At 61.7% G+C, this 922,746-nt stretch carries 765 protein-coding genes, 4 tRNA genes, 3 rRNA genes, 18 pseudogenes and 1 riboswitch (2 of these 791 cut by a window edge); of the genes and pseudogenes, 448 read left to right on the top strand and 342 right to left on the bottom strand.

Annotated elements, in window-relative coordinates; genetic code table 11:
- Nucleotides 1-563: the 3' portion of a LysR family transcriptional regulator gene (locus DSC91_RS13175; protein WP_115778814.1), read on the top strand. It extends 322 nt beyond the left edge of the window; 563 of the gene's 885 nt are visible here — the last part of the coding sequence; its start codon lies beyond the left edge, outside the window; its stop codon occupies nucleotides 561-563.
- Nucleotides 564-723: 160 nt separating this feature from the next.
- On the opposite strand, the gene DSC91_RS13170 is transcribed toward DSC91_RS13175, so the two are convergent.
- Complete coding sequence (locus tag DSC91_RS13170; protein WP_115778812.1) at nucleotides 724-4,008, bottom strand: adenylate/guanylate cyclase domain-containing protein; 3,285 nt, start codon at nucleotides 4,006-4,008, stop codon at nucleotides 724-726.
- 371 nt (nucleotides 4,009-4,379) lie between these two features.
- On the opposite strand from DSC91_RS13170, the gene DSC91_RS13165 reads away from it, so the two are divergent.
- A complete protein-coding gene (locus DSC91_RS13165; protein WP_268238845.1) occupies nucleotides 4,380-6,611 on the top strand; it encodes a SulP family inorganic anion transporter in 2,232 nt (743 codons plus the stop codon).
- A gap of 75 nt (nucleotides 6,612-6,686) precedes the next feature.
- On the top strand, nucleotides 6,687-7,232 hold the full coding sequence (locus tag DSC91_RS13160; protein ID WP_115778808.1) for an SRPBCC family protein: 546 nt from the start codon (nucleotides 6,687-6,689) through the stop codon (nucleotides 7,230-7,232).
- Nucleotides 7,233-7,271: 39 nt separating this feature from the next.
- Here the strand turns inward: DSC91_RS13160 and DSC91_RS13155 are convergent, their stop codons facing one another.
- Nucleotides 7,272-8,288 carry a LacI family DNA-binding transcriptional regulator gene (locus tag DSC91_RS13155; protein ID WP_115779828.1) on the bottom strand — a complete coding sequence of 339 codons (1,017 nt, stop codon included), beginning with the start codon at nucleotides 8,286-8,288 and terminating at the stop codon, nucleotides 7,272-7,274.
- A 262-nt stretch (nucleotides 8,289-8,550) separates the two neighbouring features.
- Here DSC91_RS13155 and DSC91_RS13150 point away from each other — a divergent pair, with 262 nt between their 5' ends.
- The 5 genes from DSC91_RS13150 to DSC91_RS13130 all read left to right on the top strand — a co-directional run bounded on the left by DSC91_RS13150 (nucleotide 8,551) and on the right by DSC91_RS13130 (nucleotide 14,830).
- Entirely contained in the window at nucleotides 8,551-9,693 is a 1,143-nt protein-coding gene (locus DSC91_RS13150) for an ABC transporter ATP-binding protein (RefSeq protein WP_115778806.1), read from the top strand.
- 20 nt (nucleotides 9,694-9,713) lie between these two features.
- Entirely contained in the window at nucleotides 9,714-10,943 is a 1,230-nt protein-coding gene (locus DSC91_RS13145) for an ABC transporter substrate-binding protein (RefSeq protein ID WP_115778803.1), read from the top strand.
- A 92-nt stretch (nucleotides 10,944-11,035) separates the two neighbouring features.
- Nucleotides 11,036-11,911: a carbohydrate ABC transporter permease gene (locus DSC91_RS13140; RefSeq protein WP_115778801.1), complete on the top strand. Its 876-nt coding sequence runs from the start codon at nucleotides 11,036-11,038 to the stop codon at nucleotides 11,909-11,911.
- A 14-nt stretch (nucleotides 11,912-11,925) separates the two neighbouring features.
- A complete protein-coding gene (locus tag DSC91_RS13135) occupies nucleotides 11,926-12,777 on the top strand; it encodes a carbohydrate ABC transporter permease (protein ID WP_115778799.1) in 852 nt (283 codons plus the stop codon).
- A 10-nt stretch (nucleotides 12,778-12,787) separates the two neighbouring features.
- Entirely contained in the window at nucleotides 12,788-14,830 is a 2,043-nt protein-coding gene (locus tag DSC91_RS13130; RefSeq protein ID WP_244218014.1) for a beta-galactosidase, read from the top strand.
- Between the two features lie 86 nt (nucleotides 14,831-14,916).
- Here the strand turns inward: DSC91_RS13130 and mug are convergent, their stop codons facing one another.
- Nucleotides 14,917-15,435, bottom strand: a complete 519-nt coding sequence (mug, locus tag DSC91_RS13125) for a G/U mismatch-specific DNA glycosylase (protein WP_229758207.1) — start codon at nucleotides 15,433-15,435, stop codon at nucleotides 14,917-14,919.
- A 180-nt stretch (nucleotides 15,436-15,615) separates the two neighbouring features.
- Here mug and DSC91_RS13120 point away from each other — a divergent pair, with 180 nt between their 5' ends.
- A complete protein-coding gene (locus DSC91_RS13120) occupies nucleotides 15,616-16,431 on the top strand; it encodes a helix-turn-helix transcriptional regulator (RefSeq protein ID WP_115778793.1) in 816 nt (271 codons plus the stop codon).
- A 153-nt stretch (nucleotides 16,432-16,584) separates the two neighbouring features.
- Complete coding sequence (locus DSC91_RS13115) at nucleotides 16,585-17,685, top strand: threonine aldolase family protein (RefSeq protein WP_115778791.1); 1,101 nt, start codon at nucleotides 16,585-16,587, stop codon at nucleotides 17,683-17,685.
- 148 nt (nucleotides 17,686-17,833) lie between these two features.
- Here DSC91_RS13115 and DSC91_RS13110 read toward each other — a convergent pair whose 3' ends face one another.
- The 4 genes from DSC91_RS13110 to DSC91_RS13095 all read right to left on the bottom strand — a co-directional run bounded on the left by DSC91_RS13110 (nucleotide 17,834) and on the right by DSC91_RS13095 (nucleotide 22,112).
- Nucleotides 17,834-18,097 (bottom strand): hypothetical protein, encoded by a 264-nt coding sequence (locus DSC91_RS13110; RefSeq protein ID WP_115778789.1) that lies wholly within the window; start codon nucleotides 18,095-18,097, stop codon nucleotides 17,834-17,836.
- A gap of 162 nt (nucleotides 18,098-18,259) precedes the next feature.
- Nucleotides 18,260-20,212 carry a sensor histidine kinase gene (locus tag DSC91_RS13105; protein ID WP_115778787.1) on the bottom strand — a complete coding sequence of 651 codons (1,953 nt, stop codon included), beginning with the start codon at nucleotides 20,210-20,212 and terminating at the stop codon, nucleotides 18,260-18,262.
- A 63-nt stretch (nucleotides 20,213-20,275) separates the two neighbouring features.
- The gene (locus DSC91_RS13100; RefSeq protein WP_115778785.1) at nucleotides 20,276-21,022 is read right to left on the bottom strand and encodes a response regulator transcription factor; all 747 of its coding nucleotides are present in this window, start codon (nucleotides 21,020-21,022) and stop codon (nucleotides 20,276-20,278) included.
- A gap of 451 nt (nucleotides 21,023-21,473) precedes the next feature.
- Nucleotides 21,474-22,112, bottom strand: coding sequence for a response regulator transcription factor (locus tag DSC91_RS13095; RefSeq protein WP_115778783.1), 639 nt, complete (start codon nucleotides 22,110-22,112; stop codon nucleotides 21,474-21,476).
- 135 nt (nucleotides 22,113-22,247) lie between these two features.
- Here DSC91_RS13095 and DSC91_RS13090 point away from each other — a divergent pair, with 135 nt between their 5' ends.
- The 7 genes from DSC91_RS13090 (at nucleotide 22,248) to DSC91_RS13060 (ending at nucleotide 38,368) form a co-directional block, all read left to right on the top strand.
- Nucleotides 22,248-26,468, top strand: coding sequence for an autotransporter domain-containing protein (locus DSC91_RS13090; protein WP_229758206.1), 4,221 nt, complete (start codon nucleotides 22,248-22,250; stop codon nucleotides 26,466-26,468).
- A 109-nt stretch (nucleotides 26,469-26,577) separates the two neighbouring features.
- A complete protein-coding gene (locus DSC91_RS13085) occupies nucleotides 26,578-30,732 on the top strand; it encodes a beta strand repeat-containing protein (protein WP_162831386.1) in 4,155 nt (1,384 codons plus the stop codon).
- Nucleotides 30,702-32,468 carry a ShlB/FhaC/HecB family hemolysin secretion/activation protein gene (locus DSC91_RS13080; RefSeq protein WP_115778779.1) on the top strand — a complete coding sequence of 589 codons (1,767 nt, stop codon included), beginning with the start codon at nucleotides 30,702-30,704 and terminating at the stop codon, nucleotides 32,466-32,468. The genes DSC91_RS13085 and DSC91_RS13080 overlap by 31 nt, the downstream gene beginning before the upstream one ends.
- A 14-nt stretch (nucleotides 32,469-32,482) precedes the next feature.
- The gene (locus tag DSC91_RS13075) at nucleotides 32,483-33,136 is read left to right on the top strand and encodes a FecR family protein (protein ID WP_115778777.1); all 654 of its coding nucleotides are present in this window, start codon (nucleotides 32,483-32,485) and stop codon (nucleotides 33,134-33,136) included.
- Between the two features lie 8 nt (nucleotides 33,137-33,144).
- Entirely contained in the window at nucleotides 33,145-35,361 is a 2,217-nt protein-coding gene (locus tag DSC91_RS13070; RefSeq protein WP_115778775.1) for a SulP family inorganic anion transporter, read from the top strand.
- 8 nt (nucleotides 35,362-35,369) lie between these two features.
- A complete protein-coding gene (locus DSC91_RS13065) occupies nucleotides 35,370-37,583 on the top strand; it encodes a CHASE2 domain-containing protein (protein ID WP_115778773.1) in 2,214 nt (737 codons plus the stop codon).
- A 17-nt stretch (nucleotides 37,584-37,600) separates the two neighbouring features.
- Complete coding sequence (locus tag DSC91_RS13060; protein WP_115778771.1) at nucleotides 37,601-38,368, top strand: 3',5'-cyclic-nucleotide phosphodiesterase; 768 nt, start codon at nucleotides 37,601-37,603, stop codon at nucleotides 38,366-38,368.
- Here DSC91_RS13060 and DSC91_RS13055 read toward each other — a convergent pair.
- The gene (locus DSC91_RS13055) at nucleotides 38,339-40,306 is read right to left on the bottom strand and encodes a sensor histidine kinase (RefSeq protein WP_115778769.1); all 1,968 of its coding nucleotides are present in this window, start codon (nucleotides 40,304-40,306) and stop codon (nucleotides 38,339-38,341) included. The two genes, DSC91_RS13060 and DSC91_RS13055, sit on opposite strands and share 30 nt — an antisense overlap.
- 319 nt (nucleotides 40,307-40,625) lie before the next feature.
- Here DSC91_RS13055 and DSC91_RS38220 point away from each other — a divergent pair, with 319 nt between their 5' ends.
- The 4 genes from DSC91_RS38220 to DSC91_RS13030 all read left to right on the top strand — a co-directional run bounded on the left by DSC91_RS38220 (nucleotide 40,626) and on the right by DSC91_RS13030 (nucleotide 50,167).
- A complete protein-coding gene (locus DSC91_RS38220; RefSeq protein WP_162831385.1) occupies nucleotides 40,626-45,875 on the top strand; it encodes a beta strand repeat-containing protein in 5,250 nt (1,749 codons plus the stop codon).
- A 142-nt stretch (nucleotides 45,876-46,017) separates the two neighbouring features.
- Nucleotides 46,018-48,102 carry a tetratricopeptide repeat-containing sulfotransferase family protein gene (locus DSC91_RS13040; protein ID WP_115778763.1) on the top strand — a complete coding sequence of 695 codons (2,085 nt, stop codon included), beginning with the start codon at nucleotides 46,018-46,020 and terminating at the stop codon, nucleotides 48,100-48,102.
- Nucleotides 48,099-49,259, top strand: a complete 1,161-nt coding sequence (locus DSC91_RS13035; protein WP_115778761.1) for a glycosyl transferase family 8 — start codon at nucleotides 48,099-48,101, stop codon at nucleotides 49,257-49,259. The genes DSC91_RS13040 and DSC91_RS13035 overlap by 4 nt, the downstream gene beginning before the upstream one ends.
- A gap of 2 nt (nucleotides 49,260-49,261) precedes the next feature.
- Entirely contained in the window at nucleotides 49,262-50,167 is a 906-nt protein-coding gene (locus tag DSC91_RS13030; RefSeq protein ID WP_115779826.1) for a dienelactone hydrolase family protein, read from the top strand.
- A 93-nt stretch (nucleotides 50,168-50,260) separates the two neighbouring features.
- Here the strand turns inward: DSC91_RS13030 and DSC91_RS13025 are convergent.
- Nucleotides 50,261-50,752: pseudogene (locus tag DSC91_RS13025) on the bottom strand (Lrp/AsnC family transcriptional regulator).
- A gap of 157 nt (nucleotides 50,753-50,909) precedes the next feature.
- Between DSC91_RS13025 and glmS the strand changes: the two are divergent.
- From glmS to pncA, 4 genes are all read left to right on the top strand, one after another.
- Nucleotides 50,910-52,739: a glutamine--fructose-6-phosphate transaminase (isomerizing) gene (gene glmS, locus DSC91_RS13015; protein ID WP_115778759.1), complete on the top strand. Its 1,830-nt coding sequence runs from the start codon at nucleotides 50,910-50,912 to the stop codon at nucleotides 52,737-52,739.
- A 42-nt stretch (nucleotides 52,740-52,781) separates the two neighbouring features.
- Nucleotides 52,782-53,504 carry a helix-turn-helix transcriptional regulator gene (locus DSC91_RS13010; protein WP_115778757.1) on the top strand — a complete coding sequence of 241 codons (723 nt, stop codon included), beginning with the start codon at nucleotides 52,782-52,784 and terminating at the stop codon, nucleotides 53,502-53,504.
- A gap of 32 nt (nucleotides 53,505-53,536) precedes the next feature.
- Nucleotides 53,537-53,911 carry a VOC family protein gene (locus DSC91_RS13005; RefSeq protein WP_115778755.1) on the top strand — a complete coding sequence of 125 codons (375 nt, stop codon included), beginning with the start codon at nucleotides 53,537-53,539 and terminating at the stop codon, nucleotides 53,909-53,911.
- Nucleotides 53,912-54,143: 232 nt separating this feature from the next.
- Entirely contained in the window at nucleotides 54,144-54,893 is a 750-nt protein-coding gene (gene pncA / locus DSC91_RS13000) for a bifunctional nicotinamidase/pyrazinamidase (protein ID WP_115778753.1), read from the top strand.
- A 102-nt stretch (nucleotides 54,894-54,995) separates the two neighbouring features.
- On the opposite strand, the gene DSC91_RS12995 is transcribed toward pncA, so the two are convergent.
- On the bottom strand, nucleotides 54,996-55,910 hold the full coding sequence (locus DSC91_RS12995) for a LysR family transcriptional regulator (RefSeq protein WP_115778752.1): 915 nt from the start codon (nucleotides 55,908-55,910) through the stop codon (nucleotides 54,996-54,998).
- 204 nt (nucleotides 55,911-56,114) lie between these two features.
- On the opposite strand from DSC91_RS12995, the gene DSC91_RS12990 reads away from it, so the two are divergent.
- Entirely contained in the window at nucleotides 56,115-56,744 is a 630-nt protein-coding gene (locus DSC91_RS12990) for a glutathione S-transferase family protein (RefSeq protein WP_115778742.1), read from the top strand.
- Nucleotides 56,745-56,809: 65 nt separating this feature from the next.
- On the top strand, nucleotides 56,810-57,172 hold the full coding sequence (locus DSC91_RS12985; RefSeq protein WP_115778740.1) for a nuclear transport factor 2 family protein: 363 nt from the start codon (nucleotides 56,810-56,812) through the stop codon (nucleotides 57,170-57,172).
- 80 nt (nucleotides 57,173-57,252) lie between these two features.
- On the opposite strand, the gene DSC91_RS12980 is transcribed toward DSC91_RS12985, so the two are convergent.
- Together DSC91_RS12980 and DSC91_RS12975 are read right to left on the bottom strand one after the other, a co-directional pair.
- Nucleotides 57,253-59,001: a thiamine pyrophosphate-binding protein gene (locus DSC91_RS12980; protein ID WP_115778738.1), complete on the bottom strand. Its 1,749-nt coding sequence runs from the start codon at nucleotides 58,999-59,001 to the stop codon at nucleotides 57,253-57,255.
- Nucleotides 59,002-59,373: 372 nt separating this feature from the next.
- Nucleotides 59,374-61,119 carry a methyl-accepting chemotaxis protein gene (locus tag DSC91_RS12975; protein WP_115778736.1) on the bottom strand — a complete coding sequence of 582 codons (1,746 nt, stop codon included), beginning with the start codon at nucleotides 61,117-61,119 and terminating at the stop codon, nucleotides 59,374-59,376.
- 598 nt (nucleotides 61,120-61,717) lie between these two features.
- Here DSC91_RS12975 and DSC91_RS12970 point away from each other — a divergent pair.
- Together DSC91_RS12970 and DSC91_RS12965 are read left to right on the top strand one after the other, a co-directional pair.
- Nucleotides 61,718-62,248: a GNAT family N-acetyltransferase gene (locus DSC91_RS12970; RefSeq protein WP_115778734.1), complete on the top strand. Its 531-nt coding sequence runs from the start codon at nucleotides 61,718-61,720 to the stop codon at nucleotides 62,246-62,248.
- 62 nt (nucleotides 62,249-62,310) lie between these two features.
- On the top strand, nucleotides 62,311-63,246 hold the full coding sequence (locus tag DSC91_RS12965) for an alginate lyase family protein (protein WP_229758203.1): 936 nt from the start codon (nucleotides 62,311-62,313) through the stop codon (nucleotides 63,244-63,246).
- A 116-nt stretch (nucleotides 63,247-63,362) separates the two neighbouring features.
- On the opposite strand, the gene DSC91_RS12960 is transcribed toward DSC91_RS12965, so the two are convergent.
- The 4 genes from DSC91_RS12960 to DSC91_RS12945 form a co-directional block, all read right to left on the bottom strand.
- Entirely contained in the window at nucleotides 63,363-64,217 is an 855-nt protein-coding gene (locus tag DSC91_RS12960) for an urea carboxylase-associated family protein (RefSeq protein WP_115778731.1), read from the bottom strand.
- Nucleotides 64,218-64,328: 111 nt separating this feature from the next.
- The gene (locus DSC91_RS12955) at nucleotides 64,329-65,003 is read right to left on the bottom strand and encodes a GntR family transcriptional regulator (protein ID WP_115778720.1); all 675 of its coding nucleotides are present in this window, start codon (nucleotides 65,001-65,003) and stop codon (nucleotides 64,329-64,331) included.
- 8 nt (nucleotides 65,004-65,011) lie between these two features.
- Nucleotides 65,012-66,538 carry an amino acid ABC transporter permease/ATP-binding protein gene (locus tag DSC91_RS12950; RefSeq protein ID WP_115778719.1) on the bottom strand — a complete coding sequence of 509 codons (1,527 nt, stop codon included), beginning with the start codon at nucleotides 66,536-66,538 and terminating at the stop codon, nucleotides 65,012-65,014.
- A gap of 75 nt (nucleotides 66,539-66,613) precedes the next feature.
- Nucleotides 66,614-67,483, bottom strand: a complete 870-nt coding sequence (locus DSC91_RS12945) for an ABC transporter substrate-binding protein (RefSeq protein WP_115778717.1) — start codon at nucleotides 67,481-67,483, stop codon at nucleotides 66,614-66,616.
- A gap of 646 nt (nucleotides 67,484-68,129) precedes the next feature.
- Between DSC91_RS12945 and DSC91_RS12940 the strand changes: the two genes are divergently transcribed.
- Both DSC91_RS12940 and DSC91_RS12935 read left to right on the top strand, forming a co-directional pair.
- Nucleotides 68,130-69,302, top strand: a complete 1,173-nt coding sequence (locus tag DSC91_RS12940) for a hypothetical protein (protein ID WP_244218013.1) — start codon at nucleotides 68,130-68,132, stop codon at nucleotides 69,300-69,302.
- Nucleotides 69,303-69,444: 142 nt separating this feature from the next.
- Entirely contained in the window at nucleotides 69,445-70,275 is an 831-nt protein-coding gene (locus tag DSC91_RS12935) for a class I SAM-dependent methyltransferase (protein WP_115778715.1), read from the top strand.
- Nucleotides 70,276-70,372: 97 nt separating this feature from the next.
- On the opposite strand, the gene DSC91_RS12930 is transcribed toward DSC91_RS12935, so the two are convergent.
- Genes DSC91_RS12930 through DSC91_RS12920 form a run of 3 tightly spaced genes read right to left on the bottom strand, consistent with a single transcriptional unit; the run spans nucleotide 70,373 to nucleotide 76,341 of the window.
- Nucleotides 70,373-71,137, bottom strand: coding sequence for a FecR family protein (locus DSC91_RS12930; protein ID WP_115778713.1), 765 nt, complete (start codon nucleotides 71,135-71,137; stop codon nucleotides 70,373-70,375).
- 10 nt (nucleotides 71,138-71,147) lie between these two features.
- Nucleotides 71,148-74,708 (bottom strand): beta strand repeat-containing protein, encoded by a 3,561-nt coding sequence (locus DSC91_RS12925; protein ID WP_162831384.1) that lies wholly within the window; start codon nucleotides 74,706-74,708, stop codon nucleotides 71,148-71,150.
- 1 nt (nucleotide 74,709) lies between these two features.
- Nucleotides 74,710-76,341 (bottom strand): ShlB/FhaC/HecB family hemolysin secretion/activation protein, encoded by a 1,632-nt coding sequence (locus DSC91_RS12920; RefSeq protein WP_115778709.1) that lies wholly within the window; start codon nucleotides 76,339-76,341, stop codon nucleotides 74,710-74,712.
- Between the two features lie 689 nt (nucleotides 76,342-77,030).
- On the opposite strand from DSC91_RS12920, the gene DSC91_RS12910 reads away from it, so the two are divergent.
- The 5 genes from DSC91_RS12910 (at nucleotide 77,031) to DSC91_RS12895 (ending at nucleotide 81,104) form a co-directional block, all read left to right on the top strand.
- A complete protein-coding gene (locus DSC91_RS12910; RefSeq protein WP_115778705.1) occupies nucleotides 77,031-77,825 on the top strand; it encodes a TIGR04255 family protein in 795 nt (264 codons plus the stop codon).
- On the top strand, nucleotides 77,822-78,409 hold the full coding sequence (locus DSC91_RS12905; protein WP_115778703.1) for a hypothetical protein: 588 nt from the start codon (nucleotides 77,822-77,824) through the stop codon (nucleotides 78,407-78,409). The genes DSC91_RS12910 and DSC91_RS12905 overlap by 4 nt, the downstream gene beginning before the upstream one ends.
- 11 nt (nucleotides 78,410-78,420) lie before the next feature.
- Nucleotides 78,421-79,080, top strand: coding sequence for a hypothetical protein (locus tag DSC91_RS37450; protein ID WP_162831383.1), 660 nt, complete (start codon nucleotides 78,421-78,423; stop codon nucleotides 79,078-79,080).
- Nucleotides 79,081-79,813: 733 nt separating this feature from the next.
- Nucleotides 79,814-80,176: a hypothetical protein gene (locus DSC91_RS12900; RefSeq protein WP_115778701.1), complete on the top strand. Its 363-nt coding sequence runs from the start codon at nucleotides 79,814-79,816 to the stop codon at nucleotides 80,174-80,176.
- 346 nt (nucleotides 80,177-80,522) lie between these two features.
- Nucleotides 80,523-81,104 (top strand): hypothetical protein, encoded by a 582-nt coding sequence (locus DSC91_RS12895; protein WP_115778699.1) that lies wholly within the window; start codon nucleotides 80,523-80,525, stop codon nucleotides 81,102-81,104.
- 122 nt (nucleotides 81,105-81,226) lie between these two features.
- On the opposite strand, the gene DSC91_RS37445 is transcribed toward DSC91_RS12895, so the two are convergent.
- From DSC91_RS37445 to DSC91_RS12870, 5 genes are all read right to left on the bottom strand, one after another.
- Nucleotides 81,227-81,679: a hypothetical protein gene (locus DSC91_RS37445; protein WP_162831382.1), complete on the bottom strand. Its 453-nt coding sequence runs from the start codon at nucleotides 81,677-81,679 to the stop codon at nucleotides 81,227-81,229.
- A 375-nt stretch (nucleotides 81,680-82,054) separates the two neighbouring features.
- A complete protein-coding gene (locus DSC91_RS12885) occupies nucleotides 82,055-82,471 on the bottom strand; it encodes a cupredoxin domain-containing protein (protein WP_115778697.1) in 417 nt (138 codons plus the stop codon).
- A 276-nt stretch (nucleotides 82,472-82,747) separates the two neighbouring features.
- Nucleotides 82,748-83,920: a chromate transporter gene (locus tag DSC91_RS12880; RefSeq protein ID WP_115778695.1), complete on the bottom strand. Its 1,173-nt coding sequence runs from the start codon at nucleotides 83,918-83,920 to the stop codon at nucleotides 82,748-82,750.
- Nucleotides 83,917-84,897 carry a chromate resistance protein ChrB domain-containing protein gene (locus DSC91_RS12875; RefSeq protein ID WP_115778693.1) on the bottom strand — a complete coding sequence of 327 codons (981 nt, stop codon included), beginning with the start codon at nucleotides 84,895-84,897 and terminating at the stop codon, nucleotides 83,917-83,919. The genes DSC91_RS12880 and DSC91_RS12875 overlap by 4 nt, the downstream gene beginning before the upstream one ends.
- A gap of 99 nt (nucleotides 84,898-84,996) precedes the next feature.
- Complete coding sequence (locus tag DSC91_RS12870) at nucleotides 84,997-87,501, bottom strand: autotransporter outer membrane beta-barrel domain-containing protein (RefSeq protein ID WP_115778691.1); 2,505 nt, start codon at nucleotides 87,499-87,501, stop codon at nucleotides 84,997-84,999.
- Between the two features lie 318 nt (nucleotides 87,502-87,819).
- On the opposite strand from DSC91_RS12870, the gene DSC91_RS12865 reads away from it, so the two are divergent.
- Nucleotides 87,820-88,473, top strand: coding sequence for a GntR family transcriptional regulator (locus DSC91_RS12865; protein WP_229758201.1), 654 nt, complete (start codon nucleotides 87,820-87,822; stop codon nucleotides 88,471-88,473).
- Nucleotides 88,474-88,565: 92 nt separating this feature from the next.
- Here the strand turns inward: DSC91_RS12865 and DSC91_RS12860 are convergent, their stop codons facing one another.
- The 4 genes from DSC91_RS12860 to DSC91_RS12845 all read right to left on the bottom strand — a co-directional run bounded on the left by DSC91_RS12860 (nucleotide 88,566) and on the right by DSC91_RS12845 (nucleotide 91,538).
- Complete coding sequence (locus tag DSC91_RS12860; protein WP_115778679.1) at nucleotides 88,566-89,303, bottom strand: amino acid ABC transporter ATP-binding protein; 738 nt, start codon at nucleotides 89,301-89,303, stop codon at nucleotides 88,566-88,568.
- Entirely contained in the window at nucleotides 89,281-89,970 is a 690-nt protein-coding gene (locus tag DSC91_RS12855; RefSeq protein WP_115778677.1) for an amino acid ABC transporter permease, read from the bottom strand. The genes DSC91_RS12860 and DSC91_RS12855 overlap by 23 nt, the downstream gene beginning before the upstream one ends.
- Entirely contained in the window at nucleotides 89,970-90,638 is a 669-nt protein-coding gene (locus DSC91_RS12850; RefSeq protein ID WP_115778675.1) for an amino acid ABC transporter permease, read from the bottom strand. The genes DSC91_RS12855 and DSC91_RS12850 overlap by 1 nt, the downstream gene beginning before the upstream one ends.
- Before the next feature lie 69 nt (nucleotides 90,639-90,707).
- Nucleotides 90,708-91,538 (bottom strand): transporter substrate-binding domain-containing protein, encoded by an 831-nt coding sequence (locus tag DSC91_RS12845; protein ID WP_115778673.1) that lies wholly within the window; start codon nucleotides 91,536-91,538, stop codon nucleotides 90,708-90,710.
- A gap of 160 nt (nucleotides 91,539-91,698) precedes the next feature.
- Here DSC91_RS12845 and DSC91_RS12840 point away from each other — a divergent pair, with 160 nt between their 5' ends.
- From DSC91_RS12840 to DSC91_RS12815, 6 genes are read left to right on the top strand one after another with little or no spacing between them, the layout of a single operon-like run.
- Nucleotides 91,699-92,004 carry a (2Fe-2S)-binding protein gene (locus tag DSC91_RS12840; RefSeq protein ID WP_229758200.1) on the top strand — a complete coding sequence of 102 codons (306 nt, stop codon included), beginning with the start codon at nucleotides 91,699-91,701 and terminating at the stop codon, nucleotides 92,002-92,004.
- Nucleotides 91,994-93,418 carry an NAD(P)/FAD-dependent oxidoreductase gene (locus DSC91_RS12835; protein ID WP_229758199.1) on the top strand — a complete coding sequence of 475 codons (1,425 nt, stop codon included), beginning with the start codon at nucleotides 91,994-91,996 and terminating at the stop codon, nucleotides 93,416-93,418. The genes DSC91_RS12840 and DSC91_RS12835 overlap by 11 nt, the downstream gene beginning before the upstream one ends.
- On the top strand, nucleotides 93,415-94,575 hold the full coding sequence (locus DSC91_RS12830) for an NAD(P)/FAD-dependent oxidoreductase (protein WP_115778670.1): 1,161 nt from the start codon (nucleotides 93,415-93,417) through the stop codon (nucleotides 94,573-94,575). The genes DSC91_RS12835 and DSC91_RS12830 overlap by 4 nt, the downstream gene beginning before the upstream one ends.
- Nucleotides 94,572-95,522 carry a dihydrodipicolinate synthase family protein gene (locus DSC91_RS12825; RefSeq protein ID WP_115778668.1) on the top strand — a complete coding sequence of 317 codons (951 nt, stop codon included), beginning with the start codon at nucleotides 94,572-94,574 and terminating at the stop codon, nucleotides 95,520-95,522. Before DSC91_RS12830 ends, DSC91_RS12825 begins: the two co-directional genes overlap by 4 nt.
- Nucleotides 95,519-96,940, top strand: a complete 1,422-nt coding sequence (gene hydA / locus DSC91_RS12820) for a dihydropyrimidinase (protein WP_115778666.1) — start codon at nucleotides 95,519-95,521, stop codon at nucleotides 96,938-96,940. Before DSC91_RS12825 ends, hydA (DSC91_RS12820) begins: the two co-directional genes overlap by 4 nt.
- A 6-nt stretch (nucleotides 96,941-96,946) precedes the next feature.
- Nucleotides 96,947-97,168, top strand: coding sequence for a zinc ribbon domain-containing protein (locus DSC91_RS12815; protein ID WP_115778664.1), 222 nt, complete (start codon nucleotides 96,947-96,949; stop codon nucleotides 97,166-97,168).
- Nucleotides 97,169-97,374: 206 nt separating this feature from the next.
- On the opposite strand, the gene DSC91_RS12810 is transcribed toward DSC91_RS12815, so the two are convergent.
- The 6 genes from DSC91_RS12810 to DSC91_RS12785 form a co-directional block, all read right to left on the bottom strand.
- A complete protein-coding gene (locus tag DSC91_RS12810; RefSeq protein ID WP_115778662.1) occupies nucleotides 97,375-98,202 on the bottom strand; it encodes an ABC transporter permease in 828 nt (275 codons plus the stop codon).
- 60 nt (nucleotides 98,203-98,262) lie between these two features.
- On the bottom strand, nucleotides 98,263-99,516 hold the full coding sequence (locus DSC91_RS12805; protein WP_115778659.1) for an ABC transporter permease: 1,254 nt from the start codon (nucleotides 99,514-99,516) through the stop codon (nucleotides 98,263-98,265).
- A 37-nt stretch (nucleotides 99,517-99,553) separates the two neighbouring features.
- Nucleotides 99,554-100,600: an ABC transporter substrate-binding protein gene (locus tag DSC91_RS12800; protein ID WP_115778657.1), complete on the bottom strand. Its 1,047-nt coding sequence runs from the start codon at nucleotides 100,598-100,600 to the stop codon at nucleotides 99,554-99,556.
- Nucleotide 100,601: 1 nt separating this feature from the next.
- Nucleotides 100,602-101,783, bottom strand: a complete 1,182-nt coding sequence (locus tag DSC91_RS12795) for an ABC transporter ATP-binding protein (protein ID WP_115779822.1) — start codon at nucleotides 101,781-101,783, stop codon at nucleotides 100,602-100,604.
- 32 nt (nucleotides 101,784-101,815) lie between these two features.
- Complete coding sequence (locus DSC91_RS12790) at nucleotides 101,816-102,982, bottom strand: SRPBCC family protein (RefSeq protein WP_115778655.1); 1,167 nt, start codon at nucleotides 102,980-102,982, stop codon at nucleotides 101,816-101,818.
- Between the two features lie 182 nt (nucleotides 102,983-103,164).
- Complete coding sequence (locus DSC91_RS12785) at nucleotides 103,165-104,091, bottom strand: LysR family transcriptional regulator (RefSeq protein WP_115778653.1); 927 nt, start codon at nucleotides 104,089-104,091, stop codon at nucleotides 103,165-103,167.
- Nucleotides 104,092-104,355: 264 nt separating this feature from the next.
- Between DSC91_RS12785 and DSC91_RS12780 the strand changes: the two genes are divergently transcribed.
- From DSC91_RS12780 to argE, 4 genes are read left to right on the top strand one after another with little or no spacing between them, the layout of a single operon-like run.
- Nucleotides 104,356-105,714: a flavin-containing monooxygenase gene (locus tag DSC91_RS12780; RefSeq protein ID WP_115778651.1), complete on the top strand. Its 1,359-nt coding sequence runs from the start codon at nucleotides 104,356-104,358 to the stop codon at nucleotides 105,712-105,714.
- Nucleotides 105,715-105,767: 53 nt separating this feature from the next.
- Entirely contained in the window at nucleotides 105,768-106,205 is a 438-nt protein-coding gene (locus DSC91_RS12775; RefSeq protein WP_115778650.1) for a RidA family protein, read from the top strand.
- Between the two features lie 10 nt (nucleotides 106,206-106,215).
- Complete coding sequence (locus DSC91_RS12770; RefSeq protein WP_115778648.1) at nucleotides 106,216-106,893, top strand: DUF1028 domain-containing protein; 678 nt, start codon at nucleotides 106,216-106,218, stop codon at nucleotides 106,891-106,893.
- Nucleotides 106,886-108,049, top strand: coding sequence for an acetylornithine deacetylase (gene argE / locus DSC91_RS12765; protein ID WP_115778646.1), 1,164 nt, complete (start codon nucleotides 106,886-106,888; stop codon nucleotides 108,047-108,049). Before DSC91_RS12770 ends, argE begins: the two co-directional genes overlap by 8 nt.
- Before the next feature lie 7 nt (nucleotides 108,050-108,056).
- Here argE and DSC91_RS12760 read toward each other — a convergent pair whose 3' ends face one another.
- Nucleotides 108,057-108,752, bottom strand: a complete 696-nt coding sequence (locus tag DSC91_RS12760) for a nucleotide-binding protein (RefSeq protein ID WP_115778644.1) — start codon at nucleotides 108,750-108,752, stop codon at nucleotides 108,057-108,059.
- Nucleotides 108,753-109,352: 600 nt separating this feature from the next.
- On the opposite strand from DSC91_RS12760, the gene DSC91_RS12750 reads away from it, so the two are divergent.
- The 5 genes from DSC91_RS12750 to DSC91_RS12730 all read left to right on the top strand — a co-directional run bounded on the left by DSC91_RS12750 (nucleotide 109,353) and on the right by DSC91_RS12730 (nucleotide 113,387).
- Complete coding sequence (locus tag DSC91_RS12750) at nucleotides 109,353-110,048, top strand: HAD family hydrolase (RefSeq protein ID WP_115778642.1); 696 nt, start codon at nucleotides 109,353-109,355, stop codon at nucleotides 110,046-110,048.
- A 126-nt stretch (nucleotides 110,049-110,174) separates the two neighbouring features.
- On the top strand, nucleotides 110,175-110,663 hold the full coding sequence (locus DSC91_RS12745) for an NUDIX domain-containing protein (RefSeq protein WP_115778640.1): 489 nt from the start codon (nucleotides 110,175-110,177) through the stop codon (nucleotides 110,661-110,663).
- A 66-nt stretch (nucleotides 110,664-110,729) separates the two neighbouring features.
- A complete protein-coding gene (locus DSC91_RS12740) occupies nucleotides 110,730-111,395 on the top strand; it encodes a dihydrofolate reductase family protein (protein WP_115778638.1) in 666 nt (221 codons plus the stop codon).
- 228 nt (nucleotides 111,396-111,623) lie between these two features.
- On the top strand, nucleotides 111,624-112,778 hold the full coding sequence (locus tag DSC91_RS12735) for a glycosyltransferase family 87 protein (RefSeq protein ID WP_115778636.1): 1,155 nt from the start codon (nucleotides 111,624-111,626) through the stop codon (nucleotides 112,776-112,778).
- A 102-nt stretch (nucleotides 112,779-112,880) separates the two neighbouring features.
- On the top strand, nucleotides 112,881-113,387 hold the full coding sequence (locus DSC91_RS12730; protein ID WP_115778634.1) for a GNAT family N-acetyltransferase: 507 nt from the start codon (nucleotides 112,881-112,883) through the stop codon (nucleotides 113,385-113,387).
- A gap of 348 nt (nucleotides 113,388-113,735) precedes the next feature.
- On the opposite strand, the gene DSC91_RS12725 is transcribed toward DSC91_RS12730, so the two are convergent.
- Nucleotides 113,736-114,029, bottom strand: a complete 294-nt coding sequence (locus DSC91_RS12725; protein WP_115778632.1) for a hypothetical protein — start codon at nucleotides 114,027-114,029, stop codon at nucleotides 113,736-113,738.
- A gap of 189 nt (nucleotides 114,030-114,218) precedes the next feature.
- Between DSC91_RS12725 and DSC91_RS12720 the strand changes: the two genes are divergently transcribed.
- From DSC91_RS12720 to DSC91_RS12710, 3 genes are all read left to right on the top strand, one after another.
- On the top strand, nucleotides 114,219-115,184 hold the full coding sequence (locus DSC91_RS12720) for a GlxA family transcriptional regulator (RefSeq protein ID WP_115778630.1): 966 nt from the start codon (nucleotides 114,219-114,221) through the stop codon (nucleotides 115,182-115,184).
- 292 nt (nucleotides 115,185-115,476) lie between these two features.
- Nucleotides 115,477-115,908, top strand: a complete 432-nt coding sequence (locus DSC91_RS12715; RefSeq protein WP_115778628.1) for a hypothetical protein — start codon at nucleotides 115,477-115,479, stop codon at nucleotides 115,906-115,908.
- Between the two features lie 174 nt (nucleotides 115,909-116,082).
- On the top strand, nucleotides 116,083-116,826 hold the full coding sequence (locus tag DSC91_RS12710) for a YoaK family protein (RefSeq protein WP_115778626.1): 744 nt from the start codon (nucleotides 116,083-116,085) through the stop codon (nucleotides 116,824-116,826).
- Between the two features lie 230 nt (nucleotides 116,827-117,056).
- On the opposite strand, the gene DSC91_RS12705 is transcribed toward DSC91_RS12710, so the two are convergent.
- The 5 genes from DSC91_RS12705 to DSC91_RS12680 all read right to left on the bottom strand — a co-directional run bounded on the left by DSC91_RS12705 (nucleotide 117,057) and on the right by DSC91_RS12680 (nucleotide 122,255).
- Entirely contained in the window at nucleotides 117,057-117,422 is a 366-nt protein-coding gene (locus DSC91_RS12705; protein WP_115778624.1) for a cupin domain-containing protein, read from the bottom strand.
- A 122-nt stretch (nucleotides 117,423-117,544) separates the two neighbouring features.
- Entirely contained in the window at nucleotides 117,545-118,621 is a 1,077-nt protein-coding gene (locus DSC91_RS12700; RefSeq protein ID WP_229758218.1) for a polyamine ABC transporter substrate-binding protein, read from the bottom strand.
- Nucleotides 118,622-119,433: 812 nt separating this feature from the next.
- Complete coding sequence (locus DSC91_RS12690) at nucleotides 119,434-119,745, bottom strand: DUF4148 domain-containing protein (protein ID WP_115778620.1); 312 nt, start codon at nucleotides 119,743-119,745, stop codon at nucleotides 119,434-119,436.
- A gap of 173 nt (nucleotides 119,746-119,918) precedes the next feature.
- Nucleotides 119,919-121,004: an aldose epimerase family protein gene (locus DSC91_RS12685; RefSeq protein ID WP_115778618.1), complete on the bottom strand. Its 1,086-nt coding sequence runs from the start codon at nucleotides 121,002-121,004 to the stop codon at nucleotides 119,919-119,921.
- 33 nt (nucleotides 121,005-121,037) lie between these two features.
- Nucleotides 121,038-122,255, bottom strand: coding sequence for a XylR family transcriptional regulator (locus tag DSC91_RS12680; RefSeq protein ID WP_115778616.1), 1,218 nt, complete (start codon nucleotides 122,253-122,255; stop codon nucleotides 121,038-121,040).
- Between the two features lie 274 nt (nucleotides 122,256-122,529).
- Here DSC91_RS12680 and xylA point away from each other — a divergent pair, with 274 nt between their 5' ends.
- From xylA to DSC91_RS12660, 4 genes are all read left to right on the top strand, one after another.
- Nucleotides 122,530-123,852, top strand: coding sequence for a xylose isomerase (xylA, locus tag DSC91_RS12675; protein WP_115778614.1), 1,323 nt, complete (start codon nucleotides 122,530-122,532; stop codon nucleotides 123,850-123,852).
- 172 nt (nucleotides 123,853-124,024) lie between these two features.
- Nucleotides 124,025-125,053 (top strand): D-xylose ABC transporter substrate-binding protein, encoded by a 1,029-nt coding sequence (xylF, locus tag DSC91_RS12670; protein WP_115778612.1) that lies wholly within the window; start codon nucleotides 124,025-124,027, stop codon nucleotides 125,051-125,053.
- Between the two features lie 88 nt (nucleotides 125,054-125,141).
- Complete coding sequence (xylG, locus tag DSC91_RS12665) at nucleotides 125,142-126,710, top strand: D-xylose ABC transporter ATP-binding protein (protein WP_115778610.1); 1,569 nt, start codon at nucleotides 125,142-125,144, stop codon at nucleotides 126,708-126,710.
- Nucleotides 126,707-127,906: a sugar ABC transporter permease gene (locus DSC91_RS12660; protein WP_115778609.1), complete on the top strand. Its 1,200-nt coding sequence runs from the start codon at nucleotides 126,707-126,709 to the stop codon at nucleotides 127,904-127,906. The genes xylG and DSC91_RS12660 overlap by 4 nt, the downstream gene beginning before the upstream one ends.
- 203 nt (nucleotides 127,907-128,109) lie before the next feature.
- Here DSC91_RS12660 and yfiB read toward each other — a convergent pair whose 3' ends face one another.
- The 5 genes from yfiB to DSC91_RS12635 form a co-directional block, all read right to left on the bottom strand.
- Complete coding sequence (gene yfiB, locus DSC91_RS12655) at nucleotides 128,110-128,619, bottom strand: outer membrane lipoprotein YfiB (protein ID WP_115779820.1); 510 nt, start codon at nucleotides 128,617-128,619, stop codon at nucleotides 128,110-128,112.
- A gap of 84 nt (nucleotides 128,620-128,703) precedes the next feature.
- Complete coding sequence (gene dgcN / locus DSC91_RS12650; RefSeq protein WP_115778607.1) at nucleotides 128,704-129,972, bottom strand: diguanylate cyclase DgcN/YfiN; 1,269 nt, start codon at nucleotides 129,970-129,972, stop codon at nucleotides 128,704-128,706.
- Nucleotides 129,969-130,664: a regulatory sequestration protein YfiR gene (gene yfiR, locus DSC91_RS12645; protein ID WP_115778605.1), complete on the bottom strand. Its 696-nt coding sequence runs from the start codon at nucleotides 130,662-130,664 to the stop codon at nucleotides 129,969-129,971. The genes dgcN and yfiR overlap by 4 nt, the downstream gene beginning before the upstream one ends.
- Nucleotides 130,665-131,069: 405 nt before the next feature.
- A complete protein-coding gene (locus DSC91_RS12640) occupies nucleotides 131,070-132,881 on the bottom strand; it encodes a sensor histidine kinase (protein ID WP_308422815.1) in 1,812 nt (603 codons plus the stop codon).
- Nucleotides 132,882-132,886: 5 nt separating this feature from the next.
- On the bottom strand, nucleotides 132,887-133,996 hold the full coding sequence (locus DSC91_RS12635; protein WP_115778603.1) for an ABC transporter substrate-binding protein: 1,110 nt from the start codon (nucleotides 133,994-133,996) through the stop codon (nucleotides 132,887-132,889).
- 617 nt (nucleotides 133,997-134,613) lie between these two features.
- Here DSC91_RS12635 and DSC91_RS12630 point away from each other — a divergent pair.
- From DSC91_RS12630 to DSC91_RS12610, 5 genes and pseudogenes are all read left to right on the top strand, one after another.
- Nucleotides 134,614-136,563 carry a putative bifunctional diguanylate cyclase/phosphodiesterase gene (locus tag DSC91_RS12630; RefSeq protein ID WP_115778601.1) on the top strand — a complete coding sequence of 650 codons (1,950 nt, stop codon included), beginning with the start codon at nucleotides 134,614-134,616 and terminating at the stop codon, nucleotides 136,561-136,563.
- Between the two features lie 55 nt (nucleotides 136,564-136,618).
- A complete protein-coding gene (locus DSC91_RS12625; RefSeq protein WP_115778599.1) occupies nucleotides 136,619-138,832 on the top strand; it encodes a sensor domain-containing protein in 2,214 nt (737 codons plus the stop codon).
- 247 nt (nucleotides 138,833-139,079) lie between these two features.
- Nucleotides 139,080-140,657: pseudogene (locus DSC91_RS12620) on the top strand (methyl-accepting chemotaxis protein); the annotation flags it as partial.
- A gap of 378 nt (nucleotides 140,658-141,035) precedes the next feature.
- Entirely contained in the window at nucleotides 141,036-143,306 is a 2,271-nt protein-coding gene (locus DSC91_RS12615) for a xanthine dehydrogenase family protein molybdopterin-binding subunit (RefSeq protein WP_115778597.1), read from the top strand.
- A gap of 24 nt (nucleotides 143,307-143,330) precedes the next feature.
- Nucleotides 143,331-143,792, top strand: a complete 462-nt coding sequence (locus tag DSC91_RS12610; protein ID WP_115778595.1) for a (2Fe-2S)-binding protein — start codon at nucleotides 143,331-143,333, stop codon at nucleotides 143,790-143,792.
- 282 nt (nucleotides 143,793-144,074) lie between these two features.
- Here DSC91_RS12610 and DSC91_RS12605 read toward each other — a convergent pair whose 3' ends face one another.
- From DSC91_RS12605 to DSC91_RS12585, 5 genes and pseudogenes are all read right to left on the bottom strand, one after another.
- Nucleotides 144,075-145,601: an efflux transporter outer membrane subunit gene (locus DSC91_RS12605; protein ID WP_115778593.1), complete on the bottom strand. Its 1,527-nt coding sequence runs from the start codon at nucleotides 145,599-145,601 to the stop codon at nucleotides 144,075-144,077.
- Entirely contained in the window at nucleotides 145,598-146,611 is a 1,014-nt protein-coding gene (locus DSC91_RS12600; RefSeq protein ID WP_115778591.1) for an efflux RND transporter periplasmic adaptor subunit, read from the bottom strand. Before DSC91_RS12600 ends, DSC91_RS12605 begins: the two co-directional genes overlap by 4 nt.
- Entirely contained in the window at nucleotides 146,608-146,817 is a 210-nt protein-coding gene (locus DSC91_RS12595; protein WP_115778589.1) for a DUF1656 domain-containing protein, read from the bottom strand. The genes DSC91_RS12600 and DSC91_RS12595 overlap by 4 nt, the downstream gene beginning before the upstream one ends.
- Before the next feature lie 45 nt (nucleotides 146,818-146,862).
- The gene (locus tag DSC91_RS12590) at nucleotides 146,863-148,965 is read right to left on the bottom strand and encodes an FUSC family protein (RefSeq protein ID WP_115778587.1); all 2,103 of its coding nucleotides are present in this window, start codon (nucleotides 148,963-148,965) and stop codon (nucleotides 146,863-146,865) included.
- Nucleotides 148,966-148,980: 15 nt separating this feature from the next.
- Nucleotides 148,981-149,136: pseudogene (locus tag DSC91_RS12585) on the bottom strand (MarR family winged helix-turn-helix transcriptional regulator); the annotation flags it as partial.
- Between the two features lie 121 nt (nucleotides 149,137-149,257).
- Between DSC91_RS12585 and DSC91_RS12580 the strand changes: the two are divergent.
- A complete protein-coding gene (locus DSC91_RS12580; protein ID WP_115778585.1) occupies nucleotides 149,258-150,334 on the top strand; it encodes an alpha/beta hydrolase in 1,077 nt (358 codons plus the stop codon).
- Nucleotides 150,335-150,393: 59 nt separating this feature from the next.
- Nucleotides 150,394-150,585, top strand: a pseudogene (locus DSC91_RS38215) (hypothetical protein); the annotation flags it as partial.
- On the opposite strand, the gene DSC91_RS12570 reads toward DSC91_RS38215, so the two are convergent.
- Nucleotides 150,576-151,268, bottom strand: a complete 693-nt coding sequence (locus DSC91_RS12570; protein ID WP_115778583.1) for a histidine phosphatase family protein — start codon at nucleotides 151,266-151,268, stop codon at nucleotides 150,576-150,578. The pseudogene DSC91_RS38215 and the gene DSC91_RS12570 sit on opposite strands and share 10 nt — an antisense overlap.
- 97 nt (nucleotides 151,269-151,365) lie before the next feature.
- Nucleotides 151,366-151,453: riboswitch (adenosylcobalamin (AdoCbl) riboswitch) on the top strand.
- A 54-nt stretch (nucleotides 151,454-151,507) separates the two neighbouring features.
- Between DSC91_RS12570 and DSC91_RS12565 the strand changes: the two genes are divergently transcribed.
- The 10 genes from DSC91_RS12565 (at nucleotide 151,508) to DSC91_RS12520 (ending at nucleotide 163,500) form a co-directional block, all read left to right on the top strand.
- Nucleotides 151,508-151,741 (top strand): CbtB domain-containing protein, encoded by a 234-nt coding sequence (locus tag DSC91_RS12565; protein ID WP_115778581.1) that lies wholly within the window; start codon nucleotides 151,508-151,510, stop codon nucleotides 151,739-151,741.
- A gap of 11 nt (nucleotides 151,742-151,752) precedes the next feature.
- Nucleotides 151,753-152,499 (top strand): CbtA family protein, encoded by a 747-nt coding sequence (locus DSC91_RS12560; RefSeq protein ID WP_115778579.1) that lies wholly within the window; start codon nucleotides 151,753-151,755, stop codon nucleotides 152,497-152,499.
- A gap of 722 nt (nucleotides 152,500-153,221) precedes the next feature.
- Entirely contained in the window at nucleotides 153,222-153,428 is a 207-nt protein-coding gene (locus DSC91_RS12555; RefSeq protein ID WP_162831381.1) for a hypothetical protein, read from the top strand.
- 54 nt (nucleotides 153,429-153,482) lie between these two features.
- A complete protein-coding gene (locus tag DSC91_RS12550; protein ID WP_115778575.1) occupies nucleotides 153,483-153,764 on the top strand; it encodes a hypothetical protein in 282 nt (93 codons plus the stop codon).
- 367 nt (nucleotides 153,765-154,131) lie between these two features.
- The gene (locus DSC91_RS12545; protein ID WP_162831380.1) at nucleotides 154,132-157,827 is read left to right on the top strand and encodes a type VI secretion system Vgr family protein; all 3,696 of its coding nucleotides are present in this window, start codon (nucleotides 154,132-154,134) and stop codon (nucleotides 157,825-157,827) included.
- Nucleotides 157,814-159,295 (top strand): hypothetical protein, encoded by a 1,482-nt coding sequence (locus tag DSC91_RS12540; protein WP_115778571.1) that lies wholly within the window; start codon nucleotides 157,814-157,816, stop codon nucleotides 159,293-159,295. The genes DSC91_RS12545 and DSC91_RS12540 overlap by 14 nt, the downstream gene beginning before the upstream one ends.
- Before the next feature lie 46 nt (nucleotides 159,296-159,341).
- Nucleotides 159,342-159,578, top strand: a complete 237-nt coding sequence (locus DSC91_RS12535; RefSeq protein WP_244218012.1) for a PAAR domain-containing protein — start codon at nucleotides 159,342-159,344, stop codon at nucleotides 159,576-159,578.
- A 16-nt stretch (nucleotides 159,579-159,594) separates the two neighbouring features.
- Nucleotides 159,595-161,037 (top strand): hypothetical protein, encoded by a 1,443-nt coding sequence (locus tag DSC91_RS12530; protein ID WP_115778567.1) that lies wholly within the window; start codon nucleotides 159,595-159,597, stop codon nucleotides 161,035-161,037.
- A 399-nt stretch (nucleotides 161,038-161,436) separates the two neighbouring features.
- A complete protein-coding gene (locus DSC91_RS12525; RefSeq protein ID WP_115778565.1) occupies nucleotides 161,437-162,624 on the top strand; it encodes an ABC transporter substrate-binding protein in 1,188 nt (395 codons plus the stop codon).
- A gap of 60 nt (nucleotides 162,625-162,684) precedes the next feature.
- The gene (locus DSC91_RS12520; RefSeq protein WP_115778563.1) at nucleotides 162,685-163,500 is read left to right on the top strand and encodes a VOC family protein; all 816 of its coding nucleotides are present in this window, start codon (nucleotides 162,685-162,687) and stop codon (nucleotides 163,498-163,500) included.
- Nucleotides 163,501-163,584: 84 nt separating this feature from the next.
- Here DSC91_RS12520 and DSC91_RS12515 read toward each other — a convergent pair whose 3' ends face one another.
- Nucleotides 163,585-164,409: a 2OG-Fe(II) oxygenase gene (locus tag DSC91_RS12515; RefSeq protein WP_115778561.1), complete on the bottom strand. Its 825-nt coding sequence runs from the start codon at nucleotides 164,407-164,409 to the stop codon at nucleotides 163,585-163,587.
- A 273-nt stretch (nucleotides 164,410-164,682) separates the two neighbouring features.
- On the opposite strand from DSC91_RS12515, the gene DSC91_RS12510 reads away from it, so the two are divergent.
- Nucleotides 164,683-165,525 carry an HTD2 family dehydratase gene (locus DSC91_RS12510; protein WP_115778559.1) on the top strand — a complete coding sequence of 281 codons (843 nt, stop codon included), beginning with the start codon at nucleotides 164,683-164,685 and terminating at the stop codon, nucleotides 165,523-165,525.
- A gap of 79 nt (nucleotides 165,526-165,604) precedes the next feature.
- Here DSC91_RS12510 and tssJ read toward each other — a convergent pair whose 3' ends face one another.
- From tssJ to tssF, 3 genes and pseudogenes are all read right to left on the bottom strand, one after another.
- Nucleotides 165,605-166,207, bottom strand: a complete 603-nt coding sequence (gene tssJ / locus DSC91_RS12505; RefSeq protein ID WP_229758197.1) for a type VI secretion system lipoprotein TssJ — start codon at nucleotides 166,205-166,207, stop codon at nucleotides 165,605-165,607.
- The gene (gene tssG / locus DSC91_RS12500; RefSeq protein ID WP_115779816.1) at nucleotides 166,179-167,183 is read right to left on the bottom strand and encodes a type VI secretion system baseplate subunit TssG; all 1,005 of its coding nucleotides are present in this window, start codon (nucleotides 167,181-167,183) and stop codon (nucleotides 166,179-166,181) included. Before tssG ends, tssJ begins: the two co-directional genes overlap by 29 nt.
- Before the next feature lie 101 nt (nucleotides 167,184-167,284).
- Nucleotides 167,285-168,334: pseudogene (gene tssF / locus DSC91_RS12495) on the bottom strand (type VI secretion system baseplate subunit TssF); the annotation flags it as partial.
- Between tssF and tssD the strand changes: the two are divergent.
- The 15 genes and pseudogenes from tssD to DSC91_RS12420 all read left to right on the top strand — a co-directional run.
- Nucleotides 168,321-168,608, top strand: a pseudogene (gene tssD / locus DSC91_RS12490) (type VI secretion system tube protein TssD); the annotation flags it as partial. The pseudogenes tssF and tssD sit on opposite strands and share 14 nt — an antisense overlap.
- 115 nt (nucleotides 168,609-168,723) lie before the next feature.
- Nucleotides 168,724-171,495, top strand: coding sequence for a type VI secretion system ATPase TssH (gene tssH / locus DSC91_RS12485; RefSeq protein WP_115778557.1), 2,772 nt, complete (start codon nucleotides 168,724-168,726; stop codon nucleotides 171,493-171,495).
- Nucleotides 171,492-171,926, top strand: coding sequence for a type VI secretion system baseplate subunit TssE (gene tssE / locus DSC91_RS12480; protein WP_115778555.1), 435 nt, complete (start codon nucleotides 171,492-171,494; stop codon nucleotides 171,924-171,926). Before tssH ends, tssE begins: the two co-directional genes overlap by 4 nt.
- 333 nt (nucleotides 171,927-172,259) lie before the next feature.
- Nucleotides 172,260-173,759 (top strand): L-piperidine-6-carboxylate dehydrogenase, encoded by a 1,500-nt coding sequence (gene amaB, locus DSC91_RS12475; RefSeq protein ID WP_115778553.1) that lies wholly within the window; start codon nucleotides 172,260-172,262, stop codon nucleotides 173,757-173,759.
- Between the two features lie 156 nt (nucleotides 173,760-173,915).
- On the top strand, nucleotides 173,916-175,088 hold the full coding sequence (locus DSC91_RS12470; protein WP_115778551.1) for an NAD(P)/FAD-dependent oxidoreductase: 1,173 nt from the start codon (nucleotides 173,916-173,918) through the stop codon (nucleotides 175,086-175,088).
- A gap of 123 nt (nucleotides 175,089-175,211) precedes the next feature.
- Nucleotides 175,212-176,420, top strand: coding sequence for an aminotransferase-like domain-containing protein (locus DSC91_RS12465; RefSeq protein WP_115778549.1), 1,209 nt, complete (start codon nucleotides 175,212-175,214; stop codon nucleotides 176,418-176,420).
- 488 nt (nucleotides 176,421-176,908) lie between these two features.
- Complete coding sequence (locus DSC91_RS12460; protein WP_115778547.1) at nucleotides 176,909-178,699, top strand: DUF2138 domain-containing protein; 1,791 nt, start codon at nucleotides 176,909-176,911, stop codon at nucleotides 178,697-178,699.
- Entirely contained in the window at nucleotides 178,700-179,431 is a 732-nt protein-coding gene (locus DSC91_RS12455; protein WP_115778545.1) for a DUF1175 domain-containing protein, read from the top strand.
- Nucleotides 179,428-184,227, top strand: a complete 4,800-nt coding sequence (locus DSC91_RS12450; RefSeq protein WP_115778543.1) for an alpha-2-macroglobulin family protein — start codon at nucleotides 179,428-179,430, stop codon at nucleotides 184,225-184,227. Before DSC91_RS12455 ends, DSC91_RS12450 begins: the two co-directional genes overlap by 4 nt.
- Nucleotides 184,228-184,238: 11 nt before the next feature.
- Nucleotides 184,239-186,059: a DUF2300 domain-containing protein gene (locus tag DSC91_RS12445; RefSeq protein WP_115778541.1), complete on the top strand. Its 1,821-nt coding sequence runs from the start codon at nucleotides 184,239-184,241 to the stop codon at nucleotides 186,057-186,059.
- A 95-nt stretch (nucleotides 186,060-186,154) separates the two neighbouring features.
- Nucleotides 186,155-186,934 carry a YfaP family protein gene (locus tag DSC91_RS12440; protein WP_229758216.1) on the top strand — a complete coding sequence of 260 codons (780 nt, stop codon included), beginning with the start codon at nucleotides 186,155-186,157 and terminating at the stop codon, nucleotides 186,932-186,934.
- Nucleotides 186,935-186,956: 22 nt separating this feature from the next.
- Nucleotides 186,957-187,754, top strand: coding sequence for a YfaP family protein (locus tag DSC91_RS12435; protein WP_115778540.1), 798 nt, complete (start codon nucleotides 186,957-186,959; stop codon nucleotides 187,752-187,754).
- A 20-nt stretch (nucleotides 187,755-187,774) separates the two neighbouring features.
- Complete coding sequence (locus DSC91_RS12430) at nucleotides 187,775-188,881, top strand: YjgN family protein (RefSeq protein WP_115778538.1); 1,107 nt, start codon at nucleotides 187,775-187,777, stop codon at nucleotides 188,879-188,881.
- Entirely contained in the window at nucleotides 188,865-189,923 is a 1,059-nt protein-coding gene (locus DSC91_RS12425; protein WP_115778522.1) for a M48 family metallopeptidase, read from the top strand. The genes DSC91_RS12430 and DSC91_RS12425 overlap by 17 nt, the downstream gene beginning before the upstream one ends.
- Before the next feature lie 384 nt (nucleotides 189,924-190,307).
- A complete protein-coding gene (locus DSC91_RS12420) occupies nucleotides 190,308-190,688 on the top strand; it encodes a hypothetical protein (RefSeq protein ID WP_115778520.1) in 381 nt (126 codons plus the stop codon).
- Between the two features lie 63 nt (nucleotides 190,689-190,751).
- On the opposite strand, the gene rpoD is transcribed toward DSC91_RS12420, so the two are convergent.
- Complete coding sequence (gene rpoD, locus DSC91_RS12415; protein WP_115778518.1) at nucleotides 190,752-192,755, bottom strand: RNA polymerase sigma factor RpoD; 2,004 nt, start codon at nucleotides 192,753-192,755, stop codon at nucleotides 190,752-190,754.
- A 785-nt stretch (nucleotides 192,756-193,540) separates the two neighbouring features.
- On the opposite strand from rpoD, the gene DSC91_RS12410 reads away from it, so the two are divergent.
- The 5 genes from DSC91_RS12410 to rrf all read left to right on the top strand — a co-directional run bounded on the left by DSC91_RS12410 (nucleotide 193,541) and on the right by rrf (nucleotide 198,892).
- A 16S ribosomal RNA gene (locus DSC91_RS12410) occupies nucleotides 193,541-195,071 on the top strand.
- A 77-nt stretch (nucleotides 195,072-195,148) separates the two neighbouring features.
- Nucleotides 195,149-195,225, top strand: a tRNA-Ile gene (locus tag DSC91_RS12405).
- Nucleotides 195,226-195,292: 67 nt separating this feature from the next.
- A tRNA-Ala gene (locus DSC91_RS12400) sits at nucleotides 195,293-195,368 on the top strand.
- A gap of 325 nt (nucleotides 195,369-195,693) precedes the next feature.
- A 23S ribosomal RNA gene (locus tag DSC91_RS12395) occupies nucleotides 195,694-198,572 on the top strand.
- A gap of 207 nt (nucleotides 198,573-198,779) precedes the next feature.
- Nucleotides 198,780-198,892: ribosomal RNA gene (gene rrf, locus DSC91_RS12390) — 5S ribosomal RNA — on the top strand.
- The 16S, 23S and 5S rRNA genes sit together here with 2 tRNA genes alongside, the layout of an rRNA operon.
- Before the next feature lie 269 nt (nucleotides 198,893-199,161).
- On the opposite strand, the gene DSC91_RS12385 is transcribed toward rrf, so the two are convergent.
- Nucleotides 199,162-199,626: a hypothetical protein gene (locus tag DSC91_RS12385; protein ID WP_115778516.1), complete on the bottom strand. Its 465-nt coding sequence runs from the start codon at nucleotides 199,624-199,626 to the stop codon at nucleotides 199,162-199,164.
- 613 nt (nucleotides 199,627-200,239) lie between these two features.
- Here DSC91_RS12385 and DSC91_RS12375 point away from each other — a divergent pair.
- A tRNA-Val gene (locus DSC91_RS12375) sits at nucleotides 200,240-200,316 on the top strand.
- A gap of 359 nt (nucleotides 200,317-200,675) precedes the next feature.
- Complete coding sequence (gene dhaK, locus DSC91_RS12370) at nucleotides 200,676-202,388, top strand: dihydroxyacetone kinase subunit DhaK (protein ID WP_115778512.1); 1,713 nt, start codon at nucleotides 200,676-200,678, stop codon at nucleotides 202,386-202,388.
- A 106-nt stretch (nucleotides 202,389-202,494) separates the two neighbouring features.
- Here the strand turns inward: dhaK and DSC91_RS12365 are convergent, their stop codons facing one another.
- Together DSC91_RS12365 and DSC91_RS12360 are read right to left on the bottom strand one after the other, a co-directional pair.
- A complete protein-coding gene (locus tag DSC91_RS12365) occupies nucleotides 202,495-203,370 on the bottom strand; it encodes an amidohydrolase family protein (protein WP_115778510.1) in 876 nt (291 codons plus the stop codon).
- A 2-nt stretch (nucleotides 203,371-203,372) separates the two neighbouring features.
- Nucleotides 203,373-204,671 (bottom strand): MFS transporter, encoded by a 1,299-nt coding sequence (locus tag DSC91_RS12360; RefSeq protein ID WP_229758360.1) that lies wholly within the window; start codon nucleotides 204,669-204,671, stop codon nucleotides 203,373-203,375.
- Between the two features lie 155 nt (nucleotides 204,672-204,826).
- Between DSC91_RS12360 and DSC91_RS12355 the strand changes: the two genes are divergently transcribed.
- Nucleotides 204,827-205,570, top strand: a complete 744-nt coding sequence (locus DSC91_RS12355) for a GntR family transcriptional regulator (protein WP_115778506.1) — start codon at nucleotides 204,827-204,829, stop codon at nucleotides 205,568-205,570.
- 327 nt (nucleotides 205,571-205,897) lie between these two features.
- Nucleotides 205,898-207,208, top strand: coding sequence for an MFS transporter (locus tag DSC91_RS12350; RefSeq protein WP_115779813.1), 1,311 nt, complete (start codon nucleotides 205,898-205,900; stop codon nucleotides 207,206-207,208).
- A 6-nt stretch (nucleotides 207,209-207,214) separates the two neighbouring features.
- Here the strand turns inward: DSC91_RS12350 and DSC91_RS38505 are convergent, their stop codons facing one another.
- The 4 genes from DSC91_RS38505 to selD are packed head-to-tail and all read right to left on the bottom strand — an operon-like array spanning nucleotide 207,215 to nucleotide 210,601.
- The gene (locus tag DSC91_RS38505; RefSeq protein ID WP_268238888.1) at nucleotides 207,215-207,349 is read right to left on the bottom strand and encodes a hypothetical protein; all 135 of its coding nucleotides are present in this window, start codon (nucleotides 207,347-207,349) and stop codon (nucleotides 207,215-207,217) included.
- A gap of 3 nt (nucleotides 207,350-207,352) precedes the next feature.
- Nucleotides 207,353-208,408 (bottom strand): permease, encoded by a 1,056-nt coding sequence (locus tag DSC91_RS12345; RefSeq protein ID WP_115778503.1) that lies wholly within the window; start codon nucleotides 208,406-208,408, stop codon nucleotides 207,353-207,355.
- 29 nt (nucleotides 208,409-208,437) lie between these two features.
- The gene (mnmH, locus tag DSC91_RS12340) at nucleotides 208,438-209,505 is read right to left on the bottom strand and encodes a tRNA 2-selenouridine(34) synthase MnmH (RefSeq protein ID WP_115779812.1); all 1,068 of its coding nucleotides are present in this window, start codon (nucleotides 209,503-209,505) and stop codon (nucleotides 208,438-208,440) included.
- A 31-nt stretch (nucleotides 209,506-209,536) separates the two neighbouring features.
- Nucleotides 209,537-210,601: a selenide, water dikinase SelD gene (gene selD / locus DSC91_RS12335; protein ID WP_115778502.1), complete on the bottom strand. Its 1,065-nt coding sequence runs from the start codon at nucleotides 210,599-210,601 to the stop codon at nucleotides 209,537-209,539.
- A gap of 254 nt (nucleotides 210,602-210,855) precedes the next feature.
- Between selD and fdnG the strand changes: the two genes are divergently transcribed.
- From fdnG to DSC91_RS37440, 7 genes are all read left to right on the top strand, one after another.
- Nucleotides 210,856-213,924 carry a formate dehydrogenase-N subunit alpha gene (gene fdnG, locus DSC91_RS12330; RefSeq protein ID WP_115779811.1) on the top strand — a complete coding sequence of 1,023 codons (3,069 nt, stop codon included), beginning with the start codon at nucleotides 210,856-210,858 and terminating at the stop codon, nucleotides 213,922-213,924.
- 9 nt (nucleotides 213,925-213,933) lie between these two features.
- Nucleotides 213,934-214,866 carry a formate dehydrogenase subunit beta gene (fdxH, locus tag DSC91_RS12325; RefSeq protein WP_115778501.1) on the top strand — a complete coding sequence of 311 codons (933 nt, stop codon included), beginning with the start codon at nucleotides 213,934-213,936 and terminating at the stop codon, nucleotides 214,864-214,866.
- Complete coding sequence (locus tag DSC91_RS12320; protein WP_115778499.1) at nucleotides 214,853-215,518, top strand: formate dehydrogenase subunit gamma; 666 nt, start codon at nucleotides 214,853-214,855, stop codon at nucleotides 215,516-215,518. The genes fdxH and DSC91_RS12320 overlap by 14 nt, the downstream gene beginning before the upstream one ends.
- Before the next feature lie 130 nt (nucleotides 215,519-215,648).
- The gene (fdhE, locus tag DSC91_RS12315) at nucleotides 215,649-216,647 is read left to right on the top strand and encodes a formate dehydrogenase accessory protein FdhE (protein WP_115779810.1); all 999 of its coding nucleotides are present in this window, start codon (nucleotides 215,649-215,651) and stop codon (nucleotides 216,645-216,647) included.
- Between the two features lie 16 nt (nucleotides 216,648-216,663).
- Nucleotides 216,664-218,094 (top strand): L-seryl-tRNA(Sec) selenium transferase, encoded by a 1,431-nt coding sequence (gene selA, locus DSC91_RS12310; RefSeq protein WP_175172091.1) that lies wholly within the window; start codon nucleotides 216,664-216,666, stop codon nucleotides 218,092-218,094.
- Nucleotides 218,091-220,007, top strand: a complete 1,917-nt coding sequence (gene selB / locus DSC91_RS12305) for a selenocysteine-specific translation elongation factor (protein ID WP_115778495.1) — start codon at nucleotides 218,091-218,093, stop codon at nucleotides 220,005-220,007. The genes selA and selB overlap by 4 nt, the downstream gene beginning before the upstream one ends.
- Before the next feature lie 65 nt (nucleotides 220,008-220,072).
- Nucleotides 220,073-220,165 (top strand) — tRNA-Sec (locus DSC91_RS37440).
- Between the two features lie 174 nt (nucleotides 220,166-220,339).
- Here the strand turns inward: DSC91_RS37440 and DSC91_RS12295 are convergent.
- The 9 genes and pseudogenes from DSC91_RS12295 to DSC91_RS12255 form a co-directional block, all read right to left on the bottom strand.
- Nucleotides 220,340-221,218, bottom strand: coding sequence for a LysR family transcriptional regulator (locus DSC91_RS12295; protein WP_115778491.1), 879 nt, complete (start codon nucleotides 221,216-221,218; stop codon nucleotides 220,340-220,342).
- A 131-nt stretch (nucleotides 221,219-221,349) separates the two neighbouring features.
- Nucleotides 221,350-222,174 carry a putative hydro-lyase gene (locus DSC91_RS12290; RefSeq protein ID WP_115778489.1) on the bottom strand — a complete coding sequence of 275 codons (825 nt, stop codon included), beginning with the start codon at nucleotides 222,172-222,174 and terminating at the stop codon, nucleotides 221,350-221,352.
- A 48-nt stretch (nucleotides 222,175-222,222) separates the two neighbouring features.
- Complete coding sequence (locus DSC91_RS12285; RefSeq protein ID WP_115778487.1) at nucleotides 222,223-223,545, bottom strand: MFS transporter; 1,323 nt, start codon at nucleotides 223,543-223,545, stop codon at nucleotides 222,223-222,225.
- A gap of 221 nt (nucleotides 223,546-223,766) precedes the next feature.
- Entirely contained in the window at nucleotides 223,767-223,997 is a 231-nt protein-coding gene (locus tag DSC91_RS12280) for an acyl-CoA carboxylase biotin carboxyl carrier protein subunit (protein WP_115778485.1), read from the bottom strand.
- Nucleotides 223,998-224,006: 9 nt separating this feature from the next.
- Nucleotides 224,007-224,786 (bottom strand): annotated as a pseudogene (locus DSC91_RS12275) (LamB/YcsF family protein).
- Entirely contained in the window at nucleotides 224,779-225,726 is a 948-nt protein-coding gene (locus tag DSC91_RS12270; RefSeq protein WP_115778483.1) for a 5-oxoprolinase subunit C family protein, read from the bottom strand. The pseudogene DSC91_RS12275 and the gene DSC91_RS12270 overlap by 8 nt, the downstream one beginning before the upstream one ends.
- Nucleotides 225,723-226,493, bottom strand: coding sequence for a 5-oxoprolinase subunit PxpB (gene pxpB / locus DSC91_RS12265; protein ID WP_115778481.1), 771 nt, complete (start codon nucleotides 226,491-226,493; stop codon nucleotides 225,723-225,725). Before pxpB ends, DSC91_RS12270 begins: the two co-directional genes overlap by 4 nt.
- Entirely contained in the window at nucleotides 226,490-227,884 is a 1,395-nt protein-coding gene (locus DSC91_RS12260; RefSeq protein WP_115778479.1) for an acetyl-CoA carboxylase biotin carboxylase subunit, read from the bottom strand. Before DSC91_RS12260 ends, pxpB begins: the two co-directional genes overlap by 4 nt.
- Before the next feature lie 62 nt (nucleotides 227,885-227,946).
- Nucleotides 227,947-228,378: a VOC family protein gene (locus DSC91_RS12255; RefSeq protein ID WP_115778477.1), complete on the bottom strand. Its 432-nt coding sequence runs from the start codon at nucleotides 228,376-228,378 to the stop codon at nucleotides 227,947-227,949.
- Nucleotides 228,379-228,750: 372 nt separating this feature from the next.
- Between DSC91_RS12255 and DSC91_RS12250 the strand changes: the two are divergent.
- A pseudogene (locus DSC91_RS12250) lies at nucleotides 228,751-228,942 on the top strand (DDE-type integrase/transposase/recombinase); the annotation flags it as partial.
- 915 nt (nucleotides 228,943-229,857) lie between these two features.
- On the opposite strand, the gene DSC91_RS12240 reads toward DSC91_RS12250, so the two are convergent.
- Complete coding sequence (locus DSC91_RS12240) at nucleotides 229,858-230,124, bottom strand: hypothetical protein (protein ID WP_162831378.1); 267 nt, start codon at nucleotides 230,122-230,124, stop codon at nucleotides 229,858-229,860.
- Between the two features lie 306 nt (nucleotides 230,125-230,430).
- On the opposite strand from DSC91_RS12240, the pseudogene DSC91_RS38210 reads away from it, so the two are divergent.
- Nucleotides 230,431-230,578: pseudogene (locus DSC91_RS38210) on the top strand (GPW/gp25 family protein); the annotation flags it as partial.
- Between the two features lie 139 nt (nucleotides 230,579-230,717).
- Here DSC91_RS38210 and DSC91_RS12235 read toward each other — a convergent pair.
- Entirely contained in the window at nucleotides 230,718-230,957 is a 240-nt protein-coding gene (locus tag DSC91_RS12235) for a hypothetical protein (protein ID WP_115778473.1), read from the bottom strand.
- 364 nt (nucleotides 230,958-231,321) lie between these two features.
- Here DSC91_RS12235 and DSC91_RS12230 point away from each other — a divergent pair, with 364 nt between their 5' ends.
- Complete coding sequence (locus tag DSC91_RS12230) at nucleotides 231,322-231,873, top strand: TetR/AcrR family transcriptional regulator (protein WP_115778471.1); 552 nt, start codon at nucleotides 231,322-231,324, stop codon at nucleotides 231,871-231,873.
- On the opposite strand, the pseudogene DSC91_RS12225 reads toward DSC91_RS12230, so the two are convergent.
- From DSC91_RS12225 to DSC91_RS12210, 4 genes and pseudogenes are all read right to left on the bottom strand, one after another.
- Nucleotides 231,850-232,047, bottom strand: a pseudogene (locus DSC91_RS12225) (paraquat-inducible protein A); the annotation flags it as partial. The gene DSC91_RS12230 and the pseudogene DSC91_RS12225 overlap by 24 nt on opposite strands.
- Nucleotides 232,048-232,057: 10 nt before the next feature.
- Nucleotides 232,058-232,474, bottom strand: coding sequence for a hypothetical protein (locus DSC91_RS12220; protein WP_115778467.1), 417 nt, complete (start codon nucleotides 232,472-232,474; stop codon nucleotides 232,058-232,060).
- A 333-nt stretch (nucleotides 232,475-232,807) separates the two neighbouring features.
- Nucleotides 232,808-233,389 (bottom strand): TetR/AcrR family transcriptional regulator, encoded by a 582-nt coding sequence (locus DSC91_RS12215; RefSeq protein WP_115778465.1) that lies wholly within the window; start codon nucleotides 233,387-233,389, stop codon nucleotides 232,808-232,810.
- Nucleotides 233,390-234,029: 640 nt separating this feature from the next.
- Nucleotides 234,030-234,587 (bottom strand): hypothetical protein, encoded by a 558-nt coding sequence (locus DSC91_RS12210; protein ID WP_115778463.1) that lies wholly within the window; start codon nucleotides 234,585-234,587, stop codon nucleotides 234,030-234,032.
- Between the two features lie 752 nt (nucleotides 234,588-235,339).
- On the opposite strand from DSC91_RS12210, the gene DSC91_RS12205 reads away from it, so the two are divergent.
- The 11 genes from DSC91_RS12205 (at nucleotide 235,340) to DSC91_RS12160 (ending at nucleotide 246,812) form a co-directional block, all read left to right on the top strand.
- On the top strand, nucleotides 235,340-236,959 hold the full coding sequence (locus tag DSC91_RS12205; RefSeq protein WP_162831377.1) for a carbohydrate porin: 1,620 nt from the start codon (nucleotides 235,340-235,342) through the stop codon (nucleotides 236,957-236,959).
- 33 nt (nucleotides 236,960-236,992) lie between these two features.
- Entirely contained in the window at nucleotides 236,993-237,769 is a 777-nt protein-coding gene (locus DSC91_RS12200; protein WP_115778459.1) for an SDR family NAD(P)-dependent oxidoreductase, read from the top strand.
- 74 nt (nucleotides 237,770-237,843) lie between these two features.
- On the top strand, nucleotides 237,844-238,914 hold the full coding sequence (locus DSC91_RS12195) for an alpha/beta hydrolase (protein WP_115778457.1): 1,071 nt from the start codon (nucleotides 237,844-237,846) through the stop codon (nucleotides 238,912-238,914).
- Between the two features lie 20 nt (nucleotides 238,915-238,934).
- Nucleotides 238,935-240,617 (top strand): flavin-containing monooxygenase, encoded by a 1,683-nt coding sequence (locus DSC91_RS12190; protein WP_115778455.1) that lies wholly within the window; start codon nucleotides 238,935-238,937, stop codon nucleotides 240,615-240,617.
- On the top strand, nucleotides 240,614-242,788 hold the full coding sequence (locus DSC91_RS38015; protein ID WP_208645721.1) for an FAD-dependent oxidoreductase: 2,175 nt from the start codon (nucleotides 240,614-240,616) through the stop codon (nucleotides 242,786-242,788). Before DSC91_RS12190 ends, DSC91_RS38015 begins: the two co-directional genes overlap by 4 nt.
- 124 nt (nucleotides 242,789-242,912) lie before the next feature.
- Nucleotides 242,913-243,107, top strand: coding sequence for a ferredoxin (locus DSC91_RS12180; protein WP_115778453.1), 195 nt, complete (start codon nucleotides 242,913-242,915; stop codon nucleotides 243,105-243,107).
- Nucleotides 243,108-243,151: 44 nt separating this feature from the next.
- Nucleotides 243,152-244,384: a cytochrome P450 gene (locus tag DSC91_RS12175; RefSeq protein ID WP_115778451.1), complete on the top strand. Its 1,233-nt coding sequence runs from the start codon at nucleotides 243,152-243,154 to the stop codon at nucleotides 244,382-244,384.
- A 22-nt stretch (nucleotides 244,385-244,406) separates the two neighbouring features.
- On the top strand, nucleotides 244,407-244,814 hold the full coding sequence (locus DSC91_RS38010; RefSeq protein ID WP_175172093.1) for a carboxymuconolactone decarboxylase family protein: 408 nt from the start codon (nucleotides 244,407-244,409) through the stop codon (nucleotides 244,812-244,814).
- Between the two features lie 48 nt (nucleotides 244,815-244,862).
- Nucleotides 244,863-245,603, top strand: a complete 741-nt coding sequence (locus DSC91_RS12170) for an SDR family oxidoreductase (RefSeq protein WP_175172095.1) — start codon at nucleotides 244,863-244,865, stop codon at nucleotides 245,601-245,603.
- Between the two features lie 107 nt (nucleotides 245,604-245,710).
- Nucleotides 245,711-246,013, top strand: a complete 303-nt coding sequence (locus DSC91_RS12165; protein ID WP_115779808.1) for an ArsR/SmtB family transcription factor — start codon at nucleotides 245,711-245,713, stop codon at nucleotides 246,011-246,013.
- Nucleotides 246,014-246,107: 94 nt separating this feature from the next.
- On the top strand, nucleotides 246,108-246,812 hold the full coding sequence (locus DSC91_RS12160; protein WP_208645720.1) for a TetR/AcrR family transcriptional regulator: 705 nt from the start codon (nucleotides 246,108-246,110) through the stop codon (nucleotides 246,810-246,812).
- A 98-nt stretch (nucleotides 246,813-246,910) separates the two neighbouring features.
- Here DSC91_RS12160 and DSC91_RS12155 read toward each other — a convergent pair whose 3' ends face one another.
- Genes DSC91_RS12155 through DSC91_RS12125 form a run of 7 tightly spaced genes read right to left on the bottom strand, consistent with a single transcriptional unit; the run spans nucleotide 246,911 to nucleotide 255,119 of the window.
- Nucleotides 246,911-248,428, bottom strand: a complete 1,518-nt coding sequence (locus tag DSC91_RS12155; RefSeq protein WP_115778449.1) for an AMP-binding protein — start codon at nucleotides 248,426-248,428, stop codon at nucleotides 246,911-246,913.
- Between the two features lie 54 nt (nucleotides 248,429-248,482).
- Entirely contained in the window at nucleotides 248,483-249,655 is a 1,173-nt protein-coding gene (locus tag DSC91_RS12150) for an acyl-CoA dehydrogenase family protein (protein WP_115778447.1), read from the bottom strand.
- Nucleotides 249,656-249,710: 55 nt separating this feature from the next.
- Complete coding sequence (gene lpdA / locus DSC91_RS12145) at nucleotides 249,711-251,120, bottom strand: dihydrolipoyl dehydrogenase (RefSeq protein WP_115778445.1); 1,410 nt, start codon at nucleotides 251,118-251,120, stop codon at nucleotides 249,711-249,713.
- A 15-nt stretch (nucleotides 251,121-251,135) separates the two neighbouring features.
- Nucleotides 251,136-252,347 carry a dihydrolipoamide acetyltransferase family protein gene (locus DSC91_RS12140; protein WP_229758361.1) on the bottom strand — a complete coding sequence of 404 codons (1,212 nt, stop codon included), beginning with the start codon at nucleotides 252,345-252,347 and terminating at the stop codon, nucleotides 251,136-251,138.
- Nucleotides 252,348-252,367: 20 nt separating this feature from the next.
- The gene (locus tag DSC91_RS12135) at nucleotides 252,368-253,156 is read right to left on the bottom strand and encodes an enoyl-CoA hydratase/isomerase family protein (protein WP_115778441.1); all 789 of its coding nucleotides are present in this window, start codon (nucleotides 253,154-253,156) and stop codon (nucleotides 252,368-252,370) included.
- A 12-nt stretch (nucleotides 253,157-253,168) separates the two neighbouring features.
- Nucleotides 253,169-254,140 carry an alpha-ketoacid dehydrogenase subunit beta gene (locus DSC91_RS12130; protein ID WP_115778439.1) on the bottom strand — a complete coding sequence of 324 codons (972 nt, stop codon included), beginning with the start codon at nucleotides 254,138-254,140 and terminating at the stop codon, nucleotides 253,169-253,171.
- Between the two features lie 10 nt (nucleotides 254,141-254,150).
- Nucleotides 254,151-255,119 carry a thiamine pyrophosphate-dependent dehydrogenase E1 component subunit alpha gene (locus DSC91_RS12125; protein ID WP_229758362.1) on the bottom strand — a complete coding sequence of 323 codons (969 nt, stop codon included), beginning with the start codon at nucleotides 255,117-255,119 and terminating at the stop codon, nucleotides 254,151-254,153.
- 291 nt (nucleotides 255,120-255,410) lie between these two features.
- On the opposite strand from DSC91_RS12125, the gene DSC91_RS12120 reads away from it, so the two are divergent.
- The 6 genes and pseudogenes from DSC91_RS12120 (at nucleotide 255,411) to DSC91_RS12090 (ending at nucleotide 260,618) form a co-directional block, all read left to right on the top strand.
- A complete protein-coding gene (locus DSC91_RS12120) occupies nucleotides 255,411-256,223 on the top strand; it encodes an SDR family NAD(P)-dependent oxidoreductase (protein WP_115778435.1) in 813 nt (270 codons plus the stop codon).
- 27 nt (nucleotides 256,224-256,250) lie between these two features.
- On the top strand, nucleotides 256,251-257,000 hold the full coding sequence (locus tag DSC91_RS12115) for an electron transfer flavoprotein subunit beta/FixA family protein (RefSeq protein ID WP_115778433.1): 750 nt from the start codon (nucleotides 256,251-256,253) through the stop codon (nucleotides 256,998-257,000).
- A gap of 25 nt (nucleotides 257,001-257,025) precedes the next feature.
- The gene (locus DSC91_RS12110) at nucleotides 257,026-257,994 is read left to right on the top strand and encodes an electron transfer flavoprotein subunit alpha/FixB family protein (protein WP_115778431.1); all 969 of its coding nucleotides are present in this window, start codon (nucleotides 257,026-257,028) and stop codon (nucleotides 257,992-257,994) included.
- Between the two features lie 327 nt (nucleotides 257,995-258,321).
- Nucleotides 258,322-258,888 (top strand): isochorismatase family protein, encoded by a 567-nt coding sequence (locus tag DSC91_RS12100; protein WP_115778427.1) that lies wholly within the window; start codon nucleotides 258,322-258,324, stop codon nucleotides 258,886-258,888.
- 40 nt (nucleotides 258,889-258,928) lie between these two features.
- A pseudogene (locus DSC91_RS37845) lies at nucleotides 258,929-259,267 on the top strand (hypothetical protein); the annotation flags it as partial.
- Between the two features lie 964 nt (nucleotides 259,268-260,231).
- Complete coding sequence (locus tag DSC91_RS12090) at nucleotides 260,232-260,618, top strand: hypothetical protein (RefSeq protein WP_115778426.1); 387 nt, start codon at nucleotides 260,232-260,234, stop codon at nucleotides 260,616-260,618.
- Nucleotides 260,619-260,714: 96 nt separating this feature from the next.
- On the opposite strand, the gene mreB is transcribed toward DSC91_RS12090, so the two are convergent.
- Entirely contained in the window at nucleotides 260,715-261,752 is a 1,038-nt protein-coding gene (mreB, locus tag DSC91_RS12085; protein WP_162831376.1) for a rod shape-determining protein, read from the bottom strand.
- A gap of 432 nt (nucleotides 261,753-262,184) precedes the next feature.
- Nucleotides 262,185-265,112: an FAD-dependent oxidoreductase gene (locus tag DSC91_RS12080; protein WP_115778424.1), complete on the bottom strand. Its 2,928-nt coding sequence runs from the start codon at nucleotides 265,110-265,112 to the stop codon at nucleotides 262,185-262,187.
- Nucleotides 265,113-265,256: 144 nt separating this feature from the next.
- Between DSC91_RS12080 and DSC91_RS12075 the strand changes: the two genes are divergently transcribed.
- The 5 genes from DSC91_RS12075 to DSC91_RS12055 are packed head-to-tail and all read left to right on the top strand — an operon-like array spanning nucleotide 265,257 to nucleotide 270,064.
- Entirely contained in the window at nucleotides 265,257-266,150 is an 894-nt protein-coding gene (locus tag DSC91_RS12075; RefSeq protein WP_115778422.1) for a dihydrodipicolinate synthase family protein, read from the top strand.
- Between the two features lie 25 nt (nucleotides 266,151-266,175).
- A complete protein-coding gene (locus tag DSC91_RS12070; RefSeq protein ID WP_115778420.1) occupies nucleotides 266,176-267,018 on the top strand; it encodes an ABC transporter substrate-binding protein in 843 nt (280 codons plus the stop codon).
- Nucleotides 267,019-267,060: 42 nt separating this feature from the next.
- Nucleotides 267,061-267,810 carry an amino acid ABC transporter permease gene (locus tag DSC91_RS12065; protein WP_115778418.1) on the top strand — a complete coding sequence of 250 codons (750 nt, stop codon included), beginning with the start codon at nucleotides 267,061-267,063 and terminating at the stop codon, nucleotides 267,808-267,810.
- Nucleotides 267,811-267,835: 25 nt separating this feature from the next.
- Nucleotides 267,836-269,278: a dihydropyrimidinase gene (hydA, locus tag DSC91_RS12060; RefSeq protein WP_115778416.1), complete on the top strand. Its 1,443-nt coding sequence runs from the start codon at nucleotides 267,836-267,838 to the stop codon at nucleotides 269,276-269,278.
- 36 nt (nucleotides 269,279-269,314) lie between these two features.
- A complete protein-coding gene (locus tag DSC91_RS12055; RefSeq protein ID WP_115778414.1) occupies nucleotides 269,315-270,064 on the top strand; it encodes a GntR family transcriptional regulator in 750 nt (249 codons plus the stop codon).
- Nucleotides 270,065-270,214: 150 nt separating this feature from the next.
- On the opposite strand, the gene DSC91_RS12050 is transcribed toward DSC91_RS12055, so the two are convergent.
- Nucleotides 270,215-271,345: a porin gene (locus tag DSC91_RS12050; RefSeq protein ID WP_115778412.1), complete on the bottom strand. Its 1,131-nt coding sequence runs from the start codon at nucleotides 271,343-271,345 to the stop codon at nucleotides 270,215-270,217.
- A 750-nt stretch (nucleotides 271,346-272,095) separates the two neighbouring features.
- Here DSC91_RS12050 and DSC91_RS12045 point away from each other — a divergent pair.
- On the top strand, nucleotides 272,096-273,088 hold the full coding sequence (locus DSC91_RS12045) for a LysR family transcriptional regulator (protein WP_115778410.1): 993 nt from the start codon (nucleotides 272,096-272,098) through the stop codon (nucleotides 273,086-273,088).
- 68 nt (nucleotides 273,089-273,156) lie between these two features.
- On the opposite strand, the gene DSC91_RS12040 is transcribed toward DSC91_RS12045, so the two are convergent.
- Nucleotides 273,157-278,598: an AAA family ATPase gene (locus DSC91_RS12040; RefSeq protein ID WP_115778408.1), complete on the bottom strand. Its 5,442-nt coding sequence runs from the start codon at nucleotides 278,596-278,598 to the stop codon at nucleotides 273,157-273,159.
- A 452-nt stretch (nucleotides 278,599-279,050) separates the two neighbouring features.
- Between DSC91_RS12040 and DSC91_RS12035 the strand changes: the two genes are divergently transcribed.
- The 4 genes from DSC91_RS12035 to pruA all read left to right on the top strand — a co-directional run bounded on the left by DSC91_RS12035 (nucleotide 279,051) and on the right by pruA (nucleotide 284,516).
- Nucleotides 279,051-280,451 (top strand): sensor domain-containing diguanylate cyclase, encoded by a 1,401-nt coding sequence (locus tag DSC91_RS12035; RefSeq protein WP_229758363.1) that lies wholly within the window; start codon nucleotides 279,051-279,053, stop codon nucleotides 280,449-280,451.
- A 339-nt stretch (nucleotides 280,452-280,790) separates the two neighbouring features.
- Nucleotides 280,791-281,591: an N-formylglutamate amidohydrolase gene (locus tag DSC91_RS12030; protein WP_229758364.1), complete on the top strand. Its 801-nt coding sequence runs from the start codon at nucleotides 280,791-280,793 to the stop codon at nucleotides 281,589-281,591.
- A gap of 71 nt (nucleotides 281,592-281,662) precedes the next feature.
- Nucleotides 281,663-282,664 (top strand): LysR family transcriptional regulator, encoded by a 1,002-nt coding sequence (locus DSC91_RS12025; protein ID WP_115778402.1) that lies wholly within the window; start codon nucleotides 281,663-281,665, stop codon nucleotides 282,662-282,664.
- Between the two features lie 241 nt (nucleotides 282,665-282,905).
- A complete protein-coding gene (gene pruA, locus DSC91_RS12020; protein ID WP_115778400.1) occupies nucleotides 282,906-284,516 on the top strand; it encodes an L-glutamate gamma-semialdehyde dehydrogenase in 1,611 nt (536 codons plus the stop codon).
- Nucleotides 284,517-284,706: 190 nt separating this feature from the next.
- Here the strand turns inward: pruA and DSC91_RS37435 are convergent, their stop codons facing one another.
- Nucleotides 284,707-284,856: a hypothetical protein gene (locus DSC91_RS37435; protein WP_162831375.1), complete on the bottom strand. Its 150-nt coding sequence runs from the start codon at nucleotides 284,854-284,856 to the stop codon at nucleotides 284,707-284,709.
- Nucleotides 284,857-285,087: 231 nt separating this feature from the next.
- On the opposite strand from DSC91_RS37435, the gene dapA (DSC91_RS12015) reads away from it, so the two are divergent.
- From dapA (DSC91_RS12015) to DSC91_RS11985, 7 genes are all read left to right on the top strand, one after another.
- On the top strand, nucleotides 285,088-285,987 hold the full coding sequence (dapA, locus tag DSC91_RS12015; RefSeq protein ID WP_115778398.1) for a 4-hydroxy-tetrahydrodipicolinate synthase: 900 nt from the start codon (nucleotides 285,088-285,090) through the stop codon (nucleotides 285,985-285,987).
- 28 nt (nucleotides 285,988-286,015) lie between these two features.
- Nucleotides 286,016-287,086, top strand: a complete 1,071-nt coding sequence (locus DSC91_RS12010) for an ABC transporter substrate-binding protein (protein WP_115778396.1) — start codon at nucleotides 286,016-286,018, stop codon at nucleotides 287,084-287,086.
- A 56-nt stretch (nucleotides 287,087-287,142) separates the two neighbouring features.
- Complete coding sequence (locus DSC91_RS12005; protein ID WP_115778394.1) at nucleotides 287,143-287,979, top strand: ABC transporter permease; 837 nt, start codon at nucleotides 287,143-287,145, stop codon at nucleotides 287,977-287,979.
- Nucleotides 287,976-288,830, top strand: coding sequence for an ABC transporter permease (locus DSC91_RS12000; protein ID WP_115778392.1), 855 nt, complete (start codon nucleotides 287,976-287,978; stop codon nucleotides 288,828-288,830). Before DSC91_RS12005 ends, DSC91_RS12000 begins: the two co-directional genes overlap by 4 nt.
- Nucleotides 288,831-288,922: 92 nt before the next feature.
- Nucleotides 288,923-290,026, top strand: coding sequence for an ABC transporter ATP-binding protein (locus tag DSC91_RS11995; protein WP_229758365.1), 1,104 nt, complete (start codon nucleotides 288,923-288,925; stop codon nucleotides 290,024-290,026).
- Nucleotides 290,027-290,033: 7 nt separating this feature from the next.
- Nucleotides 290,034-291,476 carry an FAD-binding oxidoreductase gene (locus tag DSC91_RS11990; protein WP_115778388.1) on the top strand — a complete coding sequence of 481 codons (1,443 nt, stop codon included), beginning with the start codon at nucleotides 290,034-290,036 and terminating at the stop codon, nucleotides 291,474-291,476.
- Nucleotides 291,477-291,485: 9 nt separating this feature from the next.
- Nucleotides 291,486-292,682 (top strand): alpha-hydroxy acid oxidase, encoded by a 1,197-nt coding sequence (locus DSC91_RS11985; protein WP_115778386.1) that lies wholly within the window; start codon nucleotides 291,486-291,488, stop codon nucleotides 292,680-292,682.
- 118 nt (nucleotides 292,683-292,800) lie between these two features.
- Here DSC91_RS11985 and DSC91_RS11980 read toward each other — a convergent pair whose 3' ends face one another.
- The 4 genes from DSC91_RS11980 to DSC91_RS11965 form a co-directional block, all read right to left on the bottom strand.
- Nucleotides 292,801-293,730: an electron transfer flavoprotein subunit alpha/FixB family protein gene (locus DSC91_RS11980; RefSeq protein WP_115778384.1), complete on the bottom strand. Its 930-nt coding sequence runs from the start codon at nucleotides 293,728-293,730 to the stop codon at nucleotides 292,801-292,803.
- A complete protein-coding gene (locus tag DSC91_RS11975; RefSeq protein ID WP_115778382.1) occupies nucleotides 293,731-294,480 on the bottom strand; it encodes an electron transfer flavoprotein subunit beta/FixA family protein in 750 nt (249 codons plus the stop codon).
- Nucleotides 294,481-294,563: 83 nt separating this feature from the next.
- The gene (locus DSC91_RS11970) at nucleotides 294,564-295,751 is read right to left on the bottom strand and encodes an NAD(P)/FAD-dependent oxidoreductase (RefSeq protein ID WP_115778380.1); all 1,188 of its coding nucleotides are present in this window, start codon (nucleotides 295,749-295,751) and stop codon (nucleotides 294,564-294,566) included.
- A 174-nt stretch (nucleotides 295,752-295,925) separates the two neighbouring features.
- Nucleotides 295,926-296,423, bottom strand: a complete 498-nt coding sequence (locus DSC91_RS11965; RefSeq protein WP_115778378.1) for an NYN domain-containing protein — start codon at nucleotides 296,421-296,423, stop codon at nucleotides 295,926-295,928.
- A 99-nt stretch (nucleotides 296,424-296,522) separates the two neighbouring features.
- Between DSC91_RS11965 and DSC91_RS11960 the strand changes: the two genes are divergently transcribed.
- The 12 genes from DSC91_RS11960 (at nucleotide 296,523) to DSC91_RS11905 (ending at nucleotide 310,425) form a co-directional block, all read left to right on the top strand.
- Nucleotides 296,523-297,536, top strand: coding sequence for an Ldh family oxidoreductase (locus DSC91_RS11960; RefSeq protein WP_115779805.1), 1,014 nt, complete (start codon nucleotides 296,523-296,525; stop codon nucleotides 297,534-297,536).
- 259 nt (nucleotides 297,537-297,795) lie between these two features.
- Nucleotides 297,796-299,205, top strand: a complete 1,410-nt coding sequence (locus DSC91_RS11955; RefSeq protein ID WP_115778376.1) for an MFS transporter — start codon at nucleotides 297,796-297,798, stop codon at nucleotides 299,203-299,205.
- A 9-nt stretch (nucleotides 299,206-299,214) separates the two neighbouring features.
- On the top strand, nucleotides 299,215-299,760 hold the full coding sequence (locus DSC91_RS11950; protein ID WP_229758366.1) for a GAF domain-containing protein: 546 nt from the start codon (nucleotides 299,215-299,217) through the stop codon (nucleotides 299,758-299,760).
- Between the two features lie 162 nt (nucleotides 299,761-299,922).
- The gene (locus DSC91_RS11945; protein ID WP_115778374.1) at nucleotides 299,923-301,080 is read left to right on the top strand and encodes a branched-chain amino acid ABC transporter substrate-binding protein; all 1,158 of its coding nucleotides are present in this window, start codon (nucleotides 299,923-299,925) and stop codon (nucleotides 301,078-301,080) included.
- A 60-nt stretch (nucleotides 301,081-301,140) separates the two neighbouring features.
- Entirely contained in the window at nucleotides 301,141-302,415 is a 1,275-nt protein-coding gene (locus DSC91_RS11940) for an NAD(P)/FAD-dependent oxidoreductase (RefSeq protein WP_115778372.1), read from the top strand.
- A 72-nt stretch (nucleotides 302,416-302,487) separates the two neighbouring features.
- Nucleotides 302,488-303,390: a dihydrodipicolinate synthase family protein gene (locus DSC91_RS11935; RefSeq protein WP_115778370.1), complete on the top strand. Its 903-nt coding sequence runs from the start codon at nucleotides 302,488-302,490 to the stop codon at nucleotides 303,388-303,390.
- A 125-nt stretch (nucleotides 303,391-303,515) separates the two neighbouring features.
- Nucleotides 303,516-304,514 carry a 4-hydroxyproline epimerase gene (locus tag DSC91_RS11930; protein WP_115778368.1) on the top strand — a complete coding sequence of 333 codons (999 nt, stop codon included), beginning with the start codon at nucleotides 303,516-303,518 and terminating at the stop codon, nucleotides 304,512-304,514.
- A gap of 46 nt (nucleotides 304,515-304,560) precedes the next feature.
- Nucleotides 304,561-305,796, top strand: a complete 1,236-nt coding sequence (locus DSC91_RS11925) for a metal-dependent hydrolase family protein (protein WP_115778366.1) — start codon at nucleotides 304,561-304,563, stop codon at nucleotides 305,794-305,796.
- A 133-nt stretch (nucleotides 305,797-305,929) separates the two neighbouring features.
- Entirely contained in the window at nucleotides 305,930-306,607 is a 678-nt protein-coding gene (locus DSC91_RS11920) for a GntR family transcriptional regulator (protein WP_229758367.1), read from the top strand.
- 371 nt (nucleotides 306,608-306,978) lie between these two features.
- Nucleotides 306,979-307,881, top strand: coding sequence for a dihydrodipicolinate synthase family protein (locus DSC91_RS11915; RefSeq protein ID WP_115778363.1), 903 nt, complete (start codon nucleotides 306,979-306,981; stop codon nucleotides 307,879-307,881).
- Nucleotides 307,882-308,083: 202 nt separating this feature from the next.
- Nucleotides 308,084-309,667, top strand: a complete 1,584-nt coding sequence (locus DSC91_RS11910; RefSeq protein ID WP_115778361.1) for an aldehyde dehydrogenase (NADP(+)) — start codon at nucleotides 308,084-308,086, stop codon at nucleotides 309,665-309,667.
- A gap of 239 nt (nucleotides 309,668-309,906) precedes the next feature.
- A complete protein-coding gene (locus DSC91_RS11905) occupies nucleotides 309,907-310,425 on the top strand; it encodes a cupin domain-containing protein (RefSeq protein ID WP_229758368.1) in 519 nt (172 codons plus the stop codon).
- A 277-nt stretch (nucleotides 310,426-310,702) separates the two neighbouring features.
- On the opposite strand, the gene DSC91_RS11895 is transcribed toward DSC91_RS11905, so the two are convergent.
- Together DSC91_RS11895 and DSC91_RS11890 are read right to left on the bottom strand one after the other, a co-directional pair.
- Complete coding sequence (locus DSC91_RS11895; RefSeq protein ID WP_115778355.1) at nucleotides 310,703-311,173, bottom strand: aconitase X swivel domain-containing protein; 471 nt, start codon at nucleotides 311,171-311,173, stop codon at nucleotides 310,703-310,705.
- 10 nt (nucleotides 311,174-311,183) lie between these two features.
- The gene (locus DSC91_RS11890; protein ID WP_115779804.1) at nucleotides 311,184-312,440 is read right to left on the bottom strand and encodes an aconitase X; all 1,257 of its coding nucleotides are present in this window, start codon (nucleotides 312,438-312,440) and stop codon (nucleotides 311,184-311,186) included.
- 608 nt (nucleotides 312,441-313,048) lie between these two features.
- Here DSC91_RS11890 and DSC91_RS11885 point away from each other — a divergent pair.
- The 3 genes from DSC91_RS11885 to DSC91_RS11875 all read left to right on the top strand — a co-directional run bounded on the left by DSC91_RS11885 (nucleotide 313,049) and on the right by DSC91_RS11875 (nucleotide 318,124).
- Complete coding sequence (locus DSC91_RS11885; protein ID WP_229758369.1) at nucleotides 313,049-313,432, top strand: dihydroneopterin aldolase; 384 nt, start codon at nucleotides 313,049-313,051, stop codon at nucleotides 313,430-313,432.
- Between the two features lie 414 nt (nucleotides 313,433-313,846).
- A complete protein-coding gene (locus tag DSC91_RS11880; protein WP_229758370.1) occupies nucleotides 313,847-315,391 on the top strand; it encodes a methyl-accepting chemotaxis protein in 1,545 nt (514 codons plus the stop codon).
- Between the two features lie 168 nt (nucleotides 315,392-315,559).
- Nucleotides 315,560-318,124: a sensor domain-containing protein gene (locus DSC91_RS11875; protein WP_115778349.1), complete on the top strand. Its 2,565-nt coding sequence runs from the start codon at nucleotides 315,560-315,562 to the stop codon at nucleotides 318,122-318,124.
- 128 nt (nucleotides 318,125-318,252) lie between these two features.
- Here the strand turns inward: DSC91_RS11875 and DSC91_RS11870 are convergent, their stop codons facing one another.
- Nucleotides 318,253-319,401, bottom strand: a complete 1,149-nt coding sequence (locus DSC91_RS11870) for a branched-chain amino acid ABC transporter substrate-binding protein (protein WP_115778347.1) — start codon at nucleotides 319,399-319,401, stop codon at nucleotides 318,253-318,255.
- Nucleotides 319,402-320,305: 904 nt separating this feature from the next.
- Between DSC91_RS11870 and DSC91_RS11865 the strand changes: the two genes are divergently transcribed.
- The 14 genes from DSC91_RS11865 (at nucleotide 320,306) to DSC91_RS11800 (ending at nucleotide 337,773) form a co-directional block, all read left to right on the top strand.
- The gene (locus DSC91_RS11865; RefSeq protein WP_229758371.1) at nucleotides 320,306-320,629 is read left to right on the top strand and encodes a hypothetical protein; all 324 of its coding nucleotides are present in this window, start codon (nucleotides 320,306-320,308) and stop codon (nucleotides 320,627-320,629) included.
- Nucleotides 320,630-321,542: 913 nt separating this feature from the next.
- Entirely contained in the window at nucleotides 321,543-323,069 is a 1,527-nt protein-coding gene (locus tag DSC91_RS11860) for a mannose-1-phosphate guanylyltransferase/mannose-6-phosphate isomerase (RefSeq protein ID WP_115778346.1), read from the top strand.
- 47 nt (nucleotides 323,070-323,116) lie between these two features.
- A complete protein-coding gene (locus tag DSC91_RS11855; protein WP_115778344.1) occupies nucleotides 323,117-324,496 on the top strand; it encodes an undecaprenyl-phosphate glucose phosphotransferase in 1,380 nt (459 codons plus the stop codon).
- Nucleotides 324,497-324,620: 124 nt separating this feature from the next.
- Nucleotides 324,621-325,799 carry a polysaccharide biosynthesis/export family protein gene (locus tag DSC91_RS11850; RefSeq protein ID WP_229758372.1) on the top strand — a complete coding sequence of 393 codons (1,179 nt, stop codon included), beginning with the start codon at nucleotides 324,621-324,623 and terminating at the stop codon, nucleotides 325,797-325,799.
- Nucleotides 325,800-325,935: 136 nt separating this feature from the next.
- Entirely contained in the window at nucleotides 325,936-326,373 is a 438-nt protein-coding gene (locus DSC91_RS11845) for a low molecular weight protein-tyrosine-phosphatase (RefSeq protein ID WP_115778340.1), read from the top strand.
- A gap of 68 nt (nucleotides 326,374-326,441) precedes the next feature.
- Nucleotides 326,442-328,667, top strand: a complete 2,226-nt coding sequence (locus tag DSC91_RS11840; protein ID WP_115778338.1) for a polysaccharide biosynthesis tyrosine autokinase — start codon at nucleotides 326,442-326,444, stop codon at nucleotides 328,665-328,667.
- A 20-nt stretch (nucleotides 328,668-328,687) separates the two neighbouring features.
- Complete coding sequence (locus tag DSC91_RS11835) at nucleotides 328,688-330,202, top strand: flippase (RefSeq protein WP_115778336.1); 1,515 nt, start codon at nucleotides 328,688-328,690, stop codon at nucleotides 330,200-330,202.
- Between the two features lie 94 nt (nucleotides 330,203-330,296).
- Entirely contained in the window at nucleotides 330,297-331,379 is a 1,083-nt protein-coding gene (locus tag DSC91_RS11830) for a glycosyltransferase (protein ID WP_115778334.1), read from the top strand.
- A gap of 51 nt (nucleotides 331,380-331,430) precedes the next feature.
- Nucleotides 331,431-332,084, top strand: a complete 654-nt coding sequence (locus DSC91_RS11825) for an acyltransferase (protein ID WP_115778332.1) — start codon at nucleotides 331,431-331,433, stop codon at nucleotides 332,082-332,084.
- Between the two features lie 84 nt (nucleotides 332,085-332,168).
- On the top strand, nucleotides 332,169-333,530 hold the full coding sequence (locus DSC91_RS11820; RefSeq protein ID WP_115778329.1) for a hypothetical protein: 1,362 nt from the start codon (nucleotides 332,169-332,171) through the stop codon (nucleotides 333,528-333,530).
- 16 nt (nucleotides 333,531-333,546) lie between these two features.
- Nucleotides 333,547-334,485, top strand: a complete 939-nt coding sequence (locus tag DSC91_RS11815) for a glycosyltransferase family 2 protein (protein WP_115778327.1) — start codon at nucleotides 333,547-333,549, stop codon at nucleotides 334,483-334,485.
- Nucleotides 334,486-334,494: 9 nt separating this feature from the next.
- The gene (locus DSC91_RS11810; RefSeq protein WP_115778325.1) at nucleotides 334,495-335,601 is read left to right on the top strand and encodes a glycosyltransferase family 4 protein; all 1,107 of its coding nucleotides are present in this window, start codon (nucleotides 334,495-334,497) and stop codon (nucleotides 335,599-335,601) included.
- Nucleotides 335,525-336,664, top strand: coding sequence for a glycoside hydrolase family 99-like domain-containing protein (locus DSC91_RS38205; RefSeq protein ID WP_341869797.1), 1,140 nt, complete (start codon nucleotides 335,525-335,527; stop codon nucleotides 336,662-336,664). Before DSC91_RS11810 ends, DSC91_RS38205 begins: the two co-directional genes overlap by 77 nt.
- A gap of 2 nt (nucleotides 336,665-336,666) precedes the next feature.
- The gene (locus tag DSC91_RS11800; protein ID WP_115778321.1) at nucleotides 336,667-337,773 is read left to right on the top strand and encodes a DUF1972 domain-containing protein; all 1,107 of its coding nucleotides are present in this window, start codon (nucleotides 336,667-336,669) and stop codon (nucleotides 337,771-337,773) included.
- Between the two features lie 1,229 nt (nucleotides 337,774-339,002).
- Here the strand turns inward: DSC91_RS11800 and DSC91_RS11795 are convergent.
- From DSC91_RS11795 to DSC91_RS11775, 5 genes are all read right to left on the bottom strand, one after another.
- Nucleotides 339,003-339,770 carry a hypothetical protein gene (locus DSC91_RS11795; protein ID WP_115778319.1) on the bottom strand — a complete coding sequence of 256 codons (768 nt, stop codon included), beginning with the start codon at nucleotides 339,768-339,770 and terminating at the stop codon, nucleotides 339,003-339,005.
- 119 nt (nucleotides 339,771-339,889) lie between these two features.
- The gene (gene rfbC / locus DSC91_RS11790) at nucleotides 339,890-340,441 is read right to left on the bottom strand and encodes a dTDP-4-dehydrorhamnose 3,5-epimerase (protein WP_115778317.1); all 552 of its coding nucleotides are present in this window, start codon (nucleotides 340,439-340,441) and stop codon (nucleotides 339,890-339,892) included.
- Nucleotides 340,426-341,319, bottom strand: a complete 894-nt coding sequence (gene rfbA, locus DSC91_RS11785) for a glucose-1-phosphate thymidylyltransferase RfbA (protein ID WP_115778315.1) — start codon at nucleotides 341,317-341,319, stop codon at nucleotides 340,426-340,428. Before rfbA ends, rfbC begins: the two co-directional genes overlap by 16 nt.
- Nucleotides 341,320-341,329: 10 nt before the next feature.
- On the bottom strand, nucleotides 341,330-342,391 hold the full coding sequence (rfbB, locus tag DSC91_RS11780) for a dTDP-glucose 4,6-dehydratase (protein WP_115778313.1): 1,062 nt from the start codon (nucleotides 342,389-342,391) through the stop codon (nucleotides 341,330-341,332).
- A gap of 469 nt (nucleotides 342,392-342,860) precedes the next feature.
- Entirely contained in the window at nucleotides 342,861-344,228 is a 1,368-nt protein-coding gene (locus DSC91_RS11775) for a UDP-glucose dehydrogenase family protein (RefSeq protein WP_115778311.1), read from the bottom strand.
- 202 nt (nucleotides 344,229-344,430) lie between these two features.
- Here DSC91_RS11775 and DSC91_RS11770 point away from each other — a divergent pair.
- Nucleotides 344,431-345,075, top strand: a pseudogene (locus DSC91_RS11770) (PDDEXK nuclease domain-containing protein); the annotation flags it as partial.
- 323 nt (nucleotides 345,076-345,398) lie between these two features.
- Here the strand turns inward: DSC91_RS11770 and DSC91_RS11765 are convergent.
- The 5 genes and pseudogenes from DSC91_RS11765 to DSC91_RS11740 all read right to left on the bottom strand — a co-directional run.
- Nucleotides 345,399-345,921 (bottom strand): annotated as a pseudogene (locus DSC91_RS11765) (DDE-type integrase/transposase/recombinase); the annotation flags it as partial.
- 603 nt (nucleotides 345,922-346,524) lie between these two features.
- Nucleotides 346,525-347,256 (bottom strand): carboxypeptidase regulatory-like domain-containing protein, encoded by a 732-nt coding sequence (locus DSC91_RS11755; protein ID WP_115778305.1) that lies wholly within the window; start codon nucleotides 347,254-347,256, stop codon nucleotides 346,525-346,527.
- A 135-nt stretch (nucleotides 347,257-347,391) separates the two neighbouring features.
- Nucleotides 347,392-349,659 carry a YjbH domain-containing protein gene (locus DSC91_RS11750; protein WP_115778303.1) on the bottom strand — a complete coding sequence of 756 codons (2,268 nt, stop codon included), beginning with the start codon at nucleotides 349,657-349,659 and terminating at the stop codon, nucleotides 347,392-347,394.
- A 599-nt stretch (nucleotides 349,660-350,258) separates the two neighbouring features.
- Nucleotides 350,259-351,524: a DUF3443 domain-containing protein gene (locus tag DSC91_RS11745; protein WP_115778301.1), complete on the bottom strand. Its 1,266-nt coding sequence runs from the start codon at nucleotides 351,522-351,524 to the stop codon at nucleotides 350,259-350,261.
- Between the two features lie 10 nt (nucleotides 351,525-351,534).
- Nucleotides 351,535-351,957 carry a DUF2844 domain-containing protein gene (locus DSC91_RS11740; RefSeq protein ID WP_115778299.1) on the bottom strand — a complete coding sequence of 141 codons (423 nt, stop codon included), beginning with the start codon at nucleotides 351,955-351,957 and terminating at the stop codon, nucleotides 351,535-351,537.
- A 681-nt stretch (nucleotides 351,958-352,638) separates the two neighbouring features.
- Between DSC91_RS11740 and DSC91_RS11735 the strand changes: the two genes are divergently transcribed.
- Nucleotides 352,639-353,895 carry an MFS transporter gene (locus tag DSC91_RS11735; RefSeq protein ID WP_115778297.1) on the top strand — a complete coding sequence of 419 codons (1,257 nt, stop codon included), beginning with the start codon at nucleotides 352,639-352,641 and terminating at the stop codon, nucleotides 353,893-353,895.
- Nucleotides 353,896-354,111: 216 nt separating this feature from the next.
- A complete protein-coding gene (locus DSC91_RS11730) occupies nucleotides 354,112-355,182 on the top strand; it encodes a porin (protein WP_115779802.1) in 1,071 nt (356 codons plus the stop codon).
- A gap of 77 nt (nucleotides 355,183-355,259) precedes the next feature.
- Here the strand turns inward: DSC91_RS11730 and DSC91_RS11725 are convergent, their stop codons facing one another.
- Nucleotides 355,260-355,724, bottom strand: a complete 465-nt coding sequence (locus DSC91_RS11725; RefSeq protein ID WP_115778295.1) for a MarR family winged helix-turn-helix transcriptional regulator — start codon at nucleotides 355,722-355,724, stop codon at nucleotides 355,260-355,262.
- A 164-nt stretch (nucleotides 355,725-355,888) separates the two neighbouring features.
- Between DSC91_RS11725 and DSC91_RS11720 the strand changes: the two genes are divergently transcribed.
- The 5 genes from DSC91_RS11720 to DSC91_RS11700 all read left to right on the top strand — a co-directional run bounded on the left by DSC91_RS11720 (nucleotide 355,889) and on the right by DSC91_RS11700 (nucleotide 361,395).
- Nucleotides 355,889-356,671, top strand: coding sequence for a crotonase/enoyl-CoA hydratase family protein (locus DSC91_RS11720; protein WP_115778293.1), 783 nt, complete (start codon nucleotides 355,889-355,891; stop codon nucleotides 356,669-356,671).
- Nucleotides 356,672-356,762: 91 nt separating this feature from the next.
- Nucleotides 356,763-358,646: a feruloyl-CoA synthase gene (locus DSC91_RS11715; RefSeq protein WP_115778291.1), complete on the top strand. Its 1,884-nt coding sequence runs from the start codon at nucleotides 356,763-356,765 to the stop codon at nucleotides 358,644-358,646.
- A 14-nt stretch (nucleotides 358,647-358,660) separates the two neighbouring features.
- Nucleotides 358,661-359,563: an amidohydrolase family protein gene (locus tag DSC91_RS11710; protein WP_115778289.1), complete on the top strand. Its 903-nt coding sequence runs from the start codon at nucleotides 358,661-358,663 to the stop codon at nucleotides 359,561-359,563.
- A 21-nt stretch (nucleotides 359,564-359,584) separates the two neighbouring features.
- On the top strand, nucleotides 359,585-360,358 hold the full coding sequence (locus DSC91_RS11705; RefSeq protein WP_115778287.1) for an SDR family NAD(P)-dependent oxidoreductase: 774 nt from the start codon (nucleotides 359,585-359,587) through the stop codon (nucleotides 360,356-360,358).
- Nucleotides 360,359-360,462: 104 nt separating this feature from the next.
- Nucleotides 360,463-361,395 (top strand): alpha/beta hydrolase, encoded by a 933-nt coding sequence (locus tag DSC91_RS11700; RefSeq protein ID WP_115778285.1) that lies wholly within the window; start codon nucleotides 360,463-360,465, stop codon nucleotides 361,393-361,395.
- A gap of 162 nt (nucleotides 361,396-361,557) precedes the next feature.
- Here the strand turns inward: DSC91_RS11700 and DSC91_RS11695 are convergent, their stop codons facing one another.
- A complete protein-coding gene (locus DSC91_RS11695) occupies nucleotides 361,558-362,655 on the bottom strand; it encodes an NAD(P)-dependent alcohol dehydrogenase (protein ID WP_115778283.1) in 1,098 nt (365 codons plus the stop codon).
- 27 nt (nucleotides 362,656-362,682) lie between these two features.
- Nucleotides 362,683-364,164, bottom strand: coding sequence for a benzaldehyde dehydrogenase (locus tag DSC91_RS11690; RefSeq protein WP_115778281.1), 1,482 nt, complete (start codon nucleotides 364,162-364,164; stop codon nucleotides 362,683-362,685).
- Nucleotides 364,165-364,481: 317 nt separating this feature from the next.
- Between DSC91_RS11690 and DSC91_RS11685 the strand changes: the two genes are divergently transcribed.
- The 4 genes from DSC91_RS11685 (at nucleotide 364,482) to DSC91_RS11670 (ending at nucleotide 369,479) form a co-directional block, all read left to right on the top strand.
- The gene (locus DSC91_RS11685; protein WP_115778279.1) at nucleotides 364,482-366,350 is read left to right on the top strand and encodes a sigma-54-dependent Fis family transcriptional regulator; all 1,869 of its coding nucleotides are present in this window, start codon (nucleotides 364,482-364,484) and stop codon (nucleotides 366,348-366,350) included.
- Nucleotides 366,351-366,583: 233 nt separating this feature from the next.
- The gene (locus DSC91_RS11680) at nucleotides 366,584-367,630 is read left to right on the top strand and encodes an aromatic ring-hydroxylating oxygenase subunit alpha (protein ID WP_115778277.1); all 1,047 of its coding nucleotides are present in this window, start codon (nucleotides 366,584-366,586) and stop codon (nucleotides 367,628-367,630) included.
- 8 nt (nucleotides 367,631-367,638) lie between these two features.
- Nucleotides 367,639-368,586, top strand: coding sequence for a PDR/VanB family oxidoreductase (locus DSC91_RS11675; protein ID WP_175172012.1), 948 nt, complete (start codon nucleotides 367,639-367,641; stop codon nucleotides 368,584-368,586).
- A gap of 119 nt (nucleotides 368,587-368,705) precedes the next feature.
- Nucleotides 368,706-369,479, top strand: coding sequence for a GntR family transcriptional regulator (locus tag DSC91_RS11670; protein WP_115778273.1), 774 nt, complete (start codon nucleotides 368,706-368,708; stop codon nucleotides 369,477-369,479).
- A gap of 78 nt (nucleotides 369,480-369,557) precedes the next feature.
- Here the strand turns inward: DSC91_RS11670 and DSC91_RS11665 are convergent, their stop codons facing one another.
- From DSC91_RS11665 to DSC91_RS11605, 13 genes are all read right to left on the bottom strand, one after another.
- Complete coding sequence (locus tag DSC91_RS11665) at nucleotides 369,558-370,310, bottom strand: SDR family NAD(P)-dependent oxidoreductase (RefSeq protein ID WP_115778272.1); 753 nt, start codon at nucleotides 370,308-370,310, stop codon at nucleotides 369,558-369,560.
- Between the two features lie 54 nt (nucleotides 370,311-370,364).
- Nucleotides 370,365-371,498 carry an FAD-dependent oxidoreductase gene (locus DSC91_RS11660; RefSeq protein WP_115778271.1) on the bottom strand — a complete coding sequence of 378 codons (1,134 nt, stop codon included), beginning with the start codon at nucleotides 371,496-371,498 and terminating at the stop codon, nucleotides 370,365-370,367.
- 34 nt (nucleotides 371,499-371,532) lie between these two features.
- Nucleotides 371,533-372,696, bottom strand: a complete 1,164-nt coding sequence (locus DSC91_RS11655) for an alpha/beta hydrolase family protein (RefSeq protein WP_115778270.1) — start codon at nucleotides 372,694-372,696, stop codon at nucleotides 371,533-371,535.
- Between the two features lie 19 nt (nucleotides 372,697-372,715).
- Nucleotides 372,716-373,075 carry a Rieske (2Fe-2S) protein gene (locus DSC91_RS11650; protein WP_115778269.1) on the bottom strand — a complete coding sequence of 120 codons (360 nt, stop codon included), beginning with the start codon at nucleotides 373,073-373,075 and terminating at the stop codon, nucleotides 372,716-372,718.
- 6 nt (nucleotides 373,076-373,081) lie between these two features.
- Nucleotides 373,082-374,014 carry a VOC family protein gene (locus tag DSC91_RS11645; protein WP_115778268.1) on the bottom strand — a complete coding sequence of 311 codons (933 nt, stop codon included), beginning with the start codon at nucleotides 374,012-374,014 and terminating at the stop codon, nucleotides 373,082-373,084.
- Between the two features lie 207 nt (nucleotides 374,015-374,221).
- Nucleotides 374,222-375,166, bottom strand: coding sequence for an NAD-dependent epimerase/dehydratase family protein (locus DSC91_RS11640; RefSeq protein ID WP_115778267.1), 945 nt, complete (start codon nucleotides 375,164-375,166; stop codon nucleotides 374,222-374,224).
- Entirely contained in the window at nucleotides 375,163-377,022 is a 1,860-nt protein-coding gene (locus DSC91_RS11635) for a phytoene desaturase family protein (protein WP_115778266.1), read from the bottom strand. The genes DSC91_RS11640 and DSC91_RS11635 overlap by 4 nt, the downstream gene beginning before the upstream one ends.
- Entirely contained in the window at nucleotides 377,019-378,029 is a 1,011-nt protein-coding gene (locus tag DSC91_RS11630; protein WP_115778265.1) for a fumarylacetoacetate hydrolase family protein, read from the bottom strand. The genes DSC91_RS11635 and DSC91_RS11630 overlap by 4 nt, the downstream gene beginning before the upstream one ends.
- 87 nt (nucleotides 378,030-378,116) lie before the next feature.
- On the bottom strand, nucleotides 378,117-378,878 hold the full coding sequence (locus tag DSC91_RS11625; RefSeq protein WP_115778264.1) for an SDR family NAD(P)-dependent oxidoreductase: 762 nt from the start codon (nucleotides 378,876-378,878) through the stop codon (nucleotides 378,117-378,119).
- 2 nt (nucleotides 378,879-378,880) lie between these two features.
- Nucleotides 378,881-380,164: a histidinol dehydrogenase gene (hisD, locus tag DSC91_RS11620; protein WP_115778263.1), complete on the bottom strand. Its 1,284-nt coding sequence runs from the start codon at nucleotides 380,162-380,164 to the stop codon at nucleotides 378,881-378,883.
- A gap of 53 nt (nucleotides 380,165-380,217) precedes the next feature.
- The gene (locus tag DSC91_RS11615) at nucleotides 380,218-380,526 is read right to left on the bottom strand and encodes an antibiotic biosynthesis monooxygenase family protein (RefSeq protein WP_115778262.1); all 309 of its coding nucleotides are present in this window, start codon (nucleotides 380,524-380,526) and stop codon (nucleotides 380,218-380,220) included.
- A complete protein-coding gene (locus DSC91_RS11610; RefSeq protein WP_115778261.1) occupies nucleotides 380,523-381,551 on the bottom strand; it encodes an SMP-30/gluconolactonase/LRE family protein in 1,029 nt (342 codons plus the stop codon). The genes DSC91_RS11615 and DSC91_RS11610 overlap by 4 nt, the downstream gene beginning before the upstream one ends.
- 73 nt (nucleotides 381,552-381,624) lie before the next feature.
- The gene (locus DSC91_RS11605; protein ID WP_175172010.1) at nucleotides 381,625-382,143 is read right to left on the bottom strand and encodes a VOC family protein; all 519 of its coding nucleotides are present in this window, start codon (nucleotides 382,141-382,143) and stop codon (nucleotides 381,625-381,627) included.
- A gap of 172 nt (nucleotides 382,144-382,315) precedes the next feature.
- Between DSC91_RS11605 and DSC91_RS11600 the strand changes: the two genes are divergently transcribed.
- From DSC91_RS11600 to DSC91_RS11540, 13 genes are all read left to right on the top strand, one after another.
- Entirely contained in the window at nucleotides 382,316-383,248 is a 933-nt protein-coding gene (locus tag DSC91_RS11600; RefSeq protein WP_115778260.1) for a LysR family transcriptional regulator, read from the top strand.
- Between the two features lie 182 nt (nucleotides 383,249-383,430).
- Nucleotides 383,431-384,660 carry an MFS transporter gene (locus DSC91_RS11595; protein WP_162831374.1) on the top strand — a complete coding sequence of 410 codons (1,230 nt, stop codon included), beginning with the start codon at nucleotides 383,431-383,433 and terminating at the stop codon, nucleotides 384,658-384,660.
- Nucleotides 384,661-384,678: 18 nt separating this feature from the next.
- Nucleotides 384,679-385,485, top strand: a complete 807-nt coding sequence (locus DSC91_RS11590) for an SDR family NAD(P)-dependent oxidoreductase (RefSeq protein ID WP_115778258.1) — start codon at nucleotides 384,679-384,681, stop codon at nucleotides 385,483-385,485.
- Nucleotides 385,486-385,589: 104 nt separating this feature from the next.
- A complete protein-coding gene (locus tag DSC91_RS11585) occupies nucleotides 385,590-387,242 on the top strand; it encodes a carbohydrate porin (RefSeq protein ID WP_115778257.1) in 1,653 nt (550 codons plus the stop codon).
- Between the two features lie 364 nt (nucleotides 387,243-387,606).
- Nucleotides 387,607-389,028: an aspartate ammonia-lyase gene (aspA, locus tag DSC91_RS11580; protein WP_115778256.1), complete on the top strand. Its 1,422-nt coding sequence runs from the start codon at nucleotides 387,607-387,609 to the stop codon at nucleotides 389,026-389,028.
- Between the two features lie 137 nt (nucleotides 389,029-389,165).
- A complete protein-coding gene (locus tag DSC91_RS11575) occupies nucleotides 389,166-390,776 on the top strand; it encodes an ATP-dependent acyl-CoA ligase (protein WP_115779800.1) in 1,611 nt (536 codons plus the stop codon).
- Nucleotides 390,777-390,921: 145 nt separating this feature from the next.
- Nucleotides 390,922-392,247, top strand: a complete 1,326-nt coding sequence (locus DSC91_RS11570) for an MFS transporter (RefSeq protein WP_115778255.1) — start codon at nucleotides 390,922-390,924, stop codon at nucleotides 392,245-392,247.
- A 14-nt stretch (nucleotides 392,248-392,261) separates the two neighbouring features.
- Nucleotides 392,262-393,428: a thiolase family protein gene (locus tag DSC91_RS11565; RefSeq protein WP_115778254.1), complete on the top strand. Its 1,167-nt coding sequence runs from the start codon at nucleotides 392,262-392,264 to the stop codon at nucleotides 393,426-393,428.
- Nucleotides 393,425-393,727, top strand: a complete 303-nt coding sequence (locus tag DSC91_RS11560; RefSeq protein WP_115778253.1) for a Zn-ribbon domain-containing OB-fold protein — start codon at nucleotides 393,425-393,427, stop codon at nucleotides 393,725-393,727. Before DSC91_RS11565 ends, DSC91_RS11560 begins: the two co-directional genes overlap by 4 nt.
- 237 nt (nucleotides 393,728-393,964) lie before the next feature.
- A complete protein-coding gene (locus DSC91_RS11555) occupies nucleotides 393,965-394,873 on the top strand; it encodes a LysR family transcriptional regulator (protein WP_115778252.1) in 909 nt (302 codons plus the stop codon).
- A gap of 209 nt (nucleotides 394,874-395,082) precedes the next feature.
- Nucleotides 395,083-397,293, top strand: coding sequence for a thiamine pyrophosphate-dependent enzyme (locus tag DSC91_RS11550; RefSeq protein WP_115778251.1), 2,211 nt, complete (start codon nucleotides 395,083-395,085; stop codon nucleotides 397,291-397,293).
- Between the two features lie 16 nt (nucleotides 397,294-397,309).
- Nucleotides 397,310-398,809: an indolepyruvate oxidoreductase subunit beta family protein gene (locus DSC91_RS11545; protein WP_115778250.1), complete on the top strand. Its 1,500-nt coding sequence runs from the start codon at nucleotides 397,310-397,312 to the stop codon at nucleotides 398,807-398,809.
- Between the two features lie 70 nt (nucleotides 398,810-398,879).
- Complete coding sequence (locus DSC91_RS11540) at nucleotides 398,880-399,659, top strand: cyclase family protein (protein ID WP_115778249.1); 780 nt, start codon at nucleotides 398,880-398,882, stop codon at nucleotides 399,657-399,659.
- A gap of 59 nt (nucleotides 399,660-399,718) precedes the next feature.
- Here the strand turns inward: DSC91_RS11540 and DSC91_RS11535 are convergent, their stop codons facing one another.
- Nucleotides 399,719-401,167 (bottom strand): methyl-accepting chemotaxis protein, encoded by a 1,449-nt coding sequence (locus DSC91_RS11535; RefSeq protein WP_162831373.1) that lies wholly within the window; start codon nucleotides 401,165-401,167, stop codon nucleotides 399,719-399,721.
- 501 nt (nucleotides 401,168-401,668) lie between these two features.
- Nucleotides 401,669-402,601: a hypothetical protein gene (locus tag DSC91_RS11530; RefSeq protein WP_162831372.1), complete on the bottom strand. Its 933-nt coding sequence runs from the start codon at nucleotides 402,599-402,601 to the stop codon at nucleotides 401,669-401,671.
- A 320-nt stretch (nucleotides 402,602-402,921) separates the two neighbouring features.
- Between DSC91_RS11530 and DSC91_RS11525 the strand changes: the two genes are divergently transcribed.
- The gene (locus DSC91_RS11525; RefSeq protein WP_229758189.1) at nucleotides 402,922-403,143 is read left to right on the top strand and encodes a hypothetical protein; all 222 of its coding nucleotides are present in this window, start codon (nucleotides 402,922-402,924) and stop codon (nucleotides 403,141-403,143) included.
- A gap of 62 nt (nucleotides 403,144-403,205) precedes the next feature.
- Here DSC91_RS11525 and DSC91_RS11520 read toward each other — a convergent pair whose 3' ends face one another.
- Nucleotides 403,206-403,934, bottom strand: a complete 729-nt coding sequence (locus tag DSC91_RS11520) for an OmpW/AlkL family protein (RefSeq protein WP_115778246.1) — start codon at nucleotides 403,932-403,934, stop codon at nucleotides 403,206-403,208.
- Between the two features lie 141 nt (nucleotides 403,935-404,075).
- Between DSC91_RS11520 and DSC91_RS37430 the strand changes: the two genes are divergently transcribed.
- Nucleotides 404,076-404,330 (top strand): hypothetical protein, encoded by a 255-nt coding sequence (locus DSC91_RS37430; protein ID WP_162831371.1) that lies wholly within the window; start codon nucleotides 404,076-404,078, stop codon nucleotides 404,328-404,330.
- On the opposite strand, the gene DSC91_RS11515 is transcribed toward DSC91_RS37430, so the two are convergent.
- The gene (locus DSC91_RS11515) at nucleotides 404,327-404,482 is read right to left on the bottom strand and encodes a hypothetical protein (RefSeq protein ID WP_208645719.1); all 156 of its coding nucleotides are present in this window, start codon (nucleotides 404,480-404,482) and stop codon (nucleotides 404,327-404,329) included. The two genes, DSC91_RS37430 and DSC91_RS11515, sit on opposite strands and share 4 nt — an antisense overlap.
- A gap of 379 nt (nucleotides 404,483-404,861) precedes the next feature.
- Between DSC91_RS11515 and DSC91_RS11510 the strand changes: the two genes are divergently transcribed.
- Nucleotides 404,862-406,061, top strand: coding sequence for a porin (locus tag DSC91_RS11510; protein ID WP_115778245.1), 1,200 nt, complete (start codon nucleotides 404,862-404,864; stop codon nucleotides 406,059-406,061).
- Between the two features lie 363 nt (nucleotides 406,062-406,424).
- Nucleotides 406,425-407,966 (top strand): methyl-accepting chemotaxis protein, encoded by a 1,542-nt coding sequence (locus DSC91_RS11505; RefSeq protein WP_115778244.1) that lies wholly within the window; start codon nucleotides 406,425-406,427, stop codon nucleotides 407,964-407,966.
- 82 nt (nucleotides 407,967-408,048) lie between these two features.
- Here DSC91_RS11505 and DSC91_RS11500 read toward each other — a convergent pair whose 3' ends face one another.
- On the bottom strand, nucleotides 408,049-408,972 hold the full coding sequence (locus tag DSC91_RS11500; RefSeq protein WP_115778243.1) for a LysR family transcriptional regulator: 924 nt from the start codon (nucleotides 408,970-408,972) through the stop codon (nucleotides 408,049-408,051).
- 176 nt (nucleotides 408,973-409,148) lie between these two features.
- Between DSC91_RS11500 and catA the strand changes: the two genes are divergently transcribed.
- The 5 genes from catA to benD all read left to right on the top strand — a co-directional run bounded on the left by catA (nucleotide 409,149) and on the right by benD (nucleotide 413,874).
- On the top strand, nucleotides 409,149-410,084 hold the full coding sequence (gene catA, locus DSC91_RS11495) for a catechol 1,2-dioxygenase (RefSeq protein WP_115778242.1): 936 nt from the start codon (nucleotides 409,149-409,151) through the stop codon (nucleotides 410,082-410,084).
- Between the two features lie 112 nt (nucleotides 410,085-410,196).
- Entirely contained in the window at nucleotides 410,197-411,555 is a 1,359-nt protein-coding gene (locus DSC91_RS11490) for a Rieske 2Fe-2S domain-containing protein (protein WP_115778241.1), read from the top strand.
- The gene (gene benB, locus DSC91_RS11485) at nucleotides 411,552-412,040 is read left to right on the top strand and encodes a benzoate 1,2-dioxygenase small subunit (protein WP_115778240.1); all 489 of its coding nucleotides are present in this window, start codon (nucleotides 411,552-411,554) and stop codon (nucleotides 412,038-412,040) included. Before DSC91_RS11490 ends, benB begins: the two co-directional genes overlap by 4 nt.
- 38 nt (nucleotides 412,041-412,078) lie before the next feature.
- On the top strand, nucleotides 412,079-413,101 hold the full coding sequence (gene benC / locus DSC91_RS11480; RefSeq protein WP_115778239.1) for a benzoate 1,2-dioxygenase electron transfer component BenC: 1,023 nt from the start codon (nucleotides 412,079-412,081) through the stop codon (nucleotides 413,099-413,101).
- The gene (gene benD / locus DSC91_RS11475) at nucleotides 413,098-413,874 is read left to right on the top strand and encodes a benzoate diol dehydrogenase BenD (protein ID WP_115778238.1); all 777 of its coding nucleotides are present in this window, start codon (nucleotides 413,098-413,100) and stop codon (nucleotides 413,872-413,874) included. Before benC ends, benD begins: the two co-directional genes overlap by 4 nt.
- A 112-nt stretch (nucleotides 413,875-413,986) precedes the next feature.
- Here the strand turns inward: benD and DSC91_RS11470 are convergent, their stop codons facing one another.
- Complete coding sequence (locus DSC91_RS11470) at nucleotides 413,987-414,895, bottom strand: LysR family transcriptional regulator (RefSeq protein WP_115778237.1); 909 nt, start codon at nucleotides 414,893-414,895, stop codon at nucleotides 413,987-413,989.
- Between the two features lie 99 nt (nucleotides 414,896-414,994).
- Between DSC91_RS11470 and DSC91_RS11465 the strand changes: the two genes are divergently transcribed.
- Nucleotides 414,995-416,233, top strand: coding sequence for a dienelactone hydrolase family protein (locus DSC91_RS11465; RefSeq protein ID WP_115778236.1), 1,239 nt, complete (start codon nucleotides 414,995-414,997; stop codon nucleotides 416,231-416,233).
- Nucleotides 416,234-416,303: 70 nt separating this feature from the next.
- On the opposite strand, the gene DSC91_RS11460 is transcribed toward DSC91_RS11465, so the two are convergent.
- The 3 genes from DSC91_RS11460 to DSC91_RS11450 form a co-directional block, all read right to left on the bottom strand.
- A complete protein-coding gene (locus tag DSC91_RS11460) occupies nucleotides 416,304-417,098 on the bottom strand; it encodes a maleate cis-trans isomerase family protein (RefSeq protein WP_115778235.1) in 795 nt (264 codons plus the stop codon).
- An 87-nt stretch (nucleotides 417,099-417,185) separates the two neighbouring features.
- Nucleotides 417,186-418,535 carry an MFS transporter gene (locus DSC91_RS11455; RefSeq protein ID WP_115778234.1) on the bottom strand — a complete coding sequence of 450 codons (1,350 nt, stop codon included), beginning with the start codon at nucleotides 418,533-418,535 and terminating at the stop codon, nucleotides 417,186-417,188.
- A 235-nt stretch (nucleotides 418,536-418,770) separates the two neighbouring features.
- Nucleotides 418,771-419,403, bottom strand: coding sequence for a TetR/AcrR family transcriptional regulator (locus tag DSC91_RS11450; RefSeq protein ID WP_268238838.1), 633 nt, complete (start codon nucleotides 419,401-419,403; stop codon nucleotides 418,771-418,773).
- Between the two features lie 146 nt (nucleotides 419,404-419,549).
- Here DSC91_RS11450 and DSC91_RS11445 point away from each other — a divergent pair, with 146 nt between their 5' ends.
- From DSC91_RS11445 to DSC91_RS11370, 16 genes are all read left to right on the top strand, one after another.
- The gene (locus DSC91_RS11445) at nucleotides 419,550-420,851 is read left to right on the top strand and encodes an aromatic ring-hydroxylating oxygenase subunit alpha (protein WP_115778232.1); all 1,302 of its coding nucleotides are present in this window, start codon (nucleotides 419,550-419,552) and stop codon (nucleotides 420,849-420,851) included.
- Between the two features lie 5 nt (nucleotides 420,852-420,856).
- Entirely contained in the window at nucleotides 420,857-421,261 is a 405-nt protein-coding gene (locus tag DSC91_RS11440) for a hypothetical protein (RefSeq protein WP_115778231.1), read from the top strand.
- Nucleotides 421,262-421,294: 33 nt separating this feature from the next.
- Nucleotides 421,295-421,711, top strand: coding sequence for a cupin domain-containing protein (locus DSC91_RS11435; RefSeq protein WP_115778230.1), 417 nt, complete (start codon nucleotides 421,295-421,297; stop codon nucleotides 421,709-421,711).
- The gene (locus DSC91_RS11430; RefSeq protein ID WP_115778229.1) at nucleotides 421,708-422,076 is read left to right on the top strand and encodes a cupin domain-containing protein; all 369 of its coding nucleotides are present in this window, start codon (nucleotides 421,708-421,710) and stop codon (nucleotides 422,074-422,076) included. The genes DSC91_RS11435 and DSC91_RS11430 overlap by 4 nt, the downstream gene beginning before the upstream one ends.
- Nucleotides 422,073-423,332, top strand: a complete 1,260-nt coding sequence (locus DSC91_RS11425; RefSeq protein WP_115778228.1) for an NAD(P)/FAD-dependent oxidoreductase — start codon at nucleotides 422,073-422,075, stop codon at nucleotides 423,330-423,332. Before DSC91_RS11430 ends, DSC91_RS11425 begins: the two co-directional genes overlap by 4 nt.
- Complete coding sequence (locus tag DSC91_RS11420; RefSeq protein WP_115778227.1) at nucleotides 423,332-423,916, top strand: nuclear transport factor 2 family protein; 585 nt, start codon at nucleotides 423,332-423,334, stop codon at nucleotides 423,914-423,916. The genes DSC91_RS11425 and DSC91_RS11420 overlap by 1 nt, the downstream gene beginning before the upstream one ends.
- 14 nt (nucleotides 423,917-423,930) lie before the next feature.
- Nucleotides 423,931-424,872, top strand: a complete 942-nt coding sequence (locus DSC91_RS11415; RefSeq protein WP_229758187.1) for a dihydroorotate dehydrogenase electron transfer subunit — start codon at nucleotides 423,931-423,933, stop codon at nucleotides 424,870-424,872.
- Nucleotides 424,866-425,804, top strand: coding sequence for a dihydroorotate dehydrogenase (locus tag DSC91_RS11410; RefSeq protein ID WP_115778225.1), 939 nt, complete (start codon nucleotides 424,866-424,868; stop codon nucleotides 425,802-425,804). The genes DSC91_RS11415 and DSC91_RS11410 overlap by 7 nt, the downstream gene beginning before the upstream one ends.
- Nucleotides 425,801-426,172, top strand: a complete 372-nt coding sequence (locus DSC91_RS11405) for a non-heme iron oxygenase ferredoxin subunit (RefSeq protein ID WP_115778224.1) — start codon at nucleotides 425,801-425,803, stop codon at nucleotides 426,170-426,172. The genes DSC91_RS11410 and DSC91_RS11405 overlap by 4 nt, the downstream gene beginning before the upstream one ends.
- 107 nt (nucleotides 426,173-426,279) lie before the next feature.
- On the top strand, nucleotides 426,280-427,356 hold the full coding sequence (locus DSC91_RS11400) for an asparaginase (protein WP_229758186.1): 1,077 nt from the start codon (nucleotides 426,280-426,282) through the stop codon (nucleotides 427,354-427,356).
- A gap of 55 nt (nucleotides 427,357-427,411) precedes the next feature.
- Entirely contained in the window at nucleotides 427,412-428,119 is a 708-nt protein-coding gene (locus DSC91_RS11395; protein WP_115778222.1) for a hypothetical protein, read from the top strand.
- Nucleotides 428,120-428,619: 500 nt separating this feature from the next.
- Entirely contained in the window at nucleotides 428,620-429,579 is a 960-nt protein-coding gene (locus DSC91_RS11390; protein ID WP_115778221.1) for a LysR family transcriptional regulator, read from the top strand.
- Between the two features lie 289 nt (nucleotides 429,580-429,868).
- Nucleotides 429,869-431,371: an amidohydrolase gene (locus DSC91_RS11385; protein ID WP_115778220.1), complete on the top strand. Its 1,503-nt coding sequence runs from the start codon at nucleotides 429,869-429,871 to the stop codon at nucleotides 431,369-431,371.
- The gene (locus DSC91_RS11380; protein WP_115778219.1) at nucleotides 431,368-432,828 is read left to right on the top strand and encodes a M20 family metallopeptidase; all 1,461 of its coding nucleotides are present in this window, start codon (nucleotides 431,368-431,370) and stop codon (nucleotides 432,826-432,828) included. The genes DSC91_RS11385 and DSC91_RS11380 overlap by 4 nt, the downstream gene beginning before the upstream one ends.
- Nucleotides 432,829-432,835: 7 nt before the next feature.
- A complete protein-coding gene (locus DSC91_RS11375; RefSeq protein ID WP_115778218.1) occupies nucleotides 432,836-433,528 on the top strand; it encodes an ethyl tert-butyl ether degradation protein EthD in 693 nt (230 codons plus the stop codon).
- A 62-nt stretch (nucleotides 433,529-433,590) separates the two neighbouring features.
- The gene (locus tag DSC91_RS11370) at nucleotides 433,591-434,706 is read left to right on the top strand and encodes a porin (protein ID WP_115778217.1); all 1,116 of its coding nucleotides are present in this window, start codon (nucleotides 433,591-433,593) and stop codon (nucleotides 434,704-434,706) included.
- Nucleotides 434,707-434,794: 88 nt separating this feature from the next.
- Here DSC91_RS11370 and DSC91_RS11365 read toward each other — a convergent pair whose 3' ends face one another.
- Nucleotides 434,795-436,258: an amidohydrolase gene (locus tag DSC91_RS11365; RefSeq protein ID WP_115778216.1), complete on the bottom strand. Its 1,464-nt coding sequence runs from the start codon at nucleotides 436,256-436,258 to the stop codon at nucleotides 434,795-434,797.
- A 472-nt stretch (nucleotides 436,259-436,730) separates the two neighbouring features.
- Between DSC91_RS11365 and DSC91_RS11360 the strand changes: the two genes are divergently transcribed.
- The gene (locus tag DSC91_RS11360; RefSeq protein WP_229758185.1) at nucleotides 436,731-437,978 is read left to right on the top strand and encodes an MFS transporter; all 1,248 of its coding nucleotides are present in this window, start codon (nucleotides 436,731-436,733) and stop codon (nucleotides 437,976-437,978) included.
- Between the two features lie 173 nt (nucleotides 437,979-438,151).
- On the opposite strand, the gene DSC91_RS11355 is transcribed toward DSC91_RS11360, so the two are convergent.
- From DSC91_RS11355 to DSC91_RS11340, 4 genes are all read right to left on the bottom strand, one after another.
- Nucleotides 438,152-438,739 (bottom strand): PqiC family protein, encoded by a 588-nt coding sequence (locus DSC91_RS11355; protein WP_115778214.1) that lies wholly within the window; start codon nucleotides 438,737-438,739, stop codon nucleotides 438,152-438,154.
- Entirely contained in the window at nucleotides 438,736-440,280 is a 1,545-nt protein-coding gene (locus DSC91_RS11350; protein WP_115778213.1) for a PqiB family protein, read from the bottom strand. Before DSC91_RS11350 ends, DSC91_RS11355 begins: the two co-directional genes overlap by 4 nt.
- A gap of 76 nt (nucleotides 440,281-440,356) precedes the next feature.
- Nucleotides 440,357-441,637 carry a paraquat-inducible protein A gene (locus DSC91_RS11345; RefSeq protein WP_115778212.1) on the bottom strand — a complete coding sequence of 427 codons (1,281 nt, stop codon included), beginning with the start codon at nucleotides 441,635-441,637 and terminating at the stop codon, nucleotides 440,357-440,359.
- A gap of 474 nt (nucleotides 441,638-442,111) precedes the next feature.
- Nucleotides 442,112-442,708 (bottom strand): TetR/AcrR family transcriptional regulator, encoded by a 597-nt coding sequence (locus DSC91_RS11340; protein ID WP_115778211.1) that lies wholly within the window; start codon nucleotides 442,706-442,708, stop codon nucleotides 442,112-442,114.
- 213 nt (nucleotides 442,709-442,921) lie between these two features.
- Between DSC91_RS11340 and DSC91_RS11335 the strand changes: the two genes are divergently transcribed.
- Nucleotides 442,922-443,584, top strand: a complete 663-nt coding sequence (locus tag DSC91_RS11335) for a DUF3313 domain-containing protein (protein ID WP_115778210.1) — start codon at nucleotides 442,922-442,924, stop codon at nucleotides 443,582-443,584.
- Nucleotides 443,585-443,719: 135 nt separating this feature from the next.
- The gene (locus tag DSC91_RS11330) at nucleotides 443,720-443,941 is read left to right on the top strand and encodes a hypothetical protein (RefSeq protein WP_115778209.1); all 222 of its coding nucleotides are present in this window, start codon (nucleotides 443,720-443,722) and stop codon (nucleotides 443,939-443,941) included.
- Between the two features lie 34 nt (nucleotides 443,942-443,975).
- On the opposite strand, the gene DSC91_RS11325 is transcribed toward DSC91_RS11330, so the two are convergent.
- The 3 genes from DSC91_RS11325 to DSC91_RS37425 all read right to left on the bottom strand — a co-directional run bounded on the left by DSC91_RS11325 (nucleotide 443,976) and on the right by DSC91_RS37425 (nucleotide 446,456).
- A complete protein-coding gene (locus DSC91_RS11325; RefSeq protein WP_115778208.1) occupies nucleotides 443,976-444,473 on the bottom strand; it encodes a hypothetical protein in 498 nt (165 codons plus the stop codon).
- Between the two features lie 61 nt (nucleotides 444,474-444,534).
- On the bottom strand, nucleotides 444,535-446,163 hold the full coding sequence (locus DSC91_RS11320; protein WP_115778207.1) for a methyl-accepting chemotaxis protein: 1,629 nt from the start codon (nucleotides 446,161-446,163) through the stop codon (nucleotides 444,535-444,537).
- Entirely contained in the window at nucleotides 446,160-446,456 is a 297-nt protein-coding gene (locus DSC91_RS37425; protein ID WP_162831370.1) for a hypothetical protein, read from the bottom strand. The genes DSC91_RS11320 and DSC91_RS37425 overlap by 4 nt, the downstream gene beginning before the upstream one ends.
- Here DSC91_RS37425 and DSC91_RS11315 point away from each other — a divergent pair.
- Nucleotides 446,455-446,862 (top strand): DUF302 domain-containing protein, encoded by a 408-nt coding sequence (locus tag DSC91_RS11315; protein ID WP_115778206.1) that lies wholly within the window; start codon nucleotides 446,455-446,457, stop codon nucleotides 446,860-446,862. The genes DSC91_RS37425 and DSC91_RS11315 overlap by 2 nt on opposite strands.
- Before the next feature lie 173 nt (nucleotides 446,863-447,035).
- Here DSC91_RS11315 and DSC91_RS11310 read toward each other — a convergent pair whose 3' ends face one another.
- The gene (locus DSC91_RS11310) at nucleotides 447,036-447,329 is read right to left on the bottom strand and encodes a DUF1330 domain-containing protein (RefSeq protein WP_115778205.1); all 294 of its coding nucleotides are present in this window, start codon (nucleotides 447,327-447,329) and stop codon (nucleotides 447,036-447,038) included.
- A 348-nt stretch (nucleotides 447,330-447,677) separates the two neighbouring features.
- On the opposite strand from DSC91_RS11310, the gene DSC91_RS11305 reads away from it, so the two are divergent.
- From DSC91_RS11305 to DSC91_RS11270, 8 genes are all read left to right on the top strand, one after another.
- Complete coding sequence (locus DSC91_RS11305; protein ID WP_115778204.1) at nucleotides 447,678-448,841, top strand: porin; 1,164 nt, start codon at nucleotides 447,678-447,680, stop codon at nucleotides 448,839-448,841.
- A gap of 89 nt (nucleotides 448,842-448,930) precedes the next feature.
- The gene (gene dapA / locus DSC91_RS11300) at nucleotides 448,931-449,821 is read left to right on the top strand and encodes a 4-hydroxy-tetrahydrodipicolinate synthase (RefSeq protein WP_115778203.1); all 891 of its coding nucleotides are present in this window, start codon (nucleotides 448,931-448,933) and stop codon (nucleotides 449,819-449,821) included.
- 62 nt (nucleotides 449,822-449,883) lie between these two features.
- Nucleotides 449,884-451,053 (top strand): iron-containing alcohol dehydrogenase, encoded by a 1,170-nt coding sequence (locus DSC91_RS11295; RefSeq protein WP_115778202.1) that lies wholly within the window; start codon nucleotides 449,884-449,886, stop codon nucleotides 451,051-451,053.
- On the top strand, nucleotides 451,050-453,431 hold the full coding sequence (gene pdxA, locus DSC91_RS11290; RefSeq protein ID WP_115778201.1) for a 4-hydroxythreonine-4-phosphate dehydrogenase PdxA: 2,382 nt from the start codon (nucleotides 451,050-451,052) through the stop codon (nucleotides 453,429-453,431). The genes DSC91_RS11295 and pdxA overlap by 4 nt, the downstream gene beginning before the upstream one ends.
- Nucleotides 453,432-453,561: 130 nt before the next feature.
- The gene (locus DSC91_RS11285; protein WP_115778200.1) at nucleotides 453,562-454,986 is read left to right on the top strand and encodes a sodium:solute symporter family protein; all 1,425 of its coding nucleotides are present in this window, start codon (nucleotides 453,562-453,564) and stop codon (nucleotides 454,984-454,986) included.
- 25 nt (nucleotides 454,987-455,011) lie between these two features.
- Complete coding sequence (locus DSC91_RS11280; RefSeq protein ID WP_115778199.1) at nucleotides 455,012-456,199, top strand: sialidase family protein; 1,188 nt, start codon at nucleotides 455,012-455,014, stop codon at nucleotides 456,197-456,199.
- Between the two features lie 160 nt (nucleotides 456,200-456,359).
- The gene (locus tag DSC91_RS11275) at nucleotides 456,360-457,127 is read left to right on the top strand and encodes a DeoR/GlpR family DNA-binding transcription regulator (RefSeq protein ID WP_115779798.1); all 768 of its coding nucleotides are present in this window, start codon (nucleotides 456,360-456,362) and stop codon (nucleotides 457,125-457,127) included.
- Nucleotides 457,128-457,172: 45 nt separating this feature from the next.
- On the top strand, nucleotides 457,173-457,868 hold the full coding sequence (locus tag DSC91_RS11270) for an SDR family NAD(P)-dependent oxidoreductase (protein WP_115778198.1): 696 nt from the start codon (nucleotides 457,173-457,175) through the stop codon (nucleotides 457,866-457,868).
- A 193-nt stretch (nucleotides 457,869-458,061) separates the two neighbouring features.
- Here the strand turns inward: DSC91_RS11270 and DSC91_RS11265 are convergent, their stop codons facing one another.
- A complete protein-coding gene (locus DSC91_RS11265) occupies nucleotides 458,062-458,838 on the bottom strand; it encodes a class II aldolase/adducin family protein (protein ID WP_115778197.1) in 777 nt (258 codons plus the stop codon).
- A gap of 429 nt (nucleotides 458,839-459,267) precedes the next feature.
- Here DSC91_RS11265 and DSC91_RS11260 point away from each other — a divergent pair, with 429 nt between their 5' ends.
- The 10 genes from DSC91_RS11260 to DSC91_RS11210 all read left to right on the top strand — a co-directional run bounded on the left by DSC91_RS11260 (nucleotide 459,268) and on the right by DSC91_RS11210 (nucleotide 469,857).
- The gene (locus DSC91_RS11260; protein ID WP_115778196.1) at nucleotides 459,268-459,609 is read left to right on the top strand and encodes a PadR family transcriptional regulator; all 342 of its coding nucleotides are present in this window, start codon (nucleotides 459,268-459,270) and stop codon (nucleotides 459,607-459,609) included.
- Nucleotides 459,606-460,802 (top strand): DUF1700 domain-containing protein, encoded by a 1,197-nt coding sequence (locus DSC91_RS11255; RefSeq protein WP_115778195.1) that lies wholly within the window; start codon nucleotides 459,606-459,608, stop codon nucleotides 460,800-460,802. The genes DSC91_RS11260 and DSC91_RS11255 overlap by 4 nt, the downstream gene beginning before the upstream one ends.
- A 56-nt stretch (nucleotides 460,803-460,858) precedes the next feature.
- On the top strand, nucleotides 460,859-461,656 hold the full coding sequence (locus DSC91_RS11250) for a BPSS1780 family membrane protein (protein WP_162831369.1): 798 nt from the start codon (nucleotides 460,859-460,861) through the stop codon (nucleotides 461,654-461,656).
- A 123-nt stretch (nucleotides 461,657-461,779) separates the two neighbouring features.
- The gene (locus tag DSC91_RS11245) at nucleotides 461,780-462,769 is read left to right on the top strand and encodes an ABC transporter substrate-binding protein (RefSeq protein WP_115778193.1); all 990 of its coding nucleotides are present in this window, start codon (nucleotides 461,780-461,782) and stop codon (nucleotides 462,767-462,769) included.
- Between the two features lie 314 nt (nucleotides 462,770-463,083).
- Entirely contained in the window at nucleotides 463,084-463,803 is a 720-nt protein-coding gene (locus DSC91_RS11235) for a FadR/GntR family transcriptional regulator (protein WP_115778191.1), read from the top strand.
- Nucleotides 463,804-463,893: 90 nt separating this feature from the next.
- Nucleotides 463,894-464,661 carry an SDR family oxidoreductase gene (locus tag DSC91_RS11230; protein WP_115778190.1) on the top strand — a complete coding sequence of 256 codons (768 nt, stop codon included), beginning with the start codon at nucleotides 463,894-463,896 and terminating at the stop codon, nucleotides 464,659-464,661.
- Between the two features lie 80 nt (nucleotides 464,662-464,741).
- Complete coding sequence (locus tag DSC91_RS11225; RefSeq protein ID WP_115778189.1) at nucleotides 464,742-466,034, top strand: MFS transporter; 1,293 nt, start codon at nucleotides 464,742-464,744, stop codon at nucleotides 466,032-466,034.
- Nucleotides 466,035-466,144: 110 nt separating this feature from the next.
- Nucleotides 466,145-467,473, top strand: coding sequence for an MFS transporter (locus tag DSC91_RS11220; RefSeq protein WP_115778188.1), 1,329 nt, complete (start codon nucleotides 466,145-466,147; stop codon nucleotides 467,471-467,473).
- Nucleotides 467,474-467,507: 34 nt separating this feature from the next.
- Entirely contained in the window at nucleotides 467,508-468,554 is a 1,047-nt protein-coding gene (locus tag DSC91_RS11215; RefSeq protein WP_373291837.1) for an L-idonate 5-dehydrogenase, read from the top strand.
- Between the two features lie 55 nt (nucleotides 468,555-468,609).
- Nucleotides 468,610-469,857 carry an enolase C-terminal domain-like protein gene (locus tag DSC91_RS11210; protein WP_115778187.1) on the top strand — a complete coding sequence of 416 codons (1,248 nt, stop codon included), beginning with the start codon at nucleotides 468,610-468,612 and terminating at the stop codon, nucleotides 469,855-469,857.
- Between the two features lie 9 nt (nucleotides 469,858-469,866).
- Here DSC91_RS11210 and DSC91_RS11205 read toward each other — a convergent pair whose 3' ends face one another.
- Together DSC91_RS11205 and DSC91_RS11200 are read right to left on the bottom strand one after the other, a co-directional pair.
- Nucleotides 469,867-470,439 carry a chromate transporter gene (locus DSC91_RS11205; protein WP_115778186.1) on the bottom strand — a complete coding sequence of 191 codons (573 nt, stop codon included), beginning with the start codon at nucleotides 470,437-470,439 and terminating at the stop codon, nucleotides 469,867-469,869.
- Nucleotides 470,440-470,441: 2 nt separating this feature from the next.
- The gene (locus DSC91_RS11200; protein ID WP_115778185.1) at nucleotides 470,442-471,008 is read right to left on the bottom strand and encodes a chromate transporter; all 567 of its coding nucleotides are present in this window, start codon (nucleotides 471,006-471,008) and stop codon (nucleotides 470,442-470,444) included.
- Nucleotides 471,009-471,489: 481 nt separating this feature from the next.
- On the opposite strand from DSC91_RS11200, the gene DSC91_RS11195 reads away from it, so the two are divergent.
- The 7 genes from DSC91_RS11195 (at nucleotide 471,490) to DSC91_RS11165 (ending at nucleotide 480,868) form a co-directional block, all read left to right on the top strand.
- Nucleotides 471,490-472,179, top strand: a complete 690-nt coding sequence (locus tag DSC91_RS11195) for a hydrolase (protein WP_115778184.1) — start codon at nucleotides 471,490-471,492, stop codon at nucleotides 472,177-472,179.
- A gap of 76 nt (nucleotides 472,180-472,255) precedes the next feature.
- Nucleotides 472,256-474,124 carry an amidohydrolase gene (locus tag DSC91_RS11190; RefSeq protein ID WP_115778183.1) on the top strand — a complete coding sequence of 623 codons (1,869 nt, stop codon included), beginning with the start codon at nucleotides 472,256-472,258 and terminating at the stop codon, nucleotides 474,122-474,124.
- 83 nt (nucleotides 474,125-474,207) lie between these two features.
- Complete coding sequence (locus DSC91_RS11185) at nucleotides 474,208-474,849, top strand: HD domain-containing protein (protein WP_115778182.1); 642 nt, start codon at nucleotides 474,208-474,210, stop codon at nucleotides 474,847-474,849.
- 103 nt (nucleotides 474,850-474,952) lie between these two features.
- Complete coding sequence (locus DSC91_RS11180; protein ID WP_115778181.1) at nucleotides 474,953-475,192, top strand: DUF1427 family protein; 240 nt, start codon at nucleotides 474,953-474,955, stop codon at nucleotides 475,190-475,192.
- Between the two features lie 4 nt (nucleotides 475,193-475,196).
- On the top strand, nucleotides 475,197-476,150 hold the full coding sequence (locus DSC91_RS11175) for a VOC family protein (protein ID WP_115779796.1): 954 nt from the start codon (nucleotides 475,197-475,199) through the stop codon (nucleotides 476,148-476,150).
- Complete coding sequence (locus DSC91_RS11170) at nucleotides 476,137-477,669, top strand: alginate export family protein (protein WP_115778180.1); 1,533 nt, start codon at nucleotides 476,137-476,139, stop codon at nucleotides 477,667-477,669. Before DSC91_RS11175 ends, DSC91_RS11170 begins: the two co-directional genes overlap by 14 nt.
- A 259-nt stretch (nucleotides 477,670-477,928) precedes the next feature.
- Nucleotides 477,929-480,868 carry an ATP-binding protein gene (locus tag DSC91_RS11165; RefSeq protein ID WP_115778179.1) on the top strand — a complete coding sequence of 980 codons (2,940 nt, stop codon included), beginning with the start codon at nucleotides 477,929-477,931 and terminating at the stop codon, nucleotides 480,866-480,868.
- A gap of 7 nt (nucleotides 480,869-480,875) precedes the next feature.
- Here the strand turns inward: DSC91_RS11165 and DSC91_RS11160 are convergent, their stop codons facing one another.
- From DSC91_RS11160 to DSC91_RS11145, 4 genes are all read right to left on the bottom strand, one after another.
- Entirely contained in the window at nucleotides 480,876-481,796 is a 921-nt protein-coding gene (locus DSC91_RS11160) for a LysR family transcriptional regulator (RefSeq protein ID WP_115779795.1), read from the bottom strand.
- 197 nt (nucleotides 481,797-481,993) lie between these two features.
- Nucleotides 481,994-485,311, bottom strand: a complete 3,318-nt coding sequence (locus tag DSC91_RS11155; RefSeq protein WP_115778178.1) for an autotransporter — start codon at nucleotides 485,309-485,311, stop codon at nucleotides 481,994-481,996.
- A gap of 81 nt (nucleotides 485,312-485,392) precedes the next feature.
- Nucleotides 485,393-488,548 carry an ATP-binding protein gene (locus DSC91_RS11150; protein ID WP_115778177.1) on the bottom strand — a complete coding sequence of 1,052 codons (3,156 nt, stop codon included), beginning with the start codon at nucleotides 488,546-488,548 and terminating at the stop codon, nucleotides 485,393-485,395.
- A gap of 209 nt (nucleotides 488,549-488,757) precedes the next feature.
- The gene (locus tag DSC91_RS11145; RefSeq protein ID WP_115778176.1) at nucleotides 488,758-489,381 is read right to left on the bottom strand and encodes a GNAT family N-acetyltransferase; all 624 of its coding nucleotides are present in this window, start codon (nucleotides 489,379-489,381) and stop codon (nucleotides 488,758-488,760) included.
- A 405-nt stretch (nucleotides 489,382-489,786) separates the two neighbouring features.
- Between DSC91_RS11145 and DSC91_RS11140 the strand changes: the two genes are divergently transcribed.
- On the top strand, nucleotides 489,787-490,245 hold the full coding sequence (locus DSC91_RS11140) for a hypothetical protein (protein WP_115778175.1): 459 nt from the start codon (nucleotides 489,787-489,789) through the stop codon (nucleotides 490,243-490,245).
- 8 nt (nucleotides 490,246-490,253) lie between these two features.
- Here the strand turns inward: DSC91_RS11140 and DSC91_RS11135 are convergent, their stop codons facing one another.
- From DSC91_RS11135 to sctU, 11 genes are all read right to left on the bottom strand, one after another.
- Nucleotides 490,254-490,709: a CesT family type III secretion system chaperone gene (locus DSC91_RS11135; protein WP_115778174.1), complete on the bottom strand. Its 456-nt coding sequence runs from the start codon at nucleotides 490,707-490,709 to the stop codon at nucleotides 490,254-490,256.
- A gap of 183 nt (nucleotides 490,710-490,892) precedes the next feature.
- Nucleotides 490,893-491,060, bottom strand: a complete 168-nt coding sequence (locus DSC91_RS37420; protein ID WP_162831287.1) for a hypothetical protein — start codon at nucleotides 491,058-491,060, stop codon at nucleotides 490,893-490,895.
- A gap of 164 nt (nucleotides 491,061-491,224) precedes the next feature.
- Nucleotides 491,225-491,473, bottom strand: coding sequence for a type III secretion protein (locus DSC91_RS11130; RefSeq protein WP_115778173.1), 249 nt, complete (start codon nucleotides 491,471-491,473; stop codon nucleotides 491,225-491,227).
- 41 nt (nucleotides 491,474-491,514) lie between these two features.
- A complete protein-coding gene (locus DSC91_RS11125) occupies nucleotides 491,515-492,885 on the bottom strand; it encodes a type III secretion protein (RefSeq protein WP_115778172.1) in 1,371 nt (456 codons plus the stop codon).
- A gap of 152 nt (nucleotides 492,886-493,037) precedes the next feature.
- A complete protein-coding gene (locus DSC91_RS11120; RefSeq protein ID WP_115778171.1) occupies nucleotides 493,038-494,123 on the bottom strand; it encodes a hypothetical protein in 1,086 nt (361 codons plus the stop codon).
- 38 nt (nucleotides 494,124-494,161) lie between these two features.
- The gene (gene sctS, locus DSC91_RS11115) at nucleotides 494,162-494,425 is read right to left on the bottom strand and encodes a type III secretion system export apparatus subunit SctS (protein ID WP_035546645.1); all 264 of its coding nucleotides are present in this window, start codon (nucleotides 494,423-494,425) and stop codon (nucleotides 494,162-494,164) included.
- A 100-nt stretch (nucleotides 494,426-494,525) separates the two neighbouring features.
- A complete protein-coding gene (gene sctR / locus DSC91_RS11110) occupies nucleotides 494,526-495,176 on the bottom strand; it encodes a type III secretion system export apparatus subunit SctR (RefSeq protein WP_115778170.1) in 651 nt (216 codons plus the stop codon).
- Nucleotides 495,160-496,770 carry a type III secretion system cytoplasmic ring protein SctQ gene (gene sctQ, locus DSC91_RS11105; RefSeq protein WP_229758183.1) on the bottom strand — a complete coding sequence of 537 codons (1,611 nt, stop codon included), beginning with the start codon at nucleotides 496,768-496,770 and terminating at the stop codon, nucleotides 495,160-495,162. Before sctQ ends, sctR begins: the two co-directional genes overlap by 17 nt.
- Entirely contained in the window at nucleotides 496,767-497,501 is a 735-nt protein-coding gene (gene sctP / locus DSC91_RS11100) for a type III secretion system protein SctP (RefSeq protein ID WP_115778169.1), read from the bottom strand. Before sctP ends, sctQ begins: the two co-directional genes overlap by 4 nt.
- Nucleotides 497,502-497,512: 11 nt before the next feature.
- On the bottom strand, nucleotides 497,513-499,618 hold the full coding sequence (gene sctV, locus DSC91_RS11095; RefSeq protein ID WP_115778168.1) for a type III secretion system export apparatus subunit SctV: 2,106 nt from the start codon (nucleotides 499,616-499,618) through the stop codon (nucleotides 497,513-497,515).
- A gap of 11 nt (nucleotides 499,619-499,629) precedes the next feature.
- Nucleotides 499,630-500,760: a type III secretion system export apparatus subunit SctU gene (gene sctU / locus DSC91_RS11090; protein WP_115778167.1), complete on the bottom strand. Its 1,131-nt coding sequence runs from the start codon at nucleotides 500,758-500,760 to the stop codon at nucleotides 499,630-499,632.
- A gap of 358 nt (nucleotides 500,761-501,118) precedes the next feature.
- Between sctU and DSC91_RS11085 the strand changes: the two genes are divergently transcribed.
- From DSC91_RS11085 to sctC, 10 genes are all read left to right on the top strand, one after another.
- Nucleotides 501,119-501,733 (top strand): HrpB1 family type III secretion system apparatus protein, encoded by a 615-nt coding sequence (locus tag DSC91_RS11085; RefSeq protein ID WP_115778166.1) that lies wholly within the window; start codon nucleotides 501,119-501,121, stop codon nucleotides 501,731-501,733.
- Between the two features lie 14 nt (nucleotides 501,734-501,747).
- Entirely contained in the window at nucleotides 501,748-502,146 is a 399-nt protein-coding gene (locus DSC91_RS11080; RefSeq protein ID WP_115778165.1) for a type III secretion protein HrpB2, read from the top strand.
- Between the two features lie 77 nt (nucleotides 502,147-502,223).
- Complete coding sequence (gene sctJ / locus DSC91_RS11075) at nucleotides 502,224-503,048, top strand: type III secretion system inner membrane ring lipoprotein SctJ (RefSeq protein WP_115778164.1); 825 nt, start codon at nucleotides 502,224-502,226, stop codon at nucleotides 503,046-503,048.
- A gap of 18 nt (nucleotides 503,049-503,066) precedes the next feature.
- Complete coding sequence (locus DSC91_RS11070; RefSeq protein WP_115778163.1) at nucleotides 503,067-503,861, top strand: type III secretion protein HrpB4; 795 nt, start codon at nucleotides 503,067-503,069, stop codon at nucleotides 503,859-503,861.
- On the top strand, nucleotides 503,846-504,703 hold the full coding sequence (gene sctL / locus DSC91_RS11065; protein WP_115778162.1) for a type III secretion system stator protein SctL: 858 nt from the start codon (nucleotides 503,846-503,848) through the stop codon (nucleotides 504,701-504,703). Before DSC91_RS11070 ends, sctL begins: the two co-directional genes overlap by 16 nt.
- Nucleotides 504,700-506,049 carry a type III secretion system ATPase SctN gene (gene sctN, locus DSC91_RS11060; protein WP_115778161.1) on the top strand — a complete coding sequence of 450 codons (1,350 nt, stop codon included), beginning with the start codon at nucleotides 504,700-504,702 and terminating at the stop codon, nucleotides 506,047-506,049. Before sctL ends, sctN begins: the two co-directional genes overlap by 4 nt.
- 20 nt (nucleotides 506,050-506,069) lie before the next feature.
- Nucleotides 506,070-506,576 (top strand): type III secretion protein, encoded by a 507-nt coding sequence (locus DSC91_RS11055; RefSeq protein ID WP_162831368.1) that lies wholly within the window; start codon nucleotides 506,070-506,072, stop codon nucleotides 506,574-506,576.
- Nucleotides 506,573-507,490 carry a type III secretion system export apparatus subunit SctT gene (gene sctT / locus DSC91_RS11050; protein ID WP_115778159.1) on the top strand — a complete coding sequence of 306 codons (918 nt, stop codon included), beginning with the start codon at nucleotides 506,573-506,575 and terminating at the stop codon, nucleotides 507,488-507,490. The genes DSC91_RS11055 and sctT overlap by 4 nt, the downstream gene beginning before the upstream one ends.
- 188 nt (nucleotides 507,491-507,678) lie before the next feature.
- A complete protein-coding gene (locus DSC91_RS11045; protein ID WP_115778158.1) occupies nucleotides 507,679-509,154 on the top strand; it encodes a helix-turn-helix transcriptional regulator in 1,476 nt (491 codons plus the stop codon).
- A 124-nt stretch (nucleotides 509,155-509,278) separates the two neighbouring features.
- Entirely contained in the window at nucleotides 509,279-511,063 is a 1,785-nt protein-coding gene (sctC, locus tag DSC91_RS11040; RefSeq protein WP_115778157.1) for a type III secretion system outer membrane ring subunit SctC, read from the top strand.
- A gap of 128 nt (nucleotides 511,064-511,191) precedes the next feature.
- Here the strand turns inward: sctC and DSC91_RS11035 are convergent, their stop codons facing one another.
- Entirely contained in the window at nucleotides 511,192-512,250 is a 1,059-nt protein-coding gene (locus DSC91_RS11035; RefSeq protein WP_229758182.1) for a response regulator transcription factor, read from the bottom strand.
- Nucleotides 512,251-512,745: 495 nt separating this feature from the next.
- Here DSC91_RS11035 and DSC91_RS11030 point away from each other — a divergent pair, with 495 nt between their 5' ends.
- The 3 genes from DSC91_RS11030 to DSC91_RS11020 are packed head-to-tail and all read left to right on the top strand — an operon-like array spanning nucleotide 512,746 to nucleotide 517,486.
- Entirely contained in the window at nucleotides 512,746-513,852 is a 1,107-nt protein-coding gene (locus DSC91_RS11030) for an aromatic ring-hydroxylating dioxygenase subunit alpha (RefSeq protein WP_115779792.1), read from the top strand.
- Nucleotides 513,852-516,005: a thiamine pyrophosphate-binding protein gene (locus tag DSC91_RS11025; protein WP_115778156.1), complete on the top strand. Its 2,154-nt coding sequence runs from the start codon at nucleotides 513,852-513,854 to the stop codon at nucleotides 516,003-516,005. Before DSC91_RS11030 ends, DSC91_RS11025 begins: the two co-directional genes overlap by 1 nt.
- Nucleotides 516,002-517,486 (top strand): polysaccharide pyruvyl transferase family protein, encoded by a 1,485-nt coding sequence (locus DSC91_RS11020; protein ID WP_115778155.1) that lies wholly within the window; start codon nucleotides 516,002-516,004, stop codon nucleotides 517,484-517,486. Before DSC91_RS11025 ends, DSC91_RS11020 begins: the two co-directional genes overlap by 4 nt.
- An 11-nt stretch (nucleotides 517,487-517,497) precedes the next feature.
- Here DSC91_RS11020 and DSC91_RS11015 read toward each other — a convergent pair whose 3' ends face one another.
- The 3 genes from DSC91_RS11015 to DSC91_RS11005 all read right to left on the bottom strand — a co-directional run bounded on the left by DSC91_RS11015 (nucleotide 517,498) and on the right by DSC91_RS11005 (nucleotide 522,741).
- Nucleotides 517,498-520,713, bottom strand: coding sequence for a hypothetical protein (locus DSC91_RS11015; protein WP_162831367.1), 3,216 nt, complete (start codon nucleotides 520,711-520,713; stop codon nucleotides 517,498-517,500).
- 169 nt (nucleotides 520,714-520,882) lie between these two features.
- The gene (locus DSC91_RS11010) at nucleotides 520,883-521,971 is read right to left on the bottom strand and encodes an LLM class flavin-dependent oxidoreductase (protein ID WP_115778153.1); all 1,089 of its coding nucleotides are present in this window, start codon (nucleotides 521,969-521,971) and stop codon (nucleotides 520,883-520,885) included.
- Nucleotides 521,972-522,057: 86 nt separating this feature from the next.
- The gene (locus DSC91_RS11005) at nucleotides 522,058-522,741 is read right to left on the bottom strand and encodes a DUF3455 domain-containing protein (RefSeq protein WP_115778152.1); all 684 of its coding nucleotides are present in this window, start codon (nucleotides 522,739-522,741) and stop codon (nucleotides 522,058-522,060) included.
- Between the two features lie 524 nt (nucleotides 522,742-523,265).
- On the opposite strand from DSC91_RS11005, the gene DSC91_RS10995 reads away from it, so the two are divergent.
- The 6 genes and pseudogenes from DSC91_RS10995 to DSC91_RS10965 all read left to right on the top strand — a co-directional run bounded on the left by DSC91_RS10995 (nucleotide 523,266) and on the right by DSC91_RS10965 (nucleotide 528,666).
- On the top strand, nucleotides 523,266-524,216 hold the full coding sequence (locus DSC91_RS10995; protein ID WP_208645717.1) for a TylF/MycF/NovP-related O-methyltransferase: 951 nt from the start codon (nucleotides 523,266-523,268) through the stop codon (nucleotides 524,214-524,216).
- Nucleotides 524,210-525,403: a cupin-like domain-containing protein gene (locus DSC91_RS10990; RefSeq protein WP_115778151.1), complete on the top strand. Its 1,194-nt coding sequence runs from the start codon at nucleotides 524,210-524,212 to the stop codon at nucleotides 525,401-525,403. Before DSC91_RS10995 ends, DSC91_RS10990 begins: the two co-directional genes overlap by 7 nt.
- On the top strand, nucleotides 525,400-525,810 hold the full coding sequence (locus DSC91_RS10985) for a hypothetical protein (RefSeq protein ID WP_162831366.1): 411 nt from the start codon (nucleotides 525,400-525,402) through the stop codon (nucleotides 525,808-525,810). Before DSC91_RS10990 ends, DSC91_RS10985 begins: the two co-directional genes overlap by 4 nt.
- Before the next feature lie 469 nt (nucleotides 525,811-526,279).
- Nucleotides 526,280-526,807, top strand: a pseudogene (locus DSC91_RS10980) (hypothetical protein); the annotation flags it as partial.
- A 260-nt stretch (nucleotides 526,808-527,067) separates the two neighbouring features.
- The gene (locus tag DSC91_RS10970) at nucleotides 527,068-527,781 is read left to right on the top strand and encodes an alanyl-tRNA editing protein (protein ID WP_115778148.1); all 714 of its coding nucleotides are present in this window, start codon (nucleotides 527,068-527,070) and stop codon (nucleotides 527,779-527,781) included.
- A 30-nt stretch (nucleotides 527,782-527,811) separates the two neighbouring features.
- Nucleotides 527,812-528,666 (top strand): AraC family transcriptional regulator, encoded by an 855-nt coding sequence (locus DSC91_RS10965; RefSeq protein ID WP_115778147.1) that lies wholly within the window; start codon nucleotides 527,812-527,814, stop codon nucleotides 528,664-528,666.
- 110 nt (nucleotides 528,667-528,776) lie between these two features.
- Here the strand turns inward: DSC91_RS10965 and DSC91_RS10960 are convergent, their stop codons facing one another.
- Both DSC91_RS10960 and DSC91_RS10955 read right to left on the bottom strand, forming a co-directional pair.
- On the bottom strand, nucleotides 528,777-530,249 hold the full coding sequence (locus tag DSC91_RS10960) for an NAD-dependent succinate-semialdehyde dehydrogenase (RefSeq protein ID WP_115778146.1): 1,473 nt from the start codon (nucleotides 530,247-530,249) through the stop codon (nucleotides 528,777-528,779).
- Nucleotides 530,250-530,534: 285 nt separating this feature from the next.
- Nucleotides 530,535-531,551, bottom strand: coding sequence for a LacI family DNA-binding transcriptional regulator (locus DSC91_RS10955; protein WP_115778145.1), 1,017 nt, complete (start codon nucleotides 531,549-531,551; stop codon nucleotides 530,535-530,537).
- Nucleotides 531,552-531,758: 207 nt separating this feature from the next.
- Here DSC91_RS10955 and DSC91_RS10950 point away from each other — a divergent pair, with 207 nt between their 5' ends.
- The 6 genes from DSC91_RS10950 to DSC91_RS10925 all read left to right on the top strand — a co-directional run bounded on the left by DSC91_RS10950 (nucleotide 531,759) and on the right by DSC91_RS10925 (nucleotide 539,422).
- Nucleotides 531,759-532,898, top strand: a complete 1,140-nt coding sequence (locus tag DSC91_RS10950) for an ABC transporter ATP-binding protein (protein ID WP_115778144.1) — start codon at nucleotides 531,759-531,761, stop codon at nucleotides 532,896-532,898.
- Between the two features lie 125 nt (nucleotides 532,899-533,023).
- The gene (locus tag DSC91_RS10945) at nucleotides 533,024-534,277 is read left to right on the top strand and encodes an ABC transporter substrate-binding protein (RefSeq protein ID WP_115778143.1); all 1,254 of its coding nucleotides are present in this window, start codon (nucleotides 533,024-533,026) and stop codon (nucleotides 534,275-534,277) included.
- A gap of 75 nt (nucleotides 534,278-534,352) precedes the next feature.
- Nucleotides 534,353-535,258, top strand: a complete 906-nt coding sequence (locus tag DSC91_RS10940) for a carbohydrate ABC transporter permease (protein WP_115778142.1) — start codon at nucleotides 534,353-534,355, stop codon at nucleotides 535,256-535,258.
- 19 nt (nucleotides 535,259-535,277) lie between these two features.
- On the top strand, nucleotides 535,278-536,129 hold the full coding sequence (locus DSC91_RS10935) for a carbohydrate ABC transporter permease (RefSeq protein ID WP_115778141.1): 852 nt from the start codon (nucleotides 535,278-535,280) through the stop codon (nucleotides 536,127-536,129).
- 38 nt (nucleotides 536,130-536,167) lie between these two features.
- Complete coding sequence (locus tag DSC91_RS10930; protein ID WP_115778140.1) at nucleotides 536,168-538,132, top strand: beta-galactosidase; 1,965 nt, start codon at nucleotides 536,168-536,170, stop codon at nucleotides 538,130-538,132.
- A gap of 129 nt (nucleotides 538,133-538,261) precedes the next feature.
- Nucleotides 538,262-539,422, top strand: a complete 1,161-nt coding sequence (locus DSC91_RS10925) for a glycoside hydrolase family 53 protein (protein WP_115778139.1) — start codon at nucleotides 538,262-538,264, stop codon at nucleotides 539,420-539,422.
- A gap of 50 nt (nucleotides 539,423-539,472) precedes the next feature.
- On the opposite strand, the gene DSC91_RS10920 is transcribed toward DSC91_RS10925, so the two are convergent.
- Complete coding sequence (locus DSC91_RS10920; RefSeq protein ID WP_115778138.1) at nucleotides 539,473-539,802, bottom strand: hypothetical protein; 330 nt, start codon at nucleotides 539,800-539,802, stop codon at nucleotides 539,473-539,475.
- A gap of 500 nt (nucleotides 539,803-540,302) precedes the next feature.
- Here DSC91_RS10920 and DSC91_RS10915 point away from each other — a divergent pair, with 500 nt between their 5' ends.
- The 5 genes from DSC91_RS10915 to DSC91_RS10895 all read left to right on the top strand — a co-directional run bounded on the left by DSC91_RS10915 (nucleotide 540,303) and on the right by DSC91_RS10895 (nucleotide 544,208).
- Nucleotides 540,303-541,136 carry an ABC transporter substrate-binding protein gene (locus tag DSC91_RS10915; RefSeq protein ID WP_115778137.1) on the top strand — a complete coding sequence of 278 codons (834 nt, stop codon included), beginning with the start codon at nucleotides 540,303-540,305 and terminating at the stop codon, nucleotides 541,134-541,136.
- Nucleotides 541,137-541,176: 40 nt separating this feature from the next.
- Entirely contained in the window at nucleotides 541,177-541,893 is a 717-nt protein-coding gene (locus DSC91_RS10910) for an amino acid ABC transporter permease (RefSeq protein ID WP_115778136.1), read from the top strand.
- A gap of 22 nt (nucleotides 541,894-541,915) precedes the next feature.
- On the top strand, nucleotides 541,916-542,566 hold the full coding sequence (locus DSC91_RS10905) for an amino acid ABC transporter permease (RefSeq protein WP_115778135.1): 651 nt from the start codon (nucleotides 541,916-541,918) through the stop codon (nucleotides 542,564-542,566).
- A complete protein-coding gene (locus DSC91_RS10900; RefSeq protein ID WP_115778134.1) occupies nucleotides 542,563-543,321 on the top strand; it encodes an amino acid ABC transporter ATP-binding protein in 759 nt (252 codons plus the stop codon). The genes DSC91_RS10905 and DSC91_RS10900 overlap by 4 nt, the downstream gene beginning before the upstream one ends.
- A gap of 125 nt (nucleotides 543,322-543,446) precedes the next feature.
- Nucleotides 543,447-544,208: an IclR family transcriptional regulator gene (locus DSC91_RS10895; RefSeq protein ID WP_115778133.1), complete on the top strand. Its 762-nt coding sequence runs from the start codon at nucleotides 543,447-543,449 to the stop codon at nucleotides 544,206-544,208.
- Between the two features lie 79 nt (nucleotides 544,209-544,287).
- Here DSC91_RS10895 and DSC91_RS10890 read toward each other — a convergent pair whose 3' ends face one another.
- From DSC91_RS10890 to DSC91_RS10875, 4 genes are all read right to left on the bottom strand, one after another.
- Nucleotides 544,288-545,646 (bottom strand): MFS transporter, encoded by a 1,359-nt coding sequence (locus DSC91_RS10890; protein ID WP_115778132.1) that lies wholly within the window; start codon nucleotides 545,644-545,646, stop codon nucleotides 544,288-544,290.
- Nucleotides 545,647-546,112: 466 nt separating this feature from the next.
- Nucleotides 546,113-546,457, bottom strand: coding sequence for a cupin domain-containing protein (locus DSC91_RS10885; RefSeq protein ID WP_115778131.1), 345 nt, complete (start codon nucleotides 546,455-546,457; stop codon nucleotides 546,113-546,115).
- 34 nt (nucleotides 546,458-546,491) lie between these two features.
- Nucleotides 546,492-547,487, bottom strand: a complete 996-nt coding sequence (locus DSC91_RS10880; RefSeq protein ID WP_115778130.1) for a M14 family metallopeptidase — start codon at nucleotides 547,485-547,487, stop codon at nucleotides 546,492-546,494.
- 45 nt (nucleotides 547,488-547,532) lie between these two features.
- On the bottom strand, nucleotides 547,533-548,615 hold the full coding sequence (locus DSC91_RS10875) for a tartrate dehydrogenase (protein WP_115778129.1): 1,083 nt from the start codon (nucleotides 548,613-548,615) through the stop codon (nucleotides 547,533-547,535).
- A gap of 135 nt (nucleotides 548,616-548,750) precedes the next feature.
- On the opposite strand from DSC91_RS10875, the gene DSC91_RS10870 reads away from it, so the two are divergent.
- Nucleotides 548,751-549,692: a LysR substrate-binding domain-containing protein gene (locus tag DSC91_RS10870; protein WP_115778128.1), complete on the top strand. Its 942-nt coding sequence runs from the start codon at nucleotides 548,751-548,753 to the stop codon at nucleotides 549,690-549,692.
- Nucleotides 549,693-549,748: 56 nt separating this feature from the next.
- Here the strand turns inward: DSC91_RS10870 and DSC91_RS10865 are convergent, their stop codons facing one another.
- Both DSC91_RS10865 and DSC91_RS10860 read right to left on the bottom strand, forming a co-directional pair.
- Nucleotides 549,749-550,462, bottom strand: coding sequence for a response regulator (locus DSC91_RS10865; RefSeq protein WP_115778127.1), 714 nt, complete (start codon nucleotides 550,460-550,462; stop codon nucleotides 549,749-549,751).
- A complete protein-coding gene (locus tag DSC91_RS10860; RefSeq protein ID WP_115778126.1) occupies nucleotides 550,459-552,129 on the bottom strand; it encodes an ATP-binding protein in 1,671 nt (556 codons plus the stop codon). The genes DSC91_RS10865 and DSC91_RS10860 overlap by 4 nt, the downstream gene beginning before the upstream one ends.
- 256 nt (nucleotides 552,130-552,385) lie before the next feature.
- Between DSC91_RS10860 and DSC91_RS10855 the strand changes: the two genes are divergently transcribed.
- Entirely contained in the window at nucleotides 552,386-552,748 is a 363-nt protein-coding gene (locus tag DSC91_RS10855; protein ID WP_115778125.1) for a DUF2866 domain-containing protein, read from the top strand.
- Between the two features lie 123 nt (nucleotides 552,749-552,871).
- Nucleotides 552,872-553,210, top strand: a complete 339-nt coding sequence (locus tag DSC91_RS10850; protein ID WP_115778124.1) for a hypothetical protein — start codon at nucleotides 552,872-552,874, stop codon at nucleotides 553,208-553,210.
- Between the two features lie 132 nt (nucleotides 553,211-553,342).
- On the opposite strand, the gene DSC91_RS10845 is transcribed toward DSC91_RS10850, so the two are convergent.
- Both DSC91_RS10845 and bamA read right to left on the bottom strand, forming a co-directional pair.
- Nucleotides 553,343-554,041 (bottom strand): winged helix-turn-helix domain-containing protein, encoded by a 699-nt coding sequence (locus tag DSC91_RS10845; protein WP_115778123.1) that lies wholly within the window; start codon nucleotides 554,039-554,041, stop codon nucleotides 553,343-553,345.
- 406 nt (nucleotides 554,042-554,447) lie between these two features.
- On the bottom strand, nucleotides 554,448-556,757 hold the full coding sequence (gene bamA, locus DSC91_RS10840) for an outer membrane protein assembly factor BamA (RefSeq protein WP_175172007.1): 2,310 nt from the start codon (nucleotides 556,755-556,757) through the stop codon (nucleotides 554,448-554,450).
- A 335-nt stretch (nucleotides 556,758-557,092) separates the two neighbouring features.
- Between bamA and DSC91_RS10835 the strand changes: the two genes are divergently transcribed.
- The 3 genes from DSC91_RS10835 to DSC91_RS10825 all read left to right on the top strand — a co-directional run bounded on the left by DSC91_RS10835 (nucleotide 557,093) and on the right by DSC91_RS10825 (nucleotide 560,095).
- On the top strand, nucleotides 557,093-557,272 hold the full coding sequence (locus DSC91_RS10835; RefSeq protein WP_115778122.1) for a hypothetical protein: 180 nt from the start codon (nucleotides 557,093-557,095) through the stop codon (nucleotides 557,270-557,272).
- A complete protein-coding gene (locus DSC91_RS10830; protein ID WP_115778121.1) occupies nucleotides 557,265-557,663 on the top strand; it encodes a hypothetical protein in 399 nt (132 codons plus the stop codon). The genes DSC91_RS10835 and DSC91_RS10830 overlap by 8 nt, the downstream gene beginning before the upstream one ends.
- A gap of 146 nt (nucleotides 557,664-557,809) precedes the next feature.
- A complete protein-coding gene (locus DSC91_RS10825; RefSeq protein WP_115778120.1) occupies nucleotides 557,810-560,095 on the top strand; it encodes an LPS-assembly protein LptD in 2,286 nt (761 codons plus the stop codon).
- Between the two features lie 12 nt (nucleotides 560,096-560,107).
- Here DSC91_RS10825 and DSC91_RS10820 read toward each other — a convergent pair whose 3' ends face one another.
- The 4 genes from DSC91_RS10820 to DSC91_RS10805 all read right to left on the bottom strand — a co-directional run bounded on the left by DSC91_RS10820 (nucleotide 560,108) and on the right by DSC91_RS10805 (nucleotide 564,072).
- Nucleotides 560,108-560,605 carry an Lrp/AsnC family transcriptional regulator gene (locus DSC91_RS10820; RefSeq protein WP_115778119.1) on the bottom strand — a complete coding sequence of 166 codons (498 nt, stop codon included), beginning with the start codon at nucleotides 560,603-560,605 and terminating at the stop codon, nucleotides 560,108-560,110.
- Nucleotides 560,606-560,658: 53 nt separating this feature from the next.
- Nucleotides 560,659-562,056 (bottom strand): aspartate aminotransferase family protein, encoded by a 1,398-nt coding sequence (locus tag DSC91_RS10815; protein WP_115778118.1) that lies wholly within the window; start codon nucleotides 562,054-562,056, stop codon nucleotides 560,659-560,661.
- Nucleotides 562,057-562,239: 183 nt separating this feature from the next.
- Nucleotides 562,240-563,166 (bottom strand): 2-hydroxyacid dehydrogenase, encoded by a 927-nt coding sequence (locus tag DSC91_RS10810; RefSeq protein WP_115778117.1) that lies wholly within the window; start codon nucleotides 563,164-563,166, stop codon nucleotides 562,240-562,242.
- A 6-nt stretch (nucleotides 563,167-563,172) separates the two neighbouring features.
- A complete protein-coding gene (locus DSC91_RS10805) occupies nucleotides 563,173-564,072 on the bottom strand; it encodes a GNAT family N-acetyltransferase (protein ID WP_115778116.1) in 900 nt (299 codons plus the stop codon).
- A gap of 279 nt (nucleotides 564,073-564,351) precedes the next feature.
- On the opposite strand from DSC91_RS10805, the gene DSC91_RS10800 reads away from it, so the two are divergent.
- From DSC91_RS10800 to DSC91_RS10750, 11 genes are all read left to right on the top strand, one after another.
- Complete coding sequence (locus DSC91_RS10800; protein ID WP_115778115.1) at nucleotides 564,352-565,878, top strand: aldehyde dehydrogenase family protein; 1,527 nt, start codon at nucleotides 564,352-564,354, stop codon at nucleotides 565,876-565,878.
- A gap of 345 nt (nucleotides 565,879-566,223) precedes the next feature.
- The gene (locus DSC91_RS10795; RefSeq protein ID WP_115778114.1) at nucleotides 566,224-566,892 is read left to right on the top strand and encodes a haloacid dehalogenase type II; all 669 of its coding nucleotides are present in this window, start codon (nucleotides 566,224-566,226) and stop codon (nucleotides 566,890-566,892) included.
- A gap of 54 nt (nucleotides 566,893-566,946) precedes the next feature.
- A complete protein-coding gene (locus tag DSC91_RS10790) occupies nucleotides 566,947-568,221 on the top strand; it encodes an NAD(P)/FAD-dependent oxidoreductase (protein WP_115778113.1) in 1,275 nt (424 codons plus the stop codon).
- Between the two features lie 66 nt (nucleotides 568,222-568,287).
- Nucleotides 568,288-569,904, top strand: coding sequence for an ABC transporter substrate-binding protein (locus DSC91_RS10785; RefSeq protein WP_115778112.1), 1,617 nt, complete (start codon nucleotides 568,288-568,290; stop codon nucleotides 569,902-569,904).
- A gap of 126 nt (nucleotides 569,905-570,030) precedes the next feature.
- A complete protein-coding gene (locus tag DSC91_RS10780) occupies nucleotides 570,031-570,984 on the top strand; it encodes an ABC transporter permease (protein WP_115778111.1) in 954 nt (317 codons plus the stop codon).
- Complete coding sequence (locus DSC91_RS10775; RefSeq protein WP_115778110.1) at nucleotides 570,981-571,937, top strand: ABC transporter permease; 957 nt, start codon at nucleotides 570,981-570,983, stop codon at nucleotides 571,935-571,937. The genes DSC91_RS10780 and DSC91_RS10775 overlap by 4 nt, the downstream gene beginning before the upstream one ends.
- A complete protein-coding gene (locus tag DSC91_RS10770; RefSeq protein WP_115778109.1) occupies nucleotides 571,937-573,778 on the top strand; it encodes an ABC transporter ATP-binding protein in 1,842 nt (613 codons plus the stop codon). Before DSC91_RS10775 ends, DSC91_RS10770 begins: the two co-directional genes overlap by 1 nt.
- Nucleotides 573,775-574,089 (top strand): (2Fe-2S)-binding protein, encoded by a 315-nt coding sequence (locus tag DSC91_RS10765; protein ID WP_115778108.1) that lies wholly within the window; start codon nucleotides 573,775-573,777, stop codon nucleotides 574,087-574,089. The genes DSC91_RS10770 and DSC91_RS10765 overlap by 4 nt, the downstream gene beginning before the upstream one ends.
- Nucleotides 574,074-575,444 (top strand): FAD/NAD(P)-dependent oxidoreductase, encoded by a 1,371-nt coding sequence (locus DSC91_RS10760; protein ID WP_115778107.1) that lies wholly within the window; start codon nucleotides 574,074-574,076, stop codon nucleotides 575,442-575,444. The genes DSC91_RS10765 and DSC91_RS10760 overlap by 16 nt, the downstream gene beginning before the upstream one ends.
- Nucleotides 575,441-576,610: an NAD(P)/FAD-dependent oxidoreductase gene (locus DSC91_RS10755; RefSeq protein WP_115778106.1), complete on the top strand. Its 1,170-nt coding sequence runs from the start codon at nucleotides 575,441-575,443 to the stop codon at nucleotides 576,608-576,610. The genes DSC91_RS10760 and DSC91_RS10755 overlap by 4 nt, the downstream gene beginning before the upstream one ends.
- Nucleotides 576,607-577,017, top strand: coding sequence for a helix-turn-helix domain-containing protein (locus DSC91_RS10750; RefSeq protein WP_115778105.1), 411 nt, complete (start codon nucleotides 576,607-576,609; stop codon nucleotides 577,015-577,017). Before DSC91_RS10755 ends, DSC91_RS10750 begins: the two co-directional genes overlap by 4 nt.
- On the opposite strand, the gene prpR is transcribed toward DSC91_RS10750, so the two are convergent.
- A complete protein-coding gene (gene prpR / locus DSC91_RS10745; RefSeq protein WP_115778104.1) occupies nucleotides 576,974-578,950 on the bottom strand; it encodes a propionate catabolism operon regulatory protein PrpR in 1,977 nt (658 codons plus the stop codon). The two genes, DSC91_RS10750 and prpR, sit on opposite strands and share 44 nt — an antisense overlap.
- 280 nt (nucleotides 578,951-579,230) lie before the next feature.
- On the opposite strand from prpR, the gene prpC reads away from it, so the two are divergent.
- From prpC to prpF, 3 genes are all read left to right on the top strand, one after another.
- On the top strand, nucleotides 579,231-580,400 hold the full coding sequence (prpC, locus tag DSC91_RS10740; protein WP_115779789.1) for a bifunctional 2-methylcitrate synthase/citrate synthase: 1,170 nt from the start codon (nucleotides 579,231-579,233) through the stop codon (nucleotides 580,398-580,400).
- A gap of 164 nt (nucleotides 580,401-580,564) precedes the next feature.
- A complete protein-coding gene (gene acnD / locus DSC91_RS10735; RefSeq protein ID WP_115778103.1) occupies nucleotides 580,565-583,162 on the top strand; it encodes a Fe/S-dependent 2-methylisocitrate dehydratase AcnD in 2,598 nt (865 codons plus the stop codon).
- A gap of 35 nt (nucleotides 583,163-583,197) precedes the next feature.
- Nucleotides 583,198-584,382: a 2-methylaconitate cis-trans isomerase PrpF gene (prpF, locus tag DSC91_RS10730; RefSeq protein WP_115778102.1), complete on the top strand. Its 1,185-nt coding sequence runs from the start codon at nucleotides 583,198-583,200 to the stop codon at nucleotides 584,380-584,382.
- 127 nt (nucleotides 584,383-584,509) lie between these two features.
- On the opposite strand, the gene DSC91_RS38005 is transcribed toward prpF, so the two are convergent.
- The 4 genes from DSC91_RS38005 to DSC91_RS10710 form a co-directional block, all read right to left on the bottom strand.
- The gene (locus DSC91_RS38005; RefSeq protein WP_175171902.1) at nucleotides 584,510-584,746 is read right to left on the bottom strand and encodes a hypothetical protein; all 237 of its coding nucleotides are present in this window, start codon (nucleotides 584,744-584,746) and stop codon (nucleotides 584,510-584,512) included.
- Between the two features lie 145 nt (nucleotides 584,747-584,891).
- Nucleotides 584,892-585,359, bottom strand: a complete 468-nt coding sequence (locus tag DSC91_RS10720; protein WP_115778101.1) for a hypothetical protein — start codon at nucleotides 585,357-585,359, stop codon at nucleotides 584,892-584,894.
- A gap of 550 nt (nucleotides 585,360-585,909) precedes the next feature.
- The gene (locus DSC91_RS10715; protein WP_115778100.1) at nucleotides 585,910-586,365 is read right to left on the bottom strand and encodes a hypothetical protein; all 456 of its coding nucleotides are present in this window, start codon (nucleotides 586,363-586,365) and stop codon (nucleotides 585,910-585,912) included.
- 152 nt (nucleotides 586,366-586,517) lie between these two features.
- The gene (locus DSC91_RS10710) at nucleotides 586,518-586,874 is read right to left on the bottom strand and encodes a hypothetical protein (protein ID WP_115778099.1); all 357 of its coding nucleotides are present in this window, start codon (nucleotides 586,872-586,874) and stop codon (nucleotides 586,518-586,520) included.
- A gap of 934 nt (nucleotides 586,875-587,808) precedes the next feature.
- On the opposite strand from DSC91_RS10710, the gene DSC91_RS10705 reads away from it, so the two are divergent.
- Nucleotides 587,809-588,372, top strand: a complete 564-nt coding sequence (locus DSC91_RS10705) for an inclusion body family protein (protein ID WP_115778098.1) — start codon at nucleotides 587,809-587,811, stop codon at nucleotides 588,370-588,372.
- A gap of 199 nt (nucleotides 588,373-588,571) precedes the next feature.
- Here the strand turns inward: DSC91_RS10705 and DSC91_RS10700 are convergent, their stop codons facing one another.
- The 4 genes and pseudogenes from DSC91_RS10700 to DSC91_RS10685 all read right to left on the bottom strand — a co-directional run bounded on the left by DSC91_RS10700 (nucleotide 588,572) and on the right by DSC91_RS10685 (nucleotide 590,372).
- Nucleotides 588,572-588,802, bottom strand: a complete 231-nt coding sequence (locus DSC91_RS10700) for a hypothetical protein (protein ID WP_162831365.1) — start codon at nucleotides 588,800-588,802, stop codon at nucleotides 588,572-588,574.
- Between the two features lie 66 nt (nucleotides 588,803-588,868).
- The gene (locus DSC91_RS10695; RefSeq protein WP_115778096.1) at nucleotides 588,869-589,195 is read right to left on the bottom strand and encodes an EthD family reductase; all 327 of its coding nucleotides are present in this window, start codon (nucleotides 589,193-589,195) and stop codon (nucleotides 588,869-588,871) included.
- A gap of 106 nt (nucleotides 589,196-589,301) precedes the next feature.
- A pseudogene (locus DSC91_RS10690) lies at nucleotides 589,302-589,436 on the bottom strand (transposase domain-containing protein); the annotation flags it as partial.
- Nucleotides 589,437-589,481: 45 nt separating this feature from the next.
- Nucleotides 589,482-590,372, bottom strand: coding sequence for a LysR family transcriptional regulator (locus tag DSC91_RS10685; protein WP_115778095.1), 891 nt, complete (start codon nucleotides 590,370-590,372; stop codon nucleotides 589,482-589,484).
- Between the two features lie 104 nt (nucleotides 590,373-590,476).
- Here DSC91_RS10685 and DSC91_RS10680 point away from each other — a divergent pair, with 104 nt between their 5' ends.
- On the top strand, nucleotides 590,477-591,271 hold the full coding sequence (locus tag DSC91_RS10680) for an SDR family NAD(P)-dependent oxidoreductase (protein WP_115778094.1): 795 nt from the start codon (nucleotides 590,477-590,479) through the stop codon (nucleotides 591,269-591,271).
- Between the two features lie 275 nt (nucleotides 591,272-591,546).
- Nucleotides 591,547-593,517: a lytic transglycosylase domain-containing protein gene (locus DSC91_RS10675; RefSeq protein ID WP_115778093.1), complete on the top strand. Its 1,971-nt coding sequence runs from the start codon at nucleotides 591,547-591,549 to the stop codon at nucleotides 593,515-593,517.
- Nucleotides 593,518-593,820: 303 nt separating this feature from the next.
- On the opposite strand, the gene DSC91_RS10670 is transcribed toward DSC91_RS10675, so the two are convergent.
- Entirely contained in the window at nucleotides 593,821-594,237 is a 417-nt protein-coding gene (locus DSC91_RS10670) for a MoaF-related domain-containing protein (RefSeq protein WP_208645716.1), read from the bottom strand.
- Between the two features lie 148 nt (nucleotides 594,238-594,385).
- Complete coding sequence (locus tag DSC91_RS10665; RefSeq protein WP_115778092.1) at nucleotides 594,386-594,940, bottom strand: flavodoxin family protein; 555 nt, start codon at nucleotides 594,938-594,940, stop codon at nucleotides 594,386-594,388.
- 115 nt (nucleotides 594,941-595,055) lie between these two features.
- On the opposite strand from DSC91_RS10665, the gene DSC91_RS10660 reads away from it, so the two are divergent.
- Nucleotides 595,056-595,460: a winged helix-turn-helix transcriptional regulator gene (locus DSC91_RS10660; protein ID WP_115778091.1), complete on the top strand. Its 405-nt coding sequence runs from the start codon at nucleotides 595,056-595,058 to the stop codon at nucleotides 595,458-595,460.
- A gap of 360 nt (nucleotides 595,461-595,820) precedes the next feature.
- Here DSC91_RS10660 and DSC91_RS10655 read toward each other — a convergent pair whose 3' ends face one another.
- The 3 genes from DSC91_RS10655 to DSC91_RS10645 are packed head-to-tail and all read right to left on the bottom strand — an operon-like array spanning nucleotide 595,821 to nucleotide 599,531.
- A complete protein-coding gene (locus DSC91_RS10655) occupies nucleotides 595,821-596,891 on the bottom strand; it encodes a hypothetical protein (protein ID WP_229758180.1) in 1,071 nt (356 codons plus the stop codon).
- Nucleotides 596,888-599,152: an FAD-binding protein gene (locus tag DSC91_RS10650; protein ID WP_115778090.1), complete on the bottom strand. Its 2,265-nt coding sequence runs from the start codon at nucleotides 599,150-599,152 to the stop codon at nucleotides 596,888-596,890. Before DSC91_RS10650 ends, DSC91_RS10655 begins: the two co-directional genes overlap by 4 nt.
- A 7-nt stretch (nucleotides 599,153-599,159) precedes the next feature.
- Nucleotides 599,160-599,531: a DUF805 domain-containing protein gene (locus DSC91_RS10645; protein ID WP_115778089.1), complete on the bottom strand. Its 372-nt coding sequence runs from the start codon at nucleotides 599,529-599,531 to the stop codon at nucleotides 599,160-599,162.
- 246 nt (nucleotides 599,532-599,777) lie between these two features.
- Between DSC91_RS10645 and DSC91_RS10640 the strand changes: the two genes are divergently transcribed.
- From DSC91_RS10640 to DSC91_RS10625, 4 genes are all read left to right on the top strand, one after another.
- Nucleotides 599,778-600,737, top strand: a complete 960-nt coding sequence (locus tag DSC91_RS10640) for an alpha/beta fold hydrolase (RefSeq protein ID WP_162831364.1) — start codon at nucleotides 599,778-599,780, stop codon at nucleotides 600,735-600,737.
- Between the two features lie 115 nt (nucleotides 600,738-600,852).
- Nucleotides 600,853-601,401: a hypothetical protein gene (locus DSC91_RS10635; RefSeq protein ID WP_162831363.1), complete on the top strand. Its 549-nt coding sequence runs from the start codon at nucleotides 600,853-600,855 to the stop codon at nucleotides 601,399-601,401.
- A 509-nt stretch (nucleotides 601,402-601,910) separates the two neighbouring features.
- The gene (locus DSC91_RS10630; protein ID WP_115778086.1) at nucleotides 601,911-602,783 is read left to right on the top strand and encodes a GNAT family N-acetyltransferase; all 873 of its coding nucleotides are present in this window, start codon (nucleotides 601,911-601,913) and stop codon (nucleotides 602,781-602,783) included.
- An 80-nt stretch (nucleotides 602,784-602,863) separates the two neighbouring features.
- Nucleotides 602,864-603,385 (top strand): Lrp/AsnC family transcriptional regulator, encoded by a 522-nt coding sequence (locus DSC91_RS10625; RefSeq protein WP_115778085.1) that lies wholly within the window; start codon nucleotides 602,864-602,866, stop codon nucleotides 603,383-603,385.
- Between the two features lie 108 nt (nucleotides 603,386-603,493).
- On the opposite strand, the gene DSC91_RS10620 is transcribed toward DSC91_RS10625, so the two are convergent.
- From DSC91_RS10620 to DSC91_RS10595, 6 genes are all read right to left on the bottom strand, one after another.
- Nucleotides 603,494-604,645, bottom strand: coding sequence for a porin (locus DSC91_RS10620; RefSeq protein ID WP_115778084.1), 1,152 nt, complete (start codon nucleotides 604,643-604,645; stop codon nucleotides 603,494-603,496).
- A gap of 188 nt (nucleotides 604,646-604,833) precedes the next feature.
- The gene (locus tag DSC91_RS10615) at nucleotides 604,834-606,039 is read right to left on the bottom strand and encodes an acetyltransferase domain-containing protein (protein ID WP_115778083.1); all 1,206 of its coding nucleotides are present in this window, start codon (nucleotides 606,037-606,039) and stop codon (nucleotides 604,834-604,836) included.
- Nucleotides 606,040-606,109: 70 nt separating this feature from the next.
- Nucleotides 606,110-606,697 carry a hypothetical protein gene (locus DSC91_RS10610; protein ID WP_115778082.1) on the bottom strand — a complete coding sequence of 196 codons (588 nt, stop codon included), beginning with the start codon at nucleotides 606,695-606,697 and terminating at the stop codon, nucleotides 606,110-606,112.
- Nucleotide 606,698: 1 nt separating this feature from the next.
- Nucleotides 606,699-607,430, bottom strand: a complete 732-nt coding sequence (locus DSC91_RS10605) for a HupE/UreJ family protein (RefSeq protein WP_115778081.1) — start codon at nucleotides 607,428-607,430, stop codon at nucleotides 606,699-606,701.
- Nucleotides 607,431-607,513: 83 nt separating this feature from the next.
- On the bottom strand, nucleotides 607,514-607,894 hold the full coding sequence (locus DSC91_RS10600) for a hypothetical protein (protein WP_115778080.1): 381 nt from the start codon (nucleotides 607,892-607,894) through the stop codon (nucleotides 607,514-607,516).
- 101 nt (nucleotides 607,895-607,995) lie between these two features.
- Nucleotides 607,996-608,772 carry a DUF4198 domain-containing protein gene (locus DSC91_RS10595; RefSeq protein WP_115778079.1) on the bottom strand — a complete coding sequence of 259 codons (777 nt, stop codon included), beginning with the start codon at nucleotides 608,770-608,772 and terminating at the stop codon, nucleotides 607,996-607,998.
- A gap of 2,079 nt (nucleotides 608,773-610,851) precedes the next feature.
- Here DSC91_RS10595 and DSC91_RS10580 point away from each other — a divergent pair.
- Both DSC91_RS10580 and DSC91_RS10575 read left to right on the top strand, forming a co-directional pair.
- Nucleotides 610,852-611,229 carry a hypothetical protein gene (locus DSC91_RS10580; RefSeq protein ID WP_115778077.1) on the top strand — a complete coding sequence of 126 codons (378 nt, stop codon included), beginning with the start codon at nucleotides 610,852-610,854 and terminating at the stop codon, nucleotides 611,227-611,229.
- Between the two features lie 272 nt (nucleotides 611,230-611,501).
- Complete coding sequence (locus DSC91_RS10575; RefSeq protein ID WP_115779786.1) at nucleotides 611,502-612,362, top strand: DMT family transporter; 861 nt, start codon at nucleotides 611,502-611,504, stop codon at nucleotides 612,360-612,362.
- A gap of 157 nt (nucleotides 612,363-612,519) precedes the next feature.
- On the opposite strand, the pseudogene DSC91_RS38200 reads toward DSC91_RS10575, so the two are convergent.
- The 4 genes and pseudogenes from DSC91_RS38200 to DSC91_RS10555 form a co-directional block, all read right to left on the bottom strand.
- Nucleotides 612,520-612,682, bottom strand: a pseudogene (locus DSC91_RS38200) (NUDIX hydrolase); the annotation flags it as partial.
- Between the two features lie 157 nt (nucleotides 612,683-612,839).
- Nucleotides 612,840-613,349 carry a hypothetical protein gene (locus DSC91_RS10565; protein ID WP_115778076.1) on the bottom strand — a complete coding sequence of 170 codons (510 nt, stop codon included), beginning with the start codon at nucleotides 613,347-613,349 and terminating at the stop codon, nucleotides 612,840-612,842.
- A gap of 305 nt (nucleotides 613,350-613,654) precedes the next feature.
- Complete coding sequence (locus tag DSC91_RS10560; protein ID WP_115778075.1) at nucleotides 613,655-614,608, bottom strand: PDR/VanB family oxidoreductase; 954 nt, start codon at nucleotides 614,606-614,608, stop codon at nucleotides 613,655-613,657.
- A 1-nt stretch (nucleotide 614,609) separates the two neighbouring features.
- Nucleotides 614,610-615,659, bottom strand: coding sequence for an aromatic ring-hydroxylating dioxygenase subunit alpha (locus DSC91_RS10555; RefSeq protein WP_115778074.1), 1,050 nt, complete (start codon nucleotides 615,657-615,659; stop codon nucleotides 614,610-614,612).
- A gap of 100 nt (nucleotides 615,660-615,759) precedes the next feature.
- Here DSC91_RS10555 and DSC91_RS10550 point away from each other — a divergent pair, with 100 nt between their 5' ends.
- Together DSC91_RS10550 and DSC91_RS10545 are read left to right on the top strand one after the other, a co-directional pair.
- Nucleotides 615,760-616,689: a LysR family transcriptional regulator gene (locus DSC91_RS10550; protein ID WP_115778073.1), complete on the top strand. Its 930-nt coding sequence runs from the start codon at nucleotides 615,760-615,762 to the stop codon at nucleotides 616,687-616,689.
- A 188-nt stretch (nucleotides 616,690-616,877) separates the two neighbouring features.
- Entirely contained in the window at nucleotides 616,878-617,588 is a 711-nt protein-coding gene (locus DSC91_RS10545; RefSeq protein WP_115778072.1) for a hypothetical protein, read from the top strand.
- A 140-nt stretch (nucleotides 617,589-617,728) separates the two neighbouring features.
- Here the strand turns inward: DSC91_RS10545 and DSC91_RS10540 are convergent, their stop codons facing one another.
- The 6 genes from DSC91_RS10540 to DSC91_RS10515 form a co-directional block, all read right to left on the bottom strand.
- On the bottom strand, nucleotides 617,729-618,130 hold the full coding sequence (locus DSC91_RS10540) for a CopD family protein (RefSeq protein WP_115779785.1): 402 nt from the start codon (nucleotides 618,128-618,130) through the stop codon (nucleotides 617,729-617,731).
- A 204-nt stretch (nucleotides 618,131-618,334) separates the two neighbouring features.
- On the bottom strand, nucleotides 618,335-618,793 hold the full coding sequence (locus tag DSC91_RS10535) for a MarR family winged helix-turn-helix transcriptional regulator (RefSeq protein ID WP_115778071.1): 459 nt from the start codon (nucleotides 618,791-618,793) through the stop codon (nucleotides 618,335-618,337).
- A 51-nt stretch (nucleotides 618,794-618,844) separates the two neighbouring features.
- On the bottom strand, nucleotides 618,845-619,726 hold the full coding sequence (locus DSC91_RS10530; RefSeq protein ID WP_115778070.1) for an NmrA family NAD(P)-binding protein: 882 nt from the start codon (nucleotides 619,724-619,726) through the stop codon (nucleotides 618,845-618,847).
- Nucleotides 619,727-619,875: 149 nt separating this feature from the next.
- Nucleotides 619,876-620,199: a glutathione S-transferase family protein gene (locus DSC91_RS38655; protein ID WP_162831362.1), complete on the bottom strand. Its 324-nt coding sequence runs from the start codon at nucleotides 620,197-620,199 to the stop codon at nucleotides 619,876-619,878.
- Nucleotides 620,200-620,302: 103 nt separating this feature from the next.
- Nucleotides 620,303-621,085 carry an alpha/beta fold hydrolase gene (locus DSC91_RS10520; RefSeq protein ID WP_115778069.1) on the bottom strand — a complete coding sequence of 261 codons (783 nt, stop codon included), beginning with the start codon at nucleotides 621,083-621,085 and terminating at the stop codon, nucleotides 620,303-620,305.
- A 158-nt stretch (nucleotides 621,086-621,243) separates the two neighbouring features.
- Nucleotides 621,244-621,885, bottom strand: a complete 642-nt coding sequence (locus tag DSC91_RS10515; protein ID WP_115778068.1) for an HD domain-containing protein — start codon at nucleotides 621,883-621,885, stop codon at nucleotides 621,244-621,246.
- Between the two features lie 134 nt (nucleotides 621,886-622,019).
- On the opposite strand from DSC91_RS10515, the gene DSC91_RS10510 reads away from it, so the two are divergent.
- Entirely contained in the window at nucleotides 622,020-623,057 is a 1,038-nt protein-coding gene (locus DSC91_RS10510) for a GlxA family transcriptional regulator (RefSeq protein WP_115778067.1), read from the top strand.
- A gap of 74 nt (nucleotides 623,058-623,131) precedes the next feature.
- On the opposite strand, the gene DSC91_RS10505 is transcribed toward DSC91_RS10510, so the two are convergent.
- Nucleotides 623,132-624,010: a PhzF family phenazine biosynthesis protein gene (locus DSC91_RS10505; RefSeq protein ID WP_115778066.1), complete on the bottom strand. Its 879-nt coding sequence runs from the start codon at nucleotides 624,008-624,010 to the stop codon at nucleotides 623,132-623,134.
- Nucleotides 624,011-624,080: 70 nt separating this feature from the next.
- Nucleotides 624,081-624,941 carry a PhzF family phenazine biosynthesis protein gene (locus DSC91_RS10500; RefSeq protein WP_115778065.1) on the bottom strand — a complete coding sequence of 287 codons (861 nt, stop codon included), beginning with the start codon at nucleotides 624,939-624,941 and terminating at the stop codon, nucleotides 624,081-624,083.
- Between the two features lie 163 nt (nucleotides 624,942-625,104).
- Here DSC91_RS10500 and DSC91_RS10495 point away from each other — a divergent pair, with 163 nt between their 5' ends.
- Entirely contained in the window at nucleotides 625,105-626,013 is a 909-nt protein-coding gene (locus tag DSC91_RS10495) for a GNAT family N-acetyltransferase (RefSeq protein ID WP_162831361.1), read from the top strand.
- Nucleotides 626,014-626,040: 27 nt separating this feature from the next.
- On the opposite strand, the gene DSC91_RS10490 is transcribed toward DSC91_RS10495, so the two are convergent.
- The 3 genes from DSC91_RS10490 to DSC91_RS10480 all read right to left on the bottom strand — a co-directional run bounded on the left by DSC91_RS10490 (nucleotide 626,041) and on the right by DSC91_RS10480 (nucleotide 629,249).
- Entirely contained in the window at nucleotides 626,041-626,730 is a 690-nt protein-coding gene (locus DSC91_RS10490; protein ID WP_115778063.1) for an alpha/beta fold hydrolase, read from the bottom strand.
- Nucleotides 626,731-626,892: 162 nt separating this feature from the next.
- A complete protein-coding gene (locus DSC91_RS10485; protein ID WP_115778062.1) occupies nucleotides 626,893-628,413 on the bottom strand; it encodes a sensor domain-containing diguanylate cyclase in 1,521 nt (506 codons plus the stop codon).
- Between the two features lie 524 nt (nucleotides 628,414-628,937).
- On the bottom strand, nucleotides 628,938-629,249 hold the full coding sequence (locus DSC91_RS10480) for a hypothetical protein (protein WP_115778061.1): 312 nt from the start codon (nucleotides 629,247-629,249) through the stop codon (nucleotides 628,938-628,940).
- A 798-nt stretch (nucleotides 629,250-630,047) separates the two neighbouring features.
- Here DSC91_RS10480 and DSC91_RS10475 point away from each other — a divergent pair.
- Nucleotides 630,048-632,126 (top strand): secretin N-terminal domain-containing protein, encoded by a 2,079-nt coding sequence (locus DSC91_RS10475; RefSeq protein ID WP_162831360.1) that lies wholly within the window; start codon nucleotides 630,048-630,050, stop codon nucleotides 632,124-632,126.
- 145 nt (nucleotides 632,127-632,271) lie between these two features.
- Here DSC91_RS10475 and DSC91_RS10465 read toward each other — a convergent pair whose 3' ends face one another.
- Together DSC91_RS10465 and DSC91_RS10460 are read right to left on the bottom strand one after the other, a co-directional pair.
- Complete coding sequence (locus tag DSC91_RS10465) at nucleotides 632,272-633,267, bottom strand: DnaJ C-terminal domain-containing protein (protein WP_115778059.1); 996 nt, start codon at nucleotides 633,265-633,267, stop codon at nucleotides 632,272-632,274.
- Nucleotides 633,268-633,394: 127 nt separating this feature from the next.
- Nucleotides 633,395-634,159 (bottom strand): ParA family protein, encoded by a 765-nt coding sequence (locus DSC91_RS10460; RefSeq protein ID WP_115778058.1) that lies wholly within the window; start codon nucleotides 634,157-634,159, stop codon nucleotides 633,395-633,397.
- A 421-nt stretch (nucleotides 634,160-634,580) separates the two neighbouring features.
- Between DSC91_RS10460 and DSC91_RS10455 the strand changes: the two genes are divergently transcribed.
- Nucleotides 634,581-635,363 carry an alpha/beta hydrolase gene (locus DSC91_RS10455; protein ID WP_115778057.1) on the top strand — a complete coding sequence of 261 codons (783 nt, stop codon included), beginning with the start codon at nucleotides 634,581-634,583 and terminating at the stop codon, nucleotides 635,361-635,363.
- A gap of 68 nt (nucleotides 635,364-635,431) precedes the next feature.
- Here the strand turns inward: DSC91_RS10455 and DSC91_RS10450 are convergent, their stop codons facing one another.
- Together DSC91_RS10450 and DSC91_RS10445 are read right to left on the bottom strand one after the other, a co-directional pair.
- On the bottom strand, nucleotides 635,432-636,148 hold the full coding sequence (locus DSC91_RS10450) for a CTP synthase C-terminal region-related (seleno)protein (RefSeq protein ID WP_115778056.1): 717 nt from the start codon (nucleotides 636,146-636,148) through the stop codon (nucleotides 635,432-635,434).
- A 148-nt stretch (nucleotides 636,149-636,296) separates the two neighbouring features.
- A complete protein-coding gene (locus DSC91_RS10445) occupies nucleotides 636,297-637,109 on the bottom strand; it encodes a DinB family protein (RefSeq protein WP_115778055.1) in 813 nt (270 codons plus the stop codon).
- Between the two features lie 217 nt (nucleotides 637,110-637,326).
- On the opposite strand from DSC91_RS10445, the pseudogene DSC91_RS38195 reads away from it, so the two are divergent.
- Together DSC91_RS38195 and DSC91_RS10435 are read left to right on the top strand one after the other, a co-directional pair.
- Nucleotides 637,327-637,509: pseudogene (locus DSC91_RS38195) on the top strand (short-chain dehydrogenase/reductase); the annotation flags it as partial.
- Nucleotides 637,510-637,906: 397 nt separating this feature from the next.
- Nucleotides 637,907-638,626, top strand: a complete 720-nt coding sequence (locus DSC91_RS10435; RefSeq protein WP_115778054.1) for a phosphatase PAP2 family protein — start codon at nucleotides 637,907-637,909, stop codon at nucleotides 638,624-638,626.
- Between the two features lie 159 nt (nucleotides 638,627-638,785).
- Here the strand turns inward: DSC91_RS10435 and DSC91_RS10430 are convergent, their stop codons facing one another.
- Complete coding sequence (locus DSC91_RS10430) at nucleotides 638,786-640,438, bottom strand: FAD-dependent oxidoreductase (RefSeq protein WP_115778053.1); 1,653 nt, start codon at nucleotides 640,436-640,438, stop codon at nucleotides 638,786-638,788.
- 363 nt (nucleotides 640,439-640,801) lie between these two features.
- Between DSC91_RS10430 and DSC91_RS10425 the strand changes: the two genes are divergently transcribed.
- Together DSC91_RS10425 and DSC91_RS10420 are read left to right on the top strand one after the other, a co-directional pair.
- Nucleotides 640,802-641,470, top strand: a complete 669-nt coding sequence (locus DSC91_RS10425; protein WP_115779784.1) for an O-methyltransferase — start codon at nucleotides 640,802-640,804, stop codon at nucleotides 641,468-641,470.
- A 335-nt stretch (nucleotides 641,471-641,805) separates the two neighbouring features.
- The gene (locus tag DSC91_RS10420; protein WP_115778052.1) at nucleotides 641,806-642,054 is read left to right on the top strand and encodes a hypothetical protein; all 249 of its coding nucleotides are present in this window, start codon (nucleotides 641,806-641,808) and stop codon (nucleotides 642,052-642,054) included.
- Between the two features lie 18 nt (nucleotides 642,055-642,072).
- On the opposite strand, the gene DSC91_RS10415 is transcribed toward DSC91_RS10420, so the two are convergent.
- On the bottom strand, nucleotides 642,073-642,978 hold the full coding sequence (locus tag DSC91_RS10415) for an NmrA/HSCARG family protein (protein ID WP_115778051.1): 906 nt from the start codon (nucleotides 642,976-642,978) through the stop codon (nucleotides 642,073-642,075).
- Nucleotides 642,979-643,003: 25 nt separating this feature from the next.
- Nucleotides 643,004-643,111: pseudogene (locus DSC91_RS10410) on the bottom strand (YceI family protein); the annotation flags it as partial.
- 144 nt (nucleotides 643,112-643,255) lie between these two features.
- On the opposite strand from DSC91_RS10410, the gene DSC91_RS10405 reads away from it, so the two are divergent.
- Nucleotides 643,256-644,179 (top strand): LysR family transcriptional regulator, encoded by a 924-nt coding sequence (locus DSC91_RS10405; protein WP_115778050.1) that lies wholly within the window; start codon nucleotides 643,256-643,258, stop codon nucleotides 644,177-644,179.
- A 208-nt stretch (nucleotides 644,180-644,387) separates the two neighbouring features.
- Here the strand turns inward: DSC91_RS10405 and DSC91_RS10400 are convergent, their stop codons facing one another.
- The 6 genes from DSC91_RS10400 to DSC91_RS10370 all read right to left on the bottom strand — a co-directional run bounded on the left by DSC91_RS10400 (nucleotide 644,388) and on the right by DSC91_RS10370 (nucleotide 651,444).
- Complete coding sequence (locus DSC91_RS10400) at nucleotides 644,388-644,885, bottom strand: hypothetical protein (RefSeq protein ID WP_115778049.1); 498 nt, start codon at nucleotides 644,883-644,885, stop codon at nucleotides 644,388-644,390.
- 53 nt (nucleotides 644,886-644,938) lie between these two features.
- Nucleotides 644,939-646,993 (bottom strand): alkyl/aryl-sulfatase, encoded by a 2,055-nt coding sequence (locus DSC91_RS10395; RefSeq protein WP_115778048.1) that lies wholly within the window; start codon nucleotides 646,991-646,993, stop codon nucleotides 644,939-644,941.
- A gap of 560 nt (nucleotides 646,994-647,553) precedes the next feature.
- Nucleotides 647,554-647,874 (bottom strand): pyrimidine/purine nucleoside phosphorylase, encoded by a 321-nt coding sequence (gene ppnP, locus DSC91_RS10390; RefSeq protein ID WP_115778047.1) that lies wholly within the window; start codon nucleotides 647,872-647,874, stop codon nucleotides 647,554-647,556.
- Nucleotides 647,875-648,066: 192 nt separating this feature from the next.
- Nucleotides 648,067-648,780, bottom strand: a complete 714-nt coding sequence (locus DSC91_RS10385; RefSeq protein ID WP_115778046.1) for a hypothetical protein — start codon at nucleotides 648,778-648,780, stop codon at nucleotides 648,067-648,069.
- A gap of 175 nt (nucleotides 648,781-648,955) precedes the next feature.
- A complete protein-coding gene (locus DSC91_RS10380) occupies nucleotides 648,956-649,441 on the bottom strand; it encodes a hypothetical protein (RefSeq protein WP_115778045.1) in 486 nt (161 codons plus the stop codon).
- 1,148 nt (nucleotides 649,442-650,589) lie between these two features.
- Nucleotides 650,590-651,444, bottom strand: a complete 855-nt coding sequence (locus DSC91_RS10370; protein ID WP_115778043.1) for a helix-turn-helix transcriptional regulator — start codon at nucleotides 651,442-651,444, stop codon at nucleotides 650,590-650,592.
- 455 nt (nucleotides 651,445-651,899) lie between these two features.
- On the opposite strand from DSC91_RS10370, the gene DSC91_RS10365 reads away from it, so the two are divergent.
- A complete protein-coding gene (locus DSC91_RS10365; protein ID WP_115778042.1) occupies nucleotides 651,900-652,334 on the top strand; it encodes a universal stress protein in 435 nt (144 codons plus the stop codon).
- A gap of 72 nt (nucleotides 652,335-652,406) precedes the next feature.
- Nucleotides 652,407-652,568, top strand: coding sequence for a hypothetical protein (locus DSC91_RS37410; protein WP_162831359.1), 162 nt, complete (start codon nucleotides 652,407-652,409; stop codon nucleotides 652,566-652,568).
- 93 nt (nucleotides 652,569-652,661) lie between these two features.
- Here the strand turns inward: DSC91_RS37410 and DSC91_RS10360 are convergent, their stop codons facing one another.
- Nucleotides 652,662-652,979: a DUF1840 domain-containing protein gene (locus DSC91_RS10360; protein WP_115778041.1), complete on the bottom strand. Its 318-nt coding sequence runs from the start codon at nucleotides 652,977-652,979 to the stop codon at nucleotides 652,662-652,664.
- A gap of 530 nt (nucleotides 652,980-653,509) precedes the next feature.
- On the opposite strand from DSC91_RS10360, the gene DSC91_RS10355 reads away from it, so the two are divergent.
- The 12 genes from DSC91_RS10355 to DSC91_RS10300 all read left to right on the top strand — a co-directional run bounded on the left by DSC91_RS10355 (nucleotide 653,510) and on the right by DSC91_RS10300 (nucleotide 664,753).
- Nucleotides 653,510-654,670 (top strand): HPP family protein, encoded by a 1,161-nt coding sequence (locus tag DSC91_RS10355; RefSeq protein ID WP_115778040.1) that lies wholly within the window; start codon nucleotides 653,510-653,512, stop codon nucleotides 654,668-654,670.
- 89 nt (nucleotides 654,671-654,759) lie between these two features.
- Nucleotides 654,760-655,173: a MarR family winged helix-turn-helix transcriptional regulator gene (locus DSC91_RS10350; protein ID WP_097393114.1), complete on the top strand. Its 414-nt coding sequence runs from the start codon at nucleotides 654,760-654,762 to the stop codon at nucleotides 655,171-655,173.
- Nucleotides 655,174-655,179: 6 nt separating this feature from the next.
- Nucleotides 655,180-656,970 carry a chloride channel protein gene (locus tag DSC91_RS10345; protein ID WP_115778039.1) on the top strand — a complete coding sequence of 597 codons (1,791 nt, stop codon included), beginning with the start codon at nucleotides 655,180-655,182 and terminating at the stop codon, nucleotides 656,968-656,970.
- A gap of 374 nt (nucleotides 656,971-657,344) precedes the next feature.
- Entirely contained in the window at nucleotides 657,345-657,890 is a 546-nt protein-coding gene (locus tag DSC91_RS10340) for a DUF4142 domain-containing protein (protein ID WP_115778038.1), read from the top strand.
- 82 nt (nucleotides 657,891-657,972) lie between these two features.
- Nucleotides 657,973-658,260, top strand: a complete 288-nt coding sequence (locus DSC91_RS10335) for a cupredoxin domain-containing protein (protein WP_115778037.1) — start codon at nucleotides 657,973-657,975, stop codon at nucleotides 658,258-658,260.
- A 38-nt stretch (nucleotides 658,261-658,298) separates the two neighbouring features.
- The gene (locus DSC91_RS10330) at nucleotides 658,299-659,015 is read left to right on the top strand and encodes an RNA polymerase sigma factor (RefSeq protein WP_115778036.1); all 717 of its coding nucleotides are present in this window, start codon (nucleotides 658,299-658,301) and stop codon (nucleotides 659,013-659,015) included.
- 58 nt (nucleotides 659,016-659,073) lie between these two features.
- A complete protein-coding gene (locus DSC91_RS10325) occupies nucleotides 659,074-659,424 on the top strand; it encodes a hypothetical protein (RefSeq protein WP_115778035.1) in 351 nt (116 codons plus the stop codon).
- Between the two features lie 178 nt (nucleotides 659,425-659,602).
- Nucleotides 659,603-660,475: a M24 family metallopeptidase gene (locus DSC91_RS10320; protein WP_115778034.1), complete on the top strand. Its 873-nt coding sequence runs from the start codon at nucleotides 659,603-659,605 to the stop codon at nucleotides 660,473-660,475.
- A gap of 11 nt (nucleotides 660,476-660,486) precedes the next feature.
- Nucleotides 660,487-662,286 carry an SDR family oxidoreductase gene (locus DSC91_RS10315; protein ID WP_115778033.1) on the top strand — a complete coding sequence of 600 codons (1,800 nt, stop codon included), beginning with the start codon at nucleotides 660,487-660,489 and terminating at the stop codon, nucleotides 662,284-662,286.
- Between the two features lie 28 nt (nucleotides 662,287-662,314).
- A complete protein-coding gene (locus tag DSC91_RS10310; RefSeq protein WP_115778032.1) occupies nucleotides 662,315-663,217 on the top strand; it encodes a metal-dependent hydrolase in 903 nt (300 codons plus the stop codon).
- 182 nt (nucleotides 663,218-663,399) lie between these two features.
- Nucleotides 663,400-663,840 (top strand): GNAT family N-acetyltransferase, encoded by a 441-nt coding sequence (locus DSC91_RS10305; protein ID WP_115778031.1) that lies wholly within the window; start codon nucleotides 663,400-663,402, stop codon nucleotides 663,838-663,840.
- 52 nt (nucleotides 663,841-663,892) lie between these two features.
- Nucleotides 663,893-664,753, top strand: a complete 861-nt coding sequence (locus DSC91_RS10300; protein ID WP_115778030.1) for a class I SAM-dependent methyltransferase — start codon at nucleotides 663,893-663,895, stop codon at nucleotides 664,751-664,753.
- Between the two features lie 164 nt (nucleotides 664,754-664,917).
- On the opposite strand, the gene DSC91_RS10295 is transcribed toward DSC91_RS10300, so the two are convergent.
- From DSC91_RS10295 to DSC91_RS10280, 4 genes are all read right to left on the bottom strand, one after another.
- Nucleotides 664,918-666,264 carry a glutamine synthetase family protein gene (locus DSC91_RS10295; protein ID WP_115778029.1) on the bottom strand — a complete coding sequence of 449 codons (1,347 nt, stop codon included), beginning with the start codon at nucleotides 666,262-666,264 and terminating at the stop codon, nucleotides 664,918-664,920.
- 177 nt (nucleotides 666,265-666,441) lie between these two features.
- Nucleotides 666,442-666,999: a helix-turn-helix domain-containing protein gene (locus DSC91_RS10290; protein ID WP_115778028.1), complete on the bottom strand. Its 558-nt coding sequence runs from the start codon at nucleotides 666,997-666,999 to the stop codon at nucleotides 666,442-666,444.
- A 15-nt stretch (nucleotides 667,000-667,014) separates the two neighbouring features.
- The gene (locus DSC91_RS10285) at nucleotides 667,015-668,304 is read right to left on the bottom strand and encodes an NAD(P)/FAD-dependent oxidoreductase (protein WP_115778027.1); all 1,290 of its coding nucleotides are present in this window, start codon (nucleotides 668,302-668,304) and stop codon (nucleotides 667,015-667,017) included.
- A gap of 162 nt (nucleotides 668,305-668,466) precedes the next feature.
- The gene (locus DSC91_RS10280) at nucleotides 668,467-669,378 is read right to left on the bottom strand and encodes a sterol desaturase family protein (RefSeq protein ID WP_115778026.1); all 912 of its coding nucleotides are present in this window, start codon (nucleotides 669,376-669,378) and stop codon (nucleotides 668,467-668,469) included.
- A gap of 272 nt (nucleotides 669,379-669,650) precedes the next feature.
- Between DSC91_RS10280 and DSC91_RS10275 the strand changes: the two genes are divergently transcribed.
- The 8 genes from DSC91_RS10275 to DSC91_RS10240 all read left to right on the top strand — a co-directional run bounded on the left by DSC91_RS10275 (nucleotide 669,651) and on the right by DSC91_RS10240 (nucleotide 677,377).
- Nucleotides 669,651-670,160, top strand: coding sequence for a DUF1993 domain-containing protein (locus tag DSC91_RS10275; protein ID WP_115778025.1), 510 nt, complete (start codon nucleotides 669,651-669,653; stop codon nucleotides 670,158-670,160).
- Between the two features lie 67 nt (nucleotides 670,161-670,227).
- Nucleotides 670,228-670,710: a cupin domain-containing protein gene (locus DSC91_RS10270; protein ID WP_115778024.1), complete on the top strand. Its 483-nt coding sequence runs from the start codon at nucleotides 670,228-670,230 to the stop codon at nucleotides 670,708-670,710.
- Between the two features lie 142 nt (nucleotides 670,711-670,852).
- Nucleotides 670,853-671,494 (top strand): DsbA family oxidoreductase, encoded by a 642-nt coding sequence (locus DSC91_RS10265; protein WP_115778023.1) that lies wholly within the window; start codon nucleotides 670,853-670,855, stop codon nucleotides 671,492-671,494.
- A gap of 306 nt (nucleotides 671,495-671,800) precedes the next feature.
- Nucleotides 671,801-673,312 carry a sugar ABC transporter ATP-binding protein gene (locus tag DSC91_RS10260; RefSeq protein WP_115778022.1) on the top strand — a complete coding sequence of 504 codons (1,512 nt, stop codon included), beginning with the start codon at nucleotides 671,801-671,803 and terminating at the stop codon, nucleotides 673,310-673,312.
- Nucleotides 673,313-673,336: 24 nt separating this feature from the next.
- Complete coding sequence (locus DSC91_RS10255; protein ID WP_115778021.1) at nucleotides 673,337-674,362, top strand: ABC transporter permease; 1,026 nt, start codon at nucleotides 673,337-673,339, stop codon at nucleotides 674,360-674,362.
- Nucleotides 674,363-674,472: 110 nt separating this feature from the next.
- The gene (locus DSC91_RS10250) at nucleotides 674,473-675,414 is read left to right on the top strand and encodes an ABC transporter substrate-binding protein (protein ID WP_115778020.1); all 942 of its coding nucleotides are present in this window, start codon (nucleotides 674,473-674,475) and stop codon (nucleotides 675,412-675,414) included.
- Nucleotides 675,415-675,600: 186 nt separating this feature from the next.
- The gene (locus DSC91_RS10245; RefSeq protein ID WP_115778019.1) at nucleotides 675,601-676,899 is read left to right on the top strand and encodes an L-fuconate dehydratase; all 1,299 of its coding nucleotides are present in this window, start codon (nucleotides 675,601-675,603) and stop codon (nucleotides 676,897-676,899) included.
- Nucleotides 676,900-676,996: 97 nt separating this feature from the next.
- Nucleotides 676,997-677,377, top strand: a complete 381-nt coding sequence (locus DSC91_RS10240; protein ID WP_115778018.1) for a nuclear transport factor 2 family protein — start codon at nucleotides 676,997-676,999, stop codon at nucleotides 677,375-677,377.
- A gap of 10 nt (nucleotides 677,378-677,387) precedes the next feature.
- Here DSC91_RS10240 and DSC91_RS10235 read toward each other — a convergent pair whose 3' ends face one another.
- The 4 genes from DSC91_RS10235 to DSC91_RS10220 form a co-directional block, all read right to left on the bottom strand.
- Nucleotides 677,388-677,834 carry an SRPBCC family protein gene (locus DSC91_RS10235; protein ID WP_115778017.1) on the bottom strand — a complete coding sequence of 149 codons (447 nt, stop codon included), beginning with the start codon at nucleotides 677,832-677,834 and terminating at the stop codon, nucleotides 677,388-677,390.
- Nucleotides 677,835-677,959: 125 nt separating this feature from the next.
- Complete coding sequence (locus DSC91_RS10230; protein ID WP_115778016.1) at nucleotides 677,960-679,363, bottom strand: GGDEF domain-containing protein; 1,404 nt, start codon at nucleotides 679,361-679,363, stop codon at nucleotides 677,960-677,962.
- Between the two features lie 284 nt (nucleotides 679,364-679,647).
- Nucleotides 679,648-680,292 (bottom strand): helix-turn-helix transcriptional regulator, encoded by a 645-nt coding sequence (locus DSC91_RS10225; RefSeq protein ID WP_115778015.1) that lies wholly within the window; start codon nucleotides 680,290-680,292, stop codon nucleotides 679,648-679,650.
- A gap of 144 nt (nucleotides 680,293-680,436) precedes the next feature.
- Nucleotides 680,437-681,408, bottom strand: a complete 972-nt coding sequence (locus DSC91_RS10220) for an ornithine cyclodeaminase family protein (RefSeq protein ID WP_115778014.1) — start codon at nucleotides 681,406-681,408, stop codon at nucleotides 680,437-680,439.
- Between the two features lie 241 nt (nucleotides 681,409-681,649).
- Between DSC91_RS10220 and DSC91_RS10215 the strand changes: the two genes are divergently transcribed.
- The 3 genes from DSC91_RS10215 (at nucleotide 681,650) to DSC91_RS10205 (ending at nucleotide 684,940) form a co-directional block, all read left to right on the top strand.
- Nucleotides 681,650-682,438 (top strand): ABC transporter substrate-binding protein, encoded by a 789-nt coding sequence (locus DSC91_RS10215; RefSeq protein ID WP_115778013.1) that lies wholly within the window; start codon nucleotides 681,650-681,652, stop codon nucleotides 682,436-682,438.
- Nucleotides 682,439-682,502: 64 nt separating this feature from the next.
- Nucleotides 682,503-683,744: an NAD(P)/FAD-dependent oxidoreductase gene (locus DSC91_RS10210; RefSeq protein ID WP_115778012.1), complete on the top strand. Its 1,242-nt coding sequence runs from the start codon at nucleotides 682,503-682,505 to the stop codon at nucleotides 683,742-683,744.
- 77 nt (nucleotides 683,745-683,821) lie between these two features.
- On the top strand, nucleotides 683,822-684,940 hold the full coding sequence (locus DSC91_RS10205; protein WP_115778011.1) for an aminotransferase: 1,119 nt from the start codon (nucleotides 683,822-683,824) through the stop codon (nucleotides 684,938-684,940).
- Nucleotides 684,941-684,986: 46 nt separating this feature from the next.
- Here the strand turns inward: DSC91_RS10205 and DSC91_RS10200 are convergent, their stop codons facing one another.
- The 5 genes from DSC91_RS10200 to DSC91_RS10180 form a co-directional block, all read right to left on the bottom strand.
- On the bottom strand, nucleotides 684,987-685,946 hold the full coding sequence (locus tag DSC91_RS10200) for an alpha/beta fold hydrolase (protein ID WP_229758179.1): 960 nt from the start codon (nucleotides 685,944-685,946) through the stop codon (nucleotides 684,987-684,989).
- Between the two features lie 64 nt (nucleotides 685,947-686,010).
- Nucleotides 686,011-687,312 (bottom strand): UDP-N-acetylglucosamine 1-carboxyvinyltransferase, encoded by a 1,302-nt coding sequence (locus DSC91_RS10195; protein ID WP_115778010.1) that lies wholly within the window; start codon nucleotides 687,310-687,312, stop codon nucleotides 686,011-686,013.
- A gap of 161 nt (nucleotides 687,313-687,473) precedes the next feature.
- On the bottom strand, nucleotides 687,474-688,475 hold the full coding sequence (locus DSC91_RS10190) for an NADP-dependent oxidoreductase (protein ID WP_115778009.1): 1,002 nt from the start codon (nucleotides 688,473-688,475) through the stop codon (nucleotides 687,474-687,476).
- A 68-nt stretch (nucleotides 688,476-688,543) separates the two neighbouring features.
- Nucleotides 688,544-689,353, bottom strand: a complete 810-nt coding sequence (locus tag DSC91_RS10185) for an oxidoreductase (protein WP_115778008.1) — start codon at nucleotides 689,351-689,353, stop codon at nucleotides 688,544-688,546.
- Between the two features lie 117 nt (nucleotides 689,354-689,470).
- Nucleotides 689,471-690,079, bottom strand: coding sequence for a TetR/AcrR family transcriptional regulator (locus tag DSC91_RS10180; protein WP_115778007.1), 609 nt, complete (start codon nucleotides 690,077-690,079; stop codon nucleotides 689,471-689,473).
- Nucleotides 690,080-690,496: 417 nt separating this feature from the next.
- Here DSC91_RS10180 and DSC91_RS10175 point away from each other — a divergent pair, with 417 nt between their 5' ends.
- Together DSC91_RS10175 and DSC91_RS10170 are read left to right on the top strand one after the other, a co-directional pair.
- Nucleotides 690,497-692,053, top strand: coding sequence for a methyl-accepting chemotaxis protein (locus tag DSC91_RS10175; RefSeq protein WP_115778006.1), 1,557 nt, complete (start codon nucleotides 690,497-690,499; stop codon nucleotides 692,051-692,053).
- Between the two features lie 156 nt (nucleotides 692,054-692,209).
- On the top strand, nucleotides 692,210-693,307 hold the full coding sequence (locus tag DSC91_RS10170) for a lactonase family protein (protein ID WP_115778005.1): 1,098 nt from the start codon (nucleotides 692,210-692,212) through the stop codon (nucleotides 693,305-693,307).
- Between the two features lie 148 nt (nucleotides 693,308-693,455).
- On the opposite strand, the gene DSC91_RS10165 is transcribed toward DSC91_RS10170, so the two are convergent.
- On the bottom strand, nucleotides 693,456-694,757 hold the full coding sequence (locus DSC91_RS10165) for an aspartate aminotransferase family protein (protein WP_115778004.1): 1,302 nt from the start codon (nucleotides 694,755-694,757) through the stop codon (nucleotides 693,456-693,458).
- 105 nt (nucleotides 694,758-694,862) lie between these two features.
- Between DSC91_RS10165 and DSC91_RS10160 the strand changes: the two genes are divergently transcribed.
- Together DSC91_RS10160 and DSC91_RS10155 are read left to right on the top strand one after the other, a co-directional pair.
- Nucleotides 694,863-695,720 (top strand): LysR family transcriptional regulator, encoded by an 858-nt coding sequence (locus DSC91_RS10160; protein ID WP_115778003.1) that lies wholly within the window; start codon nucleotides 694,863-694,865, stop codon nucleotides 695,718-695,720.
- Nucleotides 695,721-695,878: 158 nt separating this feature from the next.
- A complete protein-coding gene (locus DSC91_RS10155) occupies nucleotides 695,879-696,352 on the top strand; it encodes a VOC family protein (RefSeq protein ID WP_115778002.1) in 474 nt (157 codons plus the stop codon).
- 84 nt (nucleotides 696,353-696,436) lie between these two features.
- Here the strand turns inward: DSC91_RS10155 and DSC91_RS10150 are convergent, their stop codons facing one another.
- Nucleotides 696,437-697,141 carry a GntR family transcriptional regulator gene (locus DSC91_RS10150; protein WP_115778001.1) on the bottom strand — a complete coding sequence of 235 codons (705 nt, stop codon included), beginning with the start codon at nucleotides 697,139-697,141 and terminating at the stop codon, nucleotides 696,437-696,439.
- Nucleotides 697,142-697,351: 210 nt separating this feature from the next.
- Between DSC91_RS10150 and DSC91_RS10145 the strand changes: the two genes are divergently transcribed.
- Nucleotides 697,352-698,626: a glucarate dehydratase family protein gene (locus DSC91_RS10145; protein WP_115778000.1), complete on the top strand. Its 1,275-nt coding sequence runs from the start codon at nucleotides 697,352-697,354 to the stop codon at nucleotides 698,624-698,626.
- 53 nt (nucleotides 698,627-698,679) lie between these two features.
- Complete coding sequence (locus DSC91_RS10140) at nucleotides 698,680-700,014, top strand: MFS transporter (protein ID WP_115777999.1); 1,335 nt, start codon at nucleotides 698,680-698,682, stop codon at nucleotides 700,012-700,014.
- Nucleotides 700,015-700,136: 122 nt separating this feature from the next.
- Here the strand turns inward: DSC91_RS10140 and DSC91_RS10135 are convergent, their stop codons facing one another.
- On the bottom strand, nucleotides 700,137-701,354 hold the full coding sequence (locus tag DSC91_RS10135) for an FAD-dependent monooxygenase (RefSeq protein WP_115777998.1): 1,218 nt from the start codon (nucleotides 701,352-701,354) through the stop codon (nucleotides 700,137-700,139).
- A 173-nt stretch (nucleotides 701,355-701,527) separates the two neighbouring features.
- Between DSC91_RS10135 and DSC91_RS10130 the strand changes: the two genes are divergently transcribed.
- Nucleotides 701,528-702,472: a LysR family transcriptional regulator gene (locus DSC91_RS10130; RefSeq protein WP_115777997.1), complete on the top strand. Its 945-nt coding sequence runs from the start codon at nucleotides 701,528-701,530 to the stop codon at nucleotides 702,470-702,472.
- Nucleotides 702,473-702,576: 104 nt separating this feature from the next.
- Here the strand turns inward: DSC91_RS10130 and DSC91_RS10125 are convergent, their stop codons facing one another.
- The 4 genes from DSC91_RS10125 to DSC91_RS10110 all read right to left on the bottom strand — a co-directional run bounded on the left by DSC91_RS10125 (nucleotide 702,577) and on the right by DSC91_RS10110 (nucleotide 707,179).
- Complete coding sequence (locus DSC91_RS10125; RefSeq protein WP_115777996.1) at nucleotides 702,577-704,262, bottom strand: phospholipase C; 1,686 nt, start codon at nucleotides 704,260-704,262, stop codon at nucleotides 702,577-702,579.
- A 285-nt stretch (nucleotides 704,263-704,547) separates the two neighbouring features.
- Nucleotides 704,548-705,339 (bottom strand): DUF2182 domain-containing protein, encoded by a 792-nt coding sequence (locus tag DSC91_RS10120; protein ID WP_115777995.1) that lies wholly within the window; start codon nucleotides 705,337-705,339, stop codon nucleotides 704,548-704,550.
- Nucleotides 705,336-705,980, bottom strand: a complete 645-nt coding sequence (locus DSC91_RS10115) for a DUF1326 domain-containing protein (RefSeq protein WP_115777994.1) — start codon at nucleotides 705,978-705,980, stop codon at nucleotides 705,336-705,338. Before DSC91_RS10115 ends, DSC91_RS10120 begins: the two co-directional genes overlap by 4 nt.
- Nucleotides 705,981-706,261: 281 nt before the next feature.
- On the bottom strand, nucleotides 706,262-707,179 hold the full coding sequence (locus DSC91_RS10110) for a LysR family transcriptional regulator (RefSeq protein ID WP_115777993.1): 918 nt from the start codon (nucleotides 707,177-707,179) through the stop codon (nucleotides 706,262-706,264).
- 173 nt (nucleotides 707,180-707,352) lie between these two features.
- On the opposite strand from DSC91_RS10110, the gene DSC91_RS10105 reads away from it, so the two are divergent.
- A complete protein-coding gene (locus tag DSC91_RS10105; RefSeq protein ID WP_115777992.1) occupies nucleotides 707,353-708,057 on the top strand; it encodes an SDR family NAD(P)-dependent oxidoreductase in 705 nt (234 codons plus the stop codon).
- Between the two features lie 177 nt (nucleotides 708,058-708,234).
- On the opposite strand, the gene DSC91_RS37405 is transcribed toward DSC91_RS10105, so the two are convergent.
- Nucleotides 708,235-709,014 carry a hypothetical protein gene (locus tag DSC91_RS37405; protein WP_162831358.1) on the bottom strand — a complete coding sequence of 260 codons (780 nt, stop codon included), beginning with the start codon at nucleotides 709,012-709,014 and terminating at the stop codon, nucleotides 708,235-708,237.
- A 318-nt stretch (nucleotides 709,015-709,332) separates the two neighbouring features.
- On the opposite strand from DSC91_RS37405, the gene DSC91_RS10095 reads away from it, so the two are divergent.
- A complete protein-coding gene (locus DSC91_RS10095; RefSeq protein WP_115777990.1) occupies nucleotides 709,333-709,761 on the top strand; it encodes a YciI family protein in 429 nt (142 codons plus the stop codon).
- Between the two features lie 65 nt (nucleotides 709,762-709,826).
- On the opposite strand, the gene DSC91_RS10090 is transcribed toward DSC91_RS10095, so the two are convergent.
- A complete protein-coding gene (locus tag DSC91_RS10090; protein ID WP_115777989.1) occupies nucleotides 709,827-711,761 on the bottom strand; it encodes an SMP-30/gluconolactonase/LRE family protein in 1,935 nt (644 codons plus the stop codon).
- 463 nt (nucleotides 711,762-712,224) lie between these two features.
- Between DSC91_RS10090 and cqsA the strand changes: the two genes are divergently transcribed.
- The gene (gene cqsA / locus DSC91_RS10085; RefSeq protein ID WP_115777988.1) at nucleotides 712,225-713,514 is read left to right on the top strand and encodes an alpha-hydroxyketone-type quorum-sensing autoinducer synthase; all 1,290 of its coding nucleotides are present in this window, start codon (nucleotides 712,225-712,227) and stop codon (nucleotides 713,512-713,514) included.
- Nucleotides 713,515-713,533: 19 nt separating this feature from the next.
- On the opposite strand, the gene DSC91_RS10080 is transcribed toward cqsA, so the two are convergent.
- Nucleotides 713,534-714,559, bottom strand: coding sequence for a response regulator (locus tag DSC91_RS10080; protein WP_115777987.1), 1,026 nt, complete (start codon nucleotides 714,557-714,559; stop codon nucleotides 713,534-713,536).
- Nucleotides 714,560-714,561: 2 nt separating this feature from the next.
- A complete protein-coding gene (locus DSC91_RS10075; RefSeq protein ID WP_229758178.1) occupies nucleotides 714,562-716,007 on the bottom strand; it encodes a sensor histidine kinase in 1,446 nt (481 codons plus the stop codon).
- Between the two features lie 329 nt (nucleotides 716,008-716,336).
- Here DSC91_RS10075 and DSC91_RS10070 point away from each other — a divergent pair, with 329 nt between their 5' ends.
- Nucleotides 716,337-717,011, top strand: coding sequence for a hypothetical protein (locus DSC91_RS10070; RefSeq protein WP_115777986.1), 675 nt, complete (start codon nucleotides 716,337-716,339; stop codon nucleotides 717,009-717,011).
- 21 nt (nucleotides 717,012-717,032) lie between these two features.
- Here the strand turns inward: DSC91_RS10070 and DSC91_RS10065 are convergent, their stop codons facing one another.
- Complete coding sequence (locus DSC91_RS10065; protein WP_115777985.1) at nucleotides 717,033-717,446, bottom strand: sugar ABC transporter ATPase; 414 nt, start codon at nucleotides 717,444-717,446, stop codon at nucleotides 717,033-717,035.
- Between the two features lie 435 nt (nucleotides 717,447-717,881).
- Between DSC91_RS10065 and DSC91_RS10060 the strand changes: the two genes are divergently transcribed.
- Both DSC91_RS10060 and DSC91_RS10055 read left to right on the top strand, forming a co-directional pair.
- Nucleotides 717,882-718,793 (top strand): substrate-binding domain-containing protein, encoded by a 912-nt coding sequence (locus DSC91_RS10060; RefSeq protein WP_229758177.1) that lies wholly within the window; start codon nucleotides 717,882-717,884, stop codon nucleotides 718,791-718,793.
- A gap of 305 nt (nucleotides 718,794-719,098) precedes the next feature.
- Nucleotides 719,099-720,682 carry an EAL domain-containing protein gene (locus tag DSC91_RS10055; RefSeq protein ID WP_115777983.1) on the top strand — a complete coding sequence of 528 codons (1,584 nt, stop codon included), beginning with the start codon at nucleotides 719,099-719,101 and terminating at the stop codon, nucleotides 720,680-720,682.
- A 156-nt stretch (nucleotides 720,683-720,838) separates the two neighbouring features.
- On the opposite strand, the gene DSC91_RS10050 is transcribed toward DSC91_RS10055, so the two are convergent.
- From DSC91_RS10050 to DSC91_RS10020, 7 genes are all read right to left on the bottom strand, one after another.
- Complete coding sequence (locus tag DSC91_RS10050; protein WP_115777982.1) at nucleotides 720,839-721,225, bottom strand: MAPEG family protein; 387 nt, start codon at nucleotides 721,223-721,225, stop codon at nucleotides 720,839-720,841.
- 386 nt (nucleotides 721,226-721,611) lie between these two features.
- Nucleotides 721,612-722,973, bottom strand: coding sequence for an MFS transporter (locus DSC91_RS10045; protein WP_115777981.1), 1,362 nt, complete (start codon nucleotides 722,971-722,973; stop codon nucleotides 721,612-721,614).
- A gap of 139 nt (nucleotides 722,974-723,112) precedes the next feature.
- Nucleotides 723,113-723,976, bottom strand: coding sequence for a VOC family protein (locus DSC91_RS10040; RefSeq protein ID WP_115779781.1), 864 nt, complete (start codon nucleotides 723,974-723,976; stop codon nucleotides 723,113-723,115).
- A 157-nt stretch (nucleotides 723,977-724,133) separates the two neighbouring features.
- On the bottom strand, nucleotides 724,134-724,454 hold the full coding sequence (locus DSC91_RS38650) for a hypothetical protein (RefSeq protein ID WP_115777980.1): 321 nt from the start codon (nucleotides 724,452-724,454) through the stop codon (nucleotides 724,134-724,136).
- Between the two features lie 217 nt (nucleotides 724,455-724,671).
- Nucleotides 724,672-725,946 (bottom strand): MFS transporter, encoded by a 1,275-nt coding sequence (locus DSC91_RS10030; RefSeq protein ID WP_115777979.1) that lies wholly within the window; start codon nucleotides 725,944-725,946, stop codon nucleotides 724,672-724,674.
- 196 nt (nucleotides 725,947-726,142) lie between these two features.
- Nucleotides 726,143-727,069, bottom strand: coding sequence for a LysR family transcriptional regulator (locus DSC91_RS10025; protein WP_115777978.1), 927 nt, complete (start codon nucleotides 727,067-727,069; stop codon nucleotides 726,143-726,145).
- A gap of 6 nt (nucleotides 727,070-727,075) precedes the next feature.
- Nucleotides 727,076-728,056 carry a LysR family transcriptional regulator gene (locus DSC91_RS10020; RefSeq protein WP_115777977.1) on the bottom strand — a complete coding sequence of 327 codons (981 nt, stop codon included), beginning with the start codon at nucleotides 728,054-728,056 and terminating at the stop codon, nucleotides 727,076-727,078.
- 170 nt (nucleotides 728,057-728,226) lie between these two features.
- Between DSC91_RS10020 and DSC91_RS10015 the strand changes: the two genes are divergently transcribed.
- Genes DSC91_RS10015 through DSC91_RS10005 form a run of 3 tightly spaced genes read left to right on the top strand, consistent with a single transcriptional unit; the run spans nucleotide 728,227 to nucleotide 730,320 of the window.
- On the top strand, nucleotides 728,227-728,964 hold the full coding sequence (locus DSC91_RS10015; protein WP_115777976.1) for an SDR family NAD(P)-dependent oxidoreductase: 738 nt from the start codon (nucleotides 728,227-728,229) through the stop codon (nucleotides 728,962-728,964).
- A gap of 39 nt (nucleotides 728,965-729,003) precedes the next feature.
- Nucleotides 729,004-729,207, top strand: coding sequence for a tautomerase family protein (locus tag DSC91_RS10010; RefSeq protein WP_115777975.1), 204 nt, complete (start codon nucleotides 729,004-729,006; stop codon nucleotides 729,205-729,207).
- Between the two features lie 30 nt (nucleotides 729,208-729,237).
- Complete coding sequence (locus DSC91_RS10005; RefSeq protein WP_115777974.1) at nucleotides 729,238-730,320, top strand: NAD(P)H-dependent flavin oxidoreductase; 1,083 nt, start codon at nucleotides 729,238-729,240, stop codon at nucleotides 730,318-730,320.
- A gap of 41 nt (nucleotides 730,321-730,361) precedes the next feature.
- Here DSC91_RS10005 and DSC91_RS10000 read toward each other — a convergent pair whose 3' ends face one another.
- Nucleotides 730,362-730,553, bottom strand: coding sequence for a hypothetical protein (locus DSC91_RS10000; protein ID WP_115777973.1), 192 nt, complete (start codon nucleotides 730,551-730,553; stop codon nucleotides 730,362-730,364).
- Between the two features lie 224 nt (nucleotides 730,554-730,777).
- Between DSC91_RS10000 and DSC91_RS09995 the strand changes: the two genes are divergently transcribed.
- A complete protein-coding gene (locus tag DSC91_RS09995) occupies nucleotides 730,778-732,580 on the top strand; it encodes an ABC transporter transmembrane domain-containing protein (protein WP_115777972.1) in 1,803 nt (600 codons plus the stop codon).
- 79 nt (nucleotides 732,581-732,659) lie between these two features.
- Here the strand turns inward: DSC91_RS09995 and DSC91_RS09990 are convergent, their stop codons facing one another.
- From DSC91_RS09990 to DSC91_RS37400, 6 genes are all read right to left on the bottom strand, one after another.
- A complete protein-coding gene (locus DSC91_RS09990; RefSeq protein WP_175171898.1) occupies nucleotides 732,660-733,736 on the bottom strand; it encodes a LacI family DNA-binding transcriptional regulator in 1,077 nt (358 codons plus the stop codon).
- A 137-nt stretch (nucleotides 733,737-733,873) separates the two neighbouring features.
- On the bottom strand, nucleotides 733,874-734,833 hold the full coding sequence (locus DSC91_RS09985; RefSeq protein ID WP_115777970.1) for a dihydrodipicolinate synthase family protein: 960 nt from the start codon (nucleotides 734,831-734,833) through the stop codon (nucleotides 733,874-733,876).
- A gap of 50 nt (nucleotides 734,834-734,883) precedes the next feature.
- On the bottom strand, nucleotides 734,884-736,203 hold the full coding sequence (locus tag DSC91_RS09980) for an MFS transporter (protein WP_115777969.1): 1,320 nt from the start codon (nucleotides 736,201-736,203) through the stop codon (nucleotides 734,884-734,886).
- 439 nt (nucleotides 736,204-736,642) lie between these two features.
- Nucleotides 736,643-737,041: a CopM family metallochaperone gene (gene copM / locus DSC91_RS09975; RefSeq protein ID WP_115777968.1), complete on the bottom strand. Its 399-nt coding sequence runs from the start codon at nucleotides 737,039-737,041 to the stop codon at nucleotides 736,643-736,645.
- A gap of 97 nt (nucleotides 737,042-737,138) precedes the next feature.
- On the bottom strand, nucleotides 737,139-737,336 hold the full coding sequence (locus DSC91_RS09970) for a heavy-metal-associated domain-containing protein (RefSeq protein WP_115777967.1): 198 nt from the start codon (nucleotides 737,334-737,336) through the stop codon (nucleotides 737,139-737,141).
- Between the two features lie 289 nt (nucleotides 737,337-737,625).
- Entirely contained in the window at nucleotides 737,626-737,769 is a 144-nt protein-coding gene (locus DSC91_RS37400) for a hypothetical protein (protein ID WP_162831357.1), read from the bottom strand.
- A gap of 267 nt (nucleotides 737,770-738,036) precedes the next feature.
- On the opposite strand from DSC91_RS37400, the gene DSC91_RS09960 reads away from it, so the two are divergent.
- The 4 genes from DSC91_RS09960 (at nucleotide 738,037) to DSC91_RS09945 (ending at nucleotide 742,287) form a co-directional block, all read left to right on the top strand.
- Nucleotides 738,037-738,393, top strand: coding sequence for a hypothetical protein (locus DSC91_RS09960; protein WP_115777966.1), 357 nt, complete (start codon nucleotides 738,037-738,039; stop codon nucleotides 738,391-738,393).
- Nucleotides 738,390-739,823 carry a TolC family protein gene (locus tag DSC91_RS09955; RefSeq protein ID WP_115777965.1) on the top strand — a complete coding sequence of 478 codons (1,434 nt, stop codon included), beginning with the start codon at nucleotides 738,390-738,392 and terminating at the stop codon, nucleotides 739,821-739,823. The genes DSC91_RS09960 and DSC91_RS09955 overlap by 4 nt, the downstream gene beginning before the upstream one ends.
- A gap of 1 nt (nucleotide 739,824) precedes the next feature.
- On the top strand, nucleotides 739,825-741,120 hold the full coding sequence (locus DSC91_RS09950) for a copper oxidase (protein WP_115777964.1): 1,296 nt from the start codon (nucleotides 739,825-739,827) through the stop codon (nucleotides 741,118-741,120).
- A 180-nt stretch (nucleotides 741,121-741,300) separates the two neighbouring features.
- Nucleotides 741,301-742,287, top strand: coding sequence for an O-fucosyltransferase family protein (locus DSC91_RS09945; protein WP_115777963.1), 987 nt, complete (start codon nucleotides 741,301-741,303; stop codon nucleotides 742,285-742,287).
- A gap of 155 nt (nucleotides 742,288-742,442) precedes the next feature.
- Here DSC91_RS09945 and DSC91_RS09940 read toward each other — a convergent pair whose 3' ends face one another.
- Nucleotides 742,443-742,916: a hypothetical protein gene (locus DSC91_RS09940; protein ID WP_175171896.1), complete on the bottom strand. Its 474-nt coding sequence runs from the start codon at nucleotides 742,914-742,916 to the stop codon at nucleotides 742,443-742,445.
- Between the two features lie 417 nt (nucleotides 742,917-743,333).
- Here DSC91_RS09940 and DSC91_RS09935 point away from each other — a divergent pair, with 417 nt between their 5' ends.
- From DSC91_RS09935 to DSC91_RS09920, 4 genes are all read left to right on the top strand, one after another.
- Complete coding sequence (locus DSC91_RS09935) at nucleotides 743,334-743,879, top strand: fimbrial protein (protein WP_115777962.1); 546 nt, start codon at nucleotides 743,334-743,336, stop codon at nucleotides 743,877-743,879.
- Between the two features lie 108 nt (nucleotides 743,880-743,987).
- Nucleotides 743,988-744,746, top strand: coding sequence for a fimbrial biogenesis chaperone (locus tag DSC91_RS09930; RefSeq protein ID WP_229758176.1), 759 nt, complete (start codon nucleotides 743,988-743,990; stop codon nucleotides 744,744-744,746).
- A 2-nt stretch (nucleotides 744,747-744,748) separates the two neighbouring features.
- Nucleotides 744,749-747,373 (top strand): fimbria/pilus outer membrane usher protein, encoded by a 2,625-nt coding sequence (locus tag DSC91_RS09925; protein ID WP_115777960.1) that lies wholly within the window; start codon nucleotides 744,749-744,751, stop codon nucleotides 747,371-747,373.
- A gap of 77 nt (nucleotides 747,374-747,450) precedes the next feature.
- Nucleotides 747,451-748,410 (top strand): fimbrial protein, encoded by a 960-nt coding sequence (locus DSC91_RS09920; RefSeq protein ID WP_162831356.1) that lies wholly within the window; start codon nucleotides 747,451-747,453, stop codon nucleotides 748,408-748,410.
- A gap of 125 nt (nucleotides 748,411-748,535) precedes the next feature.
- Here the strand turns inward: DSC91_RS09920 and DSC91_RS09915 are convergent, their stop codons facing one another.
- Nucleotides 748,536-749,159, bottom strand: coding sequence for an ABC transporter ATP-binding protein (locus DSC91_RS09915; RefSeq protein ID WP_115777958.1), 624 nt, complete (start codon nucleotides 749,157-749,159; stop codon nucleotides 748,536-748,538).
- Between the two features lie 290 nt (nucleotides 749,160-749,449).
- Here DSC91_RS09915 and DSC91_RS09910 point away from each other — a divergent pair, with 290 nt between their 5' ends.
- A complete protein-coding gene (locus tag DSC91_RS09910) occupies nucleotides 749,450-750,760 on the top strand; it encodes an MFS transporter (RefSeq protein ID WP_115777957.1) in 1,311 nt (436 codons plus the stop codon).
- On the opposite strand, the gene DSC91_RS09905 is transcribed toward DSC91_RS09910, so the two are convergent.
- On the bottom strand, nucleotides 750,757-751,812 hold the full coding sequence (locus DSC91_RS09905) for an AraC family transcriptional regulator (RefSeq protein WP_115777956.1): 1,056 nt from the start codon (nucleotides 751,810-751,812) through the stop codon (nucleotides 750,757-750,759). The genes DSC91_RS09910 and DSC91_RS09905 overlap by 4 nt on opposite strands.
- A gap of 292 nt (nucleotides 751,813-752,104) precedes the next feature.
- Between DSC91_RS09905 and DSC91_RS09900 the strand changes: the two genes are divergently transcribed.
- On the top strand, nucleotides 752,105-752,389 hold the full coding sequence (locus DSC91_RS09900) for a hypothetical protein (protein ID WP_115777955.1): 285 nt from the start codon (nucleotides 752,105-752,107) through the stop codon (nucleotides 752,387-752,389).
- 392 nt (nucleotides 752,390-752,781) lie between these two features.
- Here DSC91_RS09900 and DSC91_RS09895 read toward each other — a convergent pair whose 3' ends face one another.
- Nucleotides 752,782-753,966, bottom strand: coding sequence for an acyltransferase family protein (locus DSC91_RS09895; protein WP_115779779.1), 1,185 nt, complete (start codon nucleotides 753,964-753,966; stop codon nucleotides 752,782-752,784).
- Nucleotides 753,967-754,198: 232 nt separating this feature from the next.
- On the opposite strand from DSC91_RS09895, the gene DSC91_RS37395 reads away from it, so the two are divergent.
- The 5 genes from DSC91_RS37395 to DSC91_RS09875 all read left to right on the top strand — a co-directional run bounded on the left by DSC91_RS37395 (nucleotide 754,199) and on the right by DSC91_RS09875 (nucleotide 759,219).
- A complete protein-coding gene (locus tag DSC91_RS37395; protein WP_162831355.1) occupies nucleotides 754,199-754,486 on the top strand; it encodes a hypothetical protein in 288 nt (95 codons plus the stop codon).
- A 65-nt stretch (nucleotides 754,487-754,551) separates the two neighbouring features.
- Nucleotides 754,552-755,658: an OpgC domain-containing protein gene (locus tag DSC91_RS09890; RefSeq protein ID WP_115777954.1), complete on the top strand. Its 1,107-nt coding sequence runs from the start codon at nucleotides 754,552-754,554 to the stop codon at nucleotides 755,656-755,658.
- 53 nt (nucleotides 755,659-755,711) lie between these two features.
- Nucleotides 755,712-757,328 carry a tannase/feruloyl esterase family alpha/beta hydrolase gene (locus DSC91_RS09885; RefSeq protein ID WP_229758192.1) on the top strand — a complete coding sequence of 539 codons (1,617 nt, stop codon included), beginning with the start codon at nucleotides 755,712-755,714 and terminating at the stop codon, nucleotides 757,326-757,328.
- Nucleotides 757,329-757,534: 206 nt separating this feature from the next.
- Complete coding sequence (locus DSC91_RS09880; RefSeq protein ID WP_115777952.1) at nucleotides 757,535-758,461, top strand: ABC transporter ATP-binding protein; 927 nt, start codon at nucleotides 757,535-757,537, stop codon at nucleotides 758,459-758,461.
- Complete coding sequence (locus DSC91_RS09875; RefSeq protein WP_115777951.1) at nucleotides 758,458-759,219, top strand: ABC transporter permease; 762 nt, start codon at nucleotides 758,458-758,460, stop codon at nucleotides 759,217-759,219. Before DSC91_RS09880 ends, DSC91_RS09875 begins: the two co-directional genes overlap by 4 nt.
- A gap of 211 nt (nucleotides 759,220-759,430) precedes the next feature.
- On the opposite strand, the gene DSC91_RS09870 is transcribed toward DSC91_RS09875, so the two are convergent.
- The gene (locus tag DSC91_RS09870; protein ID WP_115779778.1) at nucleotides 759,431-760,432 is read right to left on the bottom strand and encodes a helix-turn-helix transcriptional regulator; all 1,002 of its coding nucleotides are present in this window, start codon (nucleotides 760,430-760,432) and stop codon (nucleotides 759,431-759,433) included.
- A 184-nt stretch (nucleotides 760,433-760,616) separates the two neighbouring features.
- Here DSC91_RS09870 and DSC91_RS09865 point away from each other — a divergent pair, with 184 nt between their 5' ends.
- The 3 genes from DSC91_RS09865 to DSC91_RS09855 all read left to right on the top strand — a co-directional run bounded on the left by DSC91_RS09865 (nucleotide 760,617) and on the right by DSC91_RS09855 (nucleotide 766,055).
- Nucleotides 760,617-761,528: an AraC family transcriptional regulator gene (locus DSC91_RS09865; RefSeq protein WP_115777950.1), complete on the top strand. Its 912-nt coding sequence runs from the start codon at nucleotides 760,617-760,619 to the stop codon at nucleotides 761,526-761,528.
- 620 nt (nucleotides 761,529-762,148) lie between these two features.
- Nucleotides 762,149-762,574, top strand: a complete 426-nt coding sequence (locus tag DSC91_RS09860) for a DUF3830 family protein (protein WP_074288243.1) — start codon at nucleotides 762,149-762,151, stop codon at nucleotides 762,572-762,574.
- A 598-nt stretch (nucleotides 762,575-763,172) separates the two neighbouring features.
- Complete coding sequence (locus tag DSC91_RS09855; RefSeq protein ID WP_115777949.1) at nucleotides 763,173-766,055, top strand: YadA-like family protein; 2,883 nt, start codon at nucleotides 763,173-763,175, stop codon at nucleotides 766,053-766,055.
- 95 nt (nucleotides 766,056-766,150) lie between these two features.
- Here the strand turns inward: DSC91_RS09855 and DSC91_RS09850 are convergent, their stop codons facing one another.
- The 3 genes from DSC91_RS09850 to shiA form a co-directional block, all read right to left on the bottom strand.
- The gene (locus DSC91_RS09850) at nucleotides 766,151-766,279 is read right to left on the bottom strand and encodes an MFS transporter small subunit (protein WP_115777948.1); all 129 of its coding nucleotides are present in this window, start codon (nucleotides 766,277-766,279) and stop codon (nucleotides 766,151-766,153) included.
- 10 nt (nucleotides 766,280-766,289) lie between these two features.
- The gene (locus tag DSC91_RS09845; protein ID WP_115777947.1) at nucleotides 766,290-767,693 is read right to left on the bottom strand and encodes an L-lactate MFS transporter; all 1,404 of its coding nucleotides are present in this window, start codon (nucleotides 767,691-767,693) and stop codon (nucleotides 766,290-766,292) included.
- Between the two features lie 460 nt (nucleotides 767,694-768,153).
- On the bottom strand, nucleotides 768,154-769,482 hold the full coding sequence (shiA, locus tag DSC91_RS09840; protein WP_115777946.1) for a shikimate transporter: 1,329 nt from the start codon (nucleotides 769,480-769,482) through the stop codon (nucleotides 768,154-768,156).
- 366 nt (nucleotides 769,483-769,848) lie between these two features.
- Here shiA and DSC91_RS09835 point away from each other — a divergent pair, with 366 nt between their 5' ends.
- From DSC91_RS09835 to DSC91_RS09815, 5 genes are all read left to right on the top strand, one after another.
- Nucleotides 769,849-770,073, top strand: coding sequence for a hypothetical protein (locus tag DSC91_RS09835; RefSeq protein ID WP_115777945.1), 225 nt, complete (start codon nucleotides 769,849-769,851; stop codon nucleotides 770,071-770,073).
- Nucleotides 770,051-770,770, top strand: a complete 720-nt coding sequence (locus tag DSC91_RS09830; RefSeq protein ID WP_115777944.1) for a GntR family transcriptional regulator — start codon at nucleotides 770,051-770,053, stop codon at nucleotides 770,768-770,770. The genes DSC91_RS09835 and DSC91_RS09830 overlap by 23 nt, the downstream gene beginning before the upstream one ends.
- Before the next feature lie 541 nt (nucleotides 770,771-771,311).
- Nucleotides 771,312-772,559, top strand: coding sequence for a formyl-CoA transferase (frc, locus tag DSC91_RS09825; protein ID WP_115777943.1), 1,248 nt, complete (start codon nucleotides 771,312-771,314; stop codon nucleotides 772,557-772,559).
- A gap of 18 nt (nucleotides 772,560-772,577) precedes the next feature.
- Nucleotides 772,578-773,363: a fumarylacetoacetate hydrolase family protein gene (locus tag DSC91_RS09820; protein WP_115777942.1), complete on the top strand. Its 786-nt coding sequence runs from the start codon at nucleotides 772,578-772,580 to the stop codon at nucleotides 773,361-773,363.
- Entirely contained in the window at nucleotides 773,360-774,004 is a 645-nt protein-coding gene (locus DSC91_RS09815; RefSeq protein ID WP_115777941.1) for an NAD(P)(+) transhydrogenase (Re/Si-specific) subunit beta, read from the top strand. Before DSC91_RS09820 ends, DSC91_RS09815 begins: the two co-directional genes overlap by 4 nt.
- Nucleotides 774,005-774,072: 68 nt before the next feature.
- Here DSC91_RS09815 and DSC91_RS09810 read toward each other — a convergent pair whose 3' ends face one another.
- Both DSC91_RS09810 and DSC91_RS09805 read right to left on the bottom strand, forming a co-directional pair.
- Nucleotides 774,073-774,378 (bottom strand): HAD family hydrolase, encoded by a 306-nt coding sequence (locus tag DSC91_RS09810; protein WP_115777940.1) that lies wholly within the window; start codon nucleotides 774,376-774,378, stop codon nucleotides 774,073-774,075.
- 96 nt (nucleotides 774,379-774,474) lie between these two features.
- Entirely contained in the window at nucleotides 774,475-775,422 is a 948-nt protein-coding gene (locus DSC91_RS09805; RefSeq protein WP_115777939.1) for a LysR family transcriptional regulator, read from the bottom strand.
- A 383-nt stretch (nucleotides 775,423-775,805) separates the two neighbouring features.
- Between DSC91_RS09805 and oxlT the strand changes: the two genes are divergently transcribed.
- Genes oxlT through DSC91_RS09790 form a run of 3 tightly spaced genes read left to right on the top strand, consistent with a single transcriptional unit; the run spans nucleotide 775,806 to nucleotide 779,598 of the window.
- Complete coding sequence (gene oxlT, locus DSC91_RS09800; RefSeq protein WP_115777938.1) at nucleotides 775,806-777,146, top strand: oxalate/formate MFS antiporter; 1,341 nt, start codon at nucleotides 775,806-775,808, stop codon at nucleotides 777,144-777,146.
- Between the two features lie 30 nt (nucleotides 777,147-777,176).
- Nucleotides 777,177-778,157, top strand: a complete 981-nt coding sequence (locus DSC91_RS09795; protein ID WP_115777937.1) for a LysR family transcriptional regulator — start codon at nucleotides 777,177-777,179, stop codon at nucleotides 778,155-778,157.
- Entirely contained in the window at nucleotides 778,147-779,598 is a 1,452-nt protein-coding gene (locus DSC91_RS09790; protein WP_115777936.1) for an aldehyde dehydrogenase family protein, read from the top strand. Before DSC91_RS09795 ends, DSC91_RS09790 begins: the two co-directional genes overlap by 11 nt.
- Nucleotides 779,599-779,685: 87 nt before the next feature.
- Here the strand turns inward: DSC91_RS09790 and DSC91_RS09785 are convergent, their stop codons facing one another.
- Complete coding sequence (locus tag DSC91_RS09785; RefSeq protein ID WP_115777935.1) at nucleotides 779,686-780,663, bottom strand: 2-dehydropantoate 2-reductase; 978 nt, start codon at nucleotides 780,661-780,663, stop codon at nucleotides 779,686-779,688.
- A 337-nt stretch (nucleotides 780,664-781,000) separates the two neighbouring features.
- Here DSC91_RS09785 and DSC91_RS09780 point away from each other — a divergent pair, with 337 nt between their 5' ends.
- The 9 genes from DSC91_RS09780 (at nucleotide 781,001) to DSC91_RS09740 (ending at nucleotide 792,387) form a co-directional block, all read left to right on the top strand.
- Nucleotides 781,001-782,410: an undecaprenyl-phosphate glucose phosphotransferase gene (locus tag DSC91_RS09780; protein ID WP_115777934.1), complete on the top strand. Its 1,410-nt coding sequence runs from the start codon at nucleotides 781,001-781,003 to the stop codon at nucleotides 782,408-782,410.
- A gap of 259 nt (nucleotides 782,411-782,669) precedes the next feature.
- Nucleotides 782,670-783,770 carry a polysaccharide biosynthesis/export family protein gene (locus DSC91_RS09775; protein WP_482811982.1) on the top strand — a complete coding sequence of 367 codons (1,101 nt, stop codon included), beginning with the start codon at nucleotides 782,670-782,672 and terminating at the stop codon, nucleotides 783,768-783,770.
- Nucleotides 783,767-784,273 (top strand): low molecular weight protein-tyrosine-phosphatase, encoded by a 507-nt coding sequence (locus DSC91_RS09770; protein WP_115777933.1) that lies wholly within the window; start codon nucleotides 783,767-783,769, stop codon nucleotides 784,271-784,273. The genes DSC91_RS09775 and DSC91_RS09770 overlap by 4 nt, the downstream gene beginning before the upstream one ends.
- Before the next feature lie 31 nt (nucleotides 784,274-784,304).
- On the top strand, nucleotides 784,305-786,593 hold the full coding sequence (locus DSC91_RS09765; RefSeq protein WP_115777932.1) for a polysaccharide biosynthesis tyrosine autokinase: 2,289 nt from the start codon (nucleotides 784,305-784,307) through the stop codon (nucleotides 786,591-786,593).
- Nucleotides 786,593-787,828, top strand: a complete 1,236-nt coding sequence (locus DSC91_RS09760; RefSeq protein WP_115777931.1) for a glycosyltransferase — start codon at nucleotides 786,593-786,595, stop codon at nucleotides 787,826-787,828. Before DSC91_RS09765 ends, DSC91_RS09760 begins: the two co-directional genes overlap by 1 nt.
- On the top strand, nucleotides 787,828-788,982 hold the full coding sequence (locus tag DSC91_RS09755; RefSeq protein WP_115777930.1) for a polysaccharide pyruvyl transferase family protein: 1,155 nt from the start codon (nucleotides 787,828-787,830) through the stop codon (nucleotides 788,980-788,982). The genes DSC91_RS09760 and DSC91_RS09755 overlap by 1 nt, the downstream gene beginning before the upstream one ends.
- Before the next feature lie 12 nt (nucleotides 788,983-788,994).
- Nucleotides 788,995-790,278, top strand: coding sequence for a lipopolysaccharide biosynthesis protein (locus DSC91_RS09750; protein ID WP_162831354.1), 1,284 nt, complete (start codon nucleotides 788,995-788,997; stop codon nucleotides 790,276-790,278).
- Nucleotides 790,268-791,395 carry a hypothetical protein gene (locus DSC91_RS09745; protein WP_175171894.1) on the top strand — a complete coding sequence of 376 codons (1,128 nt, stop codon included), beginning with the start codon at nucleotides 790,268-790,270 and terminating at the stop codon, nucleotides 791,393-791,395. The genes DSC91_RS09750 and DSC91_RS09745 overlap by 11 nt, the downstream gene beginning before the upstream one ends.
- A 50-nt stretch (nucleotides 791,396-791,445) precedes the next feature.
- Complete coding sequence (locus DSC91_RS09740) at nucleotides 791,446-792,387, top strand: cellulase family glycosylhydrolase (protein WP_162831353.1); 942 nt, start codon at nucleotides 791,446-791,448, stop codon at nucleotides 792,385-792,387.
- 8 nt (nucleotides 792,388-792,395) lie between these two features.
- Here the strand turns inward: DSC91_RS09740 and DSC91_RS38500 are convergent, their stop codons facing one another.
- The 4 genes from DSC91_RS38500 to DSC91_RS09725 form a co-directional block, all read right to left on the bottom strand.
- Entirely contained in the window at nucleotides 792,396-792,530 is a 135-nt protein-coding gene (locus DSC91_RS38500; protein WP_268238834.1) for a hypothetical protein, read from the bottom strand.
- Nucleotides 792,531-792,563: 33 nt separating this feature from the next.
- Complete coding sequence (locus DSC91_RS09735; RefSeq protein WP_115777927.1) at nucleotides 792,564-793,187, bottom strand: LysE family translocator; 624 nt, start codon at nucleotides 793,185-793,187, stop codon at nucleotides 792,564-792,566.
- 151 nt (nucleotides 793,188-793,338) lie between these two features.
- A complete protein-coding gene (locus DSC91_RS09730) occupies nucleotides 793,339-793,878 on the bottom strand; it encodes a hypothetical protein (protein ID WP_115777926.1) in 540 nt (179 codons plus the stop codon).
- Nucleotides 793,879-794,133: 255 nt separating this feature from the next.
- Nucleotides 794,134-794,718 carry an IMPACT family protein gene (locus DSC91_RS09725; protein WP_115777925.1) on the bottom strand — a complete coding sequence of 195 codons (585 nt, stop codon included), beginning with the start codon at nucleotides 794,716-794,718 and terminating at the stop codon, nucleotides 794,134-794,136.
- Between the two features lie 165 nt (nucleotides 794,719-794,883).
- Between DSC91_RS09725 and DSC91_RS09720 the strand changes: the two genes are divergently transcribed.
- The gene (locus tag DSC91_RS09720; protein ID WP_115777924.1) at nucleotides 794,884-795,510 is read left to right on the top strand and encodes a LysE family translocator; all 627 of its coding nucleotides are present in this window, start codon (nucleotides 794,884-794,886) and stop codon (nucleotides 795,508-795,510) included.
- A 71-nt stretch (nucleotides 795,511-795,581) separates the two neighbouring features.
- Here DSC91_RS09720 and DSC91_RS09715 read toward each other — a convergent pair whose 3' ends face one another.
- Entirely contained in the window at nucleotides 795,582-795,950 is a 369-nt protein-coding gene (locus DSC91_RS09715; protein WP_115777923.1) for a hypothetical protein, read from the bottom strand.
- Between the two features lie 114 nt (nucleotides 795,951-796,064).
- A complete protein-coding gene (locus DSC91_RS09710; protein ID WP_115777922.1) occupies nucleotides 796,065-796,745 on the bottom strand; it encodes a TetR/AcrR family transcriptional regulator in 681 nt (226 codons plus the stop codon).
- 66 nt (nucleotides 796,746-796,811) lie between these two features.
- On the opposite strand from DSC91_RS09710, the gene DSC91_RS09705 reads away from it, so the two are divergent.
- A complete protein-coding gene (locus tag DSC91_RS09705; RefSeq protein ID WP_115777921.1) occupies nucleotides 796,812-797,450 on the top strand; it encodes a glutathione binding-like protein in 639 nt (212 codons plus the stop codon).
- Nucleotides 797,451-797,472: 22 nt separating this feature from the next.
- On the opposite strand, the gene DSC91_RS09700 is transcribed toward DSC91_RS09705, so the two are convergent.
- Nucleotides 797,473-797,730, bottom strand: coding sequence for a DUF2866 domain-containing protein (locus DSC91_RS09700; protein ID WP_093632986.1), 258 nt, complete (start codon nucleotides 797,728-797,730; stop codon nucleotides 797,473-797,475).
- Nucleotides 797,731-798,090: 360 nt separating this feature from the next.
- On the opposite strand from DSC91_RS09700, the gene DSC91_RS09695 reads away from it, so the two are divergent.
- Nucleotides 798,091-799,206, top strand: a complete 1,116-nt coding sequence (locus DSC91_RS09695; protein WP_115777920.1) for a GGDEF domain-containing protein — start codon at nucleotides 798,091-798,093, stop codon at nucleotides 799,204-799,206.
- Between the two features lie 47 nt (nucleotides 799,207-799,253).
- Here DSC91_RS09695 and DSC91_RS09690 read toward each other — a convergent pair whose 3' ends face one another.
- Together DSC91_RS09690 and DSC91_RS09685 are read right to left on the bottom strand one after the other, a co-directional pair.
- On the bottom strand, nucleotides 799,254-801,044 hold the full coding sequence (locus tag DSC91_RS09690) for a peptidoglycan D,D-transpeptidase FtsI family protein (RefSeq protein ID WP_115777919.1): 1,791 nt from the start codon (nucleotides 801,042-801,044) through the stop codon (nucleotides 799,254-799,256).
- Nucleotides 801,045-801,663: 619 nt separating this feature from the next.
- Complete coding sequence (locus DSC91_RS09685; RefSeq protein WP_115777918.1) at nucleotides 801,664-803,208, bottom strand: methyl-accepting chemotaxis protein; 1,545 nt, start codon at nucleotides 803,206-803,208, stop codon at nucleotides 801,664-801,666.
- Between the two features lie 835 nt (nucleotides 803,209-804,043).
- On the opposite strand from DSC91_RS09685, the gene DSC91_RS09680 reads away from it, so the two are divergent.
- The 4 genes from DSC91_RS09680 to DSC91_RS09665 all read left to right on the top strand — a co-directional run bounded on the left by DSC91_RS09680 (nucleotide 804,044) and on the right by DSC91_RS09665 (nucleotide 808,483).
- A complete protein-coding gene (locus tag DSC91_RS09680) occupies nucleotides 804,044-804,376 on the top strand; it encodes a hypothetical protein (RefSeq protein ID WP_162831286.1) in 333 nt (110 codons plus the stop codon).
- Between the two features lie 131 nt (nucleotides 804,377-804,507).
- Nucleotides 804,508-806,241 carry a phosphoenolpyruvate mutase gene (gene aepX, locus DSC91_RS09675; protein ID WP_115777916.1) on the top strand — a complete coding sequence of 578 codons (1,734 nt, stop codon included), beginning with the start codon at nucleotides 804,508-804,510 and terminating at the stop codon, nucleotides 806,239-806,241.
- The gene (gene aepY / locus DSC91_RS09670) at nucleotides 806,238-807,404 is read left to right on the top strand and encodes a phosphonopyruvate decarboxylase (RefSeq protein WP_115777915.1); all 1,167 of its coding nucleotides are present in this window, start codon (nucleotides 806,238-806,240) and stop codon (nucleotides 807,402-807,404) included. The genes aepX and aepY overlap by 4 nt, the downstream gene beginning before the upstream one ends.
- 11 nt (nucleotides 807,405-807,415) lie before the next feature.
- Entirely contained in the window at nucleotides 807,416-808,483 is a 1,068-nt protein-coding gene (locus tag DSC91_RS09665) for a 2-aminoethylphosphonate aminotransferase (RefSeq protein WP_115777914.1), read from the top strand.
- Nucleotides 808,484-808,547: 64 nt separating this feature from the next.
- Here the strand turns inward: DSC91_RS09665 and DSC91_RS37825 are convergent, their stop codons facing one another.
- From DSC91_RS37825 to DSC91_RS09650, 3 genes are all read right to left on the bottom strand, one after another.
- Nucleotides 808,548-808,700 carry a hypothetical protein gene (locus DSC91_RS37825; protein ID WP_167470497.1) on the bottom strand — a complete coding sequence of 51 codons (153 nt, stop codon included), beginning with the start codon at nucleotides 808,698-808,700 and terminating at the stop codon, nucleotides 808,548-808,550.
- Nucleotides 808,701-808,820: 120 nt separating this feature from the next.
- The gene (locus tag DSC91_RS09655) at nucleotides 808,821-809,525 is read right to left on the bottom strand and encodes a PIG-L family deacetylase (RefSeq protein WP_115777912.1); all 705 of its coding nucleotides are present in this window, start codon (nucleotides 809,523-809,525) and stop codon (nucleotides 808,821-808,823) included.
- 321 nt (nucleotides 809,526-809,846) lie between these two features.
- On the bottom strand, nucleotides 809,847-811,169 hold the full coding sequence (locus DSC91_RS09650; protein WP_308422808.1) for a UdgX family uracil-DNA binding protein: 1,323 nt from the start codon (nucleotides 811,167-811,169) through the stop codon (nucleotides 809,847-809,849).
- A 913-nt stretch (nucleotides 811,170-812,082) separates the two neighbouring features.
- On the opposite strand from DSC91_RS09650, the gene DSC91_RS09645 reads away from it, so the two are divergent.
- Complete coding sequence (locus DSC91_RS09645; protein ID WP_229758174.1) at nucleotides 812,083-813,198, top strand: HAF repeat-containing protein; 1,116 nt, start codon at nucleotides 812,083-812,085, stop codon at nucleotides 813,196-813,198.
- Nucleotides 813,199-813,291: 93 nt separating this feature from the next.
- On the opposite strand, the gene DSC91_RS09640 is transcribed toward DSC91_RS09645, so the two are convergent.
- Nucleotides 813,292-813,879 carry a nucleotidyltransferase family protein gene (locus tag DSC91_RS09640; RefSeq protein ID WP_115777910.1) on the bottom strand — a complete coding sequence of 196 codons (588 nt, stop codon included), beginning with the start codon at nucleotides 813,877-813,879 and terminating at the stop codon, nucleotides 813,292-813,294.
- A gap of 150 nt (nucleotides 813,880-814,029) precedes the next feature.
- Here DSC91_RS09640 and DSC91_RS09635 point away from each other — a divergent pair, with 150 nt between their 5' ends.
- Entirely contained in the window at nucleotides 814,030-814,599 is a 570-nt protein-coding gene (locus tag DSC91_RS09635) for a cysteine hydrolase family protein (RefSeq protein ID WP_115777909.1), read from the top strand.
- A 99-nt stretch (nucleotides 814,600-814,698) separates the two neighbouring features.
- Here the strand turns inward: DSC91_RS09635 and DSC91_RS09630 are convergent, their stop codons facing one another.
- The 4 genes from DSC91_RS09630 to DSC91_RS09615 form a co-directional block, all read right to left on the bottom strand.
- A complete protein-coding gene (locus DSC91_RS09630) occupies nucleotides 814,699-816,921 on the bottom strand; it encodes a xanthine dehydrogenase family protein molybdopterin-binding subunit (RefSeq protein ID WP_115777908.1) in 2,223 nt (740 codons plus the stop codon).
- Entirely contained in the window at nucleotides 816,918-817,919 is a 1,002-nt protein-coding gene (locus DSC91_RS09625) for an FAD binding domain-containing protein (protein ID WP_115777907.1), read from the bottom strand. Before DSC91_RS09625 ends, DSC91_RS09630 begins: the two co-directional genes overlap by 4 nt.
- Nucleotides 817,920-817,932: 13 nt before the next feature.
- Nucleotides 817,933-818,766, bottom strand: coding sequence for a 2Fe-2S iron-sulfur cluster-binding protein (locus DSC91_RS09620; RefSeq protein WP_115777906.1), 834 nt, complete (start codon nucleotides 818,764-818,766; stop codon nucleotides 817,933-817,935).
- A gap of 461 nt (nucleotides 818,767-819,227) precedes the next feature.
- Nucleotides 819,228-820,139 (bottom strand): LysR family transcriptional regulator, encoded by a 912-nt coding sequence (locus DSC91_RS09615; RefSeq protein WP_115777905.1) that lies wholly within the window; start codon nucleotides 820,137-820,139, stop codon nucleotides 819,228-819,230.
- Nucleotides 820,140-820,228: 89 nt separating this feature from the next.
- On the opposite strand from DSC91_RS09615, the gene DSC91_RS09610 reads away from it, so the two are divergent.
- Complete coding sequence (locus tag DSC91_RS09610; RefSeq protein ID WP_115777904.1) at nucleotides 820,229-821,317, top strand: zinc-binding dehydrogenase; 1,089 nt, start codon at nucleotides 820,229-820,231, stop codon at nucleotides 821,315-821,317.
- A gap of 133 nt (nucleotides 821,318-821,450) precedes the next feature.
- On the opposite strand, the gene DSC91_RS09605 is transcribed toward DSC91_RS09610, so the two are convergent.
- From DSC91_RS09605 to DSC91_RS09560, 10 genes are all read right to left on the bottom strand, one after another.
- Nucleotides 821,451-821,744 (bottom strand): hypothetical protein, encoded by a 294-nt coding sequence (locus DSC91_RS09605; RefSeq protein ID WP_115777903.1) that lies wholly within the window; start codon nucleotides 821,742-821,744, stop codon nucleotides 821,451-821,453.
- A gap of 59 nt (nucleotides 821,745-821,803) precedes the next feature.
- Nucleotides 821,804-822,421 carry a hypothetical protein gene (locus tag DSC91_RS09600; protein WP_115777902.1) on the bottom strand — a complete coding sequence of 206 codons (618 nt, stop codon included), beginning with the start codon at nucleotides 822,419-822,421 and terminating at the stop codon, nucleotides 821,804-821,806.
- An 81-nt stretch (nucleotides 822,422-822,502) separates the two neighbouring features.
- The gene (locus DSC91_RS09595; RefSeq protein WP_115777901.1) at nucleotides 822,503-823,120 is read right to left on the bottom strand and encodes a hypothetical protein; all 618 of its coding nucleotides are present in this window, start codon (nucleotides 823,118-823,120) and stop codon (nucleotides 822,503-822,505) included.
- A gap of 133 nt (nucleotides 823,121-823,253) precedes the next feature.
- Entirely contained in the window at nucleotides 823,254-823,886 is a 633-nt protein-coding gene (locus DSC91_RS09590; protein WP_115777900.1) for a hypothetical protein, read from the bottom strand.
- Nucleotides 823,883-824,425 carry a hypothetical protein gene (locus tag DSC91_RS09585; RefSeq protein ID WP_115777899.1) on the bottom strand — a complete coding sequence of 181 codons (543 nt, stop codon included), beginning with the start codon at nucleotides 824,423-824,425 and terminating at the stop codon, nucleotides 823,883-823,885. The genes DSC91_RS09590 and DSC91_RS09585 overlap by 4 nt, the downstream gene beginning before the upstream one ends.
- A gap of 63 nt (nucleotides 824,426-824,488) precedes the next feature.
- Nucleotides 824,489-825,607 (bottom strand): extracellular catalytic domain type 2 short-chain-length polyhydroxyalkanoate depolymerase, encoded by a 1,119-nt coding sequence (locus tag DSC91_RS09580; RefSeq protein ID WP_115777898.1) that lies wholly within the window; start codon nucleotides 825,605-825,607, stop codon nucleotides 824,489-824,491.
- Between the two features lie 187 nt (nucleotides 825,608-825,794).
- Entirely contained in the window at nucleotides 825,795-826,301 is a 507-nt protein-coding gene (locus tag DSC91_RS09575) for a hypothetical protein (RefSeq protein WP_115777897.1), read from the bottom strand.
- 22 nt (nucleotides 826,302-826,323) lie between these two features.
- Nucleotides 826,324-826,770, bottom strand: a complete 447-nt coding sequence (locus DSC91_RS09570) for a lysozyme (RefSeq protein WP_115777896.1) — start codon at nucleotides 826,768-826,770, stop codon at nucleotides 826,324-826,326.
- Nucleotides 826,763-827,575, bottom strand: coding sequence for a DUF2589 domain-containing protein (locus tag DSC91_RS09565; RefSeq protein WP_229758173.1), 813 nt, complete (start codon nucleotides 827,573-827,575; stop codon nucleotides 826,763-826,765). Before DSC91_RS09565 ends, DSC91_RS09570 begins: the two co-directional genes overlap by 8 nt.
- 31 nt (nucleotides 827,576-827,606) lie before the next feature.
- Nucleotides 827,607-828,275, bottom strand: coding sequence for a DUF2589 domain-containing protein (locus tag DSC91_RS09560; RefSeq protein ID WP_115777895.1), 669 nt, complete (start codon nucleotides 828,273-828,275; stop codon nucleotides 827,607-827,609).
- A 274-nt stretch (nucleotides 828,276-828,549) separates the two neighbouring features.
- Between DSC91_RS09560 and DSC91_RS09555 the strand changes: the two genes are divergently transcribed.
- Entirely contained in the window at nucleotides 828,550-829,227 is a 678-nt protein-coding gene (locus DSC91_RS09555) for a response regulator transcription factor (protein WP_115777894.1), read from the top strand.
- A 50-nt stretch (nucleotides 829,228-829,277) separates the two neighbouring features.
- Here the strand turns inward: DSC91_RS09555 and DSC91_RS09550 are convergent, their stop codons facing one another.
- From DSC91_RS09550 to DSC91_RS09535, 4 genes are all read right to left on the bottom strand, one after another.
- Complete coding sequence (locus DSC91_RS09550) at nucleotides 829,278-830,081, bottom strand: bestrophin-like domain (RefSeq protein ID WP_115777893.1); 804 nt, start codon at nucleotides 830,079-830,081, stop codon at nucleotides 829,278-829,280.
- A gap of 4 nt (nucleotides 830,082-830,085) precedes the next feature.
- Nucleotides 830,086-831,204: a hypothetical protein gene (locus tag DSC91_RS09545; protein ID WP_115777892.1), complete on the bottom strand. Its 1,119-nt coding sequence runs from the start codon at nucleotides 831,202-831,204 to the stop codon at nucleotides 830,086-830,088.
- A 397-nt stretch (nucleotides 831,205-831,601) separates the two neighbouring features.
- Nucleotides 831,602-833,065 (bottom strand): amino acid permease, encoded by a 1,464-nt coding sequence (locus DSC91_RS09540; protein WP_115777891.1) that lies wholly within the window; start codon nucleotides 833,063-833,065, stop codon nucleotides 831,602-831,604.
- Between the two features lie 235 nt (nucleotides 833,066-833,300).
- Nucleotides 833,301-834,593: an aspartate carbamoyltransferase gene (locus tag DSC91_RS09535; protein WP_115777890.1), complete on the bottom strand. Its 1,293-nt coding sequence runs from the start codon at nucleotides 834,591-834,593 to the stop codon at nucleotides 833,301-833,303.
- A gap of 408 nt (nucleotides 834,594-835,001) precedes the next feature.
- Here DSC91_RS09535 and dapA (DSC91_RS09530) point away from each other — a divergent pair, with 408 nt between their 5' ends.
- Nucleotides 835,002-835,928, top strand: coding sequence for a 4-hydroxy-tetrahydrodipicolinate synthase (dapA, locus tag DSC91_RS09530; RefSeq protein ID WP_115777889.1), 927 nt, complete (start codon nucleotides 835,002-835,004; stop codon nucleotides 835,926-835,928).
- A 272-nt stretch (nucleotides 835,929-836,200) separates the two neighbouring features.
- Here dapA (DSC91_RS09530) and DSC91_RS09515 read toward each other — a convergent pair whose 3' ends face one another.
- The 17 genes from DSC91_RS09515 to DSC91_RS09435 all read right to left on the bottom strand — a co-directional run bounded on the left by DSC91_RS09515 (nucleotide 836,201) and on the right by DSC91_RS09435 (nucleotide 856,648).
- Entirely contained in the window at nucleotides 836,201-837,007 is an 807-nt protein-coding gene (locus DSC91_RS09515; protein WP_115777887.1) for a hypothetical protein, read from the bottom strand.
- A gap of 122 nt (nucleotides 837,008-837,129) precedes the next feature.
- Complete coding sequence (locus DSC91_RS09510) at nucleotides 837,130-839,199, bottom strand: putative bifunctional diguanylate cyclase/phosphodiesterase (protein ID WP_115777886.1); 2,070 nt, start codon at nucleotides 839,197-839,199, stop codon at nucleotides 837,130-837,132.
- A gap of 152 nt (nucleotides 839,200-839,351) precedes the next feature.
- Nucleotides 839,352-840,581 carry a M24 family metallopeptidase gene (locus tag DSC91_RS09505; protein ID WP_115777885.1) on the bottom strand — a complete coding sequence of 410 codons (1,230 nt, stop codon included), beginning with the start codon at nucleotides 840,579-840,581 and terminating at the stop codon, nucleotides 839,352-839,354.
- Nucleotides 840,582-840,736: 155 nt separating this feature from the next.
- On the bottom strand, nucleotides 840,737-841,903 hold the full coding sequence (locus tag DSC91_RS09500) for an FAD-binding oxidoreductase (RefSeq protein WP_115779774.1): 1,167 nt from the start codon (nucleotides 841,901-841,903) through the stop codon (nucleotides 840,737-840,739).
- A gap of 5 nt (nucleotides 841,904-841,908) precedes the next feature.
- On the bottom strand, nucleotides 841,909-843,174 hold the full coding sequence (locus DSC91_RS09495; RefSeq protein WP_115777884.1) for an aromatic ring-hydroxylating oxygenase subunit alpha: 1,266 nt from the start codon (nucleotides 843,172-843,174) through the stop codon (nucleotides 841,909-841,911).
- A gap of 172 nt (nucleotides 843,175-843,346) precedes the next feature.
- Entirely contained in the window at nucleotides 843,347-844,276 is a 930-nt protein-coding gene (locus DSC91_RS09490) for a LysR substrate-binding domain-containing protein (protein WP_115777883.1), read from the bottom strand.
- 113 nt (nucleotides 844,277-844,389) lie between these two features.
- Nucleotides 844,390-844,809, bottom strand: coding sequence for a cupin domain-containing protein (locus tag DSC91_RS09485; RefSeq protein ID WP_115779773.1), 420 nt, complete (start codon nucleotides 844,807-844,809; stop codon nucleotides 844,390-844,392).
- Between the two features lie 115 nt (nucleotides 844,810-844,924).
- Complete coding sequence (locus DSC91_RS09480; RefSeq protein WP_115777882.1) at nucleotides 844,925-845,953, bottom strand: GlxA family transcriptional regulator; 1,029 nt, start codon at nucleotides 845,951-845,953, stop codon at nucleotides 844,925-844,927.
- Nucleotides 845,954-846,070: 117 nt separating this feature from the next.
- Nucleotides 846,071-847,075, bottom strand: coding sequence for a LysR substrate-binding domain-containing protein (locus tag DSC91_RS09475; protein ID WP_115777881.1), 1,005 nt, complete (start codon nucleotides 847,073-847,075; stop codon nucleotides 846,071-846,073).
- A gap of 241 nt (nucleotides 847,076-847,316) precedes the next feature.
- Nucleotides 847,317-848,087 (bottom strand): pyrroline-5-carboxylate reductase, encoded by a 771-nt coding sequence (locus DSC91_RS09470; protein WP_115777880.1) that lies wholly within the window; start codon nucleotides 848,085-848,087, stop codon nucleotides 847,317-847,319.
- A 115-nt stretch (nucleotides 848,088-848,202) separates the two neighbouring features.
- Nucleotides 848,203-849,696: an aldehyde dehydrogenase gene (locus DSC91_RS09465; protein WP_115777879.1), complete on the bottom strand. Its 1,494-nt coding sequence runs from the start codon at nucleotides 849,694-849,696 to the stop codon at nucleotides 848,203-848,205.
- A gap of 17 nt (nucleotides 849,697-849,713) precedes the next feature.
- Nucleotides 849,714-851,045, bottom strand: a complete 1,332-nt coding sequence (locus DSC91_RS09460; protein ID WP_115777878.1) for an NAD(P)/FAD-dependent oxidoreductase — start codon at nucleotides 851,043-851,045, stop codon at nucleotides 849,714-849,716.
- A 4-nt stretch (nucleotides 851,046-851,049) separates the two neighbouring features.
- On the bottom strand, nucleotides 851,050-851,937 hold the full coding sequence (locus DSC91_RS09455) for a dihydrodipicolinate synthase family protein (RefSeq protein WP_115777877.1): 888 nt from the start codon (nucleotides 851,935-851,937) through the stop codon (nucleotides 851,050-851,052).
- A 110-nt stretch (nucleotides 851,938-852,047) separates the two neighbouring features.
- Nucleotides 852,048-853,343, bottom strand: coding sequence for a serine hydroxymethyltransferase (gene glyA / locus DSC91_RS09450; protein WP_115777876.1), 1,296 nt, complete (start codon nucleotides 853,341-853,343; stop codon nucleotides 852,048-852,050).
- Nucleotides 853,344-853,433: 90 nt separating this feature from the next.
- A complete protein-coding gene (locus DSC91_RS09445) occupies nucleotides 853,434-854,315 on the bottom strand; it encodes a glycine betaine ABC transporter substrate-binding protein (protein ID WP_115777875.1) in 882 nt (293 codons plus the stop codon).
- Nucleotides 854,316-854,450: 135 nt separating this feature from the next.
- A complete protein-coding gene (locus DSC91_RS09440) occupies nucleotides 854,451-855,362 on the bottom strand; it encodes an ABC transporter permease (protein ID WP_229758171.1) in 912 nt (303 codons plus the stop codon).
- The gene (locus DSC91_RS09435) at nucleotides 855,359-856,648 is read right to left on the bottom strand and encodes a quaternary amine ABC transporter ATP-binding protein (protein ID WP_115777874.1); all 1,290 of its coding nucleotides are present in this window, start codon (nucleotides 856,646-856,648) and stop codon (nucleotides 855,359-855,361) included. Before DSC91_RS09435 ends, DSC91_RS09440 begins: the two co-directional genes overlap by 4 nt.
- A 736-nt stretch (nucleotides 856,649-857,384) precedes the next feature.
- Between DSC91_RS09435 and DSC91_RS09430 the strand changes: the two genes are divergently transcribed.
- Together DSC91_RS09430 and DSC91_RS09425 are read left to right on the top strand one after the other, a co-directional pair.
- Entirely contained in the window at nucleotides 857,385-858,536 is a 1,152-nt protein-coding gene (locus DSC91_RS09430) for a porin (RefSeq protein ID WP_115777873.1), read from the top strand.
- 487 nt (nucleotides 858,537-859,023) lie between these two features.
- Nucleotides 859,024-861,240 (top strand): LamG-like jellyroll fold domain-containing protein, encoded by a 2,217-nt coding sequence (locus DSC91_RS09425; protein ID WP_115777872.1) that lies wholly within the window; start codon nucleotides 859,024-859,026, stop codon nucleotides 861,238-861,240.
- Nucleotides 861,241-861,435: 195 nt separating this feature from the next.
- Here the strand turns inward: DSC91_RS09425 and DSC91_RS09420 are convergent, their stop codons facing one another.
- Nucleotides 861,436-862,869: a sensor histidine kinase gene (locus tag DSC91_RS09420; protein ID WP_115777871.1), complete on the bottom strand. Its 1,434-nt coding sequence runs from the start codon at nucleotides 862,867-862,869 to the stop codon at nucleotides 861,436-861,438.
- Complete coding sequence (locus DSC91_RS09415) at nucleotides 862,856-863,521, bottom strand: response regulator transcription factor (protein WP_115777870.1); 666 nt, start codon at nucleotides 863,519-863,521, stop codon at nucleotides 862,856-862,858. The genes DSC91_RS09420 and DSC91_RS09415 overlap by 14 nt, the downstream gene beginning before the upstream one ends.
- A gap of 237 nt (nucleotides 863,522-863,758) precedes the next feature.
- Between DSC91_RS09415 and DSC91_RS09410 the strand changes: the two genes are divergently transcribed.
- From DSC91_RS09410 to DSC91_RS09390, 5 genes are all read left to right on the top strand, one after another.
- Nucleotides 863,759-864,808 (top strand): ABC transporter substrate-binding protein, encoded by a 1,050-nt coding sequence (locus DSC91_RS09410; protein WP_373291830.1) that lies wholly within the window; start codon nucleotides 863,759-863,761, stop codon nucleotides 864,806-864,808.
- 167 nt (nucleotides 864,809-864,975) lie between these two features.
- Nucleotides 864,976-866,235 (top strand): MFS transporter, encoded by a 1,260-nt coding sequence (locus tag DSC91_RS09405; RefSeq protein ID WP_115777869.1) that lies wholly within the window; start codon nucleotides 864,976-864,978, stop codon nucleotides 866,233-866,235.
- A gap of 152 nt (nucleotides 866,236-866,387) precedes the next feature.
- On the top strand, nucleotides 866,388-867,938 hold the full coding sequence (locus tag DSC91_RS09400) for a methyl-accepting chemotaxis protein (RefSeq protein ID WP_115777868.1): 1,551 nt from the start codon (nucleotides 866,388-866,390) through the stop codon (nucleotides 867,936-867,938).
- Between the two features lie 174 nt (nucleotides 867,939-868,112).
- Nucleotides 868,113-869,060 (top strand): MoaF C-terminal domain-containing protein, encoded by a 948-nt coding sequence (locus tag DSC91_RS09395; RefSeq protein WP_115777867.1) that lies wholly within the window; start codon nucleotides 868,113-868,115, stop codon nucleotides 869,058-869,060.
- A gap of 20 nt (nucleotides 869,061-869,080) precedes the next feature.
- Nucleotides 869,081-869,896, top strand: coding sequence for an SDR family oxidoreductase (locus tag DSC91_RS09390; protein WP_115777866.1), 816 nt, complete (start codon nucleotides 869,081-869,083; stop codon nucleotides 869,894-869,896).
- Between the two features lie 4 nt (nucleotides 869,897-869,900).
- On the opposite strand, the gene DSC91_RS09385 is transcribed toward DSC91_RS09390, so the two are convergent.
- On the bottom strand, nucleotides 869,901-870,686 hold the full coding sequence (locus tag DSC91_RS09385; protein ID WP_115779771.1) for an SDR family NAD(P)-dependent oxidoreductase: 786 nt from the start codon (nucleotides 870,684-870,686) through the stop codon (nucleotides 869,901-869,903).
- A gap of 228 nt (nucleotides 870,687-870,914) precedes the next feature.
- On the opposite strand from DSC91_RS09385, the gene DSC91_RS09380 reads away from it, so the two are divergent.
- The 4 genes from DSC91_RS09380 to DSC91_RS09365 all read left to right on the top strand — a co-directional run bounded on the left by DSC91_RS09380 (nucleotide 870,915) and on the right by DSC91_RS09365 (nucleotide 875,063).
- Nucleotides 870,915-871,622, top strand: coding sequence for a helix-turn-helix transcriptional regulator (locus DSC91_RS09380; protein ID WP_115777865.1), 708 nt, complete (start codon nucleotides 870,915-870,917; stop codon nucleotides 871,620-871,622).
- 16 nt (nucleotides 871,623-871,638) lie between these two features.
- On the top strand, nucleotides 871,639-872,091 hold the full coding sequence (locus DSC91_RS09375) for a hypothetical protein (RefSeq protein ID WP_115777864.1): 453 nt from the start codon (nucleotides 871,639-871,641) through the stop codon (nucleotides 872,089-872,091).
- A gap of 169 nt (nucleotides 872,092-872,260) precedes the next feature.
- Nucleotides 872,261-873,760 carry an aldehyde dehydrogenase family protein gene (locus DSC91_RS09370; protein WP_115777863.1) on the top strand — a complete coding sequence of 500 codons (1,500 nt, stop codon included), beginning with the start codon at nucleotides 872,261-872,263 and terminating at the stop codon, nucleotides 873,758-873,760.
- Nucleotides 873,761-874,121: 361 nt separating this feature from the next.
- On the top strand, nucleotides 874,122-875,063 hold the full coding sequence (locus tag DSC91_RS09365; protein ID WP_115777862.1) for a helix-turn-helix domain-containing protein: 942 nt from the start codon (nucleotides 874,122-874,124) through the stop codon (nucleotides 875,061-875,063).
- Between the two features lie 157 nt (nucleotides 875,064-875,220).
- Here DSC91_RS09365 and DSC91_RS09360 read toward each other — a convergent pair whose 3' ends face one another.
- The 8 genes from DSC91_RS09360 to DSC91_RS09325 all read right to left on the bottom strand — a co-directional run bounded on the left by DSC91_RS09360 (nucleotide 875,221) and on the right by DSC91_RS09325 (nucleotide 886,291).
- Nucleotides 875,221-875,580 (bottom strand): cupin domain-containing protein, encoded by a 360-nt coding sequence (locus tag DSC91_RS09360; protein ID WP_115779770.1) that lies wholly within the window; start codon nucleotides 875,578-875,580, stop codon nucleotides 875,221-875,223.
- A gap of 32 nt (nucleotides 875,581-875,612) precedes the next feature.
- Nucleotides 875,613-876,911 (bottom strand): NAD(P)/FAD-dependent oxidoreductase, encoded by a 1,299-nt coding sequence (locus DSC91_RS09355; RefSeq protein ID WP_115777861.1) that lies wholly within the window; start codon nucleotides 876,909-876,911, stop codon nucleotides 875,613-875,615.
- A gap of 88 nt (nucleotides 876,912-876,999) precedes the next feature.
- Nucleotides 877,000-878,448, bottom strand: a complete 1,449-nt coding sequence (locus DSC91_RS09350; protein ID WP_115777860.1) for an APC family permease — start codon at nucleotides 878,446-878,448, stop codon at nucleotides 877,000-877,002.
- A gap of 260 nt (nucleotides 878,449-878,708) precedes the next feature.
- Nucleotides 878,709-879,689: a WD40/YVTN/BNR-like repeat-containing protein gene (locus tag DSC91_RS09345; RefSeq protein WP_115777859.1), complete on the bottom strand. Its 981-nt coding sequence runs from the start codon at nucleotides 879,687-879,689 to the stop codon at nucleotides 878,709-878,711.
- 29 nt (nucleotides 879,690-879,718) lie between these two features.
- Nucleotides 879,719-882,076: an efflux RND transporter permease subunit gene (locus DSC91_RS09340; RefSeq protein WP_175171892.1), complete on the bottom strand. Its 2,358-nt coding sequence runs from the start codon at nucleotides 882,074-882,076 to the stop codon at nucleotides 879,719-879,721.
- 81 nt (nucleotides 882,077-882,157) lie between these two features.
- The gene (locus DSC91_RS09335; protein ID WP_229758170.1) at nucleotides 882,158-883,960 is read right to left on the bottom strand and encodes a DUF1302 domain-containing protein; all 1,803 of its coding nucleotides are present in this window, start codon (nucleotides 883,958-883,960) and stop codon (nucleotides 882,158-882,160) included.
- A 179-nt stretch (nucleotides 883,961-884,139) separates the two neighbouring features.
- Nucleotides 884,140-885,501, bottom strand: coding sequence for a DUF1329 domain-containing protein (locus DSC91_RS09330; protein WP_115777857.1), 1,362 nt, complete (start codon nucleotides 885,499-885,501; stop codon nucleotides 884,140-884,142).
- 382 nt (nucleotides 885,502-885,883) lie between these two features.
- Nucleotides 885,884-886,291: a DoxX family protein gene (locus tag DSC91_RS09325; RefSeq protein ID WP_115777856.1), complete on the bottom strand. Its 408-nt coding sequence runs from the start codon at nucleotides 886,289-886,291 to the stop codon at nucleotides 885,884-885,886.
- 670 nt (nucleotides 886,292-886,961) lie between these two features.
- On the opposite strand from DSC91_RS09325, the gene DSC91_RS09320 reads away from it, so the two are divergent.
- The 4 genes from DSC91_RS09320 (at nucleotide 886,962) to DSC91_RS09305 (ending at nucleotide 894,360) form a co-directional block, all read left to right on the top strand.
- Nucleotides 886,962-887,987, top strand: coding sequence for a helix-turn-helix transcriptional regulator (locus tag DSC91_RS09320; RefSeq protein ID WP_115777855.1), 1,026 nt, complete (start codon nucleotides 886,962-886,964; stop codon nucleotides 887,985-887,987).
- A gap of 258 nt (nucleotides 887,988-888,245) precedes the next feature.
- Nucleotides 888,246-889,961, top strand: coding sequence for a methyl-accepting chemotaxis protein (locus DSC91_RS09315; protein ID WP_115777854.1), 1,716 nt, complete (start codon nucleotides 888,246-888,248; stop codon nucleotides 889,959-889,961).
- A 15-nt stretch (nucleotides 889,962-889,976) separates the two neighbouring features.
- Nucleotides 889,977-890,354 carry a hypothetical protein gene (locus tag DSC91_RS09310; protein ID WP_115777853.1) on the top strand — a complete coding sequence of 126 codons (378 nt, stop codon included), beginning with the start codon at nucleotides 889,977-889,979 and terminating at the stop codon, nucleotides 890,352-890,354.
- 586 nt (nucleotides 890,355-890,940) lie between these two features.
- A complete protein-coding gene (locus DSC91_RS09305) occupies nucleotides 890,941-894,360 on the top strand; it encodes a sensor domain-containing protein (protein ID WP_115777852.1) in 3,420 nt (1,139 codons plus the stop codon).
- Between the two features lie 850 nt (nucleotides 894,361-895,210).
- On the opposite strand, the gene DSC91_RS09295 is transcribed toward DSC91_RS09305, so the two are convergent.
- Nucleotides 895,211-896,971, bottom strand: coding sequence for a GGDEF domain-containing protein (locus DSC91_RS09295; RefSeq protein WP_229758169.1), 1,761 nt, complete (start codon nucleotides 896,969-896,971; stop codon nucleotides 895,211-895,213).
- A 408-nt stretch (nucleotides 896,972-897,379) separates the two neighbouring features.
- Between DSC91_RS09295 and DSC91_RS09290 the strand changes: the two genes are divergently transcribed.
- From DSC91_RS09290 to DSC91_RS09240, 11 genes are all read left to right on the top strand, one after another.
- A complete protein-coding gene (locus DSC91_RS09290; RefSeq protein WP_115777850.1) occupies nucleotides 897,380-897,820 on the top strand; it encodes a rhodanese-like domain-containing protein in 441 nt (146 codons plus the stop codon).
- Nucleotides 897,821-898,036: 216 nt separating this feature from the next.
- Nucleotides 898,037-899,002: a transcriptional regulator FtrA gene (ftrA, locus tag DSC91_RS09285; protein WP_115777849.1), complete on the top strand. Its 966-nt coding sequence runs from the start codon at nucleotides 898,037-898,039 to the stop codon at nucleotides 899,000-899,002.
- Nucleotides 899,003-899,441: 439 nt separating this feature from the next.
- Nucleotides 899,442-900,371 carry a hypothetical protein gene (locus DSC91_RS09280; RefSeq protein ID WP_162831352.1) on the top strand — a complete coding sequence of 310 codons (930 nt, stop codon included), beginning with the start codon at nucleotides 899,442-899,444 and terminating at the stop codon, nucleotides 900,369-900,371.
- Between the two features lie 152 nt (nucleotides 900,372-900,523).
- A complete protein-coding gene (locus DSC91_RS09275; RefSeq protein WP_115777847.1) occupies nucleotides 900,524-901,291 on the top strand; it encodes a bestrophin-like domain in 768 nt (255 codons plus the stop codon).
- Nucleotides 901,292-901,333: 42 nt separating this feature from the next.
- Nucleotides 901,334-902,548 (top strand): DUF2252 domain-containing protein, encoded by a 1,215-nt coding sequence (locus DSC91_RS09270; RefSeq protein WP_115779767.1) that lies wholly within the window; start codon nucleotides 901,334-901,336, stop codon nucleotides 902,546-902,548.
- 302 nt (nucleotides 902,549-902,850) lie between these two features.
- A complete protein-coding gene (locus tag DSC91_RS09265) occupies nucleotides 902,851-904,266 on the top strand; it encodes a GH1 family beta-glucosidase (protein ID WP_115777846.1) in 1,416 nt (471 codons plus the stop codon).
- A gap of 41 nt (nucleotides 904,267-904,307) precedes the next feature.
- On the top strand, nucleotides 904,308-905,549 hold the full coding sequence (locus DSC91_RS09260; RefSeq protein ID WP_115777845.1) for an ABC transporter substrate-binding protein: 1,242 nt from the start codon (nucleotides 904,308-904,310) through the stop codon (nucleotides 905,547-905,549).
- Between the two features lie 9 nt (nucleotides 905,550-905,558).
- On the top strand, nucleotides 905,559-906,500 hold the full coding sequence (locus tag DSC91_RS09255) for a carbohydrate ABC transporter permease (RefSeq protein WP_115777844.1): 942 nt from the start codon (nucleotides 905,559-905,561) through the stop codon (nucleotides 906,498-906,500).
- On the top strand, nucleotides 906,500-907,411 hold the full coding sequence (locus tag DSC91_RS09250; protein ID WP_115777843.1) for a carbohydrate ABC transporter permease: 912 nt from the start codon (nucleotides 906,500-906,502) through the stop codon (nucleotides 907,409-907,411). The genes DSC91_RS09255 and DSC91_RS09250 overlap by 1 nt, the downstream gene beginning before the upstream one ends.
- A gap of 36 nt (nucleotides 907,412-907,447) precedes the next feature.
- Nucleotides 907,448-908,638, top strand: a complete 1,191-nt coding sequence (locus DSC91_RS09245) for an ABC transporter ATP-binding protein (protein ID WP_373291836.1) — start codon at nucleotides 907,448-907,450, stop codon at nucleotides 908,636-908,638.
- Between the two features lie 59 nt (nucleotides 908,639-908,697).
- Complete coding sequence (locus DSC91_RS09240) at nucleotides 908,698-909,756, top strand: LacI family DNA-binding transcriptional regulator (RefSeq protein ID WP_175171890.1); 1,059 nt, start codon at nucleotides 908,698-908,700, stop codon at nucleotides 909,754-909,756.
- A 100-nt stretch (nucleotides 909,757-909,856) separates the two neighbouring features.
- Here the strand turns inward: DSC91_RS09240 and DSC91_RS09235 are convergent, their stop codons facing one another.
- A complete protein-coding gene (locus DSC91_RS09235; protein WP_115777840.1) occupies nucleotides 909,857-910,714 on the bottom strand; it encodes a PA4780 family RIO1-like protein kinase in 858 nt (285 codons plus the stop codon).
- Between the two features lie 325 nt (nucleotides 910,715-911,039).
- The gene (locus tag DSC91_RS09230; RefSeq protein ID WP_115777839.1) at nucleotides 911,040-911,405 is read right to left on the bottom strand and encodes an antibiotic biosynthesis monooxygenase family protein; all 366 of its coding nucleotides are present in this window, start codon (nucleotides 911,403-911,405) and stop codon (nucleotides 911,040-911,042) included.
- Nucleotides 911,406-911,880: 475 nt separating this feature from the next.
- Between DSC91_RS09230 and DSC91_RS09225 the strand changes: the two genes are divergently transcribed.
- Nucleotides 911,881-913,593 (top strand): SulP family inorganic anion transporter, encoded by a 1,713-nt coding sequence (locus DSC91_RS09225; RefSeq protein WP_115777838.1) that lies wholly within the window; start codon nucleotides 911,881-911,883, stop codon nucleotides 913,591-913,593.
- Nucleotides 913,594-913,625: 32 nt separating this feature from the next.
- Here DSC91_RS09225 and DSC91_RS09220 read toward each other — a convergent pair whose 3' ends face one another.
- Nucleotides 913,626-913,985 carry a hypothetical protein gene (locus DSC91_RS09220; RefSeq protein ID WP_115777837.1) on the bottom strand — a complete coding sequence of 120 codons (360 nt, stop codon included), beginning with the start codon at nucleotides 913,983-913,985 and terminating at the stop codon, nucleotides 913,626-913,628.
- A gap of 69 nt (nucleotides 913,986-914,054) precedes the next feature.
- Entirely contained in the window at nucleotides 914,055-914,693 is a 639-nt protein-coding gene (locus DSC91_RS09215) for a LysE family translocator (protein WP_115777836.1), read from the bottom strand.
- Between DSC91_RS09215 and DSC91_RS09210 the strand changes: the two genes are divergently transcribed.
- The 6 genes from DSC91_RS09210 to DSC91_RS09185 all read left to right on the top strand — a co-directional run.
- Nucleotides 914,692-914,883 (top strand): hypothetical protein, encoded by a 192-nt coding sequence (locus DSC91_RS09210; RefSeq protein WP_115777835.1) that lies wholly within the window; start codon nucleotides 914,692-914,694, stop codon nucleotides 914,881-914,883. The two genes, DSC91_RS09215 and DSC91_RS09210, sit on opposite strands and share 2 nt — an antisense overlap.
- A 299-nt stretch (nucleotides 914,884-915,182) precedes the next feature.
- Nucleotides 915,183-915,617: a VOC family protein gene (locus tag DSC91_RS09205; RefSeq protein ID WP_115777834.1), complete on the top strand. Its 435-nt coding sequence runs from the start codon at nucleotides 915,183-915,185 to the stop codon at nucleotides 915,615-915,617.
- Between the two features lie 345 nt (nucleotides 915,618-915,962).
- Nucleotides 915,963-919,187: an efflux RND transporter permease subunit gene (locus tag DSC91_RS09200; RefSeq protein WP_115777833.1), complete on the top strand. Its 3,225-nt coding sequence runs from the start codon at nucleotides 915,963-915,965 to the stop codon at nucleotides 919,185-919,187.
- A gap of 41 nt (nucleotides 919,188-919,228) precedes the next feature.
- Entirely contained in the window at nucleotides 919,229-920,452 is a 1,224-nt protein-coding gene (locus DSC91_RS09195) for an efflux RND transporter periplasmic adaptor subunit (RefSeq protein ID WP_115777832.1), read from the top strand.
- 86 nt (nucleotides 920,453-920,538) lie between these two features.
- Nucleotides 920,539-922,095: an efflux transporter outer membrane subunit gene (locus tag DSC91_RS09190; RefSeq protein WP_115779766.1), complete on the top strand. Its 1,557-nt coding sequence runs from the start codon at nucleotides 920,539-920,541 to the stop codon at nucleotides 922,093-922,095.
- Between the two features lie 78 nt (nucleotides 922,096-922,173).
- On the top strand, nucleotides 922,174-922,746 hold the 5' portion of the coding sequence (locus DSC91_RS09185; RefSeq protein WP_007176723.1) for a heavy metal response regulator transcription factor. The gene runs 114 nt beyond the window's last position; 573 of the gene's 687 nt are visible here — the first part of the coding sequence; the start codon lies at nucleotides 922,174-922,176; its stop codon lies beyond the right edge, outside the window.

Here is a 922,746-nt window from a genome sequence, read left to right as displayed (position 1 = left end):
CGCTCGACGGCTTCATGACGCAGTACCCGGACATCGAACTCGATGTCGATCTCTCCGACCGCATGGTGGATGTCATCGAAGAAGGCTTCGATGCGGTCATCCGCACCGGCGAGCAGCACGATTCGAGGCTGGTATCGCGGCGCCTCGGTTCCTGCGGCCAGGTGCTGGTCGCTTCGCCCGGTTATCTCAAACGGCACGGCGTACCCAGGCATCCGTCGGAACTCGTTAAGCATGCCTGCCTACTGCATAAATTTCCCGCCAGCGGCAAGCTGGAGCGCTGGCCGTTTCAGCTCGCTGCGTCGGAGGCGGAACCGGAGTTGCCGCAGACCTTTGTCAGCAACACGATTGAAGTGTTGGGCTTTCTGGCGCTTCAGGACAAGGGTCTTGCTTTTCTGCCGACCTTCCTCGTGCGGGATGCATTGGCGAGCGGTGCGTTGCAGATCGTGCTCGGCGATTTCATCGACCAGACCGTCACCTTCTGGGTCTTGTGGCCGTCAAGCCGTTACGCGTCGCCGAAGCTGCGTGTCTTCATCGACTACGTCAGCCGGAATCTGCAAATCTAGACCGGCTCGGGCGTGTTGGCCTTGCTCCGTCAGGCGCATCCGGCATTGGAGATGCTGTGAGTTCTTGACCTGCCTTTAGGCGTCAGGCTGTTGCCGATCTATGGGAAGGGGGCTTCACGCGGCGACGAAAAGGCGGCCGGTGCATACGGTCCCCAGGTTGCTACGCGGCCAGCGCGGTCTCCACCGCGGGCAGGTAGACGTTGAAGCCCGCCTCCACGAGCGCTGCGCGCACACGCTCGAGTTCGTGCTGCGTTTCGTCTTGTGAGGGGTCTTGCTGCGCGCGAGCGAGTGCGCGTCCGCGTGTCACAAACAGCTCGGCCCAAGGCAGCGGTTCCACGCGCGTATAGTTTTCGAGGGCGGTGGCATAGCGCAAGGCGCTTGCGGCGTCGCCGGCGGACAACATCGCTTCAATGGCGTCGCGGTAGAACCACAAATGATTGTGGCCGACCGCGCCGCAATGCAGCATGTCGACGCCTTCGGCGAGTAGACGCGCGCGTTCGCCGTCGTCCTCGACGGCGCGGCTTAACACGCCGATGGCCTTCGGTGCGCTGAACTGCGTGCCCACTTCGCGGCAAATCGCTAGCGCTTCGCGCAGCAAGTCGGCGGCTTCTCGCCGCTGTCCGCCGACGAGCAGCACTCGCGCGCGCATTTCCAGATTCTGTGCCTCGAAGCGGCGTGCGCCCAGTTGACGGATGATCAGCATCTCGCGCTCGAGATGGGTGAGAGCAGCCTGCATGTCGCCCAATTCGTAGCAGACAAACACGCCCAACGTTTCGCACAGCATCTGCGCACGCGGTTGGCCGACCAGCGCGGCGGCGTGCGCGGCGGCGCTCAGGTCTTCGCGCGCGGCGCGTGCATCGTTGAGGTAGATTCTGCTGAAGCCGACCATCGAACGATTGGCGACCTCGATGCGGCCGAAACCGTGTTCGCGACTCAACGTCACGCATCGGCTGAAGTGCTCGAAAGCGGTGCGCATTCGCCCTTGCGCATAGGCAGCATCCGCGAGGCCGCCGAGCGCGCGAGCCTCCGCTTCGGGCAATTCGAGGCGCCGCGCGTGGACGAGTCCACGCTCATGCTCGGTACGGCAATCGTCAATCCTGCCAAGCGGAAAGAGAATGTTGCCGCGCAGGTGATGCAGGCGCGCGAGTTCGGGCACCTTGTCCAGACGTTGCGCCACTTGCTGTGCCGCGTCGAGCAGCGACAGGGCTTCCACGAGACCTTCGTTGACTCGCAGACCTTCGGCGAGTCCAAGCTGGGACTGACAGAGACTCGCTTCGTCAGGTGCGGCGGCCAGGGCCGCGCGGTATGTCGCAATCGACGCAGCGATGTCGCCGAGATCTCGTTGGAGCTCGCCCTTGAGACAGATGAGCGCGTGGCGTTCCGTGTCGCTTTGCACGATCTGCAGACCTCGGTCGACCAGTCTGAACGCGGCCTCGGTGAAGTAGGCCGCGCGTTGCGCGATCGCGGCGTCGAGGTAGGCCTGCGGCGCCCGCTCGTCCTCGGCGCGATCGAGATGCTGGGCGCGCAGTACAGGGTCGGTTGCTGCAAACCAGTCGGCCGCCAGGCGGTGCAACTCGCGCCGGCGTGCTCGCAGCAGCGTCGAGTAGGCGCTCTCCTGAATGAGTGCGTGGGCAAACAGGAAGTCTTCGCCCTCGGGCACGACAAGCGCGTTGGCGACAAGCCCGTGACAGACGTAATCCGGTGCATCGATCAGCCGCCGCAGCAAGGCGAGGCCAAAGCGCTGTCCGATTACCGCGGCAGCCTGGAACGCCTCGCGGTCTCGCGCCGACAGTCTGTCCATGCGAGCCAGCACGAGGCTCTGGATTGTCGCGGGGACCGCCTCGTCGCTACCTTCCTCGGCGTTGTGCAGGAGTTGCTCGAGGAACAGCGGGTTGCCGCCGGCTCGTTCGATACAGGCGAGCGCGACGCGCTGGGTCGCATCGATAAAACTGCCGGCAAGCTTCAATGCTTCGTCGCTGCGCAGCGGGCCAAGATCGATCGTGGCGAAGGACGTGCCGTGGCAACTTGCCCGCCATCCCGCGTCGAGCGGATCGCCGTCCACCCGCGACGTCATCACAAGCAGGCCGGGACCGTTCGCGATAGCCGCAGCGAAGGCGGCCAGGTATCCGAGCACCTGCGGGTCGGCCCAATGAAGGTCCTCCACGATAATCATGGTTGGCGTGTGGCGGCAGACATCCTCCGCGATTGCTGCCGCAACCGCGCGCTTGCCGCGCGTGCGCGCGGTATTGTCCATTGCGTCGTAAAGCGTGCGCCACTCGCCGGTTTGCGTGAGGTCGAGGATGTCGTGAAGAAACATGAGCTGCTCGCGGCTGACGGCTCCGGATGCGACCACTCGTCCGGCGGCGGCGCGCCGCTCATCCGGGCCGGCCGTAGACGACAGGCCCAGCAGGCTGCCGACAATGGTGCGGATTGGGGCCTGGCCTTTGCCCACGCCGAAATCCAGCACGAGGCCGCGGTGGCTGGAAAAGCCCAGCATTTCGACGAACCGGCGCATCTCGTCGACAAGCCGTGTCTTGCCGATGCCTGCCTCACCGCGGACGTAGACGACGTGACCGGCCCGCTGCTCGAGGCACGCGCGGGCAAGGCCCTTGAACTGCTCGAACTCCGCTTTGCGACCGACAAAAACACCGCGGCTGACGGTGGCGGGTTCAAGGGCGAGACCGTGTAGACGCCACACGCGTACCGGCGAGTCGATGCCCTTGAAGCGCATCTCGCCGACGGCTTCGCTCATCACGCTGTCACCGAGCGCGCGATGGACTTTCTCCGAGAGCAGCGTCTCACCTGGGCCGGCCGCGGCAACCAGGCGGGCGGCGAGGTTCACGGAGTCGCCAAGCACCGTGTAGTCCTGAACGTCCGCGCGTTCGAGCGGCCCCGCGACCACCTCGCCGCTGGCAATGCCCACATGCGCCCTCAACGGAGGTGACGCGGGTTCGCCCAGTCCGGTAAGTGCCTCATGAATCTCCAATGCCGCCCGCGCCGCGCGCAGCGGATCAGTGTCGTGCGCACGCGGCGCTCCGAAGATGGCCATCACCGCATCGCCGATGTGTTTGTCGATCGTGCCGCCGTAACCGAGGACGATCCGATCGACGAGCGCTGTGTAGCGGCCGGTGAGCTCGCGTAACTCTTCCGGATCGAGCGTCTGCGATAGCGCGGTAAAACCACATAGATCGGCAAACAGAATGGTGACTTGCCGGCGCTCGCTGGCGGGGGCATTCACGGCAGGGGAGGCTGTACGCGATGCGGCGCCCCGTTGATCGGCAATGGATGCCAGCAGGCGCTTGCGGTGGCCGAGCGAGAGGATGCCGAGTTCTTTCAGGTCCGCGTCGTCGAGCTGTGCCAGCATCGTGAAATCGATGTCGTTCCGGGCGAATGCGGGCGCGTATTGCTCAAGCCCCAATGCATGCAGCCACTGATCGATATCCATCGCCGCCGCCTGATCCGAAGTGTTCAAATGCGCGTACGGGCGTCGCAGCGGGTTGCCGCGCCGGCTATCGAACCGTATGCGTGAACCGGGCCGCGTTGCACCAACAAGTCATACAAATCGACTCATAACCTGTTGTCCGGCAGTGACTGCGCAACGACCCCGGCGTTCTGGGCTTCCTGACGAACATACAGTGTACGTCCAGCTCGAAGGAATCGGATACCGGGCATGCGCGACGAGGTGAATGCGGCTTCACCCAGTGGCATGTCGGCATGCCGCAGCGCGTTTGACACGGGTCGCGACGGCGACGGATACTGCTTAGCGAATCGGGCTCGGCCCAAGCAAGATTCCATCCGCTCTCACGGGGGAGCACTGTGAAGCCAGCTACGACAGGTTCTTCGCCCGACGCCCGCCCCGGGCCGCGCATCACGGGCCTGTTCGGAGACCTGACGGCCGGCATGGTGTCGACCCTGGTCATGCTCTGCTACGCCATCAGCCTGGGCACCATGATCTTCAGCGCGGACCTTGCCCGTTATGCCGGGCTTGGCATGGCCACGGCCTTCATTAGTTGCGTCGTGACAGCGCTGGTGATTGCCCTGACGAGCTCCATGCGCATGAATATCGCCGGACCCGACGGCAACGCGACAGCGTTTCTTGCCGGTGTGGCGGCCGGGGTCGCGAGCAGCGTGCGGGCTGACGGCGGAACTGCGCAAACCGTCTTGTTTACCGTGCTGATCGCCATCGCGCTGTGTTCGGTGGTGACAGGCGTCATTCTGTATGCGGTCGGTTCTTCGAAACGCAGCCGCTCCCTGCAATTCCTTCCTTATCCGGTGGTGGGCGGCTTCCTTGCCGGTACGGGCTATCTCCTGCTGGCCGGCGCGTTCCGGGTCGTGACCGGCGAGCCTTTGAGCTGGCACACATTGGCCCTCGTGCTTCACGTGAACTGGCTCATGTGGATACCCGCCGCGCTGGTGTGCGCGTCAGCCACACTCCTGTCGCGCACCTGGAACCACGTTGCCGCGCTGCCGATCATCCTGGGACTCGGCGTCGCGCTGTTCTATGTGCTGCTGCCTGCCGCAGGCGTGTCGATCGACGACGCCCGTCATACCGGCCTCATGCTTCCGCGCGTGGCGCTGCACCCCTTGCGGATTCCCGAGCTGCATCTGCCGGCATTGCCGGCGCGCGGGAGCGTCGACTGGTCGGCAATCGTTGCGCACTTGCCGGAGACGCTCGTCGTCACCTCGATTTCGGCGATCACGATTCTGATGAATTCGACAGCGATTGGCGCGGCCACGGGCGAAGACATCGATCTGAACCGTGAGATGCGGGCGGCCGGCATCGCCAACATCGCGAGCGGGATGCTAGGCGGGATGGTCGGTTACCAATCGTTCAACCGGTCGATGCTCAACGCGCGCGCCGGCGCGACAAGCCGTATGGCGGGGGTGTTCGCCTCGCTCGCGTGCCTGTTCGTGCTGGCCGTTTCGCCGGACGTGGCTGCGCTGTTCCCGGTGCCGGTGCTGGTCGGGTTGCAGCTCTTCATGGGACTTCGGCTGTTGATCCAGTGGCTGGTCGGCGCGTATAGCAAGCTCAACTGGCATGAGTATCTCCTCGTGCCGCTGATCCTCGGCGCCATTGCCTTTTACGGCGTGGTTGCGGGTGTGGTGGCCGGGGTCATCGCCGCATGTGTGATGTTCGCGCTGCTGTACGGCCGGGTCAGTTGCGTTCGCATGGAGTTCGACGGCAGCACGCGCACGTCGAACGTGGAGCGCAGCATTGAGGCTACCGAACGGCTTCATGCACTCGGTGCGCAGGTGTGCGGAACGTGCTTGCAGGGTTTCCTCTTTTTCGGCACGGCCAATTCGATCTTGCAGCGTGTGCGCGAACGGCTGGCGAGGCGTGGACCGATATCCGTCCGCTTCGTCGTGCTCGACTTCGCTGCGACCAATGGCATGGACGCGTCGGTATCGGTCAGCTTCGTCAAGCTCAGGCAACTATGCGCGACGATCGATGCGGAGCTGGTGTTGACGGGGCTGCCAACACGCTCGCGTGAACTGCTTGTGAAGACCGGCGTGCTGAATCTTCGGATTCGCGAGTTCCCCACGCTGGATGCCGGTCTGGAGTGGATTGAAAACGCGCTTCTCGAGTCGGACGCACGCATCCTGCCTGGCGCCCAGGAGGACTTTCGTGCAATGCTCGCGCCGCATTTCACGCCCGACGGGCTCGAAAGGCTATTGACTCTGCTCGACGTGTGCGAGCTTGGCGCGGGGCAGGCGGTGTTCCGTCACGGCGACCTGGCGGACGCCATGTACTTTGTCGAGAGCGGACGTGTCGCCGTTATGCTGCCGCTTGCGAATGGGCGAACCCTCAGGCTCCGCTCGTTCGGGCCTGGTACGATCGTCGGCGAAATGGCGCTCTACACACGGCAGCCGCGTAGCGCGGATGTACTCGCAGAAGGTCCCGTGCGGATCCGGCGTTTGACGCTCGAGTCGTTGCATGCACTCGAGGACGATGATCCCGTGACGGCGCAGCAGGTTCATCGTTTTGTCGTCAAGGTCATGGCGTCTCGGCTGGCCATCGCGGACGAGGCCTTGCGCGCGGCTCATTGATTGGCATGCCTTGTCATTGGGGTTGACCGTCGAAAGGGAATCTTCAGGTGTTCCGAGTGTATAGAGGCAATCGCTATGAAGAAACGTACTCGGTATCTGACGGCGATATTGGCCGTGCTCGTGACCATCGCGTTGCTCTTTGTGCCATTGCCTCAGCGGGTTCTGATCGACACGCGCGTCTCTACGGTTGCGTTGATTCAACGCCCTCCGGAAATCGTGTTCGACTATGTCACGACACCGGCTCACTGGCCCGTCTGGCATCCATCGTCGCTCGCGGTCAATGGCGCCGTCGACCACCCGCTTGATCTGGGCGAACAGGTCACCGAGCAATTTCGGGTGGCGGGCCGACGAGGCAGCGTAGTGTGGACAGTCACTGCGCGGGAGCCTCCACGCAAATGGACGATCGAGGGAAAAATTGCTGGCAACCCGGCTGGCGCCGTCACCTATTCACTGACATCGACCGCGAGCGGCACACATTTCGAGCGTGTGTTTACGTATCGCGCGCCGTCGTTGTGGTTTGCGATACTCAATTGGCTTGTTTTGCGCGCGCGAATTCAGGACGAGTCCGACCAGGCCGTGTTGCGGCTGAAGAACGTTCTGGAGACTGTGACGCAAAATTAGCGGAAGCAAGGGGCGTGGCTGTATGGCCACGCTTGTGATTCACTTCTTCACGGGTGCCGTCGAGGCGCGCCTGACCAGTACCGGGTCCGCAGTGCGAATCATTGCCGGAACATCCATCTCGCCGGCACCGAGCTTAATGAGTAGGTCGATACTCTGCTCCGCCATCTCGGCAGTAGGAATGGCAACCGTAGTCAAAGCAGGCCGCGACTGACTGGCCAATTCGATGTTGGTGATGCTGACGATCGAAATATCCTCAGGAACACGCAGGCCGAGCGTGGCCGCGGCGTTGAGCGCGCCGAGCGCCGGCAGATCATTGGATACGAACAGCGCTGTCAGGTCTGGGCGCGCCTTAAGCAGGTCTACGGCAGCGTCGAAACCGCCTTGATATGAGTCGGTCACAAACCGCGCGTCAGCCTGAATATGTTTGACCTTCCTCGATCGAAGCGCGTCGTGGAACCCCCGATATCGCCCGCCATGAATGCCATTTTTTGCACTCCCGATCAGAGCGCCGATACGGTGGTGTCCCAGGTCAAGCAAATGCTCCGTCGCAATGAAGCCGGCCTTATGGGAATCGAACGCCACACAAGGGATACCCGGAGAGATATCGGGAGATTCCCAGATGGAAATGACGACGGGTGTGCCCGCGGCCTGAATTGCAGTTAGCTCGTCGATGTGAAGATCGCCGTTATTCGCCACGAGGATCCCATCCGACAGCGACCCAGCGACGTCCGCCAGAAATCCTGTTCCGCCATCGGGCTCATAATCAGTATTGCAAACCAAAAGAAAGCGCCCATGACGACGTGCGGCGTTGTTAGCCTGCAAGGTGAATTCCGGATAAAACGGATTGGTGATGCAGCCCAGCATCAAAGCCAGCGTTGGTGCCCGACGCTCCACAAGCGCGCGAGCGTTCAGATTCGGGCGATAACCTTTCGCGGCGACCGCTTCGAGCACGCGTTCCCGTGTTTCCGTTCCAACGCGCCCACGGCCCCGGAGTACGTTCGATACGGTGGTTGGCGTGACGCCTGCCAGCGCAGCCACCTCCTTGATCGTTGCCATCAGCCCTTCTCGCTTGGACATTCTTTCTCCAGCCTCTTCCTATGTTGTCGCTTACATGCGCGTCCATATCGTCACAGCCCCCGATGTTACCAACGTACGCGGGAAACCGTTGAGCTATCCGGCACCGAAAAAAGTACTTGCCAAGCGAACCGGCCGCTGCTAACTTTCCGTCACATATAGACGTTGACTGACCTCCCGAACGGCCGCTGGCCGTATTTTTCGGCAAGCTTGGTTTAACGTTAAACCAAAATCTGGAGACGTGATGGCTGCCATATCCTTGCGAGGCATCTCGAAGGAGTTCGACGGAAACCCGCCGGTGCTTCGCGATGTCAATCTCGACATTGCCGAAGACGAGTTTTGCGTGTTCCTGGGGCCGTCCGGCTGCGGAAAATCGACTCTTCTGCGCATCATCGCCGGTCTCGAAGACCCGAGTGCCGGTGAAATTTCGATCGGCAGCCGGGTGGTCAACACGGTGCCGCCCGCCAGGCGGGGCGTCGCGATGGTGTTTCAGAGCTACGCGCTGTTTCCGCACATGACGGTCGCGGAGAACATGAGTTTTGGTCTGAAACTCGCGAAATTGCCGGCATCCGAGGTGGATCGCAAAGTCAGAGAGGCGGCAAGGATTCTCCAGCTCGAGCCGCTGCTCGATCGCAAGCCGGCAGCCTTGTCGGGTGGGCAACGCCAGCGCGTGGCGATTGGACGCGCGATTGTCCGCGAGCCGGGCGTGTTTCTGTTCGATGAACCTCTCTCGAACCTGGACGCGACCTTGCGCGGCCAGACGCGCGTGGAAATCGCGCGGATTCATCGCCGCTTCAGCACGGCAAGCATGGTGTACGTGACGCACGACCAGGTCGAAGCGATGACGCTCGCCGACAAGATCGTACTGCTCAACGTCAGCCGCGACGCAGCCGGGTCGGGCAGCATCGCGCAGATCGGCACGCCGATGGATTTGTATTTGCGGCCGAACAGCCGCTTCGTGGCCGGGTTCATTGGTTCGCCGCAGATGAATTTCCTGCCTGCCAGTGTGAGCCACGTCGATGGCTCGAGTGTCACCGTCATCCTCAACAGTTCTCAGGAACCCGTCCGTGTCGGTAGCGTCGCGAGGCGGCTGGAGCCAGGCCAGCCCGTGACGCTGGGCGTGCGTCCCGAACACGTGTCCGTGACCCACACAGAACCGGCAAGTCCGGAGAAGACGAGTGCCGCGCACCTGACGCGCCCGGTCTCGCTGATCGAGCGGCTTGGCGAGCAAAGCTATCTGCATTGCAACGACCCGGACGGCGCGACGCTGCTCGTCAAGGTCCAGGGCAATACGCCGGTCCGCGTCGGCGAAACGGTCCGCCTCGCCATCGACCCCGCGTCATGCCACCTCTTCAACCAGGATGGCCTCGCTGTTTGTGCTGCATAACAAGATTCAAGGAGACGAAAATGAAACAGGGTTTCCGCCTGTCGCTACTCGGCGCGGCGCTGGTCTTTGCCGCGCAGGTTCACGCCGGCACGCTGACGGTCAACATTGCGTTCAAGGGCGCGAATCAGCGTGCCTTCTGGGACACGGCGATTGCCGAATTCGAGAAGGCAAATCCCGATGTCAATGTGAAGGCGGCGTTTATCGAGGAGGAGGCATACAAGGTTCAGCTTCCCGGCTGGCTGATTTCGGAGGCACCCGATATCGTCAAGTGGCACGAGGGCGAACGGATGCGCTATTACGTCGAACGCGGTCTGCTGGAAGACCTGTCCGGCGACTGGCAGAAGAACGGCTGGAACGCCAGCCTTGCTTCCCTGAAAGAGCCCTCGTCATATGGAAGCAAGCAGTACGCGTTGCCGACCGACTACTTTTCGTGGGGGATGTTCTACCGCAAGGATCTATTCGACAAGGTCGGCATCAAAGGCGAACCCAGGACGTGGGACGAATTCCTCGACGCCTGCAAGAAGCTCAAAGCCGCAGGGATTGCGCCCATCGCAGTGGGCGGCCGCGACTCGTGGACGCTCGCCGCCTGGTTCGACTATATCGATCTGCGCCTGAACGGCTACGCGTTCCACATGCAATTGATGAACGGCAAGGTGCCCTATACCGATGCGCGTGTCAAGAAAGTGTATGAAGCCTGGAAAGTCCTGATCGACAACAAGTACTTTGTCGACAACCCGCTCGCGTACACGCTCGATTCGTCTCAGCCTCTGCTGATACAGGGCCAGGCCGCCATGATGCTGATGGGTAGCTTCATCGCCGGCGCATTGCCCGACACCGTCAAGCCGAAGGTCGGTTATTTTCAGTTTCCGCTCATGGACCCCAAGATTCAGGTGGCGGAGGACGGCTCGGCGGACTGCCTGAACATTCCCGTCAAGGCGAAGAACAAGGTCGATGCGCGCCGCTTTCTGGCCTTCATGTCCAAGCCGGAAATGGACGGGCGATGGGCCAAAGCGTTCGGGTCGTTGCCGGCGAACAACCAGGCGACCGTGTCCGACGATCCGTTCACGAAGACGGGATTCAACATTCTGTCCAACACGAAAGGCGGCATTGCGCAGTTCTACGATCGGGACATGACCAAGGAAATGGCCGACGAGGGTATGAAGGGCATGCAGCGCTTCATCAGCGATCCGTCGACGCTCGATCAGGTACTCGCGCATCTCGAAGAGACGCGTACGCGCATCTACAAGTAATGAGCCTGCGCAGCGGATGCGGTCTGCGCCTCCGCTGCGGCGATACGCTTTCACCGAGTGCGCGCTCGACGCGCGCTTTATCGAGTCGAATCATGTCTGCATCCAACGTTGCGTCTCCGCTCGCGCGGCGCCGCCGCCGCGCCGCGCTGCTGTTTCTGGCGCCCGCATGCCTGATGTTCACGGCGTACGTCATCTATCCGATCGTGCGCAGCGTGCTGCTTAGCTTTTATAACTGGGACGGTGTGGGACCGAGCAGCTTTGTGGGGCTCGCCAATTATCGCGAGCTATTTCACTCGGATACCTTCTACACCGCACTCGGGAACAATCTGCTGTGGCTCGCGTTGACCTTGCTCGCGCCGCCGGCCGGGCTCGCCTTTGCGCTCTACCTGAATCAGGCGATGCGCGGCATTCGTCTTGCAAAATCGCTGTTTTTTGCGCCTTTTGTGATTCCAGGCGTCGTGGTGGGGCTGGTGTTCAGCTGGTTCTACGATCCCGCCTTCGGTCTGCTGAAGGTGCTCGTGGGGCACGGCATTCCCGTACTCGGCAACGAGCACATGGCCACCTTCGGCATCATCGCTGCCGCGCTCTGGGTGCAGATTCCGTTCTGCATGATTCTCTTTCTCACCGGCCTGACGGGCATCAATCCCGAGGTGATCGAAGCAGGGCGCCTGGAGGGCGCGCGCGGCTGGAGCCTGCTGTGGCACGTGGTGCTGCCGCAACTGCGGCCGGCCACGTTCATGGCGGTCACGCTGACCATTATCGGTGCGCTGCGCAGCTTCGATCTGATCTCCGTGATGACCGGCGGTGGACCGTTCGACAGCTCAACCGTGCTCGCGTACTTCATGTACGACCAGGCGATCAAGTATTTCCGTTACGGCTATTCAGCGGCGATCGCGGTCGTGCTGTTCCTGATCATGCTGGTTTTCATCGCTTACCAATTGCGCCGCCTGTTGCGTACCGACCACTGATTCACGGAGCGTCCATGTATCCGTTACCGATCGCCCATTGGAAACCAGCCAATCGCACGTTTTACAAGGTTTCTCTGCCCATTGCCCTGGCTGTGTGGCTGTTGCCCCTGCTTGCCGTGCTGGTCACGTCCATTCGCTCATCGGATGAATTATTGCAGGGCAACTATTGGGGCTGGCCGCATCAATTTGCAGCACTGACAAACTATCGAACCGTTCTGGTCGACTCGCCGATGCTGCACTATGCGTGGAACAGCTGTCTCATCACGTTCCCTTCGGTCATCGGAGCAATCGTGCTGTCCGCCATGGCGGGCTTCGCACTCGCCACGTATCCGTTCAAGGGCAATGCAGCGGTGCTCGCGACCTTTGTGGCCGGCAACTTCGTACCGATCCAGGTGCTGATGATTCCGGTTCGCGACCTGACTTTGAAGCTCGGTCTATTCAACTCGGTAGGCGGACTGATCCTGTTTCACCTGTCGTTTCAGACCGGCTTCTGCACGCTTTTCCTGCGCAATTTCATCAAGGAGTTGCCCTACGAACTCGTCGAAGCGGCGCGCGTGGAAGGCGCGAGCGAATGGCAGCTCTTTTACAGAATCGTGTTGCCGCTGATACGTCCCGCACTCGCAGCCCTCGCCGTCCTCGTCTTCACATTCGTGTGGAACGACTACTTCTGGGCACTCTGTCTCACGCAAGGCGATCACGCGGCGCCGCTGACCGTCGGCGTCGCCGCGTTGCAGGGGCAGTGGACGACTGCGTGGAACCTCGTCTCCGCCGGCTCGCTGCTCGCGGCATTGCCGTCGGTACTGATTTTCTTTGCCATGCAAAGGCACTTCGTGGCCGGTCTGACGTTCGGGGCCACCAAGGGCTGAAGACCGGTTTATGCCGTTTCGGTCTGACGCATTGCGCCAGACACCCATTCTCACCACTGAGGAAACCCTTATGAAGGTCGGCGTCGACTATTACCCCGAGCATTGGGACTCGACTATCTGGGAAGAAGATGCGCAGCGCATGCAGGGCGGGGGCATCACGCTGGTTCGCCTTGCGGAATTCGCCTGGTCCCGTCTCGAACCCAAGGAAGGAGAGTTCGACTTCGCATGGCTCGATGCGGCGATCGACACCCTGGGACGATATGGCATTCAGGTGGTGATCGGCACGCCGACGGCAACGCCGCCGAACTGGCTCGTCGCCAAGTGTCCCGACATCCTGCCGTTGGACAGCAAGCGGCAGCCGATGTACCCCGGTGTGCGCCTGCATCGTTGCTATAACAGTCCATCGTTGCGGCGCTACACGCAAATCATCGTGGAAAAGCTGACCCGGCACTATGGCAGGAACCCTCACGTGATTGGCTGGCAGACCGACAACGAGATGATCGGCAATGACAGTCACAGCGACGCGGCCAATAGCGATTTCCGGCTTTGGGTGCAGCGCAAATACGGCGATCTCGACACGCTCAATCGCGAATGGGGCACGGTGGTGTGGAGCGGCGAATATAGCGACTGGTCCCAGATTACGACGCCGCTTGGCGGATCGCCTTATCTGAACCCGTCCTATCTGCTCGACTATCACCGCTTCTGTTCGGATTCCGTCGCCGATTTCAATCGCTTTCAGGCCCGGCTCATTCGGGAAAACTGCAGCGGACAGTTCATTACGCACAATCTGTGGGGCTATCCGGTCGTCAACGACTACTACGATCTGTTCGACAGCATGGACTTCGCCTCGGTGGACTACTACCCGAGCACCGACCTCGCGAATGACAGCAAGGCGCGGGTCTATCATGGCGCGCTGACGCTCGACCTCACGCGCGGCATCAAGCAGAAGAACTTCTGGGTCATGGAGCAACTGAGCGGCACGCCCGGCTGCTGGCATCCGATGTCGCGCATGCCGTATCCCGGCATGATTCGCGCCCACGCGTGGCAGAGCGTGGCGCGTGGTGCGGACACCATCGTGCAGTTTCGCTGGCGCACCGCACGCATCGGCGCGGAACAGTTCTGGCACGGACTGCACGACCACCATGGCAAGCCGGGACGCCGCTTCGAGGAGTTTGTCCGCTTCAGTGAAGAAGTACGGCGGCTATCTCCGTTGCTGGATGGCACAAGCGTGATCAATGACGTCGCCATGCTGTTTTCGCACGAACAATTGAACGCACTGAAGATTCAGCCGCAAGCGGACGGATTCGATTACCTGGCTAACTTCAAGCAACTCCACCGGGCCTTTCTCCGGCTGGGCATCGGTACTGACGTGATCAACTGGACCTCCGATATTGACCGCTATCGTCTGGTCGTCGCGCCGTTCCTGTTCCTCGAAAATGAGGCGGTGGTGGAGAAGCTGCGCAATTACGTCGCCCAGGGCGGGACCGTGATTTTCACTACGCGTAGCGGCGTGAAGAACATGAACAATGTCTGCCTGCCTACGTCGTTGCCCGGTGCTCTGACCGATGTAGTGGGGGCGGTTGTCGACGAGTATGACCCGGTGGGGAACGATCGACAGGGTCTGATATTGCATGGGAAGTTAGACACGACCTGTTCGCAATGGTGTGACATTCTGTCCCCCACGACGGCCGAAACGATCGCGGTCTACTCAACGGATTTCTTCGCTCAGCGCGCCGCCATCACACGGAACGCGTATGGACGAGGCACGGCCTACTACATCGGCAGCGTATTGGATGATCACGGTTATCGGACGTTGATTGGGGACATCGCAGCGGACCTTGATCTTGCCGTCTTCAACAATCTGCCGGCAGGCGTGGAACTGTCGGTTCGATCCGGCAATGGGAAACGTCTGTTGTTCGTGCTTAACCTCACGAACAACGCGAACGAGGTCCAACTTCCGGTGGCGGATGCCCGTAGCGCACTTACTGGTCATTCAATTGCGCAACCGTTCGTCCTGGAGCCAATGGGTGTTGAGGTGTTGCTGCTTGAGTGAGAGGCCATTCGCCGATACAGCCGGGACAAAACATGACGAAGCTATTTACCTTCGCCGTGTCGATATTGTTGCTGGTTGGCGGGTTGCTATTCTGCGAGACGTAGTTCCCGGTAGGCAGTCACTAGTGCGTCGAGGCTGAATGTCCGGTTGAGGCCGCTGGGGTTGGGCAACACCCATGCGCGGGCGCCGCCGAACGTCGCCGGTTGCAGGCCCCAGTGGATCTCGCGCGTGCCCGACATCGCGGAGAGCGCCGTCTTCCCGAGGAAGGCAACGCATTGCGGCGCATATCGTTCAATCTTCTGCTCGAATTCCGCCGCAGCCGCCTTGAACTCCCATTGCGATAGTTCATCCGCTCGTGCGGTAGGACGCGAGACCACGGTTGTCAGGCCACAACCGTACTGCAGGAGCGTGCGATCGTCCTCGGGAGAAATCTGCTCAGGCGTAAAACCCGCCAGATGAAGGGTCCGCCAGAACCGATTGCCCCGGCCGGCAAAGTGGTGTCCGGTGGATGCTGCAAGGGCGCCCGGATTTATTCCGCAAAACACCACCGATAAACCCGGTTCAAGAAGGTCAGGAAGGCATTGGAGTGGATCGGAGTGCGTCACGGATGGTGTAAGCCTTGATCGGGAGGGCTCTCCCACAAGCGCCGTAGTTTGAGCCACGCCGCCACGGCGGACAAGTCCCAGGCGCGTCGATTTCGGGTCAAACGTGCCCCGATTCAAGCCGGAATGGGCAGCGTTATACTTTGCCGACATCCGCCAACACGTGCCATCGCTCCCTGTTCAATGACTGAGAATGTCCAATTCCGGCAAGTGTCCGAGATACCCGGCCTGGTGCTGAGTACCGCACGCTTTGCGGATTTCAGTTTCGACCGCCATTTCCACCTCGATTTACACGTTGGGCTGGTCACGGACGGGGTTCAGCGTCAGCGGGTCAACGGAAAGACGGTTCTGCATGGACCCGGGTCCATCGTTCTGATGCCGCCTGGCGAGATTCACGATGGAATTACGGTGGACGGCAGCCAATCCACGCTCAAGACATTCCGTCTTTCGCAGGAACTCATGGCAAGCGTGGCGGAGGAGATCGGCGGCCTTCATCGGGAGCCGGAATTCGCCGGGGCCTTGCTTGAGGACCCGTTGCTCGCGGGCCATCTTCTTCGTCTGCACGATGCGATGCGGCGATGCGACACCCCAAGCAGTGTTGAGATGCAGACGGAATGGCTCACGTTGCTCGAACGCCTGTTGAGCCAATCGCGGGCGATCGTGCCTGAAACGGTACAAGGCTCGCTTTCGCGCATTCAATGGCAACGCGTCAAAGACTACTGCTTCAGTCATCTCAGCGACAAGATCACGCTCGACGAACTGGCCGCCTTGTGCTCACTCGGCAGGTTCCAGTTCCTCAAGCAATTCAAGCAGACCATCGGGATGACGCCCCACGCGTGGTTGCTCCGTCTTCGTCTCGAGCGGGCTTGTGCGCTTTTGTCGCGAAGCTCGCAGGCGATCGCGACAGTCGCGCAGGAAGTGGGTTTCTACGATCAAAGCCACTTCAATCGCGCTTTCCGGCAGGCATACGGCGTCGCGCCGTCGTGCTACAGGGCGTGAGCCGCGCAATCGCCGGCAAAGCACGAGGTTCGGCGCCACCTCGCGCCGCAGCTTGACGATCGATCAATTTTTTACAAGTCCGCCGCCCTCACTCGACATACGATGCGCCAATCAGGGGGGAAGTTCTCCACCCGTCGAGTTGAGGATACGAGAATGGACAGTAGTGATCGGCCACAGGGTGCGAGGGCGCCGGCTCTGGGTTTTACGAGCGATAACATCGCGGGCGCGTCGCCAGAGGTCGTTGAAGCCATTGCGGCGAGCAGCGCCGGGCAAGCGAGCCCGTACGGAGCGGACGACCTTACTGCTCGCGTCGAACGCAAACTGAGCGAAATCTTCGAGCGCGAGGTCGACGTGTTTCTCGTGCCGACCGGCACCGCCGCCAACGCGCTATGCCTGAGCGCGATGACGCCGCCTTGGGGCAACATCTATTGCCATCCGGCGAGCCATATCAACAACGACGAATGTGGTGCCCCCGCGTCCTTCACGAATGGCGCGAAGCTGGTCGCCGTGGATGGGCAATTTGCCAGGATGAGCCCCGCAAGTCTTCGGAGCGCGGCTCGCGTGAAGGTGGGCGACGTACATTCCACGCAGCCGTCGTGCGCGAGCATCACTCAGGCGACGGAAGAGGGCGGCGTGTACACACTGGACGAGATCGGAGCGCTGGCGGAGGTCTGCAAGGCGTCCTCCATCAAGCTTCATATGGACGGTTCGCGATTCGCCAATGCGCTCGTATCCCTCGGTTGTTCTCCTGCGGAGATGACATGGAAGGCCGGGGTCGATGCCTTGTCGTTCGGCGCGACCAAGAACGGTGTGTTCGCAGCGGAAGCGATCGTGCTGTTCGATGCATCGCTTGCACCCGAAATGGGCTACCGCCGCAAGCGTGCGGGCCATCTGTTCTCGAAGATGCGCTTTCTTTCGGCACAGATCGACGCGTACTTGAGCGACGATCTCTGGTTGCGCAACGCACGCCAGGCCAACGACGCCGCGCAGCGCCTAAGCCGGGGACTCGCGGGATTGGGGGGATTGGGCGGCGTCGAGGTGCTCGGCGCGACCGAGGCCAACATCGTCTTTTGTCGATTGCCCGCCACGGCGATCCAGGCGCTGCTTCAGGCGGGATTCGGGTTCTATCACGATCGTTGGGAACAAAACGTTGTGCGGTTCGTGACGTCCTTCTCTACCACGATTGAGGATGTCGACAACCTGCTGGCGCACGTGACGCGCGCCGTCGTTGCTCATCAATCCGGCAATCGATAGCAGGAGACTTCGGCGTGCAACATCCGGATTGCGCGCCGAAATCGACCGCTCGCGTTTCACTGATAGCGGCCCGTTGCTGCCTTTTGCTCATACAAAAGAAAACGGGCCGTGAGGCCCGTATCAGCATGTTGGCTGCGATGCGACGTTGTCAGCATTCGCCCTTTTTGGCGTGTCCCGGAGGGCAGTGGTCATGGTCGCCGTGGTGATGGTGATGTTCCTCCCATTCCTCGCGTTCCCAATAGCGGTGACCATCCCAATACCGGTCGCCGTGCCAGCCTTGTTGAATAACGACGGGGGCCACGACTACAGGGGCAGGCGTGCCGATATTGATGTCCACGTTGACGGCGTTGGCTGCGCCCGATAGGCCAATTCCGAGGCTCGCGACCAACGCTGCCAAGAGGGGATATTTCATACCGTACTCCGAAATAGAACTCGATCAATGCACCTGGCCTGTCGCCGCAGTGACTACGCACGGCGAGTGATTCGCCGATTCTCCTTAAACGGGCAATACGGCGATGCCGTTGACGGATTTTCCTCGGACGGCATGTTATTTGATAAAAGTTAACAGTACAAGTTACGCGCTTGTCTGTGCCGCTTGCGCGTTGCGTTCCAACGGAAGCCAAAGCGTGAAGCGGGTGCCCCGCGCGCCCGAGTGCCAGGAAACGGTTCCGTCGAGAGCCCGGGCACGGCGCATCTGATTGTGCAGACCGCGTCCTTTGGTTGCGCCCGAAACGGTTTCGACATCGAAGCCCTGTCCGTTGTCTTCCACGATGACTTGTACGCCCGCCGTGTCCACTGCGGTGCTGACCCGGATCTCGCTCGCATGGGTGTGGTGCAGGACGTTGGCAATGCTCTCCTGCACGATGCGCAGGATATGCAGCGCGCTGCTGGGATCGAGCCACGCCAGCGTGGGCAGCTCCCGTACCTCCCACAGCAGGGTGATGCCCGTGCCCTCCAGCCGCGGTTCCAGCCGGAATCGCAGGGTGGCGAGCAACAGCAGCAGGTCGGCTTCGACGGGCTCCATTGAATCGATTGTCAGCTTGAGGTCGTCGAGACAACTCTTGAGGATGTGCGACACGTCGATATCGCTTGCGCCTCCCCGATCGACGGAGCGGATCGCACTGATCAGCGACGACCCGAGCCCATCATGCATATCCTGCATCAGGCGGCGGCGTTCGTCGCTGATTGTTTGCAGCAACTCCGCCTCGCGTATCCGCTGGTGACTGAGTTCGAGTTCGGCTTCGCGCTCTTTCAGGCGCTGCGCAAGGTTCGCATTGCTCTGCTCGACTTCGCTGATGGCGTTGACATAGCGCCGGACCATGAGCAGCCCGCAGACGCCGAACGTGACGGCATTCATGTAGGCCCCGAGAAACCACCCTTCCGGACTGAGGACGTTGTTGTGCATCATCCAGTCGGTTATGCCCAGCAGCGTGCAGACGCCGACGCCTGCCGCCAACAGCCGCGCTTCGCGCGACCGGCGCCACGCACTGAGCACGCCGACAAAGCCGACTATCGTCGCCATCAGGACGGCAACGGCGTAAATCAGCGGCACGACGATGGGCGTGCTGGGGAGCACCGGCAATACGGCAACCACGGGCAGCGTCAGTACGGTAATCAGGACGGTGACGCTCGCGATGGTCCAGGTCAGTATCCTGAGCGGCCGTCCATGCATCGTGCACAGGAAGAAATGCACGACCAGCGTCAGCCAGAACAGGGCGTTGATCGTGAGCCACGCAAACCAGTCGCTGGTGATCGGCAGGCTGGCGTAGTAGTGCAGGTGGCCGACAAAAGAGGTGGCTGAGAGGTTGAAAAAGATCAGATAGCCGGTTTCCTGACGGCGGTTGAACCAGACAAACAGCGCGAAGATGCCGACGCAGAGGAACGACGCGCTGAGCATTGCCGGAAGTTCGCGCTGCAACCATTGGCGCATGTAGTAGCGGCCTCGCAGTGCGTCGGTGGGCCCTGCCCACAGCGTGGCGACGGCCACCCGGTTTTCGGGCGTGTGCTCGATACGGATCAGGATCTCGCGCAACGGCGCGTCGCCGGCGTCGCGATCCAGCGTGATCCACAGCGGCGTGAACAGGCTGTTCCACAGTGGACCTTGCTGTTGCGCGCGATGCACCAGGCGGCCGTCCGCATACACCGCGATCGTGCCGTCTGTCTTGATGCGGCTGATGTACAGCGCCAACGGACCTGCGGCGGCGTGCAATCCCGATACGGGTAGCCTGACCCATGTCGTACGGATATCGGGCGTTGCATGGGCAGTACCCGGTGAGTTCGACGGCAAAGCGGTGGGCAGCGTTGCGTGTTGCCACGAACCCGGCAGCGTGCGGCTGTCGAACGACGTCGGCGGCGCGGCAAAATCCGGCGCATCGGTGCTCTGCCATTCGGCCTGCGTGAGATGGACGACGTCGCCGGTTGTGTGCGTGCCGTCCGTTCCGATGTACCAGACAGCCGCGGCGATCAGTAGCGCCACGGAAAAAACCAATACCGTATTGGCCAGAAATTGCGCAGGACGACGGATCACGCGGTCACCTTCCCGACGGGCTTCCGTTTGCTGCAAGTGGTGCGGCACATATCCCGAGGCTCCCTAGTCGCTCAACAGTCCGAGCGTTCTGGCTTCATAGATCGCCTCTGCCTTGGACGTGACCTTGAGCTTGCCGTAGATGCGCCGCACGAATGTCCGCACCGTGAAGTGGGACAGTTGCATCAGCTTCGCGATTTCCTGTGCCGTGAAGCCTTTGGTGATGAGAACCAGCACCTCTGTCTCGCGGGCCGACAGCAGCGGCGAAGCGGCTGCGGGCGGTTCGCTCTCCACGCCGGCATGGGCCGCGGTGTCTGCACGGGGACTGGCGGTGTCGCCTTGCCGGAAGCGCGCGAGAATCTGCCGGGCGATGATCGGGCTGATCGGGCTGCCGCCGCCCGCGACGCTGCGGATTTCGTCGACGATTCGCGCGGGCGGACTGTCCTTGAGCAGATAGCCGGCCGCCCCGGCCTCGATCGAGCGCACCACGTGCGCCTCATCGGTGAAACTGGTGCTGACCATGATGTTGCAGGCCGTCCATTGCCGGGCGGTGGCCTGGATGACGTCGATACCCGAGCCGTCAGGCAGTCCCAGGTCGACGAGCAGCACGTCCGCCGGCGGCCCTTCGAGCAGCGCCAGCCCTTCGGCACGGCTGCCGGCGATACCGGTCAGACACATGTCAGGCGCGGCGCTGACGGCCTGGCTCAACGTGCCGAGAAAGCCAGGATCGTCCTCGACGATGGCGACGCGGATGGAAAGCGCACCCTGTTCATGAGGCACGGACTGGTTGGCGGCGGCATGCGGCGAGGGCATGGTCAGGCTCTCTGAGGCAATTAGAGTGGACGCGATAACGTGTCGTCATCCCGATCGATGAGGGATGTCGGTACTTCCATTACGGTCCCGTGCCGCCGCACAGTGGCAAGCGCATTGGTCTGATGCGACGATCCTCTGCGAGCGGCGAGAAAGCGCGCATGGCGCTCAGACGCCGCGGGCCGAGCGCTTGCATCGCCCGCCGCCGGCGTCAATCCTCGTTGTCGATACCGGGTGAATCTCGACGCTATCCCCCGACGCGCCGATGGGGGCGAGTATAGAGCGAATCATTGCCGGAGAATTAATGGAGCGTCTCAAGTGTTGGAAAATTTCTTTAGAAACCGCTTAACTGCTACGCCCAAAGCGAAGACGCCATGGCGATGAAGCGCCCGCGTTCGATCGTTCTTCGGTCTTTCAGCCGCTGCGGCGTGCTGGCCTCGTCCATGCCTTGCGCCTAGGACGCCACCCTCAACTTGCCATAGATGCGTCGCACGACAGTCTTCACGGTGAATGGCGATAGCCGCATCCTCTCGGCGATTTCCTGTGTCTGAAAGCCTTTGGTAATCTGGTCCAGCACTTCCACCTCAGAAGCCGACAGCAGGGGCACAAAACCCGCGTTCCGCCCGCCGCTTTCGGCGCCGCCTTGCCGGACCCGCGCAAGTATCTGCCGCGCGACGATTGGGCTGATCGGACTGCCGCCGCTTGCGAGGCTGCAGATTTCCTCGACCATTTTCGTGGGCGAACTGTCCTTCAGCAAATAACCGGTTGCGCCGGCTTCGATCGAGCGCATCACATGTGCTTCGTCGCCGAAATTGGTGCTGACCATGATGTTGCACAGGGCCCACTGCCGGGCCGCTGTGTGGATCACGTCGATGCCTGGGCCGTCAGGTAAGCGCAGATCGACGAGCAGCACGTCCGCCGGGGGATCTTCCAGCAGCGCAAGCCCTTCCGCGCGAGTGCCCGCGACGCCTGTCAGCCGCATGCCCGGCGCGCCATTCACGGCCTGGGTCAATGCATCGACGAAGCCAGCATCGTGCTCGACGATGGCGACGTGGATGAAAAACGGTTGCTGGCCGGTGCGGGTGGATTGCATATGGCAGCCATCGTAAGCGCAGAACGCGGCCGGCCGATGTAGCACATTTGGGCGACAGAAGCGCGTGGTCCCCGTCCCTATAATCGAGCCAAATTTGAAAAACCAGAATTTAAAGACCAGAAATACGGGGAAAAAATGGACCGCGCACGTTGCAGGGGTGGGAAAGGGTCGTCGTTCGATCTGAAACGGAAGACAATCAGCCTGGCCGTGGCGGCGGCGCTGACGGCGATGACGTCTGTGGCAACGGATGCGCAGACTGTCTCCGGTGCGCAGACCACCCAGGAAGTCTGGAGCAGTGGCGATTTGACGGTCCAGAGCGGAGCGTCGATTGTCGTATCGAATTCCGCCGCGGTGCTAACGGCGGCCAACACGGTGCTCGGCACCTTGAGCAACAGCGGCACCATCAGCGGTGGTTTCGCGCTTTTCAATTCCGGGACTGTCGCTGCACTGACGAACGACGGCGTCATGAGCGGTAGTAATTTCGGCATCTTCAACAGCGGCACGATCGGTACGCTGACCAACAGCGGCACTGTTTCCGGCAACGACGCCATTGTCAACAACCAGGGCAGCAACCTGCTCCTGCTGACCAACGACAACGGCGGCGTGATCGACGGCTCTCTGTGGGCCGTGGCCAATATGAGCACGATCGGCACGCTGGACAACCTCGGCACGATCAGTGCCGGTGGTTCGGCGCTTTACAATTCCGGCACGATCGGTACGCTCAGCAATAGCGGCAGTATGAGCGGCACTTATTACGGCATTTGGAACACCGGTTCGATTAGTGCGCTGACCAGCGGCGGCACCATCAGCGGTACTCTTCGCGACGGCATCCACAACGGCGGCACGATCGACACGCTGAGCAATGGCGGCCTTGTCAGCGGTGCCAGCAATGGCATTTCCAATCTTGGCGCCATCGGCGTGCTGACCAACAGCGGCACCATCGACGTCACGTCCACTACCACGGGTAATGGCGTCAGCAACAGCGGCACGATCGGTATGCTGACCAACAGCGGCACCATCACCGGCGGCTATTCCGGCATCAACAACATGGGCTCGATCGGTACGCTGAGCAACAGCGGCACGATCACCGGTACGTCGGGCGGCGGTGTCTACGTCGGCGGCGCGATGAGTCTGTTGAGCAACAGCGGCGCGATCAGTGGCGGCATCGCCGGTGTCTACAACACCGGCACGATGGAAACGCTGACCAACACCGGCAGTGGCACCATCGAGGACATTGTGCCGTTCAGCAGCAGCACGGGCGTCTATGGCGGCGGCCTCTGGAATGGCGGCACGATCGGCACGCTGAGCAACAGCGGTGCCATCATCGGGAATCTGCACGGCGTCAATAACTCCGGCTCCATCGGCACGCTGTCCAACAGCGGTCAGATTTCGGGCGGTCTCGAAGGCATCTATAACGCCGGCACGATCGACACCCTGATCAACGAGAGCGGCGGCTCGATCATCGCCATGGCCGGCAATTCCGCCATTCACAACAGCGGTGGCTCAATCGGCTCGCTTTTGAATAGCGGGACGATCAGCGCCGTCGGCTACTACGGCATATTGAACGACGGCACGATCGGCACGCTAAATAATAGCGGCGCGATCACCAGCAGCAACGACGGCATCCATAACAATTCCGGCTTCACGATCGACACGCTGATCAACAGCGGCACGATTAGGAGCAGCGGCTACTATGGCATCGTCAACGAGAGTGGCGGCGCGATCGGTACGTTGACGAACACCGGTTCGATCGGTGGTGGTCTCATCAGCATCAACAACCTTGGCTCGACCGGCACGCTAAGCAATAGCGGCACGATAGCAAGCGGCAATGTCGGCATCTGGAACGATGGCACCATCGGTACGCTGAGCAATGGCGGCGCGATAAAGGGCGGCAATTTCGGCATATTTAACGACTATGGTGACACGATCGAAACGCTGATCAACAGCGGCACGATTAACGGCATCCTGACCGAGTATGGCAGCTCGATCGGCACGTTGACGAACAGCGGTTCGATCATAGGGCGTAACAGCGGCATCTACAACTCCGGCACAATCGGCACGCTCACGAACAGCGGCGCAATCGGGAGCAGCGGCGACGGCTTCTTCAACGGCGGCTCGATCAGCACGCTGACGAACAGCGGCACGATCAGCGGTAGTTACAGCGGCCTGACCAACTCCGGCACAATCGGCACGCTCACGAATAGCGGCGTGATCAGCGGTGGCTCCACCGGCATCTACAACAACGGCACAATTGGCACGCTCGCGAACAGCGGCGCGATCAGCGCCAAGGGCGGTTTTTCCGGCATCTACAATGCCGGCGGCACGATCGGCACGCTCGTGAACAGCGGCACGATCAGCGCGGGTCACAACGGCATCTACAACTACGGCACAATCGGCGCGCTGACAAACAGCGGGACAATCACGGGCAGCATCAACGCGATCGACAACGACTCGACCGGCGTGCTCGGCACGATCACCAACTCGGGCGTGATCGCGGGCAATATCCTGAACGCCTCGAGCACCGCGCTGACGATCAGCGGCGGCACGGGTACGGTGTTCGGAACACTGACGGGCTACAGCGGCGCGGTGGGCACGATCACCAGCACTTCGGCGGATCTCAACTTTGCCTCGGGCAACCTGCTGCTGAACGACGCCATCAATGTCGGCTCCAACACCGTCTTCAACAGCGGCGCGACGCTGAGAGTCGACGCGCTCACGACGATCACCGGCAACTACTCGCAGGGCCAGGCGGCCACGCTGCTGATCGGCGTCGCCAATGGCGCGACGTCGACCGGCAGCACGACGGACACGGGCTACGGGCGCCTCGTGGTGTCGGGCAGCGCGACGATCGCATCGGGTTCGTCGGTCACGCTGCAGAAGACGGCCAGCTATGCATTCGTCGCGGGACAGCGCTATGTCGTCGTCGACGCGTCGAGCAGCGGCACGAACTACAACGAAGGAAGCCTGAAGTATTCGATCAACGGCTACACGAGTGTGCTGAGCGGCGCGGCCGTCACGGGCAGCGGTCGCAGCGATCTGGTGGTGACCGTGGTGAGCGCGACGGATAACTCGACGTCGGGCACGACCACTAGCGGCGCGACCACCAGTGGCACGGACACTAGCGGCACGACTACCAGCGGCACGGACACGGGTACGACAACGACGGGCACGACCACCACAACCACAAGCACCACCCCACGCGCGCCGGATCTGGCGACGCGAACCAACGCCGTATCGTCGCTCGGTGGCCTGCTGGGCTACACGGGGATCAGCACGGACCTGCTGAACCTGTACAACGCGGCCACGGCGCTGAGCGTGGGGACGTCGGCCGAAGCGACACGCGCGGGCGTGCAGCTCGGACCGGCATCGCAAGGCTCGGCGAGCAGCGCGGCCACGACCCCCACTTTCGATGTGCTGACCGTCATCGCGAACCGCGCGGACAGTCTGCGTCTCGGCCAGGCCTACGGCGAGAGCGGCGGGCAGAGCGGCGTCTCGACGGGCGAAAGCGCGCCGGACAATGCGGTCTGGGGCCAGGTGCTGGGCGGCCATGCGTCACAGGGCAACGCCGCCGAGGCGGACGGCTTCAGCGCGAACTACGGCGGCCTGCTGTTCGGCGCGGACCGGGCGATCAACGACCGCTGGCGCGCGGGCGGCGCGTTCAGCTACACGACGAGCGCGGTCAACAACACCGGCGACAGCGCGGGCGACACGACGCGGGTGAACGCCTACGGGCTGATCGGCTATGCGAGCTATACGGCGCCGACGTGGTACGCGAACCTGTCGGCGGGCGCCGTGCTGCAGCATTACGACACGACGCGCGAGGTGAGCTTCACGGGCTTCTCGGGCACCGCGCAGGGGCGCTTCGACGGGCAGCAGTACGTGGCGCGGGCCGAGGCGGGTTATCCGCTGGTGCTGGGCGCGTACACGCTCACGCCGCTGTCGAGCCTGACGTACAGCTACCTGCGGCAGAACGGGTACACGGAATCGGGCGGCAGCGGTGCGGCGCTGTCGGTGCAGGCCTCGCACGCGACGTCGGTGAAGAGCGATCTGGGCGCGAAGCTCGAGCGCGGCTTCGCGACCCCGTATGGCGTGCTGGTGCCGGATGTGGGGGCGGCGTGGCGTCACGAGTACGTGCACGGCCGGCAGCTGACGACGTCGAGCTTCGCGGCGGATGCCAGCGGCGAAACGACGTTCACGACGACGGGAGCGAGCCCGGTTTCGGACATGGCGGTGGTCTCGGCGGGCGTGACGCTGCTGCGCGCGAGCAACCTGACGCTGACGCTGCGCTACGAGCTGCAGGCCGCGCCGCGCTATGTGTCGCAGACGGGCAGCGTGCGGCTGCGCCAATTGTTCTAAAGCACTTCGGGGATGCGGCTGCGCTTCTGATGCGGGCCGATCCGCTGATCCCGGTCGGCCCGCAACAATAAGACAGATCAAGAGAACGAGCGACGGGGTTCTTCACCAGATGGTTCAAGCTATTCGTTATCCCAGGCGGAAGACGATCGCGCTGGCGCTCGCAGCAGCGGGGTTGTCCGCGATCTGTCCGCCAACCCGGTGCGCCCCTGCCGGCGGGCAGATCACGGCCGGCACGGGGACCATCAATGCCACGGCGAATTCCACCGGCGGCACGAACACGGTGGTCCAGCAAAACGGCAACCGGCTCGCGATCAACTGGACGAGCTTCGACATCGGCGCGAAGGACACCGTCACGTTCGCCCAGCCGAGCAGCAGCGCCATTGCATTGAATCGCGTGACAAGCCAGAGCGCCACACAGATCCTCGGCACGCTGAGCGCGAACGGACAGGTGTTCATCCTGAATCCGAATGGCGTGTTGTTTGGCAAAACGGCCCAGGTCAACGTCGGCGGTTTGCTCGCGACGACCTTGAGCCTGTCCGACAGCGATTTCCTTGCGGGTAACTATCGCTTCACGGACAGCGGCGGCACCGGCAGCATCGTCAACGAAGGGCAGATTACGGCGAACGGCGGTTATATCGCGTTTATCGCGCCGCACGTGTCGAACCAGGGCGCGCTCATCGCCGACCAGGGGACCGTCGAGCTGGCGGCCGGCGCGGCCGCCACGGTGACGCTTGCCGGCAATCAGCTCGTTTCGCTGACGGTCGATCAGGGCACGCTCGACGCGCTCGCCGAAAACGGCGACCTGATCCGCGCCGACGGCGGCGTCGTGATCCTGACGAGCAAGGGCAGGGACGCCGTGCTGTCGGGCGTCGTCAACAACACGGGGGAGATCCGCGCACGCACGGCCGTCAATGTGGGCGGCACAATCAAGCTGCTGGCGGATGGCGGCACGGTGCTCGTCGGCGGCACGCTCGATGCCTCCGCGCCCAACGGCGGCGATGGCGGTTCGATCGAAACGTCGGGCCAGGCGTTCAAGCTGATGTCAGACGCGTCGATCACGACGCGCGCAGCGTCCGGCAAGACGGGCACCTGGCTCATCGATCCGTCCGATATCACCGTGGCTGCATCGGGCGGCGACATGACGGGTGCCGAGCTGTCCGCGCAACTGGCGAACACCAGCCTCGCGTTGACGACGAGCGGTGGCACGGGCGGCAACGGCGACATCACGATCAGCGACAACGTTGCATGGAGTTCGGGTAACACGCTCACGCTGACGGCCGACCGCAACATCAACATCACCGGCACGCTGAATGCCGGCACGACCGGCTCGCTCGTAGCCAATGCGACGAACAACATCGTGCTGGCAGGGGCGTTTACCGGGCTCGCGCTCAGTGCGGCGAGCGCGAGCGGCAACATCACGCTTTCCGCGCCCATCACGCTCGATACGACGAGCGGCGTGCTGACGTTGTCGGCGGCAGGCACGATCACGCCCGATCAGAACGCCGCGATTACCACGGGCACGTTCGATCTCACGGGAGGCCAGTGGCTCCAGGTCGGGAGCGGTTCCGTCGCGAGTTTCAGCGCACAGAATTTCGTGCTGACAAGCGGCTCGTTCCTGCGTGCATTGAGCGGTAGTGGAACAACCACCGATCCGTATCTGATCGGCGACGTCTATGGTCTGCAGGGCATCGGCTCGTCCGTGTCGCTGCTCGCCGATGCATACAAGCTCGCCAATTCGATCGATGCGAGCGGCACCGCGAACTGGAACAGCGGCGCCGGTTTCGCCCCGATCGGCAGCAGCACCGACATGCCCTTCACGGGCACGTTCGACGGCAACGGCAAGACCATCACCGGCCTGTCGATCAGTCTGCCGAATACCCAGGACGTGGGCCTCTTCGGCATCGTTCAGGATGGCTCGATATCGAATCTTTCGCTGACCAACTTTACTGTCGAGGGTTCGCGCTTCGTCGGCGCGCTGACCGGCATCAACCAGGGCGGGACGATCTCGGGCGTCTCCGTCGACAACGGAACGGTGACGGCCACCTCCAACACGCTGGCCGACATGGTCGGCACGACCAACGTCGGCGGGCTCGTCGGAGAAAACGTCAACGACACGGGTTCGACCGCGACGATCAGCAATTCGAGCGCCGGCTTGGGCGTGACGGTGACGGCGTCTGCCGGCGCCAGCGGCTCGATCACGCTCGGCCAGGTCGGCGGTCTGGTCGGATTGAACGCCGGCGGGACGATCGTGAGTTCGACCTCGGCCGCGTTCGTGACGGGTGACCGGTTTGTCGGCGGACTCGTCGGCCGGAACGACGGCACGATCTCGCAGTCGTTCTCGATCTCGCAGGTGACCTCGGTCTGGGGCTACGACGGCGGCCTGGTCGGCTTGAACACGGGCACGATCGCCGACAGCTACGCGCTCGGCGCGGTGACGGGCACCTTTGCATCGGCTGGGCTCGTCGGCCAGAACATGGGCACGATCGCGCGCAGCTATGCAGCGGGCCTGGTGCAGGACAGCAGCGGTGTGACGGGCGGTCTCGTCGCGGTCGGCACGGGCACGGTCAGCGACAGCTACTGGAACACCGACACGACCGGGCAGACCACGAGTCTAGGCGGCACGGGCCTCACGAACGCGCAGATGCTGACGGGCACGGCGTCGAACTTTGCCGGTTTCGATTTCAGCAGCGTCTGGAAATTCATCGACGGCACGTCGTATCCGTATCTCGCGTCGATCTTCACGAGCACGCCGACGGTATTTTCCGGCACCTACACAAGCGCGTCAGGAACCGCGAAAGCCGGCTCGACCGTCGACCTCGCCGCGAACGACCAGTTGATCGGCAGCGTATTGACGGGCGCAAACGGCTTCTACTATCTGATGTTCTCCTCGACCACCTTCAGCGGCACAACGGCCGTGGTCGTCTTCACGCCGAGCGGCAGCGGCACCGCACTCGCTGCCGCCGAGACCTCGGGCGCAAGCGTGGCGATGGACCTCACGGACAACGTCGTCAAACTGGGCGGCACGAACGTGAGCCTCGGCGACATTGCGGCTGCGCTCGGCAATCCGTTTTCGGGCGGGACGGTTTCGTCGGTGGCGTCGCTGCTGCCGTCCGTCCTGACCGATCTGCGGGCGACCGCGCTGACGACAGCAAGCGGCGTCTCGCTGGTGTTCGATTCGGGCACGACGCTCAGCCTGAGCGGCGACACGACGCTCTCGGCGGCCCAGATGACGCTGGGCTCCGTGAGCGGCAGCGGCTCGACGCTCACGTTGCAGACTTCGGGCGGCGACATCACGCAGAGCGGCGCGTTCACGCTGGGCGCGCTCGGCGTGGCCGGCGCGGGCAATGTGACGCTCGATGGCGCGAACCAGATCGGCACCGTGGCCGCCAATGTCAGCGGCACGTTCAGTCTGAACAACGCCGCCGATCTGACGGTCGGCCAGGTCGGCGCGACGGCGGGGATCACGGCGGGTGGCGCCGTCGCGTTGACGAATACCGGCTACGCGACGACGCTCGCGCAGGCGATCACGTCGTCGGCGAGCGGCGATGCCGTCGTGCTGGCGAGCGCGGACTTCACGAATGCCTTTGGATCGAATGCCGTTGTCGCGAGCAACGGCCGGTGGCTCATCTATTCGGCGAGCCCCGATGCCGACACATTCGGCGGCTTGCAAAGCGGCAACGATGCGCTCTGGGGACAAAGCTACAGCGCCGGTTCGACGGTTTCGGCAAGCGGCAATCGCTACGTCTTCTCGACCGACCAGACGATTCTCGTGAACGCGATCGCGAATCAGAAGAAGGCAGGCCAGACTGCGCAGGAAAGTGCGACGTACTCGTTGAAATACGCCGGCGCGAGCTACGGCTACGCCTTCACCGATGCGGCCGTGCCGGCGGGCATGTCGATCAGCGTATACAGCAACGGCGATGCGGCAAGTGCGACCCGCGCGAACGGGGACGACGGCATAGGACGCTATCGCATCCGCTTCACGGCGTCAGGCGTGCCTGCCGGTTACGTGGTGGCCGATGGCCAGTTGGCGGACCTGACCATCACGAGCGCGACCTCCTCACCCTCGCCCGTCGTCGATCAGGTCCATGCGATCGCGAGCACCGACGCCGACACGGGTGCCCTCGACGTCGACACACTGCGCAGAAAGGAAGTCAGCACCATCATTGCGACGTTCGACGCGGCCCGCACGACGCTCGTCGCCAATGACAACCGGTCTTCGTCGGTTGCGGCATGGCCCGTGTCCGCGGCGTGCGCACCGTGAGCGCGCCGATGGCCGTCCGTTTCATGAAGCCGCGTCGCTCCGTTCTGCTGCACGTAGTCGCCGGGCTCGGCACGGTGCTCGGCTGCGCGATACCCGAAGCCTCGGCGCAACTGGCGACACCGGTGCCGAATCTGCCAAATGTGCCCAATGCGGGCAGCACGTTGCGCGACCAGTTGCAAAGTCTGCCGCCACCGGCACTGCCCGCATCGAATGCCGAGATCCATATCGAGTCTCCCGCCGGAGCCGGGCCGTCGGCATCGACGCTGCGCTTCGCCGTCAAGGGCTTTCAGATGGACGGCAACACGAAGTTCAGCACGGCAGCCTTGATGCCGCTGCTCGCACCGGCGCTCGGCGACGCGCGCACGCTGGGCGATCTCGACGAGGCAGCGGCGCGAATCACCGATTTCTATCGTGCGCATGGCTATCTCGTCGCGCGCGCTTACGTCCCCGCACAGGACATTCGCGACGGCATGGTCGGCATTGCGATCGTCGAAGGGCGCTATGGCAAGGTCGAGTTGCATAACGGCTCACCCGTGCGGGACGCCGTGCTGCAACGTTATGCGAGCTCCGCGCATCTGGGGGAGGTGGTCGACGAGCGGCGCCTCGATCGTGTGGCGTTGCTGATGCAGGACGCAACGGGCGCGAGCGCCGTCACGGGCAATCTGCAGGCAGGCGACACGCCGGGCACGTCGGACCTGGCGCTCGACGTGCCGCCAACGCGCGCGCTCGCATTCAGTGTGCAGGGCGACAACTACGGCATCCGCCCGACAGGGCGCGACCGCATCGGCGGCTCGCTGCAATGGCTGAGTCCCCTCGGCTTCGGCGACCGGCTCGATGCGCGCGCATTGACGTCGGTGACGGGGCAGACGTTCGGCCAGCTCGGCTACAGCGCGCCCATCGGCAGCGACGGGCTGCGCACCGGCATTTCGCTCGTGGAATCGACGTACCGGCTCGGCGCCGATTTTGCGTCGCTCGATGCCTACGGTCACGCGACGGTGCTGTCCTGGACGACGAGCTATCCGCTGATCCGCTCGCGCACCGTCAACCTCAACGCGGAAGGCGGATTCGACCGCAAGAGTCTGACCGATCACGCGAGCGGCACGGTCGATAACAAGTTCGACAACGTCTATGTTGCCGGCGTCAACGGCAATGTGCTGCTCGGCAAGACGTTCGCCAGCTACGCACTGCGTATGGAGGCGGGTGACGTGCATTTCGAGTCGGCCGATGCGCTCGCTACGGACCAGTCGTCGGCCCAATCGGCAGGGCATTACCGGAAGGCCACGTATTCGTTTGCGCTCTACGAGGCTTTCACGTCGAAGCTTCAGCTCTACCTCGCGTTGAGCGGACAGCAGGCCTCGAAAAATCTCATCTCATCGGAGAAGTTTTCGCTGGGCGGCCCGTATGGCGTGCGTGCGTATCCGACCGGCGAGGCGCCCGGCGACGAAGGCTATCTCGCGACGGCGGAACTGCGCTATGCGCTCGCGCAGTCGGTCGTGCCCGGTCAGCTGGGTGTGTATGGATTCGTCGACACGGGGTTCGTGCGCGACAACGTCTATCCGTTCACGACCGATCCCAACCATCGTCGGCTGTCCGGGGTGGGCGTCGGCATCACGTTGTCGGGCGCGCCGAGCTACGAGGTGCGTCTTGTCTACGCGCACAAGCTCGGCAACGCGGCGGCGGTGGCCGATACCGACCACGCGGGCCGCGTGTGGCTTCAGTTGACCAAGGCCTTTTGAGGGAGAGACAGCCTGTGCGTTCATTCTTCCGCCTCTGCGCATGCCTCGGCGCGCTCGTCGCCATGAGCGCCGCGAGCGTCGCCCGCGCCGATGCGCCGGCCGGCACGATCGCCTACACCGCCGGTGTCGTGGCGATCGAAGCGGCTGGAGGCACGAAGCGTTTCGCCGTGGCAGGCTCCGCGCTCGAACGCGGCGACACGATCCAGACCATGAAAAACGCCGAGGCCGTGCTGCTGATGGCTGATCATCAACGCATCTATCTCAAGGGCGACACGGTGTACCGGATCGACGATTACCGCTTCGGCGAAGACGATCCGGCGCGCAACGTCAGCGTCGCGTCGCTGCTCAAGGGCGGGTTGCGCGTGATCTCGGGGTTGATCGGCAAACAGGGCAATCCCGACGCATATCAGCTGAAGACACAGACGGCGACGATCGGCATTCGCGGCACCGAGTGGTCAGTGCTCGAGTGCGGGTTGCAATGTTCCGGCGACGAGGCCGGCGAACACGTGCGCGTCTATCACGGCACGATCGACGTTCGCACCGACGTTGACCATCACGAATTGTCCGAGGGCTACGGCACGATCATCCGCTCACGGCACTCGACGTTCGACGCCATGTCAGGGACCAATGTCAAGTCCGTCGTCCCGTCTCCCGCCGCTTGCAAGTAAATCACACCATGACCGACAAGACCTTTGCATTCAGGACATCGCCGCGCGACTCGGGCACCGGCACGCCGGTAACGGCCAACGTCGTCGCCGGTCTGCTGTCCGGCTTCGTCTCGCTGTGCTATTCGATCGCCTACGGGTCGCTGATCTTCAGCGGCAGCCTCGCGCATTTCGTGAGCGTCGGCATCCTGGTCACGCTCGTGAGCGGTGGCGTCATCGCGCTCGTCGTCGCGGTGAAAAGCTCGTTGCCGTTCTCGATCGGCGGGCCCGACAGCAATGCCGTGGCGGTCCTCGTCGGTCTTGCGGGCAGCGTGGCAGCCGACGCCAGCGCGACAGGCCTGCCGCCGGACGGCGTTCTCTTCACCGTGCTTGCAGCAATCGCCGTGAGTTCGATCGTGACAGGGACACTGCTCTATCTGGTCGGCGTGTCGCGCCGCAGTTCGATGATCCAGTTTTTGCCGTTTCCGGTTGTCGGCGGATTTCTCGGCGGTTCGGGCTATCTGCTGTTGTCCGGCGCAATGCGCACGCTGACCGGACACAGTCTCGGCTGGTCCGCGCTGGCCGCGCTGCCCGATCTGCCCTGGCTTGCCTGGCTGCCGGCACTTGTGGTGTGCGGCACGCTGCTCGCCGCGCAAGGCCGCGTCAAACCCTATGCGCTGACGCCGCTTGGCCTCGGGGCGGGCGTGGTCGTGTTCTTTGCGGGAATGCTCGCGATGGGGCAGACGGCCGAGCAGTGGCGTGCGGCGGGCCTGCTCTTCGACCGTGAATCGCTGTCGTCGCTGCAGTTGCCGCTCATGCTGCCGCGTCACCAGATCGACTGGACCACGATCGTCACTCACTTGCCCGAATGCCTGGCCGTGGCGGCGGTATCCGCGTTGACGATTTTGCTGAACGCGAGCGGGGCCAGCGTCGCAACGGGGTTCGACGCCGACTTCAACCAGGAAATGCGCGCGGCTGGTCTCGCCAACCTGCTTGCGGGCGTGACGGGTGGCGTTATCGGCTATCAGTCGATGACGCGCACGCTGCTGAACCGCCGCGCTGGGGCGACCGCGCGCCTGAGCGGCATCGTTGCGGGTGCCAGCTGCTTCGCCGTCATCGGGCTCGTGCCGGGCGTGATTGCCTGGCTGCCGAAACCCGTGCTCGTCGGACTGCAGCTTTATCTTTCCTGGGGAATCCTGCGCGAATGGCTCATCGCCTCCTATCGCAAGCTGGGCCTCGCCGACTATCTGCTCGTCTTGCTGATCGTTGGCGTCATCGCGGTCGAGGGGGTCGTTGCGGGCATCGCGCTCGGCATCGCCGCCGCCTGCGCGATGTTCGTCTTCAACTACAGCCGCATCAGCGCGGTGTCGCGCGAGTTCGACGCCCGTGCGTGCCATTCGAACGTCGAGCGTTCGATCGAAGATACGGCATGGCTTCGCGAGCACGGTGATGCCGTGGTCGGTGTCTGTCTGCAAGGCTTTCTGTTTTTCGGCACCGCGAATCTCGTGCTGCGCCGGCTGGGCAAGCGGCTGGGCAACGCCGCCGGCAGCAAGCAGCATTATGTGATGCTGGATTTTCGCCAGGTGAGCGGTCTCGACGTATCGACTTCGGCGACATTCCTCAGGCTCAAGCAGCGCTGCGCGGCAAACGGCGACACGCTCGTCCTTACCGCGTTGCCCCCGCGAGCGCACGAGATGCTTGCGCGTGCGCGCGTGCTGACTGCGGACGTCAAGACATTCAGCGATCTCGACACCGGCCTCGAATGGGTCGAAGACCGGTTGCTCGCGCGAACCGATCGCCTGGCGGCGCAGACTGTGTCGCACGGGCTGAGCGCGATACAGCCGCACTTTACCGAAGCGGCCCTAGCGCAGCTCGAGCGCTGTATGCAAACACGCCGGCTCGCACAAGACGAGCCGCTATTTGCGCGCGGCGATGCCGGCGATGCGGTGTACTTCATCGAAGCGGGGCGTGTAACCGTTTCGCTGCCGCTCGCGAACGGCCAATCGATGCGTCTGCGCTCGTTTGGCGCGGGCACGGTGGTCGGCGAAATGGCGCTCTATACGCAGCAAACGCGCAGCGCGGATGTGCGGGCCGACGAGCCGACCGTCGTGCGGCGTCTCACATTCGACGCACTGCAGCGGCTCGAATCGGCCGACGCCGATACCGCGCGGCAATTTCACCGCTTCGTCGTGAAGGTGCTGGCCTCGCGGCTCGCCGTCACGAACGAAGCTGTGCGTGCCGCCCGCTGAGCCGCGCGATGAAACGCAACCTCTTGCGCTGGATCGCCAGTCTTGCCGTGCTCGCCGTTCTACTCGGCCACGCGGCCGGTTTCTACCGGCTGCTCCCCGTCGACGTACTCGACAATCTCATCTACGACGCGCGGCTGCGGCTGACGATGCCGCGCACGCCCGACGACAGGATTGTGATCGTCGATATCGATGAACGCAGCCTTGCAGAGGTGGGCCGCTGGCCATGGGGAAGGGACCGGATGGCGATGCTTGTCGACCGGCTCTTCGGCGCGGGCGCGAGCGTGGTTGGGTTCGACATCGTGATGGCCGAGCCGGATCGCAGTTCGGGACTCGCTTCGCTCGAACAGCTTGCCGCAGGCGGCATGCGCGGCGACGCAAGATATCGGGCGGTGCTTGACGGTTTGCGCGGACAGCTCGATTTCGATGGCCGGTTCGCCGCCGCGCTGGGCGGCCGGCCGGTTGTGCTCGGTTATTACATGAGCGGTCGCGGCGACGCGCATGGTGCCTTGCCTTCCCCCGTTCTGTCCGCTGCCGTGTTCGCGGGCCATCAAGGGGGCGTGAGGGAAGCCCAGGGATACGCGGGTAATCTGCCCGTTTTTCAGCAGGCCTCGACCAGTGCGGGTTTTTTCAATCCCGTGGTCGACTTCGACGGCAACGTGCGGCGCGTGCCATTGCTGATTCGGCACGGCGACAAAGTATACGAGTCGCTCTCGCTCGCCATCGTGCGGCTTGTGCTCGGCGAGCCTGTGCTCGTGCCGGATTTCGGCGAGCGCGGTGACAAGGGCGACGATCCGCTCGACACGCTCGTGCTGAAGACGCCACGCCGTACCGTTCGGATTCCTGTGGACGAGCACGGCGCGGCACTCGTTCCGTATCGCGGCCGCGACCATAGCTTTCCGTATGTGTCGGCGGCCGACGTGCTGACCGGCAAGGTGCCCGCCGACCTGCTCGCGCATCGCATCGTTCTCGTCGGCACGACGGCGCCGGGCCTGCTCGACATGCGCTCGACACCCGTCGGCAGCGTCTATCCAGGTGTGGAGATTCACGCCAATCTGGTGAGCGGCATGCTCGACGGCACGCTCCGGCACGAGCCCGCCTATGCGAGCGCGATCCAGCTCGTGGCGATGCTCGTCATCGGGCTGCTGATGATTTTCGGGCTGCCCTGGCAGGCGCCGTTGCGTGCGACGGCCGCCACTATCGCCTTGCTGGCGCTCGCAACGGCAGGTGATTTCGCGCTGTGGACCTACGGCGGCGGTGTCTTGCCGTTTGCTGCGAGCATCCTGCTGATCGCGACGCTGTTCGTGCTCAACATGTCGCTCGGCTTCTTCCTCGAATCCCGCCACCGTCGCCAGTTTGCGAATCTGTTCGGCCAGTACGTGCCGCCCGAGCTGGTCGAGGAGATGAGTCGCGAGCCGGGACGCTATAGCATGGACGGTCGTCGCGCCGAGCTGACGGTACTCTTCTGCGACGTGCGCGGCTTCACGACGATCGCCGAGACGCTCGAACCGGAAGACCTCGCCCGGTGGATGAACGAATACCTCGGTGCGATGACGGCAGTGATCCGCGCCCAACGCGGCACGCTCGACAAATACATCGGCGACGCGATCATGGCTTTCTGGGGAGCGCCAGTCGCGGATCCGAATCACGCACAGCACGCCGTGCTTGGGGCTCTGCGGATGCGCGAGGCGCTGACGCTGCTCAATACGGCGCTCGCGCAACGCGGCAAGCCGGCGATCCGCGTCGGCATCGGCATCAACACGGGACCGATGACCGTTGGCGACATGGGCTCGGATGTGCGCCGCGCTTATACGGTGATGGGCGATTCGGTCAATCTCGGTGCGCGGCTCGAGGGCATCTCCAGGCACTATGGCGTCGACGTCGTGGTGGGAGAGTCGACGCGCGAGCAAACGGAAGGCATCGTCTATCGGGAACTCGATCGCGTGCGCGTCAAGGGCAAGCGGGAAGCCGTGGCAATCTACGAGCCCATCGCCGAAGCGGACCGGTTGCCCGCCGTATTGGCCTGGGAACTCGGCCAATGGGACGAGGCGCTGCGGTACTACCGCTCGGGAGACTGGGACGCGGCCGAAGCATTGCTGCGCCCACTGGTGGGCGCAGCGCCCGGCAGCGGCCTCTATGCGCTCTATCTCGAACGCATTGCGACGGCGCGCGAGCGTGCATGCATCGAGGCGTGGGATGGCATCCACGACTTCGACACCAAATAAGTACAAGGCCGCACATGATGAAACTTACCGTGCTCGGTTGCAGCGGAGGGATAGGGGGAGACGCGCATCGCACAACGGCGCTGCTCGTCGACGACACCGTGCTCATCGATGCGGGCACGGGCGTCGCCGATCTCGACGTGGATGCGCTTGAGCGCATCGATCACGTGTTCATCACGCATGCGCACGTCGACCATATAGCGTGCCTGCCGTTGATGCTCGACACCGTGGGGGAGCGGCGCGCGAAACCGCTTGTCGTGCATTGCACGGTTGCAACGGAAATGATCTTGCGCGCCCACCTGTTCAACGGTGCCCTGTGGCCGGATTTCACGCGCATACCCTCGCGGGATAGACCGTTTTTGCGCTTCGCGCCGCTGGAAGAAGGCGAGTCATGCGCGATCGGCGAGCGGATTTTCAGGCCGCTGCCGGCCGAGCACGGCGTGCCGGCGGTCGGTTATCACGTCGCGACACCTCGAGGCAGTGTCGTGTTCGGCGGCGACTCGACCGTGTGTCCGGCGTTCTGGCATGCCGTCGCGCAGATTCCCGACCTGCGCTATCTGATCGTCGAGACTGCGTTTCCCGACGCCAAACGGGAACTCGCGATCCAGTCGAAGCATTTGTGTCCATCCTTGCTTGCGTCTCAATTGCCGCGGCACGCCAGCGGTTTTCGCCTGCTGATCTCGCATGTGAAACCAGGCCATGCCGACGAGACGATGCGCGAACTGCAGCGCGCGGCAGGGCAGCATGAACCGGAAATGTTAGCGAGAGGACAGGTCTACTGGATTTGAAAGTGGGGTGGTGCGTTCCAACGGAAGCCAGAGTGTAAAGCGCGTGCCGAGTGGTCCGGAGTGCCATGCGACCGTGCCGTCGAGGGTACGGGCGCGGCGCTGCTGGTTGTGCAGGCCACGTCCGGTTGTCGAACCCAGTACGCGTTCGACATCGAACCCCTGACCGTTATCTTCGATGCTGACCTGCACGCCGTCAGTATCCACAGCGGTACTCAATCGAATCACGCTCGCGTGGGTATGGTGGAGAACGTTGGCAATGCTCTCCTGCGCGATGCGCAGAATATGCAGCGCGCTGCTGGGATCGAGCCAGGCCAGCGTGGGCAGTTCCTGCACCTCCCACAGCAGCGCGATGCCCGCACCCTCCAGCCGGGGTTCCAGCCGGAAACGCAGCGTGGCCAGCAACAGCAGCAGATCTGCCTCGACAGGCTCCATCGAGTCGATGGTCAGCTTGAGGTCGTCGAGGCAACTCTTGAGAATGTGCGACACGTCGATGTCGCTTGTGTCCCCACGTTCGACGGAGCGGATCGCGCTGATCAGCGACGACCCGAGCCCGTCATGCATGTCCTGCATCAGTCGGCGGCGTTCGTCGCTGATCGTTTGCCGCAACTCCGCCTCGCGCAGCCGTTGGTGACTGAGTGCGAGTTCGGCTTCGCGCTCGTCCAGGCGCTGTGCGAGGTTCGCGTTCATCAGCTCGACTTCGCTGATGGCGTTGACGTAGCGCCGGTACATCAGGGAGCTGAAAATGCCGAACGTGATGGCGTTGGTGTAGGCCCCGAAATAAAAGCCCTCCGGGCTGACGAAGTTGTTTTGCAGCAACCAGTCGGACACGCCCAGCAAGGTGCAGATACTGACACCGATGGCCACCAGCACGCCCTCGTGGGAACGGCTCCAGGCATTGACGCCCCCCGCCACGCCGACGCTCGCGCCCATCAGCGCGGCAATCGGATAGATCAGCGGGGTGACTTTGGGCGTGTTGGGCAAGACCGCCAGCACCGGCAGCGTCAGCACGCCGATCAGGGCGGCCACCCCGACCAGCGCGCGCGTGAACCCCGTGAGCGGACGGCCGTGCAATTGACACAGGAAGAAGTGCACGACGATGACCAGCCACAACAGGGAATTCACCGTCAGCCAGGCGAACCAGTCGTTGGCGACGGGCAAGTCGACATAGAAGTGCAGGCTGCGCAGGAATGAGGTGACCGCGAGGTTAAAGAACAGCAGGTAGGCCGTTTCGTGGCGACGCCGGAACCACACGAACAGGGCGAACATGCCGACTGCCAGAAACGCCGCGCTGAGTACGGCGGGCAGTTGCTGCTGCAGCCATTGGCGCGTGTGGTAACGACCTTTCAGCGCCTCGACGGGGCCAAGCCACAGCGAGGACACGGCCACCTGGGTGGCCAGCGAGTGCTCGAGGCGGATGAGGACCTCGCTTACCGGCGGGTCGCCGGCATGCCTGTGCACCACGACCCACAGCGGGGTCCGGGTGCTGTTCCACAGCGGACCTTGTTCCTGTGCCAGGTGAACCAGCTGGCCGTCGACATAGACCGCGATGGTGCCGTCCGTCTTGATGCGTACGCCATATAGCGCGAGGCGGGTGGCATGGCTGGGCAATCCGTGCACCGACAGCCTGAGCCAGGTGATGCGGCTGCCGCTGGACGTCGCTTTTGAACTGCCGGCCTGGCGCACCAGAGCGATGGAGCGGGCGAGAGGCAGCGTGACTGGCTGCCACGTCTCGGGCAAGGATGTGCTGTTCAGGGTGGGCGGCGGCTCGCTGAAGCCTGGTGCATCGTCGACCTGCCAGTCGGCTTGTGTCAGGTGCAGGCTGGCGGCCGGCGGCTGCTCGCTGCCGGCTTGCGAATAGAAGATGCCTACGATGACCAGCAACACCGCGGAAAAGACGAACACCGCGTTGGCGACGAACGGCGTAGGGCGATATTTCAAGCCGCCCCCTCGCCCGGGCCGGCCTGAGCGACGTTGTTCGACGCGTCGGCGAAGCCGTAATCGTCCCCGACATGGATGGAGAGCGGTTCCAGGCGGGTGTTCATGGGGCGCATAGGGGCATTATTGTAAGATAAAATGAGATAAGTCCGATGTAGCGCGTTTGTGCGACAGATGGGCTCGGCACGCACTAATAAAATTGGCCGGATTAAAAAATAAATACGGGGGAAATTGCACCGCGCGATGCGCGGCCGGAGAGCGGCCGCGCCGTCAGCTCATGCATGGCCTCCGATAGAAACAAGATAGTCATCGGGGAAAGACCATGCGCAAATCGGGACATCAGCCGCAGCCGGCGGCAAGGCGACTGACGGCAATCAGCCTCGCGGTGACGGCGGCGCTCGCCGCGATGACGCCGCACGGGGCAAAGTCCCAGACGGTGATCTCCGGCGCCCAGACCACCACGCAAATCTGGACGAGCGGCGATTTCACGGTTAGCAGCGGAGCGTCGATTGTCGTATCCGGACAGACTGCGGTGGCGGCCGGCGGGTCGTCGCTCGGCACGTTCAGCAACAGCGGCACGATCAGCGCCAGCGGCGCCTACGGCTTCCTGAACGGTGGCGGGATCGGCACGCTGAGCAATAGCGGTGCGATCACCGCCGGCAACGACGGCATCCACAACAATGCCGGCTTCACGATCGACACGCTGATCAACGGCGGCACGATAACGGGCGGCGTTTACGGCATCGTGAACGAGAGTTTCGGTTCGATCGGCTCGCTGACGAACAGCGGCACGATCATCGGCGTGCACGCCGGCATCGACAACATTGGCACGATCGACGCGCTCACGAACAGCGGCATGATCGGCGCCGTGGGCGGCAATTCCGCTATCCACAACAGCGGTGGCACAATCGGCTCGCTCTCGAACAGCGGGACGATCAGCGCCAGCGGCTACTACGGCGTCTTGAACGATGGCGCAATCGGCACGCTGAATAATAGCGGCGCGATAACCAGCAGCAACGACGGCATCCATAACAATTCCGGCGGCACGATCGACACGCTGATCAACAGCGGCACGATTACGGGCAGCGGCTATTACGGCATCGTGAACGAGAATGGCGGCTCGATCGGCACGCTGACGAACAGTGGCTCGATCAGCGGCGGCACTTACGGCATCGACAACTTCGGCTCAATCAGCACACTCACGAACAGCGTTTCCGGTTCGATCAGCGGCGTGAGCATGGGCATCGTTAACAGCGGCTCAATCGATACGTTCACGAACAGCGGTTCGATCAGCGGCAATGTCTACGACATCGAAAATTACGGCGTAATCGGTACGTTCACGAACAACGGATCGATCAACAGCGGCAATTCTGGCATCTTGAACGTCGGCTCAATCGGTACGTTCACAAACAACGGATTGATCAACAGCGCCATGACGTACATGGCCATCGGTAACCTCGGCACAATCAGCGCGCTCACGAACAACGGTTCGATCGGCATCTCTGACTACGGCATCCTCAACTACAACAAGATCGGCACGCTCACGAACATCGGCGTGATCAGCGGTGGCGGTTTCGGCATCGTCAGCGACGTCGGGATCGACACGCTCACAAACAGCGGTTTGATCAGCGGCTACAGCGCCATCTTCAACCTCGGCACAATCGGCACACTCACGAACAGCGGCACGATCAGCGGCAGTAGTGCCGGCATCGCCAACTACGTGTCCGCCGCGGCCGGCGAGCTCGGCTCAATCGGCACGCTCACGAACAGCGGCACAATCATTGCCAGCGGCGACTACGGCATCCTGAACGACGGCACGATCGGCACGCTGAATAATAGCGGCACGATAACCAGCAGCACCGACGGTATCCATAACGATTCGATCGGTACGATCGGCACGCTGATCAACAGCGGCTCGATTTCATCCGTGCTCAACAACGGTACCATCGGCGGCGGCAACACCGGCATCTCTAACATCAGCGGTACGATCGGCTCGCTCGGCAACGCGGGTACGATCATCGGCGTGAGCGTCGGTCTTTACAATGGTGGGAGCATCGGCACGCTCGACAACGGCGGCACGATTACCGGTAGCGCCGGTCTGGGAATCGGCAACGGCGGGACCATTACCACGCTGACGAACGACACCGGCGGCACGATCACTGGTTATACCGCCGGCATCGGCAACGCCAGCACAGGCAGCATCGGCACACTGAGCAACGCCGGCACGATCGTCGGGAGCGCTGCCGGCGTGGCCAACAGCGGCACCATCACGAAGCTGGGCAACGTGGGCGCCATCAATGGCGGCACCTACGGCATCGACAATACGGGAACGGTCGGCACGCTGAGCAACAGTGGCACGATCGGCGGCGGGTATGGCCTGTACAACGCCGGCAGCATCGGCACGCTGAGCAATAGCGGCGCCATCAGCGGCACCACGACGGGTATCATCAACTGGTCCAGCATCGACACGCTCGACAACAGTGGCACGATCGCCGGGCATACGCTCATGGGGATCACCAACGGCGGGACCATTACTACGCTGACGAACGACACCGGCGGCAGCATTACGGGGCAGACGGGCGTCTACAACGGCGGCACGGGCAGCATCGGTACGCTGACCAACAACGGCACGATCACGGGCAGCTTTGCCGGCGTCCAGAACAGCGGTGGAACGATCACCCAACTGACCAACAACGGCGCGATCGTCGGGAACGTCTACGGTGCGCTCAATCTCGGCACGATTACGGCGCTGAACAACGCAGGCACGATCAGCGGCAACTCCGGCATCAACAACGGCAGCACGGGCAGCATCGGCACGCTGGCCAATAGCGGCACGATCAGCGGCGCCGGGTTAGGCATCGTGAACATGGGCAGCATCGGCGTCTTGCGCAACAGCGGGTCCCTAACGGGCGGCCTCTTCAACAGCGGCAGTATCGATACGATACAAAACAGCAGCGGGATAGACGGGCAAAGCGGCAGCGGCGTCGGCAACTTCGGCAGCATCGGCGCGATCGTCAACAGCGGTTCCATTTACGGCGCAAACGGGATCGACAACGGCAGCACGGGCAGCATCGGCACGCTGACCAATAGCGGCACCATCACAAGCATCGTCGACGACGGTTCGATCGGCACGCTGACCAACAGCAGCACGATCACGGGCATCGTCAACGGCGGATCGATCGGCTCGCTGACCAATAGCGGCTCGTGGAGCATGAGCGGCGTGGTCGGCGGCAGCATCGCGTCGTTGACCAATAGCGGAACCATCGGCGGATCGGCGGGCACGGGTATAGCCAACAGCAACGGCATCATCGGCACGCTGAGCAATAGCGGTGTGATCAGCGGCACCACCTACGGCATTCAGCTCACGAGCCTGCCCGCTGCCTCGAAGTGGGGCGTCGGCGGCGCCAGTATCACGTCGCTGATCAACGCGGCGGGCGGCGCCATCTTCGGCGGGCAAACGGGCATCTACCTCGACGGCACGATCGGCTCGCTGGTCAACAACGGCACGATCAGCAGTCCCGGAAATGGGCTATTCAACAGCAGCACGGGTAGCATCGGCACGCTGACGAACGGCAGCACGGGCGTCATCAGCGGCAATACCGGCATCAACAACCAGAACGCGATCGGCGCACTGACCAACGACGGCACGATCACGGGCAGCAATTACGCGATCTACAACGGATCGACGGGTGCGATCGGTGCGTTCACCAATTCGGGCGTGATCGCGGGCAACATCGAGAACGATTCGGCCAACGACCTGGCGATCAACGGCGGATCGGGTTCGACGTTCGGCACGCTGACGGGTTTGGGCGGGGCGATCGGCACGATCACGAATACGAATTCGAACGTCGTGTTTGGGTCGGGCAACCTGCTGCTGAACGATCACATCAACGTTGGCGGCAATACGGTCGTCAACAATGCGGCGACGCTGCAGGTCAACAACGCGGTCACCATCACGGGCAACTACAGCCAGGGCTCGGCGGCCACGCTGCTCGTGGGGGTGGCGAGCGGCGCCGTGACGACGGGATCGCTCGCGAGCGACAGCGGTTATGGGCGCCTCGTGGTGTCGGGCAGCGCGACGGTCGCATCGGGTTCGTCGATCACGCTGCTGAAGACGGGCAGTTATGCATTCGCGGCCGGTCAGCGGTATGTGGTCATCGATGCGGCGAGCAGCGGCACGAACTACAACGCGGGCACCCTGAACTATTCGGCGGTCGGCTTTACCGGTGCGTTGAGCGCTGCCACTGTCACGGCCAGTGGCCACAGCGATCTGGTCGTGACGCTCGACAGCGGGACGTCGACTTCCGGCAGCGGAACCTCCGGCAGTGGGACGTCGACTTCCGGTAGCGATACCTCGACCTCAGGCAGTGGAACGCCGACCTCCGGAACGACATCCACCATCACGTCCACCCCGAGCGCGCCAAAGCTGGCGACCCAGCCCAACGCCGTATCGTCGCTCGGCGGACTGCTGGGCTACACGGGGATCAGCACGGACCTGCTGAACCTGTACAACGCGGCCACGGCGCTGAGCGTCGGGACGTCGGCCGAAGCAAACCGCGCGGGCGCGCAGCTCGGACCGGCATCGCAGGGCGCGGCCAGCAGCGCGGCCACGGCGCCCACCTTCGACGTACTGACCGTCATCGCGAACCGCGCGGACAGCCTGCGTCTCGGGCAGGCCTACGGCGAGAGCGGCGGCCAGAGCGGCGTCTCGACGGGCGAAAGCGCGCCGGACAACGCGGTCTGGGGCCAGGTGCTGGGCGGCCATGCGTCGCAGGGCAACGCCGTCGAGGCGGATGGGTTCAGCGCGAACTACGGCGGCCTGCTGTTCGGCGCGGACCGGGCGATCAACGACCGCTGGCGCGCGGGCGGCGCCTTCAGCTACACGACGAGCGCGATCAACAACACCGGCGACAGCGCGGGCGACACGACGCGGGTGAACGCCTACGGGCTGATCGGCTATGCGAGCTATACGGCGCCGACGTGGTACGCGAACCTCTCGGCGGGCGCCGTGCTGCAGCATTACGACACGACGCGCGAGGTGAGCTTCACGGGCTTCTCGGGCACCGCGCAGGGGCGCTTCGACGGGCAGCAGTACGTGGCGCGGGCCGAGGCGGGCTATCCGCTTGTGCTGGGTGCGTACACGCTCACGCCGCTGTCGAGCCTGACGTACAGCTACCTGCGGCAGAACGGGTATACGGAATCGGGCGGCAGCGGTGCGGCGCTGTCGGTGCAGGCCTCGCACGCGACGTCGGTGAAGAGCGATCTGGGCGCGAAGCTCGAGCGCGGCTTCGCGACCCCGTATGGCGTGCTGGTGCCGGATGTGGGGGCGGCCTGGCGCCACGAGTATGTGCACGGCCGGCAACTGACGACGTCGAGCTTCGCGGCGGATGCCAGCGGCGAAACGACGTTCACGACGACGGGAGCGAGCCCGGTTTCGGACATGGCGGTGGTCTCGGCGGGCGTGACGCTGCTGCGCGCGAGCAACCTGACGCTGACGCTGCGCTACGAGCTGCAGGCCGCGCCGCGCTATGTGTCGCAGACGGGTAGCGTGCGGCTGCGCCAATTGTTTTGAAGGGCATGATCTGGACGGATTTCAGCTACAGTGCCAGACGGCGTCCGTGGCCTTCCTGATTCCGGCTTCGCGCGATACGTCACCCGATGTGCCGCGCCGGCCGGCGTCACTTTTTTCTACCTGACTCACTGCATAACCGTTCATGTCGAGCACCGCGAATTCAGATACGTTGAGCATTCCTGAGGCACTCAATCGGGCCTATGCGCACTGGAACGCCGGCCAGGCCGACCAGGCGGAGCAGTACTGCCAGCGCGTGCTGGCCGCATGGCCCGGTCAGGCCGACGCGCTGCACTTGCTCGGCCTGATGGCCCACGCATACGGCAATCTGGATCTGGCGATCGCTCATCTGCGCGAAGCATGCAAGGCGCCGCGCGCGCCCGCGATCTATTCGAGCAATCTCGCGGAAATGTGCCGGCAAAAAGGTCTGCTCGCGGAAGGCGAAGAAGCCGCGCGGCGCGCGGTGTCAATGGACGCGAACCTCGTATCGGGCTGGAACAATCTCGGCGTTCTGCTTCAGGAAGCAGGCAAGCTGGAGCAGAGCCTCGAGTGTCTCGCGCGAGTCGTCACGCTGACGCCGGATTCGCCGGAAGCGCACAACAATCTGGCCAATACGTTCAGGCGTCTGAACCGGCTGGATCATGCCGAAGCTCACTACAGCCGCGCGCTCGCCTTGAATCCCGACTACGCCGAAGCGCACAGCAACCGGGCATTCCTGCTCACCGCGCTAGGACGTCGCGACGAGGCGGCCGAAGCGGCCCGCCGCGCGATCGGGCTGAATCCGCGTCTGGTCGACGCGTATCTGAATCTGGCCGACGTCGAGGCATCGCGCCACCGTTATGGCGCGGCGCTGCAGGCGCTCGATGCGCTCCAGTCGTTCGCTCCGCAACACCCGGCCGGTCTGAATGCGCGTGCCCAGACCCTCAAGCAGCTCGAGCGCAACGACGAGGCTTTGCACTTCGCGCAACAGGCTGTCGCCGTTGCAGCTCAGAGCGCCGACGCGCACAACACGTTGGGCCAGGTGCTGCAGGCACTAGGCCGGCACGACGAAGCACTCGCCGCGTTCGAGCACGCCGCTGCGTTGCCCGGCACGGTAGCCGAGGAAGCGCTCGTCGGACGCGCGACACTCTTCATGGAAACCGGCCGCAAGGACGAAGCGATGGCGGCCTTCGATCGCGCGCTGGCCGCATTTCCGGGTTCGATGAAGGTGCTCGGCGCGCGTGCCGATGCGAAGACGTTCGCCCACGGCGATCCCGACATCGAAGCGATGGAAACCGCGCTCGCCGAAGGCGACCGCCGGCCTGTCGACGAGCGGCTCGCCGCGCATTTCGCACTCGGCAAGGCCTACCTCGACGTGGGCGATGCGCCGCGTGCGTTCCAGCATCTCGACGCCGCCAACCGGCAGAAGCGCGCCACCTTCGCCTACGACACGGCCACCGCGCAGCGCTGGCTGCGGCAGGCCGCCGATACGTTCACCCCCGCGTTGATCGAACGCTTCGATGCGGCCGGTGCGCCCTCCGAACTGCCGGTGTTCATCGTCGGCATGCCGCGTTCAGGCACGACGCTGGTCGAGCAGATTCTCGCATCGCATCCGCAGGTGCACGGCGCGGGCGAACTGTCGACCTTGCGCCTGATTGTCGAAGGCAGTGGGACGTTTCCCGATTTCATGCAGTCGGTCTCGCGTGAGGACCTGGCGCGTCTGGGGCGGGCGTACCTCGCGCGCGTGACGCCGCTCGCGCAGGGCAAATCGCGTCTCGTCGACAAGATGCCGGGCAACTTTTTCTACTCGGGCCTGATTCCGCTGATCCTGCCGGGCGCGCGCATCATCCACTGCCGGCGCGATCCTGTCGATACGTGCCTGTCCTGCTACACCAAGCAGTTCGCGGGCGAACAGCCGTTCGCCTACGATCTGACCGAACTGGGCACGTTCTACCGCGCCTATGAAAAGCTGATGACGCACTGGCGCGACGTGCTGCCGCCGGCGCATTTCATCGAGGTCGACTACGAAGCCGTGGTGGACGATCTCGAAGGCGAGGCGCGCCGCATGGTGGATTTTCTGGGCCTGCCCTGGGACGACGCTTGCCTGAAGTTCCACGAGAACCGTCGCGTGGTCCGCACGGCGAGCGTGAATCAGGTGCGGCAGCCGGTTTACGCGACGTCAAAAGGCCGCTGGCGCCGCTACGCGGATCACCTTGGGCCTCTGCTGGCGGCGCTCGGGATCGATGCATGATGAACGCGCCGGATATCGCGTCGATCGAACGCCAGGCACGGGCGCTGCTGGCGAACGGACGTTTCGCCGAGGCCGAGGCGCAGGTGCGCCCGTTGCTCGCTTCGGGCAGCGGGCCGCTCGCGCTGTGGGGCGTGCTCGCCGACGCGATCCGTCCGCAGGGTCGCATCGAAGAAACGCGGGCGATCCAGGACATGCTCGTCACGCACATGCCGGGCAATCTCACCGCACGCTTTAATCTCGCCGAAACGCTGCTGCTGCTCGGCGATTTCGAGCGAGGCTGGCGTGAATACCACCATCGCTACGGCATGCCGCATACGACCATGATCGAGCGCAAGGTGCAGCGCCCGCGCTGGAATGGCCGGCCGATTCCCGGCAAGACGCTGCTGATCCATGACGAGCAGGGCTATGGCGACACCTTCCAGTTCCTGCGGATGGTGGCGTGGGCCAAGGCGCGCAGCCAGGCTCGCGTCGTGCTCGAAGTCAATGCGGACAGTCTCTCGATTGCGCAGCGCTGCAACGGTTTCGACGACATCATCGCGCGCGGCACGCTGCCGCCGGCGTTCGACATGCATTGCGAGCTGATGAGCCTGCCAATGGTGATGGGGCTGAAGCTCACCGACCTGCCGGGCAACATGCCTTACCTCTGCGCCGACCCGCACCGTATCGAGAAATGGCGCACGCGTCTTGCCGGTTTGCCGCGGCCGCTCGTCGCGCTGGTGTGGGCCGGGCGTCCCACGCATGTCAACGACGCGAACCGTTCGATGGCGCTCGCCGATCTCGCGCCACTCGCCATGCCGGGTGTCACGTTCCTGTCGATCCAGAAGGGACCGGCTGCGGCACAGGCCGCGACGCCGCCCGCCGGGATGTCGCTCGTTTCGCTGAGCGACGAGATCGAAGATTTCGAGGATACGGCGGCGATCCTGAGCGTGGCCGACCTGCTGATTTCGGTCGATTCGTCGCCGGTTCATCTGGCCGGTGCGCTCGGGCGTCCGGCTTGGGTGATGCTGCCGTTCGTGCCGGACTGGCGCTGGCTGCTCGAACGCACCGACTCGCCGTGGTATCCAGGCATGCGCCTTTTCCGTCAGCCCGCGCATGGTGACTGGCAAAGCGTGATGGCCGCGATCGCAACGCATCTGGCGTCGCTTCGGGGCCCATGACGATGGTCCGCCGCACGAGCGAATCGAAGGGTATGCGAGCGCGAATCGCAGCGGCAGTGCTCGCGATGCTGCTATTGCCGGGCGCCATGACGGGCTGCACGGGACTGGACCCGAACGTTCATGCCGACAGCCTGGCTGCGTCAGCCGGATTGATCCGCGAGCAGGTCGATGCCGGCGGCTTCGTGCTGACCGCCTTTGCGCGCATCTCACGCCCTGACCAGCCGCTGACCGTGTACATCGAAGGCGATGGCTACGCATGGATGTCGCGCAGCATGCCGTCGCCCGACCCGACGCCGCATCAGGCGATGGGTCTCGCGCTGGCGGCAGCCGACGGGTCGGCTAACGTGGTGTATCTCGCGCGTCCCTGCCAGTTCACGCCGATGTCGCTGAACCCGCGTTGCGGGATTCCCTACTGGACGGGCAAACGCTTCGCGCCGGAAGTGGTGGCGTCGCTCAACGGGGCCGTCGATCGTTTTCTTGCGAGGCTCAACCCGCAACCGGGCCAGCGGGCGCACCGGCTGAACCTTGTCGGCTATTCGGGCGGCGGCGCGCTTGCCGTGCTCGTCGCCGCGCGCCGCACGGACGTTGTATCGATCCGCACGGTAGCGGGCAATCTCGACGACGAATACGTCAACCGCCTGCATGGCGTCTCGCCGATGCCTGAGTCGGAAAACGCGATCGACGTTGCGGCGCGCGTCGCCGCGATTGCGCAAATTCACTTTACCGGCGCGGACGACACGGTGGTGCCGCCCGAGGTTGCCCAGCGCTTTGTCGAGCGGGAAGGGGCGCAGTGCGCCCAGGTGCGAACCGTGCCAGGCGTCGGCCATGACGGCGACTGGGCTGCACGATGGCCGGCCTTGCTGGCCATCCGGCCCACATGTGTGGAACGGAGTATGGGAGCGACGTGACCCGTCCGCCTTCTACCATCCGGCTGACGGGTTTGAGCGCGTCGGCCGTGTGACTGGCACGGCGCGGCTAGAAAATGCAACGGGCTCGTTCCGCTATTTGACCTTATCCGCAGCCGGGCGGACACGTGCATTAGCCTCGAACTTGGCGCGATAGGTGGAAAAAAATGTGCGCACATTGCGGATGTTTGCCGAGCTCCTGAACAGTCGGCGCGCGAGTTCATCGTATTCCGGCATGTCTGCCACCTCGGCGACGACCACGAAGTCCGGGCCAGGCGACACGCGATAGCATTGAGTGACGGCAGGCTCGGCGCAGATGTACGCTTCAAAGGCTTCGAGATCCTCCGCCGTTTGCCGGTCAAGACTCACTTCGACAAGCGTAATCAGCGTCGAGCCCATCTTCGCGTGGTCGAGCACGGCAATCTGGCGCTGAATAACCCCCGCTTCTTTGAGAGCACGCACCCTGCGTAGTCACGTAGGCGGCGACGCGTGCACGCGCGCGGCAAGCTCAAGGTTCGAGACCGACGAATCTGCTTGCAGAACGCCCAGGATTCGCAGGTCAAGATCATCCAGATAAATGCCCGGCATCTGACTTCCAGGAGATGTTGGTGTGAAATTAAATTTCACACATGCCAGGCTGTATTGTCAAATTTCATTTTGCCAAGAATTATGAAAATTAATTTCATCTGATCGACTCTACCATCGCTTCGCTGGTTCCCATGAGGGACATTTACGGAGAAACGTCATGTGTGGAATTGTCGGTGCGGTTGCGCAACGGAACATCCTGCCCAACCTGGTCGATGGCCTCAAACGCCTGGAATATCGCGGCTATGACTCGTGTGGCGTTGCGCTTTATCAGGACCGGCAGCTCGTGCGCTCGCGCAGCGTCGAGCGCGTTGCGAACCTGCAGGACGAAATCACGCGGCTGGGCTTGTCCGGATACACCGGGATCGCTCATACCCGTTGGGCGACGCACGGCAAGCCGGTTACCGCAAACGCTCATCCGCACTTTTCGCCGGGCGCGGACGCGCCGCGAATTGCGCTCTCCCACAATGGCATCATCGAGAATCATGAGGCGTTGCGCGCGACCCTGGAGGCGCGCGGCTATGTTTTCGCCAGCCAGACCGATAGCGAAGTCATCGCTCATCTGATCGACCACCTGTACAACGGAGACCTCTTTGAGGCCGTGAAAGACGCGGTCGGGCAGTTGAGAGGAAGCTACGCGATTGCCGTCATTTGCCGCGACGAACCGCATCGTCTGGTCGGCGCGCGCGATGGCATGCCGCTTGTCGTCGGTGTCGGCGAAGGCGAGAATTTTCTTGCCTCCGACGCGATCGCATTGTCGAACGTCACCGATCAGATTGTGTACCTGGAGAACGGCGATCTGGTCGACGTGCAGCTTCATCGTTACTGGATTGTCGACGGTGGCGGTCAGCGTGTCGAGCGCAGGGTGCACACCGTGGCGGCACATAGCGGGGCGGCCGACCTGGGCCTGTATCGCTATTACATGCAGAAAGAGATTTTCGAGCAGCCGCGCGCCGTTGCCGATACGCTGCAGGACGTGACGTCGATCATGCCGGAACTGTTCGGCGATAACGCATGGCGTGTCCTGAATGCCGTGGATTCCGTGCTGCTGCTCGCCTGCGGCGGAAGCTTCCACGCCGCGTTGACCGCCAAATACTGGATCGAAAGTCTCGCGCAACTCCCCGTGAACGTCGAGATTGCCAGCGAGTACCGCTATCGCGATAGCGTGCCTAACCCGAACACGCTGGTCGTCGCCGTCTCGCAGAGTGGCGAAACAGCGGACGTGCTGGGCGCGGTGCAAGTCGCGAAGCAATACGGCATGCATCACACGCTCGCGATATGCAACGTCCCAACCAGTGCGCTGGCCCGCGAATGTTCGCTGACGTTCTTTACGCGCGCCGGCATCGAAATTGGCGTGGCGTCCACGAAGGCATTTACGACCCAGCTCGTCGCGCTGTTTCTGCTCGCGCTGACGCTGGCTCAAAGCCGGCAATGCCTGTCCGAGCAGGACGAGCAGCATCATCTGCGCGCACTCCGGCACCTGCCCGACGCCATGACAAAAGTGCTGGCGATGGAGCCGCAGATCATCGCGTGGGCGGAGCAACTTACCCGTAGGCAGGACATTCTGTTCCTGGGGCGCGGCATGCACTACCCAGTCGCCATGGAGGGTGCGTTGAAGATGAAGGAAATCTCATACATTCATGCCGAGGCGTACGCGGCAGGCGAGTTGAAACACGGTCCGCTGGCGCTGGTCAGCGATGAGATGCCGGTGGTGGCCGTTGCACCCAATGATCGCCTGCTCGAGAAGCTCAAGTCGAATATGCACGAGGTCAGCGCACGCAATGGCAAACTGTATGTGTTTGCCGACATCGACTGCGGGATATCGGCCGGGCCGGACGTTGAAGTCATCCGTCTCACCGAATACTACGGTTTGCTCTCGCCGATTTTGCACACGATTCCGATGCAATTGCTTGCCTTCCATGCAGCGCTCGCACGAGGAACCGACATCGACAAGCCCCGGAATCTCGCCAAGTCGGTAACGGTTGAATAGTGGTGCTTGTTTTGGTTCAGTGACTGATATCAGGATTCACGTATGTCCCGCTCCGAACGTCTCCTTCATCTCCTGCAAGTGTTACGTCGTTATCGGCGTCCCGTGCGTGGCCAAACCCTGGCCGAGGAGCTCGGCGTGAGCATCCGCACGCTATACCGGGACATCGCCAGTTTGCAGGCGCAAGGAGCGATGATCGAGGGGGAACCGGGCGTTGGTTACGTGATGAAACCGGGTTTCATGCTGCCGCCCATGATGTTTCGCTCAGAGGAACTCGACGCTCTGGTTCTTGGCATGCGCTGGGTGGCCGATCGCGGCGACAAGACGCTATCGTCCGGCGCGCTGAGCACGCTTGCGAAGATAGCCGCCATGCTGCCCACTGAACTGCGTCGCGAACTGGAGGAGTCTTCACTGCTGGTCGGCGCGCCGTTGAAGAGATCTGCCCATAAAGTCTCGCCTGACCTTCTACGTGCCGCAGTCCGAGAAGAGCAGAAGCTCAATATTACCTACGTGGACGCCAGTGGTATTCACTCGCAGCGTGTCGTTTGGCCCTTTGCCCTGGTGTATTTCGACCAGGCGCGGGTCCTGATGTGTTGGTGCGAGCTTCGAGCCGATTTTCGGAATTTCCGTTCGGACCGGATCTCGAACATCGAGCCGTTGGAAGAGCGCTACCCCAAAAGGCGGTCAACACTGCTTCGTGAGTGGCGTAGGCTCAATCACGTCGCCAGCCGCACCATACTGCCAGAATCTGACAGTATCGACCATTAGACTGAGCTTCTTTTCTTGGCGAGGAGCTCAAAATGAAGTTCGCATCGGTTCGTGTTGTTACCCGGGATGTCGATGGGCTGGTGGCGTTTTATCGAAGGCTTTCCGGTATCGAGGCGGTACGTCCGGCCGATGGATTTGCCGAAATGCGGTTCGAAGGCGCGACGCTTGCGATTTCGTCTGAGTATCTGATCGAGCGTTTCAGTGTCGGTGCTGCCACTGCGGCTGCAAATCAATCGGCGATCCTGGAGTTCGAAGTGGAGGACGTTGACGCGGTGTTCGAACGGATGAATGCGTCCGGGACAAACATCGTGATGCCGGCGACGTTGATGCCGTGGGGCAATCGCTCGCTCTTGCTGCGCGACCCTGACGGGAATCTCGTCAACCTGTTTTCTCGCCCCAGGCGTTGAGGAAACCCGCGGTCACGGCGGCCCGCCGCGCCGTTGGTCGGTCGTTCGCGATGGCGTTCTTTCGCATACGCCGGGCTGATGCAAAGGGCATTTCCCGGATATCAAACCATTTGGCAATTTTTGTGCGACTGTTTATGCGGCGGCTTTCGACGAGACAGGTGCATCAAGATGAAATCTGGAATAAATTTGGCGTCTCTATGATTGTCGCTTCAATCGAAAAAGGGGATTCGCCATGGCAGAAAACCATCGTAGGGCACTGATCAAGTCGACCGCCGTGCTCGGTCTGGCCCATCTTTGTGGCCTTGGAAGCCTGAGCGTTCTGGCGGCGTCGGCTGTGTCAGGCAAACACATCAAGCCCGGCAGCAAGTCCGCATTGATCGTGGTGGACGTGCAAAACTGTTTCATCGATGGCGGAACGCTGCCCGTGAAAGGCGGCGCCGAGGTCGTGCCGGTCATCAACGAGTTGGCTGGCAGGTTCGAGAACATTGTCATTACGCAGGACTGGCACACGGCGGGGCACGCGTCGTTCGCCAGTTCCCACCCCGGTAAGAAGCCGTTCGAGACGGCGCAGTTGTCGTATGGCACCCAGGTCTTGTGGCCGGACCATTGCGTGCAAGGCACCGACGACGCCGCGCTCGACAAAGACCTCAAGCTGCCGACTGCGCAGATCATCATACGCAAGGGTTTTCACAAGGACATGGATAGCTATTCCGCATTTGAGGAAGCCGATCACAAGACAGAAACCGGCCTTTCGGGATACCTGAAGCAGCGGCGTATCGACACCGTGTTTGTGACCGGACTGGCGACGGACTTCTGCGTTGCATGGACAGCAATGGACGCCCGCAAGGCGGGGTTCGAAGCTTATGTCATCGAAGACGCAACGCGTCCGATCGACCTCAACGGCTCCCTTGCGGCTGCGCGAAAAAACATGGATCGCGCGGGCGTAAAGCGGATTCAGTCGAAGGATATCTTGTCGACCTGAGCATACAGCTCGGATCACCGCCCTGGATATCGCACAACCTTGCAGTCTAAGGTTGTGCGTTGGGTGTCCAGCGTGCGAACGCCAGCGTCGCTTCGCACGCCATCACTTCGCACTCCAATCCGCCGTGGCCAGCTTGGCGATGAAGAAGTCGGCGAGAGCGCTAACCTTCGCCGGTCGTGCGCGCGCAGTGGGCGTGACGAAATAAAGGCCACCTTCGGGCAAGCGCCAGTCAGTCAAAATCGGTTCAAGCTGATGGTCGGAAAAGTACTGCGTCGCGACGAATTCAGGGAGTTCGGCGATGGCCAGTCCCGCGAAGACCATGGGCAGCAACGCCTCCACGCTCGTTCCCCGCAACGACCCGGTTGGTGTAACCACGCACTCCTCGCCACTTTCGTGAGTAAAGCGCCAAACGTCGCGCTTGCTCCTGTTCGTGTAGGTAAGACATTGGTGGGCGCCCAGATCTTGCGGATGCTGTGGGCGGCCATAGCGAGCCAGATAAGAGGGGGACGCCACGACAAACCGACGCACGTGCGTAAGGTGACGCGCGACGAGCGATGAGTCTTCCATGATGGCGATGCGCAGGGCGGCATCGAAGCCTTCTCCGATCAGATCGGTATGCGCATCCGTGAGATGAAGATCCACCGAAATCTCCGGGTAGGTCCGGAAGAATTCGGGCAGCAGCGGGGCAACCCACCGGGCGCCAAAAGTGAGCGGCGCTGCGAGCTTGACGAGACCGCGCGGCCGGCTCGAGGTCTCACGGGCGACATCCTCGGCCTCCTCGGCGTCGGCGTAGATCTTCGCCGCTCGTTCGGCGAGTGTGTGGCCATAGTCGGTGAGTGCAAGTCGTCGGGAGGTGCGGTTGAACAGTCGGCCTCCCAGCCGCTCTTCAAGGCGGGTAACGGCCCGGGAGACCGTGGCGACGGAGACACCCATGGCAGCGGCCGCCGCGGCGAACGAACCTTCTTCGGCGACCTTCGCGAACATCGCGAGCCCTTCGAAATCCGGAAGCTTTGACATCGACAATCCTGCAACGATGGTTTTCATTCATTTCTATTTTAAAAAATACCATGCCGCTATAAATTTGTCTCAGCCCCTTGGGAGATAGATCGTGATGCGCAGACTCGAAGGAGAAGTTGGCGTCGTCAAGCCGAGTTCGATGCGGCGATCGGGCCGAGGGCCACTGGCATCCAGGCGAACTCCGCCACTAGGAAAAGCACGACCATGATTGAAGTTCTCGCATTCCCCACGCCCAACAGCGTCAAAGTCCCGATCGCATTGGAAGAGATGGCGCTCGACTATCGGCTCGTTCCTGTCAATCTGCGCCAGGGCGAGCAGAAGACCGACGGCTTCAAGGCGATGAATCCGAACGCGAAAGTCCCCGTTCTCATCGACCGTTCCGTTGTGGGAGACGGCGACGTGGTCCTCAGCGAATCCGCGGCGATCCTGGTCTACCTTGCGGAGAAGACCGGACAGCTTCTTCCGAAGCAGGGCCTCAGGCGGGGCAAGGTCTTCGAGCAACTCTTCTTCCACGCGTCAGGCCTCAGCCCGGCGTTCCTCCAGGCGTTTCTGGTCGCGATTCAGTCGTCGCCCCAACCCGAGGCTCGAGCGCGCGCGCTGTCGGAGGTTGACCGGACGCTCGGGGTGCTCAATCACGGCCTTGAGCATCAACAGTACGTTGCAGGCGACGCGTACAGCATTGCGGACATCGCTCATTTCGGGTGGGCATGGCGCCATCGGGAGATCGGCGCGAGCTTCGACAAGTTCCCATTTGTTGCGCGATGGTATGCCGAGGTATCGGCTCGACCCGCAGTCGCCAGAGGCATTGCAAAGACCCTGGCGCTTGCTCAGTAATCCTTGTAATCAGTTTCAATTGATAGGTATTTGACAGACAACTACTTGCCTTAAGGAGGCAGACCATGTCCAACAGTATTCCGACCCTGCTGAGACGCAATCTCGACGTTTTCGGTGAGAACGATCCCGTGCGCCGGCGTGCGCTCATCGATGAAATTTTCACCGAGGATTGCGTGTTCCATGACCCCAACACCGGCACTTTTCGCGGCCGCGACGAGATCGATCGGATCGCGGGTGTGATCAAGGCAACGCATCCTGACTTCCAGTATCAGCCAATCGCCGAGCCCGATGTGTCGGGCGACGGCGGCCGGATTCGATGGGTATCCGGTCGTCCAGGCGACGCGCCGGCTTACGCTGGAACCGACTTCATCCTTGCCCGGGAAGGCCGCATAGCCGCCGTTTATCTCTTCTTCGACGCGTTGCCCTGAACGGGTCGCCAGGGTACGTGGCTGAACGACGTTCGCCACGTACCGCTCCTTCCTGGCACGACAGAACCCAACGCATGTTTTCAAGGATGAGCCGCGCATTCCGCGTAGTACCGATTCGGAGCTGGAAAGACCCCGGTCAACACTTCGATCAGGAATGGACCGTTAAAGCGGGATGCCTCGCTCAGTGCATCGGCCAGATCATCGAGACGCTTGACCCTGCGCGCCTCGACACCGAGCGAAGCGGCAAAAGCGGCCCAGTCATGACTCGGGAGCTTGCTGAACTGCTCCGGAATGGAGCCATTGCTGATCGCGTCGATATGCACCGCGCCATGCGCAGCATTGTTCAACACGACATAAAGCATCTTTACGCCGTATCGGGCCGCGGTCTGGATCTCCACGCCATGCATCAGCATGCAGCCGTCTCCGGTCACGACGACACATGGGCGCTCCGGAGCCGCAAGCTTGACACCGATCCCGGCGGCGACTGCCCAACCCATCGGCGCGAGGGAACTGGATGAAAAGTAGTTGCCAATGCCCGACGAGAGCCAGTAATGGGCCATGAATATCCGGTGGGCGCCGGAATCCACGACAACGTTTGCGTCTTTCGGCAAGAGTTGACACAGTTGCTTGACGACGTCTCCTGTATAGAGCGGCTGATCGCCATCCGAGCCCCGCACGGCAGGTTGCTCGAACTTATAGTCGTACAGGGGAGTCTGGCCGACTTCGGCGACCCACGTTTTTCTTCTTTCCAGCACAGTGTGAAAGTCGACGCTCCGGCTCGTGTCCATCTGGGACAGCCAGCGGAATGTGGCGCCGATGCCGGAGAAAACCCTGCCGCGTGCGACATGCCCCATCGCGGGTGCGTCGAAGCTGTCGTCGAAGATGATCAGCTCCTTGTAGGCAGTGAGCTTCTCTGTCCAGTTCATGCTGTCGCGCTGATTCAGATCGCTGCCGAACACGACGAGGACGTCGAGCTCGTCCGAGTTGATGACACGAACGGCCCGCGAGTGACCCGAGAATCCGTACACGCCGAGCGAAAGGGCATGATCCTCAGGAAACGCGCCCTTTCCCGATAGCGTGGTCGCAACAGGAATGCAGAATTTTTCGGCCACGTCGAGCAGGACCTTCGCGGTTTCCGGGTCATTGCCGCGACTGCCGATCAGGAAAGCGACTCGCTTCGATTTGAGCAAGTACTGGTTGCACAAGGCATCCAGTGCTGCGTGGTTCGCGGGCACCTCGGATGCATTGAACTCACCATGATCGTACAGTTGCCGCGATACTTCCTGGCCGGGTAGAGCGTCCTGGCGTTGAACGTCGACAGGAATGCTCACGAAAGACTGCGCTCTACGCATCCAGTTCAACCCGTCTGTCGCGCGGCGCATTTCGGCCTGAAGATTGTCCTTGTTCTTCAGTTCAACGACATTTTCAACCAGGCTTCTCACCACGCCGCTTTCGAAAATGCCGCTCATCGTCGCGTCCTGGAACGCGCCTTTGCCTTCTGCGCGCGACGAAACCCCTCCGGCAATATAGAGCATGGGAATCCGGTCTGCGTGAGCTGCCGCCATGCCAGGCACGAAATTCATCGTGCCTGGTCCGGAAATCCCCACGCACACGCCAAATTTGCGGCTGGCCCGCGCATAACCGTCAGCCATGAACGCACTGCTGGTCTCATGCGCGCAAACAATTCCGCGAATCGACGGCGACTTGTCGATTGCATCCAGCAGCGGATAGATCATCTTTCCCGGCACGAGGAAGACGTGGTCGATTTTCGCGACTTCCAGCGACTTCACGACCGTTGTCGATACATTGAGGGAGGCGTGTGATTCCATATTTTTTGAGTACGATCCGAGTAGAAACCAATAATCGGATCTCGCTATCCCTCATCCGGTCGTCGCGCGCAACCCTCGAAAGAGCTACGCGACGAAGCCGGCGGCAACCGGCATGCGGAGACAGCGAGACGGCCTAGAACGCGCTGCACACCGGCTACAGTCGCGTTTCATGCTGCTTCATCGAGCCCGTCAGGAACGGGTCCGTGTCTCCATCCGTGAGTACTCTTCCTCGGTTATGACGTCGCTCGCATGCACTGCCTCAATGGCTGAGGCGAGCGCTGCGAGGTGTTATCGACCGTACGGTGCGCGTGGATCGCGAACCTCGGTCCGTTCGACTACAGGTTGTGGTCCAGCTTGAATGCGCGGCCTGGTTCAGAACGTCTGCCAGTCGGGCGCCTCGCTGGCGCTGGTCGCGGCCGCGGTGCTCCCGCCGGTTGCAAGGCGTGGTGGCGTCGTGGGCTTCGGCAACCTGGCAGGGGACGCCGCCTGAACTTTCGGCGCTGCCCGATGAGGTTCCTTCCTTGCTGTGTTCGCCAGTGGCATCGATACTCGCCTGCCGTCCACCTTGAAGAAGGCCACCGCCGCACGCAGGCCCTGGGCCTGCTGCGCCATCGACTGGGCCGCCGCCGATGCTTCTTCCACCAGCGCGGCATTCTGCTGGGTGACCTGGTCCATCTGGTTGACCGCCTGATTGACCTGCTCGATGCCGGTGCTCTGTTCTTGCGACGCCGACGAGATTTCACCCACGATGTCGGTGACACGCTTCACCGACGCGACGATTTCATTGATCGTGCCGCCCGCCTGCTCGACCAGCGTCGAGCCCACCTCGACCCGCTCGACCGAATCGGCGATCAAGTCCTTGATTTCCTTTGCGGCGCTGGCACTGCGCTGCGCGAGCGCGCGGACTTCACCGGCCACGACAGCGAATCCCCGTCCCTGTTCGCCGGCACGCGCCGCCTCGACTGCTGCGTTGAGCGCGAGGATGTTGGTCTGGAAGGCAATCCCCTCGATCACGCTGATGATCTCGGACATTTTGGTCGAACTGGCGGAGATCTCGCGCATCGTTTCGACCACCTGCCCGACGACCTGGCCGCCTTGCTGTGCGATGCCGGAGGCCGTACCGGCGAGCGTTGCTGCCTGCTTCGCGTTGTCCGTGTTGTGACGGACGGCGGCGGTCAGTTCTTCGATGCTCGAGGCGGTTTCCTCGAGCGATGCGGCCTGCTCCTCGGTGCGGCTCGACAGATCCAGATTCCCTTGAGCGATCTCCGCACTCGCGGTCGCCACCCCTTCGGCGTTTTCGCGAACCTCCGCCACGACCGTCGACAGGGCATCGCGCATTACCTTCAGCGATGCCATGAGGCTTTTCGTGTCACCGGGCCGGAGGTCGATGCTGACGCTGAGATCGCCGGCTGCCACGCTTCGGGCCAGGTCGGCGGCGGTCGACGGCTCGGTTCCCAGCTGCCGTGTCAGACTACGCGCCATCCAGACGCCGATTCCCCAACCGGTCATCACAGACAGCACCACCAGAACCAGCATCAGATTGCGGCCTTCCTCGTACACCTTGTCGTTGGATCCAGCCGTCGTTTGTGCGTCGCTCTGTTTCACGTTGACCAGGGTGCCCATCAGGACCAGGGTCTTGAAACCCTTCTCGTGGTACTCGCCCAACAGATAGGCAGTCAGGCCAGCCTGATCCTGCAGGCCGGCGGCGTTGATCCTGCCTTTCATTTCATCGAAGGCCTGTATGTAGTCGTGCCAGCTCTGATCGAGATCGGCGAAGGTCGCCTTTCCCTTCTCGGTGTAGACGAGGGGCTCGGCTTGGTTGAGGTGCTCGCGTGCCGAGGCGATGGCTTTTTCAGCCTGGGCCAGGGTGGCAGTCCGCTGCTCGGCAGTGGTGGCCAGAATGGCGTTGCGTAGATAGGTGCCGACCCGCAGCACATCGGCGTTCGCCTGCTGGATCTGGTTAAGCCCCACGAGATCCATTCGATAGGTCGTGTCTGCGTTTGCGCTGATCTGTCCCATGCTGCGGACACCGATCACGCTGACGATGGCACTGATGACCGATACCACGATAAAGGCGCTGATAAGCTTGGCGCCGAGTTTCATATTGCCAATATTCATAGCTTGTTTCGTCGACGTGAAAAAAACCGGAACAGAGAAGTAGATCCGGCAACGCTCGTGCGTCGCCGGATAGTCGGCAATGCCGGTCGCGGTGTACTTTGCGCAACCTGTGTCTCGGCTGAGGCAGTCCCGATCCCTTCAGACGTTACGCGGCGACGCTTCCCCTGCGTTTGACGTCTGGCCGTGCGTCCAGACCTGGCCGGCCGGGGACGCGGCAGGTGCTTCCTGTATTGAGTTAACGGCAGCGAGAATTTATTCTTCAGATCAATTATCGTTTACGCGTAAATTTACTTTGCCCTCCGGCTTTCACGTTATTAATTTGTAAGGTTTGGGCGAATGCCGCAGGGCCAGCAACCGGAAGCGGCCGATGAGGTGTTGTCCGGTCCAGCGGTTGGAGCGGTTGGAGTGGCCTGCTTGCTGCCAGATCGCAGGCCCTCCAGGACTCGGTCCCCGGTTCGATAAGCTGCGGTGTCGAGCCGAGATCGGCTAAGAGCGCTTAGTCGACGTGGTGGGTTGGATCGCCGACAATTTCGCCGAGGTACTGTCCCCGCGCGACCGGATACTCCCCGGCGCAACCACGCATCCGAGAGAGACTTGAATGACTGGAATATCCATCAGATCCGCAACTATCGACGATGCCCAAATGGTCGCGGATTTTCACGTGAAGGTCTGGCGGGACACCTACCGGGATCTTGCGCCGGCGGAAGCCCATGCCGTCCTCGACGAGAAATATCGCGGCAAGAAGTGGAAGGAAAAACTGTCTTCGAATGACAGCAGCCAGATCGTGCTCATTGCTGAGATTGACGGCCGAATGGTTGGGATAGGCGCCGCCGGCAGGCCTTCGGAATCGATATTCGAAGGTCGTGGCGAAATCAAATTCCTTTACATTGATCCCGACTTCAAGCGCAGGGGCATCGGCCGGCAGTTGCTTGCCCAACTTGCGATCCATTTGAGGGAAATGCAGTATCGGGGCGCCGCGCTAAGCGTCGTTAAGGGAAACGAATCCGCGATTGCTTTTTACGCGGCGCTAAACGGCCAGCCAGCAGGTGAGTACATCGATCCGGGACCTGTCTGGCGATCACAGAACATCTTATTTATGTGGAATGACGTTGCGAGTCTGATCCCTTAAGACAGGCCCATGTCTGCTGGCGAAGCCAGACAGGAGTAGCTATGCATGATCGATTCCTTCGGATGCTCGGCGCTGTCTCCGTGGCGATATTCATGGCTCTTGGCGTGAACCATGCCGTCGCTGCGTGTACCGTACCCACGCCGGTGAAGTCGATCGATCCAGCGGGTTTTTACGACGATCCGGCCGCCTATGCGCAGGCAGTCAAGCCGATGCGAGACTACATCTACCAGCTCAACAAGGCAGCCGAATCCAACCAATGGACCTGCGTTCTCGCGCTTCTGGAAGGTTGGGCTCACGCGGATGCGTTGATGGGTCCGATTACCGGGTACCAGGGCTACTACGAGCGCTCATGGGCCGGGACAGATTTCGCACTGGTGCTGCTGGGATTGCCGCGGGAAGTCAGCGAGACCCATGCGGACGCGTTGCGCGTCATTACGCCGTGGCTGACGCGTATCGCCATCGCCACGCGGGATGCGGATGCGATCAACCATTTGCACAACAACCTTGTCTATTGGGCAGGGCTGAATCTTGTCGCCATTGGCACGCTCGCACAGCAGCAGGAATTGATTGATGCCGGGCTCGCCCGTGCCCGGGAGGGTATCCGCGACATAGGTCCGCGTGGCGAACTGGAGCGGGAGATCAAGCGCGGCGATCGTGCGCTTCATTACCACACGTTCGCGCTGATCCCATTGGTGTTCACGGCGGAACTAGCCGAGCGGCAAGGGGTGAACCTCTACCAGGAGAATCACGGTGCAATCGGCCGGCTGGCGAATCTGGTGATCAAAGCAGTGCAGGACCCCGTCAGCTTTACCGAGATCACCCCGGTCAAACAGACGCTCTTTCCCTGGACCTTCCAGGACGAGCTGTCATGGATGGAGCCGTATTACGCGCGCACGCGTGACCCCAGGCTCCCCGCGCTGATTGCTCCGCGCCGTCCGTTCCGCGAATGGCGTCTTGGTGGCAACGTCACGGTCGCGTGGGGCGTTGCGCTGCCCTGATGAGCGTTGTGCGGATGTCTTATTTTGGGCGACTACGGCATAGAAGCCGCTGGTGCAAGAAAACGCCACCGGCCGACACACATTGCTCGACCGGCGACATCGGGGTCCACTCCTGCTCAACAGCCACACTTCCACTGCGGCTGCTGCAACGTCATGCCGTGCTGCCCCTTGTATGCGGCCACGGCCGGCGGCGTCCAGCCGTCCAGCATCTGCGGAGCGAGCCGGTATATCTCGATGCCTAGCGGACGGCATACTTCCAGCGGATCGCGCGCATCCGGCCCCCACATCGGCAACGAGAGATCGCCGCCCGGACAGGTCGACAATGCGCAAAGCAGGTCGATTTCCGCGAAAAATTCGAGGTAGTCTCCCTTCTTCGCGGGGCATGCCTTCATGAAGTATTTGTCTTCGAGATTCAGCCCGGTGCACTGAAACACGTTCAGCACGTCGTGCACGTCGTATTCGGTCAAGCCATACGGTGCGATTGCGCGCGTGAGATTGGAGTGGCAGTGGAAATGAAAGTCCTCACCGGTCAGCATGCGGTTCACGTAAGGATCGCAGCGAGTGCCGAGCAGATCGTGGACGCGGCCGCCGTGCTCGTCGACGCCGTAGTCGGCGAGGCTGTCGTCGGTGATCGTCACCATGGGGCGCAGGAAGGGTAGCGTCGACCACAAACGATCGAAGGTGCTCACGTGCGCCTGTTGCAACTGGCGTGTGCGCGAGGCCCACATGCGCTCGCGCGGGTTGTGCAGGTTCCACATGTTGAGGTCGGCCACTTGCGGACCTTCAATTGTGACGATGCGAAACACGTGGCCAGCCGGCACGGTCCATGCCTGACCCGAGCGGATGGGCACGACGATCGATTCGACCAGTGTGCGCGTATCGTGCCCGGAGGCGATGCGGCTATAAAACGCCTTGTCGACGTCGAGTGCGGAACCCTTGGTGGATTGATAGGCGGCGGGGTAATTCAACATGATCGAGACTCCTATATAAAGCACGCGGACAGGCTGCGCGCGTCATGCGCTGTCGCCTGTTTGAGCCGTGGCCGTGAATCGGTGGGCGAGGCTGGAATGAGCGGCAATGGATCAAAGATAATCGAGCAGCGCGTGCTCCGATTCCTTCAGGTAACCGGCGAGCGCGGTGCTCGCCTCCGCGGTGCGCCCGCTTGCTATCAGCTCCAGAATCTGCTGATCTTTCGCAATCCAGGGACGCTGGAAACGCCGCTCGTCGGGGGCCGAGGCAAACACGAGGCGTAGTTGCGCCAGTATCGTCGTAAAGAATGTGTCGAACAGCGGGCTGCCGAGCAACTGCACGATGCGCCGGTGAAACAGCAGGCTGCAGGTGCCGACGCTGCGCCAGTCGCCTTCGTCCGCCGCTGCTTGTGCGTGCACGACTGCGTCGCGCATCGCCGCGATTTCATCTTCCTCGATCGGGTCCTCGCGCATCAGGGCTTGCAGTTCGAGCGTGCGCCGCACTCGATAGATGTCGCGCACGTCGTGGCGCGTCAAGGTGCGCACGATCACGCCGCGATGCCGGTAATGCACCGCGAGCCCTTCGCGGCACAAGAGACGCAGCGCTTCACGCAGCGTGTTGCGCGAAACCTCGTGCGCCTGGGTGAGATCGTTCTCGACGAGTGCGGTGCCCGGCGGCAATTTGCCTTCAATGATCTCGTTGCGGATCGTCGACAGGATCCGGTCCGTGACCGATTGCTCGGGCTCCTGCCCGGTGAGGGCGGTAACAGTTGAGTGCGAGGTGGGCATACGGTGTTTTACGCAAAATGGACGTCTTTAAGGAAGCTGGCGATCCGCGAAGTCTTGTCGAGGGTCGCCAGTTCGTGCGGCGGCGCGTCGCTCACGATCGTGCCTGCTTCCATGAACACGATACGGTCTGAAATACGGAACGCAAAATTGATTTCGTGGGTGACGATGATCATGGTCATGCCTTCCCGGGCAAGTTCCTCAATGACTTTCAGTACTTCGTTGACCAGTTCCGGATCGAGCGCCGAGGTCGGTTCGTCGAACAGGACGATCGACGGCTGCATGGCCAGTGCCCGCGCAATCGCGACGCGCTGCTGCTGACCGCCGGACAACTGATGCGGATACTTGTGCGCATGCGCGGCCATGCCGACCTTGGCCAGCAGGTGCATGCCGGATTCGTCGAGCGGGGCGCCGTTCAGACGCCCGTGATAGCGGGGCGCGAGCGTCACATTCTGCAGCGCTGTCTTATGCGGAAACAGGTTGAAGCTCTGGAACACCATGCCGATATCGACGATGCCGCGCATGTACTGCGCATGCGGCACCTTGCCATGCCTTGCGCGTGGCGGCCACAGGAACGCCTTGTCATGCAGGCGCACTTCGCCGCCGTCGAGCGTCTCGAGGCCGTTCAACGTGCGGATCAGCGAAGTCTTGCCCGAACCCGACGGGCCGATGATCGACACCACTTCTCCTGCGCGCACGGTCAAGTCGATCCCCTTGAGCACTTCATGATCGCCGTAGCGCTTGCGGATGCCGAGGGCTTCCAGCGCCCGCGCCGCGCTGCTGGCTCTCGCCGTGCGAGCGTTCTTCGTTGCCGGCGCGGGCCGCGGTGTTTCCGCAGGCATGACGGCAGCCCCAGACTGGGTGCGGCGCGTGACGTCGAGGTGCTTCTCGAGCATTTTCAACGCATGGCCGAATACGGTGACGATCAGCACATAGTAGAACGAGACGGCCAGCATCGTCTCCAGCACTTTGAAGTTCTGCGTGTACAGGCGCTCGCCGACCAGCAGGATTTCCGCCAGCGAAATGACGGACACGAGCGACGTCAGTTTGACGATCGTCACGTACTCGTTGATGAGCGCGGGCAGCGCGACGCGAAACGCCTGCGGCAGCACGATCAGCCGCTGCAGGCCGGCGAAGCGGATACCGAGCGCCTTGCCCGCTTCGAGCTGCCCCTTGTGAAGCGACAGCAGGCCGCCGCGATGAATCTCGGCGATGTAGGCCGCTTCGCTGATCGAAAGCGCCAGCAGGCCGGCCCAGAACGGGTCGGACAATAAGCCGCCGGTCCAGGGCAGCACCTGCGGCAGGTTGTAGACAAAGATCAGCAGCACCAGCAGCGGCAGGCTGCGAAAGAGCCAGATGTAGGCGCTGCATGCTACGCGCAGCGGCATGAACGCGGACTGTTTGCCGAGGGCGAGCGCAAAGCCCGCGACAATGCCGATCAGCCAGGTCGCGGCGCTCAGTTCGACGACGCGCCAAGTGGCTTTCCAGAAGGCGGCGTCGATCAGGAGCGAAGCTGTGTAGTGCCAGTCGAATACCATGTGCTTCCCCTCACGGCGCGCAGCTGCGAGGGCGCGGGCGAGCGCCCGGCCTCAGGCTGCGCGCGCTACGTGCAATCAGTTCGATGCCGTACCGAGCGCCTTGGCAATGTCAGTGCCGTTCGGCTCGGCGACGTTGTACTGCTTGAGCAGTGCCTGGTATTCGCCCACCTGCTTCATCGACGCAAACGCGGCCTTCAACTGGGCGAGCAGCGCGCCATTGCCTTTCTTGACGCCAAGCCCGATGACGACCGGATAGAGCGGGGCCGTCGACGTGATCGCCACGCGCCCGCCGAGCTTGTTGACGGTCATCTGCGCGACGGCCGAGTCTTCGAATTGCGCGTCGACGGCGCGCGAGAGGACGGCCTGGGCCGCTTCCGGCGACGTCTCGAACTCGCGCACGTCGATTGCGCCGCGGCCGGCAGGCGCACAGACCTGCTTCGACACATCGTTGAGTTTCGGAATCCACGATGCGCCCTTGATCGAGCTCACACGCTTGCCACACAGATCGTCGGGCGTCTTCGGTGCGAAGCCGGAGTTGCTCATGGCGAGCAGCGAGCCGCCGGTTTTCAGGTAGGGCACGAAGTCGATCTGTTTCGCGCGTTCCGGCGTCACGTAGAGCGCCGATGCGATGACGTCGAAGCGGTTCGCGTTCACGCCGAGGATCAGGTTCGCAAAACGCGTGTCGACGAAACCGGGCTGGAGCTTCAGGTGCCCGGCGAGTTTTGTCATGAACGCGGGATCGAAGCCGACCGGATCCGCGTCCTGCATGTAGTCGTAGGGCGGGTACGTCAGGTCCGCGCCGATCGTCAGCTTGCCGGGCGCCACGGTCGGCGCGTCGCTCGAGGCGAATGCATGAGACGCGGCGCATAGCGCGAGCGCGGTCGCACACTTCGCGACCCGCGGCAGGAAGGGAATGACAGTTTTCAGATCAAGTTGAGCTTTCATGGCGTTCTCGCTTGTCGGGGTGGAGGCACTATACATTGTTGAACAATAGAAAAAATATTGTTCAACAATGATTTGTGCGTGAGCATAATTCGGGCCAAGGAACAGGCGAGATTGATCAACACCCTGTGACGGCGATCTGGCAAGGCAGTGCGAGAGACGCAGGCCCGTCTTCGAACGGAAACTGGGCCATCGCCGACGCACCGGTTCCGTGCGCATGCGCGTGTTACTGGCGAAGGCGTTCAGGAACGGTGCATTGCCTGGCGAAGCATGGCGCGTGAGCGTAAGTGCTTGCGAGCACGATTCTCAAAGGGTCGCGCCGGAATATTTGCCCCTGCCACCCGTTTACTGCACACGCTTCGCCCGCACTCGCGTTTGCCACCGGACGATTCGGTTTTCGTCGTGCATGACGTATGGCTCGTTCGCCGCGCATTGGCCGGCGACGGGTCTGCTTTTGCCTGGTTTACGTATTCGCCCCACCGCTGCCGACGCTGTGCGACCCGCGTTCGAGTCGCAGGACTGCTGTGCTGGTGTCCGCGACGCGGACACGGGCGAAATTCGCTTGCGGCGGCCGGCACGCGATGCGTGCAGCGACAACAGACGTGCCGGCCCCGCGGCTTTCGTGGAGAGCCGAGTCATGAACCCCCTCATGCAAAGTCTTACTCCGAAGTTCGACCGACAACCCCGCCAGCGCGTTGCCCGTGGAAAAGGCCACGCGCTTCGACGGCTGCTGCTGACTGCACTATGTGGCACCGGTCTCGCGCTTTCCTCAGCCGGCATCGCCATGGCCGGCGAGCTCACAGCGCTGCTGCCGCCTTCGTTCGTCACCTCGTCGACGGTGCCCGCCAACGGCGACCTCAATCCGTATGGCGTCGCCTTCGTGCCCGACGGCTTTCCCCGCTTCGGCACGATCGCCGCGGGCGACCTGCTCGTGTCCAATTTCAACAACGCGCAGAGCGCAGGCAACCTGCAAGGCAAAGGCACGACCATCGTCAAGATCGTGCCGCACGCCAACCCGGTCACGTTCTTTCAGGGTCCGGCGCGTCTCGGTCTGAGCACCGCGCTCGGTGTGCTCAGGGGCGGTTTCGTACTGGTCGGCAGCGTACCGACCAAGGACGGCACGTCTGCAACGGTGCAGCCCGGCTCGCTGCTGGTGATCAATCGAAGCGGTAGTCAGATTGCGGAATGGACGCCCGCGATGGCGAAGATCAACGGTCCCTGGGATCTGACGATCTTCGATCAGGGAGATCACGCGAAAGTATTTGTGTCCAACGTGCTGGATGGCACCGTCACGAGGCTCGACGTCAGCGTCGACGATAGCGGGGTCCATTTGAACCACGCCACGAAGATCGCCTCCGGCTACACAATCCGCAGCGATCCGGCAGCACTGGTCCTCGGACCCACGGGACTCGCCTACGATCCGCAACGCGATGTGCTGTATGTCGCCTCCACCGCCGACAACGCGATCTTCGCCGTCTTCGGCGCGGGCAACTCGCAGCACGACAGCAGCAAGGGCGTGCTGATCTACGCAGACAACACCCATCTGCACGGCCCGCTCGGCATGGCCCTCGGACCGAACGGCCATCTGTTCGTCGCGAACGGCGACGCGGTCAACGCCGATCCGACGCAGCCGAGCGAGATCGTCGAGTTCACGCCGCAAGGCAGCTTCGTTGCGCAGTTTTCCATCGACCCGGCGCCCGACGGTGGATTTGGCATCGCGTTTGCGCAGCCGCGGCATGAGTTCGTGCGCTTTGCGGCCGTTGACGACAACACGAACACCGTGACCGTCTGGAATCTGCCATTTGAGAACGCGGGTCAATGAGGCATCACGCTGCGCGCGGCGAAGCACAAGGCATGGTGTGACGTAAATGGCCGCAAAGTTGTCGTCAATGACTCTGTAGCCTGTCGCGCTCCAGCATTAGACTCGACTCCATCGTGCGTGACACGACGAACTGGAGGAAGAGATGATGGACGCAACAAGGAGCGCGCAGCATTACGAACCGGAAGGCTTGCTCGAACGCTTGAAATTTGCGCTGTCCGCAATGGGACGCGAAGCAGGCCCTCTCCGGTCGGAGGATCTTGCACCCCTGGATCAATTTCATTCTCGGGGCCTGGACGCAACGGTCGAGCTTGCGCAGGCGCTCAAGCTCGACGGCGCGACGCGCGTCCTCGACATCGGCTCAGGCCTGGGGGGACCGTCTCGCTATCTCGCGGCGACTTACGGTTGCACGGTGCGTGGCATCGATCTCAGTCCGCCGTTCGTCGAAGCGGCGACGTTCCTCGCGGAACGAACCGGACTCGCCGGCCACGTCGCCTATCAGTGCGCGGACGCGCTCCACCTTCCGTTTGACGCCGAGGCGTTCGATGTTGCGTGGACCCAGCACGTTGCCATGAACATAGCCGACCGCGCGGCGCTTTACCGTGAGACGTCCCGTGTGCTGCGCACGGGTGGCCGCTTTGCGATCTTCGATGTTGTCGCGGCATCCGGTGCGCCGCTGCATTACCCCGTTCCGTGGGCTCGCGGACCCGAAACGAGTTTTCTCGTCACCGCGGACCAGATGCACGATCTGCTGACGCAACAAGGGTTCCGGCCGATCTCACGGGTCGACAGCACGCAGGCCGGCATGGCCTGGTTTGCAGCGCGGCAAAAAGCTCAGGCTCAGCAATCAGCCCCGCCCGTGCTCGGCCTCCATCTCGCGATGGGTCCGGGCTTCGGCGAAATGACGGCCAACCTCGCGCGCAACTTGAGCGAAGGGCGCGCGGCGCTCGTCCAGGCTATCTACGAAAAATCCTGATCGACTGGGGGTGTATGTCACTGTCGAGTGATCAAGTGCCGGAAGGGAAGTCGTTCCCCTGGAGCAGGTTATCTCCGGACCAGATTGCTTGCGGCGTTTACTGCACCACGCAATCCACGTTAGTGCTTGTCGCACTGTTAGCGTTCGGCGGTGCATTTTTACTGATCGCCAGCGGCATCGTGACCGGCACGCCATGCGTCGGCGGAATCACGACCGGCTGGGTGTTCAGGTTGGCGACATAGCCGAACTGGCCCGTCTGAAGGATCTGTTGGCCGGCCGGATTGGTGAGCACCACGGCGCCCTGCGCTACGTCGATATGCAGACCGTTCTGCGGCGTGTTTCCGTTCGGCGTCGGTACGCTGCCGCAATCGTTCTGGCAGAACAGCGCACCGAAGTGGGTGCCGCGTACGCCGATGGTGCCCGTCGGCGTCTCGAAGCTGACGGCATCGTGGTTGCGCTTTCCGATCAGCCCCGTTACGGATCGCAGGCCGCCGTTGACCAGCTGGATGGCGACACTGTCCTTCTCCGGGTGATCCACGTCGTACACGTAGCTTTTGACGACGACCTGCGAAGACGGGCGCAAGACCATCTCGCCGTCATCGACAAATTTCATCCGGGTGTATGTGTTCGCCTCGGTGACCAGCGTGTCGCCCTGCAAGATCGATGACTTGACCCCCAGCACCGCCGTGCTGCCGTCGGCGTGTTTCACCGTCAGCACGCCGGACAAGTGCGTCACCGTGCCCACAGACTGCGCGTAGACGCTGCTGCCGCAGCCCAGCATGGCTAGCGGAAACAGGAATTGCCGCGTGAGCCGGAACATCGAACGGTCGCGCCAATGGATTGTGTTGATGACTCGTTTCATGGTGGGGATATCAGCTGCAATACATTTTGGCCGGGGTGGATTTGGTGCCGCTTTTCGCGGTGCCTTGACTCGAATTGGTCGACGTGTCGGTGCCGCCGAACGTGCCCGGCTCACCTCCCACCGTCATGTTTTCCGCGGACGATGAAGTGCTGGTAGTGGTTGTAGTCGTGGAAGGCGTGGTAGTCGTGATGATGGGCTTGGACGTCACAGTCTGAACGACGGCATTCGATACCGGCGTCACTGCTTGCGTCACCGCAGACGCCACTGATTGCGAAGAAGCAGGCGTCGTAGGCGTGACAGTCGTCACAACTGGCGACACCACAGTCGCCACGGGCACGACCGTGCCGTGAGCGTCAGTGATGCTGACGCCAGCCGCGTACGTCACGGCGCCGTTGACGGCTGTGAATGTGGCCAACCCCGGTGCCGATGTCGTGACGTTCGCATTGACCGATATGTTGTTGCCGGCGAGCGAGTTGATGTTCCCCCCAGCGGACGTAAGCGCGCCGTTGAGGGTGAGATTGTCCGTCGAAGCCCCGGTGTTGGCGACCGACAGATCGATGCCACCCGACGCATTGACACCGCTCGCGCCGACGACCATCGCTCCCGTGTTGCTTACGCTGACGTTGCCCCCAGCGTTGTTGATGCGGCCGACGTTCACCGCGCTCGTGTCGGCAGTGTCGAGATGATTGACGATCGCGATGTCGCCGGTCGTGGCATTGCTGGCGGAAATTCCCGCGATCTGATTGCCCGCCAGGGTCAACGTCGTGCCGTTGGCTGACGACGTGCTCAACTGTTGCGTGACGTGCAGTGGCGAGAACTGTTGGGATATCGCTCCGCTTGCCGCCGTCAGCGTCAGGTTGCGCGCGGTGATGTCGCCTACCACCAGGTCGCCGGTGCTTTGCGTCACGGACATATCGCCGCTGGTCGAGATCGTGCCGCCGTTTTGCGAAAAGCTGCTGCTGATGTTGAGTTGGGAACCGCTGCCGGTGCCGACAATGCTTCCCCCGTCGGTCAACGACAGCGAAGCCAGGTTGGCGACGCCGGTATACCCCAGCACGCCACCACCGACAGCGACGCTGCCACTGCCGTTGATATTGGCCACATTGAGCGTGCCGCCCGACAGGTACAGATTGGAACCCGTGTTGAACGTGATGCTGTTGACCGTATCGACCCCGTCGTAGTAGCCATGCGACAAGCGTCCGCCTGCGGCCACGACGACGTTGTCGATAGCCGTCGGGAAGTAATGGGTCGACCAGAAATAGGTGTTGCCCCACAGACTCTCGTCGGTGCCCGAATAGGTGAGGGTCTCCGATCCCGCCATGGCAAGCGACAAGCCCGCCCCCGAGCTGTTGTAAACCGGCTTGATCATCTGCAGGCCGCTGCTGCTGTCGATCACGTTACCGAGGACATGACGGAATACACCCGGTGCGGTGCTACTGACAGGGCCTGAAAGTGCGGCAAAGGTTGTCCCCAACGTCGGGACATAGCCACCCAGCAAATTCGTTTGCAGCGTGCCACCCAGCGTGAGAGACGACGCGGAATAGATCAGCGTGTCGTAGCTGCTGGCACTGGCGATGTCGATCAGCAGCGTGCCGGTGGCGCTCTGACTATAGCCGCCGTTGATCGACAGTGAGCCTATCGTGCCGTTGCCGCCAGGGGAGATCGTGCCGTTGTTGAGCAGGGCGCCCGAGCCGGACGTCACCGAAATCGTGCCGTTACCGGACAGATTTCCTCCGGTGTCGTTGGTAAACGTGCCGAAACTCAGCGTGGCGCTGTCCAACGCGAGGTTGCCGGTGTTAGTGAGTGTTTCGCCGGTAATGGAGCTGCCCGATGTCATCGACAGCGTGCCCTGGTTGCTGACGATGCTGACCGATCCCGTCGCGTTGGCAAACGTGGCCGTTCCGGTATTGAGGAGCGAACCGGCGGTCAGGCTGGAATCGGTCAACGACAACGTACCGCCGTTGGTCAATGCGCCGCCGAGATTGAGATTGGCGGAAGCATTGGCGTTCAGCGTCCCGCCGGCAAGGAGCGTCAGGTTGCCGGCGGACAGGCTGCCGCCGTGACTGAGGTCGAGCGAGCCGCCGTTCGCCAGCACCATCGTGCCGTTGCCGGACGCGCTGAGGCCGTCGCTGACAGTCAACGCGCCGCCATTGAGACCGACGGTGGCGTTGCTGACGGTCACTGCGTGCGTGCCGCTTTCGATGCCATTGACGTTGGTGTTGAGGTTCAGCGCGAGCGTGTTCGAGGTGCTGGTGACATCGGCGTTGATGTTGATGTTGCCGTCGGCGTTCAGGGTCAGCGATGCCGCCGCACCGCTGGTCTTGTTGATGGCGGCGCTCACGGTGATGTCGCCGCCGGTGGTCCCGCCATCGGCGCCTGTCGCAAGAACGACACTGGTGCCGCTGTTGAGCATGGTCGACACCGTGCCGGCACTGATGGTGGAGCCCGAACCCGTGGAGGTGATCACGTTGTCCGCGGTGGTGGTGTTGCTGGAACTTCCCGACACCACTTCGAGGGAATACGGATCGATGAACCACTTGCCGCCCGTGCCGACGGTCGGCAGCTTCACCACATCCAGCGACTGCTTGCCCGATGTCTCGACATAACCGCCCGGTCCCGCAAGACCAGCCGCCGAGATAGTGCCGTCCAGGTACGCAACCTTGTCCGAATACAACGTGACGTTGCCGCCCTGGGCCGTGCCGTTCGCGGCAATGTTCGAGCTTGCCGTCGTAGTCAGGTTTTGCGAGGCGCGCAGGAAGATCCGCCCGCCTTGATTCACCACGCTGCTGGCGTTGATGGCGCCACTGTTGTTGATCAGGCCCGCAGCGGCGCCGATGCTGCCCGCTTCCGCTGCGATGTTGCCGAGGTTGGTCACGTTGCCGCTGGTGCCGGTCACGTTGACCGTCACACCCGGTGTGCCGGTGTCGACGAGTTGCACGGTTTGTCCGGCTGCCAGCAGCACTTCGCCGTTCGGGCTGGTGATCACGCCGCTGTTCTTCACGTCGGCGCCGATCAGGTAGACGCTGCCGCCGCTCGCCGTCTTGATGACGCCTTGATTCTCGACACGGCCCGCGACGTCGCCGCTATTGAACGTTAGCCGTCCTGCCAGAAAATCGCTGTCGCTGATGTTGAGCGTGCTGGCGATGAACCGCGACACGTCGACCACGCCGGACGGCCCGACCAGGATGCCGTTCTGATTGATCAGCGCGACCGTGCCGTTGGACTTGAGCAGACCGTAGATCTGGGAAGGATCCGACCCGGTCACTCTCGCCAGGAACGACGATGCCGCCCCCGGCTGGTTGATGTTGACTACCGCGTTGGCGCCGATGCTGAACGTACCAAAGCTCGCAATCGCCGAACCGCTGCGTTGGTTGATGTTGAGCGTATTGCCACTTTGCGTGATCGCGGCGGCGCCGTACGTCACCGTGCCGCCAGTCGGCAGTGTGTTGGCCGCGGGCGGTGCCGCCATGGACGGCATATTCCACGTCATGAGAATGGCCGCAACCGCCATCGCCGACATGCGCAACGGCGAGACGGCGGCCGGCATATTCAATGGATTTCGAGTGGTCATATCAAAAGCCCAGGCTTGCGCTGACATCGGCGTGGAAGTCGCCGCGCTTCTCGGTGAGTGAATTGCCGGCCGCGCCGACTCGCGCGACGTCCAACCTGATGCTGACGTTACGGCCGAAGGCGTAACGAGCGCCGACACCCATGCTCGATACGTTCAGGTTTGCCGGAATGCCGCTGCTGCCGACATTGCTGTTGTGGCCATACCCGAAGTCGAAGAAAGCCAGCAGGCGCAGGTTGCCCTTGCTGACGAGTTGAGGCGTGTAGATCTCGGCGTTGACGAACACGCCGCTATCGGCAACCACCGCGCGCTCGGTGAAGCCGCGCACGGCGTAGATGCCCACTAAACCGAACTGTTCCGACGACACCAACGGGTTCCTCGTGACTTGCGCCGTGCTGGCGACACGCCATTGCCAGTCGTTGGCGAAGCTTCGGAGGATCGACGCGTCGCCGTGCAGGATCGTGAAGCCGTCGACGGTGTCGCGGCTGCCGGGCGTCAGGTACGAATATCGATCGGTGCGGCCGTCGGTGTTGGTGTATTGCGTGCCGGTCGGTATGTTGCGCGAGATGCCGATGTCGTAGTCGATGCTTTGTCCCACGCCGACAGTCTGGCTGCTATACGTCAGGCTGAGCGGCATCGTGGTGTAGGGCACGCAGGACGCGACGGGCGGCGTCGGTCCTGCGGTGCTGAACGTGACGCCGTTGACGTTGCAGGTCGAATCGATTTTCTTGTAGTCGAAGCCGACTATCAGCTTGCTGGTGGTCTCGCCGCGGCGGGCGAAGAGGTGATTCCAGCGGAAAGCGTAGATGTCGCCCTTGCCGGTGAAGCCGAGCAGGCCACCGAGCGTTGGCGATGAGCTTGGCGTGTTGATGTCGGACTTGCCGTAGAGGAATTCAAGGCTGTCGCCGAGGCTGTACAGCGGAATCCGATAGCCGACGGAGTAGACGTTAACCCGCACGCCGCTCGGGCTGTCGGGGGAGGTCGTGTACGCCAGCGTGCCGACCTGATCTAGATTGAACAGGTTGGCGTCCTGAATGGCGACGCCGGTGCGCCAGCGGCCGGTGGAGGTCGCGCCGGTGTTGTCGACCGTCGCGGAGATGTGCAGCGGATTGTCGTCGACCACTTTGACTTCGGCGTTGACGGTGCCGGGTTCGTCGCTGCTGCTTAGTGTTACGTTGACCTGCTTGGCCGGGTTGTCGTTGCTGAGTTGCACCGCCTCGGAGATTTTGCGCAGGTTCGGCGACTGGCCGCGCTGAAGTGGCGGCAGCCCGGCGAGGACGTTCTTTTCGCTGAAGTGCTGGTTGCCGGTGACGGTGATGTTGCCGATCCGATTTTCGGTCACCTGGATTTTGACGACGCCGCTGGTGAGTTCCTGTTCGGGTACGTTGACCTCGACGGCGGTGTAGCCTGCTTTGCGGTAGGCGTTTTCGAGCGCTTCGAGCGCGTGCTGGATGTCGCCGTAGACGCGGTGCGGGCCGCTCATGGGTTGTAGCAGGCGTTGGACTTCGTCGGCGGGCAGCAGGCTGTTTCCTTCAACCTCGAAGCGCGTGATGGTGAAGCCGTCGTCCGCGAAGGTATTGGTGGCTGCTGCGATCAATGCCAGCCCCGACAGGCATTGGATTAGACGTCGCTTCATTGTTTTTTATGTCCGCCTTTTCCCGGGATGGTAAGCGGAGGCCAGTGGGTTCGTGGCGGCCGTTGTCTCGGGGTGTTGTGGGGGTCTCCCTTTGGTGGTGCGTTCGCGGTGTGCTGACCGTGCTGCGAGGTGGTGCCGCGACCGCGTGACGCCCATTCACTTTTGTTAACGGCAAGGTGAAGCGGTACTTGATAGGGGTTTGCCTGGAAAAGCCTACGTTTGAGGTAGGGGGAGGCGGTCGTGGTTCATGGCGAGAGGTGATTTTGGGGTGGGATTTGTTTCGGGGTTTGGGTGGTGCGGAAGCTGCCTACGTGGCGGAAATCGGCCATGAACTGTTCTTGGCCGCTGGCGTACCTCAGACAGTGGGATGTCAGCTTCGCCGCAATTACCGGCGGTTCACGGACTAGCGCGTAGAGCAGTCGGTCGCAAATCCAAGACTGCCCAAGGTCGAGTGAGATCATGCCGACCGGCCGCCGGAGTACTTTAGCTACGTCAGCCGCCATTGCTCGCCGGTTCGTCTGCTCCCGATCTTCATTCACTTTGAACCGCAATCCAATCAAATCGACGCGGCCGACCTCTGCGGAGCAGGGCGAGACAAGCGGCAGTGTGCGTCCACCGAACGCGACTACCCTATGAGCTTTCCTGATATCCTCGCGTAAACAACGTACAGGTACGCTAAGCGAACCCTAATGGGAACCATCTATAAGAATCCCTCCCTTGTGGAGGTGATATGCGAACTCCACTGGGAACTGACTGCGGTCGCGATGCCGGCTGTTGGCGGAATTGATCCTTTCTTCGATGTGGTACGCGCCGACCTTACGCCACGATTGATCGCGGCAGGATTTCCGCAATCCCAAGAACTCGCACCACCACAAGTGCCACGTCAATTTTTGGCTTGGCAACCTGTCGTCAGGTTCGCGCCAACCGCCGATACTTGGCCGAAGGTGCAGCTCGGGCCTGGTCTACTCACCGTGAACATGGCCGGTCAACCCTACACCGGTTGGCCTGACTTTCAGCCCTCAGTGGCCTCGGCTGTCAGTGCGCTCTTGGAGTCATTTCCTACACCAAACCGATTTCTTCGGCTTAAATCGCTTCAGCTTAAATATATCAATGCGTTTACTGACAAGCACGACTTCCAAACGTATGCGCAATTTACGTCGAAGTATTTGGGATTAAGATCCGTCCTACCCGATCGTTTTATTGAAAGCATCGGAACCGCCGCAGATGTTATCGCCACTAATTCCCAAACGCGGATACCCGTGGTGGAACCCCGGGACTCGCATGTCGTAGTCCAAGTGGCAGAAGCACAGATCAATCAGGCGCCCGGTTGCGTGCTCCAACTGTCTATTGAAAAAAGCGGCGCAACAGAGCACGGCCTCGTAATGCAATGGTTCGAAAATGCACATGCTTTGGCACGCAAGACCTTTCTTTCGCTTGTCAAAACTGAGCTGATCAATTTAATGCAACCCGAGGAGAAAAAATGACGGCAATCGCTTATCAGGGTTCTTTCCCGCTGACCAGCGTTATTACGACTCTTTCGCCGGAATTGGGCAAAGCAGAACAATTGGAATTTCCTGTTCAGATCGGTCAACAAGTACCATTTGATTTTACTTGGTCCTTTGGTACCGTTTTACACGGCTCGATTTTTTCCGTTGTGAAGCCTAGTGCGGCTGGAGCCGCTGACGTCGCAGAAATTGTCATTGAAACGCGACCTGCCGATAGGGCTCGAGAAAAACTCCTGCTTGAACGGTCCATTATCCGTTTCCTAAACTTGGAAGGACTGGAGGATGAGGAAGCCGAAAAACAGTTGTTTTCTGCTGTGCCGGAGGCGCTTGTATTTATCAGCGAGCTCCCCCTCGAGATTCCATTGCCGCAGCCAAGTATAGCGCTTGATGGGATGGTAACGCTTGAATGGCGAGAAGGCACAAAGAAAGCAGCCGCAATGTTTGAGGGTGACAACGATTACGGGTATACGTATTTTCAGAACGGGTCCTTCGTGCCAGGACAAAATGTAGCTGTCGCGGGAGGTGGGATTCCAAAGGATCTGAAAGATTACTTTATTGCGTGAGTCGTTAAACGATGGCAGACGCAGATAAAAATCAAAAACCCGATTATTCAATGGTATCACTAGGGGAAGTGAGGGGAGGGGAGGAAATCCTGCTTGCCGTGGTTGAGCCGATGAATTGGGAAAACGGCGGGTACAGCGTCAAGGGGTTTCAGAAAAAACACCTGATTGCGTGCGAACAATCGGTATCGCGACAATGCTATTCGTCGCCCCGCCGCCTTGATTTTTTCGTATTTGAAATACTGCTGGGAAAATCGGGGCGGACTGCTGTTGGGGTTCAAAGCTTTAATGCGAATGCCCTTCGGAATATTACTTCTGGTGATGGTATAAATCAGTTTTCAATAAAAGACGCACCAATTGTTCAGCGAGGGAAAATCGATTTCGCACATGCCCACATTGGATTTTCCAATGAAATTGCGCATGCAACGATAAACAAAAAGAACATTCAAGCCGCAGCGATAGAAAATCTATTTGATCTGTTTGGAAAAAGCGGAGCCGTACTGGACCCTAGATCGCGATTTCCACGACCACCGTTCCTTTATGTACGCCTTTCAGAAATACGACTCGCTGTACATCGACTGCACCTTTGGGTCACCGGGAAAGGCAGGGAATTTATCCGACTGGATACGGATCGTCGCAAGTCATCCGACAGCAGCCCCGACGCGCATGCGTAGCCAGATCTAGGTGCGTACCAGTTATCCTCCACCCCGAAAGCTCATTGCGGAGCCAGAATCAAATGGCGTCACACGTTCTCTCGGCGACCAACTCGCCCGTGTCTGCATTCGCGTCATAAGCATGTTCGTGCTGAGTTGGCTGCGATCAGTCGAACCGGTCGTCTGACACTGCAAGCAGCGTGCTCAGTCGGTGGCGACCAAAGTAGTGTCCGCTGAGTCCTCTCGAACAGACGGCCGTCAGCCGGACGGCGAATGGCTCTTCAGGGTTGACTACGGTCCCGGGCGTTGCCCGGAAGCAAGCCATTCATTGAGCGTCGGAACAACTGCTTGCATCCGCCTCGACAATCAGCCGTTGCGTCACGCTTCGGCTACCAAGCGGTTAGGCGAGATCAGATCGCCGCAGCGCTGCCATCGAAGCCTTATCCGATCGGCCAATCTTGCCCATTTATCCCGCTTGGTTGCCCGCACCCCACCCACCCTGATTTATAATCATCAAGCCATCGGGAAACACCCGGCGGCCAGGTTTAGCAGCCTGGTAACTAAACTCGCACACCCGCGGAGGCGGGTCGTGCGTCTACCTCCGCACGTCTATATTCCAATGGGCGGGCTGTGGTGGGGGAGCCGCAAGGCTCGCCGGTTTAGTTTAGTTCCGGTCTGCTAACCCTTCTACGTGCCCGCTCACCCCTTTCCAGCGAGTGTCGGGCGATCCAGGAAGTACCAGGGAGGTCGCACCATGAGCAACAAATCCACAAAAACAAAACAATCTCAACCCGATTCACGCCCACCCGTCGACGCGCTCCAGTACGAGAAACTTGCATTGCAGGCCTTCGATCTTTGCAACCGTCACACAAGCCAACTGGAAACGCTTGTCACTTTTGCGGCCACAATATGTAGGAATCCTGCCATCACGATGGAGGAACGTAGGAACCATCGAACGTTGCTTGAATTGCTTGTGCACACCGCGGAGCAATATCAGCAGCAACTGGCCGTTGACCGTGAACTGTTCCCGGTGATCGCACTTGACGCAAAGGGCGTGGCTCAAAGCCGCATCACGGCGAGCCGTGCGGCGCGCCTGCTCGAAGAAGCGTCGCAATAGACAAACCGCCCCCTGGAAACGTTGGACACCCATCCACGTTTATGGGGGGCGCGGTTGATAGCTCGCGGCTCTTTTCCACCGATGCCCCCCGCTGCATGCGCCACGCTAAACAGCACCGACGATTGACATGAAATAGAACACCACGGAATTCAAAAACGCCTGAGAACAGGTATCGCTGGAATAAGCTGGCGTACTCCATCGTTTACTCGTTGGGCAACCACGTCCCGGGCGGCAAGCCCCTATCGCAGCCAGGCCCGCGGCGTGAATTTGCGCAAGCACACCGATGTGCTGGGTGACGCCGACGACACGACGTCAAAAACGTCGGGGATTCATGTGGCCAACCATCATGGACAAACTGCTTCGTTGCGGGACATTGCTCGTCTGTCTCGGCTTCGCTGCGCCTGCACTCGCGCAAACGTATGACGAGCAACCGGTGCCGGCCGACAGCACGAATTGCCGCGCGGTTGCCGCGCAGGCGGAAATCGACGGGACGATGCAGCAGGTCGTCGGACGTGCGTGCCTGCAAAGTGATGGGACCTGGCAGATTGTCCAAAGCCCGGATGGCAGCGCGCTTTGGTACCCCGTCACCGCCTATCCCTATCCCGACCCCTGGTGGTGGGGGCCGCCGCTATTCATCGGCGGTGGCGTGAGCTTCATCTTCGTCGACCATTTCCATCACTTTCACCACTTCGACCACTTTCATCAACTGGGTCACGATCGTTTCACGGTCGTTGGAGCGGGCTTTCATCGCGGCCCGTTCCCTGCCGGTGGTATGCGCGTTGGTGGTATGAGGGGATTCGACGGTGTGCATGGGGCCGGCGGAATGCACGGATTCGGCGGCGTACGCGGGTCCGGCGGAATGCATGGATTCGGTGGCATGCATGGATCCGGCGGCATGAATGGGGCCGGCGGATTCCATCGGCACTAGCCCAACTTTTCCTATGCGCGCCTCTCGCGACGCGCATAGGGGATCGTCCAACGCGACCGCTCAGGAACGCTCAGGAACGCATTACGCAAGCCGTCGAGGGGCCGTAGGGCAGTGGGTCGCTGTTAGCCGGTAAAGACGTCTGCTTGACGTTGACGGCAAACACGTCCACTGAGAAGTTTGTCGTGAAAGGTCTGAAGATTTTCGTCACGCTTGCCCCGCTGACTTGCGCCAGCATATGCTCCGTTCGGCAGTATCCGGACTCGTCGTTCGAGCGAAGGATTGTGGCGGTGCGGTCCGTTGCGTGATTCCGGTGACTTGTTACTTACGCGCACCACTCCCATGCGATCCGCTCGCTCCCGACGGCTGAAATTCGCTGCCGAAACCACTTGAATCGTGTCCGCCGCCGTGGCTTTCGGCGTGCGCTTCACCGTGCCCTTCACCGTGCCCGTGGCTAGCCATGGCGCCGCCGTGATGAAAGTCATGATCACGGTCATGGCCGCGATGAAAATCGAAGTCATGGTCATGGTCATGGTCATGATCACGGTGGTGATGGTGAAAGTGGTCGATATCGACAAAGCCGAGAAAGCCTCCTTCGTACAGGGGGTACCCGTAGGCGGGACCGCAGTAATATTCAGCGCCCGCAGGATTGGTCATCATGTAATCCTGATCACAGGAATTCATCGATGTGTCGTAAGGCGACGCGGCACAGCCACCCAGCAACGCGGCTGCAATCACCCCTGTCAAAGGGGGCAAAATCATGTGCTGCACGGTAAGACCTCATCTAATGTGACGGAACGGCTCCGCTAAAGATTTAGACCACGGCGAGGCACGAATGTCCAGGGAGCGAGCAGGGGAATGGGTTGCCGCGCGTGAAAAAAAACGCGGTCTCCAGGCCCCTCTGGATCAGGGCAACGTGTGCGTCAAAGAACGCATGACCTAAGCCAAGCCGGTCAGGGCGTGACGAGCAAAGACGTATGAAGGCCCATCGAGTAGTGGCCTGGCCTGTTGCAGATGACTGCGTAGCGGCCGGGTGCCAACATGAGCGTCAAACGCTTGCTCTTGCCGGGGTCGATGTCCTCCACCTCTCCCATTTTTTTGAACTGACTCTCCGACACCTGTCCATTTTTAACAGGCAGCTTATCGGCGGCCAGGTCTGTTTTGAGAACGACGAATTCATGCGTCATACCGGTGTTCGGCGCGTTGCTTACCTCGAACGTGACTTTGCCTGCCTTAACGTCGCTGGCATCGAGCTGGATCGCGTTCGTGAGCATCGTGGCTTTTATCGTCTGCTCCGCGTAACCGGGGCTGCAAACCAGGCCGAGTGCGGCCACACCAAGGAAGACTACGGTGCGTGGGCTTGAGAACATGACGTTTTCCTCTGCGAATACCACGGGTGTCAAGCGCGAACACGTGTCGAGCGTTGATCCTTCAGGCGACCCGTTCACTACAGAAATAAAACGACCAGTGCCGCAGGCTTATTCCGTGTCCGAGGACTATTTTCGTGTCGGTCGCTGCTGTCCGCTCGCAAGGGTGCGCACGGATTCCCGCGCCGATCGCCGCGGTGTCCTGCGGAAAGGTACGACGTGTCGCCATGATTCCGTTACTCGCGGATTGCGCGCACGCGCGTGCTTTCAGATGGCGCGCTAATGGATGAGCGGATAGACAGCAAGACCAAACAGGGCAGCCGCCACAACAATCACCGGCTCCTGCAGCTTCTTGAATCGCCAGAGCAACACGACCGTTACAAGAGCAAGCACGACAGTCGGCCAGTCCACGATGGAGCGCCGCGCGATGACAATGACTGAGCCTGTGATCGCGCCCACGGCAGCGGCCGTGATGCCGTCGACGAACGCCTTGACGGCGGGCAGCTTGCCGTATTTCTTGAAGTACGGCGCGGGCAGCACCGTGAACAGATAGCAGGGCAGGAAAGTGCCGAGCGCGGCAACGCAGGCCCCTGAAAATCCCGCGACGAGATATCCGATGAAACCGACCGTGATCACGACCGGACCCGGCGTGATCATCGCGACGGCCACCGCATCGACGAACTGTTTGTCGTTGAGCCAGTGATGTTCGGTCACGACGCCGCCGTAGAGAAACGGCACGATCGCGAGTCCCGAGCCGAACACGAACGCGCCGGCCTTGGCAAAGAAAAGGCCGACTTGGCCAAGCAGTGGCAAATCAAGACCACTCAGGAAGCCGCTCGCTGCCGGCGCCTGTGTCACGGCAAGCGCATGCAAGCCGCCCTTGCCGAGCCATTTCGGCGGAGCGCGCCAGAACCAGTTGAGTAGGCCACCCGCGATAAACAGCCACGCGATTTCGGATTGGGTGACCACCGTGACGACCGCGAGCGTCAGGAATATCGCCCACAGAAGTCTGTCTTGGCCGACGGTTTTCCTGGTCAGCTTGTACGCGCTCATCGCGATGATGCCGACCACCGCGGCACCCACGCCGTAGAAAACCGCCTGCATCCAGGAGAGGCCGCCATACTGGGCGTAAGCCCAGCCGAGCGCCACCACCATCAGGAACGAAGGCAGGACGAAAGCGATACCGGCCACCGTCGCCCCGACGACGCGGTAATGGACATAGCCGAGGTAAATGCCGAGTTGTGCGGCAAGAGGACCTGGCATCATTTGCGCCAGCGCCAACCCCTCCTTGTAGTCCTGCTCGTTGATCCAGCACCGGCGCTCAACGAGGTCGCGATGCATGTAGCCCACCAAGGCCACGGGGCCGCCGAAGCCGAATGTGCCGAGACGCAGCATGTAAAGCATCAACTGGCCGAGCGTATAGCCCGGTGCGGCCGCCGTCGTGGTGTTCATGACCGGCTCCCTGCATTGCTGTTTTTTGTGCTCGCCGCAAAGTGCGCGTAGATCGAATCCAGCACGCGCCCCATTTCATCGAGCAGTTGATCGTCGTCCAACGCGCGCTGCCGTGCGCCGGCCATCACCGCTTCGAAGCCGATCGCTTCCGGCACCGGAGCGCCGCCGACGTCAAGCGTGTGCACCATTTCACCGAGCCGAAGAAGCGCCGCGTCGTCGTCGAGGCCGAAGCTCACAACCAGCACCTCAAAGGTCACGCGCTCGCCGATATGCGTAAAGGCGGCGCCGTCGAAGTCGAAACCGAGTGCGTCCGGCGGGCAGGCCTCCGGCGAAACCAGCCAGAGGAAGCGTGCCTTCGGGTCGATGAAACGGCGGATCAGCCATGCGCTCGCAACGCGATCGACCCATAGCCGTTGCCGGGTTGCCCACGTGCGTGCCTGGTACTCGTCGCGCTGTAACGGCCGGATGGCGCGCTCGGCCGCATGCGGCTCACCCGGCGACAGGACCGTATCCGCGAGCGCCAGAAAGTCTTCCCAGGCGACTTCGGCGTCGGTCGATTCTGCTCCCGGGAAATAGTCGATCGTCCGGATCGCCTCATAGTCCTTGCGCACGCGACGTAACAGGCGGGTGACCTCGGCGGGCGACTGGCCTCTCAGTGTTTTCCGGGCAACGACTAGTGACGCGACAAAGGTCGCGTAATCGTCGTTCCGATCGAACAGCGCGCGGAAGTCCGCTTCCTGCGACGCGTCCAGACTTTGCGCCCGCAGCAGATGTGCGGTGCCGCCGGCCTCGTCAATGCTGCCTGCGAGTTCGCGCAGCATGTCTTCGCGCTCCGCAGTGTGCGGCAGCAGGTAGATGCCGTCACGCAGGACGGCGCACCCTTTCGCTTTCAGCGCCCGCCATGCCCGCATCCGCGCGGTAGCGTTCTCGGTGGGAAAGGTCAGGACCAGCACGGCCCAAGTGGTTAGGGTGATCATGTAAAGTAAACTACATCTGTGTAGCGTACTTTACAAATTATTTTCGCTTAAGCGTCGGCCGGCGCCGGATTGCGCGTAGTCGAATCGAAGCGCCGATGCTCAGAAGCGCTGCTGCAGGCGCAGGATGCCGGTGTTCGACATAAAGCCCGAGCCCGCCTGCAGCTCGTAGCGCGCCGAGATGCTCAGGTTGCTCGCCCGCACCAGCGTCACCCCCAGCGACACGCTCGCCAGATTCGACACCGGGGTCGCGCCCACCGTCGTGAACGCCGTCTCACCCGTCGCATCGGCCGCGAAGCTCGCGCCGGTTGTCTGCCGTGCCCGGTCGTACTCGTGGATCCACTGCACGCGCAGCTCCGGCACCAGTTCCCCATACGCGGTCCCGAATGCCTTGTCGAGCTTCGCACCCAGTGCGCTTCTCACCGAGTTCACGTGTGTGCCGCCCACGGTGAGCGCCGCGCCGTTGCCGCCGCTCTCCGTGTAGCCCGCCTGGTTCAGATGGCTGTACGTCAGGCTCGCCAGCGGCGTCAGCGTGGTGCCGGCCACCGCCAGCGGCCAGCCCGCTTCGGCGTGCGCCACGTACTGCTGGCCGCTGAAGTTGCCATAGGCCGCGCCGCTGTAGCCCGTCATGCTCACCACGCGCGTCGTGTCGTAGTGCTGCAGCGTCGCGGCACCCGAGAGGTTCACGTACCACGGCGAGCCCTCGTAGCTCGCGTAGCCGATCAGGCCATACGCGTTCACACCTGCGCTGTCGCCCGCGGTGGCGTCGATCGCGGTGTGCGAATACTGGAACGCGCCGCCCGCCTGCCAGTGCTCGCCGAACGCGCGGTCCGCACCGATCAGCAGCCCGCCGTAGTTCGCGCTGTAGCCGTCCACGCCGTCGCCTTCGCCCTGGCTCGCGTGGCCGCCGAACACCTGGCCCCAGGCGGTCCAGCGCGGCGCGCTGTCGCCGGTGGCCACGCCCGTGGCGCCGTCGGCACGGGCGAGGCGCAGCGCGTCCACGTGCGCGCCCACCACGCCGAGAGCTTCGAGTGTCGAGGCCGAGCCGGCATACTGAGTCTGGATCGGCGCGAGCTGCTTGCCGATCTGGTTGGCCGTGCTGGTGGAGCCGTCGGCCAGCGACGCCAGCGTCGCGTCGTACAGGTTCAGCAGGCCGGCATTGTCCACGCCGGTGTAGCCGAGCAGGCCGCCCAGCGCCTTCGCTGCATTGGGCTGCGTCGCGAGCGAGGCGAACGAGGTGGGCGACGAGGATGAGGTGGTCGAGGTGGACTGTGTGCCGGACGAACTGCTGGTGCCGGAGGTCGACGAGCTGGTGGTGCTGGATGCCGGGGGGATGATCGTGGCGTTGTCCACCGTCACCACGAGGTCCGTGTGACCGGTAGTGCTGACCGTGGTGCCGGTCAGCGTGGATGTATAGCCCGCAATCGAATACTTCAGCGAGCTCGCGTTATAGGTGCCGACGCCGGCCGCGTCCACCACCACGAAACGCTGGCCGGCCGCAAAGCCGTAGCCGCCCGTCGTGCTCTTGAGCTGCACCGACGAACCCGCCGCGATCGTCGCATCGCCCGACACCACGAGGCGTCCGTAGCCCGTATCGGTCAGGCTGCCGGCGGAGGTCGCGCCGTTGGCGACGCCGATCAGCAGCGTGGCCGCCTGGCCTTGCGAGTAGTTGCCGGCGATCGTCGTGAGGTTGTCAACTTCGAGCGTCGCGCCGATGTTGTTGACCGTGTTCGAGCCGACAATGATGGTGTCGTTCAGCAGCAGGTTGCCCGAGGCAAAGTTGAGATTCGCCGAGGTGCTGGTGATCGTGCCCACCGCGCCGTTATAGCCGGTCAGCGTGCCGAAGGTGGTGCCCGTGCCGCCGCTGATCGTCAGTGCATTGCTGGCGAAGTTCACGATATTGCCCGCGATCACACCCGAGTTGGTGATCGTGCCGATCGTGGCGCCCGACTCGTTGTAGATCGCGTAGTCGCGACCCGTGATCGTGCCGCTGTTCGTGAGCGTGCCGATGTTCGTGAGCGTGCCGATCATGCCGGAGTTGTAGAGGCCGATGGAGGTACCGTGGCCGATCGTGCCGCTGATCGTGCCGTTGTTGCTCAATGTCCCGATCGTGCCTTCGTTGAGTATGCCTATGCGGCTGCTGATCGTGCCGTTGTTCGTGAGCGTGCCGATTGTGCCCAGGTTCAAGAGGTTGAATGAACCACCGCTGATCGTGCCGTTGTTCGTGAGCGTGCCGATCGTGCCGAGGTTAAAGACGCTGTAGGTGCCGCTGCTGGCGCTGATGGTGCCGTTGTTGATCAGCGCGGCGATGGTCCCGCCGTAATTGCTCAAGGTGTCGTTGCCGCTGAGCGTGCCGTTATTGGTCAGCGTACCGAGCGACGCCCCGTTGTTGGTGACCACCGCACCACTCGATGATACGATCGCCGCCCCGCTCTCGACCGTGAAATTGCCGCTGGTCCACGTCTGCATGCTGGTCACGGTGCCGGAGATGACCGTCTGGGACTTGGCGGCGGGCGGTGTCATCGCGGCGAGCGCCGCCGTCACCGCGAGGCTGATCGCCGTCAGTCGCCTTGCCGCCGGCTGCGGTTGAGGTCCCGATTTGCGCATGGTCTTTTCCCCGATGATGTTCAGTTTTTATCGCTATCGGAGGCCATGCACGGGCCGATTGCGCGGCCGCTTTCCGGCCGCGCAATGCGCGTGGTGCAACTTCCCCCGTGTATCACTTTTTCATAGTTGGGCCGATTGTATTGGCGCAGGCCAAATTTCCCAAAATGTATCTGTAGCGCAAACGTGCTACATCGGGCTTGGCCCGGCCGCTCTTACAATGCCGACTATATGCACCCCATGAATTAGCGTCGCGAAGCAAAGATGACGGTCCGATCGCATACAATGCGTATACCGTGCATCTGTAGCGAGTGAGACGACGTGACAGCATCTTCCCTGACAACCCCGGAAAAACTGGGCGAACTGGCTTATCAGACCCTTCGGCGGATGATCCTCGACAAGGCATTGCGCAGCGGCGGCCCTGTCGTCGAAGGGCGACTGGCCGAGGAACTCAACATTTCCCGCACGCCCATGCGCGAAGCATTGCTGCGGCTCGAAGGCGAGGGGCTGTTGACGCGCGCCGGGGCCCGCTCATACTCGGTGCGCTTCGTCAGCGCTCAGGAATATTTGCAGGCCATGAAGGTGCGCGAGCTGCTCGAGGCGGAGGCAGTCGGCCTTGCCATCGGCAAGATCGACAAGAAGCAGATCCAGCAACTGATAAAGAAGATCAAGGCTTTGCGCAGTGGGCAGCAGGAGCAGGAACACTGGCAGATCGACGACCAGGTCCACACGATGATGGCGCATGCGAGCGGCAACGACGTGCTCGCGCGGATGATCGAAGTTGTGCGCACGAACAGCCGGCTGTTTGAACTCACAACGCCTTTCAATCGAATCGAGGAGGACCGCGCCGAGCACCTTGCGATCCTCGAAGCGTACGCTGCCGACGACGCAGATGCCGCACGCGCGGCCGTTCGCACGCACCTGCAGAACCTGCGCCGTTTCGTGCTTAATCGCCTGACTGGAGGCGGACTCTAAGCCGGATCCAGATTCGTCGCGCCGGGTCAGTCTCGCGGAACACCACACGGCCCGCTAGCAACCCGCGGCCCGACCGACTCCATCGGACTTCATCAGTGACGCAGGATCTTGCCGACGAATTCGCGCGTGCGGGTTTCCTGCGGGGCATCGAAGACTTGCTGCGGCGTACCGGTCTCGATCACATGGCCGCCAGCCATGAACACGACTTTCGACGATACCTCGCGCACGAAGCTCATCTCGTGCGACACGATGAACATGGTGATGCCCTCCAGCGCCAGGGCGCGAATCGTATCGAGCACCTCGGTGACGAGTTCTGGGTCGAGCGCCGCCGTGACTTCATCAAGAAAGAGCACATTCGGCTTCAACGCCAGCGCGCGGGCGATGGCAACACGTTGCTGCTGACCACCCGACAGCTCGTCCGGATACGCTTTCAGCCTGTGTTCCAGGCCCACGCGCGTGAGTAGCCGGATGGCATCTTCTTCCACCTGCTTGCGCGGCCACCCCTTGATCCGGGTAGGCGTGATCATCACGTTGTCCAGCACATTCATGTTCTGGAACAGGTTGTATTGTTGAAAGACGATCGCGATTTCCGAGCGCAACGACCGCACGGCCGCCTTGTCCGCATAGTTCACGGGATTGCCGTTCAGCCGCACGCTGCCGTGCTCCGGCGGCAACAGTCCCAAAAGAACGCGCAGCAACGTGCTCTTGCCCGATCCGGACGGTCCGATCAGACTGACGATTTCACCTTTCTCGACCGACAGGTTGATGCGTTCGAGAACCGTGTGCGGCCCGTACGACGCCTTCAGATCAACGATTTCGAGTTGCGGCAAGTTTCTTCTCCAGGCGCTTACCCAAGCGCGACAACGGGTACGACATCACAAAATAAAGCACCAGCACCGTTCCGTACACGAGCCACGAGGAAAAGCCCTTGTTGGCCAGCACCTTGCCGGCGGACGTCAGTTCCATCACGCCGATCTGCGAGGCGAGCGCCGTGTCCTTGATGAACATGACGAAGAACCCGAACGTGGGCGGCACGATCACGCGCCACGCTTGCGGCACGATGACGAAGCGCAGCGATTCGAAGTACGAGAAATTCAGCGTTTGCGCGGCTTCCCATTGGTTCTTATGGACCGATTCGAGTCCGCTTCGAATGATCTCGCCCAGGTAGGCGGAGGCGATCAGGCATACGCTCAGCGACGCGACGGCAAACGTCGGGAGATTCGCTTTCGACGTTTGGCTCGCGAAGAACACGAGCATCAGCGTGACCAGAAACGGGATACGGCGAAACAGGAAGCAATAGACGAAGGCGAGGGCGCGCAGAGGCGCCATCGTGCGGGAATGCGTGACGCGGACAATCGCGATGACGAAGCCCGCCAGAAAGCCCGTCAAGCAGCCGGCCACCGAGAGCACGAAGGTTGCAGCGAACCCTTCCACCAGCAACAGCAGGTTGTAGAAAGAAAACAGTTGTGCGATTTCGGCCTGTGAGGAAGCGAACATCAGAACACCTTGATTTTGGCGCGGCAGACATGGCGCCCGATCATCGCCAGCGCGAACGTCGCGATCAGTGTGACGGCGACATACAGAACGGCGGCCACGCTGAACGCCTCGACCGAAAGGTAGGTTTGCGAACTGAGGTTATACGTGCGCCCCGTCAGTTCCTCGACGCCGAAGACCGATGCCATCGAGGTGCCGAGCGTCATGACGATGAACTGGTTCGACAACGGTGGGAACATCACCTTCAGCACGTGCGGAAGAATCACGTGCCGCACGATCTGCGGCGTGGAGAAGCCGAGCACTTCGGCGGCTTCGATCTCCATCAACCGCACCGAATTGAAACCCGCGCGCTGGATCTCGCACAGATAAGCGCCCGCATTGAACGTCGCCCCGATCAACACCGCCGTGAACGGCGACAAGGTCACGCCGATCTCGGGCAGTGCGAAGAACAGGAAAAAGATCTGCACAAGTTGCGGCGTGTTGGTCGCGAATATCACATAGGCCATCACCGCCTTGCGCAGAAGCACCGGCCCATAGCGCAACACCGAGGCGCAGACGAGGCCGATGACCATGCCGAACCCAAACGCGAGCACGGCGATCTGCAGGCTGAGCCATGCGCCGGCAAGCAGATAAGGCCACTGTTGGATGATGGGCTCGAAATGTAGGGGCATCGAATAGTGGCTCCTGCCGGATGCGCAGCGCTCGTCCGTTACTGCGACGAGCGCTGCTGTCAGCTTCCCTTACTGCGCGGTTGCGACAGGCGTGGGTGAGGCGGTCGGGTCGTGCAGCATGGCGCTGCCGAACCACTTCTTCCAGCTTGCAGCGACATAGCCGGTCTTATGCAACGTGCCGATTTCCTTGTTCAGACGCTGCGTCAGTGCCATATTGCCCTTTTGCACGCCGATGCAGTCGTAGTCCACTTCGATCGGTGCGTCCACCACGCGCCATTTCGTCGGGTAGTTCTTCGTGTAGCTCAGCATGAAATCGAGCACGTCGATCAATGCGTCGGCACGGCCCTGGGCGATTGCGCGAACCGCATCCGGATAGTTGTCGAGAATCAGGAGTTGCGCCTTGGGCAGTTTGTCATGGATCAGCTGGATAGGTGTCGTGCCGCGTACCTGAACGAGACGCACCGCCGGATCGTTCAACTGGGTCCAGTCTGAATAAGACGTCGCCTGTGTCGTCAGGACACCTAGCACTTCGGTGTTGACCGGATCGGTGAAGTCGATCACCTTCAGGCGGTCGGCGTTACGCGTCATGCCGCCCATCACGGCGTCGATCTTGTCGGTCATCAGAAACGGCACGCGATCGTTCGAGCCAACCGGAACGATTTCGAGCTTCACGCCGAGCGAGTCGGCAATCTTCTTAGCAATACTGACGTCGAAACCGTCGATGTTGTTCTTTGCGTCGTAAATGCCGAGCGGCGGCAGATTCGGATTGATGCCGAACACGATCTTCTTCGACGCGATGATTTCGTCGAGCGTGCGGGCGCTGGTGTCGAACGAGCCGAGCAACGCGCAGGCGGCAACGCCCAAAGCGAGCATGCGGGTGAGGAGCATCGAGGATTTCATGCGGCAACTCCGTAATAGGTTCGGGGATGAATGCTGACCGTTCTGGCGCGTGGTTCGGGCACTTCCCGGACCCTCTTTATTTTGGCCATTTTGTGTATACGAAACGTATACGATAAGATAAAAACATCGACGAAATTAGTTGTCAAGGGAGCCATATCCCATGCTGGATGAGAAGACCATGCGCATCGAGCAGGCAGGCGGCGCGGCGACGGTGAGGTTTCTTTTCGACGGCCGGCCGGCGTGGGCGCGTCAAGGCGAAAGCGTGGCGGCTGCGCTGTTCGCCTCAGGCACGAAGACCTTGCGGACGAGTCCGCGCAACGGCGCGCCGCGCGGCATGTTCTGTTTGATGGGGTCTTGTCAGGAGTGTCTCGTCATTGTCGAGGGTTGCCGCGTGCTGGCATGCCGGACGACGGTCACGGAAGGAATGCATGTCGGCAAGGTACCGGAGATCGGCCTTGATATCTGACTTCGATGTCCTCGTGCTCGGCGCTGGGCCGGCCGGTGTGAACGCGGCGCTGGCCGCGTCGGCGGCAGGTCTCAAGGTCGCGCTGTTCGACGAGAACCCGGTGGCCGGCGGGCAGGTCTATCGCGCGCCGGTCAGCGCCGCTGTTCCGTCGAGCGCGGACCAGCAAGCGGGCGACGCTCTGCGGCGCGAACTCGCCGGAAGCAAAGTCTCCACCTACTTCGATCACGTGGTGTGGGCCGTCACCGGCGACTATCGCGTCGATGCCGTGGGTCCGGCCGGCCCCGTGCATTGCACCGGGCACGCGCTGATCGTTGCAGCAGGAACCACGGAACGTGTCGTACCCTTCGACGGGTGGACCACGCCCGGCGTCATCGGGCTGGCCGCCGCCACGATCCTCATCAAATCGCAAGGCATCCTGCCGGGCCGTTCGACGCTCGTCGCGGGGTGCGGGCCGTTGCTTGCGGCCGTTGCGGCGAAGACGCTGGACGGCGGCGGCAAGGTCGAAGCAATCGCGGATATCGCGAGCCGTCGCGATTGGGCCCGCGCGTTGCCCGCCATGGTGTCGCGCCCCGATCTGATGCGCGAGGGATTCCACTGGTGGCGCGAGATTCGCCGCGCCGGCGTGCCGATTCATTCGCGGCACACGATAGTCAAAGTCGAGCCGGCCGGCGATCGGCTGCGCGCGACGCTGGCGCCATGTGACGCGGCAGGCCGGCCCGTCCCGGGAGAGCGCCGCAGCGTGGTCGCCGACTGCATAGCAGTCGGTCATGGCCTGACCCCGTCAACCGAAATCACGCGTCTCCTGCGCGCGGAACACCGTTACTCGCGGCAGGCGGGCGGCTGGATCGCCATCGCTGACGAGAACTGCCGCACCTCGCGTCCCCGGCTCTATGTGGCGGGCGACGGCGCGGGCATCGTCGGCGCGGCGGCGGCGAGCCACCACGGCACGCTCGCAGGACTCGCCTGCGCCATCGAGCTTGGCGGCAGGGACATCCCCGGGCTCCAGTCACGCCTGTCGTCCGTGCGGCGGGCGTACCTCAAGGCGGCGCGCTTCGGTCGCGCGATGGCGCAATTGATGGCGCTGCGGGCTGGCCACGTCGACGGCATTGCGCAGCAAACCATCGTCTGCCGATGTGAGGACGTGACGCGCGCCGAGATCGACGCCGCGTGCGACGCCGGCGCGCGCGACGTGAACCAGCTCAAGGCCTGGACCCGCTGCGGCATGGGACCGTGCCAGGGCCGCACATGCGGGGACGTGACGGCGGAACTGCTTGCGGCACGCGCGTGCGGCGGCGCGCGCGAACGCGCAGGCTGCTTTTCCGCCCGCACGCCGTTGCGGCCCGTCACGGTTGAAGCGCTGACGGGCGAGTTCAGCTACGACGACATTCCGATCCCGAAGGCCGCGCCGCTATGAACCAGCCGACGACGACCGCATTCGATGCCGCCGTGCTTGGCGGCGGCGTGATGGGATGCACCACCGCTCTCTTTCTCGCGCGAGCCGGCATGCGCGTGGCGGTGATCGAACGCGATGCGCTGTGCCGTGGCGCGTCGGGCGTGAACGCCGGCACGCTGACGCTGCATATGACGCGCGCCGCGCTCGTTCCCTATGCGATCCGTGCGTGGACAATGTGGATGAACACCGACACGTGGCTAGGCCAAAGCGTGCTCTCCACGTCGGTGCCCGGCCTCTCGCTTGCCTTCACGGAATCCGAAAAAGCACTGCTGCAGCAACGCGCGGCGGCGAGGCGCGAATACGGCGCACAAATCGATCTGCTCGACCGGGATGCCGCGCTTGCCGTCGAGCCGGGCCTGAATCCCGCGATGCTGCAAGCCGCGTACTGTGCAACCGATGGCTTCGCCAGCGCCTATCTCACGGGTCGCGCTTTCCATGCGGCGTTACGCGAAGCAGGGGTACACGTTTTCGAGCAGACGCCGGTCACGCGCATCGAACGCGTCGCGGGGATGTATCGGGTGTACGGCCCGGACGACGCCATCCGTATCGACGCAACGCGTCTCGTGATGGCGGGCGGCGTGTGGCTGGAGCCGATGCTCGCCATGCTCGGCATCCACATTCCCGTCAAGACGCTCGTCAATCAGTTGATCGTCACCGAACGCATGCCGCCCGTGATGAAGTCGGTGCTGAGCATCGCGAACGGGCTGCTGTCGATGAAGCAGTTCGCCAACGGCAGTGTCCTGATCGGCGGCGGCTGGCAAGGCATCGGCGATCGTGAGCGGGGCGGCGTGGAAACGGTGCCGGGCAACCTGATCGGCAATCTCCGGCTCGCGCAGCATGTGATCCCCGCGCTCGCCAAGGCGCGCGTGGCGCGCATCTGGCTCGGCCTCGAATCCGAAACCGCCGACGCCATGCCGATGATCGGCGCGCTTCCCGGTTTGCCCGACGCGTGGGTGATCGGTTGCGTGCACTCCGGTTACACCAGCGGTCCCTACATGGGCAAGTTGCTTGCCCAGCGCATGCTCGGCGAAGAACCCGAGTTGCCCTTGTTCGATCCGGCGCGGCTCGTCGTTCATGACGATGCGCCCGCCCAACCTCATTGGGAAAAGACAGAATGATCCCCACGCATGCCGACCCATTCAACGGCGTCTACGCCGCTACGCTATGCCCCCTCGACGCGGATGGGCGTCTTATGGACGAGGCGGTGCTCGAACGGCATATCGAAGCGGTGGCGAGCGTCGACGGCATTGCCGGGCTTCTGGTGAACGGCCATGCCGGCGAGAACTTCACGCTCTCGGCGGCGGACAAGCGGCGCGTCGTGGAAATCGCGCATGCCGTGTGCGGCGATCGCTCGATCATCGTGGCCGGCGTGAATGCCGAAGACAGCTATGAGGCGCAGGCTCAAGCGAACGATGCAAGACAGGCCGGCGCCGATGCCATGCTGCTGTTTCCGCCGTTCTCCTGGGCGCTGTCGACCGATCTCGACACCGTTCTGACGCATCACCGGATCGCCAACGCCGAGGCCCGCTTGCCCATGATGCTTTACCAGGCCGGCGTCGCCACGGGCGGCATGGCCTACACGCCGCAGATGCTTGCCGCGCTCGTCGGCTTGCCCGAAGTCGTCGCCATCAAGGAAGGCAGTTGGGAGACTGCCGCCTACGAAGCGAACCGACGGCTCGTCAAATCGATCGCGCCGCACGTGGCCGTGATGGCTTCCGGCGACGAACACCTGTTCACCTGTTTTGCGATCGGCACCGAAGGTAGCCTCGTCAGCCTTGCGGCCGTCGTGCCGGAACTGGTCGTGGCGCTGTATCGCGCCGTCGAACAGGGCGATCTCGGCCGCGCGCAGCAGCTTCACGAGCGCGTCTATCCGCTTGCGAAGGTCATCTATGGAACCGCGCCCGGCTCCTATGCCAATGCGCGCCTGAAAGCCTGCCTGCACCTGCAGGGCCAGTTTCCGTATCCGACGATGCGGCCGCCGATCCCGCCGCTCTCACACGAAGAGATGGCGCGTCTCGAAGACGCGCTCGCCTTCGCAACCGACACTCAACGGAGTGATTCATGAGTTCGACCCCAACCCTCATCAAAGGCGGCCGCATCATTACGGCCGTTGACGACTACGTCGCCGACATCCTCGTGGAAGGCGAGCGCATTGTCAGCATCGGACTGAATCTCGACGGGGGACCGGATGCACGGGTGATCGACGCGGCAGGGTTGCTGGTGTTTCCCGGAGGCGTCGATTGCCATACGCATATGGAGAACACCTTCGGGCCGTCGGTGACGGCCGACAACTTTGCATCGGGCACGCGTTCGGCGGCCTTCGGCGGAACCACGACCATTATCGACTTCGCGTTGCAAACCGCCGGCACGAGCCCGCTCGATGCGATCTCGCGAGCGCAATCGAAGGCGGCATCGGCCGCGAGCATCGACTACGGCTTTCACGTGATCGTGACGCAGGTGGACGAGCGCGTGCTCGGCGACATGCAATACGCGATTCGTCACGAAGGTGTATCAAGTTTCAAGATGTTCATGGCCTATCCCGGCACGGTTATGTCGGACGACGCCGCCATTTTTCAGGCCATGCGGATGGTCGGTCAGCACGGCGGCATGATCGCGTTGCATGCCGAGAACGGCACGGTCATCGACCTGCTGATTCGCGAGGCGCTCGCGCAGGGCCATACCGCGCCGCGTTATCACGCGCTGACGCGGCCTGCGATCATGGAGGGCGAAGCGACGCATCGCGGCATCAAGCTCGCCGAACTCGCCGAAGCGCCGGTTTATTTCGTGCACCTTTCGGCGAAGGAGGCGTTGAAGCATGTGATCGAAGCGCGCGACCTGGGCATTCCGGTGTTTGCGGAGACCTGTCCGCACTATTTGTTCTTCGACGAATCAGCCTATGCCGACGACAGCTTCGAGCTCGCGCGTTACGTGATGAGTCCGCCGCTGCGCTCGAAAGAGGCGCAGAACGCGCTGTGGACCGCACTCAAGACCGACGATCTGCAACTGATATCGACCGATCACTGCCCGTATTGCATGAAGGAGGGGCATCGCGGCAATGTCAACCAGAAGCCGCTTGGGCGCGACGATTTTTCGAAGATCCCGAATGGCGTGCCTGGCGTCGAAACGCGCATGACGGTCGTCTATGACGGCGGTGTACGGAGCGGCCGCATAGCGCTCAATCGCTTCGTCGAGTTGATGTCGACTGCGCCGGCCAAGCTCTTCGGCCTGTTCCCGAAGAAAGGGACAATCGCGGTTGGCAGCGACGCCGATATCGTCCTGTTCGATCCGAACGAGTCGCATACGATCAGCGCGGACACGCAGCACGGCGATTGCGACTTCACGTTGTTCGAGGGCCGCGAGGTCACGGGCCGGGTGAGGAAAGTGCTGCTAAGGGGAGAAGTGCTGATCGACAACGGCGACTGGGTCGGACGGACCGGTCAGGGACAGTTTGTCGCGCGCGGCGAACTTGGCGCTCATTGGTAGAACGCCATGCCGATCTATGAATATGCCTGCGATGCATGCGGGACGTTCGACGCCATTCGCCCGGTTTCCCGGCGTGATGAGCCAACGCCGTGCCCGGGGTGCAGCCTGCCGTCGCCGCGTATCGTCAGCGGTTCGACGGTGCTGCTGGCACAGCGCGGCGGGAACATGCAGACGGAAGAAGGGGGTTATGGCTTCAGGCATCGAGGTGGGTGTGGTTGTTGTCATTAGAAATCCGACCCGGCTGCGCAAGCGATCGTTGCACCTTGGAAGCTGCCGTTGAAGTCCTATCGGGTTGAAGGGCGGAAGTGGGGCTCGCTCCGGATTTCGTTCAGCACCATCACGAGGCTAGAAAATTCTGCAGGAAAAACAGTTCGCTACGACGTGCCACCGATACCGAAATCGCTGCGCTCACCAGCAAGGAAACGCGTCTAAGGTCAGATAACAGCGTTGCTGGCGGCGGCCGTGCGGCCGCGCAGCCAGTTAATGCTCGCGAAAAGCAGCACTGCGAACACGATCAGCATTGTCGCCACGGCGAGGATTGACGGGTCGATCGAGTCGCGAATACCGCTCCACATCTGCCGAGGCACGGTTGTCTGATCCGGGCCACCGATGAACAGAATGACGATGACTTCGTCGAACGAGGTCGCGAAAGCGAAGACGCTGCCGGTTGCGACCGCCGGCGTGATGAGCGGCAAGGTCACGCGCCTGAATGTGACCCAAGGCGTCGCGCCGAGCCCGGAAGCGGCGCGCAGCAGACTCTGATCGAACGAAAGCAGTGATGCGGTCACGGTGATCACGACGAATGGCGTGCCGAGCGCCGCATGCGCCAGCACCACGCCGGGATACGAGTTCACAAGACCGAGCGGCGCGAAGATCAGATAGAAGCCCGCCGCGACGACGACAATTGGCACGATCATCGGCGAAATGATGATCGGCATGATCAGCGAGCGCAACGGAAACTGCGCGCGCGAAATGCCTAGCGCGGCGAGCGTGCCGAGACACGTGGCGATCAACGTCGACGCCGCGCCGATGCCGATGCTGTTCAGGAGCGATCGTTGCCAGCCCGCGCTCGTGAGCGCCTGCTCATACCAGCGCAGCGAAAAGCCCTGTAACGGGTAGGAGAAGTACGAGCCCGAATTGAACGAGAGTGGGATGATCGCGAGAATCGGCGCAATCAGGAAGAACAGTACAAGCGCTGTATGCAGCCGCACCCAGCGCGCGGCGACGCGTTCCGTCAGCACCGTGTTGCGTTGATCTTGCATATCGTTCCTTCGTCGTGTTCGCGTATTTCAACCGAGGCTCAACCGAGTCTCAACCAGGTCTCAACCGAAGCGCAAGCGATCGATGCCGACAATGCGGTTGAACAGGAAATAGAAGATCGCCGTGAAGATCACGAGATAGGCTGAGAGCGCACCGGCGAGGCCCCAGTTGAGTTGCGTGTTGGTCTGGATCGCGATGAGCTGACTGATCATCTCGTCGCCTGCGCCGCCAAGCAGCGCGGGCGTGATGTAGTAGCCGAGCGCGAGCACGAACACGAGGAGGCAGCCTGCCCCCACGCCCGGCAGCGTCTGCGGCATGTAGATCCGCACGAATGCGGTGAACGGGTGCGCCCCGAGCGATTGCGCGGCCCGCACGTACACGGGCGATATGCTCTTCATCACCGAGTAGATCGCGAGAATCATGTACGGCAGGAGCACATGTGTCATGCCGATGAGCACGCCCGCGCGGTTGAAGATGAGCGGCAGTGGATGTGTGGTGAGACCGATCCCCATCAGCAGGCTATTGATGACGCCACCCGGCTGCAGCAAAACGTACCACGCGGTTGTGCGCACGAGCACCGAGGTCCAGAACGGTACGATCACAAAGAGCATCAGGCGGTTGCTGTTTTTTGCGGGCAGGTTCGCGAGCAGCCATGCGACCGGATAGCCGAGTATGAGGCACAGCAGCGTGACCGTCGCGCTGATTGAAATCGTGCGCACGAACGCTTGCCGATAGATCGAAGCGTTGTCCGGCACGAACGCGACTGAACCTTGCGGTGTCACTTGCGCATCGACGGCTGCGAGCAGATAGTCAGGCGTCGGCGACGTGGCGGCGCGCTTCAGCAAGCGCCAGATCTCCGGCGAATTCCAGCGTTCGTCGAGTTCGACGAGTGCCGGTTTCCACGCAGGCGGCGCATCGGCGGGCAACTGGTGCGCGGTGCGCATCAACAGGCTACGGAACTCGGCCTGATCGAAGTTCAGCCGCCGTGCGACAGTGCCGAGCTGTCCGCTTTGCTGCGCCTCTTTGAGCCCCGCAGCGAGCAGGGTGAACATGCGCTCGTCCGGCACGCCCTGCCCATCCCATGCATCGAGTGCGCGCGTGAGCGTGGGCATGCTGTTCGGCACTTCGTGGTTTTCCACGCTGCGCGCGAGCAGGAGCGCGATCGGCGCGATAAACGTCGAAAGCAGAAACACGATCAGCGGCAGTGCGAGCAAAAGCGCCTGCACCGACGCACGGCGGCGCGCCTTTTGAAACGACGCGCGGCCGTCGGCTCTCGTCGGAGAGCCCGGGGCCGTGGCTCGGGCCGAAGCGGGCATGTGGGTAGTCACGTTGGGCTCTCGTTGGACGATGGTGTTACTGCGTCAGCCACACCTGGAAGCGTTTATTGATCTGGTCCGCGTTGTCGGCCCAGAAGTTCGCGTTGATCTGCAAGGCGCGCTTGAAGTTCTCGGGTGCGGTGGGCAGATCGGCGAGGCGTTGCTTGTCGACCAGCGCGATGGCGTCCTTGCGCGGCGGCGCATAGGCGATGTACTTCGACAAATCCGCATACGCCTTCGGCTGCGAAGCGGAGACGATGAATTTCGCGGCGGCGTCGGCGTGCTTCGCGCCCGTCGGAACGCCCCACCAGTCGAAGTCGTAAACCTGCGCGTCCCAGACGGTCTTGAAGGGCTTGTTGTCCTTCTTCGCGGCGTCGGAAATGCGGCCGTTGTAGGCCTGCGTCATCACGACCGCGCCGTCTGCGAGCAACTGCGGCGCCTGGGCACCCGACTCCCACCACACGATGTTCTGCTTGATCGTGTCGAGCTTCTTGAACGCGCGATCCACGCCGGCGGGCGTAGCGAGCACCTTGTAGACATCTTTCGGATCGACGCCGTCCGCAATCAACGCCCATTCCATCGTTACCTTCGGCGATTTGCGCAGGCCGCGCTTACCGGGGAATTTCTGCAGATCGAAAAAGTCGTTGACGGTGGTCGGAGCGGTCTTCAGCTTGCTCGTGTCGTACGCATAGACCGTGGACCAGACCATGCTCGCCACCGCGCAATCGCTGATCGTGCCGTGGATGAAGTCGCTCGTCTTGCCGAGCGTCTTCTTGTCGAACTTCTGCAGCAGGCCTTCGTCGCAAGCGGTGATCGCATCGTTCGTTTCGAGGTCGATCAGGTCCCACGTGGTGTTCTTCGCCTGCTCCATCGCGGAGAGTTTTGCGAGGCCGCCATCATATGATTCGGTCGAAAAACCAATGCCGGTGGCTTGCGTGAACGGTTCGAAATAGGCTTTCTTGGCCGCTGCTTCATATGCACCGCCGAAGGTCACGACGGAGAGCGTCTCCGCTGCCTGGGTGGTCACGGTAACGAATGCGAGTGCGGCGAGTGCGGCGCTTTGTGCTTTGATGAGAGTGCGCATGTCAGTTGGCTCCTGCTGGTGCGGTCGTGATGATGGAAGGTGAGAGCGGTGTGGATGCGGGAATCACGGGCGCGCTGCGTGGCGCGCTCGTCGCGAGAATCTTGCAGTCGTCGTGGCGCCATGCGATCTCGATCGCGCTGCCGGGCGAAGGCAGCGCATGGCGCTGCGTATTGGGCACTTTCACGACGAAGGAATCGCGTGAACCAAGCGCGAGGTGCACGCGATGATGATCGCCGCAATACACCAGCTCCTCGACGCGTGCGCGCACCACGTTGCTGTGTTCGTCGACGTGCACGCCTTCTGCGCTTGGGATATGCGCGCGTTCGGGGCGCAGCGCGAGCATCGCTTCGTCGCCCGCGCGCAGGCCCGGTTCGCTACGGCCGCGAATGACACTGCCGTCCGAGAGTGCGAGTGTCGCCCAGTCCTCGCTCGCATTGACGACGCGCCCGGTCAGCCCGTTGTTTTCGCCGACGAAGTTTGCGACGAAGGCGTTCTGTGCGTTCTCGTAGAGTTCGCTGGGTGTGGCGGCTTGCTGGATGCGGCCATCGGAGAACACGGCGACGCGATCCGACATGGTCAGCGCTTCGGCCTGATCGTGCGTTACGTAGACGATCGTGAGCGACAGCTCGCGATGCAGGCGCATGATTTCGTATTGCATGGTTTCGCGCAGGCGCTTGTCGAGCGCACCGAGCGGCTCGTCCATCAGCACGACGCTCGGCTCGAACACGAGCGCGCGCGCGAGCGCCACGCGCTGCTGCTGTCCGCCGGAGAGCTGCGCGGGACGCCGGTTCGCCAGATGCGGCAGTTCGATCATCTCGAGCGCGCGCTTCACGCGCGTCTTCTGCTCAGCGCGGCTTACGCGCCGCACGGAGAGCGGAAACGCGACATTCTCCGCAATCGTCAGATGCGGAAAAAGGGCGTAGTTCTGAAACACCATGCCGATGTCGCGCTGATGCGGAGGCTTGTCGTCGAGCCGCCGCCCGTCGAGGCGTATCTCACCGCGCGTGGGCGATTCGAATCCCGCAAGCATCATGAGCGTCGTCGTCTTGCCCGAACCGGACGGACCCAGCAGCGACAGGAATTCTCCCTTGCGCACGTCGAGGTTCAAGTCATCGACGACGTATTGCGCGCCGTCATACGACTTGCTCACGCCCGAGAACGAAATGAAGGAAGGGTTTGACATCGTGATCGCGTCCTGTCGATGGTGCGTCTTGATCAATGCGTTTTCTCGAGCTGCATCGCGGCGATTTTGCTGGCGATGTAGCGTGCGAAGTCATAGTTGGGGCGTTCGAGATGACTCAAGTGACCGGGCTTCGCGAGCGGCGCGTGCACGCCGCGAAACACGGCTTCCACGCCGCGCTTGTCTTCCGCGTTCACGTCATCGAGCAGTTTCTTCAACGTCGTCATGTGCGCGTTGGCCTCGGTATCGGCGACGAACTCCGGTGCAAGCCCGCCGCCGAAGCGGATATGCACGCGATCCACGCCTTGAGGCTGCAGCACGAGATACCAGAAGTAACCCGGCGTGAGCGTGACAAGATGCGTCGGGTAGATCGCGAGCAGCGCCGTGGTCTTGCGCCAATGTCCCGTGAGGCGCGTATTGTCCGGATGCGCGTTGCCGATGGGCAAGGACGCTTCCTTCGTGATCCAGTGGTAGTTAAAAGCGGGATAGCCCGGCGGGCATTCCATTTCCTCGAGCCGCGAATGCGGTCCTACCGTCGCGCGATGCAGCATGGGCAGGTGATAGCTTTCCATGAAGTTTTCCGCGAGGATCTTCCAGTTCGTGTCCCACACGTGCTCTTCATAGAAGGTTTCGATGTAGTCCGACATGCCGTATGCACCGATGAGCTCGCTCAGTTTGGCGAGCTGCGCGTGAATGGGCGGTGCGTTTTCGTCGAGTGTTACGTAGATCCAGCCTTGCCATTCTTCGCAGCGCACGGCGGGCAGCTTGTAGCTTTCCTTGCAGAAACCCTCTTGCCGATCCATGAGCGGCGCGCCTCGCAGTGCGCCGTCCAGCGAATAGTTCCAGGCGTGATAGGGGCAGACGATGCGGCGCACGTTGCCGCGTCCTTCAAGCAGCACCGACATGCGATGCAGGCACACGTTCGACATCGCCTTGACCTGCATCTGTTCGTCGCGCAATACGACGATCGGTTGCGCTCCAAGTCGCGCAGTCATGTAATCGCCGGGCACTTTGAGCGCGCTGGCGCGGCCGACGCATTGCCATTCGCGCTCGAAGATAGCGCGCTCTTCCAGCGTGAGGAATTCGGGCGACGTATAGACACCGGGCGGCATCGCATGCGCATCGCTGAATGACCGTTCGCAACCCGTCTGCAGTTCGTCGACAAGCGCTTGCACTGCGATCATCCTTGCCGGGTTGGCCATGGTGTCCCCCTTGATTCGTCACGGTGAGAGCGCGGCGACGCGAGGCTTTGCTACGTAGCGCTCAACATGGACACCAATCTATCAAGCCAATTTGCAAGCCAAAATATTGTTTTTAGATACAAAGCAAAGCTTTTGCCTATGCAGTGCACGCAGGCTTGAAGCAGACGACCGCGCCGTCCCGATCATGCGTCGATATGCAGGCGCCGAATATAGGTTTCGCAGAACGATGCGAAGCGATGCACGACCTGGCGCGGCTTCATCGTGCGCGATTGTGCGATGCCGAGCATCGTGGCGTTGACGTCGTCTTTGAAACGCTTAATGACGAACTCTTCGCCATCCACGGTGCGATTCGATTTGAGCGGAAAGTTCAGGAGGCTATAGCCGAGACCGTTGGCCACCATGCCGCGCACGACTTCCGGCTGCGACGAGCGGAACGCGGGCACGGGACGGCTGCCCACCGCATCGAAGAGAGCGGCGAAATACTCGCGGCTGTGCGGCAGGTCAAGCATCACATAAGGCTCGGGCAAGAGGTCTGCGAGCGATACCTTGCGCGCGCGTGCCAGACGATGCGTGCGCGGCAGGATCGCATACGGCGGCAGCGAGAGCAGCGGCGTGAAGGCGATTTCCTCTGTCAAATCGAGGCTGTAGGTGAGGGCAATGTCGAGCGAGCCGTCGTGCAGGCCGCGCAAAAGGCCATCCTGATGCGCCTCGACAGTGCGAAACGAGATACCCGCGTGCTCGCCCGTGAATCGGCTGATCAGCCCCGGCATGAGCGGCGGCGCAAGCGAGACGAGGCAGCCGAGCGTGATGACGCCCGTCATGCCGCCGTCCATTTCCTTCGCCGTCGTCTGCAATTCCTCCGCGATCTTCAACAGATTGCGCGCTTGCCCGAGCAGATCCCGGCCGGCTTGCGTGAGCGAGAGACCGCTCGCGTGATGCCGTATGAAGAGTTGCACACCGAACGACACTTCAAGGTCCGCGAGCGCCGTCGAGATCGACGGCTGCGAGATGTGCAGACGCTTCGCGGCCGCGGTGAAGGACAGGACTTCCGCGGTGATCACGAAATAGCGCAACTGGCGCAACGAGTAGCGCAACGGATGACTCTCCATCGACAACGCTCCGTGTTCAAGGTCTTCAATGGGCGGCATTGTGAAGCGATCAAAAAGGCTTGCATAGGTAAATCCGATGCCATGCATTTTTTAAATATATTTTTCGGATTCTGGACGGACGCGTAGATTCTCACGAAAGACGAACGGACCAGGCGGCGGCGCGCTGCCGGAAAGCGCTACCGGGTTCGCCACGATCGCGAGTGCTCGAAGGCCGTGACACCGTGATCGAATCGAAACATTCCGCCTTTTCAGAAGGACGCAGCTATGACAGTGGAAACAACGTCAATCGACACGCTCGTAGTCGGCGCCGGTCAGGCTGGCGTCGCTATGAGTGAACATTTGAGCAAGCTTGGCGTGCCGCATCTTGTGCTGGAACGTGCTCGAATCGCCGAGCGCTGGCGCACGGGACGCTGGGATTCGCTGGTTGCCAATGGTCCCGCGTGGCACGATCGTTTCCCCAATCTCGAGTTCGCCGACTTTGACCCCGACGCCTTCGCGTCGAAGGAGCAGGTCGCGGACTATTTCGTCGCTTATGCGAAGAAGTTTGAAGCGCCGATCCGCACCGGCGTGGAAGTGAAGAAGGTCGTGCGCAATGCGGGGCGCCAGGGCTTCACCGTCGAAACATCGGAGGGCACGATCGAAGCCAATCGCGTGGTGGTCGCGACCGGACCTTTCCAGCGTCCCGTCATTCCACCAATCGCGCCGCAAGATTCGAGTCTTACGCAGCTTCATTCCGCCGACTATCGCAATCCAGGCCAATTGCCCGAAGGGGGCGTGTTGGTGGTGGGGGCTGGGTCGTCAGGTGTGCAAATCGCGGACGAGTTGCAACGTGCGGGCAAGCGCGTCTATCTGTCGGTCGGCGCGCACGATCGTCCGCCGCGCGCCTATCGCGGTCGCGACTTCTGCTGGTGGCTCGGCGTGCTCGGCGAATGGGATGCAGAGGTCATGAAGCCCGGCAGGGAGCACGTCACCATTGCGGTGAGCGGTTCGCGTGGCGGCCATACGGTGGACTTCCGCCGTCTCGCGAATCAGGGCATCACGCTCGTGGGCCTCACTAAATCGTTCGATGACGACGTGGTCACCTTCGAGGCCGATCTCGCGGAGAACATCGCGCGCGGCGACGAAAACTATCTGTCGCTGCTGGACGCGGCCGACGCGTACGCCGGGCGTAACGGTCTCGATCTTCCCGAAGAGCCTGAAGCCCGCGTCATTCCTGCGGATCCGGAATGCGTGACGCACCCGTTGCACGATCTCGATCTGGCGAAAGCCGGCGTGACATCGATTGTCTGGGCGACAGGATATGCAGTCGATTTCAGTTGGCTGAACGTCAACGCCTTCGACGAAAAGGGCAAGCCGAAACATCAGCGCGGCGTATCGAAGGAGCCCGGCATCTATTTTCTCGGTCTGCCCTGGCTATCGCGCCGAGGCTCCGCATTCATCTGGGGCGTGTGGCACGACGCGAAGCACATTGCCGATCACATCGTCACGCAGCGTAAATATCTGGCTTATTACGATGACTCGCAACAGCAGGCTCAGAGCTGCCGCGAGGAACGCGTTGAAAGCGTTGAAAACACCTCCGCCGATTCACGCATCCACAAAGTCAGCGAGATGGGCGTGAATTGACGCGTATGCCTCTTTAATCCGCGATCCATTTCTTCCTACATGAAGGTGCATTGATGAGCCAACCTACGCATACCCGTATCCGCGTGTTCAACACGAAGGATACGTATCCGAACCAGACGCTCGACAACGATCTTTGTCAGGCCGTGCGGGCCGGCAACACGGTCTATGTACGCGGCCAGGTGGGCACGGATTTCGAAGGCCGCCTGATCGGCATCGGCGATCCGAGCGCCCAGGCGGAGCAGGCGATGAAGAACGTCAAGCAGTTGCTCGAAGAAGCGGGCAGCGACCTGTCTCACATCGTTAAGACCACGACGTTCCTGACGGACGTCCGCTACCGCGAGCCGGTCTATCAGGAAGTCGGCAAGTGGTTGAAGGGCGTGTTTCCGATTTCGACCGGCCTGGTGGTGGTCGCGTTGGGTCAGCCGCAGTGGTTGATGGAAATCGACGTTGTCGCGGTCATTCCGGATGGATGGACGCCGCCGTTGGCCTAAGGAGCGGGACATGACATTTTCTATTGTCGGATGTTGTCCTGAATCCGGGCAGCTTGGAATCGCGATCAGTTCGTCCAGCATCGCGGTGGGCGCTCGATGCCCATGGTTGCGCGCAGGCGTGGGCGCGGTGGCGACGCAGAACGTCACGCTGCCCGCGCTTGGCCCGCAGATTCTCGATCTTCTGGCGAGCGGGCAATTCGATCCCGTTGCCGCATTGGACCGTGTGCTCGGCGCGAGCGAGTGGAGCGAGTATCGCCAGGTGACGGTGATCGATGCCCGGGGGCGCACGGCGTTCTTCAGCGGCAAGGAAGCGCTCGGCACGTATCACGCTGTCGCCGGCAAGCAGTGCGTTGCCGCAGGCAACATGCTGGCCGGCGTCGAAGTGATCGAGTCAATGCTCCCGGCGTTCGAGCAGACATCCGGCACGCTTGCCGATCGTCTGCTCGCGGCCATGCATGCTGCGATAACTGCCGGTGGTGAAGCGGGCCCCGTGCATTCGGCGGCGCTCAAGATCGTGGGCGACGTGAGTTGGCCGATCGTCGATTTGCGGGTCGATTGGATTGATGACGACCCCATCGGCCAGCTCGACGGTCTATGGCAGGCGTATCGGCCGCAGATGCAGGACTACTTGACCCGCGCGTTGAATCCGACCGCCGCGCCCAGCTACGGCGTGCCTGGCAATGAATGACAGGTCCAGCCGTGCGCTGCTCGAACGGCTGATCGGCTTCGCCACGGTCAGCCGGGACTCCAATCTGGACATGATCGAATTCATTCGGCTTTACCTGGAGGAACTCGGTGTCGGGAGCGAGCTGTTCTACAACACCGAGCGCACCAAGGCGAATCTGTTTGCGACCATCGGTCCGCGTGAGCGCGGCGGCATCGTGCTGTCCGGCCACACCGACGTGGTGCCCGTCGATGGCCAGGCGTGGACCGTCGATCCGTTCCGTCTCACCGAACGCAACGGGAGGCTGTATGGCCGCGGCACGGCCGACATGAAGGGCTTCATCGCTTCGGCGCTGGCGGCGGTGCCTGGGTTTCTCGAGCGCGAGCTGAAGCAGCCGGTGCACCTTGCTTTTTCGTACGACGAGGAAGTCGGATGCCTCGGCGTGCGCCCGATGCTCGCGGAACTGGAGCGGCGTGAGCACAAGCCGGCTCTGTGCCTGATCGGCGAGCCGACCGGGCTTAAGCCGGTGCTGGGCCACAAGGGCAAGCTGGCGATGCGCTGTCAGGTTAAAGGCGCGCCTTGCCATTCGGCCTATGCGCCGTATGGCGTCAACGCCATTCAATATGCGGCGCGGATGATCGGCCGTCTGGAAGAGATTGGCGAGGAGTTGGCGCAGCCCGAGCATCACGACGAGCGATTCGATCCGCCGTTCTCGACCGTGCAGACGGGCGTGATCAAAGGCGGCCGTGCGCTCAACATCGTGCCGGCCGAATGCGAATTCGACTTCGAAGTGCGCGCGCTGCCTGGCTTCGACGCAAACCAGGTAGCCGACGAGTTACTGACCTACGCCGAGGCTGAACTGCTGCCGAAGATGCGCGCAGTGCAGTCCGGCACCGACATCCGCCTTCAGCCGCTCTCCGCCTATCCGGGATTGGCCACATCGCCCGACAGCGAAGCGGCGCGTCTTTTGGCGCTGCTTAGCGGCTCCATTGAGTTCGGCACGGTCGCATTCGGTACCGAGGGTGGGCTTTTCGATCGGGCGGGCATTCCAACGGTGGTCTGTGGACCCGGCAGCATGGACCAAGGGCATAAGCCGGACGAGTTCGTCACCGTCGAGCAATTGCGCAATTGCGATGCGATGCTGGCTCGCCTGGGAGATTACATTTCGGCCGCGACCTGATCGCCGGTTAGGGCGCGACCTTGTCGATTTCCTCGTAAACGCGATTGAGCCAGACCTTGACCCGTTGGCGCTCAAGCATGCCAAGACCGGTGCTCGCGCGATCCGGGTGATGTGCCGCGGCCCAGAAGCTCGAATTCTTCTGGTCGATTTTCTGCATCGTCGTGTCGGGAAGATGGCGCAGCGAAACAACGTTCGCACCAAGCGCTTCGGCGCGCTGACGTTGGCCTGAGGTTTCCAGCAATTCGAAGCGCTCGCCCCGGATTTCGTTCAGCACGATCACGAGGCGCAACTTGCCACCGAACTGATCGAGCCATTGTCGCAGCAGGTCGACTGAATCGCGGCCCGCGTCCATGACGTGCCACCACGTGAGTGCAATGCCGTTTTCCCGCGCAATACCGAGCACGTCGGAGTCGTCGAACCACTTCGAGACCGGTTGCTGGGTCTGCGCCGCGAGGTCGACCAGGATGCGGCGCTCGGGCTGTTCGAGCGCATGCTCGATAACCGGGTCGAGACTGTCGTGGTCGTCGAGCGTGGCTGGCGCGGCGAAATCGGCGTAGTAGCGCAGCAGCGCTCCGTGCGAGCGGTCAGTGTCAAAGCCAAGAAACGGCAAATTGCGGTCGATGAAGTACTGCGCCAGAACGCGGGCGACGAGCGATTTTCCCACCCCGCCTTTTTCCCCGCCAATAAAATGCACGAAGCTCATGTGCTCGGTTCCTTGTTGTCCTAGTGGATCTGCGATGCAAGCGCGCGGCGCGGCCTGCACATAGGCTATCCGGGCAAAATTCGCGGAGGCGGTTTTTTTGCCCGGCCTGGGCGCAGTACGCGCCGAACGGGCCACCATGCATCATGCCAGAGGACTATGACGGGATGATCAAATCGACAACGTCGCGTAGACGCCCGCTTGATCTCGACGATTTCACATTTCTCGGTCGCGAGGGAGATTCCGGGCTAGCGTTTGGACTGACCGGGGCTTTCTGGCGGTTTGCTGGACATTGGGTCTCCCGAAGCCTTCAAGGCGACGGTCAGAATGGACGTCTGGCAGCTCGTCATGAGTTTCAACGTGGATGCCAATGCATCGGGCGCATCTGTACTGAGCACGGAGACTCGGGTGTTTTGCCCAACCGCTGCAGTTCGTCGTCGATTTGCTTCCTATTGGTACATCATCCGTCCTGTCAGTGGGTTAATTCGGCAGCGTATGCTTGCCAGGGTTCGGCGACAGGCGGAAAGTCTTGACAAACAACGATGAGAGTCGTCTGCGGAAGCCAGTGAAGGGCCGTGAAGGCCATTCATATTTTCGGAGTGAATGGGCGTGTTAAAAAATACGAAAACTTGCATCCTCGTACTAGACATTGATGGAACGCTAACTGATTCTGTAGCAATGCATCAGGAAGCGTTCGTGCAGGCTCTGCGGATGTTGGATATTCCCCAGTTGGATACGAACTGGGATAGTTATCAGCAGCACACCGACACGGGGATCTTGGCTGAGGCAGTCGCCCGCGCTGATCTGCCGAAAAAATCCCCGCAACAGGTTTCAGCCTTCGAGGCAGATCTAACGGAGCGATTCCTTCGCTCGTTAAGGTCCAACGCTCTGCGAGAAATAAGAGGGGCGCGTAAATTGACCGAATACGCCGTCCAATCAAAGTGGGGCGTCGTGTATGCCACTGGCGGCGTGCGAGGGGTCAGTCGAGCAAAGCTCGAAGCGGTGGGCATTCCGTATTCGGAAGAAACCTTAATCACATCGTCAGAATACGAGAATCGCACGGAGCTAGTGGCGTCTGCGATCCAACGCGCCAAAGAGGTATACCGTGTCTCCGAGCCGATTCGCATTTTGTCGTTGGGCGACGGTCGGTGGGACCTGGAGGTTGCAACAGCGCTCAACATTGATTTCTTGGGTATCGGAGCAGGGACCCGTTCTGCCGCTTTCCTGGCTAATAGCGGTGCAGAAGTGCTCCCCGATCTCAGCGCTGCCTGCGATCGACTAGAACGGTACAACCCATAGCCCTGGCGAGAGTAGCCGCTAGCTAAACTACGATTTCCCGGCAAGTGGTGCGGCGGACGCTGAATGACCTAAGCTGCACTAACGCGGCCACCCGGAAGTTCCTCTGACCATGAAAGGAGAGGCCTCATGCCGAGCTTTGTGCGAGTGCGACCGGCTATGCTTATCGACTCTGTCTGGCGCATAGCGCTTCGCCTCGGGTTCCGCTTCGCTCGCGCCTGGTGGCACCTTCGACGGCCTCGCCATGAGGGCGCGCTAGTAGCAATCTACGTCGGGCGGGCGTTGTTGCTTGTGAAGTCATCGTACCGGGCCGAATGGAATTTTCCCGGCGGCAGTGTCCGGCCCGGTGAGACGCCGGACTCAGCGGCGCAGCGCGAAATGGAGGAGGAGATTGGTCTGTCGTCGCACACATTGCTTCCTGCGGGCAGCGCGTGCGGCATTTGGGACGGGCGAAGAGACCGGGTGCATTTCTTTGAACTGCACCTCGATTGCATACCCGAGCTGCGGCTTGATAATCGTGAGATTGTCGCAGCGCATCTGGCATCGCCCGAGGAATTGCACGGCATCGCGCTGACTGGGGCGGTCACCGCTTATCTTGGCAGAGATCTCCGCTGTTAGTTGGCTTTTCCCTGCAGATTTGCTGTCCACATTACGTTACGTTAGACGTCTAAACGGAGGCAAACGATGACACGAGTTCGCGTTAACGGCTTCACCATCTCGCTCGACGGATACGGAGCAGGTCCGAATCAGGACATCGACAATCCGCTCGGCGTTGGCGGGACGGAACTGCACCAGTGGCTTGTCCCAACCCGCACGTTCCAGCGGGCCTTGTTCGGCAAGGACGGCGGTACGACCGGGGTTGACGATGATTTCGCCGCCCGTGGCTTTCAGAATGTTGGGGCATGGATTCTTGGGAGAAACATGTTCGGACCCATTCGTGGGGACTGGCCGGACACCAACTGGAAAGGCTGGTGGGGAGACAACCCACCGTATCACGTTCCAGTCTTCATCTTGACCCATCATGCCCGTCCCCCCATCGAGATGGAAGGCGGCACGACGTTCCACTTCATAACAGGAGGCATTCGCGAGGCGCTCGACCGTGCACGCGAGGCCGCTGCCGGAATGGACGTGCGAATCGGCGGTGGGCCGGACACAATCCGGCAGTATCTTCGTGAGGGACTTATTGATGAATTGCACGTGGCGATCTCGCCGGTCCTGCTCGGCCGGGGAGAATCGCTGTTCGAAGGGGTTGATTTGCGGGCGCTGGGATACGAATGCGTTGAATTCGTAGCGTCGGAGAAGGCGACGCATGTTGTTCTACGGCGCCGCAGCACAGTTGCAGCCATGTGAACGGGGCCGGCGTCGAATAACACTTAACGAACTGAGCCGGCTGTCGTTCGGCTCAGTTTGGCCGGGAAGCGACGTTCGGCTAACACGCTCGATACTTGAAGGCGTAGCCGACCTGATGAACCGATTGGGCGGCGCGTGACGCCAATAGGGCGCCAGATTAGCAAGTGACGTGTAGGCGAAATTGATTGATTGGTATCGATTGATCAATGATGAACGGGGGATCTTCCTGTGAAGAACATATTCGTTTGGTCTACAGCAATAATAGTATTGAACGTTGCCATCCTGTCGAAAATAACGATCGGTATTGATTTTGTTGTTTTCTGGAAGGGGGCGGTTGCGGCACTTCAACATGGCCCCGATGCGGTTTTCAACCAGGATCTAAACTTATTGAGGGCGCGTGCGTTAGAGCCATCAACCGACTTTATGGAATTGCGTGGGCCCTGGTTATATCCGCCTCCTTTTCTGTTGTTCATAATCCCATTCGGTTTGCTGACATTTAAACACGCACTGGTATTGTTTACATGTATTGGCGTTGCTGTTTATGTGTATTCGTTGCGGCAGGTTTTGCGTCCATTGAGTTGGACGACGATCAGCCCCTTCCTTGCATTTCCGGGGGTGGCTCTTGCCATTTGGTATGGACAGAATTCGTTGTTGACGATGGCATGTGCAGCTCTTGGCTTGGCGTTGTTGCCATCACGGCCGATCGTGGCAGGGCTATTCATAGCATTGGTTAGTGTAAAGCCCCAGTTTGGCGTGCTGTTTCCCATTGTTCTTATTTGCGATCGTCAGTGGAAGGCATTCTTTTCCGCTGCCATAGGAACTATTGTACTGTGGTCAGTTAGCACCTTCGTTCTTGGTTTTAATACTTTTACTGAGTTTATTAAGACAACGATTGCATTTAGAGTGCTGTGGATCGAGAACTTTCCACCGATTTGGCATGGTATGCCAACATTCTACGGGCTAGTACGATTGCTAGGTGGCTCAGCCACCCTGGCTTACACAATTCAGGGGATATTGGCGGCATCAATAGTTATCGTTGTTTCTGCGATGTGGCGGTCCTCCGAAATTAGATATGAATTGAAATGCGTGGTGGCGAGTTGCGGCGTGATCGCAATACAACCCTACATCGTCTACTATGACATTGCCTGGCTCGCATTGCCAATTGCTTTTATGTTTAAAGATATGTGCCTTAACGGTTCAAGTAAATTGGAGCGTGCGGCGTTGTTTTTTATATGGTTGAGCCCCGTTCAGGCTGTGTTTGCGGTTGTATACCCCCCACTGTTGCATTGGACGCCAATAGTATTGCTCGGCATGATCTGGATGAGTGTTAGTAGAGCAAGATCCACGAAAACAGAAGAGAAGATTTATGACGTCGCTGGTTAAATCGATACCTGACACCGGCACGGAGTGGTTTGGCGAAACGTAAGGGCGCGTTGCTAATCTTCGCTCTTCCCCCATCAAGACAGCTCAACGGAGAAATAAGCGATGACCTCAAAAAACGTCCGCCGAGCAACCGCGGATGACGTTCCGGTGCTTACACAGATCCGGAACGATGCGCACGCAAAGAAGGTGTCGCACAACGACTATGCGTGGGGCAAGGAGGGAGACGGATTTTCTGCAAGATGGGTATTGAACAATGTCTCGCAAAAAGAAGTCTACGTCGTCGAGCAGGATGGCATGTCCGTCGGAACGTTTTCGCTCGACCTGGGCGAGGATAATCACTGGGGACCTCAAGACCCGATCGCCGGCTATGTGCATGGGCTTTCTGTGCGAAAAGGCTTTAACGGATGTGGACTCGGCGGCTTCATGCTTGATTGGTGCGCTAGCAAGGTGCGCGGTTTGAACCGGCGTTTTGTTCGACTCGACTGCGCCGTCCACAACGCGAGGCTATGCGCTTACTACGAGTCGCTTGGCTTTATCCGGGCGGGACTGTTCCAGGAGCCAGAACCCGGCGGCTATGTCTGGGCACTGTACGAGAAATCGGCTGACTAACTTTTAATCGGAACTCCGATAGGCTTTTCGCACTTGCCTAACCAAACGGCCGACGCATAGTGGGAGTCGTTGCCGGTGTACGGACCAGTGATTGCTTTGGAGCCCATCGAGAGGCCGTTCCGGGTCGCGTGCTACGCGTGGTGCGCTCGAACCACTGCACGCTGTAGCCTTCACCGACGCATCGCTCGTCATGTCGAGTTGCCGCGGGACGACCCACGAATCTTCAAACGTCGGCAGTATCTTCGGGTCGCGGGCGGGGACGCCTTTCTCCAACAGGCGCTCGGTCGCGACACTGCCAGTGGCGCCACCAACGAGGATGGAGGTGTTCATCGATGGCGCCTCCCGCACTTACTTGCCCTGAAGCAGAAGACCCAGCGGCGCGAGCGGGCCGACGTGCATGAACTCGTACTGTGCGTGGCCACCGGACGTGAGCGGCAGGGCGTCTAGCGCCGCCTTCGCTTCTCCGATCGACCCGACATCCATCAGGAAGATGACGCCGGGCTTATCCTGTCGGAACCAGAACTGCTCGATCTTGCCGTCGAGATAGAGCTTGAGCGTGGCCGGCACCTCGACCGGAAAGATCTGCGCCCTCTCCTCATCGGAGAGCGGCTTGACGATAGACGCAACGGCTAAAACTTTCATGAGTGCACTCCTTGTGCAATGTGTGTTCCGGGATGAAGGGTCTGAGCATCGGCTCTGCGCCAGAGAAATCGCGCTGTCGCAAATGACAAATTGACTGTCATTCGCGCCACAGATCCGATGAAAAAAGTGTAGTCTTTCGACTATCGGAACGGTACAGTCGCAAACGACAACTTTAGGGCCATTCACGCCATGAGAATTTTGATACTCGCGCTCGACGGTGTTTTCGATACCGGGCTGACCGTGCTGCTTGACGCGCTGGGGCTCGCAAACAGATTTGCAGCTGCGCAGATGGGGGGAACGCTCTCTTTCGAGGTGTCGATCGTTGGCGTGAGAAAGAAGGTCAGGTCCGGGCAAGGACTTGCTATCCCCGTACAGGCGATAGCGCCGGATTCGAAGCCGGACTGGGTGATCGTTCCTGCGCTCAATACCGGAAGTCCGGAGACGTTAGTGCCGGCACTTGGACGGCGGGATGTGAGTCAGGCGATGGAACAGCTGCGGAAATGGCACGCGGACGGAGCGCATATTGCGGCTTCCTGCATCGGGACATTCCTCCTCGCGGAAGCGGGGCTTCTGGATCAGGGAGACGCCACGACCACCTGGTGGCTCGCTCCGCTATTTCGGCAGCGGTACCCGGATGTTCGGCTCGACGAGACCCGGATGCTCGTGCCGTCGGGCAGAATCGTTACGGCCGGAGCCGCCATGGGCCATCTCGATCTCGCCCTCTGGCTAGTGCGCAAGGCCAGCCCGGAGGTGGCCGCCGTCGTTTCGCGCTATCTGCTCGCCGACTTTCGTTCTTCGCAAGCGCCCTACATCATCCCCAACCATCTGGCGCAGGCAGACCCTGTCATTCAGCGCTTCGAGCGGTGGGCGCGGGACCATCTCAAGGAAGGTTTCTCGCTAGAGGCTGCAGCCGGCGCGCTGGCTACGAGCCCTCGGACGTTGCAGCGGCGTTGCCAGGCCGTGCTCGGGAAATCGCCCCTTTCCTACTTCCAGGACCTGCGTGTCGAACGTGCGCGATCTCTTGTCCACGGCAGCGACCTTGACCTTGATGCCATCGCAGTCGAGGTCGGTTACGTCGACGGGGCGACGTTGGGAACGCTCTTGCGTGATCGCTTGGGCCGGGGAGTGCGCGAGCTTCGCGCAGAGCTCCGCTAACGGCGGTCGCTTCGTGGAGTTCAGCGCGCAGTAACGATGCTCGACGTGACACCATGTAACCCGTGGCACGCGGCAGGATCGTGCAGTAGCCGACGAGCGTTGCTATGACGCGAATAACCGCTCGCGGTCTGCCGGGTTGCCACAACGGGCCGCGTGCCGCCAACCGCCGACAGGCAAAATGCAGCCAGTTGCAGAGCTTCGATGTATCGACCAGAATTGACGACAATGTTCACCAGGAACGATTGCGGATCGTGCTCCGTCGTCGAAGACGCAGCTGAATCTAAAAGGAAACATGAGACGACTGTTCGTCGCTGCGCTTGCAGCCACCTCTTTCTGGACTTGCGCTCATGCGCAGAGCAACACGTCCGGCCCGCTCGTCACCCCCTCGGGCGCATTGCAATTCGTGCGCGTCGACCACGATTTTTCGGCGATGCTCGACAAGGAAATCTTCGACCGGTTTGATGCGCGCACACTCACGCATTTCGATGACGTGAGCAACGAAAATGACCGTGTTGACCGCATGCTTGTTCAGACCGATGCCGGCCCGGTGCTGTACGACTTTCGCCGCCGCCCTCCGCTTGTGCAGCGCTGTGGCGAGCGCATGACGGTCAAGCGCGTGTTCTGGCAAGGCGATGAGGTCGTGATGCAAGGCTCGCAAGGCTGGTTCCGATTCAAGCACGGCGTGCTGACGAAGCTGCAGTCGTCGATGACGACGTACCACTGATCACGCGTCACGCATGCGCCCCCAATGCGCCTGTCGGCTCTCCGCCAGTTGAATAAAGCCAGCGTTGAGGCCCAGGCTTGCGTGGATCGGGATCGGTCAGCTTCGTTATGTTAGGATCGGCTAACTTCTGCGCATCGTTACTGGGTCACATCGCCGATACCGAGGGTGATCATCATGCCCATCAATTATCTTCGTGGTTTCACGAAACCCGAGCGTACCGACGTCACGAATCGCCGCCTGGGGCGGTCGCTCGCATTCGTTGCCGGGGCAGCCAACGCGGGTGGATTCCTTGCCGTAGGACAGTACACGTCACACATGTCCGGGATTGTCTCGTCACTTGCCGATAACCTCGCACTTGGCGATACCGATGTGGTCGTGGCGGGATTGAGTTCCTTACTCTCGTTCCTTGTCGGAGCGGCCACGTCGGCGATCCTGATCAACTGGGGACGCCGCAAGCAGTTGCACAGCCAATACGCGATACCGTTGACGCTCGAGGCATCGCTGCTTCTCCTCTTCGGTTTTCTCGGCTCGAATCTGGAAACACACCGTGTGCTGTTCGTGCCCGCTACCGTCTGCCTTCTTTGTTACGTGATGGGATTGCAGAACGCCATGATCACAAAGATTTCAAAAGCGGAGATTCGGACGACACATGTCACCGGTCTCGTGACCGATATCGGCATCGAACTCGGCAAGCTGTTTTATTGGAATGTCGGAGACGCAGCTGGCAATCTGGTTCGCGGAGATCGGCAGAAACTCGGACTTCTCGGATCGTTGCTGATCTCGTTCCTGGTGGGCGGGCTTGCTGGCGCGGTGGGCTTTCGACACCTGGGGTTCGTGTCGACCGTTCCTCTTGCCATCGTCCTTCTGACTCTCGCCGTTGTCCCGATACTCGACGATATGCTCGCTTATCGCAGGTAGCTGAAACGCTACGCTGCAAAGTCTGATAAGCGTCTGCTTTTGCGTGCAAAGCAGACTCAGCTTTGCATTCAATGATCGGCTGAGTTGGGTCGCGTGCTGCCTTCCTCGATTCACTTGAACTCGCCAGGGAGAAACTCATCCCCCACTGAATCGACTTTGTTGCTTCGCTCGCCGACTACCTGTCAGATCAAGTCCAGGCTAATACAGATCAACATCACCACCGCCGCAACCTACCCCTTGAACTCCATCGAAACGAAAATCTTCTTACACGGCTCAGCCACTTCCCACGTCCCCTTAAACCCGGCAGGAATCAAAAACCGATCCCCAGCCCGCACAGTCTTGCCGGTTCCATCCGCACCCCGAATCACGGACACGCCCTCAAGAATTTCGCAATACTCACTCTCGGTGAAGTTCACCGTCCATTGCCCGCAAGCGCCCTCCCAAACTCCAGCCGCGAGCTGCCCACACGGGCTGGAAAAATGCGTGTGAACGACCTGCGATGGATCGCCGGCAAGTACCGCTTCCGCCTTCGGCATGTACTCGACACTTTCCTTGGCAGGCTGCGAGAAATCTACGATATTCAGAATGCTGGTCATGGCTCGAATGCAAACAGAGTTAAAAATCAAAGCTTGAAAAAAGGGCGTAGCGCACACACCCACTGCATGCGCTACGCGCAAAAGGAGACTTACTAACAGCGGACTACATCAGAAAACCGACCTTAACTCCCCGACTTCAACTGCGCCCACAGCCGGTTTTCAAGTCGCATGATCGGCGCAGGCTGTGGCCGCATCAACGTCATTTTGTTCAGCACGGCCTCTGGCGGATACACGTTCACATCCTGCTCAATCGCCGGCGTCACGAACTGCCGCGCGGCCCGATTCGCAGTCGGATAGAAAACTTCGTTCGTAATCCCCGCGCTTACTTTCGGATCCTCGATGTAGTTCATCCACTTCATCGCCGCTTCCGGATGCGGGGCATCTTTCGGAATCACCATCACGTCCATCCAAAGAAGGCCTGCGTCCTTGATGTTCGAGAACCGCACCTCATACGAACGCTTTGCTTCGGACGCGCGTCGCCGTGCAATTCCCACATCGCCCGAATAACCTAACGCCACGCAGATATCGTTGTTCGCCAGATCGTTGATGTAGCCGGACGAATTGAACTGCGTGATGTACGGTCGCACTTTCTTCAGCACCTCATACGCGGCCTGGTAGTCGCCGGGATTGGTGCTGTTCGGGTCCTTGTGCATGTACTGAAGCACAGCCGGGAAAACATCTGCGGCCGCGTCGAGGAAAGACACGCCGCAGCTTTTCAGCTTCGAAAGATTTTGAGGATCGAACAGCAGCGACCAGCTATCGACAGGCGCATCGGCGCCAAGTGCTTTCTTCACGGCCTGAACGTTATAGCCCACGCCGTCGGTGCCCCACGCCCAAGGCACGCCATATTGATTGCCGGGGTCCGCATCGGCAATCAGCTTCATCAAACCCGGATCGAGGTTTGCCAGATTCGGCATCTTCGATTTGTCGATCTTCTGATACACGCCGGCTTCGATCTGGCGCGCCATGTAGCTCGATGTCGGCACAACGATGTCATACCCGGAACTGCCTGCCAGCAGCTTTGCCTGCAACGTGTCGTCGCTATCGTAGCTGTCGTATTTCACCGTGATGCCGGATTGTTTTTCGAAGCCGGAAATCGTGTCTTTGGCGATGTAGTCCGACCAGTTGTAGACGTTGATCGTCGTATCCGCTGCGCGCGCAGCGTTCATTGGCGTTAAAGCTGTCAGCGAGCACAGCATCGTGCCGGTGAGCGAGAGAAGCTTGGCATGACGGATCTTCATTCGACTATCTCCTTGGTTTCGATCTTCAGTTTTCACCGCTGCGCAGGCACTGATGCACGAGGGTGACGATCTGTACGTTCCTATGTCGCGCATAAATGCGCAGGGAAAGGGACGCTGCAGGACGTGACGCCACCCGCCGCCGCACAAGCGCACAGCAGAGCTAAATGGGACGCGGACAGGCGAGCGCTATAAGCCGCCCAACGCTAGCAAGACAACTTGCAAAACGCGGAGGGACAAACACATTGCAGACGTTCGACCGCTAAACAAAGCGGCTCGATCGCCTGCAACACGTGCTCGCGAAAAGCGAAAAGAGAAGGGGGCTAAGGCAGAAGCGACGCGATTTCGTCGGTACGCACCCCGATGGCGGCGGGTGCGGCAATGACGTTGTGCCGACGGACGGAGCGCCGCGACAACACGGTATCGATGGACAGGGGGCGGGATGGCGAAGCGCAGTTGCTCCCCTGATGAGCGATCGAACAGCCGGACAGGAACGTTCTTTCCCGACCAGGCTGATATCTCACCAATGGACCACGGACTTTCACGATGGAACCCGAAGCGACGTTGAGTAGAAGTCTTCGCTGATGCGGATCGACCGCACGGCGAGAACCACCAGACTGCCGCCCTAGGATATATGAGCCATTATTTTCGTCAAATGGTTTTCTGACACTGCGCTGTCATCGTCATGCACAGTGGAACGCACTCATGCGAGCCCATGCTTCAACACGCATGGCTCGCATGGAACGTCACAGCGACAGACAACGTCGTCAGTTTTACTGACCGCCCATCGGTTCGGGCTGAACCACCGGCGCCGCGGGTGCGGGTGTGCCAGTTTGCGAAGAGCCGTTTGCCGACGAACCATAACCGGTGGCGTCATGCTGTGCGGCTACGCGTGCTTCGGCCGCCTGGATGTCAGCGGGGTAGGTGGAGTCCGTGGCTCTCGCGGGGTTGTAGCCGGCCTGCTCAATCTGGAGCAGTTGCTGCTTGACCTCAGTGCGGGTGAGCGGTTGCTCGGACTGTGCGAACGAAGCGACCGGCGCTGCGAGAACAACGACCAGTGCAACAGCTTTGATCAGCGATTTCATGATGCTTCCCTCCGAGAATGTTCTATCCGGCACCGCAACATGTGTTCGGCGACCTATGGATAAATTCTAGGAAGCGGGTGATCCAGGGCAAACCCCTAAACCCGTAATTCAGTCTTGCGGCAAACGATAAGTCGGCGATATGTAATGCTCGTCGTAAGACACGAAATATTGCTTCAGACTCCGGAACGTACACCTACGCGGTACGCCGTCACCTGCCGGTATGTGCTGCCTGGCCGCACGATGACGCGCTCCCGCTCAGCCATATTGACTTCGTTCGGAAAGCCGCCCGCTTCGAGACACAGACCGGCGTGCCGGTGGTAGGCGATACCGCCGCGTCCCGTGTTGCCATTCAGGAAATTGCCGGTATAGAACTGTAAGCCGCGCTGATCGGTCGAGACGGTCAATTCGCGCCCACTGCCGGGGTCATAGGCGCATGCAACCGGGCGTATCTGCGGCTCGCGGCCGGCCGTCGTGGCTTCAGGCGCGTCACGCAGCACGTAGCAGTGGTCGAAGCCACCGGCTTTCGCGAGTTGCGCATGCGGCCAATCGAGTCGTGCGCCGATCGGCGCGCTTTGCCGGAAGTCGAACGCATTGCCTGCCACGTCGGCAAGCTGGCAAGGAATCATCGCTGCGTCGACTTCGAAGAACCGGTCGGCATCGATCGACAATACATGTCCGCGAATGTCGGCATCCCGCCGACCTGTCAGGTTGAAGTAGGGATGGCTCGTCAGATTGAGCGGCGTCGCCGCGTCCGTGATCGCTTCATAGGCGATCGTCAACGCGCCGTCGTCGTCGAGCGTGTAACGCACTTGCACGGTGACGTTGCCCGGAAAACCGGCGTCGCCTTCGGGCGATTCCAGACGCATGACCAGTGCGCCGTTGTCTTCGCTCACGTCCCACAGTGTGCGATGAAAACCCTGTGTGCCGCCATGCAGCAGATTCGCGCCTTCGTTGCGATCGAGCGTGTACTCGATGCCGTCGAGCGAGAAACGCGCATCGGCAATGCGGTTTGCCCAGCGGCCGATCAGTCCGCCCATGTAGGTGGTGGCCGCAACATATTCGGCAGGCGTGTCGTGGCCGAGCAGGATGTCGCCGAGCCGGCCTGCGCGGTCCGGCGCATGCCACGAGATCAGCGTCGCGCCCAGGTCGCTGATGGCGACTTTCATGCCGTGCGCGTTGCGCAGCGTGAAGAGCCGCACGGGATCGCCGCCGGGCAGCGTGCCCCATGGCTCAGAAGAAAGTGGTGCGATGCTGATCATGTCGTCGGGGGAGATAGAAGAGGAAAGGCAGGCTCAGCCGGGCGCTGCCGTCGAATTCGCACGGTCCTGGTATTCGCGCGGTGTACAGCCGAGTTCGCGGCGAAACACCGCGTACATGTATTGCAGCGACGTGAAGCCGCAACGGATCGCCACCTCGGCGCTCGACGCATCGCGCCTGGCAAGCAGCGCTTTCGCGACATCGAGTTTGTGGCGCAGGATTTCCTGATGCACGGTGCACTGCCGTTCGCGCCGGAAATACTCTTCGAGCGACGAACGCGACACGCCCACGTAATCGGCAACCTGTTCGGTGCGAATGCCCTGGCACGCATATTGGCGAATGAAGTGCCGCGCGCGCATCACATACGGACTCGCGAGCGGCTGGTGTTTTGTCGATTCGAGCACGTTGATGCCGACCGGCGGCACGAGAATGCGCCGCCCCGGAAAACGCGCCCCGTGCAGCATTTGATGCAGCAAGTGAGCGGCGGTGCGGCCCATTTCCTCGGTGCCTTGAATCACGGAAGAAAGCGGAATGCGGGTCAACGTGCGCGTGAGCGGATCGTTGTCGATGCCGATGATCGCCACTTCTTCAGGCACGGGAATCCCCGCGATCAAACAGGCCTGCAGCAGATGCCGCGCGCGGGCGTCGGTCACGGCGATGATGCCGACCGGCTTCGGCAACTGGGCGAGCCACGCGGTGAGCTGTTCGATGGCCTGATTCCACGACGGCGCGCTGGTCGACAGGCCGCGGTAGATCTCGCTGCCGATCTGCTCGGCGCTGTGGCCGTCCGCGCTGCGCAGGTGAGCAAACGCCAATTCACGTTGTTGCGCCCAGCGATTCTCCTGCGCCTGCGGAAGGCTATACAAAGCGAAATGCTCGAGTCCCGCGCCGATCAGATGTGTGTAGGCGAGCGAGACGAGCTTGGCGTTATCGGTCGCGATATAGGGTAAGTCCGGGGGGTAGTGCGCCGGATCTTCGAACGATGAACCGACCGCCACCACCGGCAACGGACAATCGCGCAGCGCTTCGCCCACCGCGGGATCGTCGAAATCCGCGATGATGCCGTCGCCGTCGAAACGCTCGATACCGGTCAACCGGCAGCGGAAATCTTCTTCGAGGAAGAGATCCCATGCCACGCGCGTCGACAGCAGGTAATTGCCGATGCCGGTGATGATCTCGCGGTCATACACCTTGTTCGCGTTGAACAGCAGCGCGATCCGATGGGTCGTCTGGGGTGTTTGCGGACGGGTCATGGCAGTGGGCGGCGGGCGGATCGTCGGGACTCGCAGCGCCTTCGTCTCCTATTGAGTGCGCGCCGAACGCGGCACCGTTTTTAAGCGTCTGGTTATTCTAGGCCGCGCAGCGCGCGCCGGTGTGAAACAAACGCATGGGCGGTAAGAAACATCACGCACGCTGCGCAATTTCGCAATTGCCGAGGCATCTTGCAAGCGGCAGCATGGCGTCACCTTGTCGACCGGCGCGGCGACGTCGCACGGGTTGCAGTGCAGCATAAAACAGGAGACGCTGATGTCCTACTTCGAACACATTCCCGAGATCCGCTATGAAGGCCCGCAGTCGGATAACCCGCTTGCGTATCGCCATTACGACAAGCGTAAGCAGGTGCTCGGCAAGACACTCGAAGAACATCTTCGCATCGCGGTGTGCTACTGGCATACGTTTGTCTGGCCGGGCGTCGATATCTTCGGGCAAGGGACGTTTCGGCGTCCATGGCAGCAAGCCGGCGACGCAATGGAACGCGCGCATCAAAAGGCGGATTCCGCGTTTGAGTTCTTCTCGAAGCTCGGCACGCCGTATTACACGTTTCACGATACCGACGTCGCACCGGAAGGCGACAGCCTGAAAGCCTATAGCGAGAACTTCACGCGTATCGCCGACTATCTGGCGCGCAAGCAGCAGGATACCGGCATCAAGCTGCTGTGGGGCACGGCCAATCTGTTCTCGCATCCGCGTTACGCAGCGGGCGCGGCGACCAGTCCCGATCCGGAGGTCTTCGCGTTTGCGGCGACGCAGGTTCGTCATGCGCTCGATGCGACGCAACGGCTCGGCGGTGAAAATTATGTGCTGTGGGGCGGACGCGAGGGCTACGACACGCTGCTCAATACCGATCTCGTGCGCGAACGGGATCAGCTTGCGCGTTTCCTGCACATGGTGGTCGAGCACAAGCACAAGATCGGCTTCAAAGGCGCATTGCTGATCGAGCCGAAGCCGCAGGAGCCGACCAAGCATCAATACGACTACGACGTGGCGACCGTGCACGGCTTCCTGCTGCAATACGGGCTGGAGAAAGAGATTCGCGTGAACATCGAAGCCAATCATGCGACGCTTGCCGGTCATTCGTTCCATCACGAGATCGCCACGGCTTACGCGCTGGGTATTTTCGGCAGCGTCGACGCGAATCGCGGCGATCAGCAAAACGGTTGGGATACGGACCAGTTTCCGAACAGCGTCGAAGAATTGACGCTCGCTTTCTACGAGATTCTCAAGCATGGCGGCTTCACCACCGGCGGTATGAACTTCGACGCAAAGGTGCGGCGCCAGAGTGTCGATGCGGAAGATCTGTTCTTCGGCCACATCGGTGCAATCGATAACCTGGCGCTCGCCGTCGAACGTGCCGCGACGCTGATCGAAAACGACCGGCTCGAACAGTTCAAGCGTCAGCGCTACGCGGGCTGGGAGTCGGAGTTCGGCCGCAAGATCCTGAAGGGTGACTATTCGCTTTCGACACTGGCTGCGGATGCGTTGACGCGCGGCCTGAATCCACAGCACGTAAGCGGCCGGCAGGAACAACTGGAAAACGTCGTGAATCAGGCGATTTACAGCCGACGCTAAAAAAGCACCATGAAGTAAAACCCGCCGACAGGCGAGCAGCAAACCATAAAAATCGCGCGGCCACGTTGACCACGCGAATAACCAGGCTTTGGGTTGTCGCTTGTCCGGTTCTGCGGCTCGCAGCGCAGACCGTCCAATCCGGTATTCCGGCTATCAGAACAAGGAGTGAGACATGAAATTCGCAACGCGTCGTACCGTACTGAGTTCGCTCGTGTGTGGAGCGATGCTCGCCAGCCTGTCGCTTGTCGCGCCGCTTGCGCACGCAAGCAAGGATCACCCGGAAATTGGCTTCTGCATCGACGATCTGCGTGTCGAGCGCTGGTCGCGCGATCGTGATTATTTCGTTGCCGCAGCAGAAAAACTCGGCGCCAAAGTGTCGGTGCAATCCGCCGATGCGAGCGAAGAGCGACAGATTTCGCAGATTGAAAACCTGATCTCGCGCGGCGTCGACGTGATCGTGATCGTGCCGTTCAATTCCAAGACGCTTGGCAATGTGGTCGCCGAAGCGAAGAAAGCGGGCATCAAGGTCGTCTCGTATGACCGCCTGATTCTCGACGCCGACGTGGACGCCTATATCTCGTTCGACAATGAGAAGGTCGGCGAACTGCAAGCGCAAGGTGTCTACAACGCGCAACCGAAGGGCAACTACTTCCTGCTCGGCGGCGCGCCGACCGACAACAACGCAAAGATGCTGCGTGAAGGCCAGCTCAAAGTGTTGAAGCCCGCGATGGATAAGGGCGATATCAAGGTGGTCGGTCAGCAATGGGTGCCGGAGTGGAGCGCGTCGACAGCGCTGCGCATTGTCGAAGATGCGCTCACGGCGAACAACAACAAGATCGATGCAATCGTTGCCTCGAACGACGGCACCGCAGGCGGCGCGATTCAGGCGCTCGCGGCGCAGCACATGGCGGGCAAGGTGCCGGTGTCGGGACAAGACGCGGATCTGGCTGCGGTGAAACGCGTGATCGCCGGCACGCAGACGATGACCGTATATAAACCGCTGAAGCTGATCGCAGGCGAAGCGGCGAAGCTCTCCGTCGCGCTGGCGAAGGGCGAGAAGCCGGCCTTTAATGCACAGTACGACAACGGCAAGAAGAAGGTCGACACGGTGCTTCTGCAACCCACGTTGCTTACCAGGAGCAATGTTGACGTGGTCGTCAAGGACGGCTTCTACACCCAGGCCCAGCTCGCGAGCCAATGAGCGTAACGTGTGCGTAGTTCAAGCCGATGTGCCTTGCATGCGTCAGGCACATCGGCGCGAGCGCGCGCCCTGTAGCGAGGCATAGCGAATGAGTGAACCATTATTGACGATGCGTGGCATCGTCAAAGCGTTTTCCGGCGTGAAGGCGCTCGACGGCATCGACCTGACGGTGGCGCCCGGCGAGTGCGTGGGCTTGTGCGGCGAGAACGGCGCGGGCAAATCGACGCTGATGAAAGTGCTGTCCGGCGTCTATCCCCACGGCACGTGGGAGGGCGAAATCGTCTGGGAAGGCGAGCCGCTGAAAGCCGCGAACATAAGGGACACGGAACGGGCGGGCATCATCATCATCCACCAGGAGTTGATGCTGGTGCCGGAACTCTCGGTCGCGGAGAACATCTTTCTCGGCAACGAAATCACGCTGCCCGGCGGCAGAATGAATTACGCCGCGATGTATCAGCGCGCCGACGAACTGCTGCGCGAGCTTGGCATCAGCGGAATCAACTCGGCGCAACCAGTGATGAATTACGGTGGCGGCCACCAGCAGTTGATCGAGATCGCGAAGGCGTTGAACAAGCGCGCGAAACTGCTGATCCTCGACGAGCCGTCTTCGTCGCTGACTGCCACGGAGATACACATCCTGCTGGATATCGTGCGCGATCTGAAGCGGCGCGGCGTGGCCTGTGTCTACATCTCGCACAAGCTCGATGAAGTAGCGGCCGTGTGCGACACGATCAGCGTGATTCGCGACGGCCGCCACGTCGCGACCGAACCCATGCGAGCGCTGACCACCGACCGCATCATCTCCCTGATGGTGGGTCGCGAAATCAAGAACCTGTTCCCGCGTGAACCGCATCCAATCGGCGACGTGATCTTCGAAGCGCGCCACGTGACCTGTTTCGACGTTACCAATCCGCGCCGCAAGCGCGTGAGTGATGTGTCTTTTTCGCTGCGGCGTGGCGAGATTCTCGGCGTTGCCGGTCTGGTCGGAGCGGGCCGCACGGAGCTGATGCAGGCGATCTTCGGTGCGTATCCCGGTGTGAGCGAGGCGAGCGTGGTGATGGACGGCAAGCTGTTGAAAATCCACGCCCCTGTCGATGCGATTCGCGCCGGCATTGGCATGGTGCCCGAAGATCGAAAACGCCACGGCATCGTGCCGGGTCTGAGCGTCGGCCACAACATTACGCTTGCTGTGTTGCAACGCTTCGCGAAGGGCGGCCGGATTGATTCCGCCGCCGAACTCGACACGATTCACACGGAGATGAAGCGGCTTTCGGTGCGCGCGGCGCATCCGATGCTCTCGATCGCGAGTCTGTCGGGCGGCAATCAGCAGAAGGCCGTGCTGACGCGCATGCTGCTGACCGACCCCAAAGTGCTGATCCTCGACGAACCGACGCGAGGTGTCGACGTCGGTGCGAAGTACGAAATCTACAAGCTGATTTTTCAACTGGCGCAGCGCGGCATGTCGATCGTGATGGTGTCGTCCGAATTGCCTGAAGTGCTAGGCATCAGCGATCGCGTGCTGGTGATCGGCGAAGGAGAATTACGCGGCGATTTCGTCAACGACAGCCTCACGCAAGAGGACATTCTCAGCGCCGCGATCCGTCCTGTGCAGCGATCCCTGACCCCAACCGCACCAACCGAAGCGAGTGCCGCATGACTCCCGACGTCACTTCCCAACCCGCCGACGGCGCTGCGTCGCGAGGCGCATTCGGCGGCTCGCAGCGCATTCAGCAACTGTTCGCGCGTTACAAGATTCTCGCATTGCTGATCGCCGTGGCCGTGATCTGGATTTTCTTCTCCTTTCTGACGCACGGCGCGTTCGTGACGCCGCGCAATCTGTCGAATCTGCTGCGGCAGATGTCGATAACCGGCATGCTCGCGTGCGGCATGGTGTTCGTGATCATCGCGGGCGAGATCGATCTGTCGGTGGGGTCGTTGCTGGGTTTGCTCGGCGGTGTCGCGGCGATTCTCGATGTGAACCGGCATTGGCCGATCGGCGTCACGGTGCCTGTGGTGATGCTGCTCGGCGTGCTCGTCGGCATGTTCAACGGATGGTGGTCGACATACCGGCGTGTGCCTTCGTTCATTGTCGGCCTGGGCGGCATGCTCGCGTATCGCGGCATTCTGCTCGGTGTCACGGGCGGTTCGACGATCGCGCCGGTCTCCGACGGTTTTGTATTTGTCGGCCAGGGGTATCTGCCGCGCCTTGCCGGCGATACGCTTGCCGTCGTGCTGTTCGTCGTACTGGCCTTTCTGACGGTGCGGCAACGAAGCAATCGCGAGCGCTATAAGTTGCGGGTGGTGCCGATCTGGCAGGACGTCGCGAAAGTGGTCGGGGCGGGCGTGATTCTGGCGGCGTTTGTCGCGACGCTCGACCGTTATGGCGGCATTCCCGTGCCGGTTTTGTTACTGCTCGCGCTACTGGGCATTTTCACGTGGATCGCGACACAGACCGTGTTCGGGCGGCGCATCTATGCAGTCGGTTCGAACCTGGAAGCGACGCGGCTCTCCGGCGTGAATACCAACCGCGTGAAGCTGGCCATCTTCGCGCTGATGGGACTGATGTGCGCGTTCGCTGGGATCGTCAATACGGCGCGGCTCGCGGCCGGTTCGCCGTCGGCGGGATCGATGGGCGAACTCGACGCGATCGCGGCGTGCTTTATCGGCGGGACGTCGATGCGCGGCGGCTCTGGAACGGTCTACGGTGCGCTGATCGGCGCACTGGTGATGGCGAGTCTGGACAACGGCATGTCGATGCTCGATGTCGACGCGTACTGGCAGATGATCGTGAAGGGCAGCATTCTCGTGCTGGCTGTGTGGATCGATGTCGTGTCGGGATCGAACCGGCGGTGAGGCGTCTACCGCCAGGGCGCGCCGGTCATTCAGCCGTTTATCGTTAGCTCGTATTTCGCGCGCTCCCGGCACCGCAGAAGGTCAAATCACTCACCTTCAAGCGGACGCGCTTTACGATGCGCGCAATCGCCTGCCTTCGAACTGGCGGCAATGGCGACCCGACGCACCGCTGCACCGCTGCACCGCTGCACCGCTGCACCGCTTCAACGCGGCGAGACGACGATCGCCGCGCGGCGGTTCTGCGCCTGGCCGGCGGCTGTGCGGTTGTCGCCCACCGGGTCGCGTTTGCCTTTCCCGACGATGCCGACGCGGCCGGCAGGAAGGCCGGTGTCGACCAGTTCGGTCGCCACGGTCTCGGCACGGCGCCTGGACAACCGGAGGTTGTAGGCGTCCGTACCCACCGCATCGGTGTAGCCATAGACGGTCACGCTGGTGAGCCCCACCGACGCTAGCGTGTGGCCGATGCGCTCGAGGATCCGGCGGACGTCCGGCTTGAGATCGTAGCGGTCGAAGTCGAACAGGATCGGTCCGCTCGAGCCGAACTCGAAGCCCTGCTGGGTCTCGTCGAATCCTTCCGACCTGAGCGCCGCGACCTGCGTCTGGGTCAGACCGCGATAAAGCGGCGGCGTCTGGCAGCCCCCGAGCAGCATGCAAAAGAGCAGTGTGCTCCCGCTGCACATCAGCGAAATGCTTGCAGGAAAGGAGTGTCTCATCATTGCATCTCCCTCGAGTGCGCCCGCCTTGCGCGCGTTGTTTCGAACCGTCGCGACGGTCCGGGTGCTACGCCATGCATGGCGTCAAGCCGGTCCGGCGACGCCTTCGGCAAACTGCCACGAGCCGGGCTGCGCGCGCTTGGCCCGGTACATCGCTGCATCGGCGGCGCGCAGCAAGCCGATTGCGTCGCTCGCATGATCCGGATACAGCGCCACGCCGATGCTCATCGTGGTGGCCACCGTGCGGCCATCGGGCAAGACGATTGTCGGCGCCATGCTGGCCAGCAGGCCTTCGGCGATTCGCCCGGCGCTGGCCGCTTCGCGCATTGGCGTCAACATCACGACGAATTCGTCGCCGCCCAGGCGCGCGACCAGATCGGCCTCGCGCAACTGCATGCGCACCCGCGCCGCGATGCCGATCAGCACTGCGTCGCCGGCTTCATGGCCGAGACAGTCGTTGACCTCCTTGAAATGGTCGCAGTCGAGATATAACACGGCGACCCGCTGGCCCGTCTCCGCAGCGCCGCAGAGGGCGCGCTCGAGGCACCACTCGAATTGCACGCGGTTGGGCAGGCCCGTGAGGGCGTCGTGGTTGGCCTGGTGTTCGAGCGAGGCGTTTTCTTCGCGCAGGTTGTTTTGCCATTCTTCGAGTTCATCGAGCAAGGCGTTGAAGTCGTCGCCTAGCTGGTTCAGTTCCGCGATCGCGACGGGCTCGACCCGTTGCTCGAACGCGCGCTCGCGCCGCACCGCGTGGGCGACGTCGGCCAGCGCGCGCAGTGGCGCGACGATGTTGTGCAGCAGTCGCTGCGAACTCACATAGGCGCCGAACACGCTGATGGCGAGGCAGGCCAGGATGCCGCCGATGCCGCCGAGCAGAAAGCCGAAGAACTGGCGCCCCTGTCCGTGCACTTCGACATGACCGACGACGATGCCATCATGCAGCACCAACGTGGTCACCGGTCCCGGCAGCGCAATGCCGGCGACCTGCCGTTCGAGCCTGGCGATCGCACTGTCGGCGGGCAACTGCCACGCCGCGAACGGCAGGCCCTTGCCATCGGTGACGATAACCTCGGCCACGTCCTCTTTGCCGGCGATCTCCCCGATCGCCTCGGCCGCCGCGATGCGGTCGCCGAACACCAGTGCCGCTTCGACCGTATAGCCGAGCGAGCGGGCCAGCAGGTTCAGATTGTTGCCGGCATAGGCGCGTAGCGCGATCACCGCGACCACGATCAACGACACGGCGGCCATCGCGACGGCAACGAACGCCAGACGCAGGTGCGCGCGGCGCAACACGCTTTGCAGCGTTGGGCGTGACGCGCGCGGAGGGGAAGCGGGGGGAGCGGGCTGTCTCATGGCGTCAGTGGTCGCCGGGCGAGCTTGAGCACATTCGGTTGAACCCGTACGCCGCTGCGCGCCACGGCGTCGAGATTGATGTCGAACGTGATGGGTTCGTCATCGACATTGAGGCAGAACATGCTGCCGGTGACGCAGGACGGGTTGTGTTCAGAGATGGTCAGGACCGCATGGCCGGCCACGGCCGCCCTGACCTGGTTTCTCTCATCGTCGCTCAGGTCGCCGAAATAAACGACGTCGCAGACTGTAGCGATGGCGGGATCATCCAGGTCGATGCGCTGCACATCGAGCGGCGTCGAGCCGGCCTGCAGCGTGTCGACCAGGCCGTGCGCGTAGTTAGGCCGGCCCGTCACGCACAGTCGCAGGCGGGCGGGAGTCGTCGGCCAGTGCGTGAAACTGATGATGCCTAGCACGACCTGACGCACGGCGGCGTCGCGCGGCGACATGGCGGGATCGGCGTGGCTCGTGGTGTTGGCGGACGTGTCGCTGGCTGGACCGGCTGCACTGGCGGGTGTCCCGGCGAGCGTCGCCGATGCCGTACACAGCGCGCAAACCGCCGCGAGCAAGACGTGGCGAAGCGAGGCGGCCCAGCCATGCCGACCAGACGTCGTCCGCGCAGCGATCGTCGCCGCGCCTCTTGGCGTCATTGCCGCCGCACGACAGGCAGCCGCGGTGCACACCTTCGCATGCATGATGAAAACACTCGTTGGCGTCGATCCCGGCGCTGCCTCCTGCCGCCCGCCATTCGCGGGCCTGCACCGTATCACGCGCACGGAGTGGTCATATTACGCATAAAGTCGCGCGATCAACCAGTGGGAAACACCCGCGAACACCATGGGGAGAGTATTGACCGCCTTCCTGTCTAACAAAATCCGCAATTGCGCTGCGTCACGAACGAGACGGTCCCCGTCCATGCCAGGCTGGCGTGAATCGGGCACAATGATTTAACCCACGAGTGCCTGCACCGCAGGTGTGAAGGTACGCATCACTCGCCAGCGTATGGTCGGATGAATCGCCCGACACAGTGGCGCGCACATAGCAGCCGGAGTAACGCCCGGCCGCTCGTGGCATTTCACGCTACAGGCGGTTTATCCGGACTACGTGACAATAACGGCGTCGTCCCGAACAAAAAGACGCACGACAGAGCCGGAATCGGGCGCGCTCTCGATGAGCAGCTGCGCATCGATCAGCCTGGCGCGCTCGGCCATGCCCTGCAGGCCGTATGAGTATCCGGCCCGTGCGGCAACCATATCAAAGCCTCGGCCGTTATCGCAGACCGTCAACTCGACACCCGCTTCGGTGTTCGCCAGCGTCACATCGACACGCGATGCACCGGCATGACGGGCCACGTTAGTCAGCGACTCCTGCGCGATACGGAATAGCGCGGTCGCGCGGAAATCCGAGAAGGTCGGTTCGGCACCCGTGACATTGAAATGACAGGGAATGTGAGTATGGTCGGTGAAATCTCCGGCGAGCCATTCCAGCGCGGAGGCGAGGCCGAAATTCAGTGCGGCCGGCCGAAGATGGCTGGCCACATTGCGCACGATCTGGATGGTTTGCTCAACCAGATTGCGCATCTGCTCGGCTTTTTGCATGGCGGCGGAACCCACCGGCAGTTGCATCCTCAGCAACGACAAGTCCATTTTCAATGCCGTCAGCAACTGGCCGAGTTCATCGTGAATTTCCATCGCGATGTGTTTCCTTTCCTCCTCGCGAATGGCTTCCAGATGGGCGGATAACTGTTGCAGCTGTTCGCGCGACGCCAGCAGCTCCAGCTCGGCCCGTTTGCGCACCCCGACTTCCAGTTCGAGCTGGTCGCGATGGCGCCGCAGGCTTTCCACCGCATGCTTGCGGGCCGTCATGTCGGTCAGCAAGCCTTCAACTCCTCTCAGGCTGCCGTCGTCGCCTGTCACGCCGCGCGCATTGAGTTGAACCCAGATCGGTGTGCTGTCGAGACGCTTTAACTCCATCTCGAGTCCCACGATGTCACCCCGCATGCGCAGAATTTCAAGCAGGGTTGCAATCTGCTCCGGCGAGAACGGTTGTTTGTGGGGGACGCTCGCCGCGGCGTCGATCAGGTCGGGCACGTCGCAATAGCCGAGCAGTTGCGCCATGGCCGGATTGGCTTCATCCAGTTGCCCGTTCTGATCGAGCAGGAAGATACCTTCAAGGGCGTTCTCAACGATGCTTCGGTATTTCCGTTCGCTATTGCGCAGACACACCGTGGATTCCTGAAGACGGTCGGCCATCACGTTGACGCGCAAGGCGAGCCGGCCCAGCTCATCGCCGGATTCGACAGTGCAGCGCGCATGAAGGTCGCCGCTCGCGATCCGGTCGACCATCTCCTCAAGACGGTTGATCGGACTGCGCACCATTTGCTTGAGCAGCAGGAAAGTCGCGGCGTAGAGCACGGCAACGACGGCCGCGATCATGGCGAGAATCGCCCGGCGGGCGTCGCTGATCGCCTGTTCCGCGACCGCCTTCGTGAGGACGACGCGCACCTCGCCGATCTTTTCCCTCGGTGCATCGCCGGGTGGCGTGTATTCAATTGCCCTGACGCGCACCACGCTGTCGCCCGGGCTCGGCTGGACGGTTTTCCCCGCGGTGGATACCGTACCGTAGCCCACTGCCGTGACGGTGAATTGGGCCACTTCGGGATTCGGCGCGAGCGCGGCGAGCTGACCGTTGATCGCGCCGAGATCGATGTTCCACAAAGGTTGAGCGAGTGACCGGCTGAACAGGTCGGCGATCCGGGTGGCGCGCTCCTCCAGTTCAGTGAGCCGGCGCTGCCGTTCGTGCGCGACCAGCGCATACGCCGAGGTGCCGGCCACGATCGCGACCAGTATCACGAGCGCCAGCATCAGCTTGGTGTGCAAACTGGGCGAGCGTAGCGTAAGCCGTGGGGACATACGCATCATGAAACCCTGGACGCCGTGTTCAGAAGATATTGAAGATTGAAGTCGTAGGGACCCGGACGCGCAGATCGGGCCTTCGAGTAAAGACCAAAGTCGAGCATTGCTCCGCTCCGGAACACGACGTCAGCGTAACGGACGGCGTTTTCGCGGTGGATCACCGTCAGAAAGTCGAGCTTTTGACGCAGACCTCCGTTCGCGGCAAAGTCTTTGCCCTGATTGTGATCGTGCAACAGAACCATCGCCCAGGCGCCGATGAAATAGTCGCCTGCCATCATGGCCGCCAGACCGCCGTCGACCACCCTGGCCAGGGCTTCCTGCAACGCGCCCATGCCTCCCACCAGAACGCGCGCGTTGCGCGCCTTGACGGCGTCCAGTGCCCCGAGCGCCATCGCGTCGTTGGCGGCCCAGATCACATTGGCATCCGGATAGCGGGCGAGCAGCACGCGCGCCTTTTGATCGCTGTCGGCATAGCTCCAGTCGCTGAAGACCAGTTGGCAGGTTCGCGCATTCGGAGCATGAAACAGGAAGTCGTCAACACCCGCAGCTCGCTCCAGCGAGACCGGCGTGCTAGGGTCTCCCGTAATGCCGATGACCTGCGCCCCGTTCTGGCCCAGTTGTCGATACAGAAATTGCATCAGCCGGTACCCGGCGCGCTGGGCGTTTGCCGTCAGCGTGCCGATCCAGTTCGAAATCCGTTGCCGCTCATTGCCAACCGCGCGACGCTGGTCGGGCGTCAGGTCGTTGTGGATGAGCAGGATTTTCGCCGGCGAGCGCGCCAGCGTCTTGAGCATCTGCTGCGCGGCCATCTTTTCGTTGACGATGATTACGTAGTCCGGCGCATCGGCGCGTCGCGCAACCTCCTCTGCCTGGCGCTGCATCAGCAGATGGTCACGTTCCGCGTACAGCACCTCCAGTTGCATATTGAAGGTCTGCGCCGCCATTGCCATGAATCGGGAGACCAGTTGCCAATGCTGTCCCGTACCGCGTTGTACCGCCTCGCCAGGATTAAGAAACACCACGCGCGGCGCGCGCCTCTCGGCGAAAGCCCGTCCGGAGACGCCGGTCAGGGCCGCGTACGCGCAGGTGAGCAGCGCTTGCCTACGATTCATAAGATGATTGACTCAATTGCCGCCATGGGGGCGCGGTTGCGCGTCGTGCGAGGATCGCGGTTACGCGACGGACGCGGCAAGGCACATTCTACGTGCCACGCCGGTGTTGGCAATATTCGACCGGGGATTGGCTGGTTTCCAGGACTTTCGTGACGGAGGCGTTGAGCGGGGCATCGGGGTAGTTTCGTTTGTGATGCTGTGCTTATTCTGATTGACCGTAACGGTTGATATCGCAAGATTCGGCACTTGGTATTTGAAACCGCCGAAACTTTCCTATTCTTTCCACTCCCATAGCGTCCTAATGACGGAATGACCGGCAACGCTGCAGCTGCATCAGGTTGACGAAAATATCCGCGGGTAAACGCTGCATTTGACGAACCCGGAAACTTGCCGCGAGAAGAAGGCGCCTTGGTCCGTGCAATATCAAGTTATCCCGCATTTTGCCGTTATCGTTCTTATGGCTGGTCGTAACCAGCGGGTGTTTCGCTGTGCTCGCTTAACAGCGGAAGCAGATAACCCGCGTTGAATATATTAGGGCCAAGTCTCGCTGAGAGTGGGAAGAATCCAGACCTCGGATAACCAGGACAGCGATACCGCCAAATCGAATCGGATAAAACATGATTCGCCGCATCTTTCTTGACAGTCACACCCTGTACGCTTCAACTGCATCGGGCCTGTCGCGATCCCAGTTCGAGGCGTTTGCGAGACAGTTGCCTTTGCTGTACCTGATTCTGGTTGTCAATAGTTTCGCCGTGGCGTTTACCCACGTTGGGACTGCGCCGGCATGGCTTGCAATCTACGCGCCCGCTGCGATGTGTTCAGCCTGCATTCTCAGGTTGTTTGTGTGGCTCGGACGAAGAAAATACCTTGCCTCGATGAGCGACGCGCAAGTGGCGGCGCGACTGAAGAACACGGTACTGCTGATTGCGCTGCTGGGAATCATCTTTACCGGCTGGGGATTATTGCTGTTTCCTTACGGTGATCCGTACGCACGCGCTCACGTCGCGTTCTACATGTCGATTACGGTCATCGGATGCATCTTTTGCCTCATGCACATGCGCACGGCGGCACTGCTGCTGACCGCGATTGTTATCGTGCCGTTTACCGTCTTCTTCTCGCTAACGCATAACCTCGTACTGATCGCGATCGCGATTAATGTCGTACTGGTTTCGATTGCGATGATCATTATTCTTCTGACTTATTATCGAGACTTCGCGCGGCTTGTCGAATCGCAACGTGCACTTGAGGCAAAGCAGAGCGAACTGCAGCACCTCAGCGACGAAAATTTGCGGCTCGCCAATCTGGACAGCCTGACGGGTTTGCCCAATCGCCGACGCTTCCTTGCCGATCTCGATGCGCTGTTCCGGTCAACGAAAGACGGGCAAGCAGGCTTTGCAGTGGGGGTCATCGATCTGGATGGCTTCAAGCAGGTCAACGATGTCTACGGTCATGGCGCGGGGGATCGCGTACTCGAAGAGGTAGGCCGGCGACTCCTGCAATTCTCGGCGCCAACGCTGAGCCTTGCACGTCTCGGTGGAGATGAATTCGGTCTGCTTGTAAGAGACGTCACCGACAGGCAGCAACTACTCGACCTTGGTGCGAGTATCTGCAGTGCGCTCCAGGTCCCGTACGCATGGCAAGGCACGACGGCGCGACTGTCCGGATCGCTAGGCTTCGCGATGTCGCCAAGCACCGGGAGATCGCCCGCGCAACTGTTCGAACATGCCGATTACGCGCTCTATTTTGCAAAAGAGCATCGCCGTGGCGGCACAACGATTTTTTCGCGTGAGCACGAGGAGCAGATCCGTGAGCTTGGACAAGTCGACCAGGCCTTGCGGCATGCTGATCTCGAGCGCGAAATGACGCTCCATTTCCAGCCGATCGTGGACGTATCCAGCCAGCGCGTTATTTCCTACGAAGCGCTGGCGCGCTGGAACAGCCCCTCACTGGGACTCATACCGCCATCGCTTTTCATCAAGGTGGCGGAACGGAGCGGTTTCATTCACGCGCTGTCGGTCAAACTCTTGTGCAAGGCACTGGCGGAAATGCGCGCGTGGGACCCGGCAACCCGGATCGCGTTCAACCTCTCGGCGCACGATATCGGGTCGGCGGAAGCCGTCGGAAATATCGTGGACATAGTCACGAAAAGCGGTATTGCACCCGGGCGACTGACGTTCGAAGTGACAGAAACCGCACTGATCCAGGATTTCGAACAGGCCACTTCTTCACTGCATGCGCTAAAGAACCTTGGAGTCCGCATCTCCCTCGACGACTTCGGGACCGGCTATTCCAGCCTGACGTGCATTCACCGACTACCGCTGGATAAGGTCAAGATTGATCGCGGGTTCCTGAAAGATATCGATTCCGACGCGACTGCCCAGAACGTCGTGCGAAGCATCGTCGAACTGTGCCGATCGCTCAAACTGACGTGTGTCGTCGAGGGCGTGGAATCCGGCGTTCAGGTAAGCGTATTGCGCGGGCTGGGTTGCACGGTCATGCAAGGATTCTATTTTGGTCATCCTGCGCCGTTCGGCAGCCGAGGTCCTGTGCAACAGAACTTCGCATAACCCGTGATGTGTTCGTATCGGCATACCGACTCTCGTCACCCAGCCTGCCAGCACCATGAATAAGATCTTTTCCGCTCCTGCGTCCTTCGAAGCGGAACACAGTCTGCTCTCACTCGCTGCAAACGAGACGGATACCGCGATCGTCATTACGGATAATCTGGGTAAGGCGATTTACGTCAACGATGGTTTTACACGCATGCTCGGCTACACGTCGGCCGAGATGTGGGGCAAATTGCCGAGCGCAATGGTCTGCGGGCCTTACACCGATACGGAAACGCTCCAGCGCATCAGGCAACACGTGAGCTCGGGCGAAAGTTTCCGCGCGGAAATCCTTATCTATGACCGCTGGGGCAAGCCACTTTGGATATCGGCGGTCGTGAATGCGGTAAAGAGTGAGCAAGGCGAATGCACCGCCATGGTAGGCGTGTGGACGGACATCACCAATACCAAGATGCACGAAGTCCTCCAGCACAAGGTGTTGCATGCTTTGGTCCGGGAAGCGCCTATCCTTGGCGTGATGCGGCTGATCTGTACCGAGGTCGAGCGTATCGCGCCCGAAGTCATGATATCGATCCGGCGTCTCGACGAATACAAAAGACTCTGGACGTTGGGTGCGCCCAGTCTGCCGGCCGACTACGTAAAGGCCATGGATGGGCTGATGCTCGGCCACGCGATAGAAGACTGCGAGATTCCCGGCCTCGAAGGCCAACTGGTGATTTTTGCCGAACAAACGCCCGATTCTTTCTGGGGCAGGCAAAAGGATCTCGCGCAGGAATGTGGCCTTGTTACGTGCTGGTGGCACGTAATCAGGTCGAGCGATGGTTGTACGCTCGGCACGCTCGCTTTCTATTACCGCGAAACACGCGGTCCGGACAATTTGCACCGGCACCTCGCCGATGTCAGCCTGAACCTCTGTTCTCTTGCATTGGAGCGCGAGGCTAGCAAAGAAAACATTCGGCGGCTCGCCTACTACGACGGTCTTACCGGTTTGCCGAATCGAAGCGCTCTCGTTGCCCGCATCGAATCGCTGCTTGCCGAAGCGACTCGAGAAGGGTGTGCATTGGCGTTGCTGTTTATCGATCTCGATCGTTTCAAGCAGGTGAACGATTCGTTCGGCCATCCCGCGGGCGACACCCTACTGTGCGAAGTCGCCAGACGCGTCAAGGAATGCCTGGGAAAATTCGACGTCGCCGGAAGACTCTCGGGGGACGAATTTGTCGTTGCGTTGATGCCGTGCGATGCCGGGAAGGCAGTTGCCCGCTGTGAATCGATCATGGCAAAGCTAAACGGTCCGTTCACGATCGGCCCAACGATCGTGACGCCGACTGCGAGCGTAGGAATCGCGCTTTTTCCGCAGCATGGCGACAGCGTCCACACGCTGCTGCTGCACGCCGACATGGCTATGTACCATGCGAAGAGCAAGGGACGTCATCGATATTCGATGTTCAACCCGGAATTGAACAGAATCTCGCAGGAAAATCTCAAGCTCGAGCGGGCGCTCAGAGAGGCATTGCACAATGACCAATTGCAACTGCACTACCAGCCTCAGGTGAGGCTCGAGGATGAGAGTCTTCACGGCGTGGAAGCATTGGCTCGCTGGCATCATCCGGACTTCGGGATGGTCCCGCCGGAGCGGTTCGTTACGCTGGCGGAAGAACGTGGCATGATCGCCGACCTTGATCACTGGGTGATTCACGCAGCCTGCGGACAACTCAGAAAATGGCGTTGCCTCGGCCTTGCGATTCCGCACGTTTCCGTGAATGTGTCCCCGACCACCTTTAGCGATCAGGCGTTTCCCGGCTGGATTGCGCGGACGCTCGCCGAGAACGGTGTTTGCGCAGCTGATCTGATGCTGGAGGTAACGGAAGGCGTATTGCTCGACACGGTGTCGGGAGCCTTCGCCAATCTGAATGCAGTACGCGATCTGGGTGTCAGATTGTCGGTCGACGACTTCGGCACCGGCTATTCCAGTCTTAGCTATCTTTATCGGATGCCCGTGGCTGAACTCAAGCTGGACAAGAGCTTCGTCCGCGAGCTCGAATACAACGAAAGCGCGAGAGCCTTGTCGAGTGCGGTCATAAGCATCGGTGCAAGTCTTCGCCTCGCCATCGTTGCCGAGGGGGTAGAGTCCGACGCACAAAGGCGAACCCTGCAGGCTCAGGGTTGCAAAGTCGCACAAGGCTATCTGTTTGCCCGGCCCATGGAAGCGGACAAGCTCACTGCATGGCTCACGTGTAGCCCGCCTCCGGCATCGGTCTGCCGCTCATAGCGCGGAACGCTCCGACTGCCTCCCAGAAAACCCTATGAAAAACGTTTGCACGTCACCCGCTCACTCAAGCAAATGATTGACCGGCCGTTACAGCAATGACCGGAGGACAAGACGTTGATTTCCACTCTCTCGCTCACTCCTGGCAGAGTAGATCGGCGGATCCTGGAAACAGCGTGGCGCTGCGTTCCGTTCCGCGTGAGCATCCTGTAAATGAATCGACGGTTTTTATACTGGCGGGGCGAAGATGATGAACTTGAAGGGCATGACGGTAAAGGCAAAGCTTGCGACAGGCTTCGGCCTGATCGCGGCGATGGTGATGATCGTTTCGGGTTTTTCCATGAAGGCCCTGAACGACTCGAACGAACGCTTCCTGGGCTATCTGAGCGGCGTCAGTGCGCGCGCTGACATGACGATGCAGTTGCGCACGGCGGTCGACCGGCGCGCGATTGCGGCGCGCAACCTCGTGCTGGTCACAAAGCCTGCCGACAGCGATGCGGAAAAGGCGGCGGTGAATCAGGCACACGAAGACGTCCAGAACCGGCTTCGACAACTCAAGGAACTGAGCAGCGCTGCTGGCGTACCCGAGAAGACGCGCAGCCTTGTGACTGACATCGATCGTATCGAGGGGCAGTACGGCCCGGTTGCGCTGGCAATCGTCAATGCGGCCCTGAACAGTCGTCATGAGGAAGCGGTTTCCATGCTGGACGACAAGTGCCGCCCGTTGTTGAATGCGCTCGTCAAGGCAACCGACGATTTCGCGCAAGATACCCGCGACCGGCAGGCCGAACTGGTTAAGGAAGCGGACGGGCGGTATGCAACACAGCGGCTGCTGCTGGTCGCATTTTGCGTGGCCGCGATTGGCGTCGCACTCGCGGCGGGAATTCTGATCACCCGTGGACTGGTGCGCACACTCGGCGCAGAACCTACGGCGCTGAGCGAGGTCGCCGGAAGGGTTGCGACGGGCGATCTCAGTCCAGTTGAACGTGCTGAACTGGCGCCGGCTGGCAGCGTGCTTGCGTCGATGGGAGAAATGCAGGCGAGCCTTGTGAGGTTGATTGCTCAAGTGCGTACTTCGGCCGACAACATTGCGACAGGCTCAAGCCAGATTGCCGCAGGCAACGCCGATCTGTCGGCGCGAACCGAGCAGCAGGCGTCATCGCTGCAGGAAACAGCGTCAAGCATGGAAGAGTTGACAGCCACTGTCAGGCTCAACGCAGAGAACGCGCAACAGGCCAGCAGCCTGGCGTCAAACGCTTCGGACGTGTCCGAACGGGGAAGCTCGGTGGTGGGGCAGGTCGTAGAAACGATGAACGGCATCAGTGAGAGTTCGACCAGGATTGCGGACATCATTGGCATGATCGAGGGCATCGCATTCCAGACCAACATCCTGGCGCTCAATGCAGCAGTCGAGGCGGCCCGCGCGGGAGAACAGGGTCGTGGTTTTGCCGTTGTGGCGAGTGAAGTGCGCAGTCTTGCACAACGTTCCTCGGGGGCTGCCAAGGAGATCAAGGAACTGATTTCCGGGTCGGTCCAGAAGATCCAGGATGGCTCCGTTCTCGCGGCAAACGCCGGCAAAACCATGGCAGAGGTGACGCAGGCAGTCGCCCGTGTCACCGATATCATGGGAGAGATTGCGGCTGCGTCGAATGAGCAGAGTCGCGGCATCGGACAGGTCAATCAGGCGGTGACGCAGATGGATCAGGTCACGCAGCAGAATGCCGCTTTGGTCGAGGAAGCCGCAGCCGCCTCGCGGTCGCTCGAGGACCAAGGTCGGCAGTTGGCGCAGGCGATCGGTTTTTTTCGCATGGATGCGAGATCTTCGGCAAAGATCGGATACGGATCGTAGACGCTCAATAGTCGGTGTCGAGTACGCTATCCGCCAAACCCCGGCGCTTGCTGCTAGCTGCGCCTTTCCCGGCGCAGCTAGCCAAAATCCGCCGCCTCCCGTGTTTTTCCGCCATTCAATCCAGTTGCACTGCAGCGTGCCGACACGTGACGAATAACGTTTAATGAACTGACACACGGCAAGCGTTCGGCCTTTCCACGAAGGGCATCCGCCGGCGCCGTGCAGATCGGCTGAAACCCTGGCTTTCAGTCTCCCAACCACTCTTCCGTCTTACTACTGTTCCGACGAAATAAGCTCCCGCGCCAAGCCGCGCTTTCACAGCTTCTCCACCACCGTGCAAGCTGATCGGGTCATACGATGTTAAAGCGCAGAACCTTCCTGCTAGGCGGCGCCGGGGCGTTCGGTGTGCTGCTGGTCGGCTGGTCGGTCCTGCCGCCGGGGCAGCGCCTGACGCCTTCCACGCCCCTGCCGGCCGTCGGCAACCAGGCCGCACTCAACGGCTGGGTCAAGATCGCCGCCGACAACAGCGTCACGGTCATGATGTGCAAAGCGGAAATGGGGCAGGGCATCCACACCGGCCTCGCGATGCTGCTCGCCGAAGAACTGGACGCCGACTGGTCGCAGGTTCGCGTGGAAAACTCGCCGATCGACAAGATCTACAACAGCGTGCAGGCCATCATCGACGATCTGCCGTTTCGTCCCGACGACGACAGCACCGTCAAGCGCGCCACGGTCTGGATGACCCGCAAGCTGGTGCGCGACGCCGGCACGATGATGACGGGCGGTTCATCGAGCATCAACGATCTATGGACGCCGATGCGCGAAGCCGGCGCCTCGGCGCGCGCGATGCTGATCGGCGCCGCGGCCGCGCAATGGAAAGTGCCATCGGGTGAATGCCGCACGGAAGGCGGTTACGTTCTGCACGCGTCCGGCCACAAGGCGAGCTTCGGCGAACTTTCCGCGATGGCCGCGCAGCAGCCGCTGCCACGCAAGGTCGCGCTGAAAGATCCCGCCGACTTCAAGCTGATCGGCAAACCGATGCGGCGCATCGAAGCCGCATCGAAAATCAACGGCACAGCGCGCTTCGGCATCGACGCGCTACCCGACGGTCTCATCTACGCAAGCGTGATGATGTGTCCCACGTTAGGCGGGACAGTGGCGCATTTCGACGCCTCGCCTGCGAGGACCATGCCTGGCTTCATCAAGGCATTTTCGCTGAAACCCTATGGCGGCGGCAGCGGCGGCGTTGCGGTCATTGCCGACAACCCGTTCCGCGCGATGAACGCGGTCAGCGCGATCAACGTGGCGTGGAATGACGGCCCCGCAGTCAAACTGTCGAGCGCGAGCGTGGACACGCGTCTGAAGCAGGCACTGGACGACAGCGACGGTCACGCTTACTACCGTCAAGGCGACGTCGAAGCCGCGTTGATCGGCGCGGCGCGAATCCTCACCGCCGAGTACCACGCGCCGTATCTTGCGCATGGCGCGGTCGAGCCGGTCAATTGCACGGTGCAGGTTGCGGACGGCGCGGCCACCGTTTGGGTCTCGACGCAAATACCGGCGCTCGCAAGGCAGCACGTCGCGAAAGTGCTGGACATCGACGCCGACAAAGTCGACGTGCAAACGCAACTGCTCGGCGGCGCTTTCGGGCGCCGTCTCGAACTCGACTTCATCGCGCAAGCCGCGGCGATTGCGCGCGAGGGCGGTGGCCGTCCGGTGCAGACAATCTGGTCGCGCGCAGAGGATTTCACCCACGATTTCTATCGTCCGGCGTGCGTGTCGCGCCTGAAGGCCGGTCTCGACAAAGACGGCAAGCTCGTCGCATGGCACGCCACTTCGGCGAGCCAGGCGATCGTGCCGGAATCGCTCGCGCGCTACTACGGCGTGCCGCGCATGCCGATCGACAAGACCACGTGCGAAGGCGCGTTCGATCAACCCTACGAATGGCCCGCGGCGCGCGTGGCGCACAAGATCGTCGAATTGCCGATCCCGGTTGGATTCTGGCGATCGGTCGGCCATTCGCATCAGGCGTTTTTCACCGAGGGCTTTACCGACGAAATCGCCGTAGCCACCGGCCAGGATCCGATTGCGTTTCGCGCGGCGCTGCTTGCGCAGCATCCGCGCCATCTGGCGGTGTTAAGGCGCGTGGCGGTCTTATCGGATTGGGGACGTCCCATGACGCGGGCCGCCGACGGCACAAAGCGGGCGCGTGGCGTTGCGTTGCACGAAGCGTTCGGCAGTGTCGTCGCGCAGGTGGCGGAAGTATCGGTCGGCCCGAACAGGCAGATTCGCGTGCATCGGGTGGTCTGCGTGATCGACTGTGGATTGCCGGTGAATCCCAACCTGATTCGTCAGCAGATGGAGAGCGGCATCGTGTTCGGCCTGTCGACTGCATTGCAGGACGAAATCACCATCGACGGCGGCGTGGTGACGCAGAAGAACTTCCTCGATTTCCCGGTCGTGCGGATGAACGACTGTCCGGTGATCGAAACCGACATCATGCCGAGCCAGATGCATCCGCAAGGCGTCGGTGAACTGGGCGTGCCGCCGGTCGCGCCGGCGGTGGCCAATGCGGTGTTCGCGCTGACCGGCCAGCGCTTGCGTGCGTTGCCGTTGAGGCTTGCGTGAAGGCTTCAGATTGATGGAGAAAACATGGGATCGCTCAACATCAACGGCCGGGCAGTGGCCGTACAAGCCGAACCGGACATGCCGCTCCTGTGGGTGCTGCGCTGCGACCTCGGCATGACCGGCACCAAGTTCGGCTGCGGCGTGGGCATTTGCGGCGCGTGCACGATTCATCTCGACGGCAAGGCGGGCCTTGCCTGCCAGACGCCGATGTCGAGCCTGCACTCGCAGAAGATCACCACAATCGAAGGCGTGCAGGGCGCCGAAGCACAGGCGCTGAAAGCAGCGTGGATCGATCTCGATGTGGTGCAGTGCGGTTATTGCCAAAGCGCGCAACTGATGGCGGCTTGCGCGTTGCTCAAGCAGAAGCCCAATCCCACCGATGCCGACATCGACGCGGCGATGTCCAACATTGTGTGCCGTTGCGGCACGTATCCGAGGGTGCGGGCGGCGATTCACCAGGCGGCCGCGAAACGGCGGCCCGCTTAGGGCCGACAGCTTAGGGCCGGCACCACCGCAGGCGGGGGCGCCTGGGTGAGCCAGAACTATCCACGAGTCAGGCGCGCTCAGTTCGCCAGCATCTCCACGACTGCCACCACTACCGTAAAAACGCCGATACAACCGCCCAATGTGGCTGCGCCTTGCATGAATTGCGACATACGTGACCCCGTAACGTGGTGAAGAGGCTCGTATTTAACCCGAATTGAAAGGTAAAAGAAAGCTTGTCAATAATAGTGATTTACCCGGATGAGACGAGACGAGGCGGGAGGGTCAGGGCGCCTTGGCAGCCGCGGTCGGCACGGCCTTAGCCGACGCAGCCGCGGCAGCGTTGGATACCGCTGCTCCAGGCGCCGTCTGCGCATCGGTCTCCCATCCACCGCCGAGCGCGAGGAACAGGTTGACCTGATCGATCGCCACCTGACCTTCCGCGGCTGCCACCTGAGATTTCGTCGAAGTCAGCGTGCGGGTTGCGTCCAGATCCGAAATGAACGACTCGCGTCCGGCGCGATACAGCCGATGCGTTTCGTCCGCTGACTGGGTGGCCGACTTCAACGCGGCACGCAAGGCGTCGGCGCGGGCGTAGTCGGACGCATAGGTCGCGAGGCTGGTTTCGGTTTCGCGTAACGCGGTCAGCACCACGCCGTCGAACCTGGCCAACGCCACATTGCTCGACGCTTGCGCTTCGCGCACACGACCCCGCGCGCCGTTCGTGGGGAAGGTCCAGCTGATCAGCGGACCGAAGCCCCAGCGCGCCGTCGGCGAGGTGCCGAGGTCTTCCAGAACCCCGGTCAAACCCGCCGACGCACCGATGCTCACCGTCGGATACAACGCGCCCGTCGCGACGCCGATGCGCGCCGTCGATGCCGCCAGCTGACGCTCGGCCTCGCGCACGTCAGGGCGGCGTTTGAGCAACGCGGCGCCGTCGCCGACCGGAATCGGCTGACGGATTCGCGGCAGCGTGCTGCACGCCAGCACGGCTGGCGGCAAGTTGGACGGCGCGCGTGCGAGCAGCGCCGCGAGCCGGTATTGCGCGATCTGGCGGCGCGCGGTATAGCGCGGAATATCCGCCGCCAACGTATCGACCTGGGTCTGCCCGCGCGTCACGTCGGTCTGATTGCCGCGGCCCGCATCGCGTAGCCGGCGCGATACGTCCACACGCTCCTTCTGCAAGGCCAGCGACTGCTGCGCGATTCTGAGCTCCTCGGTAGCCGAGCATTGCTCGACGTAAGAGCGCACCACATCCGCGACCACCGTGATCCGCGCGAGATCGCCGGCCGCCTGCACGGATTCCGTGTCCGCCGCCGCCGCTTCGACACCGCGTCGCAGCTTGCCGAACAGATCGATTTCGTATGAGATGCTGATGCCGATGTCGCCTTCATTCACGACCGGCAGCTTCTCGGTCAGCAGAAACTGCTCGGCCGATTCCTGCGCGCGTTCGAGCAGCACCGAACTCTTGCCGGAGAAGCCGCCCTGCGCCTGCGCGACGCCCAGTGCTTCACGCGAACGCGCGAGGTTGGCTGCCGCGACGCGCAAGTCGGTATTCGATTGCAGCGCTTCGTCGACGAGGCTGTTCAGCACGGGATCGTCATAGAGTTTCCACCAGACCGCCGGCACGTTTTGCCGCGTGGTCAGTTTGGCATCGGCGCCCTCGATCGGCGCATTGGCGAGTGGCGCGTTGACCAGCGCCTGCTTCGGCAGCGCGTAATCGGGGCCGACATTCACGCAGCCGTTGAGCGCAACGGCCAACGGCAACAAGGGCAGCAGCGGCAATAAGGGCAGGGCGCGCGATGGCTTCATTGCGATGCGCCCGACATGGCGGCAGCAGACGCCGGTTGCGCAGCAGCAGCGGCGGAGGCAGCCGGAACCGCAGAAGTAGCCGAAGCCGCCGATGCATCCACCGCACCCGAAGCGCCCGCAGCCGGACGCGGCTTGCCGGTCGGCGACAGATCGCGCACCGACACAGTTGCCGTGCGTCCGGCGATCATGCGGAAATCGGCTGGCACCTCGTCGAGCGCGACGCGCACCGGAATCCGCTGCGCGAGCCGCACCCAGCTGAATGCCGGGTTCACGTTCGGCAGCAGATTCGATCCTTGCGTGCGGTCGCGGTCTTCGATCCCCGCGACGATGCTTTGCACGTGACCGCGCAGCACGTTCGGCTCGCCCATCACCTGGATATCGACCCGCTGGCCGATGTCGATACCGCGCAGCTTGGTTTCTTCAAAGTAACCGTCGACGCGGAACGAATGCATATCCACCACCGCCAGCACCGCACGGCCCGCCGAGACGAATTCGCCGCTACGCGGCGCGCGGTCGTTCAGATAACCGTCGACCGGACTCACGATGGTGGTGCGTTGCAGATTCAGTTTGGCCGTATCGATCGCGACGTTCGCATCGGCGAGCGCGGCTTCCGCCGTTTCGACACGCGAACGGCTTTCTTCGGCGACTTCGGCCGCGACCAGGTTGCCGAGCTGGCGATTGCGCGCGTCTTCGCGGCGCGCCTGATCGAGGGTGGCGCGGCGTTGCTGCGCGGTGGCCTGCGCCTGGCGCAGGGCGAGCGCATAGCGGGCCTGATCGATCACGAACAGCACCTGGCCTTGTTTGACCTGCTGGTTGTCCACCACCTCGACCGATGAGATCAGCCCCGAGATATCCGGCGCGACCTGGATCACATCGGCGCGCACGTGGCCGTCGCGAGTCCACGGTGCGAACATGTAATAGGCGACCAGTTTCCACAGCACGAAGGCTGCCACCACGACGACGATCAGGGTCAGCAGAATCTGACCGACGGAGAACCAGGTTTTTTTCACGTTATTAGTCTGTGCGAAACGACGACGACAAGGCCCAGCACCAGCACATAGATGCCGAGATCGAAGATGGAGCGATGCCAGACAAAGCGGTAAAAGCCGACGCGGGCGAGCACCGTGCGGATGGCCAGGTTGATCAGATAGGCGACCAGCATCAGCACGAGCACGGCCGGCACGAACACGCCGAAGATATCGATTTCACCGATCATCGCGGGAACGGGCAAAGGAGTGGATCGGGTTGCGGGACAGGCGCATCAGGCAGCGGCCTCCGGTTCGGGCGGCGTGGGTGTGATTAGCGTGGCCGGAAACAGCGAAAGACGCAAGCCGACCAGCGCGTGCAGCGCCTCGCGCAATCGGCGCGCGGAGGTTTGCGCGGCCAGGCCCGGCGTGCCGGCATTGGCGAGTCCTTGCGCGGTGACGCGCGCCACGGCGGCATCGATCGACGACATCAGGCTCTCGGGCACCGGTTGGCGCGTTTTCCGGTCGACGCAGGTTTCGAAGTACCGGCACACGTCTTCGAGGACATGATGGATCGCGGCCGGCGCGTCGCCACCGAGCTTGTGCGTCACGCGGCGCAGATCGAGTGCGTTGAAGGCGATGCGCAGATCGCGGAAGCTTTCGATTGACGGATGGCGGTGGTCGTCCGTGGCGGCGAGGCGCGGGATCAACTGCATCAGGCGGTCGAGCATGCGCGCGGCGAGATTGCGCGGGTCTTCGATTGTTCGCGTGGACGCGGTCAGCGCCACGTCGGCCCAGCTCGAGCGCAACAGCCGCGAGGCCGCGAGTTCGGCGCCGAACGGCCGTGTCGCGCGGGTCCACAGATACGCATACAGCAAGCCGGCAAGACCCGCGAGATTGCTGTTCACGAAGATCAGGAAGTCGGCCGAGTAGGCATCCTGAATGCTGATGAAGGTAGCCGTATTGACGGCCACGAGCACCGTCACCATGTTGAACTGCGGGCGCGGGATCAGCGTGCCGACAAGGATGAACGGCGCGGCGAACAGAATAACCAGCATCGGGAAATCGTGCACGTGAGGCAGCACGGCGAACAGATAGATGCCGGCGGCCACCACGCTGATCGCCGTGGCGACGAAGAACTTGAACACCATGGGCGCGGGTTCGTCGAGCGCGGCGAAGAAGCAGCACGCGATGGCGGCCAGCGTCACCGCACTGGCGCCGTCCGCCCAGCCCGAGCCGATCCACAGACTGCACGCGATGATCACCGCGGCGCCCGCCGATACAGTCGAAAACAGCATGATGCCGCGGTCGAAGAACCGTTCGGTGCCGCCCAGCCGCCAGTGGCGAAAACGTGGCCGCCACGAGCCTTCTTCGCGCGTGATGATGATGCGCAGCGAGCGGCAGTCTTGCCAGAGGTCGATCGTCTGTTTCATACGCCACAGCGCGTTCGAAAGCAGCGCGCCGTCCCAGGTCGCCAGCGCGGCCGGCAGCGGCTGCATCGCGGCGATGCGCTCGCGCAATGCGTTGGCTTCCGGGTCGGGGTGATAGCCCCCGCTGGCTGCGGGAAGCGGCGCATGGAACCACTTGATGACGTCGTTGAGCAACGTCTCGAGACCCTCGGGCCAGGTCTGGCGGCCGCTGTTGTAGAGGGCGACTAGCGGGTCGGCCAGCGCCGACATCATTGGCAGCAGCAACTGCATGCGCCCGCGCAACTCGTGAGCACGCGCCAGGATGTCCGGCCGGGTATGGTCGTAGGCAAGCTGGCTCAGCAGGAGTTCCAGCCCGTTGATCGTGCTCGCGATCCGTTGACGGGCTCCCGAGATCGCCGAGCTCGCAATGCGCCCGGACAGCGTTTCGGCCGCATAGAACGCGGCGTCGCGAAACCACGCGTCGGTCCGCTCGATGATGATAGGCGCGAGCCGGCTGGGAAACAGCGAACTGCCGACAATGCTCGCGCACACGATGCCGAGCGTGATCTCCTCGGTGCGGCTGATGGCCAGATCGAACACGCCGCCCGGATTGGTCACCGAAGGCAACGCAATGATCGGCATGGTGTAGGCCGCCAGCATGAACACGTAGCTGCGCGCGGTGCGATCGGCCACCGCCAGATACAGCAACGTGCCGGTCCACAAGGCGACGATCACGCTGAACAGATACGGTGATTCGACGAAGGGCGGCACCAGCAACACCGCGGCCGATGCGCCGAGCACGGTGCCGAGCGCACGATAGAGCGCCTTGGAGCGGGTCGCGCCGACAAACGGGTTCGACACGATGTAGACGGTGGCCATTGCCCAGTACGGCCGCGGCAATTCGAGCGAGAGACCGATGTAAAGCGCGATCATCGCCGCGGCAAACGTCTTGAGGGAGAACAGCCAGTCGCGGATGGAGGGATAGGCCATAAACCGTTACGCGGCGGCTTCGCCGAGCCGGCTGACGGTCAGGAGCGGCGTGGCGCACGCTTCGGAAACGCTAAAGGCCGCGAGCACGCCATGGCTCGCACGCCGCCATTTTCTGGCAGCGACGACCAGGGTCCTGCTGACAATGCGGCGCAAAGCATGGAGATTCGACATGGCCGCTATTGTATTTCCTGGATATTCGTTAGCAAACTGTTGAACCGGATTTTTTGCAGAGCCGACGGATTCGACGATGCACCGCGTTCAAGATAGAACATATTGATCAGGAGCAAGCTGCATGACATTCAATCTTTCGCGATGCCTGGCGCTGGGATGCGCGGCCGCCGGGGCTTCCATCCTGGCATTGCTCATGCAACCGGTATTCGCGGCGCATCCCTACGCGTCGCATCTAAAACCGGTGGCGACGATCTCGGACACACGGTTCACGATCGACACGTCGCAAGGGCAAGCTGAATTTCCGCTGTATCTGTCGAAGGATTGGAACGTCGCGCAACCGCAGGTGACGCGTGCGGTGATCGTGATTCACGGCAAGCTGCGCAACGCGGACGTGTACTTCCGCACTGCGCAGAACGCGCGTGACGCTGCCCACGCGGATGCCGACAGCACGCTTCTGATCGCGCCGCAATTCCTCGCCACGCTCGACACGCGCATGCATGGCGAACCGGCCGATCTGCTGCGTTGGACCGGCGACGCGTGGATGGGCGGCGAGGCGGCGCGGGCGCCGTTGCCCATCAGTTCGTACGCGGTACTGGACGCGATCGTCACGCGTCTCGCGGATCGCAAGCTGTTTCCGAATCTGCGGCATGTCGTGTTCGCAGGGCATTCGGGTGGCGGACAGGTCGTGCAGCGTTACGCCGTCGCGGCGCATAACATCGACGTGCTGACGAATGAAGGCATCGATGTGCGCTACGTCGTGGCGAGCCCGTCGACGTATGCCTATTTCGATGCGCAACGGCCGAATGCGCAAGGTGTGGCGGCGCCGTTCGATGCCGCGCAATGCGCCGACTTCAACCAATGGAAATACGGCATGGACAATCGGCCGCCGTACCTCGACGACCGTTCGCCGGCAGAACTCGAAGCGACTTATGTGTCGCGCCGCATTGACTACCTGGTCGGCGGCGCGGACGACGATCCGCAGCAAAGCGCGCTCGATAGAAGCTGTGCCGCCGAAGCGCAAGGTCCGCAGCGTGTCGCGCGCGCGGAAGCGTATTACCGGTACATCCAGTCGCGTCATCCGGAAGGGCTGAAGCAGCGCTTTCATATCGTGCCGGGTGTGGGTCACGATGGCGCGCGCATGCTGACATCGGTTTGCGCATTGTCGGCGATGTTCGACACCAAAGGATGCGAGCAATGAAAGGAGCGGCATGAACCGTGCTGCCACGATAAGGTCACCTTTCGAACGGCCGTGCCGACATGAACAACACCCGAATCCTCGCGGCCGCGATCGCCGCACTATCGCTCAGCGCCCTGTTGCCGTGCTGCGCGAATGCCGACGATGCGCCTGGCCCGTGCGCGTCGCTCACACGGATCGTCGCGGCGGCGCCGGACGGTTTGGCCTCGCTGACGCCGGATGACGGCCGGGGCGTCGCGCAACCCTACGGCGATGCCGGCCACCATGTCCAGCCGCGTCGCGAGCGTCGCAACTCGACCATCGAGAGCGGCGCGATCTCGATGCGCGGAAACACAGCGGGCGGCACGCCGAGCGCATGAACGATTGCGGCCCTGATGACCGGCGCGTGCGTGACGGCCGCGACATGTTGCGTATCGCGCGGTGTGCGGTTTGCTTGTGCGCCTGATGCCCAGCTTTTTGACTCGTCCGTGCCGTCGCTCGACGCATCGCCCGCTCGCCCGGTTGCCCGCTCGCTCAACGCATCGTCCAACGCATCGAGCCACCGTCCTACCCGTTTCACGACCTGATTGAACGACTCCCCGCCGTGCGCGGCAGCGTCGGGATCATGTGTCCATCCTGAGAGGTCTTGCGGCGCTTCGGCGGCGAGATCGGCGAGACGGCGGCCATGCCACAGGCCGTAGTCCATATCCGCCAGCCCGGCCTCGACCGATGCGCCTTGCCCCAAGGCTGCGGCGCCGATGCCCAAGGCCGTTGCCGTATCGCGCGCGCAAACGGCCGGGCTGACGAAAACCGCGGCGTCGTCCGGAATCGACAGACGCGCACGCGCGGCGCTTGCTTCGGCGAGGCCACGCGCGTCGAGCGGATCGTCCGCGGGGAAGCGGCCCGCGCGCATCGCCGCAGTCGATGCGTGGCTGATCAGTAACAGCCGTGTGTCCATTCAGTTCATTTCCAGAGAGGCCGGGCCGGAGCGGGACGCATGAAACGCATGCTTTGGATTGCCGGGGGCCCAAGTTTAGCGCGTAGAATAGCGTCACTGCGAAGCACGGAAGCCGGTGAGAGCCCGGCGCGGTCGCGCCACTGTAATCGGCATTCACGAGCCGAAAGCCAGACCTGAGCTTCGCACCATCCCTCTTCAATCGACTATCGGGGCGCGTTACCCCCAAGGAGATGTCCATTATGACTCACGCCGTTTTCGATCCCGCTACGCAGCCTGCTGCACAGCCCGTTGCCCAACCCACGCCGATTCCGCTGCGTGAATTGCTGCCTTGGGTCGTATTCGGCGGCTTGCTGCTGTTGCTCGCGCTCTATTTCGTCGGTGCGGAACAGGGCGCCACGTCGCTGGTGCCTGGCATGTACGTGCACGAATTCGTGCACGACGGCCGCCATCTGCTCGGCTTTCCCTGCCACTAACGGGGTCGAACATGGTCGGTAAATTGTTGGTACGCGGGATGCTTGCAGGCATCGCCGCGGGATTGCTCACGTTCGGCTTCGCCAGATTGGTGGGCGAGCCGCAGGTCGACCAAGCCATTTCCTTCGAGGAAAAGGCCGAGGCAGCCAAAGGCGAAGCGCCCGAACCTGAGCTCGTCAGCCGCGACACCCAGGCGGGCCTGGGATTGTTGACGGGCGTGGTGACGTATGGCGCCGCGTTCGGTGGGCTGTTCTCGCTGGTGTTCGCGTATGCGTACGGCCGCGCCGGCGCGTTGAGCGCGCGCGCGTTGTCCGCATGGCTGGCGCTTGGCGCGTTTATCACGCTGGTGATCGTCCCGAACATCAAGTACCCGGCGAATCCCCCTTCGGTGGGCGACCCCGAGACGATCGGAACGCGGACCGGCTTGTTCTTCCTGATGATTGCGATCTCGCTGGCCGCGATGGTGTTTTCGCTGAAGGTTCGACGCCGCGCAGCGCTGAAGCTCGGCGCGTGGAACGGCTCGATTGTGGCAGGCCTGGTGTTCGTCGCGATCATTGCTGCCGTGCAACTGTCGATGCCGACGATCAACGAAGTGCCCGCGACTTTCCCGGCGGTGCTGTTGTGGAAGTTCCGCGTCGCGGCGATCGGCATGCAGGTGGTTATGTGGACGACCGTCGGGCTGCTGTTCGGCGCTCTGGTCGAACGAAGCAAACTGCTGGTTCCCGCGAACCGCAGCGCCGCGAAGTCTGCTTACCTTTGATGGGGGGCGTGGCCGCGTAAGCCGCGGCGAAGCCGCTTTCCTGTTAGCGCAAAAGGCGTGACCGCGTAAGCCGCGGCGAAGCCGCTTTCCTGTTAGCGCAAAAGGCGTCACCGCGTAAGCAGCGGAGAAGCCGCTTTCCTGCTAGCGCAAAAGGCGTCACCGCGTAAGCAGCGGAGAAGCCGCTTTCCTGCTAGCGCAAAAGGCGTGACCGCGTAAGCCGCGGCGAAGCCGCTTTCCTGTTAGCGCAAAAGGCGTGACCGCGTAAGCCGCGGCGAAGCCGCTTTCCTGTTAGCGCAAAAGGCGTGACCGCGTAAGCGGTCACGCCGACATGCAGCGCGAGAGAAGCCAGCTACATCAAGTACTTGGCGCGCTTGCCAGAATGTTATCCACAGGCTTGCGAACATTTTCTGTGGATAAGCCAGCCCTCCGCAATGCGTCCATCCGCGCGAACCGCGTAGCCGATCATCCCTGCATTCACCCGCACCGCCAACAACAAACCGATCTGCGTCAAGCACTTAGGTGCGTAGCCCCGTTGTTATCAACAACCCTCTCCACATTTTCTGTGGATAAATTGATCCCGCGTTGTACAAGGTCCGCAAACATCTGTTCCGTTTGAACTCAACAACTTGGTTGTTGGCATACGGTCTCCGGTTGTCCGTATTCACTTTCGCTACCGCGTCGAGGGCGCGGCTCGGGAAATGCCGCTTGGAGCCTGGCCGCGTGTGAGGCTCGCCACGATCAGGCTGGAGCTTGATGAAACGAAGCTGGGCGTGCAGCGTTCCGGCGATCCGGCAGGCCAGCGCAAGCTGGTCGCGGACAAGCTGAAGGTCGAGAAGGCGCAGGTTGTCCGGCAGCAGCAGGAGCTGGCCGAACGCGAGCGGCAGGACGCTGAGTCACAACTGACCGTAGTGGTCATGTTTGAGACGTGACATCCCTGGGCGATGGTAGACAACACTCCGGACGGGGCCAGGGGCGTGCGGCGGATGTTCGATCTGCACCTGCTGCCAAATGCAGGCGGTACGCGTGTAAGCGACGTGATGCCCGGCGATATCCGCGGGGCAGTCCGCACGCTCGTCGATGCAGGAAAAATTTCGACAGGCATATCGCTGCACATGTACACCAATGCGATGCCCGTGTGGGCGGGCAGGCGCAAACCCTGGCGGCTGCTCTTTGAAGGGAACCCGGTTGAAGGCGTGTGCTCGCACGCATCGCAGCCACCGCACCGCATGACACCGGCAACCGAACTGCGTGAACGTTCCGGATGACTCCGTTTCCCCTGCTCTTTTGCAAGTCACTTGTCGTTGATAGCTGGGCCAGCTCCCAGCAGGCGTCGTCGTCTTTCCGCGGACGACGCTCGACTGCCTTTGCCCGCTTCGTGCGGGTTTTTTGTCTTTTCTGATCTGGCGCAAACAGTGCGGCAGCAAGTCCAGCCCGTCAACGGCGTGAAGCTCGCAGACTCTCCCCAAGTCAGACCGGACCACAGCCTTGTACCTGTCAAATTTCGTCAATGCGATCGCGCTGACGATTTTTGTCCTTTGCCGTCGGCTAGATTACGGAACTGGCCTGCGGGCAGATGAATTACGGTTTCAGCTTTACGCGGAATAGATGGGACTATTAACTAACGGAACGTCCATGGCGGAATCTGATCGTGTAGCAGGGTTGATAACAGGCAGGCAGTCGGCGCACATGGAGATAATCCGGCGCTATCCAAAGGACAGGGCGCCGGCGGACGAGCACAAGCCGCGACCGATGCCCGTGGTGTCGGTTATTGAGTGGGAAGTACGTGAGGAAGTCTGCGAGCCATACAGGATCAGGGCGCTCGTTTCGACAGCGGGACCGGTGTCGCGCAAGGACATCCTGGGTCAGTGGGCGAACTTCAGGTTCCAGACCGGGGAAGGCGCCCAGATTCGCGAGTTCCGGGGCTTCGTATCGCGCTTTCATTCGGTGTCGCGCTCGCCTGACGGCTGCACGTACCGCGTCGTGATCCGCCAGCGCCTTGCCATGCTGGACGGGCCGAGCAACTGTGCAACGTACCAGAACAGGTCGTCTGCCGAGATCGTTGGCGATATCCTCAATCGCCATGACAGCCGCTTCTGGATGCGGATTGAATACAGGTTGCAACGACCGCACCCCAGACATTCGTTCCACTTCCAGTACAACATGGGCGACTGGGCGTACTGCCGGCTGCAGATGGAGCAGGACGGCCTGTTTTCGTTTACCGAGATGGATGAGCACGGCGAAGTGCTCGTCATTGCCGACGATATCGACGGCTATACGCGTCCGGCGATCGGACTTCCACATCGTCCTGTGTCGGGCCTGCTCACTTTTGACGAGTCAGTCTATTCGCTGAAAATCAAAACACGCGCCATTCCCGAATCGTTCATCGTTGCGGACTACAACCCCGAGAACGCCGCGACGATCTTTCGCGAAGAGGCACGCGCGCGCGACGAATTCAGCGCCAGACTGCACGACGGGACCACGCTGGGTACACCCATGGTGTGGGGCACCCATCACGAAGACGCCGAGGGGGCGAAGCGTGAGGCGACCTTGCGGCACGAGGCGGCGCGTTCGCAACAGGTCACCTGCAAGGCGAAGTCCACGATGCCTGCAGTGCGGCCTGGCTGTATCGTGCAGCCGGACGTGCTGGACGCCTATGCGGTCGAGGAAACGGGTGCGCCTGACTCGAAGGAAGGGATGTTCGTCTGGAGGGTGGTGCATCGTGGCGCGCGCAACCAGAATTACAGGAATACATTTCACGCGATTCCGGCGGGCCGTCCGTACCGTATGCCTGTTGACGAGTCGCGGTGGCCCCGCATCCACGGCACACACGGCGCAACGATCAGATCGCCGGATAAATACAGGTTTCCTTACCTGAGCGCAAAGGGTGAAGTCATCGCCCGCTTTCACTGCGATTTCGGCAACTGGCCGAGTGGGGCGGAGAGCATGCCGCTGCGGATGGCGAAGCCCTTCGCCAGCAGGGACCGGTCAGGTCTGAACATGCCGCCGGTGGATGGTGACGAAGCCCTGGTGGCGTTCCGTGAGGGCAACCCGAACAAGCCGTTCGTCCTGGCTTTCATGCCGAATGCCGTGAACGAGGACCTGATTAACAGTTCGCGGCGGCGCATGTCGCGCAGCGAAATCCGCACGCGCTCGGGCAACAAGCTGTGGATGGATGACTGGGACAACCAGGAAGGGATCGAACTCAGCACGGAGCACTCCGGCCGTTCGCAGCTCAACCTCGGCCATATCCCGGATCGTGACCTGAACGAGCGCGGCACGGGGGCGGAGCTTCGCACGTCGGGTCATGCGGTTGCGCGCGGCGGTGCGGGCGTGATGGTGACGGCGTACGACCAGGCGGACGGCAGCGGCAGGGTGCTCGCCATGGGCGAGACGGACGCGCAGCTCAGGGACCATCAGGCGATGAGCAGGTCACTTGCCGAGTCCGCCGAGGCGTCAAAGGCTTCGCCCGCCGACACGGTTGCACAGCAGAACATCAACGATGGCCTGCACGATCTGAAGAAGCCGGGTGTGCTGGTCACGGGACCAGGGCCTGTCGGACTTGTATCGGGCGATGGTGTACATGTCGCCGCCGATGGCTCGATCATCGGCACGGCGAAGAAAGGGATTCACTTCAGCACGTTCAGGCGCTTCACGGCGACAGCGCGCGATGCGATGTCGTTCTTCTCGCAGAAGGGCATGAGTCTTGTCACGTCGGCGGGAGACTTCGTGGCACAGGCTCAGCGTGGCCGCATGCAGCTTGCCTCGCAGGGTGACATGACGGTGGAGACGGTGAGCGGCGTTTTGCACATGAAATCCCCGAAGGAAATCGTCCTGAACGTGGGCGGAACGTACCTGCGCATGACGCCGGATGGGATTGAGTTCGGGTCGCGGGGGGGCGCCGTGTTCAGGACCGGGGGCCTGAAGAAGGTGGGTCCCGCGCAGATGGACTTGGGCGGTACGGCTTTCGCGCCGACGTTCGTGCCGTTCACGACGGACTGCGAGGTGTGGCGGACCAATCCAGATTTCATCCAGGAGATCGCGCCAGCGCCCGCACCGATGCAGTGGGAGGGACTGGTGAATACGGGGACGGTGGCACCTGTGCCGTCGCTCAGCGCGGGCTCGATGGCCTCAGCGGATGGTGTGTCGAGTGATGGGGGGAGTCCGTGGGGCGCGGGCGTTCCGCCGACGGGAAGAAATACGCTGGTTGAGAAAGGGCGTGGCGTTCTGGTGGTGAACGATCCAGATAATGCGCCAAGCGAAGGACCAGCAGGGAATCCAGACCCGATCAAACTCGAAAGCCCTGCCCCATGCGACTGGCAGCTTTCGGATTTCGTGGCGTCGGCAACGATGCAGCGCGAAACACCTACGTACCAGAAGTACGGCTGGACGAGGACTGAACGGCTTGTAAAGGGCGGAAGGCCGGTAATGTGTGCCGGGATAGCGCCAACTACATGCCAGTTCATTTACGACTCCAGCGCCAGGACCCTCACGGCAAAGGTTGTGACTGCATTAGTCCCACGATTGCTGGTGAAAATGAATCCCGCAACGAGAGAGCCGCTGCGTGACGAACAGAATAACTACGTGGTTGTGCAGTATGAAACTTTCGGCAACGGAGCGAATTCTGGCAAGTCGCTTGCCGAACAGGGTTTGATGTTGATTGAGCGTGACCCAAGGGAAGTCGATGCATCTACGTACAAGAATATGATCGAAAAGACGCTGAATCAGGGGAATTACAAACTGATTCTCGATGGTTGCAGCAAAGCTGGGGCTTGTGGCTGCCGGATTGCCGTGAGATTTTGCGCGGATGTGCATGTGGTTAAGGAGGCTGATGCTCGGGCGCTTAACCCGAACGTCACGATCAACCTGTACCCGACTACTGATCGGGCCGATGCTGCTAATTGGCCGGAAAAAGAATATAAGCTCGATAACAGCGGTGCTGGAAGAGTACCGTATGTGACCCAAACGAAATCACACGAGACAGGGCATTTGTTTAATTTCCCTGACGAGTATTGGGAACAAGGGGGATTTGTGCACTCGATGTATATCAAAGACGGCAGGGATATAGATTTTGATCTGGCAGACAGGAATAAAACTACGGGTAAATTCTGGGTGATTGAAGCCGAAAATAACCTTATGGGCGGCGGGTGCCTCAAGCCGGCAGCAACCACTTCACCTTACTACCTCGAATATATTCGCAGATGGTTTTCCGAACACACCAACAAACTATGGCGTGTTGGCTACAACGCTCCTGCCGTCGCCACAAAGAAAACCGGAGCAAGTGATGGAAGCTCAACTGTGAAGACCGGGGTGGTTCATGCCAACAAGTAACGATGGTCAGAAGTTTCGGAAGATACTGAAGGCGGCTTTCTGGTCGTTGATGGTGATATGGATAGGAGGTAGGTGCGCGATGGCAAATGATTCGAATAATGAGATCCTGCGGCCCGGTGCGTTTTCCCTTTCGTGGTCGGGTGGCCTTGAATATGGTTCGAGAGAGATGACTTTCGATGGAGTAGACAAATTTTATTTTGCCAAAGGGGACACGGTAAACGACGACACCCAAACTGGCGTGGGGGTTTTTGTATTGAGTCTGCAAAATCGAGACATAGAGGAGCTGAAAGGGGTGGCGCAGACTTTATGCGAAAAAGATATCCAAAGTGGCGGCCCTGAAACGCATGATCCTGCTGCAACATTCACTGTTGTGTGCATGGATGACGGGAAAGTTGCAGGTAGCTTGGGTTCTCTGCGTCTGATTCCTGAAAAATTCAGGCGCAAAGTTTTTGATGTTCCCTTCAGATTGTCGGAGCAGGCTCGAACGGATGGTCGAAAGCTTATCAAGTTGGATTTTACCGTCGTGAATGTAAAGAAAAAGAGCGGGCACTATTTTGTGTCTGTGAAATTTATAAATTCCGGGGATCGCCTGATAAAATTTAAGACGCCGGATAAATGGATGGGAACAACTGTTGGGGGGAGATTGGGGGTTGGGGCTGTTAATAAAATCGCCTCGAATGGGAAAGGTGAGGAAGTTAATGGTTCGTGGGCGTTTGGGTTGGATGGGCAGGATTTGCTTAATCGGAATGCCTTTCCGGATGGTGCCGTTGTTTTGAAGCCTGGGGATAGTGAGGTTCTGGAGTTTAAAACAAGTCCGGATTATAAGGCTGAAAAGGGCGACTACGAATTCTCAGGAATCGCATTTATGAGAATCGAGTATGAGGGATATGGATGGGGGCTTTCATCGCAGGTAGATTTTAAACCGGTGAAGGCACGAATCACCATCGACCACGACTACCCTTCGACGCCCGAAGAGCGCGAACAGTGGGAGGCCACACACAAGAAGGACATGTCCTCGCAGCCGGTCAAGCCGGGCGAAACCTTCGTCGAGCACGGCCTGTATCGCGCCGTACGTACCAGCGGCGGCTATCGCGGCCTGCTGCTGAAACCATTCAGGGCAGGCGACGTGGCGACAACCGAGCCGGTGACGATGCCCATGGACTCCGAACTGGTTGACGTCAACATCGACGGCCCGGTGCAGTGGGTGTGGGAAGCGAGCGCGCCAACCCCTATCAGGCAGTGGTCATCCGACATCACCGACGGCACGCAACAGTTCTGCGAACCGGGTGTGACCTGTCCGCGCAGCGGGCGATGGGTGGCGCGTGTGCGGACCAGCCCTTTGCTTCAGCCTCTGCAATATGAATATCAGCTCGCAGGCATCCTCACGCTACGCCGGGGTGACGCGATGCCGCCGGTTCAGGGACAGGGCGATGCAGAATGGGAATGGGTGGGGGCGGCACGTGGCTGAACGCGCCTGCATTCTTCGCCTTGACCGGACCGCGGCGGGCGGGACCGTGCTTGACGGCATTGAGGGAACAGGCGTCGGTGAGCGCGGCATGAGCTACATCGGCGCGCGTGTGCAGTGTCTCGCGTGCGAGACCGTGGGACACATCGAGGCGGACAGGCCGCGCCACGAAGCGGACGCCATCGAAGGCAAACTGCCCGCACTGGAGAACGACTTCTGCCGTTGCCGGTGTACCCCTTCGCCCCGGTTGATCGCCTCGCAGCGCGAGTGGGCTTACGAAAGCTGACGGGGGAGACACGCCGATGAGTTTTCAATGGGACCCGTCCATACCGGACGAATGGCCCGAGGCGGAGCGTTTGTCCGCGTGGGTGTTTGTTGCGCTGTTCTTCGTCATCGAGGGGGGCGCACTTCTCATCACGGTGCTTTCGTGGCCCAGGGGGGCGCCCATCGCATCGGAAAAGTTCATGCGGGACGCGGTGTTGTTACCGCTCCTGCTCTGGCTGACGCTTGGCTCATGGCTGTACGCGATGGCTTACGACAGTGTGGCATTTGGCAATGCGGTCAGGAACGCTGCCCGCTGGCATCTGGTGACCGACTGGCAGCGAAGCAGCCGCGCGGGCCTCCCCATCCTCGACAGTGTGATTCTCACGCCCGAGCCTGATCTGGCGTTGCGCATGTTGGGACTGGAGGGGAAGGCACCGGAGAATCCGGGACGGGTCATGGCGCTCGACGATGTCGCTGCAACGGAAGGTGTCTCGCGGGTCTCGGCGCTGGCCGGAAAGCTGATGACTCCGCTTGTTCCCATGCTTGCCAGGGCAATGCGTGACGATTCGTTCGATATCGTGATGCAGTGTGACCGGCAGGAGGTGGCTGGCGAAATTCAGGCTGCATGGGAGCGGCTGGAGTTGCCTGGCAAGCCGCGTATCCGCTGGATGGACAACAGCCGGGAGATTGACTTTGCGAAATTCTGGATCGATGACGATCACAAGCCCCTGTCGTTTACCCATTACGTTAGCGAGCAGACGCCAGGATACCGGCTTCTGCTCGCGTGGCATCTGAACGAAGCCGCACAGGCTGAACCGGCTATGTCGGAGGCGGCAGTGGCGTTGCTGGTCGCGTCTCCCGCGTTGATGAGCGAGAGGAACAGGCCGCGTCCGCAGGCCTGGTTGCTGCGCCAGATCGTGTCCGACGCCGACCAGGTGGACAGGTCGCTTGGCCTGTTGCTGAAGGCGGAGCAAGTGCCGGCAGACCGCATTCACCACTTCTGGCATGGGCGGCTCAAGGGGTTGGCACAGCATGCCACCATGGGAGCGCTCAGGGACAGCGGCCTGACGCTGGCTGCACATGAGCTGGAGCAGGCGGTGGGACCGCAGGCACCGGTTGCGCACTGGGCGGTGCAGGCGCTGGCGGCGAAGATGGCGCACTACGGGCAGGGGCCGCAACTCATGGCGCTCCCCAGCGAACAGGGCGTCGTGCTGAACCTTGCCGCGAAAGAGGCTTCATCGGTCAGCGTGCCGTGGAAACGGACCTACGAGCCTGATCTGTTTTCGGGGGCGGAACTCATCATGTTTATTTCGCTGTGGGCGTTTGGCCTGCTGCTGTCCACCGACAAGACATGGGACACCTCTCAAACGGTTTTCACCTGCTTCATTTTCGTGCTGATTGTCCTGAATGTTATCCGGCGCTTCTGGAGCCACAGGGTGCTGGTGCACGATTTCTGGGACAGGTATGGGGGACAGTCATGAATCGTCGCAGGTCGGGCAATGGCGTTACGGGTGCATCTACCGCTGGCTTTTCCTGTCCATGTTGTGTGCGGTCTTCCTGAACGTGATCGGATACTTCGCTGCGGGAGACTCCCTCAGCAGGGTGATCCTCTGGAGCGGCATCGTTGCGCTTGTCCTGATCATTGGTCAGGGCGCGCATTCGGCCATTTCGGCGCCAGGCAGGCTGACGGATGCATCGATTCGGCAGAATGCATTCGCATCAATGGCTTGGTTCTGTTGTGGGCGTGTTGTCCACAGTCTTATGAACGTTTTCTGTGGACAAGTTCCCTGGCCGCATAACGATATGCGAATCGCTTGGTTGCCCGAAGCCGGGGCAAATCCGACACTCACTCCAATCTCACGCAAACCGAGCCTGGAGCCATGTCGAATCCATCAAGCCTGCGCCCGTCATGGGCGACTCACATCACGGCGTTTCTGCTGCTCGCCGCATCGGCAGTCGCGACGACAGCCACGGCGATAGCAGCGCCACCTTCGGGCGATCCGATCCTGATCGGCGTCAGCGGCCCGCTTACCGGCCAGAACGCCCAGTACGGCGCGCAATGGAAGGCCGGCTTCGATCTCGCATTGGATGAGATCAACAGTCACGACGGCATCAACGGCCGCCCGCTGAACTACGTCTTCGAGGACAGCCAGAGCGACCCGCGCCAATCCATCACGATCGCGCAGAAATTCGTCAACGACCCGCGCATCCTGATCGAACTCGGCGACTTTTCCAGCCCGGCTTCGATGGCGGCGTCGCCGATTTATCAGCATGCCGGCCTCGTGCAGCTCGGCTTCACCAACTCGCATCCTGACTTCACCAAAGGCGGCGACTACGTCTGGAGTCCCTCGGTTAGCCAGGCCGACGCGCAGCCGCTGCTCGCCGACCTCGCCGTGAAAACGCTCGGCCTCAAGCGCATCGCCGTGCTCTATCTGAACACCGACTGGGGACGCACCAGCAAGGACGTTTTCGTCAAAGCCGCCAATGAACGCGGCGCGCAAGTCGTTGCGTCCGAAGGCTATCAGTCGGCCGAGAAAGACTTTCGCGCGACGCTGGTGCGGGTGAGCGCGGCCAACCCGGACGGCATCGTGCTGATTTCGTACTATTCCGACGGCGCGCAAATCGCCCGCCAGGCGCGCACGAGCGGCATCAACCTGCCGATCGCCGCGGCCAGTTCCGTGTATTCGCCGAAATTCCTCGAACTCGGCGGTGAGGCTGTCAACGGCGTGGCGACGAACACCAGCTTCTTCCCGGGCGAATCCGGGCCTGAGGTGCAAAGCTTCGTCAAACGCTTCGAAGCGAAATATCACCGCGAACCGGACGCGTTCAACGCCTATGCGTACGACGCCGTCATCATCGCCGCCTACGCGCTGCGCGCCGGCGGTCCCGACCGCAAAGCCGTGCGCGATGCGCTGCCGAAGCTGCACGACATTCCGAGCGTCGTGTTCGGCAAGGCTAACTTCGATCCGGCGACGCGTCGTGTGATCGGTGTGAAAAACATCAACGTGGTCGTGAAGAACGGCAAGTGGGCGTTGCTTGAGAGCAAGGCGACGGTTGCGCAGAAGTAGGCATTCCGCTGTCCGTTCAACGCTCCGCTCACCCACGCATTCGTCCACACCATTTTCACCATGAGCCTCTTACTCGATCACATCGTGATTCGCGTCCACGACCTGACGCAGACCATTGAAGATTTCAGCGCGCTTGGGTTCACTGTGCAGCAAGGCGGCACCCATGCCGACGGCGTCACGCACAACGCACTGATCGGTTTCGCCGACGGCAGCTACATCGAACTGATCGCTTTCTTGCAGACGGCGCCGCAGCGTCGCTGGTGGGACGTGGGGCAGCGTCACGGCGACGGCTTTGTGGACTACGCGTTGTTGCCGTCGAGCGTGGGTGCCGTGATCGACGCGGCGCATGGGCGCGGATTGCAATACGACGGTCCGCAAGCGGGTGGGCGTGTGCGTCCGGACGGCGCGCGGCTCGAATGGCAGATTGGCCGGCCGCAGACCAGTGATCTGCCATTCCTGTGCGGGGATATCACGCCACGCGATCTGCGTGTGGCTGAAGGTGCGGTGCGTGACCATGCGAACGGCGTGCGAGGGGTTGCGAGTTTGACGCTCGCTGTGGACGATTTGAACGTGAGCCTGCAGCGGTATCGGGCGTTGCTCGGTGTCAGTGCGGAGGCGACGCGGGCAGTGGCCTTGCCGGGCTTGGGGGCAAGGTCGGCGACGGTGTCCATTGGCGAAACGTCGGTCGTGTTGTTAAGCCCTGTGCCAGTCGATGCCGCGAGCGTGACCACCGAAGGCGCGGCGTTGCGCCGGCAACTCGCCACGCGGGGAGAAGGGGTGTTTGGTGTTGCGCTGCGCGCCGACGGTCATGCGGGGTCGCGCGTGCTCGATCGTGATCGCACGCATGGTGCGTGGTTTGAGATCGTTGCGGGGTGAAAGAGGCATTGTTAGCCGCGCAGCGCTTTCTTGCTCCATCATGACGCGTCCCCGCGCGACGGATGAACGCCGTGTGGAACCCAATCAGGTTGCGTCGTGAAAAATCACCCCTAGCGTGTGCCGATGCCCCGAGCGCAGGCGGCTCACGCCGTGCCGCAGATTCACCCGGTACACGCCGCGCGTGCCTTGCACCGGCCGGTGATGAACCGCGAACACCACCGCATCGCCCTTGCCGAGCGGCACGACTTCCGTGCGCGACTGCATCCGCGGACGCTGCTCCGTCATGACAAACTCACCGCCCGTGAAATCCTTGCCTGGCTCGGAAAGCAGAATCGCGACCTGAAGCGGGAAGACGTGCTCGCCGTATAGATCCTGATGCAGGCAGTTGTAGTCGTCCTTGGTGTATTGAAGCATCAGGGGCGTCGGACGCAGCTGACCGGCTGCATGGCAGCGCGCGATAAACTCGCCGTGCGCGGCCGGATAACGGACGTCGATATTCATCGCCTCGTTCCAGCGATTCGCGACCGGCGCGAGGCGTGGATAGAGCGCGGCGCGCAACGCCGCCACCCGATGCGGCAGCGGATACGCAAAGTACTTGTATTCACCCCGGCCGAAACCATGCCGCGCCATCACGACGCGGCTGCGATACAGGTCGTCGCGCGGATAGAGCGCGCTCAGCGCGTCGCATTCCCGCGCATTGAACAGCTTGCGCAGCATCGCGCAGCCGTAGCCATTCAGTTCTTCTTCGACATCGAACCAGTCGATCGCGTCGATGCGCTGCGCAAGCGAGCCGGCGTCGATGCCCGAGCCTGGTTCCAGTGCGCCCACGTGTTTCGGTTTGGGCTCGAACCCCAGCGCAAGTTCCAACTCCGGCGACTGCGACTGCAGCTCCTTCGCGACCGTATTCATGAGCATTCTCCGTAAGGCGATTCATCGAGCGATGACTGAGTGTAAGGATGCGCCTAAGGTCGTGCACTCCGACTCTTGCTCTTTAATTCCCGTATTGTTATGGCCACGCCGTTCGAATCCGCCACGCAGGCGTCGGGCGTCGGGCGCCGGGCTTCGGCGGCATCTTGAGCAAAAGCAATGGTCCGATTCCAACATGCCGATTTCGCAAAACGTGTGGCAAGGTTCATAGTAAGACCCTATTTGGCCCAACAAGCGTATTCGGAGACTTTGACCATGTCCGCTTCCCCAGAGAAACTCGACGACTGGCTCGACAAGGAGGTGGTGACCGAAGACGACATCACCGCTTTTCCGCTGAGGGCAATGGCCGCAACCCTGGATCGGCAGGAGCGTGGCGACACGGTGCCGCCGCTCTGGCACTGGCTGTACTTTCTGCCGATCGCGCCGCTGTCCGAGGTCGGTCCGGACGGGCATCCGAAGCGCGGCGGATTTCTGCCGCCGGTGCCGTTGCCGCGCCGCATGTGGGCCGGCGGCCGCCTGACGTTCCACGCGCCGCTCAAAGTCGGCGAGCATGCGAAACGCACGTCGACCATCGCCAATATCGAAGACAAGACCGGCCGCTCCGGTCGCCTCGTGTTCGTGACGGTGCAGCACACCATAGAAGCCGGCGATGAACTGAAGCTCGAGGAAGAGCACGACATTGTCTACCGCGATGCGCCGCAAGAGGGCGCCCGGCCGCCGCAAGCGGCGCTCGCGCCGCAGGACGAAACGTGGCGCCGTACGATCGATGCGGACGCCGTGATGCTGTTCCGCTACTCCGCGCTGACCTTCAACGGCCATCGCATCCATTACGACTATCCGTATGTGACGGAGGTGGAAGGCTATCCCGGGCTGATTGTCCACGGTCCGCTGATCGCGACGCTCCTCGTCGATCTGGTGCGGCGCGAACAGCCGGACGCGACGCTGCACAGCTTTGCGTTCACGGCGCTGCGGCCCACCTTCGCGGGCCAGCCCTTCACGGTATGCGGCAAACCTTCTGCCGACGGTGGGACCGTCGACCTGTGGGCCAAAGACCATACAGGCTATCTGACCATGCGCGCCACGGCGGCGCTCGGCTGAGCTAAGCGAGATTCGATTGTGCGAATTACGCGGCAGGATGCGACTTCGGCGGATTCAGAAGACGTCGCTGCTGCGTGCTCTACCGGGTTGTCTCTGTCGTCACGCCCACCAGTTGCAATGTGCTGCCCCGCACTTCGATCTTCACCGGATCGGTTTTCTTCCAAAGCTTTTTGGGGACGACCAGCTTCCAGGTGGAATCCTTGCCGGCATTCCGGAAAAACGCGACAACGCCGACATACTCTGCTTCGCTGTTCATCGGCTCGCTGATGCTCGCACTGGCATCCGGGCGGAGCACCACGTCCGTGGTTGCCAGCAGATCGGCCTTTAGCGCATCGACATCGTTCGTTTGCAGTTGTGTGTAGCCGAGCTGCTGGAACGTTTGCGGCGTTTTCAGTTGATAGATCCGCACTACGGTCGACAACGATTGTCCGGCACCGTTTGGGTTCGCTGACGACCGGCTGACAAGATCCACATTCATCACCTTGATTTGCGTCGTAAACGCCCATTTGGCTGCATCCACCGTACCGTCTTTCACAGCCTGTCCTACTCCGCAACCTGTGACGGCAAGGATAGCCAACGTCACGGCGCCGATTCGAATTGTGCGCATCGTTTTGTTGATCCTTTTTTGTGTTTCATGTTCGTGAATCGCTTCATCAATGCATTGAGTGCTGTCGAGCAGCATATCGGTCGCTGCCTCCTGTCCATGCGCCCAGTTGCACACGCGTAACCGCACCAGGCGGGCCCGGTAGGCGAGGCCGCGGCAGTTGGGTCGTATAACCGAGACTGACCTGATTCGAATTCAGTGCCTGCGTGGGCATGAGCTCGGGGTTGACATGCATTTCGAGTTGCGCCCGCGCTTCGTAGCCCAGGTAAAAGCGCAGCAGCGCCATGACCTCGCTGTGATTCGCCCGCCCCGGCATCAAACCGAGTACCGATTCACGTGTTTGTGGCGTGATGACGATCCGCACTGCGTTTGCGTAGTCGTAGAATCCGCGGCCAAGCAGGCATCCCTCGCCTAGCGGGGTTCGCGGGTAACCTGCCGCGCTGATCCACACGGGGTGAAACTCTTCCACGATGATTCGCGCATCCGGCACCGCGTGTTGCAACACGCCAACCAGACCTTCGGCCGTGCGCGTCTTCTGGCTTGCGAGTCCCAGCATCGACAGCAGCGCGCGTGTGCTTACGCCCGAAGGAAGCCCCTGTGGGGCAATCACAGCGGATTCAGGCGAAGCGATGCCGAGGCCGGCGAAACTCAGCAGATAACGCGATATTTCATCTGTTCCGCCTTTCCTGAAACCAGCGGGATATCGGTACTTGCGCCACACGCGGTAAAACTGCGTGACTATCCGATGATGGAAGATGTCGAGGAAGGCCGACATCGATTCGGCACCCTCGCGATTTTGCGCGACTTCGTCGACAAAGTACGACGGCATGCGTGCGTCGACACCGTACAGTCCGAGAAAAGTCGTGCGTATGGCGGGCGGCATCGCCGGATTGTCGAGGTCGTATTCGACCGCGTCGATTTCACGGTTCGGAAAACCGAGTCGCGCCCGCGAGCGAAAGCGCACGGGCTCCGAGTTCGGCGAATCGGTCGTGCCGATGGGTGGGCGATCGGGTGCGGCAAGTTCGATCAGCTCGCAGAAGCGGAAGAAATTCATCCGCACCGCGTCGACGAGTAACGCGGGCAGCAACGGCCGGTCGGCGTGGTTTGCAAATGCCAATGCGAGTTCCTGCTCCGCGCCTCTCCATTGCGGTCCGTTCAAAACGGGGCTCCTTCGCCTTTCGTATCGGGCCATTCGATCCGGCGGCCAGTGGGCTGTGACACGATCACCAGTTTGGTGAACAGGTTCAGCGTGGCGTACAGCGCGAGAAAGCGATTCAGCATTCCGCCGAATAGTTCGATATCGCCGTCGCCGGCGAAGGCGGCGCTGTCGAGTGTCACCTCGATCTCGACGCCGCGCTGCAGCCCGCCCTTGACGAGCTTTTGCAGCAACCGATGTTGTACGTCGGTGATCGCGTCAATTCGGCGCCGGTTAAGTTCACCCTCGGTCCAGTCGTACAGTGCAAGGCTCCCGCGCAAAATTTCCGCATTGAGCAGCGACAGGTAGTTTGGCGCGAGATGTGACAGCACGCGCCACTGGAAACGGTCGCCGGTTGGTGGATACACGGGGAGAGTCGGCGCGGTCAGGTTGCGCACCGCGCCGATATTGGTGAAGCCGCCGCGCATGCGGTTGATCCCTGCGTCGCGCATGCCTTTGCGCGGCAACATGCCGTTCGTGCCGGTGACGGAAAGCGACAACGTTTCTTTCGGCAGCGTGTCCTGGTGCTCCCATGCATGACCGCCCAGGACAATCCAGGTGTCGAAGCGCCCGGATGGGCCGCGTCGCATACGCGTATGGAAATACCGATCCGGCATTTCATGGCGCAGCATGCCGCCGCGATGACGGAAAGCGGCGAACGGCGCATAGTCGAAGCGCCGGCCAGTGCCCGCTTCGAAACCCCGCACGCTCTCGACCGAATAGATGTCGACGTGATCGCCCCGTTGTTCAAGCGCGTGTACGCGATATTCCGTCTCATACTGCGACGCCGTGATCGGATCCGCTTCCAGCGCGAACAGATTGATGATGGGTGTGCAATAGAGGCGCACGTTGTCGGCGCAGAAGTGCATGTCGTCCGGATACGTGTTCGCCAGCACCACCTCGACGTCGAAGTATTCGGCGGCCTGAGGGATTGCCTGCATGTCGAGACCGAGGAGGTCCACGAACATGAATTTTTCCGGGAAGGTGAAATATTCCAGCAGCAGCTGGTATCTGTACAAGGCGGTGACGAGCGGTCAGACGCTCAAGTCCATCGAGATCAAGTGGTACAAGATCGACGACGCGGGGAAGGAAAAGGAGTACTTCAACACGAAACTCGACAACGTAAAGGTCGTAGCGGTCAAACCGAAGATGCTGGACATCAAGAACCCGGCCTACGAGAAGCACAATCATCTGGAAGACGTCGAACTGCGTTACGAGAAAATCACGTGGTCGTACAAGGACGGCAACATCATCCACGCCGATAGCTGGAACGAACGTTCATAGAAGCAACGTGTCACGGTGCCGCTTCGCGTCTCCTCTAGGGCACCGTTTTTAACGCACGAACCGTCCTCAAGCGGTTCGTGCGCTTTTATCTGAATCGCTCCTGCTACCCGTTGCCATGACTGCCCGAGATATTTCCCCATTCCTGCGCCGCCTTAACGATCATTGTGCTCGCGCGCTGGCCGATGCGGCCGGCCTGTGTGAAACACGCGGCCATCGCAATATTGAAATCGAACATTGGTTGATCAAGCTGCTGGAGTTGGGCGAGGGCGACCTCGTGGCGATCATGCGCCACTACGAACTCGACGCGGAAGGCATCTGGAACGGCCTGCTCAGCGCGATCGACCGGCTTCCGCACGAGTCGCGCGGCAAACCGGGTCTGTCGCATCGGCTCGGACAATGGCTGGAAGCGGCGTGGATGTGCGCCTCGCTTGAAGCGGGCGTCACGTCGATCCGTTCGTCACATCTGCTGGCGGCGCTTGCTGATGCTCCGCATCTGTTGCGCGCGCCGGATGCATGGTCTCTGCTTTCGGTGTCGGCCGCGCAGATCGAACGCCTGATGCCTGTGCTCGACAAGATATCGGTAGAAGCGACAGGCGTATCCATACAGCCGAGTGGCGATGCCGATACCTCGCCTGATGGCGTGGGTAGAGCGCCTGACAATGCCACGGTCGGCTCGGTCATGAGCGAAACCGCGTCTCATGCCACCCTCGGCGATCCATTTGCATCGTGCGCAGCCAGGTCACATGAACGCTTACCCGGGCAACCGGGAACTGACGCGCTGCAGCGTTTCACCGTCGACATCACCAGGAAAGCGCGCGACGGCAAAATCGATCCGGTTTTCGGCCGGGATGTGGAAATCCGGCAGATGGTCGACATCCTCGCGCGCCGTCGTAAGAACAATCCTATCCTCGTCGGCGAGCCAGGGGTTGGCAAGACCGCGCTGGTCGAAGGACTCGCGCTGAAGATCGCCGAAGGCGACGTGCCGTCGGTGATCCGAGAGGTCAGCGTGCTAACGCTCGACCTCGGCTTGCTGCAGGCCGGTGCCGGCGTCAAAGGAGAATTCGAGCAGCGTCTGAAGAATGTGATCGAAGCGATACAACGGTCGCCAACGCCGATCCTGCTCTTCATCGACGAGGCGCATACGTTGATCGGCGCAGGCAACGCCGCAGGCGGCGCCGATGCGGCGAACCTGCTCAAGCCAGCGCTGGCGCGCGGCGAGTTGCGTACGATTGCCGCGACCACCTGGTCCGAGTACAAGCAGTACTTCGAACGCGATGCCGCGCTCGAACGGCGTTTCCAGATGATCAAGGTCGAGGAACCCGACGATGGCAACGCATGCCTGATGTTGCGCGGCCTGAAGGAACGCTATGCGAAGCACCACGGCGTGCATATTACCGACGCGGCGGTCTTGGCCGCGGTGCGTCTCTCGCGTCGCTACCTGAGCGGCCGCCAGTTGCCGGACAAGGCTGTCGACCTGCTCGATACTGCCGCGGCGCGCGTCCGCATGAGTTCGGAAGCCACTCCCGTCGCAATTTCCGCATGCCATGCTGAACAGGCTGCGCTGCAGGTCGAACGCGGGGCATTGGTCGATGATCATGCCGCCACATCTGTAGACGTCGGCGGGCGGCTGCTCGCGATCGACATCCGCCTAGCCAGTCTCAAGGTCGAACTCGATGCACTCGAATCGACGTTCGCCGAACAGAAAGATGCCGCCGCCAGGCTGCAAACACTGCGTGATCAGTGGCATGCCGCCGCGGACGAAAGCGTACGTCGCGACCTGCAACAATCGATCCGCGTGGTCCATGAAGGCCTGGCCAGACACGGCGTCGGCGCGCTGGTTCAAGCGGAAGTGGACGACGCAGTGGTTGCCCGCGTGATCGCGGATTGGACCGGCGTGCCGGTCGGCAGTTTGCTGGAGGACGAACTCGCGACGTTGCTCGAACTGGAGACGCGTCTCGGCCGCGTCGTGGTGGGTCAGGATGACGCCCTCGGCGCGCTCGGCAAGAGTCTGCGCACCGCCAAGACCGGCCTCAAGTCCGACGAAGCGCCGCTTGGCGTGTTCTTGCTGGTCGGTCCATCCGGGGTGGGCAAGACGGAAACGGCCCGCGCGTTGGCGGACCTGATGTTCGGCGGCGAGCGCGCGCTGATCACGATCAACCTGTCCGAGTACCGGGAAGCGCACACGGTCTCGCAGTTGAAGGGCTCGCCACCGGGTTATGTCGGATACGGAGTGGGGGGCGTGTTGACGGAAGCCGTGCGCCAACGCTCCTACAGCGTCGTTCTGCTCGATGAGGTCGAAAAGGCACACCGCGACGTGCTGAACCTGTTCTACCAGGTGTTCGATCGAGGCTTGATGCGCGACGGCGAAGGCCGCGTGATCGACTTCCGGAATACCGTGATCCTGATGACGTCGAACCTCGGCAGCGAACAGATCATGGCCGCGACGGAGACCGTCGAGGAAGCCGGCGGCGACATCACTACTACGATGCTGATGGAAACGATTCGGCCCTTGCTTGTCGAGCACTTCCAGCCGGCGCTGCTCGCGCGTTTCCAGACGGTCGTATACCGGCCGCTTGCAGCCGCGGCGCTGGCGTCGATTGTGCGGATGAAACTCGACAAGGTGGCACAGCGTATCGAGCGCCGGTTTGGCGTACCGCTCGTCTGCGATGACTCGTTAGTACGCGAACTTGTGCGCGCGTGCCAATTGCCCGACTCCGGCGCGCGCAATATCGACAGCCTGCTCGATCAGCAGATCCTGCCGGTGCTGTCGCGCGAATTGCTCGTGCGCGTTGCCGCGCAGCAAATGCTACGCGGAATCACGTTGTCGTTCGCTGAGGAAAGCGGCATTGCGGTGGAGTTTGACGGCGCGATCGAGGCAGAGGCATGACCCGCGGTGGGCCGGGTCTCTTCGAGGCGGTGACAGGGCATTTCGCAAACGGTGCGGCTGTCGATGACTTCGACGCCGCGACGCAGACTTTTCTGTCAGTGCAAGACAACATCCAGCGCATCTTGAATAGCCGTCGTTACGGGCTCGCGCACCTTCCCGATTACGGACTCGACGACCTGTCGGAAATCTATCGCCATCTGCCATCGTCCGCACACAAGCTCAGGGGCGCGATCGAGACGACGCTACTGAAGTACGAGCCGCGCCTGGCGTCGATCGAGATCGATATCGAAGATACCGAACCCGGCATGTTGCTGAGTTTCACGATGAATTGCTATCTGTGTCAGGCAGGCTTGGTCCGCTTCGGTACTCACTTCACGCTCGATGGGCAGACGCGACTCACGATGCTGAAGGCTGATCATGATCGCGACTAAAGGTGCGGCGCGGGCGAATCGTGTCGGCCGTCGGCGGCCTTCTACTCAAGCCCAAGCCCAAGCCGGAGCCGGAGCCGGAGCCGGAGCCGGAGCTTGGGATAATAATTTCCAATAAGAAACGAATGTGCAAACGGCACCGCGCCCCCGGGAGCCGGCCATCGCCGCCCACGCCGCTGCCCGAAGCCGCACCATCTCTGCGCCGCACCAAGCTCACAAGCCCATTCAGCCCGATCCGCCACCCAGCCCCGGGCAAATACCCTTGCCGCCGTAAAATACCGCGTGTATAGTTTCCGAACTTACTCTTGTTTCGCATCGGAAATTAAAGGGATTCTCATGAACGCTTCCACCATTCTCGCCGACCTCGGCATCGCGCACGCGGCGCAAGCCGGCGACATCGCGGTTCATTCGCCGATCACCGGCGAACTCATCGGCCGTGTGGCCAGCAACACGGTGGCGGAAGTCGACGCGGCGCTCGCCCATGCAAAAGAGGCGCACACGGCCTGGCGCAACGTCCCGGCGCCGCGCCGCGGCGAACTGGTGCGCCTGCTCGGCAATCGTCTGCGTGAAAAGAAGCAGGCGCTCGGCAGCATCATTACGCTCGAAACCGGCAAGATCCTGCAGGAAGGGTTGGGCGAAGTGCAGGAAATGATCGACATCTGCGACTTCGCGGTCGGTTTGTCGCGCCAGTTGTACGGTCTGACGATCGCGTCGGAGCGCCCGGGCCATCGTATGGCCGAAACATGGCATCCCATGGGGACCTGCGTCGTCATCTCGGCGTTTAACTTCCCGGCGGCGGTGTGGTCGTGGAACGCCGCGTTGGCGCTGGTGTGCGGCAACGCAGTGATCTGGAAACCGTCGGAAAAGACGCCGTTGACCGCGCTTGCCGTCAACCAGATTCTCAGCGAGGCACTGAAGGAATTCGGCGACGCGCCGGCCGGCCTGACCGCACTGATCAACGGTGGCCGCGATGTCGGCGCGAAGCTGGTGGCCGACCCGCGTGCGTCGATCGTCAGCGCGACGGGCAGCACGGAAATGGGCCGCACCGTCGGCGTCGAAGTGGCGAAGCGCTTCGGCCGCTCGCTGCTCGAGCTCGGCGGCAACAACGCGGGCATCGTCGCGCAAACGGCGGATCACGAGCTTGCGATGCGCGGCATCCTGTTCTCGGCCGTGGGAACGGCGGGGCAGCGTTGCACGTCGCTGCGGCGTCTGTTCGTGCACGAGAGCGTGTACGACAAGACCATCGAACGTCTGAAGCAGCTGTACAGCAAGGTGCCGATCGGCAATCCGCTCGAAAAAGGCACGCTGATGGGGCCGCTGATCGACAAACAATCGTACGCTCGCATGCAGGAAGCGCTGCAGCAGGCCACGGCCGAAGGCGGCAAGGTGTTCGGCGGCGAGCGCGTCGAGGTGAAGGGCCATGAAGGCGGTTACTACGTGCGCCCGGCCATCGTCGAAATGCCGTCGCAAACGGCGGTGGTGCTGAAGGAAACCTTCGCCCCGATTCTTTACGTGCTGCGCTACTCGGATTTCGCGGATGCGGTCGAGGCGAACAATGCGGCGGTGCATGGTCTGTCGTCGTGCGTGTTCACAACCGATCTGCGCGAAGCTGAACGCTTCCTGTCCGACTCGGGCAGCGACTGCGGAATCGCCAACGTGAACATCGGACCGAGCGGCGCGGAAATCGGCGGTGCGTTCGGTGGCGAGAAGGAAACGGGCGGCGGTCGCGAGTCGGGTTCGGATGCGTGGAAGGCCTACATGCGCCGCGCGACCAACACGGTCAACTATTCGTCGGCGTTGCCGCTCGCGCAGGGCATCGACTTCAATATCGGCTGATCCGGTCAGTCGTCATAGCGCGACATGGTCATAAAACAGTAGGGCAGTTAGCAGAAAACGGCGGCGCATTCACGCGCCGCCGTTCACTACTTCTTTCAGCAATCCATTTGCGCCGCCCGCTGTATCTGAGCGGCCACGCTACTCGTGGAGTAAGACGTGAGTTCCAAAGTCGTGATCGTCGGCGGTGGGGTGATCGGCAGCTCGATTGCGTATTTTCTACGGCTGACTGATCCGTCGGTCAGCGTCACGGTGATCGAACGCGATCCGACGTATGCGCGTTCGTCGTCGGCATTGTCGGCGGCATCCATTCGCCAGCAATTCTCTACGCCGCTTTCCATTCAGATGTCGCTATTCGGCATCGAGTTCCTGCGCTCGATCGGCGAGCGGCTCGAAGTCGACGGCGCGAAGCCGTCGATCGATCTGCACGAAGGCGGCTATCTGTTTCTCGCCACGCCCGCCGGCGAGACGACGCTGCGTGAGAATCACGCGCTGCAAAAGCAGCTCGGCGCCGACATCAGTTTGCTCGACAAAGGCGCGTTGCAAGCGCGCTTTCCCTGGCTCAACACGGAAGACCTGATTGCCGGCGCTTTTGGCGAAAGCGGTGAGGGCTGGTTTGACGGCTATGGCCTTGTGCAGGCGCTGCGCAAGAAAGCCCAGGCGCTCGGCGCGCGCTACGTTGCCGCCGACGTCACCGCGCTGCATCGCGACGGCAAGCACGTCACGCAAGTACAAACCGCGCATGGCGAGGTCTACGCCTGCGACGTGGTAGTCAACGCTGCGGGCGCCTGGTCGCGCAAAGTCGCGCAGATGGCCGGCATCGACCTCCCGGTATTCGCCCGGCGCCGAAGCATCTTCAATGTCACGTCGCCGGCACGGCTCGAACGGTGTCCTTTGCTGATTGATCCGACAGGCGTGTATTTCCGGCCCGAAGGCGCATCGTTTATCTGCGGCACGTCACCGTCGGCGGATAACGATCCCGACGATTTGCCGCTCGACGAAGTCGATCATGCGCTATTCGACGACGTGATCTGGCCGACGCTTGCGCATCGCGTGCCGCAATTCGAAGCGTTGCGTGTGCAGAACTGCTGGTCCGGCTACTACGAATACAACGTGCTCGATCAGAATGCGATCATCGGCTACCACCCGGATGTCGATAACTGCATTTTTGCCAACGGCTTTAGCGGGCACGGTTTGCAACAGGGTCCGGCAACCGGCCGCGGCATCAGCGAACTGATTCTGCATGGCCGTTATACGACGCTTGACCTCGGTTCGCTGAGCTTTACTCGCGTGCTCGAAAACCGGCCGATCGTGGAGAAGAACGTGGTGTAGCCCGCGCGTTCGAGGTGATGCGGAAAACGCAATACGTAGTGCGCAGATATCGTTTGCCGTCCACACGGACGATGGCCACAATCGACGCCGCCCCTCCATCGACAAGATAAACGGCCCGTCACCATGTTCACGTTCAATCCCGCATTCGAAGCGCCGACCGGTTCGCCGATCCGCGAGCTGTTCAAGTATCTGGCGCAGCCCGGCATGATTTCGTTTGCCGGCGGCTATCCGGCCAGCGATCTGTTCGACCGCGAGGGCCTGGATGCGGCCGCGGCGCGTGCGTCGCAGCAGCCTGCACTCTGTCTGCAATATGGCCCGACGGACGGCCTTGTCGTCCTCAAGGCGCAACTCGCCCACTTGATGACGCGTCGCGGTACGCCTTGCACGCCGCAGGAGTTGCTCGTCACGACCGGTTCGCAGCAAGGTTTCGATCTGCTGCTGCGCGTGTTGGTCGCGCCGGGCGACGTGGTGCTGGTGGAACAGCCCGCCTATCCGGCGACCTTGCAGGCATTGAAGCTGCAGGAGGCCGACGTGGTGACCGTGCCGGTCGACCAGGACGGGCTCGATGTCGCCGCGCTCGCCGCGTTGCTCGAGGCAGGCACCGAAGCGGGCGCCTTGGCGCGGCCGCCGAAGCTGCTTTACACCGTCCCAACTTTTGCCAATCCGACTGGCGCGACCTTGTCGCTCGAGCGTCGCGTGGCGTTGTTGAAACTGGCGGCGCGTTATCATTTTCTGATCGTCGAAGACGATCCCTATGGCGATCTGCGTTTCGAGGGCGCGGCGTTGCCATCGCTGCTCGCGTTAAGCGATCAGGTGCCCGGTTCGCGCGACTGGGTCGTGCATTTTTCGAGTCTGTCGAAAATTGTTGCACCGGGTTTGCGGGTCGGCTGGATGGTTGCGCATGCGGAAATTTTGCGCCGTTGCGTGGTCGCGAAACAAACCGTCGATCTGTGCAGCTCGCCGTGGACTCAGGCGATCGCCGCCGAATACCTCGCGAGCGGCGGGCTGGAACGTCATCTGCCGCGGATCGTCGACGCCTACGCCGCGAAGTGCCGCTCGCTATGCGATGCGCTCGATGAGCATTTGGGCGACGCCGTCGCGTTTCATCGCCCGGCCGGCGGCATGTTTGTCTGGGCGCAATTGAAGGGCGGGCAAAATGCGTCCGACACGCTGCGCGCCTGTATCGAGCGCAACGTCATGTTCGTACCGGGCGTCGCATTCTATAAAGATAATATCGATCTGTCGGCACTGCGTCTGTCATTTGCGGCGCCAGGCGTAGCCGAAATCGAAACCGGTGTCCAGAGAATGAAGCAGGCGCTCGCACTCGTTTGATGACGGCTAACACGGCTAACGTGGTATTGATGGAAAAGCAGTAAGCGCAATACCTGAAATAACCCGGCGAGCACGCAGTGCGTAGCCGGGTTTTTTTATGCGGGCGCTAAATCGCGGAGGATTGGCATAACCATCCCAATCCAGTAAAGCGGTGTAAGCCCACGTCCGGCCGGACCTTGCTCACAGGCCTCCTGTGCACCGCTCAGGGCGGCAGCGGGGGCAAGCGTCTCCTTCTTTGCATGCCGCCGGCTTCACCTGCCGGTTAACTCGAGCCGCCGCTTCGAATGGACGTGTTTTCAAATTATTTAATTCCGTTCGTTCAGTAGTTGCGTCAAACTCCTGAAACATGGCTGAATGTTAAATGGGGAGTGCCGCCGGTTTGGGGCTAAAAATATCGGTTATCATCGCTGCCTTCGGCGAATGATTTCGATGAGTTAATTCATCGGCCATCCACGTTAATACCGTCGCATCGAACCAGAAAAAATCAGATGAAGATGTCGCGAAAAAAGATTGCAATCCTGGTAGTCGGTCTTCTGGTCGTGGCCGGCATCGTCATTCAGGCGGTGTGGCGTCCATTCGCACACCGCAAAGCCGCCGGCACCAGCGAAATCGTGCTCGATATTCATCACCCGGATGCGGTGATCGACAGCGAAGCGCTCTCGCGTTTGCCGCGCGACATCTTGCGCGTGCCCTTGTTGCACGACGTGCTGACTCAGGACTTTGTCGACTATTACGAATCGAACGATACGCGGCTGTCCACGGAAGGCGCGCTGCGTCGTCTCGCTTTCGAACATCAACTCGACTGGCGCGATGAACTGATCCGCCGCGTATTCGACGAACCCGCGCATGTGCTGCTGTGGCGCTCGCCGGATGGCCGCCTCGGCTACTGGGTGATGTCGATGCGCCGTAACGGTCTGGCGAAGCTGCTGCAAGGCTTCGGCAACGTCGCCGCGAGCGACTCGCAGTTGAGCCAGGTCGCCAGACTCTCCGGCGACGTGCCGGTTTACGCGTTGAAGCTGGCGGTTGGCCGCACGATTCTGTTCGCCACGAAAGACGACCGCCTTGTCGTGATGTCCGCTCCCGGCGTGCTGCTCGACGCGAAAGGCAGCGTGCTGGGCGAACGGGCCGAGGCCGTGTCGGAGATGCTTTCTTCCGGCCGCGACGACGCGGCGCGCGCCTATCAGCTGGACGCGCCGGGCGACGCGCCGAAGGGACACCGGCTGGCGGTGTCGGCCAATTATTTGTCGTTTGGCTATCAGGCGTTTTTCTCCGGTATCGACGCACTGCGATTCGATTTTTCACCGAACGGCAACTCGGCGGCGAACTGGCAGACCTCCGCTCTGATCGAGCCGGGCAAGTTGCCGCAGGCGTGGAATAGCGCCGACTTGTGGCATGCCTTGCCGGCCAATCCGGCAGCGTGCGCGAGCCTGCCGGCGGATTGGAAAGAAGCGTCGGGCTTGTTGGGCAAGGTGGCCGATGTAGGCGCGGACGGCGCCGCTGCGATCGGCGATCAGCTCGCCGGCCCCGCGGCCGTCTGCTGGTATGCGAAGTCCACGCTGGTCGCGCCGGTATTCGTCGCTCGCGTGAAGACGCAGGACGGGGCGAGCATCGCTGCGTTGAAGACCGCGCTCGACAAGACCTTTGGCGAGGTGATCGGCGCGTACGAGGCGAAGGCCGTCAAATCCGGCGACGCCGATTCGGGCTATCGTCGCTTGCCGGTCACGAAGCACGATCAGGGCGGGGGCGTTACCGTGTGGCAACGGCCGGTCAGTGCGCTCTCAGGTACTGCGTTGTCCAGCAAGGCGTCGTTCGCATCGCAACTGTCGGCGGAACGCTATTTCCCCGTGACGCTCGCACTGGCGCACGGCTACCTGATTTTCTCTCCCGATACACGTCTGGTCGACGACACGCTCGCCGTCCTCGACAAACGCTATCCGGCGCTCGCCGATACGCTCGCGCCGCAGCGTCTGCCGCGCACGATTTTCACGCTGACGCCTTCGTCCGCGGCTGCGTTGATCGAACGCGAAGCGGGCGCGGCCTTGCCGGCCGACCAGGAGGCGGTATTCCGCAATGCGTCGCGTACCCATCTCGTGCCGAAGCTGCATGCGCTCGCACACTACCCGCCGGTTTCGTTGACGCTGCCGCAGAACTTGCCGGGTTCGACGGGTTGGGTGCCGGTGGAGTGGTGGTTCGATCACGCGAAGGCGGGTGCGGATTCCGCTGCCACGGCGGGAGTAGCCGATTCGCCTGCAGATCAGCCCGGCACCGAGGGCGACTAGGTGCGCCGCCTTCACGTCCCCGGCGCGGCATTCGCGACGAATGCGTGCACGTCACGCCGCGTCTGGCTCGGGCGCGCTGCGTCAGCGCTCGTCATGGCCGGCCTCGCGCCGTACACGAACGCGCTCACCAGCACAACCGCATCGCCCGACCCCGACGCGCTCTCACCGCAGCAGTCCGCCGCATTTCGCGCGTGGTTCGTGCGCATCGTCGACCAGCAAATGCGCCGCGGCCCGACGCCGCGCTGGACCCAGCGCGACTGCGCGGGCCTCGTGCGCTTCGCCGTCGGCGAGACGCTCAGGCCGCACGACAGCAAATGGCTGCGCGCGAACGGCATGACCAGTCTCGCGGACACCAGCAGCATGCCACCCGAACTGCAACTGTCCGCATCGCAACGCGGAATCGCGAATCGCTGGACCCGGCTCGACGGCTCCACGGGCGCGTATGCGTCGGCGATCGCACTGATTCAACGCAACAGCCGTTTTGTTTCGAAGGACGTGAACCAGGCATTGCCTGGCGATCTGCTGTTCTTCGACCAGGGCGACGACCAGCATCTGATGATCTGGCTGGATCGCTACATCGCTTATCACACAGGCACCGTTACGCCGACCGATACCGGTCTGCGCGCCGTGGCCGTCTCCGACCTGATGCAATGGAAAGATTCCCGCTGGCAGCCGCTCGACGGCAATCCAAATTTCGTTGGCGTGTTTCGTTTGGACTTTCTGACACCATGACCCGAATGAATTCCGTCACCGAGTCGCGCGCCTGGCTTGGCAACCTGAAACGTCGCGCGGGCTTTGCCGTGGTCGCGCTCTTCGCGGCCATGACGCTCGTCACCGCATCGACGGCCCGTGCCGACGACGCCGCCTCGAGCAGCGCCGCCGATACCAACATCGCCGCGAACCCGACACTGCAAACCGCGCCATCGAGCAACTTCGCGTCGCAGAAGGTCGACGGTCAGCCGTTCTTTCTGCTCTCGGATGCGAGCTTCGGCAGCGATCAGCTGGCGCAGGTGCGTCTCGAAGCGCCCGGCCGCGAGTTCAAGGATGCGCTGCAAGCCTATGGCGGTGCGGACATCGTCGTGTATCGCGTGCCGAAGCCGCTGGACTTTTTGAAGGCGCAGAAGAACCTGCATCGCCTGAATGTCGCGCCGAATTATCAGGGCGAAGGGCTGGCGAATACGCTGGCTTATCTGTGGGACCGCTGGTTCACCGAAGCACGCCGCGCCTGGCAGCGTGTGCTGTCGTTCGCGACGCGCAGTAAGGCGACCGAAGCCGCGCCGCAATTCAAGCTCGGCGAGCAGACCGGCAAACAGACGCAATTCCAGCAGAACTCGCTGTTCGCGCCGCTGAAGGGCTATGACATGGTTGCGCGCTTTCGCTATCCGATCTGGGATGCGAAAGTGATCGAGCCGCCGAAGGGCGTGAATCTCGAAGGCAGCAGCAGTAACTTCATCGAGGCGAGTTCGGGCAACGTGATGATTCCGGTGGGCAAGCTGCCGCCGGGGCTGTATATCGTCGAGGCGGTAATCGGCAACTATCGCGCGCATACCTTGCTGTTCGTATCGGACACGGTCGCGATTGTGAAGGCGGCATCGAGCGGCATGCTGGTGTGGACTGCCCGGCGCGATAACGGCAAGCCGGTGCCGAGTACCGACGTGAACTGGACCGACGGTGTCGGCGTACTGCAAAGCGGCACGACCGGCGGCGACGGCGCGCTGCTGCTGCAACACGTGAGCCCAGAGCGCAGCTACGTGCTCGGCACCGATCCGCAAGGCGGCGTGTTCGTCTCGGAGAATTTCTATTACGACAGCGAGATCTACAACACCAAGATCTACGCAGTGACCGACCGTCCGATGTACCGGCCGGGCGACGCGGTGCATGTGAAATTCATCGGCCGTACGTTCCAGAACGCGACGCAATCGACCGCGCCGGCAGAAGCCGATATCAAGCTCGACGTGCTCGATCCGAACGGCTCGCCGGTGGCGACCAGCAAGGTGCATTTTGCTTCCGATACGGGCGCGGATACGTCCTTTACGCTGCCCGCCGATGCCACCGCCGGCGGCTATACGCTGCGCTTCGATTACAACGGCGATGTATACGGCAGCGCATTTCGCGTCGCCGAATATGTGAAGCCGCATTTCGACGTCAACCTGTCGATGGATAAAGCGGACTACGCGACGGGCGAGCAACTGAAGGGCAAGATCCAGTTGCGCTATCCGGATGGCAAGCCGGTGCGCGACAGCAAGGTGTCGGTCACGCTGCGCGCGCAGAAAGTGACGATCGTCGACGGTGAACTGCGCTATGCCGGGCTGTTTCCAGTCAAGCTGGAACAGCAGGAACTCACCACCGATAGCGACGGCAACGCGAGCCTCACGCTGCCCGCCGCCAAGGAACCGAGCCGCTATGCGCTGACGCTGTTCGCGCAGGACGGCGCGGCCTACAAGGTGCGTGTGACGCGCGAGGTGCTGATTGCGCGCGGCGCGACGCCTTATCGATTGTCGGCAGCCAAGTCGTTTTCGCAACCGAAGGAAACGGTCAACTTCGATCTGCAAGCGCTCGGTACGATCGATCCATCGTCACGCGCGCCGGCCAAGTGGGAATGGACGCGCCTCGAATCGCAGACTCATGGCGAAGGCGCGCTCAAGGGTGCGACGGCGGGCGGCAAGCTGTCGTTTCCGGTGCAATTCGTCGAGCCGGGTTCGTACATGCTGTCGGTCAAGGACGACACGGGCAATCTGCTCGCCGCCGCGAGTCATTGGGTGGCGGGCGATGGCCTGAAGGCGATTCCCGGCAGCGTCGAGATCGTGTTCGATCGCGATAAGTACAGGATCGGCGATACCGCCGAGGCGCTGATCACCTTCCCGATACCGGTCGACGATGCCCTGCTGACGCTGGAGCGCGACAACGTCGAACATCGCGCGTTGCTGACTGCGGGCGGCGACTGGCTGCAACTGCAACGCGTGGCGCCCTCGCAATGGAAGGCACGTATCAAGGTGGGCGAAGCATTCGCACCGAACATGACGTTCTCGGTGCTGTACGTGCATGCCGGCGAATACGTGTTCCAGAACGCGGGTATCGTGGTCGCGCAGCCGCAGATCGAACTGAATGTGAAGAGCGACAAGCCGGTGTACGGTCCGGGCGATACGGTCACGCTGAACTTCGACAGCACACTGAACGGCAAGCCGGAAGCGGCGAACCTGACGGTGAGCGTGGTCGACGAAATGGTCTACGTGTTGCAGCCGGAAATTGCGCCGAACATCGTCGACTTTTTCTATCACCCGCGCCGTAACAATGTGCGGACGTCGTCGAGCCTGTCGTTCATTACCTATGACCTTGCGCGCTCGCCGTTGAAGGGCGCGCCGGGTGGCCCGCAACGCGCGAACTATAACGAGCGCGGTGTGAAGGTGCTCGAACGGCCGCGCCGTGACGATCAGGACACGGCCGCGTGGGACGGCACGCTGAAGACCGACGCGAACGGTCACGCCACCATGACGTTCAAGATGCCGGACTCGCTGGCCCGCTGGCGCGTCACCGTGCGCGCGGCTGCACCGGACGGCATGGTCGGTCAACGCACCGCCTATGTGCGTTCGGACAAGGCGCTGTATCTCAAGTGGAGCGGGCCTTCGCATTTCCGCACCAACGATCAGCCGGCCATCGACATGATCGCCTTCAATCAGACCGACGCGGATATGGACGCCGAGTGGGCGGTCGACGGCGGCGGTCTCTCGTTGAACCAGAAGGTCACGCTCAAGCGCGGCGCGAACTACCTGCGGCTGCCGACCGGCGCGTTGAAGGCGGGGGTGATCAACGCAAGCTTGCGGCGGGCGGGGAAGGATGTGGATCGCTTGCAGACCACGATCCAACTCGATGCGAGCGGCTGGCTCGATCTGCATCAGAACACGGTGGCGCTCGACGGCTCGAACAAGCCGCTCAATCTGCCGCAAGATGCGCAGGACGTCAGCGTACGGTTCATCGGCAATGCCGCGAGCCAATTCGCGCGTGTCGCCGACGATCTGATCAACTATCCGTACGGTTGCGCCGAGCAGACGTCGAGCCGCCTGATTCCTTTGGCGCTCGCTCACGATGCGATCGGCCGCGGCCTCAGTGGTGACGGCGGCGCGAGTTCGACGCAGGGGCTCGAAGCGCTGTTGCGCAATCAGCGGCAACGTCTGGCGATGCTGGCCGGTGTCGGCGGCACGTTCGGCTGGTGGGGCGACACGACCGGCGGCAGTTCGCTGATCACCGCCTACGCGTATTACGCGGACTGGCTCGCGAGCCGCAGTCTCGGCATCACGCTGCCGGCCGACAACTGGCAGCATGCGATGGACGTCTATCGCGACGCCGGCGCGAAAGAACCGCTGTTGCATCGGGCGCTGGCGCTATGGTTCATGCAGCAGATGGGCCTGCCGGTCGCAACGCCGGTGTCGGGTGTTGCGGCGGATTTGACGAGCGATGCGGCGGCTGCGGGCAAAGCGTCGCCGGGTAACTTCACGTATGGCGCATCGGACAGCATCGTGTTCGCGCAAGCCGATTCGCCGCGTGGCAAGCAGATGGCGACGCTGCTGATCGCCAACCTGGCGCGCAGCGCGAGTGCTCAATTGCCGGATGGCTTCGAAGCGGCGGCGAGCGCGGCGCGTACGGCTCTGGCCAACGATCCCGCCCCGCTCGTGCAGAGCCTGCTTTACATGACCGGCGGCGACGGCGCCGCACCGACCGACGCATCGGCCTTGCTCGCGAAGAGCAGCGCCGACTATCCGACGCTCGATCGTGCACTCACGTTGCTGTGGCTGCGCAAAGCGCTCGGCGGCGACACGGCGCCGGCTTCGCTGCCGTCGCTGCAAGGCGCGGGCTGGACGCGCGCCGCGACGCCGACCGGCACGCCGCTCTGGAAGTGGACCGGAGCCGCCTTGCCGGCCACGCTCGAGGCAGGCGGCGCGCGCACCGATATGAACGCACTCGTCTCGTTCCGCAGTCATACGAGCGAAGGCAGCCGTTTGAATATCACGGTCGAACGCCGTTTCTACAAGCTGGAACCGCTCGAAGTGAAGGCCGATCCGAAGAAGGCGGGTGGCGCGGAGAGTCAACTGGGTCGCTCGGCATTTACCGCGCGCCTCGTTAAGCCGGGCGATGCGATCGACAGCAATGCGCTGTACGTCGACGAAGTCACGCTTACGCCGCGCTCCGGCAACGCGTACCACTACGGTCTGCTCGATGTGCCGCTGCCGCCGGGCGGCGATGTCGAGGCGACCAGCTGGGGCGTGTCGATCGACGGATTGCCGGGCGCAAAGGAAGGGACAAGCGGTCCGCAGCCGTTCGCGCGTGTCGCTTCGTATGAGATGGGTGAGCTGGCCTATCACCAGCCGGTGCCTTTGCTGGATCGTCCGGTGACGTTGCGGCAACTGGTGCGCTTTGCCCTGCCCGGCACGTTCGTGTTGCCGCCCGCGCGCTACTTCCGCATGTATCAGCCGGACGCCAAGGCGTTCGAAGGCGGCAAGAGCGATCGTGTGACGACCCTGCGCATCCAGTAAGCGAGACCGCCATGTTCTCCGTTCCTCGGCATTCGCGCGATCGTCTGGCAGCTACGCTGCGGATCGCGCTCGCCGTGGGGGCGGGGTGTGTTTTTAGCGGCGCGGGCGTGGCTGCGGCGATGGCATCGTCGACTGCGTCATTCGCTGTGGGGGCAAGGTCGACGTCAACCACATCGCCAATCTCGTCATCCGCTGCGTCCTCGGCGCTGCACTTTGCCTGGTTGCGCGATGGTCAAGCGCAGCTTTGGCAGTTCAACGCTGGCGGCACCTCGGATGGCGTCACTCAGCAGTCCGCACAGCCCTTGCAGGCGACGCTGGAGACGCCGCTCGGCAGCGTGTGGAAACTGTTTGTCTACGGCTATCTGGTCGATCGCAATATCGCCACGCCGGATTACACCTGCAGCGGCGGCGATCCGGAAGAAGTGTATTGCTGCATGACGGGCGGTCACATCGACCGCGAACATGCGCTGGTGCAATCATGCGGACGCTTTTTCGAACCCGCGCGCCTGCAACTCGATCCCGCCGACTGGCGCAGGTATTGGACCGCCGCGCATGCACCCGCATGGCTGCGCGACCTTCACGCGATGACGCCGACGCGCCGCGTGCCGGTAATCGACGTGTTGGCGGCCTTGCAGACGATGCCGGCGAAGCCGCGCGAAGCGGCGGCGAGCACGCTGGTGTCGGTGCTGACGAGCGGGCGCGGCGAAGGCACTGTGTCGCTATACGGTAGTCTGCTGCGCGCCAAAACCTGGACCATGCCGGATCCCGCTCGGCCTGGCGCGTCGATCGGTGGCGCGGCAGGCTGGCTCGCCGACGGCACGCCGGTGTGGCTCGGCGGCCCCGGCGGCAGCGCGCGCGTGCTGGCGGTCGCCGCGCCGCGCATCGCGCCGTTGCTCACGCAGGTCGCCGTGCCGGACGACAACGCGTGCGTATTGGTCGACTTTTTCAGCCGCTATCCGATTCGCCAGGTGCTCGGCGACAAAAGTCCGGCAGCGGTGCCGGATGGTCCGCTGCGTGGGGCGTTCCGCATCGGCTTCGTCAACGGCAACTGGGCGCGTGTGGAAAGCCGCGGCGAACTGCGGCTCGATCGCGACGCTGCGGGTGCGCCGCAAGTGGTCGGCCGCTTCGGCATGAACGACTACGTTGCGCGGGTGGTCGAGCGGGAAGGCGACACGAGCCAGCCGGAAGCGGCCAAGGTGTTGGCGGTGGCGGCGCGGTCCTACGTCGTGCAGCACGGCAATCGCGATCACGGCTGCTTCCGTATCGACGACAGCAGCAGCACGCAGCGCGTCCTGCCGCGGCCGCCGACCGCCGCCGCGCGCCGTGCGGCCGATCTGACGGACGCGCTGGTGCTCACGGGCGTCCCGGTTCAGTATCACCACGACAAGGCCGCGCCCGGTCAGATGAGCTGGCTCGCCGCGAAGGCGGCTGCGCAAACCGGCCTTACTTTCGACTCCATTCTCTCGCGCACCTGGCCGCAAGCGACCTTGACGTCGTTCGAGAGCCCGTTGTCCGGCGATTGCCTCCAGGTGGCCGGCGCCCAGCAATGGCTGCAGCGCAACGCGCCGTTGTGGGCGCGGCGCATGGATGGCGCGGCGGGCTACGAGACGCCCGATCTGCCGGCCGTGTGCGCGGTGCGCGAAGGGCGTCCGTATGCCGATGCGCAGCGCAATCGCGTGTACGTGTATCGCCTGCAAACCGAAGAGGACCGTATCGCGCTGGCGCATGAATATATTCACCTCGCGTTTCAGCATCATCCGCGTGGCCTCGATGAAGAATTCGTCGAGCGCACCGCGCGCACGCTGATCCGCACCGACAATCCGATCCAATGAACACCGTCTCGCGCTCGCTTTCCGCCGTGTTCCGCGCGCATCCCGTGATGCGCCGCGTTCGAATGCGCGTGGCCTCGGTTGTGCTGGCGGCGGGTATGACGACGAACGTGCAAGCCGCCGGCGCGGAGGGCGGTAGCGGCGCGCTCGCCGATCTCACCGGCGCGTTCGGCGGCTGGCGCCACAGCGGGCTGACGAACGAAGGCGAGCACTTCGTCGCGGCGTATCCGCGCCCGCCGGTCGACCGTGGCGCGCAACGCTATCGCACGCTGATCGAAGGGCGCCTGAAGCACCTCGACAAACACGCGCGCAAGCCGCCCACGCTGGTCGTCAACGGCAACCCGACGCCGCTCTATACCGACGACGAAGGCGCATTCGCGCGGCCGTGGGCATTCGGTTCGGGCTCGAACAGCATCGAGCTGATTTCCGCCGATGGCAAGCAGCACCAGCGCATGCAGTTCTACGAAGCCGACCGCAGCAAGCCGCAGGCGAAGCTGCGTGCGATCGTCACGTGGGACGACCCGAAAGCACAGGTGGACCTGCACGTGATCACGCCAGGCGGTCTGCACGCGTTCTTCGCCAATCCGACGCTCGAAGACGGCAGCGGCTTCGACGTCGATTCGGTGGACGGCGCGGGTCCGGGGATATTTTCGTCGGCGGCGCCCGAGCACGGTACGTGGCTGTTCTTTCTGAACTACTGGGGCAACTTCGATTCGACCGGCTACAACTTCGACGCCGCCGCGCACGAGCGCGACGTGATTACCGCGACGTTGACGCTGGTCTTCAATGAAAATACGCCGAATGAGCGGCGTGAAACGATGGTCGTGCCGCTGCGCAAGATCGGCGACCTGCAGCTCGTGAAAAGCGAGCGACTCTGATAGCGGGATGGGAGCAGTGACAATGAAGGTCAAGACGACGGGGTGGGTGAAGGCCGGCTGGATGATGCTCGTCGTCGCCTGTTTGCAGGCTGCGGCCGTGGCGCACGCGAGCGATATCGAGTTCGGCGCGCCGTTGAACGGCTGGCGCAACACCAGCGGCGACAGCGAGCGCTATACGCAGGACGTGCACTACCCCGCGGTGTCGGTGTCGACGCCGGAAGGGCAGTCGAAGTTCGCGCTGATCGAAGGACAGATCCGCAACACGCCGAAGAAGAAGGGCACCACGGTGGGCACGCTGGTGGTCGACGGCACGCCGTTGCCGCAGCGGGTGGAGGAAGACGGCACGTTTTCGCGGCCTTACGCGTTTCCGTCCGGCAGCAACAGCGTGGAATTGCGGGCGCCGGATGGCTCGCGCAAGCGTGTGCAGTTTTACGACGCGTACAGTGGCAAGACCCAGCCCAAGTTGCGCGTGGTGCTCGCGTGGGATACCGACGGCACCGATCTGGACTTGCACGTGGTGTCGCCGGACGGCGTGCACACCTGGTATGGCGACCGCGTTGCGCCGAACGGCGGCGCGCTCGACGTGGATGTGACGACCGGCTACGGGCCGGAGATTTACTCGTCGGCGGCGCCCTTGAAGGGCACGTATCTGGTCTACGTGAATTACTACGGCAACGGAAACAGCGGCAGCGATATGACCGTTGCGCAGGTGACGATCATCACGAACGAGAACACGCCGAACGAGAAAAGCGAAACCATTCGTGTGCCGATGCGTAAGCCGGGCGAGCTGACGCTCGTCAAAACATTTGTGATGCCATAAAACCAGCCAGGGGAAGCAAAATGAACTCACTCGATCAGAAGCAGCCGCTGTTGAGCTACGACGGTAAGGTTGGAGAGCTGTACGGGATATTCATCAAGAATCTGTTGCTGCAGATCATCACGCTTGGCATTTATCGTTTCTGGGCCACCACCAATAACCGCCGGTATATCTGGTCGCGCATGCGCTTTCAAGGTGAGCGTTTTGAGTACACCGGAACCGGCGGCGAATTGTTCAAAGGCTTTCTGCTGGCGATTGCGATCATGTTTGGAGCGATTGTCGGCACAGTCGTTCTCAGCGCGATTTTGCGCGCAATCACAGGGAGCGCGGCACTGGCTGTCCTGCCGATCATTGCCCTCTACATCTTGATCGCGGTGGTTGCAGCAGGAGCGTATTTCAGCGCGCAGCGTTATCGCCTGAGCCGCACACAGTGGTGTGGGATTCGCGGCGGCATGACCGGTTCGGCGTGGGTCTACGGCGCGTTTGTCCTGCTATATGGCCTGCTGTGCATCGTTACACTTGGACAGATGGTGCCGTGGATGTCGATGCGCCTTGCGGAGCGCCGCATCAACGCGAGCAGTTTCGGCAGCCTGCCGTTTCATTTTGAAGGCCGTGCACGCGCGCTGTATGGCGCGTTCGTCGGCACGTTCCTGGGCGTCGTCGCGCTGTTCGTCGCGCTTGGGGCAGTTTTCCTCAAGAGCATCGTGGCACTGCTGCCTATCGGGCATGCGCCGCTGAAGGCCCATGATCCTGCTGCGTTCGCCGCATTCGGCTCGGTGTTCCTGTTTTACGTGCTGTTCATCGTCGGCGCGTTGCTGATCCAGTGCTTCTATCTGGCGCTGGTGACGCGTCATGTCATGGGCAATACGACGCTAGGCACACAACTGCGCTTCGGCAGCAGCATCACCGCCGGGCGGTTGCTCGGCATGGTGCTGGGCAATCTGGCGATCATCGTCTTCACGCTGGGTCTGGGTTTTCCGATCGTGGTGCATCGCGTGATGCGCTTCGCAGCCGATACGCTGCAGGTGACCGGTCAACTCGATCCGCAGACGCTCGGTCAGAGCGATCAGCAGCCGCCGCGCACGGGCGAAGGCATGCTGAACCTGCTCGATCATGGCGGCGCGTTCTGACGCGGTTGTGGAGCCTTCTGTTCCGACCGGCGCACGCTATTACGACGGCCATACTGCCGCGCCTCACGTGGTGACGCTGCGCTGGAGCGAGGCGTTTCTGTCGATTGAGGGTGACACGGGTGAACTGGCGGTTTGGCCGCGTGCGCGGTTGATCGTCGGCGAGCCCGATCCGGAAGGCAAAGTCGCTTTGTCGTGCAAAGGCGAGCCGGGCCGCGTGCTGACCGATGCCTTCGCACTCCCTGCGCAGATGACGGCGCCACGCATGCGGCGTTGGCATTATCTGGGCTGGATCGCGATCGGCGTGGCGGCGTTGGCGCTTGCGTTCGTACTCGTCGTGAGGCTGCCTGCGGCTGGCGCCGCGCTTGTGCCGCGCAGCGCGGAAAACCGGCTTGGCGAGGTGGTGGAGTCGGTCGTGGTCGGCAAACATCGGGTGTGCCGCGGCGACGACGGACAACGCGCGCTCGAGCAACTCGAAGCGCGTCTCGCCCATGCGGCGGGAATTGCGCAACCGGTACGTCTAGTGGTCGTCGACAGCAAGCAGGTCAATGCACTGACGCTGCCTGGGGCACGCATGATCATCATGCGGGGCCTTTTCGAGCAGATCGGCAATCCCGATCAACTGGCCGGCGTGATGGCGCACGAGACAGGCCATATCGCGCGGCGCGATCCGCTGACTGCGTTGTTTCGCGGCGCCGGTATCAGCCTGATCAGCACGACCCTGGGCATTCACCTCGGTTTCGCCGACGTGTCCTCGTTGGCGGGACGATTGGTCGGCTTGTCGTATAGCCGTGACATGGAACGTCTCGCCGACGCGAACGGCGTTGCCTATCTGCAAGCGAGCGGATTGCGCAGTGATGGGCTCGCGGCATTTTTCGCCTTGACCGAAAAGCGTAGCGGCAGCGCCAGCGGTGCGACTGAATTTCTGTCGGATCATCCGCGGACGATCGATCGGGAAGTGCGGAGTCAGGGATCGCCAGTCGGCGAAAGTGCGTTGACGACGCAGCAATGGGCGGCGGTTCGGGCAATGTGCGGGAAGCCGTGAGTCGTGCGACCTGTCGGAAGCGCGGATGTGAAAGCCAATGCGCTCAACGACTTGGGTGACTCTTGCGCAGGATATCCACAGCCTTGCGAACAGTTTCTGTGGACAAATCGAACCACGGAATCCGTTCTATGGAAGACGCGCGTATTGCGCAGCTTTGTACGTTTCAGGCAGGCTTTTCGAGTGGCCGGCGTGTGGTTGCCGCGCAAATTCCCCGGCTGATGCTTACCGTTTCTTTCGGGCCCTCAAGTTTTCGCGCGTCACAGTCGATAGGTCTCGTAAGCGGTCGTACATCGAACCACTGTATGTGAGCGCGATATGGCTGTTTGCATTGCCCTGGTGAACCGGGCGCGGCGCATGCCTTGAGCGAAATGAATGGAGGTTGCCATGCAAATCGACAGTGCGCTGTCGTCGACACTGCCGGGTCCGGATCGGGCGACAACGAAAAGCCGGTCCGTAGTGGACGACACGGCCACGCAGACCGTGGCGTCGGAGCCGCAGGAGCAGGACGACGCCGTCCATATTTCCGCCGAAGGCGCAGCGACGGCGGCGCAAGAGGGCAATACGGTTCAGGACGGTACGGTAAGCGACTCAGCGGGAGAGGACGCATCGGCAACCGACGTCTCGGCGGCCAAGTCGTTTGCGTATGGCACGCTGGGTCTCGAACGTCCGGATGAGCCTCATGAAGCGCACAATGCGTTCTACACGGCTGGGCGTTGGCTGGCAGCGGGAATCACCATTGGCGGGATCATCTCGTTGCTTGTTTGAGGCAGGGGGAGGGGGACGCGCTTGCCGTGCATGACGCACGACAAGCGCAACGACCGGCTTGGCTTAGCGGTCGAGGAACGACTTCAGACGGTCTGCGCGGCTCGGATGCATCAGCTTGCGCATGGCCTTGCTCTCGATCTGACGAATCCGCTCGCGCGTGACGTCGAACTGCTTGCCGACTTCTTCGAGCGTGTGGTCCGACTTCGTGTTGATGCCGTAGCGCATACGCAGCACCTTCGCTTCGCGCGGCGACAGTGAGTCGAGCGCGTCGTCGATGGCGGCGCGCAAGTCGGCCTGCATCGCTGCGTCGGCCGGCGAGGAAGCGGCCGAATCTTCGATCATGTCGCCGAGCGTGGCGTCACCGTCGTCACCGACCGGCGTTTCCATCGACACCGGCTGCTTGGCGATCTTCAGAATGCCGCGCACCTTCTCTTCCGACAGTTCCATGCGTTCCGCCAGCACCGATGGATGGGCTTCCTGGCCGGTCTGCTGCAGGATTTCGCGCGAAATGCGGTTGAGCTTGTTGATCGTTTCGATCATGTGTACCGGCACGCGAATCGTGCGCGCCTGATCGGCGAGCGAGCGTGTGACAGCCTGGCGAACCCACCACGTTGCATACGTCGAAAACTTCCAGCCGCGGCGGTATTCGAACTTGTCCACCGCCTTCATCAAACCGATATTGCCTTCCTGGATCAAGTCGAGGAACAGCATGCCGCGGTTGACGTACTTCTTCGCGATCGAGATCACGAGACGCAGATTCGCCTCGATCATCTCGCTCTTGGCCTTGCGCATCTTCGACTCGGCCGCGACCATCTGACGATTGATCTCTTTCAGATGCTTGAGCGGCAGCGAAACGGTTGCTTCGATGTCGATCAGCTTTTGCTGCTCCGATTGGATTGCCGGCAGATGGCGCTCCAGCGCCGCGCCGAACGTCGACGCACCGCGCGCGGCACGTTCGGTCCAACCCAGGTCGGCTTCATGACCCTTGAAAGACTCGATGAACTGCTCGCGTGGCATGCCGCTCTTCGTCACGGCGATTTGCAGAATGTTGCGCTCGATCGCGCGAACCTGCGCGACCTGGTGTTGCACGTCGCCGCACAGGCGGTCGATGGTGCGTGCCGTGAAGCGGATCTTCGCGAGGTGTTGCTGGATTTCTTCGCGCGCGCGCAAGTAAGCCTTGGAGCTGACGTCGCCGCGCGTGTGCGAGGCGTTCTGCTGGTCGGACAGAATGCCGACTTGCGCGAAGATTTCCAGGCAATCGCTGGTGAGTTGCTTCAGGCGTGCTTCGTCCGCTGCCGAGGAGTCGGCCGGACCGGCATCGTCGTCGTCTTCGCTATCGCTGTCGTCATCGTCGGTCGCGTCGGCGTCGACGTCCGCTGTGGCGTCCGCGCTCGCGCTGGCGTCTTCCGCTGCGACCGTATCTTCATTCAGGCCGTCGACCAGCTCGTCGATCCGCAGTTCACCGTCCGCCACCTGTTGGGCGCTCGCCAGAATGGCGGAGATCGCGAGCGGGCAAGCGGCAATCGCCTGCACCATTTCGTGAAGGCCGTCTTCGATGCGCTTCGCAATCGCAATTTCGCCGGCGCGGGTCAGCAGCTCGGTTGCGCCCATCTCGCGCATGTACATGCGCACGGGGTCGGTCGTACGGCCGAACTCGGAATCGACGGTCGACAACGCGACTTCGGTTTCCTCGTCTGCCTGATCGTCCGACACCACAGCAGGGGTGTTCGAGTTGAGCAGCAGGGTTTCCGCATCCGGAGCCTGCTCGTAGACCTGCACGCCCATGTCGTTGAAGGCGCTGACGATGCTGTCGATCGCCGCCGTCTGCGCGAAGTTGTCGGGCAGGTGGTCGTTGATCTGCGCGTGGGTCAGGTAGCCTTGCTCCTTGCCCAGCTGGATCAGCGCGCGCATCTGGCGCTGACGCTCTTCGGCCTGTTGCGGCGGCAGTTCAGCCGCTACGGGGATCGCTTTGCCTGCGCCTTTGCCCTTGGCTGTACGGCCAGCGGGCGCTTTGGCGGTGTATCCGGCAGTTTCGTGTTGCGAATCTTCGCGATCAAAAGGGTTCACGTATTCTCCTCTAGAGGCTTCGCTATGAGACGCAAGACGCTACCGTCAGGCGTTTCGAGCATGGCTCAACATCACCTGAGTGACTCAACGCGGTTGTTTGGCTGTGCTCTGGGGAGCAAAAAAGATGAGCCCGCGCGAAGCGGGCCGATAGAAATGTGCGAAATTCGCGCGGCTCGCATTATATACGAGCTTGCGCCTTCGCGCGCATTATGAGCACACCAATTTGTCATGCGCTCTTGTTGCAGATTCCTTCATCGCCTGTCACCCGTAGGTTCAGGTGGGGGCAGAAGGCAGTACTTCAACTGCTCGTCTTGCGCGCAGGCAGGCTCTTCACTATAGGCGAAGTGGGTGACTCTCGCACGACCGGGTGACTTCCGTCGATCTTGCTACATATAGTGGGGCGCATGTTTCGGCGTCAAATCGCACTTGGTCAAAAGAAAATTCACAAAAGGGGGTTGACGACCTGCCGGTCGTTCTCCATAATCTCGTTTCTCTGCTGCTGATGCAGCGACGCAGAACGAAGCGGTGCCGGGAGGTGAAGGATGCGACCCGGTGCGGTTTTGGTGGTGGATGCGTAATTGATCTTTAAAAACTAACAGCCGATAAGTGTGGGCGCTTGATGCGCGACGCGAGCCGGGCCCTTCGGGGTCTGGCGCAAAGCGAAAGTATCAAGTCTCACACAGTAATGAAAGGAAGGTTTTTCTGTCGAGAGACAGATTAATCATTCGTCAGTACGTTGAGTGAGCGACCGGTCTCGGAAGAGACCGAAAAACAGTAACAGGTTTGAACTGAAGAGTTTGATCCTGGCTCAGATTGAACGCTGGCGGCATGCCTTACACATGCAAGTCGAACGGCAGCACGGACTTCGGTCTGGTGGCGAGTGGCGAACGGGTGAGTAATACATCGGAACGTGTCCTGTAGTGGGGGATAGCCCGGCGAAAGCCGGATTAATACCGCATACGCTCTACGGAGGAAAGGGGGGGATCTTAGGACCTCCCGCTACAGGGGCGGCCGATGGCAGATTAGCTAGTTGGTGGGGTAAAGGCCTACCAAGGCGACGATCTGTAGCTGGTCTGAGAGGACGACCAGCCACACTGGGACTGAGACACGGCCCAGACTCCTACGGGAGGCAGCAGTGGGGAATTTTGGACAATGGGGGCAACCCTGATCCAGCAATGCCGCGTGTGTGAAGAAGGCCTTCGGGTTGTAAAGCACTTTTGTCCGGAAAGAAAACCTCCGCCCTAATATGGTGGGGGGATGACGGTACCGGAAGAATAAGCACCGGCTAACTACGTGCCAGCAGCCGCGGTAATACGTAGGGTGCAAGCGTTAATCGGAATTACTGGGCGTAAAGCGTGCGCAGGCGGTCCGCTAAGACAGATGTGAAATCCCCGGGCTTAACCTGGGAACTGCATTTGTGACTGGCGGGCTAGAGTATGGCAGAGGGGGGTAGAATTCCACGTGTAGCAGTGAAATGCGTAGAGATGTGGAGGAATACCGATGGCGAAGGCAGCCCCCTGGGCCAATACTGACGCTCATGCACGAAAGCGTGGGGAGCAAACAGGATTAGATACCCTGGTAGTCCACGCCCTAAACGATGTCAACTAGTTGTCGGGCCTTCATTGGCTTGGTAACGTAGCTAACGCGTGAAGTTGACCGCCTGGGGAGTACGGTCGCAAGATTAAAACTCAAAGGAATTGACGGGGACCCGCACAAGCGGTGGATGATGTGGATTAATTCGATGCAACGCGAAAAACCTTACCTACCCTTGACATGTATGGAATCCTGCTGAGAGGTGGGAGTGCCCGAAAGGGAGCCATAACACAGGTGCTGCATGGCTGTCGTCAGCTCGTGTCGTGAGATGTTGGGTTAAGTCCCGCAACGAGCGCAACCCTTGTCCCTAGTTGCTACGCAAGAGCACTCTAGGGAGACTGCCGGTGACAAACCGGAGGAAGGTGGGGATGACGTCAAGTCCTCATGGCCCTTATGGGTAGGGCTTCACACGTCATACAATGGTCGGAACAGAGGGTCGCCAAGCCGCGAGGTGGAGCCAATCCCAGAAAACCGATCGTAGTCCGGATCGCACTCTGCAACTCGGGTGCGTGAAGCTGGAATCGCTAGTAATCGCGGATCAGCATGCCGCGGTGAATACGTTCCCGGGTCTTGTACACACCGCCCGTCACACCATGGGAGTGGGTTTTACCAGAAGTGGCTAGTCTAACCGCAAGGAGGACGGTCACCACGGTAGGATTCATGACTGGGGTGAAGTCGTAACAAGGTAGCCGTATCGGAAGGTGCGGCTGGATCACCTCCTTTCTCGAGCTAACGTGTCAATGCGTTGAGCGCTCACGCTTATCGGCTGTGAAATCAGACAGTAAGTCAGACAGACTGAGGGGTCTGTAGCTCAGTCGGTTAGAGCACCGTCTTGATAAGGCGGGGGTCGATGGTTCGAATCCATCCAGACCCACCATTGTCTTGTCTGCGATGGCTGCGCTGGTCGATGAACCCCGAAGTGTGATGATGGTCTGTGCATGACTGGGGGATTAGCTCAGCTGGGAGAGCACCTGCTTTGCAAGCAGGGGGTCGTCGGTTCGATCCCGTCATCCTCCACCAATCTTCAATGCGCAGCGTTCTGCTGAAGTAAAAAAGCAGAGGGTTTTGCATTGGCGATTGAGCCAGTCAGAGTGATACGCGGTTATAGCAACTGCGATATCGGCTGTCGTTCTTTAACAATCAGGAAGAAGTAGTAAAGAGATTCACGAAAGGATACTTAGAGATGGGTATTCGAGTAGGTGAATCAGGGTTGTGATTGTATCAATGTATGAAAAGGTGATCGAAAGATTGCTTTGGAATACGGCGCAACACGAATACTCAACCTGTAGCGGTGGTGGCGAACGCATCATTCCCAGAGAATGATGCAGAGACACACCCGTTATAGGGTCAAGCGAACAAGTGCATGTGGTGGATGCCTTGGCGATCACAGGCGATGAAGGACGCGGTAGCCTGCGAAAAGCGGTGGGGAGCTGGCAAACGAGCTTTGATCCACCGATATCCGAATGGGGAAACCCGGCCCGTATGGGTCATCCGTAGCTGAATACATAGGCTACGTGAAGCGAACGCGGTGAACTGAAACATCTAAGTAACCGCAGGAAAAGAAATCAACCGAGATTCCCAGAGTAGTGGCGAGCGAAATGGGACCAGCCTGTACTCTTTATTTGTAGTGTTAGCCGAACGCTCTGGAAAGTGCGGCCATAGCAGGTGATAGCCCTGTAGGCGAAAACATTATGAAAGAACTGGGTGTACGACAAGTAGGGCGGGACACGTGAAATCCTGTCTGAAGATGGGGGGACCATCCTCCAAGGCTAAATACTCGTGATCGACCGATAGTGAACCAGTACCGTGAGGGAAAGGCGAAAAGAACCCCGGGAGGGGAGTGAAACAGATCCTGAAACCGCATGCATACAAACAGTCGGAGCCTCGCAAGGGGTGACGGCGTACCTTTTGTATAATGGGTCAGCGACTTACATTCAGTGGCAAGCTTAACCGATTAGGGCAGGCGTAGCGAAAGCGAGTCCGAACAGGGCGTTCAGTCGCTGGGTGTAGACCCGAAACCAGGTGATCTATCCATGGCCAGGATGAAGGTGCGGTAACACGTACTGGAGGTCCGAACCCACTAACGTTGAAAAGTTAGGGGATGAGCTGTGGATAGGGGTGAAAGGCTAAACAAACCTGGAAATAGCTGGTTCTCTCCGAAAACTATTTAGGTAGTGCCTCGTGTATCACCTTCGGGGGTAGAGCACTGTCATGGTTGTGGGGTCCATTGCGGATTACTACGCCATAGCAAACTCCGAATACCGAAGAGTGCAATCACGGGAGACAGACATCGGGTGCTAACGTCCGGTGTCAAGAGGGAAACAACCCAGACCGCCAGCTAAGGTCCCCAAATATGGCTAAGTGGGAAACGAAGTGGGAAGGCTAAAACAGTCAGGAGGTTGGCTTAGAAGCAGCCATCCTTTAAAGAAAGCGTAATAGCTCACTGATCGAGTCGTCCTGCGCGGAAGATGTAACGGGGCTAAGCCATATACCGAAGCTGCGGATGCACAGTAATGTGCATGGTAGGAGAGCGTTCCGTAAGCCTGCGAAGGTGCACTGGAAAGTGTGCTGGAGGTATCGGAAGTGCGAATGCTGACATGAGTAGCGATAAAGGGGGTGAAAGGCCCCCTCGCCGTAAGCCCAAGGTTTCCTACGCAACGTTCATCGGCGTAGGGTGAGTCGGCCCCTAAGGCGAGGCAGAAATGCGTAGCTGATGGGAAGCAGGTTAATATTCCTGCACCATTGTTAAATGCGATGGGGGGACGGATCGCGGAAGGTTGTCCGGGTGTTGGAAGTCCCGGTCCTTGCATTGGAGAAGGCGCTCAGGCAAATCCGGGCGCGGAATTCAAGGGTGCGAGGCCAGTCGCTTAGGCGACGAAGCAATCGGAAGTGGTTCCAAGAAAAGCCTCTAAGCTTCAGTTTAACAGGACCGTACCGCAAACCGACACAGGTGGGCGAGATGAGTATTCTAAGGCGCTTGAGAGAACTCGGGAGAAGGAACTCGGCAAATTGGTACCGTAACTTCGGGATAAGGTACGCCCCTGTAGCCTGACTGGCCTGCGCCAGGAGGGTGAAGGGGTTGCAATAAACTGGTGGCTGCGACTGTTTAATAAAAACACAGCACTCTGCAAACACGAAAGTGGACGTATAGGGTGTGACGCCTGCCCGGTGCCGGAAGATTAAATGATGGGGTGCAAGCTCTTGATTGAAGTCCCGGTAAACGGCGGCCGTAACTATAACGGTCCTAAGGTAGCGAAATTCCTTGTCGGGTAAGTTCCGACCTGCACGAATGGCGTAACGATGGCCACACTGTCTCCTCCCGAGACTCAGCGAAGTTGAAGTGTTTGTGATGATGCAATCTCCCCGCGGCTAGACGGAAAGACCCCATGAACCTTTACTGTAGCTTTGCATTGGACTTTGAACCGATCTGTGTAGGATAGGTGGGAGGCTATGAAGCGTGGACGCCAGTCTGCGTGGAGCCGTCCTTGAAATACCACCCTGGTTTGTTTGAGGTTCTAACCTTGGCCCGTGATCCGGGTCGGGGACAGTGCATGGTAGGCAGTTTGACTGGGGCGGTCTCCTCCCAAAGTGTAACGGAGGAGTACGAAGGTACGCTAGGTACGGTCGGAAATCGTGCTGATAGTGCAATGGCATAAGCGTGCTTAACTGCGAGACCGACAAGTCGAGCAGGTGCGAAAGCAGGTCATAGTGATCCGGTGGTTCTGTATGGAAGGGCCATCGCTCAACGGATAAAAGGTACTCTGGGGATAACAGGCTGATACCGCCCAAGAGTTCATATCGACGGCGGTGTTTGGCACCTCGATGTCGGCTCATCTCATCCTGGGGCTGTAGCCGGTCCCAAGGGTATGGCTGTTCGCCATTTAAAGAGGTACGTGAGCTGGGTTTAAAACGTCGTGAGACAGTTTGGTCCCTATCTGCCGTGGGCGCTGGATATTTGAAGGGGGCTGCTCCTAGTACGAGAGGACCGGAGTGGACGAACCTCTGGTGTACCGGTTGTCACGCCAGTGGCATCGCCGGGTAGCTATGTTCGGAAGAGATAACCGCTGAAAGCATCTAAGCGGGAAACTCGCCTTAAGATGAGATATCCCCGGGGCTTCGAGCCCCTTGAAGGGTCGTTCAAGACCAGGACGTTGATAGGTCAGGTGTGGAAGCGCAGTAATGCGTTAAGCTAACTGATACTAATTGCCCGTAAGGCTTGATCCTATAACAGGTGTGTGTCGGCAGCCGTTAGTGCTTCAGCACTTATGGATGCCCCACCCTGCGCCACGCGCAGGGTCTTATGCAGACCACACACGGTTGAGAGATCGATGTTGTGCCTCGAACAACACAACTCCCTCTGGTGAGCATCACCAGAAACTACTTCTTCCAGATTGGCTGTATTGCCCAAAGGCAGTACGGCAACAAGTCATGCCTGATGACCATAGCGAGTCGGTCCCACCCCTTCCCATCCCGAACAGGACCGTGAAACGACTCCACGCCGATGATAGTGCGGATTCCCGTGTGAAAGTAGGTAATCGTCAGGCTCCCCAGCAGCAGCAGAAACCCCACCCCGAAACGGTGGGGTTTCTGCGTTTACGCGGCAGAAACAGTGCGGCAGAAACAGCCCGGCAGAAACAGTGCGGCAGAAACAGCCCGGCAGAAACAGCCCGGCAGAAACACGGCGCGGCAAACAGCGCGACAAAAACAGCCCGCAGGAAGCGCACGCAGCACGGGGCGCATGCCCCCGGCCATGCCATCACGACTGCGATCGCACGCTCACACCGGCACTGCGTCCGGATGTCATCCCATTCAGTTAAGCCCTTTTCCGCACCGGTATCTGATACGACAAGCCTGCGGTAAAGCGGTCAAGTCGTTCGCTCGCGTCGGTGATCGCCCAAAGGGGCGCGCTGTGCAGTTGTCGATCGTAATTCGTTGCGATTTCGGCGAAAAGCGCGAACCCCGCGCTGTCCAACCTCCACTCTCCAGTCTCGCGACCGATATCGAAAACTGCCGATACCGCTCTCTCCGCCGCACCGATCTGCTCGCCCGTTGTCGAGCCAAAACCTGATTCAGCCAGAAAACCCGTTAACAGCATGACCTGTGTGAGTGTTTGCGCATCGCTCGTGCTGCCGGAGCCGCGGCGCAAGGCGTCGAGCGCCAGATGCACGCGCAGGGCAAGGTCGTCGGCGACCTGTCGAGCGATTGGCAACAGCATGGCCTTGTCATGACGAGCACGTGCAGCGCCAGTCTTGCGGGAAAACGGAATAGGTTGTGCCATGACGGTCCAGTGTTATGCCTGTGCAGATACAATAACGGCGCGAGCGGTAAAAGGTTGAGTCCTCTCGCGACGATCGCAACCCAATTTGCTCGTCATAAGCGGCGAGATTGCCGTCCCAAGCCAATCGGCATCGGCCGACTGGTGCACACGAGCTTTCAACTTGATTGCGCGCTTTTTCCGAATCCCCCCGTTTTGTCGCAACGTCGAATCGGGCAGCATCTCGAATTGTCCGATCCCGCGTCATGGTCATTTAGGATATGCCGGACCGGCATGGCCGTTGTGCCTGGCTGTTTGGCTAACGGTGGAAGCACGGTTAGTACACTTTCGACTCAGGCAAGCAGCGCACCTTCCGCTGCAAGCGCCGCAGCCCTGGTGGAGTGCGATAGCCGCGGCGTGACGAGTTCGGATTATGGGCTGTTCAAGTTCGAGCATTTGAAGCGTCCGGTTTTTCCGTTGGACGCGCAGACCGAGTGGGTATCGGCGAACTGAAGCGAGTTGAGCAACGAACCGCGCAACGAAAGAAGCAACGAACCGACGGCCCCCCATGCGTGAACATACTTGCCATGCAGGGCTTGTGCACCTCGCACGGAGTCTCTATAATTCGCGCCTCTAAAGGCTCGTAGCTCAGTTGGTTAGAGCACCACCTTGACATGGTGGGGGTCGTTGGTTCGAATCCAATCGAGCCTACCAACGCATCAGTGACGTAGACGAAAGCGGTTCCGCTTTCGTCTACGGTCATGTTTTCGTACCACATCGGCGCACATCGTTATCGTGCGGCTGTCCTGTCAGTTTCTCCCTTCCGTATTGCCTGTTGTTCGCCCCAGCCTCGCTCGTTCGCTGATGCCTTTACGCGTTCGCGGTCGCTGCACGTCGCTGCGTTTTCATCGACGCGCGGTTGCCACTGTGCGGCGGCATCCGCCTGACTACCTTCACCGCTCCACGTCGCATGCATCCCGATGCGGGTAAAGTTGAGCCTCCAGGTCTCGCAATTGCATAAACCGCCGTGAGCTCGCGACACAGGGCCGGCGGCTTTAAAGGACGCTGACGCAATGAAGAAGCTCATCAACGACGTCTCCGCGGTCGTCCCGGATATGCTCGACGGACTCGCGGCGCTCAATCCCAATCTCTCGTTATTGCAAGGCAGCACGATCGTCGTGCGTGCCGATGCCGAGGTCGTTGCCGCGCGCGGAGAAGTCGCGCTGATCTCCGGTGGCGGCTCTGGCCACGAACCGGCTCATGGCGGCTATGTGGGCCACGGCATGCTGAGCGCCGCGGTAGCGGGCGAGGTGTTCACGTCGCCCTCCACCGATGCCGTGCTCGATGCGATCCGCGCTGTAGCCGGTGCCGCGGGTGTCCTGCTGATCGTGAAGAACTACACGGGCGATCGCTTCAACTTCGGCCTCGCCGCCGAGATCGCGCGTGCCGAGGGAATCCCCACGGAAATGGTGATCGTCGCCGACGATGTCGCGCTGGCGGCGAGCGGCGACCATGCGGGCCGTCGCGGGCTCGCGGGGACCGTGCTGGTTCACAAGATCACCGGCGCGGCTGCGGCAGCGGGACGCCCGTTGGCGGAGGTTGCGCGGATTGCGCGCGACGCGGCCGCCTCGCTCGGCACGATGGGCGTCGCGCTCACGCCGTGCACGGTGCCGGCCGCCGGCAAGCCGGGTTTCGAGCTGGCCGATGGCGAAATCGAATGGGGTCTCGGCATTCACGGCGAACCCGGCGTGGAGCGCGGCACGATGGAACCGGCGGACGCGATCGTCGAAAGGCTGCTGGCGAAAATCGTCAGCGACTTGTCGCTGCAGCCTGGCGCGCGGGTGGCGTTGCTGGTGAACAATCTCGGCGGCACGCCTTCAAGCGAGTTGAGCATCGTAGCCGGGTCTGCGCTTCGCTATCTGGCGGCATGCGGCATTCACGTGGAGCGCGCGTGGGCCGGCACGTTCCTGAGCGCGCTCGAAATGTCGGGCGTCTCGCTGACACTGCTGCGCGTGGACGATGAGCGACTCGGCTGGCTCGATGCCGCCGCGCACACCACCGCATGGCCCGCGTTGAGCGGCCGCGTCGCACCGGTTTCCGTGCGGCCCGCACCCGCCGCGCCGGATCGTACAAACGGCGCGACGCTCACGCGAGAAGCGACGCTGCGCCGCGTGATCGAAGCCGTTTGCGCTTGTCTGCTCGAAGCCGAGCCGATCTTGACCGACATGGATCAACGCGTCGGCGATGGCGACCTCGGCATCAGCCTGTCGCGCGGCGCGCGTGGCATTCTCCATGAACTCGATACGTATCCCGCGGAGTCAACGCCGGGCGCCGTGTTGCGCGGCCTGTCCGCAACGGTGCGGCGCGTGGTCGGCGGCACCTCGGGGCCGCTCTACGCGGTGATGCTATTGCGCGCTGCGGTCGCGCTCGAACAATCCGGTGGATCGTCGGCGAGGGCGTGGTCGGCGGCGTTCAGTGAAGGCGTCGCGGGATTGATGGCGTTAGGCGGGGCGCATCCTGGTGATCGCACGATGGTCGACGCGCTCAAACCTGCCGCCGATGCATTGCAAGCCGCGCTTGCAAAGTCGGAAGACGGCGGGCTCGACGCGGCATTGAAAGCCTCGGTTGATGCGGCAGTAGAAGGCGCGGCGCAAACCGCGTCGATGCATCCGCGACGCGGGCGCTCGAGTTATGTGGGAGACCGCGCGCTCGGTCACGCGGATCCTGGTGCGCAAGCAGTGGCGTTATGGCTCGCGGCGATTCGCGAGGCGCTGACGCAGCGCTGATCGCTATATAACCGAAAGAGCGCCGGCACTAGCCTGAAGACGCAGTCCACCGTCGCCGATGAAGCACGGCGGGCTTCGGTCTGGCGCGCTTCGCTCAGGACATACGTTATAGCGCCGCCGCTGCCGGCGTCGAGCGGTCCGTGGATTCCTGTTCGAATCCGTAGAACGACGCAGGGGTTGTGCATAAAATCGCGTCGACCACCGCTGCTTCCAGGCCGAGTTCCAAAAGCGTCGATAACGACTGGCCGTAATTCATCACTCGCTCGTGCTGAGTGTGGGGCCAGTCGCTTCCCCACATCAACCGCTCGGCACCGAAGTGTTCGACAAGCTGGCCCGTCGCCTCACGCACAAATGCAGAACCGGGAACCGCGCATCGGTAGGCGCCCGAGACCTTGACCCACACGCGTCCGGTTCCGCCATAACCGAGCAAAGTCTTGAAGCCGGGATCGTGAACGCCTTTCTCAGGATCGGGGCGTCCGAAATGATCGACGACCACGGGTACGCCGGTTTCGAGCAGCCGGTCGAGCATCGGCGCAAGATCCTGAGCATTCCTGTGTAGTTCGATGTGCCAGCCCAGTCTCGACAATCGTTCGAGCAACGATGCCCATGGTTTCGCCCGCAGATCGGGCAACGCCTGCCCGATCAGATTGAGCCGTATGCCGGTGACGCCTTGAGCATGCAACCCGGCCAGTTCTGCTTCGGACACATCGGGCGCGACCACCGCTACGCCCCGCAAGCGGTGCGGTTCTCGCGACAGGGCTTGCAGCAGGTAGCGATTGTCCGTTCCGAGAAAACTCGGCTGCACCAGAACCGCGCGCCCGATGCCGTGCGTGTTCAGCAGTTGCAAATAGGTGTCGAGCGTGGCGTCGTAGCCCGGCGCGTAGCGCCGGCCATCCGTGAGCGGCAAGTCTTTCTGGAAGACGTGCGCGTGAGTGTCCATGCGGCAGGAGCGGGAATGAGCGAGGGATGCAGGTGCGCTCATGGTCAGCTCCGCGGCGGGTCCAGGGTCAATCGCGCGTTGTCGACGGCATCCGGCGCAGATTCAGGCACCACCCCACGCAGACGTTTGCCGCGCGTCTCGGGAAGCAGCAACACAGCGATCATCGCGAGGCCGTAAGCAATGGCCGCGTCGATTCCGATTGCCGTACCGAGCGTCATCGAATGACTCATATAGCCGACGAGGACAGGGAAACCCGCCGAGGCGATCCGTCCGAAGTTGTAGCAGAAGCCGACGCCTGTGCCGCGCATGTCGGCGGGATACAGTTCGTTGAAAAGCGGACCGAGGCTTGCCGGGATGCCCGCGGCGAACAGCCCGAGGGGGAAGCCCAGCACGAGCATTTGCGTGTTGGTCAGCGGCAGCATCACGTAGGCGAGAACCGTAACGATGCAGCAGAAGGCGAAGAGGGCGACATTGCGCCGGCGGCCAATGCGGTCGAGCAGATAGGCGCTTGCCATGCAGCCGCACCAGAACGCCACGATGACAACCGCCAGGTAGCCGCCGGTGTTCAGAACCGACAGGTGCCGCTCTTTGGCAAGAAAGGTGGGCAACCAGGTCATGATCGCGTAGTACCCCCCGTGAGCGCCGGTGCCCAGCACGGCGCCGATCACGGTGGTCCGGAGCACGCGCGGCTGGAACACCTGGGTTATCTGCCCGAGTACCGAGACCTTGGGTGCCGCGCTTGCCGGCGCGACGCGCACCGGTTCCTTCAGATTGCGCCGGACGAATAGAACCAGGCCGGCCGGCACCAGGCCGACGGCGAACATCGCGCGCCATGCGGTGTCCGACGGCAGCCACGAGAATGCTGCGGCATACACCAGCACGGCCGCGCCCCAGCCGACCGCCCAGGCGCTTTGCACGGCGCCCATTGCCTTGCCGCGGTGTTCGGTACGAATGGTTTCCGCCATCAGTACCGCACCTGCTGCCCATTCGCCGCCGAATCCGAATCCTTGAAGTGCCTTGAGAACGAGAAGCTGTGGGAAGTTCTGGGCGAACGCGCAGAGAAAGGTGAAGCTGGCGAACCAGAGGATCGTCATTTGCAACGTCCGGACGCGTCCGATGCGGTCCGACAACGCCCCGGCGATCCAGCCGCCGAGTGCCGAAGAGATCAACGTCACGCTGCTGATCGCGCCCGCCTGCGTATGGTCGATGCCGTACGCGGCGATGATCGCGGGAATGGCCAGGGTGAACATCTGCACATCGAGCGCGTCGAGCCCCCAACCGGCAAAGCACCCCCAGAAGGTGTTGCGTTCGAGGGGCGTGCCCTGCTTGTACCACGTGAACATAGCCGTCTCCGTTATGCTTGTCATGTAGTCATATATATGACTGTATGAATAGTGGTCGCAAAGCCGCGGAAAGTCATTGAGTATTAACCCTTGCTCACGTCGCGGCGGCAGGATGTTGTACAGTAGTTACTCCTCTGAACAACTATATGAATGTTATGGAAGCAGCCTCTTTCATGACCAGGCCCGATGGCCGGTTGCCCCGTTATCAGCAATTGCGCGACGATCTGGTCAGCCGCATTGCCGCAGGCGAATGGGCGCTGGAGGAGGCCATCGCCACCGAGGCGGAGTTGGGGGAGTTCTATAACGTCTCCACAGGAACGGTTCGCAAGGCGATTGATCTGCTCGTTGCCGACGGCGTGCTCACGCGCAGCCAGGGCAAGGGCACATTCATTCGCCGGCCCCGTTTCGATTCCTCGCTGTTCCGCTTCTTTCGCTTCAAGTCGCGCGACGGCGAACCGGTGCGGCCGACCGCGCGCGTGCTCAAGCGCGAAATCGCGAAGCCTGGCGAAGAAATTCGCTCGACTTTGCGGATGAAAGCTTCCGAGAAAGCAATCCACCTGTCGCGTGTGCGTCTGATCGAAGGCCAGGCGGTTCTGTCTGAAGAAATCTGGTTGCCGCGTGCGCGTTTCGAACCCTTGGCCACGTTGCCGCTCGGCGATTTCGAGGACTTGCTGTATCCGTTGTACGAGCGTTTGTGCCGGCAGATCGTGGCATCCGCTACCGAAATCTTAAGAGTAGAACAAGCCACGTCCGACGACGCCTCGCTTCTCGATGTAGCGGTCGGTAGTCCCGTCATTCAGGTCCATCGTGTCGCGTCGGACTTCGCGGGCACGCCGTTCGAATGGCGCAGCACGCGTGGCGCCGCCACAACGTTTCAATACCAGGTGGAAATCCGCTGAGTTAGCGACCCGCTGGAATACCGCGGGCTGATCCGGCGTGTAATCGACCACGTTGTATCTGGCCTCACTCCCTCTGCTGCCACGGGACCATCGCGATCGGCCCCGCGATTGCTGGTGCGTCTCAGCCTCACTCCGTCTTTTGAACACAAACGCCGCCAGGATCGCTGGGGCGTACACGCCTATCCGGGTATCACCTCATGGCGTCAAACGTCAATTCATATAAACATATATATGACTATATCAACCCGGTCGTTTCTTTCTCGACGTCGCGGCCGGCGTGCCGCCTCGCGAACGTCGATGGCGGCCGGTGAGAAAACCGGAGTGAACATGTCTACGCAGGCAGGATTTGAGCAGCAAGTAATGAGGAAGATGGCGTGGCGGCTCATGCCGCTTCTGATCGTCATGTTTCTGATTTCGTTTATCGACCGTCAGAACGTGGGTTTTGCCAAGCTGGAGATGGTGCACGCCCTTGGCATGACGGAAGCGTCATACGGGTTGGGGGCTTCGCTGTTCTTTATCGGCTACCTCATTTTCGAGGTGCCCAGCACGCTGGCGCTGCATCGTTTCGGCGCGCGGACCTGGCTCGCCCGCATCATGATGACCTGGGGTGTGGTCACGGTGCTGATGGCGTTCGCGCGTTCGCTGCCGGTCTTCTATTCCTTTCGCTTCGCATTGGGTGTTGCCGAAGCCGGTTTCTATCCCGGCGTCATCTACTACCTCACGCAATGGTTCCCGCAGAGCTATCGCACCAAAGTACTGGGGTTCTTCACGCTGGGCAGTTCGCTCGCCAATATGCTGGGCTCGCTGGTCGGCGGTCTCCTGCTGACGCTGGGCGGCACGTGGGGCTTCGCGGGCTGGCAGTGGGTGTTTATCGCCACCGGCATTCCCGCCATTCTGATTGCGTTCGTTGCGCTCAAATTCTTGCCGAATTCGGTGCAGGAGGCGCCGTTCCTTTCGCGGCAGGAAAAGGACGTCGTGATCGCCGCGCTCAAGCGGGAAGCGTCGGATGACGCCAAGGCGACGCGGCCTTGGGGCGCGTTGCTCGACCCCAGGGTTCTCATGTTCGCGTTGACGTACATGCTGATGTCGACGTCGTTGTACGGGGTGACCTACTGGATGCCGACGCTGCTGAAAAGCGATGGCGTGTCTTCGTCGTTGAACGGCGTGCTGAACATGATTCCGTGGGCGCTCGCGACCCTGCTTCTGCTGTGGCTGCCCGGCAAGCTCAAGCGCGAGCGTGTCGTATTGAAAGCGATGAGCGTGGTGGCCGGCATCGGGGTCGTTTGCTTTGCGTCGAGCCTCGTCTTGCCGACCGCATCGTTGCGCTTTGCCGCGCTGTGCCTGGGCGGGGCGTGCATCCCCTTGCTCTATCCGTGCTTCTGGTCGCTGCCTCCGCGCTTCTTCTCCGGCGCAAGGGCCGCGGCGAGCGTGGCGGCGATCAACTCGATCGGCAATCTGGGCGGCTTTGCCGGACAGAACCTGATGCCTTATGTCGGCAAGGTGGCGCACAGCCATGTCGCGCCGATGCTGGTGCCGACGGCGTGCCTGTTCGCGCTGGGGATTGGCACGGCGCTCGCCGCGCTGATCGGCGCGCGTCGCCGGATGACACTCGAGTCGTCGGCGATTGGTCCGACCTAGATCGCGTCAAGGACGAAGCAGATCGAAGCCGGCCAGCACGATGACCCCGCTGACGACGATCAGGGCCACCGAATGCTGTCCGAAGTAGAGCAGGCCGGCGGCTGACCAGTTCGTCAGACAGAATGCTGCGATACGTTTCATTGTTTAGAATCCCAAAGTAATAGCCAATAACCCGCTGACCACTCCGCAAACCACCACGGCCAGCGCCACCACGGTTAGCACACGCGTCGGAAACGAGCGGCCGAGCATGGCCATCGACGGCACGCTGATCAGCGGCAGCGTCAACAGCAACGCGCCGGCCGGGCCGGCCGCCATGCCGAAGGAGAGCATGGCCTGAATGATCGGCACTTCGCCCGCGGTTGGAATCACGAACAACGTTCCGGCGATCGCCAAAGCGACGATCCACAGCAGGCTGTTATCGATGCTGGGTCCGATGTGCGGAAACAGCCAGGTCCGCGCTGCGCCGAGAATCAGCACCAGCACGATGTATTCGGGAATCAGCCGCAGCGTCATGGTTCCGAGGATTTTCACCCAGCGCGTGAACGCGGTGCCGGGTTCGTCGCTGGACACCCGTTGCGCCATGGCTTCGCGCGACGCTTCGGCTTCCTTCGGCGTGACCATCCGGTTCACCAGATAGCCGAGGCCGAACACCATCACGAGCCCGAGGGCGAGCCGCAAGCCCATCCATTGCCAGCCGAGCACGAAGCCCATGAAAATCAGCGTAGCCGGATTAAGGGCAGTATTGCCCAGCCAGAATGCGAGTGCCGCGCCCGGTGCGGCCTGACGCGCGCGCAAGCCGGCCACGACCGGCGCTGCGCAGCACGTGCACATCATGCCCGGCAATGACATGAGGCCGCCGGTCACCACGCTGCTGAAATCGGTCCGGCCCAGCACGCGTGCGATCCATTGCGGCGGAATCAGCGCCTGCACCGCCGAGCCGAGCAGAAGGCCCAGCACCATGGCTTGCCAGATCGCCTTGCCGTAGGCCAGCGCGTAGTCGATGGCCGCCTGCCACGAGGCCGGCGGCGCGCTCGACGCCGTGCCCATCAGGATCGACTTGCCGATGGAATGCTGGCTCGCCGCGACGAAGGCACGGTTGTAGTACGGGAACCACTTCACATAGAAGAGCCCGACGACGGCGATCAGCAGAAACACGATCCAGCCAAGGGCGACACGGGGCTGCCGGAGGGTCGATTGCATGGTGAATGCTCTTAACCGTGAGTTTTTAGTCAGATGACGGCGAGCGCGCCGTTATCGAGTCGAATCAGTAGTGCTTTTGCCTGCTCAACGACATCGGCGTCGTTGGGCCGGAAATTAATTGGCAACGCATGCGGCAACTGCACGAAATGCTGACGGCTGCTGCGCGCATACGCCGGATCATAGTGCCGTTCGATCAGTTCGCGCGCGAGTTCGGCGCGGCTATTCTCGTCAACGAGTCGTTGCCAGCCCGTGACACGTTCGCGGCTATGCAAACCGATCATCTTCTGCAGTTGCGCTTTGAGCGCTTCAGGATCGTCGAACAGATGCGCATAGTCGTGCAGCAGGAACGCCGCGCGGTCTTGATGGCTCGATAACACTTCGACGCAAGCGCCCTGGTGGAACGTGTCGAGGAGCGCGAGCGGCAGCGTAATCGAACCGATCCGCTGGCTCTCCGCTTCGACGAACACCGGCCGTTTGGGATCGAACGTGCGCAGGGCGGTCACCAGCAGCGTGTCGAAGCGCTTTTGCGATGGCTGCGCAACCCCCGCCCATGCGCCGAGCAGCGAGCCGCGATGAGCGGCCAGCGCCTCGAGATCCAGCGTTTGCGCGCCGGCCTGGCGCAGTGCCTCGAGCAGGCGCGTCTTGCCGCTGCCGGTCGGGCCCACCAGCGCAATGTAGTGGAACCGCTTCGGCAACGTGTCGAGGGCGTCCAGTGTCGCGCGCCGGTAGCTTTTATAGCCGCCCTCCAGTTGACGTGCCGGCCAGCCGATCATATTGAAGAGCGTCGTGACCGAACCCGAGCGTTTCCCGCCGCGCCAGCAGTAGATCAGCGGCCGCCAGTTGCGCGGCCGGTCGGCGAAGGTGGTTTCCAGATGATGCGCGATGTTGCGCGCAACCAGCGCCGCGCCGATCCGCGTGGCTTCGAACGGCGAGACCTGCTTGTAAGTCGTGCCGACCAGAACACGCTCTTCGTTGCTCAGCACAGGCGCGTTGAGCGCGCCGGGAATGTGATCTTCGGCGAATTCGAGCGGCGTGCGCACGTCGATGATTTCGTCGAAATCACCGGCTTGATCGAGGCTGACGAGTAGGTTTTTCAAGGGGTTATGGGCGAAATGAATGGCTTGCAACTCAGATAACTTCGACTCGCCTGTCTCCGCTGACCATTTCGCCGATCACGCACGCTTCGTCGAATCCGTCTGCGCGGAACAGCGCGAGAACTTCGTCGACCGCCTCCGGCGCGCACGACACCAGCAGGCCGCCCGAAGTCTGCGGATCGGTGAGCAGAGTGCGCGCCGTCGCCGGCAATGAGGAAGGCAAAACAATGTCCTTGCCGTAAGCGTCCCAGTTGCGCCCCGAAGCGCCGGTAAAAAGGCCGGCTTCGGCGAAGCCGACTACGTCCGGCAGCCAGGGCAGATCCGCATAGCGCACGCGGGCGGTCAGATTCGACCCGCGGGCCAATTCCAGCGTGTGGCCCAGCAGGCCAAAACCGGTGATGTCGGTGAGGGCATGCACGCCGTCGAGCGTGGACAGCGCCGCGCCCGGCCGGTTGAGCCTGGTCGTGGCCGCGATCATCGCGGCATAGCCGTTTGAATCGAGCCGGTCCTTTTTCAACGCCGCCGACAGCACGCCCACGCCCAGCGGCTTGCCGAGGATCAGCACGTCGCCCGCCCGCGCGCCGTCATTGCGTTTGACCCGCTTCGGATCGACCACGCCAATTGCAACGAGGCCATAGATGGGTTCCACCGAATCGATCGAATGACCGCCCGCGAGGGGAATGCCGGCTTCGGCGCAGACAGACTCGCCACCCTTCAGCACCGCCGCGATCACGTCGTGCGGCAGCACATTGATCGGCATGCCGACGATCGCCAGCGCCATGAGCGGCTTGCCGCCCATGGCATAGACGTCGGACAGCGCATTGGTCGCGGCGATGCGGCCGAAGTCGAACGGGTCGTCGACGATCGGCATGAAGAAGTCGGTGGTGGCGACGATCGCCTGCTCGTCGTTGAGCCGGTAGACGGCGGCGTCGTCGGCGGTATCGTTGCCGACCAGCAGGTCGGGAAAGAACGGCAGCGGCGCGCTGCGCTTGAGCAGATCGGCAAGCAGGCCGGGGGCGATCTTGCAGCCGCAGCCTCCGCCGTGCGACAGGCTGGTCAGGCGGGGCGGCCGATGGGCGGTGGGGAGAGTGTCGGTCATGGGCGGCGCGGATTTCAGGCTTCGAATCACCCATTATGGCGGTTGTTCACGCGCGGCGCAGGACAGCGGCGCCCGCGGCGTTGGCCGTTGCAGACGCAATCAACGGATGCATGAGGAATCATGCCCGTTTCCGTCGAAACCGGCTGTGGTACTTCATATTTAACGGCATGAATGGGGTGGGCAGTCTCGCTGCAGGACTTCATATGGGCTTCTATAATCGTTATCAGTATCCCAAAAAGAGCCGAGGCCGTTACATGACCCACATGTCCCGGCGACAGTTTCTGAAGGTCTCCGCCACCACGCTCGCCGGATCAAGTTTGGCCCTCATGGGCTTCTCTCCGGCACCCGCGCTAGCCGAGGTTCGTCAGTACAAACTGTCGCGCACAACCGAAACCCGCAACACCTGCCCGTACTGTTCGGTGGGCTGCGGCATCCTGATGTACGGACTTGGCGACAACGCCAAGAATGCAAAGTCCAGCATCATCCACATCGAAGGCGATCCCGATCATCCGGTGAACCGCGGCACGTTGTGCCCGAAGGGTGCGAGCCTGATCGACTTCATTCACAGTCCGAGCCGTCTGAAGTATCCGGAGTACCGCGCGGCCGGATCGAATGAATGGAAGCGGATTTCCTGGGAAGACGCGCTCGATCGCATCGCCAGACTCATGAAGGAAGACCGCGATGCCAATTTCGTCGAGACGACGGAGGACGGCAAGAAGGTCAACCGCTGGCTGACCACCGGCATGCTCGCGGCATCGGCCGGCAGTAACGAAGTGGGCTATCTGACGCACAAGACTGTCCGCAGTCTTGGCATGCTTGCATTCGACAATCAGGCGCGTGTCTGACATGGCCCGACGGTGGCAGGTCTTGCCCCGACGTTTGGCCGTGGAGCGATGACGAACCATTGGGTCGACATCAAGAACGCGGATGTGATTCTCGTGATGGGCGGCAATGCGGCCGAGGCGCACCCATGCGGATTCAAGTGGGTCACGGAAGCGAAGGCGCACCGCAAGGCAAGATTGATCGTGGTCGACCCGCGCTTTACGCGCACGGCCTCGGTCGCGGATTACTACGCGCAGATTCGCACCGGCTCGGACATCGTGTTCCTGGGCGGGGTGATCAACTATTTGCTCACCAACGACAAGATCCAGCACGAGTACGTCAGGAACTACACGGACATGCCGTTCATCGTGCGCGAGGATTTCTCGTTCACGGACGGCCTGTATTCCGGCTACGACGCGGATAAACGCAGCTACGACAAGAGCACGTGGGACTACGAGCGCGGCGACGACGGCTACGCCAAAGTCGATCCGACGCTGGAACACCCGCGCTGCGTTTATCAGCTGATGAAGCAGCACTATTCGCGCTATACGCCCGAGCAGGTCGAGAAAACCTGCGGCACGCCGAAGGACAAATTCCTCAAGGTGTGCGAGATGCTGGCGTCGACGGCGGTCCCGGGGCGTGCCGGCACGATCCTCTACGCGCTCGGCTGGACGCATCATTCGATCGGCGCGCAGATCATCCGCACGGGCGCCATGGTGCAATTGCTGCTGGGCAACATCGGCATTGCGGGCGGCGGCATGAACGCGCTACGCGGTCACTCGAACATCCAGGGTTTGACCGACCTCGGTTTGATGTCGAACCTGTTGCCGGGCTACATGACGCTGCCGATGGAGGCCGAGCAGGACTTCGACGCCTTCATCACGAAGCGCGCGAGCCAGCCGCTGCGGCCGAACCAGTTGAGCTACTGGCGCAACTACCGCGCGTTCCACGTCAGCTTCATGAAGTCGTGGTGGGGCGATAACGCGACCGCCGAGAACAACTTCGGCTATGACTATCTGCCGAAGCTCGATAAGTCATACGACATGCTGCAGGTCTTCGAGCTGATGAATCAAGGCAAGATGACCGGCTACATCGCGCAGGGCTTCAACCCGCTCGCCGCGGCGCCGAACAAGGCGAAGATCGGTGCGAGTCTGGCCAGGCTGAAGTGGCTCGTCATCATGGACCCGCTCGCCACCGAGACCTCCGAGTTCTGGAAGAATTTCGGGGAATTCAACGACGTCGATCCGTCGAAGATTCAAACGGAAGTTTTCCGCCTGCCGACCACCTGTTTCGCCGAAGAGCGCGGCTCGCTGGTCAGCTCCAGCCGCGTGCTGCAATGGCACTGGCAGGGCGCGGACGGCCCGGGCGAAGCGAAGAGCGACCTCGAAATCATGTCGGGGCTGTGGCTGCGCATTCGGAAGGCGTACAAGGAGAGCGGCGGCAAGTATCCCGATCCGATTCTCAACATGAGCTGGCCGTATTCGAACCCGGAAAGCCCGACGCCTGAAGAAATCGCCATGGAGTTCAACGGCAAGGCGCTCGCCGACGTGACCGACGCCACCGACAAAACCAGGGTGCTCGCCAAAAAGGGCGAGCAGCTGGCGGGCTTCGCACAGTTGCGCGACGACGGCAGCACGGCAAGCGGCTGCTGGATTTTCTGCGGGTCGTGGACGCAGGCGGGCAACCAGATGGGCCGCCGCGACAACTCGGACCCGACCGGCATTGGCAATACCTTGAACTGGGCGTGGGCGTGGCCGGCGAACCGGCGGATTCTGTACAACCGCGCATCATGCGACGTCAGCGGCAAGCCGTTCGACCCCAAGCGCAAGCTGATCGCGTGGAACGGCAAGACGTGGAGCGGTGCGGACGTCCCCGACTTCAAGGTGGACGAGCCACCCGAAAACGGCATGAATCCGTTCATCATGAATGCGGAGGGCGTGGCGCGTTTCTTCTCGCGCGACGGTCTGGTGGAAGGTCCATTCCCCGAGCACTACGAACCGTTTGAAACGCCGCTCGGCTATAACCCGCTGCATCCGGATAACAAGGCGGTCGTCAGCAGTCCGGCGGCGCGCGTGTTCCCGGACGACCGGGCCGCCTTCGGCACGCATGAGAACTTCCCGCATACGGCTACCACGTATCGTCTGACTGAACATTTCCACTACTGGACCAAGCATGCGCGCCTGAACGCGATCGTGCAGCCGCAACAGTTCGTGGAGATCGGCGAGGATCTGGCGAAGGAAGTGGGCGTGGTGGCAGGCGATCGTGTGAAGGTGTCGTCCAATCGTGGGCACATCATCGCCGTGGCGCTCGTCACCAAGCGGATCAAACCGCTGATGATCGAAGGGAAAAAGGTCCAGACAGTCGGGCTGCCGTTGCATTGGGGCTTCAAGGGGCTCGCGAAGCCGGGCTATCTCGTCAATACGCTGACGCCCTCCGTGGGCGACGGGAATTCGCAAACACCGGAATTCAAGTCGTTCCTCGTCAAGGTCGAAAAGGTATAGGGAAAAGAGATGGCACTTCAATCACTGGATATCAAACGCCTCTCGGCCACGACCTTGCCCGAACCGCAAGTGCGCGAGCCGGTGACGGGCACGGTCGCCAAGCTCATCGACGTGTCGAAGTGCATTGGCTGCAAGGCGTGTCAGACGGCCTGTATGGAGTGGAACGATCTGCGCGACGAGATCGGCACGACGACCGGCGTCTACGACAATCCGCGCGATCTGTCAGAGCATTCGTGGACCGTCATGCGGTTCTCGGAATACGAGAACGCCGAAGGCGATCTCGAGTGGCTGATTCGCAAGGACGGCTGCATGCACTGCGAGGATCCGGGCTGCCTGAAGGCTTGCCCTTCACCGGGCGCGATCGTGCAATACACGAACGGCATCGTGGATTTTCACGAGGAAAACTGCATCGGCTGCGGTTATTGCATCACCGGTTGCCCGTTCAACGTGCCGCGTATTTCGAAGAAGGACAACCGTGCGTACAAGTGCACGCTGTGTTCGGACCGCGTGGCGGTCGGCCAGGAACCGGCGTGCGTGAAGACCTGCCCGACCGGCGCGATCATGTTCGGCACCAAGGAGGACATGAAGCAGCAGGCGGCGGACCGGATCGTCGATCTGAAGGAGCGCGGGTATCAGAACGCCGGCTTGTACGATCCTGCCGGCGTGGGCGGCACGCATGTGATGTACGTGCTGCATCACGCCGACAAAGCCAATCTGTATCACGGCTTGCCGCAGGATCCGAAGATTAGCGCGATGGTTTACCTGTGGAAAGGTCTGGCGAAGCCGCTGGCGCTCGCGGGCATCGCGTTCGCGGCCCTGGCCGGTTTCTTCCACTACACGCGTGTCGGTCCGAACGAGGTGACGGAGGCGGATGAAGCCGAAGCACAGCATCAGGCTGACGAAGCACGCCGTTCCCGGGAGGCATCCGATGAAGCACGCTGAGCATGATGAGCACGGTGTGCTCAAAGACGTGAGGGGCAACAGTCTGATCGAACGCTACACGCCGAATGAACGGACGAATCATTGGATCACCGCGATCACGTTCGTTTTGCTGGCGTTGTCCGGCCTCGCCATGTTTCATCCGGCGATGTCGTGGCTCTACGCGATCTTCGGCGGCGGGCAGTGGACGCGGATTCTGCATCCGTTTGTCGGCTGCGTGATGTTCCTGTCGTTCCTGATTCTCGCGTTGCGTTTCTGGCATCACAACTATCTGGACAAAGCCGACATCCAGTGGATGAAGCAGATCGGTGACGTGCTCAACAATCGCGAGGAAAAGCTCCCCGCGATCGGAAAGTACAATGCCGGTCAGAAGTTGCTATTTTTCACCATGGTGATGTGCCTGCTGCTGTTGCTGGCGAGCGGCATGGTGATCTGGCGGCGCTATTTTTCGTTCTATTTCCCGGTCGAGATCATTCGTCTGGCGGCGCTGGTTCATGCCGCGGCTGCGTTCGTGCTGATCGTTGGCATCGTCGTGCATATCTATGCGGCGTTGTGGATCAAAGGCTCGATCGGCGCGATGACGCGCGGGACCGTGACCTACGGCTGGGCGAGAAAGCATCATCCGAACTGGTTCAAGGAAATCATCGACAAGTAGAGAGGAACGGTAAAGGATGGGTAAAAAGGCGTGGCGCAGCTCGCCGCGCACCGCACCCCGAGCCACCGCTCCTGCTCGATGAATCGCGGTGGCTTCGCAGTTTTCAGCGCAGTTTTCAGAGGTCGATACTTTGGTTCAACGCATTCTTGAGGCCGGCGACATCGAGTCGCTCGATCACACGGCGATTCCCCGCATCCGTACGCCGGAGCGGCTGGCGGTCTTTTCGGCGCGCGCCGCGCGGCTGCGTCAACTGGCGGCGCTCAGCAATCCGATTGCCGGCTATTTACGTCTGATGGCCGTGCTGGCGGACGCGCAGCAAGCCGTGATCAACGGCTTCAAGGCGAAGCCGCCCAGCGCCGAGTTGATCGCGAGCGCGCAGCAGCATTCCATGCCGTTGATTCCGGCGCTTTCGGGCGTGCGCGATCCGGCGTGGCACGATGTTCTGCTTCAATTGCTCGACAAGGTGCAAGCCGCAGGTCCGCTCACACCGCCGCTCGAAGCGCTCGTTGAAAAGCTGCGAACGCTGGACGAGGCCACGCTCGACGCCCAGGCCGACGCGATCTTCGCGCAGCGCTTCGAGGAAGTCGATCCGGCGAGCGCGCCGTTCATCATGGCCGCGCTGCAAGTCGTCTGGACCGACCTCGCTGCCGACGTCGACAAGCGCGAGGTGCCCTACATCGAGACGCTCGGCCTGTGTCCGGTTTGCGGATCGCATCCGGTGGCGAGTGTGGTGCGCGTGGGCGGCGCGTATGACAATTACCGCTACCTGCAATGCGGTCTGTGTGCGACGGAGTGGCACATGGTTCGTGCGAAATGTTCGAACTGCGACTCGACCAAGGGCATTGCCTATCACGCCATCGGCTCGCAGGATGCCGACGAGGCCACCCGGGAGGCCGATTCAAGGAACGCGGTCTTGAAGGCGGAGTCGTGCGACGAATGCCATACTTACCGGAAAATCGGCATTCAATCGAAAGACTACGATTTCGAACCGTTCGCGGACGATCTCGCCAGTCTCACGCTCGACCTGCTGATGGGAGCGGAAGGTTACCGGCGCGCGTCGCCGCATCCGTGGCTCTGGCCGGAACGGACCGACTCCGTGGCTGATGATTCTTCCGGCGAGTCAGACTAAGAAAGAGGAATGCTTCGTGAGCGATGTAACCGGCTCTGAATTGCGGGCGCTGATGGCGCGTGTGCCATCGGTGGAAAAGGTGATGGCGTCGGCCGGGTTTGCGGCGTTGCTGACGGAGTTCGGCCGTACGCAGGTGTTGAGTGCCTTGCGTCATACGCTCGACAGCTGGCGTGCCAGCGCGCAGGCGGGCAATGCGTCGGTGAGCGCGCTCGATATCGCGCAACTGCAGGTCTCCGTCGAGGCCACGCTGCGCCGGCGCAACACGGCCCGCTTGCGCAGCGTCTTCAATCTGACCGGCACCGTGCTGCATACCAATCTCGGCCGCGCATTGCTGCCCGACGAAGCGGTGCAGGCCGTCATGAAGGCGCTCACGCAACCGGCCAACCTCGAGTTCGATCTCGACACGGGCAAGCGCGGCGACCGCGACGGTCTGATCGACGAACTCATTTGCGAACTGACTGGCGCCGAAGCGGCGACCGTGGTCAACAACAATGCCGCGGCGGTGTTGCTCACGTTGTCCACGCTGGCGTCGAAGAAAGAAGTGATCGTGTCGCGTGGCGAACTGGTTGAAATCGGCGGTGCGTTTCGCATTCCCGACATCATGAGCCGCGCGGGCGCCAGGCTGCGCGAAGTCGGCACCACCAATCGCACGCATCTGAAGGACTACGACGAAGCCATCGGTCCGCAGACCGCGCTACTAATGAAAGTCCACACGAGCAATTACGCGATCAGCGGATTCACCAAAGAGGTCGGGGTCGACGCCGTCGCGGCGCTTGCCCACGCGCGTGGTCTTGCCGTTGCGGTGGACCTCGGCAGCGGCACGCTGGTCGATCTGACGCAATGGGGTTTGCCGCATGAGACGACCGTGCGCGAAACCATCGAAGCCGGCGCCGATCTTGTCACGTTCAGCGGCGACAAGCTCCTTGGCGGGCCGCAGGCGGGGTTGATCGTCGGCCGGCGCGATCTGATTACGAAGATCAAGAAGCATCCGCTCAAGCGCGCGCTGCGCGTCGGCAAACTGACACTCGCGGCACTGGAACCCGTGCTGCAGATGTATCGCGCGCCGGAAAAACTCGCGGAGCGACTGACTACGCTGCGTTTGCTCACGCGCCCGGGAGAGGACATCCGGCTCGCCGCGGAGCGGCTACAGCCTGCGTTGCAGCGTGCGGCCGGCGATCGTTACGTCGTGGCGGCCGAGTCCATGTTCAGTCAGATCGGCAGTGGCGCGTTGCCTGTCGATGTGCTGCCGAGCTACGGCCTCGTGATCAGGACCGCCGACGGCAAGCGCAGCGGCCGTCAATTGCTGGCGCTCGAGAAGCGCTTGCGCGAGATGGCGCGGCCGGTGATCGGCCGTATCGCGGACGATGCGTTGCGTCTCGATCTGCGCTGTCTCGAAGCTGCCGATGAAGCGCAGTTGATCGCGCAATTGAAGGACGTGCAGGCATGATCGTAGGGACGGCCGGGCATATCGACCACGGCAAAACGAGTCTGGTGAAAGCGCTGTCGGGCGTCGATACGGATCGTCTGAAGGAAGAAAAGGCGCGTGGCATTTCGATCGAACTGGGCTATGCGTACGTGCCGCTCGAAAACGGCGACGTGCTCGGCCTGATCGACGTGCCGGGCCACGAAAAGCTCGTTCATACGATGACCGCGGGCGCGAGCGGCATTGATTTCGCCCTGCTCGTGATTGCCGCCGACGACGGCGTGATGCCGCAAACGCGCGAACATCTGGCGATTGTGGAGCTGCTCGGGATCAGGCGCGGCGCCATCGCGCTGACCAAAATAGACCGTGTCGATGTTGAGCGGCTGCAGGAAGTGCATGGCGAGATCGCGGCGTTTCTGAGCGGCGGCGTGCTGCAGGATGCGCCGGTGTTCGAGACCAACGCCCTAAGCGACGATGATCCTGGCGTGGCCGCGCTCAAGGCGCATTTGCACGCAGCGGCAGCAGCGTGGCGCATGAAGCGCGACGACGGTCTGTTCCGTCTCGCGATCGACCGGGTTTTCACGCTCTCGGGCCAGGGCACGATCGTGACAGGAACCGTGGTGTCGGGACGCGTGGCAGTCGGTGACACGATGCTGCTCGCGCCGAAAAATCAGCCGGTGCGCGTGCGCAGCATTCATGCGCAGAATCGTCCGGCCGAGAATGGACGGGCAGGCGAGCGCTGTGCGTTGAACCTGGCGGGCATCGAGAAGAGCGCGATCGATCGCGGCGACTGGGTCGTCGATCCGCGGCTGTCGCAAGCATCGGAACGTATCGACGTCATGCTGACGTTGCTCGCCGATGCACCGTTGATGCTGGAGCATTGGGCGCCGCTGCACGTGCATCTGGGCACGCAGCATCAGGTGGCCCATGTCGCGTTGCTCGATGGCCAGACGCTCGGCGCGGGGCAGTCGGCGCGCGTACAGCTCGTGTTCGAACGGCCGGTGTGCGCGCTGCCTGGCGATCGCTTTGTCGTGCGCAATGCGCAGGCGAATCGCACGGTTGGCGGCGGTCATGTGCTCGATCCGTTTGCGCCTTCGCGCAAGCGTCGCGCGCCTGAGCGGCTGGCGTGGCTCGATGCGCTTCAGGTCATGCTCGACACTGGCGCGCTGGATCCGCTGCTCGCAAGGGCGCCGCATGGATTGTCTCGTTCGTTGCTGGAGCGACTGACGGGTATGCAGGCAGCCACGCTTGCGTTGCCATATGACACGCGTGTCGTGGAGGTTCCCGGCAGTAACGACGCATTGTTGATCGCCGATACGTCATGGCGCGCCTTGCATGCGCGGCTGACTACGGCGCTAAAGCAGTACCACGAGCGCTCGCCGGATGAGCTCGGCCCTGACATATCGCGCTTGCGGCGAATCGCAGCACCTCTCGTCGACGACGCATTGTGGCGCGTGCTAGTTGACGACGCGGCGGCGCGTGGAGAGATCGTCAGACGCGGACCGTGGCTGCATCTGCCGGGCCACGCGGTAACGCTCGACGAGGCGGATCGCGCGCTTGCGGCAGCGCTGCTGCCCGCGCTGAAGGAAGGACGTTTCGATCCGCCCTGGGTGCGTGATCTGGCAAACGCACATGGCGTATCCGAAGACCGCGTGCGGCAGTTGTTGCGCAAACTCGCACGGCAGGGCGAGCTTTTTCAGGTTGTGCGCGACCTGTTTTATCACCATGAGGTGATTCGTGAACTGGCTTTGATCGCGAGTTCCGAAGCGCAAAAAAATGCGGGTACGGTAGCGGCCGCACCGTTTCGCGATATCACAGGGCTCGGGCGAAAGCGTGCGATCCAGCTTTTGGAGTTCTTCGACCGCGTTGGGTATACTCGCTTCCGCCGTGGCCTGCATCTGATGCGCACGGATAGTCGCTGGCTCGATCTGCTTTGATTCAGTGTTTGAGTTTCGGCGCGTGGTTCAGGTAGTTCAATGGGTCAGGTAGTTCAATCACCGTAGGAAGGCATTCGTATCCGGTGGTGCGGCTGGGCTTCAAACCCAGTTGAGGGCGTCAGACGTTCTCAGGTCGGTTCGACTCCGGCTGCCTTCCGCCCGGCAAGGGTTCCTGGGCATTTCGATTGCCTGCGCGAGGGCATTCCAGATGCCTGCGCAATTGGAGACCAGGACCTACCGGCAAAACGCATTTTACGGACATTCAATGGCTGCACTTTCGTTCAGCCTTGCTGCTATTTTCTCGATTTGCGTTGAGTAACCCGGTGCTTATCCTAAGCATGACGATAGTCCCGCGCCGCCTCGACGACGCAGCGAATGAACTCGGTGACCGCCGTCCGTTGAGTGTGCCCACCGCGTTCGACAAGCCCGATCTCACGGGTGAACGTATGCTCGCCGAGCGACAGCCTATCGAGACCTCGCGGAATATGCAGCGAGGCCGCGTCCGGTATCAACGCTATGCCGACGCCTTGTTCGACGAGGCCGACGATACCTTGCAACTCATCGAGTTCGACGACGTCGTGTACGTGCACACGTGTCTTGCGCAGAAAGCGCTCGACGAGGCGGCCACCAAACGAATTCCGGTCGTAGCGAATGAACGGCTCCGATGCGAGCAATTCGCGCCACGGTGTCTTTGCGAGCTTCTTAGGCACGAGTAGAACGAACGGCTCGGCGCAGAGGAGGTGCCACTTCAATTCGGCGGGCAACGCGAACGGCGGCTTGATGATGAGCGCGGCGTCCACTTCGCCGGAGTCGACCTGCGCCAGCAGATTCAACGACACGCCGGGCACGACGCGTACGTGCCATCCCGGCGAACTCACACGGAACTTCTGAATCGCGGATACCAGCAATGAAGCCTGAGCCGAGGCAATGGCGCCGATGCGAAAAAAGCCGGTTGCGCTCGACTCGCCGGCCTGATCGGAGAGCGTTGCATATTGTCGAAGCAGATCTTCCGCGACGGCCGCGGTCCTGATGCCGGCTTCGTTGAGTGTCGCGGAGCGCCCGGTTCGTTCAAAGAGCGAAAATCCCAGATCTTCTTCCAGCCGCTTGATTTGCGCGCTCACCGCCGATTGCGTCAGACCGATATGCGAACCCGCATTGCCAAAGGTGCCGAAACGGACTACGGCGAGGAACGTCTTGAGTTCGCGCATCATGGCGTCTGGGGCGGCGGGGTGGCCGCTGGCGTTGGTATGGCGTGTATTTCATCACAAAGCGGCGGCGCAAAGAAATCAGGCCGCCTGTACCGATTGCAGCGGGCATTGCTTTCAGCCGGCCGCGAGCGAGCTTAAAGCAGCTTCAGGTCGTCGGTCCGGACATCGCAGATCAGCATGTGGCCGGGCGCATGCGTAATGCAGATCGGCGGGCGCGCTTCGATCACCGCGGCTTGTGGTGTGACCCCGCACCCCCAGAACACCGGTGTTTCACCGTCGAGAATAGCGGTCGGCTCGCCTTCGTCGGGGACATTGACATCGCGGATGCCGATCGCGGCCGGATCGCCGATATGAACGGGCGCGCCATGCGCGCCGGGCAGCTGTTCGCAGACTGCATACGCGATCGCTGCATCCTCCGGCGTGTAAGGCCGCATCGACACCACCATCGGCCCGCGGAAAGCGCCCACCTGCCGCGTCTGAATCGACGTGCGGTACATCGGCACCACTTTCTGTTCGTCGACGTGACGCACGCTCAGACCGGCAACCTGCAACGCGTGTTCGAACGACAGCGAGCAGCCGATCACGAAGCCGACCCAATCCGCTTGCCACAACGCCGAGACATCGTCGAGTTCTTCGACCAGTTTGCCGTCGCGCCACACGCGATAACGGGGCAGGTCGGTGCGCAGATCGATGTCGTCGCCGAGCACCGGTACGAAGCTGCTGCCGGGTTCGGTCATGCCGATCAATGGGCAAGGTGTTGGATTGGCGCGGCAATAGGCGGCGAAATCGTCCGCCCATGCCTTCGGCAACACGACGAGGTTGCCTTGCGCGTAGCCAGGCGCCATGCCGCTGGTGTTGCCGTTGAAGCCCGCCCGTATTCTCGCGCGCTCGGTTCTGGGTGTTGGCGCGAGGGCGGCTTGCGCCTCAACGTGGGTGCTGACTTTAATGGTTTGCGTCATGCCGGGTGTCCGTGTCGAGGGGCGAAGTAAGCGCCGCGTGTGCCGGTGTCAGGTCAGCGATGCGTCGGCTGTTTCCCGGATGCCGGCGAGGGTCACAAGTGCGACCACCGCGGCGCCGACGAGCAGGAAGGCGGGACTCAGCAGATTGCCGGTGTGGCCGATCAGCGCGGTGGCGATATACGGCGTGACGCCGCCGCCGAGGATCGCGCCGAAGTTGAAGCTGAATGCCATGCCGGTGTAGCGCACGCGCGTCGGGAATTGCTCGGTGTAGGTCGGATAACCGACCGACTGCACGATCGGCATCGGCAACGCGACGATGAACATCGCGAGAAACGCCAGCGGCATGTTGTGATGGTTCATCAGCATCATCATCGGGATCACGAGGACCGCGTACGAAGTGAAGCCGATCGCGAGCACCCTGCGGCGTCCGATCCGATCGGACAGCGCGCCCCAGAGCGGCATCAATGCGGCCATCGTGATGCTCACGAACGACATCATCCAGAAGACACTGGTCTTGTCGTACTTCAGGTACGTGATCATATAGATGCTCATGAACACGAAGCCGACCCAGTACCCGGCATTCTGTCCGAACGACACCAGAAATACCTTGAGCATCGCCCCACGATGATGGGCGAGGACCTCACGCAACGGCGCCTTGACGGGCTCGCTTGCTTCGAGGACCTTCCTGAACGCGAGCGACTCGTCAATGCGCCGGCGCATATACGCGGCAATCACGACGAGCGGCACCGCCATGAGAAACGGGATGCGCCAGCCCCAGTCGTGCAGTGCGGCGCCACTGACCGATGCAGTCGTCAGTCCGCAGACTGCCGCTGCAAGCGAACCGCCGATCGCGACACCGACTGGCGTGGCGGCACCAAACAGACCGCGTTTGCCGCGTGGCGCCGATTCCGCAACGTACGCCGCGGCGCCGGTCACTTCGGCACCGGAAAAGAAACCCTGAACGAGCCGTACGGCCAGCAGCGCAACCGGCGCGAGGACACCGGCTGTGGATGCCACCGGCAACAGGCCGACGGCAGCCGTTGCGATGCCCATGCCGATCACCGTGACGAGCAGGACCGAGCGGCGTCCGATTCTGTCTCCGATCCGGCCGAGCACGATGCCGCCTATAGGGCGCATCAGGAACGCGCTGCCGAACACGGCCAGTACGGATAGCAGCGACGCGGTGGCGTTATCGGCGGGAAAGAATAACGGTCCGATGATCGCGGCCATATAACCGTACACACCGAATTCGTAGTACTCGATCGCGGTGCCGGCGGTTGCAGCGATGGCGGCTTTGCGGGCGGTCGTGCCGGGTATGGACGATGATGGCGTCGTTTCGACATCGAACTCTGCTGCTGAGGCATTCGACATGATGATTCCCACGTGAAGGTAACGCTAGTACGAGATGGAAAGAGCGTCCGATTCCTTCGATGCGAGGTCGACGCACGATCGGCGGCTTCGGTTCACCCAGCTAGGGTTGGCCGTATGCGTTCAGCACGGGCCGGGGCAAAAAACAACGAGGCAACAACCTCGTAATTGATAAGCATGCCGAAAATAAGTGCGGATACCCGGGTGTGACAGGATCGACCGGCTCAGTCCGGAATGAAGTGAGCCACAGTCTGGCCTTCCTCGACCATTTCTCCTTCTGCGACGAGATACGACGCGATGTGGCCTGATACGTCTGCTTCGACCGGGATTTCCATCTTCATCGATTCGAGTACGAACAGCTCGGCGCCGACCGCCTGATGAACGCCCGGCTGCGCGACGATCTTCCAGAGCGTGCCGGTGGTTTCGGCGATGATGGGGATGGCAGGTTGAGTCATGATGTTCGTTCAGACGTGGCAAAGGGTTGAAGTTGTCGGCGCTTTAACGAGAACACCGGCGCGGGTCAGCGCGTCGCGGATCTGCCGGGCGAAGGTGGCCGCGCCGGGTTGATCGCCGTGAATGCAAAGCGTGTCCGGCTACACCCGCACCCAGGCGCCGCTGAGCGCGCGTACGCGGCCTTCTTCGAGCATGCCGAGCACCTGTCGAACCGACTGGTCGACATCGGTGATGAGCGCCGCCGGATGGCCACGCGGCGTCAGCGTGCCGTCGTCCTGATAGGTACGGTCGGCGAAGACCTCCTGCGCGACGGACAAGCCCGCATCCCGTGCGGCGTCCACCAGCTGGGAGCCGGCAAGACCGTAAAAGACCAGGCCCGGGTCGATATCCCGGACGGCAGAGCACAATGCATCTGACACGTCACGGTCGCGGGCGGCCAGGTTGTACAGCGCGCCATGTGCCTTCACGTGCGCGAGGCGCCCGCCCACGGTTTCGGCGAAAGTCTTGAGCGCACCGACCTGATACACCGTGATGTTGTAGATCTCGTCTACGCTGAGCTGCATCGTCCGGCGACCGAATCCTTGCAGGTCGGGAAAGCCCGGATGCGCGCCGATCGCCACGCCGGCACGGTGTGCAGCGCGCACCGTGGCCGCGATAGTCTGCGCGTCGCCCGCATGAAAACCGCAGGCGATGTTGGCCGACGTCACGTGCTGAAGTATTGCTTCGTCGCTGCCGAGGCGATACACGCCGAAGCTTTCGCCGAGATCGCTATTGAAGTCGATTTCAACCATGGCCGTGTTGTTCCAGTGCGGCGAAACAGTCTTCCTGCAATAGCAGAAGCCGTTGCGCGGTTTCCAGATCGACGCAGGTGAAGCGCACGGATTCGCCCGGCATTTTCTGGGCGAGCCGGGGCAGATCGACCGCGCAAACGTGGGCGATCTTCGGATAGCCGCCGGTGGTCTGCCGATCCGCCATCAGGATGATGGGCTGGCCGTCCGCCGGTACCTGGATAGCACCGAAGCCGACCGCTTCGGAGGCGACGTCGCGTGGTGCGCTCAAATCGAGCCGCCCGCCTTCGAGGCGATAGCCCATGCGATCCGATTGCGGCGCGAGCCGGTAGGGTTCGTGCAGAAATGTCTGTTGCGCCTGCATCGTGAAGTATTGCCATTCGCGGCCTGGCAGCACGCGGATCGGTGCGTCTGGCGCGCTCAGAACGTTTTCGTCGAATAGTGTCGGGTCCGGGGGGCGCGGTACAGGTCGGGTCGGTGCATGAGCGGCGAGCAGGTCGCCTTTCTTCAACGGGCGTCCCGCGTGACCGCCGTAGCCGCCTCGCGTATAGGTGCTGGCGCTGCCCATCACCGGATCGAAGCGGAAGCCGCCACGCACTGCGAGATACGCGCGCAGGCCGCTGCGGCGCCTGCCGAACGAGAGCTCGCTGCCGGCGGGCACGATCGTCGCGCGATCGAGCGGGACCGGCACGGCATCGAGCTTCGCGTCGAGATCGGCGCCGCTCAGCGCGATCACGGTGTCGTGCAGAAATCTCAGTGTCGGTCCCATCAGCGTGATTTCAAGCGTTGCGTTCGTCGACGCATTGCCGACCAGCGCGTTGGCAATCCGGTGAGCACGTTCGTCCATGGCGCCGTTTGCCGGAATCCCGAGATGCTGGAAGCCAACACGGCCGAGGTCCTGAAAGGTGCTCAACGCGCCGGGCTTGATCACTTCGATGTTCATCGCGAAGCTCCCGGGTGTTCATTGAGCGCGTCGAATTGAGCCGCGCTGATCGGCACGAAGCGAACCTGATCGCCGGCCTGCACGAGGCACGGTTCGGCGCGCGATGGCGTGAACAGCGACAGCGGCGTGCGGCCGATCAGATTCCAGCCGCCCGGCAGCGTCAGCGGATAGATCACCGTTTGCCGGTTCGCGAGCCCGATCGAGCCTGGCTGGACGGCCGTGCGAGGTGTTGCACGCCTCGGCAGCGAAAGCGTTTCATCGAACAGACCGATATACGGATGTCCCGGTGCAAAGCCGAGCATCATCACGTCCACGGGTGCGCCGCTGTGAAGCTCGATGAGTTCAGCCGACGACAGATTGCATGCGCCAGCGGCTTCGTCGAGATCGGGGCCGTGCTCACCGCCGTAGCACACGGGAATCTCGACAATACGGGTCGCCGCGCGCTGCACGATATCGACGGTTTGCAGCATCGCGCCGAGCGCTTCGCGGACCGTGTCGAACGGCATCCGCCAGGCCGCGTCGCGCGGCACGCGTGCTGGATCGTAGTGGACACCGACAGTCGTCAAGGCCGGAACGACGTCCGTGACGTAATCGGGCCGTGCCGACACGATTCGTGCAGCGAAGGCGCGCGCCATCCGGTTGGCCTGCACGGTGTCGCCGCCCACCAGTTCGACGATGAGCAGCCGTTCCCCTGATGGATGGATTGTCCACGACGGCGCGAGCGGTGCTGCCGCGCCGTGTTCATGAGCGAGGAGTGACGCGCTCACAGTGCCACCGCCACGGACGTGGGAACCGTGACCTTCGGGATCAGCGTGGCTGCCTCGCGCTGAACGAAGCTGGTATCGACGTCTCCGGCGACGAACGACGGATGCTCCATCAGGCGTGCAAGAAACGCCGTGTTGTGCTGGATTCCCTCGATGCGGCTCGCCGCGAGCGCTTCGGACATCAAGGCGCGCGCCGCGTCGCGGGTCGCACCGAACGCGATGAGCTTGGCGATCATCGGATCGTAGAACGGCGAGATCGTGTCGCCTTCGCGCAGGCCCGTATCGATGCGCAAGCCGTGGAGCATGTGTGGCAGATCGTAACGTGTCAGCTTGCCTGGAGACGGCATGAAGTTCTTCGCCGGATTCTCCGCGTAGACGCGACACTCAATCGCCGCGCCGTGCCGGCGGATATCGTCCTGCGCGATACGGCGGAGATCGCCGGACGCCAGCAGTATCTGCGCTTGCACGAGGTCCCAGCCGGAGATCGCTTCGGTCACACCGTGCTCGACCTGAATGCGCGTGTTCATTTCGAGGAAGAAGAACGCGTGCGTCTGCGCATCGACGATGAACTCCACAGTGCCCGCGCCGCTGTAGCGCTGCTGTTCGGCGAGGGCGACGGCGGCCTGCGTCATACGGTCCAGCACGCCGGCCGGCAGGTTGGGCGCGGGACTCTCTTCGACGATTTTCTGAAAGCGGCGCTGCACCGAGCATTCGCGTTCGAAGAGATGGACCGCGGAGCCGTCGCCGTAGCCGAACACCTGAATTTCGATGTGCCGGGCACGCGGCACGTAGCGCTCGAGATAGACGCCCGGATCGTTGAATGCCTTTGCTGCGAGCGCTTGCGTAGTGGTGACGGTCTCGCGCAGGGTGGCGGGGCTGTCCACCCGCTTCATGCCGATACCGCCGCCGCCGCCCGACGCCTTCACGAGCAACGGAAAGCCGACGCGTTGCGCTTCGTCGTCGAGGCGTGACAGGTCATCGGGCGAAAAACGGATACTGCCTGGCAAGACCGGAACGCCACAATCGAGGGCGATCTGGCGCGCGCGATTCTTGTCGCCCATGTTCTCGATCGAGGCGACCGACGGGCCGATCCAGACCATGCCGCGTGCTTCGGCGGCGCTCGCAAAGGCCGTGTTCTCGGACAGGAAACCATAACCGGGATGGACGCCATCGGCACCGTGCAATGTGCCGGCCGCCAGTACCGCCCCGACGTTCAGATAGCTCTGTGAAGCAGGCGCAGGACCCACCGGGACGGCAATGTCGGCCATCGTGCAATGGAGGGCGTCAGCATCCGCGGCGGAATAGATCGCGATCGTTTCGATATCTAACTCGCGCGCGGCGCGAATGATACGACAGGCAATTTCGCCGCGATTAGCGACCAGAATCCGTTTCATGACGATAGAGGGCGATGGTGTCGAAGAGGGCGCGGCACACGCCGCGCAACGAGGCAGACGGCTTACTTGGCAAACAGCGAAGCCATGTTCGCAAACGCCTTCAATTCGAGTGCATTGCCCGACGGGTCGAGGAAGAACATCGTCGCCTGCTCGCCGACCTCTCCCTTGAAGCGGACGTGTGGCTCGATGATGAACTTCGTGCCTGCCGCCGTGAGCTTCCCGGCCATTTCGGACCATTGGCTCATCGACAGCACGACACCGAAGTGGCGCACCGGTACGGCGTCGCCGTCAACGGCGCTGGTCTTGACGTGACCGACTTCTTCCGGCGCGAGGTGGGCGACAATTTGATGACCGTAGAAGTTGAAATCCACCCAGTCTTCGGCGCTGCGCCCTTCAGGGCAGCCGAGCAATTCGCCGTAGAACTCCCGGGCCGACGCGATGCTGTGAACCGGAAAGGCGAGATGGAAAGGGGGAATGCTGGTGGTGGCGTCCATGGTATGAATGACTCTCAGTGGGGTTATCGATCTGCGTGTGCATGCAGCCTGCGTGGTGTGCCGTTGCCGTGAGATGCAACCGTTACTTCACGCTATGGAGCCGAGTCTAGATATGACAAAAATGCTCGACTACCGATATATTTTTGATCTGAGTATCAAGAAAACAGATCAATCGATGGTCGCCACGAGCGGCGTGTGGCGCGGCGGACTATCAGTTCGCGACGGGGTTTTGTCGCATTAACGCGGTCAAGTAAAATTCGTCGGCCGCAACGCATGACAAGCATGAAGGCAAAGACGAAGTCGCCCGCGCAAGACGCTGCCTGCTGGCATGGCAAGGTTCTGAAGCAGGTGCACTACCCGCTGGACGTGATCCTGCTGTGCGCCCATCGTGATAAGGCCGCTGCTCGCCGCTACTTCGAGAAAGCGATTGAACAGAACGGCGAGCCCGAGACAATTGCCGTGGACAAGAGCGGCGCGAATCTGGCTGAACTTGAAGCGCTCAATACCGAGCGTTTAACGCCGATCAAAGTCCGGCAAAACAAATACCTGAGCAACGCCGTCGAGTAGGATCATCTCGCGATTTAAGTAATCCTCTTCATCTCAGGCAGCCGATCGTCGCATCGTCCCTAACGCAACACAACTGTTTCACTCACATGGCGTTACCGGTTCACGTAGAAGCTGGCGTTCGCGTGTGCTCAGACTGTCAATACGGCGTTCGGCCCATCGAAGCGCGAAACACGTCGCATCGTTCCCGTTCGAAAACAGCAGATGGCGGAGCGGGTAACTGATCCGAGATGGGTTTCTGACGTCGCCCCGGTCGATTACCACGGTCGCCTGGTAACCGCCGGATTCCGCCAGGATGGTCACGCAGTGAGCCACATAGCCGCGGTAGTAACACCTTGTGCAGGTCTGGTCCATGACGAGGCTCCGGTGAGTCGATGTTTCAACGTAGCGCGGCAAATAAATTTATGCACGTGGCGACTGGATTTTCTAACTTTCGTGTGATTACTTTGTGAACAAAGAGAGCGCTGAGCCGGCACTGATGCGAACTTCAGAGCAGCCGACTACGTTCCGCGACAGGTAGTTCAAATCCCGCATCGTCGTCTTTCCCGACGCTACTACTGCCACCGTCGAGAAGCGTGCCGTCACTATTTCGGAGGCCGGACACATCGCATATCTGGACAAGCACGCCGACTTCGAGCGTATCGAAGTCGGGAGGTAAGTCTGCGGGAAAGCAGGGTGCAGCCTGGAACGATTCATTTGAACGGAGCATCACCGATCGCAACCGGCTATTCCTGATGGAGTATGGGAGCAATTCCGTAAACGGGAACGGAGACCGGTTGCCGCGCCAGCGATGAACCAGTGTAGGCCAGCGAGGGTGTTCGGGACCGCGTGTGCGTTGCGGCAGTTGACGCAGGATTGCTGAAGATGCCGCGGCGCCTGGGGAAAAATAGCGTTTCAAGGGATTCCCCTTTTCAATCACTTTGAAAAAGCGACCTTTTCGGGGTCGCTTATACCTTTCAGCGCATCGTCGATCAGATATTCCGCCCGCCTGAGCATGTAAAAAATCGACTGATCGCTCGTCAGAAAGAGGACGTTGTGGGGTGAGTGTTCAACGATGATCGGGATGTCGCAGTAAAAGCGCGCGATTTCCGCTATCGCCCGAAAAGCGCCTGAATCTCTTCGAACGGCCCTGCAGCAGATGACATGGTCGCGATAGGAGTAGAAGAATTTGGCCCAGTCCACATGTCCTCCGTCCAGGCTGTCAGCCTGCGCCAACAAATCGATATAACTGCTCAGACCAACCGTTCCAGATGATCTGTGGATCCGGTTATGTATGAATAAAGGAGATTCTTAAATGGCGTCCCGTCGTCAATTCAATAAACGTGAGATTACGATTTGGGGTGCTTTTTATAATTTAGAATCGCTCATTTTTTGCGAAGTTAGCACGACATCTCTCAAGAGGTTCCTGATAAATATGTCAGGAAATGCTTACGCGAGTAGGCCCGAAAGACGTGCCGGTTCTGAAAGCAACGAAGTTTGAACCTGAGTATGGGTGCCGGCACGGTACTGATTGGAATGAACCGACTTACGTGCGTACCGATTACTGGGCTCGATCATCTGCGTCAGAGCGTCGGCGATATTCTCTCAACGCGCAAGGACAGTCGGCGAACGGCCAGAGTACGGCTCCGATATTCCGAAGTCCGATCCCGTGGTGAAGCTCATCGAGCTGCGGCCTACCGCGAACTGAGGTTCCGCGCGCGTATCAACGCGCACTGCGCGTGCCGTGGTGCTGGCTTTCTTTCTTTACCAGTGCAGATATTGAACATCTCGCGGCACTACTGGACGCCAACCGCAAAAAGGGCGTTCACAAATGCCGTCGACGTGGCCGCGAGGCTGCTATCAGTGACGAGCGCATTGATCGCGGCCGTGATGAGCACCTGCGTTTCCACCTGCGTCTGATATTCCGGATGTGGATCGACCTCGCCGGCGTGTGCTTCCTGTTGAGCCTTGGGATACGTCATGCGGTTCGCAAGTTGCTTTGTCTGCCGGTTGTAGACTCCGTTCGGACCTCCCATCACCGGGTCCGATGTGATCTTGCAGCATGGGCAGGATGATGGGTAGACCGTAGCCACAGTGATGTGGGGGCAAACCTGGCGGCGCTTTGCGAGCGACTGTTGGAGTCGTCTGCCTTCCGCCATCCTGTTCTCGACGGACGAAATTCACAGATTGCAACGTAACACTGGTAAACACCGATATAAACCGGCTAGCCGGTTTGTAAAATAAAAACGTCGGCGAATCGAATAAAACGCCCGTCATTACCAGGATTCCAAAGAGCGCATAGGGTCAGCCGACACCGTTAACGCGTCACTCCTTATGCTTCAAGACAAGTCTTCGTGATGCCTGTGCCTGAAACAGATAGCACGCATTTACTCAATAAGAATGGACAATCCAAGCCGCTCAGAGCGATCTCGCAATGTTGCCATCCAGGCGTCGTTGGCCATACTCTCACGGAAAGGTCCCAATGGCCTCACCTTTGATGAACTTGCTCGAGAAAGCGGCATCAGCAAAGGAGGACTGTTGCATCAGTTCCGGACAAAGAGGGGCATTCTTCAAGCGCTGCTGAACTATCAGCGGCAGCACTTCAAGGAATCGCTACGCATGCATCTAAGTTCTGGAGAGGGTAGCATTGAGGAACGGAATCTTATCGCGCAGATTGCTGTGTTGAGGGAGTCTGTCAATCAACCGAATTCAGTTGCCCGTTCGATACTAGCGGTTCTCGTCGAAGATCCGCAGCTTCTGAAGGCCGTTCGAGATGATCATGCGATCAGCCTCGCCAACATAAAAGCCGAAGCGGCGAACAGTGACATCGCAGTGCTGCGCTGGGCCGCCGCTACGGGGCTTGCATTCACAGAACTTTTGGGGCTCTCTTCGATCACAATGGAAGAGCGGGAGAGACTGTTCGAGCGGTTACTCGATGGGACATACTGGTAGCGTGCTATTCCGGTCGGGACGCTCACCGCGATACCCGGCGGGTAAATTCCATTCCCGGTTCGCTAGGTCGTCCCATATCAGTCGCGGATCAAACTGCATGGCGGCCGCCGCCGTCAGCATGACTGCCGCCGCGAACGCAGCTGCGCCTGGGCCAGTTGCAGCAAATGCGAGGCTAGCGATTGTTCTACGGCCGCTCGGGGCCATCGCGTTTTCCCGATGGGCGTTGCGTTTCCTCGTGCAGACGGTCGAACAGGCGATCACGTGTCTCGGCCGACAGTGGGCAGATGCCTAGCACCCACGACAAGGACATTCCCTGTGCAGCCTCCCAATGCAGTAACGACAGTTCGGGATCGGTAGACTGAATCTTCATGCGGCTGACCTCTTCGGCGGAAAGGTCGCGAACGAGCCTGGAGAGGCGGGAATCCATCAGTCGCTCGCCGGCGATCGAGGAGATCGTCTCTCTCGACTGGTCGATTACCGCACGTGCGGTTGCTATTTGTGCCAATAACGTGTGCTGTATTTCTTCGGGAGCCGCGATGGCACGATACAGGCGCGAGAATCGCTCAAAATGGATGATCTGCCTTTGCATGATTGATTTCATGTGCGTATCCGTTCAGACAAATTTGGCATGTGCTCCCTGTCGTAATCAACCCCGTGCTGTAGGGAGTGAGTAAGGTTTGGGAGTGGCAGCCATTCTTGATTGACGAATATTCGCATACAAACCGGGTAGACGGTTTGTTGCGTGAAGGAAAATTATCTTTCGAAATCTTATCTCGCGCGGTGGGGATTCATCATCGCTCGTGAACCCGACCGAGCGACCCCGCATGAGCCCGAGCCGGGTGCTGCCGGCTCGGGCTTGAGGCCAATAAATTTGCGGAGGGTGGGGGGCGATCCAGATCGCGAGACGTATTGTGCTGCTTTTCTACCCCGTCGATTATTTTTTAGGCTCGCAGGCGTCGTCGGATGTCCATCTGGTTTCATCCAGCAGCACCTTGAACAGACGTTCTTGCTGCCTGTCGGAAAGAGGACTCAAGCCAAGTAGCGAGGTGTAGGCCAGGCCCCGTGCCGCAAACAGACGCACGAGCGCGATGTCATCATCTTCCGCTTCGCTCTTGATCTTTCGCACGCTTGCGCTGTCTCTATCCCGGATCTCGCCAAGTAGCGTCGGGTCTTCCACGAGCGCAGCAAGAATGGCCCTCGCCACGGAGTGAGGTTGATTCGTTGATTCCCGGGTGACAGCGATCACGGATGAAAGTGTGGGTTCGCGAAGAGAGCCGCCCTTGGTGGACAGGAAGCTATTTGCAAACGAATCGTAGTGTTCCTGCTGATGGGCGAGCAGGGCCTTGAGGACGTCGGCCTTGGTGCGGAACTGGTGCAATAACCCGCCTTTACTGATCCCGCTCTCACGAGACAGTGCGTCAAAGGTCAGTCCACCGGGACCGTCCCTTGTCAGGATTACCAGCGCCGCCGCGATGGCGGCTTTTCGGGATCGCTCAGAACGGCTAGCGTTGTCCATGTTTTCCTATGATATGTGAGGTGCCGCACGAACGTTGATCCGGGCGGCATCTGTACGAAAACCGCGAGAATAGCGGCCTCGAGCTTGATTTGTCATTCTATCAAGAGTTCACCGGCGATCCGCCCAGGTTGAATCCTACCGATTCCCGGGTTGCTGCCGGGCATTTTTCAGCACGGAAACCGGCTCGCGCGGACTGGTTTTGCTGTGCAGGCCGTGTTCCGGCGACGGAAATGCAACCTTCATCACCGGCATGATCATTCGGCTGAGTTGTGAACTGTATGCGCAGAACTGAAGGTGCCGTTTGCGGGTGAGTTCGGACTATTGATCGATTCGCGCCTTACCGTGATCCGGCTGCGACGCGTGGGTTCGTGAAGAGCGTCAGCCTTCGTGAAAAGGAGCCTGGCGGCAAACGATCCCAAATATTCTTGCTGATGTGCGAGCGGGGTATTGAGAATGTCGGCTTGGTATGGAACTGATGCATCGCCACGCCTTTTGCCGATCCCGCTTTCGCGGGACGGCGCGCCGAAGGTCAATCTACCAGGGCCATCTCCCGTCGGGATGACGAGAGCCGCCTCGATTGCAGCGTTGCGGGATCATTCCGAATGGGCCGCGCTATCCGTTTTTCGGAGCTTACCGCAAATCATGCTTCGCGCTGGCTAGTTCGATTCCGGTTGCCGCGGCCCGATATCTGTCTGGCGATCCAGATGACGCAAGAAAAATACAGAGCGCCGAACGCAAGCGAAATCATCAGTCTCGGATACTGGGTACCCGTCTGAATCATCGGAATCGTGGCGACAGTCAGAAACAGCATCGTGACCATGTTAATGGCCACGGTGAACCAACCCATAATCTGGAAGTAGACCAACAGGACGATTGCTGCAATGCAAGGCGCCCATGCTGCCGTTCCCATCACTTGCGGTAAAGCATGCAACATATAGGCGACCGTGAGCCCGATGGCAGCGCCGACTGCGCAATGCGGCAACTTCCTGAAGTTGCCATGCTCAATGCCGCCCCAATAGAGCGCGAAAAGAAATCCTACCCAGACGTCGGCGATCGCCAGCGTACTGGCTAGTGCGACAAACGATCCCACCACGACAACAGCGCCGAGCAGACTCAGCAGGCCAGCGACAGGCGAGCGCCTGCGGGCATCGCTGTTCGCTTCGACGGCGGCCGGTATCGCGTCTTGTTGAAATGACATTCTCGTCTCCTCCTTGTTAGTGCGCACCACAAGATGTGTGAAGCGCCGTTCAGTTCTGGACGTGCACTGCAACGTCCATTTTTAAGTGGATCTGGAAACGACGAAGCCCGTCATCTTCCAGCGCAATTCAGCCTAACACCGAATATTTTCTATGTAAACCGACTGTACGGCTTGTTTTGTGCTAGCGTGATTTCCGACGATGATGAGTGTCGTCGGAGGGGAGAACAACAGGCAGTAAGGTCGAAAAGACTCGGGGTTTTCCCAAGGATGTTGAGTCAGGGCTTGACGTCTCATGGTTCGAGTAACTACATTACATGAACACTGGTTCACCAATCACAAATGAGCGGCATCGATCGCCCCCGGCTGATCGTTTGACATCTACCTGAAATCAGGTGCCCGACGGCGCTGCACACAACGGAGACGCGTCATGGTTCGACTACTTGGGAGAGCGTTTGCCCTGCTTACATTGACGAGTGTTCTGCACATTGCTGAAGCCGCGAGCCACGATCCGACCAGCTCAGGAATGACAGCAACGGGCATGGATTCTTCGTGCGTGCAGCGCGAAGGCAACACGAGCGACGCAGAGCGCGTGCCGCCAGACCGGCATGCTCGCGAGGAAACTCGTGTCCGGAGAACTGATCTCGCCCCTGTGCTCGATGATCAACTCATTCCAGACAGAGTGACGAAAAAGGTGCGAAGCACAATGGTGTAGAAAGAGAAATTACGTATAACGAATCATATCGGAGACAAACGTGATTGACAGAAACATCGGCACGAGATGTGAACCAGTTGTGCCAGACGTATCAGGAATACGGTACCGGCATTCCCTCCATGCCTTTTCCCTCTGCGGGAAAGTAGAACGCTTCCGGCATCGTGTCCTTGTGTCATCCGGGGCTGCGTTGAGCGCGTTTGTCATGAGCGCCTTCCCGGTCAAGGCGGCGGAGCCTGCCGTCTCGACAGACGTATCGCAGATCAACCCGCCCGTAGCGGCAGTGCCTGAGTCAGCAGCTACGCCCGACGCGTCAGCGAGTTCAGCCGCACGTGCCTATGCGCTCGACGCGAAGTACGGCTACAAGGGGTGGATCGTGCCGTTTCCATCCTATGGCGACACCCTTGCACTCGACTATGGAAACTGGCGGACGAAGCTGGCGGAGTACGGCTTTGGATTCTCGATACAAGGCTCGACGATCTTCCAGGACAACCTGCTCAATACGCCCAGCAGGATTCCTTCATCGGGTTTTGCGCCCTGCGGACCCAACAGTCTGAACTACAACTGCGCCGGCGGACGGTCGTACTTTGGTCAACGACCCAGCGTTATGTTCGCGAACTCTGCGTTTCTCACGTATGACATGAGCCAACATGGCATACCGGATGGTCAGATTGCCGTGGGTACCAACTTTGGCGTCAGCAATGACCAGCAGTACAACCCGAATACCGCGCGTTTAAACAGTATTTCGTGGTACCAGACGCTCCTCGACAAAAAGCTGGAAATCAAGGCCGGCTATTTTGCGAACCTGCCTGAGTTTGCCGGCACGTTCGTTGGCGGACTGGTTGTCAATCCATTCGGCCCTTCGTCGTCGGTTCCAATCGTTCTCGGCATGTCGCCCAATAGTATCAGCACGCCGAATTTCCGCATCAAATGGAATGTCACGAATACGCTGTACGCGCAGACGGCGATTCAGCGCAGCCTGCCGGTGAACGGGCCGACGGGCAATTCCATTTATGACGAAGTGAATACGAATCCGACAGGCTTCAGATTCACATCGTCTGTGCCGGGAACGCGCGTGCTGTCGATCAACGAATTCGGCTACAAGCGCCCGTCGTCGCCAGATGCGCCTTTTACCTGGCTTCGTGCCGGCTTCATGTACAACAACTCGACGTTCCCGGACTACAGCCGCATGCTGCAGGACCCGCACGCGACGAAGAATGGTTCGTATGGGCTCTACCTACTCGGCGACTATCAGGTGACGCAGTCGGCGCCGGGCTCACCCTACACAGCCTACCGGGGCATGTATGTCGGTGGCAGCTTCATGTATGGCGACCCGAAATCGACGCCTTTTACTCAGTACTACGAGGCTCGCGCCTATTGGGTTGGCCCGTTTGCGAGCCGGCCGACCGATCTTCTGTCGTTCGTCTATAGCCACAACAAGACGAGCAGGAACGTTCAGAGCGTCATCAACAACTACACCGCCTATACGAACTTCTTTGCTATCAGCGGTGCGAACAGCATTACCGCGTCGTACACGTATCACGTCATGCCGGGCCTCTATGCCACTGCCGGATTGGGCTATACGGATAAGCCCAGTTTGTCGGAATTCAGGGGAGAGGGTAATGCACTCAATGTACTGCTCAGTCTGTACTGGATTATCTGAGCGTCACATAACCAGAAAAAAAGGAGTGGTTCTATGACGGGCAGTCTCGACAAAGCGATGTCGCTCGTGGGGAGGAAAGCGCTCATTACGGGCGGAGCTTCCGGCATGGGGCGCGCTTCATCGCTGCTTTTCGGCGCTCAAGGTGCGCATGTGGTTATTGTCGATCGCAATGGTTCTGCCGCCGAAGAAACGGCGGCTGAAATTCGGCATGCCGGCGGCTCGGCAGAAGCGCATCAGGTCGATCTGCTCGATCAGGCTGCCCTCGATGCATTCGTCGAAACATTCCTGCGCGATCACGCCGTGCTCGACATTCTGTTCAATCACGCCGGCCTGCCCGCACCACCGGGTTTCGAGTACGACGCGGAAAGCTTCAACACCTGCATGACGATCAACGTCTGGGTGCCGATGATCCTGACCAAGCGGCTCTTGCCGTTGCTGCGCACTTCCTCTTCGGCATCGGTGATCTGCACGTCGTCGATTGCCGGCCTGAAGGCGGTGTCGTTTTTTCCGACCTATTCGGCGAGCAAGGCCGCGCTTATCCAGTACGTGAAGTCGATTGCGCAACTGCTGGCGCCCGAGGGCATCCGCGTGAACGCGATCTGCCCGGGTGCGACCGATACGCCTGCCCTCAGGCGCGACATTGCGGATGGAATCGTCAAGGCGACGATCGAGCAGATCTCGGCATCAGTGCCGTTGCGGCGAATGGGCACACCGGAGGAGATGGCGCACATGGCGCTCTTCCTCGCCTCTGACGCGTCGAGCTTTATGACAGGCGTGGCGATTCCCGTCGATGGCGGTGCTACCGCCTGATATCGCTTTCAGTGTGTGCCGGGATGAATTCGCGCACTCCCGCACACCAATGAGAACCCATAGGAGAACAACAGATGGCAGACATTCAACTCCACCGTCCCGGCAAGCTGGGCAATCCGGATCTCGTCATCCGGGACGATCCACGCGCCGACCCGCGTCTCGTTGCGGCGCTGGAGGCTGCGCAAATGGGCGGCGACCCGCCTGTCTATGTCGACAGCAATACGCCGCTTGAAGGCATTCGTCAGTATCTTGCGGCAGCCGAGGCTGGTTCTGTCGAGTTTTTTGCCGCTTCCGTCGCCGGCATGCCGTTGGTGGAGGGCGTGAGCACCACCATCGAAAAGATCCCGGGCGTGGACGGCAATGAGATCAGCCTCTTCATTCATCGGCCAGACGGTATCGACGGTGCAGTGCCCGGCGTGCTGCACCTGCATGGAGGCGGTATGTGCATCCTCGATGCCGAAGGGCCGCTTTATACGCGTTGGCGCAGCGATCTCGCTGCCAGGAAGCTGGTCGTGATCGGCGTCGAATTCCGAAACGCGACGGGACGTCTTGGCGTGAATCCCTTTCCCGCCGGACTCAACGATGTTTCATCCGCACTCCGTTGGGTGCACGCGAACAAGGCGAAGCTCGGCATCGCCAGGCTCATCATTTCGGGCGACTCCGGCGGCGCCAACCTCGGGCTGGCGGCCACGCTCAAGGCGAAGCGCGAAGACCGGTTGCGCGAAGTCGATGGTGTCTATGCGCTGTGTCCGTACATCTCTAACGCGTATGCCAGCAAGCGGCCCGAACTGCAATCGCTCTACGAAAACGATGGCCTCTACACGCCATTGGCCGTGGTTGCAGCAACGGCTATTGCATACGACCCCGACGGCGAGAACGCGGCGAATCCGCTGGCGTGGCCGTATCACGCGAGTCAAGCCGATCTCGAAGGACTGCCGCCGCACGCGATTTCGGTCAACGAGCTCGATCCGTTCCGCGACGAGGGCCTGGCTTATTACCGCAAGCTTCTCGCTGCCGGCGTGCAGGCGAGGGCACGCACGGTCAACGGTACGTGCCACGCGGCCGAAATCAATTTCATGAAGGCGATTCCCGACGTGTACCACGCGACGCTCGACGATATCGCGGCTTTCGCACACTCACTGTGACAGATCAAAAGGACAATTTCATGCAAGCATCCGCCGTTCAGAACGCCTCGGCCCCGGCTCAAGTCGACATGCTGATCGTAGGGGCGGGCATCACGGGCCTCTATCAGCTGTACCGTGCGCTCGAGTCGGGTCTCAGCGCCGTATTGCTCGAAGCAGGGAAGGGCATCGGCGGGACGTGGTTCTGGAATCGCTACCCGGAGGCGCGCTTCGATTCGGAGAGCTACACCTATGCGTACCTGTTCTCGAAGGAACTCTTCGATGACTGGCGCTGGTCCGAACACTTCGCTGCGCAGCCGGAAATCGAGCGCTATCTGAATCACGTCGCCGACCGTTTCGATTTGCGGCGTCACGTCCGTCTGGATGCGCGCGTCACGTCGGCGATGTTCAATGAAAACAGCGGCACATATACGATCGAATCCAGCGATGGGTCGACTCACATCGCCCGCTACCTCGTCGCCGCGACGGGCGTGCTGTCGGTGCCGTTCTACCCGTCCGTGGCCGGGCGCGAAGATTTCGCGGGCGAGTCGTATCACACAGGGCTCTGGCCTTCGACGCCGGTGGACTTCAAGGGAAAACGCGTCGCCGTGATCGGCACAGGCTCGAGCGGCGTGCAGATTGTTCCCGCCATTGCCGACGAAGTGGCTTCGCTGACGGTGTATCAGCGTTCGCCGAACTGGTGTACGCCGCTCAACAACCGCCCCATCACGGAAGACGAACAGCTGGGGCTGCGCGCCGATTACACCACGATCAAGCAGACGCTGGATACGAGTATCAGCGGCTTTCTGCATGAGCCGTACAAGCGCGCCTCGACCGACGATACGTTGGAAGAGCGTCAGGCCTTCTACGAAAAACTGTGGAACAGTCCCGGCTTCTCGAAGATGACGTCGAACTATAGCGACTTCTTCACGAATGCGGATCTCAGGAAGGAGTTCTCCGAGTTCATCGCGGGCAAGATTCGTGGTCTCGTCAATGACCCGGCGACGGCCGAGCTGCTCATTCCGAAGGACCACATCTACGCGCAGAAGCGTCCGCCTTATGCGACCGGCTTTTATGAGGCGTTCAACAAGCCCAACGTCAAGCTGGTCTCGCTGAAGGAAACGCCGATCCAGAAGGTGACGGAAAAGGGCGTCGAGACAGCCCATGGCGTGGAAGAATTCGACATCATCGTCTGGGCGACGGGCTTCGATTTTGCGCGCGCATTGCAACGCATGGGTATTCGTGGACGCAACGGCGTCGCGCTGGAAGACGCATGGCGCGATGGTCCGAGCACGTTCCTCGGCATTCAGGCGACGGGCTTTCCGAACCTGTTCTTTCCAGGCGGCCCGCATGGCGCGGCAGCCAACAACCCGCGCTACAACGGCGACCAGGTCGACTTCACGATGGAACTGCTCGCCTATATGCGCGAGCGTGGCTACGACGTTGTCGAGCCGAGCCAGGCGGCCGAAGACCAGTGGAGCAACACGGTCAATGCGATGGCTTCCTACTCGCCGTTCAGTCCGGAGCACAGCTACTACTTCGGCTCGAACATTCCGGGCAAGCCGCGCAAGTTTCTGCTGAACCCAGCGGGGCGCGGCATGCTTTTCGACGTGATGGCGAAGAGCCGCGAAGCGCAATTCAATACCTTCGTGATGTCGCAAGGTCGCGCTTGCATTGATGACAGCGAGACCGCGAGCGCAACACAGCAAACGGGAGAGCAGTCGTGACGAGCCACGCCATCAGTGAGACGCCGCACGGTTTTCGCGTCATGAGGGTCTTCCACCCGACTGCGCAAGTGCCCGACCTCGCGCGAGCGGAGCAATGGTTCGAGCGCGCATTCGGGCGCAAGAGCACGTCGCTGTCGGCGATGCTGCCGTCGACACCCGAGTACCCCACCGAGTACTCGACCTTCACGGTCATTCGCGATGTGTTCTTCGACACCATCGACCCGAAGCTGCACTTCATCAACGGCCGGCAGCGCTATCCCGCCGTGCAGACGCCGGGCCTCCGGGGAATCGGCTGGTACGTCGACGGCATGACGGATCTCTATCACGCGCTGCGCCGCAACGGCTTCCGCTGCATGGATCTGTCCGACAACATCGCGCAAGGCGACGAGCCGCCGCTCTCGCCAGGCGGCGGCGTGGTGACTTTTTTCGTGGTGCCCGAAGACGCGGGGATGCAATACCAGTTCTTTCGCGAAGGGCCTTTTCCACTCGACCCGCGCGCGACACCGGGCTGGGCGCTCGGCCCGGTCGACGCGGATGATCCGCTCGGTATCGAGCACTGTTCGCATCACACCATCCTGACGAGTCAGCCCGAGCGTGCGCTGCGCTTCGCGGTGGACGCGCTCGGCGGCACGGTGGTGCATCGTGGCCGCAACGAAGTGCTGGGCGCGACAAGCGTCTTTGTAGCGATCGCCGATACGTTGATCGAGTACGCGGTGCCCGATCCCGGCACGCCCGCTCGTGCCGACCTCGCGGCGCGTGCGCCGAACGATTCGTACTATGCGATCACGTGGAAGGTCGCGGATCTGGAAGGCGTGGAGCGCCATCTCGCCACATTGGGCGTCGGCATTCGCGATCGATCGGCAACCACCATCGTCGCGCAGCCGGAGGACAGTCTCGGTGTGCCGTGGGGTTTCACGACCACGCTGCAACCGGGCGATCCCCGGGTGCGTGCGCACGGTGGCAGCGAAGCGCGACGCGATTCGACGACAGCGCCAGGCAGTGTGCTCGTCGTGGGTGCATCGGCGGGCGGTCTTTGTACGGCGGAGGCGCTGCGGCGTGGCGGCTACAAAGGTCGTATCACGCTGATCGGCGATGAGCCGCATGTGCCGTACGACCGTCCGCCCTTGTCGAAGCAGGTGCTGCATGGTGCGTGGGAGCCCGAGCGGGCAGCGCTGCGTCCGTCGCAGGCTTTGGCTGCGCTCGATGCCGAATTCGTGCTCGGCGAGTCGGCGGTGGAACTCGACGTCAAGGCGCGCAGCGTGCGCACGGCGTCGGGGCGTCGTTTCGAAGCGGACGCAATCGTGATTGCGACAGGCGCGCATGCGCGAAGGTTGCCGGGACAAGCGAAGCTTGCCGGCGTGCATGTGCTGCGTTCGCTTGACGACACGCTGGCGCTGCGCGAAGCATTGCGCACGTCCTCGCGGCTTGTCGTGGTGGGTGAAGGTGTGCTCGGTTCCGAGATCGCTGCGACGGCGTGCACGCTGGGGCTCGACGTGACGCTCGTTGGACCGCTCGCCGCGCCGATGGCAGCGCAGATCGGGCCGCTTGCGTCGGGCCTGCTCGCGACCGTCCACAAGGAACGCGGCGTATCGCTGCGGCTGGGTACAGGCGTCGACGGACTGACGAGCGAAGGTGGATGCGTCACCGGCGTGCGACTCGCAAACGACGAAGTACTGCCTGCCGATGTCGTGGTCGTCGCCATCGGGGCGTCGCCCGCGACAGGTTGGCTCGAAGGCAGCGGACTGCGTATCGACAACGGCATCGTGTGCGATTCGCGCTGCCGCGCCGCCGATGGAATCTACGCGGTCGGCGACGTCGCACGATGGCATCACGAGAAACTGGGCCGTCTGACGCGCTTCGAGAACCGGACCAATGCCACCGAACAGGCGGAAGCCGTTGCGGCGTGCATTCTCGGCAAAGACACGCCCTATGCGCCTGTGCCGTATTTCTGGACCGATCAGTTCGACGTGAAGATTCAGGTGTTCGGTGCGATCGCGGCCGACGCGCAGGCGGAGATTGTCGAGGGCGATTTTTCGGCACGCCGGTTCGTCGCGCGTTACACGAGCGATGGTGTCGTGACGGGCGTGCTCGGTTGGAACATGCCCAAGCAGGTTCGTCAGCACCGGCAGGACGTCGTCGACGCGACGCATCTGAGCCGGACATCGGCATGACCAGTGATCGATCATTGGGCAGCAAAGGATGTGAAAGGAGGTGATCGAACCGCGGATCGTCGTCGACCAGTAGAAGCACCCATGTATTCGATCAACTTGAAGTCATGCCAGAAAGGAGTCTGAAGTGAAGATTTTCATCGACCAGGAAAAATGCGTCGCGGCAGGCCAATGCGTGGCCTACGCGCCCAATGTGTTCGACCAGCGCGAAGAGGACGGCATCGTGATCTTCGTGAATGAGAATCCCCCGCCCGAAGAAGCCGAGAACGTTCGCCAGGCCGCTGCCGTGTGCCCTGCGCTCGCAATCCGTATCGAAGAATGACCGACGAAGGCGGAATGCTTTCGTCGCATAGACAAGGAGAGAATATGAACACCATCGTGGACGGTGCGACCGAGGGCATCCTCGACTATCCGACGCCGAGAGACCCGGCTGCCCCCTTTCTTCCATCGCCGGAACTGCGGGCGCTGCGCGATGCCGGCGTGGAAATCACGCGGGTGCGCATCTGGGACGGCAGCACGCCGTGGATACTTCTCTCGCATGCGGCGCAGCGCAAGATCATGGGCGATCCGCGTGTCAGTGCGAACGATCACCTGCCCAATTTTCCGTTCATGAACCGGGCGATCGCTGAAACCATCCATGACCGGCCGAAGACCATCTTCGATACGGACGGGGAGGACCACGCGCGCCTTCGCCGGATGCTGACCAATTCGTTCACGCGCCACCGGATGGAGAAAATCCGTCCGCAGATCCAGCAGGCGACCGACGATCTGATCGACAGGATGCTCGCGGGACCAAAGCCGACGGATCTCGTCGAAGCGTTGTCGCTGCCACTGCCTTCGCTGATGATCTGCGATCTGCTCGGTGTGCCGTACGACGATCACGATTTCTTCGAGAAGCATTCGAAGATCGCGAATGCACGTGACAAGTCCCCGGATGAAAACCGCTCGTCGACGCAGGCTCTTGGAGAATACATCGGCAAGCTGATCCAGCAGAAGATGGATCATCCCGAAGAAGACGTGGTGTCCGACCTTGGGCAGCGCGTGAAGACGGGCGATCTCGACATGGCGGGCGCAGTTCAACTGGGCGTGATCCTGCTGATCGCAGGGCATGAAACGAGCGCCAACATGATCACGCTGGGCACCGCGCTGCTGCTGCAAAACCCCGACCAGATGAAACTGCTGCGCGAAACCGATGATCCGAAGATCGTCGCCGGCGCCGTTGAGGAACTGCTGCGCTATCTGACTATTCCGCATCTGCTGCAACGGCGTATTGCGATCGAGGACATCGAGTTCAACGGAACAATAATCCGCGCAGGCGAGGGCATCTGTTCGCCGCTGCCTTCGGCGAATTTCGATCCGGTTGCCTTTCCCGATCCCGCGAAGGTCGATATCACGCGCGACGCCCGTCACCATCACGCATTCGGCTGGGGCCCGCATCAGTGTATCGGGCAGCAACTTGCGCGCGTCGAGCTTCAGGTGGTCTATCCGACGCTTCTGCGGCGCGTGCCCACGCTACAGCTTGCCGTGCCGTTTGCCGAGCTGCGTTTCAAGCACGATTCGCTGGCGTACGGCATCGAAGAACTACCTGTGATGTGGTGAAGCCGAATCGAGGAGAGGATACATGACCGTTAAGAAAGGAGCGCCGTCCGACACGAGCGCGAAGGCCGACCTGCGTACGGCGGGACTTGCAGCGATGCGCGCGGCGTTGCCGGGTGTTCTACCCGACGGCGACGTCGACTTGCGCGATGGCCGGTTCGGAGAAGAGCTCGTCGAGCTGGGTCTCGTGAGCGTGTGGGGTGCGTTGTGGGCGCGTGATGGATTGAGCCCACGTGACCGCAGTCTCGTCACGTTGGGCATTCTCATCGCACTGCACGCGGAGACCGAGTTGCGCACTCACTTCAGGATCGCGCTGACGAACGGTCTCACGGAAGACGAGCTTGCCGAAGTGATCTACCACGCGTCGGGCTATACCGGCTTTCCCGCGGCAGTCGCGGCGCGTACCGCGGCTCGCGAGGCACTGGGCGCATGAGCGAAGCGCGAGCCCGCGCGTCGCCACACGAAAAAGGATAGGCACAGTATGTCACTCAAGGGAAAGAATGTTGTTGTCACGGGCGGTGGCCGTGGAATCGGCCGTGCCATCGCAACGGTACTCGCCGCGTACGGCGCGGCGGTTGCCGTATGGGATCTGAACGCCGAAGGCGCCGCGCAAACGGCCGACATCATCCACGAAGCGGGCGGCAAGGCGATCGCCGTTGCGGGCGATGCAGCCGTCGCCGATGCCATCGCCGACTCGGCGGCGCGCACACGCGAAGAACTTGGACCCGTCACGGTACTCGTCAACAATGCGGGGATCAGCAGTTACGTGCCGTTTACGGGCCTCACTGAGGAAGTGTGGGACCGCATCATCGGCGTGAACCTCAAGGGGCCGTTTCTGGTGACGAAGGAATTCATTCCTGACATGCTCGATGCTGGCTGGGGGCGAATCGTCAATATCTCTTCGTCGTCCGCGCAGACGGGTGCACCGGCGATGGCGCACTACGCTGCGTCGAAGGGCGGCGTGATCGGTTTCACCAAGGCCCTTGCGATCGAGTTCGCCGACAAGGGGATCACCGTCAATCACGTTCCGCCGGGCTTTGTCGATACGCCGCTGGTACGGGAGGGTCCGGTCGACGTGGATGCCGTGGCGCGAACGATGCCGATGAAGCGCGCGGGTCAGCCGAACGATATTGCTCACGCCGTGGCCTATCTTGTCTCCGAGGAAGCAGGCTATGTGACGGGGCAAACGCTCAGTGTGAACGGCGGGCGATATCTCTTCTGACTGACGCGGGGGATGTCGAGCGTGATAAGGCGGGACCGGGTTCAGTTCAGTTTTGTGCCTCGCCCGCCAGACAGGAAGACAGATTGGCCTCTGACATCGACCTCGACATCGACATCGACCTCGACGCGATCCACAAGGCGCTTGCGAACCGCATGCGCCGCGAAATTCTTGCATGGTTACGCGAGCCGCACGCACATTTCGCCGAGCAGGAGCTGGCACTTGTTCACGGCGTCAGCGCCGGGCAGATCGAGGCACGCTGCGATCTGGCGCAATCGACGGTATCGGCCCATCTCGCCGCTTTGGAGCGGGCTGGGCTCGTGACTTCGAACCGGATTGGTCAGTGGGCGTTCTTCAAGCGCGACGAGCGGGTGATCCAGCTTTTCCTCGCGCACATCAAAGCACAGATGTAGCCTGCCGGGTCACATCTTTTCCCTTCCAGGGGGCAAATTGCCGTTTTTCAGGGCGGGACGGGATGTCAACTTCGGCGTTTTCAGGTTACGATTGATGGACGAATCACAATTCATCAAACACCGTATGGTTACTCGAAAGTCCACTTCCAGACAAAACGCCACAGAACTAGCCGAAGTCGAAACAGCACCGCAGAACTGGCGGGATGCCGGGTCACGTGACGAACGCACCCGGCTGATTCGCGAAGGGCTTTTTCGCGCCGCGGCTGAGGTCGTGGGCGAAAAGGGCTATCAGGATACGTCCATCACGTTCATCACGCAGCGAGCCGGCGTCGCGCAGGGGACCTTCTACAATCATTTCGAATCAAGGCAGGATATTCTCGACCAGTTGTTGCCGGCACTCGGTAAAGACATGCTCGAACATGTGGGCGCCTGCGCGAGCAAAGGGAAAACGCTGTTCGAACGGGAAGAGCTCGGTTTTCGGGGCTTTTTCTCTTTCCTCAGAATCCATCCGCATTTTTTCCGCATCCTGAACGAGGCACCGAGCTTTGCACCCAAGGCGTATGAGGCACATCTGGAACTCGTTCGCGAAGGCTATATGCACTTCTTGCGCAAGGCGCGGGGCGGCGGCGAGATTCGAGGGTTTTCGGAGCGAGAACTGGAAGTCGTGACCTACGTGCTCATGTCGGCGCGTCTGTATCTGGGGCGCTACGCGAGCCAGGACGGCAGCAACAATGAAATTCCCGACTGGGTGGTCAAAGCCTACTGCAAACTGATCCGACACGGTCTGTCGGGCGGTTGAAGAGCGGTACGTAATCGTGCGCCGTGTGCCGCTGCCATCCTGATGTTCCCGCCTTGGAGGGCGGGGTCTTACGTCCGGGCGATATCGGAGGCCGCGAGTCAGTGCTTGCCGACATCCGGCGCCTGATGAACGAGCTGTTCGCGCAGATCGCGCTTGAGCACTTTCCCCGAGGCTGTACGAGGCAGCATATCGACCACGAACAATTGCTTGGGGATCTTGAAGCCGCCGATCTTGTTGCGGCAATGTGCCTGCAATTCCGCGAGCGTTAGCGTTTCGCCCTCGCGCAGCACCACCACCGCAACTACGCGCTCGCCCCATTGCTCGTCAGGTAGTCCAACTACTGCGGCATCTTCGACCTTGTCGAGCGAGTAGATCACGCGTTCCACTTCTGACGAAGCTACGTTTTCGCCACCGCTGATGACCATGTCCTTCTTCCGGTCCACCAGGAAGAGAAAGCCATCGTCGTCGAGATAGCCCATGTCACCTGTCCGGAACCACTGATCGAAGAAACTCGCACGTGTGCGTCCTGGGTCGTTCCAGTAGCCAGGCGTGACTTTGGGGCCGCTCAGGCAGATCTCGCCGGTTTCACCCGCAGGCAGCCTGTCGCCATGGGCATCGCGGATTTCGACTTGCACATGGGCCAACGGACGTCCCGCCGAGCCGATCTTGCGATGCTCCTGGCCGGCCTGCATCATCGTGTCGCCCGAGCAGGTTTCCGTCAGGCCATAGGCGTCGATGTAGCGGCCATGCCTGAATAGCGTGCTGAAACTGACGATACGTTCGACGGGCGTGCGCTCACCGCCGCCGATCACCCAGCGCACCGTGCTCATGTCGTAGTCGCCGCGGTTCTTCAGGGCGAGCAACCGGTTGAGCATCACGGGCGGCAGCCATGCGCCTGTCACCCGCTGCTGTTCGATGGCAACCAGCACCTGCTCCGCATCGAAATCGCGCATGACATGCATGGAGCCGCCCGTCAGGAAGACGGCAAAGCCTGGCAAGTCGAAGGCGCCGACGTGGTAGAGCGGGCCCACGACCAGCAGCCGATCCTGTGCCGTCAGTCCGAGTTCGCAGATATGGTCCAGCGTCTTCCAGTAGAAGTTGTCGTAGCTGTGAATCACGCCCTTGGGGCGATCGGTCGTGCCGGAGGTGTACATCAGGCGGAACATGTCCGACGACGTTGCCGGATGCGCCGTCTCTACCGGCTCAGCGTGCCGGTCAAGCTGGCGCGTGTCGCCTTGCTGCTCGCGAGAAAGCACGATTCGCGCAGCATTATCCGGCAGGTTGTCCGTGAGTTCTTCGTCGACACAGACCAGTTTTGCCCCGGCGTGCGTGAGGATGTAGTCGACTTCATCCTTGCCAAGCCGATAGTTGATGGGAAGCAGTACCGCGCCGAGATGGCTGATGGCGAGAGTCAGCTCGACAAACGCGGCGCTGTTCTTCATCAGCAGCGCGACCATATCGCCGGCGCCGATGCCTTGGGCACGCAAGGCGCCAGCTGCGGCACAGGTGCGTTCGGCCAGTTGCGCATAGGTAATGCGGTCTTCGCCGTAGGTGAGCGCGATACGCTCCGGATTGGAGCGGGCCCAGTGGAGAATCGAGGAACTCAGGGCAATCATCTTGGGTGTCTCGCTGATGTACTTTGTAATGGCGCGATCGAGGTCCGATGTATGTCAATAGGAGCGAGGCATGCCGAGGTCGTGATTGGCAATGTAGTTCAGAATCATCTCTTCGGAAATGGGTGCGAAACGGAAGAGCCGGCTGTCGCGCCAGAGTCGTTCCACATGGTATTCCTTTGCGTAGCCCATGCCGCCCATCGTCTGCATTGCGCGCTCGGTTGCGCGCGCGGCCACCTGTGCGGCGAGCAGTTTGGCGGCGTTCGCGACGCTGCCGTACGGCAGTCCTCGATCGAAGTTCGTCGCTGCCTGGTAGTTAAGAAGGCGCGCAGCTTCGATTTCGGCATGGCATTGCGCAAGAGGAAACTGCAGTCCCTGATAGCTGCTGATTGCACGGCCGCCGAATACCTTGCGGTCGTTCGCGTAGCTCACCGCCAGCTTCAGCGACAGTTCGCCTGCGCCGACCAGACCCGCCGTGGTCACAATGCGTTCGGTGTTCAGGACGTCAAGCAGTTCGCGCCACCCGCCATGCAACGTGCCCACCAGCTCGTGCGGCTCGATACGCACTTCGTCGAAGAATACGGAGCTTGACGGAAGGGTGTTGGTGCCGACCTTGTCGATCGGGCTGTGCGACAGACCCTTGCGCTCCACATCGATCATGAACATCGACAGGCCGCTGCTGCGCGACTCCGACTCTTCCACGCGCCGGGTGCGTGCGACGACCAGCATTTTCTGCGCGTTGTCGACGGCGGTAATCCAGATCTTGCGGCCGTTGAGGCGCCAACCGTCGCCGTCGGCGCGTGCGAAGCTGCGAATCTCAAGCGTGTTGGTGCCGGCATCCGGTTCGGTCAGCGCCATGCAGAAGTTGATGTCCCCTGCAATGAGCTTGGGCAGCAGTTCGCGCTTCATCTCGGGCGTGCCGAACTTGCTGATCGATACACCGCCGAAGATCGGGTTGATCATGAACAGTTGCCCGACCGTGCTGCCGGCGCCGGCGGCAGACAGGTTCTCGATGATGAGCGCCATTTCGAACACACCCTGTTCGGCGCCGCCGTATTCGGATGGCAATGCCACGCCGCAAAGCCCCGCGTCGCAAATTGCCTTCCAGCATTCGGCGGGAAATTGTTTTTTGGCGTCGATGTCGCGCCAATAGTCGAGACCGAAGCGCTCGCCCACCTTGCGGGCAGCGTCTACGATCATGCGTTGCTCTTGCGTAAGTTGAAAGTCCATGGCTTATCTGCCTCCTTGATTTGTGTTGGTATGTCTGCCGGCGCGGTGCGCACGGTTAGCCGTGAATCGCCCGGCCGAGGGCGGCAAGGGCGGATTCACCAATGGCTTCCGAAAGAGTCGGGTGGGCGTAGACGTGCTGCACCAGGTCTTCATCGGTTGCTTCGAGTTGACGCGCAAGCGAGAGCCCCTGAATCAGTTCCGTCACTTCCGTTCCTACCAGATGCGCACCGAGCAGTTCGCCTGTTTGCGCATCGAAAACGGTTTTCACGAAGCCTTCGGGCTGACCTAGCGCAAGCGCTTTTCCATTGCTATGAAACGGCATGCGGCCGACTGAGACCTCACGGCCGTCGGCGCGCGCGGCCGATTCGGTCAAGCCGACGCTTGCGACTTGCGGATCGCAGTAGGTGCATGCAGGAATGAGCGGCGGCTGCGGATCGACCTGCAAGCCGGCCAGATATTCAACGCAACGTACGGCTTCGCGGCTCGCTTTGTGCGCGAGCATCGGTGCACCGCAAACGTCGCCCGCTGCAAAGATGCGCGGATCATCGGTTCGTCCGAACTCATCGGCGCGGATGCAGCCCTGTTCGATGACGGCGGCCGTGTTCTCCAGGCCGAGATCGGCCGTGTTGCCGACCACGCCGGCACAGACGAGCACTTTGTCGAAGGGCAGGGTATCGCTGGCGTCGCCTGTGCGCAGGGTCATCCACGCGGCGTCTTCAGCAAGGCGGTTCAGCGCGGCCGACGTCCCCGTCCGAACGAGGATTCCGCGTTGCGTAAAGGCATGCGCCACATGATTCGACACGTCGATGTCTTCGTTCGGCAGCACGGCGTCACGCGTTTCGACAACGGTCACCTGAGTGCCGAGCGCCGCATAGAAACTGGCGAACTCCATGCCGATCGCACCCGCTCCAACGACCAGCAGACTCGAAGGCACGGCTTGCGGCACCAATGCGTGACGGTAATTCCAGATCCGCTCGCCATCGACGGGAAGTGTTTCGAGGGAACGTGGACCGGCGCCCGTCGCGATGAGGATCGCATCTGCATCCAGTTGGCGATTGCCCTTGGCATCCTCGCCGGTGACTTGCACGGCGCCCGCACCGTTAAGGCGTGCTTGGCCGCGCACGACTTCGACGCGATGCTTCTTGAGCAGGTACTGCACGCCTTGACGCAAGCGGTCGGAAACCGCACGCGAGCGGCCCACCATGCGAGCGATATCGATGGTGACGTCACCAGCGATGTCGATACCCAGGTCCGACGCACTGCGCACGGCGGACAGCGTGTCCGCGGCATGCAACAGCGCCTTGGTCGGAATGCAGCCCCAGTTCAGGCAGATTCCACCCAGTGCGTCGCGTTCGACAAGCGTGGTGCGGATACCCAGCTGGCTGGCGCGGATGGCCGCGACATAGCCGGCGGGGCCGCCGCCAATGACGATAAGCGTGGCCGGGCGCGTAGTGGTTGTGGTCATCGTGATCTCCGTCGCCTAGCTCGCCAGCAGCCGCGCGGGCCGCTCCAGCAACCGCGCGACAGCATTGAGAAAGTTGAGGGCGGCCACACCGTCCGTGATGCGATGGTCTGCCGACAGCACCAGACCCATTTCGCGACGCAGTGCCGGTTGACCAGCGGCGTCGGGGCGGAACACTTCCTTGATGCTGCCGACGCCCAGGATCATGGCCTGGCCCGGATTGATGATCGACGTCATGTACGTTACGTTGTGCATGCCTGCGTTCGATACCGTGATGGCGGGGCTGCCGTTGTCCTGCGGCAGCAGCGTGCCGCCGCGGGCGCGTGAAGCGACAGCGTCGAGGCGGCGCGCCAGTTCTGCAATCGATACGTCGCCGACATCGCACACGGCAGGCGCGAGAAGACCCCGTTCAGTGCTGACCGCGACGCCTATGTCGATTCGACGGAACGCGAGAATGCCGTCGTTCGTCCACACGCGGTTCGCCTGCGGCAGGCTTCGCAGCGCGCGTGCAACTGCCAGTACGACGAAATGATTCAGCGTAAGACGCGGACCGTCGCCTCCCTCGTTGATCTCGCTACGCAGCGCGATCAGTCGCGAGACTTCGATGTCGAGGGTCAGGTAAAAGTGAGGCGTTTCCTGTTTGCCTTGCGTCAACCGGCGGGCGATCGTGGTTTGCACGGTGCTCGGCCGCACCAGTTCGTGATTCGGCTCGTGATTCAGTTCGATAGCTTCCGGCTGTACGCGCGCTGCCTGCGATACGTTGTTCGCCGCAGCCTCGATATCGCGCGCCACGATGCGTCCTTTGGGGCCGCTGCCTTGCACGCCGGCGAGCGAAATGCCGCGCTGCTGCGCGAGACGGCGGGCCAGCGGCGAGGCCTTTACGCGAGTCGCCGTGTCCGCGCATTGGCGTGCTGCATTCGATGCTGCTCGCGGGACCGATGCGATATCGGAACGAGGCGCTGCTGGCTCTGCAACGTTGATTGTCCGGGCGGTTGTCTGCTCGCCTTGCTTCCCATCTTCCCAGTAGCCGAGGACAGTCCCCACGGGCACGGTTTCGCCCGCTGCCACCACGATTTCATGCAGCGTGCCGGCGGCTTCTGCGGGAATCTCGTTCGCCACCTTGTCCGTCTCGACGACGAAAACGGCGTCGTCGGCGCTGAAAGCGCCGCCAGGCTGGACGATCCAGTCGGCGACGACACCTTCCGTCATCGTCAAGCCCAGCTTGGGCATCAAAAATTCTCGCAGCACGATCATTGCCCCCTGAAGTCGGCCGGGCGCTTGTCGAGGAATGCCTGACAGCCTTCGTGGGCGTCGCGTGTATCGAGCACCAGGCCGATGATGGCCTGCTCATGGGAGAGCGCAGCGCCGAGCGGCATTTCCTGGCCCTGGCGCACATTGCGTTTGAGCAGCTTGAGCACGAGCGGCGATTTTTGAGCGATCCGTTCCGCGAGGGCCAGCGCCTCGTTCAGCAACGCGTCAGCCTGCACGACACGGTTGCACAGACCCAGTGCGACAGCCTCTTCCGCGCTGATCTGGTCGCCGGTGAACATCAGCTCCTTGGCACGGCAAAGCGGAATCTGCCGAATCAGACGTTGCGAGCCGCCGGCGCCGGGGAACAGGCCAAGGTTGATTTCAGGCAGGCCGAGTCGCGCGCGGTCCGAGACCAGCCGGATGTCGAGCGTCAGCAGCAACTCGGTGCCACCACCCAAAGCCCAGCCATTGACCGCGGCGACGGTGGGTTTGTCGGTGTCCTCGAACCGGCGGAACACGCGATGAATGATTTCCGCGAACTCCTGGTAGTGCGCGAGGCCCTGTCGGCTGTTCAGATCCGCGATATCGCCGCCTGCCACGAAGGCGCGGTCTCCGGCACCTGTCACCACGATGGCTTTGACGGCAGCATCGCGCTCCAGTTGACCGAGTGCTTCTTCGAGGCAGAGCAAGGTCGGGATATCGAGTGCGTTGAGGTACTTGGGACGGTTGATGGTGAGCACGCCGACCGGGCCGCGGCGTTCAACGAGTACAGCTTGTTCCTGGTTCATGGCAGTTCCTTCTCAAGATATCGACTGGCGCACGGCAGCGCAGATTCGCTCGGGCGTGACGACGTAACGCGCTTCGAGAGAGCGTGCAAACGGCACCGGCATAAAGGGGGCCGCGACGCGAAGGATCGGGGCATCGAGTTCGTCGAACGCATCCTCGGCGACACGCGCCGCGATTTCCGCCCCGACACCGAACGCCTCGACGGCTTCGTGCACGATGACCAACCGGTGCGTGCGTGCAAGCGATGCATACACGGCCTGTTTGTCCCAGGGCTGCAAGCTGCGCAGATCGATGACTTCGACTTCGATGCCTTCGGCGGCCAGCTTTTCCGCCGCCTGACACGATGTAGCGACCGTTGCGCCATAGGTGACAAGGGTGACGTCGCGTCCCGCTCGCGCCGTTCGTGCCGCCCCGATTGGAATACTGGCGGTGAGATCGACTTCGCCCTTGTTGCCGTACATTGCCTTGTGCTCGACGACGATGACGGGATCCGGGTCGTCAATGGCGGCGCGCAGTAAACCGTATGCGTCTGCGGGCGTGCTTGGGCAAACGACTTTCAGGCCCGGTACGTGAGCGAGCCATGCCTCGAGGCACTGCGAGTGCTGAGGACCGGCGTTCAGACCGCCGCCGTGCGGCGTTCGCAAGACCATCGGTACGCTGGAGCGGCCGCCAAACATAAAGCGCGCTTTTGCGGCCTGATTGACGAGGGCATCCATGGCCAGCGTCACGAAATCCATAAACATGATTTCGACGACCGGTTTCACGCCCGTCATGGCCGCTCCTACGGCGAGCGAGGCAAGGCTGGCCTCGGAAATGGGCGTGTCGCGCACACGTGCGGGTCCGTATGTTTCCAGAAGGCCCCGGGTCGCCTTGAAGGAGCCGCCAGCGGCCGCGATGTCTTCGCCCAGCAACATGACGGTCGGGTCGGCACTCATCGCGTCATGCAGTGCACGGTTGACGGCCTGGGCATATTTCAGTTCGGTCATGGCACGTCTCCTATGCAGCCAGCGTGTAGACGTCTTGACGCGCCGTGTCGTAGGAGGGCTCCGCATCGGCGCGTGCGGCATCGACAGCGGCAGCCACTTCAGCTTCGACCGTTTCGTTGATGCCGTCGATTTCCTCCGTCGTTACTCCTTGCGCCAGCAACGCCGCCGCAGTGCGCGCGACAGGATCGAAGTCCGCTAGCGCGGCCAGTTCTTCGGGCGCACGGTACTTTTGCGGGTCGCCTTCGTAGTGGCCTCGCACACGCTGGGTAACGCACTCGAGGATTACCGGGCCTTCGCCTTGCCTTGCGCGATCAACGGCTGTCTTCGCGGCATCGGATACGGCCAGCACGTCGCTGCCGTCGACCGGCGTGTATGCGATGCCGAATGCAGCCGCCAGCCCTTCGAGCTGCGCTGCGAACTGGCGGCTCGTCGGTGAAAATTCGGACCAGCCGTTGTTCTCGCAGACCAGTAGCAACGGCAGCCGCCACAATGCGGCCATGTTCAATGTTTCGTGCAAGACGCCTTCTGCCATCGCGCCGTCACCGAAGAAGGCAACTGCGACGCCTTGCGTTTCGCGCACCTGATGGGCGATCGCGCTACCCAAGGCGATCGGGATACCCGCGCCGACAATTCCGTTCGCGCCGAGAATGCCGAGGTCCATGTCGGCGACATGCATCGAACCGCCGCGGCCTGCGCACACGCCGCCTGCCTTGCCCAATATCTCCTTGAAAAAATGATCCAGCGAGAGGCCACGAGCCAGCACGTGTCCATGACCGCGATGGGTTGTGGCTAGCGTGTCCTGTGGCGACAGGGCGGCGCACACGCCGGCTGCGATGGCCTCCTGACCAATGCTCAGGTGAATGAAGCCCGGTACTTCGCCGTCCGCGAACAGCCGGGTGAGGCTGTTTTCAACAGTGCGGATCGTTTTGATCGTGCGGTACAGGGTTAGCAGTGCTGGAGCGTTTCGTTGATTGGCCACGGGCTCTCTCTGGATGGGTTTCGCGATGGCGAGATGTTTGGTGATTTATGAACCGTGATTCATGTTATGAGGTGAGGTACGCGCCTGTCAACGCCGATCTGCCTCAGTGGAAACCCTTGCGCAGCAACGATATCGATTCAATTAGAAACCGTCCACCCGGTTTACCCTGATCAGAGCCTCTCACACCTTGACTAACATCGGAGCACGTTACTACGATATGTGAATGGTGATTCATCAATGTCGAAAGAAGACTGGCGCGGGCCAGTTTGTCCCATCAGGAGCGTTGTCGAAATGGAAATCGATCTGGGCGGGAAATGCGCGGTGGTGACGGGCGGGGCCAGCGGCATCGGACTGGCTACGGCCAGGTTGCTGATCTCGGCGGGTGCATGCGTCGTCATCGCGGACCGGGACATCGCGAGCGCCCGTCGCACGGTCAGCGAAATCGGCGGCAGTGCGGTAGAAATCGATGTCGGCGATGAGGTCTCTGTCGAGGCGGCCGCTGCGCAAATCGATACGCAGCTTGGCAGCGTTGATATTCTCGTGAACTCTGCAGGCGTGCTGCAACGTACATTGCCCCCGCATGAGTTGAGCCTCAATGAATGGGACCGCGTTGCTCGCGTCAATTTGCGGGGAACCTATCTATGTTGCCGTAGGTTTGGTTCGGCGATGGCAACGCGCGGGCAGGGAAGCATCGTCAATATTGCTTCTGTCGCGGGGATGCGTTCGGGGCCGCTTCATTCATATGCGCCGGCAAAGGCTGGCGTCATCAACCTGACTGAATGTCTTGCTGGCGAGTGGGGACCGAAAGGTGTGCGTGTGAACTGCGTGTCGCCCGGTTTCACGATGACGCCTGCGCTCGCACGCGGACTCGACTCTCATACGCTCGAGGAGCAGGAACTGGCCAACAGCACTGCTTTGGGCACGCTGGTGCAAGCAGAGGATATCGCCCGAGCCGTTCTTTTTCTGGCGTCCGGGTGGGCTGCGGCTGTTACAGGGATAAACCTGCCCGTCGATGCGGGCTACCTCATCGCGGGGTCATGGTCGAGCTACGGGGGATTACGTCGTGCGCCTTCTCCTGCGCGCGCGCCAGCGGCTGATCAGTAATTCATTCGTTAAATCTGGAGAAGAAGATTGAAGATCCTCGTTGCAGTGAAGCGGGTAGTGGATGCCAATGTGAAGATCAGCGTGAAGTCCGACGGCACCGCTGTCGATATCGCGAACGTAAAAATGTCGATGAATCCGTTTGACGAGATTGCGGTGGAAGAGGCCGTGCGTTTAAAGGAAGCGGGTATTGCCACGGAAGTGGTGGCGGTATCGGCGGGTGTCGCGCAATGCCAGGAAACACTGCGTACCGCGTTGGCGATCGGCGCGGACCGCGCGATTCACGTTGAGTCGAATGAGGAGCTTCAGCCACTGGCCGTTGCCAAATTGCTGAAGGCGCTGGTCGACAGGGAGCAGCCTCAACTCGTGGTCCTCGGAAAACAGGCCATCGACGATGACTCGAACCAGACGGGCCAGATGCTGGCTGCACTGGCTGGCCTGCCGCAGGCAACGTTTGCATCGAAGGTCGTAGTGGCGGATGGCCGCGCGACGGTGTCGCGTGAAGTCGATGGCGGTGCCGAGACGTTGTCGCTGAAGCTGCCTGCAGTGATCACGACCGATCTGCGCCTGAATGAGCCGCGATATGTCACGTTGCCGAACATCATGAAGGCCAAAAGAAAGCCACTGGAAACCGTGACGCCGGCAGATCTGGGTGTCGATGTCGCGCCGCGTCTTCAAACCCTCAAAATCAGCGAGCCGCCCAGGCGATCCGCTGGCGTGACGCTGCCGGACGTCGATGCGCTTGTACAGAAGCTCAGGACGGAAGCGAAGATCGTCTAGACAAAAGAACCAGGAGAGAAGGTCGATGACAATTCTAGTAATCGCGGAGCACGACAACGCCCGCCTTAAAAGTTCGACGCTCAACACGATAGGCGCTGCTGCGCTGATCGCCACATTGGCTGAAGGTGACATTCACGTACTGGTCGCCGGTCATAACGTAAAAGCCGTATCAGAAGCGGCAGCAAGAATTGCGGGTGTCTCGAAAGTGCTGCTCGCTGATGCAGCCTTCCCTGAGGGAGATCTGGCAGAGAACATCGCCGCGACCGTGACGGCGTTGCAGGGAGCCTACGGGTACATTCTGACGCCCGCGACCGTGTATGGGAAAAACATCGCTCCACGCATCGCAGCAAGGCTCGATGTGGCCCAGATCAGCGATGTGACGTCCATTGTTTCGGCAGATACTTTCGAACGTCCGATATACGCCGGCAACGCGATCGCAACGGTGAAATCGCATGACCCTGTCAAGGTCATCACGGTGCGTACGACGGCTTTCAACGCCGCTTCCGAAGAAGGTGGCGGTGCGGTGCAGGAGAACGTTGCGTCGATCGACGCTGGCCTGTCATCGCGGATTGTGCGCCGAGAAGTGACGAAACTGGATCGGCCGGAACTTTCCAGTGCGCGACGCGTTGTCTCGGGCGGTCGCGGGGTGGGCAGTCCGGAGAATTACGCGAAGGTGCTCGAACCGCTGGCAGATACGCTGGGCGCCGCGATGGGCGCATCGCGGGCTGCCGTGGATGCGGGCTTTGCGCCGAACGACTATCAGGTTGGTCAAACCGGCAAGATCGTCGCGCCAGAACTTTACGTGGCTGTCGGGATTTCAGGCGCTATCCAGCACCTCGCGGGCATGAAGGATTCGCGAGTCGTTGTTGCAATCAACAAGGACCCTGAGGCGCCGATCTTCAGTGTCGCCGACTATGGCCTGGTTGGTGACCTGTTCTCAGTGGTACCGGAACTCGTCGAGGCGCTGAACAACAAGGTCGTGCATCAGGTCTGAAGGCTTCGGCAATTTCTGGCGCTTGGGGCGTGTATCACTCTATGCGTGAAGCGAGGAGGTGCAAGTGAATTCAGAGCGCCGGTCACTGCGACATCTGGTGGAAAAGTGGTCAGGGCCGTACGAGGCGGGAGGCATCCGGCTGACGCGCGTCGGCCGGTCCCGATCGCAACCGTGTCGGTGTGTGCGCGTCGAATTCGTTTGTACGTCGAGGCCCCTGTCGATTCTGTTCTTTCGTCACGAAGACGGCTTTTGGTATTTGTTTCCGTCAACGAGGGCATCGTTTGCGGCCAACCGTGCTTGTTGACGGGGCAATTCAGGAGAATGGTTATGCCGATTCGCACGCTTGATCTTAGCTCGGCTCTCCTTGTGATCGACTTCCAGGAGGGCACGCGACGCTATACGGGTAGCTTGGGCCCGGAAGCGTATGGCGCTGCAGCGCGCCTCGCGGTGGCGTTCCGCAACCTTGCTCGACCGGTCGTGCTAGTGCGAATGCAAGGTGGACGCGGCGGTCGCAGCGATGTTGCGCCTGAAGGCAGCGCTTACTCGTTTTCGCCCGAAGCCCAGGCATTCGTGCCTGAACTGGGGCAGCAGGCCTCCGATATCGTTATCACCAGATCTTCATGGGGCGCCTTTACCGGCACCGACCTCCAACAGCGAATTGTCGATCTGGGTATAACCCAAGTCGTCATTTGCGGAACAGCTGCAAGCATTGGTGTCGAGTCGACAGTGCGTCAGGCCTATGAATTGGGATTCAATGTCACCATTGCATCGGACGCGACGACTGATTTCAACGTCGATGCAATGAAGAATTCGATAGAGCGTATCTTTCCGATCCTGGCAGAAGTCGGTTTATCCAAAGATATTATTCGGGCGCTGGAGAGCCAGAGCGGTTAGTTCGAAAACTACGTGTCAAAAAGTTGGACGCGTGAACGTCAAGGCTGAGATTCCAGAGCTGGCAAGCGTAAGGCACGTGTTCGTCAAAGCTGCAGCCCGGCTAAACAACCGCGCAGAGAACACCCACCAACCGACACGCGAACGCGAGCGTCGCATGCGCGACTTTCCCAGTCCGAAACGCGCACGGAAATCTCTCCCGTGCTTCGGGCCAATCCGCCAACATTTCGCGCTTAAGCGGCATCTGCTGCGTGCGTCACACTATCCCAGACACCTCGCAGCACCTCTCATTCTCATTTTTGCGACGTTTTCGGCGCTCGCGTCCGCGATGCGGATAAACACCGTCGTAACGCGCCCACGGCAACGAAAAGCGCATGGTTAGCGCGTCCCGGTGACCGGTTCGATGCCGACACTTCCGCTCCAGCGTGTTCCATGACTGAGACAGTTTGTGCCAGCGGTTAGCTTTGGAGAAGCCTCCCCGCCCCTGCTTCAGGTGCTGGCCTTGGGAAGTCAGGGGTGGCCCGCTATTTGCATCGGCACGCTACAGACCATAAAGACGCTGTGTCGAGCAAATTCAATACAGCGACACAAGCAGCAAAAAGGCACTACGCGAATCGGGGGGAGACCATGTCCATACACGCCGGTCGCCGTCATGGCGACCCAGCAATCCATTTCTTATCGCCGCGTCGGACCGCAGACGCAACAAACCCGTTCGATGGCGCTCCGGATGAGCGAGTCACCAGGTCGGCAACGCGTCATTCGCATTTCCCGCAGGACGGGAAACGAAGCTACGTCTCGCATCCTCAGCGTGATCCTTGTCGTTGGATCTCTCGTGTCAGGCGCGACGGTTGAAAGCCTGCAACCGCGAATGCTATCAGCGCGGCGTGATCGCGGTCGACATTGGCGAGGATGGTGTGATGCGCTGGGAGTATCAGGATAGTGCTGCGCGGGGTGCGTTATGTCGAGCGCGCGCCTCTCACCGACAGTAAATGAACGGTTGGTTTCTATCCTGCAATCAATTGCAACGGGGGAAAGCGATGGAATTCTTATTTGGCTTGGGAGTGGGGGGATCCTTTGGCGCGTGCCTTGGTCTGCTGATCGCAGCAATGTTTCGAGCAGGCAGGGACGACGTCCTGGAGACACGGTTCACGGAACCGGACGGAACCGCGCTGCGCAAAGCTGCGGATTCGCCGGATGACAGCCGGATCCCGTGCTGAGCACAGGCATGAGGCCAGTCATTCTGAAACGACAACGCGAGCCTGGACTATTACACATGGATCAAAAATTCACACATCGAGCAAGTGCTGTCCGTGCTGCCGCATGTCAGCTAACAAGGAAGAAAAACCATGAAACAGTTACGAGCAATCGGCTCGCTGCTCGCCGTGATCTGCACGATTGCGAGCGTGGTCGGGATCGTCACGCGGATACATAGCCCTGACACCGGGGACGAACCGTTACCCGTCTTTACCTCGCACAGCCGCTACGCGGACAATCCGCTAGACCCGGTCAACCTCGGACACGCCAACGTGCTGCGGGAACTGAAGGACCCGGATAGCGCGCGGTTCAGGAACGAGGTCCGGACGTCGAGGGCCTACTGCGGTTCGGTCAAGTCGAATAGCGGTTTCGGTGGCCACACCGGCTACCAACGGTTTTACACGATCGGGGGCGCGGTGCGATTTGACGACGACACCCCGGGCTTCGATACGTTATACGACGCCTTCTGCAAGGAATGACGCTCACGCCCCGCAAGGAGATACCACCGACCGTCGAACACCAGAACGGCCTGCAGGAAGGTGACCGCTGCCGGCCGAGGCAGGTCGGTGTGTCCGCTACGCAAAGAAGTCCGGATCGAGCGTCTCGATTGCGAACCCGGTGCCGCGAATGACACACGTCATCGGTTGTTCAGCGACCGCCACGGCCAGTCCCGTTTCCTCGCGCAGGCGTTGATCGAGGCCTCGCAGCATGGCGCTTCCGCCGGTCAGCATGAACCCGCGATCGGCGATGTCGGCTGCAAGCTCCGGCGGGGTGCTTTCCAGGACGCGTCTTAGCAGCGACACGATTTGCCCGAGTGGCTCGACGAACGCTTCATAGACCTCCTGGCTCGACAGGGTCATGGTGCGCGGTGTGCCTTCCGCCAGGCTGCGGCCGGTCACTTCCGCAAACAGGTCGTCCCTGAGTGGAAGGGCGCAGCCGATCTCCAGCTTGACCCGTTGCGCGGTGTGCTCGCCGATCAGCAAACCGTGCGTACGGCGAACGTAGTTGACAATGGCCTGGTCGAGCGTGTCGCCTCCCACGCGGGCGGATGCTCCGCGCACGACGCAACCGAGCGCAATGACGCCGATCTCAGTCGTGCCCGCGCCAATGTCGACGACCATGCAACCTGTCGCATCGGAAATAGCGAGCCCGGCGCCGAGGGCGGCGGCCAGCGGTTTCGCGAGCAGCGCAACGTGGGACGCACCGGCACCCTGTATCGCTTCCTTGAAGGCCCGGCGCTCCACCTGGGTCGCGTCGCCCGGAACGGTGACGGTGATTCGTGGCGCGTTCGGCAGCCATCGGCCTTTGCAGGCGTGATGCACGAATTGCCGGATCATCTGCTCGCTTGCCGAGAAGTCAGAGATGACGCCGCCGCGAATCGGCGTGATGGCTTCGATGTTTTGCGGCAGCCGGCCGAGCATTCTCCTGGCCTCGTCACCCACGGACAGCGTCGGACGACCGCGCGCTTTTAACGAGTCGCGTCCATGAGTACACAGCACAGACGCCTGACTCAGAACCACGCCGGCCCCGGAAATGTGAATTCGCGTGTTTGCCGTTCCTACGTCGAGGGCTAGAGCAGTTGGACGAAGACGCAACAAACTCCTTATCGACATGAAAAGTGCGTAGCTGTGACCCGGTCGTTCATTCCTGACTTTCCCGATGAGTTGTTGAGTTGTTGAGTGGCTATGTGTGCGGAAGCGTCATAGATCCAGGGCGTGTTTGGGCTATCCCGCGCTTCGCGGTAGACGATAAGACAAATTTCCACACGCCATGCCTACACAACCGGTTTACGGCTCAAGGGACGTTGCAATCAAGGGTGATTTATGTAGGTCTTTTCTGAAATTTATGTCAGTTAATCCCGCACTTGGGTAGTCGCGCTAAGGTTCGGAAAGGTGTGGTGTAGCGCAGAGCTAACCTGTCGGCCGAGTACCGGCGCACTCCGCGTAGATGAGCGCGCCGTACTCGTCAATCCAGGCGACGATGCGGGTTTTCAGTTCGGCATGGCCAATGTCGGGATTTTTCGGGTCAATGAACCTGAATAGGCTTCACGCTGATGCAAAGCGGTCGAGCAAAAAGGGCGCAACGTCAAGCTCCGGGGTACGTTGGAGAATGAGATCGGTGACCAACTGCGACACGATTGGCGCAAGCGTGTAGCCGTTCGACGTCACGGCATTGAAGAAGCCGGGAACACCTGCAACGGGGCCGACAATGGGCGCGCCGTCGATGTCGATATTCATGCCGGCCCAGGCGCGCACCATGTGCATGCCATTGAGCGCGGGCAGCACGTGGCTCGCGACCCAGGCATTGCCTTCGATGCTCTCGCGCGTCGCGTGGTTCATGCGCCGCGCGGGGTCGAACGCGGCGGTCCAGCCGCCGCCGATCAGAATGCCGCCGGTCGCGGTCTGCTTCAGGCTCAGATGGCGGTCGGCGTGGGCGATCAGATGGTCGACGAGCTTCGGCGCGGGTTCCGTCGCGATCATCTGCAACGGCGCACCCGCCACCGGAACGTGCACGCCGAGCATCGCGCCGATCTCTTTCGCCCATGCGCCGGCGGCGTTCACCACGACACGTGAGCGAATCCGGCCGCGGCTCGTGTCGACAGAAAAGCCGTTGCGATCGCGCATGATCGCCGTGACGTTGGTCGCACGCTGGAAGCGCGCGCCCTGCGCGCCGGCGAGGCGCATGACGGCGTAGGTTGCGCGCAGCGGATTGATCTTGCCTTCCATCGGGCAATATTCCGCGCCGAGCAGTGCGGGCGAAAGATGTGGCGACAACGCGAGCAGGCCGCGTGCATCGAGCAGTTCCGCTTCGATGCCAAACTGCTTTTCGAGCGCGATCTTCTGTTCGAGGAAGCGCATGCCGGCCTCGCTGTCGGCCACCATCAAACCGCCCGTCACGCGGATTTCGAGGTTGTCGCCGCTGTCGCGTTCTAGCTGCTGCCACAGCCGCACCGACGCAGGGCCGAGCGCGAGCGTGTTGGCGGCGGGCGTCCCGCCCGCGCGGGCCTTCTTGCCGAAATCGAACGACAGCAGTTGAACGTGCAGGCTGCCCGCGTTCGCGCCGGACGCTTGCAGGTTGAGATCGTCGCGGTCTACCACCAGCACATCGCGGCCGGCACGGCTCAGAAAATGAGCGAGACATGCACCCATCACGCCGCCGCCGATCACGAGCACGTCGGTAGTCTGATCGCCCAGTGCGGGTTCTTTGACAGGCCGCGCAATGTTCGGTGTGGACGCTTTGCGATGGCCGCCCCATTCGGGCTTCTCGAACGCGAGCGCGGCGAGCGGCGTGGGACGTATCGGCACACGCGGTGCGAGAAAATGCATGACCTCGCGGGCACGGCCAGTCGATTCCTCGATGAGCTTTGCGCAACTCGCCGCGCAATTGCGGCCCTGGCAGCGGCCCATGCCGAGGCGGGTGTTGCGCTTGATCGACGCAAGCGTGTCGTGGCCGGCGGCGAGCTGGTCGACGATCGCGCCCTGCGTCACGTCCTCGCATCGGCAGACGATCGTGTCGCGCGGCAAATCCGCGAGGTGCGGCGCCGGTGCGGCGAAAATCTTCCACAGCGCGGTCTGGAAACGGTCCGCGCGTCCCAACGCGCGGCGTGCCGCAGCACGCGACTGCTCGGCGTCCGCGTTCGACTGAAGACGTAGCGCATCCGCCGCCGAGTGGCCCGCGAGCGTCCCACGCGCAAGCGCGACCCGGGCGCCGCCGATGCGCGCGCCGTCGCCTGCCGCAAACACGCCTGCGATGCTCGTCTGCCCGTTTGCGTCGATGTCGGTGGCGAGGTGACCGATGCCTCTGTCGACGAACGAATGCGTGCAGCCGAGCGCCCGCGCGATATCGGTTGTCGGTGCGAAGCCGTCGCCCATGCACAGGGTGTCGCAGGCGAGGGTGACGGTTTTGTCGTCGCAACGGTAGGTAATTTCTTCGAGTCGCTGCTTGCCGCGCGCCTCAAGCACGTGTGCGTTCCAGGCGACAGGCACGTTCGCGGCGCGCAGCGTGGCGAGGTAAGCGGCGCCGTCGCGAATCAGGCTGGGCGCTTCGCGAGTCGCTGCAAGCAGTTCGCGCCACAGGCGCAAGCCGGGCCGCGCGGCACGTTCGAGAACCGCCACGACATTCGCGCCGCCGGCCACCAACTCGGCGGCAAGTTGCAGATTCAGCGGCCCGTTGCCCGCAATGACGATCCGCTCGCCCGGCGCCACGCGATATGCCCGCGCCAGCGTTTGCGCGCCGCCGGTGGTCATCACGCCGGGCAAGGTCCAGCCCGGGAAGGGCGCGGTGTATTCGTATGCACCGGGCGCGAGCACGATCTGCTGCGGGCGGAACACGACGCTTGCGCCATTCACGATCACACCGATTTCGTGCGGGCCGAATGCGCCCCAGACGAACGCCTCCGCCGTGAGCGTGACGCCCATCGCGCGAGCACGCCGGATCAACGCTGCGCCTTCGCGGAACTGCCGGTCGAGTTTGCTAGCCCGGTGGCTCGGGGCGATCTGCTTGAAGAACTGGCCGCCCGCCATAGGGCGCTCGTCGATCACCTCGACCGATGCACCACGCGCGCGGGCCGCGCACGCCGCCGATAGTCCCGCGGGACCGGCGCCGACCACCAGCACGTCGACGGCGACCTCGCGCGGTTGTGCGCCTTCAGGCGTCGGGGCGAGCGGCACATGATCGCCGGCGTGGGTGCGATCAGTGCCCTGCGCGGTGACCTGCATGCCGTCCGCCACCTTCGTCATGCAGGCGCGTTGTCCCTGTTTGCCGTCCACGCACACGAGGCACTCGAAGCAGTTGCCCATGCCGCAATACAACCCGCGCCGTTCCCCGCCGCGAGTCTCCCGGTACACCCCACGGCCGGCGTCGGCAAGCGCCGCGGCAATGGACTCACCCTCCAGCGCGCGGATGCGCTCGCCTTCGTATTCGAACGAGATGAGCTTGCCGGATGGAGCGATATGCGATTTTTTTAGACGCATCAAAAACCTTGTTGCATGGGGCTTTGCAAGCTTCCAGACGGTGACCGGAATTTGAAAAACTTGACGTATGGAATTTGTATACAAATGCTATACAAACAATATGCAAGTTCAAAGCACTCAAAAAAAACGGACTCCAGCTCGACGATGAAAACTTTCCGCGGCACCTACACCGTTCTGATTACGCCCTTTACCGCCGACGGCAAGCATGTCGACGTGCCCGCTCTGCGCAAGCTTGTGAACTGGCAGATCGACGAGGGGATTCATGGGCTCATACCGCTCGGCAGCACGGGCGAATTCCTGTCGCTGAAGGACGCGGAGCGGATCGAAGTGGCGCAGACCGTGATCGAGGCGGCAGCGGGCCGCGTGCCGGTGCTGCTCGGTACGGGGATGGAATGGACCGACGACGCCATTGCCCGCTCGCGGGAAGCGCAGGAACTCGGCGCGGACGGCGTGATGGTCATTCCGCCGTTCTACAGCACGCCGACCGAAGACGAACTCTTTGAGCACTACCGTCGGATCGGCGAATCGATCGATCTGCCGATCATGCTTTACAACAATCCGGCCACGGCGAACGTCGACCTGAAGCCGGAACTCGTCGCCCGCCTGTCGCACATCGACAACGTGAGCTACATCAAGGAGTCGACGCTGGAGGTCACGCGGGTGCGCGACATCGTCGAATTGTGCGGTGACCGCATGACCGTGTTTGCGGGGATTCTCGGTTACGAATCCATGTGCGTCGGTGCGCAGGGCTGGGTGGCGGTGTGTTCGAACCTGCTGCCGAAACTGTCCGCCCGGCTTTACGAATGCACTGCTGTCGAGCGTGATCTCGACGCGGGACTCGCGATTTATCGAGAGATCCTGCCGATCGTGCGCTGGGTTGGCGGTCATCGCTATGTCTCGGCAAGCAAGGCCGGCCTCGAGATGATGGGCTTGCCCGTGGGTGCGCCGCGCGCGCCGCGTCTGCCGCTGCCGCAAGCCGATCGCGAACTGCTGCGCGCGGACCTCGCGGCGCTCGGCGTCCTGAACACGCTGTCCTGATTCTTTTTTCCTCCTGGAGAATGTCATGTCCTTCCGCTCGCTTGCCCGTCCGTTTCTGCTTTCAGGCGCACTCGCGCTTGCCGCCGCGTTGACCGCCCAGCCAGCCGCTGCCGCGTGCACGTCGTCGATTCCCGCCGACGCGCTGATCAAGAAAGGCACGCTCATCATGTCGACCAACCCGACGCTGCCGCCGCTGCAATACACCGACGGTTCCGGGCAACTGAAAGGCATGCGCATCGAATTGGGTGACGAGGTTGCCAAGCGTCTGTGCCTCACGCCCGAATACGTGAAGATCGATTTTGACGCGATGGTGCCGGGTCTGCAAAGTGGCCGCTGGGATGTCATCAATACCGGCATTTTCGTGACCGACGCGCGTACCCGCATCATGCAGATGATTCCGTACGAGAACCAGGCGATCAGCATTTCCGCCACCTCGTCGAATCCGTTGAAGATCACGAAGACGGACGACCTCGCGGGCCACACGGTGGGTGTCGAGATCGGCGGCTTCGAGGAGGCGCAGGCGCGCGCGATGATGAAGGACATGACGGCGCGCGGGTTGACGCCGTTCACATTGCGCACCTTCGACACGTTCTCGATTGCTTATCAGGCGCTGGGCGCCGGGCAGGTTGAAGCGGTCGTCTCGATCGACGCGGTGGCCGGCGAATACCAGAAGCGCGGCGGCTTTGCGCGTGTCGTGTCCGGCATTCATCCGACGCCGGTCGCGCTTGCGGCGAAGAACCCGGCTCTCGCGAGCGCGATCGCCGGCGTGCTCGACGAGATGCAGAAGGACGGCAGCTACCAGAAGCTGTTTGCGAAGTACGGCATCAAGCCGCTCGATGCGCCGATCGCAGTCGCACAGCCGAAGTGATCGCCGCACGAACACGTTGATTACATCGCCGGGAGTCGAGCAATGAACAAAGGATGGAGCTGGGACGGTTTCGCCTCGTATCTGATCAGCCCGTACTTGATCGGCGGCGCGTTTCAGACCATCTGGCTGACGCTCGTGGCGATCGCGGGCGGCCTTGTTCTCGGTTCGCTTATCGCGTTCGCGCGGCTGTCCGGAAAGCAGTGGCTGTCAGCACCGGCGGCGTTCTACGTATGGATTTTTCGTGGGACGCCGCTGCTGGTGCAACTGATCATTTTGTACACGGGGCTGCCGCAGGTCGGGCTGCGCTTCTCCGTGATCGAGGCGGCGCTCATCGGCTTGATCCTCAACGAGGCGGCATACCTTGCCGAGATTATCCGGGGGGGCATTACCGCGGTGCCGCGCGGGCAGACCAGCGCCGCGAAGGCGCTCGGTTTGACGGGTGCGCAAACCATGCGCCAGATCGTCTTCCCGCAAGCCATGCGGCTTATCGTGCCGTCGCTTGGCAATAGCGTGAACAGCCTGCTCAAGACGACCTCGATCACGTCGGTGATCTCGGTGGAGGAACTGCTCAGGCGCACGCAGGAACTCATCCAGGAGCGCTTCATGGTGCTCGAGCTGTTTATCGTGGCCGCGCTTTACTACTTGCTGATGACGACGATCTGGAGCTTCTTCCAGCGCAAGATCGAAGCCTATTACGGGCGGGGCTATGCCGCGCACGACACAGGCCGGAGCGGCTGGCGCGCGTGGCTCTCGGCGCGCCGCACGCCACGCGTGGCAGCCCGCTCGCATTGATTACGGAGAAACACGCGTGACCGCTATGTACCAGCCCAGCTTCGACACGGTGATCCGCAACGCGCGCATCGCCACGGCCGCCGATCTCTATACCGCCGATATCGGCATTCGCGATGGCGTCATCGTTGCGATCGGCCGCGATTTGCCCGACGGCCGCGAGACGATCGATGCCGAGGGCCGCTTCGTCACGCCGGGCGGCGTGGATGCACACGTCCATCTCGACCAGCCCACGTCCGACGGCTCGAAGATGGCGGACGATTTTCTGACCGGCACGCGCTCGGCAGCCTGCGGCGGCACCACGACGGTCATCCCGTTTGCGTTGCAGTTCAAGGGGCGCAGCGTGCGCGCGGCGGTCGAGGACTATCACACCCGGGCCGAGGGCAAGGCATCGATCGACTATGCGTTCCACCTGATTGTGTCGGACCCGTCAGAGGCTGTGCTGAAGGACGAACTGCCGGCACTGATCGCGGACGGTTATACGTCGATCAAGGTCTATATGACCTACGACGACATGAAGCTCGACGACCGCCAGATCATCGATGTGCTCGCCTGCGCGCGCATTCATGGTGCGATGACGATGATCCATGCGGAGAACAGCGACTGCATTGGCTGGTTGACCGAACGGCTGCTCGCGGCCGGCCTCACCGCGCCGAAGTATCACGGCGATTCGCGGCCGATGCTGGTCGAGCGGGAAGCGACTCATCGGGCGATTGCGTTGTCCGAGGTGACGGAGGCGCCGATTCTGATCGTCCACGTCTCCGGACGGGAGGCGATCGAGCAGATTCACTGGGCGCGCGGCCGGGGTCTGCCCATCTTCGCGGAAACCTGCCCGCAGTATCTTTTCCTTAGCGAAGAAGACCTCGCGCTCGAAGGCTTCGCCGGCGCGAAGTGCATCTGCAGCCCGCCGCCGCGCGACAAGGCGAATCAGCAGGCGGTATGGACCGGATTGCAGAACGGCATGTTCACGATCGTGTCGTCGGACCACGCGCCCTTCAACTACGACGATCCGCACGGCAAGATGCTGCATGGTGCCGGTGGCGGATTCCATCAGGTGCCCAACGGCATTCCGGGCCTCGAGACACGGCTGCCGTTGCTGTTCTCGGAGGCGGTGCTGGCAGGCCGGATCGACATCAACCGCTTCGTGCAGCTCACGTCGACGAACGCGGCGAAACTGTACGGACTGTATCCGCGCAAGGGCGCGATCGCGGTCGGCAGCGACGCCGATCTGGTGATATGGGATACGGGGATTGAACGTACGATCCGCAACGAGGAGCTTCACCATGCGGCCGACTACACGCCCTACGAGGGGCGCGAAGTGCGTGCATGGCCGGCGAGGACGCTGAGTCGAGGCGTGACCGTCTGGCTTGACGGGCAGTTTCGCGGGCAGGCCGGTCATGGACGGTTTCTGCGATGCGAGCGCCCCGACGTTGTAACATCGCGGGTCAAAGCCGGGGTATCCACCGTCTGACGGCGGGTCCGGCGAACACAGGCACTACGCGCAATCATGAAAAAGACAGACACCAAGGCAGCCGTCACCGGCGTGAAGAAGGCGACGAGGAAATCGACAGGCAAGCTGCCGCAGCCGGATGCATCGCCCGTACAGACAGAGGAAACGCTTTCCGAAACGCGTGTCGCCAGCCTTGGCGAGCGCGCCTACCGGCGCTTGCGCGAGATGATCCTGGATCGTGAGCTGGAGGCGGGCGCGCTACTCAATGAGCTGCGTGTTGCCGACCAACTGGACATGTCGCGCACACCCGTTCGCGAAGCGCTGATCCGGCTGACCGGCGAAGGCCTGCTGGTGCGCGCCGACGCGCGCAGTTTCGCGGTGCGCACGGTGTCTACCCGCGAGTTTTTCGAAAGCATGCGGGTTCGTGAAGTACTCGAAGCACAGGCGATCGACCTCGGCATTCAGCGGCTCACGCCCGCGGCGATCGAGGCGCTGGAAGAGAAGGTTCATGCGCTCGAGGTCGGCAAGCATACCGAAGTCGAACATCGTGAACTGGATGATCTGCTGCACAGGACGATTGCGGAGGCGTCGGGCAATGCCGTTCTCGTGCAGATGATCACGATGATGCGGCTGAACGCGCGGCTCTTTCGCGTGACGAGCCATCTTCACCGCCAGCAGGAGAATCACGTCGAACACCTGGCGATCCTCGCCGCGCTCAAGTCGCGTGACAAAGTGGAAGCGCGCAACGCGATGATCAGCCACATTCGCGGACTTCAGGACGACGTTATCCAGGCGATAACGGGGTAATCCCCGCTTGCGCATGGAAAACGCGAGTCCAAGCTAAAAGGCTGAGCCCTGTGCAATACAGAACTCAGCCCAGTCAACCTTGGCTCTGCGAATCATCCGGCTTTGCGAGAGCCGTTCAGCAACGCGGGCTCTTCGCTAAGCCGGACTCAATCAGAACTTGTGGCGAATACCCACTGTCACGGTAGCCTGCTTGTTGGAGCCCGAATCGCCGGTCGCCGAACCGATGACCGCGACAGCAGCCGTGCCCGACGAGTCTTGCGTGCCCGATGCAGTCGTGTAGCCAGCCCATGCGTAGACATCCGTACGCTTGCTGATCGAGTAGTCCGCCGCGACCGCGAACTGGTTGTACTTTGCCGACGAACTGCCGCTCGACTTCAGGTACACGTAGCCAATTTCTGTCTGCAGCGGTGCCGAGACCTGCCACACGGCGTACACCGAACCCGTGTTGTACTTTTCAGCCTGCTTGAACTTCGAGCTGCCGTCCGCGGTGTATTCGGCGTAGCTGTAGTAGCCGCCCACGGTCACCGTGCCGAATACGTAGTTGCCGCCGATACGTGCATTGTTGATCGACGCTGCAGTGGAATACGCGGCGTTGACCGATGTATTGAACAGCGAATCCCACGTCGTCGTGCCGCGGTTCGCGCCGCTGCCGTTGCTCAGGTGGTAGTAGCCCGCTGCCAGGTTGACCGGACCGTTGCTATACGCGGCTGCAGCGGCATAGCTTTGACCCGAGCCCATCGCGCCGGCCACCCCGCCCAGCGAGTACATGGTTTCGAACTGGAAGCCCGACCAGGACGGCGACGTGTACTTGATCGAGTTATTCACGCGCGCGCTGTTGTCGGCGTTGTCGATGTCGCCCGGCGAGATGAACACGCCACCGAGGAAGCCATCGCCCTGCACCGGCTGAACCAGGTCAACCAGCGGATCGTATTGACGACCGGCCGTGAGCGTACCCAACGCGTCGCTGCTCAGGCCGACGAACGCCTGGCGACCGAACATGCGGCTACCCTGGCCGAGCTTGCCGTTCGTCGAGTTGAAGCCGTTTTCCAACTGGAAGACTGTCTTGATGCCGCCGCCGAGATCTTCAGAGCCTTTCAAGCCCCAACGGTTGCCGGACTCGTTGCCCGACGACATGCTGATCGACTTGCTGCCGCCGTCGTTGGAAACGTACGTCAAGCCCGTATCGACGATACCGTACAGCGTGACGCTGTTTTGTGCGTGAGCTACGCCGGTTGCGCCGAGCATGGCCAGCGAAAGAGTTGCCAGTGTGGTCGTCTTCATCTGCGTCCTTGAGTTTTGGTTGAAGTGCGGGGTGCAGAATAGCGGTCAACGAAATTCTTACAAAAAAGTGTTGGCAAAAAACAACCGTCGATTAGGAATGGAAACTATCTGCACCATTCCGGCTCGCAAATAAGCTATGCAACGTACCTTACTTATCTCTCTCAGTTTTGATGCGAAGGATTTTCCTACGATCAGTCGGATAATTCCTACGAATCATCGGGAATATGCACAGGGAAACGATCAGAAGGAGCGGAAGCAGAGGGTATCACCCGATTCACAAAGTCTCTTCCACGAAGGGACGCTGATAGATTTACATTGGAATACTTAGTGACGCTTAAAAGAAAACATCAATACATAAGATCGACTATGTAGGTGTATGGATTGTCACTGGTCAGGGTATTCCTACAAAAAAATCATTCTGAACTTGCTTGGATCAAGTGGACGAGAAGGTGAGAATCACACCGTGCAAAATGGTGAGAGGTGTTTTTGTTCTGTCAAACTTGGGCACCCATGTGAGAAGGAGTGAGAACGCAGAGACTCGCAGGGTTCGCTGCTGGAAAGGCGAGTGGCCACCTCGCTTCAATTCATACCTTCTCGCACAGCCAGGAAGTGAATAGTCACAGGATTTTCTCGCATCCTCCAGGCATGGGAAAGACTCATGCCGAGCGGGGTCTGCATACTCGCCTACTACCTGCTGTGCGGTCGATCGGACAAGTGGTCGGGGCTTACCTGAATTGCAGAAGAATGTGAATGGACATATTGCAAAGTATCCGCGCCTTCGTGGCCGTCGCAAATGCAAACGGCTTTACCGCAGCAGCGCGACAGATGCGAGTTGGGACGCCACAGGTATCGCGCGCCATCGCGGAGCTGGAGACACACCTGGGGTTGCGCTTGTTACGCCGCACAACCCGCAGCGTGGCATTGACCGCGGCAGGCGATCGATACCTTGCGCACTGCAAGTTCATCCTCGACCGGTTGGAACTGGCGGAAGCCGAGGCGGCCGGTCTGTGCGCCAAGCCGGTTGGTACGTTGCGAATCGGTGTGGACCCGACGTTCGATGCTCACCATCTCGCGTGGCTCATTCACGGCTATCAAGCGCGTTATCCTGAGGTAACGGTCCAAACATCGCTGCTGAGCGGAAGTCTGGATGCAGCTTTGAATATTCACGACACGATACTGCTCTGCAATCCCATCGCGCAAATCGAGCGCATGGTGTTTGAGCGCGTCGGCGCAACCAGTACCGTACTGTGCGCATCACCGGTTTATCTGGCAAGCCATGGTGTCCCTGAAACAATCGGCGAACTTCGCAGTCACCGGTGCCTGAAAGTCAAACATATGGACGCCGCCGCCGAGCAATGGTTGTTCGAAGGGCTTGCCGGACCCGAAGTGTTCTGCTGCGACGAGGCGCGGGTATTGACTGATACGACCGACGTACTGGCCAACGTCATACAGGAGGGGGGCGGCATCGGTCAGCTGTCTCTATCGCGGGCGCTGCCGGCATTGCGCAGCGGTGTGCTGGTTCGGGTTTTGCCCCAGTATCGGCTAGCAGCCCGAAACGTGTACGTGTTGCGTCCTTCTGCCGATTATGGCGAGCCCAAGGTCCAGGCCTGGTTCGAGTTCGTGAAGGCCGCTTTGCCGGGACGGCTTGCAGAAGATCAGGTGTCGTTGATTGCCCACAATTCGGGCCCCTCCGAATTGTCCAGGGCTGTTGAAGCCGAAGTCGCCGCGGAAGTCCAGCCGTAAAACATAAGACCGTATCAAATCTGCGGCTTTGTCATTCAGGGGGATGGCCCGTGCCGCGGCTGACGGGGTTATGCCGGCATGGCCGGATGATCTGGAAGTCTTACCTTGATTGCGGTACCGGCTCCCGGCGAACTGATGACGTCGATCTGACCGCCCAGCATCAGAACCCGCTCTTCCATGCCCGCCAGTCCGAACGATCTTTTTCTGGCCGCAAGAACGTCGAATCCTTCACCGTCGTCGCACACTTCCAGCAGACAGGCATCAGGCGTTTGTTCCAGCGTAATGATGACCTGGCTGGCCGCAGCATGGCGGGCGACATTGGTCAGCGCCTCCTGCACGAGGCGGAACAGCACGATCGCGCGATCCTCGCTCACGACGATATTTTCGTCCTGCAAATACAGGCGACATGCCGCGCGGCTGTTGCGGTTGAACTCGGCGGCGAGCCACTCGAGCGCAGACGCAATGCCGGCGTTCAGCACCGCAGGGCGCAACGACGCGATGACGTCCCTGACGACCTGCATGGTTTCGTCCAGCAGGGAAACCATTGCTTCGGTCTGTTCGACCAGCTCCGGGCGATCGCTGCCGAGCTGGATGCGCAATGCCGACGCCCTGAAGCGAAGCGCGGTGAGGTGTTGTCCGAGTTCGTCGTGCATTTCCCGCGCAATGTGTTTGCGCTCTTCTTCGCGAGCCGTTTCGCGATGGGAGGTGAGTTCCCGCAGCATCTCGTAGGATTGGCGCAAGCGGTGTTCTGCTTCCTTGCGCTCGGTCAGGTCGACCACGAAAGCGACACCTTCTTTCCCACTGGCTTCGAACGCGGCCCTGCCGACCATCACGGGCACCCGGCTGCCGTCCTTCCTGATGTACTCCTTCTCGGTGGGCTGACTACGCCCGTTCTGCGCGATCTGTGCCAGCACCCGGTCGGTACTTTCGTGCCACTCTGCCGGCGTCAGATCCCTCCATCGGACGCGGCCGGAGACAAAATCCTCGCGTTCGTATCTCACCATGCGCAGAAATGCGTCGTTGGCCTCCAGAATGTCGCCCTCCGCATTCCACACGATGATGCCGATGATGTTGGCGTCGACGAGCCGGCGGAACCGGGCTTCGCGTTCTGCCAGATCGCGGTACAGCCGGGTGTTCTCGAGCGAGGTCGCCGCCTGGGAGGCGAGAAGCCGCAGCACCGCGATCCGCGCCGGCGCGAAGGCGCGAGTGACCAGATTGTTCTCGAGGTAAAGGGCGCCGATGAACTTGGCCTGATTCATCAAGGGCAGGCAGAGAATGGAACGCGTCCTATGCTGACGAATGTAGGAATCCGTAGCGAATGTGGGCTCGCTGGCGGCATCGCCCAGAATCACGCTTTCCGTCGTGCGCAAGACATGACGGAGCACGGATTCAGGCAGCACCGACGCGCTCACCGGCACGTCGCATAGCTGCACGCGAGGCCCGTCATTGCCTGTCGTGACTTCCGCTGCTATCCGCTGTGCGCCTCCGTCTGGAAGAATCAACAACCCTCGCTCGGCACCCGCCTGTTCAATCGCCGTGCGCATGACCAGATCAATGAGCTTGTCCTGGACGATCTCACCCGAAACGGCCTGCGATACCTTGATGACGGTAGCGAGGTCCAGGTGTTCGACGGGCGTTCCGATCGTGCTGGTTGGCCCGGGTGCGCGCTCCTCCTCCCTCAGATGCGGATGCAGTTCGTCGAGCTGCCGCACCTTGCCGTCTGCGCCCCAACGCTTGTAGCCTCGTCGGGCGTCCTGCAAATACACGTGGGCAATCTTGTCGAAACCGCGCGCTGCATAGAAGCGGGAGGCGAGTTCGTTGGCGAGGGCTTCGTTCTGCACGAAGCCGTTTGCGCGCGCCGACCGGATGGCCTCTTCGTAGAGGCGCATGGCGTCAACGTCGCGGTACGTCAGGCGCGCTATCTCGGCACCGACCAGCGCCGCGCGATTGCCGAAATTTTCCGGACAGTTCGTTGCCCAGACCGCGAGGCACCGATGATGGGCGGCGATGGCGTCCAGGTGCTGCTGTCGCTCGCCGGCGGGTGCGCGGTCGCAGTGGCCGGCCTGGGAAAGTGCGCTGTAGAGGTGATATTCGCTTTCTTCCAGATGCGACGATGAACTCCACAGCAGTTGCTGGGCCATCGACGCAGCAGCCATGGCCTCGGCAAGGTCGCCGGCGAGATACCGTCCCTGCAGTTTTCGTATCCAGTACCAGCATGCGGCCGTCGCGAGAGCCGGATTGCTGGACAAATGCTGCTCGGTGCGCCGTTCGTTGAACTCATCGCAGTCAAGGCGGCCAAATTTCAGTGTCGAGCCACGCAGCATCCGGATCAGCGCGATCTGCGCCGTGATGTTATTGATGACGAGACCGAAGCCCGCGTTGGTTGAAAACGCGAGGCCCTGTTTGGCTTCGCGTTCTGCTTCAGTCAACGGCTCACCGGCGAAAAGCAGGTCCGAAACGAGATGACAGCACGTGTAGGCTCCGGACGGGACGTCTCCGATCCGGTTCGCCGTTTCGAAAGCCCGGCGCAGCATCTTGCTGCTCGCGCGTACGTGTTTCGTCCAGCGCACCACGTACAGTGCAAAGCAGAGATAGGTCACCGCCTCGTAGCGTTTGAGTCCGCGTCGCTCGACCAGTTCGTAGCCGAGCTGGCCGAACTGGAATCCGGCCTGATAGTCGCCAAAGCGTGGTCCGGCGATCCTGGGAAACATGACATAAGCGAAACACGCGGCGTCGCAGTTGCCATGCTCGAGGCTGAGACTGATTGCCTTGCAGATTGTCAGGGACGCCAGATTTGCGTCGGTGAACCACGCGGGTCTCAAGAGCTTGCTCAGCACATCGGCGGTGGCGAGAAACGACGGATCTTTCATCAGGGGCAAATCGATGAGCGCCTCGATGGACCGGCCGGCAAGCTGCGACCGGGTGCGTTCGTATTCCCGTTGCGCGTCTTTCTCTTGCGGATGCGCCAACCACTCGATGCCAACATGCCGGAGATGGTCGAGACAGACATCGACCGCGCGCTCGCTCAGATCGAGGGTCAGGTACACATCCATTTGCAGGCACGTGACGAGCGCCTGTTCGACCGTGCTCGCCGCGCGGCGCGACAGCATGGCCAGCCGCTCCTCCGCGGCGGGTAACTGGCCAGTGAGAAATTCACATTCGGCCAGGTTCAGTTGCAGCGCGAAGACAAGTTCATGGCTGCGCTCCCAGCAATCGTCCTTCAGGAGTTCCGCACCCATGGTCAGATAAGTGCGCGCCGATGCATAGGCGGTCGACGCCTTGGCCCGCTGGCCGGCGATCAGGTTGAAACTGGCCAGCTGCTCGCGTTCTTCCTGCCGGCTCACCAGCGTTGCGCCACGGTTGAGCTGACTGACGATCTCGAAGATCGCCTCGTTCCTCCTGTCGGCGGGGGTCTTCGCCGCGAGCAATCGCCCGATGCGCAGATGGGTGTCGGCGCGCGACGTTTTGGGGATCAGCGAATAGGCGGCTTCCTGTACCCGGTCATGCACGAACCGGTAGGCGTGTTCATGGTGCTCGATCAGTTCCTGATCGAATGCGGGTCGCAGCAGCGTTCGAAGCGCCTGCTTCGACTTTCCCAGAATCCTTGGCAGCATCGCGACCGAGGCCGTGTTGCCGAGGCAGGCGAGCTGTTGCAGCGCATGCTGCGTTTGCGCCGGCAGACGGGCCAGCTTGGCGACCATCAGGTCCACCACGTTGTCGGTGTAACCCCTGCTGTGAATGGGCGGCAGCTCCCAGCACCAGCGGGCCGTGTCGTGATTGAACGTGAGCAGATCCGCGTCGGCGAGGGCGTACAGAAACTGGGTGACGAATAGTGGATTTCCGGCGGTCTTCACATGCACGAGGTGCGCGAGCGGGGCGGCGCGTTCGCGCTCGCAGCGAAGCACATCCGCAATGAGTTGCTCAACGTGCCCGGGCGCGAGAGGTGCGAGCGCAATTTCGCACACCCTTGCGCCCGTTGCCCTGACCGTCTGGAGCGTGTGCTTCAGCGGATGTCCGGCATCGACTTCGTTGTTGCGATAGGCGCCGATCAGCATCAGATATCGCAGATCCGGGTGGGTGAGCAAATCTTCCACCAGGTCGAGGGTCGCGGCGTCGATCCATTGCAAATCGTCGAGAAATAGCGCCAGCGGATGTTCGCGTCGGGCAAAGACACCGATGAAGCGGCGGAAGACCAGCCGGAAACGGCTTTGTGCCTGCTGCGGCTCGAGTTTCTGGACAGGCGGCGGCTCACCGATGACAAGCTTTAACTCGGGGATCAGATCGGTCATGAGGCGCGCGTTGGGTCCCAGTGCCTCCAGCAATGCCTCGCGCCACATTGCCAGCTCCGTGTCGCGCTTGCCGAGAAGCGGCCGCACAAGACCCTGAAATGCCTGTACCAGGGTCGAATAGGGTATGTCGCGCTTGAACTGTTCGAACTTGCCTGACGCGAAGAGCGCCTTCGGCCGTACCAGCGCCTTGTGCAACTCGTTGACGACTGCGGACTTGCCGATGCCGGAATAGCCGGACACCAGCATCAGTTCCGGCGTGCCGCTCGTGATGACGCGCTCGAATGCGGCGACCATGGTCGCGATCTCGCGCTCTCGCCCGTACAGATGTTCGGACATGAGGAGGCGGTCGGGAGTGTCGTGCTCGCCCAGCGGGAAGGCATCGATATGGCGCCGCTGCTGCCAATCAGCCAGGCAGCGGCGCAGATCCCGCTCGACGCCTGCCGCCGTCTGATAGCGCTCCCCGGGCGTCTTGGCGAGCAGCTTCATAACGAGTTCCGATAAGGCTGACGGGATAGCCGCTATGTGTGTATTGGGTGACGCTGGTTTTTGGGCGATATGGCAATGCATCAGTTCCATCGGGTCGGCGGCCGTGAACGGCAGCGTGCCGGTGAGCAACTGATAGAGCGTGGCGCCGAATGCATAGAGATCGCTGCGCGAGTCGACCGCACGATTCATCCGGCCGGTCTGCTCGGGTGCCATGTAGGCGAGCGTGCCGACAATGGTTTCGGGGGGCTCGGGCGCTTGCCGCTCGCGTGGCAGTCGCGACGCGATGCCAAAGCCCGTGAGTCGCACCCGGCCGTCCGTGCAGTTCACCAGGATATGCGAGGGCTTGAGATCCTTATGGACGAGGCCCTGCTGGTGAACCTTGCCCAGCGCGGCGGCGATGCCCACGCCGATGTACAGGACGCTTTCCACTTCCATGGGTGCGCCAGTCAGCCGTGCCAGCAGCTCGCCGCCTTTATCCTCGAGCACCAGCATGGTCCGGCCGTTTGCACGCACCAGCTCCACAGGGCGTACCGCCCACGTGCCATTCAACTGATCCTTCAGTGCGAATTCGTGAGCGAGGCGATCGAGGGTGGCGGGCAAGGGATATTCGGCGGCGGCACGAGCAACGAGTACGCTGTCGCCGTCCGGGGCCTGAACCCGACAGAAGGCGCATTCGCCATCTTTCCACAGAACCTGGAGGCTGCCGTCTTCTTCGGAACCGCGTGGAACATTCATCTACCGTACTTCACTATAGGGTTTCTGGCCGTCATTCATGCAGGAGGAGCGCGCCCCCGTTCATCTGCGTGGAGTGTACCGCCAGCCAATGATTACACGGCGGCGTCGACGCAGTCAGCAACGTCAAAAACCGACGTTGTCCGCGATACACTCTGCGGTGAGGCCGGTCTAAAAAGCGGAGCCCCCATTCCGTCAACGCAGGAATGGAGGGCGCTTGAAGCGGATCCCCGAGGCCGCGCGTCAAGGCGCTATCCGGCCAGAATTCAGGATTTCCTCACGGCATTTTCATCAAAACCTTACAGATCGGCGCTTGCACCAGTGCATTTGATCTCTCATAGTCAGCGTCTTGCACCGTTCAGGCGACGGCCTGACGTCGCAAGGCACAGGCTGTGTGGCGAGTCCACTCATGTCAGGACCGAACCTGTTCAACAATGGCGGCGGAACAAAGCTTGATGCCTGAACTTATCGATGAGCAAGCCGATTTGCCGCGCTCGAATTCTGTAGATTGGCACACGCGCCTGCTTCCAGGAGCCGTTGCGCTCCTGTCGATGCTCGTCTTTCTGATTGCCGCGCCGTTCGCGAAGATGCCGCTGCCTCATATACCGGCATTCATCCCGGTATATGAGTCGGTGCTCATCATTAACGATCTGATTACCTCCGTCCTTCTGTTCGGACAGTGTGTGATCGCCCGTTCACGGGCACTCGGCGCGTTGGCAAGCGGCTATCTGTACACATCGGCGATCGCTCTTCTTCACATGTTGAGCTTTCCGGGGTTGTTCTCGCCAACGGGACTGCTGAATGCGGGGCCGCAAAGCACGGCATGGATATACATGTTCTGGCACGCCGGGTTTCCGCTCTTCGTCATTGCCTATGCGCTGCTCAAAGACGGAAAACAGGCCGGGATGGCGGGCAACAGCTTCGGAGCACGCAGGCTGATGTTTATCGTCGGCGCTCTCCTTTGCCTCGCGGCGGGGATGGCTGCCCTCGCCATAGCAGGAGAACGCCTGCTGCCCGAAATCATACAGAACAACCACTACACGCCGGCGATGCGGTGGGTGGCGGGATCAACCTGGGGATTCTGTCTCCTGGCCCTTGCGGTGCTGTTCCGACAAAAATCGCGTTCGACGATCGACCTGTGGCTGATGGTCGTGCTGTGCGTCTGGATTTGCGATGTCGCGCTGAGCGCTGTGTTCAACGGGGGGCGTTACGACCTCGGGTTCTATACCGGGCGATTCTATGGCATGTGCGCGGCCAGCTTTGTCCTTCTGTTGCTGCTGGTCGAAAATACCTTTCTCCATTCGCGACTGGCTGCAGCACTTGACGAGTTGAAACGGCTCGCCACGACAGATCCGCTGACGGGTGTCGCCAATCGCCGCGCCTTTGACGCCGCGCTGACAGCGCACTGGCAACGCGCCGTCCACGACGGATCGCCCCTGTCATTGCTGATGATCGACATCGACTTCTTCAAACGTTTCAACGACCACTACGGCCATATCGAAGGAGACCGGTGCCTCGTGCTCGTTGCCGAATGCCTTGCGCGCACAGTGCGGCGCGGAAGCGATCTGGTGGCACGCTACGGTGGGGAAGAGTTCGTGGTTCTCTTGCCGGAAACCGATGCGGCCTCGGCAGTTCATGTCGGTCAGCGAATGTGCGATGCGGTGGCTGCCCTTGCGATTCCCAATGAAGGCTCACCGCATAGGTCGAACGTCACGATCAGTGTCGGCGTCGCCAGCCAGATCATCGAAACAGGCGCTGAGATGACGGATCTGACAAAGGCAGCCGATCACGCACTCTATCAGGCAAAGGCTGGGGGGCGTGGCCGGGTCGAAGAAGCGGGGTTGGTTGCCGGGTAGTTGACTGCGCTGCGCGCTTGCAGCGCCCGCCTGCGTCGATCGCGTCGATCGCGTCGATCGTGGCCGCAGAAGGGAAACGCGCCGCATCCCCATCCGCCTGGCCTGCGGCCTGTCACACACCCGAAGGGTTTTAACTGCGTAAGCGCCGCTTATAAATAGATCAACCCACGCTTACGGAACGCCCGCCCGGAAATCTGTTCAGGTACCGTCGTGGACATTGCGTCGCGTTTTCGTACGCTGACGCGCGAGGACCGCACATTCAATGCGAGTCGATGGAAACCCGAGGGTACTCACATGCAGAACCTGCCGTACGGCCAGATTTCCCAAGGCGACTCACCCGTGCTGGTCGTTACGCCGCACACCGGAACCTCGATCCCGGCGGCGTTGCTGGTGAATCCCGCATGGGTGCCCGTCGAGGGACGCCAGGCTGACCCCTTTGGCGCGATCCTGCATGGCGCCGCGTTGAAGCGGGGCATGACGTGCGTTTCGGCCCTCTATCATCCCTGTGTCATCGACTTCAATGTCGCGCTCGATAACCGGCCGCTTTCGTCCAGGCTCAACCGGGTCGGCTTGTGCCGAACGCACACTTCCCGCGGCGAGGCACTGTACGCGGAAGGGCGGGAGCCTTCCGAGGCCGAGGTCAACGCGCGCGTGGACCAGTACTGGAAGCCGTTCCATGCTGCCTTGACGAACGAGCTTTTGCGGCTGCGCAGCATGCACAGCAACGTTCTGCTTCTCGTCTCGCACGCCAGCTCGTGGCTGTCGCCTTATCGGGAGCAGCCGGGCGCCGCGGACTGCAATATAGGCACCAACCGCGGCGCTGCGTGCGACAGACGCCTGGTGACTGCCGTCACGGAGTCGGCGCAGGCATTCAACCGCTCATGGGTGGTCAACGGCAAGCTCGCGGATGCCTTTGCCGCGCAGCACTACGGCAAGCCGCCGACTGGAATTCATGCGATCGAGATCGAAGTGGCCGGACGCTGGCGGCTGGACTGCGAGCCGCGAGCCCTGCCGGAGGGCGGAGCGGCTGCCGATGCCGCGCTCGACAAAATGCTGGGGGCGTTCGAAGCTGTTTTGCGCACTTTGCCCAGCAATGAACAACCGGCTCAGGTGGGTTCTGCCCCTGGGGAGCGCTGCTAAACTTGCATCAGAGGAGTCGCTCAGCCTTGGCGGCCGTCTAACACCATTCCGCTACTACTTCGCCGCCGACCATGAAAGAGAGCGCACCCGAACAGTATCCTGACTGGGACCTGCTTGCGAGCTGGGTCGCGGTGGTGGAAGCGGGCTCCATTTCAGACGCGGCCAATCGGCTCGCCATTTCGCAGGCCGGGGTTTCCCAGCGCATCAAGGCGTTGGAGACGATTCTCGACACCACGCTGCTCGACCGTGCGACGCGGCCAGCGCGGCCCACCGCTGCGGGCCAGCGGCTCTTCGAACATGCGACGGTCCTGTTGCAAGGTGCGGACCAGATGGTGGAGAGCGTGCGTAACGTGACCCGGGCAAAACGCGTTGTCGTGCGACTGGGTTGCGTCGATTCGTTTGCCGCTACGATCGGTCCGATCATCATCAAGGCGTTGACCGGCACGTCTCATCAGATTCGCCTGTGGTCCGGCATCACGCCGACGCTCGACGCTCAACTCGAAGCGCGCCAGCTCGACATGGCGGTCACGACCAACGGTCTCGGACAAACGCCCGGCATTCGCCGGCAAAAGCTTTTTTCCGAACCCTACTTCGTGGTCTTGCCAAAGAGTTTCGAGGTCGACCGCTTCACGACGCTGGCAGATTTGAGCCGGCATCTTCAGTTCATTCGCTACAGTGCCCGGTCGGTCATTGGCCAGCATATCGACGCCTATCTGGCTGCGAACTCGGAAAACGTGGAACGTACCTGTGAATTCGATGCGACTGATCCGATGCTCAGCCTCGTGGCGGCGGGCCTCGGCTTCGCCGTCACCACGCCGTTGTGCGTGTGGCAGTCCCGGCATTACGTGCCGGACTTGCGAGTCGTTCCACTGTCGGCCTTCTCGCGGCAAGGGCGTCCTTATACCGGACTCAGCCGCTCGTTCTTTCTTGCATACCGGGAAAACGAACTCGGTCATCTTCCTGCCGACTTATACGATTTGCTTCGACGGGCTTACGAACGGCAGGTGTCGCGTGACATCGCGAAAGCACTCTGCCTGAAGTCCGAAGATGTTTTCTTGCCGGAGGAGGCATAGCGCACGGCTACCCCCCGGAGATCCCGTGGATGGCGTGGATATTCGCTTTCATAACGAGGCCGGATTCAATTCATAACCGTGGGTTTAATAAAAAGCCGCGCATTTTGCAGCGACTACTCTCGAAACTGAAGTTCTCCGTCGCGGCAAGTTGGGCGCAGAGCCCCATCTGATCAGGGATGCGCCACGGGTGACGCTAGCTTTGCCCTGCGGTTCATTGAATCGATTTTCTTAAGGAGTAGGCGTGATTTCAGGTCCACAATTCCCGTTGCCGGCTAACGAGCCGGAAGTGCACTTCGGCCACGGAACAGCGGCAGCCCGCGAGCTGACCCAGGCACTCGCGCAACGCGATGTCGTTGAAATCCCGACTGTCATTGCTGGCAAGCGCTATTTCTCGAACGATGTCGTGGAAGTGCGTGCGCCGCACGACCATCAGCGGCTCCTCGCCCGCATTCACCGACCGTCCGAAGCGCAGATCACCGAGGCTATAGCCAGCTCGAAGAAGGTTGCACGCGATTGGGCGAGTCTGACGCACGCAAGCCGCGCGACGATTCTTCATCGGGCCGCTGAAATCGTTGCGACGCGCTCGCGTATGAGGATTAACGCGGCCACGATGCTGGGCCAGAGCAAGACCGTGGAAGAAGCCGAACCGGACAGCGCCTGCGAGCTCATCGATTTCCTGCGCTTCAACGCCTATAACGCGCAGCGCGTGTACGCCGAGCAGCCGATGTCGGTTTCGAGCGCGGCGAACCGCATCGACTGGCGTCCTCTGGAGGGTTTCGTGTATGCCGTGTCGCCGTTCAACTTCACGGCGATTGGCGCAAATCTGACCACCGCACCCGCAATCATGGGGAATACGGTTCTCTGGAAACCGTCCGAGAAGTCGGCGTTGGCCAACTACATTTTCTTCGAGGCACTCGAAGAAGCGGGTCTGCCGCCTGGCGTGATCAACTTCGTACCGGGCGAAGCTGAATTGACGACACGCCTCGCACTGTCGTCGCCTGACCTCGCGGGCATTCACTTCACCGGTTCGTCGGCCGTATTCCAGTCACTGTGGAAGGGCGTCGCGTCGAAGGTCGATTCGTTCCGGACTATTCCGCGTCTGGTCGGCGAAACGGGCGGCAAGGACTTCGTTCTGGCACATCCATCCGCCAACGCTTCCGAAGTCGCCATCGCATTGATTCGCGGTGCGTTTGGATATCAAGGCCAGAAGTGCAGCGCGGCATCGCGCGCGTATCTGCCGAGAAGCCTGTGGGCCGCGGTCGGGCAGGAATTGCGCGACCGTCTCTCGCAACTCAAGGTCGGGGATGTCGCCGATTTCAGCACCTTCATGGGGGCTGTGATTTCGCAGGCTTCGCATCAAAAGCTCAGCCGTGTCCTTTCCGCGGCGAAGGAAGATTCCGCGGTCCAGGTCGTCTCAGGCGGCAAGACCTGGTCCGAACCGGGCTACTTCGTCGAGCCGACCGTGCTTCAGGTGACAGACCCAAAGCATGCATTGATGACCGAGGAACTCTTCGGCCCGGTTTTGTCGGTCTTCGTGTACGAGGACAACGCCTGGTCCGAAACCCTGCAGCTCATCGATGCGACGAGTCCCTACGCGCTGACAGGTTCGATTTTTTGCACGGACCGTTTTGCCCTGCATCAGGCAGAAGACGCGCTCGTCAATGCAGCGGGCAACCTGTACCTGAACGACAAGCCGACCGGCGCCATGATCGGACAACAGCCGTTCGGCGGCGGCCGGGCAAGCGGCACCAACGACAAGGCGGGCTCGTATCTGAATCTGCTCCGCTGGGTATCGCCGCGCACCGTTAAGGAAACGTACCTGCCAACGCGCGATTGGCAGTTCGGCGGCTGAGCATCCTGCACGGCCACTGCTGAAGGTGCGGGAAGTTTCACGTGATTCACGCGCCAGGGCGCTGCTGCTTCCTTCGGAACGCAGCAGCGCGGCTACCAGGCGGGGTTCGGCCGCGTCGTCCCTCCCACCGCCCACGCGGCGCGGAACACCAGTATCGCGCCAGACGTGCTGCTGAACACGAATCGCCCATTCATCCGTTCGGCCCGATGACGCTCATCAGCAGCGACGCCACGATGAGGCCGAACACTCCCCCGAAACAGAACGTCAGCGGAAGGCTCGCCGAAATCGCGGCGCGGAGACAGCGCGGAGACAGATTGGAAACGGCGATTGCGAGCCACACGGATCTCCCTCCCTGGATCTGTCTGGAACGCCGACCGGCTGAGGGTTTGTCCCAGTGGAAGAACCACTCCATGGTGCGTCAAGGTCGATTGGATAACCGCGTCTTATGAAGATGGTAACTGGCACTGATGGTGCAGCCCATGTGTTTTTGGCTTCCTATCGTGCTAACTAGGCGACGTACAGCGACCAGTCGACGATCGAAGTCAATTTTCATCAGAAGAAGGGCGTACAGATGAGCATGAGACACCAATACGCAGGCATTCTGACTGCGGTCCCTACCCCGCTCGACAAGGAGGGCCGATTCCAGCCGGCACCTCTGCAGCGGCATATTCAGCGCCTCGCGTCCGCGGGTGCGGACGGGGTCGTGCCGCTGGGCGGAACGGGCGAATACACCGCGCTATCGGCGAGCGAGCGTCTGCGGGTGGTCGAATGCTCGATCGAGGCGGGCGCGGGCAAGCTGCATGTCGTACCCGGCATTCTGTCACCCGGGATCGGCGACGCCGTCGATAACGCCAAGGCTTTCGTGGCCGCTGGCGCGAAGGCGCTGATGGTGGTCACGCCGTACTATTTCCGCCCCACTCAGGACGGGATTGTCGACTACTACAAGAAGTTTGCCGACGAAGTCGATGCGGACATCATCCTCTATGAGATTCCGTATCGCACCGGCGTTTCGCTTCACTACGAGACGGTTGCGCGGCTCGCGGAGATGACCCGTGTCGTCGGTATCAAGGCATGCAATCCGGACCTCGCGCAACAGATGCGGGTGGCCGAACTCGCGGCGTCGAAGATTGCGATCCTGAGCGGCGAGGAAGACGTTTTGCCGTTGCACGTGGCGATGGGCGCCGTCGGCGGGATCATTTCGAGTTCCAACCTGATTCCCCGGCAATGGGCGAAGGTCCTGTCGCTGGCATCCAGCGGCCAGTTGAAAGAAGCGATCGAGTTGCATGCGACCTTGCGGCCGCTCATCGATGCAGTTTTTGCCGAGCCGAACCCGGCACCCATCAAAGCGGCGCTTGCCCTGCAGGGTTTTGATTTCGGCGACGTTCTACCGCCGATGCTCCCTGCGTCGGATGCGCTACGGCGCCGCTTGGCGAGCGTCATTGCGCCCATCGTCGCACGTGAAACCGAGTAGACCACTCATCACATAAAAGGCCATAGCCATGTCAGCTGATTCCAAAATCGCCTTGCCCCGCCGCCGATTCCTGCAAGCCGCGGGCACGACTCTGCTTTCGACCGCCATCGCCGCGCCGATGGTCATTACTTCACGCAAGGCCATGGCCGCGAGCAACCTGACGGTTGTGAGCTGGGGTGGCAACTATCATGCGGGCGTGGAAGAAGCACTGGCGAAACCATTCGAGAAAGAATTCGGCGTTCACGTGACCCTGGTGGATACCCCGGATCTCGCGAAGGTGAAGGCTCAGGTCATGACGAACAATGTCCAATGGGACGTGTTCGACGCGGTGGGCCCGATGGCGATGACCGGCTCGAAAAACGGTTATTGGGAGCCTCTTGATCCGGCGCTGTTCAATCGGAGCGACCTGATCGCGCCGATGACGAAAGACGCGGTTCCCCTCTATGGTTTCACCGGCGGCATCTGCTGGGACAACAACAAATTCCCGGATGGCAAGCACCCCCAGACTTTTGCGGAATACTTCGACGTCAAGAAGTTTCCAGGGCAGCGGACGCTGCGCAACCGTGCCAGCGAGACGCTGGAAATAGCCTTGCTCGCCGACGGTGTCGCGCCGGACAAACTGTACCCGCTGGACGTCGAGCGGGCGTTTAAGGCACTCAACCGTATCAAGCCGTTCATCGGCAACTGGGTAGACCAGACGCCGCAAACCGTCACGCTCGTCGAGACCGGCCAGGTCGATTTCAGCTACACCTACTCGACGCGCGTCAAAGCGGCTCAGGAAGCCAACAAACCCATCAACTTCTCGTTCAAGCAGAATCTGATTGGTCTTGAATATCTGGTGGTTCTGAAGAATTCGCCGAACAAGGCAAACGCCATGAAGTTCGTGCAATTTGCGCTGCGCCCGGACCGGCAAGCCGCGTTGATGAATGAGCTCGGCAATACGCCGGCGAGTCGCAGCGCCTTGCCCATAATTAAGCCGGAAGTCCGGAAGTGGCTGTCCGACCCTGCGAACAAGATGAACGTCGTCAGCAACGACGCATGGTGGGCCGATCACTACGACGAGTTGACCTTGCGGTTCAAGGAGTGGGTGCTGGGCTGATTGCACTATCCCCGGTGCACGTCGATGGGTGTCGGCGTCTGCGTTAAGGAGCGGTTATGAAATCACGTGTTGACGGACTGCTGTATGTCGGGCCAGCGACCGTATTCCTGTTTTTCGTGTTGTTTGTCCCGCTTGCCTACGTCGTCTATACGAGTTTCTGGATTAACGGTGGCCTTTCGCTGTCGGCGTACCAGCGGCTCCTCGGCAGCGAGCTGTTCCTTCGCACGCTCTGGTCCACGTTCCAGATCAGCATCACCGCCTCGGTGGCCAGCCTCCTGTTGGGCTATCCCATTGCGATGCATCTGGCCAGGCAAACGCCGCGTAAGCGCGCCGTGTACATGGTGTTGGTACTCGTTCCGTTCTGGACAAGCATTCTCGTCAAGAGCTACGCGTTCACCATCCTGCTGGGACGGGACGGACTGGTGAACCAGTTGCTGTCGGCCGCGTTCCATACACACGTGCAGTTGCCTCTGCTGTTCAACCGTTTTGGTGTGATGGTGGGGATGACCAACTATCTGATTCCGTTCATCGTGTTTCCGGTGCTCGCCAGTCTTCTCTCGATCGACCCGTCGTTGTATCGGGCATCCGAAATCATGGGGGCGAAGCCGCCGCGCATATTCTTTCGCATTACGTTGCCGTTGAGTCTGCCTGGTGTCGCGGCCGCGGCGTTGAGCACGACGGTGATGTCGATGGGGTTCTTCGTCATACCGGCCCTGCTCGGCGGGCGGCGGGACGCAATGATGTCCAACCTTGTCGACTTCTACACACGGGAGACGATGGACTGGAATATGGCATCCGCAATCGGCGTCATTCTGCTCGCCATCGTCACGCTGGCGGCGATGGGGGCGGAGCATTTTCAACGGCGCGACTCGAAGAAAAGGGCGATGGCATGACAACCTCCATTGATGTGGTGCCGCCTTCCGGCACAACTGCCGGCGTGGTGATCGACAGGCAGGAACGGCGTTATGCACGGCTTCGCAACGTCATCGCGTTTGCGGTCTATGCGTTCATTCTCGTGCCGACCTTGATTGTCATTCCGATTTCATTCGGCGGCAGTGGCGAGTTGACGTTCCCACCGCGAGTCTGGTCTCTTGAACTGTATCAGCAGCTGTTCACCTCGTCTTCGTGGATGGGAACGATCCTGCAGAGCCTCAAGGTCGCCGGATTGACGATGGTGATCTCGGTACTGATCGGCGTGCCCGCGTCGTACGGTCTCGTGCGCTTCGAGTTCCCCGGCAAGCGGCTCGTGTTGCTGCTTCTCATGAGCCCGATCCTCGTACCGGTTATCGTGATCTCGCTCGGCCTGTACCTCTATTTCTCGCGACTCCATCTCGTCGGGACGACGGCGGGTCTGGTTGTCAGCCATGTCGCGTATGTGACGCCGTTCATGATGATGACGGTAATGGCCGGTGTCAAGAAACTGGACCCGGCACTGGAGTTCGCGACCACCATCGTGGGCGCCAATCGACGGACCGTCTTTCTCAAGGTTGTGTTGCCGCAGCTGAGGCCGTCGATCTTCGCAGGGGCGCTGTTCGCGTTCCTCGTGTCGTTCGATGAGGTCGTCATTGCATGGTTTCTGACGAGTCCGACCACGACGACTTTGCCGGTCAAGATGTACAGCAGCATTCAGTGGGATATTTCACCCGTCATTGCCGCGGTGTCGGCGCTTCTCACGGTGCTCTCGCTGGTGTTCTGTTGTATTTCCGCGTTTCTGCAGCCAGCAGCACCTGAATCGTCACATTGAGGCCGGAGACAAGCATGTCACATGTACTGCTCGAAAAAAATGGACAGCCTTCGGCCCAAACGGGCCCTTCGGCCAACGGAAATTTGAATGCCATGTCGACCTCAACAGCCGCCGGGGACAACATGATTGTTTTCCAGGGTATCAGCAAGCGTTACGGGAATTCAGTTGCGTTGCACAGCACCGATTTTTCGGTGCGCAAAGGCGAGTTCTTGAGCCTGCTGGGCCCCAGCGGGTCGGGCAAAAGCACCATCCTCAATATCATTGCGGGCGCGGTGGCGCCCTCTACTGGCAGCATTCTGCTCGACGGAAAGGACGTATCGACGGTCCCGCCGCGTGAACGCGGACTCGGCATGGTCTTTCAGAACTACGCTTTGCTGCCGCACCTGAACGTATTCGACAATGTGGCATTTCCGTTGCGTATCCGGGGCGTCGGCAAATCGGAGATTCAGCAACGCGTTCGCAACGCGTTGGAGCGGGTTGGCCTCACGGGCTACGAGAACCGGAAACCACGCGAAATGTCCGGCGGTCAGCAACAGCGCGTGGGCATTGCGCGTTGCATTGTCTACTCTCCGTCAGTCATCTTGATGGACGAGCCCCTGGGCGCACTGGACAAGAAACTTCGCGACCAGCTTCAGGGTGAAATCAAGCGTTTGCACCGGGATCTGGGTACGACGCTCGTGTACGTCACGCATGACCAGGAAGAAGCGCTTAACCTCTCCGACCGCGTGTGCCTGATGAACGGCGGACGCATCGCTCAACTCGGTACGCCGGACGAGCTTTATTTCGAGCCGACCAATGAGTTCGTGGCGGATTTCGTCGGCGAATCCAATTTGCTTGAAGGCGTCGTTCAATCGAATGACACGGTGCTGGTGAACGATAACTGGGCGCTCAAGGTGCGAAGCACCGAGGGGCACGCCACCGGTTCGAAAGTGAAGGTGCTCGTGCGGCCCGAGAAGATTTCGGTTCTTGAAGGCGAAGAATCGAGTGCGTCCGGCGCCGGGGATATGAATGCGTGCACAGGCGTCATTTCACAGATTTCGTTTGTTGGCGGCATGACACGTTTCGAGCTGGCCACTGCCGCGGGTTCGACGTTGCTGGTAAAGACAATTTCCGCGCGAGCGGCCGAGCGTTCGCCTATGGGCCGTCCGCTCACCGTTCGCTGGTCGGCGCGTGATAGCGCGGTTCTGAAAAAGTAACCCCGATATGAATGCAAATAGCCTGATCGCTGCAATGAAGGAGTTGGTGGGCAACGCCAATGTGGTGGACACGCCGTCCGATATGGAGCCGCATCTGATCGACTGGCGCAAACGGCATTCGGGAAAGGCCGCCTGCATCGTGTTTCCCGGAACGACAGCGCAAGTGTCGGCGGTGCTCGCATTCTGTAACGACAATGCCGTCAAGGTGTTTCCGCAGGGCGGAAACACGAGCGTGTGCGGTGGCTCGGTGCCGGACAGCAGCGGCGCGAGCGTGCTGCTGAACATGCGTAAGATGAATCGCATCATCGAATTGAATCCACGGAACAACTCGATGACTGTCGAGGCAGGCTGTGTGCTCGCGGACATCCAGGCCGCGGCGCTGGAAGTCGACCGCCTGTTTCCGCTGACGCTCGGCGCTGAAGGTTCGTGCCAGATAGGCGGCAATATCGCGACGAACGCGGGCGGCACGAATGTGCTTCGGTTCGGCAATACGCGGGATCTGATTCTAGGTGTCGAGGTGGTTCTCGCAGATGGCCGTATCTGGAACGGTCTGCGCTCATTGAGAAAGAACAATAGCGGCTACGACCTGAAGAATCTGTTTATCGGCTCGGAGGGGACGCTTGGCGTAGTGACAGCCGCAACGCTTAAGCTATTCCCTCGACCTCATGCGATCGCTACGGCGATGCTGGGCGTGGAAACCGTCTCAGCGGCGGTCGACGAAGGGCTCAAACTCCAGGCCGCATTTCCGGGCGAACTCGTCGGTCTCGAACTGATTTCGCAGAGCGAGTTCGACATTTCGTTGCGACACGCCGCCAATACGCGAAACCCGTTTCAGCACACGCCAAACTGGACGGTTCTCGTCGAACTTGCCGCCGCGACCGGCACAAGCGAATCGCTGGCTGACAGACTGACAGAGGCATTGAACGACTCATTCAGCAATGGCGCGGTGCAGGACGCAGTCATCGCGTCGAACGAGCAGCAGCGTGGAGAGCTCTGGCGTATCCGCCATCACGTTACCGAGGCGAATGGCCGCGAAGGGATGGGGCTTACGCATGACATCGCGGTGCCGACTTATCGCATTCCGGATTTCGTCGAGCGCGCCGGTCGTGCGCTGGCGGAACACTATCCAACGGCGGTGCCCGTGATTGTCGGGCACATGGGTGACGGCAATCTCCACTACATTGCGATGTTCACGCATGAATACTGGGCGAGCGTCGAAGACAAGGCGGCTGTCCAACTGAAACTCAGTCATCTTCTCTACGACATCTCGGCTGAAATGGGCGGTACCTTCAGCGCCGAACACGGAATCGGTTCGCTGCATGTCGCGGAAATGGAGATGTATAAAGATGCAGCGGAAGTCGCGCTAATGCGGGAATTCAAGCAATTGCTCGACCCGAGGAACACGATGAATCCAGGTCGCGTGCTCCCCAATGCAGCAGTGGCGGACTAGAGCGATTGTATGGAATTCGCCAACGTCGCAGACTACCGTGCCGCAGCAAGGCGATTTCTACCGAAGTTCGCATTCGCTTATCTTGAGGGCGGTTCAGAGGACGAAATAACCCTGCGGCGCAACCGGCTCGCATTCGAGCGTGTGATGTTTGCGCCGCGGGTGCTGGTTGACGTCAGCACGGTGAGCACAACGGCGACGCTTGCCGGTCGCGCCGCGGCCTGGCCGGCGGTCGTGGGTCCGACAGGATTGAACGGGCTTTACCGCCGTGAAGCTGAAGAGACATTGGCACGGGCTGCGTGTGCCGCGGGTCTGCCTTTCGTTCTTTCGACAGCCTCCACGAGCCTTCTTGAAGACGTTCGCAAAGCGTCGGACGGCGAGCTCTGGTTGCAACTCTACGTCCAGCAGGACCGGAGAATCGCCGAAGACATGATGGCGCGCGCGAGCGTGTCCGGCTTTTCGACGCTGTTGCTGACGGTCGATACGCCCGTTACAGGTCAACGCGATCACTATGCCAGAACGGGTTTCAAGCTGCCGCTCCGATGGACCCGGAAGCTGTTGTGGGATATCGCCACGCATCCGCGCTGGACCGCGACCGTTGGCTTGCATGGTGTTCCTCAACTGGTCAACCTTGCCCGCAGTGCAAGACTGGGCTCCGGCATCGAGGCGCAGGCCGCGGCGCTGAGTCGTCAGATGGATTTGTCGCTGAGCTGGGACGACCTTGCGTGGGTGCGTCGCCACTGGCCGGGAAAACTGTTCGTCAAAGGCATACAGACCGTGGCCGACGCGCTCAGGGCGTCGCAACATGATGTGGACGGCGTGGTGCTCTCCAATCACGGCGGTCGTCAACTCGACGGTGCGCTCAGCGCGATGGACATTCTCGCGGACACGGTGTCCTCTACGCCGAAAGGTTTCGACGTTTTGATCGATGGCGGTATTCGTCGGGGAAGCGACATTGCGAAAGCGGTGGCGCTCGGCGCCAAAGGGGTCTTGCTGGGACGTGCGCCTCTTTACGGTCTCGCAGGCGCTGGCTCGAGCGGGGTGAATGACGTGCTGTCGATGCTGAGAAACGAACTTGAAATTTGCTTGCGGTTGCTCGGATGCCCCGACATTGCCTCACTCGACGCGAGTTATCTCGTCGGTGAGCGCGAGCCGCGTATCGGGGCGGCACTTCGTGAAGACGCTGAAACGATGGCGATCAGGTTGTGATCGAAGCTGGTTTTCGATTTCGCGAGAGCACTTCACGCCTGCTGATTGCTATTCCGATCATGCGGTGACGTCGCATTTGGCGGCGTCACCGTTTTCCTTGCTACTTTCAGAAAGGCATCTATAGCGCTTGCGTGAGCGCGGGCAATACGTCGAACAGGTCGCCGACGAGCCCATAGTCCGCGACGCCAAAGATAGGCGCGTCCGCGTCCTTGTTGACCGCGACGATGACCTTCGAGTCTTTCATACCGGCCAGATGCTGGATGGCGCCCGAGATGCCGACGGCGACATAGAGTTCCGGTGCAACGATTTTTCCGGTTTGACCGACTTGCCAGTCGTTCGGTGCAAAGCCCGAGTCCACCGCTGCGCGCGAGGCGCCGACGGCGGCGCCGAGTTTTTCGGCCAGTGGGTCGAGAAGGGAGAAGTTCTCCGCGCTGCCCAGACCGCGGCCACCCGATACGACGACGCGCGCTGCAGTCAGTTCGGGCCGGTCACTCGTGGCGACTTCACGACGAATGAAGATCGAGAGACCCGAATCGGCGACAGCCGGGGCGGTTTCGATAGCGGCATTGCCGCCGTCCGCGCGGGCCACATCGAACGCCGTCGTGCGGATCGTCGCGACTTTCACCGGGTCGCTCGACTGCACGGTGGCGATAGCGTTTCCCGCATAGATCGGGCGCTGGAAGGTGTCGGCGGACTCGATCGCGATGATGTCGGAGATCTGCGATGCGTCGAGCTTGGCGGCCACGCGAGGTGCCGTGTTCTTGCCGGCGGCCGTGGCGGGAAACAGGATATGCGAGTAACTATCTGCCAGGGCCAACACCTGGGCGGCGACGTTCTCGGCCAACTCATCCGCGAATTGTGGCGCGTCGACGAGGATCACCTTGTCGACGCCGGCAACCTTGCTCGCGGCTTGCGCGGCGGATTGCGCACCGCTGCCCGCGACAAGTACATGGACGCCATTCGAAAGCTGGGTCGCGGCCGCGATCGTATGAAGCGTCGAGGTTTTGATCTGAACGTTGTCGTGTTCCGCAATAACGAGCGTTGTCATTTAGATTACCTTTGCTTCGGTTTTCAGTTTTTCGATAAGCGTTGCGACATCCGGCACTTTCACGCCAGCCTTGCGCACCGGTGGCTCGACAATCTTCAGGGTCTTCAGGCGTGGCGACGGGTCGATGCCGAAGTCGGCGGGTTTGACCGTCTCGATGGCCTTCTTCTTTGCTTTCATGATGTTCGGCAAGGTCACGTAGCGCGGCTCGTTCAAACGAAGGTCAGTGGTGACGATAGCCGGCAGGCGCAGCGAGATAACTTCAAGTCCGCCGTCGACTTCGCGCGTGACCGTTGCGGTGTCGCCATCGATTTCGATGTTGCTGGCAAAGGTCGCTTGTGGCCAGTCGAGCAAGGCGGCCAGCAATTGACCGGTCTGGCCTGCGTCGTCGTCGATTGCCTGCTTGCCCAGGATGACCAGTTGCGGCTCCTCTTTTTCAACCACCGCCTTGAGAAGTTTTGCCACGGCGAGCGGTTGCAATTCAGCATCTGTCTCGACCAATACCCCGCGGTCCGCGCCGATAGCCAACGCGGTACGCAGCGTTTCCTGGCTTTGCGCCAGGCCGCAAGACACGGCGATAACCTCGGTCGCTTTGCCGGCCTCTTTCAAACGTGTTGCCGCTTCCACGGCGATTTCGTCAAAGGGGTTCATCGACATCTTGACGTTGCCAATGTCCACGCCGCTTTCATCGGCTTTTACGCGGACCTTCACGTTGTAATCCACTACACGCTTTACTGCGGTCATCACCTTCATCTGATCTTCCTTGTGATTTCAGTCGTTTATGCAGATACGGGAGAGCTCGATCGTCAGGAGCACGAGCGGTTTCATCCTGACCCTCAGGACACCGCGCCGAGACCGTATTTGCCGGTCAACAGTTCGCCGGTGGTAAAGCGCTCGATGGAGTAGGGCTTCAGCGACACATCGGTCGGCAGACCCAGCGCTTCCTGGGCCAGCACGCGACCAACCGTCGGCGAAAGTTTGAAGCCGTGGCCGGAGAATCCATAGCCGACAACCAGTCCCTCAATGCCGGGCAATTTGCCGAGAACCGGGTTCCAGTCCGGCGTCACGTCGTAGACACCCGTCCACGAGGACGCGATCCCGGCGGTTTCGTATTCGGGGAAGCGCTCGGCAACCTGAGCGCCGACTTCCACGACATAGTCCATCGGGATGTCGCCTTGCTCCACTTCGGTCGTGTTGAGCGTCTCCCCGACCACCCCTTCGCTGACGAGCATCTGGTTGCCGCCGTAGCTGCGATAATAGAGCATGCCTGGCGACGCAAGGTCCTTGAAGACCGGCATCGAGAACGTGTACTTTGCGGCTTCACATTCGAGCGCCAGCACGGCGTGGCGTTCCGGCATGACGGGCAGGGATTTGCCGGTCCAGCCAGCCAGTTCCGGAGTCCAGATATTCTGGGTGCTGATCACCATCGACGTGGCGAAGTCGCCGATGCTGGTAGAGACGCCAACGACCTTGCCGTTCTCGATGAGAATCCGGTTGACCGAGGCATTCTCGCGAATGGTCACGCCGCCGCGCCGCGCCGCACGCGCGAAGCTGGTGGCGACCAGGTAAGCATCCGCAAATCCGGCTTCGGGCTCGTAGCCGATCAGGGCCGCATCGCCGAACTGCGCGATGGGAAGCAGTTCGCCGGCCTGTTTCCTGTCGAGCAATTCGAGCGGAATACCTTGTTCTTTCTGCTGATTCAGGGACGCGCGCAGAGGCTCGAGTTTATCGCCCTCGGCGGCGACGATCATGTATCCGCACTTCACCAACCCGCACGACGCTTCGTCGTCGCCGAGATAGGACGCGAAGTTGTTGAAGACGTCCCACGATTTGCGCGCCAACTCCACGTTTTCCTTGACCGAGTAGTGGGTGCGCAAAATGCCCGACGATTGTGAGGTTGTTCCGGCGCCGATCGTGCCACGGTCGAGCACGAGCACGTTTTTTGCCCCCAGCTTCGCAAGCTGGAATGCCACCGAACTGCCGATAACACCCGCCCCGATCACGACCACATCATATGTATTCACGTTCAGCTTCCTGTTGTGCACGGTGTGAGTGAAGTGTGATGCGGCAAAAACCGGGGGCGGGAAATATAAGCGAATTCGATTTTTAGCAGAAGCGCGTGTCAGGGTGAGGGGGCTCGCGTATACGGTCCCATTGACGTTGGTGTGCTCTATGCAAACAACACGGGGGCCATACCGTCAACTGTCGAGCCATATCACTCTATCCGCGAATGATTCCAGTACCCTTGCGCGTTCGCTGTGCGCGATGTTGAGCCAGAGTTCCTTCGAATACCGGAGCCGGACAGCCGAAATTGCCGGCTCCAGGGCCGCATCGGCGGCAGTCAAAACAAGACGATCACAATCGCTTTCCGCGGCAAACCGCATGGCTCCGACCGCCGTTTCGACTGCAAGCAGTCTGCGAGCGTCGCAGCAAGCCGCCTCGTCTGCCGGCATTGGCAGAGCAATCAGGTGCACATCGAACGGGGTTCGCAGTCTGTTCGAACGCAGCCCATTGAACAAAGGGCCCGCGAGATCCAGATCGACGTCGCGCGAGAGATCGAAATATAACGAGCGCTTCATCGGGGCGCGTTGTGCTGCGACCAGTTCACACTCCATGTTCGCGATCATCTCGACGGACGTACCTCCTCGCAGGGCGGTCGCCAGATAGGTTCCGTCGACGATCCATACCGTATTCATATGCGGGTCCCTGGGCGTTCGCAATGTGTCTTCGTTTGACGACAATAGCCACACCGACTATCCTTGATGTCTGAATATTGTATCCAAAAAAGGTTGCACATGGAAAAAGTCCACCTGTCTCTCGAAGAAGTGAACGCGTTGTCCATGCGGGTACTCACGTCCAATGGCATGGCCGAAGATCACGCTCGGGCGATCGCGCGGGTGATTACGGCAGGTCAACGGGACGAGTGTCACTCGCACGGGATTTACCGTCTGCTTGTCTGCGTCAGGTCTCTTCGGGAAGGCAAGCTCGTGGGCGATGCGAGGCCTCAGGTCAGTGAGCTTTCGCCCGCGATTGTTCGAGTCGACGCTGGATTCGGATACTCACAGCTAGCCTTCGAATTGGGCAGCAAAGTTCTTGTTGAAAAGGCTCGGAACGTTGGCATCGCGGCACTCTCGATCAACAACTGCTTCCACTTTTCGGCTCTCTGGCCCGAGGTGGAGGCTATCGCGAGCGAGGGGCTCGCCGCTGTAGCGATGACTCCCAGTCATAGCTGGGTCGCACCGGCGGGCGGCACCAAGCCGGTGTTCGGGACCAATCCGATCGCCTTCGCGTGGCCGCGGCCGGGCAAGTTTCCATTCGTTTTCGATTTTGCGACGAGTGCGATCGCCCGTGGCGATATCGAGTTGCACAGAAGAACAGGAAAGGAAATCCCCCTTGGCTGGGCCGTCGACGAGGCTGGGCAACCGACGACGGACCCGGCTGCCGCGATGCGAGGCGCAATGCTCACATTCGGCGGCCATAAAGGCTCTGCCCTGTCGGCGATGGTCGAACTGCTTGCCGGCCCTCTGCTCGGGGATATGACCAGCCTCGAATCGCAGAAATTCGATGAAGGCGTGGGTGCGACTCCCTGTCATGGTGAACTGGTACTCGCGTTCAATCCCGATATGTTCGCTGCCGGAAAGCGCGTGCAGGGTGAGCAGTACGCAGAAGCCATGTTCGACGCGATTGCGGGGCAGGGTGCGCGGCTACCGTCGCAACGGCGATTCGAGGCAAGGGTTCGAAGCGAAGCAAATGGCGTCGAGGTGAGTGCCGAACTCTACGCGGACGTCAAGGCGCTGATTCGGAACTAACCGCGGTCTGGTGGTCGCATACAGCATTTTTTTTGCAGTTCCCGCCATAGGCGCACGCCCGAGCCTCATCACATAAGCAGGCTGACGGTCGGTGGGACAGATCGCGAACGTCTGTTCCGTCGGCCGCGTCCCGGGCGGACGGAACCTCGCGCAAAGGTTTACCCGGCCTTGACTCTGGATTTTGGATACAGGATATTGTGACCACACTTCGATCCGGAACATTCTGGATCGGTCGATCCCTCATCCTGGGAGCAATGACATGTCACCGATTGCAGCCCGGCTCGAACGCCTGCCGTTCAGCCGTTTTCACTTCAAGCTGCTCCTGATGGGCGGCCTGGGCTTCATGTTCGAGGCCATCGACGCAGCCATCATTGCGTTTATCCTGCCCGTTGTCCGTACCAAATGGCATCTGACGAGTTTCGAAACCGGGCTTCTCGGCAGCAGCACCTATGTTGGTTTTCTCGTCGGTGCGCTGTCCGCCGGCCTGCTGGGCGATCGTTTTGGCCGTCGCGTCGTGATGATGTGGGCGCTGACCTTCTTCTGCGTGCTGACATTTGCCAACGCATTCGTGAACGACTGGCACACCTTCGCACTACTGCGAGCGATTGCAGGCATCGGGATGGGGGCTGAAGGCGCGATCATTGCGCCGTTCCTGGTGGAGTTCGTCAGTAATCGCTATCGGGGTGCCTTCACCGGCGCACTGGCTGGATTCTTCTCGTTTGGCTTCGTGGCTGCGGCGCTGATCGGCTACTTTGTGATCCCGCTGAACCCGGAAGGCTGGCGCGTCGCGCTGGTGATCGTCTCCGCACCGGTCGTTGTGCTGCTCTGGTGGCGGCGTTCACTGCACGAGTCCCCGCGGTGGCTGGAAATTCGCGGCCGTCATGCGCAAGCCGAAGCCGTGGTGTCCGATATCGAGCGGCAAGTCGAACGTACAGGCGTCACACTGCCTCCCGTGACGCCTGTGGCAGGCGCATCGGCCAGCTATGAGCACTCAGGTTCGTTCTTCGGAAACCTGAAGCTGCTGTGGAAGCCGCCTCTCGCCAGGACGACGTTGATGACCTGGTGTCTGTGGCTATCGGTGACGTTCTGCTCGTACGCATTCTTCGTCTGGATCCCCGGCTTGCTTGTTCAGCATGGCATGACCATTACGAAGAGCTTTTCCGTCTCGATCCTGATCTACCTCGCGCAGATTCCGGGTTACTACTCGTCGGCATATTTTTGCGAAAAGCTGGGACGCAAGGCAACGATCGTCACGTACATGGCGTTGGCTTGCGCTGCAGGTATCTGGCTGGCAAATGCGGGCAGCGACACGTCGATCGTCCTTGCTTCGATCTTCATGTCCTTCGCGATGAACGGCGTCAACGCGGGCGAGTATGCCTATACACCCGAAGTGTTCCCGACGCATTTACGCGCAACAGGAATGGGCACGGCGTCAGCGTTCGGCCGTATCGGTGCAATCTGCTCGCCAATGCTGGTGGGTTATATCTACCCGTTGTGGGGTTTCGCCGGTGTGTTTGGCATGACCACGGTGATCCTGCTGATCGGCGCGCTCGCGGTGATTTTCCTGGGCGTTTCGACGACCGGAAAGACGCTTGAGGAAATTTCCGAAGCGGAGTACGGCGCCATGCATCCCGACACGCGTAGCGCCGCGCTTCGAACCGCGAAATAAGGAGTCCTCGTGACGAATACAAACCACGCACTCATTCTCCGGGTGATCGAGCGTGTCGCCCGGATGCAACAGGAAGGCGGTGATGCCGGCCGCGTGTGGTCCGAGTTCGAGCGTTCTTTCACGGAGGTGTTCGGCCAGCGACTCTTCACGGTGCTGGCGTATGACGAGGCGTCGAGCCGCCTGGGACGTCTGCATAGTAATCGCCCGGATATCAATCCGGTAGGCGGACTCAAGCGGGTGACGCAAAGTCGCTGGTCGGATCAGGTTCTTCGCCGCGGTGAGATCTTTGTCGGCTCAACGCGCGAGGACATCAAGGCGGTGTTTTCGGAATACGAGGTGTTGTGGTCGATTGGGTGTGAGAGTGCGCTGAACATCCCTGTGCGCAAGAACGGCGTCACGCTGGGCACGATGAATCTGCTTGGCGAAGCGGCGCTGTACGACCGTGCTGATATCGCATTGGCGCTGGTGTTCGCGCAACTGGCGGTTTCACCGCTCGAAGACCAGGTTCACAGGCTGCGCGGGCTTGAAGATCCTGATTTCATGGAGCAGGTGTAGGACTGGGGGCGGGGCGGCAGAAAACCGCGCTCCGCCGATTTCTCGAACGCATTTGACAGACCCGCTGAAGGGGCGCATGATACGCGAAACATATGGATATTGGATCCAATATAATGTTTCGATGCTCCCGACGCGGCTTTTACGGGTAGTAAGGAGATTGGTATGAAAGTTCGCAACACCGCTTTTGCAGTCGCTACTTCGGCATTCCTGGCTCTATTCCTCGGAGCCGCTCAGGCCGCTCAGGCCGCTGAAACGCAAACGGTCAAGCTGGGTCTGGCTGCTCCGATGACGGGCGCGCAGGCGCAGTATGGCAAGGATTTTGAATCGGGCGTGCAGCTCGCCATTGACGACTTCAATGCCACGAAGCCCAGGATCGACGGCAAGGAAACGAAGTTCGTGCTGGAAGCCCTGGACGATCAGGCAGATCCAAAGACGGGCACCGTCGTCGCCCAGAAGCTGGTCGATGACGGCATCAAGGGCATGCTCGGTCACTTCAACTCCGGGGTGACGATCCCCGCTTCGGCGATCTATTCACACGCGGGCATTCCGCAGATCTCGACGGCAACCGCACCTGCCTATACGCGTCAGGGTTTCAAGACTACGTTCCGGATGATGACGTCTGATACGCAGCAGGGCAGTGTGATGGGCAAGTACGTGGTCGAGATGCTCCATGCGAAGCGTATTGCAATCATCGATGACCGCACGGCATACGGCCAAGGCCTCGCGGAGCAGTTCGAGACGGCAGTGAAGGCGGCCGGCGGCAACATCATCGACCATCAGTTCACGTCCGACAAGGCGGTCGACTTCAAGGCGATTCTGACCGGCATCAAGTCGAAGAATCCTGATTTCATCTATTACGCAGGCGCCGATGCGCAATCCGCGCCGCTCGTAAAGCAGGCACGCTCGCTGGCGATGAAGGCGACGTTTGCCTCGGGTGAAATGTCCAAGACGGAAGACTTCATCAAGATTGCCGGATCGGCGGCGGATGGCGCGATCGTCTCGCTCGCGGGACTGCCGCTCGACAAGATGCCAGGCGGCGCGGGTTTCACGCAGCGCTACAAGACCAAGTTCGGCTATGAACCGACAACCTATGCACCGTACACGTACGACGGCGCCATGGCGATGATGCAGGCAATGCAGAAGGCCAATTCGTCGGACCCGACCGTCTACCTGCCGGTGCTCGCGAAAACCGACATGAAGGGTGTCACGAGCGACCACTTCGCATACGACCAGTTCGGCGATCTGCGCGACGCGATCATCACGGTCTACAAGTGTGAAAGCGGACAGTGGAAGCCGATTACGGTACTCGGATCCAAGTAACCGAAGCAACGGTGGACGGCAGGTTTGCCGTCCACCTACGCAATACCTCGACTCGCGGAAATGACTCAGCAAGCTCAAAACTCCCGGACGACCCCCGACGTTGTGGTTATCGGTAGCGGAATCGTCGGTCTCGCCTGTGCGTGGTCTGCACTGCGCGACGGCGCTACCGTCACTATCATCGATCGCGACTTCGAAGGCGACCGTACGTCGCACGGAAACGCGGGCGGTATCGCCGTGACGGAGAGCACGCCCATTTCAGTGAACGGGCTGTATATAAAGGCTCTGAAGTGGCTGTTCGATCCTTTGGGGCCGTTGGCGCTTGACTGGAAACACGTACCGGCCGCCTTGCCCTGGTTCATGGAATTTCAGCGCTCGGGCAACAAGGAACGTTTCCGCGAAATTTCCCTGGCTTTGGCCCAGTTGAACAACCGCGTCTACGACGACATTGTCCCGATGTTTGAGGACATCGGTGCGATGGACAGTTTCTATCGCCGCGGCGCATTGACGGTCTACGAGACCGACGAAGCCTTCGCCGCGGATCAGCATGAGTGGGAATTCAAACGGGATCTTGGCGTGCGCTGGCACGCCATGTCGGCCGACGAGGTTCGCGATTGCGAACCGTCTCTCGCACCGGTTTTCCGTCATGGTGTATTTCTCGACGACTGGTCGCACATCGGTGACCCGAAGCGTCTCGTGACGCAACTGCGTGAGCGCGTGAAGCAACTCGGTGCCACGTTTGTTGCCGGCACGGTGAAGGCACTCGATCTCTCTGATGCCCTTGCGCCGGCAGTGCTCACCGAGACAGGCGAACGGGTAAAGGGACGCCGCCTCGTTGTGGCGACGGGTGCGTGGTCCGCCGCGCTTGCCCGATCGATCGGCGACCGCGTCCTGCTGGACAGCGAGCGGGGTTACAACACGACGCTTCCTGCGCATGGCATCAGCCTGTCGCGCGAAGTGATATTTGCCGAACGCAAATTTGTCGCCACCCCACTTGATATCGGTGTGCGCATTGGCGGTGCGGCCGAGTTTGCCGGTCTCAAGGCGCCGCCGAATTACAAACGCAGTGATGCGCTGCTCGCGCTCGGAAAGCGCTTCCTGCCCGGTATCAACGATCAGGGTGCCGTGAAGTGGATGGGGCACCGTCCGGCCACGCCGGATTCGCTACCTGTCATTGGCCGATCGCCGCGTGCGCCGTCCGTCATTTATGCGTTCGGCCACGGTCACCTTGGTCTGACGCAATCGGCAACGACAGGTGCGCTTGTTGCGGATCTGCTTGCCAATCGAACGCCCGGAATCGGACTTGAGCCGTACTCGATCAGCCGCTTCCGGAATTAACGGGGCCCCCGCGACCTCGATCGACTCGCGGGACGTCCCGCCTCTGATTATTTTTTTTTGGAAGGTGTAGCCATGCAAGTCAACTGGAAAGGTGTGTTCCCCGCTGTCACGACAAAGCTGAAGGACGACGGTTCTCTTGATCACGAAGCGATCAGGGCAGGTCTGAACCGCCTTATCGACAGCGGCGTCGGTGGTGTCGTCATGATGGGGATGGTCGGTGAAAACGCCCAGCTCACCTCGGAAGAGAAGCGAACGGTAATCAAGCTTGCCGTTGAAACCGTGAGCGGGCGCGTGCCGGTAATCGCGGGTCTCGCCGAAACCAATACGGCAAATGCAGTCCAGTACGCAAAGGACGCGGAAGCGCTTGGCGTTCAGGGCCTGATGGTATTCCCGGGACTGACGTACAAGTCCGACGCCCGCGAAACGGTCGCCTTCTATAAGACCGTCGCGCAGGCATCAAAGCTTTCGATCCTGCTCTATAACAATCCGCGCGGTTACGGCGTGGACCTCACGCCGGACCTGGTCGCGCAATTGCTGGAAGAGCCGACGATCGAAGCCATCAAGGAAGAATCGTATGACACAACGCGCGTCACCGATCTGATCAGCCGTTTCGGCGACCGCCTTGCCGTCGTGTGCGGTGTCGACGATCTGGTGCTCGAGTCGGTTGCACTGGGCGTGACATGTTGGGTCTCTGGCATGGCTAACGCTGTTCCGAAGGAATCGGTTGAATTGCTGAATCTGGCGATTGCTGGCGACTATGAATTGGCCCGCAAGCTGTACCGTGCACTGATCGACCTGTTTCATCTGGATACGCACGTGAAGCTCGTTCAGTACATCAAGCTGGCCGAGAACATCACCGCTGGCTATTCGGAAACCGTGAAGGCCCCGCGACTGAAGCTCGAAGGCGAAGAGCGTCAGAAGGTCGTTGCAATCGTGGAGAAGACGCTCGCCAACGTGCGTGCCTTGTCGAAGTAATGCGCACGGGCCTGCTGGATGATCCGAAGTTGCGCGCGGCGTATTTTGGGGAATGAGCTGGGTGAACAGGGACAGGCGGCCATCACCGGGCCATTTCTGTACGTAATTGTGGGTGGAGCAGGGTTATGAAATCGACATTCTTTTGCATCGATGGACATACGTGTGGCAATCCGGTTCGGGTCGTCGCAGGAGGCGCGCCGCTGCTGGAGGGAGCGAACATGATCGAGCGACGCGCGCACTTTGAGCGCGAGTTTGACTGGATCCGGACGTCGCTCATGTTCGAACCTCGGGGGCATGAGGTGATGTCGGGCAGCATTCTCTATCCGCCGACCCGTTCTGACTGTGACATTGCCATCCTGTTTATTGAAGTCAGCGGCTGCCTGCCCATGTGTGGCCACGGCACCATCGGAACGGTGACGACTGCCATCGAGCACGGTCTGGTGCGCCCGCGTGAACCCGGTGTGCTGCGTCTGGACACGCCGGCCGGCCTGGTGATTGCGCGCTACAAGATGGACGGAGACAACGTCGATTCCGTGCAACTCATCAATGTTCCGTCATTCCTTCATTCGACGGACTTGACGGTCGATGTTGAGGGGCTCGGCGAGATCCGCTTCGACGTCGCCTACGGTGGCAATTTTTACGCGATTGTCGAACCGCAGAAAAACTTTGGTGGCCTCCACACACTCAAGCCTTCGGATATCCAGCGTCTGAGTCCGATCCTGCGTCAGAAAGCGAACCAGAAGTATCAGTTCGTTCACCCTGAGAAGGCAGAAATCCGTGGTCTGAGCCACGTGATGTGGACAGGCGAGCCGACGGTCGAAGGTGCAAGCGCGCGCAATGCCGTGTTCTACGGCGACAAGGCCATCGACCGGTCGCCTTGCGGCACCGGGACTTCCGCCCGCATGGCACATCTGGTGGGCAAGGGCAAACTTAAGATCGGTGAACGTTTTGTTCACGAGAGCATTATCGGAACGATCTTCAATGGTGTGCCGGAAGAAGCGACCAAGGTGGGTGGCCTCGACGCGATTATTCCGAGCATCGAAGGGTGGGCGCGAGTGACGGGGCACAACACGATCTTTGTCGATGACCGTGATCCGCTCGCCAAAGGCTTTTTGCTGAAGTGATCTGCCACGGCCCGTGGGCCGCTCGAAAATCAGCAGGGGAATTGAAATGTTGATCCTGAAAAACGCGCGCATCCTGGACGTGAATCACGAAAACGACACTGCCCGCTATTCGATTGTCGTGGACGGGGAGGTCATCAAGGACGTCACCCGCGAACCGGTGTCGATAAGTGGCGCGCAGGTTATTGACGTTGGGGGCAAGACGATCATGCCCGGTATGATCGACTGTCATGCGCACGTCATTGCGTCGGTTGCGCACCTTGGGAACAATGGGCGTTTGCCAAATACCTTTGCTGTCCTGCGAGCAGTGCCGATCCTGAGCGGTATGCTCAATCGGGGCTTCACAACCGTGCGGGATGCCGGCGGCGCGGACTATGCGCTCTCGCGTGCGATCGAGGAGGGCGTGATCGCTGGGCCGCGCTTGTTCGTGGCCGGTAAGGCGCTGTCCCAGACGGGCGGTCATGGCGACTTCCGCGAGCGCTTCGACAACTCGGATCCCGACCCCTGTGGCTGTCACCGCAATCTCGGGGCAATCGGGCGTATCGTCGATGGTGTGGACGAAGTACGCAAGGCCGTCCGCGAAGAGATGCGCGCTGGCGCACACCACATCAAGATCATGGCGTCGGGTGGCGTTGCGTCGCCGACGGATCCGATTGGCAACCTGCAGTTTTCCGTCGACGAGGTCAAGGCGATCGTCGAGGAGGCTGCGTCGCACCAGACCTATGTCATGGCGCATGCCTACACAGGCAAAGCGATCGCTCGCGTCGTGAAGCTCGGCGTACGCACGATCGAGCACGGCAACCTGATCGATGACGAGGCGGCGGCTGTCATGGCGGAGTTTGGAGCGTTTGCTGTGCCGACACTCGTTACCTACGACGCGATGAACAAGGTCGGTGCGAAGGCCGGCGTGTCAGAAAGTGCTCTCGCGAAAAACGAGAACGTCCGTATTCAGGGACTGAAAGCGCTTGAGCTGCTCAAACGCAACGGGGTGAAAATGGGACTGGGCACCGACCTGCTGGGCGACATGCACCAGTATCAAAGCGACGAACTGACGATCCGTTCAGATATTCTTGGTGCTTTCGAGACTATCTGTCAGGCCACGGCGGTGGGGGCCGAAATCGTTGGGCAGCAAGGCCGTCTTGGTGTCGTCGCCCCGGGGGCCTTCGCTGATCTGCTCGTCGTTGACGGTGATCCGCTGGTCGATATCAGTGTCCTCACCGGGCAGGGTGAGCGCATCGCGGGCGTGATGAAGAACGGCGTGTGGGTACGGAAAGCGTTGCAGTGACGCAGTGCGGGTCATTGGATTTTGTATCCGAAAGCCGGCGGCGTGGTAGCATGTTCACTGCATCCTGAATCCTTTACTGAACCTGATCATGCCCCCGGTAGCTGCCAAACGTCGTACCAAAGAGGCGTCCTCGATGAGCGAAGTTATCGCGGACGAAAGCACGCGCAAGATTGTCCGGCCAACCACAGTCGAACTCGTCACAACGGCGGTTCGGCAGCGAATCCTGAGCGGCGACCTGGCGCCGGGTGAGGCATTGCGGCAGGAAGCGCTCGCCGAGGAGCTCGGCGTTAGCCGCGTTCCTATCCGTGAGGCCATCACCCGTTTGACGGCAGAGGGGTTGCTGACCAATGTCCCGCATAAGGGCGCATATGTCTCCGAGCTGTCGATAGAGGAAGTGAGGGAGACGTTCGACATCAGGCTACGGCTTGAACCGTGGATCTTTTCCGAAGCTATCCCGCGCATCAGCGAGGCCGAGATGGGGAAGGCGGAGCGGCTTGTCAAGGAAATGGACAAGGCCGACTCGGGCGTGTGGGGGCAATTGAACTGGCGTTTGCACGAGACGCTTTATCTGCCTGCGCAGCGGGATATCACGCTGCAGATGTTGCGGGTCTTGCATGACCGCTGCGACCGTTATTTCCGCTTTCAGGCCGTGCAGGTGCCGATCCGCGAACAGTCGCATGACGAGCACATGGCCTTGGTCCAGGCATGCAGGAAGCGCGACGCGAAGCTTGGGGCCAAACTGCTGGAGCAGCACGTCAAGACGGCCGCTCAGCAGATCATGTCGGTTGTTGAGGCGGTGGTGACGCGCTGATTCCGCTAGCCATCGTCTGTAATTCTCTATCCCGTCTACCCTATGGCAAGCTGGGAGCGCACATGAATTACAGAACGCGCTCTCTTCGCTCGTGCGAGTTATGGTTAGCTATCCATATTGAAAATGACTCGCAGATCAGGCTTGCGTTTTGACGTCCGTGCGTCGTAAGCGCGGCGTATCGTCTAGGGTAAACCTCTAGAATCCTCGGTTTTGTTTCGTGCTTTAATTGTGAATATTGGATCCAGGATACTTATTTACTTCTCTTGAAGACTGCAGGTGTCGCGGCATTTTTTTGGACGCCTTTTTTGGATCCAATATACACAATTTGCGCGAAGCGTCACGGACCCTCGACTTTAGAGAAGGAATGGATCATGGCTATCAATTGGCAAGGCGTCTTCCCCGCAGTTACCACCAAACTGAAATCCGACTTCACGCTCGACATCGAGGCTATCGGCGCAGGGCTTGAACGCCTGATCGCGAATGGCGTCAGCGGCGTGGTGATGATGGGCATGGTGGGCGAGAACGCGCAACTCACACCGGAAGAAAAGCTGACGGTCCTGCGTACGGCGAAAGAGGTGATCAAAGGCCGCGTGCCCATCATCTCGGGGCTGGCGGAAACGAATACCGAGAACGCCGTGGCGTATGCCAAGGAAGCCGAAAAGATCGGCATTGATGGCTTGATGGTCTTCCCGGGTTTGACCTACAAGTCGGACGTTCGCGAAACGGTGGCTTTTTACAAGACCGTTGCGAAGGCATCCAGCCTTGATATCCTGCTGTACAACAATCCGCGCGGCTATGGGGTGGACCTGACGCCTGACGTCGTCGAGCAACTGCTCGAGGAGTCCACCATTGTGGCAATCAAGGAAGAGTCGTACGAAACCACACGTATAACCGACCTGATCAGCCGGTTCGACGGTCGCCTCGCGGTGGTCTGCGGGGTGGACGATCTGATTCTTGAAAGCGCCGCACTGGGCGTAAAGGCATGGGTCTCAGGGATGGCGAACGCGCTGCCCAAGGAATCGGTCAGCCTTCTGAATCTTGCAGTCAAGGGTGATTTCGCGACGGCACGCAGACTGTATGCCGCGCTGACTCCGCTGTTCCACCTCGACACGGTGGCGAAACTGGTCCAGCACATCAAGCTCGCTGAGCACATCATCACGGGTTCGGCGGAAACGGTAAAACCGCCGCGTCTCGATCTGGTAGGCGAAGAGCGCGAGACCACCATTGCCATCACGCGCAAGACGCTGGAAGACCTCAAGGCACTCGGTTATTAACGAGGCCTGCAGACCCGGAGCCGCCGGGCGGCTCCGTTCAATCGTAGTCCGACAACAGCTCATCTTCCCGACACCGGGGCAGATTCCGCTTTTGCGCAAGCGGCCGTGAATTCGGTTTTCCACGGCTGCGGGGCGCCGTCCGTCGCAACGTCCATTCTCCGTCGTCGTCCGCGCTACCCCAACTTTTTTTGAGGATATCGACATGACCATTACTGGCGAAATGCTGATCGGTTTTTCCGCGGTGCGTGGCACCGAAGGCAGCCAGCGCGCGTTCAATCCCGCAACCGACTCCGAGATCCCGGAGCCATCTTTCGGTATGGGCGGTGCCGCGGAGGTGGAGCGCGCAGCCTCTCTGGCGGCTCAGGCCTTCGACGTTTTCCGGAACGTTCCGCTTGCGAAGCGTGCCGCATTTCTGGACGCAATTGCCGACAACATTCTCGGCATCGGTGATGAACTGATCGAACGGGCACATGCGGAGACCGGCCTTCCGATCGCACGTTTGCAGGGTGAGCGCGGCCGGACTGTCGGTCAGCTACGCCTTTTTGCGAAGGTCGTGCGGGACGGGCACTTTCTCGGTTCGACGATCGATCACGCACAGCCTGAGCGGCAGCCGCTGCCTCGTGCGGACCTGCGCCTTGCGAAGGTGCCGGTTGGTCCCGTCGCGGTGTTTGGTGCGAGTAACTTTCCGCTTGCCTTCTCAGTTGCGGGAGGCGACACCGCTTCGGCACTCGCAGCGGGCGCACCGGTAATCGTGAAAGCACACGGCGCGCATCTTGGAACATCAGAACTGGTAGGTCGCGCAATCCAGAAAGCGGTCAGGGAGCAGGGCTTGCCGGAAGGTGTGTTCTCGCTGCTTATCGGCGCTGGCCGCAAACTCGGCGAAGCGTTGGTTGCGCATCCAGTTATCAAGGCAGTTGGTTTCACAGGTTCCCGTCAAGGTGGCCTTGCACTCATCCGGATCGCTAACGCCCGACCCGAGCCGATTCCCGTCTATGCCGAAATGAGCAGTATCAACCCGGTGTTTCTGTTTCCGGGTGCGCTCGCGAGCCGCGCCGAGGCAATCGGGAAAGCCTTCGCGGATTCGTTGACGCTGGGTGCTGGACAGTTCTGCACGAATCCCGGACTGGTTCTGGCAATTGATAGTCCGGACCTTGATCGATTCATCAAGGCGGCAGGCGAATCGTTGGCGACAAAACCGGCGCAGACGATGTTGACACCCGGAATCTTCGATGCCTTCCGCAGTGGAGCGCAGAAAGTCGATGGAGTTCAGGGCGTGACGAAGGTGGCGCAGGGCGTGTCGGCGGGCGACCTTCCGAACGCCGCGCAGGCTGCCCTGTATGTGACCGATGCTCAGCGCCTGCTGGCTACGCCCGAGCTCGAAGCCGAGATGTTTGGTCCGGCGTCTGTGGTGATTCGTGCCCGTGACTTTGATGAATTGCTGTCGGTCGCGGAACACGTGGAAGGGCAGCTTACCGTCACGCTGCAGTTCGACGCTGTGGACCATGCGGACGCGCAGCGCCTGTTGCCGGTTCTTGAGCGCAAGGCCGGACGTATCCTTGCGAACGGTTTCCCGACGGGCGTGGAAGTCTGCCACGCGATGGTTCACGGCGGTCCCTTTCCGTCTACATCGAATCCGATGTTCACGTCGGTGGGTGCGACAGCGATCGACCGATTCCTGCGGCCTGTGTGTTATCAGGATTTGCCGGATGCATTGCTGCCGGCAGCGCTAAAGGAGGCCAATCCATTGGCCGTTTGGCGTCTGGTCGACGGCGAACTGAACGCGTAACCCATGCGGCGCCGCGGCAAGACCGGTGACGATGGCCTCGGTGATTGCCCAAGCGCCGATGAAACCCAGTCGTTCAATCATTTCGGACCATCCTGGATGAATGTGCCCCTTTACTGGAAAACACGCGTTGCCCATTGATTGGATACAGGATATTGTTTAACGATCAAGGGACTCTCGCTATCAATCGACATTCGTGTGAGGTGCAAATGACAGGCGAAGCACGCGACAACGGAGACTCCGTGGCAGGTCCGAACGACTGTGACAGCAAACCTCAGTTCCTGATCGTCTATCCGCGCAACGAGGAGAGCTACTGGCAACCGGTGCCGGCAAATGGCTACGCCGCCGTTCACGTTGCGCCCCACCTTGTATCGATGCAACGCCCGTTTTCGGCGGGCACGCAGACCGTGCCGCCTGGGGGCTTTGTTCGCCTGCACGCGCACGCCGAGTCTGAAGAGATGCTTCACTTCGTTCGGGGCAACGGCAAGGCGGTTGTGGAAGGGCGCGATTACCGGATCGAGCCAGGCATGACAGTCTTCCTGGGCCCACAGCAATCACATACATTGATAAACGATGGAACCGAAGATTTGCACTGGGTGTGGTTCTTCCTGCCATCAGGTCTTGAGACCTTTTTCAAGGCCGTCGGACGGCAGCGTAGCCCCGGCGACGACGCTCCTGATGCGTTCGCGAGACCTGAGAACGTCAGCGCGATTGAAGCGAGCACTGGGTTTTTACCGGCGGCGGTGAATCGTCCCAGGTAGCGTGCCTGCGCCGACTGTTTTCTCTTACTCTTTTAGGACATCACCTGTCATGGTAGACACCGGATTGTGGCACTCGTCTCAGCGGCAGGTCGTAGGCATTGCGCATCGCAAGGACCAAAGCTGCGCCGCGGTTGCGCTGGCTTCTTCTTATGTGGCACTGCTGACCTCGCCGCTATCGAGCCTTGTGGGCAGTACGCTTGAACGAGCGGACGTCGCATCGGTCGCGATTCTCGGATACAACTAGTTCGTTCATGTGACCGAGCCGCATGCCGGCGCCCTATGGATTGCGGCTCCCGTCACGTTCACTGCCTGTGGCGTAAATTCTCGCGGGGCGCGACGTATCGCCGGCGTCAATCTCCAGTGGTGCCGTGAAAGACGCAATTTGCGCGAACACGTTTTCGCCGACACTCACGACGGGAACGTGTAGGGCATAGAGTTCGTTGGCGGCGATAACGCCTATCGCAAGAATCAGGTCGCGTTCCGCCAGTACGATGCCGCTGGGGCCAGTCCCGTTGCGCAACGCTTCAGCCAGCACGCTGCTGCTGGAGCTAGACCCACGCGCCCGCGGCATCACAAGTATCCGGTGTTTCAGGCTTTGTCCGTAGCCCGCATGTGTCTTGTCGATGATCATCCCGCTTTCAGCGTCGTAGCCGCCCCAGAAGCTGAGCGGGGAGAGCGCGATTGCGAGGCCGCTTGCTCGCCCCGGCACGAGGACCTCGCCGTCAAAATCGAGAGTGGATGGGATCATGGTCGTAGGTCTAGCCGGCCAGTTCATCAATGCAAACTCTCCCTTCGAAGGCGGAGCGAACACATTCGCTCATGCTCCCGAACGCGACTGTGACGCCGATGTTCGCGGGGGCATAGTGAGCCCACTTCCCTGAGTTGGTCATCACCAGTCCGTTGATCTGTTTCATCACGGGGGTGATGTAGGTACAGGTGTCCACCACAATCTGAACGCCGCGCGAGGCCAGTCGCTGAGCGAGTCCTTCCTCTTCGATCTGCCAGAGAACGAAACGGCTCGTATTGACATAGAAATCGCATTGGAGCGGTCCTTTGTGTGAGTCGAACAGTTTGGCGAGGCGGCGGAACTCGTCGATCGAAAAATGTGGTGTTCCCAGACTGATCGCGGCGAGCGGCTCGCCGGAGCGAGCATCGTTCCATTTACGATGGATCGCGACAAGGTCCGCCTCGCTGACAATAATCGTCTGTTCCGGCTCGCCGCCCTGTAGTGCGGCGTCAAGCGTCGAAGCTTCTGGAGTAATTCCTACGGCGTGAAAGAGTGCCACTGAGCCGCTGGATGCGGCCGCGGCGCCAAGAGATTTCAATTCGTCTTCTGTCGTGTCCGCAGGTAATCCAGTGATCGCGGCTACCGTTGCTCCAGCTTTAAGGCCGAGAAGAAAGCCGAGAGCGGCGAAACAGGCGTCGCGCCGCGATGAATCACGGAGGCTGGGCGCCGCGAGCACGAGACGGGCGGCCCGGTTTTCGGTGACATGCAATCCGGCATACGGGACGCGGCCAGTAATTGCCGCTGCCAGATCAAGAAAATCGCCGTAGCGACTCGTTCGTGCGCCCAAAACCGAGTTGGCGAAAACGATCGCGTTCGATTCAGCCCATGCGATCTGATCGCCTAAGCGTGGACGGTGCTTTAGCTGGTACGGTGCGCATGTGAAGGTAGCTTCGCACCCGAGTTCCAGATGTGCCTCCATAAGGCGCTTGGCCGCGTTCGCCGTTTCCGGTTTGCCGCGATACAACTCCGGGTGTATGAGATCAAGCGATCCGACATTGAGTGTGGTCGGAACGGCGACCCGCGTTCCGGATGCGACAAAGCGCTCGACGAAATCGAGACTCACGGATCCGTGATACAGACACCCGTCGATATGAGCGGAGGAAATGTCGACAAGTCTTTGAGCGTTCATCACATGCGCCGTGGCGACGACTATACGCATCGCGAGCGCTGCACCATCACCCAATTCGCCACTCAGCATTGCTCTATCACGAACCGATAGTTCAAGCACTGTCGCCTCTCTGTCGTGGTCACTCGCAGTAGGAATCAGGATACTCCACGTTCGTATTGACGACCACGTATGGTCAAGTGGACGTTCGCTGAATTTGATGCCGCGCATCGAAGTAATTTGTCGATGGTCTCCCATGCTCAGGCGTTGCACGAGGCCTTTTTCTTGTGGAGGCTCCGATCGAGCAGGCGGCAAAGTGGCTGGCAATGTGTCGTAGCCTGGTTGCACGCAAAGCTCTGCAATTGACAGAGGACACGTCGACGAATCCTGAAGCCAGTCCTGGGCGGCATTGACGAGTGACCAATGCTTCGTCGGACGCGCGACGCCCACACAGGTATCAGCTGGTGAGGCCGCAATCACCTCGGAAATGGCGTAAAGGACAGTTCCTTCCAGTAGTTCTGCCCAATGCATCCCATCTTTGTGTCGCATCCGTTCTATCGAACCACGGCTCGATTCTATTCAATGCAGCTAACCTGAAACGAGGAGCTGGAGATGAATCGGTATTCGATTTTTAGCCTGGTACGACGTGCTGACGCGACTGAAGCGGTGTTTGCATGAACGGGTGCCGGACGAGTGGCGGCTTTCGCCAAGATGCACCGAAGTCTCGCGGTATGAGGGTATTCATCGATGAAATGACGGTTCAAACGTTCGTGGGCATCCATGCTCACGAACATCTGGAACCACAACCGGTCGCCGTTAGCCTTGAATTGCTCTACGGATGTTCCCCGGCTGAGGACGGGGATCGCCCCTTCGTCGACTATGAAAGGCTCTGTGAATGTCTCTCGCAGTTTCTCGCTGACAAGGCACACACGAGATTGCTCGAGACGCTCGCCATACAGATCGCGGACATTGTTTTCGAAGAATTCCCGGCTATCGAAGAACTGGTTGTCTCGCTTCACAAACCCAAGGTGCGGGAGCATAGCAAACGCTCAGGAGTCGAGCTCTACTGGTCCCGGCTGGACTGCGAGGCATTCAGGTCCGGCCAGGGCATTTGACTGTGGAGGTCAGTGGCGACGTCGGTTCATCGACGTCGCCACGGTTCCAGCCAGGTCTTTGAATATCTAACGAGGAACCCTGTTACCGGGAATTTCCTGGGCTCGGCGAAATGCTTTGCATAACCAGAAGTAGGGCAAAGCGCGCAGAAAACGTAGCTGGATATCACAAATTGGCTTGATATGCTCCGATCCGCACTGCGCCACAAGTTCTGAGCGGGATGACGAGTCCCCGCTATTGGCGGTTCAGCAATGAAGGGACGGCGCACTCGTGTCGAACGGCACGAGCGCATCTGGGCCGTGCCGGTACCGCGCTTGCGCGTATCCGGGATTCGGGTGGCGGCGCGGCTGTGACGAGGCCGATGCCGGAGTTGACGCCTGGTTTGTGCAAGACCTGATCTGTTCATGGGAGAGGCAGTGAAAAGTTTCGCGCAAGGCATCAAGCTCAAGATTTTTTCCGCGTTTGGCGCGTCCGTGGCACTGGTCCTGATAGTGGGAATTTTCGGTGTGGTGGGCCTGTCGAGAGTGAACTCGAACATGCGCGATTCCTATAGCGGCAACACCGGCCCGATCGCGGACCTGTCTGACTTGCGGGCGGCGCAACTTGATATCCGGCTGCAGCTCCACCTCATTGAAATGTTCCATGATTCTGGTCGGACAAAGGCCGCTCTTGAACAGATTCGCGTCGACCAGAATGCTATCGACAGAGCCTGGAAGCGCTACTATCCGGGTGGAATTTCGAGCGAGAAGGAACGTGTCGTCGCAGATCGAATAAAGAATCTACTGCCGCAGTTCAATACGTTGACCGCCCAGTTAATCACCGAGCTGGAGGCCGGCAGCTACTTTGGCGCCATGCCGATGGTGGATAGCCACGAAGAGATCGCCGTATCGCTGGCGAAACTCATCGATGAGGATGCAGCGTTGCACAAGGTTCAGGCGAAGGAGTTTGCGGAGGACAGCGATTCGACTTTCCGGACCTTTCTTGAGATTTCCCTTGCCCTTATGGGTTTGGCCATCGTCGCCGGAACAGGTTTGTCTTTCTATCTTTCGCGTGCTGTTACCAGACCGCTCGAAAGGGCGGTGTGGGTGGCGAATCGGATCGCGGATGGCACGTTGGGGAATCAGTTCGACGTGAAGCTTTCCCGGGACGAGTTCGGTCAATTGCTTCAGGCGTTGAAGAAGATGGACCAGCAACTCAGCGAGACGGTGAACGGCATCAAGGCCAGCACCGAATCCGTGAATGTGGCGGCGCGAGAAATCTCGAGCGGCAATATGGATCTGTCGGCGCGAACGGAAGAACAGGCAGCGTCGCTGGAAGAGACGGCCGCGAGCATGACTCAATTAACCGAGACCGTCAGACAGAATGCCGATAACGCGCGGCAGGCCAACGCCCTCGCGACCCGGGCAACCGGCATGGCCGATGCCGGCAATGATGCTGTGCAGGTCATGGTCGCGACGATGGGCGAGATCAGCGGCAGTTCGAGCAAGGTCTCGGAGATCACAAGCGTGATCGAAGGGATCGCGTTCCAGACGAACATTCTCGCGTTGAACGCGGCGGTGGAAGCCGCGCGGGCCGGCGAGCAGGGCCGTGGCTTCGCGGTGGTCGCCAGTGAGGTCCGTAGCCTCGCGCAGCGCTCGGCGGCGGCTGCGAAGGAAATCAAGGAACTGATTGGCTCGTCGGTTGCGATGATCGAGGACGGTTCAAGGCAGGCAACAGAGGTCGGCGCGACCATGAGCGATGTGAAGCAGGCTATCAAGCAGGTAGCCGAAATCGTCGGCGAGATTACGACGGCCTCGGAAGAGCAAAGCCGTGGGATCGAACAGGTGGGCCGAGCCGTCACGCAGATGGACACCGTCACGCAGCAGAACGCGGCGCTTGTCGAGGAAGCGGCGGCAGCAGCGCACTCACTCGAGGAACAGGCAGGCATGCTGAGGGATTCGGTCGCCGTGTTCAAGACCTAGGAAGTTCCACTGCCGATTTTACGAACCGCACGGTAAAGAAAGACCCAACACGCCAGCTGCGCGGCTACTTACAACGAAATCAGGATATCCCTACAAGCCTCCCCCCTGTGCCAACGCTAAGCACGCGCCGTATACCTGTCGAGAAGGTGAAAAAGTACAGGCCCATCCATGCGTAGCGTCACCCGACCATTACTCCTCTGGCTGAAAACCCGCCGCTATCGCCAGGCATCCGAGCAAGGTTTCTCCCACCTTGCCGAGAACGCTTCGCTGTACATCTGCCGCTACGATCGCCACGGCCGCTTTCTCTACATAAGCCCGAACATGGCCAAGGCATTGAACGTCGGCCCGGGTGACGTGATCGGAAAAGTCTCGACGCCCAAGCGTTATCCTGACGGCCGCTTCGACAATTACCATCACGCGCTCCAGCAGGTTCTCGCGACCGGCGAGCCGACTGAGTTCGAGCTCACCGTCCCTTTCGCCGACGGGAGCACGGCGATTCATCACGTGAGGCTGGTGGCGGAGCACGATTGGCTGGGGCGGCTGGCAGGTGTGCTCTGCATCGGCCGCGACATCACCGAGACCAGCCTTGTCGAAAGGTCGCTGCGAGCTCAAGAGGCGGAGCTTCGCTCGCTGGCGGAGGGCTCCCCCGACAACATCGTCCGCTACGACCGCGAATGTCGTATCACCTTCGCGAACCGCAACCTGATGCAGCGCGTGAACGTGCCCGTGGCGCCGATCGTTGGACAGCGGTCACACGATATCAGCTGGGGCGAGACGCTCGCGGCAGAAAAACGCCGCTACCGCGAAACGCTCGAGCGCGTGATTCGAACCGGTGAAGCGGAGACTGTCGAAGTCCTGATCGGTGCGCCCGGCTCGAGCGAGCCGCGCCTGCATCACATCAAGATGGTGGCCGAGCGCGACCAGGACCAGCAGATCAAGGGCGCCCTGGTGTTCGGCCGGGACATTACCGAACGCAAGCGCATGGAGGAGCTCCTGGCCGCCCGCGAGCGCGAGTTCCGCTCGCTCGCCGAAAATTTGCCGGACATCATCGTTCGCTTCGATTGTGAAGGCCGCCGCACCTACGTCAACGGCGCTCACGAACGCTTCACAGGCAGGCCGCCGGAGACGTTTCTCGGCAAGACGGTGCTGGAGATTTCCGCGTTCTCGATGGACTCGAGCATGTACCACGCGCAAATCCGACAGGCCATCGAGATGGGCAGGGAGTTCGACGTCGAATGGAACGCGCGCGGCTCTGACGGCGTTCAGCGGACTTTCCACACGCGGCTGCGCCTCGAGCGCGACGCCGACGGCAAAGTGCTGGGCTTGCTCGCCGTCGCGCGCGACATGACCGAAGTCTACGAATATCGGAGCAAGATCCATCAGCTCGCGTATTTCGACACGCTGACCGGGCTCGCCAATCGTGCCCAGTTCAACGAGTGTATTTCGCAGGAGTTGCAGCAGGCCGGCCAGGAAGGTTATAGGGTCGGCGTCCTGATGATGGACCTCGACCGCTTCAAGACCATCAACGACACGCTCGGCCACGCCGCCGGCGATCAACTGCTGTGCGAGGTCGCACGGCGGATCGAGGCGGGCGTGCGCGCCACGGACACCGTGGCCCGCCTCGGCGGCGACGAATTCATCATTGTCTCGCCGCGCGTGCGCGACGCCGTGGAACTGCGCGGCCTCGCCGACCGCGTGCTGTCGGCCGTGGCCGCTCCGGTGCAGCTCGACGGCCGGACGCTCGTGGTCCAGGCGAGCATAGGCATCGCCGTCTATCCCGACCATGGCGACGGCACGGAACAACTCGTCCGCTATGCCGACGGCGCGCTCTATCGCGCCAAGGAGGCCGGGCGCAACAACGTGCAGTTCTACACGCGCGACATCACGGACAGCGCCGCCGAACGCTTGCGCCTCGAAGCGGACTTGCGCCGCGGCATCGCTTGCGGCGAACTCGACGTGCACTACCAGCCGCTGATCGACCTCGCGACCGGCCGCATCGTCGGCGCGGAGGCGCTGCTGCGCTGGCTGCATCCCGAGCGCGGCTGGATCCCGCCGTCCGATTTCATCGGCATCGCCGAGGAGACGGGTTTGATCGTGCCGATCGCCGAGCACGTCATGCGCAAGGCATGCGGGGTCGTCTGCCGATGGAACGCGCAGCGCGGGGGCGACCGGCACATCGCCGTCAACCTGTCGCCGAGCCAGTTTCACCTGAGCCACCTGCCGGCCGTCGTGCAACAGGTCTTGCGCGACACGGGCTGCCGGCCGGAATGGCTCGCACTGGAGATCACCGAGGGGTTGCTGCTCGTCAATCACGCGACCACGCTCGATACGCTAAACGCCCTGAATCAGATGGGTGTGCGCATCGCCATCGACGATTTCGGCACCGGCTACTCGGCACTCAGCTATCTCACGCGTTTTCCCATCGCCACGCTGAAGATCGACCGCTCGTTCACGCAGCCGGCCACCGGCTCCTTGAAAAACCGCGTGCTGGTGGAAGCCATCGTTGCAATGGCTCACGGCGTGGGGCTCGCGGTGGTGGCCGAAGGCGTCGAGACGTGCGAGCTGGCCGACTGGCTCGCCGGCATCGGTTGCGACATGGGGCAGGGCTATCTATGGTCCAGCGCGGTTCCTGCGCACACGCTGCTCCAGATGGAAACACACGCGCGCGGCGTTCTCGCCAGTGGCCATGGCGCCGGGCCGGCGCAATCTTACGCGGCTCGCGAGACCTGGTAAGACCTCTCCAGAACGCTCCACGGATTGAGGCTGCCGTCGGGCTCACTCGCACTGGCGTCGGATCGCCGGATGCCGACGCGCAACCTGCCGCTCGAATACGCCCGCTTCAACCACAACCGCTCACCAAGTCACTCGGCACTGATGGTCGTCACAGGTTCCCACCTGGCGCCTTTCACCTGATAGAGCGTCGATGTCGGATGTTTCAGGTCACCGTACGAATCGAATTCAATCTTTCCCGTGATGCCGTCGTACTGCATGGTTCGCAATGCGGGCATGAATACCTCGGGTTTTGCGGAATTCGTCTGTTTCATTGCGTTGATCGCCACCCATGCACAGTCATAGGCGAATGGCGCGTAAGTCAGTGTATCCGCGCCAAATCTCTTTTTGAATTTTTCCGCGAACGCTTTGCCTTGAGGAAGGGACTCGACAGGCCGCCCGTACTCCCACGCCATTGCGCCCTCGGCAGCATGGCCCGCCACGCCGAGGAAGATGCTGTCGGCAATGCCTCCGCTTCCCACGAACTGCGTCTTCATGCCGAGTTGACTCATTCGCCGGGTCAGGAGCGCGGCCTGGTTATCAAGGCCGGCAAAATACAGCAGGTCCGCGTTCGCCGCCTTGATATTCGTGAGCTGCGCATTGAATTCGACAGCCTTGTCGTTGGTGTATTCCGAGGCGACGATATGGCCGCCCGCGGCGACGACAGCTTTCTTGAATTCCTCCACGGCGCCCTGGCCAAATGCCGTGCGGTCGTCCATCACCGCAATGCGCTGCGCCCTGGTGACCGTTACCGCGTACTTTCCTGCATTGCCGGAGTTCTGTGCGTCGGTGGCGATAATACGAAAGACGTTCTTCAGCCCTTGCCTGGTGATGGCCGGGTTCGTGGCGGCGGGGTCGATCAACGGAATGCCGGCCCTGGCGAATATCGGCGACGAAGGCAAGGCGACTCCGGAGTTGTAGTAGCCCACCACGGCGACCACACCGTCGTCGACGAGTTTCTGGGCGACTTGCACACCGATGCGCGGGTCGCCCTGATCGTCGACGGAGTCCAGCTCGAAGCGCACCTCCTGTCCGCCCAGCTTCGTATGCTGGGCGTTGGCCTCTTCGACAGCGAGGCGAACACCGTTCTCGATGTCTTTTCCGTTGGCGGCTCCGGCGCCGGTCAGCGGAGCTGACACACCGATTTTGACGACCTGTTGTGCAAACGACTGGCTGCCTGCAAGCGACATGGCGACGGCAACCAGCCCGGCAGCGAAATAGTGTCTTGAGGTGTTGGGCATCGGTTTACTCCCGGATGTGACAAGAATCGGCGTGAGCGGGCAAGCACTGACAAAGCGATTCGATGGGCTATGTTTGGCGCATTCTGCCGCCACGCAGCGTGCCCTGAATGCGCGACGTTCTCGCTCGAAGCCATGATGGACGGTCTGGCATTGCAGCGTAGCAAGCCAAATTGAATCTTCCCGCTACATTTTCTGTGTACTTTCCCATACCTTTGGTAATGCGAGGCGCTTGTGTCGTGCTCGCTGAAAAAGGCATCGAGGAGGGGATGTTTGCGACGTCAGCAATGGCACTCGTTTGCCGGAATTGGCTAGGGCAGCAGGGGCCTGAGGTCAACCGTCAACGATTGCGCGCACGGAAGTTATATGGCTAGAAGGCGTCAAACTGGGAAGTTGTCTGGTTAACTATCGGTTGCGAGTAGATCAGTTCCAGGGCGTCTAGACGGGAAAACGGAATTTATTGGGTTGATTTTCCGGAAACCAATCGAGTTCTTCTTCAGATATCTTCAGCAGACGTCCTCTAGTAGCCGGAGCATCCATTGGTGTTCAACGCGGCATCGTGGTGGTGTTCATCAGAGACCGAGCTAGTTGAAACCTTGCATGCGACGCTGACGGCAGTTCGCGAAGTGCCAGATTGGCGGCACTAATTGGCTGGTCGTACTGCCCACCTTGGCGCGAAGAATGCCAGACGGGGTGGCGGATGTCGCCACGTCTCTGACGGTTTAGCGCAAAAATTCCGACTGTAGTGCTGTACAGCAAGCAACGATCTAAAGTCGATCACGCCAGACATGCTGCACCGGCCAATGCTTGGATCGCGGACGCACACCTTTCAGGAACGGGGTATGCCGGCAAGTCACATATGTCAGCCGACGAGGCGAAAGACGACGGATAAAGCCAAACGTTTGTCATGGAAATTGCTGCGTTGCACGGTAGGATCGAGACGTCAAAATTGTTAAATCAAGTGGCGAAATATATGGTAATCGCACTTTCGGTTCTTTCGAAATCTTGTTTCGGCTGGACGCTTGTCTATCTGATCTTCAGTTTGCTTTCCGCTTTGAAGGTCGGGAGGCGGCACTTCCAACCACTCATCTTTCTTGAGTTCCAGCCGCGTCGCGCGCGCGGCCATTGGGAAGTTGCAAGGGCTAAGTTGATGATGCGGATGCGGCTATGCACGATCTTCATAGTGCCGGTCGGCATTGCGTCTTTTATCGCGAGTGCGTTTATTTCGTAGATCTACCGCATCAGCCGCCATCGAGCATTGCCAACAGCGTCAATGAAGGTTTCGCCGGCACGGGGTTCGCCTGACGTCCCGCGAAGTCATAAAAACAACCACTTGAAATTACAGAAAGACAGTTGCAATTCTCAGGCCGCTTCCGGAGTAGCAATTGATCCGATCGTAGGGGCGCACCTCAGATACAGCCTTCGGCACCGGATGAAATCATGTCTGTTGTGGCGGCAGTAGACCAAAGAAATGGATTGAGTCAGCCAAATACATGGCGCAATTTGCCATGGTGGTTTGCCCATATTTTCCTGGGCCGGTACACCGTGTTGACCTAAATTGCGATGTTAACCGGCTGTTGTATGTGAGCGAAGCATGATGCATGAGACACACGAATAGCCTATTCAGACACGTCAGAAGCGAATGGGCTAAAACGCCAACATGTTGGCGTTTTCCGTCAGTCACATTACGTCAGAAGGCAGCCTATGTATGATGCACTGCAACTGAAGCCGAGGCGGTTCTTTTAAAGAAGAGAAGCGGCGGTAGTGCTTGAGATCTAAGCTATTGAAGATAATTTATTCCGGAACTCGAAAAAAGCGAGCAGCGTTCATTGTGAAGAGATGACGCACATCAGCAGATTTTTGAGAAAGCGCAATCCTTTATGGCCGGTGAGAGAAGTGCGAATCTCATGTCAGGTTAAAACTCCACGCCACTGCCGCGTGTGGTGGTAACCGGCGCCGGTCGTTAGTCGCGCCACTCAATTCACTTCGCATTTGTTTGAGGCAGACGTTGTAGCGTCGGTGGGCATGATTTTGGCGACTGTGTACGGCCCGTGATCGGGGGGCACGTCAGGCCGCCGACAATGTACTAGGAAATTAAAAGTGCCGCTTTTCCGATCCTGTTGAAATGTCGAATAGGAGTACATATGGGTTACACGTCGGTGAATGATGCGGAAGTTCGTGATAGCGATATCAAGATCGTTCCGACCGAAGAGAGGACCTCTGCAGCGGCCGTGCGACTCGTACCTGTTGTACTTGCGGGAGGAGCGGGTTCGCGACTGTGGCCCATGTCACGGGAACAATATCCCAAACAATTGATTGATCTGCTCGGACCGGATTCGCTACTTCAAGCTACCGTGGAACGAATGAATGGGTTCCATGCCGGTGGAAGGACGGTGAGTGCGCCGATCATCGTATGCGGCGACGAACACCGTTTCGTTACGTCGGAACAACTCCGCGCAAAAGGAATCGACGCACGCATCGTGGTTGAACCAGCGCGACGCGACACGGCACCGGCGCTGACGCTCGCCGCCGCTGCGGCGTGTTCGGATGGTGGCGACGCGATCATTGTTGCAATGCCGGCAGATCACGCGATCGAGAACCTCGCCGCTTTCCAGTCGACGATTGCGTTGGCGGCGCGGCATGCGCAGCGCGGCGCGATAGTGACACTGGGCGTACCGCCAACGCGTCCTGATACAGGCTTTGGTTACATCAAGCTTGGTTCTGACCTTAGCGGCGGTGCGCATCGTATTGCGCGATTCGTCGAAAAACCCGCAGCCGAATTGGCCACGCAGTATCTCGCATCGGGCCAGTACTGGTGGAATAGCGGGATATTCGTCGTGCGGGCGAGCGTATGGCTCGCCATGCTCAAGATCATGCAGCCGGCGATGCATGATGCGTGCTTGTTAGCCCACGCTCAAGGTACTTGCGACGGGCTGTATTTCCGCCCAGGCGCAGAGGCTTTCAAATCTTCCCCGTCGGACTCGATCGACTACGCGGTGATGGAACGTCTCGGATCGGACGAACGATTCGCGGAAGGCGTGGTGGTGTCGCTTGACGCAGGGTGGTCGGATCTTGGGTCCTGGGACGCGGTATGGGAAGCGCTCGACAAGGACGCGGACGGCAACGCCGCGCGCGGACGGGTTGTGTTCGAAGGGGCGACGTCCAGCTTCGCCCACTCGCAAGGGCGTCTCATTGCCTGCGTCGGCGTGACCAACGTGGTCGTTGTGGAGACCGACGATGCCGTGCTGGTCGCCGACCGCTCGCGCGTGCAGGAAGTAAAGAGCGTGGTCAGCCGGATGAGAGCGCTGCAAGCGCCTGAGGCCGATGCGCATCGAAAGGTACGGCGTCCATGGGGGTACTACGACTCAATCGACCATGGTGAGCGCTTTCAGGTAAAGCGGATCGTCGTGAATCCGGGCGGTCGTCTGTCATTGCAATTGCATCACCATCGCGCCGAGCACTGGATCGTGGTGAGCGGCACGGCGCTTGTCACACGCGGTGATGAGGAATTCATGCTCAGTGAGAATCAGTCTACGTTTATTCCGCTGGGCGTAACGCACCGTCTGGAGAACCCGGGCAAGTTGCCACTCGAACTCATCGAAGTGCAGTCCGGATCGTATCTCGGCGAAGACGACATCGTTCGTTTTGATGACACATACGGGCGCGCGTGACGCTTCGGCGGAGCACGCGGTCCACCTTCTGGCGGGGAAGTCGCAACATGCTCGGACTACAAGGCTTACTGATGCGGCTCGTAGACGTGATTCTCATCGTGGCAGGCGCACTGCTGGCGTCGCACATCCGCTTTGAGGACATTGCGCAGACGCGGGTGGACGGCGCATTCATTACGTTTTCGGTCGCACTCGCCCTAGTCTCATTCCCGGTGTTCGGTCTCTACGAATCGTGGCGTGGACGCTCTCTATTGCGTCTGACCGGTCAGTTGTCGCTGGTCTGGTTGCTGGTCCAGATGGGCGGTCTCGTGTTGATGTTCTCGGTGCATCGCACGGACATAGTCTCGCGGCTGTGGTTCATCTATTGGACTGCGACGAGCGCCGCTGCATTGATTGGGTCGCGATTGGTGCTGCATACGGTGCTGCGCAGCGTGCGTTACGCCGGTATGAACTTACGCAATGTCGCCGTAGTGGGTGGTGGCAGTCATTGCAAGGAAGTAGTGGGCAAGGTGCAGGCCTCTCCGGCGAGCGGCTTTCGTGCTTCGGCATTGTTCGAGGTGGGCGCCGGAGACATTTTCGCGTCAAAAGGCATTGCCGTATTCCAGGACTTCGAGAAGTTCGCCGAGCACGTCCGCAGGAGCGGCATTCAGGAACTCTGGCTGGCGTTGCCATTGTCGGAAGCGGAGACCATGGCCCGCTTTGTGAGCGAGTTCCGCGACGATCTCGTCAATATCCGTTTCATTCCGGACGTGCGCAGCATGGCATTGTTCGACGCAGGCGTGGTGGATCTGATTGGTGCCCCGGCGATCAGCCTGGTTGCGTCGCCGTTGCCAGCGCGCGCGATGGTGCAGAAAGAGATATTCGATCGTTTGTTTGCCGCGCTTGCGTTGCTGGCATTGACGCCGTTGTTGGTGGTTATTGCAATTGCGGTGAAGTGTTCGTCGCGCGGCCCGGTTTTCTTCAAGCAGTATCGGAAAGGGGCTGATGGGCAGGTGTTCCGGATCTATAAGTTCAGAACTATGCGGGCTCACGCCGAGAAGGCGGGTGTCGTGACGCAGGCCACTAAGGGTGATCCGCGTATCACGCGAGTCGGAGCGATTCTGCGTCGAACGAGCCTCGACGAGCTGCCACAGTTCTTTAACGTGCTCCGCGGTGAGATGTCGGTGGTTGGGCCACGGCCGCATGCGATTGAGCATGATGAACTCTACCAAAAGGTTGTCGATGGATATATCCATCGTTATCGGATAAAGCCAGGCATTACCGGTTGGGCACAAGTGAATGGGTTCCGGGGAGAGACCGATCGGATCGAGAAAATGCAGAAGCGTGTTGAACATGACCTGTACTACTTGTGCAACTGGTCGTTTGCGCTGGATTTGCGGATCGTTGCGGCAACCGTGGCCAAGGGGTTTATCAACCTCAACGCGTATTGACATAGGTTTGGATGGATTGGGCAGTGGTAATGCGCGTTCAAGGCGCCGACGTTGACTGCCCAGTACCCACGGAGATTCCCCTGCGCGGGGGATCACGGTATATGAGACGGAGTGGACGGTGCGGATGCTGAGAAGGACAAGTCAAGGGTTCAATGTTGGAATAGAGTATTTCGGACGGCATGCCCGTCGTGTACTGACGACAATGACGCTATGTTTTGTGACCACTGCCTGTGCGTTTGCGCCCGGTATGCGAATGAGCAAACCGGCGACGTTGCCAGCAACCAGCGGCGATGCGGAGACACCGTCGACGAATCTCCAGGTGCCAATCACAGATATCAACATTGCGTTGATCACCCAGATGCGTGACTCAGCGCGTGACACTGGGATGGGGGAATGGGCGGGGCTGTTTGACGATCCAAAGCCGTACACGCTCGGCCCCGGTGACGTGCTGCAAATTACGGTATGGGACCATCCTGAACTCGCTGCGGCGCTGGGAACGCAGCCGCAAGCATCGACCCGCTCAGCCGACCCGGGAGCAGGATTTGTCATAGATCAAGAGGGAAATCTCATATTTCCCTACGTCGGCACACTACACGTTGAAGGATTGCAGCCCAGCGAGGCGCTGAGATTGTTTTCAGAGAGGCTGTCAAAGGTATTCATCAAACCGCAGATAACGTTGCGGGTCGCATCGTTCCGTTCGAAGCAGGTCTATGTGGATGGCGAAGTGCGTACACCAGGCGCTCAGCCGATCAACGATATACCGATGACGGTGTACGAGGCGATCAACCGGTCGGGGGGATTTAATGCGACTGCCGACCAAAGCCGCTTGGTTTTAGTGCGAGGCGGACGTCAGTACCCAATAAACCTGCCGCAGATGCTCGCAAACGGACAGAACCCGTCGCGAATCCTTTTGAGGAACGGGGACCTATTACGCGTGATGTCCCGCGATGACAATGGGATATTTGTCATGGGTGAGGTGAACAAACCTGCGATGGCGGTCCCTATGAAAAATGGCCGGCTCTCGTTAAGTGATGCAATTTCTCAAGCTGGCAGTCTTAATACGACGAGCGCGGACGCTGCTCAACTTTATGTGATTCGAGGATCAAACGATACGACGCACCCGCAAGTGTTTCATCTTGATGCCCGGTCACCTGTTTCGATGGTCCTCGCAAATCAGTTCGAGCTGCAGCCGAAAGACGTCGTGTACGTCGATGGGAACGGATTGGTTCGCTTCAGCCGCATTTTGAGCCTGCTGTTGCCGGCGATTAATGCCGGTCTCACGGCCGCAGTTGTCACGAAATGATGGTTCAAACGGACATGAGACGTGTGCCGAAGTGCTCTGCGTGTGAAGCACAATTCGTTCTGGCCAGGAATGAGATCGTCTTTGTGACACATGGTCAGAAGGGTGCTCTCTTCAAATTGGAAGTGCTATAGCTGTGATGATTCGATCGATCCTCACCGTCTGCATCGGCAATATTTGTCGAAGCCCCATGGCAGAGGCGCTGATAAAAGAGCGCTTGCCAGATGTGGAAATAAATTCTGCCGGAATAGACGCATTAGTCGGTCGCTCCGCGGACAAGCTTGCCATCGAGTTGATGGGAGAACGCCGGATAAGTATTGGGGGGCATCGTGCACAACAACTCGTGGCTCCGTTCTGTACGACGGCTGACATGATCCTGGCGATGGACGATTCTCAGGTGGCATACATCGGAAAGCGTTATCCGACATGTCGGGGAAAGGTATTCAAGCTAGGAAAATTTAGTGATTTCGATATTAAGGATCCGTATGGCGGGACTCGAACAGACTTCGAGGTATGTCTGGACTCGATAGATCGTGGCGTGAATGAGTGGGTCGAGCGAATAAAGCTATTCAATTAAATTAATGAATACTGTGCTCGAGTGACGAATTTATCGATATAGATCTGTTTAATTTCGATCCACCTTCAATGAATAAAGACGCAGATATGATAAATAGTCCGGAAGCGGACGAGACGCTTGATTTCGTGAATATTCTCGATATATTCATCGAGAATAAATGGATGATTGCGATCGTAACAGCAATTTTTCTATTGTTAGGCGCAGCGTATGCGTTCGTGGCGACGCCTATCTATGAGACTGACATTTTAGTGCAAGTGGAAGACGGTCCAGACGCATCAGCAGCGAAGAGTCTTCTTGGCAATGTCTCCTCGCTGTTTGACGTCAAATCCTCGGCTGCGGCTGAGGGCCAGATACTCAACTCGCGCCTGGTCGTGACGCGTACGGTCGAGAATCTTCGATTGTATATCGAGGCGTATCCACGTCGCTTTCCTATGCTCGGAAAATGGGTCGCCAGTCGGAACTCGGGTCTGCACCATCCGGGAGTTTTCGGGATCGGTGGATTCGCGTGGGGGCAGGAGAGCATTGACGTCACTGTTTTTGACGTTCCACCGAAACTCGAAGGCAAGAAATTTCGGCTCAAAGTAGTCGACCCGATGCACTTCATTCTGTCAGGTGACGGTCTTACTCATGATTTCAAAGGCACGGTCGGGCAAGATGAGCGGACGGAATCGGAGGATGGGCCGATTGTGCTTCAAGTAAAGGCCCTCAATGGGAATGCGAATACAGAATTTGAGCTGATTCGGAAATCGAAGTTTAAAACTATTGAAGAATTCAGAAAGAACCTTGACGTTCAGGAACGAGTGAAGGAGTCGGGGGTACTTATCGCTAGCCTGCAGGGACCGGACCCCGTTGCCGTTAGCACTCAGCTCAACGAAATTGGGCATCAATACGTTCGGCAAAATGTAGAAAGAAAGTCGGAAGAGGCTGCGCAGTCGTTGGAATTTCTGAATACAGAATTGCCAGCGATAAAAACTCGTTTGGAGAACGCGCAACTGCGTTATACCCAAATGAGAGATCGTCGTGGGTCAGTCGACCTTACCGAGGAAGCAAAACTCGCGCTTACCCAGTCGGCCGACTATCAAACCCGTCTACTGCAGTTGAAGCAGGAAAAAGCGGAACTGGCAACTAGATTTGCGCCGTCTTATCCCGGCATCCAATCGCTGGATACCCAGATTGCTCAGCTCGAGAGCTATGGCGATCAGGTGACGAAACAGGTTAAGAGGCTGCCTGACGTGCAGCAGGATGTCGTTCGCACCATGTTGGATGTTCAAGTCAGCACAGATCTTTATACGTCGTTGCTCAACAATGCGGAACAATTGCAACTGATCAAGGCGGGCAAGGTTGGAAGTGTACGTCTGGTCGATACCGCCTCTGTACCGGAAGATCCAATCAAGCCCAAAAAGGCTGTGATCGTAGCGGCAGCGCTTTTTGCTGGACTGCTCACTAGTATCACTATCGCATTCGTCCGGAATTTGCTGTTTAAAGGTGTCGCGGACCCCAATGAAATCGAGCGACGCGTTGGTCTTAGCGTGTATGCAACCGTTCCGTTTAGCGCAGCGCAGCGGGAACTGGTGAAAAAGTTGAAGAGGAATGTCGGGGAAACGAGCCTTCTCACAACGGATCATCCAACGGAGCCGGCCATTGAAAGTCTGAGAAGTTTGAGAACGGCTTTTCAATTCTCGTTGCTGCAATCCAAGAATAACGTGGTCTTATTCACCGGGCCGGCGCCAGGAATCGGGAAATCGTTTATTAGCGCGAATTTCGGGGCAATACTCGCCGCATCCGGTAAAAAGGTTTTGGTGATCGACGGAGACATGCGAAAGGGACATTTGCATCAGTACTTCGGTATTCCGCGCGATACAGGACTTTCGGAATTGATATCCGGAGCTATTCCAATTGAAAAGGCAATCAATAAAAATGTTATCGAGAACCTCGATATGATTCCGACAGGGATCCTGCCTCCAAATCCCGCAGAGCTTCTGCTGAATGATCGGTTGACAGAGCTATTGAAGGTGTTTTCGAAGGATTACGATGTTGTGTTAATTGACTCGCCGCCGATTCTCGCTGCTGCCGATGCTTGTATCCTGGCCCCACTGGCTGGAATGATTTTTCTCGTTGCTCTGGCTAACGTTACCAGGATTGGGGAAATTTCGGAGTCGCTGAAACGCCTAACGTTGAATGGCGTCCAGTCGAATGGACTAGTGTTTAACGGAGTAAATCCAAACTCCGGAAAATATGGATATGGGTACAAATACGGCGCCTATCGTTACACTTCGTACGAATACGAAGCATAGGCATCGCATTCAAATGGGCCATGCGCGAACTAACAGAGCGCGCATGTCTCGCTTATTGGCATCAGCTCTTCATGGGATTCAGCGTGGTCACCAAAACACTGGGACGCGGAACTGTTTTTAATATATTGGGCGGAGTCATCCCAATTGCAGCGTCCGTGGCAACGATACCGTTTCTGTTGACGCACATCGGTCACGCGCGATTTGGCGTGATGGCGATTGTCTGGACGATAGTTGGCTATTTTGGTGTCTTTGACTTCGGCCTATCCAGAACGATGGCTAATCAGATTTCGAAGCTCCGTTCAGCGGACGAAGAGCTCTCGGTATTCTGGACGACAATATGGCTGAACTTCATATTCGGCATGGTGGGAGGGGCTCTTCTCTATGCCACCACGGGTGTGATCATGAGCCATTTTTTAAAGATGCCGGATTCACTGCAAGCTGAGGCGCTGAAAAGTCTTCCGTGGATTGCAGCTTCGGTGCCGGTCTGTACCTTAAGCGGTGTCTGCGTTGGCGCGCTGGATGGGAAGCAGCAATTCGGTATTGCAAATGTCCTGCAAGGGTTGGGCTCCGTGTTATTGCAGGTGGCACCGATGGTGAGTGCGATTATTATCGGGCCCGAATTAAGCGTGATAATCCCGGCCACCGTGATCGGCCGCGGGTTATCAGGGGCTTTTCTCGCAGTAGCGGCGATAAGAGCACTGAAAATACAGTCAATCAGATTAATTGAGTATAAACAAGTCCCAGTTTTGCTTGGATATAGCTCGTGGGTCGCTGTTACGGGTCTAGTAGGTCCAATATTGGAGACCTTCGATCGGATTGTCTTGGGCAAACTGGTCGGGGCCGGTGCGGTCGGTTATTACAGCGTACCGTTCAGTATCGCCGATAAACTCCGAATCTTCCCGCGGGCGGTGTGCAGGACGTTGTTTCCCGTACTGTCGACTCAGACACGTGGAGACGCAAAGATACTCGCAGCACGTGCGACGCGAGTTATCGCGCTTGCCATGACTGCTGCCATTGCACCGGGGATCCAACTTGTTGGACCGCTGCTCAGTATATGGGTTGGTGCGGATTTCGCCGCCGTCGCGACACCGATAGCACAGCTTCTACTAGTTGGTGTTTGGGCGAATGGCCTTGCGAATGTGCCATACACGTTGCTGCAAGCCCAAGGGAAGCCGGGAATCTTGGCAAGATTCCAAGTGCTCGAATTAGTGCCTTTCGTTATTCTTGTTTACGCTTTGATACATAAGTTTGGTCTGATCGGCGCGCCGTTGGCGTGGGCAATACGAGCAATACTGGACTCCATATTGTTTTTCGCGGTAGCGGGAATAGGTTTTTCCAACCTGGTGAGAACGCTTCCGTCCGCAATTCTGATCGCGTTGTCGTTGGCGTCCGGATTGTTGCTTAAGCCTACTATTTTTCAGTCGATTGTTATAGCGGCTGCATTTTCGGTTTGCTCAGCAGCTTGGTTGATCTACACGGAGCCTGTGATGGCGAAGAAGGCGTTCAAGCGGGTTGGATTAGCTGGCGGTCAATAGATTCGGACATCGCTCTACGCGGCACCGAAGTTAGTTATCAGGAAATGTGCTCTGTTCATGCGGATAGGCCACGCCGTTGTTAGGCTTGAAACATATGAAAACTGAAATTTTAGTAATTCACGAGCGTGGAGCACCTGAACACTATCTCGGGCTTGAGACAGCTGCTGAGCAATTGGACAGCAGCGTCCGCTACGCAGAGTTTTCAGTGTTAAAAATGTTTGCGAAAGCACTCATTAGGCGTGACGTCAGTTTGCTAAAAAGGGTATTTCGAAATGTGAAAATCGTTCTTCCTTTAATTTTAGGAAGGAAGTGGTCTGGCCCGATCGTACTTGGTATCGCACCATTCGATCCCCGGATGGTGTTGTTATCGAGAATCATCAGGAATAACGAGGTCTACGTCCATTCGTCATGGCCCTACTGGGATCTGTCATTTCAACCTTACAACTACCGTACCGGGTTTGTCTTGTCGGCCTGGAGGAGAGCGCTTCAGAGATGGGTCACGGGCATGTACTTCGTGACCGATGAATGTAAGAAAAATTTTGAGCGCTCACAGTTCGCTGGAGTGCAATCGTCCGTAGTGTATCACTCGTACGACGAAATGATTTATAAGCCAAACGATTCAGCTGATATCTCTGATAAAAACACGCTTCATGTTGGCTATGTGGGACGCTTGGAAAGCGTGAAGGGCATTGACACGGTGTTGGAATTGGCTTGCCGTAACTATAAAAGAAAAATTGTTTTTAAAATAGCCGGAATAGGTTCGCTGCAGCGCGATGTGGAAGCGGCGGTAAATAAAAATGAAGGTATCGAGTATCTAGGTTACATCTCTGATAAAAATAAACTCGCCGAATTCTATAATTCGCTGGACATCCTTCTTGTTCCGTCGAAGAAGGTTGCCCGTTGGGAAGAATTGTTCGGTATGGTGATTATCGAGTCTATGGCGTGTGGCGTCTTCCCGATTGCAACAGATCACGTCGGTCCTCGCGAAATAATAAATCGTGCAGCCTTCGGGCGTGTTGTTGCTGAAGACTCCTTTGTGGAAACCGTATCAGAAATACTGGAAAAATACCCAGAAGATGTTGTTGAGCTGAAAGCGCGACGAAAAGCCTCAGTGGCTGCGGCTAGGCCATACGGGCGCCGAAACATCTCTCAGTATTGGTTGAAACAGCTGAAATGAGTTCTCTGTCGACGCTGGGATTGGTTATCCGAATTTTTGTCTGAGGGCAGTATGACTAGAGTTTTCGAGTTCATCCGAAGTATTCCGAAAACTATTTTTTTTAATCTTCGTTATTTGCCATTTCATCAAGCTGTCTGTTTGCCAATTTTTGTGTCGCATCGTGTCTGGCTTAAGCAAATGGGCGGAAGTGTGTTGGTGACCGGCAGTACACCAGGCACTGTGCGAATCGGGTTTGGCGACATCGGAATATTCGATCGACAAAAAGCTAGATCGATTTGGGAAGTTCGCGGCGCGGTTGAGTTCTCAGGAAGGGCGAGACTGGGGCACGGGTGCAAGATCAGTGTGAAAGGGAAACTTGTCTTCGGTGACAACGTGCAGATAACGGCGGAAACGGCAATCGTTGCACATCAGCAGATTTCTTTCGGGCGAAATGTACTGGTCTCGTGGGACGTTCTAATAATGGATACGGATTTGCACGTAATTCGCGACGACGGCGGAAAAATTATCAATTCACCGAAAGTGGTTTCGATTGGAGACAGTGTTTGGATTGGGTGCTCCGTATCGATATTGAAAGGGGTGAAGGTTGCAAATGGTGTGATTGTCGGAGCTGCTACGACCTTGACGCGATCGGTAACTACGGAGAGAAGTTGCGTCGGAGGCAGCCCACCGCGGGTGCTGAAAGAGCACGTTACGTGGGAGATCTAGCGGCAGGCCTGTGGTTTTTTAAAAAACGATCGAGAAGCAAAGTATTTAAATCGCAAGAATTTGCCAATCGGGTCATGCAAAAAAATGAATTACGCATTGAATAGCACAGCGAATATTAGGGTGTCTGCCGAGCGCGCTTCGGGTTGGCTCCCTATCGCCATATTTCTCGTGCTTTCGAGCATCGTCCCGCCAGAAATTACGACTTTACTGGCGGGAGTGTACATCTATGCATCTTTCCTGTTCAGAAAAAAAGTGTATTTGCAGGGCTGGAACCGCGTTTTGGCAATGCTTTGCTCAATCGCGTTAGTAGGCGTAATTCCCGGGTTCTTGGAGGGTGATATTTATCAGGTGATGAAGGATTGCTGGTATTTTTTAAAGCCTGTCGAATTTTTTATCCTTGGTGCTTATCTCGCATCCGGAACAAATCATAAAAATTTATTCAAGGCGATTTTGATCGCTGGAGCGGTTGTGTCTCTTTTTCATGTGATCAGGTTGTTGACTAGTACCGAAGCGTCTGATTCGAGCTTGGATTCTGTGCGCGATAACGTTGGCCACGGATACATGATTAGCACGCTTGCTTTATCGGTCGCATTATTCTATCTGCGTGCTGGCAGGGTCTCCATCACCACACGGTTTTTTTGCCTCATCGTATCCGGTTTGACTTTCGTGTCGCATTTCTCTGCGTACTCGAGAATTTTATGGATTTTTTCGGCGCTGCTTTTGTTATGTTTTGTAGGCGTCGCGACCAGATTATCGGCGAAGAATGCGCTGATTGTTATCGCGATACTATGTCTAGGACTCGGTGCGGTATTTGCTGTCTCGAGTTCTAAAGCCGGCTCAGGGGACGCCACTCAGTCGCTGGTTGCAAAGTTCGAAAATAGCTTCCAAGAAGTGAATATCAGAGATTATGATGATGTTGAAGGCATAAATAATAATTGGCGTGGTTATGAGAGTTTTGTCGCATTGAGACAATACTCACAAGCGGACCTATTGCATCTGTTGTTGGGGCAAGGATTCGGCTCATCGGTGGATCTCGGAATTGACATAACGCTCGGTGGCGAAAGAACGTCAACAGCCCCCATCGTGCATAACGGTTTTGTATACGTCATTTTCAAAGTCGGGGCAGTCGGTCTGGCAATGTATGGGATTTTTCTGCTCTGGGTTTTAAAAAAATCCTATGAGGTGGAGCGGTTCTACAGAGGAGCGCTAGGAAACATATCCGGTACATTGGCGGTCGCTATTGCATGGATATTTATAGTTACCTCATTTTTCATTACCGGAATCTTTAATAAAGCAATTCTTTCGTCGACGATAATCGTACTGAGTTGTATCTTCTCAATGTACGCGCGGGAATTGGCTTCGCGGAATCTGATTAATGCCGACGATGAGGGGGCGCGCCAGAAGACCAATAGGGATCCTGAGCGCATTGTGCCTGGATCTAACTAATTGAGCAGGGGGGGAGATGTCAAAAGTCGATATCGTAATTGTGAACTGGAATGGGCTTGCCTACTGCCAGTCTCTACTTCCTCAAATACGAGATTGCTTCGATGAGGAGGTCGGTGCCGTAATAATTGTAGATAACGCGTCAACCGACGGAAGTGGAGAATATATCAGGTCGTTCCATTCTTGGGTAACTCTTGTTCAGTCTCGGGAAAACGTCGGCTATGCTAGAGGGAATAATCTTGCATTGCCGTATTGCAAATCTAAATATATTTTATTTTTGAATAACGACACAGAGATATGTGACGAAAGTCTGTTGACGAAACTCGTTCAACATTGCGAACGCGATTCGACCATCGGAGCAATCTCACCGCTGCTCAATCTGAAAAATGGGCGATTTCAGACCGGGGCGGGTGGATACGACAGAGGCTTGAATTCGTTCCTTTCGTACTTTTTGGGGTTTTCTCGGATATCGCCGAATCGTGCGAAACCGTTCTATGTTGACCAGAGTCGCTATGCGGACAGCACTATACCGTTCGAGCTAGATTGGGTAACTGGAGCGGCTGTTTTAATGCGAAACGACGTTGTTAAGCGCATAAATGGATGGCCAGACGATTATTTTATGTATGCTGAAGACGTCAAAATGTGCCGGTCTATCAGGGCCATGGGTTACAAAATATGTCTGGCGCCGTCTTGTCGCATAGTCCATTTTCACGGTGGAACGGAGGATAAAACCCAGGTTAGCACCCGCTGGATTGATTCGACCTTGGGCGAATATGCATTTAGAAAAGGACGGACCTTGGGAAAAGTAGCCGCAGGAATATTTCTTGTGGGCTTTTGCCTAAGATGGTTTTTTTATTCGCTAAAAAGTATGCTTCGATCGGATTTGACTGCCGCATCTGCACGCAAAAAAATGCGTTTGTATGCGCTTGCCGCAATGCGATTCGTATACCAAAACTAAGGGATTGATATGAAAATCGGTGTCGATCTCCATGTACTTAATGGAATAAATCAAGGCAGCAAAACCTATCTCGACAATCTTTACACCGCAGTGCAAGAGTGGGAAAAGCCGAAGCATAATTTCGTGTTTTATTTTAATGATATTTCTGGAATTGATAGTAAGTGGGCAAGTTTTGGCGAAATTAGGAGATATAGAACGACTGGGCGAACCGGTCGATTGGTGTTCGGTGCGGCAATGGCTCAAATCGAGGATGGGTTGGATCTGTTTCATTCTCAATACATTAGACCTCTGTCGTCTGTATGTGGAAACATTGTCACAATACACGACCTCCTTTACGAGACGCATCCAGAATTTTTTTCAAAAGCGTTCGTTATACGATCCCGAACTTTGATCAAATGGTCGGCCGCTCGATCGAAACATGTGCTTACAGTTTCAGAATATTCGAGGCGACAGCTCATTGAGCGCTACAAACTTGCTCCCTCGCAAGTAAGCATTACCTCAAATGGAGTTGACCGTGACGCGTTCAAAGTCGATCGCTCTGCGGCAAAAGAATATGTGCGTAGTAAATATGGCTGCGCGGATTACATATTAACGGTTGGAAGGTTGGAGCCCAGAAAAAACCATCTTGGGCTTCTGAAAGCATACAAAATTTTGAAGGAAAGGCATTCGGATTTTCCAAAACTGGTGTTTGTTGGGCAACGCGATTTCGGCTTCGAGTCGATGCTTCGATACATAAGCGAGAACGACATTCAGTCTGACGTCAAAATTATCGAGGATGCGAAGCATGCAGATTTAATTCGACTTTATCGGGCAGCTTATCTTTTTGTGTACCCGTCCTTCGCGGAGGGTTTTGGGATTCCGCCTTTGGAGGCTATGGCCGCGGATTGCCCCGTTGTTTGCTCGAATACAACCTCGATGAACGAATTGTTCTCTTCGGGCGCCCGGATGGTTGATCCCCACGACATTGAGGAGTTGGTAAATGCAATCTTCGAAGTTTGTAACGATAGCGAGCTTCAGAATCGGTTGCGTGTTCGCGGCGATGCGATCGCTGAGCAGCACACTTGGAGGGCCGCTGCGCGGAATCTGGTCACTGCTTTCGATTCGGTTGATTGCTAGGAATTTGCCAATGATGGGTTTGGCGCTGCTCGTGTCAGCTCATGCAAGCGCGGATCCAGATTCCTATAACGTGGGTGTCTATTATTTTCCTGGTTGGTCACCTGGCGCAGGAAAGGGAAATTCGGACCCATGGAGTCCGATAAAACGGTTTCCTGAGCGAAAGCCATTGTTAGGTTGGTACGATGATTCGAATCAAAAGGTTATTGCGAAGCAGTTAGAGTGGATGAAGGATTACGGAATCAACTTTGTCACCTTCGACTGGTATTGGGAGGGCGGATCGAAACCAGTAGCCGGCGCGCCAATCAGCAACTATCTGCATGCGCGAGATAATCACGGCATCAAATTTAATATTCTATGGGCGAATCATGCAGTTTTTCCTCGGTCACTTGAAGAGTTTGACGTCATGGTGGACTACTGGATATCAAATTATTTTTCATCACCCAATTACTTGAAGATTGATGATCGCCCAGTTGTGATGGTGTTCTCGGCTACCGAATTGGAGCGCAGCGCGCAAATTCTCCATATTGATAGCGCGCTGCTGCTTCAAATGGCATCGAGGCGAGCCATTGAGCGTGGTTTGCGCGGGATTTATTTTGTGGCATCCACGCTTCCAGAAAAAGGCAGAATTTCGAATGCGCTGCCTAAGGCTGGATACGATGCACTCACCGCGTACAACTATCACGCGGGTATTCATGGGATGCAATATGGACGACGACTGTCTCATAGCTATAGTGAGCTTACGGGAGCGTATGCCGAAAACTGGAATTACATTATTGAAGAAAGCGAGCTACCTTATTTAGTTCCGGTTACCGCTGGTTGGGATAAGGCGCCTTGGGGTGGAAGCGAAGATCCAGCTCATGATAACTCAGAAGGAAGTTCGGAGGAGTTCCGCCAGCATTTGCTTGAGGCACGGGATGTGATGACCAAAAATCCTGAACGGACCAAGCGAACAGTAATAATCTGCTGCTGGAATGAATTTGGAGAGGGTTCTTTTATTGAGCCGACGAAGGCGCGGGGTTTTTCGTACCTCGGCGCCGTTCGAGATGTGTTTGGGAATAAATAAAGATGAAAAAGTTAAGTATTCTCGGTATTCGGGGCGTCCCCGCCGCGCATGGTGGTTTTGAAACATTTGCCGAACATCTCGCCATTTATTTGGTCTCTAAAGGCTGGGAAGTGACAGTTTATTGTCAGGAGTCGCGACCTGGCGGTGAAATCACAGAGGATTATTGGGAAGGAATCAGGCGTGTAATCGTTCCCGTCAAAAAGAGCGGAGCGGTTGGCACGGTCTGGTTCGATTTCTTAAGTGTAAGACATTTAATGAAGCAGCCGTCTGGGCTTGTTTTAACGCTTGGATATAATACCGCGGCCTTTAGTATCGCACTCAGGTCGCGTGGGTTTGTCAATATAATTAATATGGACGGCCTTGAGTGGAAGCGTGACAAATGGAAGTTCTACGAGCGCGCCTGGCTGTGGCTGAATGAACGACTGGGTTGTTGGTTTGGTGATCATCTTATTGCCGACCACCCTAAGATCGCGGATCACCTTGCGACCAGAGTCTCTCGGAAGAAAATTACTGTAATCCCGTATGGGGCCGCTGAGGTCGTCGATGCGGATTCGGATCACTTGGTCAATCTGAAGCTAACGCCAAAAAAATTTGCTACGATCGTTGCAAGGCCTGAGCCGGAAAATTCCATTCTAGAAATTGTCAGGGCGTTTTCGCGAGTGCCTCGCGGCATAAAGTTGGTGGTACTGGGAAACTATCGTCCATCCGAAAATCCTTTTCACAAGCAAGTAATGGAAAGTGCGAGTGACGAAGTGATTTTTCCGGGGGCCATCTATGATAAGACCGTGGTCGAGGCTCTTCGATTTTTCGGGCGGTTTTATATTCACGGTCATCGTGTAGGGGGAACGAACCCGTCACTTGTCGAGGCTTTGGGTGCGGGTTCTCCTGTGTTGGCCCACGACAACCATTTCAATCACTGGGTGGCTGGGGAAGGGGCGGTGTTCTTCAAAGAGGAAGATGATTGTAGCGAACAACTGGACCGTCTTGCGTCAGACGCGGAAGTGCTGTCGGAGCTCGCTAGCGGAAGCATAAATCGTTTCAGAACTACCTTTAAATGGGAGCTGATTTTGGCAGATTATGAGCGGCTGTTGGAGAAATGGCATCCATGATGAGGGAGCGATATTTTTCTGAGCGACATGACGCTGTATGTTATCTTCTCGGTGAGCCAATTTTATATTTCAGCTCACTTAGATTTTCTGTTTCTCACGAACAGATTGGCTATGCCCGTCATTCTTTTTTTCGTCGTTAGAAACACATGTTCGGCTATTAACGCGAAAACGAGCGCCGTAATGGTAAATGCCATTACAGGAATCGCTAATTTTTCTGGCAATTGAAGATTACGCATAGGGGCTCCCGTCGAGTTGAGTTAAAAATGAATGGCTTCGGGAAGGGCGTCTGTACGAAACGTAACACATCTAGCCAATGTGCCTGAGCTAGCGCTGCCAAGGCCTATCAAATTTACTGAACGGCCATTCTACCCGCAGTGGGACCGTGGCGCGGTCCATCAAGGTGCACGGAGGACAGGACATCCCCGTGTCTCCGTTGCAGGAAGCCAGCGTCCGCGACAATTCGCGTGAGATTTCTCGTCGGCTAAGGGTTCGGAGCGGACTCATTCGACTGTGCATTCGGGACGGGTTGGATTTCGTAATGCCGGCGCCGTTCGATGGTGCCCGTCAGCCCTGAAGTTGCGCTAAATCTGAGTGCGTGTAACGCCGTGTTCCGCAGCCGCAAGGCACGTGCCACTTAGAAAGTGGGAAACGGGAAAGTCAGGACGGGACTGACCTCCGTGCGCAGGGTGTGACTTCAACTGTGGTGGCTGGCCGTCGGAGGAGATTTAGAGATCCGCGGAGCGCGTTCAGACTGATGCGCGAACTGTGGAATAGGAGCCTTGGGCTTCAACCTGAAGTCCGAGGTTCCTCTTTTTACTGAGGATTACCGCTTCTAGCCTGAAAATATGGCGCTGCTAGGATAGCTCGCGTTTCATGTCACTGGTGACTCGTAGCGATTTGAGTTCCACAAATCGTCAGGACCTCGGCTTGAAGTTGCAGTCGAGCACGGCACGCTCTTGCGGACCCGCGCATTTTTAATATCCGTCCCATATGCGGGTCGGATTGAGCTGGGCGCAGAAAATTTCTCGGGTATCCATTACACGGCGCGCGTCGAGACGAGGTCCTTCTCAACCGGCAGTGTTTGATCTGTCAAACTCTCGAAATTGCACCGTCGAGGGAGAAAATCCCGAAGGTGGCTCGCAGGATTGAGGGTGCGTATAATTTCAACGCCAGTTGTCATGCTTCTATCTAACGATGATCTGGCTGATTTGTCGCTTTGATGTTGTCCGTTAAACGCGTTTCAAATAATAAAGTGTGTCCCTCAAAGACATCCCATCTTTTCCGGAAAATGTTTCGTCCTTGCGTTGCCCGTTTGCACGAACGCGCGACGCTCTTAAATCAGTTACGCGAACAGGCACGTTGGATTGATTGAGAGAAAAACGAAGTAACTTTTCACTGTGTAAAGGCGTGGTGGAGCGTTCAAGAAAGCTGTTCATTGATCGCGCGCGGCAACCGTAATCTCGAATCGCATCACGGCCACAAAAGGCAAATCGGTCATTGTAACCTCCCCACCATTGCCAGAAAGGGATGACAGCTCCATTAAATCTTTTCTTGCTGAAAAAGCGCAGAACCTTCTCGAACGAGTCGTGATATTCCAGGTCTGGGCGGCAGAAAATAACAAGATCCGGATCGAACTCAGTAGCCATCGACGTGGCGGTGTCGAGCGAGTGTAACTGATGAATCAAATTTTTCAACGAAGAGAAGCTATCGTTCCATGCGTCGCCGTATGACGCGATTTTATCAAACTGCCACTTCTCAAGACACTCTTGAGGTTTCTCGATGACCAGCTTGTCATATTTAAGTAGAGAGTGCTCGTTGGTATCAAGATCGAAATCCTCCCCCGTTCTGACGTTTTTTATGTAGGGGAGATCAAAGTAATGCGCGACAACGCTCACTTCTCCGTGATTTCTGGCAGGCGACAGAATGTTTTCTTTGATTGAGGAGACAGTGTGCTTCAAAGATCGCGTTATGCCAAAAAAGGAAATGACAATTTTCATTTTATAATGGCCCTTAATAAATTATCCTAAGAAATAAGCTATAGTGGAAAAGTGCACCTTATGGCGATTCCGGAACTGTGTTTTGTGGCGTGCTAATACACGATATATGCGACGCATGTTCAGTCGAAGCATTCTGCCGTTGAAAGGTGTTTGCCGGCCGCGTCCTTCGCGGCCAGCAGCGGCTCGAAGTCGATCGGCCACTCGATGCCGACCGCCGGATCGTTCCAGACGATGCTGCGCTCGTGCTCGGGGAACCAGTAGTCGGTGGTTTTGTAGAGGAACTGCGCCGATTCGGACAGCACGACAAAGCCGTGCGCGAAACCAGGCGGCACCCACAACTGCCGATGGTTCTCCACCGACAGCGTCACACCCACCCACCTGCCGAAATTCGGCGAGCTCCTGCGGATGTCGACGGCAACGTCGAACACTTTCCCTTCCACCACGCGTACGAGCTTGCCCTGCGCATGCTGGATCTGGTAGTGCAGGCCGCGCAGCACGCCTTTCGCCGAACGCGAATGGTTGTCCTGCACGAACGTGACGTCCTGCTCCACGTGCTCCGCGAACTCCACCGCATTGAAGCTTTCGTAGAAATAGCCCCGCGCATCGCCGAACACCTTCGGCTCGATGATCTTGACTTCCGGCAGCGCCGTAGCGGTTACTTGGATGGCCATGCCACTTGGTCCGTAAGAATGTCTTCTAAATATTTGCCATACGCATTCTTCGCCAGCGGTTTGGCGAGCGCCTGCAGTTGTTCGCCGTCGATCCATTGCTTGCGGTACGCAATCTCTTCCGGACACGCCACCACCAGACCCTGGCGTTTCTGCAGCGTGGCGATGAACGTCGCGGCTTCGATCAGCGAATCGTGCGTGCCCGTGTCGAGCCACGCATAACCGCGCCCCATGATCTCGACGTTGAGCGCGGCGTTGGCCAGATAACGCGAGTTGACGTCGGTGATTTCGAGCTCGCCGCGCGGCGACGGCTTGATGTCCGCCGCGATATCGCAGACCTGTTTGTCGTAGAAGTACAAACCGGTCACGGCGTAATTCGAGCGTGGCTTGAGCGGCTTCTCCTCGATCGACAACGCGCGGAACTGCTTGTCGAATTCGACCACGCCATAGCGCTCCGGATCGTGCACGTGATAGGCGAAGACGGTCGCGCCCTCGTCCTGCCCGTTCGCGCGATCGAGCTGCTTCGCGAGATCGTGGCCGTAGAAAATGTTGTCGCCGAGAATCAGCGCCGACGGGTCATGACCCACAAAGTCGCGGCCGATGATGAACGCCTGCGCGAGACCGTCCGGCGAGGGCTGAACCGCGTACTGGATGTTCATGCCCCACTGGCTGCCGTCGCCGAGCATGGCTTCGAAGCGCGGCGTATCCTGCGGCGTGGAGATGATCAGCACGTCGCGGATGCCCGCCACCATCAGCGTGGACAGCGGGTAGTAGATCATCGGTTTGTCGTAGACAGGCAGCAACTGCTTGGAGACGACGTGTGTGATCGGATACAGGCGCGTGCCCGATCCGCCCGCGAGAATAATGCCTTTGCGTGCCATATCCGTTTCCTTACGCGCGCTGCGCGTAGTTGGTCTCAACCCACTTCCGGTATTCACCCGAAGCGACTTCGTCAGACCACGCCTGATTGTCCAGATACCACTGGACCGTTCTGGCGAGGCCGGTCTCGAACGTCTCGGCCGGTTTCCAGCCGAGTTCGCGCTCGAGCTTGCGGGCGTCGATCGCATAACGGCGGTCGTGGCCCGGACGGTCCTTCACGTAGGTGATCTGGTCGCGGTACGAGGCGCCCGCCTTCGGACGCAACTGGTCGAGCAGGTCGCACAGCGTATGCACGACGTCGAGGTTCTTCTTTTCGTTCCAGCCGCCGATGTTGTACGTTTCGCCCGGCGTGCCGCGCGCGAGCACTTCGCGGATCGCGCTGCAGTGGTCGCCGACATACAGCCAGTCGCGCACGTTCTGACCGTCGCCGTACACCGGCAGCGCCTTGCCGCCGAGCGCGTTGGCGATCATCAGCGGGATCAGCTTCTCGGGGAACTGGTACGGACCGTAATTGTTCGAGCAGTTCGTGGTGAGCACCGGCAGGCCGTACGTGTGATGGTAGGCGCGCACCAGATGGTCGGACCCCGCCTTGGTGGCCGAATAGGGGCTATTCGGCGCGTACGGCGTGGTTTCGGAAAATTGCGGATCGGTAGCGGACAGCGAGCCGAACACTTCGTCGGTCGAGACGTGCAGGAAACGGAACGCGGCCCTGTCGGCCTCGCCGAGCGTATTCCAGTACTGACGGGTGGCTTCGAGCAGCGTGAAGGTGCCGACCACGTTGGTCTGCACGAAATCGGCCGGGCCGTGGATCGAACGGTCCACATGGCTTTCGGCGGCGAAGTGCAGCACGGCGCGCGGCTTGTGTTCGGCGAGGAGCGCATCCATCGCGGCACGATCGCAGATATCGGCCCGCACGAACACATGCCGGGGATTGCCCTGTTGCGACTTGAGCGTACCCAGATTGCCGGCGTAGGTCAGTTTGTCTACATTCAGCACCGCTTCGTCCGACGCATCGAGCCAGTCGAGCACGAAATTGGCGCCGATAAAGCCGGCACCGCCTGTCACCAGAATCATGGGCTTTCCTTTGAACTTTCAGGTCCGTGTTCGTTTGAGTTGATGATCTGTCTAAGCATGAAAAACTGTTGTCATTCGCGATGTCGCAATGGATTGACTATCTGTATGTTCGACCTTCGATCCGTAGACTCGAGACAATCGCTGGAGGCAACCGGTAACCTTATGGGGAACGTTATCTCGCAAGGCGGTTCGACGGAACTGCCGGATTGAAACAGATATACAGGAACGGTCGCGTTAATGTCGTGCAGCGCAAGTACTAATCCGATTCTGATTTCTATTTCGGGAAATTCAAATGAGTTCGCTTCCGTCTACTGGATCGGGTATCCATGTGGTCTAATTTACTGAGCCGCGCATGGTGGCCGATTAACTTTGGGAAACCGGTAGACTCGCATTTGGGTTGTCCACCAGCGGTTCGCGAACCCAGCTCACAACTGGAACTGAAAAGCTCCGATCACGTGAAGTCAAGCGATCACGCCACAGAGGCCGAGTCGCGTCCAATGGTGTAGTACGTCCACCCACTGGACTGCATCGCACCAGGATCGTATAGATTGCGGCCGTCGAACACGACCGTATCCTTCAAAGCAGATTTCATATGCTCGAAATCCGGACTGCGGAATTCCTTCCACTCCGTTAAAATTACGAGTGCATCCGCGTCCTGGAGTGTCGCGTCTCGGTCCTTGGAGAATCGAATACGCTTATAGTCTTCGGGGGCAAGATCTGCCGAGAGGCAGCGGCTCGCTTCATCAAGGGCCACGGGGTCATAGACGCTAACCGATGCACCGCCACGGAGTAGTTCGGCAATTAGCCGCCTGCTAGTGGCCTGCCGCATATCATCAGTATTGGGCTTGAACGCAAGGCCCCAAATCGCGAAGTGCCTGCCGTCAAGTGCTCGATCGAAGTGACGCCGAATCTTGTCGAGCAATACCGTCTTTTGGCGCTCGTTGACTCGCTCCGCAGACGCCAGGATGTTCAACTCCATATCGTGCTCGGCGGCGGTGTGTATTAGCGCTTGCACATCTTTCGGAAAGCAGGATCCGCCATATCCACATCCCGCATATAGAAAGCTGTAACCAATGCGCGGATCAGAGCCGATGCCGCGACGCACGTTCTCAATATCTGCCCCGACGCGATCAGCCAGGTTTGCGAGTTCATTGATGAACGAAATACGAGTGGCCAGCATCGCATTTGCTGCGTATTTGGTGAACTCCGCAGAACGGACGTCCATGAAAAGCGTGCGCGAGTGATTGCGATTGAAAGGGGCGTACAACTGTTCAATAAGACTTTTCGCGCGCAGCCCGGCTACGTCGGCACCGCAACCGATCACAATTCGGTCCGGACGCATGAAGTCTTCTACCGCAGCCCCTTCCTTCAAGAATTCGGGATTTGAGACTACGGCGAACTGCGTGTCGATTCCACGTGCTGCGAGTTCATTGGCGATTACGTCGTGGACCTTGTCTGCGGTACCGACCGGTACGGTCGACTTGTCGACAATCACTTTAAAGCTGTTCATGTGCTGGCCAATGTTCCGCGCGGCAGATAGCACATACCGCATGTCGGCGGATCCGTCTTCATCCGGCGGAGTGCCTACTGCAATGAACTGGATTTCACCGTGAGCGACAGCGTCAGCGATATCCGTAGAGAACGTGAGACGCCCTGCATCACGGTTGCGAGCGATGACATCTGACAACCCGGGTTCGTAGATTGGTACGTCGCCGTTGTTCAGGCGCGTGATTTTGGTTACATCAACGTCAAGGCACAGGACGTCGTTGCCCAATTCTGCTAGGCAAGCTCCGGTAACGAGTCCAACATAGCCTGTTCCGACAATTGTGACTTTCATAGAGCTTCTGTGGAAAGAGTCGACGATTTCGTAGGGAACGGTACACAAGGCATTCGAGCAGTGTGAGTTTCCGCTTGATCGTTGAGGATGATTACTGAACGGACTTGTCGGTAGGAAAAAGTGGCGAAGATTGACCAGATATTTGCATCTTTTGACAAGATCGATTCGATAGTAAGAATCCGTGTCGTTTGATCAACCACTGCGCTGGTCGTCACGACAGTTGCGGGAGCGAATCAACTCGATGCTGCTTGAGTGCAGCGCAATTTCACGAAAACCAGCAGAAGCGGTGCCGCACGACTTGACGCAACTGCGGCAGGAACAGTGCGTGTCGCCGGACGTACTGCTCAAAGATCCGTACGTGCTGGATTTCCTAGGGCTTAACGACCGCCATCTGGAAAAGGATCTCGAGAACGCCATCTTGCGCGAGATGGAGCAGTTCCTCCTCGAGCTCGGTGCCGGGTTCACGTTCGTGGCCCGCCAGAAGCGCGTGCAGATCGATCATGACGACCTCGACATCGACTTGCTGTTTTACAATCGCAAGCTCAAACGGCTTGCGGCTATCGAACTGAAACTAGGCGCCTTCAGGGCCGAGTACAAGAGTGAGATGGAACTGTATCTGCGTTGGCTAGCGAAGTACGAACAAGAGCCCGGCGGGCAGCCACCACTTGGGATCATTCTGTGTGCTGGCAAGAAGCAGGAACAGATTGAATTGCTCGAACTTGACAAAAATGGCACCCACGTTGCCGAATACCTCACCGTTTTACCGCCACGTGAGGCGTTGCAGGCGAAGCTGCGACAATCGATCGCGTCGGCCAGAGCGCGGCTGCAGGATCAGAAAAAAACTTAAGCGTTTGGGCGGCAGCGTTCTACTTGGCAGCGGCGTGCCAGTTCTTGTTACTCGCAGACCGGTTCAGTGAGACATCCAGTTGCCGATTTCGCTGTTAAGTAGCTGGTACTCGCAAGTCAAGCGTGTTCGCCGTGTCATCGGCCTTATGGAAAGCTTCTCATAAGGCCGATGACCGGTCGGACATGATCCGAGCGCGAGGATCAGTTGTCTGGACGAAGCCGAAGTTCGAATGTTCGTGTCGTCGGTAGACGACTGGTCTGCGCCTTTTGGCAAAAAGTAACATTCGATTTGAACCTCCCCGGGAATCGTGGAGACTGGTTGGTTTAAGTTAATGCCAGCACAGCGATGGTATTGCTGAATTGCCGGTAGTAGTTTGCCTCAGCTTCAGCAGGCGGGATATAGCCGAGAGGTTCCATTAGCCGATGATGGTTGAACCACGCCACCCATTCCAGCGTAGCCAGCTCGACAGATTCTCGAGTTTTCCACGGAGCGCGCCGATGAACCAGTTCGGCCTTGTACAGGCCATTGATCGTTTTAGCCAGCGCATTGTCGTAGCTGTCGCCGCGGCTGCCGACGGATGGTTCGATGCCGGCTTCGGCCGCAGCCGCTCGCTGTATCGAATGCTGACGTATTGCGATCGGTGAATCAACGTGCCGTCGTTGTCTGGTTGGCGAGCGTACAGGGCTTGTTCAAGTACATCCAGAACGAAGTCCGTGGTCGTCGACAAACTAACACGTCAGCCGACAATGCGCCGAGCGAACACGCCGATCACAAATGCGACATAGAGCCAGCCCGCCCAGTCGAGACGTACGTGAAATCCGAAACCCAGAGCTGGTTCGGCCGGTCGTTATTCCCGACTGGATAGCTGTCGTTTCGGGACGAGGAAAAGGTGAAGCCCGAAGCCGCAAAGCGGTGCGCCATAGGCGCAGGCTTGAGGTTCAACTCGTCCCGGAGAATCATCCCCCCTGATCGGGAGTGGACGGTATCTCCTCTGACATTGTCTGATCGGTCGAGTACCGGCCGGGCGCGATGAGCTTCATGGCCGCACTTGCGCTGTTGACCGATGCGGCGATGCGGGCACCGCGTAGCGGCTGGGACAGCCCGTCGGTGCTTGGCCTGCTGGCGGGCTCGATCACGCGGCGATGGTGGCGAGCTACCGTCGTCCTTTCAGCAGCCTCGTGTATGTACTGGCGGCGGTCATGCTGGTCTCCCCCGGGGATGATCTTCACCTTCCTGACACGAGCCCGGCCGGTAGCCGCTACGCGTCTCGGCCGTGTCGACTTGGTGACTGAGTAAGCCTCAACGGCAACACGCTGGCCGGCGTAGGCCGGCCATCTCCCATATGGCACGCCGCCTCCATGCATCAACAACCCGAGCGTGACCTGCAGGCCCATCCGGAAATCATAGGTATCCGAATGAGTTGAATAGCCCCGCCGAGCGCCATCTTGTCTACGTCCCTGTTCCGCCCGTTCCACCCGTTCCCCCCGTCCCGCCGGTCGGGTTAGTCGATCCGGTGCCACCTGAAATGGGTGCCGCAGCGCCTGCGGCAAGCGCCGCGCTTACAAGCGATGCAGCGGGCTGACCGTTACTCGTAATGGCGCCAGCGGCCAGCAGGGCGTCGAGATCCGCGTCCGCCCCAGGTTGCCCTGGCGTGAACGATACGGTCAGGAACGAGTTCGTAGACAACGTTATGCCGTACGTGCTTTTGATCAACTGAGCCACCGCGTTTTCTGCGTTGGTTATCACCGTGCTATTCGTCAGCGCACTCTGGTAAGTCGAGTTCGTCGTGATGCCGGCAAGCAGACCGTTGAGCGTCGTGCCGAGCTGTCCGGCAAGGTAGCTCAAAAGCAGCTGTGTGAGCGACGTAATGTTGTACGTGCCCGCACCGGCAGCAAAAGAATTGAGGACGATCGAACCGCTTGTGACCGTGAGCAAACATGGACCGTCGAAGTGGAACGTGCTCGAAAATGCTCCGTTCGAATCTGAAGTCCCACTACTGGAGCCGTTCTTGCAACTCATCTGGATGGTCCCGTTAGCCACCGGAGCACCGACCGCCGCCGTTCCTTTAATTGTCGAAGTTGGCGAATTGCCGCCGCCTCCACATGCAACGAGCGCGCTGCTCGCCAGCGCAATCGATCCTAACTGCAGCGCACGCCATGCGCGGGTATCAAGTAGCTTCATGATTTCTCTCCGAAAGAAAGTCACTCACCATGTGACCGGTGAAAGAGCCTGCACTGTCAATACATCCTGCAAACGGTTTTCACGGACTGCCGCGGCGTCACTTTTTACGGCGGAGCAGCCGGTTGTCTCTCCATGTCAATCCGACTTCTGCGGAACACCGTCCGGCTTTGCATAGCGGTCGTACGCGTCGCGCATGCGATACATTTGCGTCGAGAAATAGGCCGCGCTAAAGCGTCCCTGGTTCAGCAGATATTGCTGAGTGCTATAGGGGAAGTTGAGGTTCTCCGCTGCATTGGGCGACAGGTAGTTGGTCGATCCAACGCGCGTACGGAAATCCAGCGCAAACGACTGGGCGCCGTCGAGCTGGGTAATGCCCGGCTTCATACCTTGACGCGGCGTGAGCGGGAAGCTGATGCTCGCACCCACGAAGCTTCCACGGCCGCTGTGTTCGCCATGCACGCTGACGGATACGTCGTCGAACCAGCGCGTCAGCGTGATCAGGGGACCCTTGTCGCCCCCGACATAGCGCGCCACCCCACCCTCGATCCATAGGTTCCACGAAGGTTGAACCCATCGGTAGGTGATCATTGCGTTTTCCTGGTGCGACAGCATGTCTTGACCAGGCTCCTGGTGCAGATACGCGAGACGCAGTCGCACGATGTCCGGACGGCCTGGGACGAATGCCGTGGTTTCGTTCTCGATGCCCACGTAGTGGTAGTTGAACCTGCCCACGGCGGCCACGTTCAGGACTTGCGGCATGATCCAGAAACTCTGCGCCAACGCGGCAGTGGCCAACCCGCCGCGTAGGCGGTATTGGCTAAACACGCGGTGATCGTCCATATTCTTCGTGTTGTACAGCGGCGCGATGTAGCTCGCGTACAGTTCGGCGCCCCGCCAGAGCGGAACGAATCCTTGAATATTTGCCGCTAGCGAAATATCGAAGTTTCCATACTCCGTGCCATAGAGATAACTCGTCACGGGCGAGATCTGAATGCGCGTGAGTCCATGACGCCGATCGTCGCCATGCCATGCAATCGAGTCCGCGTCATAGGTCGGTCGCGTTCGCATCGTCATCGATGCGCTTGCTGCCGAAGGTGTCCCACCGGCGAGAAACTGTGCGTAGGCTTCGCGATCGACGGCGATGTCGGCGAGCGCATCATTGGCCTTCTTGACCACGGCGCGGATTCGCTCTATGCCATGCGGCGCGTTGATGCTCGCCACGCCCAGCACGATGCCAAGCGCGTCGGCTTCGTTCTGGTTGTACCGGTGGTTCTCGTATTCGACGATGAGATCCCGGCCGCTGATCCCCACTCGCACGCGTTCGAGACCAGCGGCAAACAGCTGCGCCGCAATCGAATCGAGCGCGGACGTGTCCAGCGACTCGGAAATAGCGGGCGCGCGCTCAGCGGACACCGCAGGGGTTGTTTCGGCGACAACGACAGTCGCCTGGGATTGCAGCGGCGGCACAAATGGAACCCCCTCTCCGGCAAGGCGATTCGGCTGTTCCGCCATTGCCGCCTCGGGTAGCGGCTGCAAGTTGCGCGACACGATCGCTTCGTTCGCGGCTGCGTCGGTTGGTGCCTGTTGCACCTGTGCGTGGGTGCCGTCGCACAGACCGTCTGCGCAGCGCTGCGAATTGAACCGGTTGCCGAACGGTATCTGGATCCCCACCGAGATCGACGTGCGCGGCGATACGCCGTCTGTCGATCTGACCGCGCGCGTTATCGTGCCGATTACGTTCGCGTCGGCTAGCCAGCTGATGCGAGGCGATTGATAACGGATGCCTACGTAGGGCGTCTTCGAATCATGCTCTGCCAGCAGCGATAGTCCCGTATGCCAAAGCGACAGCTGGGCACCTCCAAACAGGCCATCGAGCCGATCGCCTTGTCCATAGCCGATTGTCAGGTTGAGCGGCCCAACGGCCTGGGATACCGCGCCGTACTTCGAGCGAAAGAAATGGGTTTGACCACCAATGTCGGTCATGCCGAAAGCGATGGCCGGCTGATATTTGAAGAACTGCGGCACGGCCAGTTTGACATCGGCCATCAAATGACGAAGGACAACATGGTCCGCTCCGGCGAACGGCGCCGGCACATCTGCCGGATAGTTCGCCAGCCCGCCGGCAACCTCGACATACGGCAGGAGCCCGACCGCCCCCCAGTAGATCTGGGAACCCGTCGCCTTCTTGCCGTATCGAGGGTCGATATAGTCGTTGTACTGTGCTTCGCCGACACCTTCCGGCAACGGGTACGCATAGGGAATCACCAGGCCGCCTGCCTGGCCGAGAGAGTTCAGTGCCGGGTCGGCAGCATGCGCCGACGCCGAAAATAGCAGTGCAACGGCGAGCGCCAGCGCTTGCGGCGCGAATTGAGGTCGATATGCGCGCAATCTGCAGAGTCCCATTTGTGATGAAGCCGTTGAAGGACGTAGTAACAAAGCAGGGATCACATGACAGGACCGGTCGACTCCCCGGACTTCCACACACAATTCGCTTCTTTCGACGCTTCAAGGAATGCCGTCATCACGCACGAAGGCGCGCTACACAGCCACGTTACACAGCCACGCCGGCTGTCGTGCCGCAGATAGACTTCTGGATTCGCAACCGACCCGCGTCGAGCGCGGCGGCGGCCTTCCGGCTCGCAGCCCTCCTCAACGCCGCAGACTTGCCGAACGTGCGATTGCAACGAGGCGCTTCTGCAAAGAGACTCAAGAGTTGCCCGTCACGCGTCCCTGCTTCCCAATCTGTCGCCGCATCACTTCTTTATCGTTGAGATGTCCGGATCTTTACTGAAGTGCCTTGTTCACTGGAGTCGATCCTATAGAACAATTACAATTTCTGACACCGCGTGTCCGAATGGGACCCAATGTTGGCGAATGCAGTCATACGTGAGGGGCGCGCCCTTCTTGTATTGCCCGTGCAGACAATCAGCAGAAGTGCGCGTATCGCGCTATCGAAGAGAGACTCGACGTTGTCGATTTCCTGCCGTGCAGTTGAGCGTATCTCAGTACGCTATATACGGACCCACGCCGCCGGGCGTCGATTGTTGCTCGACGGCGGCATAGACGTTGCGCCCGTAGAAGAACGGCATGCCCCAGACGAAGATCGTCGGGGTGACGATTGCCGGACCGGCAAGCAGCGGCATCACTGAAATGCTGCCATGAATCTGCATGAGCTCAGCGCCATTGCCGACCTCAAATGAGACCGCACTGTTCGTACCATTCACACCCTCGATCATGGCGCTCAACTGCTGCGTCGTTGCGGGGCAGTAGTACGAGTTGTTCGGGCTCGCGCAGATCGGCAGCGCGCTGGTTTGGAAGAAGAGTCCGTTCGAGCCGCTGTCCATGATGCTCCTCGAATAGGTCGTGCCGTTTTGCACCGTGCTGAACGTGCCGCTTGACGGACTGACCCCGATCACCTGCGCATTGCCCAAGCCGTTATTGCTCTGCGTGCCGATGCCGAACACCAGTTGTCCGGTGAGCGATGTTTCGCCGCTTGCCGACGCGGTTGGCAGCATCAGGATCGAGCCGTTGTTATTGGTCGCGAAGTAGGGAATCGGATTGGCAACCTGCAGGCTCTCGGCGACGGCGATCGACGTGCAACTGTCCCCGACGCAGCCATAGTAGGTCGCCGGCACGGCGTTGCGCGCGCAGGCCGGGCCGCAATCGCGCTTGAACACGCCAATGCCGAGTATTCCGTTAGCCGCCATACTCGTCGGAGTATTGCGAGACGCGCCGAGACTGCTGCAGTCCGACGGCATGGCACCATAGCTCGGATCGATCACCTGAACGGGCAGCGACGCAGCTCTTTCACCTCCGATCAGTACATCGGCAAGCCGCACCGATCCCCACGTATAACCGTCGAAGAACTGCATGCACTCGGCAAGCGGATTGCCCGCACTATCCTTCTGCTGCGGCAGCAGGAGCGACGGTGGAAGTTGCGAGGCGAACAGGCGCAGCCCCGACGAGCCGGTGTCAACCTGGACGTGATCGACGGTTTGACACTGCGTCGTGCCCGGCACGCAGAGCGTAACGCTGACGAAGGGTATATTCGGCACGCCAATCACGCCGAAATCGACAGTCACCGCCGCGGCGTTAGACGCCAGCGCTTGCGGCGCGGGAGGCGCGCTCGTGAGCGACTGCGCTGGCGCCGATGTACCGGATGACCCACCGCCGCCGCCCCCGCATCCAACCATGAGCACCGCAAGCAATGTCGCCGCGAGCAGCTTAAGAAGCGAGCCTGAACGAAGGAGCGAATCTGGATCGCGCATGATTGCTCCGCTATTGAATGACGCTGGCGTCGACGCCGGCCGGCATTGCTTGCGGCAAATACGCGTAGCCCGCGAACGCACGCAAATGGCCGGCGGAGAACACCACCAGCGTATCGTTCGAGACAGCAAGCGGGGTTGCCCGGCGCGTCGCGATGGCCGCGACATATTGATCGAAAGCTTCGCCGAGCGTAGCCTTCAGATTCGGCAATGTCGGTCCTTCCCAGGCGACGCCGAACACGATTCCGCTCGCCGCGACATACTCGCGTAACACCGTGCCCGAGGGCAGCGTAATCAGATGCACGGTGTATGCGAGTTGCGAAGTGACGCTGTGGGCCGTGGCATGCATTCGAACCTGGTCGCTGCCTACGCTGCTGACCCTCCCGCCGAGGGTGGCCTGCGCGGGAAAAGGCAACGCGCAAGTCGCCACGAGCATTGCGCAAGCAATGCCGGTACGAAATATCGCTTTCACGAGTTTCTCCCCCCAAGTGAAAGCAGCCTGATTGGCCGTTTTCACTATCTATAATTAATTTTTAATGCAAACCGTTTAATCGGTCTTTCACGGCTTGATTTTTCAATGGACCCCACCGTTTGCGTCAAAAACGCATGGGCGTTCCCATGGCCACGCGTGCGAGGTCTATATCGCATCCCTGGATTGCTCTGGGCTTGATGTCGGTCGCAACAGACTCGCTCGTGAATCTCGTATCGCAATGACCGTGCCACAAGAGCGCAAACGCTTGCTGCGCGATAAACAGCATGGTCGCAATGCGGTCGGCAGGTGCCAGACAGGCGCCTAATGTTGCGCCTGCGTTACACGCAGGACGCTCGATCTAATTGGAAATGCCCGTTTCCCCAAGGGCGCGGGCGAGCCTGTGCTACCGCGCGTCCAGCGTGCATAAGGCTGACGCGGGGATCCCACGAATGTTCAGGCGCAACAAGGCGGCGACGAACGGGAGTGAGGTGCCGCAAAACCTGTCTCAACATTGAGACGGGATGGGGCCGCGTGGCCTTCAGCGTTTTCCCCTACCAGTCCCTGCTTGCATTCCCTCGTAAACAACTTATGATATATAACAAATATAAATCATAATCAAATGCAGGGCTGACAGGAGACACTTTCATGAGCATTACCACGCAACACGATACGACCTACGAGCGTAAGACACTTGTTCTGCTCGGCCTCGGGTTTGGCCTCGTCGGTCTCGACCGCTGGATCGTCGCGCCACTGTTTCCTCACATGATGCGCGATCTGGGGCTGAATTTTCAGCAGCTCGGCAGTCTGATCGGCATCCTGAGCGTCACATGGGGAATCTGGGCAATCGCGATGGGGCCCGTGTCCGACCGCATTGGCCGCAAGAAAATACTCGTTGTGACGATGGTCGCGTTTTCCCTGTTATCGAGTCTGTCGGGGCTCGCCACGAGCTTCGCTAGTCTGATGCTGATCCGCGCGGTAATGGGTATCGCCGAAGGCGCGTTCACGCCGGCAAGCGTCGCAGCGACCGGGGAAGCGTCGTTGCCGTCGCGGCGCGGTTTTAACCAGGGTTTGCAGCTCAGCATGTTCTCGCTGCTCGGTCTCGGCTTCGCACCCATCCTCGCGACGCAGTTGCTGCGGGTCGTTCCGTCGTGGCACTGGGTATTCATGATTTCGGCGGTGCCCGGGCTGATTGTGGCGTGGCTGATTGCCCGCACCTTGCGTGATCGGCCACGTAACGAGCCTGCGTCGTCTGCCGCGGGCGTAGCCAGGCCGCGCTGGACCGCGTTGTTTGCCAGCCGGAACGTATTGCTCGCGATGGCCGCGATCCTATGTGCGATGGCGGGCATCTTCGTCGTCAGCGCGATGGTACCGACGTATCTCGTCGAAGTGTTGCATCTGGATACGCAGAGCATGGGTTTCGTCGTGTCGGCGATCGGCTTCGGTGGATTCATCGGTTCTTTCGGCGTGGCGGGCGTCTCCGACTACATCGGACGTCGCAACGCGGCAGTCGTCGCGTTCGTAGCTGCAGCGGTGCTGTTGTACGTGTTCTCCCGCACCGGCTCGAATCCGCAACTGCTGTTCGTGCTCCTGTTCGGCATCTCGGTGTTCGCGCTGGGACTGCTCGGACTGCTAAGCGGGCCTATCGCCACCGAAGCGGCGCCGCTTGGACTGGTTGCGTCGTCGGTCGGGTTTGTGTCCGGCACGGGTGAAATTTTCGGCGGCGGTCTCGCGCCTGCGATTGCGGGCTTTATCGCACAACACTTCGGCCTTGCTTCCACGCTTGATTTCGCGCTTGGTGGCCTGATCGCCGGCGCCGCGGTTTCGCTGTTCCTCGTCGAGACCGCGCCACGCAAACTCGAGCGTCGCGCGGTGGTGTCCGGCGCTTCGAGCGACGCGGCCTGAAACGCCGGCACACCGGTTTTCGATGCGCGCCGTGTCAGCGGCGCTTGAGTTCCCGCGCGTCCGCACAGATCCGACCTTCCCGAGCCCGTGGCGAGCATGAACTGCCTCGTCCGGAGCCGTCGCATTCAGATCAGGTCGCGCCACAGAAGCAGCACTAAACCAAACGACGACGCGAAGTCGCAACTTTGATATCAGGTAAGGAGACAGTCAGTGAAGATGAAAGCGATTGGTACGGCGGCGGGCATGCTCTTCGCATGTCACGCGTTTGCCCAAAGCAGCGTGACGATCAGCGGCCTGATCGACGGCGGGGTGTCCTACGTCAGCAACGAGGGTGGCGGTCATACCCTGAAGTTCGATGACGGGATCGCGGTGCCGAACCTTCTGAAGCTCACCGGCAAGGAGGATCTCGGCGGCGGCACGCGGGCGGTTTTCGACCTGACGAATCAGTTCCAACTCGGCAGCGGCTCCTTCATGCCCGGACAGAGCCTGTTCAGCCGCACGGCGTACGTAGGTCTCGATGACGATCGTTTTGGCCGTCTCACGCTAGGCAATCAGTATGATTTCATGGTCGACTCGCTGTTTTTCGGCTACAACGACGCGGCCCTTTACGCAGCGGGTGTTTACGACTTCCGCAACGGGCCATTCGCGAAGCTTGCGTTACCGAACAATCCGACCGGCGCGTTCGACTGGGACCGGATGGCCGGCGAGCGGATCACCAATTCGGTCAAGTATCAGAGCGCGAGTTTCAATGGATTCTCGGCCGGTGCCATGTACGGCTTCGGCGGCGTGGCTGGATCGATTGGGTCGGGCAACGCGTCGAGCTTCGGGCTCAACTATGTGAACGGCGCATTCGGCGTGAATGCCGCCTATACGCTCGTCAAGACGGCGACCACCGGTGGTCAGGACAGCGTGCGTAACTGGGGTATCGGCACCCACTATCACTTGGGCGCGGTCACGTTGACGGGATTGTTCACAACCGTGCACAACAATCTGAACGGCGCTGGCGTATGGCAGATCGAGGCCGGCAGCGTGTGGCAGATCGGTAACGTGTGGAGCCTGAGCGGCGCGTATTCGTATATGAAGGGGAACGCGGTGGTTGACGACAATCACGCGCACCAGCTGACGGCGATGTTGCAGTACACACTGTCGAAGCGCACCAGCGTTTATGTCGCGACCGTTTATCAACGCGCCAATCAGGGGGCCAACGCGCAGATCAACGACGTGATGGTGGCGTCGAGCTCAGCTTCGCAGTTCATTGGCCGTATCGGCATGCAGACACACTTCTGAGCGGTGTTCAGCAGGTTCGCCTGCTTCAGTTCGTTCGTACCCGGTCGCGGCATTGCCGCGACTGGACAGCTGCCGGTTCAGTCGACAAAGATCTTTCTCAACAGCATTTTCAACTGCTCGCGTTCGGCTGTGGAAAGCCTGTCTACCGCAGCGTCGTCTGCTTCCGCCGCCGCTTTCAGGGCGCGGCCACAGAGTCGCGTGCCTTGCGCCGTCAGTTCGACGAGTTGCGCGCGCTTATCGTCTGGATTGCGTTGCCGGGTGAGCAGGCCACGCGCCTCGAGCCGGTCAAGCAGCGTTGCGAGATTGGGCGGCGCCACCACGAGCGCTTCCGCCAGTGCCTTCTGATTGATCCCGGGATTGTTTTTCACGATCGACAGCACGCTGAATTCCGCTTGCCGCAGGTCGTGTTTTTCCATCCGTTCATCGAACTGCGACTGGATGACGAGGTACGCCCGGCGCAGGTTGTAACCCACGAGGCCGAGCAGTTCGGCCTGGTCGGCCTGGTCGTCGGCAGTGTTGTCTGGAGCGGGTTTTGAGGCCATGGGGATAGACGTTTTCGCGCAAGAGAGGGCATATCGATCATAACACGCGCCTCTTCGAAAAGAGGCGTGCGGGCCTGCAACGCGCATGCCCAGGCTTGTCACCCAAATAGTTATGGTGTATAACTAATTCATTGTTTCAACACCGATGTTCAACGACCATGCACATGACGCAACCTGACTATCAGTATCTGAACGTCCAGCTCGAGGAATCGATAGCGCTGGTCTGTCTCAATCGCCCCGCCAAGCGTAACGCGATCAGCGATGCGTTAGTGGCGGAATTGCGCCATGCGTTCGAAACGATGCCGGAGGCGGTGCGGGCGATCGTCCTGCACGCCGAGGGCGAACATTTTTGTGCGGGGCTCGACCTGGCCGAGATGCGCGAGCGCGGCACGGTGGAGGCGATGCATCATTCACGCATGTGGCACGCCGCTTTTGAGCAGATCCAGTTCGGCCGGGCGCCGGTCGTCGCGGTATTGAAGGGGGCGACCATCGGCGGCGGTCTTGAGCTTGCCTCGGCATGCCACGTCAGGGTCGCGGAGGAATCGGCGTTTTACGCGTTGCCGGAAGGCAGCCGCGGCCTTTTCGTGGGCGGTGGCGCGTCGGTGCGGGTGCCGCGCCTGATCGGCGTCGCACGGATGGCGGACATGATGCTGACCGGCCGGGTTTATAACGCAAAGGAAGGGTATGACGCCGGGATCGCCCAGTATCTGGTGAAGAACGGCGAAGGCCTCGCCAAGGCACGGGAACTTGCCGGGCGGATCGCGCAGAACTCGCCGACCACCAACTACGCCGTGACACAGGTGCTGCCGCGAATCGCCGATCAATCGATCCAGGACGGTCTGCTGACCGAGTCGCTGATGGCGGCGATTGCGCTGAGCGACCCGCAGACGCAGGAGCGGCTGGCGGCGTTCCTCGAACATAAGGTCGGCCGCGTGCGCCCCACATAAATCCGCGCTCGCTCATCACGCAACAAGATCATCACGCAACAAGATGGCCGCACACGGCCACCGCAAACAGGATGATGGACGGAGACAATTGATGCCAGTACATACCTATCGGCGCGTAAATTTCGGCGTCGGTCCCCTTGAAGTGATCGAAACGGCCGACGGCGCGCTCCGCGTTCGCTCGACCACGCCGCTGGGTCCCTATCCCGAGCGCGTGATCGACCGGCTGTTCGAGCATGCCGCCGCCGCGCCCGAGCGCACCCTGATGGCGCGTCGTGGCCCCGACGGACAGTGGCAGCATGTCAGCTACGCGCAAGCCGCCGCTGCGGCGCGCAGTATCGGCGAGGCGCTGCTCGCGCGTGGCCTCTCGGCCGAACGCCCGGTCGCGATTCTGTCCGGCAACTCGCTGCAACACGCGCTGGTTGCGCTCGGCTGCATGTGCGCCGGCGTTCCGTATGCGCCGGTATCCCCCGCGTATTCGCTGCTGGACAAGAGCTACGGGAAGCTGCGCCACATTCTGTCGATGCTGACGCCGGGTCTCGTCTTCGCCGACGACGGCGCGCGCTTTGCCGCGGCCTTGTGCGAAGCGGTGCCGGCCGACGTCGAGGTCGTCGTCGGCGAGACGCCGCCGGCCGCACGCACGAGTACTTTGCTCGACGAACTGGCCGCCACCGTGCCGACCGACGCTGTCGAGCGGGCGCGGGCCGCGACCGGTCCCGATACGATCGTCAAGTTCCTGTGCACGTCGGGCTCGACGAAGATGCCCAAGGCGGTGATCAACACGAACCGGATGTGGTCCAGCAATCTCGTGATGGAAACCGCGGCGTGGCCGTTTCTTGCCGAAGAACCGCCGGTTTTTATCGACTGGCTGCCCTGGCATCACACGTTTGGCGGCAACCAGAATTTCGGACTGACGCTGTTCCACGGTGGCTCGCTCTACATCGACGACGGCAAGCCGACGCCGGACGGCATGGCGACAACGCTCGCCAACCTGCGTGAGATCTCACCGACGGTCTACTTCAATGTGCCGAAAGGGTGGGAAGAAATTGCCCGTGCATTGGAGCAGGATGCCGGGTTGCGCGCGACCTTCTATCATCGGCTGCGCATGCAGTTCTATGCCGGAGCCGCACTCGAACAACCCGTCTGGGACCGTCTTCACCGAACTGCCGTCGCGCATTGCGGTGAACGGATCGTGATGAATACCGGACTGGGCATGACGGAGACCGCACCCTCCGCGCTGATGATCGTCGAGACCGAAGTGGTGGCGGGGCAGATCGGCGTACCGCTGCCGGGGATGGAGCTGAAGCTCGTGCCGGTCGGCGACGGCCAGAGCCGCAAGCTCGAGGTGCGCTATCGCGGTCCGAACGTGACGTCCGGATACTGGCGTGCGCCGGAACAGAGCGCCGAGGCGTTTGACGAAGAGGGCTTCTTCTGTTCGGGCGACGCGGTACGCTGGCTCGATCCGTCGGACCCCAACCGCGGCTTCGTTTTCGACGGCCGGGTCGCCGAAGACTTCAAGCTGAATACCGGCACCTGGGTGAGCGTGGGTCCGCTGCGGCAACGCGTGATTGCGGCCGGGAGTCCCTATGTCGGCGACGTTGTCGTTACCGGACACGACCGCCACGAAATAGGCATCCTGATCGTGCCGAATCTTGCCGCATGCCGTCAGCTTGCCGGGGCATTTGTTGACGTGCCGGCGGCGCAGGTCTACGCGCATCCGGAAGTCGTCGAGATGTTCCGCGCGTTGCTGGACGCATTGTATTCCGAGGGCACGGGCACCTCGAGCCGCGTCGCGCGTGCCGCGCTACTCGATCCGCCGCCGTCTCTCGCGACCGGCGAAGTGACCGACAAAGGCTCGATTAACCAGCGTGCCGTGCTCTTGCAGCGCGTCGCGATCGTCGACGCGCTCTACCGCGGCGACGCCACACTAACGGTCTGGGTGCCGCGCTCGATCGCGGCCGCCGAAAAGAGTCTTTGATGGAGGAGCGCCTGATGGATATCGACAATCTGATCGCAATCGACACACACGTCCACGCCGAGGTGTCGTGTTGCCAGCCGCCCGATCTGTTCGGCAAGGAATTCGACGACGCGGCCGACAAATACTTCGGCACCGTGCTGCGCAAGGGGCGCCGTCCGACTATTCCCGAGACGATCGACTATTACCGGGAACGCAAGATCGGTTTCGTCATGTTCACCGTCGACGCCGAGAGCCAGATGGGCCGCCGCCGTATTCCGAACGAGGAGATCGCCGAGTTCGCCGCGAACAACCGCGACATCATGATTGCGTTCGCGAGCATCGATCCGCACAAGGGCAAGATGGGCGCACGCGAGGCACGGCGATTGATCGAGGAATGCGGCGTGCGCGGTTTCAAGTTCCATCCGACCGTGCAGGGTTTCTATGCCAACGACCGGATGGCGTATCCGCTCTACGAGGTGATCGCGGAATACGGGTTGCCTGCGATATTCCACAGCGGCCATTCCGGCATCGGCAGCGGCATGCCCGGCGGCGGCGGTCTGCGGCTCAAGTACTCGGAACCGATCCACCTGGACGACGTTGCGGCCGACTTCCCCGACATGAAGGTCGTCATCGCGCATCCCTCGTGGCCATGGCAGGACGAGGCACTGTCGATCTGTCTGCACAAGCCGAACGTCTATATCGACCTGTCCGGCTGGTCGCCGAAGTATTTCCCGCCGCAACTGGTGCAGTACGCGAACTCGCTGCTGAAGGAGCGGATGCTGTTCGCCTCCGATTTCCCGCTGATTCATCCGGACCGCTGGCTCGACGATTTCCAGAAAGCCGGCTTCAAACCGGAAGTGCATCAACTGCTGCTCAAGGACAACGCGGTGCGCCTGCTCGGTCTCGGCGCGAAGCCTGAAACGGCGCAGGTTGGCTAATCTTTTAAAGGAACCTGGGATATGCAAGCAGAAGGACAGGCGGCGCTCGTCACCGGCGCCGCATCGGGGCTCGGCGCGCAGACGGCGCGCGCATTGGTTGCAGCGGGCGCGCGAGTCACGTTGCTGGACGTGAACGAAGCAGCGGCGCACGCGCTGGCGGAAGAACTTGGCCACGCTCATGCGGTCGCCCAGCGTTGCGACATTACGGATGCAGCCTCAATCGAAGCGGCCCTCGACGCCGGCGAGCGCGCGCACGGCCCGGCACGGATTCTGATCAACTGCGCGGGGATCGGCGGCGCGAAGCGGCTCGTCGGCCGCGACGGTGCGCCGATGCCGCAGGAGGATTTCGCGCGGGTCATCAACGTGAACCTGCTCGGGACGTTCAACGCGATCCGCCTTGCAGCCGCCCGCATGACGGCGGCCGAGCCCATGGCGGACGGCGAGCGCGGTGTGATCGTATGCACAGCGTCGGTGGCCGCCTACGACGGTCAGGTGGGGCAGGCGGCCTACGCGGCGTCCAAAGGCGGCCTCGTCTCGCTCACGTTGCCGCTTGCGCGCGATCTCGCCCAGTACGGCGTACGCGTGATGACGATCGCGCCGGGACTCTTTCTCACGCCATTGCTCTACGCGCTGCCGGAAGAGGTTCAACAGTCGCTTGCGGCTTCGATTCCGTTTCCGAAGCGGCTTGGCAAGCCTGAGGAGTTCGCGGAGCTGGCGCTGCACATCGTGCGGAACGTGGCGTTGAACGGCGAAGTGATCCGGCTCGACGGCGCGTTGCGGATGGCGCCGCGGTAACGCGGAGCCATGGCGTGCATCGCACGGCTCGGCGCGGATCGTCGCGTCGGTCAGAATGAAAACGCAGTTCCGATATTCGCAAGCTCAACTGTTCGGGATCAACCATGCTGGATAAACAACTCGAAGCCATCGTTGCACAGGCGAGCGCGGCGGGTGTGCCTGACCTCTGCGATCTGCCGGTTGTCGCGTCTCGCGGCTTGTACCGGCAAATTCTCGCGGCCGCCGACGTTGCGCCGGCAGACGTAGACGTGTCCGAGCGCACGATCGACGGTCCAGGCGGACCGCTTGGTTTGCGCATCTACACGCCGCGCGGTGAAGCGCCTCACGGCATCGTCGTCTACTACCACGGTGGAGGCTTCGTGCTCGGCGATCTGGATGGCTATGACAACGTGTGCCGTCAATTGAGTGACGATGCGGGGGCGGTTGTCGTGTCGGTCGACTACCGCCTCGCACCCGAGCATCCGTTTCCCGCCGCAGTGGACGATGCGTGGGCAGCATTCGAATGGGTGGCGGCGCATGCCGCCGAACTGCTCCGCGAAGATGCGCGCATCGCGGTTGCCGGGGATAGCGCGGGCGCCTTGCTTGCAGCGGTAACGAGTCTGCTGGCGCGAGATCGCAACGGGCCGGCGATTGCATTCCAGGCGTTGGTGTATCCGCCGGCAGCGGCCGGCGTCCATGGCGACTATCCGTCGCGAACCCGCCATGCCGATGGGCCGACGCTGACCCTGCGTTCGATCGACTATTTCGCGCGCCACTATTTCGGCGAGGGCATCGTTCCCTCGGACTTCCGCGCCGCGCCGCTGCTCGCCCCGGACCTCGCCGGCCTGCCGCCGGCGCTGCTTCAGATTGCCGCGTTCGACCCGTTGCGCGACGAAGCCCTGGCGTACGGCGAGCGCCTGCTTGCGGCCGGCAATGCCGTGACGGCAATCGAATATCACGGGCTCGCGCACGGCTTCATCAGCATGGGCGGCGCCGTCGCAGCGGCCCGTCTTGCGCAACAGCAACTCGCACAGGCATTGCGCAGCGCACTGCGTTGAGCGCAGACGACAGCGGAGGGTTCGCTTCGCTCAAGCTGTCGCTCACGCTGCCGCTCACGCGCGGTCTCTCGTGATCTCGCGCGGTCATGTAACAGATCCAGATGACTTCGCATGCGAGCGCCGGGTTGGTGACCGGCGCTCGCACTCGTTTGCTGCGGGGACTTACATCCGGACGATCGGCTTGATCGTGCGCCCTTCGAGTGAATCGGCGATTGCCGCGTTGATCTCACCGAGCGAGTAGAACTTCACCATCCGGTCGAATGGAAAACGCCCTTGCCGGTGCAGTTCGATCAGTGTCGGAATAAACGCATCTGGGTTCGATTCGCCCTCGACGATCCCCATCAGGCGGCGTCCGCCGCTCATGAAATGCACCTCGTCGAGCACGATCTCGGTGCCGGGCGCCGATGCGCCGAGGATCCCGCAGGTGCCGCGTGGCGCGAGACTGTCGGCCGCCTGACGGATCACCCTGGCGACGCCGGTCGTATCGAGTACGTAGTCGATCCCGTAGCCCGTCAACGCGATGAGCGATCCCACCACGTCGTCGCGCTCGGGGTTCAGCGTATGCGTCGCGCCGACGCTGCGCGCGAACTCGAGCCGTTCATCGTGCAGGTCGATCGCGACGATCGTCGTCGCGCCGACCACGCGCGCGGCCATCACGGCCGAAAGCCCGACCGAGCCGGCGCCGAATACCGCGAAGCTGGCGCCGGCCGTCACGTTCAGCGCGTTCATGACAGCGCCGGCGCCGGTCTGCACGCCGCACGCAAGCGGGCCGAGCAGTTCGAGCGGCGCGTCACCGGGCACCTTCACGACGTTGCGTTCGTGACATAGCGCATGCGTCGCAAACGACGATTGTCCGAAGAAATTGCCGTGAATCCGCTCGCCGTCCTTCGAGAGCGCGCTGCTGCCGTCCGCGCGACTGGCGAAGAAGTTGCGCGGAAAGAACGCATGGCAATAGCTTTGCGCATGCGCGACACATGAAGGACATTGACCGCACGAATCGTAGGTCATGACGACGGCGTCACCGGGTGCAACCTTACTCACGCTGCGCCCGACCCGTTCGACGATGCCCGCGCCTTCGTGGCCGAGCACCACCGGGTGCGGCGTTGGCAGCAGGCCGTCGCGCACCACGACGTCGGTGTGACATACACCGGTCGCCACCACGCGCACGAGAATTTCGTCATCGCGGGGGTCTTCGAGCTCGAGTGTTTCCAGGGTGAGCGGTCCGCCCTTGTCCCGCACGACTGCGGCTTTGATTCTCATTGCTTGTCTCCTTGTTGTCGGTAGTCGTCAGAACGGCGTCGAGCTGGCAGCGCCTTTCACCGTCACCCATTGCCATTGCGTGTATTCGTCCAGGTCGGACGGACCGCCGACGCTGCTGCCATTGCCGGACTGTCCGCGCCCGCCGAACGGGTTGACGCATTCGTCGGCGACGGTCTGATCGTTGATATGCAGGAGGCCGCTTTTCAGCCTCTCGCCAATCGCCGTTGCGCGGCCAACCGATGCGCTGATCACCGCGCATGACAGGCCGTATTCCGTGCGGTTCGCCAGCTCGACGGCTTCATCGTCGGTGTCGAACGGCGTGATGGCCGCGACGGGTCCGAAGATTTCCTCGTCGAACGCGCGCATGCCGGGCTGAACATTCGACAGCACCGTTGGCTTGTAGAAAAGCCGTTCGTAGGAGCCGCCTGCTTCGAGCACGGCACCCGCTTCGATGGAGGCTCGCACGATTGCGTCCACCTGCGCCAGCTGCCGGGCGTTGATGAGCGGTCCGAGCGCGACAGTGCCGCTCGCCGGGTTGCCGACCGGCAAATGACTGGCCTTCTCGACGAGTCGCCGCGTGAGTTCCGCGGCGATCTTGCGATGCGCGACGATGCGGCCGGTTGCCATGCAGATCTGCCCCTGGTGAAAAAACGCACCGAACGCGGCGTTGCTTGCCGCGACGTCGAGGTCGGCGTCGTCGAGCACGATCAGCGTGTTTTTGCCGCCGAGTTCGAGCGAGACTTTCTTCAGATGGCGTCCGGCAAGCTCGCCAACCTTGCGTCCCGCAGCGGTAGAGCCGGTGAAGGCGATCATCCCGACCTCGCGCGCTTCGACGAGCGCCGCGCCCGCGTCGGCGTCTCCGGGCAGTACCTGCAGCAGGCCCGGCGGCAGTCCGGCTTCCTCGAACGCGCGCGCAATCAGGAAACCGCCGGAGATGGGCGTCTGCGGATCGGGCTTCAGCACGACGGCATTCCCCGTCGCGAGCGCAGGCGCCACGGAGCGCATCGACAGGATCAGTGGAAAGTTGAAGGGCGAGATGACGCCGACTACGCCATGCGGGACGCGCCGCGCGTAGCTGAGGCGGCCTGCTGTTGTCGGCAGCACGAGACCCTGCGGCTGCAGCGGCAGACTTGCGGCGATGTGCAGAAGCGTGGCTGCCTCGGCGACTTCATGTTGCGCTTTCGCGAGAATGCCGCCGGTTTCGCGGGCGATGTAGCGCGCGAGCGCATCGGCGTCGCGTTCGAACGCTGCGGCGGCGCGGCGAAACACGGCGGCGCGTTCGCGGGGCGCAAGCGCGGCCCATGCCGGTTGTGCCGCAGCGGCTTGAGCCGCGGCGCGCGCGACATCGGCCGGGCGCGCAAGGCCGACTTGCGCGAGGCATTCTCCAGTGGCGGGCTCGATCACGTCACGCGTTTCGCCGGCCGCATACCAGGTGCCGTCCGCGCCGCCGAACAGGCGGCCGGTCCATTGTGCTTGATCGATGAGCCGGTTTGGCTGGGCTTCTGCCATGTTGCTTGTCTCCTTGGTTTGAATAGATGCGCGGATCAGTAGGCGCACGAACTTCTACGCAATAGCCATGCCATTGCGGTTGCGCATGCTGGATGACCCTGCCTGGTCACGGCGGCCGGGCGCGGATGGCATGGCGTGAGGCACGCAGACGCGTTGTTGTCCGGGCATTCGTCAGCGCGGCGCGTCGGCATGGCCGGGGTATCTTCGGCTTGCGCAATTGATAAAAGTTATATCAAATAATAAATATGGTTTTTGATGATTTCATAAGATAACTATTTCCTGCTCCCGGCACAAACGAAGAGCGCAAGGAGACGCACATGTTCGATTCGACCACACGATCGCCGGCCGCTCCCGCCCGAGTTTCGCTCGCGGAAGCCGTGCGTCTCTCGGGTGCGCTGATGAAACCGGGCGACAGCGCGCATCTCGACGCCGGGGCTGCGCCGACGCTCGGCGATCTGGCCGAATGCCTGTTCTTCTCGCCTGGCGACGGCCGGATCTGGCTCAACGACCAGCGCATGCTGCTGCTGCACAGCGCGGCATTCGGCTCCCTGCGGCGCGAGTTGATCGAATGTGTCGGCAGCGAATCCGCGCGCCGCTTGCTCACTCGTGCCGGCTATGCGTCGGGCGCACGCGATGCGGCGCTCGTACGGCAGCGCTGGCCCGAAGCCGAGGGTGCATCGCTGCTGGCGGCGGGCACGCGTCTGCACGCGCTCGAAGGCGTGGTGAAAGTCGAGCCGCTGCACTTTGCGTTCGATGCCGCGAGCGGTCGCTACGACGGCGAATTTCTCTGGCATCACTCGTCGGAAGCGGACGAGCATATCGCGGCCTACGGAGTCGGCAATGAGCCGGCCTGCTGGATGGAGCTTGGCTATGCGACCGGTTATGTGAGCGGGCTGACTGGCACGTTGGTGATCTTTCGCGAGGTCGAATGCCGGGCGATGGGCAGCGCGGTGTGTCGCGTGACTGGGCGCAACGCGCTGCGGTGGGACGACGTCGCGGACGACCTGCGCTATCTCGACTGGCCGGCGGTGGACGGTAACGAAGGGACGCGCGAGAGTGCCGCGTTGCATGCGGAGACGACAGAGAAGGCGGAGACGACGGAGAAGGGCGGACGGATTCGCCGCCCGGCTGCGCGGGCCGCCTCCACGCTGGACGACGACGGGCTGGTTGGGCGCGCTGCCGCTTTTGTCGCGGCTCGCGATGCGATGAAGCGCGTCGCGCCGACCGACACCGCGGTGCTGCTGACCGGCGAATCCGGCGTAGGCAAGGAATTGTTCGCCGCAACGCTGCATCGGCGCAGCCGTCGCGCGGCGGGACCATTCATCGCCGTCAACTGCGCGGCGTTGCCCGATTCGCTCGTCGAAGCCGAATTGTTCGGTGTCGAGCGCGGTGCGTTCACCGGCGCGATGCAGTCGCGTGCGGGGCGCTTCGAGCGCGCGTCGGGCGGCACGTTGTTTCTCGATGAGATCGGCAGCCTGCCTTATGCGGCGCAGGGCAAGCTGCTGCGTGTGCTGCAGGAGCGCGAGGTCGAGCGCGTCGGTGGCGTGCGCACGCTGCGGGTCGATGTCCGCGTGATCGCGGCGACCAATGTCGAGTTGCGCGAAGAGGTGAAGTGCGGCCGGTTTCGCGAGGATCTGTTTTACCGGCTCAACGTGTTTCCGATCGTGATTCCGCCGCTGCGCGAACGCCGCGACGATATTGCGTTGCTGATCGACGGCTTCATGCTGCAGTTTTGCCGCGAGCATGGACGCACTACGCCTGGCCTCACGCCGCGCGCGCGACGCACGCTGCTGAACTACGCGTTCCCGGGGAATATCCGTGAGCTGCGCAACATGGTCGAGCGCGGCGTGATCGCCGTCGACGATGACGAGCCGATCGACCTCGCTCATCTGTTTCGCCATGAGCCTTTGCCGGCGGCCGAGCTGTATTCGGTAGACGGCGGCATCCTGCGCGCCGAGCCGGCAGTGAGACCGGCGAGCGGGTTGACGGAGGCTGCCGTGTTGGGCGCGCCGGTGTCCGCGCAAGCGCTCTCGCAGGCGCCCATATCGATCGGCGAAGTCGAGGCGCAACTTCTGGCCGACGCACTGTCGCGTGCGCGCGGCAACGTGTCGGCGGCTGCACGGCTCGTGGGTTTGACGCGCGCGCAGTTCGCTTACCGGATGTCGAAGCGCGGCGGCAAACGCTGACGTTCCGGCGGATGAACTCGCCGTGCGCATCGCCCGTGTTTACCCGCAAATGACGAGGAAAGATTAGACATCCCTCTCGCAATGTATACAATCGTCGTCAAATGAAGGTGTGTGATGTCATCCGCGTACGAAGGGTCATGCGTTTTATACCTTAAATCATGCATGTTCTGGCGTATGAGATCGGTGCGCCATCAATCTGGTTTTAATTTATGTATACAATGTGTGGTGGAGACATGATCCTGAAAAACACCTGGTACGTGGCGTGCACGCCCGATGAAATCGCCGGCCGGCCCCTTGGCCGCCGGATCTGCAACGAGAGCATGGTGTTGTTTCGAGGACCCGACGGCGCGGTCGCCGCGCTCGAAGACTTCTGCCCGCATCGCGGCGCACCGCTGTCTTTGGGGTTCGTGCGCGACGGTCAACTGGTCTGTGGCTACCATGGTCTGCAGATGGGCGCCGAGGGTAAGTGCGCCGGCATGCCGGGGCAGCGGGTCGGCGGGTTTCCGGCGATTCGCCGCTTCCCCGCGGTCGAGCGTTACGGTTTCATCTGGGTATGGCCCGGCGATCCATCGCTCGCCGATCCCGCAAAGATCCATCACCTCGAATGGGCGGAAAACCCTGAATGGGCATACGGCGGCGGCCTCTATCACATCGCTTGCGACTACCGTCTGATGATCGATAACCTGATGGACCTCACACACGAAACCTACGTGCACGCGTCGAGTATCGGTCAGGCGGAAATCGAGGAGGCCGCGCCGGAGACGAAGGTCGAGGGTGACACGGTCGTGACACGCCGCTTCATGGAAAACATCATGCCGCCGCCATTCTGGGCGGCTGCATTGCGCGGCAACGGACTCGCGGACAACGTGCCGTGCGATCGCTGGCAGATCTGCCGCTTCGCGCCGCCGAGCCACGTGATGATCGAGGTGGGCGTCGCGCATGCGGGCAAGGGCGGTTACCACGCCGATCCGCAGCACAAGGCGTCGAGCATCGTGGTCGACTTCATCACGCCTGAAACCGACACGTCGATCTGGTACTTCTGGGGCATGGCACGCAATTTCAACCCGCAAGATACCAAGCTTACCGAAACGATTCGCGAAGGACAGGGCAAGATTTTCGCGGAAGACCTCGAGATGCTCGAGGCGCAGCAGCGCAATCTGCTGGCCCATCCCGAGCGCAATCTGCTGAAGCTGAACATCGACGCGGGCGGCGTTCAGTCGCGCCGCGTGATCGAGCGCCTCATCGCGAACGAGCGCCAGCCTGTCGCCGCTGCATCCTGAGGTCCCGCATGGAAGTCAGAATCATCCGTAAAAGCACGATTGCCAACGACATCTGCGCGTTCGAACTGGCGAGCGCTGACGGTATGGCGTTGCCCGCCTTTTCCGCGGGTGCGCATATCGACGTTCATGTGGGCGATGGGCTCGTGCGCCAGTATTCGTTGTGCAACGCTCCCGGCGAGACGCATCGGTACGTGATCGGCGTGTTGCGCGAAGCCGGTTCGCGGGGCGGGTCGATCGCGATGCATGCGCTCGCCGAAGGTCAACTGCTGGAGATCAGCGAACCGAAAAATCACTTCCCGATCGTGGGTGGCACGACTCACGCACTGTTGCTGGCGGGCGGCATCGGCGTGACGCCGATTCTCAGCATGGCCGAGCATCTCGCGGCTTCGGGGGCGGCCTTCGAGATGCACTACTGCACCCGTGATCCGGGCCGCGCGGCGTTTCGTGAAAGGCTCGCCGATGCGCGGTTCGCGGGGCGGGTTCATCTATACTTCGATAGCGCGCCCGCGGACGAACGTGTGAATCTGCGCGCGTTGCTGGTTGCCCCTGAACCCGGCAAGCATCTGTATGTATGCGGGCCGGCGGGATTTATCGAGGCAGTGCTGAGCATCGCGCTCGCCGCCGGTTGGGATGAACGGAACCTGCATCGGGAATACTTCGCCGCGCCCGTGCAGCCCGAGGCCGCGAGCGACCACTTCCAGGTCAAGCTGGCCGGCAGCGGGCAGGTGATCGACGTCAAAGGCGGGCAAACGGTTATCGCAGCGCTGACGGCCGCGGGTGTCGACGTGCCGACCTCATGCGAGCAGGGCGTCTGCGGTACGTGTCTGACGCGTGTGCTGTCGGGCGAGCCGGATCATCGGGATATGTATCTCACCGACGACGAACGGAACGCCAACGACTGCTTTCTGCCGTGCTGTTCGCGTTCGAAGTCGCCGATACTGGTGCTTGACTTGTGACGGCGTGGCGACGCGGTGACGTACGGATACCGCAACCGCCTGGCCATTCCTGAAGCACAACGCGAGAAGCACAACGCGAAAAGCACAACACCAGAAGCACAACGCATGGAGCACAACGCGTGGAGCAAAACGATTCAACCCAACTCGATGCGGGCGCATCGAGTTCGGCGTCGCAAACGGTAAAAGCACAGCTAGGTCTGCGTGAGCTGATTCTCGCGGGTGAACTGGCGCCGGGGGCGCGCATCACCGAATTGTGGGTGGTCGACAGGCTCGGCGTTTCGCGCACGCCCGTGCGCGCGGCGTTGATGCGTTTGCAGGACGAAGGTCTGCTCGATCCACTGCCGTCGGGCGGTTATGCTGTGCGCTCGTTTACCGCGGATGAGATCTACGATGCGATCGAGCTGCGGGGCACCCTCGAGGGCTTGGCCGCGCGGCTCGCAGCCGAGCGCGGAGTCGATCCATCGTTGATGACGCAACTGCGCGACTGTGTTGCGCAGATCGACGACGTCCTGGGCGATACCAACCTGTCCGAGCCGCAGTTCTCCCAGTACATCGAGCTCAATGAACGGTTTCACCGCCTGCTGGCCTCCGCATGCGGTAGCAGTGTCGTCGAAAAACATTTATCCAAAGCGATGGCCTTGCCGTTCGCGTCGCCGAGCGGGTTTGTGAAGGTGCAGGCAGTCGCGCCCGATGCGTACAACGTGCTGATCGTTGCGCAGACTCAGCACCGCGCGGTGCTCGACGCGATCGAGCGCCGCGAGGGCGCGCGTGCCGAAGCGCTGATGCGCGAGCACGCCCGCATTGCCCATCACAATTTGCAGAACGCCTTAAAAAATCAGCAGACACTCACGCAGCTGTTTGGGGGCAACCTGATCCGGCAATGGTCGCGCTAGTCTGATTGGCGCGCGTCCAGGCAGCTCAATGACATGAACGAAGACTGCAAGACATGCGGTGCCCCCTGAGGTCAAGCGTTAGAAGCCGAACCCGCCGCCGTCGACGTTCAGCACCTGCCCGGTGATGAATCGGGCATCGTCGGATGAGAGAAACGCCAGTGCGCCGGTCAGGTCGTCAGGAACCTCGGTGCGCGGAATAAACTGGCGTGCGCGCACGGCGTCGAACGCTTCGGCCGGCAAATTTGCCGCGCTGCCCGCATGACGTGTCAGGCCAGGGGAAATGGCGTTGACCGTGATCCCATGCGCACCGAGTTCGGCAGCGAGAGCACGCGTCAATCCGATCACGGCCATCTTGCTGCTCGCGTAGGCGGACATGCCTGGCGGCGGTCCCCAGACGGTGCTGGACGCCAGATTGACGATGCGCCCCCAGCGCCTCTCAATCATGCCGACGGAGAATGCCTGAGCGAGCAGGAACGGTGCATCGACGTTGACGGTCATGATCTGCCGCCACAGCGTCGCCGTAATCGACGCTAGCGGCGCCATCGGCATGAAGGCGGCGTTATTGACCAGCACATCGACCTTGCCGACCTGTTCGAGCACTTGTGCGGCGAAGCGCTCGACATGGGCCGGATCGGCGAGATCGCAGGCGAACCTCGTAGCGCGACCGCCGGCCGCATTGATCTGCGCGGCCAGCGCGTCGCAGGGTTCACGGTCGGTCAGGACCAGTTCGTGGCCGCTTGCCGCGAGGCGCAGCGCGAACGCCTCGCCCAGTCCGCCGGCGGCGCCGGTAACAACGGCCACGCGGCCGTTGGCGTTATTCGATGTCGTCACGTCAGTGTGTCTCCGGTCCCATGCAAAACTGTGCGTATTGGAAAACGCGGTCTGTCAAAGCGGCGCACGCAGAGCCTGCTGCGCTTCGACCATCACGCGCGTATGTTCTTCACGCGAGCCACCTTCCTGCTCGATCTGCCCCATGCGGCCCGAGGCCGTGACCACCAGCCGCGCGCGGTCATAGTGACGGCCCGCGTAAGCGACCAATGCGCCCTCCAGAGAATGGCGGCGCTGCAGTTCCTCGGCCAGCACGATGGCGCCTTCGACGGCGATACCAGCCCCCGACGCCAGATGCGGCGTGGTGGCATGCACCGCATCGCCGAGCAGCACGATACGGCCTTTGTGCCACGGCGCTGCGACCATGTGACCGGCAAGCGGCCGGTACAGTATCCGATGACTCTTGAGCGAGCCGTTCAGCAGGCCTGCGCGGAATTCACCGATCGCTCCGCCGAACTCTTCCAGCAATCCGGCGAGCATCAGCGGCCATTGATCCGGTGCGATGAAGTCCGTCCCGTCGCGCTTGTCGAGCACGAACAGGTAGCATTCGGTCGCGCTGATCGGGTTCATTCCCGCCTTGGTGGTCTTGCCCATGCAGATCGTCGAGTTCTCCCGCAGGCGCGGCACCACCGCGCGCCACGATCCCTGACCCGTCAACTTCGGACCAGGGAAGTCCGGCATCACGAGCTTGCGTGTGGCCGAATTGATGCCGTCTGCGCCGATCACCAGATCGTAGCGGCCGCGGCTGCCATCGGTGAAGATCACGTCGACGCCGTCTTCATCCTGCACGATGTTCTCGAAGCTCAAGCCAAGCCGGACGTTCGCGCCGGCGTCGTGGGTGGCGTTGCCGAGGATATCGGCCAGCACCGTGCGCATGATGCCCGCAGCGCCCGGCAGATCTTCCGCGCCGATCGCCGGCGCTACGGGTACGGTCACATCCAGTTGACCGTTTGCGTCGCAGATATCGACGGCTTTCCAGGAACCGCCGCGGCGCAATACCTCGTCGATCACACCGACCTCGCGCAGGCCGCGTAGCGTGGGGCCGCTGATCGTGATGCCGGCGCCGTCCGGCGCCCATTGCGGATTGACTTCGACGAGATCGACGGCGATGCCCTGCCTGCGCAGCATGATCGCGGCGCACATGCCGCCAATGCCGCCGCCGACGATCAGGACTTTCTTGACCAGTGCCATAGTGTGTCTCTGTATGCGATGTGGAATCGTCCGGTCAGGCGACCGAACCGCCGAGCTGTTCGGCCAGCCAGTCGGCAATCTGGTTGCCGGCGTTCAAGGGGTTGTCGAGCGAACTGTGTTCGACGCCGCCCTCGCGGGCCGTGAAAATGAACAGGTCCTTCTTCGGACTGTTGACGAGTTGTTCATAGGTCTGGTGCGCATATTTCAACGGGATTTGCCGGTCGTTCTCGCCGTGCGTGACGAGAAAGGGCACGCGAATACGGTCGAGCACGCCGTTCAGGTGCATGTGCTGTGCCTTGGCGAGGAAGTCGTCCATATCCTTCGCGCCGAACACCCACTGCACGTGTTTCCAGTAGTGGGGCACCGGGTTTTCGCCTTCACGCTTCAGGCGCGCCTGCTGCACTTCGCGCCAGTCGTGGTTCGCGCCCCAGACGGCACCGCACGCGAAGCGCGGTTCGAACGCCACGGCGCGCGGGCAGTAGTAGCCGCCCAGCGATACGCCTAGCGCGCCGATACGCTGCGGATCGACTTCATGATGCTGCTGCAGCCAGTCGACGATGGGCGCGGCCCAGACTTCGGTGTTGTGCACGGCTGGCAGGCCGGCAAGGCGCAGGGCCTCGCCGGTGCCGGGCTGGTCGACGAAGAGGGCGGACAGCCCGCGCCGCGCGAACATCGTGCCCATCACGCTCTTCTGCAGCATTTCCTTGGTCGAGTCGAGCCCGTTCATCACGACGACGATCGGCGCGCGTTGCCCCGGCGCGAGACCTTCGGCGCGCACATACAGCGCAGCCAGGTGTGTGCCGGCATAGGGAATCTCCACGCGCACGCAGTTTTCCCGGGCCAGTTTGCGGCCCTGCTCGAACAGTTCCAGCGAACGCTTGTAGATCGCGAGGCGGGCCTCGAAACCGTGTGCCTGCATGCGCTCCGCAATGCCGTAATACAGGCCGGCGCGGCCAAGCTTCTCTCCTGCGGACAGCGTGTGGCCGCGCGCCAGATCGTCGTCGGCCAGCGCGATCAGGTTGTCGGCGCCGCCTTTCCATGCTTCGTAGAAGGCCTGCGTGCCGGGATCGTCGCCGGCGCGGGCCGCCTCGAGCAGGGGCGCGCACATCGCATCCACCTCTCCGATGTTGCCGCCGTGCGTGAGGGCGATCATCGTCGAGAGGCTCCAGACGTAATTGGTAGGGAAGTACTGGAACATGGTGTGGTCGTATCAGATATCAGTCGAAGATCGAAGGCAGCTCGGCGGGAATCCAGACCTGGCCGTTCTCAATCCGAGCCGGCACTTTCGTCAGGTGCCGGCCGGTGCAGGGGCCGGCGAAGCAGCGGCCCGTGCGGATGTCGAAATGCGCCGAGTGCGCGTAGCAGACGATGTGTCGTCCGTCGCCGGAAAGGAAACGGTCCTGACGGTACTCCATCGGCCGGTGCTCATGCGGACAGTCGTTGAGCCAGACGAACACCTCGTCGCCTTGCCGCACGACGCATAACTGGTCGTCGAGCCCGTGCCGCAACAGGCCGCGCGAGCCGCCGTCCGGCAGATCGTCCAGCGCACAGAGCACACGTTCGGCGCACGTCGTCATGTCGGGTTACTCGCCCGGTGCCCACTTGCCGCGGGCATCGAACAGGAAAATCTGCGAATTGTCCGAGCCGGGATCGCAGGCGCGCGGGCTCCAGTTATCGTCGTGCAGGTCCATGTCGGCATCGAACTCGATGGTCGCGCCGAAGGGGCTATTGAAGTACCAGAAGTAGTTGCTGCCGAGAATGTGGCGGCCCGGACCCCAGAAGCTCTTGTAGCCCTTCCTGACGAAGTTCCAGCCATGCTGCAGCACTTCGCTGGCCGAGCCGAGATGGAACGTGAAGTGGTTGCAGCCGATCATGTGATCGTTCTGGCTTTCGATCATGAACAGCGTGTGGTGATCATGCGTGCCGGCCGGGCGCATGAACGGGCCCAGATGATTGAAGCGGTCGGTGACGATAAAGCCGAGGCGGGCGTAGAAGGCTTCGGCCTTCCGTGCGTCTTCGACGAAATACACCACGTGCGAGAGCGTGCGCGGCTTGATCACGGTGTCGGGGTCGACGGCGCAGTCGTTGGGTGCGCGGCCGGGTGGCTGTCCCGGAACGTTGAAGCCCAGATAGCGCGTCTCGTACTTGCGGCGGCGCGTGACCATGAACGCGATCCCGAAGCCGGCATCGTCGATGCAGTGCAGTGTGCCGTCGGCATCGACGCTCACTTCGCGGTCGGCTTCGAGATTGGCTTTGATCGACGCGAGCGTGTCGGCATGGTCCACGCCATAGACGGTCTCGCGCAGGCTCGGGGTCGCGGCCTTCGGCGGCAGCGGCGGCAGGCTCGGGTCATCGGCTGCGCGCATGATGAGGCCGGTGCCGTCGAGCGCGGTGAAGATGCCGCCGCGCACCGGATCGTAGTCGACTTCGTCGAGGCCGTAGTCGAGCAGATACTGGCGCGCGCCGGCCATGTCGTCGATGCCGAAGACGAGGAATTCAAGTCCGACAATTTTCATGATGCCTCCCGCTGGGCCGCCCCGAGGGAGGCATCGGCCCCCTCGGGGGGCAGTGAACGATAGTGAGCGTGGGGGTAGTTCATGATGCCTCCCGCTGGGCCGCCCCGAGGGAGGCATCGGCCCCCTCGGGGGGCAGTGAACGATAGTGAGCGTGGGGGTAGTTCATGAGAGGGTTCCTTTGTGATGGGTCAGCGTGAGGCCCAGCGGTCAGTCCGCCATCGCTCGCGTGATGAGTTGATCGACGCTGCCGTCGTGGCGCAATCCGAGACGCTCCGCTTCGGGCGTCAAGAGAGGCGGATAGGTTGCGAAGAGCCGCTCGATGAAGGGATCGGGTGCGTAGGTCACGAGCGTCTTGCGGTCGGTGCCGAAGCGCGCGGCCAGCGCCTCGACAACCTCGCCCACGGTGAGACGCAGCACCGGCATCTGATAGCTGCGGCGCGCGTTGAAGCGGTCGGGGTCGACCGTGGCCGCGTGCAGCAGGTTGTCGACGCAGGTGCTCACGGAAATCCACCAGGCCACGCCTTCTGCTGAAACCGGCACGGTGAGCGGGACACTCGCGGCCAGTTTCCAGAACAGCAGGCTCATGAATGCGGACATCATGCCGGTGCCGTCGCCCGGTCGCGCGACGACCCCAGGCAGACGCAGCGAGCAGCCCTGCACCCAGCCGAGGCGCGACGCATCGGCGACGAGCGCTTCACCCATCAGCTTGTGCGCGCCGTAGCTCAACGCGGGTGCGGGCAGGGTCTGTTCGTCGACTGTGGCGGGCAACTGCTCGCCATAGACCGCGACTGTGCTGGCGAAAACAAAGCGGGGTGCGCGTGCCTGGTCGCGCAGATCTTCCAGCAGCCCGAGCGTCGCATCGAGGTTGATCGAGCGGCCGAGCGCGTAGTTCTTCTCCGCGGCACCGCCTGGGATGCTCGCCAGGTGGAATACGGCATCGACAGGGGATGCGTAAGCGCTCGCGCGAACGGCAGCGTCCGCGATACTGCCCGCCAGTTGCATGACGCGTGAATCCGCGGGCGGGGCATCGAAGCCGACGTCCATCAGCGTCAACCGCGAGACCGGCTTGCCGCCCAGACCCTCCGACAGCAGGCGCCTGACCAGCACTTGCCCGACGAAGCCTTGCGCTCCAGTGACGACAACATGCGTCATTTGGCGCCTCCCTTGCGGAACGGCAGCGAGGCGAGGAACGCGAGACGCGACGCCCCGAGCATCTTCAGCCCGGCCCGCGCCGATGAGGCATCGAGGCGAGCCTCCATCGGCATCGTGCCGAAGCTCTTGCCCTTGATGACGAGCTCGTCACCGACGCGTTCGAGCGACTCGACGTGCATCAGCTCTTCATCGGCGGGACCGCGCAGCACCATGCCGGCCTTCTTCGCGGCTGCCGCGGTGGCGGGCACACCCGTGTCCTGCCGTGCGCCTGCCGCGACGCTGCCGAAGTCCATGCCGAGCTGTTCGAACATCCGGATTGCCGTGGCGCGGCCTGCGCCATAGACGCCGCCGCCGGGGTGCTGAAACGGGCCCGCGAGGTACAGCCGTTCCACGCCCGGCACCGTGAACTGGCCCAGATCGGGCGTCGGGCGATGCCCGGCGCTCTGGTAAAAATACGGTGCGACACCGTGTAGATCGCCACGCATCATGCTATTCGGGCTGGAGCGTTCGAGGTCCACCGGGCTGACGATGCTACGGGCAACGATGTTGTCGCTCGTCAGGTTCGACACGAACTTGCGATAGTGCGCGAGCGACAGATCGCCGATCTCTTCCTTGAATTCGTCCCAGTGCCGGCCTGCCCAGCGCTTGTCCTTAACGTTGTACGGCGCGAACGCGATGCCGTGGAACATACCGGCGCCAGCCGGTACGCGGGTCTTGTCGCCAATGCTTTCGTCGCCGCCGGCGCACAGGCGGCGCTCGGTAATCAGGCCGCGCTTCAGATCGTCGAAGTCGGCCAGCATCTCGTCGAGACTGTCGGTGGCCATGAATTCGAGCATCGTCGCGTAGCCCACGTCTTCGCCCGCGTAGTAGCGTGCGTTCTCCTTCAGGTCGTAGTGGCTGACCATGATCGAGAAGGGGGCGAGCGTCGCGCGTTCGGCGCGCTGCAGAACAGGTTCGGGCACACCTTCTACGAACTTGCGGATCACATGCGGATGGATCGCGCCGATCACCGCGTCTTTCGCGACGATCTGCTCGCCGCTCGCCAGCTGCACGCCCGTGGCGCGGCCCGCGCTCGTGAGGATCTTCGCGACTTCGGCGTTACAGCGCACTTCGCCGCCATACGATTCGATGCAGCGCACGAGCGATTCGGTCAACTTGCCGCTGCCGCCGACGGGCTGCGACACGCCATAGGTGTGGATGATGCCCGGCATGAGGAGCACGCCCATGCCGGTGCCGAGTTCATTGGGCGCCTGCAGGTTTTCGCTGACGAGCCGCAGCAGGTGAATCTTGATCTTGTCGCTTTCATAGAGCTGGTTCACGAGATCGAGGCAATCCCGGTTCATGTAATCCAGCATCAGCCGCCCTTCGTCGCTGCGATCGAGCATGGCGACGAGTTCGCCAAGCGGCGGCGGAGGCGCGTACAGCCCCGGCATGAAGACCTGCAGGATCTGCTGGCTCATCTTGACGAAGTTGCGATAGGTCTCCGCATCCTTCGGCGAGACTTTGGCGAAGCACTCGCAGGTCTTGTCGATGTCCTTGTAAGTGAAGAGCACCGACTGGTCGGGAAAGATCGTTGCGTGCGGCACCGGCGAGTAGTGATAGTTCAGGCCGTGTTTCGAGAGCAGCCCGAGTTCGTCCTGGCGCAGCATCGGGTTGCCCTGGATCATGATGTGCACGCTCGAGTGCTCGTCATGCCAATAGCCCGGCGTGTTCAGTTCGCGCGTGCTGACGCCGCCGCCTGGCCACGCCTTGCGTTCGAGCACGAGCACTTTCTTGCCCGCCTTCGCGAGATAGGCTGCGGCGACGAGACCGTTATGGCCCGCGCCCATTGCAACGATGTCGTAGGTCTGGTTCATGGGCGTGCTCCTGCTTCCGCTCCTGCCTGCACTGCCTGTACGAAGCGATGATCGATCGCCCCGAACACCGACTGGCCGTCACGGTCCAGCATTTCGAAGCGCAGACGCTCGCCGAAGCGTAGCCACGGCGTCGACGATTCACCTGTTTCGATCGCCTCGATCGCGCGTTGTTCGGCAAGGCATGCAGAGCCGGTGCTGCGGTAGTCGAGGTTCGAAAAAGTCCCGGAGCCGAGAATCATGCCGGCGCGCAGGTTGCGGTTGTAGGTCATGTATTCGATCAGTTCATGAAAGCCGAAGCTCATTTCGCGGCCGTTCGGGTGACCGAACAGTTCGCCGTTGCGATGAACATTCATGTCGAGATGCACGCGGCCGTCCTGCCACGCATCGCCGAGTTCGTCCGGTGTGACCGCAACGGGCGCGAAGGCCGTCGCCGGCTTCGCGAGGATGAAACCGAAGCCCATCCCGAGTTCGCGGAACAGGTGCTTGCGCATGCTGACGTCGTTGAAGAGGACGAGGAGCCGCACGTGCGCCAACGCATCGCTTGCGCGCGTGCCGATCGGGGCGTCGCCCAATACGACGCCGACCTCGCCTTCGAAGTCGCAATTGTCGGCTTCGTCGGGGAACGGATAATCGTCGTGCGGTCCGGTGAAATCGTCGCCCTGGCGCTGGATCAGGATCGGAACCGATGCGTCGGATTTCTTCTCCGGGTGATAGGCCTGCGTCATGATCCGGCCGTGGTTCAGGAACGCCGATGCGTCGACGAACTGATGGGTGCGGGGCAGCGGGGCGGTGCACGCGTGCGGGTCGAAGCTGAACGCTTCCGGTGCGCGGTCGCGGTTTAGCGCGTCGTACAGCGCGGACAATGCAGGCCGGGTGCGCTCCCAGTCGTCCAGCGCGGCACGCAGATTCGGCGCGATGGCGCCGGCGCCGACCGCGTGACGCAGATCGCGCGACACGACGATCAGCACTCCGTCGGGATGTTTGCCTCTAAGCGATGCGAGTTTCATGCTGCCTGTCTCCTTTGTCCCATGCACAGCGGTCGACAGGAGTTAGCGCCTACTCTGATTCCATGGCGCTTACTCCAGTCCCACGTGTTATCTAAGCGGACGGCCGCCGTCGACGGGCAGCACACATCCGGTGGTAAAGCGCAGATCGCGTACCGCGGCGAGCACGGCAAGCGCGATCTCTTCAGGCTGCGCCAGGCGGCCGAGCGGGGTGCGGCTTGCCTGTTCGTCGCGCCAGGTCTGGTCCATCGACTTGACGAATTCGGTATCGACGAGACCTGGCGAAACCGACACGACGCGGATCGCCGGGGAAAGTGCCCGCGCGAGCGACCTGGTCAGGTTGTCGAGCGCGGCTTTCGACGCGCAGTAGATCACGTTGCTGCCCATCGCGGTCTGCGCGGCGATCGACGAGATGTTGACCACCACGCCGCCGCCCGGCAGTTCGCTGCGCTTGAGCAGACGCGCCAACGCGCGCACCATCGCGAAGGGACCGCGCACGTTGGTGGCGAGCACGTCGTCGATCAACCCGTCGTCGAGACCATCGAGGTCGTCGTGCGCGACGAAGCGGGTGGTGCCGGCACAGTTCACCAGCACGTCGCACCGTCCGTAGCGCGACTCGATGTCGCCAGCGAGACGGGCGAGGGCCGCACTGTCGGTGACGGGCGCCGCCAGCGCGCAGTGCCCGGTTCCGGTCAGTTGCTCGACCAGCCCGTTTGCCATGCCGGCCGAGCTGCGATAGCCGGCGGCGACGCGAAAGCCCGCCTGCGCCAGTGTGTGGCAGATCTGCGCGCCAAGACCGCCGGTCGCGCCCGTGACGACAGCAACCGGGCGTGCATCGGGAGCGGTTGTCATAGTTAGCCCTGCTTGCCGAGGCGCCGCACACGAATGTCGGCCTGCTCCTTGTGGCCGGAGAAGTGTTCGAGCGCGCAGAGCCGCGAGCAGACCTCGCCGATCTTCACAGACGCTTCATCGGTCAGGATGCGCTGGTAGCTGTGCGTCTTGATGAACTTGCCGACCCACAGGCCGCCGGTGTAACGGCCCGCGCCCATCGTCGGCAGCGTGTGGTTCGTGCCGATCACCTTGTCGCCGTACGAGACGTTGGTGCGATGACCGAGGAACAGCGCGCCGTAGTTGGTCATGCGATGCAGGAACCAGTCGGGGTCTCGCGTCATCACCTGTACGTGCTCGGAGCACAGGCGTTCGGCTTCCTGCAGCATTTCTTCATCCGTGTCGCACAGAATGATTTCGCCATAGTCGCGCCATGCGATGCTGGCGACCGGTGCCGTGTCGAGGCGGCCGAGCACGGTTTCGATCGCAGCCGGCAGTTCCGCGGCGATCTTCTTGCTGGTGGTAATGCAGTAAGCCGGCGAGGTCGGGCCGTGTTCCGCCTGGCCGAGCAGATCGACGGCGACCAGTTCCGCGTCGACCGAATCGTCGCAGATCACGAGTGTTTCGGTTGGGCCGGCGAACAGATCGATACCGACGCGGCCGTACAACTGACGCTTGGCCTCCGCGACAAACGCGTTGCCAGGACCCACGATCATGTCGACCGGCGCGATGTTTTCCGTGCCGATGGCCATGGCCGCGACACCTTGCACGCCACCCATCACATAGATCTCGTCGGCGCCCGCGAGCGCCATCGCGGCGATGATTTCCGGCGAAGGCTTGCCGTCGAACGGCGGCGCGCAGGCGATGACGCGCTTCACGCCGGCGACCTTCGCGGTCAGTACGCTCATATGCGCCGACGCGAGCAGCGGATACTTGCCGCCGGGAATGTAGCAGCCCACTGAATTGACGGGGATGTTCCTATGGCCCAGCACGACGCCCGGCAGCGTTTCGACTTCGACGTCGCGCAGCGACATCAACTGGATCTGCGCGAAGCGGCGGATCTGGGCCTGCGCGAACTTGATGTCCTCAATGGCCTGCGGGCTGAGCGAATCGATGCAGGCCTGGATTTCTTCAGCGGAAAGCCGCAGCGAGGGCGGATTCCATTTGTCGAAACGTTCCGAGTATTCGCGCACGGCGGCTTCGCCGCGCTGTTCGATGTCGGCGATGATCTTTTCGACCGTCGCGCGCACTTGCGCCTGGTTGTCTGCTTTCACCTGGGCGCTCTGGCCGGCCTTGATGTACTCGATCATGTCGGTTTCCCAATCGGTTAGGAGGTAGAGGGGAGCGGCGTTGGCCGCGAGTTCTAGCGTGCTGCGCGGTTCGCGAACACGAGCTGATAGTGCGCGGCGCTGGGCGGCGCGGCAAAAAACGGCTGAAGCAGCGCGCGCCATTCACCGAAGCTAGGCGACTCGCGAAAGCCCTGCGTATGATCTTCAACCGTGTTCCAGTGGACTAGCAGCCGGTATTCGCAGCCATCCTCGATGCAGCGATGCAATTCGTGATCGAGGTAGCCGGGCATGCTGGCGAGAATGGATTGCGCGGTGGCAAACGCGGTTTCGAAGCCGGTGTCGCCGCCGGGCAGGATGCGGAAATGGGCGAGTTCGAGAATCATGCCGTTCTCCAGTGCGCGAGCGGCAAACCGGCGACGGGCGAGCGGAAACTGGCAAGCGTCGTGCCGGCGAGACTGCCCAGATAGACCGTGCGCAGATCGGGACCGCCAAACGTGATGCTGGCCATCATCGGTGCGAGCGTGCCGCGGCAGGCGCCCATCAATTCGGGTGTTGTCGTGCCCTGCGCGTAGTGCTCTTCATAGCGGGCGAACGCTTCGGGATTGCCGTCATCGAGCAGCGTCAGCACGTCGCCTTCGGGCGTCAGCGCGATCAGCTTTTCGTTGAGGATCAGCGTGATCCAGAGATTGCCATGCGCATCGAAAGCGAAGCCGTCAGGAAAGCCGCCCAGATCGTGCGGGCCGTAAATTTCGCGGCTGTTCAGCGAGCCGTCCCCGCCGACGCGCAGCCGCGAGATGCGGCGTGCGTTCGTCTCCACCACATAGAGCCATTCTTCTTTTGCATCGAGGCGGATTTCATTGGTGCCGACAAAGCCATCGGCGACGATGCGTATGCCGCTTTCGTCGATCAGGCCGACGTAGCCGTCAGCGGTCTTTTCGTTGATCGAGCGGGTCCACGGTACCTGGCGGGTCGTGACCGTGAACCAGATGCGGCCTTTCGAATCGGTCAGGACGAAGTTGGTCTTGCCGAGCGGCGCGCCGTCGATGCTGTCGTACAGCGTGCGCGATGCGCCCTCGCGCGTCATCAGTTCGATCGCGTCGGTGCCGAAGTTGGCGATCACGATGTTGCCTTCGCGGTCGAATGCGAGTCCGTTGGGCAAAGTCTTGCCATTCACGAGCTGTTCGGCGTCGTTCGCGGCAGGCGCGCTAGCGGAATCGCTCTGCTGCGCAATCAGTGTCTGCATGCCGTCGGCATCGATACGCATGACGCCGCCGCGTGCATCCGCGGTCCATAGCGTGCCGTCGGGCTCGGCGAGAATGCATTCGGGGCGCAGCAGATCGCGGCCGACCATGCGGATCGCGTCGCGGTTCACCTGCCAGCCGCTCAAGGGATTGGATGATGAAGTCATTGAAGAATGGCGTGTGATGGATTGATCCGGTCGAGGCGCAGCGCGGTGTGTCGTGCGTGTCGCATGAAGCCTGTTAAGAAGCGCTGCGGTCAGCGGCAAAGGGTTCGAGCAGTTCGATCAGGTTGCCGCACACGTCGCGAATGAACGCGGTCGGATTGCCGTCGACCACCAGTTCGAACGCGATGTCGGCGCCCTGAGCGCGCAACGCGGCAACCGCTTGCGGCACATCCGGCACTTCGAAGCACATGTGCTTGTTGCCATGCGTGCGCAGATCGAGATTCGGCACCCGGCGTGTTTCCGGCAGCGGAGCCGCGCCCGGAACCTCGAAGATTTCGATCCGATAGCTGTCCCGGCGCACGAAAGCGATCCGCGCGGGAATCTTGTCGATCGTCATGCGCGATTCGAGCGTGAAGCCGAGCATGCGCCCGTACCAGTCGATCGCGGCGTCGAGATCGGGCACGCTGATACCGAAATGATGAGGGCGAAGCACGGGCAAAAGCGGCGTGCCTGTCCGCGGTTCATCCGGCGCGCTGGCGCGTCCGGCGTCTTCGGCCGGCGCGCGTTGAGGCAGCGTCAAGGGCGCTGTCGTCATGGTTCATGTCTCCTTCACTGATCCGATGCAAAGCCGTTGCTCGCGTCCGGCTCGGCGCCGGGCGGATGCTCATTGGTATGGTCGTACTGTAGAGCGGTTGATCTATCGAGACCATCAATTCCTAGTGGAAACACGCATTGATCGTATCGGATGATTGCTCGATAGTGCCGCCATGAGACTGGGTCACTTCGACATGAATCTGCTGGTCGCGCTCGACGCGCTGCTCGACACGCGCAGTGTCACGCGTGCGAGCGAGCGCCTGCATATCGGTGCGTCCGCGACGAGCAGCGCGCTTGGGCGGCTGCGGGAATATTTCGGCGACGAACTGTTGATGCAGGTGGGGCGGCGCATGGAATTGACGCCGCTTGGGCGCAGCCTCGCGCAACCCGTGCGAGAGATTCTGCTCACCGTGCAATCCACGGTGGTGGCGCGGCTCGAGTTCGATCCCGCGCAGGCACGCCGCAACTTCGTGATCCGCGCGTCCGACTATCTGACCACGGTGCTGCTGATCGACGTGGTGCAGCGGCTGCAGCGCGAGGCGCCGGGCATTACGCTGCATATCGCCAACATGGCCGACGATGTGCCGGACCGGCTCGATCGCGGCGAAGTCGATTTCGTCATTTATCCGAGCGTGTCGGTCAATCCGGCGCACCCGTCGCAGACGCTGTTCGAGGAGACATACAGTTGCGTCGTGTGGACCGGCAACACGCTCGTCGGCGAAGCCCTGAGCCTCGAACAGTACCGGCAGATGGGGCACGTCGCGGCGACGTTCGGCGACAGCCGCAGCGTCAGCTTCGAAAGCCTGGTGATGGCCAATCTCGGTGTGTCGCGCTCGATCGAGGTGACCACCACCAATTTCAATACCTTGCCGCAGCTCGTCATCGGGACGACGCGCATCGCGACGGTTCATAACCGGCTCGCCCAGATCTACGCGCATTACCTTCCCTTACGCCTGTTGCCGCTGCCGATGGATTTTCCGCCGCTGGTCGAGGTGATGCAGTGGCATGCGATCAACAACAGCGATCCTGCTCACGTCTGGATGCGCCGCGTGCTGCTGGAGCAGGCGCAGATGCGCTCGGGCGTACCCGCCGTCAGCCTCACGTGAGCCCAACCTGCGTTGCGTTCGTTTGACGCAGTCAAATGGTCCTATCAACGCAATCTGATTGTGTCGTACGGTGTCTGCCGGAATCATTCGTCTCACACAAACGGGAACCTCGTTGTTCGGGCGGCGTTACAAGCCGCCGGTGGAACGTCTGGGGAATACCCTTTATAAACGGAGACGATGTCATGTATGTTCAGAACAACCGGCGCGATGCCGCGCCGGCCCCTCGCGAAGCAAGCTTCTTTCAGGCGCTGATCCTGCTCAGCACGGTGATCTGCGGAACACTCGCGCCGACCGTGATCGGGCCTGTGCTGCCCGCGATGCAGCGGCATTTCGCGAGCGTGCCGGGGATCGAAACCCTGGTTCCGGTCGTCGTCACGATGCCGATGCTGATACTCGGCGCGCTGGCGATGGCGATCGGCGCCGTCAGCGACCGGGTTGGCCGCAAGCGCGTGCTGGTCAGCGCGCTCGTTCTGTACGCGGTGGCGGGTACCGCGCCGCTTTACCTCGATTCGATCTACGCGATTCTCGCGAGCCGCGCGCTCGTAGGACTTGCCGAGGCGGCAGTGATGACCGTCAGCACCTCCTTCATCGGCGACTATTTCAGCGGCACGCAGCGCGATCGCTATGCGTCGCTGCAGATCACGGTGGCCTCGACATCGGCGTTCATCTTCAACCTGATGGGCGGCGCGCTCGGCGCGTATGGCTGGCGCGTGCCGTTCGTGGCGTACGCGTTGCCACTGCTGCTGGCCCCGCTCGTGCAGATCTTCATCTGGGATACACGTAGTGCATCAGGTACGCCGGCAGCGGGCAGTCAGGTTGCCGCCGGCGAACCGGTATTCAACCCGTTGCTGCTCACGCTGATCTGCGCGATCGCATTCGCGGTCGGGCTTGTGTTCATGGTGGTGCCGGTTCATCTGTCGTTCATGCTGGTCGACCTCGGCACGCGCTCGACCGGTGAGATCGGCTTGGCCTACGCACTGAACAGCGTCGGCATCATCGCCGGTACGCTGGCGTTCGGATGGTTTCTCGCAAGCCGGCTCGCCGTGGTGCAGCAGTTCGCGATCGGCACGCTGGTCTGCGGTTCAGGCTTCCTGATCATGGGCGCCGCGCACGACTTCACGTTGCTGACGCTCGGCGCCGCGATCAACGGCGTGGGCTGTGGCGTGGTGCTGCCCGCACTCGTCAGCTGGGGGTTGCGTTCGCTGCCCTTTGCACGCCGCGGGTTCGGCACGGGCGCATTCACCGCGACCCAGTTCATCGGCTACTTCTGCAGTCCGCTGCTCGTAATGCCGCTAGTCGGTCATTGGGGCTCGCGCTTCGCGGTCATCGAAGGCTGGGGCATCGGACTCCTGCTCATTGCCGCGCTCGCTTTCGCCGGGTCGCTCCGCTCACGCCGCCTGAAGCTTAGCTGATCCGTCGCGAGGTCCGTCATGAAGTCCGTTTTCAAACATGCGCTCCCGGTGCAGGAAGGCCGGCGCCTGCAAGGCAAGGTTGCGGTGGTTACCGGCATCGGAAGCGGAATCGGCCGTGCGTGCGCACTGTTGTTCGCGGCCCAGGGGGCGCGGGTGGTCGGTTGCGATATCGATGCCACGGCCGCCGGCCAGACTGTCGAAGACGCTCGCTCGCAAGGTCTCGCGCTCGACAGCCTGCACCCCTGCGACCTGACCGATCCCGCTGGCGCCGCACGTCTCGTCGACTTCGCGCGAGAAAGACACGGCGGTTTCGATGTGCTCGTCAACGCGGCCGCGTACGGCGCTTTCGCGTGGTTGCAGGAGATGGACTACGAAACGCAATGGCGCCGGACGCTGACCGGCGAACTCGATATCGTCTTCCTGCTGTGCAAGGCCGCGTGGCCTGTGCTGATCGCGCGCGGCGGCGGCTCCGTGATCAACTTCGCATCGGCCAACGCTGCAGTCGCGCTCGAAGGATCGCCCGCGCTTGCTCACTGCGCCGGCAAGGGCGGCGTGCTCGCCATGACGCGCCAGCTCGCGATGGAAGGCGGCCCGCATGGCATCCGCGTGAACAGCATTTCCCCTGCGCTCGTCGAGACCGCGGCCACGCGCGCGCATATGCACGCACAGCCTGAGTTTCTCGAACGTGCGCTCGGCAAGATGATGATCAGGCGCATTGGCCAGCCCGAAGATGTTGCGTGGTGCGCGCTCTTTCTCGCCTCCGATGAGGCCGGCTGGATCACCGCCGCCGACGTCCCGGTAGACGGCGGCGCGACAGCCTGGTAGCGCACCGCCGCCCCTCGCTTTTCCTTTCCATAACACGCTCTTGACCGCGCTCCAGAAAGCGCGGCAGGCACCGCTTTGCCCTTTGAAATCAACAGGAGACAACAATGACATCGAACAGGTTTGGCATCTTCCATCGTCGCACGCCCGTTGCGATGCGCTTGTCGGCCATTGCGCTCGCAGCGATGCTGGCGAGCGGCACGGCTGCCGCGCAAGCAGAACCGGATGCATCGGCCGCGGCCGGAACGGCGCAGCCGGTCGACGCCGTCACGAAAGCCGTCACGAAAAATGTGTCAACTGGTGCCGCGCAGAAAACTGCCGGCGCCGAGCCGGCGGACAAGGCAGCCACGCACGCGTCCGCCGCCGAGCACCCCACCGCTACGACGTCGGCGCCGCTGTCGCTCGCGCAGGGCGGGGCGGCGATCAAGCAGGCTTCCACCGATCGTCCGACCGTGCAGCAGGGCATACCGTCGACCGATCAACTCGGCGTCTCGCATGTCGGCAACGCGGCGCCGGAACCCGCCGAAAGTCCGCGACAAGGGATCCTGTCCGGCGTTGGCGCTACGTTGAACGACTGGGGCTTCACGCCGGTATTCAATCTCGTGCAGATGTACCTGGCCAACCCGAGCGTCGGCCAGCAGACGGGCAATCATGAAGCGTTGACGTTCGTTTCCGTTGGAGGCGACTTCGACTTGCAGAAGATCGCGGGCTTCAACGGTGCAACGATCCACTTCCAGCAACTATTCGTGCCATTCACCACTAACCTTGGATGGGGCAAGCAGGTTGGCGACGTCCTTGCCGGACAGCCTGGCCCGTACGTGCCGAAAGTGTCGCACCTTGCCGTCTTCACCTGGGAGCAGAAGGCATTCAACGACCGGCTCGACGTGGAAGTCGGCAAGAGCAATCCCGGTCTGTACTTCGCGGCGCCCGTCTGCAATCAGGGATTCGGCTGCCAGAGCGCGATACTGCAGGACAACGCCGGAATGAATCCGCCCATCTACTCGAACTGGGGTGGACGTGTGCGCTATAACCTGACTCCCGCGTTGTCCGTGCAGGCGGGGGTGTGGCGTTCGAATCCGGCTTTCCCGTTTACCAACGGCTGGGAATGGACCGACAGCGTACCGGACAGCAACACGTGGCTCGCGAATATCACCTACCGGACGACGTACCAGACCGATCCGTATCCGAAGAGCTATGAGCTGCTGTTCTATCACAACACGGCGACGCAGACCGACCCGTTTACGGTCGCGACGCATAAGGGAACTTCGGGCATGTACGTTGGCGGCAGACAGGTCGTGTACCGGCCGGACGGCGGTAAGAGCGGCGCGAGCGATCCAACTGCATTCTCCGTATTTGGCAGCCTGACGACGAGCTTCGATGCGCACGCGAGCACGGGTCTCGCGATGACAGGCATCGCCGGTGTGATGGTGGAGGCGCCGTTTCGCAGCCGGCCTCACGACAGCTACGCATTGAGCTTCAACTGGGCGACCCTTACTCCGAACGAGCAGAACTACCTGAAGCAGCAGAATCTGGCCGCGGGCGGCACGGGCTATACGGTCGGGCGCACCCAATTCGGGCTCAAGCTCGACGCGAACATCGCAGTTACCCGCAGCATCATCCTGAGCCCCTATGTGATGCGGACGTGGAACACGAACACGTGGGGCAATCCTGCGTTCACCGGCACGCCCAAGAATGGGTTCGTCGCCGGCGTTCTCGCGAGTGTTTTCTTCGACAAGATGCTGGGGCTGACCGATCATTGATCCGTCACGCGCTTCGCGGCGCGGATTGCCGATGGCATGAGTCACGCGCCGCGAATGAGCCATAGCCCTTGGGAGGCGCAATCCGCACAGGGTAAATGGCGTTGACGCCTGATTATGCAAAAAATGCATGATGGAATGTTGCACTAGCATCACCTTTCTTTTGCGCTACCCGTACTATTCGACCTGACTCGACAGCGGTACGAAAGAAGCAGGGCGATTCACGTTATCCGACCACTTTCGAGCGTTTTGAGCGACTGCCACGGTAGCCTGGTGAAACGGGTAATTCGACGCTATATGGTTCAGCAGGGTGACGGTGCGATAGTCAATGTATTTATCAGGAAGCCAAAGTTAAAGGAATAATTCCATGCATGCGACCACGCGTATCGAACACGATTTACTCGGCGACCTTGCCGTGCCTGACGATGCCTTGTATGGGGTGCACACGCTGCGCGCCGTGACGAACTTCCCGATCACCGGAATTCCAATCTCGACCTATCCGGATCTCGTCAACGCACTCGCGAGTGTCAAGGAAGCTGCGGCGCTCACGAATAACGAACTGGGGCTGCTCGATGACAAAAAGACCGAGGCCATCGTACACGCCTGCCGGCAGGTTCGCTCGGGCGCCGCGCGCGAGCACTTCGTGGTTGACGTGATTCAGGGCGGAGCGGGCACGTCGACCAACATGAATGCGAACGAGGTGATCGCCAACCTGGCGCTTGAGCATCTCGGCTGTCGGCGCGGTGACTACGCGGTGCTGCACCCGAATGAAGATGTCAACCTTGGTCAGAGTACCAATGATGTGTATCCCACCGCGCTGAAGATCGCGACCTACATGGGCATTGCGCAGCTAGTGGATGCAATGGGCGTATTGCGCGCCTCGTTTGAGCGCAAGGCGGAAGAGTTCAGGGACGTCCTCAAGATGGGACGCACGCAGTTGCAGGATGCCGTGCCGATGACGCTCGGTCAGGAGTTCGGTACGTTCGCCGTGATGCTTGGCGAGGACGAGGAGCGGCTGCGGGAGGCATCGAAGCTGATCTGCGAGATCAATCTTGGCGCGACGGCGATTGGGACCGGCATCAACACGTCGCCTGACTACGCACCGCTAGCTTGCCGGCATCTCGCCGCGATCACCGGCATTGCGCTTACCACGTCGCCGAATCTCGTCGAAGCGACCCAGGATGTCGGCTCGTTCGTGCAGCTTTCAGGCGTGCTGAAGCGCGTCGCGGTGAAGCTTTCGAAGACATGCAACGACCTTCGTCTGCTGTCGAGCGGGCCGCGTGCAGGGTTCGGCGAAATCAACTTGCCGCCGATGCAGGCGGGCTCAAGCATTATGCCGGGGAAGGTCAATCCCGTGATTCCGGAGGTCGTCAATCAGATCGCTTTTGAGGTGATCGGCAACGACGTGACAGTGAGTTTCGCCGCTGAAGCCGGCCAGCTTCAGCTTAATGCGTTCGAGCCGATCATCGCTCACAGTCTGTTCAAGAGTGTTTCGCACTTGCGAGCGGGCTGCCTGACGCTCGCGTCGAAGTGCGTCGACGGCATCACGGCGAATCGCGAGCGGCTGCGTTCGCTTGTGGAGAATTCGATCGGTATTGTGACGGCGCTCAATCCATACATCGGTTACGTCAACGCAACGCAGGTTGCGCAGGAAGCGCTAGTGTCCGGTCGCGGCGTCGCGGAGATTGTGATCGAGAGAGGTTTGCTGACTCAAGCGCAGATCGATGAAATCCTGCAACCCGAAATGCTGACACAGCCGAGGCCGGGGCTCGCATTCGGCGATCGGTGAGCGGTGCTGAAAAGTGCGGCTGCAAAATCCGCCAGATTGATAGCTAGAGCAAAATTGATGAATTTGACACATGTCCGCCGCGAAACCTAGACTCGTCTGCATACATTTCAGGCGGGGACGACATGGGCAACATCCACATGCCAGCTGTGGTCTGCAGCCAGGCGCCGGGGCGTAGTGCCACGAAACTCACGTTGCCGGAAATGCTGGCCGCTCGTGCGGCCCGAAACCCGCACGCCGCGCTTTTCTCGGATCGCCTGGCGCAATGGACCGGCGCCGAGGCGCTCGACATCGCTGCGCGCCGTGCGGGTTCGCTCGCTGCTCAAGGCGTGGGACGCGGCGACCGGGTGGCGCTGCTTTGCACGAATCGCAGCGAGTTCATGGAGATCATTCTGGGGTGCGCGTGGCTCGGTGCGATCGCGGTTCCGATCAATACGGCTTCGCGCGGCTTGCAACTCGAGCACATTCTGCGCAACTCCGGCGCACGACTGGTCATTGCCGAAGCCCATCTCGTCGATGCCGTTTATGCACTCGATCCCGGCGGGCTGGCAGTCGAATCAGTATGGCTGATTGGGCAGAAGCAAGGCGCTGCACCGGCGCACAGCGTTCGGTCCGTGCCGCTGCCGCCGCGGGGCGAACCGGTCGCAGCCGCGGGGTTGGCCGATAGCGATCCGCTCGCGATTCTGTACACGTCCGGGACGTCTGGGTTGTCAAAAGGGGTGATCTGCTCACACGCGCAGTTCTATTGGTGGGGCAGGCATACGGCTGATTATCTCGGCGTCACGGCCGGCGACGTCCTCTACACCTGTCTGCCGCTCTTCCACACGAACGCGCTGAACTTCTTCTTTCAGGCTCTCACGTGCGATGCCGAGCTGGTTGTCGATCGCCGCTTTTCGGCGAGCGGCTTCTTCGACGCGCTGGTTGCGACCAAGGCGACTATCACGTCCGTGCTGGGCGCGATGGTGCCGATTCTGCTAGGCCGCGCCGCGTCGCCGAACGAACGCGCACACAGGGTGCGCATTGCGCTGGCGCCGGGCGTGCCGGGTCAGTTCCAGCATGAATTCACCGAGCGTTGTGGAATTGCGTTGCTCGACGGCTACGGTTCGACGGAAACGAACTTCGTGATCGGCGCCCACATCGACGCACAGCGTCCCGGCTTTATGGGCAAGCTGACGGAGGGATTCGATGCGCGCGTCGTCGACGGGTACGACCATCCCGTCCCGGATGGCGAAGCCGGCGAGCTTATTGTCCGGGCGGACGAGCCATGCGCGCTCGCAAGCGGCTATTTCGGCATGCCGGAGAAAACCGTCGAAGCATGGCGCAATCTGTGGCTTCACACCGGGGATCGCGTAGTACGCGAAGCCGACGGCTACTACCGCTTCGTCGACCGGCAGAAGGATGCGATCCGGCGGCGCGGAGAAAACATTTCGTCTTACGAAGTCGAGCAGGTTCTGCTGAGCCATCCTTCAGTTGAAATCGCCGCGGTATTCGCCGTGCGCTCCGAACTCGCCGAAGATGAAGTGATGGCGGCACTCGTGCTTTGCGATGAGGCAACGCTGGCGCCACTGGATCTGATCCAGTACTGCGAACCGCGTCTACCGTACTTCGCCGTGCCGCGCTTTCTCGACTTCGTGCGCGCGCTGCCCAGAACGGAAAACGGCAAGATCCAGAAGTACAAACTGCGTGAGGCCGGCGTGACAGAGAGCACGTGGGACCTCGAAAAATCCGGCTACCGGCTCAGGCGTTCGTAGCGGCATAGCGGTGGCGCGCTACCCATCTACGCCATCATCCTGGCGCGCTCGCGCGACGCGAGCCGCGCACGCTGAGCCGTCTTGCAGCCTATAGATCGTCGCACCGATCCAATTTCGTGCCGTATTGCGGCATACCGGAGACAGTATGGCAAGCACGCAAACCTTACCCGCGTCTGGCGTACAAGGTGCCAGCGGTGGGCTCGACCAGAAGTCTTTGCGGCGCATCGTCATGGCATCGGTGGCAGGCAATGCGCTCGAATGGTATGACTTCTTTCTCTACAGTACGGCGGCCGCGCTGGTATTCGGCGAACTGTTTTTTCCGAAAGGCACCGACCCGTTGATCGGGACGCTGGCTGCGTTCGCGGGCTTTGCCGTCGGTTTTGCCGCGCGGCCGTTCGGCGGCTTACTGTTCGGCCACATCGGCGACCGCTACGGACGCAAGGGCGCGCTGGTGTGGACGCTGTCGATCATGGGCGGCGCGACGTTTCTGATCGGCCTGTTGCCGACCTACGGCCAGGCCGGGCTGTGGGCGCCGGCGCTGCTTCTCGTACTGCGCGTGCTGCAAGGTGTCGCGTCAGGCGGCGAATGGGGCGGTGGCGTGTTGATGATCAGCGAGTCGGCACCGCCGGAAAAGCGCGGCATGTACGCATCATGGAGTCAGATCGGCGTGGGTGGCGGCTTTGTGTTGTCGGCCGCGGTTTTCTTTCTCGTGCAAAAGCTGCCACACGACACGTTCATGAGCTGGGGCTGGCGCGTACCGTTTCTGCTATCGATCGCGATCTTCGGCGTCGGCGTCTACATCCGCTCGAGGTTGCCGGAAAGCACTGAATTTGCGAAGGCAGAGGCGGCAGGCAAGACGACCCACACGCCGGTGCTCGAAGCGATCCGCCGCCACCCGAAAGAGCTGTTGATCGCCATGGGCCTGCGCGTTGCCGAGAACGGCGGCTCTTATATCTTTCTGGCCTTCTCGCTTGTGTATGGGAAGTTCATCGGCGTGCCGAGTTCAGTCATGCTCGCGGGGGTGATGGTGTCGATGACCGTCGAGTTGGGCATGATGCTGGTGTGGGGCCGGCTGTCCGATCGCATCGGCCGCAAGCCGGTGTACATGATCGGCGCGGTGGGACTCATCGTCATTGCGCTGCCGTTCTTCTGGCTGATCGATACGAAGGTGCCGGGGCTCATCTGGCTCGCTTTCCTGTTGGCCAATGGCGTGTGCCATGGCGCGATGATCGGAACGCAGCCGAGCCTGATGGGCGAACTGTTCAGCACGGAGGTCCGTTATTCCGGCATGGCGCTGGGCCACGAGATCGCCTCGGTATTCGCGGGCGGCCTCTCGCCGCTGGTGGCCACCGCGCTGCTCGCGAAATACCACGCGGCGTGGCCGGTCGCGCTGATGCTCATGGCGATGGGCGCGATCACTGTCGTGGCGCTTCTCTGTGCGCGGGAAACAGCGCAACGCGCCGCACACTAAAGGGGACATCGACTATGCAGTCACGCGACCATGCGGGGGTGTTGCTCTGCGGCGGAGTGGAAGTTCCGTATCGCCGGCAGGCTCCCGAAGGCACGACCGGCGATCTGCTTGCGCAGGCGTTTTCCGCAGCGCTGGCGCAATCAGGCTTCGCGGCACATGAAGTAGATGGTCTGGGTGTCGCATCGTTCACGCTTGCTCCGGACCACGCGATCGACGTGGCCTGGCGCCTTGGACTTTCGCCGCGCTGGTGCATGGACGACTGTCACGGCGGCGCCAGTGCAATCAACCTGTTGCAGCATGCGGTGCGCGCGATCCAGTGCGGCGACGCCAACGTGATCGTGCTCGTTTCGGGGGACCGCTTCGAACCGGCGGATTTCAAGCAGCTTGTCGATCACTACAACCTGACTACGCGCACCTGGCTGCGCCCGCTCGAAAGTGGGGGGCCGAATGCGCTGTTCGCCATGCTGACGCAGTTGCATGCGCGAAGTTATGGTCTGTCGCGTGCGGATTACGGCGCGCTGTGCGTTGCGCAGCGCGCGTGGGCGTCGCGCAATCCGCAGGCGGTCTACCGCACACCGTTGACCATCGGATCGTATCTGGATGCACCCATCGTCGCCGAACCGCTGGGACGCTTCGACTGCGTGCCTGTCGTTAGTGGCGCAAATGCGGTCGTTCTCGCGCGAGCCGACCTCGCGAAGCACGACCGGAATGTCGCGGTCCGTGCGCTGCGCTGCAGCTATAACCCCGACCACCAGACGGGCGACGGATTGCAGACGTCGCTTGCCGCACTGGCACCGGCCCTGTGGCGCGACGCGGGCATGACGCCCGCCGACATGGATCTCGTGTCCGTGTACGACGACTATCCCGTGATGGCGCTCGTTCAGTTGGCCGACCTGGGCTTCGCGCCGGACGGCGACATGCGCGCGCTGATCGCGCGCATTGCGTCGGAAGCATTGCCGGTCAATACGTCGGGCGGACAGCTCTCGGCCGGCCAGGCGGGTGCTGCCGGCGGAATGCACGGGCTTGTCGAAGCGCTGACACAGTTGCGTGGCGAGGCGGGCGAGCGTCAGCTAGCGGGTGCGCGGCGGGCGCTCGTCAGTGGCTACGGCATGGTCGAGTATCGCTATGGCATGTGTGCGAATGCGGTGGTGCTTGAAGCTGTCGATGGAGGCGCGCAATGAGCATCAACGTTTTCCGCTGTACGCTCTGCGGTACCACGCTATTTCCGGCTCGCTACCTGTGCCCGTCCTGTGGCGGCGCCGAGTGGTCGGTGATCGATGCGGAGGGTGGCACCGTGAGGGCGGCGACTGCGGTCCGGCGTCGAGTGGGTGCGGATAACGGCGGCGACATCCACCTGGCGAGCGTTGCCACAGAAGTCGGGCCGATTGTCGTCGCGCGTCTCGACTCTCCGGTGGAGACCGGCGATGCAGTCAGTCTTGCTCTGGATGCGCAACACCGAATCGTCGCCCGCCGGGGTTGACGTGGCGCCGCGTGGCCGCTTTCGCGGCGGGGCGCGGCGTGACTAGTCACTCGGAATCCGATAGAAATTCTGAGTTTCGCATTGACATGAGCGACGTCGGGCCGGCGCACGCCAGGCCACCATTTTCATTTCGGAATGTCCCCGATCCGGGACTGCGCGGGAGCTGCGCCGGGAGTTCGTAAGAAGTACGGATGCCTATTCGTCACGCCAGTCATCTTTAAGTGCAAGGAATCCATCGTGGTGGACTTCAACGACGTTGACCTGAACCTTCTGCGTGTCTTTCAGGCGATTCTGGAGGAGCGCAGCCTGACGCGTGCCGGGCAGCGGCTGGGTCTGTCGCAGCCTGCGGTCAGTTACTCGCTCGGGAGGCTTCGCTCACTCTTCGATGATCCGCTCTTTGTACGCACTACAGGGGAGATGCTACCCACCCCAACCGCAACGGAACTGGCCGCACCTGTCAACCGGGCGATCTCGTCGCTTCGCGAGGTATTCCGTTATGGCGACCGCTTTGATCCGGGTGCCAGTAGCCGTGAATTTCATCTGTCGATGTCCGACGTCGGCGAGCAGGTTTTTCTGCCGATCTTGTGCACCAGGCTGCAGGAAACCGCGCCGTCCGTCAGGCTCTCGGTGCAGCAGATTCCCATTGCCGACGCTGAAGAGAAGCTGCGGCTTGGACAACTGGATTTTGCAATCGGCAACATGCCGGCGCTCAAGGCGACGACGCAATACGCGCTGCTGTTTCATGAACCGTATGTTTGCATGACGCGCAAGCGCGCAGACCCGCCTGCGCGGCAGATCTCCCGCGAAAAATTTCTTTCTCTGTCGCACGTATCGGTTGGATCGAGTGAGAGCAGCCATCACAACATAGAACACCTGCTGCAGGCGGAAGGTTTACATCGGAGAATCGCGTTACGCGTGCCTCACTTCACGGTTGTCCCGCAGATCATCCGGCGCACGGAATGGATGGTCACGTTGCCGCTGCGGGTTGCACGCCTGTTCAACGAGCGTGGCGAATTTGTTGTTTATCCGCTCCCAGTCCAGATTCCGGAAGTTGAAGTCACCGTGCATTGGCACGACGCATTCGAGTCGGAAGAGGGCAATCGCTGGCTCCGCTCGCTGATTATCGATAGCCTTCACGAAGATTGATTGCGCGCGGCTGTCATAAGCGATTTTATGCGCGGCTCGAATTTGATTGATTGGGCCGACTCTCCGCCGCCACCTATACTGGGCTGCAATGAAAGGCGTGCTTCCGTGTCGATCCATCCACGAGTCTGGATTGACCGGCAGATGAAGGATTGCGCCGAAAGTCCCTGCGGGCATCTGCATTGCATAAATCTGGAAGGTAGAGAGACGCCATGGCCGAGCGGTCGTTTGTCGAAGAGGTGAAGAAGCTGCGTCTGGGCGCAGGCGAACTATTCAGCGGCGAGGGCATTCTGGCTGTGACCAAGGCGCTGCTGGAATCCGGAGTCGCGTACGTGGGCGGATATCAGGGTGCGCCAATTTCGCATCTGATGGACGTGCTGGCGGACGCGCAGGACATCCTCGGCGATCACGGCATCCGCTTCGAGAATAGCGCGAGCGAGGCTACAGCCGCTGCGTCGCTGGCCGCGTCGGTCAACTATCCGTTGCGCGGGGCGGTGACGTTCAAGGCGACAGTCGGCACCAACGTCGCATCCGACGCGCTCGCGAACCTGGCCTCGGGTGGTGTGACGGGCGGCGCGCTCGTCATCGTCGGCGAAGACTACGGCGAAGGTTCATCGATCATGCAGGAGCGCAGTCACGCGTTCGCGATGAAGTCGCAGATCTGGTTGCTGGACCCGCGGCCGAACTTGCCATGCATTGTGCAGGCGGTGAAAGACGGTTTTGATTTGTCGGAGGCGAGCAATACGCCGGTCATGCTGCAACTGCGCATCCGTGCTTGCCATGTGCATGGCCAGTTCATTGCTTCGGACAATCGCCGCGCGGCGTTCTCGATCAAGGATGCACTTGAAAACCCGAGTCGCGACGTCAACCGTATCGTGCTGCCGCCCGCGAGCTTCATGCATGAGCGCGAGAAGATTCATGCGCGCTGGCCGGCCGCGGTCAAGTTCATCGAAGAGCGGCAACTCAACGAGGTCTTCTCGGCGGACACCGGCGAGATCGGCATTGCGATGCAGGGCGGCAGCTACAACACGGTCATGCGTGCGCTGGAACGCCTCGGCCTCGCCGACGTGTACGGCGATTCAGAAATTCCGCTGTATGTGATGAACGTTGCGTATCCGCTCATCGATTCGGAATGGGAGCGTTTTTGCAAAGGCAAGCGCGCCGTGCTGGTGATCGAAGAGGGCCAGCCGAACTTCGTCGAGCAAAATGCGAGTTCGATTCTGCGGCAATGCGGTTCGACCGTGGCGCTGCACGGCAAGGACATGCTGCCGCTTGCCGGCGAGTACAGCACCGCTACGGTTCTCAAGGGCTTGCGCGCATTCTTCGAGCGCTATGGTGTGCTCGAACCGCAACCGGTTTCCCGGAAAGTTATTCCGGTATTGGCCGTCTCTTCCACGCCTGCCGCGATTGCAGGGTCCGCTGATGCGGCTGAAGCCGAATTTGCTCTGCACGAGCCCGTCGCGGCGCTCGACGCCAATGTGCATGCCCGTCCGCCCGGATTCTGCACCGGCTGTCCGGAGCGCCCGATCTTTACGGCGATGAAGCTCGTCGAACGTGAACTCGGCGCGCATCATGTGAGCGCCGATATTGGTTGCCATCTGTTTTCTATCTTGCCTCCGTTCAACCTGGGCGCGACGACCATGGGCTATGGCCTCGGCAGCGCGAGTGCTTCCGCGCTCAACGCGAGCGCTGACAAGCGTGCGATCTCCGTGATGGGGGATGGCGGTTTCTGGCATAACGGACTCACGAGCGGTATCGCGAACGCGGTGTTCAACAGGAGCGACAACCTGACGATCGTGGTCGACAACAGCTACACGTCGGCCACGGGCGGCCAGGACATTCTCTCGTCTACGGCACTCAATCCGACACGCAGCACGGGTCACGAGATCGAGCAGGCGGTGCGCGGAGTCGGCGTGAAGTGGGTGAAGACGGTGCGTCGTACTTATGACCTGAAGACAATGATGGCGACGCTGAAAGAAGCGCTCACCACCAGTTCGAAAGGGCCGAAGGTACTGATCGCGCAGAGCGAATGCATGCTGAACAAGCAGCGACGCGAGAAGCCGAAGACCCGCAAGGCGATTGCCGCGGGCAAGCGCGTCGTGCGCGAGCGCTTCGGTGTCGACCCGGACACCTGTACTGGCGACCACTCATGCATTCGCTTATCCGGCTGTCCGTCGCTGTCGATCAAGCCGAATCCCGATCCGTTGCGTACCGATCCGGTTGCGAGCGTACTCGACAGTTGCGTGGGTTGCGGGCTATGCGGCGAGGTATCGCATGCGGCTGTCTTGTGCCCATCGTTCTATCGCGCCCAGATCGTCAGCAATCCGACGCGCGTCGACAAGCTGCGTCAGCGAGTACGCACTGCGGTGATCGGCTGGTTGCAACGTCGCGATGCTCAGCGTCGCGCACGCTTCGTGTTTTGATTCGGGAAGAAAATCGATGAGTAACGCTCAACCCATCAAGGTTGCCATTCTCGCCATGGGGGGCGAAGGCGGCGGGGTGTTGGCCGACTGGATCGTCGATCTCGGCGAGCACAACGGTTACTACGCGCAGACTACGTCGGTACCCGGTGTCGCGCAAAGGACCGGTGCAACGATCTACTATGTCGAGCTGTTCCCACGCGAGTCGACCGATTTGAACAGCCGCGCGCCGGTGCTCGCGCTGATGCCGTTGCCGGGAGACGTCGACGTCGTGCTTGCATCGGAACTCATGGAAGCTGGGCGCGCGGTGCAGCGCGGTCTCGTAACGGCGGACCGCACGACGCTGGTGACGTCCACGCACCGCGTCTATTCGATCGGTGAAAAGGCCGCAATGGGCGACGGCCGCGTCGATAGCGATACCTTGATCGCCCACGCCAGGCAGGCGGCAAAGCGCTTCGTATGCTTTGACATGGCCGAGGCTGCCGAGGCGACCGGCAGTGTGATTAGCGCGGTGCTGTTCGGCGCGCTGGCCGGAACGGGCGTGCTGCCGTTCAGCCGCAAGCAGTTCACGGAAACGATCGAGCGCGGCGGTGTCGGTGTGAAGCCGAGCTTGCGCGCGTTCGATCTGGCCTATTTCCGCGGTGGCGCCGATGAACCGACAGAGCGCGAGAAAGCCGAGCTTGTACCGCCGGCTGCGCCCAGCCATCCGGTAGTCGCGAAACTGCTCGAGCGCGTGCGTGCCGAATTGCCGCCCGAAGCGCAGACCTTCGCGATCGAAGGGGTACGTCGCCTGATCGACTACCAGGACACCACTTACGCGGCGTTCTATCTGGACCGCCTCTCCGAACTGCGCCGCGCGTTTCAGGTCGTCGACGCGACGCTGCTGCGCGAAACCGCGCGCTATCTCGCGCTGTGGATGTCGTACGAAGACACCATCCGTGTCGCGGATCTCAAGACACGCGGCTCGCGCTTCGAACGAGTGCGCGGCGAAGTGCGTGCCGAGGAGAATCAGTTGCTTGCGATCAACGAGTTCATGCACCCGCGTATCGAGGAAATCTGCGAAACGCTGCCGGCTGCGCTCGGCCGTTGGCTCGCCCGGCCGCATTGGGTACATCGGTTGGTGCGGCGGTTCACACAGTCGGGACGCGTCGTGACCACGAGTTCGTTGCGCGGTTATCTGACACTGTATACGGTTTCGCGTCTGCGAGGCATACGCCGCAGCACGCTGCGCTACCAGATGGAGAACACTCGCATTGAGGACTGGCTGGAGCGGATCGTGGAGACCGCGAAGCTTAATCCGGCGCTCGCGATCGAGGTCGCACAGTGCCAGCGTCTCGTGAAGGGCTATAGCGACACGCACGCGCGCGGCCTGAAGAACTACCAGACGGTGATGGCGGCAGTCGTCAAGGCAGGCGGGAGAATTGCGCCTGCCACGCTGCGCGAACTGCGCGATGCCGCGCTCGCTGATGAGCACGGCAACCAGCTGCGTGAGGCGCTGCGCCGATACGCTCTTGCATGAGTGCGGCAGGAACGAACGACGTGCTTGCTCCGTATGCGCACAACAGATTCTCAGCCAAGGAGATTAACCGATGCATTCCTCTCTTAGTGAACTGGCCTCCGGCCTCGCTCGTGGCAATGTGCGAGTGATCGACCTGACGCAGACTCTGTCACCTGAGTTTCCCGCGCTTCAGCTCCCTCCACAGTTCGGACAGGTGTGGGCGTTCAAGATGGAGACGATCAGCCATTATGACGAGAAGGGGCCGGGCTGGTATTGGAACAATTTCTCCTGCGGCGAGCATACGGGGACGCATTTCGATGCACCTGTCCACTGGGTTACTGGAAAGGATCATCCGCATAACGCTGTCGATACGATCGATGCACGCAACTTCGTGGCGCCGGCGATCGTAGTCGATGCGAGTGCGGAGGTCGCTGAGAATCCGGACTGGCTGCTGACTTCCGCTTATCTCAGGAGGTGGGAAGAGCAGCACGGCCGGATACCTGCGGGCGCATGGGTCCTGTTCCGTACCGACTGGTCAAAGCGTACGGATCCCGCTGAATTTCTCAATCTGAAAGACGATGGGGCGCACACGCCCGGTCCGACGCAGGAAGCGGTGGAGTGGATGATTCACGAACGAGACGTTCATGGTTTTGGCGTCGAGACAATCAACACCGATGCAGGCCAGGCCTATGCCTGGCCAGTCCCTTATCCATGCCATACGTTGATGCACGGCGCAAATCGCTACGGTCTTCAATGCCTGATCAACCTCGATCTCCTGCCTCCCACCGGCGCAATTATCGTTTCGGCTCCGCTCAAGATAAAGAATGGCTCGGGCAGTCCGCTTCGAGTACTCGCTTTGGTGGCAAGTTAGGTTGGCGAAGTCAATCCGTGCTGTCTCGCAGACGCTTGCCGCCCAGGCTGACACAGCCCTCAAGCGCTTGCGAGCGGCTTCAGTCCATCGCCGCGGTTGACGCTGCATTGGACCGCCCAGCGGCCGCCGAGCGCGGGCGCAATATAGCCGATCTTTTCCACCGGTTGCCTGGTGACGGGATGCCGTCCGTTGAATTCGATCCAGCCGCCGCCTTGTTCGACCGCGCGCCAACTGGCCTCGCGGATCGCGGATTGATCGTCGCCCGGCAGCGCTTCTTTGCGCAGCTTGCCGGCCTTGCTCGGGTCGGAACCGAAGGCACGGAAATAGTCGTCGCGATCCGCGACCACGATATACAGATCGCGATCGCGAAAGCCGCCCTTCGGATCGTGAAATTGGCGCACGGCGGTTTCCGGTCCCTCGGTGTCGACCAGCCGGGCCGCACGCTCCGCCATGGCCCGGGCCTCGTTGGCACAGCCCTGCCGCAACCGGATATATTTGACCCCGTCGCTTAGCCGATCGGCGCGGGCTTGCAGCAGACTCGCCGTTTCCACCGACCCGCCGACCATCTCGCCGTTGCTATGGGTGATGTCGTCCAGCACCTCGACCGCCTGGGCAATCTCCTGCAAGCCGGTGGTCTGCTCGCTGCTCGACCGGGCGACGTCGCGTAGCAAGGCGGCCACCTCGCTGACCGCGTCGACTGCGCGCGTCAGCAGATTCCGGCTGCCTTCGATGGCTTGCACCCCGTCGTTCACTTCGTCGCGAGAATGCTGGATCAGTTTCTTGACTTCCGCTGCCGCTTGCGCGCTGCGCTGCGCCAATGCCCGCACTTCGGAGGCGACCACGGCGAAACCGCGGCCGGAATCGCCGGCCCGGGCGGCCTCCACAGCTGCGTTGAGCGCGAGAATATTGGTCTGGAATGCGATGCCGTCGATCACACCGAGCATCTCCCCCATCTCGTGCGAACGTTGCTCGATGCGCTCGATGCTTTCGACTGAAGCGCGCACCGCCGCTTGCCCCGCGACCGCATCGGCATGCGCACGGGTGGACCGCGCATCGGCTTGCTGCGTCTGATCGGTGTTATAGCGCACGGCTTCCAGCAAGGCCTGGAGCGAGGCACGGGTCTGCTCCAGGCTGGCAGCCTGCGATTCGGTACGCTGCGACAGCAAGGTGGCATGTTGGGTCGCTTGCGCGCCTCCCATGGCGATCAGTTCGGCCTCGCTGCGAATGCGCGCAACCACCTGCGACAACTGGTAAGCGAGCAGGCGGGCCTGTTCGCCCAGTGCCGTCAGTTCGTCGTGCCCGGACAAAGACACGTCCTGCACCAGATCGCCGTCGCATAGCGCATTCAACTGGGCCCGCAAGGTCGAGATCGCATGGATCAGGCCGGCCCCGAACAGCCCGAAAATCACCAGGAACTGCGCCAATCCCAACGCGGCGCCATAGCTGCCGTACCAGTGTGCCGCCGCGACGGCGCCGATGGCGCTCAGTGCGGCGATCGTCCACTGCACCCGCAGGTTCCAGCGGCGCAATGCCGACCTGAGAAGGAGGGAAGGGGAGTGTGCATGGGACGGGCTGGCCGTAGCCTGTGACGTCTCTTTGTGGGTTGACATGGATATTGCCCGAACCGTATGTTGGCTGTTGCCGTCGATCGCTGGACAGGTGCATGGGAATGCAACCCGGGAGCACGTCGCTGGCGTGCATGTTCTTGTGTGCCGGAAGACGCCTCCTTAGGCGCGGTTGTCGCGGAACGCATCGCTCCGGCAAACCACCATCTCCCGAGAATTCGCTATGCGTGATGGTCACCGCAAAAGGCTGCGTTCACGTGGCGATTCTGCCATGGCGGGCGTAGCGTGATTATCGAAAACACGCTCATTTCACTTCTATTCTGCTTATCGGATTCGCACAGTCGCTTCGCAGTTCGGAACAAGGGCCGCCAGTCGTTGCGCTTCTGTCTTGATGGCACGCGGCATCACGAACCCGGCGGCAGATGTGTCGTGCCGGTGTTTGCGCTATCGACGAAAATTCGGGCCCTGGCCTGGTCCGCCGGTTGCACCGCCTGCGAAACTACTTCCTCCAGATATGGAACCAACGCCCACAAAGGCAGCGGAACTTCCGTCCGGTAGATTTCGCGAGAAGGCGTCGGCATGCACACCGGGGACCCCTGCAGGGCGGCCCCGATTGGAATCCGCTTGAGGAAGGTTTGGCCAATGGCCATAGCCGTAAATCAGAGCCGATTGAATCATGACACTGACGTTCGGATTGCAGCCGTTATGCACGACAACGGTTTCTTCGGAAAACGCGCCCCTCGTGCCTATGCCTGTGGCGACCGTGCCGTTGGCACGTACCACATCGCACTGGGATGAGGCGAAAACGATAGCGTTGGCCGGGATGTCGACATCGACGATATCCGTCTCGCCGATACGAACGCTCAGCAATCTTCCCGCCGCCAGCACGCCGTCCTGTATCGGACCGGTCTTGACGAAGTCCACCTGGAGTGCGAATCCGGTTAGACGGTCCGCTTCCGCGGGCACGGCAACTTTGTAGGGTGCGGGGCGCGAAGTATCGTCGATTCCCGCAAAGTTTCCACCGCTTGCGGTGACACGCAAACCTACGCCGATAACGTTGGTAGCAAACACCCGGCTGAAGCCCGGCACGGGCGCGAAGGTGTCGGTGAGTTTTGCTTCGCGTACATTCGATATGCCGCTACAGACGAATGGAATATCGCGCTCCGTTGCGACGCGAACCGATCCTATCGTTGAACCCACGGGCATGTCCGGTGCAACGGCGAGCATTCTCGATGGGAGTACAAGATCCTGTGGCGCTGCGGCTTTGAGTCGACAATCGGCGTGCGCAGTTGCGGCACCCAGCAAACAGGCGGCAAGAATTGAAACCTTCCCGAGTAGCTGGATGCGAAGCGAAGTAGATAGTCGTTTCAATTTCAAGCTGCCTCATGCGCCGAATTTTCCTTACGCAATAGTACACATTCCACGTTGAACCAAGCATCGTTGATCCTTACCAAACCTGACTGGGTGGCGCTTGTCGTTGGGCCACGCGGTTCTTTTCAAATCGCTCTGTTGAGTCGACGGCCGCTGGATCCACCGCAACAGCGCCGATGATGTCCGCGGTGCGGAGCCTCGCCGATCAGGCGGTCATGAAGTGAGCGTTTCTTTCACGTTCTTTGCGGCCCCGCTGCCTGCGATACCGTCGTGCTATGGTGCGTCCGGAATTGAGAAATGGGCCTTCGAGGCTGACGGACACGGGGATGGAACAGTTCTTCATGCGGCGCGCCAGCGCCGTGATTTTGCTGCTATATCGCCGCCGCGACTGGCAGGGAAAGATTGCCGCTGCTACGAGCGGCAATGTCGAACGGGAAATGCTTGAAATCGAATCGATAGACCGGCTCGTGCTCAACATCCGCGCGGGCCGGATTCGTACATTCGAACTGACCGAACCAAAAGCCGTTGAAGTCAACGTCATTGACTAACGGCTGGTTAAAGGCACTTATCGCGCTGGGTTCCGCATTGCATTGCGCAATGCGGAGCACGGCTAGAAACGATACCCGATGGAAACGTAGGAAATGATCGGGTTAAGCTTGAGTTTCGTGCTACTGGTCACCGTTCCTACCTTGGACTGGGTAGTCAGCGTGGCACGCGTCGACAACTGCATATACGACAACGAGACATCGACCGACCAGTGCTTGTCGATGTTATAGGCAAAGCCGGCATTGACGACAGGCGCAAACGAGCTGCTCAACTTGGCGGTAGTGGTCCCTTCCAGCGCGGTTCCATAAGTTTGCGAATACAAAAAGCTGCCGCTCGATACCGCCGAGCTCAGTTTCACTCCGCTATACCAGACGTACGATCCGCCCGCGCCAACGTAGGGACGGAAGTTACTCTTTGCGTCGTTGAAGTAGTACTTCAGGAGCAGCGTCGGGCTCCATTCGTAAGCGGAGCCGATCTCCCCAAGCGCGGCGAGCGATCCGGTGCCGGTCAAACGGAACTTCGGCGGTGCGCCGAGTACAGCGGTCGCGGCAATGTGATCGGTAAAGAAATAGGTGCCTGTCAGACCGAAGGTGTCCGAATCATCCACTGACGCGCCCGTGCCGGTCTCTGTCACGCTCGTGCCGAGTGCGTTCACCGTCAGCGGCTTGCTCGAATCCTGCGGCGCGAGATGAAACCAGCCGAAGCCTGCAACGAAATCGCCGGCGCTCTGCGCCTGGGCGGCCGTACTCACTAACAATGCGGCAGCCACGCCGAATACCTTTATTTGCTTCATCTTATCTCCTCTGTCTTTACTGTTTTTGCTGATAGGCAGCGATGATTCTATGCGCACGTCCGTGCTATTCGCGATCTGTTCTGTCGAATGCGACCTCTGAAATTTGGTAAGGATTGAGCACGCAGTCGTTTCGGATATCGCATGCGCTCGACTGCGTTCAGCGGGCGTCAGAAAGCCAAAAGCCCGCTGGTTAGAGCGGGCTTCCGGTTGCCTTTTTTGGAAGAAATTCACTGTGCCCCGGCGCGTCGACAGCAACGCGATGAGGTGGAGTTATTTAACCGTAGGAGAAACGCCATACGCAAGGAGGAAGGCGAAGATATTGATGTCAATTTGCTTCCCTTGCCTTACGCGCTTTTGGAAAGAGGCGCAGGTGAATTAAATTGGGCTGCTTTTTAATGCGGCCTGTTGGCCGCTTTTTGTGAGCCGAAGATCTTGTCGGTCAGGCGCGCCACCAGCGTCGTGCCGAGGCCGAGCCCAATCAGAGTTGAGATCAGCAGGAGCCCGGTGGAAATCCGTGCGCGTGTCGGGTTCGGCGCGAGCGTCTGCATCGCAGCAGGTGAGTCCGGCATCGGGAACGGCGTTGTCTGTTTGAGCAGACGGAAGGCGTTCCCGCTGGTCGGAACGCGATCCCGCCGCCAGTAAGGGAGCCGGGCGAATTGATGGTGACCGCGCGTCCAGGCTCAACCGGTGCTACACCAGAACAAAAAAACTAACTAGATCGTACAAAATACGTACAAACCCTGAAAGACGTCGGATCGCGTTTGAACGACACTTCGGGCTGGTTTGCAAATCCAGGCGCCGCTCGGTGCTCACCCATCTTCGCATTTGTACCGGCATGCTGAGCCGGCCAGGCTTTGCACACCTTGGATTCCCGGGGCGATGACTGGTGTTAGAGATTAAGAAAAGATTTTTTACAGTGGAGCAGAAATGAAAAAGGCACTAGCAACCTCGGCCCTTGGGTTGGTCGCCCTCGGCGCGCACGCTCAAAGCAGCGTGACGCTGTACGGGATCGTCGACGCGGGGATCGGTTATCAGAGCAGCCAGACGTCGCTCGGTTCGACGACCGGTGGCCGTTCGGTCGTCAAGATGGTGAACGGCGTCTGGGCGGGCAGCCGCTTCGGCCTGAAGGGCGGTGAGGATCTGGGTGGCGGCACGAAGGCGATCTTCCAGTTGGAAGAGGGCTTCAACAGCGCAACCGGCGCACAGTCCGTTTCCGGTCTGGCGTTCAACCGGCAGGCGTATGTCGGCGTGACCAATGCCACCTACGGTACGTTCACCGCCGGCCGCCAGTACACGTCGTACTACACGCTGCTGTCGCCGTATAGCCCGACCACGTGGCTGACGGGCGCATACGGCGCGCACCCGGGCGATATCGATTCGCTGGATACGCTGTACCGCGTGAATAACTCGCTGGTGTACACGTCGCCGAGCATGCACGGCCTGACGGTGAGCGGCTCGTATGCGCTGGGCGGCGTGGCGGGCCGTCTCAATGCCGGTTCGACGTATAGCGCGGCGATCCAGTACCTGAACGGTCCGTTCGGGATCGCGGCAGGCTACCAGCGCATCAACAACTCGACGTCGGGCGGCGGTACGTGGGGCACGGACTCCACGACCTCGAATGCCGGCGCGCAGACGGCTGTGTCGGGTATCAACAACGGTTACCAGACGGCGCAGGCGCAACAGCGCGTTGCGGTGACGGGCGGCTATGCGTTCAGCTCGCAGTGGGACGTCTCGTTCTCGTACTCGAACGTGCAATATATTCCGGGCGTGAATTCCAAGTTCCGCAGCCAGGCTACGTTCAACACAGCTGGCGCCGTGCTGCACTTCAAGCCGCTGTCGGCGCTGGACCTGGCCGCGGGCTATAGCTACACGCGCGCTACGGAGTCGAACGGCATTTCGAGCGCAGCCCGCTACCAGCAGTTCAACCTCTCGCAGTACTACAGCCTCTCCAAGCGCACCGGTCTGTACGCGCTGGAAGCTTATCAGCGTGCAAGTGGCCAGACGATCGCCACGAACGGCACGAGCATCATCAACGCAACGGCCGATATCGGCGACGGCCAGAACAGCGCGCCGTCCTCGTCGCGCAGCCAGTTCGCGGCGGGCGTGGGCATCATTCACCGGTTCTGACCGGCGAGTGTAGCGAGCGTCGTGGCGGCGTGTTGTGATGCCGCCACGGCAATCCGCTTTTGATATGCGCCGCTGGGCGTCACCCGTTGACAGCCCGGCGCGCGCAAAATCCATCAGTTTATTTCTAGTCCCCAGTTCGTTGAAGACGGTCGCTACCGTAGCGGCAACGTCATCTAATCAGGACAACTGCGCTTGAACCGAGAACGCAGCCTGCCCCCGTCAACTTGACGGTGTCGTTTCAAGTCATCCCTCATGTCACGGACGTGCAACTAACCAAGGGTTTGTCCTGGGTCAGAAAGCTTGAAGAAGCGCGTTGTGAATGCCGTTAAATGTACCAGACGGTTAAGAAATTGAGGCGTTCACATGAAGTTGTCCACCAGATTGCTGGCTCTGGTCGTCGCGGCCTTGCTCGGCGTCGTACTCGTTGCGGCGACCGCCGTTCAGACTGTACGCAGCTCGCTTGTCGACAGCCGGCGGGAACAGATCGTTATTCTTCTGACGAAAGCCGAACATCTCGTCAATCACTACCACGACCTGCAGTCGCGTGGCGTGCTGACGCGCGACCAGGCCCAACAGGCAGCCAAGGACGCCGTCTCCCAGCTCAATGCGAACACGAAAAGCTACTACTGGGTCACCACGGCCGATGGCGTGAATCTGGTCCACCCGAATGCGAAGTTCATCGGGACGAGGGCGAAGGGCAACAAAACCACGACAGGGTTGACCGACAGCGAGGCTTACCGTGAGGGCATGGCGGCCTCGCATATTGCGCTCGTCGACGTCCTCGTGAAGCGCTCGCCGGATGCCGACCCGGAGCCGAAATTGCAGGGCGTGGTTGCGATACCCGATTGGGACTGGTGGATCGGCACGGGCTTTTTCTATGACGACATCAACGCTGCATTCATGAAGCTCGCCATCGTTCTGGGTTCCATTGCAGCCGTCATCTTCACCGCGGTTGGCGCGATCGCATGGGCGACGATGCGCGGCGTGAAGAGGACGCTCGGCGGCGAGCCTGCCTATGCGGCGCATATCGCCACACAGATCGCGGACGGCAATCTGGCCGTCGAGGTCGAAGTGGGACGAGCGTCACCGGGCAGCCTGCTACACGTGTTGAACGACATGAAATCGAAGCTCGCGGTCATCGTGTCCGAGATTCAGTCGGCGAGTTATTCGATCGCGACAGGGTCAGGCGAAATCGCGCAAGGCAACCTCGATCTGTCCCAGCGTACTGAAGAGCAGGCGGCGTCATTGCAGGAAACGGCTGCCAGCATGGAGCAGATTACGGCAACCGTTAAGCAGAACGCGGACAATGCAAAGCAGGCAAACGAGCTTGCCAATGCCGCAACCGAGGCCACGGCGCGTGGGGGTTCCGCAGTGCAGGAAGTGGTCGGGACGATGAAGCAGATCGAGAGCGAGTCGAAAAAGATCGCCGAGATTACCTCGGTTATCGAAGCCATTGCTTTTCAAACCAACATCCTCGCGCTCAATGCCGCTGTCGAAGCCGCGCGGGCAGGCGAGGAGGGGCGCGGTTTTGCCGTCGTGGCAGGCGAGGTCCGTGCCCTTGCGCAACGCAGCGCCGCAGCCGCGAAAGATATCAAGAGCCTGATCCAGGCATCGGTGGCGAATGTCAGCGGCGGCACCCGGCTGGTCGAGGTGGCAGGTGGCCGGATGGCCGAGATCGAGCAGTCGATTCGCCGCGTAACCGACATCATGGGTGAGATTTCCTCCGCGTCGGATGAGCAGAGCACGGGCATTGAGCAGGTCAGCCGGGCGGTGTCGCAGATGGATGAAGTGACGCAGCAGAATGCCGCACTGGTGGAGCAGGCGGCTGCGGCTGCGGCGTCGCTTGACGAACAGGCAGGGCGCCTGCGTTCCGTGGCGGCGGTCTTTCGGGTGGGCGGCCAATAGGTTGTCGGTGTGCGGCGTGAGGCGCTTGCCTCACGTCGATTTCAAAGCGACGAATCCGCACTGAAATGCCGCTCGCACGGCATCACCGCCCCCATTCGGTACGGGGTACATAAGGAATCTTTTCCTCCTCGTACAGCCGATAGACGAGTTCAAGCATCTCCCGAAGGTCCCGCGATTCGTCGAGCGCTCGCATGCTCATGATGATGGGGGAAACCAGCGTCGGGTCGTCCAGTTCCTTATAGCTCACGTCGTCTCGCTTAAGACCGTACACGCTGCTCGGCACGACAGAGATTCCTTCCCCCGCTGCTACCAGACCTAGCGCAATCTGCAACTCACGTACTTCATATATCCGGCGAGGCTTGAGAGCCCGGTCCTGGAATGCGGAAAGCACCTGGTCTGCGTAACTGGGCCGGGGCGCCTTCGGGAAGATAATCAGCGTTTCATTGACCAGGTCGCTGAGGGCGAGGACGGGCTTGACGCGTGAGAGTGAATGGCCCTCCGGGAGTGCCACGATCATCTTCTCCTCGCGAAGCGTCACCCGGCGGATGTTCGGGTCCTCGTGCCGAATACGACCGAACCCGACATCGATCTGCCCGTCTTTCAGGGCTCTAATCTGGTCCATCGTCGACATCTCGTGAAGGCTGAGTTCGACTGTCGCGTTCTCGTCGCGAAAGCGCCGGATGATTTTGGGCAGCATGCCGTATAACGTCGAACCCACGAAGCCGATAGAGAGGCTGCGCTCGATGTTGCCCACGCGCTTCGTCATTGATTCGAGCTCGGCTGTCTGAGCCAGCAGCTGCACCGCATGGGCATAGAAGAACTTACCGGTCTCCGTCAACTGCAACGGGCGCGAGTCGCGCTGGAAGAGCTGCACCCCAAGCAGCTCTTCCAGTTGCTGTATCTGGCGGCTCAAAGGGGGTTGCGCCATGTTCAGCCGCTGTGCCGCACGCGTGAAATTGCGTTCCTCGGCTACGGCGACAAAATAGCGAAGATGGCGCAGTTCCATTTCAATACCTCAGGGATATAGACCGATACTAAATCAGTGTTGGACGGGTCTTTCCAACGTCGCTTATTCTGTTTTCACACTCTGTTTTAGCACAGGATTATACCTCGCAGGCATATTAGGGCTGCTGCTAAACCGAGGGTTAACCCCAGAGAAAATAGAGAGATTCAGGAGACGACATGAGCGTGAAAGTGTTCGATACGACGGAAGTGCAGGACCTGCTGAAGGCCGCGACTAACATCGGTAGCGAGGACGGCAGTGCTCGCGCAAAACAGATTGTTCATCGCCTGCTGGGCGATCTGTTCAAGGCCATCGACGACCTTGACATGACGCCCGACGAAATCTGGGCCGGCGTCCACTATTTCAACAAGCTTGGCCAGGACGGTGAAGCGGCGTTGCTTGCCGCCGGCCTCGGTCTGGAAAAGTATCTCGACATTCGCATGGACGCGGCGGACAAGGCGGCTGAAATCACCGGCGGCACGCCGCGCACCATCGAAGGTCCGCTGTATGTTGCCGGTGCGCCGGTGCGCGACGGCATGTCGAAGATCGATATCGATCCCGACCAGGATGCGGGCACGCTGGTTATCCGCGGCACGGTAACCGCTCCAGACGGCCAGCCTGTTGCAGGTGCGGTGGTCGAATGCTGGCACGCCAACTCGAAAGGCTTCTATTCGCACTTCGACCCGACCGGCGCGCAGAGCGAGTTCAATCTGCGCGGCGCGGTCAGAACGGATGCCGACGGCAAGTACGAATTCCGTACCCTCATGCCCGTGGGTTACGGCTGCCCACCGCAGGGCGCGACCCAGCAACTGTTGAACGTGCTCGCCCGTCATGGCAACCGCCCGGCGCATGTGCACTTCTTCGTCACCACGGACAAGTACCGCAAGCTGACGACGCAAATCAACATTGAGGGCGACCCGTTGATGTGGGACGACTTCGCCTACGCCACGCGCGAGGATCTGATTCCGCATGTGGTCGAAAAGACCGGCGGCATTGCGCTGGCAATGAAGTCCGATGCGTATAAGGAAATCGAGTTCGACATCGTATTGACTCCGCTCATTCAGGGCAAAGATAACCAGGCCGTTCATCGCCTGCGTGCGTCTGCTACCGCCTGACCGCTGACGCGGCCGCTACGTCGTAGCACTGCTGCCGCTCAATCCTTCGCAAGAATCTTTCGATACCGATGCGCGTGTTCCATAACCTGGAGCACGCGTAGGGAGAGCACTCATGTCTGCAATTATCGACAAAGCCTCGCAACTTGATGAACTGCTGCACACCGCCGTTCAGGACGACAGGCAAAACGGTGTATTCCGTTGCCGCCGCGACATCTTCACGAACGCCGATCTGTTCGAGCTCGAGATGAAACATATCTTCGAGAGCAATTGGGTGTACCTGGCGCACGAAAGCCAGATCCCCAACAACAACGACTACTACACCACGTGGATCGGTCGCCAGCCGGTGGTTGTCACCCGCGACAAGAATGGCGAACTGCACGCGGTCATCAACGCCTGCGCACACAAGGGCGCGATGCTGTGCCGGAAAAAACACGGCAACAAAGGAACGTTCACCTGCCCGTTCCATGGCTGGAGCTTCGCCAACACCGGCAAGCTGCTGAAAGTGAAAGATGTGAAGACCACCGAATACCCGGTGCAATTCAATACCAACGGTTCGCATGACCTGAAGAAAGTCGCGCGCTTCCAGAGCTATCGCGGCTTTCTGTTCGGCAGCCTCGACGCGGACGCGATTCCACTGGAGGACTACCTCGGCGAGACCAGGGTCATCATCGACCAGATCGTCGACCAGACCCCGAACGGGCTGGAAGTGTTGCGCGGCAATTCCTCGTACGTCTACGACGGCAACTGGAAGATGCAGATGGAGAACGGCTGCGACGGCTACCACGTCAGCACCGTGCACTGGAATTACGCTGCGACGATGGATCGGCGCAAGGTCGATGGCACCAAGGCCGTGGATGCGAACAGCTGGAGCAAGTCGGTAGCCGGCGTGTACGGGTTCGAGCACGGTCACATCCTGCTGTGGACCAGGACGATGAACCCGGAAGTGCGGCCGGTCTATCAATACCGCGACGAAATCAAGGCACGCGTTGGCGAAGCAAAAGCAGAGTTCATCGTCAACCAGACTCGAAACCTGTGCCTGTATCCGAACGTGTTCCTGATGGACCAGTTCAGCACGCAGATTCGCGTGGTGCGCCCAATCAGCGTGGACAAGACGGAAGTCAGCATCTTCTGTTTCGCTCCAAAGGGCGAGAGCGCAGCCGACCGGGCTACCCGCATCCGCCAGTATGAAGACTTCTTCAATGTCACGGGCATGGGCACCTCGGACGATCTCGAAGAATTTCGCGCCTGCCAGGCCGGTTATGCCGGGACTACCGCGCCGTGGAACGATCTTTCGCGCGGGGCGCCGTTGTGGGTCGAAGGCGCCGACGCGAATGCGAAAAGCATGGGCCTGAAGCCGCTCATCTCGGGCGAGCGCAGCGAAGACGAAGGTTTGTTCGTGTGCCAGCACGAATACTGGGTACACGTGATGCGCGACGCGCTCAAAAAGGAACAAGGGGAGGCAGTGGCATGAGCTTCGATTACCAGACAATCTGCGCCGTGCTGTTCCGCGAAGCGCGCCTGCTCGATGACCGTCAGTGGGACGACTGGCTGGCCTGCTATGCCGAGGACGTCACTTACTGGATGCCGGCGTGGGACGACGACGATCAGCTCACCGACGACCACGAGAGTCAGATTTCGTTGATGTATTACCCGGACCGTGGCGGCCTGGAAGACCGCGTGTTCCGCATCAAGACCGAACGCAGTGGCGCCTCGATGCCTGAACCTCGAACCAGTCATAACGTCACCAATGTGGAAGTGCTGGCCGAGCGCGAGAACGAAGTGGACGTGCGCTACAACTTCAACACGCTCAGCCACCGTTACAAAACCACCGACCAATTCTTCGGCACGATGTTCGTGACGCTGCGCAAAGTCAACGATGAACTGTTGATCTCCTGCAAGCGAATTGTGCTGAAGGACGACTACATCCGCCAGGTACTCGACGTTTATCACGTTTGAGCGCGAACACTGCGGAAATGAGAAGTACAGGAGGCAAGATGTCCAGCTACAACATTGCACTGAATTTCGAAGACGGCGTGACCCGCTTCGTCACATGCAAGGCGGGCGAGAAGGTGCTTGATGCCGCCTTTCGCGCGAAGATCAACCTGCCGATGGATTGCTCCGATGGCGTGTGCGGTACCTGCAAGTGCCGCGCCGAGAGCGGGCGCTACGACCTGGGCGACGACTACATCGAAGATGCGCTGAGCGAGGACGAGAAGGACAGTGGCCTGGTATTGACCTGCCAGATGGTGCCGGAAAGCGACTGTGTGATTGCGGTGCCGGCATCGTCCACTGCGTGCAAAACCGAGCAGAGCAAGTTCGTCGCCACCGTATCCAGAATCGAACCGCACAACGATGCGGCTATCGTGCTCGAATTGGACCTGAATGCGGCCGCGCCTGTGTTCTTGCCGGGCCAGTACGTCAACATTGACGTTCCCGGCAGCGGTCAGCACCGTTCATATTCTTTTTCGTCGGCGCCGGGCGAATCGAAAATCAGTTTTCTGATCAAGAAGATTCCCGGTGGCGTGATGAGCACCTGGCTCGACTCCGCACAGGCCGGCAACAAAGTGGAGCTGACCGGCCCGCTCGGCAGCTTCTATCTGCGCGCGGTGGAGCGGCCGCTGCTGTTCCTCGCCGGCGGCACCGGCCTGGCACCGTTCCTGTCGATGCTGGAAGTGCTGGCGCGCGCGAATTCACAGCAGAAAGTTCATCTGATTTATGGCGTAACGCGAGACCTCGACCTCGTGCAGATCGATGCCATCGACGCCTACGTGGCGAGGTTGCCGAATTTCACCTACAGCACGGTCGTGGCCGACGCGGATTCGACCCATCCCCGCAAGGGTTGGGTGACGCAGCACATGCCGGCGGAGGCCGTCAATGATGGCGACGTCGACGTGTATCTGTGCGGGCCGCCGCCGATGGTCGATGCAGTGCGTAAGCACTTCGACGACAACGGCGTGAAGCCCAACAGCTTCCACTACGAGAAGTTCACTCCCAACGCAGCACCGAGGGCAGCATGAACACGCAACGATTTGCCGGTAAGGTCATGGTCGTCACCGGTGCCGCACAGGGCATTGGTCGCGCCGTCGCGCTTCGTGCAGCCGCGGAAGGCGGCAAGGTGCTGTTCGTCGACCGCGCCGACTTCGTCTCTGACGTTGCCGCCGAAGCGACTGGCGCGGACACGGCCGGCTTCGTGGCCGACCTGGAGACGTACGAAGGCGCGGCATCGGCGATGGCTTGTGCTGTTCGCAGGTTTGGCGGCATCGACATACTGGTCAATGGTGTCGGTGGCGCCATTCGCATGCGTCCGTTCGCCGAGTTTGAGCCTGCACAGATCGATGCGGAAATTCGCCGCTCCCTGATGCCCACCTTGTACGCCTGCCATGCCGTGTTGCCGCATCTGCTCGAGCGTGGTGGCGGGACCATCGTCAACGTTTCCTCGAATGCCACGCGCGGTATCCGGCGCGTGCCGTATTCGGCGGCCAAGGGCGGTGTCAACGCAGTGACGCAGTCGCTGGCGATGGAGTACGCGGAGCACAACATCCGTGTGGTCGCCACCGCGCCAGGAGGGACCGATGCGCCTCCGCGACGCGTCCCGCGCAATACTGCCGGCGATAGCGAGCTGGAAAAAGTCTGGATGGGCGAAGCGGTCAAGCAGGTCACCGATTCGACCTTTTTGAAGCGCTACGGCAGCATCGACGAACAAGTCGCGCCAATTCTGTTCCTCGCTTCGGACGAGGCAGGTTATATCACCGGCACCGTGTTGCCGGTTGCCGGGGGAGACACAGGTTGATGCTCGCATGCTGACCGTGATCGCCGCTTGCCCGTAATCTATCCCTTTTCTTCAAGGGCGATTGCAAAAAATTCCGGCATGCAGGAGATCGATCGCCAGCGGGGCGGATCATCTAATCCACATGCAAGGTCTCCACAAGCATCTCCCGAAACCAGCGGTTGCCCTCGTCGGCGTCGAACGAAGGATGCCAATACACGGTGGACGCAATGTGCGGCAGCTCCACCGGCACCGGATAAATCAGGAATTGCCCCGATTCGTTGAACACGCGCGCCACCCCGCGTGGCAGCGTCACCATCCAGTCGGTGCGCAGAAGGATTTGCGGAATCACGGTGAAATGAGGCACACGCAAAGCAATGCGCCGATGAAGACCGCGCGTGCGCAACGCATCGTCGATCTCCACGTGGCTGCTGTCGCTCGAGGCCACGGCCACGTGCGATAACTCGAGAAACTTTTTCTCCGACAGACGCCGCGCCGGCAGTCCAGGCCGCTTGCGTGTCATGCACGCGTATTCCTCGTGAAAGAGGAGCGCGGAATTCGTCACCCGCTTGAGGGCGGACATATTCCCAATCGCAAAGTCGAGCTGGCCCAGCCGCAGTCTTTCCTCGATCGCCGGGAGCGGCACCTGCTCTGCCGCGATACGGATCAGCGGCGCCACGCGCTGCAACTTCTCGCAGATGAGCGGGAGAAACACCTGGGCCCCGATATCGGACATGGATAGCCTGAATTCGCGCGAGCTGGCAGCGGGATCGAATCGTTCGCTATGGCCCAGTGTTTCGCGGATCGACCCGATTGCGCGGCCGAGCGGCGCAGCGAGTTGTTCCGCCTTTGGAGTCGGCAGCATGCCTTCGGTCGACCGGATGAATAGCGGATCGTCGAACAGGGATCGCAGACGTCCCAGCGCGTAGCTGACCGCCGGCTGCGACAATCCGAGCTGCTGTCCGGCGCGTGTCAGGCTGCGCTCCACGAAGATCACGAGGAATACACGCAAGAGGTTCAGATCGACCCTATCAAAATCAGTCATGTTTATCGATGTACAGAAATTGATTAATTTGACGAATAGTCTACCCGATCCTAAACTCGCCTCACGCACGTCGGAGGCGCGAACGAAAGGGAAACCATCATGAGCGGCGAGTTCATTCAGATCAGCGCAGATAACGGGGCGGCGTTTTCCGCTTATCTTGCGAAGCCCAAACAAGGTTCGGGGCCAGGCCTCGTCTTGTTGCAGGAAATTTTCGGCGTCAACGGATATATGAAATCCATGGCCGATCGCTTCGCGGAAGAGGGCTATGTGGTGCTGGTGCCGGATCTGTTCTGGCGCATGAAGCCGCACGTGGATCTGGGCTATGGCGAGGAGGACTTTGCCACGGCGCTCGACTACAACGAGCGGCTCGATCTCACGCTCGCGGTTCAGGACGTGGCGTCGACCATCAAGGCATTGCGTGCGCTCCCGCAACAGGCCGGCAAGGTCGGTGCGCTCGGATATTGTCTCGGCGGCAAACTGGCGATGCTCGCCGCTGCGCGAACCGATGTCGACTGTGCTGCGAGTTACTACGGTGTGGGTCTGGACGCATTCTTGCAGGAGGTGCCGTCGATTCAGTGCCCGATGGTGTTCCACTTTGCGGGCAATGATGCGCTGTGCCCGCCGGCAACGCGCGAGAAAATCCAGGCCGCGCTGCGCGCGAATCCGCGAATTGAGCAGTATCTCTATGCCGGTTGCGATCACGCGTTCGCCACGCCGGAGCGCGAGCACTTCGACAAGCCGGCCGCGATGATGGCCTATTCGCGCACGCTCGCGATGCTGCGCAAGGTGCTCGGGCCTGTCTACGATCTGAACGAGTTGTGGGAGTTGCACTGCTACTACGAGTTCGCTACGCGCGATGTCGACGCCGTGTTGCCCACGATGATTGCCGAGCCGTACGTCAATCACATTCCGACGATGACGGGCGGCGTTGGCCACGATCAACTCAAGCGCTTTTACAAATACCATTTCGTCCACGCCAATCCCGACGATACGCGGCTCATTCCGATTTCACGGACCATCGGCGCGGATCGCCTCGTCGACGAGTTTATTTTTTGTGCGACTCACGATCGCGAAATCGACTGGCTGTTGCCGGGTCTTGCGCCGACGGGCAAGTACATCGAAATCCCCATGCTCGCCGTCGTTCATTTTCGCGGTGACAAGCTTTACAACGAGCACATCTACTGGGATCAGGCGTCGGTGCTGGTGCAGGTCGGCGTGCTCGATCCAACCGGGTTGCCGATCGCCGGAATCCAGACCGCGAAGAAGTTGATCGACGCAAGCTTGCCGAGCAATACGCTGATGCGCAACTGGGCCAGCAGCGAAGGCAAGCCGGTTTGAAGCGTGGCGTCTAGCCGGCTTCGGCTGGGTAGGCGCGCTTTATCGCAGTGGCGAGGCGCGCGCCAACGAGCTATATCGTGCATTGCGCACGTGACACGGCCGCCGATACTTCTTGCAAAGTCGTGGCGCGCGCATCAGGCAGAACCGGTTCGCGGGCGAGGGTCTTTGCGAGAAGTGAGCCGTAGCGCGTGGGACGCTCCACAATTCCGAACCGGCACAGGCAATGCCAAAGCAGCGCGGCATTGCTCGTGATGACAGGAACCCCCACCTCGTTTTCAAGCGTCTCGATCACCGGGCTGACGTGAACTCCAGCGCAACTGATCAATAAGGCGTCAAAGCTGCCTGCCATTCCTGCCGCAAGATGGAGCCATGATTCCGGCGCGATGGCCGCCTGCTCCAAAGGAGTCTGGCATGGCAGGCTTGCATGGTCGACGACATCGATACCGTGTCCGCGCAGAAAGCTTATTTCCTTCAATACGACCTCTTGCCGGTAGGGCGTCAGCAACGCAATGCTTGAGGCCGACAGTGCTTCCAAAGCGGAGAGTACTGCATCGATCGTTGTCACGGCGGCAATGCCCGTCGCGTCCGTGATTCGCTGCGTGATTGCCTCGGAGCCATTGACCACACCTGCCGCCGTGCAATTCAACGCGATCAGATCGACTTCCGCGTCAGCGAGCAAGCCCGCATGGTATTCAAGGTTGTCGATGATCTTCGTGTCGGATTCGAGTGACGTATCGCGGAACGGCAGGCGCGTTGTCACGAACTGCACGCCCTCGGGCGCCATCAACTGAACCTCGAAGTCGCAGAGTCCTCCAGACGGATAGAGATGACCGATCCGCGCCAGGGTCCCCATGCCGATGCTCATCGCTTTGTCTCCGTGGTCTATTCAGGGAAAGAGTGCGGCTCTTCAATGCTGTCTGCCGCGCAAGCCGCGCATGCTTTGCAAATCCATTCAACCTTCCAGCGAAACGCTCGACGAGTCGACATGGGCCGTCCGTGACCGCGGTTTGCCGGTCAAAGCAATGGCCAGCGCGGCAACGAGTGCGGAGGCCGCAAACGCGTAGAAATTCCACTGAACTTCGACGTTGTGCGCGGCGAGCCAGGCGCCGACCATCGGACCGCTCATCGCGCCGAAACGTCCAATGCCAACGGCCCATCCGGTCGCGCTGGCACGCGCATGGGCACGGTAGAAGTTTGCGATAAAGGCCAACTGAACCATCGCGACGCCGATGCTGCCAAAGCCGGCGAGTGCGACGAGCGCATAGTTGAAGACCAGGCTTCCCTTGAGCGTGAGGCCGCACACCGCGAGCGCGCCGATGATATAGCCCGCCACGATGGTTTTGCGCGCGCCCAGACGGTCGCTAATCTGACCGATGAGGATGCCGCCCAATGCGGACGACAGCATGAATACCGCGAGAAACGACAGGCTCGAGCCGAGGTCATAACCGAGCTTGCGCATGAGCTGCGGCAGCCACGTTCCCAAACCGTAAATCACCAGCACGGCGGCAACCTGCGCCACCCACAGACAGACCGTTGTCCAGCAATTCTGCGGCGAGAACACTTCGCGGAACACGGCGTCAAGCGAGGGTTTCGGCGCTACGTTGCGGCTTGCACGTTGAAACACGGACGAATCGATACCCAGGCGCCGGGCCAGAGTCGTCGCCTGAGTTTCCTTGCCCTTCGCAAGCAGAAAGTCGAGTGATTCCGGCAGAAGCCACACGAGAAGAGGAAGCGCCAGCAGAGGGCTCGCTCCTAATGCAACGACGAAGCGCCACCCGTGCGATTGCACAAAGAAAATGCCGATCACCGCGGATAGCAACGCACCGAGCGAATAGCCCGAGTACATCAGCGCGAAATTCAGGTTGCGCTTGTCAGACGGCGAATATTCGACGGTCAGCGCCGCCGCCGCCGAAATGACTCCGCCAAGGCCGAGCCCGCCAATGAACCGGCTGACGGAGAACAGGAACGGTGTCGGTGCCCACGCTGCGCCGAGCATCGACAGCGAGAAGAGGGCGACACAATTGATCAGCAGCAATTTTCTGCCGACCAGGTCGCTGATCACGCTGATGAAATACGACCCAAACAAGGTGCCGAACAGGGCGGCGCTACCCATGGCGCCGATTTCCATCGGAGTGAGCTTCCAGACGGGATCGCTCAGCAGGGACGGGACGATCGTTCCCATTACGCCGATGTCGTAGCCCTCGGCGACGATCGTCAGGAAGCACAGAACCAGGACCCGATACGTGGTTCGGGACGGCGGGTTGAACGAACGTAATTGCGCGCTTTCAGAGATTGCGGCCATGCCAGCACCTCAGGCAAATAGTAACGCCATTGATTGCCAGATCACCTGATTGTCCGGCAGGTTCGATCCGCGCTCCAGCGCTGATTCAGTGTGCGCCGCAGCGAGGTCTTGCGCCTTGAACAATCAGACGATTAGGGCGTCCGGCTACTAAAAGCAGCAGCCTAAATACAGAATGGCATTCTTTTTTGTGTGCTGTCAAAGTTTTTCAAAATTCCGCTTCGTCGCGGATGAACGGCTAGCGCGCCTCCGACTCCTGCTCGCCTAGCAGCAGGTCGGCCATCATGCTCGAGATTTTGTCGATGTCGCGATCGTCGCCGATACGGTGATTGATGACGAATCCATCGAATGCCATCCAGATGAGGTGAGACAGCAAGTCGCCATGGACCACGCCGGCCCGTTCCGGCGGAAGCGAGTCGAGTAGAAGCTGCGTCACGAACACTTCGACAGGCTGCAGCAGATTGACCGGCTTGCGAAGGTCTGCGGGCGCGGTTGCCAGCGCGTCGATGAGCGAGTTGGCGAAAGCATGATCGGCAGCCGGAATATCCGCCCAGATTCCGCAGATGATACGGCGAATCTTGCTGCGCGGATTCGACAGCAGCATCACCTCGGTGCGCAGCGCGTGTAGTTGCCGCGTCAGCCACGGCTGATAGATCTCGTACAGGATGATCAGTTTCGAATCGAAGTACACATACAGGTTCGCCACGGTGGTCCCTGCCTCGCGCGCGATCTCTGTCATCGTGGTCGCCGAATAGCCTTTGCGGCTGAATGCTGCGAACGCCGACGCCAAAATTGCCTCGCGAATTTCTGCTTTTTTTACCTGCGGCACCGCGCCTCCTTCGGTAGGTGATTCAACTGATTGACTCGCCATTCTAACAATCGCCGGTGGGCCGGATGCCTCGCCGTCGATGCCGCTTCAAAAAGTTTTCACAAAGAGCTTGACAGCATTTTTCGTTGAAAACAGAATGGCATTCATTATTCAGCGATTCAGTTCTTACCCTACGAAGGACGCCGTTCATGAATGCGATTCCCGCCCCGGAGGGCACGTTGACCGCGCGCTACGCGGAACTCGGCTCTGGACTGATTCCCGTCGAGCCCTATATCTCGCCCGAGTACTACGAGCGCGAAAAGGCGCACATCTTCAAGAAGACCTGGTTGCAGGTCGGCCGGGTCGAGGAGATTCCCGAGGCGGGCGACTACTTCGTCAGGAAGCTCGACGCTTGCGACACGGAGATCATCGTTGTGCGCAACAAGCGCGGTGAGATTCGCGCGATGCACAACGTCTGCTCGCATCGGCTGAATCAGATTGCGTACGACAGGACCGGGCATACGCGCAAATTCTTCTGCAAGTTTCATGGCTGGGCGTACGACCTGGACGGCAACCTGACGGGCGTGCCGGACGAACAATGTTTTTTCGGGCTCGACTTCAAGGACTACGCACTGACGCGCGTCGCGTGCGATGTATGGCAGGGATTCATCTTCGTCAACATGGACCCGCTACCCGCGCTCTCGCTCGCCGATTTTCTCCGGCCGATGTACGAAGACGTCGAAGGCTATCCGTTCGACAAGCTGAAGGTGGGCTTCGCGTGGGAAACGGTGGTCGACTGCAACTGGAAGCTCGCGCTCGACGCGTTTCAGGAGGCGTATCACGTTGCCTATGTGCATGGCAATTCGATCGCCGACGCTATCGACAAAAGCGCGGGCGGCAGCATGCCGCCGCTCGACGCGCTGTGCGGCGAGTTCCATCGGCGTCTGTCGCTGGCGGGCAATCCGAAGTCGGTCTATGGGAACCCGAAGGCGGTGACGTCGGGTGGCGCGGCCGCGGCTGAAGCGTTGTCGGACGCAGGGTCGAAGCGTCCGATCGCCGCGGCCGCATTGCGCGCGGGTATCGGCAGCGCGCGTCATGAGTTTCCGCTCGATGCGTTGCCTAAGGGCGTCAACTGGACGAAGAGCGAGAACTGGCTGTTCGACATCAACGTGATGTTTCCGGACTTCTACCTGTCGCTGCGTCCCAACTACTGCCAGGCCTACAACTTCCGTCCGATCGCGCATAACAAGACGCTTTTCGAAGCGCGCGTGTACTACCCGGAAATGACGACGCCAGGTGGCCGCTTTTTCCTCGAGTACATGAAAGTGGCTTTGCGCGACGTGCTGCTCGAAGACCTCAGCACGCTCGAACGTACGCAAAGGGCAGCGGAAACCGGCGTGAAGAAATTCATGGTGCTGCAGGACAACGAACTGCTGGTGCGGCACAGCTATCACGTCATCGAACGCCTGTTGGCGAAAGCCGAAGCGCAAGCCGAGGCCACTGTGGAGTAAAGGTCATGGAACAGAAAGTCATCGTCGTCACGAAGCGCGCGGGCCTCACGAAGGACGCATCGGCGCGTGCTCCGCTGCCGGCTGCCTTCGAAGAACTGAACCGGTTTGTCGACGCATGGGCGTTGCCGACCGAAACCGAACGTACGACGCAGCGCCATACGGCGGGCATGGCCGCCATCGTCGAATTCAAGGACGCGATGCTTGCCAGGATCGACGACATCGTCGCATGGCTCAACCAGTTCGAACTGGACAAGCTTCCCGAAGACGCGCAGACGCTCATGTATCTGCTGCTGTCGCTGGCCGAAGTCGCGCCCGCTATCGAGTTCTACCAGCAGCCTTTCGTGATCGACGGATACGATCCCTTCCGCTTCGTGGCGGACGAAACGTTTTCGATGCGCCCAGCCCTCTGACGCTCACACGCTCAGTCAGTAAAGGATGAAATCATGCCCAAGTGCCGCATTTTCGGTGTCGACCATGCACTCAAGGAGGTTGTCGCCGACGGTCTCTATATGAAGACGATGATCGGCGAGACGCTGAGCGTCGCGGTCATCAAGTTTGTCGAAACGGCGGGCCACGGCCTGCCCGCGAAAGCGCATAGCCACGGCGAAGAGGCGTCCTTGCAGATCAAGGGCGGCTGTTCGATTTTCGAGGTGCACGGCAACGGCGAGGAGATCGAGCGGCGCCTGAACACGGGCGAGGGCATGATCATTCCCGCCGGCTTGAGTCACTACGGCGTCAATACCTACGAAGGTGCGGGCATAAGCATGCGTCTGAACGTGGTGACTCCGCCGCGCGCCGAATATCGTGGCGACGACGAGGCGCCCTATTACCCGCTGGCGGATCGGGAGAACGTATCGTGAGCGAAGCGATTCTGTCGAATGCCGGCGCCGTGCATTGCACGCTGTTGCCGGCCCTTCCCTCTGAAGGCGTGGCGTTGCCGGTCCAACGAAATGTCGCCGACGGTGCGGCGCTTTCGGCGTCGACTCAACGCATGCGATGCGACGAACTCATCGAATTCGAAGCAGATCTGTCCGGCGAGGAACTCGCCGCGGTGCTGGAAGGGCGCGTCGACATCGTCGCGGCTGATGAGCATTACGTCCTCTCGGCGGGAGAAGCCATTCTGATCCCGCCGCGCGAAGCGCGCCGCTATCGTTGCGTCACGCCAAGCTGCGTGCTGTATCGCGTGACGTGCAACACAGCGGCAAACAAGGAGCAGCAAGAATGAGCTCGCCACATGTCGCGATCGTCGGCGCGGGTCATGCCGGCGGGCGCGTCGCCCAGCATCTGAAGGCGCTTGGCCACGCCGGACGGGTCACACTGATCGGCGACGAGCCGCATGCACCGTACGAGCGTCCCGCGTTGTCGAAAGAACTGCTGCTGGGTACGAAGACGCAAGACAGCCTCGTGCTCACCTCGTCCGACTATTGGACCCTCGAGTCGCTGACGCAAACCGGCATCGAACGCGTGCGCGCGAGTGCACAGAAACTCGACGTCGATTTACGGCGCCTGCATCTGGACAACGGCGCAAGCGTGGACTTCGATCTGCTGGTCGTTGCGACGGGCGGTCTCGCGAGGCGTCCACGTTTTCTCACACGGCCCATCGAAGGCGTGCATGTTTTGCGCACGCTGGACGATTGTCTCGCATTGCGTTCGTCGTTAGAAGGCTGCCGCAAGCTTGCGATCGTCGGCGCGGGCGTTATCGGAATGGAGGTGGCGTCGACAGCGATTTCGCTCGGCGTGCCGGTGACGGTGCTGGAGGCGGGCGAAGGCATCATGGGGCGTTGTTTGCCACCGCAGGTCGCTGGATGGCTTGCACAGGAGCATGCCGGGAAGGGCGTCGATTTGCGAACGCGGATCAATGTCACGAACATCGTTCGCGTGGGCGAAGCGCATCGTAGCGCATTGGCTTTGCGCATCGACGCGCTGCAGGATGGCGTGCCGGTGAGCATCGATGCCGACTGCGTGTTGATCGCAATCGGTGTGGATTGCAATCCCGCGTTCCTGCACGGGACCGGACTTTCGGACGAGCGCGGCGTACGGGTCGATACGTTCTGCCGCAGCCCGTTCGCGCCCTGGCTTTATGCCGCCGGAGACGCGGCATGCACATTGGACAGCGCTTCCCGTCGCCATGTCAGACAGGAAACATGGCGCAACGCCGAGAATCAGGCGCGTGCCGTAGCCGAGATCGTCACCGGGCGAACGGAACCGTATACAGAGATTCAATGGATGTGGACAGATCAACTCGGCCACGCCATTCAGGTGACGGGCGTGCACGAACCCGGCGATGAAATCGTCGTGCGCGGCTCGCTCTCATCGGCGGACGCGACGGTGATTTCGCTGCGCGACGGTTGCGTGACCGCGGGCGTGACGGTCAACCAGAGCCGCGAACGGCGGCATCTGGAACGTCTCGTGAGCGCTCGCAAGCGAATCGATGCAGGCCGGTTGGCCGACACGTCAGTTCCCTTGAAGGAGCTGGCGTGATGGCAGAACGTAACTTGCCGGGACAGTCGCTAGAGGCGCGCGTCGCACGGCTCGAAGCGATCGACGCGATCCGCTCGTTGAAGGCACGCTACGCCGCGCTCGCCGATGCGAAATACACGAGCGACTATCAACGGCAGCCGCAACATGTGATGCGCGAAATCGCATTGCAGCAGGCCGCGTGCTTCACCGAACGCGCAGTGTGGATCGGCGGCGCGGGATTCGGCGACGACCTCGTCGGCCGCGCCGCTCTGTGCGAATGGTTTCAGCGTTCGCCCTGGCGCTTCGCCATGCATTACTACGTGAGCGAAGCACTCGAAGTTACCGGCGCTGCGCATGCGATCGGCACCTGGCGGCTCTGGCAACTCGCGCTGCGTGATGACGACGCGCATGCGGTGCTGCTCGGAGCGGTCACCGAAGAGAAGTATGAGCGCATGCCCTGCGGCACGTGGCTGATCAGTGAAATGCGATTCACGCAGCTTCACATGATGGAGCCCGACGACCGGATGTTGCCGCTCGCCAGTGATTTCGCTTCGTTGACCGCATTGCGCAAGCCGGGATTCAGCGAGACGACCCGAACCGTTTGATGGATGGACTTCTTATGAACACACTTTCGACAGACCCGAATGCGGCGCGAAGCGACACAGCCGCTGATCTCGCCGCCGTGCGTGTGATTGCATTGTGTCCGGATCGCGCGAATGCCGATGTCGCCCACACGTGCCAGAGCGCGGCGACAATCGCGGAAAACCAGTGCCAGGTGCGCTCGAACGCATGGGTCAACGCAGAGTACAAGCATCTCGTGCTGACGGCGCCTGGGCTCGCGCTGACGGCGCGCGCCGGGCAGTTCTTTCATCTCGCGTGTCCGGCTTCGAACGACGACACGCCTTATCTGCGTCGGCCAATGAGCATCTACTGCGTGGCCGCCGAAGACAGCCGGATCGAATTTCTCTACAAGGTGCAAGGCGCGGGAACCCGTGGCCTGGCCCAGCTTCATCCGGGCGATACGCTCGACGCGCTGGGTCCGCTCGGAAACGGCTTCGTGCTGCCCGCATCGGCGGAACCGGCGCACGTCCTGCTGCTCGGTCGCGGAGTCGGGCTCGCGACGATGGCGCCGCTCGCGCAGCAGGCGATCGCGGCGGGTGCGCATGTCACCGCCATCCTCAGCGCGCGCAGCGAGGCGTTGATGATGTCAGCCGATTATCTGAAAGCCGCGGGCGCCGATGTCGTCACCGTCACCGATGACGGGCAGACCAGCGACGTGGTTCAGGTCGAGAACCTGATCCGGAAAGTTCACGAGCAACGGCGCATCACATTCGTCAGCACATGCGGGTCGAACCGCCTGCTCGTCATGTTGCAACGCGTGGCCGCGCAGTTGAGCATTCCTGGTCAGGTTGCACTCGAACAACGCATGGGCTGCGGTTACGGAGCGTGCTATGCATGCGTGCGGCCATTTCGAAAAGAGGCCGGTTCACAGGAACTCAGTTACCGCCGCGTGTGCTGGGAAGGCCCGGTCTTCGATCTTCAGGAAACGACATCATGGTAGATCTCAGCGTCGAAATCGGCTCGCTCAAGCTTGCCAATCCGGTGATGCCGGCGTCGGGTACCTTTGCCGAAGGCACCTCGCAGATATTCGACCTCAACTGTCTCGGCGCAATCGTTACCAAGACGATTACCCATGACGTGCGCGAAGGCGTGCCGCCGCCGCGTGTCGCCGAGTTTCGCGACGCTACGCTCTTTTCGATCGGCATCCCCAGCAAGGGCAGCGACTACTACGTCGAGCAGACTGTGCCGTACTACCGGCGCTACAGTCCGCCGCTCGTCGCGAGCATCTCGGCCAACACGATCGAGGAATTCGGCAGGCTCGCGGAAAAAATCAGTGTGCCGGGCGTTGCAGCGATCGAAGCGAATGTCTCGTGTCCCAACCTGAAGAAGAACGGTCAGGCGTTCGGCATGGATCCGGACGCGACCTGGCAAGTGGTCAAGGCGATGAAGTCCGCGACCTCGCTGCCTGTCTGGCCGAAGATGACGCCCAATGCGGGCAACGTCGTCGAGGTCGCGCTGGCGGCTGAAAACGCGGGTGCGGATGCGCTCGTGGTGAGCAACGCGATTCTTGCCATGGCGATCGATGTCGAGACCTTCCGGCCGCGCGTGGCGAATGTCATGGGCGGCCTCACGGGCGCCGCCACGAAGCCGATCATGCTGCGGATCGCCTATCAGTGCGCGCAGGCCGTCAAGATTCCGGTAATCGGATGCGGCGGCATTGCCACGGCGGCGGATGCGCTCGAGTTTCTTCTCGCGGGTTGCTGTGCGGTGCAGGTCGGCACCGCGAACTTCGTTTCGCCGACGGCGATGCCGCGCCTGATCGACGATCTGACGGAGTGGTGCAAACGGCACGGCGTGGCAAAACTCACCGACCTGATCGGCGCGGTGAAGATGCACGAGCCTGTCAATCTTCAGCAACGGGTGGCGCTATGAACGCGGTGATTCAGATAAATTCCGCCGACGCGCGCGAGTATGTGCGCGGCGACGACGGTTGGTTTGCAATCGGATCGCTTGACGAGGTGTTCGGCGCGCGCGCGTGCCGTGGCATTGACATCGAGGGCGTCAAGATCGGGCTGTTCCGTGTCGGCGATGAGATTCACGCGCTTGACGACATTTGCACACACGGCGCGGCTTTGCTCAGCGACGGCGAATTCGAAGGGCACGAAGTGGAATGTCCGCTGCATGCCGGTCTGGTGGATGTGCGAACCGGCCGTGCGCTGGCCGCGCCTGTGTCGCGCGACACCCGGCACCACGAGACGAAGATGGAGGCCGACGTGCTGTTCGTGAGGGTGCAGGCATGAGCGGCGGTCAAGTGATAGAGGCGATTGATCAGGCGGTGTCGACCGCAGTTTCCGCTGCAATGTCCCCCGCAGTGTCCCCCGCAGTGTCCCCCGCAGTGTCCCCCGCAGTGTCCCCATTCATCGGCGAAAATACCGCGCCTGCCAAGCGTCCCCGCATCGCGGTGATCGGCACCGGCGGCACGTTCGCGATGCATGGCCGCCATCGGTTCGACTGGATCGAATACGCCGACAGCGGCGTCATCCATCCGATCGACGATCTGCTGCAACGCCTGGGCGAACTGGTCCCGCATGTCGAGATCGTGTCTGTGCCGTTTCGCAGTTTGGGGAGCGTGTCCATCGGTCCGCGCGATTGGCTGGAGCTTGCCACGCTGATCCGCGACACCGCGGCGAGCGATCCCGCGTTGACGGGTTTCGTGATCACGCACGGCACGGCGACGCTCGAGGAAACCGCGTGGTTTCTCGACCTCGTGCTGGAGATCGATCAGCCCGTAGTGCTGACGGGCGCTCAGCGCCCGGCCAACACGGACGGCAGTGACGCCGCGGCGAATCTGCGCGGCGCGGTTGCCTTGGCCGCCGCACAGGACTCGCGTGGTGCGGGCGTGCTGGTTGCGATGGGCGGCCTCTTCTTCGCCGCGCGTGACGTGACCAAGGCGGCGAGCTTCGAACTCGCGGCATTCGAGGCCGCGCCGTATGGACCACTCGGCAGGATCGATGCGGATGCCGGCGTGGTCTGGCGACGCCGCGTGTTTCGCGATCAGGCGTCGCGTTTCGCGTCGATACTGGATGCGGCAACCTCGACTGTATTGCCGCGGGTCGACATCGCCATGTCGTATGCGGGCGCGGACGGCGCGGCAATCAAAGCGTTTGTTGCGGCGGGTGCGCGCGGCATCGTTTCTGCGGGGCTTGCGCCCGGGCGTCCCGCGTCCGGAGAGCGCGCGGCGCTTTGCGACGCCGTCGCGGCCGGTGTGGTGGTCGTGCAGGCCACGCGTGCGCCCCGCGGCACGGTGCCGAAGCAGCGCTTCCTTGCCACCGACGGAATGGTCGCGGGTGGCGATCTTTCACCGCAGAAGTTGCGCATCGCGCTTATGCTGATACTCGCCAGCTTTGGCATGGGCAATGCGGCTCCGGATGATCGCGCCCAGGCGGATCGCGACACCGTGCAAAAGATTTTGCTCGAGCTTTGAAGCGAATTGCCCACACGCGCCGCCAGCCCATTCGATCGAATCACTCGGACCGAACATGCAATTTTCCTATCTCGTCACCTTCCAGCATCCCGACCCGAGTGCGTGTATCAGCGATGAGGACCGGCAGCGTATTCGCGCGTGCGTCGGGAATACCCCTGCATTGAGCCGCGCGCGGTTGTACACGCCATCCACGGCGAACGACTATTACACGGACGACGGTCCATCGCCGATCTTCGCCATGCAGCTCGACTTCGAACGGCTTGCGGATCTCGAGTCGGCGATAGCCTCCGACGGATATCTGCAGGTACTCGCGAAGGGCGATTACCCAAGCCTCGCGACATGCACGGTCGAACAGCAGGTCATGGCGAGGCGGCCGTTTCCGGTGCGCGATTCGCAAGCGCAGGTGCCGCAGGGTGCGCTGCCTTGTCAGTTCCTCGTTCATTATCCGGGCCGTGCCGAGAATTTCGACGAATGGCTTGCCTACTATCTGTCGCATCATCCGCAGATCATGAAGTTCTTTGACGGCGTGCGCGAAATCGAGATCTTCACGCGGGTCGATTGGGTCGACGCGATGCCATGGCAACGGGTGCACTACATGCAGCGCAACAAGCTGATGTTCGACAGCGCCGAAGCGATCACGCGCGCGATGAACTCGCCGGTGCGGCACGAGATGCGCGCGGATTTCGAAAAATTCCCGCCGTTTGAAGGCAGCAACATCCATCACCCGATGTGGGCGGAAACGCTCCCCGCACCGAAGCCCTAGCCGGCTCTGTCAGGGTCGTCGCGACGCGGGGTCAAGAGGCGACGGCCTTTCCCACACCACCTGCGGATCGCGGATCTCGCCGACGCCGCACATGTCACGGCTGCTGAGCCAGGCGTCGACTGGACCATGACTTTCGACCCGGCGCGAACACGCCGCCCCTTCAGAAACGGGGCGGCGATACGCGTTGCGTCTTCGTTCAGGCGTTCGTTGTCGCCTGACGCGTTTCCCCGCCTGTCTGCCCTCATGTCATTCACCCCACGCGTCGTGCGGCCGGTCGATCCGGCAAGGCCGCGCTTTTAGCTTTATTGACGCGGCAGACTGCATTACCTTTGCACCATGTTCCGTCACGTGTTCCGATACCGGGGACGATATCCGCCATCGGCACGCAAGGGACCCGTACCCGTTCGCATGCGCGCCAGGCGAGAAACGCTGCGACGGGCATCAATGGAAGTCAGCCCGTTCACTTTTGGTTGCGAACTGGATGTGGAGAAACCGCCCTCATGAAAATCCATCAGCTGCGCACGCTCGTCGCGATTTCCGATGCCGGAAGCATCCGGAACGCAGCGAAAGCGCTCGAACTCTCGCCGGCAGCGGTCACCAAGGCGATGCGTGAACTCGAAGCCCAGGTTGGCGTGGCACTGATCGTCCGCGAGGCTTCCGGGATCATTCTGACTGACGCCGGGCAGGCTTTGCTGGCGCACGCGCGTCTGATGATCCAGCAGTTGCGGCGCGCGCAGGACGAGATGGACCGCTTCTCCGGAGCGGGCAGGGAGCGGCTGACGGTTGCGCTGCCGACGTGGATCGCCATTTCGCTGCTGGGCGGCATCATGAGGCGTTTCGAGCAGGAAATGCCCGACACGCGGCTCGTTTTCTACGAAAGCCTGCTGAGCGTCGCCGTGCCGAAGCTGCGTGACGGCACGCTCGACCTCTCCGTGAATCGCGCCTGTCCGCCTTCATGCCGGGACGAATTCCAGCAAGTGCCGCTCTTCCTCACGAGTTACGCGGTGGTGGGGCGCACGGGGCATCCGCTCGCGAAATGCCGCACGTTGTCGCAACTGAAGGGCGCGAGCTGGGTATTGAACCGCGATTTCACGGAGAACGACGCCGAGGGCGACGGCCCGTTTGGAGAGTATTTTCGCCGCTACAAGCCACGCGTGCACGTCGCGCATTCCTCGTCGATGATGATCGGCCTGATCTGTAACACCGACGTCCTCTCGATCATGCCCTGGCCGCTCGCCGAACTGCTCGTCGCGAAAGAAGGGCTGTGCGTGCTGCCCGTAACGGAGACCATCCCCGACGTGGAAGTGAACCTGATGTATCGGCGCGGAACGCCGCTAAGCGCAGCAGCGAAGGTCTTCATTCAAAGCCTGAAGGACACCATTCTCCACGATGCCAGTGCGTCCGACCCACTGAGCAAACGTGTCTTCCATGCGGTCGAATGCGTGCTGAGCCAACCCTAGCAATGCACTGACCGCAGCACAAAGCAAGACCCGGACCACAGCAAATTGACGCGCGTTTCATGCGCGTCTTTTTTTTCGCGGTTTGACCCGTCAACGAATAAACATAAACATTTCTCACGCCGACGACAGTGCCTCGGCGTTTGTTATGAAGAGATGGTGTGCCGCGATCTTTTTCCTCGCCCAAGCGACGTGTCCACTCGTCTGAATCCTCATACCGCGCAAGTCATCGATCTTCGATCTTGCAGAGCAATCTCGCGCTGCACTGAAACACCTTTCAATCAGTCACATTATGTTGAAGCTGAACGAAGCAGAACGGGACGTGGTCGCTCGCATCGAGCTTTATCGCCCACTGTGCACGCACCTGAGCGACAGGCTCTGGGATCTTGCGGAGACCGCTTACTCGGAACACGAGTCCGCCGACCTTCAGATAAGAGAGCTGACGCGTGAAGGCTTTCGGGTGACGCAAGGCCTTGCCGGCATTCCGACCGCGTTCGTGGCGGAGTGGGGCGAGGGCGGACCGGTGATCGGCCTGTTAGGCGAGTACGACGCATTGCCCCAGTTGAGCCAGGTGGCGGGCTCCACGACGCGCGTGCCGGTCGTGAATGCCGGCAACGGTCATGGTTGCGGCCACAATTTGCTGGGCGGCGCCGCGTTGCTCGCCGCGCTGGCGGTTCGCGATCATCTGCGCGACACAGGTGTCGCCGGTCGCATCCGCTACTACGGTTGCCCCGCCGAGGAAGGCGGCGCGGGCAAAACGTTCATGACGCGGGCCGGTGTGTTCGACGACGTCGACGCCGCACTGACGTGGCACCCATCCAGCATCTATGCGATCGACTCGATGTCGACGCTCGCCACGCTGCACGCGCGGTTCACGTTTTCCGGCCGGGCAGCACATGCGGCCGCCGCGCCGCATCTCGGACGCAGCGCGCTGGACGCGGTCGCGTTGATGAACGTCGCGGCCAATTACTTGCGCGAGCATATTCCGTCCGACGCGCGTCTGCACTATGCGATTCACGATACCGGCGGCCGCGCGCCGAACGTCGTGCAGGCTCGCGCGGAGGTGCTCTACCAGATTCGCGCGCCCGAGCTTGAAGTCGTGCGGTCGATCCATGCGCGTCTGCTACGGATCGCCGAGGGCGCCGCGATGATGACCGAGACGGCAATGCACGCGCGCGTCGAGAAGGCGATGTCGAATATGCGCCCCAATCCTACGCTCTCGGACTTGATGTATGCGCGCATGCAGGCGCTCGGACCTGTTCCGTTCGACGACGACGACCGGGCTTTTGCGCGCGAGATGCAGCAAGCCATTTCGAAGGAAGAAGCGCGTGCGAGCCTCGTGATATTCGGCGCTGCGCATCTGAAGGGCGAACTCCACGACGCCGTCTTGCCGGCGGAGAGCAGTCCGCCCGTGCTGGCTGCATCGACCGACGTGGGCGACGTGAGTTGGGTGGTGCCGACGGCACGCTGCCTCGTGCCATGCTTCGCGCTCGGCACGCCGTTCCATTCATGGCAACTCGTCGCGCAGGGCAAGTCGTCGCTTGCCCACAAGGGGATGACGCATACCGCCAAGGTGCTGGCCGTCACGGCGGCAGCGCTGTATCACGATCAGGCCACGCTCGCCGCCGCGAAACAGGCGCTGCAGGAGCAGGTGGCCGACGCGGCCTACCAGTGTCCCATTCCGTCCGACGTCGAGCCGCCCGTCGCCGCTGCCGCCGGTGTCACCGGTGATGCGCGCCGGCGCGGCACGTTGCGCGGTGCGTTTCCGTCGCAGTACGCAGGAGTGCAATCGTGAGTCAGTTGTCGAATGAATGCGTGCTCGAAATAGCGGCTCTCGTCGATGCGAAGAAAGATGGCTTGATCCGGCTCTCCGACGAGATCTGGGGACTCGCCGAGACGCGCTGGCAGGAGTTTCAATCCGTTGAAGCACAGCTCACCGTGCTTGAGCGGGAAGGGTTCCACGTGACGCGCAACGTCGGCGGCATTCCGACGGCGTTCAGCGCGCAATGCGGAGAGGGGGGGCCCGTCATTGGCTTTCTCGGTGAGTACGATGCGCTTTCGGAGATGAGCCAGGTCGCGGGCGCGGTCGAGCCGATGCCGGCGTGCGAGGGAGCGAACGGTCACGGATGTGGCCACCATCTGCTCGGCGCCGGCGCGATGCTGGCGGCGATCGCGACGCGCGACTATCTTGCGCGCCACCGGCTTCCAGGCATCGTGCGTTATTACGGTTGCCCCGCGGAAGAGGGCGGTGCGGGCAAGACCTACATGGCACGCGCAAATGTTTTCGATGACCTCGACGCGGCACTGACCTGGCATCCGGGTCCTTATTCAGGAGTGTTCAGGTACAAGTCCCTCGCGGTCATTCAGATGGCGTTCCGCTTCGCGGGGATTGCGTCTCATGCGGCCGCGTCGCCGCATCTCGGTCGCAGCGCGCTGGACGCCGTCGAACTCATGAATGTCGGCGTGAACTTCATGCGCGAGCACATGCCCTCGGATGCGCGGGTGCATTACGCGATCACCGACGCAGGCGGATACGCGCCGAATGTCGTGCAGGCCCAAGCCGAAGTGTTGTACGTCGTGCGCTCTCCCAATCTCGACGACGCCCGTCAACTGGCGGCCCGCGTCGAGCAGATTGGACGCGCCGCGGCGCTGATGACCGACACGCAGGTCAGAATCGAATTCGATCGCGCCTGCTCGAACGTGCTGCGCAACGGCGCGATCGAGCGACTGATGATGGATGCGTTCGCGACGCTAGGCCCACCGCCTTTCGACGAAGTCGACCAGGCATTCGCGAGCGAACTGACGCAAAGCATCGCCGACGCCGATCTGCGCGAGTGCATCGAGTCGTACCGCGGCGATCCGAACGAGCGCGGCCTGAGCGTGCGCGCTCTCGCGCTGCATGATGAGCCTGGCACGCTGACGGGCTCGAGCGACGTTGGCGACGTGAGCTGGATCGTGCCGACTACGCAGTATCTCGGCGCCTGCTACGCGATCGGCACGAACATGCACACGTGGCAGCTTGTCGCGCAGGGCAAGCTGCCGGCTGCGCACAAGGGCATGACGCACGCCGCGAAGGTCATGGCCGGCACGGCGGTCCAGTTGTGCCTCGATCCCGTGCATATCGAGGCCGCGAAGGCCGAACTCGCACTTCATACGGGCGGGCGTCCCTACGTCAGCCCGATTCCTCCCGAGGTGCAGGCGCCGCCCGTGCGAAAGGCAAAGCATTCCTCAACCGAACAAGAGAAGGCCTGACGTCACCATGATTTCCTACTTCCTGACTGCCCGGGAACACACGTCGCCGGCGGAGGCCGACGTTTTTGCCGAGTTCCGCGCGGAGCTCGCACGGATTCCGCAACTGCGCTCCGCCGAATTGCACCGGCCGGCTGCCGTCGAAACTTATCATCGCGACGGCGCCGCGCCGCGCGCCGCAATGCGGCTCGTATTCGATTCGATCGAGGCACTGGAGTCGCAACTGATGCCCGGAGGCCAACTGCTCGAATTCACCGGCTCCGCGTTATGGCGGCATGTTGCAGGCGAACAGATGACGCAGCAGGCCATGCTTACGCGGACTTTCCTGCCGCTCGACCGCTTGTCGCTGGACGCTGGATGCGAGGAAGCATGCAGCTATCTCGTCCACTATCCCGGACAGGCGGAGGACTTCAATGCGTGGCTGCGCTATTACGTTAGCCACCATCCGCAGATCATGCTCGACTATCCCGACGTGATGCAGGTGCAGGTCTTCACCCGTCTCGACTGGTGCGACGCGATGCCTTTCGAGCGCGTCTCATACATGCAGCGCAACCAGTTGACGTTCCCTTCAATCGACGCGTTGATGCGCGCGCTCGAGTCGCCCGTGCGTGCGCGGATGCGGGCGGATAACCAGAGCTTTCCGGCGTTCTCCGGTGGCGCAAAGCACTTTGCGATGCGCACGTCCCTCGTGAACGGGATCTGATCGGCTGTAGGCAGTTAGCTTCAAATAATTATTAATCTTTCAATTGGTTTGGAGTGCAAAAAATGAAGAAGTTCGGGAAGACCGTCATTGCATTGGCCGTCGCGGAATTGATTTGCGTATCACACGCATGGGCCGGTCAGTCGTTTCAGATTCTGGTGCCGGACGCGTTCGTGGATACGAGTGGAACGATCCTGTATGGCGTCGCCGATGCCGGCCTGCAATACAGTCACGCGGGCAGCAAGGAAGTGCTGGGCATGGAAAGCGGCGCGGGGGCGACGTCGCGATTCGGTTTTCTCGGCGTCGAGCAATTGGGCGGCGGCCTTTACGTGCGCTATAACCTGGAGTCGGCCCTCAAGCTGACGAACGGCACGGCGGGCAGCACCACGGCGCAGAACGAGAGTACGTTCTTCAGCCGGGAAGCGAATATCTCGCTTATCTCGAACGATTGGGGGCGCATCAAGATGGGCCGCCAGTATCCGACCGAGCTTTCTCTTTCGCTCGACCCGTTCTATGGCGTCGGCGCGTTTTCTCCGTATGGCTCGCTGGCGGCACTCAGTCTGGATCTCGGCACGGCGGCGACGATCGGTGACTCCCGGATCAGCAATGCGGTCGCATATATGACGCCGGTCATTGGCGGCTTTCAGTTCGAAGTGATGGCCGCGCCGCGCGGCGTCACGACGCCGGGCTATCCGGAAAGCTATTTTCAGGGCACCCAGCTGGAATACCTGAACGGGCCGCTGTATCTCGGCGCGTTCTACGATGTCATCCGCACGGACCCGACGGCCGCCTTGCCTTCGGTGAAGAACAAGTGGCTGGGCGCTGGCGCAATGTACGACTTCGGCAGCGTCAGGCTGTCGTATGAGTTCAACATGACAGTTCCGGATTACGCGCACTATTACGTTGCCACGACGCACATGATCGGCGTGAACGCGCGGCAGGGGACCAACGACGTCAAGTTCTCCGCCGTCTATCGCAATGTCGCGGGCAGGTCCGCGTCGAATTCATTGGCGCTTGGGCTTGGATACGACTACAACCTGTCGAAAGTGACGGCCCTCTATGTGCGGCTTGGCTATGTCGTCAACCAGAAGAATGCGATCGCCACGTTGGCGAACGGTTCGTTGAGCCAGCCGGGCGACGATCAAAGCGTGGTTGCGATCGGTATCCGCAAGCGTTTCTAATCGGGCGGCGAGGGTTCTGAACAGGGCCTCGCCTCACGCGGTGGCGCGAAGCGAGCTAGCCAATCGGGCGATTGAACTTGAAGTGAGCTTAAGCAGTTATGGCTCGCGCTACAGGTGCGGGAGCGCCCGCAGCGCGTGCCGGCGGCGGGGTGACGTCGCCGGGTATCGGACATTGATACGGCTTCATGCCGCGTTTGCGATGAAGCTCTTCACGGGCCGCGCGCAAGGTCTCGGGTTGTCCCGCGAGGTCGATGCCGGTGGCGGCGAGTGTCCTGGCAGCGAGCAGCATGCCCTTGTGCGCCAGCGAAAGCTTGCCTTGTGAAACCATCTGCCATGAATGAAAGCCCGTACCCCATGCGTAGCAGGCGGTCAGGCATTGCGTCGTCGGCGCCGCCCAGCTCACATCGCCGACGTCCGTCGAGCCTGTAACGGGCCGCTCCGCGTCCGGACGATACGGCAGGATTTCGGGAATGATCGGGCGAGGATCGCGCAGGGCCGCCGCGAAATGCCGCGACGCATTCGCGAGATCGTCCGGGTTGATGGTCTTCTGAATTTCCGTGGCGAAAGCGACTTCGTCCGCCGTTACGTTCATGCTGCCGAGGGCTTGCATGTTCCGATCCAGCACCGTGTCGAGCGTGTCGTTGTGCAGCACGTTGGAGCAGGCCTTGTCGAACACCATCTCGACGCGCGTGCCGGTCATCAATGCGGCGCCCTCGGCGATCTGCTTCACGCGCTCGAATAGTTCGATCGCTTCGGGACTCGTTCGCGCACGGATCGTATAGAGCGTCTCGGCAAGCGCCGGCACGACGTTCGTCGATATGCCGCCGGAGTTGATGTAGGCGAAGTGGACGCGAGCCTGATCGGGCATGTGCTCGCGCAGATAATTGACGCCGATATTCATCAGCTCGGCTGCATCGAGCGCGCTGCGGCCCAGGTGCGGTGCGAGCGCGGCGTGCGACGCTTTGCCGTGAAAGCGGAAATACGCCTGTACGTTGGCCAGCGTCGCATTCATGAAGACGGAGTTGGCCACCGACGGATGCCAGCACAACGCGACATCCAGGTCGTCGAAGAGACCGGCGCGGGCCATGAAGGTCTTGCCCGCGGCGGCTTCTTCCGCTGGGCAGCCGTAGAAACGAACGGTGGCCTCGATGCCATGCGCCGCGAAGTAGTCGCGCGCTACGACGGCGGCCAGATGCGATGCGGCGCCGAGCAGATGGTGGCCGCAGCCGTGGCCGTTGCCGTTTGCCGCGCCTGAGGCGGGCCGGCACACCGTGGCGCCGCTCTCCTGGTTCAGGCCCGCGAGTGCGTCGTACTCGCCGAGAAAGCCGATGACGGGGCCGCCGTTGCCGGCTTGCGCCATGAACGCCGTCGGCATGCCGGCGACGCCGCGCGTGACAGTAAAGCCGGCCGCCTCGATCGCTGAAGCGTGCCGTTCGGCTGATTCGAATTCGGCATAACGCATTTCGGCGAGCGACCAGATATCGTTGGCCAGCGCGATGTAGTCGTCCTTCTTCGACTCGACGAGTTCCACCACCTTTGCAATATGTTTCACTACAGCTCCTGGCGTTGTTGCACGCGCCCACAGCACATGCGATGAGGGAAAAGGACGGCTTGTCGACGCCGCCTCTTTTCTAGCGTATTGCGTGATGGTGACAAGCGAAAGGACGGTTCCGGTGGCGCTGTTCACTTTTGGTTGCGCGTGGAGTGACCGGCTCGTGACGTGACTGGCGTGACGTATCGGTGCAAGCCGGCCACATGGATCGCGAGGTAGGCTGCCAATTCACGCTGACAGACACGTTCGCCGGGTTATGCAAGAGTTGCGCCAACGTTTCCTTTTCACGAGGAATTTTGGCGTTGCGTTGACAGTATCAATGCCGAATATCACTATTTTTTTAAGCGGGCGGCAGGGGTCGTCGGCACTTCAAGTAAATGGGAGACAGTTTGTGTCGCAACTTTCCGCTGGTACCCAGGCAGCGTCCGTGGGGCGATCCGAGGTTCGCGCTTCGCCATCCATGCGCGATGTCGTGGCAGTTGTCGCCGGCAACGCGCTAGAGTTCTACGATTTCACTGTCTACGCATTCTTCTCGGTATTCATCGGCCGCGCGTTTTTTCCGTCGTTCTCGCCGGCGACACAAGTCATCGCGTCCGTGGCCGTGTTCGGTGTCGGCTTCGTCGCGCGTCCGCTTGGCGGGGTGGTGATCGGCGCCTATGCCGATCGGCGGGGGCGCAAAGCGGCGCTGACGCTGACGTTTGGCCTGATGGCTCTCGGCACCGCAATCATCGCGTTCACGCCGACCTATGCGCGCATCGGCATCTTCGCGCCCTTGCTCGTTGTCGTCGGGCGTCTCCTGCAAGGACTTTCCGCCGGGGGCGAAGCCGGACCCGCCACGTCCTATCTGCTCGAAACGGCCGCGGCGGGCCGCCGCGGCCTTTATACGAGCTGGCAACTCGCGACGCAGGGCATCGCCGCGCTGATGGGCGGACTGGTCGGCTATACCGTGTCGTCGGTGCTATCCGCCGACGCACTGAGTGCATGGGGTTGGCGCATTCCGTTCATGCTCGGGTTGCTGATCGCGCCGCTCGGCATCTACATCCGCAGCCGGCTGCATGAGACGCTCAACGCCGACCACGCGGTGAAGAGCAATCGCGAACTGCTGCGCGGCATCGTCGATGCGCATCTGTCCGACCTGGTGCTGGCCTGTTGCGTGCTGATCGGCCCGACCATCACCGTGTATGTGGTCGGCCACTACATGACCACGTATGGCATCCGCGTGCTGCATCTGCCAACTTCGACGTCGATGCTCGTAGGCTTTGTCACGGGCGGCGTCGGCATTGTGGCGTCGCTGGGCGCGGGGATTTATTTCGACCGTTTTCCGCGCAGCCGCCTGCTGGTCGTGCCGCAGTTCCTGTCGATTCTCGCGGTATTGCCCATGTTCGTGTGGGTGTTGCATGCGGGCACTGGCAGTGTGTTTCTCGGCATGGTCGCGTTTCTGACCTTGCTGCGCGTGCTGATGTCGCCGTTTCACCTATGCGTCATTCCTGAAATCTTTCCGCAGGCCGTGCGCAGCACGTGCGTGTCGATCTGCTACAGCGTGCCGACGACGATTTTCGGCGGCACAGCGCAACTTGTGGTGGCCTGGCTGGCGACGATCACGCCCAACCCGATGGCGCCCGCGTGGTACTTGCTGGTGGCCAACGTGATCTCGTTCGTCGCAGTGTTCGTGCTCGATCGGCGCCGCCGCATGCGGCTCGCCGATGGTGCTTCGCAGTAGTCGCGCGGTGGATGCAAGGGTGGACATAGCTTGATCGTGGACATCCGGGCTGGCGGCATTTGTCGACGATTCGCCGGCAGTGGAGCGACGCGCTGATCGCAAGGGCATCCCGATTGGCGCGGTGGGCGCGTGTCTAGCTCGCGACCGCAGCGCGAATCAGGCGTATTCCGCTTTTACGATCGCGAAGCCGATTGCGTCGCCGCAGCAATATCCTTCGCCACGGACGAAAGGGCCCGACTGTATGCGTCGACCAGGCCGTCGTAACCCGGCGCGATGGCATTCTGATGAACGACAGAACGTCCCGCAATTTTCTTTCCTCCATTAGGCGGACGCACCGACCAGATAGCGACCAGCGTCACCGCACCATCCACCGACGAATCGAAGTTCTGCACATCAACGGTCACGCGATAAGCGTTGTCGCTCGCACGCTGCGGAAAAGTCGATACGACCGCTCCCGGAATGATCCCCGCCAGATCCGCTGCGAGTACGCGGGGGATCTGGCTCTTCAAGGGATCGGCCCAGCGCGCGAACTCGTCGATCCGGACGCGGTTCGCATCGAGCCGGGTCACCATTTGCGACCGGTCGACGAGTTCGGGAACCGTCACGGGATCAATCGCGATGGCGATCGGACTAGCGCCTGGCGACTGTTCGACACTCTGCACGGGGCTCAATGTGTAGAACGACGACGTGGGCGATGTCGCACAGCCGGCGCAAAGGGCCAGCGCGACTATCGTCACGGGGAATGCTGAACGTCGGCTCATGGTTTGTCCTCCGCTTTGCCACGGATCAGCGCTTCGGGATGACGTTCCAGATATTCCGCAAGCGAACGGATCGAGACGGCAGCCCGTGAGACCTCGCGCATTGTCTCTGTGGTGCTTTGCTGCAAAGGCGAATCGCTTTGCATCGTGCGATTGACGGACGCGAGTGCTTCGCGAGCCGCAGCCAAGGTCGTTTTTGCGTCAGGTGCAATATCCGTATTGATCGTAGTCAACAGCGTGTCCGCATCGACAAGTGTCTTGCGCATGTCCTTGGCCATTCCCTCAAACGGAATGCGGTTCAGTTTCGCGACAAGTTCGGTAATCGATTCCTGCAACCCCTGCAGATTGCCAGGCACCGTGGGCAGTTGCGGCGTCTTTTTACTCCAGTCCATGGTCACTTTCGGCGCGGAGGGGAAGAAATCGATCGCGATATATAGTTGCCCCGTCAGCAGGCTCGCGGTCCTCAGTTGTGCGCGCAGCCCCTTTGAGACCAGGTAGTCCGCAAACTCTTTTCGCGCCGAGAACATCTGACCGCCTTGGTCTTTCCATTCGTCGCGTGGAATGAGGCGCTCCGGGAAAATGCTGACTTCGACGGGGATACTGAATTCCCGCGTGGCCGGATCGAAGTGCGTGTTGATCGCCGATACCTCGCCGATGACGATTCCGCGGAAGTCGATGGGCGCGCCCACGGTTAGCCCGCGCACGGACTCCTTGAAGTTCAACACATACTTATCGGTGATGGAGTCGTGCCGCTTCATCGCCTCGGTTCGATTGAGAAAAAGCGGATACTGGTGCAAGGCATCGGCTTCAACCCCACTCTTTGCATCGGGCGAATTCTCGAACGCAAGACCCCCAATCAGGATCGATACCAGCGATTCGGTGTCCACCTTCACACCCGTCGTATCCACGGTCACATCCACGCCGCTTGCATGCCAGAAGCGGGTGTCGTTCGTCACGTACTTGTCGTAAGGCGCGTTGACAAAGACGTGCACGATCATCCCCGCGCCTTCGGGATCGAGTGCATAGGAGACAATCTGGCCAACCTGAAGCCTCCGGAAGAACACCGGCGAACCGATATCGAGTGAGCCGAGGTTGTCACTTTTAAGCACGAACTCTCGCCCAGGTGCGCCGGAGGCGAGCACCGGCGGTGACTCGAGTCCGACGAAATCGCGTCGCGCCTTTTTCGACGTACCGATATCCATGCCGACGTGAGAACCGGACAACAACGTACCGATGCCCGACACCGTACCGCCCGATATGCGCGGCCGAACGACCCAGAAGCGGGTATCGTCGACGAGCATGCTGGAGGCGTTGCGGGACATTTCGGCGCTTGCGAGCACCGTCTTGTGATCGTCGGAGAGTTCGACGTTCCTGATTACGCCAATATCGACGTTCTTGAACTTGATCTTCGTCTTGCCGGCCTCGATACCCTCGCCAGTGGAAAACCGGATTGTGATGGTTGGGCCGGTTTGCATGACGGACCGCACGGCCAGCCAACCGGCGATCGCTATGGCGATAATGGGCACCAACCACACGAGCTGCATGCGCCACTTCGATTGTTTGACAGCAACGGCGCCTGGAATACCGGACACATCGTGCTCCTCTTTCTGCCGGGACAACTCATTCACGTTCTGACTCCACTGGGTCCCAGATGAGCCGCGGGTCGAATGACAATGCGGCAAACATGGTCAGTACGACCACCGCGCCGAAGGCAATCGAACCGGGACCTGCGTCGATGGTTGCGATCGAACCGAATTGCACGAACGCGACAAGGACGGTGATCACGTAGATATCGAGCATCGACCAGCGGCCGACAAGTTCGATCAATCGGTAAATACGCGTGCGTTGACGGGGCATTCGAGGGGAGCGCAACTGGGTACTCCAAGCGAGATAGGCTAACGAAAGGATCTTGAGCACGGGCACCACGATGCTTGCGACGAAAACGATTGCTGCCAGCAACCACGACCCGGAGGTCCAGAGCAATGCGACGCCACTCAGGATCGTGTCGGATCGCGCGCCAAACAAGGTACTGGTGACCATGACCGGCAGCAGAATGGCGGGGATGTAAAGGACCATGGCGGCGAACAGGAATGCCCATGTGCGGACGAGACTATTGGGCTTGCGCAAGTGCAGCACTGCACCGCAACGCGGGCAGATTCCGGCGTGAACATGAGGGAAAAGCGGCTTTGAGAGCAAGCCGCAATCGCGACAGGCGAACAGACCGGCGCGTGCGGCGGTTGCTGCCGAGATATCTGCATTCGAAAGCGCGTGTGGCATGCAGCCGTGGCGTCGCATCGTGTCGATACGCGCCCATAGGTCGCGCGGGTCAAACGCAACGGTCGCAGCGGCAAGCAGAACCATCACGGCGCCGAACGCCCAGGCACCCGCCCCGGGCACGACTGTCGCTGTGTGCTGGAGTTTGACGAGCGCGACCAGCAGACTCACCATCAGCACTTCGATCATTCCCCATGGCGCAATGTGCCGCAGCACGCGAAGCACCACTTCAGGTTTGTGAGGAAGTCCGCCTGTGTGCAGCGGCAGGAGAAGATAGATCACCGCCGCTATGTTCAATGAAGGCATCAGGAGCGTTGTCACGAAGACAAGGCCTGCAATGGGCCACATGCCATCTGCGTAAAGAGCGGAAACGGCGCCGAAAAGGGTGGTTTGAACCGATGTCCCGTTGACCCCGAGTTCGAAGACCGGAAAGCGGTTGGCAACGGCAAAAAGGATCGCTGCGGCCAGGGTGAGCGCCAATGCCAAATCATGCGATGTCGGCAGACGTCGATACCGGTAGAGCGCGGCACCGCATCGCCGGCACCGCGCAGTACCGTGCTCAACCAGCGGCGTTTCTCGCTGAAGGTAGTCACATTCGTGACATGCGATTAAGTTCTCTCTATTCATCTTCTGCGTTCGCTCGCGGAAACACGATCCAGACACGCTTCCCAATCTGACTTTCTGGATGATGGTCGTAAGGGGTAGACATCGGTTAGCTCGACGGGGCTGAGCCCGATTGGCGGTTGCTTTCGCAGCTGTCCTGCTGGGACGCACCCGATCTGACGAGTCAGGTGAGGTCTCAGCTTAGCATCGCAAATCTTGGATGTAAACCGGATAGACGGTTTGTATTGCGGGCGAAGTGCCACCTCAACCAGGGCAATGCGCATGCGTTCGACGTGTTGTGCTCCCGACTCAACGGGTCAAGTCGCTCCGCGACCAGGGGCGCATGAAAACGCCCCCGATCGCCTGACTGGAATGCGATCGGTATGCAGTCACGCCGGATTACGCCGTCCAGAATGGTGCGCTCGGCGCAACTTCTTCAGCCAGTCAACGCTGGCCAATCATGTCGTTCTCTGCCCGCCCTGCGACCGCCTGCGGTGCTTAGCGCGTCGACCGCTTACGAGGCTTGGGTTGCGGAATCTGCGCCGGCCAACTCTCTTCGTCAAGAAGACGGTCGAATAGTCTGTTCCGCACCGAATTGCTCAATTGCGACAGCCCTAACAGGGAGTGAAATGCGAGACCGCTGGCCGCAAAGTATCGCAACAATGACAAGTCGAAATCAGGCGCCTCATCTTGCAACACCTTCATTTTTTCCGCGTCAGACGTCTTGATGCTTTCGAGCAGGTCAGGACTTTCGACGAGCGCCGCAAGAATGGCTCGTGCCACGGAGTGCGGTTGATTGGCGGATTCCCGATACATGGCGATCTGAGCCGCGAGCGTTGGCTCTGCCTTCGATGCGCCTTCGTTCGCCATATATTCGCGTCCGATCTGCTCGAACTGGATCTGATGCTGTTCCAGCAGCGCGCACAGCACGCCGTGCTTCGTGCGGAACTGATGAAGCAGTCCACCCTTGCTGATACCGCTTTCGCGCGACAGCGAATCGAGCGTAAGCCCGCCGACACCGTCTCGGGTAAGGATGGCGAAAGCGGCATCAATTGCTTTTTTGCGGGAAAGCTCCGAACGGGTCTGGTTGTCCATTTATCGATATTGATGACGTTGCGACGAATGCAGCGCGCGCCTGATCGCGGGCGCTCACCTGACGAGCCGTAATTGTACGCGCTCGTTTTTTTAATGTACAGACCGTCTGGACGGTTTACATTTTAAGATGACGATGCTACTGTGGCGACCTGATCAGTTCTCGCCTGAACTGAGCGCCACCTGGCACTTAACTGCGCTTTCGAGGAAACCTACATGTTCAAGAACAAACTAGTCCCGCTTCTTTTCACCGGAGTCGCGGTGCTAACCCTGACAGCGTGCGCGGGCGTGCAGCCGGTCGCTTACTCGGGGATCTCGTCTTCGTCGCAGTTGAAGCAGAACCGCGATGACGACGCAGGCAAGGTTCCCTACAAGTACACCACTTCTGTTGCCTGGGCCCAATACACGCAGGTGATGCTGGACCCGGTCACGGTCTATCAGGGCAGTGACAACCAGTTCGGCGACCTGAAGGAGGCCGACAGGGCGGCGCTCGCCGATTACATGGGGAGGACGTTCTCCGAGAAACTCGCGAAGCGGTTCAACGTTGCGAAGCAGGCCGGCCCGAATACGCTGCGGATCAAGCTGACGCTCACCGGCGCGGAAAAGACGACGATGCTCGTCGGACAGGTCATGCATTTCGACCTTGCGGGCAATCTCTATAACGGCGTACAGGCAATCCGTGGGGGGCAGGGCGCATTCAGCGGCTCGGTCACCTATTCCGTGGAGGTCTTCGACGGCGTCAGTGGCCGTCTGCTGAAGGCATACGTTTCGAAGCAGTATCCGAACGCCATGAATCTGCCGGCCGCTTTCGGTTCGTTGAGTGCCGCGAAGACCGGCCTCGACAAGGGCGCCGATGCCCTGGTGGATCAGCTTCGCTAAAGGGGGCTGTCTGTCACCCCGGGCGATGCGCGCGACTCGGCGGATATTGTCAGCGCGCATCAGCCCCAGGTGATGGGGCGCCTGAACTCGCTGCATCGAAAACGCGGCTGTTTCGGATGTCTACGAGGTTTGCGCATGCGGCCCCTTGCAGAAGTCGTTGTCTCGTTCGCGCCCCCGCCCTTGATGGTTGCCGTCGTGTTCTCGATCGCGTACCTGCTGGTGGGCATACCGGTTCATTTCACGCGAGGCGCAGCCGCCAGGGACTGGCTCGGCACCCTGGCCGGTATTTTCGCCGCGCTTGCATACATCGTGCTGGTTGTGGGGTTCTATCCGGCCGTTCAAACCGCGGCGCGATAGCCACCCTTCTCGCCGCGGCGTGATCAACCGATCGTTAGCGCGATTTTGGCAAATGAGCAATGATCGTATTGATCTGCATGTCGAAGCGTTCGAACCACAGCTGCGTCGCTTCCAGCTGCGCGACGACTTCCTGAAAGTGGACCTCGCTCGTTTCGATGGCGCGCCCGGCATCGGCAATCGTCTCGGGCGCGGTTTGCGCGCGAAGCGCAAGCACGGCGAGCGACTCGATTTCGCTGCGGGTACTCTGCGTCTGATCCATGAGTTCAGTCAGCAGCGCCCTCAGCATTTTCAACTGATCGTGCCAACCGCTCTCCGAGCGCCGCAGCTCTTCGATAAAAAGACCGGTATCGCCTTCCGGGAAAGCGCTTGCCGCGGCGGCGGTGCTCTGCCGCAGATGGTCCAGCACGGCGAGACAACCCTCCGCGCGTTCGATTAACCCCTTTGCCTGGTCATGCGCTTCGGTCGTACGCCCCTTGAGCGCTGTGGCGCGATCGCAAAGCCGCGCCTGTAGGACAAACGTCTGCGGGTTCACCTGTCAGCGTCCATCTGGAGGAGTTCGTGGATCGTCATGGATAACGTGGACATGGGGTTGCTCAACGCGCCGGCAGCGCGATGTCGCGACGGGCAGTCAAGGTGCTGCTTCCGGCGGCGCGCGCAGGTGTTCGTGCGGATTCCGTCTCGGCCGTGCTGAACACCCGGATGGCGTCCAGCAGCTTCGAAGATTGCTCTTCGAGGGATTGCGCCGCTGCGGCGGCCTGTTCGACAAGCGCCGCGTTCTGCTGGGTCACGTCATCCATTTGTGTCACCGCGAGGTTGACCTGCTCGATGCCCCGGCTTTGTTCCTCCGATGCGGCGGCGATTTCGCCCACAATGTCGGCGACCTGCCTGATTGCCTGCTTGACCTGTCCGATGGTGACGCCCACATCGGCCGCCTGCTTCGAGCCGCCCTGGATCATCGCAACCGATGTACCGATCAGCTCCTTGATTTCCCGTGCGGCAGTGGCCGAACGCTGCGCAAGACTGCGAACCTCGCTGGCGACTACCGCAAAACCGCGGCCTTGCTCACCGGCACGCGCCGCTTCGACCGCCGCGTTCAGCGCAAGGATATTGGTCTGAAATGCGATTCCCTCGATCACGCTCGTGATATCGCGGATCTTGCTGGAGCTGTCGCTGATCCGGCCGATGCTTGCCACCATATCCTGCACCGCCTCGTTGCCCGCGTGCGCCATGTCCGTGGCACCCGAGGCGAGTGCATTCGCCTGACGGGCATTGTCCGCGTTCTGTTTGACGGTCTCGGTCAGCTGCGTCATGCTGGCCGCGGTTTCCTCGAGTGAGGCTGCCTGCTCTTCCGTACGCGCCGACAGATCGAGATTGCCGCTGGCGATTTCGCGTGAAGCGACCGTGACCGACTCGGCCGAGGCCTTGATGCCGCGAACGGTATCGCTGAGTTTGCCGTCCATCGTTCTCAACGCGTCGAGCAGCAGCCCGAATTCACCGCGTGCATCGACGGTAATCCGGTTTTCGAGCTTGCCATCGGCGATCCGGTTGGCGATGTCGACTGCCCGGTTGAGCGGCCGGGTAATCACGCGCAAAAGGTAAACCGACATGCCGCCCGCGATCAGTACGCCTGCGCCGAGGAGTGCGACGGTCACCATGAGCAGCGTTCTGTAAGTCGATTCACCGTCGTCCGAAAACTGCTTGGCCTCCTGCACATTTATTTTCGAATCGTCGCTCAATGCCTGATTCAATGTTTCGGCAAGATCCGCCGTGCTGTTGATCAGGGGCGACGCCGCATCGAATTTTCCGGCTTTCAGAAGCGTAACGATGTTGCCTGTCTGCGTAATGATGTCCTTGAGTGCGCGGTCGGCGCGGTCGGCGGCCTCACGTTCGGCAGGACTCGATACCTCTCCAGGATAGTATTGCGGCCAGACCTGATTGATATTGGCGAGGTCCGTCAGAACACCCGGCAGCGTTTTTTCGACTGCGTCGGGCGTGCCAAGGGCCTGAATACGCCTGAGCTTGACTCTGATGTTCAGTTGCGCGGCACGTACCTCCGAGAGCTGCGCAAGCGGAACGACGGTACCGGAGTACGCCTCGCCCATGTTCGAATTCAGTCTTGCGAGCCCAACGATCGCCATCACACCCATCACGGTGGTCAATATGATGCAGGCGCCAAGGACGGCAATGACCTTGAACCGGATGGTGTGGAGGAATGTGTTCACGTTGTTTCCTTCGGAATGCTTACATCGGAAATGGTGTGGCGCCCAAGGAATTGACGGCGCCTGTCCGGGTATACGGCGCGGTCACAATCCGGCTTGATGTAAGGATTTCCTGATTTTCGATTAGGCATATCCTGCTCATCCGCGTTGCTGCGGGTTGAACCGGCGTTAAACTCGATAAGCCCCTTGCGAACCTGCCTGAAGCTGTCTGAACCTGACTGAAGCTGTCTGGAAAGCGCTCGCCGAGGCGCGGGCGCTCGTATTTGTTTCGTCGTGCGATATTTGGAGAAGTCCATGTCCACTCACCCAGCCGATAACGATAACGGCATTGTCACCGTGCCGACGCAGCGCACGGTCGAGCAAGCCGCCGACGCACTCGCATCGCTGATCGAAGCGAAGAACATTGTCTTGTTCGCCCGCATCGATTTCGCGGCGGATGCGCACCGCGCGGGGCTTGCGATGGCTCCGTCGCAGTTGCTTGTGTTCGGTAATCCGCGGGCAGGGACGCCGCTGATGCAAGCCGTGCCGAGCATGGCGCTCGATCTACCGCTCAAGGTGCTGGTGTGGCAGGACGGCGACGGCCGGGTGTGGCTCTCGTATAACGCAACGAGCTATCTACAGGCGCGGCATGGCGCGCCTGCGGAGTTGATGAAAGCGATCGACGGTGTCGGCGCACTCGTCAAGGCAGCGGCGACCGACTGAACCGACCGAGGCCGGACGGAGCCGGCAAGCATTCAGCGCTGCTGACTCCACGTGAGGCGGTTGACCTGCGCATTCGCCGCAAGATTCCGCTGCCCGGCCTGTTCGGACGCACAACCGGACGCACAACCGGACGCACAACTTTGACGCCGGTCATGTCGGTCGCTTCGTGCGCGTCATTCGGCGCCGCGAACGATTCGCAGATCGCGCTCGACTGCGTCGCCCAGCGCTTCAAGCGCCTTCTTGTAGGCATCGCTTGCGTATGCGGCGACGGCCTCTTCGTAGGTCGGAAACTCAATCACGACCGTCCGTTCCTTCAAGCCTTGCTCGCGAGCTTCCTCGGCCACGCCGCGCACGAGGAATTTGCCGTTGGCGGCTGCCACAGCGGGCGCGGCCAGTTGCGCATACGCGGCCAGCTTCGCGGGGTCCTTCGTTGCGCGGTATACGGTCACCCAATATCCCTTGCTCATCTGAATCTCCTTATTTTGCGGCGTGAAGGTAGTGGTTGCGTTGCAAGGCAACGACGCGGGGATTATGTCATTCATCGGCATGCCTATTCCCCATCAGCCCAATCCGCTTAGGGTCTTGCGTGGCGCCAACGCGCTCGAAACCAGAAATACGATTGCCCACGCATTCTGATCGATTTGATCGTTCTGATGATTGAACCGAAAAAAATCCTTGCAAACGATCGATTCGATCATTATATTGACTGAACCGGTCGTTTTGGTTGAGTGAAACGCTCACGTCAGCGAGCCTCGACTGTCTTCAAATGGCCGAAGCACCATGCCCCGCCATCAAGAAAAATCACGGAGACACAATTGAAGAAGCGTTCCTTCCAGGTCCTGGCCACATTGGGCGTACTCGGCGCGGCCACGACCGCCGCTCACGCGCAAAGCAGCGTGACGCTGTATGGCTTGATCGACACTTCGCTCGTCTATTCGAACAGCCAGAAGGGCCACTCGAATATCCAGATGTCGAGCGGCACACTGTCTGGCAGCCGCTGGGGATTGCGTGGTCAGGAAGATCTGGGCGGCGGCCTGAGCGCGCTGTTCGTCCTTGAAAATGGTTTCAGCAGCACCACGGGCACGCTCGGCCAGAACGGCCGTGAGTTCGGACGTGCCGCCTATGTCGGTTTGAGCGGGGGTTTCGGTAAGGTGACAGCGGGGCGGCAGAACGACACATCCGCCGATTTTCTGGGCGCGTTGACAGCGGCAAATCAGTGGGCGGGCGGTCTTGGCGCTCATCCGGGCAATACGGACAACCTCTACGTGAACGAGCGGATCAGCAACAGCGTGAAGTTCACCAGCAACGATTACGCGGGTTTTCGTTTTAGCGGCCTGTTCAGCTTCGGCGGCACGGCCGGCGACTTCTCGAATAACCGCGTATGGGGGCTCGGCGCCACGTATGCAAACGGCCCGTTCGTGGTCGCGGCGTCTTACGTGAACGCAACCACGCCGAACACCGGTCTGTTCGACGGCACCGCCGGCGCGGCGGCGATCTCGCCGAACAACACGCCGATCTACTCCGGCTACGCGTCCGCGCGTACGCTTCAGATAGCGGCGGTGGGCGGCGCCTACACCTTCGGTGCGGCTACGTTCGGCCTGATTTACTCGAACTCGAAGTTCAAGGATCTGGGTTCGGGCGCGGCCGCCGCCCCGGTGGCGCGTTTCGCCGGCGATACCGCGACCTTCGACAACCTCGAAGCCAACTTCCGCTATCAGGTGTCTCCGGCAACGCTGCTTGGCGTGGCGTACAACTACACCCGCACACACGGCGCCGGCGACGCGCACTACAACCAGGTGAACGCAGGCGCCGATTATTTCCTGTCGAAGCGCACCGACGTGTATCTGACCGCCGGCTGGCAAGCAGCGAGCGGCATCGATTCGACGGGCCACGCAGCGACTGCGGCCTTGTGGCCGATCACCGCGTCGAGCACGTCGCACCAGTTCGTCGCGGCGCTGGGTCTGCGTCACAAGTTCTGAACGATTCAGGCAATTTGATCAAACAGGAAGGCTCAAGGAAAACCTCAGAGGAAAACCCCAAGCCTTCCTTCGAAGAAGTGGAGTCGAGCATGACAGTTTTGTTCAAGGGGATCATTCCCGCACTCATCACGCCGATGACGGCGTCGGAAGACGTCGGCGAAACCGGGTTGCGCACGCTGATCGAGCGCCTGATCGAGGCGGGGGTGCATGCGTTGTTCGTGCTCGGCACCAACGGCGAGTTCATCGCCTTGAACGAAGCGGAGAAGCTGCAAATCGCGAAGATCGCAGTCGATCAGGCGCGCTCGCGCGTGCCGGTGATTGCCGGCACCGGCGCATACGCCACGCGCGACGTAATCGATCTGAACAGCAAGATGCTCGATGTGGGTGTCGACGCGGTGTCGGTGATCACGCCGTACTTCAACGGCGCGACGCAGCAGGAACTGTTCACGCACTATGAGCGGATCGCGCAGGCTACCACCTTGCCGGTGATGCTCTACACGATTCCCGCGAAGGCCGGCATCACTCTGACTATCGACACGGTGCGCCGCCTGTCCGAGATCCCGAACATTCGCGGCATCAAGGACAGCGGCGGCGACTTCGATCGTCTGCTGCAACTGATCAATCTGCGCCGCGACGACTTCGCGGTGTTCACCGGCACCGATTCGATGATTCTGTGGACCCTGATCGCGGGCGGCGACGGCGCGGTGGCCGCCACCACGAACGCGGTGCCGGGTGTCGTGACGTCGATCTGGAAGCACTTTCAGGCCGGCGATGTCGCGGCCGCCCGCAAGGCGCAGGAATCGCTGCGCGCGCTGCGCGACGCATTCGCGCTCGGCACGATGCCGGTGGTGCTGAAGACCGCGGCGGAAATGCTCGGCATGCCGGCGGGTCCGGCGCGTTCGCCCGCGCAGCCGCTCGATGCGCAGGCCCGCGCGCGTCTCGAACAGGCGCTCGCGGTGTACCGCGCCGATTTACGTTGAGACGCGCTGAAACGCGCTGAAGCACATCGGCCACACCACTCAATCGCTAACGACTTACCGCCATGACCTCGACCTATCACTTCCAGACCGTCAAGCACATCGTGCACGGCGCACACAGCCTCGACCTGCTGGCGGACAAACTCGCTTTGCTCGACACGCCGGTCAAACGCATCGCCTTGATCACTCAGCCCGCGATGGAAGCGCTCGGCGTGATCGATCGCGTGACGGCCGCTCTTGCCGACAAGGACATCGAAGTGCTGATCGTGCGCGATGTCGAACCCGAGCCGACCATCGGCAACGTGGAAAGCGTGTTCAGCGAGCAGATCGCGCCGTTCGCGCCGCACGCGATCCTGTCGATCGGCGGCGGCAGCGTACTCGACGCCGCCAAGCTGTTTGCCGTGCGTCTGACCAACGAGCAACCGCTGCGCGAATGGCTCGGCATCGATCTGATCAGGAAGCCCGGTGTGCCGTTGATTCTCGTGCCGACCACCGCGGGCACCGGTTCGGAAGTGACACCCAATGCGATCGTCACGTTACCGGACGAGGAGCTGAAGGTCGGCATCGTGAGCCGTCATCTGTTGCCGCAACTCGTCATTCTCGATGCCGCCCTGACGCTGAAATTGCCGAAGGCGATCACTGCGGCGACCGGCATGGATGCATTCGTGCACTCGCTCGAATCGTACATCTCGACCAAGGCCAATCCGGTCAGCGACATGTTCGCGATGGAATCGATGCGGCTGATCGGCGCCAACATCATCGAAGCCTACGAGCACGGCGACTCGATCAAGGCGCGCGAAGCCATGATGCTCGGCTCGATGTACGGCGGCCTTGCATTGACGGCGGCCGGCACGGCCGCGGTGCATGCGCTCGCGTATCCGCTCGGCGGCATGTTCAACATCACGCACGGAGTGGCGAACGCCATGCTGCTGCCGCACGTGATGGCGTTCAACATGGACGCATGCGCGGGCCGCCTCGCCGATGTTGCGCGTGCGCTATCGCTGTGCGCGCACGACGACAATGAAGAGACCGCTGCGCACAAGCTGATCGAACGCATCGACGAATGGACGGCGGCCGTCGATATTCCTCAGGATCTGCGCAAGTTCGGCGTCACGGAAGACGATCTCGACGCGCTTTCGGTCGCGGCGGCGAAAGTCAAACGGCTGCTCGGCAACAACCCGAAGCCGCTTTCGCTCGACGACATGAAGGCGATCTATCGCCGCCTGCTGCCGTGAACGTCGCCCGCGAACGCCGCTTGCGGCTCCTGATCATCGGCGACGATCTGTCGGGCACGGCGGATTGCGCGGTGACGGGCGCGCGCCTTGGCTTGCGCAGCGTCGTGACGCTGGATGCGCGCGCGCAGCCAGGCGCTGCGATGCGCGACGCGAGCAATACATCCGACGCGATCGACGTGCTCGCCGTGGATGCCGATTCGCGCCGGCTCGACGCAACCTCGGCGGCGCGCAGTAATGCAGACGTGTGGCGCGCACTCGGTCACGCGGAGACGAAGCTCTACAAGAAAATCGACTCGACGCTGCGCGGCAACTTCGCCGCGGAAGTGGCGGCGCTGGTGCCGCTCGCCGGCATGGCGATCGTGGCGCCGGCGTTTCCGGCCGCCGGCCGCACGACACGCGGCGGACGCCAATGGCTGAACGGCGTGGCGGTGGAAGAAACGGAGGTGTGGCGTAACGAGGGCATCGGCGGCGAGGCGAATCTTCCGGCGATGCTCGGGCAATGCGGTTTGCGCACGGCTGCGCTGTCGTTGGCCGATGTTCGTGCGGACAGCGCCGTGCTGACCAACCGGCTCGACACGTTGCGTCACGCCGGGATTCAGGCCGTGGTGTGCGATAGCGAAACGGAAGACGATCTGCAGCGGATCGCTCGCGCGTCCGCTCAATTACGCGGCGTGTTCTGGGTGGGCTCGGCAGGGCTTGCCCGCGATCTGATGAGCGCATTGAATCTCGCCGATGCCGATGCCGATGCCGATGCCGATGCCGATGCCGATGCCGATGCTGCGCCGCCTGCCGCACCGGCACAGCGCACGCCGGGCCAGCCGGTCCTGACCGTGGTCGGCAGCATGTCGAGCGTTTCGCATGCTCAGGTCGAACGGCTGAAAACAGAAGCGGGCAGCACGCTTGTTTCGTTCGAAGTCGACACGAGGACGCTGCTTGCCGAACCGCTTGCAAAAGCGCATGCGAATCTCACATGCAAGGTGAGCGAAGCGCTTCAACAGGGGCAGCACGTTGTCGTTTCCCTGAGTCAGTCCGATCGCAGCAGCGTCGCCGACGGTCTGCTGTTTTGTCAGCGCCTCGCGGCGTTGCTCTCACCGGCGTTGCCGTTCGCCGGCAGCGTGATCGCTACCGGCGGCGAAACGGCACGCGCGTTGTTGTGCGCGGCCGGCATTGGCCAGTTGCGGATCGTCGAAGAAATCGAAAGCGGGGTGCCGCTGCTGCACGCGGATCACAACGGCCGCCGCCTTTGCGTCGTCACCAAAGCGGGCGGTTTCGGCCATCCCGACACGCTTCATCTTGCCTGGCGGAAGCTCGCCGGCGTTCAACGCATCGCCCGGCCTAACGAGGCCACCATCAAAGGACTTACCACAATGACCTATCGTCCAGTTATCGGCATCACCATGGGCGATGCTGCCGGCGTCGGCCCGGAAATCGTCATGAAGGCGCTGGCCCATGCCTCCGTCTACGAACAGTGCCGTCCGCTCGTAATCGGCGACACAGCGCGTTTGCGCGATGCGGGCAAGCGCGCGGGCGTGTCGCTCGAGGTGCGCTCGATCAATAGTCCCGCGGATGCCGGCTTCGAATGCGGCGTGGTCGATTGCATCGATCTCGGCCTGATTCCCGCGGACCTGCCGTACGGCAAGCTCTCGGCGGTCGCGGGCGATGCGGCGTATCAGTACATCGCGCGTACCGTCAAACTGACCTCGGCGGGCGAACTGGATGCGATCTGCACGGCGCCGCTGAACAAGGAAGCGCTGCACGCGGGCGGCCACATTTTCCCCGGGCATACGGAAATGCTCGCGCATCTGACCGGCATCGACGAGGTGTCGATGATGCTCGTCGCGCCGAAGCTGCGCGTGATTCACGTGACGACCCACATCGGCCTGCTGGACGCCATTCGCCGCATCGAACCCGGGCTGGTGCAACGGACCATCGAGCGCGCGCATGAAACGCTGGTGCGCGCGGGTATCGACAACCCGCGCATCGGCGTATGCGGGATCAATCCGCACGCGGGTGAGAACGGCCTGTTCGGCTACGGCGAGGAAGAGGAAAAGATCATTCCCGCCGTGCAGGTGCTGCAGGCACGCGGCTGGGATGTGGAAGGCCCGTTGCCCGCCGATACGCTGTTTTTCCGGGCGGGCCGCGGCGACTTCGATGTGGTGGTCGCGATGTATCACGACCAGGGCCATGGCCCGGTCAAGGTGATGGGCCTCGAGGCCGGTGTCAACGTGACCGTCGGTCTGCCGGTGATTCGGACCTCGGTCGATCACGGTACGGCGTTCGACATCGCCGGCAAGGGTATCGCCGACGAAGGCAGCATGCTCGAGGCGCTGAAACAGGCGCTCGATCTCGCGACGCGGCGCTCCGAACTGGAAGCCTGAGCGCAGGTCGCAGTCCGCAGGACAGCACCGCTACGGCGGTAGCGGATTCCCGGCCGCCGAGAAGGCGGGCACACGCCCGGCGGCCGGATTTTTCGATGCGAAGACGTCGTCAAAATACATTGGAGACACCATGGCAACTTTTGGCTACTGGGACACAGCGATCATCGTCGGGATGGTCGTGCTCTACATTCTTCTGACCAGCTGGTTTAGCGTCAAGCTGCGCAGCCGCAATTCCGAACAGTTCATGGTGGCGTCGCGCTCGATGCCCGCCGTGGTCGTCGCCGTGTTGCTGATGTCGGAATTCATCGGTGCCAAGTCGACGGTGGGCACCTCGCAGGAAGCGTTCAGCGCGGGGATCGCGGCATCGTGGTCGGTGATCGCCGCCTCGATCGGTTTTCTGTTCTTCGGCCTGTTCATGGCCAAACGCCTCTACAGTTCCGGCGAATTCACGATCTCGGGCTTCATTGCAATGAAGTACGGCAAGCGTGCGAAGCTGGTCGTTTCGGCGATCATGATCTACGCGCTGTTTCTCGTGAACGTGGGCAACTATGTGAGCGGCGCGGCGGCGATTTCGACCGTGATGCGTATCAATCTGCCGACAGCCGCCGTGATCACGGCGATCGTCAGCACGGTGTATTTCGCATGGGGCGGCTTGAAGAGCGTCGCCTATCTGACCATCGTGCATAGCGCGGTCAAACTGATCGGCATCGCGATTCTGGTGTACGTGGCGTGGCAAATGACGGGCGGCATCAAACCGATGATGGCGCAAATGCCCGAGCATTACTTCACATGGAACGGTTCGCTCAGCAACGGTACGATCGGCGCGTGGATCATCGGCACCGCGGGCGCGATCTTCTCGACACAGTTCATCATTCAGGCGATTTCCGCAACCCGTTCACCGGAGGCGGCGCGCAATGCCTCGCTGCTGGCCGCGGCGCTGTGCGTGCCGATCTCGCTCGCACTCGGCTTTCTCGGCGTCTCGGCCAAGTTCCTGTTTCCCGACATCAAGAGCCTCTATGCGCTGCCGGTGTTTCTGCAGCATATGAATCCGCTGCTGGCCGGTGTGGTGACGACGTCGCTCGTGGCATCGATTTTCGTCAGCGTGTGCACGGTCGCGCTTGCCATCGCGTCGCTGGTGGTCAAGGATTTCTATGTGCCGCGCTACAACCCGGCACCGGATGTGGAACTGCGCATGACACGCTGGATTTCGCTCGTGGTCGGACTCGTGCCGCTCGTGTTCGTGCTGTTCGTGCCGCAGATCCTGGCGCTGTCGTTCTTCACGCGGGCGTTGCGGCTGACGGTGTCGGTGGTGGCCTTGATCGGCATCTATCTGCCTTTCTTCAACAGCAGCCGTGGCGCGATGGCCGCGATGATCATCGCGACGATCTCGACAACGGTGTGGTATCTGCTCGGCAATCCGTTCGGCATCGACAACATGTACGTGTCGCTGGTGACGCCGGCTATCGTTATCGTGCTGGAGAAGCTGCTGTTTCCCTCGGGCTCCAAGCCTGTCGGCGCGAGCGGCGAGCGGCTCCAGCATCGTGAATCACATTGACGTGACGTAATCAGGAGAACACCGCATGACTTCCATCCTCGCGGATGCCCCGACCTCGGCGACGTGGGACAACCACGTGCGCGTGGCGTATGCCGACGCGCAGCGGCGCGACGCGTATCTGCCGTCCCCGTGCGTGCAGAACCACGCGGCCAATCTGCATGCGCTGCCCAATGGCGATCTGTTGTGCGTCTGGTTCGGCGGCACGCAGGAAGGGATTCCCGACGTGTCGATCTACATGTCGCGCTTGCGTGCGGGCACCGGCGTCTGGTCCGAGCCCGAGAAGCTGTCGAACGACCCGACGCGTTCCGAGCAGAACCCCGTGCTGTTCACGGCGCCCGATGGCCGCTTGTGGCTGACTTATACCGCGCAGTTGTCCGGGCATCAGAACACCGCGATCGTGCGGCGGCGCATTTCGTCCGATGGCGGCGTGACCTGGGGGCCGATCGAGACATTGTTCGACCGCGCGGGCACCTTCGTGCGTCAGCCGATCGTCGTGCTGCCGGACGGCGCATGGTTGTGCCCGGTGTTCATGTGCCGAACCGAACCCGGCGAACGCTGGGTCGGCAACAACGACATCAGCGCCGTGCTGATCTCCGAAGACGAAGGACGCTCGTGGCGCGAGCATGAGGTGCCCGATAGCGTCGGCTGCGTGCATATGAACGTACAGGTCCTCGCTGACGGCTCGCTGCTCGCGCTGTTCCGTAGCCGCTGGGCGGACTTCATTTATGCCAGCCGCTCGAAAGACGGCCGCACGTGGAGCGCGCCGCAGGCGACCACGTTGCCGAACAACAACTCGTCGATCCAGTTCGTCTCGCTGAAGAATGGCCATCTCGCGCTGGTGTTCAACGAGAGCGACGCGTCGCACAGCACCGGGCGGCGCGCCTCGCTGTACGACGATATCGAAGACTCCGAAGACAGCGGCGCGTTGCGCGACCAGAGTGCATCCGCACGCGGCAGTGCATTCTGGGGCGCACCGCGAAGCCCGATGTCGCTGGCAATTTCCGAAGACGGCGGCCGTACATGGGCGCGCCGGCGCAATCTGGAAATCGGCGACGGCTACTGCATGACGAACAATTCGGCCGAGCAGCGCAACCGCGAGTATTCGTATCCGTCCATCGTGCAATCGGCCGACGGTGCATTGCACATTGCTTTCACGTACTTCCGTCAACGGATCAAATATGTGAGCGTCGACGAAACATGGGTGCGCGGTTGAGGCCGTCAATGCGGCTATCGGCGAAGCAGTAGGGGGAAGAGCCGGTTTTGAGCGGACCGGAAAGGGACACGGCGTACGAATGGAAATTCGCTACACTAGGCACACTTTTTCGCGCGCCGCCGGCGCGCCGTCGCTTAACCGGTTCCTCCGATCCAAGATCATGAAAGTTGCGAAACGCCGCGAGGCGATGCTTCACGCTGTGCTGGGCGGGATGACAGATGTCGGTACGTTGTGCGAGCACTTCGGCATGTCCGAGGCAACCGTGCGGCGCGATTTGCGGGCGCTCGCGGAGGACCGCCAGATTCTGCGCACCTATGGCGGGGCGGCGGCCGTCAGCGCGCACGAGCCGGAAGCGTCGCTCGACGAACGCAGCGAAAGTTTTCGCGAGCAGAAAGATGCGATTGCGCGCGCCGCGCTCGCGCATGTGCAGGAGGACGACACGCTGTTTCTCGACGGCGGCACGACCACGGCGGCGCTGGCGCGGCAGTTGATCGGGCATCGTTCGATTCATGTCGTGACGAACAACCTGCTGGTGGTCGGCGCGCTCGCCTCCAGCAAGGTGCGGGTGACGCTGATCGGCGGCGATATCCGCTCGTCGAGCATGAGCACGCTCGGGCCGCTGGCGCAGCTTGCGCTGAGCCGCCTGAGTTTCGACAAGGCGTTTCTCGGTGCCGACGGCGTGACCGCTACGCGTGGTCTGTGCGAGGCGACCGCCGAGCAGGCGTATCTGAAGGAGTGTGTGATCCGTCAGGCGGCGAGCGTGTTCGTGCTCGTCACCGCGGACAAACTTGGCCGCGCCAGCCAGCAGCATTGGACGCCGCTCGAGCGCGACTGGACGTTGATTACCGATAACGCGGCGGAGCCGCGGGAACTGGCCTTGTTCGACGAGCGAGGCGAGGTGACGGTGGAGACCGCGGCGGTTCGATAAGCATGCGCGACGGCTCTCCGTGACCGATTTTCGAGGGGAAACGGAGTGACAGCGAAATCGCTCGTGCAACGGCATGCCGTGGTGACGGGGGCGTCGTCGGGAATCGGCGAGGCGATCGTTCAGCGCCTGCTCGCGGAAGGGTGGCGCGTGACGGGCTTGTGCCGGACACCGGCGAAGCACGACACCGAGCGCCTGACGATCGTCCCCGTCGATGTGACGGACTTTGCCGCGCTGGAGCCCATCGCCGACGCCATCGGCGCTTGCGACGCCTTCGTGCATGCGGCCGGATTCATGCGCACGGCGCCGCTCGGCGAACTGGCCGCCGACGACGGCGCGGCAATGTGGCGGATTCACGTCGACGCGGCTGCTTTTCTCGCCAATGCACTGCTGCCGAAAATGTCCGCGGGTGGCCGCATCGTGCTGATCGGCAGCCGGACGGCGAACGGCGCCGCCACCCGCAGCCAATATGCGGCGACCAAAGCGGCGCTGGTCGGCATGGCCCGGTCCTGGGCGGCCGAGCTCGCGCCGCGTGGCATCACGGTCAATGTGGTCGCGCCAGGCGCCACCGATACGCCCTTACTCAGCAATCCGGCGCGAGCCGGTACACCGCCTAAATTGCCGCCGATAGGCCGCTTCGTCAGACCGTCGGAAGTGGCGGCGTTGACGGCCTTCCTGCTCGGAGACGATGCGGGCGCGATTACCGGGCAGCAGATCGTGATGTGCGGCGGCGCGTCGCTCTAGCAGTCTGACCTCGACCAGCGTGACCTCGATCAGCGACGCGTTGCCCGCCCGAGCCACATCGAGGTTGGCGTTGCTCGCGCCGCCTGATCGGCCCGCGGCGGCCGGCCTTGATCGAATCATGCGGGTGGACGAGCAGAAACATCGGGTAGAGCGTGAGCCTGGATAGCAGGGCGGCGTAGCTCAGAAAGCGGGTCTAGCTGCGGTAGTCGGATTGCGGGTCGTCGATCAATCGTAACGCCGCACGCCACGCCAACTCCAGAATTCCCGCGGAGTCGTCGCGAGCGAACTGGCTCGCGGTCAACTCGCACACTTCTCGCGGCGGGATGCGCAGTGCGCTGCCGCCGGCCAGTGCCTGGATTTGCGCCTGACAGGCCCGCTCGAGGAAATAGATCTCGTGGAACGCTTCGGCTGCGGTGGCGCCTGCCGCAAGCAGCCCGTGATTGCGCAGGATCATCGCCTTGCAGGAACCGAGATCGCGCACGAGGCGCTCGCGCTCGCCGAGTTCGAGCGCGATGCCTTCGTAATCGTGATAGGCGAGCTTGCCGTAGAACTTCAACGCATGCTGACTGATCGGCAGCAGCCCCTGTTCCTGAGCCGACACGGCTATGCCGGCGGCGGTGTGCGTATGGATCACGAAATGCAGATCGTCGCGCGCCGCGTGGATGGCCGAATGAATCGTGAACCCTGCGGCGTTCACGCGAAACAATGCCGGCTCGCTGCGTGCCCGCTCGTCGATGACGTTGCCGAGATGATCGATCTTCACGAGGTCCGATGCGCGCATTTCGTGAAACAGCACGCCATAGCGGTTGATCAGAAACGCCGGCGGCTCGCCCGGCGAGCCGGGCAGGCGCGCCGTGATGTGCGTGTCGATCATGTCGGTCATGCGGAAGTGAGCGGCCAGCCGGTAGAGCGCCGCCAGTTCCTCCCGTACCTGTTGTTCGGCAGACGGCGGCACCGGTTTGTCGCTCATGCGATCGGGTGTGGGCGTGGATGGCATATCAGAAGACTCCCAGGTTCTCACGTGCTGTAGTGCGCATAGTGTTCGTTAGTGCGTCAGTGTCCGTCAACTTCATTGTTCCAATGCCGATCGTTCGCGGCGTGAATACGTCATGGCATGAGGCATTGCAGGACTGCGCAAAGCGGCGTCCTGGCGTTGAGCCGAACCCGTATCGCGGACTCCACGTGGTCGGACGTCGGCGCCAGATCGACCATGGCGGCGAGATCGGACGACTGGCTCGGCTCGGCTCGGCTCGGCGAGTGCTCTGTCCTGTGCATAAAACAGTACCTTGCATTAAACAATACTGGGTGCTAGAGTTCGTTCGTCATCTCGCGGATCGGCGCATCCGGCACCAGTGCATAGCAAGGTACCGTGCTATGCACACTAATGTAATGGAATTGAATGAAAACGCAGCTCAAGAAGGGAACCCTCGACATGTGCGTGTTGGCTGTTCTCGCCGGCGGCGACAGCTATGCCTACGAGCTCGTCTCGACGCTTTCCGAAACCATGGAGATCAGCGAGGGCACGATCTACCCGCTGATGCGCCGCTTGCAGGCTGAAGCATGGGTGTCGACGTATTTCGTGGAATCCACGTCGGGGCCGCCACGCAAGTACTACTCGCTGACGGCGGCGGGCCGCAACAGCCTGGCGGAAATGCAAGGCGAATGGCGCAGTTTTGTCGATGAAGTCAACGGTGTGCTGGCCTTGTCCGGTACGCCCTCGGGAACAGGGGAAAAGCAATGACGCAGGACGCATTCATCCAGCAATTGCGCCACGAACTGCGGAGTTTGCCGAAGCAGGTCGTCGACGAAATCGTCGCCGACTATCGCGAGTATTTCGGCGACGCGCTCGCAGCGGGCCGCAGCGAGGCAGAGGTGGTGGCCGCGCTCGGCGACCCGGTCAAGCTCGCACGCGAACTGAAGGCGCAGGCAACCTTCCGCCAGTGGGAGACGCGGCATTCGTTCGGCAACCTGGTGCGGGTGGTCATGTCGATCGCGGGACTCGGCTTGTTGCAGTTGTTCCTGCTGATTCCGTTCATGTTCTATCTGCTGATGCTGACGGTCGGCTACATGGTTTCGGGCGCGCTGACGGTTGCGGGGCTCGTGACGGTGGTCGCGCTCGGGAGCCATCATCTGTTCGGGTGGCCGGCGTTCCATTCGGTGCCGTTCAGCTTCGAGAGCGGTGACGTGAAAGTGGACCGGCAGGCGAGCAAAAATGGCAACGACAAGGGCAACGACAAGAGCAGCGGCAAGGGCAACGCCAGCGCGGCGAAAGACGATGCGGACGACGCGTCAGCGCAGGGCGACGCGCGCCTGGCAACCGCCAATATGAAGGCATTCAGCGTGGTCGGCGACCGTTTCCTGCTGCGCCCGGATGCCGCCACGCGGATTTCAGTGGTGACGCTTGGCGGTCCGATTGAAATCAGGAATGACGGCGGCAAACTCAGGATCAATTCGGTTGGCGGCGCGCGCGATCTGTTCACAGTCGAGCCGGATGGGGCATGGTCTATCGCGTCCACCGACATCGTTGCGCTCGATCTCAAGGATGGCGAAGGGGACAAGGTATCGGTCGCGCGCATCGGAACCGGTGCGAAGTCGCTGGCGTGGGACATCAGGAACCACGGCGAACACGTGTCCTTTGTGCAAGGCGCTGACGGCAGCGGTAAAAGACTGGCGGTCCGCAGCGGCTCGGATTCGGTCGTGATCGATCACGATCACATCGCGATCAGGAGCGGTTCGGACAACGTCGTGGTGGTCGGGCCGCATGGCTCGGGTATCGGCGCGATGATCTACGGATTCGCGATGCTGGTTGCCGGCGTCGTCGGCTTGTGGCTGTGCCTGTGGTTGACACGCATCACATGGCGCGCCCTGGTCCGCTACGTTCAGCGGCAACTCGAACTGATTACTGCCCGGCTCGACGGAGGGCAATCCGCCTGAAGCGCGGCGCCGGTTGACTGACGTCTCCATCCTCATTCGATGAAAAGGAAGCGGTCATGACTATGCATTATTCAGGCGGTACGGCAGTCCCGGCACACCGGCAACCTGCATCCGGGCTGGGCTATCCGGACAGTCGCACGGTCAGCGTAAGGAGCGTTGCCGGCTGGCTCTCGGAAGGGGTGCGTATCGCTCGCGCAAATCCGCTGCTGTGGCTCGTGGCGATTCTTGGCTGCGCCGATTTTGTCATGCTGTTTGAACTGGCGCCGCCGTTGCGCGTGCTGGCGGTGCTCGTCGGGCCGGTCCTCGCCGCGGGTCTGGTGCTGATGCAGGAACGTGCGAGCAACGCGCGCCCGTGGTCGATCCGCGAGACGATCGAAGCCGTCAACGTGCATCGCAATGCGTTGATCACGATCGGGCAGTGCGGTGCTGCTGTTGCCTATGCGGGTCAACTGATCGCGTTTGTGGCGTTTCATGTGTCCGTGAAGGCATCTGTTGCACCGAACGGCGTACATGATCTGACGATCGTCTACGGCGCGCATAACGGCACGCGCAATGCGCTGGAGCCGGTGCTCAACATGCTGGCGTATGCGGTCGCGGCTTCGCTGGTATGGTTCGCGCCGGCGCAGGTCGTATTGAACGACGTCTCGCCTCTCAACGCGATGGCGGCGAGTGCGCGTGCCGTGGCGCGTAACTGGCGGGTCGCTCTGGTGTTCGGCATCGCCATTGCCGCCGACGTGTGGCTTGCCACCTTCGCGCCGCTTACATTGCGCGGATTGCTGGTGACGCCGCTGGTCAGCGCGCTGATCGTGCTGTCGATGTATGGCGCTTATCGCGGCATATTCGAAAGGGCGTAAGTGACGGGCCTGCGTTGTGGTGAAAACGATAGCTGCCTCGTCGAGATAACGATATCGCAATTGAATCATTCTCACGACGCGTTCTGATCGCTACGCTTGCAGACACATTGCAAGCGAGGGCATATGGCCGTTTCTGTTCCCACCTCTTTTTCCGCGCGACGGCGTACGCTGAAGCTGCTCAGTGCAGTGCCGGCGCTTGCCGCAACCGGCGCGTTTCATTCGCTCAACGTGCAGGCCGCCGATCTGGCATCGACCACGGTTGTGCTCGGCGACCAGGCCGGCGGCACACGGGCGCTCGCCGAGGCGGCCAAGGTACTCGACGGCACGCCGTACGCGTTTCGCTGGGCCAACTTCCAGGGCGCCGCGCCGCTCTTCGAGGCACAACGCGCAGGCGCCGTCGATCTTGCTCCAGCGGGTGATCTGCCTGTGCTTGCAGCGGCCGTTGGCGATCCGACCTTGAAGATCGTCGCGACGCGTGTGGGTTCGGGCGCGCAACTCGGCATTCTGGTTGCGCGCGATTCGCCGATTCGCACGGTGGCGGATCTGAAGGGACGCACGGTGTTCGTGTCGTCGGCGCGCGGCAGCATTTCGCAATTCCAGTTGTACGGCGCGCTCGCCGAAGCCGGACTCTCGAAGGACGACGTCAAGGTCCGGTTCATCCTGCCCGTCGATGCGTTTGCGGCGTTCGCGTCCGGTTCGATCGACGTGTGGGCAACATTCGATCCGTACTACGGCATTGCGGTTCAACGTGGGGCGCGCATTTTGCGCGACGGTTCCGGCATCAATAGTGGCCTTGGCTTTATCACTGCATCGGGCGCCGCGCTGGCGGACACGCGCAAACGCGCGGCGATCGCCGATGTGCTGCTCAGGCTGCAACGCGCGGGGGATTGGGCGCTTGCGAACCCCGATGCCTACGCGCAGATCTACTCGACATTGACGCGCTCGCCGCTCGACGCAGCCCGGCAGATCACGCAGCGCGCGGCATTGAAACAGCACTTCGTGACCGAAGCGGATATCGCCGCGCTCCAGAAAGTCGCGGATAGTGCGGATCGCGACGCTATCCTGCCGCGCCGCATCGACGTCCGCGCGATTGCCGAGACGCACATCGCGTAGCTCTGAAGCGAGCGGTGGCGCGCCTTGCGGCGCGCTGCTTCGTGCCCAATTAAGCCGGCGGGCGTTTGCCTGGCGTCTTCCATTCCCGGCGACGCCTTCCGCGCCGGCAACCCCCTCCACGCCGGCAACTCCCTCCACGCCGGCAACTCCCTCCACGCCGGCAACTCCTTCCATCCCCTGCAACCCTTCCCCTGCCTGCAACCCTTCCCCTGCCGGCAACCCTTTCCGACCGACACTGCGGGTGAACCCGAATTGCCACGCGGCCTCGTCACGCCTATCTTTCTACATCATACGTATGACATAGAGAGCAAATCGTGGCGACTTTGCACAGGCAGGTTCTGAATCAGATGGGCGAACAGATTTGTTCAGGCAAATTCATGCCCGGCGACATTCTTCCCGCCGAGCCGGTGCTTGCCGAGCAGATGCAGGTGAGCCGCATCACCATCCGCGAGACGATGAAGTCGCTCTCCGCGAAGGGCATGCTGCAGGTGCGCCGCCGCTACGGCACGGTCGTGCTGCCGCGTGCGCAATGGCAGTTGTTCGACCCGGACGTGATCATGTGGCGCGCGCGCGCAAGCGCCGTCGAGCCCGGCCTCATCGAAGACCTGATGGAGTTGCGCCTGATCATCGAGCCGAACGCGGCCAGGCTTGCCGCGAAACGCGCGACTGACGAAGACCGCATCGCGGTCCGGCGGGCTTTCAAGGCAATGGAGCGCGCGGTTGCCGGCCATGGCGAGTACGTTCCCGCCGACCTCGCGTTTCACGGCGCCATCCTCACCGCCTGCCATAACCAGTTTGTCCAGCAGATGCAGAACGCGCTGTCGGCGATCCTGCGCACCAGTTTCGAACTCAGCTCCGAAATCGCCGGCGGTCCGGCCCGTTCGCTGCCGATGCACGAGGCACTGTGCGTTGCGATCGAGAAGGGCGACCCGGCGGCGGCGGAGGAAGCGGTACTCACGCTCATCAGGCGCGCCGAGCAGGACTTCGAAGACCGCGCCGCGCTAGACCGAACCGCCAACGATCAACCCGCGTAGTAATCGCCGCAACCCATTTCATCGCGACCGCCTTCACGATCGCGAGGGGCGCACTCGCGCCTCGTTTCCGAACATCGAGAGGACACACGCATGACACAGCTATTCGATCTGAGCGGCCGCACGGCACTCGTTACCGGCTCGGCGCGCGGCATCGGTTTCGCGCTTGCCGAGGGGCTGGCCGCCGCCGGTGCGAACGTCATCCTGAACGGCACGCGCGCCGACACAGTGGCCGAAGCAGCCGCCCGTCTGCGCGACAAGGGTTTCAATGCGCAAGGCCGCGCCTTCGACGTGACCGACGAAAGCGCAGTCGCCGACGCATTCGCGCAGTGGGACCAGGACGGCGTGCAGGTCGATATCCTGATCAACAACGCCGGCATCCAGTTTCGCAAGCCGCTCGTCGAACTCGAACTGAGCGACTGGCAGCGCGTGATCGACACCAACCTGACGAGCGCCTTCATCGTCGCGAAGCAGGCCGCGCGCCGCATGATCGCGCGCGGCACGGGCGGCAAGATCGTCAATATCGGCTCGCTCACGAGCGAAGCCGGGCGCGCGACGGTCGGCGCCTATACGGCCGCGAAGGGCGGCATCAAGATGCTGACCCGCGCCATGAGCGCCGAGTGGGCGGCCTCGGACATTCAGGCGAACGCGATCGGTCCGGGCTACATCCTGACCGACATGAACAAGCCGCTGATCGAGAACGCCGCTTTCGACGCATGGGTCAGGAGCAGCAATCCCTCGCAACGCTGGGGCAAGCCGGAAGAACTCGTCGGCACGGCGGTCTATCTGGCTTCGCCGGCATCGAGCTATGTGAACGGCCAGATCATCTACGTCGACGGCGGCTGGCTGGCCGTTCTTTAAACGCAGGTCCACGCGAGTAGAGCAAAACAAACAGCCGCTCGCATCAGGTAGTTCGTGCGCCGTACCGATCCGGAGACATCATGGAAAGCGTCAAACCCGTAGCAACCCAAAGATGGTGGTATCTGATGCCCATCATCTTCATCACGTATAGCCTCGCCTATCTCGACCGCGCGAACTACGGCTTCGCCGCCGCGGCCGGGATCGACAAGGATCTCGGCATCACGCACGGCACCTCGTCGCTGATCGGCTCGCTGTTCTTTCTCGGCTATTGCCTGTTCCAGGTGCCCGGCGCGATCTACGCCCAACGCAACAGCGTGAAGAAGCTGATCTTCGTCAGCCTGATTCTGTGGGGACTGTGCGCGGCGGCGACCGGCATGGTCAGCAATATTCCGATGCTGATGGCGCTGCGCTTCACGCTCGGTGTCGTGGAGGCGGCCGTGATGCCGTCGATGCTGATGTACATCAGCCGCTGGTTCACGCGCAGCGAGCGCTCGCGCGCCAATACTTTCCTGATTCTCGGCAACCCGGTCACGGTGCTGTGGATGTCGGTGGTGTCCGGTTATCTGGTGCATAGTTTCGGCTGGCGCGAGATGTTTATTTTCGAAGGCTTGCCCGCGCTCGCCTGGGCGGTGGTCTGGTGGTTCACGGTGAAGGACCGTCCGGCCGACGCGTCCTGGATGAGCGACGCCGAAAAGACTGAACTCGACACACGCCTGAAGGCCGAGCAGGCGCATATCGCGCCGGTGCGCAATTACAAGGCGGCGTTCCGTTCGTCGATCGTGGTCAAGTTCTGCGCGATTCATGCGCTGTGGAGCATCGGCGTGTACGGCTTCATCATGTGGCTGCCGTCGATCCTCAAGGCCGCCTCGACGATCGACATCGTCTCGGTGGGCTGGCTCGCCGCTGTGCCTTATCTCGCTGCAATCATCCTGATGCTGCTGGCGTCGTGGCTCTCGGACAAGACACGCAACCGCAAGCTGTTCGTCTGGCCGCTGCTGCTCGTCGGAACCATTGCGTTCGTCGCGTCCTATCTGATCGGCGGCTCGCATTTCTGGATCTCGTTTGCGCTGCTGGTCGTTGCGGGTGCAACGATGTACGCGCCGTACGGCCCGTTCTTCGCGCTGGTGCCGGAGCTGATTCCGAGCAACGTGCTGGGCGGCGCGATCGGCCTCATCAACGCATGCGGCGCGCTGGGGGCGTTCCTCGGATCCTGGGTGGTGGGCTATCTGAACGGTGCGACTGGCAGCCCGGCGGCTTCGTACATTTTCATGGCGGCCGGCCTGCTGCTTTCGGTGATCCTGATGATGACCGTGCCCGCGAATGCCGACGAGCACGCGAGGCGTGACGCTGCACTGTCGTTGCGTCGCACGTAATAACGCGCAATCAATTGCACGCGCCAGCCCTGTGCTCCCGGTCCTTCAAGCCGGGCAGGGCTGGCAGCCGCCGACTCGTACGGCAGGCCATCCAATCAAAGGGATTGCTGATGAAATTCGAAAGCACCTCCACCTTGAGCACCGCAAAGGCGCGATCCGCGGTCGCGGCCAAAGCCACAAAAAAACGTTTCGTTGTCGGTTTCCTGCTGTTTCTCGGCATCGTGGTCAACTACATGGATCGCAGCAATCTGTCGCTGGCCGCTCCGTTGCTCGGACGCGATCTGAATCTGAGTCCTGTGCAACTCGGTCTGATTTTTTCGGCATTCGGCTGGTCGTACGCGATTCTGCAGATCCCCGGCGGGATGCTCGTCGATCGCGTCAAGCCGCGCATCCTGTACGCCATCCTGCTGTGCGGATGGTCGGTGGCGACGTGCCTGCAGGCGGTCGTGAATGGCTTCTCGACGCTGTTCGGCTTGCGCGTGCTGCTCGGCACGTTCGAAGCGCCTTCATATCCGACCAATAACCGCGTCGTCACCACGTGGTTTCCCGAGCGCGAACGCGCGACGGCGATTGCGTTTTACACCTCCGGGCAGTTCGTCGGCATCGCGTTCTTCATGCCGCTGCTCGTTTATGTTCAGGCGACGTTCGGCTGGCGCGGCATGCTGTTCTTCACAGGTGCTGCCGGGGTCGTGTATAGCATCGTGTGGTTCATTTGCTACCGCGACCCGAAAGACAGCAAAGCCGACGCCGCCGAACTCGATTACATCCGGCAGGGCGGCGGTCTGGTCGAGGTCGGCGAACATGCCGGCGCGCGGCAAGGCGGTTGGGCCGATTTCAAACATGTACTGAAGAACCGCAACGTCTGGGGCGTGTTCATCGGCCAATTTTGCCTGTCGTCGATCCTGTGGTTCTTCCTCACCTGGTTTCCAACCTACCTCGTCAAGTATCGTGGGATGACGACCCTCAAGATGGGATTCATGGCATCGGTGCCGTTTCTCGCGGCCTATGTCGGCATTCTGTGTTCAGGTTTCCTGTCGGACTTTCTGCTTAGACGTGGGTTCTCAGTCGGCTTTGCGCGCAAGCTGCCCGTCATCTCCGGACTAGTGCTCGCGACGTCGATTGTCGGCGCCAACTATGTTCAGGATCAGGCCGCCATCATTCTTTTCATGTCGCTGGCTTTCTTCGGCAACGGCATGGCGTCGATCACCTGGGCGTTCGTCTCCGCACTCGCGCCGAAGAGCCTGATCGGCCTCACCGGCGGAATGTTCAACTTCATGGGCAATCTGTCGGCCATCGCGGTGCCGATCGTGATCGGCGTGCTGGTCAAGGACGGACACTTCGAATCGGCGCTGGTTTTCATCGGCGCGCTGGCACTTGTCGGCGCGCTGTCTTATGTGTTTATCGTCGGCAAGATCGAACGCATCGTGCTGCCGGAATGAATCGCGGATGCCAACGGAATTATTGAAACGGGAGTTGTTCATGGAAGCGCGCGCCTGCGTATTGCACGCAGAAAAGGATTTACGGATAGAAGCCGTCGAGGTGGCGGACATCGGGGAGAGCCAGGTGCTGGTTCGCATCGGCGCTGGCGGAATTTGCGGATCCGACCTGCACTATTACCTGCATGGCGGTTTCGGTGTCGTGCGCGTGAAGCAACCGATCGTGCTCGGTCATGAAGTCGCGGGAACGGTGGAGGCCGTCGGCGGCAAGGTCACGCGAGTCAAACCCGGCGATCGCATTGCGCTGAATCCGAGCCGTCCGTGCGGACATTGCAAGTTCTGCCTGGCCGGAGAACAGCAGCATTGCGCGGACATGTGGTTCTACGGCAGCGCGATGCGCGTTCCGCACAGTCAGGGCGCGTTTCGCGAACGGATCGCGGCCGAGGAATATCAATGCGAGCCGGTCGGTACCGCGGTCTCGCTTGGCGAGGCGGCTTGCGCCGAACCGTTGGCCGTCGCGTTGCATGCGGTCAGTCAGGCGGGCTCCGTGACGGGCAAGCGCGTGCTGGTGACCGGTTCAGGCCCGATCGGCGCGCTGGTCGTGGCGGCCGCCCGCCACGCCGGCGCGCTCGAAGTGGTGGCCACCGACATCCACGACGCACCCTTGAAGAAAGCCACGGAAATGGGCGCCACCCGCACCCTCAACGTCTCGATCGAGCCAGGTCTGAAGGCGGACGAATTCACCGCGGAGAAGGGCTATTTCGATGTCGCGATCGAATGTACCGGCGCGGCGGCGGTGCTGAAAGATGTCATCCCCGCGCTGCGTCCGCGCGGCACCATCGTGCAGGTCGGTGTTACCGGCGACGTGCCGATTCCGATCAACGCGCTGGTCGGCAAGGAAATCCGCTTGCAGGGCGCGTTCCGCTTTCACGGCGAATATGCGCTGGCCGCGCGGCTCATCAAGGAAGGCCGCATCGACGTGAAGCCGATCATCACCGCCACGCTGCCGATCGAGCGCGCGATCGAAGCCTTCGATCTCGCTGCGGATCGCAGCGCGCAGATGAAAGTGCAGATCACGTTCTGATGAAGAACCCGGCAACGCGCGTCCGATTCATTGATTCGATTTTGGCAGACAGAACATGGCAACCCTGATTACCGATGTAAAGGTCATCCTGACCGCGCCGGAAGGCATCAACCTGATCGTCGTGAAAATCGAGACCAACCAGCCCGGCCTGGTCGGTCTCGGATGCGCGACGTTCGCTTACCGGCACGTGGCGGTGAAGTGCCTCATCGAGGAATATCTGCGGCCGTTGCTGATCGGCCGTGATGCCGAGGCGATCGAGGAACTGTGGCAACTGATGCATCAGAACGCATATTGGCGCAACGGTCCGATCGAGAACAACGCCATCTCCGGTATCGATATGGCGCTGTGGGACATCAAGGGCAAGATGGCGAACATGCCGCTCTACCAGTTGTTCGGCGGCAAGTGTCGCGAGGGCGTGCCGATTTATCGCCATGCGGACGGTCGCGATCTGAACGAGTTGTGCGAGAACATCCAGAAGTATCGCGAGCAGGGCATCACGCATATTCGTTGCCAGAGCGGCGGCTATGGCGGGGGCGGATTCGGCAAGGCGCCCGCGAGCGCGCCTGAAGGCGCTGCAAACGGCGTGTATCTCGACAGTCGAAAATACATGCGGGAGACGCTCAAGCTGTTCGACGGCATTCGCAGCAAGATCGGTTTCGACGTCGCGTTGTGCCATGACGTGCATGAGCGCCTGAAGCCGGTGGAAGCCATCCGTTTCGCGTGCGAGCTTGAACAGTACGAGCTGTTCTTTCTTGAAGACGCGATTGCTCTCGAGGAAGGCGAATGGATGCGTCAGCTACGCGCCAAAACAACCACGCCGTTGGCGCAGGGCGAGTTGTTCAATAACCCGTACGAATGGCGCTTTCTGATCACCGAGCGCCTGATCGACTTCATTCGTGTGCATCTCAGCCAGATCGGCGGTATCACTGCAGGCCGCAAGTTACAGATATTTGCCGAGCAGTTCGGGGTAAGGACCGCATGGCACGGCCCGGGCGATATGTCGCCGTTGGCGCACGCGGCGAACATTCATATCGATCTCGCCGCGCGTAATTTCGGCGTGCAGGAATGGTCGGGAACCGAGCCGCCGAACTTCGTGATCCAGGACCTTAAGGGGCCGGGAGAGGCCTTGCTCGATGTCTTCCCGGGGCTGCCGGAATTCAGGAACGGACACGTCTATGCCAATGACAAACCGGGCTTGGGCGTGGACATCGACGAAACCGAGGCCGCGAAATATCCGTGCGAAAACACCGTGACGACGTGGACACAAACCCGCTTGAAGGACGGCACACTGCAAACGCCGTGACGAATAGCGCTAGCTCGCCATATGTACTTGAAGGATGGACGGGAGGTTGGCGCCGAACTCACTCATCCCGAGCAGCAGCAATGCGCCGCCAAGCAACAGAAGCAGCGGGTTGATTCGCGTGCTGAGCAGCGTTCCCACCGACATGAGGGCAATCGCCTTGGCCGGAAGCCCGCCGTCGAGCGACTTCAGCAGAACCCATCCCGCGGCGAGAATCATGCCGGAGGCAACGGGGCGCAGCCCACGCTCGAGCGCCAGTTGCCACGCCGCGCCTTTATAGCGCGTCCAGATGTGGGTCACGCCGTAGATCAGGATGCCGGTCGGGGCGAGCAATGCCAGCGTGGCCACCACGGCGCCCCAGAACCCCGCAATCTGCCAGCCGATCAAGGTGGCCAGCAGCGAGCCGGGCCCGGGCGCCATGCGCGAAATGGCGAAGTCGACACCGAACTGGGCATGCGTCATCCATCCATGCACGTCCACCACCTGCCGTTGGATATCCGCGACGATGGCCTGGCCGCCGCCTATCGTCACCAGCGACAGGGGGGCGAAAACCGCCGCGAGCTGCAGAAGAATGCGATTCGACATGGTCAGGCTTTGCGCAGTTTGATGTATTCGAAAAACACGCTCAGGCCTCCCGCGCCGATCACGACCCACACCAAGGGCAGGCGCAGTATGCCGACCGCGACGAAGGTGCCCGCGAGGAACAGCAGCGGGAGGAACCTGCGCGGCACCCGGCGCGCGGTCGTCACACCCATCGACAACGACAGGCCGGTGGCCGCCGCCGCCGCGCCCGCAAGCAGGATGTGAGCGAGCGGGAACTGCAGCAGATGACCGAGAACGGTGCCGAGAATAACGATGAAGACGGCGGGCGGGACGATGATGCCGGCAACGGCCAGCAACGCGCCGCGCCAGCCGAGCAGACGGTGGCCGATCCAGATCGCCATGTTTTTGACGTTGATCCCCGGCAGCGCCTGAGAAATGGCCAGGCCGTTCAGAAAGTCTTCTTCGCTGATCCAGCCGCGATCCTGGACGAATTCGCGCAGGAGCCAGCCGCTCAGGCCGCCACCGAAGCTCGTGAGCCCAATACGGCTAAATATCAGGAAAAGTCCGGTGAGGGAGGGTGGCCGACTCGTGTTGGCAATTTGTTGGGACATCGAATCTTCCAGTCAGATTGACGGCTGAAGGGCGAAGTGTTGGCTTCCGGTAAGCGTGCCCGGCCGTTTGAGCCTGGAAAATTATATCAATCACGGTTCTTTCTGGACGAAAGATACGCAGATGGAAAGGGATCGGCCGGACTGAATTCATGCCGGCCGGTCTCGACGCAATGCGTGGACGATTTGACACCGCGAGCTTCAATCGGACGGCGTCGACTCCCGTATGGCACTTCAGCATGCTTAATTTTCCTGAACTGGCGACCGGGAAAGTCCCGCGACACAAAATGAATTCTGCTTAAAACGTCACCGTCCATGACGCGTGGCGCGTCTTCCTTGAACCCATTTCTTTTAAGAACGATTAAGGATTTCAACAAGGACTCTCAGGAAAGCCGTCGATAGACTGGGCTTCAGTTTCTCTCGCACTTCAAGCGAGTGCGGCATGTCTTCCCATGTTTACCTAACCATCAGGATGCACAAAGCCATGGCAAATCCGAAACTTGAAGTCCTGACGCCTGCAAACTCGCAGATCATCTTCATCGACCACCAGCCGCAAATGGCTTTTGGCGTCCAGTCCATCGACCGTCAGGTACTAAAGAACAACGTAGTAGGGCTCGCGAAGGCGGCGCGCGTGTTTAACATTCCCACCACGATTACGACAGTGGAATCGGAAAGCTTTTCGGGCTATTCGTACCCCGAGCTGCTGGACGTGTTTCCAGGGCATAAATTGCTTGAGCGCACCTCCATGAATTCATGGGATGACCAGAAGGTTCGTGACGCGCTTGCTGTCAATGGCCGCAAAAAGGTGGTGGTGGCAGGTCTATGGACCGAGGTGTGCAACAACACGTTTGCGTTGTGCGCCATGAACGAAGGCGACTACGAGATCTACATGGTCGCCGACGCTTCGGGCGGCACGTCGAAGGAGGCGCATGAGTATTCGATGCAGCGCATGATTCAGGCCGGTGTGGTCCCGGTGACCTGGCAGCAGGTGCTGCTCGAATGGCAGCGCGATTGGGCGCGCAAGGAAACTTACGAAGCCGTCATGGCGATCGTCAAGGAGCATTCGGGTGCGTACGGGATGGGCGTGGACTACGCCTATACCATGGTGCACAAGGCTCCCCAGCGCACGGCGGGGCAGCACGAGGTTCTGGCGGCGGTACCCGCAAGGAAGTAAGCCATTGCGGCGAGCACCCGCTTCCCATGAATCGCTCCGCGCGTGAAAAGCGGAGCGCTCCCCAACGAGGATCGCCATGACTTCCCATACTTCCGACCCGGCGCCGGCCGAGGTCGTCTTCTTCAATGGCAAGATCGCCACGCAGGACGACAAACGTTCCTTTGCCGATTCGCTCGCCGTTGCGAAGGGCCGCATCGTCGCTTCGGGCTCGCGCGATGCCGTGATGCGGCACGTGAACGACAACACGCGGCACGTGGACCTGAAAGGCCGCACGGTCATTCCCGGTCTCAACGATTCCCACCTGCACATCATTCGCGGCGGACTGAACTTCAATATGGAGTTGCGCTGGGACGGCGTGCCGTCGCTGGCGGACGCGCTCGACATGCTGAAGAAGCAGGTGGCCCGCACCCCTGCGCCCCAATGGGTGCGCGTGGTGGGCGGCTGGAACGAATTTCAGTTTGCCGAGCGGCGCGGCCCCACGCTCGACGAAATCAACGCGATTGCGCCGGACACGCCGGTGTTCATCCTGCATCTCTATGACAGCGCGCTATTGAACGGAGCGGCATTGCGCGCGGTCGGCTATACGAAAGACACCCCCAATCCTCCCGGCGGCGAAATCCAGCGCGACAGGCGCGGCAATCCAACCGGCATGCTGATCGCACGGCCCAACGCCGGACTCCTGTACGCCACGCTGGCCAAGGGGCCGAAGCTCGCGCCGGACGATCAGCGCAATTCCACGCGGCACTTCATGCGCGAGCTGAACCGGCTTGGCGTAACGAGCGCGATCGACGCGGGCGGTGGCTACCAGGCCTATCCGGACGACTACGCGGTCATCATGGACATGGCGAAGCACAATGAGCTGACTGTGCGCATCGCGTACAACCTGTTCACGCAGAACGCCAAAAAGGAAATTGAAGACTTCGCGAAGTGGGTGAAGATGACGAAGCCCGGCGAAGGCGACGATTTCCTGCGCGTCAACGGTGCCGGCGAAATGCTGGTGTTTTCCGCCGCCGACTTTGAAGACTTTCTCGAACCACGCCCGGATTTGCCGGACGTGCTTGAGGATGAACTCCATGCCGTCGTTAAGCTGCTGGTGGCGAACCGTTGGCCGTTCCGTCTGCACGCTACCTACAACGAATCGATCGAGCGCTTCCTGAATGTCTTCGAACGCGTGAACGCGGAGATTCCGTTCAACGGCTTGCGCTGGTTCTTCGATCATTGCGAGACCATCACGCAAAAGAATATCGAACGCGTGCGTGCGCTCGGCGGCGGCATTGCGATCCAGCATCGGATGGCCTATCAGGGTGAGTACTTCATTCAGCGCTATGGCGAAGAAGCCGTGCAGCGCACGCCGCCGGTGCGTCACATGCTGGATGCGGGCCTTCCGGTTGGCGCGGGAACGGATGCCACGCGCGTGGCGAGCTTCAACCCCTTCGTATCGCTCTACTGGATGGTGTCGGGCAAGACGGTCGGCGGCACTGCGATGTACACGGGCGAAAATCGTCTGGACCGGATGGAGGCACTGCGTCGCTACACGGTGGGCAGCGCCTGGTTCTCGAACGAGGAAGACCGCAAAGGCGCGCTGGTCCCCGGTCAGTTCGCGGACTTCGCGGTGCTCAGCGAGGATTACTTCACGATCGACGAGAGCCGCATCAAGTTCCTGACCTCCGCGATGACGGTGGTGGGCGGCAAGGTCGTGTACGCCGACGATGAATTCGCGCCGCTCGCGCCTCCTGATCTGCCGGTTAGCCCGTCGTGGTCGCCCGTTGCGGAGTTCGGCGGCTACAGCCGTTACAAGCCGGGCGCGGTGGCGTGCGTGGAGGGCTGCGCGAATCTGTGCGGTGTGCACGCCCATGCGCACGGTTGGGCATGGCGCAAGAACGTGCCGGTCAGCGATTCGAACGGTTTTTGGGGCGCGCTGGGATGCAGCTGTTTCGCGTTCTGACAACCCCTTTTCGTTGGATCCGTTCGCGACGCCGCATGGGATGACCCGCAACGCACGAGGATGTCCGGCACGGAGGAGGTGAGATGACGAAACGCATTGCGGGCGTTGATATTCCCGACGGTGCGATGGCTCAGGCGGCGACCGATCAGATCCGCGCCACGGAATCCGAGTTGATGTTTCATCACGCGTTGCGGTCGTTTCTGTTCGGCGCGCTGACCGGCTCTCGCGAGAATCTGATTTTCGACGCCGACCTGCTCTACGTCGGCGTGCTGTTTCATAACGTCGGTCTGAATGTGCAGTACCGGTATTCGCGCCATCGGTTCGAAGTGGACGGCGCGAATGCCGCGCGTGATTTCATGCGGCAGCACGGCGTTGCCGAGAGCGCGATCCAGGAAGTATGGGTTGCGATCGCACTGCACACGACGCCGTGCATTCCCGGGTACATGTCGCCGCTTATCGCGCTGGTGAGCGCCGGCGTGCAGATGGACATTCGCGGCGCCTGCTACGACGAATTCACCGCGCAACAGCGCGACGAAATCGTGCTGGCGTATCCGCGCGAATCCGGCTTCAAGAAGAAAATCATCGAAGCCTATGCGCGCGGCATGCAGTATCGTCCGGAGACGACTTTCGGCACCGTGAACGCCGACGTGTTGGACCGGTGCGATCCGAACTATCGCCGCCTGAATTTCTGCGGACTGGTGCTGGGATGCGACTGGCCGAATTGACGCGATTGATCGTGAAGTACGACCGCCTGACGGTTTGTCGAGTGTCTGTTGAAGAACAGAGCTGACGCGAACGCCGATGGCGGCTATTGAGAGGACAAGCACAATGGGATACATCATTTCACTCGGTGTCGGCTTTGGAATAGGACTTCTCTACTGGCTGCTCAAGGTGCAGTCGCCGGCGCCGCCGCTCATCGCGCTCGCCGGCCTGCTCGGCATGGTGCTGGGCGAGCACGCGATACCGGTGGTCAAGGCGCAGTTCTTTGCCCAGACGCAAACGGTTCAGGTCGCGGTTCAGGTCGCGGAGCAGATGAAGGAGGGCAGTTCACACAATGACAATGGATAACGCCATGTTCAAGTCGCTTCAACGCTTTCGTTCAGTCGCGCTGCTTTGTGCCGCGGTATTGATCGGCGTGTCGCGGGCTTCGTCCGCATTCGCCGAGGCGGGGCCACCGGAGGTGTCGGCGGGCAAAACCGCGCTTGCGGCCAGACAACCCGACGTATCGGTCGGCGCGCAGTACGACACGACCCATGTGTATGTGGCCTCGGCCGATCTCGACGCGTTCGTCACCAGCTTCCTCGCCACCTTCGGCGGCAAGGCGTCGCCGCGCGCGGTGTTTACGGTGACGCCTACGCCGAGCAGGACGGCATCGCAGTATGTGCAGACGCCGGTCGGCATGCTGTCGGTATTCGGCTTCGAAACGCCGATTCCGTATCCGTTCGGCAGCGAACGGACGGGCTATCTGGTCACCCGTATCGATCAGGCGGTGAGTGCCGCGCGTGCCGCAGGTGCGAATGTTCTTGTCGACACATTCGACGATCCGATCGGCAAGGACGCCATCATTCAATGGCCGGGCGGCCTGACGATGCAACTCTACTGGCACACCAAGGCGCCGAACTATGCACCGTTGCAGAGCGTGCCGGACAACCGCGTGTACGTGTCGCGCTACGAGGCGAACAACTTCGTGCGCCGCTGGCTGCACTTCTCGCACGGCAAGGTGGTGTCGGACAACCCACGCGCGAATGCCGGCGTGATTGGCCGGCCGGGCGAGACGATCCGGGAGATTCGTATCGACTCGGGCTTCGGCCGCATGGTGGTGTTCGTCACGGACGGCAAGCTGCCGTACCCGTTCGGACGCGAGACGACAGGCTACGCCGTGGACGATCTGGCGCAGACGCTCGAGCGCGCGCAAGCGGCCGGCGCGAAGGTCTTGTATGCACCGTATGGCAGCGAAGCGGGCAAGACCGCCGTACTCGAATTCCCGGGGGGATACATTGCCGAAGTCCACGATGGCCGGCAATGAGTACAGCGTGCCGCCGCCGAAACCTCGCGATGCAAGCCGATGCCGGCGGCGCCATGCCGCGCTGCGCTCAGTCCGCGCCTTGCTGGTCGGCACGAGCCTGGCTGCCGCGCTGCCGGCATCGGCGGCGGATACGGCGCTGGGCGGCGCCGACGATACCAGCACCACGAGCAGCGCGACGGCGACGTTAGCTGGCGCGAGTACGTCGTGCGCGCGGCCTGCGATCCTGTTCAACCGCTGGCAGGAAAACTGGTCGGCGTTGGCCAATCCGTGCGTGCCGGAAGCGCCGCTCGATTCGCTCAAGTACATTCCGTTGTTCGGCAATCCCGACGCGTATATCTCGCTCGGCATGGTGCTGCGCGAGCGGCTGGAGATCAACGACGCGCCGCTCTTCGGTCTCGGCTCGGGCCGTGACGACACCTACCTGCTGCAACGTCTGGAAGTGCATGCGGACGTGCACCTCGGCCCCCACGTGCAGTTCTTCGTGCAATTCGAGGACGCGCGCCCGTACGGCAAGGACAACGTGACGCCGGTCGACAAAAACCCGCTCGACTTGCGCCAGGGGTTTGTCGCCGTCACCGAGCCGCTCGGGCCGGGCACCTTCAAGTTCCGGGTGGGGCGCCAGGAAATGGCCTTCGACTTGCAGCGCTTCATCTCCGTGCGCGACGGTCCCAACGTGCGCCAGGCGTTCGACGCGATCTGGGCCGACTATGAAACCGGTCCATGGCGCTGGATCGCCTACGCGACGCAGCCGGTGCAGTATCGCGACAACGCGGATTTCGACGATGTCTCGAATCGGGATCTGACCTTCAGCGGCGTGCGCGTGGAGCGCAAGGACGTCGGCCCGGGCGATCTGTCCGCGTACTACTCCCGCTATAACCGGAGCAACGCGCACTTTCTCGATGCGACCGGCGACGAACATCGCGACGTATTCGATGCGCGCTATTCCGGCAACGTCAAACCTGTCGACTGGGACGTCGAGGCGATGGTTCAGTCGGGCCATGTCGGCAGCAAGACGATCGGCGCATGGGCGGTGGGGTCGCTCGCGGGCTATACGCTGACGGGCGCGCCGTGGACGCCGCGGCTCGGCATTCAGGTGGACGCCGCGTCGGGCGACCGTCATCCCGGAGACGGCCGTGTCGGCACGTTCAACCCGTTGTTCCCGAATGGCTATTACTTCGCGCTGGCCGGCTATACAGGCTATGCCAACCTGATTCACGTGAAGCCGACACTTACCCTCAAACCGAATGGCAAGCTGACGCTGCTGGCCGGCGTGGGTCTGCAATGGCGCGAGACCACCGCGGACGCGGTGTACCAGCAAGGCTCGGCGGTCGTGCCTGGCACGGCGGGGCACGGCAGTCCATGGACCGGTTTCTATACGCAACTGCGCGCTGACTGGGCGGTCACCGCGAATCTTGCCGCGGCGCTCGAAGCCGTGCATTTTCAGATTGGACCGTCTTTGCGCGAACTGGGCGCTCGTAACGCGGACTACGTCGGCGTCGAACTCAAATTCGGCTGGTAGCCGGCGTACCCACGCAACATTGTCATGTTGACGGGCTGGAGCAGGTCGTTGTTATGAGCAATCCGGACAGAGGCCGCGCGACCACTTGAGCGCATACGATCGCCAGGTTTCTGGCCGGCAATCACTCAAATTTTTCGAACGATAGGTTCAGTTTTTTCCGCGCATCGCGACGCTTCGTTGGTCTAGACTGCGGGGACACAACGCCGGGCGATCAGCCCTCCGTTGTTCCCCTACCCGCTGCGTCTTGGATACTCAGGCAATGATCTGCATTGGCCCGCTTCAGGTGGACCTCGCCGGCCGAGAACTCTTTCGCGACGGCCAACCACTGCGGCTTGGCAGCCGCGCCTTCGACATGCTTGCCGTACTGATTGCAGCCAACGGCGCGCTGGTGTCGAAGAACGACATACTCAAACAGGTGTGGCCGGACACATTTGTTGAGGAGAACAATCTTCAGGTGCACATGTCCGCGCTACGCAAGGTGCTGGGCGAAAGTCGCGGACTCATCCAGACCGTGTCGGGACGAGGCTACCGGCTGGTACTGCGTCATCCTTTGGCGGCGCATTCCCGTACCGGCGTTCGTGACGACGAGCTTGAGGCGGCAAGCGAAACGAGGCAGGAGCGCGCTGTTCCCACCAATCTGCCGGCCAATTTGTCGGCGCTGGTCGGGCGCGAGCAAGCGATGAACGACGTCGCGCTGGCGCTTGCTTCGACGCGTCACGTGACGCTGATCGGCTCCGGCGGTATCGGCAAAACGCGTCTGGCGGTCGAGGTCGCGCGCAGTTTGCTGCAGCACTATCCTGACGGCGTCTATCTGGTCTCGCTCGCATCCACGTCCGACGCGAACAGTGTGCTCGCGATGTTCGCCGCCAGCGTCGGCGTGAAAGCGGCGACCGGTCCGCTTACGCTTGCACGAGTGAGCAAAGAGCTCAGTGAACGGCGTGTGCTGTTCGTACTCGACAATTGCGAGCATGTGCTCGGGCCCGCTGCCGAGCTCGCCGAAACGCTATTGAACGCCAATCCGTCCGCCAGCATTCTCGCGACCAGCCGGGAGCCGCTGCGCGTCGTCGACGAGCAGCTGTATTGGGTTGCTTCGCTGGAGGTGCCTGCTCAGGACGAGGAGAGCCAGGACGTGCTGCAGCGTAGCGCCGTCAAGTTGTTCCTGGCACGCGCACGTTCGATCGACGCGCGTTTTTCGTCCGACGAGAGAAGTATCCATCTGACCGGCACGGTATGCCGTCGGCTCGACGGTATTCCGTTGGCGATCGAACTGGCGGCGGCGCGCGCGGCGATACTCGGCATCGAGACGCTCGCGGATCATCTCGACGACCGCTTCAACATGCTGACGGGCGGCAATCGCACCGCGTTGCCACGGCACCAGACCTTGAAGGCGACGCTCGACTGGAGCCATGCGTTGCTCGACGATACTGAGCGCGCGACGTTGCGCGGGCTCGGCATCTTCGTCAACGGCTTCACGCTGGACGCGGCGATTGCCGTGGTCGGCGGCGGCGCGCTGCGCGAACTCGACGTGATCGCGGCGGTGTCGGGGCTCGTCGAAAAGTCGTTGGTGGTCACGCAGGTGGAGCGTGGCAAAGCGCGCTACCGGCTGCTGGAAACCACGCGTGCCTACGCGCTGCAGAAGCTCGACGACAACGGCGAGCGTCGCGTTGCCACGCTCAATCACGCGCGCTACTTCGCGGGCTTGCTGGAGTGCGAAACGTCCGACCATGCAGACCCCGCGAGCTCGTGTTCCGACTCGTGGCATCGGCGGATGCGCGAATTGCTCGACGATTTGCGCGCGGCGCTCGGCTGGGCGCTGTCGCCGAAAGGCGACGAAGCGTTGGGCGAAGTGCTGGCTGTGAAAGTCACGTCGCTTTTCTACGAGCTGTCGCTGGTCGACGAATGTTGCGCCTGGGCAAGGCGCGCGCTCGGCACAGTGGCGGCGGCTCACCAGGGCTCGCGCTCCAGCCGGCATCTGCGCATGCGTATGCAATTGCTGGCGACGCTTGGCGGCGCGCTCGTGTACGTCAGCGGACCGAACCGGGAAACACTCGGTATCTGGGCAGAGGTGCTCGCAACGGCGATCGCGCTCGGCGACCAGGCGTTCGAAGCCCGCGCGTTGTGGGGCATGTGGAACGCGGGCCAATCGTCCGGCGCCGCGCGCAATGCGCTGGCGTTCGCGCAGCGCTTTGCTTCGCTGGCTTCCGAGTCGGGCGACGCGATGAGTGCGATTCTCGGCTACCGGTTGCTGGGCACTGCGTCGCATTACGTGGGCGATCAACAACAGGCGCGCGGGGCACTCGAACAGTTTCTGCAGCACGTGGATAGCTTGCAGCATCGCCTGCTGCTGGGACAGTCGGTCGATCAGCGGGTGGTCGGCCGCGCGACGCTTGCACGCGTGCTGTGGTTGCAGGGTTTCGTCGATCAGGCACTCGTCCTGGCGGAGGAGTGCGTGGCCGCCGCGTGCAGTCAGGGCCAGGCGATCGTCACGTGCTACGTGCTTGTCGAGGCGGAGATTCCGCTGGCGCTGCTGTCCGGCGAGCGGGACCGGGCGGCTCGGGCGATCGTGGTGTTGCAGGACGTGTCGAGGTGCGCCGGCTTGAGCGTGTCGCAAGCGTGCTGTCGATGTTTTGCTGAATACCTGCGCTCACTGGACGAAACCGGCCCGGAGCGCGTGCATGCCTTCCGTGCGGCGTTGAACGATCTCGAATCGCTGGAGTACGGTGCGCCGCGCGCGCTGCTCGCCGCACAGTACAGCCTCGCACTCGGGCGCGCCGGGCAGCGGAGAGCGGGGCTCGCCACGGTGGCGCGCGCATTGGCGCAGTGCGACGAAGCCGGCGATCATTGGTATACGGTCGAACTCAGACGCATCCACGGCGAGTTGCTATTGATGGAATATGCCGGCGAGCCGCCATTCGGCGACGTGGCGACGGATGCAGAGGCTTGCCTGATCGCGGCGCTCGAGGAGTCGCTGGCGCAAGGCGCCCGCTCGCTGCAATTGCGTACCGCAACGAGCCTAGGGCGGCTCTGGCATGAGCAAGGCCGGAACATGGAAGCCATGCAGGTGTTGAACGCCGCATGCGCCAGGCTGACGGAGGGTTTCGATTGGGACGACTTCAAAGCCGCGAGACAGGTGCTGCGGATCGCCACCGAAGCGGGCAAGCAGGCCAGCACGCCGGACACAGTCAGCCAGGGCGGCTAGTCACGCTTTATCCGTGCAACATCCTCTGTTGCGCCGCTTCGCCGATCAGGTCCGGCCGGTCCAGTTGCTCGACCCACCAGCGCAAGGCCTTACCGCTCTCATCGTCGCGCCACGCAAGATAGAAATGCGTGACGTCGCGCATGCCGAGCACTTCCTTTTTCACGAGCTCGCCCTGGAGCAGCGGCTCGACGGCGAGACACTCCGGGATCGTGCCCGCCGCCAGGCCCTTGATCTGCGCGGCGAGCTTGGCTTCGAGCGTCGGCACCGTCAGGACTTCCTGGTTGGCGGCGATCGCGATTGTGCGCGGCGCGAGCTTGCGGGACGTGTCGCCGATCGCGACCGCGCGATGCCGGGCGACGATATCCAGCGTCAGCGGTTCCGCGACGGACGCAAGGGGATGATGCGGCGCCACCACGAACACATGCCGCAGCGAACCGATTGGTTTGGCGACCAGATTGGGAATCGGCGGCGGGTCGCCCGCGGCGCCGACGATCAGGTCGGCGCGACGCGTCAGGAGCGCGTCCCATGAACCGCCCAGCACTTCTTTCGACAGACGCAGCCGCGTGTCCAGCCCGAGCTTGTAGAACTGGTCGACATGGCGCCACAGCAACTCGAACGGAATGATCTCGTCGACGGCGATGTGCAGATCGGATTCCCAGCCATGCTGGATTCGCTTCGCCTTGCGTTCGAGATCTTCCGCGGCCTCCAGCAGACGGCGGCCTTCTTCGACCACCACGCGCCCCGCATGCGTGAGCGTCGCACGCCGGCCGGAACGGTCGAACAGCTTGACGCCAAGATCGAGTTCGAGTTTCTGAACCAGATAGGTCAACGAAGACGGGACCTTGTGAAGCGTTTCGGCCGCACTCGCAAAGGTGCCGGTTCGATCGATCGCATCGAGCACCTGCAGGACTTCAAAAGATAGGTTCATGGCGATCAGCGAGAGCGTCGGCGGTTTCGGCAGGATGACCAGCATACTGGATTTCACACCGTCCGCAATGCCCGCTCTGCCTGCGCCGCGCTTTCAAGCCGGGTTCCTTCAGGTATTTTCATCCGGCTTCAGGATATTTTCGCCGCAGTCTTCTGGCTTGACCGGATGGGACCCGCCTGGGCCGCGCTGTCCTTGCCTCAGCTATCCAGCCGATCCAGCAGCGCAAACGGAATGCTCTCCGCAAACAGCTCGCGGTCCCCCGTCGCGCTCGTCTGCGTATTCAATTGCAGCGCGAAATTCAAACCGGGGCTCTGCGTGCTGGTCGTGCGTTCCTTGACCTTCAATTCAACCGCCATCCACGAGGCCGGTTCGTTGAGAATGCCGTTCACCTTTTCATCGATCTTCGCGCGTCCCGCAACGGCCTCGCCAGGCGGCAATTGCTTCGACATCGCCGCGAGCATGTCGAGTTGTTGCGCCGCGCCGCGCCGCAACCGGTAGCGGTGGAAGTAAGTCTGATTCGGCCGCCGGTTCGCCTTCACATCGCCCAGGTGCCGGTCGAGCCGTTGTTCCGCGAGCGTGCGCGCCGCCGGTAGCTGCGGCTCGGGCCGGCCGTTCAACCTTGCTTCCTGACGCTCGCCTTCCTGCTCGGCATGCACCTGCTCCATGAACAGATCGACCCACTGGTCGCGGCTCGCATCGAGCGCGCGCGTATAGGTTTCGGCGCTCGAATACTCCGTGTCGAGCAGGCACGCGCGATGCATCAGCACGCCGTCCTCGCGCACCAGCTGCACTTTGGCGAGGTGGCTGTCGTCGTTGAACGTCATGGTCGCGGACGGCGCGTCGAGCGAGACGAGTCCCACACCCACGCTCGTCGCCTTCGCGCCGACCGGCTGCGTCGCGCTGACGGTGCCGCTCAGCCGCCCGATCAGACGCGAGCCGGCGCCGACGCGATGTTGCTCGATCTGCATGCGCCCGCTTTGCTCGTTCGAATCGAGCGTCTGCTTCGCGGTCTTCTCATAACCGATGCCGAGGTTGGCGCCGGCGCGAAACGGCGAGCCGATTTTCGGCACCGTCACGGACAGGCCGACATCGGCGGAGGCCCCGCGTTTGACGGTGCGCGCCACGGTGTCGGTCCAGCTGATCGACACATCGGGGTCGTCGAAATAACGTTCGGCGAGCCGGTTCCAGGTGCCGCGCGAGCCGCCCGAATTGGCGCCGTGCGCCTCGGTCGTTTCGTCGAAGACATGATCGATGATGCCTTCGAGTTTTTCGCGCATCGCGCTATCTTCGTAACCGGTGCCGTTCGGATTGACGCGGCGTGCCACGCGCAGCGACACGCCGCTCGGTTCGGACAACTCCTGCGAGTGCAGCACGGCCTGGGTGGTCAATCCGGCGCGCAACTGGGTCAGCCCGACATCCATGTCGTAGCCGACCAGCACGCCGACGCCCGCATGCCGCACCTGCGTTTTCGCGGTGCCGACGAACATCTCGACGCCGTGCGTGCCGCGGCTCAATTCGACCACGGCTTCACGACTCTTCGACGCACGCAGATCGAGGCGCGGTGCCATCGGCACGCCGCCGGTGTGCAGCACCTTGCTGAGATTCGCCGACAACCCGCGCGTGCTCAGCCCGATGCGGCGGCCGTCGGTAAGACGCAGGCGCGAGCTCGATTGCAGATCGTGCGCGACCTCCTTGAGCGTTTGCCGGACCGCGTCGGCGCTGTCCGCATTGGCGGCCGGCGCGGGTGGCCGTGCTTTGTCCTTCAGGTCCGAAACATGGGTCCAGAACGGCGAATCGGCGGGTACCTTCGCGACCTTGCCCCACGAGGCGAGCCGTTCCAGATTGAAGGTCTGTTTCGCGATCGACCGGAACGGTTTGCTGCGCGCGAGCGTGTGCGGATCGGTGTTGGCCCAGCGCGCGGTTTCGGTTTGCAGGCGCTCGAGCGTCGCGGGCGACGCGACGTCGCGCGGTTGCAACTCCGCGCACAATTGCTGCGCGCGTTCCGTGACCTTGTGCAACTGATCGGCATCGAGCTTGCCATTCGGAAAGCCGCCCGACTCGAGCCAGACATGCAGCGCCGCGAGTTCTGCGATCGACTGTTCCGGGCGGGCATGCGAAAGGGCCGAAGCGGCGCGCATCTCGGGACGCTCGCACAGCGGCGCCAGCGTTTCGCGCATGGCCGCATCGAGCTTTCCCTGCTCGGTGCCGACGGTTTTGCGCGGCACGCCCTGCGTGCCGAAGCGCAGCGCCGACAAGGGCGAGCTGAGTTTGCCGACGAGCCGCGGCAGGAACGTCTTCCATCGGTTTTCGCCGACGCGGTCGATCGTCTTCGCCGAGAATTTGTTCAGACGTTCGCGTGCCTGCGACAACTCGCTGCCGCGTCCGTCCTCGCGAAAATTCTGGCGCCACGCGAAAAACGCCCCTTTCTGATCGGCGCTGAGCGCGCCGCGGCCTTGCGTGGTCAGTGTCGACGCCGCGTCGTAAGCCTGCCATGCAAGCGGGGTTTCATTCAGCGGCGTGCCGGCCGCGGGCGCCGAGCGCGCGGCGACCGCGGCCGGCGCGGGGTCCTGCGCCGGGCCCGTGCCGTGGCGGGGCGGATCGAGCGCGTCGGCGGCTTGCAGCATCATCCGCTGGGCGAGCTGCGTCGACGCATCGCCGGGCGGCGGCCGTCCGTGATGGCGCAACTGGTTGAGCGCGTCGAAACCGGCGTCGGTGCGCGCCAGCGTGCGAGCGACTTGCCATGCGCCGGCTTCGGCCGGCGTCGTCGAGCGGGCCGTGTGCATCTGCGCGAAATCGAGGTGTTCGAGAGCGTCGAGCACCTCGTTGGCACTGCGCGCATCGCCGATATGGGCGCCGTGCAACGCCTGGGCGAGCAGTGCGCCGCGATGCGTGTCCGTGGCGGCAGCGGGGCCGCTCAGCGCGGCCAGCCGATGCGAAAGCTCGCCCTGGGCGAGCAGGTCGCCGGGAGAGCCCGGCAGTTGACGGCCCACATAGTCGCGCAGCGCGGCTTCGCCGGCCACCGCGTCGAGCGGAATCGCCGATATGTCGTTTTCGCTTTCGTTCCCGTGCTCCGCGGCAAGTCGTGCCGCCGAGGAAGACGCAGTGGACGAAGACCGCGCCGTCTTGCCGAGCGCCTGGCGGATTTGCCGCTCGCTCTTCGCCAACGGCGTGCCCGCCGCGTTCGACGCCGCCACCGGCTTGGCGGGATAACGCTCGCCATTCGCGGTGAAATCGGCGGGCGCGAACGGCTTGCCGTGCTGGCTTGTTTGCGAGAGCGCGGTGCTGATATCGAACTTGCTCGCGCGCAGCCGTGCGCCGGTGCGCGACAGCGTGTTGCCGAGCCTGCCCAGCAGCGTTTCGTCGACCAGCGGCCGGGCCTGCGGCGCGCCCGTGGGCGGCACCGCGGGTGCGCCGCCAGGCTGATGAGCGGGCGCTCCGGTCGTTCCGGTCGTTTCAGCCGCTTCGGCATCGGGCGTGCGGAGCGGGTGCTGCGGTACGGCGTGGATGTCGGACATGGCGCGTGGCGTTCAACGAGCAGCAGTTGAAGTCACGGTATGGAGCGTGTGTGACACGCCCAGGCAGGGGGCGAAGCGAGGTCACCGCATGCGAAGCAGCCCCAGGGAGGCCGATGCGTCGAGTGATTCGAGATCGACGGTGATGCGCAACTCGAGCCGTCGTGCGCCGTGCTGCCGGGCGCGCCGCAGCGCGTCTTCGAGCAGCGGCCGCACCGCCCGCGGATCTTCGCCGCCGCGCAGACGCAGCATCGCGTTCAGGCGCAACAGCTCCGGCACGTACCAGAGTTCGCCGGTGCGCTCGCTGCGGCTCACCGCTTCGCGCAGCGTCGCGCCGAGCGCGGCCGCGAATTCCGGTTCGTCCTGCAGCGCGATGCGCGGCAGCAGCGTGGCGATGAAGGCGATATCGGGCACGTAGATGCGTTCGCGCGCGATCCGCTTCATCGCGCCGGTCATCAGCCGCTGCGCGGCGTCCTGATCGCCGCGCCGGGCGTCGAGCCAAAGCTGAAAATCGAGGCCGAGACGCAGCCAGCGTTTGACGCCCGCCGCTCGCGCTCGCGTCACCAGCGCCGCTGCGCAGGACTCGGTGAGCGGAATGTCGTCGTCGAGCGCGGCAAGCGAGCAGGCGTGGCCGAGCGCGATGCAGCCCGCGAGCGGTTCGCTTTCGTCGGCAGGATCGCGGATCGTGACGCGCGGCGGCGCGGCCAGATGCGGTTGGCCGACCAGCCAGAGCGCGACGGCATGAATCGCCCGCGCCACGAGATGCAGCGACAGCCCGTAGCTGGTGGCGACCGCGTTGGCCTCGCGGCTGACGTCTTCGTCGATCTCGTCGGCCGCTTCGTCGTTGAGTCCGACGACCGGCGCGAGCAGGCGGATCGCGGTGTCGAATTCTCCCGCATACGCCTTGACAATGCCTTCGATGCGCCGCGCGTTGATGCTGACCGCCTGGCTGTGCGCCACCGGCGCAATTTCGCTGAACGCGCTGGAGAGGCGCCGGCAATGCTCGACCTCGCCGGCGTCGAGCGCGCACATCACGAGGCAGAACAGCGCACGCAGGCGGTACGGCGTGTCGGCGCAGATATTGGCGAGCTCGTAGGTGCGCTGCCAGTTCTCGACGATCTCGTTCGACGCGCTGCGCTTGAGCGTCAACGCGCGCGCGAGCACGGCACGCAAGCGCATCTCGTCGCGGATACGGCGCATCGACACACTGTCCACGCGCGCCAGCACCGCGCGCACCCAGCCGATGTATTCGTCGACGAGCGCGAGCGCCCCCCACATTGGCGCCGTGTTGTCGAGCAGCTCGGTGCACAGTTCCACCTTGTCGGCCGAGACGGCCCATTCGAGCGCCGCGCGCAGCGCGTCGATATCGTGGCGGCTATGCGCGGTGGCCACGGCAACACCCGCGCCGAAACGGCGCGCCATATCGCGGGCGACGAACTGCGCGTGATGCAGATCGGCCTCGGCGCTTTCGCGGTTGCGCTCCAGCGCGTCGAGCGCGAAGCGGCGCACGGCGGGTGGCAAGCGCAGCCGCAAGGCGCCGTCGCAGTCGACCGTATTCACTAGGCCCGCGTCCATCAGCGTATGAAGCTGGCGTTCCAGCAGGCGCGGCTCGGGAGGTCCGAAACCGTAGTCGCTGCCGAACGCGCCGAGCATTTCGCAGGCGGCCTCGTGCGAGAACGCGGTGGCGAAAATGCCGAGCCGGCGCAGCATGGTGCGGGTCGGGGCTTCGAGCGCGGCATACGAGAGGTCGAGCATCACGTGGACGATCGCCGCCCGCGGCAGCACGATGCGGCGGCCGCCGCTGCGATGCGTCATCACCGTATCGAGTTCGCGCGCGAACGCCACGATCGCGTCTTCCGGCGGCACGCCTGCGCGCACCTGGCCGGCGATCGTCGCGGCAGCGAGTTCGAGCGCGAACGGCACACCGTCGACACGCCGGCAAATCAGCGCGGCCGCCGCGAAAGTGGCCGGCGCGATGCTCTCCACGTCGGGCAGCGGCGCATGCAAGGCGGCCGGCTTCAGGCAGTGCGCGAGCCGGGTGAAGAGCAGGCGCAGCGCGTCGTAGTCGAGCGTGGCGGGCGTGCCGTCGATCTGCTCGGGCGGCGCGCGCAACGCGGCCACCGGCACGGCCGTTTCGCCGCCGATGAAAAGCGGCGACTCGCACGTGGCGATCACATGCAAGCCGCCGGTGTTCGCCACCAGCGTATCGATGAGTTCGGCTGCCGCTTCGCTCAGATGATCGCAGTGATCGACGATCAGCAGCATGCGGCGCTCGCTGATCTGCATGGCCAGATTGGCCGCCATCGCCAGCTCGTTGTCCGGCTCCAGGCCGATGGCCGCGCCGATCGCGTCGGCGATGCGGTCGGGCTGGGCGAGCGAGGCAAGCGCCGCGCAAAAATCGCCGTCTGGAAAATGCGGCCCGAGGTGGCTGGCCGCTTCGATCGCGAGGCGGGTTTTGCCGACGCCGGACGCACCGGTCAGCGTGACGATGCGCCGCGTGGGCACCAGCGCGAGCAATTCGGACAGCTCGGCATGACGGCCGATGAACGGCGACGGGTCGATGATCTGCGCGCGCAGCGACGTGACGGCGCTGGTCGGCATCAACGGCGCCACCGCGGAGGCGGCCGGCGCAGCCGCGGCGGCGAGGCTCGATGCGGCGGTGACCGAGGTCAGCGTGGCCGACGGAGCGGCGCGGGAATACGCAGTGTGCGGCGAGGCCGGAGCGGCGCCGCGCCACGGCGTGCCGTAGGATGAGCCGTACGGCGAACCGGACGTGAGTCCGGCCGCGGTGAGCGGGCCTGCCGCGCTTGTTGCCGTAGTTGTTGCCGCAGTCGTTGCCGCGAACGAGGTGGCGAGCGATGCGGCGATGCTGCCGGCGTTCGCCACCGGAAAATCCAGTCCGGCGTCGGGTGTGTCGAGCACGCGGATTTCACCCGCGAAGCGGTAGCCACGGCCGGCCACGGTGACGATCAGATCGCGGTCGTCGTCGAGCGCGCGGCGAATTGCGGAGATCTGCGCCTGCACCGTGTTCGCATCGACATTGCTGCCGGGCCAGACGATTTCGCGCAACTCGGCGGTCGACACCACGCGGCCACGGGCCTCGAGCAGGGCAGCGAGCATCGCGAAGGGGCGCGCGCCGAGCTCGATGACGGCGCCGTCGGAAATCAGCAGGCCCACCTCGCGCGCGAGCCAGAATCGCGAGAAGGCGATCACCTGACCGGTAAGTCGCGGTAGCGACATGATGGGTCTCCGGCGTAGTTGTGTTTCGGTCCACCGGCGAGGGGTACTCGCGAGGCATGCGTAACGAATGGCCGCGGTGCGGTATTCGTCTGACCTTTGCATTATCGCCTGAGAAGTGAACAATTGCTGGTGTTACGGACACTTCTTCGTTCCGACTCGGTGCGTCTCCGCTGCGTCGCCGGTGCGTCTGGGTGGCGCTCCCAATGGCTTCAGGCGTCCGCGAGACTCCACTGCATCGTGTTGCGCAGCCAGGCTACCCCCTCGCTGGGCGGCTCAGGCGGAACCGGCGCGGGGCGCGTCAAGGCATAGAGATAGCTGTCGGCGGCGGCGAGGCCGCGGTTCGGACGCGGTTCGTGATTCGTCAGCTGCGCTTCCTGGACGAAGCCGAGGCGCTCCATCGAACTGTGCGCGGCGCCATCCACGGCGCAGCACGCGAAGACCCGGTACACGCCCGGCTGCTCGATTAGCCAGTCGATCAATTCCTGCAGCGCGAGTACGCCGGCCCGGCGGCGCCGAGCGCCGCCATGCCGGCTGATGATCACGCCGATCTCCACGCGCGGCAGGGTTGGCTTCAGTTCGATCAACGCGGTCAGGCGGCCGGTCTCCTTGCATTCGAGCGTGTAGCGAATCAGGCTGCCGTCGTCCCAGCCGCGCAGCGCCTCGTCGACGAATTCGGCGGTTTGCGCCACGCCGGTATGGCGCGGCATCGGCAGGTCGCGCATCGTGTCGGCGTCGCCGAGCATCTGATCGAACAGGGCGGGGGCGTCGGCCAGGGTGAGCGGGCGCAGCCGCAGATACGGCGTTTCCATGCTGTCGAGCGGGATGAAGCGCATGAGTCGGACTCCGAATGAGCGACGAACCCGCGCAGTGTGCCGCCCGTGTGTGACTCACGCACGACGGCCCGCGAACCGGCGTAAGGGGGCGCGAAGACCGCGCCGCGGACGGCCCGCGCGCTGCAGGCGTGCGGCCGATCGTGCTCGCGGCGATGCGCTTCGTCCTATCGTGCGGCTGACGGTGCTCGCGCCGATGCGCTTCGCCTCATCGTGCGGCCGACGGCGCTCACGGCCATGCGATTCGCTCCGTCGATTCCCGTATTTGGCTTCGCTTCGTTGCACACCGTTTCGCGCCGTGACCGCGGGCGTCGTACGCGGGTTGTAAGGTCGAGCAGAACGCCTGTCCGACGTCCTCGTCTCGTGCGTCGTCAACGCAGCGCGCATTTCCTTCAGGAGCCTCGCACCATGCCGGATTCTCCGTCGATTTCACGCCCGGGCAGTACGCTGCCGCTATCCGACGCCAGCACACCGTCGTCGCCTGCCACCGGCGGCCGCCAACCCGCCGATGGGGCGGCGCACGCCAGTCAGCAAGCGGGTGCGAACCTCAGCCAGCTGGCCGCCAACGGCAGCAATGAGGCAACCGGCAAGCGCAGGGGCGCGTCGTTCTCGGCCAACACCTCATCGGCGGCCAGACCCTTGGTGGCTCAGCAAGGTGCGGGCGGCGCGCCCGGCCCAAGCCGTCCTGGCCGCTTCGGCGGGCTGGCGCAAGGCGTGGGGACCGTTGCAAATGACGCCACCGGTCTGGCCTCGGCAGGTTTGAACGTACTGGGCGGCGTGATGCAACTGGAACAGGCGGCAGTCAACCAGATCGCGGAGTTGATCAAGCAGGGCGCACGCAATATCGAAGAGGCGTCGAAGGGGTGATGCGGGCTTTAAGCCCGCAGCCAGAAATACTCCCCTGAAGCGATGCCTTCGAACATCTCGTCGTTCGATTCGACGATGTTCTGCCGCCAGTAGCGGCCATGCTCCGCGTAGTGCGCGAGCAGATCGGCGAGCGCCTCGCCGTTCAGGCCGTCGGCGAACGGCAGGCGCAGCACCAGCACCACGCCGCCGGTATCCGTGTCGAGCCCCAGTTGCGCCTGATCCTGCGCATAGATCAGCAGGTTGGCTTCGAGCATGAGCCGGAAGACGACGAGCGTGCGCCCGGCCGTCACCGTGCCGAAATGAAAATTCGCGTACATCGCGTCGAGGTCGCGCTCGAAATAGTCGAGCCGCACGTCGAACCCTTCGACCTCGATCGACCGCGTGCGCAGCACGTGGTCCGCGTCGCCGAGACCGACGGTCGCGCACAGGTCCACGATCAGGCTGGTGTAACGCTCGCTGCTCATCCTCGACCCTTGCTTGGGCGATGCGCCCGATGTTCAGTGCGGTGCGGATGCGAGTCGCGCGGTGCATCCGGCGAATACCGGGAATGCCGCACGAAACACGGCCGGGTCCCGCGCGAAGCAGGAGACACAGGACCGGCCGTGCGTGGACCGCCGCCGACGGCGAGCGGCCCACGTTTGCGATGCTTAACCGCCGCGCGAAGCATCCTTGACGTTGCTTGCGCCGCTCTTGGCAATGTTCGCCACCGATGCATACATGCTTTGCTCAACTTGCATCTGGGCGGACATCATCGTCATCTGGTCCATTTCCTGCGTGAGACCAGCCATCATTCCGCCTGCGCTTCCTACGGACATAAAAACCTCCAGTGACTATGGGTAGAGAGTGAGTGGCCTATATCGAGACCTGCCGCCGCGCCGGCTGCTCGTGAGAGCAGGCCGCCGCAGCAAGCGCGTTGCCCGCGAGCCCGGTGCGCGATATGCCGCCGGACCCAGCGGTGAGCCGTCGTCGCGTCGCCGTGTCAGGCGTGCGCGCCGGCCTGTTTTTCCTGCAGCCGCGCAATCACGCGCGACGCAGCGAGAAAGCCGCGATACAGCTTCGCCAGATTGTTGCGATCAAGGTCGGTTGCGCCCTGCGTTTCGCTGATCCGCTGCGCGGTTGCGTCGAGCGCCTGACGGATCGCGTCCACTTGCGGCGCGCCGGCCGGATCGGCGAGCGTCTTCTGCAAGTCGTTGAATTCGCTGGCGTGGGCTTCGAGCTGCTCGTACATGTCGATCTCCTGATTGAACGGGGCGGTGTGCCGGTGAGGGGTCAGCTGGACGGACCGCGCGGCTGCGCGGTCCGCAGTGTGGCGGGATTGGGTAGCGGCACGACGCTGGCCGCGCTGCGGCTGATGGTGTCGTTGTCGACGATCGAGGCGTTCGCCGGGTTTGTCGGGTTTGCTGTGTTGGTCGCGTTCGCCGCATGGGCGGCTTTTGGGTTGCCGTTCGCATTTGCCGTCGCGGCGCCGCTGGTTTGAGCGGCGGCGTTGGTGTTGCCGTTTGTATTGGCGCTTGCATTGCCGTTTGCGTTGCTGTTTGTATTGCCGTTCGCATTGCCGTTGGCAACCGCCGCGCCGCTCGCGCCGCCTGCGCCCGAAGCCGCATTCGCAGCCGCCGCCGCATCGCTGTCCGATGCCGGCGGATCGACCGCGTAGATATGTTTGACGCCGTCGGGCGTCTGCGCGTAGCGGACGTCGTCGGAGGAAATCATTTCGGAGTACGATGCCGTGGCCGGGTTGCCCGCGGCGACGCTGGCGTTTTCCGCGGCCTCCACGATCACGTTTTTCACGTTCGGATCCAGGTCGGCACGCACGCGCGCCAACGCGGCGTCGAGATCCGCGCGGCTGCTGACGGCGCCGGTCACCGCGAAGTTGCCGTCGCCGAGATAGCGCACGTGAGCGCCCGCCACGCCGAGCGAATCCTCGATGCTGCGCGCGTCGTTCTGTGCGACGTCGTAGTTGCGCGAGATGCCGGTGGTCGAAATCCGCGCGAGCAGGTTGCGCACGGCGTCGTCGTCGGCGGGGCTCGTGACCATGCCGGTGACCACCACGGTGTTGCCGACCGCGTGCGCCTGCAAGCCGCTCACGTGGGCCGCGGCCAACGCCTCGCCGACGCGCTGCGCGCGGTCGTCGGCATTGCGCGGCAGCGCGGCGCGGCTCATCTGCGTGGTGGTCAGCAGCGACACCGCGACGATCACGATGCCGAGCGCGAAGCACGCCACCACGGCGCCCACATAGCGGCGGCGTTTCTTGCGTTCGGCCGCGAAGCGCGCTTCGGCGGGGCGGGTCAGCAGCATCGACAGCAGGTCGAGGTCGGATGGCCACACGGCATCGTCCGCGCCGACGCACAGGATCATGTCGTCGAATTGCATCGGCACGAAGTCCACCAGCAGCACCACTTCTTCTGCAATAGCCGGCTGCGCGGGTTGACCGTCTGCCGGATCCTCCGTTTGCGCCGCAGCAGCCGCGACGCGCTGCGCGCTGACCACGCCGCTCGCGTCGACGTGCAGCAGCGCATCCGCGCCCCGCCAGTCGGTGAGGCGGATGTCGGCATCGTCGTCGGCGCCGACGCGATGCGTGCCCGGCGTGAGCTGCAATTGCGCTCCCGCGTGAACGCCCGTCAGTATCCGCAGCAGTTTCATCGTGCTCGCACAGGGTGGATGGGAGGGCGCCGGGGCGCGCGTGGTGCGCGGCGCGACCGGCCCGATCGACCCTAATGTAGCCGCCCCTCATGGCATGTCCGGGAGCGGATGCGAAGGCGCCGCATGGGATGCGAAGCCGCGCGGCAAACCGCCTAGCGGCTGCCGCTCGGGAAGGCGCGGCGCGGGCCTGGCGGGGGGGATGGCCGGTCTGACTGAGTTGGCGGCGCGCCGGGCGAAGCAGCATGCGTGCCGGATGCGCGAGCCACGCCAGACGTGCCGAGCGCGTTAAACGCCTCAGGCGTGCCGGACGCGGGTGAAGCGACACGCTCGGTCGCCGCCGCGGACGCCGCCGCCCGACCAAGCGCGCCACTGCGCATTACGCACAACGTGTCGATCGAGCGGGCGCGTTGCGGCGCGCTCGACGGCATGTCCGCGTGCAGCCACAACAAGGGAAACAACAGGTTGAAGCGCTGCACCCGGTCGGGCGCGGGCAAGCGCGTCACGCCCTGGCTACCCCGGGCGTCCGACCCGCCCGCGCGCTCACGCAACGCGGCCACACCGGAACCTGCGCCCGGCTGCGACGTGGCAAGGCTGCCGATCTTCTGCTGCACGCCAAGCAGATCGATCGCCTGTTCGAACACGCGGGCATCGAGCGGCATCTGCGGATTCGCGGCCAACTGCGCGCGCAAGTTCAGCATGTCGGTGCGCCACGCATCGCGCACCGCGGCGGCGCGCGCGCCTTCCTGCCCCGGCTGTGCAAACTGCGCGGCCACTGCGTCGAGCCGTCCGGACGGCGGGGGCGGCACGATGCGATCGCCGCGCGCCTTGATCGCCGGCGCCGTGCCGCTGCCGTGCTCGTCGCCATGGTCGCCCTGCGAATGACCTCCACCGCCGCCGCGCCCGCCGCCGTCGCGGTTGACCTTTTGCCCCTCGGCGTGATGCGCTTCGGCGTCGTCCGGGCCGTCGTCGTCGAGTCCGCCTGCATTGCTGCGCTGCTTTTTGGCGGCGCGACGCTTGCGAGCCAACTGATCGGCCATTCGTTTGGCGCGGACCGAACTCACCGACGGGCCCCGCTGCGCGTCGTTGCCGTAAGTGAAATTGGTGGTGCCGCGATACAGCGCGGCGAATTGCGCACCGTTGCGCGCGCCCTGCGCATTGGCGGCTTTCTGCTGCGACTGGGCGACGTGCTGCGCCTGGGCCGCCGCCGTATCGCTGCCCTGATGAGAGATGCGGCTCATGTCGATCGCCTCGTGCGTCGGTCAGGCAGGGCGGCGCCTTACAGCGGCACCGCGGCCTGCATCATTTCGTTGGCGAAGTGCAGAATCGCCGCGCACGACAGCGGCGCGGCGACCACGATCACTACCGTCACCGCGATCAGCTTGACCGCGTGCGACAGCGTCTGGTCCTGCATCGACGTGATCGCCTGCAGGAACGACACGCCGAGGCCGACCACCGCCGCGACGATCACCGCCGGCAGCGACACGGTCAGGCACAGCAGCATGCCCTCGGTGGTGAAGCGGATCAGCGAATCGATTTCCATGTGCGTTTTCCTCGCGGGTTTTCCTGCCGCGTTTTGGTGACGAGTTTTCCCGCCGCGTTTTCGTGATGGGTTTTACTGACGCATTCTCGTGAACAAGGCGCTATTTGTAGGACATCACGAGACCGTGGATCAGCGTCGACCAGCCGTCCATCACGACGAACAGCAGCAGCTTGAACGGAATCGCGACGTTGGTCGGCGTGACCTGGTTCAGGCCCATGGCAAGCAGCACATTCGCGATGATCAGATCGATCACGATGAACGCGATGTACAGCAGAAAGCCGATCTTGAACGCGTCGGTCATTTCCGTCAGGGTGAAGGCGGGCGCCAGCACGATCAGATCGTCTTCCTTGATCTGGGCGGCTTCTTCCTTCGGCCACACCACGGAAGCCGAGCGCAGGAAGAAGCGTTTTTCGCGCTCGTTGGTGTGCTTGACGAGAAACGCGCGGAACGGCTCGCGCGCTGCGCCGAACGCCTGGATCAGCGCCTGCGAGGGCTGCGACGCGAGCTGCTGGCCTTCGAGCGATTTCGCGGCGAGCATGCCGATCGGCGCCATCACGTAGATGGACACCAGGATCGCGATGCCGTTGAGCACCATGTTCGGCGGCACCTGCTGCACACCGAGCGCATTGCGCAGGAGGCCCAGCACCACGACGACTTTCGCGTAAGACGTCACGACCATGGCAACGAAGGGCAGCAGGCTGATCGCGACGACGACCAGCAGCAGCCCGGTGATATCACTGAATTGGACCATGCCTGTGCGCCATGCGAATGATGCGGATGCCAAGATGCTCGCCGACCGTCACCAGCTCGCCATAGCCGATGGTCTGTCCGTGCGCGACGAGCCGCAATTGCGCGTCCGCCACGGGGACGGGCAGCTCGAGCACGTAACCGGGGCCGAGCGCCGACAATTGGGCAAGCGGTAGTGCCACCGTGTCGATCTCGAACTGCACCGGCAGCTCGAGTTCGCCGATCCGGATCGGATCGGCGGGGTCGTCGATGGCGAGCCCGGCGTCGGTGCTCGCCGGGTCCAGCTCTTCTGACATGTTCGGCTCCTTGACGATGACGAGCGACTGCCCGTCGATTTCCACAGCGGCGCACACACGGGTGAGCCCGGGGGTTCCCCACGCGGCGACGGCACGAGGCCGCGCGTGGGGCGAAGAGGGGGCGCTCGAGGCGTCGAGCAGCGTTGCGTCGAACGAAGGAAAGGCGGCGCGCAGCAGTACATCGCCGGGTTCCAGCGCGTGCAGCGTGTCGACGGGTAGGCGTTTGACGCCAAGGATCAGGCTGCCCGGGACGGTGAGGCCGGCGGCGGTGTCCAGTGCGTGATCGAAGCAAGCGGATGAAGCGGATGAAGCGGCGGTTGCGGTTGATCGAACCGAAGCAGGCGTGGCTTCGGCATGCAACAGCCGGTCGAGCAGGTCGTAGCACGCCGGCTCGGCGCTGAGCGCGGCCTCATAGCGGCGTTCACCGAGCTGGAACGAGAGTGCGACGACAGGCATGTCGGCGCTGGCCTCGCCCATCGGTTTCCGCGCTGTCGCAACCTCGCTCAGACGCCCGCGCCGGACCGCGGCGACACGTGGGCCTTTGAAACCCGCGCGAATCAATCGCTCGAACAGCGGTTCCAGCACGACGCCCGCGACGGCCTGACGTAACGCGACGTCGGCGGGCGGCTTGGCTGTGAGCGCGTCGCGGTCCGGCCACGCGGCGATCGAGAGCGGCGGATAGGCATGCAGATCGAGGGCAACGCGCACGGCGACAGTCGACACGTCATCAGCCGAAGCGAGTGTCAGCTCGATGACGCCGGGGTCCACGCAAGCCGCATCGAAGTCATGCGCGTCGATCAATGCCGCGTGCCATTCGGTGACGCCGAGCGTCGCATGCAGATGACCGGCGACGCGCGCATCGCAGACCGTACGCGTTACGCGAGCGGCGGCGCGAGTGACAGCCTGCAGACGCAGTGGCGCGATCGGCGCGATTGAAGCGATTGAAGCGACTGAAGCGACTGAAGCGATTGAAGCGATTGAAGCGACTGAAGCACCGGTAACTGCCGCGCCGAGTCCCTTTGTCATTGCCGCTGACGTTTCAGCGCTAGCGTTCAGTGACCGTGAGTGACCACGCTCGGCGTCTCCCGGCATGCTCGTCAGTTTCTTTGCCGCCGCATGCTCCGTTGCGGTATCTCCCGACGTGCCCGACGGTTCACTAGCAGCCGCGCGCTCACGCACACTCTCGCTGGACATGCGCCCCACGCCCGAGCTCCGCTCGCGCGCGGCGTGCGGATCGGTCGCGGCTTCGTCCTCGGTTGTCGGCTCGTCGAGCGGATAGATCATGCGCAGGGAATCTGTCACCAGACAGTGAGTTCGATTTCGCGGGCTTCACCCCACGCGCGCAGCAAGCTATCGAGTTCTCGCTCGAGCAGTGCGCTGTGTTCCAAGAGTAGTTGCCTCGTCGCCGTATCCGGCGTGTCGAACCGAAGCTGCAGACTGAAACGCGAAAGCGTCAGATACAGCGTGGTCTGCGGCAGCAGTGTCTGGTCGAGCGGCAACTGCACTTCCCAATTGCCCGCTTCGGCAATCGAAGGATCGCCGCAGAACGCGCCGATCTCCCGCGCGAGCGAGCCAAGCAGTTGCACGAAACGTTGCTGCTGCCGGTAGACGGCCGTCACGACCGGCGCCGCGGCATCGGCCACGCGCGCGCCAATCGCAAGACGTTCGGCCGAGGGCGTGCTATCCGCGCCGGCCGAAGGATTCGCGTCGGCGTCAAATGCGGCGTTCGCGGACGCGTCCTCGCCCGCGTCGCCGCCGCTGCGCGCGAACGGGCGCGGCGCGGACGGAGTAGGCGCATCCGCGGCGTCTTCGGTGGCATCCGCGTCGCTGCCGCCTTGCGAACCTGCATGCGTATCGGTATTCGCATTGCTGTTGAGCCGATGCAGCGCGCGGCGTCGCCCGAGCAGCGACGCGTAGTCGAAGCCGCGCCCGCCTGATTCCCGCGAGCCTGTGCGTGCGTCGATTTCATCGGACGTCTCGCTGTCCGCCTCGCCGGGAATGACGCGCACGTGGCGCGAAACGATATGCGTCATTGCCGGCGGCCTCAGATCGACACGCGGCCGAGCGGCCGCAATTCGACGTGCTCGCCGAGTTCCTGATACGAATACACCGCGAGCCAGCCGAGCCGCGCCTCGATCATGCGCCGCACGTAGCGGCGAATATCCATCGACGTCACCAGCGCCACCCCTTCGCGCGGCGCGGCGCCGACGAAGGACTGGATCTTGTCGATCAGCAACGTGGCCTCATCGGGCGGCAAGGCGAGGAAGTTGCCGGTCGGCGTCTGCTTGATCGACTGACGGATATGCTGCTCGACCGGCATGTCGAACAGCACCGCCGACAAGGTCCGCTCGCCGCTCGCGGCCCGATGCGCAAGAAAGCGCGAGAGGTCGCCGCGCACGTACTCGGTGAGCATCAGCATGTCTTTTTCTTTCGGCCCCCACGTGATCAGACTTTCCATGATCGTGCGGACATTGCGGATCGAAATCTGCTCTTCGAGCAGGCGGCGCAGCACGTCGGCGATCCGCTGCGGCGGCAGCACCTTCTGCACTTCCGCCACGAGGCCGGGATAGTCGCTCGCCAGTTGATCGAGAATCCACTGCACTTCCTGTATGCCGAGAAAGAGCGGTGCGTGCCGCCGCATCAGCGCCACCGATGCATGCGCGATGGCCTGTTCCGCACGCCATACCGATGTTTTCGGCGGCACCGCACGCTCTTCGAGCCAGCGCGTCGGCGTGCCGCTCGTGTCGATTGGCGGTCCCGGTTCGCTTTGCGCGATGAGCGCGTCCAGTGCCTGGCTTTCCTCGCTCGTCAGCGTGACAGGGGCGGCCGAATGCGCGAGACGGCTGGCTTCGGGCAACATCACCTTGCCGACCGGGAGTTCGAGCGTCAGTTGCGGTACGTCGTGCACGAGGATCTGGCAGGTGAATGAAGGCAGCGCGGCATAGGTCCACATGGTGATGCCCGGAAACGGCAAGCCCAGTTCTTCCTGCAGGCGCGCGCGCTCGGATTCGAACGACTTGTCGAGCGCGGGCATGGTCAGTCGAGCGACGAGGTCCGGTGCGATGCGAACGCCCAGCGGGCAGGTGAATTGCGGTGCGCGCGCCAGAATCGCGGGCACGTCGATCTTCGAGCCCGAGCGTTGCATGGCGTGCAGCGATTCGCGCTCGTGGTTTTGCTGCTGCGGTTTTTTGGCGTTCAGCCGCCATGCGGTGAACGCAAGCGTGCCGGCGAGCAGCAGGAAGAGCGCAGCCGGAAAGCCTGGCACGGCGGCAAAGCCAAGCAGCAACACGGCCGCGAAATACAGCGCGCGCGAACTGGAACCGAGCTGGCGGCCGATCTCGTCGCCGAGCGAGCCGGGCTTGGCTTGCCGTTCATCCGCCACGCGCGTGATCATCACGCCGGCCGCCACCGACAACAACAGCGACGGAATCTGCGACACCATCGCATCGCCGACCGACAGGATCGAAAAGCGGTTCGCCGCTTCGCCCGCGCTCATGTTGTGATACGCAACGCCCACCGCGATACCCGCGACGATATTGATCATCGTGATGATCAAGCCCGCAATCGCATCGCCCTTGACGAACTTCATCGCACCGTCCATGCCGCCGTGCAACTGGCTTTCGACCGCGAGCGTCGCGCGTTTGCGGCGCGCCTCCTCGGCGCTCAGCAGATTGGCGCGCAGGTCGGCGTCGATACTCATCTGCTTGCCCGGCAGCGCGTCGAGCGTGAAGCGCGCGCCGACTTCGGCGACCCGTTCCGAGCCTTTCGCGATCACGATGAACTGCACGGTGGTGATGATGACGAACACCACCAGCCCGACCACCAGATTGCCGCCCACCACCAGTTCGCCGAAGCTCTCGATGATATGGCCGGCCTCCGCATGCAACAGAATCGACTTGGTCGAGGCGATGTTCAGCGACAACCGGTAAAGCGTGGTGAACAGCAGCAGCGACGGAAACGCCGAGAGCGACACCACGTCGGGCACGTACATGGTCACCATCAGCAGGGTCACGCTGATCGTGATGTTCACGCCGAGCAGGATGTCGATCAGCGTCGGCGGCAACGGCAGGATCATCAGCGAAATGATCGCGACGATCAGCGCGACGATGCCGATTTCACCGCCGGCAGGAAGTTTCAGCGTCTTCAGCATGGTGGGTCTCGTCAGTGGAGGGCGGGTGGCGGATTGGGGAGATGCGGGGTGGCGCCATCGGCATGCGCGTCGGCGCCGGCCGATGGCTCGCCCTGCACGCGCCGCGCGCCGATGGCGTCGACCCAGCGCAGAATCGCCGCGACCGTCTCGAACAACTCTTCGGGAATCGGCTGATCGACACCGACCTTGTACAGCGCACGCGCAACCGGCGGATTGCCGATGATCGGCACGCCCGCGTCGCGGGCCGCGCGCCGCAGTTCGGCCGCGCTCTCGTCCATGCCTTTGGCGATCACGCGCGGCAGCGGATGTTCGTCCGGCACGTAGCGCACGGCGACCGAATAGTGGGTGGGATTGACGACCATCATGTTGGCCATGCCGACTTTCGATTGCGGCGGAGCGTTCAGCATTTCGCGCGCGAGGCGCCGCCGCTCGCCCTTGATGCGCGGATCGCCTTCCTGATTCTTGTGCTCGCGTTTGACCTCGTCCTTCGACATCTTCATCTTCTTGAGGAACATGAAGCTTTGCAGCTTGACGTCCGCCGCGCCGACCAGCACGAACACCGCCGCGGCCACCATGAAGAGCTTCAGCAGCAGGTCCCAGAACATGCGCGCGAGTTCCGGCAGCGGTTGATACAGCGAGCCGACAATCAGCGGAAACAGCCACTTGATGGTCTGCCACATCACGCAGAACACGATCGCCGCCTTCACGATCATCTTCGCGCACTCGATCAGCGTGCGAACCGAGAAAATGCGCTTGAGGCCCGCCATCGGGCTGACGGCCTTCGGATCGGGCGTGATCGGCTTGGTGGCGATCTGCATGCCGACCTGGCCGATCGAAGCGGCGATCGCGGCGAGCGCCGCGATGCATACGCACGGCACGATCGCCGACAGCGCAAGGCCGCCGATCTTGTAGAACTGCGTCTGCAGATTGGTCAGCGAATGGTCGCCGTCGACGAAACCTGTGGCGATCAGCACCGCTTCGCGCATCGCATCGCTGAAGTGGCTCGCGCCGGCCATCAGCAACAACACGACCGCCGACATCGAGATCGAATCGGTCAAGTCGCTGCTGCGGGACACCTGGCCTTCCTTGCGCGCGTCCCGCAGCTTTTTCTGAGTGGGCTCTTCGGTTTTTTCGTCGCTCATGTCGGCTCGGTCGCGATGGGAGGAGGGGCGTGGGCGGGAAGCGCGTTCACGAAGCGGGCGGCGCGTTCACGAGGCGGAACAATCGGGCCAATCGCACGTTTTGCAGGCACCTTATGCAGGCACGTCATGCAGGCGCCGCAGATCCCGCCTGACAATAGCGCTCGCGCCAGCCCCGCGCGCCGGGCGAGGCGAAGCGGTTGCGCGCATTGCGAAGCGGGAGGCCGGCTTCGCATCCCATGCGCTCACTTCGCGTCCAACGGTTTGTTGCCGCGCGCCGGTTGCTATGTTTGCGTCATCCTTCCCGACCGGCTGCGAGCGGCCCGGTCGACCTCAACGCTTCTGTCAGGAGCCCATCGCCATGACCGTCAGCACGCCGGAATACATGAATTGCAGCCCCGATGTCGTCGGCGGCCTGATCGAAACCGTTTCGACCGCTTTGCTCAGCAACTTTCCGAAGGTGTCGGCCGATCCGTACGACATCGAGCTGGTGCTCGATGCGCTGCGCGTGCTGCGTCCGCGCGTCGCCGAAATCGATACGCTCGACGGCATCCTGCACATGGTGCGCGGCCACTGGGACGACGCCATCCACGTGCTGCGCCAGGTCGGCGAGAACGCGCCGCGCTTCGGTTATGCCAAGGCGCTGCTCGCTTTCTGCCTGTCCGCGAAGGGCGACCCGGACTGGAAACAATGCGCGAGCGAAGCCATGGAAAACAACCCGACGCGCGACACGCAATCGCTGGTGCGCGCGCTCGAAGCCCGCGAGGACCTGTTGAACGCGATGAAGGTCAAGCGCGCCGGCGGTCAGTTCGTCACGCCGAAATCGTTGGAGGCGCTGGCGGAGTTCGATGCGGAAACCGCTGAGGGCGCCGAACCCGAGGGCCAGCCGGCTGTTCAACCCGCGGCTGCGCCCGCGTCGGCTGCAGCCGCGCCGGTTACGACCGACTACGCGCACCAGTCGTTCCTGCGCGCCTGAGTCCGGAGCCGCACATGACCGTCAATGCCACCACGACCGCCTTGCAGGCCTCGCTCGAGCAGATGTCGCAAGGCGCGGGCGCCGCACCGGCCGCGCAAACCACGCCTGAACTGGCCGACAAGTTCCAGTCGCTGATGCAGAAGGCGCCGATGAGCGCGCCCGCCACGCCGCAGCAGGACGGCACGGCGGTTGCCTCGAAGCTGGTCGCCTCGCAGGACGCCGAGTTGCAGCACACCGTCAACGACGCGCTGCAGCTCGCCCAGCAGGCGCCCACCATGACGATGAACGAAATGAGCGCGGGCACGATTCGCATGACGCTCGAACTCGCCAGCACCCAGCTCGATCTTGAAGCGAAGATGGGCGTGGTGGATTCGTCGAAGTCGGCGATCGAAACGCTGATGAAGAACCAGTAACGCGCTTGCGCACGCCACCCTGAAGGTGGCGCCGCGCCTGCGCGAACCTTGTGCACACGATGCGAGACGCCGCCACCATGTTCGACCGACTGCCGACCCGCCGCCGCGCCGCCTCGTTGCTGTGCGTGCTTGCGTTATGCGCGACGCTAAGCGGCTGCAAGAAAGAGCTGTACGGCAACCTGTCCGAGCAGGACGTCAACGAGATGGTGGTCGCGCTATTGGAGCGCGGCGTGGATGCCTCGAAAGATACGTCGGACGCCGGCAAGACCTGGTCGCTCGACGTCGACGACGCCCAGATGGTGCGCGCCATGGAAGTGCTGCGCGCGCGCGGTTTGCCGCACAACAAGTTCGACGACCTCGGCGCCCTGTTCAAGAAGGACGGACTGGTTTCCACACCGACCGAGGAGCGTGTGCGTTTCATCTACGGCACCTCGCAGGAATTGTCGTCGACCTTGTCGAAGATCGACGGCGTGCTGGTCGCGCGCGTGCAGATCGTGCTGCCGAACAACGACCCGCTGGCGCAGACCATCAAGCCGTCGTCGGCGGCGGTGTTCATCAAATACCGGCGCGACTCGGATATCGGCGCGCTGGTGCCGCAGATCAAGACACTCGTCATGCATAGCGTGGAAGGGCTCACCTACGATCAGGTCAGCGTGACCGCCGTCGCGGCGGACCCGGTCGAATACTCGCAGTTGCCGCAGAGCAATGGCCTGCCGGTGTGGCTGATCGGCGCGCTGGCCGGCGTGGCCGTGCTGGCCGCGACGGCGCTGCTGGTGCTGGCGCGCCGTGGCGTACTGACGGGACGGCCTGCCGGCGAAGCGGCAGGCGCAACCGGTGCGCCCGCCGGCGGCCGCTTTGCTGGATTGCTGGCGCGTTTGCGCCGTCTGCGCCCCGCGAACTGATCCGGCGACGCGGCTACGATGAACGCGCCGACCGATTTGCCTTTCATGCGGGTGGCCGCGGCGCTCGATTCGTATCGCCGCAACCTCGCGAGCGCGGCGCATTGGGCCGATCCGTCGTGGAGCGCCGTGCTGCTTGGCGCGAACGCGGCGCAACTGGAACATTGGCGAGGTGCGCTCGAGCGCGCCGGCGCCGCGGCAGTCGAAGCCTGTTCCCAGGCCCTTGCCGATGCTGCCGGCGTCAAGCCGCCTTCGTTCGCCTCGCTCACTCAAGCCGCGCTGAAATCGACGCCTGCGGGCGCCGCACAGCCGAATGCCGTGCTGCTCGACGTGCTGCCGGTCCGTCATGCATTGCAGGTTCTGCGCATGCGCGCACTGTCGTTCCGGCGCGCCGAGGTGCGTCGCCTGATCGACAAACGCACGCGTTCGCAACTGTCGGCGTGGACGGGCGTGGGCATCGACCGTCTCACTCAGGACGCCCATCTTGCCGATGCGCCCGATATCGCGCGTCTGGCTGCACGCGCCGCGATGCCACCCTTGACGGCGCTGGATGCCGGCACGCTGGCGGTAGAAGGTTGCGCGCTCCTGTTGCGCGATCTGGGCGGGGCGAACGCGCCAAACGTAGCGAGCGGCGCGAGCTTCGCGAACGAAAGCACGCGTGTGCCGTTTCCGCTGCTGCGGCTCGCGCTGCCGCGTGCGCTGCCCACTCCGGCATGGCTGACTTCCTTGCCGGAAGGGCTCGATACGCCCGGCTCCGCCCGGCTCTTCGCGCGTCTATCCGATCTGCTACCGGAGTTTGCATGGCTATTTGGTTGAAGCACGCGCGCTCCGCCTTTGGCGAAATCGATGCATACGGGGCGTCGGCCCGAGTCGGCGCGGCCGCGGATGTGATTCCGCGCGCGACCTTCGGCGAGCTGGTCTCGATCGACGCCGCCTATGCCGCGCTCGCCGCCGAACGCGAGGCGCTGCTCGCTCATGCGCGCGACGAGGCGGCGCGCATTGTCGACGCCGGCCACGCGCAGGCCGCCGAGATCGCGGCGCAGGCGCAGCGCGACTACGACACCGCCAGCGAGCAGGGCTACCGCGACGGCTGCGATCGCGCGCTCGCCGACTGGATGCAGCGTCTCGCCGACGTTGCCGATGCGCAGAGCCAGTTGCAGATCCGCATGCGCGAGCGGCTGGCGCAGATCGTCGCGTCGGCGGTCGAGCAGATCGTGCGCGTGGAGCGGCACGAAGCGCTGTTCGAACGGGCGCTCGCAACCGTCGATCGCATCGTGGAGGGCGCGACCTATCTGCGTGTCGCCGTTCATCCCGACGACTACGCCGAGGCCAAAGCCACCTTCGACCGGCTCGCCTCGCGCTGGCGCGATCTCGGCCAGCCGATCCCGCTCTCGGTGATCGCGGACAAACGGCTCGATCCCGGCAGTTGCGTGTGCGAGTCCGACTTCGGCACCGTCGACGCGAGCCTCGACACGCAATTGCGCGCCATGCGCAGCGCCGTGTCGCGTGCGCTGAAACGCTCGGTCGAAGAGGCCGATGCGCACGATGAAACGCCGGCATCAAACGATGCGGATAACAGCGCGGATAGCAGCGTGAATAACGACGCGGACAACGACACCGGCGGCTACGACCTGCGCAATGACGAGGAAGCCGCATGAGCACGCCATGGCTCTCCCGCACGATCGATTTCGACCGCCTGACCGACGAGATCGAACGCGAGATTCTGTCCGTGCCGGGCGTGACGCGCACCGGCAAGGTACTCGAAGTGATCGGCACGCTGATCAAGGTGGCCGGTCTCGATCTGTCGCTCGGTGAGCTGTGCGAGTTGCGCGCGCCGAACGGCACCTTGCTTCAGCATGCCGAGGTGATCGGCTTCACGCGCGACGTTGCGCTGCTGTCGCCGTTCTCGCGCCTCGAGCACATTTCGCGTTCCACGCAGGTGATCGGCCTTGGCCGCTCGCTCGCCGTGAAAGTCGGCGACATGCTGCTCGGCCGTGTGATCGACAGCCTCGGCGAACCCGTGGACGGCGGTCCGCCGATTCATTCCGACACGCTGCGGCCGATCTTTGCCGCGCCGCCCGATCCGATGAGCCGCCGGATGATCGAGGCGCCGCTGCCGACCGGCGTGCGCGCGGTCGACGCGATGATGACGCTCGCCGAGGGCCAGCGCATGGGCATCTTCGCGCCCGCCGGGGTCGGTAAAAGCACCTTGCTCGGCATGTTCGCGCGCGGCGCTGCGTGCGACGTCAACGTGATCGCGTTGATCGGCGAGCGCGGCCGCGAAGTGCGCGAGTTCGTCGAACTGATCCTCGGACCGGAGGGCATGGCGCGCTCGGTCGTGGTGTGCGCGACGTCGGACCGTTCGTCGATGGAGCGCGCGAAAGCGGCTTACGTTGCGACCGCGATTGCCGAATATTTTCGTGACCGCGGGCAGCGCGTGCTGCTGATGATGGACTCGCTGACGCGCTTTGCGCGCGCCGGCCGCGAGATCGGTCTGGCGGCCGGCGAGCCGCCCGCGAGACGCGGCTTCCCGCCGTCGATCTTCGCCGAACTGCCGCGCTTGCTGGAACGCGCGGGCATGGGCGAGACCGGCTCGATCACCGCGCTCTACACCGTGCTCGCCGAGGACGACAGCGGCAGCGATCCGATCGCGGAAGAAGTGCGGGGGATTCTCGACGGCCACATGATCCTGTCGCGCGAAATCGCGGCGAAGAACCAGTATCCCGCGATCGACGTGCTCGGCAGTTTGTCGCGCGTGATGCCGCAGGTCGTGCCGGACGCATACGTGCAGGCGGCGGCGCGGATTCGCGAATTGATGGCGAAGCATCGCGAGGTGGAGATGCTGTTGCAGATCGGCGAATATCAGCCCGGCAACAATCCGCTTGCCGACGAAGCCATCGCCAAGGCCGACGCGATCAAGGCGTTCCTGTCGCAACGCACTGGCGACTACGCCGCGCCGAACGACACGGAAGCGCTGCTGTACGACCTGAGCGGGCTCGGCTGATGGCGGCAGGATCGATGGGTATGCAACAAAGGCGCATCGTGGCGCTGGAGAGATCGTGCACGCGACGGCGGCGTCTCGACGAGACCTTGCGCGCGACGCTGACGGCGCAGCGCAACACACAACTGCAACTCGACGCCGCGCGTGACGCAAAGGCGGACGAGGTCGGGCACGAGGCCAGCGTGCTGCAGTTCTACCAGCATCGCATCGACGGCATGATGACGGGCACCGAGCCGTTCTCGCTCGACGATCTGAACAACTGCCGTTTGTATATCGGCGTGGTGAACGACCGGCTGCGCGTGCTCGAAGCGGAACTCGCGCAAGCCGAAGCCGCCGTGCAGGAAAATGCCGCCGCGATTGCACAGACGCAACGCGACATCGGCCTGAATCAAGGCCGCATCGATCTGTGCGGCGAGCGGATTCGCGATATCCGTCGCGTTCAGGAAAACGCCGCCAGCGACGCGAGCGACGAAGAGGCCGAGGAAACCGCGCTCGCGCGACGTTTTCAGGCGCGTGGTGCGCCCGCATGAACGACATCTTTTCCGCGCTGCCGCAACTCGGCACGCTGCTGGTCGGCTACATCACGTTGATCGGCGTGTGCTCGCTGCGCCTCTTCATCGTGATGTTCATTTTTCCGCCGACCGCCGACGGTTTGCTGCAAGGCGTGGTGCGCAATGCCATCGTGCTGCTGTTCAGCTCTTACGTGGCGTACGGTCAGCCGGTCGTTTTCATGCAGTCGCTGCACGGCGTCATGCTGCTGGAAGTCGGCTTGCGCGAGGCGCTGATTGGACTCGTGATCGGTTTCGCGGCCTCGATCGTGTTCTGGGTCGCCGAGGGTGCGGGCACCTATATCGACGATCTGACCGGCTACAACAACGTGCAGATCACCAATCCCACCCGCCAGGAGCAATCGACGCCGACCGCCACGCTGCTCGGGCAGATCGCCTCCGTCGCGTTCTGGGCGCTCGGCGGCATGACCTTCCTGCTCGGCACGCTATACGAGTCGTATCACTGGTGGCCGATCGTGTCGGCGGGGCCGAACGTGTCGAACATACTCGAATCGTTCGTGCTCAGCCAGACCGACACGCTGATGCAAACCATCGCCAAGCTCGCGGCACCGATGATGTTCATTTTGCTGCTGGTCGACTTCGCTTTTGGCTTTGCGGCGAAGTCCGCGTCGAAGCTCGATCTGATGACGCTGAGTCAGCCGGTCAAGGGCGCGGTGACCGTGTTGATGCTGGCGTTGTTCGTCGGCATCTTCGTCGACCAGGTCCGCGATCAGGTGACCTTGCGTGGTCTTGAGGCGCAGTTTCGCGTGCTCAGCGAAACGACGAAGGCGCCGAATGGATCGAACGCTTCAGTGCCTTCGAACAGGCCGAACGCTTTGAGCACACCGGGTGCATCGAGTCCGCCGAACCTGGCGGCTCCGTCGGGTAAGCCTTGAGTTTATGTTGAGAATGTCCGGCAAAACGCCGCTGCGCGGGCGCGCCGATGCAAATCTCAAACCTTCTCAAATGGGCCGCAAATATCAGATTAATTGAAACTTCGTTTCATGCGCCTCGTTACATTGACTCCACTCGACGCATCGCGCTTGCCGCTTGCGACGCGTTCCCGCACTCAGAGGAGTCGTCCATGTTCTCGATGCTTTACTTCCCCGTGGTATCCGCGCTCGCGACACCCGCACCGTGTGCCCACACCGCACTGTCCAGCCGCTTTCTCGATACGTTGCTCGACGGCAAGCTGAACGCCGCGAGCCAGCTTGCAAGCCGCTGGGCCGACGAGGCCGGCAACGCCGAATTCGCGCCGCATGCGTTGCAACTGCACGCCGATCTGCAACTGATGCTCGGTATCGAAGTCGAGGCCGAGGAGAACTACCGTCGTTCGCAAAAACTGATTCGTTCGTCGAAGCACGCGATCCGTACCGCGTCGTGCCGCAACGCCGCATGGCAGGCGTTGTTCCGGCATCGCCTCGGCACCGCGCTCGCGTGCTTCTCACGGGTTGCCGACGAGCCCGACATCGAGCCGGCGCGCGCCGTGGAAGCGCACTTCGGCATTGTCTGCGTACTCTACGAACTGGGCCGCACCAGCGAAGCCGCCGACGCGCTCGACGATCTGTTCGAACGGGTGGAGCGCGATCTCGACGATGCGGCGGGCCATTGGCACGCGCTGCTCGCGACGCTGCGCTTCGACCTCGCCGTGCAAATGGAAGTGCGTAATGCGACGGCGCTGCGCGATCACGTCTACTGGCAATCGGGTTTGTCGAGCGAACGCGTACCGCGGCCGGGCCAGGGCGCCGATGCGAGCGTCGACGGCCTCGCGCGCGCGGTGTTCGGCGTGCGCTCGCCGTTGCTGCGCGCGCGCATCGACTATCTGCAGCAATTGCGTCTGGCCGCCTGCGCGGATCGCGACGCGATCGGCGAATTGCAGCGTCATTTGCACTGGTCGCGCGAGCAGGGAATCGGCGACTATCAGCGCACGCTGCGCCTCGAAATCGCGCTGGCGACGCTGGCCGGCGCGGCGCCGCATCTGGCCTGCTCCATTCTGGAGCCGCTGCATCAGATTGGCCGCAACGGCACCACCGGCCACCGTCAGCTCGAATATCTCTACTGCAGCGCCAAAACGCGTCAGGCCGAGGGGCGCGCGCAGGAGTCGCTGCAACTCTATAGCCGCTACGCGCTCGTGGCCATGCAATGCCTGCGCGAAGACTCGCAGGTGCGTGCGCCGTTCCTGCAGCGCAGCGCGAAAACCTCGCCGCAACTCGACGACGTCGGCGCACGCCTGCCGGCCAAGTACCGCCGCGCTTACAGCTACGTGCTCGACAACCTGGAGCGGCGCGATCTGTCGGTACGCGAGGTGGCCGCCGAGATCGGCGTGACCGAACGGGCGTTGCAGAGCGCCTTCAAGAATTTCCTCGGCCTGTCGCCGACCGAACTGATCCGCCGTCAACGCATGGAGCGGATTCGCGCGGAACTCACCGACCGGTCGTATTCGAGCGATCGCGGCGTGCTGGGCGCGGCGAGCAAATGGGGCGTGCAGAACCGCTCGACACTCGTGAACGGCTATCGCAAACAGTTTCACGAGGCGCCGTCCGAGACGCTCGAACGATAGCGCCGCCGCCGAGGTTGCTGCGCTTGTTGCTGCGCTTGTTGCTGCGGTCGCCGCTACGGTTGTTGCTGTGGTTGCGCGTTACCTTATTCGCGGTTTTTTCCATCACCCTCACACAGTCGACTCCATGAAATCGAAGACGCTGTTCTGCGCCGCGTGGCTCGCGGCGTCCCTGACGTTGAGCGCGCTGCAACCTGCCGGCGCGGCTCCCGTGCGATGGCGCGGCACCACGGTGCACATCGCCGTGGAAGGCAAGGATCTGAAAGACGTGCTGCGCGATTTCACCGCGAGCCAGGGCGTGGCCACGTCGATTGCGGGCAATGTTCAGGGCGCGGTGACGGGCCGCTTCGACATGTCGCCGCAGCGCTTTCTCGACACGCTCGCGTCGACCTTCGGCTTTGTCTGGTTCTACGACGGCAGCGTGCTGTCGATCAGCAGCGCCAACGACGTCACGCATCAGGTGATCAAGCTCGATCACGCATCCGCCGCCGATCTGCGCGCGGCCCTGCATACGATGAGTGTCGACGACGCGCGCTTCCCGGTCGTATACGACGAAAGCGCGGGCACGGCGATCGTCAACGGTCCGCCGCAATATGTCCAGATGGTGAGCGAGATCGCCAGACGCCTCGACGAGAACGCGAGCCGCCGCAGCGGCTCGGTGATTCGCGTGTTCAAGCTGAAGCACGCATGGGCCGCGGACCACAAGGTGCAGATCGACGGCAACACGATCACGGTGCCGGGTGTGGCCACCGTGCTGTCGAACATGTATCACGCGAAGCAGGAGAAGGGCGGCGGACAGTCGCAGACCTCGGTGTCGCCGAACATGCAGCGCGTGCCGCCGATGACCGACGTGAGCGGCGGCAACAACGGCGGCGCGCCGGTCCTGAACCCGCCGTTGCCGCCCAATATGGCCGATGGGCAAGGCTCGGCGCTCGGCGGCCTGGTCGGCAACGCGCAGCCGTCGAATTACGGCAGCACGGGCAATGTCGGCTACGGCAACGCGCCAGGCGCCTCGCAGGCGAGCCAGCCGAGCGGTGGCGATCTGACCTTGCCGATCATGCAGCCCGATCCGACCACCAACTCGGTGCTGATCCGCGATACGCCGCAGCGCATCGACCAGTACGCGTCGCTGATCGATCAGCTCGACACGCGGCCCAAGCTGATCGAAATCGAAGCGCACATCATCGAAATCGACGACGACGTGCTCGCGCAGATCGGCGTGGACTGGCGCGCGCACAACAGTCATCTCGACTTCCAGACCGGCACCGGAACGTATCAGCAGAACAGCTACGCGAACGGCCAGATCAACCCGAACTTCGGCACCACGACGCTTGCCGACGGCACCACGGTGGTCTCCGCCACGCCGGTGGGTGCCTCGATCACCGCCGTGCTCGGCGACGCGGGCCGCTATCTGATGGCGCGCGTCAATGCGATGCAGTCCACCTCGAAGGCGAAGATCGACGCGTCGCCAAAGGTCGCGACGCTCGACAACGTCGAGGCCGTGATGGACAACAAGACCAAGTTCTTCGTGCGCGTGTCCGGTTATACGTCGGCGGATCTGTACAGCGTGTCGACCGGCGTCTCGCTGCGCGTGCTGCCGATGGTCGTGCAGGAAGACGGGCAGATGCGCATCAAGCTCGAAGTGCACATCGAAGACGGCCAGCTCACCGGGCAGCAGGTCGACAACATTCCGGTGATCACCAGCAGCGAGATCAATACGCAGGCCTTTGTCGGCCAGGGCGAGAGCCTGTTGATCGCGGGCTATAGCGTGGATAACAACTCGAACGGCGTGACCGGCGTGCCGGGTTTGTCGAAGATTCCACTGATTGGCGCGCTGTTCCGCAATAACAACGACTCCCGCTCGCATATGGAACGCGTCTTCCTGTTGTCGCCGCGCGTGCTGGATCTGTAATCGGGGGACTGTTGCGAAACGCGGGGCAGGCGTGGCGCGTCAAACGCGCGCCGTGCTTGCCCCTGCGTGCGGTTGAGGCACCGCTTCAGCAGGGGGCTGCCAGTGTCGTGCGTTCCTTTGGCCGCGGCTTAGCGGCGCCGTGCGTTGCTCCCCAGCAGCGCCGCGGGAATCGAGAACGACGTCAATGCTGTCGAAGAACCGCTGCCCGGCGATTCAGCGCCGCGCACGGTGAAGTCCGCTACCGGGTGCACGATGTGCGCGGCGCCGCCGTGCCACATGGCTGCATACTGCCCCCACGGTTGCGCGCTGCGAGCGGCTTCACTGTCTTTTACGTGGACGTCGAGCGCCCGGGAAGGGCGCGCGGTTTTCCCGATGCGCTCTCTGTTTGCTTCGTGGCGCGCGATATCGACCACTTCAGTGATCGCCGCGATCGCATCGGCGGCCTGCCCGACCTGGGCGATCCCCGGCATGATCGCGTCGGCATCCGCCTTGCCGTCGCACAACTCGACGCGATATCCATGCGCATACATCGTGCGTAGCTGGACGCCCGACGCACCGCTCAGTCCCAGCTTCTTGCGCAGTTTGTAGATGTGCTGTTCGAGCGTGCGTCCCACGATATCTTCCGTGCTGCTCCAGATCGCACCGGCAATCTGCCGGCGGCTCACATACTCGCCGGCGCGTGAGAACAGCAGCCACGCAATCGCGAATTCGCGCACCGTCAGGCGGATTTCGCGTTCGTCCACCAGTACCGTGCCGGTCCGCCGGTCCAGCCGATAAGGACCGAGTTCGGCACGATCCTCGGATTGCAACGGCGGCGGCGACTGGAAGCGGCGCAGCGCCTGGTAGGTGCGTACCTCGAGCTCGCCCTGATCGATGGGCGACAGCACCACGTCGTCGGCGCCGACCTCGAAGGCCCGCTCGATGCTGTCGCGATCGGCAAATGCGCCGACCACGATCAACGGTGCGCGGCGGTCGCCATAGCAGGCGCGGCGCGCGAACACCGCGCGCGTCGCATCGATTCCCGTTGCCGCGTCGACAAGGATGGCGTGATAGTCCTCCCGATAGATCGCCCGCGATAGCGCGACGTCATCGAGGAAGCGGCAGCATTCGATCGTCTCGTCGCGAAAGCATTGGCAAATCAGATTGAACAGACTGCTGCTGGTAGTCATCACGGCGAATTTCAACATGCCCTCCCGGGACTGAAGCCTAAGGTTGCTTCTCAAACCACATTGCACGTCCCGCAAATTACGGCCCTTAAAATATCAGGGCTGTAACGAATTGTTTCTTCGTGGGATGAATTGAAATTACATGAAAGATGATGAATTTGTTTCGCATCGTTTCGATCCGCTCAATAAGCAGACAGATCGCGGCTATTAGCCGGGAGATGCACTTCTAAACACGATTTCGGCATCAATTACCGTCGTCTGTGCCGCGACGGGTAAAAGAGACCCGCATCGCCGGGAATCGCACGCGAAGCAAGGTTCGCAATACCTTTCAGCGTTGCAAGCCATATTTATTTTTGTTGAGAATCTGGAATGCGCGTTTTAAGAAGTGCGGCTTCGCATTGCCATGAGCTTTGTTGAATCTGTGGAATGACCGGCTATTTACACTCGCATGAGGTGGCCGCCAATGCGGCGCCGCACCGTGTCTTTTTTCGTGCCGATTCCATTGCGAGTGCGCTCATGTCCTTTCTGTTAAACGCGTGGTATGTCGCCGCTTTCGCCCACGAGGTCCGCGCCGACGTGCCGTTTTCGCGCACGCTGCTTGGGCGGCCCGTGGTGCTGTATCGCGACGCGGAACAGCGTGCGATCGCGCTCGACGATCGCTGCGCGCATCGTTTCGCGCCGCTGTCGCAAGGCCGGATCGTCGACGGCGTGCTCGAATGTCCGTATCACGGTCTGCGTTTCAGCGCGAGCGGGCAGTGCGTGCACAATCCGCACGGCGACGGCAGGGTGCCTTCCGGTGCGAAGGTGCGTGCGTACCCTTCGCTCGAACGATATGGCGCTATCTGGTTCTGGCCGGGCGACCCGGCGCGCGCCGACGCGGCCTTGCTGCCGTCGTTTCCGTTCGTCGACCCCGCAGCCAACGTCACGCACGACGGGTACCTGCATACGCGCGCGCACTATCAGCTGAGCGCCGACAATCTGCTCGATCTGAGCCACTTCCAGTTTCTTCATCCCGATACGCTGGGCAGCGAGGCGATTGCGCGCGGCGACGTGCAGTCGGGCAGTCTCGGCGATATTGTCTGGGTTCGCCGCAGCGCTTACGACGAAGCGCTGCAGCCGTTCGTCGCGCAAGGCTTCGGGATTCCGCCCGGCACGCGGGTGGATCGCTGGATGGACGTGCGCTGGACGCCGCCTGGATTGCTTTCGATCGTGGTCGGCGTGACCGCGGCGGGCATGCCGCGCGAAGCGGGGCTGATCGCGCCTTCCGCGCATTGGCTGACGCCCGAGACCGAGCGCACGACGCATTACTTCTTCGCGTTCGGCTTGCCGAAGGAGATGGGTGACGCGGCGCGCGGGCTGGTGCGCTATGCCGTCGAAGGGTTGATGAAGCCGTTCGAGTGCGAGGATCTGCCGATGCTCGAAGCACAGCAGAAGAATCTCGGCGACAACGAATTCTGGGCGATGCAGCCCGCGCTGCTGCCGATCGATGCCGGCGCGATTCGCGCACGACGTGTCATGGAGCGGTTGATTGCGGCGGAGCAGGGGGCAGTGGGGGCAGTGCCGCCACAGGCGCGCACGATTGCGATTACGCCGGTGGCGGACACGTCGCAAGCGGTGGCTTGATGAGCGCCGTTCCTGATGTTCCCGCGACAAGCGGTGAATCGCTCAACGCGATATGGGTGGAATTCATCGTCGAGATGTTGAGTATGGCCGGCGTGCGTCATGCCGTGCTCTGTCCTGGCGGACGCGCGAGCGCCATGTGCCTCGCGTTCGACGCGCATCCGCGCATTACTGTCGAGATGGTCAGCACCGACGAGCGCAGCGGCGCATTCGTGGCGCTCGGGATCGCGAAAGCGAGCGGCGAACCGGTTGCGATCGTCACGACTTCCGGTTCGGCGGTGGCGAATGTCTTGCCGGCGCTGACCGAAGCGGACGCATCCGATGTGCCGCTCGTCGTGCTGACGTGCGACCGGCCGCGTGTGTTGCGCGGCACCGGTTTTGGACAGATGGCGGATCATCTCGGCGCGACCCGCGCGTTCGTGCGCGCGCAGGCGGACCTGGCCGATCCTGACGATTCCGTGCAGGCCCTGGAGCAGGTCCGCGACGAGCTCGCAGCAGCGCTTGCTGCGATGTTCGACGGCGTGCCCGATCTCGATGGCAGCTTGTCGCGCGCCGATGCGCATCCATCGTCAAAGCGGCCGACGCGCGGTCCGGTGCACCTGAACGTCCCGCTGGCGGGTGTCTACGATGCGGTCGAGACGCAGCCGGTTTCGTTCGAGACGGTCCGCGCGGCACGAGCGGCGACGGCTTCGCATGATGCCGCTGGCGCGGCGCGAGCAACGATGGCGCAAAGTGATGCTATCGGCGCTAGACGGGCAGCGACGGCGCCGCGCGATGCCATCCACACCGCACGGGCAACGCGGGCTTCGCACTTTCGCGCCGTGTCTCCACGCGCCGGGCTGCCCGCATTTGAAGCGTCTCCCGCGCATATCGTCGGACGCGTCATGGCGCGCGTGCTGGCGAAGCGCGGCAGCCGGCCGCTCAGTGGCGGCATCGACGGGTTGATCGTGGTCGGCCCCGAACCGGGCGTGTCATCCGAAGCGATCTTCGCGCTGGCCGCGGCGAGCGGCTTCCCGGTACTCGCCGATGCGGGCAGCGGACTGCGCTCGGGGCCGTCCGCGCTGGCGCCGCAAGCCGCCGCACGTGGCGCGGCGGGTGCATTGATCGTCAATGCATTCGACGTGCTCGGCGGCGCGGCGCGGATGGCGGCGGCGCGCTCGGAACTGATCGTGCGCTTCGGCCTGGCACCGGTCATGCCCGTGCTGCATGCCTACCTCGAAACGCATGCCGACGTGCCCACGATCAAGATCGCGCCGTGCCGCGTGGCGCATGACTATCTGCACCCGGCGCTGGATCCGCGCGACGTGCTGGTTGCGCCTTCCGCCGATACGTTGAGCGAACTGGCTGAGGCGCTGTGCGGAATGGTGGATGGCGAGGCGCCCGCAAAAACGCTCGCCGCAGCCGGCAGCGAAGCAAATTCCACCGCTCGCGGCGAAGCGCATCCGACTGCCGGCGATGAAGGACACACCAACGCGACCGCCAAAACACGTTCACCCGTCGCCTTTTCCTGGCGGGACCGCTGGGCAAGCGTCGCCGGCTACGGTGCACGCGAGCGGCGCGCGTGTGTCGCATCGCTCGCCTGGGGCGAAGTGTCGGCGGTTCATCGCGTGCTGGCGGCGCCCGGTTTCGCCTTCGTCCATCTCGGCAATTCCATGTCGATGCGTCACGCCGATATCGGCTACGACGTGCGCGCCGCGCGCCAGGACATCTACGTGAATCGCGGCGTGAGCGGCATCGACGGCACGATGGCGACGTTCATCGGCGAAGCGCTCGCGCGCCGCGATACGGGTCTGCTGCTGCTCGGCGATCAGGCGTTGATCCACGATCTGTCCTCGCTGGCGAGCGCGCAACGTGTGAGTACGCCGGCCTGCATCTGCGTGGTCGACAACGGCGGCGGTGCGATCTTCGACTTTTTGCCGATCGCGCATGCACCGGCCTATCGGCGCACGATCCGCAATCCCTGCAAGATGGAGTTCGGCGCACTGGCGCAGGCGTTCGGGCTCGCGCATCGGCGTGTCGAGGGGCGAGACGCACTGGACCAGGCGCTCGCCGAGGCGCGCGATCACGCCGGCGTGACGATCGTCGAGGTGGCGGTCGAGCCGTATTCCGGCGCGCTGCAAATGCAACACCTCGCGCAAGCTTTGGGAGCGGCATGATGGATTGGGACATTGTCGACAGCCCGTTGCAGCGTTCGCTTGCCGCGTTGAACCGCTATGCAGGCGCACCCGCGCCGGACGAGGTCTTTCTCGACGACATGCAGCAACGCATCGACGCGGCACGGCGTGTGGCCGGCCGCAGCGGTCCCGGCGCGCGAAGAGACGCGAATGGCGACTTGAATCTTGCCGCGAATGGTGACTTGAAACGTGACTCGAATCCCGGCGCTAATGGCGACCTGAAACGTGACTCGAATCGTGCCGCAAACCACGAAGCAGATCGCGCCGAGCCGCGCGTGCTGCTGCTCGGCTACAGCGGCGCCGGCAACACCGGCGCCGATTTGCGCACCATCGAAACGATCGCCCAGCTGCGCCGTCTGCTCGCACCGCGCGAGCCTCGCATCACGCTGTTTGCGCTCGGCGACTGCTTCGATCATCCGCTGCTTGCCGGCACGCCGCGGCTCACCCCCTCACTGCCTTATCTGCCCGATGCGCTCGACGCCGCCGTGCGCGATGCCGATCTCGTGCTGAACGTGGAAGGGTCGACCTACACGTCGAAGTTTTCCGATTCGTTGGCGGGCGTGCTGATCGGCGGGATTGCGCTCGCCCATGCGCACCGGCGGCCGGCGATGGCTTACGGTGTCGATAGCGGCACGATGAGCGCGGCGCTCACGCGCTTTGTCGAACGCAATGCGCAAGCCGGCGAAGTCATTTGCCGCAACGACGCGGCGCGTGCGCAGCTCGCTTCGCTCGGCGTGAGCGCGCAAACGGGCGCCGATACCGCGTGGACTTATCGGGCGCGCGCTGACTCGCACAACGCGGCGCCCGGCTCACGACGTGCCGCGCTCTGTCCGAACAATCCGTTCTGGTGGCCGGTGCGTGCCGACGCCGCGCGGGCGCGTGAACTCGATGCGCGCGGCGAGGCATCGCCGCTGCGCTATGGACCGTTGCATTTTCACAGTTGGGACGCGGCGCGCGCCGAGGCCTATCGCGCCTATCTGGATCGCTTCGCGCAGATCGCTGTCGGTTTGAGGGAGCAGGGTTACATGCCGGTGCTGGTGGGCATGGAGCAACTCGATCGCGGCGCGTGCGCCGATCTGGCGGCCCGTGTGCCATTCCCGATCGACATCGTCGCGCGCGGCCCGCATACGCTCGACGAAGTGGCCGCCACGGTCGCGCATGCGGCATGTGTGGTGACGACGCGTTATCACGCAGCCGTGCTCGCGATCTCGCATGGCGTGCCGGTGTTCGGGCTCTCGATGGACGCGCGCATCGAGCGTCTGTTGAGCGAGATGGGTTGCGGGCCATGGCGCGCCGCATGCGATGACGACGACGGCGCACAGGCCGCGCTCGCGGCCATCGCGTCGCTGCAGGACGGCGGCGTGCGCGGCGCGTTGATTGCCGCCTACGGCGATTACGCACGCATGCAGCGCGCCCGTTTCGACGCGATGGGCGAGCGGGTGCGCGCCGTGCTCGAAGGCTAGGCGCGCTCAGCTCAAATCTGCGCCGGCAAGGAGCTGAGCTCCCGCTGCGCGCTGACCTGCTTGACCGCCTGCGCCGTGCCGACATACGAGAGCCCCGACGTGCGCGACGCCGAATTCGACTCGTAGCTGTACAGCACGTGATTCGTCCAGCTTGTCGGCGAGTCGAGCAGGCGTGCGATCTCGCCGCGAATCCGCAGCATCTCGTTCTGCTCGTCCTGGGTCGGCGTGCGTCCGCCTTGCTCGAACATGCGCAGCGTGCCGCGATACGCGTTGATTTCGGCGGCGGCTTGCGGCACGATGCGCTGCCGTTCGCCATAGAACTGATTGCCGCGCGTCGCGTTGAGCTTGACCTTGGTCTGATACGTGTTCAATGCCGCCTGGTCGCCGTTCATCGAATGCGCCCATTCATCGTTGCGGCTGTCGATGTATTGCAGGTATTTGCCGACGCTGGTGAACTCGGTGTCGCGATAGGTCCGCTCGGGCACGATGTCGCCGCTCTCTTCGTAGAGCCGCAGCGTCGAGCCGGTGCCGGTCTGCATCAGGGTCGTGCCGAAGCCGACCAGCGGCGCGCTCGAAAACGACAGCGAGTTGAACGGCCCGGCGTTGCCGATCGGCACGGGAGGCGCGCTTGAGACCAGCGTGGCGCTGCCGTTGATGGCGAACCGATGGCCGCTGCTCGATTTGTCGACGTTGCGCGCGCCGCTCTGATCGGTCGAGTGAGCCTTGCTCGAACTGAGGACGGCCTCGCCCGTCACGAGCGGCCCGAACTTGACGTTGGCCGGGGTTACGTAACGCGCGCCGCCCGTCACCGCAAACGAGCCGTAGTTCGAACGGCTCTTGTTGTCGACCCAGCCGATCGACACGTCCGGATCGGCAAAGAACTTGTCCGCCATGCCGTTCCACATTTCGTCCTTCGTGCGCGGCAGCTGTCCGCCGGGACCGGAGCCGCCGAGCGTGCGCACCACGTCGGTCATCTTGCCGCGCCAGGCCTCGGGGTCGTTGTTGCCGGTCTGGTCGAACGGCGTGCGGATCACCACGCCGCGCGGATTGCTGGTGTCGCGGCCGCCGATCAGAGAGCCGTAGCCGCTCGCCATTGCCTTGCCGCCCGCGAGCGACCAACCGATGAAGCCGCCGACGCCGAGATGCGCGGACTTGCGGTTGTCGGTGCCGATGAACATTTCGCCGTGATGCGAGGTGGAGCCGACTTCGAGCACCGCATGACGGCCTTTCAGATAGCGCACGTCCGGCGCCACCGACGCGCTCGGCGCGCCGACGAGCCCGAGCGCGGTCGCGATGTTCTCCGAGATGTTCGCGTCGAGCCCGTAGACGCCGCCGCTCGACATCTGCACGCTCCACGTTTTCGGCACGTTTTCGACCAGATGGCACAGCGAATCGATATTGCCTTGCGGCGTTGCCGGCGTCGCCACCGGATCCTGCCGGATCGCCTGCATGCGGTCGAGATTTTCGCCGAGCGTGCGGCCGGTCGCGCCGATCTGCGCGTTCATATTCGCGCCCGCGCCGGTTGCCCAGGTGCGCAGCGTCTCGGCGTTCATCTTCGGCAGATCGCGGAACGCCGGGCTGTTGCGCACCGTTTCCTTGTCGACGTTCAGCGCGCCCGCAACGTCGCGGGCAATCTGATTGCGTTGCAGGCGGCCGAATTTCGTGTCGTCGCGCAGCCAGCCCTTGGTGCCGATGCTCGCCTTCCAGTTGCGCAGCGCGGCGGCGCGCACGGCGGCGTTCATGGTGGCGTTGTCCGGCGCTTCGCCGCGCCGCCGGTGCGGCGCGTTCACCACCTGCGTATTCAGCGCGTCGACCACCGTGTCGATGGATTGCAACGTGCTGAAGTCCTTGTCCGGATGATCCATCAGACCGCCGGCGGTGCCCATGCCGAGCGCCGAGATCGGATCCTTCTCGTGGCCGAAGCTTTGCTTGACGCCGCTGCGAAAACGCTGCGCGGTGCGGTTCATCCACGAACCGGTGCGCGCCGACGTCGCGTTGCGTTGCGCGTGCTTGACCACGGAGTACATGCGGTTTTGCACCTGGCCGACATCGGCTTCGGCGATCCCGTTGCGATGCGCCAGGTACGCCGAACGAAAACGCGTTTCCGGCTGCGCGCGCGGATCGTCGAGCAACGCGTTGCCGCACAGCATGGCCTTGGCGGTCTGCGTATGCGGCGTCAGCGCCTGGCTGATCGCGGGTTGCTGCTGGCTTTGCGCGACCTGGGTGTGGGTATCGCGTTCGGCGGCGGGCAGCATGGCGTTGGCCGACTCGCCGAGTTCGCGCAGCGAGGCGGGTTTTTCCATGCCGGCCGGCCATGCCGACAACAGCGTGCCAGCGGCGCGCCACGTTTGCCAGTCGGCTTCCGCGTGAACCTTGCGGTCGCGGTCGGTGGGCGCCTGGTGATTGCCGCCCATCGGCGGCGCCGCCTCGACGTCGCGCAGCGCGCGGAACGCGGCGCGCGAGCGCGCCATCGAGCAGCGCGTCGCGAAAGCATCGCGCGCCTGCTGCGGGGTGGGATTCTGGATCGTGCCTTGCAGCACGCCGAGCACGTCGTTCGCGCGTTGCACGTTGCCGCCCGTCGCTTCGGCGAGCGCGTGACCGAGATAGCGCGCCTTCGCGAGCGGCGGGTCGCCGCGCTGACCTTGCGGAATCGCGTTGCGGATGTTGGCCAGCAGCGCGTCGCGCTGGGTTGCGAACTGGGTGCCCGGCTCGGCCGGAAAGCTTGCGGCGAGATGCGCGTCGGCCGCGGCCGTGTCGCGCAGTTCGGTGCTCGCTTGCGACGCGGCGCGCTCGTTTTTGCCGACCGCGGTCTTCACGTTGGTCTTGTTGTGCGAGTTGACGCCAAGCGGCGTGCTCGCGTTGGCCTTCGGCGTGCGCATCTGCTCGGCGCTCGGCAGGACCTCCGGCGCGGGCCGCGACGCGCGCACGGTGGTCCGCGCATGGAACGGCGTGTAGACGCGGTTGGCGCCGCTGCCGGTCAGGTCGTTGAGGGGCGAGCCTTGCGGCATCGGGTCACTCTGCGTCTGCCCTGGTGCAAGCGGTGTCTGCACCGGTGCGCCCGGCAGATGGTTGCGCAATGCGCGCAGCTTGTCGAGCGGGCCACCCACTACTCTCGTCTCGGGCAGTGGCGTGTTGGTCTGCCGCTGATTGGCCTGCGCAGCCGCGGGCTGCTGTTGTTGAACTGGCGGCGCGCCGCGTGAGAAAGGGTTGCGAATCCCGAATGGCACGAGCGGTCTCCCATGTGAGGACGGTCGCATCGGCTGATTGCCGACGATGACGAATTTTCATCGCCACGTCACATTGCGGTGAGCGAAGTCCGAAGTGAGGGCCGGGGATGCGAACGTGGCGGTTGCGAATGGCTTGCGCACGAGCGCATGCCATGCGTGCCGAATGCGTTCACCACGCCAGGGTGGATTCCCATTGCGGGCGCGATGCCGATGCTTGCGGTGTGTCTGCCGCCGCGGCTTCGCCGGCGAATGCGGGCATCACGTCACGCGCGAAGCGGTGCATCGATTCCATTGCCATCTCGTGCGGCATCGAACCGAACCAGAAGCTCGCGCTGAAATAGTCGCAGCCGAGCCCGCTTTGAATCCGGCGCAGTTGGCGGATACATTCGCCGGCAGTGCCGATCACAAGGAAATCGTTGCGCAGCACGTCGTCGGACGGTTCGCCGGGTAGCGGTTGCGCCGGCACGATGCCGTCCACCACGTCGCCCAGGTCGTGACGCAGGCGCAGCGTCGCGCGTCCGTTCCAGCGCGCATGCTCGACGGCCTCGCGGGCCTGCGCTTCGTTTTGCGCGACGAACACTGGCCGCTGTGTGCCGATGCGTACCGTCGAGAGCGCGCCGGCGAGGTCCGGATAGTGGCGCCGCACGTCGGTCAGCTTCGAAATGGGTTCAAGCACGCCGGTGAAAAGGTTCGCGCGTCGCCGCACCGCCTGTTCGACCGACGCCCGCCGGCTCGAATTGACGACGAGCCACACCGGCATCGCGCGTTGCAGCGGCTGCGGCACGAGGCCGGTGCGGGGAATGCTGAAGTGCTCGCCCTGGTGCGAGAACAAGGGTTCGCGCAGGGCTTGCAATAGCACGTCGATCGCCTCGTCGTCGCGGGCGGAGGTGGCGCCTTTGACGAGCTGGAAGCGCTCGTACTGATAGCGCTGATAACCGCTGCCGAGGCCGGCTTCGACGCGTCCGCCGCTCAGCACGTCGAGCGTGGCGAGTTCTTCCGCGATCACGAGCGGATGATGCAGCGGCACCGGCACGATAGCCGGGCCGAGGCGCAGATGACGGGTGCGTGCCGCGATGTGCGAGAGCAGCATCAGCGGCCGCGACGAGTGCGAATAGTTCGTGAAGTGATGTTCGGCAAGCCACAGGTGGGTGAAGCCGAGCGTATCGGCGGCTTCGGCCATCGCAAGCGCACGTTGGTAGAGCTCGGCTGCGGGCGCAGGCTCTGGGGCGGGCAGCGTCATGAACAAACCGAATTGCATCGTTGACTCCTTTTGTCGACCGGAGTTAGCGCTTTAGCGCTTACTCCAGCCCCATAGCGCTTACGCCGGTCCCATGCAAGGCCGGGTCACTGTGTGGCTCGGCTCGCCGACAAGGCGACCGGTGCGTGGCCTTTGGCGCGGTAGAACATATAGGTCGCGCCGTACGGCACGAGCAGATGCGCGCCCTCGAGTTCGCAAGTGGGCTGCGGCGGCAAGCCGCCCGAAGTGTCGATGCGCTGGATCGAGCTGACATCGGCGAAACGGCCCTCGCCGGGGCGTGGGGCCGCGACGAAACGGGTCGTGTAGCGCGCCCAGGTCAGTGCATTTGCGCCCACCTGGCTTTCGGCGTCGACCTTGCCGATCACGTAGCTGCCGTCGTAGGAGAGAAAGTAACGGCCCGGCGCGACGGTGCCCGCGCTTTGGCCGGCGGCGTCGACGAGGATTGCTTCGGAACCCAAAGGATCCCAGAGCAGTTGCGTGCCGTCACGGGCGACACCAGGGAGCGTGTCCGGCAGCGCAGTCGCGCCGATCTCGGGCGGGCTCGCCTTGATGCGCCGGCACACATAGGTTTCGTCGCCATGGGTGGTCATGACTTCCTGGAGCACCTCGTCCTGGCTGGCGCGCAATGCCACGGGCAAGGATTCGTCGGCGGTCGGCGGTGGCGGTTTAAGCGGCGTCGCGCAGCCGGCGAGTGCGAGCAGGCAGCTTGCGGCGAGGCAGATCATCGGCAGGCGCGGCAACTGCGCGGGGCGGGGCGGAGAACCAGTCATGGGGAGAAGGGGGAGGCGGGCGATGTTGCCATCACACCTGATCCGGCACGGTGCTGTAGGGCGCGACACGAACGAGTGCATTGAAAACCGCACGCAGTGAACCGGGCACATATGCTGGTCTGCGAAGGGGCGAAGGGGCGAAGGGGGGAAGGAGGGAAGGAGCGAAGGAGCGAAGGAGCGAAGGAGCGAAGGAGCGAAGGAGCGAAGGGGCGAAGGGGCGAAGGGGCGAAGGGGCGAAGGGGCGAAGGGGCGAAGGGGCGAAGGGGCGAAGGCATGAAGGCGCAAACGCACGAGGGCGCGAGGACGCGAAGGCGTCGAGGCACCTACGCGTCAACTCAGCAAACCCCGGTGGTTCGCATGAGCATGCATCCGTTCGCGATTCAGCCGAACTGGGTCCCGCGTCGGCCGATACTAATTCGGGCTGGCCGCCGCGCTCGGCCTTGTGCGTGACGGTCTTCCCGCACACATATCTTCCGATAAACGCCCGAGCCCAATAGCGGCCCGAGCGCCCACCCGAACCGGCGATGGAATTGAATCTTCCGAATCCTCCGAGTTTTCCTTTCGCTGCTTTGTCCGACGTCGAGCCGCAGCCCTTCATGCCGCCCGCCGATGACGCGCGCGCCGATGCCTATCTGGCGATGATCCGCCGCTACATTGGCGGCGCGGCCGATATTGACCGCCCCACGCAATCCGCCACGGCGCGAACCGCGCCGATCACCGCCGACGATTGCGCCGAACGGCTCGCCGATGCGGACCGTGTATTCGCCCAATGGCTCGCGCCGCTGCGCCGTCCGGCGGCCGAGGCCGCCGGCATCGAACCTGCGCGCATGGCGGACGCGCTCAACCACATGCACCACGAGTCGCGCCGTCTGACGATGTGCCACGACGTGCTGCTCGATAACGTCGTCGAGTTGGCGCGTGTCGTGATCGACGAGCGCGTGCCGGGCGACTTCATCGAAACCGGCGTATGGCGCGGCGGTGTGACGATTCTGATGCGCGCCGCGCTGACCGCGTTCGGCGACCTGGGCCGCAGCGTATGGGTGGCCGATTCGTTCGCGGGCCTGCCCGCGCCAGACCCCGCCACGGATCTGCGCGATGCCATCTGGCATCACCTGATGCGCGCGGTCGGCCTGCTGCGCAGCGATCTGGCGGCCGTGCGCGAGGCCTTCGCGCGCGCGGGCCTGCTCGATCGCCGGGTGCGTTTCCTGCCGGGCTGGTTCGCCGATACCTTGCCGGAAGCGCCGATCGCGCGCCTCGCGTTGATGCGGCTCGATGGCGACTGGTACGAGTCCACCCGTGTCGCACTCGACGCCCTGTATCCGCGTTTGTCGCCGGGTGGCTTCGTGATCGTCGACGACTATGGCCTGCCGACCGGCTGCGCGCGCGCCGTCGACGAATACCGCGCCGCGCATCGGATCGACGCGCCGCTGACGCGCATCAACGCACAGGCGGTTTACTGGCGCAAGCCATGGTGAGCATGATTGCGCATGCCGAACTCATCGCGCTTCTGGAGGCGCGGCTCGGCGAACATTACGTGGCGCCGCCGCACGTGAGCGCCGTGGATCTGATCGTCAGCGATTGCACGGATGCCAGCCGCCGTTTCACGTTCGGTCCACGGATCGAGTCGATGCCGATTCCGCTCGACGGCATGCACCGCGCCGCGGCTCGCATCACGCTGAGCCGCGCTTTGTTGAGCGCGATGCTCGACGACCCCACCGGCTTCGATCCGCGCAGTGCGGCGGCAATGACGCTCGGCGGCGTGCGAATCGACGGCGCCGAGCGGCTCGCCGCTTACTGGCTGCAACTGCTCAAGCGGCCTTCGGCGGTGGCGCGCATGGCCTTGGAGCGAGCCCGGCGGCGCGCACCCGAAGCGCTGGCGACGGTACCGGCGCTGCAGGCCGGCGGCTGCGACGGCAAGTACCTGCACGCGGCACTCGCGGACACGCTCGATGCCTCCGTGCCACTGGTGTTGCGCGGCATGCTGAACTGGCCCGAAGTCGACTGGACACTCGACGATTGGCGCATGCAAGAGGGCGCGACGGTGCTGCGCGCGGATCCGTCGAGCGGTCTGCCGCAAACCGTCGCTGACTTCATCGACGGGTTCTCCGCCGATCATGCTCCCGCCGCCGGCGCCGCGAACTACACGGAAGGCTGCCTCTTACCGCCAGCATGGGAAGCGCGTTTCTCTCTGCCGATGCTGCCGCCGCGCATGTTCGGCGCCGGGCAACTCTGGTTCGGGCGGGCGAGCGCCGCCTCGCTGGTCACGCGTTTGCACTGCGACATGGCGAATTCGTTTCTCGCGCAGATTCATGGCCGCAAGCGCGTGCGGCTCTATGCGCCCGCTCAGGAAGGCGCCGTCTACGCGCTCGATGCATTCAACACCTATCGTCCCTGCCGCGTCGACGCAGCGGCTCCCGACCTGACACGCTTTCCGCGCTTTGCCGGAGCGCCTGGCGTGGACCTCATGCTCGAACCGGGCGATCTGCTGGTGATTCCAACCGGCTGGTTTCACTGCGTCTGGGCGCTGGACCATGTGCTGTCGATCAGCCGTTTTGCCGACGACGAATCCGCTGCGATGCTGCTCGACGGCACGCTTTCAACATCGAACACATCGAACGCATCGAACGCATCGAGCACATCGACTACATCGAGGACCGCATGATCGTCGTAACCCGAAGCGACTCACTACGCGCCCCCTTTCTGCCATTCGCACGGGGCATGGCCGTGACCGTGCTGGTGGTCGCATCGGCTGCGGCGCTAAGCCCGCTGTCCGCGCATGCACAGGCTTCGTCGGCGATGACACAGGTCTGCACGACGCGGGCGAACAACGCGAAGCTGATCGCGCAGGATCGCGATGCGGGCGTCAGCAAAGAAGACGAGTTGCGCAAGGCGCAGCGCGTGGCGGCGGCGATGCCGATTGAACGGCAGTTGTACGCGCAGGCGGAACTGACCACCTTTGTCGACCGTCTGTACGGGCAGTACGCCAAAACGCCGCCGCAGCAGGCCTACGATAAATATCTGGCGTACTGCGAGGGACAGGCCGCACGCGGCGCCGCACAGGTCCAGTGATGCGCGGCACGCGGGCTCGGTCGTCAACGTCTCGCTTCGGATGCCGCGTATTTCCTCGCGCACGGACATGGCTTCGCATTTTCAGCCCGCTTTTCGCGTGGACCGAAACCGGCCTGGTCGGCCCAATTAGCATTAGACGACTCCGGACCGCCGCAGTGTTGCGTTTCGCACTCGCTTGACCGATGGCGGTCTATCTTTCCTTGCAGAGGACTCCATGACCGCTATCGCCAACGACACCGTCTCCAGTCTTGCCACACCCAGCTTCGACTCTTCGTTCTCTTCGGAAGACCAGTCCATCCAGCAGTTGGAGCAGCAAGTCGATGCGATGATCAACCAGGCGCTGCAGCAGAGTTCCTCGTCGGTGGGACAGAATGCGATGGCGCAGAACGCGTCGGGCACGCTCGCCAGCTACATGAACCAGAACGGCATCAAGTCGCTCGATCCGAATCAGCTCTATCAGCTGGCCAACAATCCGCCGGCGGGCACGCCGCCCGACGTGTCGTCGGCAGCGGCGTACATGTTGCAGAATCCGGATGTCTACAAGCAGATCGAGACGCACGACGTGTCCGGTGCGGACGGCATTTCCGGCGTGGGCAACTTCGAGTGGGCCGCGCAAGGCGGGCTCGATAGCGAGCCGTCGCCGAGCACGACCGATACGATGAATTCGACCACTACCCAAGGCGCGATGATGGACACGCAAAGCGCGGCCGGCGCGCTGTCGAGCTACATGAGCCAGAACGGCATCTCGTCGCTCGATCCGGACCAGCTCTACCAGCTCGCCAACAACCCGCCGGCCGGCACTCCGTCCGATGTGTCCGCCGCGGCGTCGTACATGCTGCAGAATCCGGACGTCTACAAGCAGATCGAGACGCACGATGTGTCCGGTGCGGACGGCATTTCCGGCGTGGGCAACTTCCAGTGGGCCGCGCAAGGCGGCCTCGACCAGACGGCGTCCGGCAACGGTTCGTTCAATTTGCCGAACCTGAACACGGATCTGGCGTTCAATTCGCCCGATCTGAACCTTCAGCAGACGCTGTCCGTCTGATCGCACGCCGCACGCCGCACGCCGCACGCCGCACGCCGCACGCCGCACGCCGCACGCGGACCGGGCGGCTCGCCTGCAGCATGCCGCCCGACGTGAAGAAACGGGGCGGCTATGGTCCGGCCCCGGCTGAGCAGGGCATTTTTAACCAAGACGACCTCCCATGGGACTGAGTATGCTAGGCGTAATCAGTCATTCCATGCGGGGACATCAAGGTGGCGCACTATCTTTGCCATGAGCAGCCGGATTTACTCGAGTTCGAAACGAGCGTGATCGCCTCCCGGCCCGGCGCCGTCGTGCTGGGCCGCTCGGCCTTGCACCCGGGCGGCGGAGGCCAGGTCTCGGATGCCGCGACCCTGACGCACGCGCAGGGCGCCGTCCGCATTACCGGCGTCGCACCGGAAGGCGGCATGCTCTGGCATCTGCTCGACGAGCCGCTCGAATTGAACGGCGATGTTCACGTGGCCGTCGACGCGGCCCGGCGCGCCACCGTCGCCCAGCTTCACACGGCCACCCATATTCTCAATGCCCTCGTCTACCAGCGCTTCGCCGGCGCGCTCGTGACCGGCGCGCAGATCAATGCCGACGGCACCGCCCGCATGGACTTCGATCTGCCCGAGGCGGATAACGACGCGCTGCGTCTGCTGGAGGAGCCGTCCAACGAGGTGATCCGCAGCGCCATGGACGTGCGCACCTACTACGTCAGCGCATCGGAGGCCAAGGCGACCCAGGGTCTGATCCGCAGCCTCTCGGTGGCGCCGCCGCCGACCTCCGACGGCACGGTACGGATCGTCGAAATCGGCGACCTCGACCGGCAGGCTTGCGGCGGCACGCATCTGACCAACACGGCGCAATCGAGACCGATCCGCATCGTGAAGATAGAAAACAAGGGGCGTCGCAATCGCCGGGTGAGAATAGAACTGGTTTGACGTTTGAAGGGCATCCCGGGAGAGCCACCCATGGACACATCGGATAAAAGCGAGCCGGAAGTGGTGTGCTGGCGAGACGGCGCGCTCGACGGCGCCTGTCTGGCGACCGCCCGCTACGGCGAGCACAAGTTCGACCGCCATCTGCACGACGAGCTCGTCATTGTGATGACGCAAACCGGCGCGGGCCAGTGCCATACGCGCACCGGCAGCGAGGTCGCCGGACCCGGCAGCGTGCTCGTGTTCGGACCCGGCGAATACCACAGCGGCGAGGTGTGGGAAGGGCGCGAATGGAATTACCGCGCCATCTATCTCGACATGGAGGGCCTGGGCGCGCTGGGCGCCGTGTTTTCGCCCGACTCGCGTGCGGACAAACCGCTTCTGATTCCGCCGGGACTCTATCAGGATGCGCACCTTGCCGGTCTGCTGGTCAAGGCGCATGCGAGTCTCGACGAACACGGCTCGGTCTCGCTGATGGAGCGGCAGGCGAATTGGTGGGCAGCGATGGGGATGCTGGTCGGGCGCTATGGGCAATCGCGGCACGAGCTCGGCGAAGCGCGGCGCGAAGCCCGCAAGATGGCGCAGGTGCGCGAGTACGTCGCCGCCAACTACGCGCGCGATATTCCGGTCGACGAACTGGCGGAACTGGTGGGGCTGAGCCGCTATTACCTCACGCGAGCCTTCTGCAAGGAGTTTGGACTGCCGCCGCACGCGTATGCGACGCAGGTGCGGCTACTCGCCGCCAAACGGATGCTCGCGGCGGGGCATAGTGCGGCGACCGCTGCTGCGGCCGTCGGCTTTTACGATCAAAGCCATCTCAACCGGCTTTTCAAGCGGGCCTATGGGATTACGCCGGGGACGTATGCGGCGCTGAAGCCTGGGCATTAGGTTGGGGCATGGTGGGGATGCGGCTGCCCACCGCGCGCCCTCGCTAGCGCACCGGCGTCTCCTCAAAGACGCCGCAGCGGGCAGCGGATCATGAAGCCCGCTACGGCTCCTTAATCCAGCCCGCCCTGGCACAGGTACTTGATCGACATGTAATCGTCGAGTCCGTACTTCGACCCTTCGCGCCCGTAACCCGATTCTTTCACTCCGCCGAAGGGCGCCGCTTCGCTCGATACGGCGCCTTCGTTGATACCGATCACGCCCGCCTCGAGCTGGCCCGCAACGCGATTGATGCGCCGCACGTCCTGCGTGTAGAAGTAGGCGGCGAGGCCGAACGGCGTGTCGTTGGCGAGGCGGATCGCTTCGGCTTCGTCGTCGAAGCGGAACAGCGGCGCCACCGGTCCAAAGGTTTCCTCGCAACAGACGAGCATATCGTCCTGCGCATCGGTCAGCACGGTCGGCGCATAGTAGTTCGGGCCGAGTTCGGTCAGGCGCTTGCCGCCTGTCAGCACGGTCGCGCCGTGTTTGACGGCGTCTTCCACGTGCCGGGCAATCTTGTCGATTGCGCGTTCGTTGATCATCGGGCCGATCTGCGCGGCCGGATCGGTTGCGGGCGCAACCTTCAGCGCGCCGACGCGCTTCGCGAGCAGATCGGCGAAGCGCGCATACACGCCCGCCTGCACGTAGACCCGGTTCGGGCACACGCAAGTCTGGCCGCCGTTGCGGAACTTGGCGGCCATCAGACCGGTGACCGCCGCGTCGAGATCGGCGTCGTCGAATACGATGAAGGGCGCATTGCCGCCCAATTCCAGCGACAGCTTCTTCAGCGTGCCGGCCGATTCGCGGGCGAGATGCTTGCCGACCGGCGTCGAGCCCGTGAACGTGATCTTGCGCACGCGCGCGTCGGCGAGCCAGTCGGCGACCGCCGCAATGCCCTGTTCACGCGAAGCCGACAGCATGTTCAGCACGCCGTCCGGCAAGCCCGCTTCCTGGGCGAGCGCCGCCAGCGCGAGCGCCGTGAGCGGCGTGTCTTCGGCAGGCTTGGCCACGACCGTGCATCCGGCTGCGAGCGCGGGCGCGATCTTGCGCGCAATCATCGCCAGCGGGAAATTCCACGGCGTGATCGCCGCGATTACGCCGACCGGTTCCTTTACCGCGCTCATGCGTTTGCCGCGCTGTTGCTGGGGGATCAGATCGCCGTAGATGCGCGTCGCCTCGTCGGCGAACCAGGCGACGTACGAGGCGCCGTAGGCGACTTCGCCACGGCTTTCCGCGAGCGGCTTGCCCTGTTCCGTCGACATCAGCTTCGCGAGGTCTTCGGTATTGGCGACGATCAGCGCATGCCAGCGGCGCAGAATCTCCGCGCGTTCGCGCGGCAGCTTGTCGCGCCACGCGGGGAAAGCACGGGCTGCGGCGTCGGTGGCGGCGCGTGCGTCCAGTGCGCCGCTGTTCGCGACTTCGACGATCAATTCGCCGGTGGCCGGGTTGGTGACGGGAAAGCGCGCGGCGTCGGCGGCGTCGATCCACTTGCCGTCGATCAGGTTCTGCGGACGAATCAGTTCTTTGCGGGTCAAGGCGAGAGACATCGAGGTTGCTCCTTCGGGTTGCCCTGGACGTAGCGAGGGCGAGTCATCGATCCGGCGGCGCGGCCGCGCACATTCGGTCGATTGCGGACGATTAACACGTTGATCCTACGCGTACGGCGCGGTCAATGAAATCATCACATCGGGCCCTTGACCGTACGCGGCGCGTTTTTTTTGCGCCGCCACAGCATTTTCTGCTGAATGCGGGGTGAAGCGCGCTGCGCCGCGAAGCCTGACGGCTTGGCGACGGCCCTGCCGCGCGGACTGCTGTACGTGCAGGCTCGCGCCTCAACGCACCCGCCGCGGCCCCGTCGAAGCGCGGACGACGAGTTGGGGCGGCGGCGCGAGCACCATCGACGGCTGCTGTTCGGGCGCCTGGATCAACCGGATCAGACTCTCGATCGACAACTCGGCAACGTCGGCCGTCTGGATCGCAACCGTCGTCAACGCGGGATGCACCTGGTGCGCCAGCTGAATGTCCGTAATGCCGATCACCGACACATCGTTCGGCACGGCGCGGCCAAGCGTGATCAACGCCTGTGCCGCGCCGATCGCCAGCAGATCGTTGGTCGCGAAGATCGCCGTGAGGTGAGGGCGGTTCGCCATCAACTGCATGCAGGCGGCGTAACCGGCGTCGATCGAGTCGCGGATCTGCAGCACCGCGGCTGCGTCGGTTTCGATTCCGGCCTCGCGCATCACCGCGCGAAATCCGTTGGAGCGTGCATCCTGCAAGCCGCCGCAGCCGTCGCCGATCAGGAGGCCGATCTCGCGGTGACCCAGTTCGAGCAGATGGTTTGCGGCAAGCGCGCCCGCGTGAGCAAAATCCACGGCGATGCAGGGCAAGGCGGGCGGCGCTTCGGGGTGCTCCCACATCGCCAGCAGGATCGGTGCGCTGTGTGTGGCCGACGCGCACAATTCGTTGAACTTGATGTCCGTGTTCATCACGAGAACACCGTCCGCGAGTGTGCCGGCGATCTGGTTCAGATACGCACGGCCGACCTCCGCATCATCGTCAGTATTGCAAACCATCAGGAAGTATCCCGCTTTGCGTGCCGCTCGCTCGGCGGCCAACACGAACTCGGGGTAGAACGGGTTCGAGATGTTCGACAACATCAAGGCCAAGGTCGACGAATGGCCCTCCGCCAGCGCGCGGGCGTTCAGATTGGGGCGGTAGCCGAGATCGGCGATCGCCTTGAGCACGCGTTCGGCAGTCTCCGGGCGGACTTTCTCGCGGTTGCGCAGGACATTGGAAACGGTGGCGGCAGTAACGTGCGCACGCTTCGCGACTTCGGACAGGGTGACCATTTTCTGTTTATCCCAAATTCAGGGAATGTGATTCAAATGTTGCAAGCGACTGGCGACGTTGATAACTTGCTGAAAAATACACAGCGGAGACACTCGCCATGACTTTTTTCCTCGAACTCGAATTTAAGCGATTAAATGCCTGCTGCACAAGAGCTGGCCGTTTATTTTTCATAAAAATTTAAGCGGTTAAATCCAGGAGGAAGCAGCATGGCTACGATTCGTCTTACGAACGTGCAGAAGTCGTACGGTGACCATCCGCCGGTGATCCGGCGCGTGAATCTCGAGATCGCGCAGCATGAGTTCTGCGTGTTTCTCGGACCCTCGGGTTGCGGCAAGTCGACCCTGCTGAGAATGATCGCCGGTCTCGAAGACCTGAGCGAAGGCGAGCTGCACATCGGCGGCCGCCTCATGAACGATGTGCCCGCCGCCGGGCGCGGCGTGGCGATGGTGTTCCAGAGCTACGCGCTGTTTCCGCACATGACCGTGTTCGACAACATGGCGTTCGGCCTGAAGCTCGCGAAGCAACCGAAAGACGTCATCGGCCGGAAGGTGCGCGAAGCCGCGCGCATTCTGCAACTGGACGCCTTTCTTGACCGCTATCCGAAAGCGCTCTCGGGCGGGCAGCGGCAGCGTGTGGCGATCGGCCGGGCGATCGTGCGTGAGCCCGGTGTGTTCCTGTTCGATGAACCGCTGTCGAATCTCGACGCCGCGTTGCGCGGCCAGACGCGTGTCGAAATCGCTCGTCTGCACCAGCGCTTCGCGAACGCGAGCGTGGTCTATGTGACGCACGATCAGGTTGAGGCAATGACGCTTGCCGACAGAATCGTGCTGCTGCACGCAGGCGCGGACGCCGAGCGCTTCGGCAGCATCGCGCAGAGCGGCGCGCCGCTCGAGTTGTATCACCATCCGAAGTCGCGCTTCGTGGCGGGCTTCATCGGTTCGCCGCGCATGAATTTCATCGATGCCGTGGTCGATTCGATCGAAGCGGGCAAGGTGGCCGTCACGCTGACCAGGAGCGGTGAGCGGCTGACGGCGAATGTCGACGGCCAGCGTCTTCAGCGCGGCCAGCCCGTCACGCTCGGCGTGCGCCCGGAACATCTGCGTCTCTCCGGCGACGAGCAGTTCATTCAGTGCGTCACGGTGCTATCCGAACGGCTCGGCGAGCACAGCTATATTCACGCGGATCACGAGGCGGGCACGCTCATCGTCAAGGCCGAGGGCGATACGCCGATCGGATCGGGCGAGCGCATCCGCGTTCACGTTCCGCCTTCCGCGTGTCACTTGTTCGATGCGGACGGCGTGGCACTGCGGCGCAGTACGTTCGAGCCCGAGCGGGTTGCCGCTTGAGGCGCCTCGGGCATCCAAAACACCAAAGCACCACCGGATTCACCCGACCCTATTCCGCCACAGAGCGGGTACATCGTCTGGCAGCGAGCCGCTGTCAGCCAACAAGGTAGTCAAGGAGACATAAGATGATTTCTCTTCGCCTTCGCCGTCTGGCATACGCGTCGATCGCCGCCGCGCTGGTTGCAGGCACGCTCTGCGCCACCGCGGCCGACGCGGCCACGTTGACCGTCAACGTATCGGCGCGCGGCAATCAGCGCTCGACGTGGCAGGACGCGTTCGACAAGTTCAAGAAAGCCAATCCCGACGTCGACCTCAAGGTGACCTACGTCAGCGAGGAAGCATACAAGGTGCAGATGGGCGGTTGGCTCGCCACCGACGCGCCGGATGTCGTGTCGTGGCATGACGGCGAGCGCATGGCGTATTACGCGCAACGCGGCTTGCTGGAAGACCTGTCGTCGGACTGGAGCAAGAACGGCTGGTCGCAGCAGTACGCGTCGGTGAAGGATGCTTCGACGTATAAGGGCAAACAGTATGCCGCGCCGCTCGGTTACGACGCCTACGGCTTCTTCTATCGCAAGGATCTGTTCGAGAAGGCCGGCATCAAAGGCGAACCGAAAACGTGGGATGAATTTCTCGACGCCTGCAAAAAACTCAAGGCAAGCGGCGTTGCACCGATCGCCGTTGCCGCACGCGATAGCTGGACGCTTGCCGCGTGGTTCGACTATCTCGACCTGCGCATCAACGGCAACGCATTCCACCAGCAGTTGATGGCCGGCGAAATTCCCTACACCGATGCACGCGTCAAAAAGGTCTACACCGCGTGGAAAACGCTGATCGACGATCACTACTTCATCGACAACGCGCTCTCCTACGACCTCGATTCGATTGCCCCGTTCCTCGTGAACGGCAAGGCCTCGATGATGCTGATGGGCACGTTCTTCTCGGCGAGCATTCCGCCATCGGTCAAGCCGCAGACCGGTTTCTTCCGCTTCCCGGTGATCGACGCGAACGTGCCGATGGCCGAAGACGGTCCGGTCAACGTGCTGCTGATTCCGGCCAAAGCAAAGAACAAGGCCGATGCCCGCAGACTGCTGGCCTTCATGGAACAGCCGCAGATCAACGCCGATCTCGCGAAGGGTTGGGGGACGTTGCCGTCGAACAGCCAGGCGGCCGAACCTGACGACGAGATTTCGAAGGTCGGCTTCCAGACGCTTGCCAACACGAAGGGCGGCATCGCCCAGTTCTACGATCGCGACATGCAAAAGGAAATGGCCGACGAGGGCATGAAGGCGATGCAGCAGTTCTACAGCGATCCGTCGCAACTCGACGCCGTGCTCGTCCGCCTCGAAGCGACCCGCAAGCGCATCTACAAGAAGTAAGCCCCGGAGCGCCAGCAGGGCAGCAACCGCTGGCGCTCGCCTTCGATCTCCCTCGATCTCCGACCAGGCCCGATCATGTCTCATTCCGTAGCGCGCCGCCTGCCCGCGGCGCGGCGCCGGCACGTCTCCACGACGCGCCGTCATCAGCACCGCGCGGCGCTTTTCTTCCTGTTGCCGGGTTGCGCGTTGTTCTGCCTGTGCGTGATCTATCCGATCATCAGCAGCATTTCGCTCAGTTTTTACAACTGGGACGGAATGACGCCGAAGACGTTCGCGGGCTTCGATAACTACATCGAGCTGTTCCATGCGGACACGTTCTACACGGCGCTCAGGAACAACCTGATCTGGCTCGCGCTTTTCCTGCTGGCGCCGCCGCTCGGGCTGCTGTTCGCGCTATATCTGAACCAGCATATCCGTGGCATGCGGGTCGTGAAGTCGCTGTTTTTCGCGCCATTCGTGCTATCGGGCGTGGTGGTCGGTCTCGTGTTCAGCTGGTTCTACGATCCCGGTTTCGGCCTGCTGCGTCTGATTGTCGGTCACGGCATTCCTGTGCTCGGCGATCCGGGTACGGTGACCTTCGGCATCATCTTCGCCGCCCTCTGGCCGCAAACGCCGTTCTGCATGGTGCTGTATCTCACCGGGCTAACGGGCATCAATCCCGAAGTGGTCGAGGCGGCGCGCATGGAGGGCGCGAAAGGCGTGCGCCTGCTATGGCACGTGATCCTTCCGCAACTGCGGCCCGCCACGTTCATGGCAGTCGTGCTGACCGTGATCGGCGCGCTGCGCAGCTTCGACCTGATTGCGGTGATGAGCGGCGGCGGTCCCTTCGATAGCTCGACCGTGCTCGCTTATTACATGTACGACCAGGCGATCAAGTACTACCGCGAAGGCTATTCCGCGGCGATTGCCGTCGTGCTGTTCGCCATCATGCTCGTCTACATCGTGTTCCACCTGCGCCGCATGCTGCGCGAAGAACACTGATTTTCAGGAGTCACGTGTCATGTATCCGCTTCCCGTCGAACGCTGGAAACCGCTCAATCGCACGCTATACAAGGCGTCTTTGCCGCTCGCGCTGCTCGTATGGCTGCTGCCGATGCTGGCCGTGCTCGTCACGTCGATCCGCTCTTCGGATGAGTTGTCGCAAGGCGATTACTGGGGCTGGCCCAGGCATTTTGCGTTAATCGAAAACTACGGCACGGCGCTCACGCAAACGCCGATGCTCCATTACTTCGCCAATAGCGTGGTGATTACGGTGCCTTCGGTGATCGGCGCGATCGTGCTGGCGTCGATGGCGGGCTTCGCTTTGGCGACCTACCGGTTTCCGGGCAACACCGCTGTGCTGTTCGCCTTTGTCGCCGGCAACTTCGTACCGATCCAGATTCTGATGATTCCGGTGCGCGACATGGCGTTGAAAGTGGGGCTCTTCAACAGCGTGTGGGCGCTGGTGATTTTTCACGTGTCGTTTCAGACCGGGTTTTGCACGCTGTTTCTGCGCAACTTCATCAAGCAGCTGCCGTTCGAGATGATCGAGGCGGCGCGCGTTGAAGGGGCGAGCGAATGGACGATCTACTGGCGCATCGTGCTGCCGCTGATCCGGCCCGCGCTCGCCGCGCTGGGCATCCTCGTATTCACGTTTGTCTGGAACGACTATTTCTGGGCACTGTGCCTCACGCAAGGCGATGAGGCCGCGCCGATCACCGTGGGCGTCGCCGCGCTCAAAGGTCAATGGACGACGGCCTGGAATCTGGTCGCCGCCGGCTCGGTGCTCGCCGCATTGCCCTCGGTGCTGATGTTCTTCCTGATGCAGAAGCATTTCGTCGCGGGCCTGACTTTTGGTGCAAGCAAGGGCTGATCGCCCTGTTTGCCGTCATCTAACAAAGAGACTCTCTCATGCAACTTGGCGTTTGCTACTACCCGGAACAATGGCCGCGTTCGATGTGGGCCGACGATGCGAAGCGTATGGTCGAACTCGGTATCACGCATGTGCGGATCGCTGAGTTCGCGTGGAGCCGGATGGAACCACAAGCCGGCGAATTCACTTGGGGCTGGCTCGACGAAGCCGTCGAGACGCTGGCGGCCGCGGGGCTGAAGCTCGTGCTCGGTACGCCGACCGCGTCGCCGCCGAAGTGGCTGATCGACGCGCATCCGGATGTGTTGCCGGTGCGCGCGGACGGCGTGCGCTGGAATTTCGGCTCGCGCCGCCACTACGATATATCCAGCGACACCTATCGGCGCGAATGCGTGCGCATTGTCACCGCGATGGCGGAGCGCTACGGAAGGCATCCGTCTATCGTCGCGTGGCAGACCGATAACGAACTCGGCTGCCACGAGACCGTGCCGAGCTATTCGAGCGCGGCACTGACGCGTTTTCAGACGTGGTTGCGACATCGCTACGAGCGCGTCGAGGCGTTGAACGACGCGTGGGGCAACGTATTCTGGAGCATGGAGTATCCGTCGTTCGAGACGATCGGCCTGCCTAACCTCACGCCCACCGACGCCAATCCGATCCATCTGCTCGACTTCCGGCGCTTCATGTCGGACGAGGTGGCGAGCTTTCACCGCGAGCAGATCGACGTGCTGCGCGAGCATGCACCCGGGGCGGATCTGCTGCACAACTTCATGGGCTTCTTCACGACCTTCGATCATTACCGTTTCGCCGAAGACAACGCGCTCGACGTGGCCGCGTGGGACAGCTATCCGATCGCGCGCACGGAATCGATCGCTCTGCCTGAAGAGCAGAAAGCGCGTTACGCACGCACCGCGCATCCCGACGTCTCCGCCTTCGATCACGACCGTTACCGCGCGATCGGCGCCGGCCGATTCTGGGTGATGGAGCAACAGGCAGGGCCGGTGAACTGGGCAGCGTGGAATCCTGTGCCGGCGAAGGGCATGGTCAGGCTGTGGGCGTATGAAGCACTCGCGCACGGCGCGGAACTGGTGTCGTATTTCCGCTGGCGCCAGTGTCCGTATGCGCAGGAACAGATGCATTCGGGTCTCAACTTGCCGAACAACGAACTATCGCCTGGCGGTCTTGAAGTGCAGCAGGCGGCGCGTGAAATTGCCTCGTCCGCGGCGTTGTCCGGGCTCGGCGCACCGGCGCGCGCGGCCACCGCGCTCGTGTTCGACTACGAGACGCAATGGATGTTCGAGATTCAGCGTCATGGCAAAACCTTCGACTATCAGACGCTGGCGTTCGACTACTACGAGGCGCTGCGTGAACTCGGCCTCGACGTCGATATCGTGTCGAGCAGGGCCGACCTTTCGCCGTACCGGCTGGTGGTGGTGCCGAGCATTGCCGTGATCGACGACGCGCTCGTCGAGCAGATCGAGCGGAGTTCGGCGCAGTGGGTCTTCGGTCCGAGGAGCGGTTCGAAGACCACGACCTTTGCCATTCCTTCGAGCTTGCCGCCCGGCGCGTTGCAACGCGTTTTGCCGATGCAGGTGCTTGAAGTCGAAACGCTGCGGCCGACGCTCCAACCCGCGCTTTCGATCGGCGGCACGCAAGGTGTCGCGTTGCATTGGCGCGAGCACGTTCGCGCCAATGGCGAGACGACCGTCGACGCGCAATTCGACGACACGTGGCCGGCGATCCTCTCCCACGGAAAGGTTCGCTATGTGGCGGGCTGGTTATCGCACGCGTTGCATCGCGCGGTTTTGCAGCAGGCCGCGAACGATGCCGGCATCGAGACGCAACATCTGGCTGACGGCTTGCGCATTCGCCGGCGTGGCGATCTGACTTTCGCGTTCAACTTCGGTCCGGAGCAAGTGCAGGCACCCGCACCGGCCAATGCGATTTTTGTGCTGGGACATTCGCAGTTGAAAACCGGCGACGTCAGCGTTTGGAGGAGCGCGTAGCGCTTCGCGTCAATGCAGTTGACTTGAGCAAGTACGAAGAAGGCGTTATCGGAGGCAGAAATTCAAGCGCTTCAACCCGGAACAGGCGGCCTTCAAAAGAGCCGCCATTCAATCGATGGAGGGTGACAAATGAACAGAAGAGAAATGCTCGGATGGCTCGCGTCTGCTGGGGCCGCAGCGGGTGTTGGCGCAATGGTCGGCTCGCCGGCTGTTGCCGCTGAACTCGACCTGGCAGGCCGCGGCAACCGGTTTGCGAAAGGCGCCGATATATCGACGTTGCTGGAACTCGAGGCCAACGGCGCGAAGTTTTACGAGCACGGTGTGCCGCTCGACTGCCTCTTCATTCTGAAGAGTCACGGCGTCGACTCGATCCGCATCAAGGTGTGGAACGATCCTGGCAATCCGAACTTTTTTCCGGCCGACCAAAGCCCAGCAGCGGGTTACAACAATGCCGAACACGTACGTGTGCTGGCTCGCCGCGCCGCTGCGCTCGGCATGCGCGTGCTGATCGATTTCCACTACAGCGACTGGTGGGCCGATCCGGGCAAGCAGTATCCGCCTCACGACTGGGCGGGCAAGGATATCGTGCAAACCTGTGCGCTGCTGTCCGACTACACGTCGAAGGTCCTCACGATGCTCAAGCGCGACGGTGTGCATCCGGAGTGGGTTCAGGTCGGCAATGAAATCACCGGCGGCATGCTGTGGCCGCTCGGCAAGTACGATCAGTGGGACAATCTCGCGCAGTTGCTGAAGGCCGGGCACGATGCGGTCAAATCCGTCGATGAACGGATCAAGGTCATGCTGCACCTCGACAGCGGCGGCAACAATGCGACGAGCCGTTGGTGGTTCGACAGCGCCGTACAACGCGGCGTCACGTTCGATGTGATCGGCCTGTCCTACTACCCGCAGTGGCAGGGCTCGTTAAGCGACCTGCAGAACAATGCGAACGATATGGCGACGCGCTACGACAAGGATGTGATGGTCGTCGAGACTGCGTATCCGTGGACCACCAGCGACGGCGATTCGGAACCCAACTCGATGACCAATACCGGTTCCACGACCTTCCCGCAGACACCGGCCGGCCAGGCGCAGTTTATCGGCGCGGTGACGGACATCGTGAAGGCGATACCCGGCGGACACGGCAAGGGGGTGTTCTGGTGGGAGCCGGAATGGATCCCGACACCGAACGTAGGATGGAAAGTCGGCGCGGGCGATCAGTGGGACAACAACACGTTGTTTGATTTCCACGGGAACGCGTTGACGTCGCTGGATGCGTTTCGGAAGCGGTAGTCCTCGCTCCAACCGCTAGTGCGGCGCAATGGCCGTGCGGATAGCAGGCACTACTGCGTGGGTGCCTGCGATTTGTGCTGGTTCGCACAGTCCGACGTGAACGCCATGCTGGCCTGATCGGGCGTCATGTGGGGGGCGTTCGGGCTGTAGATCTTTTCGACGATGGCGGAGACGGCTTGCCGGTCGGATTCACCTTTGTAGTACCTGGCCGCCTGATCGAGTGCCTGCGCTTTCGTCTTCTTGTGCGCACGCCACGAGGCCACCTGTCCGGCAATATCGCCGATCGCAAAACACTGATCGCTGACGGTCTGTGCAACGGCCTCAACGGCCGGCTGGGCAAGGCACACCGCGAGCACGGCCGATACGACTACGCGTTTCATTGTCAAATCCTGTTGTTAGATGGGCGACGGTTCGGCTGAGACGGTATCCACCATCGCGGCAACCGGTCGAATCAAATAGCGGCGTAGTTTATCAACATCGCCCTGCGATCCGAGTGGCTCGAACAATTCCACTTTCCTCACGGCGCCGCGTGGCCTGTGTGGCCTGTGCGGCAGGTTTGATATTGAATCTGAAAGCGCGAATCGGAAAGGAGCGGCGACAGGCGGCTCTTGATCCGGTTGATCGTGCGGATTCCTTCAGCTTGCAAGACTCGAAGAACGATAAAACGCACACCGGGTGTACTGACGAATACCCCATTGCAACGATTTTTTTTCCATGAAACACTGCGTCTCATCTGCTGTGTCGGACACCATTCCGGTATATCAGACAGTTGAGCGTGAGCGCACGATCATTCCGATCTAACCCGTCGGAGCATGCTGCGTACGCCATGCCGATCGCTTTTTTCCCCGCACCGACTCCTTACTTCAGATCGGACCCGAAAATGAGATTTGTCAGAGAAAGCGCAAGATTTGCTTGTTTGTTCGCCGTGACCGGTCTGCTGGTGTTGGCCGGTTGCACAAAGATCGCCACGCCCGATCAGGGAGACTCGGCCAATTCGACGTTGAAGCAGGTTCTGCAACGCGGGACGCTGCGAGTAGGCGATTGTCTGACCTTCGCACCGTTCGGCTTTTACAACAAGGACGGCCAGCCCGATGGTTACGACGTCGACCTGGCGAAGGAACTGGCGAAGCAGATGGGCGTCAAGCTCGAGGTTGTGAATACGACAAGCGCCAATCGCATTCCGAACCTTCAGACCAGCAAGGTTGACGTGGTGTTCTGCAACTTCACCCGCAACCTCGAGCGCGCGAAGGAAATCGCGTTCACGAATCCGTACGTTGTGGCGAGCGAGGCGCTGCTCGTGAAGAAGAGCAGCGGCATCAAGTCCGTCCAGGACATGTCGAACCGTACGATTGCGACCGTCAAGGGTTCCACGAACGGCGACGAAGTGCGCTCGCTGAACATGCAGGTGAAGATTCAGGAATTCGACAGTTCGGAGGCTGCAATTCTCGCCGTCAAGCAGGGCCAGGCCGACGCGATGATCGAGGACAACAACTTCCTCGCCTATCAGGCATCGCTCGATCCGGATCTGACCGTGACCAACGAAGCGCTGGTTCCTCTCGAATACAACGCGTTTGGCGTGAAGGCGGGAGATCAGGTCTGGCTCGATTACCTGAACCTGTTCCTGTTTCAGGTCAACGCGTCGAAGATGAACGCGCAGCTCTACAAGAAGTGGTTCGGCGCCGACCCGCGCTTCCCGCTGAATCCACAGTATTGAATCCGCGCCCGCTCCATGCCGGTTGAGAGACGGAGGAACCATGAGCTATGAATGGCTGACCCTTGCGGGTTACTGGAATGATTTCGTTCACGCTGCCTGGCTGACACTCCAGATTACGCTGCTGGCTTTCGTCCTCGCGCTGCTGCTCGGCTTGCTGACGGCGCTCGCCAGCACATCGCGCGTTGGGTTGCTGCGTGCCATTGCGAGCGTCTATATCGAGGCGATCCGCAATACGCCAGTACTACTGCAGATATTCATCGTGTTCTTTGGCTTGCCGTCTCTCGGCATCACGCTCAACGCCTACACGGCGGGTGTCATTGCGTTAGGGGTGAACGTCGGCGCGTACCTGGCCGAGGTATTTCGCGCGGGCATCCAGTCCGTCTCGCGTGGTCAGCTGGAGGCGGCGTCGATCCTCGGCCTCTCGCGCTCGCAGATCTTTGTCGAGGTCGTTCTGCCGCAGGCCGCGCGCGCCGTCTATCCGGCGATCGTCAACAACCTGATCCAGTTGCTGCTCGGCACATCGCTTCTGTCGGCGATCGCGCTTCCGGAGCTGAGCGGAACAGCGACGGTGATCAACGCACGCACGCTGCTCTATATTCAGACCTTCACGATCACACTGATCGTCTATCTGGTGTTGAGCAACTTCCTGTCGTGGGTGGCGGACCAGGTCGGTGTGCGCATTTTTCATCCGCCGCTGGTCATGAAGAAACGCACGCGCCGGTCGTTCCTTATTGCGCGACAGGCCGATCGCACCTGAGTGCCCAAACCGGAGATCGAAGATGTCAAGCGAATTGCTGATGACGAGCCTCGCGATCCTGATTCAGGGTCTGCTGGCGACACTGCTTCTGTCCGCGGCGGCGATTGCCGGCGCAACGTTGATCGGCTTGCTGGCAGCCGTGTTGCGTTCATTCGGGCCCTGGGGTACGCCGCGCATTGCAAGACTCTATACCGAACTGTTTCGCGGCACGCCTGTGCTGATCACGCTGATGTTCATCTATTTCGGCGTGTCGTATTTCGGCTATGCGATCGATGTGTTCGCAGCGGGTGTGGTGGGCCTGAGCGTCTATCAAGGTGCCTACATCGCGGAGGTGTTCCGCTCCGGCATCGAGGCTGTTCCGAAAGGTCAGTGGGAAGTGTCGCAGATCCTCGGGCTCAGCAGGACGCAGGCTTTCTTTTCAGTGGTGCTGCCGCAGACCGGAAAGATCGTGATGCCCCCGCTCATCGGCCAGTATCTGTCGCTTATCAAGGACACGTCGATCGTCAGCATGATCGGCATGTCCGAATTGATGCATGGGGGGCAGGCCATCGTCGACCGGGTTGGGAAGCCGGTGGAAATCTATGGACTCGTTGCCGTGCTGTATTTCGTCGTGTGCTTTCCACTGTCGCAGTGGGTGCGCCACCATGATCGAAGAAGGAGCCTGTTGTCATGAGCGTTGCTACTACTACCCCGGCCAGACCCATCATCAATCTTGCCGGTGTCAGCAAGTCCTTTGGCGCCACGCAGGTGCTGAAGGAGATCAACCTCGATGTGCGGCCGGGCGAAGTGCTTGTGCTGATCGGGGCATCCGGTTCTGGGAAGAGTACGGTGCTGCGCATCATGAGTGGCCTGGAAACGGCCGATGCAGGCGAGGTCTGGGTCAACGATGTGCCGCTGCACGACGCGCGGCGAGCGCGAGAAATCCGCGGACACGTCGGCATGGTGTTTCAGCAATTCAACCTGTTCCCGCATAAGACCGCGCTTGGCAACGTAACGCTCGCGCTGATCAAGGCGCGCAAGATGAGCCCGGCGGATGCGCGCAAGCGGGCGATGGACGCGCTCGATCGTGTCGGTCTCGCCGATCGCGGCGAGCACTACCCGAGCCAGCTTTCAGGCGGCCAGCAGCAGCGCGTGGCGATCGCAAGAGCGCTGGCAGTCGAGCCAGGCATCATGTTTTTCGACGAGGCGACGTCCGCCCTCGACCCGGAACTCGTCGGCGAAGTAACCGAGGTCATGCGAGGCCTGGCGCGCGACGGGATGACGATGGTGGTCGTCACGCACGAGATGGGTTTCGCGCGCAAGACCGCCGATCGTGTCGTGTTCATGGATAAGGGAGTGATCGCGGAGCAAGGCGCTCCCGAGCAGATCTTCGTGAACCCGCAAAACGAACGTACGCGCCAGTTCCTGCATCGCGTGCTCGACCATTGATCGCGAAAACGAAAGAGTGCTTGTCGCAGCCGGGCCCGCGAATGGAGAAGAGACGCTCGTTACCCGCTAAACTCACGTCACACAAAAGATAAACCGCGAACCCTATTGTCGACGGAGTTGAAGGAATGTCTGCACCAGAATCATCGAGGGCCAGGGGAGTTGACCGCGTCATCGGAATTTTCAGGCAGTTGCATATCGCGCGGCGTCCAATGACGATGCGTGAATTGATTGAAGCAACCGGGGCGCCGCGCTCGAGCATCTATGAACTGGTCACCATTCTCGCGGAGGCGGGATGGCTCGAAACCGCGGCGGACGGCAGTGTGTTTTTTGGCCGCGAGATGCATTACTACGGCGCCGATTACGCCGTACACAACGATCTGATAAGCCGCGCGCACCAGGCAATCATCGCGCTGGTCAGGGACCACGATGAGACCGCGCAGTTGTGCATGCTCGAGGGTAACAAGTACACCGTGGTGCTGTCGGAGAACAGTTCGCGACCGTTCAATATCAGTTCCGATATCGGCGTGAAGGTGCCGATTCCGTGGACCGCGACAGGCCGCCTGTTGCTCGCACACCTGCGCGCGGACGAGATTCGCGCACTGATTCCAGACGAGGACTTCATTCTCGACAACGGCAGGCGTGTTGAATTCGAGAACTTTCTCCGCGATGTCGGGCGCGCGGCCGAACAGGGTTACTGTTGCACCGAAGGTCTTTCGCACACGTTTCGATACTGCATGGCCGCGCCCATCCATGACCGAACAGGGCTGGCAGTCGCCGCGCTTTGCTTTATGACGAGCCGCGATACGGCTCCGGAAAAGCGCACGACGATGCTGGAAGATCTCATCAGGTCCGCAAAGGCGTTGTCGCAGCCTTACGCGCGGCTGTAGTGAACGGGTCGATCGCAGCGCCGTACGTGTCGACCCTTCGGCTATCGGCGCTGGGAAGGCCTATCGTCGACGGCCCGACTCAATGCCCAAACGATTCCGCTTTCGCCCCAGCCTCCACCGCGACATGTGGCCGCGCCGCCTGCTTGATCAGCAAGGCCACGCACGAAATCAGACCCGCCGCCGCGACCATCGCGAAGATGCCGCCAAACGTAAAGTGGCGGCGCGTCAGTTCAGCCACGAGGAACGAGCCCGCGATCCCGCCGAAGCGGCCGATCCCCAGCATCCATGCCACGCCCGTGCCGCGACCTTGCGTCGGATAGAACGCGGCGGCCAGCGCCGGCATCGACGATTGCGCGGTATTCATCAGCACGCCCGCGACGAACACGATAAACACCAGCGCGCCGACATTGCCGACCGCCTGGCCGATGAAATACACGCTCACCGCGGTCAGCGCATAGCAGGCCGCGATGATGCGGTTCGCGTTGAAGCGGTCCATCAGCACGCCGCACAGCACGGCGCCCACGCCGCCGAGCGGGAACAGCGCGGAGATCAGCGTCGCGCGTTGCGGCGTGAGTCCGGCGTCCTTGAGCAGAATCGGCATCCAGTTGATCGACGCGTAGAAGATCACGAGGCCCATGAAGTAGGCGATCCACAGCATCACCGAGCCGATGATGTAGGAGCGCGACAGCACCACGGTCATGCCCTTGCCGCCGGTTTGCGGCGCGGTCTCGGTCATGACGAAGCTGTCGGCCTGCGCGGCTTCGCTCGAAATGCGCGCGAGCGCTGCACGAATCCGTTCGACCGGCTTGCTGTTGGCCACCATGTAGCGGACCGATTCCGGCATCTTCACCACCAGCACGATCAGCAGCAACAGCGGCGTAATGCCGCCGAGCAGCAGCACGCTGCGCCAGCCGAAGTGCGGGATCATCCATGCGGCGAGAAAGCCGCCGAAGGCCGCGCCCAGCGGGAAGCCGCAGAACATCAGATTGATCACGGTCGCGCGGCGGCGATCCGGGCAGTACTCGCCCATCATCGTCACGGCGTTCGGCATGGCCGCGCCGAGGCCGACGCCGGTGATGAAGCGCAGCACAGTCAGGTGTTCGATGCTGTCCGAAAACGCCGAAGCGAAGCAGGTCACGCCGAACAGCAGCACCGAGCCGAGCAGCATGGAGCGCCGCCCGAGCCGGTCGGACAGCGGCCCTGAGACGAGCGCGCCGCACGCGAGGCCGAACAGCGCCGCGCTGAGCACTGGCGCAAGCGCCGGCCGGGTAATGCCCCATTCGGCGATCAGCGACGGTGCAATGAAGCCGATCGCGGCGGTGTCAAAACCGTCCAGCAGGACGATGATGAAACACATGAAAAAGATGAGCCACTGGAACGGCGAGAAGGGGTGGTCGTTGATAAACGTTTGAACGTTCACAGCGTTGCTGCGGCTCATGATGGCCTCCTGACTGCACAATACTTAAAGGCTCGCCGTGACGAGCCTTCCTTTCTTTTACGATCGTACGCCGGTTGGAAGCGGAGCACGATGCCGACCGCCGGCAGCGCACAGAGGCCGGTACGCTTCGACAGTGTATGGCACTCGGACTGGTTGGCCTGCCTTGACCTGCAAGACGATACCGGTGCCCCGGGCGCCGATAATTTCATCCAAATTGTTCGCATAAAGAACCCAGATTCTCTATAAGAACACGCCGAACTGTAAGTAGTTTGACAACGAGGAGCAACGCGGGATTACCCGACCATGGCGCCGATACCCATCGAATGGGGCAGAGCGAAAGGACCGCGCGAATGGCTGCGGATGCCGCGGCGCAGGTTGCGCCGGGAGTGGGGTGGCGTGGAAATGTGGAAATGGGCGGAAGACGAGCGCCGGAAGGCGGCGCCCGGAGCAGTCTTTCAGGCCGTGCTCAGAAGATCACATACACCTTTCGCATGGTTTCCTCGACTTCCCAAAGCCCCTCTGTATTGGCTTCGAAAAAGAGCGTGTCGCCGCCTTCGAAATGAATGGTCTCTTCGTTGTCGGGCGTGAAGCGGCCGCGCCCCGCGAGGAAGTGCATCACCTCGGCCTGCTTGACCGAGCGGCGATACGTGCCCGCCGTGCATTCGAAAATACCGGTGTCGATGGCTTCGCTGCCCCTGATCACACGCTGCACGCCCGACACCTGAAGCGGCGGCGTGCCGGGCAGCCCTGCCGTGCCCCAGTCCTCGAGATTCTGCAGATTCACGCTTTGCTTGATGCTTTGAACCTTCATTTTCACGTTACCTTTTGAATGTGCATGAGCCGAATCACCGGCCGTTCGTGTTCGTGCTTGTGCTCGTCACGGTGTGTTCGATCTTGCCGAGCCGCACGACGGTGACGCCCGGACGCAACTGCCGCAGCGACGGCATCACGAGCATGCAGTTGTCGTAAGGCGTGGTCACGGCCTCGCCGTTCGACCAGCCGATGACCGCACCGGCGTCCGGAAAGATTTCCAGGCCGGTATAGGGCGCCGCGAAACGAAAATCCATGCTGGTCGCGACCACCGGCTGCGTGACGCGGACGATGTGCTGAGCGGGCGGCAGCGGCGCCAGCCAGCCTTCCGGCAGATCAGCTTCGTCGATTACGCCTGCCAGCAGCAGGAAGCGCGCCGTCGTGTCGCGGGCCACGGCTACCGCGCTCTGTTCCCAGTGTTGTCCGCATTCGATCAGCAACGCGTGTTTCGGGCTATCGGCCGTGCCGAAGCCTTCGTAATCGCGCATGCGGCGGCCTTCGGGATGGCCCTCGTCGCAGATCACCGTGGCAGGCGTGCCGAGACGCACCGCAAGGTCGATGCCCTTCTGCAGCGGTCCCGCCACGATCAGCGGCTTGCTTTTTTCATGCATCGAATGCAGATCGAGCAGTGCGTCGACCGTGTCGATCACCGGGCGCATCTCGCGTGCACGGGCCAATTCGCTCGACGTGCGCGACGTGTCGTCGAGCACCGCGGCGGTCCACACACGGTTGAAGTCCTGATCGACGAAGCGGGCGGCGTCGGGCTTGGCCGGGTCGAAGCGCCGATACGCTGCGACGTTCGCAAAGGCAAGCGTGAGGCGCCCACGACGCGGCCGCAACGCGCGGCGCAGCAGTTCGTCGACGACGATCGCCCCGCACACTTCATTGCCGTGCGTGAGCGCGTTGATCATCACGTGCGGTCCCGGCACGCCCGAGTCGAACGTATGAACGTAGGCGACGCCGGACGGCGATTGCTCGTGAATCGAAATATCGGGGAACTCGACCTCGATGGGATAGGCTTCCATGCTCATTCGAACGTGTCCTCGCAGAGGGTTGGGGTCGGCAGATCGACAGGCTCAGCCGAGTTTGGCCGCGATGGCCTGGCCGACTTCGGTGGTGTTCGCCTTGCCGCCGAGGTCGCCGGTATGCGGACCTTCGATCAGTGTCGCTTCGATCGCGGCGAGGATCGCGTCATGCGCCTCGCGTTCCTTGCCTTCGTGATTGCCGAGGAAGTCGAGCATCATGGCGGCCGACCAGATCATCGCAATCGGATTGGCGATGTTCTTGCCGGCGATGTCGGGCGCCGAGCCGTGCACCGGTTCGAACAGCGAGGGAAACTTGCGGTCCGGATTCAGATTGCCCGAGGGCGCGAGGCCGATGGTGCCTGTGCAGGCAGGACCGAGATCGGAGAGGATGTCGCCGAACAGATTGGTCGCGACCACCACGTCGAAGCGATCCGGGTTCAGCACGAAGCGCGCGCAGAGAATGTCGATGTGCTGCTTGTCCCACGTCACATCCGGATACTGCGCCGCGATGCCGGCCGCGCATTTGTCCCACCACGGCATGCTGATCGCGATGCCGTTGCTCTTCGTGGCCACGGTGATCTTCTTGCGTTCGCGCCGCTGCGCGAGATCGAATGCGAACTTCAGCACGCGCTCGCTGCCGTGCCGCGTGAACACGGATTCCTGCAGCACGAATTCACGCTCGGTGCCTTCGAACATCACGCCGCCCACCGACGAATACTCGCCCTCGGTGTTTTCGCGCACGATCCAGAAATCGATGTCGCCCGCCTTGCGGCCCGCGAGCGGCGAAGGCACACCCGCGAAAAGCCGGGCCGGGCGCAGATTGATGTACTGGTCGAATTCGCGCCGGAACTTCAGCAGCGAGCCCCACAGCGAGATATGGTCGGGCACCGTGTCGGGCCAGCCGACCGCGCCGAACAGAATCGCGTCGGCGGATTGCAGTTGGGTTTTCCAGTCGTCCGGCATCATCTTGCCGTGCTTCGCGTAGTAATCGCAGCTCGCCCACTCGATGTGCTGATACTCGAGTTCGATGCCGAAGCGTTTTTTCACGGTGTCCAGCACGCGAATGGCTTCCGGCATCACTTCGACGCCAATGCCGTCGCCGGGTATGACCGCAATGCGATAGGTCTTCGACATGTTCCTGCTCCTCCGTTGGGATTTTCGACGTTTCGATAGCGGTTATTTTATTCCTGCTGTTTGAGCTTAAAATAGTCGCTTTAGTTAAGCCACTGTGCACGAATCGTGTACAAACTCACCACGATCGAGCGACCCATGAACGCCGTCCCATCACCCGATCTAGGCGATTTGCGCGTGTTTTGCGAAGTGGCGCGCAAATCGAGTTTCAGCGCGGCGGCGGAGGCGCTGTCGGTGTCCGCGGCGTACGTCAGCAAACGTATCAACGTGCTCGAGACTACGCTCGGTACGCGGTTGTTGCATCGTTCCACGCGGCGCGTCGCGATAACGGAGGCCGGCGAACGCGTCTACACGTGGGCCGAAAAGATTCTCGACGACGTCGAGCAACTGGTGGAAGACGTCTCCACCACGCGCCGCATTCCCGGCGGCAAGCTGCGTATTTCCAGCAGCTTCGGCTTTGGCCGCCGTTTCGTCGCGCCCGCGCTGGCCCGCTTCTCCGAGCGGTATCCGCAACTGAGCGTGCGGCTCGATCTGTTCGACCGTCTCGTGGACGTGGGCGGCGAAGGCTTCGACCTCGATATCCGCATCGGCGACGAAATCGCGCCGCATCTGATTGCCAAACGGCTCGCGTCGAATCATCGGGTGCTGTGCGCGTCGCCGGAATACCTCGCGCGGCACGGCGCGCCGCGGCAACTCGCGGACCTGTCGTCGCACGCCTGTCTGGCGATCAAGGAGCGCGACCATCCATTCGGCCTCTGGCGTTTGACGGTGCGGGGCGAGGCGGCGTCGATCAAGGTTACCGGACCGCTCTCGACCAATCACGGCGAGGTGGCCGTGCAATGGGCCCTGGCCGGGCGCGGAATCGTGCTGCGCTCGATGTGGGATGTGCGGCCGTTGCTCGACAGCGGCCAGTTGCAGCAGGTCTTGCCGGATGTCACGCAACCCGCGAACCTGTGGGCGGTGTATCCGGCGCGGCTGGCTCAGTCGGCGAAAGTGCGGGTGTGCGTCGACTTTCTGAGCGAGGAGTTCGCGCAATGGAGTCCGCCGCCTGACACAGCGGCGACGGGGCAGGCGAGCTGAATTCGAAAACGGCTGGCGCGCGGAAGGAACGGCATGGCGGCGTCCGATCCCGTCGATCAGATTTCCAGACGGTAGCCCACGCCGTACACGGACGCGATAGGCTCGCTGTCCGGCCGCGCGCCCTGCAGTTTGCGGCGCAGGTTCTTGATATGGCTGTCGATGGTGCGGTCGGTGACCACCCGGTGATCCGCGTACAGATGACTCAGCAGGTAGTCGCGGGAGAAGATGCGTCCCGGCGATTTCATCAGCAGCGCGAGGAGCCGCAATTCAAGCGGTGTGAGCTTGAGCTCCTTGCCGTCGAGCAAGGCATGATGAAACTGCTCGTCGACCTGGAGACCTTGTGGACTCTGTTGCCCCTGTTGCCCCGGCAAGCCGTCCGCCGCCGCGGCGGCCGGCATGGCACGGCGCAGGATCGCCTTGACGCGCGCCACCACTTCGCGCGGACTGAACGGTTTGCAGACGTAGTCGTCGGCGCCGATCTCGAGACCCAGCAGACGGTCGATTTCGTCGATGCGCGCGGTCAGGATAATCACGGGCAATGCCGAAAATTGCCTTAGCTCGCGGCAGATGTCCATGCCGCTGCGCCCGGGCAGCATGAGGTCGAGCAGCATCAGCGACGGCGGCGTCGAGCGAAGGAAGGGCATGACTTGATGGCCGTCGTCGAGAATCGTGGTGGCGAAGCCCTCGAGCTGCAGATACGCTTCGAGCACGGCGGCAAGCTTGGGTTCATCCTCGACGATCAGGATGTGCGAAGGGCGCCCTTCGGTCATGATGTCAGGTCTCCTTCCGGTGGAAAGCGGGCAGTGATCCAGACCCCGCCGAGGGGCGAGGCCTTGGCGCCGATCGTGCCGCCATGCGCCGTCACAATGGCGTGGCACAGCGAGAGGCCGAGGCCCGCACCGCCGTTCTGGCGGCTGCGCGATTCATCCACGCGGTAGAAGCGGTCGAACAGATGCTCGAGCGCGGCCTCGGGCACGCCGGGCAGCGAGTCCTGCACGTCGAGTTGCCAGCCGCTCGCGCTCCGCGAAAGCGACACGCGCACGTGGCCGTCCGGATCGGTATAACGCAATGAATTCTGCAGCAGGTTTTTCAGCAGTTGCACGAAACGCGCGGGATCGACCGCGAAAGTCGTGTCGGCCATGTCCTGCATGCAGGTCAGGTCGAGCTCGATTCGTTTCGCCTTGAACGACTCCCGCATGGCCTCGATCGAGGCGCGCGCCAGTTGCCCGACGTGGGTCGGCGTCTTGCGATAGCTGAGCGCGCCGACATCGCTCAGAGAAAGCTCGTATAGATCTTCGATGAGCTTGTTGAGCATGTTCACTTCGGCTTGCAGCGAAGTGAGCGAGTCGCGGTTGAACACGTGCACGCCGTCTTCGATGGCTTCCAGTTCGCCGCGCAGCACGGCGAGCGGCGTGCGCAGCTCGTGTGAAATATCCGCGATGAAATTGCGCCGGGAGCGCTCGGTTTTTTGCAGCGAATCGGCCAATACGTTGAAGTCGCCCGCAAGCCGGCCGAGCTCGTCGCGTCTGCCGGCCGGCACCCGGGTCGTGTAGTCGCCGCCGGCCAGGCGGTGGGTCGCATTCATCAAGCGCTTGACCGGCGCGAGCACGATGCGCGCAAGGCCCAGCGCGACTAGCGCCGCGAGCACGATAGCCACGCCCGCGATCTCCCAGGTGGCACGCTTCTGCTGGGCCTGGAACGCGATGTCGGCGGCGTCCGAAAGGGTGTCGGGCCCGTTCACGGCCAGCCAGCCCACGACCTTGCCGGCGTACACAACGGGTCTCATCGTGCTGCCGGGCGGCGGCGGCTGGCCGGTGCTCGCCACGAGTTCGTGGCCGGCATCGTAGAGGGTGACGGGCGGCCCTTCGGGCGGCGTGTCGCGGTTCACGCCTTCACGCGACGGCGGCGAGGCGGGAGACGAAGCCAAAGGCGCTAAAGGAGGCGGCCGGTCATAGCGGCTGTCGCCGCTCGCGACACCGCTTGCCGACACACGGTCGCGCTCCATCGCCATGTCGGGACCGGACGGCGGAGCCGGCGGCAGGCGCATGCCCCAGTGCGGTCCTTCGGACGGACCGGAGAGCGGCCCAAGCAGTTGCTGAACGCTGCCGCTCCCGGGAAAGGTTCTCCAGCCCGGCAGCTTGCCCAGCTGCGCCGTGGCGAGTTCTTCGCGCAGGGCGTCGTGTGCGGCGCCGTCCAGCAGCGCGACCCATGCTTCGGGATGCTCCCGCAGGAAATTCCAGTTGCCGTGAGCGGCGTATTCGCTCGTCACCTTCGCCATGACGGCTTTGATGCGCCCGGCGTTGCGCTCCCGAACGTAGTGCAGGAAACCGTTTTCGAAGCTCACGCGCAAGGCGTAACCCATCGTCAAGGAAATCGCCAGGCAAGCGACGAGTACCGCGAGAAACATTTTCCAGGTAATGCCAAAGCGCACCGTCATTCGCTGCTGCCGCGCGCGAGAGAGAAGGGTCCAGAAAGGGCGGCTCGGACGAATTCGGATAGTTTCACTTTGCATGGCTGAATTCTAGATGAATGCGGCGTCCATCCGCAGTAACCGGCGAATCTCCACAACTTCTCCATCCTTTCTTCGTTGTGTCTGCGTGTTGTCTGGCTATGATGGTGTGGCACTTTTACAGTGGCCTTGGCCTGATAGCGAGGCTAAGGCCGGTGGTCAGATCCGTCAGTGGAGCAATCCCATGCAAGTCTCCTCATCTGTGAACCGTGCCGAGTCGCGCGGTTTCCGGCCCGGCCGAAAGACAGCTGCCGCGGCCGCAACCCGCGGCGCGGCTGAAAACGGCGTTCGTACGCCACTGGCAACGGACGTCGTGAAGATACGCGGCTGCCGCGTGTCCGCACCGCTCATGCAGCCGTGGGGCGAGTGCTGCCGGATCGTCGAATGGATCAACCGCAACGGTGAGTACTCGTGCATTGCCGTGCGAGGCGCGGCGACCGTGGCCGAAATCAGGGAGCGCGTGCGCGTGCATCGCAACGGCCAGCGCCACACCATGGCGGACGACGCCACGACGCCTGCGGGCCGGGTGCGGTTGCGGCGCGGCTGAGCGCTGCGGAACTTCGTTTCCGCAAGCCGGCCCGGTTGCCCGGAAATGGCGTGTAATTGAATCGAAAAAACTTCGGTATCCTATGTCTGTCTGACTTGCAGGATCAACTTTGAACATTTCCTTATGCGCATTCTCATCGTCGTCCTGGTCGTGGCATCGATCTGTTGTCCTTCGATCCGCCATGGTTTGGGCCAGGAGAGCGTCAGTGTTTTTGCACCCGGCAAACACAGCATTCCTGCGGGTGTCGCCGACGATCTGAACGGGTGCATCTCACGGGCGCACTATGCGTCGGGATTCAGGCCAATCGTTCCGGCGGATTTCCACTACGGGTTCGGTGGCCTGCTGGCGGCGACCAGTGACCTGTATTCCAATTATGTCGACGATATGGACATCGTCGACGTGATCGACGCGGCGATGACGTTGCCTATCATGCAGCTCGCAATAGAAGAAGGTCGGGAGTAGCCCGGCATGGCGGCAAGCACGCAATGCAGCGTGCAATGCCGCTCGCTTTCTCCCGCGCCCGGGCAAGGGTAGCTAAGGGTAGCTAAGGGTAGCTAAGGGCGACTGAGGGCGACTGAGGGTGATCAAGGCTGGCTACTCGAGCGACGGTACGAACATATAGCCTCGTCCGCGCAAGGTTTGAATAAACCTGGGATTGGACGGATCGTCCTCTATCACGCCGCGCAAGCGGCAGACCGCAACATCCAGACTGGCCTTCTGGCTCTCCGCTCTTCCTAGCTGACTGTTGACCATCGAGCGCGTCAGGATTCGCATCGGGTTGCTGGCGAACAGCTTGAGCAAGGCAAACTCACCGGAGCGCAGCGAGATTTCGCAGCCGTCCTTGAGCAGACGCCGCGTAGCGAAGTCTATCTGATAGCTGCCGAACACGACCTTCTCACGAATTTCCGGCGCGTCGCAAAGCGACCGGTTGCAGCGTTGCACGGCACGCTTGATCCTGGCGGTCAGTTCGTATGGATCGACGGGGTCGACGACATAGTCATCCGCACCCAACTCGAAGGCGACGATTTTGTCGACGACCTCGTCGGAGGTGCTCTGTACGAAGATGGGCATGTCGTAGCCCGCTAACCGCAGTTGCCGGAGCGCTTCTCGCGCCTCGCTCATCGGCGACTCCGCACGCAACAGAATCGCTGACGGACACTCCAGTTCCACCCGGCTGACAAGCTGAGCCGCGCTGTACAGCACTGAGAGCGCGATCTGATTCTTGTGAAGGTGAAAGCGCAACTGGTCCCGGACGGCTTGATCCGGTTCGACTACAAGAAGGCTGATCGTCATAAATCTGCGTTAGCTCCCAACCGGAATCGACGGTTGCAATCCGTGCGATGGTCACGTTCAACCCATTCATCCATTTACGGCTTCGGTACGACCTGTCGAACTCAAAAAAAGCGGACCGGACAGGGCCGCTCTGATGATGAGCGAATGATAGGTATCAATGTCGGAGCAAGAATGGTGAAATTGAGGAGACTTTGTGAAATTGGAGCAGGAGGACGGAGATGCGGTGCGTTGAAGGGGCTGCGAACCGGCTCATGCCGGTTGGGCGCCCTGGCGCGACTGAAAGCGCGATTGAGAGGGAGATTAAGAGGGCGACTGAGAGGGCGACTAAGAGCGCGACTGAATGAAGCAGGCGATGCCCGCGGTCCTCATGCCGTGACCGCGGGTGTGGGTGACCAGAACGATGCGATCAGAACGATGTGCCGATCTGAAACTGGAATTTCTGGTACTTGTCGGTGGAGTGTTTGATAAGCGGGAAGCCAAGCGACAGCTTGAGTGGGCCAATCGGTGAAATCCACTCGAGACCCGCGCCGTAGCTGTACCGCAAGCCGTTGGCGCCCGTACTGTTGCCTTCGTTGCCCCAGACGTTGCCCGCGTCCATGAACGTGAAGATGCGCAGTGTCCGGTCCCAGCCGCTGCCCGGCAACGGAAACGTCATCTCGACATTGGCCACGACCATGCGCGAGCCGCCGATCGGATCGCCGGTCGTCTTGTCGGTCGGGCCGAGCGAACCCGATTCGTAGCCGCGTACCGAGCCGATACCGCCCGCGTAGTAATTCTTGAAGATCGGATAGGCCTTTCCGGCAAAGCCGTTGCCGTAGCCGCCCTGAAGATTCAGGCCGAGAATGAAGCCGCGCGAGAAGGAATAGTAATACTGCGCCTGAACGTCCGCCTTGTAGTACTCGGTGTTGCCGGCCGGCGTGCCCACTTCACCATTGGCTTGCACGAAGTAGCCCCGGCTAGGCACCAACGCACTGTCGCGATTGTCCCGGGCCCAGCCCGCCGTGAGCGGCACGTTGTTCACCACGCTGCCGAATTCGGCTACGTAGTCCTTGTAGCTCTGCGGCGTGGAAGAATCGATGGAGAGCCGGTTCTGTTCGAGGCCGGCGCCGAAGTAAACGGTGTCGGCTTCGGAGAAGGGAATGCCGAACTTCAGGTCCGCGCCGACCGTGATGATCCGGAAACTCGTGTCGGTATAGTAGTAAAGGGGATAGGAGGTTCGGTAGTAGACGTCGGTGATCCGCTTGATGCCGTCCACCGTGAAGTACGGATCGGTTTGCGTCAGCGTCAGCGTGCGATAGGTCTTCGCGGTGTTCACGTTCAAGGCGAGGCTGGTGCCCGAACCGAACACGTTGTCCTGCGAAATCCCGGCCGACAACACCACCTTGTCCGTGGACGAAAAGCCCGCGCCCAAGGTAATCGCGCCAGTCGGTTTTTCGCTCACCTTGACGTCCACGTCGACCTGGTCCTGCGAGCCTTCCACCGGCACCGTGGTGACGTCGACATCGGTGAAGTAGCCGAGACGGTTGACCCGGTCCTTCGACAGCGCGAGGCGATTCGAATCGAACCACGAGCTTTCGAGCTGGCGCATTTCGCGGCGCACCACCTCGTCGCGCGTGCGCGTGTTGCCGACCACGTTGATGTGACGCACGTACACGCGGCGGCTCGGATCCACTTGCAGCGTCAGGTCGACCTTGTGGTGTTGCTGATCGATCTGCGGCTGCGCGTTGACGGTGGCGAACGCATAGCCGTATTCGCCGAGTTTGTCGACGATCGCCTTGGTGGTGGCTTGCAGTTTTTCCGCGGAGAAACGCTCGCCCGGTTTGATATTGAGCAGCTTCGTCAGCTCGGCTTCGCGATCGAGCAGGTTGCCCGCGAGCTTGATCGACGAAACCGTGTACGGCTCGCCCTCATGCAGCGCGACCGTGAGGTACATCTCCTTCTTGTCCGGCGTGAGCGATACCTGGGTCGACTCGATGTTGAACTCCAGATAGCCGCGGTTCAGATAGTACGAGCGAATGCGTTCCAGGTCCCCGGTCAGCTTGTCTTTCGCGTACAGGTCGTTCTTCGTGTACCACGAGAACCAGTTCGGCGTGGACATCTGCATTTCGTCGCGCAACGTGTCCGTGCTGAAAACGTCGTTGCCGATGAAGTTGATCTGGCGGATTTTCGCGCTCGGGCCTTCCACGACGGAAAACAGCACCGCGACCCGGTTGCGGTCAATCGGCGTGATCGTGGTGGTGACTTCGGCGGCATAGTAGCCGCGCGTCAGGTATTGGCGCTTCAGCTCCTGCTCGGATCGATCGACCAGCGCCTTGTCGTAGTAACGGCCTTGCGAGAGTCCGACCGCACTGAGCGCTTTCGTCAGGTTTTCCTTGTCGAACTCGTGAATGCCGGCGAAGTCGATCGTGCCGACCGCCGGACGCTCCTGAACGTGAACGATGACGACATTGCCTTCTGTCGAGATGTTGACGTCGTTAAAGAAGCCCGTGGCGTATAGCGCGCGGATGGCTTCGGAAGCCTTATCGTCGCTAAACGTGGCGCCCTGCTTGATGGGCAGGTAGGCGAACACGGTGCCGGGTTCGACGCGCTTCAATCCCTCGATCCGGATGTCTTGCACCACGAACGGCTGCGCGGCGTGGGCAGAACCGCTGGTCAGCGCGACACCGGCGAGCGAGAGTGCGCCGGCGATGCGGCTCGTTAAAACTTGAAGTTTCATCTTGGGTTTTCAGTCCTGATGCAGCGCGCGGAGCGCAGATGAGAGCGCTCGAAGGCAAGCGACGCATTCGAAACGACGTTCCATGGCTCTGGAAAGCGCGAAGTATAGGGACGCGTCTCTCGCCGATCGTTACGGAAAACTTTCCAACCATTCAGGCAGTTAACGTGCGCAGCGTGCGGATGCACGGGCAGACGCCGATTGGCGGGCGAGTGTCGAAATAATGCGTTACAGACGCAAAAGAAGCGTAGTCCGCGCGTAACCTGGCGGCGCCCTTGCACTGCTATCGTCAAATTGTCGATTCCGCTACCTGCGTAACGCGATCTGGAGAAGTGCTCATGATTGAATTTTTTTCCCCGGCGGTTCTTGCGGCTGTCTTGCGCGTCAGTTCCTCACCGATCTTTTCAGTCCATCTGGCGATGGCGTCGACGCGCGCGCTGCGCGCCGTGCCCAGCAGCAGGGCGAGCGGGGCGGCAGGCCGCGCCGAGCTTACGCCGGAGGGCACACGTCATGTCTGATCCGTCGACCTTCATGCTGAATTCGATCACCGACATGCAATTGACGGCGGACGGTCAATATCTGCTGATCCACGGCAATCAGCCCACGGCGGCAATCCACCGTTCGGTGCTCAACGATCTGCTGGTGGCGCTGCCGAACGCCATCGAGCACGCCGACCGCGTGATTCATAACAATCAGGACATGGGCTTCGCATTGCATTGCCAGGGCTGGGAAGTCGGCCGATTGAACGGCATGGAGATGGTGGTCATCCGGTTTCGTCTATCGGGCAGCGCGGGGCTGTCGTTTTCATTGCCGGCCGAGCAGATTCCGTATCTGCAGCAGGCGCTGAGCGGCGCTGCGGGCGCGGCAGGCGCAGCCGGCCTTCGCTCTCACGACGCCACACTCCAATAGCGCCGCGTGCATTCGCCGCTGTTCATCCTGACGCAAGTCAGGGTCTCCGTTCGCCTTGATGCGCCTGACTTCCTTTCCGATTCTTATCTGTTTTGATACTACGCGGTGTATTTCGACGCCTACGCTTAAGGCCTCTCGTTTCTTTCATGCTGGGTACGGCGGGATGCGTGCCGCTCGCCGGATATGCGCAACTAGTCGGCGCGTCTGCGATTCCTGAACCGCTCGACGGCGTCTGGGGTCTGCGGCTCGATCCGCAACTGACCGAGCAACCCTTGCGGCCGGGCGATAAACCCGTCACCGCGGCCATCGCCGATTCGGTGACCACGACCGCCGACACGGACGTTTCGCTGAAGGGGCACGCGCAACTGCGGCGTTACGCGTCGATCGTCAAAGGCGATGCGCTGCACTACGACGTCGATACCGACAAGGCCGACGCCTACGGACAGGTGCGGCTGGTCGACAACGGCAATGTGTTCGATGGACCGGACGCGCATTTCTACGTCGAAGCGAATGAAGGCTATATCAGCGTACCGAAGTACCGGTTTCATCTGACGGGCGGGTGGGGAAGCGCTCAACGCGCGGACCTGGTCGACAACGAGCGCACGGTCGTTCATCACGGTACGTACAGCACGTGTCAATGCGAGTCGGAGCCCGCGTGGTATCTGAAGGCATCCGAATTCGATATCGACACCGGCAACGACGAAGGGATTGCGCACAACGGCGTGCTCTTCTTTCAGGGCGTGCCGCTGCTGGCGAGTCCGTGGCTGTCGTTTCCATTGTCCGGCGCGCGGCGCAGTGGCCTCCTGCCGCCCACGTTCTCGATCAGTTCGACCAACGGCATCGACGTCGCGTTGCCGTACTACTTCAACCTCGCGCCGAACTACGATCTCACCCTGACGCCTCGCATCATGTCGAAGCGAGGCGAAATGTTGACGGCGGACTATCGCTATCTGCAACCGAACGATTCGGGAACGATCTCGCTCGCATGGTTGCCCCATGATGCGATCACCAAAACCGACCGCTACTCGATTGCGCTGAAGCAGAACTGGAATTTCGGCTCGGGCTTCGGTGCTTACGTCAACTACAACCGGGTGTCGGACTCGACGGTGGTGACCGATCTCGCGTCGGGCGTCGCGTTTCCGACGGGGTCCACCACGCTGTATCAGCAGGAAGCGGGCTTGACTTACTCGGACGGGCCGTGGAGCGTGCTGGCGCGCGAGCAGCGTTGGCAGGCCTTCACAAGCGACTCGACCTATAACCGCGAACCGCAGGTCAATGTCAAATACGCGCGCTATAACGTGGGAGGCTTCGACTTCGGCGCCGAAACGGACGCGACGCGCTTCACGATTTCGTCAGCGGATGCGACGCAAGGCAGCCGCTTCGTTTTCAACCCTTACGTCAGCTATCCGATCGAGCGTCCCGGCTGGTTTATCACGCCGAAGCTCGCCTGGCATTTCGCTGCCTACGACCTGACGACGATCGGATCGGATGCGCCCGCCGGGCAGCCCAAGACGTTCGACGTCAACGTGCCGACCTTCACGCTCGATTCGGGCCTGCGCTTTGAGCGAAGCGTGCGGCTCTTCGGGCAGTCGTACATCCAGACGCTCGAACCGCGGCTGTTCTATGTGTACACGCCTTACCGCAATCAGTCGTACGCGCCACTGTTCGATACGGCGACGGCCGATTTCGGGCTGGCGGAGCTGTTCATGCCCAACAGCTTTGTCGGCAATGACCGGGTGTCCGACGCCAACCGCGTTACGGCGGCACTGACGACGCGTTTCATCGATGCCGCGAGCGGCGACGAGCGATCGCGTTTCGTCCTTGCGGAGCAGTACGATTTCCGCACGCCCCGCGTGACCCTCAACACCGACGACGCAGTCGGCACCGTTGCGCGCACGGCCGTGATTGCCGGTGCGTCGTACAAGCTGGGCGCGGGTTTTTCAGCGGAACAGGCGGTGGAGTACAGTCAGGCCAACCACTATCTGACGAATGCGGAAGCCGGCTTTGGCTGGTCGCCGGCTTCACGGCAGGTGTTGAACGTCGCGTATCGCTACACGCGCGCCAACAGCACGCTCGACTATCAACCGGTCAATCAGTTCATCGTCTCCGAGCAATGGCCGCTCATGCGCAACGTTGTCAGTGTCGCGCGTGTCAACTACGACATGAGCGCCCATCGGCTGATCGCGGGCCTGCTGGGACTTCAATACGACGCGGATTGCTGGTCGCTTGGCGTGGCGTTCGAGAAATACACCAACGCCACCAGCTCGACCACGTCGCCCAGCACCGGCACGCGCGTGTTGATGCAACTTCAGCTCAAAGGCTTTTCGCAGGTCGATAACGGTCTGCTCAATCAGTTTCGCGCGAATGTGCCGGGTTATACACCGGCGACAACGGAAACCGAACCGACATCCCGGTTTAGCGATTATCCGTAACAGGCTGCTGTGCTAGCTGTGATTCTGCGAGAACAGCGTTTCGAGCGGATAGTGACTCTTCACGAACGGCGACTTGATGATGACGTAGCTGAAGTACTTCTCGATGCCGATATCGCGTTCGAGCAGTCCCTCGATGATGCTTTGGTAGTGGCTCACGCTGCGCGTGACGAACTTCAGCAGGTAGTCATAGCCGCCGCTCGCCAGATGGCACTCGACGATCTCGTCGACGTCCTTGATCGCGTTCACGAACTTGATGAAGTCTTCCCGCCGATGATCGGCAAGCGTGACTTCGGTAAACACGATCTGGACGTCGCCGAGCTTTTCGAGCTGGATCTGCGCGCCGTAACCGATGATGTAGCCGGCCTTCTCCAGGCGCTTGACCCGGATCAGGCAAGGACTGGGCGACAAGCCGACCGCGTCGGCAAGCTCGACGTTGGTTATGCGGCCTTTCTTCTGCAACTGGGAAAGTATGCGCAGGTCAATTCGGTCTAGCTTGCTGTCGCTGCTCATCGTAACGTTATCGCTCCGGCGATGGGTGAAAGGGTCTGGAACAGTCCTCTACTCTAGCACGCAGCGGCATGAATCTTGACCTTCAGCGCGGCCCGGACATCGGCTTGCGCCAGAACGTCGTCGAGGGTTTTTTCGAGGCGTTCGAACATCAGATCGAACTCGGCCTCGGTGTACGACAGCGCCGGTGCAAAGCCGAGAATATTGTCGCCGAAGGCGCGGAAGATCAGGCGGTTTTCATACGCCGCAGCTGCGATCCGCTCGGACAGTTTCAGCGATGGATCGAAACCGGCCTTGGTGTCTTTGTCCGAGACCAGTTCGAGCGCGCCGAGCAGGCCGCGATGGCGCGAGTCGCCCACCAGCGGATGCGCGAGCAAAGCGTCGAGGCCGCGGGCGAAACGCGGGCCGCGCGCCACGCCGTTCGCGAGCAGGCCGCCTTCGTGGTACAGGCGCAGCACTTCGAGACCGATCGCCGCGCTGACCGGATGCGCCGAATACGTATGGCCGTGGCCGACGATCGCCTCGGCGTCGCCGTCGGCGATACCCTGGTAGATTTCGTCAGACATCAGCACGGCGCCCATCGGCGCATAGCCGGCGGTCAACCCCTTCGCCACCGTCATCAGGTCCGGTTCGACGTTTTCGCCCTGGCACGCGAACAACGGACCCGTGCGTCCGAAACCGGTGATGACTTCATCGGCGACGAACAGAATGCCGAGCTTGCGGCAGCTTTCGCGCATTGCTTTCAACCAGCCGACCGGCGGCACGACTACGCCGCCCGAGCCCTGGATCGGTTCGCAGAAGAAGGCCGCGACGTTGTCCGCGCCGAGTTCGGCCACCTTCGCTTCGAGCGCGGCCACCGAGGCGGCGATCAAGGCGGCGTCGCTGGCGAAATCGTTGCGGTACGCGTACGGCGACGGCAGATGATGCTGGGTCGGCAGCGGCAGATCGAAATTGCGGTGAAACGCGGGCAGCGCGGTGAGCCCCGCGCCCATCGTCGAGGAGCCGTGGTAGCCGCGTTGCAGCGCGATGATGTGCTTCTTCGACGGCCGCCCGGTCGCGTTGAAGTAGTGCGTGATGAAACGGATGGCCGAATCGACGGCATCGGACCCGCCGAGCGTGAAATACACGTGTTGCAGCGAAGCGGGCGATACCTCCACCAGCTTTTGCGCCAGTTCGATCGCCGGAGCCGAGCCGAAATGGAAATAGCTGGTCGCGTAGGGCAGTTTCTTCATCTGCTCAGTGGCGACGTCGACAATGCTTTGCTGGCCGTAGCCCACATTGACGCACCAGAGGCCGGAGAAGGCGTCGAGCAGCTCGTTGCCGGCCGCGTCGCGCAGGAACGCGCCACTGGCGGACTCGAGCACGGTGACGCCGCGGGCTTCGTGCTGACGGTAGTTGATGACGGGGTGAATCAGATGCTTGCGGTCGGCTTCGATGAGCGAATGAATCGGCATGATGGTTTCTCGTCGCGGGGAAGGGCTGTTGACCGTTCCATACTACTGACCCAGGGCGATCGCCTGCTCACCTAAACAATTGTCCGAAAAGCGCGTCCGACGCGTTTTGATGCGCGGCCTCAGCATTTTCTGCTGCGGACGCTGAAAAGCCGCGCCGGATGGGCGCTCCATTGCGCGCCACTTTCAATATCCCTGCGCCCGGTCAACTTGGCCGAGCATCGGCAGGCCTTCGCGATGGCGGCGCAGATTCTCGAGCACCACGTCGACCGCGCTCTCGGGCCGCGTTGCGCTGGCGATATGGGGCGTGATGCGCACACGTGGGTGCGTCCACAACGGATGACCGGCGGGCAGCGGCTCGGGATCGGTGACGTCGAGAATAGCGTTGTGCAACTGGCCGCTGTCCAGGGCCGCGAGCAGATCGGGCTGATTCAGATGCGGACCGCGTCCCGTTTGAATCAGCGACGCGCCGCGCGGCAGCTTCGCGAACAGATCGGCATCGAGCAGGCCGCGTGTGGCGGGCGTGAGCGGCAACAGGCAGATCAGGATGTCGGTGCGGGCAAGAAACGCATCCAGCCCGCCTTCACCCGCATAGCAATCGACGCCCTCGATCTCGCGCGGCGAACGGCTCCACCCCGCGCAGGCAAAGCCGAAGAGCCGCAGCTTTTCCAGCACGGCGGTGCCCAGCACGCCGAGCCCCAGCACGCCGATGCGGCGTGCGCTGGCCGGCTTGGCGGGCACTTCGCGCCAGACCTGCTGCTGTTGCTGGAGACCATAGTCGAACAGATCGCGATGGATCGTCAGCACGGCTTGCGTGACGTACTCGATCATCCCTTCAATAATGCCCGGCTCGATCATCCGCACGACCGGGATATGGGCTGGCACGCCTGACAGGTCGAACTGGTCGATGCCCGCGCCGACCGAGAACACGATCTCGAGGTTCGGGAAGGTGCGGGTGGGGTCCTCCGGCGGCTGCCAGGCGGCGAGGTAGCGGATCGCGGCCGGGTCGCCGAGATCGGGCCAGACGTGGAACGGCAGGTTCGGTGCTTTCTGCGCGAAGAGTTTGGCCCATTGCGCGCCGCGCGCCGGGTCGGCTTTATAAAGGAAGGCCATGATGGATCAGCAGATCGCCTGATTGATGATGCCGTATTGCAGATAGGGCGCGTTCTTGCCGGCGGCGCCACGGGTGCCGGCATTGCCTGAAGCCGCAAGGTCGGCGGGCGCCGCATGCCGAACCATTTTGACGACCGTATCCACGCGCGGCAGCCCCAACTGTTCCAGCCATTCGGTCAGCCCGCTCTCTCCCGGCGTATCGATGCGCACGAACACGCCTTCGTTCAGCGCGAGCCAGTGGCTGATCAGCGCTTTGGCGCGGCTCGAATCCTCCGACTCGGGCGCGACCACCGGTCCGATCGCAAAGCCCCGGCCGAAGCGGCGAAACAGGGCAAAGCCGACCAGTTCGCCGTCGCGGTCGAGGGCGATGCCGTCGGCGGCGCTCAATAGTGCCGGCAAGACTTCTCCTCGGTCCAGGCCGCTTGCCTGCGAGGCCAGTTCGACCAGCCGCGCCGTATCGCTCGAACCGAGCGGGCGCAGGCGTTCGCCGGGCGGCAACGAAACCAGGGGCGGCTGGAAGGCGGCGCCCTGATGCTGATCGAGCGTGCCGACCGCGCGAAAGCCGAGCTTTTCATACAAAGGCTGGCCGGCGGTGGTGGCGTGCAAAAACGTGACCCGGCCGCCGAGTTCTTCCAGCACCAGCTCCATCAGTTTCCTGCCGATGCCGCGCCCCTGCTGCTCGGGGGAGACGATCACCATTCCCAGCGAGGCGCGGTCGGCGCCGTATTTCCAGCACAACGCCGTGCCGATCACGCCGCTCGCATCTTCCGCGACGAAACCCACGCCCAGCAGCGCCACGAATCTCCAGTCGTCCGCGCGATGCGGCCATTTGAGCTCGACCGTCAGCGCGTGCGCGGCGGCGATGTCGTCGTGGGTAAAGCGTCTGTAGGTAATCGAATCGGACACGCCGTACTCCCTGGATGGCTGAAGGCTTACGCCGTCACTTTGTCATCCGGTGCGCGATGTGACTAGGACGATCTTTTTATCCGGGCCGCCGGAAAGGGCCGCATCGAAAATCGATGCAAAACGCCGCGTTTCACCGCGTATTACAAGCGTGTTCTGCTGCGCGGGGATTTTTGTCGGCGATATATGCCGCGCCTGCGGCTCTACGATTTTGTCATGGCGGCGGCGTGGCGAGGATACGTCGCCCGGGATTATCAGCCAGTCACACAGGAAACCTTTCTCATGGACAGCTTCAATCCGGACGACGTCGCGATTCGCAGCGGGCATTTCATCGGCGGCGAGTATGTCGACGCGAGCGAGCGCGGCGGTGAACATGGCGGCCAGCACGGCGGCGAGCGTCGCATCGAGGTGGCGCGCCCTTCTGACGGCGTGATCTACGCCTCCGTTCCGCTGGCCGGCGCCGGGATGGTGGACCGCGCGGTGGAGAACGCCTGGCAGGCTTTCAGAACAAGCGGCTGGGCGCGCATGGCGCCGCGTGAGCGAGCGAAGATCCTGCGCCGTTTTGCCGAGCTGGTCGAAGCCGACGCGCCGTACCTGGGCCGTCTGGAAGCGCTCGGTTCGACGCGACCGATTGCTCAGGCGATTGGCTGGGACGTGCCGTTCACCGCCGAAGGCATCCGCTTCTATGCCGAGTTCGCCGACAAGCTGGGTGGCGACGTGGCCGCGACCGATCACGACCACCTCGGCATGACGATCGCCGAGCCGTACGGCGTGATCGGGGCCATCGCGCCATGGAATTTCCCGCTGGTGATGGCGTCGTGGAAGATCGCGCCCGCTCTGGCGGCGGGCAACGCCGTCGTGCTGAAGCCATCGGAGATGACGCCGTTCTCGGCGTTGCGGCTCGCCGAGCTGGCCGTTCAGGCGGGCGTGCCGGCCGGCATCTTCAACGTGATTCAGGGCGACGGCCGTGTCACCGGCGACGAGCTGGTGCGCCATCCGAAGATCAGCAAGGTGACCTTCACCGGTTCCACACGCACGGGCGCCGCGATCATGGCGGCCTGCGCCAACAGCGGCACCAAGCCGGTCACGCTCGAACTGGGCGGCAAGAGCCCGCAAATCGTGTTCGCCGACGCCCCGCGTCTCGACGACGTGGCGCGGCGGATCGCCGGCGCCATCACCGGCAATGCGGGCCAGGTGTGCGTGGCGGGCTCGCGGCTGCTGGTCGAGCGAAGCCTGGCGGAGCCGCTTGCCGAGCGCATCGGCAAGGTCTTCGCCGAGTTGAAACCCGGTGCGACGTGGGCTGCCGGCACTACGCTGTCGCCGATCATCTCGGCGCCACAGGCGGCGCGCATCGAAGGGATCGTGGGACGCACGCTGGAGGCGGGCGCGACGCTGCGCTTCGGCGGCGTGCGGGCGGATAGCGGGGCGGCCGGTGCATCGAGTGGCGCGTTCTATACCCCCACCTTGCTCACGGACGTCACCGCCCACTCCGAAGCCGTGCGCGAAGAAGTGTTCGGCCCCGTGCTGACGCTGCAGACCTTCGATACCGAAGAAGAAGCGCTCGCGCTCGCCCAGCATCCCGAGTATGGCCTTGCGGCCGGCGTGCATACCGCGGACCTCGGCCGGGCGCTGCGCTTCGTGCGCGGCCTCGAAGCGGGCACGGTCTGGGTCAACCGCTACGGCCGCACCTCCGATTTCATGATCCCTACCGGCGGCTACAAGCGCTCCGGCATCGGCAAGGACCTCGGCCGCCAGGCTTACGAAGCGAACCTGCGCTTCAAGAGCGTGCTGATCGACCTGCGGCCTTGATGGTAGCAAGGCTTCCTAAGCAGAAACCCGTACACGGCTCGATGGGTTTGGGCTTCACCGGCCCGCCAGCGAACCGCTCAGCACGAATCCGGCAACGCCAATACGGACGGGGCTTCCAGCCCGTCCACCGCAGACTGTGCTGCGCAGCGGCCTCAAAACGCATGGTTTGTGTCATCCGTGGCGCCCGAATCAGGAACATCTATGTTTTTGCGCTGATTAAATCTTTTACAGGAATGAGCTATCCCTGTCGGGCGGAGTGAGTGGAAAGCACTGACTCCGGTCCCATGCAACGCTGTTTTCGCCACTGAACTCAATGTGGGTTCACCACCACGATAGGACTGCACCATGATCGATTTCGAACCGAAGTACATCACCTTCGACTGCTACGGCACGCTCACCAAATTTCGCATGGCTGACATGACCCGCGAAATGTTCGGCCACGTGCTGCAAGGCGACGACCTGGAGAAGCTCGTTGCGTTCTACGCGGGCTATCGTCGCGACGAAGTGCTCGGCGCATGGAAGCCGTATCGCGACGTGGTGGTCAACGCGTTGCGCCGCGCATGCAAGCGCATGAACGTCGCGTTCGACGAGCAGGAAGCCGAGAAGATCTATCTGGCGGTGCCGACCTGGGGTCCGCATCCGGATGTGCCGGAAGGCGTCTCGCGTCTGGCGAAGAAGTACAAGCTGGTGATTCTGTCGAACGCGTCGAACAACCAGATCCAGAGCAACGTCGACAAGCTCGGCGCGCCGTTCCACGCAGTCTTCACCGCCGAGCAGGCGCAGTCGTACAAGCCGCGCATGCAAGGTTTCGAATACATGTTCGACCAGCTGAACTGCAATCCGGAAGACGTGCTGCACGTGTCGTCGAGCCTGCGCTACGACCTGATGACCGCACACGACATGGGCATCAAGCACAAGGCCTTCGTCAAGCGCGGCCACGAACCGTCGACGCCGTACTACCAGTACTACGAAGTCAACGACATTCCGCATCTGGCCGCGGAACTCGGCCTGTAAGCGTCGTTTGCCTATTGTTCGCCTCGCTTATTGCCTATCTCAAGGACAGACCGGATGAAGCTCGATTCCTATTGGCTCGACACCGCGCCGCCGTTCGTTTCGGCGTGTGAAGGTCCGGTCGAGGGCCAGGCCGATGTCGTCGTGATCGGCGGCGGCTTCACCGGGTTGTCGGCGGCGCAGGCGTTGGGCAAGCGCGGCGCCTCGGTGACGGTGCTCGACGCGGGGCGCATCGGCGGCGGCGCGTCCGGGCGCAACGGCGGTCAGGTCAATACCGGCGTCGCGCAGGACTTCGTCGCGCTGGTCGCGCAACTCGGCGTGGAGCGGGCCAGTGCCTGCTACCGCGCGTTTTCGGATGCGGTCGACACGGTCGAGCGTCTGATTCGCGAGGAAAACATCGATTGCAATTACAGCGCGACCGGCAAGCTCAAGCTGGCGTCGAAACCGCATCACCTGGCGCATCTGGAGAAGACGGCGGCGTTGATCCGGCGCGAAGTCGATACGGATATCGAACTGATCGGACGTGAACAGATTCGCAGCGAAATCCAGTCGGACAGTTTTTACGGCGGATTGCTGCAACGGCACGGCGGCCAGATGCACATGGGCAAGTTCACGGTTGGACTCGCCGATGCCGCGGTTCGCCGCGGCGCGAAGCTCTATGAAAACGCGGCGGTTAGCGCGATCGCGAAGGACGGCAGCGGCTTCAAGGTCACCACGGCACGCGGCGAAGTGCGCGCGAAGCAGGTGCTGATCGCCACCGGCCCGTCCCGGCATGGTCCGTTCGGCTGGTATCGGCGGCGGCTTGCGCCGGTCGGTTCGTTCATCGTCGTGACGGAACCGCTCTCGCCGGAACTGCTGGCACAGGTGTTTCCGAACCGCCGCGCGTACACCACCACGCGGTTGATGCACAACTACTTCCGCGTGACGCCCGATTCGCGGTTGCTGTTTGGCGGCCGTGCGCGCTTCACGGCGTCCGAGCGGCCCTCCGATGCGAAGAGCGGCAGGATTCTGCAGCAAGGGCTCGCCACGATGTTCCCGATGCTGGCCGATGCCCGCATCGACTATTGCTGGGGCGGCCTCGTGGACATGACCGCGGACCGCCTGCCGCATGCCGGTCAGCACGACGGGATTTACTTCTCGCTGGGTTACAGCGGCCACGGCACGCAGATGTCGACGCACATGGGCCAGGTGATGGCCGACGTGATGGACGGCCACGAAGAGCGCAACCCGTGGCGCGAGTCCGAATGGCCCGCGATTCCAGGCCACACCGGCAAACCCTGGTTCCTCCCGCTGGTGGGGACGTATTACCGCATCAAAGACATTTTCTATTGATTCTTCACTGTTGCACTTGCCATTAAAACCACGCAGCTATCCCTGTCACCCTCGCGGAGAAGTTCGATGAATAAGGAAACCTCACAACATGACGCTTTTCAACTCGGCACCGAGCTGGAGCGGTTGACGTCAAAAGGCGCGTCGCGGCGCGGCGTGTTGCGCGCGATGGCCGCGGCCGGGATGATGTCGGTGACGGGCGCCGGTCTTCTGACGGCGAGCGGCGCGGCATTGGCGCAAGCGAAGCCGAAGCAGGGCGGCAAGATCCGCGTGGCGACGCAGTCCGCTTCGGCCTCCGACACGCTCGACCCGGCAAAGGGCGCGCTCGGGACCGACTACGTGCGCGGCTTCATGTTCTACAACTGCCTGACCGAACTCGATTCGCATCTCGGCGCGAAGATGGCGCTCGCCACCTCGCTGGATACGAAGGATGCGACGGTGTGGGTCGCCAAGCTGCGCACCGGCGTGCAGTTCCACGACGGCAAGCCGTTCACGCCGGCGGACGTCGTGTATTCGATCATGCGCCATAAGGATCCGGCAACGGCGTCGAAAGCGAAGACGCTGGCCGATCAGATCAAGGAAGTGAAGGCGACGGGCCCGAACGAAGTGACGATCACGCTGGAAGGTCCGAACGCCGATCTGCCGGTGATTCTCGCAACCTCGCATTTCCAGATCATCAAGGACGGCACCAAGGACTTCAAAACGGCGGTCGGCACCGGCCCGTTCAAGCTCAAGGAGTTCTCGCCGGGCGTGCGTACCGTCGGCGTGAAGAACGCGAATTACTGGAAGCCGGGCCTGCCGCACCTGGACGAAGTCGAACTGATCGGTATCGGCGACGAATCGGCGCGCGTGAACGCGCTGCTCTCGGGCGACGTGCAACTGATCAATGCGGTGAGCCCGCGCTCGACCGCCCAGATCAAGAGCGCCGGCGGTTTCGGCGTGCTGGAGACGAAGACGGGCGAGTACACCGACCTGATTGTTCGCGACGAAGGCGGCATTACCGCCAACGACGATTTTCGGCGAGGCATGATGTATCTGCAGGATCGCGAGCAGATGCGCCGCGCGATCTTCCAGGGGTACGGCGCGATCGGCAACGACCAGCCGATCGATCCGACCAACAAGTACTACCTGGCCGATTTGCCGCAACGCGCCTTCGATCCGGACAAGGCGAAGTTCCATTTCCAGAAGGCCAAGGTGGGTAGCGCGCCGATCCAGATCTTCGCTTCGCCGGCGGCCGAAGGGTCGGTTGAAATGGCGATGTTCCTGCAGCAGGTGGCGCCGCAAGCCGGTCTGAATCTTCAGGTGTCGCGCGTGCCGTCCGACGGCTACTGGTCGAACCACTGGATGAAGCATCCGCTGGGTTTCGGCAATATCAACGCGCGTCCGAGCGCCGACGTGATCTTCACGCAGTTCTTCAAGTCGGACGCACCGTGGAACGAAGCGAACTGGAAGAGCCCGAAATTCGACCAGATGCTGGTTGCGGCACGCGGCGAACCGGACGATGCGAAGCGCAAGAAGATTTACGGCGATATGCAGGTGCTGGTGCATGAAAACGGCGGCGTCGGCATTCCGCTGTTCCAGAGCGCGCTCGATGCCTACACGTCGAAACTCAAGGGCCTCGGCTCGATTCCGCTGGCCGGGCTGATGGGCTTCATGTTCGCGGAAAACGTCTGGCTGGACGCGTGAGCGGCGCTGCCTGACGCGCAGTAACGAAGGAAGGGTTTCCAGTCCGACGAACTGGACAGTTGGCCCCGGCAACACGCACGCCGCTTATCGAGCGGCGTGCGGCTTCAACCTGAGAGGCGAAATTCGATGAAAGCACACGCGCAACGACTCATCGCCGCGCGCCTTGGCCTCGCGCTGCTTACGCTGCTGCTGGTCTCGGCGGTCGTGTTCGCCATCACCGGGCTGCTTCCCGGCGATGCCGCTCAACAGGCGCTCGGCCAGGCGGCAACGCCGGAAGCCGTCGCGGCATTGCGGCATCAGTTCGGGCTCGACCAGCCGGCGCTGCAACGCTACTTCGAGTGGCTCTTTCATATTCTCAGCGGCAACTTCGGCACCTCGCTGTCGAACAATCTGCCCGTCAGCGAGTTGATCGCCACGCGCCTGCCGAACTCGCTGGTGCTGGCCGGTCTGACAGCGCTGGTCTCGGTGCCCGTGGCCTTGCTGATCGGTATTTCGTCGGCGATGTTCCGCGGTTCGCTGCTCGACCGCACGCTCAACGTGCTCACGCTTTCGACGGTCGCCGTGCCGGAGTTTCTGATCGCCACCATCGCGGTGCTGATCTTCGCCGTCAAACTGCGCTGGTTGCCCGCGCTGTCGTATCTCTCGGAGGTCCATTCGTTCGGCGCGCTGCTGCGCATCTACGCGATGCCGGTGATGACGCTGTGCTGCGTGATCGTCGCGCAGATGGCGCGCATGACGCGCGCCGCGGTGCTCGATCAGCTCAATTCGTCGTACGTCGAAATGGCGGTGTTGAAAGGGGCCTCGCCCGCCCGCGTGGTGCTGCGGCATGTGTTGCCCAACACTGTCGGGCCGATTGCCAATGCGGTGGCGTTGAGCCTGTCGTATCTGTTCGGCGGCGTGGTGATCGTGGAATCGATCTTCAACTATCCCGGCCTCGCCAGTCTGATGGTCGATGCCGTCACCAACCGCGATATGCCGCTCGTGCAGGGCTGCGTGATGGTGTTCTGCGCGGCGTATCTCGGGCTGGTGCTGATCGCCGACCTGTGTCAAATCGTATCCAACCCGAGGCTGCGTCGATGATGAGCCAACCTACCAATCCTCACGTTCCTCATGTTCCCCACGCCGGCACTGAGCTGTACGACCTGGACCTTGGCGAACCCGTAATCGAAACGCCGGTCGTCGAATCGGCCGCGCTCAGGCAAGGTGTGTTGAAGCGGCTGGTTCACCGCTTCTCCGTACTCGGCCTGATTGGTCTCGTGCTGGTGGCGTTCTGGCTGATCGTCGCGTTCATTGGACCGCTGGTCGCACCGTACAAAGGCGGCACGCTGACCTCGACGGAGATTTTCGGCACCTATAGCGCGGCGTATCCGCTCGGCACCGACTATCTCGGCCGCGATATGTTGAGCCGGATTCTCTACGGCGCGCGCTACACGGTCGGCCTCGCGCTGGCGGCCGCGGTGCTCGCCAGTTTGATCGGCACGTTCTTCGGTTTGCTCGCGGCGGTGTCCGGACGCTGGGTCGATGAAATCCTGAGCCGCCTGTTCGACGCGCTGATTTCGATTCCGAGCAAAGTGCTCGCGCTCGTGGTGATCGCCGCGTTCGGTTCGTCGATCCCGATGTTGACGACCGTCGCCGCTTTGGCCTATATCCCCGGCGCATTCCGTATTTCGCGCTCGCTCGCGGTGAACCTGATGGGCCTGGAGTACGTGCAGGTAGCGAGAGCGCGCGGCGAAGGCATCTTCTATATCGCACGCGTCGAAGTGCTGCCGAACATGATTCATCCGATGCTCGCCGATTTCGGTTTGCGCTTTGTGTTCATCGTGCTGCTGCTGAGCGGGCTGAGTTTCCTCGGCCTTGGCGTGCAGCCGCCGAATGCGGACTGGGGGTCGCTCGTGCGGGAGAACATCGGCGGTTTGTCCGAGGGCGCGCCTGCCGTGTTGATGCCGGCCGTTGCGATTGCGACGCTGACCATCGGCATGAATCTGCTGATCGACAATTTGCGGCGTCGCGGCCGTAGCCATGGAGGTGCGTGATGGCCGAGCGGGACATGATTGAAGTGAAGGGCCTGCGGGTCGTCGCGGGTGCGGCGCCGGGGCCGGTGACGGAGATCGTCAAGGGCGTCGATTTCTCGGTGAAGAAGGGCGAGGTGCTGGCGCTGATCGGCGAGTCCGGGTCGGGCAAGACGACCATCGCGTTGTCGCTGCTCGGTTATGCACGGGCGGGATGTTCGATCAGCAGCGGCTCGGTGCGTGTCGGCGACGTGGATGTGCTGTCGCTCGATGCCAAGGGCCGTCGCGCCTTGCGTTCGCGAACCGTGGCTTACGTCGCGCAGAGCGCCTCGGCGGGTTTCAATCCGGCGCGCACGATCATGGATCAGGTGACCGAGCCGGCCTTGCTGCATCACCTGATGACGAAAGACGCGGCGCGCACGAAAGCGATCGGCCTGTTCCGTTCGCTGGCGCTGCCCGCGCCGGAGAGCATCGGCGAGCGTTATCCGCATCAGGTATCGGGCGGCCAGTTGCAGCGCTTGATGGCCGCGATGGCGTTGATCACCGATCCCGCTGTGGTGGTGTTCGACGAACCGACCACCGCGCTCGATGTCACCACGCAGATCGAAGTGCTCGCGGCCTTCAAGAAAGTGATCCGCGAACTCGGCACGACCGCCGTGTACGTGTCGCACGACCTGGCGGTGGTCGCGCAGATGGCGGATCGCATCGTCGTGCTGAATGGCGGCGCGGTGAAGGAGAACGGCGTGGTCGCGCAAGTGCTCGATGCACCCGTGGATGCTTATACGCGTCAACTGCTCGCCGCCACGCGGCGTCCTGAGGTGGAGCTGGCAACGCCGCAGCTCGGCAAACACATTCCGCCGCTGCTCGAAATTCGCAGCCTGGCGGCCGGTTACGGACGTATCGATCGCTTCGGCTCGCCCGCCGTGCGCGTGCTCGACGACGTCAGCCTGTCGATCCCGCGCGGCAGCACGCTCGGGGTGATCGGCGAATCCGGCTCGGGCAAGACGACGCTCGCGCGGGTGGTGGCCGGTCTCGTCGACCGCGCGAGCGGCGAGGTGTTGTTCGACGGCAAGCCGTTGCCCGCACAACTGTCGCGCCGCACGCCGGAGCAGTACCGGCAGATCCAGATCGTGTTCCAGAACGCCGACACGGCGCTGAACCCGAGTCATTCGATCGCCGATATCCTTGGCCGTCCGCTTGCGTTTTATCACCATCTGAGCGGCTCGGCCGCGAAGAAACGCATGCTGGAACTGCTCGATCTGGTGAAGCTGCCGGCCTCGATCGCCACGCGCACGCCTGCCGGACTTTCCGGCGGCCAGAAGCAGCGCGTGAATCTGGCGCGCGCGCTGGCCGCCAACCCGGCGTTGATTCTTTGCGACGAAGTGACCTCCGCGCTCGATACGGTGGTCGGCGCGGCGATTCTCGACCTGCTGGCCGAATTGCGCCGCGAACTCGGCGTGTCGTACATGTTCATCAGCCACGACATCTCGACCGTGCGTGCCATCTGCGACGAAGTGATCGTGCTGTATGCGGGGCATCGCGTGGAAGCCGGGCAGCGCGACGTGCTCGCGGCGCCGCCGTATCACCCGTACACGGGCTTGCTGGTCGATTCGGTGCCCGCGCTGAAGCCGGGCTGGCTCGACGCGCGCCGCGCCGTCGGTTGTGCCGAGTTGCCGGCGATGGGCGAGAGCGCCGACATGCCCGAGTTGTGCTCGTTCCGCGCACGCTGCCCGGTGCGCATCGACGGGAAGTGCAATATGACGCCGCCGTCCTTGAAGAAACTGCCTTCGGGCGCGGAGATTCTTTGCCATCATCCGGCGGCTGAACTGAATCGTCTGCAGACCGCGGAGGCGACCCCGGCATGAACGGACGATTTGTGCGGCTCGCGGAAACGGGCCGCAAGACCTTTCCGATTACCGTCGACGGCGTTGTGCGCGAGGCGGCCGAGGGCGACACGCTGATGGTCGCCTTGCTGACCGGCGTGAGCACTTTGCGCGACTCCGAATTCGGCGATGGCCGCCGTGCCGGTTTCTGCTTGATGGGCGCGTGCCAGGATTGCTGGGTCTGGACGGCGCAAGGCGAACGCGTGCGGGCATGCAGTACGCCCGCGGCGCCGGGCATGTCCATCGTCACGAAGCTGGCCGAAGCCGGGGAGGGCGTATGGCCCCGCGTGTAGTGATCATCGGTACCGGGCCGGCGGGCGTGCGCGCCGCGCAGGCGTTGGTCGAAGCGGGGTTGCGGCCGACGGTCATCGACGAAGGACGGCGTGACGGCGGCCAGATCTATCGGCGGCAACCGGAAGGCTTTTCGCGCAGCTACGAAACGCTGTACGGCACCGAGGCGGAGCGCGCCGCGTCGCTGCATCAAAGCTTCGATGCGCTGAAGAGCAAGATCGATTATCTGCCGGAGACGCTGGTCTGGAATATCTCGCCGGGTGCCGTGCATCTGGCAAGCGGCACGCGCTACCAGACGCTGACGTTCGATTCGCTGATCGTTTGCAGCGGCGCGACCGACCGGCTGATGCCGGTCAAGGGCTGGCACCAGGCCGGCACGTATAGCCTGGGCGGCGCGCAGGTCGCGCTGAAATCGCAGGGCTGCGCGATCGGCTCGCGCATCGTGATGATGGGCAGCGGGCCGCTGCTGTATCTCGTGGCCGCGCAATACGTGAAGGCGGGCGCGCAGGTGGCGGCGGTGCTCGATACGTCGACGTTCAGGCAGCGTGTGGCCGCGCTGCCGCGTTTGCTGGCGATTCCCGCCGCGCTCCAGAAGGGCATTGCGTTGACGCGCGTGCTGGCAAAGGCGCGCGTGCCGGTTCATCGCGGCGTGCAGCCTTTGGAGATCAAAAGCTCGCCGCAAGACGGTGTGAGCGGCGTTGTGGTGGCTATGGCTGACGGCGAGCCTTTGGAGCTTGCCTGCGATGCCGTCGCGCTCGGGTACCACCTGCGTCCGGAGACGCAGCTCGCGGACCTCGCGGGCTGTCGCTTCCTGTTCGACGACACCACGCAGCAGTGGCTTCCGCAAATCGACGAAGATGGCCGTAGCAGCGTCAAGGGCGTCTACCTGGCGGGCGATGGCGCATGCGTGCGCGGTGCGGACGCAGCCGAACGGTCGGGCCGTCTCGCGGCCTTGGCGGCATTGCGCGATCACGGCGTGCAGGTCGAAGGCGTCGAGCGGTTGCGCGCCGAACTCGCGCGTTTCACACGCTTTGCCGCGGGCTTGCGTGAAGCCTTTCCGTGGCCCGCGAAATTCGCCGCCTCCTTGCCGGACGAAACGATTGTTTGCCGCTGTGAAGCGATCACGGCGGGCGAACTGCGCCGCGTCGTGCACGCGACCGGCGCGCAGGAGGCCAATCGCGCGAAGGCGTTTTCGCGCGTTGGCATGGGCCGCTGTCAAGGGCGCTATTGCGGCCACGCAGGCGCTGAAATCATCGCGGCGGCGGCTTGTGTGCCGTTGTCCTCGGTGGGACGGTTGCGCGGTCAGGCGCCGGTCAAACCGCTGCCCGTGGCGCTTGTCGAAGAGGTGGACGAATGAGCGCGACGACCCGCAACGAAGCCGATGTCATCGTGATCGGCGGCGGCATCATGGGAACGACGACCGCGTTTTTTCTGCGTCAACGTAAGCGTTCGGTGATCCTGCTCGAACGCGGACTCACGGGGCAGCAGGCGAGCGGCGTGAACTTCGGCGGCATTCGCCGGCAGGGGCGCGCGCTGCCGCAACTGGCCATGGCGAACCGCGCGTTGCGCACATGGCAACGCTCCACGGAACTGCTTGGCGAGGACATCGAGTTTCTGGCGTCGGGTCACACGCGCGTGTGCTACCACCAGAAGGACGTGGAGAATTTCGATCAATATGCGATCGACGCCCGTGCTTACGGTCTCGACCTCAACGTGCTGCACGGCGAGGCCATGTTCCAGCGTTTTCCGTTTCTCGGACGCGAGGTGCTGGCGGCATCGATTTCACCACTCGACGGTCACGCCAATCCGCGTCTCGCCGCGCCCGCGTTTGGCCGTGCGGCCGCGCGGCTCGGCGCCCAGGTGATCGAGAACACCGAGATCGTGCGTGTCGAAAAAGACGGTGAACGGTTTCGTGTGGAGAGCGCCCGCGGCGACGTGTATTGGGCCGCGCAACTCGTGATTTGCGCAGGCGCCTGGGCGAGCCGTCTCACCGAACAGTTCGGCGAACCCGTTCCGCTCGTCGCGAGCGGACCGCAGATGGCCGTGACCGAACCGGTGCCGTATGTGTTCAAGTCGTCGATGGGTGTGTTCACCTCGATCAAGGAAGAAAGCATCTATTTCCGCCAGATTCCGCGCGGCAATATCATTGTCGGCGGCGGTCCCGCTGGGCCGGCGGATGCCGTGACGTGCCGCGCATCGGTCCTGCCGCAGAACACCGTGCGGCAAGTCGCGCAGTTGCGGCGGCTCGTGCCGGCAATGGCGCCGCTGCATGTGATTCGCGTGTGGAGCGGCGTGGAAAGCTATCTGCCCGACGGTGAACCGGTGATCGGTCCGAGCAGCACGGTTGACGGTCTTTACTACGCGTTCGGTTTCTGCGGTTCGGGTTTCCAGATCGGTCCGGGTGTTGGCGAGACGCTGGCCGAGCTGGTCGGCACGGGTAGCACGGATATTCCTCTCGACGTGTTTTCCGTTACCCGGTTCGCGAAGCAAGCCGCGCCCCGCCCGACCATCGCGACGTCATGAAACAGACCCTCAGCCTCAATGCCGCCCGGGCGTTTATCGAAGCCCATTTCGACGAGCCGGTGACGCTCGCGCAGCTCGCCGCGCTGTCGGCGCTCAGCGTGTCGCGCTTCGCGACGGTGTTTCGTCAGCAGTACGGTTCGTCGCCGTATCGCTATCTGTGCGGGTTGCGGATTCAGCGGGCGCAGACCTTGTTGCTCGAAGGCGTGCCGGGATCGGTTGTCGCCACGGAGGTGGGATTCTTCGATCAAAGCCACTTCGGCCGGCATTTCAAGCGATGCTGCGGGATGACGCCCAGCATGTTCATCGCGCGCGCCGGCGCGAACGCGGCGAAGAATGCGGTGAAACACGGTGGCGGGGTTCAGGCTACTGCGCCGCGTTCAGCTTCCGCCATAACGTCGTCTTGCTGATGCCGAGCGCCCGGCAAACCGCATCGCGATCGCCGTCGCAGGCGGCGAGCGCGGCGCGGATTTCGTCTGCTTCCACGTGACGGCTGCGCTCGCGCAACGTTAGCGCCGCTTTTTTTGTGCGCGCGCTGGGTTGCTCGAAGATTTCAGGCGCGACGGCGCGCAGTACTTCGCGCGTAAAGACGGTTTCTGCTGCGCCGTTCGAGTCCGTGTGCACGTCCGCATCCGCGTCTGCCAGTTCCACCGCGATCCGTTCGATCACGTTCTGCAATTCCCGCACGTTGCCCGGCCACGTGTAGCGCTTCAATGGCTCATTGAGATTGGCGAGGACGCGCTTTGCCGCATCCGCATCGGGCAGGCGAGCCGCCAGTCTCGGCTCGCGCGACGCCGCCTGCAGCAGCAGTTCGACCGCGAGCGGCAGCAGATCGTTGGGCCGCTCGCGCAGCGGCGGCAGTGCGATGCTCAGAATGTTCAGCCGGTAGTACAGGTCCGCGCGGAAACTACCCGCCTCGATGCCCTCGGTCAACGTGCGATGCGTCGCTGCGACAACGCGGATGTCCACGCGTGTTGGTTCCGTCGAGCCAAGCCGCACGACCTCGCGTTCCTGCAGCACGCGCAATAGCCGGCTCTGCAACGACAGCGGCATCTCGGCGATTTCATCGAGAAACAGCGTGCCGCGATGCGCGACTTCGATCAGCCCCGCCTTGCCGCCTTTGCGTGCGCCGGTGAACGCGCCTTCCTCATAGCCGAACAATTCGCTTTCGAGCAACGCCTCCGGAAACGCGCCGCAATTCATGGCGACGAAGGCGAAGTCGCGCCGCGCGCTCAGCTGATGCATGCTCTGCGCGACCATCTCCTTGCCGGTGCCGCTTTCGCCGAGAATCAGCACGGTGGCGTCCGATTTGGCGTAGCGCTGCACGAGCGTGCGGACCCGTTGGATCGAATCGGATGCGCCGACGATATCGTCGAGCTTGTAACGTGCGCTGAACTGCTGCACACGCTGCCGTGAGCGCAACGTGCGGTCGAGCTTTTCGACCGCGCGTGATTCCTGAAACGTCAGCACGGTGCCCGCGGCCGAACTGCTGCTCGCCAGCGGCCCGCGATGCACGACATAGCTTGCGCCCCGCACCGTGCAGAACGCATCGCCGTCCGAGTCCGGCAAGCTGCCTGCGAGATCGGGTGCGAGGTCCAGCAAGGCGCGGCCTACGGCTTGCGCCGCGTCGATGCCGAGCACGTCGGCAAGCCGCTGGTTCATCGCTTCGACGTGCCCTTGCGAATCGAGCGCCACCACGCCGTCGCGCAGATGTTGCAGCAGATTGTCGAGCCGCTGACGGCGAACTGTTTCGCGGCGGGTGGCCTGCGCGACTTCGAGTGCGGTGTCGAACGCGGCGCGTACCGATGCCCGCGAGTACAGAAACACCGCGCCCATGCCCGCGTTCGCCGCGAGATCGGCGATGAGTCCCGGGCCGACCACGGCGTCGATGCCACGGTCGCGCAGATCGAGAACGACACTTTCCGCATCCTGCGCCGATTGATACGACGCAAATGTCACGTCGATGCCATACGCGGCGATGAAGCGCCGCACTTCGTCAGGCGTCTCGCCGTGCGTGACGAGCGCGACTCTCGCGCCGTCGCGCCGCGCTCGCGCGAGCGCGTGCATGACGTCGAAACCCGTCGGGCCGATCAGCACGACCGGTACGCTGACGCGTGTTTTCAGATACGCCCCGTTGGAGCCACCGGCAATCACGACATCCGGACGCCCGGCGCCGACCGCGTCGATCTCATGCACGGCGTCTTCGAAGCCACGCGCGACGATGCGCAAATCGGCGCGTTCGACGTACTCGCCGGCAATGTCGAAGAACAGATCGCGCAGGCGGCTGATGCTGACGGCCCAGATGCGGGGGCGCTGCGCGGGGTCGAAGGGAGGCGTGCTCACGGTGGGGCTCGTTGTCTGGCGAAGGGAGACGAAAAGTCCGCCTATTATGCGCCTTTCGTTTTCGAATTTGAAATCTGCGATTTCATTTGTGAAATCTTGAGGTGGTGTAGCCGGGAGACGATTTTTTGTTAAATCAGGTACTTAGCGGCGCGCGTCCTGCATGGCCCATTCTTTGCGTTATCAGCCTCCGTTTTTACCGGTTACCGCATTGAAACCCCGAAAGACAGGCTCGGCGCGCTGATTGCCGAACGAACGCAACCCCGCAGTTGGAGACGAAATGATGAGTGAAGCCGATAACAGCACGCCGAACGCAGGCGCCTTCAAACCGAAGAAATCCGTCGCCCTGTCCGGCGTGACGGCCGGCAACACCGCGCTGTGCACCGTCGGCAAGACCGGCAACGATCTGCACTACCGCGGCTACGACATTCTCGACATCGCGACCACGTGCGAATTCGAAGAGATCGCGTATCTGCTGGTCCACGAAAAGCTGCCGACGCAGGCCGAACTCACCGCCTACAAGACGAAGCTCAAGGCCTTGCGCGGCCTGCCGGCGAACGTCAAAGCCGCGCTGGAATGGATTCCGGCCGCAGCTCACCCGATGGACGTGATGCGCACCGGCGTGTCGGTGCTCGGCACGGTGCTGCCGGAGAAGGACGACCACAACCTGCCGGGCGCACGCGACATCGCCGACAGGCTGATGGCCTCGCTCGGTTCGATGCTGCTGTACTGGTACCACTACTCGCACAACGGCAAGCGCATCGAAGTCGAAACCGATGACGACTCGATCGGCGGCCACTTCCTGCATCTGCTGCATGGCGTGGAGCCGTCGAAGGCGTGGGTCGATGCGATGCATGTGTCGCTGAACCTGTACGCCGAGCACGAATTCAACGCCTCGACGTTCACCGGCCGCGTGATCGCGGGCACGGGATCGGACATCTACTCGGCGATCACCGGTGCGATCGGTGCGCTGCGCGGCCCGAAGCACGGCGGCGCCAACGAAGTCGCATTCGAGATCCAGTCGCGCTATCAGACGCCGGATGAGGCCGAAGCCGACATCCGCAGGCGCGTCGAAAACAAGGAAGTGGTGATCGGTTTCGGTCACCCGGTGTACACGATTTCGGACCCGCGCAACAAGGTCATCAAGGAAGTCGCGAAGAAGCTCTCGAAGGAAGCGGGCAACAACAAGCTGTTCAATATTGCCGAACGTCTGGAGTCGGTGATGGCGGACGCGAAGAAGATGTTCCCGAATCTCGACTGGTTCAGCGCGGTGTCGTATCACATGATGGGCGTGCCGACGGCGATGTTCACGCCGCTGTTCGTGATCTCCCGCACGGCAGGCTGGAGCGCGCACATCATCGAGCAACGGATCGACAACAAGATCATCCGTCCGAGCGCGAATTACACTGGTCCCGACGATTTGCCGTTCGTGCCGCTCGCCAAACGCGTGTAAGGGTGTTCAAGGCAAACCGGCGCGCCCCCGCAAGCTAAACTACATAGACTGTCCGAATGACACGCTGACACGCAAAGGTCGCGCCGCCTGAAAGAGGGGCAGTGGATTGTTAAGCACGGCTGCCGCCATCGTCCCCGGATCATTATTGTTTTGTCCCCTACGCCATGAATACTGCCAACCGCAAACGCCTTCCCGGCACCCAGCTGGATTTCTTCGACACGCGTGCCGCCGTCGATGAGATCCAGCCCGGCGCCTATGACACGCTGCCGTACACCTCGCGCGTGCTGGCCGAAAACCTCGTGCGCCGCTGCGATCCGGCGATGCTGACGGCGTCGCTCAAGCAGATCATCGAACGCAAGCGCGAGCTGGATTTTCCGTGGTTCCCGGCGCGCGTGGTCTGTCATGACATTCTCGGCCAGACCGCGCTGGTCGACCTCGCCGGCCTGCGCGATGCGATCGCGGCGCAAGGCGGCGATCCCGCGATGGTCAACCCGGTCGTGCCGACGCAACTCGTAGTGGATCACTCGCTCGCCGTCGAGTGCGGCGGTTTCGATCCGGATGCGTTCGCGAAGAACCGCGCGATCGAAGATCGCCGCAATGAAGACCGCTTCGACTTCATCAACTGGACCAAGCGTGCGTTCAAGAACGTCGACGTGATTCCGCCGGGCAACGGCATCCTGCATCAGATCAACCTGGAGCGCATGAGCCCGGTGGTGCAGGTGAAAGACGGCGTGGCCTTTCCCGATACGCTGGTCGGCACCGACTCGCATACGCCGATGGTCGATGCGCTCGGCGTGATCGCGATCGGCGTGGGCGGTCTCGAAGCGGAAAGCGTGATGCTGGGCCGCGCGTCCTATATGCGGCTGCCGGATATCGTTGGCGTGGAACTCACGGGCAAACCGGCCGAGGGCATCACGGCGACCGACGTCGTGCTCTCGCTCACCGAATTCCTGCGCAAGGAGAAAGTGGTCGGCGCGTACCTCGAGTTCTACGGAGCCGGCACGGCCAACCTGACGCTCGGCGATCGCGCGACCATCGCCAACATGGCGCCCGAATTCGGCGCGACGGCGGCGATGTTCTACATCGACGAGCAGACCATCAAGTATCTCAAGCTCACCGGCCGCGACGACGAACTCGTCAAGCTGGTCGAGACCTACGCGAAAGAGACTGGCCTGTGGGGCGATACGCTGAAGCACGCCGAGTATGAGCGCGTGCTGACGTTCGATCTGTCGACCGTGGTGCGCACGCTGGCGGGTCCGTCGAATCCGCATCGCCGCTTGCCGGTGTCCGAGCTCGCGGCGCGCGGCATCAGCGGCAAGGTGGAGAACGAGCCGGGCCTGATGCCGGACGGCGCCGTGATCATCGCGGCGATCACGAGCTGCACCAACACCAACAACCCGCGCAACATGATCGCCGCCGGTTTGCTGGCGCGTAACGCCAATCAACGTGGCTTGACGCGCAAGCCGTGGGCGAAGACCTCGCTCGCGCCGGGATCGAAGGCGGTCACGCTGTATCTGGAAGAAGCGGGCCTGTTGCCGGAACTTGAGCAACTGGGCTTCGGCGTGGTCGCGTATGCGTGCACGTCGTGCAACGGCATGTCGGGTGCGCTGGATCCGGTGATCCAGAAGGAAATCGTCGAGCGCGATCTGTATGCGACGGCCGTGCTGTCCGGCAACCGCAACTTCGACGGCCGTATCCATCCGTATGCGAAGCAGGCTTTCCTCGCTTCGCCGCCGCTGGTGGTGGCCTACGCGATTGCGGGCACGATCCGCTTCGACATCGAGAAGGATGTGCTGGGCGTCGACGCCGAAGGCAATGCGATCAGGCTGAAGGACATCTGGCCGTCGGACGAAGAGATCGACGCCATCGTTGCTGCGAGCGTGAAGCCGGCGCAGTTTCGCAAAGTGTACGAGCCGATGTTCGCCGTCTCCGTCGATACCGGCGAGAAAGCCGATCCGCTGTACGACTGGCGTCCGATGAGCACGTATATCCGCCGTCCGCCGTATTGGGAAGGCGCGCTGGCCGGTGAGCGCACGCTGACGGGCATGCGTCCGCTGGCGGTGCTCGGCGACAACATCACGACGGACCACCTGTCGCCGTCGAACGCGATTCTGGCGGATAGCGCGTCGGGTGAGTACCTCGCCAAAATGGGCTTGCCGGAAGAGGACTTCAATTCGTACGCAACCCACCGCGGCGATCACCTGACCGCGCAACGCGCCACCTTCGCGAACCCGACGCTGAAGAACGAGATGGTGCTCGAAGACGGCAAGGTGAAGGCGGGTTCGTTGGCGCGCATCGAGCCGGAGGGCAAGGTGACGCGCATGTGGGAAGCGATCGAAACCTACATGGAGCGCAAGCAGCCGCTGATCGTGATCGCGGGCGCAGACTATGGTCAGGGTTCGTCGCGCGACTGGGCCGCGAAGGGCGTGCGACTTGCCGGCGCGGAAGCGATTGTGGCGGAAGGGTTCGAGCGGATTCACCGTACGAATCTGGTGGGCATGGGTGTGTTGCCGCTGGAATTCAAACCTGGTGTGAATCGTCTCACGCTTGCAATCGACGGCACCGAGACCTTCGATGTAGTTGGCGAACGCAAACCGCGCGCCGACCTCACGCTTGTGATTCATCGCAAAAACGGTGAGCGTGTGGACGTGCCGGTGACGTGCCGCCTGGATACCGCGGAAGAGGTGTCGATCTACGAAGCCGGGGGTGTGCTGCAACGCTTCGCACAGGACTTTCTTGAATCGACGAAGGCGGCGGCTTAAAGCTTTTAAGCTTCTCTCATCAGGACACTACTTTCATGGCCCACAAACCTCAGATCAAGATTCCGGCGACGTACATGCGTGGCGGCACCAGCAAAGGCGTATTCTTCCGGCTGCAGGATTTGCCGGACGCCACCCAGGTGCCGGGCGCCGCACGCGATGCGCTGCTGATGCGTGTGATCGGCAGTCCGGACCCGTATGGCAAGCAGATCGACGGCATGGGCGGCGCGACGTCGAGCACGAGCAAGACCGTCATCATCGCGAAGAGCAGCAGGCCGGATCACGACGTCGACTATCTGTTCGGGCAGGTTTCCATCGATAAGGCATTCGTTGACTGGAGCGGCAATTGCGGCAATCTTTCTGCTGCGGTGGGGCCGTTCGCGATCAGCGCGGGTTTGGTGGATGCGAGCCGGATTCCGCACAACGGTGTGGCGATTGTGCGCATCTGGCAGGCGAATATCGGCAAGACGATCATCGGGCATGTGCCGATCACCGATGGCGCGGTGCAAGAAACAGGGGACTTTGAACTCGATGGCGTGACGTTCCCGGCGGCTGAAGTTCAGCTCGAGTTCATGGACCCGGCGGCGGAAGAAGAGGGTGCGGGCGGCGCGATGTTTCCGACGGGGAATCTGGTCGACGACCTCGACGTGCCGGGCGTTGGCACGCTGAAGGCGACGATGATCAATGCCGGTATTCCGACTATTTTCGTGGACGCGGAAGCGATCGGTTATAAGGGCACCGAACTGCAGGACGCCATCAATAGCGACGAGAAAGCGTTGGCGATGTTCGAGACCATTCGCGCGCACGGTGCGGTGCGTATGGGCCTCATCAAGCAACTCGATGAGATCGCGACGCGGCAGCATACGCCGAAAATTGCTTTCGTTGCGAAGCCTGCCGACTACGTTGCGTCGAGCGGCAAGCGGGTTGCCGCGAGCGACGTCGATCTGCTAGTGCGCGCGATGTCGATGGGCAAGCTGCATCACGCGATGATGGGGACGGCCGCGGTTGCGATTGGCACGGCCGCTGCGATTTCGGGGACGCTGGTGAATCTTGCTGCCGGCGGCGGCGCGCGTGATGCGGTGCGGTTCGGGCATCCTTCGGGGACGTTGCGCGTGGGGGCCGAGGCTCGGGAGGAAGGCGGGGCGTGGACGGTCACCAAGGCAATCATGAGCCGGAGTGCGCGGGTGTTGATGGAAGGGTGGGTGAGGGTGCCGGGGGAATGAGCTAACGGTTGCCTGCACGGCTTCACTGCAACTCAGTACCCGTACCGCTGATAGACCTGGGCGGATGGTCCGCACCAGGCTATCCAGACTATTCAGGCTATCCAGGTTATCCAGGTTATCCAGACGATCAGACCAGCACGCCGCCGCCGTCCACGACGACGGTTTGTCCCGTGACATAGCGATTGGTCATCAAATGGAGGTAGGTTTGCGCGAGGTCCTCCGCCTCGCCGACATACCCGACTGGCCGGCGCCAACCTGGCCTATCCATGTGGTGCATCTGCCCGACGCGCATAGGCCGCCGAAGCTGGAGAGTTTTATCTCCTTTTTCCAGGAAACGTTGGGGCAGGGCAGTGAGCGGCAGCATGGTCGTGGTCCTGCGAAGCCGGTTGTCTCTGCGCGGCGGCGGCGCGCCAAGCCGTTGTAGACGTCTGGACGAAGACCGTCTCGGTGCATGAATCGCTGAAGGACCTGGACGCGCCGCCTTACTGCTCGTTGGTGTTTTCGGCCGCTTAATTGGGCGCGACAACCGGTTGCTGCGTGGCGTCGGCTCTTAATGCCGCGGTATTTTTCTCTGCGGGGGTTTCCCGTTGCGGCGCGTTTGCGGTGGCTATCGGTTCGCCTGCGCGCTGCGCCACCTCTTCTGCAAGCAGGTCCGCTGCGTGGCGTGCCGTGATGCGGCTTTGCGGAACGCCTTTTGCATCGAGTGCAATCACTTTGTACAACTCGCGGTCGCATTCGAGTTCCTGCTGGTACTGCTCCGCCGTGTCCACCAGCAATTCGAGGAGCGTCTGACGACGCCGTCTTTCCTCAAGCGTGATGGAAGGATTCCTACATATCGAGGACGCAAGTGTAATCAAGGTATCCAGTTGAGCCAGGTGCCGGTCGCATAAATCGAAGGCGGACAGGGCAAGCTTTTCGTACTGGATTGCGTCGACAGGCGGACGTGAAGCGGGTTGATTTTTTGTGGACTTGCTCATGATGCGATCTCCCTGTTACTTCCTGGATCGCCCGACACTCGCTTGGGAAGGGGGTGAGCGGGCACGAAGCGGGATTGGAAGACCGGGCTTGAACCAAACCGGCGAGCCTTGCGGCTCCCCCACGACAGCCCGCCCATTGCAGAACAACAGACGTGCAGAAGTAGACGCACAACCGCCTGAGCGGGTGTGCGGGTTCAGCTAGCAGGCTTCCAAACCTGGCCACCGGGTGTTTCCCGACGACTTGGTAATTATAAGGCAGGCCGCTCGGGTTGCCTTCAATCTTGTAGGCTAAATGTTTGATTTAGCCGAAAGGATAAGACGGAGTAGGACAAAGGGACGGGCGTTCCGTCGATGCGGCCATTCGCACATCGGCGTTGGATGCCGCTAACTATCGCTGACTAAAGTTTAGACATGTTATCGGACCGAATTTCCGATCCTGACGTGAGCGAAGGCGTGCTAACGACCCGAAACGGTCCGTCGAATTTTCCCGTAGCGGTCATTCGGTTATAGGACCGGACTGGACGGCTCCTGCCCGACGGGTCGGGGTGCATTACCTCGGATCATTTTCAGGTAACCAACCCTCCTCGATCCGCTTTATCAGCATCGTGTCATTCCAGGAGCCTCGAATGGGGAGCTTTCGTTGCTCATCGGTGATCGAACCGACGCGCCATTCCTTCTCACCGTCCCACAACCACCAGTCGACTACTTTCCCGACGGCAGGATCGACGACGCCAGCCCGGAACACCGGGACGTTCTTCGAATGATCCGGAATGGCATATCTCCCGATCTTGCGAACGATGCCGCGAGAGAAAGCGGCTCCTGCAGGAAAAAAGATCCAGAAATTCGTTTCTATCGCTACGAGCGATTCGAAATCTGTAGGGGCGTCCGCGAACACACCCGGCAACACTCGGATCAGCGTGCCCATCGGAGCGATTTTCTTCACATACTGGAAGTATGCGTCGCCGCCGGACGTCCTGATTCCAAAGACGTCTCCTGAACGAATCACGTTGCTCTCCCTGTAGAGCTATTCGGCGAGGCATTGTCGACGATCCTCAAGACTGAGTCGAGTGTCTCCTGTTGGCCGACTGCTGCCCGACGCGTTCGGCCATGGCCTCTCCGAATCGGCCACTCGATTCGCCTGAACGGCCAATTTCGCGCTCACACGTACATAAATTTCCTGACCTTTATCTTGCCATTCAGCCGGCCCGTCGCATACTCGACAGGCAAAGTGGTACCGCTCTTCGCTCGTTCCATAATCCACGGAATTGGCCGGTGCACGATCTTCTGGCCGTCGATGACCAGGTCAAGGACTTCATAGTCCTCGACGTAGACCCGCATGATGGCGCGCCCCCGACTTTGCCACTCCCAATGTGCGGGAACAAGACGCCTCGTCACATTGGCCTCGCCAACTCGAGGCGCCACACCCATGTAGTTAATAATTTCGTAAACCAGCGCTCCTATTAGGAGAAGTACGACCGCATACCAGAACGAAATGAGGATGCCGGAACCGATCATCCCACTCTCGAATGTGCGAAATGGGAGCAATAAAAGACGCGGAAGATGCATGTTCAATCCATTCCCGACCATCGAGCGTTGACATTGTTTCTACGGCAGTCGGACGTGCAACTTGAGAGATCGACTGGACAGCCGCTCCGGATGGCCGGTCAGTGCCTCATGCGATTCGCGTACCGAGCCGCCACCCGCCGGCGAAGGTGGTCGGGTGTGCGCGATCCGGAACGGCCCTTCAGACTCGCCGCAAGCAGCCACTCAACTTACTCAACGGCACGCTGTATGTGGCTGATCAAGGCCATCAAGTCTGGGTTATCGCCCCACATGTCGAGTTCTCGGGTTGCGATCAAACTCATCGCCAGCGGCCCCTGTTTGGGTTCCGATGGTTCTCCGATGACCTGCGCGCGACACCACATAAGTTGACGATGAATGGCTGCCCGGCAATTCCCGGTCAGTGCCGCTTTTCCGGTGGCCCCATCAACATTAACGTCCGCACGTACTAGTTTAGAAATCAAGCACCGTTATAAGCTGAAGGCAGTGTGGTGCGTACTAGATCCGAAATGGAGCAGTAACGCGTCGATCGAGAAATTCGCCTACATCGCCAAGGCGTCGGCGTGCGAACGATTTACGCAGACTGCTCGCAAACGTATTGCAAATCGAATAACTTACTCGGTTTGCATAGCGTAATTTTCAACAGCTTTACGCAATCCAGCCTGCAATCAAATTCCCGGGCATGAGGCACGCATCTTTTGCAAATCCATTTAAACCTGCATTTACGAAAATTTAAATGTCGGTTATATGCGCATCGGATTTAAAAGAGCGAAACCCTATCATCTTGGATAGGTGTATTTGATTTGCAATCCTGAGATATTGATATGGACACGTTGACAGCGTGTCGTCAGGCATGAAAACCATGCAACCCAAGAGATGGAGACCAGTTATGACATCCGAAGTTACTCTGGTAGCAACCAGCCAGCAGATTAACCTGCTGGTGGTAGTCGACACGGAATATGTCAAGGGAATAACCAAGAATCCGAGCAAGGATTGGAGAGCGCCGACCGGCATCAACCACTCTGGCCAGTTCATGCTTTGCACTGGCGCGCGAGGGCCCGTGAAAGGACAGGGGACGGGCGATCTGGAGTTCATGGCGTACCCTGGCGACCTCGTGTCGTTCACCGGTACGTCGATTTATGACAACTCCGATGATGCGGTGCTCGTGTACGGCATCCAGCACTTTGCGGGCGATATCGTATTCAACTATCCCTTCAACTACAACGCCCTTCAGAGGAACGGGGCAGCGCAACCCAATCCCGAGTCGCCGGATCACAATGGTCTGCCGGCGATTCAGAAGCCGGAGATTTTCCCAAGTCTAGACTCGAGAGTAGCGCGAAGCGGTAGGGAAGGCTTCGGCATCTGCTTCGGACTCTACACGTTAGTCGGCGGACAAAAGCAGGAGCTTTTTGGATATTACTGGTGGGATCCGTACGTTAGCGTCGCAGGTTGACCGGCTGCCTCCATGGGCATCTTGAAGGAATAGGAATTACCTCGTGTCGGGTCTGCCATCAAAAATATAATGCGGCCCGACACTTCACAGTTGAGATGGGAAATTTAACGTTTAGCCACTGAAGCGGCTTGTGCCAACGAGAAGGGCACCGAGAAGGAGATCGAGGCCGCAAAGGTGGCTGGCTCCAAGGCGACAGCGTTCATCGAAGGCTCAGCCTGAAGTTATTCACAACGAACGAGCCTTTCGCGACAACATTGCCGAGTTCCAGGTGGCAGTCCGCGAATGCGCTCCATAGCAATCTGTACCGCTCCTTGATAGCCTCGACGCCAGGTGCGAGGAGCAGTGAGGGGCGCATGACCGCATGGTCGGCGTAAAGCCCGAAGAAATTCTTGCGACTACGTAGGTCGTTGAAGTGGTGGAGCGCTTGCATGAGCACCGCCTTGTTGCTGGGGTACGCCATACGCGGATGCGGTGCCTCGCGATATCCGAACCTTGGTCAGACTTCCGAACGCTCCACTACCACCTCACTGATTTGCAGCACGGGTTGTATATCCGTGTAATGGGCTATGTCGGCCCTGATCTCCTGCGCGTGCGGGCCGCGGGCTGCCTGGAAAGCTTCGACAGAAGTGCAGACGAAGTCGCACTTGGCCACGTAAACAGGGTCACTGCCCGGAGCACCGCCAGCGATGCCCTTGTCCACCGTGTAGTACAGACATGCGGCGCCGAGCAGCTGTTTCATCATTGGCATATGCCTCTCGCGGTAGTAAGTATGATCGAATCGCGCGCCTGCGGCGTATGGGTACATGACACTGATTTTGATCATCGGGTTCTCCTGTTGCTGCACGGTAATCGAGGCGCAACCGCCCGCGAGACGACATCGAGGTCGCCGATATAGGGCGTGGCCAAGGCTTCTTCCAGAATCGGCATACTCATTCTTCTGATTGTAAGCGCCGGTGAACCCGTCTTGCCAGTTTGGTGGCGCTGGGGGTCCAACGGTGCGGGAGCAGTTCGGCAATGTCGGACGCTTTATGGGTCGGCAGCCGGGTGAGTACGTCTTTCAGATATCAGGCCGTAACCGTGTCCGCTCGAAGGTTCTGTCGCAAGAACATCTAAATGCGCCGCGGTATGGCCTCTGCGAAAAAATCGGTGACCCGTCGCACACGCGCCGGTACAAACCGGCGTCTCGGCCAGACGAGGCTTATGTCGCGGGCGTCGCCCATAAATTCGTCGAGAACGGTGATGACGTCCGGATGCCGGAGATCGTCGGCAAGAGAGACCTTGGCGAACAGGCCGATTCCCACACCGGCGAGAACACCGGCCCGGATCGTTTCGATACTGTTGGACGTGAGATTTCCGCGCACGGACGCGATAAATCGACCTTCTGGTCCTACAAAAGGCCAATGCGTTGACTCCGTCAAGCCGCTATATACAAGGCAATTGTGATCAACAAGCTCGGCGGGGGTCTTTGGCATTCCGTGTTGCTCGAAGTAGCGACGGGATCCGACGCATACGAGGGGAGTGCTGGCCACGCGTCTGGCGATCGCGTCGGGATCGTTGACCGGCCCCACCCGGATCGCCAGATCGATCCCGTCCTCCACCATATCTCGCACGAAGTCCGAGAGAATGAGATCGACCTGAAGGCCAGGATTGAGTGATAACAGGTCGGGGATCAGCGGCAAGACATGAAGACGGCCGAAAGTACCTGATGCAGCGATCCTGATCAGACCTGAGACATCATGCGTGCTGCTGGTCAGTTCGCTGTCGGCGTCATCCATCTCGTCAAGCAGCGGTTTTGCCCGATCGTAGTATCTCTGCCCCTGATCCGTCAGGGTCACGCTGCGCGTATTTCGGTTAAATAACACCACGCCGAGGCGCCTCTCGAGCGCGCCAATAGCCTTACTGATTGCCGACTGTGAATCACCCGTTCTACGCGCGGCGGCGGTAAAACCGCCTGCTTCCGCCACGGCTATGAAGGCGTTTAATTCGTTGAATCGATCCATACTAATTCCTCCAGGGAATTAATATTATGACAAATTAAGCCATTATCATCGATTCGGACATCGCCCACAATCCAGCTTTCTCCACATGTTGAAGGACTGGTGTCATGAATATCGATCTCACTGGCCGCAAGGCCGTCGTTACCGGGTCGACGGTGGGTATCGGCCGAGCCATTGCAGAAGGGCTGGGGCGCGCAGGCGCCGCGGTCGTGATCAACGGCCGCACAGAGAAGCGCGTCTCCACGGCGCTTAGGGAGCTTCGCGAACTCTTGCCAAAGACGGAGTTTACCGGCGTCATCGCCGATCTTGCGACCCCGGAAGGCGCGGCGGAGTTGTTCGCGCAGGCGCCGGATGCGGACATTCTCGTCAACAATGTGGGGACTGGGCGTTGGAAGTGCTTCTTCGAAATTGAGGATCGCGAGTGGATCGATCTCTTCGAACTTAACGTCATGAGCGGCATTCGCGCCTCCCGCCACTATGTGCCGAACATGACGAAGCGCGGCTGGGGGCGCGTCGTCTTCATCAGCAGTGAGTCCGCGCTTGCCATCCCCAAGGACATGATCGACTACGCCACGACCAAGACCGCTCAGCTCGCCATTGCGAGGGGCTTGGCCGAGGTGGTCGGCGGAACGGGCGTCACCGTCAATTCGGTTCTCCCGGGTCCGACGAATTCGGAAATCATGGGTGGTTGGGCGCAGGCGAACGCAGATGCGCAAGGCATTACGCGTGAGGAAGCCGAGCAGCAGTTCCTGAAAACGAATCGCCCGACCACGCTCCTCAATCGCTTCGCGACAACCGAAGAAGTCGCAAACCTGGTCGTCTATGTCTGCTCGGAGCAGGCGTCGGCGACAACAGGTACTTCCTTGCGTGTCGACGGCGGTGTCGTTCGGACAATTGCATAGGGCGCCCGCTTTTTCACTCGTTCAACGCGGTTTCGTTGTACCGCGCACCACTGCGCGTCAGTTTGCCATTCCCGCGACGCCGGCGAGAACAGGGCGTTCGCTGAACGCGCGCCTACGCCACGAAAGAGCGAACACGCAAGCGCGGGGGGCCAGGCATCCGGCTCGCAAAGGGCCGAATTGCGGGCCGAGTCCAGTGTTTTTCGACGCTTCGCTTCGCCGGATTGCGGCCTAAGCTTGGACTCAATTTTCTGCACCGAAACAACGAGAAAACAGCGATGTCCACACGACTTCACCGGGTGTCTCGCGCGGTTGGTTTTGCCCTTGCCGCCGCGACATTCGTTATATCTGGCACGGTGCTAGCCGGACATCCCACCCGGTTTTCCTCGTTTTCCGCCGACGATCAGATTTTCATCAAGTTGCATGACGCCGCCCGCGACAACGATCCCGCGCGTGCCGCGCAACTGGCGAGCCTGATCCCGAATTATCCGGCGCCGGCTTATCTCAGCTATTTCCAGATCAAGCCGCGTCTGTTCAACGGCGCGGGGCATGCGAATCTCGACGCGCCGGACGCACCGGTGCTGTCGTTTCTGCAACGCTACGACGGACAGGCGATTGCCGACCGTCTACGCAACGACTACCTGCGCGTGCTGGGGGCGCGCCACGACTGGCACGATTTTGATTCGCAGTATTCACAGTTCGTCCTGAACGACGACACGCAGGTGAAGTGCTATGCGCTCGAGTCGCGCGCCGCGCGGGGTGAGAACGTGGCCGACGCGGCGCGCGCGCTGCTCGTCGAGCCGACGTGGTACGGCGACGGCTGCGTCGATCTGATCACCGCGCTCGACCGTAACAAGCAGTTCACTTCGGAGGATGTCTGGCAGCAGATTCGCCAGGCCTACGAACAGGGCGCGACGAGGACGGGCGGCAGACTGGTCGATGCGCTGGGCACGGCACGCCCGGATCCGCTGCTCCTCGATCAGGCGACGAACCAGCCGCGTCTGCTGCTCGCGAAAGGCGTCCAGATGGATGCGGCGTCCCATCAACTCGCGCTGCTCGCCATCACGCAGGTGGCAGCCAGCGATCCGGCAGCGGCCCCGGCCATCTTCACCGCGATCGCACCGTCGCTTACCCTGGCGGAACGCGCCATAGGCTGGGGCACGATTGCCTATCAGGCCGCGACCCGGCAGCTGTCAGGCGCGGTGGACTGGTACCGGCTATCGGCGAACGCTCCCCTGTCGAGCCAGGCCTATGAGTGGCGCACGCGCAGCGCGCTGCTGGCAGGAGACTGGACGATGGTGCGCCGGTCGATTGAGCAGATGCCGGCCGCGCTGCGCGCGCAACCCGCATGGGTCTACTGGTGCGCGCGCGCCTTGAAGCAGAGCGGCGAGGTCGCGGCAGCCGACCAGGAATTCGGAAGGATCGCGGGAACCTACACCTTCTATGGCCAGTTGGCCTCCGAAGCGCTCGGCCAGCAGATCGTAATTCCGCCACAGACCAAAGTGACCGACGAGGAAGTTGAGAAGGCCGGCCAGACACCGGGCTTCGAGCTGGCAAAACGTTTTTATGCACTGCACCTGCGCACGGAAGGCAACCGTGAGTGGAACTGGCAGTTGCGCGGCATGACTGACCGGCAACTGCTCGCAGTCGCGGAGTACGCACGCCGCATCGAGCTCTATGACCGGGCTGTGAGCACCGCCGACAGGACGCAGATCGAGCATGATTTTTCGCTGCGCTACCTGGCGCCGTTCCGCACGGTCGTCGAGCGCGATGCGCAGTCCACCGGGTTCGCTGTCGAATGGGCGTATGGCCTCATTCGCCAGGAGTCGCGCTTCATCATCAATGCGCGCTCGGAGGTCGGCGCAGGCGGCCTGATGCAGGTGATGCCGGGCACCGCGGAGATGGTCGCGAGGAAGATCGGGCTCGGTACCATCTCGCAGGCGAGAATGAATGACATCGACACGAATATCCTGCTTGGCACGTATTATCTGTCGATGATTTACAAACAGCTTGACCGTTCTGCCGTGCTCGCGACCGCCGGCTACAATGCCGGCCCTGGGCGCCCGCGTAAATGGCAGGCCAACCTGCCGCGTCCGGTTGAAGGCGCGATTTTCGCGGAGACGATTCCGTTCAACGAAACCCGCGACTACGTCAAGAATGTGTTGTCGAACACGGTCTACTACGCGGCGCTGTTTGATGGCCGCCCGCAATCGCTGACGGAGCGGCTTGGCCATATCGAGCCCCGATGACATCGTGCCCAACACTGCTGAGCTGACCGCACGGGCGCGGTGGTCGCGGCTACCTATGCGACACGGAACCACGATCCATCTCTATCTGGATGGCCTATCAACGGGGAACCGAGAAAATTGAATGCTCCTTGCCGAGCCTCTTCCGTCATTCGACAATTTTTCCTTTGACCGTCGGCATTGGCAGCGAAAGCGGACATGCCGCCACGAAGGCATGCCGCCAGGACTGTCGGGAGAGCGGCATAAACTTTACCCCGTGCCTGGGTAAAGGCGACGGGGTTCGCGATGTGCCGCCTGAGTCAACCGTTACCTGATCTCGACCAGTGTTCCCTTGCGGCGTGACACGCTGCCATCGGGCAGGAAAATATTGGTGTAGGCAATGCCATTGCGAAAATCATCGACATGAACGACATGCTGACCGGCGCGACGAGACCAATAGATCATGTACACGTCGTTGCCGACAGGCGTCACGGTAATGTCGACGGTTGCGGTGTTCTTGCCGTCCGGCGATGTGAACACCATTTGGTGGGCCGACTTGAAATCCAGGCGGAACTTCTGATCACCAAAATCCACGTTGTACGATTTTCCAACCGCTACAAATTCCGAGTCACCTGCCGCCAACACCGCATAGGCGTCGGTCGGCTGAGCCGCAGCCGTTCCAACGATTGCGAACGAGCTGACGGCAGCTAGCAGCAGGGAAGACAATGAGATTTTCAACTGCATAACCCTACCTTCCAAACGAATTCGTCGGGCGTTAGCTCGGCAAACCAGCGATAAGCGGAGCCAACGCCGAAAATGATCACCACACCGTGATGGCGCTTCGTGCGCCGAACGGTATTGGTGCCGCAGCATAAACAGGGTGAGTACCTGCTTAACCGTGCAGGCGCTTCGCCACCTCCGACACACGTGCAGCATAGAGCTTGACCGTCTCCAGGTCGCCCGTCGAAATCTCATCGGCACCCGCATCCGAGGGAGACTGCACGAGCGCGCCAACCGAGCCACCCAGGTTGTTGACGTCACCGCGAGAAGCAGCTTTCGTATTGGACGGCGTCAGACCCAGACTGACCCAGATGCCGCCGTGCTGCGACGCCAGCGTTTGCAGGTAGATCAGCGTGACCTGCTTGTCGCCGTTGAGGCTGGCACTGTTCGTGAAACCACCGAACACCTTGTCCTGCCACTCGCGGGTGAACCACTTCTTCGACGTCGCATCCGCGAACTTCTTGAATTGCCACGGCACCGAGCCCATGTAGGTCGGGGCGCCGAAGACAATGGCCTTGGCCTCGGTGAGCGTGTTCCAGCTCGCTTCCGGCACATTGCCTTCGGCGTCGATCTCGATCAGCTCCGCATTTGCGCCCTGTGCGGCGGCTTCGGCGGCCCGCTTGGTGTGGCCGTATCCCGAGAAATAAACGATGACCGTCTTTGCCATGAAAACTCCCTGTCGTGTGATTGAGCGCATCCGCGCGTGACGACCCGGATGGTATATTTTGTAAACCTACACAACAAGAAGTTACCTTGTGGTAACTGGTTACTCGAGCGATACCATGGATACCAAGTCAGAGCGCGCCTACGGGAAAGAAGTGGTCGCCCAATACAACGTCTATTTGAAGGGCTGCCCGGCGCGCCTGGTGTTCGACAGGCTGGCAGACAAATGGTCCTTGCTTATTGTCGGAATCCTTCGGCGAGAGCCGCGCCGTTTCAACCAGCTTCGCCGTGAGATCGATGGGATTTCGCAAAAGGCATTGAGCCAGACGTTACAGAAGCTGGAGCGCGATGGGCTGGTGAATCGGAACGCTTTCCCGACAGTTCCTGTGACGGTCGAATATTCACTCACCGATCTTGGCAAAACATTGTCGGAACTCATCGAACCCCTCGTATCGTGGGCGGAAAACCATATCGAGCAAGTGCTTCGTTCACAGCATCGATATGACGAGCAACGTACCGAATAAGAGTCGCTGTCAAACTGGAGGGTGAGCGTCGGCTTTTAAGAGCGCACCGGACGCCTGAAGGTCACCATGATCGCCGTTAGCAGTGGCCGTTCATGTTAAGGCTTGTGCGTCATCGTGCGCTCACGCGGCAGCAGACAAGGGCAGGCGTCGAACAAGCCTTAACACCTGCCGCCGATCACCGACAAGCGCGGTCCGGTAACAATGCGACAATCGCTTTTTTACGGCTGTATCAGACAGTTGATGTCGACTTCGCAAGGGCGGCATAGCAGCAAACTGCTTCAAACTCGCATCGCCATGCAGTAACTTTATGTTCCGCCCATGCCTCACCATTGTTCCGTTGTCTTCACATCCACTGCCGCTTCAGTAGTCGTACACATGCTCCGTAACCAGGCCGTCCTTCCCGGCCGCCGCCAGAAAATCGGATAGGCCGCGAACCGGCACCAGCAGCGCGACGCGCCGGGTATGGGCAGGCATCGTCAGTGATTGTTCGAACAACATACGGCCGCTATCGTGCGGCAACGCGGCGTCGTCTTTCATCCATACCGTGACCAGAATCTCCGATGTGTTGCCGGCGATATCGGTGAGATGAATACCTTGTTGCGCGAGCGATGTCGCCGCAAGCCTGAAGTCGAAATAGCGCGGTAACGCAAGCAACGCCCGACCGTCCGGCAGACGGGCAAGCACGCTGACGTGAGCGGGCGCAGACCATCCATCGGGCAGGTGATCCACAACAACATCGGTCGTCATCAGAGCCGGTGTGTAGGTGGCCCGCGTTGCCTTCTCGATCAGTTTTCCATACACAGCTTTAATCGCGTATTCGGTGGTCAACGCGTAGCGGCGTTCCCATTTGCGCATAAGTCCCGGCCCCCACATCGGGACGTCGCTCCACAGGCGGCGCAGCCGCGCGCTGAAGTCGAACAGGTACCAGGGCTCCTGACGGATAAAGTCCACGTACTCCTGAGCCGCCTGGGCGCCGTAGCGGTCCTCGTCGGTCAGTTTCTTTCCGCCGAGCAGCCAGCTTGCGCGACCCACGGTATTTTCGTAGAGGGAGCGCAGCGCATATTCCACGGTCGTGCTCGATGCGATCACCCAGATCATCACGTGGTAACCAGGATTGAGCGGATAGTTGTCGTGCATCTGCTCGCGCGTGACGGCCGCGTAGCTCGACCAGAGCTGGCCGATCTGGTCCAGAAACGGAAAGTCGTGCGACGGCTCGGATTGCACGATCCGCGCGTACTCCGCGGGGCTGTGCACGAGATACCACTCCGGAAAGGTCAGCAGCGTCTGCTCAGCGCCGCGGCGATCCGCTGCAGGCACGGGGCTTTGGTATGAGGTGCCCGGTGTCGCGGGCGTCTCCGCATGCGTAACCGGCGCAGCGAATGTCAGCGCGACACCGATGGCGAGAAGCGCGTTCCGCAACTGCCTCATCATGCGGCCTCTCCAAGGCGCACGAACGCCATCAGGATGTTGTCTGACGGATCGCCTTGCTGAGTCAGGCGCAAGCCGGTATGGCGAAAACCTGCCGCTTCGACGCGCGCGATCCAGTCGTCCACGCTGGCGAAATGACGCAACTCCGAGCGGTTGGTTTCCCACGTTTCGCCGAGCCTCGCGTTGAAGACCGTATGGGCAAGTGAAACGAATGCATCCATTGTCGGCGTCGTGACGTCGTGGTCGCGGACCACGAAATAGCCACCGGGGCGGACGATCCGCGCGATCGAGTCGAGAAACGGCGCGAGCTTCGCCGGCGCCATGTGGTGCAGGCCGACAAAGCAGCTCACCAGGTCCGCGCTATTGGCAGGCAACGCGATGGGCGCGTAGTCGTTCAAAGGCTGGAACTCGCCGATCGAGCCGATCTGCCCGCGCTCGACAATATCGACCGGGCTCATTCCCGGCCGCACGTCATGAACCAGCGTCGCCTTGCCTTTGAGCCGCAGATACTTCTTCATGGCACGAACATAGCGTCCCGTCGTACCAATCTCGACATAGTCCTGCAACGGCGCATCGCCTAGCAGCATGGCGGCTTGCCTGCCCATTTCCGCCTTCTGCATCGATAGCGACGGCAACGCATGCGTGAGCATGGCGAGGCGCGGTGTGATCGATTTGAGCCCCGCCTGGATCGCGCGATAGATGCGCTCGTCGCCAGTGTGTTCGGCTGCCGACGTCTTGATCAACGTATGCAGACGGTCTTCGGGCAGCACGTTGAAAATGTTCTGCAGGAACGCATAGAAACGATCGGCTTCGCGCTCGCTGCGATAGATCGTTTCGAACAGGGTGCCATCGCGGTCCGCCTGGTTCGCCGCAACGGCCAGTGGAGAAACAGGTGTTGCGGCGGCCGGCAAAGACGTCGCTTCCGGTACGCTTCGTTCGGGAGCGTAGTACCGGTCCCACAGCGCACCGCGCAGCCGATACTGCGGATCGAATTTCTCCTTGAGCGCAAACATTTCGCGCGCCCGCGGATAGGCACGATGGAACTGCTCGTGTGTCGCATGCAGCTGGTAGGGCAGATAGTACGTGCCACCCACCGCGAGTACTGCATCGATCAGCTCGCGCGTCCAGACTGCCACGCGTTCTATCGCATTCGCCCGGGTGCGCTGTTTGTAATAGAGCACGAAGGCAAAAGTCTCGCCGCGCGCCCACGCCATGACGGTGCGGTTATCGGCGAGCGCATGACGGATCGAAATGTTGACCGCGTTCACACGATGCCGCGAGAGGATCGCCGATAACGCCTCGGCAAATTGCGTGACGGCGTCCACGGGCACGAAGTACTCCTGCAGCACATACGTGCGCCGGCGGCGCCCGACTGGTTCGAGTTCGGCTACGTCGTAACCGGCTTCGTAATTGCGCCAATGGACCTTCTTGCCGAAATGCAGCAGCGGGTCGTACAGAAACTCGCGACGGAATTTGCCAAGCGGTGTTTCAGTGATGGCCCATAGAAAGTATTTCGCCGCAAGAAAACCGCGACTGAGCGGTTGCAGCCGCGCCGACGTGGCCGGCGCATCGGTGACTGTCCAGCTGATCGCCCGGCCGCGGGTGTAGCGCGGCGGATAGAGATCGAAATTATGGAAGATCACATCTTGATGGCTGCGCACATTCGTATCGAACCATGCCTTGTAATCGGCGGTGTGCATCTTGCGGTCGCTGCGCTCGACCCGCGTGTTGGACACAAGGTCGAGTTCGGCTTCAGTGATGATGCCTACGCCGCCATATCCGCCGATCGCCGCGTTGAATAACGTGGTGTTCTCGGTGGGGGTGGCGTTGACTACGTCGCCGTTGGCCAGCACGAGCGTAATCGCCCGTACCGACAGCACGACCGGTCCCAATCCCATGTACCGTCCGTGCGCGTTCACCGACAGCGCTCCACCGACCGTGAAGTTCGCGTAGGTCTGCATGATCTTGACGGACAGGCCGTGCGGATCGATGAACCGCTGGATGTCGCACCAGCGGATACCGGCCTGCACGCGAATCACCCGTGTGTGCGGTTCGAAGCGGAGCACACGGTTCATCTTGCGCATGTCCAGATGCAGGGTGCCCGGACTCGCGGTGTGTCCGCCCATACTGAAGTGGCCGCCGCCCACCGACACCGGCAGATTGGTCTGGGTCAGCGCCTCGACGACTTCCTCTGTGGTGGTGGGCGTAGCGATTGAAAATACGGGGATCCGGTTCAGCTGGGTGACGTCGTTGACTGTTGCCATGCCTGTGTCACTCCCCGATATTGACTTTGAGATAATCCGAGCGGGTTGCCGGATCGGGGCCGAAGCGGTTCTCGTGATCGACGCCGCGGCGCAATACGTGGATCAGCACCCAGATCGGCCCGAACACCGGGACGATGGCGGTCAGCAACGACCATCCGCGCCGTCCGATGTCGTGCAGGCGCTGGGTGGAGAGCGCCACCGCGCTCCACAGGAAGACGATGGCGAAGACGGCCGCACCCATCTCGCCGAACCAGGAGCCGGCGAGACTGCCAAAGGCGGCGCACACGAGCGCGGCGATGATGATCCGTGTCAGCCATTCGCTGCGGGTGATACGACCGCGGCTCAAAAAGAAAGCGGGTGCGAGGGTGGTTAAAAGCATTTTTATTCTGGCCTATTCCCGGGAGTCATTTGTCGGTTCCAAAAAACGTTGAAACGTTTCAAGCTTCGGTGCGCAAGTTTAAGCGGACTTGATATTATCGGTCGATCTCAATCTTGAGAAAATTGGCTGAGCATAACTGTACATAATCATCCACTACAATAAGTGTGCCGCCGAGCCCACAAAGCATCAAAAAGGAATGCGTGAGCCTCCATGAAACTTTATAAAGTCGCGATCGCACTGGTCGTCGTGCCTATCATCGCGCTAGTTGCTGTATTAGGCGGCGCAGATTTGATCGCCAGTAGCCGCGAGCGGGACGTCCCGCAGAGCGCGGCGCCGGCCGGATCGCGCTTCGTGCGTGCGGCGGACGTGGACATGCTGATACAGGAGCGCGGCCCCGCTACTGGGCAGCCGATTGTCTTCGTTTCAGGCGTAGGCGCCTGGAGTTCGACGTGGCTTCCGACCATGGATTTTCTCGGTCGAGCCGGATATCACTGCATTGCGGTGGATCTGCCGCCATTTGGTTACACCAGCCGGCCCGCGGCCAATACGTACGACACGGGCCATCAGGCTTTGCGCATTCTCGGGATGCTCGACACGCTGAAGCTTTCGCAGGTGATTCTCGTTGGTCATTCGTTCGGTGGGCGAGCCACGGTCGAAGCGTTAATGGCTGAACCCGCGCGATTCAAGGCAGCGGTGCTGGTGGACGTTGCATTGTCTATCGATCCGCCGCCAGCCGACCGTGGTCTCGTTAGTAGCCTGATGGCGCTGCCGGCCGTCGCGCGGCCGGTGATCGCCGCGACGGCAACTAATCCACGGCTCACCGGATGGTTCCTGCGGAAGTTCACCTCGCGCCATGACGCGCTGACGCCTGAGCGGATTGCCGTCTATCAGCGGCCGCTTTCTGTGGTTGGAACAACGCAGGCGTATAGCTACTGGCTGGATGCCTTTGTCAATGATCCGGGACTCAACAGAAGCAGCCGCTCACCGGAATACGCGTCGCTGACGATGCCGGTTGAAGTGATCTGGGGAGCCACCGACGGCGTGACGCCCGTTAGCGAGGGACTACGCCTGTCACGACTGCTGCCCGACGTGCGCATGAATGTGTTACCTGGAGTCGGGCATATACCTCATGTCGAGGACAATGCGGCTTTCAATCGCGCGGTTGAGAGCTTCCTGATCCGCCTGCCGGGCATGCAGGCGAACTGAATTCGACGGGGCTAGCGGGCACAAGCCGGCCAGGAGCAGCCTTGCAATGCCGGCGCCACATTCGCCAATTCGTCGGTCGCTGTTGCGATCTTTGAAATACCGAACAAAGATGAGGATGATGAAATCTCTGCTTGCAGTGCTCTTCGTCGCGCAAGCGATGTGGCTGCCCCATGCCATGGCCGTTAGCGTTGAGGATGGTTTTGGAGCGTACAAAGATGCGGACGGACAGACCAAACTTGTTGCGTGCGAGAAGGCGATCTACGAGCGCAACTGGTTCACATATGACCGTGATCTTTTACTGAAAGGTGGCTTGAACACACAACAGGCCGAGGCGGTCTACGAGGCGATGAAAGAAGCAAACTTACGCGAAGTCTTCTTCACCGCCTTGGCCCGAGGCACAGACAATGACGCATATTCAGGCAAGCTGAAGCAGGTGGAAGCGTCAATGTTTGACATGTATGAGCAAGACGCGGCGGCCGCAGTACGGGAATACAAGCGCCTTGGCGAATATTGCTTGACTCAGGTATACCCAGCATTGATTGCCCGCAACAGTGAACTGGCAGAACTGGACAAATCCGTTCGTAGCACACCTATACCCGAAGAGTTGGTGAGGGCAGCCAAAGCCGAGTTCATAACGCGGGCGACAAAGGGTGCAGCAAAGTAGGTTGCGTTCCCCTTAAGCGGAGCGAGCCTCTCATGGCCTAACGCTTTTGACGTTGCTGGTCGAGATATCTTTTGGCACCACAAGTTCAACGGCTGATTCGCGGCATGGAATGTCTGCTTTGCAGAGAGTCGACGGACCGCTTCGGGTCGGGTGAGACGAACGACGATCGTCTTTGGTCGACCCATAAGCGTCCTTCCAGTTCAATATTCGAACGGCCGATCAACAGCGCAGTGCAGCCGTCCGGAGTCACGCGTAGTGAAATGGACCGTTCGCCCCATGCGCCTATGTTTGCGCTCGTTCAAATGCCGCATGTCCATATCGGTGCGTGGCTGCACCCGACTAAAGTGGCGCATATATAAACTCGTCCCATTCACGTGGCCCGGCGATAAAGAACCAATCGACCGTTTGCTCGAACAAATCCAGAAAGATGCGACAGAAAGATCGTCCTAGTCAGTTTTTTTACATGCTGTCAGAGTGATGTTATGTGCATGTAGCCAAAGGAGCCGTGTGTGTCCCACCTCGCAGAGAATCACGCGATTGCAATCCGCCAGTTCACCCCTGACGACGTGGTTGCGGCTCACTTGCTATCGCGGGCAGTCAAGTGGAGACATCGAGTCGAGGACTGGCGCTTCGTCGCGCGAGCGGGACACGGCTTCGTCGCGGAAGACACCACTGGTATTGTCGGCACTGCATTGTGCTGGAAGTATGGCCGTGGATCTGGGTCGATTGGCATGGTGATCGTCTCTCCCGAGCGGCAACGGCAAGGCATCGGACGCAAATTGATTGAAAAGGTCCTCGATGAACTGGGAGGACGCACTGCGTTGCTGCACGCCACCCCACCGGGCGAGCCGTTGTGTCGATCGCTCGGCTTCGCAGAAGTGGGCACGGTCAGGCAGCATCAGGGCGCCGCGTTTCATCCCCCGCTTATCTCGTTGCCACCTGGCGAACGCCTGCGGCCTCTGGGAGGCAACGACGTTACGCGCATCATCGACCTGGCATCCCGCGCAAGCGGGCTCGATTGCAAGCCGGTTATGCCCGTGCTTTTGCGCGAGTCCGCTGGAGTCGCGCTCGATCGCGAGGGCGAGCTGATCGGGTTCGCGCTATTCCGTCGCTTCGGCGATGGGTATGTGATCGGTCCGGTGGTCGCTCCCGCATCAAACGATTTAAGCCGGGCAAAGGCGCTCATCAGTCATTGGCTGTCGCTCAATGCCGGGATGTTCGTGCGGGTCGATATTCCCGGGGACACCGGTCTCTCCGAATGGCTTGACGAACTCGGGTTACCTCTCGTCGACGCCGTCGTGAAAATGTCGCGCAATGGACCTCTTCTGATGGATCCAAACGTTATGGAATTTGCTATCGGGAATCAGGCGCTTTGTCTGTGACTGCGGTTCGTCACGTGAGTTAAACACGGCGGTGCTGCGCACACATATTCTCACCATGGACGACAAGCCAAACGCATGGAATGAACATGGATTGCAAGCTAGATCGGATCGATTTGCGGATACTTTCGCAGTTGCAACGGCGAGGACGCGTTACGAACCTCGAGCTTGCGGAAACCGTCGGCCTCTCGCCGAGTCCATGTCTCATGCGCGTGAAACGGCTCGAGAAAGCAGGGTTCATCGTTGGTTATGGTGCACAGGTTCAGCTCGAAAAGCTGGGAGACGTGCAGGTCGTCTACACCAAAATCACCCTTGCCAATCATGGACGCAAGGACTTCTCGACTTTCCTGTCGGCGGTCATGCGTATCGATGAAATCGTGGAATGTCATCTGGCGAGCGGTAGTTGCGATTACTTGCTGAAATTCGTAACGCGTAGTGTGAGTCACTATCAAAGCGTCATAGAAGGTCTTCTCGACCGAGAGATCGGAATCGAAAATTTTTCCAGTTATGTGATTATCAAGTCACCCATCATCAAGCGATACGACCCGCTTGAACTGCTCTTTGCGCCGGGTCAGCCACCAGGTGATCCACGATCGGGCGCGTGAGGACCTGGCAGGTCTCGCGACAGTATGCCGCCTGTCCTTCGGGCGCCCGCCGTCCATCGCGAGTGACGGGCGGGCGGATACGCGACGCCGCTCGCACTCGCCGACGAATCAGAATCGATGTCTAAGGCCCACATTGATACGCGTCTGCGACGGCCTGCCAGCATCGATGTCCGTCGCGCCAATCACCGCCTGAGCATTCCCGGCACCGTTTTGCCCCGACGCGTGCGTATAGCTGACGATGGTATAAATGTCGGTCCGTTTGCTGAGCAGATAGTCAGCACCGATGCTGACCTGGTGGTAACGCGCCGCTGAATCGCCGGATGACTTCAGGAAGTTATACGCCGCCTCCGCGAGCCACGCAGGCGTCACTTTCCATACAGCGAACGCCGAAGTGTTGCGATAGATCTCGGTGCGCGAGAACTTCGATGCACCATCGGCCGAGTAGCGTGAGTCACTGTAGTACCCACCCACCGTGAACGCAGAGAACGCGTATTGGGTCGAGACACGCCATATATCGATCGCCTTCGCGGAAGCATACGCCGCGTTGACTGAACTGTTGAACAGCGTATCCGACGATGCGGTACCACGCGTCGATAAGGTGGGGTTGCCCCGATCCATGTGCAGATAGCCGCCCGCGACCGTAAAGCCGCCTTGCCCGTAACTGAGCGCTGCGCTATACGTCTGGCCCGACACAACACTGCCGGCCACACCGCCGAATCCGTACATCAATTCGCTGGTCAGGCCATACCAGTTGGGGCTCGCCCACTTTAACGCGTTGTTGAAACGCGCGCTGCTGTCGGCGTTATCGACGTCGCCCGGCGAAGTGAAGGTCTGTCCGAGATAGTTGTCACCTTGCGCCGGCTGAACGAGGTCCGTCAGCGGGTCGTAGACGCGGCCCATCGTGAGTGTGCCGGCCGTCGCGCTCTTCAGGCCGACATAACTCTGACGCCCGAAGAGCCGACCGCCCTGATTCATTTTGCCGGTGTTGAGATTGACTCCGTTCTCCAGCTGGAAAATTGCGGACAACCCGCCGCCTAGCGGCTCAACCCCTTTGAGTCCCCAGCGCGACCCGGACAGGCTACCGCTGATCAGACCGACCTGGGTCGACTGGCCACCACTGTTGTGTGTATAGACAAAGCCGTTATCGACAATGCCATATAACGTCACTGAGCTTTGCGCCAATGCGTTAGCGGCGACGCCGAAGGTTGCAATCGTTATCGCCCCTTTAATCGTGGTTCTTGCTGCACGCGACCTGTTCATCATGAATATCCGGTAAAGAAAAGTGAATGAAGCGAGCTGCGCACGAGGCGCGCGCAGACCGACCCGCCATCTGTCGTGGCGAGTCGAACTGGGAATGCGAGAGAAGTCCGGAGGGAACGGCCCCGAACCGCGTAACGAAAGGCGCTAGCCGCGTTGCAGGCGAAGCTGGTGCCGAGTCTGACGGATCGTCAAAGGTATTTCAGCCACCAGATATCCTTGCGGCGCTGCTTGAGCTTCGAGAACCAGCGCACCGGCAGGTACAGCGCGATCGCGAGTATGGCCCACCACAGCCAGATCCCCGCGAGGCTATCGAAGCCGTAGTACTGACCCTGATTGGCTCCCCACACATGCAGCGCAATCAGGTAGAGGGCCTTCAGCACGTACAGGTGAAGCAGATAGAAGAACATCGGTGCGCCGCCAAGTACGGCGAGCATGCTTGAGATCCGCTGGTCCTGAATCTTCTCGAAGCAAGCCAGCAAGACCAGCCCAAGTCCAAGCGTCGGCAGCAGAAACATCAACGACGGCGGATACTTCTTCGCGCTCATGAAGCTCATGAAAGTGCGCAGTGTATCGCCGGTATGAGCCCACGGCTTTTCGCCGTAGAAGTTCAGATAGCGAATCACGACAAAAGCGACCAGCACGCCCGCACCCACCTTCAGCAGCCGCGACATGCGCTCGCCCGGATCGATCTGTTTGGCGAACCATGGGCCGATCGCATAGCCGAGCAGAATCACGCCAATCCACGGCAAAATCGGATAAGTCGTGCGTGCCCGCGTAATGCCACCCAGGTCGATGAATACGCGTTGATGCAGGATCGACCACGGTACGAACAGAGGTGAATCAGGCCCAAGAGTGAATCCGTCGAGCAAATTGTGCCCGGCGATGATGACGATACCGATCGCAGTCTGCCACTTGCGCGGCAAGTGCAGCAAGGCCGACAGCGCGATCATGCACAGCCCGATACACCAGATCACCTGCAGCCACAGCGTCTTGGGTGGAAATTCCGCGGTCCACGCAAAGCACACGAAAGTGAGCTCCAGAAACACCAGGAAGATACCGCGCTTGAACAGGAACGCGGAGGTTTCCTTCGGCGTATGCGACTGACCGTACAGGTACGCGGACAGCCCGGTCAGGAAGATAAACACCGGTGCGCAAATTTCACTCACCATCCGCGTGAAAAACAGCTCCGGCGCTACGGTGAACGCATCCATCGGGTCGGTCACCTGACGATGCAGAAAAAACGTCTCCCGTACGTGATCGACGAGCATGCACAACATCACAAAGCCACGCAGTGCGTCGATAGCGATCATCCGCGTGCGCGACTGCACCGCCGGTGTCGCGACGGACCGTGCGGCCGCCGCCACAGGGTTGGATAAACCCGAAGAGATAGTCATTTGATCACCCTTGTCTGAGATAGGGCATAGCGTTCAGGAAAGTGGCGGGCGCTTTCGACCCGACACCCGTTCAATGCCCGTCGGGGCGAAACAGCTTTTCGTAGAAACCACTGGTCTTCACTTTGATCGTCACGGTTTCATCACCGCGATTGCGCCAGTACCAGCCATGCGTGCCGTCGAACGGCGCTGTGAACGAACCTTGCGCCGACGTCTGATCGACAGCTTTCCAGTAGCTGGTGAAGGCCTTGCCCGCGTGCGGCCGTTCGCCGTGCATATCGACGTTGACCGGCCCGCCCGTTGCTGACCACTGGAAGATGTAGTGATCGCCCTTCTTCATCTGTGCCTTGATCTCGGCACCCGCGTTCGGCGGCAAGACGAGTTCCATCTCGTCACTGCGATACGGCGTGGCTTGCGCAATCGACAGCCGATTCGGGGTCGGCAGATCGCCCGCTGTCTGCGCGGGCGCCACTCCCGAAATCGGCTCAGCGGACGGACTCTTCATGCCCATCTTCGTCAATCCGAGCACACCGCCGATTCCGGTGATATCGATGCCTCGCTCGGCAGGCAGAACGAACAGCGCGAGAATTACCAGCGCTGCGATCGCCGCACTGGACGTGGCTCTCATCAGGCTTTGATTCGATACTTCGTGTGTGCTCATGTCATGTCACCGTGGGAAAGAAATAGCCGGAGAGCTGAAAGCCGACGAGTACGAAGCCCGCGGTCATCAGTACCGCGTTTGCGAGCAGCGCGTGGCGCTGAAAGCCCGGCGAACGACGCCAGTACGTCATCGCGATCAGGATCATGCTGAGCGCGATCAACTGGCCGATCTCGACGCCGACGTTGAACGCGATGATGTTCGGCACCATGCCGTTGCGCGAAATGGCCATCTCCTGAAGTTTCGTTGCCAGCCCGAAGCCGTGAAAAAAACCGAAAATCAGCACGGCAAGTCTCGGATTCGGCTCGAAACCCAGCATCTTTTTGTACGCACCAAGGTTATCGAGTGCCTTGTAGACCACCGACAGTCCGATCACCGCGTCAATCAGGTACGGATTCGCATGCACATTCGCGATCACGCCGAACAGCAAGGTCGTGCTGTGCCCGACGGCGAACAACGTGACATAGCGCCCGACGTCCTTGAGCCGGTAAAGGAAGAAGATCACGCCGAACAGAAACAGCAGATGGTCGTAGCCTGTGACCATGTGTTTTGCACCGAGGTAGATGTACGGAATGAGATTGATACCCGCACTTCCTTCGATGAACGACTTGTCGTCATCTGAGACACCGTGTGCGTATGCGAGCGCCGTAGTGCCGGCGAGCAGCAGCAACATCAGCGGGCTGCCGTATGCGAGCGAGACCAACCAGGCGCGACAGAGCTTGCAGATGCGACTCATCCGCTGTTCCTTTGCGAAAGACGTTGAAGAAAAGGTTTGCACCGCCCGGCAGCCGATTTGTCGCCGGCAGAATGCGCACAGCTTCACTGAACCTTGAACCGTGCGCTCACCTTGGTCGTACCGTCTGCCATCGTCAGCAACGCGGTGACGCGCGAGCCAGGTGGCACGTCAACATCCTTTGAACGAAGCTGGTTGCCGGAGACGGCGGCGATCGGTGTTTCCTTCTTCGTGCCAGTAGCGGACGTGACGGTCAGCACGCCCTTGATGTTGCGTGCGTCGACCGGAGCGTCATCGTCAGTGACGAACAGTTCGACGGTGCGGTTCTTCGCTACCATTTCGACGGCGACGAGTCCGGCGTCGTCCATGATTCCGCCATGCTGCGGAAGCGGAACGCCATGCGCGCCCGCCTGATTGACCATGAATGCGGCAGCCGTGACGGCCAGGATACGAGCGAGATAGTTCATCGATGCTCCTTGTCGGATATCGGTTGAAATCGGTGTGACGGCGTTCGCGTTTTGGAACGCGCCGCATACGAAGCAACAAGGCGGCGCCGTGCGGCGTTTTTTTACTTCGCGTTCAGACGCGCGATTTCTGATGCCGGTAGCGTGGACGGAGCGCGATGCATAGGCTCGGCGCCGGCTGCCTGGTAAAAGGAAAGCGTCGAACTGAAACTGCGGATCGCGTATTTCTCCGTGACGCCTTCGGTGTTCACCCGCTCACCCGGCGTACGGTCTCGATACTCGATGCCGAGAACATAGGTGCCCTTCCAGGGCAACGGGAAGGACACCTTGCCTTCTCCGTCCGTGGTGCCGAGATAGTCCCATCCCGACCACGACGACAACGTCACCGGCTTGTTCGTCAGCGGTTCCTTCTGATAGAACACCTGGAACTGCGCGACGTTGCCCTTGACCACGCCGGTCGGCACGATATCGAGTTCGAGTTCCGGCTGGCGCGCGCTGAAGTCGCCGACCCAGCGCGTAGCCGGGGTCCAGTAGGTATCGACGGTGGTGCCTTCGTCGTGAACCTTGAAGATCGGATACTTGTGGTCCACCGCGATGAAGGAGTCACCCTTACCCGGCTTCTCTGCTACCGAAAAGCTCGCGCGTTGCAGTTTCATATCCAGGGGCTTCGCGCCCGACTCCGAGATCGACTGGCCGGCGAGCGCCTTGAAGCGGTCCATGCCGCCCGGCGTGACTTCAAGCATGTTCTTGTCGAACTCGCCGTAGTAGAACGTCATCGTCTTGTTGGGCGATTGCTCGAACCAGATCTGATGCGCGCTAGCACCTGCGGCGCAGAGCATCGACGCGGTGGCGAGGGCGAGAGTAGAGACGGCCAGCTTCATTGAAGATTCTCCGTTGTTCGATGACGTGCAAAGGACGGCTCGAACAATCCGGGCGACCTTCGTTACGCCAGTCTGCAATCCACGCCACGCAACCGATGGCGCTATCCGTTTGATGAGGGGTGTCGTTCTTTCAATCAACCTCGATAAAAACGACAGATGAATTACAGCACCCGCATTTTTCGAACAATTTCGAAACGTGCCCCTGTAGGTGCGTAGATATGTTGTTTTTGGTGTCCTGATTAGCGAAAAATTCTGTTGCACACTATGTGCGCGCGCTTTCCCGGATCTGGACAGGATTGCCCCGCGCGTGTGCGCGACAGTTGCCGAAAAATGTTTATGAAAGACTGAGTCGAGCGCGGCGCCGGGGTTTCGGCGTCGTGGCAGCGCGGATCGGGACAAATGAAAGGATCGTCCTAGCCTGAGCCGGAACGCGATGCGAGAGTAACGGGAAATACACCTGCTCGCCTGTGGGTTACATGAATTGCAGGATCACTGCGGTGAGCAACATATACCGGCCTGCTTTCGCGATCGTAACCAGCAGCATGAAGCGCGGGAAAGGCTCACGCATGAAGCCCGCGAGCACCGTCAGCGGGTCGCCGCTGACCGGCGGTCCAGAGTGCCGACGAAATGAGTCACCGGCGCCGCAGTTGCGGCGACCGCAAGCGACAGTCGGCATGGCTCCAATACGAGATGGGTTCACAAGCCGTCGAGTCGCTAGAAACGACTGATTGCATCGTCCGACACGTCTGGTTCCTGTCTGAGATTGCCACGATGATCAATCTCAGGATTCCGGATCCAACGAACGAGAGACAACCCATCATCGGTTTCACACAGGTGAACGCAATATTTCGGATCATCGCCTTGCCCAGGTCGAAGACCTTGCTCGACGTCATCCGGCCACATTGAAAGCGCGCTGTAGGCGAACTCTATTTCCCAGATGGAAGCCGTGTCGAGTAGCTCCGTCAGCGGTGATTCCCGGACCCACACGCTACAGGAGGCAACATCCTGACCGCTTTATAGGTAAGCCATCGATAAGCGGTTTGTCTAATAGACGTTGCTTCGTAGTTCGACTCTCTCCACTCGGCCTGCAAGCTCGAAGGTTGGAAAGCAGTTCAAACGTCACGGTCCGCACTCGCTATGTTCACGCAAAGTGAGCAAATCAAGCGCAAGGATCTCATGGACCCTTCACATCATGCCGAATAGTTGAGTCCGCGAAGATGCCCAGGGGCCCGAAGCGTTCCTTCTAGTCGTTTCTGCAGTCCCATCCCGCTCAAATATTGCAATCGTCGCCGCTGGTGACGCAGATCGGCACATGTCCGATGGCACGGGTATCTGTTGTAACGACGGGACTATTTAGTAGTAGAGCGGGTCTGCATATTCTTACCATCAACGCCGAGCGTAGAGCCGACCGGCGCAAAATACAATCGAACCAAGGTGAGCATATGAATCTGACCTATAACCTGACAAACGTAAGCGTCTATCATCCCAATCCGGATAGGACGTACGGAACGAGTAGCGGCCGCTGTACGGTCGAAGCAATCGCTGTTGATGGAGATCCGGAACGAAACCTGGTGGCCATACACGCGACATGTCGGGCAATCCAGGTCGGGGGTTCTTGGGTCGGCCCGCAAAAATCCGAGCGGGTAGGGCCCAGGTGGGTGCCGCAGTACACCGTCACGGGTACGCTGCCGGATGGCAAAATCATTTCCTTTACCGACCTCAGGTGCACGTGGCAGGGCGACGACAAAAACTGGACTGCGCACTCGTCTCGAACCTGCACGTTTATAAGGTAGTCATCCTGATGTTATGGCTGGCGCCACTATCGAGACTCGTTTTATCCGAATTCGCGGCTGCATAGCTACGGCAAGCGACAGGAAGAATGATTACGTGCCTCGGTGCCTCGGTGCCTCGAGGCGGCGTTGGTAGCGGCCCCGGCCAAAAACGTTTGCGGGTCATTCCCCATCGTTTTCCGCGAACCTTCCTACTTCGCGGCAGGGTCGAAGTGTACAAGAATGAAATCACGGGCTTCGATGCCCGCTGGCCACGACTGGAAAAGCGATCACGAGACGCCTCTGTCTCATGCTGCCAGTCTACGATGCACGCAGACGATCCTATGAGCTTCTGGCGCGGCGAGTCGCGTGGCGGCGCATCCATGTAAAGGCCAACCGTAACCTGGCGCTCGACGGTTTGCCGAAGGCTAAGCTTGCGCAGCGCAACAACCTGCTTCTCGCGCTCGCTCCGTGGCATACCCACCCACGCACGCTCGCGCACAGTTTTTGCAATTGCACAAAATTGGGAGAAGCGATGGAATTTTTGCTTGGCCTGGCAATTGGAACGTCTTTAGGCGCCTGTCTCGGCGTGCTCGTCGTGGCGTGGCTTCGGGCGTGCAAGGACGAGAGCAGCGGGCGCGACTACGCGAAGCCCGACCGATCGGCATTGGGTGAAGACATCCTATGAACGGGGGGATGCGGGTATCGTGTCCGGGTGTATCCGATAAGGCGCACGGCGCAACAGATGCCGGGAAAATGCGCCAACACCGCACACGTCAGACTGTCGATCCAGTCGTCACTGGCGAGCGTCCAGAACGGTCCAACGACCCTAAGCGGACTGCGGGCATATCGAAGCATTGACGGCTCTTCGCGACCGGGATGGAATGGACAGCCGCACTGATTCTTTGTGAGGTATCTTGGTACCGGTACCGCAACTATTCTCGAAAGAGGGCTCTTGCCGTGTCTTCCGCTCGTGTCGTCGTGCTGACGGTACTGTCCATGGTGGCCTTTGCGGCGAACTCGCTACTGTGCCGCGTTGCCCTACGGGGCACCGGAATCGACGCGGTGACTTTTACGTCGATTCGCATCGTGTCCGGCGCCGTTGTGCTGTCGCTCGTAGTGTGGGGGCAGGGAAGGCGAGTTCGGCACGCCGGTAATTGGCTGTCCGCGCTGGCTCTTTTCGTCTACGCTGCTGGCTTCTCGTTTGCCTATCTCAGCCTGCCCGCATCCACAGGAGCTTTGCTGCTCTTCGCTGCGGTTCAAGCCACCATGATCGGATATGGCATACACATCGGCGAGAGATTATCCGGGCTGCAATGGATTGGCTTCGTTTGTGCGCTGGCGGGACTCGTCGGACTATTGCTTCCCGGTCTTTCTGCACCGCCGCCAGGAGGGGCGGCCCTTATGCTTGCCGCCGGCATAGCCTGGGGCGTCTATTCGCTGCGCGGCAAAGGCGCAAAAAATCCGACGATGGAGACAGCCGGCAACTTTATGCGCGCGGTGCCTTTCGCCGCGGCGCTCAGCGCAATCGCGCACATGCATGCGGCGCTCGATTGGCCAGGCCTTGCGTACGCGATTGCCTCCGGGGCCGTCACGTCCGGCATCGGTTACGCCCTCTGGTACGCCACATTGCCACAATTGAAAGTCGCTAATGCTGCAACGGTGCAACTGAGCGTGCCGGTGATCGCCGCCATAGGCGCTACCGTTTTCCTTGGCGAGAGTCTCACGCCAAGAATCCTGCTGGCGTCTGCGGCAATCCTGGGAGGAGTCGCTGTCGTCGTCCTCAAACGCCAACGGTCCGCCAGCATCGAAAAGACGTAGATCTTCTTTTGGCCGAGTCATTGCGGCCGTTGTATTGGCTTGAGTTGACCAAACCAATCCGTGTGGTGATGACAACGAAAAGCAAACAGCGTGATCGCCAATTCGGCAGCTTGCTCGTCACGAGGACTCGTCGAGATGTCCCGATAGAAAGGGACGGCTAACGGCGGAGATCTCTGCTGAGATATGCAGCGACCGCCCCTTAGCGCGACGCCGCGCAATTCCTCAGGAAATGCCGGATGCGCGGCGATGATCTCGCGATTATCAAGTCTCAACTCGGATATGCAATCGAGGTGCAGTTCAAAGAAATGCACCCGATCTCGGCCCGATCCGGTCGCTCGAACGCGTGGCACCTTAACGACAGTTCCGCGCGCTGACAGCAGTTATTCGCACGCTCCCGGATCGTGCATAAGCCGCAAAAGTTCGAGGCAAATGCGGATGCCGGTCCAAAGGTGAGGGCCGCTTAAGTTTCCCGGCGGCTCAATGATGCGCGACGCTGTACACGTCCCAACGCGGATCCTGATAGCGTGCGCTTATGCCCTGGCCCAATTCAGCCGTGCTGGCATACTGGAACAGACCCTCCTCGATGTCGTAGAAGTGCAGCCGGCCGGCCCGCGTGTCCACCGCCATCATGTGGGTATCGTTGGCGATCAGGTACACCCCCGGTGTGGCGAAGACGATTCCGAACAATGCCGTAAGCGACACCTGATCGCCTACCTGAGCACCCTGCAGTTCTGCCTGCTGCAGGAGGTTCAGCGTTGCCTCCCGTTCGGTTCCCACGTTCCAGCGATACTTCACTTGCAAGATGCCTGTGCGCAGCTTGTCCGGATTGGAGTCCTTGGGTGCGACAGCAGGGTCGAGCGCGTTTTTCGTCCACAGCACGCTGGCCGCCACGCACCAGCCATAGCGGCGAAGAATCTTGCGGTCGCCCGCCTCGGTTTGCGAGCTGTAGTAGTCGTTGTGCGATGCGAAGAGTCGGATTTCTGACATGGTATGGGCCTCAGTCGACATACGTGAAGCATTGGGCGACATGCGACCCAATGCACCCCGGACCACCCGGGACGAGACCAGTCTAGGGGGCACCCTCAAGGCGCGATATCCAACGGATGGGCTAAACGAAGACAAGGGACTTATGGCATGGGCCCTTCCTGTTGTATCGCCGGCAGCCAGGTGCCGAAGGCGAGTCGGTGCGCTGCGATGCGGTGCCCCGCATCGCATCGCGACCAGAAAGTCGTGTGCCGCGAGAGATTTTCGAGTGGCTGCAACGTTCAGCGTTTCGATTCAGATGGCGAGCACTAAATGTCGATCACAAGTTCATCGGATTTCGCGCGAGACACACAAATCATTAGCGATCTACCCGAGGTCTGCTCCTCTTCGCTCAGCACGTAGTCGTGGTGTTCGACTTCCCCTGCCAGCACCTCGACCTCGCAACTGCGGCACAGTCCTTCCCTGCAAGAAAACGGAGGGCAGACGCCATGACGTTCGAGACTCTCCAATATCGACTCGTCGGCTTTCACCTCGCAGCGCTTCCCGAGCCTGGCAAGCACGACCGTGAATGCCCTGCCGGTACTGTCGGCGATCTGTGCCGGTGACACGGTAAATCGCTCGAAATGCAGATTGTCGCGCGGTATTCCGCACCGCTGGCCGTGATGCGACACGGCATCCATCAGGCCGCCAGGTCCACAACAATAGACGTGTTCGCCGGGTTTGACGTCGCCCATCAACACGTGAATATCGGGCACACCGCTATCTGATTCGTCGTTGGCGTGTACGTGAACACTGCCTCCGAAAGCCTCCAATTCCTCGAGGTAGGCCGCACACGTTCGCGACCGCACGCAATAGTGCAACTGCCACGGTACTGCATGACGGTCACACCAACGGATCATGCTAAGAATCGGCGTGATGCCGATACCACCCGCGATGAAGCGGTGCGATGCCGCCTCGCGTGACAGGCCGAACAATGTGCGAGGCGCGCTGATCTCGAGCAGATCGCCTTCGCGCAGCGACGTGTGCAGGTACCGCGAACCGCCGCGCGAAGTGGCGGAAAGCCCGACACCCAGGCGGTAACGGTCCGTTTCTGACGCGTCGTTGCAGAGCGAATACTGTCGCGTGAGACCGTCGGCCAAATGGACGTCGATATGCGCACCAGGCTCGAACGGCGCGAGAGCCGCGCCGTCCAAGGCCTGCAATTCGATGCCTAGTATGCCGTCCGCCTCGCGCTTCAGTCGCGTGACTTTCACCTGGAACATGTCAGGCTCCCTGCGTCACGGGCGACGTCTGCTTCTTTTCGTCCTGGAGCCGTTGATCCACGGCCCAGCGGAATTGCGTGAGCGCAGCGTCAATGCCGAACGGCATCATTTTGAAACTGGGATCCAGCACGAGATTCTTCTGTTGCGCGGTGATGATGTCGCGGTCTTCGTCGAATGCATCGACCACCGCCTGATGGATCGCACGCGTGACCTCGGGCTGATCGACCGCGAAGTTATGGGGATGTCCGAAGAAGTAGTGCGTGGAGTGCTCTGTTTCCGGGGTGAGCGCCTGACAGCCACGGAATTCGGCTGCGTCGACGCGCGCACCATCCTGCGCGCCCGTGCCGACCGGCGCCATGCCCGAATCCATGCGCAGAATCGCGGGAATGGTGAAGTCGTAGATATTCCAGCGATCCACCTTGCCCGGCCAGTCCTTGACGGCAGCGGCGAACGGAGGCGCATCCGTATTCAAGGTCCACCGCGTGATGCGAACGCCGCCTTCTATCCGTTCAACCTTAGGCTGTACTTTTGCGTAGTCCTCGGGACCACCCAGCGTGGTCGGATGGACAAACGGCAGATGCGAGAAGTCCAGCAGGTTATCGCAGATCAGCAGGTAGTTCACGTCGTAATGAATGTAGCCAGGCAAGCTGCGCCATTGCGGGTCGTCAAGCCAATGCGTGTCGGGAATCGCATCAGGGTCCGCGAGCGACGGATCGCCCATCCAGATCCAGATCCAGCGATGCCGCTCGACGACGGGGAAAGACCGGACCTTCGCCTGTGGCGGAATCCGCTGTTGCGCGGGTGCTTCGACGCACGTACCGTCGCGGTCGAACTTCAGGCCGTGATACAGGCAGCGGACGCAATCGCCCTCGCGTCTGCCAACCGAAAGCGGGGCGCCGCGATGACAGCAGCGATCTTCCAGCGCTACTACGCTGCCACCTTCCTCGCGAAACAGCAGGACCGGAATTCCGGTAATCGTGCGAGCGAAAAGCGCCTTGTCTTCCACCTCCTGCGACCAGGCGGCTACGTACCACGTATTCCTGATGAACATCGTTGTCTCCTTCATGTGAGACGCCCCTATGCCTGGGACGCTTGACCCCAAGATAGATTTGGCACCATCATGCGTCAAGCCAATGACGTTAATGACAGGAATGCACGCGGTGCATATACGTGATCTGGATCTCAACCTGCTGGTCGTCTTCGATGCGTTACTTCGCGAGCGGAGCGTGACGCGTGCGGCATCGGAAGTGGGACTCTCGCAAGGCGCAATGAGCCATGCGCTGAACCGTCTGCGCGCGTTTTTCGAAGACCCGCTCTTCGTCAAGACACCTTCCGGCATGGAGCCGACGCCCAAGGCGGCCATGCTGGGCGCTTCGATCGTCGACGTGATGGCAACCCTGCGTCAGGACGTGATTTCCCAGGCGCGCTTCGATCCTTCGACGGCGCGCCGTACCTTCGTTCTATGCATGACCGACATGGGCGAACTGGTCTTTCTGCCGCCACTGATCCGGCGCCTTCGCGAGGAAGCGCCGAATTGCATGTTGCGCTCGGTTCAGGTTCCGTTCGAGCAGATCGAGGGTCTGCTGGCATCCGGCGAAGCGGATCTTGCGTTGGGTTCGATCCGCGCCGCACCCGACGATCTCTATCAGCAGCAACTGTTCTTGCACTCCTTCGTGACGATGGTGAGCGTGCGGAACAAGGCGATCGGCGACGCCATCACGCGCGAGCAATTTGAGGCGATGCCGCAGATCGCCGTATCGTTGGCGGGGCGCACAAGGGACGCATACGACAGCGTGTTCGACGAATACGGCATCCGGCGAAATACCTATCTGACCACACCGCATTTTCTGGTCGTGCCGCTCCTGATCGACGAGCACCCCGATCTGATCGCCACGGTACCGCTGGAACTCGGCAATGTCTTCGCCAAACTTGGGACCGTCAAACTCGTCCCGCCGCCTGTAGCGCTTCCTCCGTTCGCGCTCCGTCAGCACTGGCATCCCCGATTTCATGACGAGCCGGGGAATATCTGGCTGCGACAACTCATCAAGCGCACTTTCGAACACTACCCCGAGTTTTTGTAACGGTAGAGACGGTCATTCGCGGCTGATTATTCAGATTCGATTACAAACATGGCTGGCTTCCTTTCGCGCAATTACAAAGCATCAAGTCTCGCGTGAGGGTCCCGATAACCCGATTGCACGTCGCTACCGTGCATTCGATTTTCGACCGTCTCTCCAAGCGCTGATAAAGCAAAGGAAGCGTTAGCACCATGTCGCCTGATTCGATCAACACGAATACGCCAGTCACCACACCGCTCCCGCCCGAGCCTCTGCCATCGAAGGATGCATCGTCGACGGCCGGCACGTCCGACCGTAGCAACGATGCGCTGATGACAGCGCTCAAGCTCACGTTGACGCGGCTCGGTATCGATGCATCAACGGGCTTAACCGTCAGCGACAGCAGCAACGACAACGCCGACGCCTTGTCGTTGCCGAGGCGCGTGAGTGCGTCGAGCACGTCACTGATCACGGCGCTCTATCAGGCGCTCGAACTGCAGCAGTCAATTGCCTCGGCTAATGGACTGAGCACCTCGGGCAATGGGACGAACGACGCGCTTTCCACCATGACAGATACCCAGCCATCCAATCTGGCCGTGAATGGCTATCGCGATCTCGGCGCTCAGATTGGCGATCTGGCGAAGATGTCCGGCGCGGTGGCAAGCGACGACGATTACGATACTGACGAGTGGGATTTATATATCGGCGATTCCAAAAACACGTCGAGCGCTGTGACAGAGTCGGCCGACCCGATGACAGCCGCAATCGGACAATTGAATCAGGCGTTACGCGATCACGTCGCGGCGCTCACGCAGAATGCGAACGCGAAAGTCTCGCTCGCTGCGGTACTCGACGGATTGTCTGACGAGACGAAGGGCGTTCAATGGCGGCCGCTCGGTGTGCTGATCGACGTGCAGGTGTAGTGTCCGGTCAACGCGGGTCAAGTAATCGCGTGTCAGGTCACGCCGTACTCGAGCGTCCGTCCAGATCGTACTTCCGTGCCGTCATGATTCGGATAACCCAGAACGGACATCGGCGTATCTATAGCGGTCAGCATGGTGTCTCACCGCGAAAACTTCAGAACCGCGAGGAAAACAATCGCCACAACGATGACGATCACGGCCGGCGCCGCAAATTTCAACGCGGACGATTCGCGCATCGCGCCGTCGCGTTCCGCCCGCCTCGAAAAACCTGCGAGCATGCCATGCAACGCCGACAGGAACACGACCAGAGGTAGCTTCGCGGTCAGCCATGCGGCGCCAAACCAGTGCCCCATCAACGCGATCGTCGGGCCGGTGATCCACACCAGTGCCAGCGCTGGCGTCGTCACCCGACGGTCCCAACGGCGCATCACCCGAAGGATCACGAGATTGTTCGCCGCCGCACAAATGGAAAGGACAAGCAGCCCAGCGACAAACGTTATTACCGACGCAACATGCAGTGCCTTGATTGACAGATAGATCATCGAGCAGTCCACTTGCGTGCGAGCCACGCCACATTCAGGAAACCCCCGAAGGGGACGATTGCAGCAACGGTCAGCCGGACAACTTCCGAGCGCTGCCATGCGCCGCTTGCCGCTGGTGTGACCTCATCCCTGGAACTATCGGTCTGGACCGCCGTTCGAGGTACGGCAGGTATGAACTGCACGGCCGACGAAACAGACAGGCGCTCATTCGGCGGAAGATGTCGTCTCATCGTCGACCTTCATGTGCGAAAGGCTCCGGCGCATTACAGCAACATTTTTTGGCCCGTTCATGATGCTGAACTGCTGCTGCGCTTCGAGCCACAGCGGCGCCGCCTGCTCGAAAAGATCGGCTCCCTCGGCGGTGAGTTCAACCACACGGATGCGACCGTCCGTGGGAGACGGTCGCATCGTCACGAAACCATCGCGCTCGAGAAAACCGATCATCTTTCCCATCGCTGTCCGCTCGATGTCGAGCCGCTCGGCGAGAGCATTAACCGAGGCGCTCTGCTGTTCGTTCAGGGTCGCCAGGATAAGAAACTGTGTGATGCGAAGCCCGGACGGCTGGAGATAAGCGTCATAAAGACGCGAGATCTGACGGGCGGCCTTCCTCACCGTAAAGCAGTTGCATTGGTCGACCCCGATGGGTTGGTTTTCCGGCAGCATCTCGTATCCTCCTCAACGTTGGTTAAATTGCCTGGGTGCCTCGCGCGTTAGTCAGGCAAAAGCGCCCCGATACTTCCCGATGAACGCCGGCACAGAAAGCGCCGGCGTGCCGGTGATTTTCTCGACGGCATCGTTAGTACCCTGGAACACGCCTTCGCGATAGTGCTGCGCGACTTCAACGAGGTGCTGAACAAGGAACGGAGGGAACTTGTACACCTGCTCCATCTGTTGCTTGAAATCCTCGATCGAAGTCGGGGCGTATTCGATCGTCACGCCGAGCACCTCGCTCATGGCTGCAGCGATTTCCGTGTGGTTCATCTCGACCGGGCCGTGGAGAGTGTAAGTCTTGCCGCCATGTTCTGCCGGATTCGCCAGAATGTGAGCGATGACCCTGCCCTGGTCGTCGGAGCTGATCGGAGCATGGCGACCGTTTTCGAACGGAAAATCGATCTTTTTTCTGGCCCAGATCTGCTTTGCAAAATGCGGGTAGACGAGCCAGTCCGCAAAGAATGTGGGGCGCAGATGCGTGGTGGGCACGCCGGACCAGTCGAAGACCTGTTCGGAAATCCAATGGTCCTGTGCCGCATGACTGGTCGACTCGCGCCGCGCTGAAATCTGCGACATGTTGACGATCGCGGCGACACCGGCTTCCTTCGCGGCCTGCGCGAAATAGGCTGCTGCGCCGAGAATCCCCGGTGCGATCGGGTGAAGGAAGTAGGCGGAGCTGACACCCTCCATGGCTGCGCGGATGTCGTCGATGTCGGTGAAATCTCCGACGGCGATGTCAACGCCGCGCGCCCGCAGCGCCGCTGCGCGCTCGTCATCCGAGCGCACGTAAGCGCGGACACGCTTACCCATCTGGAGCAGTTCGTCGATGGCTGCACCGCCGGTACGGCCGGTTGCGCCGCTTACAAGAATGGTCGATTCGTTCATGGCTTTGATCCTTTGAAGAGTTAAGAGCATATGCTCGTGTCAGGCAATATAGGAGCATATGCTCTCATATGCAAGTTTTTTCTTTGGACGGCTTCTGTTCGCCTCGAGCGAAACACCTCGCCTGTCACTGAGCATGGATGAAGGCCGCGCTAAAAAGCTGCCAGGCCGCGAACGACGCCGGGCCGCGCGCTGATCCTTGCGTACCAGGCGCGGAGTAGGGGGAGTGCGGACCAATCGAGGTCCTGCCTCATCGCAAAGGCACTCGTATAGGCAGCGATATCTGCGAGGGTGAACCTATTGCTAGCGATATATGGGGCGTCGATCAGGAATCGTTCGGCCTGAGCGAGCAGCCGGGCGCCGGTGTTCTTCAGGCACCAGGAAGGAAAGGTCGTATCGCCGCGGCGGAGATGTCTGGCGGCGTCAGGCGGCGATTCGTCGTCGATCCGCCTATGTAGCGCTCCGTGATCCGCCAACCGTTATCGGTCTCGCGAAGCCCTGCCGATTAGCGCAATGAACCGCGAAGCCTACAAGCGACGACCGATTTTACGAGCAGCCATTCAGAAATCTTCCTTAAGGTTATGTCCGCAGTTGCTGCATGAATTGGCGAATTTCTGTTGCGACCGCAGCCGGATTCTCGAGAGGTGACAGGTGCCCCGTATCGGGCAGTACATGCATTTGGGAGCCCAGGATTCGCGGCAATAGTTCGCCGCGCAACGTCTCTGGCCGGTCCACCTGATCACGTTCCCCAGTAATAACCAGGACGGGTACATTGATGGACAAGACGTTAGCGGTAATGTCTTCGACCATTCCGCCAAGTGGCCATGCAATCTTGGCCTGCGGTGCGCCGCGCAGACTGTCGGCGACAACCTGTTCGCGAAGTTCCGGGGTCAGCCCTTTCGCGGTGAGTACGTTATCAAGTGCCCAGATGATCGACTCCCGAGTGTCGTAGACTTTGGCCATCTCGGCGCGTTGCTCAGCTGAAAAGGTCATCGGTGACGGAGGCGACGGCGCCACCAGGATGACGCCCTGGAGCCCCGCGGGCCGACGCGACGCGAATAGCTGCGCGACCTTCCCGCTCATTGAGTGACCGACCACGACGTAGCGTTCAAGATTCAGTGCTTCAATGACGTCCTGCACGTCGTTTGCCAGATCGCCGATGCCATAACCCTGCTCGGGCGCCTCCGAATCACCCCAACCGCGGTGATCCATGGCTATCGACCGGTACTGGTCCGCCAGGTCACGGATTACGCCGTCCCAGGTTCGGCTTGACCCGCCGTAATAATGCAGAAACAGAAGCGCTGGTTCGCCGCTCCCACGCTCGTCTACATAAATTTGCGTTCCTCGAGTCTTGACATGCATTTTGGTTTTCCTGATCTGCAGATTATTTTCGGTGTCGGAGGGCACCGTGCGGATTGCCGGTGCAAGTCGTTTCGCAAGCGGGAGAGCAGCGCCGGAACCCGCTTTGCGCGCAACATGCGCGGCTGCGGAGGCGGTGGGCGCGCTAGCCGTGTGCTACCTCAGCTTTCAAACGGCGCATCATTAATCAGGTCGCACACGTTCGGAATATCGAAACCGTGTACATGGCGTCGGCCGATATCGGCGATTCCGGTGCCGATGGCCGTATGGGGTTTCTTTCTGGCGACTTCAGCCAGCGCTTCGGTAAACGCCGCTTTAAATCCAACGCGGGGGTAGAGCATGAGCGTGTCATCGATCAACGACGGCGTGACTTCGTCCAGAAACAGTCCGAAGACGTCGAGATGTGCACCCATATAGACGAGAGCGATTTCTGGCTGCTTGCGCTCGGCGAGGCCGCCCGCGGAGTGAAGCGCGATGGCATCCCACACGAGTTGCGTTTTCTCTTCCGGGTAGTCATGGGCCAGCAAAAGGCGGCTGGCCGCGTCGGCGCCGTCCACTTCGAAGCGTTGGTCGGCAGCGAATTCGTCCGTAAGGCCAAGGTCGTGAAGCAGCGATGCGAGATACACCACCTCCCGATCGTATTTCAAACCTCGCTTCCTGCCCAGGAATTCGGCGAACCACCATGTCCGATGCACGTGATGCATCATCGCTCCGGAATGGACACGCTCGACGAGAGAAGCTGCTTTGGTCGCGATCTCCGAGTCTGGAGCACTCACGCCCCCCACAATCACACGTTCACGCATTGCATACCCTCCGGCTCATGCGAACTTGTAGAGCGATCCAGTGTAGGCGGTTCGTCGATGGCTCAAATGACAGATCGCGGACGATTTCTGCCACAATCGTTCTCCCTATCCCCGGATACGCAGCGCCTCTTTCAATGAGAAAACGGACGAAACCTGTTTCTCCGCCCGCAGACCCGAGACAGAAGCGCGTGGTCATATTGGGTTTGCCGCCGGTGGACGCGCTCGACGTGATCGGTCCGGCGGAAGTATTCGCGTGGGCGAATCAACTGCACGACGGTGAAATTCCTCCGTATGTGCTCGAACTGGTTTGCTCGGCGACCGATGTGCACCTGGACAGCGAAACAGGTATTGGACTCAGAGGGCATAGCACGCTCGCACAGGAGCGTCGTGCCAACAAATCCATCGACACCTTGCTCGTGACCATGGGCTCCAGGACGTTCGAGCAGGTCGATCAAGCAGCCATAGAGTGGATTCGAACGCGCTCACCGACAGTGCGTCGCGTGTGCTCCATATGCGTTGGAGCGTTTGCGCTGGCTGCCGCCGGCCTACTGGACGGACGCAGGGCGACGACGCATTGGGGCGCGGCACGGCGCCTGGCGGAGCGCTATCCCAAGGTGCAGGTCGACCCGGCTCCCATCTGGGTGAAAGACGGCAACGTCTACACGTCAGCCGGCGTATCGTCTGGAATCGACCTCGCGCTTTCGCTGGTAAGCGAAGATCTGGGAAATGACTTCGCATTGGAAATAGCGAAGAATCTGGTCCTGTTTCTACGTCGTCCGGGCGGGCAGGCGCAGTTTAGTTTCACACTTCAGTCACAGCGTACGCACAATTCAGGTCTGAGCGACTTATGCCTCTGGATCGGTGAGCATCTGCATATGGACCTCACAGTCGAGGTCATGGCAGCCAGAGTTTCAACCAGCGTCAGAACGTTGATACGTATGTTCCAACGAGAATTGCAGACCACCCCCGCAAGATATGTCGAAAACGTCCGGCTGGAATCCGTTTGCCGTTCGCTTGCGCTGGGTGAGAGATCGATGCAGGACATCTGCCGTCGGAATGGTTACGACAGCGCCGACGTGCTAAGAAAGGCATTTACACGTCGCTTCGGGGTGAGTCCCACAGAGTACGCCCGGCGCTTCAGCAAGAGCGCCGAGCCGACGCAGTCCGGTTGACACTGGCCGCGTATCCTGCAAGGCGATGCGATACCCGCGCGCGTGCTTCGATGGCGGGACGCTCAATGTCGTCATCAAATGTCGACGGTAATCGACCGCATGAGGACCCCCGCGCCTCCAGCCATCAAGCGCGAAATCCTGCTGCTGTCGACGTCGAGAACAACCTGGATGACGCTTGGCGACGGTGGCTGCATCAAGTGGCCCTGCTCGATGGCTATTTCCGTATCGCCTACATCCATACGCTCGTATAAAAAGCAAGCCAGAGGCCCAGCTGCCGTTCCCGTCGCCGACTCTTCGGCAATTCCGAAACGTGGCGCGAACATGCGGGCTCCCGCGTGGCGACCCGGTACTTTCGTCGTGGTTGAAAATACGTAATAGCCGATCAAGTCGAGGTCGTCGCTGATTGATTCGATGGATCGCTGGTCCGGACGGATCGCAGCCACAGACCGCTCGTCCGGCAATGCAATCAGCAGAAAGCTGTTGCCCGTGTTGACAACGGTCGGACTTGCCGTGCTATAGATCTGCTCCGTTGATACGCCGATAGACTGCCCAACTTTTGCGGCGAGCTGGGACCCCGCTTCGATTGCCCGATAGGTCGGAGAGCGCTGTTCCATCAGAATGGTACTGCCATCAATTTCGATGTCCCTGCATCCGTCGATCGTCTCCTTTGACGACCGGCCATCACTCACTCTGCCGAGTTTTCTCAGGAGTGAAAACGTGGCAATGGTGGCATGGCCGCAATGAGGAATCTGCCGCGTTGGTGTGAAAAATTCCAATTTGATCGTCGCGACACTCGATTTCGACACGAATGCAGTTTCCGATAGTGCGGCCCGCTGGGCGACATGCAGCTTCTGACTCGCGGTGAGATCATCGGCATCGATTACCACGCCAGCGGGATTTCCCCCGGTTCCTCCGTCCGTCAAAGCATTGACAATTTGAACTTCAACCCGCACGAATCCTCCGTATAGACGAAACTCAGAAAAAGAAGGGCGACCCCACGTGACTGGCATGCATATGCCGAAGCTATAGCGTAATTGCACCCCGCCCAAGCTCAATCACACGCCCACCCACACGGATTTCGCCGCCCTCAGTAACCGAAAGCCGCAGCAGACTAGGGCGACCCACCGCATCGCCCTGTTCGATCTCAAAGGCCGCTGGCAATTTGCTCCCTTTGGCGAGCAGCCAGCCACCCAGGTTTGCGCAAGCTGAACCCGTGCCAGGGTCTTCCGAAATGCCTCCGCTTTGCTTCGCGAAGAAATAGCGCGACAGCACGCTTCCCGGCCGGGCAGAGTCGAATGCGAACACGTAGGCAGTCTTTCGGCCGAGACTGCTTTGCGGCCAACTATCCCACCGCGCGCTGTCGGGCCGTGCACGGCGAACCGCCTCTGTGCTGTTCAGCGCAACCAGCAATTGATCTGAACCCGTGTTGACCCATAACGGCGGCGTGAGCAAGTCGTCTTCGTTCAACCCTAGCAACGATGCGATTTCTGCGTTGGCCAACGAACTCGCTGCTGTTTTCGGCTTGCCTGCATGCGGCGCTGCGAAGGTCCACACGTCCTCGTGTGCGCTAACCGGTATCACCCCTGCGTTGAACTCGAGAGTGAGGCTGTCACCGGCCCGGACGACGTCTCGCACTACGTGTGCAGTGCCGAGCGCCGGGTGTCCGGCGAAAGGCATTTCATAGCCGGGTGTGAAAATGCGAACCTGCGCGCTTGCGCGATCCGACGGTAAAACAAACGTCGTTTCGGAAAGATTGAACTGAGTGGCAAGAGCCCGCATTGTCAAGTCATCCAAACCCCGCGCATCTTCGAATACGCACAACGGATTGCCGCCAAAAGTAGATTCGGCAAACACGTTTAGCAGGCGAAATGCGTAGGATTTCATTCAACGGTTACCTTGATGACAGGGTGGCAGTGGGCTATCGCGACATACTACCTGAGCAACTACCCGGGGGGGCAGATAGGTCACCCGGCCGGCAAATGCAGTCGAGTTAGCGCGTGAGTGATGCTAGATTACAAGGCTTCGAAACATCCCCGATGTGATGCCCATGATTCTGACAGGACCTGAGGTTGCCCATGCGCTAGAGAATGCCGAGGCCCGGCATTTGGCGCTGCAAGTCGAAACTTACCGCGGACTGACTAAACGTGAGGACGTCCATACGCTCGAGATTTGCGGAGGTGTCGCAGCGCTGACCGAAAACATCTTCGGGAGAAAACTGAATCACGTAACGGGACTCGGTATGGGTACGCCGGTCAGCGTGGACGCGGTTGAACAGCTCGAAACGGCTTATAACGAGCGGGGGCTGGATGTGGAGATCGATCTCTGCCCGCATGCGGATGGCACTACGCTCGCCGCGCTAACGGAGCGGGGATACGCGGTCAATGCTTTCAGTAACACCTATGTCCGAATGCTTCGCGATGAGGATCTGACAGCACGGCCACCTGAGGACATCGAGATCGTGACGGATCGCGCTGTCGTCGAGGACGTGTTTGTGTCGCATTCGATCGCCGGGTTCGAAATACAGGCGGTACGTAGACCGCCGATACTGCTTGAAGCGCTTGCCAGGATAGCCGTTGCAAGAGCCGATACGATGCTGTTTGCAGCAAAGTTGAACGGGCACCTCGCGGGCACAGGAGGCATGAGTGTCATTGCGACACCTGTTGGAAAGATCGCGCACCTCTATATCGCCAGTACGCATCCTGCCCATCGCGGCCGTGGCATTCAACTCGCATTGATCCGGTCGAGACTGGCCGCGGCGCGGAAGGCGGGCTGCGTCATGGCGAGCATTACCGCCCGGCCGTACAACACGAGCGCTCGCAATACAGAACGGGCCGGTTTTAGTCTTGCTTATACCAAGGCAACGTTTGTTAAGCGGTACTCCCCGGCAGCACAAGCCGATTCAATCAATCGCAGAGCGTCTGAGGCTATCGCGGGTGGGACGCTGAAAGCGGAATGATGAAGGCGCGTCGTTGTCCGACAGAAGTTACCCAGGAACGGAGCGCACCAGCCAATCGCGTGCGATGTTCGTGCATTCCGTCGGTCGTTCCAGCGTCGGGAAATGTCCGCACCCGTTAAGCACCTCCAGGCGCGCGTGGGACATTACCGCTGCGATGCGCCGTCCGACTTCGACGGGAACGAAACGGTCCGCTTCTCCCCATATAAGCAGAGTGGGTACTTTGCTCGCACCCAGCGTTGACCAGTGATCCGATCGGGTCAGCGTCGCATCGGACTGCCGGGCGAAAACGTCGGGGCCGTTAGCGCGCGCCATTTCGACAAACATTGCTCTCGATCCATCGTCGGTCGCGGGGATAGCATTCTCGGCGAATTCCCTGACAACGCATTCATGTTCTCCGGACCGAATTCTGTGGCTCGTTGCACGCACGGAAGCCGGGTCTGGGTGAACGCCGGGCTGGCAGTTCATCAGCCACAGGCCCTTAACACGGCTTGGGGCTCTTGCCAGCACCTCCATCGCGAGGCAACCACCGTACGCTGTGCCGACAAGGACGAAGGCTCCGGTCGTTTCCGCTAACAGTTTGTCTGCACTCTCTCCGAATGTCGGTTGCGCCAGCACGTGGACAGACGGTGAAACGAGATCCTTGAGCCCTTCAATCTGAGCCGCATACATTCGTCCGTCGCACGGCATGGCTGGCAGGAAAACAATCGGGAGCGACATGGGTCTTTGGAAATGGGTTAGCGGGTTACTGATTGAAAATCATCTGGACAGCATGACTTCCCACCGGGCGACGGAGTTAAAGTGAATTTGCCAAACCGCTTTAGCCGGAAGGAGGCCATCATGAACGATGGCGGCATCAAACTGCATTCGAACAACAGCGACTCACACGCGCGACGCTTCGCATACCCGGTTACGGCCGGTCGATTTTGCTTGGTACAGGGCCGAGTCAGCCATCTTCACCAGAATCGCGCCATCATGGACCGCCCGCCCTTGCGACGTCACCACGCCGATGCTCGCTGTCACACGGCCGTACGGACTGTGGGCGTGTTCAATGTCGAGATCGAATATGGCGTGCCGAATGGTCTCCGCGACGCTCGTGGCACCAACCGCGTCGGCATCCGGAAGGGTAACCACGAATTCCTCGCCGCCATATCGGGCAACATGGTCGGCCGGTCGGCGAACGCACAGGGCCACGCATTGGGCGACGGCTTTCAGTACCTCGTCGCCGGCCTGATGGCCATAGAAGTCGTTGTATGCCTTGAACTGATCGATGTCGACGAACAGCAGCGAGAGCGGAAGGCCGGTGCGATTGGCCTGTTGCCATTCTTTCTGCAGCGTCTCGTCGAAGGTCCCCCGGTTGCTCAGCCCCGTGAGGGCGTCCGTGCGTGCCAGATGCTGCAGTTTAGATTCCGCAAGCTGTCGCCGCTGCAGTTCTCGCGACAGCAGCAACGATCCGGCTCCGAGGATAATGGTGAATACCGCCATCACGATCCCGAGCCGCATGGCCCGGCGTTGCCATTCGGCGTAAATGTCGCTTTCTGCAGGCGCCACGTCGACGATGAGCGGCAGCCCGGGTAAGTGCTTGTACACGTAGAGCCTGCGGATCCCGTCGATCGAGGCAGTGCCGGTAAACGCGCCTTCGTTGGTCGCCATCGCGCGGATGAACACGGCGGCGCTCTGGATGTTCCGCCCAACCACCTTTGGGTCGTAGGGCAATCGGGTGATCATGGACCCGTTGGTCTCGATGACTGCCGCCGTACCGCGCCGCCCCACAGAGAGGCCGTCTAATAAGGCACGGAAATAGTCGATGCTCAACGTCCCGACCACGACACCGCCGAAGGAGCCGTCCGCGCGCGTAATCCTGCGGCTCAGGGCGATTGTGAGCGCCCCGTCGCGCAGCCGTGATGCATAGGGCTTGCTGATGTAGAGACCGGCGTTGCTGTTGTCGCGGTGAAAGGTGAAATAGTCACGGTCAGCGAAGTTTCCAGCGCGTGCCGGAATGAATTGGGAGTCCAGGGTGATGTCGCCACGCTCATTCATCACGAAGATCGAGCCGAGGTATTTGCCCGAAGCAGCGCGGTCGAAGAGCACCCCGCTTTGCAACTTTGGGGGGAGTGCCATGACCTGCGGATCGTTCACTCCATCCACGACCGCCTGCAGAGAAAGATCGTAGAGTTCAATGTTGCGGGCGATATCCCGCTCGATGACCAGCATCAGGTTCCGCGCGTTCTCCTCGGCGCGGTTGTAGGCGTCGTTGCGGGACTCGAATAGTATCCATGCGCACAGGCCGCACGTGAACAGGATCAGCAGCACACCCCCGGCGATTACGCCGGACGGCGACAACACCCGCGAAGTGGCTGACGAAACAATTCGGCGCGCAAAGGCCGACAATGACGAACGCATAGAGCCTCGTGAGACGAATTCGTATACGCGCCTGAAGGGATGCAGCCATGCATGAGAGGGCCCGCGTAGCTTTGGAGTAGTAGATCGTCGTTATCTCGTACGCTACTTCAGACCCAAATGTGTCCGATTATCGTCGCATTGGCGCTAGAAAGATCGTTACCTGAGTATTTTACTGGGCAGCGAAAAAAAACGTTGTGTCGCACCGTGTCTGGATCGCCAACCATTCGCATGTCGCCAGTCGCTGTTATTCGATCACTTTGTGGGCATGCAACAGTCGATGTGCTGCAAACCGTTGCCAGGAAAAGGTCAGGGAGAAACTAAAAACCGCTGTCCGTGAGGGCAGCGGTTTTTCTTACGTTGGGTGGCGAATCAGGGACTCGCCAGTCGCGAAACTCTGGCGCCGCTCACAATTACAACTGCGACAACTGCGACAACTGCGACAACTGCGACAACTGCGCTTTACGCGCTTGAAGCGCTTAGTCGGTTTGCGCTCATTTGCGCCCGGTCGTCATCTTCAACAACGGCTATTGGCCGGCGGCCGGCGACACTACGCTCGGCGTTGCCAGCGTGTTGTGACTCCCAGGAGCATTGGTGAGGGACGTCGCGCTATTGTTCGTGCTATTCGGCAGGCCCGGGTTCGTCGATCCGGCGCTCATGCCGCTGTCCGAGTTGGCGACGCCAGGCGTGCCGTAGCCGCTCGTTGCATTGGCCGGCGGCACGGCGGCCGGCGACACGACACTCGGAGTCGCCAGCGTGTTGTTGCTCTGTGCATAAGCGCCGCCAGACAGCGTGAGTGCGGCGACGGCCGCGATTAACGTGCTGGTTGCCTTGTTCATGACCCGTTCCTCCTTGATTGGATTGGAATTTCGACACAAACGACCCATTCGTATTTCTCCATAGCGGTCGTTGTGCACCTGGCTCGTGGCGATCAAACAAACTCGCGGGACCGTTCGTACAGTGCGCCGACAGCGCGGGATCGAGTCCATACCAGGTAACAGCAAGTTTAGGAAAGCGGTCGCTGATAATTAAGCGCATTGTCCGCAAGGGTGAATTTCGATTTCTGGAATTACCTCTAATGGGTCACGGTCCTGAATCTGGGTTCGGCGTGGTTCGGCATTGCGCGGAGCATGCGACGTGACTCGCGAAGAAAGTATTGGGCTGCCTGGATACTCGCCTGTCGCTTTACGGTTCTTCTGAAAACGGGTATCGCATGGAACCCCCTTGCTTACACTTCGATGAATAAAATATTAAGGATCAACAAAAAATCATAATTACAGTCAATGAGCATAGAAATAAAAAAGGGCGCGAAGCGTGTCGCCGGAAAAAGATGGCCTTGCATTCGGCGATAATTTACGAAAATTGACAAAATATTATTAAAAGTTTCTATTAGTAAGTCAAATTTAATTCTCCGCATCATCACAACGCTATAAAGCTATACTTTGTCGCTTTTGGCACTTTCCCCGTAAATCAAGAGGGCCATGTCTGCATATAAAATGGGGACACTGCAACGAAAAGCATGAAAAGCATTGCTGCGGCTGAAAATTTTCCAGAAAACAAATAAATCAAGATGGCGCCGAAATTGTACCGGTCAAATTCAGCGATGAATTATTGGTAAAACGAAAATCGAGCTATAAATGAGACGAGAATCTTTCCATAAAGCAGCTTGCGTTTTTCTGTGTACATCGCTTCTGTTCTGCTCGCCGTTGTCTATGGCCAGCGTCACGATGAATTTCGCGAATACCGACATCGCGCAGGTGGCACGCGCAATTGGAGCGGCCACAGGAAAAACCATAATCGTCGATCCCAGAGTAACAGGCCAACTTAACCTGGTGTCGGAAAACCCGGTATCCGACGAGGTCGCGATCAAGACACTGGAATCCGCGTTGCGGATGCAGGGATTCACGTTATTGCAAGATCACGGAGTCATCAAGATCGTGCCGGAAGCGGACGCGAAGCTACAAGGCGTGTCGACTTATGTTGGAAATGCACCTGTCGCAAAGGGCGATCAAGTCGTCACACAGGTTTTTCATCTGCACCGGGAATCTGCTAACAGTGTATTGCCCATTCTTCGGCCGTTGATTTCACCCAATAATACCGTTAGCGCTTACCCCGGTAATAACACAATTGTCGTCACTGATTACGCGGACAATATTCGGAGAATAGCAGCGGTCATTGCCGGCATTGACGCCGCATCGGAACCCCATATCGATGTCGTGCAGCTCAACTTCGCCGATGCGGCCACTACTGTTCCGCAGGTTCAGAAACTGCTGGACATGAGTGCCATTGGGGAATCGGATCCGACGCAAAAAGTTACAGTGACGGCTGATCCCCGAACCAATTCCATCGTGCTCCGCTCCGGCGAGTCCGAGCGTTTGAAGGAAGCGGAAGCGCTGGTGATCAAGCTTGACACGCCTGCCCGAACCCCAGGCAACATCCACATCGTTACGCTGCGAAACGCCGACGCCACTGACATCGCAAAGACGTTGCGCAAGATATTGGGCCAATCAAACTCCGGCGATTCGAAGGACGGTAGTGCGCAATCCAAGGGAAACGGCGCAGGTTCGTCCCATCTTTCGAATAGCGACGGTTCACTGCCTCCGTTACCCAGTATCGGTGGCACCACATCGACGTCTTCGGGGGCATCGACGACTACGGGGGCTTCGTCTGGCGTGGGCGGCGCCAGCGCAGGCGCCGTACCGAATTCGGATGATCAGGATGGCGATAAAGGAAATGGGGAAATCGTGGCCGATGTCTCCACCAATTCCTTGATCATCACCGCTTCGGAACCCGTATTCAAAAATCTCAGCACGGTTATCGCCCGGCTGGATCAACGCAAGGTTCAGATCTACATTGAATCGCTGATCATGGAGGTGTCGTCGGATAAAACGGGGCAGTTTGGAATTCAGTGGTTAACCACTTCAGGTCTCGCGACTCTTGCTGCATCTACAACCAATGTCGGAATAGTTGCCGGCTTCGGGAATATTTTGGGCACCAAGGGTCTGTTTCAGGCCCTGCAGACAAACTCCGACGTGAACATCTTATCCACTCCGAGTCTGCTTACGCTCGACAACCACGAAGCCCGAATACTTGTCGGAACCAACATTCCGATTGAGACCGGAACTTATTCGACCAACACGACCAGCTCCTCTTCTGCCTCTGCGTTTAATACTTACGATCGTCAGGATGTCGGGATCATGCTGGATGTAAAACCGCAGATCAATCAGGGAGGAACAATCAGACTGCAGCTTTACCAGGAGGATTCAAGCGTCATCAGTGGAACTTCCAACAACGCCGGCGGATCCAGTATCAATAAGCGGGCGCTTCAGTCGACAATCCTGGCTGACGATGGTCAGATCGTGGTGCTGGGTGGACTGATCAGCGACTCTTATACCAATGGAAACAGCAGCCTGCCCTGGATTTCAAAGGTGCCTTTGTTGGGGTATTTGTTCAGGAATGAGACGAAGAATAGAGAGAAGACGAATTTGCTGATCTTTCTGCGGCCAGTAATCGTAAAAGACGCGTCCACGTTGGCAAATATCTCGTCGGACAGGTACGGATATATCCGAGGAAAATCGCTTGATTATAAATCGGAAAACTGGACGCAAAAGGACGATACACAACCCGTCCCGCCGCCAAATAACGGGAATCAGCCGGGCAGTGAAGAGAACTTGTTCGACTTGACGCATATCGAGCATAAAATCAATGCGCCGTGAGCGTCGCCACAATGTATGGGAATGGCGTCGCGACTTCCCGCCAGACAAATCGCAAGGTCACTTCAACTGGAAGGGAACCATGTCAACTCCCTGGGCCGGGCGCTGCCTTTACGGCGGCGCGGTGCAATACGAAGCTCGGGGCACTTCACTCGCGCAACTCGTCTGTCATTGCCTGCATTGCTCGACGCCCAGCGTCCGCAAACATCTCGCGCAGCCGTTGCCGCTCGTTGTCGGTGAGATGTGAGGCCGCAGCCGGCATTGCGAGCACCAATTGCAGCGTCAGGTCACCGCGCGAGCCGGTGCGGTCCGTGAGTCCATGTCCGGGTAGACGGATCGTGCTGCCCTGCTGCGCGTTCGGCGGAATCGCCATCTGGTGCGCACGGCCCAGGATCTGCGCTTCGAAGTTGCCGCCGAGCGTGGCTGTCACGAAATCGACCTGAATCTCGCTTGCGAGATTCAGGCCGTCGCGACGAAAGGCCGCGCTGCACACAATTGCGACTGAGAAGATCGCGTCGCCCGGTGGACCACCATTCGGCCCGGGATGGCCGCCACCTTCGACGACAAGACGCTGGCCATCCCATACGCCCGCTGGAACCTTCACCGTCTCGGACTTCCGGCAGGTCCTGATGCCCGTACCGAGACACGTTTGACACTGCTCACCCGCTGGCGGGCGACCGGTTCCCCCACAGGCCATGCAGGGCATGCCCGAGACCGACAGACCGCTGCCGTAGCAGCCCGCGCACTGGGAAACCCTTTCTTGACATGGGTGACAGGGTGCCTTCACCGAATAGCTCGCTTCGACCTCGCCGCCGTGGATCGCGGCTTCGAGCGGCACGAAAAGTTCGATCAGGCAGTTCGCCCCGCGCATCGGAGGCGGGCTGCGGTGTTCGTGTGCGTGTGCTGGCTTGCTGCGCCGCTCGGTCGATGCGTCCGCCGGGATAGGCACGGGCAGACCACGCTCGCCGGTCAGAATCTCAAACGCTTCCTGAATGCGCTTGAACACCGGCTCGACCGCCGATTCGCGCCCCTTGTTGCGATCCGGGTGGTACTTCGCTCTTAGCCGTCGGTACGCACGCTTGACGTCTGCCGGCGACGCAGTGCCCGGCAGACTCAGCCGCCTGTAGTATTCGTCGAGGCTCACGTGTTTTCCCCCGTTTTTTTACGTAAGCGCAAGTCTATCAAGACACAGCGAAAGCACTGTCAGGTGTCGATGAAGGGAGATCTATCGACGCTTGAGTGTCCGTCGCCAGCCGTCTACCGATTCCCCGCTATCCGGCCAGTTCACGATGCAAGGCCCGATACTCCTGCGAGAGTTTGTGTCCCGGGTCGAGGTGGATGACGGGGGTGGCCTGCTGATGCGATTCCCGGATCTTCACGGACGAAGACAGCCGCGAAGCCAGCACCGGCAAGCCCTCGCTGACGAGTTCGTCGACCAGCTTCTGTGGCAGGCTCGCACGAGGCTGAAACTGGTTGATGACAATTCCCTCCACCTCAAGCGCGACGTTGTGATCCTGCTGGATCTCCTTCACGTTTTCCAGCAACGTGTAAAGCGCGCGACGGGAAAAGTCATCACAGTCGAACGGAATCAGACAACGTTCGACGGCGATCAGCGCGGAGCGGGTGTAGAAGTTCAGCGCCGGCGGCGTGTCGATATAGATCGCGTCATACATGTCGAGCTCGTTGAGCGCGTCGCGCAACTTGTAGATCTTGTAGCGGGATTCCAGTTTGCCGTGCAACGCGTCCAGATCAGGATGAGCGGGCATGACGTCCAGGTTTTCAAACGGTGTCGGATGAATGAATGACGTGACTTCCACCGGTTTGAAGCTGAACGTCAACGCGGTTTCAAAGAAACCGGCGACGGTGGGATGCGCTTCACCGGCCTGCGGGCCGAGCAGGTACTGACTTGAATTCGCCTGGGCATCCAGGTCGATAACCAGCGTGCGCAGACCTTCGCTCGCGCTGATGGCTGCCAGGTTGCAGACAATGGTCGATTTGCCTACGCCACCTTTCTGATTGAATACGACGCGCCGCATATTCTCCCCTTGAACGGAAGCTGTCCCAAAGCCGCCAGCATACCTGAGTCAGCGAACACCTTGCCGCCTGCAGTCGAACCGCAACTGGAAGAGACTGCGGCGTTGCTTGGCCCAGTGCAGGCCGACATGACTAACACACCCTTGCGTCGAGCGCGTATTCGCGAATCGCAACAGGCCTCTTCCTCGGAATACTCCGACAGCCTGGCGCCACGGCATCGTCGACGTCATAAAAAAGACTGTGCGGCGAATGGAATGTTTGCCCGGACACTGTGTTTGCACCTTCGTACACCAGAATCCAGCGCCCGCTTGCAGTCCGAAACATCGACGGGATGATTGGCTGGGTATGGTTCGTCTATCGACTCGCCGCAACGGTTGAGCGAAATCCGCGAATCTCATCCTTCACATCTCTCGGAGAAGTCTCATGAAGTTGAATTCGCTTGTCCTCGCCGGTTTCGCCGGCGTCACCTTGCTGAGTGCAACGACGTCATTCGCGCAGGACAGCACCGCCGCCCCGTCCGCACCGATCAGGAATGTCGTACTCGTTCACGGACTGTTTGCAGACGGGTCGAGCTGGCAGAAAGTGATTCCACTGCTGCAGGCGAGGGGCCTGCACGTGACGGCGGTGCAGAATCCGACCACCTCGCTCGACGCGGACGTGGACGCGGTCAAGCGCGTGCTTGCGCAACAGGATGGTCCGACGCTGCTGGTTGCGCACTCGTACGGCGGCATGGTGATCAGCCAGGCCGGCGATGATCCGAAGGTCGCCGGTCTTGTGTACATTGCCGCGCGTGCGCCGGCTGCCGGTGAGGACTATCCGGCGCTGACGAAGAAATTCCCGGCCGCGCCCGCATCGGCGGGGCTTCAATGGTCGGTCGACGGCTACGGCAAGCTATCCGAGCCGGCATTTGTGAAAGACTTCGCCGGCGATCTGCCGAAGGCTGAAGCGGAAACGTTCTATGCGGTCCAGCAGCCGATCGGCAAGGCGATCACGATGGCGAAGACGACCGTCGCCGCGTGGCAGGACAAGCCGACCTGGTATGCAGTGTCGACTGACGATCGGACTATCGACCCGGATCTGGAGCGCTTCATGGCGAACCGGATGCGCGCGCATACGATCGAGCTCAAGTCGAGTCACGTGTCGCTGTTGTCGCATCCGACCGAAGTCGCGGATCTGATCCTCGAAGCGACCGGCGAGCAGAAGTAAGAGGGGGCTCGCGTCGCCGTCAATTGCGATCACGGGGCATGGCGAGGTCTAGTCTCCACCGTCGGCTTTCAGGTTGGGCTTAGGGAGTGTGGCCTTGCGCATGCTTCTACGAACGCGTTAACAATCGGCGCAGGCTGTTCCCTGAGCGCTGCGCGCTCGGGTTGAAAGAGCGTCGCAACGAAAAACGGATGTTCATCCATTTCGACAACGCGTACATCGCCTGCCTCATCCTCTCCGGCGACTCGTAAAGGGCCTGAAACAAGCGACGTTCTGAACTCGGGATTAAGTCCATAGCGACAACGGTAACCCTCCAATGTTTCGCCGACTCCATAGGCAGTAGCGATGCGGGTTCCTGGAAACAGTCGAACCCGATCCACCGTTTCAACCAGAGCGCATTCAAGTGGCGAAATGACTGCGCGCGTAGCGCCTGGCGCCGTTTCCGCGTGCTCTGCATCGGCCCAGCCAAGCACGTTGCGCGCGTACTCGACGATGACGTGCTGAAATCCCCCGCATGTACCCAGAAACGGGATTGCTCTCTCGCGGGCATGGCGAATGGCGAGCAGCGCGCCTTCAGTGTTCTGGTAGGGACTCGCGGGGACGCACCAGATTCCATCGAACATAGAGATACGCGAAACCGAGGTGATTTCGACGGTGGGAATCCATTCAAATTCGACTTCGATCCCCGTCGTCTCCGCCGCTCGCTTCAAAGCATGGGGAATAGCCTGGTGAGCCGGCACCGAGTGGTTATAGTCGCCGACCAGACCGATAGTCACTTTCTTCAGCATCGCTTTTGTTCTCCTCATTGACCTGCATGCAGCACGCAATTACGGCGGGATTTGCTCTCGTGCATGCCCGTTCAAGTTCGATAAGTTCTGGATCATGTCGACGGACATCCGCAGCGTGCCTGGTCAACAGGTTGAGAACCCCTGATGTTCACGTGGCCCCTTGGGATTCGCGACCGTTGGGGATCACGTGCAACGCCGCACCAAGCTCGTCGAGTTCGAGACAATGGGTTCGGTCATGATCCAGAAGCTCGCGAACCAGTTCCTCCAGGGTCATTCGACGAATGCCATCGCGCAGACAGCAGCGTGTCAGCGCTTCGGGCGTCAGTTTCCCAAGCGACGTGCACAGACGTCGCCGAGCCTTTGCGAAGGCCCGGGCAGCGGCATGTAAGTCCTGCTCAACGTAATTGCGTGAGTCCGCGAGAGCCGTTCCATCCACGGAATCGATATCAGGAAGATGCGCCGACAGGATGGCTTCGATGCGAGCCGCGAAGATCGCGTCGAGATCCCGAAGGTGACAAGCGTGTTCGACGAGCGCGAACCCCGTACCTGACGGTCGCCGGCGCCACAGCTTCTCGGGAGTGCGGGTGACGCACGCTGAAAGCTTGTCCGGCATCGACGCAAGTTCGCGGATGATGTCGGGCCACGCCAGCTTGATAGGGCTGGGGCTGAACACGGCTCCGTAACTGAACCACGAGCCGCCGACGCGGCCCCGTGGCTGGACGACCTCATGGCCGTGCCGTCGCATGACTTCCGCGACCATCGCGCCGCAGAACTGACGGGCTGTTGTGTCCTGCTCGACTTCTGGAAACTTCTGCGCAATCTCGTCAGTGACCGCGGCGATTGCCGCAACGCCGACGCGCGAAAGCGCTGCAAACTCGATGTAGCGCTCGGACTGGACGATCATGGCCTCCAGTTGTTGTCCGAGTGAGGAGGCTCTGAAGCGGTCGAAACGGGAATGCATGCGATCCTTGACCCGGCGTTCGAGTAACGTATCAAAACGATACGTTACTCGAAAAAAGGCGTCAAGTACCTAAGCGCACGATGAAGCCGACACGAAACCCCCATTGAGAATCGTGTCAGCGAGCCGCAGTCATTTACCGTCAATGCGACGAGACGAACTTTGATCCAGGAAAGGCTGAATGCGGCGCGAAGCTCTCGCGAAGGCGTTTCGTTTCCGCGGCAGGCAGCCCGGGGATCCTGTGAAAGCTGCGCGTGCCACGTTGTCGCTTGTCGAAAGCGACGAGCCGCCATCGCATCTTCTGCTTGGAAGTGATGCGCTCGGTCTGGTCCGGGAAAAGCTCTCGTTACTCGGCGCGGAAATCAATGCCTGGGAAGCTGTCACCCGATCGACGGACGGATGAACGCGCGTAGCGACCGTATTGGGGAGCGCTCTGAAGCGGCTTATCGGCAATGAACAGCGTCGGTTTGAGCCAATTAACGTTAACCCGAGAGGGAGGGAAACGACGGTGCCGGTGGCTGTGACGGCGGCCATCACGGTGGTGCCCGGCGACCGCGAACGGGCGATTGGCGCGAATGCTTCCGGAAGAGGCCTGAGCGACTGATCCGACAATTGGCAGAGACGCCATGCGCTAGCGCACTTGCCGCATGTTCATGTCAAGACGATGATTGTCGTTACCGGCCATCGAGCGCTTCGCCGCGTAGCCAGGCACTGGCGATGTCTGCAATACGGCATCGTGACAACGGCTGCGACCGGCAATGAAGCCATATCGATTGCCGCATATAGGGGAGCACAGACAAATGAACGTCATCGATACATGGGCCATCGCGTCCATAAGTAATGTGGCCATTCCCTCGCAAGGCTTCACCCATGCAGTCGAAGCGGTCGTGAACGCATACTTGCCCAAGGGCGTGGTGCTGGTTGCACTGCTGTGGTGGGTCTGGTTCAGACCCGAACCTGCGGAAGGACCCGACGGCGAGGCCGTCCGGCGACACCAGCGCGAACTCGTCGTGATCGCCATCGCGAGCGGCTTCATCGCGCTGGTGGCCGGCCGCCTGCTTGCACACTACCTGCCGTTTCGCGTGCGGCCAATGTATGAACCGGCGTTGCGTGCGTTCTTTCCGGAGGCCAACGTGGACGAACCGGTGCTGCGAACGTGGAGCTCGTTTCCAAGCGATCACGCCATGCTCTGGTGCGCGGTCGCCATGGGCATTTTCCTCGCCTCGCGACCCGTGGGGATCTACGCGCTATTGCACGCTGTAGTGCTGATCGGCCTGCCGCGCATCTATCTCGGCGTGCACTACCCGACGGACGTGCTGGCCGGCGCGGCACTCGGCATCGGCATCACATACGTGATGAGCGCCGGCGCGATACGCACGCGCATCGCCGCACCGATACTGGCGTTCGCGCAGCGCTTTCCCGGCGTGTTTTATGGCGCCGCGTTCGTGCTCAGTTTCGAGCTGGCGACACAGTTCCAGGAGTTGCGCGTGTTGGCGCACGGCCTGATACATGGGATGTAGTCGGCCGGGGAGGTTGGAGAGGAGGCGCCCATTGCCTCCTGCTGGACACGCTCGCATGGATGGTTTGGCCGCAACGCGGGAAGGTTGTCGAAGCGGACGTTCAACATCAATCGAAACCGCTACAACAAATGCGCATGCGCCTCTCCGTCGCACCCGGTGCTATCTTGCGTCGTGCTGTAGATATTTGTGGGCAAACGCGATCGCCATGCTGCCTTCACCGACCGCTGAAGCGACCCGCTTGACTGGACTCAACCTGACATCGCCGCAGGCAAACACGCCGGGAACACTCGATTCGAGGAGGTAGGGATCCCGGCTATGGGACCAGCGTCCCGCCTTGACGACGTCGTCGCCGGTGAGAACATATCCGCGCGCATCGCGTGCGATTTCCGGCGGCAGCCACTCAGTCTCTGCATCCGCCCCAATGAACACGAACAATCCACCACAGTCGTGTCGACGCACCCCTGCGCTCAACCCATCGCGCACGTCGATCGCTGTCAAGTGGGTATCGCCGTGCGCGCCGACGACTTCCGATCGCAGTTGCACCGCTACGTTCGACTTTCCTTGAAGCTGCTCGACAAGGTAGCGAGACATGCTCTTTTCCAATGAATCGCCTCGCAGGACAAGCGTAACCATGCGCGCATGATTGGCAAAGTACAACGCCGCCTGGCCGGCCGAGTTGCCGCCGCCGATCAGATAGACGTCGAGTCCGTGAGTGGCGTTCGCTTCGCTGCGTGAGGCGCCGTAGTAAATGCCTTTACCGATAAACCGGTCGAAGCCGTCGATCGCGAGGCGGCGCCATGTGACGCCAGTCGCGAGAATGATCGTTCGCGCCCGGATGACGTCGCCTCCGTCGAGATAAACACCACGCCCGGCGACATCGATTCGAGCGACAGACCGTGTCACCAGAATCTCTGCACCGAGCCGCCTTGCCTGCTGCAATGCACGGCTCGCCAGTTCGTCGCCCGACACACCGTTGGGGAAGCCGAGGTAGTTCTCGATACGCGACGAGGTGCCGGCCTGTCCGCCCGGTGCCTCACGTTCCAGCACGACGGTACGCAAGCCTTCCGACGCACCGTACACTGCCGCAGCGAGACCGGCCGGTCCGCCGCCAATGATCATCGTGTCGTATTCGGCGAGGCGAGGCTGTGTCTGCAGACCCAGCAACTCCGCAAGCTCGCGTGTCGCGGGGCGGCTCAGCACCGTTCCGTCGACCAGTCGCAATGCCGGGCAATCCTGCTCTGGCGGACAGGTTCCGGGCCAGCGCGCCGCCAGTTCGGGCGCATCCGGCGTCATCCAGTCGTAGCTGATCTGGTTGCGGGCGAGGAACTGGCGCAACGCGGTACAAGCGGAGTCCCAGCGACTTCCAATCATGATCACGCGGGCCTTGGGCGGCTCGGCGGAGAGGCCCTGCAGTCCGCCAATGCGCTCGCGCGCAAGGGCGCCCATCTTGAGTGCAACTTCCTGCGAGGCCGCGGCAAGTACGTAGTAATGCTGAGCGTCCACGCGCATGACACGCGACGGCTCCGCTGCCCGATAGGCGCCTGGAAACGGGCAACTCAGCGCGAGCGGCACTTCGCCAAAGATGGTTCCGGGCAGACGCCAGCCCAGCGTGCGCTCGATACCGTCGAACGTCTTGACGACTTCCATCTTGCCGGCGAGAACCGCGTACAGCGCGCGCTCTCCGCCTTCATGGACCGCGAATTCACCCGCGCACAGATGTAGGTCCGCGGACGTGTGCGCGAGATGTTCCAGTTCGTTGTCAGGGAGTGTCGAGAACAGCGGAATCGCCCGGATGTCGTCGATTGTCAGCATGGCTTCGTCCAGCAGGCAGACCGAACCAGTATATGACTTTCGGATGCGAATGTTTGTGCGCTGGCGCCCGTTCGCCGGTCTAAACGCGGCGATAGCGTCCGCCGCTCCGCCGAGGTAGCCGAGGCCGGAGTCCGCGTTGCGCCGCTCGACACGAACGGCCGTTTCCGGTCGAACGCCGTTCGGCGGCGAACTTCAGTGGTCGACCCACGGCGGCTGCTCGATAGTCCACAAAACGGTCGTTCAACTGGCGGAGGCGGCGTAACTTCCCACCCAGGATTTAATAAGCAAAGCCGGATTTTTCATAAGACTAACGGATTCACGGGCTTAAAATTCCCTTCCCGATAGATGGAAGAAGGGTTCGAAATGAGTCAGGAACAGTGGAGTACCGTGGACGAGTATTTCTCACGCCAGCTGGTGCCGTCCGACCCGGCATTGGATGCCACCCTCGTCTCCAGCGCGGAGGCGGATTTACCCTCAATCAACGTTGCGCCTAATCAAGGGAAGTTTCTTCATCTGTTAGCAAAAATACGTGGTGCGCGCCGGATTCTCGAAATCGGAACGCTTGGGGGTTATAGCACGATTTGGCTGGCCCGGGCTCTGCCATCGGATGGTGCGTTGATATCGCTGGAATCGAACGCGGCATATGCGAATCTTGCCCGAAAAAATATCGAATTCGCCGGGTTATCAAACGTTGTTTCAATCGTTCTTGGAACGGCATTCCAAAGCCTGGAGCGCCTGATTGAAGAGAAGGCGGAACCCTTCGACCTGGTATTCATCGACGCGGATAAAGAAAGCAATCCCGACTATCTCCGATTGTCTCTTCAACTGTCGCGACCCGGAACCGTGATTATTGGCGACAACGTCGTGCGAAAAGGTAAGGTCGCGGACGTTGGCAATAGTGATCCCGACGTCATTGGCGTTCGGCGATATTTCGATCTGCTTGCGGCCAATCCTCAACTGTCGACAACTGCGATTCAAACCGTCGGGTCGAAAGGCTGGGATGGTTTTTCCATCACCGTCGTTTCCGCGTAGCCTGGGCATTGCCCGGTTTGAGAGGAGGGCGTCTGATCGTCACGGCGCCGGCGTTGGCCGTCGATGGTATGGGTCCGTGCTTCGAACCCGCGGGACCTGAACGACCGCGCTGGCGCAGTTTCATTTCCAAAGGTCATGCGGCCTGACCGGTGCGCGGTGTCCCGGTTGCTCGAGATGAACGATATATAAATTAAACATTATCATAAATGTTAAAAACATTAACTATCGTAAATCGAAAGCCGGGTCTACGCTCTGATCATCCCCGTCGCATAGGCTCGGTTCGCGGCACTTGAGTCTCCGGCCGGGTGAGGGGTAGGCGATCGAAGGAGATGACCATGAATACCGCCGAGAAGTCCTTGCGTTACCTGGTGGAAAAGTGGCTTGCGCCTGCCCCGCACACGCACATTCGCGTCATTCAGTTTGGGCATATGCGCGAAGACAGGAGACGCTATGTGCACGTCGAGGCATCGGCGCCGAGCGGCCCGCGCGCAATCTTTTTCTTTCGGCACGACGACGGCTGCTGGTGCGTATTTCCGCCCCGGATCGCGCGTCCTTCAATGACTGGTGATAGGTGGGCCGCCTGAACGGCTTAATCACCTCGTTCAGGTGGCTGCCGGGATCGCGAAGTTCGCTTTCGCCCACGCGGCAAACGTCGTCGGCTGCTGGCCGGCGACCTTGTTGGCGAGCGCGATTGCGTCGCGTGAATCCGAGCCGAGATACGTGTGCGCTTCGAAGTAGGCGAGCATCGCCGCGATACCGTCGGCGTGCGGAAACCAACCGGCAAAAACCTCGCGCGGGACTTGCTTGAACGAGAGCGTGTTTCCTTGTTGATTCAGAGTGGCGACGATCTCGTTGAAGCTCAGGAAATCGCCGACCAGCGCCAAATGTTCGCCGCTCCCCGCGAGTTCCGGCTGTGCGAACGCGCCGGCCACGAGGCGACCAAGCTCAGTGATGTCGCCCATATGGATCACGCGCCGCTCCGGATCAAGCGGCAGCACCCAACCCACGGTGCCGTCCGCCTGTTTCTGCGGAGCCATCAGGCCGATCAGGTTTTGGTAATAGAACGGCGCGATCACGAACGTGTGGTACGCAAATCCGGCTTCGCTGACGATCGATTCGACTTTCGCCTTGGCCGTGAAATGCGGGACATTGATCGCGCCGCCGCTGATCGTCTCCACATTGGGAAGCGTCGACCAGATGACGTGCTGCACGCCGGCGTCTTTCGCCGCGTTGACGGCCGCGAGCGCCTGCTTGTGTTCGTCTGCCTGGGCTTCCCAGGAATTGGTGACCAGGAACGCGCCATGTGCTCCGGTAAAGGCGGCCTTAAGCGTTTCCGGACGATTGAAATCCGCCAGAGCGACTTCGTCGGCCAGCTCCGGATGCCTGTCCGGATTGCGCGTCAACGCGCGCACTTTGAATTGACCGCTCGCCTGCAGCGCGCGCACAACTGCGCCACCTTGCTGACCGGTTGCGCCGACGACGGCGATGAGCTTCTGGGTGCTCGACATGGTTGTTCTCCAATAAGTATTTTGTTACTTCGCGCTTGAGCATCGGATGCGGCATGCACTTGAGCGAATCGATATTCAGCGTCAGCGGCCTGATCACGCCGTGCATCGTCAGATTGCCGACGACCGTGCGCGGCATAGGGCGATGCAACGCCACCTTGGAGCGGGAGAATGACTTTTCACGGCCGCCTCCTGCATGACGCATCAAGTATGGGGATTAAATTCGCTTCACACTAGACGGTAAAATAGGATTTGATTAATCCATTTTTGGAGGAATGTCATGCTCGATCTGAATGATCTGGCGATGTTCGTCCAGGTCGTCCGCGCCGGCAGCTTCTCCGAGGCGGCGCGGCGCCTGCGCATGCCGGCAAATACGCTGAGCCGGCGCATCGATCAACTCGAAGGGCAACTCGGCACACGCCTGTTGCATCGCTCCACTCGCAAGCTTGCGCCGAGCACCGAAGGTCAGGCGCTGTTCGAGCGCTATGCGCCCGCGCTTGATCAGATCCTCGAGATCGAGCGACGCCATGCAGATGAGCAGGCGCCGTCCGGCTCGGTTCGCGTCACCGCGATGGCCGGCCTGTTCGAATTCTTTCGCATGGAATGGTTGGTCGAGTTCTACGTGCGTTATCCAAACATCAGCATCGACTTTCTGCTCGACGATGCGCCTTCCGATCTGATCGCCGAGCGCATCGATCTGGCCTTGCGCATGGGCATCGAGACCCGTAGCGGCCTTAAGGTGCGTCGGCTGGCGCCGAGTGCAATGATCCTCGCGGCGAGTCCGGCTTATCTGGAACGGCGCGCCGCACCACGCACGCTGCGTGAACTGGCCGAACACGACTGTCTGACGATTTCCAATCGCCAGGGGCGCAACACGTGGCGTCTGCAGGGTCCGCGCGGCAGTCAGGAATTGACGATCAACAGCCGGTTCGCGGTCAACGACATGCGAGTGCTGGCGCAGGCTTGCATAGCTGGACTAGGCATTGCGCTGCTGCCGCAGTTAATCGTTGAGCCAATCATCGCGCAGGGGAAACTGGTACGCGTGCTGCCGACCTATCGGCGCGCCAGCACCGACCTCGGCCTGCAGCTCGTCTACACGAGCCGCCCACCGGTGCCGCCCGCAGTAGCGGTCTTCGCTGAATTTCTGTTGGAGAAACTGGACAAGGCGATGACCGATCCCTCACGGAAGACTGCCAGCCGATAAGTTCGTTACCTTACCCGGGACGGGCGAAGCGTAAGAGTCGATTCAGCGACGAACAGATCGTCGCGCGCCTGCAGGAAGCGGGATTTGCGCGTGTAGAGCGCGCCCCTTATCCCGAACTCACCTTCAGAAAGAAGGTTCCTTCATGGGAAGCCAACGATTTCTACCGGCGCGGCGACATGTACGCTCATCTCTTGCGCGTATCGGGCCGCTAGTGAATCAGCTCTTCGGGATACGTTTGGCTCATCAGTGAGCGAAGCATCTCGCTGTCGTTACGGCCTGCGTCAAGGGCGAACAGTTCGTCGGAAAAGGCGCGGTCTGCAGAGATTTCTCGCTTTATCACGGTCTGCAACGATGACTTTGCCGCTACCAACACGACATCGCGGTCCTCTTGCCTGTCTGCAGTGACGTTCGGCAGCTCAGGCACGACGTCTGGGTCAAAGCCACTCTCAGTTGCATGAAAGAATCCCCACGTTCCGCTTTCCACCAGCAGAACGTAGAAATCCGGCAATTTCATCAGTTCCCGCGGCTCGACCGCTGCCTCAAGCTGATCCTGAAACTCCTTCAGAGCGTCGATTGCGGCCACTCGCCGCTTGGCATTGGCGAGTGGCCCGTCGAGCACATCCTCTTTCAATACGCCGGTTTCGATGGCCGCGCGGGTGGCAACGGCCACTGCCAGAGCTTGAGGATGGCCAATATCGAATTCCATCTTGAAGTTGCAGATTGCACACACGATTGTCGATCTCCCCAAGCCGTGCTTCTTTACGGCGTGACGATATTGAAGAAGAAGTCGAAATTATCGAGCCAGGTAACGAACTCGCCGAGCTTCTGCGCGTTGCCTGCGATCTTCGCTTTGCCGGACGTCACCAGATTGGGCATGGTGGTTGTGCCCAGCATCACGTCGTTCAGATCGGCGCGCGTCATGGTCAACGACGCGTCCGCTGATTTCGACGTTCGACTTTTCGAGTAGTGCAGCGCGCTATTTTCGACGCCAATCGCGTAGCTTTCGTTTGTGTCAGTCAAGACCAGATTGAACTCGATGGTTTTTCCCGCAGCTCGCTGTCCGTTCAGGCGGACCCCTTGATAGTCGAGGAACAGGTCAAGCGGCATCGCCCTGATGGTGTCCGGGTTTTGTGGGCTGCCAATTGGAACTTTATGAACGCCGTTACGAAGCTCCATGGCACCGGTGAGATAGAAGTTGCGCCAACTTGCCGATTCCGACTGATAGCCCAATTGTTCATACGCGTCTGCCAGCATATGTTTTGCGGCTGTATTTTGCGGATCGCTGAACACGACATGGTTCACGACCTCGGCCACCCAACGGTAGTCGCCCTTGTCGTAGTAAGTCTGAGCCTTGTGCAGGACGGCTGCCGGGCCTCCCATGAATTCGACATAGTGCTTGCCGTTCTCGGCCGGTGGAAGCCGGTGAAGGTTCGCGGGCACTCCATCAAAAAAGCCGAGGCGTAAATTGTATTGCGCAACGATGTCGTGATAGACCGTGCCGTAGTAGCTACGGCAGTACCACCGCCGACTCAGGCTGTCAGGAAGCCGGAGCGTCTCGGCGATTTCGAGCGGCGTGTACCCGGTGTTCGCAAGGCGCATCGTTTGATCGTGAAGGTAGCGGTACATATCGCGTTGCGCGCCGAGGAACGGCAGTATCCGGTCGTTGCCCCATGTTGGCCAGTAGTGCGATGCAAATAGCACCTCCATGTCGGGCCCAAACATATCGATCGCGGCCTGCAGATACTTCGACCACAACAAGGCATCGCGAACTTTTGCGCCGCGCAACGTGTACAGGTTGTGCAGCGTATGGGTCGCGTCTTCCGAAGCACAGAATGCCTTGAACTTTGGCAGGAAGAACATGAATTCCGACGGCGCTTCGGATTCGGGCGCCATCAGAACGATAACTTCCACGCCATCGATTGTTAGCTTCTCGCCGGTCTTTTCAGCGAAGTGCGTGGGTACGAGCAACGTGATATTGCCATTCGACGAAGTCTTGCCCAGTCCGCCGTCGACGATGCCGACCGTGCTCCGCGGCAGCAACATGCCGTACATGTAACTTGCCCGACGCCCCATCGCATTGCCCGCGATGACGTTCTCCCCGACCGCGGCTTCCGTAAATCCCGCAGGAGCATATATATTTACCTTGCCGGCTTTCAGATCGGCTTCGTCGACGATGCCCCGAATGCCACCGTAGTGATCAGCGTGGCTGTGCGTATAGATGACGTTCGTGATCGGTTTGTCACCGAGATGCGGAACGACGAGCTGTTTCCAGACTACGCTAGATACGTCGGCGGTGGTCAACGGATCGATCACGATCCAGCCAGTATCGCCTCGAATGATAGTCATCACGGAGAGGTCGTAGCCTCGGACCTGCCATATACCGTCCACGACTTCGAACAACCCGTGATTCATGTTGAGTTTTGCGTTGCGCCAAAGGCTCGGATTCACGGAAGCCGGCGAGTTGTTTTCAGGGCCGCCAGCGACGAACGCGAACTGCCCCAAATCCCACGCCGCACCGCCGTGAGTGCCTGGAATGGCGCCGCTACCCGGCAGGGTAGCGACAAGCCCGCGGCTGGCGTCCTGAAAGTCGACGGTGTCGTCGAAAGCGAGAAACCTGGCATAGGCCTCGTTGACCTGACGCGTTGCCTCCGTTGGCGGCTTTGGGCCGATGCCACTGGGTGGCGTGCCATGCGTGGCTTGGGCGAACGCGTCGCCGATCAGACTGCCTGCCCCTGTAGCCATACTTACCGTGGCTACGCCGCGGAGAAATTGCCTGCGTTTGTTGGGCGACGAGGGGTTGTCTTCGATTGACATGCGCTTGCCTCCTTATGGACTTCAAAAGAACCAAATCGAGAGGATGCTGCAGACAGCCGATGCGGTTCAAAGACTAGCAGATTGAGCGACCAGATGCTCATGAAATTGAAAGATGATCAGTTCGCACTGCGGCATTTGACGCTGCTCCAGGCGTGAAAGCTGATAGATGTGCGAATGCCCAGCGGCATTTGAGCGGTGGCATCGTGATCAGCCGGGCTCGCGACTATCCGAAGGTGGCCGGATAGAGTCCGATGCGATACGCATAAACTGGCCCGAAGCGGTCTTTCGTGGAAGCCGGCAGTGAGCGTTCGTCAGTAACGGTCGTGACTCGCGTTCAGTCCGAACTTGCGCAGATGAAGATCGCGGCTTCTGAAGTATTCCGAAATAAAAGGGCAATGCTCCCGTATGCCGGATAGAACGGATGCCCTGCTTAAAAATTGTCGGATGCGAGTCGAGGATTATCCGTCAGCACGGCAATCTTGCCAGCGAACCGGATTGCGCGGATGTTGATGGAAGAGTGCGTGAGGGTGCCGGAGAGGTAACCCGGCACCCGTTCGTCTTTACAGGTAGCTGCAGATGTAGTCGAGCGTTTCGATCACGTCGATATCGAAGCGGCTCTTGCCGGGCACCGAGAACGACTCGCCCGCGCCATACGTCTTCCATTCGTCGCTGCCTTCGAGGCGGATGCGGCATTGGCCGGCTTGCACTTCCATGAGCTCCGGCGCGTCGGTGCCGAAGTTGAGCGCGCCGGGAAGGATCACGCCGAGCGTCTTGCGCGTGCCGTCCGCGAAGAGAACGGTGTGCGAGACACACTTGCCGTCGAAGTAGACGTTGGCGCGTTTGATAACGGAAACCTGATCGAATTGCGTTGTGGCCGTCATGGCGGTCTTCCTTTGGGTCATCGTGAATGGAGGCGTTCGCGCTGCGTAGCGGCAGCGGGCGCTGCGCGATATGCGCGGACCGCCCGCACGGGCTTTCGGTCCAGCGCAAGCCCGCCATCATACAGGCGCCCGGCGACGCCGGCCGGTAATCCTCGCGTCTGTCAGAGCAAGACCGCGATGCGATCCCGGCGGCTAGTCAGCCCGGCGCCAACGACCGGAATCCGGGCACACATTGACCGGTTCACCGTTCAACTGGACTTGCTCCGTATCCGGTTGCGACGACGTCGAAGGGGCAACGTCGAAGGCGACCTTAAGCGCGTGCCCAACATGGGCATTTTCGATGGGGAGCTCCCAGGTCAGGAATATCTGGATGCAATCCTGCTCCGGCGCGAAGTCGGCTGCATTGAAACCACTGCTGCCGCGCTGAATGACGCCATGAGGCTGGCCAGTATCGAATATCACAACCGTTCCCCGGGTTAGAGGAATGCGCCGGCCCAAAGCGGGGAAATGCAAGTCCAGGCCCCTGTCCTCGCTCATGAAGAGATTGCAGAAGGCCGCATCGCCATATTGCGCACCGTCGTGGTGGTACCTCGCGCCGCGGCAGGCCATGAGGGCTACGTCGCTGGCGGCGAGCACCTCGGGCAGTCCAAGCGCGCGCGTCCAATCGGACACGGCCTGCACGCAGCGTGTGTAGTCGGGCCAGCGCGCCCGCGCTCGCGGCAAAGGCATCGGCTCGACGTCTCCGGGTTCCAGGAGCAGATGCGACGATATCTCCCGGTCCCAATCCGCAAGCAGACGCGCAGGGGGCACAGGGACGTCGACCGTGCCGGATAGCACGATGCCGCTCACGCTTCGACTGCGGATGGCGTCGTCACTCCAGTAATAGGAGGTCAGCATGTCTCGCATTCGATTCAGTTGGGGGGGAATTCATGCGGGCATTGTAACGATTCCAGGAGGGCGCCTCGCGTACATGCGCCGGGCCTGACGGTGTGAAGCTGTGATGCGAGTCAGGTCCAGCGGTTCTTTCTCTTGCACCCACGAGGCCGCGTGCGAGGTGCCCCCGGGCACCTCGCGTGGCGGACTAATGCTTGGGTGTGGACGGCGTACTGCCATCGCCGAGCCCGCCTGTGAGGCCGCCGAGCAGGTTCGTCAGCGGGGCGAGCGGAGACGAGCCACCGCTTGCGCCGCCGAGGGCGCCGGTCAGGGTGCCGACAAGGCTGGTCAGTGGTGCAACCGGACTAGACGCGGAGTTCGTCGACGATCCGTGCGAGGTGCCGCCTCCCAGACCTCCGGTTAGTCCGCCGAGCAAGGTGGTAACCGGTGCGAGGGGGCCGCTGCTGCCTTGCGAGCCGCCGCTCACCGAGGCCACGGACAGTCCGCCGAGCAACGCGGTCACAGGCGCCAGCAGGCCGCCCGTGCTATGGCCGCTCGATCCGCCTGTCACGCCGTGTGAACCACCGGTTGCGCCGTTGGCCACGCCGTTGCCGTTGCCGCTACCACTGTTGTTGCCCAGCGTGATCGGCACAATCGGTACGCTGATTGCGCCGACGCTGACGACCAGGTTCACGATCGGATCAAGGAGGCCGCTGGTGGTTTGGCTGCCGCTGCTGGAGCCAACGCCGGTGGAACCGCTGGAGCCGCCGTGACCGCCGTTTCCGGAGCCGCCGCCTGAGCCCCCGGAGCCGCCGGAGCCGCCGTGGCCTCCGTCTCCGGAACCGCCACCGTAGCCACCACCTGAGCCACCATGGCCACCGTCTCCAGAGCCGCCGCCGTACCCACCGTCCGAGCCGGAAACCGAAACGCCGCCCCAGGCTGAGCCGCCGGTACCACTAGCACCCGCGCCACTGCCGGCCCATCCGCCGGCTGTGGCACCGCTTCCTGTCCACGAGAATCCGGATCCCGGTTGCCCGGTCGTCCATCCGCTGCCTTGCGTAAACGAGGCAGGCGGAGTGGACGTGACATCTCCAGCCTGAGCCGAAGTGGCCAGCGACCACCATAGGAGTGCGCTCGCCGATGCAACAAGAGTGTGTTTGAAGGGAGCCATGATTAGTCCTTTCGCGATGAAATCGCGTCCTGATTGGTCAAAGGTGTAATCAGTGCCCCCGGAAAACCGCTGATCGGTCTTGCAGAAACGCTTGCTTTTCTAGCCCGGGATCGCGTTTGTGCGCGTCGCCTTTCGTTTAATTCTGGAGCCGGCGCTGTAGCGCCATGCCTGGATGTGGCTTGCTCGGGCAATGGGTCGCCGCAAGTTCCGAGCCAATGCACCGGTGACGGAGCGCTGCATGTTTCGCGCACGGGCAGCGCCGAAATTGAGTGGCGCGCGGCGAAGAGGGTCTTGCTGGGCAAGGTGGATCGGGTGGGGTGCGGAACGCAGTGACGGCGTCGTGTGGCGCGTGTTACGTCCGCGGTGTTACGTGTTCCCGTCACGTCGAACGTAACCTCGTTGCTGCACTTCGCGTCGCGCAAATAGTTCAGACGAAAGGCGTCATTGAAACTCTATGGAGTCCGATCAATTGAGGCGCGTGTTGGAAACACGCGTTTGGATATGTGCCGGTTCAGTGATTTTTGTACGCCGTAGCGCAAGCAGCAGAGAAGGGTAGGGGGTGCCGGCGACAGGACGACCGCGCAACGAATTCATGAAGCCGCGCGCATTGCTGTCGTGGCTGACGCGAGTCCCGCTGGTTCCAGGCCTGGCGCCAGGAGCACGTTCCGGGCTCACTTCGTAGCGATTGCCTGCGTTTCCTCGATCAGAGACCTGATCCGCCCCTGATCGACAGGTGTCGCCGGGTTGTAGACGATCATCTGAAGATCCGGCCGCCCGTCGACGGCGAACGATGAGTATTCCAGCGAGATCGGCCCCAGCACGGGGTGGCGCAGGTGCTTGACTCCATCGCCGTGGGTCCGCACTTCATTGTCCTGCCACATGGCGGCGAATTCGGGGCTTGAGCGGCACAGTTCGTCGACGAGCGGCGCCACCTCGGTGTCGGCGCCTGCGCGCGCGGCGTCGATCCGGAAGGCGCTCACCACGAAGCGGGCCACGCTGGCCCAATCGAACTGCGCGGCACGAACGCGGGGATCGCAGAAGATCATGCGCAGGACGTTGCGCCGTTCGGGTGGCAGGGCGCCGTAGTCGGTGAGCACCGCCGCGGCCGCGCGGTTCCAGGCAACCACGTCCCACGTCGCAGTCCTGACGATTGCCGGACTATAGGGCAGCGCATCGAGCAGGCGCTGCAGTCGCGGCGTGATCGCGTCGCTGCCGCGATAGCGGACTTCGGGCGGATGGCCAAGGCCGAGCAGGAATACGTGTTCGCGCTCGACTTCGGTCAGCATCAGCGCCTTCGCGATGCGGTCCAGCACGTCCGCTGACGGATTGCCGCCGCGTCCCTGTTCCAGCCACGTGTACCAGGCCGCGCTGATATTGGCGCGCTGCGCTACCTCTTCCCGGCGCAGTCCCGCCGTTCGCCGCCGTCCACCGGAAATGCCGAAGGACGCGGGATCGAGCCTGGTCCGCCGGTTCTTCAGATAATTGCCGAGCCGATTGTCGCTCGCGCTGTCGTTCGCGTGGGCCATGCGCCACCTGGTAGAACGTATACATGGATAACGTCACCACTTTAACAGGATGATTTTGCTTCGTACATCGCGCTCAATCCGCATGGTTGGGCATGCGCAATAGCGGCCTCACCTGCCTTGGATATCAGGATGACCTCGGCTGGTCCCGGACCCGTCGCGACGCAATCGCCGGCGGACGCGTTTTCCTGCTGCGCCGATCCGGCCGGTTCTCAGCGCACAGGTCTCCCGCATCGCCACGTGAGACGATCATATATATCACGGTGTGATATATAATCGAATCGAAAGCTCAAATCAGAATTCGAAATGCTTCCCCAACTGCTGGGGAGCTGAAATGGGCGCGTTACCAGGTTTCGTGCCGATCGAGGCCGTGCCGATGTTCACCTGAACAATGTCGTGGCGGACCTATCCGATCGCTCGATTGGACGACACCGTGAAAGTTGACAAAGGAATCCACCATGGCCCCGTTCAACAGGATCCTTCTCTGCTACGACGCCACACCGGAGGGACAGCTCGCGCTGCGTTACGGCGCGGCCCTCGCGCAGCAGCTGCAAGCTGAAACCCATCTGCTGTCGATTTTCGACTGCACCTATTGGTCAAGCGGGTTCGACGTTCTGTCGTCGATGAAATTCGAAATCGATGAGCAGGCGGCGCAAGAGACATTGCGTGAGGGTATCGACTCGCTGCGGGCATGGGGTGTGACGGCAACGGGACACTATTCGGTCGGAAACGCGATTGACCAGATTTCCCGGCTGGCGGATTCATTGAAGGTCGATCTGATCGTCATTGGACACCACCCACACAGTTTCCTTGCACGCTGGTGGACGGGAGAAAACCACGCATTGCTGCTCGACCGCGTATCTTGCGGCGTCCTGTTCAAGGTGGCGGCCTGACGGTCTTGCGGGAATTCGAATCGGAGCGGATGCGATCGCGCAATCGATCGCACAACCATGACGGAGGCGAAGATGATGATGGATCTTCTGGTGCAGGTTGTCGTGGCGGGCGCAGTGCTGGCGCTGGTGATTCTTTTCGTCGTCGCGCAGGATGCCATGCGCAATCCTCGTGAACGCGTTCTCCGGCATGCAAGCGGCAGGCACTGGTGGAACCGCACGCGTCACGGACCTTGACACTGCCGGCGGCGCCGGTCCCGCGAGGTTCCCCGGTCTTCGCATGACCTCGACCTCGGGCCGACATGATCGAACCGCGCTGCAAGAGGGCGTCTACAGCCCCCAGATGATGTCGGCATTATGTTTGCTGGCCTCGCGCATCATGTCGAGAAATGGCCAGGCCCGCTGCGAAAGTCCACTGCTGGATTCCTGACGGCGTTCGCGGGAATACTGCAGTGATTCGAGCGCAATCTCCGCCTTTTCATCGTCGGAAATCGCCGCTTCGAGACGACTGATTGCGCGAGGCAGTTCATCGTGGAGAATGACCCCGCGCGAATCGAGACGCTTGCCCACGAGACCCAGCAGATACTGGGCGAGATCCCTGAGCATCACGACATCGGGCGTGGCGGGCGATTGAAACGTGATCAGCATGATGGCTCCTTGCTTCGATCTGTATTGCGCCATCGCACCGGAAAGCCATTCGAGCTCATCCCCGTGGACTGAGACAACGTGTCTTTCGCGTTGTGACGCAATGCGACCCGGGGAGCCGGTGATCGTCATTCTGTAATGGCGGCCGGGGCCTTCACGATGACTGGCTTTGCGCGTCGGAGCGAAGCACGGTATCCCCATGGACGCATGCAATCCAGACAAATCATCCTTGTAGTTTTATCCGGACTGCTCCTGTTTCAGAACCCGTCACGAGAAGGCCTCTTTCAATTTTATATCACAGAGTGAGCTATTCAAATTGCGAATATCGCCGGCAGAGTCAATCCGAGCCATGCGCAGGACCAGGCTAAACCCTTGGCCCGCCCGGTTTTACCGGGCTGTGGCGGGCCCGAGCGCACTTTTATATCACAATGAAATATAATCATGACGATGCGTTCTTTCGTTTCGCGAGGATTTCGCCGTAAGGTGTGGCCTCGTTCCGTGTGATCCCGCCCCCTCATTTTCCTGGTCGAACCTTGTCCCGTTACGCCCTCATCCGCTGGCTTTCCAGCTTCGCCCCGCATCCCATTGCTGTCCGGTGGCCGGAACGTTTCAGATCGTGCCTGGGCGCATTGCTTGGAATCGCGTTCACCGGCGGGAGCATGCACGTCCTTCTCGGACCGGCGGCCAACATTCCGCTCCTCGTTGCGCCCATGGGCGCTTCGGCCGTGCTGCTGTTCGCGGTGCCGGCCAGTCCGCTTGCGCAACCGTGGTCCATCATCGGCGGCAATCTCGTTTCCGCCACGATCGGTGTTGCCTGTGCAAGCTGGATCGTCGATCCGGTCGGCGCCGCCGCTTTGGCCGTGGCGCTGGCGATCTGCGCGATGTTCGCGCTGCGCTGCGTTCACCCTCCGTCGGGCGCGGTTGCGCTGACCGCGGTTCTTGGCGGTCCGGCCGTGCACGCGCTGGGCTACCGCTTCGTGGCCGAGCCTATTGCGATCCAGTCAGTGGCGCTGCTGTGCGCCGCCATCGCCTACCACGCGGCTACCGGGCATCGCTACCCGCACGTCGCCCAGAGCCCGGTCAAAGGCGCGGCGAGCTCGGCGGCGTCCAGCGAAGGTTTCACGCGCGCGGATCTCGAGGCGGTGCTGAACCGGCGCGGGGAATTGCTCGATATCGACACGGACGATCTGGAATCCCTGTTGCGCGACGTTCAGTTGCAGGCCTACACCCGCACGTTCAATGAACTGACCTGCGCGGATATCATGTCGCGCTCGCTGGTCGCCGTGTCGGCAAACACGCGGGCTTCGGCCGCGTGGAGTCTGCTGAAACAGCGCCATATCAAGGCAATCCCGGTCACTGACGAAAAGCAGCACGTGATCGGCATCGTGACCCGCGCCGACCTCGTCGACAAACGGGCGTTCAGCAAAGGGGCCGGTTTGTCGTCCCCGGTGCAACGCTGGTTCCGGCGCAGCATCACCCCGGCGCCGCTTGTCGGTGCGTTGATGAACGTCGACGTTCACACGGTCGACGCGACGACGCCGATCGTCGAACTGGTGCCGGTGTTCGCGAATTACGGACACCACCACATCCCGGTTCTGGACTCGAATCAGCGGCTTGCCGGCATGATCACGCAGGCGGACCTCATCGCGGGACTCTATCGCCAGGCTTACGCCAGACAGCGGCACGCGGCATAGCACGATCACGGACACGGACGGACGAATGCGCTTATAAATATCACGACGTGATATAATCCGCGCTTCACCTATTTCTCCACGGCACTCCGATGAAAACACTCACCCGCGGCCTGACCAAGGCGAACTTCGAGCAACTGTCCGAGTTTCGCTACCAGATGCGGCGCTTCGAGCGTTTTTCCGAGCAGGCCGCGCAGGGTGAAGGCATCACACCGTTGCAATATCTGTTGCTCCTGCATATCAAGGGCTATCCGGAACGCGACTGGGCGACCGTCGGCGAGCTGGCGGAACGGCTTCAGGCGCAGCATCACGGTGTGGTCGCGCTCGTGTCCCGCTGTGAGGCGCTCGATCTGGTCCGCAGAAAAGTCAGTGAAACGGACCGCCGCCAGGTGGAGGTTCATTTGTTGAAAGCGGGCGAGCAGGTGCTTGCCCGCCTTGCCGAGATGCACCGTGCCGAACTGAAGTCGCTCAAAGGCACGTTCAATGTTCCCCAGATCGATGTTTGAGTCATCATGAGTCTCGATACCCATAAGCGCGATTTTTCCACCAACGCGCGGCTTCCCGGCATTTCCGCACTCGCCGCCGGGATCGGCGCCCTCAGCACGCTCGCGGCGTTCGTGCTGCTGAGTCTGATTCATCTGTTCACCAATCTGTTTTTCTTCCAGACGTTTTCGTTTGCGGACCGCTCGCCGGCCCTCAATACGCTGGGTATCTGGGTGGTGATCATCCCCGTGACCGGTGGCCTCATCGTCGGGTTCATGGCCCGCTACGGTTCGGAAAAGATTCGAGGGCATGGCATTCCCGAAGCGATCGAAGCCATCCTGTTCGGCAAGAGCCGCATGTCGCCGAAAGTGGCCATTCTCAAGCCTTTGTCGTCCGGTATCGTGATCGGCAGCGGCGGGCCGTTCGGCGCGGAAGGCCCGATCATCATGACAGGCGGCGCGCTGGGGTCGCTGATCGCGCAGTGCGTGAAGGTCACGTCCGCGGAACGCAAGACGCTGCTGGTTGCCGGCGCGGCGGCGGGCATGACGGCGGTCTTCGGCACGCCGGTGGCGGCCGTGCTGCTGGCGGTCGAACTACTGTTGTTCGAATGGCGTCCGCGCAGTTTTTTGCCGGTCGCGCTTGCGTGCGCGGTCGCGGGGTTTGCGCGTGCGGCATTCTTCGGCACGGGGCCGCTGTTTCCGCTTGAAACTGCGCCTCCCGGCGCGCTGTCGCTGGTGTCCTGCATTATCGCGGGCCTGCTGTCCGGCGCGCTCGCGTCTGGCCTGTCGGCGGCGCTGTACAAGACCGAGGACCTGTTCGGCAAGCTGCCCATCCATTGGATGTGGTGGCCCGCGCTCGGTGGTCTCGTGGTCGGCATTGGCGGCTTTCTCGAACCCCGCGCGCTGGGTGTCGGGTACGACGTGATCGGCGACCTGTTGCACCAACACATTGCAATCCAGATCGCGCTGGCGATCCTGATCGTGAAGGCGCTCATCTGGGTCGTGGCGCTGGGTTCGGGCACCTCGGGCGGCGTGCTTGCGCCGTTGCTCATGCTGGGCGCGGGGCTCGGCGTCGTGCTCGGCCACGTGCTGCCGGGCGGCGAACCGGCACTGTGGCCGCTCGTCTGCATGGCGGCCACGCTTGGCGCCACGCTGGGTGCGCCGTTGACCGCGATCGTGTTCGCGTTTGGCCTCACGCACGACAGCAACGCATTGCTACCGCTGCTCGCCGCGACACTGATCGCGCACGGGTTTGCGACGGTCGTTATGAAGCGCTCCATCATGACGGAGAAAATTGCCCGGCGCGGGTATCACATTTACCGGGAATACGGCGTCGATCCGCTTGAACGCCACCATGTCGACGAGGTGATGTCGCGTACCGTCGAGACAATCGATGGCGATATGTCCGTGGGCGAAGCGCTGGCAACGTACTTCGGCACGGCGCAGAAACATCGTGCTTATCCGGTCGTGCGTCAAGGCGTGCTGGCGGGCGTCGTCGATCGCGCGGTACTGGAAAAAATTCGCGATGACGAGGCAGCGGATGCGCTCGATTCGCGCCTCTCCGACGTCTTGCGTCACCGCTCTCCCGCGTTTGCGCTGCCCAGCGAAACCTGCCGGCTTGTTGCAACGCGGCTGGCGGTGCATGGTCTCGAACGATTGCCCGTGGTCGCGGACGCCGAAACCTTGCAACTGATCGGCATCGTGTCGCGCAGCGATCTGGTCAAGCCGTCGCTTGCCCATTTCGACGAAGAGCACAAGAGGGAACGCTTCCGGCGCTTGCGGGTTCAGCCTGGCAAGCGGCACTTTCCTCCGGTTCCTTGAGTCACCGGCTCAAGTCACCGGCTCAAGTCACCGGCTCAAGTCACTGGCGGGTCACTGGCCGGCCCGCTGCCGCAACAGATATACGCTTTGTCAGTGCCCTTTCGGGGGCACGCCTCTCCTGTCTTTCCTGCCTTTCCCGCTGATCCAGCACCCATTCCTTAGACAGTATCGTCCCCACGTTGCGAAGCCATGACGCGCTCGTCATGGCTGCCTCGCAACCGCATCGAAGAAACGCGCATCGCAGGCCGGACCCCGGGAACGGAACGGGAACGCGGTTCGCACACGTGACATCCAATCCCATATTCAGGTTCGAATCGGCGGTGGATCGCATGCGGACCGACTCGGACTTGCCATCGTCATTCAGGAGGCGCGACATGAAAATAACCAGTGCAGCACTGTTCGGCATCCTCACCAGCGCACTCGCGCTGACCAGCCTTCCGTGCTGGGCGCAGAGCGCCGGTCCAACCGATCCTCAGATCGCAGCTATCGTCGTGACAGCCAATCAGGTGGATATCGACGCCGGCAAGCTCGCGGAATCCAAAACAAAGTCGAAGGATGTCAAAGCGTTCGCGCAACGCATGGTTACCGATCACAGCGGCGTCAACAAGGCCGCCTCCGACCTCGTGCACAAACTGGCCGTCACTCCGGAAGACAATCCGACGAGCCAGAGTCTCAAACAGGGCGGCGATGCGAACCTCGCCAATCTGAAGACACGCAAGGGCGCGGAGTTCGACCGGGCGTATATCGACCATGAGGTGACCTATCACGAGAGCGTTCTCGATGCGCTGGACAAGACATTGATTCCGAGTGCGCAGAATGCCGAACTGAAGGCGCTTCTCGTCAAGGTGCGTCCGGCCTTTGTCGCGCATCTCGAGCACGCGAAGCATCTGCAGGCAGAGCTGGGCAAGAGCGGTGGATGACCGGACTCGTTGCGCGGTTGGACAGCGCCGGGGCACGCGGCGTACCGGCGGTTCTGTCCTTGTCTGCGCAGTCGTTGCGATCATGGCGCCGTCGCTGGCCGGCGTTTCCGAGGCTGCGGCCGGGACGTACGTGATCGTCATCGAGCAGATGCGCTTCAATCCGCCGGTGCTCACGGTGCACCGCGGAGATCGTGTGACGTGGGTGAACAAGGATCTGTTTCCCCACACGGCGACTGCAACGCCGACAGCGTTCGATTCACACGAAATTCAGCCCAATGCATCGTGGAGTTACGTGACACGCCAGACCGGCAGCTATCCGTATCTGTGCACCCTCCACACCACGATGCGTGGCACACTGATCGTGCAATGAGGAACGTGCAATGAGTGAGGGCGACCGGTGAGGCAGTCATGACGGACATTGCTGAAGCACATTCGACGTTTGCCGCGGACGACGAACGCGAGGCCGTTCGACGCATCGTCGCGGGAGATCGATTGGCGTTCGAATTGCTGATGCGCCGGCACAATCGGCGGTTGTATCGTCTGGCGCGCGCCACGTTGCGTGACGGAGCGGAAGCGGAAGACGCGTTGCAGGCGGCATATCTGTCTGCTTATCGTTCGATCGGACGGTTTCGTGGCGATGCCACGCTGCTCACCTGGCTGTCCCGCCTGGTACTCAACGAATGCTATGGACGCTTACGCCGGGAAGCACGCCGTCAGAACGTGATTCCGATGGTGGACGTGAACACTCATGTCGATATCGATGCCATGACCGCGCGAGATTCCGATTCCCCTGACAAGGCGGTAGCGCGTGCCGAGCTGAGAACCTTGCTCGAGCGTAAACTGGATGAACTGCCGGAAGTCTTTCGTGTCGTGTTCGTGCTGCGTTCGGTCGAGGAACTGAGTGTCGAGGAGACCGCGCAGTGTCTCGACATTCCGGAAGCGACGGTGCGCAGCCGGCATTTTCGCGCAAGGAGTCTGCTGCGCGAATCATTGGCACAGGAGATCGATCTCGCCGAGCGCGACGTATTCGAATTCGGCGGTGCCCACTGCGACCGGGTGGTCGCCAACGTCCTGTCGCGGCTAGTCAGCGAAGATGGCCAGGATAATTGCGCACCGGCGACATGAATCGTCCCTTCTCGCCGGCGCCTTTCGCTGTGTCTGGGCATTAGCGGGCATTCTCGCCGTGGCGGCAAGCTCGGGCGCGCAGGGGCAAACGCAAACGCAAACTGAAACGCGGGCGATCAGGATCACCTCAGGCACCTACGGCGCGAATTGCGAAACGCCGCGAGCCGACGCGACCCACGACGTCGCGCGTCAATGCGACGGACTTCAGACCTGTACGTACATCTTGCATAGGCCGCTCACGAGCGCGCCATCCAAAGGCTGCAGCAACGACGTCAAGGGCTCCGGAGACTTTCGTGTCGACTGGCTGTGCACCGATACCGAATTCCACACCGCCACACTCGGCGCTGAAGCAGGGCCGGGCAGCCGGCTTGTGCTGAGTTGCATCGAAGAGACCGGCCCCGGCAGATAGACATCGCCAGACATCGCCGCGCATCGCCAGTCCAACCCAACCTCCCAGGGAAAACAACCAGTGGACGAGCGCCACGGGTGGTGTACGATCCAATTGTTACATTGTTTAATGTAACAATAAAAAATGTCATCGTGACGGCGGCCGTACGCCCGTCGGACAGCATATTCGGGAGGCATGTATGGGTGACAAGTCCATTCCACACGTCGACGTGGACGAACTGGCGCAATTCCGCGAGGTCCAGCAACTGGCCTATCGATGCGTCGAAAGCGTCGGTGCGTTGCTCCAGCCGGGCATGACGGAAAAAGACGCCGCCCGGCTGTTGACCGAATGGCTGCAGGATCACGGCGTGCGCGACTGGCTGCACAAACCCTTCGCCTGGTTTGGCGACCGTACCGCTTTTGAAGGTTTTTCCGGGCTGTCGCACATGGCCGGTTTCAACCTGGCTTTCTTCCCGGGTTCGCGTCGGCTGGAAGAAAACATGCCGGTCATTCTCGACGTGGCGCCGGTGCTGAACGGCGTGATCGCCGACGTCGGCTACGCCACCTGCATCGGTACGAATCCCACGCTCGAACAGTTGAAAGACGACCTGGCCGAACATCGCGAGTTGATCGTCAGCATGGTGAAGCAGCGCCGCACGCTTGCCGACGTGGCGCGCGCGGTCGACCTGTTGTGCAGAAAACAGGGCGTCGAGCCGCGCCACAAGGCCTATCCGTTCAAAGTGCTTGCGCATCGTGTCGCGAAGCTGAACCGGCCCGCCAAGCCGCGTTTCGTGGCGCGTTTCGGCCTGAACGCCACGCGCAACCTCGTCCTCGACCAGGTTAGCGCGGGCAGGAAGGAGGGCTGGTCGCCGTTGTGGTCGATCGATCGCCGCTCCGAGCATGCGCCGACGCCCGGCCTGTGGGCCGTCGAGCCGCATCTCGGCTTTCAGGGGGTGGGCGCCAAATTCGAAGAGTTGCTGGTCATCACCGATGACGACGCCTACTGGCTCGACGACGACCTGCCGCATGTGCGCCGCTGGGCGCAGCGCGGTCGGGCGTTGGTCGCGGCATGACGGAGGCGCATATGCAACTGCTCACCGAACCCGTATCCCCCGCGCTATACGAAGCGCCCCCCGCCATGCACCGCACCGATTTCACGGTGCGCTCGGGCGACGTGACGCTCGCCGCGAAGGCATGGGGAGATCCTGCCCGGCCTACCGTGGTGCTGGTGCATGGCTATCCCGACAACAGCGCAGTCTGGGACGCGCTGGCTGCGTTGCTGGCACACGATTTCCATGTGGTCGCCTACGATGTTCGCGGGGCGGGGCAATCCACTGCGCCTAAGGGGACGGCAGCCTATCGTCTGGGAAAACTCACCGACGACTTCATCGCCGTCATCGACGCCGTGAGCCCCCATCGCGCCGTCCATCTGGTCGCGCACGACTGGGGCTCGATCCAGGGCTGGGAGTTCGTCACCGAAGAACGCTTGCGCGGGCGCATTGCCTCGTACACGTCGTGCTCGGGCCCTTGCCTCGACCACGTCGCTTACTGGATGCGAGCACGCTTGCTGCGTCCCACGCCGCGGTCGATCGGCAAGCTGATGGGGCAGCTGGTGCGTTCCTGGTATGTGCTGCTGTTCCATTTGCCGGTGCTGCCAAGCTTGACCTGGCGCGTGTGGCTCGGCCGCGCGTGGCCGCGAGTACTCCGTCGTGTGGAAAAGACGCAGATCGCGCCGCGCCCGACGCAAACGCGGGACGGCGTGCGCGGCGTCTCGCTGTATCGCGCCAACTTCATCCGCTGCCTGTTCACGCCGCGCAAGCGCTATGCGCACGCGCCGGTCCAGGCGATCGTGCCGACGCTGGACAAATACGTCAGCCCGGCGTTGTCCGAAGATCTCTCGCGATGGGTGCCGAAGTACTGGCGCCGCGAACTGACCGCACGGCACTGGCTGCCGGTCACGCATCCCGAACAGATGGCCCGGATGGTGCGTGAGTTCGTCGATCACACCGAAGGCGGCGCCGAACCGGAGACGCTTCGACGCGCCCGTATGGACACAGCCCGCAAACCGCTCAGCGGCAAGCTCGCGGTCGTGACCGGCGCGGGCAGCGGCATCGGTCGATGCATCGCACTGGAGTTCGCGAAGCACGGCGCCTCCGTGGTCGCGGTCGACATCGATACTGCGAGCGCGGAGCGCACGGCTACCCTGGCCAGGTTGTCAGGCTGCGAGGCGTACGCGCGCCAGGCCGATGTCGGCAGCGCCGAACAGATGGAAACGCTGGCGGACTGGGTCGGGACTGACCTCGGCGGTGCCGACATCGTGGTCAACAACGCCGGCATCGGCATGGCAGGCGGCGTGCTCGACACCTCGGCACAAGACTGGGAACGCATTCTTCACGTCAACCTGTGGGGTGTAATTCACGGCTCGCGCCTGTTCGCCTGGCAGATGGTGAAGCGCGGCAATGGCGGTCACATCATCAACACCGCGTCGGCCGCGGCCTTCGCGCCATCGCGCGACCTGCCGGCCTATGCGACCACCAAGGCGGCCGTGCTGATGCTGAGCGAGTGTATGCGCGGAGAACTCGCGGGTCACGGCATCGGCGTCAGCGCACTCTGCCCGGGTTTCGCCGAGACCGGGATCATGGCCTCGACCCAGTATGTCGGCGCCAGCCCTCAGGATCAGGACCGCATGCGCCAGAAAGCCACGAAGCTCTATCAGTTGCGCGGCCTGCAACCCGAGACGGTCGCGCAAGCCGCGCTTCGTGCGGTACTGCGCAACCGGCCTGTCGTCGCCATCGGCATCGAGGCGCATTCGATGCGGTTCATCTCGCGCTACATGCCTGGGCTCAGCCGCCTGATCGCCCGCATCGGCATGGTGCCACGCTGATTTCATCCAAAGGACGCCGGAGATCGTCATGACCCAGGAACACGCTCAACACAAGATCAGGGCGCGCCATGTGAAATTCGACTGGCGTCAAACGCCGGTCCAATGGATTCCCGGCGACCCGTCGAGCACGCACATCATCAATGTGCTGAACCTGCTGTTCCCCGCCGGCGAACTCTGGTTCTGCCGCGTCTACAACAAGGCATTGCCGCTAATCACCGACCCGGCGCTGCGCGACGACGCCGAGGGGTTTCTCAGGCAGGAAGCGGTGCATTCGCGCTCGCATGGCGGCGTGCTCACGCATTACTACAAGGCTCACGGCATCGATACGCAGCCGTTTACAAAGAAGCTCGACTGGCTGTTCGGCAAGCTGCTCGGCGAGCAGCCGCTTGGACTGAAGATCGGCAAGACGCGTTTCTGGTTGCGCCAGCAGCTGGGCGTCATTGCCGCGCTGGAGCACTTTTTCGGTTACCTCGGCAATTGGGTGCTCAATGCCAACGGCCTCGATGCCGCCCATGCCGACCCAACCATGCTCGACCTGTTGCGCTGGCACGGCGCCGAGGAAGTGGAGCATCGCACGGTAGCCTTCGACATCTTCCGGCATATGGGCGGCACGTACTTCGAACGCTGTTTCCACATGCTGTCGACGGTCATTCTTCTACTGTACTTTCTCACGCACGGCGCGCGCTTCATGCATCGGCGCGATCCCGACGCTGGTACGTACCGGGGTTTTATCCTCGCCTGGCGCGCCGGGGCGCGGCGCGGTTGCCTGCCGTCGTTCTGGAAGATGATCGCGGCAGCGCTACGCTACTTCAATCCGCGCTATACGCCGCATCACGAAGGCTCGACCGAGCAGGCGCTCGCCTATCTTGCGACCTCGCCCGCTGCGCAGGCCGCGGCGCATGGAGGCAACTGGGTGCGCGATGCGAAATAAGGCGGCATGAGGCGCCAGACGCGACGGCGCCCGGCCGTGCGGGTCTGTCGGACGACATGGGTCCGTTCGTGCTCAAACAGGGCAAATGTCCGAAGCGCCGTCACGGCGCGCGAGGTTGAACACGTGTTGGCGGCCGCTCTGTGCAAGAATCGGGATTCTTGCAACGAGGACGGAACGCCGCAATGGTCGAGAATCACATCAACAGTCTGGACATCCGAAGGCTTTCTCCAAGGGAATGGGCGCAAGCCTTTCCTGTCATCGCCCAATTGCGGTCGCTTGATGAAGAGGAATTTCTCAGGCGAGTGAGGCTGCAATCGCATTCCGGCTATGAGCTTGTCGGCGCGTTTCAAGGCGGCAAGCTTGTTGGCGTGATGGGGATGCGGCCGGTCCACACGTTGGCGCGCGGGGCGCACCTGCACATCGACGATCTCGTCGTCGACGCGGCGACGCGAGGCAGCGGTGCGGGTCGCGCCTTGATCGACTATGCGGAAGCCGACGCGCGTGCTCGCGATATGACTGCGGTGTTTCTCGACGCGCGGCCGGATGCCGTTCCCTTCTATGAACGACAGAAATACGTGTTCCATCCTGCACCGTCGATGAAAAAAGTTCTCTTGCCCTCATAGAAGCGAGGTGGGTTATCGTCAGCAACATTCGTCTACAAGAGGATCGAAAGTCATGACCGACAAGCAAGATATAGCGCCCGACAGCACCGCGGCGCGAGTCGCTTTGTGGCGCGCTCTGCATGTTCAGTCCGACCCGCCGCCGCATGTGCTGGAAGACGAAATCGGCCTTACGCTGCTGGCCCCGGACGCGGGGTGGCGCAGTCGCGGGGACATGGACCCGCAATTCACGCGACCCTTTCGCGCTTCAATCGTGGCGCGTGCTCGCTTCATCGAGGACCTCGTCGTGGAACAGGCCGGGCGCGGACTCGATCAATATGTCATCCTCGGCGCCGGCCTCGACAGCTTCGCCCAGCGGCGGCCGGAGATCGCATCCCATCTCAAGGTATTCGAGGTCGACCAGCCGGGTCCTCAGGCATGGAAGCGACAGCGTCTGATCGAACTCGGCTTCGGCGTTCCGGACTGGCTGCGCCTCGTGCCGGTCGATTTCGAGGCGGGAGGCAGCTGGCGGGACGCGCTCGTGAGCGCCGGCTTCGATGACAGCAAGCCGGCAATCGTGGTCTCCACCGGCGTCAGCATGTATCTCACCAGGGAGGCGAACGCGGCCACGCTGCGCGAAGTCGCGGCCCTCGCGCCAGGATCGATGCTCGCCATGACGTTCCTGCTCCCGCTTGAGATGGCGGACCCCGAGGTGCGCCCTGGGCTCGAGATGGCGGAGAAGGGCGCACGAGCGAGCGGGACACCGTTCCTCAGCTTCTTCACCCCGCCGGACATTCTGGCGCTGGCCCGCGAAGCAGGCTTCAGAGAAGCACGACACGTCTCGGCGGCCGATCTCACCGAGCGCTACTTCAAGGGCAGGACAGACGATCTGCGTCCGCCAAACAATGCTGAAGAGCTGCTGGTGGCCAATACGTAGCGTGTGCCCATACGCTTTCCCGCTCGACGTGGGCGCGCGCATGACCGTTGCATCCCGGAAGCTGCCGTAGTGCTGTCACCGCGTATCTCAACCGGGCACGCTGCGTCGATCGCCGGATCGGTGGCGGAGATCATCGTCATCAGCGCCGTCGAGATTCGAGAGGTTCAAAGAAACCAGCGGTATTCCCGCGCACTCACCTCATTCATGAAATCCAGATGGTCCTGGCGTTTGTTCTCGCAGTAGACCATCACGAACTCTTCGCCCATGCCTTTGCGCACCGCCGGATGGTCCTGCATCGCGGCGACGGCCGTGAGCATGTCTTGCGGGAAGTCGACGCCGCTCCCGCGATCTTCGTTGAGCGGCGCGATCGGCTCGCGCGCAGCATCCAACCCGTGTTCCATGCCGGCGAGAATCGCGGCCAGCACCAGGTATGGGTTGGCGTCGGCGCCCGCCAGACGGTGTTCGATGCGCAAGTTGCGGTCGTCCGATTCGGGAATGCGAATGCAGGCGTCGCGGTCTTCGAAACCCCAGCTGGCGCGGCTGGCCGCATTCGTCTTCCAGCCATAGCGGCGAAACGCATTGTGGTTGGCGGCGAAGACGGGCATGCAATGCGGCAGCAAGGCGAGGCAGCCGGCCACCGCATGGCGCAGCGGGCGCTGGCCGTCGACGGCCAGCAGGTTGTTGCCGGCCTCATCGTAGAGGCTCACATGCACATGCATGCCGCTGCCCGGCGCGTGCAGGTACGGCTTGCTCATGAAACTGGCGCGGTAGCCGTGTTTCATCGCCACGCCGCGCGTGCTGCGGCAGAACAGGGCGGCCCAGTCGGCGGCGCGCAGGCTGTCCTCGTTGTGGCCAAAGTTGATTTCGAACTGTCCGGGCCCTAGCTCGGCGGTGATCACGGTAGCGTCCACGCCCTGCTCGCGCGTCGCGTCGACCATCTCGTTGAGCACACTGGAGAAACGCGACAGTCGCTCGATGTGCATGTTGGACTGGTCGTCCCTGTCGTTGCAGAACGGGTCGCGTGGGAACTGCGGAAGACCGTCGGCCAGCCTGGCGTCGAACAGGTAAAACTCCAGTTCGAAGGCGACAACCGGGCGGATGCCGCGCCGCTCGAAGCGTTTCAGCACGCGCGCCAATACCTCGCGCGGCTCGAACTCGATGGGCGCCTCGGTGCCGTCCGAGCTGATCAGCATCTGTCCCAATGGCTGGCTTTCCCATCGCACGGGCTTGAGGGTGCCGGCGATCAGGCGGCGCTGCGCATCCGGATCGCCGTCGTTGAAGCAATAGTCGCCGATCGGGAACACGCCGCCCTGCGCACCGAGCAAGATGCAATTCTGCGGCAGTTTCAGGAGGCCGCCGGCAGCGACTTTCTCGAGCATGTCCACAGGGTATCGCTTGCCGTAGAAGTGCCCGGGGAGATCCAGGCAAATGAGGTCGACATAACTCACCTCGGGATACGCCGCGCGGAAGGCGCGTACTTCGCTGAGCAGGTCGGCGCTGGGGGCAGTCATGGTGTTGTCCTTCTCACGCGAAAAGACGCGATGATCGAGCTTCAGTTAAAAGCTGCCTTGGGAAAAGGCAGGCAAGCCGATGGCATGACAGAGCGAGATATTCACGCCGCTATCGATTAGCCATCCGAATTGTCATTCAGCGCAGCATTCGCTGCCGCGTCATGTACTGTGTGAATGCTAGGTGAACACCCAAAGTACCCGTGTGGGTTCGTCGGAGAGATTGGCGTAGCGGAAGCGGGCGTGCGCCGGCACCTGGAAGCCGTCGTTAGGGCCGAGCGTCGCCGGTTGCGCTTCGTCTTCCAGCCAGATGGTCAACTCGCCTTCGAGGACGAAGCCGCCTTGCTCGTCGCTGTCGTTCAACGGTTTGTCGCCGCTGCTGGCGCCCGGCGCCAGGTGGCTCTCCAGCATCGAAAAACCCGCTGACATATTCGGCGACACCAGCACGTCGGTCACGCCCTCGGCGTAATAGAGCGTGCGGCGTTCATCCGGGCGGGTCACCCAAGGCAGCGCGCGCGGCTTGCTCAGGCTATAGAAATAGGTGGTGGGCACACCGAGGGCCTCGCCGATGGCGGTCAGATCACCCACGGTCGGACGCGAGAGGCCGCGCTCGATCTGGGAAAGGAAGCCGACCGAGCGGCCGATCTTTTCCGCCAACGCGCCCAGCGTCACCTTCTTATGCTTGCGCAGGTCCCGGATCAGTATCGCGAGACCTTCAATTTCTTCCTGCTTGTTCATCTTTCGTCCCTTCTCTCAGACTCTGTCGCGCAGACGATACCAGGTCTTGCCGATGACCTCCAGCGGCGCGGCCAGCAGCGCGCCGCCGGGAAAAGGCGGGTTGTCGATGGCCTGATACAGGTCCAGCAGCTCGTCGTCGCCGAGGATGGCGTCGGCGACAGCGCGGGCGGCGGCGAGCGTGGGCAGCACGCCGTGGCCCGAATAGCCTTGCAACCAGTAGCGCTCACCTTGCCGGCCGACATCCGGCGTGCGTTTCATGCTGATGTCGATATGCCCGCCCCACGCAAACTCCAGTTCCACCCCGCGCAATTGCGGAAACGCCCGTTCCAGGTAAGGCCGGGTGGCCGCCGCAATATCCTTTGGAATGCCGCCCGCGTAGGTGCAGCCGCCGCCGAATAGCAGGCGGTTGTCGGGGCTCAAGCGGAAGTAGTCGGGAACGAACTGGTTGTCGATCACGCAGCTGTTGCGCGGCAGTAGCGAACGGGCCACCTCCGGCCGCAGCGGCGACGTGGCCACCTGATAGGTGCCGACGGGCAGCATGCGTCTGGAAAGTTGGCGGTCGAGACGGTCGATATAGGCGTTGCAGGCGAGCACCAGCACGTCCGCACGCACCTCGCCCGTGTCGGTGCGAGCGGCAAAACCGTCCGGCGTCTCGCGGTAGCCCAGCACCTGGCTTTGTTCGAAGATGCGTCCACCGGCCTGTTCGAGCGCCGCCGCGAGGCCCTGGGCCAGTTTCAGCGGATTCAGATGGCCCGCCTCGGGATCGTAGAGCGCCGCCTGGTAGCGTTCGCTTGCAATCCATTGAGGCATGTCCTCGCGAGCGATGAAGCGCATCGCGTCGTAGCCCCACTTTTCCTCGGCCTCCTGTTGGGCTTGCCGGAGCAGGGCGATGCGGCGCGGCAGCACCGCCGCCCACAGACTTCCAGTCCGGTAATCAGCATCGAAGCCATGCCGCGCCGGCAGCTCGCGCATCTCCCTGGCGGCCCAGCGCATGCTGTCCCACAGTTGGCGGGCACGCTCCAGGCCCAGTGCCGCCTCCAGCGGAGGCATGTCACAGGACCATCCGAGCAGCGCCTGCCCGCCGTTGCGCCCGGACGCCGCCCAGGCCACCCGGCTGGCTTCCAGCACCGTGACACGCCTGCCCGCGAGGGCCAGACGCAGGGCAGTGTGCAAGCCACTGAAACCCGCGCCGACGATCAGCACTTCCGTGTCGAGGCGCTCTTCCAGCGTCGGCCGCAGGGGGATCGGGCCAGGATAGGTGCGTGCGTAGTAGCTCGCGACGTGCTCGGCGGACTGATCGAACATGTTGGCTCTCGTGAAAAATCCGTGAAAAAATCATGGAAAATTTCATGAAAAAATACCATTCATTTTTCACGAACGCAAGCGCGCGTCAAAACGCCAACGTTTTTTTCATCGATCCACCGAGGGAGAAACGCGCATCGGGTTGAGTTCGGCCGGCGCAAGACCCTATTGCTGTTCCGCTCCGAAGGCGCGTGGGTCCGCGCGGCGTCTTAGATCTTCGGTTGTTTCCCCGGTGTTGTCAGGCCGCCAACCCGGCGGCTTGACGACATAGCCCCATGCCTCGCCAATGGAGCGCGCGGCCAGCAGGTCGCGCCACAGCGCGCGCCAGTGATCGAACTCGATGGCCAGCAGGTTGTAGGTCGTCATCGGCCGGACCAGGCCGTAGCGGCACGGCACGTCGCGCCGTTCCGCGATGTAGGTGCCAAATAGCCGATCGAACACGATCAGCACACCGCCGTAATTTCCATCCAGGTATTCGAGGTTGGACGCGTGGTGGACGCGGTGTGCCGAAGGCGTGTTGAGAATCCATTCCAGCGGTCCGAGGCGTGGGATCCAGGTGGCGTGCAGCCAGAACTGGTAGAGCAGATTGAGCGAAAGCAGTATCAGCACGATCCGGGGCGGCATGCCGACCAGCGGTGCAAGCATGAAGAACAGCAACGAACCGGTAAGACGGCCAGTCCAGCCGAAGCGGTATGCGGCGGACAGGTTGAGCTGATTGGGTGAATGGTGGACCGCGTGAGTGCACCAGAACCAGCGCGTCCGATGGGCCGCGCGGTGATACCAGTAATAGCAGAACTCCTGACCGACGAAGCACGCGAGCCAGGCGCTCCAATGGTTCATCGGTAAAGTCCAGAGCCTGTGCTGCCAGAACCAGTTCATTGCGTTGCCCCAGAACGCAAGCGGCAGCAGCCAGCGCAACGGATATTCGCGAACGAGATAGTCGACCACCGAGATACCGGCCGCCCGCCAGTCGTAGCGGCGCCAGCCGTGTCGGAGGGAAAGCACCAGCGCCTCGGCCAATGAGGAGGCGAGGACCAGGACGACAGCGAATTTGAGTACCGTGAGCAACGCAGCCATGACCGGATCATCCCTATCGTGATGCCAGCTAGCGTGATTCTACGCGGCTTGAACGGCAAGCGAGCCGGGCGAGCGGAGTCCGCCGGGGGCGGATTTCGGCGATCTGCGCTATTGCCGGAGGCGTTGCGTTTGCGAAGCCCGCTTCCGTCAGAGACGCGCAGCGCTTCCGCGCCGATGTTTCCGGCAGGACAGTGGTAACCTTCCCCCGCTTATCGAACCGGCCGGCGTGGCATCTTCCGCGCCGGCATCCAACATCGACCGAAAGAGTGATCATGACCAGTTCCATCTACAGCGCATCCGTCCCAGTCTTCAAGCAAATGCTGACTGCATTGTCCGAGGTGCTGAAGAAAGCCGAAGCACACGCCACCGAAAGGAACATCGAGCCGAACGCGCTGCTGCAGGCGCGCCTGTTCCCGGACATGTTCCCGCTGGTGCGCCAGGTGCAGATCGCCGCCGACTTCTCCAAGGGCGTAAGCTCGCGCCTCGCCGGTGTAGAGGTGCCGTCATGGCCCGACACCGAAGTCACGTTTGCCGACTTGCAGGCGCTTATCGCCAAAGCGTTGGCCCACCTCGGCGCGCTCGACGCCACCCAGTTCGACGGTAGCGAGAACAAGGAAATCGTCCTGCGTCCGGGCACGCCGAAAGAGAAGAAGCTGGTTGGCAGCGCCTATTTGCAGAACTACGGCCTGCCCCAGTTTTTCTTCCACGTCACGACGGCCTACGCGATTCTGCGCCACAACGGCGTCGAAATCGGCAAGCGCGACTATATGGGATCGTACTGAGCGTCGCCGCGCGGGCAGGGTGTGCAAGCCGCTATCATCGACCGTAGTCCCCAAAGGAGAACAACCGATGAGCCGACCCGATTTCATCAGGCACTGGACCGAGTTGGAAGAACCGGATGCACATTCCTATCGCGGCGATACCGAGAAAATGGCGCTCGACGCGCCGCTTTCCGCCGCTCTCGGCATTACGCGCATTGGCATTCATCACGTGAGACTTCTGCCCGGCCGGCGCACCTCTTATCCGCACGCGGAAAGTACCGAGCAGGAGTTTGTGTACGTGCTCGCAGGCAAGCCCGATGTCTGGATCGACGGTGTGCTTCATCCCATTGCTGAAGGCGACTCCGTCGCGTTTCCGGCAGGCACGGGCATCTGCCACACCTTCATCAACAATACGAAGGAAGAGGTCAGGCTGATGGTGATCGGCGAACGGCCGCGCGACGACAACCGCATTCGTTATCCGCTCAACGAAGCGTACGAACGGACCCGTGCGGACCGCTGGGCGGACTGGCCCGCGAGACCGCTCGGGGACCACAACGGGATGCCGGACTGAGGGCTACGCCGCGGATCGCCGCTTCGGCGTTGGTCCGGAGCGCATTCCTGCAAGAATTGGCGATTCAGGCTAGGCTACCCCGTGGGCCGTTTTGCGCCGCACCGAAGCGGCCGCGCCATAGGTTATTCCAGTCAGGAACGCAATGAAACAACAGCTAACAATCGATTTTGTCTCCGATGTCGCATGTCCGTGGTGTGCGATCGGCCTGTCGTCGCTTCAGCTCGCGCTAACGCGCCTGGGCGATACGGTCGACGCTCGACTTGCCGTGCATCCCTTCGAGCTGAATCCGGAGATGGGGCCGCACGGCGAGGCCATTGTCGATTATCTCGGCAAGAAATACGGACGCACGCCGGAGCAGATCGCCGAAACCCAAGCCATGATCCGCGAGCGCGGCGCGAGCGTCGGTTTTGCCTTCGGCCCGCGTGCGCACGTCTACAACACCTTCGACGCGCACCGCCTGCTGCATTGGGCCGGTATCGAAGGCAAGCAGCTGCCGCTCAAACTGGCGCTGCTGCGGGCCTATCACGGCGAGGGCAAAGACCCGAGCGATCACGAGGTTCTTGTCGACGCGGCCCAATCGGTGGGGCTCGATGCCGCGCAAGCGCGTGAGGTCCTGCGAAGCGGCATCTACACCGACGAGGTTCGTGCCGAAGAACGGGAATACCAGGCGAAAGGTATCCAGTCGGTGCCGGCGATCATCTTCAACGGTCGCTATCTGGTGAGCGGCGGGCAACCCGTGGAAACCTTCGAGCAAGTCATCCAGCAGATTCTGGCCGAAGCTTGATGCGGCAACCGCGCCGGATAGGCATCCACAACCCGCCCTGAAATGAGCGACAAATAGTGGGAAACAGGCGCGAGATCCACTTACGCATAATATTAGGGAATGCCTAATTGAGCCGCTGCCGTTCAGCGGCGTAAAATCGTGGCACATCGGTTTGGGGGCACCGGGCATGTGTCTGGCTTCTCGTTGCGATTTCAGCCGCGTTACCGTTACCCGGCAACACCCGGCGCAGCGGCTTCCCGCGTTTTTCCGACCCGCTCCCCGCGCTAAGGCCGGCGGCGGTCGCGGAATCGTCGTTCAATCCGCACCATGATCCCGCTCATTTCCGTCAACAGGCTCAGCAAGCGCTTTCCCGGCGTGAGGGCGCTGCATGAAGTCCAGTTCGAGCTCATGGCGGGTGAAGTTCATGCGCTGATGGGCGAGAACGGCGCCGGCAAGTCGACGCTGATGAAAATCCTCGCCGGCGTCTACACCCGGGATACGGGCGACATCCTCTATGACGGTCAGCCGGTCGAGTTCTCGAGCCCGCGCGAGGCGCAGGCTTTGGGCATCGGCATCATTCATCAGGAACTTCAGTTGATGAATCATCTGACCGTCGCCCAGAACATGTTCATCGGCCGCGAGCCGCGCGGGCGCCTCGGTCTGTTTCTCGACGAAGACAAGCTCAATGCGCAGGCGCACGACATTCTTGCACGCATGCACGTGAACCTCGACCCGCGTGCGGTGGTCAGCACGCTCACCGTCGCGAGGCAGCAGATGGTCGAGATCGCCAAGGCGTTGTCGTTCGACTCGCGCGTGCTGATCATGGACGAGCCGACTTCGGCGCTCAACGACGCCGAGATTGCCGAGCTATTCCGCATCATCCGCGAGCTGAAGAACCGGGGCGTCGGCATCATCTATATCTCCCACAAGATGGATGAGCTGAAGCAGATCGCCGACCGCGTCACGGTGTTGCGCGACGGCGAATATGTGGCCACCGTGACCGTCAGGGACACCAGCGTCGACGCGATCATCGGCATGATGGTCGGGCGAACCTTGACCGACGTGGCGCCTTCCGGAAGCGTCGCAGGCACAGGCGAAGTCGCGCTCGAAGTCAACAATCTCAACGCCGGCCCGCTGGTCAGAGATGTAAGCTTTGCGCTGCGCAAAGGCGAGATATTGGGCTTTGCCGGCTTGATGGGCGCCGGTCGCACCGAGGTCGCCCGCGCGGTGTTTGGCGCCGATCCGGTCGAATCGGGTGAAATCATCGTGAAAGGCGTGAAAGCGACGATCAGGAATCCGAGCGATGCGGTGGCGCGCGGCATCGGCTATCTCTCGGAAGACCGGAAGCGTTTCGGCCTTGCGACCGGCATGAACGTCGAATCGAACATCGTCATGTCCAACTTGCGCAAATTCCTGTCGTTCAATTTCTTCCTGCGCCGTACCGAGATACGCCGGACAGCCTCCCATTTCATCAATCTGCTTGCGATTCGCACGCCCTCCGCGACGCAGGAGGTGCGGCTGCTCTCGGGCGGCAATCAGCAGAAAATCGTCGTTGCGAAATGGCTCGAGCGCGACTGCGACGTGCTCTTCTTCGACGAACCGACGCGCGGCATCGACGTCGGCGCAAAGAGCGAAATCTACAAGCTTCTGCGCTCGCTCGCCGGACAGGGCAAGGCGATCGTCATGATCTCGTCGGAATTGCCGGAGATCCTGCGCATGAGCGACCGCATCGTCGTAATGTGCGAGGGCCGCATTACCGGCGAACTTTCGGCCACGGAGGCGACGCAGGAGCGCATCATGCAACTGGCGACGCAGCGCGAAACCTTAAAAGCGGCGTGAGCCCGACGAGGAGAGATTCAGTTCATGACCCAGCCATCGGACACTTCGACGCTCGCTAACGACGGACGGTTGTCCGGCCTGAGAGCTCGCGTCTTCACGCCGACCGCTCTGCAAAAGCTGCTCGCCTTCGGGAGCCTGATCCTGTTGCTGGTCTTTTTCAGCTTCGCGTCTCCCGCGTTCATGCAGATGGACAACATGCTCGGGATTCTGCAGGCGACGGCCGTCAACGGCGTGCTGGCGATTGCCTGCACGTTCGTCATCATCACCGGCGGCATCGATTTGTCCGTCGGTACCTTGATGACCTTCACGGCGGTCATTTGCGGCGTGTTTCTGACCTATTGGCATCTGCCGATGTGGACCGGCGTCGTGGCGGCGATCGGGACGGGCGCGATCTGCGGGACCATTTCGGGCACCCTCACGGCGAAAATGAAAATACCGCCGTTCATTGCCACCCTGGGCATGATGCTGCTGCTAAAAGGCCTTTCGCTCGTCGTCTCGGCCGACAAGCCGATCTATTTCACCGACACCGAAAACTTCTACATGATCTCGCAGGATTCGCTGATCGGCGCTGTCCTGCCAAGCCTGCCGGTTCCGAACGCGGTCCTGATTCTGTTTTTCCTCGCGGTGGCGAGTTCGATCACGCTCAATCGCACGGCGCTCGGCCGCTACACGTTTGCGCTCGGCAGCAACGAAGAGGCGGTGCGCCTGTCGGGCGTGAATGTCGACCGGTGGAAGATCGCCATTTACGGCATGGCCGGGGCCATTTGCGGCGTCGCCGGGCTGCTCATCGCCTCGCGGCTGAATTCGGCCCAGCCGGCGCTCGGCCAAGGTTACGAACTCGAGGCGATCGCCGCCGTAGTGATTGGCGGAACCTCGCTCAGCGGCGGTGCGGGCACGATTCTCGGCACGATCATCGGCGCGTTCATCATGAGCGTCCTGACCAACGGACTGCGGATCATGTCCGTCGCGCAGGAATGGCAGATCGTGGTGACCGGCCTCATCATCATTCTCGCGGTCTATGCCGATATTTTGCGGCGCAAGAAGAGCTGACGAAGGTCGACGCGACGCGAAACAAGATCAAGATCAAGATCAAGAAAAGGGAGCGCCCAAGGCTCCCCCCACGGCTGAAAGTTGATGGCCAACCTAGGAGGAGAAACCTCATGTTGAAAAGAAGACTAATCGGTGTCGTGGTCGGCGTTGGCGCGCTCATCGGCGGGACGGGAGTGACGCAGGCGCAAGACACCTACATCCCGCTGATCTCGAAGGGCTTCCAGCACCAGTTCTGGCAGGCGGTCAAATCCGGCGCGGAGCAGTCGGCCAAGGAACACAACGTCAGGATCACTTTCGAGGGTCCGGAAACCGAGGCCATGGTCGACAAGCAGATCGACATGCTCTCGGCCGCGCTCGCCAAGAAGCCCCAGGCGCTCGGCATCGCCGCGCTCGACAGCAAGGCGGCCATTCCGCTGCTGCGGCGGGCGCAGTCCGCCAAGATACCCGTCATCGCGTTCGACTCCGGCGTCGACAGCGACATTCCGCTGACCACGTGTGCGACCGACAATCTTGCCGCCGCCGCGCTCGCCGCCGACAAGATGGCCGAGGCGATCGGCAATGCGGGCGAGGTCGGCGTAGTGGTGCACGACCAGACCAGCCGCACCGGCATCGACCGCCGCGACGGCTTCCTGAATGAGATGAAAGCGAAGCATCCGAACATCAAGATCGTCTCGGTCCAGTATGGCGGCGGCGACCACCTGAAGTCCGCGGAAATCGCCAAGACGATGATTCAGGCCAACCCCAATCTCAAGGGCATTTTCGGGGCGAATGAAGGGTCGGCGGAAGGTGCCGCGATCGGCGTCAAGGAATCGGGCAAGAAGCTGGTCCTGATCGGCTACGACTCCGGCAAGGAGCAAAAGGACGACATCAATTCGGGCTTGATGGCCGGCGCCATTACGCAGAACCCGGTCGGCATCGGCAAATGCGTCGTCGACTCCGCGGTGAAGGCGTTGAAGGGCGAGAAGCTGCCCAAGAAAGTCGACACGGGCTTCTACTGGTACGACAAGACCAACATGAGCGATCCCAAGATCGCGGCTGTGCTCTACGATTGACCGGCGCCGTCAGGTGCGAAGAAAGAGGAGGGGGCGCGACGCGCCCTCTTCGCTTCTCGCCTCACCTCGCCTCGCTTTACGTCGCATTGCTGAGAACGAAAGCGGCCGCAAAGAGGCCCGGCGAGCACGCATGCCCCTCTTTGCTTACAAGCAGGAGTCGATAGCTGTCGCAGAGGAGGGGTTCAGATGCCTACCATCACCAGGTTGTCCGTCCGGGACATTCGGTTCCCGACCTCGCGTTCACTCGACGGCTCCGACGCGATGAACGCCGCGCCGGATTACTCCGCCACCTACGTGACGCTCGAAACCGATTCGCCGAAGGGGCTCACAGGGTACGGCCTGACCTTCACCATCGGCCGCGGCAACGAAATCTGCGTAAGCGCGGTGCAGGCGCTGGCTCCGCTCGTCGTCGGCAAAACGCTCGAGGATATCGCCGCGAACATGGGCGCCTTCTGGCGCGCGCTGACGTCGGACAGTCAGTTGCGCTGGATCGGTCCGGACAAGGGCGCCATTCATCTGGCGACGGCGGCGGTCGTGAACGCGGCCTGGGACCTGTGGGCCAAATCCGAGGACAAGCCGGTGTGGAAGCTGCTCGTCGACATGAGCCCCGAAGAACTCGTGCGATGCCTCGACTTCCGCTATGTGACCGATGCGATCACGCCGCAGGAAGCCATCGCGATGCTGCATCGCCATGCAAGGACCCGGGACGAACGCGAAAAGGAGATGCTGGCGCACGGCTATCCGGCCTATACGACGTCGGCGGGCTGGCTCGGTTACGACGACGACAAGATTCGCCGGCTCGCCCGTGAAGGCGTCGCGCAGGGCTGGACGCACTTCAAGCAGAAGGTCGGCGGCAATATTGAAGAAGATATGCGCCGGGCTCGCATCCTGCGCGAGGAAATCGGCGAAAACCTGAAGCTGATGATGGATGCGAACCAGGTGTGGGATGTCGACGAAGCGGTCGCGAACATGCGGCGCCTGGCGCAATTCGATCCCTGGTGGATCGAGGAACCCACGAGTCCCGACGACATTCTCGGCCACGCGGCCATCCGCGAGCGGATTCGGCCTATCGGCGTGGCGACGGGCGAGCACTGCCATAACCGGGTGATGTTCAAGCAGTTGCTGCAGGCGCAAGCCATCGACTTCTGTCAGGTCGATAGCTGCCGCCTGGGTGGTCTGAACGAGGTGATCGTCGTCTTGTTGATGGCGGCGAAATTCGGTGTGCCCGTGTGTCCGCATGCGGGTGGCGTCGGTTTGTGCGAGTACGTGCAGCACATTTCGCTGTTCGACTATATCTGCGTGTCGGCGTCGCTGGAAAACCGGGTGCTCGAATACGTGGATCATCTACATGAGCATTTCGTCGATCCTGTCGTGATTCGAAACGGCCGTTATATGCCGCCGCAACGTGCCGGCTACAGCATCGAAATGCATGCGGCATCGCTCGATGAGTATGACTTTCCCGAGGGGCCGGCGTGGCGGACGTGAGGCGGCGGAGGTTCGAGGAAATCGTCGAGCCGGCGGCCCGGGGTCGATTCCGCGGAGCGCGCAATAGGCAGGCGTGAACGGTATCCGGAGGCAAGCCATGCAGGAAGAAACGATACGTGAAGCCCTGAATGCGCACTGGCGCGCGTCGGCGGCCGGCGATCTCGACGCGGAACACGATATTTACGACGACGACGCCATCTGTGAGTATCCCCAATCAGGTGAACGAATCCTCGGGCGCATTAATCTGCAGGCGCTGCGCAGTCGTCATCCAGATAAGCCGTCGGGGTTCGACGTCAGGCGAATTCAAGGAGAAGGCAATCTCTGGGTCACGGAATACACGATCGCCTATAGGGGACGAGCGGCTTACACGGTAAGCATCATGGCGTTCCGCAACGGCAAGGTCGTTCACGAGACCCAGTATTTTTCCGACCCCTTTGAGGCGCCGGGTTGGCGGAGTCAATGGGTTCAGCGGAGCTGAGCCAGTGCCGTCAGTCGGGGATCACGGGCTCGACCAGCTTTGCCAGCTGAACGAGCGATTCCTGCCAGCCGAGGTAGCACATCTCCACAGGAATGACTTCGGGTATGCCCTCCTGCACAATGGTGACCTCGGTTCCACAGGACACCTGCCGCAATGAAATGGTGGCGTGCATCTGGCCGGGCAGGTTCGGGTTGTCGAATCGATCCGAGTAGCGGATTGTCTCGAACGGCACCAGCTCGACATATTCGCCGCCGAACGAGTGGCTGTTGCCGGTGCCGAAGTTACGGAAGGACATCTTGTAGGTGCCGCCCACGCGGGCATCCATGTGGTGGACCTGACAGGTGAACCCGTAGGGAGGAAGCCACTTCGCTATCGCATCGGGTTCGAGGAAGGCGCGATAGATGCGTTCGGGCGTTGCGCGCAGGACGCGGTGGAGACGGACGGTTCCGGTAGTCATGGTGTGCTCGCCTTTCACTCAGGAAGTTGGACATACCCCTACGACGATTCGGCTACGCCGGTATCGACACAGGTTGAGACCAGGACAAACCCGTAGGCGTCGATAAGTCTCAACTGCTGAGGTCTCTACACGGCCACCACGCGGTTGCGGCCATCGTGCTTGGCCCGGTAAAGCCGCTCATCGGCGACGCGTAGGAGTGTGTCGAGTGTGTCGCCGTCGCGGCCGAATTCGGAGACACCAACGCTGACGGTCACCGCGACGGTCCGCCCGGTCCCGGTATAGAACTCCTCGGTAGCCACAGCGCCCCGAACGCGCTCCGCGATCGAACGCGCCGCGTCCAGCGCGGCTTTAGGCAGCAGCACCATGAATTCTTCGCCGCCGACCCGCGCCACGCCGTCATAGGGTCGAATGGCGTCAAGGCATTTCTGCACGAATCGCTGCAACACCTCGTCACCCACCTGATGGCCGTAGCTGTCGTTGATCAATTTGAAGTGATCGAGATCCAGCGCCAGCAGCGAGAACGGCGCACCGTCACGCTTGGCGCGTGCGATTTCCGCCTCCACTCGCTGGATAAACTCGCGCCGGTTCGCGGCGCCCGTCAGCGGATCGGTCGCGGCGAGGTGCTCGAGCTTGTGATTGGTGCGCTGGAGTTCCTGCAACGCGCTTTCCGTGCGCGCCATCGCTTCAGCGAGGCGCGCCATCAGTTCTTCCTGGCTGTAGATCGTCGAGAAGGACCGGGTCGTGCGAAACGCCTGAACGACGCCATAACTGAGCAGGAAAAAGCCGGCGGCAAAGATCGCGTGCGCCAGCCACCACATATGATTCCAGGGCTTGCCGAGAATGAACGCGAGAGACGCGAGCGCGAAGAAGGTGATCGAGATGCCGTAGATCACCATCAGCGGCGAGCGAATGCGGCGCAGCATCAGCACCGTGACGTTCAGCGTCGAGAAGACGAGCGCACCGCCTTCCATGGAGAGCCGCACGGCGAGGTCGCCCGCAATGGGCGAGTTCGCAATGAGTCCGACGACCAGGTCGATCACGACGAACACGGCGATCCACGTCAGCCACGCTCGCGGATTCGTGCGCCGCTCGAGCGACTCCGGCGCGCGGTGATAGGAGAGCAGCCCAACCAGCAGCAACACCGACATCACCAGCCGCGACGCCGGTCCGTAGAGCAGGAACAGCCAGATATTGTGATGCGCCATGCCGGTGAACGCGCCGTGCAGCGCGTAGACCAGCACGAAGCCTAGAAAGCCCAAAGTCAGCCACCGCAACAGCGGTTCACCCGACGACAGATAACAACGCCAGGTCACGTAGGTGACGAACAATCCCTCGAGCGTCGCCGCTGCGATCGCGATTTCGTGGAACGCGTGGTTTTCGAACTTCAGGCTCGGGTCCTGGAAGAAAGCCAGATAGGCAATCAGGTAGGCGGGAAGGAGTGCAAAACCAATGACCAGCAAAGCCGAGTAGATCTTGGTCACGATCCCGATGAGGCGAGGCGGCTCTTCGATTGAAATTGTCGTGCTCATGTGCCCGTCTCCGACAATACTGCGGTGGTTTATTCGCACCGCCGAGCGATTGACGCGTGGATTTGGCCGATTCGGACACGGCGCCATGTTGTTATGGCGGGCCAGGCATATCGCGCAGCGGATTACCTTCAGGCGATGGAAAGTATAACGGACTGCGATTCGTGTCGGCGACACATCGAGCGTGTAATCGATTCCCGATATGCGATGCGGATATCATTCTGAAAATGGCAGAAGCTGCGGCCGACAGTTGCGGGCCGCTGAACTTCCGCTGACTCGATCTAGCGCTACGCAGCAGCGCCCCGTAAATCTCTTATGTGCTGATAGACGGTTGCGCGACCCATGCCTAGAACATTGGCAACGTAATTCGCCGCGCTCTTTCCTTTGAACGCGCCTTCCTCCCACAGCGCCTCGACGAGTTCGCGACGATGTTCCCGGGTCAGGGAGTTGAGCGCCAGCTGGCGTTCCTGAAGCCATGCATGGAGAAACGTGTTGATGCGCTCCTGCCAGTCGTCCTTGAACAGCTCCTCAGGCTGCTTCACGAGACCTGCGCCCGACACCACGCGATCGATGACATGCTTGATGTCCTCGAAGACGGCGATGTTGTAGTTGACGCACATTACGCCGACCGCCGCGCCGGCGTCGTCAAAGAGCACCGTGCTGACACAGCGCATGCGTCTGCCGTCCCAGTTGATCTTTTCATACGGACCGATCGTGCCTGACTGCGCCGAATGATCGATTTCTTCCAGTGCCGATTCGTCGCCCAGTTCACGCTTTGACAGGTTGTTCGCGATGTACGCAATCGTCTGGCTGTGCAGGTCATGAATGACGATCTCGACGTACGGAAAGAAGAGCAGCGCAATGCCGTCGGCGACGCGGCCGTAGCGATCCAGCAAAAGCCGGCGCGCGGCTGTGGTCTTAGTCTTTCGCATAGGGAAGCATGAGATTGTTCAGTTTGGCCGGGTCCGGCGGCGTGTGCGTCGAGGTGCAACGACTATTCGTGCGATGCACTATTTTGCCACGGGCGGTGTTCATCCCTGTTTGGGGCCACCCACGCACAGCCGCATCGGTCGTGCTCAACGGGTGGGCTGCCCGGCCACGTGCCTGAACAACGCGTAGGCGATCGCTACATCTTCCAGTCCGAGTCCGATTGAGCGAAAGAAAACGTGCCGTTGCCCGGAGGGTTTTCGGGCCCTGCCGGATACCAGTTCGGGTAAATCGCCCAGAACGCTGTCCGGCGACCAGTCATGCAATTGCGCCGCCAATTTCATTTCACCCGCGCTGGCAGGCGTGGTTTGCCGGTAGTCGCAATAGACGTCCATGTCTTGAATCCACGCCGGTGGAATCTCATGCGCATTGGCGACATTCGTGCTGATCGACGTGATGAGTGCCGGCCTGGTCAGCATGGTGTCCGACAGGACAGGCGTGCCGGAGGACGTGCACAACGCGATCACATCGGCATCGCGCACGCACTCGTCGAGCCGGCTGCAAATCCGCACACGCTCATGAAGGGCGGCGACCTCCGTGCACTTCGCTTCGTTTCCCGCCAGCGCCGGTGAAAACACATTGATCGAATCCCACGCCCGCAGCGGCGCGAGGTGACGCAAATGCGCCCGGCCCACTGACCCGGCGCCGACGATGGCAAGCCGGCGCGCGTCCGGCTTTGCAAGGTGATCCACCGCAAGTGCCGTCGCGCCGGCGGTGCGCTCGGTGGTGAGCAGGCCCGCATCGCACCACATCAAAGGTTGCCCTGTTTCCATCGACATCAGTGCGGTCCATGCCGTAATGACCGGTTTCGATCCGGTCACGATGTACGGCGACAACTTGGCGCCGAATACCCTGGCCTCCGCCATGACCCCGAGGTACGTGATGAAATCGCCGGCCCCTTGTGGAAACGGGGTAAAGGTCTGGGAGGGCTGCACCGCGGAGTCGTTCGCAAGCGAAAGAAACATGCGTGTCAACGCGCCGCGCACATCGAGGTGGGGCAGTGCTTCACGCACCGCGTCCTGCTGGACGATCAAGGGGAATAGTTTGTCTGTGCTGCTCATGGGCCTGCTCTCCACATCGTTGCCGGCTAGCGGCGTCTGCGCAATTCTAAAGTCAAAAAGTCCAGTCTGGACTTTTATTTTGAAAATCGCTTGCATTTGTGGATGTCCAGAATAGACTGTTGTTCCAGAACGAGTGTGAGAGCAGGCCCGTTTGGCACCTCATGCGCCTTCTCGAGGTCGCGCCGTCAGTTACCGCCCCGTGCCCTAATTTTGCGAACCCCCCATTTCATAGGGAACCATCATGCGTCTGAAGCTACCACTCTCACTATTCGTCGCTGCAGCTTTAATCGGTTCGGTCGGCACCGTCAGCGCCGAGACTCAAAGCACCTTGCGCTTCGGCATCGAGGCCGCGTATCCGCCGTTCGAAAGCAAGTCGCCGACGGGGCAATTGCAGGGATTCGACGTGGACGTCGGCAATGCGGTCTGCGCGAAGATGCGCATGAAATGCGAGTGGGTGGAGAACTCGTTCGACGGATTGATTCCCGCCTTGCAGGCGCGCAAATTCGATGTCATCAATTCGGCGATGAACATTACGGACAAGCGCAAACAGTCCATCGATTTCACGCCGCCGATCTACGTGGTGCCGATCGTGATGGTGGCGCGGCGCGGCTCCTCCTTGCTGCCGGATGTGAAGAGCCTGCAGGGCAAACGTGTCGGCGTTCTGCAGGGATCGTCGCAGGAAGATTTCCTCAAGGGCCACTGGGCGAATGCCGGCGTTTCGATCGTCTCGTATCAGGACCAGGATCAGGTATATGCCGACCTCGTTGCCGGACGGGTGGATGCCGCTGTCCAGGAAGCGCAGACTGTGGAGGATGGTTTCCTGAACAAGCCCTCAGGCCATGACTATGCGATTGTCGGTCAGCCGCTCAGCGATCCGGCAACGCTCGGTGAAGGAACGGGCTTCGGCTTGCGCAAGGGCGACAAGGCTCTGGCCGGAAAGATCGATGCCGCGCTCGAGGCGCTAAAGAAAGACGGCACGCTCAGCACGCTGTCGCAGAAGTATTTCAAGCGCGACATCATCGCGAAGTAAGCGGTTCATGACCCGATGCGGCTCGTTTCGCATCGGGTTCCGTTGTGAGCATTCGAGCGAGCTTATGGATTTCGACGTGATCGTGCTGGGAGCCGGGATTGTCGGCGTGTCGTCCGCGCTGCATCTGCAGGATCGCGCTCGCCGCGTGGGGCTTATCGATCGACGCGGCCCGGGCGAAGAGACCAGTTTCGGCAATGCCGGTCTGATCGAGAGTTCGTCGGTGGTTCCTTATGGTTTTCCGCGCGATCCCGGTACGTTGTTGCGCTACCTGCGCAACCGGTCGACGGATCTCTACTGGGACTACAAGGCGCTGCCGTCTTTCGCGACGTGGCTCGCGCGATTCTGGTGGGAGTCGTCTCCCGGGCGGCTCGAAGCGGCCGCGCGCGACATGCTGCCGTTGATCCGGCAAAGCGTCGCCGAGCATGATGCGCTGATCGAACGTGCCGGCCTTCAAAGCCTCGCGCACGACGGCGGCTGGATCGAGGCATTCCGCACGCGCCCGGAATATGAACGGCAGGCATTGGCCGCCGACGTCACGGCGAGCACATATGGACTGCGCGTGGCATCGTTCGATGCCGGCGCGCTGGCGGCGCGCGAACCCGGTGTCTCGCCGGGTTTTTGCGGTGCCTTGCATTGGCAGGACCCGAAGAGCATTTCCAATCCGGGCGCGTTGACGAAGGGCTATGCGCGGCTATTCGAAGGGGGCGGCGGCGCGCTGCTCGCCGGCGATGCGCTCACGCTGCGTCAGGAAGCCGATGCGTGGACGGTTCAGACGTCGCAAGGCAGGATCAGCGCCAAAGAGGTGGTCGTGGCGCTCGGCCCCTGGTCGGACAAGGTCTTTGAGCCGCTCGGATATCGAATACCGCTACGGGCAAAACGCGGATATCACATGCACTACGAGGCCACGAAGCCGATGCTCTCGGTACCGCTGGTCGACACGGAAAAAGGGTATGTGGTCGCACCCATGCAAGGTCGGCTGCGGCTGACGACCGGCGTGGAAATCGCCCGGCGCGAGTCGCCTCCGACGGGCGTTCAGCTGGAACGCGCGGAAGCCGTCGCCCGGCCGATATTCGGTCTGGGCCGCCGGCTGGACGACGCACCATGGCTCGGGTTGCGGCCCTGTACGCCCGACATGCGGCCTGTCATCGGACGCGCGCCGCGCCATCGAGGGCTGTGGTTCTCGTTCGGGCATAACCACCACGGATTGACGCTCGGTCCCGTAACAGGCCGATTGCTGGCGGAAATGATGACGGGGGGCGAGCCTTTCACCGATCCCTATCCGTTCCGCCCCGAGCGATTCCGATAGACGGCGTGGCGAACCCGCTTCATCGATAGGTCACCCCGCAACGAATCGTTGCGTCACGAATGACGAAGGAGAGTGGAATGAAAATCAAGGACTTCGGCGTCGAGCGCTGGATGGATCTCTACGAGAACCAATGCACTTACAACCTGGCCGAAACCTGCGTCGAGTCGTTGACGATGGACGAGTTGCTGACACTCGCAGGCAAGCAGGACAGCATTCTCGACGAGCTACGGCCGCTCAAGCTCACGTACGGCGCTATCGAAGGTTCGATGCGACTGCGTGAAGCGATTGCGTCGATGTACGCGCACCAGTCGCCCGCCAACCTGATCGTCACACATGGCGCGATCGGCGGGAATGCGTTGGTGTATCAGACCTTGGTCGAACCCGGCGACACGGTGATCTCGGTGTTGCCCACGTACCAGCAGCACTATTCGATTCCCGAGAGCTACGGTGCGGACGTGCGGATTCTGAAGTTGCGCGAGGAGAACGGCTTTCTTCCGGATCTCGCCGAGCTCCGCCGGCTCGTCAACGACAAAACCCGGCTCATCGCGATCAACAATCCGAACAACCCGGCCGGCTCGCTGATGGACGAACCGTTTCTGGCCGCGATCGGGGAGATCGCGCGCGCGTGTGGCGCGTATGTGTTGTGCGACGAGGTCTATCGCGGCACGGATCAGGAGGGCACAGGCTATACGGCTTCGATTGCCGACGTGTATGAGCGTGGCATCAGTACGGGCAGCATGTCCAAGACGTACTCGCTGGCCGGCCTGCGGCTCGGCTGGATCGCCGGCCCGAAGGATCTGATTCGCGCTGTCGCGATTCATCGCGACTACAACACGATCAGCGTCGGCATGATCGACGATCACTTTGCGTCGATCGCACTTGAGAACCGCGCGGCGATTCTTGCCCGCAACCACGACATCGTGCGTACCAATCTGGCGATTCTGGACGCATGGGTTGCGAAGGAGCCAGTCATTTCGTATATCAAGCCGAAGTCAGGAACGACTGCGCTCCTGAAGGTCGATCTGCCGATTTCATCCCTGCAGTTTTGCACGGACCTTATCGAGCAAACCGGCGTGATGTTCACGCCGGGCAGCGCGCTCGACATGGAAGGCTATGTGCGCATCGGGTATGCGAACAACCGGACAGTACTCGAAGCGGGACTGGCGAAGGTCTCGGAATTTCTCGCACGGTTTTGATCGGCATGGCAAATCGTACCGACGTTGCGTTTTGTCTGGGGCGGCCTTACAGCCCCTTCAAAAACGCAACCAGCAAGTCGCTCACTTCCGCCGCACGCTCGCGTTGAATCCAATGGCCCGCGCCATCGAGAATATGGCATCCACGCAGTCCGGGCAGCACGCTTGCCAGATTCTCGATGCGGGCCTGCGCGCCCGGGAACTTGAGGACGTCGTCTTTCGCGCCGGCCACGAATAGCGAAGGTTGCCGGATCACGCAGCCCCGCCACGCGGCCATCAGTTCCGACGAGCGTCGAATGCTGCGGTACCAGTTCAGCCCGCCTCTAAAGCCGGTGCGCGCGAACTCGCCCGCCAGGTAAGCGATCTCTTCGCTGCTCAGCCAATCCGGCAGCGTCTCGGGATCTACTGTGTTGTCGAGAAAACCTGCGCCGGGCGCGAGTATGCCTGCCACCATGCGGTCGGGCCCATCGCCCGACATGCTGAAAGTGACGCGTCGAATGGTGGCTTCGGGGTCGGCCTCGAACTCGCGCTCAGCGACGCCGGGTGTCTGGAAATGCTGCATATAGAACGTTCGCACGCCTTGCCGCTCCAGCGCACTGAGCAAGTCCTCCCGTGCAGGCGGATAGAACGGCACGCTCATGCCGACGACGGCCCGGAACAGATCGGGCCGCAGCATCGCCGCGTTCCAGGCCACCGGCGCGCCCCAGTCGTGGCCGACGATCACCGCCTCGCTCTCGCCGAGCACATGGACGAGCTCGACCATGTCGCCGACGAGATGCAGCATCGTGTACGACTCCGCGTCTGGCGGCGCATCGGTGCCGCCATAACCGCGCATGTCGGGCGCGACGGCCCGGAAACCAGCGGCTGACAGCGCCGCCAGCTGGTGCCGCCACGCATACCAGGACTCCGGAAAGCCATGACATAGCAGCACGAGCGGGCCGCTGCCCTGGCTGGCCACGCGCATGCGCAGTGCACCTACCTGCAGTGTTTCGAGGCGAAGTTCGTGCAAGATGGGCTCCATGATGTTCAGGTTAGGGGGTGGCGTTCAAACTCGCGTGGATCGTCCTGGACGATCATTCGCTGCTGGTCCATTCCACGTTTGCACCCACCGAGCGCAAATTTTCCACGAAATTTGGATGGGCACGGCGGATCGGCAGCGCATTGGTGATTTCCGAGCGCCCCTCGATACTCGCGGCGACCATGAGCAGCGCGATTGCCACGCGAATGATGTACGGACTTTCGACTTTCGCGGGACTCAACGTAAGTCCACCGAACGTGATCAGACGATGAGGGTCCGACAGGAACACGTGCGCGCCGAACTTGGAGAGCTCGACGGACCAGCCCATCGCGCCGTCATAGACCTTGTTCCAGAACATCGCGCTACCCTCGGCCTTCACGCCGAGCGCGATGAAGATGGGGAGCAGATCGACGGGCAGATACGGCCAGGGCGCCGCTTCCACCTTGGTGAGAATATTCTGGGTGAAGGGCCGCCGCACTCGCAACGGGCCTTCCCGAACGGCGTGCGACCAGCCATCGCGATGCACCACCTGCACGCCGAACTTCGCGAAGGTTCGGTCGATGAGCGGGAACTGCTCGGGCGCGGTGTTCCTGACCGCGATGTCGCCGCCGGTGATGGCGCCCAGCGCGAGAAAGGTCGCGATTTCGTGGAAATCCTCGCTGAACCGGAACTCGCCACCGCCGAGTTTGCGGCCGCCTTCCACGCTCAGGCGCGATGTGCCGATGCCCTCGATTGGCACACCCAGCATGGCCAGAAAACGGCAAAACTCCTGCACGTGCGGTTCCGAGGCTGCATTCACCAACGCCGATGTGCCGTTGGCCGACGCCGCGCATAGCGCGAAATTCTCGGTGGTGGTGACTGACGCATAGTCCAGCCAATGATGATTGGCAACCATTTGCGTCGTTGCGCGCACGACTAGCGAGTCGGCGGTGCGCTCGATGCACGCGCCGAAGCGCTCGAACACCTCGACGTGCGGATCGATCTCGCGCACGCCCAGCGTGCAGCCTTTCACATCGTTCTCCAGACGTGCGACGCCGAAACGCGCCAGCAGCGGCGGCACCAGCATGATCGAAGAGCGCATCTCCTCGGGCAACCTGTGCACGACGGGATCGAAGGACGTGGCGTGGTGATGCAATTCGAGAATGCCGGTGGCGAAATCCATCGACACGTTGCTGCCGAGCGTGCGGAAGATCTCGAGGATCTTCTTGACGTCGGTAATCTCCGGTACGCCGATGAGACGCAGTGGCTGGTCGGTCAGCAGCGTGGCGCAAAGGATAGGCAGGACGGCGTTCTTGTTGGCGGATGGCACGATCTCGCCGCGTAACGGGAGGCCGCCATGTACGATCAGGTTCGACATGTTCGGGAGTGGCTGGTGGGTGAGGAAGCGAGGCCACTATCATGCCATTGGACGGCGTTCGGCGGATGTTCCGGGATTCCGGGGCCGTTTTTTCCTTGTCGCTTCCTGACGCAATCTATCCAGCCGCTCGCGGCCAATGGCCCGCGACCGCTCCGCGCCTTCTATGTGATCTTGATGACGATCTTGCCCTTTGCACGCCCTGTCTCGACGTAAGCCAACGCCTCATTGGTCGACGCAAACGGAAAGATCCGATCGATCACAGGCCGTATGGATCCCGCGTCGATCAGGGCGGCGATCCGACTCAGTTGGTCGCCGCTGGCGCGCATGAACACAAATGAATAGCTGACGTCATGATGTTTTGCATTTTTCCTGATGCGATAGCTCAGAAGGCGCATCACTGTTTTAAGAAACCCGGAGGCACCCATCTCTTTGGCAAAATCAGGATCGGGCGGCCCGGCGATTCCGATGAGCCTGCCACCCGGTTTGAGTACGCGCAGTGACTTTTTGAGCGTATCTCCACCCTGCGTGTCGAGCACCAGATCGTAGCCTTTGAGGATGTCGGCGAAGTCGTCTTTCTTGTAATCGATGACGATATCCGCACCGAGTTGCCTCACCAGTTCGGCATTGCGCGCGCTCGTTGTCGTCGCGACGGTCGCGCCCACATGCTTTGCCAGTTGAATGGCAAATGTGCCGACGCCGCCCGAGCCGGCATGGATCAGCACTTTCTGTCCTTTCTTGAGCTGTCCTTTTTCGATCAACGCCTGCCACGCGGTCAGGCCTACCAGCGGAATCGAGGCGGCTTCTTCCATGGTAAGTGTTCTGGGTTTCAACGCCACGCCGTCTTCCTTGACCGCAATGAATTCCGCGAACGTGCCAATGCGATCCTTGTGCGGTCGCGCATAGACCTCGTCGCCGGGTTTGAATTGCCGCACGCGCGATCCGACGCGGACGACCACCCCGGCCAGGTCGTTGCCCAGAATGAGCGGCAAGCGATAGGGCAGAATGAGCTTGAACTCGCCATCCCTGATTTTGGCATCGAGCGGATTGACGCCCGCAGCGTGAACCTGGATCAACACGTCGTCCTCGCGCGGTTCCGGGACCGGCATTTCGCCGTCTCGCAAACCATTCTTGCGTCCATATCGATCGACAACAAATGCCTTCATCATGTTTCCTTGTGCGTGTTTCGTTGAGTGTTTCGTTGAGTCAGGGGAGGAGGGGGCGGTAACGCCGTTCAGGGTTGAAGTCGCAGGTCTTTGCGAATGCCGGCATCCACAAGGCCCGCGGGTGCAAACCTGCGCAGCAATCGCAAGCGACCGGCGAGTCCACCGGCGGTATAACGGAGTTTGGGGCGAGCCGCGATGGCGGCCTCCAGCACAGTCTCGGCTACAACCTCAGGCCCGTCGGCGCCCTCAACCAACTCTTTCGCTCGCTTGGCCAAGGCCGTGCGGACCTCGCGGTACTCGTCGAGGGGAGCGTCCGGCTCCATGAAGTTCGCGTCGAAGGACGTCTTGACGTAGGCGGGCTCGATGACGGAGACCCGGATGCCCAGCGTGCGCAACTCATGATCGAGCGACTCCGAATAGCCGGCCACCGCATGCTTGGTGGCGGCATACAGCGCCATGTAGGGCATGGGTAAGAAACCCAGCACCGAACCGATGTTGATAATCCGGCCGCTGCGTTGTCGCCGCATATGGGGCACCACGGCACGCGTCATGCGGATAATCCCGAAGAAGTTCGTATCGAAGATCGCGCGGGCCTGGTCAAGCGAACTCTCTTCTGCGGCGGCAGGTGCGACCCCGAAACCTGCGTTGTTGACGAGCAGATCGATGCGTCCTTGCAGGCGCAGTACTTCCTTGACGGCAGTTTCGACGGATTCTTCGCTGGTCACGTCGAGTGGCAGCATCTCGAACGTCCGCTGGCCGGCTTGTGCGCCGCGCCGGCTGGTGCCGTAGACCTTGTATCCAGCCTGGGCGAGCCGCCTCGCCGTGGCTTCGCCGATTCCTGACGAGGCGCCCGTAACGAGCGCTATTCCGGTTTTCATGGTGTCCTTCCGATATTGAGAGATGTCGTTACGTGGTTGGGCGAGCATTCATCTCGCCAAAAATATGATGATCGTCATATTTTTGGTTCAACAAAAACCGGCGCCGGGCCGGTGGATTTACGCATCAGTGGGCGCGAGTTTTTTCAATGCGGCTTCAAGGAAACTTTCCGACAGCCTGGGGTCGTCGACGGCGCGCGCCAGCACCATGGTGCCTACCATGGTGGCCACTGTCATGAGCGCCTGTTCGTGTGCGCCCGGTTGGCGCCAGTCGGGCAATTGGCGCGCAACGACATCGATCATCTCCTTGATGCGCCGTGTGGCCGCTCGCCGTACGACCGGCGCCTGGCGCGGCATCTCCGAGCCGAGGGCGGAGACCGCGCAACCCGTTTCTATGTTTTCGCAGTGCTCTTTCGACAGATAGGCGCGCACCATCGACGGCAACGCCTGCTCCGGCGGCACGGAGGCGGCGATCTGTTCTGACAGGGCCACGGTTTCGGCACCGGCGCGGTCAGCAGCTTCGGCAAGCAGCGCCTCGCGCGACGCGAAGTGGGAATAGAAGCCGCCATGTGTCAGGCCGGCCTCCTTCATGATGTCGGCCACGCCTGTGCCGTCGTAGCCGCTGCGCCGAATCGCGCGCGCGGCCACTTCCACGATGCGCTCGTGCGTCATTTCTTTGCGGCTGGCGGGTTTTGGACTGATAGATGGTTTTTTCATGATGACCATCATATAGCAGTTCGACGTAATTTGCTGGGCGGGGAATGTCGATGACGATCAGTGTCCCCTGGGCGCCATCGGCAGTGCAGCCTGCTCCAGGGTCTGGACAGTAAGGATGGGTGAGTTACGACGGCGCTACTTGATGACGATACCGATGCACGCGGTCAGTCATAAAGATATATGACGTCATATAAATATGAGTCCGATCGCCAATGGGTGCAAGAAATTGAAAGTCTAACGATCCAGGCAATTACGGGTAAATACGCGTTGAGGAATTTCGGCAAGGGGTCAATTCATCTTGTATGATAACGTATCTTAAACTTGGTCCCGCGTGCCACTGTATGTGCCGCATCTTGCGAGATCGAAGCCTCAGGTTTTGCGTTGTTTATGTCGTAAACAAACAGACGATAGTCAACTGGATCAGTAGGCATGCGTAATCTGACAATAAGACACAGTCTCCTTGCCGTTCTTGTGCTTTTCGCCGGCATGATTCTGATCGGCGGGGTAGTGGGGGTGCTGGCACTTGGCCGTTCTAACGACAACGCTCGGCGTCTGCACGATATTGCGAGCCAGGAAGTGCTGGTCAACGATGCTTACAAAGACTCCACACGCACCCGCGCGGCGCTGACGCGTGCGTATTCGGCATTGAAGGAGCGCAATGACGAAGCGACCCGCGACTCCGCGCTCAAGAGTGCGGCCACGACATTGGAGCGCGCTGACCGCGAAACCAGGATGTTTCGTGATGCTGATAAATTTGCGGGGCAGGACGACGCGCTGAAGCAGCAACTCGTCGATTCCTCCAATGCGCTGGCCACGATTCTGCATGCTGCATTCGACGCCTTGCGGCAGGGCGATACGAACGCCTACGTAGCGATCAACGACAAACAGATCACGTCGGCCGGCGTCGCCTATTCGGCCAACGTCGAAAAGTTCCAGAACCTCGCCGAGGCGCTTGCCAAGGATTCCGCCGCGCAAGGCGATCGCGAATACACATGGGTCGTCGCGATGGTGATAGCGGGGGTGGCAATGGCCCTCGCCTTGATCGTCGTCGCGCATTTCGCGTTACGCAAGATCGTGGTCCGTCCGCTGCAGGTGGCATCCGAGTTGCTCAACCGTATCGCGGGAAGTGACCTGACCGTATCGATTCCGGAAGGCGGCAGGAGCGAGTTGGGACAGTTGTTTACGGCGATGTCGCAGATGCGCACGGGTCTCGCGAGGACCGTGTCGAATGTGCGCGTGAACTGTGAAGCCATTCACGGCGGTGCGCGCGAGATCGCTGCCGGCAACCTCGATTTGTCGAGTAGAACCGAACAGCAGTCGGCATCGCTCGAAGAAACGGCGGCCAGCATGGAAGAGCTGACCTCGACCGTCAAGCAGAACGCCGACCATGCCCGCCAGGCAAGCCGGCTCGCCGCCAACGCGGCGGACGTCGCACAGCGAGGCGGCGACGTCGTGCAGCGGGCAGTGCACACAATGACGGCAATCACGGCCAGTTCGAACAAGATTGCCGAGATCACGGGGATGATCAACAGCATCGCATTTCAAACCAATATCCTGGCGCTGAATGCGGCGGTCGAATCCGCGCGTGCAGGGGAGCAGGGCCGCGGTTTTGCGGTTGTCGCCGGCGAGGTGCGCACGCTCGCGCAGCGCAGCGCGGCCGCGGCGCAGGAGATCAAAACGCTCATTGCGGCATCCGTCGACGATATCCGTGATGGAAATGAACTCGTTGTCCAGGCGGGGCAGACCATGGGCGAGATTGTCGGAGCGGTGCAAGGCGTCGCCACCATCATGGCCGAGATTACCTCGGCGACAGTCGAGCAGAGCACCGGCATCGAGCAGGTCGGGCAAGCCGTCAGCCAGATGGACCGGGTGACACAGCAAAACGCGGCGCTGGTCGAGCAGGCCGCTGCTGCCGCGAGCGCACTTGAGCAGCAGGCGCAATCGATGACAGATGCTGTTTCGGCATTCCGCCTCAATCGGGCTTGACCCGCACCCGCACACCCGCATTCAGTAAAAGCACCCGTCGCGCCCGTGCCGGGCCGGCGATGCGTTGGCATCGGCTGACATCCGTCGAAAAGACGGAAGCGGCCGGCGCTGGATAGTCATGTTCGACGAATTCAACCATTTCAACGGAGTGTCACGATGAGCGTTAGGGCCACCCTGGTCGCAGCAATCCTGGTTGCGGGTGCTTTGGGATCGGGCGCGTCGCAAGCTGCTACGTATGCCTATGTATCGAATGCGGATAGCCAGGACATTTCTGTCTTCAGTCTCGACCAGTCGAGCGGCTCGCTCGCCGCGGTCGAGACAGTGCCGGTTGGAGGCACCGTCATGCCGATGGCGCTCTCGCCCGGCCATCTCCGGCTCTATGCGGCGTTGCGTTCCAAGCCGTATAGCGTGGTGAGCTTCGCGGTCAATCCGCTCGATGGCCGGCTGATCGAACTTGGCAGGGCGCCGCTTGCGGACAGCATGGCCTACGTATCGACGGATGCGACCGGCCGCTATCTCTTTTCCGCCTCGTATGGCGGCAACCTGCTGGCAGTGAACCGGATCGGCGCGGATGGCGTGGCGGGCGACGTTCTGCAAACCGTCAAAACCGGCCCAATGGCTCACGCGATACGTAATGCGCCCGACAATCGCTATGTCTTCGCATCGGTGCTCGGCGCGGATGCGTGGCTGCGTCTGAAATTCGACGCGTCAAACGGCCAGTTGACCGATGACGCCGCGCCCGCCTATTCGTTGCCTGCGAAGTCGGGGCCGCGCCACTTTGTGTTCTCGCCGGATCATCGCTTTGTCTATCTGATCGACGAGCTCGATGGAAAATTGCATGTGCTCGCCTTCAATAGCACGCGCGACACGGTCAAACCGGTCCAGACCGTTTCCATCCTGCCGCCCGATTTTTCCGGTGACAAGCCGTGGGGCGCGGATCTGCACGTTACACCGGACGGACGTTTCCTGTACGCATCTGAACGCACGTCCAACACGCTGGCTGTCTATCGAGTGAGCGCTAAATCAGGTGAATTGACGCGCGTCGGTACGTATCAGACAGAAAAGCAGCCGCGCGGATTCAGTATCGATCCTTCGGGCAAGTATCTGCTGGCAGTCGGCCAGTTGTCGTCGACCCTGAGTGCTTACCGCATCGACAGCAGGACCGGGGCGCTGGCTTTGATGGGTCAATACCCTGTGGGTAAGGGGGCGAACTGGATCGAGATCGTTGAGTTCGAAGGAACGAGCGGCAATTGAGTGCCGGGTCATGCGGACAAGCCGATCACGCTGGGCGTGAACTGGCTTGTCCTTCTGTGACGTTGGAGGATCGGGGGTCGGGGGCCGGGGGCCGGCGTCGCGATATCCACTCCCATCGCGCGCCGCCGGGTTCGCCCGCTAGCTACAGCTACAGCGAACGCTCTATCGCCTGACCGAGCAGTGCCAGGCCCAGGTCGATCTCACTCTCCTTGACGGTCAACGGAGGAGCGATCCGGAAGACCCCGCCCATACCGGGCAACTGCACGATGTTCATGCTGAGCCCCAGGTTCATGCACTCGCGGGTGATTTTCGAGCCGAGTCCGTCCGCCGGCTCCTTCGTGCGGCGGTCCTTGACGATCTCCATACCCAGAAGCAACCCGCGTCCGCGAATGTCGCCGATGCACTCGAAGCGTTCCATCAGATCGAGCAGCCCGCGCCTGAGTCGCGCGCCCATCAGGTTCGCGCGCGCAACCAGGCCCTCGCGCTCCACGACATCCAGCACCCGCAGCCCGACCGCGGCGGGAAGCGGATCGGAGACATGGGTCGTGTAGAACAGATAACCCAGTTCATGGGCCCGCTCCTCGATCTGCGCGGAGGTCACGACGGCCGCGAGCGGCAGGCCGGCGCCCAGCGTCTTCGACAGCGTCAGAATGTCGGGCGTCACGCCATCGCGCTGGCAGGCGAACATCGTGCCCGTGCGCCCGACGCCGGTTTGCGCTTCATCGAGGATCAACAGCATGCCGCGCTCCTCGCATTTGCGCTTCAGTGCGGCCATGTAGCCTGCCGGCAGTTCGATGATGCCGCCGGAACTGAGGATCGGCTCTGCGATGAAGGCAGCGAGATTGCCGCTCGACTGACGATCGATGAGATCGAAGGCGTAGTCCAGTTCCGCCAGGTAATCGTATTCCCCATTGCGCTCGAAACGCGGCCGGTACGGGAACGGGGCAGGGATTGCATAGGAGCCGACGGCTGCCGGACCGACGCCCTTGCGGCCGGCGCTGTACGTTGCGGATGCCGCATTCCCCGTCATGCCGTGCCACGACTGCGCGAACCCGACGATTTCATATTTGCCGGTGACCAGCTTCGCCATGCGAATGGCGGCCTCGTTCGACTCCGCGCCGGTGCTGAGCAACAGCGCCCGGTCGAGTCCGTCAGGCGTGATCTCGGCCAGGCGCGTCGCCAGGTCGACCACCGGTCGCGACAGCATCCCGCTGAAGAGATGGTCGAGCTTGCCGGCGTATTCGTTGATGACCGACACGATTTCCGGATGGCTGTGCCCGAGCACCGCGCTCATCTGCCCGGAGGTGAAATCCAGGATCGCGCGGCCGTCCGCGTCATAGACGAAGCTGCCCTGGGCGCGCTCGATGATCATCGGCTCGAAGGTGCCGCCATAGCGGATGAGGTGCTGCCTGGCGTTGCGCCAGAAAATTGCATCGTTGTTCTGGGACACCTTGCTTCTCCTTGTCGGGTGGCGAGAATAACTTGCAGTCTAGATGGCGCTCTGCTTTCATAGAATCGAATAGTTCTTATCGAAGATAGTAGCGAGCCTTATATCTTGAGTCTTTCACTCGAAATCGATCTGCTGCGTTCGTTCGCCGTCATTGCCGAAGTCCGGGCGCTCAGTCGCGCGGCCAACCGGATCGGCCGGACCCAGTCCGCGTTGAGCCAGCAGATGAAGCGCCTCGAAGAAATTGTCGACCAGCCGCTGTTTCAGCGCACGGGCCGCGGGGTGGTGCTGACCAATCCCGGCGAGCGCCTGCTGATCCACGCCCAGCGCATCCTGCGCCTGCACGACGAGGCGATGGCCGATCTGTCCGGTAAAGGCCTGTCCGGGACGATCCGCTTCGGCTGCCCGGACGACTACGCCGCCGTTTTCCTCCCACATTTGCTGCGTCAGTTCTCAAGTCAGCACCCGCATGCCCTGGTGGAGGTTATTTGCGCGCCCACACCACGGTTGCTTGAACAACTGGAGATGCATGCACTGGACCTTGCCATGATCTCGCTGCCGGACGACGCGACGAATGACGGCATCATTCGTCGCGAACCGTTGGTCTGGGTAGGCTATCCGGGACTGGATTCCACGCATTTCGACCCCTTGCCGCTGGCGGTTTCCGATCCCGACACGCTCGACCACGTGGCGGTCTGCGAAGCGCTGCAGCGCGCGGGCAGGGCTTACCGCATCGCCTATGCGAGCAGCAGTCTGGCCGGTCTGACGGCGCTGGTGCGCTCGGGGCAGGCGTTTGCCGTCATCACACAGACTGCGGTTCCCGCGGATCTCTGCATACTCAATGGCGATCCCGCGCTTCCATCGTTGCCCACCGTCGGCATTACCCTGAAGTTCGAGCGGGAGCGTCCCGCCCATCTGATCGCGGTATTCGCGGAACACATCAGATTGACGCTGCCGTTGCTGTGATCGAACAGATACGGCAGGGCGGCGACATGCCGTCGCAGTGGATACAGAAAGTGAAACTTTTCTCCTGGACATGTCGACTTTGATGGTATTGCTTCGTCGTACCAGTGTCGGCATGCGGCTTGCCTCCGCATTCGGCCAATACAGACAGGAGATTTGCCATGACGATTCAGAAGATCACGCCTTTTCTTTGGTACGCCGAGGACGCCGAGGAGGCCGCTGCTTTCTATGCGGATATCTTTCCGGACTCGCGCGTCGTTCGGGTCACGGCGGTGCCGAGCGCCGGTTCCACGAAGGTTGTCGAGTTTGTGCTCTTTGGGCAGCCCTTCTTCGCCATGAGCTCTGGTCGGCCCGACTCGTTCAACCACGCAATATCCCTGATGGTCGACTGTGGCGACCAGGCTGAACTCGATCGGTATTGGAACGCTCTTCTCGAAGGCGGCGGTTCGCCCGACGCGTGCGGCTGGCTGAGAGACCGCTTCGGCGTCTCGTGGCAGATCGTTCCATCCGAACTGATGAAGATGATGGCCGACCCCGATCCGGTAAAGGCCACGCGCGTGGCCGAAGCCATGATGAAAATGGTGAAGTTCGATGTCGCCGCGCTGAAATCCGCCTATTTGGGGACGACGGCCTAACAAAAGACCACGTGCATCGTGTGCGGCATGGCATGGCATGTCGGTCAGGGGCGACCGTTCTTGCTGACGCTCCTCCGACCGTATTCAGACGTCCGTCAGGAAGTTCGGATGCCTCGTGCGGATCTGATCGACCTGGCTGAGCGTACCCGAGAGATGCTTGCGCAGCGCCGCCTGCGCGGCCTCGGCATCCCCTCTTTCGATCGCATCGACGATCTCGGTGTGATCGCGCACCACCGCCATCGTCTTGCCCTCCACCGGCAGGTGCAGGCGACGCAGCCGGTCGATGTGGCCGCTCAGTCTGCGCACCAGATCCCAGAGTTGCGGCACGTCCGCCGCCTCGTACATCTGGCGGTGAAAGGCCTGGTCGAGCAGCGAGAACTGCTCGTAGTTCTTCAGGTCGCGCACTTCCATCTGCCCGGCAATCGTCGCGCGCAACTGACCGATCAGTGCCGCATCGCGCCGCTCCGCAAGCGTGCGCACGACTTCCAGTTCGATCGAGCGGCGCAGGAAGTGCGCCTGCAACGCGGACGTCACGTTGATCTGGCTGACGACTGTTGCGTGCTGCGGAAAAATGTCGACCAGGCCTTCCTCGCCGAGCTTCATCAGAGCGTCGCGCACGGGAGTCTGACTCAGACCGTACTGAGTCGCCAGATCGGCGCGAGAGAGCACCGTACCGGGCGCCAGTTCGAGGGACAGGATCATTTCGCGCAGGCGTTCGAATACTTGCGGCGCGGCATGGCGGGACCGGTCGAGCCGGGTCACCCTCGACTGGGAGGCGTTGGTTTTCATGTCAGGACCAGAAGCGTGGGTACAGGCGGGCACTCGTGTTTCCACCCGCTGAAATATTAGTACTATAGCCGACGCCCGCGCGCGCCCAGTGGTCGTGCAGCCGTTTTGGGTAGGTGCGGATCTGGGTGTTTTCCCCACTGACGCACTAATATATTAGTGCTTTACCATGCGTCCATTCACTTCAAACCCATCCATTTCCGGACTGCCGCCATGACTCGCGACATCACCGTCACCCAGGTGCGAATTACGCCGATCGCCTTTCGCGACGGCCCTCTGCTCAACGCTGCCGGCATCCACGAACCGTGGGCGTTGCGCGCCATCGTCGAGTTGGAGACGAGCGATGGCCGCGTGGGCATCTCGGAGACCTATGGCGACGAACCGATGCTGCGTGTGCTCGAGCGGGCCAAGGCGCTGGTGGTCGGCCTGTCGCCGTTCGACCTGAACCGGATGGAAGAACGCGTGCGCGCGGCGATCAAGCCGAGTGCCGGTGCGATCGAATTCGAACTCGCCCCCGGTTCGCACTCGGCCAAGAACGCGCCGAAAGTCATCAGCACGCTTGAAGTCGCGATGCTCGACCTGCAGGGGCAAATCGTCGGCGCGCCGATCGTCGATCTGCTCGGCGGCAAGGTTCGCGACGCAGTGCCCTACAGCGCCTACCTCTTCTTCAAGTACGCAGAGCACGTCGACAAGCCCTACGCGCCCGATGCGTGGGGCGAAGGCCTCAGCGCGGAGCAGATCGTCGCGCAGGCGCGCCGCATGATCGATCTGTATGGCTTCCAGAGCATCAAGCTCAAAGGCGGCGTGTTCGAGCCGGCGCACGAGATCGCGTGCATGCGCGCGCTGCATCAGGCGTTCCCGGGCGTGCCGCTGCGTCTCGATCCGAACGCCAACTGGACACTCGAAACAAGCATTGCGGCCGCGCCTGAACTCGACGAGCTGCTCGAGTACTACGAAGACCCGTGTCCGGGGCTCGCAGGCATGGCCGAGCTGGCGAAGCATACTCGCCTGCCGCTTGCCACCAACATGGTGATCACGACCATGGAAGATTTCCGCCGTGGCGCCGAGATGGGCTCGGTCAAGGTGTTGCTGTCGGACCATCACTACTGGGGTGGTCTGCGCGCGACTCAGACACTCGCGCGCATGTGCAAGCTGTGGGATCTGGGCATGTCGATGCACTCGAACTCGCATCTCGGCATCAGCCTGATGGCGATGACGCACGTCGCGGCAAGCATCCCCAACCTGACCTACGCGTGCGACACCCACTATCCGTGGCAGGAAGAAGAAGTCATCAAGGGCGGCCGCGTGAGCTTCGACAACGGCGCGGTACGCGTGCCTGCCACGCCGGGTCTCGGCGTCGAGCTCGACCGCGACCGCCTGGCCGAACTGCATGCCCAGTATCTGTCGTGCGGCGTGCGCAATCGCGACGACCTGAAGCAGATGCAGAAGTACGACCCCGGTTTTAGCGGCAAGAACCCGCGCTTCTGACCCGACCGGATGTCCGGCGCGCGATGCGCATTGCCACCCCAGGAGACCACCTTATGAGCAGATCCATCCCGGCCGCGGCCGCGGCCGGCCCGGACCGGGCGAGCACGCTGGCGAGCGCCGTGCGCAAGATCAAGTGGCATGTGCTGCCGCTGTTCGTCGTGATGTTCATCGTCAACTACATCGACCGGGTGAACATCGGTTTCGTGCGCCAGCATCTGAGCGCCGATCTGGGCATCGGCGCCGCGGCTTACGGGCTCGGCGCGGGGCTCTTCTTTGTCAGCTACGCCGTCTTCGAGGTGCCGTCGAACTTGCTGCTGCAGCGCCTCGGCGCGAAGGCGTGGCTCACGCGCATCATGTTCACGTGGGGCCTGGCCGCGGTCGGCATGGCCTTCGTTCGGGGCGAGACGTCGTTCTATGCGATGCGGCTGCTGCTCGGCGCGGCCGAGGCCGGGTTCTTTCCGGGTGTCATCTTCTATTTCACCCAATGGCTGCCGCGCGACGAGCGAGGCAAGGCGATGGCGATCTTTCTCAGCGGCTCGGCGCTCGCCTCGATACTCTCCGGGCCGATCTCCGGCGCGCTGATGCTGATCAGCGGCTGGGGCCTGCACGGCTGGCAGTGGATGTTCGTGATCGAAGGCATGGCTTCGGTGGTGCTGTCCGGCTTCATCTGGTTCTGGCTCGATTCGAAGCCGCACGACGCCAGGTGGTTGAGCCGCGCCGAGCAGGACGCGGTCGTCGCCGAGATAGAAGAAGAGCAGCGCCAGCGCGACGCGGTGCATGCGATCAGGCGGTCCGTCTGGACTCTGCTGCGCGACCCGCAGATCGTGATCTTCTGCATGATCTATTTCTCGGTTTCGCTGACGATCTACGGTGCAACGTTCTGGCTGCCCAGCATCATTCGAAAGATGGGCCATTTCAACGATTTCCAGGTCGGGCTCTTCAATTCGATTCCGTGGGTGATCTCGATCGCGGCGATGTACTTCTTCGCGATGCTCGCGGCACGCTTCAAGTTTCAGCAGGCATGGATTGCGTGCGTACTGCTGATCGCCGCGCTCGGCATGTATGCAGCCGGTCAGGGCACGCCCATGTTTTCGTTCGTCGCGATCTGCTTTGCGGCGATCGGTTTCAAAGCCGCGTCGTCGTTGTTCTGGCCGATTCCGCAGAGCTACCTGGATGGGCGGATTTCCGCGGCGGTGCTGGCGCTGATCAATTCGATCGGCAATCTCGGCGGGTTCGTCGCGCCCGCCGCGTTCGGCTTGCTCGAGCAGAAAACCGGATCGATCGAAGGAGGGCTCACCGGGCTGGCCTTGATGTCGGTGGTGGCGGCCGGACTCGTCTTCTTTTCCCGCATGAAGCCTCGAGAGGGGCGGTCCGCCCTCGCGCTGTAGGCGGGCGGCGACCGGCACGCCCAAGGGCGCATCAGCGCAGGAAGGTTGGTCTTTGTGATTCAGGCCGCGCCGGAGCGGGTCGACGATCCGGCGCATTGAAGCATTGCCCAAGCGCGGCTCGCTCAGAGCCAGGTGCCGCCCTGACGTTCGCTCGGCTCTTCCTTGAGGGCGTCGAAATCGTGAATCCAGTCCAGGTGATGCAGCACGCTGTCGCGCGCGCCGAGGCGGGCGTTGCGCGCCTGCGCGGCCGGTCCGTCGGGCAGATGCAGCACGTCCGCCGTGGCGATCGACGCGTACTGCACCTTGCGCGTGCGGCCCCGGCGCAGGCGCTCGTAGGCTTCCTGCGCCTCGCGCCAATTGCCCGGACCCGCCGCGGCCAACTGCGCGGCCAGCACCACGGCATCTTCGATCGACTGGTTCGCGCCCTGGCCGTGATGCGGCACGAGCGCATGCGCGGCATCGCCGATCAGCGTCACGCGGCCCTTGCTCCAGCGGCCGAGCGGAGGACGGTGGAACAATCCCCAGCGCTGACTGATCGGCACCGCGGTAATCATCTGCACGACGGCCGGATGCCAGTCCTTGAACAGGCGTAGTTGCTCGCCCTCGCTGGCGGGCATGACCCAGTCGCGCAACGGCCATGGCGAGGGATGGCGTTCTACCAGCAGGAAATTCTGGTCGCCTTTGCCGCCGATAGGATAGTGCAGCAGATGGCCGCCGGGTCCGACCCAGAACTGTATCGTCTCGGGATCGGGCAGCAGGTCCATGCGCTCGGCCGGCACCACGCCGCGAAAGCCCGAGCAGCCCGAATACAAGGCGTCGTCGTAGCCCAGCATCCAGCGCCGGGTGATCGAGCGCGCGCCGTCGGCGCCGATCACCAGATCGGCGTCGATGCGCCGACCGTTATCGAACGCCAGACTCACGCGATCGGGGTGCTGCTCGAGACCTGTCAGCCGATGGCTGAGGTTGATGCGCTCGAGGCCGACAGCCTCGGACAGCACCGCCTGCAGATCGGCGCGATGAATGCCCCAGTACGAGCCGCCGAACTGCTCGCGATAGCCCGGCTCGCCGCGATGATGACCGATGACAGCGCCGCTGCGTCCGTCGCGATAGATGAGGCCAGGCACCTCCGCGCACACCTTGTCGAATGCCGGACGGAGTCCCATGCGCTCGTAGAAGCGCGTCGCGTTGGCCGAGAGCGCGACGGCAGCACCCACTTCGCGCAGCGCTTCGGTCTGCTCGTAGAGCTGCGCATCGATTCCGTGCTCGCGCAGCGCGAGCGCAAGCGTCAGGCCGCCGATGCCGGCGCCGACAATCGCAATCGTTAGGTCCGTCAGTTTCATGAATGTGTCTCCGATATCCAGATTTGTAGGTGAGAGGCGCTATCGCATGCTCAGGCGGCGCGTCGAATGCAGGTGCCGTGTCAGTATTTTCAGCACTAGACCTTCATTCCTCAATAAGATGAAATGAATCTACTTCATCACTGGATTGAATGAGACGGGGTTATGCGATAGCCATGGAACTGGACGACATCGACCTCAATCTGCTGCTGCTCTTCCAGCGCTTGATGCAGGAGAGACGCGTTGCGAGCGTCGCCGAGCAGATGAACATGAGCCAGCCCGGCGTCAGCAACGCGCTTGCGAAGCTGCGGCGCCGGCTTGGCGATCCGTTGTTCGTGCGCGGGCCGGGCGGCGTGGTGCCTACGCCGTTCGCGCTGCGTCTGGCGGAACCGGTCTCGCAGGCGCTCGCCACCCTGCACGCCGCGCTCAACCCCGCGACCGGCTTCGATCCGCTACGCGCCATGCGCACCATGACGATCGGCATGACCGATATCGGCGAGGTCGTCTTTCTGCCCGCATTGCTCGAACGACTGTCGCGCCTGGCGCCGGGCGTCGCACTCAATACAGTGCGCGATACAAGCGTCAATCTGGGCAACGAGATGGCCGACGGCCGGGTCGATCTGGCCATCGGCCTGCTGCCGCAGCTCAAGGGTGGTTTCTATCAGCGCCGCCTGTTCGATCAGCGTTATGTCTGTCTGTACAGGCGCGGCCATCCGCTTGAGGACGTACCGCTTACGCTCCCTGTCTGGCGCGAGGCCGAGCATCTGGTCGTCGTGGCGGCCGGCACCGGCCACGGTCAGGTGGATGAATGGCTGAGACGGCGCGGCGTTCAGCGTCAGGTGCGACTGACGGTGCCGCACTTCATGAGCGTGGGCTACATCCTGCAACGCACCGATCTGATCGCCACGGTGCCGGAGCGGCTGGCCCTGCAACTGGCAACGCCTTTCTCGCTCAGCCTGCGCGCGTTGCCCATGACGCTGCCCGCCGCGCCGATCCATCTGCTCTGGCACGCGCGCGTTCAGCAGGACGAAGGTAATCGCTGGCTGCGCGGAGTCGTGATCGACCTGTTTGCGGACACGGCGCCGCAGGTGCGCAAAGCGGGGGGCCAGCGAAAGAAATAGTGTCTGGGGACGAGAGACGCCGAGCGATCGGGGAAACTGCCACAGCCCGGCGACAGCGGGCTGTGGCGTCAGACATTCATCGTCGGGCGGACAGGCGTTACGCGTCAGATGGATGGCGGCGTCTTGACCGGCAAGCCAGAGGCCGGATCGAGGTAGAGCCTGGTCTCCCGGCGCTCATCGTGATGGCGGTTGAAATCGAACATACCCATGATGCTGCCCGCCTTCGCGTCGAACGAGCCGCCTCCGATCCGGTTGCCATCCAGCCAGTTGTCTTCGATGAACCGCACCACGGACGACTGATCGATCAACGTATGGTCGACGTAGTTCTGTTTCGCCCAAGGCGAAATCACCACAAATGGGATCCGGGTGCCGGGACCGCACCGGCCGTTCACAGGTTTGCCGTTCAACCCGTCGGGGCCGGTACCTGAGCCGCAAATACCTGGGCCGGTCAACTGATCCGCGACCGAGTCGAACGACGCGCTCGTCGGCAGCGCATAGGCGTGGTCGTACCAGCCGTCGGAGTCGTCCCAGGCCACGATAACGGCTGTGTCACGCCAATCCGGTTGCTGTTGCAGGAAGTTGACGACCTTCGTCACGAACGCCTGCTCGTCAAGCGGATCCGAGTACCCGGCGTGACCGTCCTGATAGGCCGGCGCCTTCAGGAAGCTCACCGCAGGGAAATTACCCGCTTGAACAGCGCTATAGAAATCGTCGATATCGTACTGATGATTCGCGGGATCGACGCTCGAGCGATGTGCGCCGTAGGTATGCCCGATGGCCGACACCGAACTGGGGCGCAAATGCTGCGGGTTCGATGTCGACGCGTAGTACTGGAACCAGTTGTGGTGCGGAATGTAGTCGGCTGTGGCGGCGCCGACCACTTGTGACGTCGTGCTGCGTTTGCATCCTGTCGTTCCGTTGCTGTTCGTGGCCGACAGATTGAAGCCGCCCATGAAGCCGCCCCACGTAATGTTGCGCGCGTTGAGCAGGTCGCCGATGTTCTTGCCGGTCATCTGCGCGGAATCGGTGGTGCTCGAGCACAGATCGTAGGCGGGATCGACGTCGTTGATCATCGTGAATCCGCCTTGGCCGTCGTTGACGTAATAGGAGCCGGCCGTCGAGGGCTGCTTCGACGTCAGGACGACTTTCATGCCGTTGGTCTGGCCTGAGACGACTTCGAGCGCACCTGGCGTCGACGGACCATATGTCGATGTATAGGCGTTATCGCTCATCGCGAAGTTCTGCGCGTAGTTCCAGAGCGCCGTGACCGTATTGCCGTCGTAGTAACCCATCACCTGGCCGGCCGTGCCGAACGCGCCGGCGCCGCCGCTGGTGCCGCGGCCCGTGTATTTCGGAAAGAGGTCTGCGCGGCCGTTGTCGTATGCCTGCTGCTCGGCCGTGTACGCATGGTTCTGGTCGGCTGTGGCCGCCTGCGTGCGATCGAGACGGAACGGATTGGCCGCGCCCGTGCCGTTGGCGGCGTTCGTATAGTTCGGATTGTTCGTCAGCAAGGTGCCCGATAAGCCGTTCACCTCCGGCGTGCCGGCTTGCGCTGCAAAGGCAGGTTCTCCAGACGGATTTGCCGCATGCGGGTAGGTCGCGAAGTAGTGATCGAACGATACGTTCTCGCCATAGATCACGACCAGATGCTTGATCGGTGTGGCTGTATGGACGTCATCCCGCCGGGCGTCATGCTGGTCCCCGTCGTGGTCTTCGCTGGCGCTCCATGCAGCCGTCGTCGCAAGCGCAACAGCCGTGAGCGAAATAAAGGCAATCCGACGCCAAAGCATTGTGTGGCTCCCAGTAGTGTTACCCAAAGAGAATCGCGGCGCTCGGGATGGCTTATCCAACCGGCTTCACGACGCTGAGCCGATCCCACAATAGAGAGCCACGCGGTAGTTGCATGACAGCAAGCGCAATCATTCAATCACGCACGTATGAATGATTGGCGTCGGAAACCTTTCATGTTGTTTCGATTCGCGATCTGCGTATCGGGGAGCCGACTCGATCGTGGTTGGAGAGATCGATTGGCGGTTCGGTCGTTTGAATGACCGTGTGGGAAGAGAAAAAGCCGATCACACCAGCAGGGTGGCGCCTGCCCAGGCGATCAGCACGACGCCCAGCACGCGGCCGACACGCTCACCGCCGGGCAGGATTTTCTCCACGAAGACGATGAGCGACAGCGCGGCGATCCAGACGAGATTCATGATGCCGCCGACAAACAACAAGGCCATCAGCAGCCAACAGCAGCCCACGCAGTAAATGCCGTGACGCATCCCGAGCAGGAAGCTGCCTGCGACGCCTCTACGCCAGTGCGCGGTCAGGAAATTCACGGGTGAACGGCACTGCGTCAGGCAGGCGTGCTTGAGCGGCGAGAACTGATAGACGCCCGCCGCGGCCAGAACGATCGCGGAAAGGGGCGCGCTCTTCGACCACAACATCATTTCCGAAATGAGGCCGGTCGGCTGCAGCACCTTTTGCAGCGATGCCGCGCAGATCGAGAATGCGAGCCATGCGCTCAGATAGCCGGCCAGCAGAAACAACGACGGGATGGCCGACCTGGCCTCGATCGCATCGTGGTGCCGCAATACGCGTCGATACAACAGGACGAGCGGCGCCGCACTGGGCGTCATCATCGCGATCATCATCACCCACCACATGAGGACCACGGTCGGCAGCGACGGATCCATTCCCCCGCCGCCGTCCGCCAGTCGATGCGGGAACAGCGCGACGGCCGTCATATCGAGTGCGGACATGCCGATCCCGGCGCCCGTCCACAAGTAGGCCCACGACACCGCGACGACCGCGACGATGCCGAGCGCGGTGATGACGCGCTCGCGTCCGAGGATATTTTCGACGCTGCTCATGCCGCGGCGCGATGCCGGATCGGTCCTTTGTTATTCAGGTGCAGTCGCGCGAACTGCGCGTAAGTCCCCTCGAGATCCAGTGCGATGTTTCCTTGCGAGCGGCTGGTGCCGGAGCCGATTTCGGCAAGCTCGTATTCGAAGCCGTGCGGCAAGTCGATTCGAACGCGATGCTCGTCGCCCGTCACCGGATTGCGGATCGGTTCGCCGACGAGGTCGAATACGCCCTCGACATGAATCCGGCCGCGTCTGGCATCGACATCGACATCGAAGTCGATCTTCGTAAAGATCGGATCGAATGCCTGCTCGAGCGTCGATGCGAATACGGAGAACATCGTGGCGAACGGTTCGGTGTCCTGCCCCGTCATGATTTTCAGAACGGCTTCGCGCTGCTCCGGGCTGGCCCGTTCGTCGACGATCGGCTGACACTTGCCCTTGCCTTCGTGGATCGGTCCCGGCCAGTGAAACACGACCGCGATATTGAGGCCGTCGAGTCGCACGTCGCCGTAGTAACCGTTGCCGATCGAGATGGCGCCCATCGCTTCGCAGAACCCGTTGTTCGGCAGTGCGTTGAATTGGCACGGGCAACCGTATGAGCAATTGCAGTTGACCAGTTCGGTGCCTTGGATTTCCCAGGGAGTCATGGTTGTTCTCCTTGTGCTCCGCGATGAGTAGCGTGCTTCGAATCTAGTGTATGGCAGAGGGGAGGGAAGTCAAAGTCTGGGTTGACCGGGCGCGCAGGCGATTGCGGCGGGCGTTACATATGATGTTTTGAAGGAGGCGCTTGCGATCGGAACGGCCACTACCTGATCCAGGATCTGCCATCGACCTTGAGAACATCGTCAGGCAACTACGGCTCGCGTGCTGTCGATTACCGACGGGCAGCGGTTGCCAAAAGTGGTTCGACCGATCGCCCGGATCCGTCTCACCGGTGCTCTCGTTCCCGGCATACGCCTAGCACAAGCTGCCGAAGCCAGCGATGAACAGGATCGGCCTCCAGACGAGGATGCCACATCTGCGATACCGTGATCTCCCCGGTCGTCACGGGAAGCTCGAAGGCGTAAGTGGTGGCGAATGCGGGCTCAGGCCGATTGCCCAGAAGCGACGCAGGCACGAGCGCTATCAGGTCGGAGGCGCGCGCCACGGCGAGCGCCGCGAGAAAACTCGGCACGACGGCGACAATCGTTCGCTCAAGCCCTAAAGCGGCCAGCGCCTCATCGACCGGTCCGCTTGTGCGACCGCGTCGTGAGGCGACCACATGGCCGAAGGCCGTGTACCGTTCGGCCGTCACCTCGCGCTCCATGGCGAGCGGATGTCCCTGTCTGACCGCGCCAAGAAAGCGATCCCGGAACAATGCCTGCACCCGGACTTCCGGGCCCATTTCACCCAGAACACCAACCTCGAGATCAGCGGAGCCGTCCCGCAAATACGCCGCGGTTTTCTCGAGCTTGGGCGCAAAATGCAAACGCACGAGTGGCGCCGCCGCGGTCACCGCAGCGATCAGTGCGGCACCGAGCGCATCCACAAAGCCGTCGTTGGCGCGAATGGTGAAGGTTCGCTGCAACGTCGAAAAATCCGGTTCCGTGGTTGAGGGGCGAAGTACGGCGCGTGCCTCATGAACCGCATTCTGAGTGCGCTGACGCAGTGCTTCCGCATGAGGTGTCAATACCATGCGTCGCCCCGCCCGCACCAATAGCGGATCGCCGGTTGCCTCGCGAAGCCGGGTCAAGGTTCGGCTCATTGCCGAGGCACTCAATCCCAGCCGACGCGCAGCACCGACCACGCTGCCGTCGGCAAGCAATACGTCGAGCGCAATGAGTAAATTCAGGTCGGGTTCTGACATGCCTGATCCTAGCATCATCCGTCGAGACATGGCGTTTGGTGCAGGTTATAAGTGCAACGGTTGCGTCTTCCGCCCTGTCTCCCTCGTCGATATATTCGATGTACCGACTCATGACCGAACGCGTCGCGCTTCGAAGCCGCGTTCTATCGGGTCTCACTCACAGGGAGCCAGCAATGCAAGACAACTCTCCGCGGAAAACCGTCCTCCTCATCGGCGCATCCCGCGGCCTCGGATTCGCCATGGTCGAGGAATACCTCAAGCGTGGCTGGAAAGTGATTGCCACGGGGCGGGCGGGCTCGACAGACAAGCTGCGCCTGCTCTCGGAAAGCAGCCAGGGCGCACTTGAAGTAGAAGCGGTCGACATCACGATGCCCGACCAGGTCGCCGCGCTGCACGGTCGTCTCACGGATCGACGACTGGATGTACTTTTTGTGAACGCAGGCGTCAAGAACGAAGATGGTGAAACGATCGCCGATGTCTCGACCGGGGAGTTCGTGCGCGTCATGGTGACGAACTCGTTGAGTCCGATGAGAGTCGTCGAGGCGTTTCAGGATCTCGTGCATGAGACCGGAACGATTGGTGTCATGTCGTCCGGGCAGGGGAGCCTCACAAACAACGATAACGGCAAATACGACGTCTACCGGGGCAGTAAGGCTGCTCTCAACATGTTCATGCGCGGCTTTGCGGCGCGCCACCGAAACGACGCGAGAACCTTGCTTCTGATGGCGCCGGGATGGGTGAGGACGGACATGGGCGGTCCCGATGCGCGTCTGGGCATCGAGGAAAGTATCCCGAACGTGCTGAACACGATGGAGGCATACGAAGGGCGCCCCGGATTGCATTATCTGGACTACCTGGGAAGAGTCGTTCCCTGGTGAGCGGTGAGGAAAGTGTCGAAGTCACGGCATCCCCAGCCGGATTGCCCGGGTCCGGATGCGTGTGGCAACGTTCGCCAGTTTATTCTTCACGTCCTGATCCCAGCGACGATGAGCGCTGTCCGTCCATCCTGGTGACATCATCGGGATGGACGAAAAACCGCCGGTACTATCGTTGCCTCAAGCCGTAGTCGACACCAGGCTCCCAACCGTTTGCATATGCGGATGTCCCTTGAGGTTATCCGCGAGCGTCTGCACAAACGACTGCAACGACGTCCCCGAGCCGCTGTCGCCGAGTGAGCTCAACAGCGCCTGGAAATCCGTCTGCAGCGTCGAGGCCTGCGAAGAAGACGACGAAGACGACGAAGACCCGCTACTTGCATCCGAGGTACTGGATGAGGCGCTCGAACCTGTCGTGGTGCCCGACCCGAGTTCCTGGGCGAGCGCGTTCAGCGCACCGCCAATATCGCCATAGGAGGACGTCGCGATCGAGTTCGTCGAACCGCTCGTGCTATCAGACGTGGAGCCGTCGCCATTGCCGGCTTGCTGAATCGACCCGAGTGCCTGGAACAGCGCCCCGAGAAAGGCCTGTAGCGCGCCGGAAACCGCATTGGTCGACGACGAATCCGTCGTGGAGGCGGAAGAGGTGGAAGAGGTGGAAGAGGTGGAAGAGGTGGAAGAGGTGGAAGAGGTGGAAGAAGCCGCGGTGCTGGATGAGGTCGAGGAAGCCGTTGTGCTCGCCGTGCCCGAGGTAGCCGCGGTCGACGACGTGCTGCCAATTCCAAGCGTCGACAACGCCGCCTCGAGTGCCGACAACAGCGGGTTCGAGTCCGTCGAGCCGCTCGACGAAGACGACGAGGGCGGCGGCCCTTCGCGATGGCCGCCTGCCGGGCGACGAGCGGCGCCGATAGAAAGCAGGTCTGTGCTGGTTTGAGAACCGCTCACACTTTGTATGCTCATAATGCCTGATCTCCTTACGAATTGAGCATTCAGGGTAAGCGATGACAACACTTCCAAATGCCTGGTAAGGGGCGGATTCCCGCCCCATCTCGCTCATCGGTAAGGCACGGAAAGTTATCGCTCGAAAATCGTCGTCCTTTCAGCGCGCTACGCCGTTGACGTCGATCTGGAAATATGCCCGCCGCGCCCGGATGAAAATTTCTTTGGGCTAGCCGGCTTTGACTGTCGATTTCGAGCGCGCTCATACGTCGTCAGGTTGAAGACGCCGAAAGTCTTTGGAGATAATCTGAGAATCACTTTTCTTACAGGAGCATCGAAATGCGCGTGATGGTCATGGTCAAGGCGACCCCTGAATCCGAAGCCGGCCAGATGCCGGGCATGGAACTGATCGAGGCGATGGGCCGATACAACGAGGAACTCGTCAAAGCGGGCATCATGCAAGGCGGCGACGGACTGAAGCCGAGCTCGAAGGGCGTGCGCGTCAAGTTTTCCGGCAAAGACCGAACGGTCGTCGACGGTCCATTTTCCGAAACTAAAGAACTGATTGCGGGGTACTGGATCTGGCAAGTCCAATCCATGGACGAAGCGATTGAATGGGTTCGCCGCTGCCCGAACCCGATGACCAGCGATTCGGAAATCGAAATTCGCCCCTTCTTCGAGCCCGCGGATTTCGGCGAAGCGTTTACGCCGGAACTCCAGGAGAACGAAAAACAGTTGCGGCAGCAAATTGACGCGCAGCGCCGCTAACGGCGTTACGCGATGGGCGGCCGGTCCGCGCCGCGTCTGCAGGCGCGCCACCGGCCGTCCGGCGATCAGGGCGTCCAGCGATAGACGGTGATGCTGGAGCCCTTGACGTTGTTCTTCGTGACCACGTATTCGCCCGTCGAGCGAAGGTAGGCCTTGACGCCGTACATCGAATCGAGGGCGCTGCTGGCGTCCACGGCAGCAGTATTGGTGTTGACCAGGGTGGCGTCGAGGTTGCCCGTGGCGAGATTGAACGCGTCGATGTTAGGCAGGGCTTGCCCGCTGCCGCTGAACCAGTAGCCGACGAAGAGATAGCTGCCGGCCGCGTCAATCGACTTGGCGCCGGCGTGGGGAAGGGTGATCACCGGATTGGGTTTCGTGGTGTTGCCCGCGCTCCAGCCGTGATACACCTCGATCCGCGTGCCGATCGACGTCCAGTCCGTACTCCCGACGATGCCCTGTCCGAGAATCATGGTGTCGCTATCCGCGAGGTAGACGATGCGCGTCAACGGCTGGACGCTCGCGGGAATGCGGATGGGGACACCGGCGCCCCACGTCGGCTTGCCGCCGGCGTCGAAGCCGGTTAGCGGGTAGTGGTAGATGGAGCCGGTCTTGTCCAGGCCGGCCCACACGCCTCCCTTGCTGTCGAGGCAGAATCCGTCCCTGACCGAGGCAGTCGTATTGAAGGCCGTACCGGGAAGCGTGGCGTCCGGTATCGCGATGTAGCCATTCGCGGCATTGAAGTGGAAGAAGTAGAACGTATCGGGATTCTGGCTGGACGCCACGAGGATCCGGTTGGCGCCGACGGCGGCAAGTTGGCCGAAGTGCTCGTCCCGTGCGCGATCGTTGAGGTTGATGCGCGGATCCGACGGGTAGGTGAACGGATCGACCGTGTTCGCGACGAAGGTGCCGCCAGCGGTGCCGGCGTAGAGGTTGGTGCCGCCATAGAACGAGGCGCCGTCCGTGGCCGGGTCCGGAGCGGCGACGCCTTCGAAGTTGAGCGACCGAAGCGTCCACCGCAGGTTGCCGGCACTGTTATACGCATGAATGTCGGTGCCGCCGTTGCGGCCGAGGTCCCAGCTGCCGCCCCACGGGTTGTTGAGCACATAGAGGTTGCTGGCGGTGTCCTTGCCGATACCGGCGACGCGGGTAAAGCGCTTCGCGCCGACCTGGCCTTTGATCCCCGTCGTGGTGTCGAGATAGCCGCCCTGAATGCCGAACGTACCGGCCAGCGTCGGCGTGCCCGAGAGCGTATAGCGCTTGATGTTCATGTCGGGGCCCTCGTCTCCGGCCATGAGTTGCCCCGATGACGCATCGAAATAGAGCGCCGACGGCTGCGACCCGCCGGGCATCCGGATGGTATTGAGCAAGGCGCCGGTTGGGCTGAACTCGACGATCGAGCCCTCACTCTTCTGCGCGACCCAGACGTTGCCTGCGCCATCCAGTGCGAGCGCGCCCGGGCTCGAGATGTTGATGTCCCGCTTCCAGACACCGTCGGTCGTGAAGATACGGACGCGATTGCCATAGAAGTCGCTCGCATAGAGGAGCGAGCCCGTCGTGGCGAGTCCGGTGACGACGTCGACCTTAGGCTGGTTGTTCAACGCACTGACCTGTATCAACAGATCGCGGGTCTTGGTAGTGCGGTTATATCGTCCCACCGCGCCGCTTCCGTACGACCCGCCGGGTTGCAGCGCCACGAAAATCGAGGTTGCGTTGCCCGTGATCGCGCTGCCCTGAAACTCGCCGTGCGCGCCGATCGAGCCGAGGCTCTTGCCGTTCTGGTAGATCGCGACGCCACCTTCGTACTCGTCCCACATCGAGGCCGTATAGATGACGCCGTTGGGCGCGACCCACATGGAACGCGCGGTGTTACCGACGTGGGCGGCAAGGGTGCCATAGGTGTTCGCCAGCCAGTCGGTGGTGTTTTGCGCCTGACAGGCCGGCGCAATCGTGGCGATCGCCGCGGCGAGGAACACAGCATGAATTCGTTTTTTCTCGAGCATGACCGGTGCTCTCCTGAACGTAGTGATCATTCACGTGAATGGCCGATCAGCCAGATTTCCTGGCATCCATGATCGGTGGAATCTTCTTCGAAACCATCTGGCGCAGTCTGCGTTGTGTTCAGCGTATCGCCGACAAGTTACGGGGCAGGATTCTTGCTGTCGGCGCTATGTGCGGTTCCGAAATTGATAGCACATCTGGCAAGCATGGCAATCGTCGATGGCAGCAATGTGTTCGTGCCGAACTTCGTTTTATGCAATCCGCATAAACAGGCTGAAATTCACTAGCTAATGATCGACTGCACGCAACCGGATTGTCTTCGCAGCACGGTTTCGTCGAACCACATGCGCATCGGCTGAACTGCACGCAGATGTGTCAGTGACAGACCACACGGAGAAAAACGACTGGCTCACTATAGGCCTGCTGTCCGCTACGGGGCAGCAGTTAACCTAATGGAGCCAAAAAATGAAAGCCGTTTCTGACCGCTTGAAAATGAACGACGCATCACCGTCGCTTCCTGCCTTTGTGGCATCACGCGTCGAGCAATATTACCGGGAGCGGGTGGAGGAGACGTGGGGAGGCGGGCACATCATGCGCGGTCGTATCCCGGGGCCGGAGGCGCTGCATCTGTCGAGCAACGACTACCTCGCCATCGGGCGTCACCCCGACATCATTCGCAGCATGGGCCGAACCTTGCGTTCGGACGGTAGTGGCTTGTTGATGTCGGGCATCTTCCTGCACGGCGATTGTCCGCAGTTGAAGTTCGAAAGCCGCTTGTCGACCTTCATGCACGCGGAGGCAGGGGTGTTGTGTCAGTCGGGCTATGCGGCGAACATCGGGCTGATCCAGTCGATCGCTTCGGCACGAACGCCCATCTACGTGGACATGATGGCGCACATGTCGTTGTGGGAGGGTATCCGTAGTGCGGGTGCGATCCCGATACCGTTCAGGCACAACGATGCGGCGCATCTCGAGCAACAGATCGTGCGGTATGGGCAAGGGGTCGTGCTGGTCGACTCGGTTTACAGCACGAACGGTAGCGTATGCCCGCTTGTCGCGTTCGCCGATGTGTGCGACAGGCATGAATGCGTGTTCGTGGTCGACGAATCGCATTCGCTCGGCACGCATGGTCCGGGTGGAGCGGGACTCGTTGTCGAACTCGGACTGGAGTCTCGTGTCGCATTTCGCACTGCAAGTCTTGCGAAGGCTTTTGTCGGCCGGGCCGGTTTTATCACCTGTCCAGCCGATTTCCAGGAGTACTTCAAGTTCGAGTCGAATCCTGCGATCTTCAGTTCCACGCTGTTGCCTTACGAGATCGCCGGGCTGGACGCGACGCTGTCGGTGATCGAAGGTGCCGGCCGACGGCGCACGAGACTTGCTTCGAATGCCGCCTGGTTGCGGGAGCAGTTGAGCGAGCTTGGGTATAACCTGAATGGCGGCGAGAGCCAGATCATCGCGCTCGAAGCGGGTACGGAGCAGCGTACGATCGTGCTACGCGATGCATTGGAATCACGGGGTGTTTTCGGTTCTGTGTTTTGTGCGCCGGCGACGGCGCGCAATCGTGCGCTGATCCGGTTGTCGATCCACGCTGCGTTGACCGACGCTCAGATCGAAAAGATCGTGAGCGTCTGTCGTGACATTCGCGGCGAGGTCGAGCTTGACAGATGGCCTTCCACCCGCCGCCTCGGGGAGCGGCCGTCGTCCCGCAAACACAGCGACGAGCAAAGTATGGCAGACAGTGCGTTAGCGGTCTGATAGCGGCATGACATGGAGTTCACGTGAGTGAACTCCATGTTTTCTGTATGTCGCGGTCCAGCCACTCAAGATAGCGGTCGTAACTCAGCACGTGGCTCAGATCGAATCCGGGCGGGTTGGGAATCACGGCATAAACGTAAGCCTGTTGCCCTGTAAACCGTGTTGCCGGGTGCATATAGCTCTCCCACGCGATGTCGTCCGCAGGGAAGTACCCGCTGGTTCGCCAGAAGTACGGCAATCGGCCGCCGCTTTCCAGGGCGTCGAAAAAGGCCACGGGTGCGCCTTGCACGCTGGCTATCTCGCGTACGCCCCGCAGCGTTTCGTTCGTGTGGACAATCAGCAGATAGGACTTGCCGGCACTGTCGAGCATGAGTAGCCCGTTTGGCGAGTATGAAAGATAGTGTTCAACGATGCCGAGCGAATCGAAGAGTTCTCTTATCCGCGCGACCAGCGCTTCGTCACGCAAAAACGTATATTCCGATGTCACCAACGTGTCGAGGATGGACTGACACCGGTTATCGAAGTAGGCATGCTGCATATCGCGCACCGCACGATTCAATGCACTGACAGCCGACATGTCCTGCTTGCGAATGAAGCGATGAATGATGCCTTCGTTGAAGCTCTCCACCGCGATGTGCTCGTTCGCCTTGCCGGTCAGCATGATCTTGCGTACAGCAGGGTCTGTAATGCCGCGGCAGAATTCAAGACCGTTCAGCCCGGGCATGTCGTAATCCACGACCACCACCGATGTCGCCTGAAACCGGTCATCGTCGAACACCTGATTGCGGACGGTGTCGACGTTCATTGCGATGACCTGCTGAGCTTCATCCTCATCGGTTCGATCACGGTACGGAGCGAAGATCTGTTCCTCGTGTGCACCGGGACGAGGGCGTTCATTCACGAACTGCAGGGCTTCCCTTGACGAACTGAAGAGCCGGAAGGCAAGGCTCGGTTCGAGTTGCAGGCACAGATTCGACAGGAATGCCGCGCTGTCGTCGACGAACGCGACCGTTGTCGGAAAATAAAATGGTTTGATCGTATCCATTGTCATGGTCTGGGAAAGGTCAACACAAATTCGGTATACATGAACTCGATAGACGTACAGTCGATGGAGCCGCCCATCACACGCATGACGTCACGACAGAATGCGAGTCCGATGCCGGTGCCGACGGAGGCGTCATCTGCTTCAGCCGATGACGTATAGAAACGCGTGAAGATGTGGGGAAGCACATGGGACGCGATGCCGACGCCGGTATCGCGAAAGAGGAGCTGGTTCACGCGTGGTCCGGACGCCAGCCGGATCGAGATCAGCGCGCTGTCGACATTTGCCATGCCGCGGAACGCATTTTTTAGCAGATTGAACAGCACATGGACCACTAGCATCTCCGAACCTTCGAACGTGAAGTCGTTGATGAGGTCCGTGAGCACCCGTTGTTGCTCGCCTGCGCGAAATGGATAGCGGTCGAGCGCGGTCTGCACGCATTGCCTGATCGAGCACCGTGCAATCTGTTGGGAATGCCCGTCGGTGAACCGCGCGTTCGCGAGCAGCATGTCGATAATGGTATTGGAATGAACGGCCTCCTGTTCAATGCGGGAGAGCACTCCGTCCATGGAATGAAGATGGGCGACGCGGATCCTGGGAACACGTAGCCCGCTGTCTTGCGCGATGCCGTACGTTTCGAGCAGCAAAGGCAGGTAGCTTCCGAGGCCCGCGGCGCCGGCGCGGATGGCGAGCAGCGGCGTACGCAGTTCATGGGCAATGCTGCCGGCAGTTGCCAGCATTGCCCGCTCCTGCTCGACCCGGATACGCTCCGTGTCATAGTTGGCGACGACGCCGATCGCTATAGCGAACGAAAAAATCGCCAGATGAACGAGATACGTGGAATTCACACTGACAACGTCGGTTGTTGCCCAATAGGCGAGATACGCGAGCGCAATGCCGATCAGAAAATTGAGCAGCAGCATGAGCCAGTCGAGCAGCAACACCATGACAAAAGCGGCAATCAGCGCGCTTTCGATCCAGACGTTTGAGCCATTGTTTTTCAACAGCATAAACGTGAAAAAGAACGGCAGTGAGTAAAAAATTGTCGCATACCAGTAGTACGGCAAGAGCTTTCTCGCCCAGGATGGCCAGCGCTCGGAAAATAGAATGGGAATAAACAGCGCGGAGCCGACCAGCCGCAGTGGCAGGTTCTCGTAAGGCTGGGGAAAAAGGTCGTTCCAGATATAGTAATAGAGCGGGAAGCCGACGATCGCAATGATCGAGAAGGGGCGCATCCGGCGGCTGACGTATTGCAGGTTTCGCAACGCAGGAGCGAACACCTGGGCAAGAAATAGGCGGATCGGCACCAACGTGCGGGCGCTTCGCGGAGGTGTTCTCGTTGCGTCCATTATTTCCAGAATAAAGGATTTACCGGGTTTCTCAGGCAAGGTTCCGGCGTTGAAACGGTTGATGCATCGCGCGGCATGATCTGGATTATGTGGCGCGCGCATTTGTGCGCCCCAATTTACCAACCTGTCGAAGTTATTTGCCACGGCCCCGGCACAAATCTTGACCTAAGGTGACGCCGATGTCACGGCAAATAATTTCCTTCAACCGGTTTGCCAGGTGGTATCTGCGTACATGGTCTTGTAACCCGGGAAGAATGATCCGGTATGTATGCGCATTGAATCAAGTAGTAGTTCGTCATCGAGGCTGGAATCAGCCGGTATTTTCCCCGATATGCGACAAGGCTCATTCACCTCGGAACGGTTGATTTTGCAAATGGTCGAAATCAATTCGCGCCTATTTAACCCGAATCCGTCAACAAGAGAGGGGAAACATGAAAGCAATCGAAAGCATGCGCTCGTCCGTGCAGATCGGCTCATGGGCGGCGGTGTGCCTGCTGGCGGCGGGGTTTAACGCCTCAGCCAGTTTCGCGGCCGATGCAGAGTCCGTCCTTCTGCCTCAGGATGTACCGCACTACAGGGTGGGAGACAACTGGACCTATCTGTGGTCCGATCTGCTGTCTGGACAGAGTAAAACCATCACGCAAACCGTGACGTCGGTCCATGCCGACGGGAGTGCATCGCTTCTGATTGCGCCCGGAGGCGGGCGTGTGGAACTCACCCCTGAAGCAAACGTGATCCCCAACGGCGCCGACCAGCATGCCTGCGGTATCGCGCTGCATTTTCCACTGCGAACCGGAGCGCACTACGAGGCGGACTGCCAGGCCGTTGGTGCAGCGGGTGCGACTGTACTGCGGCGCGCCCAGTGCGAAGTGGAAGAGGTGGAGACGATCAAGACAAGGGCCGGCTCATTCTCCGCGATCAGGATCAGAATGACGGGAGTCTGGTCGCCGCAATCCGGCGCCGGCGGCGGGCCGATGACGGAGACACTGTGGTATGCCCCGAGCGTCAAGCGCGTTGTCCGGGAGGAGTTTCAAGGCCGCATGGCCGGAAAGGGCGTACCCGCCACGACTGCTATGGAACTGGCGCATTACGCGGTGAAACCGTAGCGCGTGGCCAGGACCGGAGGGTCAGCGCGCGGGCGAACGGGCTTTGCCGTCCACCGCCAATGTGCGTTTGTCTCGCGTAACGTCGTATTCGACCGTTTGCGCTGGTGTAACGGCGCCATAGGAAATGCCGTTCACATAGACGGCTCCGTCCTTCAGTTCGATCGTGTCGCCGCCGACCCGCGCGGTTCCTCGTTCGCCCTTGAGAACTGCGACGGAGCAACCCTGCGTTGAAAAGCTGCGGACGGTCGTGGTCGGCATCGCAGGCTCCCCTTGCTGGTCCGGAAGGAAAAACTGTGGGAAAAAAGCTCCATGTGCGTTCGGAGCATTTGCCGCGCTACATGGCTGTGCATCCTTGCTGTCGGCGCCGCGTGCGGTTCCGAAACTGATAATACATCCGGCAAGCATGGCAATCGTCAGTGGTAACAGTTTGTTCATGCTGATATCCGTTATGACGTGAGTCCCATGGACAGGAAGTCGATCGCAGAATAATGCGGTGTCCGTATCTTGGCGAACGACGTCTCGATCCTTTCGATCAATTACGCCGCGCCAATTGATAACGATTCGTCCGCCTGCGTCTTCGTCCCCGCAATGCAGGACATGATTTGCGCACTGCAGCTAAGGGAATGACCTCGGTCTTTCCGCTCGTCGTGGCCAACTGCAGGCCAGGAGGCGAATATCTGAAATGCATTGACACATCCGTCGGACACATTTAATTTCCCAATCCTTGAGACAGGTCATCCGACTGATTCCACGATGCACGATGGCAGAGGCTAAATCAGATGCGGCCCTAGGGGCGCTGCGTGAGAGCAGAACCCATATCAGGTACCACGTCAATACTTAATGCGCAGAACGCTTTCACTCCTGACAGTAATGATTGCATTGGCGGGGGCCGTGCAGGCCGCGCCTGCCATCCAGATCGGTGTGGTGCTCGCGGGCTCGGGCCTGGATTTCTGGGCGCCGATGAGCAAGGGCATGCACCGTGCCGCCGACGATCTCCATGTCGAACTGGTCATGCGCAGTCCTTCCGACGGAACGTCACTCGGCGCACAGCCCAATATCCAGTTGAGAATGCTCGACTACCTGGTGAAGAGCGGCGTAGCGGGTATCGTGTTGGCGCCCGAGCCACTGCAAGATGTGGCGACACCTGTTTCGCTCGCCGTTCCTACGGTGTTCGTCGACCGGAGCAGCACGGATTACAACGCGATTTCCACGGTCAGCACCGACAATTTCGCGGCAGGTAGAACGGCGGCCCTGAGTCTGGTCCCCGTTCTGCACAAGGGCGCCAGAATCGCCGTGCTGAGACTCGCGCCGACTATCAGTTCGACAACCGCGCGTGAAGAGGGTTTCCTGAGCGTCGCCCGTGAAATGGAGTGGCGCGTGGTCATTGCCCCCTATGTCGGGTATCAGTTTCGCGAGACGGAAGCACGGGTGCGCAAGGTTCTGTCCGGCGACATAGGGCGCCTCGACGCGGTCTTCGCTCCGAACGAGACGACGGCCTACGGGGCCTTGCACGTGGTCGAAGAGATGCCTGTCAGCACTCGTCCGCGTCTGGTCGTATTCGATTGGCGTCCGGAATTTCTGGGTGCGCTTGAGCGCAGCACGATATACGCGGACATTGTGCAGGATCCCTACCGTATGGGTTATCAGGCGGTCGAGACGCTGTTCGCCGCCTTGCAGGGTCATGCGCCTCGTCCAAAGCTGTTTGTCGACGTGGTGACGGTGACACGCGCAAACATGAATGATCCGGCAATACACGCCGTGATAGCCAATTACAGTCGATAGCGACTCGGGAATGAGCGCGCCTCTCCTTGCGAATCACGCGTTTCCCCCACGACATGCCTGACTGATCGACTCAAGGCGTGAAGCGGATTCAGACGACGAACCTGCAAACGCCCGCGTGCCGCCGCGGATCGACTGCTCGCATTCGCCTGGGCGCGGATACTGGGCGCAATTATCGGGCGCATTGAAAAAATGGCGCCGGATACTATCCTTCATCTTGGCATCGTAATTCCACGCGTGCGACCTTGAGCATGCTGCTCTTGTGGTGCGAGGTCTCCTCAACGGTTATTTACGACGGGACTTGCGAGATGATCAAGCGGATGTCGCTTATTTCTGCTTCCGTCGCACTGGGCTGCATCGTTACGGTTGCCCCGGTACTCACCAGCATCTATATCGCCGACGAGGATGCAGAACTTCGCGAGCAGGAGGATTTGCAGCAGTTTGCCGCGAAAGCGGTGATGCGCACGGAGCTCGTCACCTACCAGGCGTTCGCTGCTATCGCGGATATGGAGGCACGCCCCGGCGGTCTCTGCTCCCCTGTGCAGATCGCGCAGTTCGCTCACGTGATTTTCAATTACCGCTACGTGCAGGACGCAGGTGCATACGGGGGAGGAGAGTACCTCTGCTCTCCGCTTTCGGGCGACGTTCGGGCGCAGCATCTGACGATGCCTCCACCCGATTGGCGGAGCAAGGACGGCTATCAGCTCTGGTACAGGCAGAAGAACCCCGTCAGCGACGAGCGTCAGGATATTCAGATTGGCCGCAATGGGAAGTACGTCTCGATTGACCCGCAGTCCTACGTCGACCTTATCGATCCCGCCCAAAGACCGATCGCAGCGATCAATGTCGAGACAAACACAATCCTGGCGTTGTCATCGGGCGCGGACGGCGACGATATGCTCAGCGCGTGGAAGCTCGCTGGGCATGTGAACAACGAACAATGGCACTATGCTGTCGCCCGTTCGGCAAGCCGGCCCCTCGGTGTGGTAGTCAAGTCTCCGCGTAGCAGCCTCGTGGGTCACTGGCTTGGTTTGCTCGTGATGTGGCTTTCGATTGGTGTCGTTGTTGGAGGCGTGCTCGGCTGGATTGCGTTCAGGCAAATCTCGCGGCAGCTCTCCTTTCCGGCGACGCTCGAATGGGCGATAGTACGCAAGAAAATCGACGTGTTTTTTCAGCCGATCGTTCGCCTCACGAGCGGCGAATGCGTTGGCGTGGAAGCGCTCGTCAGATGGAATTTGAACGGACGCAACATCTCGCCGGAAATTTTTGTTGCGGTCGCGGAGCAAAACGGCCTGATTCAACCGTTGACGGACCTCGTGCTGGACAAGACGCTCGATGATCTGTCGACGCTCTTGCGCTCGCGTCCTTCGTTCTACGTCTCCATCAACGTGAGCAGCGAGGATTTGCGGACGCGCCGTTTCCTGAACGTTCTCACCGCCCGCCTGAGGGAAACAGGCATCCGGCCTGCCCAGATCAGGATCGAGGCAACAGAGCGAAGTTTCATGGACGCCGATGCAACGCGGCAAACAATCGCTGCATTCAGGGATGCGGGTCACCCGGTCTATATCGACGATTTCGGAACCGGGTATTCCAGCCTGTCGTATCTGCAAACCTTTACGATCGACGTCCTGAAAATCGACAAGTCATTTATCGACACTATTGGGCAGGACGCAGCATCGAGCATCGTCGCGCCTCATATCATCGCGATGGCTCACGAACTGGGGGTGGAGATCGTGGCGGAGGGCGTCGAGCGCGATGTTCAGGTTGAATACCTGGTCGAGCGAGGCGTTCAGTATGGACAGGGCTGGTTGTTTGCGAAAGCCATGCGTGTCGATGAACTTGTTTTGTGGCTTAACGAAAGGAGAACGGTGCTTCAGCCGATTCATCTGTAACACGGGTGCGCAGTGAGACATGGCGGCGCCGCGCGTGCTTATGTGCATGCACATGCGAACCGCAACGGGCCGACGACACGAACAGGAGTTAATCGTCTCTTGTATTTCGAACAGCGGATATTTGCGTATCTATCCGATCAGCCTGTCTGTCGCATCTCAACGCAGCAGCATCGCACATAGCGCCACACCGGCCAGGTAGGTCCCAAGTGCGCCGACGAACCGGAAAGGGTTGGGTTTTGCCATCGTTGGCCATGCGATCAGTCCGACGACGAGCAAGCAACGGCACGCGGTTGCCGCGACGATCAGCGACACTGTCGCTGTCGAAGGCGATCGCGCACCAAGATAGAGAAACAGCAATGCGAGGAACGGCGCGTACTCTGCTGTATTGGCATGAGCACGGACGAGCTTGTGTAGCAGATTCGCGGGGTCCGGCTCACAGCCTGAGTTGGTGCCTTCACGAAAACGCATTGCCGAGATGGATAATCCGAGGCCGAAAAGTAGAAGCCCTAGAACTGCCACGCATGCGAGAGCAACATTGTTCATTTAAACGAATCCTCCCTCCGAAAGAGCGGCCGATGCATGAGGTGCACTATTCGTTTCGTCCCGGCCAGAACGGCGCTTCGATAGCAAGGCTACATTGATTGGGCAAGCCTGGTGGCGTTTGAATTGCACCCGACTGTCTGCGCAATTATGGTTTGCCAGCGTTCTTACCGTTCGGCAATTTTCGTGCTTTGCCGCTCATGCGTCGAGCTGAGCAAAGGGGCGGCCCTGGAAGCTGCCCAACCGATGGAAAGGCACAAACGTCCGAATGCCATCCCGGAGTGGTCGGTCAGCGTGCCGTCGCAATCAACGTCCGTGACGTTGAATGAAGGGCCGAAGGGATTACCTTCGGCAAAATTGCGACGTACCCATTCAGCGCTGACGGTCTCCTAAAGCTTGAGGGAACCAGGGAGCGCTCGAGCAAGTTCAGACGCCTTGAGTGTTGCCTCATGGCGCGCCATGCCAAACATGCTGAGTGCAGCGACGATAGCAGGAATCGCTACCAGCACGAACATCGCGGGCAGGCCCAGATGCATGGCTAGCAGCACTCCACCAACCATCGAGCCTACGATCGAACCCACCCGGCCAATGCCTAGCGCCCAACTTACGCCGGAACTGCGGCTGAAGGTTGGATAGTAGGCCGCCGCCAGCGCATTGACACCAGTCTGCGAGCCGCCCGTCCCAAGACCCGCCCCAAAGACTGCGAACACCAGCATCGGCAACGTCGAAGCAACGCCGATAAGCAGGATAAACACGGCGGCCACAAGATAGGAACTTGCGAGCACCAGACATGGATTGTGCCTGTCCATCAGGCGGCCAATCAGCACGGCGCCGACGGTGCTGCCCAAGGGCAGCACCGCGGTGATCAGCGCAGTCATGCCTAGCGGGACGCCAGTGTTGTTAATGACCGTCGGCAGCCAGCTGGTGAGCAGGTAATACACCAGCAGACTCATGAAGAAGGTGAGCCAAAGGCAGACGGTGCCGACGATCACGCCTTTGCTGAAAAGATTGCGGACGGGGGAGCCTTTGAGCTTGTTCTCGGGGACCGCGAACGTCGCATGATCGAGCGGCTCTTGAGGCGCGATGCGCCGGAGCGTGCGGGTCACCTGCGCCTGCATCCGGCCGGACAGCGCCAGGTACCGCACAGACTCGGGCAGCAGCCACACCAGAACCGGCAGTAGCACCAGTGGCATGGCTCCGCCGAAGAGCAGCACGCCCTGCCAGCCATGCAGGGGCAGGATCTGCGAGGCGACTACGCCGCCCAATGCCCCACCCAGCGTGAAGCCGCAGAACATGCTCGTCACCAATAGCGAGCGCTGTTTCTCCGGACCGAATTCGGACGTCATCGTGATTGCCGTCGGCATGGCTCCGCCGAGGCCCAGGCCAGTCAGGAACCGCAATAGTATGAGTTCGCGCAGGGAAGTCGCGTAGGCGGACCACAAGCACATGGCACCGAAAAGCGCGACTGAAAGGCAGAGTATCGGCTTGCGTCCGAACCGGTCGGCGAGCGGACCGAACAGGAGCGCGCCTATCATCAGACCAAACAGGCCGCCGCCGAACACAGGCGCCAATTGAAGCGCGCTCAATGCCCATTGCTTCCTGATGGCAGGCGCGATAAATCCGGCGCTCGCCGTATCGAAACCATCGAATGCGACTGTCAGGAAACACAGCGCGACGATCAGAAGTTGATACGTCGATAGCTTGTGCGAGTTGATGAAGTCCTGAACATCGACCGTTCTGATCGTCGCCATGGCATTCTCCCTGCAGTCGCTCATTCAAGGCCGTCTTCGAGTTCGGTGCCGGCAGGAAGCCTGCACCCGCGCGTTCCCCACACGCCGTCTCCGGCGGCCTTGATGTTCTTGCGCGGTCACCGATGGATCTGGTCGCGCGTCAGGTTTGAAACTCTGGAATGTCGGGTTTGGCGCCCCACATGCAGAAGCCGGTGGGATCGAACGGGAACTGGCGGGGGCGCCATGTCGCCTCCTCGTCCGGCCTGATCAGGCGAACGCCCGTCGAATATTCATAAGTCATTCCGTCGGGCCCCTCAAAGTAAAGAAAGATGGCGCCCGACGTCGGATGGCGCCCCGGACCAAACCGGATCGATATCCCTTTTTCACGCAGGATGTACCAGGCACGCATCAGGTCGTCGATACTTTCAACCTGGTGATTGATATGTTGAATGCCGGCGAACGAGGACGGGAAGAGGGCGACTCTGTGATGCACCTCGTCGATCCTCAGCAGCGGTGCAGGCCCGATCCAGTCGCTAACGCGCGCATTGCACAGTTTCGTCCAGAACATCTCGTCGCGTTGGGGATCGCTGGTGCGTAGCCCCACATGGCTGAAGCCGGTGATTCCGGCGTCGCGTGACGGAAAATAACGACGGCCGCTATGCAGGGCGCCGCACACCAATTCGATCTGGTTACCCGACGGGTCTCTGAAGCTGATGAAGTCGCGTACGCGACGTCGGTCGCACTCGTCGCGACTTCCGGCGTGTATGCGGAAACTGTTCTGCTCCAACACCGCACCCGCATGTTCGAGCGCCTCGTTCGTGATGACATCGAAAGCGATGGTATGGTCGTTCGGATCACCCTCGAAATAGACCAGCGTGTGATCGCGCTCATCGGAGCGCAGGTACGCCCACCCACCCTCGCGGCGCACTGGCTGTAATCCAAGGATATCGGCGGCATACTTCGTCGCGGCGTCAAGGTCGCGGGTACCGAGCCGAACATACCGGAGTTCGCGCAAATTGATCATGAACAGCACCCTGCAGTTCGCCTATCTCCAAGGATAGGCGGCATTACCCCTGTGTGCACGATGTTCGTGGGTATCGCTTGTCACTTTTTCCGTCACAATAGGTAGGAATCCTGCTATCACGCTTGAGGAATGTCGGCGCCAACAGACGCTGCTCGAACTACTCGTCCACACTGGCGAGCAGTATCAACAGGATCTTACCTGCGACCGCGAACTGTTCCAGGTGATTGCACTGGATGCAAAGGGCGTCGCTCAAAGCCGCATCACTGCGAAGCGTGCGACGTGCCTTCTTGACGAGTCGGCGCAGATCGCAGCCGAAGCTCAAGCCGAAGCCGAAGCCGAAGCCCGGCCTACGGCAACGAAGACCAGGCAGCGCAAACAAAAATCCACCAAAGACACGACGAGCGCAAACGCAGAAACCGTCCAGCAATCGGCTATCGCGCCGCAATAGCCATTCGAAAGCAACCGACGCATCGATCAACCGCCCCTCGACGATTTGAACAAGACAGAAAACCGCATGACAAGCTATTACAGCAGTTCAGTCAAAGCCAATGCCGGCTACGTCGGCGACCTCGTTGGTCGTGAATCGCGGCCATCCTCAGGAATCCAGCACACGAGCCCCGGCCTCAACGATTGCCTCAACCCTGGCCCGGCAACGTGCCTCGCATCGCTTCTTCCGCATGAACGCGATGACACCCTCACGCCTGCATCGGCCGATTGCGCACAACCTGACCGAGCGCGGCACAACCGATCAACAGCGAACCCGTGACGAAGAACACAGCGTGCAGGCCGAGATGCACGCCTATCACGCCGCCGATCAGCGGCCCGATAACCTGACCGGCGAATTGCGCGGACTGAAGATATCCGAGCATCGTTCCCGACTGGTTTTCGGTGACCGTCTGCCGCACCAGTTTCGCGATCGACGGCAACAGGCCGGCCAGCGTCATGCCCATCAATCCGCGCAGCAGCGCAAGTTGCCACCAGTGCGTGACGAATGCTTGCGGCACCATCACGAGTCCGGTCAACACGAGGCAACCGAGAATCACGTTCCAACTGCCGATCCGATCCGCCAGTGCGCCGAGTCGCGCCGCGGTCAGCATGCTGCCGAACGCCGAGCACGCCATCACGATACCGGCGGTGCGGGCCAGATGGTCCGTGGGCACATTGAGGTGCGCGATATAGACGGTGATGATCGGCTCGATCGACATATTGGCGAGCAGCACCATCATCGCGGTGAGCAGCAGCGTGATCATCACCGTGCGGTTGGCCAGCTTCGGCGCCGCGGAGCCGGTTGATGCGGGCGCTTTGGCATCGGCACCAGGGTGAAAATCCTCGCGCACGAACAGGATCGTCAGCAGCGCGGCGACTGCGATCATGGCGCCGCCGGCAAAGAACGTACTGCGAATGCTGATCAACGAAGGCAGCAGACCGCCCACCAGCGGACCCACGAGACTGCCGGCCAGCGAGCCGGTCGAAAGGATGCCGAGTGCCCACCCCGCACGTTCGCGCGGCGCCTGGGTGCCGATCATCACAATCGACGCCGATGCATAGCCGCCGATCAGTCCGGCCAGCAGTCGCAACACGATCAGTTCGGTCACGTTGTGCGCCATGCCGATCAGGGACATCACAATCGCCATGCCGACCGCCGCTCTCACGAGCATCGGCTTGCGCCCATAACGATCGGCGAGACGTCCCCAGAGCGGCGCCGTGACGGCCGTGCCGAGAAAGGTCGCGCCGAACGCGACGCCCGACCACTGCACGACCGCCGCCTGCGAAGTTACGCCGAGTTGCTGCACGTAGAGCGGCAGAAACGGCAGCAACATGCTCAAACTGACGAGCGTGGTAAACGAGCCGAACACGCAAATGAACAGGTTGCGGCGCCAGTAGAGTGTGTTTCGTGCGGCGTAGCTGGTGGTGTGGTTCGTCAACCCGACCCCGGCTCCACCGGCCGCGGCGTTAGCTGGCTGATTCATCACGCCCCCCGTGATCCAGCGCGCAACCGCGCACCGGGGATGAGCACCACGTTCTGTTCCGAGTTCATTGCCTGCTCCATGCGTTTGGCGTTGCAGCCAGGTTTGGCCGCAGCTGTTACCCATGGCAGGCAGTTTACGAACAAACACGCAACGGGAGAATCGCCGCCGCGCGGCAGCTATTCTTTCGCGTGGCGGTTTAATCCGCGTCGGTGATCGCTTTGAGCGCGCTGAATTGGGCGCGCAGGCGCGGCACCGCGAAGTCGACGAAAGCCCGGACTTTCGGCACCGCGAGACGGCCTTGCGGCGTGAGCAGATGAACGGGGAGCGGCGCCTGCTCGTAACCGGTCAGCACGATCTTCAACGAGGCGTCACGAACCTGATCGGCGACGTGATACGAGAAAAGCCGCGTGACGCCGTGTCCTTCGACGGCTGAGGCCACCGCACCCTGCACGCTGTTGACGATCAGCCGCGGCGTGAAGTGCACGGTTTGTGGCGCGGCGGAATTGTTCGACGACGGAAAGCTCCACGAATCGACGCCGAAGTGCGTCATCGAAATAATCCGGTGCCGGGCGAGATCGGCAGGTTCCGTGAGACGCGGATGGTTGGCGAGATAGCGCGGGGCGGCAACCACCACGCGGCGTACTTCGCCGACCGGCATTGCGATCAGCGTCGAATCGGCCAGGTGGGCAATGCGCAACGCGACGTCGATCCCTTCGTCGATCAGGCTGGCGGGGCGGTCGAGCAGGTAGAGGCGCGCGGTGACCTCGGGATACTGGTCCACGAACTCGTCGAGCAGCGGGCGCAGAAAGTCCTGGCCGGCGGCCACGGGCGCGGTCAGCGTCAGCGTGCCGCGCGGCGCGGCGCGTTCGCCGGCAATCATCAGATCGGCTTCTTCGAGGTCGGTCAGGATTCGCCGGCACGAGGCGGCGTAACGCTCGCCGGCTTCGCTCAGTTTGATCGTGCGCGTGGTGCGATGCAGTAGCGCCATGCCGACGTGCGCTTCGAGAAACGCAATCGCCCGGCTCACGGCGGCGGGCGAGCGGCCGAGGCGCCGGCCCGCCGCGGCAAGGCTGCCCTCGTCGAGGGCGCAGACGAAGACCTTCATCGCATCGATCCGATCCATCGCCGGTCAGTCCTCGAGGAGGGACGGCGTGGCGCCGTCGCGCGCCGTGGAGCCGAGCGTCTCGACGAGAAAATCGACGAAGCGTCGCACCCGCAACGACACATGGCGCTTGTGAGGATACAACAGCACGAACGGCCGCGAGGCGCCGCCGAACGCCGGCAACACTTCCACCAGACCGCCGGTCACCAGATCCTGCTCGACCACGAAACGATACGTCTGGAACAGCCCCGCGCCGTTGCGCGCCAGCGTCACGCCACCCAGCACGTCGCCCGCGCTCGAATAGCCGCCGTCGGTGAAAAGCTCCTGTACTTGCCCACCGCGTTTGAACAGCCAGGGAATCTTGCGTCCGCTGCTCGGCAGGTCGAACTGGATGCAATCGTGGCGCGCGAGGTCGTCGACCGACGACGGCGTTCCGGCGCGCGACAGATACGCGCGGCTGGCCACCACGACCAGTTCCGCGTCTTCGAGCTTGCGGGCAATCAGATTCGATTCGCCGGGCGCGCTGCCGCGAATGGCCAGATCGAAACCTTCTTCGGCGAAGTCGATGTTGCGATTGCTGATGTGCACGTCGACCCGCACCTGCGGATGCCGTTCGCGGAACGCCGGCAGGATGGGCAGAACGCGATAGTGCGCATAGGGCGTCGGCATGCTGATGCGCAACACGCCGGCGGCGGCGGACTGCTGGCCGGTCGCTTCGCGCTCCGCGTCGACGAGTTGCCCGAGCGCCTCGCGGCAACGCTCGTAGTACGTCCTGCCCGCTTCGGTCAGCCGGATGCGGCGCGTGGTTCTGACGAAGAGCCGCACCTCCATGCGCTCCTCGAGCCGCGACACCGAGCGGCTCACGGCCGCAGGCGTGACGCCGGCCGCGGTGGCGGCGTCCGTAAAACTCTCCAGTTCCGCCGCGAGACAGAACAGCTCGATGCTGCCGAGCATCAAGTCGTCGAATTGGCGCTTGCTGGTTCGTTCAACGATCCGCGGGTTATTCATTACTTGGTGTATCAAATGAATTCGACATGGGCGTATTTATCGACACGAGTGGCATAAGTATAGTCAGTTGCATGGGAGCCGGACAGACATCGCGGCTCCCTGCGGCGCCAGCCGATGAGCGGCCCGCAGCTGCCTTTGCTTAGCTTCCTTTATCCATGGAGTCGTCGATCATGAACGCGCAAAACAAGACTGTCGTCATCACCGGTGCATCGAGCGGTATCGGCTTTGCACTGACCCAAGCCTATCTGGAGCGCGGCTACAACGTCGTCGGCAATGCCCGCACGATCGAGCGCCTGAACGCCGCCGCCGACAAACTCGGCGCCCCGTCGAACTTCCTCGCCGTGGCGGGCGATATCGCGGAGCCCGAAACAGCACGTGTGCTGTTCGAGCGCGCGATCGCGGCGTTCGGCCGTGTCGACATTCTGGTGAACAACGCGGGCATCTTTATCGCGAAGCCCGTGAGCGAGTACACGACGGAAGATTTCGACGCCATTGTCGGCACCAATCTCAAAGGCTTCTTCTATCCGACGCAGCAAGCCGCCGCGCACATGTCGGCCAACCGCGCGGGACACATCGTGAATATCTCGGCGAGTATCGCGCTTCAACCGAACGTCAGCGTGCCGGCCTTGCTGCCGGTGCTGATCAAAGGCGGCATTAACGCGGCGACCCGCGGCCTCGCGCTCGAACTGGCTGCGCACAACGTGCAGGTGTCGGCCGTCGCGCCCGGCATCATCGACACGCCGCTGCACGACAGCGGCTCGCACGAGTTCCTCAGGTCGATGCAACCCGCGGGCCGGATCGGTGCGGTTCAGGACATTGTCGATGCCGTACTCTATCTGACCGATGCGAATTTCGTGACCGGCGTCATCGTGCCTGTGGATGGCGGGACGACGGCCGGCCGGTGGTAAGACACCCGTCGAATCCGGGGCAACTGAAAGGAGTGCATCATGCCGTACATCAAGATTGAGGTGACGCGCGAAGGCGTCACGCGCGAGCAGAAGGCCGAGTTGATCAAGGGCGCCACCGATCTCGTGGTGCGCGTGTTGCACAAGGACCCCGCGGCCACTTTTGTAGTGATCGACGAAGTCGATACGGACAATTGGGGCTGGGGGGGCGAATCGATCACGGACATACGCGCGCGGCAACGCTGAGCGCGCCACGAATTGCAAGGGGCTGGGGACATGAAAGACTCTCCGAATCTGCTCGCCCGCCTGGGCGTCGACTTGCCGATCGTGCAGGCGCCGATGGCGGGCGTGGGCACGCCCGCGCTAGCGGCGGCGGTATCGAATGCAGGCGCATTGGGCTCGCTCGGTGTCGGTGCGATGAACGCACAGAGCGCGCGGGCGGCGATCCATGAAATTCGCGCGTTGAGCGGCAAGCCGTTTAACGTCAATGTGTTCGCCCATGCGCCGGCCGTTGCCGATCGCGTTCGCGAGGCGCGTTGGCTCGCGTATCTGGCGCCGCACTTCGCGCGCTTCGGGGCGACGCCGCCCACGGCGCTGCGTGAGATCTACACGAGTTTTGTCGAAGACGATGCGATGCTCGAGATGTTGCTCGACGAGCGTCCGGCGATGGTCAGCTTTCACTTCGGCTTGCCGTCGGCCGCGAAAATCGCGGCGTTGCGCGACGCCGGGATCATGCTGCTGGCGAGCGCCACCAACCTGGACGAAGCCGCTCGGATTCATGCAGCGGGGCTGGACGGCATCGTTGCGCAAGGCGCCGAGGCAGGAGGGCATCGAGGCAATTTCGACCCGTCGGCACCGGACGAATTGCTCGGCACGATGGCGCTCGTGCGACTGATCGTTCGCGAGATTCCGCTGCCGGTGATCGCGGCCGGCGGGATCATGGACGGCGCGGGCATCGCGGCTGCGTTGACGCTGGGCGCACAGGCGGCGCAACTCGGCACCGCATTCGTGTCATCGCCCGAATCGGCTGCCGACGCCGCGTATCGGGCCGCACTGCTGAGTCCTCACAGCCGCACGACGTTCATCAGCGCGATTTCCGGACGGGCGGCGCGCGGCATCGAGAACCGGTTCAGCGAACTGGGCGATGATCCGGCGCGACCCGCGCTGCCTGACTATCCCATTGCCTACGACGCCGGCAAGGCGTTGCATGCGGCCGCAAAAGCACAGGGAAGCGCGGCCTATGCGGCTCAATGGGCCGGGCAGGCCGTGCAGCTTTCGCGGGCGATGCCGGCGGCGGAGCTGGTCGAGACGCTAGTTCGCGAGACCCGCGCGGCGCAAAGGAATCAAAGGAATACATGAGGCCGCGCCGCGCATCGAGTTGGCGCGGTCACGCTCGCCGCCTAGCGACGCCCGCTGCGGCCCCACACGTAACGCACCCAGCGTTGCCACCTGCTGCGCTGCGGAGCGATCGCGTTGCGCGATGCCTGCTCTTCGCGATCGCGCTCGACGCTCTTCTGCACCTGTTCGTGGATCTGGCGCAGCGTCAAGCCGCCGGGGCCTTTCACTTTGTCGGGATCGGAGTCGTCTGTCATGGGCATGGCCTCGTCCGGGTAGGTCGACTCGATCTTGATACAGATGGACAGTCGCCGCAAGCACGCGGAAGCGGCCTGCCGACGGCGTGTCGCCGGTTCGGCGGCTAGTCCGTCAGGACGGTGGGTGGCGGCTCGTGGATCGGCGTTCAGCCTTGACGTGAGCCGTCCTTGAATCCGCAGGACTGGCACAATCGGGGTGACCTCCGATTTGCTTGGGAATCTTCATGCCAGACGCTGTCCCGTCTCCGCCGCCTGCATCACCTTCGTCACCTTCGTCGCGTATCGGCCCCCTGTTTGCCCTGTTTCCGTTCCTGCGCCCCTATGCCGGCCGCTGGGCGTTGGCGTTCCTCGCGCTGGTGACCTCGGCGGGCGCCACGCTGGTGTTGCCGGTGGCGTTCAAATACCTGATCGACCGTGGCTTCGCGGGCGGCGACCGGGCGCACATCGATCGCTATTTCTTCGCGCTATTCGTCGTTTCGCTGGTGCTGGCCGGCGCCACGGCGCTGCGCTTCTATCTCGTGTCATGGCTGGGCGAGCGGGTCACCGCCGACATGCGGCGCGCGGTCTACGACCACGTGCTGGGGATGAGTCCGCAGTTCTTCGAGACCACGCAGACCGGCGAAGTGCTGTCACGCCTCACCGCCGACACCACCTTGATCCAGACGGTGGTGGGCACCAGCCTGTCGCTGGGATTGCGCAACTTCTTCCTGTTGACAGGCGGCGTGGCGATGCTGGCGGTGACGAGCCCGGTGCTGTCCGGCTACATCATCGCGACGCTGGTCGTGGTGGTCGCGCCTATCGTGATCTTCGGCCGGCGCGTGCGGCGGCTTTCGCGCGCCAGTCAGGACAAGCTTGCGAACACCAGCGCGTTGGCAGGCGAGGTGCTCAATGCCATGCCGACCGTGCAGTCGTACACGCAGGAGCCCTTCGAGGTGCGGCGCTTCGCCGGCGCGGTGGAGGCGGCCTTTGAGACCGCGCTCACGCGCATTCGCGCACGCGCCTGGTTGACCGCCGTGGTGATCGTGCTGGTGTTCAGCGCCATCGTGTTCGTGCTGTGGCTCGGAGCGCAGGCGGTGCTGGCCGGGCGGATGACGGCAGGCCAGTTGTCCCAGTTCATTCTCTACGCGGTGTTCACGGCCGGCGCGGTGGGGGCGGTCGCCGAGGTGTGGGGCGATCTGCAGCGCGCGGCCGGCGCCACCGAACGTTTGCTGCAACTACTGGCGGCGCGCTCGCCGGTGCTGCAGGCCGGGACCACGGTCGCGCTGCCGGCGCGAGGCGAGGGCATCCGCTTCGACAACGTCAGCTTCTCGTATCCGTCGCGCCCCGGCATTGCCGCGCTCTCCGCGCTCTCGCTCGATGTCCGTCCGGGCGAGCATGTCGCCCTGGTCGGGCCGTCGGGCGCGGGCAAAACCACGCTGTTCCAGCTGCTGTTGCGCTTTTACGATCCGCAGTCCGGCAGCATCCTGATCAATGGCGTCCCGACGCGCGATGTGCCGCTCGTCGAGTTGCGCAAGGAAATCGGCGTGGTGCTGCAGGAATCGGTGATCTTTTCTGGCAGCGTGCTCGACAACATCCGCTACGGCGCGCCGGATGCCACGCTCGCGCAAGTGCAACGAGCGGCCGACATGGCCGCCGCGGCCGGCTTTATCGATGAACTGCCCGAAGGCTACGACACCTTTCTTGGCGAGCGTGGCGTGCGACTGTCCGGCGGACAGCGCCAGCGCATTGCGATCGCTCGCGCGATCCTGAAGAATCCGCCCATCCTGCTGCTGGACGAAGCGACCAGCGCGCTCGATGCCGCCAGCGAACGGCTGGTGCAGAAAGCGTTGGACAATGCCGCGCAGAACCGCACCACACTGGTCATCGCGCACCGTCTTGCGACCGTGCAACAGGCCGATCGCATTGTCGTGCTGGAACAAGGCCGCATTGTCGCGCAGGGCCGTCACGCCGAACTCCTTCGGAGTTCGCCGCTCTATGCCCAGCTTGCCGCCTTGCAGTTCGGCGAGCAGTTGGGGCAAACGGCGTAGCGAGGCGCCGTGAGCGATCCGATTGGGTCGGCGTGACAAGCCATACGCGTTTCTGTTCAGAGAAAAAAGCGCCGCGAAGCTATCGCGCGCTCGGCCCGGTCGATTGCCTTAGTTGAAATAGCGCACGCACTTCGTGTCCATGCTGCGGGTGCTTGCCGTCGAGCACATCGAGCAGATACTGCGCGGTAAGCCGCCCGATCTCGTACGTGTCGACTCGCATCGTCGTGAGCGCGGGGCGTATCGCTTTCGCGATCTCGAGATCGTCGAAGCCCGTCACGGATAATTCGCCGGGAATCGCGATACCCAGTTCCTCCGCCTCGCGCAGGACACCCAGCGCGATGTGATCGTTGCCGCAGACGATCGCGGTCGGGCGCTCGCACGGCGCCTGCCAGATCGAGTGCAGGCTGCGCCGCCCGAATTCGATCGTCGATTTGCCTTCGAACATGTGCTCCGGCCGCACCGCGAGTCCGTGGCGTTCGAGCGTCGTGCGGATGCCCGCCATGCGCGCCTGCACGCGATCGTTGTCGCGCGTCGGCTGGATGCAGACCGCGAACGAGCGATGCCCGAGGCCGATCAGGTGTTCGGTGATCTCCGTATAGGCGGCGTGATTGTCGAAGCCGAAGCAGACATGTGGGCTGTCCTTGCGATACGCATACGTGATCGCATAAGGCACGCGATAGCGCCGCAACGCCTCGAACAGTTCGGGCGGATGAGCCTCGCCCACCACGGCCATCGCCTCGACGCCGCGTGCGAGCATGGCGCGCACCTGCACTAGCGCCTGCGCCGGATCGTAGTTCGAGCAGCCGAGCACGAGTGTGATGCCGCGCGCCGCGAACGCGGCCTGCATGGCGCTCACCTGCGATGCGAACACCTGATCGTCCAGCGTGGGAATGATGATGCCGGCAATGTGACTGCGCGTGGACGCAAGCGCACGGCCGGCCGCGTTGGGAAACCAGTTGAGCGTGAGCGCGGCCTGTTCGACACGCTCGCGCACGTTCGCCGAGACCTTGTCCGGTTCGTTGTAGACCCGCGATACGGTCGCCGTCGACACCCCCGCGAGCTTGGCGACATCGGACAGCACGGTGCGGCCCGTGTTGCGGCGGGCACGGTTCGCCGGAGTTCGGACGGTGGACGGAGCGTTGGGGGAGTCGGGCATCGGATCAGAAAACAAGGGGTGAATCGAAGAACGCCCGACATCTTACCGCCGCGTGCGCGTGCGAAGCGCGAGCGTGCATGGCAGCGAAGGCTGGCGTTCCGGTCACCGGATGCCCCGGACGGCTGATACCCGCGAGCCTAGCGGCGCTGACCGAGCGCGGCGATACGCGAGCGGAAATGCTCGGTGCCGGCGACGATCTTGTCGAGCACTGCGTCGAGCGCCCAGAAGCGTTCGCGCACGTCGTAGTCGATCGCACGACAGCGAATCGAGTCGAACGTGCCGATGCGCTGGTGGTAGATCTTCGCAAGCGCGGGGTAACCGAGCGACTCGGATACGGCGGCGAGCACGAGAAACGTCGCGAGCTCCTCCGCGAGAGCCGGATCCTGCGCCGCGTCGTTGCGCAACCAGTTGTACAGATCCGGGTGAAAGTTCGTGAATACGCCGTTGAAGCCCGCGGAGCCGGCCTTCATGGCATCCCACGCAATGGCGGCGTTGGCGTTCAGGATCTTCAGCGGCGAGCCCTGGGCGAGCGCGACGCGCCGCTTGACGGTAGCGAGATCGCAGCTCACGTCCTTCAGCATCATGAAGCGGCCGGTATCGATGCAGAGCTTCAGTTCATCGTCGGACAGAAGCCGCCGGTACGGAGCAGGGCATTCGTACAAACCGAGCGGCATGTCCGACGGAATACGCGCGAGGAGCCGCTTGAGATTCGCCGCGAAGGCCTCCGTTCCCTGACGATTCGGATCGAGCCGGTTCGTCACGAGCACGACGCCTTGCGCGCCCGTGGCCGCGGCAACGTTCAGCTCTTCGGCCTGGGCATCGGCGTCGTCGCTGATGTGGCCGGAGACCACGACCGGAATGCGGCCGGCAACCTTCTCGACCACGAAGCGTCCCAGCGCGCCACGCTCGGCGAGCGTCAGAAACTGCATTTCGCTCGACTGCGCGACGGCGAACAGCGCGTTGGAACCGTGCGCGATGTACCACTCGATCAGGCGTTCGAGGCCGGCGTAGTCGATGGCGCCGGAATCGTCGAACGGCGTCAGCATCACGGGGACGATGCCTTCGACTGAAGTTGCGGCGTGCTTGGCGGTGGTCATGGTGTTGATCTCCGGGGAAGGAATTCGATGAGTTGACGCGGCGGCCGCCTTCAGGCGGGCGCTCGCAGGGTTTCAGTGGAGCCGGGCCGGTCGTCGATCGGTTTGCGCACCAGCAGCAGGTAGCTCATGGCGCCGGCAAACGCGATGCCGGCGGCCGTCAGCAAAGCCGGGACGAACGACCAGGTCTGCGCGATGTAACCGGTCAGGATCGGTGCGAGGGCGCCGCCCAGAAAGCCGCCGAAGTTCTGGATCGCGCCGAGCGAGCCGACGCGGTTCGGCGGCGCCGCGGCGGTGGCAAGCGCCCATGAGCTGGCGGAAGCGGCGTTGGCCAGAAAGATCACCACCGAGATGCACACGATCGCGATCGTGTTGCTCTCGACGAGCGCCGCCGGAATCGTGAACGCGACCATGCCGAGCATCGCGATCACCACCGCATTGCGACGGCTGGTGACCGGGTTCGTGCTGCCGCTCGTGATGAGATCGGAGAACCAGCCGGCCGTAAGCGAGCCCAGAAAGCCGCAGAAGAACGGTATCGACGCAGCAATGCCCGTATGCATCAGGCTCATGTGCCGTTCCATCGTCAGGTAGCCGGGCAGCCACGTGAGGTACACCCAGTTCAGGTAGACCGAGCCGAAGAAGCCGATCAGCATGCCCCACGTGGTGCCGTGCGAAAACAGCGAGCGCCAGTCGGCGAACGTGACAGCGGGTGCCGGCTTGCGGTCCGTTTCGTCGCCTTCGAGATAGTGCCGCTCCGCTTCGCTCATGGTGGCCTTGGCGGGATCGCGATACACCGCGAGCCATACGGCGGCGACGATCAGGCCGAGCACGCCCGTCACGATGAAGGCCCAGCGCCAGTTGAACTGAACCACGATGATCGACAGGCAAAGCGGCGCGAGCGCCGTGCCGAGCGGGGACGCCGAATTGAAGATGCCGGTCGGCTTGCCACGCGCGCGCAGCGGGAACCAGTTGCTGACGACGCGCGCCGCCGACGGAAACTGCGGCGCCTCGCCGATGCCCAGCATGATCCGTGCAAGGATGAACCAGCCGAAAGTCGAGACGAAGCCGCCGGCGGCCTGCGCGATCGACCAGACGATCAGGCCGATGCCTAGCAGCTTGCGCGGCCCGATCCGGTCGACGAGACCGCCCACCGGCAACTGGAACAACGCGTAGCTCCAGGAGAACGCGGACAGCAGCAGGCCCATCTGACCGAGCGAGAGCCCCATGTCATGACGGATCAGCGGATTGGCGACCGCGAGGGTTCCGCGGTCCAGATAGTTGACGATGCCGCTCACCATCAGCAGCGTGAGCGCCACGATCTGGGCGCGGCGGATTTTCGGTGGTGCCTGCTCGAAGCTCGGGGTGGCGCTCATGCTGGTTGTCTCCGGTTCATGTCTTTGCTTGGGGCGGGGGCGCGCTGATGCGATGTCAGGTCGCCGGAAGATCAGGGTGCTTCAATTGCCATTTCTCGCGCCATGTTAGCGCTTACATGTTGGCAGATTGGCCTAGGACAGAAAGGCCATTTCAGCCAGTTAAACGTGTATCATTGAAATGATAGCGCTTACATTTTGAACCGCATTCCGGCGAACTGGCAAGCGCCAGAGTGGCTTTGGCGGGTAAACACCAGTCATTTGCGGCCGGATTCCGGCGAGTTCGCCTACTTTCAGCCGCATCGACATCGCTCCTTTCTTCATGCCTGAAGGGAGACAGGACCCTGACGTTGCTGACGTTGCTGACGTTGCTGACGTTGCGTGAGGGGCAAGCGCGGTGTTGAAACGCTAAAGCGTCAGAACACGGCGACGTTGCCCGGTGTCACTTCACGCCGTGCTTCGCCTGCCAGCGTTGCATGAACGCGGTCTCATCGTGTTGCGCCTTGATGATGTTTCGGGCGAGGCGCTTCAACTCGGGATCTTTGCCGTATTTCAGTTCCACCTGCGCCATTTCGACCGCGCCTTGATGATGCGGAATCATGTGGGCGACGAAGTCCTTGTCGGCATCGCCCGTGTAGGCAGGCGAGTCCATGGCCTGCATCATTTTCTCGTCGGCGTCCTTGAACGCCTGGGTCGATGCGCTCGACCCGGTGTCCGCCGAACCGGACATGTCCATGCCGGGCATCGACGCACCCTGCTGGGCGTAGACGGGCGCCGCGGCCACGGCAAACGCAATGCCGCTGAAAAGGCAAAAGGCACGGAATGCGCGAAGGTTTTTCATATTGGGTTTTCCGTTGGGAAAGAGTGATGTCAGGCGACCATGACGCCGCGAACACGGAGCACAGCTCAATCGACAGACATAGTCCGATGCGATCCGTTCAGCCCTTGAGCGAAGGATGAAACCCCGCCGCTTCGATGGCCTCGATGACGCGTGCCGGCGACAACGTCGAGATGACCGTCACGATTTTAACGGGGACATCGACGTCGAGCTTCGCCGCGGGGTCGAGTCCAGTTACTGCACGCGTAATGGCGTTGGCGCATCCGCCGCATGACATATCCGGGATGTCGAATTTCATTTACTGCCTCCGATGAAAAATCAGAACCCGAGGTTGGACCTTCCCACGGCGGGAAGGTCAAGCCTGTCAGTTCATGTTGTTTATGCTGCCGCCAATCGTCGCAGCCGTATCGACGTAAAAAGCCGCTTTGGGTTGTTGCGGCCGCAGCCTTACAGTCTTCTTAATCAGCGTGCTAGACTCCGTACCCATGTCTTACTGGCGCAAACTCTTCCTTGTCGTGCTGCTCGTGCTGAGCCTTCCGGTTCAGTCGTTCGCGGCCGTCGCCATGAAATGCGAGTCCTCGCATTTCTCAAGGGAAGGGACGTCCGCGCTCCACGAGAATGCCGGCGAGGCGACTCACCAGCATGACCATGCTGCGATGATGGCCGATCGCGCCAATGACGATGCGGATGCCCACGCCCAGGAACACCGTCATCCGGGCGGCGCGCATCATGATGCCTGCTCGACATGCGCGTCCTGCTGTTTCGGCGGCGGCTTGCCGGCCGCTCCGGTTGCGGCGATCTCCGCCGACGCAGTCCATTTCGTTGTGCCTCTTGCTCCCTCTGTCCGTGTCGCGTCATTTCTGACTGACGGCATCGAACGACCTCCCCGAATCTCGCTCGTCTAGTTCCCTCGCAGCGTGATGCTGCGATGTTCAATTTCGCCTTGATGGCCGCGCGTTGCGCGTCGGCCGTCAGGGTGGCATACGACGAGAAAATCAATGCGAACGTTTATTGCGGCGCTGCTCGGCGCGACGGCAGTATTGCCGTCGCTCGTGCACGCCACGTCCCCACATCCCGACCCGGCGGATGCCGCGGCGTCGGTTCCGCCGGTCAATGTGCCGTCGGCCTTTGCGGACTATCGGCCATACCGGGAGCAGAAGGCGCCCACCTGGCAAGCGCTCAATCGCGCGGTGGCGAGCCCATCGGGCATGCCCGGGATGAACCACGGTCAAATGCATTCCGGCGATGCCGGTGCGGATAAGGATGCCAACGCTGGTTTCAACCACGGTTCCAACGCCAACGCCGGCCCCAACCACGGCTCCCACGGCGCCCATCACGAGGGCCCGGCGAAATGACGCGGCATCTCTTTCCTGCCGGCAGCGTCATTGCCGCGATCGCCGTGGCGGTGTTCTTTACCGGTTGCACGACCTTTTCGAAAGACGGCGGCTTCGACACCGTGTCCACTACAGCATCGCAGCGGCTTGGCAAAGACGCCGTGCTGGTGAAGACGGATGAAGACCGAAACGCCGTCGCCAAACGTACCCAGGAACTGCTGTCCCAACCGCTCGGCATGGACGACGCGATCCAGATCGCGTTGCTGAACAACCGCGGATTGCAGGCCTCGTATAGCGAACTCGGCATTGCCGAGTCGGATCTGGTGCAGGCGGGACGGCTGCCCAATCCCGGCTTCACATTCAGCCGCACGCACGGCGGCAACGATCTGAGCATCAGCCGTACGTTTACGCTCGGCTTGTTGAACGTGCTGACGCTGCCGTTGGCGACACGCATCGAGGGGCGCCGTTTCGAGCAGACCCGGCTGCTCGCGGCGGACGCCATGCTCAAGGTCGCCGCCGACACCCGGCGCGCCTATATCGGCGCGGTCGCCGCGAAGCAGTCCGCCGCCTACGCCGGGCAGGTGACGGACTCAGCTGAAGCCAGCGCCGAACTTGCGTTGCGCATGCAGCAAGCCGGCAACTTCAGCAAGCTCGACTATGCGCGTGAGCAGGCCTTCTATGCGGAAGCCGTGGCGCAACGGGCGAAAGCGCGGCAGCAGTCGGTAGCCGCGCGGGAAAAGCTCACTCGCACAATGGGGCTGTGGGGTTCGCAAGCGCAGTACGACCTTCCCGAGCGTTTGCCCGACCTGCCTGCAACAAGGCCCGAATTGCAGGACCTCGAGCGCTTCGCGATGCAGAACCGCCTGGACATCCAGGCAGCACAACTTCAGACACAGAGCGTTGCAAGCTCACTGGGCCTAAGCCAGGCAACACGATTCATCAATGCGCTGGATGTCGGGTATCAGAACAATTTCACGACCTCCGACGGCCGCGAGCAGGGTTACGAGATCAGCGTCGAGATTCCGATTTTCGATTGGGGCGCGTCGAAAGTGGCCCGTGCCGAAGCGATCTATCTGCAGTCGGCGAACCGCGTGGCCGAAACCGCGATCAACGCGCGCTCGGAGGTTCGGGAATCGTACTCGGCCTATGTGACCGACTACGACGTTGCAAAGCACTATCGCGACGAAGTCGTGCCGATCCGCAAGACCATATCGGACGAACTGCTGCTTCGCTATAACGGCATGCTCGCGAGCGTGTTCGAACTGCTCGCCGATTCGCGCGACCAGATCGGCGCGGTGAACAGCGCGATCGACGCGCTCAAGGACTACTGGCTCGCGGAAACCGACCTGCAACAGGCGCTCGGCGGCCGTCTGCCGCCGCTTGCGATGGCCTCGGCGCCATTCACATCCACGGCGCCGCAAGCGTCATCCACAGATTCTGAAGGTCAATGACATGGTGTCTCGTCGAAATTTTCTGGGCGGCTCTGGGGCCGCGTTGTTGGGGGCGGCGCTCGTCAGCAAGGCCGGCGCCGCGTCATTGCCTGAGGCGCCCACGATGGCCGGGGCCACGATGCAAAGGCCGCTCGCGCCGCCAAACGGCCGGCCGTATACACCCGTCGCCACACTGAACGGCTGGTCGCTGCCCTGGCGTATGAAGAACGGCTGGAAGGAGTTTCATCTGATTGCCGAGCCGGTGGTGCGAGAACTGGCGCCAGGCATGAGTGCGAACCTGTGGGGCTACAACGGCCAGGCGCCGGGGCCGACTATCGAGGCAGTCGTTGGCGACAAGGTGCGCATCTTCGTGACCAACAAACTGCCCGAGCACACCACGGTTCATTGGCACGGCATGCTCCTGCCCTGCGGCATGGATGGCGTCGGCGGTCTCACGCAGCCGCACATTCCGCCGGGCAAGACCTTTGTCTACGAGTTTCAGCTGGAGGAACACGGCACCTTCATGTATCACCCGCACTCGGACGAGATGGTCCAGATGGCCATGGGCATGATGGGGACGTTCATTGTTCACCCGAAAGATCCGGGCGTCATGCAGGTGGATCGCGACTTCGTGTTCATCATGTCCGCGTACGACATCGACCCAGGCAGTTTCACGCCACGCGTGAACGAGATGACCGACTTCAACTTGTGGACGTGGAATGCGCGCGTCTTTCCGGGCATCGATTCCTTGCCGGTACGCGCCGGCGATCGGGTGCGCATTCGCGTCGGCAATCTGACGATGACCAATCATCCGATCCATCTGCACGGCTATCGCTTCGAAGTGGTGGGGACGGACGGCGGATGGATTCCGCCTTCCGCCCGCTGGCCCGAGGTGACGGCGGACGTCGCCGTCGGCCAGATGCGCGCCATCGAGTTCACGGCGGACCGTCCGGGCGACTGGGCGTTTCATTGCCACAAGTCCCATCACACCATGAACGCGATGGGCCATCAGGTACCGAACCTGATCGGTGTGCCGCAGAAGGACCTCGCGAAGCGCATCAACAAGCTGGTGCCCGAGTACATGGCCATGGGCAGCACAGGCGGTTCGATGGGCGGGATGGAGATGCCGCTGCCCGACAATACGCTGCCGATGATGACCGGCACGGGACCGTTCGGCGCGCTGGAAATGGGCGGCATGTTCACTGTCGTGAAAGTGCGGGAGGGGTTGGGACGCGACGACTACCGCGATCCGGGGTGGTTCAGGCATCCCAGGGGGACGGTGGCCTATGAGTACACAGGGGAGATGCCGCAGGGTTGAGCCGGCGACGCGGCGCGCCTATCCAGGGAAAACCTTACCGGTCCTTTGTACGTTAGCTCACCAAGACCAGCCAAACTTTACGTGGCCACGCTTTTGAGATGTTATGCTGACGCGTCCCTTCCGTCGCAGCAGACAGGTCCGTGCCATTTTAAAAAATACCTGATTAATTAGGAGTCAGGCATGTTGAGAAAGGTGGTCGATCGGGCGAAACAAATCCGACGCAGTGAGGGATTCAAGCATTCCGTGGCCATGCCGCGCCGGATTTCACTCCATGCTACCCAGCGTTTGAACAGGGGAATCTTCTCCATCGAAATCCAGGAGAACTCCGGTTTTTTCTCCGTGATGCAGATGGTCCTGTTTATTCTGATGTATTGCGATGAAAAATCTCTCACGCCATGCATTAGCGCACGCGGCGGCCTGTATGGCGACGCAGAGGGGAAGCTGGACTGGTTCTCGGCGTTCTTCGAGTCCGTGCACACGCCTCCCGGAGCCGCGATCACGCAAAAAGTGAGGACGTCGACAGTTCGCGATCTTGTCCAGCTGGGCTTTCGTCAGCGCTATGAAGCCCGGCTTCGGCTTGGAAGCGCCAGCGAACTCTTCTTCGCGCACTATCGTCCGGCCGCGCATATCGTCGAAGAAGTCGACGCGATCTGCGGGAGGCTCGGGCTCGGCACGTCGACCCTTGGCGCGCATTTCAGAGGAAGCGACAAGACGCTGGAAGCCGTCCCGGTTTCATGGGGAAGCTTTTGCCGGCAGGTGGAATCCACGCTCGCGGATAACCCGCACCTGACCGATATTTTCGTCTCGAGCGACGAACAGGCGTTTATCGATTATTTTGTCGCCTGGCCGTTCAGCAAGCCGGTCAGGGTCGCACCGGCAAAATACCTCGCCTGTGGCAGCACGCCCGTTCACTTTAGCGGCTACCCGGGACTTGAAATCGGCCGCGAGGCGCTGGTTTCCAGTCTGCTCCTGGCCAATTGCGGGTTTCTCGTGAAGACACCGTCCTATCTGTCCGCATGGTCGAAGATATTCAATCCCGCCCTTCCGGTGAGGCTCGTCTCGCCGCCGCGCCCGGACGCATTCTGGTTTCCCGATAGCCGGCTCTGGCTCGAACAGGCTGCGCACGACAAAGCGGCAGAGGCGACGCAAGCGGTGCAAGCAGCATAAGCGGCATACGTGGCATACGCGGCATAAGCGGCATAAGCGGCATACGCGGCTCAATTGGTTCAATTGGTTCAATTGGCATGGGGGCGCTTAAGCCGCCTGCGTGGTGGCCGTTTTCAAACAGCAGGCTTCGCTGCGCGCCCAGAGGCGGTCCGTGACTACTGCCCTGTATAACCCACGGGTGCCGTGTACTTGCCCTGGATCGCATTCGTGTTCGCCAGCGCGATATAAATCGGCGACTCGGTCAGTGTGAGATTCGCGACGCCGTTTGTGTAGCTCGCCGAGCTTGCATTACCCATCATGTCGATGACGCTTACGTTGCCGTTCGTGCCGGTCGAGTTCACGGTCAAGGCATAGCTGGTGCTATAAGTCGAACTGTAAGTCCCCGATGACGTTGGCCAGCTCGCATTGTTGTGCGTCCATAGCGCCACGATCACCGCCCCCGCGTTCAGTTGCTGGAATGTATAGCCATACACCATCGACGGTAGCCTGTTGACGCGCCCGAGCGTTTGCGTGCCGTCTATGACGCGCGTCAGCGCGGCGAACGCGAGTGCTTCTGGTTTGGGACTCAGATTAGTCGCGCCATATTGCCCCTGCGGATCGGCGAGATCGAAGAACGTGCCGATGCCCACGTCAGCGGGTAGTCCGGGCCGTAGAAGAAGTAGGTGACCTGCGCACCCTCGCCGATATTAAGTCGAATTGACGTTCCAATAACGAACAACAAAAAGCTCCTTCCAGAAAAATCGACTTGAGCCCATTCAATAAACGTAGATTTTGCTCGATACAGCGCTATTCGTATGAATAAACCCGCTCGAGTAGGCGAGATTTTTAAACGCGAAGCGGTCGCGTAAGTCGCTCTTATTTCCAGAAAACGTTCGTTTTGACACTGCTTCAAACTTCCCCCATTCCGCTTGACACTGCTTGACTGTCCCTTTTGAGCATCGTCCCGATAATTGCCACCGGCGCGGTCGGTTTGAGCGCAACGCCATTGCTGAACCCGCCACACACGGTCTTTCAATACGACGCATTACTTATCAATGGGGATAACCATGAAATTCACGCGCTCAGGCATTCTTGCTACGGCGATTGCTGTGGCAGCCGTCATGCCGGCCGCTTCGCAGGCAGCGGACGGCACCATCACGTTCACCGGTCAGATCACCAGCCAGACCTGCACGATCAGCGGTAACGGCGGCGGCAAGAACTTCACCGTCACGCTGCCGACTGTCTCGACCTCCGCGCTGGCCACTGCCGGCACGACCGCGGGCCGCACGCCGTTCAACATCGCACTGTCGAACTGCACGCCGAACTCAGGCAACGTGTCGACCTATTTTGAACCGGGCGCCACGGTCGATACGACCACCGGGCAGTTGATCAACGCTTCGGGCACGGCGACCAACGTCGAAATCGGCCTGCTCAACGGCGACAGCAGTGTCATCACGCTGGGCGCCGCCCAGGCTTCGCAAAACTCGAAGGCCGTCGCGCTGGCAAGCGGTGCGGCCACGCTCAAGTACTTTGCGCAATACGTGGCGACCAATGGCGCGTCGACGGCGGGTACCGTCAATACGACCGTCCTGTATTCGATCGTCTACCAGTAAAGAACAAGACGCTACGGGGCGGTAGCCGGCGCCCGGGAGAGGCGCCGGCTGTCGAGGAGATCAGAGTGAACCACGAGTTCGCCACACAATCAGGATAACGAAATGGCAATGCGAAAAAAATTATCAAGGGCGATGACGGTTTTCGCATTGTCATGGTTGGCGAGCGGCGCGCATGCGGGTGTGGTGATCAGCGGGACGCGCGTGATCTATCAGGCAACGGAGCGCGAAGTAACCGTCAAACTCAGTAACGAAGGCGACGCGCCGGCACTCGTGCAGGTGTGGCTCGATACGGGCAACCCGAACGCGATGCCGGACGAATCGAAGGTGCCGTTCACCCTGTCGCCGCCGCTTTTTCGTCTCGATCCGAAAAAAGGGCAGAGCCTGCGGCTGATCTACACGCAGGAACCCTTGCCGCGAGACAAGGAGTCGCTGTTCTGGCTCAACGTGCTTGAAGTGCCGCCGCGTGCGGCCGCGAGCGCCACGGCGGACGATCCGAATTCGCTGCAGTTGGCGTTCCGCTCGCGCATCAAGCTGTTCTTCCGTCCGGCGGGGCTGCCGGACAATGCGGACGAAGCAGCCGCGAAAGTCAGCTGGAAATTCGTGCGCAAGGACAACGGCGCCTACGCGCTCGAAGCGACCAATCCGACGCCTTATCACGTGACGTTCAGCAAGATCGTCGCCCGTGAGAGCACGACGAGCTGGACCAGCGACAAGGGCGGCATGGTCGACCCGGGCGCGAGCGCGGACTTCGACGTCGGCAACGTTGCGCCGCTTGCCATCGTGCCGGCGCAAGTCGACTACACGTTCATCAACGATTACGGCGCGGGCGTCAACGGCACAATGCTGCGCGACGGGACCCGCAAGTAATCATGCGCACCCGGGAATATTCTTCGCGGCCGCGAGCCGGAACCTGGTTCGCGCTCAGGCGCAGCCATGCGGTGATGCTCGGCGCGCTGGCCGCCTGGGGGGCGACGCCCGCGTTCGCCGAATCCACGATGCTCGCCGACGTGCAGTTCAACAGCGAGTTTCTGATGAAACCGAAGGGCCAAAGCGTCGACGTGTCGCGTTTCGCGCGTGGCAATCCCGTGCAACCCGGCGAGTACACGGTCGATCTCTACGTGAACGGAAACTGGGTCGGTCACGACACGCTGCGTTTCGCGGCACGTGAAGGTGCGGGGAACGCCGTGCCGTGTTTCAGCAAGGCGCTGATCGAGCGCCTCGGTCTGGACTATTCGACACTGTCGGACAAGGGCCGAGCCGAACTCGCGAAAGCCCAGGCGGGGGAGTGCGCGAACCTCGCCGATCTAGTAGACGGTGCGTCGCAAGCTTTCGACCTGTCCGATCTGCGGCTCGATCTGAGCATTCCGCAGGCGGCGCTGCTGCGCAATCCGCAGGGCTATGTGAGCTCCGAGTTCTGGGACGAAGGCGTGACTTCGGCCACCTTGGGCTACAACCTGAATTCGTTTCGCGTGACGGGTTCGGGCTCCGCGGGGTCGTCAAATACACAGACCTATCTCGGCCTCAACAGTGGCGTCAATGTCGGCAGTTGGCACTTCCGGCAGAATTCCGCGCTGACGTGGCAGTCGAACGGACCGCGTACGTATCAGAACATCGCGACCTACGTGCAGCACGATCTGCCGTCGATTCGCAGCCAGTTGACGCTCGGCGATGCTTTTACGGATGGCGCCGTGTTCGACAGCATCGGCATTCGCGGCGTCGAACTTGCGAGCGACGACCGCATGTTGCCGGACTCGCTGCGCGGCTATGCACCGCTGATTCGTGGCATAGCGCTGACCAATGCGCGCGTGAGCGTCACGCAGAACGGCAACAAGCTGTACGAGACGACCGTCGCACCGGGCGCATTCGAGATCAACGATCTGTACGCCACCGGCTACGGCGGCAACCTGCTCGTCACGGTCACGGAGGCCGACGGCAGTCAGCACAGTTTCTCGGTGCCCTATGCGTCGGTCGCGCAACTGCTGCGGCCGGGCATCACGCGTTTCAATGTGGCTGCGGGCCAGCTTCGCGATGCGCAGGTCAACCAGCATGACAACCTTCTTCAGGGAACGGTTCAGCATGGTTTCAACAACGTCATCACCGGCTACGCGGGGACGATCGTTGCGGACGGCTATCTCGCGGGGCTGCTCGGCGCGGCGGTCAACACGCCGTTGGGCGCGGTCGCATTGGACGTGACCGAGGCACGCGCCAACATTCGCGGCGTGACCAACACCACCGGCCAGAGCGTGCGGATCAGCTATAGCAAGCTGGTGCCGGCCACCAATACGAATTTCACGGTTGCCGCTTATCGCTATTCGTCGAGCGGCTTTTGGGCGTTGCGCGACGCCATGCTGGCGCGCAACGCGGTTGCCGGGGGACAGGACCCGAGCGCGGTCGACCGCCAGCGCAATCAGATCCAACTGACGATGAATCAGACCTTCGGCAACGGCTGGGGCAATGCCTATGTGGTCGGCTCCACGCTCGACTACTGGAATCGCGGCGGCACCACCACGCAATTCCAGATCGGTTACAACAACGTGCTGCGCGCGCTCGGCACCAACTTCAGCTACAACGTGTCGTTGTCGAGACAGCGTGACGGTCTGACCGGGCAGATGAATAACCAGCTCTTCGCGAGTGTTTCGATTCCGCTCGGCGCCGGCCAGCATGCGCCAACCCTGTCGACCAGCTTCACGCATAGCAATCAGAGCGGTTCGTCCGGGCAGGCGATGCTGAACGGCTCGGCGGGCGTGGACAACGAATTCACCTATGGCGTGACGGCGAACCATGCACCGGGCTCGAGTACCGGCGGCGTGAACGCCCAGTACCGCAGTCCGTACGCGACGCTGGCGGCGAGCGCAAGCGGTGGCTCCGGCTACTCGCAAGTGTCGGCGGGTGTGACCGGCGCGATCGTCGCGCATCCGGGTGGCGTGAGCTTCGCCAACGATCTGGGCGACACGATCGGAGTGGTCGAGGCGAAAGACGCGAAGGGTGCCCGCATCACTAATTCGTCCGGCGTGCGTGTCGACAGCTTAGGTTATGCGGTGATTCCGTATCTGACGCCGTACAGCCTGAACACGGTCGAAATCGATCCGAAGGGAATCCCGCTCGACGTCGAATTCAAGTCGACCAGCCAGCAGGTGGCGCCACGTGCCAACTCGGTGGTGATGATTCACTTCGGCACGGTGACCGGCAGGGCGGCGGTGATCTCGGCACGCTTGCCGAACGGCGCGCCGTTGCCATTCGGCGCGACGGTCTACGACGCGAAGGGGCAGAGTGTCGGCGCGATCGGTCAGAACAGCCGGATCTTCGTGCGCGGCGTGGCCGACGGGGGCGCGCTTACCGTGAAGTGGGGCGATGCCGCGGATGAACGGTGTGCCTTCGGTTATCAGTTGCCGCCGAAGCGCGAGGATCGCGGCGCGTACGCGCATATCGATGCCGTGTGCGGCGCGGCGAACCAGGAAGCGGCGAGCGCGGCCGCTGGAGGAAATGCGCAATGAAGATAGCTCTATTTTTCAGAGCCGTACGAGAATGCTTCGGCATCCTGATGCTATTCGCTACAGGATGTGCCGGCCTGATGGCCAGCGCACCCGCTCGCGCAGCGTTGCAATGCACGATTACCGGCTCGGCGGCGATCAGCTTCGGCACGCTCACCGTGCCGCGCGACACACCGGTCGGCACGGCAATTGGGCCGGTGCAGTCTTCGACCGTGTCGGTCAACTGCCCGTCGAATCCCGGCACGGTGCCGCCGTACAACAACGGCTGGTATATCCAGTACTATCCGCAACTGACGGGCAGCCCGGTTGCGGGCGTGTGGAATACGGGAATCGCCGGCATCGGCATCAAGGTTGTAGACGTTACGTATGGCAACAAGACGCTGTCTACGCTGAATGTCGGCGGTTGGGGGGATTTCGGCGCACCGATCACGACGACGGCTGCGTTCCAGGGCAGCTTCACGTTCACCTATCAGCTGGTCAAGACCGCCGCGCAGGTGACGACGGGTGGCGCTGTGAACATCCCGCAGTTGTTCACCCTGGTCAGCCACAATATTCCGGTGAACGTAACGTCGCCGGCCCTGGTGACGATTTCGGTCAACAACACGTCGATCGTTGCGACCACCTGCACGGTCACCACGCCATCGGTTAGCGTCACGCTGCCAACCGTCAATGCGAGTGCATTGAGCCCCGTCGGCACGACAGTCGGCAACACGAATCTCAGCATCGGACTCTCGTGCCAGGCCGGCGCGAATGTCTACGTGACGCTGACCGACGCGACCACGCCCGGCAATACGACCAGCAATCTGACGCTTGCGAGCGGGTCGACCGCGACCGGTGTCTCGTTACGCGTGCTCAATAGTGGTGGAACGGCAGTCAGCTACGGGCCGGATTCGGCGGTGGCGGGCAATCCGAATCAGTGGCTGGTCGGTGCCTCGGCAAGCACGACTCGCATTCCGTTGACCGCGCAATACATCTCGACCGGCACGGTGGGGCCGGGCACGGTGAAGGGTCTCGCCACTTTCACGATGAGCTATCAGTGACGCCCGAAGGCACGGCGTGTTGACTTGCCTAAGCGTCTAAGCGTCTAAGCGCCTGAGTGCCTGAGTGCCTGAGTGCCTGAGTGCCTGAGTGCCTGAGTGCCTAAGCGCACAAGCGCACAAGCGTTCTAGCCGCGCATCCCCAAGTCCGCAAAACCGACGGTTTTCGCTTCGCATGCTTGCGTAAAAGCCGCGTCGTAGCTCGAGAAAAAGACCGTGCGGGTTTCGGCCAGCGTTTTAAACAGCTCGACCAGAACCCCGCGCGCCGAGGCGTCGAGTCCGCCGGCCGGTTCATCCGCGATCACCACTTTGGTCTCACCGAGTACAGCTCCCGTCAGAAAAATTTTCTTGCGCGTGCCAAACGACATCTGTTCGAAGCGCTTGTCGAGATGCGGGTCGAGTCCGAAGCGGTGCGCCAGATCGAGCGCGTGGCTGCCGACGGTTGTCTTTCTCTCCGACGCCACGCGCGCCAGATACTCACGGCCTGTCTGCTCCGGATAGGTCATGCAATCTTCGGGCACATACGTGAGCACGGATTTCGCCTCGTGCGGCGCGGTGCGTAGTGAATGGCCGCCAAGCCATACGTCTCCGGCGTCGGGCTCGATCGTGCCGGCGAGGATGCCCAGCAACGTCGATTTGCCGCTGCCGGATTCATCGTTGAGCGCCACGCATCCCGCCGCCGTGTCGTAGTGCAGCCCCTGAAAGATGATGCGTTCGCTATAGCGTTTGCTGAGGTTCTCGAATCGAAGCATGACGTGCAGTGTGTGTCAGCCGAAGAATGTGCCGCGCGACGCTCGCGGGATTGCGCTCAGCACGGTGCCGGGTGGCGAGGATTCTTCGGAAAGTGAGCGGTGTGCAAGTGTAGCAGCGCGCTCACACGCTTTCCTCGCATCCGGCAATGACACCACCCGCTGGTCACGTAAGCGCGAACATTGCGTGCGCAGTGTAAAGTTGCGTCTCTGTGCGCCGTTAAAGAAAATAGCTTCACTGCCATTCTGCCCATCTCCTGAATATCTCGACGCTCCCCCGTCGAGCGCAATCCATGCAAACTGCTGCCCGCAAAGCGGCCCAACCGTCCCGCGCCGAACTCCGGCGACTCGTTACGGCAATTGTTATCGGCAACGGCTTCGTGGCGTACGACTTCACCGTCTACAGCTTTTCCGCAGTCATCATCGGCAATCTGTTCTTTCCATCGAGCAATCCCGCGTCGTCGCTGCTGCTCTCGCTCGGCACCTTTGGCGCGGGCTTCGTGATGCGTCCGCTCGGCGCGCTCATGATCGGCCACATCGCCGACAGCCGCGGCCGCAAAGCCGGCCTCACGGTATCGCTCACGCTGATGACCCTTGGCACGTGGCTGATTGCGTGCCTGCCGGGCTATGCGTCGATCGGTCCTGCCGCGACGGTGTTGATGGTGCTCGCGCGCCTGATGCAGGGACTCGCCGCGGGCGGTGAAATCGGGCCGGCGTCGGCCTCGCTGATGGAATCGGTTGCCTACCGGCACCGCTGCTTCATGGTGAGCTGGCGCGGCGCGAGCCAGGGCGCGGCCGCCTTCGCCGCCGCGCTGGTCGGGGCAGGCACGACGGCGCTGCTGTCGCCCGCCGCCATGCATGACTGGGGATGGCGCATTCCGTTCGTGCTGGGCGGGCTGATCGGACCGGTCGGCTGGTATTTGCGTCGCCGGATGCCGGCGGGCGAGCCGCTGCAGCGTGCGCGACTCAGCCCGAGGCGCATCTTCATGGAGCACCCGCGTCCCTTCGTCTGCGGTCTCCTGATGATGGCGGCGCCTTCGGTGGGCATCTACGTCACGGTTTTCTATATGCCGGCTTACCTGGTTCGTACGCTGCATCGGCCGGCTGCAATCAGCCTTTTGACGGCCTGCCTGTCGGGCCTCGTGATCCTGGTGGTGACGCCGCTCGTGGCGCGCGCGGCCGACCGTTTCGCGAGCCGCAAGACGTTGCAGTACGCGGCACTCGTGGCGTCGCTGGCGGCTGCGTGGCCGGCATTCTGGGCGCTGACCCACGGCGTGGGCGACGTCGCCGCGCTCGTCGTCATCACGGGATATGTGGCGCTTGCGGTCAACAATGCCGGCCCGAGTTCGGTGCTGATGATGGAGGCGTTTCCGGCGCATCGGCGCGCGGCCGGACTTGCGGTGATTTACAGCCTGGGCGTTGTTCTGTTCGGCGGATTTTCGCCGTTCCTCGTAACGTGGCTGATCAACCGGACGGGCGATCCGATGGTCCCGGCGTGGTATCTGATAGCCGCGACCCTGGTGACGCTGGCCGCGTTGAAGGCATTTCCCGAGGCAGAGGCGCCCGCTGCGTGCCTTGCCGGTGCTTCGCAGCCGCCGGCTTAAACGCTCGCCCAGCGCTCTCTCGCACCGCGGTGCTGCAGGTCCAAAGCGCGCGCCCGCATATCCTGCGGACTCATGTCGAAGGCGCGGCGAAACGCGCGAGTGAAATCGGACGCGCTCTGGAAACCGAGTCCGTAGGCGATTTCCGTCACCTGAAGATGCGGGAAACGGACCAGTTCGTCCGCCGCTTCCCGTAACCGGCGATTGCGGATATAGGCGCCGAGCCCGCCGTCGTGCTCGAACCAGCGATAGATGGTGGCGCGTTTCAGCTGCAACGCCTGAACTACGCTGGTCGGCGTGAGGTCGCTCTGGTGCAGGTTGGCTTCGACGTAGCGGCGCACCTGGCCCATTACGGCAGCCTGCATCGCCGCCCGGCTCGCGCCCGTCAGCCGCGTCTCCTTGCGGAAGGCGGCGATCAGCAGTTGCGCGCCGGCATGCAATGCCTCCGCCGCGCTGACTGGATCGAGCTTGGGGATTTCCCGGGCGACTGCCGCCAGATGGTCCAGCACGAGGCCGGTCAGCGGCGCACCCTGTTGGACGACGCGGCCGTGAATCGCTGTGGCGTCGCGCAGTTCCTCGTCCACGATCGAGGACGGTACGAACAGGCTCAGAAGCCGGCATTCGGGCCGCTCGGCGCGAAACGGCTGGTTCAGGTCGAACGCAACGATGCCCCGCACCGAGCCCGGCGCGCTGCGTTTCTTGCGCATGCCTGTCACGTGGCCGACTTCGCCTTCCACGAACAGTTGAAAGACGTAGTCGCGCCGCGAGTCTGTGGATACGCGCGCGACCGACCGTTCCAGCAGCATCGCGTCCGTGCTGCAGTCCGTAAACACCATGCCGCCGACGGCATAAAGATCGATCTCGCCGCGAAACCCGCTGACGATCCGCTCCTTCGACGGCGGCGCGTCGACCACATGCCCCACACGCTGGCGCCACGCCAGAAATTGCTCGTTGGTTGCGAACGCGTTCGTGCTGAAGCGGCTCGTGGAAATGACGGAGCGCGATTCGGCTGCGGCTGCAGCGGCCAGGTGTGGCGGCAAGGTGCGCTGATTCATGGATCGGTTGCTGCGAACGAAGAATGCGGTTCTGGTGGTGTGGCGGCGGTAACCGACTATTTAACACACCGTCGCCCGGAACTGAGACGGATGGACAAGCCTAACAAAAATCCTGCGGTATCGTCGGATGATTAGATGCAGATCGCTTTCATCGGCGGCGCCGTCCATCCGGTTATAACAGGGCCCGCTCTGGAATCGCAACTGCGCACAAAAACAGCGCCGATCGGTAATCGCGGCGCAATGGGCGCAAGGCTCGGTTTTTGCGGTTGGCCAATTGACGGGGTATCGAAAGATGAGCGGCACGAACAGGCAACCTACTGCCCAGCGAGGCGGGCGGCGTCCGGCCAGTCTGGTGGATGGCCAGTTGGAGCATCTTGAGAACATGGTTCAGTACGTGACGCGTGGGGACGCGGTTGGCGTGTTGGTCCCGCTAGATCACGAGTACTGGGAAAAGCGTATTCGCGCGCTGGAAGAGACGCACGAGTTGATTGCCAGCCAGCGCAAACGTCTCATCAAGCTTCTCGACCGGCTCGGGAGCTACGCGCAGATGAAGCTGAGGCGGCGTACCGCTGCCTGAGTTCGGATCTTTTGTAGGGAAGGGTTGCGAGGATCGGGGGTAGTGGCGGGAGAGCAGACCGGTGCCACAAGGTGCCGGCAATAAAAAAGAAGGACCTGAGAGGGCGGCAATGATGCGGATGGGCTCAAAGAGGTTCGCCGCTCAGCTGTGAAACCGTTGGGCAGCTTGTCCATCGGAGGTTTGGGGGGCAACAGGCACCTCCGGACTTGGCCGAGCGACCGGCCGGGGATGGCCACGAAAGTGTCGTCCTCGCCGGGCGCTCGCTCGGGCGGTTGGGTAGTCGGACCGCGACAGTTCTCGAGTGAATTGCCATGACAGCCGGCCAGGTGAGGCCGCATGATACCGCGCCCTTACTCAAGCCGCATGAAGGCAGAACGTAATGCGCGGTCCCTTCAAACGGCGTCTGAAGCGGTGCTTTCATCTCTCAACGCACGCCCGTTGCGGGCGGCGAAGGTAGCGGTCGTTTGCGCGGCCATTGGACTTGCAATGTCCACCGGCGCGCGCCGCGTTTTCAAGCGGAGAATCGGTGCTTCGATCAACCGCCAGGACAGCACGGCCAACGTCAGCGAAATCAGGAGCGACGCGACAATTCCGGCGACATGCGCCCACAGCGGCACGGTGCCGCCGAAGAATGCCGTGGCGCGGTGGTTGCGGGTCAGGTCGGGAATCAGATTGTGATAGAGATAAAAGCCGTAGCTGATACGCCCGAAGTTCACCAGCCAGCCGGTCTCGAGCAGGCCGATCGCGGTCGCGTTGCGGCAGCACGCAATCGAACACACCAGCGCCGCGACAGAGAGGCCATACAAGGCGCTGACCATCGTGAAGGCAAGCGAACTGTCCAACTGACTCCACACGGGCTCGGCCGCACAGAACGCCACGACGAAAACGCCCAGCGCGAACAGCGTCCCGCCATGCCCAAGTGCGATTCGCAAGCGGCTTTCTTTCCCGGCGATCATCAGGCCGCCCATCCCGCCCAAGGCCAGCAGCCAGAAGTTGGTCAGCGGATGCGTATAGATCGTGATTTCCTGCCACTGTGCCGCGCGCATCGCCAGCAGCGAAACCAGTCCCACGGCGACGATCGCAAGACACACCGTGCGATGCCGCCGCACCGCAACCAGCAACAATAGCGGCGCGAACACGAGATAAAACTGCTCTTCGATCGCGAGACTCCAGAGATGCGAGTAACGTCCCGGCCAGTAATGCAGCACAGAGCCGATCCAGACATTCGAGAGATACGCGAAATGAAACGGCATGCCGCTCGCCAGCTCGGGGCTCGCTATCCCGAGCGCCATCAGCACGCACATCACCACCAGCATCAGGTAGTAAATCGGGAAAATGCGCAACGTGCGGCGAAACAGAAAGCGCTTTAGTTCCACACCAAACCGGCTGCCGTTTCTTTCGATGCGCGCGCGTTGAGCGGACAAAATACCGATAATCAGAAAGCCGCTCAGTGCGAAGAATATCCACACGCCAAGGTGGCCAATCTCACCGACGTCTCCGAATAAACGGTGTTGAAAAAAAACCATCAGGACTGCAATCGCGCGCAATCCGTCGAAGCCGGCAATCCTGTTGTTCATGTGATTGTCTTCCAGTGCAAAGGCGGCGCGCGAGGCGCTGCCGTTCGGGACGAGAGTGGAAGGACCGGAGTGCATCGGTGACGGCACGGCCAGCAACGGCAATCGGAAGGCGCTGCAATGACGCTCAGCCAGCCAGGAGATCGAGGATCAGCCCGGCAGCGTGTCCGGTCCACATGAGTGGTCGCCGTCGAGGGAGGCATCGCGCGAAGCGTGGGATGTCCGACGGGCCTGCATGAATCCATCCTACGATGAAAAAAAGCGAAAAAAATCGCGTATCGCAATCGGTGATTATTTTCAGTGGCCTTTACCGATCGCGTCGGTGTCCGACGTATTAAAAGCCGCAAAACTTGCCGCAAGACTTTCCATCAATCGGGGCGTGACGACGCAGTATTACTGCAGGCCGACATCCGATTTTCAGATTGCTGGCACACCGAATGGATTTAAAGGGCGGTTGTCAGCGCGCGCGGAGGCAACGCACGGTATCGGCGGGAACGTTTTATTCTCATGGAGTTCCTACTGAGAACATCGGTGTGTGACCGCTTTTCACGTTGCATTGCGCACATGCGCCATCTTACGAGAACCTGAATGGACACCCGCCGCGGACGCTCGATCGAAGTGGATTTCTTCCGCGGCGTCGTGTTGCTCGTTATCGTGCTGGACCATATTCCCGGTAGCACGCTTTCTCATGTGATGTTGCACGCCTATGCGCTGTGCGACTCCGCGGAAGTGTTCGTGTTCCTCGGCGGTTATGCGTCGGCGGCAGCGTATGCGACGGTACTCGCGGGCCGCGGCGAGCGTGCGGCGAAGATGCGCTTCGTCAGGCGCTGCTGGGAGATTTACCGCGCCTATCTATTGACGGCCGTCTTGACGCTGCTGTCCGGCGCCGTCCTCGCGCTATTGCATCTGAACCAGCCGATGGTCGACCTGACCGGCTGGCAGCCGTTCGCGGTTCAGCCGCTGCGCGAAGCGTTGGATATTGCCGTGCTGCGGCGCCAGCCGTATCTGTCGAGCGTGCTGCCCATGTATGTGATCTTTGCGCTATGCGTACCGTTCGTGGTGCCGCTGGCGCGCCGGTCGTCGCTCGCGGCGCTGGGCTTGAGCGTGGCGGTCTGGGCGCTCGCCCGGCCGCTGGCCGTACTATTCAGCATTGACGACATGGCCGACTGGGCTTTTAATCCGTTTGCCTGGCAACTGATGTTCGTGCTGGGTATTCTGTGCCGGATGCAACCCATCGGCGAGCGCTTTCATGCCTCTCTCACGGCGCGCTGGTTCACGCGTGCCGCGGTGGTTGCGGTGCTGGCGTTCGCCATCGTCAAACTCTTTGTGCTGACGCAGCCGCTACCCGGCGTGCTTAAACAGAACCTTTCCGTGGAACGCGTGATCAACTTCATCGTCATCGCCTGGCTCGCCGCACGGTTCGTGCGCATGGGCAGCATCGCATGGCTCGCACAGCGGCTGCCGGCCGTGGTGACGGTCGGCCGGACCGGGCTCGTGTGTTTCGTCGCCGGCACGCTGGTGTCGTTGCTCGTCGATACGGCAACGCCGCATATGTTCCATGGTTTTCGCGGTACGTTGGTCGGACTCGGCGGCGATCTGGTCGCCATCGGCGCGGTGCTGATGATCGCGCGCGGCTGGAACGACTGGAAAGGGCAGCAGGCGCGCACGGCGGTCAACGGCGCGCGCTACGGATGAGGGCGCGTGTGCGCCATGTGCTTTCTGCGCGGCATTCGCGCACGGTCGTCACGATGGCCGGCGCCGCGCTATGGCTGACGAACGCCTCACCGGCATGCGCCGCGCCCAAGGACGCGCCGCTTGCCATGCGCTGCGCGGAATTCGCCGGCGCGGTGTTGCCCCCCGAACTGATCGCCTTGCCCACGGCCGGCGTGCAGATCGAAACTGCGACGATGGTGGCGGCCACGGCGCCCGGCAATCAGCAAGGCGGCGAATATTGCCGTATCACCGGGCGCATCAAGGCGCTCAAGGCCAGCACGCCCGATATCCGCTTCGACCTGAATCTGCCGCGCCGCTGGAACGGCCGCGCGTTGCAGATCGGCGGCGGAGGCTATAACGGCGTGGTGGTGAGCGGTACGGGCGTGATGCCGTTCTCTCCGGATCGCGCACCGCTCGCGCAAGGCTATGCGACCTTCGGCGACGACTCGGGGCATGTGGGCGATTCGTCGCTGGCGATGTTCGGCCTCGTGGATGAGGCGGTGACCAATTTCGGCTATGCGCATCTGAAGAAAACGCACGACGCCGCGCTCGCGCTCATTGCACGCGCATACGACCGGCCGCCGCAACGAATGTATTTCGCCGGCGGCTCGACGGGCGGCCGCGAAGGCTACACGGTGATGCAGCGCTATCCCGACGACTACGACGGCGTGATCGCCAATTCGCCCGCGCTCAATTTTTCCGGTGTGCGTTTGATGGGCGTCAAGCTCGGTCAGGCGGAATACGCGACACCGGGCGGTTTCATTCCCCCGCTATTGCTCGAGCGCGTGTATCAACGCACGCTCGCGGTCTGCGACCGGCTCGATGGCGCGGCGGACGGCATCGTCAGCGATGTCGGCGGATGCCGGAAACACGAAGCGGAAATCATCGCCTCGTTGCGCTGCACCGGACGGGCTCCCTCGCATGACGAGTGCCTCACCGACGCACAGCTCTCCACCTTGCAGGCGATGAGCGACGGCTTGTCGTTGCCCTACAGGCTGGCGTGGAACGTCAGCGGTTATCGCGGCTACAACACCTTTCAGGGCACCCGTCTGACCGGCCTGCTCGGGCTGGGGCATCAAGCCGGGCGCTTGCCGGTGCCGACCTTCTTTGCCAACGGCTATCTGTTCGCGCAGGGTGACGGCTACATCCGCTATTTCGTGACTCGGGATGCCGGGTTCGACTCCCTCAGGTTCGACCCGCTGCATCCAGGCAAATACCGCGAACAGCTCGTCGCGCTGTCGCAGACGATCGGCGCGATGAACCCCGATCTGGCCCGCTACATCGCGCGGGGCGGCAAGCTCATCACGTTGCAGGGTCTCGCCGACGAAGTCATCAGCCCGAACCAGACGATCGCCTACTACGAAGCGCTGATCGATCGTTTCGGCATCGACCAGGTCAATGCGTTCATGCGGCTTTACATGGTGCCGGGTTTTCAGCACGGCAGCGGCGTGTTCATCCCCTCGGTGGATTTGCTGGGTGCGCTCGACAATTGGGTGACGCGCGGCGTATCGCCCGAAACGTTGACCGCTACGGATATCGCGGCCGCGACCAACGGGCGCTCGCGTCCGCTGTGCCGTTACCCGCTGTTTCCCCGCTATGGCGGCAAGGGCAATGTGAATCTCGCCAGCAGTTTCGCGTGCGCCGAACCGTGACAGGATCCAGACTGTCCGGCAAGAACCCCGGCCGGCCCTGAAAGGCCGACACGCCTCGCTGACGAACCCTGATTCGGTCTATCCGCGCCTCGGGCATCTCGGGGTTGCGCTGCACGCTTTCCCACTTTCATTTACATTGCGGGTGCGGCGGCGTAATCGCCCCGCCCCCTTTTAATCCAATACCGGTGTCTGCCATCGTCGAATCCATGCAGCCAATCGTCTCGGTCACGAATCTGTCGAAAACCTACGCCACGGGTTTTCATGCACTCAAAAACATCAATCTGGCGATCAATCGCGGAGAAATCTTCGCCTTGCTTGGGCCCAACGGGGCGGGCAAAACCACCCTCATCAGCATCATCTGCGGCATTGTGAATGCGAGCGTCGGCAGCGTGACGGTGGACGGCCGCGACATCGCGGCGGACTATCGCGGCGCACGCTCGCTGATCGGCCTGGTGCCGCAGGAACTCACCACCGACTCGTTCGAAACCGTCTGGGCGACTGTCTCGTTCAGCCGCGGACTATTCGGCAAGCCGAAAAACCCCGCGTACATCGAGAAGATCTTGCGCGATCTGTCGCTGTGGGAAAAGCGCGATAGCAAGATCATCACGCTGTCGGGCGGCATGAAGCGCCGCGTGCTGATTGCCAAGGCGCTCTCGCACGAACCGCGCGTGCTGTTTCTCGACGAGCCCACGGCCGGTGTCGACGTCGAGTTGCGCCGCGATATGTGGAAGCTGGTGCGCTCGCTTACGGCAAACGGTGTGACGATCATTCTCACCACGCACTATATCGACGAAGCGGAGGAAATGGCTGACCGCATCGGCGTGATCAATGCGGGCGAGATCATGCTCGTGGAAGAGAAGACGGAGTTGATGCGCAAACTCGGCAAGAAGCAGTTGACGCTGCAACTGGAGAGTTCGCTCGCGGAGGTGCCGTCGGCGCTGGACGGTTATGGGCTGGATGTCGGCAAGGGCGGCAACGAGTTGATCTACACGTATGAGGGCGAGGGCGGGCGCACGGACATCATCGCGCTGCTCAAGGCGCTCGACGATGCCGGCATTCGCTTCAAGGACCTGCACACGACCCAAAGTTCGCTCGAAGACATCTTCGTCAGTCTGCTCCGAGGTAACCCATGAATTTCTACGCAATCCGCGCGATCTATAAGTTCGAGATGGCGCGCACCTGGCGCACGCTGATGCAGAGCATCATCGCGCCGGTGATCTCGACTTCGCTTTACTTCGTCGTGTTCGGCGCGGCCATCGGTTCGCGCATCAAGGAAGTGGACGGCATCAGTTACGGCGCGTTCATCGTGCCGGGGCTGATCATGCTGTCGCTCCTGTCGCAAAGCATTTCGAATGCATCGTTCGGGATTTACTTTCCGCGCTTCACCGGCACGATCTACGAGTTGCTGTCGGCGCCGGTGTCGTATCTCGAGATCGTAGTGAGCTATGTGGGCGCGGCCGCCACCAAATCGATTCTGCTCGGGTTGATCATCCTGGCGACCGCCGGCCTGTTCGTACCGCTGCAGGTGCAGCATCCGTTCTGGATGATTCTGTTTCTGGTGCTGACCGCGGTGACGTTCAGTCTGCTCGGTTTCATCATCGGCATCTGGGCGGATAGCTTCGAGAAATTGCAACTCGTACCGCTCCTCATCATCACGCCGCTCACGTTTCTCGGCGGCAGTTTCTATGCGGTCAATATGCTGCCGCCGTTCTGGAAGGTCGTGACGTTGTTCAATCCGATCGTTTATCTGGTGAGCGGTTTTCGCTGGAGCTTTTATGGCCTCGCTGACGTGGATGTCGGTGTCAGCCTCGGGATGACCGCGCTGTTTCTGGCGGTGTTTCTCGTGATCGTTGCTTGGATCTTCAAGACCGGGTACCGGCTCAAGAGCTAAGCGCCTCGATGCGAACCGGCTTGCCGCCGGTTCGACATCATGCGGCCGACGCCCGGGCACATGTCGTATGGGCCGGCCGCCAATCAAACCGCTTGGCGCGCCGCCTTCGCTATCGCTTTGCACGGTGCGATACCGGAATCGAATCCGATGATCGGCATGCATGCGGCCGGCTTGACACAGACGCCGGCCGCAGCATGCGCTCATCGCTCTCCTACGTCACATACCCCTGCGCCACGTTGATCAGCTGCACGCGATTGCGCACGTTGAACAATTGCCGCAGGCGCCGCAAGTGGTAGTCGACGTTATGCGGCGACAGCCCGAGGAAGTAAGCGATTTCCTTGTCGCGCTGCCCCTGCACGACGGCCTTCAACACCGCATGCTGCAATTCGCTCAGCGCGACACGCTGCTGCTGCTCGGGTGCGATCCCGATCACGCTTTTCGCGTGCGTCCAGATGAATTCGTGGATCGTGTGCGCGAACATCAGCGTTTCGGCCACGATCGATTCCGTCATCCAGCGCGGGTTGCCGATCTCCGAGTTGAAGCACAGGCTCGCGCTCAGTTCCGGCTCGGGCAGCGGCATCCGCGTGAGAATCCCGCTTTTGCGGCCCGTGGCCTCCAGCAGGTCGATCAGCCCGCCGAGCCGCTCGCTGCGCATCTGCGCGCGCGGCAGATCGGCGCGCATGTCGGCGGTGTTCCAGAGGAACGGCATACCGGTCGGCGACGCCAGCGCGACGCGCGGATCGAGCTCGAAATAACGCTCGCGGAAATAGCGCGTGAGCCATGTCTGCGACTCGTAGCTGGTCAGCACGAACATCGACTTGTGATGCGCGGTGGTGCGCGTGGCCGAATAGCTGAACGAGTCGAAGCCGAGTTGTTTGATGCGCCGCCGCACGAATTCGATGCGGTCCTGCGCACTGCCAAATTGCACCAGCGGACTGATTACCGGCGCGGCGCGCCGTGCGGCGGGCGAGGGCGTGCCGATCTCCTCTTCAGTGAAAAGAGTCAGGAAACCGCCAGCCGATATGCCTGACGCCATGCGGGTTGATGTTCTGGATGCTTCAGCCGCGTGGGCTGAATTCTCGAGTTGCCGCGTGCCGGCCGGGTAAGCCGGTTGTGCGGTAACCGCTGAGTTGTATGCCGCCGACACGTGGCTGGCCTCGCCTTGCGGCGAGCCGGTCAGCCAATGCGGCAGCGTATCGCATTCGTGTTCCATGAAACGGTAGCTCCGGCGTTCGAAACGCGTGATGGACGACAACCTGGATGATTAACTATTTCCAAATATTACGGTAGCCGGTTCCTTGCTATCATTTTTGAGATCTTGCGCTGACCTCTAACCGGCGACGCGGATACGACAGGGTTTGTTCATGTGCATAGAGGACCTCCCAGAAAGAGACGTGATGGCAAAAATTCCAAAGCTGACAACAACGCTTGCCTACGACCGCTATATGGCGGGACAAAAACTGGTGTCGAGCGTGGATCGCCCGTGGCGGCACCTGGTGTTGCGCTCGTATCTCGAACCTGACGAGCAGGAACTGCTGGAGGCGCCCGGCCTGCAGGACGTCACGCTGATGACGCTCGGCAGCGGCGCCGAACACCTCGAGCGCAACCTCAACGGACGCTGGGAGAGCGCCGACCTGCGCATGGGCGACGTCTGGTTCGTGCCTCCCGTGCCGATCTCGTGGCGCTGGCGTTCGATCAGCGATGAGCCGCTGTCGACCGTTCATTTGCACCTGGAGCGCAGCCTGATCGACAGCGTCGCCGACCAGATGGAACTGGGTGGCTCGCGCGAACTGTCGCTGGGCGACGCGATGCAGTTTCACGACCCCTTGATCGCCGGGATGCTTGACGCATTGCATCGCGCCGCAGCCGACCCGGCCGACTCGCGGCTCTATGTCGATGCGCTGGCTCACGCGCTCGCCGCTCATCTGTTGCAACATTACTCGCGTGGCCGTCACGCCGAGGCCGGCTTGCCGCCGCACCCCGAGCGCCTGGTGCCACGCCGCATTCGCCGTGTAACCGATTACATTCGCGCCAACCTTGCCGCCGATCTGGCCATCAGCGAACTGGCCGCACAGGCCGGGTTAAGCAGCTTTCACTTCGCGCGCGTGTTCCGCCGCGAAACCGGTGAAACGCCCCATCAGTTCGTCACGCGTTTGCGGCTCGAGGAGGCCGCGAGACTGCTGCGCGCCACCGATCAGCCGGTGTTGCAAATCGCGCTTGCGGTTGGTTTCGAGAACGCCAGTCATTTCTCCGTGCAGTTCAAGCGTGGCTACGGCGTGACGCCGCTTGCCTACCGGCTGCGCGGCTAAGCGTCAGGTTGCGCGGCTGGATCGTGCGGGCGGCTCGCCACCATGCGATGCCCTGGCGGCATGCCGGCGGTTGACGGCACACGGGATTCGTCAGTCCGGCCGCAGCATGCCTGGTCATGCCTGGCTGCCATGCTGCGCGAGAATGCCCGGTTGCCGCGTGGCACAGTGTAGCGAGGCCGGTCGCGGTGGGTTGTCGAAGGCAAGGTTTGATAAAACGCCGAAAACGGCAATCACGCACTTTTCGCAGTTTGCTGCGCATTGCGCGGCTTGCAAACTACGAAGTTTCGTGGCGCGATCGAGGATAAGCCTGGCATGGGCCAGCCTCGGTGCTGTTCCGGCCAGTATTGAAGCCGTTGGTTCGATGCGCGGTGAAGTATGGAGCGGCCTGCAATCATTGCGCCAGCTGGGTTGCGATAGCGCGCGGCGAGGCGCACTGGGCGGGCGGCGGCGGGCGCGATGCGCGTTCTCCGCCATCACCTAACTAACTGGCCTGACCCGTTGCGCGGCAACTGTATCTGTCGAAGCATTGCACCGGCCGACAGAATGTTGCGCCGACGGCTTGACCCCAGCCGGCGCCTGACCGACCTTTTCACTCAACCCGTCACACCGGATACCTAGCGATGACCCGACTTCGAATCACCTCCTGCGGCCACGTCTTTACCGCCGAAACCCATCCTGATGCGCCGGAAACCGTGGCTGCGTTTCTGAAGCTGCTGCCATACCGTCAGAAGATCATCCACGTGCGCTGGAGCGGCGAGGGCTGCTGGGTGCCGCTCGGCGACTTCAAGCTCGAGAACGACGGCGCGGCAGTCGGCTTCGAAAATCACACGAGCCATCCGTCGGTTGGCGACATCCTGTTCTATCCTGGCGGCTATAGCGAAACGGAGATCATTCTCGCGTACGGTTCGTGCTGCTTCGCCAGCAAGATGGGCCAACTCGCGGGCAATCACTTCCTGACTATCGTCGAAGGCAAGGAAAAGCTGCGCGAACTCGGCACCAAGGTGCTGTGGGAAGGCGCACAGGACGTGCTGTTCGAGAAGATCTGAAGCGGCGGCGACGTGTTTGCGCGGGCTGCGGGAACGTGTTTTAACTCTCGTTGATTTTCTCCTGCGTGAAGCGTTCCGACGCCTGGTCGTGTCTACCGCGGCGAGCGGCATCAGACCGCTCGCTGACTTTTCCCGCTTGTTGCCCGTGTCACGCACGGTGTCGCGTCGTGAACTCAATGCCCATCCCCCTGTTTAAGACGCGTTAAATAAGACGCCTTGAGAGCGCGCCTTAACACGGCCTAAAAACATCCCCGTTGATTTAAGACGTTTGGCACATTGCGTCCTAAACGGGGTATGCCGGTTGTGCTTATTCAAGCTAAAAAATCACTTTTAGGAGTTTTCGTATTCGCCGTTTTGGAGGCGGAGTGCACACTATGGGCGTCGCGTTTGGCGGCCATGGGAACGCGCAAGTTTTTTGGCGTGTGAGTTAACTATGTATATCTGCTGTCTCCTGAACCGACGGCAAACTGAAGACTGACGTGTTTGCCAGTCAGTGAGCGTGCCGAGCATTCTTAAGTTCTTCCGCGTCCAAGTTAAATATTTAGGATGTCTTAAGAATAATCTTGGTGACTGTATTTCGATAAAGAGATTGGGAGGAATGTTGAATAAGACTTACAAGACTGTTTGGAACAGAACGACCCGCACGTACGTCGCGGCGTCCGAGGTGCGGAAGAGCCGTGGCGCGAGGGGCGCATCGGCATGTGGTGCGCGGGTGGCCGTCGGCGCGGGATTGCTGGGGGTATTGGCGTTTTCGCTGCCGGCATCGGCTGAAGAATGCGAGGTGAGCAATGGCGATTGCAGAGCGGCGGCTGGAACGTTGCGTCCGGCGTCCGTGCTGAATGACATCGCACCGAAGAAGCCGCTCAATGCGATCATCAACGAGCCTGCGGGAACGGAGGCCAGCTTGCTGGCGGCAGTCCCGCAGTCACTTGCCTCGACGGCAAGCACGTCCGCATTGTTGGGTGCGGGCGCCGTGGCTCCACCAGACGATGTGCCGGTGACCCAGTACATCGCTGTTAGTCCGGTGATTACGCCAGGTTTGACGACGACGGCACTCTATGGCGAGAACGCCATGGCGGTCGGTGTTGGAGCGACCGCCTTGGGCGACGGCTCGCTGGCGGTCGGCGCGAGTTCGGGAGCAGCGCTGAACAATTCCACTGCGGTGGGTTCGGCGGCGGGGGCGCTGGCGGTGAATTCAACGGTTGTGGGCGCCGGTGCCACGACCAATTTCATCGCTGACAACGGCGTGGCGATCGGTTATCTCGCCAAGGTGCAGAATGCCAACGCGCTTGCCATCGGCACGAACGTTCAGACCAACGCTGAGGATTCCATTGCAGCGGGCAGCAACGCATTCATTGCCACCGTGGCAAGCAGGGCGATTGCGCTCGGTTCCGGCGCGAGCGCCACCGCCGCGGACTCTGTCGCGCTGGGTGCGGATTCGTCGGCCGAACGGGCTAATGTGATTTCGGTGGGCAACGGCACGCTGCAACGTCAGGTTGTGAATGTCGCTGCGGGTATCCAGAGCCATGACGCCGTCAATATCGCGCAGTTGAAAGGCGCGCTGGCCGGGCTCGGCGGCGGTGCGGACGTTGCCGGTGACGGGAAGATCACCAAACCTGCGTACACCGTTGGAGGCGCGACCTATAGCGACGTCGGCTCGGCGCTGTCCGCGCTGGCCATCACGGGCGCTGCGGCGACGGCGGATGCGGTCCAATACGATTCGACGGCGCACGACAGCGTGACCTTCGGTCAGCTCGGCACGCCGGTGCGGATTACCAACATACGGGCCGGGGGACTGGCGGCCGACAGCCTGGACGCCGTGAACGGCTCGCAACTGTTCGCGACCAACCAGGCGGTGGCGCAGAATACCAGCGACATCGCCGCGAACACCGGCAGCATCACCAACCTCGATCAGCGCGTCACGGATAACACCACGCGGATTACCAACCTCGATCAGCGCGTCACGAATAACACCACGCAGATCACCAACCTCGATGCGCGCACCTCGACGATCGAAGGCGATGTGAGCAACATCACGAACCAGATCACGAATGGCGAAATCGGCCTTGTCCAGCAGGATCCGGTATCGCGCAATCTGACGGTGGCCAAAGACCGGGACGGCGCCCGCGTCGATTTCACGGGCACGAGCGGTGCACGCGAATTGACCGGCGTCGCGGCGGGTACCACGGATACCTCCGCAGTCAATGTCGGCCAGGTCAAACCGATCGTGGCTGCGTTCGGCGGCGGCGCGCAGATCAACGCCGACGGCTCGTTGACCGGTCCCACCTATCACATGCAGGGCGGCACGCAAAGCAATGTCGGCGACGCGCTCGGCTCGCTCGACAGCGGGCTCACCACGTTGCAGCAAAACATGGAGGCCGGCGGGATCGGCATCGTCACGCAAGATCCTGTGTCGCGCATCATCAACGTCGGCGCGACGACGGACGGCAGTCTGATCAACGTAGCCGGCACGGCGGGCAACCGGGTGCTCACCGGCGTGGCGCCTGGTGCGGTCAATACCGCCAGTACCGATGCGATCAACGGGGCGCAGCTCCATACGCACGCGGCGAGCACGGCGGTGGCGCTCGGCGGCGGCGCGACGGTCAATCCGGACGGCTCGGTGTCGGCGCCGTCGTACAGCGTGGGCGGCACGGTGGTGAACAACGTTGGCAGCGCGATCAGCAATCTGGACGGCCGCGTGACCCAGAACACCAGCGACATTGCCGGGCTGCAAACCACGATCAACAACATCGGCGGCTCGGTGGCGAACGCCGTCCAGTACGACAGTTCCGTGCACGACAAGATCACGCTCGGCGGCACGGCGGCCAATGCGCCGAAGGTCACGCTCACCAACCTGCAGGATGGCGAAGTGTCCGCCACCAGCACCGACGCGGTCACCGGCGCGCAACTCTGGAGCACCAATCAGCAGATTGGCAGCCTCGGTCAGCAGATCGGCGACCTCGGTCAGGCGGTGAAGAACACTCAGGCCACCGGCAATTCCTATGTCGCCGTCAACAGTTCAGGCAGTTCGGCCCAGGCGATCGGCAACAGCACCGTGGCGATTGGCGGCGGTGCAAAAGCGAGTGCGCCGAACTCGGTGGCGATCGGCGAAGGCTCCGTCGCCGACCAGGTGAACACGGTCTCTGTTGGCTCGGCAGGCAACGAGCGCCGCATTACCAACGTCGCAGCGGGACAAGCGCCGGGCGACGCCGTGAATATGCAGCAGTTCCAGGGCGGTATGAACGATATCGCGCGCCATGCGTATTCGGGCACGGCGTCGGCGATTGCGTTGACGATGGTTCCGGAGGTCGATGCGAACAAGAACCTTGCGATCGGTGTCGGGACGGCCGGCTATAAGGGCTATCAGGCGGTCGCGGTCGGTTTGTCGGCGCGCGTGACGCAGAGCCTCAAGGTGAAGCTCGGAGCAGGCATCAGTTCTGCCACGACGACAGTCGGCGCCGGCGCGGCGTACCAGTGGTAGCCGGGCAAGGAGGGTAGGCGCGCGCGCAGTTCGCGCACGCGTCGACAAGCTTTTCGCCCACCCCGCACGTTCGATCGTGCGGGGTGGCGCGATACTTACTTGAACAGCTTCGTTGCCTGCGAGAGCGTGTTGAACACGCCCCATGCCAGCGGCACCATCACATACAGCCAGAAGACGGCGAGCTTGAGCTTGTTGGTCGGATGAACGGCTTGAACGGTCGACATGCGAGTCTCCTTAGGCGCCTTTGGCGAGTTGTGCGTCGGTCATGTGGTGCTTGTCGTCGACACGCTTGACCAGCAGGTTGCAAACGAAACCGATCACCAGCAGCACAACCATGATGTGGATCGTCATCGTGTAGGCATCGGCCTTGGCAACGCCGTGCGCCACTTCATACGCGCGGATGTAATTCACCAGCACGGGGCCCGCCACACCCGCCGCGGCCCAGGCGGTCAGCAGGCGTCCGTGAATACCGCCGACGAACGCCGTGCCGAACATGTCCGCGAGATATGCAGGCACCGTTGCGAAGCCGCCGCCGTACATCGACAGGATCACGCAGTACGCGAGCACGAACAGGGCGATCTGGCCGGACGCGGCAAAGCCGGGCACGAGGTAGTACAGCACGGCGCCGAGCGCGAAAAAGATGAAGTAGGTGTTCTTGCGGCCGATCCAGTCCGAAGCCGAGGCCCACACGAAACGGCCGCCCATGTTGAACAGCGAGAGCAGGCCGACGAAGCCGGCCGCCGCGGCCGCCGTTACCGTGTCCTTGAAGCTCTCCTGAATCATCACCGACGCCTGGCCGAGAATGCCGATGCCGGCCGTCACGTTCAGGAACAGCACCAGCCAGATCAGATAGAACTGCGGCGTCTTCAACGCCTGATCGATGTGCACGTGGTTACGCGAAATCATCTTCTTCTGGCTGGTCGCGGGCGGCGTCCAGCCGGCCGGCTTCCAGTCCGCCGGCGGCACGCGGATCGCGAGTGCGCCGATCGACATCGAGATGAAGTACGCAATGCCGAGCACGACGAAGGTCTCGGCCACGCCGATGCTGGTCGCGCTGCGGAAGTGGTTCATCAACGCCACCGACAACGGCGCGGCAATCATCGCGCCGCCGCCGAAGCCCATGATCGCCATGCCGGTCGCCATGCCGCGACGGTCCGGAAACCAGCGGATCAACGTGGACACCGGCGACACATAACCGAGGCCGAGTCCGATCCCGCCGATCACGCCGTAGCCGAGATAGAGCAACACGATCTGATGCAGGTACACGCCCAGCGCGGAAATCAGAAAGCCGCCGCCGAAGCAGCACGCGGCGGTAAACATCGTGCGGCGCGGCCCGACATGTTCGAGCCACTTGCCGGCAAACGCCGCCGACAAACCCAGGAACACGATCGCCAGCGAAAAGATCCAGCCGAGCGACGTCAGCGACCAGTCGTCAGCGGCGGATTGCGTAATGCCGATGACTTTGGTCAGTGGACCGTTGAACACGGAAAAGGCATACGCCTGACCGATACAAAGGTGGACGGCGAGCGCTGCGGGCGGAACCATCCAGCGCGAAAACCCCGGCTTCGCAACGGTGGCCTGTTTGGAAAAGAATGGTGCTGAGCCTGAATTCCCGCTCGGCTCGGTGATGCTGCTCATGGTCGGTCTCCGGTGTGACGAATGCTTTGTTATCGGCGTTTCTTACGTAATGCTTTAGAGCTGCGGTGTAAAAAATGCAGATTCATGCAGCCTCGATATATGTATTCTTGTTTCATATGGCGAGCGCTAAATTCAGACAAAACTCGTTTCGTCGAACGATAGGGTGCGAATCTGGCCTTTGCAATATGAGATGTAAATGCATAATGCATTAGCCTGGTGAAATACGACCGTAATTTGCCGAAATGCGGCGATGCGGCACGCATGCCGGGAACGGACTACTGAATGCAGCTGAATGCAGGGCAGCGAGCGCCGGGAATCGACAAGAAGGCGGAGCGCCAGGGGAGGGGCGTAGCGTGTGAAGTGCCGCAACCCGCGAGAAATCCATCGTTCATTCAAAAGCCAACGGGCCGGTCGCGGCACCTTTGCCACGCCGGCCCGCTGCAATCCTCATTGGCAGGAATCAGGCGGCCGTGCGCCCCGTCTTCATCTTCGCCGCGACCAGTACCGAGATCAGGCAGCCGATCGCCAGATAGGCCGCCACCGGATGCCAGGAGCCGCCGGCAAAGCTGACCAGCGCCACCGCGATGAACGGCGTGAAGCCGCCGCCGACCACGCTCGCCACCTGATAACCCACGCCCGCGCCGCTATAACGGTACTCGGTGCCGAACAGCTCGGTGAACATCGGCTGCTGCACGCTGACGATCATGTCGTGGGCGACGTTGGCGAGCATGACCGCGAAGACCACGATCCACACCGTCGAGCGGGCTTCGAGCGCGAGGAAGAACGGCAGCGCGCTGAGCATGCCGACCAGCGCGCCGACGATATACACGCGCCGGCGGCCGAAACGGTCCGCAAGCCACGCGAAGCACGGAATCGTCACGCAGCTCACCGCGCCGACCAGCAGACCGATCGAGAGGAAGAACTCCCGCGGCATGTGCAGATTCGCGGTCGAGTAGTTCAGTGCGAACGCCGTCACGATATACATCGTGAACAGCTCGGCAAGACGCAGCGCGATGATCAGCAGGAAAGCCTTGGGGTGCTTCAGCAAGGCCTCGACGATTGGCAGCCGTACGCTGCGTTCGCCCCGTTCACCGACCTTCTCGACGAACTCCTTCGATTCTTCCATGCTCGAGCGGATCCACAGCGCGATCAGCACCAGCACCACACTGAACAGGAAGGGCAGGCGCCAGCCCCAGCTCAGGAACGACGCGTTATCCATCGAACGGCTGATGATCGCGACCAGCCCGGTCGAGAGCACGAGGCCCACGCCATAGCCGACCTGCACGCCGCTGCTGTAGAACGCCTTCTTCTTCTCCGGCGCGCTTTCGACCGCCATCAAGGCCGCGCCGCCCCATTCGCCGCCGACCGCGAAGCCCTGGATCGCGCGCAACGTGACGAGCAGCACCGGCGCCCACCAGCCGATGCTGGCGAAGGCCGGCAGCAGGCCGATTGCCGCGGTGGAGAGGCCCATCATCATTACCGTGAGGACCAGCATGCGCTTGCGCCCAAGCCGGTCGCCATAGTGGCCGAACACGAAGCCGCCGAGCGGCCGGAACAGAAAGCCGACGCCGAAGGTCGCGAATGCGGCGAGTGTGCCCATCGCCGGGCTGACCTTCGGGAAGAACTCGGCGTTGAAGACGAGCGCGGCGACGATGCCATACAGCAGAAAGTCGTACCAGTCGACCACGGCGCCGACAAAGCTGCCGAGCGCCGCTTTGCGTGCCTGGTTGCGCGCCGCGCGATTGCCGGCGATCGCCGTATTCGGCGCATCTGGGATGGTGGTACTCATATCGGTGTCTCCTTCGAATTCTCGGGGTGCTGTCTGGAAGCGCGCGGCAGTTGCAGGGCAGGGACGCTGCGGCCCATCACAGGATTCCCCGAAGGTTAATGATACGAAGCGGTTCCCACAATCCGCACGGAGATGAAATTGCGCGATCACCGAACGCGACTGCGCGCATAGCGCGCGTTTTGCGCGTTTACACGGAGCTTCATGTATTCGGACGAGCGGAGGAACCGCCCGCGAGTCGCCCGTGCTACCTTGGATGTGTAATCCTAAAAACAACAGTTACTGATATACTACATACGGAATATTGATTTTTGCGGCGTTGCAGCATATGATTGAGTCATCTCTTTACTCAATCATTCGGAGTTACAAATGGAATTTGTTCCTCTCGCGCTGCTCGCCGTGGGTGTCGTAGGTTTGGGCTCTGCCGCCACCGTTCTGCTGACCCGCTGGATCCCGCAGCCGGTTGCGCAACTTGCAGCGCAACATGGCCGGTTCGTCGGCTTGGGCGAGCAGGATGGCAGAATGACCGCAGTGGCGCCGTATCGCGCGCATGTTCAACAAGAGGCGATGAATGTCGTCAGAACTTCAAACTGAAGCAGTGGCCACACCTTTGACGTTGTCGTTGCAGCCGATCGGCGCGAGCGCGAGCTTGCGCGATCAGGCGTATGTCATGCTTCGTCAGGCCATTGCTGACGCGGATATCTACCGGACTCGCGAAGAAATCCGGCTCGACGAGCGCGTGCTGAGCGAATCGCTGGGTGTAAGCCGCACCCCGGTGCGCGAGGCGATGACGCTGCTTGAGCAAGAAGGTTTTCTGCGCATGGTGCCGCGGCGCGGCATCTATATCGTGCGTAAGAGCAAGCGTGAAATCGTCGAAATGATCCAGATGTGGGCGGCGCTCGAAAGCATGGCTGCGCGCCTGGCCACGCTGCACGCCACAGACGAGGAAATCGCCCGCCTGCGCCACATGTTCGACAATTTCCGCGACGCTACGCCGGCCGAGCACATCGCCGAGTATTCCGACGCCAACATCGCGTTTCATCAGGCGATCGTCGAGCTGTCGAAGTCGCAGATCATTCTCGACACGATCAAGAACATCTTCATCCACGTGCGGGCGATTCGCCGCATGACCATTTCGCAAAGCGACCGCGCGTCGCGTTCGATCGTCGACCACCTGCGCATTATCGAGGCGCTGGAGCAGCGCGATACCGAACTGGCCGAGCGGCTGACACGCCAGCATTCGCTCGATCTGGCGACGTTCGTCGAAGCGAATTGCGATTTTCTGGATTGATGGCTGCTTAGGCGCCTGTTCGGCGCAACCGATGGAAAAAGCCCGCAGTGATGACACCGCGGGCTTTTTTGTTTTTCCGATCCCCATGCGTGAGCGGCGTTGGGCAAGAAAATGGCCCAACACCGTGTCACCGGAATCATCTCCCCGACGCCGCATTCAGCCGGCGTCTTCGGCCTGTGCTCATGGGCGTTCGCCATTTTTCCTTGCTAGTCGTCACCTTGGAGTGGGGATACGCCCAGCTTGACGGTCGTTGAAATATGGTATGTGATATATCAAATGCGACTGAAGCGAGCAGCATCTCAGTGTTTTCCCTCGAATCGAGCAGACCGGCACAGTGTTATTTGGCTGCAATGTAGGCCGCGCAGGCGTTTAGGGCAGGAACCCAGAAGCAGCCAAATTTTGAGATCGCGCTTGATTGAATCTGATATATCACATACCGTATGTATCGAAGCCAACCAAGCATCCGCGCGAGCGGACGCTATCGAGGCGGGCGCGTCGGTCGATAACCGTTGCACACAACTGACTGATCAGGAGACATGACATGAGCAAAGCACTCGACGGCGTGCGAATTCTCGATTTCACACATGTGCAATCGGGACCGACCTGCACGCAGTTGCTCGCGTGGTTCGGCGCGGACGTGATCAAGGTGGAGCGGGCCGGCGCCGGCGACATCACGCGTGAGCAGCTGCGGGATATTCCCGACGTGGACAGCTTGTATTTCACGATGCTCAATCACAACAAGCGCTCGGTCACGATCGACACCAAGAACCCGGAAGGCAAACTGGTGCTCGAGGCGATGATCCAGAAATGCGACGTGCTGGTGGAGAATTTTGCGCCGGGCGCGCTGGACCGGATGGGCTTTACGTGGGAGCGGATTCAGGCGTTGAACCCGCGCATGATCGTGGCTTCCGTGAAGGGCTTCGGCCCGGGTCCTTACGAGGATTGCAAGGTCTACGAGAACGTTGCGCAATGCGCGGGCGGCGCGGCCTCGACCACCGGTTTCGACGACGGTCCGCCGGTGGTGAGCGGTGCGCAGATCGGCGACAGCGGCACGGGCTTGCATCTGGCGCTGGGCATTGTCACGGCGCTGTATCAGCGCACGCAAACCGGCCGTGGTCAGAAGGTGCTCGCCGCGATGCAGGACGGCGTGCTCAACCTGTGCCGGGTGAAGCTGCGCGACCAGCAGCGGCTCGAACGCACCGGCACGATGAAAGAGTATCCGCAATATCCGAACGGGACGTTCGGTGAAGCGGTGCCGCGCGCGGGGAATGCGTCGGGCGGCGGCCAGCCGGGCTGGATTCTGAAGTGCAAGGGTTGGGAGACGGACCCGAATGCGTATATCTACTTCATCACTCAGGCGCCGGTGTGGGCGAAGATCTGCAACGTGATCGGCAAGGAAGAGTGGGCTACCGATCCGAACTACGCGACACCCGCCGCGCGCTTGCCGCATCTGAAGGACATCTTTGCCGAGATCGAACGCTGGACCATGACCAAGACCAAGTTCGAGGCCATGCAGATTCTGAACAAATACGACATTCCTTGCGGGCCGATTCTCTCGATGAAGGAAATCGCCGAAGAACCGTCGCTGCGCAAAACCGGCACGATTGTCGAAGTGGATCACCCGACTCGCGGCAAGTATCTGACGGTTGGCAATCCTATCAAGCTGTCGGATAGCCCGACTGAAGTCAAACGCTCGCCCCTGCTGGGTGAACATACCGATGAAGTGATGGCTGAACTCGGCTACTCGCCCGAGCAGATCAGTGCATTGCGGACCGCCGGCGCGATTTGAAAGCTCAAGGAGCGATGTATGGATACGTGGATGCGTTTCATGTCGAGCGACGGTGGCATCGTGTTCGGCCGGGTGGAAGGCGGCTATCTGCACGAGTACGAGAGTCTCGTTCAACCGGTGCCGACCGGCGCAGTGTTGTCGACACGTGCGCTCACGCCGCTCGCGCCTTGTGCGCCCGGCAAGATCGTCGCGTTGTGGAATAACTATCACGCGCTCGCGGCGAAGCTCGACAAGCCCGTGCCGGCGCATCCGCTGTTTCTGCTGAAGCCGGCGGGTTCGGTGATCGGTTCGGGTGAACCGATCCGTCGGCCGCTCAGCTACGCGGGCAAGATCGTCTACGAAGGTGAACTCGGCATCGTTATCGGGCGGCGCTGTCGTGACGCGAGTGTCGAAGAGGCCGCGGAATCGATCTTCGGCTACACCCTGGTCAATGATGTGACCGCAGCCGATCTGCTGAACGAAAATCCGCACTTCCCGCAATGGTGCCGCGCAAAGGGCTTCGATACGTTCTGCTGCATCGGGCCCTCGATCGTCTCCGGTTTCGACTGGCGCGAAGCGCATCTTGTGACGATGCTCGACGATGTGGAGCGGCAGAACTATCCGCTCGCCGATATGGTGTTTTCGCCTGCCGAGCAGGTGAGTCTGATTTCACAGGACTTAACGCTCGAGCCGGGCGATGTGATTGCGTGCGGCACGTCGGTCGGCGTTGGTTCGATCAAGGACGGCGCGACGGTGACGATCTCGGTCGACGGGATCGGCACGTTGAGCAATACGCTGACTACTGTGTGTGAGATAGCGCTATGACGCGACGGCCGCGGCTCGTTGCGTTGCTCGGCAGCGGCACGGGACTCGCCGTCATGGTGGGCGGGTTTGCGTGCTACCTGTCGGCGGCGGCGCAGGCGAATGTCGAGCGTATCGAGCTCTACGCCGCGGTCTTCATCGGTGCGTTGGTCTTCGCCACCTCCGCGATCGCGTTCTGCAAACTGCGCGGCGTGTTGGACCTGCGCGCAGTCGCGCGTCCCGGCCACGGCATTGTCAATGTCTCGGCGCTGCTGCTGTGCGGATGGCTCGGCTACGGCTTCGTCACCGAACAGGCACAGCCGTTCGGACTCGCTGCACTGCTTGCGATGAGCGTACTAGCCGTTGCGCTAGGCACGCATCTGATGACCAGCCGCGAGTACTCGACCGATCGCAATTCACACGCGCATGCATTTGCGGGACGTTGCGATGGATCTGCGCCGGAGCAACGCGGGCTGCTGGCGCGTATCGAATGGCACGGCGGCGAAGAGCAGGCATGGGCGCTGCGTGAGATAACGCCAGGCATCGTGCGCGCGGCGGCATATCGGCACCGCCGCGGCTGGCATGACACTGGAACCGCGGGCGTGCAAAAACGCGGGCTCGTCCGCCAACGCGCCATCCGCCGCGCGATGTGCCGTCAAGGATGAATACACCGATGCCACCGATGCGTCAGGCGGCAGGCCGCGCGAACGGCGGAATCGTCTCGCCAATGCCCTTATTCGCCGCCTGCCGCGAATTCGCTGTAGTACCTGGCCTTCTTGCTCAGAATCATCTGGGCAAGAAACTCCGCGTCGTACGCCGTGTGAAGATGCGGGTGAAACCGCTCGATGAAGGCAGTGATGCGCGCCGCTTCACTGTTGAATTCCTTCAGCACGTCGAGCGTGGCCTGGTCCCAGCGGAACCGCAGGCCAAGGTCGCTGAAGGCAGCGTTGTACGCGCTCAGATGGGCGTCGTCGGGGCTGTCCGCGGTAGCGCGTGCGGTACGCGTGCTGGGATGAGACTCAACCGAAGCGCGGTTCATGATCGGCCTCCTGGGCTGACAAGTAAGGGAACTCACTTGCAGCATAGGGATGCTGACCAATCCGCAATAGTTAAAGTTTTATTGGCTGTCCATAGCCTACTGCTTATAGACGCTCAATTCCTTCACGCGCGTGATCTGCTCGATGAGCCCCGCGCCTTCCTCCATGAGGAAGCGTTTGAAGGCGACGGCAACCGGCGGCAGGCGCTTGTTCTTCCGATGCACGACGTACCAGTTGAGCATGACGGGAAAGCTCTCGACGTCGAGCACGACCAGATGGCCGAGCTGCAGCTCGAGACTGATCGTATGCGCGGACAGGAACGCGATGCCCATGCCGGCGATCACCGCCTGTTTGATCGTCTCGGTGCTCTTGATCTCCATCGCGATCTTCAGATTGGAGAGACGGCCGGCGAAGCCTTCTTCCATCGAATTCCAGGTGTCCGAGCCGCGTTCGCGCACGATGAAGGCCTCGTTGGCCAACTGGCTCATCTTGATGTTGCGCTTGTGCGCGAGCGGATGCGTGGGCGCCGCCACGATCACGTACGGGTGCGGCGCGAACGGTTCGTTGGTCGCGTCGGTTTCATGCGGCGGCCGCACCATCACCGCGAGATCGGTCTGGTTGGTCGCGAGTTGATGCAACAGTTCCGCGCGATTGTGTACCGCGAGATTGAGCACGACGCCCGCGTAACGCCGCGTGAATTCCGCCAGCAGACGCGGAAAGAAGTAGTCGCCGGCGCTGATCACCGCGACGTTCAGTTTGCCGCCGGAGACGCCCTTGAGCTGACTCATCGCCTCGTCGACTTCGTGAAACTGCTGAATGATCGCGCGGCTGTAGTGAAGCATCTCGGTGCCGGCCGGCGTCAGATAGATTTTTTTGCCGAGCTGCTCGAACAGCGGCAGACCGGCATGTTCCTCGAGTTGCCGGACCTGGGTGGAGACGGCGGGCTGCGTCAGATGCAATTCTTCCGCGGCGCGCGAGAAGCTCAGGTGGCGCGCCACCGTTTCAAAGACCTTCAATTGCCGCAGAGTCGCATTGCGCATCGTCATGGCCAATGTATAAGCAAATATGAATCGACATAATAACAAACTTTAATTATTAGTTATTCAGCAATGACCCTAGCATGGGTCTGCATAAGAAGCGAAATTGCCGGTGCGGTACTCGGCGCGATACCCGGGTTAACGCTTGTATTCGAGGCGTAGCAGGGGAAGCGGCGAACGTCGATGCAGTCCCGATTTTTAATTGATCGGAATAAAGAATTCGTCAGAAAAACGACGATTCAGGCAGGGCAGGCCTTAAAGAATTCAGATTAAAGACGCAAATATTAAATATTCCCGAATGGCAAGGCTGTTCGGGTCACAAGCATAAGGTGAGACGCATGCAGTGCGGCGTGACGGCCGGCCGCACTCAATAAATAGCGGAGACAAGGCTCATGGACGATATCACTCAGCAGACCACGGCTCGCGCATTCTGGGGGAACCGTTGGTGGCAGCTCGTCATCGGCATGGTGTGCATGGCACTGGTGGCCAATCTGCAATACGCATGGACATTGTTCGTCACACCGATGAACGCGCGGCATCACTGGGGTGAAGCATCCATTCAGCTCGCCTTCGCTATTTTCATCCTCACGGAAACGTGGCTCGTGCCGGTGGAGGGCTGGCTGGTCGACAGGTTCGGACCGCGCCCGGTGGTCGCCGGCGGTGCGGTATGCGCCGGCCTCGCGTGGGTCATCAACTCGTATGCGACAACCTTGCCGATGCTGTATGTGTCGGCGGTCATTGCCGGGATCGGCGCAGGCGGCGTGTACGGGACCTGTGTCGGCAACGCATTGAAGTGGTTTCCGGATCGCCGCGGTCTTGCGGCCGGTTTGACTGCCGCAGGTTTTGGCGCCGGCGCGGCCGTCACCGTCATTCCGATCGCCAACATGATCACGCGCTCAGGTTACGAGCACACCTTCTTTTTCTTCGGCATTCTGCAGGGCGTATGCATACTTTTGCTCGCGCTGCTGTTGAAAAAGCCAAACTTGCGCCAGCAAGCCGCACCGAAAAAGAAGTTCGCGGTCTCCAAGGTCGATTACACGCCGGGACAGATGATCAAAACGCCAGTGTTCTGGGTGATCTACGTGTCGTTTGTCGCGGTGGCGGCGGGTGGCCTGATGGCGACCGCGCAAATCGGTCCGATCGCCAAAGACTGGGGGCTCGCACGCATCCCGATGACGATCTTCGGCATGACCCTCCCGCTGCTCACCGCCACCCTTTCCATCGACAACATCTGCAACGGTTTTACCCGTCCGCTGTGCGGTTTCATTTCCGACAAACTCGGCCGTGAAAACACGATGTTCGTGATCTTCATCGGCGAAGGTCTCGCATTGCTCGGCCTCATGCAGTACGGCAGCAACCCGTATGCGTTCATGACCTTCGCGGCATTGATCTTTCTGTTCTGGGGCGAGATTTTCTCGATCTTCCCGGCTATCTGCGCCGACACTTTCGGCAGCAAATATGCGGCGGCCAATGCGGGCACGCTGTACACCGCGAAGGGCACGGCTTCGCTGCTGGTGCCGATTGCTTCGGTGCTGTCGGCCACAGGCGGCTGGAGTCTCGTCTTTATCGTCTCTGCCGTCGTCACGATCGCCGCGGGCGTCTCGGCGAAGTTCATTCTTGCGCCAATGCGTTCGCGCTGGATCGAAGCGCACAACGAGCCCCAGGGCGTGCTGGCCGTTGCCGGCAGCAAGGCTTCGCGGCTTAGCCATTGGCCCGAGCAGAGCGGGGAATAGGGTGACCCACCCACACCCGGCAGTGACGTCATGAATGTTTCGCTACAGCAACTCAAGGTGTTTGTCGCCGTCGCGCGCGAACGGAGCTTTACACGCGCGGCGCGCGAGTTCGATCTGACGCAGTCGGCGGTGAGCCGTTGTGTGCGCGAACTCGAAGACGCCGTTGAATTGAAACTGTTCGACCGCACCACGCGGCAGGTCGAACTGACTCACGCGGGTGCAAGTCTGGAGCGCAGAATCGGCCGCCTGCTCGACGAAATCGAGTTGACGCTGCGCGAGGAACGTGCCGCTTACGACGGACACACCGGCGTGGTCGTACTGGCGAGCAATCCCGTGTTGTCGTCGAGTTGGGTGGCTCAGGGACTGGCGCGTTGCGCGTCGGCGTTTCCCGAGCTGATCGTATCGGTCAAGGATCAACCGCAAGGCAGTGTGCTGGCGAGCGTCGAGCAGGGCGAAGTGGACTTCGGCGTGGTCTCGGTGGCGGAACCGCTGATCAGCGATCAGTTGCACGCACAAGTGGTTTTCACGACGCCGCTGCATGGGGTGATGCCCCCCGCGCATCCGCTGGCGCGGCAAGCCAGCGTCTCGTGGCGTGCGTTGCACGAGTGGGCGCTCGTCACGTTGAATGCCGACGCGGGTGTGCGCGCCGCGCTCGACCTTGCCTTCAATTCGCACGGCCTGAAGCGACGGCCCGTGCAGGAACTCGGACATGTTGCGGCAGTGTCGCGCATGGTCGAATTGGGTCTTGGCATTGGCGTTCTACCCGTCGATGAACATTGGCCCGCGCCCGGCGCTTCACTGGTGAGCCGGCCGCTGGTTCCCGCGATGAATCTGACGACGCTGCTCGTGCATCGCCGCAACCGCTCCCTCAGACCCAACGCCGCGGCGGCATGGGCGCAGTTTGCCGCGCCCGCTGCCGCGGCTTCGAATGCCGCCGGCGCCGCGCCGGCCGATCCGCTGCCGGTCAGCCCAAGCAACATCCCACGCAAGGAGCTTCATGATGGAAACTGAAACCGACCTCAGGCACCATGATTTGCTGATCGACGGCAAGCGTTTGCCGCCCGGCACCGGCGAATATTCCATCGACATCGACCCGGCGACCGAAGAGCCGATTGCGCTGGTTGCACAAGGCAGCGCGGCCGATGTCGATACGGCGGTGCATGCCGCGCGTGCCGCGTTGAAAGTGTGGAACGCGATGCGGGCGGCCGACCGGGGCCGCATCCTGATGCGTCTTGCCGGCCTGATGCGCGCGAATCTGGACGAGCTCGCGGCGCTCGAAAGTCTCGACGCCGGCAAGCCGATCTCGGCGGTGATGCGCCAGGATATTCCCGCAGCGATCGATACGCTCGAATACTACGCAGGCTGGTGCGACAAGATCAATGGCCAGGTGGTGCCGGTGCGCCCCGATGCCTTGACCTACACGCTGCGTGAGCCGGTCGGCGTGGTCGCCGCGATCGTGCCGTGGAATTTCCCGCTGATGATCGGCATGTGGAAGATCGCCCCCGCGCTGGCGTGCGGTTGCACGCTGATCGTCAAGCCCGCGGAGATTACGCCGCTGACGGCGTTGCGCATCGGCGAACTCGCGCTTGAAGCGGGCGTTCCGCCGGGCGTGCTGAATATCGTCACGGGCAAGGGGCGGGTGGTCGGCGATGCGCTGGTCGCGCATCCCGGCGTCGACAAAGTCACGTTCACGGGTTCGCCTTCGGTAGGACGCGGCATTCTGCAAGGCGCGGCCGGCAACTTCAAGCGTGTCACGCTGGAGCTCGGCGGCAAGTCGGCGAACCTGATCTTCCCGGATGCGAATCTCGACAATGCGGTGCGAGCGGCGGCGTCGGGCGTTTTTTTCAACACCGGCCAGGTCTGTTCGGCGGGCTCGCGCATTCTGGCGCACCGCGACGTCTACGACGAAGTTGTCGAGCGTCTCGCGGCGCGTGCGAAAGCGATCAAGGTCGGCGATCCGGCGGCGCGCGAAACGTCGATGGGGCCGCTCATCTCCGCGGCACAGATGAAAACCGTGCTCGGCTATGTCGAGACGGGGCGCTCCGAAGGGGCGTCGCTCGTGACCGGCGGTGCGCGCGTGGGCGAGCGCGGCTTTTTCGTCGAGCCGACGGTGTTCGCCCATGTCGAGCATGAAATGCGCATTTCGCAGGAGGAGATCTTCGGGCCGGTGGCAAGCGTGATTCGCTTCGACGACGAAGCCGATGCGATCCGTATCGCCAACGGCACGTTGTATAGCCTTGCGGCCGGCGTGTGGAGCGCGGATATCGGCCGCGTGCACCGGGTCGCGCGCGACCTGAAGGCGGGCACCGTGTGGATCAATACCTACGGCTATACGGATGTGCGTTTGCCCTGGGGCGGTTCGGGCGATTCCGGCTTCGGCCGCGAGCATGGCGACGTGGCGATCGAGAACTTCACCGAGCCAAAGGCGGTGTGGCTGGCGATCGATCAATAGGTGCTGCAAAAAAGGATCGAACGCGCGTGGCGTTCGATCCTTTCCTGATCAGGCGTGTGAGACGTCGATCGAAGCGCCGACGGGCGCTCAATCTCCCTGCAATGCCATCCTTTCGCGCAGTTTGACGAGCGCGAGCACGACGTCGATAGTTGGCGTGGGCTCGCCGACGAGACAACCCATTTCCTGCACCACCGTGAGCAGCGGGTCGATCTCCATCGGACGGCGATTCTCCAGATCGACCAGCGTCGAGGTCTTATGCGCGCCGACGGCACCCGCACCGTCGATGCGTTTTTCCACATCGACGCGAAAATGCACGCCGAACTGATCCGCAATGCGCTTGGCTTCCAGCATCATCGTGCGCGATACCGCACGCGTGCCGGGGTCGCTGGTGAGGACATCGAGCGTGGCGTGGGTCAATGCGCTGATCGGATTGAAGCATAGATTGCCCCACAGCTTGAGCCAGATTTCATCGCGGATATTGTCGCGGATCGGGGCATCGAAACCCGCGGCCTGCATGATCTCGTGCAACTGCTGAATGCGCGGCGTGCGCTCGCCGCTCGGCTCGCCGATCGGGAATTTCTTGCCGTACACATGCTTGATGACGCCCGGCTCGACGATTTCCGCTGCGGGATAGAGCACGCAGCCGATTGCGCGTTCCGGGCCGAGCTTGTTCCATTGGCTGCCGTCCGGGTCGATGCTGGCGAGCCGCGTGCCGGCGAATTTTCCGCCGTGCTGGTAAAAGTACCAATAAGGAATGCCGTTGACGCCGGTGACGATTGCCGTGTGCTTGCCGAGCAGTGGCTGCATGGCATCGACCACGCCGGGCAGCGAGTGCGCCTTCAGCGTGACGATCACGACATCCTGCACGCCCAGCTCGCGAGGGTCGGACGTGCAGCGCACCGGCGCGCTGAACGTTTCGCCGTCCATGATCAGGCGCGCGCCGTGTTCGCGCATCGCCGCGAGATGCGCGCCGCGCGCGACGAAACTCACGTCCGCGCCGGCACGCGCCAGTTGCACGCCCATCAAACCGCCAATCGCTCCTGCCCCGAAGATACAGATCTTCATGATGCCGCCCCTGTGACTATGAGAAGTCGCTTGCCCGATGCCGCGTATCGTCTTGCCGTGGCGGCGGGGTCATTGTTCGAGCATAAGTCTGCAAGGTGATTGCAGATAGTTAAAGTTTCTCGATCGATGTATTAGGAATTGGTTATAGACGTGGAGCAGTTGGATTTGCAGGAGCAAGTTCAGACTCAATGAGAGCTTGACTTGATCCGGCTGAAGAATGCTGCGATGCATTGGGAAACTTCTTAGGCCAGAACAGATTGCATAAGAGCAGAATGCGCCTTCGTTGAAGAGTGATGCATTCGGGTGGCATTGCAAACGGGTCATTGGGAGCGATGCCATGAGGTTTCGTCAAACTGCTGGCCGCGATTTCGCGGAAATGGAAAGCGTGCTGGCACGCCTGCTCGACGTGATGCTGGTCGCACTGAGTGCCGCGCTTGCTTCGCTCCTGTTCGCGGCCGGTGCGGCTCATTCGATTCTCGAAGGCGCTTTCGTCGCGTTGGACATGGCATTGGCGATTTTGCTGTTGCCCTTGTTCGGTATCTATGAATCGTGGCGCGGTCGCTCGAAATGGCGCCTTGTCCTCAACATCGTGTTCGGCTGGATCGCAGTGCAGGTTTGCGGCCTTGCGATCATGTTTCTGCTGCATCGCACTGCGTCGGTGTCGCGGCTCTGGTGCGTGAGCTGGACTGTCGTGACAGCGGCCGGACTCGTCGCATCGCGGCTGCTCGTGCATAGGGTGCTCGGCCGGATCAGGCGCGCCGGGCGCAATCTGCGCATGGTTGCGGTAGTGGGCGCAGGTGCCCATCGCGATAGCGTGATCGGCAACATTGCTGGTTCGCCTGATGCCGGTTTTCGAGCGGTTGCCACGCTCAATACGCGGCAAGCCAGCGCGCCCGATTTTCCGGGTCTGCCATCGTTTGCGTGTTTGCGTGAATTTGCGGCCTGTGTGCGACGTGAGCAGATCGAGGAGGTGTGGCTCGCGCTGTCCATGTCCGAAGAGGACACGGTGTTGAAGGTCCTTGACGAATTCAAGGGCGACCTCGTCAATCTGCGTTTCATTCCGGACGTACGCAGTCTCGCGATGTTCGACCGAAACGTGGTCGATCTGATCGGTGTGCCGGCCATCAATCTGATGGCGTCACCCATGACTCCGTACGCCCTGCTTCAGAAAGCGATTTTCGATCGGCTGTTTGCGGCCACGGCCTTGCTTGCGCTGGCGCCTGTGATGCTGTCGATTGCCGTGGCGGTCAAGATAACCTCGAAGGGCCCCGTGCTATTTACCCAGCGGCGCAAGGGCGCCGACGGACGTGTATTCCGCATCTACAAGTTTCGCTCGATGCGCGCGCACAAGCAACAGCCCGGGGTGCTTCGTCAGGCTACCCGCGGGGATCCGCGCATCACGCGTGTCGGCGCGTTTTTGCGCCGCACGAGTCTCGACGAGCTGCCGCAGTTTCTCAATGTGCTGCGCGGAGAGATGTCGGTGGTGGGGCCGCGGCCGCATGCAATAGAACACGATGACCAATACCGCAGCGTTGTCGACGGTTATATCCATCGTTACAGGATCAAGCCCGGCATTACCGGCTGGGCGCAAGTGAACGGCTTTCGCGGAGAGACCGACCGGATCGAAAAGATGCAGGGGCGCGTGGAACACGATCTGTACTACTTGAGGAACTGGTCATTCTGGCTGGATATGCGCATCGTCGTCGCGACGGTGGTGAAGGGGCTGGTGCATCGGAATGCGTATTGATCCTTAGCCTCCGGGCGTTCCAGGAGAACGTCGGCCGGCGGAACTGTGCCGGCTGTCAGGTGGCTTTCATCTCAATGCAATATGAATCCCGTCTGCCCGATGGTGGGCAGCGAGAGCGGCGCTACGGCGTGCTCGCATGAAGAATAGGTTGAACACGATGTTAGCGGTAATTCAAACGGGCCCGGTCTATCGGCTTGGTGCATTGATGGCTGCGGTCGCCTTGTTGACCAGCGCGTGCGCGGGGGCGCCCGGGATGCGGATGGAAACGTCCCGTGTACACAAGATGCCGGGTATTGACGGCGGTGTCCCCCCAACTGGAGATGCCGGTGAAGGTTCGGCAAGCGAGAAGGTCGATGCGACCTCCGGCACGCCGGATATTGCTATTACCGAGGTCAATGCGTCGCTGATTTCGCGCCTCGCCCAAAGTCAGAAGCAACAGCAGGCCGAGCTTTCGCAGTTGCTGTCTGGCGCCCCCCCGGCTTATACCGTCGGCCCTGGCGACGTGCTGCAAATCGTCGTCTGGGATCATCCGGAGTTCGCGGCCGCGCTGGGTTCTTCGCAGACGCAATCGTCGGCGCGACCCGGCGACCCGCTGCCCGGATTCATCGTCGATCAGAACGGCAGCCTGACGTTTCCGTATGCAGGTCCGCTGCACGTGGCTGGTCAGCGGACGGATGAGATACAGCAGCGCTTGAGCGGCGCACTTGCGAAGTACTTCGTCAAACCCCAGTTGACTGTGCGCATGGCCTCTTACCGGGCGCATCAGGTCTATGTCGACGGCGAGGTGCGTAGCGCGGGTGCCCTCGCGGTCAACGACGTGCCCATGACGCTGTATGAAGCAATCGGCCGCGCCGGGGGCTTCAGCGAAACCGCCGACCAAAGCGACCTCGTGCTCGTGCGCGACGGCGAATCTCATCGTGTGAACCTGACGCAGTTGCTGGCGCAAGGCGTGAGTCCGTCGCGGCTCTATTTGAAAACCGGCGATCTGTTACGCGTCGCGTCGCGCGACGAAAACGACGTGTATGTGATGGGCGAGGTCAACAAGCCGATCTCGGCGATTCCACGCAGAACCGGCCGCATCACGCTCGCGGATGCGCTTTCGCAGGCTGGCAGCGTGAATGCATCCACCGCCGACGCCGCGCAGATGTTCGTGGTTCGCGGCTCATTGTCAGGGACGCCGCAAGTGTTTCACCTCGACGGCCGGTCGCCGGTCGCAATGCTGCTCGCCAAGGATTTCGAGTTGCAACCCAAAGACGTCGTGTATGTCGACGGTAGCGGCCTCGTTCGCTTCAATCGGGTGCTGAATCTGTTGATGCCTTTGATCAGCACAGGTTTGACGGCGGGGGTGATCGCGAAATGATAAAGCGCGTGCTGGTTGTCTGCGCAGGAAACGTGTGCCGCAGTCCGATGGCAGAAGCCCTTCTTGCGTGGCATCTCGAGTCGGTAATGGTGGAGTCAGCCGGCATGACGGCGTTGATCGGTCACGGAGCCGATCCAGTCGCTGTCAGCCTGATGGGCGAACGAGGCCTCGATATACGGTCACACCGTGCACGTCAGTTGGTCACATGGATGCCCGCTACCGCCGACCTCGTGCTCGTCATGGACCGTCTCCAGCGGCAGCAACTCGAGCATCGGTTCGCATCTCTTCATGGACGCGTCTATCGGCTAGGCGACATGCCGGCGTCGCCCCGCCATTCGGACGCGGGCTTCGATATTCCCGATCCGCATCGCAAAGGCCGTGCGGCATTCGAAGAAAGCCTAAGGCTTATCGAAGCTGGAGTCGAAGGATGGGCCGCGCGCATCGCGGAGCTATCCGGCGGCCGCGTGGCGTCTGTTCCCGTTGTCGGCGAATCGTCAACCTGACGGCCGGAAAAAAACCCTATCTTTACGCACAATGAAACCGTTGCAATCGCCCGCAAACGAGGCGTTAAAACAAGATGATGTGATTGACCTGATTGGGGTACTGGATGTGTTTGTCGGGTACCGATGGGTCATTCTCAAGATTTGCCTTTGCTCCCTCGCGCTTGCGACGGCGTTTGCCTTTCTGCTCCCTCCGCTTTATCAGGCGGATATCTCGGTTCAGGTGGAGGACGGCAGCGGCTCGGGTGCCGCGCAGAGTTTGCTAGGGGACGTGTCGTCACTTTTCGACTACAACTCGCCGACGTCGGCCGAGCAGCAGATCATGGCGTCGCGGCTCGTCGTAACCAGTGTCGTCGACGAATTGCGTAGCTATATTGTCGTGCGCCCACGCCGGTTTCCGTTGATCGGTAATTTCATATCCGGGTTCAATGATGCTGTGATGCGTCCCGGTGTCCTGGGCGTCGGAGGGTGGGCATGGGGCACGGAAAGTGCCGACATCGTTCAGTTCGACGTGCCAAAGCGGTTGGAAGGTGATCAGTTCGCGCTCTCGGTGCTTTCGGGCAATCGCTACCGTCTGTCTGGTTGGGATCTTGATGAGGCCGTTACCGGTCGGGTCGGTGTGGCTGAGGTGTTCCAGACGAGCAGTGGGCCAATGACTTTGCTTGTGAAGTCGTTCAATGCCGCACCCGGAACGAAGTTCAAGCTGACCCGGAAATCGCGGCTTGACACGATCATGAGCATGCAGAAGGGCCTGGAAATTCAGGAGAAGATCAAGTCGTCAGGCGTTCTCATTGCAACCCTCACGGCAACCGATCCCGTGTTGGTTCGGGACCAGTTGCAGGCGATCGGCCGCTACTACGTGAAGCAGAACGTCGAACGCAAAGCCGCTGAAGCGGCGCAATCCCTGGTGTTCCTTGATACGCAGGTGCCGCTGCTCAGAAAGCAGTTGGAAGACGCCGAGGCGCGCTACACGCAGATGCGAAAGAAGCAGGGCACCGTCGATTTGCCGGAGGAAGCCAGGATAGCCATTCAGCAGACTGCAGATTCCAGAACGCGGATGCTCGAATTGCAACAGAAGCGCGATGAGCTCGCTTCGCGGTTCACGAATTCGCATCCCGATGTGATTGCGCTTAACGCGCAAATCGCCGCTCTTCGTTCTCAGCAAAGTGCGTTTGATCAGCAGATGAAAATCTTGCCCGGCGTACAGCAGGACGCAGCACGTTTGATGCTCGATGTGAAGGTGGCGACCGATCTCTATACGGCGTTGTTGAACAATGTGCAGCAGCTGAAACTGGTCAAGGCAGGCAAGACCGGAAGTGTGCGCGTTGTCGACACGCCTGTCATTCCCGAAAACGTCGCATTTCCTAATCGGCCCGTAACGATCGCTGCGGGTGCGTTGCTCGGATTGCTGTTGGGTGTCGGCTTCGCGTTCGCTCACAACTTTCTGTTCGCGGGGATTGCCGAAGCGGACGAGATTGAGCGTCATGCCGGTTTGCACGTGTACGCGACGATTCCGGAGTCACGCAAACAACAGCAGATCGATCGGAACAGCATTGACCATGCATCGGCTGTTCGCCTGCTTGTTGAGGCTAATCCTCGCGAACCAGCTGTCGAAAGCCTGCGGAGCATGCGTACGGCACTCCAGTTCGCGATGTTGAACGCAAGAAATAACGTGATCCTTATCTCCGGCCCTACGCCTGGCGTCGGGAAATCCTTCGTATCCGCGAATTTCGCGGCACTGCTGGCAACGAGCGGAAAGCGAGTGCTAGTCATTGACGGTGACCTTCGCAGGGGCTATCTCCACGAATACTTCGGTCAACAACGCGCGCGCGGCCTGACAGACGTCATTACTGGGGCCCTCTCTCCAGATCAGGTCATTCATCGTAGCGTTGTTCCGAATCTTGACTTCATCTCCACTGGTGTGCTGCCGCCTGGCTCCGCCGAGATACTGATGCATGAGCGCGTAGGGCAACTTCTTGAAAACAGCGCACACGATTACGACGTGGTGCTCGTCGACTCAGCCCCGGTTCTGGCCGCAGTCGACGCGGTGGTGCTGGCGGAGCATTGCGCGACAGTGATGCTCGTCGCCCGGGCCGGTCATACGCGCGTTGGGGAACTGGTGGAGTCGGTGAGGCAGTTTGCGCACGCCGGAATCACGGTTAGCGGTGCGCTTCTCAATGGTCTCGATCCAAAGTCCGGACGACGGAGCTACAACCGTAAGAATGGTGGTTACCGATATGTTCAGTATTGCTATGAAGATCCTCGTCCTGCATTGACGAGCCGCTGGCGTCAGCTGCTTACCCGTTATGATCGGGGGCAGTGATGCAAGTCAGTACGGAAGGTGTCGCCGAACGGTCACGGTCGGTGGATGCCGGCAATTTTGTGAGCACATCGCCGGTTCGCCGAGATATGAGGGCGCCTCCTTTGCGGGTGGCGCTCGTCGTTGAAGCGGCAGGTGGTGGCGTAGCGGTCCATATTGCCGATATGGTGTGCGGCCTGCGCGCTTGCGGTGGCTTCGACATTCATCTGATTGTCCCGATCGGCGACCGTTTCGACGGAGTGATTCTTACCGAGAACCTGCTCGCGCAATGCGATACGGTTCATCGTGTTTCGATGCACCGCTCGGTTGGTACGGCGGACATGATCGCCTTCGCTCAACTATCCAGGTACCTGCATAGGATCCGGCCGGACATCGTTCACAGCCACAGTTCGAAGGCGGGAGCGCTCGCGCGGATGTGCATTGGACCGTGGGCGCAGGTCTACACGCCGCACGCTGTCTACACGCTGAATCTTTATTTACCGCGGGCACAACGGCGGTTTTACGGGCTGATCGAAGGTTTCCTCGGCCGTTTTCGGAGCGACCGCATCATCGCTGTTTCCGTCGACGAAGCGGAACATTTGCAGCAGGTATTGCGTATTCCAGCAGATCGCATCGAAACGATTTTCAACGGCGTGCCCGCACCGGCTTTGCTTCCGTCGATTGAAGCGCGAGTTGCGCTCGGGTTGTCGCATGACGCCGTCGTTGTCGGTTTTGTGGGCCGTCTGGACTTCCAGAAAGGCGTTGACCGGCTGGTTCGGGTCGCACAGCGCCTCCTCGAACGGGGCATGGATAACGTCATTTTTGCGGTGATGGGTCCCGGTGACTTCGGCAGCGTTTCAGGCGTGAACGAAGAGTGCGTTCCCACGAACCTGCGCTTGCTTGGATTGATTCCAGAAGCACGCCGCTACTTCTCCGCCTTTGACATCTTTGCACTTCCAAGCCGCTACGAAGGTTTTCCTTATGTCGTCCTCGAGGCTATGGCGGCCGGTATCCCGATTGTGTCTACCAGGGTGTCCGGAGCAGCGGAACTGATCGACGCCGAACAGATCGGCTTTGTTGTTCCCAATGAAGACGACTCAAACCTTTTTGCGGACGCGACAGCGGCGCTCGCCCGGAACCCGGCGATGCGCGATCGCATGAGCCGTAACTGCGAGCGCGCCGCCGAGCGATTTTCAGCTACTGCAATGGTCGAACGGACCGCCGATCTTTACCAGCGTCTGCTTAGGGGGATTCATTGATGTCAAACAGCACGCATGTAGTTCTCCTTCACGCGTACAGTTCGAAGAACTCTGGAGACGGTCTGCTGGTCGACCTGTCAATCGACCTGCTGAAGCAGGCCTTTGGGGAGGCGACGCGAGTGTCGATCGTCGCTGCTGATCCGGCTTCCTTCTCCCAATACCCCGAGGTTCACCCGGCACCGGTTCTTGCAGAAGCGGGGATCGCCCGTATTGCCGGAGCGGTCGGTATGACGCTGCCGATCGGCAAGAACCGCCGGACGCGCGAGTTGTTGCAAATTCTGTCCTCGGCCGATCTTCTCGTCGGTGTCGGCGGGGGATACTTGCGTGCGCGCAACTGCATGGAAGCTTTCAAACTGGAAGCGGGTCACCTGCTTCAGATGCGTGCGGCGTGTCTGTCGGGCAAACCGACCGTGTACTTGCCGCAAAGCATTGGACCTTCGATGCCGGCACGACCGTTGCGCGCGCATCTCTCGAGAATGCTCGCGAGGTTTTCTTGTGTGTTCGTTCGTGATGACCGCTCTGCCTCCTTCCTGGCCGACAACGCGAACACTCGTCGCGCGCCTGATCTGGCTGTGCTGGACTTCGAGCGGCGCAGCGCACAGATCATGGCGCAAGCGGAGAAGTCTCGCACCCGTGTGGCTCATGTGGCATTCGTTCTACGGCGGGCGCCGAAATGGTCGATGCGGCAACGGGAACGGTACGAGAGCTCCACGCGACAACTGATTCAACGATTGAGGCAGACATGCCGGATCAGCTTTGCCGTGCAGAGCAGAGGGCGCGGCAACGACGACCTCGCGTACTACCGAAGCATCGGCGTCGACGGCGAGCTTGTGTCGCTGAAAGAAATGCTGGCCACGGATACGCCGGACTTCGTGGTATCGGTCCGCTTGCACGGCTCGCTCGAGTCAGTGCTGAGTGGCGTTCCTTCCTATCACCTTAGCTATGAGCGCAAAGGCTTTGGTGCATATTCCGATCTCGGATTGGACGGTTGGGTTGCCAATGCGGCTGACTTCGACCCCGAGAATGTCGCCGCGGCAATCCTCGCGCCGGGTGCGATTCGTAATTTCTGGGCGAACACCTCCTCTGGCTTCGAGCGCATCCGTGCTGCACGGGAACGGATACTTGTCGAGCTCCGGGCCGCACGGGGCTTATAGCGCGGGATGGTTATGCACCTGTTCATCCGGCTCGCCTTTCGCATCACGTCGCTAGCGCTGAAATTCGCGCTAACGGTCGTTGTCGCCCGTATGCTCGGATTTGCGGCTGTGGCCGACTACGGTCTGGCGCTTGCCGTGTCGGTTGTGTCGTCCAAATTGCTCGGACTAGGATTCAGCACCGAAATGAACCGACGATTGAGCGCCGTGAACCCGGGCGACGCGATTCAGGACGCGCGCCGTTTACTCCTGCTCTATTGCCTCGTCTACGTGGTGATCGGTGTCGCCGTCTTGACTGTGCGCAGCGGTGCCGGCTTCGACTGGTTTCGTCGAATCCCACCTGGCGTTCTCTGGGGCGCGATGTTGGTGGCCTTCTCCGAACATATCGGGCTTGAGACAACTTCTTATGTTTTTTCGCTGCATCGGCCACGCCTGGGCGCACTGCTGCTTTTCATTCGCACGGGTGCGTGGGCCGGCGTCGCGATTCCTGGTCTACTCACCGGCATGATCGTATCTATTGAGACGATCTTCACGCTCTGGTGGGGGACGAACGTGATTGCCGCGCTCGCGGCATGCTGGTGCATCTGGCGTCGGGGACTTGAGGCAAGCCTGGGGCAGCCGGTGTCGCGCAAGGTAGGCGGCGTTCGCTCGGTGTGGGTGACGGGTTTGCCGTTCTTTGTCGCGACAACCGTATTGTCCGGTCTGCAATACGGCGAGCGATTTCTCGCGAGCAGTACGATCTCTGCTGATTCGCTCGGCCGCTACGTGTTTGCATGGTCGATCGCAAATGCTATCCAGACGATCGCCTATGCCACGATCGTGATGACGGCCGGGCCGCGGCTGGTACGTTCGTTGAGCGGGGCCGGCAGCGACTTCTGGTCGACATTGCGAATTTCGATGCGGTCTGCCCTTGGCATCACGATTATTGCCGCGGTTGCGATTCTGATTGCTTATAAGCCGATTTTCCACGTGGCCCGCGAACCCTCCGGTAGCCGTGAACTCACCATGTTGAGCATTCTGCTTGTCTCCTTCGTCCTCCGCTCTATCGCCGACGTTTATTGGAGTGGCGCAGTCGCACTGCGCCTGGGCAAGCAGGTTGCCATTGCAATGACTGTCGTAGCGGCTATCGGTATTCCAGTGGAATGGCTATTGGTGACGCAGCTAGGCGCAATGGGCGTGGCGCTGGCGCACCTGGCAGCGAGTACTGGGATCGTGGCGATATTGGCGTTTATCGTGATGCGTGTCCGTGCTGTACCCGAAACTGCAACCGCCAACAGAGAGGCTATTCATGTTCCGTAAGGTACTCAATACCGGCCCGCGGTTTAGCAACGGTGTCGTTCGATTGATCTCCGGCTTTGCGATCCTGTTGTATATGACGATGTACTGGAAAGCCAGCATATTTCTGCCTGAGTTCGTGTTCCGCGACTCAGACAAGATTCAGTCGCAGATTGGCGGGTCAAGCACCTATCAGGATACCTCTTTTGACGCGGTCGCGAAGTTTTATTCTTCGCTCGGTAGTGTCGGCACGAACCTTTTCGTGGTGAGTGTCGGCGCCTTGTTCATCTGGCTGATGTTCGGATACTCGAAGCGGCTTGGCGGTTTGCTGTTGAATACCGTGCTGATTGCGCCGTGCGTGTTCTTCAATTTATTCGTTGCCAGCAAGGACACGATCGTCGTTCTGATGTCTATCGTGCTTATTCTGATCGGCCGGAGATGGGGCGTGCGAAATCTCATGGTCGCCGCAGTTGCTCTCTATGTGGGGTATGCGTTGACGGTGCGGATCTATTTTGCGCTGATCCTTGCGATCGCAGTGGGCGCGTGGGTATTTCGTCGAGCATCGCTGCGACTGAAGACGGTTCTGATCCTTGCGGTTCTGGTGGGGCTGTATATGTTGCCGGATATCGCGTACTACGTTTTGTTGCATCCGCGCGATATGGCTGTCGACTACCTCGTCGCCGGCTCGCCCTATGGTGCGCGAACAGGTTTCTACAACCTGTTCGCGCCGGACTCGTTCGCTGCTTTCTGTGCGGATTACCTCTACGCAATCCTGAAGTTGAACGTTCCGGTTCTGTTTTATCCGGGGCCGAAGGAATTCCTGATGCTGGTTTTTGTATGGATCGCGGTTGGTTCCGTATGCGGCCGAACATCTGATCATCTGGAAGGAACCGGGATGGGAGCCATAGATGTGCTCGCAAGTCTGGTAATCGGTCACATGGCGGTTTCGATGTTATTCGAGCCGGACCTGGGAAGCTACATTCGACACCTGTCGAGCGTTGCGCTTTTTTGTGCATGGCCGCTCAACTCATTAGGACGCCGATCAGGTTCATTGTGTGGATCCGCGTTGATACATCGTGCTCCGGGTTCTTCTGAAGCGCCGATGCGGACACCCGAAACTCGAGCGCCACGTCACGCATGATTTCATTTCGGAATCTATCGAGGACGGGCGCAATCGCAATCGCGCATTGCATGGTCGGCATAACCATGCAAGTTCAGGCGCAGCAGTTCGGACAGCGGGCTTTCGATAGCGGAAGCCCCTTAAAGACAGGCATGCAAGTCAAGGTCGAGCGCTTCACATCGACATCGGCGATGCAGATCAAAGCTGCGGGATTTAGCTTTGTCCGTTTCGGCGTATGGGCGAATTCGATGCAGACCGCTGAATATCGGAAGCGGGTAGCCAGCGCGTTCGGCGCTGCTGAGGATGCGGACCTGCCGGTCCTTCTTACGGTGCGCTCGACAATCCCTCTTGCTCGGTCTTATCAGTCGGATGAGGCGGCGCGCAATGCGCAACTACGCGACGCCGCGCAGCAACTGGTTCACGTAGTAAACAGTCTGGTTGGTACTTACAGGAACAATGTGCTTGCCGTCGAACTCTGGAATGAACCGGAGTTGCCTGAATACTGGCCAACCGGCGATGTCGATACGACGTTTCCGGTATATATGCGGGCGGTATGCGCCGGACTGAAAAACGTTCACGCATTGAAGCCTGTGATTGGGTTCGGCTTCGCGAGAGCCCCAGCATCCGGTTCCCGCTCGGACAAGCTACTACAGAGCGTTCAATCATCGTCGGACCATTGCATCGACGCCGTTTCATACCATGCATATGGAATGGGCGAACGGCAGATTCAAGATGCATCCGCGTACGTTCTTTCCCGCTATGGACTGCCGGCACTGATTACAGAGTGGGGCGTCTCGTCTGGAGCAAAGGGGGGTGTGATCGGTCAGGCGGCAAGCATCCAGGCATTTCTTATGAGGCGTGCTTCGATGAATACACCGCTGATCTCGATCTACGAGTGGCAGGACACAGTCAATGGCAAGAATGCGCGCGAGCGTAATTTCGGCTTGGTGGACGCCTCAGGGACACCGAAGCCGGCGCTCGGAGCAGCGCTGGAAGCGCTGCGCAAACAATGATCGCCAGCTTAGCGCGGTGGCTGCGATTTGCCGATCCGTTCTGTCAGCTTGCACATCAGTGAGGTCAGGAGCATGAGACAGACGAGTGCCTCACCCGCGACGAAGGCGAGAGCCGCGTTCAGATGACGTTGAATCTTATCCATGCGCCGCTCCATGGCGTTATTGCAGAGGTTCTATTACTGTCCCCGCCTAACCAGCAAAAAACTCACCCCAATCGCCCCAAGAAACGCCCCACAGCAGCGATTGAACCACCGCCGAACCTTGGCGCGAACCAGCCACTTGCCAAGGTGCATGCCAGCCCACGAATACAGCGCGATCGCCACCCATTCAAGCACCAGAAAACTCGCGCCGAGCACTGCGAACTGCGGCAGCATCGGTTTGGCGATATCTACGAACTGCGGCAAAAATGCGGTGAAAACCAGAATCGCCTTCGGATTGCCCGCCGCCACGAGACATTCCTGCCGCGCAACCCGCCAGAGCGACGCGTCGTCCTGCCGGATCGTATCGATGGCCGGAGCGTCGCTGCGCCACAACTGGATGGCAAGCCAGATCAGATACGCGGCGCCGGCCAGTTTGATCGCCAGAAAGAACCACTCGGATGCGTGCAGCACGACGGCGAGGCCGGTCGCGGCCAACACCAGCATCAGCGCGAACGCGACTAACCGGCCGGTGCCGCCGACGAAAGCCGTCATGAAGCCGTGACGCGCGGCGACGTTGATCGATAGAAGATTGTTCGGGCCAGGCGCGAGGTTGATCGCGAAGCAGGCGGGCAGGAAGAACAGCCAGGCGGTGATAGACATGACGGCTCGCACGAAGAAGGGGACGGGGTTGACGAATCGGGCGCGCGAGACGGCAGGTGCCGGCGATGCTTCGACTCTGCCCGATTCTGTCTTTCCCCGGCATTCCCCGATTGTAGCGAATCGGCGGACCGTGCCGATCCGGTCCGTCTGTTCAATTCACCGAATTGACGAAGCCCGGGTCGCTGATCAATGCTTCCACGCTCAGCTTGACCGTGTCTTCGATGGCGATCGTATAGCTGGTGAATTTGGGTGCCTTCTGCCTGACTGTCTTGATGGTTGAAAACACAACCTTCCGGGTGGCGGCATCGGTCACGACGTAGCGCATTTTCAGCGTCCAGGACGCCGGCGAGCGCGTGTCGTCCACCGTGAACTTCTCGATGCTGCCGCTCAAAACCTTCCCGCCTTCTGTGAGATGAAAACCGGCGAGCTGCAAGCTGCTGACAATGCTGTTGCGCACGGTCTCGTTGATATCGTTTTTTAGCACGATATCGGTCATCCCCGTGTTTTCGATCCGGTTCGGCGAAACCTGGCCGTTGCGCGCCGGCATGTAGGCGAAATCGCTGGCGGGGGCGATGCTGAGCCAGCCGGTTGGATGCGCGGCCGCACGCGGTGGGCAATTCAGGCCGAACCACGACCAGGAGCAGGCAGACAGCATCAGCGGCAGTGCGACGACGCCGCAACCCTTGAGCACAGCGGATCTCAGGGCCGGACGCAAGGGACCGAGCGATGGCCGCAGAGACGGACTCTGTTGCGGCGACTCGGGCGCTGTGCTGGAAAAAGCGGCGGTCGAGGTCAGAGGAATTGCCTTTTAAGTTGAGTCATCCCGGTACAGAGCAGCATGGTAACAGCGAGCCGATCCCGTGCCTCTTCCTGGTTGGGTCATTACCCGGATCAGGGTCCGGAATTCCCGGACAATTGAAACAGCCCCGCTCAGCGGACAACACGATCAAAAGAAACCGGCTTTCCCCTGAGTCATGTCCACCAGAGCCAGTCTGGCATCGTCTACCGCGTTGGCGGGCAGCCGGACGGTCATCTTCACCAGCATCCCGTAGGCACTGTCCACGAGTCCGTAAGCTTCGGCCTCGATCCATCTCCGCACCTTCGCTTCATCGGCGTAGCTCACTTCGACGATCAGCGTGACCTGAGCAATCCGCTCCACCCGCGGTGCGTCCAATAGAGCCGAAGCAATCGCGTCGGTATACGCCCGCACCAACCCGCCGGCGCCCAGCTTCACGCCGCCGTAGTACCGCACGACGGCGGCCAGCACGCCGTCCAGATCATGATGCCGCAGCACTTCGAGAATGGGCCGGCCCGCGGTTCCGGATGGCTCGCCGTCGTCGGACATGCCCGACTGGCCACCTGCCAGCAGCGCCCAGCACACATGCGTCGCGCCAGGATGTTCGTCGCGCAGACGCCGCAACTCGGCCATCGCGGCGTCGCGATCGGCGACCGGTATCGCGTGCGCAATGAAACGGCTCTTGCGGATTTCGAGTTCCGCACAGAGCGGTGCGGGCAAGGTAAAGGTGGGCAAGGCAAAGACTTCAATGGATGAAAAAATGTGGGCCGCATGGGGAGCGCATGCGGCCCTGTGCCTGCAATGGTAACGGATCGTCGGCGGGGAATCGTCGAACGATCTACAATCGTCCGCTGAACGCGTGCCTGTCCGCTGAACCGGGCGCGCCACAAAGGAGACGACATGCTTGATCTTTCCACGCTGGGAACCTTCGTTGCCGTTGTGCTGGGGCTCTTTCTGATTCCCGGTCCGGCCGTGCTGCTGGTCTTGACCCGCACGGTGCATGGTGGGCGCAAGGCCGGCATACTCACCGGTCTCGGCATCGCCGTTGGCGATTTCATACACACGTTAGGCGCATCGGTTGGCCTGTCGGCCATATTGATGACGTCGGCACTGGCTTTCAACGCCGTGAAATTCGTCGGCGCCGCCTATCTCGTCTATCTGGGGATTCGCGCCTTGCGCGAAAAGCAGGCGAGCGCGCATTTGCCGGCTGTCGCGCCGGTCTCCGCTTCCAAGGCCTTCTTGCAGGCGATCCCCGCCGAAGTATTGAACCCCAAGACCGCGCTGTTTTTCCTCGCGTTCCTGCCGCAGTTCGTTCGCCCCGAGCACGGCTCCTCGTTTCTGCAGTTCACGACGCTCGGACTGATCTTCGTCGGCATGAGCGCGCTTTATACGACGCTGATCGTGCTGACCATTCGTCCGCTGGGCAAGCTCGTCAAGCGCCTGACATGGCTTGGCCGCTGGCAAAACAAGATCATCGGCGTGCTGTTCATTTCGCTCGGCCTGCGCGTCGCGACGCAAACACGCTGAAGCGGCGGCACCGACCCGGCCGCGTGCCGTTTTCCGGTTCGCGCGTGCGGAAACACGCCGGCACGCGCGATCTAGATATTCCGGCGCTGCCGCCTCAGGCGGCCTTCGCGTGCGTATTCCATCTGGCCCTGCGTGCGCACGGCGAGTCTCTCCTGTTCGGCGCGGCTGATCTGCCGCGTGTCGTCGATATCGCCCACGCGCAGCACTTCCTGCGCGATCCGTATGCGTAACGTCATTAATGGTTCGCCGCGTTCGACCAGCGTGCGGTCGGCGGCGCGCGCCTGCTGGACGCCGCTGTCGATCAGGCTGCGCAACTCCAGCAGCGTGAGCCGTTGACGTTGGATCTCGAGAATGAGCCGCTGGACGGCTTGCTCGTCTCGCGTGCGCCACCAGGCGCGCAGTTCGGCGAGCGTGGGAGGATCGAAGGGAGGGAGGCGCATTGTTCAGACGAAAAGTACTGTATATGCATACAGTATAGCCCGTCTTTTTCACGGCAACGCGTCGCGCGCGGTGACTGAGCCGAAACCGAACAACGCGAGCGAACCACTTGCCGCCTAGCGTCCCCGTCCCTTCGCTGCAGCTTTGCCTGGTGCCGGCACAGGCGACTCGCCAGTACTGCCGCATATCAACGCCACGCCCGCCACTGCCATCGCCCGCAGCGACGCGCGCGAATCGCCCGCGCGGGCGCGCAGCGCGAGGCTATGCAAAATCGCCGACGCGATCTTCGCGAGGAGGGGCAGTTGCGCATCGGCGGGCAGTTCGCCCGCGGCCTGGGCCAGCTTGAGACGTTTCTCGAAGGCCTTGTCGTAGGTGCGCAGTCCCTCGGCAAGCATCGCGCGGACTTCGGCGTCATCCCCCGCTTCGACCGTGGCGGTGCCGATCATGAAGCAGCCGAGCGGATCGCGGTCGGCGGGCAGGTACCACGCGAGCGCGCCGTCATAAACGCGCAGCAGGGCTTGCGGCAATGGCAGGTCTTCGCCGAGCGCATGAACCATCGCGAGTCGGCCGGCCTCGATATAACGTTCGAGCGTGGTCAGATACAACGCATGTTTGTCGCCGAACGCGCCGTACAGGCTCGGGCGGTTCATACCGGTCGCGGCGCTCAATTGATCCAGCGAGGTGCCCGCATAGCCGCTGCGCCAGAACACGTCTGTTGCATCGGCGAGCGCCTGGTCGGAATCATAGGCACGTGGACGGCCGCGAGGGCGGACTTCTTTTTTTGTACTGGTCGGCATAAAAATATGGTGGAAGTGATTTATATGCAATATAGTACAAAAACATTAACGACAGGAGACTTCCCCATGGATCTGTACTTCTCGCCGCTCGCCTGCTCAATGACCACCCGAATCGCGTTGTATGAGGCGGGGGCACAGGCTCGATATATTCAGGTCGACACGAAGTCGAAACAGTTGCCGGACGGCTCGGACTTCTATCCGATCAGTCCGCTCGGGCAGGTGCCGGTGCTACGCACGGACGAAGGCTGGCTGTTGACCGAAAACACGGCGGTCCTGCCGTATGTGGCCGATCATTTTCCGGCCGCACGGCTTGCGCCTGCCACGGGCACGGCACAGCGCGCGCGGTTGCAGCAATGGCTGGGTTTCATCAGCACGGAGTTGCACAAGGCGGTGTTCGTGCCGCTGCTCGATGCGCGCGCGCCTGAAGACGTGAAGCGCTATGCGCGCGACAAGGCCGCGTTGCGGCTAGGCGTTCTGCAAGATCATCTGGCGCAAAGCGAGTATCTGCTCGACGCGTTCAGCGTGGGCGACGCGTATCTGGTCACCGTGTTGAACTGGGCATCGTATGGCGGCATCGATCTGTCGCAATGGCCGGCGGTTGCGGGTTACTACAAGCGACTGATGCAGCGGCCGAGTGTCGCAAAAGCCGCAGGGGAAGAATTCGCCCTGTTTCAGGAAGAAGTAGCGAAGCGCGTGAAAAACTGAGGGCGGGTTGCCGGCTGCGCGATCAATCGTCGCCATGCTGGCAGAAGCGGCGCCCCGGAATGTGCGACACGACTGCCTGAGCGATTTCGAGTGGCGTGCTTTCCGCTGGCACCACACGGCGGCTCGATTCGGGGGTGTGCTTCATGGTCCATTCGACGAGTCTGTACGAGCGTCCCCAAGGGGGTTGCAAGGGGTCCGAGACCTTGCACGAATGGATCTGGCGCACCCATTCGTTGCCGGGCATCGCGCGCAGATGCTCGAATACCGTGTCTTCCACCATCGTTTGACTCCTTCTTCGCAGGCATGCTGTCCATCTATCGGCGCGTCGGCGACATCCCTTGAGAGAAAAAAAGCGCCGCCGATGTTCTGGCGGCTCAACAGGGGATGTTGGACGCCATAGTTACAGGTAAGAATTAAGCCAAACTTAAGATCGCACTTAAACTTCCCGCGGCTGATTCCTTTGCCTGATTGGCCCGTTATCTGTGCCGGTATCTGTCCGGTTACCTGTCCCGATCACCGCTCCCTTAGCGCGCTGTTTTGCTTGCGTGATGATCCAGCCCTCAAGACCGCGCGGAATCAGCCGTTATTACAGCGGTTGGGGCCGCCGACCCCGCTTCGCCTCCGGGCCCGCATCGATAACGTGACGAATCTCGCTCAAACGCCGCTTTCAGACCGCCTGCGCTCGCTCGTCGATACCGTGCAGCACAACGAGCGCACGCTGCGCCGCTTTCAGAACGTCGAGTTGAGATTGATCGGCGCGCAGGATTTCGCGTCGTTTCTCGACACGCTGTTCAGCCATTTGCCGCAGGAATTCTCGCTGGCGAGCGTGACGTTGTGGCTCGACGACCGCGCGCCGATGCTGCTCGAACTGCTCGATCCGGGCACGCTGGACGCGCTCGACCAACCCAATCTGAAAACGTCGCGTGAAGGGGGGCTCGCCGCCCTTGGTCTGTGCGACGAAGGACGGCCGTGGCTGGGCAAGCTCGGCCAGCTGGATGAAACGGCGCGACGCGCCTTCTTCGGCGACGCTAACCGACCGGCGAGCGCGATTTTGCTGCCGCTCGCCGCCGGCGGCACCGTCAGCGGCTATCTTTGCCTGTGCAGCGATGACCCGGGGCGTTTCGCCGAAGGCATGGCCACGGATATCCTGGAGCGCTTTGCAAGCATCGTCACGGCGAGCCTCGACAATGTCGCGCATCGCGAGCGGCTCAAGCAACTCGGGATGACCGATTCGCTGACCGGCCTCGCCAATCGCCGCTATTTCGATGAACGGCTGCGCGAGGAAATCATGCGCGCCGTCCGGTATGGCGTGCCGGTTGCGTGTCTTTTCATCGATATCGACAGCTTCAAGCGGATCAACGACACCTACGGACATCAGACCGGCGACCGCGCGCTGGCAGCGGTGGCGGCCTGCGTGCGGCAGCAGGTACGGCTGGGCGATACCGTGGCGCGCTACGGTGGCGAAGAGTTCACCGCGCTGCTGCAAGGCGATCGGGCCGATGCGCTGACGGTCGCCGAGCGCGTGCGGCTGGCTGTCGAGAAGCTGGATTTGCAGGACGATCGCGGTGAACGCATCGCGTTGACCGTGTCGATCGGCGTGGCGGCGCGCACGATTACCGGTGCGCCGGCGGACGCGGCCGCGCACGGCCACGCGATGATGGAAGAGGCCGACCGGGCGATGTACCAGGCCAAACGCAATGGCCGCAATCGCATCGAGGCGATGGCGAAAGCGGGCAGCGACAACGCGCCACGCTAACCGTCGCAGCAGGAAGGGTGCGGCGCGATTCACGGAGCCACGGGGCCTCATGCGTCCGGCGGCACCCCCAGCAATTGCAGCGCGCCACCCGTCACCGCGCCGAACACCGGCCCGGCCACCGTCCCCCCATAGAATGCCTTGCCGGCCGGGTCGTCGATCATCACGGCGACGATCAGCCGCGGATCGCTCATCGGCGCCATGCCGACAAACAGGGCGCGGTAACGGTTTTTCGCGTAAGTCGCGCCGACCTGTTTGCGCGCCGTGCCGGTTTTTCCGCCGATCCGGTAGCCTTCCACCGCCGCCGCGCGCCCTGTGCCGCCAGGGCCGGTGGCCAATTCGAGCATCGAGCGGATCGCGCGCGCGGTGGCGGGCGTTGTGACCGCGTGGCCCTTGTCGGCAGACTGTGCTGCGACGGTCGCACCTGCACTTGCACCCGCACCTGCGCTCCCGTTCGCACGTCCGTTCGCATTTCCGTCCGCATTTCCGTCACTACGCAACAGGCTCACATGATGCAGGGTGCCGTTGCCGGCATAGGCGGTATAAACCTGTGCGATCTGCAGCAACGAAGTGGACAAGCCGTAGCCATACGCCATCGTCGCCTGTTCGATCGGACGCCAGCGTTTGTACGGACGCACCTTGCCCGACGCGACACCCGGAAAGGTCAACTCGGGCCTTAATCCAAGCCCGTATTCCTGATACTTGTTCCAGATCTTTTCGGCGGGCAGATTCAGCGCGAGCTTGGCGAGCGCGATATTGCTCGACTTCTGCACGGCTTCGGAGACGGTCATCGCACCGTGATTCGACGTGTCGTGAATCACCGCCGGGCCGATCTTGTACCAGCCCGGCGCGGTATCGATGATGCTTTGCGGACGCACCTTGCCCTCGTCGATCGACAGCGCGACGACGACCGGCTTGATCGTCGAGCCGGGCTCGAACGTATCGACAACCGCGCGATTGCGCAGTTGCCGTCCGGTGAGACGCGCGCGGTCGTTCGGATCGAAGCTCGGATAGTTGGCGAGCGCGAGAATCTCGCCGTTGCGCGCATCGAGCACGACCACGCTGCCGGCTTCGGCGCGATTTCTGGCGATGGCGTCCTTCAGTTGCGCGTAGGCGAGTTGCTGAATGCGCCGGTCGATCGTCAGATGGATGGTGTCGCCGTTCTGCGCGGGCACGAGCGGCCGGGTCTCGGACACTACCCGGCCGAGGCGGTCGCGGATCACCTCGCGCTGGCCCGGCACGCCGAGCAGCTGTTCGTTGGCGGCGAGCTCGACGCCCTCCTGGCCGTTGTCCTCGATATCCGTGAAGCCGACCACGTGCGCCGCCGATTCGCCTTCGGGATAAAAGCGCTTCGAATCCGCGATCTGCGTGATGCCGGCGAGGCCCAGTTTGTTGAGGTGACCGGCGGTGTTGGCGTCCACCTGGCGCTTGAGCAGCACGAAGGTTTTGTCGCCGTTCAGACGCCTGCGGAGCTCCGCCAGCGGCAGGTCCAGCAGCTTCGAGAGCGGCGCGAACGAGGCTTCGTCGAGCAGCTTGGGGGAGGCCCAGATTTCGTAGGTCGCGAGGCTGACGGCGAGCATCGAGCCATTGCGGTCGACAATGCGCCCGCGCGTCGCGTCGAGTTCGAGCGTGCGCTGATAGCGTTTTTGTCCCTGATCGACATAGAAGTCCTGATTGACCACCTGCACCCAGAACGCGCGCGCCGCCAGCGACGCGAACGCGCCGAACACCAGCAGGACGACAAGTTTCGAGCGCCACATCGGCAGGCGCGCGGCCAGCAACGGGTTCTTCGCGACGGGTGCGTACGGATCGTGAGGCTGCGATTTCTTCTTCTGGATCATGAGTGCGGATAACGAACAGCAGTGCGAGGGCGAGAAACCGGCGAGGCCGGTGGCCTGTTGCGCGTGACTGTCGAGTGTGCTCCTCGAGTGAGAGCCGCACGCGTGTGGCGTGCAGCGGAATTAGCTTGCGCCGCCCGAATCGGCGGCGGCCCGGCCGTGGCAATCGGCGCTGCCCTGATTGTAATCAGAACGTAATCTTGATGCGAGAGCCATGCAAGGGAGCGTGACCGGGCGGCACGTCGTGCACGGTGCCGCCGCCGGGCGCGGCGACGGTTGCGGGATCGGTTGCGGGATCGGATGCGGCAAGCGTTCGCTGAACGGGGCGCCTTCGCGGACGTGGGTATAGCCGTAGCCGCAAGACGTAGCCGGCACACGCACAGGCGCAAACGCAGGCGCAAACGCAGGCGGACACAAAAAAGCCGCGCGGACTTGAAAAATCCGCGCGGCTGGTTCGTTCGATTGATGCGTCGACTCCGACGCGGCGTGTTAAAGAGGCGCTCTCTGCCTGTAGAGCGCCTACTTTTTGTGCGCTTCTCTTCTGCTTATGGCCCGCAGTCTGAAAAGAGCCTGAAAAGAGCCTGAAAAGAGCCTGAAAAGAGCCTGAAAAGAGCCGGCGGCCTCAGGCCGGTAAAGCGAAGCTCGAGATTGCCTCGCGCAACACACCCACCTGATCTTTCAGCGAATGGGCCGCGGCGGCGGCTTCTTCGACGAGCGCGGCATTTTGCTGCGTGACCTGATCCATTTCGCCGACCGCACGATTGACCTGTTCGATGCCCGCGCTCTGTTCGCGCGACGCGTTGCTGATTTCCTCTAGGATCTCGTTCACGCGGCGCACCGACTGCACGATTTCGCCCATGGTCGAACCGGCGTTGGCGACCAGCGACGCACCCGCTTCGACGGTATGGGTCGAGGTTTCGATCAACGCCTTGATTTCCTTCGCGGCGGTGGCCGAGCGCTGCGCGAGGCTGCGCACTTCCGCGGCGACCACTGCGAAGCCGCGTCCCTGTTCGCCCGCGCGGGCCGCTTCGACCGCTGCGTTGAGTGCGAGGATGTTGGTCTGGAACGCGATGCCGTCGATCACGCCGATGATGTCGCCGATCTGCCGCGAGCTGCTGGTGATTTCGCCCATCGTGCGGACCACGTCGTCGACGACGCGGCTGCCGCGCGTGGCCACATCCGCCGCCTGACCGGCGAGTTGCGCTGCTTGCAGGGCGCTGTCCGCGTTCTGCTTTACGTTGACCGTCATCTGATCCATGCTCGATGCCGTTTCGACGAGCGCCGCGGCCTGTTCCTCGGTGCGCTGCGAGAGATCCGTGTTGCCGGCGGCGATTTCCGTCGCGCCGATATTGATGTTTTCAGTGCCGAGACGCACGCGCGAGACCGTATCGACGAGGCCGGCCTGCATGGCGTGGAGCGCGTGCAGCAGACTGTCGCCGGGGGCGTTCGCCTGCACCGGCACGCGGGTGGAAAGGTTGCCCTGCGCCATCAGTTGAGCCGCTTCGACCGCGACTTCGAGGTCGCCGCCGAGCGTGCGGCGGATGCTGCGCAACACCAGCAGCATGACGGTTGTGGCGATCGCGCCGACCGTCAGGATGATGACGAGCCAGCGCAGCAGGTTGGCGTAGAACGCGCGCTGCACGTCGTCCATGTACATGCCGGTGACGAGATACCAGTCCCACGGTTCGAAGTGGAACGAGAAGCTGGTTTTCGCCACCGGTTTATCGCTGCCGGGCTTGGTCCACAGATAGTCGGCATAGCCGCCGCCTGGGTGATTGCCTGCGGCGACGATATCCGTGAACAGATGATTGCCCGCCGGATCGGTGAATTGCGCCATGTTCTTGCCGATCAGTTCCGGCTTGATCGGGTGCATCAGCATGACCGATTGCGAGTTGTTGACGGAGATATAGCCGTCCTTGCCGTAACGCATGGCGGCTAGCGTTTCGAGCGCCTGCTTTTTGGCTTCGTCCTCGGTGATCGTGTGCTGCTGGGCGAGGGTGTAGTAGCGGTTGACGATGTGATTGGCCTGATCGATCAGCGCGGCGAGTTGATCGCGGCGGTCGGAGATCATCGAGGCGCGGTTTTGCCATGCGCCGAAGCCGCCGATCAGGATCAGGCCGGTCCAGAGGACCGCGATCATAGAGGCTAGTTTTTTGTTCAGAGTCATAGCAATGGGCTTTTTGCTTTCGCTTTCGCGAGGTGGTCGGTCAGGTGGTTGCTCTTTCACTTTTTGGCTTGCGGCGAGTGGCTTGTCGCTGACTGTGTTTACGGCTTGTCGTTGTTTGCTCCGCAGGGGAGGGGAAACCCGCTGTTTTATTTGTATGACTAAATGGGGGCTAATTTGGTTGGTCTGGGTTTTCGTTGATTTGGGTTTTGTGCCCTTCCTTGAATTGTTAGTGGTCCATTAGCGTTCGCCCCTGTGCGGGGCAGGCACTTACTTTCTTTGCCGCCGCAAAGAAAGATAAGCAAAGAAAGCGGCTCACACCACCCCTGCTAAGCGGGTCCCGCAGCACGCAGCGGGTAGTGGTGCATCTGGAATCTGTGTTCGTGCACCTGCATGTGCGTGTGACAAGGGCGTCATTCTTCCAGCGGCGCTGCGCGCGCCGAAGCGTGCTTCATAAAAACCCCCGCTACGTTTTGATACCTACGTCTCGCCACCGGGCCGTGACTCATCTTCGCCTTCGCCTTCGCCTTCGCCTTCGCGATTGTGATTGTGATTGGAACTGCAACTGCAACTGTGACTGTGATTACCGCACATCGACAAATCATTTGAAGTGGGGGTTTCCGGGTGAGTGCAGAGGCATGTCGCCGAGGCGAAGCCGATGGCTTTCGCTGCGTCCAACCGAAGCTGTTGGTTTCCCATGCAGACCCGTCCGCGACGCACGTAGTGCGGAGTGGGAGCTGATGAATCCTTTGTCACACGCACAGGCAGGGGCACGAACACAGATTCCAGATGCACCACTATCCGTTGCAAACCACGGTGCCCGCTTAGCATTAGCGGTGTGAGCCGCTTTCTTTGCTTATCTTTCTTTGCGGCGGCAAAGAAAGTAAGTGCCGCCCCGCACAGGGGCAACGCTAATAGACCACTAACAATTCAAGAAATGGCACCAAACCCAGAACCACAGAATAACCACGACCCCGAACGGGGCAACACCAATAAACAAATAACTAAACTAATCCAGAATAATAAAAAAAGACAATACAAAAAAACCAAAAAACCGCCCCAAAACCCAAGCCCCGCAGGGCCCAATCACATTCCTCCACATAACGCCAAAAAAATCCAAACCCAAACGCCACTGCATGAAATGCAAAAAACAGCACATTTTCCCACTTAACGGCAACATCAGAAAAGCCGAATACCAGCTAGACGCCGGATAAAAACGTTTTCAGCTATAGTCGCCATTTTCCAGCCGCCAGCCGGGCAAAAAAGAGCACCAATAAGCCCGCCACAAGGAGTAAAAAGAAAATGAACGCCCGCGAACCTGCTTTCGTCTCCGCGTCCCGCAGCGCGCGTCTGCGCCAGATGCTCGTGAGCAACGAACTCGAATTCATGATGGAGGCCCACAACGGTCTCTCCGCCCGCATCGTCCGCGAAGCCGGATTCAAGGCGATCTGGGGTTCGGGCCTCGCGATCTCCGCCCAATTCGGCGTGCGCGACAACAATGAAGCCAGCTGGACGCAAGTCGTCGACAACCTCGAATTCATGGCCGACGCCAGCGATCTGCCCATCCTCCTCGATGGCGATACCGGCTACGGCAACTTCAACAACGTGCGACGCCTCGTGCGCAAGCTCGAACAACGCGGCATTGCCGGCGTCTGCATCGAAGACAAACAATTCCCGAAAACGAATAGCTTCATCAACGGCGAGGCGCAGCCGCTCGCCGATATGGACGAGTTCTGCGGCAAGATCAAAGCCGGTAAAGACTCGCAGTCCGATGAAAATTTCTCGATCGTCGCGCGCGTCGAAGCACTCATCGCCGGCTGGGGGATGGACGAGGCGCTGCGTCGCGCGGAAGCCTATCGCCAGGCAGGCGCCGACGCGATCCTGATTCACAGCAAGCTCTCGCGTCCCGACGAAATTCTCGAGTTCGCACGCGAATGGGCCGGCCGCGGGCCGCTCGTCATCGTGCCGACCAAGTACTACAGCACGCCCACGGAAGTGTTCCGCGAAGCCGGCATCAGCACGGTCATCTGGGCGAATCATCTGATCCGCGCCGCGACCTCGGCCATGCAGGCCGTGGCCAAGGACATTCATTCGAGCGAAACGCTCGTCAACGTCGAAGACAGCATCGCCGCCGTCAACGAAATTTTCCGTCTGCAGGACGCCGACGAATATTCGGAAGCCGAAGACCGTTATCTGTCGAGCGGACGCGCGGCCGGTGCGGCGATCGTGCTCGCGGCAAGCCGCGGCAAGGGGCTCGAAGCCGTCACTGAAGATCGTCCGAAAGTCATGCTGCCGATCGCGGGCAAGCCGCTGTTGCGCTGGCTCATCGATGCGTTCAAGAAGCAGAGTGTCAATGACATCACCGTGGTCGGCGGTTATCGCGCCGACGCGATCGATACGGCCGGCATCAAGCTGGTCGTCAACGAACGTCACGCGCAAACCGGCGAACTGGCGTCGCTTGCCTGCGCGGTCCGCGGCGAGGTCGACAAGCTCGCGGGCGATACGGTCATCTCGTACGGCGATCTGCTGTTCCGCAGCTACATCCTGCGCGATCTGGTCGAGAGCGAAGCCACCTTCAGCGTGGTGGTCGATTCGTCGCTGACCGATGCGGAAAACGCCAGCGTGCGCGACTTCGCATGGTGCTCGGCAGCCGACGATCGCGGGCTGTTCGGCAACAAGGTCACGTTGCGTCACGTGTCGAGCGGACAGGGGGCCTCGTCGGCCATCGCTTCGCAAACGCCGCATGGCCGCTGGGTCGGTCTGCTGAATGTGCGCGGCGAGGGGCTTGAGCGTTTGCAGGCGGTACTCGGCAAACTGCAGGCGCGCCCGGATTTCGATTCGCTCGATATGCCCGCGTTGCTGAATGCGTTGATCGAAGCGGGCGAATCGATCGAAGTGCAATACGTCCACGGTCATTGGCGTGGCGTGAACGATCTGGAAGACTTCCGCCGCGCCGGCGATTTCGCGCATGCGCAAGCGCCGTTCGCGGCAGCGGTCGGCAAGCAGACGAACGCAGCCAGCGGAGCCGCACAATGATCGAGGCGGCACAGTTCGTCGAGGCGGCGCGTGAACGCGGCTTCGACTGGTATGCAGGCGTGCCGTGCTCGTATCTGACGCCGTTCATCAACTACGTATTGCAGGACGAATCGCTGCACTACATCTCGGCGGCCAACGAAGGCGATGCGGTCGCGTTGATCGCGGGCGTCACGCTCGGCGCGCGGAACGGCCGGCGTGGCATCACGATGATGCAGAACTCCGGCCTCGGCAATGCCGTGAGTCCGTTGACCTCGCTCACGTGGACCTTCCGTCTGCCGCAGTTGCTGATCGTGACGTGGCGCGGGCAACCCGGCGTCGCGGACGAACCGCAGCACGCGCTGATGGGCCCGGTTACGCCCGCGATGCTCGATACGATGGAAATTCCATGGGAAACCTTCCCGACCGAAGCCGACGCGATCGGCCCGGCGCTGGATCGCGCGATTGCTCACATGGATGAAACCGGCCGGCCGTACGCGCTCGTGATGCAAAAGGGCAGCGTGGCGCCGGTCGAGTTGAAAGAGGGCGAGGCGAGTGCTCGCCGTGCGCCGGCGCCGCCGCGTTCGCAATTCAAAAACGTCGCCGCGAACGAGTTGGCTTCGCGTCACGATGCGCTGCGGAAGGTCATCGCGCACACGCCGCTCGAATCGACGGTGGTGCTCGCGTCGACCGGTTTTTGCGGCCGCGAACTCTATGCAATCGACGACCGCCCCAACCAGTTGTACATGGTCGGCTCGATGGGTTGCGTGACGCCGTTCGCGTTGGGTCTTGCGCTCGCGCGTCCCGACCTGCACGTGGTCGCGCTCGACGGCGACGGTGCCGCGCTGATGCGCATGGGCGCATTCGCGACGCTCGGCGCGTACGGCCCGTCGAATCTCACGCACGTGCTGCTCGACAACGGCGCGCACGACTCGACCGGCGGCCAGGCGACGGTGTCGTCGCAAGTGTCGTTTGCGGGTGTCGCTGCGGCGTGCGGTTACGCGTCGGCAGTTGAAAGCGACGACGTCAACGCGATCGACGAGCTGTTCGAAACGGCACCGTCGCCCGATGGTCCGCGCTTCGCGCGACTGGCGATTCGCCGCGGCACGCCCGACGGCTTGCCGCGTCCCACTATCACCCCGCCCGATGTGAAGACGCGTCTGATGCGCCACATCGGCGCCGCTTAAGGAGTGCGCTGATGTTGCTGCTCAATCCCGGCCCGGTGACGCTCACCGAACGCGTTCGCCACAGCCTGTTGCAAACGGATTTGTGCCACCGTGAAAGCGAGTTTTTCGACTTGCAGGAAGAGGCGCGCACGCGTCTGGTCGATCTGTATGGCCTCGACGCAAGCGAATGGCAGGCGGTGCTGATGACCGGCTCCGGCACGGCCGCTGTCGAAAGCATGACCGCTGCGCTGGTGCCGCAAAACGGCAAGCTGCTGGTCGTGGAAAACGGGGTGTACGGTGAGCGTATTTCGCAGATCGCCACGCAATACGGCATCGCGCACGCGTCGCTGAAACACGACTGGATGCAGGCACCGGATCTCGCGAAGATCGCCGAACGCCTCGACGCGGACAAAGCGTTCACTCACGTCGCCGTGATTCATCACGAAACCACGACGGGACGTCTGAACGATTTGCAGGCGCTCGGCGCGCTGTGCCGTGAACGCGGCCTGCGTCTACTGGTGGACGGCGTCAGCAGCTTCGGCGCGGAAGCGATCGATTTCACCGACACCAGTCTCGACGCCGTCGCGGCAACCGCGAACAAGTGTCTGCATGGCGTGCCGGGCGCGTCGTTCGTGCTGGTGCGGCGCGCGGCGCTCGCACAGGCGGCGAGCCGCACGTATTACCTGGACCTCGGGCGCCTCGCGCGTTTGCAGGATCAGCGCAATACGCCGTTCACGCCGTCGGTCCACGCGTATTACGCGCTGGTCGAAGCACTGCGCGAACTCGCCGACGAAGGCGGCTGGCAAGCGCGCCACGCGCGTTACGCGGCGCTCGCCGAGCAGGCGCGCGCAGGCCTCGCCGAGCGGGGCATCGGCAGTGTGTTGCCGCCGGAGCAGTCGTCGGTGGTGCTGCGCGCGTATCGCTTGCCGGACGGCGTGACGTATCCGCAACTGCACGATGCGCTGAAGGCGCGCGGCTTCGTCATCTACGCCGGTCAAGGCGGGTTGTCGGCCGAGTTGTTCCGCATCTCTACGATGGGCAATCTCCACGCCGCCGACATCGACCGTCTGCTGCAAGGTTTTAGCGAACTGACGCGCTAAAGCACGCGTTCATTCGCGCGTCCGGCAGCGGTTCGGCAACGATCCGACAATAGGCGCGTCGGCGTCACACCGGGTCTTTGTCCGGCGGTCCATCGGGCCGCTGCGGCTCCTCGGTGTGATGACCCGGCGACGGCGGTACGAGCGGATCGGCTTCCGGGTCCTTGTTCGGATCGGCGTTCGGATCGGGAATCGGGCTGGTATGCATGTCGTAGCTCATTGCATCACCTTTGAGTTGAGAGGCGAACGGAAAGCGGGCGGCACGGCCACCGGCGGCCGAATTCACCCACACGCCGACCGTTTCCTTCTAGCGTAGGCGATCCAGCGCGCCGCGCACCGCTTACTTTTTCCTGCCGCGGCGCACGCTCAATTGCCAGTAACGCTCGGTAGCGAAAACGTCGTCGTAATCGCCCGCGCCGAACGCGCGCAGCTGGCTTTCGTAAGCGTTGACCGCCTCGCGTTTGAGCTGCGTGCGGCGCGCAAGATCAATCGTGTGGCCGGCGCTCGGATAGGCCGGCGTCGCGACGACGCCGCGTTGCGCGAGGTCGGCGAGCCGCGCCTGCACGACACCGGGCGTGCGGCGGTGAATCGCTTCCTCGTAGACGAACCACGTGAGATGTGAAAGGCGCGGCAGGATTTCGCAGCAGGCTTCGAACACCAGCACATGATCGTCGTGATGCAGGCCGAGCGGCATGAGCAGCGTGTTCGCGGTCGTGCGGTAGATGGTCTCTTCAAGCATCGCCGCCAATTTGCCGATCGACGGCGAATCCATGTATTGGCTGCCGCGAAACGGCATGCGCAGCGGAATCGCGTCGAGCACTTCCAGCGCGAGATTGTCTTCGAGCGTGCGGGCGTGGATAGCCTGATGGGCGTTCGCGAAACCCGATCTTTCATCCCATTCGGTATGCATTTCCTGCTCGGGCGGCGCGGCAAACACCGTGCAGACCGCGGCGTCAGGATGGGCGGCGAGCAATGCGCCGCAACTGAAGACGGCGTCGTCGAAATGGGGCGAGACGATGAAAAGGCGAGGGCTGGTTTCGCTCATGGGAGGTAGGGTGGTTTCGAAACGCGCGGCCGTATTCGAAGCTTCGATAGTGCGCGAGACACGCTTGCCGGATTGACGGCGTCACATCAGCTTAGGCGGAATCGGCGCAACGTGTGTAACCGTTGCAATCGACGCAAACCGCATGCCCGGCCGGGGGCGATTTTGCCGTGCTTTCCCGCAGAGGCTCACCGTCGCGCGTTTGGCCTATCCCGAACATGCTCACCTTCAGGGGCCGTGCATCGTGCGCGTAAGCGCTCAGCTATGAGCGCCTGGCCTGATTGATCACTCAGCTGTGAGCGGTTCCGGTTTTTGTTTCGCGGGCTACGCGACGTCTCCCGCCAGCGCCGCCGCGCGGCTGAACGCTGCCGCAATGGACGCCTCGATGTCGTCGCGCAAGCCGGCGTCGGCCGTTCTCAGCGCATACGACGGATGCCAGGCCGGCACGATCAGGCGCCCGTCGTGGGCGATGGTTTGGCCGAGGTATTCGGACAGATTGACGTGCGGGCCGGTCAGCGCTTCCAGCGCGGTCGCGCCCAGTGTGACGACCACGCGTGGCGCGATCCGCGCCAGTTCTTTTTCCAGCCAGTACTGGCAAGCCTCGACTTCGCGCCGCGCGGGCGTGCGGTGGACGCGCTGCTGATCGAGCGTTTCCCATTTGTAATGCTTGACGGCATAAGTCAGATACAGCGCTTCCCGTTTCAGACCGGCGCGCGCCAGCACGGCGTCCAGCAGTTGACCGTCCGGGCCGGTGAAGGGCTCGCCGTGCTGGTTCTCGTGCTCGCCGGGCTGTTCGCCGACCACCATGATCGCCGCATGGGCGGGCCCGACGCCCGCAACCGCCTGTTTCGCATTGCGCCATAACGCGCAGCGCCGGCAGGTGGCGAGCGGGCCAGTGGGCTCGATCAAGGGCGGTGTCATCGCCGAATACTCGATTGGCGGCGTGGACGGCACGGTGACGGTGGCGCTTTGCGCGCCCAGACGGCTGCGCTCACGCGCGAGGCGTGCGGGCAATGGCGGACCCGCGGGCGGCATTCTCCAGTAGCGCAACGGCACGGGCAACGGCGCGGCATTGAAGGCGTTGGCGTAATACGCAAGCCAGAGCGCCTCCGTGGGCGTGCTGGTGACGGCTTCGCCGGTCATGACGCTGGCCGGTAGCGCCTGCGTGGCCTGTTCGTGTTCCTCCGCTGCCGGCTGGTCGATGCGCATCAGCATGCCGTTCCAGAACACCGCGCCGTGCGGCGTGGCGAGCATCCACGTGGAATCGCCCATGCGAGCGGCGAAGCGCGCGGCGGCACGCGCCAGCAGGTCATGATGCGGCTCGTACCAGCCGACGAATTCCGGCCACCCCATTGACGGATCGCGCCGTCTGAACAGCGTGAGTGTCAGCAGATCCTCGGTTTCGTGTTCGATAGCGCGGATGCGTTGATCCAGCAGCGAGCCGTCGGGGTCGCCGAGATCGAGGACGGTGCGCTCGCCGCGCGTCCAGCGCCATAGGACGCGGTACAGCAGCGACCAGCGGTCCGGCGCGCGGAAGCACGCAGCCGTTTTCAGCCAGGAGAGCAGTTCGCGGGGAATCGCGGGTGTGGCGGACATACCTGTGCCGACACTGCCTGCGGCAGTGCCGACGGGTTCGGCGTTTGGCATGCCGGCTGCGGTCGCGCTGGAGGTTTGTTCCGCTGCGGACGTTGGCGAAGATTGCGCAGTCTGCCCCGTGGGCGAACCACTGCCATTATTTGGGGCCGCCGCCTCGTTTCCGGACTCAACCCACTCGATCTGCGACGGCTCGACACCTTGGCGCAGCAGCGTCCGCGCAGCGCGCCGCCATGCGGTGAAAGACGGTTCGATTGGAATGCGTTTCATGCTGACGCGGCGTGGCTGCGCGCAGTGCGATGCGCGTATCCATGTGGCCAAAATACTGTATGGATGTACAGTATCCACTAAAACACCGGCCAGGATCAAGTCGGCGGGTTCTGCGGGTATCGCGCGCCTTGCTGCCGACGTTCGCGCATTCGGCGTAAGAGGTTCGGCGGGGCGACTGCTCAACCCGAGCGCTCAACCCGAGCGGTCATTCAACCACGTTTAACCCGCCATCGAGCAAAGGCAATTCATGGCAATTTTGTATTGTCATTAATTTGCCTTGCTATTTAATAAGTTGAAAAAAGACATTCCATAGACTAGAGTGGTCGGTAACTTCTATCTGTATACCTATTCCAATCTCCAAAACCGGAAGCGGATAACGGCCGATCTCGTCATTGATCACGGTGATCCATGCCGGATCAGACTCTAACGTCTGGGTTGCGCCGGGCAGCAATCCAAATTAATCACGTCCGCTTTCTGATGCAAGCCAGCGCGATTTATCCTGATGCAGATGCGTGGGCGGCATTTATAGCAGATTTTTATTTTCAATAAACTCGGATTTATATCGATCTGCGCTCACATCGGGACGCAAGGCGTATTCCGTTGTGCCGCACATGAATCGAAGTCGTGCCGACATTCATGTCGATGCTGGTTCCAGAGATTCCGAAATAGCACCGCGTCCCTCTTATTGGATCCGTCCTTGTCGAAATGCATCCGGTGCGATTGCGGCCAGGCGGCCGATCGCGATCCAGGTTATATCCCAGGAAAGGGGATCATTATGCAATCCGCATGCAAGGTAATTGGCAATGTGCACTATGTTCGCCGCACCCTGATTGCTTTCACTCTGATCGCGGTCGCCGCATTCCAGCCTGCCGCAGGCCAAAGTCTCGTCATCAAAGACCTCGGCGCGCTCCCCGGTGAATATAACTACAGCAACGCTCTCGGAATCAATGAGCGCGACCAGGTGGTCGGCTACTCGATCACGGCGGGTGGGAACACGCACGCCTGTCTGTTTGAAAACGGGGTGGTGACCGATCTGGGCACGTTCCCCGGTGGCAGCTACAGCTCAGCTAGCGCGATCAACAATCGCGGCCAGGTGGTCGGTTCCTCGAGCACCGCGCGCGGGAACTCGCACGCCTTTCTGTTCGAACATGGGGTGATGACCGACCTGGGTACGCTACCCGGCGGCGACGTCAGCGGAGCGAACGGGATCAACGAGCGCGGCCAGGCGGTTGGTCTAGCGTCCAATCTACGCGGGTACGTTCACGCGGCTCTGTTTGAAAACGGCGTGGTGACCGACCTGGGCACGCTCCCCGGTGGTAGCGATAGCGGAGCTTTGGGGATCAACGATCGCGGCCAGGTAGTCGGCTATTCGTCCATCGCAGGTGGGTACGCGCACGCCTTTCTGTATGAACACGGGGTGATGACCGACCTGGGCACGCTCCAGGGGAATAACGGCACCAGCCATGCTCAGGCGATCAACGATCGCGGCCAGGTGGTCGGCATATCGTCTACCGCAAGCGGGGACGTGCACGGTTTTCTGTATGAAAAGGGGGTAATGACTGACCTGGGCACGCTCCCCGGTCGCAACGATAGCAACGCTTTCGGGATCAACAATCGCGGCCAGGTGGTCGGCGAATCGGATGCCGGAACCAACCCGTACTTGCCGCATGCGTTTCTGTTTGAACATGGGGCGATGACCGACCTGGGCACGCTCGCCGGGGACAACTTCAGCGAAGGTGTCGGGATCAACGAGCGTGGCGACATCGCGGGCAACTCCACGTTGCACGCCATACTTTGGACACGAAAAAAATGATTGCCGATCTCCGGCTAGCGGTTCGCAAAAATTGTTGGAACCGCGGGGCGAGCGTCCAGCATTGAGTTTGCCAACGGCGCGGGCACGCTCAGTTTAAATATTGCGCAGGTCTTCCGGCGTATCCACGTCCCGCAGAACCCCGGGGTCGTCGACATCCAGCCGCATGACCCGCTGCGAGGTCAACAGCGCGCGTGCACCGGTGTCGCCGTCGAGTGTGATCAGCGCGTCCCGATGCTCGATGCCGAAGCCGACCGGATGGCCGCGCTGTCCCTGATAAAACGGTGCGACCAGCGAAGCGCCGCCGTCGAGCGCGCGCGCCACTGCTTCGATCGTCGTGGTGCCGATGCGCGGCATGTCGGCGAGCGCGACGATCCAGCCCTCGGCGTCGTCGCTGGCTTCGATGCCGGCGGCGAGGCTCGCGCCCATGCCATGTTTGGCGTTCGGCGCGAACACCACGTCGCAACCGGCGTCGTTCAGGAGGCGCGCGAGGGCGTCCGAGCCCGGCCGCACCACAGCCAGCACGCGCGAGACGACATGCAGCAACCGGTGCGCGGCTTCGTGCGCGACGGGCGTGCCGTCGGGCATCTGTGCGAGCAGTTTATTGTGCAGGCCGTCCGGGTCGAAGCGCGAGCCGAAGCCGGCGGCGAGCAACACGCCAGTGGCGAGCGAGGCGTAGGCCATGGGCGGGCCCCGGTAGAAAGGATGAGACCGATTGTGCGATGCAACGCGCCGGCAGGCAAGCGCCAATGCATAAGCCGACGTGTGCCGTCATTCGAGGCGGTGCCCGTACAATGAGCCGCTTACCCCACTTCACAGCGGATTTTCATTGCCATGAAACGCCTCGACGACAAGGCCGCACTGATTCTGATCGATCTGCAGAAGGGCATCCGGTTTCCGAAGCTCGGCCGCCGCAACAACCCGGACGCGGAACGCCATCTCGTGGCCTTGCTCGCCCATTGGCGCGACACCGCGCGCCCCGTCGTGCATGTGCGCCATATTTCCCGTGAGCCGGACTCGGTATTCTGGCCGGGGCAGAGTGGCGTCGAATTTCAGCCGGCCTTCGAGCCGCGTGAAAGCGAGCATGTTGTCGAAAAGAACGTGCCGGATGCATTCATCGCGAGCGGGCTCGAACGCTGGTTGCGCGTGCGGCAAATCGATCAGCTGGTGATCGCAGGCGTGATCACGAACAATTCGGTCGAAGCCACCGCGCGTACCGCCGGCAACCTCGGCTTCACCACGCTGGTGGCGAGCGACGCTGCCTTTACGTTCGACATGCGCGATCTGAACGGTCGCCTGTGGGCGGCCGAGGACATTCACGCGCTGTCGCTCGCGAACCTCGCGATGGACTATGCACAGATCGCGACCACCGCGGAGATCGTCGGGCGCGCGTCACGCGCCTAGCGTGTATTCGGCGATCCGGTCCACGCACGCAGCGCACGCACGCACGCCGCGTGCGTGGCTGCTCTTATCCCTGTGCCGCTTGTCCACCTCGCAAACGCCTCACACCTGCATCGCCCCCATCACCTTATCGAGCGTCACCGGCAGATCGCGCACGCGCACGCCGGTCGCGTGATACACCGCATTCGCGATTGCCGCTGGCACGCCGGTGATGCCGATTTCGCCGATACCGCGTACGCCGAGCGAGTTGATGTACGGATCGGGCCGATCGATGAACGTGATGTCGAGCGAACCCATGTCGGCATTCACCGGTACGTGGTACTCGGCGAGATTCGCGTTGGTGAAGCGCCCATAGCGCGTATCGAGCGAGGTTTCTTCCTGCAGCGCCGCCCCCACGCCCCACACGATGCCGCCCATCATCTGGCTGCGCGCGGTCTTCGCGTTCAGCACGCGTCCCACGTCATACACGCCGACCACGCGTGGCACGCGAATCGTGCCGAGGTCGGCATCGACATGGACTTCGACGAACACGGCGCCGAACGAATGAAACGAATACTTCTGTTTCTCGTCGCCGGGTTTGACCGTGGAGGTGGTTTCGATCGGCTTGCCGCCTGAGCGCGCGATGATCGCCGCCGCCGGATCGCGCTTTGCCGGTTGCGAGCGGCTCACGACCCAGCCATTTTCCACCGTGATGTCGTCGGGTGCGATGCCGTGCACCGGCGAGGCTTCGTCGGCGAGCGCCAGTGCGATCAACTGGCTGCGCGCCTGGGTCGCGGCATCGCGCACAGCGGGCGAGACGCTTGCCGCCGATTGCGAGCCGCCCGATCCCGGCGCTCTCGGCAGCGACGAATCGCCGAGCGCGAAGTGAATGTTTTCCGGCGCGAAGCCGAGTGCGTCGGCGGCAACCTGGGTCATCACCGTATAGGTGCCGGTGCCGAGGTCCTGGGTGCCGGAAGCAACCATGGCGCTGCCGTCCGGCAGAATGCGCGCAATCGCCGCGGCTTCGCTGCGGTTGGCCGGATAGGTGGCGGTGGCCATGCCCATGCCGATCAGCGTGTTGCCGTTGCGCATCGAACGCGGTGCGCTCGTGCGCCGCGACCAGCCGAATTTCTCCGCGCCGATCTGATAGCACTCGCGCAAGGATTTGCCGGACCACGGCTTGTTTTCTTGCGGATCGGCATCGGCGTAATTCTTCAGACGCAGCGCGAGCGGGTCCATCTTCAACGCCGCGGCGAGTTCGTCCATCGCCGATTCGAGCGCGAACGAGCCGGTTGTTTCGCCGGGTGCGCGCATGAAGGTCGGCGTGCCCAGATTCATCGGCACGATGCGGTGCGTGGTCACCTGATTGGGCACCGTGTACAGCATGCGCGTGACCATGCAGCAGGTCTCGGTCCAGTCTTCGAACATCGACGTGTTCGAAATACTGTCGTGGCGTATCGCGGTCAGCGTGCCGTCGTGCCGCGCGGCAAGCGTGAGATGTTGCTCGGTATGCGGACGCGCGCCGACGGGACCGAACATTTGCGGCCGCTCGAGCACGAGGCGCACCGGGCGTCCGGTCTGTTTTGCGGCCATCGCGCACAACGACACATGCGACCACGACGATCCCTTGCAACCGAAGCCCCCGCCGATAAACGGCGAAATCACGCGCACGTCGCCGGGCGGCATGCTGAATGTCCTGGCGACCGCCTGCGCCGCACCGCTGACGCCTTGCGTCGAATCGTAGAGCGTGAGTTGCGGGCCGTCCCAGTGCGCCATCGTGGCGTGCGGCTCCATTGGGTTGTGATGCTCGATCGGCGTCGTGTAAACGGCGGCGACGTGGACTGTGCCGCCGCGCATGCCGTCCTCGAAGTCGCCGCGCTGCGTGTCGGTGGTGCGGCCTTGCGGTTTGTCGGGCGCATGGCCGTTCGGCTTCGCCTCATTGAAATCGAGTGTCGCGGCGCTGCCCTGGTAGGCAATGCGAAGCTGACGCGCGGCGTCGGTGGCATGTTCCAGCGTATCGGCGACCACCACCGCGACCGGCTCGTTGTTGTAGTGAATCTGGTTGTCCTGCAGCAGCGAGAGGCGCCGCCCGGCCGGCGGTGTCAACGTGGGCCGGCCGCCATTCGGCAGACGCGGCGCGTTCTGATACGTCATCACCAGCAGCACGCCGGGCAACGCCTGCGCGCGGCTCGCATCGATCGACGCAATGGTGCCGCTCGCAATCGTGCTGGTGACGAGCACGGCATGCGCGAGCCGCGCTTCGGGGAACTCGGCGGCGTAGCGCGCTTCGCCGGTGACTTTCAGCAGACCGTCAATGCGGTCCAACGGTTGGCCGATCAGATTCATGCGACACCTCCGGCTCGGCCCGCGGCCTGGTTCACGGCGCGCACGATCGCGCGTTGCGCGAGCTGCACCTTGAAACGATTGTCATGCTGCGGCCTCGCATCGCGTAGCGCGGCGGCAGCGGCGTTGTGCAACGTGGCCTGGGTGAGCGGCCGGCCATCGAGCATCTGCTCGGCGGCGCTCGCGCGCCACGGTTTGTGCGCGACGCCGCCTAATGCGATACGCGCGGTTTTCACGCGATCGCCGTCCATCTGCAAGGCGGCGGCCACCGAGATCAGCGCAAATGCGTAACTGGCGCGGTCACGCACTTTCAGGTAGTGGGCGTTCGCGCTGAACAAAGGCGGCGGCAAATCGACGGCGGTAATCAACTCGCCCGGCTGCAAAGTCGTATCGATGTCGGGCCGGTCGCCGGGAAGCCGATGAAAGTCGGCAAACGGAATCGTCCGCTCGCCTGCGGGGCCGCTTACGCGCACGACGGCGTCGAGCGCGGCGAGCGCCACGCTCATATCCGACGGGTTCACCGCAATGCATTGCGGACTCGCACCGAGAATCGCGTGCGTGCGATTGTGGCCGTCGAGCGCCGCGCAACCGCTGCCGGGCATGCGCTTATTGCACTGCGTGAAGGCGGTGTCGTAAAAGTAGCCGCAGCTGGTGCGTTGCAACAGATTGCCGCCGACGGTCGCCATATTGCGCAATTGCGACGACGCCCCCGCCAGAAATGCTTGCGACAGCAACGGGTATTGTTCGCGCACCAGTGCGTGATTGGCCGCGTCGCTGTTGCGCACCAGGGCGCCGATGCGGATGCCGCCATCGGGCAGCGTAGTGACTGTATCGAGTCCGCCGATGTGCGTGATATCGATGAGCCGCATCGGCCGCGCCACGCCGCCCTTCATCAGGTCGAGCAGATTGGTGCCGCCGCCGATGAACACCGCACCCGGTTGCTGCGCCGCGCGCACGGCGCCGGCGACATCGGCGGCGCGTTCGTAAGAGATCGCATCCATGCTGGTCGCTCCGTCAGGCGTTGTGGCGGTTGGCGCTGCCGCCGCTGCCGTTGTTCATGGCACTGCCGGCGTCGTTGCCACTGCCACTGCCGGCGTCGTTGCCACTGCCACTGCCACTGCCATTGCCACTGCCGCGCGCAACGTTCTTGCCGCCGCCCTCATGCACGGCGCGCACCGCCGCGACGATATTCGCGTACGCGCCGCAGCGGCAGATATTGCCGCTCATGCGTTCGCGGATCTCGTCGTCGGAAAGTTGCGGGGGGCGGCTGCGGACGTCGGCGGTCACGGTGCTGGCCGTGCCGTTGCGGAATTCGTTCAGCAGGGCAGTCGCGGAACACAACTGCCCGGGCGTACAGTAGCCGCACTGGAACGCGTCGTGCTCGATGAAGGCCTGTTGCAACGGACTCAGCACGCCGTTGCTGGCAAGTCCTTCCACCGTCGTGATGTGCTCGCCCTCATGCATGACGGCAAGGGTAAGGCAGGAGTTGATGCGGCGGCCGTCGGCGATCACCGTGCATGCGCCGCATTGCCCGCGGTCACAGCCTTTTTTCGTGCCCATCAGTCCCGCGTACTCGCGCAGCGCATCGAGCAAGGTCACGCGCGGTTCGAGTTGCAGCGTGTAAGCGCGGCCGTTGATCGTCAGCGTGACCGGACGGCCCGGCACGGGTGCACGGACCTCCGCAGGCGGCGCGGCCGGAGTGGGTGTCTGTGTTTGCGCCCGCAGATGCGGCGCCGCGCCGACGGTGGCCGCAGCGGCAGCCGATTGCAGAAAGCGGCGGCGCGACGGTTGGGGTAGCGTGGCGGCGGGCGCCTCGCCGGAATCCTGACGTTCGTTCTTCGTGGACATGGCGGTCTGCTGGCTCCATTGAAAGGTCAATGCAGGCATGGCGACATGCGGGTTACCGACATGCGGGTTACCGACGTGCGGGTTACCGACTTACGAGCAGCCGACTTACGAGTAGCCGACGGGCGGGCAACCGGGCTTCGGTTGAACCGATGCGTCGGCTAACCGCACGTCGGCATCCGAAGCGTCGCGCTCTGGTTCATCGCGCCCAGCAATTTCGGTGCCGTTGCGAATGCAACAGTATCTCGACGCGGCGCAACCGGGCCCGCACTGACCTGGCGGCGAGTCACGGCGTAATCAATCGAACCGAATGGTGGAGCGCATAACCACAAACGCCGCGGCGCACGCACGTCAACCACGGACGTTGCGCTTAACGAACAGGAATGTAAATACAGAAAGGCGCCTTCTTTCTGCGTGCAAAAAGAAAGACTGTTTTGCGTGAGACGAGGAGTCCGTCCGAGCGCCTAGGGTGTCGCCAACCCGGCCAGGCTCTCCCGCAGCCACACGAGCGCCGGGTCGGCCTGGTTGCGCGGGTGCCAGCCCGCGTACAACGTGAAGCCGCGTGCGTCGAACGGTAGCGCAAAAGTGTCGAGCCGGTCGGCGTAGCGTGCGGCGAAGCGCGACGGCAGTGTCGACACATAGTCGGTGTTCGACAGCAGTTCGGGCACCAGCGCGAAGTGCTGGAGCGACAGCGCGACGCGCCGTTCGCGGCCGAGTTCGTCGAGATGCTCGTCCATGAAGCCGTGAAAACTGCCGCCGCTGGTCGACACCAGCACGTGATCGAGCGCGCAGTAGGCGTCGAGATCGAGTGGAGCGACCCCGCGCGGGTGGCCCTTGCGTTGCACGAATACGAAATGCTCGTCGTAGAGCTTGCGGGTTTTCATCGACGGCGGAATCATCCGGTCGGAACCGAGCAGCAGGTCGATCTCGCCGCTTTCGAGCCGCGACGCGGCGGTGGGCTGGTCGCCGATCACGAACGCCACGCGCACACCGGGCCCCGCGGCCGTCGGCAAGCGCTCCATCAGGCGCATGCCGAGCACCGCGGTGGCGTTGTCGTGCGCGGCGATCACGAAGCGCCGCGTGTCGGTATGGGGATCGAAGGCAGGCTGGTGGCGCACCACCGCTTCGAGATTCTTCAACGCGGCATGAAGCGGCTCCATCAACTCCAGCGCCCGGGCCGTGCGTGTCATGCCGCGGCCGGTTTCGGCGGGCAGCAGCAGCGGATCGCCGAAGATCTGGCGCAAGCGCGCGAGCTGCGTGGAGACAGCCGGTTGCGTCAGATGCAGCCGGTCGGCCGCACGCGTCACGTTCGACTCGGCGAGCAGCGCGTCGAGCGAAACCAGCAGATTCAGATCGATGCCGCGGAGATCAATCATGTTGATGGGTCGCATGCGAGTAATTGATTTCTAGAATACGTGCCGCGCTACTACAGTTCAAGCACCGAAACGAACTGAAGGAACCTCACATGAAAGCCTGGATGCTCGATGAACCCGGCAAGCCGCTGGCCTTGCGCGACGTGACGCAACCGCAGCCGCGCCGCCATGCCGTGCTGGTGCGGATGGAGGCGGTACCGTTGCTCAGTTACACGCGCGATTATGTGGAAGGGAAGTTGCCGTATGCGTATCCGCCGAGACCGTTTTCTCCGGGCACCAACGGGGTCGGCCGGATCGTCGCGGTAGGCGAGGGCGTGGTGGCGTTTCGCGCGGGTCAGCGGGTCGCTGTGAATCCGTACTGGATTGCCGACGAAACAGTGCGCGAGCCGGCGCAAGCGCTGTTGGGGCTCACCGCCATCAGCGCCGACAGCGCTGCGCTGCTGGCTGAATTTCCGCACGGCACATTGCGCGAAGTGGCCGAATTTCCGGCCTCGACGCTGATCGCGCTGGACGGACTGGACGAGATCGACGCCGCTCGTCTCGCGGTGCTGGGCAAATTCTCGGTGCCGTTCGGTGGTTTGCGGCGCGGCCGTCTGTCAGCGGGCGAAACGGTGGTGGTCAACGGCGCGAGCGGCTACTTCGGCTCGGCGGCCGTGCTGGCGGCGTTGGCGCTCGGCGCGAGCAAGGTCGTCGCGCTCGGCCGGCGCCGGGAATCGCTGCAGGCGTTGGTCGAGCAAGGCCGTGGGCGGGTGGTGCCCGTCGTGTTGACTGGCGACGCCGCGCAAGACATCGCAGCGATTCGCGCGGCAAGCGGTGGCGGCGCGGACCTCGCGTTCGACATGGTCGGGCAGGCCACCGACGCAAGCGCGACCCTCGCCGCATTGCGCAGCCTGCGCCGCGGCGGGCGGCTCGTGCTGATGGGCAGCATGCAAGTGGCCTTGCCAATTACGTACAGCGAGATGCTGCTGAACAATTGGGAATTGATCGGCCACTTCATGTACACGCGCGCTGACTATCTCGCGCTGGTTTCGCTCGTGACGTCCGGGCAGATTCCGCTCGAAGCGGTCGAGTTGAAGTCATATCCGTTTGCCGAACTGGAGGCGGCGATCGACACCGCCGGCCGCATGTCGGGTCTGCAATGCACGGTGGTGGAGGGCAGATCGTCACAAGCGTGGGGTTGAGCGCGTCGCAGCTTGGCTGCAGCGGCATAAAAAAGCGGCCTTGCTGATTCACAGCAAGGCCGCTTTTGCCTGATTGCATGAGTCAGCCGCAATCGATCGGCGATCGATCGATGCCGTGAATGACCGCATCGATCTAGCTCTCGCCGAGCGGTCCGCTGACGACGACACCGTAGTAATGACCAGCCGACGATTTGAAGATCCAGTGGGTGGTGCCCGACACTTCGTTTGCCTTCTCATCGTCTTCGATGCTGTAAAGACGAACGACGAGGTGGCCGCCAAGCAACGCAAGATCCGGGTTGTCGCTGCCCTTCAGAAGTCCTTTGCGGATCCAGACGCCGAGGCCTTTCTGTTTCTCTTTATGGTACGCGCTGACCAACGAATTCTTTGCCTTTGTTGGTTTTTCAGTATCGATTTCGTGAAGCGGCATGATGCATCTCCTTTGAAGATTGCGGTTGCCAATAGTGAAATTGCCGCCGATTCGTCCGGTTAGCCCATGACGATGTTCGCCAGCTTGAACTGATACGGCACAGCCGTGGTCCCGCCGCCGCCGCCCGTCATCACGACGTCGCAGCGCGCGATGCCGAGCAGCGACAGTTCGGTGTTGATGTCGGAGATCACGGCGGAATTCATCACCTTGCCTTGCTCGACCTCCGAGGCGGTGCCGATCCAGAGCGTCGGCTTGAACTCGAACACGGCCTTCTGTCCCGGCACGATGCCGGTTTTCTTCGCGAGCAGCCGGTTGTCCTTGAACACGCCGGCGCTGATGGCGCCCGTGCGCAGATCGTTGCGCAACTGGATCTCGCGCGAACTCGACGATGCGCCGGCGAGCGCGAGCACATTGCCGGATGCGGCGCGGCTCACGCTGAACATCTGGCCGTTCTGCGCGACTTTCTGCGGCATGTAGTTGCCGTCCGCGTCGCTGGCGGTGACGGTGGTTTGCAGCGGAAAGACGAACGGGTGATTGTCGCCGCGCCCGCAGTTGCTGATGACCTTCCATGCGACCGCGAGCTCGTCGAAATCCGTCGAGACGTTTTTCTGAAAGATCACGATCTGACTGTTGTTGACGTCGTTGGAGAGGTTGATGAAGTTGAGTTTGATGTCCATGACTGACCTTTTCCTGGTGGAGTGAAGCGGCGTCGAACGACGAATCCTCCGACGCCGGACGCGTGTCCGCTAAGTCCGTCGTTACGCCATCACGACGTGTTCGAGCCGGAAGGTGAACGGCAGCGAGCGCGGGCCGGGACCGCCGCCCGTCATCACGATGTCGGCGCTGGCAATGCCGAGCAGCGAAAGCTCCGTGTTGATGTCGGAGATGACCGCCGAATTCAGCAACGCACCTTGTTCGATCTGCGACGCGACACCGATCCACAATGTCGGCTTGAACTGGAACACGGCCTTTTGCCCCGGCGCGATCGATGTCTTGGTCGCAAGCGGGCTTCCGTCCTTGTAAATGGTCGCGTTCGCGGCGCCGTTCGGCAGATCGTTGCGGACCTGGACTTCCGAGCTGTTGCCCGGCTCCGTTCCGAGCGTGAGCACGTCGCCCGACGTCGAGCGGACAATCTGGAAGACCTGTCCGTTGCTGGCGGTTTGCTGCGGCATGTAGTTGCCGTAGCTGTCGCTCGCGCTCACGCTCATCGTCATCGGAAATTTGAACGGATGATTGTCGCCCTGGCCGCAGTTGCGAATCACTTTCCACGCGATCGCCAGTTCGTCGAAATCCGTCGCGACGTTTTTCTGGAAGATCACGATGTTCGAGTTGTTAGCGTCGTTCGAACGGTTGACGAAGTTCAGTTGAATATCCACTTGCCTGCTCCTTGAGGTTGAAATACGGCAATCGGTTTGCCGCGCACCTTGCCACCGGCCTGCCGGTTGGACGGGCCGTCAAACGAAAGAAGAGGTGAGACGCCGCATGCCGGCGTCGTGTCGACGCGAGACGCTAGAGATGCATGACGTTTTCGAGCGCGAAAGCGAAGGGCTGTGCATCGGCGCCGCTGCCGCCGCCTGTCATCACGATGTCGGCCGCGGCAATGCCGGCGAGGGGCAGCATCGTGTTGTCGCTCGACAGCACGGCCGAACTGAGCGCACGTCCTTCCTCGATCTGCGACGCCACGCCGATCCACAGCACCGGCGTGAAGCGGAAAACGGCCTTCTGGGCCGGCGCCACGGCCCACTTGGCGGCGATCAGCTTGCCCGCGCTGAAGGCGTTGACGTTGACCGCGCCGCGCGGCATCCGGTTGACGACCTGGATGTCCGGACCGCCGTCCGCGCCGTTCGCCGGCGCCGGTTCGGCGACGAGCCGGGCGCGGCCGGTCGGATGAGTTCCGATGACGAAACGCTCGCCGTGTTGCGCGCTCATGCGCGGCGAGTAGTTGCCGTGCTCGTCGCCCAGCGCGATCTCGATCTCGCTCGAATAGACGAACGGATGGAGGCCATCCCGGCCGCAGAAGCGAATCACCTTCCATGCGATCGCTAGCTCGTCGAAATCGGGAATCACGTTGCGCTGGAACAGCACGACTTCGCTGTTGCCGCGGTCATTCGAGCGGTTGACGAACCGAAGATGGATGTTCATTTCGCCTGCTCCGCGCTGTCATCCGAGAGATGCTTCTCGACCCACTGCGTGATGGCGGGAGAGACGCTGCCGGCGATCGACGACGTATGCAGCGTTTGCGCCCGGCTCTGCGCCTGCACGTCGTTGGCGAACCGGCCGAACGCCATCGCGGCATCCGTGGCGTTGCGGCTGCGGGACAGGTCGTCGAGATACTGGGCGGCCGCATCGGTGAGCGCACCGGTGTGCTGCACGTGACCTTGGGCGATGCGCGTCGCGAGGTCGGCATTGATCGCGGCCAGCTCCTTGATCGCGGCGGCAGCGCCTGAGAGCGCGAGACGGTCGCGCTGCTCGCGCCAGCCGGCATCGAATGCCGATTGCGCCGCGCTCGTGTACTGCTGACCGCTCTGCAAGGCGGTGCGTACGAAGGCACGCCACGCGCCGACATCGGTTGTGACGCCCGGCAGTCCCGCCGGGTTGGCCGACTGCGCAACGAGTTTGCTGAATAACTGGAAGGCGGCGAGATTGGCGTTTTCCCACTGCGTGATGAGGGTCGAGAGCATGACGGGTCCTTAATCGGTTCGGGTTTCGGGTGCGGGCTCGATGGGCGTTGGCAATCGCCGCATTCACTGACGTGCGCCGCCCAGGCGCTCGATCATCTTCATCACCGCGGCCATTTGCGGCGCCTCGCGAGTGTTGAAGTCGGGATGGTCCGGGTCCGGACTCGTGTAGCCCCAGAAGTCCCAGCAACCGAGCGGATTGACGGCCGATTTGGCAGCCTGCGGGTAGAGCACGATCAGGCGGTTGGTGTCGGCGATCTCGTTGTAGCCGGCACCGCGCATGAATCGTTGGCCGACCGCATCGGCGTTCTGCACGCAGCCGTGAAACGCGACATGCACCGCGCACGCTGCATGCAGGCAATCCGCCGGCACATACACGTACGCTGCGTCGGCGAGCGACGCGCGGCGATCGGGATCGAACTCGCGCTGATCGAAGCTGCGCAACTGGCCGCTTGCCTGCGCCGTGGGCGCATTCAACGGCGCATTGGGTCTCGCGTAGATCCAGCGCAGGATTTCGTGCGATTGCTCGAAGCCACAGTTGTTGATATACGGGCTCTGGTTCGCGTCGCAGGGGGAGTCTTCCGGGCGGTTCGTGATCAGTGCATGGCCGGCGTCGGGATGGCGTTGATACTCGATGCTGGATTCCGGTACTTGAGCCAGTTCATAGAAGCGCCTGGCCTGATCGACCACACGGGTCGCGACGACGCTATCCTTCGCGCCGCTGAAGAGGTAAATGCGCTGCTCGCGAAGGTTGGCCGGGTCGTCGATCTGGCCGGCCCTGGCGATGCGTTGCGCGGCCCGCCACGCGCCTTCCGCCGCCGGCGCGGCGCCTGCGGGCTTCATGCACAGCGTCACCGCCGCCACGGCGGGTGCCACGAAGGCCGACTCGCCTGCGCAATCGAACGCCCCGCCGGCCACGATGCCCGCGCCGATCAGACGGCTCGACCAGGCAACGTCGAACTGGGCCGCCATGAACGCGCCGGACGATAGTCCGGAGACAGACGTGTGCTGCAGGTCGGCTCCGAGCGTGGGCAGCGGTGCGAGCTCCGCGGCGCTTGCGCACGAGACGGTCGCGGCGATCAGCACAAACGCGCTGAACCACGTGCGCAAGCCATGGCGCTGGAATCCGCATGGTTGAACATTAAGTTTGGATAACGAATCGTTATGGGCGGCTGCCGAATTCATGCCATTGCTCCTGTTGGGGGTGTGATCGTTAAGCGTTCGGGTCTACGTGTCGGGCATTCGTTGCTTGTGTCTCACTGCCCTTGCAGAGTAGATGCGCGGTGCGCTCGCATGAATAGGGCGGAAGGCCGGTACGGCGACATAGGAAGGATGGCCCATGCCGACGTTCCCGCCATACCCGCCGCGCGTGTCAGGGCGCGCCGCCGGGCGTGCATGGCGCCAGCGGGATGGAGACGCTGCGGTCGGCCGTGGTGATGGCGACAGGCTGGTTCGACGGCGTGTAGCGCAGCCGGTGGATGCCGCGCGGCCCAAAGCCGCTGTCGATGTCGGCCAGCAGATCGGCGCCGTCCGGAATGCCGGCGAGACTGTGGCCGCTCATCATCGCGGGCCGGCGCTGCGGGTCGTCCCAGCCGGCGCTGTCCGCGGACGTGTAGAAGGTGGGCAGCACGCCGATCCGGTAAAGACTGTCGAGCGTTTGGGCAAGCCGCTGTCCGCAGCGCTCGCATAGCGCAGGCTGGTGCGCGGACTGCAGCGCCTGGTTGATTCGCCCGACTTCAACCTCGCAGGTAAGCGCGGGCGAAGACTGTTGCGCGTGCGCCGCAGTGGCGCAATAGAAGGCGGCGGCTCCGATTGCGATTGCGCAGACGGCACGCGGCCTGAGTCCGCGACCCGGACGGTCGTGATGGTTTGAAATCATCGGAAAGTCTCCTGTCAGGACACTAGGAAATAAACAGTTTTCGTTCGGCCTGGCGGCGGCGCGTCAGTCCCGCGAGTGGCTTGCCGCCCGCTTTGTTCCAGACGAGGAACTGGTCGGCGGCTTGACGGGTTGCACCTGCGTTCAGATAGCGCAGCAGCGTCGAAGAATGCAGCCGCCCCGCGCCAAGGTTGAAGACGAACGACATCAAGGCATCGAATTGCTGCTGCGTGATCGCGACGCGTATCAGCTTGCGCAGCGCGAGTTCGGCGCTGCGCAAGTCGCGCTTCAGGAGCGCCAGCGCCTCGGACTCCGTGAGCGGGCGATCGAAGCGTTCGTGCGGCAGAATCAGATGCCCATAGCCGATCGTCGGTTTGCCGACAGCGTCGAGATAGCGGGTCAGGCGCAAGCCCTCGAACTGTTTGATCAGGTCGATACCTTGTGCGCCGGTGGATGCGGGTTGCTCAGGCATGGCGTTTCTCCTCGTCGTCGTGGCGTGCGCGCGGCACGAGGCGGTGGGTGTATTCGTCGATCACGCGCATGATCGCTTCGGGCGGGTCGAGCGCCGCAAACTGCATTTCGATGTCGATGTGCTGGCTGTCGCGCTGAGCTTGCTGACCCTCGGCGTTCGGGCGTGCCGACGGCGGCGCGAGCGTCACGAAAAAACGGCCGCGCTGATCGCCGCCCACCAATCCGCCTGCCGGCAGCGTTTCGGTGAAGTCCGCGCGCACCGTGAGGTGCACGACCATCCTGTCGAGCGCCAGTCCGCGCGGCGTCGCCAGCGCGACCAGCGGCACCGGCATCGTGTGCTCCGCGTCGAGCGCCACCTCGACGGCGCGCGGCGTGAGCAGGCCGTCCTCGTTCTGGTCGAAGAACTGATCGAGCACGGTGGTGTACTGAAGCGAGAGCAACTGGTTCGCGGCGGCTGCCGCGTGCTGCATGCCACGCGTGATGTCGTCGAGCGCGAGGCCGCGCGGCGGCGGATTGCCGGCGTTCGGCGGCGGCGCTCCACCGGAGGGTGGAGCGCCGGGCGGCACGTCCTCGCCGCTGCCGGTCGCCATGCGAGCATCGCCAGCCGCCGCCGAGGCCGGGGCTGAGGCAGGCGGCCCTGCTTGCGCGGTAACCGGCGGCTCGCCCGCTTCGAGCGCGGCGGCCGGCTTGCTATCGATTGCGCCCTGCGGGGCCGTGCGCTGCGTGGCGTTGTCGTGCGGCACGCCGTCCGCCGGCGTGCCGCGTGAGGCCTGCATGCCGCGGCGTCGCTTGAAGAGGTTGAACATGGTGTCCGTCCGCCGTCCATGGCCGTCGCGTTTATTGATGGACAGGCTGCTGGCCGCTCGCCTGGGTGCTCGGTTGCGTGGTCTCGCCGGCGAGCTTGCCGTCCGTCGGCGTGGCCGGCAGCGGCTTGACGTCTTTCGCCTTGTCTTCGGTCACGACCGGTTTGGTGGCGGCGTCCGTCAGGAAGTCGATGACGCGCATCAGCGCTTCCGGCGGGGGCTGCCGCTTGATCTGCGTGTGGATCGAATACTTGGCTCGCGTGTCGGTGCTGCGCGTTTGCTCCGACTTGTGCGAGACGCGTCCCGAAATGCTTACGCTGACCGGGCCCCAGCCGAACTTGGCCTGGAATTCCCCGCCCGCCTCCGTGGACTCCGCCGACTTCTCCGACTGAGTGATTTCCATCTCGAAGTCGATCGTGCCTTCTTCGATGGCGATGATGGGATGAACGATCGCGGCCAGCAGGGGGATGCGCATGGTCTTCTGAACCATGCCTTTCGATACGCCGCTCTCGTCGACCAGCGTTTCGTCGTAGTCGAACTGCACGGCGACTGCCTTGCCGTTCTGAATGCACACCTGCATCAGAAAATCGGCATAGCTTTTCGCTGCCTGGGTTTGCGCGGAAATCATTGCTTTCAATGGCCCCGCGATCATTTGGTCCATTGGTAAGGCATTAATGACCGAGCCGATAAAATTGGCATCCATACAAACCTCCATGGTGAATTTGTGACAGTGCGAATACACTGCCTTTATTCAAATTAGATAAATTGGAGGGATCTGTGGAGAGGCCATCCGTCATGCATGACGGCAGGGGTCGTGGACATATTAATTCTGAAAGAAATGGAGTGCCTTTTGCATTAGAACGTTTGTCATGGATCAACGGGACTAGTGCGTCATTTTCAAAAGAGCGGTAAAAGCGAGCCGAAGAGGCGCAAATAACGTGAACCCGAGCGTCTCTCTACCGAGGGGATACGCGTAAATGAACGTTCTGATGATCGATAGCCCGCCGTTGTTCGTGGCGGGGGTAGCCGATGTCTTGTGGAAACGCGACAGCAATTGCCAGGTGTGGTCGGCCCAGCGTCCCGAAGACATCTACCGCATCCGCGAAGACCTGCCGCCGGGAACGGTCGGCGCGGTCACGCTCGAATGGGACGAGCGTGCCGCGCGAATAGGCTGGCCGAAGGTGCTGCAGGATGTCCTGGGGACGGTGCCATGGCTATTCGTGGTGCGCACGGTGGGTCGTCAGGCGATTGCCGATGCGCTGATGGCGGGCGCCTCGGGCATCGTCGAGCGTCATGCGAGCGCGGACGAATTCGCCGATGCGCTCTGCCGTGTCGCGTCGGGCGCAATCTATGTTCCGCCGACTTACGGCCTTGGTGCCGAGTTGGGGCCGGCACAAGCGCAGTCCGGCGATCGGGCATTCGAGCGCCTGACGCCACGGCAGCGCCAGGTGTTGCGTCTGCTGGCCGAAGGGAAGTCGAACAAGCAGATCTGCCGGGTGCTCAACGTCGCGGAGGGGACCATCAAGAATCACCTGTACGCGCTCTTCCGGCAGATCGGGGTCTCGAACCGCACGGAAGCGGCGCTGTGGCTCGCGCGTCATGTGACACCTGAAGACGTGCAAGGTCAGCCGCTCTTATGTGCAACGCATGAATAAACGGCGCGCTTACATCCGGCCCGGGGGGAGGTGGCCGTATGTAAGACGAGCTAGGCCGGCGCAGCCTGATGTTCCGCGTCTTCAGCGGCGAGGGTGTCGATGGCGTGCTGCATGGGCGCCGGACTCACGCTGACTTCGCCGGCGAACGGCCGGTCGACGGCCAGCACGAAAAAGAACGCAAGACCGAGCGTGGTTGCCCAGATGGTCACGAGTCCAAGATGAAAACGGGTCACGGGCAACACGTATAGCAGCACCAGCGAGAGCGCGCTCGCGATCAGCATGACACCCCACAACGTCACCGGCATGGCGACATCGAGTGCCTGCAGCCGATGCTCCCTAAGCTTGGTCATTTCATTCACGCGGGCAAGCACTTCGGTCAGGAGTGCCCGCTCGCGATCGTCCGACGGCACGATCCGGTTGGTGGTCGCGAACATCCGGTCGAACGCGGCCTGGGTCCCGGCGTCCGCGCGCGCGTACTGCTGCATTTGCGGCCATTCGTCCCGAACCACATGCTCGATATAGACGATCAGCTCGCGCCTCGCGATGAGCGCATCCGGCTTGCCGAACGACGCGAGATCGTGAGCGAGTTCGGTCGCGCACGCGGCTTCGGACGAGACCGTGCCGGCCGCTGCGTCGTAGGTGCCCCAGACCGTGATGGCGGCGAACGCGACCAGCAGCGAATTGATGGTCGTCACCGCGGACATCATCGCCACGGTCATGCCGCGCTGTTCGGCATTGAGATGAACCGGAAAGCAGCGGCGAAACAGCAGATAGCCGCTCAAGGCCGCGGCGAGCGTCGCGCCGACAATCAACGCACCCATCAAGGCGGCCGGCATGTTGTAGAGGAAGAGCATCGTGTTACTCCGGGTCGTTTGGAATAGAGGTAGCGGATAGCCGGACCGGCTCGCCTGCCAGCATCGCGCGGGTGAGATCCGCGAGGCGCCGGCGCGCGGTGTCGCCGGCATCCGGATGATCGAGCGACTGCTGGAGATCGAGCAGGCTCGCGGCGATTTCGCTCTGCCATTGCGTGCGTTCGCTCGCGGCCTGGGCGCGGCGCGTCTGCTGTGCGGCGTCCGCGTCGGACGAGCGATCGCCGCGCACGAGGGTGTCGAGCGTGTCGACGAGCCGTTGCAGCAAGCGGTGTACGGCAGTCGCCGAGAAACCGCCGAGCATGGCGAGAGCGGGCTTGCCGAAGCTGTGCATGCTGCCCTGATCGAAGAGGTGCGACGGCAGCATCTCGACGAGGATTAACCCGGCAATGAGTCCGAGAATCAGGCGCGCACCGTAAGATGCGTCGTACTTCGGGTCGTACGTCGAGGCGGCGATGTAACGATGTGCCTGAAACAGCGTCGCGAACGATGCGCCGAGTCCCGCGCAAAAGAGCAGGAACAGCGCATTCCACAACAGCTGCGTGCCGTGCGAATCGAGGAACCCGCGCTCGACGTTGTCCGCGGAGACGTCGGGCGACAGGCCGGTTGCGACCACGGCGATCAGAAATGCAATCGCCGCGACCGTCAGCAACCTGATCAGCGGCACTGGACCGAGCCACGCGAATGGACGGCCGAGACGGTGTTGCGCGTCGAGCAGCGTGACGGCTTGCGGAGTGGCCGGCGCGATGAGCGCGGCCAGTTTCCGGTGGATCGATGCAAGCGAGTGCTGCGAGGTGCCGGCGTAACGAGGCGCGTCGCCGGCGGTGTTTGCGTGGCGAGGCGCGTCGCCGGCGGTGTTGGTGTGGCGAGGTGCGTCGCCAGCCGCGCCGGGAGGCGGGTTGTCAGGCGCGGTGCCGTCGATCAGCGCGCTCAGTAACGCGATGGTTTCAGGCGCGACCGGCAGGCCGTGATGCAACGCGTAGCGCGCCATCGCCTCGCATTCGTCGCGCAATTGGGCCAGCAGTGCGCCGGGCGATGCGCCGTCAGGGAGGGCATTGTCCCTTGCGGCATGCAGCCGGAAGCGGTTGGCAAAATGGTCGGTGCCCATTTCAGCCTCCCGGTTCGTTGCGGTGGCCGATTGCCGCGCGTGCGGCGCGGCAGGTTCGAGTGAGGAAGCGTCGCAAGGACATGATGTTTTTCCTGTTGTGGAAAAGGGCCGACGTGCGCGAAGAACGACGCGCTCTCCGGAACGGGGCAGCGTGCCCGGATGCGTTCGACGGCGATACCACTTTGCGTGTCTCGCGCGCTCAGGACAATCCAGCGGAAGTCACGGATGACGGGGTGACGAAGCGCCCGTGACGGGCGTTCGAGTGACGGCAAAAAAAAAGCGGCCTTGCTGGTTTTCAGCAAGGCCGCTTTGCACCGGCAAATCGTAATTGGTCGTTCAGTCGTTCAATCGTTCAGTCGATGCCGTGAAACACCGCATCGTCCGACGCGCCGCGCTATCAATCGTGCGCCTGTTCCGGATGGCGGAGGCGCGAATGATTGCGGCCGTAGGCCCCGTAGATGACAAGCCCGATCACGAGCCAGACGAAGAGCCGCAACCACGTGACGAGCGGCAGCCCGACCATCAGCAGCAGGCAAAACAGAATCCCGAGGATCGGGATCACCGGCACGCCCGGCGCGCGGAACGGCCTTAACGCTCCCGCGTCGCTGCGGCGCAGATAGATCACGGCGCCGCAGACGAGAATGAACGCGAACAGGGTACCGATGCTGACCATCTCGCCCAACACGTTGATCGGCGTGAACGCCGCGACAACCGCGACGATGGCGCCGATCATCATCTGGCTCAGATGAGGCGTTTGCAGACGGGGGTGGACTTCCGCGAACAGGTGCGGCAGCAGGCCGTCCTGTGACATCGTGAAGAAGATGCGGCTCTGGCCATACAGCAGCACGAGAATCACGGTCGTCAAGCCGGTCAGCGCACCGATCTTGATGAGCACGGAAAACCAGGTGACGCCGATCACATCGACACCTTTCGCGATCGGATCCGGGACGTTGAGCTCGGCATACGGAACGAGTCCGGTCAGCACGCCGGCCACCGCAATGTAGAGCAGCGTGCAGATCACCAGCGAGCCCAGAATGCCGATCGGCATGTCGATCTGCGGCTTGCGCGCCTCCTGGGCCGCGGTGGACACCGCATCGAAGCCGATGAAAGCGAAGAACACGACAGCCGATCCGCGGAGAATGCCGCTCGCGCCGAAATTGCCGAATTCGCCGGTATTCTGCGGAATGAACGGATGCCAGTTGGCCGGATGCACGAAGAAGGCACCGATGACGATGAATGCCAGCACCACGGTCAGTTTGATCGCCACCATGACGTTGTTGAGCCGCGCCGACTCCTTGGTGCCGAGCACGAGCATGATGGTCAGCACGGCGATAATGAAGACCGCCGGCAAATTGACGACCCCGGCCACCGTGCTGCCGTCGGCGAGCGTCACCGTGGTGCCGGGCGCAGCCGCCATGGTGGGCGGAATGTTGATCCCGACGTTGTGCAACAGGCTCACGATGTAGCCTGACCAGCCGACCGCAACGGTCGCCGCGCCCATTGCATACTCGAGAATCAGATCCCAGCCGATGACCCACGCGAATAATTCGCCGAGCGTGGCATACGTATAGGTGTAACTGCTGCCGCAGACCGGCAGCATGGCAGCCAGCTCGGAGTAGCAGAGCCCGACAAAGGCGCAGGCAATCCCGCCGAGGACAAACGAAAGAATGATGCTCGGCCCTGCATAATGGGCCGCGGCCGTGCCGGTCAGAACAAAGATGCCGGCGCCGATGATCGCGCCGATACCCATTGCCGTGATGCTGAGCGCGCCCAGCGACTTCGACAGATGGCGTTCGCCGCCCTCCGCGCTTGCGACAATATCCGCGACGGACTTGCGCGCCATATAACTCGTGTCGGCCATGATAAGTCGTCCTGTTCGTATGTGGGTGAATCCAAAATCGAATCGATTCGTGACGCACTGCAATAAGCGACTTCTTTAACGACGACTGACACTGCTGAGGTTACGGTTGGGGAAGGGACTGACGAAACCAGTCTAGTTCGGATTTAGTCGGGTGGGTACTGAAGATGGAGGTTGCGGCCGCCGAAGCGGCCTTGCGGATAACCTGCAAGGCCGTCGTTCAATTATCGAATCCTGATCAATCGATGCCGTGAAACACCGCATCGTCCGGACCGAGATATGCCGGCGGGCGCCACGCGGCGTCGCGCATCGAATGCTGAACCAGCTTTTCCACACCCAGCAGCACGGCGAAAATCGCCATCCGTACCGGAATGCCGTTGTCGGTCTGCCGGAAAATCGCAAGACGCGAGTCATGGTTCAGGTCGACGCTCAGATCGTTCGCGCCCGGCCGGCTGTCGCGCGGCAGCGGGTGCATGATCAGCGTGTCGGGGCCGCACACGCTGTCCATCAGCGCCTGGTTGATCTGGAAATCCGGCGTATAGCCTTCGAAGGATTCGTCGGTGAAGCGCTCTTTCTGGATGCGCGTGGCGTACACCACGTCGGCGCCGCGCAGCCCCGCGGGCAGATCGTGGGTCTGTTCGATCACGTGATCGTTGCGCGAAATCTGCTCGACGATGTAGCTCGGCATTTCGAGCGTGGGCGGCGAGATCAGCGTGAACTTGATGCCGCGATACAGCGCCAGCAGCTTGACCAGCGAATGCACCGTGCGGCCATATTTCAGGTCGCCGACCAGTGCGATATGCGCCCCGTCGACGATCTTGCCGAGACGCGAGAACTCGCGCTGGATCGTGTACAGATCGAGCAGCGCCTGGCTCGGATGCTCGCCCGGGCCGTCGCCGCCGTTGATCACCGGCACGTTGGTGGCGCGTGCGAATTCGGCCACCGAGCCTTGCTCCGGATGGCGGATCACCAGCGCATCCACATAACCGCTCATCACGCGGCTGGTGTCGTAGATCGACTCGCCCTTGGCCATCGACGAAAACGTGAAGCCGGTGGTGTCGCACACCGAACCGCCGAGCCGGCAGAAGGCCGCGCCGAAGCTCACGCGGGTGCGGGTGCTGGCCTCGAAGAACAGATTGCCGAGCACCGCGCCCTCGAGCACGCGGGAGATTTTCCGGCGCCGCGCGATCGGCTGCATGATGTCGGCGACGCGGAACAGCGCCTCGACCGAGTCGCGCGAGAACTGATCGACCGACAGCAGTTGCGGCTTGCCTTCGAACAGCATCTGGCTCGCCAGCGATTGCGAGTCTACGCTTTGCGTATAGGTTTCACCCGGCTCGCCATGCACCACGATCTCCGACACGAAACGCTCCACGATCTCCGGCATGGCGCGCGATTCCTGCGAATCGTCCGGCAAGAGCCATGTGTCGAGCGCGCGGCGCGATACGCCGATGCGGCTCGCGAACGTGTCGCGGGTCATGTTCAGGCGACGCATCGCGTCGCGTAGGAAGGCTTGTTGCGGGACGCTCATGCGGGCACCTGTCGGGTATGGGTTGTGTACCGGTTATGTACGCGGTGCGTATATTAGTTTCCCTGTCGCAGAAGTCAAGCAGTTTTGCGAGTTTGGCAAACCCGTTTGCCGATCCGCTTTGCCAACTCGCGCCGGACGCGGTTACACTGCGTCTCATGCATTCCGGCCCAACGCTCCGACTCCGTCCGTCAACCATCGCACGTCTCGCTTTCGCGAGCGTCGTGGCCGCGCGCGCGGGGTTCCCGAGCGCTAGCGCCAAAGCCAAAAAACAGCCGCTCATCTGACCGGAGCACGCTGTTCCGTCAGATGTGCGACGGAACAGCCGGTCAACGCCCGCCTGCGGCATTCCCTGTTTTTCCCCCTCGCACTGCTGACTGGAATCGATACGGTCGTCATCGAGGTAAAGACATGTCTATTTTTTCGGGTATCTGGGTTCCGCTCATCACACCTTTCGCCGATGGCGAGGTGGATCACGCCGCGCTGCGCGCGCTGGTGCGCCGCTATGCCGACGCGGGCATTGCCGGGGTGGTCGCGCTCGGCACGACCGGCGAGCCGGCCGCGCTCGACGCCGCCGAACAGGACGCCGTGCTGGCGACGATTCTCGACGAAGCGCGAGCGCACGCCGCCGCTCGCGGCGCTGACGCACAAGCGCTGCCGGTGCTGGTCGGCGTGTCGGGCAATCACACGGCGAGCATGAAGGAGCGCATCGAGCAACTGAACGCGCTGCCGATCGCCGGTGTGCTGATGGCCGCGCCGTACTACATCCGGCCTTCGCAAGCGGGCATCGTCGGGCACTTCATGACGCTTGCCGATGCGAGCGACAAGCCCGTCGTGCTGTACGACATTCCTTATCGAACCGGTGTGCGGCTCGAACTCGACACGCTCCTGACGCTTGCCGCGCATCCGCGGATTCAGGCCGTGAAGGATTGCGCCGGTTCGCTCGACACCACACTCGCGCTGATTCGCGACGGCCGCTTGCAGGTGCTGACCGGCGAGGACATCGCGATCTTCAACACGTTGTGCCTCGGTGGAAGCGGAGCGATCGCGGCCTCGGCGCACGTGCGGCCGGAGCGGTTCGTCGCGCTGTATCGTGCGTTGTCGGCGGGCCGGCTCGACGAAGGACGGCGTATTTTTCATGAACTCGCGCCGCTGATCCAGGCGCTGTTCGCCGAACCGAATCCGGCGCCGGTGAAGGCCTTGCTCGCCGCGCAAGGTCTGATACGCGACGAGTTGCGCATGCCGATGACGCGCGCCGGCGATGCGCTGGTCGCGCGGCTCAGGGAACTGGACGGGCTTGATCGGATAGCGGTGCGCGCGGCGGAATTGCCAGCTTGAGTGCGGATGGATTGCGGCGCCTCGGTGGACGGCAAGCTCACCAGGCGCGATGCCGCGCAGGCGGCGCCGATTCTCGTGTCGTTGGCCGGCTCCGCACGCGAGACGTGCAAGGCCGGCTAAACGGCTAGCCGGTCAAGCGGCTAAGGGGCCAAGCGGCCAAGCCGATAAGCGGATAAGCGGATAAGCGGATAAGCGGATAAGCGGATAAGCGGATAAGCCGATAAGCCGATAAGCCGATAAGCCGATAAGCCGATAACCGCCCGCGCTTTGCGTCAAACCGGCCCCGGCAGCGTCTGGCATTGCGCGGACGTGTCGTGGCCGAGCGCATCGCAGCGCGGCGACCGCGACTCGCGCGGCCCGCGCATGTCCCGTGACCCGGCGAGAAGCTCATGCGCGCCGCGGTCGAGCGTGGCGAGCATGTCGCGTTCGACGATCAGATGGTGCAAGGCCAGCACGATCAGGCCGATGGTCAGCAGCAGATCGCCTGCAAACACGACGGCGTAAAGCGCCGAGGTGGTGCGAGGATTGCCGTACAGCAGCGTCATGTTGGAGCGGTCGAGCAGCACGAGCACGAGCGGCACGACGGCATTGAGCGTCGCGATGCCGCTGCCCACGGCGACCAGCATGCGCGCCGGCCCGAGTTGCGGACGGCGCCGGCGGACCACTTCATACAGCGTTGCCGCGCGGCACGGCGCAAAGAACAGCGCCAGCAAGCCGGCGCGGACCACCAGCGGCGCGTTCCATGCCAGCACGCTCCCGTACAGCACGCAGAACACGGCTGTGACGACGAGGCCGGCGCGCCACGGTGCCGATGCGCCGAACAGATCGCGCGTGCCCGACCAGATCAGAATGCGGCTCTGCAACGCCAGCGTCGCGGTGGCCAGCAACAGCAGATCGCTTTGCCAGATCTTGTGCAACGCGAAGCATGCCGTGGCAGCGGCAAGCAGATAAAAGCCGACGGACCAGAAGCGGAAGGCGCTGACCTGCGCAAACATACGCGAAAGTGCTGTCGTGATGAAGGCGCTGCACAGAAACGTGATTAGCCACACCGTCTGGAACGTCGCTACGTCAATTTTCATGAAGTCTCCTGCAGCCAATCTGTCTGTTCCTGCTTATCGGTAAAACGAGGCTGCGCAGCGGACGCGCCGCGATGAGCGAACCGCGTCGCAAAGGTCCGCGCATTTCAAACCGATCCGCATGCTCATGCCGTCACCGTTCTTGCACGCAGCATCTCGCCGAAGTCGTCGGCGGTGAGCGGCTTGCCTAGCAGGAAGCCCTGCATCTCGTCGCACATCATCGACTTGAGCTTGCCGAGCTGCGATTCGGTTTCGACCCCTTCGGCCACCACGTCCATGTCCAGCGAATGCGCGAGCGCGATGATCGCGGAAACGATCGCACTGCCTTCCGGTCCGTGCTCGTCGAGGCCGTTGGTGAAGAAGCGGTCGATCTTCAATTGCTTGACGCGAAAGCGTTGCAGATAGGCGAGGCTGGAATAGCCGGTGCCGAAATCGTCGATGGCGATCTCAAAGCCGCTTGCCTGGAACTCGCGGATCATTTCGATGGTTTTCGGCGCGTCCTGCATCGCGACGGTTTCGGTGATTTCGAACATGATCTGCGCGCATTGCACGCCTTCGGCTTGCACGATATCGAGCATCGTCGCGACCAGGTTCGGTTGCGACAACTGACGCGGCGACAGGTTGATCGCCACCTTCATCAACGGCAGGCCTTGCTCCACCCAGCGGCGAATCTGCCGGCACGTCTCGCGCAGGACCCAGTAGCCGATCTGTACGATCTGGCCCGAGCGCTCGGCAATCGGAATGAACTCGAGCGGCGTCAGCGTGCCGAGCTGCGGATGGTGCAGGCGGATCAGCGCTTCGGCACCCGCCAGCGAGTCGCCGCTGCCGTGGAATTTCGGCTGGAAGTGCAGCGAGAAATGGCCGGTGGTGAGCGCTTCGTGCAGCGCGCTTTGAATCTGCAGCGTGCGCATTGCGGCTTCTTTCATGCTTTGTTCGAAGAAGCGATAGGTGCCGCGGCCTGCGCGCTTGGCTTCGTACATGGCCGCGTCGGCATGTTTGAGCAGCGTCTCGACGGTATCGCCGTCGTAGGGAAAGAGCGCGATGCCGATGCTCGGCATCACCTGCAGCGGCTGCGAATCGGCCCATACGCCCTGGCGCATCCGGTCGAGCACGTCTTCGGCCATCGTGCCGGCGTCTTCGCGTGAAGCCAGGTTCTCGGACAGCACGACGAATTCGTCGCCGCCGAGACGCGCGACCGTGTCGCTCGCACGCACACACTGCAGAAGACGCTGCGCGAATGCGGACAGTACTTCGTCGCCGGCCGAGTGGCCGAGCGAATCGTTGATGGTCTTGAAGCCGTCGAGATCCATGAACAGGATGGCGAACAGCGAGCGCCGCCGGCGCGCGCTATGGATGGCGCGGTCGATGCGTTCGGTGAGTGTGCTGCGGTTGGGCAGGCCCGTCAGCGTGTCGAGCGTGGCGAGCCGCACGATCTGACCGTTCAGTTTCGACACCGCGCTGACCAGAAAGCTGGTGCGCGCATCGAACCGCGACAGGATCAGCGTGACGATCAGAATCGCAAACGTGAACAGGATCACCGAAGTCGCGAGCCACGCGGCATTCACGCCCTTGGCCGCGCCGCACACGGCGCCGGCCGGAAACTCGGCGGCCGCCATGCCGGCGTAATGCATGCCGCTGATCGCGACGCCCATGACCAGCGCCGCGATGAAACGTTTGCGCAACACGTGGTGTTCGCCGTCGTTGCTGAGTGCGCGCGCCATCCACAGCGCGGCGGTCGATGCGCCGATCGCGATCGCCAGCGAAGCGGCGAACCAGGCCGGCTGATAGTGGATGCCCGGCTCCATTTGCATCGCCGCCATGCCCGTGTAGTGCATGCCGGCAATGCCGAAGCCCATCAGCACGCCACCGGCGATGAGCCGCAGTGGCGTGAGCCGCGCCTGGGTCGTCACGATCAGCGCCAGATACGACGCGCCGATCGCGAGCCCAAGCGAATAAGCGGTCGTCGAGAAATCGTAGCCGAGCGGAATCGGCAGCGAGAAGGCGAGCATGGCGACGAAGTGCATCGACCAGATGCCGACACCGAGTGCCGCGGCGCCGCCGAGGCGCCACGCGTGCCGCTGACGTGCCGACGCCAGCAGGAAGATACGGCCCGTCAAATCGAGCGCTGTATATGACGCCAGCGCCGCGACGGCGAACGAGATTGCAACCAGCCAAAAATTGTATGAGCTCTGCATGTTAAGTCCAACCGCAAAAGGGAAGCGGCTGAACTTGTTATCGACCGTTGGCGGCGTTTATTTAATTGATTTTCAATATGTTAGTCATCGGCGTTGGGCATCTTGCAGCCGGCCTTGGCGCGTACCAGGGCGAACCCTTCGTCGCGCCGGCCTCACAGCCAGCGGGTTTCAAAGCTGCACAAGGTGAGCGGCACGCAATCGCACTCGGTGAGCACCACCTGCTGCTCGAGTTTCACGCCCTGGCTGCCTCCTTCCGCGCCGATGTAGCTCTCGACGCAAAGCGTCATGCCGGTTTCGAACCGACCGTCATAACCCGCGCTTTCCCAATCAACCTGGTGCGCAATGGACGGATATTCGTCGACCATGCCGATGCCGTGCGCCACGCAGCTATATCTGTTCTTCAGATATGGCTCCGGTATCTTCCAGGCCTTTTCCGAGAATTCGCGGAATGTCATGCCTGGGCGCAACAGGTCCATGTTGAAATGGACTTGTGAATAGGCTGCCTCATAAAGCTTGCGCTGCTCGTCGGAGGGCCGGGTATGGCCTACCGTCCATGTCCGGGAGATATCCGAGCAGTAGCCATTCGGCCCGACCATATCCGTATCGAACGCTAACAACTCGCCGCGCTGCAGAACCCGCGAGGAGCATTCATGCATCCATGGATTGGTCCGGTCCCCCGAGGCGAGAAGGCGGGTTTCAATCCACTCGCCGCCGTGCCGGATATTTTCGTGGTGAAGGTTGGCCCAGAGATCCTGTTCGGTCATGCCCGGCCGAAGCTCGCGATGCATCCGCTCAATCCCTTTCTCGCAGGCGCGCAGGGACTCGTTGATCAGCACGAGCTCGCCTGATGACTTAACCGTCCGGGCCATCTCCATCATGGCCTGTCCGTCCAGAAGGGTCAGGCCGTTCCTGATCAGACAGGCGGCGCCGATGGGGTCGAGCCGGTCGACCGCCAGACGGCGCTCGTTCGGTGCACGCCTGCCCAGCGCATCGGCTATCTCCGCCCCCCACACGTCAGCGCGGCGCCCGGCTTCGGTGCCCGCGCTGAAGAAGGTCCAACCGACAGCACTGCGCATCTCGAGGTCCAGATTCAGGCCATCCCACACATGCTCGCAACTGTGAAACTCCCACGCGATGACGCGGCCGTCGGCAAATACCATCACATATCGCGACGGATTGCGTCCTGTCCAGATTTGCATGTTCGATGTGTCCGTTGCGTAACGGATGTTCACCGGGTCGTAAAGCAATATCGCGGGGCAGTTGTTCTTGTGTAGTTGTTCCCGCACCCGGGCGAGCCTGTGGGTCCTGACATCGAACAACGCGTTGTTCGTCCGCGTCAGATTGGCGGCAGTACTCGCATCAATCGTCTCGTCGGCAGACATGCAATTCCTCCGGGGAATCATCTCGCTTTATATGAAACTCGAATCCGGCGTGTTCCGTTTGCCGGGCGATCGGGCAGGGCACTTGCCTTCCCGGAATGCAGCTGTCGCCGAAAAACACACAGCGCCCGGCGTTGTCCGGTTCATCGAATGGTCGCTCAGAGTTCCAGCACCAGATCGGAGGTAGGACGGCTGCAACATAGAAGGCGGAAGCCCTTCTGGACGTCCCTGTCGCGAATCCCGCCGTTGTGATGCATATCCACTGTGCCTTCGAGTACCCTGGTTTTGCAGGTGCCGCACATACCCTGACTGCAGGAGGAGGCAATCGCGACCCCCGCCTTTTTCGCAGCAGCCAGCACGGTTTCCGACTGGCTCATCGTGAACGCTCTGGCGGAGCGGGCAAGCTTGACCGTGAAGATGTCCTGAGCTGCCTCGTTCTCTTTCGAGGTAGAGGTAGGGGCAGCGGCAGCGGCAGCGGCAGCGGCTGGCACCGCTGCGGCACCTGCCGGGATATCGAAACTCTCCTGGTGATAACGCGCCGGGTCGTGACCGCCTTCGCGGAGCAGATCCCTTATGGCACGCATGTAGCCGGCCGGGCCGCAGGTGAACACCTCGCGGTCTGCGTAATCCGGAAGCCATTCCGACAGGAGTTCGAGGCTCAATCGGCCCGTCGCACCGGCCCAATTCTTCTCGCCGCCGATTTCCTCGCATACGAAGAAGAGGCGCAGACGAGGGGAGAGTGTCGCGAGTCTTTGCAGTTCCTCGCGAAACACGATATCGGCGGGTGTTCTTGCACTGTGGACGAACGCGATATCACGGTCGAGCCCGAGATCGATGCTCGCGCGTGTCATCGACATCAGCGGCGTCACGCCCGACCCCGCTGACAGATACAACGACTTCGGCGCAGGCGCAACGGTCGGGGTGAACGTGCCGGACGGACCATACGCTTTCAGCTGACTCCCTGGTGTCAGGTTGTCATGAAGCCAGTTGGACATGATCCCTCCCGCAACCCGCTTTACCGTGATGGAAAGCAGATAGGGACGCGTGGGCGGCGAGGAAATCGTGTAGCAACGTTCGATCGATTGTCCTTGCACATTCGCCGATACCGTCATGAACTGACCGGGCTCGAAACGCACGGGCAAGTCATCGCTCGTGCGAAATTCGAAGCTCTTGACGTCGTGCGTCTCGTTGACGATGCGGCAGCACGTCAGCGCCTGCCGCTCGCTACTCGGCCAGAGCCTGCCGCCGCTCTCCCACGTGTCGGGACTGGACAGCCTGTCAGCGGCAGCGGATCCGGCATCAAGGATTCGTTCGGAAGAGTTCATGGCCGTCATTCTGCTCGGATGCCGTGTGCGTTCAATCGGGCTGCATACCAGCGCGAAAACTGGTCCACGTAGGTTTCCGTGAAAGGCGAGAACAAGCCCGGCGAGTATGCCGGGTCCTGAGTGCCTTCGTGCGTGATCTCCACGAGGTGTTTATCCTGCAGGTTTGTTGCAACCCACACTTCGGTCAGATCCGAAATCCTGTAATCCACGCCCTCGACGGCGTCTGCGTGAACCAGCCACTTCGAGCGCACCAGCGTCTTGTCTGGCGCGAGCGGAATGATGTAGCTGATCACCGCGTGGTCGCTCATGACATGCGTCCACGAGTTGTGTGTCCAGAGGTGCGTATCGCCGAGATCGCGCCGTTGGAGATTGCCAAACAGCCTGGTGCTGGCGACCCTGGTGTCGATGGTCTGCGATTCACCGTTGCCGGCGATGACGAGTTGCTGGGTTCTGAACTGGGTGACCGCATCTTCGTCCAGCCACTCGACACTGGCGCTGATAAATCCGTCCTGCTCCCAGCTTGCCTGACATGCTGCGTTGCGCGCCTTGTACTCGTCCAGCGCGCGCAGCGATTCCTCGCTGAGATTCTCAGGACAGAAGCCGAAGTCTTCCGGCAGGAAAGATGCCGTCAATTCCGGATGAGTGGCCTGGCAGTGGTAACACTCGCGATTGTTTTCCATCACGAGTTTCCAGTTGCCGTTCTCGATGATTTCCTGCTCGAAGGCAATCCTGGTGTTCTTCAGGTCGTACGGCGCAAAACGCGGCGCCATCGTTTCTTCCAGCTTCGCGATGTCCTCCGGCGGGTTCTCACCGAGGCAGACGAAAATGTGCGTTCCGACAATCCTCGTGTGCACCGGAATCAGGCTCCGGCAGGTCGGATCGAAGTCCTTGCCCATGTGGGCAGCGTGGCGCAGGCTTCCGTCGAGGTCATACGTCCACTGATGGTAAGGACAGACCAGCATGCCGACCGTCGACTTCCCAGCCTCTTTCAGACGTGCGCCGCGATGGCGGCAGACGTTCCGGTAAGTGCGGACATTCTCATCGTCGTCGCGCACGATGATGATGGACGCCTTGCCGATATCGACGGTCGACACATCGCCGGGTTCGGGCACGTCCGCCGTGACGCCGGCCAGGATCCAGTGCTTGTGGAAAAAGACCTCGACGTCCGTTTCGAAAACATCCTGGCGGCCAAAGAGCTCGCCGGGCATGCCGTGACCGGGTCGACGGCTTCGGATTAACTCGCCATGGGTTTTGCGTTGCACTTCGGACATCGTCTTTCTCCAACGTTCAGGATAGGTCGGGACTTCGATTGTTCCCGCTATGACTTGAGTATTGGATTGACGAAAATGAGCGTCAATGCGCTTTATTTTCGGTCTGACATTACTTTAGATTATGCGTGAGCCCGCTTCTCCGGGCATGTATGGGCGGCGCCTTGCAGGCGCTTCAATTCTCTATGGAATCCTGCCGAAGCCAGTCGATGAGAGCGTCGATTTCCGGGGCAATCGTGCGCCCGTGCGGCACCACGATGTAGTACGAATCGCTCACTTTGAGCGAAGCGGACGGCAGCCTGACAAGTTCGCCAGCCTCGAGAAGGTCGTGGACCAATCTTCCCCAGCCAAGGGCGATACCCTGACCGTAGCGTGCGGCCTCGATTGCATCCGTATAAAGACTACAGCGCAGCGCGAAGTTCAATCGCTCCGGCCTCACGCCCACAGCGTGAAACCACTCATCCCATCCCATCCAGCCTTCCGAGGTGGAATCCGACTCGATGAGGGCGGCGCGAGTGACGTCCTGCAGCGATTCCGGCGCGCCTCGCGATTTCAGCCAATCCGGCGAGCAGACAGGAAAGACCTCTTCGTCAAAAAGGAAGGTTGCCGTGCCATCGCCCCATCGTCCGTTTCCGAATCGTACGGCGACATCAATTTCCTTGGGGCGGAGGTCAGCGGTGAACATCTGCGTGGAGATGCGAAGCTGAAGATTCGGCTGGGCTTTCCTGAGGGACCCCAGCCGAGGCAGGAGGCGAAAATGTGAGAACGCAGACGTTGCCGCAAGCACCAGTTCCTGTTGGACCGGGCCGCTGGCCAGCCGGTCAAAAACGCCTGCAATTTTCTGCATCGACTCGGCGACGACAAGATACAGCGCCTCACCTTCCTCAGTGAGTTTGATTGAACGATGCAGACGGTCGAATAGCCGGGTCCCGAGCGTTTCCTCGAGAAATTTGACCTGCCGGCTTACCGCGGCCTGGGTCACCCCTAGCTCATCGGCTGCCAGCGTGAAGCTCCCGTGCCGCGCGACCGCCTCGAACTCGACGAGCGCTGTCAGCGAAGGGATAAGCCGTCGATATCCCTTGGTCCGTGCGGTTGGCGGTTTCATTTCGCCCCTCCAGCCAGAATAGGGCCGCGTTGTATGAATCGTTTCGACATAGGCATGACGAGCGGTTTTAACGATTTCCGCCCGGCGCTTATGGTCAATTCACTTCCCGTTGGTCAGGGGCGCGTGGCTCGTGGTTGAGAAACGATCGTCGACCCGGTATGCGCGACGACCAGTACCGTACAGCCCTCTTGCGAGAAAGTGCTATGCCGCGATCCGGCCGGGTAGCTCACCGTCTGTCCCGGCAGGAAATCGGTGCCGTCGTCGTCCGTGAATACTCCGTCGAGAACAAGAATCAGCTCGGTCGAGTCGTGTTGATGCTCGAACGACCGCGCCCCTGGTTGCAGACGCATCCAGTAGCTGCTCCACGCACCGTTCTCATCGTCGGCAACGGGAATCCAGAGAAAGCCGGGAAGCACTGTTTCTCCGATTTTCATAGGCTGCCAGTCACGCTCGTCGATGGAATAACAGCGTCGCCCATTCTTGACGTTCAATCCAAAGAGAGCCATTTCATCCTGCGCGTGCCCGGTAGTCATGATCTGCCGTATCCAGTGTCGGTTAAAGAGGAAGTCCTGCCTGTCGTGCCTCGGCTGCCCGCTGTTCGGGCAGCCGGAGCGCTTGCATGCTACGTTCATGGTCCAGCGCCGCGCGCTACCCGGCGCCCAGCGTTGATGCCTCGCTTTGCGGTCGCGCCACGCGATAGGCATTCGGCGATTCGCCATATTCTTTTCGGAACTCACGGCCAAGATGCGAAGCGTCGGAGAAGCCGCAGGATGTCGCGATATCGGCCACTGTCCGGTCAGAGCTCGTCAGCAGCCATGATGCCGTGCGTATCCGGATCTGTCGCCCGTACGCGTGCGGCGACTTTCCCGTTTCCGCGGCAAACAGACGCTCGAGCTGCCGGACGGACATCTCGAGACGGCGGGCAAGTTCTCCCAGGCTCAACGGTTGACCCATGTGCTGTTCCATCAACAGGATCGCGCGCCTGACCTTGGGGTGCGCTGCGGGTTCGAGTCCTGGAGGATGCGGCTGCGGGGCATTGCCTTTCTGGGCATCATCCACAAGCATGATGCGCAGCGCCTTCTGCACGACTGTGGCCTCGACATGGCGCAGCAGGATAGCCGCCGCCACATCGATCGAGGCGCGCCCGCCCGAGCAGGTAATCCGGCGTCTGTCGATCACGAACAGCCGGTCCGCAACAAGATTGCGTTCGTCAAGGCCCGGAAAGCGCTCGACGAAATCCCAGTAGTGGAACCAGCTCACGCAGATGCGATATCCGTCCATCACGTCGGCCCGCATCAAGGCAAATACCCCTGTGCAAATGCCGACCAGGGTGGCGGACGTTTTCGCGGCGTCGCGAATGAACTGGAGCGTGGCTTTGCTTGCGGACGGCCCGGAGTGCAGCAACCCGCCGACGATCACGACGTAGTCGAAGGGTTTGGCTTCCTCGAAGGTGGTCCACGGCGTGACCTGGATGCCACAGCTTGCCCGGACGGGGGTGGAAGACTCGCCGACGATGGTCCACGAACAACGGACTGGCCTGCTCATGTCGCCTTCGTCGCTTGCCAGTCTGAGAAGGTCGACGAAACCGGAAAATGCGGTCAGCGTGAAATTGGGCAACAGCACGATTCCAAAGCGCAGCGGCCGGGCGGTTCCGTGATGAATGGGGTCGTTAAACATGGGACTGCCTGCACTCACGCTGCATTGACGGTGTAGAAGCGCTCCGGAAACCGGCGAGGAAGGAGAGTCGTCTTTCGACGGACCTGCTCATGCTGTTCGAACGGGTGTCGGCGCACGCTACCTGGTGGTTTCCGCCGCTTCGACGCCTCGCCATTCGCGCATCATCGCGCCGACTTCCTCACCCAGCCATTCACGGAACTGCAGATACTCCGCTCGAAGCTTCGCGTTCTTGTGCGTGATCAGGTAGTGATGACGGTCGTGGAACTCGAGCGCGTCCTGCACCGGCCGGATCAGGCGGCCCTGTTCGATCTGGCGATGGACAAGATGATGCCAGCCGAGCAGGGTGCCTTCGCCCGCTTCGGCCTGAGCGACGAGGAGTCGATAGTCGTTGCTCTCGAAGTGTTCGTTTTCGCTGATCCTGTCGGAGCCATCGCCTTGCTGAAACCAGTTTCGCCACACGCGCCAGTCGACATGTTCACACACCTGGGCCCGTCCCAGCAGCGAGAGGTTCAACGTGGGCTGCGACAGCAGGTCGAGCGGCTTCAGCGACTGCCCGCGAAAATGTTGCTCGAAGAACGGCCGGCTGCAGACGGGATACACCACGTCGTGGAAGAGCGGCTCGACTTCATACTCCGGTTCGCGCGGCGGATTCTTGGTGATGATGACGTCAGGTTGCATGAGCTCGTCCAGCTCCATGAAATGCTCGGTCACCATCACGACCAATCTGATATCCGGGAACCTTTTGCGGAATGCGGGCAGCCTGAACGACAGCCACAGCGCCGAGAACGTATGCGAGACGCAAATGGTCAGCGCGCGCTTGTCGGAGCGGCGCACCGCCTCGGCCGCTTCCGCGATATTCATGATCGACAGATACGACGCGTTGTAGAGAATGCGGCCCGCGTCGGTGAGCGCAATATGCCGCCCGGTTCGCTCAAACAGGGCCACATCGAGTGAATCTTCGAGTTCCTTGATTTGCCTGCTGATTGCGGCCTGCGTGACGCAAAGCACTTCCGCCGCCTGCGTGAAGCTTTCGTAGCGCGCCGCGGTGACGAAGCATCGCAGCGCCCGTAGCGACGGCATCTGGGCGAGGAGTCTGTCAGCGAATAAATGCTTCTGTTGCATCGTTGTCACCTTTTCACGCGCAAGCGCGTGGTTCTGTCCGAGGACTGCGGATCCAGGCCGCGCTATTTGCCCCGGTGCAAGGCGGCTACCCCGGTCATGAGACCGAGGCGTCTCAACCGGAATAGTTTGCGAGTCTCTTTGCTCGCTGGCAAGAGAGGTCAACCCGGGGGCTGCGTCGCCCCCGGCGGCGTTGTGTGCGGCGTTGTCGTATGTCGCCTTACATGCGGCGTTGCGTGCGGCGCTATACGTGACCTTGAATCCTCGCCAACACCCGGTCCAGAGCGTCGGCGAAATGTGCATACGTACCGCGTTTCGTGAGTTCGTTGTGAACCTGTTCGTTGATGCCGCCCGGCGTCATGCAGTGCTCGATCAGCCCCGCAAACGACTTCCCGCTTCGGGTCGTATCGTGTGCGAGACCCACAGCGTAACCCGACAGAAATGCGCGAGCGGCATCGTAATCCAGCCCTTGGCGGACCAGCCATGACGCCTGGGCTTCCAGCACCGCATAGAAGCTCGCCATCGTCGCCGTGACGGCCGACAGTGCGTCGAATCTGGCCTCGTCGTCGACTTCGACCGCTTGCCCCAGCGCCGAGAACAAGGATGTCGCCACGCGATCCGCGGGACAGATAGCCGTGCTTCCGTTGCCCTCGGCCACGGCCGGCAACGGTATCGCGCGAACGACCTTGCTGTGCGCGCGGATAAGCCTGCGCACTTCGTCGATTGACATTCCCGCGATGAAGCTGATGACGTGATGGCGCGCATCGAAATGCAGTTCGCTCAATACGTCGGCAGCGATTTGCGGCACGACTGCAAGACAGACAACGTCGGACGCCTCGAGCACTTCCTGATTGCTTTCGCATACCTGCACTCGCTTATCGAGCGCGGCAAGCGCCGCAGCAGTGTCCGCGTTGCGGGGCGACAGCGAAATGCGGTCAAACGGAAAGTCGAACTTAAGCAATCCGGTGACGACTGCCTGCGTGATGGTGCCGGTCCCGATGAATCCAAGTCGCATTGGGTCTCACATAGCGTTAAAGCGCGGCAGCATTAAACGCAGCCGCGTCGGGAAAGTCAACAGCCCGGCGTGACAGGCCGGGCTCCCGCTCGAATCGAATTGCCTCAGTCCAGCCTCAGTCCAGTTTCAGCCAGGTGGTCTTCAGCTCGCAATACTGGTCGTGCGCGTAGACCGATTTATCGCGGCCGCCAAAGCCCGATTGCTTGAATCCACCGAAAGGAGTCGACAGGTCGCCCTCGCCAAAACAGTTCACCGTGACCGTACCCGCCCTGATCCGGGCGGCTATCTTGTGAGCGTTGTTGACGTTGTCGGTCCATAGCGATGCAGCGAGTCCATAGCAGGTGTCGTTGGCGATCCGCACAGCCTCGTCGACATCGGCGTATTCGATGAAGCAGACGACCGGGCCGAAAACTTCCTCGCGGGCGATGCTCATCTGCGGTGTGACGTTGTCGAAGATGGTCGGCTCGACAAACCATCCGCCGGTTTCAGTGCGCGTGGCTTTGCCGCCGCACACGAGGCGCGCGCCTTCCGCCTTCGCTTTCTCGATGTGGGCGAGTACTTTTTGATAGTGCTTCTCTTCAATCAGAGAACCGAGCTTGACGTCGGGGTCGAGCGGGTCGCCCGTTTTCCATCCTTGCAGAACGGCGAGGACCTTGTCGAGCAACTCGGCTTTGCTAGTCGAAGGAACCAGAATACGCGAGCCCGCGCTGCAGTTCTCGCCCATGTTCCAGAAGGCGGCGGCGACTGCCTGCTCCGCGACGGCGTCCAGGTTCGCGACGTCGGGCAGAACCACTTGAGGATTCTTGCCGCCGCACTCCAGCACGACGCGCTTCAGGTTCGTGTCCGCCGAGTAATGCAGGAAGCGCTTGCCGGTTTCCGTGGAGCCCGTGAAAGCAACCAGGTCGACATCCGCATGGCGGCCCAGGGCCTGGCCCGTGCTTTCGCCAAATCCGGTTACGACGCTGAGGACGCCCGCGGGCACGCCGGCCTGCGTTGCGAGGTCGGCGATGCGCAGTGTCGAAAGCGAGGTCTGCTCGGCGGGTTTCACAATGACGCTGTTGCCCACCGACAGCGCAGGGCCGATTTTCCAGGCCAGCATGAGCGCGGGGAAGTTCCACGGCAACACCGCACCCACGACGCCGATCGGCTCGCGCGTAATCATGCTCACGACGCTTGCACCCGACGGCGACAGTGCGTCGTACCGCTTGTCGGTCACTTCCGCGTGCCAGCGGATACAGGCGGCGGATTCGGGGATATCCAGTCCCATGCATTCGCTGATTGGCTTGCCCGCCTCGAGTGCTTCGAGAAGCGCCAGTTCCTCGGCGTTTTCCTCGATCAGTTGCGCGAGCCGCAGAAGCACCGACTTGCGCTGCGCCGGCGCTGCCTTCGACCACACGCCGGACTCGAACGCCTCTCTCGCCGCCGCAACCGCGCGCTCGACGTCTTTCGTATCGCACTTTGCGATATCGGCGAGTACTTTTCCCGTCGAAGGATTGAGTGTCTGGAACGTCTCGTTCGACGCAGCCGGACACCTTTGCCCCGCGATAAACGCTCTTCCGTCGAGTGAGAGGGTTTCAGCTTTCTGCTGCCATTCCTGATAAGTCGTCATGTCCTGTCCTCACAAAATTAAAGCTCGGCCCCCGCCGAAAATTCCTTCATCCAGATAGCCGCCGAAACCGCTACGTCCGCAATCGGGCGGACCGGCAGCGAGCGCGGATGCGGCTGATTCAAAAGCTGGCGAATGAGTTCATCGGATTGGCCGAGTGCATATTCGGCGATGAGCTTGCCGGATGCCGAGCCTCTGCTCAGACCGAGGCCATTGCATCCGATCGCTTGAAAGACGCCATCGTCTCTGCGCCCAAACAGCGCACCGTTGTTCGCGGACAGACACAGCGGGCCGCCCCATGTGTATTCCAGTTCGACGTCTTTGAGCATCGGAAAGCGCCGGTCGAACGACCGTTGATGCATGCTCTTCGCCTTCGCGAGATCGGCTTGCGAAAGTTCGAGGCTGGGTCGAAAGGCGAAGTGGTTGCGAACGCAGATGCGGTCCGTCATCAGACGGCGGACGGTCGAGCCCATGGGGTCGGCGGGAATCAGTGCCCACGACGGCGTACCGCCGAGCCTCGCGACTTCCTCCGGGTTCATGACCCGCGTCATGGAGGCGAACGTATAGACGGGCAGCAGACCGTTCGGATGCCCGCCGAAGGTCGCCGCATACGCGTTGGTGCATAGAATCACGCGCTTCGCCACGATCTTGCCGCCGTCGAAGCTCAGGACCTTCCCCTGACGCAGATCCTCAATTCCCTTTACCGCGCTCAGTTCGAAGATCTTCACATTCTCCGGCAACGTCGCCGCGAGACCACGCATCAGCGCCGCGGGTTGAACCGTGCTGCAACCCGGCGTAAATAGCGCACCCTGATAGAAATCCGTTCCGGTCACCCTCGCAATGGCCGCCTCGTCCAGCCACTCGAAGCCTTCGCCGATGCGAGCGAGTCCTTCCGCAAAGTGGGTCAGTGCGGCGTGCCCCTTTCTGTTCACCGAAGCGTGAAACTTGCCGTCGTCCCGCCAGTCGCAATCGATGCTGTACCGCTTGACCGCCGAGCGCACATAGTCGATACCGTGGCGTTGAAACCGAACATCGGCCTTGTCGGCTTCCACACTGCGCGAGTAGCTTTCACTGCTTATGTCGTGGGGTAAATCGACGAAAAATCCGGAATTTCGTCCCGCCGTGGTGCGCCCGATACGGTCCGCTTCGACCAGTGCGATCGTGGCGTCAGGCGCAAGCTCCGCCAGACGCCGCGCGGCACACAGCCCCGTAATACCTCCGCCCACAACGACCCAGTCATATCGATGCCCGGAAGACACCGTATTGGCAGGCGAGGGCGGCGGCAGACTTTCCCACCAGCCGTTCACGCCGTCTGGCGCCGGGAACCGCGCGAATTCCAGTTTCGAGGTCATGCAGTTACTGCGCGCTGCGCAACATAGGTTGAACAAGCTGGCCAAACGCGCTGCGCTCGTCGTCGGTGAGCGTGCCGAGCGGCGCGCGGGCAACACCGACCGGCATGCCGGCCAGCTCGCATCCGTAGCGAACGTACTGGATGAATTTCCCGCTGCGCTCCAGCAGTTCGAGTACCGGCAGCAGTTGCGCCATCAGCTTGCGGCCCGTCGCGAAGTCGCCTTGCCTGACGCATGCGTCGAGGAGCGCGGTGTGCGCTTCGGGCAGGAAGTTGGACGCACCGGCGACCCAGCTCCTTGCGCCCCATACGAAGAACTCGAGCGCCTGGTCGTCCATGCCGCAGCTCAGTACCAGCTTGTCACGGAAATGCGTGGCCAGATGATGCAGATGCGAAATGTCGCCGGTGCTTTCCTTCATCGCGATGAAGTTCGGCCGCTCGAGCAGCGTGGCCAGCACGTCGTCGCCGATACCCGTGCCGGTGCGAGCCGGGAAGTTGTACAGCATGATGGGCATGTCGAGGCTGTCGTCCACCGTCAGCATGTGGTTCAGCAGCTCTTCCTGGGTCGGCTGGGCGTAATACGGAGCGGCGAGCAGCAATGCGGACAGACCGGCGCGCTTCGCTTCCTGACCCAGACGGATGACCTCTTTCGTCGTGGTCGCATTGATGCCGGCAGTCAGATACGTCTTGCCGCCCGCCGCCTCGGCAACGGTGTTGAACGTCTGAACCCGTTCTTCGAAACTCAGCGCATAGTACTCGCCTGTCGTTCCGCCGACCCCAAGGCCCGACACGCGGCCGGCAAGATTGGCGGCATGCCTGCCGAGAAGATCATGGTCGATTTCTCCGTCCGGCTTGAACGGCGTGACCAGGGGTGTGTGTACTCCCTCGAAGCTCATTTGAATTCTCTCTTGTATGAAAGGTGCAAAGCGGGTGCAAAGCAGGTGCAAAGCGCTGCCGGGATAGCCGGCAAGAATCGTTGGCAATTCGTTGACGAATTGCCGGCGGATTACACGAGTGCCTCAGCATGCGAGTAAATCGGAAACTGGCTGCACAAATCTTTTACGCGGCTGCGGACCGCGCGTTCGACCTGGTCATCGCCATTGGGCTCCTGTTCGAGCGCCGACAGGACCTCCAGAATCATCTGGCCGACCTGCTCGAACTGGTCGGTGCCGAAGCCTCGCGTTGTTCCGGCGGGCGTGCCGAGGCGGATTCCCGAGGTGACTGTCGGGCTCTCCGTATCGAATGGAATGCCGTTCTTGTTGCAGGTGATGCCCGCACGCTCCAGGGCCTTTTCAGCCTGCGTGCCGGTGAGCCGCTTGCCGCGCAAATCGACCAGCAACAGATGGTTGTCGGTCCCGCCGGTGACGAGGCTCAGGCCGCCCGACGTCAGGACGTTGCCGAGCGTCTGGGCGTTACGCAGCACCTGGTCGATATACGTCGTGAATTCCGGACGAAGCGCTTCACCGAAGGCGACCGCCTTGCCGGCGATGACGTGCATGAGCGGACCGCCCTGCAGGCCGGGGAATACGGCCGAGTTGATCTTTTTGGCCAGGTCGCCGTTGTTGGTGAGGATGAAGCCGCCGCGCGGTCCGCGAAGTGTCTTGTGCGTTGTGGACGTCACCACGTCCGCAAATCGAACGGGGTTTTCGTGTCTGCCCGCTGCGACGATCCCGGCAATGTGCGCCATGTCGACCATCAACAATGCGCCCACGCTATCGGCGATTTCGCGGAACGCGGCAAAGTCCAGCGCGCGCGGATAGGCCGAATAGCCCGCGATGATGAGTTTGGGGCGATGCTCTTCGGCAAGCCGGCGCACCTGCTCGTAGTCGATGCGGTACGTTCCGGGACTCACGCCGTACTGGACCGCGTTGAACCATTTGCCGGAAAGCGCGGGACGCGCGCCATGCGTCAGATGTCCGCCGGCATCGAGCGACATGCCCATCACCGTGTCGCCCGGTTTGACCAGCGCGAGCATCACCGCGCCGTTGGCCTGGGCACCCGAATGAGGTTGCACGTTCGCGTATTCGGCATCGAACAGCGCTTTCACGCGGTCGATGGCCAGCGCCTCAATCCTGTCCACATGCTCACAGCCGCCGTAGTACCGTTTTGACGGATATCCTTCCGCGTATTTGTTGGTGAGGACGGTGCCTTGCGCTTCCATCACCGCGGCCGAGACAATGTTCTCGGAGGCGATCAGTTCAATCTGGGTTTGCTGGCGACGCAACTCCAACGCAATCTCTGATGCGATGACGGGGTCACGGCTCTGGAGAGTTTCAGCAAAAAAGCGTGAGTTCTCGTTCACGTGGTCACTCCGGAATTAATTCATGTGAAACGGGTGATGCAACGCCGTGAGCGGCCGATACGCCTGCGCCCACGGCGAAAACAACGTGATTTATTGCTGCAGCCAGGCCTTCAATTTTTCCGGATGCGCGTCGACGAATTTCTTCGCTGCGGTCGCATAGTCGTTCGTGGCGTTGCCCTCGAACTCGATGGCCTCGACGTCAGCGAGCGTCAGCTTGAAATGCTTGAAGAAAACGTCCGCTTGCGGAAACTTGGCGGCGAACTGTTTGGATGCGAAGGCGTGAACCTGCTCCTCGCCGCCCAGCGTGCCCTTGGGATCCTTGAGATAACGCATCTGCCACTTCTGGAAAAGCCAATGCGGGCTCCAGACCGTGGCCACGATCCATTGCTTCGACTGATAAGCGCGCTGCACGCCTGCGAGCATGCCGGCTTCGCTCGACGATTGCAGGTTGTAGCCGTTCAGGTCGTATGCCTTGATGGTCTTTTCGGACGCCTGCATCAGACCGCCGCCGGGCTCGATACCCTGGACGGTGCCGTTCAGCTTGCTCTTGACATCAGGCTTCTCCAGATCGGAAATCGACGAGAGCTGGGACTCGGGAATGTACGCCGGCACAGCCCAACCGTTCTTGCCGCCGGTATAGATGACGCTGACGTCGTCCATATCGTTCTTGTACTTCGCGTAGTACGTTGCGTGAGTCACCGGCAGCCAGCCGCCCACCATGATGTCGAGGTCGCCGCGGGCCACGCCCTGGTACTGGATGCCGATGTCGGCCTGAACAAACTGCACCGGCTGCTTGAGGCTCGTCTCCAGAGCGTATTTGGCCACATTGGCCACGGCCAGAACGTCGGCCCAGTTGGTGACCGCCATCTTGACAGGTTCAGCCGCGACCGCCGACCCCACACCGGCAACCATGGTAACGACCGCCGACACCGCCAGTTTCGCAACAAGCGACTTCAACACATTGCTGTCCATACAGTACTCCTACGTGATAATGAAATTTTTTGAAAATCTGACGGCCGCTGCAATAGCTGGCGTGTCTGGTCTCCGAACTCCCTACTACCTACTGCCTGTGGCGATCGCACCGCAGCCGCGATGCGATACCGCCGGTCAGGTTCGCGCCGCGGCGTTTGTGCCGGCCTTTGCCGTTCCCGCGCCGGGTGTGACTCCGGGCGTGACGCGTTTGGCCTTCTTTGCCTTCTTCGCCTTCACGCCAAAACTCTCCGTCAAGCGGTCGAGCACGATGGCAAGCAACACGACGCCGAGTCCCCCTTCGAAGCCGATTCCGATGTCGAGACGCTGAATGCCGCTCAGCACATACTCGCCCAGTCCGCCGGCGCCGATCATCGACGCCACCACGACCATCGAAAGCGCCATCATGATGGTCTGATTCACACCGGCCATGATTGAAGGCAGCGCATTCGGCAGCTGGATTTTCCAGAGAAGCTGCATGTCCGTACTGCCGAAGGCGCGGCCCGCTTCCAGCAATTCCTCGCGCACCTGCCGGATACCCAGAGTCGTGAGGCGTACGACCGGCGGCATGGCAAACACGATGGTGGCAATCACCGCCGGGACGCGTCCCAAGCCGAACAGAATGACCGCCGGGATCAGATAGACGAAGGCGGGCATCGTCTGCATGAAATCGAGCAGCGAGCGCAGAATCATTTCCACCCGTTTGTTGCGAGCGCCCCAGATGCCGAGCGGCACACCTACCACCAGGCTAAAGAAGGTCGCGGCGATAACGAGTGCCAGAGTCGAAACCGTTTGGGCCCACAGACCCATGTATTGAATGGCGAGCAGTGCCAGGCCGACGAAGACCGAAAACACGATACCGCGCCGCCACAACGCAAATGCCACGAGGATCACGAGCATCGCAACAAACGGAATCGCAGCCAGTCCGTCCTGCAGCAGCTTGATTACCGCACCCAGTGAGGCGGAGAAAGCGTCGAAGCCGCCCCGGAAATGCTGAAAGAGAAAATTGACGCCGTTTTCTGCAAATTTCCCGATGACTGACGAGTTCATGCTGCTCTCCGTTCCATAACCTGCTTGAGTATCGTCCGGCAGGACACCACGCCTGCGAGCTTGCCTGCCGTGTCGGTAACGGGCACGTCGTGATCCTGGCTCAACGCAACAGCGGCCAGTTGATGCAGGTCCGCGTCCAGCGAAACCGCATTCACGTCTGGGAGCAGGGCGTCGCGCACGGGGCGCGTACCGGACTTATGCAGGGAAGCTGGCGTGACGCAGCCCTGATATCGGCCCGATTCGTCGCAGACATAGCCGCATTCGACACCGCTATCGATGAGCGGATTGAGGTAACGTTCCGACGATGTGCCGACGTCGCAGGAAATGAGACCCCGCTCGATCTTTGTCATCAGGCTGGATGCCTTGAGGAACCGGGAAACATCGACGTTGCGGAAGAAGTCCCGCACGTACGCGTCCGCGGGCGACTGGATGAGTTCAGCAGGCGTGCCGACCTGGATCAGGCAGCCATCCTTCATGATGCCGATCCGGCCGCCAATCTTGATGGCTTCTTCGATGTCGTGCGAAATGAAGACGATTGTCCGCTGCTCTTCTTTCTGAAGCCGCAGAAGCTCGCTCTGCATTTCGAAGCGGATCAGCGGGTCCAGCGCCGAGAACGCTTCGTCCATCAGGAGGACTGCGGGATTGACGGCGAGCGCACGTGCGAGGCCCACTCGCTGCTGCATGCCGCCGGATAGCTCGCTGGGCAGCAGCTTTTCGTACGAGCCGAGACCGACTCGCGTGAGCGCGGTACGCGCGATTTCGTAACGCTGCGCCTTCTTGATGCCGGCAACTTCGAGTCCGTACGCGATGTTGTCCAGGACCGTACGGTTCGGCAGAAGCGCGAATGACTGAAACACCATCGCCATCTTCCTGCGGCGCACGTCACGCAATTCCAGCGTGGACATGGGCGCAATGTCGCGGCCTTCGAGAATGACCTGGCCGGACGTCGGCTCGATCAGCCGGTTGAGCAATCGAACCAGCGTTGACTTGCCGGAACCCGAGAGACCCATGACAACAAAGATCTCGCCCGCCTTGACGCTGAGGCTGACGTCGTTGACCGCCACCATGTTGCCGGTCTGCTCGAAAATCTCGTTGCGGCCAAGACCTTGCTTTATCAGCTCGGCGGCACGCTCGGGCTTCGGCCCGAAGATTTTCGACAGGTTTTTAACCGTAAGAATGCCGGTCCCGGAAACCGCGACAGGTTCGACTGCCGCTGCAACGTCTTCCGCTTCCATTGTGCCCGGGCTCAACATATCTCCCGGCGCAAATGTCAGGTTAGGGTTCATTCTGTATTCCCAACTGGCGAGTTCAAGAAATCAAGCCCGCGACCTTGTCTTCCAGACTCACCCCACACCAGGGGTCAGGATCGCGTCTGACTGAACATCCCCGGCAAGCTTCAGCACGCAACGGGATACCGCTGTCGACTATGAAAGCTGCAAGGCTGCCGGGCGAACAGCAGAAGATGATTCGTCGCATAAAAGAACAATTATGCCGACCGAGTGCTGCCCGCCTCCGCTTGATGCATGAGATGCAGCGTATCAAGCCAATTTGATCGATCCAGCTACATTTTCTGCCTGCTTTTCCCTACTTTTGGTAATGCAAGGCCGAGTGTGTCGTGGTGGCCGAAGAGGCGCTTCAGCCGGAAGTTCTGCGCAACGTCAGCGTCATCAGGGGTTGACGGAAAAAAAGCGGAGTTTCAACCAGGTCTTTGAATATTTAATGAGGAACCCTGTTATAGGGAATGTCCTGGGATGGGCGAAATATTTTGCATAACCAGAAGTAGGGCAAAGCATGGAGAAAACATAGCTGGATATGAAAATTTGGCTTGATAAGCTCCGATCCGCCTATTCGTAAGATTGGGTAAAAGCTGCGCAACAGGCATTTGACGGAAGAAATGTCTTTGGCGGAGCAGTGCCGGAGAGTGGTGGAGAAGGCTTCCGTTACTGACCGGATCAATGAGCGGTCATTGCGGTTAAGTCGGTGTTAATCATAAATCCAATATTCCTGTTTGGGGTCTTTACTATGCGAAATATAAAGCTGCTGGCGTCGGCATTGACGATGACGCTTTCGGTACCGGTTTTTGCGCAGAATACGGTCACGTTATACGGCGTGATCGACGAAGGCATTAACTACACGAACAACGCTGGAACGGGACACGCGTATCAACTGCAAAGCGGCTATGTGCAGGGGAGCCGTTGGGGGCTGAAAGGCGCCGAGGATCTGGGCGGCGGCCTCAAGACGGTCTTTCAGATCGAGAGCGGCTTCAACGTGAACAACGGCAAGCTGGGCCAGGGTGGCCTCGCATTCGGTCGACAGGCCTACGTCGGTCTCGCGCAAGACACGTACGGTACGGTCACACTCGGGCGGCAATACGATTCGCTGGTCGACTATCTCGCGCAGACCACGGCGAACGGAAACTGGGGCGGCTATCTGTTCTCCCATCCGTACGACAACGACAATACGGACAACACGTTCCGGGTCAACAACACGGTCAAGTACACGAGTCCGACGCTTGCCGGATTCCAGTTCGGCGGAACCTATAGCTTCAGCAACGACACGAACTTCGCGAACAATCGTCAGTACAGCGTTGGAGCGCAATACGTGAACGGCGGGCTGCTGCTGGCCGCAGCCTATCTTCAGGCGAACAACCCGTCGGCGAGCTCGGGTGGCGCAATCAACAACGGCGGAGACGAGAACTTTGTCGCCACACGTCTGCGTGTGTTCGGCGCGGGTGTCAACTACACGTTCGGCAGCGCCACCCTCGGGTTCGCTTATACGAATACGAACGTTAGCCAGCCACAGAGTTCCGGCTACGTCGGCACGATTACGCCGGCTAACGGTGCGACCCTGTCGTCCCTCAGATTCGACAACTTCGAAGTCAATGCGAAGTACCAGTTCACGCCGGCGTTCTATGTCGGGGCTGTATACAGCTATACGCGAACGAGCTTCAATGCGACGAGTGGAACGCTGCACCCGAACTACCAGTCAGTGGGCCTGATGGCTGACTATAATCTGTCGAAGCGTACGGACGTCTATGCTCAGGGCGCATACCAGCGCGTGGGCGGCGACAAGACCGGCACGGTTCTCGACTCCGCCTATGTTCCGGGCGCCGCCGACTTGTCGTCGACAAACTCGCAATTCGTCTTGCGGGTCGCACTGCGCCACAAGTTCTGAGCGGGACGGCTAGTCCCTGCTAATTGGCGGTCCGGCGATGAAGGGATGGCGCACTCGTGTCGAACGGCACGCGTGCGCCTTCTCGCTTAACGGCGTGCAGCTTCCTTCGCCGGCCGGCCAACACACGGCCGGCATCGGCGTAGTGACTTTTCAAGCGGATGAGTTGATGGCGCGAGCGCCTCCGCTTTGACCACCGTCCTCGGACGTCGCATACGCACATGGCGCGCTCAAACGCAAACTGCGCCTCGCAAACACAGTCAGCTTTTCCTTACGAAATATTCAGCATATCCGTACGCTATTTTCATTGCGCGGGGAGGCATCTCCGTCCGATAACAAGGTGGGGCCGGTCATGCTCATGCCGGCTACGAAGGCAAACGTTTGCGAATAGTATTCGCCGACGTATTCCATGGCATGGCGACGCGATCGCCGGTCGGTATCCCGCCTTCGGATCGAGGTTCACCCACCACTCAAAAAGCAAAAGGACGATATGACGAGCAACAACGATCAGATCAAAGGCGTTTCGCGGCGAAGCTTTCTGTATAGTCTTGGCGCGCTCGCGCTGTCGGCCTGCGGTGGTGGGGGTAGCCCTGCTGCGGCCGTGGCCGTGAGTCGTGCGACAAGCCTGGCAGCCACCTCGAGTGTGACGTTGGCCCATGTCGCGAACGGTGCGACGGACATCGCGACGAGCGGCGCATTCGTTCATCCTGGGCTGCTGCATACGCAGGCCGACTTCGACCGCATGGCGCAGAAAGTCACCGGGCAGGCATCCCCCTGGTATGACGGCTGGAAGCGGCTGATCGCTAACGGCCACACAAGGCTGTCGTGGTCGCCGCGCCCGCAGGTCGAAGTCGATCGCGGGGGCAGCGGCTCGCAAAACTATCCCGTGCTGTACAACGACATCGCAGCGGCCTATGCCTGCGCGCTGTACTGGAAAGTAACGGGCGACACGGCTTACGCCGACAAGGCCGTGCAGATCATGAACGCCTGGTCTTCGACGTTGCAGCGCCTCGGCGGCGATAGCAACGTCGATCTCGCGGCCGGCATTTACGGCTACGAGTTCGCGAATGCCGGCGAAATCATGCGCAGCTATTCGGGCTGGACCGCGACCGACTTTGCGGCGTTCCAGTCGATGATGCTCAACATCTTCTATCCCATCAACGTCGACTTTCTCAATCGGCACAACAACACCGACATCACGCACTACTGGGCCAACTGGGACTTATGCAACATGGCGTCGATCATGGCAATCGGTGTGCTATGCGACGACCACACCCTGTTCGATCAGGCGGCCAACTACTTTATCGATGGGGCCGGTAACGGTGCGATAGCCCAGGCGGTCTATTACCTGCACCCCGGCTATCTCGGGCAATGGCAGGAGACGGGCCGCGACCAGGGGCATAACACGCTCGGCATCGCGCTTGGCGGTGCAATCTGCGAAATGGCGTGGAATCAGGGCATCGACCTGTACGGATATGACAACAACCGCTTTCTCGCCGGCGCGGAATACGTGGCGAAGGCAAATCTTGTGCAGGCCGACGGCACCTATCTCACCGTGCCGTACATGACCTATTCGAATGTCGACGTGACGCAAACGGGTTTTTCAACCGCCTCGCAGGGCACGATCCGGCCTTGCTGGGCGCTCGTCTACAACCACTACGTGAATCGCAAAGGTCTCGCGGCGCCATGGTCGACAAAGTTCGCGATGGCGATCCAGCCCGAAGGCGGCGGCGGCGACTACGGCACATCCAGCGGCGGCTATGATCAACTTGGCTACGGCACGCTCACCTGCACGCGCGACGCGGTCGCGCCCGCCACTGCGCCGAGCGGTCTCACAGCGTTCCCGAGCGCGGGACAGGTCGTGCTGTCCTGGTGGGGCGTCGCTAACGGCACGAGCTATAACGTGAAGCGCGCGTCCAGTTCAGGCGGATCGTACGCGCTCATTGCGAGCGGCATTACCGATCCGTCGACGTACACGGACACGCCGTCGGCGGGCACATGGTATTACGTCGTGAGCGCGCAGACAGCGTCCGGCGAAAGCGCAAACTCGTCAGAGGTGGTCGCAGTGACGGCGGTGCAACCGCATACGTATCTGACGTTCAACGAAACAGCCGGCACGAGCGCCGCCGACGCGACGGGCAACGGCCATACGGGCACGCTCGTCGGCGGCGCGACGCATGTGGCGGGCCGGGCCGGTAACGCCGTGTCGCTCGACGGCTCAAGCGGCTACGTCAGCCTTCCCAACAACGTCGTCGCCGATGTGTCGGACATCACCATCGCCGCCTGGGTCTTCTGGAACGGCGGCAACGCATGGACCCGCATCTTCGATTTCGGCGCAGGTACGGGACGCTACCTGTTCCTCACGCCGAAGAACTCCAGCGGCGTCATGCGCTTTGCGATTACGACCAATGGCGGGCACGGCGAGCGCGGCATCAACGGCAACGCAGCGCTGCCAACGGGACAATGGGCGCACGTGGCCGTGACGCTATCGGGCACGACCGCGACGCTGTATCTGAACGGCAGTGTGATCGGCAGCGCGACCGATGTTGTGTTCGCGCCGTGGCGCGTCGGTTCGACTGCACAGAACTGGATTGGACGCTCGCAGTATGCCGGCGACCCGTTCTTCAGCGGGTCGATCGACGAGTTTCGCATCTATCGTGGCGCCATGTCGGCCGATCAGATCCTGACGCTGGCGCAGGCTGCGTAGCATGTAAGCGTGAATTGATTCGCTATATGTGTTGAACCGGGCTCCGGACTGCGAAGCCCGGTTCTGGCGATAGGTGGCGTGTGTGATCGTCGATGTCTGGCGGGAGATCGCGAGTGCCGTGTGCGGCTTTGCATGTGACGCGTTCCGCACGGCATTGCGATCCGGATACGACATACGAAGGTGTAGAGAGTAGGGTTACCTGTCGCTGAGTGGTGAAGCGAACGCGTCGCCGGTATGAACGGCTGTGTGCGGAAACTTCAAGGTCACGGCGAATCCACCTGAGGCCGGGAAAGAGAAAATAACGTTGCCGCCGTGGACCCTCATCACCTCCTGAACGATTGCCAGTCCCAAGCCGGACCCTGTACGCCGATCGGCGCCATCGGGCCCAAGCCTGACGAACGGACGGAGCGCGGATTCCCAATGTTCCGGCGCAATACCGCAGCCGTTGTCGTTCACGGTCAGTGCCACCGTTGTGCCGGAGGTGGTGATCGACACAACGATCTCGTCCGCGGCGCCATGAAGAAGCGCATTGTGAAGCACATTCGAAAGCGCTTCCTGCAAGCTGATACGGTCTCCGGAAATGTACGTGCACGCCGCGTCACTTTCGAACGCAACCGCGACATCGCGTTCATCGGCAAGCGGAATCGTGCGTCCCAGTACCTCCTTGACGAGCGCATTCAATTCGACGGGTTGCAAGGCAACGACTTCCGAGCGATGAATCACCATGGCGTGATTCAATAATTGATTGGTGAGCCGGCCGACATCCGAGGACGTGGCGCGCAACGCCGATAAACGTGCTTCGAAACGAGCCGTATCCGTCTCGGTGCTCAGCAGTTCGATTTGCGCATCGAGACGTGCGAGCGGTGTGCGCATCTGGTGGGCCGCGTCGGCAATGAGACGCTGCATCGACGAAAGTCGTTGCGCGAGGCGCTGCATGAGGACATTGATCGCGCCGATAATCGCGTTGATTTCGCTTGGTGTGTTGACGGCCACGGGTCTGAGGTCCGTTGGGTCACGCGATGCGATGATCGCTTCCACCTCTGCCAGCGGCCTTAGTCCATGCTTGATGGCGAGCCCGCTCGCGCCGACCGCCAGAATGCTCATGAGCAGAATGAGCGTCCATACTTTCAGACTCATTTCGTTGGTGAGCTGTTGCCTCGCGCGAGTGGTTTGCGCCACGGTGACGACTGCCCATCCAGGCGTGGTCTCCTCGGGCATGTAGCGGGCGATGGTCGCCATTCTGATGCGTTGATCCTGATAGATCCCGTTGGCGAAAACCGGACCTTGCTGGGCCATCTTCAGTGTCGCGGGGTTGTTGAGATCGGCATAGCCGGCGACCACCAGTCCGCGTGAATCCACCGCTTTGTAATAAACAAGATCGTATCCCGACAGCGTCGACAGGGCCGCCACCGGCGGGTTGAGCGCGAGCACACCGCCTTGAACGTAGAGATTTTCGGCGACCTGAATCGCGGCACCCGAAAGCAGCTGGTCGTAGGCGCGCTCGGCGGCAACGCTCGCGTAATAACGCGCGATCGCGGCAAGCGCCACGGCTCCCGAAGCGACCACCAGTGCGATAAAGAGCAAGGTTCGCCCGAATAGCGTCTTCGGAAACCAGTCAAGTTGTTGCAATCTGATACCCCATGCCCCGTGCGGTACGTATCTCGACCGAGCTTCCCTGAATTTTCTTGCGCACGCGGGTCACGTATTGCTCGACCGCATTGGCGGTCGGCTCCTTGCCGTAGCGGAACAGCTGGTTCAGCAATTCCTCCTTGGAAAATACCCGCTGCGGCCGGCTCGCGAGGATCTCGAGCAGCGCGAATTCCTGACGCGACAACGAAAGCGGCTGACCGTCCAGCTCCGCGAGCCGGCTGCTACGATCGATCGCGAGGGAGCCGATCCTCACTACGTCGTTCGCATGGCCGCTATTGCGGCGCAGTAATACCTGCACGCGTGCTTCGAGTTCGCGGTAGTCGAACGGTTTGACGAGATAGTCGTCGGCGCCGAGGCCGAGGCCGCTCACGCGATCGTCGATGGCGGAGCGGGCGGTCACCAGCAGCACGGGCGTGGAAATGCCTTCCGCCCTCATGCGACGCAGGATGCTAAAGCCGTCCATCGACGGCAGCATAACGTCCAGGACGGCGAGATCAAACCGCTCGACGGCCAGCAATCCGTACCCCGTTGCGCCGTCTGTTTCAAGATCCACGGCGTGGCCGATCCGGGTCAGGCGGCTGCGGATTGCCGCACCGATTTCCGCATCGTCCTCAACTACAAGAATCCGCATGACGCTGCCCTTCAGTTCGATTTCGGGTTTTCCCGGACGGGATTTGTCAGTATTTTCTCAGACTCGACCGCTAAGCTGTACAAACACCAAAAATGGTTTGGCGGTGCGGCGTGGCGACAAGAGCAGAGGAGACGCAATGCGGCGGGGCGCAACAAGGGGAGTGAGTTCGTACAGGAGCTCATGGACAGGACATGATCGCCGCAACGCGTCCCCAGCTGACAGGCCGGTACTTTGCGCATGGCTATCCGCCGACGGCCCATCATGGACCGCGTGAGTCATTTTCGCAGGCGCCGCGCGCTGACCGTCGCCGGTCTTGCCGCAGCGGCAGCGCCCGCGCTCGTGCTGTCGCGGACACGCGCCGTGCGCATCTCCAAGGGCTACGGGATACTTTATTTGCCGCTTCTTGTCATGGAACAGCAGCGTCTGTTCGAGAAGCATGCGGCAAGGCGTGGACTACGCTCGATCGCCGCCGAATGGGTGTTGCTCGACGGAGGAAATTCCGTCAACGATGCGATGATGGCCGGAACGCTCGATTTTGCAGGTGCCGGCGCTCCGGGCTTCATCGAGCTCTGGGCACGCGCCCGGGGAATCCCGAACGTCGAGGTGATCGGGATCAGCGGGTTGAGCACGACGTCTCTCTCGCTCAATACCAACAATCCATCGATCTCGTCGCTCCGCGACTTCTCGTCTTCCGACAAAATCGCCGTGCCCGGCATCAGGACATCGCTCTCCGCGGTGGTGTTGCAAATGGTTGCCAGCAAGGTCCTCGGGCCGCAGCACTTCGCACAGCTCGACTCGATCACGGTCAACCTGCAACACCCTCAGGCGATGCAGTCGCTCATCCGGCGTGAAAACGGAATTTCGGCGCACTTCACGTCGCCGCCGTTTTCGTACCTGGAGCTGCGTGAGCCGGGCATTCATCGTGTCGTCGACTCGATCGAGGTACTGGGCCCGCTCACACTCGACGTGGTGTTCGCGCCCAAAAGTCTGGTCGACACGGAGCCGGCGATTGCCGCCGCGTTTCTTGACGCGCTCGACGAGGCGAACCGCGTCATCGCGGAAGATCGCCGTGCCGCTGCTGCCATCTACGTTGCCGCGTCGAGCATGAAGGTGTCGGTCGACGACGTGATGCAGATGCTCTCGGCCCCGGAAACCCGTTTTTCCGTGCGCCCCAGTCAGTTGATGAACTATGTGGATTTTCTCTACATGGTCGGCACGATCAAGGCAAGGCCGCGCATCTGGAGCGAGATGTTCGCGCCAATGCTGGAAGACTACGGTTCGTCGTGAAAACAAACCTCGCGCACCAGAACGGGTGCGCAACCTGTGCCGTCATGCGAAGGCCGAATATGTGTTCGCCTGTCGCCGACGATTCGCACGCAATTGAGATCTGAAAGGAGTCTGTAGTGAGCGTAAGTACCGCCCTTAATCTGCCGTCTGTCGAGGAGAGGCACGTCATGTCGAAAATGGCGTGGCGCCTTATGCCGATCCTGGTCGTGATGTTCCTGATTTCGTTCATCGACCGGCAGAATGTCAGCTTCGCCAAGCTGCAGATGGCACACAGCCTTGGGTTGACCGAGGCCGCGTTCGGGCTCGCTTCCTCGCTCTTCTTCATTGGCTATCTGCTCTTCGAAGTGCCGAGCACGCTTGCTTTGCATCGGTTCGGCGCCCGCGTATGGCTCGCCCGCATCATGCTGACCTGGGGGGCGATCACCGTATTGATGGGGTTCACGACCTCCATGACGGTCTTCTGCGTGCTGCGCTTCGCTTTGGGTGTGGCCGAAGCGGGTTTCTATCCCGGCGTGATCTACTACCTCACGCTCTGGTTTCCGCAGAGCTACCGCGCGCGGGTTCTCGGTGTATTTACGCTGGGCAGCGCGCTTGCCAACATGCTCGGATCGCTGCTGGGCGGATGGTTGTTGAGCCTGAACGGTGCCGGCGGGCTCGAGGGCTGGCAGTGGGTGTTCATCGCCACGGGTCTGCCGGCTGTTCTGGTGGCTATCGCCGCCTTCAGATTGCTGCCGGCTTCGCTTCACGAGGCACGCTTTCTCAACCCGCGTGAAAAGCAGGTCGCGCTCGCCGCACTTGAACGCGAGAGTCCGGCGGATGCGGCGCACGAGCACCCGTGGAAGGCGCTGACGGATCTTCGTGTCCTCCTGTTCGCCGCAACCTACATGCTGATGTCGACGTCGTTGTATGGCGTGACCTACTGGCTGCCGACGCTGGTCAAATCGTTCGGCGTGTCGAGCACCACCAACGGCTTTCTGAGCATGTTGCCCTGGGGCATTGCGGTGCTGTTGCTGCTCTATCTGCCGGCGAAACTGCGTCGCGCGAAAGGCGTTCTCAAGGCAATGGCATGGGTTGCGGGCCTCGGCGTGCTGGGGTTCACATGCAGTCTTCTGTTGCCCACCACGCCGCTGCGCTTCATCGCACTCGTGCTCGGCGGCTCGTGCATTCCGCTGCTCTATCCGTGTTTCTGGTCGATGCCGCCGCGCTATTTCTCCGGGGCGCGTGCGGCGGCAAGCGTCGCGGCAATCAACTCGATCGGAAATCTTGGCGGCTTCTTCAGTCAGAACCTGATGCCAATTGTCGGGAAAAGCAGCGGGACCGCGTTCGGCCCGATGATCGTACCGATTGTGTGCCTGGCAATCCTGGGCATTGGCGCGATGGTCGCCTGGTTTCGGACGGAGCGCCGGCTGATCGTCGCGAACGCATAGCGGCGGCGCCCGGATTTCACTTGCGGTGTCTGTGCTCGAAATAGGGGGCGACGCCGCTTCCGCGGATCTGCTATCGATAGGGGCCACAGCGCGCGGCACGCGTGTCGGAGCCACCCCGACGTGTGCCAGTTCGTCTATGCAGGAGAACTTTGATGTCCCGTTTATCAATAGCGCGTCGTCTCGCAGCGGGTTTCGCCGCTGTACTCGTTCTGGTGGCGCTGATACTTTCGAACAGTATCTGGCGCCTGAACCACACGGCCCGCGAGACGGAGGCCATGATGGCCGTGCCGCTTGCCAAGGAGCGGCTTGTCAGTGACTGGTATGCGAATGTCAACGGCGGCGTGCGGCGGACCATCGCGATTGCGCGTAGCAACGATCCGTCGCTCACGACCTTCTTCGCCGACGACACCGCCGAGGCCGGCAAGGCAGCAAACGAGTTCGTCCGATCTATCGAAGCGCTAGTCAGCAGCCCGGAAGAGCGCGCGCTGTTTCAGGCAGTCGTTTCGAATCGCAAGCAATTCGTTGCGCTTCGTGACGCGATCACCCAGTACAGGAAGGAGGGGCAGGAGGCGCAGGCCATCGCTCTTCTCAACGAGAAGTTCCTTCCTCAGTCCAAGGCGTACCTGCTTTCCATGCGGGCCCTCCTGGACTACCAGCGCAAAGACATCGACGCGCACGCGAAGTCCATCGCCGCTGACAACGCGGCCAGCGTCGTCTTGATGCTGGCTTTGGGCGCGACTGCGCTCGGCCTGGGCATATTCATCTCCTATGTCATTACAAGGAGCATCACGCAGCCGTTGAAGCTGGCGGTGGTGTCTGCCAGACGGGTTGCGGACGGCGATCTCAGTACGCGTCTTCCGTCCGGTTATTCCGCGGAAATCGGGGATCTTCTCAACGCGCTGAGCAACATGCAGGAGCAGCTCTCGGTGGTGGTCAAAGGTGTCCGCGACAACGCGCGGAGCGTATCGATCGCCAGTCGGGAGATTTCGCAGGGCAATCTCGATCTGAGTCAACGCACCGAAGAGCAGGCGAGCGCCCTCGAGCAGACAGCTGCCACGATGGAGCAGTTTGGAGCGACAGTGCGCAACAATGCCGACAACGCCAGGCTCGCGAACGAGCTTGCGGCTGCTGCGTGCGGGGTGGTCGGAAAAGGCGGAGAGGTCGTCTCGGACGTGGTCGAGACGATGAAGCGTATCGACGAAAGCTCGAAGATGATCGGAGATATTATCGGCGTGATCGACGGACTCGCGTTCCAGACCAACATCCTCGCACTGAATGCGGCAGTCGAGGCAGCGCGAGCCGGGGAACAGGGGCGAGGTTTCGCGGTGGTCGCGGGAGAAGTCCGAACCCTGGCGCAACGCAGCGCCAAAGCGGCCAAGGAGATCAAGTCGTTGATTGAAGCGAGCCTCGTGCAGGTCAGGCAAGGCACCGTGCTCGCGGATCAGGCGGGAACGACAATGAGAGACGTTGTTCAGGCTATCGACCGTGTAAGCGGCATTATTGGCGAGATCAGTTCGGCCAGCGCCGAACAAAGCGAAGGTGCAGCGCAAATTGGTGTCGCGATCAATCAGATCGATCAAACCACACAGCAAAACGCCGCATTGGTGGAAGAAAGCGCCGCAGCGGCTCAAAGCCTTGAACATCAGTCGCGCCTGTTACTTGATGCCGTCTCGGTCTTCAAACCGGATGGCTCGGCGGCTTAAGCCGCGAGCGCCATGCCTTTTTTCGTCTCAGGGGCACTTGCACGCGACACTGTCACATCATCCCTTTGATCGATTTCGCCATGCCCGGAAGCTCAGTAGAGTGACTCGCGGTGCTGCCACTACGTGATGTGACGAAGTGGCGGCTTTCGATTCGTCTACCGGAGTGCACTAGTCATGGCATCACAACCCGTTTTTATCCAGGTCGGTGAACTTGCTGACGGTTTCGCGCCCGACAGCCACATTCTGCCGGCGCTTGACGATCTCGTCGGCAAGACACTGCGACTCGCGTTCGCTGACCACCCTACGCTCGAACTGGAGTTCGCAACGGCCGGTGTGTTGCGCTCGCATGTTCTGGCAGGCCAGCGGCGTGGTTCAAGCGGCGAACATCGCTATCGCGCGACATCGCTACGCAGCGGTATTTATCTGGTCGATTTCGTCGGCGAAGCCGGGGTGGTCGATTCGCACGCGCCGCAAAGTGCCGCTTCCACAGAAGGCGGTGACAGTGCGGGAGATATCGCCGCCACGCCATCGTCGAGCAGCTTTGTGCTCGACCTGAATCGCGGTTTGTGCACGTCTGTCGTCGGCACGCTTCCGAGCGAGGCGCAAACGCGGGTTGCTCCTTTTACGCGTGTCGAACAGGGCGACGAGTTGACCAGTGTGCGCGTCCAGTTCAGGCACGGTACGATCGCGCCGGGCCAGACGTCAGCGTCCGCGCCGCGGGGGCAGGCCGCCGCGCCGGCGGACCCGCTCGCCGCCGAGGCGTTGCATCGTCCCACCGGCGAACTGATCGGCATGCGCAATCTCTACACGTATAGCGCAACCGAGCGCTACGAACACGTGTATCTCAACGAGAACTTCTACGCGTGGCAGTGTCTGTCCGGCGTCGAACAAGGTCTTGCCGATGTCGACCGCTGCCACTATTTCGCCATCGACACGAATCTGTACCTGTTCGTGTGGCGCGAGAAAATCATTCCAACCCTGGGCGTCGTGATGATCGACCTCGACCGCCTCAGGACCGACGGCAAGATTTTTGGCTACAAGGGAAACCGCTTCGACGCGGTGTCGAATTTTCCGGTCGGCGCGCACGCGCGGATTCTGAACACGACACGGTATCCGCAATGACGCAAGCACCAGGCATATCCATGACGCAGGCTGATTTGCAGGCGATAGCGCAATTGCCCGGCAGGCCCGATTTCAGCGGTAAGGTCGTGCTTGTCACGGGGGGCGCGCAGGGCATAGGCCGTGGCATTGCCGAGGCCTTTGCCGCGTGCGGCGCGGAGGTCGCGATTGCTGATCTGCGTATCGAAGCGGCCCGCGATGCCGTGGCATACATCACCGCGGCAGGTGGCCGTGCCCATCCCTACGAGGCCGATATGGGCGAGCGGGAACAGATCGAGAGGCTGGTGGCCGGGATCGAATCCGGGCATCGGCGCCTCGACGTGGTGGTGCATAACGCCGCGTATTTTCCGCTGACCGCATTTCGCGACATCACACCCGCGATCCTCGAACGCACCCTGTCGGTGAATCTTGCCGCGCTGTTCTGGCTGACGCAGGCCGCTGTGCCGTCGTTCATCCGGCAGGGCGGCGGCCGGGTGCTGGCGACCTCCTCGGTAACGGGGCCACGGGTCGCGTATCCCGGTCTCGCGCACTATGCCGCATCGAAGGCGGGCGTGAACGGCTTCATCCGGGCTGCAGCGCTCGAACTGGCGAAGCACCGGATCACGGTGAACGGCGTCGAGCCAGGCATGATCCGCACGCCGGCCATGGACAATCTCGGCGATGGCGAATTGAACGGGCGGATCGAACGCGCAATACCGCTCGGGCGGCTCGGCGAACCGTCGGATATCGCCGCGGCGATGCTGTTCCTCGCGTCCGACGCGGCTTCGTACATTACCGGTCAGACCATCGTCGTCGATGGCGGCGCGACCCTCCCCGAGTGCACCGCCGCGCTCGCCTAAGGCATCACAGAGGGTCGAACGCCAGCGTCGGCACATCGACGATCGATGAGCCGCCATCGGCGACAAGAGTGGCGCCCGTCACGATCGACGCGGCCGGCGAAACGAGAAAGTCGCACACGGCGGCGATCTCCTCCGCGTCGGCAGGCCGGCGCAGCGGCACGTCGGCGCACACGCGCCGATAGGCGGCATCGAGCGTCTCGCCATAGCGCTCGATGAGCGGCTGCATCTCCGCATCGGCCATCGGCGTGCGCACCCAACCGGGGCAGACCGCGTTGACGCACACGCCGAGCGGGCCGTAGTCGCGCGCGAGCGAGCGTGTCAGACCGATCAGCGCGTGCTTGGCGGTGGTGTATCCACACACGGCAGGCCCGGCGGCCAGCGACGCGATCGAGGCGACCAGTACGATCGCGCCACGACGCGCGATCAGCTGGGGCAGGCAGGCGCGCGCGCTCACGAACGCGGTGTCCAGATTCGCGCGCATGGCGGCGGCCCACGCCGCATCGTCGGTGTCGGTCGCATTGCCGGAACCGAAGCCGCCGGCACAGGCGACGAGCGCGTCGATGTGAGCGCCGTTCGCGGCGATCTGCGCGATGAAGCGAGCCCAGTCCGCTGAACTGGCCGCGTCGCCCTCCAGCACGAGGCCGCTGGTTTCGCGCGCGACGCGCTCGAGCGGCTCGCGGCGCCGGCCGACCAGCGCGACGCGCGCGCCTTGCGCGGCAAACAGCCTCGCGCAGGCCTCGCCGATGCCGGTTCCTGCGCCCGTGATGACGACAGTGCGTTGCTCGGACATCTCAGACATAACGGTTCCTTGTTTGAGCGATGGAGAGGGATACCGAGTCTAGACGTGCGTACCGTGCGGCGGGATCAGGCAAAAGGATGACAAGGCCCCGCTGAATGGCGTGCCGCCGCAGCCGCGCGCAAGGCCGCCGATACGGCGTTCGGATTTGCCGATTTCGGCTAACGGGTTCGCCGGTTCATTCCTACACTGATTGCGAGCCTTCGACCCGGGAGATCGCGCATGCTGGATAGGAGCCGAGACGATCCCGTCTCTTCGAGCGCATACGGTACCGCGCTCGGCGCGGCGGTCGCGGCGTTGGCGGGGTTGGTTCGGCCTTCGGCCACGGTTTTCTATTCGGTCGGAACGGACAACGAACCTTCGGGCTTCGAGCTGTTCGGTCTGGCCGAAACGATGCATCGCGCTTACCTGCAGCGCTATTGCACGCTCGATCCGCTGCATCCGTCGTACTGTGCGCGTCAGACGCACAGCGTGTTGACGTTGACCGGTGCATTGCCGGAGCCTGCGCGTGACCGGTCCATTTACTGGAAGCGGTTCCTCCAGCCGCACCAGGTGGTCGACGTGATGGAGGTGTTGCTGCGCGACAATGCGCGCACCGTCGCTGCGTTTTCGCTGTTACGCATGGCGCCCGCTGAAGCGTTCAACGCCGATGAACTGAGCCGCGCGCGCGCCGTGCAGCCGCTGCTCGAAGCGGCGCTGGTGTCGCTGTTGCGCCGCGAACGTCCGATGCGTGCGCACACCGGCGGCCTGCCTGCCTTGACGCATCGCGAACAGCAGATCGCCCGGCGAGTCCGCAACGGGATGTCGAACAAGCAGATCGCCAGCGATCTCGCGCTCGCGCAGCCGACCGTCAAGACCCATTTGCTGCATATGTTCCGCAAGCTTGGTGTGTCGAGCCGGACCGAACTGATCGGCGCACTGTTCCTGTGATGGAGCGTATACACCCATGATGAACGCCTCGGGCATGGACTTCGCCGGCACGGAACTCGCCGGCGATGCAGAGTTGCCAATGTTGCTCTATGCGGTCGCCGCGTTGCGAGTCGAACCGGACGGCGTAGACGGCTGGTTCAGGCGTTGTCGGGGAGCACTTCCGGCGGTGATCTCGCGCGAAGAGGATGTCTCGGACATCCTGCTGCGTCTGCCGGATTGCTGGAACATCGTGGACGCCGCGCGCTGCGTGGGTCTGCATGACGAGATCGACATTCTGACCGGCGACCCACGCTTTAATCGCGGCATCGACGCGGCGAATTGCGCGATCGTCGGCCATGCCGACGGCACACGCTTCGCGCTGCTGTTGCAGATCAACGCCGCTGAGGCGGTGTTGATCCCTGAGCGTCCGTTCACGGATCGCGGGACATTCGAAGGCTGCCTGTGGCTTGACGGCCAGGCTGAGTCCTGACCCGCGAGCGACCCCTGTACGACTTCTAGATGTTTTCCCTCAACCGCCGGTTGCCTGCCGATTTGCGCTAACCACGTGCGGATCGGTCTGACTACATTGCTCCCATCCTGACTGTCCGCACTATCCGGCGGCACCTGACCCCTCTGATCACCTACGAGAGATCGAAGCTATGAATAGCAACAATGCAGTCGTCGTTAGCGATGCGGTAAAGGCGTTCGTGCAGCGCGATTTTGGCCTGTTTATCAACGGCGGTCCGCAGCCCGCCCATTCGGCGCGGCGGCTCGATGTCTTCAATCCGGCGACGGGCGAGCCGCTCGCCAATGTTGCGGATGCCGACGCTATCGACGTCGACAACGCCGTCACGAATGCGCGCGCCGCATTCGATGCGCGTGTCTGGAGCGGTTTGCGTCCGGCCGACCGCGATCGCGTTCTGTTGCATTTTGCCGATCTGCTCGAGGCCAACGCGGAAGATCTCGCCCAGCTCGAAACCCTGAACCAGGGTAAATCGATCAACCTCTCGCGTGCGGTCGAAGTGGGCGCGACGATCGAATACGTGCGCTACATGGCCGGCTGGGCAACCAAGATTACCGGCGAGACGCTCGATGTGTCGATTCCGTTTCCGCCCGGCGCCCGGTACACGGCGTACACGCGCAAGGAACCGGTCGGCGTGGTGGCAGCCATCGTGCCGTGGAATTTCCCCTTGATGATCGCCGTATGGAAGCTGGTGCCCGCGCTTGCCGCGGGTTGCACGATCGTCATTAAACCCTCGCCGGAGACACCGCTGACCGCGTTGCGGCTCGCCGAGCTGGCACTGGAAGCGGGGGTGCCGCCGGGGGTGTTCAATGTCGTGACGGGTGGCCGTGAGTGCGGTGCTGCACTTGCGGCACATCCCGGCGTCAGCAAGATCTCGTTCACCGGCTCGACACCCACAGGCAAACTGGTCGGCACCGCCGCCGTGCAGAACATGACGCGCTTTTCGCTCGAGCTCGGCGGCAAGAACCCGGCGGTGATGCTGGCCGATGTCGACGTCGATCAGGCGATCCAGGGCGTGCTGGCCGGCGGCTTGCTGAACCAGGGGCAAGTGTGCGCGGCCGCTTCGCGAATCTACGTGCATCGCAGCAAGTACCGGCAAATCGCAGACGCTCTGGCGGAAATAGCGGGCGCCATGACGATCGGCCCGGGTCTCGACCCGGCTGCGCAGGTCAATCCGCTCGTGTCCGCGCTGCACCGTGACCGCGTGCAGCAGCATATCGCGCGGGCGCATGACGCGGGTTTGCGTTTTCTTGCCGGCGGCACGCCGGTCGATTTACCAGGCTATTACGTGAGGCCCACCGTGATCGCCGACGTGCCGCACGACGCCGCGATCGTGCGCGACGAAGTGTTCGGACCCGTGCTCGCGCTCGTGCCGTTCGACGACCCCGTCGAGGCCATCCGTCTTGCCAACGACTCGCCGTACGGACTTGCCGCGAGTCTGTGGAGCAACGATCTACGCGCGGTCATGAACCTCGTCCAGCAAATCGACGCAGGCACCGTCTGGGTCAACTCGCATGTGCCGCTCGACCCGAGCATGCCGTTCGGCGGCTACAAACAGTCGGGCATTGGCCGCGAATTCGGCAAGTACGCCATTGAAGGCTTCACCGAAACCAAGTCCGTGTGCATCGCGCACTGAGCCGCAAGCGCAATTGCGAGCCTGATCTGCCCGGCTGCTTCCATGTCGAGACGCCGTGGTTGTAGCGCAATCCGTTCAATTCACGAGAGGGCTTTCAGATTTGCTACGCCACGCCTTTGCCGTATGAATTTTGAAAGACTGGGCGCGGCGCATGCTCACAAATCGGCATAACGATGCAGTGCAGGGCGGTTGACGGACGATTTGTCTTTCCGGATTCAATTTGTCGTCCTAGATTGACGGAGCGTGATCAGTACCCCTCTTCAAGGCTTCGTTGTGCCGTCTCAGTCTGGTCCTACGAATGGGGTGTGGAGTCGCCACATAGGAAATCGTGCAGCATATCGAACGTGAGCAGGGGGAGACGATGGAATTCCAGATCAGCGCGCTCGCAGACGTGCATGATCATTCGTTGGCGGTGAGTGGCTGGGAACAGGTGTATCGCCAGATCACACCGGGACGTTTCCAGAGCACGCTGGTCCAGGCCTCCTCGAATGACTTCCACTTTTTTCGCGAGACGACCAATCGCCGGGTCGCGCAACAGGGTACCGCCCCTGTGGGGCAATCGTCTTTGGCGGTTCCGCTCTATGCGCCGCTCGTCGGCACCTTCCAGGGACAACGGGTGGACGGCTACGCGCTCCTGCTGCTCGGCGCAGCCGAGGAATTCCGGTTTCACACGCCCGAGTCGATGCATTTCGTCGGTATCAGCTTGCCGACCGACGTGATGGACGAGCTGGTCAGCGAGGTGGTTGGCGAGTCGTGTGCGCGGCAGATGAGACAGAACGTGCTGCGCCTCGCGGACGAGCAGGGCGTGATGTTGCGCGAGCGGCTTGCGCCGTTTCTCGACGCGGCCGAGCGCAATGCCAGTGCGTTCACGCATCCGGCGGCCGCCAAGGGCTTCAAGGATGAGTTGATCAGCGTGCTGCTCGGTCTGCTCGACAGCGCGACAGGCGAGGCGCACCGCGACCTGACGCACACCACGTACAGCGATATCGTGCGCCGCTGCGAGCGCATCCTTCAGGAGAATACCGAGCAACCGATCACCGTGCTCGACCTCTGCCGCGCGTTGCGCTGCAGCCGCCGTACCTTGCAGACCAGTTTCCAGCGGGTCGCCAACGTGACACCCGTCGAATATCTGCGTTCGATCCGGCTTAACGCCGTGCATCGTTTGCTACGCTCGACCAGCGTGAATGAATTGCTGGTAGGCGATGCCGCCGCTCGCTGGGGATTTACTCACCTGGGCTATTTTGCGCGGGAATATCGCGATCTGTTCGGAGAGCTACCTTCGCAAACTTCACGCTTGCGATAAGGGCAATCCCGTTTGACGGGGTAGGGAATAGCGGGCTGTATCCCGATGTCATGGGCGTGACGGAGAACCGGCGGAACCCGGCTGCACTCGGTCGGGTCGACAAGCGCAATCGGCCGAAGTGACACTCGGTGACTGGACGCTAGTCGACCCTCCCGGGCTATGCCACGGCCAGGTAGTGTTTCGTCAATCTGTCCGTCAGGATGTGCCAGGAGATCGGCGTGCCTTTCTCGATGAACCAGCTATCGCCGGCCCTGTAGTGAACGGATTCGCCGGTATTCCCATTGCGCAGCACGCATTCGCCTTCGATCACGGTCGCATGTTCGGTAAATGGGTAGACCATGTCGAATTGACCTTTCGTGCAGGCGAAGTAGCCGGCGCTAACGGGCGCGGTCGGGGTGCCAAAGTGAATGTGGCCGAACGCCAGGACGTCTCCTTCGATAATCGTCGACCCCAGGTCGGCGACTGTGCCCCACGAGTCCAGGGCCGGCGGCGGTGCGCCCAATTTGATGCTAAGCATGTCGTTCTCCATTTTTACTACGGTGAAAGAAATTAGCGGCGCCCTTTCCAGAACCCGCTAAGCTGGTTCCATGCCTTTCCGCCGGTGGTCATGACGGCGCGCAAGCTGTCCTTGGCAAAGATGTTCAGGTGCGGAATCGAGCTCATCAGGTCATAGCGCTGTGACCCCTCGCTCATGCCCTCGGCAAGCACGCGGCATACGATGTGGCTCGGGGTCACGCCGAATCCCGCATACGCCTGCACATAGAACACGTTGGGATGGGCCGCCAGCGAGCCGATCTGCGGAAACAGGTTTGCGCCGCAGCAAAGCGGGCCGCCCCACGCCAGATCGATTTTGACGTCCTTCAGATAGGGAAATACCTTGAGCATGAGACCGCGGTTCCACGCCTTCAGGTCGCTGGGGATGTAGTCAAGGAGCGCCGTCGCGCTGCCGAACAGCAGACGGTTCTCATTGGTGACGCGGTAGTAGTCGATGACCGGCCGGATATCGCTATACGCTCCCCGAATCGGACTGATGCGCTGAATGAGTTCATCGGAAAGCGGTTCGGTGCACAGCTGGAACGCATAGGTGTTGACGGTCTTGCGGTAGATCTCCGGTTCCATGCCGTTGAGGAAGCCATTGCACGCCCAGAGCATTTTCGAGGCGCGCACGGATCCCATCGCCGTGCGCACCGTCACCCGCTCGCCGTACTCGACATCGATCACCGCGCTGTTTTCGAAAATCCTCGCGCCATGGCTCGTTAGTGCCTGCGCTTCGCCCAGCAGAAGATTCAGCGAATGCACATGACCCGCGCCCATGTGCAGAAGGGCGCTTCCATAGACATCGGAGCCCACGACCTTGCGAACGTCCGAACCGGTCAGCAGTTGCACGTCGACCGTGGGATCGACGGCCTTGAAGCTCTGTTCCCAGGCGCGCAGTGTCTTTTCCTGACGCTGGTTGAAACCGAGGTAGGCGTAGCCAAAGCAGAAATCGGCGTCGATGTTGTACTTGGCGATGCGCGACCGGATGATGCCTGCGCCTTCGTTACTGATCTTGAAGATCTGCTGCAGGCCTTCGTCGCCGACATGCTTCCTGATCGCATCGAGGTCGTGACCGATGCCGGCCATGATCTGGCCGCCGTTTCTCCCGGTGCCGCCATAGCCGAGGTAGCGGCCTTCGAGCACGACGATGTTGGTGATGCCGCGTTCGGCCAGTTCGAGCGCCGTATTGATCCCGGAGAAGCCGCCGCCCACCACGACCACATCGGCATCGATGTCTTCGTTGAGCACAGGAAACCTGAGATCGTATTTTTTCGTCGCGGCGTAGTAAGTCAGCGAGTCCAGCTTGTTCATTTCCACTGTTTTCTCTGGGTAAGATGAGATCCACGTGCCGCCTCGTGCACACGTATTGCCGTGTGCACGAGGCAGCGCAGGCGATGCGTTATAGCTTGGAACTGCCCAGCCGGGCGAAGGCCTGGGGGTCGCGGCGTTTGAGCTTTCTCGCCAGCACCGTGCCGATGACCGCGAAGACCGGCAGCAACGCCGTGAGTGCGTAGGAGAACGCCACGCTGGCGCCGGTCAGCACCGAAAAGTTGACGATGGCGAGAACCAGCACGACGGCTAGCGTCAGACCCGCGACGAGCGGGGCGACGAATGTGCGCAGCGGGCCTTCCGGGCCGGAACGAACCCGTCTGAAGAATGCAAACACAGCCGCGGACGACAGCGCCATCAACGCAATGATGCAAAGCGTCGCGACGTTCGTGAGCCAGGAGAACAGCGTCAGAACCGGATCGGTCCTGGCAACGACAAAGGCCAGCACGACGGCGGCGGCGAGCACCGTCTGGATGATCGAGCCGATGTGAGGGCTCTGATGGATGCGATGGGTGCGGCCGATCATTTTCGGCAGCAGACCTTCGCGGCCCGCCGCAAAGAAATAGCGCGACGCCGAGTTATGAAAGGCGAGCAGTCCCGCATAGACGCTGGTGATGAACAGGAGGCTCATCGCCGTGGTCAGGGTTTTGTTCGCGTAGTGATCCGACAGCGTATAGAGGAAAGTCGTCGGGTCGGACAGGGCCGTCAGCGTTTTGACGATCTTGCCGTCGCCCGCGCCGATAACCATGCACCACACGGAGAACGCGTAAAACACGCCGATCAGCAACACCGAAATATAGGTCGCCAGTGGCACCGTGCGATGCGGATCCTTTGCCTCTTCGCTGTAGATCGTGGTGGCCTCGAAGCCAATGAAGCTCGCGAAGCAGAACAGCAGGCCGATCGCCGGGGTGCCGCTGAGAAACGCATGGGGCGTGAACGACGCGCCGTTGATCCCGCTGTCGCCGCCTGCTTTCAGGATCGCCAGGTCGAGGATCAGTACGACGATATATTCGCCGAACACCAGCACGCTCAAGACCTTCGCCGAGAGATCGATTTGCCGGTAGCCAAGCACGGCAATGCTGGCCAGCGCCACAAACGAACAGGCCCACCACGGCGCGTCGATGCCGAAGCGGCTGCCTAGCAATCCCGATACGACGGCGCCGAACATGCCGTAGAGGCCGATCTGCATCGTGTTGTAGCCAAGCAGCGCGAGCAGGGCCGCGGCGCCGCCGGCGGTGCCGCCCAGTCCACGGGCGGTGAATGCATAGAAGCCGCCTGCGTTGGTGATATGGCGGGCCATCGCGGTGTAGCCTGCGGAGAACACCAGCAGTATCGCCACCGTGGCGATCAGCAGGGACGGGGTGCCCGCGCCGTTGCCGAGCATGATGCCGATGGGGAAGCCGCCGGCGATGGCGACGAGCGGGCCCGCTGCGGAAATGACAAAGAAGATGATGAACCCGAGGCCCAACGCACCTTGCCGAAGCTCGGTCGACTCGGGTGATTCAGCTACGACAGTCATGTGCTTGACTCCAGAATGGGTGATCGGGCAAGGGATTCTCTGGTTCGGAACGATTGTGCGCACGGTGGTCGGTTGCCTTTCCGATTGCCGTGCGCGATGCAATGCACTTTAGGGAGCCAAAATCGCAGCCGGGAGCGCAAATTGGCAACCCGTGACGCTGTGTCTGCATTGGGGCGTACCTGATCGACGCCAGGCGCCGTTACCGTAGCCATTTCGCACGGGCTCCCCGTGGTTTTTCCTCGCTGCTGAAGTCGCTCCCTTTACTGGGGCTTCAGGATGCCGTCCTTCGAAAGCAGGATCGGCACGCCGCGCGGGTTCGTCAATACGGCTGTCAGCGCCGCGCGGTCGGGCCGCTGGGTCGCGGCGAAATGCGCCGCGTCCGGCGTGCCTCTGATCACAAAGCCGTCGAGTCCGACGCCGATGACCTGGCCGCCCGCGACGCCCAGCGCCGTGATGGAACCGCTCGATCCTGAGTCGAGCGGCGTCCAGGTATCGCCGTCGTCGGTGCTGCGGTAAAGGTGCCCAAGGAGACCGCCGACCAGCACCGAACCGTCCGGTGCAACCGTGCCCGCCCACAGACTGCCCTTGTTGCCCGTTTCGCGGTACTCCCATGATGCGCCGTCGTCGCGCGAACGCAGCACCAGCCCTTGTTCGGCCACGACGAAGAGCACGCCGCGGCTGTCGGCGAACAGGTGATACAGGTTGCGGTCGGCCTTGCCGCCTCCCGGCGGCGCGGGCAGGGCGACCCGGGTCCATGTCTTGCCGCCGTCGTTCGTCGCCAGCAACAGCGACCACAGACCGGCGGCCCAGCCATGCACGGCATCCTTGAAATAGACGGAGAACAGCGGCTGATCGATCGATGGGTCCGAGCGCTGCAGCGTCCAGTGCTCGCCGCCGTCCGTGGTTGCCAGGATCGCGCCCCAGTGACCGACCGCCCAGCCGTCCCGCGCGTTGGCGAAATGGACGGCGGTCAAGGTTGTCGATGCGGGCACGGCGCTGGCCTGCCGATAGGTCTCGCCGCCGTTGTCGGACAGCAGCACGATGCCGTGCTCGCCGACCGCGACGATCCTCGACCCGGCATAGGCCGCGTCGAGCAGCAGCGAGTGAGCGGGATCGGTCCAGGCATGCGCCGCGGTGATGGCGAGGGGCTTTGCTCCCGGCGCGCTGGGGGACTGGGCAAAGCCGGGTTGAACCGCGAGCGCGGCGCACAGCGACGCGAGCAGCAGTGTCGATTTGATCATATCGGTTTCCCTTCGATGAGCGAGGTGCGTCAGTGGCTCAGAATGCCGGGGGCGCGCACCGGTTTTCTGCGCGGGAACACTCGCTCGAGCACGACCGCGAGCGCAGGCAAGGCGGTCATCGCCATCACGACGTTGACCACGAACATGAACGCCAGCAACTTGCCCATGTCGGACTGGAACTTGAGCGCCGAAAAACTCCAGGTGGCGACGCCAAGCGCAAGGGTGATCGCAGTGAAGATGGTCGCCACGCCCACTTCCAGCATCGCATGCTCGACGGCCTTGACGATCGGCTGGCCGTTGGCCATGTGCCATTGCAGGCGGTTGTAGATGTAGAAGGCGTAGTCGACGCCGATGCCGACGGCGAGCACCATTACCGGCAGCGTCGCGACGGTCAGTCCGATGTGCAGCTCCTTCATGAACCAGTAGCCGATGAAGGTGGCGACCGTGAGCGGCGTACAGCATGCAATCATCGCCCGCACGTCGCGATAGGCGAAGAACACGAGGATCAGGATGGCCGCGTAGACGTACAGCATCATCGGCAGCTCGCTTTGCGCGACTTCCTCGTTGGTGGCGGCGAGCACACCGCCGTTGCCGGCCGCGAGACGGAGGGTCAGGCCGTCGAGCGGGTGCGTGGCGCGATAGTGCTTGACGTCGTCGAGTACGCGCGTCAGGGTGGTGGCCTTGTGGTCGGTCAGGAACAGATGCACGGCCGTCATGCTGCAGTCCTTGTTCATATAGCCCCGCACCCGGCCGATTTCCGCCGACAGCGCGCCGTAGTTGGCGGAGTCGATCGGCACCACGTTCATCTTCGGATTGCCCTCGTTATAGCCCTCGTTGTAGGTGCGCAGCATGGCCGGATACGATTGCACCGACACCACCCCGGGCTCGCGCTGCATCGTCGAGGCGAAATCGTCTTCGAAGGTACCGACGCGTGGATTGTCGCAAGCCGCGCCGTTCGATTCGAACACCACCGTCAACCAGTCGAGGCCGATGTCGTAGCTGTTGGCGATCGATACCGCGTCGCGATTGAAGCGGGCGTCGGCGCGTAACTCGGGCGCTCCGGGTTCCAGCGTGCCGACCACGCGGTCGCGGCTTTGCCACGCGGCGAGCACGAAGATCGCGGCAGTGACGCCGACAACCGCATAGGCGAATTTCGGCTCCGCAACGCGTGCCAGCATGCGCAGCCACGTGGAACGGCGTTCGCGTTTGACGAGGGCACGGTCCGCGTAGGCTTTGGTAAAGTGAAAACACGAGGCCGCGACGGGCAGCATGATCAGGTTGGTGATGATCTTGTAGCCGACGCCGAGCGAGGCGGTGATCGCCAGTTCACGCACCATCGGGATCGGAATGAGCAGTAGCGTGATGAATGAAACGAGCGCGGTGATCAATGCCAGCGTGCCGGGAATCAGCAGACCGTGGAAGCTGTGCCGGGCCGCCTCCAGCGTCGACTTGCCGTGCGACAGTTCGCGCACGATGTGATTGATCTGCTGAATGCCATGCGATACCCCGATCGCGAAGACGAGAAACGGCACCAGCACGCCGAGCGGGTCGAGGCCGAAGCCGAGCAGTCGAAGGGTGCCGAACTGCCACACCAGCGACGTCAGCGAACAGACGATCGGCAGGATCGTGAAGCGGACAGAGTGGCTATACCAGTAGACTGCCAGGGCGGTCAGCAGCAGTGCGATCGCACAGAAGCCGAGCACCGACGAAGCGCCCTCGGCGACGTCGCCGATCTGCTTGGCAAAGCCGATGATCTGCACTTCGTAGTCGGCATCTTCGTAGCGTTGACGCAGGTTTTCCAGGGTGTGGTTGAACTGCACGTAGTCGAGCGCGTGACCGGCGGCGTCATGGTCGTTCAGATCGGCCGTGATCATCGCGCTCGTCTGATCGCGAGAGACCAGCGTGCCGACGTAGCCGCCGAGGGCCGCCGACTGGCGGATCGTCTCGACGAGAGCGGGGTTCAACTGCGCCGAGGTGATCGATCCGTCGATAACCGGCTTCGCGCGAAACCCGTCCTCGGCAATTTCGGTGACGAAGGTATTGGGCGTCCATAACGACTGCACGCCCTGGCGATCGATGTTCGGCAGAAAGGTCACGGCCTGGGTCACCTGATAGACCCTGGCGAGACCTTGCGGCGTCCAGATGCTGCCATGGCGCGCCTTCACCACCATCGTCAGGCGATTGGCGCCGAACAGATCACTGCGATACTGCTGAAACGTACGGATGTACTCGTGGCCGGTCGGCATCTGCTTGTCGAAGCCTGCCTCCATGCGTAGTTGCAGGGCGAACACCGCCATCACCGCGGTGAAAATGCCGATGACGCCTAGCGTGACTGCGCGATGGCCGAAGAAGAGTCGTTCGAGCCGACTGACGAAGTGATTTAACACGGCGGAATTCCTTCAAATAGGTCACGAGACGCCGGCGGCAAAAGCACGCTTGTGCCTGCCGCCGGATCTCATGCTCGAACCTCAGAAATTGCGGGTGGCGAACAGGCCCACGAAGTTGCGGTCCGCATACGGCTGGCCGACGCTCTGATGTCCGCCGAAGAACGCTGTGAAGTTGATGCCGGCTTGCCACACGGCCGGATTCTGGTTGAACAGCACATACACGTTGACGGATTTCGCGCCCTGCAGATAATTTGCCGTGAACGTCGGGGTGTAGCCATAGAGCGCATCGGAGAACGTCACGCCGGGCGTCACCTGCCAGCCGGGAATGACAGTGCCGTCGTAGGTCCAGTTGAAGTCGACCGTGGCGCCGACCGAGCTCGCAGTGCCTTGCGCCGCGATGATCGGGTAGCCGAGCCCCGAGTTGTTGTTCAGCCACGTGCTATAGCCCGCCGCCGGCACTTGCGTGACCGTCGTGCCGTTCACGGAACGCGTGACACCGCTCGCACTCAGCCCCGGGTAGTAGATCCACGTCAGTTCGGCGGTCAGCACCGCGAGGTCGGCGTGCAACAGTTTGAGGAACGGATAAGCACTCTGTGTGAGATTCAGCTGACCGTTGAGGTCGTACTGGAACTTCTTCCGGTCGACCCATTGCTGGCAGTTCACGCCGGACACGCCGTTAGTGTTCAGGTCGAGTGGGCCGCCCGCGCCGAAACACCCCGACAGCGCGACTGCATCCTTCGGCCGGTATGACAGTTCGGTGCCGATTGCCCAGTCGCCGATCGAGAAGTTCGCGCTGGCGCCGAACAACTGACGATTCTTCAGGTAGGTAAACTGGTTGGTGCCGTTGGCGAGCGTCGAGAGCACCGGCGCCTTGTCGACATAGTTCTCGTAGTAGAAGCCGAAGTTCACGTCGGCGTTGTGCGGCTTGTAACCCAGCTTCACGCCGAATTGCGGCGTGGTGTAACTGGGCAGCGCGGTCGATGCCGGAATGCCGATCGAATTGTATGGCGAGCCGGCGTACTGGCCGCTGATCAGGCCGCTGTTGATCGCCGAGAGGGTGGTCGAGTTGCCGCTGTTCGAACCGGCGATGGTGCCGGCATCCACGCCGCCGAGGTTGGCGTTGACCGTGCTGCCCGTCGCCGCGACCGCGCCGCGGCCGAAGTTGTTCGCCACCGACCAGTAACTGCCCACGGGCGGATAGCGATTGCCGTTCCAGCCGAACTGGTAGTACGCCTCGGTGCTCAGGCCAGCCGGGAGACCGGCCGCGAAGCTGATCATCGGCGCCGGCAACAGGGCCTGTTTGAGTTGCGTGCCCGGTATCAGGAGCTTCTGGATATCGACCGAATTGGTGGCGTTGATGCCTCCCGATGCAAAGTAGCTTTCTCCCCAGTTGATCACCTGGTTGCCGACCCGCACGTGGGCGGGCTGGCTGTCGATCGAGAAGTCCTTTTCGGCCCACAGGTCGAGCAGTTGCGCGTTGTAGACGACCTGTGCACGCGCGTCGCTGGACAGCGGCGTTCTCGAGGTGTCGCCCGCGAGGAAGTCGTACATGCCCGTGCCGCGGATCATGAACTTGTAGCCCTCGTTGGGCATGGTCAAGAGCAGCTCGCTGGTGGCGCTGACGTACGTGCTGAACGGTTGCCCTTTGCGATAGTTCAGGTCGCCGTTGTCGCCAAATCCCCATTGGCCGACGTTGGCCGCCGCGCCGCAACCGTATGAGTTCGGATCGCCCGTGAGCGAGCAGCTTGGGTTTTTCACGCGGATCCCGGCACCGCCCGTCAGATTGGAGACCCATGAGCCGTGCAGGTCGCCGATGCCGGTATCGAAGTCGTAGCCATACGCGCTGGCCGACAGGCCAAGCAACGTCGCGACCGATAGGCGCATCGCGGTTCCATGCATTACAGTGAATGCGCCTTGCGTTGGCTCGGCGCTTTCGCTTCTCGCGCGGCGTGCCGCGCGTTTCGTTATCCTGTTCATCCCCAAACCTCGTATGTGAGCCCGATCCCTGTGGAGACGCATCTGTCGATGCGTATTCGTTTGCTGATCGTTTGCTTATCGTTTGCCTATCGCTCGCTGATCGAGCGCAGGTTTTCTGCCGAGTAGTAATTCGACGAGAAGCGCGGATCGCTCGACTCTTCGAAATAGCGCACGTCCCGGCCGGCGCCGATCACGGTCTGATCGTCGACGTAGCGGCCGTTGAGCAGGTTGTATTGCACGAACGGCTCGACGTCGCACGTTCCGCCGAGCTCCCAGACGGGGATCGGATAACCCTCTTTGGTCTTCCAGAGCTTGCCCTGTCCGTCGTAGTCCTCGCCGATCAGCGCGAGATAGCTGTCTTCGTCGAGATACAGCACCTTCTTCTGCGACACGTGGCGCATCGTCGACTTCAGCGACGCCTCGACCACGTAGACGCGATGCAGTTCATAGCGGCGTGCGGACGGATCGACCGCGTCTGGCTTGAACACGTCGCCGACGCTCTTGTTGAAGTCGTACATCGCGAACGCGTTGTACGGCACGTACAGTTCCTTCTTGCCGACGAGCTTCCAGTCGAAGCGATCGATGTCGCCGTTGAACAGCCACGGTTCGTCGACGGTGTACTGGTTCTCGAAGCCGATCTGCGGCGCGTCATAGTTGTACGACGGCATGCGACGCACGCGGCGCTGTCCGGGGAAGTAGTAGTACGCCTCCGCTTCGTTGTCGGCGAAGTGGAAGGTCTGAACGATGGCCTGACCTGCAAACGCCGCGGGCGAGTCATAGCCGTAGTAGATTGAAAACAGCGAGTCCTTCGGGCCGAGCGCGTTTGCTCCTTTCTTGCCCCAAGGGAAGTACAGCGTCTGGCGGCTCGTGACCGAGATCCAGTCGGTGCTGCCCGGGCGCGGCGATACCATCGTGTAGACCTTCGCCCATTCGGCACCGACACCGCGATAGCGCGTCAGGTAATTCCACATTGCTTCCTGGCCGGTCTTCGCGCCGGGGAAGGGCAGGCCAGGCAAGGTGGCGCTTTGCAAATGGTCGCCGCTTGCGGTGAGTTTTGCGCTGTCGGCGTTCTTCCTGGTGTTCTCCTGGACCCAGTCCGGATAGCTGCAATCGCGGTGGGTGGGATACACGTCCATCCGGTAGTTCTTGACCTGCTTGAACAGGGCGAGCTGTCCCGGAGAAAGCTTGCTCGCGTACTTGTCGAGATTGGCCGCGGTGATCGAAAGCAGAGGCTTCTCGTCCTTGTATTTCCAGTAGTCGCCGCGCACCTTGCCTGCACTCCATCCGGCTTGCGGCGTATCCCGGCCGGCGAACGCAGGTATTGCGCCGTCGCTGCTGGCGCCCTTCTGCGCACCGGTAATCGTCAGATCGTTGGCGGACTCTGCCCATGCAAGCGCAATCGACCCGCTGCAAATGGCCACTACGCCCAGCTTAAAAAATTGCTTCATTTCCCACTCCTCTTGTCGAACCGGATACGGTTTTCTTCGGGTTGCCGTGAGGAGAAATCTAGGGATGCCAAAAAAATGTCTTTAGCCGAAATTGGCAAACCGTCGCCGAGGGTTTATCTGTAGAGGCTTGTTTTAAGGCCTATTTTTGCCGTTCGAGGCACGCGCGATGGGCGTGCGTGAGCGTGGCACGCGAGCAAAAAAAAGCGGAGCGCACTTGGACGTGCGCTCCGCTCTGAATGAGCAGAGAGACTGGATAGGATGCCTCTTGAATTGAGTCTCGATGAATCTGGCCGGGAGAGACGGCAGGCCGCGCCACGCCGGTCAGGGCGTGAGCGTGGGCGTGGTGGAAACGCGATCCTGAAACCCCGGGTCGCCGTGGCGGTCAATCTGCTTTGCGGACCGGTCTGAGCGCGAACGCGCCGTCGCCGAGGAGAAGCAATACGATCAGGGCGACAAGCCAGAAGGCAGGGTACTCCCACCCGCCGTCCTTATTGGTGAAAAGCCAACCATTTGCCGCGTGCACGGTGACGATCGCGCCAACGAGATCCAATCCCAGTGGAACCACGAAGTACGGAACGTACCATCCAAGGATCAAGGCGATCCCGCCGAATAGCTCCAGTGCGATCACCAGATAGGCAAGCGGCCCGGGCAAACCGATTGACTGGAAAAACTCGATCGTTCCCGGGATAGTGAAAACAAACAGCTTGAGCAGCGCGTGAGCGACAAACAGCACACCCAGGCTGATGCGCAGCAGCAGGGCGGCGTACGGAGCGGAATTTTGACGAATCATTGGCGGACCTGACGGGTAGGGCATGCCGTCACGCAAGCGTGGCTGCACGCGTATCTGGAAGGGTCAAGCGTATGCGTTGCGCGTACGGAGTGTGAGCGCAAATTGGCAAAGTCCAGTTTGCCGGATTGCCGAATAGAAATCGAATAGGGTGCGAAGCGCGCTTAAGAGGTCCGCAATCATTTACCGGCGTCTATCGAATCAACACGATTACCTACCTCGATTTCAGTAAAACCCTACAAAAATCTCATCCCGCGCCCTATTTGGCTTTCGTTCGCCTGTGCCGTCAATACGTTATGGCCAGATTGAACATCGCTACACGCCGGCGTAAATGGGGGCTCCTCACGCGGGCACATAACATAACCAGGAGGAAAACGAAAAAGTAAGTATTGGAAAGCGCCTGAGCGGGATGCTTTTGATTGGATAGATGGCGCTAATGTTTATCCCACTATTTGCATTCCAGAGTTTGCTCCAGGTGCAACAGCGTTTTGATTCCGTTCAGACGGATATTCTTCCCGGCCTGATCAATTCTGGCCGGACCGACGCTCACCTGGCTGCGAGCCGGAATTCGTGGTTCGTATAGTGAAATCATCGTGTCTGCATTCGACATGAGGTCCATATTCAAGACGCTGGTACATGCAACCAGGCTCAGAAAAAAATTGCACCGCACACCATGCACTTTAGTACCGAAGATCTTCGCCTCTTAGTGGATCTGGTCGATTTACTCGGCAAGCCGTCACACCTGAGCCTTATCGACCGTCCAGTCGCTATCCAGAAGCTGACGGCTTTGTTCCAGGCAGACTTCATTGGACACGCCGTATGGAACGGCCGCGCGGGTCGATTCGAGCAGGCCACCCACTGGGGGCGCGACGCTCAGATGGCCGCTGACTACGAGCAGCGATTCCAGTTCCTTGATCCCTTCTGGCCATTGCAACGCGGACGCCATGATCCAACACCGAGCGATACCTTGATCGATCGTCGAGCACTCCGTAGAACAGAATTCTTTGGCGATTTTCTGTCCCCTTACAAGGTGTACTCCGGCATCGACCTGTATCTGCACGACACGGATCAAGTCCAGTTCGACTATCGCTTCTGGACGAGCAACCCGAAAAAGCGCTTTGGAGCACGGGAGGTTGCCTTGCTCAATGTCCTGCGTCCTCACCTTGTCAACGAATACCATTTGCGCGTCATTGCGCGCGCTAACGATCAGGCGGGGATATCTACCGGCAGTTGTGCCAGCTTCCTGGTTCAGGAATCGGAAGACCCGAAGCCCAATCACAAGGCTCGCAAACTCATGGCCGACCTGGAAAGTGGCGAGAGGGAAGCGTTGTACCGTCTGTTATCCCTGATACTGCGCGACTCGACTTTGACGTTGCAGTGGAACGGTTTCAATCTTTGCGTCGAACACGCAGTCAGCGCGAGAAACAAGGGGCGTGCGTGCGTGGTGCACCTGCTCGCGCATACGATCGGGTCCGGACCCTGGCTTCAGCAACGGTTCGACCTGACTCTGCGTCAAGGAGAAATATGCCACCTGTTGCTCAAGGGTCTCGCCGACAAGCAGATAGCGGCCAGGTTAAACATCAGTTACTGGACTGTGCGCATTCATGTCGGCCGTGTTCTTGAAAAACTTATGGTCGATTCCCGTTCCGCCATTGGACTCGCCGTGCTCAATGCAAGCCATCAGGATAGCTCCGGCTAGAACTGCTTAAGGAAAGATCTCGCAATGGATGCAAACTGTTTGGCAGCCTTCTGACGCGCTAATTAGCGGCTTGCATCGCTAGGAGTAGCTATTCAGCCTCAGTAGCCGTTGCCGTTATTTCCTATAGAGGCCGCGCAAACGGGAGAGCACAAGGTTTGCCGCGGCATTCAGTTGAACCCTCGCGAGGATCAATGCGCTCCGGCTGGCGCCGGGAAAGCGGTGAACTCGCGCCTCGGGCATTACAGATAAGGATTTTCAATGAATTTAAGCATTAAAAAAAGGCTCATTGCCATTGTCGCGAGCCTGGTGCTCGTGACGCTTGCCTTGAGCGCCTTCTTTCTCACGCGCCTCAATGCCGCTGGGGGAGAAATGGAATCGATGTACCAGACCGATTTTTCTGACGCGGCGTCCGTGAGTGAGATCGATGGACTGCTTACCCGATCCGACATCAACATTCTCAGAATGATCGCGATCGGCGACCCTGCGTCGATTGCCGGATGGAAGCAGGAAAACGCGGAACGTTTTGACAAGGTCGACAAGGTTATCGGCGATCTGGAAAGTCATCGCGATGGCGACAAGCTCGCGGCGGTCAAGGAGCTGCGGGACGCCTACCAGAAAATGGCGGCCGGGATGAAGCACCAGGTGGAGCGCATCGAGGCTGGCGACGTGAAGGGTGGCGCTGAAGTCAACAGGCTGGAAGTCAAGGACAATGCCAACCACGTGTTCGGCATTCTCACCAAAATGAAACAGGAGTTGCGGACAACGGCTCAAGCGCGTTTCACAGCGCAGCAAGCGGCCATTTCGAATGCGCGCTATATCTCGTTTGGCGTAATCGCCTGTGCGTTGCTTTTCGCTGCCGGCGCCTTGATCTACCTGTTGCGGGCGATCCTCGTGCCGTTGAGTGCTTCAGTCAACATTGCGGATCAGATCGCCGCCGGGAAGCTCGGAAACGACGTCCAGATCGAATCGCAAGACGAGTTCGGCCAACTTCTCTCGTCCCTCAAGAAAATGGATCGACAGCTGAGCGATACGGTCTACGGGATCAAGACATCCGCTGAGTCGGTCACGGTGGCGTCGCGGGAAATCGCCAGCGGCAACACCGACCTGTCAGCCCGCACCGGGCAACAGGCTGCGTCTCTGGAGGAAACCGCCGCGAGCATGACGCAACTGACCGAGACGGTAAAGCAGAATGCCGACAATGCCCGCCAGGCCAATGCGCTGGCAACGCGCGCAACCGAAGTCGCCGACGCAGGTAACGAGACCGTCCAGGGTATGGTCGGCACGATCGAGAAAATCAGTGCAAGTTCGAGCAAGATTTCGGAGATTACCGGTGTCATTGAAGGCATCGCCTTCCAGACGAATATTCTGGCGTTGAATGCAGCGGTGGAGGCCGCGCGCGCAGGTGAACAGGGACGTGGTTTTGCCGTCGTCGCCAGTGAGGTCCGCAGCCTGGCTCAGCGCTCTGCCGCCGCTGCGAAAGAAATCAAGGAGCTGATCGGCTCGTCGGTGGCAACGATTCAGGACGGCTCGAGACAAGCCGTGGAAGTCAGTTCGACGATGGGGCAGGTCAAGCAGGCGATCAAGCAGGTTTCGGATATTGTCGGCGAGATTGCCGCGGCCTCCGAAGAGCAGAGCCGCGGCATTGAACAGGTGAATCTGGCTGTTGGCCAGATGGACGAAGTGACGCAACAGAATGCGGCACTCGTCGAGCAGGCGGCAGCCGCCGCACAATCGCTTGAGGAACAGGCAACCAGTTTGAAAGATGCCGTCTCGGTGTTCGAGATGGCTCCCGGCGCAGTGCAATCGGCGCCGCGAGTCGTTCTACCCAGGAGCAAACCTCGCCTGCCTGCACCGGCCATGCTTAAGACGCGTCACACTCCGCCTGCGAAGCCAAAGGTCGCGCCAGCCACCAGTTCCGACAAATCAGGAGCGGCTGTAGCCGATACCGCAGGCGAGGACTGGCAAACCTTCTGACTTGGATCCGACCACATGTACAACGCCTACAAAGTGCAACACGACGACAGCCGGGAAGCTCAAGCCGCTGTGTCCGAACAATCGCTGCTCGCCTTGGGCATTCAAGTCCGGGAAGTGAGCGACCGCGTGTTGCTCGATGCCCTTGCGACGCTATCGAAGACGAATGGCCACGCCGTTGTTCAGCATGGTGCGCGTCTCGCGGTCGTTGGCGAGCTGCTGGTTTGCATGCTGACACATCTGCCTAACGCCATGCGGGCGGATATTGCCGCCGCGTTCCGCGACAGGATTGAAGATCTGCTGTCCCTCGGCGACGACCGATGCTTACCTGAAAAATACCACTCTGCGCTCCTGACGGAAGTCAATCGCTACCTGAACGCACTTCGGCCAGGTTGAAGGCCGCACCGCCGTGCCAGGTTCCAGCCAGGCTGGCTGGAACCTCTGGTTTCGCGTTCGCGTGACGTCATTGAGTCAGACATTCGCAAACAGAATTGTTCAATGACGGCGAGGGTGTCGTCGACCTCCCAGTCCTCGCAGCCATGGAGACAGGTCAAGTTTGTCTACGCCAAAAACAGGACAGTCTTGCTTGACTGCAGCTAAATAAACTGTCTGGGAGGCCGTATACATATGCTCCGGTGGAGAGGCGCAAGACACCTTCCCTCAACTTCGCACGCGGAAGTCTTATGCAATTTCTCGTTGCGCCGCGCCGGTGTCGGTACTCAGATCCAATCGGTCCAGGACGGTAAGGCCTCCCTTCAGCCCAACGGTTTTGCGCAAGCCACAAGAATCCGCTGCCTAAGTTCCACCGGGCGATAGCCCAGGCGTCTGTCCGATGGGCGGATATGTGAAAATGAACTGTGGGCCTCCGTGTTCCGGTCGACTGCGTGAATCTGGCGCTGATGCTCCCGGCGCTCACTGGCAGCGCTCCGGCACTTGCTGCATTTCATAACCGAGTTATATCGCCACTACGTTGGAGCCTGCGTTGACATTCGAAATCGAGCAGCGGATCGAACAGGTCCTCTACATTGCGAAGGAAATCGCTGCTATTGCGGCGGAACTCCAGGTGTCCGCACAGGACGATGTTTCGGAAGACAGTGCAACAACGCGTCTGCAAGCACATTTGCTGCGCTTGCGAAACCTGAGTGTTGAGGTTGCCGCACACCTCGCCGCCAACGTCGATCGAAACAGCGGGATGCGTGAAGCGCTGGTGACCAGCGAGCGGCAGTTCCGCTCTCTCGCTGAAAATCTGCCGGACAATATCGCGCGCTGGGATTGCCTCGGCAACTATCTCTACGTCAACCCCACGCACGAACGCATTTTGATGAAACCCGTAGCGGACCTGATCGGCACGCGGATTCCGGAATCCCACGATCAGGTGCGCGCAGCGATTGCCCACGTTGCGGCCACCGGGGAAGCGTTGCCGTTCGTGCGCCAGACTGCATACGATAGCGAGGGGAACCTGCTGGTGCACGAGGTCAGCATCATCCCGGAAAGAAATGAAGAGGGGACGATTGTCAGCATTCTTGGTATCGGTCGCGATATGACGGATCGGATACGCATGCAGGAAGCGCTGGCGGCAAGCGAACGCCAGTTCCGTTCCCTTGCCGAGAATCTGCCGAATTATCTTGCGCGTCATACGATCCGTGCAGAGATCGTCTACCAGAATCCCAAGCTGGCGGCCTTTTCCGGTCACGGAATCGACGAGGTGGCGGGCAAGACGCCAATGCAGCTTTACCCCGACGGGCGATTTGAGGAATACGAAGGCGCAATTCTGGAAACAGCGCGTTCCGGAAATGAAAGGCAACTGGAATTGCGCTTCACGACGGAGGCTGGGCAGCAGCGCATTCACCACATTCACCTGGTTGCCGAACGGGATGAAACGGGCGTTGTCGCGTCCGTGCTGACCATCGGGATCGACATCACCGAGCAGCGCCAGGCCGAACATGATCTCAAGCGTGCGCTCGACTTCGCCGAGGGGATCATCGCGGCTATCCCCGATATTCTGTTCGAACTGGACCGGGACGGCCGATACCTGAATGTCTGGGCCAAAAACCCGGACATGCTTGCAAGCCCCGCGGAAACGCTGTTAGGCAGGACGGTCGGCGAAGTGTTGCCTCCGCAGCAGGCGACGGCCGCGATGGAGGCTATCAGGGCAGCCGACAGAGAGGGGGTGACCTATGACCACACCATTATCTTCGACCTGCCGGATGGCAGCCGCCGGTGGTTCGAACATTCGCTGGCGAAGAAACCTGGCGAAACGCAAGGCACCGACACGTTCCTCGTGCTGTCGCGCGATGTCACGGCCCGCAAGCTGGCGGAGCAGGCGCTCGACACCGCGCGCGTTCGCCTGCTGAGCGTGCTGCAAACCATTCCCGACATGGTATGGCTGAAGGACGCCAACGGTATCTATCTTTCCTGCAACCACGCATTCGAGCGTATGTTCGGCAGGCGGGAGTCCGATATCGTCGGGAAAACGGACTACCACCTGTTTAATGCAAAGGAAGCCGAACGTTTTCAGCAGACGGACAGGGCGGCCATCGCGGCACGACATATCTGCATCAGCGAAGATTGGGGCACACGTCCGGGTACCGGTGAACATGTGTTGGTCGAGAAACGCAAGCTGCCGCTATTCGATGCGGAGGGCAATGTAGTCGGGGTGCTCGGCGTCGGGCGAGACATCACGAAGCGCAAGCATACGGAGGAGATGCTTGCCGAGCGCGAACGGGAATTCAGGACCCTCGTCGAGAACTCCCCCGACACGATCGCACGCTACGACAAAGGCTTCAGGCGCGTGTATGTCAATCCGACTTTTGCGGCGCTCGTGGAAGGCGGCGCTGCCGCGCTGGTCGGCAAGAAACCGTCCGAATGTCCGGGCGGATCCAATACGCTGCTTTACGAGCAAAAGCTGGGGGAAGTATTCGCGAGCGGAAAAGATGCCGAATTCGAATTGAGCTGGACAGAGAAGGGCGGCGCGGAACGTTGCCATCTGATCAAGCTGGCCCCGGAGCGAGGCGTGCACGATACGGTTGAACATGTCCTGGCGGTTGGGCGCGACATTTCCGAATTGCACGTCTCTCGCCAGAAGATCCACCAGATGGCTTACTACGATCAGCTCACTGCGTTGCCGAATCGCGCGTTATTCAGCGAGCGTTTGCGCCGGATAACCGGCGATGGGTCCGCGCCTGGCCAACTCGCCGGCGTAATGATGATCGATATGGATCGCTTCAAGGGTATCAACGACACCATGGGGCACGCGGTGGGCGACGAGTTGCTGCGCGACGCGGCGAGGCGCCTGAGCGCCTGCGTGCGCCCCTGTGATACCGTGGCCCGCTTCGGGGGCGACGAGTTCGCCATTCTGTTGCCGGACATCCGCGACCGCTGTGTTCTCGAAGATATATCGAGGACGATCCTCGGCAGATTCGACGAGCGCTTCGCGCTGAACGGGAAAGAAGTGTTCGTTTCGTGCAGCATCGGCATTTCAGTGTATCCAGGCGACAGTGTCGAAGCTGACGATCTGATGAAATACGCGGACTCGGCGATGTACTCTGTCAAACGCGCCGGCCGTCGCAGCTTCCGTTTCTACTCGAAAGATCTGACGATCGACGCCACCGCGCACCTGCTGCTCGAATCGGACCTGCGCTGGGCGATCGAACACGGGGAACTCGAATTGCACTACCAGCCGAAAGTCTCGCTTCCTTCCAATGAAATAGTCGGCTCGGAAGCCTTGCTGAGGTGGAAACGCCCGGGATTTGGCCTGGTGCCGCCCAGCCAGTTCATTCCGATCGCCGAGGAAACAGGGCTGATCGCCGATCTGGGCGAGTGGGTGTTACGCGAGGCCTGCCTGACGGCTGCCGAATGGAACGCGGGCAACGTGGCACTCCACAAGGTGGCGGTTAACCTGTCGGCCAGCCAGTTCCAGTTTCGCGATCTGGTCGCGACGCTAGGCAAGTTTCTCGACGAAACCGGCTGTCGCCCTGAATGGCTGGAGCTCGAAATCACGGAAAGCCTGCTGTTGGAGGAGGACAGCACGATACTGGGCACGCTTTCGGCGCTCCGATCGATGGGATTTTCCATCGCCATCGACGATTTCGGCACGGGCTACTCGGCGCTCAACTATCTGGTCCGATTCCCCATCGACACGTTGAAAATCGACAGATCGTTCGTCCAGGGGGTGACGACAGACCGGCGTCACGGTGAGCTTGTCAAGGCGATCCTGTCCATCGCGCACTGCCTGGGGCAGCAGGTCGTCGCGGAAGGGGTCGAGACGGTCGAGCAGGCGGCCTTTCTGGAGGCGAACGGTTGTCGTGTCGCGCAAGGATTCCTGTATGGCCGGCCGGTGCCAAAGCCGGAGATGGCCTTGCTGCCAAGGCACCTGAAATTGAATGCAGCGGCCGGGATGTGACGAGCCTGTAATGCGAAGGGAAAGCCAATTTCACGCATGCCCGAGACGGAAATAGATCACGCATACGATGACAACGAAAACCATAATGGCAGCTGGCCATGCATTGTAGAAATCCTTTAACGTCGTGCCGCAATCCGGACAATAGAGCCTGTCCGGTTTGGTGGCCTTTCTGTTGAGCGCGAGCTTCGGAACGATGTAGCGCTTGCATCGGGGGCAATGTATGCGGGGATCGCTTGACATATGATCGGGTTAGCCACGTGTTTGCTTCTTGCGGCCTGCTTCCTTGTCTTGTTGAGGCATGCGATCCAGACGAGCCGAAGCGGTGCTCAAGGCAGCCTCGATCTCCTGTATCGCGGATTGAATTGGCCCGCTTGCAGGTGCCACGCGGGCTGCCAGTTGCAATAGTTCAAGGCGGCGCCGAAGCATAGGCATCACCATCATCTGGATAACCACCCTATGTGATGCGTCAGATGGATCGAAGCTCACACATGCCTGTAAAAGAGCTTCCGTGTCGGAATTGCTCCGCAACGAGGTTAGGGTCATTTTCCTCGGAATGAATTCGGGTTCCTGAAGAGAAGAAAGAAGCGTCGCGCGAACACGATGCCAAACGGGACCGGCTACAAGAGATAAAGCCAGGTCCGGGGAACAGGCAAAGCGAAGTCTTGCTCAATTCCATTGAGCGCAATTAAACCCTGACGATCTCTCTGACCCGCAAGGTCAATCGTGTACTCGATAATAGCCAGATAGAGGCTGATTCTAGAGTAGAGGCAAACAATTCAATAGATAAAATCGCTCGCGGGAACCATGCCTACAGCAGAATAAGGAAATCCTTATATTTTGTTGAGGCGTGTTAGGAGCAGCTGAGCTGGCCGTCCAGGGCGTCGCCCGTGTCGACCATGACGCAGTTGCGTCCGGCCTGCTTCGCTTCGTAGAGCATGCGGTCCGCGCGTTTGAGAAGCGCAACGACGTCGAACTCATCCGACGCCGCAGAAAAAGCGATGCCGAAGCTCGCGGTAATCGAGCAACTCATGTCCGCGCCGATGGGAACCCGCGCGTCCGCGATCAACCGGCGCAGCCGTTCGGCGAGGTCGAACGCGTGGGACGCGGTCTGAACGCGCACCAGCACCGCGAATTCCTCGCCGCCGATTCGCGCGACGACATCCGACTGACGCCAGCTCGCCCGGCAGAGGTCGGCCACGAGCCGCAGCGCGTCGTCGCCTACGGTATGGCCATGCGTGTCGTTGATCCGTTTGAAGTGATCGATGTCGAACATGACGAGCGCGATCTGCATGCCGGCCTCGTTCGCATCCTCGATCAAGGTGCGCGCCTGACTTTCGAAAGCGCGCCGGTTAGAAAGTCGCGTCAACGGATCGGTTTGCGCCATGGTGGCCAGCTCCGCGATCAGATGCAGGCGATCCCGCTCGAGCCGCAGGCGCTCGGCGCTGTTGTTCCTGAGCACGCGCATGGCGTCGAACATGCCGCTGATCTCCTTGCGGGCCGATACCTCGGGGATCTCCGTGGCCAGGTCGTCTCGCGCAATCGCATCGATAATATGAGTGGCCTGAACGAATGGGCCGATCACATGACGCCTGAACCCCGCGATCATCCAGATCAACACGGCGAGCAGCGCGGCCTCGGCGAGGCCTGTGCCGACCAGAAGCAGAAGTGCATCCTGGTGGTTTTTACGGATTTCTCTTTCGGCAAGAGCGGCCACGCTGTCTCGAAAGCCGATAATCGCCCGCATGGTGGGAACGTAGTGCTGTGCGAACTGTGCAGTCGAGATGCCTGCGCCGCCAGGTTGGAGGGCGAGCGCACGCACGGTGGCGACGTAGCGCAAGCCAGCTCCGAAATACTGGTCGTTCATCGCGGCGAGTGCCTGCGGATCCGATGCGGCGAGGGTCACGGTGCGCGCGTCGATCATGGCACGCAACTGGTCGATGCGGCCGCGCGTACGTTCGATGCCGAGCAGTTCGTCTTCGGTGAGTGGTCTGCGCACGGCGAGCGCACTCGTGAAACGCGAGCCCAGTTGTCCCGCCTGTTCCCGCAGGTCGGCGGTAAGCCGGCCCACGATCAGACAGTTGAGCGCATTGGCATCGCCCTTGACCACTCGGGCAGTCGTGGCCGTCACAAGCGGCATAAACTCGGGGATGATCGCAATCATCCGGGTCACGGCGTCTTGCAACGCGCCATCTCCGCGTTGCGCCCGTGGGAGGCGGGCAAGTTGATCGACGTTAGCCCGCGCAGCGGCCAGATCGGTCTGCAATGCGTTCACGACGCTGAGTTCGCCGGAACAGCGCGAACAGTGGTCCCCGCGCAGCGAATCGGCCAGCCGGGCCACCTGCACATCGCTTTCATGGCGTGCCCGCTGCAGCGCGGCTGCGCGCTCTGCGGGAATCGGCAGGTCTTCTCCGAGTACTCCGTTGGTTGGCCCCCGTTCTGCGGAGACCTTCTCCATCGCGATCAGCGCGAGGCGGAACGATTGAAAGCTATCGCGCGCCTCGTCGGCTCTTAGGTAGGCGGACCATGCGTGGGAGAGGAGCCAGCAGGACAGCACCAGGACCGGAACGAAGACGACCGCAACCTGAATACCGAAACGTTGGTTGATCGACATGGACGAAAGGGCGGTACGTATCATCGTGATTCCGGCGAACTGGGTTGAGACTGCGACTAGCTAGCCCACCTTCACCTGTTCAATACCGCGGCTTTTCTCCCCGGCGCGCCAACGCTACACGCATGATATATCGGCAGAATATTTTTGAGCAGTATGGCTAGGATTAGCTATGCGATAGCGCGGCACACAAGGCAACGTCCAGCACAGGGAGAGCATTGACGGTTGTGTAGGCGACGTATGGGAAGACAGGGCAGGACAGGACACGTCGGAGCGGAACTCGCGATAACGCGTTTCAACGCGGATAGCGCTGTGGCGTGATGTTACTGGAATCTGTCGATTGCGCCACTGGCTGACTGTGCGGCAGAACGGGACAATGCGTTGTCATGATCCACGCACGAGGAGTCCTATATGTCCCCTGTCTCATCCGTACCCCCCGCGGACAGCGCCACGGCGCTCGCCCACTTCAGCGCGTCGTTGTCGTTCGAAACCGATTGCGCCGACGTCCATGCGGCACTCGCTAGCGGCGACCCGCGTTCGATCGATTTCGTACTGCTCGACGTGCGCAGTGCCGCGCATTTTTCGCGCGGCCATGTGCCGGGCGCCGTGAATCTTCTGCACGGCAAGATCGTGGCGTCGAAGCTCGCCGGGTATCCGCCCGATACGCTCTTCGTCACCTATTGTGCGGGCCCTCACTGCAACGGAGCAACGCGCGCCGCAATCAGGCTCGCCCAGCTTGGCCGCCCCGTCAAGGTAATGATCGGCGGCATTACCGGCTGGCTCGACGAGGGTTTCCGGCTGGCTATTGCCGATGAGGCGTTACCTCGGTGCGATTCGTCTGCATTCGATTGAATGCAGGCGAATCCGAACAGCATTCCTGTGGCGAGGCAGGTGATTGCGTCTTGCGTCGCGTATTGGTGAGGGTTCTTTATTCGAGTTGCCGGCTCGTGCCGGCAGATGGGCCGGAGGTCGACGTTGTCACTTGTGCAGAGACAGTAGCCCTCATTGTCGCGATGCCACACGCCCCGGATACGTGGCGTAATCGTCAATCTCCGGTAACATCGTGCCATGCACAATCACCTTGTCGTCGCGCTGGCTTACGACCGGCTCTGTACCTTCGAATTCGGCTGCGTGACCGAACTGTTCGCGCTCGAACGTCCCGAGCTCGGCGTGGACTGGTATCGCTTCGCGGTATGCGCGAGCGAACCCGGTCCAATTCGGGCAGCCGGCGGCATCACCGTCGCCGCGCCGTACACGCTCAAGCTGCTCGATCGTGCCGACACGATCGTGATCCCCGGCTGGCGCGACGCCGACGAATTGCCGCCCGAGCCGCTGCTGAAAAAAAATCGCGCCGCCTACGCGCGTGGCGCGCGCCTTTGCTCGATCTGCTCCGGCGTGTTCGTGCTGGCCGCCGCGGGCGTGCTCGACGGCAAGACCGTCACCACACACTGGCGCTACGCCGATAAATTGCAGCAGCGCTATCCGCAATTGCGCGTGCAGCCTGATGCGCTATATGCCGACGAAGGACAGATCATCACCTCGGCGGGATCGGCGGCAGGGCTCGACATGCTGTTGCATCTGGTGCGGCGCGATCACGGCAGCGCGGTGGCCAACCGGGTCGCGCAGCGGCTCGTGGTGCCGCCGCATCGCGAGGGCGGTCAGGCGCAGTTCGTGCCGCGGCCGATGCCGCAAGACGAAGGCGGACGCCTCGCCAAGCTGATGGACTGGGTGCGCCGTCATCCTGCGTTGCCGCACACCTTGCGCTCGCTGGCCGAACGGGCGGCGATGAGTCCGCGCACGCTGCAGCGCCAATTTCACGACGCCACCGGCATGGCGCCTTATGAATGGCTGGTGCGTGAACGCGTGGCGATCGCGCGAGAATTGCTTGAAGCACCGGCCGAGTTACCGATGGCGCGCGTTGCGGAGCTGGCGGGCTTCGGTTCCGAGGAATCGCTGCGCCGGCACTTCCGGCGTATCGCGTTGACGAGCCCAGGCGCGTATCGTAAGAAGTTCGGGGTGCAGGCGCTCGGCTAGAGGCGCTCGGCTAGAGGCGCGTCGCTTTCGTCCTGCTGTTCGCTCATACGGGAACAGTTTCAAACGAACGCTTGCCGATGTGAAAAATCGTGTGTGGTTCACGCGTGACAGGCGGCTTGATGCGTGTTGCATGGTCCGTCGAAGGCGCTTGATGCGAACGCCCGTGCCTGTTCGAAAAGTCGCGGAGCGCCGCGTGCCGGGCGTTGCGCCTGAATCGCGCGATGGGCCGCCCGCTTCGGCGGCACGCAAGGGTTCGCGCGATCGCCGGTTTTCTGTCAGCATCACGGCCAGCATCCGTGGCGACTCACGTTAGACGTGTGGCGCATACGGCTAGTTGAAGCGCCCGTTCGAAACGCGTCGTCGCCACCGTCCTTTCCCGCTCATGAACGTCAAAATCGTCGCTGCTGCCGTTGTCGTTTCTGCTGCTCTCGCAGCGCTCATGCCTGCGCTCGTCGCCGCGCAAACGGAAGCGGCCGATTCGCGCGCCGAACTCTATCGCCGCAACCTGCTGGCGGGCAAGGACGTGCCGTGCCGCACGAACGCGTCATGCGCGGCGTTGGGCGTGGCCGCGCTCGAAGCAGGGCGGCTCAGGGACGCGCAAACGCTGGTCGCGATGGAAGCCGCGCTCGCCGAGGCCACCGCCATGCAGGCGAACGAGGAGAACTCGCCCAAAGCGACCAGTTCGGCGCGCTCTCGCGTGGCGATGGCGCTGGTTCATCAGGGCGACGTGCAAGTGAGGCTCGGCGCGCTGACGGATGCGCGCGCCTACTACCGGACCGCGGTGAGCCGCGGCAACGACTATCCCGACGACGCACTGCTCGGCCGCGCGGTGGCGGCGGCGCGTCAACGTCTGGAAGCGATTGCGGGCAAGGCGGTGGTGGCCGGTTTGCCGGCCAACGGCGCGCGCTTTGCCAGCTATATGTTTTTCGGCGCGTGGAACAGCATCGAGGTGAAGCCGGTGAAAGGGCGCCACGGCGTCTATCGGATCGATGGCGACTTCGTGTATCCGACTGTCGGCGCCGACGGTCTACCGGGCGCGAACATGGGCAGCCTGTCGGCCTACGTGCGGTTCTATGACGGCGTGGCGCGCGTGCCGGTGACCGATGGTGCCGGCGATGCGCCGCTCGACGCCACCGCGAGGATCACCAATCTCGCGCCTTATGACAGACATGAGGACAAACATGAGGACAAACATGAGGATAAACGCGAAGGCAGGCCGGCGGACAAACGCGCGGACAGATGCCTGATCGAGTTCAGGCTCTCCGCACCGGAGACCCTCGATGTGGCGACGCATGGTTCGCTGACGGAATGCGGTTTCGGTTTCAACGTCAGCGCGGACGGACGTTACTATCTGATGACAGGCTCCTGACGGCCGGCATGCTGCAGGCCGCGCGCCTGTTCACCTGCCGGCCGCATGCTTCCCCATCCGCGCTGCGTCTTTTATGATGCAGTGGCCGTGCACGTTTTACCGTTGTCCAGAACGTTCCCGTCAACAAGACTTCGATAAGAAAAACGCTCGTCATGCGAAACCTCCTCGATTATCCAGGACTCGTGTTCATCATGTCCTTCGTTGCGCTGTGGCTGGCGGCGCGCGTCGGCGCGTCGGTGCTGCGGCGCTTGAGAAAGATCGACGACGACGCACGCGACGACTTCAGCGTGATCCAGGCTGCCACGCTGACGCTGCTTGCGCTGATCATCGGTTTCGCTTTTTCCATGGCGGTCGGCCGCTACGATCAACGCAAGAACTACGAGGAAGAAGAGGCGAATGCGATCGGCACCGAATACGTCCGCGCTGATCTGTTGCCCGCCGCCGATGCGGCGACCGTACGCGGCCTGCTGAAAACCTATCTCGACGAGCGCGTGCTGTTCTACACGACGCGCGACGCCGGCGAACTCGCCAAAGTCAACGCCGAGACATCGCGCCTGCAGGACGCAATGTGGGCTACAGTGAGGAACGCCGCTGCCGCGCAGCCCACGCCGGTGACCGCGCTCGCGGTCGCCGGCATGAACGACGTGCTCAATACGCAGGGCTACACGCAGGCCGCGTGGTGGAATCGCATTCCTGTCGCGGCGTGGCTGTTGATGGGGCTGATCGCGGTGTGCGCCAATGTGCTGGTCGGCTACGGCGCACGCGGTTTGAAAGCGGGAGCCGGGTTGCTGCTGATCGTTCCGCTGATCGTGTCGCTGTCGTTCATGCTGGTCGCCGATATCGACAGCCCGCGCGGCGGGGTGATTCGCGTGAAGCCGCTCAATCTCCACGCGCTCGCGGATTCGCTCCGCTCGCATTGAAGTCATATTGAATCCGCATTGAACTGCATGAAGGAGAAACACGTGTCCGATATCGCACAGACCATCGCCAGCTTCAATGCGGGCCGCGATCCCGAACGGCTCGCGATGAAATACAAGCTCATGCGCGGCTCGCCGTTCGTGTTTCTGCGTGGCACCTGCCATCTGTTCTATGCGCGTCTGCCGCGCGGCAAGGTGCTCGACGATGCGCCGGCAGTGTGGATTTGCGGCGATATGCATGTGGAAAATTTCGGCAGCTACAAAGGCGACAACCGCCTGATCTATTTCGACAACAACGATTTCGACGAAGCCTGCCTCGCGCCGAGTCTTTACGAACTGGTGCGGCTCCTCACGAGCGTGCTGGTCGGCGCGAGCGACCTCAAGCTGAGCCGCGCGCAGGCACTCGCGCTTTGCCATACCGCGGTCGATTCCTATGGCGCGGCGCTCGCCTTCGGCAAATCGCGCTGGATCGAGGCGGAGACGTCGACCGGCATGGTGCGCGATCTGTTCGACGCATTGGCGAGCCGCACGCGCGCCGCGCATCTGGACCGGCGCACCACGCTCAAGGGTAAGACCCGCGTGCTGAAAGTGGACGGCAAGAAAGCGCTGCCGGTGAGCGACCAGGCGCGCGCTGCGGTCACTGCGTTCATGCAGCAGTTCGCCGCCGGGCAACCCGATCCGGACTTCTACCGCATCGTCGACGTGGCGCGGCGGATTGCCGGCACCGGCAGCCTGGGCGTGGACCGCTACGCGATTCTCGTCGAAGGCAAAGGCTCGCCGGACGGCAACTATCTGCTCGATCTGAAAGAGGCGCTGCCTTCTTCGGTGACGCCGCATGTGCGCACGCCGCAGCCGAAGTGGCAGAGCGAGGCGCAGCGTGTGGTCGAAATTCAGCGGCGCAATCAAGCGGTCTCGCAGGCGTTCCTGCATGCCGTCGACTTCAATCAGCGCTCGTATGTGCTGCGCAGCCTGCAGCCTTCGGAAGACCGCGTGGCGTTGAGCGATTGGAACGGCAAGCTGCCGCGTCTCGAAGACGTGGTCAACAGCATGGCGCAATTGAGCGCGTGGGCGCAACTGCGCAGCGGCGGCCGGCAGAAGTCGTCGATTGCGGACGAGTTGATCGCTTTTGGCAATCGCAAGGATTGGCAATTGCCGTTGATCGAACTGGCGACGCAATGCGAGGCGCAGGTGGAGACTGATTGGAAGGCGTATTGCGAGGCTTATGATGGTGGGGCGTTTGATTTGGTGGTGAAGCCTTGAGCTTACCCATGCTGGAGGTTCAGCGCTCATTGAGCAAACATCCAGCGTAGCTCGCGCATTGGCATCACCGTTGTGCTGCGCTGGTGCACTCTCGCGCCGTTCCGGACATCTTCCAATGCGCGGCGCATCCTCGCGCCGCGCATGCCAGTTTGCTCTCCAGACAAACCCTGATTGCTGTGTTCAATCTGCCGCTGCTATCGTTCGCAGGTCTTTGTGGAAGCGCTTCCACTCCGGCTCCCTGGCCGTATCCACATCGCGTTTCGCCGTACCCGGTTCAACCACCTCTGCGCAGGAGAGAATCCGTGGCAAACGACGCATCCGCTGTATCCGACGCTCTATCCCCCGCAGTTTCGAACAATTCGCTCGTCGATCCTTTCACCCCGCCGGCGGACTCCGCGCTGTGGCGCAAAAACTTCCTGCTTGGCGCGGCCACGGCTTCGTATCAGATCGAAGGCGCGGTGAATGAAGACGGCCGCTTGCCGTCGATCTGGGACACCTTCTCGGCGACGCCCGGCAAGGTGCTGGCGGGCGACACCGGCGCCATTGCCTGCGACCACTATCATCGCTGGGAAGCGGACGTCGAGCTGCTGGTCTCGCTCGGGCTCGAAGGCTATCGGCTTTCGATCGCATGGCCGCGCGTGATGGATGCGGCAGGCGCGCCCAATCGCAAAGGGCTCGACTTCTACAGGCGGCTCCTGAACCGGCTGAAAGAGAAGGGCGTCACGACCTTCGTGACGCTCTATCACTGGGACTTGCCGCAGCATCTGGAAGATCGCGGCGGCTGGCTCAATCGCGACACCGCTTACCGTTTCGCCGACTACGCCGACCTGATGAGCCGCGAACTGGCCGGCACGGTCGACGCATGGGCAACGCTCAACGAACCGTGGTGCTCGGCCTATCTCGGCTACGGCAACGGCCACCACGCGCCGGGACTCGCCAACGACCGCTTTGCGACGCAGGCGATGCATCATCTGCTGCTCGCGCACGGCCTCGCGATTCCGGTATTGCACGCCAACGATCCGGTCTCGCAGAAAGGGATCGTCGCCAACGTTGGCCGCGGTACGGCCAATAGCGACAGCGCCGCGGATCAGCGTGCGGCGCATCTGTTCGAAGTCCAGCACAACGCGTGGATTCTCGATCCGCTCCTCAAGGGCGCGTATCCGCAAGAGTTGTTCGAGTTGTGGCCAGGCACCGAGCCCTTGGTGCTCGACGGCGACATGCGGATCATTTCCGCGCCGCTCGATTTCCTCGGCGTCAACTATTATTTCCGCACCAACGTCGCGAGCGACGGTGCACATGGATTCCGGGACGTGCCGCTCGAAGGCGTCGAGCGCACACAGATGGGTTGGGAGGTGTATCCCGACGGCTTGCGCGATCTGCTGACCGGTTTCAACAACACCTATCAGAACCTGCCGCCGGTCTACATCACCGAAAACGGCATGGCTTCGGATGACCAGGTGATCGACGGCCGCGTCGACGATACGCAGCGCATCTCGTTCCTCAAGCGCCATCTCGCGGCGGTCGACCAGGCGATCAAGGCCGGCGTGGATATTCGCGGCTATTTTCTGTGGTCGCTGATGGATAACTTCGAGTGGGCGTTTGGGTATGAGCGTCGCTTTGGTGTCGTGCACGTCGACTACAGTACGCAGAAGCGCACAATCAAACGCAGTGCGGAGTGGGTGGCGAAGTTTTTGAAGGAGCGTAAGGCACGGGTTTGACGGCAGGTGAAGCTGGTTTGTATGTCGACACAGGAGACGGAATGAACTGCAGAAAAATGATCCTACGAACCGCGGTTGCCGCACTGGCGTTGTACGGCGTCGTCGCGCACGCAGCTGAACCCCTGAAGGCCAACGTGATTCACTGGTGGACCTCGGGCGGCGAGTCGGCCGCGATCCGCCAGTTCGCCGATGCGTACAATAAGGCCGGTGGCCAGTGGGTCGACAACGCGGTGGCCGGCGCCGATCAGGCGCGCTCCACCGCAATCAACCGGATCGTCGGCGGCGATCCACCCACCGCCGCGCAGTTCAATACCTCCCGGCAGTTTCACGACCTGATCGATCAGGGCCTGCTGAACAACGTCGACGATGTCGCCACCAAGGAAAACTGGAACGGCGTCTTTCCGCAATCGATCCTCGACAGCATCAGAGTGAAGGGTCACTACTACGCGGCGCCGGTCGATATTCACATGCCGGCCTGGTTCTTCTACTCGAAACCCGTGTTCCAGAAGGCCGGCATCGCCGCCGAACCGAAGAGCTATGACGAGTTCCTCGCCGATCTCGGCAAGCTGAAAGCAGCCGGTGTGATTCCACTCGCGCTCGGCGGTCAGCCATGGCAGGAAAAGATCACGTTCGACGCGGTATTCGCCGACGTAGGCGGTCCCGATCTTTATCTGAAGGTGTATCGCGATCGCGACATGAACGCGGTCAAGTCGGATGCGTTCAGGAAGGTGCTTGCGCAGTTCAAGCGCTTGCATGACTTCGTCGATCCGGGCTCGCCCGGCCGCAACTGGAACGACGCCACCGCGTTGGTGATTTCCGGCAAGGCCGGCGTGCAGATCATGGGCGACTGGGCCAAGGGCGAATTCTCGGCGGCCAATCAGACGGCCGGCAAGGACTTCGGCTGCTTCCCGGGTTTTGGTCCGCACTCGCCGTATCTGGTCGCGGGCGACGTATTCGTGTTTCCGAAAACCGACAATGCCAATGCGATCAAGGCGCAGAGTCTGCTTGCCACGGTGATGACCTCGCCAGCCGCGCAAGTGGCATTCAGCGCGAAGAAAGGCTCGATTCCGATTCGTCCCGATGTGGACGCCGGCAGTCTCGACATCTGCGCGAAGGAGGGCATTGCGATCATGAAGGACAAGTCGCGTCAGTTGCCGAATCCGGAAATGCTGCTCTCGCCCGACACGCAGGGCGCGTTGATCGACGTCATCACGAACTTCTGGAACAAGAACCAGTCGGTCGACGATGCACAGAAGGCGTTTGCCAGCGCGTTGAAGAGCTAGGCGCTCGCGATGCACGCGCTCAAGCTGGAAGCCGACGGCTCCAGGCCTCGCCAAGGGCCGCCGAAAAGGCCGCTGAAAAAGCGCTTGCCGATAGCAGCATGGGTGGCGCTCCTGCCGATGGTCCTGACCGTCGTGTTCGCCTATCTCGGCACGATGGTCTGGACCGCGCGCGTGTCCCTCAGCAATTCGCGCACGTTTCCTTCCGGCGATTTTGCGGGTTTCACGCAGTACACGCGGCTTTTCAATAACGACCGCTGGTTGCTGTCGCTGCAAAACATCGTGATCTACGGTGCGTGCTTCATTGTCGCGTGCATGGCGATCGGTTTGTTGCTGGCGATTTTTATCGATCAGCGCGTGGTGGCGGAAGGTGCATTGCGCACGGTATTTCTCTATCCGTACGCAATGTCGTTTGTCGCAACCGGGTTGGTCTGGCAGTGGATTCTGAATCCTGAGCTGGGCGCGCAGGCGGTGTTGCACAAGCTCGGTTTCGCGCATGCGCGCTTCGACTGGATCGTCGATCAGGACTGGGTGATCTACACCATCGTCATCGCGACGGTGTGGCAGGCATCCGGTCTCGTGATGGCGCTGCTGCTGGCCGGCCTGCGCGGTATCGACGACGAATTGTGGAAAGCCGCACGCATCGACGGCATTCCGCGCTGGCGTGTGTACGCGAGCATCGTGGTGCCGATGCTCGGGCCTTCGATGTCCACCGCCTTCGTGCTGCTCTTCGTGATGGTCGTGAAGCTCTACGACGCCGTGGTCGCGATGACGCAAGGCGGCCCCGGCACGGCGAGCGAGGTGCCGGCGAAGTTCATCATGGACTACCTGTTCGCGCGGGCCAATATCGGCCTCGCGTCGGCCGCGTCGATCGTGCTGCTGGCCACGGTGCTGGCGATTCTCGCGCCGTTCTTCTATGCCCGCAGCCGCGCTGCGTTGCGCAAGGAGGTGTGATGAACACGCTCAGTCCGCCACTGAAGGGCGGCACGCCGAGCCGTACACGCCGGCGCCGCCGTGCCTTTACACCTGCACGCCTGGGCGTCTACGCATTTCTGCTGGGCGCCGCGTTGTTCTTCCTGTTGCCGCTGTACGTGATGCTCGTCACGTCGGTGAAGCCGATGAGCGAGATGCGCCTCGGCAATCTGCTCGCTTTTCCCACGCATTTCACACTCGACGCATGGAGCGCCGCGTGGCAATCCGCCTGCACCGGGCTCGATTGCAACGGCATCCAGGTCGGCTTCTGGAATTCGGTGCGGATCGTCGGACCCAGCACGGTGCTGTCGATCATGATCGGCGCGGTGAACGGCTATGCGCTGTCGTTCTGGCGGCCGCGCGGAGCCGGGCTGCTGTTCGGCGTGTTGCTGATGGGCGCCTTCATTCCGGTGCAGGTGATGGTCTATCCGCTCGTGCGCGTGCTCGCAAGCGTGCATCTGTTCAGTTCGCTGCCGGGCATCGTGCTGATTCACACGATCTTCGGCATGCCGGTGATGACGCTGCTGTTTCGCAATTATTACGCGTCGATTCCGCAGGAGCTGTTCAAGGCGGCGCGCATCGACGGCGGCGGCTTCTGGCGAATATTCTTGCAACTGATGTTGCCGATGTCCACGCCGATCATCGTTGTCGCGCTCATCATGCAGGTGACGGGCATCTGGAACGACTTCATTCTCGGCCTGGTGTTCGCCGGCACGAAAAACCTGCCAATGACGGTGCAATTGAACAACATCATCAACACGACGACCGGCGAGCGGCTCTATAACGTCAATATGGCGGCGACCATTCTGACCTCCATGGTGCCGCTTGCGGTGTACTTCATTTCGGGCCGCTGGTTTGTGCGCGGCATTGCGTCCGGCGCCGTCAAGGGATAGGGCGGCATGGCAAACCTGGTGAATGTGGAAAACGCGATGGCAAATTCGGTGCTCAATGCGGTGCTCAATGCGGCGGACGTCGCCAACCCGGCGGATGCGGCGAACCTCGGCGGCGCGGCGGACACCCTGGGTCTATCGAATCCGGCCAACGTATCGGTGCGCAACCTGAAGATCCAGCTGGGTGCGAATACGGTGATCGAGAATCTCGATCTCGACGTGCGGGCGGGTGAGTTCGTCGTGCTGCTCGGCCCGTCGGGCTGCGGCAAATCCACCTTGCTGCACAGTATCGCGGGCTTGATCGACGTGACCGACGGCAGCATCGAAATTGCCGGCGAAGACGTGACCTGGGCCGATCCGAAAGATCGCCGCATCGCGCTGGTGTTTCAGTCGTATGCGTTGTATCCGACCATGAGCGTCGAGCGCAATCTGTCGTTTGCGTTGCGTATCAACGGCACGCCGAAGGCGGAAATCGCGCGGCGCGTCACGCGGGCGTCCGAGATGCTGCAACTCGGACCGCTGCTCAAGCGCAAGCCCGCGCAACTCTCCGGCGGCCAACGGCAGCGAGTGGCGATCGGCCGGGCGATCGTGCGCGAGGCCGACGTGTTCCTGTTCGACGAGCCGCTGTCGAATCTCGACGCCAAATTGCGCACCGAATTGCGCCGCGAGCTCAAGCAGTTGCACCAGCGCCTGGGCGCGACGATGATCTACGTGACCCACGATCAGGTCGAAGCGATGACGCTCGCCACGCGCATGGCGGTGATGCGCGGCGGGGTGATCCAGCAGTTCGGCACGCCCGCCGAAGTCTATGCGCGGCCGAACAATCTGTTTGTCGCGACGTTTCTGGGCTCACCCGCGATGAATGTGCTCCAGGGCACGCTCGAGCCGCGCGATGGCGCGCTACACTTTTGCACAGCGCATTTGCAGCTCGACGTATCGCACTATCCTTTCAAAAAGCTGCCAACGGACCGTCTGTCCTGCATGCTCGGCGTACGGGCCGAAGACGTGCGCGTGGGCGAGAGTTCGAGCCCGCAAATGAACGGGCGCGCGAACATTTCACTGATCGAGCCGATGGGCAACCATCGTGTCATCTGGCTCGACTATCATGGAGTGCAAATCGCGTCGATCGACCAGACCAAGACGCCGGTGGCAATCGGGGAGGCCGCGGCGTTCTCGTTCGATGGTGCGCATCTTTCGCTGTTCGAGGAAGCAGGCGGCACGCGTCTGTAGTGATGGGATGCAGCGTCGTCGAATACAGGTTGAACACAACAGGCTTGACGGAGAACCGTGTGGCAACACTCAAGGATGTCGCGGCACTGGCCGGCGTCGGCATGTCGACTGCCTCACGAGCCATTTCCGGTAAGGGACCCATTTCAGCCGATGCCGCCGCGCGCGTGAAGGCCGCTATCGAAGCGCTGAATTTCCGGCCGTCGTCCATCGGGCGGGCGATGGCGACGCAATCGCTCGGTATGATCGGTATTTTCGTGCCGACTTTCTTCGGCTCCTACTACGGCACGATTCTCAAGCAGACGGACACCGAACTGCGCGCGGTGCGCCGCCACGTGGTGGTCGCGACGGGATGCGGGGAAGTGTCGCCGCGCGAGCAGGCCATCGAGGCGGTGCGTTTTCTGATCGGCCGCGATTGCGACGGCGTGGTGGTGATCAGCCACGATCTGCACGACGACGATCTGGACATGCTGCATCGCATGCATCCAAAGATGGTGTTTCTGAATCGCGCGTTCGATCAGTTGCCGGAGGCGTCGTTCTGCGCGGATCACCGGCGCGGCGGCGAGCTGGCGGCGCGCACGCTGCTCGATCACGGGCATCGGGACATCGCGGTGATTTCCGGGCCGTTCAGTGCTTCGGACAATCAGACCCGGCTCGAAGGCTTTTTTGCCGAACTGTCGCGCGAGGGCATTGCGCGCGAGGACGTCACACTGGTCGAATCGGACTTCTCGCCGGAAGGCGGTTACGCCGCCGCGCGGAAGCTGCTCGATTCGAAGCGGCGCTTCACCGGCCTCTTTTGCGCGAACGACACGATGGCGGTGAGCGTGCTGGCGCGCTTCCACCAGGTGGGCATCGCCGTGCCGGACGAAGTCTCGGTGATCGGTTACGACGACGACTATTCGGCCGCCTATGCCGCGCCCGGACTCACCTCGGTGCATATCCCGACGGCGGAGTTGACCCAGAACGCCGTGCGCTGGCTGGTCAATCAGTGCTACCGGACCTCGTGGGAGATCATCCGCGAGTTTCCGGTTAGCGTGACGATGCGGGAGTCGGTGGGGCCGGCACCGGGTACGGCTTCGTCGACCCGGATCAAGCCGGCTAGTTGCAGCGTCGCGTCGTAAGCTCTGCGTGACGAGGCGCGGAGCCGCGCCGCGCCGCGTTCGGCCGCATGATCGCTTGCTACGTCACTTCCGCGCTGCGCAGCGGTTGCCTGGGGGCTGCTTACGTCCCGCTACGCAGCGACTGTTCGTAGCGCAGGCGCGCTTCTTCGTCGAGGCGCGTGTCTTCGAGTTCCTGTAGCACGGCTTCGAGATCGATCGGCGTGGTGTCGAGTTCGACACGGCCGGTCAATTTGACATCCGCGTGCAAGGCGCCCGTTTCGTACAGCGACCAGATTTCCTTGCCGTAACTCGTGTCGAGCAACGCAGGCGCGAAGCGGCCGAAATACGTGGCGAGGTTGTTCACGTCGCGCTCCAGCATGGCCGGCGCTTCCAGATTGCCGGCGGCGTCCACGGCTTGCGGCAGGTCGATGATCACCGGGCCGTCCGCCGCGAGCAGGATGTTGTATTCGGACAGGTCGCCGTGAATCATGCCGGCGCACAGCATGCGCACAACTTCGGTGAGCAGCCGCGCGTGCAATTCCAGCGCGCGCGCCTCGGTCATGTCGACATCGTTCAACCGTGGTGCGACGTTGCCGTCCGCATCGGTCACCAATTCCATCAGCAACACGCCGTCGGTGCAGATGAAGGGCTGCGGCACGCGCACGCCCGCGTTGGCGAGTTGGAACAACGCATCGACTTCCGCGTTCTGCCACGCCTGTTCCTGCACTTCGCGGCCATAGCGGCTGCCTTTTTCCATGGCGCGCTGCTGGCGGCTGTTCTTGACCTTGCGGCCCTCGCGATAGGACGCGGCCTGGCGGAAACTGCGCTGTTTCGCGTCCTTGTAGACCTTCGCGCAGCGCGTGGACTCGCCGCAGCGGACCACGTAGACGGTGGCTTCCTTGCCGCTCATCAACTGCGAGATGACTTCGTCGATCAGGCCTTCTTCGACGAGCGGCAGCAGGCGTTTGGGTGTTTTCATGCGGCCACCGGAGCGCAGTGGGTGGCTGATCGGCCGCGTGCGGCCGCTTGAGAGGGGAAGTGGTGCGGGATTCGGATCATGCCGGATTATAAGGGGTGGCGGCGAAGTGGCCTGTGTCAGCGGCAGAACAGAGGCGACCAGACTGTCGCGGCTTGTCCGGCACTTCAGGCAAAGACGTCTGTTTTGCCTGAAGTGCCGGACAAAAGGAGGCGACTCATTCTGGGCGAGCACACCCATAGCGTTTCTTGATGCCGGCTGGCGTGGTACGGGCTGATGGGTTACGTCGGCGTGGCGCTGCTCAAGAAAGCGAAATAAGGCCGCACTTTCATGGTGCGGGCGATACGGCCTCGGCAGACGGTGCATCGGGGCGCTGATGGACCGCAGCGGGATGCGCAAAGCCCGCATCGCCGTAAGTGCGCAGCACCTCGGAGATGATCACCTGATAGCCATCGAGCCAGTTCGCCTGCGCCGCTTTGGCTTCCAGGTGCGCGGGGTGCTGCATCAACGCCTGCAATGCGTCGAGCGACGCCCAGTAGTACACATTCGACGTCAGTCCGGTCGACGCGTTTTCCCACGCCTCTTCGCCGAGATAGCCGGGAATGGCCTTGGCGGCGCGGGCGATGGTCTCGTCGAGCCGGTAGAAGCGATCATCTAATTGCTTCGTCGCGAAGATGAAAGTTGACGTGTACATGGCGTAACCGGTTTGTAGGTGCATGAAGGGTTGGGCATCGTGGCGCTGCGTGTCGAGCGCGCATTTTTGCTCGTTATTTGCCGCGTTTTCAGGGGCGTTTTCACGCGGCGCCTATCTTACAGAATTGGCCGCGTTGTAATAGACCGCAACAGTGTATTGCGTTTTCCCTCATTTAATTCGCATCGCGATCGCTTAAACTTGGCAGTAACAAATTGTTACGGGGTGCGAGATGTTGGCCATGTTCATCATCGCCTGTCCGATCTGCATCGCCGCGCTGTTCGGCTTCGCGCGGCACGTGGATCCACTGACAGGGCAGTTCAGGCGCTAAGTCCAGAATGGCGCAGTTTCAGCGGCGGTGGTCGAACCATTGTCGGTTTCAGCCATTTTCTTTGGCCGATTAAAGCCACAACTCTTGCCTTGGCGTGCCGAGTCGCGGCACGATGCGCGATAACCTAAGTTTGGGGCACCATCGCGCATGCAGGATTTTCTGGCAAACATCACGACACGCCTTGGCGTACTGAAGGGCGTGCTTCCTTTGAACCGTGCCGCGGCAGCGCGCGATGCGCTGGCCGGCGTGCAGCTTGCGTCGATGGATATTCCGCAAGTGCTCGGCTATGCACGCATTGCCGGCATGCCGGCCGTTACCGGTCTTTACACGGTATTTCTGCCGCTTATCGCGTTTGCGTTCTTCGGCGCCTCGCGGCACCTCGTCGTGGCTGCCGATTCCGCTACCGCCACCATTTTCGCGAGCCGGCTCTCGACCATGGCGCCGGCGTCGAGTGCGGAGTATGCGGCGCTCGCCGGAATGGTCGCCTTGCTCACCGGCGTGCTTCTGCTCATCGCGCGGATCTTCAGGCTCGGTTTTCTCGCTGACTTTCTCTCTCGCACGGTGCTGGTCGGCTTTCTCGCCGGGGTCGGCGTGCAGGTCGGCATCGCCATGCTGGGCGACATGGTCGGCGTCCCCGGGCATGCCGCGCGCAGCATCGATCAACTCGCGCTCGTGGTGCGCGAGTCGGCCCGGATCAATCTGCCGACGCTCGCCATTTCCGCGCTGGTGGTGGTCTCCATTCTGGTTTGCAAGCGCTTTTTGCCGCGTGTGCCGGTGCCGTTGATCGCGGTCGTGGCGGGTATCGCCGCAAGCGATGTCTACGGCTTCGCGGCGCACGGCATTTCAGTGTTGGGGCCGGTGGCGGGGGGGCTGCCGCCGCTGCGCATGCCGTCGGTCACGTGGCAGCAACTGCTCGATCTGCTGCCGGTCGCCGCCTCGTGCTTCGTCATGATCGTCGCGCAGAGCGCCGCCGCGAGCCGGGTATTCGCGGAGCGTTATCACGAACCTGTCGATACCAATGCCGATCTGCTGGGGATTGCCGCTGCCAACGCCGCGGCGGCGTTTTCCGGCGCCTTCGTGGTGAACGGCAGTCCGACGCAAACCGCCATGGCCGATCGCGCCGGTACACGCAGCCAGTTCGCGCAGCTTGTGTTCGGGGTGGTGGTGGTTGTGGTGCTGCTGTTTTTCAGCCGCTTTTTGCAGTATCTGCCGCACTGCGTTCTGGCCAGCATCGTGTTTACGATCGCCATTGGCCTGATCAATCTGAATACGCTGTTTTCGATTCGCCGCGAAAGTCCCGGTGAATTCGCGCTGGCCGTGTTCACCGCGGCGGCCGTGGTGCTGATCGGTGTCGAGCACGGCATTCTGGTGGCCGTGGCGTTATCGCTGCTGCGGCATGTGCGGCATAGTTACCGGCCGCACACCATGATCCTCGTGCCCGGCGAAGGCGGCATCTGGGTGCCGGTGCCGGCCGCGCCCGGACTCGAGACCGCGCCGGGGCTGATCGTCTATCGCTTCGGCGCCGATCTGTTCTACGCGAACGACCACTTTTTCATCGACGACGCCCGTAGCCTGATCGATCAGGCGCCGAGTCCGGTGCGCTGGTTCGTGATCGACTCCGGCGCGATCACCGACCTGGACTATTCCGCCGCGCGTTCGGTCGGCGAGCTGTGCGCGGCGCTCAAGGCTAGCGGCGTGGAAGTGATTTTCGCGCGCGTGAACCAGTATCTGCATTCGGATATGAACCGGCATGGCATCACGCCGATCATCGGCGCCAACTGCATTTTCAACACCTTGCATGAGGCGCTGAGCATGGCAGGCGTCGAGCAGCCCGGTACGCAGGTCAAAGCCGCGTCGTAAAACGGCGGTTTGAGCAGGCGCGGCGGATGGCTTCAGGAATGCGGTTCTTCGTGAGCGAAGAAGTAGCCGGCAAAAAAGCATGCACCCGCGAGCAGGGCACCAAGCACGGCCACCGTATAAGCGAGCGCCGTACCGTGCCAAAGACTGTCGAACCACTGGTGAAGCTGCGCCATCACCACCGCCGCGTTGCCGCCGATGCGCTGCAGTTCGATCTGATAGCGCGGGTCTGCGATGCTGTACATGGAGACGGCGCTGTCGGGCGCCGGCGCCATGGCATAGAGGATCGCCGCGGCGATCAGGCCGGCGAGCAGCACGACGGCGCCCGCCAGATAAAGCCGTTTTTGCAAGGGCAGGCGATTCGCTGCCGGGTTCGGGTCGTTGCCACCGCTCATTGTGTCCGTGTGTCCGCTCGCGTCATCGGGATGACAGTATCGCAGAGCGGGCGCGTCCAGAAGGCGCGGCTAGCTTTTCGAAGTCAGCAGTTTGATTCCTGCAATGCCGAACATGACCGCGAGCGACCCGTCGAGCCAGCGACGGATCGCGACGTAGATGCGCCGTGCCGACGCGGTTGAAAACAGCACCGCGTAGCTGCTGAACACGGATACGCCGATCACCATGCAGCCGAGCACCACCGGCGCGGTGTGCGATGCGCCGCTGGCCGGCGACATGGCCAGTGAAACGATCGAAAGCCACACCAGAATCGCCTTCGGATTGGTGAGATGCAGGAGCAGGCCGCGCAGATAGAGCCGTTTGAGCGGCTCGCCATCGCGTGCGGTGGCGGTGGGCAGTTGTTCGGCGCTGAATGCCGAGCGCGCGGACTTGAAGCCGAGCCACAGCAGATAGAGGCCGCCGGCAACCCTGATCGCCACGAGGCATTCCGAGTACGTGGCGAGTACCGCCGACAAACCCAGCGACGCCAGCAATGCCCAGAAGAACGAGCCGGACACCACGCCGAGCGCGAAGGTCAGCGCGGATTTCCTGCCGGCGCTCATGGCCAGCGACATGATCGCGAGATTGCTCGGCCCCGGACTCGCCGTGCCGACGAAGTAGGCGCTATAGGCGATCAGGACATCGGCGGTGAGGAAGGAACTGGCGGTCATGGGCGTGTACACCTCGGCGGCGGGCAAACTGCGCCGCTCGTTGCGGCGCGGGGGAAACGCGTGGATCGATGCGCGGATCGATGCGCGGATCGATGCGCGCATCGATGCGCGAGCAACGATTCTGCCCGCCCGCGTGCGAATCTCACAGATACAGTTGACTGCCGGTGCAGCAGCACAATCGCGCTTTTGAGGGGCTGTTCCGGCTGCTCGGGTCATGCGGGCAACTCAGGCTGGATACTCAGCCGGCTCGGCGCCTTGGGCGCCAGCAGCACGAACGCTCAGTGACGAGCGTGCGCCGTTCGCTGAGCATGTTCAATCGATCGATTTTGGCGATAGTCAGGTCAAATATATATGGTTTTTCACCATTTTTAGTCGTGGTTAAAATTTGCCTCACGCGTGCGCTTTCCTGGACCCCTCCATGGACTGCTCCATGGGCCGCTCCATGAACCGCTACGCGAGCCCTCTTTCCTTTCTGCGAGTTTTCCCATCATGAGCGTTGCCGAAACCGTTTTGCCGCCGTTCCATCTGGCGTTTCCCGTGCATAGCCTGGCCGCCGCACGCGAGTTCTACGGCGAGTTGCTCGGCTGTCCGGAAGGGCGGAGTTCCCCGGACTGGATCGATTTCAACTTCTACGGCCATCAGATCGTCGCGCACCTCGCGCCCGAGGAAGTTGGCCACCGGCACACCAGCAAGGTCGACGGCGACGCGGTGCCGGTGCGCCACTTCGGCGCGGTGCTCTCGATGGCGCAATGGCAGGCCGCAGCGGACAAGCTGCAACAGGCCGGCATCGACTTCATCATCGAGCCGCATGTGCGCTTCAAGGGCGAGGTCGGCGAACAGGCGACGATGTTCTTCCTCGACCCGTCGGGCAACGCGCTGGAATTCAAGGCGTTTGCCGACATGTCGGCGTTGTTTGCGAAGTGATGCTTGCGACGTGATGCGGGTGCGAAGGTGGGGGGCAACCGCCTGCGCGGTGCCCATTCCATCTCGATCCGAACGCAACGCATTAGCATCGCGCAATAAAATCTAAGGGCATGTCTCGCATGAGTCTGGCGAGGCGTGTTTTTAATCGCCCCCTTAAAATCGCCTATCTCCACCTCATCAAACGTTTGCGTCTCATGATGTTGCGTGCGGGCGAAGCGCTGCCTATTCTTACATTAGCCTTCCTGACAATTTCGCCATTTTGGCGCCATGCAGGCGTTGGTGCTATGGATCTAGCATAGGCACGGATTCACCCATCCCTTACCTGCATTCTCTCGGGCGCGTTTCATGTGGATCGTCAACGTTGCGCTTAAGCGGCCATACACGTTCATCGTGATGGCCATTCTGATCTTGCTGGCGACGCCATTCGTGCTGTTGACCACGCCGGTCGACGTGCTGCCGGAAATCAATATTCCAGTGGTCAGCATCATCTGGAATTACACGGGCCTGTCGGCCGAAGACATGGCCAACCGCATCACGTCGGTCAACGAGCGCAGTCTGACCACCACGGTCAACGACATCGAGCATATTGAATCGCAGTCGCTGGCGGGCATCGCGATTCTCAAGGTGTTCCTGCAGCCCAACGCGAACATTCAGACCGCGATCGCGCAAACCGTGGCCGTCGAACAGGCGCAGCTCAGGCAGATGCCGCCGGGCGCGACGCCGCCTCTCGTGATCAGCTACTCGGCTTCCAGCATTCCGGTGATCCAGCTCGGCTTGTCGAGTCCGAAGCTCTCCGAGCAGGCGCTCAACGACACCGCGCTGAACTTCCTGCGGCCGCAACTGGTGACGATTCCGGGCGCGGCCGTGCCGTACCCGTACGGCGGCAAGTCGCGCTTGATCTCGGTCGACCTCGACACGCGCGCGTTGCTCGCAAAAGGACTGACGCCTTCGGACGTGGTCGGCGCGTTCAATGCGCAAAACCTGATTCTGCCGACCGGCACGGCCAAGATCGGGCCGAAGGAATACACGATCAACATGAACGGCTCGCCCGCCACGGTGGAAGGGCTCAACGACATCCCGGTGCGCACGGTCAACGGCGCGACGACGTATCTGCGTGAAGTCGCGCACGTGCGCGACGGCTTCTCGCCGCAGACCAATATCGTGCGGCAGGACGGACATCGCGGCGTGTTGATGTCGGTGCTGAAAAACGGCAGTGCGTCGACGCTCTCGATCGTCAATACGCTGCACGGCCTGCTGCCCGCCGCGCGCGCCGCGTTGCCGCCGGACCTGAACATCACCGCGCTATTCGATCAGTCGGTGTTCGTGAAGGCGGCGGTGCAGGGCGTGGTGCGCGAGGCGCTGATCGCCGCCGCGCTGACGGCCGCGATGATCCTGCTGTTCCTCGGCAATTGGCGCAGCACCTGCATCATCGCGATTTCGATTCCGCTGTCGATTCTGTCCTCGCTGATCGCCCTGCACGCGCTCGGGCAAACCATCAACATCATGACGCTGGGCGGCCTTGCACTGGCGGTCGGGATTCTGGTCGACGATGCGACGGTGACGATCGAGAACATCGAACGGCACCTGCATCTGGGCACGAATCTGCACGATGCGATTCTCGACGGCGCCGGCGAAATCGCGATCCCGGCGCTCGTCTCGACGCTGTGTATCTGTATCGTGTTCGTGCCGATGTTCTTCCTGACCGGCGTCGCGCGTTATCTGTTCGTGCCGCTTGCCGAAGCGGTGGTGTTCGCCATGCTCGCCTCGTACATTCTGTCGCGTACGCTGGTGCCGACGCTGGCCATGCTGCTGATGGGCCACGCGCACAAGCCGAAAACCGATGCCACGCCGAGTCTGTTCCGGCGCCTCTATCTGCGCTTCGATCGCGGCTTCGAGCGCATGCGCTCCACCTACATCATGATTCTCAGCAGCGTGCTGGTGCGGCGCGGCACCTTCGGCAGCCTGTTCCTCGGCTTCTGCGTGGTGTCGATGGGTCTGGTTTTCGTGCTCGGCGAGGACTTCTTTCCGAGCGTCGACGCAGGCGACATCCGTCTTCACATGCGTGCGCCGACCGGCACGCGGATCGAGGAAACCGCGCGTCTCGCGGACGAAGTCGAAAAGGTGATCCGCGAGGTCGTGCCGGCCGATGAACTCGGCACGATCCTCGACAACCTCGGTTTGCCCTATAGCGGGATCAATCTTTCGTATAGCAATGCGGGCACGATCGGCACGCTCGACGGCGAAATTCAGGTGGCCCTGAAAGAAGGCCACCGCCCGACGCAGATCTACATGGACAAACTGCGCACGATCCTGCCGCAGCGCTTTCCGGGCGTCGAGTTCTTCTTTCAACCGGCCGACATCGTCACGCAGATTCTCAACTTCGGCTTGCCCGCCGCCGTGGACGTGCAGATTTCCGGCGCGGATCAGCAGGGCAACTTCGACGTTGCGCGCAAGCTGCTGAAGCAGGTGCGGATGATTCCCGGCACCGTCGACACCCACATCCAGCAGAAACTGGACGAACCGGCGATCAATCTTCAGATGGATCGCACGCGCCTGCAGCAACTCAATCTGAGCGCGAGCAATGTGGCGCAAAATGTGCTCATTTCCTTGTCGGGCAGCTCGCAGACCTCGCCGGGTTTCTGGTTCAACAACAAGAACGGCGTCGAATACAGCGTCGCGGTGCAAACACCGCAGTATCAGATCTCGTCGATCGATGAGTTGTTGCGCACGCCTGTTTCGGGCTCGGCCACCGGTCCGACGCAACTGCTCGGCAACCTCGTGCGGGTCGCGCCGCAGAATCAGTTTGCAGTCGTCACGCACTACAACATCAGGCCGGTGATCGACCTGTACGTGAGCGTCGAAAAGCGCGACCTGGGCAGTGTGGCCGCGCAGGTCGACAAACTGGTGAACGACGTGCGCGCTTCGCTGCCGCGCGGTAGCCAGATCACCTTGCGCGGGCAGGTGCAGACCATGCGCACTTCGTTCTTCGGTCTCGGGATCGGCGTGGCGATGGCCATCGTGCTGGTGTATCTGCTGATCGTGGTGAATTTCCAGTCGTGGGTCGATCCGCTGATCATTGTCAGCGCATTGCCCGCGGCACTGGCGGGTATCGTATGGATGCTGTTCCTGACCGGCACGCATTTGAGCGTGCCCGCCTTGACGGGCGCGATCATGACGATGGGCGTCGCCACCGCCAACAGTATTTTGATGGTGTCGTTCGCGCGTCAGCGGCTCTCCACCGGTGCGCCGCCGCTCACCGCCGCGCTCGAAGCGGGGGCGAGCCGGATCAGGCCGGTGCTGATGACGGCGTTCGCGATGATCATCGGCATGATTCCGATGGCGCTCGGGCTCGGTGAAGGCGCCGAGCAGAACGCGCCGCTCGGCCGCGCCGTGATCGGTGGATTGTTGTTCGCCACCGTGTCCACGCTGTTTTTCGTGCCACTGGTGTTCGCGGGCATTCATACGCGCCTCGCGCGGCGCCACCGCGACGATGACGACACGGACACCACCGGCGGCCACGGCAACGACGGCCCCGCGCCGGACCACGGCGGCGCAGGCAAGCCCGCGTAACGTTCAATGTAAATGACGGCTGACTGAGATGGCTGACTGAGATGACCGAAAAAACTCATGCATCGCTGGCGATTTCCGCGCGAGAAACCGAAGATGGCCGTGTCTTGCCGCCGCGCAATCGCGAATGGAAGCGCGCCAAAATCGCCATCTGGATCGTGCTGGCGCTGCTCGCCGTGGGCGCGTTGCGCACGGTGATCGCGAATGTTCTGCAAAGCCGCTCGGTCGCCGAGACGACGAAGCAGAACGCCACGCAGTATGTGAACGTGGTGAGCCCGGCGCAAACGGAGGGGAGTGGCAACACCTTGTTGCCGGGCACGTTGCGCGGCTATGTCGAATCGCCGATCTATGCGCGCTCCACCGGCTATCTGCTGCACTGGTACGCCGATATCGGCACGCGCGTGAAGCAGGGCCAACTGCTCGCCGATCTGGATACGCCCGAGATCGATCAGGAACTCGCGCAGGCGTTGGCGCAGCGCGAGCAAACCCGTTCGAGTCTCGGCCTCGCCAAATCCTCGCTGGAACGCTGGCAGCAGCTGCGGCAACGCGATGCGGTCTCGCAGCAGGAACTCGACGAGCGGCAGAGCACCTACACGCAGGACATCGCCAATCTCGCCGCCGCCGACGCCAACGTAAAACGCCTGCAGCAACTCGAATCGTTCAAGCGCATCGTCGCGCCGTTTGCGGGCGTGGTCACGCAGCGCAATGTCGACGTCGGCGATCTGATCGACGCGGGCAGCGGCACGAGCCGCGCGCTGTTCGCGCTGGCGCAGTCGGATCCGTTGCGGGTCTATGTGCAACTGCCGCAGGCGTACGCGCAGAACGTGTCGGTCGGGCAGAAGGTGGTGGTCACGCAGGCCGAATTGCCGGGCCAGCAGTTCCACGGCACGATCACGCACATCTCCGGCGCGATCGACGTGCCGACCCGCTCGTTGCAGGTCGAAGTGACCTTGCCGAATCCCGACGACAAGCTGAGACCCGGTGCGTATGTGCAGGTGGCCGTGCCGGCGGCGGCCCATGCGCAACTGATGGTGCCGGGCAATGCGCTGCTGTTTCGCGCCGAAGGTCCGCGGCTCGCGGTGGTCGATGCGAGCGGCAAGGTGGCGCTGCGCAAGATCGTGATTGCGCAGGATCTGGGGCAGTCGCTCGAAATCGAAAGCGGGATCGAGGCGAACGACAGGATCATCATCAACCCGAGCGATTCGATCGCGGACGGCGATCACGTGCAGATTGCGCAACCGCAGAAGAGCGGCAAGGGGGCGTCGTGATCGTGAAGCACGCGGGCGCTGGTCGAGCACGAACGACGCTGATGTCGCGAACCGGGCGAACTGCGCGCACCGGGCGCACTTCGCGCATGGCGCTCGCGGCCGCCGCGAGCGCGGCTTTGCTGGCGGCGTGCACAGTCGGCCCGGATTATCAGCGGCCGCAAGCCGAGGTGCCGCCGATCTGGCAGACCGATTCGTACTGGCGCGTCGCGGCGCCTTCGCATGCGCCGATTTCGCTGGACTGGTGGAGCGCGTTCGGCGATCCGACGCTCGGTACGCTGGAAACGCAGGCGCTCGCGCAGAATCAGACACTGGCCGCGGCGAGCGCGCACTACGCCCAGGCCAAGGCGACGCTCGCGAACACCCGTGCGCAGCAGATTCCTGAAGTCGATCTGGGGGCGTCCGGATCGCGCTTCAGAATTTCGCATGATCGCCCGCTGACCAATTACGGCACGCCCACGACGTCGACGGTGCAGAACAATCTGCAACTCGGCTCGACGATCAACTACGACACCGATCTATTCGGCCGGATACGTCGTGAAGTGGAAGGCGCCACGGCCTCCGCGCAGCAATCGGCTGACGATCTCGCCAACGCACGGCTCGTCCTCACCACCGAACTCGCCACAAACTATTTCTCGCTGCGTGAACTCGATGCCGAGATCGACGTGCTGAATCAATCGGTGAAACTGCAGCAAAGGGCACTCGATTACGTCACCGCGGAGCACGACCTCGGCGCGGTGTCCGGGCTCGACGTGTTGCAGCAGAAATCGTTGCTCGATTCGACGCGCGTGCAGGCGCAACTCCTGCTGAATCAGCGGGCGCAGTTTGAACATGCGATTGCCGCGCTGGTCGGCGTGCCCGCGCCGCAGTTCGCCATCGAGCCCAAAGTGCTCGACGCGCCGGTACCGGCGATTCCGCTGGGCTTGCCGAGCGACGTATTGCAACGACGCCCGGATGTCGCATCGGCGGAGCGCGCGATGGCCGCGGCGAACGCGCAGATCGGCGTCGCCAGGGCGGCGTTCTTTCCGAGCCTGACGCTGACGCCGAGCATCGGCTGGCAAAGCACGCAGTTTGCGAGCCTGCTGAGCGCGCCGACGCTGGCGTGGACGCTCGGCGCGACCGTCGGCCAGGTGTTGTTCGACGGCGGCCGGCGCGCGGCGAACGTGCAATTTGCGAGCGAAGGCTACAAGGCCACCGAAGCAAACTACCGGCAAACCGTGCTCAACGCGTTCCAGCAGGTGCAGGACGGCATCACGGGCCTCTCTGTTCTCGACGGCGCGGCGAAGCAGTCGCACGAGGCGGTGACCGATGCGCAGCATCTGCTGGCGCTTGCCAACGACCGTTATTCGGGTGGCCTCGTCGCCTATCTCGACGTCATCACCGCGCAGCAGTCGTTGCTCAACAGCGAGCGTCAGGACGTGCAGATCCACGGCCAGCAGATGACCGTCTCGGTTGCGTTGGTGAAGGCGCTGGGCGGCGGCTGGGATGCCGGCACGAACCTGTCGGGCGCGCAGCCGCCCGGTGATACATCGAACGCGGCGAACGTAGCGAGTGCGGCGAACATATCTAACGTAGCGAGTGCCTCGAACGTAGCGAACACACCGAACGCGGCGGACACGAAGGAGGCGATGGCTCCCGCGAAGTGAGCCGCCCGACCATGACACGGCCAGACAGGAAAGAGGAAGACGAGGCGTTTCGTATAATGCAGGCACTAGGGGACGCGCATGAAATTGCTGATCGTTGAAGACGAGCACAAGGTGGTGGACTACCTGCGCTCCGGTTTGACGGAGCAGGGCTGGGTCGTCGACGTGGCGCTCGACGGCGAGGAAGGCATGCATCTGGCCACGGAATTCGATTACGACGTGATCGTCCTCGATGTCATGCTGCCCAAACGCGACGGCTTCAGCGTGCTGAAGGCGCTGCGCATGCGCAAGTCGACGCCGGTCATCATGCTGACCGCCCGCGATCACGTGAACGACCGCGTGCGCGGTCTGCGCGAAGGCGCCGACGACTACCTCACCAAACCCTTTTCCTTTCTCGAACTGGTCGAGCGGCTGCATGCTCTCGCGCGCCGCACGCGTTCGCAGGAGTCGACGCTGATTTCCGTCGGCGATCTGTTCGTCGATCTGATCGGACGGCGCGCCACCCGCGATGGCGTGCGCCTCGATCTGACCGCCAAGGAATTCCAGTTGCTAAGCGTGCTGGCGCGCCGGCAAGGCGACATTCTCTCGAAGACCGCCATTACCGAACTTGTGTGGGACGTCAACTTCGACAGTCATACGAACGTGGTCGAAACC

It is taken from the genome of Paraburkholderia caffeinilytica (assembly GCF_003368325.1).
Lineage (GTDB): Bacteria > Pseudomonadota > Gammaproteobacteria > Burkholderiales > Burkholderiaceae > Paraburkholderia > Paraburkholderia caffeinilytica.
Note: the sequence above shows the minus strand (reverse complement) of the source record. Positions and strands in the feature narration are given on the sequence as shown.

Coding starts and splice junctions, on each gene's coding strand:
- DSC91_RS13060 (WP_115778771.1), top strand. CDS start 37,601: ATGAAACTTACCGTGCTCGGTTGCAGCGGAGGGATAGGGGGAGACGCG.
- DSC91_RS11405 (WP_115778224.1), top strand. CDS start 425,801: ATGAACGCGGTGATTCAGATAAATTCCGCCGACGCGCGCGAGTATGTG.
- DSC91_RS09760 (WP_115777931.1), top strand. CDS start 786,593: ATGCAAGTCAGTACGGAAGGTGTCGCCGAACGGTCACGGTCGGTGGAT.
- DSC91_RS10905 (WP_115778135.1), top strand. CDS start 541,916: ATGTCAAGCGAATTGCTGATGACGAGCCTCGCGATCCTGATTCAGGGT.
- DSC91_RS10510 (WP_115778067.1), top strand. CDS start 622,020: ATGAGAAAACGGACGAAACCTGTTTCTCCGCCCGCAGACCCGAGACAG.
- DSC91_RS11205 (WP_115778186.1), bottom strand. CDS start 470,439: ATGTCGAATCGCATTCTTCTGCAGCTCGCGGCGGTTTTCGCCCCCCTG.
- DSC91_RS12235 (WP_115778473.1), bottom strand. CDS start 230,957: ATGGGAGGTCCGAACGGAGTCTACAACCGGCAGACAAAGCAACTTGCG.
- DSC91_RS10675 (WP_115778093.1), top strand. CDS start 591,547: ATGTCCACACGACTTCACCGGGTGTCTCGCGCGGTTGGTTTTGCCCTT.
- DSC91_RS09605 (WP_115777903.1), bottom strand. CDS start 821,744: ATGCCGCTTCACGAAATCGATACTGAAAAACCAACAAAGGCAAAGAAT.
- hisD (WP_115778263.1), bottom strand. CDS start 380,164: ATGATCGAGTACATCAAGGCCGGCCAGAGCGCCCAGGTGAAAGCAGAC.
- DSC91_RS09805 (WP_115777939.1), bottom strand. CDS start 775,422: ATGACGATGCGCAATGCGACTCTGCGGCAATTGAAGGTCTTTGAAACG.
- DSC91_RS11450 (WP_268238838.1), bottom strand. CDS start 419,403: ATGGCGAGTCAATCAGTTGAATCACCTACCGAAGGAGGCGCGGTGCCG.
- DSC91_RS12350 (WP_115779813.1), top strand. CDS start 205,898: ATGTCTACGCAGGCAGGATTTGAGCAGCAAGTAATGAGGAAGATGGCG.
- xylG (WP_115778610.1), top strand. CDS start 125,142: ATGAGTGAACCATTATTGACGATGCGTGGCATCGTCAAAGCGTTTTCC.
- DSC91_RS11750 (WP_115778303.1), bottom strand. CDS start 349,659: ATGGGACTCTGCAGATTGCGCGCATATCGACCTCAATTCGCGCCGCAA.
- DSC91_RS09980 (WP_115777969.1), bottom strand. CDS start 736,203: ATGAGCGCCACCCCGAGCTTCGAGCAGGCACCACCGAAAATCCGCCGC.
- DSC91_RS12570 (WP_115778583.1), bottom strand. CDS start 151,268: ATGGACACACGGCTGTTACTGATCAGCCACGCATCGACTGCGGCGATG.
- DSC91_RS11800 (WP_115778321.1), top strand. CDS start 336,667: ATGAAAAAGTTAAGTATTCTCGGTATTCGGGGCGTCCCCGCCGCGCAT.
- DSC91_RS12280 (WP_115778485.1), bottom strand. CDS start 223,997: ATGACTCAACCTGCCATCCCCATCATCGCCGAAACCACCGGCACGCTC.
- DSC91_RS10945 (WP_115778143.1), top strand. CDS start 533,024: ATGATTTCTCTTCGCCTTCGCCGTCTGGCATACGCGTCGATCGCCGCC.
- DSC91_RS12770 (WP_115778648.1), top strand. CDS start 106,216: ATGACATTTTCTATTGTCGGATGTTGTCCTGAATCCGGGCAGCTTGGA.
- DSC91_RS10280 (WP_115778026.1), bottom strand. CDS start 669,378: ATGGCTGCGTTGCTCACGGTACTCAAATTCGCTGTCGTCCTGGTCCTC.
- DSC91_RS12215 (WP_115778465.1), bottom strand. CDS start 233,389: ATGGACAACGCTAGCCGTTCTGAGCGATCCCGAAAAGCCGCCATCGCG.
- DSC91_RS10935 (WP_115778141.1), top strand. CDS start 535,278: ATGTATCCGCTTCCCGTCGAACGCTGGAAACCGCTCAATCGCACGCTA.
- DSC91_RS12635 (WP_115778603.1), bottom strand. CDS start 133,996: ATGAATCGTAGGCAAGCGCTGCTCACCTGCGCGTACGCGGCCCTGACC.
- DSC91_RS11025 (WP_115778156.1), top strand. CDS start 513,852: ATGAGCGCCGTTCCTGATGTTCCCGCGACAAGCGGTGAATCGCTCAAC.
- DSC91_RS12440 (WP_229758216.1), top strand. CDS start 186,155: ATGACGACGAACGTGCAAGCCGCCGGCGCGGAGGGCGGTAGCGGCGCG.
- DSC91_RS09485 (WP_115779773.1), bottom strand. CDS start 844,809: ATGACTACCGGGCACGCGCAGGATGAAATGGCTCTCTTTGGATTGAAC.
- DSC91_RS11875 (WP_115778349.1), top strand. CDS start 315,560: ATGCGTAGCGTCACCCGACCATTACTCCTCTGGCTGAAAACCCGCCGC.
- rfbB (WP_115778313.1), bottom strand. CDS start 342,391: ATGATTCTGGTGACAGGCGGTGCCGGCTTTATCGGCGCCAATTTCGTG.
- DSC91_RS10020 (WP_115777977.1), bottom strand. CDS start 728,056: ATGAATAACCCGCGGATCGTTGAACGAACCAGCAAGCGCCAATTCGAC.
- DSC91_RS10050 (WP_115777982.1), bottom strand. CDS start 721,225: ATGAACAATGTTGCTCTCGCATGCGTGGCAGTTCTAGGGCTTCTACTT.
- DSC91_RS11265 (WP_115778197.1), bottom strand. CDS start 458,838: ATGAGCGACAAACCGGTGCCGCCGTCTGCCGAACAACAGGTACGGGAG.
- DSC91_RS13040 (WP_115778763.1), top strand. CDS start 46,018: ATGTCGAGCACCGCGAATTCAGATACGTTGAGCATTCCTGAGGCACTC.
- DSC91_RS10780 (WP_115778111.1), top strand. CDS start 570,031: ATGAAAGCACACGCGCAACGACTCATCGCCGCGCGCCTTGGCCTCGCG.
- DSC91_RS09860 (WP_074288243.1), top strand. CDS start 762,149: ATGACCCGACTTCGAATCACCTCCTGCGGCCACGTCTTTACCGCCGAA.
- DSC91_RS11335 (WP_115778210.1), top strand. CDS start 442,922: ATGTTCAAGAACAAACTAGTCCCGCTTCTTTTCACCGGAGTCGCGGTG.
- tssE (WP_115778555.1), top strand. CDS start 171,492: ATGACCCGCGGTGGGCCGGGTCTCTTCGAGGCGGTGACAGGGCATTTC.
- DSC91_RS12355 (WP_115778506.1), top strand. CDS start 204,827: ATGGAAGCAGCCTCTTTCATGACCAGGCCCGATGGCCGGTTGCCCCGT.
- DSC91_RS11920 (WP_229758367.1), top strand. CDS start 305,930: ATGAGCGAAGTTATCGCGGACGAAAGCACGCGCAAGATTGTCCGGCCA.
- DSC91_RS10655 (WP_229758180.1), bottom strand. CDS start 596,891: ATGATGAGGCAGTTGCGGAACGCGCTTCTCGCCATCGGTGTCGCGCTG.
- sctP (WP_115778169.1), bottom strand. CDS start 497,501: ATGACGCATATCGTTTCGCGCCACGTGCGCGTCATTCCCGGCGAGGCG.
- DSC91_RS11140 (WP_115778175.1), top strand. CDS start 489,787: ATGCCGGATTCTCCGTCGATTTCACGCCCGGGCAGTACGCTGCCGCTA.
- DSC91_RS10205 (WP_115778011.1), top strand. CDS start 683,822: ATGAAAATCAAGGACTTCGGCGTCGAGCGCTGGATGGATCTCTACGAG.
- DSC91_RS12160 (WP_208645720.1), top strand. CDS start 246,108: ATGGACGAATCACAATTCATCAAACACCGTATGGTTACTCGAAAGTCC.
- DSC91_RS38220 (WP_162831385.1), top strand. CDS start 40,626: ATGCGCAAATCGGGACATCAGCCGCAGCCGGCGGCAAGGCGACTGACG.
- DSC91_RS10545 (WP_115778072.1), top strand. CDS start 616,878: ATGTCGCCTGATTCGATCAACACGAATACGCCAGTCACCACACCGCTC.
- DSC91_RS12660 (WP_115778609.1), top strand. CDS start 126,707: ATGACTCCCGACGTCACTTCCCAACCCGCCGACGGCGCTGCGTCGCGA.
- dapA (WP_115778398.1), top strand. CDS start 285,088: ATGAGCATGAGACACCAATACGCAGGCATTCTGACTGCGGTCCCTACC.
- DSC91_RS13065 (WP_115778773.1), top strand. CDS start 35,370: ATGAAACGCAACCTCTTGCGCTGGATCGCCAGTCTTGCCGTGCTCGCC.
- DSC91_RS38505 (WP_268238888.1), bottom strand. CDS start 207,349: ATGAAACGTATCGCAGCATTCTGTCTGACGAACTGGTCAGCCGCCGGC.
- DSC91_RS12510 (WP_115778559.1), top strand. CDS start 164,683: ATGTCCGCTTCCCCAGAGAAACTCGACGACTGGCTCGACAAGGAGGTG.
- DSC91_RS11385 (WP_115778220.1), top strand. CDS start 429,869: ATGTTGAAGCTGAACGAAGCAGAACGGGACGTGGTCGCTCGCATCGAG.
- DSC91_RS12625 (WP_115778599.1), top strand. CDS start 136,619: ATGAATAAGATCTTTTCCGCTCCTGCGTCCTTCGAAGCGGAACACAGT.
- DSC91_RS11260 (WP_115778196.1), top strand. CDS start 459,268: ATGAAAACGCAGCTCAAGAAGGGAACCCTCGACATGTGCGTGTTGGCT.
- DSC91_RS10395 (WP_115778048.1), bottom strand. CDS start 646,993: ATGTCAATCGAAGACAACCCCTCGTCGCCCAACAAACGCAGGCAATTT.
- DSC91_RS09210 (WP_115777835.1), top strand. CDS start 914,692: ATGGGCGTGTACACCTCGGCGGCGGGCAAACTGCGCCGCTCGTTGCGG.
- acnD (WP_115778103.1), top strand. CDS start 580,565: ATGAATACTGCCAACCGCAAACGCCTTCCCGGCACCCAGCTGGATTTC.
- DSC91_RS12255 (WP_115778477.1), bottom strand. CDS start 228,378: ATGGACGCCACCACCAGCATTCCCCCTTTCCATCTCGCCTTTCCGGTT.
- DSC91_RS12980 (WP_115778738.1), bottom strand. CDS start 59,001: ATGGAATCACACGCCTCCCTCAATGTATCGACAACGGTCGTGAAGTCG.
- DSC91_RS12010 (WP_115778396.1), top strand. CDS start 286,016: ATGTCAGCTGATTCCAAAATCGCCTTGCCCCGCCGCCGATTCCTGCAA.
- DSC91_RS12075 (WP_115778422.1), top strand. CDS start 265,257: ATGAAAACTTTCCGCGGCACCTACACCGTTCTGATTACGCCCTTTACC.
- DSC91_RS09655 (WP_115777912.1), bottom strand. CDS start 809,525: ATGAGCGAAACCAGCCCTCGCCTTTTCATCGTCTCGCCCCATTTCGAC.
- DSC91_RS10925 (WP_115778139.1), top strand. CDS start 538,262: ATGAACAGAAGAGAAATGCTCGGATGGCTCGCGTCTGCTGGGGCCGCA.
- DSC91_RS09540 (WP_115777891.1), bottom strand. CDS start 833,065: ATGGCCGACACGAGTTATATGGCGCGCAAGTCCGTCGCGGATATTGTC.
- DSC91_RS10130 (WP_115777997.1), top strand. CDS start 701,528: ATGGAACTGGACGACATCGACCTCAATCTGCTGCTGCTCTTCCAGCGC.
- DSC91_RS11180 (WP_115778181.1), top strand. CDS start 474,953: ATGGGATACATCATTTCACTCGGTGTCGGCTTTGGAATAGGACTTCTC.
- DSC91_RS10475 (WP_162831360.1), top strand. CDS start 630,048: ATGAGACGAGAATCTTTCCATAAAGCAGCTTGCGTTTTTCTGTGTACA.
- DSC91_RS11585 (WP_115778257.1), top strand. CDS start 385,590: ATGACATCGAACAGGTTTGGCATCTTCCATCGTCGCACGCCCGTTGCG.
- DSC91_RS13150 (WP_115778806.1), top strand. CDS start 8,551: ATGGCTGCCATATCCTTGCGAGGCATCTCGAAGGAGTTCGACGGAAAC.
- DSC91_RS12055 (WP_115778414.1), top strand. CDS start 269,315: ATGAAAAAGACAGACACCAAGGCAGCCGTCACCGGCGTGAAGAAGGCG.
- DSC91_RS09615 (WP_115777905.1), bottom strand. CDS start 820,139: ATGATTGATCTCCGCGGCATCGATCTGAATCTGCTGGTTTCGCTCGAC.
- DSC91_RS09970 (WP_115777967.1), bottom strand. CDS start 737,336: ATGAAATTCGACATCCCGGATATGTCATGCGGCGGATGCGCCAACGCC.
- DSC91_RS11945 (WP_115778374.1), top strand. CDS start 299,923: ATGAAAGTTCGCAACACCGCTTTTGCAGTCGCTACTTCGGCATTCCTG.
- DSC91_RS11840 (WP_115778338.1), top strand. CDS start 326,442: ATGAATAAAGACGCAGATATGATAAATAGTCCGGAAGCGGACGAGACG.
- DSC91_RS09650 (WP_308422808.1), bottom strand. CDS start 811,169: ATGCCAAACGCCGAACCCGTCGGCACTGCCGCAGGCAGTGTCGGCACA.
- DSC91_RS11070 (WP_115778163.1), top strand. CDS start 503,067: ATGAACGCGCCGACCGATTTGCCTTTCATGCGGGTGGCCGCGGCGCTC.
- DSC91_RS11130 (WP_115778173.1), bottom strand. CDS start 491,473: ATGTACGAGCAGCTCGAAGCCCACGCCAGCGAATTCAACGACTTGCAG.
- DSC91_RS13085 (WP_162831386.1), top strand. CDS start 26,578: ATGGTTCAAGCTATTCGTTATCCCAGGCGGAAGACGATCGCGCTGGCG.
- DSC91_RS10335 (WP_115778037.1), top strand. CDS start 657,973: ATGGCGCCGTCGCTGGCCGGCGTTTCCGAGGCTGCGGCCGGGACGTAC.
- DSC91_RS09500 (WP_115779774.1), bottom strand. CDS start 841,903: ATGAACTCTTCCGAACGAATCCTTGATGCCGGATCCGCTGCCGCTGAC.
- DSC91_RS12970 (WP_115778734.1), top strand. CDS start 61,718: ATGACTGGAATATCCATCAGATCCGCAACTATCGACGATGCCCAAATG.
- DSC91_RS09465 (WP_115777879.1), bottom strand. CDS start 849,696: ATGACGACTTATCAGGAATGGCAGCAGAAAGCTGAAACCCTCTCACTC.
- bamA (WP_175172007.1), bottom strand. CDS start 556,757: ATGAAACTTCAAGTTTTAACGAGCCGCATCGCCGGCGCACTCTCGCTC.
- DSC91_RS09950 (WP_115777964.1), top strand. CDS start 739,825: ATGGTGTCTCGTCGAAATTTTCTGGGCGGCTCTGGGGCCGCGTTGTTG.
- DSC91_RS11700 (WP_115778285.1), top strand. CDS start 360,463: ATGCTGGATAAACAACTCGAAGCCATCGTTGCACAGGCGAGCGCGGCG.
- DSC91_RS09430 (WP_115777873.1), top strand. CDS start 857,385: ATGCGAAATATAAAGCTGCTGGCGTCGGCATTGACGATGACGCTTTCG.
- DSC91_RS12065 (WP_115778418.1), top strand. CDS start 267,061: ATGAACAAAGGATGGAGCTGGGACGGTTTCGCCTCGTATCTGATCAGC.
- copM (WP_115777968.1), bottom strand. CDS start 737,041: ATGAAAAACCTTCGCGCATTCCGTGCCTTTTGCCTTTTCAGCGGCATT.
- DSC91_RS11460 (WP_115778235.1), bottom strand. CDS start 417,098: ATGAGCATCGGCATGGGGACCCTGGCGCGGATCGGTCATCTCTATCCG.
- DSC91_RS10520 (WP_115778069.1), bottom strand. CDS start 621,085: ATGCATGTCAAGACTCGAGGAACGCAAATTTATGTAGACGAGCGTGGG.
- DSC91_RS10060 (WP_229758177.1), top strand. CDS start 717,882: ATGATTGCATTGGCGGGGGCCGTGCAGGCCGCGCCTGCCATCCAGATC.
- DSC91_RS13120 (WP_115778793.1), top strand. CDS start 15,616: ATGACTGAGAATGTCCAATTCCGGCAAGTGTCCGAGATACCCGGCCTG.
- benD (WP_115778238.1), top strand. CDS start 413,098: ATGAACACGCAACGATTTGCCGGTAAGGTCATGGTCGTCACCGGTGCC.
- DSC91_RS11615 (WP_115778262.1), bottom strand. CDS start 380,526: ATGATTCTCGAACTCGCCCATTTCCGCATCCTGCCCGGCGGCGACACC.
- sctS (WP_035546645.1), bottom strand. CDS start 494,425: ATGGAAATCGATTCGCTGATCCGCTTCACCACCGAGGGCATGCTGCTG.
- DSC91_RS12680 (WP_115778616.1), bottom strand. CDS start 122,255: ATGACCCGTCCGCAAACACCCCAGACGACCCATCGGATCGCGCTGCTG.
- DSC91_RS12750 (WP_115778642.1), top strand. CDS start 109,353: ATGGGCGTGTTAAAAAATACGAAAACTTGCATCCTCGTACTAGACATT.
- DSC91_RS12900 (WP_115778701.1), top strand. CDS start 79,814: ATGAGCAACAAATCCACAAAAACAAAACAATCTCAACCCGATTCACGC.
- sctL (WP_115778162.1), top strand. CDS start 503,846: ATGGCTATTTGGTTGAAGCACGCGCGCTCCGCCTTTGGCGAAATCGAT.
- DSC91_RS10790 (WP_115778113.1), top strand. CDS start 566,947: ATGAAGCTCGATTCCTATTGGCTCGACACCGCGCCGCCGTTCGTTTCG.
- DSC91_RS11410 (WP_115778225.1), top strand. CDS start 424,866: ATGGTAGATCTCAGCGTCGAAATCGGCTCGCTCAAGCTTGCCAATCCG.
- DSC91_RS11055 (WP_162831368.1), top strand. CDS start 506,070: ATGCAACAAAGGCGCATCGTGGCGCTGGAGAGATCGTGCACGCGACGG.
- DSC91_RS09985 (WP_115777970.1), bottom strand. CDS start 734,833: ATGACCACCGCCAAGCACGCCGCAACTTCAGTCGAAGGCATCGTCCCC.
- DSC91_RS09475 (WP_115777881.1), bottom strand. CDS start 847,075: ATGCAACAGAAGCATTTATTCGCTGACAGACTCCTCGCCCAGATGCCG.
- DSC91_RS12580 (WP_115778585.1), top strand. CDS start 149,258: ATGACATTCAATCTTTCGCGATGCCTGGCGCTGGGATGCGCGGCCGCC.
- DSC91_RS11440 (WP_115778231.1), top strand. CDS start 420,857: ATGGAACAGAAAGTCATCGTCGTCACGAAGCGCGCGGGCCTCACGAAG.
- DSC91_RS11470 (WP_115778237.1), bottom strand. CDS start 414,895: ATGACTGATTTTGATAGGGTCGATCTGAACCTCTTGCGTGTATTCCTC.
- DSC91_RS09225 (WP_115777838.1), top strand. CDS start 911,881: ATGCAGGATTTTCTGGCAAACATCACGACACGCCTTGGCGTACTGAAG.
- DSC91_RS09505 (WP_115777885.1), bottom strand. CDS start 840,581: ATGTCTGCCGACGAGACGATTGATGCGAGTACTGCCGCCAATCTGACG.
- DSC91_RS11550 (WP_115778251.1), top strand. CDS start 395,083: ATGGCCGAGCGGTCGTTTGTCGAAGAGGTGAAGAAGCTGCGTCTGGGC.
- DSC91_RS10950 (WP_115778144.1), top strand. CDS start 531,759: ATGGCTACGATTCGTCTTACGAACGTGCAGAAGTCGTACGGTGACCAT.
- DSC91_RS09995 (WP_115777972.1), top strand. CDS start 730,778: ATGCCAGACGCTGTCCCGTCTCCGCCGCCTGCATCACCTTCGTCACCT.
- DSC91_RS09470 (WP_115777880.1), bottom strand. CDS start 848,087: ATGCGACTTGGATTCATCGGGACCGGCACCATCACGCAGGCAGTCGTC.
- DSC91_RS13135 (WP_115778799.1), top strand. CDS start 11,926: ATGTATCCGTTACCGATCGCCCATTGGAAACCAGCCAATCGCACGTTT.
- DSC91_RS10660 (WP_115778091.1), top strand. CDS start 595,056: ATGGATACCAAGTCAGAGCGCGCCTACGGGAAAGAAGTGGTCGCCCAA.
- DSC91_RS12110 (WP_115778431.1), top strand. CDS start 257,026: ATGACAATTCTAGTAATCGCGGAGCACGACAACGCCCGCCTTAAAAGT.
- DSC91_RS11675 (WP_175172012.1), top strand. CDS start 367,639: ATGGAAGTCAGAATCATCCGTAAAAGCACGATTGCCAACGACATCTGC.
- DSC91_RS12610 (WP_115778595.1), top strand. CDS start 143,331: ATGGGATCGCTCAACATCAACGGCCGGGCAGTGGCCGTACAAGCCGAA.
- DSC91_RS13140 (WP_115778801.1), top strand. CDS start 11,036: ATGTCTGCATCCAACGTTGCGTCTCCGCTCGCGCGGCGCCGCCGCCGC.
- DSC91_RS10105 (WP_115777992.1), top strand. CDS start 707,353: ATGCAAGACAACTCTCCGCGGAAAACCGTCCTCCTCATCGGCGCATCC.
- DSC91_RS11420 (WP_115778227.1), top strand. CDS start 423,332: ATGGCAGAACGTAACTTGCCGGGACAGTCGCTAGAGGCGCGCGTCGCA.
- DSC91_RS12715 (WP_115778628.1), top strand. CDS start 115,477: ATGAGACGACTGTTCGTCGCTGCGCTTGCAGCCACCTCTTTCTGGACT.
- DSC91_RS11245 (WP_115778193.1), top strand. CDS start 461,780: ATGGCCGTTTCTGTTCCCACCTCTTTTTCCGCGCGACGGCGTACGCTG.
- DSC91_RS11355 (WP_115778214.1), bottom strand. CDS start 438,739: ATGAGCCGACGTTCAGCATTCCCCGTGACGATAGTCGCGCTGGCCCTT.
- DSC91_RS09440 (WP_229758171.1), bottom strand. CDS start 855,362: ATGAACTCGTCAGTCATCGGGAAATTTGCAGAAAACGGCGTCAATTTT.
- DSC91_RS10030 (WP_115777979.1), bottom strand. CDS start 725,946: ATGAATCAGCCAGCTAACGCCGCGGCCGGTGGAGCCGGGGTCGGGTTG.
- DSC91_RS10785 (WP_115778112.1), top strand. CDS start 568,288: ATGAATAAGGAAACCTCACAACATGACGCTTTTCAACTCGGCACCGAG.
- DSC91_RS11175 (WP_115779796.1), top strand. CDS start 475,197: ATGTTCAAGTCGCTTCAACGCTTTCGTTCAGTCGCGCTGCTTTGTGCC.
- DSC91_RS10140 (WP_115777999.1), top strand. CDS start 698,680: ATGAGCAGATCCATCCCGGCCGCGGCCGCGGCCGGCCCGGACCGGGCG.
- DSC91_RS12920 (WP_115778709.1), bottom strand. CDS start 76,341: ATGAAGCGACGTCTAATCCAATGCCTGTCGGGGCTGGCATTGATCGCA.
- DSC91_RS09365 (WP_115777862.1), top strand. CDS start 874,122: ATGGAATTCCAGATCAGCGCGCTCGCAGACGTGCATGATCATTCGTTG.
- DSC91_RS12780 (WP_115778651.1), top strand. CDS start 104,356: ATGACAGTGGAAACAACGTCAATCGACACGCTCGTAGTCGGCGCCGGT.
- DSC91_RS09195 (WP_115777832.1), top strand. CDS start 919,229: ATGACCGAAAAAACTCATGCATCGCTGGCGATTTCCGCGCGAGAAACC.
- DSC91_RS12515 (WP_115778561.1), bottom strand. CDS start 164,409: ATGAATACGGTCGCGAAGGAGCTGCAGTCGCAGTCGCCGGAGTTGGAA.
- DSC91_RS12995 (WP_115778752.1), bottom strand. CDS start 55,910: ATGTCAAAGCTTCCGGATTTCGAAGGGCTCGCGATGTTCGCGAAGGTC.
- DSC91_RS11845 (WP_115778340.1), top strand. CDS start 325,936: ATGATTCGATCGATCCTCACCGTCTGCATCGGCAATATTTGTCGAAGC.
- xylA (WP_115778614.1), top strand. CDS start 122,530: ATGTCCTACTTCGAACACATTCCCGAGATCCGCTATGAAGGCCCGCAG.
- DSC91_RS11225 (WP_115778189.1), top strand. CDS start 464,742: ATGGAAAGCGTCAAACCCGTAGCAACCCAAAGATGGTGGTATCTGATG.
- tssJ (WP_229758197.1), bottom strand. CDS start 166,207: ATGCTGCTCGACAGCACTCAATGCATTGATGAAGCGATTCACGAACAT.
- DSC91_RS12435 (WP_115778540.1), top strand. CDS start 186,957: ATGAAGGTCAAGACGACGGGGTGGGTGAAGGCCGGCTGGATGATGCTC.
- DSC91_RS11705 (WP_115778287.1), top strand. CDS start 359,585: ATGCAAGCAGAAGGACAGGCGGCGCTCGTCACCGGCGCCGCATCGGGG.
- DSC91_RS09765 (WP_115777932.1), top strand. CDS start 784,305: ATGAAACCGTTGCAATCGCCCGCAAACGAGGCGTTAAAACAAGATGAT.
- DSC91_RS10070 (WP_115777986.1), top strand. CDS start 716,337: ATGAAAGCAATCGAAAGCATGCGCTCGTCCGTGCAGATCGGCTCATGG.
- DSC91_RS11035 (WP_229758182.1), bottom strand. CDS start 512,250: ATGTTGAAATTCGCCGTGATGACTACCAGCAGCAGTCTGTTCAATCTG.
- DSC91_RS11955 (WP_115778376.1), top strand. CDS start 297,796: ATGTCACCGATTGCAGCCCGGCTCGAACGCCTGCCGTTCAGCCGTTTT.
- DSC91_RS10860 (WP_115778126.1), bottom strand. CDS start 552,129: ATGACGGTGCGCTTTGGCATTACCTGGAAAATGTTTCTCGCGGTACTC.
- DSC91_RS11640 (WP_115778267.1), bottom strand. CDS start 375,166: ATGACGCATGTTGTCGTCACTGGAGCGCAAGGCTTCGTCGGGCAAGTG.
- lpdA (WP_115778445.1), bottom strand. CDS start 251,120: ATGACCACAACCACTACGCGCCCGGCCACGCTTATCGTCATTGGCGGC.
- DSC91_RS11030 (WP_115779792.1), top strand. CDS start 512,746: ATGTCCTTTCTGTTAAACGCGTGGTATGTCGCCGCTTTCGCCCACGAG.
- DSC91_RS09220 (WP_115777837.1), bottom strand. CDS start 913,985: ATGAGCGGTGGCAACGACCCGAACCCGGCAGCGAATCGCCTGCCCTTG.
- DSC91_RS09955 (WP_115777965.1), top strand. CDS start 738,390: ATGACGCGGCATCTCTTTCCTGCCGGCAGCGTCATTGCCGCGATCGCC.
- DSC91_RS12830 (WP_115778670.1), top strand. CDS start 93,415: ATGAACCAGCCGACGACGACCGCATTCGATGCCGCCGTGCTTGGCGGC.
- DSC91_RS11370 (WP_115778217.1), top strand. CDS start 433,591: ATGAAGAAGTTCGGGAAGACCGTCATTGCATTGGCCGTCGCGGAATTG.
- DSC91_RS10825 (WP_115778120.1), top strand. CDS start 557,810: ATGCTGGGTACGGCGGGATGCGTGCCGCTCGCCGGATATGCGCAACTA.
- DSC91_RS11645 (WP_115778268.1), bottom strand. CDS start 374,014: ATGAAAATTGTCGGACTTGAATTCCTCGTCTTCGGCATCGACGACATG.
- DSC91_RS11930 (WP_115778368.1), top strand. CDS start 303,516: ATGAAATCGACATTCTTTTGCATCGATGGACATACGTGTGGCAATCCG.
- DSC91_RS37410 (WP_162831359.1), top strand. CDS start 652,407: ATGATGATGGATCTTCTGGTGCAGGTTGTCGTGGCGGGCGCAGTGCTG.
- DSC91_RS09740 (WP_162831353.1), top strand. CDS start 791,446: ATGGTCGGCATAACCATGCAAGTTCAGGCGCAGCAGTTCGGACAGCGG.
- DSC91_RS12360 (WP_229758360.1), bottom strand. CDS start 204,671: ATGTTCACGTGGTACAAGCAGGGCACGCCCCTCGAACGCAACACCTTC.
- DSC91_RS12450 (WP_115778543.1), top strand. CDS start 179,428: ATGACCCGAATGAATTCCGTCACCGAGTCGCGCGCCTGGCTTGGCAAC.
- DSC91_RS12005 (WP_115778394.1), top strand. CDS start 287,143: ATGAAATCACGTGTTGACGGACTGCTGTATGTCGGGCCAGCGACCGTA.
- DSC91_RS09290 (WP_115777850.1), top strand. CDS start 897,380: ATGTCCCCTGTCTCATCCGTACCCCCCGCGGACAGCGCCACGGCGCTC.
- DSC91_RS09755 (WP_115777930.1), top strand. CDS start 787,828: ATGTCAAACAGCACGCATGTAGTTCTCCTTCACGCGTACAGTTCGAAG.
- DSC91_RS09640 (WP_115777910.1), bottom strand. CDS start 813,879: ATGGCCTACGCCTCGCTCGCCACTGGCGTGTTGCTCGCCGCCGGCTTC.
- DSC91_RS10000 (WP_115777973.1), bottom strand. CDS start 730,553: ATGACAGACGACTCCGATCCCGACAAAGTGAAAGGCCCCGGCGGCTTG.
- DSC91_RS10040 (WP_115779781.1), bottom strand. CDS start 723,976: ATGATCAATTTGCGCGAACTCCGGTATGTTCGGCTCGGTACCCGCGAC.
- DSC91_RS09610 (WP_115777904.1), top strand. CDS start 820,229: ATGAAAGCCTGGATGCTCGATGAACCCGGCAAGCCGCTGGCCTTGCGC.
- DSC91_RS38010 (WP_175172093.1), top strand. CDS start 244,407: ATGACCGTTAAGAAAGGAGCGCCGTCCGACACGAGCGCGAAGGCCGAC.
- DSC91_RS10210 (WP_115778012.1), top strand. CDS start 682,503: ATGGATTTCGACGTGATCGTGCTGGGAGCCGGGATTGTCGGCGTGTCG.
- DSC91_RS10940 (WP_115778142.1), top strand. CDS start 534,353: ATGTCTCATTCCGTAGCGCGCCGCCTGCCCGCGGCGCGGCGCCGGCAC.
- DSC91_RS38205 (WP_341869797.1), top strand. CDS start 335,525: ATGCGATCGCTGAGCAGCACACTTGGAGGGCCGCTGCGCGGAATCTGG.
- dapA (WP_115778203.1), top strand. CDS start 448,931: ATGACAGTTTTGTTCAAGGGGATCATTCCCGCACTCATCACGCCGATG.
- DSC91_RS11490 (WP_115778241.1), top strand. CDS start 410,197: ATGTCTGCAATTATCGACAAAGCCTCGCAACTTGATGAACTGCTGCAC.
- DSC91_RS10965 (WP_115778147.1), top strand. CDS start 527,812: ATGGACACATCGGATAAAAGCGAGCCGGAAGTGGTGTGCTGGCGAGAC.
- yfiB (WP_115779820.1), bottom strand. CDS start 128,619: ATGAGACACTCCTTTCCTGCAAGCATTTCGCTGATGTGCAGCGGGAGC.
- DSC91_RS09565 (WP_229758173.1), bottom strand. CDS start 827,575: ATGTTCAACCTCTTCAAGCGACGCCGCGGCATGCAGGCCTCACGCGGC.
- DSC91_RS10300 (WP_115778030.1), top strand. CDS start 663,893: ATGACCGACAAGCAAGATATAGCGCCCGACAGCACCGCGGCGCGAGTC.
- DSC91_RS09435 (WP_115777874.1), bottom strand. CDS start 856,648: ATGAACCCTAACCTGACATTTGCGCCGGGAGATATGTTGAGCCCGGGC.
- DSC91_RS09990 (WP_175171898.1), bottom strand. CDS start 733,736: ATGCCCGACTCCCCCAACGCTCCGTCCACCGTCCGAACTCCGGCGAAC.
- DSC91_RS12590 (WP_115778587.1), bottom strand. CDS start 148,965: ATGGCCTATCCCTCCATCCGCGACTGGCTGTTCTCCCTCAAGACGTTT.
- DSC91_RS09870 (WP_115779778.1), bottom strand. CDS start 760,432: ATGGAACACGAATGCGATACGCTGCCGCATTGGCTGACCGGCTCGCCG.
- DSC91_RS09810 (WP_115777940.1), bottom strand. CDS start 774,378: ATGAACCGCGCTTCGGTTGAGTCTCATCCCAGCACGCGTACCGCACGC.
- DSC91_RS09625 (WP_115777907.1), bottom strand. CDS start 817,919: ATGGATGCGATCTCTTACGAACGCGCCGCCGATGTCGCCGGCGCCGTG.
- DSC91_RS12880 (WP_115778695.1), bottom strand. CDS start 83,920: ATGAACACCACGACGGCGGCCGCACCGGGCTATACGCTCGGCCAGTTG.
- DSC91_RS10615 (WP_115778083.1), bottom strand. CDS start 606,039: ATGACTATCTCTTCGGGTTTATCCAACCCTGTGGCGGCGGCCGCACGG.
- DSC91_RS10835 (WP_115778122.1), top strand. CDS start 557,093: ATGATTGAATTTTTTTCCCCGGCGGTTCTTGCGGCTGTCTTGCGCGTC.
- DSC91_RS10895 (WP_115778133.1), top strand. CDS start 543,447: ATGTCTGCACCAGAATCATCGAGGGCCAGGGGAGTTGACCGCGTCATC.
- DSC91_RS10995 (WP_208645717.1), top strand. CDS start 523,266: ATGGAATTGAATCTTCCGAATCCTCCGAGTTTTCCTTTCGCTGCTTTG.
- DSC91_RS09600 (WP_115777902.1), bottom strand. CDS start 822,421: ATGGACATCAAACTCAACTTCATCAACCTCTCCAACGACGTCAACAAC.
- DSC91_RS09545 (WP_115777892.1), bottom strand. CDS start 831,204: ATGGGCACCGACCATTTTGCCAACCGCTTCCGGCTGCATGCCGCAAGG.
- DSC91_RS10010 (WP_115777975.1), top strand. CDS start 729,004: ATGCCGTACATCAAGATTGAGGTGACGCGCGAAGGCGTCACGCGCGAG.
- DSC91_RS10795 (WP_115778114.1), top strand. CDS start 566,224: ATGATCGATTTCGAACCGAAGTACATCACCTTCGACTGCTACGGCACG.
- DSC91_RS09550 (WP_115777893.1), bottom strand. CDS start 830,081: ATGCTCTTCCTCTACAACATGCCGGCCGCCTTGATGGGTGCGTTGATT.
- DSC91_RS10770 (WP_115778109.1), top strand. CDS start 571,937: ATGGCCGAGCGGGACATGATTGAAGTGAAGGGCCTGCGGGTCGTCGCG.
- DSC91_RS11755 (WP_115778305.1), bottom strand. CDS start 347,256: ATGAAGCTACTTGATACCCGCGCATGGCGTGCGCTGCAGTTAGGATCG.
- DSC91_RS09390 (WP_115777866.1), top strand. CDS start 869,081: ATGACGCAGGCTGATTTGCAGGCGATAGCGCAATTGCCCGGCAGGCCC.
- DSC91_RS09865 (WP_115777950.1), top strand. CDS start 760,617: ATGGCAAAAATTCCAAAGCTGACAACAACGCTTGCCTACGACCGCTAT.
- DSC91_RS11820 (WP_115778329.1), top strand. CDS start 332,169: ATGAATTACGCATTGAATAGCACAGCGAATATTAGGGTGTCTGCCGAG.
- DSC91_RS13145 (WP_115778803.1), top strand. CDS start 9,714: ATGAAACAGGGTTTCCGCCTGTCGCTACTCGGCGCGGCGCTGGTCTTT.
- DSC91_RS12710 (WP_115778626.1), top strand. CDS start 116,083: ATGCCCATCAATTATCTTCGTGGTTTCACGAAACCCGAGCGTACCGAC.
- DSC91_RS11855 (WP_115778344.1), top strand. CDS start 323,117: ATGCTCGGACTACAAGGCTTACTGATGCGGCTCGTAGACGTGATTCTC.
- DSC91_RS10595 (WP_115778079.1), bottom strand. CDS start 608,772: ATGAAGCTGGCCGTCTCTACTCTCGCCCTCGCCACCGCGTCGATGCTC.
- DSC91_RS09320 (WP_115777855.1), top strand. CDS start 886,962: ATGCACTTTAGTACCGAAGATCTTCGCCTCTTAGTGGATCTGGTCGAT.
- DSC91_RS09415 (WP_115777870.1), bottom strand. CDS start 863,521: ATGCGGATTCTTGTAGTTGAGGACGATGCGGAAATCGGTGCGGCAATC.
- DSC91_RS10345 (WP_115778039.1), top strand. CDS start 655,180: ATGAGTCTCGATACCCATAAGCGCGATTTTTCCACCAACGCGCGGCTT.
- DSC91_RS11870 (WP_115778347.1), bottom strand. CDS start 319,401: ATGCCCAACACCTCAAGACACTATTTCGCTGCCGGGCTGGTTGCCGTC.
- DSC91_RS13095 (WP_115778783.1), bottom strand. CDS start 22,112: ATGCAATCCACCCGCACCGGCCAGCAACCGTTTTTCATCCACGTCGCC.
- DSC91_RS38005 (WP_175171902.1), bottom strand. CDS start 584,746: ATGCTGCCGCTCACTGCCCTGCCCCAACGTTTCCTGGAAAAAGGAGAT.
- DSC91_RS11275 (WP_115779798.1), top strand. CDS start 456,360: ATGAAAGTTGCGAAACGCCGCGAGGCGATGCTTCACGCTGTGCTGGGC.
- DSC91_RS12950 (WP_115778719.1), bottom strand. CDS start 66,538: ATGGTATTCGACTGGCACTACACAGCTTCGCTCCTGATCGACGCCGCC.
- DSC91_RS09910 (WP_115777957.1), top strand. CDS start 749,450: ATGCAAACTGCTGCCCGCAAAGCGGCCCAACCGTCCCGCGCCGAACTC.
- DSC91_RS11605 (WP_175172010.1), bottom strand. CDS start 382,143: ATGACGACAGCGCCCTTGACGCTGCCTCAACGCGCGCCGGCCGAAGAC.
- DSC91_RS09830 (WP_115777944.1), top strand. CDS start 770,051: ATGTCGTCAGAACTTCAAACTGAAGCAGTGGCCACACCTTTGACGTTG.
- DSC91_RS11740 (WP_115778299.1), bottom strand. CDS start 351,957: ATGCTCGTGGCGACTTGCGCGTTGCCTTTTCCCGCGCAGGCCACCCTC.
- DSC91_RS09835 (WP_115777945.1), top strand. CDS start 769,849: ATGGAATTTGTTCCTCTCGCGCTGCTCGCCGTGGGTGTCGTAGGTTTG.
- DSC91_RS11155 (WP_115778178.1), bottom strand. CDS start 485,311: ATGTCCGACATCCACGCCGTACCGCAGCACCCGCTCCGCACGCCCGAT.
- DSC91_RS10485 (WP_115778062.1), bottom strand. CDS start 628,413: ATGCGTTCGTCATTGTCGGCCTTTGCGCGCCGAATTGTTTCGTCAGCC.
- DSC91_RS11255 (WP_115778195.1), top strand. CDS start 459,606: ATGACGCAGGACGCATTCATCCAGCAATTGCGCCACGAACTGCGGAGT.
- DSC91_RS12460 (WP_115778547.1), top strand. CDS start 176,909: ATGAAGATGTCGCGAAAAAAGATTGCAATCCTGGTAGTCGGTCTTCTG.
- DSC91_RS09375 (WP_115777864.1), top strand. CDS start 871,639: ATGATGAACGCCTCGGGCATGGACTTCGCCGGCACGGAACTCGCCGGC.
- DSC91_RS11925 (WP_115778366.1), top strand. CDS start 304,561: ATGTTGATCCTGAAAAACGCGCGCATCCTGGACGTGAATCACGAAAAC.
- DSC91_RS12035 (WP_229758363.1), top strand. CDS start 279,051: ATGCCTGAACTTATCGATGAGCAAGCCGATTTGCCGCGCTCGAATTCT.
- DSC91_RS09260 (WP_115777845.1), top strand. CDS start 904,308: ATGAACTGCAGAAAAATGATCCTACGAACCGCGGTTGCCGCACTGGCG.
- DSC91_RS12810 (WP_115778662.1), bottom strand. CDS start 98,202: ATGCAAGATCAACGCAACACGGTGCTGACGGAACGCGTCGCCGCGCGC.
- DSC91_RS12565 (WP_115778581.1), top strand. CDS start 151,508: ATGACTCACGCCGTTTTCGATCCCGCTACGCAGCCTGCTGCACAGCCC.
- DSC91_RS37405 (WP_162831358.1), bottom strand. CDS start 709,014: ATGAGCATACAAAGTGTGAGCGGTTCTCAAACCAGCACAGACCTGCTT.
- DSC91_RS38500 (WP_268238834.1), bottom strand. CDS start 792,530: ATGGATAAGATTCAACGTCATCTGAACGCGGCTCTCGCCTTCGTCGCG.
- DSC91_RS12290 (WP_115778489.1), bottom strand. CDS start 222,174: ATGACGCAAACCATTAAAGTCAGCACCCACGTTGAGGCGCAAGCCGCC.
- DSC91_RS11650 (WP_115778269.1), bottom strand. CDS start 373,075: ATGACGACGTGCGCCGAACGTGTGCTCTGTGCGCTGGACGATCTGCCG.
- DSC91_RS12845 (WP_115778673.1), bottom strand. CDS start 91,538: ATGAAATCCTCGATGCTCCTCACCCGCATGCTCGCTTTGGGCGTTGCC.
- DSC91_RS11825 (WP_115778332.1), top strand. CDS start 331,431: ATGACTAGAGTTTTCGAGTTCATCCGAAGTATTCCGAAAACTATTTTT.
- DSC91_RS12045 (WP_115778410.1), top strand. CDS start 272,096: ATGGACATATTGCAAAGTATCCGCGCCTTCGTGGCCGTCGCAAATGCA.
- DSC91_RS10225 (WP_115778015.1), bottom strand. CDS start 680,292: ATGCGAAAGACTAAGACCACAGCCGCGCGCCGGCTTTTGCTGGATCGC.
- DSC91_RS11295 (WP_115778202.1), top strand. CDS start 449,884: ATGACCTCGACCTATCACTTCCAGACCGTCAAGCACATCGTGCACGGC.
- DSC91_RS09335 (WP_229758170.1), bottom strand. CDS start 883,960: ATGCGCCTATCGGTCGCGACGTTGCTTGGCCTGTCGGCCAGCGCGTAT.
- DSC91_RS11195 (WP_115778184.1), top strand. CDS start 471,490: ATGGCAAATCCGAAACTTGAAGTCCTGACGCCTGCAAACTCGCAGATC.
- DSC91_RS10635 (WP_162831363.1), top strand. CDS start 600,853: ATGATGAAATCTCTGCTTGCAGTGCTCTTCGTCGCGCAAGCGATGTGG.
- DSC91_RS10665 (WP_115778092.1), bottom strand. CDS start 594,940: ATGGCAAAGACGGTCATCGTTTATTTCTCGGGATACGGCCACACCAAG.
- DSC91_RS11285 (WP_115778200.1), top strand. CDS start 453,562: ATGGCAACTTTTGGCTACTGGGACACAGCGATCATCGTCGGGATGGTC.
- DSC91_RS12430 (WP_115778538.1), top strand. CDS start 187,775: ATGAACTCACTCGATCAGAAGCAGCCGCTGTTGAGCTACGACGGTAAG.
- DSC91_RS13090 (WP_229758206.1), top strand. CDS start 22,248: ATGGACCGCGCACGTTGCAGGGGTGGGAAAGGGTCGTCGTTCGATCTG.
- DSC91_RS09935 (WP_115777962.1), top strand. CDS start 743,334: ATGAAATTCACGCGCTCAGGCATTCTTGCTACGGCGATTGCTGTGGCA.
- DSC91_RS12700 (WP_229758218.1), bottom strand. CDS start 118,621: ATGCTGTGCTCGCTGACAGCTTTAACGCCAATGAACGCTGCGCGCGCA.
- DSC91_RS09275 (WP_115777847.1), top strand. CDS start 900,524: ATGCGAAACCTCCTCGATTATCCAGGACTCGTGTTCATCATGTCCTTC.
- DSC91_RS13155 (WP_115779828.1), bottom strand. CDS start 8,288: ATGGCAACGATCAAGGAGGTGGCTGCGCTGGCAGGCGTCACGCCAACC.
- DSC91_RS09895 (WP_115779779.1), bottom strand. CDS start 753,966: ATGAACAACAGGATTGCCGGCTTCGACGGATTGCGCGCGATTGCAGTC.
- DSC91_RS09245 (WP_373291836.1), top strand. CDS start 907,448: ATGGCAAATTCGGTGCTCAATGCGGTGCTCAATGCGGCGGACGTCGCC.
- DSC91_RS10425 (WP_115779784.1), top strand. CDS start 640,802: ATGAGTCAGGAACAGTGGAGTACCGTGGACGAGTATTTCTCACGCCAG.
- fdxH (WP_115778501.1), top strand. CDS start 213,934: ATGGCACTTCAATCACTGGATATCAAACGCCTCTCGGCCACGACCTTG.
- DSC91_RS37420 (WP_162831287.1), bottom strand. CDS start 491,060: ATGTCCGTAGGAAGCGCAGGCGGAATGATGGCTGGTCTCACGCAGGAA.
- DSC91_RS10170 (WP_115778005.1), top strand. CDS start 692,210: ATGAGCGTTAGGGCCACCCTGGTCGCAGCAATCCTGGTTGCGGGTGCT.
- DSC91_RS10055 (WP_115777983.1), top strand. CDS start 719,099: ATGATCAAGCGGATGTCGCTTATTTCTGCTTCCGTCGCACTGGGCTGC.
- DSC91_RS37400 (WP_162831357.1), bottom strand. CDS start 737,769: ATGATGCGCGCCGCCCGGATGACGGTGTTCCTGGGCGTGGGCATCCGC.
- DSC91_RS11505 (WP_115778244.1), top strand. CDS start 406,425: ATGAAGTTGTCCACCAGATTGCTGGCTCTGGTCGTCGCGGCCTTGCTC.
- DSC91_RS10580 (WP_115778077.1), top strand. CDS start 610,852: ATGCTGCCAGTCTACGATGCACGCAGACGATCCTATGAGCTTCTGGCG.
- DSC91_RS12100 (WP_115778427.1), top strand. CDS start 258,322: ATGCCGATTCGCACGCTTGATCTTAGCTCGGCTCTCCTTGTGATCGAC.
- DSC91_RS12840 (WP_229758200.1), top strand. CDS start 91,699: ATGCTGGATGAGAAGACCATGCGCATCGAGCAGGCAGGCGGCGCGGCG.
- DSC91_RS09310 (WP_115777853.1), top strand. CDS start 889,977: ATGTACAACGCCTACAAAGTGCAACACGACGACAGCCGGGAAGCTCAA.
- DSC91_RS09930 (WP_229758176.1), top strand. CDS start 743,988: ATGCGAAAAAAATTATCAAGGGCGATGACGGTTTTCGCATTGTCATGG.
- cqsA (WP_115777988.1), top strand. CDS start 712,225: ATGAAAGCCGTTTCTGACCGCTTGAAAATGAACGACGCATCACCGTCG.
- DSC91_RS12090 (WP_115778426.1), top strand. CDS start 260,232: ATGAAACAGTTACGAGCAATCGGCTCGCTGCTCGCCGTGATCTGCACG.
- DSC91_RS11960 (WP_115779805.1), top strand. CDS start 296,523: ATGGAAAAAGTCCACCTGTCTCTCGAAGAAGTGAACGCGTTGTCCATG.
- glmS (WP_115778759.1), top strand. CDS start 50,910: ATGTGTGGAATTGTCGGTGCGGTTGCGCAACGGAACATCCTGCCCAAC.
- DSC91_RS10370 (WP_115778043.1), bottom strand. CDS start 651,444: ATGGCCCACGCGAACGACAGCGCGAGCGACAATCGGCTCGGCAATTAT.
- DSC91_RS10455 (WP_115778057.1), top strand. CDS start 634,581: ATGAAGTTGAATTCGCTTGTCCTCGCCGGTTTCGCCGGCGTCACCTTG.
- DSC91_RS11835 (WP_115778336.1), top strand. CDS start 328,688: ATGCGCGAACTAACAGAGCGCGCATGTCTCGCTTATTGGCATCAGCTC.
- DSC91_RS12815 (WP_115778664.1), top strand. CDS start 96,947: ATGCCGATCTATGAATATGCCTGCGATGCATGCGGGACGTTCGACGCC.
- DSC91_RS10430 (WP_115778053.1), bottom strand. CDS start 640,438: ATGCTGACAATCGACGACATCCGGGCGATTCCGCTGTTCTCGACACTC.
- DSC91_RS11500 (WP_115778243.1), bottom strand. CDS start 408,972: ATGGAACTGCGCCATCTTCGCTATTTTGTCGCCGTAGCCGAGGAACGC.
- DSC91_RS12790 (WP_115778655.1), bottom strand. CDS start 102,982: ATGGCCAACCCGGCAAGGATGATCGCAGTGCAAGCGCTTGTCGACGAA.
- DSC91_RS10365 (WP_115778042.1), top strand. CDS start 651,900: ATGGCCCCGTTCAACAGGATCCTTCTCTGCTACGACGCCACACCGGAG.
- DSC91_RS09735 (WP_115777927.1), bottom strand. CDS start 793,187: ATGTCTATCACCGCCTGGCTGTTCTTCCTGCCCGCCTGCTTCGCGATC.
- DSC91_RS11975 (WP_115778382.1), bottom strand. CDS start 294,480: ATGAAGGTGATGACCGCAGTAAAGCGTGTAGTGGATTACAACGTGAAG.
- DSC91_RS10145 (WP_115778000.1), top strand. CDS start 697,352: ATGACTCGCGACATCACCGTCACCCAGGTGCGAATTACGCCGATCGCC.
- DSC91_RS10135 (WP_115777998.1), bottom strand. CDS start 701,354: ATGAAACTGACGGACCTAACGATTGCGATTGTCGGCGCCGGCATCGGC.
- DSC91_RS10305 (WP_115778031.1), top strand. CDS start 663,400: ATGGTCGAGAATCACATCAACAGTCTGGACATCCGAAGGCTTTCTCCA.
- DSC91_RS10320 (WP_115778034.1), top strand. CDS start 659,603: ATGGGTGACAAGTCCATTCCACACGTCGACGTGGACGAACTGGCGCAA.
- DSC91_RS12800 (WP_115778657.1), bottom strand. CDS start 100,600: ATGCGCACTCTCATCAAAGCACAAAGCGCCGCACTCGCCGCACTCGCA.
- DSC91_RS10125 (WP_115777996.1), bottom strand. CDS start 704,262: ATGCTTTGGCGTCGGATTGCCTTTATTTCGCTCACGGCTGTTGCGCTT.
- DSC91_RS12230 (WP_115778471.1), top strand. CDS start 231,322: ATGGACAATCCAAGCCGCTCAGAGCGATCTCGCAATGTTGCCATCCAG.
- DSC91_RS10385 (WP_115778046.1), bottom strand. CDS start 648,780: ATGCGAGACATGCTGACCTCCTATTACTGGAGTGACGACGCCATCCGC.
- hydA (WP_115778416.1), top strand. CDS start 267,836: ATGTACCAGCCCAGCTTCGACACGGTGATCCGCAACGCGCGCATCGCC.
- DSC91_RS09480 (WP_115777882.1), bottom strand. CDS start 845,953: ATGTTTAACGACCCCATTCATCACGGAACCGCCCGGCCGCTGCGCTTT.
- DSC91_RS11850 (WP_229758372.1), top strand. CDS start 324,621: ATGCTGAGAAGGACAAGTCAAGGGTTCAATGTTGGAATAGAGTATTTC.
- DSC91_RS11725 (WP_115778295.1), bottom strand. CDS start 355,724: ATGGCCTCAAAACCCGCTCCAGACAACACTGCCGACGACCAGGCCGAC.
- DSC91_RS10710 (WP_115778099.1), bottom strand. CDS start 586,874: ATGATCGGTTCCGGCATCCTCATTTCGTTCTGGTATGCGGTCGTACTT.
- DSC91_RS12050 (WP_115778412.1), bottom strand. CDS start 271,345: ATGAAGACGACCACACTGGCAACTCTTTCGCTGGCCATGCTCGGCGCA.
- DSC91_RS09580 (WP_115777898.1), bottom strand. CDS start 825,607: ATGAATTCGGCAGCCGCCCATAACGATTCGTTATCCAAACTTAATGTT.
- DSC91_RS10775 (WP_115778110.1), top strand. CDS start 570,981: ATGATGAGCCAACCTACCAATCCTCACGTTCCTCATGTTCCCCACGCC.
- DSC91_RS10260 (WP_115778022.1), top strand. CDS start 671,801: ATGATCCCGCTCATTTCCGTCAACAGGCTCAGCAAGCGCTTTCCCGGC.
- DSC91_RS09190 (WP_115779766.1), top strand. CDS start 920,539: ATGGCGCTCGCGGCCGCCGCGAGCGCGGCTTTGCTGGCGGCGTGCACA.
- DSC91_RS10875 (WP_115778129.1), bottom strand. CDS start 548,615: ATGTCGAAGACCTATCGCATTGCGGTCATACCCGGCGACGGCATTGGC.
- DSC91_RS11710 (WP_115778289.1), top strand. CDS start 358,661: ATGGATATCGACAATCTGATCGCAATCGACACACACGTCCACGCCGAG.
- DSC91_RS12730 (WP_115778634.1), top strand. CDS start 112,881: ATGACCTCAAAAAACGTCCGCCGAGCAACCGCGGATGACGTTCCGGTG.
- DSC91_RS12520 (WP_115778563.1), top strand. CDS start 162,685: ATGAGCCTCTTACTCGATCACATCGTGATTCGCGTCCACGACCTGACG.
- DSC91_RS11730 (WP_115779802.1), top strand. CDS start 354,112: ATGAAAGCGATTGGTACGGCGGCGGGCATGCTCTTCGCATGTCACGCG.
- DSC91_RS09405 (WP_115777869.1), top strand. CDS start 864,976: ATGTCGAAAATGGCGTGGCGCCTTATGCCGATCCTGGTCGTGATGTTC.
- DSC91_RS11170 (WP_115778180.1), top strand. CDS start 476,137: ATGGCCGGCAATGAGTACAGCGTGCCGCCGCCGAAACCTCGCGATGCA.
- DSC91_RS11910 (WP_115778361.1), top strand. CDS start 308,084: ATGACCATTACTGGCGAAATGCTGATCGGTTTTTCCGCGGTGCGTGGC.
- sctR (WP_115778170.1), bottom strand. CDS start 495,176: ATGGTCCAATTCAGTGATATCACCGGGCTGCTGCTGGTCGTCGTCGCG.
- sctU (WP_115778167.1), bottom strand. CDS start 500,760: ATGAGCGACGAAAAAACCGAAGAGCCCACTCAGAAAAAGCTGCGGGAC.
- DSC91_RS10565 (WP_115778076.1), bottom strand. CDS start 613,349: ATGTCAGAAATCCGACTCTTCGCATCGCACAACGACTACTACAGCTCG.
- DSC91_RS10090 (WP_115777989.1), bottom strand. CDS start 711,761: ATGCTCGAGAAAAAACGAATTCATGCTGTGTTCCTCGCCGCGGCGATC.
- DSC91_RS09590 (WP_115777900.1), bottom strand. CDS start 823,886: ATGAACATCCATCTTCGGTTCGTCAACCGCTCGAATGACCGCGGCAAC.
- DSC91_RS10990 (WP_115778151.1), top strand. CDS start 524,210: ATGGTGAGCATGATTGCGCATGCCGAACTCATCGCGCTTCTGGAGGCG.
- DSC91_RS09750 (WP_162831354.1), top strand. CDS start 788,995: ATGCACCTGTTCATCCGGCTCGCCTTTCGCATCACGTCGCTAGCGCTG.
- DSC91_RS11715 (WP_115778291.1), top strand. CDS start 356,763: ATGCCAGTACATACCTATCGGCGCGTAAATTTCGGCGTCGGTCCCCTT.
- DSC91_RS09315 (WP_115777854.1), top strand. CDS start 888,246: ATGAATTTAAGCATTAAAAAAAGGCTCATTGCCATTGTCGCGAGCCTG.
- tssG (WP_115779816.1), bottom strand. CDS start 167,183: ATGAATTTCTTCCGCTTCTGCGAGCTGATCGAACTTGCCGCACCCGAT.
- DSC91_RS11915 (WP_115778363.1), top strand. CDS start 306,979: ATGGCTATCAATTGGCAAGGCGTCTTCCCCGCAGTTACCACCAAACTG.
- catA (WP_115778242.1), top strand. CDS start 409,149: ATGAGCGTGAAAGTGTTCGATACGACGGAAGTGCAGGACCTGCTGAAG.
- DSC91_RS12605 (WP_115778593.1), bottom strand. CDS start 145,601: ATGAAGCCATCGCGCGCCCTGCCCTTATTGCCGCTGCTGCCCTTGTTG.
- DSC91_RS09945 (WP_115777963.1), top strand. CDS start 741,301: ATGTTGAGAAAGGTGGTCGATCGGGCGAAACAAATCCGACGCAGTGAG.
- DSC91_RS12960 (WP_115778731.1), bottom strand. CDS start 64,217: ATGTTGAATTACCCCGCCGCCTATCAATCCACCAAGGGTTCCGCACTC.
- DSC91_RS09915 (WP_115777958.1), bottom strand. CDS start 749,159: ATGCTTCGATTCGAGAACCTCAGCAAACGCTATAGCGAACGCATCATC.
- DSC91_RS11340 (WP_115778211.1), bottom strand. CDS start 442,708: ATGGACAACCAGACCCGTTCGGAGCTTTCCCGCAAAAAAGCAATTGAT.
- DSC91_RS11990 (WP_115778388.1), top strand. CDS start 290,034: ATGAATGCAAATAGCCTGATCGCTGCAATGAAGGAGTTGGTGGGCAAC.
- DSC91_RS12385 (WP_115778516.1), bottom strand. CDS start 199,626: ATGGCACAACCTATTCCGTTTTCCCGCAAGACTGGCGCTGCACGTGCT.
- DSC91_RS13100 (WP_115778785.1), bottom strand. CDS start 21,022: ATGCCCTCGCCGCATGCCGCCGCCAACCAGTCCGTGCCTCATGAACAG.
- DSC91_RS13005 (WP_115778755.1), top strand. CDS start 53,537: ATGAAGTTCGCATCGGTTCGTGTTGTTACCCGGGATGTCGATGGGCTG.
- DSC91_RS10180 (WP_115778007.1), bottom strand. CDS start 690,079: ATGATGGTCATCATGAAAAAACCATCTATCAGTCCAAAACCCGCCAGC.
- DSC91_RS10360 (WP_115778041.1), bottom strand. CDS start 652,979: ATGCTGATCACGTTTCAATCGCCCGCCACGCCCGATGTCGTGATGCTC.
- DSC91_RS09815 (WP_115777941.1), top strand. CDS start 773,360: ATGACGCGACGGCCGCGGCTCGTTGCGTTGCTCGGCAGCGGCACGGGA.
- DSC91_RS12175 (WP_115778451.1), top strand. CDS start 243,152: ATGAACACCATCGTGGACGGTGCGACCGAGGGCATCCTCGACTATCCG.
- DSC91_RS12935 (WP_115778715.1), top strand. CDS start 69,445: ATGATGGACGCAACAAGGAGCGCGCAGCATTACGAACCGGAAGGCTTG.
- DSC91_RS09745 (WP_175171894.1), top strand. CDS start 790,268: ATGTTCCGTAAGGTACTCAATACCGGCCCGCGGTTTAGCAACGGTGTC.
- DSC91_RS12000 (WP_115778392.1), top strand. CDS start 287,976: ATGACAACCTCCATTGATGTGGTGCCGCCTTCCGGCACAACTGCCGGC.
- DSC91_RS11525 (WP_229758189.1), top strand. CDS start 402,922: ATGGAACAGTTCTTCATGCGGCGCGCCAGCGCCGTGATTTTGCTGCTA.
- DSC91_RS09785 (WP_115777935.1), bottom strand. CDS start 780,663: ATGAAGATCTGTATCTTCGGGGCAGGAGCGATTGGCGGTTTGATGGGC.
- DSC91_RS11415 (WP_229758187.1), top strand. CDS start 423,931: ATGAACACACTTTCGACAGACCCGAATGCGGCGCGAAGCGACACAGCC.
- DSC91_RS13070 (WP_115778775.1), top strand. CDS start 33,145: ATGACCGACAAGACCTTTGCATTCAGGACATCGCCGCGCGACTCGGGC.
- DSC91_RS11795 (WP_115778319.1), bottom strand. CDS start 339,770: ATGAAAATTGTCATTTCCTTTTTTGGCATAACGCGATCTTTGAAGCAC.
- DSC91_RS10880 (WP_115778130.1), bottom strand. CDS start 547,487: ATGAGCATGGAAGCCTATCCCATCGAGGTCGAGTTCCCCGATATTTCG.
- DSC91_RS11590 (WP_115778258.1), top strand. CDS start 384,679: ATGAAGTCCGTTTTCAAACATGCGCTCCCGGTGCAGGAAGGCCGGCGC.
- DSC91_RS12855 (WP_115778677.1), bottom strand. CDS start 89,970: ATGTTCGCTTCCTCACAGGCCGAAATCGCACAACTGTTTTCTTTCTAC.
- DSC91_RS12615 (WP_115778597.1), top strand. CDS start 141,036: ATGTTAAAGCGCAGAACCTTCCTGCTAGGCGGCGCCGGGGCGTTCGGT.
- DSC91_RS10095 (WP_115777990.1), top strand. CDS start 709,333: ATGCGCGTGATGGTCATGGTCAAGGCGACCCCTGAATCCGAAGCCGGC.
- DSC91_RS10275 (WP_115778025.1), top strand. CDS start 669,651: ATGACCAGTTCCATCTACAGCGCATCCGTCCCAGTCTTCAAGCAAATG.
- DSC91_RS10645 (WP_115778089.1), bottom strand. CDS start 599,531: ATGCTTTTAACCACCCTCGCACCCGCTTTCTTTTTGAGCCGCGGTCGT.
- DSC91_RS11630 (WP_115778265.1), bottom strand. CDS start 378,029: ATGAAACTCGCATCGCTTAGAGGCAAACATCCCGACGGAGTGCTGATC.
- DSC91_RS10450 (WP_115778056.1), bottom strand. CDS start 636,148: ATGCTGAAGAAAGTGACTATCGGTCTGGTCGGCGACTATAACCACTCG.
- DSC91_RS09775 (WP_482811982.1), top strand. CDS start 782,670: ATGGAAACGTCCCGTGTACACAAGATGCCGGGTATTGACGGCGGTGTC.
- DSC91_RS10185 (WP_115778008.1), bottom strand. CDS start 689,353: ATGAAAACCGGAATAGCGCTCGTTACGGGCGCCTCGTCAGGAATCGGC.
- DSC91_RS09230 (WP_115777839.1), bottom strand. CDS start 911,405: ATGTACACGTCAACTTTCATCTTCGCGACGAAGCAATTAGATGATCGC.
- DSC91_RS10405 (WP_115778050.1), top strand. CDS start 643,256: ATGCTCGATCTGAATGATCTGGCGATGTTCGTCCAGGTCGTCCGCGCC.
- DSC91_RS09710 (WP_115777922.1), bottom strand. CDS start 796,745: ATGCCGACCAGTACAAAAAAAGAAGTCCGCCCTCGCGGCCGTCCACGT.
- DSC91_RS10235 (WP_115778017.1), bottom strand. CDS start 677,834: ATGACTACCGGAACCGTCCGTCTCCACCGCGTCCTGCGCGCAACGCCC.
- DSC91_RS10885 (WP_115778131.1), bottom strand. CDS start 546,457: ATGAAGGTTCAAAGCATCAAGCAAAGCGTGAATCTGCAGAATCTCGAG.
- DSC91_RS12070 (WP_115778420.1), top strand. CDS start 266,176: ATGTCCTTCCGCTCGCTTGCCCGTCCGTTTCTGCTTTCAGGCGCACTC.
- DSC91_RS11965 (WP_115778378.1), bottom strand. CDS start 296,423: ATGAATACGGTATGGATCGTCGACGGAACCTATCTGGCGACCGCCCTG.
- xylF (WP_115778612.1), top strand. CDS start 124,025: ATGAAATTCGCAACGCGTCGTACCGTACTGAGTTCGCTCGTGTGTGGA.
- DSC91_RS11375 (WP_115778218.1), top strand. CDS start 432,836: ATGATTTCCTACTTCCTGACTGCCCGGGAACACACGTCGCCGGCGGAG.
- DSC91_RS10820 (WP_115778119.1), bottom strand. CDS start 560,605: ATGAGCAGCGACAGCAAGCTAGACCGAATTGACCTGCGCATACTTTCC.
- DSC91_RS10315 (WP_115778033.1), top strand. CDS start 660,487: ATGCAACTGCTCACCGAACCCGTATCCCCCGCGCTATACGAAGCGCCC.
- DSC91_RS12945 (WP_115778717.1), bottom strand. CDS start 67,483: ATGAAAGCTCAACTTGATCTGAAAACTGTCATTCCCTTCCTGCCGCGG.
- DSC91_RS11560 (WP_115778253.1), top strand. CDS start 393,425: ATGAGCATCAACGTTTTCCGCTGTACGCTCTGCGGTACCACGCTATTT.
- DSC91_RS10080 (WP_115777987.1), bottom strand. CDS start 714,559: ATGGATACGATCAAACCATTTTATTTTCCGACAACGGTCGCGTTCGTC.
- DSC91_RS12895 (WP_115778699.1), top strand. CDS start 80,523: ATGGACAAACTGCTTCGTTGCGGGACATTGCTCGTCTGTCTCGGCTTC.
- DSC91_RS11865 (WP_229758371.1), top strand. CDS start 320,306: ATGGAAATTGCTGCGTTGCACGGTAGGATCGAGACGTCAAAATTGTTA.
- DSC91_RS12595 (WP_115778589.1), bottom strand. CDS start 146,817: ATGATCGGTGAAATCGATATCTTCGGCGTGTTCGTGCCGGCCGTGCTC.
- DSC91_RS10110 (WP_115777993.1), bottom strand. CDS start 707,179: ATGTCAGAACCCGACCTGAATTTACTCATTGCGCTCGACGTATTGCTT.
- DSC91_RS12705 (WP_115778624.1), bottom strand. CDS start 117,422: ATGACCAGCATTCTGAATATCGTAGATTTCTCGCAGCCTGCCAAGGAA.
- prpC (WP_115779789.1), top strand. CDS start 579,231: ATGAGTGAAGCCGATAACAGCACGCCGAACGCAGGCGCCTTCAAACCG.
- DSC91_RS10230 (WP_115778016.1), bottom strand. CDS start 679,363: ATGAGCACGACAATTTCAATCGAAGAGCCGCCTCGCCTCATCGGGATC.
- DSC91_RS10810 (WP_115778117.1), bottom strand. CDS start 563,166: ATGGCCTTCCTTTATAAAGCCGACCCGGCGCGCGGCGCGCAATGGGCC.
- DSC91_RS09780 (WP_115777934.1), top strand. CDS start 781,001: ATGAGGTTTCGTCAAACTGCTGGCCGCGATTTCGCGGAAATGGAAAGC.
- DSC91_RS10625 (WP_115778085.1), top strand. CDS start 602,864: ATGAACATGGATTGCAAGCTAGATCGGATCGATTTGCGGATACTTTCG.
- DSC91_RS11815 (WP_115778327.1), top strand. CDS start 333,547: ATGTCAAAAGTCGATATCGTAATTGTGAACTGGAATGGGCTTGCCTAC.
- DSC91_RS09445 (WP_115777875.1), bottom strand. CDS start 854,315: ATGGACAGCAATGTGTTGAAGTCGCTTGTTGCGAAACTGGCGGTGTCG.
- DSC91_RS09890 (WP_115777954.1), top strand. CDS start 754,552: ATGGACACCCGCCGCGGACGCTCGATCGAAGTGGATTTCTTCCGCGGC.
- DSC91_RS11540 (WP_115778249.1), top strand. CDS start 398,880: ATGCATTCCTCTCTTAGTGAACTGGCCTCCGGCCTCGCTCGTGGCAAT.
- DSC91_RS09880 (WP_115777952.1), top strand. CDS start 757,535: ATGCAGCCAATCGTCTCGGTCACGAATCTGTCGAAAACCTACGCCACG.
- DSC91_RS09280 (WP_162831352.1), top strand. CDS start 899,442: ATGCCTGCGCTCGTCGCCGCGCAAACGGAAGCGGCCGATTCGCGCGCC.
- DSC91_RS10310 (WP_115778032.1), top strand. CDS start 662,315: ATGACCCAGGAACACGCTCAACACAAGATCAGGGCGCGCCATGTGAAA.
- DSC91_RS11940 (WP_115778372.1), top strand. CDS start 301,141: ATGACTCAGCAAGCTCAAAACTCCCGGACGACCCCCGACGTTGTGGTT.
- DSC91_RS09790 (WP_115777936.1), top strand. CDS start 778,147: ATGGAAACTGAAACCGACCTCAGGCACCATGATTTGCTGATCGACGGC.
- DSC91_RS12540 (WP_115778571.1), top strand. CDS start 157,814: ATGCCAACAAGTAACGATGGTCAGAAGTTTCGGAAGATACTGAAGGCG.
- rfbA (WP_115778315.1), bottom strand. CDS start 341,319: ATGGCACGCAAAGGCATTATTCTCGCGGGCGGATCGGGCACGCGCCTG.
- DSC91_RS10445 (WP_115778055.1), bottom strand. CDS start 637,109: ATGCATTCCCGTTTCGACCGCTTCAGAGCCTCCTCACTCGGACAACAA.
- DSC91_RS11350 (WP_115778213.1), bottom strand. CDS start 440,280: ATGCAGCTCGTGTGGTTGGTGCCCATTATCGCCATAGCGATCGCCGGT.
- DSC91_RS10420 (WP_115778052.1), top strand. CDS start 641,806: ATGAATACCGCCGAGAAGTCCTTGCGTTACCTGGTGGAAAAGTGGCTT.
- DSC91_RS09585 (WP_115777899.1), bottom strand. CDS start 824,425: ATGCTCTCGACCCTCATCACGCAGTGGGAAAACGCCAATCTCGCCGCC.
- DSC91_RS10695 (WP_115778096.1), bottom strand. CDS start 589,195: ATGATCAAAATCAGTGTCATGTACCCATACGCCGCAGGCGCGCGATTC.
- DSC91_RS10670 (WP_208645716.1), bottom strand. CDS start 594,237: ATGCAGTTGAAAATCTCATTGTCTTCCCTGCTGCTAGCTGCCGTCAGC.
- DSC91_RS09770 (WP_115777933.1), top strand. CDS start 783,767: ATGATAAAGCGCGTGCTGGTTGTCTGCGCAGGAAACGTGTGCCGCAGT.
- DSC91_RS11575 (WP_115779800.1), top strand. CDS start 389,166: ATGCCAGCTGTGGTCTGCAGCCAGGCGCCGGGGCGTAGTGCCACGAAA.
- DSC91_RS13115 (WP_115778791.1), top strand. CDS start 16,585: ATGGACAGTAGTGATCGGCCACAGGGTGCGAGGGCGCCGGCTCTGGGT.
- DSC91_RS13080 (WP_115778779.1), top strand. CDS start 30,702: ATGGCCCGTGTCCGCGGCGTGCGCACCGTGAGCGCGCCGATGGCCGTC.
- DSC91_RS09350 (WP_115777860.1), bottom strand. CDS start 878,448: ATGACTGTCGTAGCTGAATCACCCGAGTCGACCGAGCTTCGGCAAGGT.
- DSC91_RS10815 (WP_115778118.1), bottom strand. CDS start 562,056: ATGCCGATTCATTCGCTCATCGAAGCCGACCGCAAGCATCTGATTCAC.
- DSC91_RS09570 (WP_115777896.1), bottom strand. CDS start 826,770: ATGCCTGAGCAACCCGCATCCACCGGCGCACAAGGTATCGACCTGATC.
- DSC91_RS11570 (WP_115778255.1), top strand. CDS start 390,922: ATGGCAAGCACGCAAACCTTACCCGCGTCTGGCGTACAAGGTGCCAGC.
- DSC91_RS09370 (WP_115777863.1), top strand. CDS start 872,261: ATGAATAGCAACAATGCAGTCGTCGTTAGCGATGCGGTAAAGGCGTTC.
- DSC91_RS10620 (WP_115778084.1), bottom strand. CDS start 604,645: ATGAACAGGTCGCGTGCAGCAAGAACCACGATTAAAGGGGCGATAACG.
- DSC91_RS10920 (WP_115778138.1), bottom strand. CDS start 539,802: ATGAAACGCGTAGTCGTATCGGCCGTGCTCGCGGTGTGCCTTGCCCAG.
- selD (WP_115778502.1), bottom strand. CDS start 210,601: ATGACCGACACTCTCCCCACCGCCCATCGGCCGCCCCGCCTGACCAGC.
- yfiR (WP_115778605.1), bottom strand. CDS start 130,664: ATGCATGCGAAGGTGTGCACCGCGGCTGCCTGTCGTGCGGCGGCAATG.
- DSC91_RS12720 (WP_115778630.1), top strand. CDS start 114,219: ATGAGAATTTTGATACTCGCGCTCGACGGTGTTTTCGATACCGGGCTG.
- DSC91_RS11145 (WP_115778176.1), bottom strand. CDS start 489,381: ATGCGCTTCATCCCGCTCGACAGCATGGAAACGCCGTATCTGCGGCTG.
- DSC91_RS10065 (WP_115777985.1), bottom strand. CDS start 717,446: ATGAACAAACTGTTACCACTGACGATTGCCATGCTTGCCGGATGTATT.
- DSC91_RS12965 (WP_229758203.1), top strand. CDS start 62,311: ATGCTCGGCGCTGTCTCCGTGGCGATATTCATGGCTCTTGGCGTGAAC.
- DSC91_RS10555 (WP_115778074.1), bottom strand. CDS start 615,659: ATGTTCATCAGGAATACGTGGTACGTAGCCGCCTGGTCGCAGGAGGTG.
- DSC91_RS12040 (WP_115778408.1), bottom strand. CDS start 278,598: ATGAATGTTCCACGCGGTTCCGAAGAAGACGGCAGCCTCCAGGTTCTG.
- DSC91_RS09685 (WP_115777918.1), bottom strand. CDS start 803,208: ATGACTCTGAACAAAAAACTAGCCTCTATGATCGCGGTCCTCTGGACC.
- DSC91_RS11895 (WP_115778355.1), bottom strand. CDS start 311,173: ATGATCCCATCCACTCTCGATTTTGACGGCGAGGTCCTCGTGCCGGGG.
- DSC91_RS11330 (WP_115778209.1), top strand. CDS start 443,720: ATGCGGCCCCTTGCAGAAGTCGTTGTCTCGTTCGCGCCCCCGCCCTTG.
- hydA (WP_115778666.1), top strand. CDS start 95,519: ATGAGTTCGACCCCAACCCTCATCAAAGGCGGCCGCATCATTACGGCC.
- DSC91_RS12445 (WP_115778541.1), top strand. CDS start 184,239: ATGTTCTCCGTTCCTCGGCATTCGCGCGATCGTCTGGCAGCTACGCTG.
- ppnP (WP_115778047.1), bottom strand. CDS start 647,874: ATGACGGCCACAACGCAATTCGATCAGGTTTCCGTTATCAAACGCGCC.
- DSC91_RS37425 (WP_162831370.1), bottom strand. CDS start 446,456: ATGGACTTCTCCAAATATCGCACGACGAAACAAATACGAGCGCCCGCG.
- DSC91_RS09715 (WP_115777923.1), bottom strand. CDS start 795,950: ATGCGCCTCCCTCCCTTCGATCCTCCCACGCTCGCCGAACTGCGCGCC.
- DSC91_RS13030 (WP_115779826.1), top strand. CDS start 49,262: ATGGTCCGCCGCACGAGCGAATCGAAGGGTATGCGAGCGCGAATCGCA.
- DSC91_RS09575 (WP_115777897.1), bottom strand. CDS start 826,301: ATGATTTCAAACCATCACGACCGTCCGGGTCGCGGACTCAGGCCGCGT.
- DSC91_RS10005 (WP_115777974.1), top strand. CDS start 729,238: ATGAAAGACTCTCCGAATCTGCTCGCCCGCCTGGGCGTCGACTTGCCG.
- shiA (WP_115777946.1), bottom strand. CDS start 769,482: ATGAGTACCACCATCCCAGATGCGCCGAATACGGCGATCGCCGGCAAT.
- DSC91_RS12150 (WP_115778447.1), bottom strand. CDS start 249,655: ATGGACTTTCAACTTACGCAAGAGCAACGCATGATCGTAGACGCTGCC.
- DSC91_RS11150 (WP_115778177.1), bottom strand. CDS start 488,548: ATGTCGCTACCGCGACTTACCGGTCAGGTGATCGCCTTCTCGCGATTC.
- DSC91_RS10045 (WP_115777981.1), bottom strand. CDS start 722,973: ATGGCGACGATCAGAACGGTCGATGTTCAGGACTTCATCAACTCGCAC.
- DSC91_RS12955 (WP_115778720.1), bottom strand. CDS start 65,003: ATGCCCACCTCGCACTCAACTGTTACCGCCCTCACCGGGCAGGAGCCC.
- DSC91_RS12940 (WP_244218013.1), top strand. CDS start 68,130: ATGCAAAGTCTTACTCCGAAGTTCGACCGACAACCCCGCCAGCGCGTT.
- DSC91_RS11565 (WP_115778254.1), top strand. CDS start 392,262: ATGCAGTCACGCGACCATGCGGGGGTGTTGCTCTGCGGCGGAGTGGAA.
- DSC91_RS10760 (WP_115778107.1), top strand. CDS start 574,074: ATGGCCCCGCGTGTAGTGATCATCGGTACCGGGCCGGCGGGCGTGCGC.
- DSC91_RS12785 (WP_115778653.1), bottom strand. CDS start 104,091: ATGGAGAGTCATCCGTTGCGCTACTCGTTGCGCCAGTTGCGCTATTTC.
- dapA (WP_115777889.1), top strand. CDS start 835,002: ATGTCTATTTTTTCGGGTATCTGGGTTCCGCTCATCACACCTTTCGCC.
- DSC91_RS12190 (WP_115778455.1), top strand. CDS start 238,935: ATGCAAGCATCCGCCGTTCAGAACGCCTCGGCCCCGGCTCAAGTCGAC.
- DSC91_RS11425 (WP_115778228.1), top strand. CDS start 422,073: ATGAGCTCGCCACATGTCGCGATCGTCGGCGCGGGTCATGCCGGCGGG.
- DSC91_RS11745 (WP_115778301.1), bottom strand. CDS start 351,524: ATGCGCGATCCAGATTCGCTCCTTCGTTCAGGCTCGCTTCTTAAGCTG.
- DSC91_RS12685 (WP_115778618.1), bottom strand. CDS start 121,004: ATGATCAGCATCGCACCACTTTCTTCTGAGCCATGGGGCACGCTGCCC.
- DSC91_RS10150 (WP_115778001.1), bottom strand. CDS start 697,141: ATGAAAACCAACGCCTCCCAGTCGAGGGTGACCCGGCTCGACCGGTCC.
- DSC91_RS10290 (WP_115778028.1), bottom strand. CDS start 666,999: ATGAACAAGCAGGAAGAAATTGAAGGTCTCGCGATACTGATCCGGGAC.
- DSC91_RS10955 (WP_115778145.1), bottom strand. CDS start 531,551: ATGGTCACCCTGTCCGAAGTCGCGAAGCGTGCGCACGTTACTGCCGCC.
- DSC91_RS09200 (WP_115777833.1), top strand. CDS start 915,963: ATGTGGATCGTCAACGTTGCGCTTAAGCGGCCATACACGTTCATCGTG.
- DSC91_RS12320 (WP_115778499.1), top strand. CDS start 214,853: ATGAAGCACGCTGAGCATGATGAGCACGGTGTGCTCAAAGACGTGAGG.
- DSC91_RS10870 (WP_115778128.1), top strand. CDS start 548,751: ATGAACGCCGTCCCATCACCCGATCTAGGCGATTTGCGCGTGTTTTGC.
- DSC91_RS11210 (WP_115778187.1), top strand. CDS start 468,610: ATGGCAACCCTGATTACCGATGTAAAGGTCATCCTGACCGCGCCGGAA.
- DSC91_RS10605 (WP_115778081.1), bottom strand. CDS start 607,430: ATGAGTCGCATCTGCAAGCTCTGTCGCGCCTGGTTGGTCTCGCTCGCA.
- DSC91_RS10265 (WP_115778023.1), top strand. CDS start 670,853: ATGAAACAACAGCTAACAATCGATTTTGTCTCCGATGTCGCATGTCCG.
- DSC91_RS10495 (WP_162831361.1), top strand. CDS start 625,105: ATGATTCTGACAGGACCTGAGGTTGCCCATGCGCTAGAGAATGCCGAG.
- DSC91_RS11345 (WP_115778212.1), bottom strand. CDS start 441,637: ATGAATAGAGAGAACTTAATCGCATGTCACGAATGTGACTACCTTCAG.
- DSC91_RS13130 (WP_244218014.1), top strand. CDS start 12,788: ATGCCGTTTCGGTCTGACGCATTGCGCCAGACACCCATTCTCACCACT.
- DSC91_RS12120 (WP_115778435.1), top strand. CDS start 255,411: ATGGAAATCGATCTGGGCGGGAAATGCGCGGTGGTGACGGGCGGGGCC.
- DSC91_RS13110 (WP_115778789.1), bottom strand. CDS start 18,097: ATGAAATATCCCCTCTTGGCAGCGTTGGTCGCGAGCCTCGGAATTGGC.
- DSC91_RS10535 (WP_115778071.1), bottom strand. CDS start 618,793: ATGCTGCCGGAAAACCAACCCATCGGGGTCGACCAATGCAACTGCTTT.
- DSC91_RS12220 (WP_115778467.1), bottom strand. CDS start 232,474: ATGAAATCAATCATGCAAAGGCAGATCATCCATTTTGAGCGATTCTCG.
- DSC91_RS10915 (WP_115778137.1), top strand. CDS start 540,303: ATGAGATTTGTCAGAGAAAGCGCAAGATTTGCTTGTTTGTTCGCCGTG.
- DSC91_RS13035 (WP_115778761.1), top strand. CDS start 48,099: ATGATGAACGCGCCGGATATCGCGTCGATCGAACGCCAGGCACGGGCG.
- DSC91_RS11395 (WP_115778222.1), top strand. CDS start 427,412: ATGCAATTTTCCTATCTCGTCACCTTCCAGCATCCCGACCCGAGTGCG.
- DSC91_RS10215 (WP_115778013.1), top strand. CDS start 681,650: ATGCGTCTGAAGCTACCACTCTCACTATTCGTCGCTGCAGCTTTAATC.
- DSC91_RS10755 (WP_115778106.1), top strand. CDS start 575,441: ATGAGCGCGACGACCCGCAACGAAGCCGATGTCATCGTGATCGGCGGC.
- DSC91_RS09460 (WP_115777878.1), bottom strand. CDS start 851,045: ATGACCTCGAAACTGGAATTCGCGCGGTTCCCGGCGCCAGACGGCGTG.
- DSC91_RS12760 (WP_115778644.1), bottom strand. CDS start 108,752: ATGAGCTTCGTGCATTTTATTGGCGGGGAAAAAGGCGGGGTGGGAAAA.
- DSC91_RS09355 (WP_115777861.1), bottom strand. CDS start 876,911: ATGAACAAGCTGGACTCGCTGACTTACTACGCCGCGACGAAAAAATAC.
- DSC91_RS09455 (WP_115777877.1), bottom strand. CDS start 851,937: ATGAGCTTCGAGGGAGTACACACACCCCTGGTCACGCCGTTCAAGCCG.
- DSC91_RS09205 (WP_115777834.1), top strand. CDS start 915,183: ATGAGCGTTGCCGAAACCGTTTTGCCGCCGTTCCATCTGGCGTTTCCC.
- DSC91_RS11185 (WP_115778182.1), top strand. CDS start 474,208: ATGACGAAACGCATTGCGGGCGTTGATATTCCCGACGGTGCGATGGCT.
- DSC91_RS11545 (WP_115778250.1), top strand. CDS start 397,310: ATGAGTAACGCTCAACCCATCAAGGTTGCCATTCTCGCCATGGGGGGC.
- DSC91_RS12550 (WP_115778575.1), top strand. CDS start 153,483: ATGTTCGATCTGCACCTGCTGCCAAATGCAGGCGGTACGCGTGTAAGC.
- DSC91_RS09820 (WP_115777942.1), top strand. CDS start 772,578: ATGGATACGTGGATGCGTTTCATGTCGAGCGACGGTGGCATCGTGTTC.
- rfbC (WP_115778317.1), bottom strand. CDS start 340,441: ATGGCCATCCAAGTAACCGCTACGGCGCTGCCGGAAGTCAAGATCATC.
- DSC91_RS11005 (WP_115778152.1), bottom strand. CDS start 522,741: ATGACTGGTTCTCCGCCCCGCCCCGCGCAGTTGCCGCGCCTGCCGATG.
- DSC91_RS11510 (WP_115778245.1), top strand. CDS start 404,862: ATGAAAAAGGCACTAGCAACCTCGGCCCTTGGGTTGGTCGCCCTCGGC.
- DSC91_RS12870 (WP_115778691.1), bottom strand. CDS start 87,501: ATGCGCAAATCGGGACCTCAACCGCAGCCGGCGGCAAGGCGACTGACG.
- DSC91_RS12195 (WP_115778457.1), top strand. CDS start 237,844: ATGGCAGACATTCAACTCCACCGTCCCGGCAAGCTGGGCAATCCGGAT.
- DSC91_RS11655 (WP_115778270.1), bottom strand. CDS start 372,696: ATGTTCCAGTACTTCCCTACCAATTACGTCTGGAGCCTCTCGACGATG.
- DSC91_RS10490 (WP_115778063.1), bottom strand. CDS start 626,730: ATGTCGCTCCCGATTGTTTTCCTGCCAGCCATGCCGTGCGACGGACGA.
- DSC91_RS12025 (WP_115778402.1), top strand. CDS start 281,663: ATGAAAGAGAGCGCACCCGAACAGTATCCTGACTGGGACCTGCTTGCG.
- DSC91_RS09325 (WP_115777856.1), bottom strand. CDS start 886,291: ATGATTCGTCAAAATTCCGCTCCGTACGCCGCCCTGCTGCTGCGCATC.
- DSC91_RS12560 (WP_115778579.1), top strand. CDS start 151,753: ATGGTCGGTAAATTGTTGGTACGCGGGATGCTTGCAGGCATCGCCGCG.
- DSC91_RS11685 (WP_115778279.1), top strand. CDS start 364,482: ATGTTCGATTCGACCACACGATCGCCGGCCGCTCCCGCCCGAGTTTCG.
- DSC91_RS11885 (WP_229758369.1), top strand. CDS start 313,049: ATGAGGGTATTCATCGATGAAATGACGGTTCAAACGTTCGTGGGCATC.
- DSC91_RS09410 (WP_373291830.1), top strand. CDS start 863,759: ATGGCTATCCGCCGACGGCCCATCATGGACCGCGTGAGTCATTTTCGC.
- DSC91_RS12775 (WP_115778650.1), top strand. CDS start 105,768: ATGAGCCAACCTACGCATACCCGTATCCGCGTGTTCAACACGAAGGAT.
- DSC91_RS37825 (WP_167470497.1), bottom strand. CDS start 808,700: ATGAGCTACGACATGCATACCAGCCCGATTCCCGATCCGAACGCCGAT.
- DSC91_RS10190 (WP_115778009.1), bottom strand. CDS start 688,475: ATGAAGGCATTTGTTGTCGATCGATATGGACGCAAGAATGGTTTGCGA.
- DSC91_RS12080 (WP_115778424.1), bottom strand. CDS start 265,112: ATGCGTCTAAAAAAATCGCATATCGCTCCATCCGGCAAGCTCATCTCG.
- DSC91_RS37450 (WP_162831383.1), top strand. CDS start 78,421: ATGGCAGACGCAGATAAAAATCAAAAACCCGATTATTCAATGGTATCA.
- pncA (WP_115778753.1), top strand. CDS start 54,144: ATGGCAGAAAACCATCGTAGGGCACTGATCAAGTCGACCGCCGTGCTC.
- DSC91_RS09330 (WP_115777857.1), bottom strand. CDS start 885,501: ATGAAGCAATTTTTTAAGCTGGGCGTAGTGGCCATTTGCAGCGGGTCG.
- DSC91_RS09635 (WP_115777909.1), top strand. CDS start 814,030: ATGAAACGCCTCGACGACAAGGCCGCACTGATTCTGATCGATCTGCAG.
- aepX (WP_115777916.1), top strand. CDS start 804,508: ATGAACGCCCGCGAACCTGCTTTCGTCTCCGCGTCCCGCAGCGCGCGT.
- DSC91_RS11810 (WP_115778325.1), top strand. CDS start 334,495: ATGAAAATCGGTGTCGATCTCCATGTACTTAATGGAATAAATCAAGGC.
- DSC91_RS09555 (WP_115777894.1), top strand. CDS start 828,550: ATGAACGTTCTGATGATCGATAGCCCGCCGTTGTTCGTGGCGGGGGTA.
- DSC91_RS11610 (WP_115778261.1), bottom strand. CDS start 381,551: ATGACTTCATCATCCAATCCCTTGAGCGGCTGGCAGGTGAACCGCGAC.
- DSC91_RS09380 (WP_115777865.1), top strand. CDS start 870,915: ATGCTGGATAGGAGCCGAGACGATCCCGTCTCTTCGAGCGCATACGGT.
- DSC91_RS10120 (WP_115777995.1), bottom strand. CDS start 705,339: ATGAGCAGCGTCGAAAATATCCTCGGACGCGAGCGCGTCATCACCGCG.
- DSC91_RS10015 (WP_115777976.1), top strand. CDS start 728,227: ATGAACGCGCAAAACAAGACTGTCGTCATCACCGGTGCATCGAGCGGT.
- DSC91_RS10075 (WP_229758178.1), bottom strand. CDS start 716,007: ATGCGCGCGCCACATAATCCAGATCATGCCGCGCGATGCATCAACCGT.
- DSC91_RS12805 (WP_115778659.1), bottom strand. CDS start 99,516: ATGCCCGCTTCGGCCCGAGCCACGGCCCCGGGCTCTCCGACGAGAGCC.
- DSC91_RS12260 (WP_115778479.1), bottom strand. CDS start 227,884: ATGAAACGGATTCTGGTCGCTAATCGCGGCGAAATTGCCTGTCGTATC.
- ftrA (WP_115777849.1), top strand. CDS start 898,037: ATGCACAATCACCTTGTCGTCGCGCTGGCTTACGACCGGCTCTGTACC.
- DSC91_RS10240 (WP_115778018.1), top strand. CDS start 676,997: ATGCAGGAAGAAACGATACGTGAAGCCCTGAATGCGCACTGGCGCGCG.
- DSC91_RS12365 (WP_115778510.1), bottom strand. CDS start 203,370: ATGAGCGCACCTGCATCCCTCGCTCATTCCCGCTCCTGCCGCATGGAC.
- DSC91_RS10530 (WP_115778070.1), bottom strand. CDS start 619,726: ATGAACGAATCGACCATTCTTGTAAGCGGCGCAACCGGCCGTACCGGC.
- DSC91_RS11435 (WP_115778230.1), top strand. CDS start 421,295: ATGCCCAAGTGCCGCATTTTCGGTGTCGACCATGCACTCAAGGAGGTT.
- aepY (WP_115777915.1), top strand. CDS start 806,238: ATGATCGAGGCGGCACAGTTCGTCGAGGCGGCGCGTGAACGCGGCTTC.
- DSC91_RS10195 (WP_115778010.1), bottom strand. CDS start 687,312: ATGTCGAACCTGATCGTACATGGCGGCCTCCCGTTACGCGGCGAGATC.
- DSC91_RS09855 (WP_115777949.1), top strand. CDS start 763,173: ATGTTGAATAAGACTTACAAGACTGTTTGGAACAGAACGACCCGCACG.
- DSC91_RS10650 (WP_115778090.1), bottom strand. CDS start 599,152: ATGGCAACAGTCAACGACGTCACCCAGCTGAACCGGATCCCCGTATTT.
- DSC91_RS11080 (WP_115778165.1), top strand. CDS start 501,748: ATGACCGTCAATGCCACCACGACCGCCTTGCAGGCCTCGCTCGAGCAG.
- DSC91_RS12885 (WP_115778697.1), bottom strand. CDS start 82,471: ATGTTCTCAAGCCCACGCACCGTAGTCTTCCTTGGTGTGGCCGCACTC.
- DSC91_RS10680 (WP_115778094.1), top strand. CDS start 590,477: ATGAATATCGATCTCACTGGCCGCAAGGCCGTCGTTACCGGGTCGACG.
- DSC91_RS09495 (WP_115777884.1), bottom strand. CDS start 843,174: ATGTCCGAAGTGCAACGCAAAACCCATGGCGAGTTAATCCGAAGCCGT.
- DSC91_RS11045 (WP_115778158.1), top strand. CDS start 507,679: ATGTTCTCGATGCTTTACTTCCCCGTGGTATCCGCGCTCGCGACACCC.
- DSC91_RS09920 (WP_162831356.1), top strand. CDS start 747,451: ATGGCCAGCGCACCCGCTCGCGCAGCGTTGCAATGCACGATTACCGGC.
- DSC91_RS10930 (WP_115778140.1), top strand. CDS start 536,168: ATGCAACTTGGCGTTTGCTACTACCCGGAACAATGGCCGCGTTCGATG.
- DSC91_RS10845 (WP_115778123.1), bottom strand. CDS start 554,041: ATGACGATCAGCCTTCTTGTAGTCGAACCGGATCAAGCCGTCCGGGAC.
- DSC91_RS13160 (WP_115778808.1), top strand. CDS start 6,687: ATGAAGAAACGTACTCGGTATCTGACGGCGATATTGGCCGTGCTCGTG.
- DSC91_RS10400 (WP_115778049.1), bottom strand. CDS start 644,885: ATGGAATTCGATATTGGCCATCCTCAAGCTCTGGCAGTGGCCGTTGCC.
- DSC91_RS10800 (WP_115778115.1), top strand. CDS start 564,352: ATGGACAGCTTCAATCCGGACGACGTCGCGATTCGCAGCGGGCATTTC.
- DSC91_RS12285 (WP_115778487.1), bottom strand. CDS start 223,545: ATGTCGAATGCCTCAGCAGCAGAGTTCGATGTCGAAACGACGCCATCA.
- DSC91_RS11250 (WP_162831369.1), top strand. CDS start 460,859: ATGACTATGCATTATTCAGGCGGTACGGCAGTCCCGGCACACCGGCAA.
- DSC91_RS11160 (WP_115779795.1), bottom strand. CDS start 481,796: ATGAACCTATCTTTTGAAGTCCTGCAGGTGCTCGATGCGATCGATCGA.
- DSC91_RS10415 (WP_115778051.1), bottom strand. CDS start 642,978: ATGTCGAGCACCCAGAAGCTCATCGCCGTCGTCGGCGCAACCGGTCAG.
- DSC91_RS10985 (WP_162831366.1), top strand. CDS start 525,400: ATGATCGTCGTAACCCGAAGCGACTCACTACGCGCCCCCTTTCTGCCA.
- DSC91_RS13010 (WP_115778757.1), top strand. CDS start 52,782: ATGTCCCGCTCCGAACGTCTCCTTCATCTCCTGCAAGTGTTACGTCGT.
- DSC91_RS11600 (WP_115778260.1), top strand. CDS start 382,316: ATGAGACTGGGTCACTTCGACATGAATCTGCTGGTCGCGCTCGACGCG.
- DSC91_RS10865 (WP_115778127.1), bottom strand. CDS start 550,462: ATGACCGAAGGGCGCCCTTCGCACATCCTGATCGTCGAGGATGAACCC.
- DSC91_RS12425 (WP_115778522.1), top strand. CDS start 188,865: ATGGCGGCGCGTTCTGACGCGGTTGTGGAGCCTTCTGTTCCGACCGGC.
- DSC91_RS09560 (WP_115777895.1), bottom strand. CDS start 828,275: ATGGATGCCAATTTTATCGGCTCGGTCATTAATGCCTTACCAATGGAC.
- sctT (WP_115778159.1), top strand. CDS start 506,573: ATGAACGACATCTTTTCCGCGCTGCCGCAACTCGGCACGCTGCTGGTC.
- DSC91_RS12930 (WP_115778713.1), bottom strand. CDS start 71,137: ATGAAACGAGTCATCAACACAATCCATTGGCGCGACCGTTCGATGTTC.
- DSC91_RS11690 (WP_115778281.1), bottom strand. CDS start 364,164: ATGGCAGAAGCCCAGCCAAACCGGCTCATCGATCAAGCACAATGGACC.
- DSC91_RS12200 (WP_115778459.1), top strand. CDS start 236,993: ATGACGGGCAGTCTCGACAAAGCGATGTCGCTCGTGGGGAGGAAAGCG.
- DSC91_RS12740 (WP_115778638.1), top strand. CDS start 110,730: ATGACACGAGTTCGCGTTAACGGCTTCACCATCTCGCTCGACGGATAC.
- sctC (WP_115778157.1), top strand. CDS start 509,279: ATGAAATCGAAGACGCTGTTCTGCGCCGCGTGGCTCGCGGCGTCCCTG.
- dhaK (WP_115778512.1), top strand. CDS start 200,676: ATGAAGAAGCTCATCAACGACGTCTCCGCGGTCGTCCCGGATATGCTC.
- sctN (WP_115778161.1), top strand. CDS start 504,700: ATGAGCACGCCATGGCTCTCCCGCACGATCGATTTCGACCGCCTGACC.
- DSC91_RS13170 (WP_115778812.1), bottom strand. CDS start 4,008: ATGGATATCGATCAGTGGCTGCATGCATTGGGGCTTGAGCAATACGCG.
- DSC91_RS11220 (WP_115778188.1), top strand. CDS start 466,145: ATGAAATTCGAAAGCACCTCCACCTTGAGCACCGCAAAGGCGCGATCC.
- DSC91_RS10610 (WP_115778082.1), bottom strand. CDS start 606,697: ATGAGCACACACGAAGTATCGAATCAAAGCCTGATGAGAGCCACGTCC.
- DSC91_RS12130 (WP_115778439.1), bottom strand. CDS start 254,140: ATGACCGAACTGAAATATGCCCAGGCCGTCAACCGTGCACTGCATGAC.
- DSC91_RS11980 (WP_115778384.1), bottom strand. CDS start 293,730: ATGACAACGCTCGTTATTGCGGAACACGACAACGTTCAGATCAAAACC.
- DSC91_RS09515 (WP_115777887.1), bottom strand. CDS start 837,007: ATGAAAATTGACGTAGCGACGTTCCAGACGGTGTGGCTAATCACGTTT.
- argE (WP_115778646.1), top strand. CDS start 106,886: ATGAATGACAGGTCCAGCCGTGCGCTGCTCGAACGGCTGATCGGCTTC.
- DSC91_RS11680 (WP_115778277.1), top strand. CDS start 366,584: ATGATCCTGAAAAACACCTGGTACGTGGCGTGCACGCCCGATGAAATC.
- DSC91_RS11280 (WP_115778199.1), top strand. CDS start 455,012: ATGACTTCCATCCTCGCGGATGCCCCGACCTCGGCGACGTGGGACAAC.
- DSC91_RS09255 (WP_115777844.1), top strand. CDS start 905,559: ATGCACGCGCTCAAGCTGGAAGCCGACGGCTCCAGGCCTCGCCAAGGG.
- tssH (WP_115778557.1), top strand. CDS start 168,724: ATGACTGCCCGAGATATTTCCCCATTCCTGCGCCGCCTTAACGATCAT.
- DSC91_RS09630 (WP_115777908.1), bottom strand. CDS start 816,921: ATGAATCTGATCGGCCAACCGTTGGACCGCATTGACGGTCTGCTGAAA.
- DSC91_RS10765 (WP_115778108.1), top strand. CDS start 573,775: ATGAACGGACGATTTGTGCGGCTCGCGGAAACGGGCCGCAAGACCTTT.
- DSC91_RS09845 (WP_115777947.1), bottom strand. CDS start 767,693: ATGAGCAGCATCACCGAGCCGAGCGGGAATTCAGGCTCAGCACCATTC.
- DSC91_RS09875 (WP_115777951.1), top strand. CDS start 758,458: ATGAATTTCTACGCAATCCGCGCGATCTATAAGTTCGAGATGGCGCGC.
- dgcN (WP_115778607.1), bottom strand. CDS start 129,972: ATGAGACAGCCCGCTCCCCCCGCTTCCCCTCCGCGCGCGTCACGCCCA.
- DSC91_RS11190 (WP_115778183.1), top strand. CDS start 472,256: ATGACTTCCCATACTTCCGACCCGGCGCCGGCCGAGGTCGTCTTCTTC.
- DSC91_RS10560 (WP_115778075.1), bottom strand. CDS start 614,608: ATGTTCCAGGTGAAAGTCACGCGACTGAAGCGCGAGGCGGACGGCATA.
- DSC91_RS11230 (WP_115778190.1), top strand. CDS start 463,894: ATGACACAGCTATTCGATCTGAGCGGCCGCACGGCACTCGTTACCGGC.
- DSC91_RS11660 (WP_115778271.1), bottom strand. CDS start 371,498: ATGGCACTGGTCAAGAAAGTCCTGATCGTCGGCGGCGGCATTGGCGGC.
- DSC91_RS11985 (WP_115778386.1), top strand. CDS start 291,486: ATGGAATTCGCCAACGTCGCAGACTACCGTGCCGCAGCAAGGCGATTT.
- DSC91_RS11135 (WP_115778174.1), bottom strand. CDS start 490,709: ATGAGCAGCGAGCGTTACACCAGCCTGATCGTGGACCTGTGCGCGACC.
- DSC91_RS10830 (WP_115778121.1), top strand. CDS start 557,265: ATGTCTGATCCGTCGACCTTCATGCTGAATTCGATCACCGACATGCAA.
- DSC91_RS10500 (WP_115778065.1), bottom strand. CDS start 624,941: ATGAAATCCTACGCATTTCGCCTGCTAAACGTGTTTGCCGAATCTACT.
- DSC91_RS09400 (WP_115777868.1), top strand. CDS start 866,388: ATGTCCCGTTTATCAATAGCGCGTCGTCTCGCAGCGGGTTTCGCCGCT.
- DSC91_RS10705 (WP_115778098.1), top strand. CDS start 587,809: ATGACATCCGAAGTTACTCTGGTAGCAACCAGCCAGCAGATTAACCTG.
- DSC91_RS09215 (WP_115777836.1), bottom strand. CDS start 914,693: ATGACCGCCAGTTCCTTCCTCACCGCCGATGTCCTGATCGCCTATAGC.
- DSC91_RS12875 (WP_115778693.1), bottom strand. CDS start 84,897: ATGATCACCCTAACCACTTGGGCCGTGCTGGTCCTGACCTTTCCCACC.
- DSC91_RS09665 (WP_115777914.1), top strand. CDS start 807,416: ATGTTGCTGCTCAATCCCGGCCCGGTGACGCTCACCGAACGCGTTCGC.
- DSC91_RS09690 (WP_115777919.1), bottom strand. CDS start 801,044: ATGATCCAGAAGAAGAAATCGCAGCCTCACGATCCGTACGCACCCGTC.
- sctJ (WP_115778164.1), top strand. CDS start 502,224: ATGTTCGACCGACTGCCGACCCGCCGCCGCGCCGCCTCGTTGCTGTGC.
- DSC91_RS12420 (WP_115778520.1), top strand. CDS start 190,308: ATGCAAATCGACAGTGCGCTGTCGTCGACACTGCCGGGTCCGGATCGG.
- DSC91_RS12975 (WP_115778736.1), bottom strand. CDS start 61,119: ATGAATATTGGCAATATGAAACTCGGCGCCAAGCTTATCAGCGCCTTT.
- DSC91_RS12545 (WP_162831380.1), top strand. CDS start 154,132: ATGGCGGAATCTGATCGTGTAGCAGGGTTGATAACAGGCAGGCAGTCG.
- DSC91_RS11310 (WP_115778205.1), bottom strand. CDS start 447,329: ATGAGCAAGGGATATTGGGTGACCGTATACCGCGCAACGAAGGACCCC.
- DSC91_RS12155 (WP_115778449.1), bottom strand. CDS start 248,428: ATGATTGCCCTGAGTTCCTCGATTCTCCACTGGGCCCGCTCCAATCCG.
- DSC91_RS11995 (WP_229758365.1), top strand. CDS start 288,923: ATGTCGACCTCAACAGCCGCCGGGGACAACATGATTGTTTTCCAGGGT.
- DSC91_RS10855 (WP_115778125.1), top strand. CDS start 552,386: ATGCAAGTCTCCTCATCTGTGAACCGTGCCGAGTCGCGCGGTTTCCGG.
- frc (WP_115777943.1), top strand. CDS start 771,312: ATGAGCAAAGCACTCGACGGCGTGCGAATTCTCGATTTCACACATGTG.
- DSC91_RS12465 (WP_115778549.1), top strand. CDS start 175,212: ATGTTCACGTTCAATCCCGCATTCGAAGCGCCGACCGGTTCGCCGATC.
- DSC91_RS37430 (WP_162831371.1), top strand. CDS start 404,076: ATGCGCTCGACTGCGTTCAGCGGGCGTCAGAAAGCCAAAAGCCCGCTG.
- DSC91_RS09535 (WP_115777890.1), bottom strand. CDS start 834,593: ATGAGCGTCCCGCAACAAGCCTTCCTACGCGACGCGATGCGTCGCCTG.
- DSC91_RS10460 (WP_115778058.1), bottom strand. CDS start 634,159: ATGCGGCGCGTCGTATTCAATCAGAAAGGTGGCGTAGGCAAATCGACC.
- DSC91_RS11200 (WP_115778185.1), bottom strand. CDS start 471,008: ATGTCCCAACAAATTGCCAACACGAGTCGGCCACCCTCCCTCACCGGA.
- DSC91_RS12135 (WP_115778441.1), bottom strand. CDS start 253,156: ATGAACCAGGAACAAGCTGTACTCGTTGAACGCCGCGGCCCGGTCGGC.
- DSC91_RS10435 (WP_115778054.1), top strand. CDS start 637,907: ATGAACGTCATCGATACATGGGCCATCGCGTCCATAAGTAATGTGGCC.
- DSC91_RS09490 (WP_115777883.1), bottom strand. CDS start 844,276: ATGAAACCGCCAACCGCACGGACCAAGGGATATCGACGGCTTATCCCT.
- DSC91_RS09295 (WP_229758169.1), bottom strand. CDS start 896,971: ATGTCGATCAACCAACGTTTCGGTATTCAGGTTGCGGTCGTCTTCGTT.
- DSC91_RS10245 (WP_115778019.1), top strand. CDS start 675,601: ATGCCTACCATCACCAGGTTGTCCGTCCGGGACATTCGGTTCCCGACC.
- DSC91_RS12140 (WP_229758361.1), bottom strand. CDS start 252,347: ATGCCCAAGCTGGGCTTGACGATGACGGAAGGTGTCGTCGCCGACTGG.
- DSC91_RS09345 (WP_115777859.1), bottom strand. CDS start 879,689: ATGATCAAATCGACACTGCTGCTCGCGTCGCTGTGCGCCGCGCTCGCG.
- DSC91_RS11695 (WP_115778283.1), bottom strand. CDS start 362,655: ATGAGAATCAAAGCCGCAGTCGTGCGGGACAAGGGCGGACCGCTCACC.
- DSC91_RS10515 (WP_115778068.1), bottom strand. CDS start 621,885: ATGCGTGAACGTGTGATTGTGGGGGGCGTGAGTGCTCCAGACTCGGAG.
- DSC91_RS12210 (WP_115778463.1), bottom strand. CDS start 234,587: ATGTCATTTCAACAAGACGCGATACCGGCCGCCGTCGAAGCGAACAGC.
- DSC91_RS09905 (WP_115777956.1), bottom strand. CDS start 751,812: ATGAATCAGCGCACCTTGCCGCCACACCTGGCCGCTGCAGCCGCAGCC.
- DSC91_RS12910 (WP_115778705.1), top strand. CDS start 77,031: ATGGGAACCATCTATAAGAATCCCTCCCTTGTGGAGGTGATATGCGAA.
- DSC91_RS10850 (WP_115778124.1), top strand. CDS start 552,872: ATGCGCATTCTCATCGTCGTCCTGGTCGTGGCATCGATCTGTTGTCCT.
- DSC91_RS10115 (WP_115777994.1), bottom strand. CDS start 705,980: ATGACTCCCTGGGAAATCCAAGGCACCGAACTGGTCAACTGCAATTGC.
- DSC91_RS10700 (WP_162831365.1), bottom strand. CDS start 588,802: ATGCAAGCGCTCCACCACTTCAACGACCTACGTAGTCGCAAGAATTTC.
- DSC91_RS12990 (WP_115778742.1), top strand. CDS start 56,115: ATGATTGAAGTTCTCGCATTCCCCACGCCCAACAGCGTCAAAGTCCCG.
- sctV (WP_115778168.1), bottom strand. CDS start 499,618: ATGCTGAAGACGCTGAAACTTCCTGCCGGCGGTGAAATCGGCATCGTC.
- benB (WP_115778240.1), top strand. CDS start 411,552: ATGAGCTTCGATTACCAGACAATCTGCGCCGTGCTGTTCCGCGAAGCG.
- DSC91_RS10480 (WP_115778061.1), bottom strand. CDS start 629,249: ATGAACAAGGCAACCAGCACGTTAATCGCGGCCGTCGCCGCACTCACG.
- DSC91_RS09885 (WP_229758192.1), top strand. CDS start 755,712: ATGGCCGGCGCCGCGCTATGGCTGACGAACGCCTCACCGGCATGCGCC.
- DSC91_RS12825 (WP_115778668.1), top strand. CDS start 94,572: ATGATCCCCACGCATGCCGACCCATTCAACGGCGTCTACGCCGCTACG.
- DSC91_RS12345 (WP_115778503.1), bottom strand. CDS start 208,408: ATGCAATCGACCCTCCGGCAGCCCCGTGTCGCCCTTGGCTGGATCGTG.
- DSC91_RS11935 (WP_115778370.1), top strand. CDS start 302,488: ATGCAAGTCAACTGGAAAGGTGTGTTCCCCGCTGTCACGACAAAGCTG.
- DSC91_RS10600 (WP_115778080.1), bottom strand. CDS start 607,894: ATGAACTATCTCGCTCGTATCCTGGCCGTCACGGCTGCCGCATTCATG.
- DSC91_RS09620 (WP_115777906.1), bottom strand. CDS start 818,766: ATGTCCACGAAGAACGAACGTCAGGATTCCGGCGAGGCGCCCGCCGCC.
- DSC91_RS10340 (WP_115778038.1), top strand. CDS start 657,345: ATGAAAATAACCAGTGCAGCACTGTTCGGCATCCTCACCAGCGCACTC.
- DSC91_RS09900 (WP_115777955.1), top strand. CDS start 752,105: ATGAGCGGCACGAACAGGCAACCTACTGCCCAGCGAGGCGGGCGGCGT.
- DSC91_RS11455 (WP_115778234.1), bottom strand. CDS start 418,535: ATGGCCGCAATCTCTGAAAGCGCGCAATTACGTTCGTTCAACCCGCCG.
- DSC91_RS12905 (WP_115778703.1), top strand. CDS start 77,822: ATGACGGCAATCGCTTATCAGGGTTCTTTCCCGCTGACCAGCGTTATT.
- benC (WP_115778239.1), top strand. CDS start 412,079: ATGTCCAGCTACAACATTGCACTGAATTTCGAAGACGGCGTGACCCGC.
- prpF (WP_115778102.1), top strand. CDS start 583,198: ATGGCCCACAAACCTCAGATCAAGATTCCGGCGACGTACATGCGTGGC.
- DSC91_RS09960 (WP_115777966.1), top strand. CDS start 738,037: ATGCGAACGTTTATTGCGGCGCTGCTCGGCGCGACGGCAGTATTGCCG.
- DSC91_RS10720 (WP_115778101.1), bottom strand. CDS start 585,359: ATGAGCAAGTCCACAAAAAATCAACCCGCTTCACGTCCGCCTGTCGAC.
- DSC91_RS09510 (WP_115777886.1), bottom strand. CDS start 839,199: ATGCAGAGCTCATACAATTTTTGGCTGGTTGCAATCTCGTTCGCCGTC.
- DSC91_RS11465 (WP_115778236.1), top strand. CDS start 414,995: ATGAGCGGCGAGTTCATTCAGATCAGCGCAGATAACGGGGCGGCGTTT.
- DSC91_RS10025 (WP_115777978.1), bottom strand. CDS start 727,069: ATGGATCGGATCGATGCGATGAAGGTCTTCGTCTGCGCCCTCGACGAG.
- DSC91_RS11165 (WP_115778179.1), top strand. CDS start 477,929: ATGATCTGCATTGGCCCGCTTCAGGTGGACCTCGCCGGCCGAGAACTC.
- DSC91_RS10550 (WP_115778073.1), top strand. CDS start 615,760: ATGCACGCGGTGCATATACGTGATCTGGATCTCAACCTGCTGGTCGTC.
- DSC91_RS37395 (WP_162831355.1), top strand. CDS start 754,199: ATGAATCCATCCTACGATGAAAAAAAGCGAAAAAAATCGCGTATCGCA.
- DSC91_RS09720 (WP_115777924.1), top strand. CDS start 794,884: ATGCTTGATCTTTCCACGCTGGGAACCTTCGTTGCCGTTGTGCTGGGG.
- DSC91_RS09850 (WP_115777948.1), bottom strand. CDS start 766,279: ATGTCGACCGTTCAAGCCGTTCATCCGACCAACAAGCTCAAGCTCGCC.
- DSC91_RS11120 (WP_115778171.1), bottom strand. CDS start 494,123: ATGAGCCGCATCTCTCATCAGGGCAGCGATACGGCGGCGGCCCAGGCG.
- DSC91_RS12690 (WP_115778620.1), bottom strand. CDS start 119,745: ATGAAATCGCTGATCAAAGCTGTTGCACTGGTCGTTGTTCTCGCAGCG.
- DSC91_RS10890 (WP_115778132.1), bottom strand. CDS start 545,646: ATGAGCCGCAGCAACGCTGTGAACGTTCAAACGTTTATCAACGACCAC.
- DSC91_RS11315 (WP_115778206.1), top strand. CDS start 446,455: ATGTCCACTCACCCAGCCGATAACGATAACGGCATTGTCACCGTGCCG.
- DSC91_RS10285 (WP_115778027.1), bottom strand. CDS start 668,304: ATGTTCGATCAGTCCGCCGAGCACGTCGCGAGCTACTACGCACGCACC.
- DSC91_RS09795 (WP_115777937.1), top strand. CDS start 777,177: ATGAATGTTTCGCTACAGCAACTCAAGGTGTTTGTCGCCGTCGCGCGC.
- DSC91_RS11625 (WP_115778264.1), bottom strand. CDS start 378,878: ATGACAACCGCTCCCGATGCACGCCCGGTTGCTGTCGTCACGGGCGCG.
- mreB (WP_162831376.1), bottom strand. CDS start 261,752: ATGTCGATAAGGAGTTTGTTGCGTCTTCGTCCAACTGCTCTAGCCCTC.
- DSC91_RS12745 (WP_115778640.1), top strand. CDS start 110,175: ATGCCGAGCTTTGTGCGAGTGCGACCGGCTATGCTTATCGACTCTGTC.
- DSC91_RS11390 (WP_115778221.1), top strand. CDS start 428,620: ATGAAAATCCATCAGCTGCGCACGCTCGTCGCGATTTCCGATGCCGGA.
- DSC91_RS12985 (WP_115778740.1), top strand. CDS start 56,810: ATGTCCAACAGTATTCCGACCCTGCTGAGACGCAATCTCGACGTTTTC.
- DSC91_RS10685 (WP_115778095.1), bottom strand. CDS start 590,372: ATGGATCGATTCAACGAATTAAACGCCTTCATAGCCGTGGCGGAAGCA.
- DSC91_RS10350 (WP_097393114.1), top strand. CDS start 654,760: ATGAAAACACTCACCCGCGGCCTGACCAAGGCGAACTTCGAGCAACTG.
- amaB (WP_115778553.1), top strand. CDS start 172,260: ATGAACGCTTCCACCATTCTCGCCGACCTCGGCATCGCGCACGCGGCG.
- DSC91_RS11125 (WP_115778172.1), bottom strand. CDS start 492,885: ATGAAACTGCTGCGGATACTGACGGGCGTTCACGCGGGAGCGCAATTG.
- DSC91_RS10900 (WP_115778134.1), top strand. CDS start 542,563: ATGAGCGTTGCTACTACTACCCCGGCCAGACCCATCATCAATCTTGCC.
- DSC91_RS11010 (WP_115778153.1), bottom strand. CDS start 521,971: ATGCAATTCGGTTTGTTCATGACGCTGCCCGCCCCAGAGCCTGCGCCC.
- DSC91_RS09425 (WP_115777872.1), top strand. CDS start 859,024: ATGACGAGCAACAACGATCAGATCAAAGGCGTTTCGCGGCGAAGCTTT.
- DSC91_RS09925 (WP_115777960.1), top strand. CDS start 744,749: ATGCGCACCCGGGAATATTCTTCGCGGCCGCGAGCCGGAACCTGGTTC.
- DSC91_RS11595 (WP_162831374.1), top strand. CDS start 383,431: ATGTATGTTCAGAACAACCGGCGCGATGCCGCGCCGGCCCCTCGCGAA.
- selB (WP_115778495.1), top strand. CDS start 218,091: ATGATCGTAGGGACGGCCGGGCATATCGACCACGGCAAAACGAGTCTG.
- aspA (WP_115778256.1), top strand. CDS start 387,607: ATGCATGCGACCACGCGTATCGAACACGATTTACTCGGCGACCTTGCC.
- DSC91_RS09360 (WP_115779770.1), bottom strand. CDS start 875,580: ATGCTTAGCATCAAATTGGGCGCACCGCCGCCGGCCCTGGACTCGTGG.
- DSC91_RS10295 (WP_115778029.1), bottom strand. CDS start 666,264: ATGACTGCCCCCAGCGCCGACCTGCTCAGCGAAGTACGCGCCTTCCGC.
- DSC91_RS12630 (WP_115778601.1), top strand. CDS start 134,614: ATGATTCGCCGCATCTTTCTTGACAGTCACACCCTGTACGCTTCAACT.
- DSC91_RS11735 (WP_115778297.1), top strand. CDS start 352,639: ATGAGCATTACCACGCAACACGATACGACCTACGAGCGTAAGACACTT.
- DSC91_RS12640 (WP_308422815.1), bottom strand. CDS start 132,881: ATGTCCCCACGGCTTACGCTACGCTCGCCCAGTTTGCACACCAAGCTG.
- DSC91_RS11860 (WP_115778346.1), top strand. CDS start 321,543: ATGGGTTACACGTCGGTGAATGATGCGGAAGTTCGTGATAGCGATATC.
- DSC91_RS12270 (WP_115778483.1), bottom strand. CDS start 225,726: ATGAACATCGAAGTGATCAAGCCCGGCGCGTTGAGCACCTTTCAGGAC.
- DSC91_RS11775 (WP_115778311.1), bottom strand. CDS start 344,228: ATGAAAGTCACAATTGTCGGAACAGGCTATGTTGGACTCGTTACCGGA.
- DSC91_RS09395 (WP_115777867.1), top strand. CDS start 868,113: ATGGCATCACAACCCGTTTTTATCCAGGTCGGTGAACTTGCTGACGGT.
- DSC91_RS10220 (WP_115778014.1), bottom strand. CDS start 681,408: ATGAGCAGCACAGACAAACTATTCCCCTTGATCGTCCAGCAGGACGCG.
- DSC91_RS11520 (WP_115778246.1), bottom strand. CDS start 403,934: ATGAAGCAAATAAAGGTATTCGGCGTGGCTGCCGCATTGTTAGTGAGT.
- DSC91_RS10750 (WP_115778105.1), top strand. CDS start 576,607: ATGAAACAGACCCTCAGCCTCAATGCCGCCCGGGCGTTTATCGAAGCC.
- DSC91_RS10155 (WP_115778002.1), top strand. CDS start 695,879: ATGACGATTCAGAAGATCACGCCTTTTCTTTGGTACGCCGAGGACGCC.
- DSC91_RS10270 (WP_115778024.1), top strand. CDS start 670,228: ATGAGCCGACCCGATTTCATCAGGCACTGGACCGAGTTGGAAGAACCG.
- DSC91_RS10330 (WP_115778036.1), top strand. CDS start 658,299: ATGACGGACATTGCTGAAGCACATTCGACGTTTGCCGCGGACGACGAA.
- DSC91_RS10175 (WP_115778006.1), top strand. CDS start 690,497: ATGCGTAATCTGACAATAAGACACAGTCTCCTTGCCGTTCTTGTGCTT.
- DSC91_RS12725 (WP_115778632.1), bottom strand. CDS start 114,029: ATGAAAGTTTTAGCCGTTGCGTCTATCGTCAAGCCGCTCTCCGATGAG.
- DSC91_RS09235 (WP_115777840.1), bottom strand. CDS start 910,714: ATGAAAACACCCAAACGCCTGCTGCCGCTCGTCGAAGAAGGCCTGATC.
- DSC91_RS12925 (WP_162831384.1), bottom strand. CDS start 74,708: ATGACCACTCGAAATCCATTGAATATGCCGGCCGCCGTCTCGCCGTTG.
- DSC91_RS09385 (WP_115779771.1), bottom strand. CDS start 870,686: ATGTCCGAGCAACGCACTGTCGTCATCACGGGCGCAGGAACCGGCATC.
- DSC91_RS12170 (WP_175172095.1), top strand. CDS start 244,863: ATGTCACTCAAGGGAAAGAATGTTGTTGTCACGGGCGGTGGCCGTGGA.
- DSC91_RS12525 (WP_115778565.1), top strand. CDS start 161,437: ATGTCGAATCCATCAAGCCTGCGCCCGTCATGGGCGACTCACATCACG.
- DSC91_RS11720 (WP_115778293.1), top strand. CDS start 355,889: ATGACGCAACCTGACTATCAGTATCTGAACGTCCAGCTCGAGGAATCG.
- DSC91_RS12850 (WP_115778675.1), bottom strand. CDS start 90,638: ATGCCCCTACATTTCGAGCCCATCATCCAACAGTGGCCTTATCTGCTT.
- DSC91_RS11515 (WP_208645719.1), bottom strand. CDS start 404,482: ATGCAGACGCTCGCGCCGAACCCGACACGCGCACGGATTTCCACCGGG.
- DSC91_RS10540 (WP_115779785.1), bottom strand. CDS start 618,130: ATGATCTATCTGTCAATCAAGGCACTGCATGTTGCGTCGGTAATAACG.
- DSC91_RS10910 (WP_115778136.1), top strand. CDS start 541,177: ATGAGCTATGAATGGCTGACCCTTGCGGGTTACTGGAATGATTTCGTT.
- oxlT (WP_115777938.1), top strand. CDS start 775,806: ATGGACGATATCACTCAGCAGACCACGGCTCGCGCATTCTGGGGGAAC.
- DSC91_RS11445 (WP_115778232.1), top strand. CDS start 419,550: ATGAATGCGATTCCCGCCCCGGAGGGCACGTTGACCGCGCGCTACGCG.
- DSC91_RS11830 (WP_115778334.1), top strand. CDS start 330,297: ATGAAAACTGAAATTTTAGTAATTCACGAGCGTGGAGCACCTGAACAC.
- DSC91_RS09705 (WP_115777921.1), top strand. CDS start 796,812: ATGGATCTGTACTTCTCGCCGCTCGCCTGCTCAATGACCACCCGAATC.
- DSC91_RS09700 (WP_093632986.1), bottom strand. CDS start 797,730: ATGGTGGAAGACACGGTATTCGAGCATCTGCGCGCGATGCCCGGCAAC.
- DSC91_RS11085 (WP_115778166.1), top strand. CDS start 501,119: ATGACCGTCAGCACGCCGGAATACATGAATTGCAGCCCCGATGTCGTC.
- DSC91_RS12295 (WP_115778491.1), bottom strand. CDS start 221,218: ATGATGCGCGAACTCAAGACGTTCCTCGCCGTAGTCCGTTTCGGCACC.
- DSC91_RS12795 (WP_115779822.1), bottom strand. CDS start 101,783: ATGTCAAACCCTTCCTTCATTTCGTTCTCGGGCGTGAGCAAGTCGTAT.
- DSC91_RS10960 (WP_115778146.1), bottom strand. CDS start 530,249: ATGTCTCTCGCCTTGACCCGCAAAGAACTGATTCGTCCGCAGAACCTG.
- DSC91_RS10255 (WP_115778021.1), top strand. CDS start 673,337: ATGACCCAGCCATCGGACACTTCGACGCTCGCTAACGACGGACGGTTG.
- DSC91_RS09250 (WP_115777843.1), top strand. CDS start 906,500: ATGAACACGCTCAGTCCGCCACTGAAGGGCGGCACGCCGAGCCGTACA.
- DSC91_RS11020 (WP_115778155.1), top strand. CDS start 516,002: ATGATGGATTGGGACATTGTCGACAGCCCGTTGCAGCGTTCGCTTGCC.
- DSC91_RS10250 (WP_115778020.1), top strand. CDS start 674,473: ATGTTGAAAAGAAGACTAATCGGTGTCGTGGTCGGCGTTGGCGCGCTC.
- DSC91_RS12530 (WP_115778567.1), top strand. CDS start 159,595: ATGAGTTTTCAATGGGACCCGTCCATACCGGACGAATGGCCCGAGGCG.
- DSC91_RS11635 (WP_115778266.1), bottom strand. CDS start 377,022: ATGAACCAGACCTACGACATCGTTGCAATGGGCGCGGGCCATAACGGT.